Annotated in this window: 900 protein-coding genes, 21 tRNA genes, 6 rRNA genes, 1 other RNA gene and 6 pseudogenes (2 of these 934 running past the window's edge); 478 read left to right on the forward strand and 456 right to left on the reverse strand. The window is 45.3% G+C overall.

Going from position 1 to position 922,746, the window contains the following annotated elements; genetic code table 11:
• Nucleotides 1-49: the 5' end (the start) of an aldolase gene (locus tag V7O63_RS00275; protein ID WP_340819127.1), read on the reverse strand. 506 nt of this gene lie to the left of the window's left edge; the window shows 49 of its 555 coding nt (coding positions 1-49); it begins with the start codon at nt 47-49; its stop codon lies off the left edge, out of view.
• Between the two features lie 97 nt (nt 50-146).
• On the opposite strand from V7O63_RS00275, the gene V7O63_RS00280 reads away from it, so the two are divergent.
• Nucleotides 147-220: transfer RNA gene (locus V7O63_RS00280), tRNA-Thr, on the forward strand.
• Between the two features lie 244 nt (nt 221-464).
• On the opposite strand, the gene V7O63_RS00285 is transcribed toward V7O63_RS00280, so the two are convergent.
• From V7O63_RS00285 to V7O63_RS00300, 4 genes are all read right to left on the reverse strand, one after another.
• Nucleotides 465-1,451 (reverse strand): IS5 family transposase, encoded by a 987-nt coding sequence (locus V7O63_RS00285; protein WP_340819128.1) that lies wholly within the window; start codon nt 1,449-1,451, stop codon nt 465-467.
• A gap of 565 nt (nt 1,452-2,016) precedes the next feature.
• Nucleotides 2,017-3,063, reverse strand: a complete 1,047-nt coding sequence (locus V7O63_RS00290) for a Coenzyme F420 hydrogenase/dehydrogenase, beta subunit C-terminal domain (RefSeq protein ID WP_340819129.1) — start codon at nt 3,061-3,063, stop codon at nt 2,017-2,019.
• 193 nt (nt 3,064-3,256) lie between these two features.
• Entirely contained in the window at nt 3,257-3,931 is a 675-nt protein-coding gene (locus V7O63_RS00295; RefSeq protein ID WP_340819130.1) for an MIP family channel protein, read from the reverse strand.
• A 64-nt stretch (nt 3,932-3,995) separates the two neighbouring features.
• Nucleotides 3,996-5,474: a DUF2193 domain-containing protein gene (locus V7O63_RS00300; protein WP_340819131.1), complete on the reverse strand. Its 1,479-nt coding sequence runs from the start codon at nt 5,472-5,474 to the stop codon at nt 3,996-3,998.
• Between the two features lie 197 nt (nt 5,475-5,671).
• On the opposite strand from V7O63_RS00300, the gene V7O63_RS00305 reads away from it, so the two are divergent.
• Nucleotides 5,672-6,076, forward strand: a complete 405-nt coding sequence (locus V7O63_RS00305; protein WP_340819132.1) for a hypothetical protein — start codon at nt 5,672-5,674, stop codon at nt 6,074-6,076.
• Between the two features lie 61 nt (nt 6,077-6,137).
• On the forward strand, nt 6,138-6,335 hold the full coding sequence (locus tag V7O63_RS00310) for a helix-turn-helix domain-containing protein (RefSeq protein WP_340819133.1): 198 nt from the start codon (nt 6,138-6,140) through the stop codon (nt 6,333-6,335).
• Between the two features lie 267 nt (nt 6,336-6,602).
• Here V7O63_RS00310 and V7O63_RS00315 read toward each other — a convergent pair whose 3' ends face one another.
• Together V7O63_RS00315 and fae are read right to left on the reverse strand one after the other, a co-directional pair.
• Nucleotides 6,603-7,106 (reverse strand): hypothetical protein, encoded by a 504-nt coding sequence (locus V7O63_RS00315; protein WP_340819134.1) that lies wholly within the window; start codon nt 7,104-7,106, stop codon nt 6,603-6,605.
• 99 nt (nt 7,107-7,205) lie between these two features.
• Nucleotides 7,206-7,709, reverse strand: coding sequence for a formaldehyde-activating enzyme (fae, locus tag V7O63_RS00320; RefSeq protein WP_340819135.1), 504 nt, complete (start codon nt 7,707-7,709; stop codon nt 7,206-7,208).
• 184 nt (nt 7,710-7,893) lie between these two features.
• Here fae and V7O63_RS00325 point away from each other — a divergent pair, with 184 nt between their 5' ends.
• Nucleotides 7,894-8,271 carry a helix-turn-helix domain-containing protein gene (locus tag V7O63_RS00325; protein WP_340819136.1) on the forward strand — a complete coding sequence of 126 codons (378 nt, stop codon included), beginning with the start codon at nt 7,894-7,896 and terminating at the stop codon, nt 8,269-8,271.
• Between the two features lie 6 nt (nt 8,272-8,277).
• On the opposite strand, the gene V7O63_RS00330 is transcribed toward V7O63_RS00325, so the two are convergent.
• Nucleotides 8,278-8,514: a hypothetical protein gene (locus V7O63_RS00330; protein WP_340819137.1), complete on the reverse strand. Its 237-nt coding sequence runs from the start codon at nt 8,512-8,514 to the stop codon at nt 8,278-8,280.
• Nucleotides 8,511-9,338 carry a tyrosine-type recombinase/integrase gene (locus V7O63_RS00335; protein WP_340819138.1) on the reverse strand — a complete coding sequence of 276 codons (828 nt, stop codon included), beginning with the start codon at nt 9,336-9,338 and terminating at the stop codon, nt 8,511-8,513. The genes V7O63_RS00330 and V7O63_RS00335 overlap by 4 nt, the downstream gene beginning before the upstream one ends.
• A gap of 108 nt (nt 9,339-9,446) precedes the next feature.
• Between V7O63_RS00335 and V7O63_RS00340 the strand changes: the two genes are divergently transcribed.
• A tRNA-Thr gene (locus tag V7O63_RS00340) sits at nt 9,447-9,520 on the forward strand.
• Nucleotides 9,521-9,710: 190 nt separating this feature from the next.
• Here V7O63_RS00340 and V7O63_RS00345 read toward each other — a convergent pair.
• The 4 genes from V7O63_RS00345 to V7O63_RS00360 form a co-directional block, all read right to left on the reverse strand.
• Nucleotides 9,711-10,556 carry a hypothetical protein gene (locus tag V7O63_RS00345; RefSeq protein WP_340819139.1) on the reverse strand — a complete coding sequence of 282 codons (846 nt, stop codon included), beginning with the start codon at nt 10,554-10,556 and terminating at the stop codon, nt 9,711-9,713.
• 50 nt (nt 10,557-10,606) lie between these two features.
• Nucleotides 10,607-11,263, reverse strand: a complete 657-nt coding sequence (locus tag V7O63_RS00350) for a hypothetical protein (protein WP_340819140.1) — start codon at nt 11,261-11,263, stop codon at nt 10,607-10,609.
• Between the two features lie 193 nt (nt 11,264-11,456).
• Nucleotides 11,457-12,542: a hypothetical protein gene (locus V7O63_RS00355; protein WP_340819142.1), complete on the reverse strand. Its 1,086-nt coding sequence runs from the start codon at nt 12,540-12,542 to the stop codon at nt 11,457-11,459.
• Between the two features lie 680 nt (nt 12,543-13,222).
• Nucleotides 13,223-13,480 carry a hypothetical protein gene (locus V7O63_RS00360; protein WP_340819143.1) on the reverse strand — a complete coding sequence of 86 codons (258 nt, stop codon included), beginning with the start codon at nt 13,478-13,480 and terminating at the stop codon, nt 13,223-13,225.
• A gap of 194 nt (nt 13,481-13,674) precedes the next feature.
• On the opposite strand from V7O63_RS00360, the gene V7O63_RS00365 reads away from it, so the two are divergent.
• The 4 genes from V7O63_RS00365 to V7O63_RS00380 all read left to right on the forward strand — a co-directional run bounded on the left by V7O63_RS00365 (nt 13,675) and on the right by V7O63_RS00380 (nt 17,608).
• A complete protein-coding gene (locus V7O63_RS00365) occupies nt 13,675-13,854 on the forward strand; it encodes a hypothetical protein (RefSeq protein ID WP_340819144.1) in 180 nt (59 codons plus the stop codon).
• 297 nt (nt 13,855-14,151) lie between these two features.
• Nucleotides 14,152-14,454 (forward strand): twin-arginine translocase TatA/TatE family subunit, encoded by a 303-nt coding sequence (locus tag V7O63_RS00370; protein ID WP_340819145.1) that lies wholly within the window; start codon nt 14,152-14,154, stop codon nt 14,452-14,454.
• Between the two features lie 164 nt (nt 14,455-14,618).
• Nucleotides 14,619-15,818, forward strand: a complete 1,200-nt coding sequence (locus V7O63_RS00375) for a hydrogenase small subunit (protein WP_340819146.1) — start codon at nt 14,619-14,621, stop codon at nt 15,816-15,818.
• Nucleotides 15,815-17,608: a nickel-dependent hydrogenase large subunit gene (locus tag V7O63_RS00380; protein ID WP_340819147.1), complete on the forward strand. Its 1,794-nt coding sequence runs from the start codon at nt 15,815-15,817 to the stop codon at nt 17,606-17,608. Before V7O63_RS00375 ends, V7O63_RS00380 begins: the two co-directional genes overlap by 4 nt.
• A gap of 35 nt (nt 17,609-17,643) precedes the next feature.
• Here V7O63_RS00380 and V7O63_RS00385 read toward each other — a convergent pair whose 3' ends face one another.
• Entirely contained in the window at nt 17,644-18,825 is a 1,182-nt protein-coding gene (locus V7O63_RS00385) for a PGF-CTERM sorting domain-containing protein (RefSeq protein WP_340819148.1), read from the reverse strand.
• A 258-nt stretch (nt 18,826-19,083) separates the two neighbouring features.
• Here V7O63_RS00385 and V7O63_RS00390 point away from each other — a divergent pair, with 258 nt between their 5' ends.
• The 3 genes from V7O63_RS00390 (at nt 19,084) to V7O63_RS00400 (ending at nt 20,007) form a co-directional block, all read left to right on the forward strand.
• Nucleotides 19,084-19,425 carry a DUF3795 domain-containing protein gene (locus V7O63_RS00390; protein ID WP_340819149.1) on the forward strand — a complete coding sequence of 114 codons (342 nt, stop codon included), beginning with the start codon at nt 19,084-19,086 and terminating at the stop codon, nt 19,423-19,425.
• Entirely contained in the window at nt 19,409-19,723 is a 315-nt protein-coding gene (locus tag V7O63_RS00395; protein ID WP_340819151.1) for a nucleotidyltransferase family protein, read from the forward strand. The genes V7O63_RS00390 and V7O63_RS00395 overlap by 17 nt, the downstream gene beginning before the upstream one ends.
• A gap of 80 nt (nt 19,724-19,803) precedes the next feature.
• The gene (locus V7O63_RS00400) at nt 19,804-20,007 is read left to right on the forward strand and encodes a YwbE family protein (protein WP_340819152.1); all 204 of its coding nucleotides are present in this window, start codon (nt 19,804-19,806) and stop codon (nt 20,005-20,007) included.
• 23 nt (nt 20,008-20,030) lie between these two features.
• Here V7O63_RS00400 and V7O63_RS00405 read toward each other — a convergent pair whose 3' ends face one another.
• From V7O63_RS00405 to V7O63_RS00420, 4 genes are all read right to left on the reverse strand, one after another.
• Nucleotides 20,031-20,219 (reverse strand): hypothetical protein, encoded by a 189-nt coding sequence (locus V7O63_RS00405; RefSeq protein ID WP_340819153.1) that lies wholly within the window; start codon nt 20,217-20,219, stop codon nt 20,031-20,033.
• A gap of 148 nt (nt 20,220-20,367) precedes the next feature.
• Complete coding sequence (locus V7O63_RS00410; protein WP_340819155.1) at nt 20,368-20,568, reverse strand: CxxC-x17-CxxC domain-containing protein; 201 nt, start codon at nt 20,566-20,568, stop codon at nt 20,368-20,370.
• A gap of 350 nt (nt 20,569-20,918) precedes the next feature.
• Complete coding sequence (locus tag V7O63_RS00415) at nt 20,919-21,431, reverse strand: chemotaxis protein CheW (RefSeq protein ID WP_340819156.1); 513 nt, start codon at nt 21,429-21,431, stop codon at nt 20,919-20,921.
• 16 nt (nt 21,432-21,447) lie between these two features.
• Nucleotides 21,448-24,111 carry a methyl-accepting chemotaxis protein gene (locus tag V7O63_RS00420; protein WP_340819158.1) on the reverse strand — a complete coding sequence of 888 codons (2,664 nt, stop codon included), beginning with the start codon at nt 24,109-24,111 and terminating at the stop codon, nt 21,448-21,450.
• Nucleotides 24,112-24,509: 398 nt separating this feature from the next.
• Here V7O63_RS00420 and ygiD point away from each other — a divergent pair, with 398 nt between their 5' ends.
• Nucleotides 24,510-25,325 (forward strand): 4,5-DOPA dioxygenase extradiol, encoded by an 816-nt coding sequence (ygiD, locus tag V7O63_RS00425; RefSeq protein ID WP_340819159.1) that lies wholly within the window; start codon nt 24,510-24,512, stop codon nt 25,323-25,325.
• 51 nt (nt 25,326-25,376) lie between these two features.
• Here ygiD and V7O63_RS00430 read toward each other — a convergent pair whose 3' ends face one another.
• Entirely contained in the window at nt 25,377-25,844 is a 468-nt protein-coding gene (locus V7O63_RS00430) for a hypothetical protein (protein ID WP_340819161.1), read from the reverse strand.
• A 161-nt stretch (nt 25,845-26,005) separates the two neighbouring features.
• Entirely contained in the window at nt 26,006-27,898 is a 1,893-nt protein-coding gene (locus tag V7O63_RS00435; RefSeq protein ID WP_340819162.1) for an ABC transporter substrate binding protein, read from the reverse strand.
• Between the two features lie 246 nt (nt 27,899-28,144).
• Between V7O63_RS00435 and V7O63_RS00440 the strand changes: the two genes are divergently transcribed.
• Nucleotides 28,145-28,963, forward strand: a complete 819-nt coding sequence (locus V7O63_RS00440) for an ATP-binding cassette domain-containing protein (RefSeq protein ID WP_340819163.1) — start codon at nt 28,145-28,147, stop codon at nt 28,961-28,963.
• 88 nt (nt 28,964-29,051) lie between these two features.
• Here the strand turns inward: V7O63_RS00440 and V7O63_RS00445 are convergent, their stop codons facing one another.
• Entirely contained in the window at nt 29,052-29,642 is a 591-nt protein-coding gene (locus V7O63_RS00445; RefSeq protein WP_340819164.1) for a hypothetical protein, read from the reverse strand.
• 231 nt (nt 29,643-29,873) lie between these two features.
• On the opposite strand from V7O63_RS00445, the gene V7O63_RS00450 reads away from it, so the two are divergent.
• The 4 genes from V7O63_RS00450 to V7O63_RS00465 are packed head-to-tail and all read left to right on the forward strand — an operon-like array spanning nt 29,874 to nt 33,858.
• Nucleotides 29,874-31,133 (forward strand): UbiD family decarboxylase, encoded by a 1,260-nt coding sequence (locus V7O63_RS00450; protein WP_340819165.1) that lies wholly within the window; start codon nt 29,874-29,876, stop codon nt 31,131-31,133.
• A gap of 28 nt (nt 31,134-31,161) precedes the next feature.
• Nucleotides 31,162-32,346, forward strand: a complete 1,185-nt coding sequence (locus tag V7O63_RS00455) for an aconitase X catalytic domain-containing protein (RefSeq protein ID WP_340819166.1) — start codon at nt 31,162-31,164, stop codon at nt 32,344-32,346.
• Nucleotides 32,327-32,743 (forward strand): DUF126 domain-containing protein, encoded by a 417-nt coding sequence (locus tag V7O63_RS00460; protein ID WP_340820858.1) that lies wholly within the window; start codon nt 32,327-32,329, stop codon nt 32,741-32,743. Before V7O63_RS00455 ends, V7O63_RS00460 begins: the two co-directional genes overlap by 20 nt.
• Before the next feature lie 8 nt (nt 32,744-32,751).
• Nucleotides 32,752-33,858 carry a TIGR04013 family B12-binding domain/radical SAM domain-containing protein gene (locus V7O63_RS00465; protein ID WP_340819168.1) on the forward strand — a complete coding sequence of 369 codons (1,107 nt, stop codon included), beginning with the start codon at nt 32,752-32,754 and terminating at the stop codon, nt 33,856-33,858.
• Between the two features lie 11 nt (nt 33,859-33,869).
• Here the strand turns inward: V7O63_RS00465 and V7O63_RS00470 are convergent, their stop codons facing one another.
• Together V7O63_RS00470 and V7O63_RS00475 are read right to left on the reverse strand one after the other, a co-directional pair.
• Nucleotides 33,870-35,036, reverse strand: a complete 1,167-nt coding sequence (locus V7O63_RS00470; RefSeq protein WP_340819170.1) for an MFS transporter — start codon at nt 35,034-35,036, stop codon at nt 33,870-33,872.
• An 81-nt stretch (nt 35,037-35,117) separates the two neighbouring features.
• A complete protein-coding gene (locus V7O63_RS00475) occupies nt 35,118-35,801 on the reverse strand; it encodes a YkgJ family cysteine cluster protein (RefSeq protein ID WP_340819171.1) in 684 nt (227 codons plus the stop codon).
• Nucleotides 35,802-36,010: 209 nt separating this feature from the next.
• Between V7O63_RS00475 and V7O63_RS00480 the strand changes: the two genes are divergently transcribed.
• Both V7O63_RS00480 and thsA (V7O63_RS00485) read left to right on the forward strand, forming a co-directional pair.
• The gene (locus V7O63_RS00480) at nt 36,011-36,184 is read left to right on the forward strand and encodes a DUF5350 domain-containing protein (RefSeq protein WP_340819172.1); all 174 of its coding nucleotides are present in this window, start codon (nt 36,011-36,013) and stop codon (nt 36,182-36,184) included.
• A gap of 197 nt (nt 36,185-36,381) precedes the next feature.
• Nucleotides 36,382-38,034, forward strand: a complete 1,653-nt coding sequence (gene thsA / locus V7O63_RS00485; RefSeq protein WP_340819173.1) for a thermosome subunit alpha — start codon at nt 36,382-36,384, stop codon at nt 38,032-38,034.
• 134 nt (nt 38,035-38,168) lie between these two features.
• Here the strand turns inward: thsA (V7O63_RS00485) and V7O63_RS00490 are convergent, their stop codons facing one another.
• The 4 genes from V7O63_RS00490 to V7O63_RS00505 all read right to left on the reverse strand — a co-directional run bounded on the left by V7O63_RS00490 (nt 38,169) and on the right by V7O63_RS00505 (nt 41,503).
• Nucleotides 38,169-39,281 (reverse strand): ORC1-type DNA replication protein, encoded by a 1,113-nt coding sequence (locus V7O63_RS00490; protein WP_340819174.1) that lies wholly within the window; start codon nt 39,279-39,281, stop codon nt 38,169-38,171.
• 177 nt (nt 39,282-39,458) lie between these two features.
• Complete coding sequence (locus V7O63_RS00495) at nt 39,459-40,637, reverse strand: cysteine desulfurase (RefSeq protein ID WP_340819175.1); 1,179 nt, start codon at nt 40,635-40,637, stop codon at nt 39,459-39,461.
• Nucleotides 40,638-40,677: 40 nt separating this feature from the next.
• On the reverse strand, nt 40,678-40,818 hold the full coding sequence (locus V7O63_RS00500; protein WP_340819176.1) for a hypothetical protein: 141 nt from the start codon (nt 40,816-40,818) through the stop codon (nt 40,678-40,680).
• Nucleotides 40,819-40,993: 175 nt separating this feature from the next.
• Nucleotides 40,994-41,503 carry a cytochrome P460 family protein gene (locus V7O63_RS00505; RefSeq protein ID WP_340819177.1) on the reverse strand — a complete coding sequence of 170 codons (510 nt, stop codon included), beginning with the start codon at nt 41,501-41,503 and terminating at the stop codon, nt 40,994-40,996.
• 119 nt (nt 41,504-41,622) lie between these two features.
• Between V7O63_RS00505 and V7O63_RS00510 the strand changes: the two genes are divergently transcribed.
• Complete coding sequence (locus tag V7O63_RS00510) at nt 41,623-42,900, forward strand: YcaO-related McrA-glycine thioamidation protein (protein ID WP_340819178.1); 1,278 nt, start codon at nt 41,623-41,625, stop codon at nt 42,898-42,900.
• Complete coding sequence (locus V7O63_RS00515; RefSeq protein WP_340819180.1) at nt 42,897-43,568, forward strand: TfuA-related McrA-glycine thioamidation protein; 672 nt, start codon at nt 42,897-42,899, stop codon at nt 43,566-43,568. The genes V7O63_RS00510 and V7O63_RS00515 overlap by 4 nt, the downstream gene beginning before the upstream one ends.
• Here the strand turns inward: V7O63_RS00515 and V7O63_RS00520 are convergent, their stop codons facing one another.
• The 4 genes from V7O63_RS00520 to V7O63_RS00535 all read right to left on the reverse strand — a co-directional run bounded on the left by V7O63_RS00520 (nt 43,569) and on the right by V7O63_RS00535 (nt 46,627).
• Nucleotides 43,569-44,384 (reverse strand): metal ABC transporter permease, encoded by an 816-nt coding sequence (locus V7O63_RS00520; RefSeq protein WP_340819182.1) that lies wholly within the window; start codon nt 44,382-44,384, stop codon nt 43,569-43,571.
• A gap of 11 nt (nt 44,385-44,395) precedes the next feature.
• The gene (locus tag V7O63_RS00525; protein WP_340820859.1) at nt 44,396-45,145 is read right to left on the reverse strand and encodes an ABC transporter ATP-binding protein; all 750 of its coding nucleotides are present in this window, start codon (nt 45,143-45,145) and stop codon (nt 44,396-44,398) included.
• 1 nt (nt 45,146) lies between these two features.
• Entirely contained in the window at nt 45,147-46,121 is a 975-nt protein-coding gene (locus tag V7O63_RS00530; protein WP_340819183.1) for a zinc ABC transporter substrate-binding protein, read from the reverse strand.
• Nucleotides 46,122-46,204: 83 nt separating this feature from the next.
• Nucleotides 46,205-46,627, reverse strand: a complete 423-nt coding sequence (locus V7O63_RS00535) for a metal-dependent transcriptional regulator (protein ID WP_340819184.1) — start codon at nt 46,625-46,627, stop codon at nt 46,205-46,207.
• Nucleotides 46,628-46,824: 197 nt separating this feature from the next.
• Here V7O63_RS00535 and V7O63_RS00540 point away from each other — a divergent pair, with 197 nt between their 5' ends.
• A complete protein-coding gene (locus V7O63_RS00540; RefSeq protein ID WP_340819185.1) occupies nt 46,825-48,249 on the forward strand; it encodes a rhodanese-like domain-containing protein in 1,425 nt (474 codons plus the stop codon).
• A gap of 35 nt (nt 48,250-48,284) precedes the next feature.
• Here V7O63_RS00540 and V7O63_RS00545 read toward each other — a convergent pair whose 3' ends face one another.
• Nucleotides 48,285-48,470, reverse strand: coding sequence for a hypothetical protein (locus tag V7O63_RS00545; protein WP_340819186.1), 186 nt, complete (start codon nt 48,468-48,470; stop codon nt 48,285-48,287).
• A 278-nt stretch (nt 48,471-48,748) separates the two neighbouring features.
• Between V7O63_RS00545 and V7O63_RS00550 the strand changes: the two genes are divergently transcribed.
• Together V7O63_RS00550 and V7O63_RS00555 are read left to right on the forward strand one after the other, a co-directional pair.
• Nucleotides 48,749-54,787, forward strand: coding sequence for a hypothetical protein (locus tag V7O63_RS00550; protein WP_340819187.1), 6,039 nt, complete (start codon nt 48,749-48,751; stop codon nt 54,785-54,787).
• Entirely contained in the window at nt 54,784-56,232 is a 1,449-nt protein-coding gene (locus V7O63_RS00555) for a PGF-pre-PGF domain-containing protein (RefSeq protein WP_340819189.1), read from the forward strand. Before V7O63_RS00550 ends, V7O63_RS00555 begins: the two co-directional genes overlap by 4 nt.
• A gap of 53 nt (nt 56,233-56,285) precedes the next feature.
• Here V7O63_RS00555 and V7O63_RS00560 read toward each other — a convergent pair whose 3' ends face one another.
• From V7O63_RS00560 to V7O63_RS00575, 4 genes are all read right to left on the reverse strand, one after another.
• The gene (locus V7O63_RS00560; protein WP_340819190.1) at nt 56,286-57,161 is read right to left on the reverse strand and encodes an ATP-binding protein; all 876 of its coding nucleotides are present in this window, start codon (nt 57,159-57,161) and stop codon (nt 56,286-56,288) included.
• Entirely contained in the window at nt 57,162-58,016 is an 855-nt protein-coding gene (locus V7O63_RS00565) for an ATP-binding protein (protein WP_340819191.1), read from the reverse strand.
• A gap of 21 nt (nt 58,017-58,037) precedes the next feature.
• Entirely contained in the window at nt 58,038-58,424 is a 387-nt protein-coding gene (locus V7O63_RS00570; protein WP_340819192.1) for a NifB/NifX family molybdenum-iron cluster-binding protein, read from the reverse strand.
• Between the two features lie 61 nt (nt 58,425-58,485).
• Nucleotides 58,486-58,848 (reverse strand): NifB/NifX family molybdenum-iron cluster-binding protein, encoded by a 363-nt coding sequence (locus tag V7O63_RS00575; protein WP_340819193.1) that lies wholly within the window; start codon nt 58,846-58,848, stop codon nt 58,486-58,488.
• A gap of 157 nt (nt 58,849-59,005) precedes the next feature.
• On the opposite strand from V7O63_RS00575, the gene V7O63_RS00580 reads away from it, so the two are divergent.
• The 5 genes from V7O63_RS00580 to V7O63_RS00600 all read left to right on the forward strand — a co-directional run bounded on the left by V7O63_RS00580 (nt 59,006) and on the right by V7O63_RS00600 (nt 63,845).
• Nucleotides 59,006-59,803, forward strand: coding sequence for an undecaprenyl-diphosphate phosphatase (locus V7O63_RS00580; protein ID WP_340819194.1), 798 nt, complete (start codon nt 59,006-59,008; stop codon nt 59,801-59,803).
• 106 nt (nt 59,804-59,909) lie between these two features.
• Nucleotides 59,910-60,215, forward strand: a complete 306-nt coding sequence (locus V7O63_RS00585) for a DUF134 domain-containing protein (RefSeq protein WP_340819196.1) — start codon at nt 59,910-59,912, stop codon at nt 60,213-60,215.
• A 97-nt stretch (nt 60,216-60,312) separates the two neighbouring features.
• A complete protein-coding gene (locus V7O63_RS00590) occupies nt 60,313-61,146 on the forward strand; it encodes an Mrp/NBP35 family ATP-binding protein (RefSeq protein ID WP_340819197.1) in 834 nt (277 codons plus the stop codon).
• A 156-nt stretch (nt 61,147-61,302) separates the two neighbouring features.
• Entirely contained in the window at nt 61,303-63,114 is a 1,812-nt protein-coding gene (gene nrdD, locus V7O63_RS00595; protein WP_340819198.1) for an anaerobic ribonucleoside-triphosphate reductase, read from the forward strand.
• A gap of 26 nt (nt 63,115-63,140) precedes the next feature.
• On the forward strand, nt 63,141-63,845 hold the full coding sequence (locus V7O63_RS00600; protein ID WP_340819199.1) for a hypothetical protein: 705 nt from the start codon (nt 63,141-63,143) through the stop codon (nt 63,843-63,845).
• 16 nt (nt 63,846-63,861) lie between these two features.
• Here V7O63_RS00600 and V7O63_RS00605 read toward each other — a convergent pair whose 3' ends face one another.
• Nucleotides 63,862-65,853: a PAS domain-containing sensor histidine kinase gene (locus V7O63_RS00605; protein ID WP_340819200.1), complete on the reverse strand. Its 1,992-nt coding sequence runs from the start codon at nt 65,851-65,853 to the stop codon at nt 63,862-63,864.
• 261 nt (nt 65,854-66,114) lie between these two features.
• Between V7O63_RS00605 and V7O63_RS00610 the strand changes: the two genes are divergently transcribed.
• On the forward strand, nt 66,115-66,546 hold the full coding sequence (locus V7O63_RS00610) for a polymer-forming cytoskeletal protein (protein ID WP_340819201.1): 432 nt from the start codon (nt 66,115-66,117) through the stop codon (nt 66,544-66,546).
• 43 nt (nt 66,547-66,589) lie between these two features.
• Here V7O63_RS00610 and V7O63_RS00615 read toward each other — a convergent pair whose 3' ends face one another.
• The 3 genes from V7O63_RS00615 to V7O63_RS00625 form a co-directional block, all read right to left on the reverse strand.
• A complete protein-coding gene (locus V7O63_RS00615) occupies nt 66,590-67,348 on the reverse strand; it encodes an ABC transporter ATP-binding protein (RefSeq protein ID WP_340819203.1) in 759 nt (252 codons plus the stop codon).
• A complete protein-coding gene (locus V7O63_RS00620; protein WP_340819205.1) occupies nt 67,348-68,175 on the reverse strand; it encodes an ABC transporter permease in 828 nt (275 codons plus the stop codon). Before V7O63_RS00620 ends, V7O63_RS00615 begins: the two co-directional genes overlap by 1 nt.
• Before the next feature lie 90 nt (nt 68,176-68,265).
• Nucleotides 68,266-69,288 (reverse strand): ABC transporter substrate-binding protein, encoded by a 1,023-nt coding sequence (locus V7O63_RS00625; protein WP_340819207.1) that lies wholly within the window; start codon nt 69,286-69,288, stop codon nt 68,266-68,268.
• 148 nt (nt 69,289-69,436) lie between these two features.
• On the opposite strand from V7O63_RS00625, the gene V7O63_RS00630 reads away from it, so the two are divergent.
• Nucleotides 69,437-69,958, forward strand: coding sequence for a helix-turn-helix domain-containing protein (locus tag V7O63_RS00630; RefSeq protein WP_340819208.1), 522 nt, complete (start codon nt 69,437-69,439; stop codon nt 69,956-69,958).
• A 43-nt stretch (nt 69,959-70,001) separates the two neighbouring features.
• Here V7O63_RS00630 and V7O63_RS00635 read toward each other — a convergent pair whose 3' ends face one another.
• The 6 genes from V7O63_RS00635 to V7O63_RS00660 all read right to left on the reverse strand — a co-directional run bounded on the left by V7O63_RS00635 (nt 70,002) and on the right by V7O63_RS00660 (nt 79,392).
• Nucleotides 70,002-73,733, reverse strand: a complete 3,732-nt coding sequence (locus tag V7O63_RS00635) for an S-layer protein domain-containing protein (protein WP_340819209.1) — start codon at nt 73,731-73,733, stop codon at nt 70,002-70,004.
• A 114-nt stretch (nt 73,734-73,847) separates the two neighbouring features.
• Nucleotides 73,848-74,840, reverse strand: coding sequence for a thiamine-phosphate kinase (gene thiL / locus V7O63_RS00640; RefSeq protein ID WP_340819210.1), 993 nt, complete (start codon nt 74,838-74,840; stop codon nt 73,848-73,850).
• A gap of 131 nt (nt 74,841-74,971) precedes the next feature.
• Nucleotides 74,972-75,841, reverse strand: coding sequence for a DUF4349 domain-containing protein (locus V7O63_RS00645; RefSeq protein ID WP_340819212.1), 870 nt, complete (start codon nt 75,839-75,841; stop codon nt 74,972-74,974).
• Between the two features lie 65 nt (nt 75,842-75,906).
• The gene (locus V7O63_RS00650; RefSeq protein ID WP_340819214.1) at nt 75,907-76,695 is read right to left on the reverse strand and encodes an anaerobic ribonucleoside-triphosphate reductase activating protein; all 789 of its coding nucleotides are present in this window, start codon (nt 76,693-76,695) and stop codon (nt 75,907-75,909) included.
• A gap of 16 nt (nt 76,696-76,711) precedes the next feature.
• Nucleotides 76,712-79,003 (reverse strand): anaerobic ribonucleoside-triphosphate reductase, encoded by a 2,292-nt coding sequence (gene nrdD, locus V7O63_RS00655; RefSeq protein WP_340820860.1) that lies wholly within the window; start codon nt 79,001-79,003, stop codon nt 76,712-76,714.
• A gap of 137 nt (nt 79,004-79,140) precedes the next feature.
• Complete coding sequence (locus V7O63_RS00660) at nt 79,141-79,392, reverse strand: glutaredoxin family protein (RefSeq protein WP_340819215.1); 252 nt, start codon at nt 79,390-79,392, stop codon at nt 79,141-79,143.
• Between the two features lie 651 nt (nt 79,393-80,043).
• Between V7O63_RS00660 and radB the strand changes: the two genes are divergently transcribed.
• A complete protein-coding gene (radB, locus tag V7O63_RS00665; protein ID WP_340820861.1) occupies nt 80,044-80,712 on the forward strand; it encodes a DNA repair and recombination protein RadB in 669 nt (222 codons plus the stop codon).
• A 51-nt stretch (nt 80,713-80,763) separates the two neighbouring features.
• On the opposite strand, the gene V7O63_RS00670 is transcribed toward radB, so the two are convergent.
• Together V7O63_RS00670 and V7O63_RS00675 are read right to left on the reverse strand one after the other, a co-directional pair.
• Complete coding sequence (locus V7O63_RS00670) at nt 80,764-81,519, reverse strand: tRNA (adenine-N1)-methyltransferase (protein WP_340819217.1); 756 nt, start codon at nt 81,517-81,519, stop codon at nt 80,764-80,766.
• On the reverse strand, nt 81,519-83,369 hold the full coding sequence (locus V7O63_RS00675; RefSeq protein WP_340819219.1) for an HD domain-containing protein: 1,851 nt from the start codon (nt 83,367-83,369) through the stop codon (nt 81,519-81,521). Before V7O63_RS00675 ends, V7O63_RS00670 begins: the two co-directional genes overlap by 1 nt.
• 477 nt (nt 83,370-83,846) lie before the next feature.
• On the opposite strand from V7O63_RS00675, the gene V7O63_RS00680 reads away from it, so the two are divergent.
• The 3 genes from V7O63_RS00680 to V7O63_RS00690 all read left to right on the forward strand — a co-directional run bounded on the left by V7O63_RS00680 (nt 83,847) and on the right by V7O63_RS00690 (nt 86,014).
• Nucleotides 83,847-84,650: a TIGR02391 family protein gene (locus tag V7O63_RS00680; RefSeq protein ID WP_340819221.1), complete on the forward strand. Its 804-nt coding sequence runs from the start codon at nt 83,847-83,849 to the stop codon at nt 84,648-84,650.
• Between the two features lie 69 nt (nt 84,651-84,719).
• On the forward strand, nt 84,720-85,739 hold the full coding sequence (locus V7O63_RS00685) for an S-methyl-5-thioribose-1-phosphate isomerase (protein WP_340819222.1): 1,020 nt from the start codon (nt 84,720-84,722) through the stop codon (nt 85,737-85,739).
• A 95-nt stretch (nt 85,740-85,834) separates the two neighbouring features.
• The gene (locus tag V7O63_RS00690) at nt 85,835-86,014 is read left to right on the forward strand and encodes a preprotein translocase subunit Sec61beta (RefSeq protein ID WP_340819224.1); all 180 of its coding nucleotides are present in this window, start codon (nt 85,835-85,837) and stop codon (nt 86,012-86,014) included.
• 92 nt (nt 86,015-86,106) lie between these two features.
• On the opposite strand, the gene V7O63_RS00695 is transcribed toward V7O63_RS00690, so the two are convergent.
• The 3 genes from V7O63_RS00695 to hcp form a co-directional block, all read right to left on the reverse strand.
• Nucleotides 86,107-86,418, reverse strand: coding sequence for a signal recognition particle protein Srp19 (locus tag V7O63_RS00695; protein WP_340819225.1), 312 nt, complete (start codon nt 86,416-86,418; stop codon nt 86,107-86,109).
• Between the two features lie 126 nt (nt 86,419-86,544).
• Entirely contained in the window at nt 86,545-87,336 is a 792-nt protein-coding gene (locus V7O63_RS00700; protein ID WP_340819226.1) for an META domain-containing protein, read from the reverse strand.
• 129 nt (nt 87,337-87,465) lie between these two features.
• Nucleotides 87,466-89,085: a hydroxylamine reductase gene (gene hcp / locus V7O63_RS00705; protein ID WP_340820862.1), complete on the reverse strand. Its 1,620-nt coding sequence runs from the start codon at nt 89,083-89,085 to the stop codon at nt 87,466-87,468.
• Between the two features lie 108 nt (nt 89,086-89,193).
• Between hcp and V7O63_RS00710 the strand changes: the two genes are divergently transcribed.
• Nucleotides 89,194-89,469: a hypothetical protein gene (locus V7O63_RS00710; RefSeq protein WP_340819228.1), complete on the forward strand. Its 276-nt coding sequence runs from the start codon at nt 89,194-89,196 to the stop codon at nt 89,467-89,469.
• Between the two features lie 36 nt (nt 89,470-89,505).
• Here the strand turns inward: V7O63_RS00710 and V7O63_RS00715 are convergent, their stop codons facing one another.
• Nucleotides 89,506-89,976, reverse strand: coding sequence for a DUF5806 family protein (locus V7O63_RS00715; protein WP_340819230.1), 471 nt, complete (start codon nt 89,974-89,976; stop codon nt 89,506-89,508).
• Nucleotides 89,977-90,142: 166 nt separating this feature from the next.
• Nucleotides 90,143-90,955 (reverse strand): sugar phosphate isomerase/epimerase family protein, encoded by an 813-nt coding sequence (locus V7O63_RS00720; protein WP_340819232.1) that lies wholly within the window; start codon nt 90,953-90,955, stop codon nt 90,143-90,145.
• Nucleotides 90,956-91,059: 104 nt separating this feature from the next.
• Between V7O63_RS00720 and V7O63_RS00725 the strand changes: the two genes are divergently transcribed.
• The 11 genes from V7O63_RS00725 to V7O63_RS00775 all read left to right on the forward strand — a co-directional run bounded on the left by V7O63_RS00725 (nt 91,060) and on the right by V7O63_RS00775 (nt 98,452).
• Nucleotides 91,060-92,091, forward strand: a complete 1,032-nt coding sequence (locus V7O63_RS00725; RefSeq protein ID WP_340819234.1) for a peptidase U32 family protein — start codon at nt 91,060-91,062, stop codon at nt 92,089-92,091.
• Nucleotides 92,091-92,477, forward strand: coding sequence for a DUF5402 family protein (locus V7O63_RS00730; protein WP_340819236.1), 387 nt, complete (start codon nt 92,091-92,093; stop codon nt 92,475-92,477). Before V7O63_RS00725 ends, V7O63_RS00730 begins: the two co-directional genes overlap by 1 nt.
• A 254-nt stretch (nt 92,478-92,731) precedes the next feature.
• A complete protein-coding gene (gene mtrE / locus V7O63_RS00735; RefSeq protein WP_340819238.1) occupies nt 92,732-93,646 on the forward strand; it encodes a tetrahydromethanopterin S-methyltransferase subunit E in 915 nt (304 codons plus the stop codon).
• Nucleotides 93,643-94,362, forward strand: coding sequence for a tetrahydromethanopterin S-methyltransferase subunit D (mtrD, locus tag V7O63_RS00740; RefSeq protein ID WP_340819239.1), 720 nt, complete (start codon nt 93,643-93,645; stop codon nt 94,360-94,362). Before mtrE ends, mtrD begins: the two co-directional genes overlap by 4 nt.
• A complete protein-coding gene (gene mtrC / locus V7O63_RS00745; RefSeq protein ID WP_340819241.1) occupies nt 94,363-95,172 on the forward strand; it encodes a tetrahydromethanopterin S-methyltransferase subunit C in 810 nt (269 codons plus the stop codon). It abuts the gene before it with no gap.
• On the forward strand, nt 95,169-95,483 hold the full coding sequence (locus V7O63_RS00750) for a tetrahydromethanopterin S-methyltransferase subunit B (RefSeq protein WP_340819243.1): 315 nt from the start codon (nt 95,169-95,171) through the stop codon (nt 95,481-95,483). The genes mtrC and V7O63_RS00750 overlap by 4 nt, the downstream gene beginning before the upstream one ends.
• 1 nt (nt 95,484) lies before the next feature.
• On the forward strand, nt 95,485-96,213 hold the full coding sequence (mtrA, locus tag V7O63_RS00755) for a tetrahydromethanopterin S-methyltransferase subunit A (protein ID WP_340819244.1): 729 nt from the start codon (nt 95,485-95,487) through the stop codon (nt 96,211-96,213).
• A 1-nt stretch (nt 96,214) separates the two neighbouring features.
• The gene (locus V7O63_RS00760; protein ID WP_340819246.1) at nt 96,215-96,442 is read left to right on the forward strand and encodes a tetrahydromethanopterin S-methyltransferase subunit F; all 228 of its coding nucleotides are present in this window, start codon (nt 96,215-96,217) and stop codon (nt 96,440-96,442) included.
• A gap of 1 nt (nt 96,443) precedes the next feature.
• Nucleotides 96,444-96,677 carry a tetrahydromethanopterin S-methyltransferase subunit G gene (gene mtrG / locus V7O63_RS00765; protein ID WP_340819248.1) on the forward strand — a complete coding sequence of 78 codons (234 nt, stop codon included), beginning with the start codon at nt 96,444-96,446 and terminating at the stop codon, nt 96,675-96,677.
• Between the two features lie 17 nt (nt 96,678-96,694).
• Nucleotides 96,695-97,651, forward strand: a complete 957-nt coding sequence (gene mtrH / locus V7O63_RS00770; RefSeq protein WP_340819250.1) for a tetrahydromethanopterin S-methyltransferase subunit H — start codon at nt 96,695-96,697, stop codon at nt 97,649-97,651.
• 234 nt (nt 97,652-97,885) lie between these two features.
• Nucleotides 97,886-98,452: a hypothetical protein gene (locus V7O63_RS00775; RefSeq protein WP_340819252.1), complete on the forward strand. Its 567-nt coding sequence runs from the start codon at nt 97,886-97,888 to the stop codon at nt 98,450-98,452.
• A gap of 19 nt (nt 98,453-98,471) precedes the next feature.
• On the opposite strand, the gene V7O63_RS00780 is transcribed toward V7O63_RS00775, so the two are convergent.
• The 4 genes from V7O63_RS00780 to V7O63_RS00795 form a co-directional block, all read right to left on the reverse strand.
• On the reverse strand, nt 98,472-98,750 hold the full coding sequence (locus tag V7O63_RS00780; protein WP_340819254.1) for a DUF1894 domain-containing protein: 279 nt from the start codon (nt 98,748-98,750) through the stop codon (nt 98,472-98,474).
• A 17-nt stretch (nt 98,751-98,767) separates the two neighbouring features.
• A complete protein-coding gene (gene purM, locus V7O63_RS00785; RefSeq protein ID WP_340819256.1) occupies nt 98,768-99,772 on the reverse strand; it encodes a phosphoribosylformylglycinamidine cyclo-ligase in 1,005 nt (334 codons plus the stop codon).
• A 13-nt stretch (nt 99,773-99,785) separates the two neighbouring features.
• Nucleotides 99,786-101,180, reverse strand: a complete 1,395-nt coding sequence (locus tag V7O63_RS00790; protein ID WP_340819257.1) for an aspartate kinase — start codon at nt 101,178-101,180, stop codon at nt 99,786-99,788.
• A gap of 104 nt (nt 101,181-101,284) precedes the next feature.
• Complete coding sequence (locus V7O63_RS00795; protein WP_340819259.1) at nt 101,285-102,526, reverse strand: hypothetical protein; 1,242 nt, start codon at nt 102,524-102,526, stop codon at nt 101,285-101,287.
• Between the two features lie 122 nt (nt 102,527-102,648).
• On the opposite strand from V7O63_RS00795, the gene V7O63_RS00800 reads away from it, so the two are divergent.
• The 3 genes from V7O63_RS00800 (at nt 102,649) to V7O63_RS00810 (ending at nt 105,648) form a co-directional block, all read left to right on the forward strand.
• Nucleotides 102,649-103,854: a cofactor-independent phosphoglycerate mutase gene (locus V7O63_RS00800; RefSeq protein WP_340819261.1), complete on the forward strand. Its 1,206-nt coding sequence runs from the start codon at nt 102,649-102,651 to the stop codon at nt 103,852-103,854.
• A gap of 132 nt (nt 103,855-103,986) precedes the next feature.
• On the forward strand, nt 103,987-104,448 hold the full coding sequence (locus V7O63_RS00805; RefSeq protein WP_340819263.1) for an Hsp20/alpha crystallin family protein: 462 nt from the start codon (nt 103,987-103,989) through the stop codon (nt 104,446-104,448).
• A gap of 447 nt (nt 104,449-104,895) precedes the next feature.
• Nucleotides 104,896-105,648 (forward strand): coenzyme F420-0:L-glutamate ligase, encoded by a 753-nt coding sequence (locus V7O63_RS00810; protein WP_340820863.1) that lies wholly within the window; start codon nt 104,896-104,898, stop codon nt 105,646-105,648.
• Here V7O63_RS00810 and V7O63_RS00815 read toward each other — a convergent pair.
• Nucleotides 105,634-106,095: a cytidine/deoxycytidylate deaminase family protein gene (locus tag V7O63_RS00815; protein WP_340819265.1), complete on the reverse strand. Its 462-nt coding sequence runs from the start codon at nt 106,093-106,095 to the stop codon at nt 105,634-105,636. The genes V7O63_RS00810 and V7O63_RS00815 overlap by 15 nt on opposite strands.
• A 111-nt stretch (nt 106,096-106,206) precedes the next feature.
• Between V7O63_RS00815 and V7O63_RS00820 the strand changes: the two genes are divergently transcribed.
• The 6 genes from V7O63_RS00820 to V7O63_RS00845 all read left to right on the forward strand — a co-directional run bounded on the left by V7O63_RS00820 (nt 106,207) and on the right by V7O63_RS00845 (nt 112,862).
• Entirely contained in the window at nt 106,207-107,109 is a 903-nt protein-coding gene (locus tag V7O63_RS00820; RefSeq protein ID WP_340819267.1) for a protein translocase subunit SecF, read from the forward strand.
• On the forward strand, nt 107,106-108,800 hold the full coding sequence (locus tag V7O63_RS00825; RefSeq protein ID WP_340819269.1) for a preprotein translocase subunit SecD: 1,695 nt from the start codon (nt 107,106-107,108) through the stop codon (nt 108,798-108,800). Before V7O63_RS00820 ends, V7O63_RS00825 begins: the two co-directional genes overlap by 4 nt.
• 18 nt (nt 108,801-108,818) lie before the next feature.
• Nucleotides 108,819-109,847 carry an AAA family ATPase gene (locus V7O63_RS00830; RefSeq protein ID WP_340819271.1) on the forward strand — a complete coding sequence of 343 codons (1,029 nt, stop codon included), beginning with the start codon at nt 108,819-108,821 and terminating at the stop codon, nt 109,845-109,847.
• Between the two features lie 74 nt (nt 109,848-109,921).
• Entirely contained in the window at nt 109,922-111,577 is a 1,656-nt protein-coding gene (locus V7O63_RS00835) for a tRNA uridine(34) 5-carboxymethylaminomethyl modification radical SAM/GNAT enzyme Elp3 (protein ID WP_340819274.1), read from the forward strand.
• A gap of 103 nt (nt 111,578-111,680) precedes the next feature.
• Nucleotides 111,681-112,040 carry a helix-turn-helix domain-containing protein gene (locus tag V7O63_RS00840; RefSeq protein WP_340819276.1) on the forward strand — a complete coding sequence of 120 codons (360 nt, stop codon included), beginning with the start codon at nt 111,681-111,683 and terminating at the stop codon, nt 112,038-112,040.
• A gap of 72 nt (nt 112,041-112,112) precedes the next feature.
• Nucleotides 112,113-112,862, forward strand: a complete 750-nt coding sequence (locus tag V7O63_RS00845; RefSeq protein WP_340819278.1) for a MinD/ParA family protein — start codon at nt 112,113-112,115, stop codon at nt 112,860-112,862.
• Nucleotides 112,863-112,873: 11 nt separating this feature from the next.
• Here the strand turns inward: V7O63_RS00845 and V7O63_RS00850 are convergent, their stop codons facing one another.
• Nucleotides 112,874-113,689 carry a hypothetical protein gene (locus tag V7O63_RS00850; RefSeq protein ID WP_340819280.1) on the reverse strand — a complete coding sequence of 272 codons (816 nt, stop codon included), beginning with the start codon at nt 113,687-113,689 and terminating at the stop codon, nt 112,874-112,876.
• A 589-nt stretch (nt 113,690-114,278) separates the two neighbouring features.
• On the opposite strand from V7O63_RS00850, the gene V7O63_RS00855 reads away from it, so the two are divergent.
• A complete protein-coding gene (locus tag V7O63_RS00855; RefSeq protein WP_340819282.1) occupies nt 114,279-114,677 on the forward strand; it encodes a DUF1699 family protein in 399 nt (132 codons plus the stop codon).
• An 88-nt stretch (nt 114,678-114,765) separates the two neighbouring features.
• Here the strand turns inward: V7O63_RS00855 and V7O63_RS00860 are convergent, their stop codons facing one another.
• Both V7O63_RS00860 and V7O63_RS00865 read right to left on the reverse strand, forming a co-directional pair.
• Nucleotides 114,766-115,185, reverse strand: a complete 420-nt coding sequence (locus tag V7O63_RS00860) for a secondary thiamine-phosphate synthase enzyme YjbQ (protein WP_340819284.1) — start codon at nt 115,183-115,185, stop codon at nt 114,766-114,768.
• 14 nt (nt 115,186-115,199) lie between these two features.
• Nucleotides 115,200-115,382, reverse strand: coding sequence for a hypothetical protein (locus V7O63_RS00865; RefSeq protein ID WP_340819286.1), 183 nt, complete (start codon nt 115,380-115,382; stop codon nt 115,200-115,202).
• Between the two features lie 113 nt (nt 115,383-115,495).
• Here V7O63_RS00865 and V7O63_RS00870 point away from each other — a divergent pair, with 113 nt between their 5' ends.
• A complete protein-coding gene (locus V7O63_RS00870; RefSeq protein ID WP_340819288.1) occupies nt 115,496-115,993 on the forward strand; it encodes a hypothetical protein in 498 nt (165 codons plus the stop codon).
• A 22-nt stretch (nt 115,994-116,015) separates the two neighbouring features.
• Nucleotides 116,016-117,398, forward strand: a complete 1,383-nt coding sequence (locus tag V7O63_RS00875; protein ID WP_340819290.1) for a DHH family phosphoesterase — start codon at nt 116,016-116,018, stop codon at nt 117,396-117,398.
• Nucleotides 117,399-117,404: 6 nt separating this feature from the next.
• On the opposite strand, the gene V7O63_RS00880 is transcribed toward V7O63_RS00875, so the two are convergent.
• From V7O63_RS00880 to V7O63_RS00895, 4 genes are all read right to left on the reverse strand, one after another.
• Nucleotides 117,405-118,160 carry a DUF128 domain-containing protein gene (locus tag V7O63_RS00880; protein ID WP_340819291.1) on the reverse strand — a complete coding sequence of 252 codons (756 nt, stop codon included), beginning with the start codon at nt 118,158-118,160 and terminating at the stop codon, nt 117,405-117,407.
• 82 nt (nt 118,161-118,242) lie between these two features.
• The gene (locus V7O63_RS00885; RefSeq protein WP_340819293.1) at nt 118,243-118,974 is read right to left on the reverse strand and encodes a glucose-6-phosphate isomerase family protein; all 732 of its coding nucleotides are present in this window, start codon (nt 118,972-118,974) and stop codon (nt 118,243-118,245) included.
• 103 nt (nt 118,975-119,077) lie between these two features.
• Nucleotides 119,078-120,880 (reverse strand): excinuclease ABC subunit UvrC, encoded by a 1,803-nt coding sequence (gene uvrC, locus V7O63_RS00890; RefSeq protein ID WP_340819295.1) that lies wholly within the window; start codon nt 120,878-120,880, stop codon nt 119,078-119,080.
• 1 nt (nt 120,881) lies between these two features.
• Entirely contained in the window at nt 120,882-121,637 is a 756-nt protein-coding gene (locus V7O63_RS00895; RefSeq protein ID WP_340819297.1) for a ribonuclease H-like domain-containing protein, read from the reverse strand.
• A 203-nt stretch (nt 121,638-121,840) separates the two neighbouring features.
• Between V7O63_RS00895 and mdh the strand changes: the two genes are divergently transcribed.
• The 6 genes from mdh to V7O63_RS00925 all read left to right on the forward strand — a co-directional run bounded on the left by mdh (nt 121,841) and on the right by V7O63_RS00925 (nt 127,508).
• A complete protein-coding gene (gene mdh, locus V7O63_RS00900) occupies nt 121,841-122,764 on the forward strand; it encodes a malate dehydrogenase (protein WP_340819299.1) in 924 nt (307 codons plus the stop codon).
• An 87-nt stretch (nt 122,765-122,851) separates the two neighbouring features.
• Nucleotides 122,852-123,121: a PRC-barrel domain-containing protein gene (locus V7O63_RS00905; RefSeq protein ID WP_340819300.1), complete on the forward strand. Its 270-nt coding sequence runs from the start codon at nt 122,852-122,854 to the stop codon at nt 123,119-123,121.
• 3 nt (nt 123,122-123,124) lie between these two features.
• Nucleotides 123,125-123,853: a tRNA(His) guanylyltransferase Thg1 family protein gene (locus V7O63_RS00910; protein WP_340819302.1), complete on the forward strand. Its 729-nt coding sequence runs from the start codon at nt 123,125-123,127 to the stop codon at nt 123,851-123,853.
• 71 nt (nt 123,854-123,924) lie between these two features.
• Entirely contained in the window at nt 123,925-124,875 is a 951-nt protein-coding gene (locus V7O63_RS00915) for a tyrosine--tRNA ligase (protein ID WP_340819304.1), read from the forward strand.
• Between the two features lie 193 nt (nt 124,876-125,068).
• Complete coding sequence (locus V7O63_RS00920) at nt 125,069-126,121, forward strand: hypothetical protein (protein WP_340819306.1); 1,053 nt, start codon at nt 125,069-125,071, stop codon at nt 126,119-126,121.
• A 103-nt stretch (nt 126,122-126,224) separates the two neighbouring features.
• Nucleotides 126,225-127,508, forward strand: coding sequence for a methanogenesis marker 16 metalloprotein (locus V7O63_RS00925; protein ID WP_340819308.1), 1,284 nt, complete (start codon nt 126,225-126,227; stop codon nt 127,506-127,508).
• Here V7O63_RS00925 and comE read toward each other — a convergent pair.
• The 6 genes from comE to V7O63_RS00955 all read right to left on the reverse strand — a co-directional run bounded on the left by comE (nt 127,477) and on the right by V7O63_RS00955 (nt 134,787).
• Nucleotides 127,477-128,040 (reverse strand): sulfopyruvate decarboxylase subunit beta, encoded by a 564-nt coding sequence (gene comE, locus V7O63_RS00930; protein ID WP_340819310.1) that lies wholly within the window; start codon nt 128,038-128,040, stop codon nt 127,477-127,479. The genes V7O63_RS00925 and comE overlap by 32 nt on opposite strands.
• The gene (gene comD, locus V7O63_RS00935; RefSeq protein WP_340819312.1) at nt 128,040-128,564 is read right to left on the reverse strand and encodes a sulfopyruvate decarboxylase subunit alpha; all 525 of its coding nucleotides are present in this window, start codon (nt 128,562-128,564) and stop codon (nt 128,040-128,042) included. Before comD ends, comE begins: the two co-directional genes overlap by 1 nt.
• A gap of 2 nt (nt 128,565-128,566) precedes the next feature.
• On the reverse strand, nt 128,567-129,817 hold the full coding sequence (locus V7O63_RS00940) for a cysteate synthase (protein WP_340819314.1): 1,251 nt from the start codon (nt 129,815-129,817) through the stop codon (nt 128,567-128,569).
• Nucleotides 129,818-129,962: 145 nt separating this feature from the next.
• On the reverse strand, nt 129,963-130,685 hold the full coding sequence (locus V7O63_RS00945; RefSeq protein WP_340819315.1) for a hypothetical protein: 723 nt from the start codon (nt 130,683-130,685) through the stop codon (nt 129,963-129,965).
• Between the two features lie 174 nt (nt 130,686-130,859).
• Nucleotides 130,860-131,546, reverse strand: a complete 687-nt coding sequence (locus V7O63_RS00950; RefSeq protein ID WP_340819317.1) for an HAD family phosphatase — start codon at nt 131,544-131,546, stop codon at nt 130,860-130,862.
• Between the two features lie 64 nt (nt 131,547-131,610).
• A complete protein-coding gene (locus tag V7O63_RS00955; RefSeq protein WP_340819318.1) occupies nt 131,611-134,787 on the reverse strand; it encodes a tetratricopeptide repeat protein in 3,177 nt (1,058 codons plus the stop codon).
• A gap of 154 nt (nt 134,788-134,941) precedes the next feature.
• Here V7O63_RS00955 and V7O63_RS00960 point away from each other — a divergent pair, with 154 nt between their 5' ends.
• The 3 genes from V7O63_RS00960 to V7O63_RS00970 all read left to right on the forward strand — a co-directional run bounded on the left by V7O63_RS00960 (nt 134,942) and on the right by V7O63_RS00970 (nt 139,363).
• Nucleotides 134,942-135,541 carry a YigZ family protein gene (locus tag V7O63_RS00960; protein ID WP_340819319.1) on the forward strand — a complete coding sequence of 200 codons (600 nt, stop codon included), beginning with the start codon at nt 134,942-134,944 and terminating at the stop codon, nt 135,539-135,541.
• A 68-nt stretch (nt 135,542-135,609) separates the two neighbouring features.
• A complete protein-coding gene (locus V7O63_RS00965; RefSeq protein WP_340819320.1) occupies nt 135,610-138,117 on the forward strand; it encodes a tetratricopeptide repeat protein in 2,508 nt (835 codons plus the stop codon).
• A 382-nt stretch (nt 138,118-138,499) separates the two neighbouring features.
• Nucleotides 138,500-139,363, forward strand: a complete 864-nt coding sequence (locus V7O63_RS00970; RefSeq protein WP_340819322.1) for a hypothetical protein — start codon at nt 138,500-138,502, stop codon at nt 139,361-139,363.
• Between the two features lie 61 nt (nt 139,364-139,424).
• On the opposite strand, the gene V7O63_RS00975 is transcribed toward V7O63_RS00970, so the two are convergent.
• Nucleotides 139,425-139,880: a DUF5788 family protein gene (locus V7O63_RS00975; protein WP_340819324.1), complete on the reverse strand. Its 456-nt coding sequence runs from the start codon at nt 139,878-139,880 to the stop codon at nt 139,425-139,427.
• Nucleotides 139,881-140,073: 193 nt separating this feature from the next.
• Between V7O63_RS00975 and V7O63_RS00980 the strand changes: the two genes are divergently transcribed.
• Complete coding sequence (locus V7O63_RS00980) at nt 140,074-140,934, forward strand: PrsW family intramembrane metalloprotease (protein WP_340819326.1); 861 nt, start codon at nt 140,074-140,076, stop codon at nt 140,932-140,934.
• Between the two features lie 120 nt (nt 140,935-141,054).
• Entirely contained in the window at nt 141,055-141,663 is a 609-nt protein-coding gene (locus V7O63_RS00985) for a hypothetical protein (protein ID WP_340819328.1), read from the forward strand.
• 12 nt (nt 141,664-141,675) lie between these two features.
• Here the strand turns inward: V7O63_RS00985 and V7O63_RS00990 are convergent, their stop codons facing one another.
• Both V7O63_RS00990 and V7O63_RS00995 read right to left on the reverse strand, forming a co-directional pair.
• A complete protein-coding gene (locus V7O63_RS00990; protein WP_340819330.1) occupies nt 141,676-142,458 on the reverse strand; it encodes a CBS domain-containing protein in 783 nt (260 codons plus the stop codon).
• Nucleotides 142,459-142,495: 37 nt separating this feature from the next.
• The gene (locus V7O63_RS00995) at nt 142,496-142,648 is read right to left on the reverse strand and encodes a hypothetical protein (RefSeq protein WP_340819332.1); all 153 of its coding nucleotides are present in this window, start codon (nt 142,646-142,648) and stop codon (nt 142,496-142,498) included.
• A gap of 110 nt (nt 142,649-142,758) precedes the next feature.
• Between V7O63_RS00995 and V7O63_RS01000 the strand changes: the two genes are divergently transcribed.
• On the forward strand, nt 142,759-143,130 hold the full coding sequence (locus V7O63_RS01000) for a hypothetical protein (protein ID WP_340819333.1): 372 nt from the start codon (nt 142,759-142,761) through the stop codon (nt 143,128-143,130).
• Between the two features lie 49 nt (nt 143,131-143,179).
• Here V7O63_RS01000 and V7O63_RS01005 read toward each other — a convergent pair whose 3' ends face one another.
• Together V7O63_RS01005 and V7O63_RS01010 are read right to left on the reverse strand one after the other, a co-directional pair.
• Nucleotides 143,180-143,869 (reverse strand): gamma carbonic anhydrase family protein, encoded by a 690-nt coding sequence (locus V7O63_RS01005; RefSeq protein ID WP_340819334.1) that lies wholly within the window; start codon nt 143,867-143,869, stop codon nt 143,180-143,182.
• A gap of 578 nt (nt 143,870-144,447) precedes the next feature.
• Nucleotides 144,448-144,519, reverse strand: a tRNA-Gly gene (locus tag V7O63_RS01010).
• A gap of 167 nt (nt 144,520-144,686) precedes the next feature.
• Here V7O63_RS01010 and V7O63_RS01015 point away from each other — a divergent pair.
• From V7O63_RS01015 to V7O63_RS01025, 3 genes are read left to right on the forward strand one after another with little or no spacing between them, the layout of a single operon-like run.
• On the forward strand, nt 144,687-145,169 hold the full coding sequence (locus V7O63_RS01015) for a RimK/LysX family protein (protein WP_340819337.1): 483 nt from the start codon (nt 144,687-144,689) through the stop codon (nt 145,167-145,169).
• Nucleotides 145,166-146,071, forward strand: a complete 906-nt coding sequence (gene rimK / locus V7O63_RS01020; protein WP_340819339.1) for a 30S ribosomal protein S6--L-glutamate ligase — start codon at nt 145,166-145,168, stop codon at nt 146,069-146,071. The genes V7O63_RS01015 and rimK overlap by 4 nt, the downstream gene beginning before the upstream one ends.
• Before the next feature lie 3 nt (nt 146,072-146,074).
• Entirely contained in the window at nt 146,075-147,091 is a 1,017-nt protein-coding gene (locus V7O63_RS01025; protein ID WP_340819340.1) for a succinylglutamate desuccinylase/aspartoacylase family protein, read from the forward strand.
• A gap of 31 nt (nt 147,092-147,122) precedes the next feature.
• On the opposite strand, the gene V7O63_RS01030 is transcribed toward V7O63_RS01025, so the two are convergent.
• The gene (locus V7O63_RS01030) at nt 147,123-147,773 is read right to left on the reverse strand and encodes a flavodoxin family protein (RefSeq protein ID WP_340819342.1); all 651 of its coding nucleotides are present in this window, start codon (nt 147,771-147,773) and stop codon (nt 147,123-147,125) included.
• Nucleotides 147,774-147,988: 215 nt separating this feature from the next.
• Here V7O63_RS01030 and V7O63_RS01035 point away from each other — a divergent pair, with 215 nt between their 5' ends.
• Nucleotides 147,989-148,579 (forward strand): diacylglycerol/polyprenol kinase family protein, encoded by a 591-nt coding sequence (locus V7O63_RS01035; RefSeq protein WP_340819344.1) that lies wholly within the window; start codon nt 147,989-147,991, stop codon nt 148,577-148,579.
• Between the two features lie 420 nt (nt 148,580-148,999).
• Here the strand turns inward: V7O63_RS01035 and V7O63_RS01040 are convergent, their stop codons facing one another.
• The 3 genes from V7O63_RS01040 to V7O63_RS01050 all read right to left on the reverse strand — a co-directional run bounded on the left by V7O63_RS01040 (nt 149,000) and on the right by V7O63_RS01050 (nt 152,262).
• On the reverse strand, nt 149,000-150,208 hold the full coding sequence (locus tag V7O63_RS01040; RefSeq protein WP_340819346.1) for an aspartate aminotransferase family protein: 1,209 nt from the start codon (nt 150,206-150,208) through the stop codon (nt 149,000-149,002).
• A 207-nt stretch (nt 150,209-150,415) separates the two neighbouring features.
• Entirely contained in the window at nt 150,416-151,312 is an 897-nt protein-coding gene (locus V7O63_RS01045) for a mechanosensitive ion channel domain-containing protein (RefSeq protein WP_340819348.1), read from the reverse strand.
• A gap of 161 nt (nt 151,313-151,473) precedes the next feature.
• A complete protein-coding gene (locus tag V7O63_RS01050; protein ID WP_340819350.1) occupies nt 151,474-152,262 on the reverse strand; it encodes an archaellin/type IV pilin N-terminal domain-containing protein in 789 nt (262 codons plus the stop codon).
• A 319-nt stretch (nt 152,263-152,581) separates the two neighbouring features.
• On the opposite strand from V7O63_RS01050, the gene V7O63_RS01055 reads away from it, so the two are divergent.
• Complete coding sequence (locus V7O63_RS01055) at nt 152,582-153,343, forward strand: hypothetical protein (RefSeq protein WP_340819351.1); 762 nt, start codon at nt 152,582-152,584, stop codon at nt 153,341-153,343.
• Between the two features lie 40 nt (nt 153,344-153,383).
• Here V7O63_RS01055 and pscS read toward each other — a convergent pair whose 3' ends face one another.
• From pscS to cofD, 12 genes are all read right to left on the reverse strand, one after another.
• Nucleotides 153,384-154,547 carry an O-phospho-L-seryl-tRNA:Cys-tRNA synthase gene (gene pscS / locus V7O63_RS01060; RefSeq protein ID WP_340819352.1) on the reverse strand — a complete coding sequence of 388 codons (1,164 nt, stop codon included), beginning with the start codon at nt 154,545-154,547 and terminating at the stop codon, nt 153,384-153,386.
• Nucleotides 154,548-154,737: 190 nt separating this feature from the next.
• Nucleotides 154,738-155,016, reverse strand: coding sequence for a DNA-directed RNA polymerase subunit L (locus V7O63_RS01065; RefSeq protein ID WP_340819354.1), 279 nt, complete (start codon nt 155,014-155,016; stop codon nt 154,738-154,740).
• Nucleotides 155,017-155,067: 51 nt separating this feature from the next.
• A complete protein-coding gene (locus tag V7O63_RS01070; RefSeq protein WP_340819356.1) occupies nt 155,068-155,739 on the reverse strand; it encodes an exosome complex RNA-binding protein Csl4 in 672 nt (223 codons plus the stop codon).
• A 255-nt stretch (nt 155,740-155,994) separates the two neighbouring features.
• On the reverse strand, nt 155,995-156,582 hold the full coding sequence (locus tag V7O63_RS01075; RefSeq protein ID WP_340819358.1) for an METTL5 family protein: 588 nt from the start codon (nt 156,580-156,582) through the stop codon (nt 155,995-155,997).
• A gap of 2 nt (nt 156,583-156,584) precedes the next feature.
• Nucleotides 156,585-157,580 (reverse strand): diphthamide biosynthesis enzyme Dph2, encoded by a 996-nt coding sequence (gene dph2, locus V7O63_RS01080; RefSeq protein ID WP_340819360.1) that lies wholly within the window; start codon nt 157,578-157,580, stop codon nt 156,585-156,587.
• Complete coding sequence (gene hpt, locus V7O63_RS01085) at nt 157,573-158,136, reverse strand: hypoxanthine/guanine phosphoribosyltransferase (protein ID WP_340819362.1); 564 nt, start codon at nt 158,134-158,136, stop codon at nt 157,573-157,575. Before hpt ends, dph2 begins: the two co-directional genes overlap by 8 nt.
• 167 nt (nt 158,137-158,303) lie before the next feature.
• Nucleotides 158,304-159,236, reverse strand: a complete 933-nt coding sequence (locus tag V7O63_RS01090) for a Fic family protein (protein WP_340819364.1) — start codon at nt 159,234-159,236, stop codon at nt 158,304-158,306.
• Nucleotides 159,237-159,315: 79 nt separating this feature from the next.
• Nucleotides 159,316-159,486 (reverse strand): hypothetical protein, encoded by a 171-nt coding sequence (locus V7O63_RS01095; protein WP_340819366.1) that lies wholly within the window; start codon nt 159,484-159,486, stop codon nt 159,316-159,318.
• Nucleotides 159,487-159,719: 233 nt separating this feature from the next.
• Nucleotides 159,720-161,378 (reverse strand): VWA domain-containing protein, encoded by a 1,659-nt coding sequence (locus V7O63_RS01100; RefSeq protein ID WP_340819368.1) that lies wholly within the window; start codon nt 161,376-161,378, stop codon nt 159,720-159,722.
• Nucleotides 161,379-161,390: 12 nt separating this feature from the next.
• Nucleotides 161,391-162,512 (reverse strand): ATP-binding protein, encoded by a 1,122-nt coding sequence (locus V7O63_RS01105; RefSeq protein ID WP_340819370.1) that lies wholly within the window; start codon nt 162,510-162,512, stop codon nt 161,391-161,393.
• Between the two features lie 81 nt (nt 162,513-162,593).
• Complete coding sequence (locus tag V7O63_RS01110; protein WP_340819372.1) at nt 162,594-163,001, reverse strand: hypothetical protein; 408 nt, start codon at nt 162,999-163,001, stop codon at nt 162,594-162,596.
• Nucleotides 163,002-163,148: 147 nt separating this feature from the next.
• The gene (gene cofD / locus V7O63_RS01115) at nt 163,149-164,069 is read right to left on the reverse strand and encodes a 2-phospho-L-lactate transferase (protein ID WP_340819374.1); all 921 of its coding nucleotides are present in this window, start codon (nt 164,067-164,069) and stop codon (nt 163,149-163,151) included.
• A 59-nt stretch (nt 164,070-164,128) separates the two neighbouring features.
• Between cofD and V7O63_RS01120 the strand changes: the two genes are divergently transcribed.
• The 9 genes from V7O63_RS01120 to crcB (V7O63_RS01160) all read left to right on the forward strand — a co-directional run bounded on the left by V7O63_RS01120 (nt 164,129) and on the right by crcB (V7O63_RS01160) (nt 169,614).
• Entirely contained in the window at nt 164,129-165,331 is a 1,203-nt protein-coding gene (locus tag V7O63_RS01120) for an HD domain-containing protein (protein ID WP_340819376.1), read from the forward strand.
• Nucleotide 165,332: 1 nt separating this feature from the next.
• Nucleotides 165,333-165,692 (forward strand): hypothetical protein, encoded by a 360-nt coding sequence (locus V7O63_RS01125; protein WP_340819377.1) that lies wholly within the window; start codon nt 165,333-165,335, stop codon nt 165,690-165,692.
• Nucleotides 165,692-166,243, forward strand: a complete 552-nt coding sequence (locus tag V7O63_RS01130) for a UbiX family flavin prenyltransferase (RefSeq protein ID WP_340819379.1) — start codon at nt 165,692-165,694, stop codon at nt 166,241-166,243. The genes V7O63_RS01125 and V7O63_RS01130 overlap by 1 nt, the downstream gene beginning before the upstream one ends.
• A gap of 1 nt (nt 166,244) precedes the next feature.
• Entirely contained in the window at nt 166,245-167,018 is a 774-nt protein-coding gene (locus V7O63_RS01135) for an ABC transporter permease (RefSeq protein WP_340819381.1), read from the forward strand.
• 176 nt (nt 167,019-167,194) lie between these two features.
• Nucleotides 167,195-167,272: transfer RNA gene (locus tag V7O63_RS01140), tRNA-Pro, on the forward strand.
• Nucleotides 167,273-167,386: 114 nt separating this feature from the next.
• A complete protein-coding gene (locus V7O63_RS01145) occupies nt 167,387-167,674 on the forward strand; it encodes a ubiquitin-like small modifier protein 1 (RefSeq protein WP_340819383.1) in 288 nt (95 codons plus the stop codon).
• A complete protein-coding gene (locus V7O63_RS01150) occupies nt 167,675-168,883 on the forward strand; it encodes a molybdopterin molybdotransferase MoeA (protein WP_340819384.1) in 1,209 nt (402 codons plus the stop codon).
• Nucleotides 168,876-169,271, forward strand: a complete 396-nt coding sequence (gene crcB, locus V7O63_RS01155) for a fluoride efflux transporter CrcB (protein ID WP_340819386.1) — start codon at nt 168,876-168,878, stop codon at nt 169,269-169,271. The genes V7O63_RS01150 and crcB (V7O63_RS01155) overlap by 8 nt, the downstream gene beginning before the upstream one ends.
• A complete protein-coding gene (crcB, locus tag V7O63_RS01160) occupies nt 169,261-169,614 on the forward strand; it encodes a fluoride efflux transporter CrcB (protein ID WP_340819387.1) in 354 nt (117 codons plus the stop codon). The genes crcB (V7O63_RS01155) and crcB (V7O63_RS01160) overlap by 11 nt, the downstream gene beginning before the upstream one ends.
• Nucleotides 169,615-169,649: 35 nt before the next feature.
• On the opposite strand, the gene V7O63_RS01165 is transcribed toward crcB (V7O63_RS01160), so the two are convergent.
• Together V7O63_RS01165 and V7O63_RS01170 are read right to left on the reverse strand one after the other, a co-directional pair.
• Complete coding sequence (locus tag V7O63_RS01165) at nt 169,650-170,783, reverse strand: cytochrome c biogenesis protein CcdA (RefSeq protein WP_340819390.1); 1,134 nt, start codon at nt 170,781-170,783, stop codon at nt 169,650-169,652.
• Nucleotides 170,746-171,198 carry a hypothetical protein gene (locus V7O63_RS01170; RefSeq protein WP_340819392.1) on the reverse strand — a complete coding sequence of 151 codons (453 nt, stop codon included), beginning with the start codon at nt 171,196-171,198 and terminating at the stop codon, nt 170,746-170,748. The genes V7O63_RS01165 and V7O63_RS01170 overlap by 38 nt, the downstream gene beginning before the upstream one ends.
• A 148-nt stretch (nt 171,199-171,346) precedes the next feature.
• On the opposite strand from V7O63_RS01170, the gene V7O63_RS01175 reads away from it, so the two are divergent.
• The gene (locus V7O63_RS01175; RefSeq protein WP_340819395.1) at nt 171,347-171,679 is read left to right on the forward strand and encodes a DUF190 domain-containing protein; all 333 of its coding nucleotides are present in this window, start codon (nt 171,347-171,349) and stop codon (nt 171,677-171,679) included.
• Nucleotides 171,680-171,684: 5 nt separating this feature from the next.
• Here V7O63_RS01175 and V7O63_RS01180 read toward each other — a convergent pair whose 3' ends face one another.
• The 3 genes from V7O63_RS01180 to V7O63_RS01190 form a co-directional block, all read right to left on the reverse strand.
• Entirely contained in the window at nt 171,685-171,945 is a 261-nt protein-coding gene (locus tag V7O63_RS01180; RefSeq protein ID WP_340819397.1) for a YhbY family RNA-binding protein, read from the reverse strand.
• Between the two features lie 159 nt (nt 171,946-172,104).
• The gene (locus V7O63_RS01185; protein ID WP_340819398.1) at nt 172,105-172,803 is read right to left on the reverse strand and encodes a recombinase RecA; all 699 of its coding nucleotides are present in this window, start codon (nt 172,801-172,803) and stop codon (nt 172,105-172,107) included.
• A gap of 176 nt (nt 172,804-172,979) precedes the next feature.
• A complete protein-coding gene (locus V7O63_RS01190) occupies nt 172,980-173,519 on the reverse strand; it encodes a molybdenum cofactor biosynthesis protein B (protein ID WP_340819400.1) in 540 nt (179 codons plus the stop codon).
• Between the two features lie 47 nt (nt 173,520-173,566).
• On the opposite strand from V7O63_RS01190, the gene V7O63_RS01195 reads away from it, so the two are divergent.
• The 5 genes from V7O63_RS01195 to V7O63_RS01215 all read left to right on the forward strand — a co-directional run bounded on the left by V7O63_RS01195 (nt 173,567) and on the right by V7O63_RS01215 (nt 178,074).
• Nucleotides 173,567-174,631 carry a DUF1786 family protein gene (locus V7O63_RS01195; protein ID WP_340819402.1) on the forward strand — a complete coding sequence of 355 codons (1,065 nt, stop codon included), beginning with the start codon at nt 173,567-173,569 and terminating at the stop codon, nt 174,629-174,631.
• Nucleotides 174,632-174,823: 192 nt separating this feature from the next.
• Entirely contained in the window at nt 174,824-175,342 is a 519-nt protein-coding gene (locus V7O63_RS01200) for a 50S ribosomal protein L16 (protein ID WP_340819404.1), read from the forward strand.
• Nucleotides 175,343-175,368: 26 nt separating this feature from the next.
• Nucleotides 175,369-175,977, forward strand: coding sequence for a translation initiation factor IF-2 subunit beta (locus tag V7O63_RS01205; RefSeq protein ID WP_340819406.1), 609 nt, complete (start codon nt 175,369-175,371; stop codon nt 175,975-175,977).
• 105 nt (nt 175,978-176,082) lie between these two features.
• Entirely contained in the window at nt 176,083-176,868 is a 786-nt protein-coding gene (locus V7O63_RS01210; protein WP_340819408.1) for an ATPase domain-containing protein, read from the forward strand.
• A gap of 3 nt (nt 176,869-176,871) precedes the next feature.
• Complete coding sequence (locus V7O63_RS01215) at nt 176,872-178,074, forward strand: radical SAM protein (protein ID WP_340819411.1); 1,203 nt, start codon at nt 176,872-176,874, stop codon at nt 178,072-178,074.
• A 5-nt stretch (nt 178,075-178,079) separates the two neighbouring features.
• Here the strand turns inward: V7O63_RS01215 and V7O63_RS01220 are convergent, their stop codons facing one another.
• Nucleotides 178,080-178,517, reverse strand: a complete 438-nt coding sequence (locus V7O63_RS01220; protein WP_340819413.1) for a hypothetical protein — start codon at nt 178,515-178,517, stop codon at nt 178,080-178,082.
• Between the two features lie 229 nt (nt 178,518-178,746).
• Here V7O63_RS01220 and V7O63_RS01225 point away from each other — a divergent pair, with 229 nt between their 5' ends.
• The 3 genes from V7O63_RS01225 (at nt 178,747) to V7O63_RS01235 (ending at nt 182,158) form a co-directional block, all read left to right on the forward strand.
• Complete coding sequence (locus V7O63_RS01225; protein ID WP_340819415.1) at nt 178,747-179,229, forward strand: hypothetical protein; 483 nt, start codon at nt 178,747-178,749, stop codon at nt 179,227-179,229.
• Nucleotides 179,230-179,339: 110 nt separating this feature from the next.
• Nucleotides 179,340-180,638, forward strand: a complete 1,299-nt coding sequence (locus V7O63_RS01230) for a tryptophan--tRNA ligase (RefSeq protein WP_340819417.1) — start codon at nt 179,340-179,342, stop codon at nt 180,636-180,638.
• Nucleotides 180,639-180,679: 41 nt separating this feature from the next.
• On the forward strand, nt 180,680-182,158 hold the full coding sequence (locus tag V7O63_RS01235) for a phenylalanine--tRNA ligase subunit alpha (RefSeq protein ID WP_340819419.1): 1,479 nt from the start codon (nt 180,680-180,682) through the stop codon (nt 182,156-182,158).
• 49 nt (nt 182,159-182,207) lie between these two features.
• Here the strand turns inward: V7O63_RS01235 and V7O63_RS01240 are convergent, their stop codons facing one another.
• A complete protein-coding gene (locus V7O63_RS01240; RefSeq protein WP_340819421.1) occupies nt 182,208-183,335 on the reverse strand; it encodes a DUF362 domain-containing protein in 1,128 nt (375 codons plus the stop codon).
• Nucleotides 183,336-183,546: 211 nt separating this feature from the next.
• On the opposite strand from V7O63_RS01240, the gene V7O63_RS01245 reads away from it, so the two are divergent.
• Both V7O63_RS01245 and V7O63_RS01250 read left to right on the forward strand, forming a co-directional pair.
• A complete protein-coding gene (locus V7O63_RS01245) occupies nt 183,547-184,122 on the forward strand; it encodes a PEF-CTERM sorting domain-containing protein (RefSeq protein ID WP_340819423.1) in 576 nt (191 codons plus the stop codon).
• Nucleotides 184,123-184,323: 201 nt separating this feature from the next.
• Complete coding sequence (locus V7O63_RS01250) at nt 184,324-184,929, forward strand: PEF-CTERM sorting domain-containing protein (protein ID WP_340819424.1); 606 nt, start codon at nt 184,324-184,326, stop codon at nt 184,927-184,929.
• A 32-nt stretch (nt 184,930-184,961) separates the two neighbouring features.
• On the opposite strand, the gene V7O63_RS01255 is transcribed toward V7O63_RS01250, so the two are convergent.
• From V7O63_RS01255 to larE, 4 genes are read right to left on the reverse strand one after another with little or no spacing between them, the layout of a single operon-like run.
• Nucleotides 184,962-185,708 carry a DUF166 domain-containing protein gene (locus V7O63_RS01255; protein WP_340819426.1) on the reverse strand — a complete coding sequence of 249 codons (747 nt, stop codon included), beginning with the start codon at nt 185,706-185,708 and terminating at the stop codon, nt 184,962-184,964.
• Nucleotides 185,709-185,731: 23 nt separating this feature from the next.
• The gene (locus tag V7O63_RS01260; RefSeq protein ID WP_340819428.1) at nt 185,732-186,295 is read right to left on the reverse strand and encodes a DUF531 domain-containing protein; all 564 of its coding nucleotides are present in this window, start codon (nt 186,293-186,295) and stop codon (nt 185,732-185,734) included.
• 5 nt (nt 186,296-186,300) lie between these two features.
• On the reverse strand, nt 186,301-186,750 hold the full coding sequence (locus V7O63_RS01265) for a GNAT family N-acetyltransferase (protein ID WP_340819430.1): 450 nt from the start codon (nt 186,748-186,750) through the stop codon (nt 186,301-186,303).
• Entirely contained in the window at nt 186,747-187,547 is an 801-nt protein-coding gene (gene larE, locus V7O63_RS01270) for an ATP-dependent sacrificial sulfur transferase LarE (RefSeq protein ID WP_340819432.1), read from the reverse strand. Before larE ends, V7O63_RS01265 begins: the two co-directional genes overlap by 4 nt.
• Nucleotides 187,548-187,647: 100 nt before the next feature.
• Here larE and glmM point away from each other — a divergent pair, with 100 nt between their 5' ends.
• A complete protein-coding gene (gene glmM / locus V7O63_RS01275) occupies nt 187,648-188,988 on the forward strand; it encodes a phosphoglucosamine mutase (RefSeq protein ID WP_340819434.1) in 1,341 nt (446 codons plus the stop codon).
• 28 nt (nt 188,989-189,016) lie between these two features.
• Here glmM and V7O63_RS01280 read toward each other — a convergent pair whose 3' ends face one another.
• Both V7O63_RS01280 and V7O63_RS01285 read right to left on the reverse strand, forming a co-directional pair.
• Complete coding sequence (locus tag V7O63_RS01280; protein WP_340819435.1) at nt 189,017-189,613, reverse strand: DUF99 family protein; 597 nt, start codon at nt 189,611-189,613, stop codon at nt 189,017-189,019.
• Nucleotides 189,614-189,662: 49 nt separating this feature from the next.
• Nucleotides 189,663-190,949 carry a proteasome-activating nucleotidase gene (locus V7O63_RS01285; RefSeq protein WP_340819437.1) on the reverse strand — a complete coding sequence of 429 codons (1,287 nt, stop codon included), beginning with the start codon at nt 190,947-190,949 and terminating at the stop codon, nt 189,663-189,665.
• A 97-nt stretch (nt 190,950-191,046) separates the two neighbouring features.
• Here V7O63_RS01285 and V7O63_RS01290 point away from each other — a divergent pair, with 97 nt between their 5' ends.
• From V7O63_RS01290 to V7O63_RS01300, 3 genes are all read left to right on the forward strand, one after another.
• Nucleotides 191,047-191,538: a multiprotein bridging factor aMBF1 gene (locus tag V7O63_RS01290; protein ID WP_340819439.1), complete on the forward strand. Its 492-nt coding sequence runs from the start codon at nt 191,047-191,049 to the stop codon at nt 191,536-191,538.
• Between the two features lie 27 nt (nt 191,539-191,565).
• Entirely contained in the window at nt 191,566-192,381 is an 816-nt protein-coding gene (proC, locus tag V7O63_RS01295; RefSeq protein ID WP_340820864.1) for a pyrroline-5-carboxylate reductase, read from the forward strand.
• 171 nt (nt 192,382-192,552) lie between these two features.
• Nucleotides 192,553-192,921, forward strand: a complete 369-nt coding sequence (locus V7O63_RS01300) for a DUF356 domain-containing protein (protein ID WP_340819441.1) — start codon at nt 192,553-192,555, stop codon at nt 192,919-192,921.
• A gap of 15 nt (nt 192,922-192,936) precedes the next feature.
• Here V7O63_RS01300 and V7O63_RS01305 read toward each other — a convergent pair whose 3' ends face one another.
• Nucleotides 192,937-193,404: a toprim domain-containing protein gene (locus tag V7O63_RS01305; RefSeq protein WP_340819443.1), complete on the reverse strand. Its 468-nt coding sequence runs from the start codon at nt 193,402-193,404 to the stop codon at nt 192,937-192,939.
• Between the two features lie 431 nt (nt 193,405-193,835).
• Nucleotides 193,836-194,171 (reverse strand): DUF167 domain-containing protein, encoded by a 336-nt coding sequence (locus V7O63_RS01310; protein ID WP_340819445.1) that lies wholly within the window; start codon nt 194,169-194,171, stop codon nt 193,836-193,838.
• Between the two features lie 333 nt (nt 194,172-194,504).
• On the opposite strand from V7O63_RS01310, the gene V7O63_RS01315 reads away from it, so the two are divergent.
• From V7O63_RS01315 to V7O63_RS01345, 7 genes are all read left to right on the forward strand, one after another.
• Nucleotides 194,505-195,602, forward strand: a complete 1,098-nt coding sequence (locus tag V7O63_RS01315) for an amidohydrolase family protein (protein WP_340820865.1) — start codon at nt 194,505-194,507, stop codon at nt 195,600-195,602.
• A 28-nt stretch (nt 195,603-195,630) separates the two neighbouring features.
• On the forward strand, nt 195,631-196,089 hold the full coding sequence (locus tag V7O63_RS01320; protein ID WP_340819446.1) for a universal stress protein: 459 nt from the start codon (nt 195,631-195,633) through the stop codon (nt 196,087-196,089).
• A gap of 13 nt (nt 196,090-196,102) precedes the next feature.
• A complete protein-coding gene (locus tag V7O63_RS01325) occupies nt 196,103-196,957 on the forward strand; it encodes a CBS domain-containing protein (protein WP_340819448.1) in 855 nt (284 codons plus the stop codon).
• A 65-nt stretch (nt 196,958-197,022) separates the two neighbouring features.
• Nucleotides 197,023-197,703 (forward strand): 2,5-diamino-6-(ribosylamino)-4(3H)-pyrimidinone 5'-phosphate reductase, encoded by a 681-nt coding sequence (locus V7O63_RS01330; protein ID WP_340819449.1) that lies wholly within the window; start codon nt 197,023-197,025, stop codon nt 197,701-197,703.
• Nucleotides 197,704-197,808: 105 nt separating this feature from the next.
• Complete coding sequence (locus V7O63_RS01335; protein WP_340819451.1) at nt 197,809-198,273, forward strand: thioredoxin family protein; 465 nt, start codon at nt 197,809-197,811, stop codon at nt 198,271-198,273.
• Between the two features lie 11 nt (nt 198,274-198,284).
• Nucleotides 198,285-198,938, forward strand: a complete 654-nt coding sequence (locus V7O63_RS01340; RefSeq protein WP_340819452.1) for a cytochrome c biogenesis CcdA family protein — start codon at nt 198,285-198,287, stop codon at nt 198,936-198,938.
• 114 nt (nt 198,939-199,052) lie between these two features.
• Nucleotides 199,053-200,807 carry a tetratricopeptide repeat protein gene (locus tag V7O63_RS01345; RefSeq protein WP_340819454.1) on the forward strand — a complete coding sequence of 585 codons (1,755 nt, stop codon included), beginning with the start codon at nt 199,053-199,055 and terminating at the stop codon, nt 200,805-200,807.
• 68 nt (nt 200,808-200,875) lie between these two features.
• Here the strand turns inward: V7O63_RS01345 and V7O63_RS01350 are convergent, their stop codons facing one another.
• From V7O63_RS01350 to cbiT, 9 genes are all read right to left on the reverse strand, one after another.
• On the reverse strand, nt 200,876-202,855 hold the full coding sequence (locus V7O63_RS01350) for an ATP-binding protein (protein ID WP_340819456.1): 1,980 nt from the start codon (nt 202,853-202,855) through the stop codon (nt 200,876-200,878).
• Nucleotides 202,856-202,927: 72 nt separating this feature from the next.
• Nucleotides 202,928-203,869: a hypothetical protein gene (locus tag V7O63_RS01355; protein ID WP_340819458.1), complete on the reverse strand. Its 942-nt coding sequence runs from the start codon at nt 203,867-203,869 to the stop codon at nt 202,928-202,930.
• Between the two features lie 257 nt (nt 203,870-204,126).
• Nucleotides 204,127-204,846: a precorrin-8X methylmutase gene (locus V7O63_RS01360; RefSeq protein ID WP_340819459.1), complete on the reverse strand. Its 720-nt coding sequence runs from the start codon at nt 204,844-204,846 to the stop codon at nt 204,127-204,129.
• Complete coding sequence (gene cobJ / locus V7O63_RS01365; protein ID WP_340819461.1) at nt 204,836-205,627, reverse strand: precorrin-3B C(17)-methyltransferase; 792 nt, start codon at nt 205,625-205,627, stop codon at nt 204,836-204,838. The genes V7O63_RS01360 and cobJ overlap by 11 nt, the downstream gene beginning before the upstream one ends.
• Nucleotides 205,596-205,949, reverse strand: a complete 354-nt coding sequence (locus V7O63_RS01370) for a cobalamin biosynthesis protein (RefSeq protein WP_340819463.1) — start codon at nt 205,947-205,949, stop codon at nt 205,596-205,598. The genes cobJ and V7O63_RS01370 overlap by 32 nt, the downstream gene beginning before the upstream one ends.
• Nucleotides 205,946-206,398: a cobalamin biosynthesis protein CbiG gene (locus V7O63_RS01375; protein ID WP_340819465.1), complete on the reverse strand. Its 453-nt coding sequence runs from the start codon at nt 206,396-206,398 to the stop codon at nt 205,946-205,948. The genes V7O63_RS01370 and V7O63_RS01375 overlap by 4 nt, the downstream gene beginning before the upstream one ends.
• 62 nt (nt 206,399-206,460) lie before the next feature.
• Nucleotides 206,461-207,204: a precorrin-4 C(11)-methyltransferase gene (gene cobM, locus V7O63_RS01380; protein WP_340819467.1), complete on the reverse strand. Its 744-nt coding sequence runs from the start codon at nt 207,202-207,204 to the stop codon at nt 206,461-206,463.
• 15 nt (nt 207,205-207,219) lie between these two features.
• On the reverse strand, nt 207,220-207,834 hold the full coding sequence (locus V7O63_RS01385; RefSeq protein ID WP_340819469.1) for a cobalt-factor II C(20)-methyltransferase: 615 nt from the start codon (nt 207,832-207,834) through the stop codon (nt 207,220-207,222).
• 20 nt (nt 207,835-207,854) lie between these two features.
• Entirely contained in the window at nt 207,855-208,409 is a 555-nt protein-coding gene (gene cbiT, locus V7O63_RS01390) for a precorrin-6Y C5,15-methyltransferase (decarboxylating) subunit CbiT (RefSeq protein ID WP_340819472.1), read from the reverse strand.
• Nucleotides 208,410-208,523: 114 nt separating this feature from the next.
• Here cbiT and V7O63_RS01395 point away from each other — a divergent pair, with 114 nt between their 5' ends.
• The 13 genes from V7O63_RS01395 to V7O63_RS01455 all read left to right on the forward strand — a co-directional run bounded on the left by V7O63_RS01395 (nt 208,524) and on the right by V7O63_RS01455 (nt 220,434).
• Nucleotides 208,524-210,005: a cobyric acid synthase gene (locus tag V7O63_RS01395; RefSeq protein ID WP_340819474.1), complete on the forward strand. Its 1,482-nt coding sequence runs from the start codon at nt 208,524-208,526 to the stop codon at nt 210,003-210,005.
• A 258-nt stretch (nt 210,006-210,263) separates the two neighbouring features.
• Nucleotides 210,264-210,500, forward strand: coding sequence for a ferrous iron transport protein A (locus V7O63_RS01400; protein ID WP_091934895.1), 237 nt, complete (start codon nt 210,264-210,266; stop codon nt 210,498-210,500).
• A gap of 28 nt (nt 210,501-210,528) precedes the next feature.
• On the forward strand, nt 210,529-212,550 hold the full coding sequence (feoB, locus tag V7O63_RS01405; protein WP_340819477.1) for a ferrous iron transport protein B: 2,022 nt from the start codon (nt 210,529-210,531) through the stop codon (nt 212,548-212,550).
• Between the two features lie 31 nt (nt 212,551-212,581).
• Nucleotides 212,582-213,043 (forward strand): hypothetical protein, encoded by a 462-nt coding sequence (locus tag V7O63_RS01410; RefSeq protein WP_340819479.1) that lies wholly within the window; start codon nt 212,582-212,584, stop codon nt 213,041-213,043.
• Nucleotides 213,043-213,342: a FeoC-like transcriptional regulator gene (locus V7O63_RS01415; RefSeq protein ID WP_340819481.1), complete on the forward strand. Its 300-nt coding sequence runs from the start codon at nt 213,043-213,045 to the stop codon at nt 213,340-213,342. Before V7O63_RS01410 ends, V7O63_RS01415 begins: the two co-directional genes overlap by 1 nt.
• 206 nt (nt 213,343-213,548) lie before the next feature.
• Nucleotides 213,549-214,580 (forward strand): anthranilate phosphoribosyltransferase, encoded by a 1,032-nt coding sequence (trpD, locus tag V7O63_RS01420; RefSeq protein ID WP_340819482.1) that lies wholly within the window; start codon nt 213,549-213,551, stop codon nt 214,578-214,580.
• Nucleotides 214,564-215,241, forward strand: a complete 678-nt coding sequence (locus V7O63_RS01425) for a phosphoribosylanthranilate isomerase (protein WP_340819484.1) — start codon at nt 214,564-214,566, stop codon at nt 215,239-215,241. Before trpD ends, V7O63_RS01425 begins: the two co-directional genes overlap by 17 nt.
• Nucleotides 215,234-216,805, forward strand: a complete 1,572-nt coding sequence (trpE, locus tag V7O63_RS01430) for an anthranilate synthase component I (protein ID WP_340819486.1) — start codon at nt 215,234-215,236, stop codon at nt 216,803-216,805. Before V7O63_RS01425 ends, trpE begins: the two co-directional genes overlap by 8 nt.
• The gene (locus V7O63_RS01435; RefSeq protein ID WP_340819488.1) at nt 216,802-217,392 is read left to right on the forward strand and encodes an aminodeoxychorismate/anthranilate synthase component II; all 591 of its coding nucleotides are present in this window, start codon (nt 216,802-216,804) and stop codon (nt 217,390-217,392) included. The genes trpE and V7O63_RS01435 overlap by 4 nt, the downstream gene beginning before the upstream one ends.
• 24 nt (nt 217,393-217,416) lie before the next feature.
• On the forward strand, nt 217,417-217,968 hold the full coding sequence (locus tag V7O63_RS01440) for an adenylate kinase family protein (protein WP_340819490.1): 552 nt from the start codon (nt 217,417-217,419) through the stop codon (nt 217,966-217,968).
• A gap of 135 nt (nt 217,969-218,103) precedes the next feature.
• Nucleotides 218,104-218,176, forward strand: a tRNA-Cys gene (locus V7O63_RS01445).
• Nucleotides 218,177-218,206: 30 nt separating this feature from the next.
• Nucleotides 218,207-219,640 carry a cysteine--tRNA ligase gene (cysS, locus tag V7O63_RS01450; RefSeq protein WP_340819492.1) on the forward strand — a complete coding sequence of 478 codons (1,434 nt, stop codon included), beginning with the start codon at nt 218,207-218,209 and terminating at the stop codon, nt 219,638-219,640.
• A 5-nt stretch (nt 219,641-219,645) separates the two neighbouring features.
• Entirely contained in the window at nt 219,646-220,434 is a 789-nt protein-coding gene (locus V7O63_RS01455) for a PhzF family phenazine biosynthesis protein (protein ID WP_340819494.1), read from the forward strand.
• 49 nt (nt 220,435-220,483) lie between these two features.
• Here V7O63_RS01455 and V7O63_RS01460 read toward each other — a convergent pair whose 3' ends face one another.
• The 3 genes from V7O63_RS01460 to mer are packed head-to-tail and all read right to left on the reverse strand — an operon-like array spanning nt 220,484 to nt 223,062.
• On the reverse strand, nt 220,484-221,011 hold the full coding sequence (locus V7O63_RS01460) for a nicotinamide-nucleotide adenylyltransferase (protein WP_340819496.1): 528 nt from the start codon (nt 221,009-221,011) through the stop codon (nt 220,484-220,486).
• Between the two features lie 12 nt (nt 221,012-221,023).
• Nucleotides 221,024-222,052, reverse strand: coding sequence for a F420H2 dehydrogenase subunit FpoF (gene fpoF, locus V7O63_RS01465; RefSeq protein ID WP_340819498.1), 1,029 nt, complete (start codon nt 222,050-222,052; stop codon nt 221,024-221,026).
• Nucleotides 222,053-222,081: 29 nt separating this feature from the next.
• Nucleotides 222,082-223,062, reverse strand: a complete 981-nt coding sequence (gene mer / locus V7O63_RS01470) for a 5,10-methylenetetrahydromethanopterin reductase (RefSeq protein WP_340819499.1) — start codon at nt 223,060-223,062, stop codon at nt 222,082-222,084.
• Nucleotides 223,063-223,443: 381 nt separating this feature from the next.
• Here mer and V7O63_RS01475 point away from each other — a divergent pair, with 381 nt between their 5' ends.
• From V7O63_RS01475 to V7O63_RS01515, 9 genes are all read left to right on the forward strand, one after another.
• Nucleotides 223,444-223,683, forward strand: a complete 240-nt coding sequence (locus tag V7O63_RS01475) for a DUF2180 family protein (protein ID WP_340819501.1) — start codon at nt 223,444-223,446, stop codon at nt 223,681-223,683.
• 11 nt (nt 223,684-223,694) lie between these two features.
• The gene (locus V7O63_RS01480; RefSeq protein ID WP_340819503.1) at nt 223,695-223,910 is read left to right on the forward strand and encodes a DUF2180 family protein; all 216 of its coding nucleotides are present in this window, start codon (nt 223,695-223,697) and stop codon (nt 223,908-223,910) included.
• Between the two features lie 35 nt (nt 223,911-223,945).
• Nucleotides 223,946-224,320, forward strand: a complete 375-nt coding sequence (locus tag V7O63_RS01485) for a carboxymuconolactone decarboxylase family protein (RefSeq protein ID WP_340819505.1) — start codon at nt 223,946-223,948, stop codon at nt 224,318-224,320.
• Between the two features lie 75 nt (nt 224,321-224,395).
• Nucleotides 224,396-225,802 (forward strand): multiheme c-type cytochrome, encoded by a 1,407-nt coding sequence (locus V7O63_RS01490; RefSeq protein WP_340819507.1) that lies wholly within the window; start codon nt 224,396-224,398, stop codon nt 225,800-225,802.
• A 17-nt stretch (nt 225,803-225,819) separates the two neighbouring features.
• On the forward strand, nt 225,820-226,011 hold the full coding sequence (locus tag V7O63_RS01495; RefSeq protein ID WP_340819508.1) for a ferredoxin family protein: 192 nt from the start codon (nt 225,820-225,822) through the stop codon (nt 226,009-226,011).
• Nucleotides 226,012-226,029: 18 nt separating this feature from the next.
• Nucleotides 226,030-226,653 carry a flavodoxin family protein gene (locus tag V7O63_RS01500; RefSeq protein WP_340819510.1) on the forward strand — a complete coding sequence of 208 codons (624 nt, stop codon included), beginning with the start codon at nt 226,030-226,032 and terminating at the stop codon, nt 226,651-226,653.
• 10 nt (nt 226,654-226,663) lie between these two features.
• Entirely contained in the window at nt 226,664-227,362 is a 699-nt protein-coding gene (locus tag V7O63_RS01505) for an FAD-binding oxidoreductase (protein ID WP_340819512.1), read from the forward strand.
• 31 nt (nt 227,363-227,393) lie between these two features.
• The gene (gene afpA / locus V7O63_RS01510) at nt 227,394-227,939 is read left to right on the forward strand and encodes an archaeoflavoprotein AfpA (RefSeq protein ID WP_340819514.1); all 546 of its coding nucleotides are present in this window, start codon (nt 227,394-227,396) and stop codon (nt 227,937-227,939) included.
• A 44-nt stretch (nt 227,940-227,983) separates the two neighbouring features.
• On the forward strand, nt 227,984-229,606 hold the full coding sequence (locus V7O63_RS01515; protein WP_340819516.1) for a pyridoxal-dependent decarboxylase: 1,623 nt from the start codon (nt 227,984-227,986) through the stop codon (nt 229,604-229,606).
• Between the two features lie 22 nt (nt 229,607-229,628).
• On the opposite strand, the gene V7O63_RS01520 is transcribed toward V7O63_RS01515, so the two are convergent.
• Both V7O63_RS01520 and V7O63_RS01525 read right to left on the reverse strand, forming a co-directional pair.
• Complete coding sequence (locus V7O63_RS01520) at nt 229,629-230,462, reverse strand: hypothetical protein (protein ID WP_340819517.1); 834 nt, start codon at nt 230,460-230,462, stop codon at nt 229,629-229,631.
• A 16-nt stretch (nt 230,463-230,478) separates the two neighbouring features.
• Entirely contained in the window at nt 230,479-231,582 is a 1,104-nt protein-coding gene (locus V7O63_RS01525) for an inositol-3-phosphate synthase (protein ID WP_340819519.1), read from the reverse strand.
• 269 nt (nt 231,583-231,851) lie between these two features.
• On the opposite strand from V7O63_RS01525, the gene V7O63_RS01530 reads away from it, so the two are divergent.
• The 10 genes from V7O63_RS01530 to V7O63_RS01575 all read left to right on the forward strand — a co-directional run bounded on the left by V7O63_RS01530 (nt 231,852) and on the right by V7O63_RS01575 (nt 241,749).
• The gene (locus tag V7O63_RS01530; protein ID WP_340819521.1) at nt 231,852-232,340 is read left to right on the forward strand and encodes a ferritin family protein; all 489 of its coding nucleotides are present in this window, start codon (nt 231,852-231,854) and stop codon (nt 232,338-232,340) included.
• A 15-nt stretch (nt 232,341-232,355) separates the two neighbouring features.
• Nucleotides 232,356-233,567: an FprA family A-type flavoprotein gene (locus tag V7O63_RS01535; protein ID WP_340819523.1), complete on the forward strand. Its 1,212-nt coding sequence runs from the start codon at nt 232,356-232,358 to the stop codon at nt 233,565-233,567.
• Between the two features lie 44 nt (nt 233,568-233,611).
• A complete protein-coding gene (locus V7O63_RS01540) occupies nt 233,612-233,887 on the forward strand; it encodes a ferredoxin-thioredoxin reductase catalytic domain-containing protein (protein WP_340819524.1) in 276 nt (91 codons plus the stop codon).
• A 94-nt stretch (nt 233,888-233,981) separates the two neighbouring features.
• Nucleotides 233,982-234,497 carry a CBS domain-containing protein gene (locus V7O63_RS01545; protein WP_340819525.1) on the forward strand — a complete coding sequence of 172 codons (516 nt, stop codon included), beginning with the start codon at nt 233,982-233,984 and terminating at the stop codon, nt 234,495-234,497.
• Nucleotides 234,498-234,500: 3 nt separating this feature from the next.
• Nucleotides 234,501-235,682 (forward strand): cation:proton antiporter, encoded by a 1,182-nt coding sequence (locus tag V7O63_RS01550; protein ID WP_340819528.1) that lies wholly within the window; start codon nt 234,501-234,503, stop codon nt 235,680-235,682.
• Nucleotides 235,683-235,759: 77 nt separating this feature from the next.
• On the forward strand, nt 235,760-236,257 hold the full coding sequence (locus V7O63_RS01555) for a PAS domain-containing protein (protein WP_340819529.1): 498 nt from the start codon (nt 235,760-235,762) through the stop codon (nt 236,255-236,257).
• Nucleotides 236,258-236,292: 35 nt separating this feature from the next.
• Nucleotides 236,293-237,222 carry a PfkB family carbohydrate kinase gene (locus tag V7O63_RS01560; RefSeq protein ID WP_340819531.1) on the forward strand — a complete coding sequence of 310 codons (930 nt, stop codon included), beginning with the start codon at nt 236,293-236,295 and terminating at the stop codon, nt 237,220-237,222.
• Nucleotides 237,223-237,262: 40 nt separating this feature from the next.
• Complete coding sequence (locus V7O63_RS01565) at nt 237,263-239,956, forward strand: cation-transporting P-type ATPase (protein ID WP_340819532.1); 2,694 nt, start codon at nt 237,263-237,265, stop codon at nt 239,954-239,956.
• Nucleotides 239,943-241,289, forward strand: coding sequence for a hypothetical protein (locus tag V7O63_RS01570; protein ID WP_340819534.1), 1,347 nt, complete (start codon nt 239,943-239,945; stop codon nt 241,287-241,289). The genes V7O63_RS01565 and V7O63_RS01570 overlap by 14 nt, the downstream gene beginning before the upstream one ends.
• A 100-nt stretch (nt 241,290-241,389) precedes the next feature.
• Entirely contained in the window at nt 241,390-241,749 is a 360-nt protein-coding gene (locus V7O63_RS01575) for a metalloregulator ArsR/SmtB family transcription factor (protein ID WP_340819536.1), read from the forward strand.
• A gap of 59 nt (nt 241,750-241,808) precedes the next feature.
• On the opposite strand, the gene nikR is transcribed toward V7O63_RS01575, so the two are convergent.
• A complete protein-coding gene (gene nikR, locus V7O63_RS01580) occupies nt 241,809-242,231 on the reverse strand; it encodes a nickel-responsive transcriptional regulator NikR (RefSeq protein WP_340819538.1) in 423 nt (140 codons plus the stop codon).
• Between the two features lie 162 nt (nt 242,232-242,393).
• Between nikR and purC the strand changes: the two genes are divergently transcribed.
• Entirely contained in the window at nt 242,394-243,107 is a 714-nt protein-coding gene (gene purC, locus V7O63_RS01585) for a phosphoribosylaminoimidazolesuccinocarboxamide synthase (RefSeq protein ID WP_340819540.1), read from the forward strand.
• Nucleotides 243,108-243,136: 29 nt separating this feature from the next.
• Nucleotides 243,137-244,591 carry an NAD(P)/FAD-dependent oxidoreductase gene (locus V7O63_RS01590; protein WP_340819542.1) on the forward strand — a complete coding sequence of 485 codons (1,455 nt, stop codon included), beginning with the start codon at nt 243,137-243,139 and terminating at the stop codon, nt 244,589-244,591.
• Between the two features lie 13 nt (nt 244,592-244,604).
• Here V7O63_RS01590 and V7O63_RS01595 read toward each other — a convergent pair whose 3' ends face one another.
• The 6 genes from V7O63_RS01595 to nifS all read right to left on the reverse strand — a co-directional run bounded on the left by V7O63_RS01595 (nt 244,605) and on the right by nifS (nt 249,580).
• A complete protein-coding gene (locus V7O63_RS01595) occupies nt 244,605-245,297 on the reverse strand; it encodes a TIGR00153 family protein (RefSeq protein WP_340819544.1) in 693 nt (230 codons plus the stop codon).
• A complete protein-coding gene (locus V7O63_RS01600; protein ID WP_340819545.1) occupies nt 245,294-246,325 on the reverse strand; it encodes an inorganic phosphate transporter in 1,032 nt (343 codons plus the stop codon). Before V7O63_RS01600 ends, V7O63_RS01595 begins: the two co-directional genes overlap by 4 nt.
• Before the next feature lie 105 nt (nt 246,326-246,430).
• Nucleotides 246,431-247,654, reverse strand: coding sequence for an Nre family DNA repair protein (locus tag V7O63_RS01605; RefSeq protein ID WP_340819547.1), 1,224 nt, complete (start codon nt 247,652-247,654; stop codon nt 246,431-246,433).
• Nucleotides 247,651-248,013, reverse strand: a complete 363-nt coding sequence (locus V7O63_RS01610; RefSeq protein ID WP_340819549.1) for a helix-turn-helix domain-containing protein — start codon at nt 248,011-248,013, stop codon at nt 247,651-247,653. The genes V7O63_RS01605 and V7O63_RS01610 overlap by 4 nt, the downstream gene beginning before the upstream one ends.
• 17 nt (nt 248,014-248,030) lie before the next feature.
• The gene (locus tag V7O63_RS01615) at nt 248,031-248,399 is read right to left on the reverse strand and encodes an iron-sulfur cluster assembly scaffold protein (protein ID WP_340819551.1); all 369 of its coding nucleotides are present in this window, start codon (nt 248,397-248,399) and stop codon (nt 248,031-248,033) included.
• A 23-nt stretch (nt 248,400-248,422) separates the two neighbouring features.
• Nucleotides 248,423-249,580 (reverse strand): cysteine desulfurase NifS, encoded by a 1,158-nt coding sequence (gene nifS / locus V7O63_RS01620; protein ID WP_340819553.1) that lies wholly within the window; start codon nt 249,578-249,580, stop codon nt 248,423-248,425.
• Nucleotides 249,581-250,019: 439 nt separating this feature from the next.
• On the opposite strand from nifS, the gene V7O63_RS01625 reads away from it, so the two are divergent.
• A complete protein-coding gene (locus V7O63_RS01625) occupies nt 250,020-250,814 on the forward strand; it encodes a tryptophan-rich sensory protein (RefSeq protein WP_340819555.1) in 795 nt (264 codons plus the stop codon).
• Between the two features lie 199 nt (nt 250,815-251,013).
• Here V7O63_RS01625 and yciH read toward each other — a convergent pair whose 3' ends face one another.
• The gene (yciH, locus tag V7O63_RS01630) at nt 251,014-251,322 is read right to left on the reverse strand and encodes a stress response translation initiation inhibitor YciH (protein ID WP_091935029.1); all 309 of its coding nucleotides are present in this window, start codon (nt 251,320-251,322) and stop codon (nt 251,014-251,016) included.
• Nucleotides 251,323-251,406: 84 nt separating this feature from the next.
• On the opposite strand from yciH, the gene V7O63_RS01635 reads away from it, so the two are divergent.
• Both V7O63_RS01635 and purL read left to right on the forward strand, forming a co-directional pair.
• Nucleotides 251,407-251,766 (forward strand): DUF192 domain-containing protein, encoded by a 360-nt coding sequence (locus V7O63_RS01635; protein ID WP_340819562.1) that lies wholly within the window; start codon nt 251,407-251,409, stop codon nt 251,764-251,766.
• A 187-nt stretch (nt 251,767-251,953) separates the two neighbouring features.
• A complete protein-coding gene (gene purL / locus V7O63_RS01640; protein WP_340819564.1) occupies nt 251,954-254,101 on the forward strand; it encodes a phosphoribosylformylglycinamidine synthase subunit PurL in 2,148 nt (715 codons plus the stop codon).
• Nucleotides 254,102-254,163: 62 nt separating this feature from the next.
• Here the strand turns inward: purL and V7O63_RS01645 are convergent, their stop codons facing one another.
• Together V7O63_RS01645 and V7O63_RS01650 are read right to left on the reverse strand one after the other, a co-directional pair.
• Entirely contained in the window at nt 254,164-254,814 is a 651-nt protein-coding gene (locus V7O63_RS01645; RefSeq protein ID WP_340819566.1) for a flavodoxin family protein, read from the reverse strand.
• Between the two features lie 149 nt (nt 254,815-254,963).
• A complete protein-coding gene (locus V7O63_RS01650; RefSeq protein WP_340819568.1) occupies nt 254,964-255,176 on the reverse strand; it encodes a TRAM domain-containing protein in 213 nt (70 codons plus the stop codon).
• 287 nt (nt 255,177-255,463) lie between these two features.
• On the opposite strand from V7O63_RS01650, the gene V7O63_RS01655 reads away from it, so the two are divergent.
• Both V7O63_RS01655 and V7O63_RS01660 read left to right on the forward strand, forming a co-directional pair.
• Nucleotides 255,464-257,701: a CDC48 family AAA ATPase gene (locus V7O63_RS01655; protein ID WP_340819570.1), complete on the forward strand. Its 2,238-nt coding sequence runs from the start codon at nt 255,464-255,466 to the stop codon at nt 257,699-257,701.
• Nucleotides 257,702-257,749: 48 nt separating this feature from the next.
• Nucleotides 257,750-258,025: a PRC-barrel domain-containing protein gene (locus tag V7O63_RS01660; RefSeq protein WP_340820866.1), complete on the forward strand. Its 276-nt coding sequence runs from the start codon at nt 257,750-257,752 to the stop codon at nt 258,023-258,025.
• Nucleotides 258,026-258,098: 73 nt separating this feature from the next.
• On the opposite strand, the gene V7O63_RS01665 is transcribed toward V7O63_RS01660, so the two are convergent.
• Both V7O63_RS01665 and radA read right to left on the reverse strand, forming a co-directional pair.
• Nucleotides 258,099-258,779, reverse strand: a complete 681-nt coding sequence (locus tag V7O63_RS01665) for a phosphoglycolate phosphatase (RefSeq protein WP_340819571.1) — start codon at nt 258,777-258,779, stop codon at nt 258,099-258,101.
• 111 nt (nt 258,780-258,890) lie between these two features.
• Complete coding sequence (gene radA / locus V7O63_RS01670) at nt 258,891-259,868, reverse strand: DNA repair and recombination protein RadA (RefSeq protein ID WP_340819573.1); 978 nt, start codon at nt 259,866-259,868, stop codon at nt 258,891-258,893.
• Nucleotides 259,869-260,028: 160 nt separating this feature from the next.
• Between radA and V7O63_RS01675 the strand changes: the two genes are divergently transcribed.
• The 3 genes from V7O63_RS01675 to V7O63_RS01685 are packed head-to-tail and all read left to right on the forward strand — an operon-like array spanning nt 260,029 to nt 261,699.
• Nucleotides 260,029-260,499: a phosphopantetheine adenylyltransferase gene (locus tag V7O63_RS01675; RefSeq protein WP_340819575.1), complete on the forward strand. Its 471-nt coding sequence runs from the start codon at nt 260,029-260,031 to the stop codon at nt 260,497-260,499.
• A gap of 31 nt (nt 260,500-260,530) precedes the next feature.
• On the forward strand, nt 260,531-260,863 hold the full coding sequence (locus tag V7O63_RS01680; protein ID WP_340819577.1) for a hypothetical protein: 333 nt from the start codon (nt 260,531-260,533) through the stop codon (nt 260,861-260,863).
• Nucleotides 260,863-261,699: a deoxyribonuclease IV gene (locus tag V7O63_RS01685; protein ID WP_340819579.1), complete on the forward strand. Its 837-nt coding sequence runs from the start codon at nt 260,863-260,865 to the stop codon at nt 261,697-261,699. The genes V7O63_RS01680 and V7O63_RS01685 overlap by 1 nt, the downstream gene beginning before the upstream one ends.
• Nucleotides 261,700-261,709: 10 nt before the next feature.
• Here the strand turns inward: V7O63_RS01685 and V7O63_RS01690 are convergent, their stop codons facing one another.
• From V7O63_RS01690 to mutL, 8 genes are all read right to left on the reverse strand, one after another.
• Complete coding sequence (locus V7O63_RS01690) at nt 261,710-262,396, reverse strand: sulfite exporter TauE/SafE family protein (protein ID WP_340819581.1); 687 nt, start codon at nt 262,394-262,396, stop codon at nt 261,710-261,712.
• An 888-nt stretch (nt 262,397-263,284) separates the two neighbouring features.
• Entirely contained in the window at nt 263,285-264,610 is a 1,326-nt protein-coding gene (locus V7O63_RS01695; protein WP_340819582.1) for an ATP-binding cassette domain-containing protein, read from the reverse strand.
• A 9-nt stretch (nt 264,611-264,619) separates the two neighbouring features.
• Nucleotides 264,620-265,402, reverse strand: coding sequence for a cobalt ECF transporter T component CbiQ (gene cbiQ, locus V7O63_RS01700; RefSeq protein ID WP_340819584.1), 783 nt, complete (start codon nt 265,400-265,402; stop codon nt 264,620-264,622).
• Nucleotides 265,403-265,660: 258 nt separating this feature from the next.
• A complete protein-coding gene (locus tag V7O63_RS01705; RefSeq protein WP_340819586.1) occupies nt 265,661-265,954 on the reverse strand; it encodes an energy-coupling factor ABC transporter substrate-binding protein in 294 nt (97 codons plus the stop codon).
• On the reverse strand, nt 265,951-266,646 hold the full coding sequence (locus V7O63_RS01710) for an energy-coupling factor ABC transporter permease (RefSeq protein WP_340819588.1): 696 nt from the start codon (nt 266,644-266,646) through the stop codon (nt 265,951-265,953). The genes V7O63_RS01705 and V7O63_RS01710 overlap by 4 nt, the downstream gene beginning before the upstream one ends.
• 298 nt (nt 266,647-266,944) lie before the next feature.
• The gene (locus V7O63_RS01715; protein ID WP_340819590.1) at nt 266,945-267,526 is read right to left on the reverse strand and encodes a cobalt-precorrin-7 (C(5))-methyltransferase; all 582 of its coding nucleotides are present in this window, start codon (nt 267,524-267,526) and stop codon (nt 266,945-266,947) included.
• Between the two features lie 2 nt (nt 267,527-267,528).
• The gene (locus tag V7O63_RS01720) at nt 267,529-268,539 is read right to left on the reverse strand and encodes a cobalt-precorrin-5B (C(1))-methyltransferase (RefSeq protein ID WP_340819591.1); all 1,011 of its coding nucleotides are present in this window, start codon (nt 268,537-268,539) and stop codon (nt 267,529-267,531) included.
• 41 nt (nt 268,540-268,580) lie between these two features.
• Entirely contained in the window at nt 268,581-270,608 is a 2,028-nt protein-coding gene (mutL, locus tag V7O63_RS01725; protein ID WP_340819593.1) for a DNA mismatch repair endonuclease MutL, read from the reverse strand.
• Nucleotides 270,609-270,775: 167 nt separating this feature from the next.
• Here mutL and V7O63_RS01730 point away from each other — a divergent pair, with 167 nt between their 5' ends.
• Nucleotides 270,776-271,963, forward strand: coding sequence for a multidrug effflux MFS transporter (locus tag V7O63_RS01730; protein ID WP_340819595.1), 1,188 nt, complete (start codon nt 270,776-270,778; stop codon nt 271,961-271,963).
• A 30-nt stretch (nt 271,964-271,993) separates the two neighbouring features.
• On the opposite strand, the gene mutS is transcribed toward V7O63_RS01730, so the two are convergent.
• Nucleotides 271,994-274,645 (reverse strand): DNA mismatch repair protein MutS, encoded by a 2,652-nt coding sequence (gene mutS / locus V7O63_RS01735; RefSeq protein ID WP_340820867.1) that lies wholly within the window; start codon nt 274,643-274,645, stop codon nt 271,994-271,996.
• A gap of 218 nt (nt 274,646-274,863) precedes the next feature.
• Between mutS and V7O63_RS01740 the strand changes: the two genes are divergently transcribed.
• Together V7O63_RS01740 and V7O63_RS01745 are read left to right on the forward strand one after the other, a co-directional pair.
• Nucleotides 274,864-275,676, forward strand: a complete 813-nt coding sequence (locus V7O63_RS01740; protein WP_340819596.1) for a tail fiber protein — start codon at nt 274,864-274,866, stop codon at nt 275,674-275,676.
• Nucleotides 275,677-275,950: 274 nt separating this feature from the next.
• A complete protein-coding gene (locus V7O63_RS01745; protein ID WP_340819598.1) occupies nt 275,951-276,433 on the forward strand; it encodes a DUF4231 domain-containing protein in 483 nt (160 codons plus the stop codon).
• A 33-nt stretch (nt 276,434-276,466) separates the two neighbouring features.
• On the opposite strand, the gene V7O63_RS01750 is transcribed toward V7O63_RS01745, so the two are convergent.
• The 4 genes from V7O63_RS01750 to wrbA form a co-directional block, all read right to left on the reverse strand.
• Nucleotides 276,467-277,150 carry an SAM-dependent methyltransferase gene (locus V7O63_RS01750; RefSeq protein ID WP_340819600.1) on the reverse strand — a complete coding sequence of 228 codons (684 nt, stop codon included), beginning with the start codon at nt 277,148-277,150 and terminating at the stop codon, nt 276,467-276,469.
• Nucleotides 277,151-277,222: 72 nt separating this feature from the next.
• A complete protein-coding gene (locus V7O63_RS01755; protein ID WP_340819602.1) occupies nt 277,223-277,606 on the reverse strand; it encodes a hypothetical protein in 384 nt (127 codons plus the stop codon).
• A 123-nt stretch (nt 277,607-277,729) separates the two neighbouring features.
• Nucleotides 277,730-281,959, reverse strand: a complete 4,230-nt coding sequence (locus V7O63_RS01760) for an alpha-2-macroglobulin family protein (protein WP_340819604.1) — start codon at nt 281,957-281,959, stop codon at nt 277,730-277,732.
• A 580-nt stretch (nt 281,960-282,539) separates the two neighbouring features.
• Entirely contained in the window at nt 282,540-283,217 is a 678-nt protein-coding gene (gene wrbA, locus V7O63_RS01765; protein WP_340819606.1) for an NAD(P)H:quinone oxidoreductase, read from the reverse strand.
• Nucleotides 283,218-283,338: 121 nt separating this feature from the next.
• Between wrbA and V7O63_RS01770 the strand changes: the two genes are divergently transcribed.
• The 4 genes from V7O63_RS01770 (at nt 283,339) to V7O63_RS01785 (ending at nt 284,855) form a co-directional block, all read left to right on the forward strand.
• Nucleotides 283,339-283,734, forward strand: a complete 396-nt coding sequence (locus tag V7O63_RS01770) for a hypothetical protein (RefSeq protein WP_340819607.1) — start codon at nt 283,339-283,341, stop codon at nt 283,732-283,734.
• An 18-nt stretch (nt 283,735-283,752) separates the two neighbouring features.
• Nucleotides 283,753-283,959, forward strand: coding sequence for a helix-turn-helix transcriptional regulator (locus tag V7O63_RS01775; protein WP_340819609.1), 207 nt, complete (start codon nt 283,753-283,755; stop codon nt 283,957-283,959).
• 12 nt (nt 283,960-283,971) lie between these two features.
• The gene (locus tag V7O63_RS01780; RefSeq protein ID WP_340819611.1) at nt 283,972-284,517 is read left to right on the forward strand and encodes a molybdenum-dependent transcriptional regulator; all 546 of its coding nucleotides are present in this window, start codon (nt 283,972-283,974) and stop codon (nt 284,515-284,517) included.
• Nucleotides 284,518-284,636: 119 nt separating this feature from the next.
• On the forward strand, nt 284,637-284,855 hold the full coding sequence (locus V7O63_RS01785) for a hypothetical protein (protein ID WP_340819613.1): 219 nt from the start codon (nt 284,637-284,639) through the stop codon (nt 284,853-284,855).
• Here the strand turns inward: V7O63_RS01785 and V7O63_RS01790 are convergent.
• The 11 genes from V7O63_RS01790 to V7O63_RS01840 all read right to left on the reverse strand — a co-directional run bounded on the left by V7O63_RS01790 (nt 284,852) and on the right by V7O63_RS01840 (nt 294,887).
• Complete coding sequence (locus V7O63_RS01790; protein ID WP_340819614.1) at nt 284,852-285,967, reverse strand: SO_0444 family Cu/Zn efflux transporter; 1,116 nt, start codon at nt 285,965-285,967, stop codon at nt 284,852-284,854. The genes V7O63_RS01785 and V7O63_RS01790 overlap by 4 nt on opposite strands.
• A gap of 5 nt (nt 285,968-285,972) precedes the next feature.
• On the reverse strand, nt 285,973-286,323 hold the full coding sequence (locus tag V7O63_RS01795) for a metalloregulator ArsR/SmtB family transcription factor (protein ID WP_340819616.1): 351 nt from the start codon (nt 286,321-286,323) through the stop codon (nt 285,973-285,975).
• Nucleotides 286,324-286,365: 42 nt separating this feature from the next.
• Nucleotides 286,366-287,139, reverse strand: coding sequence for an energy-coupling factor transporter transmembrane component T (locus V7O63_RS01800; RefSeq protein ID WP_340819618.1), 774 nt, complete (start codon nt 287,137-287,139; stop codon nt 286,366-286,368).
• Complete coding sequence (locus V7O63_RS01805) at nt 287,132-287,965, reverse strand: ATP-binding cassette domain-containing protein (RefSeq protein WP_340819620.1); 834 nt, start codon at nt 287,963-287,965, stop codon at nt 287,132-287,134. The genes V7O63_RS01800 and V7O63_RS01805 overlap by 8 nt, the downstream gene beginning before the upstream one ends.
• Nucleotides 287,950-288,771: an energy-coupling factor transporter ATPase gene (locus V7O63_RS01810; protein WP_340819622.1), complete on the reverse strand. Its 822-nt coding sequence runs from the start codon at nt 288,769-288,771 to the stop codon at nt 287,950-287,952. The genes V7O63_RS01805 and V7O63_RS01810 overlap by 16 nt, the downstream gene beginning before the upstream one ends.
• 10 nt (nt 288,772-288,781) lie before the next feature.
• The gene (locus V7O63_RS01815; protein ID WP_340819624.1) at nt 288,782-289,324 is read right to left on the reverse strand and encodes a biotin transporter BioY; all 543 of its coding nucleotides are present in this window, start codon (nt 289,322-289,324) and stop codon (nt 288,782-288,784) included.
• Nucleotides 289,325-289,433: 109 nt separating this feature from the next.
• Entirely contained in the window at nt 289,434-291,050 is a 1,617-nt protein-coding gene (thsA, locus tag V7O63_RS01820) for a thermosome subunit alpha (protein WP_340819626.1), read from the reverse strand.
• Nucleotides 291,051-291,262: 212 nt separating this feature from the next.
• Nucleotides 291,263-291,685 (reverse strand): hypothetical protein, encoded by a 423-nt coding sequence (locus V7O63_RS01825; protein WP_340819628.1) that lies wholly within the window; start codon nt 291,683-291,685, stop codon nt 291,263-291,265.
• 154 nt (nt 291,686-291,839) lie between these two features.
• Nucleotides 291,840-292,832: an aspartate-semialdehyde dehydrogenase gene (locus V7O63_RS01830; RefSeq protein ID WP_340819630.1), complete on the reverse strand. Its 993-nt coding sequence runs from the start codon at nt 292,830-292,832 to the stop codon at nt 291,840-291,842.
• A gap of 340 nt (nt 292,833-293,172) precedes the next feature.
• Nucleotides 293,173-293,328, reverse strand: coding sequence for a hypothetical protein (locus V7O63_RS01835; protein WP_340819631.1), 156 nt, complete (start codon nt 293,326-293,328; stop codon nt 293,173-293,175).
• A gap of 200 nt (nt 293,329-293,528) precedes the next feature.
• On the reverse strand, nt 293,529-294,887 hold the full coding sequence (locus V7O63_RS01840) for a hypothetical protein (protein WP_340819633.1): 1,359 nt from the start codon (nt 294,885-294,887) through the stop codon (nt 293,529-293,531).
• 214 nt (nt 294,888-295,101) lie between these two features.
• On the opposite strand from V7O63_RS01840, the gene V7O63_RS01845 reads away from it, so the two are divergent.
• Nucleotides 295,102-295,389, forward strand: a complete 288-nt coding sequence (locus tag V7O63_RS01845; protein WP_340819634.1) for a hypothetical protein — start codon at nt 295,102-295,104, stop codon at nt 295,387-295,389.
• Between the two features lie 10 nt (nt 295,390-295,399).
• On the opposite strand, the gene V7O63_RS01850 is transcribed toward V7O63_RS01845, so the two are convergent.
• Nucleotides 295,400-295,696: a DUF5658 family protein gene (locus V7O63_RS01850; protein ID WP_340819635.1), complete on the reverse strand. Its 297-nt coding sequence runs from the start codon at nt 295,694-295,696 to the stop codon at nt 295,400-295,402.
• 293 nt (nt 295,697-295,989) lie between these two features.
• The gene (locus tag V7O63_RS01855) at nt 295,990-296,871 is read right to left on the reverse strand and encodes a ribonuclease HI family protein (protein ID WP_340819638.1); all 882 of its coding nucleotides are present in this window, start codon (nt 296,869-296,871) and stop codon (nt 295,990-295,992) included.
• Nucleotides 296,872-297,080: 209 nt separating this feature from the next.
• Here V7O63_RS01855 and V7O63_RS01860 point away from each other — a divergent pair, with 209 nt between their 5' ends.
• Complete coding sequence (locus V7O63_RS01860) at nt 297,081-297,356, forward strand: hypothetical protein (protein ID WP_340819639.1); 276 nt, start codon at nt 297,081-297,083, stop codon at nt 297,354-297,356.
• A 49-nt stretch (nt 297,357-297,405) separates the two neighbouring features.
• On the opposite strand, the gene V7O63_RS01865 is transcribed toward V7O63_RS01860, so the two are convergent.
• Both V7O63_RS01865 and V7O63_RS01870 read right to left on the reverse strand, forming a co-directional pair.
• Nucleotides 297,406-298,215 carry a hypothetical protein gene (locus V7O63_RS01865; protein WP_340819641.1) on the reverse strand — a complete coding sequence of 270 codons (810 nt, stop codon included), beginning with the start codon at nt 298,213-298,215 and terminating at the stop codon, nt 297,406-297,408.
• A 68-nt stretch (nt 298,216-298,283) separates the two neighbouring features.
• Nucleotides 298,284-298,778, reverse strand: coding sequence for a hypothetical protein (locus tag V7O63_RS01870; RefSeq protein ID WP_340819643.1), 495 nt, complete (start codon nt 298,776-298,778; stop codon nt 298,284-298,286).
• A gap of 591 nt (nt 298,779-299,369) precedes the next feature.
• Here V7O63_RS01870 and V7O63_RS01875 point away from each other — a divergent pair.
• Together V7O63_RS01875 and V7O63_RS01880 are read left to right on the forward strand one after the other, a co-directional pair.
• On the forward strand, nt 299,370-300,302 hold the full coding sequence (locus tag V7O63_RS01875; protein ID WP_340819645.1) for a hypothetical protein: 933 nt from the start codon (nt 299,370-299,372) through the stop codon (nt 300,300-300,302).
• A 40-nt stretch (nt 300,303-300,342) separates the two neighbouring features.
• Nucleotides 300,343-300,798, forward strand: coding sequence for a hypothetical protein (locus tag V7O63_RS01880; RefSeq protein WP_340819647.1), 456 nt, complete (start codon nt 300,343-300,345; stop codon nt 300,796-300,798).
• A 67-nt stretch (nt 300,799-300,865) separates the two neighbouring features.
• On the opposite strand, the gene V7O63_RS01885 is transcribed toward V7O63_RS01880, so the two are convergent.
• On the reverse strand, nt 300,866-301,657 hold the full coding sequence (locus tag V7O63_RS01885; RefSeq protein WP_340819648.1) for a hypothetical protein: 792 nt from the start codon (nt 301,655-301,657) through the stop codon (nt 300,866-300,868).
• A 113-nt stretch (nt 301,658-301,770) separates the two neighbouring features.
• Nucleotides 301,771-301,842: transfer RNA gene (locus V7O63_RS01890), tRNA-Arg, on the reverse strand.
• Between the two features lie 143 nt (nt 301,843-301,985).
• Between V7O63_RS01890 and V7O63_RS01895 the strand changes: the two genes are divergently transcribed.
• Both V7O63_RS01895 and V7O63_RS01900 read left to right on the forward strand, forming a co-directional pair.
• The gene (locus V7O63_RS01895; RefSeq protein ID WP_340819650.1) at nt 301,986-303,170 is read left to right on the forward strand and encodes a redox-regulated ATPase YchF; all 1,185 of its coding nucleotides are present in this window, start codon (nt 301,986-301,988) and stop codon (nt 303,168-303,170) included.
• 29 nt (nt 303,171-303,199) lie between these two features.
• Nucleotides 303,200-303,859 (forward strand): undecaprenyl diphosphate synthase family protein, encoded by a 660-nt coding sequence (locus V7O63_RS01900; protein ID WP_340819652.1) that lies wholly within the window; start codon nt 303,200-303,202, stop codon nt 303,857-303,859.
• A 7-nt stretch (nt 303,860-303,866) separates the two neighbouring features.
• On the opposite strand, the gene rimI is transcribed toward V7O63_RS01900, so the two are convergent.
• Complete coding sequence (rimI, locus tag V7O63_RS01905; protein ID WP_340819654.1) at nt 303,867-304,295, reverse strand: ribosomal protein S18-alanine N-acetyltransferase; 429 nt, start codon at nt 304,293-304,295, stop codon at nt 303,867-303,869.
• A gap of 103 nt (nt 304,296-304,398) precedes the next feature.
• Here rimI and V7O63_RS01910 point away from each other — a divergent pair, with 103 nt between their 5' ends.
• The 3 genes from V7O63_RS01910 to V7O63_RS01920 all read left to right on the forward strand — a co-directional run bounded on the left by V7O63_RS01910 (nt 304,399) and on the right by V7O63_RS01920 (nt 307,098).
• Nucleotides 304,399-304,902 carry a hypothetical protein gene (locus V7O63_RS01910; protein WP_340819656.1) on the forward strand — a complete coding sequence of 168 codons (504 nt, stop codon included), beginning with the start codon at nt 304,399-304,401 and terminating at the stop codon, nt 304,900-304,902.
• A gap of 164 nt (nt 304,903-305,066) precedes the next feature.
• A complete protein-coding gene (locus V7O63_RS01915; protein WP_340819658.1) occupies nt 305,067-306,338 on the forward strand; it encodes an ATP-binding protein in 1,272 nt (423 codons plus the stop codon).
• A 16-nt stretch (nt 306,339-306,354) separates the two neighbouring features.
• A complete protein-coding gene (locus tag V7O63_RS01920; RefSeq protein ID WP_340819660.1) occupies nt 306,355-307,098 on the forward strand; it encodes an MBL fold metallo-hydrolase in 744 nt (247 codons plus the stop codon).
• Nucleotides 307,099-307,114: 16 nt separating this feature from the next.
• Here V7O63_RS01920 and V7O63_RS01925 read toward each other — a convergent pair whose 3' ends face one another.
• From V7O63_RS01925 to V7O63_RS01935, 3 genes are all read right to left on the reverse strand, one after another.
• A complete protein-coding gene (locus V7O63_RS01925; protein WP_340819662.1) occupies nt 307,115-308,029 on the reverse strand; it encodes a DUF5803 family protein in 915 nt (304 codons plus the stop codon).
• A 103-nt stretch (nt 308,030-308,132) separates the two neighbouring features.
• Nucleotides 308,133-308,924 (reverse strand): ABC transporter permease, encoded by a 792-nt coding sequence (locus tag V7O63_RS01930; RefSeq protein ID WP_340819664.1) that lies wholly within the window; start codon nt 308,922-308,924, stop codon nt 308,133-308,135.
• Complete coding sequence (locus V7O63_RS01935) at nt 308,921-309,862, reverse strand: ABC transporter ATP-binding protein (protein ID WP_340819666.1); 942 nt, start codon at nt 309,860-309,862, stop codon at nt 308,921-308,923. The genes V7O63_RS01930 and V7O63_RS01935 overlap by 4 nt, the downstream gene beginning before the upstream one ends.
• A 99-nt stretch (nt 309,863-309,961) precedes the next feature.
• Here V7O63_RS01935 and V7O63_RS01940 point away from each other — a divergent pair, with 99 nt between their 5' ends.
• On the forward strand, nt 309,962-310,369 hold the full coding sequence (locus tag V7O63_RS01940) for a fasciclin domain-containing protein (RefSeq protein WP_340819668.1): 408 nt from the start codon (nt 309,962-309,964) through the stop codon (nt 310,367-310,369).
• A 90-nt stretch (nt 310,370-310,459) separates the two neighbouring features.
• Here V7O63_RS01940 and V7O63_RS01945 read toward each other — a convergent pair whose 3' ends face one another.
• From V7O63_RS01945 to V7O63_RS01960, 4 genes are all read right to left on the reverse strand, one after another.
• Complete coding sequence (locus V7O63_RS01945) at nt 310,460-315,577, reverse strand: PGF-pre-PGF domain-containing protein (protein WP_340819671.1); 5,118 nt, start codon at nt 315,575-315,577, stop codon at nt 310,460-310,462.
• A gap of 447 nt (nt 315,578-316,024) precedes the next feature.
• A tRNA-Pro gene (locus V7O63_RS01950) sits at nt 316,025-316,102 on the reverse strand.
• 76 nt (nt 316,103-316,178) lie between these two features.
• A complete protein-coding gene (gene ribB / locus V7O63_RS01955) occupies nt 316,179-316,925 on the reverse strand; it encodes a 3,4-dihydroxy-2-butanone-4-phosphate synthase (RefSeq protein ID WP_340820868.1) in 747 nt (248 codons plus the stop codon).
• A 22-nt stretch (nt 316,926-316,947) separates the two neighbouring features.
• A complete protein-coding gene (locus V7O63_RS01960; protein WP_340819672.1) occupies nt 316,948-317,619 on the reverse strand; it encodes a winged helix-turn-helix domain-containing protein/riboflavin kinase in 672 nt (223 codons plus the stop codon).
• A 132-nt stretch (nt 317,620-317,751) separates the two neighbouring features.
• Between V7O63_RS01960 and V7O63_RS01965 the strand changes: the two genes are divergently transcribed.
• Together V7O63_RS01965 and V7O63_RS01970 are read left to right on the forward strand one after the other, a co-directional pair.
• Nucleotides 317,752-318,081 (forward strand): nucleotidyltransferase family protein, encoded by a 330-nt coding sequence (locus V7O63_RS01965; protein WP_340819674.1) that lies wholly within the window; start codon nt 317,752-317,754, stop codon nt 318,079-318,081.
• A complete protein-coding gene (locus V7O63_RS01970) occupies nt 318,078-318,416 on the forward strand; it encodes a DUF86 domain-containing protein (RefSeq protein WP_340819676.1) in 339 nt (112 codons plus the stop codon). Before V7O63_RS01965 ends, V7O63_RS01970 begins: the two co-directional genes overlap by 4 nt.
• A gap of 33 nt (nt 318,417-318,449) precedes the next feature.
• Here V7O63_RS01970 and V7O63_RS01975 read toward each other — a convergent pair whose 3' ends face one another.
• On the reverse strand, nt 318,450-318,611 hold the full coding sequence (locus V7O63_RS01975; RefSeq protein ID WP_340819678.1) for a type II toxin-antitoxin system HicB family antitoxin: 162 nt from the start codon (nt 318,609-318,611) through the stop codon (nt 318,450-318,452).
• 194 nt (nt 318,612-318,805) lie between these two features.
• Between V7O63_RS01975 and V7O63_RS01980 the strand changes: the two genes are divergently transcribed.
• A complete protein-coding gene (locus V7O63_RS01980; RefSeq protein ID WP_340819679.1) occupies nt 318,806-320,062 on the forward strand; it encodes an ATP-binding protein in 1,257 nt (418 codons plus the stop codon).
• A gap of 117 nt (nt 320,063-320,179) precedes the next feature.
• On the opposite strand, the gene V7O63_RS01985 is transcribed toward V7O63_RS01980, so the two are convergent.
• The 7 genes from V7O63_RS01985 to V7O63_RS02015 all read right to left on the reverse strand — a co-directional run bounded on the left by V7O63_RS01985 (nt 320,180) and on the right by V7O63_RS02015 (nt 327,072).
• Nucleotides 320,180-320,872, reverse strand: coding sequence for a fibrillarin-like rRNA/tRNA 2'-O-methyltransferase (locus tag V7O63_RS01985; protein ID WP_340819681.1), 693 nt, complete (start codon nt 320,870-320,872; stop codon nt 320,180-320,182).
• On the reverse strand, nt 320,872-321,948 hold the full coding sequence (locus V7O63_RS01990; RefSeq protein WP_340819683.1) for an NOP5/NOP56 family protein: 1,077 nt from the start codon (nt 321,946-321,948) through the stop codon (nt 320,872-320,874). The genes V7O63_RS01985 and V7O63_RS01990 overlap by 1 nt, the downstream gene beginning before the upstream one ends.
• 1 nt (nt 321,949) lies before the next feature.
• The gene (locus V7O63_RS01995; RefSeq protein ID WP_340819685.1) at nt 321,950-322,909 is read right to left on the reverse strand and encodes a beta-ribofuranosylaminobenzene 5'-phosphate synthase; all 960 of its coding nucleotides are present in this window, start codon (nt 322,907-322,909) and stop codon (nt 321,950-321,952) included.
• A gap of 27 nt (nt 322,910-322,936) precedes the next feature.
• Nucleotides 322,937-323,659 carry a DUF2953 domain-containing protein gene (locus V7O63_RS02000; protein WP_340819688.1) on the reverse strand — a complete coding sequence of 241 codons (723 nt, stop codon included), beginning with the start codon at nt 323,657-323,659 and terminating at the stop codon, nt 322,937-322,939.
• Between the two features lie 25 nt (nt 323,660-323,684).
• Nucleotides 323,685-324,098 carry a spore germination protein GerW family protein gene (locus tag V7O63_RS02005; RefSeq protein WP_340819690.1) on the reverse strand — a complete coding sequence of 138 codons (414 nt, stop codon included), beginning with the start codon at nt 324,096-324,098 and terminating at the stop codon, nt 323,685-323,687.
• A 103-nt stretch (nt 324,099-324,201) separates the two neighbouring features.
• The gene (locus V7O63_RS02010) at nt 324,202-326,382 is read right to left on the reverse strand and encodes an ATP-dependent DNA helicase (protein ID WP_340819691.1); all 2,181 of its coding nucleotides are present in this window, start codon (nt 326,380-326,382) and stop codon (nt 324,202-324,204) included.
• 51 nt (nt 326,383-326,433) lie between these two features.
• Entirely contained in the window at nt 326,434-327,072 is a 639-nt protein-coding gene (locus V7O63_RS02015; protein WP_340819693.1) for a type IV pilin N-terminal domain-containing protein, read from the reverse strand.
• Between the two features lie 288 nt (nt 327,073-327,360).
• On the opposite strand from V7O63_RS02015, the gene V7O63_RS02020 reads away from it, so the two are divergent.
• The 3 genes from V7O63_RS02020 (at nt 327,361) to pyrH (ending at nt 329,134) form a co-directional block, all read left to right on the forward strand.
• Nucleotides 327,361-327,537: a 4Fe-4S binding protein gene (locus V7O63_RS02020; protein ID WP_340819695.1), complete on the forward strand. Its 177-nt coding sequence runs from the start codon at nt 327,361-327,363 to the stop codon at nt 327,535-327,537.
• Nucleotides 327,538-327,683: 146 nt separating this feature from the next.
• The gene (locus tag V7O63_RS02025; protein ID WP_340819698.1) at nt 327,684-328,421 is read left to right on the forward strand and encodes a hypothetical protein; all 738 of its coding nucleotides are present in this window, start codon (nt 327,684-327,686) and stop codon (nt 328,419-328,421) included.
• Between the two features lie 8 nt (nt 328,422-328,429).
• A complete protein-coding gene (pyrH, locus tag V7O63_RS02030; protein WP_340819700.1) occupies nt 328,430-329,134 on the forward strand; it encodes a UMP kinase in 705 nt (234 codons plus the stop codon).
• A gap of 58 nt (nt 329,135-329,192) precedes the next feature.
• Here the strand turns inward: pyrH and V7O63_RS02035 are convergent, their stop codons facing one another.
• The 3 genes from V7O63_RS02035 to V7O63_RS02045 form a co-directional block, all read right to left on the reverse strand.
• On the reverse strand, nt 329,193-329,507 hold the full coding sequence (locus V7O63_RS02035) for a hypothetical protein (protein WP_340819702.1): 315 nt from the start codon (nt 329,505-329,507) through the stop codon (nt 329,193-329,195).
• Nucleotides 329,508-330,105: 598 nt separating this feature from the next.
• The gene (locus V7O63_RS02040) at nt 330,106-331,233 is read right to left on the reverse strand and encodes an isocitrate/isopropylmalate dehydrogenase family protein (protein WP_340819703.1); all 1,128 of its coding nucleotides are present in this window, start codon (nt 331,231-331,233) and stop codon (nt 330,106-330,108) included.
• Nucleotides 331,234-331,285: 52 nt separating this feature from the next.
• A complete protein-coding gene (locus tag V7O63_RS02045; RefSeq protein WP_340819707.1) occupies nt 331,286-331,765 on the reverse strand; it encodes a 3-isopropylmalate dehydratase small subunit in 480 nt (159 codons plus the stop codon).
• 189 nt (nt 331,766-331,954) lie between these two features.
• Here V7O63_RS02045 and V7O63_RS02050 point away from each other — a divergent pair, with 189 nt between their 5' ends.
• Nucleotides 331,955-332,398, forward strand: a complete 444-nt coding sequence (locus tag V7O63_RS02050) for an Lrp/AsnC family transcriptional regulator (protein WP_340819708.1) — start codon at nt 331,955-331,957, stop codon at nt 332,396-332,398.
• On the opposite strand, the gene ablB is transcribed toward V7O63_RS02050, so the two are convergent.
• The 5 genes from ablB to V7O63_RS02075 all read right to left on the reverse strand — a co-directional run bounded on the left by ablB (nt 332,386) and on the right by V7O63_RS02075 (nt 338,808).
• On the reverse strand, nt 332,386-333,270 hold the full coding sequence (ablB, locus tag V7O63_RS02055) for a putative beta-lysine N-acetyltransferase (protein WP_340819709.1): 885 nt from the start codon (nt 333,268-333,270) through the stop codon (nt 332,386-332,388). The genes V7O63_RS02050 and ablB overlap by 13 nt on opposite strands.
• Nucleotides 333,224-334,537 (reverse strand): lysine 2,3-aminomutase, encoded by a 1,314-nt coding sequence (gene ablA, locus V7O63_RS02060; protein WP_340819711.1) that lies wholly within the window; start codon nt 334,535-334,537, stop codon nt 333,224-333,226. Before ablA ends, ablB begins: the two co-directional genes overlap by 47 nt.
• 230 nt (nt 334,538-334,767) lie before the next feature.
• Entirely contained in the window at nt 334,768-336,024 is a 1,257-nt protein-coding gene (locus tag V7O63_RS02065; RefSeq protein WP_340819713.1) for an ATP-binding protein, read from the reverse strand.
• Between the two features lie 268 nt (nt 336,025-336,292).
• Nucleotides 336,293-337,687 carry an NAD(P)/FAD-dependent oxidoreductase gene (locus V7O63_RS02070; protein ID WP_340820869.1) on the reverse strand — a complete coding sequence of 465 codons (1,395 nt, stop codon included), beginning with the start codon at nt 337,685-337,687 and terminating at the stop codon, nt 336,293-336,295.
• A gap of 53 nt (nt 337,688-337,740) precedes the next feature.
• A complete protein-coding gene (locus tag V7O63_RS02075; RefSeq protein WP_340819715.1) occupies nt 337,741-338,808 on the reverse strand; it encodes a formate--phosphoribosylaminoimidazolecarboxamide ligase in 1,068 nt (355 codons plus the stop codon).
• A gap of 141 nt (nt 338,809-338,949) precedes the next feature.
• Here V7O63_RS02075 and V7O63_RS02080 point away from each other — a divergent pair, with 141 nt between their 5' ends.
• The 3 genes from V7O63_RS02080 to V7O63_RS02090 are packed head-to-tail and all read left to right on the forward strand — an operon-like array spanning nt 338,950 to nt 341,402.
• Nucleotides 338,950-339,966, forward strand: a complete 1,017-nt coding sequence (locus V7O63_RS02080; RefSeq protein ID WP_340819717.1) for a helix-turn-helix domain-containing protein — start codon at nt 338,950-338,952, stop codon at nt 339,964-339,966.
• A gap of 15 nt (nt 339,967-339,981) precedes the next feature.
• Nucleotides 339,982-340,797 (forward strand): tRNA pseudouridine(38-40) synthase TruA, encoded by an 816-nt coding sequence (gene truA, locus V7O63_RS02085; protein ID WP_340819719.1) that lies wholly within the window; start codon nt 339,982-339,984, stop codon nt 340,795-340,797.
• A gap of 29 nt (nt 340,798-340,826) precedes the next feature.
• The gene (locus V7O63_RS02090) at nt 340,827-341,402 is read left to right on the forward strand and encodes a M48 family metallopeptidase (RefSeq protein ID WP_340819720.1); all 576 of its coding nucleotides are present in this window, start codon (nt 340,827-340,829) and stop codon (nt 341,400-341,402) included.
• On the opposite strand, the gene V7O63_RS02095 is transcribed toward V7O63_RS02090, so the two are convergent.
• The 5 genes from V7O63_RS02095 to V7O63_RS02115 form a co-directional block, all read right to left on the reverse strand.
• Nucleotides 341,390-342,421 carry a TRM11 family methyltransferase gene (locus V7O63_RS02095; protein ID WP_340819722.1) on the reverse strand — a complete coding sequence of 344 codons (1,032 nt, stop codon included), beginning with the start codon at nt 342,419-342,421 and terminating at the stop codon, nt 341,390-341,392. The genes V7O63_RS02090 and V7O63_RS02095 overlap by 13 nt on opposite strands.
• 95 nt (nt 342,422-342,516) lie before the next feature.
• Nucleotides 342,517-342,804: a DUF1805 domain-containing protein gene (locus V7O63_RS02100; protein ID WP_340819724.1), complete on the reverse strand. Its 288-nt coding sequence runs from the start codon at nt 342,802-342,804 to the stop codon at nt 342,517-342,519.
• A gap of 24 nt (nt 342,805-342,828) precedes the next feature.
• Nucleotides 342,829-343,611 (reverse strand): hypothetical protein, encoded by a 783-nt coding sequence (locus V7O63_RS02105; protein WP_340819726.1) that lies wholly within the window; start codon nt 343,609-343,611, stop codon nt 342,829-342,831.
• A 14-nt stretch (nt 343,612-343,625) separates the two neighbouring features.
• Nucleotides 343,626-344,522: a type II methionyl aminopeptidase gene (gene map, locus V7O63_RS02110; RefSeq protein WP_340819727.1), complete on the reverse strand. Its 897-nt coding sequence runs from the start codon at nt 344,520-344,522 to the stop codon at nt 343,626-343,628.
• 38 nt (nt 344,523-344,560) lie between these two features.
• Nucleotides 344,561-345,736, reverse strand: coding sequence for a Xaa-Pro peptidase family protein (locus V7O63_RS02115; protein WP_340819729.1), 1,176 nt, complete (start codon nt 345,734-345,736; stop codon nt 344,561-344,563).
• Nucleotides 345,737-345,951: 215 nt separating this feature from the next.
• Here V7O63_RS02115 and V7O63_RS02120 point away from each other — a divergent pair, with 215 nt between their 5' ends.
• Nucleotides 345,952-346,341: a hypothetical protein gene (locus V7O63_RS02120; RefSeq protein WP_340819730.1), complete on the forward strand. Its 390-nt coding sequence runs from the start codon at nt 345,952-345,954 to the stop codon at nt 346,339-346,341.
• A 1,001-nt stretch (nt 346,342-347,342) separates the two neighbouring features.
• Here the strand turns inward: V7O63_RS02120 and V7O63_RS02125 are convergent.
• From V7O63_RS02125 to V7O63_RS02135, 3 genes are all read right to left on the reverse strand, one after another.
• Nucleotides 347,343-347,415: transfer RNA gene (locus tag V7O63_RS02125), tRNA-Asp, on the reverse strand.
• A gap of 76 nt (nt 347,416-347,491) precedes the next feature.
• Nucleotides 347,492-347,600, reverse strand: a tRNA-Tyr gene (locus tag V7O63_RS02130).
• A gap of 243 nt (nt 347,601-347,843) precedes the next feature.
• Nucleotides 347,844-349,040, reverse strand: a complete 1,197-nt coding sequence (locus tag V7O63_RS02135) for a methionine adenosyltransferase (RefSeq protein ID WP_340819732.1) — start codon at nt 349,038-349,040, stop codon at nt 347,844-347,846.
• Between the two features lie 270 nt (nt 349,041-349,310).
• Here V7O63_RS02135 and hisG point away from each other — a divergent pair, with 270 nt between their 5' ends.
• The 3 genes from hisG to hisB are packed head-to-tail and all read left to right on the forward strand — an operon-like array spanning nt 349,311 to nt 351,520.
• The gene (gene hisG / locus V7O63_RS02140; RefSeq protein WP_340819734.1) at nt 349,311-350,165 is read left to right on the forward strand and encodes an ATP phosphoribosyltransferase; all 855 of its coding nucleotides are present in this window, start codon (nt 349,311-349,313) and stop codon (nt 350,163-350,165) included.
• A 6-nt stretch (nt 350,166-350,171) separates the two neighbouring features.
• Nucleotides 350,172-350,912 (forward strand): 1-(5-phosphoribosyl)-5-[(5-phosphoribosylamino)methylideneamino]imidazole-4-carboxamide isomerase, encoded by a 741-nt coding sequence (gene hisA, locus V7O63_RS02145; protein ID WP_340819736.1) that lies wholly within the window; start codon nt 350,172-350,174, stop codon nt 350,910-350,912.
• A gap of 32 nt (nt 350,913-350,944) precedes the next feature.
• Complete coding sequence (hisB, locus tag V7O63_RS02150) at nt 350,945-351,520, forward strand: imidazoleglycerol-phosphate dehydratase HisB (RefSeq protein WP_340819738.1); 576 nt, start codon at nt 350,945-350,947, stop codon at nt 351,518-351,520.
• 42 nt (nt 351,521-351,562) lie between these two features.
• On the opposite strand, the gene V7O63_RS02155 is transcribed toward hisB, so the two are convergent.
• From V7O63_RS02155 to V7O63_RS02205, 11 genes are all read right to left on the reverse strand, one after another.
• Complete coding sequence (locus V7O63_RS02155; RefSeq protein ID WP_340819739.1) at nt 351,563-353,674, reverse strand: helix-hairpin-helix domain-containing protein; 2,112 nt, start codon at nt 353,672-353,674, stop codon at nt 351,563-351,565.
• Nucleotides 353,674-354,519: a DUF4130 domain-containing protein gene (locus V7O63_RS02160; protein ID WP_340819741.1), complete on the reverse strand. Its 846-nt coding sequence runs from the start codon at nt 354,517-354,519 to the stop codon at nt 353,674-353,676. Before V7O63_RS02160 ends, V7O63_RS02155 begins: the two co-directional genes overlap by 1 nt.
• Nucleotides 354,516-355,658, reverse strand: a complete 1,143-nt coding sequence (locus V7O63_RS02165) for a radical SAM protein (RefSeq protein WP_340819743.1) — start codon at nt 355,656-355,658, stop codon at nt 354,516-354,518. The genes V7O63_RS02160 and V7O63_RS02165 overlap by 4 nt, the downstream gene beginning before the upstream one ends.
• Before the next feature lie 192 nt (nt 355,659-355,850).
• Nucleotides 355,851-356,405 (reverse strand): winged helix-turn-helix domain-containing protein, encoded by a 555-nt coding sequence (locus V7O63_RS02170; protein ID WP_340819745.1) that lies wholly within the window; start codon nt 356,403-356,405, stop codon nt 355,851-355,853.
• Between the two features lie 142 nt (nt 356,406-356,547).
• A complete protein-coding gene (locus tag V7O63_RS02175; protein ID WP_340819747.1) occupies nt 356,548-357,528 on the reverse strand; it encodes a sugar phosphate isomerase in 981 nt (326 codons plus the stop codon).
• A 44-nt stretch (nt 357,529-357,572) separates the two neighbouring features.
• Nucleotides 357,573-358,760, reverse strand: coding sequence for an adenosylcobinamide amidohydrolase (locus V7O63_RS02180; protein WP_340819748.1), 1,188 nt, complete (start codon nt 358,758-358,760; stop codon nt 357,573-357,575).
• Between the two features lie 122 nt (nt 358,761-358,882).
• Complete coding sequence (locus V7O63_RS02185) at nt 358,883-359,818, reverse strand: CAP domain-containing protein (protein WP_340819750.1); 936 nt, start codon at nt 359,816-359,818, stop codon at nt 358,883-358,885.
• A 107-nt stretch (nt 359,819-359,925) separates the two neighbouring features.
• The gene (locus V7O63_RS02190) at nt 359,926-361,368 is read right to left on the reverse strand and encodes an MATE family efflux transporter (RefSeq protein WP_340819752.1); all 1,443 of its coding nucleotides are present in this window, start codon (nt 361,366-361,368) and stop codon (nt 359,926-359,928) included.
• Nucleotides 361,358-361,846, reverse strand: a complete 489-nt coding sequence (locus tag V7O63_RS02195) for a MarR family transcriptional regulator (protein WP_340819754.1) — start codon at nt 361,844-361,846, stop codon at nt 361,358-361,360. Before V7O63_RS02195 ends, V7O63_RS02190 begins: the two co-directional genes overlap by 11 nt.
• Before the next feature lie 118 nt (nt 361,847-361,964).
• Nucleotides 361,965-362,879 carry an ABC transporter ATP-binding protein gene (locus V7O63_RS02200; RefSeq protein ID WP_340819756.1) on the reverse strand — a complete coding sequence of 305 codons (915 nt, stop codon included), beginning with the start codon at nt 362,877-362,879 and terminating at the stop codon, nt 361,965-361,967.
• A 145-nt stretch (nt 362,880-363,024) separates the two neighbouring features.
• Entirely contained in the window at nt 363,025-363,834 is an 810-nt protein-coding gene (locus V7O63_RS02205) for a mechanosensitive ion channel family protein (protein WP_340819758.1), read from the reverse strand.
• A 120-nt stretch (nt 363,835-363,954) separates the two neighbouring features.
• Between V7O63_RS02205 and V7O63_RS02210 the strand changes: the two genes are divergently transcribed.
• The 5 genes from V7O63_RS02210 to V7O63_RS02230 are packed head-to-tail and all read left to right on the forward strand — an operon-like array spanning nt 363,955 to nt 369,562.
• On the forward strand, nt 363,955-365,781 hold the full coding sequence (locus V7O63_RS02210; protein WP_340819760.1) for an ABC transporter: 1,827 nt from the start codon (nt 363,955-363,957) through the stop codon (nt 365,779-365,781).
• The gene (locus V7O63_RS02215) at nt 365,778-366,881 is read left to right on the forward strand and encodes an ABC transporter permease (protein ID WP_340819762.1); all 1,104 of its coding nucleotides are present in this window, start codon (nt 365,778-365,780) and stop codon (nt 366,879-366,881) included. Before V7O63_RS02210 ends, V7O63_RS02215 begins: the two co-directional genes overlap by 4 nt.
• Nucleotides 366,882-366,908: 27 nt before the next feature.
• Nucleotides 366,909-368,726, forward strand: coding sequence for a hypothetical protein (locus V7O63_RS02220; protein ID WP_340819764.1), 1,818 nt, complete (start codon nt 366,909-366,911; stop codon nt 368,724-368,726).
• Between the two features lie 28 nt (nt 368,727-368,754).
• Nucleotides 368,755-369,177 carry a hypothetical protein gene (locus V7O63_RS02225; RefSeq protein WP_340819765.1) on the forward strand — a complete coding sequence of 141 codons (423 nt, stop codon included), beginning with the start codon at nt 368,755-368,757 and terminating at the stop codon, nt 369,175-369,177.
• A gap of 40 nt (nt 369,178-369,217) precedes the next feature.
• Nucleotides 369,218-369,562 (forward strand): hypothetical protein, encoded by a 345-nt coding sequence (locus V7O63_RS02230; RefSeq protein ID WP_340819767.1) that lies wholly within the window; start codon nt 369,218-369,220, stop codon nt 369,560-369,562.
• A gap of 26 nt (nt 369,563-369,588) precedes the next feature.
• Here the strand turns inward: V7O63_RS02230 and V7O63_RS02235 are convergent, their stop codons facing one another.
• Complete coding sequence (locus V7O63_RS02235; RefSeq protein ID WP_340819768.1) at nt 369,589-370,419, reverse strand: AIM24 family protein; 831 nt, start codon at nt 370,417-370,419, stop codon at nt 369,589-369,591.
• Between the two features lie 155 nt (nt 370,420-370,574).
• Between V7O63_RS02235 and V7O63_RS02240 the strand changes: the two genes are divergently transcribed.
• Nucleotides 370,575-371,366: an alpha/beta hydrolase gene (locus V7O63_RS02240; protein ID WP_340819770.1), complete on the forward strand. Its 792-nt coding sequence runs from the start codon at nt 370,575-370,577 to the stop codon at nt 371,364-371,366.
• 227 nt (nt 371,367-371,593) lie between these two features.
• Here V7O63_RS02240 and V7O63_RS02245 read toward each other — a convergent pair whose 3' ends face one another.
• The 10 genes from V7O63_RS02245 to V7O63_RS02290 all read right to left on the reverse strand — a co-directional run bounded on the left by V7O63_RS02245 (nt 371,594) and on the right by V7O63_RS02290 (nt 381,647).
• Nucleotides 371,594-373,366 (reverse strand): ribosome biogenesis/translation initiation ATPase RLI, encoded by a 1,773-nt coding sequence (locus V7O63_RS02245; RefSeq protein WP_340819772.1) that lies wholly within the window; start codon nt 373,364-373,366, stop codon nt 371,594-371,596.
• 54 nt (nt 373,367-373,420) lie between these two features.
• Nucleotides 373,421-373,837, reverse strand: coding sequence for a hypothetical protein (locus tag V7O63_RS02250; protein ID WP_340819775.1), 417 nt, complete (start codon nt 373,835-373,837; stop codon nt 373,421-373,423).
• A gap of 87 nt (nt 373,838-373,924) precedes the next feature.
• Nucleotides 373,925-374,911, reverse strand: coding sequence for an MBL fold metallo-hydrolase (locus V7O63_RS02255; RefSeq protein WP_340820870.1), 987 nt, complete (start codon nt 374,909-374,911; stop codon nt 373,925-373,927).
• A 151-nt stretch (nt 374,912-375,062) separates the two neighbouring features.
• Nucleotides 375,063-375,332 (reverse strand): thioredoxin domain-containing protein, encoded by a 270-nt coding sequence (locus V7O63_RS02260; RefSeq protein WP_340819776.1) that lies wholly within the window; start codon nt 375,330-375,332, stop codon nt 375,063-375,065.
• A gap of 210 nt (nt 375,333-375,542) precedes the next feature.
• Nucleotides 375,543-376,334 carry a nicotinate-nucleotide pyrophosphorylase gene (locus tag V7O63_RS02265; protein ID WP_340819778.1) on the reverse strand — a complete coding sequence of 264 codons (792 nt, stop codon included), beginning with the start codon at nt 376,332-376,334 and terminating at the stop codon, nt 375,543-375,545.
• 99 nt (nt 376,335-376,433) lie between these two features.
• The gene (acs, locus tag V7O63_RS02270; RefSeq protein WP_340819780.1) at nt 376,434-378,323 is read right to left on the reverse strand and encodes an acetate--CoA ligase; all 1,890 of its coding nucleotides are present in this window, start codon (nt 378,321-378,323) and stop codon (nt 376,434-376,436) included.
• Between the two features lie 349 nt (nt 378,324-378,672).
• Nucleotides 378,673-379,023, reverse strand: coding sequence for a nascent polypeptide-associated complex protein (locus tag V7O63_RS02275; RefSeq protein WP_340819782.1), 351 nt, complete (start codon nt 379,021-379,023; stop codon nt 378,673-378,675).
• A gap of 49 nt (nt 379,024-379,072) precedes the next feature.
• Nucleotides 379,073-379,402, reverse strand: coding sequence for an iron-sulfur cluster assembly accessory protein (locus tag V7O63_RS02280; protein ID WP_340819784.1), 330 nt, complete (start codon nt 379,400-379,402; stop codon nt 379,073-379,075).
• 144 nt (nt 379,403-379,546) lie between these two features.
• Entirely contained in the window at nt 379,547-380,758 is a 1,212-nt protein-coding gene (locus tag V7O63_RS02285; RefSeq protein ID WP_340819786.1) for a hypothetical protein, read from the reverse strand.
• A gap of 124 nt (nt 380,759-380,882) precedes the next feature.
• Complete coding sequence (locus V7O63_RS02290; protein ID WP_340819787.1) at nt 380,883-381,647, reverse strand: ATPase domain-containing protein; 765 nt, start codon at nt 381,645-381,647, stop codon at nt 380,883-380,885.
• 97 nt (nt 381,648-381,744) lie between these two features.
• Between V7O63_RS02290 and hisI the strand changes: the two genes are divergently transcribed.
• The 4 genes from hisI to V7O63_RS02310 all read left to right on the forward strand — a co-directional run bounded on the left by hisI (nt 381,745) and on the right by V7O63_RS02310 (nt 387,648).
• On the forward strand, nt 381,745-382,107 hold the full coding sequence (gene hisI / locus V7O63_RS02295) for a phosphoribosyl-AMP cyclohydrolase (protein WP_340819789.1): 363 nt from the start codon (nt 381,745-381,747) through the stop codon (nt 382,105-382,107).
• A gap of 195 nt (nt 382,108-382,302) precedes the next feature.
• Entirely contained in the window at nt 382,303-384,144 is a 1,842-nt protein-coding gene (locus tag V7O63_RS02300; RefSeq protein ID WP_340819791.1) for a PINc/VapC family ATPase, read from the forward strand.
• 91 nt (nt 384,145-384,235) lie between these two features.
• Nucleotides 384,236-385,801, forward strand: coding sequence for a hypothetical protein (locus tag V7O63_RS02305; protein ID WP_340819793.1), 1,566 nt, complete (start codon nt 384,236-384,238; stop codon nt 385,799-385,801).
• 110 nt (nt 385,802-385,911) lie between these two features.
• Nucleotides 385,912-387,648, forward strand: a complete 1,737-nt coding sequence (locus tag V7O63_RS02310; RefSeq protein WP_340819795.1) for a hypothetical protein — start codon at nt 385,912-385,914, stop codon at nt 387,646-387,648.
• A gap of 34 nt (nt 387,649-387,682) precedes the next feature.
• Here V7O63_RS02310 and V7O63_RS02315 read toward each other — a convergent pair whose 3' ends face one another.
• Nucleotides 387,683-388,126 carry a very short patch repair endonuclease gene (locus V7O63_RS02315; protein WP_340819797.1) on the reverse strand — a complete coding sequence of 148 codons (444 nt, stop codon included), beginning with the start codon at nt 388,124-388,126 and terminating at the stop codon, nt 387,683-387,685.
• Between the two features lie 85 nt (nt 388,127-388,211).
• Here V7O63_RS02315 and V7O63_RS02320 point away from each other — a divergent pair, with 85 nt between their 5' ends.
• Together V7O63_RS02320 and V7O63_RS02325 are read left to right on the forward strand one after the other, a co-directional pair.
• Nucleotides 388,212-389,837, forward strand: coding sequence for a DNA cytosine methyltransferase (locus V7O63_RS02320; protein ID WP_340819799.1), 1,626 nt, complete (start codon nt 388,212-388,214; stop codon nt 389,835-389,837).
• Between the two features lie 172 nt (nt 389,838-390,009).
• Nucleotides 390,010-390,672, forward strand: coding sequence for a hypothetical protein (locus V7O63_RS02325; RefSeq protein ID WP_340819800.1), 663 nt, complete (start codon nt 390,010-390,012; stop codon nt 390,670-390,672).
• Nucleotides 390,673-390,708: 36 nt separating this feature from the next.
• On the opposite strand, the gene V7O63_RS02330 is transcribed toward V7O63_RS02325, so the two are convergent.
• Nucleotides 390,709-391,263: a DUF3795 domain-containing protein gene (locus V7O63_RS02330; RefSeq protein ID WP_340819802.1), complete on the reverse strand. Its 555-nt coding sequence runs from the start codon at nt 391,261-391,263 to the stop codon at nt 390,709-390,711.
• A 236-nt stretch (nt 391,264-391,499) separates the two neighbouring features.
• Between V7O63_RS02330 and V7O63_RS02335 the strand changes: the two genes are divergently transcribed.
• Both V7O63_RS02335 and V7O63_RS02340 read left to right on the forward strand, forming a co-directional pair.
• Nucleotides 391,500-391,706, forward strand: coding sequence for a type II toxin-antitoxin system HicB family antitoxin (locus tag V7O63_RS02335; protein WP_340819804.1), 207 nt, complete (start codon nt 391,500-391,502; stop codon nt 391,704-391,706).
• A complete protein-coding gene (locus V7O63_RS02340) occupies nt 391,699-391,911 on the forward strand; it encodes a type II toxin-antitoxin system HicA family toxin (protein WP_340819805.1) in 213 nt (70 codons plus the stop codon). Before V7O63_RS02335 ends, V7O63_RS02340 begins: the two co-directional genes overlap by 8 nt.
• A 237-nt stretch (nt 391,912-392,148) precedes the next feature.
• Here V7O63_RS02340 and V7O63_RS02345 read toward each other — a convergent pair whose 3' ends face one another.
• From V7O63_RS02345 to V7O63_RS02355, 3 genes are all read right to left on the reverse strand, one after another.
• On the reverse strand, nt 392,149-392,571 hold the full coding sequence (locus V7O63_RS02345; RefSeq protein WP_340819808.1) for a DUF86 domain-containing protein: 423 nt from the start codon (nt 392,569-392,571) through the stop codon (nt 392,149-392,151).
• Nucleotides 392,572-393,018 carry a nucleotidyltransferase domain-containing protein gene (locus V7O63_RS02350; protein WP_340819810.1) on the reverse strand — a complete coding sequence of 149 codons (447 nt, stop codon included), beginning with the start codon at nt 393,016-393,018 and terminating at the stop codon, nt 392,572-392,574.
• A gap of 151 nt (nt 393,019-393,169) precedes the next feature.
• Nucleotides 393,170-393,940 carry an HNH endonuclease gene (locus V7O63_RS02355; protein WP_340819812.1) on the reverse strand — a complete coding sequence of 257 codons (771 nt, stop codon included), beginning with the start codon at nt 393,938-393,940 and terminating at the stop codon, nt 393,170-393,172.
• Between the two features lie 175 nt (nt 393,941-394,115).
• Here V7O63_RS02355 and V7O63_RS02360 point away from each other — a divergent pair, with 175 nt between their 5' ends.
• The 3 genes from V7O63_RS02360 to V7O63_RS02370 all read left to right on the forward strand — a co-directional run bounded on the left by V7O63_RS02360 (nt 394,116) and on the right by V7O63_RS02370 (nt 396,424).
• Nucleotides 394,116-395,411, forward strand: coding sequence for a UDP-glucose/GDP-mannose dehydrogenase family protein (locus tag V7O63_RS02360; RefSeq protein WP_340819813.1), 1,296 nt, complete (start codon nt 394,116-394,118; stop codon nt 395,409-395,411).
• Nucleotides 395,402-395,701: a hypothetical protein gene (locus V7O63_RS02365; protein ID WP_340819815.1), complete on the forward strand. Its 300-nt coding sequence runs from the start codon at nt 395,402-395,404 to the stop codon at nt 395,699-395,701. Before V7O63_RS02360 ends, V7O63_RS02365 begins: the two co-directional genes overlap by 10 nt.
• 63 nt (nt 395,702-395,764) lie before the next feature.
• Nucleotides 395,765-396,424, forward strand: a complete 660-nt coding sequence (locus V7O63_RS02370; protein ID WP_340819817.1) for a hypothetical protein — start codon at nt 395,765-395,767, stop codon at nt 396,422-396,424.
• Nucleotides 396,425-396,489: 65 nt separating this feature from the next.
• On the opposite strand, the gene V7O63_RS02375 is transcribed toward V7O63_RS02370, so the two are convergent.
• Together V7O63_RS02375 and V7O63_RS02380 are read right to left on the reverse strand one after the other, a co-directional pair.
• Nucleotides 396,490-396,921, reverse strand: coding sequence for a hypothetical protein (locus tag V7O63_RS02375; protein WP_340819819.1), 432 nt, complete (start codon nt 396,919-396,921; stop codon nt 396,490-396,492).
• Between the two features lie 53 nt (nt 396,922-396,974).
• Nucleotides 396,975-397,463, reverse strand: coding sequence for a carboxypeptidase regulatory-like domain-containing protein (locus V7O63_RS02380; RefSeq protein ID WP_340819821.1), 489 nt, complete (start codon nt 397,461-397,463; stop codon nt 396,975-396,977).
• Between the two features lie 187 nt (nt 397,464-397,650).
• Between V7O63_RS02380 and V7O63_RS02385 the strand changes: the two genes are divergently transcribed.
• From V7O63_RS02385 to V7O63_RS02400, 4 genes are all read left to right on the forward strand, one after another.
• Nucleotides 397,651-397,992 carry a hypothetical protein gene (locus V7O63_RS02385; protein WP_340819823.1) on the forward strand — a complete coding sequence of 114 codons (342 nt, stop codon included), beginning with the start codon at nt 397,651-397,653 and terminating at the stop codon, nt 397,990-397,992.
• Nucleotides 397,967-398,344 carry a DUF2283 domain-containing protein gene (locus V7O63_RS02390; RefSeq protein WP_340819825.1) on the forward strand — a complete coding sequence of 126 codons (378 nt, stop codon included), beginning with the start codon at nt 397,967-397,969 and terminating at the stop codon, nt 398,342-398,344. The genes V7O63_RS02385 and V7O63_RS02390 overlap by 26 nt, the downstream gene beginning before the upstream one ends.
• Nucleotides 398,345-398,414: 70 nt before the next feature.
• On the forward strand, nt 398,415-399,023 hold the full coding sequence (gene hisH, locus V7O63_RS02395) for an imidazole glycerol phosphate synthase subunit HisH (RefSeq protein ID WP_340819827.1): 609 nt from the start codon (nt 398,415-398,417) through the stop codon (nt 399,021-399,023).
• Nucleotides 399,024-399,041: 18 nt separating this feature from the next.
• Nucleotides 399,042-400,361, forward strand: a complete 1,320-nt coding sequence (locus tag V7O63_RS02400) for an AIR synthase-related protein (protein ID WP_340819829.1) — start codon at nt 399,042-399,044, stop codon at nt 400,359-400,361.
• A 41-nt stretch (nt 400,362-400,402) separates the two neighbouring features.
• Here V7O63_RS02400 and V7O63_RS02405 read toward each other — a convergent pair whose 3' ends face one another.
• Together V7O63_RS02405 and V7O63_RS02410 are read right to left on the reverse strand one after the other, a co-directional pair.
• Nucleotides 400,403-401,746: a nodulation protein NfeD gene (locus tag V7O63_RS02405; RefSeq protein ID WP_340819830.1), complete on the reverse strand. Its 1,344-nt coding sequence runs from the start codon at nt 401,744-401,746 to the stop codon at nt 400,403-400,405.
• 11 nt (nt 401,747-401,757) lie between these two features.
• Nucleotides 401,758-402,522, reverse strand: coding sequence for a slipin family protein (locus V7O63_RS02410; RefSeq protein WP_340820871.1), 765 nt, complete (start codon nt 402,520-402,522; stop codon nt 401,758-401,760).
• Nucleotides 402,523-402,929: 407 nt separating this feature from the next.
• On the opposite strand from V7O63_RS02410, the gene V7O63_RS02415 reads away from it, so the two are divergent.
• Nucleotides 402,930-405,053, forward strand: coding sequence for a DHH family phosphoesterase (locus V7O63_RS02415; protein ID WP_340819833.1), 2,124 nt, complete (start codon nt 402,930-402,932; stop codon nt 405,051-405,053).
• A 73-nt stretch (nt 405,054-405,126) separates the two neighbouring features.
• On the opposite strand, the gene V7O63_RS02420 is transcribed toward V7O63_RS02415, so the two are convergent.
• The gene (locus tag V7O63_RS02420) at nt 405,127-405,735 is read right to left on the reverse strand and encodes an orotate phosphoribosyltransferase-like protein (RefSeq protein WP_340819836.1); all 609 of its coding nucleotides are present in this window, start codon (nt 405,733-405,735) and stop codon (nt 405,127-405,129) included.
• An 81-nt stretch (nt 405,736-405,816) separates the two neighbouring features.
• Entirely contained in the window at nt 405,817-406,296 is a 480-nt protein-coding gene (locus V7O63_RS02425) for a DNA-binding protein (protein WP_340819837.1), read from the reverse strand.
• A gap of 156 nt (nt 406,297-406,452) precedes the next feature.
• Here V7O63_RS02425 and V7O63_RS02430 point away from each other — a divergent pair, with 156 nt between their 5' ends.
• The 3 genes from V7O63_RS02430 to V7O63_RS02440 all read left to right on the forward strand — a co-directional run bounded on the left by V7O63_RS02430 (nt 406,453) and on the right by V7O63_RS02440 (nt 409,128).
• The gene (locus V7O63_RS02430) at nt 406,453-407,169 is read left to right on the forward strand and encodes an ATPase domain-containing protein (protein WP_340819839.1); all 717 of its coding nucleotides are present in this window, start codon (nt 406,453-406,455) and stop codon (nt 407,167-407,169) included.
• A gap of 425 nt (nt 407,170-407,594) precedes the next feature.
• Nucleotides 407,595-408,305 carry an ATPase domain-containing protein gene (locus V7O63_RS02435; protein ID WP_340819841.1) on the forward strand — a complete coding sequence of 237 codons (711 nt, stop codon included), beginning with the start codon at nt 407,595-407,597 and terminating at the stop codon, nt 408,303-408,305.
• Between the two features lie 22 nt (nt 408,306-408,327).
• A complete protein-coding gene (locus V7O63_RS02440) occupies nt 408,328-409,128 on the forward strand; it encodes an NAD+ synthase (RefSeq protein ID WP_340820872.1) in 801 nt (266 codons plus the stop codon).
• A 41-nt stretch (nt 409,129-409,169) separates the two neighbouring features.
• On the opposite strand, the gene V7O63_RS02445 is transcribed toward V7O63_RS02440, so the two are convergent.
• The gene (locus V7O63_RS02445) at nt 409,170-410,474 is read right to left on the reverse strand and encodes a tRNA(Ile)(2)-agmatinylcytidine synthase (protein ID WP_340819843.1); all 1,305 of its coding nucleotides are present in this window, start codon (nt 410,472-410,474) and stop codon (nt 409,170-409,172) included.
• A 59-nt stretch (nt 410,475-410,533) separates the two neighbouring features.
• Complete coding sequence (locus V7O63_RS02450; protein ID WP_340819845.1) at nt 410,534-412,162, reverse strand: ATP-binding protein; 1,629 nt, start codon at nt 412,160-412,162, stop codon at nt 410,534-410,536.
• A 384-nt stretch (nt 412,163-412,546) separates the two neighbouring features.
• Here V7O63_RS02450 and V7O63_RS02455 point away from each other — a divergent pair, with 384 nt between their 5' ends.
• From V7O63_RS02455 to V7O63_RS02510, 12 genes are all read left to right on the forward strand, one after another.
• A complete protein-coding gene (locus V7O63_RS02455) occupies nt 412,547-413,515 on the forward strand; it encodes a transcriptional regulator (protein ID WP_340819847.1) in 969 nt (322 codons plus the stop codon).
• A gap of 55 nt (nt 413,516-413,570) precedes the next feature.
• Nucleotides 413,571-414,179 carry a phosphoribosylglycinamide formyltransferase gene (gene purN / locus V7O63_RS02460; RefSeq protein ID WP_340819849.1) on the forward strand — a complete coding sequence of 203 codons (609 nt, stop codon included), beginning with the start codon at nt 413,571-413,573 and terminating at the stop codon, nt 414,177-414,179.
• Between the two features lie 106 nt (nt 414,180-414,285).
• Nucleotides 414,286-415,521 (forward strand): serine hydroxymethyltransferase, encoded by a 1,236-nt coding sequence (glyA, locus tag V7O63_RS02465; protein ID WP_340819851.1) that lies wholly within the window; start codon nt 414,286-414,288, stop codon nt 415,519-415,521.
• Between the two features lie 48 nt (nt 415,522-415,569).
• On the forward strand, nt 415,570-416,430 hold the full coding sequence (gene folD / locus V7O63_RS02470; RefSeq protein WP_340819853.1) for a bifunctional methylenetetrahydrofolate dehydrogenase/methenyltetrahydrofolate cyclohydrolase FolD: 861 nt from the start codon (nt 415,570-415,572) through the stop codon (nt 416,428-416,430).
• A 99-nt stretch (nt 416,431-416,529) separates the two neighbouring features.
• On the forward strand, nt 416,530-417,765 hold the full coding sequence (gene folP, locus V7O63_RS02475; protein WP_340819856.1) for a dihydropteroate synthase: 1,236 nt from the start codon (nt 416,530-416,532) through the stop codon (nt 417,763-417,765).
• Entirely contained in the window at nt 417,762-418,373 is a 612-nt protein-coding gene (locus V7O63_RS02480) for a methylenetetrahydrofolate reductase C-terminal domain-containing protein (protein ID WP_340819857.1), read from the forward strand. Before folP ends, V7O63_RS02480 begins: the two co-directional genes overlap by 4 nt.
• A 280-nt stretch (nt 418,374-418,653) precedes the next feature.
• Nucleotides 418,654-419,397: a hypothetical protein gene (locus V7O63_RS02485; RefSeq protein WP_340819859.1), complete on the forward strand. Its 744-nt coding sequence runs from the start codon at nt 418,654-418,656 to the stop codon at nt 419,395-419,397.
• Nucleotides 419,390-420,010: a hypothetical protein gene (locus tag V7O63_RS02490; protein WP_340819861.1), complete on the forward strand. Its 621-nt coding sequence runs from the start codon at nt 419,390-419,392 to the stop codon at nt 420,008-420,010. Before V7O63_RS02485 ends, V7O63_RS02490 begins: the two co-directional genes overlap by 8 nt.
• A 72-nt stretch (nt 420,011-420,082) precedes the next feature.
• Nucleotides 420,083-420,967 (forward strand): methylenetetrahydrofolate reductase, encoded by an 885-nt coding sequence (locus V7O63_RS02495; RefSeq protein WP_340820873.1) that lies wholly within the window; start codon nt 420,083-420,085, stop codon nt 420,965-420,967.
• A complete protein-coding gene (gene thiC / locus V7O63_RS02500; protein WP_340819863.1) occupies nt 420,964-422,211 on the forward strand; it encodes a phosphomethylpyrimidine synthase ThiC in 1,248 nt (415 codons plus the stop codon). The genes V7O63_RS02495 and thiC (V7O63_RS02500) overlap by 4 nt, the downstream gene beginning before the upstream one ends.
• Nucleotides 422,211-422,987: a coenzyme F420-0:L-glutamate ligase gene (gene cofE / locus V7O63_RS02505; RefSeq protein WP_340819865.1), complete on the forward strand. Its 777-nt coding sequence runs from the start codon at nt 422,211-422,213 to the stop codon at nt 422,985-422,987. The genes thiC (V7O63_RS02500) and cofE overlap by 1 nt, the downstream gene beginning before the upstream one ends.
• Before the next feature lie 218 nt (nt 422,988-423,205).
• Complete coding sequence (locus tag V7O63_RS02510) at nt 423,206-424,681, forward strand: ATP-binding protein (protein WP_340819866.1); 1,476 nt, start codon at nt 423,206-423,208, stop codon at nt 424,679-424,681.
• An 18-nt stretch (nt 424,682-424,699) separates the two neighbouring features.
• Here V7O63_RS02510 and V7O63_RS02515 read toward each other — a convergent pair whose 3' ends face one another.
• From V7O63_RS02515 to V7O63_RS02540, 6 genes are all read right to left on the reverse strand, one after another.
• The gene (locus V7O63_RS02515) at nt 424,700-426,136 is read right to left on the reverse strand and encodes a dihydrolipoyl dehydrogenase (RefSeq protein WP_340819868.1); all 1,437 of its coding nucleotides are present in this window, start codon (nt 426,134-426,136) and stop codon (nt 424,700-424,702) included.
• Between the two features lie 489 nt (nt 426,137-426,625).
• Nucleotides 426,626-426,747, reverse strand: a 5S ribosomal RNA gene (gene rrf / locus V7O63_RS02520).
• 26 nt (nt 426,748-426,773) lie between these two features.
• Nucleotides 426,774-426,845, reverse strand: a tRNA-Cys gene (locus tag V7O63_RS02525).
• A 98-nt stretch (nt 426,846-426,943) separates the two neighbouring features.
• Nucleotides 426,944-429,867 (reverse strand): 23S ribosomal RNA (locus tag V7O63_RS02530).
• Nucleotides 429,868-429,988: 121 nt separating this feature from the next.
• Nucleotides 429,989-430,061: transfer RNA gene (locus V7O63_RS02535), tRNA-Ala, on the reverse strand.
• Between the two features lie 99 nt (nt 430,062-430,160).
• A 16S ribosomal RNA gene (locus V7O63_RS02540) occupies nt 430,161-431,634 on the reverse strand.
• A 605-nt stretch (nt 431,635-432,239) separates the two neighbouring features.
• Here V7O63_RS02540 and V7O63_RS02545 point away from each other — a divergent pair.
• The 4 genes from V7O63_RS02545 to V7O63_RS02560 all read left to right on the forward strand — a co-directional run bounded on the left by V7O63_RS02545 (nt 432,240) and on the right by V7O63_RS02560 (nt 437,184).
• The gene (locus V7O63_RS02545; RefSeq protein ID WP_340820775.1) at nt 432,240-433,751 is read left to right on the forward strand and encodes a 2-isopropylmalate synthase; all 1,512 of its coding nucleotides are present in this window, start codon (nt 432,240-432,242) and stop codon (nt 433,749-433,751) included.
• A 125-nt stretch (nt 433,752-433,876) separates the two neighbouring features.
• Nucleotides 433,877-434,635, forward strand: a complete 759-nt coding sequence (locus V7O63_RS02550) for a TatD family hydrolase (RefSeq protein ID WP_340819870.1) — start codon at nt 433,877-433,879, stop codon at nt 434,633-434,635.
• Nucleotides 434,636-434,673: 38 nt separating this feature from the next.
• Entirely contained in the window at nt 434,674-435,312 is a 639-nt protein-coding gene (locus V7O63_RS02555) for an MBL fold metallo-hydrolase (protein ID WP_340819872.1), read from the forward strand.
• 69 nt (nt 435,313-435,381) lie between these two features.
• The gene (locus V7O63_RS02560) at nt 435,382-437,184 is read left to right on the forward strand and encodes a YgiQ family radical SAM protein (protein WP_340820776.1); all 1,803 of its coding nucleotides are present in this window, start codon (nt 435,382-435,384) and stop codon (nt 437,182-437,184) included.
• Between the two features lie 60 nt (nt 437,185-437,244).
• Here the strand turns inward: V7O63_RS02560 and V7O63_RS02565 are convergent, their stop codons facing one another.
• Together V7O63_RS02565 and V7O63_RS02570 are read right to left on the reverse strand one after the other, a co-directional pair.
• Complete coding sequence (locus tag V7O63_RS02565) at nt 437,245-438,306, reverse strand: heterodisulfide reductase-related iron-sulfur binding cluster (protein WP_340819874.1); 1,062 nt, start codon at nt 438,304-438,306, stop codon at nt 437,245-437,247.
• Nucleotides 438,307-438,309: 3 nt separating this feature from the next.
• Nucleotides 438,310-439,692: an FAD-linked oxidase C-terminal domain-containing protein gene (locus V7O63_RS02570; RefSeq protein ID WP_340819876.1), complete on the reverse strand. Its 1,383-nt coding sequence runs from the start codon at nt 439,690-439,692 to the stop codon at nt 438,310-438,312.
• 85 nt (nt 439,693-439,777) lie between these two features.
• On the opposite strand from V7O63_RS02570, the gene arcS reads away from it, so the two are divergent.
• Complete coding sequence (gene arcS, locus V7O63_RS02575) at nt 439,778-441,625, forward strand: archaeosine synthase subunit alpha (RefSeq protein WP_340819878.1); 1,848 nt, start codon at nt 439,778-439,780, stop codon at nt 441,623-441,625.
• Nucleotides 441,626-441,647: 22 nt separating this feature from the next.
• On the forward strand, nt 441,648-442,169 hold the full coding sequence (locus V7O63_RS02580; protein WP_340819880.1) for an N-acetyltransferase: 522 nt from the start codon (nt 441,648-441,650) through the stop codon (nt 442,167-442,169).
• Here V7O63_RS02580 and V7O63_RS02585 read toward each other — a convergent pair.
• Together V7O63_RS02585 and dnaG are read right to left on the reverse strand one after the other, a co-directional pair.
• A complete protein-coding gene (locus tag V7O63_RS02585) occupies nt 442,166-442,450 on the reverse strand; it encodes a UPF0058 family protein (protein WP_340819882.1) in 285 nt (94 codons plus the stop codon). The two genes, V7O63_RS02580 and V7O63_RS02585, sit on opposite strands and share 4 nt — an antisense overlap.
• Before the next feature lie 274 nt (nt 442,451-442,724).
• Complete coding sequence (gene dnaG / locus V7O63_RS02590; RefSeq protein ID WP_340819884.1) at nt 442,725-444,128, reverse strand: DNA primase DnaG; 1,404 nt, start codon at nt 444,126-444,128, stop codon at nt 442,725-442,727.
• A gap of 644 nt (nt 444,129-444,772) precedes the next feature.
• On the opposite strand from dnaG, the gene V7O63_RS02595 reads away from it, so the two are divergent.
• Nucleotides 444,773-446,137, forward strand: coding sequence for an FAD-dependent oxidoreductase (locus V7O63_RS02595; protein ID WP_340819886.1), 1,365 nt, complete (start codon nt 444,773-444,775; stop codon nt 446,135-446,137).
• On the forward strand, nt 446,134-447,159 hold the full coding sequence (gene rtcA / locus V7O63_RS02600; protein ID WP_340819888.1) for an RNA 3'-terminal phosphate cyclase: 1,026 nt from the start codon (nt 446,134-446,136) through the stop codon (nt 447,157-447,159). Before V7O63_RS02595 ends, rtcA begins: the two co-directional genes overlap by 4 nt.
• 1 nt (nt 447,160) lies before the next feature.
• Here rtcA and V7O63_RS02605 read toward each other — a convergent pair whose 3' ends face one another.
• The gene (locus V7O63_RS02605) at nt 447,161-447,793 is read right to left on the reverse strand and encodes an RNA 2'-phosphotransferase (RefSeq protein ID WP_340819890.1); all 633 of its coding nucleotides are present in this window, start codon (nt 447,791-447,793) and stop codon (nt 447,161-447,163) included.
• A gap of 205 nt (nt 447,794-447,998) precedes the next feature.
• Here V7O63_RS02605 and V7O63_RS02610 point away from each other — a divergent pair, with 205 nt between their 5' ends.
• The 6 genes from V7O63_RS02610 to V7O63_RS02635 all read left to right on the forward strand — a co-directional run bounded on the left by V7O63_RS02610 (nt 447,999) and on the right by V7O63_RS02635 (nt 454,590).
• The gene (locus V7O63_RS02610; RefSeq protein WP_340819892.1) at nt 447,999-449,126 is read left to right on the forward strand and encodes an OB-fold nucleic acid binding domain-containing protein; all 1,128 of its coding nucleotides are present in this window, start codon (nt 447,999-448,001) and stop codon (nt 449,124-449,126) included.
• Between the two features lie 231 nt (nt 449,127-449,357).
• Nucleotides 449,358-449,966 carry a CBS domain-containing protein gene (locus V7O63_RS02615; RefSeq protein WP_340819894.1) on the forward strand — a complete coding sequence of 203 codons (609 nt, stop codon included), beginning with the start codon at nt 449,358-449,360 and terminating at the stop codon, nt 449,964-449,966.
• 693 nt (nt 449,967-450,659) lie between these two features.
• A complete protein-coding gene (locus V7O63_RS02620) occupies nt 450,660-451,499 on the forward strand; it encodes a CBS domain-containing protein (protein ID WP_340819895.1) in 840 nt (279 codons plus the stop codon).
• A gap of 41 nt (nt 451,500-451,540) precedes the next feature.
• The gene (locus V7O63_RS02625; protein WP_340820777.1) at nt 451,541-452,317 is read left to right on the forward strand and encodes a CBS domain-containing protein; all 777 of its coding nucleotides are present in this window, start codon (nt 451,541-451,543) and stop codon (nt 452,315-452,317) included.
• Nucleotides 452,318-452,335: 18 nt separating this feature from the next.
• Nucleotides 452,336-453,502: an RNA ligase gene (locus tag V7O63_RS02630; protein ID WP_340819897.1), complete on the forward strand. Its 1,167-nt coding sequence runs from the start codon at nt 452,336-452,338 to the stop codon at nt 453,500-453,502.
• A 50-nt stretch (nt 453,503-453,552) separates the two neighbouring features.
• On the forward strand, nt 453,553-454,590 hold the full coding sequence (locus tag V7O63_RS02635; RefSeq protein WP_340819899.1) for an EF-Tu/IF-2/RF-3 family GTPase: 1,038 nt from the start codon (nt 453,553-453,555) through the stop codon (nt 454,588-454,590).
• A 12-nt stretch (nt 454,591-454,602) separates the two neighbouring features.
• On the opposite strand, the gene V7O63_RS02640 is transcribed toward V7O63_RS02635, so the two are convergent.
• Together V7O63_RS02640 and V7O63_RS02645 are read right to left on the reverse strand one after the other, a co-directional pair.
• The gene (locus V7O63_RS02640) at nt 454,603-455,109 is read right to left on the reverse strand and encodes a hypothetical protein (protein ID WP_340819900.1); all 507 of its coding nucleotides are present in this window, start codon (nt 455,107-455,109) and stop codon (nt 454,603-454,605) included.
• Between the two features lie 12 nt (nt 455,110-455,121).
• The gene (locus V7O63_RS02645; RefSeq protein ID WP_340819902.1) at nt 455,122-455,865 is read right to left on the reverse strand and encodes an ATPase domain-containing protein; all 744 of its coding nucleotides are present in this window, start codon (nt 455,863-455,865) and stop codon (nt 455,122-455,124) included.
• Nucleotides 455,866-455,972: 107 nt separating this feature from the next.
• On the opposite strand from V7O63_RS02645, the gene V7O63_RS02650 reads away from it, so the two are divergent.
• The 3 genes from V7O63_RS02650 (at nt 455,973) to V7O63_RS02660 (ending at nt 461,999) form a co-directional block, all read left to right on the forward strand.
• Nucleotides 455,973-456,995, forward strand: coding sequence for a stage II sporulation protein M (locus V7O63_RS02650; protein ID WP_340819904.1), 1,023 nt, complete (start codon nt 455,973-455,975; stop codon nt 456,993-456,995).
• 92 nt (nt 456,996-457,087) lie between these two features.
• Nucleotides 457,088-459,682, forward strand: a complete 2,595-nt coding sequence (locus V7O63_RS02655) for a PKD domain-containing protein (RefSeq protein WP_340819906.1) — start codon at nt 457,088-457,090, stop codon at nt 459,680-459,682.
• Nucleotides 459,683-460,055: 373 nt separating this feature from the next.
• A complete protein-coding gene (locus tag V7O63_RS02660; RefSeq protein ID WP_340819908.1) occupies nt 460,056-461,999 on the forward strand; it encodes a S8 family serine peptidase in 1,944 nt (647 codons plus the stop codon).
• A gap of 370 nt (nt 462,000-462,369) precedes the next feature.
• Here the strand turns inward: V7O63_RS02660 and V7O63_RS02665 are convergent, their stop codons facing one another.
• From V7O63_RS02665 to V7O63_RS02685, 5 genes are all read right to left on the reverse strand, one after another.
• On the reverse strand, nt 462,370-463,515 hold the full coding sequence (locus tag V7O63_RS02665; RefSeq protein ID WP_340819909.1) for a S8 family serine peptidase: 1,146 nt from the start codon (nt 463,513-463,515) through the stop codon (nt 462,370-462,372).
• A gap of 255 nt (nt 463,516-463,770) precedes the next feature.
• Nucleotides 463,771-464,805 carry a methionine synthase gene (locus V7O63_RS02670; protein ID WP_340819911.1) on the reverse strand — a complete coding sequence of 345 codons (1,035 nt, stop codon included), beginning with the start codon at nt 464,803-464,805 and terminating at the stop codon, nt 463,771-463,773.
• A gap of 95 nt (nt 464,806-464,900) precedes the next feature.
• Complete coding sequence (locus V7O63_RS02675; protein WP_340819913.1) at nt 464,901-465,287, reverse strand: VOC family protein; 387 nt, start codon at nt 465,285-465,287, stop codon at nt 464,901-464,903.
• Nucleotides 465,288-465,603: 316 nt separating this feature from the next.
• Nucleotides 465,604-465,909 (reverse strand): hypothetical protein, encoded by a 306-nt coding sequence (locus tag V7O63_RS02680; RefSeq protein ID WP_340819915.1) that lies wholly within the window; start codon nt 465,907-465,909, stop codon nt 465,604-465,606.
• A gap of 145 nt (nt 465,910-466,054) precedes the next feature.
• Nucleotides 466,055-467,989, reverse strand: a complete 1,935-nt coding sequence (locus V7O63_RS02685; protein ID WP_340819917.1) for a sodium:solute symporter family protein — start codon at nt 467,987-467,989, stop codon at nt 466,055-466,057.
• 327 nt (nt 467,990-468,316) lie between these two features.
• Here V7O63_RS02685 and V7O63_RS02690 point away from each other — a divergent pair, with 327 nt between their 5' ends.
• The 4 genes from V7O63_RS02690 (at nt 468,317) to V7O63_RS02705 (ending at nt 471,888) form a co-directional block, all read left to right on the forward strand.
• Nucleotides 468,317-469,600, forward strand: coding sequence for a DNA double-strand break repair nuclease NurA (locus V7O63_RS02690; RefSeq protein WP_340819919.1), 1,284 nt, complete (start codon nt 468,317-468,319; stop codon nt 469,598-469,600).
• Nucleotides 469,590-471,452: an ATP-binding protein gene (locus V7O63_RS02695; RefSeq protein ID WP_340820778.1), complete on the forward strand. Its 1,863-nt coding sequence runs from the start codon at nt 469,590-469,592 to the stop codon at nt 471,450-471,452. The genes V7O63_RS02690 and V7O63_RS02695 overlap by 11 nt, the downstream gene beginning before the upstream one ends.
• A gap of 84 nt (nt 471,453-471,536) precedes the next feature.
• Nucleotides 471,537-471,610 (forward strand) — tRNA-Lys (locus V7O63_RS02700).
• Nucleotides 471,611-471,717: 107 nt separating this feature from the next.
• Nucleotides 471,718-471,888 carry a CopG family transcriptional regulator gene (locus V7O63_RS02705; protein ID WP_340819921.1) on the forward strand — a complete coding sequence of 57 codons (171 nt, stop codon included), beginning with the start codon at nt 471,718-471,720 and terminating at the stop codon, nt 471,886-471,888.
• 50 nt (nt 471,889-471,938) lie between these two features.
• Here the strand turns inward: V7O63_RS02705 and V7O63_RS02710 are convergent, their stop codons facing one another.
• The 3 genes from V7O63_RS02710 to V7O63_RS02720 are packed head-to-tail and all read right to left on the reverse strand — an operon-like array spanning nt 471,939 to nt 473,720.
• A complete protein-coding gene (locus tag V7O63_RS02710; protein WP_340819923.1) occupies nt 471,939-472,712 on the reverse strand; it encodes a sugar phosphate isomerase/epimerase family protein in 774 nt (257 codons plus the stop codon).
• Between the two features lie 2 nt (nt 472,713-472,714).
• Complete coding sequence (locus V7O63_RS02715; RefSeq protein WP_340819925.1) at nt 472,715-473,158, reverse strand: RNA-binding domain-containing protein; 444 nt, start codon at nt 473,156-473,158, stop codon at nt 472,715-472,717.
• A 25-nt stretch (nt 473,159-473,183) separates the two neighbouring features.
• Complete coding sequence (locus tag V7O63_RS02720; protein ID WP_340819927.1) at nt 473,184-473,720, reverse strand: AAA family ATPase; 537 nt, start codon at nt 473,718-473,720, stop codon at nt 473,184-473,186.
• A gap of 197 nt (nt 473,721-473,917) precedes the next feature.
• Between V7O63_RS02720 and dusB the strand changes: the two genes are divergently transcribed.
• The 7 genes from dusB to V7O63_RS02755 all read left to right on the forward strand — a co-directional run bounded on the left by dusB (nt 473,918) and on the right by V7O63_RS02755 (nt 479,423).
• Complete coding sequence (gene dusB, locus V7O63_RS02725; protein WP_340819929.1) at nt 473,918-474,874, forward strand: tRNA dihydrouridine synthase DusB; 957 nt, start codon at nt 473,918-473,920, stop codon at nt 474,872-474,874.
• 266 nt (nt 474,875-475,140) lie between these two features.
• Complete coding sequence (locus V7O63_RS02730) at nt 475,141-475,686, forward strand: pyruvate ferredoxin oxidoreductase subunit gamma (protein WP_340819931.1); 546 nt, start codon at nt 475,141-475,143, stop codon at nt 475,684-475,686.
• Nucleotides 475,683-475,943: a pyruvate synthase subunit PorD gene (porD, locus tag V7O63_RS02735; RefSeq protein WP_340819933.1), complete on the forward strand. Its 261-nt coding sequence runs from the start codon at nt 475,683-475,685 to the stop codon at nt 475,941-475,943. The genes V7O63_RS02730 and porD overlap by 4 nt, the downstream gene beginning before the upstream one ends.
• Entirely contained in the window at nt 475,943-477,157 is a 1,215-nt protein-coding gene (porA, locus tag V7O63_RS02740; protein ID WP_340819935.1) for a pyruvate synthase subunit PorA, read from the forward strand. The genes porD and porA overlap by 1 nt, the downstream gene beginning before the upstream one ends.
• Entirely contained in the window at nt 477,154-478,029 is an 876-nt protein-coding gene (gene porB, locus V7O63_RS02745) for a pyruvate synthase subunit PorB (protein ID WP_340819937.1), read from the forward strand. Before porA ends, porB begins: the two co-directional genes overlap by 4 nt.
• Before the next feature lie 301 nt (nt 478,030-478,330).
• Nucleotides 478,331-478,984 (forward strand): endonuclease III, encoded by a 654-nt coding sequence (nth, locus tag V7O63_RS02750; protein WP_340819938.1) that lies wholly within the window; start codon nt 478,331-478,333, stop codon nt 478,982-478,984.
• 145 nt (nt 478,985-479,129) lie between these two features.
• Nucleotides 479,130-479,423 carry a DUF3303 family protein gene (locus tag V7O63_RS02755; RefSeq protein ID WP_340819940.1) on the forward strand — a complete coding sequence of 98 codons (294 nt, stop codon included), beginning with the start codon at nt 479,130-479,132 and terminating at the stop codon, nt 479,421-479,423.
• Between the two features lie 84 nt (nt 479,424-479,507).
• Here V7O63_RS02755 and V7O63_RS02760 read toward each other — a convergent pair whose 3' ends face one another.
• Entirely contained in the window at nt 479,508-480,218 is a 711-nt protein-coding gene (locus V7O63_RS02760; RefSeq protein WP_340819942.1) for a DNA alkylation repair protein, read from the reverse strand.
• A 68-nt stretch (nt 480,219-480,286) separates the two neighbouring features.
• Complete coding sequence (locus V7O63_RS02765; RefSeq protein WP_340819943.1) at nt 480,287-481,138, reverse strand: TIGR02391 family protein; 852 nt, start codon at nt 481,136-481,138, stop codon at nt 480,287-480,289.
• A gap of 209 nt (nt 481,139-481,347) precedes the next feature.
• Here V7O63_RS02765 and V7O63_RS02770 point away from each other — a divergent pair, with 209 nt between their 5' ends.
• Both V7O63_RS02770 and V7O63_RS02775 read left to right on the forward strand, forming a co-directional pair.
• Complete coding sequence (locus V7O63_RS02770; protein WP_340819945.1) at nt 481,348-483,024, forward strand: SulP family inorganic anion transporter; 1,677 nt, start codon at nt 481,348-481,350, stop codon at nt 483,022-483,024.
• A 24-nt stretch (nt 483,025-483,048) separates the two neighbouring features.
• Complete coding sequence (locus tag V7O63_RS02775; RefSeq protein WP_340819946.1) at nt 483,049-483,759, forward strand: 4Fe-4S double cluster binding domain-containing protein; 711 nt, start codon at nt 483,049-483,051, stop codon at nt 483,757-483,759.
• A gap of 267 nt (nt 483,760-484,026) precedes the next feature.
• Here the strand turns inward: V7O63_RS02775 and V7O63_RS02780 are convergent, their stop codons facing one another.
• The 3 genes from V7O63_RS02780 to V7O63_RS02790 form a co-directional block, all read right to left on the reverse strand.
• The gene (locus V7O63_RS02780) at nt 484,027-484,854 is read right to left on the reverse strand and encodes a UbiA family prenyltransferase (RefSeq protein ID WP_340819947.1); all 828 of its coding nucleotides are present in this window, start codon (nt 484,852-484,854) and stop codon (nt 484,027-484,029) included.
• Nucleotides 484,855-485,235: 381 nt separating this feature from the next.
• Complete coding sequence (locus tag V7O63_RS02785; RefSeq protein WP_340819949.1) at nt 485,236-486,441, reverse strand: aldo/keto reductase; 1,206 nt, start codon at nt 486,439-486,441, stop codon at nt 485,236-485,238.
• A gap of 45 nt (nt 486,442-486,486) precedes the next feature.
• A complete protein-coding gene (locus V7O63_RS02790; protein ID WP_340819951.1) occupies nt 486,487-487,686 on the reverse strand; it encodes an aldo/keto reductase in 1,200 nt (399 codons plus the stop codon).
• A 111-nt stretch (nt 487,687-487,797) separates the two neighbouring features.
• Between V7O63_RS02790 and V7O63_RS02795 the strand changes: the two genes are divergently transcribed.
• Complete coding sequence (locus V7O63_RS02795) at nt 487,798-488,499, forward strand: class I SAM-dependent methyltransferase (protein ID WP_340819952.1); 702 nt, start codon at nt 487,798-487,800, stop codon at nt 488,497-488,499.
• A gap of 17 nt (nt 488,500-488,516) precedes the next feature.
• Here V7O63_RS02795 and V7O63_RS02800 read toward each other — a convergent pair whose 3' ends face one another.
• Nucleotides 488,517-488,972 carry a phosphate-starvation-inducible PsiE family protein gene (locus V7O63_RS02800; protein ID WP_340819954.1) on the reverse strand — a complete coding sequence of 152 codons (456 nt, stop codon included), beginning with the start codon at nt 488,970-488,972 and terminating at the stop codon, nt 488,517-488,519.
• Between the two features lie 120 nt (nt 488,973-489,092).
• Nucleotides 489,093-490,250 (reverse strand): Vms1/Ankzf1 family peptidyl-tRNA hydrolase, encoded by a 1,158-nt coding sequence (locus tag V7O63_RS02805; RefSeq protein ID WP_340819956.1) that lies wholly within the window; start codon nt 490,248-490,250, stop codon nt 489,093-489,095.
• A gap of 142 nt (nt 490,251-490,392) precedes the next feature.
• Between V7O63_RS02805 and V7O63_RS02810 the strand changes: the two genes are divergently transcribed.
• The 7 genes from V7O63_RS02810 (at nt 490,393) to V7O63_RS02840 (ending at nt 498,922) form a co-directional block, all read left to right on the forward strand.
• A complete protein-coding gene (locus tag V7O63_RS02810; protein WP_340819958.1) occupies nt 490,393-491,532 on the forward strand; it encodes a hypothetical protein in 1,140 nt (379 codons plus the stop codon).
• 177 nt (nt 491,533-491,709) lie between these two features.
• Nucleotides 491,710-492,678, forward strand: a complete 969-nt coding sequence (gene epsC / locus V7O63_RS02815; protein ID WP_340819960.1) for a serine O-acetyltransferase EpsC — start codon at nt 491,710-491,712, stop codon at nt 492,676-492,678.
• A 93-nt stretch (nt 492,679-492,771) separates the two neighbouring features.
• The gene (cysK, locus tag V7O63_RS02820; protein WP_340819962.1) at nt 492,772-493,680 is read left to right on the forward strand and encodes a cysteine synthase A; all 909 of its coding nucleotides are present in this window, start codon (nt 492,772-492,774) and stop codon (nt 493,678-493,680) included.
• A gap of 246 nt (nt 493,681-493,926) precedes the next feature.
• Entirely contained in the window at nt 493,927-494,985 is a 1,059-nt protein-coding gene (locus V7O63_RS02825) for a GNAT family N-acetyltransferase (protein WP_340819964.1), read from the forward strand.
• 80 nt (nt 494,986-495,065) lie between these two features.
• Nucleotides 495,066-496,154, forward strand: coding sequence for a DNA polymerase IV (gene dinB, locus V7O63_RS02830; protein ID WP_340819967.1), 1,089 nt, complete (start codon nt 495,066-495,068; stop codon nt 496,152-496,154).
• A 9-nt stretch (nt 496,155-496,163) separates the two neighbouring features.
• Nucleotides 496,164-497,018 carry an ion transporter gene (locus V7O63_RS02835; protein ID WP_340819968.1) on the forward strand — a complete coding sequence of 285 codons (855 nt, stop codon included), beginning with the start codon at nt 496,164-496,166 and terminating at the stop codon, nt 497,016-497,018.
• Nucleotides 497,019-497,326: 308 nt separating this feature from the next.
• Nucleotides 497,327-498,922 carry an ATP-binding protein gene (locus V7O63_RS02840; protein WP_340819969.1) on the forward strand — a complete coding sequence of 532 codons (1,596 nt, stop codon included), beginning with the start codon at nt 497,327-497,329 and terminating at the stop codon, nt 498,920-498,922.
• Nucleotides 498,923-498,936: 14 nt separating this feature from the next.
• On the opposite strand, the gene V7O63_RS02845 is transcribed toward V7O63_RS02840, so the two are convergent.
• The 3 genes from V7O63_RS02845 to V7O63_RS02855 all read right to left on the reverse strand — a co-directional run bounded on the left by V7O63_RS02845 (nt 498,937) and on the right by V7O63_RS02855 (nt 501,546).
• Nucleotides 498,937-499,809 carry a ribonuclease HI family protein gene (locus tag V7O63_RS02845; protein WP_340819971.1) on the reverse strand — a complete coding sequence of 291 codons (873 nt, stop codon included), beginning with the start codon at nt 499,807-499,809 and terminating at the stop codon, nt 498,937-498,939.
• Nucleotides 499,810-499,882: 73 nt separating this feature from the next.
• Nucleotides 499,883-500,512 (reverse strand): 4Fe-4S binding protein, encoded by a 630-nt coding sequence (locus tag V7O63_RS02850; RefSeq protein ID WP_340819973.1) that lies wholly within the window; start codon nt 500,510-500,512, stop codon nt 499,883-499,885.
• Between the two features lie 251 nt (nt 500,513-500,763).
• The gene (locus V7O63_RS02855; protein ID WP_340819975.1) at nt 500,764-501,546 is read right to left on the reverse strand and encodes a sulfide-dependent adenosine diphosphate thiazole synthase; all 783 of its coding nucleotides are present in this window, start codon (nt 501,544-501,546) and stop codon (nt 500,764-500,766) included.
• Between the two features lie 281 nt (nt 501,547-501,827).
• Here V7O63_RS02855 and V7O63_RS02860 point away from each other — a divergent pair, with 281 nt between their 5' ends.
• Together V7O63_RS02860 and fhcD are read left to right on the forward strand one after the other, a co-directional pair.
• Entirely contained in the window at nt 501,828-503,504 is a 1,677-nt protein-coding gene (locus V7O63_RS02860) for a hypothetical protein (RefSeq protein WP_340819977.1), read from the forward strand.
• A 130-nt stretch (nt 503,505-503,634) separates the two neighbouring features.
• Entirely contained in the window at nt 503,635-504,528 is an 894-nt protein-coding gene (fhcD, locus tag V7O63_RS02865; RefSeq protein WP_340819980.1) for a formylmethanofuran--tetrahydromethanopterin N-formyltransferase, read from the forward strand.
• An 80-nt stretch (nt 504,529-504,608) separates the two neighbouring features.
• On the opposite strand, the gene V7O63_RS02870 is transcribed toward fhcD, so the two are convergent.
• Genes V7O63_RS02870 through V7O63_RS02880 form a run of 3 tightly spaced genes read right to left on the reverse strand, consistent with a single transcriptional unit; the run spans nt 504,609 to nt 507,259 of the window.
• On the reverse strand, nt 504,609-505,139 hold the full coding sequence (locus tag V7O63_RS02870; protein ID WP_340819982.1) for a hypothetical protein: 531 nt from the start codon (nt 505,137-505,139) through the stop codon (nt 504,609-504,611).
• Nucleotides 505,140-505,165: 26 nt separating this feature from the next.
• Complete coding sequence (locus V7O63_RS02875; RefSeq protein WP_340819983.1) at nt 505,166-505,585, reverse strand: hypothetical protein; 420 nt, start codon at nt 505,583-505,585, stop codon at nt 505,166-505,168.
• Nucleotides 505,586-505,618: 33 nt separating this feature from the next.
• Entirely contained in the window at nt 505,619-507,259 is a 1,641-nt protein-coding gene (locus V7O63_RS02880; protein WP_340819985.1) for a right-handed parallel beta-helix repeat-containing protein, read from the reverse strand.
• Nucleotides 507,260-507,471: 212 nt separating this feature from the next.
• Here V7O63_RS02880 and V7O63_RS02885 point away from each other — a divergent pair, with 212 nt between their 5' ends.
• From V7O63_RS02885 to V7O63_RS02910, 6 genes are all read left to right on the forward strand, one after another.
• Nucleotides 507,472-507,900 carry a DUF4064 domain-containing protein gene (locus tag V7O63_RS02885; protein ID WP_340819987.1) on the forward strand — a complete coding sequence of 143 codons (429 nt, stop codon included), beginning with the start codon at nt 507,472-507,474 and terminating at the stop codon, nt 507,898-507,900.
• 41 nt (nt 507,901-507,941) lie between these two features.
• The gene (locus tag V7O63_RS02890; protein ID WP_340819989.1) at nt 507,942-508,298 is read left to right on the forward strand and encodes a hypothetical protein; all 357 of its coding nucleotides are present in this window, start codon (nt 507,942-507,944) and stop codon (nt 508,296-508,298) included.
• On the forward strand, nt 508,261-509,235 hold the full coding sequence (locus V7O63_RS02895) for a hypothetical protein (protein ID WP_340819991.1): 975 nt from the start codon (nt 508,261-508,263) through the stop codon (nt 509,233-509,235). The genes V7O63_RS02890 and V7O63_RS02895 overlap by 38 nt, the downstream gene beginning before the upstream one ends.
• A 22-nt stretch (nt 509,236-509,257) precedes the next feature.
• On the forward strand, nt 509,258-509,857 hold the full coding sequence (locus tag V7O63_RS02900; protein WP_340819993.1) for a transglutaminase family protein: 600 nt from the start codon (nt 509,258-509,260) through the stop codon (nt 509,855-509,857).
• A 34-nt stretch (nt 509,858-509,891) separates the two neighbouring features.
• Complete coding sequence (locus V7O63_RS02905) at nt 509,892-510,251, forward strand: nuclear transport factor 2 family protein (RefSeq protein ID WP_340819995.1); 360 nt, start codon at nt 509,892-509,894, stop codon at nt 510,249-510,251.
• Between the two features lie 72 nt (nt 510,252-510,323).
• Complete coding sequence (locus tag V7O63_RS02910; RefSeq protein ID WP_340819996.1) at nt 510,324-510,944, forward strand: superoxide dismutase; 621 nt, start codon at nt 510,324-510,326, stop codon at nt 510,942-510,944.
• Nucleotides 510,945-511,025: 81 nt separating this feature from the next.
• Here V7O63_RS02910 and V7O63_RS02915 read toward each other — a convergent pair whose 3' ends face one another.
• The 3 genes from V7O63_RS02915 to mfnA form a co-directional block, all read right to left on the reverse strand.
• Complete coding sequence (locus tag V7O63_RS02915) at nt 511,026-512,432, reverse strand: TraB/GumN family protein (RefSeq protein WP_340819998.1); 1,407 nt, start codon at nt 512,430-512,432, stop codon at nt 511,026-511,028.
• A 36-nt stretch (nt 512,433-512,468) separates the two neighbouring features.
• A complete protein-coding gene (locus V7O63_RS02920; RefSeq protein WP_340820000.1) occupies nt 512,469-513,560 on the reverse strand; it encodes a CBS domain-containing protein in 1,092 nt (363 codons plus the stop codon).
• A 292-nt stretch (nt 513,561-513,852) separates the two neighbouring features.
• The gene (gene mfnA / locus V7O63_RS02925) at nt 513,853-514,998 is read right to left on the reverse strand and encodes a tyrosine decarboxylase MfnA (RefSeq protein ID WP_340820002.1); all 1,146 of its coding nucleotides are present in this window, start codon (nt 514,996-514,998) and stop codon (nt 513,853-513,855) included.
• An 829-nt stretch (nt 514,999-515,827) separates the two neighbouring features.
• On the opposite strand from mfnA, the gene V7O63_RS02930 reads away from it, so the two are divergent.
• Nucleotides 515,828-517,063: an ORC1-type DNA replication protein gene (locus tag V7O63_RS02930; RefSeq protein WP_340820004.1), complete on the forward strand. Its 1,236-nt coding sequence runs from the start codon at nt 515,828-515,830 to the stop codon at nt 517,061-517,063.
• 46 nt (nt 517,064-517,109) lie between these two features.
• On the opposite strand, the gene V7O63_RS02935 is transcribed toward V7O63_RS02930, so the two are convergent.
• Nucleotides 517,110-517,673, reverse strand: a complete 564-nt coding sequence (locus V7O63_RS02935) for a signal peptidase I (protein ID WP_340820006.1) — start codon at nt 517,671-517,673, stop codon at nt 517,110-517,112.
• Nucleotides 517,674-517,816: 143 nt separating this feature from the next.
• Here V7O63_RS02935 and V7O63_RS02940 point away from each other — a divergent pair, with 143 nt between their 5' ends.
• Nucleotides 517,817-519,379: a DNA-directed DNA polymerase II small subunit gene (locus V7O63_RS02940; RefSeq protein ID WP_340820008.1), complete on the forward strand. Its 1,563-nt coding sequence runs from the start codon at nt 517,817-517,819 to the stop codon at nt 519,377-519,379.
• 54 nt (nt 519,380-519,433) lie between these two features.
• On the opposite strand, the gene V7O63_RS02945 is transcribed toward V7O63_RS02940, so the two are convergent.
• From V7O63_RS02945 to pylS, 5 genes are read right to left on the reverse strand one after another with little or no spacing between them, the layout of a single operon-like run.
• Complete coding sequence (locus tag V7O63_RS02945) at nt 519,434-521,059, reverse strand: methylamine methyltransferase corrinoid protein reductive activase (RefSeq protein ID WP_340820010.1); 1,626 nt, start codon at nt 521,057-521,059, stop codon at nt 519,434-519,436.
• A gap of 35 nt (nt 521,060-521,094) precedes the next feature.
• On the reverse strand, nt 521,095-521,880 hold the full coding sequence (pylD, locus tag V7O63_RS02950) for a 3-methylornithyl-N6-L-lysine dehydrogenase PylD (protein WP_340820012.1): 786 nt from the start codon (nt 521,878-521,880) through the stop codon (nt 521,095-521,097).
• Between the two features lies 1 nt (nt 521,881).
• On the reverse strand, nt 521,882-522,982 hold the full coding sequence (pylC, locus tag V7O63_RS02955) for a 3-methylornithine--L-lysine ligase PylC (protein ID WP_340820013.1): 1,101 nt from the start codon (nt 522,980-522,982) through the stop codon (nt 521,882-521,884).
• Nucleotides 522,979-524,070: a methylornithine synthase PylB gene (pylB, locus tag V7O63_RS02960; protein ID WP_340820015.1), complete on the reverse strand. Its 1,092-nt coding sequence runs from the start codon at nt 524,068-524,070 to the stop codon at nt 522,979-522,981. Before pylB ends, pylC begins: the two co-directional genes overlap by 4 nt.
• A 9-nt stretch (nt 524,071-524,079) precedes the next feature.
• Nucleotides 524,080-525,411 (reverse strand): pyrrolysine--tRNA(Pyl) ligase, encoded by a 1,332-nt coding sequence (gene pylS / locus V7O63_RS02965; protein WP_340820017.1) that lies wholly within the window; start codon nt 525,409-525,411, stop codon nt 524,080-524,082.
• A 797-nt stretch (nt 525,412-526,208) separates the two neighbouring features.
• On the opposite strand from pylS, the gene V7O63_RS02970 reads away from it, so the two are divergent.
• Nucleotides 526,209-527,747, forward strand: a complete 1,539-nt coding sequence (locus V7O63_RS02970; protein ID WP_340820020.1) for an APC family permease — start codon at nt 526,209-526,211, stop codon at nt 527,745-527,747.
• 110 nt (nt 527,748-527,857) lie between these two features.
• On the opposite strand, the gene V7O63_RS02975 is transcribed toward V7O63_RS02970, so the two are convergent.
• From V7O63_RS02975 to V7O63_RS02985, 3 genes are all read right to left on the reverse strand, one after another.
• Nucleotides 527,858-528,643, reverse strand: a complete 786-nt coding sequence (locus tag V7O63_RS02975) for a winged helix-turn-helix domain-containing protein (RefSeq protein WP_340820022.1) — start codon at nt 528,641-528,643, stop codon at nt 527,858-527,860.
• A 72-nt stretch (nt 528,644-528,715) separates the two neighbouring features.
• Nucleotides 528,716-529,123 carry a response regulator gene (locus V7O63_RS02980; protein ID WP_340820024.1) on the reverse strand — a complete coding sequence of 136 codons (408 nt, stop codon included), beginning with the start codon at nt 529,121-529,123 and terminating at the stop codon, nt 528,716-528,718.
• A 40-nt stretch (nt 529,124-529,163) separates the two neighbouring features.
• Nucleotides 529,164-531,206: a histidine kinase dimerization/phosphoacceptor domain -containing protein gene (locus V7O63_RS02985; RefSeq protein ID WP_340820027.1), complete on the reverse strand. Its 2,043-nt coding sequence runs from the start codon at nt 531,204-531,206 to the stop codon at nt 529,164-529,166.
• Between the two features lie 250 nt (nt 531,207-531,456).
• Between V7O63_RS02985 and V7O63_RS02990 the strand changes: the two genes are divergently transcribed.
• The 4 genes and pseudogenes from V7O63_RS02990 to V7O63_RS03005 all read left to right on the forward strand — a co-directional run bounded on the left by V7O63_RS02990 (nt 531,457) and on the right by V7O63_RS03005 (nt 536,128).
• Nucleotides 531,457-532,110, forward strand: a complete 654-nt coding sequence (locus tag V7O63_RS02990) for a methyltransferase cognate corrinoid protein (RefSeq protein ID WP_340820029.1) — start codon at nt 531,457-531,459, stop codon at nt 532,108-532,110.
• Between the two features lie 43 nt (nt 532,111-532,153).
• Nucleotides 532,154-533,530 (forward strand): annotated as a pseudogene (locus V7O63_RS02995) (monomethylamine:corrinoid methyltransferase).
• Between the two features lie 92 nt (nt 533,531-533,622).
• Nucleotides 533,623-534,642 carry a methylcobamide:CoM methyltransferase MtbA gene (mtbA, locus tag V7O63_RS03000; protein WP_340820030.1) on the forward strand — a complete coding sequence of 340 codons (1,020 nt, stop codon included), beginning with the start codon at nt 533,623-533,625 and terminating at the stop codon, nt 534,640-534,642.
• Nucleotides 534,643-534,823: 181 nt separating this feature from the next.
• Nucleotides 534,824-536,128 (forward strand): M18 family aminopeptidase, encoded by a 1,305-nt coding sequence (locus tag V7O63_RS03005; protein WP_340820032.1) that lies wholly within the window; start codon nt 534,824-534,826, stop codon nt 536,126-536,128.
• 346 nt (nt 536,129-536,474) lie between these two features.
• Here V7O63_RS03005 and V7O63_RS03010 read toward each other — a convergent pair whose 3' ends face one another.
• The gene (locus V7O63_RS03010; protein ID WP_340820034.1) at nt 536,475-538,403 is read right to left on the reverse strand and encodes a hydantoinase/oxoprolinase family protein; all 1,929 of its coding nucleotides are present in this window, start codon (nt 538,401-538,403) and stop codon (nt 536,475-536,477) included.
• Complete coding sequence (locus tag V7O63_RS03015; protein ID WP_340820036.1) at nt 538,400-540,343, reverse strand: hydantoinase/oxoprolinase family protein; 1,944 nt, start codon at nt 540,341-540,343, stop codon at nt 538,400-538,402. The genes V7O63_RS03010 and V7O63_RS03015 overlap by 4 nt, the downstream gene beginning before the upstream one ends.
• An 815-nt stretch (nt 540,344-541,158) precedes the next feature.
• Between V7O63_RS03015 and V7O63_RS03020 the strand changes: the two genes are divergently transcribed.
• Nucleotides 541,159-543,720, forward strand: coding sequence for a PAS domain-containing protein (locus V7O63_RS03020; protein ID WP_340820038.1), 2,562 nt, complete (start codon nt 541,159-541,161; stop codon nt 543,718-543,720).
• 11 nt (nt 543,721-543,731) lie between these two features.
• Here the strand turns inward: V7O63_RS03020 and V7O63_RS03025 are convergent, their stop codons facing one another.
• Complete coding sequence (locus tag V7O63_RS03025; RefSeq protein ID WP_340820040.1) at nt 543,732-545,651, reverse strand: hydantoinase/oxoprolinase family protein; 1,920 nt, start codon at nt 545,649-545,651, stop codon at nt 543,732-543,734.
• 632 nt (nt 545,652-546,283) lie between these two features.
• Between V7O63_RS03025 and mttB the strand changes: the two are divergent.
• The 9 genes and pseudogenes from mttB (at nt 546,284) to V7O63_RS03070 (ending at nt 554,767) form a co-directional block, all read left to right on the forward strand.
• Nucleotides 546,284-547,774 (forward strand): annotated as a pseudogene (gene mttB, locus V7O63_RS03030) ([trimethylamine--corrinoid protein] Co-methyltransferase).
• 16 nt (nt 547,775-547,790) lie between these two features.
• Nucleotides 547,791-548,438: a B12-binding domain-containing protein gene (locus V7O63_RS03035; RefSeq protein WP_340820041.1), complete on the forward strand. Its 648-nt coding sequence runs from the start codon at nt 547,791-547,793 to the stop codon at nt 548,436-548,438.
• A 282-nt stretch (nt 548,439-548,720) separates the two neighbouring features.
• The gene (locus V7O63_RS03040) at nt 548,721-549,767 is read left to right on the forward strand and encodes a DMT family transporter (protein WP_340820043.1); all 1,047 of its coding nucleotides are present in this window, start codon (nt 548,721-548,723) and stop codon (nt 549,765-549,767) included.
• A gap of 1 nt (nt 549,768) precedes the next feature.
• Nucleotides 549,769-550,059 carry a hypothetical protein gene (locus V7O63_RS03045; RefSeq protein ID WP_340820045.1) on the forward strand — a complete coding sequence of 97 codons (291 nt, stop codon included), beginning with the start codon at nt 549,769-549,771 and terminating at the stop codon, nt 550,057-550,059.
• 14 nt (nt 550,060-550,073) lie between these two features.
• Nucleotides 550,074-550,223 (forward strand): hypothetical protein, encoded by a 150-nt coding sequence (locus V7O63_RS03050; RefSeq protein ID WP_321429884.1) that lies wholly within the window; start codon nt 550,074-550,076, stop codon nt 550,221-550,223.
• 334 nt (nt 550,224-550,557) lie between these two features.
• A complete protein-coding gene (mtbC, locus tag V7O63_RS03055; protein WP_340820050.1) occupies nt 550,558-551,202 on the forward strand; it encodes a dimethylamine corrinoid protein MtbC in 645 nt (214 codons plus the stop codon).
• Between the two features lie 13 nt (nt 551,203-551,215).
• A pseudogene (gene mtbB, locus V7O63_RS03060) lies at nt 551,216-552,619 on the forward strand ([dimethylamine--corrinoid protein] Co-methyltransferase).
• Nucleotides 552,620-552,720: 101 nt separating this feature from the next.
• Entirely contained in the window at nt 552,721-553,377 is a 657-nt protein-coding gene (locus tag V7O63_RS03065; protein WP_340820052.1) for a methyltransferase cognate corrinoid protein, read from the forward strand.
• Between the two features lie 13 nt (nt 553,378-553,390).
• Nucleotides 553,391-554,767, forward strand: a pseudogene (locus tag V7O63_RS03070) (monomethylamine:corrinoid methyltransferase).
• A 721-nt stretch (nt 554,768-555,488) separates the two neighbouring features.
• Here V7O63_RS03070 and V7O63_RS03075 read toward each other — a convergent pair.
• Both V7O63_RS03075 and V7O63_RS03080 read right to left on the reverse strand, forming a co-directional pair.
• Nucleotides 555,489-557,459, reverse strand: a complete 1,971-nt coding sequence (locus tag V7O63_RS03075; RefSeq protein WP_340820054.1) for an ATP-binding protein — start codon at nt 557,457-557,459, stop codon at nt 555,489-555,491.
• Nucleotides 557,460-557,962: 503 nt separating this feature from the next.
• Nucleotides 557,963-559,336 (reverse strand): monomethylamine:corrinoid methyltransferase, encoded by a 1,374-nt coding sequence (locus tag V7O63_RS03080; protein ID WP_340820056.1) that lies wholly within the window; start codon nt 559,334-559,336, stop codon nt 557,963-557,965.
• Between the two features lie 659 nt (nt 559,337-559,995).
• On the opposite strand from V7O63_RS03080, the gene mtbA (V7O63_RS03085) reads away from it, so the two are divergent.
• The 4 genes from mtbA (V7O63_RS03085) to argS all read left to right on the forward strand — a co-directional run bounded on the left by mtbA (V7O63_RS03085) (nt 559,996) and on the right by argS (nt 565,204).
• Nucleotides 559,996-561,015 (forward strand): methylcobamide:CoM methyltransferase MtbA, encoded by a 1,020-nt coding sequence (gene mtbA, locus V7O63_RS03085; protein WP_340820058.1) that lies wholly within the window; start codon nt 559,996-559,998, stop codon nt 561,013-561,015.
• A gap of 132 nt (nt 561,016-561,147) precedes the next feature.
• The gene (gene twy1, locus V7O63_RS03090; protein WP_340820059.1) at nt 561,148-562,086 is read left to right on the forward strand and encodes a 4-demethylwyosine synthase TYW1; all 939 of its coding nucleotides are present in this window, start codon (nt 561,148-561,150) and stop codon (nt 562,084-562,086) included.
• A gap of 115 nt (nt 562,087-562,201) precedes the next feature.
• Nucleotides 562,202-563,446 (forward strand): peptide chain release factor aRF-1, encoded by a 1,245-nt coding sequence (gene prf1, locus V7O63_RS03095; protein ID WP_340820061.1) that lies wholly within the window; start codon nt 562,202-562,204, stop codon nt 563,444-563,446.
• 54 nt (nt 563,447-563,500) lie between these two features.
• Nucleotides 563,501-565,204, forward strand: a complete 1,704-nt coding sequence (gene argS, locus V7O63_RS03100; RefSeq protein WP_340820063.1) for an arginine--tRNA ligase — start codon at nt 563,501-563,503, stop codon at nt 565,202-565,204.
• A gap of 93 nt (nt 565,205-565,297) precedes the next feature.
• Here the strand turns inward: argS and V7O63_RS03105 are convergent, their stop codons facing one another.
• Nucleotides 565,298-566,683: an ATP-binding protein gene (locus V7O63_RS03105; protein ID WP_340820064.1), complete on the reverse strand. Its 1,386-nt coding sequence runs from the start codon at nt 566,681-566,683 to the stop codon at nt 565,298-565,300.
• Nucleotides 566,684-566,902: 219 nt separating this feature from the next.
• Here V7O63_RS03105 and V7O63_RS03110 point away from each other — a divergent pair, with 219 nt between their 5' ends.
• Nucleotides 566,903-567,202 (forward strand): DUF427 domain-containing protein, encoded by a 300-nt coding sequence (locus V7O63_RS03110; protein WP_340820065.1) that lies wholly within the window; start codon nt 566,903-566,905, stop codon nt 567,200-567,202.
• A 10-nt stretch (nt 567,203-567,212) separates the two neighbouring features.
• On the opposite strand, the gene V7O63_RS03115 is transcribed toward V7O63_RS03110, so the two are convergent.
• Nucleotides 567,213-568,007 (reverse strand): RsmD family RNA methyltransferase, encoded by a 795-nt coding sequence (locus V7O63_RS03115; protein ID WP_340820066.1) that lies wholly within the window; start codon nt 568,005-568,007, stop codon nt 567,213-567,215.
• Nucleotides 568,008-568,074: 67 nt separating this feature from the next.
• Here V7O63_RS03115 and V7O63_RS03120 point away from each other — a divergent pair, with 67 nt between their 5' ends.
• On the forward strand, nt 568,075-568,383 hold the full coding sequence (locus V7O63_RS03120; RefSeq protein WP_340820067.1) for a hypothetical protein: 309 nt from the start codon (nt 568,075-568,077) through the stop codon (nt 568,381-568,383).
• Between the two features lie 76 nt (nt 568,384-568,459).
• On the opposite strand, the gene V7O63_RS03125 is transcribed toward V7O63_RS03120, so the two are convergent.
• A complete protein-coding gene (locus tag V7O63_RS03125; RefSeq protein WP_340820068.1) occupies nt 568,460-570,097 on the reverse strand; it encodes an acetolactate synthase large subunit in 1,638 nt (545 codons plus the stop codon).
• 3 nt (nt 570,098-570,100) lie between these two features.
• Entirely contained in the window at nt 570,101-571,468 is a 1,368-nt protein-coding gene (locus tag V7O63_RS03130; RefSeq protein ID WP_340820069.1) for an NAD-dependent succinate-semialdehyde dehydrogenase, read from the reverse strand.
• A 154-nt stretch (nt 571,469-571,622) separates the two neighbouring features.
• Here V7O63_RS03130 and V7O63_RS03135 point away from each other — a divergent pair.
• Both V7O63_RS03135 and V7O63_RS03140 read left to right on the forward strand, forming a co-directional pair.
• Nucleotides 571,623-571,835: pseudogene (locus V7O63_RS03135) on the forward strand (DUF3795 domain-containing protein); the annotation flags it as partial.
• Nucleotides 571,836-572,076: 241 nt separating this feature from the next.
• Nucleotides 572,077-572,853: a YoaP domain-containing protein gene (locus V7O63_RS03140; RefSeq protein ID WP_340820070.1), complete on the forward strand. Its 777-nt coding sequence runs from the start codon at nt 572,077-572,079 to the stop codon at nt 572,851-572,853.
• Nucleotides 572,854-573,155: 302 nt separating this feature from the next.
• On the opposite strand, the gene V7O63_RS03145 is transcribed toward V7O63_RS03140, so the two are convergent.
• Nucleotides 573,156-574,520 (reverse strand): NAD-dependent succinate-semialdehyde dehydrogenase, encoded by a 1,365-nt coding sequence (locus tag V7O63_RS03145; RefSeq protein WP_340820071.1) that lies wholly within the window; start codon nt 574,518-574,520, stop codon nt 573,156-573,158.
• A gap of 85 nt (nt 574,521-574,605) precedes the next feature.
• Nucleotides 574,606-575,037: a DUF61 family protein gene (locus V7O63_RS03150; protein ID WP_340820072.1), complete on the reverse strand. Its 432-nt coding sequence runs from the start codon at nt 575,035-575,037 to the stop codon at nt 574,606-574,608.
• A gap of 137 nt (nt 575,038-575,174) precedes the next feature.
• On the opposite strand from V7O63_RS03150, the gene V7O63_RS03155 reads away from it, so the two are divergent.
• Nucleotides 575,175-575,459 carry a nucleotidyltransferase family protein gene (locus V7O63_RS03155; protein WP_340820073.1) on the forward strand — a complete coding sequence of 95 codons (285 nt, stop codon included), beginning with the start codon at nt 575,175-575,177 and terminating at the stop codon, nt 575,457-575,459.
• A 36-nt stretch (nt 575,460-575,495) separates the two neighbouring features.
• On the opposite strand, the gene V7O63_RS03160 is transcribed toward V7O63_RS03155, so the two are convergent.
• Entirely contained in the window at nt 575,496-576,518 is a 1,023-nt protein-coding gene (locus tag V7O63_RS03160) for a Fic family protein (protein ID WP_340820074.1), read from the reverse strand.
• A 115-nt stretch (nt 576,519-576,633) separates the two neighbouring features.
• Between V7O63_RS03160 and V7O63_RS03165 the strand changes: the two genes are divergently transcribed.
• Nucleotides 576,634-577,563, forward strand: coding sequence for a ribose 1,5-bisphosphate isomerase (locus V7O63_RS03165; RefSeq protein ID WP_340820075.1), 930 nt, complete (start codon nt 576,634-576,636; stop codon nt 577,561-577,563).
• 24 nt (nt 577,564-577,587) lie between these two features.
• Here V7O63_RS03165 and V7O63_RS03170 read toward each other — a convergent pair whose 3' ends face one another.
• Genes V7O63_RS03170 through V7O63_RS03180 form a run of 3 tightly spaced genes read right to left on the reverse strand, consistent with a single transcriptional unit; the run spans nt 577,588 to nt 579,305 of the window.
• On the reverse strand, nt 577,588-577,878 hold the full coding sequence (locus V7O63_RS03170; RefSeq protein WP_340820076.1) for a helix-hairpin-helix domain-containing protein: 291 nt from the start codon (nt 577,876-577,878) through the stop codon (nt 577,588-577,590).
• A 3-nt stretch (nt 577,879-577,881) separates the two neighbouring features.
• Nucleotides 577,882-578,616: a SagB/ThcOx family dehydrogenase gene (locus tag V7O63_RS03175; RefSeq protein ID WP_340820077.1), complete on the reverse strand. Its 735-nt coding sequence runs from the start codon at nt 578,614-578,616 to the stop codon at nt 577,882-577,884.
• A gap of 32 nt (nt 578,617-578,648) precedes the next feature.
• Nucleotides 578,649-579,305: a methyltransferase domain-containing protein gene (locus V7O63_RS03180; RefSeq protein ID WP_340820078.1), complete on the reverse strand. Its 657-nt coding sequence runs from the start codon at nt 579,303-579,305 to the stop codon at nt 578,649-578,651.
• 51 nt (nt 579,306-579,356) lie between these two features.
• On the opposite strand from V7O63_RS03180, the gene V7O63_RS03185 reads away from it, so the two are divergent.
• A complete protein-coding gene (locus V7O63_RS03185) occupies nt 579,357-579,932 on the forward strand; it encodes a DNA-3-methyladenine glycosylase I (protein ID WP_340820079.1) in 576 nt (191 codons plus the stop codon).
• Nucleotides 579,933-579,947: 15 nt separating this feature from the next.
• On the opposite strand, the gene V7O63_RS03190 is transcribed toward V7O63_RS03185, so the two are convergent.
• Both V7O63_RS03190 and sppA read right to left on the reverse strand, forming a co-directional pair.
• Nucleotides 579,948-580,430, reverse strand: coding sequence for a metal-dependent hydrolase (locus V7O63_RS03190; protein ID WP_340820080.1), 483 nt, complete (start codon nt 580,428-580,430; stop codon nt 579,948-579,950).
• A 5-nt stretch (nt 580,431-580,435) separates the two neighbouring features.
• Entirely contained in the window at nt 580,436-581,698 is a 1,263-nt protein-coding gene (gene sppA / locus V7O63_RS03195; RefSeq protein WP_340820081.1) for a signal peptide peptidase SppA, read from the reverse strand.
• 134 nt (nt 581,699-581,832) lie between these two features.
• Here sppA and metG point away from each other — a divergent pair, with 134 nt between their 5' ends.
• The gene (gene metG / locus V7O63_RS03200) at nt 581,833-583,872 is read left to right on the forward strand and encodes a methionine--tRNA ligase (protein WP_340820082.1); all 2,040 of its coding nucleotides are present in this window, start codon (nt 581,833-581,835) and stop codon (nt 583,870-583,872) included.
• 748 nt (nt 583,873-584,620) lie between these two features.
• Entirely contained in the window at nt 584,621-584,815 is a 195-nt protein-coding gene (locus tag V7O63_RS03205; RefSeq protein ID WP_340820083.1) for a hypothetical protein, read from the forward strand.
• Here V7O63_RS03205 and V7O63_RS03210 read toward each other — a convergent pair whose 3' ends face one another.
• The gene (locus tag V7O63_RS03210; protein WP_340820084.1) at nt 584,816-585,079 is read right to left on the reverse strand and encodes a type II toxin-antitoxin system mRNA interferase toxin, RelE/StbE family; all 264 of its coding nucleotides are present in this window, start codon (nt 585,077-585,079) and stop codon (nt 584,816-584,818) included.
• Between the two features lie 5 nt (nt 585,080-585,084).
• Nucleotides 585,085-585,303 carry a hypothetical protein gene (locus tag V7O63_RS03215; RefSeq protein WP_340820085.1) on the reverse strand — a complete coding sequence of 73 codons (219 nt, stop codon included), beginning with the start codon at nt 585,301-585,303 and terminating at the stop codon, nt 585,085-585,087.
• Nucleotides 585,304-585,764: 461 nt separating this feature from the next.
• On the opposite strand from V7O63_RS03215, the gene V7O63_RS03220 reads away from it, so the two are divergent.
• Nucleotides 585,765-587,732 carry an ATP-binding protein gene (locus V7O63_RS03220; protein WP_340820086.1) on the forward strand — a complete coding sequence of 656 codons (1,968 nt, stop codon included), beginning with the start codon at nt 585,765-585,767 and terminating at the stop codon, nt 587,730-587,732.
• A 32-nt stretch (nt 587,733-587,764) separates the two neighbouring features.
• On the opposite strand, the gene cyaB is transcribed toward V7O63_RS03220, so the two are convergent.
• Genes cyaB through V7O63_RS03245 form a run of 5 tightly spaced genes read right to left on the reverse strand, consistent with a single transcriptional unit; the run spans nt 587,765 to nt 591,687 of the window.
• Nucleotides 587,765-588,286 (reverse strand): class IV adenylate cyclase, encoded by a 522-nt coding sequence (gene cyaB, locus V7O63_RS03225; protein ID WP_340820087.1) that lies wholly within the window; start codon nt 588,284-588,286, stop codon nt 587,765-587,767.
• Nucleotides 588,280-588,675 (reverse strand): Zn-ribbon domain-containing OB-fold protein, encoded by a 396-nt coding sequence (locus tag V7O63_RS03230; protein WP_340820088.1) that lies wholly within the window; start codon nt 588,673-588,675, stop codon nt 588,280-588,282. The genes cyaB and V7O63_RS03230 overlap by 7 nt, the downstream gene beginning before the upstream one ends.
• Before the next feature lie 5 nt (nt 588,676-588,680).
• Nucleotides 588,681-589,853, reverse strand: a complete 1,173-nt coding sequence (locus V7O63_RS03235) for a thiolase domain-containing protein (RefSeq protein WP_340820089.1) — start codon at nt 589,851-589,853, stop codon at nt 588,681-588,683.
• Nucleotides 589,854-589,863: 10 nt separating this feature from the next.
• A complete protein-coding gene (locus tag V7O63_RS03240; protein WP_340820090.1) occupies nt 589,864-590,913 on the reverse strand; it encodes a hydroxymethylglutaryl-CoA synthase in 1,050 nt (349 codons plus the stop codon).
• A gap of 33 nt (nt 590,914-590,946) precedes the next feature.
• Nucleotides 590,947-591,687 (reverse strand): helix-turn-helix domain-containing protein, encoded by a 741-nt coding sequence (locus V7O63_RS03245; protein WP_340820091.1) that lies wholly within the window; start codon nt 591,685-591,687, stop codon nt 590,947-590,949.
• A gap of 123 nt (nt 591,688-591,810) precedes the next feature.
• Here V7O63_RS03245 and V7O63_RS03250 point away from each other — a divergent pair, with 123 nt between their 5' ends.
• The 4 genes from V7O63_RS03250 to V7O63_RS03265 all read left to right on the forward strand — a co-directional run bounded on the left by V7O63_RS03250 (nt 591,811) and on the right by V7O63_RS03265 (nt 597,257).
• On the forward strand, nt 591,811-592,629 hold the full coding sequence (locus V7O63_RS03250) for a Dna2/Cas4 domain-containing protein (protein WP_340820092.1): 819 nt from the start codon (nt 591,811-591,813) through the stop codon (nt 592,627-592,629).
• Between the two features lie 51 nt (nt 592,630-592,680).
• Nucleotides 592,681-594,585, forward strand: coding sequence for a phosphoadenosine phosphosulfate reductase family protein (locus tag V7O63_RS03255; protein WP_340820093.1), 1,905 nt, complete (start codon nt 592,681-592,683; stop codon nt 594,583-594,585).
• A gap of 52 nt (nt 594,586-594,637) precedes the next feature.
• Nucleotides 594,638-596,254 carry a bifunctional phosphoribosylaminoimidazolecarboxamide formyltransferase/IMP cyclohydrolase gene (purH, locus tag V7O63_RS03260; RefSeq protein ID WP_340820094.1) on the forward strand — a complete coding sequence of 539 codons (1,617 nt, stop codon included), beginning with the start codon at nt 594,638-594,640 and terminating at the stop codon, nt 596,252-596,254.
• Nucleotides 596,255-596,489: 235 nt separating this feature from the next.
• A complete protein-coding gene (locus V7O63_RS03265) occupies nt 596,490-597,257 on the forward strand; it encodes a winged helix-turn-helix domain-containing protein (protein WP_340820095.1) in 768 nt (255 codons plus the stop codon).
• Nucleotides 597,258-597,274: 17 nt separating this feature from the next.
• Here the strand turns inward: V7O63_RS03265 and V7O63_RS03270 are convergent, their stop codons facing one another.
• The gene (locus tag V7O63_RS03270) at nt 597,275-598,201 is read right to left on the reverse strand and encodes a UbiA family prenyltransferase (protein ID WP_340820096.1); all 927 of its coding nucleotides are present in this window, start codon (nt 598,199-598,201) and stop codon (nt 597,275-597,277) included.
• A 371-nt stretch (nt 598,202-598,572) separates the two neighbouring features.
• Nucleotides 598,573-599,070: a hypothetical protein gene (locus tag V7O63_RS03275; protein WP_340820097.1), complete on the reverse strand. Its 498-nt coding sequence runs from the start codon at nt 599,068-599,070 to the stop codon at nt 598,573-598,575.
• A 115-nt stretch (nt 599,071-599,185) separates the two neighbouring features.
• On the opposite strand from V7O63_RS03275, the gene V7O63_RS03280 reads away from it, so the two are divergent.
• From V7O63_RS03280 to V7O63_RS03305, 6 genes are all read left to right on the forward strand, one after another.
• On the forward strand, nt 599,186-600,184 hold the full coding sequence (locus V7O63_RS03280) for a phosphate uptake regulator PhoU (protein ID WP_340820779.1): 999 nt from the start codon (nt 599,186-599,188) through the stop codon (nt 600,182-600,184).
• Nucleotides 600,185-600,294: 110 nt separating this feature from the next.
• A complete protein-coding gene (locus V7O63_RS03285) occupies nt 600,295-600,930 on the forward strand; it encodes an Era-like GTP-binding protein (RefSeq protein WP_340820098.1) in 636 nt (211 codons plus the stop codon).
• Between the two features lie 5 nt (nt 600,931-600,935).
• Nucleotides 600,936-601,298 carry a DUF2073 domain-containing protein gene (locus tag V7O63_RS03290; protein WP_340820099.1) on the forward strand — a complete coding sequence of 121 codons (363 nt, stop codon included), beginning with the start codon at nt 600,936-600,938 and terminating at the stop codon, nt 601,296-601,298.
• 14 nt (nt 601,299-601,312) lie between these two features.
• Nucleotides 601,313-601,837 carry a hypothetical protein gene (locus tag V7O63_RS03295; RefSeq protein WP_340820100.1) on the forward strand — a complete coding sequence of 175 codons (525 nt, stop codon included), beginning with the start codon at nt 601,313-601,315 and terminating at the stop codon, nt 601,835-601,837.
• 19 nt (nt 601,838-601,856) lie between these two features.
• Nucleotides 601,857-602,465 carry a 6-phospho-3-hexuloisomerase gene (hxlB, locus tag V7O63_RS03300; RefSeq protein WP_340820101.1) on the forward strand — a complete coding sequence of 203 codons (609 nt, stop codon included), beginning with the start codon at nt 601,857-601,859 and terminating at the stop codon, nt 602,463-602,465.
• A 20-nt stretch (nt 602,466-602,485) separates the two neighbouring features.
• Nucleotides 602,486-603,607, forward strand: coding sequence for a pyridoxal phosphate-dependent aminotransferase (locus V7O63_RS03305; protein WP_340820102.1), 1,122 nt, complete (start codon nt 602,486-602,488; stop codon nt 603,605-603,607).
• 5 nt (nt 603,608-603,612) lie between these two features.
• On the opposite strand, the gene V7O63_RS03310 is transcribed toward V7O63_RS03305, so the two are convergent.
• Nucleotides 603,613-604,620 carry an NOG1 family protein gene (locus V7O63_RS03310; protein WP_340820103.1) on the reverse strand — a complete coding sequence of 336 codons (1,008 nt, stop codon included), beginning with the start codon at nt 604,618-604,620 and terminating at the stop codon, nt 603,613-603,615.
• Nucleotides 604,621-604,786: 166 nt separating this feature from the next.
• On the opposite strand from V7O63_RS03310, the gene V7O63_RS03315 reads away from it, so the two are divergent.
• Nucleotides 604,787-605,665, forward strand: coding sequence for a CBS domain-containing protein (locus tag V7O63_RS03315; protein ID WP_340820104.1), 879 nt, complete (start codon nt 604,787-604,789; stop codon nt 605,663-605,665).
• A gap of 33 nt (nt 605,666-605,698) precedes the next feature.
• On the opposite strand, the gene hisE is transcribed toward V7O63_RS03315, so the two are convergent.
• The 4 genes from hisE to V7O63_RS03335 all read right to left on the reverse strand — a co-directional run bounded on the left by hisE (nt 605,699) and on the right by V7O63_RS03335 (nt 610,590).
• Nucleotides 605,699-605,998, reverse strand: a complete 300-nt coding sequence (gene hisE, locus V7O63_RS03320; protein ID WP_340820105.1) for a phosphoribosyl-ATP diphosphatase — start codon at nt 605,996-605,998, stop codon at nt 605,699-605,701.
• 236 nt (nt 605,999-606,234) lie between these two features.
• Nucleotides 606,235-607,515, reverse strand: coding sequence for a 3-isopropylmalate dehydratase large subunit (locus V7O63_RS03325; RefSeq protein WP_340820106.1), 1,281 nt, complete (start codon nt 607,513-607,515; stop codon nt 606,235-606,237).
• A 90-nt stretch (nt 607,516-607,605) separates the two neighbouring features.
• A complete protein-coding gene (locus V7O63_RS03330) occupies nt 607,606-608,316 on the reverse strand; it encodes a YkgJ family cysteine cluster protein (RefSeq protein ID WP_340820107.1) in 711 nt (236 codons plus the stop codon).
• An 804-nt stretch (nt 608,317-609,120) separates the two neighbouring features.
• Entirely contained in the window at nt 609,121-610,590 is a 1,470-nt protein-coding gene (locus V7O63_RS03335; protein ID WP_340820780.1) for a DHH family phosphoesterase, read from the reverse strand.
• Nucleotides 610,591-610,708: 118 nt separating this feature from the next.
• Here V7O63_RS03335 and V7O63_RS03340 point away from each other — a divergent pair, with 118 nt between their 5' ends.
• The 7 genes from V7O63_RS03340 (at nt 610,709) to V7O63_RS03370 (ending at nt 615,858) form a co-directional block, all read left to right on the forward strand.
• Nucleotides 610,709-612,187, forward strand: coding sequence for an NAD(P)H-hydrate dehydratase (locus tag V7O63_RS03340; RefSeq protein ID WP_340820108.1), 1,479 nt, complete (start codon nt 610,709-610,711; stop codon nt 612,185-612,187).
• Between the two features lies 1 nt (nt 612,188).
• Nucleotides 612,189-612,371 (forward strand): hypothetical protein, encoded by a 183-nt coding sequence (locus tag V7O63_RS03345; protein ID WP_340820109.1) that lies wholly within the window; start codon nt 612,189-612,191, stop codon nt 612,369-612,371.
• A 33-nt stretch (nt 612,372-612,404) separates the two neighbouring features.
• On the forward strand, nt 612,405-612,881 hold the full coding sequence (gene moaC / locus V7O63_RS03350) for a cyclic pyranopterin monophosphate synthase MoaC (protein WP_340820110.1): 477 nt from the start codon (nt 612,405-612,407) through the stop codon (nt 612,879-612,881).
• Nucleotides 612,882-612,960: 79 nt separating this feature from the next.
• Nucleotides 612,961-613,809, forward strand: coding sequence for a ribose-phosphate diphosphokinase (locus V7O63_RS03355; protein ID WP_340820111.1), 849 nt, complete (start codon nt 612,961-612,963; stop codon nt 613,807-613,809).
• 24 nt (nt 613,810-613,833) lie between these two features.
• Nucleotides 613,834-614,403 (forward strand): hypothetical protein, encoded by a 570-nt coding sequence (locus V7O63_RS03360; protein ID WP_340820112.1) that lies wholly within the window; start codon nt 613,834-613,836, stop codon nt 614,401-614,403.
• A gap of 53 nt (nt 614,404-614,456) precedes the next feature.
• Nucleotides 614,457-615,089, forward strand: a complete 633-nt coding sequence (locus V7O63_RS03365; RefSeq protein ID WP_340820113.1) for an endonuclease — start codon at nt 614,457-614,459, stop codon at nt 615,087-615,089.
• Nucleotides 615,073-615,858, forward strand: a complete 786-nt coding sequence (locus V7O63_RS03370) for a C15orf41 family protein (RefSeq protein WP_340820114.1) — start codon at nt 615,073-615,075, stop codon at nt 615,856-615,858. The genes V7O63_RS03365 and V7O63_RS03370 overlap by 17 nt, the downstream gene beginning before the upstream one ends.
• Nucleotides 615,859-615,869: 11 nt before the next feature.
• Here V7O63_RS03370 and V7O63_RS03375 read toward each other — a convergent pair whose 3' ends face one another.
• Nucleotides 615,870-616,091, reverse strand: a complete 222-nt coding sequence (locus V7O63_RS03375) for a hypothetical protein (RefSeq protein ID WP_340820115.1) — start codon at nt 616,089-616,091, stop codon at nt 615,870-615,872.
• Nucleotides 616,092-616,318: 227 nt separating this feature from the next.
• On the opposite strand from V7O63_RS03375, the gene lysS reads away from it, so the two are divergent.
• Together lysS and V7O63_RS03385 are read left to right on the forward strand one after the other, a co-directional pair.
• Nucleotides 616,319-617,911, forward strand: a complete 1,593-nt coding sequence (gene lysS, locus V7O63_RS03380) for a lysine--tRNA ligase (RefSeq protein ID WP_340820116.1) — start codon at nt 616,319-616,321, stop codon at nt 617,909-617,911.
• A gap of 2 nt (nt 617,912-617,913) precedes the next feature.
• Nucleotides 617,914-618,594, forward strand: coding sequence for a class I SAM-dependent methyltransferase (locus V7O63_RS03385; protein WP_340820117.1), 681 nt, complete (start codon nt 617,914-617,916; stop codon nt 618,592-618,594).
• On the opposite strand, the gene V7O63_RS03390 is transcribed toward V7O63_RS03385, so the two are convergent.
• From V7O63_RS03390 to V7O63_RS03400, 3 genes are read right to left on the reverse strand one after another with little or no spacing between them, the layout of a single operon-like run.
• Nucleotides 618,591-618,836: a pro-sigmaK processing inhibitor BofA family protein gene (locus V7O63_RS03390; protein WP_340820118.1), complete on the reverse strand. Its 246-nt coding sequence runs from the start codon at nt 618,834-618,836 to the stop codon at nt 618,591-618,593. The genes V7O63_RS03385 and V7O63_RS03390 overlap by 4 nt on opposite strands.
• 50 nt (nt 618,837-618,886) lie before the next feature.
• Nucleotides 618,887-619,306 (reverse strand): nucleoside 2-deoxyribosyltransferase, encoded by a 420-nt coding sequence (locus V7O63_RS03395; RefSeq protein ID WP_340820119.1) that lies wholly within the window; start codon nt 619,304-619,306, stop codon nt 618,887-618,889.
• Nucleotides 619,303-621,792, reverse strand: coding sequence for a DUF3656 domain-containing protein (locus tag V7O63_RS03400; RefSeq protein ID WP_340820120.1), 2,490 nt, complete (start codon nt 621,790-621,792; stop codon nt 619,303-619,305). Before V7O63_RS03400 ends, V7O63_RS03395 begins: the two co-directional genes overlap by 4 nt.
• A 118-nt stretch (nt 621,793-621,910) precedes the next feature.
• On the opposite strand from V7O63_RS03400, the gene V7O63_RS03405 reads away from it, so the two are divergent.
• Nucleotides 621,911-622,645 carry a 4Fe-4S binding protein gene (locus tag V7O63_RS03405; protein WP_340820121.1) on the forward strand — a complete coding sequence of 245 codons (735 nt, stop codon included), beginning with the start codon at nt 621,911-621,913 and terminating at the stop codon, nt 622,643-622,645.
• On the opposite strand, the gene V7O63_RS03410 is transcribed toward V7O63_RS03405, so the two are convergent.
• The 5 genes from V7O63_RS03410 to hisF all read right to left on the reverse strand — a co-directional run bounded on the left by V7O63_RS03410 (nt 622,626) and on the right by hisF (nt 626,221).
• Nucleotides 622,626-623,261: a class I SAM-dependent methyltransferase gene (locus tag V7O63_RS03410; protein ID WP_340820122.1), complete on the reverse strand. Its 636-nt coding sequence runs from the start codon at nt 623,259-623,261 to the stop codon at nt 622,626-622,628. The two genes, V7O63_RS03405 and V7O63_RS03410, sit on opposite strands and share 20 nt — an antisense overlap.
• Before the next feature lie 436 nt (nt 623,262-623,697).
• The gene (locus V7O63_RS03415; RefSeq protein ID WP_340820123.1) at nt 623,698-624,012 is read right to left on the reverse strand and encodes a hypothetical protein; all 315 of its coding nucleotides are present in this window, start codon (nt 624,010-624,012) and stop codon (nt 623,698-623,700) included.
• A complete protein-coding gene (locus V7O63_RS03420) occupies nt 624,009-624,980 on the reverse strand; it encodes a hypothetical protein (protein WP_340820124.1) in 972 nt (323 codons plus the stop codon). Before V7O63_RS03420 ends, V7O63_RS03415 begins: the two co-directional genes overlap by 4 nt.
• Before the next feature lie 100 nt (nt 624,981-625,080).
• On the reverse strand, nt 625,081-625,368 hold the full coding sequence (locus V7O63_RS03425; protein WP_340820125.1) for a MazG nucleotide pyrophosphohydrolase domain-containing protein: 288 nt from the start codon (nt 625,366-625,368) through the stop codon (nt 625,081-625,083).
• Between the two features lie 31 nt (nt 625,369-625,399).
• Entirely contained in the window at nt 625,400-626,221 is an 822-nt protein-coding gene (gene hisF, locus V7O63_RS03430) for an imidazole glycerol phosphate synthase subunit HisF (RefSeq protein ID WP_340820126.1), read from the reverse strand.
• A 283-nt stretch (nt 626,222-626,504) separates the two neighbouring features.
• Here hisF and V7O63_RS03435 point away from each other — a divergent pair, with 283 nt between their 5' ends.
• The 6 genes and pseudogenes from V7O63_RS03435 to V7O63_RS03460 all read left to right on the forward strand — a co-directional run bounded on the left by V7O63_RS03435 (nt 626,505) and on the right by V7O63_RS03460 (nt 634,269).
• Nucleotides 626,505-627,932 (forward strand): RNA-binding domain-containing protein, encoded by a 1,428-nt coding sequence (locus V7O63_RS03435; RefSeq protein WP_340820127.1) that lies wholly within the window; start codon nt 626,505-626,507, stop codon nt 627,930-627,932.
• Nucleotides 627,933-628,097: 165 nt separating this feature from the next.
• A complete protein-coding gene (locus tag V7O63_RS03440) occupies nt 628,098-630,386 on the forward strand; it encodes a DEAD/DEAH box helicase family protein (RefSeq protein ID WP_340820128.1) in 2,289 nt (762 codons plus the stop codon).
• A 32-nt stretch (nt 630,387-630,418) separates the two neighbouring features.
• Nucleotides 630,419-631,177 (forward strand): annotated as a pseudogene (locus tag V7O63_RS03445) (class I SAM-dependent DNA methyltransferase).
• A gap of 16 nt (nt 631,178-631,193) precedes the next feature.
• Nucleotides 631,194-631,868 carry an N-6 DNA methylase gene (locus V7O63_RS03450; RefSeq protein WP_340820781.1) on the forward strand — a complete coding sequence of 225 codons (675 nt, stop codon included), beginning with the start codon at nt 631,194-631,196 and terminating at the stop codon, nt 631,866-631,868.
• Nucleotides 631,865-633,565 carry a restriction endonuclease subunit S gene (locus tag V7O63_RS03455; protein WP_340820129.1) on the forward strand — a complete coding sequence of 567 codons (1,701 nt, stop codon included), beginning with the start codon at nt 631,865-631,867 and terminating at the stop codon, nt 633,563-633,565. The genes V7O63_RS03450 and V7O63_RS03455 overlap by 4 nt, the downstream gene beginning before the upstream one ends.
• A gap of 56 nt (nt 633,566-633,621) precedes the next feature.
• Nucleotides 633,622-634,269 carry a hypothetical protein gene (locus tag V7O63_RS03460; RefSeq protein WP_340820130.1) on the forward strand — a complete coding sequence of 216 codons (648 nt, stop codon included), beginning with the start codon at nt 633,622-633,624 and terminating at the stop codon, nt 634,267-634,269.
• Nucleotides 634,270-634,288: 19 nt separating this feature from the next.
• On the opposite strand, the gene V7O63_RS03465 is transcribed toward V7O63_RS03460, so the two are convergent.
• The 5 genes from V7O63_RS03465 to V7O63_RS03485 form a co-directional block, all read right to left on the reverse strand.
• Nucleotides 634,289-634,996 (reverse strand): DUF1614 domain-containing protein, encoded by a 708-nt coding sequence (locus V7O63_RS03465; RefSeq protein ID WP_340820131.1) that lies wholly within the window; start codon nt 634,994-634,996, stop codon nt 634,289-634,291.
• A gap of 185 nt (nt 634,997-635,181) precedes the next feature.
• Entirely contained in the window at nt 635,182-635,664 is a 483-nt protein-coding gene (locus V7O63_RS03470; RefSeq protein WP_340820132.1) for a bifunctional nuclease family protein, read from the reverse strand.
• Nucleotides 635,665-635,711: 47 nt separating this feature from the next.
• The gene (locus V7O63_RS03475; RefSeq protein WP_340820133.1) at nt 635,712-639,341 is read right to left on the reverse strand and encodes a hydantoinase B/oxoprolinase family protein; all 3,630 of its coding nucleotides are present in this window, start codon (nt 639,339-639,341) and stop codon (nt 635,712-635,714) included.
• 85 nt (nt 639,342-639,426) lie between these two features.
• Nucleotides 639,427-640,095 (reverse strand): protein-L-isoaspartate O-methyltransferase, encoded by a 669-nt coding sequence (locus V7O63_RS03480; protein ID WP_340820134.1) that lies wholly within the window; start codon nt 640,093-640,095, stop codon nt 639,427-639,429.
• Nucleotides 640,065-640,715 (reverse strand): HVO_0476 family zinc finger protein, encoded by a 651-nt coding sequence (locus V7O63_RS03485; protein ID WP_340820135.1) that lies wholly within the window; start codon nt 640,713-640,715, stop codon nt 640,065-640,067. Before V7O63_RS03485 ends, V7O63_RS03480 begins: the two co-directional genes overlap by 31 nt.
• A gap of 246 nt (nt 640,716-640,961) precedes the next feature.
• Between V7O63_RS03485 and V7O63_RS03490 the strand changes: the two genes are divergently transcribed.
• The 4 genes from V7O63_RS03490 to V7O63_RS03505 all read left to right on the forward strand — a co-directional run bounded on the left by V7O63_RS03490 (nt 640,962) and on the right by V7O63_RS03505 (nt 645,117).
• Nucleotides 640,962-643,235, forward strand: coding sequence for a PAS domain S-box protein (locus V7O63_RS03490; RefSeq protein ID WP_340820136.1), 2,274 nt, complete (start codon nt 640,962-640,964; stop codon nt 643,233-643,235).
• Between the two features lie 159 nt (nt 643,236-643,394).
• Nucleotides 643,395-644,219, forward strand: coding sequence for a hypothetical protein (locus V7O63_RS03495; RefSeq protein WP_340820137.1), 825 nt, complete (start codon nt 643,395-643,397; stop codon nt 644,217-644,219).
• Nucleotides 644,220-644,278: 59 nt separating this feature from the next.
• Nucleotides 644,279-644,560 (forward strand): hypothetical protein, encoded by a 282-nt coding sequence (locus tag V7O63_RS03500; protein ID WP_340820138.1) that lies wholly within the window; start codon nt 644,279-644,281, stop codon nt 644,558-644,560.
• A gap of 5 nt (nt 644,561-644,565) precedes the next feature.
• On the forward strand, nt 644,566-645,117 hold the full coding sequence (locus V7O63_RS03505) for a winged helix-turn-helix transcriptional regulator (protein WP_340820782.1): 552 nt from the start codon (nt 644,566-644,568) through the stop codon (nt 645,115-645,117).
• Between the two features lie 2 nt (nt 645,118-645,119).
• Here V7O63_RS03505 and speB read toward each other — a convergent pair whose 3' ends face one another.
• From speB to V7O63_RS03530, 5 genes are all read right to left on the reverse strand, one after another.
• Nucleotides 645,120-645,989: an agmatinase gene (speB, locus tag V7O63_RS03510; RefSeq protein ID WP_340820139.1), complete on the reverse strand. Its 870-nt coding sequence runs from the start codon at nt 645,987-645,989 to the stop codon at nt 645,120-645,122.
• Nucleotides 645,990-646,032: 43 nt separating this feature from the next.
• Nucleotides 646,033-646,416: a translation initiation factor IF-5A gene (locus tag V7O63_RS03515; RefSeq protein ID WP_340820140.1), complete on the reverse strand. Its 384-nt coding sequence runs from the start codon at nt 646,414-646,416 to the stop codon at nt 646,033-646,035.
• 177 nt (nt 646,417-646,593) lie between these two features.
• Nucleotides 646,594-648,315, reverse strand: coding sequence for an aldehyde ferredoxin oxidoreductase family protein (locus V7O63_RS03520; RefSeq protein ID WP_340820141.1), 1,722 nt, complete (start codon nt 648,313-648,315; stop codon nt 646,594-646,596).
• A gap of 33 nt (nt 648,316-648,348) precedes the next feature.
• The gene (locus V7O63_RS03525; protein ID WP_340820142.1) at nt 648,349-648,726 is read right to left on the reverse strand and encodes a methylated-DNA--[protein]-cysteine S-methyltransferase; all 378 of its coding nucleotides are present in this window, start codon (nt 648,724-648,726) and stop codon (nt 648,349-648,351) included.
• The gene (locus tag V7O63_RS03530; protein WP_340820143.1) at nt 648,719-649,444 is read right to left on the reverse strand and encodes a matrixin family metalloprotease; all 726 of its coding nucleotides are present in this window, start codon (nt 649,442-649,444) and stop codon (nt 648,719-648,721) included. Before V7O63_RS03530 ends, V7O63_RS03525 begins: the two co-directional genes overlap by 8 nt.
• 118 nt (nt 649,445-649,562) lie before the next feature.
• Between V7O63_RS03530 and V7O63_RS03535 the strand changes: the two genes are divergently transcribed.
• The 9 genes from V7O63_RS03535 (at nt 649,563) to V7O63_RS03575 (ending at nt 658,008) form a co-directional block, all read left to right on the forward strand.
• Entirely contained in the window at nt 649,563-650,381 is an 819-nt protein-coding gene (locus V7O63_RS03535) for an HAD family hydrolase (protein ID WP_340820144.1), read from the forward strand.
• 248 nt (nt 650,382-650,629) lie between these two features.
• The gene (gene atwA / locus V7O63_RS03540) at nt 650,630-652,246 is read left to right on the forward strand and encodes a methyl coenzyme M reductase system, component A2 (RefSeq protein ID WP_340820145.1); all 1,617 of its coding nucleotides are present in this window, start codon (nt 650,630-650,632) and stop codon (nt 652,244-652,246) included.
• 53 nt (nt 652,247-652,299) lie between these two features.
• On the forward strand, nt 652,300-653,823 hold the full coding sequence (locus V7O63_RS03545) for a methanogenesis marker 3 protein (RefSeq protein WP_340820783.1): 1,524 nt from the start codon (nt 652,300-652,302) through the stop codon (nt 653,821-653,823).
• A gap of 2 nt (nt 653,824-653,825) precedes the next feature.
• Nucleotides 653,826-654,260, forward strand: coding sequence for a methanogenesis marker 6 protein (locus V7O63_RS03550; protein WP_340820146.1), 435 nt, complete (start codon nt 653,826-653,828; stop codon nt 654,258-654,260).
• A 9-nt stretch (nt 654,261-654,269) separates the two neighbouring features.
• The gene (locus tag V7O63_RS03555; protein ID WP_340820147.1) at nt 654,270-654,731 is read left to right on the forward strand and encodes a methanogenesis marker 5 protein; all 462 of its coding nucleotides are present in this window, start codon (nt 654,270-654,272) and stop codon (nt 654,729-654,731) included.
• Nucleotides 654,728-655,969 (forward strand): methanogenesis marker 15 protein, encoded by a 1,242-nt coding sequence (locus V7O63_RS03560; protein WP_340820148.1) that lies wholly within the window; start codon nt 654,728-654,730, stop codon nt 655,967-655,969. The genes V7O63_RS03555 and V7O63_RS03560 overlap by 4 nt, the downstream gene beginning before the upstream one ends.
• Nucleotides 655,970-655,973: 4 nt before the next feature.
• Entirely contained in the window at nt 655,974-656,570 is a 597-nt protein-coding gene (locus V7O63_RS03565; protein ID WP_340820149.1) for a methanogenesis marker 17 protein, read from the forward strand.
• Nucleotides 656,570-657,508, forward strand: a complete 939-nt coding sequence (locus tag V7O63_RS03570) for a methanogenesis marker 7 protein (protein ID WP_340820150.1) — start codon at nt 656,570-656,572, stop codon at nt 657,506-657,508. The genes V7O63_RS03565 and V7O63_RS03570 overlap by 1 nt, the downstream gene beginning before the upstream one ends.
• A gap of 29 nt (nt 657,509-657,537) precedes the next feature.
• Nucleotides 657,538-658,008 (forward strand): carboxymuconolactone decarboxylase family protein, encoded by a 471-nt coding sequence (locus V7O63_RS03575; RefSeq protein ID WP_340820151.1) that lies wholly within the window; start codon nt 657,538-657,540, stop codon nt 658,006-658,008.
• A 66-nt stretch (nt 658,009-658,074) separates the two neighbouring features.
• Here the strand turns inward: V7O63_RS03575 and V7O63_RS03580 are convergent, their stop codons facing one another.
• Nucleotides 658,075-659,001, reverse strand: a complete 927-nt coding sequence (locus V7O63_RS03580) for a presenilin family intramembrane aspartyl protease PSH (protein WP_340820152.1) — start codon at nt 658,999-659,001, stop codon at nt 658,075-658,077.
• Nucleotides 659,002-659,101: 100 nt separating this feature from the next.
• Entirely contained in the window at nt 659,102-659,455 is a 354-nt protein-coding gene (locus V7O63_RS03585) for a metalloregulator ArsR/SmtB family transcription factor (protein ID WP_340820153.1), read from the reverse strand.
• Between the two features lie 193 nt (nt 659,456-659,648).
• Here V7O63_RS03585 and V7O63_RS03590 point away from each other — a divergent pair, with 193 nt between their 5' ends.
• The 5 genes from V7O63_RS03590 to fen all read left to right on the forward strand — a co-directional run bounded on the left by V7O63_RS03590 (nt 659,649) and on the right by fen (nt 662,947).
• Nucleotides 659,649-659,987, forward strand: coding sequence for a carboxymuconolactone decarboxylase family protein (locus V7O63_RS03590; RefSeq protein WP_340820154.1), 339 nt, complete (start codon nt 659,649-659,651; stop codon nt 659,985-659,987).
• A 52-nt stretch (nt 659,988-660,039) separates the two neighbouring features.
• Nucleotides 660,040-660,837: a (Fe-S)-binding protein gene (locus V7O63_RS03595; protein WP_340820155.1), complete on the forward strand. Its 798-nt coding sequence runs from the start codon at nt 660,040-660,042 to the stop codon at nt 660,835-660,837.
• Between the two features lie 305 nt (nt 660,838-661,142).
• Nucleotides 661,143-661,466 (forward strand): hypothetical protein, encoded by a 324-nt coding sequence (locus V7O63_RS03600; protein WP_340820156.1) that lies wholly within the window; start codon nt 661,143-661,145, stop codon nt 661,464-661,466.
• A 110-nt stretch (nt 661,467-661,576) separates the two neighbouring features.
• On the forward strand, nt 661,577-661,891 hold the full coding sequence (locus tag V7O63_RS03605; protein ID WP_340820157.1) for a hypothetical protein: 315 nt from the start codon (nt 661,577-661,579) through the stop codon (nt 661,889-661,891).
• A gap of 39 nt (nt 661,892-661,930) precedes the next feature.
• Nucleotides 661,931-662,947 carry a flap endonuclease-1 gene (gene fen, locus V7O63_RS03610; protein WP_340820158.1) on the forward strand — a complete coding sequence of 339 codons (1,017 nt, stop codon included), beginning with the start codon at nt 661,931-661,933 and terminating at the stop codon, nt 662,945-662,947.
• Between the two features lie 139 nt (nt 662,948-663,086).
• Here fen and gpmI read toward each other — a convergent pair whose 3' ends face one another.
• The 3 genes from gpmI to V7O63_RS03625 form a co-directional block, all read right to left on the reverse strand.
• The gene (gene gpmI / locus V7O63_RS03615) at nt 663,087-664,628 is read right to left on the reverse strand and encodes a 2,3-bisphosphoglycerate-independent phosphoglycerate mutase (protein ID WP_340820159.1); all 1,542 of its coding nucleotides are present in this window, start codon (nt 664,626-664,628) and stop codon (nt 663,087-663,089) included.
• Nucleotides 664,629-664,685: 57 nt separating this feature from the next.
• Complete coding sequence (locus tag V7O63_RS03620; RefSeq protein WP_340820160.1) at nt 664,686-666,125, reverse strand: MATE family efflux transporter; 1,440 nt, start codon at nt 666,123-666,125, stop codon at nt 664,686-664,688.
• A 118-nt stretch (nt 666,126-666,243) separates the two neighbouring features.
• A complete protein-coding gene (locus tag V7O63_RS03625; protein WP_340820161.1) occupies nt 666,244-666,573 on the reverse strand; it encodes a hypothetical protein in 330 nt (109 codons plus the stop codon).
• 215 nt (nt 666,574-666,788) lie between these two features.
• Here V7O63_RS03625 and msrB point away from each other — a divergent pair, with 215 nt between their 5' ends.
• Nucleotides 666,789-667,202: a peptide-methionine (R)-S-oxide reductase MsrB gene (gene msrB / locus V7O63_RS03630; RefSeq protein ID WP_340820162.1), complete on the forward strand. Its 414-nt coding sequence runs from the start codon at nt 666,789-666,791 to the stop codon at nt 667,200-667,202.
• A 37-nt stretch (nt 667,203-667,239) separates the two neighbouring features.
• Here the strand turns inward: msrB and V7O63_RS03635 are convergent, their stop codons facing one another.
• On the reverse strand, nt 667,240-668,715 hold the full coding sequence (locus V7O63_RS03635) for a hypothetical protein (protein WP_340820163.1): 1,476 nt from the start codon (nt 668,713-668,715) through the stop codon (nt 667,240-667,242).
• Between the two features lie 126 nt (nt 668,716-668,841).
• Nucleotides 668,842-669,252 (reverse strand): hypothetical protein, encoded by a 411-nt coding sequence (locus V7O63_RS03640; RefSeq protein WP_340820164.1) that lies wholly within the window; start codon nt 669,250-669,252, stop codon nt 668,842-668,844.
• A 116-nt stretch (nt 669,253-669,368) separates the two neighbouring features.
• Here V7O63_RS03640 and V7O63_RS03645 point away from each other — a divergent pair, with 116 nt between their 5' ends.
• Complete coding sequence (locus V7O63_RS03645; protein WP_340820165.1) at nt 669,369-669,662, forward strand: DUF1294 domain-containing protein; 294 nt, start codon at nt 669,369-669,371, stop codon at nt 669,660-669,662.
• 13 nt (nt 669,663-669,675) lie between these two features.
• Here the strand turns inward: V7O63_RS03645 and V7O63_RS03650 are convergent, their stop codons facing one another.
• Nucleotides 669,676-670,044 (reverse strand): carboxymuconolactone decarboxylase family protein, encoded by a 369-nt coding sequence (locus V7O63_RS03650; RefSeq protein WP_340820166.1) that lies wholly within the window; start codon nt 670,042-670,044, stop codon nt 669,676-669,678.
• Nucleotides 670,045-670,104: 60 nt separating this feature from the next.
• Here V7O63_RS03650 and V7O63_RS03655 point away from each other — a divergent pair, with 60 nt between their 5' ends.
• The 3 genes from V7O63_RS03655 to V7O63_RS03665 all read left to right on the forward strand — a co-directional run bounded on the left by V7O63_RS03655 (nt 670,105) and on the right by V7O63_RS03665 (nt 672,350).
• Entirely contained in the window at nt 670,105-670,587 is a 483-nt protein-coding gene (locus tag V7O63_RS03655) for a DUF123 domain-containing protein (protein ID WP_340820167.1), read from the forward strand.
• A gap of 55 nt (nt 670,588-670,642) precedes the next feature.
• On the forward strand, nt 670,643-671,680 hold the full coding sequence (locus V7O63_RS03660) for a DUF2278 family protein (RefSeq protein WP_340820168.1): 1,038 nt from the start codon (nt 670,643-670,645) through the stop codon (nt 671,678-671,680).
• A 229-nt stretch (nt 671,681-671,909) separates the two neighbouring features.
• Entirely contained in the window at nt 671,910-672,350 is a 441-nt protein-coding gene (locus V7O63_RS03665) for a hypothetical protein (protein WP_340820169.1), read from the forward strand.
• A 65-nt stretch (nt 672,351-672,415) separates the two neighbouring features.
• On the opposite strand, the gene V7O63_RS03670 is transcribed toward V7O63_RS03665, so the two are convergent.
• From V7O63_RS03670 to V7O63_RS03680, 3 genes are all read right to left on the reverse strand, one after another.
• Nucleotides 672,416-675,877 carry a VWA domain-containing protein gene (locus V7O63_RS03670; protein ID WP_340820170.1) on the reverse strand — a complete coding sequence of 1,154 codons (3,462 nt, stop codon included), beginning with the start codon at nt 675,875-675,877 and terminating at the stop codon, nt 672,416-672,418.
• A gap of 8 nt (nt 675,878-675,885) precedes the next feature.
• Nucleotides 675,886-676,716, reverse strand: a complete 831-nt coding sequence (locus V7O63_RS03675; protein WP_340820171.1) for a CbbQ/NirQ/NorQ/GpvN family protein — start codon at nt 676,714-676,716, stop codon at nt 675,886-675,888.
• Between the two features lie 264 nt (nt 676,717-676,980).
• Nucleotides 676,981-677,286 (reverse strand): hypothetical protein, encoded by a 306-nt coding sequence (locus V7O63_RS03680; protein ID WP_340820172.1) that lies wholly within the window; start codon nt 677,284-677,286, stop codon nt 676,981-676,983.
• A gap of 179 nt (nt 677,287-677,465) precedes the next feature.
• Between V7O63_RS03680 and V7O63_RS03685 the strand changes: the two genes are divergently transcribed.
• Together V7O63_RS03685 and V7O63_RS03690 are read left to right on the forward strand one after the other, a co-directional pair.
• Entirely contained in the window at nt 677,466-679,391 is a 1,926-nt protein-coding gene (locus V7O63_RS03685; RefSeq protein ID WP_340820173.1) for a VIT domain-containing protein, read from the forward strand.
• Between the two features lie 430 nt (nt 679,392-679,821).
• On the forward strand, nt 679,822-680,130 hold the full coding sequence (locus V7O63_RS03690) for a metal-sulfur cluster assembly factor (RefSeq protein WP_340820174.1): 309 nt from the start codon (nt 679,822-679,824) through the stop codon (nt 680,128-680,130).
• Nucleotides 680,131-680,217: 87 nt separating this feature from the next.
• Here V7O63_RS03690 and V7O63_RS03695 read toward each other — a convergent pair whose 3' ends face one another.
• Together V7O63_RS03695 and V7O63_RS03700 are read right to left on the reverse strand one after the other, a co-directional pair.
• Nucleotides 680,218-680,676 (reverse strand): PGF-CTERM sorting domain-containing protein, encoded by a 459-nt coding sequence (locus V7O63_RS03695; RefSeq protein WP_340820175.1) that lies wholly within the window; start codon nt 680,674-680,676, stop codon nt 680,218-680,220.
• Nucleotides 680,677-680,894: 218 nt separating this feature from the next.
• Nucleotides 680,895-682,028 (reverse strand): Glu/Leu/Phe/Val dehydrogenase, encoded by a 1,134-nt coding sequence (locus tag V7O63_RS03700; protein ID WP_340820176.1) that lies wholly within the window; start codon nt 682,026-682,028, stop codon nt 680,895-680,897.
• A 189-nt stretch (nt 682,029-682,217) separates the two neighbouring features.
• Between V7O63_RS03700 and V7O63_RS03705 the strand changes: the two genes are divergently transcribed.
• Genes V7O63_RS03705 through V7O63_RS03730 form a run of 6 tightly spaced genes read left to right on the forward strand, consistent with a single transcriptional unit; the run spans nt 682,218 to nt 689,050 of the window.
• Nucleotides 682,218-683,132 (forward strand): 2-oxoacid:acceptor oxidoreductase family protein, encoded by a 915-nt coding sequence (locus V7O63_RS03705; RefSeq protein WP_340820177.1) that lies wholly within the window; start codon nt 682,218-682,220, stop codon nt 683,130-683,132.
• Complete coding sequence (locus V7O63_RS03710; protein WP_340820178.1) at nt 683,129-684,346, forward strand: hypothetical protein; 1,218 nt, start codon at nt 683,129-683,131, stop codon at nt 684,344-684,346. Before V7O63_RS03705 ends, V7O63_RS03710 begins: the two co-directional genes overlap by 4 nt.
• 2 nt (nt 684,347-684,348) lie before the next feature.
• Nucleotides 684,349-685,266 (forward strand): thiamine pyrophosphate-dependent enzyme, encoded by a 918-nt coding sequence (locus V7O63_RS03715; protein ID WP_340820179.1) that lies wholly within the window; start codon nt 684,349-684,351, stop codon nt 685,264-685,266.
• Complete coding sequence (locus V7O63_RS03720) at nt 685,232-686,611, forward strand: acetate--CoA ligase family protein (RefSeq protein ID WP_340820180.1); 1,380 nt, start codon at nt 685,232-685,234, stop codon at nt 686,609-686,611. The genes V7O63_RS03715 and V7O63_RS03720 overlap by 35 nt, the downstream gene beginning before the upstream one ends.
• 13 nt (nt 686,612-686,624) lie before the next feature.
• On the forward strand, nt 686,625-687,332 hold the full coding sequence (locus V7O63_RS03725) for an acetate--CoA ligase family protein (protein ID WP_340820181.1): 708 nt from the start codon (nt 686,625-686,627) through the stop codon (nt 687,330-687,332).
• 44 nt (nt 687,333-687,376) lie between these two features.
• A complete protein-coding gene (locus V7O63_RS03730; RefSeq protein WP_340820182.1) occupies nt 687,377-689,050 on the forward strand; it encodes an AMP-binding protein in 1,674 nt (557 codons plus the stop codon).
• Nucleotides 689,051-689,863: 813 nt separating this feature from the next.
• Here V7O63_RS03730 and V7O63_RS03735 read toward each other — a convergent pair.
• The 6 genes from V7O63_RS03735 to ilvE all read right to left on the reverse strand — a co-directional run bounded on the left by V7O63_RS03735 (nt 689,864) and on the right by ilvE (nt 695,156).
• Nucleotides 689,864-690,544, reverse strand: a complete 681-nt coding sequence (locus V7O63_RS03735) for a hypothetical protein (protein WP_340820183.1) — start codon at nt 690,542-690,544, stop codon at nt 689,864-689,866.
• Between the two features lie 106 nt (nt 690,545-690,650).
• Nucleotides 690,651-690,723, reverse strand: a tRNA-Gln gene (locus tag V7O63_RS03740).
• Between the two features lie 61 nt (nt 690,724-690,784).
• On the reverse strand, nt 690,785-691,876 hold the full coding sequence (locus tag V7O63_RS03745; RefSeq protein ID WP_340820184.1) for a GTP-binding protein: 1,092 nt from the start codon (nt 691,874-691,876) through the stop codon (nt 690,785-690,787).
• 65 nt (nt 691,877-691,941) lie between these two features.
• Nucleotides 691,942-693,852, reverse strand: coding sequence for a molybdopterin biosynthesis protein (locus V7O63_RS03750; RefSeq protein ID WP_340820185.1), 1,911 nt, complete (start codon nt 693,850-693,852; stop codon nt 691,942-691,944).
• 11 nt (nt 693,853-693,863) lie between these two features.
• A complete protein-coding gene (locus V7O63_RS03755) occupies nt 693,864-694,112 on the reverse strand; it encodes a sodium:proton antiporter (RefSeq protein ID WP_340820186.1) in 249 nt (82 codons plus the stop codon).
• 165 nt (nt 694,113-694,277) lie between these two features.
• Complete coding sequence (gene ilvE, locus V7O63_RS03760) at nt 694,278-695,156, reverse strand: branched-chain-amino-acid transaminase (protein WP_340820187.1); 879 nt, start codon at nt 695,154-695,156, stop codon at nt 694,278-694,280.
• 171 nt (nt 695,157-695,327) lie between these two features.
• Between ilvE and V7O63_RS03765 the strand changes: the two genes are divergently transcribed.
• A tRNA-Arg gene (locus V7O63_RS03765) sits at nt 695,328-695,402 on the forward strand.
• A 241-nt stretch (nt 695,403-695,643) separates the two neighbouring features.
• Here V7O63_RS03765 and V7O63_RS03770 read toward each other — a convergent pair.
• The 19 genes from V7O63_RS03770 to V7O63_RS03860 form a co-directional block, all read right to left on the reverse strand.
• Nucleotides 695,644-698,049 (reverse strand): PAS domain-containing sensor histidine kinase, encoded by a 2,406-nt coding sequence (locus V7O63_RS03770; protein ID WP_340820188.1) that lies wholly within the window; start codon nt 698,047-698,049, stop codon nt 695,644-695,646.
• A 166-nt stretch (nt 698,050-698,215) separates the two neighbouring features.
• Complete coding sequence (locus tag V7O63_RS03775) at nt 698,216-698,341, reverse strand: hypothetical protein (protein ID WP_340820189.1); 126 nt, start codon at nt 698,339-698,341, stop codon at nt 698,216-698,218.
• Between the two features lie 25 nt (nt 698,342-698,366).
• The gene (locus V7O63_RS03780; protein ID WP_340820190.1) at nt 698,367-699,659 is read right to left on the reverse strand and encodes a hypothetical protein; all 1,293 of its coding nucleotides are present in this window, start codon (nt 699,657-699,659) and stop codon (nt 698,367-698,369) included.
• A gap of 89 nt (nt 699,660-699,748) precedes the next feature.
• Nucleotides 699,749-700,867: an ABC transporter ATP-binding protein gene (locus V7O63_RS03785; RefSeq protein ID WP_340820191.1), complete on the reverse strand. Its 1,119-nt coding sequence runs from the start codon at nt 700,865-700,867 to the stop codon at nt 699,749-699,751.
• An 18-nt stretch (nt 700,868-700,885) separates the two neighbouring features.
• On the reverse strand, nt 700,886-701,554 hold the full coding sequence (gene modB / locus V7O63_RS03790) for a molybdate ABC transporter permease subunit (protein WP_340820192.1): 669 nt from the start codon (nt 701,552-701,554) through the stop codon (nt 700,886-700,888).
• A gap of 13 nt (nt 701,555-701,567) precedes the next feature.
• A complete protein-coding gene (gene modA / locus V7O63_RS03795) occupies nt 701,568-702,380 on the reverse strand; it encodes a molybdate ABC transporter substrate-binding protein (protein ID WP_340820193.1) in 813 nt (270 codons plus the stop codon).
• Between the two features lie 257 nt (nt 702,381-702,637).
• Complete coding sequence (locus V7O63_RS03800; protein ID WP_340820194.1) at nt 702,638-703,069, reverse strand: peptidylprolyl isomerase; 432 nt, start codon at nt 703,067-703,069, stop codon at nt 702,638-702,640.
• A 72-nt stretch (nt 703,070-703,141) separates the two neighbouring features.
• Nucleotides 703,142-704,662: a hypothetical protein gene (locus V7O63_RS03805; protein ID WP_340820195.1), complete on the reverse strand. Its 1,521-nt coding sequence runs from the start codon at nt 704,660-704,662 to the stop codon at nt 703,142-703,144.
• A 23-nt stretch (nt 704,663-704,685) separates the two neighbouring features.
• Complete coding sequence (locus V7O63_RS03810; RefSeq protein WP_340820196.1) at nt 704,686-705,459, reverse strand: hypothetical protein; 774 nt, start codon at nt 705,457-705,459, stop codon at nt 704,686-704,688.
• A gap of 16 nt (nt 705,460-705,475) precedes the next feature.
• Entirely contained in the window at nt 705,476-705,952 is a 477-nt protein-coding gene (locus V7O63_RS03815) for a hypothetical protein (RefSeq protein ID WP_340820197.1), read from the reverse strand.
• Nucleotides 705,949-706,812, reverse strand: coding sequence for a hypothetical protein (locus V7O63_RS03820; protein WP_340820198.1), 864 nt, complete (start codon nt 706,810-706,812; stop codon nt 705,949-705,951). Before V7O63_RS03820 ends, V7O63_RS03815 begins: the two co-directional genes overlap by 4 nt.
• Nucleotides 706,813-706,824: 12 nt before the next feature.
• Complete coding sequence (locus tag V7O63_RS03825; RefSeq protein WP_340820199.1) at nt 706,825-707,436, reverse strand: hypothetical protein; 612 nt, start codon at nt 707,434-707,436, stop codon at nt 706,825-706,827.
• A 3-nt stretch (nt 707,437-707,439) separates the two neighbouring features.
• Entirely contained in the window at nt 707,440-707,916 is a 477-nt protein-coding gene (locus V7O63_RS03830; protein WP_340820200.1) for a hypothetical protein, read from the reverse strand.
• Nucleotides 707,917-707,986: 70 nt separating this feature from the next.
• Complete coding sequence (locus tag V7O63_RS03835; RefSeq protein ID WP_340820201.1) at nt 707,987-709,438, reverse strand: hypothetical protein; 1,452 nt, start codon at nt 709,436-709,438, stop codon at nt 707,987-707,989.
• A 26-nt stretch (nt 709,439-709,464) separates the two neighbouring features.
• Entirely contained in the window at nt 709,465-710,247 is a 783-nt protein-coding gene (locus V7O63_RS03840) for a hypothetical protein (RefSeq protein WP_340820202.1), read from the reverse strand.
• 9 nt (nt 710,248-710,256) lie between these two features.
• Nucleotides 710,257-710,736 carry a hypothetical protein gene (locus V7O63_RS03845; protein ID WP_340820203.1) on the reverse strand — a complete coding sequence of 160 codons (480 nt, stop codon included), beginning with the start codon at nt 710,734-710,736 and terminating at the stop codon, nt 710,257-710,259.
• Nucleotides 710,733-711,593 (reverse strand): hypothetical protein, encoded by an 861-nt coding sequence (locus V7O63_RS03850; RefSeq protein ID WP_340820204.1) that lies wholly within the window; start codon nt 711,591-711,593, stop codon nt 710,733-710,735. Before V7O63_RS03850 ends, V7O63_RS03845 begins: the two co-directional genes overlap by 4 nt.
• 20 nt (nt 711,594-711,613) lie before the next feature.
• The gene (locus V7O63_RS03855) at nt 711,614-712,228 is read right to left on the reverse strand and encodes a hypothetical protein (protein ID WP_340820205.1); all 615 of its coding nucleotides are present in this window, start codon (nt 712,226-712,228) and stop codon (nt 711,614-711,616) included.
• 2 nt (nt 712,229-712,230) lie between these two features.
• On the reverse strand, nt 712,231-712,698 hold the full coding sequence (locus tag V7O63_RS03860) for a hypothetical protein (RefSeq protein WP_340820206.1): 468 nt from the start codon (nt 712,696-712,698) through the stop codon (nt 712,231-712,233).
• A gap of 137 nt (nt 712,699-712,835) precedes the next feature.
• Here V7O63_RS03860 and V7O63_RS03865 point away from each other — a divergent pair, with 137 nt between their 5' ends.
• The 12 genes from V7O63_RS03865 (at nt 712,836) to V7O63_RS03920 (ending at nt 730,301) form a co-directional block, all read left to right on the forward strand.
• Nucleotides 712,836-714,377: an exonuclease SbcCD subunit D gene (locus tag V7O63_RS03865; protein ID WP_340820207.1), complete on the forward strand. Its 1,542-nt coding sequence runs from the start codon at nt 712,836-712,838 to the stop codon at nt 714,375-714,377.
• Nucleotides 714,377-717,037 (forward strand): AAA family ATPase, encoded by a 2,661-nt coding sequence (locus V7O63_RS03870; protein ID WP_340820784.1) that lies wholly within the window; start codon nt 714,377-714,379, stop codon nt 717,035-717,037. The genes V7O63_RS03865 and V7O63_RS03870 overlap by 1 nt, the downstream gene beginning before the upstream one ends.
• Before the next feature lie 137 nt (nt 717,038-717,174).
• Complete coding sequence (locus V7O63_RS03875; protein WP_340820208.1) at nt 717,175-718,038, forward strand: hypothetical protein; 864 nt, start codon at nt 717,175-717,177, stop codon at nt 718,036-718,038.
• 26 nt (nt 718,039-718,064) lie between these two features.
• Complete coding sequence (gene smc, locus V7O63_RS03880) at nt 718,065-721,589, forward strand: chromosome segregation protein SMC (protein WP_340820209.1); 3,525 nt, start codon at nt 718,065-718,067, stop codon at nt 721,587-721,589.
• Nucleotides 721,586-722,419, forward strand: coding sequence for a ScpA family protein (locus tag V7O63_RS03885; protein WP_340820210.1), 834 nt, complete (start codon nt 721,586-721,588; stop codon nt 722,417-722,419). The genes smc and V7O63_RS03885 overlap by 4 nt, the downstream gene beginning before the upstream one ends.
• 27 nt (nt 722,420-722,446) lie before the next feature.
• Nucleotides 722,447-723,577 (forward strand): SMC-Scp complex subunit ScpB, encoded by a 1,131-nt coding sequence (scpB, locus tag V7O63_RS03890; RefSeq protein ID WP_340820211.1) that lies wholly within the window; start codon nt 722,447-722,449, stop codon nt 723,575-723,577.
• A gap of 139 nt (nt 723,578-723,716) precedes the next feature.
• Nucleotides 723,717-724,268 (forward strand): TATA-box-binding protein, encoded by a 552-nt coding sequence (locus tag V7O63_RS03895; protein ID WP_340820212.1) that lies wholly within the window; start codon nt 723,717-723,719, stop codon nt 724,266-724,268.
• A 25-nt stretch (nt 724,269-724,293) separates the two neighbouring features.
• Entirely contained in the window at nt 724,294-725,214 is a 921-nt protein-coding gene (gene aglJ / locus V7O63_RS03900) for an S-layer glycoprotein N-glycosyltransferase AglJ (RefSeq protein WP_340820213.1), read from the forward strand.
• Between the two features lie 294 nt (nt 725,215-725,508).
• Nucleotides 725,509-726,798 (forward strand): phosphomethylpyrimidine synthase ThiC, encoded by a 1,290-nt coding sequence (thiC, locus tag V7O63_RS03905; protein WP_340820214.1) that lies wholly within the window; start codon nt 725,509-725,511, stop codon nt 726,796-726,798.
• A gap of 227 nt (nt 726,799-727,025) precedes the next feature.
• Entirely contained in the window at nt 727,026-728,216 is a 1,191-nt protein-coding gene (locus V7O63_RS03910; protein WP_340820215.1) for an iron-containing alcohol dehydrogenase, read from the forward strand.
• Entirely contained in the window at nt 728,203-729,459 is a 1,257-nt protein-coding gene (locus tag V7O63_RS03915) for a PAS domain-containing sensor histidine kinase (RefSeq protein WP_340820216.1), read from the forward strand. The genes V7O63_RS03910 and V7O63_RS03915 overlap by 14 nt, the downstream gene beginning before the upstream one ends.
• Nucleotides 729,460-729,521: 62 nt before the next feature.
• Nucleotides 729,522-730,301 (forward strand): S-adenosyl-l-methionine hydroxide adenosyltransferase family protein, encoded by a 780-nt coding sequence (locus tag V7O63_RS03920; protein WP_340820217.1) that lies wholly within the window; start codon nt 729,522-729,524, stop codon nt 730,299-730,301.
• A 22-nt stretch (nt 730,302-730,323) separates the two neighbouring features.
• Here V7O63_RS03920 and V7O63_RS03925 read toward each other — a convergent pair whose 3' ends face one another.
• Both V7O63_RS03925 and V7O63_RS03930 read right to left on the reverse strand, forming a co-directional pair.
• Nucleotides 730,324-730,968: a cohesin domain-containing protein gene (locus V7O63_RS03925; protein ID WP_340820218.1), complete on the reverse strand. Its 645-nt coding sequence runs from the start codon at nt 730,966-730,968 to the stop codon at nt 730,324-730,326.
• Nucleotides 730,969-731,041: 73 nt separating this feature from the next.
• The gene (locus V7O63_RS03930; protein ID WP_340820219.1) at nt 731,042-732,016 is read right to left on the reverse strand and encodes a radical SAM protein; all 975 of its coding nucleotides are present in this window, start codon (nt 732,014-732,016) and stop codon (nt 731,042-731,044) included.
• 194 nt (nt 732,017-732,210) lie between these two features.
• On the opposite strand from V7O63_RS03930, the gene cbiM reads away from it, so the two are divergent.
• A complete protein-coding gene (cbiM, locus tag V7O63_RS03935) occupies nt 732,211-732,861 on the forward strand; it encodes a cobalt transporter CbiM (protein WP_340820220.1) in 651 nt (216 codons plus the stop codon).
• Nucleotides 732,858-733,169 (forward strand): PDGLE domain-containing protein, encoded by a 312-nt coding sequence (locus V7O63_RS03940; RefSeq protein ID WP_340820221.1) that lies wholly within the window; start codon nt 732,858-732,860, stop codon nt 733,167-733,169. Before cbiM ends, V7O63_RS03940 begins: the two co-directional genes overlap by 4 nt.
• A gap of 234 nt (nt 733,170-733,403) precedes the next feature.
• Here V7O63_RS03940 and cbiQ (V7O63_RS03945) read toward each other — a convergent pair whose 3' ends face one another.
• Together cbiQ (V7O63_RS03945) and V7O63_RS03950 are read right to left on the reverse strand one after the other, a co-directional pair.
• Nucleotides 733,404-734,210, reverse strand: a complete 807-nt coding sequence (gene cbiQ, locus V7O63_RS03945; RefSeq protein WP_340820222.1) for a cobalt ECF transporter T component CbiQ — start codon at nt 734,208-734,210, stop codon at nt 733,404-733,406.
• Between the two features lie 12 nt (nt 734,211-734,222).
• Nucleotides 734,223-735,068, reverse strand: a complete 846-nt coding sequence (locus tag V7O63_RS03950) for an ATP-binding cassette domain-containing protein (protein ID WP_340820223.1) — start codon at nt 735,066-735,068, stop codon at nt 734,223-734,225.
• A 234-nt stretch (nt 735,069-735,302) separates the two neighbouring features.
• Between V7O63_RS03950 and V7O63_RS03955 the strand changes: the two genes are divergently transcribed.
• Nucleotides 735,303-736,934 carry a lipopolysaccharide core heptose(II) kinase RfaY gene (locus tag V7O63_RS03955; protein ID WP_340820224.1) on the forward strand — a complete coding sequence of 544 codons (1,632 nt, stop codon included), beginning with the start codon at nt 735,303-735,305 and terminating at the stop codon, nt 736,932-736,934.
• Between the two features lie 60 nt (nt 736,935-736,994).
• Nucleotides 736,995-737,633, forward strand: coding sequence for a class I SAM-dependent methyltransferase (locus V7O63_RS03960; RefSeq protein ID WP_340820225.1), 639 nt, complete (start codon nt 736,995-736,997; stop codon nt 737,631-737,633).
• Between the two features lie 61 nt (nt 737,634-737,694).
• Here the strand turns inward: V7O63_RS03960 and rpl12p are convergent, their stop codons facing one another.
• The 8 genes from rpl12p to V7O63_RS04000 form a co-directional block, all read right to left on the reverse strand.
• Nucleotides 737,695-738,000, reverse strand: a complete 306-nt coding sequence (gene rpl12p / locus V7O63_RS03965; protein ID WP_340820226.1) for a 50S ribosomal protein P1 — start codon at nt 737,998-738,000, stop codon at nt 737,695-737,697.
• A gap of 53 nt (nt 738,001-738,053) precedes the next feature.
• Complete coding sequence (locus V7O63_RS03970) at nt 738,054-739,085, reverse strand: 50S ribosomal protein L10 (RefSeq protein WP_340820785.1); 1,032 nt, start codon at nt 739,083-739,085, stop codon at nt 738,054-738,056.
• The gene (locus tag V7O63_RS03975) at nt 739,082-739,723 is read right to left on the reverse strand and encodes a 50S ribosomal protein L1 (RefSeq protein WP_340820227.1); all 642 of its coding nucleotides are present in this window, start codon (nt 739,721-739,723) and stop codon (nt 739,082-739,084) included. The genes V7O63_RS03970 and V7O63_RS03975 overlap by 4 nt, the downstream gene beginning before the upstream one ends.
• Before the next feature lie 164 nt (nt 739,724-739,887).
• Nucleotides 739,888-740,373 carry a 50S ribosomal protein L11 gene (locus V7O63_RS03980; protein WP_340820228.1) on the reverse strand — a complete coding sequence of 162 codons (486 nt, stop codon included), beginning with the start codon at nt 740,371-740,373 and terminating at the stop codon, nt 739,888-739,890.
• Nucleotides 740,374-740,423: 50 nt separating this feature from the next.
• The gene (locus V7O63_RS03985) at nt 740,424-740,891 is read right to left on the reverse strand and encodes a transcription elongation factor Spt5 (RefSeq protein ID WP_340820786.1); all 468 of its coding nucleotides are present in this window, start codon (nt 740,889-740,891) and stop codon (nt 740,424-740,426) included.
• Between the two features lie 2 nt (nt 740,892-740,893).
• The gene (locus V7O63_RS03990; protein WP_340820229.1) at nt 740,894-741,106 is read right to left on the reverse strand and encodes a protein translocase SEC61 complex subunit gamma; all 213 of its coding nucleotides are present in this window, start codon (nt 741,104-741,106) and stop codon (nt 740,894-740,896) included.
• A gap of 190 nt (nt 741,107-741,296) precedes the next feature.
• On the reverse strand, nt 741,297-742,409 hold the full coding sequence (gene ftsZ, locus V7O63_RS03995) for a cell division protein FtsZ (RefSeq protein WP_340820230.1): 1,113 nt from the start codon (nt 742,407-742,409) through the stop codon (nt 741,297-741,299).
• Nucleotides 742,410-742,466: 57 nt separating this feature from the next.
• Complete coding sequence (locus V7O63_RS04000) at nt 742,467-743,939, reverse strand: D-aminoacyl-tRNA deacylase (RefSeq protein ID WP_340820231.1); 1,473 nt, start codon at nt 743,937-743,939, stop codon at nt 742,467-742,469.
• A gap of 109 nt (nt 743,940-744,048) precedes the next feature.
• On the opposite strand from V7O63_RS04000, the gene V7O63_RS04005 reads away from it, so the two are divergent.
• Together V7O63_RS04005 and V7O63_RS04010 are read left to right on the forward strand one after the other, a co-directional pair.
• On the forward strand, nt 744,049-744,705 hold the full coding sequence (locus V7O63_RS04005) for an MBL fold metallo-hydrolase (protein ID WP_340820232.1): 657 nt from the start codon (nt 744,049-744,051) through the stop codon (nt 744,703-744,705).
• A gap of 42 nt (nt 744,706-744,747) precedes the next feature.
• Nucleotides 744,748-745,074 (forward strand): ribonuclease P protein component 4, encoded by a 327-nt coding sequence (locus tag V7O63_RS04010; RefSeq protein ID WP_340820233.1) that lies wholly within the window; start codon nt 744,748-744,750, stop codon nt 745,072-745,074.
• On the opposite strand, the gene V7O63_RS04015 is transcribed toward V7O63_RS04010, so the two are convergent.
• From V7O63_RS04015 to ffs, 3 genes are all read right to left on the reverse strand, one after another.
• Complete coding sequence (locus tag V7O63_RS04015; protein ID WP_340820234.1) at nt 745,075-745,302, reverse strand: hypothetical protein; 228 nt, start codon at nt 745,300-745,302, stop codon at nt 745,075-745,077.
• Between the two features lie 83 nt (nt 745,303-745,385).
• A tRNA-Ser gene (locus V7O63_RS04020) sits at nt 745,386-745,470 on the reverse strand.
• Between the two features lie 57 nt (nt 745,471-745,527).
• An RNA gene (ffs, locus tag V7O63_RS04025) (signal recognition particle sRNA) lies at nt 745,528-745,842 on the reverse strand.
• A gap of 146 nt (nt 745,843-745,988) precedes the next feature.
• Between ffs and V7O63_RS04030 the strand changes: the two genes are divergently transcribed.
• Complete coding sequence (locus tag V7O63_RS04030) at nt 745,989-746,228, forward strand: transcriptional regulator (RefSeq protein ID WP_340820235.1); 240 nt, start codon at nt 745,989-745,991, stop codon at nt 746,226-746,228.
• 35 nt (nt 746,229-746,263) lie between these two features.
• Here V7O63_RS04030 and V7O63_RS04035 read toward each other — a convergent pair whose 3' ends face one another.
• On the reverse strand, nt 746,264-747,640 hold the full coding sequence (locus tag V7O63_RS04035) for an ATPase domain-containing protein (protein WP_340820236.1): 1,377 nt from the start codon (nt 747,638-747,640) through the stop codon (nt 746,264-746,266).
• Nucleotides 747,641-747,736: 96 nt separating this feature from the next.
• On the opposite strand from V7O63_RS04035, the gene V7O63_RS04040 reads away from it, so the two are divergent.
• Complete coding sequence (locus tag V7O63_RS04040) at nt 747,737-747,880, forward strand: hypothetical protein (protein ID WP_340820237.1); 144 nt, start codon at nt 747,737-747,739, stop codon at nt 747,878-747,880.
• 9 nt (nt 747,881-747,889) lie between these two features.
• Here the strand turns inward: V7O63_RS04040 and V7O63_RS04045 are convergent, their stop codons facing one another.
• Nucleotides 747,890-748,669, reverse strand: coding sequence for an ATPase domain-containing protein (locus tag V7O63_RS04045; protein ID WP_340820238.1), 780 nt, complete (start codon nt 748,667-748,669; stop codon nt 747,890-747,892).
• Between the two features lie 534 nt (nt 748,670-749,203).
• On the opposite strand from V7O63_RS04045, the gene V7O63_RS04050 reads away from it, so the two are divergent.
• The 4 genes from V7O63_RS04050 to V7O63_RS04065 all read left to right on the forward strand — a co-directional run bounded on the left by V7O63_RS04050 (nt 749,204) and on the right by V7O63_RS04065 (nt 754,878).
• Nucleotides 749,204-751,210, forward strand: a complete 2,007-nt coding sequence (locus tag V7O63_RS04050; RefSeq protein ID WP_340820239.1) for an S-layer protein domain-containing protein — start codon at nt 749,204-749,206, stop codon at nt 751,208-751,210.
• 75 nt (nt 751,211-751,285) lie between these two features.
• Nucleotides 751,286-751,882, forward strand: a complete 597-nt coding sequence (locus tag V7O63_RS04055; protein WP_340820240.1) for a hypothetical protein — start codon at nt 751,286-751,288, stop codon at nt 751,880-751,882.
• Between the two features lie 101 nt (nt 751,883-751,983).
• Nucleotides 751,984-752,094: transfer RNA gene (locus tag V7O63_RS04060), tRNA-Met, on the forward strand.
• A gap of 63 nt (nt 752,095-752,157) precedes the next feature.
• Nucleotides 752,158-754,878, forward strand: coding sequence for a DNA-directed DNA polymerase (locus V7O63_RS04065; protein WP_340820241.1), 2,721 nt, complete (start codon nt 752,158-752,160; stop codon nt 754,876-754,878).
• A gap of 28 nt (nt 754,879-754,906) precedes the next feature.
• On the opposite strand, the gene phoU (V7O63_RS04070) is transcribed toward V7O63_RS04065, so the two are convergent.
• The 6 genes from phoU (V7O63_RS04070) to V7O63_RS04095 form a co-directional block, all read right to left on the reverse strand.
• On the reverse strand, nt 754,907-755,557 hold the full coding sequence (gene phoU / locus V7O63_RS04070) for a phosphate signaling complex protein PhoU (RefSeq protein WP_340820242.1): 651 nt from the start codon (nt 755,555-755,557) through the stop codon (nt 754,907-754,909).
• A gap of 285 nt (nt 755,558-755,842) precedes the next feature.
• On the reverse strand, nt 755,843-756,493 hold the full coding sequence (gene phoU / locus V7O63_RS04075; protein ID WP_340820243.1) for a phosphate signaling complex protein PhoU: 651 nt from the start codon (nt 756,491-756,493) through the stop codon (nt 755,843-755,845).
• A gap of 4 nt (nt 756,494-756,497) precedes the next feature.
• The gene (pstB, locus tag V7O63_RS04080) at nt 756,498-757,268 is read right to left on the reverse strand and encodes a phosphate ABC transporter ATP-binding protein PstB (protein WP_340820244.1); all 771 of its coding nucleotides are present in this window, start codon (nt 757,266-757,268) and stop codon (nt 756,498-756,500) included.
• A gap of 42 nt (nt 757,269-757,310) precedes the next feature.
• Entirely contained in the window at nt 757,311-758,168 is an 858-nt protein-coding gene (gene pstA / locus V7O63_RS04085; RefSeq protein ID WP_340820245.1) for a phosphate ABC transporter permease PstA, read from the reverse strand.
• A gap of 5 nt (nt 758,169-758,173) precedes the next feature.
• On the reverse strand, nt 758,174-759,061 hold the full coding sequence (gene pstC / locus V7O63_RS04090; protein ID WP_340820246.1) for a phosphate ABC transporter permease subunit PstC: 888 nt from the start codon (nt 759,059-759,061) through the stop codon (nt 758,174-758,176).
• A gap of 24 nt (nt 759,062-759,085) precedes the next feature.
• Nucleotides 759,086-759,961, reverse strand: a complete 876-nt coding sequence (locus tag V7O63_RS04095) for a PstS family phosphate ABC transporter substrate-binding protein (protein WP_340820247.1) — start codon at nt 759,959-759,961, stop codon at nt 759,086-759,088.
• A gap of 222 nt (nt 759,962-760,183) precedes the next feature.
• Here V7O63_RS04095 and V7O63_RS04100 point away from each other — a divergent pair, with 222 nt between their 5' ends.
• Together V7O63_RS04100 and V7O63_RS04105 are read left to right on the forward strand one after the other, a co-directional pair.
• Nucleotides 760,184-761,554, forward strand: a complete 1,371-nt coding sequence (locus V7O63_RS04100) for a dihydroorotase (RefSeq protein WP_340820248.1) — start codon at nt 760,184-760,186, stop codon at nt 761,552-761,554.
• A gap of 86 nt (nt 761,555-761,640) precedes the next feature.
• A complete protein-coding gene (locus tag V7O63_RS04105; protein ID WP_340820249.1) occupies nt 761,641-762,546 on the forward strand; it encodes an ATPase domain-containing protein in 906 nt (301 codons plus the stop codon).
• Here the strand turns inward: V7O63_RS04105 and V7O63_RS04110 are convergent.
• The 3 genes from V7O63_RS04110 to V7O63_RS04120 form a co-directional block, all read right to left on the reverse strand.
• Nucleotides 762,529-763,224, reverse strand: a complete 696-nt coding sequence (locus V7O63_RS04110) for a DUF1614 domain-containing protein (protein WP_340820250.1) — start codon at nt 763,222-763,224, stop codon at nt 762,529-762,531. The two genes, V7O63_RS04105 and V7O63_RS04110, sit on opposite strands and share 18 nt — an antisense overlap.
• A 101-nt stretch (nt 763,225-763,325) precedes the next feature.
• Nucleotides 763,326-763,862, reverse strand: coding sequence for a KH domain-containing protein (locus V7O63_RS04115; protein WP_340820251.1), 537 nt, complete (start codon nt 763,860-763,862; stop codon nt 763,326-763,328).
• A 27-nt stretch (nt 763,863-763,889) separates the two neighbouring features.
• Nucleotides 763,890-764,687, reverse strand: a complete 798-nt coding sequence (locus V7O63_RS04120) for a serine protein kinase RIO (protein ID WP_340820252.1) — start codon at nt 764,685-764,687, stop codon at nt 763,890-763,892.
• Between the two features lie 647 nt (nt 764,688-765,334).
• On the opposite strand from V7O63_RS04120, the gene V7O63_RS04125 reads away from it, so the two are divergent.
• The 5 genes from V7O63_RS04125 to rrf (V7O63_RS04145) all read left to right on the forward strand — a co-directional run bounded on the left by V7O63_RS04125 (nt 765,335) and on the right by rrf (V7O63_RS04145) (nt 770,343).
• A 16S ribosomal RNA gene (locus V7O63_RS04125) occupies nt 765,335-766,808 on the forward strand.
• A gap of 99 nt (nt 766,809-766,907) precedes the next feature.
• Nucleotides 766,908-766,980, forward strand: a tRNA-Ala gene (locus V7O63_RS04130).
• 121 nt (nt 766,981-767,101) lie between these two features.
• Nucleotides 767,102-770,025: ribosomal RNA gene (locus tag V7O63_RS04135) — 23S ribosomal RNA — on the forward strand.
• Nucleotides 770,026-770,123: 98 nt separating this feature from the next.
• Nucleotides 770,124-770,195 (forward strand) — tRNA-Cys (locus V7O63_RS04140).
• Between the two features lie 26 nt (nt 770,196-770,221).
• Nucleotides 770,222-770,343: ribosomal RNA gene (gene rrf / locus V7O63_RS04145) — 5S ribosomal RNA — on the forward strand.
• 233 nt (nt 770,344-770,576) lie between these two features.
• On the opposite strand, the gene V7O63_RS04150 is transcribed toward rrf (V7O63_RS04145), so the two are convergent.
• A complete protein-coding gene (locus V7O63_RS04150) occupies nt 770,577-771,236 on the reverse strand; it encodes a TrkA family potassium uptake protein (RefSeq protein ID WP_340820253.1) in 660 nt (219 codons plus the stop codon).
• Entirely contained in the window at nt 771,233-772,690 is a 1,458-nt protein-coding gene (locus V7O63_RS04155) for a TrkH family potassium uptake protein (protein WP_340820254.1), read from the reverse strand. Before V7O63_RS04155 ends, V7O63_RS04150 begins: the two co-directional genes overlap by 4 nt.
• Before the next feature lie 120 nt (nt 772,691-772,810).
• Between V7O63_RS04155 and tgtA the strand changes: the two genes are divergently transcribed.
• The 9 genes from tgtA (at nt 772,811) to V7O63_RS04200 (ending at nt 782,694) form a co-directional block, all read left to right on the forward strand.
• Nucleotides 772,811-774,280 (forward strand): tRNA guanosine(15) transglycosylase TgtA, encoded by a 1,470-nt coding sequence (tgtA, locus tag V7O63_RS04160; RefSeq protein ID WP_340820787.1) that lies wholly within the window; start codon nt 772,811-772,813, stop codon nt 774,278-774,280.
• 74 nt (nt 774,281-774,354) lie between these two features.
• Nucleotides 774,355-775,614, forward strand: a complete 1,260-nt coding sequence (locus V7O63_RS04165) for a rhodanese-like domain-containing protein (RefSeq protein ID WP_340820255.1) — start codon at nt 774,355-774,357, stop codon at nt 775,612-775,614.
• Nucleotides 775,614-776,576, forward strand: a complete 963-nt coding sequence (gene egtD / locus V7O63_RS04170) for an L-histidine N(alpha)-methyltransferase (RefSeq protein ID WP_340820256.1) — start codon at nt 775,614-775,616, stop codon at nt 776,574-776,576. The genes V7O63_RS04165 and egtD overlap by 1 nt, the downstream gene beginning before the upstream one ends.
• Nucleotides 776,573-777,754, forward strand: coding sequence for a cysteine desulfurase (locus tag V7O63_RS04175; RefSeq protein WP_340820257.1), 1,182 nt, complete (start codon nt 776,573-776,575; stop codon nt 777,752-777,754). Before egtD ends, V7O63_RS04175 begins: the two co-directional genes overlap by 4 nt.
• The gene (locus tag V7O63_RS04180; protein WP_340820258.1) at nt 777,751-778,158 is read left to right on the forward strand and encodes a SufE family protein; all 408 of its coding nucleotides are present in this window, start codon (nt 777,751-777,753) and stop codon (nt 778,156-778,158) included. Before V7O63_RS04175 ends, V7O63_RS04180 begins: the two co-directional genes overlap by 4 nt.
• Before the next feature lie 224 nt (nt 778,159-778,382).
• Entirely contained in the window at nt 778,383-779,234 is an 852-nt protein-coding gene (locus V7O63_RS04185; protein ID WP_340820259.1) for a hypothetical protein, read from the forward strand.
• A 173-nt stretch (nt 779,235-779,407) separates the two neighbouring features.
• Entirely contained in the window at nt 779,408-780,373 is a 966-nt protein-coding gene (locus V7O63_RS04190; RefSeq protein WP_340820261.1) for a UbiA family prenyltransferase, read from the forward strand.
• Nucleotides 780,374-780,387: 14 nt separating this feature from the next.
• The gene (locus V7O63_RS04195) at nt 780,388-781,545 is read left to right on the forward strand and encodes an NAD(P)/FAD-dependent oxidoreductase (RefSeq protein WP_340820262.1); all 1,158 of its coding nucleotides are present in this window, start codon (nt 780,388-780,390) and stop codon (nt 781,543-781,545) included.
• A 3-nt stretch (nt 781,546-781,548) separates the two neighbouring features.
• A complete protein-coding gene (locus tag V7O63_RS04200; protein ID WP_340820263.1) occupies nt 781,549-782,694 on the forward strand; it encodes a radical SAM protein in 1,146 nt (381 codons plus the stop codon).
• A gap of 72 nt (nt 782,695-782,766) precedes the next feature.
• Here the strand turns inward: V7O63_RS04200 and V7O63_RS04205 are convergent, their stop codons facing one another.
• Both V7O63_RS04205 and serB read right to left on the reverse strand, forming a co-directional pair.
• Complete coding sequence (locus V7O63_RS04205) at nt 782,767-783,627, reverse strand: coiled-coil protein (protein WP_340820788.1); 861 nt, start codon at nt 783,625-783,627, stop codon at nt 782,767-782,769.
• Nucleotides 783,628-783,697: 70 nt separating this feature from the next.
• On the reverse strand, nt 783,698-784,366 hold the full coding sequence (serB, locus tag V7O63_RS04210; RefSeq protein WP_340820264.1) for a phosphoserine phosphatase SerB: 669 nt from the start codon (nt 784,364-784,366) through the stop codon (nt 783,698-783,700).
• A gap of 225 nt (nt 784,367-784,591) precedes the next feature.
• Here serB and V7O63_RS04215 point away from each other — a divergent pair, with 225 nt between their 5' ends.
• From V7O63_RS04215 to V7O63_RS04250, 8 genes are all read left to right on the forward strand, one after another.
• The gene (locus V7O63_RS04215; protein WP_340820265.1) at nt 784,592-785,392 is read left to right on the forward strand and encodes a PAS domain-containing protein; all 801 of its coding nucleotides are present in this window, start codon (nt 784,592-784,594) and stop codon (nt 785,390-785,392) included.
• Nucleotides 785,393-785,407: 15 nt separating this feature from the next.
• Nucleotides 785,408-785,782, forward strand: coding sequence for an STAS domain-containing protein (locus V7O63_RS04220; RefSeq protein ID WP_340820266.1), 375 nt, complete (start codon nt 785,408-785,410; stop codon nt 785,780-785,782).
• A complete protein-coding gene (locus V7O63_RS04225) occupies nt 785,769-786,176 on the forward strand; it encodes an ATP-binding protein (RefSeq protein ID WP_340820267.1) in 408 nt (135 codons plus the stop codon). Before V7O63_RS04220 ends, V7O63_RS04225 begins: the two co-directional genes overlap by 14 nt.
• Nucleotides 786,177-786,181: 5 nt before the next feature.
• Nucleotides 786,182-786,625, forward strand: a complete 444-nt coding sequence (locus tag V7O63_RS04230) for an ATP-binding protein (protein ID WP_340820268.1) — start codon at nt 786,182-786,184, stop codon at nt 786,623-786,625.
• The gene (locus tag V7O63_RS04235) at nt 786,616-787,188 is read left to right on the forward strand and encodes a SpoIIE family protein phosphatase (RefSeq protein ID WP_340820269.1); all 573 of its coding nucleotides are present in this window, start codon (nt 786,616-786,618) and stop codon (nt 787,186-787,188) included. The genes V7O63_RS04230 and V7O63_RS04235 overlap by 10 nt, the downstream gene beginning before the upstream one ends.
• 6 nt (nt 787,189-787,194) lie before the next feature.
• Nucleotides 787,195-788,211, forward strand: coding sequence for an ATP-binding protein (locus tag V7O63_RS04240; protein ID WP_340820789.1), 1,017 nt, complete (start codon nt 787,195-787,197; stop codon nt 788,209-788,211).
• Nucleotides 788,212-788,334: 123 nt separating this feature from the next.
• Nucleotides 788,335-789,156, forward strand: a complete 822-nt coding sequence (locus V7O63_RS04245; RefSeq protein WP_340820270.1) for a F420-dependent methylenetetrahydromethanopterin dehydrogenase — start codon at nt 788,335-788,337, stop codon at nt 789,154-789,156.
• Nucleotides 789,157-789,193: 37 nt separating this feature from the next.
• On the forward strand, nt 789,194-789,373 hold the full coding sequence (locus tag V7O63_RS04250) for a hypothetical protein (protein ID WP_340820271.1): 180 nt from the start codon (nt 789,194-789,196) through the stop codon (nt 789,371-789,373).
• Nucleotides 789,374-789,432: 59 nt separating this feature from the next.
• Here V7O63_RS04250 and V7O63_RS04255 read toward each other — a convergent pair whose 3' ends face one another.
• The gene (locus V7O63_RS04255) at nt 789,433-790,026 is read right to left on the reverse strand and encodes a pyruvate kinase alpha/beta domain-containing protein (RefSeq protein ID WP_340820272.1); all 594 of its coding nucleotides are present in this window, start codon (nt 790,024-790,026) and stop codon (nt 789,433-789,435) included.
• A gap of 712 nt (nt 790,027-790,738) precedes the next feature.
• Between V7O63_RS04255 and V7O63_RS04260 the strand changes: the two genes are divergently transcribed.
• Complete coding sequence (locus V7O63_RS04260) at nt 790,739-791,485, forward strand: proteasome assembly chaperone family protein (protein WP_340820273.1); 747 nt, start codon at nt 790,739-790,741, stop codon at nt 791,483-791,485.
• A gap of 4 nt (nt 791,486-791,489) precedes the next feature.
• A complete protein-coding gene (locus tag V7O63_RS04265) occupies nt 791,490-791,879 on the forward strand; it encodes a DUF473 domain-containing protein (RefSeq protein WP_340820274.1) in 390 nt (129 codons plus the stop codon).
• Between the two features lie 8 nt (nt 791,880-791,887).
• Here V7O63_RS04265 and V7O63_RS04270 read toward each other — a convergent pair whose 3' ends face one another.
• From V7O63_RS04270 to V7O63_RS04290, 5 genes are all read right to left on the reverse strand, one after another.
• The gene (locus V7O63_RS04270) at nt 791,888-792,511 is read right to left on the reverse strand and encodes a DUF169 domain-containing protein (RefSeq protein WP_340820275.1); all 624 of its coding nucleotides are present in this window, start codon (nt 792,509-792,511) and stop codon (nt 791,888-791,890) included.
• The gene (locus tag V7O63_RS04275) at nt 792,511-793,209 is read right to left on the reverse strand and encodes an endonuclease V (protein WP_340820276.1); all 699 of its coding nucleotides are present in this window, start codon (nt 793,207-793,209) and stop codon (nt 792,511-792,513) included. Before V7O63_RS04275 ends, V7O63_RS04270 begins: the two co-directional genes overlap by 1 nt.
• Complete coding sequence (sepS, locus tag V7O63_RS04280) at nt 793,202-794,821, reverse strand: O-phosphoserine--tRNA ligase (protein ID WP_340820277.1); 1,620 nt, start codon at nt 794,819-794,821, stop codon at nt 793,202-793,204. Before sepS ends, V7O63_RS04275 begins: the two co-directional genes overlap by 8 nt.
• Before the next feature lie 45 nt (nt 794,822-794,866).
• On the reverse strand, nt 794,867-795,502 hold the full coding sequence (locus V7O63_RS04285; RefSeq protein WP_340820278.1) for a haloacid dehalogenase: 636 nt from the start codon (nt 795,500-795,502) through the stop codon (nt 794,867-794,869).
• A 152-nt stretch (nt 795,503-795,654) separates the two neighbouring features.
• Nucleotides 795,655-795,921 (reverse strand): UPF0147 family protein, encoded by a 267-nt coding sequence (locus V7O63_RS04290; protein WP_340820279.1) that lies wholly within the window; start codon nt 795,919-795,921, stop codon nt 795,655-795,657.
• 116 nt (nt 795,922-796,037) lie between these two features.
• On the opposite strand from V7O63_RS04290, the gene V7O63_RS04295 reads away from it, so the two are divergent.
• Nucleotides 796,038-796,505, forward strand: coding sequence for an Sjogren's syndrome/scleroderma autoantigen 1 family protein (locus V7O63_RS04295; RefSeq protein WP_340820280.1), 468 nt, complete (start codon nt 796,038-796,040; stop codon nt 796,503-796,505).
• 48 nt (nt 796,506-796,553) lie between these two features.
• Here the strand turns inward: V7O63_RS04295 and V7O63_RS04300 are convergent, their stop codons facing one another.
• The 4 genes from V7O63_RS04300 to V7O63_RS04315 all read right to left on the reverse strand — a co-directional run bounded on the left by V7O63_RS04300 (nt 796,554) and on the right by V7O63_RS04315 (nt 802,472).
• A complete protein-coding gene (locus V7O63_RS04300) occupies nt 796,554-798,824 on the reverse strand; it encodes a DEAD/DEAH box helicase (RefSeq protein ID WP_340820281.1) in 2,271 nt (756 codons plus the stop codon).
• Between the two features lie 87 nt (nt 798,825-798,911).
• Nucleotides 798,912-800,660, reverse strand: coding sequence for a glycine--tRNA ligase (glyS, locus tag V7O63_RS04305; protein WP_340820282.1), 1,749 nt, complete (start codon nt 800,658-800,660; stop codon nt 798,912-798,914).
• A 440-nt stretch (nt 800,661-801,100) separates the two neighbouring features.
• Complete coding sequence (locus V7O63_RS04310; RefSeq protein ID WP_340820283.1) at nt 801,101-801,895, reverse strand: 2-amino-3,7-dideoxy-D-threo-hept-6-ulosonate synthase; 795 nt, start codon at nt 801,893-801,895, stop codon at nt 801,101-801,103.
• Nucleotides 801,896-801,959: 64 nt separating this feature from the next.
• Entirely contained in the window at nt 801,960-802,472 is a 513-nt protein-coding gene (locus V7O63_RS04315) for a deoxyuridine 5'-triphosphate nucleotidohydrolase (RefSeq protein WP_340820284.1), read from the reverse strand.
• A 234-nt stretch (nt 802,473-802,706) separates the two neighbouring features.
• Here V7O63_RS04315 and V7O63_RS04320 point away from each other — a divergent pair, with 234 nt between their 5' ends.
• Together V7O63_RS04320 and V7O63_RS04325 are read left to right on the forward strand one after the other, a co-directional pair.
• Nucleotides 802,707-802,919, forward strand: coding sequence for a hypothetical protein (locus tag V7O63_RS04320; protein ID WP_340820285.1), 213 nt, complete (start codon nt 802,707-802,709; stop codon nt 802,917-802,919).
• Nucleotides 802,920-803,167: 248 nt separating this feature from the next.
• Nucleotides 803,168-804,682 (forward strand): PAS domain-containing sensor histidine kinase, encoded by a 1,515-nt coding sequence (locus V7O63_RS04325; protein WP_340820286.1) that lies wholly within the window; start codon nt 803,168-803,170, stop codon nt 804,680-804,682.
• 175 nt (nt 804,683-804,857) lie between these two features.
• Here V7O63_RS04325 and V7O63_RS04330 read toward each other — a convergent pair whose 3' ends face one another.
• On the reverse strand, nt 804,858-805,061 hold the full coding sequence (locus V7O63_RS04330; RefSeq protein WP_340820287.1) for a hypothetical protein: 204 nt from the start codon (nt 805,059-805,061) through the stop codon (nt 804,858-804,860).
• Between the two features lie 138 nt (nt 805,062-805,199).
• A complete protein-coding gene (locus V7O63_RS04335) occupies nt 805,200-805,664 on the reverse strand; it encodes a YqaA family protein (RefSeq protein WP_340820288.1) in 465 nt (154 codons plus the stop codon).
• 201 nt (nt 805,665-805,865) lie between these two features.
• On the opposite strand from V7O63_RS04335, the gene V7O63_RS04340 reads away from it, so the two are divergent.
• Entirely contained in the window at nt 805,866-808,157 is a 2,292-nt protein-coding gene (locus V7O63_RS04340; protein ID WP_340820289.1) for a PAS domain S-box protein, read from the forward strand.
• Between the two features lie 6 nt (nt 808,158-808,163).
• Here V7O63_RS04340 and V7O63_RS04345 read toward each other — a convergent pair whose 3' ends face one another.
• Nucleotides 808,164-809,630, reverse strand: a complete 1,467-nt coding sequence (locus tag V7O63_RS04345; RefSeq protein WP_340820290.1) for a DUF4139 domain-containing protein — start codon at nt 809,628-809,630, stop codon at nt 808,164-808,166.
• 108 nt (nt 809,631-809,738) lie between these two features.
• On the opposite strand from V7O63_RS04345, the gene nth (V7O63_RS04350) reads away from it, so the two are divergent.
• The 5 genes from nth (V7O63_RS04350) to V7O63_RS04370 all read left to right on the forward strand — a co-directional run bounded on the left by nth (V7O63_RS04350) (nt 809,739) and on the right by V7O63_RS04370 (nt 814,044).
• The gene (nth, locus tag V7O63_RS04350; RefSeq protein ID WP_340820291.1) at nt 809,739-810,350 is read left to right on the forward strand and encodes an endonuclease III; all 612 of its coding nucleotides are present in this window, start codon (nt 809,739-809,741) and stop codon (nt 810,348-810,350) included.
• Between the two features lie 228 nt (nt 810,351-810,578).
• Complete coding sequence (locus V7O63_RS04355) at nt 810,579-811,757, forward strand: bifunctional 5,6,7,8-tetrahydromethanopterin hydro-lyase/3-hexulose-6-phosphate synthase (RefSeq protein WP_340820292.1); 1,179 nt, start codon at nt 810,579-810,581, stop codon at nt 811,755-811,757.
• Between the two features lie 178 nt (nt 811,758-811,935).
• Nucleotides 811,936-812,604, forward strand: coding sequence for a triose-phosphate isomerase (tpiA, locus tag V7O63_RS04360; RefSeq protein ID WP_340820293.1), 669 nt, complete (start codon nt 811,936-811,938; stop codon nt 812,602-812,604).
• A 202-nt stretch (nt 812,605-812,806) separates the two neighbouring features.
• Complete coding sequence (locus V7O63_RS04365) at nt 812,807-813,253, forward strand: hypothetical protein (protein ID WP_340820294.1); 447 nt, start codon at nt 812,807-812,809, stop codon at nt 813,251-813,253.
• Between the two features lie 20 nt (nt 813,254-813,273).
• Entirely contained in the window at nt 813,274-814,044 is a 771-nt protein-coding gene (locus V7O63_RS04370; RefSeq protein WP_340820295.1) for a HEAT repeat domain-containing protein, read from the forward strand.
• Between the two features lie 39 nt (nt 814,045-814,083).
• Here the strand turns inward: V7O63_RS04370 and V7O63_RS04375 are convergent, their stop codons facing one another.
• From V7O63_RS04375 to V7O63_RS04400, 6 genes are all read right to left on the reverse strand, one after another.
• Nucleotides 814,084-815,400: a prephenate dehydrogenase gene (locus V7O63_RS04375; protein WP_340820790.1), complete on the reverse strand. Its 1,317-nt coding sequence runs from the start codon at nt 815,398-815,400 to the stop codon at nt 814,084-814,086.
• A 2-nt stretch (nt 815,401-815,402) separates the two neighbouring features.
• Nucleotides 815,403-816,218 (reverse strand): shikimate dehydrogenase, encoded by an 816-nt coding sequence (gene aroE / locus V7O63_RS04380; protein WP_340820296.1) that lies wholly within the window; start codon nt 816,216-816,218, stop codon nt 815,403-815,405.
• Nucleotides 816,215-816,919 carry a type I 3-dehydroquinate dehydratase gene (gene aroD, locus V7O63_RS04385; RefSeq protein WP_340820297.1) on the reverse strand — a complete coding sequence of 235 codons (705 nt, stop codon included), beginning with the start codon at nt 816,917-816,919 and terminating at the stop codon, nt 816,215-816,217. The genes aroE and aroD overlap by 4 nt, the downstream gene beginning before the upstream one ends.
• Before the next feature lie 14 nt (nt 816,920-816,933).
• On the reverse strand, nt 816,934-818,076 hold the full coding sequence (locus V7O63_RS04390) for a 3-dehydroquinate synthase II (RefSeq protein WP_340820298.1): 1,143 nt from the start codon (nt 818,074-818,076) through the stop codon (nt 816,934-816,936).
• Nucleotides 818,077-818,112: 36 nt separating this feature from the next.
• Nucleotides 818,113-818,910, reverse strand: a complete 798-nt coding sequence (locus V7O63_RS04395) for a 2-amino-3,7-dideoxy-D-threo-hept-6-ulosonate synthase (protein WP_340820299.1) — start codon at nt 818,908-818,910, stop codon at nt 818,113-818,115.
• A gap of 167 nt (nt 818,911-819,077) precedes the next feature.
• Nucleotides 819,078-820,445, reverse strand: coding sequence for an ATPase domain-containing protein (locus V7O63_RS04400; protein WP_340820300.1), 1,368 nt, complete (start codon nt 820,443-820,445; stop codon nt 819,078-819,080).
• A gap of 287 nt (nt 820,446-820,732) precedes the next feature.
• Between V7O63_RS04400 and V7O63_RS04405 the strand changes: the two genes are divergently transcribed.
• On the forward strand, nt 820,733-822,082 hold the full coding sequence (locus tag V7O63_RS04405; protein ID WP_340820301.1) for a hypothetical protein: 1,350 nt from the start codon (nt 820,733-820,735) through the stop codon (nt 822,080-822,082).
• A 174-nt stretch (nt 822,083-822,256) separates the two neighbouring features.
• Entirely contained in the window at nt 822,257-822,826 is a 570-nt protein-coding gene (locus V7O63_RS04410) for a GMP synthase subunit A (RefSeq protein WP_340820302.1), read from the forward strand.
• Between the two features lie 95 nt (nt 822,827-822,921).
• On the opposite strand, the gene V7O63_RS04415 is transcribed toward V7O63_RS04410, so the two are convergent.
• The 5 genes from V7O63_RS04415 to V7O63_RS04435 all read right to left on the reverse strand — a co-directional run bounded on the left by V7O63_RS04415 (nt 822,922) and on the right by V7O63_RS04435 (nt 826,889).
• Nucleotides 822,922-824,241: a signal recognition particle protein Srp54 gene (locus tag V7O63_RS04415; RefSeq protein WP_340820303.1), complete on the reverse strand. Its 1,320-nt coding sequence runs from the start codon at nt 824,239-824,241 to the stop codon at nt 822,922-822,924.
• Between the two features lie 122 nt (nt 824,242-824,363).
• Nucleotides 824,364-825,200, reverse strand: a complete 837-nt coding sequence (locus V7O63_RS04420; RefSeq protein WP_340820304.1) for a DMT family transporter — start codon at nt 825,198-825,200, stop codon at nt 824,364-824,366.
• A gap of 155 nt (nt 825,201-825,355) precedes the next feature.
• A tRNA-Met gene (locus tag V7O63_RS04425) sits at nt 825,356-825,430 on the reverse strand.
• Between the two features lie 130 nt (nt 825,431-825,560).
• Nucleotides 825,561-825,635: transfer RNA gene (locus V7O63_RS04430), tRNA-Met, on the reverse strand.
• 144 nt (nt 825,636-825,779) lie between these two features.
• Complete coding sequence (locus V7O63_RS04435) at nt 825,780-826,889, reverse strand: transposase (RefSeq protein ID WP_340817689.1); 1,110 nt, start codon at nt 826,887-826,889, stop codon at nt 825,780-825,782.
• A gap of 236 nt (nt 826,890-827,125) precedes the next feature.
• Between V7O63_RS04435 and V7O63_RS04440 the strand changes: the two genes are divergently transcribed.
• From V7O63_RS04440 to V7O63_RS04465, 6 genes are all read left to right on the forward strand, one after another.
• A complete protein-coding gene (locus V7O63_RS04440; RefSeq protein ID WP_340820305.1) occupies nt 827,126-827,824 on the forward strand; it encodes a phosphoribosyltransferase in 699 nt (232 codons plus the stop codon).
• A gap of 15 nt (nt 827,825-827,839) precedes the next feature.
• Nucleotides 827,840-828,715, forward strand: a complete 876-nt coding sequence (mtnP, locus tag V7O63_RS04445; protein WP_340820306.1) for an S-methyl-5'-thioadenosine phosphorylase — start codon at nt 827,840-827,842, stop codon at nt 828,713-828,715.
• Between the two features lie 74 nt (nt 828,716-828,789).
• Entirely contained in the window at nt 828,790-829,251 is a 462-nt protein-coding gene (locus V7O63_RS04450) for a Zn-ribbon domain-containing protein (RefSeq protein WP_340820307.1), read from the forward strand.
• A 36-nt stretch (nt 829,252-829,287) separates the two neighbouring features.
• A complete protein-coding gene (locus V7O63_RS04455) occupies nt 829,288-830,034 on the forward strand; it encodes a heparan-alpha-glucosaminide N-acetyltransferase (protein ID WP_340820308.1) in 747 nt (248 codons plus the stop codon).
• A 163-nt stretch (nt 830,035-830,197) separates the two neighbouring features.
• Nucleotides 830,198-830,482 (forward strand): hypothetical protein, encoded by a 285-nt coding sequence (locus V7O63_RS04460; RefSeq protein ID WP_340820309.1) that lies wholly within the window; start codon nt 830,198-830,200, stop codon nt 830,480-830,482.
• An 83-nt stretch (nt 830,483-830,565) separates the two neighbouring features.
• Complete coding sequence (locus tag V7O63_RS04465) at nt 830,566-831,069, forward strand: NTPase (protein WP_340820310.1); 504 nt, start codon at nt 830,566-830,568, stop codon at nt 831,067-831,069.
• A gap of 34 nt (nt 831,070-831,103) precedes the next feature.
• Here V7O63_RS04465 and V7O63_RS04470 read toward each other — a convergent pair whose 3' ends face one another.
• Both V7O63_RS04470 and dinB (V7O63_RS04475) read right to left on the reverse strand, forming a co-directional pair.
• A complete protein-coding gene (locus tag V7O63_RS04470) occupies nt 831,104-832,012 on the reverse strand; it encodes a pirin family protein (protein ID WP_340820311.1) in 909 nt (302 codons plus the stop codon).
• Nucleotides 832,013-832,431: 419 nt separating this feature from the next.
• On the reverse strand, nt 832,432-833,520 hold the full coding sequence (dinB, locus tag V7O63_RS04475) for a DNA polymerase IV (protein WP_340820312.1): 1,089 nt from the start codon (nt 833,518-833,520) through the stop codon (nt 832,432-832,434).
• A gap of 113 nt (nt 833,521-833,633) precedes the next feature.
• On the opposite strand from dinB (V7O63_RS04475), the gene V7O63_RS04480 reads away from it, so the two are divergent.
• From V7O63_RS04480 to dapB, 4 genes are all read left to right on the forward strand, one after another.
• Nucleotides 833,634-833,921 carry a hypothetical protein gene (locus V7O63_RS04480; protein ID WP_340820313.1) on the forward strand — a complete coding sequence of 96 codons (288 nt, stop codon included), beginning with the start codon at nt 833,634-833,636 and terminating at the stop codon, nt 833,919-833,921.
• Between the two features lie 121 nt (nt 833,922-834,042).
• Nucleotides 834,043-834,237, forward strand: coding sequence for a 30S ribosomal protein S17e (locus tag V7O63_RS04485; RefSeq protein ID WP_340820314.1), 195 nt, complete (start codon nt 834,043-834,045; stop codon nt 834,235-834,237).
• A 25-nt stretch (nt 834,238-834,262) separates the two neighbouring features.
• Nucleotides 834,263-835,138: a 4-hydroxy-tetrahydrodipicolinate synthase gene (gene dapA / locus V7O63_RS04490; RefSeq protein WP_340820315.1), complete on the forward strand. Its 876-nt coding sequence runs from the start codon at nt 834,263-834,265 to the stop codon at nt 835,136-835,138.
• Complete coding sequence (dapB, locus tag V7O63_RS04495) at nt 835,135-835,926, forward strand: 4-hydroxy-tetrahydrodipicolinate reductase (RefSeq protein ID WP_340820316.1); 792 nt, start codon at nt 835,135-835,137, stop codon at nt 835,924-835,926. Before dapA ends, dapB begins: the two co-directional genes overlap by 4 nt.
• A gap of 227 nt (nt 835,927-836,153) precedes the next feature.
• Here dapB and pyrI read toward each other — a convergent pair whose 3' ends face one another.
• Genes pyrI through V7O63_RS04510 form a run of 3 tightly spaced genes read right to left on the reverse strand, consistent with a single transcriptional unit; the run spans nt 836,154 to nt 838,060 of the window.
• Complete coding sequence (gene pyrI / locus V7O63_RS04500; protein ID WP_340820791.1) at nt 836,154-836,621, reverse strand: aspartate carbamoyltransferase regulatory subunit; 468 nt, start codon at nt 836,619-836,621, stop codon at nt 836,154-836,156.
• Nucleotides 836,622-836,626: 5 nt separating this feature from the next.
• Nucleotides 836,627-837,553, reverse strand: a complete 927-nt coding sequence (gene pyrB / locus V7O63_RS04505; protein ID WP_340820317.1) for an aspartate carbamoyltransferase — start codon at nt 837,551-837,553, stop codon at nt 836,627-836,629.
• A 54-nt stretch (nt 837,554-837,607) separates the two neighbouring features.
• Nucleotides 837,608-838,060, reverse strand: coding sequence for a DUF5788 family protein (locus tag V7O63_RS04510; protein WP_340820318.1), 453 nt, complete (start codon nt 838,058-838,060; stop codon nt 837,608-837,610).
• A 109-nt stretch (nt 838,061-838,169) separates the two neighbouring features.
• Between V7O63_RS04510 and hxlA the strand changes: the two genes are divergently transcribed.
• From hxlA to V7O63_RS04525, 3 genes are all read left to right on the forward strand, one after another.
• Nucleotides 838,170-839,438, forward strand: coding sequence for a 3-hexulose-6-phosphate synthase (hxlA, locus tag V7O63_RS04515; RefSeq protein ID WP_340820792.1), 1,269 nt, complete (start codon nt 838,170-838,172; stop codon nt 839,436-839,438).
• Nucleotide 839,439: 1 nt separating this feature from the next.
• Nucleotides 839,440-840,198, forward strand: a complete 759-nt coding sequence (locus tag V7O63_RS04520) for an A24 family peptidase C-terminal domain-containing protein (protein WP_340820320.1) — start codon at nt 839,440-839,442, stop codon at nt 840,196-840,198.
• Between the two features lie 86 nt (nt 840,199-840,284).
• Nucleotides 840,285-840,413, forward strand: a complete 129-nt coding sequence (locus V7O63_RS04525; RefSeq protein ID WP_340820321.1) for a hypothetical protein — start codon at nt 840,285-840,287, stop codon at nt 840,411-840,413.
• Nucleotides 840,414-840,436: 23 nt separating this feature from the next.
• Here V7O63_RS04525 and recQ read toward each other — a convergent pair whose 3' ends face one another.
• Nucleotides 840,437-842,536, reverse strand: coding sequence for a DNA helicase RecQ (recQ, locus tag V7O63_RS04530; protein WP_340820322.1), 2,100 nt, complete (start codon nt 842,534-842,536; stop codon nt 840,437-840,439).
• Nucleotides 842,537-842,771: 235 nt separating this feature from the next.
• Here recQ and guaA point away from each other — a divergent pair, with 235 nt between their 5' ends.
• A complete protein-coding gene (gene guaA, locus V7O63_RS04535) occupies nt 842,772-843,686 on the forward strand; it encodes a glutamine-hydrolyzing GMP synthase (RefSeq protein WP_340820323.1) in 915 nt (304 codons plus the stop codon).
• Nucleotides 843,687-843,719: 33 nt separating this feature from the next.
• Nucleotides 843,720-844,760: an archaeosine biosynthesis radical SAM protein RaSEA gene (locus tag V7O63_RS04540; RefSeq protein WP_340820324.1), complete on the forward strand. Its 1,041-nt coding sequence runs from the start codon at nt 843,720-843,722 to the stop codon at nt 844,758-844,760.
• A gap of 43 nt (nt 844,761-844,803) precedes the next feature.
• Here the strand turns inward: V7O63_RS04540 and argB are convergent, their stop codons facing one another.
• Both argB and V7O63_RS04550 read right to left on the reverse strand, forming a co-directional pair.
• Nucleotides 844,804-845,700, reverse strand: coding sequence for an acetylglutamate kinase (gene argB, locus V7O63_RS04545; protein WP_340820325.1), 897 nt, complete (start codon nt 845,698-845,700; stop codon nt 844,804-844,806).
• Nucleotides 845,701-845,876: 176 nt separating this feature from the next.
• Nucleotides 845,877-846,167, reverse strand: a complete 291-nt coding sequence (locus V7O63_RS04550) for a non-histone chromosomal MC1 family protein (RefSeq protein WP_340820326.1) — start codon at nt 846,165-846,167, stop codon at nt 845,877-845,879.
• Nucleotides 846,168-846,606: 439 nt separating this feature from the next.
• Between V7O63_RS04550 and mptA the strand changes: the two genes are divergently transcribed.
• Together mptA and V7O63_RS04560 are read left to right on the forward strand one after the other, a co-directional pair.
• Nucleotides 846,607-847,563: a GTP cyclohydrolase MptA gene (mptA, locus tag V7O63_RS04555; RefSeq protein WP_340820327.1), complete on the forward strand. Its 957-nt coding sequence runs from the start codon at nt 846,607-846,609 to the stop codon at nt 847,561-847,563.
• Between the two features lie 63 nt (nt 847,564-847,626).
• Nucleotides 847,627-847,944 carry a DUF2098 domain-containing protein gene (locus tag V7O63_RS04560; protein ID WP_340820328.1) on the forward strand — a complete coding sequence of 106 codons (318 nt, stop codon included), beginning with the start codon at nt 847,627-847,629 and terminating at the stop codon, nt 847,942-847,944.
• Between the two features lie 42 nt (nt 847,945-847,986).
• On the opposite strand, the gene V7O63_RS04565 is transcribed toward V7O63_RS04560, so the two are convergent.
• The gene (locus tag V7O63_RS04565) at nt 847,987-848,928 is read right to left on the reverse strand and encodes a nucleotidyltransferase domain-containing protein (RefSeq protein WP_340820329.1); all 942 of its coding nucleotides are present in this window, start codon (nt 848,926-848,928) and stop codon (nt 847,987-847,989) included.
• A gap of 177 nt (nt 848,929-849,105) precedes the next feature.
• On the opposite strand from V7O63_RS04565, the gene V7O63_RS04570 reads away from it, so the two are divergent.
• On the forward strand, nt 849,106-850,296 hold the full coding sequence (locus tag V7O63_RS04570) for an amidohydrolase (RefSeq protein WP_340820330.1): 1,191 nt from the start codon (nt 849,106-849,108) through the stop codon (nt 850,294-850,296).
• Nucleotides 850,293-850,730 (forward strand): GNAT family N-acetyltransferase, encoded by a 438-nt coding sequence (locus V7O63_RS04575; RefSeq protein WP_340820331.1) that lies wholly within the window; start codon nt 850,293-850,295, stop codon nt 850,728-850,730. Before V7O63_RS04570 ends, V7O63_RS04575 begins: the two co-directional genes overlap by 4 nt.
• 23 nt (nt 850,731-850,753) lie before the next feature.
• Here the strand turns inward: V7O63_RS04575 and V7O63_RS04580 are convergent, their stop codons facing one another.
• From V7O63_RS04580 to V7O63_RS04600, 5 genes are all read right to left on the reverse strand, one after another.
• The gene (locus V7O63_RS04580) at nt 850,754-851,206 is read right to left on the reverse strand and encodes an N-acetyltransferase (protein WP_340820332.1); all 453 of its coding nucleotides are present in this window, start codon (nt 851,204-851,206) and stop codon (nt 850,754-850,756) included.
• Between the two features lie 35 nt (nt 851,207-851,241).
• Nucleotides 851,242-851,316, reverse strand: a tRNA-Arg gene (locus V7O63_RS04585).
• Between the two features lie 155 nt (nt 851,317-851,471).
• Nucleotides 851,472-852,362 carry a CoB--CoM heterodisulfide reductase subunit B gene (hdrB, locus tag V7O63_RS04590; protein ID WP_340820333.1) on the reverse strand — a complete coding sequence of 297 codons (891 nt, stop codon included), beginning with the start codon at nt 852,360-852,362 and terminating at the stop codon, nt 851,472-851,474.
• A complete protein-coding gene (gene hdrC / locus V7O63_RS04595) occupies nt 852,359-852,886 on the reverse strand; it encodes a CoB--CoM heterodisulfide reductase subunit C (RefSeq protein ID WP_340820334.1) in 528 nt (175 codons plus the stop codon). Before hdrC ends, hdrB begins: the two co-directional genes overlap by 4 nt.
• Before the next feature lie 208 nt (nt 852,887-853,094).
• Nucleotides 853,095-854,687, reverse strand: a complete 1,593-nt coding sequence (locus V7O63_RS04600; protein ID WP_340820335.1) for a glutamate synthase-related protein — start codon at nt 854,685-854,687, stop codon at nt 853,095-853,097.
• 526 nt (nt 854,688-855,213) lie between these two features.
• Between V7O63_RS04600 and glnA (V7O63_RS04605) the strand changes: the two genes are divergently transcribed.
• From glnA (V7O63_RS04605) to V7O63_RS04625, 5 genes are all read left to right on the forward strand, one after another.
• Complete coding sequence (gene glnA / locus V7O63_RS04605; RefSeq protein WP_340820336.1) at nt 855,214-856,554, forward strand: type I glutamate--ammonia ligase; 1,341 nt, start codon at nt 855,214-855,216, stop codon at nt 856,552-856,554.
• A gap of 197 nt (nt 856,555-856,751) precedes the next feature.
• Nucleotides 856,752-857,804, forward strand: a complete 1,053-nt coding sequence (locus V7O63_RS04610) for a glutamine amidotransferase family protein (protein WP_340820337.1) — start codon at nt 856,752-856,754, stop codon at nt 857,802-857,804.
• Nucleotides 857,801-859,309 carry a glutamate synthase-related protein gene (locus V7O63_RS04615; RefSeq protein WP_340820338.1) on the forward strand — a complete coding sequence of 503 codons (1,509 nt, stop codon included), beginning with the start codon at nt 857,801-857,803 and terminating at the stop codon, nt 859,307-859,309. The genes V7O63_RS04610 and V7O63_RS04615 overlap by 4 nt, the downstream gene beginning before the upstream one ends.
• A gap of 2 nt (nt 859,310-859,311) precedes the next feature.
• Nucleotides 859,312-860,055, forward strand: coding sequence for a hypothetical protein (locus V7O63_RS04620; protein ID WP_340820339.1), 744 nt, complete (start codon nt 859,312-859,314; stop codon nt 860,053-860,055).
• Between the two features lie 5 nt (nt 860,056-860,060).
• On the forward strand, nt 860,061-861,083 hold the full coding sequence (locus V7O63_RS04625; RefSeq protein ID WP_340820340.1) for a Coenzyme F420 hydrogenase/dehydrogenase, beta subunit C-terminal domain: 1,023 nt from the start codon (nt 860,061-860,063) through the stop codon (nt 861,081-861,083).
• Between the two features lie 188 nt (nt 861,084-861,271).
• Here V7O63_RS04625 and V7O63_RS04630 read toward each other — a convergent pair whose 3' ends face one another.
• From V7O63_RS04630 to V7O63_RS04650, 5 genes are all read right to left on the reverse strand, one after another.
• A complete protein-coding gene (locus V7O63_RS04630) occupies nt 861,272-861,793 on the reverse strand; it encodes a GNAT family N-acetyltransferase (protein ID WP_340820341.1) in 522 nt (173 codons plus the stop codon).
• Nucleotide 861,794: 1 nt separating this feature from the next.
• The gene (glnA, locus tag V7O63_RS04635; RefSeq protein WP_340820342.1) at nt 861,795-863,123 is read right to left on the reverse strand and encodes a type I glutamate--ammonia ligase; all 1,329 of its coding nucleotides are present in this window, start codon (nt 863,121-863,123) and stop codon (nt 861,795-861,797) included.
• A 150-nt stretch (nt 863,124-863,273) separates the two neighbouring features.
• Nucleotides 863,274-863,993, reverse strand: a complete 720-nt coding sequence (locus V7O63_RS04640; protein ID WP_340820343.1) for an NAD(P)-binding domain-containing protein — start codon at nt 863,991-863,993, stop codon at nt 863,274-863,276.
• Between the two features lie 262 nt (nt 863,994-864,255).
• On the reverse strand, nt 864,256-864,885 hold the full coding sequence (locus tag V7O63_RS04645; RefSeq protein ID WP_340820344.1) for a hypothetical protein: 630 nt from the start codon (nt 864,883-864,885) through the stop codon (nt 864,256-864,258).
• A gap of 116 nt (nt 864,886-865,001) precedes the next feature.
• Nucleotides 865,002-865,778, reverse strand: coding sequence for a hypothetical protein (locus V7O63_RS04650; RefSeq protein ID WP_340820345.1), 777 nt, complete (start codon nt 865,776-865,778; stop codon nt 865,002-865,004).
• Nucleotides 865,779-866,415: 637 nt separating this feature from the next.
• Here V7O63_RS04650 and V7O63_RS04655 point away from each other — a divergent pair.
• The 12 genes from V7O63_RS04655 (at nt 866,416) to V7O63_RS04710 (ending at nt 878,218) form a co-directional block, all read left to right on the forward strand.
• A complete protein-coding gene (locus V7O63_RS04655; RefSeq protein WP_340820346.1) occupies nt 866,416-867,318 on the forward strand; it encodes a hypothetical protein in 903 nt (300 codons plus the stop codon).
• A 465-nt stretch (nt 867,319-867,783) separates the two neighbouring features.
• Entirely contained in the window at nt 867,784-867,984 is a 201-nt protein-coding gene (locus V7O63_RS04660; protein ID WP_340820347.1) for a hypothetical protein, read from the forward strand.
• A 212-nt stretch (nt 867,985-868,196) separates the two neighbouring features.
• A complete protein-coding gene (locus V7O63_RS04665; RefSeq protein ID WP_340820348.1) occupies nt 868,197-869,105 on the forward strand; it encodes a hypothetical protein in 909 nt (302 codons plus the stop codon).
• 23 nt (nt 869,106-869,128) lie between these two features.
• Complete coding sequence (locus V7O63_RS04670; protein ID WP_340820349.1) at nt 869,129-870,013, forward strand: hypothetical protein; 885 nt, start codon at nt 869,129-869,131, stop codon at nt 870,011-870,013.
• Nucleotides 870,014-870,435: 422 nt separating this feature from the next.
• A complete protein-coding gene (locus V7O63_RS04675) occupies nt 870,436-870,603 on the forward strand; it encodes a hypothetical protein (protein WP_340820350.1) in 168 nt (55 codons plus the stop codon).
• Between the two features lie 60 nt (nt 870,604-870,663).
• Nucleotides 870,664-871,410, forward strand: coding sequence for an ABC transporter ATP-binding protein (locus V7O63_RS04680; RefSeq protein ID WP_340820351.1), 747 nt, complete (start codon nt 870,664-870,666; stop codon nt 871,408-871,410).
• Between the two features lie 5 nt (nt 871,411-871,415).
• The gene (locus V7O63_RS04685; protein ID WP_340820352.1) at nt 871,416-872,798 is read left to right on the forward strand and encodes a COG1361 S-layer family protein; all 1,383 of its coding nucleotides are present in this window, start codon (nt 871,416-871,418) and stop codon (nt 872,796-872,798) included.
• On the forward strand, nt 872,795-874,054 hold the full coding sequence (locus tag V7O63_RS04690; RefSeq protein WP_340820353.1) for an ABC transporter permease: 1,260 nt from the start codon (nt 872,795-872,797) through the stop codon (nt 874,052-874,054). The genes V7O63_RS04685 and V7O63_RS04690 overlap by 4 nt, the downstream gene beginning before the upstream one ends.
• A 170-nt stretch (nt 874,055-874,224) precedes the next feature.
• Nucleotides 874,225-875,268, forward strand: coding sequence for a hypothetical protein (locus tag V7O63_RS04695; RefSeq protein WP_340820354.1), 1,044 nt, complete (start codon nt 874,225-874,227; stop codon nt 875,266-875,268).
• Nucleotides 875,269-875,429: 161 nt separating this feature from the next.
• Nucleotides 875,430-875,741 (forward strand): hypothetical protein, encoded by a 312-nt coding sequence (locus V7O63_RS04700; RefSeq protein WP_340820355.1) that lies wholly within the window; start codon nt 875,430-875,432, stop codon nt 875,739-875,741.
• 57 nt (nt 875,742-875,798) lie between these two features.
• Nucleotides 875,799-876,605 (forward strand): methyltransferase domain-containing protein, encoded by an 807-nt coding sequence (locus tag V7O63_RS04705; RefSeq protein ID WP_340820356.1) that lies wholly within the window; start codon nt 875,799-875,801, stop codon nt 876,603-876,605.
• Between the two features lie 728 nt (nt 876,606-877,333).
• Nucleotides 877,334-878,218 (forward strand): hypothetical protein, encoded by an 885-nt coding sequence (locus tag V7O63_RS04710; protein WP_340820357.1) that lies wholly within the window; start codon nt 877,334-877,336, stop codon nt 878,216-878,218.
• A gap of 50 nt (nt 878,219-878,268) precedes the next feature.
• Here V7O63_RS04710 and V7O63_RS04715 read toward each other — a convergent pair whose 3' ends face one another.
• Nucleotides 878,269-878,946, reverse strand: a complete 678-nt coding sequence (locus tag V7O63_RS04715) for a class I SAM-dependent methyltransferase (RefSeq protein WP_340820358.1) — start codon at nt 878,944-878,946, stop codon at nt 878,269-878,271.
• Nucleotides 878,947-879,046: 100 nt separating this feature from the next.
• On the opposite strand from V7O63_RS04715, the gene V7O63_RS04720 reads away from it, so the two are divergent.
• Together V7O63_RS04720 and V7O63_RS04725 are read left to right on the forward strand one after the other, a co-directional pair.
• Nucleotides 879,047-879,445 carry a YnfA family protein gene (locus V7O63_RS04720; RefSeq protein ID WP_340820359.1) on the forward strand — a complete coding sequence of 133 codons (399 nt, stop codon included), beginning with the start codon at nt 879,047-879,049 and terminating at the stop codon, nt 879,443-879,445.
• On the forward strand, nt 879,442-879,789 hold the full coding sequence (locus tag V7O63_RS04725; RefSeq protein ID WP_340820360.1) for a YnfA family protein: 348 nt from the start codon (nt 879,442-879,444) through the stop codon (nt 879,787-879,789). Before V7O63_RS04720 ends, V7O63_RS04725 begins: the two co-directional genes overlap by 4 nt.
• An 18-nt stretch (nt 879,790-879,807) precedes the next feature.
• On the opposite strand, the gene V7O63_RS04730 is transcribed toward V7O63_RS04725, so the two are convergent.
• Nucleotides 879,808-880,146, reverse strand: coding sequence for a YkvA family protein (locus V7O63_RS04730; RefSeq protein ID WP_340820361.1), 339 nt, complete (start codon nt 880,144-880,146; stop codon nt 879,808-879,810).
• A gap of 332 nt (nt 880,147-880,478) precedes the next feature.
• Between V7O63_RS04730 and gatC the strand changes: the two genes are divergently transcribed.
• Genes gatC through gatB form a run of 3 tightly spaced genes read left to right on the forward strand, consistent with a single transcriptional unit; the run spans nt 880,479 to nt 883,619 of the window.
• Nucleotides 880,479-880,760, forward strand: a complete 282-nt coding sequence (gene gatC / locus V7O63_RS04735; protein ID WP_340820362.1) for an Asp-tRNA(Asn)/Glu-tRNA(Gln) amidotransferase subunit GatC — start codon at nt 880,479-880,481, stop codon at nt 880,758-880,760.
• A gap of 10 nt (nt 880,761-880,770) precedes the next feature.
• A complete protein-coding gene (gatA, locus tag V7O63_RS04740; protein ID WP_340820363.1) occupies nt 880,771-882,198 on the forward strand; it encodes an Asp-tRNA(Asn)/Glu-tRNA(Gln) amidotransferase subunit GatA in 1,428 nt (475 codons plus the stop codon).
• Entirely contained in the window at nt 882,198-883,619 is a 1,422-nt protein-coding gene (gene gatB, locus V7O63_RS04745) for an Asp-tRNA(Asn)/Glu-tRNA(Gln) amidotransferase subunit GatB (RefSeq protein WP_340820364.1), read from the forward strand. The genes gatA and gatB overlap by 1 nt, the downstream gene beginning before the upstream one ends.
• A 114-nt stretch (nt 883,620-883,733) precedes the next feature.
• Here the strand turns inward: gatB and V7O63_RS04750 are convergent, their stop codons facing one another.
• Nucleotides 883,734-884,405 carry a winged helix-turn-helix domain-containing protein gene (locus tag V7O63_RS04750; protein WP_340820365.1) on the reverse strand — a complete coding sequence of 224 codons (672 nt, stop codon included), beginning with the start codon at nt 884,403-884,405 and terminating at the stop codon, nt 883,734-883,736.
• Nucleotides 884,406-884,625: 220 nt separating this feature from the next.
• Between V7O63_RS04750 and V7O63_RS04755 the strand changes: the two genes are divergently transcribed.
• The 5 genes from V7O63_RS04755 to V7O63_RS04775 all read left to right on the forward strand — a co-directional run bounded on the left by V7O63_RS04755 (nt 884,626) and on the right by V7O63_RS04775 (nt 888,443).
• Nucleotides 884,626-884,772 carry a 50S ribosomal protein L40e gene (locus V7O63_RS04755; RefSeq protein ID WP_340820366.1) on the forward strand — a complete coding sequence of 49 codons (147 nt, stop codon included), beginning with the start codon at nt 884,626-884,628 and terminating at the stop codon, nt 884,770-884,772.
• 7 nt (nt 884,773-884,779) lie between these two features.
• A complete protein-coding gene (locus tag V7O63_RS04760) occupies nt 884,780-885,523 on the forward strand; it encodes a geranylgeranylglyceryl/heptaprenylglyceryl phosphate synthase (RefSeq protein ID WP_340820367.1) in 744 nt (247 codons plus the stop codon).
• Between the two features lie 62 nt (nt 885,524-885,585).
• Nucleotides 885,586-887,307 (forward strand): ABC transporter ATP-binding protein, encoded by a 1,722-nt coding sequence (locus V7O63_RS04765; RefSeq protein WP_340820793.1) that lies wholly within the window; start codon nt 885,586-885,588, stop codon nt 887,305-887,307.
• Between the two features lie 149 nt (nt 887,308-887,456).
• On the forward strand, nt 887,457-887,798 hold the full coding sequence (locus V7O63_RS04770; RefSeq protein WP_340820368.1) for a hypothetical protein: 342 nt from the start codon (nt 887,457-887,459) through the stop codon (nt 887,796-887,798).
• 216 nt (nt 887,799-888,014) lie between these two features.
• Entirely contained in the window at nt 888,015-888,443 is a 429-nt protein-coding gene (locus V7O63_RS04775; protein WP_340820369.1) for a hypothetical protein, read from the forward strand.
• A 22-nt stretch (nt 888,444-888,465) separates the two neighbouring features.
• On the opposite strand, the gene V7O63_RS04780 is transcribed toward V7O63_RS04775, so the two are convergent.
• A complete protein-coding gene (locus V7O63_RS04780; protein ID WP_340820370.1) occupies nt 888,466-888,735 on the reverse strand; it encodes a DUF3303 family protein in 270 nt (89 codons plus the stop codon).
• Nucleotides 888,736-888,934: 199 nt separating this feature from the next.
• On the opposite strand from V7O63_RS04780, the gene V7O63_RS04785 reads away from it, so the two are divergent.
• The 8 genes from V7O63_RS04785 to V7O63_RS04820 all read left to right on the forward strand — a co-directional run bounded on the left by V7O63_RS04785 (nt 888,935) and on the right by V7O63_RS04820 (nt 898,114).
• The gene (locus V7O63_RS04785; protein ID WP_340820371.1) at nt 888,935-890,614 is read left to right on the forward strand and encodes an AarF/ABC1/UbiB kinase family protein; all 1,680 of its coding nucleotides are present in this window, start codon (nt 888,935-888,937) and stop codon (nt 890,612-890,614) included.
• Between the two features lie 84 nt (nt 890,615-890,698).
• Nucleotides 890,699-891,673: a DUF128 domain-containing protein gene (locus tag V7O63_RS04790; RefSeq protein ID WP_340820372.1), complete on the forward strand. Its 975-nt coding sequence runs from the start codon at nt 890,699-890,701 to the stop codon at nt 891,671-891,673.
• A 308-nt stretch (nt 891,674-891,981) separates the two neighbouring features.
• Nucleotides 891,982-892,443: a DUF4367 domain-containing protein gene (locus V7O63_RS04795; RefSeq protein ID WP_340820794.1), complete on the forward strand. Its 462-nt coding sequence runs from the start codon at nt 891,982-891,984 to the stop codon at nt 892,441-892,443.
• Nucleotides 892,444-892,461: 18 nt separating this feature from the next.
• Entirely contained in the window at nt 892,462-893,007 is a 546-nt protein-coding gene (locus tag V7O63_RS04800) for a DUF4367 domain-containing protein (RefSeq protein ID WP_340820373.1), read from the forward strand.
• A gap of 18 nt (nt 893,008-893,025) precedes the next feature.
• A complete protein-coding gene (locus tag V7O63_RS04805) occupies nt 893,026-894,132 on the forward strand; it encodes a DUF4367 domain-containing protein (protein WP_340820374.1) in 1,107 nt (368 codons plus the stop codon).
• Between the two features lie 426 nt (nt 894,133-894,558).
• Nucleotides 894,559-895,974, forward strand: a complete 1,416-nt coding sequence (locus V7O63_RS04810) for an ammonium transporter (protein ID WP_340820375.1) — start codon at nt 894,559-894,561, stop codon at nt 895,972-895,974.
• Nucleotides 895,975-895,980: 6 nt separating this feature from the next.
• The gene (locus tag V7O63_RS04815; RefSeq protein ID WP_340820376.1) at nt 895,981-896,319 is read left to right on the forward strand and encodes a P-II family nitrogen regulator; all 339 of its coding nucleotides are present in this window, start codon (nt 895,981-895,983) and stop codon (nt 896,317-896,319) included.
• Between the two features lie 316 nt (nt 896,320-896,635).
• Nucleotides 896,636-898,114: a response regulator gene (locus V7O63_RS04820; RefSeq protein ID WP_340820377.1), complete on the forward strand. Its 1,479-nt coding sequence runs from the start codon at nt 896,636-896,638 to the stop codon at nt 898,112-898,114.
• Between the two features lie 92 nt (nt 898,115-898,206).
• Here V7O63_RS04820 and V7O63_RS04825 read toward each other — a convergent pair whose 3' ends face one another.
• Nucleotides 898,207-899,427 carry an ammonium transporter gene (locus V7O63_RS04825; RefSeq protein WP_340820378.1) on the reverse strand — a complete coding sequence of 407 codons (1,221 nt, stop codon included), beginning with the start codon at nt 899,425-899,427 and terminating at the stop codon, nt 898,207-898,209.
• A gap of 821 nt (nt 899,428-900,248) precedes the next feature.
• On the opposite strand from V7O63_RS04825, the gene nifH reads away from it, so the two are divergent.
• The 7 genes from nifH to V7O63_RS04860 all read left to right on the forward strand — a co-directional run bounded on the left by nifH (nt 900,249) and on the right by V7O63_RS04860 (nt 907,760).
• Nucleotides 900,249-901,070 carry a nitrogenase iron protein gene (gene nifH / locus V7O63_RS04830; protein ID WP_340820379.1) on the forward strand — a complete coding sequence of 274 codons (822 nt, stop codon included), beginning with the start codon at nt 900,249-900,251 and terminating at the stop codon, nt 901,068-901,070.
• A 24-nt stretch (nt 901,071-901,094) separates the two neighbouring features.
• Nucleotides 901,095-901,412 (forward strand): P-II family nitrogen regulator, encoded by a 318-nt coding sequence (locus tag V7O63_RS04835; protein WP_340820380.1) that lies wholly within the window; start codon nt 901,095-901,097, stop codon nt 901,410-901,412.
• Nucleotides 901,413-901,431: 19 nt separating this feature from the next.
• A complete protein-coding gene (locus V7O63_RS04840; RefSeq protein ID WP_340820381.1) occupies nt 901,432-901,809 on the forward strand; it encodes a P-II family nitrogen regulator in 378 nt (125 codons plus the stop codon).
• Nucleotides 901,806-903,389, forward strand: coding sequence for a nitrogenase molybdenum-iron protein alpha chain (gene nifD, locus V7O63_RS04845; protein ID WP_340820382.1), 1,584 nt, complete (start codon nt 901,806-901,808; stop codon nt 903,387-903,389). The genes V7O63_RS04840 and nifD overlap by 4 nt, the downstream gene beginning before the upstream one ends.
• Nucleotides 903,390-903,403: 14 nt before the next feature.
• Nucleotides 903,404-904,774 carry a nitrogenase molybdenum-iron protein subunit beta gene (nifK, locus tag V7O63_RS04850; RefSeq protein ID WP_340820383.1) on the forward strand — a complete coding sequence of 457 codons (1,371 nt, stop codon included), beginning with the start codon at nt 903,404-903,406 and terminating at the stop codon, nt 904,772-904,774.
• Between the two features lie 74 nt (nt 904,775-904,848).
• Nucleotides 904,849-906,348, forward strand: a complete 1,500-nt coding sequence (gene nifE / locus V7O63_RS04855) for a nitrogenase iron-molybdenum cofactor biosynthesis protein NifE (RefSeq protein WP_340820384.1) — start codon at nt 904,849-904,851, stop codon at nt 906,346-906,348.
• Nucleotides 906,345-907,760 carry a nitrogenase component 1 gene (locus V7O63_RS04860; protein WP_340820386.1) on the forward strand — a complete coding sequence of 472 codons (1,416 nt, stop codon included), beginning with the start codon at nt 906,345-906,347 and terminating at the stop codon, nt 907,758-907,760. Before nifE ends, V7O63_RS04860 begins: the two co-directional genes overlap by 4 nt.
• Nucleotides 907,761-907,884: 124 nt before the next feature.
• Here the strand turns inward: V7O63_RS04860 and V7O63_RS04865 are convergent, their stop codons facing one another.
• The 11 genes from V7O63_RS04865 to V7O63_RS04915 form a co-directional block, all read right to left on the reverse strand.
• A complete protein-coding gene (locus tag V7O63_RS04865; protein WP_340820387.1) occupies nt 907,885-908,607 on the reverse strand; it encodes a hypothetical protein in 723 nt (240 codons plus the stop codon).
• A 32-nt stretch (nt 908,608-908,639) separates the two neighbouring features.
• On the reverse strand, nt 908,640-914,585 hold the full coding sequence (locus V7O63_RS04870) for a hypothetical protein (protein WP_340820388.1): 5,946 nt from the start codon (nt 914,583-914,585) through the stop codon (nt 908,640-908,642).
• 122 nt (nt 914,586-914,707) lie between these two features.
• Complete coding sequence (locus tag V7O63_RS04875; RefSeq protein WP_340820389.1) at nt 914,708-915,289, reverse strand: nitroreductase; 582 nt, start codon at nt 915,287-915,289, stop codon at nt 914,708-914,710.
• Between the two features lie 12 nt (nt 915,290-915,301).
• A complete protein-coding gene (locus V7O63_RS04880) occupies nt 915,302-915,643 on the reverse strand; it encodes a ferredoxin-thioredoxin reductase catalytic domain-containing protein (RefSeq protein ID WP_340820391.1) in 342 nt (113 codons plus the stop codon).
• 6 nt (nt 915,644-915,649) lie between these two features.
• On the reverse strand, nt 915,650-915,898 hold the full coding sequence (locus tag V7O63_RS04885) for a glutaredoxin family protein (protein WP_340820392.1): 249 nt from the start codon (nt 915,896-915,898) through the stop codon (nt 915,650-915,652).
• Nucleotides 915,895-916,236: a Rieske (2Fe-2S) protein gene (locus tag V7O63_RS04890; protein WP_340820393.1), complete on the reverse strand. Its 342-nt coding sequence runs from the start codon at nt 916,234-916,236 to the stop codon at nt 915,895-915,897. The genes V7O63_RS04885 and V7O63_RS04890 overlap by 4 nt, the downstream gene beginning before the upstream one ends.
• Before the next feature lie 18 nt (nt 916,237-916,254).
• Nucleotides 916,255-916,560 carry a Rieske (2Fe-2S) protein gene (locus V7O63_RS04895; protein ID WP_340820394.1) on the reverse strand — a complete coding sequence of 102 codons (306 nt, stop codon included), beginning with the start codon at nt 916,558-916,560 and terminating at the stop codon, nt 916,255-916,257.
• Nucleotides 916,561-916,584: 24 nt separating this feature from the next.
• On the reverse strand, nt 916,585-916,899 hold the full coding sequence (locus tag V7O63_RS04900) for a Rieske (2Fe-2S) protein (protein ID WP_340820395.1): 315 nt from the start codon (nt 916,897-916,899) through the stop codon (nt 916,585-916,587).
• 71 nt (nt 916,900-916,970) lie between these two features.
• Nucleotides 916,971-918,332: an MATE family efflux transporter gene (locus tag V7O63_RS04905; protein WP_340820396.1), complete on the reverse strand. Its 1,362-nt coding sequence runs from the start codon at nt 918,330-918,332 to the stop codon at nt 916,971-916,973.
• Between the two features lie 22 nt (nt 918,333-918,354).
• Nucleotides 918,355-918,804, reverse strand: a complete 450-nt coding sequence (locus V7O63_RS04910; RefSeq protein ID WP_340820397.1) for a MarR family transcriptional regulator — start codon at nt 918,802-918,804, stop codon at nt 918,355-918,357.
• Between the two features lie 124 nt (nt 918,805-918,928).
• The gene (locus V7O63_RS04915) at nt 918,929-920,089 is read right to left on the reverse strand and encodes a Coenzyme F420 hydrogenase/dehydrogenase, beta subunit C-terminal domain (protein ID WP_340820398.1); all 1,161 of its coding nucleotides are present in this window, start codon (nt 920,087-920,089) and stop codon (nt 918,929-918,931) included.
• A gap of 219 nt (nt 920,090-920,308) precedes the next feature.
• Here V7O63_RS04915 and V7O63_RS04920 point away from each other — a divergent pair, with 219 nt between their 5' ends.
• Together V7O63_RS04920 and V7O63_RS04925 are read left to right on the forward strand one after the other, a co-directional pair.
• Entirely contained in the window at nt 920,309-920,479 is a 171-nt protein-coding gene (locus V7O63_RS04920; RefSeq protein WP_340820399.1) for a hypothetical protein, read from the forward strand.
• A gap of 52 nt (nt 920,480-920,531) precedes the next feature.
• Nucleotides 920,532-921,515 (forward strand): radical SAM protein, encoded by a 984-nt coding sequence (locus V7O63_RS04925; protein ID WP_340820400.1) that lies wholly within the window; start codon nt 920,532-920,534, stop codon nt 921,513-921,515.
• A 14-nt stretch (nt 921,516-921,529) separates the two neighbouring features.
• Here V7O63_RS04925 and V7O63_RS04930 read toward each other — a convergent pair whose 3' ends face one another.
• The 3 genes from V7O63_RS04930 to V7O63_RS04940 all read right to left on the reverse strand — a co-directional run.
• Nucleotides 921,530-922,060, reverse strand: coding sequence for a GNAT family protein (locus V7O63_RS04930; protein ID WP_340820401.1), 531 nt, complete (start codon nt 922,058-922,060; stop codon nt 921,530-921,532).
• A gap of 337 nt (nt 922,061-922,397) precedes the next feature.
• Nucleotides 922,398-922,634, reverse strand: coding sequence for a hypothetical protein (locus V7O63_RS04935; RefSeq protein WP_340820402.1), 237 nt, complete (start codon nt 922,632-922,634; stop codon nt 922,398-922,400).
• 13 nt (nt 922,635-922,647) lie between these two features.
• Nucleotides 922,648-922,746 carry the end of a heavy metal translocating P-type ATPase gene (locus V7O63_RS04940; RefSeq protein WP_340820403.1) on the reverse strand. The gene runs 2,667 nt beyond the window's last position, so the window shows 99 of its 2,766 coding nt (coding positions 2,668-2,766); its start codon lies beyond the right edge, outside the window; the stop codon is at nt 922,648-922,650.

The following is a 922,746-nucleotide window of genomic DNA, read 5'->3' on the forward strand; positions in this document are numbered from 1 at the left end:
GCCCGTTCTCCACAAGTTTCTTACCTATCCTTGATATCTCACGCCACATAGGACCTCTCCAGGTAGCCAGCTACCATAAAATTTATCTGCTATTATGATATGTAAGGGATTGCTTCCCATAAATAGATGTGGAGCGCATTCATGGTGCCTCGGTGGCTCAGCCCGGCAGAGCGAGTGATTTGTAATCACTAGGTCGCGTGTTCAAATCACGCCCGGGGCTCATGATTTTCAATGTAAAAAACCCAATTTTTTTGAATTATATAAACTCGACCTACTGTAGGTCAGAATTATGACGTTTTGAAATGTCATAAGTCTTTTCGTTTATAGTAGAGTTTCTTTATCCTATATTCTTATAGACGGCGACATTCACTCATATACTATCATACTCTTTCTATGTTGGAAATGAAGGATTTAAAAAAGCCATAAAGTAACAGAGGATGAAGATTGGTAGCCTTCGTCGAGGGCTAAGGATCAAAGTAATGTCTGATATCTATCTTTTTCTTATTCGATAAAATGCCTGATACGGAATATGCTTTTAATGTCAAAAGCTCAATTTTTGGCTCTGTAGAAATCCTTATTTTGACAATAAGTATAACCTTGACATACCTATCAAGGTTATGAACTAATAGTTTGAATTTAACTTCTTTTAGTTGATTCCAATACCTTTTTGCCCTTATTTCTTCACTATATTTCCTTTTGAGAACAGAGAACATCGTTTCAACCAGATTTCTGTTATGATACAGTTCTCTGTTAAATCCCCGTTCCATTTTTCTACGGTACTTTCCTTTGATCCTTTTCCTTTTTCTTTGTCTCAAAGGAATCATAGCTATAGAATTCATTTGTTCTCTAGCTATTGAATGTATGTCCTCCGAATCGTATCCTTTATCCATTACATAATACTTGGATTTACGATTCTTATGGCATTGCTGAAGCAATGCCATTGCATGCTTTGCATCATGAACAGGCTTACCTGATATCTTAAAACCAGTAATAATGAACTTTCCAGTATCAACAGAGATACTTGTTTTTAGGAACGATCTTCGCTTCTTTCCTGTCCTCCAGGAATAATAGTAGCTACAATGTCCACTGGTAAATCCACTTGAATCAATTGCAGTAATCTCTATTTGTTCTCCATAGGAATAGAACAGTTTTAGTGTTTGATGCAATAGTCCACTGAAATCGATTGATTTTAGTCTTGTAATGAATTTATGGAGAGTAGTAAAATGTGGAATCTCTTTTAGTCCAATTCTTTGTTTGATCTCATCCATTAATTCTACAATTTCAACTATATCCCGATAATCTTCATCAAGATATTCTTTCAACAAAACCAATGTCAAGAGCTGATGCTGAGTGTATTTTCTTTTCGAATATTTACAGCTATATATCTGAAGGTGTGAGTTTCCTGATACAGCTAACGCTGTATCAACAAACTTTAAGTACTTATTAGGCAAAACACAATCATCCCCTTTGTGTTTTCTGTTGCAAGTAATACTGAGGGGATTGATTCTTTTTAAATTATTGTCTCAAAATAAAATATGAAGTAGGTTTTCTACAGAGCCACTATAATTAGTATTTAAAAATAAGGTGACTTATGCCAGTAACCTTGATTGAGAAGAATCCATGTTCAGTATATCCAAAAAGAGGTATTATTTCACTTCCTTTTGTGTTATATGTTTGCGGTTTTATAAAATTTAAAAATAATTAGGTTCGTAGAATTACAAAACCTTTGCCTTAGAACAAAAGAGTTGTGGAGATGCAATTCTACAGGTGTTGTTTGTATTGTCAAGGCGAATGTAGACCCTTTAAGGAGGAACATTTAGTCCTGCTTTTTAACTTAACAATTTAGAAGGAGGTATACCATCCGAACCTAACATTGTGTAGATATAATTCTCTAGGCAAAACATTCTCACTACTCATATGAAGGATTCTGCCTAGAGTAATTACCATTAATAATCGTAGCTTTTTGTCATCTCTATCATTTTCTGCAGGTTCTCAGAGGATGCCTTGATAGCAGCATCATTTGTGTGATTTTCTCTTATTGATTGGATACATCTGAACCTTTTTCATTTTTGCAAGGTTGAGTACTTTTTCAATCTCATTTTTCTCTAAAACCCTAGATTCAATGTACCCACTGTCCGCCGCTTCGTTGAAAATCTCATATCCAATTCCTGAACGGGCAAAGATGGTTGTCCAACCATTTGGAGTCCCTATACCACCAAATGAAAGATCTGATGTTTCAGCTGCCATATCTGTACAGAATTTACAGGAACTGCTACGATAACTGTCAAATTCATTTAAGCTAAAGTCTCGAATTTCATTATTCGTATGAAATTCAAATTTACCTTTACGTATTTTCATTGCATCTATATCTTCAAGTTTTATGTTTTTAGATTCAACAAATTCTTTGATGCCCTCATAGTAAAATGTGTCCATGCAGAATAATCCCATCTTCAGTATATTTGCTCTCATGAAAAGACGCAGGAAACCGTGTGGGCTTTTTTGCATCTTGGTGACAGCATCAATATTACAGCTAGGACCAACAAAGGCAATGCTCCGCATATCTTGTTTAATTGCACTCATAAGAGCTTCCATGGTCATACTATGGCTATATATACTACCGGATGAATTTAACAAATCTTCATATGTTTTGGCAACAATAGGAATCGGTTTCCATGGTTCTTCTTCAGACCTAGTAGTTACTATAGCACAATCGATGAGTCCCTCATCGAGGGCATAGGCAAGTACAGATGTGATAACACCTCCATCCTGTCCTTTTAGTTTGGGTATTGTTGTTTTTGCACAGTAAGCATGCCGTATTTTTCCGATTAGATTCTCTTCAGTGGTAATCGTTCTAGGACACTGAGTATAACAGACCCCGCAACCATCACACTTATCTATTAATTTTGGAAACTTATCTACAATTAATATGGATTTACATGTAGAGGCACATGCCCCACAGAGAGTACAAATACCCGGCTTGATAACATCTTTCCTTAATTTCCCATAACCAATACGTTCATCATTAATTGATTTCTTTAGACGAATGATACTATTCATTGGCATTTATTGTTTCACCTAATATGTGTCTGTGAGAGTTTTTATTTTATCAAAACTGTATGATTTGCAGTTGCCCAAATCCAGAGTGATATCATTTATATATCTTCATATTTTTACAAATTAGAAGCCTTTGTATATCGGATTAAAGTTATAGTTGCATAAAAAAGGAGGAAAAGGCTGTTTAAAACCTTACATTGAATCAATTCCTTTCAGCGAAAATACCTTCATAGGTAAGTCCTGCAACAACTCCTCCAACAACAGGTCCAATCCAGTAGACCAGATGATTCATCCAATAACCAGATGCAAGAGCAGGCCCAAATGTCCTTGCAGGATTCATAGATGCACCTGTCAGAGGGCCTCCTACAAGGATGTCGAATAAGACGACCATTCCTATAGCAAATCCTGCAAATCCTGCAGGTGCTCTGCTGTCAACGGCTACCCCGAAAATAGTAAGGACGAGAAGGAATGTAAGTATTGCTTCTACCAGTATACCTGTGCTAAAACCAATGCCAGATCCCAGTGCTGTTGTTCCCAAGTTCACACCTTCAACAGCTGTTGGATAGATTATCTTGAGTGTAAGTCCGGCGAAAACTGCACCTAACAATTGTGCTCCCATGTAAATGGATCCATCCTTTAAACCAATCTTTTTAGTTACCAGAAGGGCAATGGTAACCGCCGGATTGATGTGTGCTCCGGATATGTGTCCGGTTGTATAGATCATTGCCATTACAACAAGGCCGAAAGCTGCAGCAATACCGATTAAGCCAAGTGCGCCTCCAGAGATGTAATTTGTTGCTACTGAACCAGCACCGATAAAGACCAGGGCAAATGTCCCTACAAATTCGGATATGTATCTTTTAATAGAATCATCCATGATTATCACCTCATAAAATAGCAGGCAGGACAATCCCACCTTTTTTGAATGTTTAGTACTATCCTTAGATTGCGTCAGCCCACTGACAGTACTGGTGTGTCTTGACCAGATCAGATGTTGCACAGAACTTGCATCCTCTTGCAGGTGATCCAGGTGACTCCGGGTTCATTGCAATGAGGTTGGTCATCAGGGTTGCAGTTACCGGTTCACTTGTGAGCAGGCATGGGAAATCAGCAAGTCTCATGAGTGAGGAGAACCTGACGGTAATTGCACATGCAGGGTATGCGTATTTCTGTGGGTTGCTGATAACCTCGTGATTGTCGATTGGACTAAGGTCAACTTTTACACCACCTATTATTCCGCCTTTTCCAACAGGTCTGGTCTCCAGCAGGTTGGAACCGCGCTGTACCATATCCATGAAGTCAACATTGTGAAGCTCAGCAGCAGCACCTCTTGTTGGATACATCTGGACGTAGTTGGTAAAACGCTTTGTGAGAAGGTCTACAAGCATTGTTGCAGTAAATCCGTCTTTCTGAAGAATGTGTGCTGCACCAACTGCAGTAGCACCTGTTGCAAGATTGAGTATTGAATTTGCGGACTTAAAGCCGTTCTTTAGTCCTGCTCTTAAGGTGTTATCAAGGACTTGGGATTCAGCCTCAATAATAGCCATTGTCATGTCATCTTTGCACATGTTGAACATGGACTGGGAGATGTGGTGTGCGACATCACCGACACAGTAGGCAGGTACTGTAACAATGTTCCCATAATTCACATCATCATCCATAGCTGCTTTGACAGTGGATTCCATCTTAGCCCTGTATTTGTTCATGTATTCACGTGTATCGAAGGATGTATGTCCAACTTCATCCATGAGCTTGGCCTGTGCATCTATCGGGTTTGAATATACCATCTGCAGCATCTCAATCTCATCTTCAACTGCTTCAGCAGCGGTCTTTCCGGCTTCCAGGGAGGTCTGGAAAGCTGCACCGATACCGTATGAAGTGTTCATTCCCCATGATTTTGCAGAAAGGATGGCTTCCTTGTGGTCGTTGTTAATGTCAAGGTTTTTGAGTATCCTGTTGACCACATTGCTTGTGGAACCAGGGGAGAATGCGAAGTCAACGACACATGTCGGGCCATAGAATCCGCCATATCTTCTGATAGCTTCTTTGCCAATCAGTTGTTCATGATCTGCAATTGCCTCTACAAACTTATCAACTGACACCTTGAATGCAGGATCTTCATCAAAGAGGATTTCGAGGATAGGTGGTGTCTGGTAATGCTCAACAAAAGGATCATCTTCCGGTCTTACAGTGTTTGTCTGCCCGTTCAGTATGTCGTAATGTGCATTGACAGAATTTATGTGAAGGTCGAAAACTGTCTGTGACTGGTTCTCTGCTGCTTCCATTTCGTTTACCGCATCGACATAAGGTTTAGCATCACTGATTTTAAAATCAGTTCCACGTTTTCCTTTTATTGTCTCTACATCTGCCCACTGAGCTGCAAGGGCTTCATTTACCATTTTAGTGTATAGTTCATCCATGCTAATCAATTGGATAGTAGACGCCGGATTGCATATAGTTGATTTAGGATATGCTCTACATTCTGTATGGGACATGAACAAAGAGAATTGTCATCTATACACCACATATTCTATAGGACATGTCCTATAGAACATAGTTATGAATTAAGTTCATATTATGAAAATTCATATCTTCATTAAAAAAGAGGTTTGTTAATATGCTTGAAGCTAAAATATCCGTGGAGCAACATCAATGTTCTCTTGCTACCGTTACAAAAGAAAAAGGCCTTGAGCTGGAGATTATGTCGCATATCCCTTTGTCTGAAGACCGAATCCTTTTCCTTGTACAGGAAAAGAAGCGTGAAAGTGCAACTCCTAGGTATCTGAAGGAGATTGAGGAGCATGAGTCCACGAAATCCTTTGAAGTTATTCAGATATCCCCTGAAAAAACCCTTTTCATGGCTACAATTGATGATGCAAGTGCAATTCATGCTTTTGAAGAATCACATTGTTTTATAAAGCATCCTATCCTCATAAAGAACGGCAATAAATATTATACGATACTTGCCACTGACCTGAAAAGCCTGAACCGGGCCTATGGTGAGCTGAAAAAAATTAGGTAAGTGGTCAATAGATGAGGTCTACAATCTTGATAAGGAAACTTCCGGTGACAACCTTACCCCGATGCAAAGAAAGATATTGTTTACTGCAAAAGGCATGGGCTATTTTGATGATGGTCATACGGTTACAATTGAAGATATTGGTAAAGCGCTCGGAATCTCTAAGTCAACTGCTCACCATCATCTAAAAGAAGCAAAGAGAAAACTTGTGTCTAAGTATATTTTCGAGTATCAGGAAAATCAACTGAGAGAGGATTTATGATTCAAAAAAATATGTTCTTTCTCTATTTTAGGCATTGTAAAAATCCTCACCCAAACGAAGCATATAATCTTAACATACCGGTCAAAATTGCGTATTAGCGCCTTCAATTTCACTTCCATCACTTGATCTCTATACTTCCTTGTACAGAGTGCTCCCCTTTATATTATCAGTACTGAAAAACATCGTTCCAACAAGATTACGTCAGTGACCTTCTTCTTTGTCTTATCGTGTAATGGATAATTGGAAAATTTGTATGAATCAAAACTCTTACTCATCAGATATAATTTCCTCATTTATTTCTGCAATATTTTTTATTTCGTCAGAAGTCGTGCAGAGACTGTGAATAAATTTAATTGTATAAATCAAATCGAAAAAACATAGACCTAGAAATCCATGGATTATGATTAATTTAATTGTTATGTTGTAAGTGTCACCAAATGGAACCGATACAAAGGGAATTAACATCAGCGAGAAAAAGATTATAAAAAATCCAACCAACATTGAAAATGAAAAAATCGTTTCAAGATAATTTTTTTGATCAGAATACTTGATATTATCTTTATTGAAAGTATAAACTACCACCAGAACACTAACGATTGCTACAAAACTCTGCGCTACTGAACTAAAAAACCAATACCCAACATCATTGGTTATTAAAGACCCATTAAGCAATCCACTATAAAATAAAAAGTATCCTAAAAGCGCAAATAGCAGTACAGAAAATATCAATCTAGCGTAAATTCCATAAGAAATTTGATTATTGATTTTCATAGTAGCCCCCGAATTAGTAATTAGAAAATTAAGTTATGATCTTTTGATTAATCTCAAAAAGATAAACAATCCTGCGATATTGCTCGCAGGAGATTTATTTTAAGCAAATGGATGCTCTGCAGAGTCCTTCTTTGCAAGTGCATCATCTACGGTAGGAGTGCCTTCGATAGCACGCTTTATTGCAAGCTTTGTTGCTTCGTAGTTGAACTCATATACCTTTTCTTTGTCTGTTGCGTCCCATTCAATGAACACTGAAACAATGATGAGGAGATTTTCTGCTTCTTCTTTTGGAATGACGCCGTCAGCTACACTGTCCATTACAGCTTTTGCGATAGATGCCTGAGCAGGTCCGAACATCATGGCTGCCTGGGATACGTTCTTGATTGTTACCTTGTTCACAAGAAGTGTTGCAGGTTTTGGTGCAAGGTTTGGTTCAAGCACTGCAAGCAATGGTGAATGACCCTTTCTTGGTGATGCAAGTGAAGTCATGAATGCGGTCTCAACTGCACTTCCCTTTGTACCGATTACAAGATCGATATGAGCAACTTCTGGTCCTTCTCCTACTAACGCTTCGCCAATCATACTTTGTGTTATTTTTGCCATATTTATTTCTCCACTTGAACTTTGTAGAAATGCCCATGTTGAATATTCAAATTTAGATAATTTAAAACATCCTTATTTTTTGTAGTAAATTTTAAAGGCTTTCTACAATGCTACATTACACTCCCTAATTACCAAAAGTAATTTAAATACTTAAGCTAACCAATTAGTAACCAGGTGAGATATCATGGGTCAACTGAAACACAGCCCTATAGATAAAGCAATCAAAATAATAAGCAAAAAATGGACTCTTAACATTATCAGGGATATGTTCTGTGGAAGCACACACTTCAATGAATTTTTAAAGAATAATCCAAAACTCAGCAGCAAGGTTCTATCAGGAAAATTGCGTCAAATGGAACAAGATGAACTGATAGAAAAAGTAATTGTTTCCAAGACACCTTTAACAATAGAATATCACCTAACAAGTAAAGGTAGAAATTTGAACAAACTGCTTTATGAAATTTCAGGATTTGCTTATAAAGAATGTGTTGATGAATCTACTCCTGAATGTACAGAACATAGCTATGAGCTAACCAAAGAAATATTGGGTATAAAGGATTGAAATAGTTCAAGTCAACAACTTCAGCATCATCTTCTTCAGTTTCTCTTCTACTAAAGCATCGAGTACATCGCTGCCAATATCAGAACCCACTCCCACATTCCTATCTTGGGACTTTACAGAAGAAGTTTCATGACTTACAACACCATTCGCTTTAAGCACTGCATCGTCCACATCACGGCCTGAGAGGTGCACATAGACCGCAGGCATATCTGACCCTTGGACCCATCCGAAATAGGCGTTCATTTGGGCTTCTGTGAGGAAATTTGCCATATATGTAGCACGGCTATGACGGAAGAGATGAGGGTGGATTTTTTTATAATTCCTGCTCTTTTTGCGGTCCTTTTGAGCATCATCCTCATTGCACCATATCTAAGCTGTCCTTTAGTCTTGCTGAGAGAATTAACCCATAGGGGTGATTCGGGGTCATCCTTCTGTGGATGTACTGCTACCCACGCTTTAAGGTAATGTACACTAAAAACCGCTCTGACCCTACGAGGACCTGTCTTACCATTGACACTAAGTGAAGCGCCGATTGCATCAAATACAAGATGCTTGATCTTCAAGTTCCCAATCTCACCTATGCGCGCACCGATGTCCCATAGTAGCGCAATGATAGCTCGGTCTCGCTCACACGTTGCCTTATTGATCATTTGAAGGACTTCAGCTTCATCAAGTATATCCTCCGGCAGCTTGCTATTGGTCTTCTTGATAGTAGTCTTAATCCAATTTGTAAGGTCCGGCTGTTCCTCTTTATAGAACCATTTATAGAATTTTTTGATGCTAACCTTGTAGTCATGCTTGTACCATTGACTTTTTCCAGATGACTCTAGGTCACAGATGTAATTGTGCAAATCATCTTTAGTGACACGATCAAAGTCAATCTCCATCTGTAAGGCGATGGTCTTCAAAGTTGACACATATTTCAGTATACGATGTTCACTAAGCCCTTCGACAACACAGGACTCAACAAACTTCAAAATAAGCTCTTTATTGACATCTGAAATAGATGACTTCTTCAATGATTCAATACGGTCTGCAACACTTACCTTATATAGCCCATTTACCATTTACCTGTTAATCCCCTTAAATGGGCTTTCAACACCATTGATCAGGGGTTCCACATCCGCTATGTAAGGGAATGCTTCCCATAAATAGATGTGGAGCGCATTCATGGTATCTCGGTGGCTCAGCCCGGCAGAGCGAGTGATTTGTAATCACTAGGTCGCGTGTTCAAATCACGCCCGGGGCTCATGACTCTAATTTTTTAAAACTAATACTTACATACAGCTTACTTTTGACGATTCCAAACTGTTCACATAACCAGACGAGAACTTTTTCGTTATAGATGGTCTGGCCGTCCTCCACTGCCCTGTTGGTGACGGTCATCTGCAGGCCTTCATTGTTCAGACCTCAGGAGGTAGACGTATCGCCCTGGAAAATCAATGAAACACCAAAACGCGAGGAGATCCTCTCAGGCTGTCCTGGTTGTTAGTGGGTATCATCACAATACCCGGGGGCCTTCCTCTCTCGTAATATGATCTTGTTCTTTTCTCAAGGAAGTGGTACGCCATGAGGTCGTCCAGCATCTTTAGAGCAGGCGGGAATCCGTACAGGATTGAAGGATAGAACTTTGCAGAATACAGGACCTCATCTTTGAGGTAGTACTGCTTATTCTCATTCGATGTGGTTTCGTAGTATGCCTGCTGCAGTACTGCACCGCAATAGCATTTGTGCCCAGCTACTCCCTTTTTGACATCGCGATGAGTAGGACAAATCCAGACATTGCCGCCCATGCGGCCATCTTTCTTGACCATCTTTTTTATGTCACGTGGGTCAATTGAAAGGATTTCTTTGACATCTTCCAGAGCGATCTCGCCGAATCTGTCATAGTCATATGCTTTGACGAGGAGCAGGTATCCATTGTCAGCAACGTTCAGGTTGAACTCGAAGTCTGAAAGAACTTCCTTGAGAGACTGGCCATTGTAATTGGCTTTTTTGATGAACCTGTCAAGCTTCTCAATCTCGGTATAATCAATTTCATCAGTAGAATCCTCGTCTGCATTGTCCCAGCGAAACCCATTGCGGAACATTTCCTGCTTGAGTTTGAGAACAGAATCAGAAAAAACAGACACCTCATTTTCGAGGTAATAAGCAAGACCCAACGACGGAGCAATGTTACCGGCTGCATATGATTCATGATGTCCGATTCCGGGGCGTGTCGTCGAAACCCGCTTCATAAGATAATTGGCAATCTTCTTGTCGATATACTGCTGGACACGTGACATAAAATGAAAAGAAGCACTGCATTAGCTTAAAAAGTTATGAGAAATATAGGTTATTTTCTATATTTCAGCAAAATCAATAAGCATAGAACAAGCATTATTGAAGTGAATCCGGAGATGCTGCGAGAAGATTTATTTTCAGCTTGTGTACTTTTGTTTTCAAGAGCATCTACAGAAGTTGGTGGAAATTCTTCTTCTAGTATTTCTTCTTCGTGTTCCCATACAAACACAACTGGCACCTCATTGACACCTTCTTTTTCACATTGTCTGCTGATAACTTCATATATTTCGTTTACAACTGTATTGTTTACTTTTTCAGGTGTATTAGACTCCATCCCTACTTTCAGATAACCATCTATGTTGCTCCCAAAACTTATAATAGGCCCACCATTGACCAAAAAATACTCCAAGATTTCTGAATTACTACGAGTGCACTTGACAAGCAGATCTGTCCATTCTCTTTTTTCCACTTCACTAGTAATTACTGGCATAGTCCCACGGGCGGCTATAAAATTAGCTTCATTTTCAGCTTTTTCAAACATTTCAGGGCCATAATCTGGTAATGTATAGCTTGTATTCATATAGGATTCACCATCATCAATTTCATGAATGTCTGATTTATTGCTGTCCGCATTAGAAGAAATAGAAAGTGATAACAAAACAAGTATAATTACTGTTAATATTTTGTGTATTCTACTATTTTGATTCATAATACTAAAATCCTTTTTTCCTAGGTCCTAATTATAAGTACTATACGATTTATTAAAATATTTTTATTAGCCAAATAATAAAAACCAAATAATTTATATTTAGATCCTAACCTATTTTAATAATTCTCAAAACAACATTTTTTAGGCTAAAATGTTTTTATAAATTATTTGGCCAAACTAACTCACCCTGTGTTTAATCGAGAGGTTCCACACCCAAATCTAATTCTATTCCACTGACTGGTGAAAAAAGGGTTCTTGTAGCAGTTACTGCCCTTGTAATTCCCGCAATTTTAACTGCTGATCCATATTCTGTATACATTGGAGCACCACTATCTCCAGCTGCTGCAACAAAATTTACAGAGAACTGGTCTTGAAGAATCCCAAAAGTTTGTGAGTTTTGGTTAACATATCGGTCAATGACAGTACCTGACAAAATGGTTGATGTTTTTCCTGACATTATAACGGTTTCACCCACGTATGCATCACGATGGCCTGCTACATCAAGAGGATTATTGTCATTCATGTAGTATACGTCATCGAGGACATTAGTTGCTTCTACCCAAGCAGCATCTGCAAATACACAATTATAGTAGTCCACGTCTCCTACTTTCCGTCCTCCTTGATAAATATCCGCGCCAAGACCGCCTCCTGCAACTGCAGCATGCGCAGACATAACAAATCCTTTTGTGCCACTGCTGTCTTCTGCAGCAAAACATAAAGTAGAGGATGCCAGTCCAGGAGTGTATATTTCTAAGCCACCAATCAGATTTGACCAATAAGAGATACGAGATACTTCAATTTCTTCTTCACCGTACCTGAAAACCACTGGAACATCAGACAACTTCATTTTGGTTGCACTTTCTTCTATGATGGCATGCATTTTTTCAATTGTAGCATCGTCAATATCACTTTTTTTCTTTTCATCCAAATCTACAAATAGATATCCTTCATAGTTAATTCCGAAACCTGTAACAAGTCCTCTATCATCTTTCATGTAAGATAACAACTCATCTTCTGAGTTTTCAATACAAGTTTCTAGTGTGCCTAACCACTCGACTTTTTCTTTGTCTTCTTTAAGTGCAGGCACACTTCCATATGTTTCTACTATTCTAGAGTTATCTTCTAGGGCCTTGTATGTATTCGGTCCGTAGTCAGGAAAGTTATAGTTAACTTCAATCAATTCATCTTGAGTTGAATCTGTAGATTCAGCCCCCGCAAATCCCACTAGCATGATCGAGATAACAAGCATACTAAGGAATAGTTTAAGTGTTTCTTTCATTTACTTCACTCCTAATGCTAAAGTTAATTTGACTTTAACATCTGCTTGTTTATACCCATGCAAAAAGAGTTTTCAAAGTACTTATACTTTGTGCACTTTTAAAAATAATATACCTAAATTATATAATAACTTTTAGAGCATGTGCAATAATTTACTTATATATGTCCTTCCGACCCTTCAAACCCAATATCTCCCTCAAATTTCCTCTCACAATTGAGGACACTGTGCGAAAATTACAGCCAGTCTCTATGCATATCCGAGGCATCGATATACCATTTGCAAACATGACGAGGATGGTATGCTCACCCTCTGGAATGTCAACATCAATCTTCACGCGGACTTTCTTATCGTTTCCATACTTCCACGCACGTTTCCTGACAGTGGTGTTTTCTTCATGCTCGCCAGTTCTCCTCACCTAAAGGTGTCAATACTCCACATCGGTTGCAGTTGAATACATACATCAGGTGACCATTGCCGCATTTGGGACATATCCAGGGCAACGGCATTATTTTTGTCAGTTCTGCATCTTTTGGGACATCAAGCAGGTTTTGTTTTCCCTGGTGTCGAGCTCCGTGTTTGGCAAGATTTCACCTCGAGGGATTTGTCTTCAAGAGTAGAACAAACCGGCTGCCCCACAAAAGGTAGCCCATGTATCGAAGGATGGAGCCTCCACGTGTTGATTACATGACCCAAGCCGTTGAAAATGCCGTGCTTACTATAAACGTTGAAAATTTAACTAAAACAATTGAGAAGTTAGAAAGTAAGATTTTATCAAAATGGGATGTTGCAATGATAGTATTTGCAATTTTGACTGCTTTGAGTATTGCTGCTGGTTTTGTCTTTAGCTTGTTGACACATCTCTCCCTGTCATGAGTGTAGTTGCATGCCTCTATCACTCCACCAACTTTGCCAACAATTCCCAAGATCAGACCCGACAAAATGCCTCCACAACTTTCTTATTCTATTTTTTCCATATACTGACATAGTAAGCGGTTAGGATTCACACTGGCTGGATAGAGCCCATCCTGGGACTTCATACTACTTTTATTCTTATTTAAGTCTTATATTAACATCCATAATTACATATAGATTACTTTGTAACTATAAACAAACAAATTTCAGGTGCATAGTATTGGATGTTAAAGAAATTATTCTGGTAATTGTAGTAATTCTGGCTGCTTTTGTCCTGTTGGATGCTTTTCTTGGCCTGATAGGAGCTTTTTATCATCTGGCTTTCAGCTTTGTGCATCTTATGGTTGTTTTTGTGGTGATCGTACTGGCAATCATTACAGTTGTAAAATTACTGTTTTAGAGAAACAAAACTGCAAATTTACCAGAAACCATATTTAACAATGTCAAATTTCAAAGTACATACTGCAAGACCCGTAAACCATTAACATCGGAACCTGTAAGGGCTGTTAGCTTGGCGATAGCACCGGTGATGGGGGGACATCAGACCATAAACTATATTCAAGGAGGAAAATAAATACATAAATGGTAAAGAGCTTCTCGCCTTGATAGAAGAGAATGTGAAGACTTGACCGGATTGAAAGCTAAACTACTCTCATAGGATTAGCAATTAAAATAACGAACAAGGGAATGGTGGAAAATGATAGGTGGACTGGGACCAAGCGAACTTCTAATCATATTTGCAGTACTGCTCTTACTCTTTGGTGCAAGCAAACTGCCTGAACTGGCACGTTCCATGGGAACTTCCATGGGCGAGTTCAAGAAAGCACAGAAAGAATCAGAACTATCATTGAAGGAGTTTGAGAACTCCATAAAAGATGCAGAATCTGAGAGTGAAAAAGCATCCAGAATAGAGGAAACTGCCCTGAACCTTGGCATTGATACTAAGGATAAGAGCGAGGATGAACTCCTTGCTGAGATCAATGAAATGCTGAAAAAGTGATCAACATACCCTTAGTATCAGGAATATCCCCGGCATATTCCTGGCGAATACCAATGGCAGCTTTTCCTTAATTTGTTACCTCATATACTGTTCTCTGCCAGAATTTCTGGTTCAGACAAACATAATATACATGGGATCCAATTTATTATAGGGGTAATCAATTCGTGGGCGAATTAGAGAACACTGACTTTCTGAGTATGGACCGTCGAACGTTCCTCAAGGTAGTGGGTGCCATGGGAGCATCGACTTTCCTGGGACTACACCGTTCTGAGATAGTAAAAGCACTCGAACTATCAAATACAAGGGTCATATGGATACATGGAGCCGAATGTACCGGCTGTTCCGAATCCGTTCTGAATGGAAGGGACCCTGATATTTTCCAGGCGATACAGAAACTAAGTGTTGATGTTGCCTACCATGAGATGCTGATCCAACAGCAGGGCATCTTTGTTGACGGTGAACTTGCATCCACATCCGAGCTGAATTCGGAGATAATGCTGGAGGAAGCTATCGAAGAAGGTGGCTACATACTTGTTGTCGAGGGTGCTATTGCCAACGGACCTGATGGCAGCGGTAAATACTGCATGTATGGTGATCATACTTTTAAGGAATTGTTCAGCAAAGCTGCAAGTAACGCAACCTTCATACTGGCCATAGGGATGTGTGCCACATACGGCGGTATAAATTCAGCGAACAGTAATATAGTCGATCTCACTGACTTCAGGGGAGTAGCGTTCCTTAGAAGGGACCCTTCAAAGGGAATGCTCACAGAGCTTGGTATTGACAGACCGGTTATAAATATAGCCGGATGTCCTGCTAATCCTGACTGGGTACTTCTGACACTTGCTGCCGTGATACTTGGAAAGATCGACATCAATGATCCAGATCCAATCCTGGATGAATTCAAGCGACCCCTTGTATTCTTCCCGGAAGACGTAACTCTGCACTGGAACTGCCCACGCAGAGGATATTATGATATTGGACAATTCGACACTGAATTCTCAGGAGATGCATGTCTATGGAAGCTTGGTTGCAAAGGACCCTACACTCATTCAGATTGTGCTCTTCGAAAATGGAACGGTTCGGTGAACATGTGCACTCAGGCAGGTTCTCCATGTATTTCCTGCTGTGAACCCGGATTTTTCGATAATTCAACTCCTTTCTATAAAAATGCCCAAAGCGTCGCACCTTCTGGCGGTGAAACGGACAGATCGGTCACTTCCAATGAAAACAATGGGGCTGCCACCACAGGATCTGCAATTGGCCTGGGTGCCACAGCAGGGGCTACGATAATCGGTTCTGCGGCTTATGCTGCCCGCAAGATCGCCAAAAATAATGATGATGAAAAGGAGATGGATCAATGACCAATGTCACAATAGACCCATTGACACGTATTGAGGGTCATTTTCGTTTGTCCACTGAGGTAAATGAGAATGGGGTCATCACAGATGCACAGAGCTCAGGAATGCTCTTCAGAGGAATTGAGCGCATACTTGTGAACCGTGACCCGAGGGATGCAGCCCGTATCACGCAAAGGGTATGCGGTGTCTGCCCGACCGCTCATGCAATAACATCTGCAAATGCTCTGGAGGATCTTTTCGGAATTGCTGATCAGGTACCAAAGGATGCCCTTGTTACAAGGAATATTATGCAGTCCCTGAATATGATAGACAGCCATGCTACGCATACCTATGCACTCTGGCTGCCAGATCTGGTGAACCCTGCATACAGGGATGTCTTTGCAACTGCGGACAATATGGGAACTATGCTATGGAAGGAATTACTTCATCGTTTTGCCCCCTTAAGCTACAGGATAGACGGCATATCAATACCTCCGGGCCAGACATATGTGAATGCTATCAAGGAAAAGAGAAGACTTCACGGATCTATAGCCCTCATTGCCGGAAAGATGCCACACCAGATGTCGACCATATTCGGAGGGGTCACCTATAAGCCGACGGTCGCAGATATTGGAAAACTCTCCTACTACTATTACCAGTTAATGGATTTTTTTGAGAGATATACGCTTGGTATGGACCACACCACATGGCTGGACAACACCTATAGGGCATCTTCACCCCAACGTGCGGTGGAATTCATGATAGAGCACCTTCAGGAGCTCACAGAGAGTTCAATAAGCTCCAACGACTTCTCATATTCTGCCGGGTGGGGCGACACTGACCTGCTTGTTGTACTTGGTTCTGAGCTCATAGGCGAGGAGATCCTGGGCCTTCCTGTAAGTTTTAAACTTGACAGAACAGGAACCTACAGTGATCCTGCGAATATAGGGTTCCTGTCCTATGGAGCATATTATGACGTGGAGAATGGAGATGGATATGATCCTCTGGAATTTGGTAAGAGCAGTTTCCTGAAAGCCGCTTTTATTACCGGTTCACTTGAACGTAAAACCTTCGACCATATGAAAGTGACTGAAGAAGTATCCCATTCATTCTATACAGGTGAAGGTGACCTTCATCCCTTTGATGGGGACACAGAACCTGTGAGAAATGCTGATGAGATCGATTACCATGGTGACAGCCAGAGCAAGTACACGTGGATGAAGGCACCACGATACGATGGTGTTCCATGTGAAGTAGGTCCCATTGCCCGCATGATAGCAATGCAAGAACCACTGACCACGGGCCTGATGAATACATTTTCAGATAATGGCTATTCTACTGTCAATACTTACATAAGGATGGTTGCAAGAGTGCAGGAGATGCTCATTCTTTTAGAGAGACTGATCCAATGGGTGACGTCCGACCTTGACCCGAGTGGACGATTCAGTGTTCCGATAGATATGAGCATGGCAAAGGATTCTCAGGGCGTCGGCCTCTGGGAAGGTGCCCGCGGTGCACTGGGTCACTGGATAAAGACCGGTTCAGATTCAAAGGTCACAAAATACCAGATGGTTGTGCCTACCACATGGAATGCGTCCCCAAGGGACAGTAACGGAATACCCGGGCCCATAGAACAGGCCCTTATAGGCACAAAGGTATCAGCGGCTGAAAATATGCTTGGGATCGACAACTCGAATCCCATAGGAATATTGCACACTTCAAGAGCATACGACCCATGTATCGCATGTGCCGTGCATACTATTGACCTGAGACAGAAAGATGGCAAAGGCGAGCGAGTCTTCGATATCGTTTAAGGGATTGGGATTACCCACTCCGCAGGAGAGAGATATTATTCCCTCCTCCTTCTCATGAACATCAGTGCCGAAATTGTTCCGGCCACAGCCAATATCGCTTCAAACCCTGGTTGTGCGGGTGTTGGCTGACGTTCTATTACTGAATTGAAAAGTATCCTGGAATTGTCCAGATATTCATAGGTCCTTTCCTTATTGTGTATCCCATAACTTCCATCCCCTTTTACCGCTTCCATATAGAATACGGCATTGTTGTAATCTGCCAGTACAGAATCATATTCGGACGTACCGTTGAACCTTTCCAGTGATTCGGTTGCGTTTGTTCTCAGAGCTTCAAGATTATCAAGTCTTTCAGCAACGATTCCCTGCTTTGCTTCAAGGACCGGTGTGAAGAATTCCTTATGACAATCATAGCAACCATTGGAAGAATCAGGACTGAACAACAGTTCCGGCTCAAAATCGAAGGTATGTCCCGTTATGGCAGCTTCCCCTGTAGTATCATTGAACTCACGGGTGGCCATATGACAATCTGAGCAGCCTATGCTCACGGGATGAACGCCAGTATAATAGATGGAACCGTTATACATCTCCCAATTCGTATAGGACACTGAAATTGTCATACCATCAGGTGATGCATCTTGCGAATTGTGGCAGTTCGCACACAGCAACACCTCGTCCTCTATCCGGCAACCTGCAGAGTGAGGGTCATGGCAGGCGACGCATGTTATACTCCATTCAGAAACATCAGATGCTTCAGGAACCTCAGCAAGGTTCAACCCGTAAACATCCTCATCGGCCAGATTTGGAATTGCACCGTCTGTGGACTTGCATGACACACACGAATTATCCATTTCGAGAATGAACGGCTCTCCTATGTCAGCAGGTTCTGAATGGCTCATCGTATCAGTTATGTTGAAACCTTCTTTCCCGAACTCATCCCATTCCTCGATCACAGGATGACTGTCACCTCTGTGGCAGGTCCCACACACCTCAGCAGAGAGGCTCACTTCAGGCACATTACCAAAAGGACTACCAATGTGAACATCATAGCCCCCTGCTGGTGGAGCATGGCACGCCTCACATGTGATAGGCTCAATTGTTGTTTCTGCTTCTGACCCTGCATGTACAGATGCATTCCATATATCATACGTACCGGAATGACAGCTCTTACATTCCTCAGGTTGCCCTGCAACGGATATCATAGTTAAAATGAAAACCATACCCAGTGCCAAATAAGCATATTTCGTCAAATAACTCCCCCACATATCCAGTTAATAATATTCTGGCCCAATTCTATTTAAGAAATTGCAACGGGAAGTACCCATAATAACGATTTCCCGGAACAATTATATGAAACGTTGATGTGTGAAAAATACCTGAAGTCATTTACATGCTCATGACCCGTATGAAAACTAATCAATTCTTCGTTGACATTTATTAACAATAAAACCATCATTAACTGAACGTAGAGGAGATCCATGCCCATCGATCATATTGGCTGCTGCGGTGCATATTGCAGAACCTGCAAACCATTCAACACCGGATCCTGCAAGGGATGCAAACTCGGCTATGACACCGGCGAGAGGAACATAACCAGAGCAAAATGCAAGATGAAAGTCTGCTGCATTGGAAAAGGTTTTGAGACCTGTGCCGACTGTCCTGAAATAGATCCATGTCCAACAATAAATGAGTTCTACGGCAAGAACGGACATAAATACAGAAAATATCAGCAGGCAACTGAGTTCATCAGGGATAATGGATACGAAGAGTTTTTGAAGATCGCCGATAACTGGACCAATGCCTATGGGAAATACAAATAACACTGCAACAGAAGAGTGTATCAAGCAACTTCGTGAGCTACTGCCAGAACTGGAAAGAAAGTTCGATGTTAGTTCTATTGCGATATTCACTCCTTATGTCAGAAATGAACAAAACAAAAAAAGTGATATCTACTTGCTTGTAGAATACATTGAAATGCCCGGATTGCTTGGGTTCATTGAGCATGAGAAGTACCTTTCTGATAAATTGGGAATTAAAGTTGAGCTTGTACTCAAAACTGCCCCGAAAACAAAAATTGGAAAAGACATGTTGAACGAGATAATACCTATAGAAGAATGAATGCATAACCACTGATAATTGATTCGTTCAAACTTTCCATCGGCAGACAAACTTAAATAACCCCACACTCACCTACCAGCATGAACCCCGGAAGCTCCAGAAGTAACATCAAACCAGGACTCAGTGTCGGAATAGTCCTGAAACAGGACCAGAGAAGTGGCAAGATCACCAGAGGTATTGTCAAAAGGATATTAACAAAATCATCAACCCATCCTCACGGAATAAAGGTCCAGCTCGAAGATGGTCGTGTAGGGAGAGTAAAGGAAATTCACTCAGGTGAATGAATTTTTTAGTTATTTATCTTTTTTCACTCATTCTTTGTATAGCATGCAAAACCCTTTTTGCAGCTCGTACATCTTGAACTGGACTTATATGTCGCCCCGAAATCTGCCGGCTTCCCGGAAGTGACCGAAACACACACAATACTCTGGCCCAGAGGTAGTGTTGCAAGAACAGGAGTTCCACACATAGGACATAACACATTTTCGATTTTCATATATATACCTCTCTAGCTAAGCTTACGAGATAGGTTATCAAAAAACAAGGATAAGGAAAAAGTATCCGGACAGATACAGATCAACATGGTCAGTCGTACTGCATCTGCCTCGTAGAATATATCAGAATTGAATTATGTCAAGATATAATTAGTATCTCTTAGGTGGTCTGTGGTTCTGGAAGCATTCCCTGCAGTATACAGGTCTGTCACCAGATGGCTTGAAAGGTACTTCAGTCTCCTGTTTGCAGTCAGAGCATGTTGCCTTGTGCATTTCTCTTGGACCGTTGTTTGACCTAAAGCCGCCGCCACCGCCGCCTCTACTGTTTCCGCCTCTGTTATTGAATCCCATTTTATTTATCTCCTGATTTATTATTTAGTCCGTACAGCATAACCGAGACTGAGAATTATTGTATGAACAGTTTAATCCGTTCCAACCAAATCGCCCATTCCGATATGACTACTTCTTACTGTCAGCAATTGTTAAAAGAAGCACGCAAAAATAGAGTTATCCTTTATTAATCGTTGAGCAATCGAACTAGTGTGTAGAACAACCCCATTATATAAAAAACCGGTGCTATCAATTTAGACTGTTGACAGATTGTGAGTGTCCAACAAAAAACAAAATAAATCATGTAACATCCAGAAAAGAACAGTATATAAGTAAAGCTATTTCAGATCAAATAACAAGATAAAAATAGATCATGCGGGAGCAGCACCCGCATTTTCGATCTGGTTTAGCTGTAGTTTCTGCTCATCTGTGAATATCTTATCGATATCAAGCAATATAAGCAGTCTCTCGTCAACCTTCCCTACACCCTGTACATATCGTCCGGTAATTTCGGAAACCAGAATATCAGGTGCAGGCTCGATATTTTCACCAGGTATATTTAAGACCTCATTAACCGAGTCAACGATCACTCCTGCGGTCAGGTCACCTATTTCCAATACCACTATGCGTGATTCATCATCCCTGTCCTCACGGATCATGCCGAACTTTGCTGCAAGGTCGACGATCGGGATTATGCTTCCACGAAGGTTTATCACCCCTACCACATAATCCGGGATCTGCGGGATCTTAGTGATAGAAGGTATGCGAATGATCTCTTTTACTTTATAGATCCCAATACCGAACTCTTCATTAGAAAGCTGGCATATGACCATCTGAAGCAGCTCTGTGGAAGAGCTGTTTTCCTTTGTATCCAATTCTGTCATTATAACACCCACCGCATCAAACAAATCTCATTTTTGAAGGACTTGCATATCTCCTTGTATGAGTGATATTCTGGTTGTCCAGACGGAATCTGGATACCACGTCCTGCATACTGGTTGATACAGCAGCAAGTTCCTGGGATGATCTTGAAAGCTCCTGCATGGAGTCTGCCTGGGACTGGACAGAGTCAACTGCTTCCTGTGCCCCTGCAGCAGATTGCTCTGCAATGGCAGATACCTCTTCACTGGCAGATGTAACCTGTTCAATTGATGCGGACTGCTCTTCTGCAGCAGCAGCGATCTCCTGGGACATTTGGACGATCATATCTCCTGCCTTAACAACCTCTTCGATGGCAGAAACAGAATTCTCAAGAGAAACTGCTCCGGTTTCAACTTCTTCGGTACCTCTTTTCATAGATGAGACCGCATTGTGTGTTCCTTCCTGCATCTGCTGTATGAGCTGTGCGATCTCCTTAGCAGCTTTACCGGAGTCCTCAGCGAGCTTTCTCACTTCGTCAGCCACCACAGCAAATCCGCGTCCGTGTTCGCCTGCCCTTGCAGCCTCAATGGCAGCATTCAGTGCAAGGAGGTTGGTCTGATCAGCGATCTTGGTAATAAGACTGACGATCTCACCTATCTGTTTGGATTTGTCATCAAGGTCCTGAATAACGTTTGAGGAGTCATCCACCGCAGATTTGATACTGTTCATCTTTAAGCGTAGATCCTGGGACATCTTACCTAGATTCTGTATAAGATTGTTGGAATCTACAGCATTCTTTGCAGCTTGCTCGGAGTTTTTGGCCACTTCCTGGACAGTGCGACTCATGTCAGCCATTGATAGCGAAACCTCTTCGGTCTTGGAAGACTGTAGCTGCATGCCTCTGGATATCTCAGTAACATTGCTTGTCACCTGCTCGGATGTAGCTGCCAGTTCCTCAGTAGATGCAGACATTTCCTGTGCAGTTGAAGCGATAACTTCAGCATTCTCACGCATCACACCTACAACATTCTGGAGCTCGTCACCCAGACCATTGAGAGTATCACTGAGTTGTTTGAACTCTCCCTTCGCATCTATTGTCACCCTTGTAGTAAGGTCGCCATCGGCATACGAATTGATGACCCTTGCTGCCTCGTTCAGCGGACCTATGACAGCATCAAGAGTAGAATTAATTCCTGTCACGATCTTTCCGAAGTCACCTTTGTGCTTTGATGCATCTGCACGGACATGAAGCTGTCCTTCCACAGCCGCCTCTATCAATGTATCAGTATCAGCTATCAGGGATTTAAGGTTTGAACGGACCTGTTCTATGGTCTCATTGATGAAAGCCTTCTTACCAGGGAACTGTTCAAGTTCAGCATCAAAGTTACCCTCACCGAATTCCCTGACACATGCCATTGCCTTCTTCTTCACACTGATATGACCATTGACCATGTTGTTGACACCCTCTGCCATTTCATAGTAAGCACCTTCGAACCTGTCCAGTGGGATAAAAACATCAATGTCACCCAAATCATGCTGTGCTGACATGTTGTTCATTTCCTGAATGAACTTCTTTACATTATCACGCACTCCTTCGATAACCTCATTCATGACAATCTTCTTACCAGGGAATTTTTCAAGCTCGGCATCGTAGTTACCTTTTCCAAATTCTCCCATACATTCAAGGCCTTTCAGTACACTGTCGATGTGACCTTTGACCATATCGTTGACACCGATAGCCATATCACAATAAACACCCTCGAACTTGTCTGCTGGAATAAAAACATCAATATCGCCTGCATCATGCTGTGCTGACATATTGTTCATTTCCTCAATGAACATCTTTACACTGCCACGCACTCCTTCGATGACCTCGTTCATGATAATCTTCTTACCAGGGAACTGTTCAAGTTCAGCATCATAGTTACCTTTGCCAAATTCTCCGACACATTCAAGGCCTTTCAGTATACTGTCGATGTGACCTTTGACCATATCATTGACACCGGTCGCCATCTCATAATAAGCACCTTCGAATCTGTCCACAGGTATAAATACATCGATCTCGCCTGCTTCATGTTGTGCTGACATGTTGTTCATTTCATGGATGAAGCCCTTTACGTTACCACGTAATTCCTCAATTGTCTCGTTTATGAAAGCCTTCTTACCAGGGAACTGTTCAAGTTCAGCATCAAAATTACCCTTGCTGAATTCTGCAACACAGGCCATTGCTTTCTTCTTCACGGAGATGTGGCCATTGACCATATCATTGACACCCCTGGCCATGTCAGCATAGACTCCATTGAACTTATCTTCCTGTATGACAACATCAATATCACCCAGATCATGTTCTCTGCTCATTCGTGACATTTCACTCGTGAACATGTTGAGCTCATCTATAAGCTGGTTGATATTGTTCTTGATCTCATTGAAGTCACCCTTATAATCATCAGTTATCTTTTCAGGTATGTCCCCTTTTGAGATCCTGTCAACATATTCTGCAGAAACATTCAATGGTGAGATCACCGCGTCAAGGAGATCGTTGATACCTTCCAGGATCTCCCTGTCGGTTCCTTCATATCCATCAACCCGGGCACGGGCATCCAGTTTACCCTCGATTGCAGCCTCGACAAGTGTGAGTATCTCTTTTACGGCATTGGAATTGTCTTGCTTTGTGCCTGCAAGATCGTTTTTTTCATCTAACATATATACACCTTGTTTTCCTAACTGTTGCGCAGTTTATAGTTCAGATTAACTTCCATATACCCAGATGCAAGAACTATAAAGCAAACTGAAATTTTACTACTGCACAGAGATCAATAATTGTAGTAATCCTGTGTTCACGGCGTTAACCCGCGGAGTCGTATATACACAAAAATAATATATAAATATTAGTATACATAATATGTGACCCGTAGTCGACACCATGCACAGCTATGAAGGCTGTTTACAAATACATTAACAGAATCCAAAAATCCTTACAAATACATTCAACTGAATATCATCTACAAAGCCCCTTTTAAATCCAGGTCTATGAAAACATTACATTCTTTTGTGAACAAAGAATTAATACATCTATAGTACATAATTCAATTAGGGTCATTATGAGTGGAAAAATATCAGATAACGGTAAAATGCCTGTATTATTCATCGGACATGGTTCACCAATGAACATCATACAGGACAACAGCTACACACAGAGCCTTTCCAGACTCGGTAAAGAGTTACCAGAACCTGAAGCAATAATGGTAGTCTCAGCCCACTGGATGACCGACGGGACATATGTTACCTGCAATGAAAAACCAAAGACCATATATGACTTCTACGGTTTCCCCAGGGAACTATATGACATTGATTATCCAAGTCCCGGTTCACCTGACAAGGCGGAAATGGCATGCCAGATAGCACGCAAAGTGCCAGTGGAATGCAGTAACCAGTGGGGACTGGACCATGCATCGTGGGCAGTGTTAAAACACATGTACCCTGAAGCCGACATCCCTGTCTTTGAGATGAGTATTGACTACTCCTTCAACGAATGGCACCCAAAGATGATGCAGTATCACTATGACATGGCAACCGAACTCAGGGAGTTACGGGAACAGGGCGTGCTTATCATAGGAAGCGGGAATATCGTGCATAACCTGAGCCTCATCGACTTCATGAACGTTAACGCAAAACCCTATAAATGGGCTGTGGAATTCGATGAGAAGGTGAAGACCAACCTCCTGTCCGGTAACCACAGGGACCTTATCGAATACCTGAACATGGGTGAGACAGCAAAACTTGCTGTTCCAACACTGGACCATTATCTGCCCATGATATATACAATAGCATTACAGGAAAAAGGTGAGACTCTGGAATTCACCCATGAGGGCTTCCAGCATGCCTCTGTATCCATGAGATGCTTTAAGATAGAATAAGAGGATCTCAGCCGAAGAACGGCTGAAACTGTAAAAAGTAACTGAGTTGGACTATTTCACCCTGTCACCATATATTTGTCTGAAATGGTCCTTCGGGTCAAAATCTGTCTTGAATTTCAGTTTACCTGAATTGGACTGGATGTTGATCTCCCATATATTCTGGATCTGGTCATCATCTGAACTGCTCTTTTTCTTTACTTTGATCGACTTTATGCCGGCATTGGGTATTGCAAAATTTGCCTCGTTCTCCGCCAGTGCTGCCTGTGCACTCATTGCAGCGTACCTTTCAGCATATCTGAAAGCACCCTTCATCTGAGCTCCCCACTGCCCCATGAATCCTTTACCTTCAGCTTTTGCCTGATCACGGGATTCCTTGACAACCTGTTTCATAACATCATTCGTTACCTTAGCGAATATTGTTGAATCGGGTGTTGCGACAAGTGTGAACGCATCGTAGGACAGACCCAACATCTTGCTTTTCTTCATATTCGGAACTATTCCGATCACTTCGTCTTCCATAGTAAACCTCCTCGTCATCCGATCAAAGGATACCACCATTACTATAATTTTAAATAACACTGGATGACTTTGTAGAAAACATACACCAGTGTGTATATAAATATTGTTATATTGATCTGTGCTCAAAGGTATCTTAAAAAAGAAAAATATGTAAAAAGAAGTTACACAGGAATCTGTACTAAAGGCAGATGGAAATGGAAAGTGGTTCCAACATCCGGCTCGGATTCGAAACTGATCTCACCACCAAGTAACTCTACAAGGGATTTGGATATGGACATACCCAGACCCGTTCCTTTGTACTTTCTGGTGGAATCATCACTGACCTGCCTGAAACGTCCGAAAACGCAATCGAACTTCTCCTCAGGGATACCTATGCCGGTATCTTTCACATAGAAATGGATACATTCACCGTTGACCGAGTAACCGAACTCGACTGAGCCCTCGTGTGTGAATTTCAGAGCGTTACCAATGATATTGTTGAAGATCTGTCTTATCCTGTGCTCATCTGAGTAAAGGAATGAATCGATGTCATCAAGCCCTTTCACCACAACAAGGTCAACAGGCGGTTCTTTCATGTCAAACTGTACCTTGAAGATGGAATAGAGATCATCAAGCATCTGGTTCACATTGAATGCTTCATTGTAGATCACCAGCTGATCAGCCTCTATTTTAGAGATGTCAAGGATATCATCGATGATCAGCAACAATTGTTCACCACTCTTTTTGATAAGACTCGCGTAATGGACCTTTTTCTCATTGGAGAACGATGGAACCTGGATCATATCTGAAAAGCCGAGTATTCCATTTAGTGGTGTTCGAAGTTCATGACTGATGTTTGCAAGGAACCGGGATTTCAGGAGATCAGCTTCTTCAGCCTTCTCCTTTGCAGCGATAAGCTCTGCCTGGGTGTTCTTTAACATCCTGCGGTTGACCAGAAGCAAAGCAATGAGAATGAATTGGTAGAGAAGTGCTATGAATACGACGAGTATCTCGCTCTTATATAGTTCAACAAAAGAGACATCCTTTCCTACTATTATGCTACCTTCCGGAAGGGATCCCTCTGATATTGAGAAACGTTGCATCTGTTCCCAGTCGAACATATAATCATGGTATTGACTATCCATCACAGGAAGTTCAGCTGGATCCTCACCATCGAGCAAACGCAAAGCATATTCGCCGGCAAGTTTGCCTTCATTCTCAGCAGTGGTCAGTTTACCGCCTACAATACCCTGACCCAGATAGAATCCCCATACGGAGTAAACCGGAACTTCAGCAGCCTCCGCGACAAGTTCCATAGATTCTACCATTTCGAGATCATTACCGTCCTTATCCCTGTTGAAAAGAAGCATGAAGATAACAGTGTCTTCAGAAGCCTCTGAGACGGTTTGCTGCATCTGCAAAATGGACATATCTTCCAGATATTCTATCTGGACCCTGTCCTCGTAAGGCTCTAACTCCTTCTTTGCCTGCTCCGTCGTTATCAGTGAAGTGTGAGTGTTATTGTCCCTTACAACAAGCAACCTTTTGGTATCAGGATGCAACTGCAATATAAGTTCCAGTGTGTCCGCAGGCTCGATATATTCGACTATACCTGTGACCAGAGGGCGGCTCTCCCTCCATTCAGGGTCATAATCATTGGCACCACAGAAAACAACCGGAATATCCGGAGGGAATATGTCCATTCCCGCATCAGAGGTGATAAAGTCAATGGCATAGTTATCTGCACAGATTATCAGGTCGAAATTTTCATGACCTTTATACTTATGCCGGTAAGCATCTGCCAGCGAATCAATGTATTCCTGCTCAGGATGTCTTTTCGCATCCATATATTCAAAGTAGAATTCCGCATCGGAGTATTCAGTATCTTTGAAGGCATCAGCAATCCCCTTGCTTATCATGTTCGACCATTCGTAAGTGGGATAATAAGAATGAAATATCAGTATTTGTGGTGCCTGTGAACTATGCTCGTTGGCAGGATCATCGTTGGACTCTACAGCAAGTACCGAAGTAACAGGAGACAGAAAAGAAGTGACCAGAATAGCTAGTACAAGCAAATATCTGACATTATTCCATGATATTTTTCCTGATAAGTGCATCCTGACCTGTCCTTTATTACGTGTGTATAAATTGAGAAGTTGCTGCGGAGGAAATGTATAATAATGTGCATTATATATAACCGATGGCATCTTACAGATCAGATAACTGTGTAGGAAGAAGAATTACTCATATTTTCAAATAATCCGGCAGCGACCACCCATTAACGAAAAACATATCATTGAAAAGGAATTTGTGACTGGCATATGCACAACAGTAGAAAAAGTACAGATGAGATACTCCAGGAAACTCTCGTTGAGATGGAGAACATAGTCGTCCGAAAGAATGGAAGTATCATCCTTGATTCCATTGATTTCAAGATAAAGAGTGGTGAGAACATCGCCATAATAGGACCTAATGGCTCAGGGAAGTCCTCGATCATCAAGACAATAATCGGAGACTACCGCCCAATTGCAGACACGCCAGGAATGGTTTTCAGAATTATGGAAAAGGACAGATGGGTAATCTCAGACCTCAAAAAGCTCATGGGAATAGTTTCAGGAGAGCTACAGCTTGAATACATGCGGGATATATCAGTAGTAGAAGTGATTCTTTCCGGCTTTTTCAGCAGTATAGGCATCTACCCTAACCTGAAGATCGAACCTTATATGCTGCAAAGGACAGCAGATATCATTGATTTCCTTGAGATAAGACATCTTGCCAGTAAGAACATATCCCACCTTTCAACCGGTGAAGCAAGAAGAGTTCTCATCGGAAGGGCACTTGTCCATGACCCCATGATTCTTGTACTGGATGAACCAACGAACAGCCTTGACCTGAAAAGCAAGCATGTGTTCAGAGAAACTGTGAGCAAGATAGCATCAACAGGGAAGAGTGTTATCCTCGTGACCCACGACCTTGAGGATATTGTCCCTGAGATCAACCGTGCGGTTCTCCTGAAGGACGGCAGAATCTTTGCAGACGGAGATATTGAGAATATACTTACTGCTGACAAACTGACGGAGTTATTTGGTATTCCGGTCGAGGTTGGTAAGGATAAGGGATATTATCATGCTTGGTGCTGAAATAAAGATCAAAAATGATGAATGAAACTGTAAAATATACCTAACTATTCCAATATTAACAAATAAAAGGAAAAAGCCTCCATACTTGTTATTCATTATCCATAGAGATACCCTCAACTTGAGTATCTAGAATTTGCTTCATTAAAATATAAGAAAATTTAATGCCTTCATTTTCAGTTAAAATGTCTTTCAGATATATTTTTGAATCATCATATTTTTGAGGGAAATTGATACTCAAATAAGTCATTCGCTTTTTATCTTGTTCCCAAAAACGATATTTTACTTCTTTTTTCCCTTGAAACTCTGAAATAAATTTATCTATGAATTGATCTTCCCTGTGCCAATTAATTAGAGATTTCGTTACATATACATCATCCCATGTATCATAGAATGGAAAATGTGCAATTACATTCCTGATAAACTTGAACAATTTAGTTCCAATCACTGATTCCATTGGTGGACGAGATTTTTCAATGTCTTGAATTACCCACTTTATTGGCACATAATTCAACAATTCGGTGTATACTGCAAATCCATCTTTTATTCTGGAATATCTATAATTTGCATCTTTTTCAAAAAAAGAGTCATCTATTATTTCCGCAAAAAGATTATAAAACCGATTATATGCTAAATCTAAAAACTCTTTTTCTGCATGGTTTGGTCTTAATTCTTCGGCCATGTATATAAATAAATTTTGATGATGATATAACTCTTATGGTTTTTATTTTATTGCAATTCAATGAATATGTGGAAGATTATCATATTAGGTTTTAAGCTGGATAGCAAATTGTTCAAATCACCAAACCCGCACAATTCTCTTTTAGTATATGCATTCAAATATAATTGGCTCATATTCTAGCCCAAAAATGAGATTACACTAATATATTACAACTTTTACACGGATGATACCATGAGGGAATTTATCGACCAGCTCAGGAAGAACGGGAAACTTGTCGAGATCACAGAGCCTGTTTCAAAGGTGTTCGAAGCACCACGTATTGCAAAGAAGACACCCGGACCGGTGCTGTTCCATGACATTGATGGTAACAAGGCCATCATGAACGTGCTCGGTTCAAGGGATGAGCTTGCAACGATGTTCGGTGTGGACAAGGACAAGATCATCAAGAGGCTCTCAGAGGTTTCACCTGATGGCGAGGTCGTTGTTGTTAAGGAATCACCAACAATGGAAGTTATCGAGGATGATGTTGACCTGACAAAGCTCCCTATAATGACACACTTCGAGAAGGATGCAGGACCATACCTTACAGCTGGAATTGTTGTTACAGAATACGATGGTGTCATGAATGCAGCTATCCACAGGCTTCTAGTCGTTGACAAGACAAGACTTGCAGCACGTCTTGTAGCTCCAAGGCACAGCTATGTCATGCATAAGAAGGCATCCGACAAAGGAGAAAAACTCCCTATCGCTATCGTGCTTGGTGCTGACCCTACAGTTACCTTCGCATCGACCACACGTGTGCCTGCCGGAAAGGAATTCCACTATGCAGCAGCACTTCGTGGCAGACCTGTAGAACTCTTTGAATGCTCCAATGGCATCAAAGTGCCTCATGCAGAGATCGTCCTTGAAGGTTACATCAATCCGACCGAAAGAGTAGATGAAGGACCATTCGTAGACATCACCGGAACATACGACCTTGTGAGACAGGAACCTGTCATACACATCACAAGAATACTGCACCGCAAAGACCCGATCTATCACGGAATACTTCCTGCCGGTCCTGAACACCTGCTCATGATGGGAGTACCATATGAGCCAAGGATATTCAATGCGGTCAGCGAAGTAACCACCGTGAAGAACGTAGTGCTCACAGAAGGTGGATGCTGTTATCTCCATGCTGTTGTGCAGATCGAGAAACAGACGGAAGGTGACGGAAAGAACGCTATCATGGCAGCCTTTGCAGCACACACAAGTCTGAAGCATGTGGTCGTAGTTGATGATGACATCGATATCTTTGACCTGCATGATGTTGAATTTGCCATTGCCACCAGAGTGAAGGGTGACATGGACGTTATGATAATACCAAATGTGAGAGGAAGTTCACTCGATCCAAGAGGAGCGCCTGATGGAACCACCACCAAAATGGGAATCGATGCCACCAAGGTCCTGAAAGAAGCCCAGAACTTCGAACGTGCAAAGATGCCAGAGTGAGAACTAAAGGAAGAGCGGCGGAACAAGAATGTACCTCACACCTGAAGAAGAGAAGACACTGAATGGCGAATACGGAGAAAGTCTCCAGAAAGCCATAGAGATCCTTGTTGCACTGGGAGATATCTACGGTGCGGACAAACTCATACCTGTAAAGAGCGCACAGATAGCCGGAGTATCATATAAGACGATTGGAGATGCAGGACTTGAGTGGATATCCGACCTTGAAGGAAAAGTGAAGATCCCTTCCATTCTCAACCCTGCCGGTATGGACATCGTTCGCTGGGATGAGATGGGAATCGACCCTGTTTTTGCAAAGAAGCAGCAAGAGATCATTGAGGCTTACGCCAAACTCGGCATCCAGACAAAATGCACCTGCACACCTTATTATCTTGAAGGATTCGACGTTAAGCTGGATGACCACGTCGCATGGAGCGAGTCTTCGGCAGTATCCTATTGTAACTCTGTGATCGGTGCAAGGACAAACCGTGAAGGCGGACCCTCTGCACTCTCTGCAGCACTTGTTGGAAAGACAGCGAACTACGGATACCACCTTGATGAGATGCGAGAACCAGTAATTGCCGTGGAAGTTGATTGCGAACTTTCAGGCTCCGACCTTGGTGCTCTCGGCTATAGTGTTGGCAAGACCATCGGAAGCAGGGTACCCATATTCTACATGAAGAACGAACCTTCAAAGAACGAGATGAAATCCCTGGGAGCAGCACTTGCAGCATCCGGGGCTGTGGCACTCTATCATATAGATGGTGTAACACCTGAAGCCTCCAGAAAGACATTTACAAGACCAGATGAAGTGATCCCTGTTGAAAGGTCACAGATAGACGAGGTCTATGAAACTAATAAGGACATACTTTCCAGTGAGATAGTGACCGTGGGATGCCCTCACTGCTCACCTGAGGAACTGGAAGAGATCGCAGACCTTGTGGAAGGGAAGAAACTCAAAAAGGAGATGTGGGTATGCACAGCAAGGGAAGTTGCTGAAGGGCATCCCGACCTTGTTCAGAGGATCGAGAAGAGCGGCGCAAAGGTCGTGTGTGATACCTGCATGGTGGTCTCACCTGCAACTAACAAGTACGCATCCATGACAGTGAACTCAGGAAAGGCTCTTGCATATGTGCCAAGCATGTGCAAGGTAGCTGCGAAGTATGCGAGCATTGAGGACTGCATCAAAGAGGCAGGTGTTATCGATGAGAATTAAGTGCAGGACAATATCCAGAGGTATTGCCGAAGGAGAGGTCCTCCTCACCCGCGATGCTATCTCATTCCTCGGTAACGTTGACCCGGAGACAGGAGAGGTCGTGGAACCCCAGCATGAACTGTACGGACAGTCCATTGCCGGAAAGGTCCTTGTTTTCCCGCATGGAAAAGGTTCCACTGTTGGTTCCTATGTCATCTACCAGCTCTTCAAGAATGGTGTTGCACCCGCTGCAATGATCAATCTTGAATCAGAACCAATTGTGGCCGTTGGTGCGATCATATCCGAAGTACCACTTGTGGACAGGCTTGAGAAGGACCCCTATGAGATGCTGAAAAATGGCGATATGGTCATGGTCAACAGCACAGAGGCCTTTGTCGAGATAAAGAACAAGGAATAGAGACAAATATGGATGTCTGTTTTCGCTGGAACAAGAAGAACACCTACAGTCTTGCAGCACTGGCTCCGCTTGTTCCGGGAGCCTTGAAGGTCAAAGCGCCCCATGACGGGATAATGATATATAGCTTTGCCACCCGGCAGGCCGGACCGATCTTCAGTGAAGTGAAGAAGGCAGATACAGATTCTATTTTCATTGCAGGCGGCCCCCATCCATCCGGGGCACCTGAAGATACACTGGAACACTTCGACTATGTAGTGATAGGAGAGGGCGAGGAGACATTACCTGAACTTATAGATGCCATCGTTGCAGGAAAGGATGTTTCCTGTGTGAAAGGTATCGCCTACAAGGACGAGAACGGGAACACAGTGATCACTGAAAAACGCGACCCTGTTGACCTCGATAAGTATCCCTGCTTTGACCCCAACATCGTGATGTCGCCCCTTGAGATCAGCAGAGGATGTCCTTTCAGGTGCAGATACTGTCAGACCCCACGCCTTTTTGGCAACAAGATGAGACATCGAAGTATAGATAATATAGTTCATTTTGCGAAATACTATCGTGACCTCAGGTTCACATCCTCAAATGCTCTTGCTTATGGAAGTGACGGAATTCATCCACGTCTGGACAAAGTGGAGAAGCTCCTGTCAGCACTGAAGGACACAGGTGCAAGGGATATCTTCTTCGGGACATTCCCTTCAGAGGTCAGGCCCGAGTTCGTTACCGATGAGTCACTGGAACTTATCACCAAATACTGCACTAACACGAAAGTGAGCCTTGGAGCACAATCAGGAAGCGACCGCATCCTTAGAGAGATACTCAGGGGACACACCGTAGATGATGTTGTCCGAAGCCTTGAACTCTGTTTTGACCACGGAATAACACCTATGGTGGACTTCATGGTAGGATTCCCTGATGAAACAGAAGAGGAACAGGATATGAGCCTTGAGCTCATTCAGTGGATATGTAAAAAGGGCGGGAATGTACATTCACATTACCTGACACCACTGCCGGGAACTCCTTTTGCCGATGTGGAAACATCACCTGTGAGCAAGCGTTACAAGAAAGTGATGGGGAAGCTTGCACTTACTGGCCAGGCTACCGGTTCATGGGAATGAACAAACAATTATCATTCATCATCATCCAGACCTGCATAGATATCCCCTGCCAGATGGATCGAGACAGCTACCATGAAAGCTGTGATGCTTGAGGTTGCAAAGACCGCCCGAAGACTGAAATTGAAGAGCACCAGTGCGAGGATGAGAGGGGCTGCTGTCTGGCCCACGTATTTCATGATATTATAGAGGGAAACGATACCTCCCATCATTTTCGGCGGGGCCACCTGGGTTATGAGTGTGTTGAGCGATGGCTGCACCATTCCAAAACCCACTCCGAAGAGGAATATGAAGAGCATGTTCCACAGCAGGGTATTGGCGAAGATCGTGCCTGCAAGGGCAAGTCCTGTAACCATGAATCCTGTCCTGACGAGCTTTTGTTTGCCCCAGTGTTTTGCCAGTATCCTTGCCCTTGAAGCCACAAGTGCCATGGCTATTCCCTGGAACCCCAGTGCAAGACCTGCCTGCTTTGCATCGAAACCGTAACCGTCCTTCAACAGGAAGGGGATGTAGATCACCATGGTGTATAACAGGAAGAAGATAGCGAAGGCAAGGAACATGGTGTATGATATCCTGAACTCCTTCAGGTTCCTTGCAAGATCCAGCGCACTGTGATTGCTTCTGCTCTCCGGCATGTTAGTCTCCGGCAGCACGAGGAGAGCAATGATGGCCAGAGGGACCGTGAGGCCGTAGAACAGGAAAGGGACATTCCATCCGTAGACTGCCATGAGGCCTCCGATAAGTGGTGCCGACACACCTCCGATACCGGTTGTCATGCTCATCTTGCCCATGGCGTCCACCCTTCCAAGACCGCTGTACAGTTCACCGATCATGGTCATAACTATGGGGAACATGCCTGCAATGCCAATGCCCTGTATGAACCTGAGGATCAGCAGAGTTCTAAGGTCTGGAGCAAAGTAACAGGCAACACCGATAACTCCGTTGATGAGCAGACATGGAACAAGCACTGTCTTTCGACCAAGGCGGTCCATGACAGTACTCAGGAAGAACATGAAAAAAGCCGTGGAAAAAGTATAGACACCAAGTACAAGGCCCACTGCCTCACGGGAAGTGCTCAGGGGCTCCACCATAAAAGGCAATACCGGGGCTACCACAGCACCTGCAGACATTGCGAAGAATGCCACCAGCAAAAGGATCGGAAGTGTTAGTTTTCCTGACATTGTTCTACCCTGACACACGATGATCGATACACAATGGGATCTAAGTGAACCTATCCCATCTATATTATAAAGAATGGATAATTACCGTTTATTCATTGTGCATTCCTCGAACTCACCGTTGAAGAAGACAAAGACCGTGATCTCCTCACCTTTGTTGAACTTGCGCATTTCCCTGTCGTACACACCCTGCACATGCCTTAGCTTATTTTTACTGAAATGTTCCTGTGCTTTTTTGTAGAAAGCTATCAGTTGCTTAAGGTAGGCTGCTTCATAAGCCTTGATCTGAAGTGCGATATCCTGTGCCTCTTCGTCACTGATATCCGTATGATAGCAACCATGCTGGTTCAGGCCGCTTATCTGCCTCCAGTCCACATTGCCGTCCTCATCCGGCTCCCGGTGAAGCATGTATGGATAGAGACCGCATATCATCGGTCTTTGCTCATAGATGGTGCATCTTTTGTCTTTCAGGAAGACGCAGGAACCATCCTCTTTTGCTTTGAGGGCATAACCGGAAACGTAGAATCGTCCGTGCTGGTCACATAGTTCATAATAAGGTGCCGGTTCCAGCACATCAGATGATATGGACTTCATCCTTGTGGCGTCCTCATTGAGAAGGAATACGTGGTCATTGAACTGACGGGTGCAGCAGCGTGCACAGAAGTCGCATTCAAAACCAACTTCCTTTATGACGGAAACCAGTTCATCCATCGGGTAGTCCTGCACACCTTCAAGCTCTTCAATTACCGTCCCAAGCTGTTTTTCCATTACTGATGTAACCGTGATCAACTCCTCTTTATTAGAGTGCCATGATCCTGCTTTCTAAAAGCAATTTTGGTCTGACCTCCCCGCAAGCTTTAATAATAAGCATTACGTCTAAAGGTAAACTCAACGACTGGAACTAATACATCCAGGTTAAATATAAAACTAACAAACCAACTTAAAATTACACTAATAATTATCAAGAGGATTTTATCATGGGTAAGACAGGCAGCATTGAATGGGTAAAGGTAAAAGGACGCGGCGGAAGAACTATCAAAGTTCGCAAGTGTAAGGAAGGAAAGGCTCACCCGGGCCCTGCACAGAGATACACATCATCTGGTGCTAAGAGAAGGTTCCTTAACAGGTCCGCAAAAGCACTCGTAAAGTGATCCAACTCACTTTACATTACTACTCCTTTTATTCATTTACAGTCGATTGACTCTTTTTTTTAAATTTCGTATCAGTTTATTCTTTCTTTGTACAGAGTACGAAGGACCCGATACGTTTATATAGAACTACAAACATTAAAAAACGACTTGAGAATAAATGTTATTCTAATCTCATATACACAGGAGGATAGACAATTATGGCAGGACAGATGGCCGGACAGCCAATTTTCATATTAAGAGAAGGAAGCCAGAGAACAAGAGGCAGAGAAGCACAGAGCAACAACATCATGGCTGCTAAAGCAGTCGCTGAAGCTGTAAGAACAACACTTGGTCCAAAAGGAATGGACAAGATGCTTGTAGACAGTCTCGGAGATGTAGTTATCACAAACGATGGTGCAACCATCCTTAAAGAGATGGACATCGAGCACCCAGCAGCAAAGATGATCGTGGAAGTATCAAAGACCCAGGACGATGAGGTCGGAGACGGAACAACCACAGCTGCTGTTATCGCTGGTGAACTCCTCAAGAAGGCAGAAGAACTTGTCGAGCAGGACGTACACCCAACAATTATCGCCTCCGGTTACAGAATGGCTTCCGAGAAAGCTGGTGAGATCATCCAGACACTCGCAAAGTCAGTCACCAAAGAGAACAGGGACGTACTCATCAACATCTCCGGAACAGCAATGACCGGAAAGGGTGCAGAAGCTACAAAGGAAGTCCTTGCAAACATAACAGTCGATGCTATCACAAGCATTGTCGATGAAGACGGTAAGGTCGACATGGACAATATCAAGGTAGAGAAGAAGGTCGGAGCACGTATCGAGGAATCCGAGCTCATCGAAGGTATGATCATCGACAAAGAGCGTGTACACACCAACATGCCAAAGAAGATCGAGAACGCAAAGATCGCACTCATCAACACAGCTATCGAACTCAAGGACACAGAGGTTGACGCTGAGATATCCATCACATCACCTGAGCAGCTCCAGTCCTTCCTTGACCAGGAAGAGAAGATGATCAAGGACCTTGTTGACAAAGTAGTTAACAGCGGTGCAAACGTCGTATTCTGCCAGAAGGGAATCGATGACATGGCACAGCACTACCTTGCAAAGGCTGGTGTCTTCGCTATCAGGCGTGTAAAGAAGAGCGACATGCAGAAGCTCGCAAGAGCAACAGGTGCAAAGCTCATCACAAACGTTGACGAGATATCTGATGCTGACATGGGCAAGGCAGATCTTGTAGAAGAGAAGAAGATCGGCGGCGACCCAATGACCTTCGTAACAGGATGCGACAATCCAAAGGCAGTATCCATCCTCCTCCGTGGCGGAACAGAGCACGTTATCGACAACATCGAGAGAGGCCTTAACGACTCCCTCAGAGTGGTCGGTGTAGCTATCGAGGACGAGAAACTCGTAGCTGGCGGCGGATCCCCTGAAGTAGAGGTTGCACTCAGACTCCAGGAATACGCAGCAACACTCAGCGGAAGAGAGCAGCTTGCAGTCAAGGCATTCGCAGAGGCTCTTGAAGTAGTTCCAAGGACCCTTGCAGAGAACGCAGGTCTTGACCCAATAGACATGCTCATGGAGCTCCGTGCACACCACGAGAAGGGCGTAAAGACAGCAGGTCTCAACGTCTACGAAGGAAAGGTCATCGACATGTGGGAAGCAGGCGTAGTAGAGCCACTCAGGGTAAAGACCCAGGCGATCAACGCAGCAGCAGAATCCGCAGTCATGATCCTCAGGATCGACGATATCATTGCATCCAGACAGGGACCAGAAGGACCAACCCCTGAACAGATGGTTCCAAACATGCCACCTGGAGGACTTCCAGGCATGGGTATGGATATGTAAGTATCCTGACGGAAACAAACACAACTATAAACTCACTTGCGCAGGTTCATCTGAACTCTGCGCAAAACTGCTTTTTTTAAAATTAGATGATCGTTAATTGAATAACGATTCAAAATTAGAATTGAACCTGAGACTCACTCTAGACACTTGAGTATATCTTCCGGGTCATAGGCAGGAGCAACATACCGGGTCCTCCCGCGCGTACCCTTACCGGAAAAATCAGCATCTATGAGCCTTGATACATGCATCTTCTCAATTATCTCATAGAAACGGGTATAGCCAAGTCCAGTTATCTCATGGAATGACTTGTAAAGGTCTCCGGCCTGAAGACTGCTGTCCTTTGCAACCATAGAAAGCAAGGTCTTCTCATGGTCTGAAAGGGACTTGATATTGCGACACAGATGCAGAAGCCTTGATGCTTCATAGGCCTTGTCCACATCTTCAACAGAGATCTTCCTGCTTGCCCTCCTTTCAGCGTTGAGACCGGAGCGTTTCAGAAGATCGATACCGATACGCAGATCGCCCGTCCTGTCCACATAGGTGACAACCTTATCCAGTGCCTCATCGGACACCACGTCCTTGAAGAAAGCATGTTTCACACGATCGGCAATTATATCAGCGATCTCACCAAGCTCATATCTCGGGAAAGCTATCTCCTCTGGAAGGAAAACAGAACCTACCCGTGGATCGAAACTGTAAGGAATACCCACATCACTGATGATGGCTATCACGGATATCCTTGCTCCGGGATACTGCTCATGTGCCCTCAGAAGAGAGTACATCACCTCATCGGCATGTCCTTCCGGGAAAAGATAATTGATATCATCAAGTGCTACCACAAGGGTCTTGTTCGAATCGATGAGGAACTTGATCACCTTCTCGAACATCCTCCTGAAGGAAACACCCGAAGAAGGCGGAGTTATGTGAGTGAGTTGTTCATATATCCGGGATACAACAGCGAATCTCGTAGATTCCATCTGGCAGTTGACCTTGACAAGGACAACATTATCCGTGTATTCCTTCATCTCATTGAACACTTTCATGACAGCCGTGGTCTTTCCAGTTCCCGGAGGACCCTTTACAAGACAGTTCACAGGCCGCATGCCCCTGAGTGCCGGTTTTAAACTGAAACGCAGGGCCTGCATCTGGGATTCCCTGTGTGCGAAATACTCCGGCAGGTGGTCGAACTCAAGTATCTCACCGTTGTTAAAAAGAGTCTCATCCCACAGAAGCATGTCATCGCCCATTCTTAAACCCCTCTTTTGCTGCTTTTCACCAACTATAAGAACCTATGATAATGAACACAGGGAAACAATATTGACTTCATTGACTGCAAGTGCTCGACTTGCAACACTAATATAATTATCAGCGCATAATAACTTTTTGCTTTTGTCCCGCAATGTCACCAATACCCGGAGCGTACATCAAACAAGTGATGTTATGTCTGAGACCGTACTCACCAGTGTCTCGACCTCATCTTCGGTATTGTACAATCCGAATGACGCCCTCACAGTACCATTGACACCCAGATGACCGATTCCCGGCATTGCACAATGATAGCCGCTCCTCACACAGATGCCACGGGTCTGGTCAAGTATCATGGCCACATCATGTGCGTTCATCCCTGTGACATTGAAAGACACGACCCCTGCCCGATTCTCCGGCCCATATACCTCCACGCCATCCATTTCAGCAAGACTGGATGCGGCTTCTTTTGCAAGGGAAGTCTCATGTTCTTCTATTTTGTCGACACCTATCTCCGTCACATATTCCACGGCACGGCCAAGACCGATCACTCCGGGAATATTAGGAGTTCCCGCCTCGAACTTAGCAGGACTTGGTTCCATCCTGAAGTCCTCTGCAGTTACAGAACTTACCATTCCCCCGCCCAGGAATGCAGGTTCGATTCCCTCTGGCTCTTTTATGTATAACACACCGGTGCCCTGCGGACCAAGCAGACCCTTGTGACCGGGACATACAAAGAAGTCCGGGTCAAGTGAACCTATATCGATAGGCAGGTTCCCTGCTGACTGGGACCCATCCACCAGTATCCTCACGCCATGCGCTCTGGCTATTGAAGCTATCTTTTCAATGTTCTGTATCGATCCAAAGACATTGGAAACATGGTTGACGGCTATTAGCCTCGTGTTCTCATTGATAGATGAACTGATATCATCAGGGTCAACCACTCCCTGAATATCAGGCGTGACAACTGTGACATCAACACCTACTTCCTTTAATCTCATCCATGGGAGCAGATTGGAATGATGTTCAACAAGTGTGACTATTACATGGTCCCCTTTCTTCCACGGGAAACCCCTTGAAACTATATTGATGCCCTCTGTTGCGTTCTTTGTGAAAATGGTATTCTCGACACCCATATTCAGGAACGATGCCACTATCTCCCTGGCATCCTCATAACGATTGGTCGTTTCCCTTGCAAGCCTGTGGGCACCCCTTCCATGATTGGCAGCGTACTTATAGAAATAATCAAGCATTGCAGATACAGCCTGCTTCGGAGTCTGCGTTGTGGCCGCATTGTCCAGATATATCACTTCACTCAATACCGGAAAGTCTTCCCTGACGGCAAGGACATCATACATAGGAACCAGTATGTAAAGAAGATAAAAATAGTTTTGCAGGCTATTTTGCCTGCACTCCGCCTACCATGAAGCGATAAAGCTCCATTTCCTCAGCGTTGAGTTTGTCTGCCGACACTCCATCTACCACCGCATGGCAGCTTGTGAAGAAATCGACCTTTCTATTTTTGTTTAAGTTTCTCATAATTTTGCCTCCTGTCTCTCTTTTACGTATTCATAGCCGTAAGAATAACATATTAATATCTACATTAAAAGAATATTAATCATTGCACCCCGACTAAACATATATGTATTCATTAATGCAATATAAACATGTCGCCCATAAGAGCAGAAAAGGCAATAATAAAAAAGAAAAAGGATCAGGAATTGACGAATATATAATCTGCTTCTGCATTTCCTTCATGACACCCTATGCAACCCTTTAGCTGACCCTCCGATCTGACAGTTCCATCCGGAGAGTAGGCTGCCCAGAACCAGTCATTGTTCTCCTGGTCGAAACCCTCTGCCTTATACATCAGGTAGACACCGGTCAGCTCTTCGTCAGAGTTGAAGCCTTCTTTTACAACAAATGTCTCATAAGGCATTATCTCACCGCCGACCTCGGCAGCTGAGAGTGCATTGTCCGAGACATAGATGGAAACATAGTCACCATGCACACCATTACCATCCATCATAGCCTCCTTTCCAGGCCAGATATTCCAATCCTTATAATTGTCATCTTCTGTTAGCATGGTGAAAAGAGCAGATGCATCTATTGCATCCTCTGCAACTGTATCACCTGCGGTAGTTTCTTCATCGGTAACTGCATCAGTACAGCCTGAAATAGCGATAACGCACATCAGTACTAAAAACATAAGTTTCTTGATCATATAGTAACCCCATAAAGACACTTACCATCCACTATATAACAATAACCGGGAGAATGTTCCCTATATACATGACATCTTTGTCGTAAAAGATATAATACATGCAGGAGACTTTCACGATCATGCCAGAGATAAACATCGACAGATCACTCACATACATCGAAGGGACACAACGCGTCCTTGATGAAAAAAGCACCATGGAGAGAACTAAGGACAGGCTTGCGACCATCGGAGTTACGAGGATCGCAAGTATCACAGACCTTGACAGGGTTGGCATACCTGTCTTTTCCAGCATAAGGCCAAGTGCGGCAGATGGTGCGATATCGGTCTACTCAGGAAAAGGTAACACTGAGACACAGGCAAGGATATCATCCATGATGGAGGCTTTCGAAAGGTGCCTTGCAGAAAGAAAGGGCACTAACAACGATGTGGAAGAGGACATCAAAGCCGAGCATCTGATCGAGAGTTACGATAACATCAGATATGAGTATCCTGCCATCGATCCACTTTCCCTGCTGATCGCAGAGGACTATAGTCCACAATCATTAGTAGAATGGATCAGAGGATGGGACCTTATTAAGAACGAAGAGATAATGGTCCCTGCCAATGCAACCTACCACCCATATGACCCTCCGGGAAGGACACAGAAACTCTTCAGGAGCAATACCAATGGACTTGCAGCCGGTAATACCATAGAGGAAGCAATATTCCACGGACTGCTCGAGGTCATTGAAAGGGACGCATTGAGTATTGCCGAGTTCAACCGCAACCCCGGAAAAGAGTTGATCCTCACTGAGGCTGACGGAGAGAACTATGAGATCCTCCGCAAGTTGATTGACAATGGGGTCGAGGTCAAACTCTGGGTACTTACGCATGACACTGAGATAACAACAGTGGTTGCTGCCACCGATGACATAAGTCTCAGGGATGCCGCCCTCCTTGTAATGGGAGCAGGATCACACCTTAAGCCCGAGATAGCTATCCGAAGGGCTCTCACAGAGGCTGCCCAGTCAAGGGTGGTACAGATACACGGTGCCCGTGAGGACACCGAGCGTGAGAGTTTTGTCAGGGACATCGGCTACGAAAGGATCAAGCGCATGAACAAGTACTGGTATGAGGAAGGGGAACAGGTATCTACCAGTGACCTGAAGGACCTCTCAAAGAACACTCCTGCCGAGAGCATAGATGCAGTACTGGAACAACTGAAAGGTGTGGCAGACTGTGCGGCAGTTGTAGACCTCTCAAGAGACAGTGTACCGGTGCCTGTTGTAAGGGTAGTCATACCTGCCTTTGAGCTATACACGCTCGACAGGGAACGTGTTGGCAAAAGGGCGAGATCAGGAAAGAGAAAGAAACTCGCTCCAAAGGACAGACCGTGGAGAACCGGACGCAGAAGATGAGCGAAAAGAAGATACAAAGAAAAGTGCTGGTCTTTGCAGGCAGCAGCATAAACCACGAGGATGCTTCAGAGATCCTTGATGCCACATACTGGCCACCCATATCCAGAGGCGACCTTGACAGGGCCATGGAACAGGGTTACAATACCATAGGCATCATCGATGGCATTTTCTTCAGCCGGGCAGCCGTTGCCCATAAAGAGGTCATCAGGGCGATGAAGGAAGGGGCAACCATTGTGGGAGGATGTAGTATGGGAGCACTCCGTGCATCCGAGCTCGATGTCCACGGAATGATAGGTGTCGGAAAGGTCTATGAATGGTACAGGGATGGCATCATAGAGGATGACGATGAGGTGGCTGTGGCGACCAACCCGGATACATTCGAATCTGTATCAAGCCCCATGGTAAATATCCGGGAGACGCTCAAAGCAGCACATGAGGCAGGTATCATCTCGGAAGATGAATATACGGGCATAACCAGACTTGCAAAGAAGACACACTATTCCGAAAGAAGCTATTTCGGCATCACAAAGACGGCTTACAGAGAAGGCATCATATCAGAAGATAAGTCAAAAGAGCTACTCACGTTCTGCACTGAGAATGAGCGTGATGTAAAAAGAGAAGATGCGATCCTTGTCCTTAAAAAAATAAAGCAGATATTAGCTGAATGATCAGCTTGCTATTTTTGGCTTCAGTCCGTCATAAACGAAATGGAGCATGTACACTGTCGACATAACCAGGATTATCGTTGCACCGGATGGAGCATCGGCCAGGTATGACAGGAACAGACCTGAGATACTGAAGAATATACCGAAGAATGTCGCCAGATACATCATCTTGCCGAAATTGTTGGTGTAATGCCTGCTGAGTGATGCAGGCATGGTAAGAAGTGCGATGATAAGGATGATACCTACCACTTTTATCAGCAGGACGATCGTCAGTGCTATGAGACAGAGCAGAAGCAGGTAAAGCTTCTCAACTGAAAGGCCTGCAACTGTTGTGAACTGCTCATCAAAACAGAGTGCCATGAACTGTTTATAATATGCATACACGATAAAGATAATAACAGCATCCAGTGCCAGCATGAGATATATATCCGACATCGGGACCGTCAGGATGTTACCGAACAGATAGGTCATAAGATCAGGTGCATAGCCAGGGGTCCAGAATATAAGGATTATACCAATGGCCATTCCAAGGGACCAGAGTATACCTATGGCAGTGTCCTCGGCTACTTTGGACCTCTTGCTGACAAGACCCATTACGATCGCAGAGACGAGACTGAAAGGAATAAGACCGTATAAAGGATTTATACCCAGGTAGTACCCAAGACCTATTCCACCGAATGAGGCATGTGTGATACCACCACTGATGAAAACTATCTTCTTGACGACAACATAGACGCCGATTATACCGCATGCGATACTTGCAAGGATAGCGGCAATAATGGCATTCCTCATAAAATCATACTGGAGTATCTCTAGCATAGTCCTCACCTTCAGTGTTCTTTCAATACCCTGTGTGGCACACCGTGAGCTATCAACTCTACAGGACACTGATATGATACTTCCAGATCATGCTGGCTCAATTCCTTGTCGTCATGATAATGGAAATTGCGGTTCAGACAACCGACCTTATCCACATATACCGAGATAGCACTGATATCATGGGTCACCATCACGATAGCTATCTGGGATTTGAGTTTGTTAAGAAGCTCATAGAACTCCTTCTGCATTCTGGAATCTATCCCCGTGGACGGCTCATCAAGTATTAACATTTTCGGCTTTGTGACAAGTGACCGGGCAATGAAGACCCTCTGTTTCTGCCCACCTGATAGCTCCCCTATCTGACGGTCCTTGAACTCAAGCATTCCAACGGTTTCAAGGGCCTCATGGGCAGCCTTGCGATCATCATCATTATATCTTTGAAGCGGACCCTTGTGGCTCAGACGTCCCATGAGAACAACATCACAGACCGTAATTGGAAAATCAAGATTTGAGGAATGATACTGGGGAACATACCCCACGTACTTCCTCATGTCCTTAGGCTTGCCTCCCAGAAGTTTTACAGTGCCCCTGTCAGGCCTGATCAAACCAAGGATAACTTTCAGGAGAGTGCTCTTGCCTCCCCCGTTGGGACCGATGATAGCCAGGAAATCCTTATCCTTTACATTAAGGGTGACGGATTCCAGAACCCTGACACCATCATAGCTTACCCATATATCCTTAAGTTCGATCACATCTTCCATTTCAAGCCAGCCCTTTTTCAAATGCTTCTGCTACCTTTGCAAGGTTATCTATATAATCCTTTGCAAGCGGATCGACCTCTACGACCTCACCACCGATCTCGTTTGCTATGGTCTGCGCACTTACAGTACTAAAGCCCGACTGGACGAAAATGACCTTTATGCCTTTTTCGTTAGCTTCATCGATAACATTCTGCATACCTTTAACGCTTGGTTCCTTACCTTCTATCTCAACTGCTACCTCTGTCAGCCCGTAATGATCTGCAAAATAACCCCATGCAGGATGATAGACCATGAAACTGCTTCCCTCTTTGTCGGAAAGTGTGGCCTTTATGTCCTCATCCAGTGCATCAAGCTCTGCAAGATATGCATCCTTGTTCTCAAGATAGACAGACTCGTTCTCCGGATCAAGCTCAACAAGCCCCTCATAGATAGTCTCAACCATTATCTTCACATTGGCAGGAGATGTCCAGATATGCGGATCAAGACCATTTTCATGATCGTGGTCATGCTCTTCTGCCCCATCATCATGCACATCCCCGGATTCCTCTTCATGATGATCCCCATCAGTTTCCTCTTCATGGTCATGGGCTTCCATTTCCTTTAGGGCGATACCTTCAGAGCAATCGATCACCATCATATCAGGATTCAGGTCAGCGATCTTGTCGATCATCATATCCTCTATGGTCAGACCCGAACCTACCATTGCATACATCTTTGCATCACTCAGATCCTTCAGCTGACCAGGGGTCGGCTCATAGGAATGAGGGTCGGCACCTGGAGGGACCACTACGATAACTTCCACATTGTCCCCGGCGATCTTTTCCACGAATTCTGCCTGAGGAAGTACACTTACAGCCACCACCATATCAGTAGTATCGGATGAAACACCAGACGTATCAGCCTCATCGACACAACCGGACATCAGAATAATGCCTATTATAAAGGTGAAAATTAAAACCATCATATTTCTATTCATATTATTAACTCCACATTAGTTGTAATATATCCAAACTATTTGGTATGACTCCAAATCAAAGATGAGAAATTAACAAATACCCCTTAAAGAGAACCACATGAGGAATGCCGGATCTTACCACAGACACCCACCGTAGGATGACCCATCGAACCACATATACGGTCGATGGCAGACTTCGAAACAAATGCCTCGAACCGGGATACTTCGCTGCAAGCCTCTTCAGAGGAAAGACCATAGTGACTCAGCATGAGGCTCAATATATTATGCCTATTCACAAAGAATTCAGCATACATCCTACCCATATCGGTCAGTCGGACACCCCTGTAAGGAACATGATCCACATAACCTGAACCCGCAAGGTCAGCAATGGTCTTTGTCGTTGTTGACGGGTCAACGTTCAGCTCAGTAGAGATGTCAGTGGTCTTTACAAGGTCCCCTTTCTTTAAGAGGAACTTCAGGTATTCTACCTTTTTTGGAGATAACTCCAATCCTGTGATCTCCTGCATACTATTCCATAATCGACAGGAAGTATATATTTGTTTTGAATTTTACCCATTTTTAGCACTTATTTTTTGATATACCCCAAACATGAATGGTCCAGTGAACGTGACAAAGATAACACAAAAACCGATCAATATCCCATTGCACCCCAACTACGAAAAATAGATTAGTGAATTCAACTAAAATAGAGAAGGGGTTAAAAATGATCATACAGCAGATATTCACTGAGAAGGTAGCACACAGCTCCTACATACTGGCAGGAGACAGAAACTGTGCCATTATCGATCCCAGAAGGGACGTAGATATATACCTGAAGATGGCCAGAGAACTGGGAGTCAGGATCACACACATACTTGAAACACACCTGCATGCAGATTTCATCTCAGGCCACCTGGACCTTGCAGAGAGGACAGGGGCTACGATCTACGCACCTGAGAAAGGTAATTGTGATTTTGAACACGTGCCATTAAAAGAAGGTGACATCTTTTCGATAGAAGACATTGAACTGCAGGTACTGGAAACTCCTGGCCATACCCCGGAACATATCTCATATGTGGTAGTTGACACTGCCAGAGGAAAAGAGCCCATAGCTCTTTTCTGCGGGGACACCATCTTTGTGGGAGATGTAGGAAGACCTGACCTCTTTCCCGGAAAAGCACAAGAACTTGCATCCAGACTCTACGATACACTACACGACAAGCTCATGGAGCTTCCGGACTTCTGCGAGATATATCCCGCACACGGTGCAGGTTCACTTTGCGGCAGAGCAATGGCATCCAAAAGAAGCAGCACCATTGGATACGAGATCAATTACAACTATGCCCTTGAAATAAAGGACAGGGAGCAGTTCATAGGATCACTGACGAACAATATGCCCGAGGCACCTGACCATTTCAGCAGATGTTCGGACGTAAACCGTATAGGTCCTGAAAAGATGAAAGAACTACGTAACCCTGAACCCTTTAGTAATTCTGAATTCCGTGAGAGGATAGGAAAGGCGATCATACTTGACGTACGAAGTTTCGAGAGCTTTGGCGGACAACATATACCCGGCGCCTACAACATAGACCTTAATTCAAACTTCCCCACATACTCAGGATGGTTATTGCCGCCGGAAAAGGACATACTCCTTGTTACCGATAATTATTTTCAGGCCCTTGATGCATGCATTCAGCTTCACCGCATAGGGATGGACAGGATTGCAGGCTACCTTGAAGAAGGAATGTACGGATGGGTGACCGAAGGACTGACGACAGGACATGTACCACAGATATCAGCGTCGGAACTCCATGAAAGGGTCACTGAAGAAAAAGAGCTGACCATAGTTGATGTCAGGGCAGTCTCCGAATATGAGGATTTCCACATCGAAGGAGCGGTGAATATACCAGTCCATGAACTAAGGGAAAGACACGTCGAGCTTGACAGGGATGTTGATACAATACTCATATGCGGCTCCGGCCAGAGGTCCAGTATGGGATGCAGTATCCTGTTACAAAAAGGATTCTCAGATGTACGGAATGCCGCAGGAGGAATGACGGGATATGCAGCAGCAGGATATGGACCGGAATGTCCTAAGTGCGTACTCCCATGGGCACCTTTCAGAAATATAGGATCAGACCTACCTTAAAGGAAGAATATGCACATCACCGCTCTGCAATGATCTCATTCGAAAGGCATGCATTTGAAAGTGAAGATATCCTGCACCATGCAGAAGAACGCTACGATCTCATCCATGGACATAAGTAGCAATATAAGTATCAGCAATACGATGATAAGTTCCGAATAATCCGGAAGTGAGTGCACCAGATGTGCAAAGGTGCTCATGCTCCCGTTTGTAGAGTGGACCATAATTTCACCTAATTAATAATTATAGTCAATCGAATAAAAACATAGCTACCAGCAATAATAATTTTTTATTAAAATACTGAGTGTCAGTTGGATTCAAAAGAAGACTTTTTCTCAACATCATCCCCAGCCTGAGGCCTATTCAATAGATAGTAATTTTGTGCAAATGTTACTATAATACTATCCAATTATATAATATTATCACATATGTGAAGCTGGTATGATAAATTATTGATCCTTACAAGACAATCGAAAAAATCACATGCTGGATGTGGAATATTATGAATGACACAGGGAAATATTTTACTAAAAACGGCAGGACATTCATCCTGGCAATATTATTTCTTGTGATGATGTTGCTCATTACCTCTATTGGTTCGGCGGCATCCATACAGAAATTCAGTATAGACTCGAAAGTATATGCCTCAGGCGAGGCGATAACCGTATCAGGAGAAATTCTGAATGGAAACAGCTCAGGTGAGGTGGAAATAACCATCTGGCCCGAGGGAGATGAACTTACAGACATCTCCAACCAGTCTGCAAACAAGACGATCTATGCATCAGATGGAACATTTTCAACCACCATCAATGCACCCGTCGATGCAGAGGAATACACCATAGTTGCCGAGGATGTGGAATCCGGAGTATACTCACCTTATCTCTATCTGACAGTAGTGGGACAGAACGACCCACAGACAATAAAGATACTGTTCACCGAAGGAGAGGTCCTGAGCGTTTCCCTTTCTGATGCCCATGGTATTGCCGGTTCACTGAACAACAGTAAGACCGGAGGAAACCTGGTTCTCGGGAACACCACATACTACTTCCTTGTATCTGACGAGGATGTTGCCTATGTTGATGATGACCCTACAATGGAACTGGGGTCGGACAGCAACGGAATAAGTGTGATAGGTAACCTGGTGCAAGGCTCAAAGGTCAAACTAAATGGCAATGCATACAGGATCATACACATCAACAATGATACCGATGTTACCCTTGCCAGAACAGTTACACCATCATTCACCGGCGGGGAATCCGTGAATGTTACAGTTCTTGCATTGAACTCTTCCAGTTCTCCTGTGGGAGCTGCGATAGAACTGGAATACTTCAAGGATGACGGTACCGAGATCTCAACAACTAATATTACTACGGACAGCACCGGAGTTAACACAAGTTCTATAAGCATTGCAAGTTCGGCAGGAACCTACCACCTTGTGGCAGATGATATCGGACATATCTCTTTTGTAGTGAACACCATGGACCTCTTCGGAGATATACTGTCAACAGAGTACACACCGAAACACACCTTTGCACATGGCGAAGTAATGGTCCCGGTGGTCTATGCAAAGAACCTGTCTTCAGGCACACCACTTGCAGATGCGGACATTACTGCAACGATAACCAGCAAGAACAATGACTCGTACTCCAACACACTTACACTCGAGTACGACAGTAATATAAGTGCATACATAACCAGCTACACCATACCCATGAGTGCCGAGATCGACACATATTATGTGGAATATGAAGCAACGCTGGATAATGAAGTGCAGAAAGCATATACAAGTTACAATATCAAGGCATATGACCTGTTCCTGAAGGTCGTCTCCAAAGAAAGAGGAGAAGGCGACGGATTCGCACCTGGCGAAGAAGGATTTCTTGTGATAGCAGGAACAAATCTCAGCAACGGTCAGCCAATTGACCTTAACGAATTGACCTCATTCAACATCAGCAAATACAGCATGAACATTACGGACAGTGACGGGGACGATGTAACTTCATCCTGGTCCATTATGAACGCCAGTACATTCTATACCTATGCATCTGTTCCAACTGACATCCAGGAAGAGGTAAAGCAGATGCTTGGAGAGGACTTTGCAGTGATCAACTTCACAACCCCATCAAGCAATGGGATATATGACGTTCATGCCCAGGTAGAACTGGAAAGCGAATGGACCTCTGTTTGGGAAAGCATTATCGTCCAGGACGTTTTCATTCACGGCGAACCTGTCAACAAGATGGGATGGTTCAGCCCGACAGTTGCACCGGATGCAGCCGCAAGGATAATGATAATGGCTTTCGATCCGTCGACCGGTTCTGAGATCACGGACATCAATGATGCAGGACTTGTAGAGGTATGGAGTGAAAGTGCACAGGATGTTGTCACTGAATATATGGAAGATCCTGTGGTAGAGACGATTGATGTTCCTTTCATGGGTACACAGACTGTACTCAAGTTCAATGTGACCGACAACAACCTTGGTTTCCACTACGTTAGGTTCTGGGCCAATGTAACTGTTGACGGAACTCCCCAGATAGTCATGGGAGATGCATGGTTCGACGAGAAACTATACAGCATCCGTGCAAAGCCGGCCTTCGACGACAATTCTAGCATGTTCAAAGTTTTCGGTTCAGAGGACGATATTGAACTTTCGGTACATGTTGAAGACCTCAGCGGCAATGACGTATCAAGTGCCAGTATTAAAGTTGAAAGCGTGAGATACGGAATGACCGGAGAGACCGTACCTGTAGAAGAACAGACCAGCTCCGTGACAACAGACAGCAGCGGAGACGCAACACTGACCATTACTCCGGAGAACAGTCTCAAATCAGGTTTCTATTCCGTCAGGGTCAAGATGACAACCCAGGACGGTACCATTGATTACGGAAACGGCTGGTTCGAAGTGAGCAATTTCATCTTCTATCCGTATTCCACTTCATGGGAAGTAGGCCTTAACCAGCCTGTGAACTTCAGCCTGAATGCATTCGACAGCAGCTTTGGCGACAAGGAGGTAAATGTCACCCTCACAAAGATCATTTCCATGGGTGACTGGGACATGATGTCTCCACCTACCATCTACAGCACTACAGAAGTCGACATAGGAAGCATCAACGGAACAGGCTACTATGAATACCCCGGACTTGCAGACGGCGGAAACTATGAGTTCGTCTTCGAGGCCACAGATGGAACATCAACAGAGGTCGGCAGGGCATGGGTACACGCAACCGCCTTTGTGGCATGGGTTGATTCCGGCTGGGAGTATGAATTCCCGACAAACGGATTCATCAATGTCACTGTAAAGGCATCTGACGATGGAATGTGGGGCAGCAGTGCGCACAATGTCAGCAATGTGACCGTTGAAAAAGTCATGCAGGAAGGCATGTGGATGACCAGCTACAAGACAAAGAGTGAGATGGCATCCATTACAACCACCGAAGCAGGTGCAAACCCTAACGAGATGGACATATCCATTAACACCAGCGGATGGGGACAGGGTGGCTACATGATGACACTCAAGGTAACTGACGATACCGGCAACGAGGTCTATACTGACTTCTGGTTCAAGCTTGAGCTTGCAAGTGTCAGTGTCACAAACCCGATGATGTTAACTGTAAATGCCGGAGAATATTATACCGCCGGGACATCCATCAATGCTTCAAGCGACATCAATGCCAACCAGGACAACCTTGCAAGCATGGGTAACATCAGTGCAGGTAAGATAAGCGGCCCCATCATTGGAGAAGACTGGATCACACCGATCTCAGAAAGCTGGGATATGGGAATAGATTACCATGACCATGATCAGGTACCATACTTCTCACTGGTGGCAGTGGATTCCGTACGGAACACGGTCTATATCGAGTTTGAGAACCGTACGGATGATTTCAACATCGCTGCAAACCTTTCTGACAGTACCAGTACCCAGGTGTTCAACGCCTCTGTCGGAGACAACTTCACCGACTACACCGGAAGGACCTGGAACATCACAGATATTGCTACTGACGGTACGATCGAACTGGAAGGTGTCAACACCCTGAAGAACGGTCTTATTCTGAACGACAGCATCATGGCAATGAGCCAGTCAGGAAAGTTCCTGATAACCAGCTTCCGTGATGAGGAATGGCAGAACATCGATCTTGACGGCGATGATAACTACTTCGACGATAATTACATCGTACTCATGGCAGACTCAATTACCACTGGCAGGTACGACAAGGTCCTTGTAAGTAACTCATCCAATTTCTCTGCAGGATACATCGATGCCAGCGCAGGAGAAGCCATTGAATTCGGAGGAGCACCGATCTATCTGCTGAGCAATAAATACCAGTCCAATGCCTACAACCTGGAATTCAGCACATACAGCGAAGGATGGAACGGTATGCACATGGGCACTTTCCAGAACGGATCAACCGTAAAGATCCCGTTCCTTGTGGAGAGTCCTTCAGGTGAAGCCCTTACAGGCAAGCTGGTGACTATCGACTACCTGATAGATGAAAGCAAGCAGAGACAGACGCTTAGCGGAATCAATGCCACAACCGATGACAACGGTCTTGCAGTTGTTGAGATCAACACTTCTGAAGCAGGCATACCAACCGGTTCCTGGATGATACACTACAATGTAACCCTCGGAAGCGAGTATGCTGTTGCCAATGAGGAGATGTTCTGGGAACTGACCCGCTTTGAGCTGCGTAACTTCGTAGTCTCAGGAGCTCTTGGAACACCGGGCGAGATCGATCTGGTCAAGCTATACGACGACAACCCGGATGACGGTCTGCCAGGAAATGACATGTTGCTTGCCTATGGTGATGAGATCGAGTTCCAGCGTGGGATCTCCGCTCACTATTATGGAGTTGATGATACCTATGCACTCAACTGGCCGTTCAACAACTGGTACTACAACAGCAGCACCCAGGCATTCAACTATTCCGACGACTGGGGCAACACGATGCAACCGGGATCTGTCGGTGTCGGTGCCACAATTAACTCAAGTGGCTCACGCATGCCTATCGACTATACAGTGGATTCTGTGAACAACATCGGAGACACCATTGTTCTCAACCTGAATGAACCAAATAGCTTCTACGGAGATATGTGGAACTTCACATTGTCAGCATCTGACGGCACAACTGCCACCATTGACATGTCATATGTGGGATGGCCGTGGACGGTTGCCGGGTCAGATCCATGGTCCTCACCTATGCAAGAGAACTTTAACATAAACCAGAGTTTCTGGATAGGAGGATTTGATTTCGAGGTCACCACCATCAACACGGATAGCGTGATCCTGACACTCAGAAGCCCGTTGATAACCTCATCACTGGGACCGGTTTCCGCATTAACGGATGATGATACCAGTAACGGTGAGCTTGCCTCATACTCAGGAGCAGCCACAGAGGTCACATTCGGAGGCCAGGACTATTACCTCTTCGGATACAATGACCAGGCAGGAACCATGCATGAACTTCTGGATAACTCTTACCTTGAGACAAAGGACAGGGTACTTGTGGTCAATGCAAGCAACACAAGCCAGACAAACACTTACCGCATCGGCGAGACGATCGATGAGTTCGGTGGTTACTATGTGGCATCGGTTGCCAACTGGGGCGGAAGATTCATCCTGCTGAACAGTAGCGTAACTCAGGTATATCCGATACCTGGATGGTCATCCGATGAGCCGGTCTTCTACGCAGGCAAGTTCAGCGATGAAGACGTTGGTGTTGATATGGCCACTGCAGGAGGAGGATTTGACGACGCGGAACTGCCAGGACTTGGAGAGATCACATCCGATGACCGTTATCACATACTGTTGTTCGACGGACTGATGAATGGTGTCAGTTTCCCGACACAGGCAAAATATGATGACGATCCGGATCTGACAAACCTGCGTGACTGGGAGAATTACATGAACACCAGTTCGATCTACGACATGTACGATATCGAAAGTGGAAGCAATGATGCTTTCATATGGAGCGAAATGGGCCCGGTCCAGTCCAATATGACCGAAGGTGAAGCATATGACATAGGCACCGGTAACATGGATAACTGGCCAATGTCATTCCCGAGCATCAACATCGATGATGCATCAGACACTGCCACCCTCAAGACCTTCGTATCAGCAATGGATGTGGATGTCAATGAAACCGTTACCATCTACGTGACAGCAAAGGACTTTGACGGAACACCAGTCAATGGTACTGCAACATTGCAGTCCCTGAAGATGAGCTTTGGAGGAACCTTCACATCCGGACCGGCTGAGGACATACCGGTTACATGGGATATGAGTTCAGCAATGATCAACACCACCCTTGTGAACGGAGAAGGTACACTTGAGATAGCACCATCTGACCTCTCAGAGATCGAATATGATTTCGGAGAGTTCACGGCATTCGTGGACATCGAGAAGGATTCCGGTGGTGTCGAGACACTTAAGATGAATTTCTTCAGGTTCAACGAAGACATGATGGATATGTTCGAAGATGAAGGTCCTATGGGCTCAGAAGGTGACATGGGAGGAGATATGGAGGACGGATATATATGAGAAAAATAGCCATTCTTTTACTGGCTATGCTGATCGCAGTGGGAACCATTCCTGCTGCCTCGGCTGTTGCCACCCTTACAGTAGGGAGCATTAGCTACGATAATACAATTGTAAAGGACGAGAGTATAACAGTGACATCCAGCATCACCGCAGCAAGTGTCTCAGGCACCCTGACTGTGGATGCGACACTGACAGATAACTCAGGAATGTTCTCGGTCCCAAGCCCGACACAGCAGGTGCAGTTCACTTCAGACGGGACGAAATCCGTTTCCTGGACCGTGACCGCTACTTCAACAGGTACTAACTCCGCACCTTTCACGATATCAGCTTCAGGAGATGACGGAAGCAGTACAGCAAAGACCGCATCCTCTGCACTGACCGTGAAGGACAGGCCTGTGCTGACCGTTTCTTCAAGTACGGACGTCTCATCGGTTTCTGCAGGTGACAATGTCGTCATCAGCTACCTTGTTTCCAACAGTGCCTCTGCAGGTGCTGCAGATGCCACCAACGTGAAAGTGGCACTTTCACTACCAGGCGGATGGAGCCTTACCAGTGGAAGCACGCCATATACCCTTGGAACCATTTCACCGGCAGCATCAAGTGCAGGATCGTGGACCGTAACGGCAGACAGTCCATCTTCATCCAATACCTTTGAGCTTACCGTTACATCCACCGTACCCGGAGGAAGTGTAACCACAAGTTCCACAGTAACAGGTCCGTCTTCAAGCTCCAGCTCCAGTTCAAGCTCCGGCGGTGGCGGTGGCGGAGGAGGAGGTGGCGGTGCCTCCGGTGAAGAGTATGAGAATATAGCCCTGAAGAACGTTGAAAAGGTCTATGTCCAGAAAGATGTAAGGTCAGAGTATTATTTCTCAGATGAGGAGAACCCTATCAGCAAGATCGGATTCATGCCTGTTGTAAATGCAGGCTACACCGATGTGACTGTAGAGGTGCTTCATGATACATCCGCACTTGTAGATTCCAAAGCGAATGGGAAGGTATACAGGAACATGAACATCTGGGTCGGAAAAGGTGGATGGGCAAGCTCTGAGACCATATCCGATCCGAAGATATCCTTCAGTGTGGAGAGGTCATGGCTCAATGGGAATGGCATCGACCCCGCCAACATCAGGTTGATGAGATACACCACCCAGTGGGATGAACTCGACACCACACAGACCGATGAGGATGAAGAGTATGTACACTTCACAGCCAGTACACCCGGTTTCTCACCGTTTGCAATAATAGCAGTAGGAGATGACTCTTCCGGAGTTGACTATGAAAACACCGGATCAGAGGAAACTGTGAGTGAAGTGGAAGAAGCATCTGATTCTGAGATCGAAGATGAAGAGAGTTCATCAAAAGGAATACCAGGATTCGAAGCTCTGGTGCTTGTTGCAATGCTGGGAATGGTCTGTATCTTCAGCAGAAGGAAGGACAGGAACTGACAGATAACAGGTGAATAGTAGCACCTTTAGAAGTGCTACTATCTTTTTCTTTTTTAATTGACCTGGTCTTCCAGTGTTGACACTATAATCGACCAGATAGACCTTATTTCCTGAGAGAATTTATTATCACAATACTCAACAACGGTCTTTCCAACCATCATTGATCCAACAGGACTCCTGTCATATGGAAGTTTGCCTATGACAGAGATACAATTGTTTTTACAATAATCGTATATCTCCTGAGAAAGTTCCAAATTAAGGTCATGTTTGTTGATGCAAACAACAACAGGTATCCTGAAATGTTGTGCCACACTGATCACCCGTTCAAGATCATGCCTCCCGGATATCGTTGGCTCCGTGACAACAAGAACAAGGTCCACACCAGTTACTGAGGCTATCACAGAACAGCCGGTACCCGGAGGACCATCAATAAGAATAAGGTCCTTGCCCATCTCCTCTGCAAGCTCTGAAGCCCTGCGCCTTACATTCGATACGAGCTTACCACTTGCCTCTTCACCAATTCCCAGCTTTGCATGGACCAGCGGGCCAAAGCGTGTGACTGAACAGTAGTATTCTCCGGCCTTTTTCTCAATCATGGAAATGGCATTCTCAGGGCAAACATGCCCACAGACCGCACATCCTTCACACCTGTAAGGGTCAACGACATTGAACCTGCCAATTGCATCGAATCTGCAGGATGAAACACATTCACCGCAATCGATACATTTCTCCTTGTTGATGCTTGCAACCTTAAGGCCATAGAAGTCATGTACCTCAAGAACATCCGGCTGAAGGATCAAATGCATATCAGCAGCATCGACATCGCAGTCTGCTATAACTACACTCTCAGAAAGTGCAGCAAAAGAGGAAGTGATGGTCGTCTTTCCGGTCCCACCTTTCCCACTGATGACAGTGATCTGTTTTACCATTCAGACACCACTTTCGGAAGAGATACATCCACATATGTTTCGATACATATCACGAAAATTACTGCCCCATTCAGGCATTTCCTTTACAAAAGGAATCCCTTTTGAGTAGAGTACGGCAATATCCCGCCCAAACGGAATTTTCAGGAGGATGGGAATGTTCTCTGCATGACAATATTCCTCCACAGCATCATCACCAATACCATGCCTGTTTATAACCACCCCGAAAGGAATGCCTATCTGCCTCACAACATCCACTGCAAGAACAAGGTCATTAAGACCAAAAGGCGTTGGTTCGGTTACAAGTACACAATAATCCATGTCAGCAACGGCTGCTATGACAGGACATGCAGTCCCCGGAGGAGAGTCAATTATCACAACCGTACTGTCATCGATATGTTCCTGCAACTGCCTTATGACAGGAGATGCCATTGGTTCACTGATATTAAGGATGCCATGAAGTAGTTCAATATTAAAACTATCATCGATTCCCTTTTCAATAGTACCTATTGAACGTACCTTTTCCAGAATAGCACCCTCGCAACAAATAAGAGAACACCCACCACAGCCGTGGCAAAGTTTAGGGAATAGCATTATACTTTTGGAGAGGCTGGCTATCGCATTGAACTGGCAGATATCTGCACATCTGCCACAGAGAGTACATTTGTGCTGATCGATCACAGGATATGGCAAAAACACGTCTTCCTGCTTTTCCATATCAAAACCAAGGAAAAGATTGCAATTAGGTTCTTCAACATCGCAATCCAGCAGCTGAGCACTTCCGAGCGCAAGGGCAAGGTTGACGGCAACAGTCGTTTTGCCGGTACCACCCTTTCCGCTTGCGATAGCTATTCTCATACAATTACACCTTAGAGATGCTCAGTGACAATGTCCGTCATGGTCATGGTCATGACCGTGGCCGGCACATGAGTTATCCTGTGTTGCCTTTGAAAGGGCATTGGACTCCCATGCAGCAATAGCATCCTGTATGGTCCCTGTTGCACCGATATACACAGCGATACCGTATTGCTCGAACATCGTGACAGCCTTTCTTCCAAGACCACCACAGAGCATTATATCGACTGCTTCCTTTGCCATTATTTCAGGAGGCAGACCTGTTCCGCCATTGTGCTCACTTGTGTTAGAGATGACAGAAGATTCCTTTGTCTCTGTGTCATACAATGTGTAATAAGGCACCTTTCCAAAATGCTGTCCAACCGTCTCTTCGATTCCTTTCTGTCCCATTGCTGGTATACATAGTTTCATACTTCACGCCTCTGATATTTTAATAATTGATATTGTTCCCGGAATGTTCAGGATGAGGACCTTACATTCCCGGTTTTCCCGGCGAGTTTGCCTCTTTTATTGTCTCCAACGAATTTGAGCCGTAGGCATCCACAGCCTCCTTGACAGAGCCAGTAGAGCAGACCCTTACCTCAATATTTTCTGCCGATAGCAAAGAGAATGCATTGGGGCCTAAACTACCGGTGATCAACACATCTATCCCTTCGCTGATGACCTGCTGTGCAGCCTGCACACCCGCTCCACCTGAAGCGGATACCTGTTCATTTTTTAGCGATAGCTGATCCATAGTTTCAGGGTCGACCATAACAAAATACCCGCACCTTCCAAAATGAGGATCAACAGGTGCATCCAGACCGACATCTTTTGATGTAACACATATTTTCACGGAAATTCACCCATATGAGCAATAAATTATAATCCCACATATGAGGCAAAATATAAAAGCTTAACTGACAAGAACAGATACCTGGTCAACTCATAAAAATTCAAAAATTAAAACAGACCAGCCCGTATATATACGAACAGAACCAAATTGGCATTGAATGTTGACTGTTTTTGAAGCAATTGTACTGGGAATCGTTCAGGGTATCGCAGAATGGCTTCCTATAAGCAGCGAGGGGATGACCACCCTTGTAATGCTGAACGTCTTTGACAGGAGCCTTGCAGATGCGTTGCCGATAGCCATTTGGCTGCACACAGGAACCCTACTCTCGGCTGTTGTCTATTTCAGAAAGGACCTCAAAGACATACTTACCGAGATACCCGATTATCTGAAAAACAGGGACATTAGTGAGAAAAAGAACAGCATAATAACGTTCCTGCTCATCACGACAGCGATCACAGGAGCAATAGGACTGCCACTGATCCTGTTCGCTACCGGAGCTGAGGATTTCTCCGGGAAACTTGCAACCGCAGTCATCGGATTCCTCCTGATCATTACCGGCCTTCTGCAGATATCCGCTGCAAAAAGGACCAAGAAGAGAGATGAACCTGTTATAACCGATTCTGTCATCGCAGGAATAGCACAGGGATTTGCTGCACTTCCGGGAATCAGCAGGTCAGGAATAACCGTTTCCACCCTGCTCCTGAGAGACATCGAAGCATCACAGGCACTCAGGCTGAGCTTCCTTATGAGCATACCTGCAGTCCTTGCAGCAGATGTCGGCATGGGTGCAATGGGACTTCTGAGCTTTGATATGAACTCCATGCTGGGTCTCTTCTTTGCATTCCTCTTCGGGATACTCACCATAGACCTGTTCATCAAAGCGGCTAAAAGGTTCGATTTCTCTAAGTTCTGCATCGCGCTGGGAGTGATCAGCATCCTGGCATATTTTGTATGAGCCTTTGCTTAAAGCCTCCAATCCTCTTATTTGCCACAAAAGAGAATAAATACATAAGCTTTTCTGGAAATGTATAAATAAAACATCACGCAATGAGTGCATAACAATGGCATGCAGAGGAAGACCCAGATCACCCAGAAGAGTTGAATGCTCACCGGAGGTACTCTATTTCAAACCCAGAGGAGTACCACTCAAAGAGCTTGATACCGTATCCCTTGCTATAGAGGAGCTTGAAGCCCTGAGGCTGGCAGACCTTGAAGGAATGCAGCAGGAAGAAGCGGCTATCAGCATGGGAATATCAAGAAGGGCTTTCTGGCAGGACCTTCAGAATGCAAGGAAGAAAGTGGCTTCAGCACTTATCGAAGGCAAGGCCATAGAGATCGTTGGCAAAGACCCTGATGCTACTGAATGATTCCCGGAACATCGCCTTGCAGGCCATTTTGAATTACATTACTTAATTGCATTACTTACGTATTACATCAATTCCAAGATCATAAAGGAGATATTATATGGCACAGAACATCCAGAGTCCTGAGGACCTTTTAAAGAAAGCAGAGGAACCAAAGCTCATCAGGAACATGAGAGCTATCCAGAAGAAGATAATGGTGATGAGCGGTAAAGGCGGAGTAGGCAAGAGTACAGTTGCAGCTAACCTTGCAGCGAGACTTGCAGAACGTGGACACAAGGTAGGTCTTCTGGATGCCGATATACACGGACCAAGCATCCCGAAGATGTTCGGGATCGAGGACGAAAGGCCAACTGTGGATGAGAATGGTATCGTGCCTATCAGCGTCACCGAGAACCTATCTGTGATGTCAGTTGCACTTCTCCTTGAGGATAAGGACGCTCCGGTGATCTGGAGAGGACCTGCAAAGATGGCCGCCATCAAGCAGTTCCTTGAGGATGTCTCATGGGGCAAACTGGAATATCTCATTGTGGACCTGCCACCTGGAACCGGTGATGAGCCACTGAGCATTGCACAGCTTATCGAGAAGATGGAAGGCGCAGTAGTTGTTACAACACCACAGGATGTAGCACTTGTAAGTGTCAGGAAATCCATCAAATTCGCAGAGATACTTAAGGTACCTGTGATAGGCATCGTGGAGAACATGAGCGGAATAGTCTGCCCTCACTGTGATGAGACAATAGACATCTTCGGCAAGGGCGGCGTGGAGAAAGCAGCAGCCGACTTCAATGTCCCTGTGATCGGGGAACTCCCAATGGACCCTAAGGTCGCAGAGATCGAAGACAGCGGAAAGGTCCACACTGACATCAATGAAGAGATGCTCTGGGGCAAGGGCTTCGCAAAGATCGTCGATTCTGTTGAGAGTTTTAAGAAGTGAGTTTCAGGACTTACTCCTTTCAGGAAGAAGAACTCTTCCAGCCTCTTTTTTTTAATTGATTCCCGGGAAACTTTAACAGAATTGTGTCTGTATCCAGGATATTATTTCTTTTCTGTATCGATCAGTCTAATATACTAAAAAAACAGACATTTCTATATGGAAGTGGGAAGCCATAGGGAAGTGGACAGGCTTGACTTCAGGAACCCGACAGAACTTGTCGATGATGTCCTCCTGAACGATAGCTGGCTGCTCAAAGAGAACTCCAACACACGCCTGAGTCCATCAGTCATTGACCTGCATATTGCGGCACAGGTCAAGAAGCAGTATGCCCTCAGGAAACTATATTCAAAGGAAAGCGCATGGGCTCATCTGGAAGGATTGATCCATATCCATGACCTTCACAGCCCGTTCACACCATATTGCAATGGTATCGATGCCAGGATCTTCCTGAAGGACGGGCTTCGTTTCCCGGATACGGTCAGTCTCCCGGCAAAACGTTTTGAATCGGCCCTTTACCATGCCATGTCCTTCATGGTACATTCACAACAATTCTTCGCAGGAGCACAGGCGATCGATATGCTCAACTGGATGCTTGCTCCCCACCTTCATTTCGATGATATCGATGAGGAACAGCTCAGGCAGATAATACAGGGATTCATGTTCCAGATGAACCAGTCCAACCGCATCGGCGCCCAGAGTGCTTTCACTAACATAGGACTGAGGATAACATGTCCGCCACTTATCGCAGACCAGAAGGCCATCTTTGGAGGAAAGGAACTTGATGAGACCTACAGCCACTTCGAAGATGAGGCAAGGAGGATCTACAGGGTCATGATGGAAGTTGCCGGAGATGGTGACGGACAGGGATGCCCCTTTACCTTCCCGCTGATAACAACAGCAATATCCAATGACCTTGACTTCAGTGACCCTTTGTGGAAGCTCACCATGCAGGCAACCGCATCAACCGGAGCACCTTATTTCCTGAACCTCAGAGCAGATTACCTCTCTGACGAGACCGTGCACGCCATGTGCTGCCGTCTCTTTGCCAGACATACCGGCGGGATCTGGAATGCAGGAGGCATGGGGAACGGTTCCAACAAAGTCGTTTCCATTAACCTTCCTGGAGTCTCACTTCGTTCAAGAGATATGGACGAGTTCTTCGATGAACTTGACAATACAATGGACATCGCCAGGCAGACCCTGCTTGACGGGAACGGGATCATCAAAAAAGCATTGTATCAGTGGAAGATACTACCGTGGCTCCTCATGGTCACAGACGATGGCATACCCTATTACGACTTCTTCAAACGTCACCTCACATTTGGCGTGGTGGGACTTAATGAATGCCTTATGAACCTCACCGGAGAGACACTACTGGAACAAAAAGAGAACGGACTCAGGATCATACGCCATATGGCAAAGAGACTCGAGCGATACTCAAAAGAAGACAACATTGAGTACACACTGGAACAGACGCCTGCTGAGAGCACAGCCCACCGCTTTGCCCTGCTGGACCGTGCAAAATATGGAGAAGGTGCGAACATCCAGGGAAGCGATGATGCTCCTTACTACACGAACTCCACTCATGTACCTTACAGAAGTGACACATCCCTTGTCAATCGTATAGAAATTGAGTCCGATTTCCATCCTTACTTCACAGGTGGAACCATCTCCCACATATGGATGGGAGAGAGCTATCCGGAACCAGTGGGACTTTCTGACCTGATCGAACGGATTACGAGGACGAAACTTGCATATTTCTGTTTCTCACCTGATTTCTCCATATGTGAGAACGGACATAGTTCCAGAGGAAGTCAGGAAATATGTCCGCATTGCCAGAGGGAGATAGTTGACCATATCTCAAGGGTCACAGGATACTACGGACATGTGAACAACTGGAACCCTGGTAAGATAAAGGAATATGAAGAACGGCACCGATACAGACTGGATAGCATTTCAGAAAGATAGATAAGCGTCCGGACCATCAGAACATTATGCATTTTAACAGTGAAGCATCGTTCAAGTGGCTCTATTCACAGCAGATATCGAAGGTTAAGGACCTTGCACGTATAGTGCAGGCAAGCCACCTATGGGATGAGGAAAACGAATACAGGGAGAAGCTAATAGGCCTGAGGAACGATGGGTCCTGGAACTGTGACCTGAGAGATACCTCGCGTGCAGCCTCGGTCCTTGCACTTACAGGCATCATATTTCCCGAAGTGAAGGAATGGCTGCTCTCTAAAAAGACCGGCAGTTCATGGAACGATGATGTCTATGACAGCACATATGCACTGATGGCACTTGCGGATATGGGTCATCATGACCCTGAAGGATGCCGGTGGCTTATTGATAACTACGGACCGAAATGGGAACATCCCGGAACCACGGCACTTATCATAACCGCGCTTATCAAGCAGTCAGGGTGCAGGGAAGAGAATGAGAACGGCTATGCAGGTTTTATCGATGAACGTGCAAAGTGGATAATATCACAAAAAGAACATGATGCTGCATGGAAGACACTTGCCACAAGCAACCTTGTCATCCAGTCACTTATCCTTGCAGGATCTAAAAATGTGACAGAGGACTCTTTTAACTGGATATTGTCAAACATGAACGACAATGGTTCATGGGGAAAAGATGGCGGTGATATCAATACCACATCATTGTCCCTTATCACCATTCATGAGTACATGAAATGAAAAATCGGGATCAGATTCATTTCGCAGGCAAAAGGATGTGAATGCTCGTTCCCCTTCCTTCCTTGCTCTCTGCCCATATGTCGCCACTGTGGGCCTCTATTATCTTTTTGCATATGTACAGACCAAGACCGTTACCACCGTATTTGCGTGTTGATGAACCGTCTACCTGATAGAATCTATCGAATATATGAGAGAGATTATCCTCTGAGATACCTATCCCATTGTCAGCCACTTTGATATGGATCTTATCATCATCCTGCAATTTGGCAGATATTTTAAGTATCCCATCTTTGTGCATGAATTTTATAGCATTATCGATGATGTGTATGAATACCTCTTCAAGATAGTCAAGATCACCATTGATCAGAGGAATATCCTTTGCGATAGATAGTTCTACTTTATGTCCTTTACTTGTGATCTCAGGGGACCTGTCATGTACAGCAGAATCTATCATTTCCGATACCCTGAGCGGAACAAAGCTATACTCTACATTTCCTCCTTCAGTGATACTGACATAGATGAGAGAATCTATCAGACGCCTGAGCCTTTCGGAACTTAGCATCATCTTTTCAGCTGCATTCTTCTGTTTATCTGTGAGCTCACCCAGTGCACCTTCATACATCAGTTCACTGTATCCTTTTAGAGGGATCAGCGGCGTTTTCAGCTCGTGCCTCAGGTTGGAAATGAACTCATCCTTCATCCTGTCAAGGGATTTTAGTTCCTCGTTGGCTTTTGCCAGATCCTCTGCATACTGATTGAGGGCTTTCTCTGCGGCCTTGCGCTCTGTGAAATCCTCCACAACACAAACACCACCCATGAATTTACCTTCATCTGAGATCACAGGACTGAACTCTGCCTTGATAGGGATTGCCTTATCAGAGAACGGTGAATGGAAATCATCCTCATATCTTGCAGGTATCCCCGCAAGTACCTGCTGAACAGCCTTCTTTATGGAATTATCGTCTTCGAAGGACTCCAGCATATTAAAACCAATGACCTGGGAAATAACATCCTCTACAGGTACATCAAGGATCTTCACAAGATTCTCATTGCACTGGGTTATGACACCATTCTCATCAAAATGGAAGATACCCAGAGGTGATTTTTCGAACATCATACGATATTTGTTCTTTGCAATGCTCGTAAGCCTCTCCCTCATCTTCCTCTTGGAGATGTCATTGATGATAGCTCCATGGAAGATGTTGCCTTTCATCCTCGTGGTCGTGACTGCAATTTCAATAGGTAATTCCGTGCCATCTTTTCGCAGACCTGTCAACTCTACTATTTTGCCGACAATAGGAGACTTTCCTATAGAGACTATCTCATCCCAGCCCTCGTGGGCTTTACGATAGCGTTTGGGCATTATAAGAGTGATATGCTGACCTATCATTTCATCCCGGGAGTAACCAAATATGTTACTTGCATGTTCATTCCAGAAAGTGATCATTCCTTTGTAGTCGGAAAGGACAAGGGCGTAGGGAATAGAATAAAGATGATCATAGAGCATTTCGAATTCCAGCAGCAACTCATCTTCCTGCTGTTTTCTTCCATGGATATCCATACAGGATAGAAGAAGTGCATTGTCTGAGGACATAGTGTCGTTCAAAATACCTGTTTGTAATAAGAAGATCCTTTGTTCCCCATCAACACCCATAAGAGGCAATTCAAACTTATCCTCATCAGAGCAGGGATCAGATAGGACCGAAGTGAAAAAAGACCTTGCTCTTTTTCTTTGATCCTCAGGTACGTGTAACTCGATAAGGTCATCCTGTGATATATCAGCTTCACTGAGACCCAGATAACTTCTACCGCTTTTATTTGCAAACAGCATAAGACCATCTTTGTCAATGATGAACACCGGATGGTCCAGAAGGTCAAAAGAGACGTTGAAAGCCTCTATCTCAGAAAAAGGGATGGATCTTACAGAGAGATGAACTGGTTCATCTGTATCAGAAGAGTGTCCACTATCGACATCTTCCCGAACAGGTTCTTCTTTTTTAATTTCCATCTATACACCTTGTATCCTGCAAACACACTGTAGTGAGCTACACTGCAAAGCCCAGATGCATATAATTGTATAGATAGGATAATATATAATAGTTAGTATTCGCATTTGTTCTATTTATATATAAAAATATGGTTTTGAACAGATCACACAATTACAGCAGATAAACAGGAATAATTATAAGAAGAATATAAGGATATTTTCCGGCTTTTCAGTAGCATTTATAATAATAAAGAACAATTGGAATAGAAATGGTGACCTTAGATGAGTGAAAGCCCGATAAAGTATCATGAGGATTCTAATACCTACATTGCCAGCAAAAAAGCCTATTTCGAAAAGAGCGTTATCATCGATGGCAATTTCATGGTTGGTGCAGGATCTAATTTCTGGAAGGACCTTAATGTAAAAGGCGTTCTTGAGCTTGGGAAAGGAACATTCGTCAAAGGGAACATCACCGCTGATAAGGCTATAATCGGTGCAAGGTCAGAGATAAGTGGTAGTATAGAGGTTGCAGGTGACCTGAAGATATTCGACTCCGTGAAGATAGAGGGCTCCGCCATTGCAGGAGAGGAGATGCTTGTACGCCCTGACTGTGATATCGGTTTTGCAAAGGCCAGCAGAACAATGGAACTGGTCGGAAAGACCAGTATCAGGGAAATAGAATCAGGTACAAAGGTAATTGTGCGTTCGGAATGAACGCATTTGTCCCATTCAACTGCTTTTAAAATCCCATTAAAGCTCACTTATTCTGTTCCATGGCAAGGGATCTAAGGATCCTGTCACGGAGAGTGTTGGCTTCAAGACTTGTCCTCTCACGAGGTCTTGGCAGGTCCACATCGATAATCTCTTTTATCTTACCGGGACGTGCACTCATCATGACTATCCTGTCTGCAAGGAATACAGCCTCATCGACACTATGCGTCACGAAAAGAATGGTAATGTTGTTCTTTTCCCATATCTCAAGCAATTCCCGCTGAAGGACATTACGTGTCTGCGCATCCAGTGCGCCAAAAGGTTCGTCCATGAGCAGAACTGAAGGTTCGTTTGCAAGGGCCCTTGCTATAGCCACCCTTTGCTTCATACCGCCGGATAGTTCATACGGGTAACTGTTCCTGAACTGCTGAAGACCTACCATCTCCAGATACTTTTCAGCATCATCGATCGCATCCTTCTTTTTAATTCCACTCATCCGGGGGCCGAATATGATGTTCTCCATCACGGTCTTCCAGGGGAAGAGAGAATATTCCTGGAACACCATACCCCTGTCAGGACCTGGAGCATCTATTTTCCTGCCATCCAGATATACCTCACCTTCATCAGGTTTATCCAGACCGGATATGATCCGTAGCAGGGTGGTCTTTCCACAGCCAGAGGGACCAAGGAAACAAACGAATTCCCCGTCATCGACCTTCATACTCACATTATCCAGTGCAAGTGTGGAAGTGTCATGGTCCTTCGTGAACCTGCGAGTGATATTGCTTACTTTTACCTGACCCATCAGATCACAACCCCTTTGCGCCATTTAAGGAGCTTACCATCGATATAATACCTCAGTGCCCTGTCAATGAAGAGTCCGAGGAAACCGAGTAGTAACATATACACCAGTACGAGGTCCATGTTGTGTAGATAGTAGTGATGCCATATCTTGTATCCAAGACCATTCCTGCTCACACCGAACATCTCTGCAGCCACAAGGCACATCCACCCGACACCCATGGCTATCCTGATGCCTGCAGCTATCGAGGGAAGAGCATATGGAAGAGCTACATACCGAATAAGCTCACGGTCAGTATTACAACCAAGGACCTTCGCAGCTTCAACATAGACACGCGAAACGCTCTTGAAACCTGTGAAAGTGTTTATAATTATAGGGAAGACAGCACCGATAAATATCAGAAAACCTGCTGCCAGCGGGTTCAGGCCTATCCAGATGATAGCAAAAGGTATCCACGCAAGCGGTGGGATAGGACGTACTATCTCGATAAGCGGATCAACTATGCGGTCGATGGTCCTGAACCATCCCATTATCATTCCTACAGGAATACCCACTGCCAGAGCAGAGAGCATACCTATCCAGAAATGCATGAGACTGTAGATAAGGTCCACCAACAAAACCGGTAGCTGATAATCAAGGTCCAGAAGGTCCAGTTTTGCATCTTTTGAGATAATATCCATGAATGCAAAGGTGACATCCGTAAAACTCGGAAGGAAGAACTTGTTCTGTACTACATATACAGCAATGAGCTGCCAGAGAATTATCGCAGAACATATAGAGAGGATCTCTACACTTTTACCACTGAGTTTCTGAAGATGTTTTTTTACCATGGGTCCTCCGGTCATCGAAGATAAGAACTCCTGACAGACTATAGAAACAACTCTTATTATTTAAATTTAGTATCAAAAAAGAGAAGATGATCATTGATCAAGAGCTTCATAGAAGCTCAGATCGAATATATCATCCTCTGTAAGTTCGCTCTCAATGTATCCAAGTTCATACTGGACATGTGCATAATCCACTGTAGAGTTAACTATCAGGCTCGGATCTGCTATCCAGGAACCATCCCATTCTTCCAGTGACTGCTTTACAAGTTCTACATCCCAGTCCTGGTCATCAGCGAATATCTGTGCTGCTTCATCCAGATTCTCGGAATTGTATTCTGTTGCACGTACATGTGTCTCAACTATCTGCTGGACGATCTCAGGGTGTTCCCTTATGAGCTCACCGCTTACAGCAACGACACAGCATGCATGATCCTGAAGCATTGTACCAGAGGAGACAACCGACCTTCCTGTACCTTCACTCTCGATCATTGCCGGTGCAGGATGCGGAAGGAATACTGCATCTACCTGACCTGCTGAGATAGATGTAATTGCATCTCCCGGGCCCATTCCAAGGATCTCGACATCCTCATCGGGATCGATATTGTTATCTTTCAGCCAGTCCCTGAGAAGTGTGTCCTGAATGGTACCTGGAGGGAATGTTGCGATCTTGAGTCCTTTCAGGTCTTCAGGGCTTTCATAAGGGAGGTCCGTACGAACCACGATGTCTGAGCCCTGTATCTGTACAGCAGCTACGATCTTTGCATCAAGACCACTTGCAAGGGCAGCGATAACAGGTGCTGCACCGACATATGCAACATCTATATCTCCTGCGAGCATTGACTGCATCTCAGGTGCACCAGTGGGGAACAGATTGTCATCGATGGACTCTATTCCATAAGGTGCAAGGTCCTCTTCCCACCATCCTTTCTCCTTTGCGGTTATGTATGCTATCTGATGGGTACTTGGCTGATAGCCAAACGTGAGTTCTGTAATGGCTGTTGCCTCTTCTTCATCATCTGCTGCCTTCTCAGTGCATCCGGAGATGAAAACTGCTGAGATAATGGCAACTGCTAAAAATAAAGTGGAAATTAATTTCAGTGTCTGTTTATAGTTCACATTACCACCTCTGTTAGTGTTAGATAAATAAAATGCACGGGCCTATATATTATATATATTTCCACATTTCGCAAGTATTATATCCTTAACGTGTAAATTAAACCGAGGAGTTTGCCTTAATAGGACACTAAAATACTGGTGTGTAGAGATGAATACTGCTGATAAGATAATAGATGCTGTTTTTGAGTCTGACGAGGAATTCAGGAAGGTCCTTTCAGCCACCATTAAAGAAGAACTGAATATGAACATAGCTGAGTTCGCCGACCATGCAGATATTCCTGCAAGTACACTCTATAAGATCATGTCAGGTAAAAGGGAACCTAATGTAAAGACTCTCAGGCAGATAATCCGAACCGTGAAGAGACTTGAAGGTTCAGAGAAAGGAGAGTTCATAGCGGTTATTGCTGCACGACCCGTGCTTGATAGTATCAGCGAAACGAAAAGGAAGATAGGTGGAAATCTCTGCACGATCAGGGAATACTCTGCAACAACCATGGAAGATGCTATAATCGCTGCAGTGCGTGCAGAGAGAGATGGAGCCAGAGCACTGGTATGTGCACCTATAGTAAGTCCTACCATCGAGAAGATATTGAGGATACCTGTTGCAACCATAATGCCAAAGAACAGTCTTCTGGAAGCTATCGAACTTGGAGTGAAGAAGATAAGCTGATCCTAAATAGAGAATTAAAAAATAGAAAAGAGAGAAAAAGAGTTTATCGGAGGTTACCGATCAACTCTTTAAGTGCTGCTATCGCTTCAGCGGTCTTTGCCTGTGCGATCTCAACGGTCCAGCCACCTGCTGTGAACAGATAAGCTACTCCACCAACTGCTGCCAGTGAAATTGCTCCAAGGACATACCAGATAGTACCGGATTTCTCGAATACCTCATAGGTGGTTGTAAGACCTCCAACCTTGACCTCATAGGTACCCATCTCTTCCTCTTCATGTTCGAATTCGAGAACTGTTGATTCACCCATGGCCAGGGTAATTTCCTGTGAGTCCACAACGACATCATCTATCTTAAGGTCAACATTATATGAACCATCGGCAGTACCGGTGTTCTCAACCTCTACACTGATAGTGGCCGTCTGTCCCTGCTTGATCTCAAGAGGACTTATCTCAAGGTTGCTGAACTCGAAATTGGCCGCAAGTTCCTGAACCTTGAAGTCAAGTTCAGCATCATTCTTACCGGACTTTGTGGCTATTATCTTGTGTGTTCCTGCCTCGGTAGCAGTGTAGGTGACTGTGCCTTCACTGTCCGTGGTTCCGATAGACTTTCCGTCGAAGGTCACTTCAGCACCTGAGACTGCATCCCCGCCGATGGACTGTATGACATAGATGGTCGTGGAAGTGCCTTCATAGACCTCATCAGGGGATACCTCAATGCTCATAGCACGGGTCTCGTCATCCGGATCGATAACTTCAAGGTCCTCTGAGCCGGTTCCATATCCGGTCTTCTCAGCAGTGATCTCGAACTCACCTGCCTCATCAGGAGTGTACTCAAGTATACCTTCATCGTCTGTCGTACCGATCGTTGTACCATCTACCTTGACAGTGGCCTCACTTATGGATGCACCACGTGCAGTTACTTCGATTGTGACCTCATCATCTATTGAAACAGTGGAATCACTAAGATCGATATCCAGTGTCTCTGATGTACCAACTACCTTCTCGACATATGGATAGTATCTTAGGGTATCAGAATCATCTGCGACCTTGATACCAATCTCACCCATCAGTGTGATATCCTTGTCACTGCTAAGGGAAATAGAATCCTCATTCTCCATTTCGATGTAATCGTCACCAAAACCTGTAATTTCCATTTCACCATAGGTGTCACCACTTTCCAGAGATAGGTAATCTTCAGATATCTGGAAAATACCCTGAACAAAAACAGCATTTGATTCAGTACCTGCGAACACATCATTGAAGTGAACTATGATAAGAGGTACATCATCAACATCTCCAAGGTCCACCTCATAGACATAGTCATCATCGGAGCTCAATATACCTGTGTCAACTTCATCTCCATCCTTGTACAATTCAATAAGTACACGGTCACCATTAGTGTCAACCTCAATTATATCAAGAGTATATCCCTCTTCAAGTTCAAGTGAACGTCCCGAGTAAACTGAGAACTCATCGTCATCATCCATGAGCACTTCAGACAACTGACCACTAGAAATGAGACTTACCTCATCAACACCATCAATATTTGTATCGTCAGAATAACCTGCGAAATACTTCTGAGCCATGAATCCAATTACCTGGAAATTATCCCATTCTGAGTGCTCGAACTCGACAGATTCAGGAACACTCGTATATACAAGGCCTCCTTCCGCAATCTTTCTTCCAGAAATTGATGTCAGTTCAAGGGTCTCGGTCTGTATACCCTCATCGATATCGTAATAGAAACCTTCAAAGTTTAGCGGATTCCATGTGAACTCTCCGCTTCCTTCTACAACAGTTCCACGAAGTTCATATGTTCCCGGTTCGGACATATCCACATATGGTGCAAATCTGAGTGTACCACTATCATCAGCAACTATGAGATTGATGCTGCCCATGAGGTTTATTTCCTTTCCTTTTGAAAGTGAGACCGTATCCTCATTTTCCATTTCGATCAGGTCTTCACTGATAGATGTTATCTCCATCTCACCATAGCTCTCACCGCGATCCAGTTCCAGGTAATCATCTGATATCTGGAAGATACCTTCTACGAAAACAGCATTGGTCTCTGTACCACTGAAAACCTCATCAAAGTGAACAATGACCATAGCAACATCATCGGCATCACCAAGGTCATCCTCATAAACATAGTCATCACCACTGGAGACAACAGCGCTGTCAACATCATCGCCATCCTTTGTAAGGGTCACATATACGCTGTTACCATTCACGTCAACCTCAACGATGTTGAGTGAGTAACCTTCCTCGAGTTCAAGTGATGCACCAGCATAAACAGAGTCCTTGTCATCATCATCGATAAGAATCTTAGACAACTGACCAGCAGACATCATGCTTACCTCTTCAACACCGTCAATCGAGGTGTTGTCAGTATATCCTGCGAAGTACTTCTCGGCCATGAAACCAATCACCTGATATGATCCCCAATCACTGTGATCGAAATCTGTTTCAACAGGTCTTGTCTCATAGACAATATCACCTTCTCCAAGTGAACGATCAATATCTGAGATTGTCATTGATTCTGAACTTAGGCCAGACTCTAAGTCATAGAAGAAACCAGAGAAACTTTGTGCGTCCCATGTATAGGTTGTAGACTGACCGGCATCCTCATCCCATATCCTGTCGCCTGTGAGATAGGTTTGTGAATATGTGCTCGTTGTATTCGTAACATCTGCAGTGTTCACGTTGTCAGAAGTATCAACAGTATGTACATTGATTGTGTAACTAGTGCTTGAACTCAGATTAGTGGCAGTATAGTATTCATCGGAAACATTAGCTACAAAAGTACCACCTAAATAAATCATACTATGATTGAAATCAGAATCTGATGGGTTGTCCCATGTCCACTTGATCCAGTCACTACCCTTCTCATCGACTTCCAGAGAAGTTACACTTCCTGGAGCAGTAGTATCGGGACCGCTTGGAGTGTCAGTTGTTGCAGAGTTGTTGGTCCAGTCACCGATATTACTTGAAGTATCAAAGCTTCTGATACCTATCTGATATGAGGTGCTTGAACTGAGACTTGTAGCGTTGTAAGAAGAGTCACCACTGGTAAGATTTGTCTGATAGACACCATCAAGATAGATCATGGTACCATCAAAGTCAGAATCTGAAGGGTTGGTCCAGCTCCACTCAATCCAGGTCTCACCTGTTGAGCTGCTCAAAGATGTTACAGCTCCGGGAGCAGTTGTGTCAGTAGATGATGTGGTTGATACAGAACTATTTGTCCAGTCACCAATATTGCTGGATGTATCAAATGTTCTGACACTTATTTCATAAGAAGTAGATTCACTAAGGGAAGTGGCATTGTAAGAAGCATCACCACTGGTAAGATTTGTCTGATAGACACCATCAAGATAGATCATAGTACCATCAAAATCAGAATCTCCGGGGTTGGTCCAGCTCCACTCGATCCATGTTGCGCCAGCAGAACCAGTAAGTGATGTTACAGGGCCCGGAGCAGTTACATCAACTGAAGATGTTGTTGATGCTGTATCGTTTGCCCAGGAAGCAGGGTCGCTTTCTCCTGTGAAATTGGTGGTGATAGTGCTTATCTGGTAAGAGGTCGATTCTGTGAGACTTGTAGCATTATAGAAAGTAGTTGTATTTGATAAAGTAGCCACCTGACTGCCATCTATGTAAACAAGGATCTCATTGAAGTCTGCATCTCCAGGATTGGTCCATTCCCAATAGATCCAGCTGGTACCGGTCGAAGTTTCACCAATACCAGTCACAGGACCTGGTAATCCTAATGCCAACCCTGTGAACATAATTAGCATTGATCCAAATAAAAGTAATTTGAACTTGTTTCGCATTCTAAACCTTCCTTAATTAAATATCAATAATCAATATCGTAAACTATATAGCCTAACTTAATCCCCCAATTGTAGATAACCTTTTCGATTTATCGTCAGGTTTTGTCCACTACGACATTTAATGACTGTACCAAGTTCCCCTTCAACTACATCCCCTATAACATTTAAATAACATGCGCTTTGAGCAGCCTCCAGCATATCAGGAGCTACCGTGAATAGCAGCTCGAAATCCCCGCCTGTATAGAGTGCTAATTCTGTAAGAGTAGTCGCATCAGAGGTGATATATTCCGAGATCTCGGGCTGTATGGGCAGAGAAGCCTCATCTATCCTGAAACCAACTCCATTGAGGTCTGCAAGATCATGCAGGGACATGGCAAGCCCGTCACTTGTATCCATCATGCATGTCACGGCACCTGAACGTGCAAGTTCCATCGCCTCGTTCACACGGGGGATAGGGGTCAACAGCTTATTCAGAAGACTTTCAGGAGCTTCAATATCATTCAGTATTGCATGAAGCGCTGCCCCGGCAGAACCTGCAAAACCGGTAACACATACTTTATCGCCAACATTTGCACCTTTACGGGTCAGAAGTTCCGATTTTTTGACCTTTCCAAGTGCTGTTCCAGTGATCGTTAGTTCATCATGGGTATCTATATCCCCGCCTATGACCGATGTTCCGCAGAACTTTGCACAGTCATCCATACCTTTAGAGATCCCCTCCACAAAAGAGATATCTGTGTCCTTTGAGAAACCCATTGCAGAAAGAAAACCAACCGGGCGTGCACCCATTGATGCAACATCACTGAAATTCACCGCAGCCGACATCCAGCCGATCTGCCACGGAGTCATCTGAAGAGGGAAATCCGTGGTCCTGTGCAGCATGTCCGTTGTTATGACCATATACTCTTCCTCGGAAATGTCAATAACCGCGCAATCATCACTTCCTGAGCCTATATGAACATCGGGATCGCAACCACAATTGAGGATACCGGATAATCGCATTATAAGTGAACGCTCACCTATCTCAGATACAGGAGTAGAATCAGTCATAGTTATCAGCTATTTTTGTGCTATATATAGTTACTCAGCAAGGGACCACATCACAGGATAAAGAAGAAGAGTTCAGGAGGAAGTTTGCTGACGAACCATCATCAGCAAACAATCCAGGAACAAAGCTCAGCTCACCTGCGCATCCTTCGTCTCAGGATCACAAATGAGCCGCCAAGCACTGCAACAACGATCACAAGCGGAAGGAGATAGCCCACAAGGATGATCAGTGCATTGACCATTGAGATGAAACCATTGACAGATTCAGATAATGCATCCCGGATACCCCATGAACGTGTGATAGGTCTTGGTTCTGTCACACGTATCGTAATGGTTGAGAACTCGATCCTATCATCAAGATAATTCAATCTTCCAGTAAGACTCTCTATCTCACCGCGTACCCTTTCAAGTTCTTTCTCAACATTGAGGACCTCTTCGACCGTTCCGGTCATATTGAGGATCTCCTGAAGGCGTGCTTCCTGCCTTTCAAGATTATCCAGACGTGCGCTGACATCTATGTATTCTTCTGTGACATCCTGGGCATTCACGCTCTTTGATGTCACTTCCCCAAGACCGGAAACATCATCCAGGAAAGTAGGATATTCCGATTCAGGAACCCTGACAGTTATGTAGCCCTCCTTGCCGGAACTGGAATCATAGTATGAATCATAGACATAGGAACTGGAAACATAACCACCTGAAGCCACAGCCATCTTTGATATCTCATCGATACCTGCTGCAGCATCATCGACCTTTATCGTCATATCGATAGTCGTTATCGTCTTGCGTTCCACGGAAGTGGTGGAAGCTCCACTGTAATCACCATCATAGGCTGCTTCTTCTGAAATTGCATTTATTGCGTAAGAATCACCACTATCTTCAATTACAACATAATCTGCTGATTTCTGGGAATAGCTATCCTTATATACCCCGGCACATCCCGATACAAGAGTAGCCATAAGTAAAAGCATCACTACTATAATGCTACTGTATTTTGTTTTCATTCGATCACACCATTTAATGTATAATCAAATGATCGACATCAAAGTATTAAAAAATTGTTTAAACTTCAAACTGATCCGAACTTAACTTTTTCGTTGCCTTTCTCTTTGCTCCTTACATATATGTTGTCAAGGAACTCATGGGCAACCTCTGCCAGTTCAAGAAGTTCATCCCTGCTCAATGGCTTTGTATCCCTGAGAGACTCCATCATTGCATTCTCAGCAAATCCCTGCTGGAGCACATAGACCACATCCCGGCTCCCGGTAAGTTCATTGATGGAACTTGCAATTTCTGAAACATCATCAGAACTTCCCATGAAGTCCCGGATGACCGTGGTCCTCAGTTCGAGATCAACATCATTTTCCAGAACAAGACTGATGGATTCGGACACCTTTGCAATTACAATTTCCGGCTTGATGTGGATATCAGAATACTCCTTACAACCAATGGCCTTTGAATACTTTTCCGAATCATCAAGCGGAGCTTTAACGTCGATGAAGAATTTGTCCACAAGCCCTTCTTCCATCAGTTCGGCCATTACGTGAGGATAATAGCCGTTAGTATGGATACCGACCAGCAGGCCGATCTTCCTTGCAAACCGTGCAAGGTGCTTCACAGCATCCTTCTGCATCAGGGGTTCGCCACCTGAGAGGACCATACTGCTGACAAAGAGCCGGGACTTCTTCATCTCAGCTTCGAGCAATGAAATGTCAACCATGTTGCTTTCAAAGAGAAGCTCATAGTTCTGACAATAAGGACACCTGTAAGGACATCCACGTAAAAAGAAGACAATTGACACTTTACCGTGCCAATCGACAGTTGATATGGGAACAGTGTTCCCATAGTTCACTTTCATAGTTCACTTTGATCTTTCAGATCATGTCTGAGGAGCTGTAACGCATCCTGTCCTCAAGCTCCTGCCTCTTACCATTGTTCCAGCCGCCTACTGCCTGAACATATCCGGTTACTCTGGACATCTGCTCGACGTTCTCGGAACCACAGTTCTCGCATGAGCACTTAAGACCTGACATCATGTGGAAGTCATTGAGACACACTGTCATGTCCTTGGTGAAAGCAAAGTAACCGATCTGGGTGTTCTTTGCAATGTTCATTGCAAATTCCTTAAGGCCCTTTGCATCAGGAGCGCCTTCTCCCATCCATATGTGACAGATATTACCTCCGTCAACGATCGGGAAGAACACATGCTCGATATTCATCCTGTCGACAAGTGAGATGTTAGCACCCGGTGGTACGTGAGTACCATTGGTGTAGTACACTGGCAGGTCTGTCGTCTTTCTGAGATTTGCAAGAGCAGCTTCCTTGTCACCCTGTACGACCTCAAGGACACAGTCCCTGTACTCATCGTGGAGCATATCGGATACTGAGAATCTCTGACCTGTGGTCTCTGCAGGAGTACGTGCAAGAGCGATCTCAAGACCGTGCTTCTGGCTGAGCTCGTGGGCGTACATCTCCATCTCGGTCATTACTCTGATGGCGAACTTGAATGCATCCTTTGACTCGTGTATCTGGGAACCGACATGATACTGGACCATCTCATTGATACCTATGACACCGATCGTGCAGACAAGTGCATCGATATCAACTGCAATGCAGCCCTTCTCACCTGTAACAGGGTCCTTTGGCCTCTGTGTTGCGAATGGCATCCTGTTGTTCTCGATGATATTGTCCATCCAGCTGCGCTTTGTCTTAAAGAGGTCGATACACTGATCCATGAGGTGTTTGAGGTCGGCAAACAGAGCAGAATCATCCCCATTCGCTCTGTATGCCGCTCGTGGGCAGTTAAGAGAGACAACCTGCCAGGAACCCATTGAGAAATGTTTTCCATCCTTGAACATGAGCTTGTCGTCGAAACTGTCATCTGCATCAGCATTTGCTGAGAACTGGTATGCACAGCACTGATAGCAGGATATACCCTCGCCTGCGCCTCTGTATTCAGGTAACTGATTATCGAAATATGGAGTGCCGAACTTTGCTGCAAGTTCGAATGTCATGTCATAGAGTTCTTCGTATGTTGGCAGATCAGGATGTGCCATGTTGTAGAACTCATCCTCTTCTATGAAGTCAGGTTCAATGGAGATCTCAGGCTTTGGGAAATTGAAAGGCTTACCCCAGTTGTCACCCTCGATCATAACATCCATGAGAGCCTTGAACGCAAGACGGACCTCACGTTCGAACTCACCATAGGTACGTTCATGTGTACCGTGAGTACCATCGTGGACACGTCCCTTATAAACAGCAGGCTTGTCCTTCCAGAGCTTTGGTACACCAGGGGAAAGCTGAACGGAGGAGAACACAACCTGTCCTCCACGAGCAACCATCATCTGGGTCATCTCGTACACGAACATCTGCATGAGCTGCTTTATATCACCGTAACTCTTGCCCTCGAAGTATGGAGCAAGGAATGTGAGGAAATTATAGAATCCCTGACCACCTGCAAAGTTCGTCTGGGCACTTCCCAGAGCCTTCACTGCGTGGAGGATAGCGACCTCTGCCTTCATTGCAGGACCGGCTACACTGGCCTTTGCACCTGATCCATCAGGCATGAGACCATAGTAGAAGAAATACCTGAGATCCCAGTCCTGGCAGAATGCACGGGTACCGAGGTACTCAAGGTCATGAATGTGAAGATCACCATTAAGGTGCATGTCAGCAAGCTTCGGAGGTAGCAGGAGCAGGTACTGTTCCTTTGAGATCTTATCTGCCTTCTTCTTATGTGATGTCTCTGCATTCTCCTGAAGGTTTGCATTGTCGTTAGCCTCAAAACCACTTCCGAGATCGATCTCACATGCATCGTATACAGGAGTACCTATCCTTGTGGATACATTCCTCCACTCGACATGGCCCCTCTGCAGGAGTTCCATGTTAACGATCTCCCTGATAAGCGGACCTGAAAGGAACTTAAGATCAAGACTTCTGATACGTTTCTCGACGTCCCTGGCAATATCGAATGCCTCATCCTTCTCAATGCCTTGCTTGCCATGGAATCTCTCAGCAAGCTTGGTTTCTTTCATCAACTGGTCCACTATTACACTTCTGTCCCAATCGACCATATGCCCTGATGTGGTACGCACCTTTGGCATTATGGATATGTCATGGCCATCGAGTGTCTTCTGTATAGCATGCTGTTTTGTGAGCGGTGTCATACTGATATCTGTCCTCTCGTCTTCCTCTGCGTGAACCTGAAGGTCAGTTCCCAACTCTGCCTTTTCAAGTTCTGTCTTGTCTTTGGTATTGGTTGCACATAATTCCATCATTCCCACCTCAAAATTCGATAGTATTATTATAGTATGCTACTCAGTGCTTCCAGATTCACGTCAGGACCACTGAACAGTTCCTTATGAGTTAAAAACTCATCGCCGATCTGGAGTACAGGGGCAGTCATGGTGAAAACACCATTGAATTTGAGTTCGGTCAAAGCTTCAGGAGTAGACATATCTGCAGTTTCAAAAGAAACTCCCTTTGAACCAAGTACCTTCTTGAGTTGCTCGCACTTCGGGCAAGTCTGTGTTGTATATATTACCACTTCAACCATTCTCTCGCGTCCCTATATTCTATATATTAATTATTTTATAGTAAGTGCCTTCCTAAGAGGAACAACAATGCCAAATTGAAAAACACATTCAATAGGCATTGTAGTGGTGATGACCTCTGTTTCCAGAAGGTAAATTATACAAATGCCATATTGCTTAATAATGGTTTTTCAGACTTCATTTGAATATACATCAGACCATACGACATCAGTTCTATAACCAAATATGATAATATATTGTTATCAATTATGATATAATACATGATAGACTACATGGTGCTCAAAATCATACCCCAAGATCTACCCCGTCCAGAGACCCATCACCATACCATCGAACAGAAGTTTCTGCCAACCTGCCAGACAGTGTCGCAGGACATAAGTTGAGAAAATTGCGGCCCTATAGAAAAACTCTACCTTAGTATAGACCACAGATGCACGCAGATACACACAGATGCGAATAACCCTTATCTGCGTGACCAGCTGAACGAAAGTTCAGCAGGCATCCAACTCCGAAGGAGGTGGATGTATCTGTGTTTATCTGCAGGTATACTTGAAAACTCATTAACAATTAGAATCTCTACAGAGCCGAAATTGCCAAAATATCTATATCATTAACCACACTATACCAGATAACCCGACCAAGAGGTGTAAAAGATAACTGAACAACTAAGCTCCGGCTGCAAGCCCATTGATGACCTCCTTGGAGGAGGATTCGAAGCAGGAGTCGTCACCCAGATATTCGGAGAACCCGGGAGTGGTAAGACAAATCTGTCCCTTCAGCTTGCAGTGGAATGTGTCAAAAAAGGAAAGAAAGTGATCTATATTGACACGGAGGCCATTTCCCCTGCAAGATTCAAACAGATAGCAGGAGAGAATGCAAAGGAGATAGCACAGCACATAATTATCTTTGAGCCTCACAACTTCGAGGAGCAGTACGCTGCCGTGAAAGAGATAGAGAAACTCATCTCTGATAAGATAGGGTTGATAGTAGTTGATTCTGCAACAGCATTCTACCGGTTCGAGCTCGATCATGAAGAATCAAGTATGAGAACCAGAAGAGAACTCTCGAATCAGATAGGTTTCATACACGCCATCGCCCGCAAACACAGGATAGTGGCAGTAATAACCAACCAGATCTACACCGACATCGCAACAGGGAATGCAAGACCCATAGGTGGCAGCGGGATAGAGCACATATCCAAAACCATCATCCAGCTCGAAAAGACAGGTGATGGCAAAAGACGTGCAAAACTCTGGAAACACCGTTCACTTCCCGAAGGCGGGACATGCGAGTTCAGCATCACCAATGAAGGTGTCAGGTAACTAGATACCAGATACCTGAAATGAAAAGAAAAAAAGAGAGTATTTTCGGGCTCAGGCCCTTGCAATCGTGATAAAACCGGTATGACCTACTTTTGTTGTCGACGGGCGTGTACCCCTCGCAGAGAATGATATCTCACGTTCCGTGCATTCTATAGTCACCACATCATAGAAGCCCTCGGCCTCCATTGCATCACGTATCTCCTTTGTCTGCTCGAAGAAAGGAGAATATGTTGCAAGGAATCCTCCAGGATGCAGTACCTTCCTGACATTGGGGATAACATCCTTCGTGTTCTGAGTGTCAAGGGTGATCACATCGAACTTCTCATCAGTGATATTGTTTATTTCCTCGACGATGTCACCACAGCGAAGTTCCACGTTGTCAAGACCGGCATTTTCCACATTCTTACGTGCGACCTTCACAAAGTCCTCTTTTACCTCATAGGTGACGACCCTCTTTGCAATGGAACCAAGATACATCGTCAGAATTCCCGAACCAGTACCTGCATCGAGGACAACATCGTTCTTGCTGAGACCGGTGTAGGCGATTATCATGCCTATGTCCTTGGGCATCATGGGAGCGCCGGTCCTCTTCGCGTGCCTGAAGAAGTCAGGCATCTTGGGACGCTGTATAGTGAATTCCTGACCTTTATGAGCCACTACAGTATCACCGGGAACCTTATCAGCAAGGGTTGAGAGCTCAACTATACCAAAATCCGTGTGCAGTTGCTCATCGGATACTTTCACAATGAACTCCCTGACCTTACCCCTGTGGGAGGTCTTCAGCAAAACCAATTCACCAGTTATCATTATCTTACACCTGTGGACCGTTTTTTAGAGACATACCTGCTGGACGGGATCGTCACGATGTCCCGTTTTATCGAGTGCTTTACCATTGTCAGATGAGACATCATCTCATCGAACTCGTGGCGATATGCTTCTGCAAGTGTCCCTGCATATTCAACCCCCTCCCATGTCAGCACATATTCATAACTCTGCCGGAACCTCCCGTCCTTCTCATAGTAACGGAGATCCTCATCCACGATACCCATGGCAACTAGCACCTGGATGTCCTCAAAGACCTTTTCACAATACGGGAATCCATACCTTTCATGGAAGGAGTAATCAAAGAGGTTCTTCAGTTTCGGGAAGCTGCTGAGCTCCCGGATGGTACGGTAGAGCCATGTGATATGCCGAAGGCGAGGGATCGATATGGAACCTTCCTTTTTATTTTCATTAACGAAGATACAGTGGACCGCATAGAACAACAGGATTATTCCCTCTATTGGAAGATACTGGCCCTCACGCGTGAAGTTCAGGAGCCTGGGAGAAAGATCATCCACAATCCTGCGCAGTTCTGAGAGCACAGCGGCAGAATCATTGTCTGTGACAATATCAGGATGAGTGAAGGCTGTAAGGGACAGTTGTCGGGAGATAGCACGGACAAGGCCGTTGGCAAGTGCGGATTCATCGTAGAAGAAACCATCCTCCTCATCCATTGCGATACGCATACTCTTCGGAACCCCTGAGGCAACGGTGAGGTCCACAAGCACATCACCCAGCTCTCCGGCAAGTCTGGACTCAAGTCTCCTGGTAGCAACACCATGACGTGCAATGGTGGAAAGTGCCATCCTTGTTGATGGCCTGAGTATCTTCTGGCTCAGCCTTGCAACAGGCACGTATAGACTGCCATCACGCAGGTCGTTCAGTAAAGCAAGTGACTTTTCAGATGCATTGGACCTGATGAAATTCAGCAGGTCACTATCGTTGTATTCTGTAAAGAAACGAACTATCTCATCCTTTGCTGCATCTGACCCCGAACTTTTCCCAAAGCGTTCCAGAGCATCCTCAAGTGCATAGAGCAGCATGACCCGGGCCGCCTGTGTCTTTGGATTATGGATTATGGCAGTATAGTGATGAGCACGGGATACCAGCAATGATTCAGCAGCCGTGAGAGCCATGTCATTCCCATAACCTGAGCCATCAAAGCTACCCAGTACAACGTTCCCGTCCTTGATAATGAGACTTCCAATTATCTGGTCTACATCTATGAGCCCGAATGACACACCGGTGTGATAGGAATCCCTCAGAAGGAAGTCTATCCTGTCTGCATCAACATCACCTGCAATGATATGAGCGAGATATGGTTTTGGTATCGACTGTGCATCTCCTGTGGCGATCTTCGATATCTCAGCAAAGAAGTCGAAGGGATCCGTACCGAACTCAGACTCCACATAACGTGCAATATAGTTATCCTGCGGAAGTATCCTTGAGATGATATCCTTCGAGAAAGCCTCGTGTTTGATGAACTTCTTGCCCTCGATGACAGGCTGCAACTGAGGATTGCGTTTGAGCACGTTCTCCACGGCATGGGAGAATGCAGAATGACCCACATCATGCAGGAGTCCTGCCAGCCTTATCTTACGAATATCCTCAGCCTCAAGTGACAGGGACTGGCCAATCACCGATGCCATATGCATAGTGCCTATACTATGCTCGAAACGTGTGTGATTGGCGCCGGGATAGACATGGTCAACAAGTCCCAGTTGCTGGATGTTCCTGAGCCTCTGTACATGTTTTGTGTTAAGGATCATCTGCTCGAACTCGTCGAGTATGATGGTCTTGTGTACAGGGTCGTGGATTATCAGGGGTTTTTGCATTGGCTGATATTATGAGGAGGGAGTATATAAATGGAGAGTAAATATAATTAGCCAAGAGTTAGGCTTTGTAGAATTTCTCATTTGAATTGCTCATGCAGAAAAAGAGTTGAAGACAACAGCTTATTTTATTCATCTTTTCGAATCGTGCCGGCTTCGCCGGGACCCTCCGGGATGGTTTAAGTTGTTCATGACTTCCGATTAACCTAACTTATTGTGTTGTGGACCCCTGTATTTTATGGCTCTACAAATAATCAGTGACAAACAAAGAACAATGCAACCAACCGCCGCAGGCGGCACGTTCCTTTGCTACCATCCTGAAGATTATTAAAATAATATAGTTATTGAAATTGCTGATTTCAAAGTTGCAATTAGCAGGATTTCTACAAATCCAAGATTTAATTGAAAACTAAATAGACAAAATTTATATGATACATTTCAAAAACTTGAATATCTATACTATAACAAAGAACTGATCAAATGGTACAAATTCCAACCTTTCCAGATAGTCACCTAGAATCAATGGCAAAATCACTTGGTGAATGTGGTAGTAGAAGTGACATTACCCGAATTCTAAATGAATTAAACATTAAAGATGATTCACAAGAAAGTACTAAATGGAGACGACTTTACTGGGTTTTTACAGACTTGCAGAAACAGCATAATTGTGCAAATCATATTTTTGGATTCATCCAATCATTGATGAATCCTATCAGATTTGTTGGTCGCAAGGAAGAATTTGAAGAAAATAGAGAGAAACTCAATAGTATACTAATTTTTTCAGGCTTTGAGTATGGAGAAGATGGAAATTTCAGAAAATGTAAAAATGCACGCACATTAACTGAAGCTGAAAAAAGACTGAAAACAATTCAAAGCAAATTTGAAGGAAGAAAAATACATCCCGAAGTTGTAAAATATTGTAGGACAGAGTTATTACAAGACAATTACTTCCATGCTGTTTTTGAAGCAACTAAAGGATTAGCTCAAAGAATTCGGGACATGTCAGGAATAGAATTAGATGGCGCAGCCCTTATTGACAAAGTGTTTACCATTGAAAGGCCAATATTAGCAATTAATTCATTGAGAACAGAAACGGAAAAATCTGAACACAAGGGTTTTGCTCTGCTCTTAAAAGGTTGTTTTGGTGCTATCAGAAACCCATTAGCCCATGAACCAAAGATTCTTTGGGAAGGAGAAGACGATGCAGCAGATTATCTTTCATTAATTTCACTTTTACATAGAAAGTTAGACAACTGCGTCCCGACCAATTTACATAAAAATTGAGACAAAAACGCTTAAAAAACCAACCTTTACATTTTTATCCCGGTTCATACATTTAGAGAGTCAGATAGCATGAGAACCATAGACTGGAATGACGACTCAAATTCAATTGTAATGATAGACCAGACCCTCCTGCCAATGGAGTACAAGGTCATTGAATGCAAAACGCTTGCCTCCCTCTGTGAGGCTATCAAGTCCCTGCGTGTGAGGGGAGCTCCTGCCCTTGGTGCAGCCGGTGCCTATGGTGTCGCACTTGCCGCAACCCTCAGCAGTGCAAAGGACATGGAAGGGCTCATCAGGGACCTTGAAGTGGCTGCAAAGACCATCAAGGCAACACGTCCTACGGCGGTCAATCTTGCATGGGGAGTCGACAGGACCATTGGTGCAATCTCAGATGCATATGACCTTGCCGGCATCAAGGATGTAGTACTCAGTGAGGCAAAGAACATCGCTGATGAGGATGTGGAGACTAACAAGAAGCTCGGAAAGTACGGAGCAAAACTGCTTGAGGATGGCGACACCGTAATGACACACTGCAATGCCGGAAAGATGGCATGCGTGGACTGGGGAACCGCACTCGGAGTGATCCGTTCCGCCGTGGAGGCAGGAAAGGACATCAAGGTAATCTCCTGTGAGACAAGACCGCTTAACCAGGGTGGCAGGATAACAACATGGGAACTCATGCAGGACAACATCGATGTAACACTTATCTCCGACTCCATGTCAGGACATGTTATGAGCAAGGGTATGGTGGACAAGGTCATCGTAGGTGCTGACAGGATAACAGGAGATGCGGTCTTCAACAAGATAGGCACATACACACACTCAGTACTTGCAAGGGAACATGAGATCCCGTTCTTTGTTGCAGCACCGATCTCAACCTTTGACCCGAACAACTGGGAGGATACCGTCACGATCGAGCAGAGAGATGCGGATGAACTGAGATTCTTCAGGGATGTACAGATAGCACCTGCAGATGTGAAGGTCTATAACCCTGCATTCGATGCCACCCCAATGGAGAATGTGACCGCTGTAATCACAGAGAAGGGAGTGTTCTATCCACCGTTCCTGCTGGATGAGCTACTTGCATGAAGGCACATCCTTTTAAATAATGAAGGACATGGAAGGGAACAGATAGATTAATCATAACCACCTATAATTGATCAACAATTAAATACGGAGATACAATGGCTAAGAAACAATCCAGTGGCGGCGGCTTGATGTCATCTGCCGGCCTTATGCGCTATTATGATGCAGATAAAAGAGCAATACACGTAGACCCTAAGACCGTAATGGCCGTCGGTGTCGTTATAGGGCTCGTAATTCTCATACTTGATGCAAACTTCGGAATGTGGCCTGTAGTATAAACTACTGTCACATTACATCATTCTTTTTTTACGATATTTTTAGGATCAGATTATATTTAAGAGATGGAATCAAAAAAGAATAGTGTGAACTATCAGGAACGCATTTCCTTGATAGTTGCGCAGATCCTTCTGCAATGATGGGTCTTTGGTGCACTATTATCAATAAGCACTCTGCCTTTGTCCTCCCACCAGCTACGAGGATATGCCTTGTCCGCTTCTACCTCAGGATTCAGCCCAAGCTTTTGTGCTGCCATATTGATCTCTTTGATAGTCGGGGACTCCACAGAGGTCCTTCTGGAAACGATACGACCATGTTTTCTGGATTTGGTCTTATCGATATATGCAGGCCAGATGACCAGTTTACCCCTGTCTTTCATCATCATGGGTCTATCAATAGACCTCATTTAATTTAAATTTGCCCTGAGACTAAGAGAAAAATATTGGTAATACCCAAATGACACACTGCTTTTTTATCCATCTGACAATTTGGGCCAGGAATGAGTATCACACGCAGGAACATAGATAGTTCGTCAGATCATTCGAATTAATTCGGCCTGCCCGATAGGTGGAATGCTTCTGGCCAATGCAGGACCAAAGAAAACCCTGACGTTCATCCCTTCTTTTAAGTTCTTTGCGTCAAAAAGACCTCCGTTAGGGTCAACTATTACAGTTTCCTCAGATATCACGAATTTAATTCCTTTTGTATAACCTAAGTTACTTATTTCCTCACTTTCAAGCAGGATGATCGGATATGAATCTCCATCTTCGAGAGAAGATATGGTCCCATTAACAATGTTAAGGGATTCAGAGCTTTCATTGTTGTCTGTGGACCCCTCTGCTTTAGCAAATAACATCCTGCCATCATTATCCCCTATACCAAGGACAAGCTGTTCATCATCCATTGTAACAGTAGTCACACTGCTTAACAGAGAAAGATATTGAACATCCAGTGATTCAGAACCACAGTATGCAAGTGTCATTGGTCCCGGCAATAATGCAAGATCACTACCTTCCAGTGTGTAGCTTCCACTTCCAACGTTGCAGTCTGCTTTGATCGAATATGTTCCATCTGCTTCGAAGACAAGTGTGTAGTTCTCCTGATCAGGAACTACGGATTGGCTGGCAGGTTCGGTTTCGATAAGTCCAGACCATTGCCATTCAACATCAGTGATATCGCTTATGGAAATATTCTCAATTTCCATTTCTTCGTTTCCCATATCTTCCTTATCATCAACAGTTTCAGTACAGCCTGATACTAAAAGAGTGACTGTGATAAAAGTGAATATGATAAGTAAAGCCAGTATTTTCCTTATAGTTTGCATCGGTTATTACTCCTTGAACTCACTAGAGCATGCTACTATTTAGGCACTTTCTAAACTTCAAGCCAATTTGAAGTCTTCGTGTATCATTTAAAACCGCATCATTGGAAGGTTTTTGAAAAAATGAAAGACTCACATTAAGAGTCTTTCCATATCTTCCTCGACAGTGGTGTTCGGTGTGATATTGAACTTCTCCACCAATACCTTGAGGACATTCGGCGAGACAAAGGCCGGTAGCTTTGGACCAAGTGTAATATTCTGTATCTCAAGCCTCAGCAGGGTAAGTAACACAAGGACTGCCTTCTGTTCATACCATGCGATATTGTACGAAATAGGTGCCTCATTAACATCTGTAAATCCAAGTCTTGACATAAGTCCCTGTGCAATAACGACAAGAGAGAATGAATCATTACACTGCCCTGCATCAAGCACCCTCGGGATCCCGTCAATATCTCCAAGGCCGAGTTTATTGTAACGATATTTTGCACATCCGGCAGTAAGGATCACAGTATCTTTGGGCAATGCCTCTGCAAAATCCGTGTAGTACTGCCTGTCCTTCTGGCGTCCGTCACAGCCTGCCATGACAATGAACTTCTTTATCTTCCCGGTCTTTACAGCATCGACTATCTTGTCTGCATTTGATAACACAGAGTTGTAAGCAAAACCACCCATGATGCTACCTTCTTCCAGTTGTACAGGAGGCGCACAGCTCTTTGCCTGTTCGATGAGAGCGGAGAAGTCCTTCTGTCCATCCTCAGCTACAATATGTGTGGCACCATCATAACCTACAGAACCAGTAGTGTATAACCTGTTAATGTAGCTCTGCCTTGGAGGAACTATACAATTGCTTGTCAGTAATATTGGTCCGTTGAAACTCTCGAATTCCTGCTTCTGATGCCACCATGAACCGCCATAGTTACCTACCAGGTGTTCATATTTCTTAAATTCAGGATATGAGTTTGCAGGCAGCATCTCACCATGTGTGTAGACATCCACACCGGTCCCTTCGGCCTGGTCCAGTAGTTGTTTCAGGTCCTTCAGGTCATGACCGCTTACGAGAATTCCAGGATTTCCCCTTGTTCCGATATTGACCCGTGTGGGTTCAGGATTCCCGAATGCAGCGGTGTTCACCCTATCAAGGTCCGCCATTACATCAAAACCCTTTTCCCCGCACTTCAGGACCAATGAGATTAGATCCTTATCTGTCAGGCTGTCATCTGTGGTTGCTATCAGTCCTTCTTCTACAAATGAATTGACCTTCTTATTGGAATTTCCAAGCATCATAGCATGATGTCCATATGCTGCAATTCCTTTGATACCAAAGATCAACAGTTCTCTCAGTGACCGGATATCTTCATCCTCTGTTGCAAGTATACCTGTATCCCTGCCCCTGAGGTTTTCTGGACTCACAGTTGCTATCTCTGGCAGGTCACTCTCGTCAAGTGCATTGTTATCCAGAAGTTTCTGTCGGATCTCATTCTGAAGTTCGAATGCCCTGTCAATGCGGTCCTGAATTCCGCTCGCTCTGAAATCGGTATTTGTGATGGTTGAGAACAGTGCATCAAGCATGAAGTCATCCGTGCTATTCTCAGAAATGTTTGCCTTTCTTGCTTTCTGGTTGTAGAAGGCAATGCTCTTAAGCACATAGATAAGATCATCCTGAAGGTCTGCAACCTCACCTTTCTTACCACACATGCCATTCTTTGTGCAGCCTTCCCCGTTCATTGTTTCTTCACACTGGTAGCAGAACATCTTGTCACCCATATTCAGGTATGATGTGCAGGTATATCTAGTTACTTTGTCCGGGAGCAAACGGAAGAATGGATAAAATATAAGTACACTGGATACCGCCTTGTACCCATGATAGACGTACCACGAGAAATAAAGGTCGAGTCTGAAGTAAAGGATTTCATACTCAAAGCAAAAAAGGACTTCCGCCTTTGCACCACCTGCGGAGGACCCGCAATACTGCCAGTAGATATGAGCGTGCCAAAGGATTCCGACATAAAAGTGAGGATAGGGGATAATACATTACACGTGTCAAAGGTCCAGGCGAGATATATCAGGCAGGTAGATATGAGAATGCTTCTCGGATATCTGAACTACTGCCAGAGGAACGGTATTGAAGAATACTGATATCGTATCCTTTTTCCCGTCCGGTTGAGCAGCTGATCACTGATACTCTTCATCCAGTGATTCATTTATATTCCTGAGCACTTCGGCAACGAGCATCTGGACCTCTGTTGCATGCTCTTCAGGGATCTCACTTCCTTCCGTATCCATGAGCTTTTTGATATCGATGACCATCTTGTGGATCATGGATATCATCTCTTCCTGAGTTATAAGACCCGCATAGTAGGCATAAAAGAAAGTGGTGCCACTGCGCTGGACCTTCTTCTTGAAGGATGCCCTTGCATTTGAGACCTCCTGTCTTGAATACTTCTCATCCATGAACGGAACGAGTTCCGGAAGGTTCTCACCTATCCATGTCATCTCGGAGTGGTCGGACAGGTTCTTGAAGTCAGCACACATCCGTGAAACCACCCATTCCCTGGCTGTAAGATGCGTGGTCTCCTTCAAAAAACGAGTTACATCGGAGTAACTCTTATTGTCCATTTTCTTGAATTTCTGATACTTGTTCATCGCCATTCACCCATTGTCAGACTGACACATAGATAGTATTGCAACCAATGTATTACATAGTTGTCCTTCAAAATATATAATTATAACCAAACAGAACAAAAATAAAAAATATTGAATGTATATAAAAATATAGATCAAATTGGGAGAAAAACTATCGTTCAGTGCATCAACAGGTTCCAAGTGCCTTTTTCATTATCTCTTTTCCTGAACGCACATCCCCAATGGAGAATACTTCCATGTTGAAGATGCCTTTGTAACCCTTCAGCTCATTAAGCACGGTATAATCAACCTTTCCTGCACCCGGTGCGAGATGTTCATCCCCGTCATACTCATTCGTCCAGACACCACCATTGTCATGTACATGCACGTGAACAACATGGGGTGCAAGCGTCTTTGCGAACTCACGGAGCTTCGTGCTGTCACCGCCACATGTAAGGTTCGCGTGACCTATGTCGAATGTAGCACCCAGATTGTCTGAATTCACCTCTTCAACCGCCCTTATAAGTTCATTGACCTCGCAGCACATGTTACCTGTTGAAGTTCCTTCCTTGTTCTCAAGTCCCAGCATCACACCACTGTCCTCTGCATCTGCAGCAAGGACCTTAAGATTAGAGACCATCCTGTCAAAACATGCTTCGTGATTCTCATCGAACCTTCCGGGATGCAGGACTATAGCATTCGAACCAAGCTCAGACGCCAGTTCTATGGATTCGCGGATAAGACGGAACTCCCTTTCACCCATGCTGGCAGTATCCACTACCACATCCTTCGGATAGGTGGGAACATCTGCAAAATAAGGAGCATGAAGTGAAGTGTTAAGGTCGAATGTCGAAAGCTCATCAAGTATAGCAGCCAGGATATCCTTCTGGAGGACCGAATCCCTGTAAACCCCGAGTTTTGGCATGTAAAGTTCAACAGAGTCCAGTTCAGAGGCTATCTCGGACAGACTTCCTGCAAAGGATGAAGCACCTAATATCATACTTAGATGGAAATGATAGTAATAGATAAGATCTTTGCTTTTTTGTTTTCTGGTAATTCCAATAACCAAAATACTTATCTAAATTAAAGAGCACCAGCAAAGCGATGAAACTTTATGCTCCCCACGTGGGACACCTTGAGGGACTGGAGGAGCTGCTTACCGGTTCCAGCGATATCTACGGCATCTACATGGCTGGTACACCGGACTATGTAGGCACCGGAAGGACGAATCTCAGTGCGCCCGGACTTGAGGAGATAGCCGAGCAGACCGAATACGCACATGAGAAAGGCGTGAAGATGGAAGTCGTCCTGAACAGTTCATGCATGGGTGGACAGCATCTCACAGCGGAAGGGTACAACAGGATCAACTGGTATTTCAATCAGCTAAATAACATAGGAATAGATTCCATAACAGTTGCAGAGCCTTATTTTGTAGAGATGCTGGCAAAGGACTTCGACATGGAGGTCGTTGTTTCCGTTCTTTCCTTCGTGGATTCCCCACAGAAGGCCGAGTTCTATGAAGCACTCGGTGCAGATACTATAGTAATAGATCCCGTGATCAACCGTGACTTCGATAAACTTGAAGCCATAAGGGATTCAGTATCAACCGACCTGAAACTGCTTGTGAATGAAGGATGTCTCTATCAGTGCCCCTTAAGGTATGCACACTTCAATTTCTTCTCCCACTCAAATGGCCCGGGACCAAAACTCAACGTGTTGGATGACTACTACTATTATAAGTGTCTCTCACTGAGGATAAAGGATCCACAGCAACTCATCAAATCCCCATGGATAAGGCCGGAAGACCTTAAGGAATACAGGCACATCACCGATATCTTCAAGATAGGAGGAAGAACGCACTTCCCTAACTGGATACTAAACAATGTGCAGGCATATGCCAATGAGTCATACGATGGTAACCTTATGGACCTTCTTGACTGTCCCCGTGACATAAGGGACCTGTTCTATATACCTAACAAGGAACTAGATGGCGCCCTTTCACAGTGGAAGCAATGTAGCAAGACATGCAACAGATGCGGATACTGCAAGAGGCTTGCAGAGAAGATAATAAATGTCTACACGACAGAAGATGGCGAAAATGTGCTCAAGCCCCTTAAGATAGAAGGAGGACAATAATGACGATAACAGAAACATTAGCAAAGAACCGCGGTGACCTTGAGAACAAACTAAGGAACCTGCTCGCAAAACCGGTCTTCCTCATCGAGCTTGATGCTTTTGCACTTCCATGCGGATGTAATGGAGTTACCATAAACACCAGAGGGGTACAGTATGATGATATCGAGATATTCGAGGAACATGTCACCAAACATCTGAAAGAGACATCTGAGAACCTTGAAGTAGAACCATCATTCCTCTTTGCAAGGCTTGTGCCAGGCACGGCAGAAGTGGCTTCCCTGAACAGCAGATCACTTTGTAACAGATGTTATATGGATTTTGCCAGAGGTAGCGGCAAGCAGCCAAGGCCGGACATATATATACTTAACTTTGAACGCAGAGAATAGACCTCTGTATCTTCAATATTTTTTGAAATATATATTTTTAACGTTTATCGCTTCCGATATTTTTCCTACTGCATGGGTTAAAAAACAACCCTTTTGACAGGATTCATTCGAAAGCTTTAAGAAGTATTTAATATAATCCAAACCACCTTACGTTAGTTTACGCCATAGCAATTATGACAGAATATTCAAAAGATAATCTGTTGTGATCTTGGCATATCTACACTAATTTATAATACAAAAAGGAGGAAATCTGAATGGAACCGCTCACAGGTATGGGCGTACTCGCACTTATGGGAGCAGCCGCAACTATTGCAGGCGCCTCTGAAGACCTTGAATCAGATGTTGGGTCACAGAGTAACCCGAACTCTCAGGTGCAGTTAGCGCCCCAGATGATGTATCCACACAGGATACACAGTAAAGCTGTTTCTGGTGAACCACCTTCAAACGCACTCATGTGTGCTATTGGTGGAACTACCGCATCCGTACTGATCAGCACTGGTGCATCCGCTGTCCTTGCACTTGCTATTGGAGCAATTATTGCAGCAGCGATACACGGCACTTATTCAATTACTGCATATATGGGCAGATCAGCAAGTCAGAAACGTTTCAAACAACCAGTTTATCTTGATGTAATTAGAAGTCACACACCCGTTATTGTAGGATATTCATTTATCACAACATTCTGTATCCTTGTGGTAGCATATCTTATGGTAACCGTACTGGCACATCCTTTCCCACTGCCACTTCTGGCATTCATATGGGGAATCACTGTCGGTGCTATCGGTTCTTCAACCGGTGACGTACACTACGGTGCAGAAAGACAATTCCAGAACGTCGAATATGGATCAGGCCTCAATGCTGCAAACTCCGGTAACATCGTGAGAAAAGCAGAGTCCGGTCTTAGAAATGGTATCGACAATTCCTGGTTCTGCGCAAAATTCGGTGGACCTGTAACAGGTCTCGCTTTTGGAATGACCGTTTTCCTTAGTGGCTGGATCACAACAGTGTTCGACGCTACAAAAGGAGATGCGATCGGCTGGGTTTCAGTCCTCGCAGGTGTAATTATTGTACTTATTCTTATACTGTGGAACAGGAACATGGAAGTCGCTGCCCGTAATGCATTTGGACCATACAAGGAAGATGAGGCAGAAGCAGAGGTGGCTGCATGATAGACATAGCAGGAATATTGATGGAGAATATACTCTACGTGGTCCTTATCACATTAGGTGGAGTACTTATCTCATGGAGTGTCCACTTCGTACCAGTAGGTGGTGCTCCGGCAGCTATGGCACAGGCAACAGGTATCGGAACAGGTACCGTCCAGCTTGCAGCTGGTGCAGGTCTTACAGGACTTGTAACTGCAGGTGCCATGATGCAGATCACAAACAATGCAGGACTTATTCTTGCATCCGGTGCAGCCGGTGCAATGATAATGATGGCTGTTACAATGATCGTAGGAACATGGGTATATGTATATGGTGTCGGATGTCCTCCAGCATCAGCAAAGGTAAAGTACGACCCAATTACAAAGGACAGACAGGACCTCTACGTCTCACAGGGTACTGAGGGACACGGACTTCCAACAGTGTCATATGTAAGTGGTGTTATCGGTGGTGCACTTGGTGGTATCGGCGGTTCACTTATATACTACTCACTCATGAGCATCGAGAATGGACTCGCTCTTCCGGACCTTGTAGGTATGGCCAGTGTTTTCGCAGTAGGTATCTTCTTCGTGAACGCGGTAATCCCATCATACAACATAGGAGGAACCATCGAAGGTTTCCACGACCCTAAGTTCAAGAGGTTCCCAAAGGCAGTTCTCGCATCCTTTGTAGCAACATTCTTCTGCGCATTACTTGGCGTATTAGCAATAGGAGGTCTGTAAATGTCAGCAGGCGGAAGTGGAGCAGCCGCAGAGGCAATTCCACAGAATAAGATTATAGCTTTTGGTGTTGCAGGCGGCCTTATCGGAATATACGCAGCATATTTCCTTGTGGACATAGTAGGATCATACATGTCCTTCATCGGTGCACTTGGTGCAATATGCGGTATGGTATGGGGCGCAGCATCAGTTAGAAGAGTAGCAAGTTACGGCCTTGGTACCGGTGTACCTTCAATTGGTATGCTTGCACTCGGTATGGGTGTACTTGCAGCAACATTCGGCCTTGCAGTCGGAGGCGTTGCCGGACCTGTAATTGCACTCATTGCAGCAGCGATCATCGGACTTATGGTCGGTGTACTCGCAAACAAGGTCCTTAAGATGGGAATCCCTATCATGGAGATATCAATGACAGAGATCGCAACAGCAGGAACAATTACAATTATCGGTCTTGCTATTGCAATGACAGGAACATTCGACTTCCCGGTCATACTCAGTCAGGTTATCAGCACCGGATACATCGCAGTGATATTCATTGCAGGTGGTCTTGCGATCCTTCACCCATTCAACGCATGTCTTGGTCCAGATGAGACACAGGACAGGACACTCATATGTGGTCTTGAGAAAGGTGCTATCGCAATGATCGTAGCAGGAATAGTTGCAAGTATCAACGAAGGTGCATCAGGTGCACTCACCATCCTCATAGGACTTGCGATCTGGTACGTAGCATTCGCCGGATACTATGACCGTGTAAAGAGAGATGCATACATAGTTGTCGGAACAGGACTACTGCCATCCAAGGAGGAATTGGAATGAGCATGGTACATGTAGCCCCTGAGGCAAACCTTGTACTGGACCCACTCACCTCACTTCTCGCAGCAGAAAGAGAGGACATAATCCAGTATTCAATGGACCCTATAATGGAACAGCTCGACGAACTCGACAAAATAGCCGATGACCTCGTAAACTCCCTGGCACCAAGCCAACCACTCCTCAACACATTCGAGGGACGTGAGCACACATCATACAGTGCAGGTTTCTTTGGTAACACATTCTACGGAGTAATAGTAGGTCTTGGCGTTGCAGGACTTATGCTCCTGGTCATGGGCGCATTAGGAGTGATGTGAAATGGCAGATAAAAGAGAAACAGCCCCAGGATGGCCGATCCTCAAAGGTGAATACGATGTTGGAGATGTCAACAACTGTGTTGCAGTCGTAACATGTGGTTCACACCTTGATGCAGGCCCACAACTGGCTGCAGGAGCATGTCTGACAGGTCCATGTAAGACAGAGAACCTTGGTCTTGAGAAAGTAGTTGCTCACATAATATCAAACCCTAACATCAGATTCCTTCTTGTAACAGGTTCTGAAGTAAAGGGTCACATTACCGGTGAAGCGATCCTCAAGATCCACGAGAATGGTGTCAAGGACAACAGGATCGTCGGTGCAACAGGTGCTATCCCTTACGTAGAGAACCTTTCAGAAGAAGCGATCGCAAGATTCCAGGAACAGGTCGAATGTATCGATCTTATCGGTACCGAGGACATGGGTGCCATTACCGGAAAGATCAAGGAACTTGCAGGAAAGGACCCCGGAGCTTTCGACGCAGACGCAATGGTACTTGAGGTCGGAGAAGGAGGCGAAGGCGATGGTGAGGAAGCCGGCGGACTCAAGCCAATGGCAGCTGAACTTGCAACCGTAAGAAGCAGGATACTGGCTATCAATAAGGAAATGATGGCTATCGGTAACCTTAACAAGTTCCACTCCGGTGTACACGCAGGTAAGGTCGAAGGTATAATGATTGGTCTTGCAATAACACTGTCACTACTTGGAATGCTACTGTTCGGAGGTCAGTAATATGGCAGAAGAAGAATATGGAAAAGGCGTACCAATGGTTATAACCCCACAGATGGGACCCATTGAAGCTGTAGTTGAGGACATCCGTTACAGGGCCCAGCTCATTGCAAGGAACCAGAAACTTGACTCCGGTGTATCTGCAACAGGCATATCCGGATTCATTGCAGGACTTGTATTTGCAATTGTAATGGTAGTGATCATCCCTATGTTCGTCTGGAAGGTGATGTAAAATGACCGACAGAAGCGACAGGGTACCAAGTGTGGTCACAGACCCGGAAGACTTTAACGCAGTACTTGAGAAGCTCAACAAGATAGATGAGAAGGTCGAGTTCGTTAACAGTGAAATTGCACAGCGCATTGGTAAGAAAGTTGGAAGAGACATAGGAATACTTTACGGAGCTGTTGCCGGAATAATCATATTCCTGCTTTATGTACTGTTCCTTGCACCTATGCTCGGTATTTAAACAAAGAGGTTATTCATATGTTCAAATTTGACAAGAAACAAGAGGTATATGATGTCGGCGGCGTCAAGTTCGGTGGCCAGCCAGGACAGTACCCTACAGTGCTTATAGGAACAATGTTCTATAACAGGCACAAGATCGTGACTGATGAAGACAAGGGTGTCTTCGATGTAGAAGCTGCAAACAAGTTATGGCAGGCAATGGTTGACATGGGCGAAGTTACAGGTAACCCAATCGTTAACCAGATCGTCGGAGAGACACCTGAAGCGATCAAGAAGTACATCGACTGGTTCGTTGAGATAGATGACAAGACACCATTCCTTATCGACTCATCCGCTGGTGACGTTCGTGCAGCAGCAGCAGAGTATGTTACAGAGATCGGTGTAGCTGACAGGGCTATCTACAACTCCATCAACGCCAGTGTCCACGCTGACGAGATCGAAGCGATCAGGGAAAGCGACATCAATGCATCAATTGTGCTTGCATTCAACGCAACAGACCCAAGCGTAAAGGGTAAACTCGACATCCTTGAATCCGGTGGTACCGGACAGGAGAAGGGTATGCTCGAGATCGCAAAGGAATGTGGAATCACAAAGCCACTTATCGATGTAGCAGCAACCCCACTGGGCGCAGGTTCCGGTGCATCCATGAGAGCAGTAATTGCTATTAAGGGACACCTCGGACTTCCTGTTGGTGGTGGATACCACAACATGGCATCCGCATGGGACTGGATGAAGGCATACAAAAAGCAGTTCGAGACAAAGGAACAGAAGCAGGCAATCTACATGCCAGCTGATATCGGAACAAACCTTGTTCCACAGATCCTCGGATCCAACTTCCAGCTTTTCGGTCCTATCGAGAACACTGACAAGGTATTCCCTGCAACAGCAATGGTAGACATTATGCTTGCAGAGACCGCAAAGGAACTCGGCCTTGAGATCATGGACGAGAACCACCCAATCAACAAGCTGGTATAAACCAGCTTTCTTTTTTTCTTTTTACTAAAAATTACAAAAATAGAAAGAACCGCAGGTTTGAAAGTCCCACACCCCAGCCCGCCATAACTGTACATAATGTGTAGTTATGTATAATAAGAATACGTATTGATAATATATAGGGTTTACTCAATACTGCGCACATACAACAATACTATTTCTAAAGACCAGGTCAATGCAGCAAAATAATTAAAGAAACAGATACTATCAGCTAGCATGACCGAGGTAATGCTGATATGGGACACTCCCCTGTTGTTCGAGAAACTCTTCAAGGAACATGATATCAAATGCCAGAGAATAGTCTCCGGTTCCATAGGCACTCCTTTTATCTCACCCTGCAAATGTGTGGTTATCCCAACCGGTTTTGCAAATAGTGAATATACCAGCATTCTCCCCGGTATCGAGAGGAATGCTAAAAACTTCGAGAAATTTGTACGTTCAGGTGGTAACCTAATAGTCTTCGGGCCAATGGTCCCGGAATATAATTACGAATGGCTCCCCATGGAACTAGAATATAAGCAGGAACAGCAGGTAACCACGATCTGCACGACACAGGACCATGAAGCACAGTGTCTTGTGGAAGATGTATGTTCTGAAGTAGAATTTGACGGATATTTCTCAAAAACAGACGGAGAAGTTGTCTTCAGGAGTGAAGAAGGTAATCCCCTCATGGTGGTAAAAGAACTGGGCGAAGGGAAGATAATAGCCACAACGATCCATGAGTTCCCGTCAGGAAGGTTCCTGAAATGGATCAATGATACTGCAAAAAAAAGTAAGATATAATTACTGAGCAGTTGAACAATTAATTATTGAAGTCCTTCCGGAGCTGCTCTGCAATATCTGCAGCATCAGGAAGCCTGAGCACAAAAAGACCAAAGCAGGGTTTGATGTACTGGAAGAATACCACATCTCCTTTTACACCCACTGGAACATCATCGCCCATCAGGGCCACACCACGTAACCTGTAACCACCAGGAACATGATACATCTCATCGGACCTTTCCCTGATCATTTCCTCACACTGAGCGGGAGTCCCACCCTTTAAGAGGATCTCAAAGGGAAGGTCATTGATACAAGCCATGATAATACCCTGATAAATTATTCCACGATCACAAGGTCTTTGACCTTTATTCCTTTTTCCACGATGCGACCAACTATCTTGCCACCGGTCATACTGGCGGCCTTTTCAGCCTGGTCCTCTGGAAGGATGATGACAAATCCCATTCCCATGTTGAATGTCCTGAACATCTCAAGGTCATCCACATTACCCTCTTCCTGAAGGAATCTGAAAATAGCATTCGGCTCTATCGGGTCATAGAAGTCGAAACCAAGTGATGTAACCCTCTTCAGTTTAAGGAGACCACTGCCTGTTATATGTGCAAGTCCATGGACATCACATTCCTTGATCACATCAAGGACCTCCATGTAGATCCTTGTAGGGATGAGAAGCTCATCGCCAATTGTGGTTGATGTGTCGTAAGGGAACTCATCATGATATGAGTATGAAGACTGCTCCACTATATTCCTTACAAGGGTGTATCCGTTACTGTGAACACCAGCAGCCGGAATACCAACAATGGCATCCCCGAGCTGTACATCCTCACCTGTGATTATGTTCTCTTTTTTGACCATACCAAGACAGGTGCCTGCAAGGTCGAAGCCCTTTATTATATCAGGAAGCGTTGCTGTCTCTCCACCGACTATGGTCATGCGTGAGATCTCAGCACCTTTCCTCAGACCCTCGCCTATCTGTGATGCGAATTCCTCATCGTGCTTCTCAAGGGCAAGATAGTCCACGAATGATATTGGTTCAGCACCGATAGCAAGCAGGTCATTGACATTCATTGCTATACAGTCTATACCCATTGTGTTCCAGCGTTTCATCTCGTTGGCTATCAGAACCTTGGAACCCACACCATCCGTTGCAAGAGCAAGGGCATATTCTCCGAAATCGATCAGCCCTGCATAGTGACCGATGCCCGTCAACGGGGCACCAAGTCCCTCACGTTTGTAGTCCATACTCTTTGTGAGAGCCTTTATGGTCTCTTCTTCCTTCTCGATGTCAACACCGGATTCTGCATACGTAAGGTGTTTGTCTTTCATTGGGATCCCTGCATTATTTATCAAGTTCAAATTCGCTGTGTAAGGTCTTAACTGCATCGAGTGCTTCCTCTGAACTTACGACAAAGGAAATATTATGTTGTGATGAACCCTGGCTGATCATGATGATATTGGTACCGGACTTTCCAAGGGAATTGAATACCTTTCCTGCAACTCCCGGGATACCATCCATGCCTGCACCGACAACAGCTACCACACATACATCGCGGTCATAGGCGATATCACCAACAACATTGGTTGTGAACTCCGACCTAACCGCTGCCACTGCTGCCTCCAGATGGTCCTCATTGACCACAAGGGACATGTTTGCCTCGGATGAACCCTGACTGATCATGATGATATTGACACCTGCATTGGCAAGTGCGGAAAATACCCTTGCTGCCGTGCCGATGGTACCCACCATTCCAGCTCCACTTATATTGATCAGTGCAACCTTGTTGATGAGCGTGACCGCTTTGACAACATCCTCTGTACGCTGCTGCTCCGCAACTATAAGAGTACCCTGGAATTCAGGTTCAAAGGTGTTCTTCACACGAACAGGGATCTTATGTTTGATCGCAGGTTCGATGGTCCTTGGGTGAAGCACCTTGGCTCCGAAATAGGAAAGCTCCATTGCCTCTATGTATGATATCTGTGGAATAGGTCTTGACTCAGGTACGATCTTAGGATCGGTGGTCATGATACCGTGAACCTCTTTCCAGAGCCAGATCTCATCAGCATCGATCGATGCTCCGATTATTGCTGCTGAGAAATCGGAACCTCCACGTCCAAGAGTAGTGATGATGGATTGCCTGTTCTGGGCAATGAAACCAGTTACCACAGGTATACTATCCCTGATAAGTGGAGAGAGCCTTTCTTTTACCTGGGTATAGGTGTCTTCCAGAACCCTTGCATCACCATAGTTTGAATTGGTCAGGATACCTGCCTCTCCTCCTGTAAATGCCTGAGAGGGAGTGCCAAGTGAGCGAATAGAACCACTTACTATAGGCGCAGCAAGGCGCTCACCATATGAAGATATGTAATCAATGGAACGGTTCGTCAGTTCACCGAGGTAACAGATACCTATGAGGGCCTTTTCCAGTTCATCTACCCTGCTGTCTATTGCTTCCACACATTCTGACCTTATTGCCTCATCATCGATAGCAACATTGATCGCATCATAGTGTTTTTTCGTAAGGTCGGCAATGAATTCCTTGACCTGTGTCACTTTGCCGTTCCGGGATACGTCTTTTGCAGTTCCCAGCAGGCCATCTGTAACACCACCTAGTGCAGATGTCACTGCTACAAGTTCATTCCCATTCATGTGATACTGCCTTACAAGCTCTGCCACATGACGGATCTTTTCGCCGTTTTCCACGGAAGTCCCGCCGAACTTCATTACGATTCTCATGATACAACCACGTTTAGTTTGTCAGCTAATTTCGTCTATAAACAGTGCAGACCAATATAAAGATTATGTGCAGAAAAAACTCTGAAGTTCAGACAGATAAGACATTATCTGAACTTCCTGAAGAACATGAAGAATACAACGAACACACCCGCAGTGATAATGAAAGAGATGACATTTGAAATACCTGAACCCGAAGGCAACGATGGCAGGGACAGACTGGAAGAAACATTGTCTGATGCATTGTCATCCTTACCCAGGCCTTCCACGGCCGAGCTCGCAAATCCTGAGATGGATTCCGTTATATTGTCCTTTATGTCAACGGATACCGAGAACTCCTCTGAATGAGAGGTGATACCACCGTCATCATCCACCATGATCAAAGTCGCTTTATGTACACCGGCGCTCAGTTCATCGGTGACCGCCTTGTAGGCTCCCGCACTGACATCGTTCCTCGAATCGATCATGTCATCATCAATAAGGATGCGAACCTCTGAAAAAGCATCATCCACATAATATGTGATAATAGCGATCCTGCCGGCCTTCAGTCCACCGTCCACAGGTGAATCAACATCGATATCCACCTCATCGGGAACATCATCATCAGAACTAACATCATCCTGATCGGATATTGAGACCTGTTTCAATGACACATGTTTCAGGAAAACCGTAGTAACATCATCGGATTCAATGAAAGCATCCACATTGGCAAGGAAGACAACATCCGGCTGTTCATCGGAGTAAACAGTATAATAGAAGTAATCACCTTCTTCCACATCATCCTGCTTCAGCAATTCCCCGTCAAGTCTGAGTTCCAGAGAGATCTCACTGTCATCAACATCCATGATCCCCAGAGTATAAAGCTCTGCGAGCTCAAGTTCAGAATCATCGTCAAAATAATAGTTATTGTCCAGTATCAGATAGTCATCAACATCTTCCAGAGGATCAAGATACTGTTCTATGTAGACGGTTGAGCGATAGACATCACCATATTCCTTCACAGATCCTTTGGCAGTGATCCTCAAAATGAGATATTCCACTTCATCGGTTTCATCGTCCTCCTCCTCTGTCACAGAACGGATATGTTCCAGGGGCTCAGCCTCTTTTGCAAAGGAATCTTCAAGGTCAAGCTCATCACCGTCAAGATAGAGTTCTATCATAACAGCACCACTTTTGGTGTTCATATCAACAACCTTGAAGGAATATCCCTGCTCAAGGATGACCTCATCACCCACAGCAACCGCAGGTTCCGAATAGTGCATCATTGCCTCTGTCCTCACACCTGCAACAGGAGAGATACACAGAACAAGCAGACAAATACAGACGATTACAAAATGTATATATTTCATCGAAACCTCACACATCATAGGACCGGTTAAAAATGACAGAATGTTATGCTACTTCAGGCATCATACTGTCTTATGGGTTTAAATTGATTTCTTTCTATTAATATAAATAATCAGGTGACAATATGAAGTATGTGGTACTTATCGGAGATGGAATGGCAGATGAGCCTCTTGAGGAAATAGGAGGCATGACAGTTCTCCAGAAAGCCAACACCAGCAACATGGATTACATTGCATCCCACGGAAGGGCAGGACTTGGACAGACGGTCCCTGAAGGCTTGGCTCCGGGAAGCGATGTGGCCAACATGTCCATTGTGGGTTATGACCCGAAGAAGTACTACTCAGGAAGAGCACCCCTTGAAGCTGCAAGCATGGGTGTAGAACTTGAAAAGGATGACGTTGCATTCCGATGCAACCTGATAACCATCAAAGACGATCTCATAACCGATTACAGTTCCGGCCATATAACCAATGAGGAAGCAGAGGAGATCATAAAGACCATAGATGCGAAACTTGGCGATGAGAGGTTCAGTTTCTACCCCGGGATCAGTTACAGACACCTTCTGGTAGCAAAGAACAAACTTGGAGCAAACACAGAATGTGTCCCGCCACATGATGTGATCGATGAGAACAGGTATGACCATATGCCAAAAGGAGAGGACAGTGAAGCCATCTCAGAACTCATCGAAAGGTCCATGGAGATCCTTGCTGACCATCCTGTGAACAACAGGAGAATAGATGAAGGAAAGAACCCCGGTAATTCCATCTGGCTCTGGGGACAGGGATTTGCACCTGCGTTCACACCATTTGAGGAACTCTACGGACTCCGTGGGGCCATCATATCAGCAGTGGACCTTGTGAAGGGAATAGGCCTCTATGCAGGACTGGATGTCATTGAGGTTCCGGGAGCTACAGGCTATCTCGATACCAACTACCTCGGAAAGGCGGAATATGCCATAGACGCACTCAAGGACCATGACTTCGTTTTCGTTCACGTGGAAGCACCTGACGAGGCAGGACACATGGGCGACATGGAAGCAAAGATCCAGGCCATCGAGGATTTCGATGAGAAGGTCGTAGGTACTGTCCTTAAGGCAGCCAGAGAGATGGACGAGGATGTCACCATCATGGTGCTCCCCGATCACCCGACACCTATAGCCTTGAGAACACACACATCCGTGCCCATACCTGTTGCCATATACTGCACTTCTGAAGAGAATGTTGACAATGCAGATGCCTTTGATGAAGAGTCTGTGAAGAAGGGATCCCTTGGAACTGTCTACGCAGCAGACCTTGTCAGAATGATGATCGATCGAACATGGACCAAATAGGTCCATTGATACCTTTTTTCCAGGTGTTGTCCGGACTCACCATATATAAATAGAACAACGTAGATAATAGAATTTAGTGGGACTATTCGGAATAACGGATGGTTCCAACTATATATTAACGGAGTGAGGTAAATGAAATTTGGATTAACACCGTGGAGACCATCAACAGCCTCAAGATGGGAACCCTTTGATGAAATGAGGCGCATGCAGGAACGTCTTTACAACATGTTCGGTGAAGAGAGTGCACCAACCGAACTAATGAACATGGATACACTTTCTCCCCTTGTGGACATCGAGGAGAAGGATGATGAGATCATTGTCACCACCGATCTGCCGGGAGTCAGTAAGGATGATGTCAATATAGACATAAAGAACAACAGGGTATGGATCAATGCCAACACGCATAAGGAATTAAAAGAGGAAAAGGAAGGATACCTCATGCGTGAGCGTACCTACAACAGATTTGCACGTGCATTCAACCTGCCATCAGCAGTAAATGAGGAACAGGCAAGTGCCAAACTGGAAGATGGTGTGCTGACCATAAAGATCCCAAAAGCAGAGATCGAAGAAAAGCACAGGATAATGATCGAGTAGATCTGTTTCAGATCAACGTCCTTAAATGGACGTTACAACCTTTTTTATTACCCGTCATTTAGTATTTGCGGCATCAGTTAGAGATATCATCATCCTTTGCTCAGTCGGGGTAACTGTCATCATCGCCGCAGGAAATACTAGGTAAATATAGTATATTATTCTTCTTAATGCCAGCAGGATATAGAGATCCAAAAGCTCTAACATTGTTACCATGGTAAAAAGAAAAACAGGAGGGGAGACAAAATATATGGTGATACTTCAATGTTCTTACCGGATGGTTGGTTGCTTAAAGAACAAAGTGCCAAAATTCAGGGTATGCCTCCGTCAACCCGCTCCCATATATAATATAAGGTTACACCATACTTAAAAATACGCGATCATAGTTCAGTAAGATCGATACTTAAATAAGGTACTACAAAATAAAGCCCTGGAGAATCCTGATTGAAAATGCATGCATTCACCATTGAGAACATCCCCCTGGTAAAAGAAGGGGATGATATCGCATCGATTATCTGCGAAAGAACGGACATAGAGGACAATGATATCATAGTCATAGCCTCCACCATAGTTTCAAAAGCAGAGGGCAGGATGTTCAGGCTGGAGGACATAATTGCAGGCGAGAATGCCGAAAGGATCGCTGCAAAACTCGGACTTGACCCTAGATTTGTACAGGCAGTCCTTAACCGCAGCCATGAAGTACTTGTTGAGTTCCCGATCCTCCTTGTTGAAACGGATAACGGACACGTGTGTATCAAAGCAGGAATAGATGATTCCAATGTTGACAACGGATATCTGATAGACCTGCCAACAGACCCTGACAGGAGTGCAAGGAAGATAGGCGAAAGCATCGAAGAACGCACCGGAAAAAATATCAGTGTGATCGTCACCGACACCAACGGCAGGGCATTCAAGATCGGGCAGACAGGAATTGCTGTTGGGGTGTATCAGATACATCCCATAAAGAACTGGAAGGGACAGAAGGACCTTTTCGGCAACACACTTGAGATCACAGAGGAAGCCATAGCCGATGAGATGGCAGGTGCTGCGAATCTCCTGATGGGAGAAGGTGATGGCGGATATCCGGTAGTTATCCTCAGGGGACTGGAATTCAGGTCAGAGGACGGTTCGATCAAAGAGATGTACCGCAGTGAGCGGGAAGATATAATTAAAAAAGGACTTCGCTGTCTAAGCAAAGTCTGATACGGGGATGTTGACAACCTCGACACCTGAATCCGAGAAGAAATCAAGTGCATCGGTGTCCGGGTAAGGCTGGATATAAACAACCCTTTTGATATTTGAATTGATTATCATCTTGGCACACAGGATGCAGGGCTGATGAGTGCAGTAGAGTGTTGCACCATCGGTGCTCACGCCATGAAGGGCAGCCTGGATGATAGCATTCTGCTCTGCATGGACAGCACGGCATTTCTCGTGACGTGTACCTGAAGCAATGTTGTTCTGCTGTCTGATACAACCTATATCGAGACAATGCTCCATATGCCTCGGTGCACCGTTATAACCGGTGGAAAGTATACGTTTGTCCCTGGCGATCACGGCGCCGACCCTGTTCCTGAGACACGTTGAACGCTTGGCCACGACCGTAGCGATCTCAAGCAAATACTCATCTATACTTGGCCTGTCAGTCATTGCATAAGAGAGGCAGCAAGTGGTATATATAAGTTGTAGTGTAAGAGAGTATTCATCAATTCAATAATTTATAGCAGGAATTGAGAAGCTATTATTCTGGAGCATAGAAGCATGGAAGTCGGTTTGACTGAACGTTTAGATTCTTTTGTCAGAAAACATAACGATCGTCAGCTTGCAGCAATCCCGCTTGCAGTATTTGTAGTATCCATATTGATACTCGCATTTGTATTTGCAAGTAGTGGAGCACCTGTAAAGCTTGGAATGGAGTTCAAGGGCGGAACAATGGTCTCCGTGGCAACTGAAGAAAGTGTGCCATCCATTGAACAGAAGTATGCAGATTACCCGATAACTGACGTCAGACAGGCCGGAGCACGAGTGATCATCCAATTCGGACCAATGAGCAATGAACTGCAGCAGGAACTGGTAAGTGATGTCATAGACTCCTACGAGAGTGTGGAGATCAACCAGATAGGACCTGTATACGGAGAGAGCCTTCAGAAACAGGCTGTCAAAGCAGTGATCATCTCATTCATCGGAATGGCCATCGTGGTCTTTTTGATATTCAGGACAGCCGTCCCATCACTTGCAGTAGTACTATCAGCATTATCCGATATCGCAATAGCAGCCGCTTTCATGAACATCGTCGGTATCGAACTGTCCCTTGGAACTGTTGCAGCACTTCTGATGCTCATCGGTTATTCGGTTGACAGCGATATATTGCTCACAACACGGGTACTCAAGAGGCGCGGGACCCCGCAGGAGAATATCACCAATGCGATGCACACAGGAATTACAATGACCACAACAACCCTTGCAGCACTTGTGGTGATGTACCTGGTGTCAACATATGCATACCTGCTTAGCTCATCCCTGTCCCAGATCACCCTTCTGTCGAACATATCCATAGTACTGATCTTCGGACTGGTAGCGGACATGATGAATACCTGGATGCTTAACACCTCAATACTCAGATGGCATGTTTCAAGCGTTGGTACAAGGAGGCGTAAAGCATGAAGGACGATGAACAGCAGAGCCTTTTCAAGGATGCCAGAGTGATCATCTTCATACTAGCGATCCTCGGGTCCATAATATTCATACACCCCGGTTATTCCTCAGAAGAAGGATTTACCACCAATCTCAACTACGGGCTTGACCTTGAAGGCGGTTCATGGCTCCAGTTAAAACTGCAGGGTGCCGTTGCCCAGCTCGAAGGTGACAGCGGACTTCTGGTAAAGGAGATAGTCAACATCAACCTTGCAGAGGATGTTGAGATAATATCCGTTGATGAGAGTACTGATGATATTTCAGTGACATTCACATCGGATTCAGTACTTACAAACAATCAGATGGACCAGGTAGGTGTAGGCCAGACTACCATCTCACGAAGCAATAATGTTACAACGGTTATAGTCCACTCATCCAGGGAGACGCTCATAAGCACGTATCTCGCAGACTCACTCAAAGCAGAGGTCCTCCCAACACTCGTATCGGACGGTGTTGAGTATGAGATAAGGACAGCCATCACACAGGAAGAACTTGAAGAGCTCATGGCAAAGGTCGGCGGATCAATTACCACTGATATCAATGGAGATGCGATCTACAAGGAAGGCGTCACTACCGAGACAAGGGATATGACAAAGGAGATACTCAGCGACAAGCTCAATTCCCTTGGTCTTAAGGACATACCTGTAAAAACGGTCGGTGACGATTACATACTCATTGACTTCGCAGGAATAGACCTTGCGACAGCCAAGAACATAGCCGAGAAGCCAGGAAAGTTCGAGATCAGAATAATTACACAGGGTAATGAGTCAGAACACGTCCTCTACGGTGATGAGATCGAATCCGTCAGCATTGTAGGATACCAGGAAGACAGCGGACAATGGTACGTACCTTTCACACTTACGGATGCTGGTGCCCTTTCACTTCAGAAGGTTGCGATCGAGACCGGTGCTACACAGGACCCGATGTCACACAACCTTGTGATGTACCTTGACGATAACGAGGTATACAGTGCACCTCTTAGTTATTCTGCAGCTCAAAGACTTGAGACCACACCGATATACTCATGGCAGGCGTCTACTGGCCCAGAGGATGAAAGCAGGACCCAGGCTGAAGAACTGCAGATCCACCTGCGTGCAGGTGCATTGCCGGTGAACGTTGAACTTATGGGTTCAGGACATGTGGATGCCACACTTGGACAGCAGTTCAAGACCCAGGCAGTAATTGCAGGCCTTCTTGCACTACTTGCTGTTGCTTTTGTTGTCTTCACCAAATACCACAAGCCGGCTATCCTTATACCAATGGTGAGCACCTCAATAAGTGAGGTCATAATGATACTCGGTTTTGCATCAGCCATCGGATGGCAGCTCGACCTTGCAAGTATCGCAGGTATAATCGCCGCCATAGGAACAGGTATCGATCACCTTGTGATAATCACAGATGAGGTGCTGTACGAAGGCAAACTGCCGCCAAGGAAAGTCTACCTTTCAAGGATAACGAAGGCATTCGCAATAATATTTGCAGCATCTGCAACAACCATCATCGCAATGTCACCACTGGTTGTCATGGGATTCGGTGCCCTTAAGGGATTCGCGATAACAACCATCGTAGGTGTCCTTATAGGAATACTGATCGCAAGACCAGTATACGGCAAAGTGATACATGAAGTACTTGCAGCAGAGAACACAGCAGATGCGGAATAAGGAAAAGGAGAGGATAGATTGAAGGACCTGTGGACTGTAAAATACCGGCCAAAGACATTTGATGAGATCATCGGTAATGAACAATCCGTGGACATGATCATCAAGCTGGCAAGGTCCAACAACCTTCCACACCTTGTCTTCCACGGACCGGAGAATTCGGGCAAGTCAAGTACGGCCTTTGCACTTGCCTTTGACATCTACGGTGAAGGATACGAGCGTAATCTGGCATATTTCAATGCATCGGATTTCTTTGAACAGGGTAAAAGCTACCTTGTACGGGATAAGAGATTCCTGCGTATACTCGGAACCGATGACCCGAAGAAGATATCCAGCAGTGTGATCAACATCTTCAAGGAAGTTATCAACGAGTATGCAAGTATGGCACCCATGGATGCGGACTACAAGATCATATTCATAGACAATGCCGAATCGCTAAACTCGGATTCACAACATGCCCTGAGGAGGATAATGGAGAAATATACGACAACATGCCGTTTCATACTCTCCACCACCCAGCCTTCAAAGCTGATAACTCCCCTTAGGTCAAGAGGCCTGCAACTTTTCTTCACCCATGTATCCGATGATAAGCTCATAACGTTCATTTCAAAGGTAGCTGAGAATGAAGGACTGAATGTCACCGCAGACGGCATGGCTGCACTGGCCTACCACGCAAGAGGTAACATTGCAAGGGCACTCAATACACTTCAGATAGCATCCATACAGCCCGGAAATGAGAACATCGGTCCGCAGCAGATATACGATGCTACATTAGGTGAGAGTTCAGAGAACGTGACAAAGCTCTTTGAGTCCATCACTTCGAAGAACGTACTCGAAGCCAGAAAATACATCGATGCACTCATCCTTGAAGAAGGACTTTCAGGACAGGAGATACTTCTGCAGTTACACAAGGTTGTGATCGGTTCCAACGAACCTGATGATATCGTAGCCCGATGGGTCACGAAGATAGCTGACACCGACCTCTACCTTACCGAAAGTGCGAACGACAGGATACAGCTTGAAGCCCTGGTCGCAGGATTCTGCCAGTAAAGGGATTCCCTTTTATTTTTTGCAACAATTTTTTGTAACATATTTTATACCTACATCACATATACTGATGGTTTATGACGAATAACGATACAACAGACTTTGAAACCGCATGTCGCAGAATAATGGACATGGTACTTGAAGGCAGGATAACTGATGAAAAACAGCTCAATGAAGCAAAGAAGAAGGTTGCAAAGAGCTTCCGACTTTCGACCCTTCCGAAGAATGCTGACATCATAATATCAGGCAATGATGAGGAGCAGGAAAAGGTCAGGGCCATACTCCAGCGAAAACCCGTGAGAACCATATCAGGGGTTGCGGTCATAGCTGCGATGACATCACCTGCACCATGTCCCCACGGCATATGTGTTCCTTGCCCGGGAGGACCGGATTCAGAGTTCCACTCACCCCAGAGCTACATGGGAAGAGAGCCCTCAACCATGCGGGCCATGCAGTTCGAATATGACCCATACAGAATAGTTACGAACCGCCTGACCCAGTTGAAGCAGATCGGACATGAGGTAAAGAAGGCTGAGCTTATAATCATGGGAGGCACCTTCTCTGCAAGGTCCATAGACTATCAGGAATGGTACACGAAACGCTGCATTGAGGCCATGAACGACTTCTACGGGGATTCATGGAGAGAGCAGGCCAGCCCCATAGGAAAGACCATTCCCTATTATACCATCGAGGATGTACAGAAAGCGAACGAGACATCTGTGGTCAGGAACACCGGTATCACCTTCGAGACACGTCCTGACTGGACAAAGAAGGCACACATCGACAAGATGCTGGAACTTGGAGCTACCAAGGTTGAGATAGGTGTTCAGAGCACCTATGATTTCATTCTTGAGAGAATGAGACGCGGACACAGCGTTGCAGACAGTATCGAAGCTAACCGTATTCTCAGGGATAGTGCCCTTAAGGTGGGATTCCATATGATGCCGGGACTTCCGGGGACTGATGTTGAGATGGACATCAGGAATTTCAGGAGACTTTTCGATAATCCCGGTTTCAGGCCGGACTACCTTAAGATATATCCGACCCTTGTGACAGAAGGTACCCAGCTCCATGAGATGTGGAAAGAGGGAAGATACGAAGCTATGACAGATGAGGAAGCCACATTGCTCCTTTCAGAGATCAAGTCATTCATCCCGAAATGGGTCAGGCTACAGCGCATACAGAGGGACATACCATCACCACAGATACTTGCAGGAGTTCGCAAGAGCAATATACGGCAGCTTGCAAGTGAACATCTGGAACAACATGGTGGCAGGTGTCGCTGCATAAGATGTCGTGAGGTCGGACATAACATATTAAAAGGAAAAGAACCAGACGTTAATAATATAGAACTGACAGTCGAGTCCTATGAGTGTTGTGGGGGAGAGGAGCATTTCATTGCCTTTGAAGATGTTAAGAACGATATACTCATAGGGTTCCTGAGACTGAGGTTCCCGAACAGCCCGCATAGAAAGGAGCTGCAAAGAGCTGCACTTGTAAGAGAGTTACATGTGTTCGGTTCTACCGTGGCTGTGGGAAAGGATGCCGGAAAGGACGACTGGCAGCACAGAGGTTATGGAAAGGAACTTATAGCCCATGCAGAAGAACTGGCATTTGATTCAGGATACAGGAAACTTGCAATAATCAGCGGCATAGGTGTTCGCGAATACTATCGGAAATCAGGATATGAACTGGAAAGAGCATATATGACAAAGGAATTGAATTCACACTGAATCAGAAAGTTATATAAGTGAAGATGACTGACGGTAAAGAAAGTATAACCATAATATTTATTAGTTAAAGATCATCCCCATTATCAACTAAGGAGATGCAAAATTGGAATCGGAGCTATTAGAGCAGATCGTTACTAATCTGAAAGAGATAAATTCCAAGCTTGACAGGCTCATCGTACAGGTCGAGAAAAAGGAAGAACAGGGCAGTGAGAAGGACAGGAAGCTTGCAGAATCACTTGATGTGATCACATTATTATCACTTCCTGACCACTTAAGGACGACAGCAACTACATTGTTCGAGATCGGCCCTGCAACAGCAGATGAGATCGCAAATGAGACGAACAAGGAAAGGGCAGTTGAGAGCAACTACCTCAACCAGCTTGTCAGAATGGACCATGTCAATAAGTACAGAGAAGGCAGGAAAGTATATTTCCGTATCAATGACAGCCTGAAGAAAAAATAATATAGTATGGCATAAGTCCTTGTATTACAGGTCTTCAAAAATCAATAACAGAGAAACAATAACGATGATAGCATGACCCTCACACTAGCAATACACTCTTCTAAAGGCGGAACTGGAAAGACCAGCATTGCAACGAACCTTGCAGTTGCCTTTGCAATCGAAGGAAAGAACACATGCCTTATCGACCTCGACCTCAGGGGTCCTTCACTCTGCTCCATGTTCGAACCGCAAAGTCGTTTCTGGATCAATGATTTCCTTTCAGGGAAATGCAGTCTGAAAGATACACTTACAGATATGGGAGAGGAAATGAACACAGAAGGTGATCTGTATATGAGCTTCTCGAACCCGGATATTGGAGAGATAAGGGAGCTTGTAGGCAAGGACAGGAACTGGCAGGCAAGTGCACTCAAAGCACTGATGAACGGAAAAAAAGAGCTTGCTGAGGAGGAACTCGATGTGGTCATCTTCGACACAAGTCCGGGAGTGGAATACGAATCAATAAATGCCGTTGCCGCATCGGATATGGTGATAATAATACACAACGATACATATGCGTGCACAAGCTGCACGGAACAGTTGATAAAAGGTGTTTACAGTCTCCTCGACAAGAAATGTGCGATTATAGACAATATGCACCATGGCAGCAATTGTCTTGATGTGATCGAGAAGAGCAGATATGGCGCACCAGTCCTTGCAACAATACCATGTATGTGTGAGATCGCAACCAGAGGGAACGAAGAGATACTCGTCCATACGGACCCGGACCATCTGTTCTCTAAAAGTATAATAGCTGTAAGAGATAAAATAAAAGCTATGCAATGAGTGACTGTTCCTCAGTCATTTTTATCTTCATTGATTATCTTCATCACATCGTTATGAAGATATTCATCCAGATCCCTGGACTTCTTTTCCTCGATATCCTGTTCTATATCCTCAGATGATATCAATATATCCTTGAAAACGACAACAAGTACGTAAACCAGGAATGCAGGGAAGAACGCGAGAATGGTCCGTTCCACCGGATATAAACCCATCACGGACGCATAGGTACTTGCAGGGAGGTCATATACAATATGATATGCCATGCTGCCTGCCAGATGATCGGACAGGACTCCCATTAATGCGGCCATGAACAATGAAAAGAAGACATATACCTTAGATGTGACCGAGCGCTCGAGTATAGACCTGTCGAAGTATATGAAAACACCCAGTACAAGCAGATGGTACCATGGGTAAAGATACGCATCCCGGCCTATATCAAACAGATACCATAGAACTATAAGTGCTGCGAATATGCCTTTTGCTGCCTTATGTTCCCTGTTCACCACAAGACCCGAAACTATTGAGCTCAGGGCAATGAAAGCGATCGAACCAACTGCAAAAGTGCTCATTGAAAAAAAAGTACCGCTGGTTATCTTATACAGCAGAAAACCGATTGCCGATACAAGTGAACCCCAGAAAGGACCGAAAAGCATTCCATTCAGTGCACCAAAGGAAACAATTGAACTTATCCTTATGTCATCCAGACCGGCAACGCCCATGAAATCCGGCATATATATCGAAAAATAGGTCAAAACTATACCAAAGGTTATGTAAACTACCTTTACATCGTTCTTAACCCTTAATTTCGGCAATAGTTTCGGAAGCACGCTTCCTAGATTGGAGAGGTCTTTATATAGAGGTTTACATTCGTGTAAAGTTCGCATTGTGAAACTAATAGGTAGATAGTTGCTCTTTTTTGAAAAGGCGGGAGCTGATCTGCTGACACAACAGTATATACACGTAATAGGTATGTGCATTAAGTGCCTATTATCTGAATGAATTACGTATGTAATGCTTATAAATAATACACGAGCATGATTTTGTCTTTGTGAAACAAAACTATTTTAGCGGGCAACACAAAATAAGTCCTTTTCAGAAAAGAAAATGTTATTAATATTTTCAGGCTAAAACTAAATAAATAAAAGTTCATAATTAATTATCATATACCATATCAACATAATTAAATTAATAAGTGGCCGATGCATCGTGGTTTAGTTTGCACACTTACATACAATATAAATTTTGAAATTATACGATTGAACTAATATATACCAGTAATATAATCTTATACTGGCAACGTTTAAATAAAAGTTTGTATATACACTAAATTATACAGATGTTTATAGTATCGATCAAAAAGATCATATTACAACTACAGAAGTTAGATAAAAACGAACAAAATAAGGAAGGTAAAACATGAAAATAAGAGTTGTAAGTTCAAAAGAAGAGATCAATACCCTTGGCCCGAATGAAGAGATCATCCACCTCGCATTCAGACCATCCAACACAGATATCTTTTCACTCATTATGAAATGCCCTAATGTAAAAGCACTCCACATACCAAGCTCTTACAAGAGAACCATCTCAAACTCTGCAAAGATGTACCTTGAAATGCAGGGAATCGATCTTCTTGAAGGAGACGTATGGGGTCACAGGAAGGACATCAACGAGTACTCCGAGGTTTCACAGAGCGTCTACGACCGTATCGCACAGTACAAGAGCGAAGGCATGACCGAAGAGGAAGTAGAGGACAAGATGATCAGAGAGACAAGGCTTAGCCCTGACTTTGTCAAGTTCCTCGTAAAACAGTCATAAATAAGGTGGTCTCCGGCTGAAAGCCGGGGTCTCTTCTACTTTTCCGGTATTTTCCTTTGACCCATGTCCATCAAGACATAGGTGTTTATCATTCCCCACATACCTGCACAAGTACTTTTCTTGAACGTGGACGATTATCAAGATCAATGAGGATTACCTGTTGCCATGTGCCAAGCAGGATAGTTCCATCCACAAGAGGGAAGGATTCACCCTGCCCCAGAAATGATGCCCTGATATGCGAATGACCATTACCGTCATGCCATCTTTCGTTATGATGATAAGTGATTCCCTGCGGAGCAAGCCTTTCAAGTGCCGCTTTCATATCACGGATAAGACCCGGTTCGAACTCTATCGTGGTTATGGCTGCAGTTGAACCCGGCACATATACAAGTACAATGCCATTACACATTCCGGAAAGTGCGACAAGCTCCGTGACCTGAGGAGTTATGTCAATTATATCCGAATTCCCGGAAGTCTCAACCTTGAATCCTTCGCTGAAGACAGCCATTGATCGAACTTACCTCACTGCATTTCGTTCAACTTCAGACCCACTGCAGACATCACCAGAATGAATATCGTAAGTGCGCCTATGAATCCCAATTCCTGAGAGAAGGAATCCCTTAACTGGTGTGCAACAGCGAAAAGTATGATCAGCAATACTACAGAACCTACTGAAGATATGATCTCTAAGTTTTTCTTGTTCATCATTGCTAATTGAGCTAACATGTACATCAATCTATCGAATTACAGGAAATAACGTACAAAAGCAATACTTAATATAACCTCAAAATAATATAATTCTGAAAACGTGATCAAGCATGACAGAATTTGAAAGAGTACTCGTTCAGTCGTTCAATACATTCTTTGAGGAAAATAATTTCAAAGGGATCTCATATCGCCTGAAACAGCACAGGTTCACACCGCAGTTCCTGGATGTTCTTGTGGATTCACTGGACCCGGATTATTACATGGGGATCGAATGTAAGAGCATTTCAGTGGACAAAGGTGCAAAAGCACTGTATTTCACACAGCATTTCACAACAGATAAGAACGGGTTACACCAGATAGAAAGAATATCGGATTTCCTTTTAAGGTCCGGCAGGACAGGATTCCTTGCAGTGGAATTAAGACTGGGGGTTGGAAGAGCAAGGGAAGCCTACATGATACCCTGGACAGAACTGTACAGGAAATACAATGAAGAGGGTACCCCGAAGATCACCGTGGATGAGATCAGGGAATATCCACAGATAGAAAGAGAGAAGAACAAATACCTGATCGATCCGAAAGGATGGAAGAAACTCAGAGTGATAGAATAAAAGGAAGAGAAGAGGATGAGAAATGTCTGAAATCATGGCCATGATGGCTGAACGTGCAGCAAAGTGCGCTGAAGAGATCAGGAAATACGATGAGATACAGCTGGTATCCCATATCGATGCTGACGGGATCACATCCGGTGCAATCATTGCAAAGGCACTGGAACGAGCAGGTATCGGCTATGAGATGATGTTCGTAAAACAACTTGATGAGGTGATCGTGGAGCAACTTGCAGACACAAATCCGGAACTTACCATCTTCACCGATCTTGGAAGCGGACAACTGGAACACATCAACAACTATGGATTACATTCCATCGTTTCGGACCACCATCGCCCTCAGGGAGAGACCGAGTTCCACCTGAACCCTCATCTTTTCGGTGCCAACGGCTCCTACGAGATAAGCGGATCAGGAACAACGTTCATACTTGCAACAAAACTTGGAGACAACCGGGATCTTGCAGACCTTGCTATCACTGGCTGTGTAGGAGATATGCAGTATCGTAAATATGGGCACCTTGTAAGCCTCAACAGGATGATACTTGAAGCAAATCCCGAATACATCGTTGCAAAAAAGGATATCGCACTTTTCGGAAAACAGACAAGACCCGTATACAAGATGTTACAGTTCTCATCCGACCCGTTCATCCCGGGACTCACAGGTAGTGAAGATTCATGTATCGACTTCCTTGCAAAGATAGGTCTGCAGTTCGCAAATGATGAGAAATGGAGAAGATGGATCGACCTTTCTGAGGAAGAGAGGATGAAGGTCACCTCATCCCTGTTGCAGCATGCCATGCAAAGCGGAATGTCATCCTACAATATCGGAAGACTGGTTGCAGAGGGATATATACTCCTTTCCGAGAAGGAAGGGACCGAGATGAGGGATGCAACGGAATACTCTACACTCCTCAACGCCACCGGCAGATACATGCAAGCTGAGGTAGGCATGCAGGTGTGCATGGGTGACCGTGACGAAGCATACAGGGAAGCTCAGGACCTTTTAGGCAACCACCGCAAGAACCTTGTCGACGGACTGAACTTCGTAAAAGATAACGGTATCACAGAACTCTCACATCTCCAGTACTTCGATGCAGGAAGCGTTATCCCTGAGACCATAGTAGGTATCGTTGCAGGAATGAGCCACTCTTCTGCAGGGAACCGAAAACTGCCGATCATAGCATTTGCCGACAAGGAGGACGGCCATAAGGTCTCAGCAAGGGGAACCCAGGAACTTGTGAACAGAGGACTGAACCTTGCAGAAGCACTTAGCATCGTCTGTCAGGAACTTGGCGGAGCAGGTGGCGGTCATGATATAGCGGCTGGAGCTACAGTACCTTTTGGTAAAAAAGAAGAGTTCATACAGAAACTCAATTCGACCATCGAAAAGCAGTTAATGAAAAAATGAACCACATCACACGATATCGTTGATGTGATAGAGCTTATTGATATCCATTAGTGTTGACATTGCATTGGTGCGTATTGGAATCCCGTGTTCCTGAACGATAGCCATGGGGTTCGTACCACCAATGACAACAATGCCAAGGTGATCGCGTTCCACAGGTACATCCAGTATCCTGGTATTGGGATCACCAACCTCCAGTATCCCATTTATTCCGGCATCGACCATATCTGAAAGAGTGCTGTCTATAACGTCCCTTGCAACCATGGGAGCCTCACGCAGGTTCGCAAGGATCTTACCGGAACCTGTCTTCAGCATATTCATCACGGAAGTTATTTCCTGTGACATCAATACTTCAAGTGGGTCAATGGTAGTACTCTGGTATGTAAGGACATTTGTAAAACGTATAGGTTCACCATCACGTATCTCAACAAGTCCTCCAAATCTTGGTTTTACCATCACACCTGCTTTCAGGAGAAGACCATCTATCGTGATACTGCATACAGTTGCAAAGCCAACCTCGCCTTCGCCGATCTTCCTGTCACCAATGGAATCACCTTCATGAAGGATCTTAAGCAGAGGACTGACCGCAAGTCCACTATTGATAGCCATGCTGAATATCTTGAGAACATCATCATAATCCTGCTTATCAATGAGGGACAGGTTTACGATGACATCGCCTTCCATCGTCTTTGGATCGAAGGTCGTCCTGAACATCAGGTCCTCTATTTTCGATGATGTGAACTGGATACGTTGATTCCTTTGCAAAGATATACCTCTGAACCGTTTTGTAACTGCTAGGAAGTAGTAACTGCCAGACATTTATAGTTTCGCATAAATGACCAGAATCTTATGGAGAGACGATCTTTGCGAATATCTCCAGATGATCCTGTGGATTGATAAGCATATCAAGCTTTCCAAGATCATCCACCAGATCGTACATGTCCTTCCCGCAGAAAAGACCTGCCTCAGGATGGTCCATTGGACCCACATACCTTATCTCAGGAACTTCACTGTAATTAGCGTTCTTTACAAAGCCGTCCTCCAGAAGATAATATGCAGCACCTTCGTGTTTCCGGACAGGTTCATATTCCGAAGAGAAATTACTACAGACCCAGTTTGCCATTTTGAGGACGGAGTCTGAAGCGTTGATGGTGACGTGACCATAATCCGGAGGAATAAGTGCAATGTCACCTGCCTTTGCCTTACACACTATCACATCGGATAGATTTCCATATTCACCATTCTGCAAAAGGTACGTGGCTTCACCTTCAAGTACCTGATACACCTCGGGGTATGACATGTCACCCCCCGGAACATTCGGATGGTAATGACCTGCCGTCTTGATATATTCATCACCGATCATTGCAGGGGGGATGATGGTGATATCATACCTCAACCCCTTTTCAACCATCTTCTTATGGTCTGCCCCGTTCTTGAAGAGATCACGATACATGTAATAGAGCTCAATATTCCCCTGTGAGCGCAGCCATTCCTGATCATGCAACACCTCATCCATGTCATGAAGCATCCTGATGTCAGGAGTGCGGATATCCCCATAAAAATCCAGTTCATTACCCATTTGATCACACATTACCATTTCAAAACATCTAGAATAAAAAGTAATATGAGCAGCACAGTATTTATTTTTGCCGCAAATGATTTAAGAAGATCACCATAAGTCCTCATCCCTGTTCTTTCAGATGTTCGAGCACTTTCTGTGCAAGATCCGTGCTTATACCATCAAGACCGGATATGTCCTCTACAGATGCCAGCCTTAACTTTTCCACCGACCCGAATCTTTCAAGGAGAAGACGTTTTCTTGCAGGACCGATACCGGGTATCTGGTCAAGTTCTGAATGAGTAAGACTTGCAGACCTCCTGCGCCTGTGAGAACTCACCGCGAACCTGTGAGCTTCATCACGTATATGCATAAGGAGTTTCAATGCAGGCGAGGAATGAGGAAGGATCACCACCTCATCTGGACCCTTTTTAGTGGTGATGATATGCTCGAACCTCTTGGCAAGACCGATCATCGGTATTTCAAGACCCAGTGCATCAAGTGAGGACTTCGCAGCACCCACCTGCCCCGGACCACCATCTATGAGAATAAGGTCAGGCATCGGCTCATTGTTATTAAGCAAACCTGAATAACGACGATGAACAACCTCCGCCATCATGGCAAAATCATCGATACCTTTAACAGTTTTGATGTTATGCTGGCGATATTTACTATTTGCAGGTCTGCCGTTCTCAAAATACACCATAGAACCCACTGCATTGGTACCTGATATGTTGGATATATCGAATCCTTCTATATGCAGGGGAGGAGCATCCAGGGACAGTACCTTTTGAAGGTCCTCGAGTGCTTCCATTGCAGACTCTGAGCTTGAAGGTTTCAGTTTCGCCATCCTTGCGGACATCTCTGCGTTCCTTGCAGCCATCCCTATGAGTTTTTTCTTCTCACCCCTTAGTGGAACGTGCACCTTCACATCCCGCCCCGAACGACTGGAAAGCCAACTCATGATCAGGTCCTTTTCAGGCAGCTCATACTGGACAAGTATCTCAGGAGGGATGGGAGAATCCTGATAATATTGTTTCACGAACTGAGCAAGGGATTCCCCGATACTTTCCGAATCACCGGTCCCTACAAGTGTAAAATCGGCCTTTCCCACCATACTACCATGACGAACATAGAATATCCCTATATAGACCGCTTTCTCATCGGCAACCGCTGCAATGATATCACGGTCATCCGTTCCCGAGCTTGCTATCTGTTCCTCTGAGAGGTATTTCACAGACTCGATCTGGTCCCTCACCTCGGCAGCAGCCTCATATTCCTGCTCCTCTGCAAGGGCATGCATCTTCTTTTCCAGTTCCTTCAGGATACCGGAAGTATCCCCTTTGAGGAAACGGACAGCTTCCATGACCCTTCTGCGATATTCATCCCTGTCAAGTCCTTCCCTGCAGGGAGCCATGCAGCGTTTGATATGATAATTAAGACATGGTCTCGTCTTTCCGGGTTCTATCTTTTTCCTGCATCTTCGAAGCATATAGACCCTTGAAAGAAGATCAAGTGTCGTGCGGATGGCCTTTGCATTAGTATAAGGACCGAAATACAGGGCGCCGTCCATAAGCCTTCTGCGGGTAAGAAAAATGCGTGGAAATGCAGAATTGACTGTGACCTTGACGTAAGGATACCTCTTGTCGTCCTTCAGGCGTACATTATAACGAGGACGATACTTCTTGATCAGGTTTGCCTCGAGCACAAGTGCATCTATCTCGGAATCCGTGACGATGTACTCTATATCATCAATATGTCCCACAAGGGTGACCGTCTTGGGGGAGAGGTTCTTCTTTGACTGAAAATACTGGCGCACCCTCTTATCAAGGGACTTTGCCTTGCCTACGTATATCACATCACCAGAGCTATCTTTCATGAGATAGACCCCGGGAAGTGCAGGGAGTGTTTTCAGGTCGAACTTCATATCAGATACATTCAGAGAACTTGTTATCTATGAAACGGGAAAGTGTCAGATCGATTATGGTCTTGAGGTTAACTATATCCTCACGATTATACTTCAGGAGCAGGTCAAGCGCATCCTCGTCCCCGCGCTCATACTGACGCCATAGACGGACGGCATCGAAACCACTTATACCAACGGTTTCCTCAGCTCGTGAGATGCCAAGTTCGCATTCGATATTCTTGAGCCCGCCTGTGAGGGATATGCGACGAAGAGGATACATCAGGTCCGCATGGAGCTGGTTGAACTCTATCTCCGGGAATTCCCTTTTGATGAAAGGAAGGTCGAACCTTGCACCGTTGAAGGTCACCAGGAACTTATATTTCGGAAAGATATCGACTATATCATCCAGATCGATACCTTTCACATAGGTCTTTGCCTCCTTGCCGTCATAGATACCCACAACGGTGATGGAGGAGCTTCCCGGAGAGAGACCCGTGGTCTCTATATCCACATAGGCGACCTTATCTGAGAACTCCCTGAAGGCACGCCAGTGTTCTGCTTTTGGAAGGGATCTGGCAAAGAATCCGTAATCACGGTTGTCCAGCCTTTCAACTGATTCCCTGATGCCTGACATTATCATATCCTTCTTTGATGGCGGTATCAGAAGCTCATCCTTTTTGGCCATGAACTCATCCCATGTCCTGATCCCATTGGACCATATCCTTTTTTCCACGGCGGCACCTATCCGTGGCATATGAATGTATGTACTAGTAAGCATGATATTCCCTTTTTGACCTAATTATGGTCGAGGATATTGATAACTATATTTCCTACCTGCAAGTGCTAAATAAAATAAAGTCAATTTATATATATGTTGGATCTGCTATCAGAGCCATCGACAATCTAGTGACGAATCTAAACTACGAATTCAAGTTACAAATTGCATTTTACTTCTCACATTGATGAAACAGAGTGATCGGGATGAACAAAGTTGCAGTGATAGGATCAGGAAATGTAGGCGCGACCACTGTCCAGAGACTGGCTGAGCTGAATATTGCAGATATCGTGATGGTGGATATCGTTGAAGGTCTGCCACAGGGAAAAGCACTGGACATTCTCCAGGCTGCTCCGCTAATGGGATATGATGTTGATGTTACAGGGACGAATGACTATGCAGATATCGCCGGCTCGGATGTTGTCGTTATCACCGCAGGTATCGCACGCAAACCGGGCATGAGCAGGGATGACCTCCTTGCAACGAACATCAAGATCACACAGCAGGTATGTGCCAGTATAGAGCAATATGCACCAGATGCGATCATCATGACCGTGACGAACCCGCTTGACATCATCACCTATGCAGCCCTCAGGTGCACCCAGTTCGACAGGAACAAGGTGTTCGGCATGAGCGGACTGCTTGACTCCAGCCGCTTCGCATCATTCATTGCAAAAGAGATGAGCTGTTCCGTAAAGGACGTTGATGCAATGGTGCTTGGAGGACACGGGGATTCAATGGTCCCGCTACCTGAGTACTCCACTGTATCAGGAATACCATTGAGCAAGCTAATGGACCAGGCAAGGATCGACAGAATAGTCGACAGGACCATCAACGCAGGTGCCGAGATCGTAGCACACATGAAGAACGGCAGTGCCTTCTACGCACCTTCTGCCGCCATAGCCGCCATGGTAGAGGCAATACTCAAGGACACAAAGAGGATAGTTCCCGCATCTGCATTCCTTAACGGTGAATACGGACAGCATGACATCTGTCTTGGCGTACCTGTGAAACTGGGAAAGAACGGTGTTGAAGAGATCATAGAGCTTGAACTGACCGACCAGGAAATGGAAGCTCTGCGAAGATCAGCTGATGCAGTGAAAGAAGGGATCTCAAAGATACGTTCCTGAGGGAATGAAAAGAGCATTTACTTCTGAAAGAGCAGACTTACATACAAATATTCATATATAAGTAAAATAAAAGGAGGAAGGGATATCATGCGTGCAGACATAACTTCACTTTTCGGACTGAACATTTATACTGAGACTGGTACATACGTAGGGAAGGTTGCCGATCTTGTACTGGATGTGGATGAGAGGATCGTCAGAGGATTAGCCGTTTCTGACATTAACAGGGACATCTTTGATGTTACATCAAAAGGGATCATCATCCCATACAGATGGGTCATCACTTCCGGAGATATCGTTCTCATAAGGAACGTAGTGAACAAGTTCAAAAAGGCAAATACGGTCGTAGCAGAAGAATAAGCCATGAAAAGGCGAGAGATCTATTCAGATCTGCGTTGCATACCGCCTGTGATCGTGCGCATTGATGGCAGGAACTTCAGGAATGCACTGTCACGCATGGGTTTTGAGAAACCTTATGACAAAAGGTTCACATCCGCTATTGTCGATTCTATTGAACTTTTCTTCAGAAAAAGCGGATTGAGCCCTGTTCTTGCTTACACTTTCTCGGATGAGATCAGTTTCCTGTTCAGGGATGATGCCTTCGATGGAAGGATAGAGAAAATCGATTCCATAGTCCCTTCATACATCAGCAGTGCCTTTACGGCAGCCCTTGCCCCTGAGGAACCTGTGTCCTTTGATTCAAGGGTGATACCGATGCATGATGAGGATGTCCGTGAATATCTTATATGGAGACAGGACGAGGCATGGAGGAATTGTATCAACTCCTACGCTTATTACACCCTCCTGTCCGAAGGCATGGATGAGAAAGAGGCTGCCAGGTATCTTAAGAATAAGAAAGCCTCTGACATGCATGAGCTGCTTTTTGAGAGAGGCATAAATATCGCGAAAGTGCCTGCATGGCAAAGACGCGGAATAATGGTCCACAGGAAGGAGACCGAGATAGAGGGCTTCGACCCGCACCTCAATGTAAGGACCACGAGCACAAGGACAAAGGTCTTTGTGGACCGCGATATTCCCCTGTTCAGTTCAGAAGAGGGAGAGACATTCCTTCATGACCTGCTTGCCCTGTGAACGAGAGAACACAAGAAAAAGCATTTAAAGAGGGATGTGTTTATACAATCCACGATCTACAAGGTGAAGCTATGGATAAACTTGAGCTTATAAAAAGAAATGTACAGGAAATAGTGACTGAGGACGAACTTAAACAGCTTCTGGAAACAAAGGAACATCCTACAGCCTACACAGGTTATGAGCCAAGCGGTAAGATCCATATGGGACACGTCCTTACGGTCAACAAGCTCCTTGACCTCCAGAAGGCAGGTTTCAAGATCATTGTGCTTCTTGCAGACGTACACGCATACCTCAACAAGAAAGGAACACTTGAAGAGGTGCGCGAGGTTGCGGATTACAATAAGAGATGTTTCATCGCCCTGGGACTTGATGAAGAGAACACGAAGTTCGTTTACGGTTCCGACTACCAATTAGGACAGGAGTACATCCTCAACGTGCTCAAACTCACACGTAGCACGACCCTGAACAGGGCTACAAGGAGTATGGACGAGGTTGGAAGGAAGATGGAGGACCCATCGGTATCCCAGATGGTCTATCCTATCATGCAGGCAGTGGATATCGCAATGCTTGATGTTGATGTTGCGGTCGGTGGTATCGACCAGAGGAAGATCCACATGCTCGGCAGGGAAGGTCTTCCAGGACTCGGCTTCAAGGCACCGCTCTGCATTCACACACCGATACTCCTTGGACTTGATGGTGAGAAGATGTCATCATCCAACAACAATTTCATTTCAGTTGATGACACCGAGGCAGATCTCAAGAAGAAAATGAAGAAGGCATTCTGTCCTGCAGGAGAGATAAATGACAACCCTGTGATGGAGCTTTTCAAGTACCACATCTGTCCGAGATACGAAGAGATAGTCTTCGAGAGACCTGATAAGTTCGGAGGGAACCTTATATGCAAGAGCTATGAGGAGCTTGAAGAAGTGTTCGGATCAGGGGAACTTCATCCAATGGACCTGAAGAATGGTGCTACAAAATACATGAATATGATACTTGACGTTGTAAGAAGTGTCATATAAGTGCAATATGCGTCTGATCAGATTCATCTGAACCCCATACCGCAGGAATTTATATATTAGGTCCGAAAGAATATACAATTAAAAGTTACAATCAAAAGTAGCGATGGGGACCAGGATGAAATATACATTTCAGGATTCAACAGAATTACCTTTACAGAGAGACTTTATTCAGGACCTGAGTAATTTTATAGAAATGACAAAGAAGGTCCTTCCTCTGGAAAATTCCGCTATAGAGCTTAGCGAGGAAGAAACAGAGGAAATATCTTCCCTTGAGACTCGACTGAGGGAGATCGAAGCTTTCAGTAAGGATATACAGCAATATGTCGATGAGCGTTCAAAAGGAGCAGAGGACAAGGAGATACTGGAATGTCGCAATGCGGTCATAGATGCCTGCAATGAGACCGCGACCCGTGGTATCAAGGACCTGAATCTGAAGCTCGAGCAGATCAAACGCCAGTCAGAAAGCGGTATCTACAAAATAGAGATGGACCTGCTGAACAATCTTAATCCTCTTTTCGAATCAGGAATATATGGTGCCAACAAGGCATATTCCGTCAACATGAAGGATATGTCATTGAAAGGAGAACTCAAAGCAAAATTCTCCGGCATGGAATACACATCTGAACTCACATATGCGCACGATGTCCTCACCGTCAAAGAGGTTTATGGAGAACTGTCACTCCCAACATGGACAAAGAGCCTCTTCTCCAAGGAGAACAAGCTCAAGATGATATATGTATCTGAATATACCATCACCTCAATGAACTTCGATGGTGACAGGCATATCGATGTCAGCTTCGAGAACAAGAAAGGTGAGCAGAAATTCAAGATAGTTTCCGATAATGATACATACCAGATATATCACGGGGACTTCGACATTACTTCTGATGAGACTTTGCTCAAGTCACTGGATGTTGATAAGATAGCAGCCCTTGTTGAAGATGTCAGGAAGTACATGGAGATGTTCATCAAGTCACAGACACTGACACATATACTGCTTGACGGGAAGGATGCAGTACGTAACAATGAGGTGTTCGACTGCCTGAAGCTCATCGCCGAGCAATATGGGGACATCGTAAGGGAATCCCTCGACAAGGGATATGTCAAGAACGAGATCACCATCAAGATCGAAGCATCCGACGGAACCCGTACTGAGAAATACATAACCAAGGAGGAGGCCTTTGACCAGCTTGCAGAACTTGGAAGCGAAGGACTGGAACTGGCAAGCATACTTGGTGTTGACTGAGAGCAGGAACATTAGAACCTGTTCTATTCTTACTTTTTTTCTTTTATTATCACGCACCTGTTTGCGTTCATCTATTAATGAAAATCTTAAACGAGGGATATAAGTGGAAAGTTCTGTTAGCAAGATAAGGGAAAAACTGGATAGAAAGGAAGCTGTGGTCATGACAGCACAGGAAGTGTCCGAGCTTGTTGCAAAGGGAGAGGATGTAAGTGCAATGGACGTCGATGTTGTCACAACCGCAACAAGAGCCATTATGAGTGGGACCTATGCCATTCTTTCTTTCCCTGTGAACTCGCCTGCTCATTTCAAACGGGCTTCAAAGGTGCTTCTCAACGGCATCCCTGCACATGTGGGACCATGCCCTAACGAGAGACTGGGAATCCTTGACCTGATCGTTTTCGGAACAGCGCATTCTACATACGAACATAACTACGGAGCAGGACACCTTTTCAGGGAACTGGTAGAAGGAAAGAACATTGAGGTCTCTGTGGAAACAGACGAGAATGTATCCTTCAAATGTGATGTCAGGCTTGAAGATATGCCCTATGCGAAACTCTATGCTACCCGCCACACGTTCAAGAACTATGCAGCTTTTGTCAATTGTTCCGCAGAACCGGTGGACACCATATTCCATGCGGTCAGCTTCGATCCCGATATGGAAGAGGCAACACTTTCCGGCTCAGGAGAGATCAACCCCATCCAGAACGACCCGAACATGGAGACAATAGGTATAGGCACACGTATGCTCATGAATGGCGCAGAAGGTTTTGTCATCGGTGACGGAACACGCAGCAGTCCCGGAAAACCGAATCTTGCAGGATTTGCTGATATGCATGATATGGACCCTGCACTGATGGGAGGGTTCAAGACATCTGCAGGTCCGGAATGCATAGCATCCTGGGCAATTGCGATACCTGTCACCAGCCAGTCGATACTCGACGCGGTCCTGAAGACCGACGGCGATATCCCAATGGTGGTCAATGACATTGATAAAAGAACCATGATAAGCAGCAGCACCTACGCAGATGCATGGAAGGATACGGACCTTGTAGTGGGTTTCAACCCGGATTCATGTATCAATTGTGATACCTGTGAACCTGTCAGGGATTGCCCCATGAATGCAATATATTACAAGAATGACAGAATGGTGCTTGACAGGTACCTGTGCTTCAATTGCGGCCTTTGTTCCACGATCTGTCCGGGCAATGTGTTCACTGCAGAGCTTGGCAAGCTCCATTTCGAGATGGATGAGAAGAAATATGACATCCCTATCGTCCTGAGACAGACAGACCGCAAGAGATCTGAAGAACTCGCCGGGAAACTGAAAAAGAAGATAGAGGACGGAGAGTTCAAGCTCAACGAGATGGTTGAGAGGATCTATCCATAAACCTCTTAATGATCACTTCAGGGGACATCGTTATTACCGGAGCATCGGTGTTCCCCGGCTCTGCTTTTACTACGATGATACCGTTGACCACTGAGCTCAGGGAATCCCTGAGAGCCTCAGGATTATCAACCTCATAGACATTTTTATTCCCTGCACCTCTTGCAACTGCAGCAAGATCAGTGTACTCGGAGGTTAATGTGGGCTGGTTGCCTGTTGAGCCATATGCGCGATTATCAATGATCACCAGCAGGTAGTTCTCAGGCTGTCTTGAAGCTATGGTTGCAAGGGTTCCCATATTCATGAGAACGGAACCATCACCATCTATTGCAATGACCTTCTTGTCAGGTCTTGAAAGTGCAAGACCAAGGCCGATAGAGGAGGCAAGGCCCATGGAACCAAGCATGTAGAAGTTGTTCGGCATATCGCACACATGGTGCATTTCCTTGCATGGAATGCCGATGTTGACCACGAGCAGTGAATCCGTTCCCTTTGAATGAGAAGCTATCTCATCGATGGCATCAATACGTTTCATCACTGCTTCCTCCAGAATGGTATCGGCAACAGTACAGCAACCGGTCTTTTCTTTGCAGATGCCTCAGACCATGCCTTTCCGATAAGTTCTGCCGGGTCGATATCCTTTTCCGGTATGAAATATGGAATATCCATGGTGTCAAGCAGCTTTGTCGTAAGCTCTCCCATTGGGACCTGGGCTACAATTGGTTCACCTTCCACGCCCCTGTGACTCATTATCATAAGAAGAGGGATGTCATAGAGCATATTGAGCGATGCAAGGGCATTAATTGAATTCCCAAGACCGGAGTTCTGCATGAGCATGGCAGGTCTTTTGCCACCCATGTAGGCACCAGCACATATTCCCACACCTTCTTCCTCGCGGGTCACTGGCAGGTGAATTATATCAGGAGCTTCATCCACCATCGGGATGAGTTCCTTTAGATTTGCACAGGGTACACTGACAACAAAGTCGATCCCGGCATCATTCATGCCTTTGAATATGGATTCCGATGGTGTCGGGTCACCTGATAGTGAAGGACACATGTTCACGCACTTATCTTTTCCATTATCGCTGCTATTACCTTATCCTCTGCATCCTCGTCATCTGCAGATACTGAGAGGAATACCGGCAATTGTCTCAACTCATAATCCTCAGCCAGTCGTTTTTGACCACCGCCTGTTATGTTCAGGACTATCCTTTCGTCAGGCTTCACATTACCGGCCTTCACAGCCTGTATAAGACCTGCAACAGCTACTGCTGCCGCAGGAATAAGGTCTATGCCTTCTGAATCTTCAAAGAGTTGCTGTGCATCGGCTGCTTCCTGTCTGCTTACAGCATAGACATCCCCGCCTGTTGCCTCAAGGGCATCCTTCACACCACCTTTCACTGCAAATGGAGGTTTCCTGTTAAAGAGAACATTATCATAGATGCCTTCAGGACATGCAGCATCAACCTCATCTGTACCTTTCCAGAGGGAATATAACGGAGCACACGGGAGACTTTGCCCGAGATGGAGTTTTGGCAGATGTTCTCCGAAACGCCCATCATCTGCAAGTCTCATGGATGCTTCCCATGCTGCGATACCGCCAGTACCACTTCCAACGGCCTGGAAGTAGTGATCAGGCAGTCCTCCTGCAGTCAAGACCGCATCGAGCATAACAGTACCCATGCCATCGCGCCGGGCCACATTCTTTGCACCGCCTTCGTTAACAAATCCATCCCTTGCTGCAACTTTGCCTGCAAGGGAGATGGCATCGAAATAGTCGCCTTTTACCGTTACAAGGAATACTGAGCGATCATCTTCATGGATCGACCATATCTTGTGGGCACTTCCCTCGGGTACTACAAGAAGAAGAGGCTGTCCTGTTATGCTGCATGCATGGGTGAATGCCCTGGCAGTGTTTCCTGCGGATGCGACAACCATAATTCGTTTCTCATCCTGTTCCATGAGCCTCTGCATGGTGGGAAAAGACTCGAGGTCCTTGAAGGTGCATGTCATAAGATATGCATCCTTTTCAGGCCAGTAACCGTTAAAAGCGATCCACAGGTCATCAAGACCAAGGGCTGAAGCAAGTTTCTCACTTTTGTAAGTAATGGTCCTCCCGGAACCTTCCTCGATGATACCTTCAACAGGAAGCCAGTTATAGTATCTCCATATACCCGGCATATCGGTAGGTTCCAGTTGTTCTGCTGAATAATAAGTACGAAGCAGGGAATCGTCACCCTGACTACAAGCTAATGAATAAGGTTCCTGTACTTCGCCACACAGCAGGCATTTCACATTGTACTTGTTCATGGTGCAACTGTTGGAAAGAGCAATTATAAAAGTTACCCTTTTAAATCCCCGGTTTTCCGCATAGGGATAAATGAAATTAAAATGTGGCACAAAACGACATATGCCTTGATGATAAAATATGAGAGAACGGGTGTGAGGATGTCCCTCATTCACTTTTTTCTATAATCTCATGATATATTTCCTTTCCCGCGAAATTGCCCATCATGTAAAAATTGCGAACCTCGGGTCCGAGCCCATCTATTATGTGCTCGATGGAATCGAAGCTCTTTGACAGCTTATCAACCTGTCCTTCCGTGACTGAAGCACCTTTCTCATTCTCGAAATAGTCCTTGAGGATCCCGTCGATAACACCCTTGAAATGCCAGTCCTGAACCGAGGAGGGTGTGATCGCAATGGAGGTCTTGTACAGCTTCAGGATATCCCCATGTCTTCCCAGTCCTGTCAAAGCTATCAGTTTTCCGGAAAGTGATTCGAGGGACTCGGGAGTACTTTCAAGCAGACCATCATAGATAGAGAGTGCATTCTCGAACTCTTTGAGTTTGTTCAGGAGCATTCCATGATGATTCTTCACCTGAACATCTTCCGGAAACTTATCACCGGCCTCAGAAAGATAGGAGAGCGCTTCCTCGTTCAGTTCGACCATCTCAAATACCATTGAGGTCTGCAACAGCCTTTCTTTCTCATCCTCTATCTGCATAAGGAAAGCTTCTGCAAAGCCGATACCGCGTTCCGTCTGTTCCCGTCCATGATAGGTGGCAACTATCTGGAGAAGATATTCCATACTCGGGGTTTCTCGAAAACTCTCTTTCAGGTTACGCAGGTTCTCTGCAAGAGCATCCTTCATATCGGGTTCTGTTCTTTCTTCCATGAAAGTATATTGTAAGAATTTACTTTAAAATCTTACGAATTGTGGATATGTAGAAATCCTACTTGTCAACGAGTTTTGAATCATAACCGCAGATGAACACAGATGACGCAGATAGTGGTTACTTGTATCTGCGTTTATCTGCGTTTATCTGCGTTCATCTGTGGTTCATATTATCTAGAGGATTTCTGAAGAGCCTGAATTATCGCAAAGATGTCCTTTATCAAGGATATTGTAAAGATACTCCTGCAACGATGCATGGTCCTCCAGTATGATATCAGCCTCGGATAACTTATCCGGGGAAACATATGTCGGTACGCCAACACAGTAAAGTCCTGCCCTTTTTGCAGACTCGACACCCATTGGAGCATTCTCTACCACGATACAGTTCTCCTTTCCTATATCCAGCATCTCAACAGCCCTGAGATAGGGCTCAGGATATGGTTTTCCATAATGCACATCCTCACCTGATACGATCACATCAAAGATACCGGGGAAGAACTGATCCATGAAGGACTCAACCGTAACCCTCTCGGAACCTGTGACAACAGCCAGTCTGAAATCCTTCTTCAGGACAGAAAGACAGGCCACCATTCCTTCGAATGGTTTAACATCGGCTATACTGGTAAATATCTCGATCTTCCTTTCCAGTATACTGTCATACATATCCGGGTCGAGCTCCCTTCCTGCTTTCTCAAAGAGCCACTGAAGACCCACACGATGATTAGCACCTTCCACCTCATAGATGTCAGCAGGAGTGACATTGACACCCACCTCTCTGGAAACCTGGATCCAGGCCTGTGCATGATATGTCATGGAATCAACAAGAACACCATCCATATCAAAAATAAGGGAACTTAGCATAGCCTGTAATTACTCTAATGCGGGATAAGTCTTATGTGACAACATGTGGCAAAGACATTCATTCTCAGGCTTCTGTCACTGTTGCATCAGCATCATCGTACCACCTGACAGGCAGAGTATAATCCAGTGTATCACTATAGACGGACGGCAGGAAGAACTGAGTGCCTCTGTCATCGAGGGATGATACGAATCCAGGATCTACAGAATCAAGTTTCTGCTTTGTAGCATCAGCTGTTACAGACTTACCTACACGATACAGAGCGAACTGTTTGTTGTAGAGCACAGATGGAGAGTTAGGGTCTATTGCCAGTGCCTTGTCGTAGCACTCGATCGCCTCGTCCACATCACCCAGTATATTGAGCACGAAACCCTTGTTGTACCAGGCTGTGATGCATGACGGATCGAGCTCCAGCGCCTTCTCATAGTAATGTATGGAGCCCAGATGACTGCTTCTCATATACGAGAGAGTTCCCAGATGATACCATGCAGAAGCACTCGTCGGGTCAGCTGCTGCAGCAGCCTCGAATGTGGAATATGCTATTGCAAGATCGCCTTTGAGATAGTGAACAAAACCCTTCCTGTTAAGGACATTGACATTGTCCGGTTCGATCTCAAGCAGGGAATCATAGGTTGCAAGTGCATCATCATAGTTCCCGAGTCTCTCATATATTGAGGCCTTTCCAAGCAATGCAATGGAATCCGCTGGTTCCAGTACAAGCAGCCGGTCATAGAAACCAAGGGCCATATCGTACTCTCCAAGACCTTCTGCGGAACTGCTCTGGTATTTGAGCACTGTAACATTCACAGGGTCATATTTCAGCACATTGTTGAAAGCATCTATGGAGCTCTTATAATCACCGGTCTGATATGCAGCATATCCGGCCCTGTACCAGATATTCGTGTTCTGGGTGTCATCTTTAAGTATGGTCCCATAATACCTGAGAGATCTATCATACATGCCAAGTGCATCGTAAGATGATGCTATATAATAGAGTGCATCATAATTGGAAGGTTCCTTTTCAAGGACCATGGCCAGAGACTCAACTGCCAGCGCTTTATCTCCATTGTTATAGTGAGACATTCCTTTGTCATACCATAACTGCAAGTTGTCAGGCTCAAGGGTAACGGCTTGCTCATAACTGTAAACCGCTTCAGAGTATTGTCCGAGCTGGTCATAGGCAGATGCCATACTACCCCATGCCTCAGAAGACTCCGGATCCAGAAGTATTGCCATTGTGTATGACTCGATAGCATTATCCGGCATTGACATGCTTTCATAGCATGAACCCCTGGATATCCAGACCTGATCATAGGTTACCACTTCACCAAGTATCTCGGCATCTTCCACATAATTGAGAGTACCATATGAAAGAGGATCAGAACCATACCATATGAACAGTTCTGAACTGAAAACATCATCATCCATTACTCCGAACAGCAAGGAAGGACCGAAGTCACGCAAAGATGAACCAGCACCCCCATCAAGAAGATCCTGTGTCACAGTCAACTGGAATCTGGCAACCGAATGTGTGGGGTCCAGCAGGAGAACCTGTTCATAAGATGCAATGGCCTCTTCGTATCTGCCGCTCTCATGCAGAGCATTGGCTTTTCCAAACCATGCATCTACTGACTCAGGATGAAGTTCAATTACCTCACCATAGACCTTTGCAGAATCATCGTACTTTTCAAGATTATCGAGGTCAAGTGCTTTATTATACAGGGCAGCTGTGAAATTCCCTTCAAGTTTGACTGCCTTTGAATATGCCTTCTGCGCATCATTGTACTCACCAAGTCTGTCATAGGCAAGACCAAGGTCATAATAGACCTTTGCACATGACCTGTCGGCCTTCAGGGCCTTCTCATAAGAATCAATTGCGTCCTCATATTGCCCAAGGGATTCATAAGCACGGGCCTGGTCATACCATACCACCGGGTGACCGGATTCAATTGCCCCTGCACTACCAAATGCCCCTGTTGCACTTTCATAGTCACCCATCTTGTAGAAAGCAAGTCCCTTGTTGAACCAGAGCAAAGCAGAATCCGATCCAAAGTCGGGAGTGGCCTCGTAACAATCGGAAAGCTCCACCGCGATGCCAAAGAGACTGGCACCTGTTCCAAACGAATTCGCTCCTGCAGTTGAAGAACCAAGCTCCAATGCCCTGTCATAAGCCTCTATCGCTTCTGCATATTTGCCCATGGAATCAAGCAGATCACCTTTGCGGGACCATACCTCTCCATTCTCAGGCTGGTAAACAAGTACCTGGTTGTAGGCTTTCAGAGCCGGGTCATATTTCCCAAGCTGTTCGTAGGCTTTTCCCATCCTGTACCAGGCATCTACGGCATACGGGTCCAGTGTCACGATAGCATCATACTCCTGAACAGCAACAGCAGGCTGACCCAGTGCCTCAAGGTCCAGAGCTTTATTGTACCGTGCATCAATGTACCCAGGGTCCAGGTCTAAGGCATTGTCATAGGAAATAATAGCTTGCTGATAATCACCCAGAGCATCATAGCTCAGGCCTTTTCCATACCAGTATTCTGCATTATCGGGCTCTATCTGAAGTGCCTGGTCGTAGGCATCTATAGAATCATTGTATTTTCCGATCCCGTATAAACTGGCCGCACTTATAGAAAGTTCCTCTGAACTGGACATCGAGAGGTTGATCATCATATCGTAATAAGCAAGGGATTCGTTGTACCTGCCAAGAGCCTCCAGTGAGAGAGCTTTCTGATACCAGACAGCCGGAAGCCTCATGTCGTATCCTGCATCCGTTATTGCATGGCCCTCTGACGGGGAGAGAAGGGAGAAAGAGCCTATATCGAATATATACTCATAATCCGGAGAGCTTTCATTCGAGAGTAATTGAAGGGATTCATCGTACTGGAGAAGAGCCTCTTCATGATAACCCTGGCTGGAAAGGACCATTCCTTTCTTGAAATGAGCCGTCGGAGAATCAGGATAACTGGAAAGGACCCTGTCATATATCTTCAATGCTGCGTCAAGATCCCCCATCAGGAAATAGGTCGAACCCTTGTTGTCCAGGGACTGTACATTATCAGAGTCTGCTTCCAGCGACCGGTCGTAGTAGTCCAGAGCTTCCTCATATGTACCATTCATTGTCAGTGAGACAGCGATCGAGTTCAAGCCTTTTGCTTCCGGCCCAATGCTGTCAGCCAGAGGACAAAAGTAAAGGCCGATCAACAGCACTACTACAAAAAGGACAGGGGTTTTACGTATCATGACATTACCTTGATACCAGATGATCGATGCTAATAATTCCAGCTATATTTTATAGCATTTTTTAGTATTTACATATATCCGGTCAATATGACTATTTATATAAATATTAATATATAATTATAGATTCAGGCGGGCCTGAACACGGAGAATACTCTTGCCAGACTTCAGAACATTGAAAGAACAGGGATATGCACAGACTGAGATAAAGAACTCCACCTTCATCGCTTATGCAAGTCCTGTAAATGATGAGAGGGAAGCAAAGGAGTTCATCGATCTTGTGAAGAGCAAGCACAATGATGCAAACCACAATGTTTCTGCGTATCTGATTAATCAGAATAATGTACTTGCAATGAAGTATGATGATGACGGAGAGCCTGCCGGAAGTTCAGGAAAGCCCGTATTCAGGGTACTTGAGATGAAAGAGCTCAGCAATGTGGTTGTGGTGGTGAGCAGGTATTTCGGTGGGATCAGGCTTGGTTTCGGAGGACTTTCCAGAGCATACAGAGAGGCTGCTGTGGAAGCTATCGAAGCTGCAGGCATCATAGAGATCCACGAGAGGACGCGCATTGAGATAAGCTCGGATTACTCTGACATGGATACTGTGATCAAACTGGTGGAAGAGTATTCTGGAAATATCCTGAAGACCGATTATGCTGACATCGTGAATTTTGCAGTGGAAGTGGATTCCGAACATGCAGAGAACTTTATAGAAAAAGTTATTAACGTGACCAGGAACAGGGTTACTGTTAAATAGGATACTTTCACCTAAAAACGGGATCAACACTATCATCCAATATTATTTTCCTGTGAAAAAACAATTCGATGAATAAACGGGATCCTGTTGTCAATTACCATCATCAAAAAACCGAGAGCAATATGTCCAAAAGAGCAAGAGATATGGCATTCAGGCACTTCAACAAAGGAGTAAGCCTTATTGAGAAAGGACTGCATGAGGATGCACTTGACATCCTGGAACAGGCAGAAGAACAGGCTAAGGAAGCAGATTCACCTCAAATACTTGTTGCGGTGCTCCAGACATATGCAGACCTTTTGTTCGCCCATGAAAGAAAAGATGAAGCACTTGAAAGATACATTTCTGTATCTGACATCCTTGAGAAAGAACCGGAACATCTGTCCCTGGAACAACGTGCAAATATGTATAGCAATATGGCACTTGCTCTGGAAAATGCAGGGAACAAGGAAGAAGCAAGGAAGAAATATGATGTTTCCTCACAGGACTACAGGAAACTCATCGGGGAAGAACCTGACAATGCATCATACCTGTCAAATGCTGTATCCACATTGAACAATATGGGAGCCTTGCTTGCTGATATGGGAAGGAATGGAGAGGCACTGGATGCTTTTGAAGAGGCCTTCGATCTTCATGAAAGGACATCTGATAATAAGGTAGATGATGAATATCAGCATAAAAGAGTTACCATACTGGAGAACCTGATGAACATCCCGCTGGAAAATGCAACAGGTGTGGATGAAGAAAGATATGCCAGATTACTGGAACAGTATGCAGAGATAAATACTGACGAAAAGGGGTCATCTAAAATGTCCACAGCTTTGCAGAACATTGCCCGCATCCTTGAGAAGGAAGGAAAGACCGATGAAGCATTCATTAAACTGGAAGAAGCACTGGACACAGTATTGGAACAGTTCGATGCAATGCCGGAAGAGCCTGAGAACCGCAAGGTCCTCGTTGAGATCCTAAGGGATATGAACAGACTTCTGGAGAACGAGAAAAGCCCTGAAAAACAGCTGGAGAAGTATGAGCTTATGCTGAATATCTCCAGAAAACTGCTGGCTTCCATGCCTGAGAACACAGCATACCAGCTTAACGTGGCCTTCGCCCTTGATATCATCAGCAATCTGTTGAAGGATGCAGGCAGGATAGAGGAAGCGACCCGGAGGATAGGGGAGGCTGTTGACATTGCCGTTGATGTGATCAGGAACGGAAATGAGGATAATTACTCCCTGCAGGACATGATCATCATCGTACAGGACATGATATCACTTATCGAACTTGCCGCCGGGGATGCAAGACCCGGACTCTACAGTGAATTACTGGAGAAGATAGAAGCACCTGCTCAGGAGAATATTGAACTCGGTCTCATATGTGCAGATATCTACAACAGCAATGGCATGTTACTCGCTGAAAAAGGAAGTCATTCCGAAGCACTTGATAATTTCAAAAAGGCATTCAATACCTATCAGACGGTCAGCCATGCAACAGGGGACAGTTCAAAGATGAATGCTGTTCAGGCCAGTATTGCACAGATGCAGTTCTCCCTCGGGCAATATGATGAGGCGCTGGATGGATATATGGAACTTGTCAGGGCAGGCAATGTTGACAGGGAATATGCTGACAGGATAGAAGAGATACTTTCCGGGAAGGAAAAGAAGGCAGAGGTCACTGGAAATGTAGAGATCCTGAAAACGGTGTATGACTCCATCCTGGATATCAGGACGGAACTGCTCGGGATGATACCTGACCCTGAAGGTAGGAATGCCGAAAAGATAAGTGAGTTACAGGAAAAGATAGCAGACCTCATGGTTGCAATGGGAATGAACAGAGAGGCGCTTCTGGCATACGAACAACTTCAGGATACTGACCAAACGAACAGGTACCATGGAAAGATACTGAAACTCCTTGAGAAGATAAGGATGTCAGCAGGAGGAATGCAGGAGACAGAGAAACAGGAAACACTGGAATTCCTGCTTTCAAAATATAACAAGTTCCTGGAAGGGGATGGCAATGATGCTAACATTGAAGGGAACAGGGCGGCGGTCATAGAGAATATAGCCTTCCTTCTTTCTGAAAGACAGGAAGCAGAAGAAGCAGGCTACATGTATGACTATGCCATTGATGCATACACCCACCTCTCAGAACTTGAACCTGAGAGTTTCTTCCCTCTTGAGAGAATAGCGTCGATCAACACAAGGATAGCTGAACTTGCAGTAAGTGTAGGAGACAGGGAAGAAGCACAGTCGAGATACGAGAAGGCACTTGGTGTATATAGCTCGCTGATAGATGCGGACCCTTCAAGTATCGGCTATCAGCTCGATCATGCCAGTGTATTGGACGGCATGGGTGCTCTCTACCTGACAATTGAGATGCATAACGAAGCAAAATGGTGTTATGAGAATGCCCTTAAAGCCTATGGCCGGATCATGGAAAACGAACCTGAGAATCCCTCATATCGTTCAAATGTCACAATAACCCTTGAGAACCTTGGCTATGTGCTTGAACTCATGGGAAGGAAAGAAGATGCCCTCTGGATGTATGAAAATGCCAGAAAGATAGAAGAAGGCATTGAATAGGCAAAATAACAAAGAACGACAATAACCCGCATTCCTGCTAAAAGGAATGCTACCCATTTTTGCTCATACTCCATTTCCGGGTTGCTGGATAGAATGCGGACAGTGTGTGCAAACATTTTGACGAGATACTGAGGGGAAAGTACCCAGTCCGCATTCCAGTGCAAACCAATTCCGTTTTTGACGGGTATAATGTCCATATCGTACCATTTTGGGACATCTGTCACATCCATCTTGGTATGTGACACATAACCAACTATCAGGCCATACTATTTAAATATATCTATACAATAATATATACTCATTATCATCATTATGAGATAATGACTTGCTCACAGATGATCACAGGAAACATTAAAATCAGATAGTATCAGCCTTTAGAAAGATGGATTCCCACAAAATAACTACTATAGGTCGTCCCCTGAATCCCGGTTATTTTACAAACAAACTGATTATTATCATTACAGTTCTCACTTTTATCATTCACACCATTCTTACCATTGTCACGCTTTTCAATTCCGCCCATGAAGAGACGAACTACACAAACCTGATAACAGGATTCAGAGCAGGTTTGCTCGTATTTCTTCTATGGGCCATCTCACGGGAGCTTGATCCCGACAAAGAATGGGGAGCTTTTGTAACTGTATCTCTGGCACTTGTATTCATGGTGTTCTTTGAGATACCATCCATCCTCCCCTTTGCCTGGTTTCTCCTTATCCTGAGGATGACAAACCATTCAAGTGGCATGCCTGCCGGAATTATGGATTCTTTTTTAGTGGCCACCATCGGGACAATACTGGCATACTACGTTTCCGGAATATATGGCATTCTGACAGCTATGACATTTATATCTGACAGCCAGCTGAATGATCCTGCAAAATATCATTTTCCCATTGGTGCTCTGATGTTGATTGTTTCAGCAGGTATTTGCTTCAGGCAGGGAGGAACTATATTTGATCAGACGTTGGAAAGTATGTTTTTTGTTCTATCCGGCATCATACTATTCCTGCCTGCCATCATATGGCCTGGTAAATTAGAAAGTGTCGGGGACAGGACAAATGAACCTCTTGACCCCGCAAGGATCAAAATGGGAAAGGTAATGGGCATACTCGTCTTTCTGGGAGTTCTTACCATGCCTGCTGAAGCAAGTCTTGCGCTGGTACCATTTATCTTTTGCATATTTGCAGGAACAGGAGCATATCGCATAGTATCCGGTATCCTACTGCACACAAGTATTAAGAAGGGATAACAGAGCTAGGAACCATACCATTTACCTCCACCTAATCAAAACAAACAAGGATATTCCTATTTTACGTTCCACTATCTTCCAGGAACTGAAGCCATCTGCGTGCTTCAGCTACGCGCTCCTGAGAAAAATGTTCCTTAAAATCCTTTTCCATCTCCTTTGCAGTCCCATCCTCTATCTCCCTGAGGTCCATTATTGCCCTCAGCAAACCTGCTGTTTCATTGAAGAGGGACTTTGCCTCCTTACGGGTGAGCTCCCCGGTCTTTAACATGAGCTCATCCTCTCTTTCTTTGTCCCTGAGATGAGAGAGATACATGTCAATATGCCTGATATCCTCATCAGACAGCTCATCCTTGTTGATCAGCTCCCAGACAAGATCATGTAACCTGCATTTCTTCCCTTCGATCTCCACAAAATAAGGAACTTCCTCACCAACCCAGAAAAGACGTGCATGAAGGGCTGCAAGCAATTGTTTTCGTTCCCGCTCAGAAAGCATTTCCTCTTTGGTATTATCTGGCATTCTGAAAACCCCATTCTATATCGTGACTAAGTTACTATATAGGAATGCAAGCTATATTAAAAAGGCGAATGTGAAAAGCATGGATTTCTTTTAATAAGGTTAAAACAAATATTATTGGAGAGTTCGCTCAGGAACTAAGAACCAGATATGTTCCCAGAATTGTCTGAACGATACCAAAAGGCGGGATCGTAACATGGAAGAACAGGAAATACAGGATATGAGGAGGCAGAAGGGAGACCTTTCCTGGCTCAAGGTATTCACAGGAGGACTGCTCCTTTACATATTCGGGGTCTTCGCTCTCGCTGCAACACGAAATACCAATATATTTCCCACTGTGGTCATGCTCGGGAATTTCCTTGTTCCTATAACCTATGTGGCCTTCTTCTACCAGAGGCGACACCTTAGCAAGCTTGATATGCCTACAACCGCATGGGCATTCTTCTACGGAGGACTTCTGGGTGTACTGGCCGCAGCGACACTTGAGCCGATATTCCTGTCACAACATAAACTGTTCTTCTCTTTTGAGGTCGGGCTGATAGAGGAATTTGCCAAGATACTGGGAGTTCTTGTGATCGCCAAACGCTGCTTCCATGATTCAGAGATGGATGGGCTCATCCTCGGAGCTGCATCAGGAATGGGTTTTGCTGCACTGGAAAGTACTGGATACGCCTTCACAGCCTTCCTGGCAAGCGGCGGGAGCCTGACACAGACAGTGCTGATCACCCTTTTCAGAGGTGTTATTGCACCGATAGGACATGGAACATGGACAGCCATCCTTGTAAGTGTGATGTTCAGGGAGAGCGGTCCGCGGATATTCCACACCAATTACAAGGTGATCGGGGCATACCTTACCGTGGCGATACTTCATGGCCTCTGGAACGGAATGCCTGAAGTACTATCCATATTCTCAATTTCAACGGTCAATGTGGTCACCGGACAGATGCTGGTGGCAGCAGCAGGCTTCTTCCTGCTCTGGAGACGATATGAAGAAGCAAAGAGCCTCCAGATAGAGAGGCTGGAGAAAGGTATACCTCAGGCAGATTGCTGGAAATGATGCAATCGAGTGAATGATACCTTTACCAGAAAATAACCATTTTATAGAAGTTAGCTGTTGTTCATATGGAATATGTCTGGCTGGACATACTGGCATTCATTTTAGTGGTTGGTAATTGATATGAGCACGGAGAGAACGCTTGAATGGGACATCGATGTCTCGATATTGAATAACAGGTTCATCATGGGAGAGATGATCAAAGTACTTGGGATCGCTGCCGGCATCACTGCCGCCTTTGTGCTCCTGATAAGTCTTCCTGCCATACTTGACGGGACGGTCACTTCGAACAGCAGCAATGCGAGAGGGATGAAATATGCCCTGATACTTGTCGGGATCACATTCCTGTTAACCGCATTGTTCATATTCGCATACTACGGGAACAGGTACTCACTCTCCTATACCCTTGACAGCAAGGGTGTCAGCACGATCACCAGAGAGGAACAAAGGAACCGGAACCATAAATTGAATTTCCTTATCGTGATCATGGGGATCCTTGCACGTAGTCCCTCCGCAGCAGGAGCGGGATTGCTGGCAAGCTCACACCAGAATCAGGATGTAAAATGGAAGAAAGTAAGAAAAGCTGTATTCTACCCTGCCAGGAACACGATCACACTATCCGCAGGATATGGGGAAAAGAGCATTGTTTTCTGTACAGGCGAGAACTACAGCAGGACCGCAGAGTTTGCCAGGTCCAATTGTCCTGAGAACTGCAAGATAATTGAAAAATGAAGGTGTTATCCTTCATTCAAGACATGGGCTTTCAAGGCACTCCTTAAGAAGGGAGAATCTGTCCACCATACCAACAAGGCGACTGTCCTCGGTGACACATATACGCCCTATATTGTGGTCCACCAGTGACTTGATAGCTTTTGATACAGGTGTTGTGGAACTTATCGAATACAGAGGTGTTGACATAACACGTTCCACCTTTGGAGAATCACCTGACAGACTGTCATGCGTATCAGCCGACCGGTTACCTGTCCTTATGAATCCGGCCTTTATCAGGTTGCTTCTTGTCACTATTCCAAGGACCTCATCGTTATATGATATTACGGGAATTCCGGAGTAGTTGTGCTCCAGCATGTTACCCCATACCTTTGAAACAGGATCATCGTTGTATGCGGTCATCACTTTTGTGTTCATGATCTGGCTGACATTTCGCAGATGCATCTTCATGAGATGGGCATGGTGAAGGATGTCCTTATCGCTGATAATGCCTGCTATGGTCTTGTCTGTCGATGAGTTCAGTACCGGTGCACGGTGCTGTTTTGCGTTCAGAAGTTCCTTTGCAGCATCCTTTACATCCATATCAGGTGTTATCAGCGGGAATTCATGTGCGTAGCCGTTGACTGTCACGTCCGATGTGTTGGACTGGAGTCGGAGGATATCATGGTCATCCAGAATACCTGTTACCCGGCCTCCTGAATCAAGAACCGGAAGGCTATGCAGGTGTTTATCGCGCAATACGTGTCTGGCATGTGTCATCAGGTCATTCTCCCTGATGCAGACAGGTTCTTTGGTCATTATATCCCCAACGATCATTCGTTTCACTCCCTGTAGGTCAAATATAAGGTTCGATGCAAGGTTCGATGCAAAGTTCGATAGCAATTCCAATGTCATGTCCGACATCAAGTTTGACATCACGTTCGTCCCCGCATCTCCATCCCACTGGATCTGCAGGAGCTTTCACTCCACATATGATATTATGCTTCAATAGTATTTGTAAATCCCGCCAGCTCAACAGTTAAAGAGGCTTTTTGGCCATTACCCATAGATTATTATGTGAACGGGGACAAGAACAGATGTATGTTGCCAGTGAATTTTGTGCTGATAGCTATCCTTATACTTCTCCTTGCAGGACTGGCTATGTCATACTTCGCATTCAAGCTCAAGAAAGAAGAGTATGCAGCCACCGGAAAGTACCCGAAAGGACACTACATGGGACAGGGACTTGCAATAGGTATCGCCATCGGTATCCCCCTTGCCTTTGCACTTGACAATATCTTTCTGGGATATATGATAGGTCTTGTGATCGGTACCGTCCTTGGTACACGCAATGAGAACAAACACGAACACGAGTTGAGACCTCTCACCCAGAGGGAGAGGGAACTGAGAAAGAAGACGATACTCATATTCGGAGCGCTCTTCGCACTGGGCCTTCTTATATTTGTAGCAATGTACTTCACAAGCATCTGAAGAACGATCCCGGTCATGGGAATAAAAGGATCCTGTCGGATCACAGGATTCATTTATCCTGCATCATCCTGTATTCTTCAGACAGACGGACATATTCCTCTGCATTCTCTTTTATGTGAGCGATGTCCTCATCTGAGAGCTGCCTCTGCACTTTTCCCGGTACACCAACAACAAGACTTCCGGCAGGTATCTTCTTCCCCGGTGGCACAAGAGCATTCGCCCCGATGATACAGTTCTCGCCTATCTCGGCACCATTCAGCACCGTGGCGTTCATCCCGATGAGCACGTTGTCAGATATTCTGCACCCATGCAGTACAGCCCCATGTCCAACCGAGACATCATCACCGATCTCAACCTTCTGCGGTGCATCTGTGTGAATTACAACGTTGTCCTGTATGCTTGTCCTCTTCCCGATATGTATGGAATCGGCATCACCACGAATGACCGCACCGAACCAGACACTTGACCCGTCCGAGATCGTAACATCACCGATCACCGCTGCATTGGAAGCTACGAAAGCTGTCGGAGATATCTCAGGAGTATTGGACTTGAATGTGATTATCATGACATCACCTATTAAATATGGAATTACAGATAACAAAAAGGATGAATTATCGTTCTCAGTACTTTTAGAATCATCCTTGCTCTTTTCACCAGAGTCATCCCTCTCACCAAAGTCAACTACTATGTGGTTGCACCTTCCACTTTTTGCCCCGCATACTTTACAATATCTTGCCATGGGATTCTCCTCTTAGATAATTAGGTTGTGGATTGGAGATAAGGCTGTGGGTGTACTGTTATTCTGGCAGGGGTTAGGAATGTACTCAGTATTTCATACTCAGAATAAGAAAATAAGATTCTAAAAAGGTAATGAAAAATGAGAAAAAAGTTACCTTCTATTATTCTATTTACTTTTTAAATGGAGTGACTGTACATTTGATCAGCACTTGTCATACATCCACAGTTGGAACAATAATAAACGATGTTCATTCCAAGCTTCTGTTTTTTGAGTATGTTCTTACACTTATTACAGGATTTTCCAGAGCTGTTCTCCATTCGACTTCCTCCTTCACTACATGTAGCTTCTTCTACAACATCATAGATCCTATTCGTAACTTCACTCACAGGCTGATATTCTCATTTTCTGTCTGACCGTCAGTAGAGTCAGAAAAGTATTTCCTACTTACTAGTATATTAGTATTATTCATATTTATAGATATCCAGTAACACGTGTCACATATGTAAAGAACGCAGGTTACGTATCAATTGTGGATCCAATTAGAAATAATCGAAGATTAAACACATCCATAAATCCCATGCGTCTGCCGGGATTCGAACCCGAGTTCAGAGCTTGGGAAGCTCCGGTCATAGCCACTAAACCACAGCCGCACATGAAAAATATCCTATAGATGCATTACATCTGCACATATTAATTATTTTTAATGGAGATGGTAACTGACAGAAGGATTTCCTTATATATGGATTGAGAGCTATAGGATAAAATACAGCCTTTTTGAATTAATTACGGGATAATAAAAAGCATGTGAGAACACCTTATGAAGAGAGATGAAGAACTTATCACACTTGGATGGAAAGAGTGGGTAGCATTACCTGAACTCGGACTTCCTGCCATAAAGGCCAAAGTCGATACTGGTGCCAGAACATCGGCTTTACATGCTTTTAAGATCGAACAGTATGCAGAGAATGGTACTGATATGCTCCGTTTCCTTATCCACCCCTTACAGAAGAACAGGGAACTGGTGGTCGAATGTACAGCTCCCTTAAAGGAAAAACGACAGGTGAGCGATTCTGGCGGTCACAGGGAGATGCGTTACGTTATCGAAACACTTATTGTAATTGATACATATTCCTACCCCATTGAGCTGACACTTACAGACCGTGACACCATGCGTTTCAGGATGTTGCTGGGACGTACTGCACTGAACAACATGGCTGTTGTTAATCCAGCAGCATCATACAGATGTGGGAAAATGGATGCAAAAGAAATATACGGCTTAATACCTGAGGTAAATAAATGAAAATTGCTTTACTGTCAAGGAACAGAAACCTTTACTCATCACGCAGACTCATCGAGGCAGCAGAAGAAAGAGGACATGAGGTAGTGGTTATAGACGTATTACGTGCTTACATGAATGTCACTTCTCACAAACCCTCTATCCACTACAAAGGAGAGGACCTTATTGGCTTCGATGCAGTAATTCCACGAATAGGCGCATCAGTTACATCATATGGTGCAACCGTCCTGCGACAGTTCGAGATGATGGGAGTATTCCCCCTGAATGAATCAGTCGCCATCACACGTTCCAGGGATAAATTACGCTCATTACAGTTGCTATCCCGCGAAGGCATTGGCCTGCCGATTACAGTATACGCCAACAAGCCAGACGATGTGAAAGATATGATCGAGATGGTAGGAGGAGCACCTCTTGTCGTAAAACTCCTTGAAGGAACACAGGGTATAGGCGTAGTGCTTGCAGAGACCCAGAAAGCTGCAGAGAGTATCATCGAAGGTTTCATGGGTGTCAAGGCCAACATCATGGTACAGGAATACATAAAGGAATCAAAGGGAGCCGATATCCGCTGTTTCGTCATTGGCGGGAAGGTAGTAGCAGCCATGAAAAGACAGGCCCCTGAAGGTGAGTTCAGGTCTAATATGCACAGAGGCGGAACTGCGATACCAATAAGGATCACACCTGAAGAACGCTCTACCGCCGTGCGTGCTGCGAAGATAATGGGACTCAATGTCGCAGGTGTCGATCTCTTACGCTCCAATCACGGACCGGTGGTAATGGAAGTCAATTCCAGTCCCGGTCTGCAGGGTATAGAGGGAGCCACCGAGAAGGACATTGCCGGCATGATCATCGAGTACATCGAAAAGAACAGCAAGTTCGGCAAGACCGCAACCAGAGGAAAAGGCTGATCGATGCAACAACCGATCACAATAGCAGGCACGACCATACAGCCGGGGACAAGAAGGTCCATTGAACTACCCATCCCCAGTTTTTACACTCACACATCATCCTCAATGCCAGTTCATGTCATACACGGCCGTAAACCCGGACCCTGCCTGCTGGTCTGTGCTGCGATACATGGTGATGAGATAAACGGTGTGGAGATCATTCGTCGCTTGCTGGTACATAAGACCGTCGATAACCTGAAAGGCACCCTCATAACCATTCCTATCGTGAACGTCTTCGGTTTCGTCTCCCAGTCCCGCTACCTGCCGGACAGGAGAGACCTGAACAGATCATTCCCGGGTTCAAAGAAGGGATCTATGGCATCCAGGCTGGCAAATATCCTGATGACGGAGATCGTTGAGAAGTGCACCCATATAATCGACCTCCATACCGGAGCCGTTGCCCGTGATAACCTCCCTCAGATACGTGCATTCCTTAAGGATGATGAAGAAACAGAGGCATTGGCCCGTGCGTTTGGTGTACCCGTAGTGATCCACACCGAACTGCGTGACGGTTCACTACGTGAAGCTGCCAGGGAACACAATATACCGGTCCTTCTATACGAGGCAGGAGAAGCTCTCCGTTTCAATGAGGTTGCTATCAGGGCAGGTGTCCGCGGCATACTGGGAGTCATGTCCCATTTAGGCATGAGACCAAAGAGCAGCAAAAAGAAGAATTACAAAACCGTAGTCTCAGCTGATACTCAATGGATAAGGGCACCGGAAAGCGGCATACTGCGTACGATAGTCCCACTTGGGACATCTGTTGGGAAAGGAGATCTGCTCGCTTACATCAACGACCCGCTGGGCGAGATAGAAACAGAGGTCACAAGTACGATGTTCGGTATCGTCATCGGAAAAACGAATCTGCCACTTGCCCATGAAGGCGATGCTATCTTCCACATTGCCAGATACCCTGAGGTGGAAGAAATATCGAGTTACATCGAAACATATAACGATGAACTCGATTCACTGAGTAGCTGATAAAAAAACAGATGTGTTCCTTTTATAACTATTATTCTGAACTCAGGAACTCAGCTATATCCTTACCCAGTTGCTTCGCTCCCTCGAATGAGACCGACTGGTCCTCGAAACTATTGATACCTACGGAATCCACAGTAGCATCTGGTCCGTAGACCATCTTTATGCCGCTCATTTCACAGTCATCGCCGTAGCCACAACTGACACACGGGACATTTCCGAGTATCTTGACATCACCAACGACTTCCATACCCTCTTCCTGCATATATGCGGCAACAGCACCTACTGCAGTCTCTGCAACCGGTGGTGCTTCAGGCATACACGGAACCGCCGAAGTGATGATGATACCTCCGGGCTTACCCCTTATATACCCTTTCTTATGCCTGATGGCATAAAGACGTTCAAGCATTGCCTTGGTCCCGGAATCGATGGATGAGTAAGGTGTGTAGCCTGCAACGATGAGTGCATCCGCATCTTTCACCTTCTCTGCGATCACATTACCGTCATCACCGATGATACAGACATTGGTGTTAACACATTTCAGGCATGCCTGACATGGTTTGATAGTATACTCACTAAGCTTGATGAACTCCGTATCCATACCGGTTGCTTCCAGTGCGACCTTAAGTGCCCTGTCTGTATTGCTCTCAGGTCTTGGTGAACCTGATATTCCGATTACTTTCATTTTTTTGCTCCCATTGTATATACATCGGTACTTTTCAGTCCGAACATATGGTTGATACTTTCATTTTGGCAGTGCACTGTAATATACATTAGCGGCACTGGAATGTACAAGCATGTGTGCAGGTATAGTGGAGTGACTATCTGAATATAATGTACACATCTGCATCCTGCATGGAATTGGACCCTATTTATATCTGAAAAAATAAATTGGTAAACATGGCACCCGGAACCTTCAAAGAAGAGATATTGCGCAAGGCTCTTCACCTCGCATCCGTTGCGATCGTTCTGGTGTACTACTTCTTTGGAAAAACGATTGTCCTGTACTTCATGACATCCTACCTTGCCATTGTCCTGATCATCGAGCACCTGCGCCTTGACCGGGGATACAGGTTGCCTTTCGTACATCACCTCCTGCGCAGGGAGGAAGAGACCACACTTGCAGGACACATCTACTTCACACTCGGGGCTATCGTTGCAGTCTCCGTTTTCAGCGAGAACGTCGCCTACGCAGCACTTCTCATGGCAACCTTCGGAGATATGAGTGCGGCACTTATCGGCAAGAAGTTTGGCAGGAGAAGGATATTCAGGAATGGAAAATCCCTTGAAGGATGCATTGCAGAGTTCATCGTTGACATTGTTATCGGCTATGCTCTGCTCTCAAACCCTGTGATCGCATTTGTGATGGCACTTGTTGCCACCGCTGTGGAGACCGGCTTTGAGAAGATAGATGATAATCTTGCGATTCCCGTGTTCTCGGGTTTTGCCGGGGAAATGCTGGTGATGCTTACGCAATATGCGTATCCGTGAAAATGGCTCGACAGAGATTATTTTAATACAATTTTGAACTCAGCATTTTCAATCACTGTATTATCAGTCGCCTTTAGGATGGAGTGAAGGAAAGTGCCGCCTGCGGCGGATGGTCGTGTTGTTCTTTGTTTTTTAATGATCTTTGCAGGGCTATCAGAACACAAAGGAACGATGGACAATAACTTTTGCTAACCGGAAATCATTAATTACTTCAACCATCCCGGAGGGTCCGGCGAAGCCGGCACGGTCCGAAAAACTGAATAAAAAAGATATTGTCCTTCACTCTTTTTACGTATACCGTTAAATAAAAACCGTGATGCATCCCATAAAATTGATAGCCGCGATTATTAGAAGTACTTCAGAATCGCATGAAACATTCAAAAGAGAAAAGCTACATACAAAAAATGAAGAGTAACACTATCAAATGCCACTCTTAACAATACTTGCAATTGCATCTTCCATGATCTGCAGGCCTTCCTCAAGTTCTTCTTTCCTGATATTGAGTGCAGGGAATATCCGAATCCCAAAGCCCTGAGTCTGGGTTACAAGCAGGCCTCTTGCCTGACATTCATCTTTGACCCTGGTGGCAATTTCCTCGTTCCGAAGATCGACCATTATCAGAAGACCTTTTCCCCGTACTTCGGTAACTGCATCACCATATGACGCCTTCCATTGTTCCATCCGTTCAAGGGCCAAAGCACCCATTTCTTTCACATTGTCGGAAATGTTGTTGTCCAGAAGGTACTTTATCACCGCATAGGAAACAGCACAACCAAGCGGATTTCCACAATACGTGCCTCCATGGTCGCCAATTTCCAGCTTCCCTGCCACCTCTTCGGACATGGCAAAGGCACCAAAGGGAAAACCACCTGCAATTCCCTTTGCCATGGTCAGGAAATCCACTTTGACGCCACATTCACCGGTGACAAAGGCAGGGCCTGTCCTGAAGAATCCCGTCTGGATCTCATCTACGATGAGAAGACTGCCATTCTTCTTGCAAAGGTCGCTGACACCTTTCAGATAATCGGGCGAAGGGATCCTGATCCCTCCCTCACCCTGTATGGGTTCGAGTATAACTGCCGCCACACTCTCATCCAGAGCCTCTTGCATTGCATCAAGGTCATTATACGGAACAAAACGATAATTGGGCATCAAAGGGTCATACCTGTCCCTGTTCTTGGCCTGACCTGTGGCAGATGCCGTGCTGATGGTACGCCCATGGAAACTCTGTAAAGTGGAGACGACCTCCGGCCTCCCTGTGACCTTTCGGGCAAGTTTGATAGCAGCATCGTTCGTTTCAGCTCCGCTGTTCGTGAAGAACACCCTTGTAAGATCGGAAGGAAGGATCTCTGACATCAGGGAAAGCAGACGAGCGCGTGCTGGCGAGTATGTAAGTCCCGAATTGGGATTCTGGATGATCTTACTTCCCTGATCAGCAAGAGCATCAGTGATGACCGGATTGGCATGCCCGATACATGTAACACCCCAGCCTGCTGTGAAGTCAAGGTATCTTCTACCTTCTTCGTCCCATACATAAACTCCCTCACCCTTTTCGATGGAGATACTCTGTTTCACGAAGAATGGTGCAAAATACTTGTCCTCTGTTTCAAATGTGTCCTTGCTAGACATTGCTCATCACTTTCCTGTATTATCTCAGGCCTATCCGTCAACAATGATCCCATTATTATCCGGGATACGTTGCAATGATCTTTAGAACGGGTCTCACCCTTATCAATCTGTTGAGCTTTCAGAGAATAAAATAGTAAAATGGAATGGTAAAATGGAATAAAAAAATGAAATAATAATTGGATGGTAAAACAACATCCAAAAAGCCGGTCAATTATCAGCCTTTACCAGCTCATCGATCATCATGCCAGTGATCTGATGTCTCATCTGATCCCTGCGTTCATAGGTCGACTGGTAGTAGACTGTGATCTTCACACCATCACTGTCGGAACCAAGGAAAAAGCTCACACTGACATCAATGGAGTTCCAGACCTTTTCCTTCAATGCCTCTATCTTTGCAGGGAGGTTCTCCGGCAGTTCATCCATACTAAAATACATGTCGAACTCACTCCTGAACTTGCCCCTGCCATGATTCTTTATTGGTTGTTCCAGGAAGAGCTTGTTAGGAATCTTGAAATAGTCATCGTAGGTGTCAGGTGTAGGAGTAACTATCACATAGAAAAGACCGATATGTTTTACCTGTCCTTCAAGGTAGTCATCCTCACCGACCCTGATATAGTCACCGATCTTGAACGGCTTCTTGGTCAGCAGTATGAACCAGATGAAATAGGAAAGGATGACATCCCTTATGGCAAAGGCAAAACCCGTTGTGATCAGACCAAGGAAGATGGCAATGTTATTCACTGTGATACCAAATACCGAGAAAACGACCAGTGAAGCAATAAGATATACAAAACCCAGGTACAGCTTACCCATGAGTATGCGTTCCTCGATCTCACCGAATTCCTCGAAATAATTAAGGATATACCTGACGGTCAGTCTGGTAAAAAGAGTTGCAAGACCATATGACACAAAGATCACGATCAACGTCTCAAGAGTGGTTGTAATGATCTCCGGAATATCGAATATCTGCCTCCTGTCGACTGCAACTATCCCGAGGGCGATGAGCGTCATCAACACAAAGAAGATAAAGAAAGTGTTCAGTGACTTATGTACCTTTTTCAATTTGGTATATATCATGCCACTACGTGGTGTTCTCTTTTTCATGTGATGACAACTCCTTTATCGGGAAATATGTTTTGTTTTTGTATTACTCGATGGTCTATCTATATCATCTTATCGAATATTTCCTGGAGAAACACTAAGATCGCCTGACTTCGGGATCTTCATTACATTACCATCAAAAAAAAGAAGGTTTTCAGGTCGTTTTATGGATAGAGCTGAACTTCTTCTGTAGTACCGTATGAGGATGGTGTAATAAAATCTGCAGTTGTTGCTGCACCTGCCTCGGGGGTCATAACAATACTTACAGAAGCACGTGGATTAATAACAAGACCAGAGTCAAGCGGATAGCTTAGAACATGAATATGACCCAAAGTACAGTACACAGTGTCAGCATCAGAAACAGCAGAGATATATACTGTTGCAAGGTCACCACTGTTCATTACCGGATTCGCCTGAGAGAATGAACCATCTTCATCACGTATCTTCTCTACAGTGTAGTAATATTTCGCATTGTTACCAGGGTTGGTCTGATTATTGCCTAATAGCTCCTCAAGATTCTCAGCTGCCGTGTTAGTAGTTGAGAAGTTCTTCATATCACTACCATAGGTTTTGTCATTATTGGCATAGAGCAGATTGTTAGTGCTTGTTCCATCACTGATAGAAATAATAACCTGGTTCATATCAACCGGGGCGCTGGCAGCGTTCAGACCAACTTTGATCCTCAGTAATGAGATGTTATTTGCCATGCTTGAATCAATGCAGGTCGTTCCACGTATACCTTCAATGCTCTTGATAACAAGATTTGATGAAACTTCCTGGGTTGCCTGTTTACCTGTAGACTGGGCCTTTTGCTGGAGGACACCGGACGTCTGGATGAGAACAGAGGCAGCAACCGCAGCAACAAGAACCATAGCAATGAAGATAATAAGAGTGCCAATGCCCACCTGGGCTCGAGTATCTGCTTTCACTAATAAGACTTTGTTTGCTTTCACATAGATCCCCTCTAAATATTATGTGTGTAACTGCCATTATATAAATAAGTAGTATATAAATGAGTGGCCAGATGATTGAACAAGAAATGAGTATCAACCGGGAGCTTACCTAATCAGTTCCGAAATACATAGTCGATCAAAAGGTAACTTACATCATATTTTACAAAAATGTCAGAACTTATTAATATATCCAGTATATAATCTGGATAGCAGCCGAAAGAGGGGGGTCCTCATAGAAATAAATAAACGCATCATCATAGTTCTAACAATAATCTTGCTGTCAGTGATCTCTGCCAATTCATTTTTACGTTCAGACATAATGAAGACTGAAACAGACCACATATCCGATAGTGACAAAGCAATACATGACACCGACATCGTTTCTAAAATTGATGTTGAAAGCGGTTCCATCGATATCTCCGACGACTGGGACTACTATGAAACTGTCTTCATCGACTCAGATAAGCTAAATGTTTCCTCGGGGGAGGGAAACATAAACCTGACGTTGATGGATAATAATATCGATATCATCATACAGACATCAGGTAAAAGACCGGGAGGAGTTGGGTACAAGGGTTTTGCCGATGGTGATCCAGAATATAATGTTGATATCACCATCAGGGAAGAGGAAGTGTACGCATCTGTAACAACCTATGACTGGATGTACAACATAGTCCCAACCAATGTTGTGGTCGACGGGAAGATCGTCCATCTTGTAACTGGTTATGACATTTTGGATACAAGAACGATAGAGGAAAACTATCCGGTTGACCCCCTTACATTTGAGATCATCAACGAGGACAAAGTAGAGCATGACTTTGCCATTGAAGTCTATGACCCATATCACGATCTCATATTCAATGAGAGCTATTCACTGCAACCCGGGGAAACCATACAGTCACCCGAAATAAGCAAAGAACCTGGCATGCATCGTTATGTCTATACACTTGACAATAATGAGACATTCACAGAGAATGCCAGAGTGGAACGCTTGGCTGAGTTGGGTTCATCTCAACGGGTCTCATTCATATTCATAGATGATCCGGAACATCAAATGATGATCAGTATAGAACAAGCGTGAAAAAGAGAAGAACTAAAAAAGAACAATACCTGAAGGCGATTCACTCTGCCTTCTGGTACTTGTCGATAATTTCCTGGAATGAATCCGCGATATAGGACAGGTTCTCCCTTCCTACCTGCAGGGTACTGAGCTTGAAGTATTTTGTCAGCCCTGATTTGATACCATGGATATTGCGCTGTTTAAGCTCCTTGTAGAGGAAATATCTTCCCTTCTTTGCGGTCTGGGAGATATCATAGAACACAGGAGCCTCGAAGAACATCAGGTCATGGTTGTGAGGTTTATCACCCATCTGCATGATACCCATATCTTCCAGCTTTGAAGAGAACCAACGCGCATCTGCAACCTCGTTGTCCCAGTTCCTTGTCCTGCGAACGACCTCAGGGAAGGAAGCGATCATTGTCATCACAGTTGCACCCCTTGCGGTACATCCAAGAAGTTCGACCTCCTTGACCTTGTGTGTAGGGGATTTCCTGAAGACGATATCCTCATATTCCTCCTGAACACCCAGAACACCAATAGGACCTGATGATGCCATTGACTTGTGGCCGCTTCCTACAATGAAATCCGCGCCCATCTTCTTTGCATCCATTGGCATCCTGCCCACAGAGTAGGCACCGTTTACCATCAGAGGGACATCATAGCTGTGGCAGATATCTGCAATTCTTTTAACATCTGCAAGGTTACCATAATTACCGTCAGGATATGTGACCTGTGCCAGTGCAGGAGCCTTTCCTGTCTCCTTGATAACCTCCTCGATGACCGTTGCATAGCCCTCGACATCGGTCTTGTACTCAGGACTGCCGCTGTGGGGGACCGTCTTCACGTTCAGCCTTGCACGCTGTGCGGCAACAAAGGATGAATAATGAGCAAGACCGTCGAGGACAACATAATCACCCTCCTGTGCCATGGAGTGCATGACAGCGAACTTGGATTCCCTTGCACCGTGGGTGATACGTGCGGCATCGGCACCCAGGAAAGCTGGCAGGGCATTATGGACGAACTCCTCTATAGGAGGCTTCTTGATAAGGTCCAGAACACCACCACAGAAGTCACAGACAGAGTATCCGTCACCCCATTCAAGTAACGCCTTACGGGCATCTTCTGTGAGCTTACCACCTGTCTGGAGCGGGTCGATGTTTATAGCATCTTTAGGACCACGCGCAATAAAACCGAATTTGTTTAGAGTAGAATCATCAAGTTCCATAATGTTACCCCTGATATGAATAGTACAAATATTGCAGATTATAGTGAATAATGAACTTTCCAATACTAGTTAAAAATGTCTATTGTGGCAATTCTGACAGGGATCATCCAGGTAAAACTGTTCCCCTGTCAAAAAACAAAATAAAAAAGATCAAAGAGCACCAATGGGTGCCACTTCGAACCAACGCCGATCAAACGTCAATAGCTTTCCTGAAAACCCCAAGGAACTCGTCACACTGTGACACCAGACTGTTCGCAGCATCCTTAACTACATCGATAGGGTCTGCACCATCTGTTTTCACAAAAAGTATAGGGTCGCTTATTGATACGTGCTTCATGTCATATGTTGCAATCTGTACCCTCTCGTCATCGAGCAGGGTTGACTTGAGCATGTTGAGAAGAGTGTGATTCTCACCTATGATCTCAAGGTGCATCTCGTCCTCTGTCTTATCAATGATCTTCAATTCCATCTTTATCTCACCTAATTGAACTATAAGTATGATCTATTTATGACCAGGCCTTCAGAAGATACCTGTTCCGTAGTCAGAGGAGAGCTTTCTCTTCTCGACACGACCACATTCAGGGCACTTCAACCTGTTGTTATCCTTATCCATCGGGCTGTGGCATCTTGAGCAGTATGCCTTCATGACACCAAGGTCCTTACCATCGGTGGTCAGACGCATGTTCTGCGTATTGATGACCTTTGCCTTGACAACATCTGAAAGGGAGAACTCCTGTCCAAGGTTCTTGACATAGGAATCCTTTACATTGGATACGTGGATCGCGGCTGCACCGTTGGTCTTGAACTCACGGTCACCTTTGCCTTTGATGGCACCGATCTCTACAAGAGCAACTGAATCCCTCATATTGACAACGTTACCAACGATGACATCACCCTCGATGATCTCAGGTGGAACACTTGTCTCTGGCACCACGGAAATGGTCCTTGACTTCCTGTTCACCTTTACATATCCGGTATTGAGTGAATGGATATCTGCCACGTTGACATAGGTTCCATTACCTGCCTTGAACTCCTCAGTAGTTCCTATGAAGTCGCCGGGCATTACAAAAACACTTTCCTCTGTGTTAACTTCGTCCTCTGCATCCATTCCATCATCTTCCTTAGACCCGTTGTCGGGTTCTTTATCCTTCTTCTTTGCCCTGCCACGTCCGGGTCTTTCCTTCTTGTCCATGACAGGCTCTTCCTGAACATCTGCCTTTACATCGACAGCTTCCTGTTCATTCGCATCAACTTCTTCAACGACATCCTGACCCTCTGAATCAGATGCTTTTATCTTCCTGCGTGAAGTCTTTCTTCTATTTCTTATCCTAATTAGAATCCCTCATATGAGCTAAGATCAATATAAAAATGTGTTGCGTCCATGACATTTTTAAGCAAATTCCAAGCAAATCCAAACAATATCAAACAATTGTGACGATAGCTGTTGTTATCGCACAATACGATAGATCTCTACCTTTATCATTTCTACTTCTTTTTTATGAAATTTAAATGTTCGTTTCATTGGAAAGGCGGTTGTATACCAGTCAGTAATTCTGGCATCACCTATGAATTTACTTATAAAACCATGGCTTCCACAATTATGAATAGAATATACCACATCACTGGTTTTCAACGCACTTAAAAGAAACGGTCGGTCATTGCCTTTGGCCTGTGCACCGAAGGGAGGGTTCATCACCACAGTATCGGCATGCCCTTCAATATCCCTGATGTCGCTCTGGATGAATTCGACATCTACCCCAAGTTTCTCCGCATTCCTCCCGGCAACTTCAAGGGCCTTCCTGTCGACATCATATCCGACCACTCTCTCAGCACCAAGCAATTTAGCCCCGATGGCAAGCATACCCGTACCGCATCCAAGGTCGAACACGGTTCCTTCAAGGTCACCCTGCATATATGCGAAGTGCAATATCTCGGCAGCCAGCAGTGCAGGAGTTGCATACTGCTCAAGGTTAACGTTAGGCCTGTCGAACCCTTCAACCTGTTCAAGTAACATCTCAAGCTTTCGCTGTTTCAAGTTCACTCACCTGTGATCTCATCGAAATAGAGGTCTTCCCATTCCCTCTCTCCAAGCACGATCTCGAACTCCAGCGGAGTGAGCATGGGCGCATTGAACCTGCCGACCTCATCGATCGCGAGCCTTGGACATGCTGTGTTAACGAAAGCATCCACCTTGAACTGCAACAACTGGTCAGGCGTCACAAGGTCCATTGTTAGTATATGTGCATCCTTCCCGTACTTCTTTGCCAGAGCCTTCATTTCCTCTGCAAGCTTCATGCGTTCCTGTCCCGGCTTTGACGACACAACGATACCGAATACCTCAGCATCAAGTGCTTTCGCTATAACAACACTTCTCTGTTTCAGCACTTTCTTACTGTCGGCCTCGCGAAGCTCGTTGACAAATGGATCAGCAATAAGGACATGTTTCTTCGTTGCCAGCGAGACACCGAGCGGATGGAACTGCCCGCTTCCGATGTAGAGATATTCATCACAGTCCTCGTTCCTTGCCGCAGAGAAATTACATCCCAGTACCTGTCCCGGATATGCTATCTTGCTGTCGCCACTGCAGATGACACATTCTTTCCCATGCTCCTTCAATACTGCAGCTGCATCTTCCAGTTTGTGAACATGCTGAACGGTAGTGATAAGCCCAATCCTCTGTCCCTTCAATTCAGGAACGGCAAGCCTCACAACTTCCTTCACATCCACAGCGGACCGTGTCTCGATGAAATAGACCTTTCCTGACAGCTTATTATCATCAAGATGCGCGTGTCCGAAATGGAAAAGGATTTCAACATCGTCAATCAGTGCAACATCAAGGTCGCATGCACCAAAACATGGATTTCCTGATATTGATACACAGACACCTGTCTCATCCTCTATCTTAGAGGCGATGGCAAGTGACCTCCTCTTGAAGCCTTCCGGGAACTGCAGTCCCACTACCTTCGCACCAGTGTCCTTAATGATAGAGATTATCCGGCCTATCTGGAAATCGAACGCTTCACCGTCACTCATGAATATCCTCTATAGTCACGCCGTTCTCTGTAACATCTATGCGTACAAGGGTCTTCACATCGATGCCCTTTTCCCTTAATCTTGAAACACCATCACCACGCTCTATGATCACAATATTGTCCGTGACCGTGGCACCAATGCCCTCAAGGGCATTCATGAGAGCAACAAGGGTTCCGCCTGTGCTAATCACATCATCCACAATGAGCACCCTGTCACCTTCCTTTACATCATTTATGTAGAGCTCACCCTTGGAGTAACCGGTCTCCTGTGAGAGCTTGATCTCTCCTTCAAGCTCATACGCCCTTTTCCTGATTATGACAAAAGGGACACCTGTCTTCATTGACAGTGCGGTCGCGAGTGGGATTCCCATGGCCTCTATTGCAATTATCTTGTCGAAATCCCCGGCGACCATCCCGAGTATGTGGTCCGTGACCTCCTCAAGCAGTGCAGGCTCCAGCCGCGGGACCCCATCTGAGATGGGATGGATGAAATAATGATATTCTCCCCTGTGCACGATTGGAGCGTTCAGCAGGGATTCACGAAGTTTTTCAAGCATAATTATGGCTTAATATCTGACATTATATAAAGAGAGTTCCTGTGGAGACTCAAAAATCGTCGATCATAATCTACGATTTCGGGTTAAATTGACGATTATAATCGATGATTTCTGGTCAAATTGCCGGTTATAATCGACGATTCATCCAGAACCAAGCGCATCCCCTTTCACTCGTCCTTTGTCCCGTGCTCAGCAAGATACCGTTCAACCGCATTCTGCGAGGAATACCATACCCTTCCCATCTTCACAGCATCCAGAACCCCTTGTCTTGCCCGCAGACTGAGATATTCCTGAGAGTAGGGAGTATGTTCTGCCAGTTCCTTCAGTGGGAGAAGTTCATCAACCCCTCCAGCAGCCGAGAGATAGAGTGTCAGGCTGTCATCAACCGCCTTTGCAATGAACTGCGCGAAGGGGTTCAGGTTCCCCCTGTCCGCGGATCTGAGTGCAGCGTAGTATTTCTTCCTGTCCTCTTTCCTCAGCACCACCGGAGTATAGCCATGTGATATCAGATAGAGATTCATAAGCAAACGCGCCACCCTGCCATTGCCGTCAGTGAAGGGATGTATCTCTACGAACCCATGATGCAGGAGCGAAGCCGTCTCTATCGGATGAACCTCACCCTTCCTGACCCTCCTGAACAACTCATCCATGAGCCTGACAATCTTCGACCTGTCAGGCGGGGTCTTTACAGCACCTGTGATCCTCACATTCCTGCTGCGATACTGCCCCGCATCCTCTAGCAGACCGGCGGCCACTACCTCATGAAGTTGCTGGATGCAGACATGGCCTATCGGCACTTTTCCCTTTGCCATATCCTCTACCAGATCAAAGGCTCTTGCCGTATTGCTGGCCTCGATATGTTCCCTGAGGGATTTCCCACCTATGGTAACCCCATCCTCCAGCACGACCTTCGTTTCCTGTAGTGTGAGGGTGTTTCCCTCTATAGCATTTGAATGATAGGTGTGCATCAGCTTCATTTCCTCGTTCAGTCGCCTGAGAACTGACGGCGGCAGAGGGCGCATGGAATCAAGCCTTTTCAGCTTTTCGTCGATGCGCTCAAGAAGCTGGATGTCAATGAGTGATGTATCGGTATCGGACATATTTTCAATTATCCGATATGTTGTGAGATGATATATGAATATCGGTATCGGCTTAATTTGGAATTATCCGATACTTACCTTATGAATCAAAACCCAATTCTTTCCTGACATCTTCCAGAGTTGATACATTTCCTTCTCTAATCTCCCTGCGTGATTCCTCTAACTCCCGTTTAGTCTCGTCAGAAAGCTCTTTCGTATCTTCGAGCAGACCCCGAATAACCTCTTCACTGATCTGTATCGTTGCGACCATAGTTAACACTAGCACGCATAAAGTATTCATTTTTTAGCTCTGTGGAAAACTCTACATAACTATGAACCACAGATGCACGCAGATTCACACAGATGATTTTTTACATCAGAGACAACTGCTAAACATTTGTTTAACATGCACTCAACTCTGCAAGAAGTGTGTATATCTGTGTTCATCTGCGTTTATCTGCGGTTTTCCAAAAACTCAGTACATTGCCTGAATCAGAAAAACATTCAAGCAAAAGCCGTCTTTGAATCCCTCTCCTGCTTGATAGCAGAATAAAGGGCTTCCCTGCTCAGTGACTTCGGATGATAGTAACTTCCATTGCTATGCATGGCTACCTCCTTGGCAAGTCTTGAACCGGTGTTGCTGATATCCACAACAAGGAGATTCACATGATGATCAGCGATCTGTTTACTGATCTGTTTGATCTCCCTCTTGATATTGCCACCCAGATGCAGTGGAGAATTCGCGGTCCCATCAGTTACCAGTATCATGATAGGAACTGCAGAAGGTTCCTTCTTGACCTCTCGTACAAGGGTATCCAGACCTCTCAGCAGACCTGATGCCATTGGAGTTGTACCGCCGAAAGGCACCTTCTCAAGATAGCGCTTCGCAGCCTCCACCGAGGAAGTGAAAGGTAATACAAGCTCTCCGGTGCGTCCGCTGTAGGTCACAAGTGACACCCTGTCCCTGCGCTGGTAGGCATCCTTCAGCAGAGCAAGTACCACACTTGTGGTTATCTGCACCTTCTCTGTCTCGTCCATGGAACCGGAAGTGTCGAAAACGATATTGATAAGACTGGAGATACGTCTTCTCCTCACCTTTTCCCTTATATCGCTCTTCTTGATCTCTATCTTCCCGTCCTTTGCGTGATGTGCGGCCGCCCTTACAGTGGGAGCAATGGCGATATCGGTTATCTTCTCGCCGGGCATCCTGTATCTGACATAGCGCCCGCGCTTGCTCTTGGTGAGCACCTCGGCACGCCTTCCGGATTTCAACCTGCCTGCTGCAAGTCTCTTCTTCTGGGAATTGCGGGCGAAGTCATTGAGTATCTTGCCAACTGTCTTGTCCTCTTTGAGGTCCTCGATCAGCTTCTCAGAAACGGACCTCTCACGGGCAGATGTCTCTGATAGCTCTTCCTCGAGTTCATCATGCTCAAGGAAAGGAATGTATTCACTGGGAGTAAGCTCAACACATATCTCAGGTTCATACAGGCATACCTCTGACGGAGATAATGATGTTTCCTCATCAAAGACGATATCAGAGGTTTCTTCAAAAGCGAATTCCTCTGCCGGCTCAGCATCATCTTCGGTTTCGTCGGCTTCTTCAACCTCATCAAGTCCTTCAGATGGAACGACCTCAAAAACAGCAGCATTCTCAACAACAGCATTATCCTCATCCGGCAAAGGCTCCAGCAGGTCCGCAAATGCAGAGCGTTCCGGATCATCCTCAACAGGTTCCTCATCAGGAACCGGCGTAAATGTATCTTCAGGAAGAACATCAGCTACAACTGAACTGTCAGGCTCTGCGACATCATTCGGAAGTATGACGACATCGTCTTCAGGCACTTCCTTCTGTGTATTCCTGATAACATCAGCCACCGCTGTATCAGATACACCCAGTATCGGTCTGAAGAAGGTCTCCGGCTCCATTGCCACATGGTCGGAATCTGCAACGATATAGACATCCCTTATCTCATCCGGCCGGATCTGATCCATATTGGAATAGAGATGATCATATAAAATGTCATTATCCCCGGATGTCATCTCGGAAACCGAACTGCGGGGAATACGTAATCCAAGCACGGGAACACCTATGAACATCACCTTGATGCCATAGTTGCGTGGGAGGTTCCTGCGCAGGCGCTGAACAAGCTCAATATCGCTCATCCTGCACCCCTATCAAACTTTACCGTCTACTACTGCCCTGAGCTGGTCCACACTGAACTCTTCTTCCTCGAAAGGCTTCTTACGCATCCTGTGCGGCAGGACCATCTCTGCTGCCTCGATGATATCATCGTTTGTGATACGCTCCCTGCCCTCATAGGCCGCATTGGTACGAGCCGCACGCTCGATCATGATATCAGCACGGTGTCCGTCAACATTGAAAGCAATACATATCTCGGCAATGGTACGCAGGTTCTCCCTTGTGGTGCTTACCCTTGGAAGCAACTGCATGCCCTTGATTATCTTAGAGCGTAGCTTCTCCTGCTCAGGTTCGTAATCCCTTATGAACTGTTTCGGGTCATCATTGAACTGGTTACGCCTCTCTACGATCTCGATGCGCTGTTCCACATCATAGATACCCGTGACCTCCACCTGCAATGCTATCCTGTCAAGCAGTTGCGGACGAAGCTCCCCTTCCTCGGGGTTCATACTGCCCACAATAATGAAATCGGCAGGGTGACTTACACTTACACCCTCACGCTCAACGGTGTTCACGTTCATTGCAGCAGCATCAAGAAGTGCATCCACAACGAAATCATCCAGAAGGTTGATCTCATCCACATAGAGGATACCACGGTTGGCCTGTGCAAGGATACCCGGATCGAACGCCTGGACACCCTGACGGACCGCCTTCTCGATATCAAGACTGCCCACTACCCTGTCCTCGGTTGCACCTACCGGAAGGTCCACAACCTTCATCTGGCGCTTGCTGATGTGAAGTGTACCTTTCCTCTTCTTATCCATACATTCCCAGCAGAACTTCTCCGGATCTTCCGGATTACAGTTGAACTTGCAGCCATCGATCACCTCGATCTCAGGAAGTACCTCTGCAAGACCTCTTACAGCAGTTGACTTTGCCGTACCCTTCTGGCCACGTATCAGCACACCACCTATAGAAGGATTGATGGTGTTAAGTATAAGTGCCCTGAGCATTTTCTCCTGTCCTACGATAGCGGATATAGGATAGAGAACCCTGTCCGTCCTTGTGGCCTTACGTGCTATCTCCTCAAGGTATTGTGAGGGTTCTTCTGCGGCCTTTGGAACCTCTTTTATCGTCCCTGTGATACTTGAACTCATAATATCGCCTTTCCCAGCATGAATTATTGTAACAATTGTAGCAATTATAACCTGTCAATTGGTTTATCGATCCAGATCTGTTTACAGATACCTCAGTATTATCGCGGATATAAGAGCGAGGAACAACAACACAAGTCCTCCTGCGAAAAATCCAAAGACTATCTTTACATGTGCCTGCTTTTCCGGATTCTTTGCGATCCTTTGAAGCTCATACAGACAGAATGAAGAGCTCATAAGGAAAAGTATCGATGACAGCAGGAGCAATGAACCTGCCACAAGGATATACTCGGCTGTCCATGTGAGAGCCTTTGCATTCAAAAGATCCAGAAAGAAGTCCTTACCATGCCTTACATAAGAAGCCGTGATCCACAGCATAGTATAAGCGATCTCTGCGGCACCCATTATCATTGAGCAGACCGCAGTAGTCATAAGCGTGACCATCATCCCGATATCAGGGATGTCAATATCGATTTTCCATTCATCACCCACAATTTCACCTTGAGAGTCTGTTTTGTAAGTTGCTCTATCTAATAGAAATATATGGAATATATGTTGCAAAATAATAAAAATATACCTATTAATTACACAGTGCGTGCAGCTTACTGAAAAAAGAATAACAGATGACCGGGCGGATCATCAGATATCCCTGAAGATCCCCAGTATCGTTGAAGAGAGTTCCCTGCTTACATCCACAGACTTCATCAATGTGTCTGCACGGGAAACACCCATATCGAACTCTTCGAACCGTTTCTCATCGATAGGGTCACGTTCATCGATCACCAGATGGTCAAGGAAATCTGAATAATAAGAAGCGACTCCATATGAGGATACCTCAATACCCCTTGCTGTCATTAACTTCCCTGCAGGTCCGCTTACAGGCTCAGTACCGATGATAGGGCTTACTGCGACAACCTTCTTTGTCCTGAGGATATCACGCATCCCAGGAAGTTCGATAATAGGACCGATGCTTGTAATGGGATTGCTCGGACCGATAAGAACCTCATCCTCTTTCTCAAGAGCCTTCAGGACAGCAGGCGAGATGGATGCATTCCCGATCCCTTCCTGACATACTTCAAGGACATCAGGCTCACCATGTTCACCAACCCAGAAATCCTGAAAATGCATTTTCCCTTCGGGAGTGGTTATCATTGAGGATACAGGATCATCCGACATGGGAAGGACATTTATCTTCAGTCCAAAGGACCTGCACAGCTCCACTATAGCCTCGGAAAGTGTCATTCCATTACGAATCAGGTCGGAGCGCATGATATGGGTGGCACGGTCAAGGTCACCTAACATCATCACCTCATTGTGCCCCAGTTCCTTCATGGTCTCATGGGTCCGGTATGTATCGCCCTTTACACCCCACCATCTGGAAGTATCAAGTTTTCCTGAGAAGAGATAGAGAACAGTGTCAATATCAGGTGTGATGAGATTGCCTGATATCCATACATCCTCTGCCGTGTTGACAACCACAGTGATATCTTCCTCCGGACAGACTTCGCGAAGGCCATTCAATAATTTAGGAGTTCCTGTTCCACCTGAAAATATGATCATGTTACACTCTCATCTTGCTTATCGGAATACCATTATAAGATGAAGCGTATTTAAAATGTATGAAAGTCATCCGTGACCCCATACATGGATATATCGAACTCGATCCACTCACATTATCGATAATCGATTCACCGCAGATGCAGCGCCTGAGAAGGATAGGACAGCTGGGCCTGTCGAACCTTGTCTACCCCGGAGCGAACCACACCCGTTTCGAGCACTCCCTTGGTGTGATGCACCTTGCCACCATGCTGACAGAAAGAATAGATTCGGTCACTGAAGATGAGAAGCAGGAACTCCGGGTTGCAGCCCTTCTCCATGACGTAGGACACGGACCCTTTTCCCATGCCACAGAGAATCTCACAAAACTCTATACGAGACAACGTCACGAGGATGTAAAAGAGATATTGAAAAAAGGCGAACTCGGAGACATACTGAAAGACAACGGACTCAATCCTGCGGGTATCGAGGACCACATACAGGGAAAGACCGACCTCGGGAAGATACTCAACAGCGAGATAGATGTTGACAGGATGGACTACCTTGTAAGGGATGCACACTATACAGGAGTTGCATTCGGTCTTGTGGACCATGTAAGGCTCATCAACGAGATGAAGTTCTACGAGAACAATCTCGTGGTCACAGCAGGCGGTGTCAAGGCAGCGGAATCACTTCTTGTATCGAGATTCCTGATGCACCCTTCCGTTTACTACCATCACGTATCAAGGATAGCCGAGAACATGTTCACAAGGGCAGTGGACGACCTTATCCAGAAGAAGGCACTTGACCCCTTTGAACTCAGGCGAATGGATGATTCCCGGATACAGGAAATGATTCGCAACGATGACGGTTACGCCGGGGAACTTGCACACAGGCTGGATAACAGGAAGCTCTACAAGAGGGCACTGTACGTAGGCTTCGACGAGGTAGGAGAAGGAGCGCTAAAACACAGGAAGAACATCAAAAGAGTGGAGGCAGAGATCGCTGAAGATGTTGGTATCGACCCTGAGTGCGTACTTATCGATATCCCGAGAAAACCGGACATTGCGGAGATGAAGGCACTGGTCAAGGTCAACAGCAGGATGCTAAGGCTTGATGAAGCTTCCAATGTGGTTGCTACCCTTGAAGAGGCACATCTCGATAACTGGAAGATGGGCGTCTACACGCCAAAGGAACACAGGGATGAGGTGGCAAAAGCCGCAAGGGACTTCTTCGAGGTCAAGAGAACACTGAAGCAGTTCCGACTGACGGACATAGAGGGATAGGATGTACCAGATAAAGAGAATGGCAGCCAGAGCGAGCCTTATACTCGAATGGAAGAAGGTCGGTGAGGATCACATTGCCTGTCTTACAGGCGGTGATGAGCATGTAGGTGCCGTAGCGGTAGGAGCCTATGATAAAGCGTCTGGCAGGGCATCATCGTCGGTGATCACAAGTCCCGGACACAGGGAGACCGAGATTGCCATGGCCGGCGCGAAGGCCATCAGCGAGGCCTGCAAGGCCACATCTGTATTTATAGTTGGCATTCATCTTGATAATATAACTAAAAAAGAGATAGAGGAGATAGTCTCTGTTTCAGAGCACATGATCGATGAGCTGTCGCTCATGATCCAGGAGGGTTTCTAATGGAAATAGTAATAGGTATCAGTGGGGCATCCGGCTCTGCATATGGGGTAAGGCTGCTGGAAATATTATCAAAGACAGACATTATGACCCACCTTGTCATAACAAAGGCTGCAAAGCAGATACTCGATATCGAGACAGACTATGATATCGGCTATGTGGAAGGACTGGCTGATGCAGTATATGATGAGAGCGACTTCACAGCACCTGTTGCAAGTGGTTCTCACAGGTTCGACGGGATGATCGTTGCCCCATGCAGTATGAAGACGCTGGGAGAGATCGCTGGCGGGATGTCAGATAACCTGCTGGGACGTGTTGCCGATGTCTGCCTGAAGGAGAGAAGAAAGCTTGTCCTGATGACACGCGAGACGCCTCTCAACCAGATACATCTGGAGAACATGCTCAGGCTTGAAAGGGCCGGAGGGATAATAATGCCTGCAAGTCCCGGATTCTATTCCAGGCCACAGACCATCGATGACCTGATCAACTCCATGGCAGGACGTGCACTTGATCTTGCAGGCATCGATAACGACGTGTACAAGCGCTGGGAGTGAGATGAGCCTTTTTCGGATAAGATCCAGCCTGAACACTGTGTACACCCTGTGGCTCAGGGAAATGCTGCGCTATAAGCGATCCCGTTCAAGGATAATAGGTTCCCTTGCAACGCCACTTTTTTTCCTTGTCATAATGGGTTCCGCCCTTGGAAGCACCATGACCATGCAAAGCGGCAGGTATATCGATTACATGGCACCCGGCATAATCGGAATGTCAATACTCTTTGCATCCCTCATGGGAGGGATCTCTATCATATGGGACAGGGAATTCGGTTTCCTGAAAGAGATACTTGTGGCACCGGTCAACAGATTCTACACTGCTCTTGGAAAAGCTGCCGGAGGGGTTTCCACTGCAATGGTACAGGGTACATTGCTAATGTTCATCAGCGGCCTGATAGGCATAGAATACATATCCATATGGAGAGAACTCCTGTGTATCCCCATAATGTTCCTCATGGGGCTGGGTTTCATCGGGCTTGGCATAACCCTTGCATCGAGAATAGAATCACATGAGGGATTCCAGATGATGATGACCTTCATCACGTTCCCCACGATAATGACAAGTACGGCATTCTATCCGATGAAGGATCTTCCCGGATGGCTGAGTATACCTGTCCGCCTCAATCCCCTGACATACGGAGTTGAAGCCCTTAGATGGATGCTGCTGGACGCTTCGGACGTGCCCATTGTCCTGTCCCTGACAGTCATCACTGCATTTGCCCTGACCATGATGGGAATTGGAAGCTGGGCCTTTGACAGGGCAGGTGACCAGTGAAAAATGCCAGATTTTGCATTTTACAGGCTTTATTCTCAATGATGATACCCCATATTTACTGATTTTTTCAGCATATTCAACAGTTTAGCCCTGTCCATTTATGTACTAAAAACACACCCTGCGAAACCTTTTTATACAATACTTGCTATGCAAGAGCTACCCTTCTGAATCTGATTGGGATAGTAGGGTAGCTTGGTCCATCCTCGAGCGTTTGGGACGCTTGGACTGCGGTTCAAATCCGCGCTATCCCACCAGAACTTTTTCAACTAAGGATTTGTTTTCTACTACCGTTCTGTGACCCTGAGTGAATCCTATGCTGTTCTGACATGGATTAGTTTTATAACATATACGTATGGAATATTGACCCCATGGCAAGTATTACTGTGAAGCTCTTTGCGAACCTGAGAGAGATCGCACAGACATCATCATTATCAATTACCGGCGACACTGTAAAGGACGTACTTCTTTCACTTACAGAACAGTATCCGCCACTAAAGGAACTAATATTTGAATCAGGGTCTGCCGATGAGTTGAGACTCTGTGGCTACATCAACGTTTTTCTTAACGGGAACAACATCAAGCATATGGAAGGACTGGATACGACCCTCAGCGATGACGACGAGATGGGAGTCTTCCCTCCGGTTTCCGGTGGCTAATTGAAGAAGGATGGAGAAGGAACGATGCTGTTCAGAGAACGTACCGATGTCGGAGAAGCGAAGGAGATATTCCTTGCTGAAATAAAGGGCATGGAAAGGACAGAACTTATCCCTGTTACCTCATCTATTGCCAGGGTACTCTCAGCAGGTATCTTTGCACCCCGTAATGTTCCTCATTACCGCCGCTCTGCAATGGATGGATTTGCAGTAAGGTCGGTCGACTTGATCGGTGCATCACCCACAAACCCGGTGATGTTACAGATATCAGATGATGTGATGGAAGGAACCTGCACTCCGGTGAACACAGGTGACTATGTACCGGATGAAGCTGATGCAGTGCTCATGATGGAGGACACCATATCCATCGGGGATATGATAGAGATCCGTGCACAGCTACACCCCGGGAAGAACGTGGGAGAGATCGGTGAGGACGTCAGGAAGAATGAGATCATATTCAACAAAGGGCATCTTCTCAGACCATGTGACATCGCCGTACTTGCATCCCTTGGAATAAGCGATGTAAAGGTCTATGCAAAACCTGTAGTTGCCGTGATCCCAACCGGGAACGACCTCCTGCCACTGCCAGGAGATGATGTACCACCACCGGGAAAGACACTGGATATCAACAGCCTCATGATAGGCGAATATGTTGAGAAATGGGGTGGAATTGCACGCTACTGTGACATCGTTCCCGAAGATGAAAAACTCATAGAGGACGCGGTCAAAGCCAATATTGATACGGACATGATAGTCGTATCAGGAGGAACTTCCGTCGGTGACAGGGACTATGTACCGGCGGTCGTTGAGAAACTGGGGACGAAACTCGTCCACGGAGTAGGGCTCAGTCCCGGGAAACCGACGGCACTGGGTATTGTCGAAGGTGTTCCTATCCTCTGCATGCCAGGATATCCGGCAGCAGGACTTGTGGCACTCTTTGCATTCGGCAAACCTGCACTCAGGAAGGCAGGAACGATCCCGGACATGCCGGATACCACAATAAAGGCACGCTTAAGTGGAAAGATCATGTCAAGGGAAGGATACGTCAGCTATGCAAGGGTCATCCTTGAAGGAGATATAGCACACCCACTGATGACAGCAGGTGCAGGTATATTGAGCTCAATTGCAAAATCCCATGGATTCGTGATCATTCCCGAGAACGTTGAAGGATACGAAGAAGGAAGCGAAGTGGACGTTGTTTTGATTGAGTGATGATCATAAGGACCGGGCCCTTGGACTTTTAACGATCGGAGCAGGCGGGTTCTGCGGGGCGATATCAAGATACCTTATAGCAGGCCAATTCGAACCTGCGCCCGGAACACTCGTGGTCAACGTCCTCGGTAGCATCCTGCTCGGTTTCCTTATGTACAATTCAGAATACCGGGGTTATGTATCCCCGAGAATCAGAATGTTCTTCGGCATCGGTTTCCTTGGTTCACTTACAACTTTTTCTACATTCACAGTACAGACATTCCAGATGCCCCTGGTCGAAGCTGGTTCCAACATCCTTGCAAACCTCACCCTCACCCTTGCCGGAGTGTTCGCCGGAAGAGGCATCGTCATATACCTGATGAAGAGGAGGGAAAGCAGTGGTCTCTGAAATAGCACTTGTGGGTGCCGGAGGTTTCATCGGGGCGATCCTCAGATACCTTGTATCCGGTGTGGTCCCGAAAGTGAATGAGATACCTGCGGGAACCCTTACAGTGAACTCCATTGGGAGCTTCATACTTGCGGCACTCACGTTCACTTCGGTTGAAGGTACGCTCAGGTTCTTCGTCAGCATCGGGATGCTTGGTTCCTTTACCACATTCTCGACCTTTGCATTTGAGAGCTTCAAGCTGCTTGAAGAAGGAGAGAACACCTATTTCCTTGCAAATATAGCGCTCAATGTGATCGTATGTCTTTGTGCGGCAGCACTGGCATATCATATATTTGTGCCATAAAATGAGAAAGTGATGGGTAAAAACCAACACGCCCCTCATATGACATTGAAATTAAGAAGTACTGCCAGTAATATCAGGATGATACCGGTTATCAGTCGGACTTCCACACGCCTTTTTTCCCTGAACTCGTTGACCTTCTTCGGGTCAAGACCAAACGCAAGCAGTGCTCCGAGTATCAGTATTGGAAGAATGACACCCAGATTATACAGACCCATGTAGAGAGCCCCCTCTATTATATTATCACCCGTTATGAGCATCTCAAGGATCATCAGGTAGACCGCACCCACACATGGGGCCTTCACGAGGGAAAATATACTGCCGCCAAAAAATGATATTACCACGACATTCCTCCCCTCCGCCTTTTCCATGAGATCCACAAAGGAACGGGGTGTTTTGAAAGAGGACTTCGAGTGCTTCCTGATGTAATAAGCATCATAAAGATGCCACAGACCAAGGAAAGCCACCAGCAGGACCATCAATGTCGTTATTATCTGCCGGATATCAGGGAAATAGCTGATCGTGTTCAATATCCCGAATCCCACGACCATATAGGTAACGAATATACCCGCACAGAATCCGATGACCAGCACAAGCATATCCCTGCGTGAGCCGCCCGAAGAAACGACCATGGAAGCAAGGAAGGCCATCACCGCAATAAGACAGGGGTTAAATCCGGCAAGAAGTCCTGCAATGAAAATGACAAAAGGAGTGGAATCATCCGTGACCAGGGATGATGAAGAAACCGGTTGTTCCTTTTCCGGACCAGTGGTGTCCTGAACAGGTGGTGCTGTCTCGATCGCTTTTGAGAGCATGGTCCCGAGCAATTCAGTGTTGCCGTCGTAGTCGGCATAAGCTATCACTATACTCTGATTCACAACTACAGCAGGGACAGTATTAACACCATACTGTTTAGCCAGAGATAAGGATGAAGTGATCTCAAGGGAAGACAGGACCGTGCCAGGATAACGAGAGACAACATCCTCTATAACAGGTGATGCCTTTGCACACTTGAGGCAGCCGTCCTCATAGAAATAGTCCACCGATACATTGCCAGCATGGGCTACACCTGTTGTGAGCAATGACAGCAATAAAGGGACCAATAGGATAATGAATATCCTGCCGGACTTCGGTTCAGTGGCAGGACGTGGATGAACAGGTCTTCTTGTCATATTCACTTTCTGAAACTTCCCCAGTACTTATCTCAAAGATCTCTCCATCACTGGCAGATACATATCCTTCTATCACATACAGGTCCTTCACACCTGAACAGTAGCAGGTACGCTCCATGATCTCGACCTTCCATATGCCTTCTTCCGATGTGCTGCCATCCGGGGATGAATCCACCAGTGTGGTAGCATTTACTCTCCGGTCAGGAACTTTGAAATACTGAGAATAATATTCTGATGCATTGGGGTTGCTCATCACTATACCTATCGCCTGTGAACCTGAAATGCTCGTGCTGGCATCCCCGGGGTCGAGAAGTACGTATGCCCCGGCCATACCTACAAAGACAACTACAACCAGCCCCGCAATTAGCATTGGTATGCGTTTATCCATGTCTCCCTTATCTCCCATATTTTCCATAAATAGTATGAATATCGTCTATGGTATAAATCTTGCTGATATAATCACGAAAAGAGCAATGTCTTTGCTATATATATCCACAGAACAAATGTAAGTATGCAAATATGTGCCCACCTACGTGATCGAACATACAAAGCAGGGGAAAAGTATGAGAACATTGCTTTTGAGGATATATCTTAGTGAGAATGATAAATACAAAGGTAAAACAGCGCATCATTCGGTTATCGAGTTCCTGAAGGATGAGGGGATAGCAGGAGCTACGGTGCACCATTGCATCGAAGGGTATGGGGTCCATCATAAGATACACACAGCAAGTGTTCTGCGACTTGGAACGGACCTGCCGGTCATCGTACAGGCCGTTGACAGGGAAGAAAAGATCAGAGAGCTTATCCCGAAACTCAAGGAAATGTTACCTACCGAACTTATGATAGTCCAGGAAGTCGAGGTTGTATCAGGAGAAGGGTTCAGGGAAGATGCCTGAACTTATCACCTGTAAAGCACTACTGTACTTCCCCTTACATCTATAAGGGTCGTTCTTGTTGCTTCTGCAAGCTTCTCTGCCGAGGTCTTGATATCCTCGCCTTCCGCACTTGTCTTCAGCATCTTCACTTTGACAAGCCTGTTAGCCTTGATCTGCTTTTTCAGTTCCTCAAGAACAGATTCTGTAATTCCATTCTTACCGATATTGATTATCGGCTTTATCTTTGAGGCGTCTTTCCTTAACTGATATATCTTTTCTTTTTCCATGATAGTTACTCCTGATAAATAGTCCTGTATAAATGCTTTATCAACGATAGTATAAAAATAGAGAGCTGAGCCACAGGAATAATATGGCTATAAACATGCTTTTGTAAACATACATTCAAGCATGCATTTGTAGCGAACCCTGTATGAGAACTGCAATCATTATGTTCTCTTAACGAAGATGTCCTTTCCATCGATATTGTATTCGAACCATGGAGTGGGTTTGGATGTCAGACCTACTACCCTTATGACATATGCATCCCCTGCTGCCTTTATCTCGATCATGCCATCGAAAAGCTGTTTCAACGTGGCTATTGTCTGAGCATCATGCATCTCATCCTCAACTACGTAAAGACCAAAACCATTAGCTGCCTTCACACGACCTGTGAATACATGAAGGAATCTGAATACGGTCTGTATGTTGGAGTACATAAGGATGGTCGACAGCGAGTTGATACAAAGATGGATCTTCTTCTTCTGCTTCTTTACAAGCATCTCTTCGAAGAACTGGCTTATCTTGACACCAATACCGGTAAGATCCACAGGACTTGATGCCCTTTTTATCTGGTCGGTATCAGCAGCACCCAGACCAAGGGTCTTGGTCACACAGTCAACTACACCGATATCTGCATTTGACATGTCCATCCCATTGTCTTCGAACCATCCAAGGATACGCTCCCCGGGTTCGCGCGTGGAAACCATGATAGCCGAATCATCAGGACTCTGGCTGTTGAAAATTATCGCGTCCAGAAGGTCATCTTTTCGGCTCATAGGCGGGCCTATAATCATCAGATTAGTGCCTTCCCGGATGCCGCCAAGCAGTTCATCCAGTTCCTTGATGCCTAAAGAGTACCCGGACATGTTTCCCTCTTCATTGGGATCGTATATAGGACTTGCCCCATATCATTATAATGACTATTGTTATGAGAATGCCTATACTAGTATGAACCCATACAATATATAATTATATACATATATAAGCGTGCCTTTTGGGCACATTCTAATTAAATAAAGTAGACTATATAAACCTTTTTTGGTTACTGCCTGGCATGCTTTACAAGATGACCGGTTTCAGGAAGTATTATCCCATCAAGTGCAAGTTCTACCGCTGAAGGGGAACCCGGAAGACAGCATATCACTTTACCCCTGAGCAGACCCGCTGCTGCTCTTGTGAGAATGACAGAAGTACCTATCTGAGCTATGCTCTTATGCCTGAATAATTCCCCGAATCCCGGGATATCCTTCTCGAACAATGGCTGAAGAGTCTCTATCGTAACGTCCTTTGAAGCAAGCCCTGTTCCTCCACTTGTAATGATCAGGTCAGCATCGGACTCTATTGCACGATGTACAGACCCTTTGATAAGGGATGCATCATCCGGGACCAGCTCATATTTAGATACAGTATGCCCCTTTGAAAGAACAAGGTCCCTCATGATCTTCCCTGATATGTCATCCGCCTCTTCGGGAGAGTCGATACTACCATGTTCCTCGAACCTGGAAGTCGATATCGTCACAAGATAGAATGAATAGACACCTGTTGCACCTTCCTTATGCTCTGTTGTTGATGGGCTGCTCATACGAAGTATTTATACTCTAATAAGTATAAGAACCACTCGATTCGAGTATGAGAACACTTGCTATAGATGTAGGTACCGGCACCCAGGACATACTCCTGTATGACACGGAAAAGGAAGTAGAGAACAGTCTTGTGATGGTGATGCCATCCCCTACGGTCATCATTGCAGGAAAAGTAAAGAAGGCAACAGAAGAAGGAAAGGATATTTTCCTGAAAGGTCATGTCATGGGAGGCGGACCATCTGTAAGAGCCATCAAGTCCCACCTGGATAGCGGCTACAAAGTGTATGCTACCGTAAATGCAGCCCTCACAATAAAGGACGATCTTGAGAGGGTCAGGTCCATGGGCATAAAGATATTAGATGATAGTGATGCAGCGCCTGAAGATGTAGAAGAGATAGTCCTGCAGGATATAGACCAGGATGCTATCAGAAGAGCACTTGAGAATTTCGGAGTGGAGATGCCAGGGAACATAGCAGTGGCAGTCCAGGACCATGGGAATTCACCTGACATCAGCAATCGGATCTACAGGTTCAGGATATTCGAGAGGTTCATAGATGATGGAGGAGACTTCAGTCGTTTCGCATACAAAAAAGAAAAGATACCGGAAGAGTTCACCAGGATGGCATCTGTGGCACGTAGCCTTGAAGACATGGATATCATTGTGATGGATACAGGTCCGGCAGCAATATTCGGTGCTTTGCTCGACCCACAGGCAGCCCAGCCTGCAATTGTGGTGAATATAGGAAACGGGCATACCCTCGCGGCGATAGTTAATGATAACAGGGTAGTAGCCCTTTTCGAGCATCACACATCTGCCCTTGACGGGGAGAAACTACAGCGATACATCGATGACTTTGCCAGCGGCCAACTTACTTTCGATGATATATTCAACGATGGAGGTCATGGATGCTACATTAAAGAGACACCGGGACATGATGCCATCAGATCCATAATGATCACAGGTCCACGACGTAATATCCTTCAGGACATGGACGAAGAGGATAAGGACGAAAGGATATGGAGTAAGCTCCATTTTGCTGCACCTTATGGGAACATGATGCTCTCAGGTTGTTATGGATTACTTGCACCGGAATTCAGGGATAGGACTTGAACCGGTGATAAGACTTATAAACTCCAAGGTAGTAGGAGGACAGCCATCGAGATAGATCCAAATTGTTGATAGCAACATCAACAAATACAAAAGATACATATCAATAAGGATACAGATCCAGATGCAAGATTCAGCGGCCATGGAAGATTGTGCCGCATTCATTACACTAATCGATTCAAGGAGATTTTATTCATGGTAAGAAAACCAGCAAGTATGTACAGGAACGTCAGACAACGCTCATACACCAGAAGGAAATACATGGGTGGTGTACCAGGTAGCCACGTCATTCACTACGACATGGGTAACAAGAGCGCTGAGTTCCCGGTAAAGATCACACTCGTGGTCACAGAGAGATGCCAGTTACGTCACACCGCACTTGAAGCAGCACGTATCACCGCCAACAGGGCAATGGTGAATGCTGCAGGTCGTGCAGGTTACCACATCAAGCTCAGAGTATACCCACACGAGGTACTCAGAGAGAACAAGCAGGCAACCGGAGCAGGTGCAGACCGTGTATCCAGTGGTATGCGTGGTGCATTCGGTAAGAACGTAGGAACCGCAGCAAGAGTTTCAGTAGGCCAGAAGATATTTACAATTTCCGTTAACAAAGAGCACTTTGGAGCTGCAAAGGAAGCACTCAGGAAAGCCGGCCAGAAACTGCCAACCCCTGTCAGGATCGTCGTTGACCAGGGAATGGAACTTGTGCAGTAGATACAAATTGACCAGAGGGATATAATATGGAAGATTACGAAGCGCTTCTTGATCGTGCGATAGCAAACTTACCTGATAAGGAGACTACGGATGCCCGTTTCGTGATCCCCGAACCCAAGATCATGGTGGAAGGTAAGACCACGATCCTTGACAATTTCAACAACATTGCGGATGTCCTTAACAGGGAACCGGACCATGTTATGAAATATCTGACCCGTGAAATGGGTACCGCCGGTAAGATAGACGGTTCCAGGGCAGTATTTCAGGGAAGGTTCTCAAAGGAACAGATCAGCTCGAATATCGAGGCATATGTTGAAGAATTCGTCATGTGTTCAGAATGTGAAAGACCTGACACACAACTTATGAAGATGGACAGGGTCCTTGTGCTGAAATGTGCAGCATGTGGAGCACACAGACCTGTAAAGAAGAGACGTGCCAGTGCACCTGTCAAACAGGACGCCATTGAAGAAGGCAAAGAATACGATGTTCGTATCGATGCTGTTGGTTCCAAGGGCGATGGAATTGCAAAGGTCGACAAGTACACCATCTTCGTACCGGGCGCTGCAAAGGGCGAAACCCTCAAGATAAGGATCAAGAGGATAAGCGGAACCCTTGCATTCGCCGAAAAGATCTGATGCCTGATACAGGTATCAAATCCTTCTTTTTTTCAAAAGCAATTATTAAATATTAATTAGCCATATTTATATTAAAATCTCGAAATTAATCACTCGAGGAAAGATATGGCACGAGTACCTACAGGAATACCCGGATTTGATGAACTTATAGAAGGCGGGTTCATTGAGAATGATGTGATCCTCCTGACAGGAGGACCCGGTGCAGGAAAGTCAACCTTTGGTTCACAGTACCTGTATTCAGGGATAATGGAACACAATGAACCAGGAGTCTACGTCACACTGGAAGAGACACCTGCGCGCATTATGAGAAATATGTGGAGACATGGTTGGGACATGGAACGTCTCATCAAAGAGGACAGGCTCCGCATAATAAGGGTTGACCCGATAGCATACGACAGGTACATCAAAAAGACCATGGAACCTGAGAAAGAAGGAGACCATGAGAACGCAACTCTGGAGACCGTGCTGAAACAGATATATGCAAGTATCAAAGAGATCGGTGCCAAACGTCTTTTCATTGATTCACTGACATCCCTTAAGATCTCACCAAACCCTGTTCATGTGAGACATATCATACTCGAGTTCATCAAGAATGTAGAGAGCTTTGATTGTACCACCCTAATCACAAGCGAGATCAATATGAATCCTGAGAATTTCAGCGTCGAAGAATACCTTGCCGAAGGAGTTATCTGCCTTCAGGTCAACAGGATTGGCGGAGAAAGGATCAGATCCCTTGAGATACTGAAAATGAGAGGCGTCAAGCACGACGAAGTGCTTCGTCCGTACATGATAACCGATAAGGGCATTGTTGTCTATTCATCCCACTCTGTCATCGGAAAGGAAGCTGATGTATTCTCCCCGGACAGAAGTCAGATCTTTGGGGAAAAATAGTAAATGAAAGCCGACAAAAAAGATTCATCCAATAAAGATATTACATTGGTCTCGATACCCGGACTCGCGATAAAGATGGACAAGAAGGGTGATTTTGTCCACCTGAAGGCACATGGACCTTTACGCAAAGCATGTGCCCCTTTTTTGAAAAGGATCAATGAAAGGCTGGAGGCAGAAAAACCTGCCTTTGTGGATGAGGATAAGGTAATCGCATCCACGTGGCTGCCACCCATCCCGAGCAAAGCTTTCAACAGATTGCTGCTGGCCGAGACACAGATAGCACTTGGAAGGTACATCCCGGAAACCGTTTCCTTTGAGATCACACGCAACTGTAAATGCAATTGCGAACACTGCGTTGTCAGCGAGGGAGAGGGTGACCTTGACCTTGACATCATCAAACAGGCTATAGATGATGTTCTTGATATGGGTGCAATGGTCATTGTCTTCACAGAGGGCGACCCAATGCTCAGAGAGGAGATCTACGAGCTCATAGACTATGTGGACAAGGAGCGTGCCATTGTTAATATGTACACCCCGGGAACCGAGATGACACCTGATAATGCAAGGCGTCTCAAGGAAGCCGGACTGCACAACCTTCTTATCAGCATTTATTCCACTAATCCTGAAAAGCACGATGAGGTACGTCGTCTTGAAGGAGCCTATGAGATGGCCACAGGTGCCATGAGAATGGGACTTGAGGCAGGATTGCTTGTCACAATGACAACACATGTATCACCGAAGAATATCGATGAACTGCCTGCAATGTACGAACTTGCAAAGGACATAGGTGTTCACGAATTCTCACTCTGGGAATCCGTTCCCAAGAAGAAAGGCGACCGGATAATCACCGACGATGACAGGCATAAAGTGCTTGAGATGTACCACCGCATCAATTCGACCAAAGGCGGACCACGCATCTTTGCCAACACTTATTTTGAAGGAGAGATGCTGGGATGCATGGCAGGACAGCGCTGGCTGAGCGTCTGCGTAGACGGTCTTGTAAAACCATGTTGCTACATCCCATTCCACTACGGGAATATACAGGACAGTTCCATAAAGGACATCTGGAGCAAGATCCGCAAGGACAGGCATTTCAGAGGGCAGAGAAACAGGTGCCTTATGCAGGAACAGGAATATCTGGAACTTGTGGACAAGATACCCGAGGGTGCTTCAAAGCCATATGATATTGAGAAGATAGAATCCTGACCTTCTTATTCTTCTTTTAACTGCTGGCAGCTGTCTGCATCAAGACTTTCCAGCAACTTTTTATTCTGCCAGTAAAATCCCAGCATCACAACAGTCACTACAATGATCATTGAACTGATATTTGAAAAGATATCTGGCCAGACATACCGCGATACCAGAATCAGAAGAATACCAAAGAACCACATCAGGGCCGAGTTGATCATTGCAGCTTTATTGGGACCATATTTCGCATTCCAGCGATGAAGCAGCTTCCATCCTGTAAAATAATCGATGGGTTTCAATGGTTCAGTGTTTTTGGAGTCACCCATGAAACGCTTCATCTTTTCTTTGTTGATACCCTGGACCTTCCTGTATTTTCCAACAGAGAACATTGCAGTAAGTAGAAAAGCGATGTAGCCATATTGCCAGGGAAGAACTATCAACAGGACCAATGAAATGAACATCATCGTACCTACGACCGCAGGAAGGTAGCTTTCCCCAATTTACGTGCAGAATATAGATTATATACCGTCACTGAACCAAAGAACAGTGCCCCGAAATAAAAGAAAGTTATGTTCATTTATATTTCCCCTGGAAATTCTAATACCATATTGCAAATTGGCCTGTTAGCACAAATATTTAGTAGATATGTGATAATTTTTATATAGATGTGGCGATGAAACAGGCATACAAATGAAAGAAGAATTGTCCGAAAACAAAAAAACAGATCACCTGGAGAAATTGGATGAGTGTATCAAAGATCCAAAGTATGCAATTATCCCAATATCGGGCATACCACTCATATTATCATTAACAGGAATTATTTTTGAACCTTTCTTCATACTGATATTCCTTTTTGTTGCCCCTTTCACATTACTCTTTTATGCAGCCTATACTGGAAACAAAATAACCTCTGCAATATTAGGCCTATTAATGTTCCCACTCATATTCTTTTATACTAATATACTGACGGCAATTATAGATTCACGCTTTGAAAGGCTTACAGATTATTCACAATGGGAGCAAATATGGCACACTATAAGCTATTTTTGGATATATTTGAGTGCTTCAGCTCTTGTCGGATTTTTAGCTGCTCATAGAAAACCAATTTACATCGCCACTGCAGTGTTTATATTTATTGCCGGACTTCTGGAGTTTGTCAAATTTATCGACTAGTTCATTAGCGCAATAAGAACATTTACATATCACAACGTATTCTTACTAACAATTTCAAGTGCCAGACACTAATAAGAAAATCCTATGAACCGAGGAGCAAGAGGCAATATATGAACATGAAGATCGACCCCTGGAGCGCATTGAACATTGACGACTATTCCAAGTTATTCGATGAATTCGGAATACTTCCATTTGACGATATGCTCGGGGAGATCGAGAACCCTCATAAGTTCATGAACCGTAAGATAATCTTTGGACACCGCAGTTATGACCTGATCACAGATGCCATGAAGAACAACAAACCGTTCTCCGTCATGAGCGGATTCATGCCCTCAGGTAAGATCCACCTCGGACACAAGATGGTAATGGAAGAGATTATCTGGCACCAGCAACAGGGTGCTGATGCCTTTGTAGGGATCGCTGACAGGGAGTCACATTCCGTCAGGGGCATGTCATGGGAAATGTGCAGGGACATCGGGATCAATGAATACATAATATCACTCATTGCCCTTGGTTTCGAGCCGGATGGGCATATCTACTTCCAGTCCGGTTCAGAGCAGGTCAAAGACCTTGCATTCGAACTTGCTTCAAAGGCAAATTACTCAGAACTCAGTGCGATCTACGGATTCACAGGTGAAACGAACGTTGCACACATGCTGAGCGCAGTGACGCAGAGTGCGGACATACTTCATCCACAGCTTGAAGAGTACGGTGGACCCAAGCCAACAGTGATACCTGTTGGTGCAGACCAGGACCCACACATCCGCCTTACAAGAGGACTTGGACATAAGATGAACATGTTCAAGATCGAAGGCAGGGAAGACAAGAAAGGAAACAAATATTTCAGCGTCCGCAGCAAGGGTGCTCCCGAGGAAGCCCTGAAGGAACTGAGCCAGCGTATTCCCGGAAAGACGAAGCTCTTCGAAGGACACGTCGATGTGTTCAGTGCTGATAACTTCGACATGCTATTGAATACGGTCAGAGAGGTCGAGCTGGAATTCAATGGATATGCATTCGTACCACCTTCATCTACATATCATAGATTCATGTCAGGACTGCAGGGCGGGAAGATGTCAAGCAGTGTACCTGAGAGTTATATCTCGCTCACTGAGGACCCCATGGGTGCTGCAAAGAAGGTCAAGAGAGCAAAGACCGGCGGCAGGATGACCCTTGACGAACAGAAGAAACTTGGCGGTGAACCTGACAAGTGTTCTGTCTATGAGATGTTCCTGTTCCATCTTGTCGATGATGACGAGGAACTGGCACAGATATTCACCGAATGCCGCGAAGGAACAAGAATGTGCGGGCACTGTAAGGCCCTCGCAGCCGAAAGGACAGAGAAGTTCCTCAAAGAGCATCAGGAACTGCGTGAAGTGGCAAAGGACAGACTTGAAGAGTACGGATTATAAGTATCTAAGTAGCAATAACACAGGCAATAACAGGTGTGATCATGAGCTCCCAATATAACCTTACATCCAATGAGAAGAACACACTCATCGCATTGGAGGCACTAAATGATGCAAGCCCGAACGAGCTGGCTGAGAAAGCAGAGATGAAGATGGAAACTGCAATGCAGGCTGCTTTCCTGCTTGAGGAGAAAGGACTTGCACAGGTAGAGGAAACCGTGACCGAGATATTCGAGCTCACGGACGAAGGAAAGAAGTATGCTGACGAAGGCCTGCCTGAAAGGCAGATCATCAATGCTATTTCCGGCCCTACCTCAATGGATGAACTAAAGGAGAAGTTCAACCCTGCAGTTGCAGGCATAGCAACCGGGTGGCTACGCCGCAAAGGATGGGCAGGTATCGAGAAAGGAATGATAGTTCCATCAGGCAATGCTGAAAAAGGTGCGGATGAACAGACCCTGGAATCATTTGCAGGAGAACAGAAGACATTCGATGAACTGGGAGCAGACAGGAATGTCGTAAATGACCTGATCAAACGTAAGCTTGTGACAAAGACTGAGGACAAGCATAGAAGTATCAAGATCACAACCGAAGGCAAAGGTCTGGTAGCTGCAGGAATTTCCGTTGAAGAGGAAGTCGCACAGGTGACATCCAGCCTCCTGAAGAGTGGTGAATGGAAGAACAAGAATTTCAGACCATACAACATCCACACAGAACCAAAACCAATATACGGAGCAAAGATACACCCGTACCAGCGCCTCATCGATGAGATGAGAAGAATATTCCTTGACATGGGTTTCACCGAGATCAAGGGCGAGGCGGTTCAAAGCTCATTCTGGAACTTCGATTCACTTTTCCAGCCACAGGATCACCCTGCAAGAGAGATGCAGGACACATTCCACCTCTCAAGTACATCGGAACTCCCTGTGGAATATAAGGATAAGGTCTGTGCAGCCCACGAGAATGGTGGCGACACAGGATCCACAGGCTGGGGCGGAAAATGGAGTGAAGAGATTGCCTGTAAGGATGTACTGAGAACGCATACTACGGCATTGACGATAAAATATCTCGCAGACAACCCCGAGCCACCTATTAAGGCATTCTCCATCGACAGGGCATACCGCAGGGAGACCATTGACCCGACGCATACACCTGAGTTCGAACAGCTCGAGGGTGTTGTCATGGACAAGGATATGTCATTCTCAAATCTCCTGGGATGCCTCTCTGAGTTCTATCACAGGATGGGATTCGAGGATGTACGTTTCAGACCGGGATACTTCCCATACACAGAACCAAGTGTAGAACCCGAAGTCTATGTTGACGGACTTGGATGGGTCGAGCTTGGAGGAGCAGGAGTATTCAGGAAAGAGGTCACACACCCACTGGGTATCAAGTACCCTGTACTTGCATGGGGACTTGGTGTAAGCCGTCTTGCAATGCTCAAACTCGGACTCAAGGACCTGCGTCAGTTGTATCACTCTGATATCGACTGGCTCCGCAAGAGCGAGGTATGTCAGCTTTAAGCTGGCATACAACATTATTTTCATTTTTCTTTTCAGTACTACATATTTCCTATCTTCTGCCAGTAGTAATTATTTTGGCCAGCAATGACATGTCGATGTCCACCGCATCCTCAGGGCATAGTTCCCTGCAGCAATAACACAGGATACATTTGTCCCGGTCTATCTCAAGATGATCGCCCACTTCTTCTATAGCATGGACTGAACAGTTCATGGCACATGCACCACAAAGGATACATCTGGAAGTATCGATCATCGGCCGCATTTCAAAATACCTGCCAAAGAATCGGGTCACAAAAGGAGGAGCATTGAACATAATCCCCCCACTTGATGGCTTATATTTAACCGTTACAGAATCCGGGTCAACTCCTTCAACATGCGGCTTTTTCTCCCCGAATCCCCGTTCCAGAGCAGCTACTGTGGTAGGCACTTTCAGCGGGTCAATACCCATTATACCCGAAGCAACAACATCAAGAGAAACGGCATCATACGAAGCCATGATTACACCTGTCCTTACAGGAGTCCCGTGTGAAGGTCCGTTACCTTCCATACCGACAACTCCATCCATTACCGCGAGATGGGGTTTCGCGACCGAATACAGATCAATGACAGCTTCACCGAATAGCTTTCGGTCAGCCAGTAGATGTATTTCCTTGCGGGTCCTGAGAGGCAAGGCGCCGAACATGTTCTTGACAGCACCCGTATAGTATGTCAGTTCATGGGTCTTTATCTTCGGAAGAGAGATTATGACATCTGCTTCAAGCACAGCTTTTGAGATATGCATTTTCGGAAAATGAAAGGCATCAGGAACCTCAACTTCAACATATCCTGCTGTCTGGAAATTGATGAGCTCTGCATCATGTATCTTCGCTACCTCCTCGATGCCCGATATTCTGAAAGCTTCAGCAGTTGCACCCGGATGGGTCATACCTGCACCATCTCCGATTAATGGGATTCCTCCGGCATCCTTCACAAGTTCACACATTGCAGCAACGATAGATGGATGGGTTGTTACAGCATCTTCGGGTTTGCGGGCTGCGAGGATGTTGGGTTTGAGGAGTACTCGGTCACCTTCTGAGATTATGGATGAGAAGGTACCAATGAAAGAGAGCGATTTTGCAACACATTCATAGGATTCGGAATAGTCATCACATCTTATAATGGAAACCTTGTTACCCATGTTAGAACATAAGGCAATTTGATTAAAATAAGTATTGAAGAGGCAACTTCAATTAATCTTTAAAATAAGACATAATATATCATCATCATGACTATGATAACATTAAGTACTATTTGGACATGTTTAAATACTAAGAAATAGAGAAGAATTAATAAGAGAGAAAGGTATTAACCGTACCAATATACAAAACTAAAAAAAGTGGTGGTACACTATGAAAATAGGACTTATAATAATGCTTTTACTGACGTTGTTCATACCGTTAGCAGGAGCAACAGTAGGTTCAGACATCCCTACCTATTCAGATTGCGATAATGTCATAATCAAAAACGTAGGAAGCGCAGCAAGCGAAATTGGCGATTACAATGACTATAAGGGTACTTTATATTCATCATTCTATAAACTGGGAGATCGTGATGAATGGAACGGTCTCGATGGCTGGGAACAGGTAGGAGACAGTAACGAATATACACGTTCAATTGTAACAGATGGAAACCTGATAACTATCACTGCATACTATGACCCTGATGAAGAAGAATTCTACTCCTTTGACTGGACATCAACCTGTCCCCTTGGTGTTGTACTGGTAAAAGCAGGCAATTGCTACAATATATATGATTACGATGAAGCAACATCAGGCACTGGATTAATTGCAGTTTCCGGGATAGGCATCAGCCATACTACATTTGGATGGTACACATGCGGCGGCATACCTGAATTCCCAAGCATTGCATTTCCAATAGCTGCAATAATCGGACTTGCATTCATTTTCCAGCGTAAAAAGGAGTGAACTTACTCCTTTGATATTTCTTTTTTAGTTAAAATTAATTAACTTTCATTATCTAGAAATATGGTCAAACTTATCTAATCGAAATATATCATTATGATTATGATGATGACATTTTAAATTCATTGGCAAAGTATAAGAAGAAAGAGAAGAGATATACAGTTACTATTAAAAAACCTAAACATCTTAGTGGATGGTGGTAACGTGAAAAGAACAATACTAACAATACTAATAGGAATCAGCATGCTGCTATCGGTAGGGGCAGCAAGTGCAGTAACCACATATGATTGTGGAACGTGGCTGTATTCTGATACAGATGCACAATCTATTGCTACATTCTATGTAACATGTGATGATGGGAATGTGACCGTAAGTCTACCTGAAACTTCAGAAATTACGAGGACAAATCTGAAGGAAATAACTGTAAGTCCAGCTCCTTCTAGTGTAATAGACGAGCTAGGAAGAACATGGCCTATGGGGAATGATGTAGGTCCATATTCCTCGTCGGCATACTTCCCAGTTGGCTTTGTAAACTACACATCGCCGGATAAATCCACCCCGGTCTCAAAAGTATATCTTAACTACGACGAGTGCCCTGACATTACCATTGCAATTCATGGCAGTTGGAGTAATGTAGACACAGCATCAGACAATCCTGACTCGACATGGGTATACAATTCATGTGAGGGGGACGACAATGGCGGCGGCGGCACCGGCGGTGAAGAAACAATACCAGAATTCCCAACCATTGCACTTCCAATTGCAGCAATAATCGGACTGGCATTCTACTTCCAGCGCAGAAAGGAGTAAATTAAAACTCCTTTTTAATTTCTTTTTTAAAATCAGTTCTCTTCCATTGCATCTTCAACGCTTTTTCGGATGATATATCCGGCCTCATGCAGAATGGTATCGCCGATCTGTGCGTCCTTTTCCATGCTTGCGGTACATGGATATGAGTGATGAGCACCTGATATAGTCTCTTTATAGTCATTGATATCAGACCATTTCAATTTCTTGGCAACGAACCACGTTGCACCGCATGGAGCATCCCTGAGGACTTCAACGTGAGTGAATAGCCCGTTCACAGGGTCGGTCTCGATCTTCAGCAATGGACGACCGAATCCCATTCCTACGAACTCATCTATGACAGGTTTTCCTGTAAGGTCAAGAGAACAGAATGGTTTTGGACATTCACATTCAACACCCATAGATTCAAGCTTACCCTTTACCTGTTCAGTGAGGCCTGCCGGTACAAGGCGGGAATCATCCACAGGTATGATAACAGCCTTTGCATTTGACATCTCTGCGATCTCCGGCACGGACATCAGCAGATCAGGATGCAGCTCGATGGCAATGATAAGGTCGGCCAGAGGCAGGTTGTCAGGAATATACTCTGTTGTATCCTCTACAAAATCAGGAAGATCGGTTCGCAGTTCAAAAAGACCTACGATCATTGGTGCAAACCCTGCCCTTGACTCACGACAATGGTCACAGAGGTCACCACATGATACGCAGAAACTGTCCGAATTGACGAGATTTCCAACAACTTTCCTTCCAAAGTCCCCTGAATAAAAGATGCTCAGACGCATGCTATGTAGTATACATTTGATACTTAATAAGTTTCCCTGCTCTTTTTCCCAGAAGTGCCGGAATTTCGGGTGTTCACTATACCCATGATATAGGAAGGTATGCAACCTATGGCAGTGCACGTTTCAAGGGAGACACCCTGAGAAGTAATGTCAAGATGATGTCTCGCAAGGCCAAAGAGGTCCTTAGGCAAACCTTTGCGACCAAGTCCTACAAGCACCAGAAAAGACCTGTTATTGAGGATCTCATCCGCAAGTGCCTCAGGAGTGATGGAGAATTTCTTTTCCGGTTTGGATGTTGTCACAACCACTGAACCGAGCTGTGGCTGGAAACCTTTCTTTGGGAGGTCGAAAACGAAAAGATGACGCTTTTCATGCAGCATTCTAAGATACTTTCCTGACTCACCTATTGTCGTCTTGTCAGCAACGTATTCCACAAGCTCATCAGCATCCATTTTGAAAGGAAAATCATAAAGAGCAAGAGAGAAACCGTATGCATAACATATGGGTGCAGCCCTTGCTATTGCCCTGTAATGAGCATCCAGCACTTTTATCTTATCATATGTGTTCACAATACCTAAAGTCAGCATCCATATCACCTTCTCTTATCCTTTATATCCAGACGTAGTGCCGTTTGTCTGCAATTATTGAGCCTGCCACAATCCGCACAATCATCCCATATCTCTGCCTTTTTGGAATCATCCAGATGAACAAAACCAGTCTTTTCAAAGAATACAGGCTCCGTGGTCCTTGCAAAAAGGATAGCATCAGCATCCAATTCAGAAACCATGGAATCGATCAACAATGATTCAATCCCCTTAGAACGATGCTCAGGATATACAGCCATGGAATGAACCTCAGGGAACTTGCCGATCTCCAGACATGCAGCTCCCACTATCCTGTCACCAACTATCGCAACAAAGAAATCCTCTACTGAAAGACCCTCTACGTCAAAAGAACAAGTTGACATCAGGACCTCGATGGCATCCTCATCCTGAAGCCCTGCCCTTCGTATCCTTACATCCTTGCAGGGATCAGGGGTCATAACACCTCATCCATGCTGCCGCTTCTGAAGCCTTCCAGATCCAATGTCACATAGGAAAAACCTGCTTCCTTCAGATAAGAGACAATGGTCTCCCTCATGTCAAGCAATTCAGAAAATCGATCAAGTGGGATCTCTATACGTGCGATCCCCTTATGGTCCCTCACCCGCAACTCCTGAAAACCCAATTCTATCAGGAAATCCTCTGCCAGCTCCACCCTTTTAAGACCTTTCTCTGTCAGTTGATCACCATATGGGAATCGTGAGGCCAGACAGGGAGATGGGGTCTTGTCCGCAACTGACAAACCAAGCTCTCTTGCGATCTGACGGATCTCATCCTTTGTTACATTGAACTCCAGAAATGGAGAGTAGATCTTATCACCGGCTTCTTCAAGGGCTTTTTTTCCCGGCCTGTATGCAGAGGAATCAGAAGCATTGCTTCCTTCAATTATCACATTGGATCCAAGCTCTCTCCTCAGGGAATCAAGAACCCCTATGATCTCCTTCTTACAATGATAACAGCGTTCAGGATTGTTCTCAGCTATCAGAGGGAACTGGAGTTCATCCAGATAGATGACCTTGTGTCTGATACCTATTTCCTGTGCTACTTCCTTTGCACATTCCAGCTCCCTTTCGGGAAAAGAGCGGTTCTTTATCGTAACAGCAACAGCATTATCCCCAAGGACCTCATACGCAATTCTGGCGAGGGTAGAACTGTCCACTCCACCTGAAAATGCAATTACTACACTTTCCTTTTCAGATATACCGTTTTTCAATAATTCCAGTTTTTCAGCAAACATTTGTTGACAATACGTGGAATGTCCTATTAAGCATATCCTCACAAAAATAAAATAGGATCTTAACGTATACATGCAATACTTTTGATTTTGGTGATAATAGATGGCATTCTTTGGAACTAATGGCGTAAGGGGAATAGCGAACGAATACATAACTCCGCAACTGGCGATCGATGTTGCAAGAAGCCTTGGAACGTATATGGGTTCAAAAGGCGTGGTTGCTATCGGCAGGGATACAAGGGCTTCAGGCGAGATGCTGAAATCCGCAGCTATTGCAGGTGCACTTTCAGCAGGGCTTACGGTAATCGATGTAGGGATATGCCCAACACCTTCCGTACAGTACTACGTTAAAGAACATGCAGATGCAGGGATCGTTGTTACGGCATCCCACAACCCGAGGGAATATAATGGGATCAAGCTCATTGCAGGGGACGGCAGTGAGATGTCACGCGAAGGAGAACGGGAGATAGAGAAGATATACTACTCCAAAGAGTTCAGCGCTGCTTCATGGGAAAAAACAGGAGACCTGCGCCACGACAGCAATGCCAATGAATTCTACATTAAAGGAATAATCAATTCAGTTGACAATGAACTGATCCGTGAGAAGAGATTCAAGGTTGTTGTGGATACCGGATGCGGAGCAGGTTCTGTCACGTTGCCATTCCTCCTCCAGAGACTCGGATGTGAGGTAATCACCATCAACGGACAGGTAGATGGGACATTCCCATGGAGGAATCCTGAACCAACACCAGATGTACTTACAGAGCTTGCTGATATTGTAAGGAAATCTGGCGCATGTATGGGTGTGGCACAGGATGGAGATGCGGACCGTGCGGTCTTCTTTGATGAGAACGGAGAGTTCATCGAGGAAGAGATACAGCTTGCAATGATGGCAAAGTACGTGCTTGCAAGGAAGAAGGGACCTATAGTCACGCCTGTAAGTTCCTCCTCACGCATGCTTGATGTTGCAAAGGAAGCAGGCGTTGACCTTGAATGGACCGCAGTAGGGTCAATTAACGTGGCACGTAAGATGATGGAGATCGATGCCGTGTTCGGTGGAGAGGGCAATGGTGGACTGATCTTCCCTGAACACCAGTACTGCCGTGACGGTGCAATGGCATGTGCAAAGTTCATTGAGATCATCGCAAACGGACAGAAACTGTCAGAGCTTGCACAGAGCGTGCCTGAATATTTCAACTCAAAGACAAAGGTCAGGGCAGAAGACCTTCCGGGAACCATGGAGAAGGTAAAGGAAGTAGTCCTCTCAAAGGACAATGAGGTCGACACCACAGATGGAGTGAAGATCTGGTATGATGACGGATGGGTGCTTATCAGACCTTCCGGAACCGAACCCATTATCAGGATATTTGCAGAATCTAAGACAAAGGAAAGAGCAGACGCATTGATGAACGAAGGTGTCGAGCTGGTTAACAGTTCAAAATAACCAGAATGATCGCCCTTCCCGGGCCATCCTAGGCCTTGCCCCTTGATTCACCAAGGACCACACCTGTAGCGATAAGATGGGCCACCCTCAATGGCTCAGGTATATTGCTCCTTGTTGATGAGATCTTAACTACCCTTGCGGCAAGTTCGGGTTCGATGCCACAACACTGGATGAATACAGGATTTAATTCATCCTTTGTTATCACTTTGTGGATCTTGCCTGCTTTTTTGATGATATCCATACGTTCTTCTTTTTCAGAAAGGAAAGAAAGGGCACTTTCTATTTTCTCAAAGTCCGGAATATCACGCATCAATACAACTACCGGAATATCCGTTTCCCCATTGAGACGAACTATGTCAACAGGATTAAAACCTCCATAGGTGACACCATCGAGCATTATAACACGTATCTGAGAGGAGTGTTTGCTCCGAAGGACCATCTCGATGATCCTGTCCGTTGCATCCATGCCATCCTTTGTGATATAGGAACGAAGGACACCATCGAGCCACAGGCCACCACGGAAGAAGGCTCCGACTATTGTTATAGTGTCACTTATGAGTGCAGAGTCATCTATCCCTAAGATGCGGATCTCATCCTTGACATGAAAAGCCTTTAGCTCACCCACAAAGAAGAATATGAAAAAAGGTAATGAAGTAACTTACCAGCAGGGATGCTCAGATGAACATTCCTTCCGGAAGAACTTCCTCTTTATTCTCTGTTTTTGACATTACTTTCTGTACGGACTCAAGGAACTCATCCATGCCTACGGAATCCTTATCGAACCTGACAGCCAGCATACCGGCCTCCATTGCGATCGCATTGAGGTCCGCACCGCTTGCATTCTCGGTAAGCTTTGCCAGTTTCGCGAAGTCTATGTTGTCTGCAACGGACATGAAGCGTGTGTGTATCCTGAGGATATTCTCACGGGCCCCTTCATCCGGCATTGGTACATTGACTATCCTGTCAAACCTTCCCGGCCTGAGTATCGCAGAGTCAAGGATGTCCAGCCTGTTGGTGGCTGCGATTATCCTTACATCGCCCCTGTTATCAAAGCCATCCATCTCGGCAAGCAACTGCATGAGAGTCCTCTGAACCTCACGGTCTGCGCCATTGGTGTCGTTCAGGCGTCTGGAAGCTATTGCATCCAGCTCATCAATAAATACGATACTCGGGGTTTTCTTCCTTGCCATGTCGAACAGTTCCCTGACAAGTTTTGCACCGTCACCGATGTATTTCTGAATCAGCTCGGAACCTACTACCCTGATAAAGGTAGCTTCTGTCCTGTGTGCAACCGCCTTTGCAAGCATGGTCTTTCCGGTACCGGGTTCACCATAAAGAAGCACTCCTTTTGGTGGGGTGATACCTATACGCTCGAATGATTCCGGTTTGGTCAAAGGCAATTCTACGGATTCTATCAGTTCCTGTATCTGTGCGTCCAGGCCGCCTATGTCCTCGTAATTGACATCCTGGGACTCCAATACCTCCATTGCTGAAACTTCCGGATCCTCAGTGGTCGGAATGACCTCTACGATGGCAAGTGTCTGCTGGTTCAAAGCAACCTTTGCACCCGGAACCAGTGAATCCTCATTAAGGTACTGCGATACATTTACCATGAACTGCGGACCTGTCGAACTCCTTACAAGGACCTTTTCCTCGCTGATGACATCCATTATGGTAGCCACCACTAAAGGAACGGTCTTCAGGCGGTCGATCTCTGCCTGCAGTCTGCGTACCTCACGCTCGTATTTGAGCTTCTGACTCTCTACGAAGCGTTTTTCAGACTCGATCTGATCACATTGTTCTTTCAGAAGAGTGTTCCTGGACTCAAGCTGCCTCATACGATCGAGCAGATATTTGGAAAAATCTTCCTCACTTTCTGAGCCGACATAGTCATAGTCTGCCTTGTTCACAGCAGTAAAATCATACCGCCTGTGTTCCAAATCGTCGCTGGTTTCGCTCATGTGCCTCCGAATAATATTTAAGTGCGAAGGGTATATAGCCCTTTCGTAAAGAAGAGATCAGTATTTTCAGATCAGTGTTTTTATGAGTTGAAGACCTATGCAGTGTGAAATATGTGGCTCTGAGATAAGAGGCAGCCCTTTTAAAGTTAGTATCGACGGAAGCGAGCTAACAGTATGTGGAAAGTGTTCACAACATGGAAATGCAGTGGGCAAACGTACTCCGGTGTCAAGGAAAGTTGCACCTGTAAGCCGTGGACCAGTACAGTCAGGAAGCAAGAGACCTCCAAGAAAAGCTCCCGGAATGGATATGGACGAGCTCGTAGATGAATACGGGCATACGATAAGAGAAGCAAGAGAAAGCAAAAAATGGAGCCATGATCAGCTTGCTTCAAAGATAAAAGAGAAAGCAACACTTATCAAGAAGATCGAGCGTGAAGAGATCGTCCCTGAGGAGGATGTTCGCAAGAAGATCGAAAGGGCTCTTGATATAAGGCTTACCGAAAGAAGGAGCGGTGACGACGAATGGAGCGGAGACCGTTTGAACCGTGGTACAACACTTGGAGATATAGTAACTATCAAACGTAAATAACGTAAATGAGGATAATTGAGTGATAGAATGAGTCTGGATGGCAAAAAACTGGGATTTATCGGAACAGGAAAGATGGGCAGTGCATTGATAAAAGGAATATGCGATGCCGGGATCTTTTCCCCGTCCGAGGTATATGCAAGTGACCTGTATGAACCATCACTTGAGGAATTGAAGCAGGATGTGGGCGTGAACGTTTCCACAGATAACAAGGTCACAGTCACCAGTTCAGATGTGATCGTCCTCGCAGTTAAGCCGCAGATCCTCAAGAAGGTCATATCCACCATCAAGGAAGACGTGACCGGGGACAAGCTCATTATATCCATAGCTGCCGGTGTCAAACTGGAGGATATCGAGAAGGAGTTCAATGCAGGAACACGTGTTGTAAGGGTCATGCCAAACATAGCTGCAACTGTTGCAGAGGCTGCCTCTGCGATCACCCAGGGAACAAACGCATCTAAAGAGGATGCTGAAGATGCCCTTCAGATATTCGGCTCAGTGGGAAGCGCCATACAGGTTCCTGAGAACCTAATGGATGCCGTTACCGGACTATCAGGAAGCGGACCTGCCTACATCTTCCCTGTTATCGAGGCATTGGCAGATGGTGCTGTGCATGAGGGACTTGACAGGAACAGCGCAATGGTGCTTGCAGCCCAGACCGTGATAGGTGCAGCAAAGATGGTACTTGAGACAGGAATGCACCCTGGAGAGCTCAAGGACATGGTAACATCCCCTGCAGGAACAACTATCCGTGGTATCCGTGCGCTTGAGGAGAACGGGATCAGAGCAGCCTTTATGCAGGCAGTCATTGAGTCATCCAACCGTTCAAAGGAACTCGGTAAATAAGCCACATATACAAAATGCCAAATATGCCCTTCCATATATAGAAAGGTTTATTACATTGAAAACTTTTAACTATATATGGACTGGGAAATCCAGGCATATTCAGTGCTAAAACCTAAAAACGTAAATTAAGAGATAATAGTATGAAAAAATTGCAGAGGGGGATTTTCTGGAATGGGGATCGAAGTTAAATCTTTTGCCGTTATCAGGGGCGATAACGCTGACAAGGTTAATGTTGCTTTACATGACCTTGAGCACTACGGAAGGATGAGATTCGTTTCAAAACCAAAACGTATCGAACCTATCTTTGCTGACAATCTTCTGGTAAGTGTCGCAGGCGTACCACTCAGGGCCAAATGCAATTCTGCAGCACTGGTGGAACTTGACAACAACGCAGGTGCCGCCATCAGCAAGCTCAGAAAGATACATCCACCTGCCCATGTAGTAATTGTAAGTCCAAGGCATGACGTTTATGAAGAGCTTATGGACAAGTCAGAGCTTTATCCCGAATTCGAACGCACTTTTGAACCCCAGCATCATTAGGATCTGGCTGTAAGCTCAGAAAGGATCAGTTCCATCTGTAGCTCTGGTAATCTCTTTTAGCTTCCCGACATAACCGGGAAGACTTTCAACATCCTTAATCTCCTTTTGCACAAGAGAGACAACGAGCTCCCTTATCCTTGTTTCAGGGCTTGTTCCAAGAGACTGCAGGATCTCCACGATTTTCGAGGCAAGTATATTCCCGCGCCTGTCCCAGTCAGTAAGGATAACGATATTCTGACCGGTGCCTGCAAGTTCCTCACAGAAATTCATGAGAGAATGATGGGTAGCAAGACGGAAGTCACCAGTAAGACCCAGTGCATTAAGAGCTGCAACATCCCTTTTTCCCTCGACGACAATAATCGAATCCTGTATTATAAGTTCCTGCAACTGCTCCAGTAATTCCTCGATCATTTCCAGCCTTTTCTGATAGACCTCCAGAGGAGCCTTCAATAATCTTTTAGGGTACTTGCGCTTTCGTTGCATGGGAATATCCAACTGGTCTTTTTAAAAATAGTTGCTGATAGTATTCCCTGATCAGATTAAAGTATGACCTTCTGACATAAAGCAGATCAGACCCAAAACAAACTAAAAACAAAATATAAGATCGATCTGTGTTATCTGAACAGATAACCGATCAAAGATAATTCAAGTTAGAACGCTGGTTACAAGGAAATACCCTGTCACAATGAAAGCAATCGTTTCGGGAATCGGAGGGAATCGTTTGCGACAGGGGATATTATATTCACTTGTAATAGCGAACGAATTCTTCATACTGTTCGTAGTAGGTTGCCCTGTTTACCAGATTTTCGAAATATTCATCCATGTATTTCACCTCAATCACTACATTCTCATAAGAATATATTAATAGAAGGCAAGCAGGGTGAAAGTATTAAAGAATCCAATAAGCTAATTAATTAATCACAATGCTCCGGCATCTTTTCTTTCAACATACCCTTCACGGAAGAATACTCTACATTCTCCAGAAGAAGTGATTTCTTTGAATTATGCATACCATTGACAATGGATATGTCTGATGACCTCAGGCCGAAAAGTTCTGCAAGGCTTGAAATGAGCTGTTCATTGGCCTTCCCTTTCTGAGCATTCTGCGACAAACGCACTTCAATGCGCTTTCTCCATAGATTGTAGCCGCTTGGAACACAAAGGGACTTAGAACCCGGGGTTACCTCGATATCAATGATAACTCCGCCATCAACCTCTTTCAATGCATCTTCAAAGGACATACAAAACACCAGTTAAAAGAACCGACCACCGGACCACTAACAGAAATAAAAAGATAATCAGTAGGATAATGCTGTCGTCTGGCGCACTAACTCCGGGAGATCACCCTATTGGAATTTCCGCTGTCCTCCCCGGTTTCCCTCGTGACAGGCTTTGTCGCACTATCCAGTGTATCGCATTGAGGTTGTCTGTACAATCACAGATAGGCTCTGCCATACTCTCATGCAAGGACCTAACAATGCGCAATCCCAGTATTGGAGAGGAGGCATATAAATATGGCGTCTTAATTCCTATATATTCTTGATAAGTGCTTATAAACAATAAATGCCATAGTATATTTGTCCATGCCATCCGAACAGACCATACACGGCAAGATAATATACGGACCTGAAGCAGAGGTCATTGAGGGGTATATCGTCGTAGAGGACGGTATCATCAAAGAAGTTCATGAGCAAAGGAACGATTCCAACAACATAATTGCACCCTGTTTTATCAATGCACATACCCACATAGGTGATTCGGTCCTGAAGGATCCCGTTCTTGGTGAAACATCCGGGCATTACGTCACAAGGGACCTCAGCCAGCTGGTACAGCCTCCTCATGGGCTGAAACACAGGATACTTCACAGAACATCTCACAAAGATATGGTGAAGGCGATGCAAAGGTCATTGCAGGATATGCATGATACGGGAACATGCGCCTTTGCAGATTTCAGGGAAGGCGGCATCAAGGGAGTTCTTGCCCTGAAGGAGGCACTTGAGGAATCCGGGATAGAAGGAAGGATATTCGGAAGACCGGTTTCCAGTGATATCAAGGACCTTTCAGCGGAGCTGGAAGAACTCATTGAACATGCAGACGGTCTCGGCATGAGTGGTGCCAACGACATTGACATGGAGTTCATCAGGACCGCAAGGAAATGTTCATCTGACAGGGACAGCACCTTTGCGATCCACGCAGGAGAGAACAGCCGCACGGACATAGAAAAGGCACTGTCGCTCGACCCCGATATACTTATCCACATGACACAGGCAGATCCCTCGGACCTCAGGGAGGTTGCCGACAGGGACATACCGGTGGTAGTGTGCCCGAGGTCGAATTTCATAACAGGGGTTGGAATGGCACCTGTTATTGAAATGCTCGACCAGGGGATCAAGGTCGCTGTTGGAACGGACAATGTGATGCTGAACTCTGCAAACATGTTTGCTGAAATGGAATTTTTATCCAAAATTTTTGGTATAGAGGACAGACAAGTATTTATGATGTGTACGCTTATGGGTGCAACAATATTAGAACTTGGCACAACAGGTTCTATTCTCGAAGGAAATCTGGCAAAGATAATGATCCTCAACGGGAATTCAAATAATCTCACAGGCATAAGGGACCCGATCAGTGGAATTGTAAGGAGAGGGCGACCTGATGACATACTATCAGTAATGATATAACAGGGAATATCACAAAGGAGAGGGATTTATGACAAGTACTCTGTATAAAAATATATTTATTGCAACCGATGGATCCAAACAGAACGAAAAGGCAGTTCAGCATAGCATTGAACTCGCTAAACTGAGTGGGGCAAAATTGTATGCAGGATATGTTGTCGATACTGCAGCTTTTGCTTCAATACCAATGGATGCCGGATGGGAAATGATGTACGAGCTTCTCGAAAAGGAAGCAAATGTCGCAACCGGGACAGTTGAAGAACTGGCAAAGGCAGCAGACGTTCCATTTGAAACAGTGATCCTCGAAGGAAACCCAAGCCATGAGATCATTGAATTTGCAGATAACAACAATATTGACCTCATAATCCTGGGAACCCTTGGTAAGACAGGACTTGACAGGTTCCTTCTTGGAAGCGTAGCAGAAAAGGTCACAAGGAACTCAAAGGTACCCGTACTGATCGTACGCGGGGACTCCGAACAAGAAGAATAAGGAGTTAAAATACATGCCAAAAAACACTAAAGTATCTGACATTATGAAGACGGATGTCGCATATGCCACTCTTCCCGGATCAAGAGATGAAGTCCATACACTCCTGAAGGAACAGAAAGTGTCAGGTGTTCCAGTATTGAAAGATGGGAAAGTAGTAGGAATAGTCAGCAGGGCAAACCTTCTTAAAAATCCTGAAGAGGAACAGCTTGCACTCCTCATGACTCGTGATCCGCTTACAATCGACCCGGACGTCGACATGGCAGTGGCTGCTGAGATACTTCTGGAGAACAATATCAGAAGGTTACCGGTTGTCAAGGATGAGAAACTTCTGGGAATAATCTCCGTAGCAGATATTGTCGCAGCAATTGCTGAGATGGACATTGTGGACCACGTAGGACAGTTCCTTAACCCGACTGTAGTACCTATATGGACAGAAACCCCATTGCATGTTGCAGCAAGGGTTATGGAACTTGCCAAGTCCAAGGCTGCACCGGTCATAGACAGCAATCTGGAAGTTGTTGGCATCATCACAGACCGTGATATCATCAGCGCAAGTGTCATCGAAGATACCGTTGAGATGTCAGACATGTCCAATGGCTCGGATGACGACGAATGGACATGGGAATCCATGAGAGATACCATGAGCATATATTACAGCGTTTCAAGGGTCAAAGTGCCTGACACCCCTGTAAAGGATGTAATGGTAAAGGAGCTTGTAAAGGCTGCATACATATCAGGTGTCAGTGAATGCGCTTTGAAGATGAAGAGGAACAAGATCGACCAGATCCCGATCGTCAATGCGGATCAGAGATTCCTCGGACTTCTGCGTGACCGTAACCTCATGCAGGCCATCACCGATATGGAATGATCCATAACTACAATTATCATTAAAGGGCATAGTTGCCCTCAACTCTTTTTTATCAGGTGTGTCAAATGGAACGCCCATTCATATTCATCAATTCAGCAATGTCCGCAGACGGCAAGATATCCACGAAGGAAAGGAAACAGGTAAGGATATCCGGCCAGGTGGATTTCAACCGAATGGACCAGCTCAGGGCAGGAGCAGATGCCATAATGGTCGGCATCGGAACAGTCCTTGCAGATGACCCCAGTCTTACAGTGAAATCCCCGGAACTAAAAGAGAAGAGACTGAAAGCCGGACTTGACGAGAATCCTGCAAGGGTCATCGTTGACAGCAAGGCCAGAACCCCTGTTGATGCCGACATCTTCAAGAAAGGAGAAGGAAAGCGCATCATACTTGTTGCCGAGGCAGCACCACAGGAGAAAGTGACCGAACTCAGTAAAAAGGCAGAGGTCATCGTCACTGGCAAGGATTCAGTAGACCTTCCCGAAGCCATGAGACAGCTCAGGGAACAGGGAATCGGTCGATTGATGGTCGAGGGTGGAGCAACACTCAACTGGGGAATGATATCCGGTGGTCTTGTGGACGAGATTTATACCTTTGTAGGCAACCTCATAATCGGTGGCAGGAATGCACCCACCTTCACGGATGGGGACGGATTCCTGGAAGATGATATCATCAAACTTGACCTCCTTGATGCTGAAAAGATAGAGGAAGGCATACTATTGAAATGGAAGGTTATCGGGAAGTAAACCGATAGTTACCACAATTACTTTTTTGCGATGAACACAGTTTTCAGATCACCGGTTTTGTCACAAATCAATATAGTTTTATATCTGACGAACAATTAAGATAGCATGAATAAGATGGTCCTGCCTTTAATCGCAGTCATTGCTGTAATTTTCATAATTGTCGGCATCTCAGGAGACAATGCAGACATTGAACTAACTACTGTTACCAATGTACAACAACTGAACGATGCGATAGCAGAAGGTCCGGTGCTTATTGAGATAGGCGCTGAATGGTGTCCTTCCTGTAAAGCCCAGAAACCCATTCTTGCTGAAATTGAAAATGATTATCAGGGAAAGGCCTCAGTTCTTTATATAGATACAGATAGAACAGGCGCATTGGCTGCCAGCTTCAATGTATACTCCATCCCAGACATGTTCGTCATCGTTGATATGGGAAGTGAAGGCTATGTATACATGGGAAAGGATGGACAGACCACCACTGACAGGAACATGGCAAGATTCATCGGCCTGACATCAAAGGGAACTCTTACAGATGTCCTTGATGCAGCCATAGAATACAGGAATAACTGACGGTAGAGAACATGCTTGAAGCAAGCTCACTAACTCCATTTGCTGCCTTTTTTGCAGGCATAGTGAGCGTGCTGTCACCCTGCGTACTACCACTGTTACCTATCGTACTTGCATATTCCACTGGGAGTAGCAAGCTCCGTCCCCTTGCGATAATAATCGGACTTACGCTGTCCTTTACAGCAATGGGAATCGCGGCCTCGGTCTTTGGAGAGTACTTTTTACCTCACCTCGGTGAACTGAGGATCATTGCCGAGATACTGATAATCCTCATGGGACTTTCAATGCTCATGGATAAGGATATCTTTTCTTTTCTTTCACAGTACACCGGGAAGATACATGCTGAAGGAAAGGGACTTTTCGGTGGACTGGTAATAGGTATTTCACTCGGGATCGTATGGATCCCCTGTGTCGGACCCATACTTGCATCCATACTGACACTTGTAGCACTTGAAAGCGATATCATTTACGGGGCCACCCTTTTGATCATCTATTCCATGGGTTTTGCAGTCCCAATGCTGCTAATTGCCTATTCTGCAAAGCTGTCCGGTGACAGGATCAGCAAGCTTTCGCATATGGATATCGAGCTTAAGAAAATAGCAGGTGTGATCCTTGTGGTAGTCGGATTATGGATGGTCTACACTAACCACATTGCCGGTTATATATGATATGTCCAGGGCCAGAGCAAGGATTCGTGTGAATTAGTCACATATTAAATGTCAAAATGAAACAATTATACTCATTTAAAAAAACATATATCCCTTCCTGCTAATTTTACCTCAATGACCAATAATTCCACAAGTCCCGCAGATAACATCTCATGGATGGATAGCGCCTTAAAAGAAACCACGGACTTCTTATCTGTTCATTATTCTAACCTGACAAAAGAGGATATTGGAATTCTATTAGGAATTATTGGCGCAATTGGTGTTTTTTATACCTTTTATCATAACCGGAAGCAAAGGATAGCAGAGCAACAAGAAAAAGACGAAGAAGAAAAATACCGATTAGAAGAAGAAAAACATAGAATAGAAGCAGCTTCTAATCAAGAAAAAGACCATTCACAACTTATCTCTAATCAAGAAGAAATGCTTGAGATAGTTAAATCTATAAAACCATTTGCTAATTCTCCAATTTCTAATATTGTTGATTTCTTCCCTGAATTTAAAGATGATTACAAAAGAGATCTTTTTGAGTCCGCAATGAAGTTTCGAGATGAATACAAGCCACATGAGGCTTTAAAAAGATTCAATCTTCTTTTAGATCAGGAACTATCAGACGATGAAAGAATAGGACTTTTTGTAGATATTGGAAATACTAATCTTTTGATTGGGGATTATGATGAAGCCATTAGTAAGTACAAAAAAGCTCTCATGATTGCTGAACAAAAAAATGATATTCAAGCAAAAGGAGCGGTGTTTGGGAATATTGGACTGATATATGCTGATAAAGGTGAGATGGAAAATGCCTTGCAATATTATCTGCAATCTCTTGCTCTTCTTCGTGAAATTGGAGACAAGAGAGGAGAAGCAAGTGGTTTGGGAAATATTGGAATGATATGTGCTGATAAAGGCGAGATGGAAAAAGCCTTGCAATATTATTTACAATCCCTTGATATTACTCAAAAAATTGGAGACAAGTGGGGAGAAGCAAGTGGTTTGGGAAATATTGGACTGATATACCGTGACAAAGGAGATAGTGACAAAGCCTTGCAATATTTCAAACAAGCCCATGATATTGCTAGTGAAATTGGATTCAAGATAGGGGAAGCAAATCAATTGGGAAATATTGGACTGATATACAAAAATAAAGGTGATACTGATGAAGCCTTACAATATTTTAAACAAGCTAATGATATTGCTAGTGAAATTGGATTCAAGATAGGGGAAGCAAATCAATTGGGAAATATTGGACTGATATACCGTGACAAAGGAGATAGTGACAAAGCCTTACACTATCATCTTCAAGCCCTTGAAATCGATCGCGAAATCGGATACAAGTTAGGAGAAGCAAATGATTTGGGAAATATTGGACTGATATACTATGACAAAGGTGATACTGACGAAGCCTTGCACTATCATCTTCAAGCCCTTGATATTGATCAAGAAAGAGGATACAAGTTGGGACATGCAAGTGATTTAAGGAATATTGGCGTGATATACTATGATAAAGGCGATACTGATGAAGCCTTGCACTATCTTCTTCAAGCCCTTGATATTGATAAAGAATGTGGATACAAGTTGGGACATGCAAGTGATTTAAGGAATATTGGAGTGATATACTATGATAAAGGCGATACTGACGAAGCCTTGCACTATCTTCTTCAAGCCCTTGATATTGATAAAGAATGTGGATACAAGTTGGGACAAGCAAGTGATTTGTCAAACATTGGACTATTATACATTAATAAAGACGAAACAGAAAAAGCATTACAATACTTAGAAGAAGCCCTTAACATCTTTGAATCCATTGGAGCCTCTCATCTAGTAGAAATAACGCAACAGAATATATTGGAAATAAGAGAAGCTGAAGATTGAGTAAATTGTCTTCTCCACGTAGGGGATATTTTCTCCTTTAGTGTGTCTATAAAATTTGTTAAACCATTCTAAAAATCGTCTATATCTTTCTGTTTGAAGACTTCATCGACTTCTTCATCTATAAACTCATCAATGCCTTTGTTTTTCTTGATTTCCTGCATCAGATTAAATGTCCTAGCATGTGCATTTTGTAATATTGAACTATATGATTTAGGATGTAGTTTTATCTGTTTTTGTTCCCCTATCTCACTAAATTCACAACCAAGCTCTACATTTGTTCCCAATACAAAACAATTAATTATTGTATTACTCTCTATCCGTCCAGCCTTACGTATCTCCTTTGCATAATATTGGGCTTGGTGTAAATCTTCATCACATATAGTGTGCCCACCTCTTTTCAGTTCAATTATGAGGACTTTGTGTATTCCACATACATCACCTGTATTATCATCGTATCTGTTCTTACTGAAAGATCGTATTGTGCTTTCAGGTAATACTACAAAATCAGGTCTTTTTCTTGAGTTCTTCAGAGTTTTGATATTCTTTTTATCAAAATAGTTTCTAATCACAGTTGCCAATGATTTATTAGAAGTAAATTCAACACTTTCAAACTCGTGTCCAAATATCCATAAACCATGATCGAATAATGGCTGTAAATCCTTTAATTCATCGGTTTTGTCATCCTCTACAAGTTCCTCAAGTTTCTCAATTAATTGAAGTCTATCTCCAAGTAAATCAAGAACCGTTTTTGCATCCATTATGTCCCATTCGTCTAAAACATTTGAACATGCATCTATGTCGTCCGGAGAAAGCGATGCAAGCTGGGTTAGCAATTTATACCCTGATTTACTTGCTTCCATTTTAACAAACACATTTATGACATCTTCTAAGTTCTGTTGATTGAGGGTGGGACACCTTTTATGTAGTTCATCTATGAAAGATCCAACTTCATATCTTGATGATTTGCTTAATTGCTTAAGGGCAGGTTTTTGTTTTTTCAATATCTCCATTTTTTCTGTGTGGTGTATATCTTTGAATAAATCTGCAACCTTCTCTAAAATGTAACCATTAATTGTATTTTTAATATTCCTGACTTTTTCATTATCATTAAAGCCAGTCCAATCTTCCTTTACCTCATGTTCAAGGATATCTGCCCTTACAATTATTGTGTACCTTTTCCCAACCTTTTTTCTGGCATCGAGGTAACGACCTGTTGTTATATCTTCCCATGAAGGTTCACCGACCAATCTCCGATTTACCCACCAAGCAACTCCGTGTTGTTTTGATGTTCTGCCCGCAGTTTTACTGTCTATTACATTTATTTTTACTATGCCGAAGTCTGGAACTAAGCATTCATACTCCTGTGAGTTTTCCAATATATCAATTGGATCAATAAGCACATCATTGACATATACTTTGAAAAAAGAAGGGTCTAATATGAACTTTGTACCTACAAGTTCCTGAATGTCTTCAACTTCCAGTTGTTCCTTGTTGCTCAAAACATAGGGATCAAATTCACATGTTATTTTAGTCCCATGCCCCTCAACTAAAAATTTGTCTGTTAATTTCACATCATAAGGATAAGAGCTATCTGGATTTTGAAAGACGCTAAAAATAGATTTGGTTCCGTTTTTCCATGTCTCAACTTTGTAATCTCTAGAAAAACAAAACAAACTATGCCTTCCTTTCCCGTTTCTACCAAAAACCTTCCTTTCTATCCCCTCTGAATCTGGAATTATGACTTTGTTACCTTGACTATTAAGCCGGTTATAGTCAAATTTGTACCACCTAGAACCAAACTCTTCTTCTGTCATTCCAATACCATTATCAATGATTTCAAAGTGAGTTTCCGGTTTAGTAGGCCATATTATGTGTACACTCGTAGCACCTGCATCCCAACAGTTTGCTACCAATTCAATAATTGCGATTTTTGGATCATTAACTATGTTTCCAGCATGCTTATTAAGAAATCGAGTATCAAAGAGTGGATGTAAAAGACTGGATTGTGTTTTTGTTTCTTCAGAGCTATCTTTTCCTTCTACATTCATTGTTCCACCAGCCCTAATTATTGTATATAAGCTAAAATTCACATGGGTGCAATTTTGCTAGAAATAATAAAGCTATTCAGGATATATTTCTATAATTTTTAAGTTTGAATCCAGACCTTCAACTTCGTTTACAACCATTTTATCACTTGGTTTTATCGGAGGTATGTATACAATTCCTGCATTTATCCCGGAAGCAAGCATATACCTCAACAATTGCATTTTTGCCCCTTCTTTATAAAATGATATATGCCTCTTCCCTATTCTTTTCATTTCAATTAATAGGCTATCGTTATTTTTCTGAATAAAAATATCGGGCATACCTATGAAATTGTCATCAATAATTTTATATTCTGAAGTTGCTTCAAGGCTCTTATCAACTAGACTTACATAAGCAGAAAGTGAACCAATTAATTCCATTTCCATATATGGTCGGTTTATATGTTCTACTGAATGTATATTTTTAGAGAATTCAAGCAGTATTTGAGTGATCTCACCAATTAGAGTTGTTTCCTCAAAAAAGATGGATAATGCTTCATTACTTATTGAAAAGTCTTCTTTTTGTTTATTATATGCTTTCTTTATTAGCATTTCATCAAGAAGAATATTGAAAAAGGCACATATGTTTACTAAAGCCAGAAATGCTTCTTGACTAGTAAAATTTAGATTATAATTATGTGTGGATTCGTTTCTCCATTGTTGTCGGTAGTTTGTAAAAAGCGATAGCACCCGGTTTCTCAATATCCCTTCTTCTTCAAAATATTGCTCTATAGAATTAACACTTCTATTTTCAGTACTTCTTCCCGTGAAAACTTTATAGGCTTCTTTTATTGAACCTTCAAATGCTTGATTACACCTATAAATGACGTCTGTAAATAGGTACTCATCCCCCATTTTGCCTTTGTGAAAATGCTGCTCTGCTACTTCTATGTGAGTAATCACATTACGGTGACTTTCAATTATCTCAGTGTCTGAGAATGAATCACATTTTTCTTTGATTAATTCTAGCAAATCCATTGTATCACAAATAAATAAAATTACTCTATAATCTCAATATAGTTCTCCTCTACAATACTGCTCTTTGGGGAAAACGTTTTCTTATTCTAACCTTAATCTCATATGAGATTGGTTTCTTTGACAGGAACTTTGTTCATTAATTCACAATTGAATTAATACCTATTAAAGTCTTGGTATCAGTATTCTAGAATAATTCAGATACAAACTAAATAATTGGAAAAAATAGAGAAATAGAACACGTTCAATATGATACGCGTTCAGTCAATCACACATTCATCGTCATTTGCTATTGCAACAAGTTCATTGACACAGGCTACTGCCATTGGTGTTCCGCCACGTGTTCCCACACATGTGATGGAAGGAACATCTGCTCCCCTGACAACTTCCTTTGATTCTGCGGCATTGACGAATCCAACAGGAGTTCCTATGACGATTGCCGGTTTTATGCCGTGCTCGATCATCCTGCATACTGCGAATGCTGCGGAAGGTGCATTGCCGATAGCTACTATGGAGCCTTCAAGGATGTCCTTGCATTTCAGGAAACCTGCTGCTGTCCTTGTGATACCGTGCTTTTTGGCAAATTCTGCATCCTCATCCTTATCGAGTACACAGATGACCTCACAGTTGTGACCTCTCTTGGTGACACCTGACTTGACCATGTTGATATCAACAAGGATAGGTGCACCTGCTTTGATAGCTGCCACGCCTGCCTTGATAGGATCGTTGACAAAACGCATGATGTCTGCTACCGCAGGGTCGCCTGTTGAGGTTACACAGCGCTGCCTTACCTTATCCTCAAGCGTTTCATCGCCTACTAGTTTGCGGGCGATGTTACGGCTGGTCATGTAGATGGCCTTGGCCTCAGCGGTCTGTGAACCGAGATCATTACAAATCTCAACAAGCTCAGAATCGATCTCAGTTGTCATTTCCACAAGTTCTTCGATACTTGTGTCTGTCTTATTGGCTTCAGTAGTCATACTTCCGGTGATACCCCCTGGGTGTGATTATCCTCTTGCCGTGTGGAGAATCCCATACACGGGAATCATTGGTTGTGATAAGGATGGTTGTGCTCATGTCAACCCAGTCATTGTGATCCATGACCTCACCGAGAGTCGTGACGATGTAATCCTGGTCAGTATCCCTCAGGGCATTCTTCACAAGACCCACTGGAACGGAATCATCCTTGTATTTCCTGATGATCTCGATAGCCCTTGAGAAGTTGGACTTGCGCTGGCGGCTCTTAGGATTGTACAGTGACATAACAAAGTCTGCTGATGCTGCTGCTTCCAGCCTTTTCTCGATAACTTCCCATGGGGTCAGAAGGTCACTGAGACTTACGGTACACATGTCATTGACAATAGGTGCACCAAGTACACTTGCAGATGCCGTGATAGCGGTCACACCGGGCAGAACCTCTACCTCAACGTCAAGACCTGCATGCTCTGCAACCTCAAGGACAAGACCTGCCATACCATAGACGTTAGCGTCTCCACCGCTTATCATGGAAACAACATTGTCCTGTGCAAGCTCCACTGCCTTGCGTGAGCGGTCGACTTCCTTACCCATGGCACTGCGGACGATCTCCTGTTTGTCCAGCAGGCTTGCCATCTGGTCAAGATAGGTACCGTTACCGACAATGTAATCAGAGGTGAGTATTACATCCCTTGCCTTCACTGTCAACTGTTCAACTGAACCAGGACCTATACCAATAATGTAAAGTTTTCCTTTACTCTGCGATTGCGATTGTGACCCTTCCATATGCCTTCTTCCTTAGTATCAATTCCTTTTTTTTCGACAACGCCAGTGCGGCAGGTTCTGCCACACCCTTAAGCCCGAAGCGTTTAGCCTGCGAAGCCGACGGCGCATCATAGTTATTCAATTCGTCGTGATCTATGAACGTAATAGTGAGCCCGAAGAACCTGGCTGCCTCATGCAGACCTGTCTCGTTCTCTTTAAGTTTTGCTGATGCCAGTCCTTCCACATCATCGATACTTCTGCCTGCCTCTGCAAGCGCACTGTTTATCGCATCGATGGCTTCCTGACCGTCAATACCCCTTCGGGCCCCCATACCTATGATCATTTGTCCTCAGCCTTTACTTCATCTCTTTTTAAGACCGAAACATCGTCCCCGACAATAACTATCCTGGGACCTTTGATCTCGAGGACCTCCACATCCTCATCAAGCAGAGCACAGTTCACCTGCACTGTGGAAGGCTTGTTAACAATATCACATCCCAATGACTTGGCAATGCCTTCAACAGAGTTACGATTATGGACCTCAGTGGCTGTTGTGACCACAGGTACCGGACCGATCTCAGCGATCTTCCTGACAACCTCATTACCACCGTGGTGGCCGCCAAGCAGAGGAATTGCGAAATTCATATTGGAATCAACCACTATGACCGCAGGGTCCTTCCACTTGTCCTCGATGAGAGGTGCGATCTCTCGCACAACGATGCCGGTGGCAAATACAGCCACAATAGCATCGTACTCCTCGAATGCCTTTTTGAAGATGGTCTTGTCATACATCAGGACATCAGCATTCAGATGTCCTGCCAGGCGCTCTGCAACCTCAAGATTTCTCTCAAAGGTTATGATAGCGGTTCTTGTGCCACTCCGTATAAGTAAGACCTCCCGAAGTTACCATATTCCACAGGTTCTACAACCCCGCCAATAAGGATCATTGCGGAGCGCTTGATGCCTGCTTCCTTGACCTTTCCGGCAATGTCTGCAACAGTACCCTTAATGATCTTCTGGTCAGGCCATGATGCATGGAAGACAACTGCCACAGGAGTGTCATCAGGATATTCCACCTTCTCCATGATCTGCTCGATCTTCTGGGTTCCCAGGAAAACAGCCATTGTGGCACCGTGTCTGGAAAGCTCTGTGATCTTGTCCTCATCAAGTGTCTTACCTGCAGGACGTGTAATAATAAGGGTTTCTGAAACCTCGTTAAGTGTAAGCTGGGTCTGTAATGCAGCAGCTGTTGCAAATACAGAGGATACACCAGGTATTACCTCAACCTCTACATCGAACTTCTTCAGTTCCTCGAACTGCTCAACGATGGAGCCGTAGAGTGAAGGATCACCGCTGTGTAACCTTACTACCTTCTTACCTGCTTCAAGATTATCGACTATGAGCTTGGTGGTCTCAGCAAGGGTAAGTCCGTAACTGTCTATCTTCTCACCTTTACAGTAATTGACAACTTCCGGGTTTACAAGGGAACCTGCATATATTACAAGGTCTGCACCTTCAAGAAGTTCTTTACCCATTACAGTGATGTATTTTGCATTTCCGGGACCGGAACCTACGAAATATACTTTTTTATCTGTCATTTGATCCACCCTGTATCATTCTTCCTTCTCAGCGAAGATTATACTGAAGTAGTTACCTTTCTCAGGGATGTTCTCCCTTTCTGTGATTATGACTTCCCTGTCACTGAAAAGGCGTTCGCAGAAAGTGAATTTGTTGAAACCTTCCTTTTCATAGGATTCTATTATCTCAACTGGTTTGCTTGCCTTCAACCTGATCCTGTACTTGCTGTCAGATCCGTCACTCACCTCAAAAGATGAGTCGACCTCTGCTCCTGTCTGGGCAGCAAATGATGTGATCGAACTGATACCAGGAATTGTTGCAGTCTCAACATCCGGATAGAACTTCTTCATCACACGTTTTAAGTGAGTGAATGTTGAGAAGAAGTTAGGATCACCGATAAGACCAAAGACAACAAGGTTATCCTTTGATTCCTCAGCAAGCATGTCAGCATTCTTCTTCCAGACAGCATTGAGAACCTCATAATCCGTCAACATTGGGAACTCAAGAATCTCTGCTTCTGCATAAGGTGCCACCAGATCAGCTGCCATGCGACCGGGAACGTATACTTTATATGCATTTTTCAGGCTTTCAACAGCTTTCAACGTAAGAAGCTCCGGATCTCCCGGGCCAAGTCCAACTCCAACAAGCATTTTTTTATCACCATTAAAGATTAATTTTTGCCTGATCTTCCAACTACAATATAGATAGGATTCTCAGGTTTGAACATTGTTTCACCGGTAATCGGTGCACCTCGCGAAACTATCACGTGCAGTACCTCATCGAATAAGTCAAGTTCTTTCATCTTATTTATTACATTTACGACAGTTTCGATCCTGACCGCATTCAATACAATACTCTTCGCCTTTTTCTCAGCAAGTACTTCAAGTACACGGGAAATGTTTTTTGTGCCTCCGATAAATGCACAGTCGATAGAACCAACTTCCTGTTTTTCAAGGATCTCGGATGATTCACCGGAAAACACTTGGGCATTGCTAATCTTAAATGCTTCGAAATTTTTCTTCGTTACATCGATCGCCTCTTCCCTTGCATCCATGGCGCATATGCTAATATCACGCACCATTTTTGAAGCTTCAATTGATACGGCTCCCGTGCCACAACCTATGTCAAAGAATCTGCATCCATCAGCTAAATCAAGTTTAGATAGGGATACTGCAATGATCTCAGGTTTTGTCGGGCCGCCACTTACATGCAAAAGTTCAGTCATGTTCCACCTAACTAAGATAAACTGGAGTTAAGTAGATATAAGTTGCCCTTCATAAAACTGTTGCATAGTCACGAAATTGTATAAGACATTAAAAATAATTAAAGGGCGGTTGCAATGGAAAACAAAAAAAATGCAAAGAAGTTACTGGTACTTGGTACTGCATCAGATGTCGGCAAAAGTATAATGGTCACTGGCCTGTGCAGGATACTTTCCAGAAAATACAAGGTTGCACCATTTAAGGCCCAGAACATGAGCCTGAACTCGTGGATAACAAAAGATGGAAAAGAGATAGGTATCGCACAGGCGATACAGGCCAAGGCAGCAGGAGTGGAGCCCACCGCTGATATGAATCCTGTCCTCCTTAAACCAAAAGGGGACAGAACATCACAGGTCATCGTACTTGGGGAACCATATGCTGACAAGACAGCAGGCAATTATTACGATTCCATAGAAGAGATGCATGGCGTACTTCGCGGTGCACTTGAGAGACTGGAATCCGAATATGACCTCATCGTCATGGAAGGCGCAGGAGGCGCCGCTGAGATCAACCTCTACGACCGCGACATTGTGAACGTAGGAACTGCACGTATAACACAGGCACCTATTATACTGGTAGGAGATATCGAATCAGGCGGAGTATTTGCAAGTCTTTACGGAACAAAAGAACTGCTTCCTGAAGATGTAGGTAAGAATCTCAAAGCTTTTGTCATCAATAAGTTCAGAGGCGACCCTGCCATACTAGAACCCGGGCTCAAACAGCTCGAGGACCTTACAGGCGTGCCCGTCCTTGGAGTACTACCCTATTACAAGATCAAGATACCCTCTGAGGATTCCATGGCTATCAGAAAGAAGAAAGGCAAGAAAGAGGATGAGGATATCAATGACATAGATATTGCGGTCATCCGCCTGCCAAGGATATCCAACTTCACGGACTTCGAACCTCTTGAGAGGATAGCAAAGGTCAGGTATGTAGACCTTGATGATGAGCTTGGAACCCCTGATTGTGTCATAATCCCGGGAACAAAGAACACCGTCAGTGACCTGCTGGACCTTCAGACAAGTGGCATGGATGCGCAGATAAAGAAGCTCAAAGACAAAGCAGTTATCTTTGGTATCTGCGGAGGGTACCAGATGCTTGGAAAGGTCATCCACGACTCCGGTGTAGAGAATGGTGTTGAGGCAGATTATGAAGGACTTGATCTGCTTGATATCGAAACATCCTTTGGAGAATACAAGAAGAGAACTGTCCAGGTCAAAAAAGAAATAGTTGCCGACGGACCGATCTTCAAGAACATCAAGGGAGATGAGATATATGGTTACGAGATCCACATGGGAACGACACTGACACCAAGGACAGTCTTTGGAGATGATGGCAGCATTGACAAGAGCGGAACCATTGTAGGAACATACCTGCACGGACTTTTCGATAACCAGAACATCCGTCACGCACTGATGATATACCTTGCTGAGAAGAAAGGTGTGGAGTATCATCCTGAGGTCGTTACAACTGAAGATGAGGCATACGAAGAGCTTGCAGAGATCGTAGAGAGCTGTCTGGATATGGACAAGATCTACGAGCTCATCGAGAACCAGTAGATCCATTCTTCTCTCTTTTTCTTTTTTTCTCATTCTGCATGACCTGACCGCAGGTCATTGATATTTTCTGTGGATCAGACATTTTGATCAGTCATTTCCTGGTTCTGAATTTGATGAAAGCATCACAGAAGATACATGTTATTGCCATTTCAACTTTATTTAAACTTAGCTAGCATAGTAAGCCAATCAAAATTAATATATACTTGTTTAAACATGTTAGGCATACCTACAAAAATTAAACGAACAAAAGGCAATATCATGAATGAAAAAACACTGGACCTCATTGAACCTGAACTATCTGTCAAGGTTCTGAAAGTAACAGGTCAGAAATCCTCAAGGAAAAGGATCCTTGACATGGGATTAACTCCCGGAACACGAGTTGATGTCATCCGAAGGGCACCTCTTGGCGACCCGGTGGAGTTCAAGCTTAAAGGATACAACCTCTCCCTGAGGAAAAGAGAAGCTGAGACCGTCCTGGTCGAAGTAGTGGAATGAAAGGACAACACAACAGGATGGTGGCAGAATGACAGAAAAAATAACTGTGGCCCTGACAGGAAACCCAAATGTTGGAAAGACCTCGATCTTCAATGCGATCACAGGTTCCAAACAACATGTGGGCAACTGGCCCGGTGTTACAGTGGAGAGGAAGATAGGAAAGAGAGTCCACAATGACATTGAAATGGAAATTGTGGACCTGCCGGGAACCTACAGCCTGACAGCTTATTCCCTTGATGAGATCATAGCCCGTGACTTCATAATCGAAGAAAAACCGGACATAGTGGTACAGGTAATTGACGCGACAAACCTTGAAAGGAACATGTACCTCACGACCCAGTTAATGGAACTTGGGGTCAAGCTCATAATCGCGCTCAACATGACCGACCTTGCACTTGCAAAAGGTGACAGCATAGATTCTGAGAAGATGCAGGAGTTCCTGGAAGTTCCGGTAATATCCACCATTGGAAGCAAGGGGAACGGTATTGAAGGTCTTCTGGATGCTGTTGCAGATGAACTGCACAAGACCAGGGTAACTGAGAATATATTCACCTACGAGAGCGATATCGAGACCAGAGGAGAAGAACTTGAGAATGTCCTGAACAACGACCCATATTTCGTACATTACCCTTCACGATGGTTCAGCATGAAATTGCTTGAGGGTGACGAGAACATACTCAAGAAAGCAAAAGAGAGCGAGAGCTATCCCCGGATAGAAAAGATACTAAATGAGCTGGATGCCGATAGTTTCGAGGCTAAGATCGCAGACCAGAGATACAAGACCATACAGACGATGCTCAGACAGGTCTGTGATATCAACACCGAACATCTAAGCGGGTCGGACATGGTGGACCGGGTGGTGACGAACAAATTACTTGGTATCCCGATATTCCTGTCCCTGATGTGGGCAGCCTTTGAGATAACATTCACATTTGCCACCCCGTTCATGAATATCATTGACATATTCTTCGGATGGCTTGCAGAAGCAGCAACAAACGCCATTACAATACCATGGCTGTCCTCCCTTGTAGGAGAAGGTATGATAGCAGGTGTCGGATCTGTGCTCATATTCCTCCCTAACATCCTGTTGCTCTTCTTCATGCTGTCACTGATGGAAGACAGTGGTTACATGGCAAGGGCCGCGTTCATTATGGACAAGATCATGAGCAAGATAGGGCTGCACGGCAAGTCGTTCATTCCACTTGTCATGGGATTCGGATGTAACGTACCTGCCATCATGGCAACACGTACCATCGAGGACACCCGTGACAGGCTCATAACCATACTTATCACACCATTCATGTCATGTGGAGCCAGGCTACCTGTCTACGTGCTGCTGGCCGGTGCGTTCTTCGGACGTGATGCAGGTGTTGTGATCTTCAGTCTTTACGCACTGGGCATACTGGTGGCCATCACAAGTGCGAAGCTCATGCGCAGCACTATCCTTAGAGGAGAGGATGCGCCGTTCATCATGGAACTGCCATCATACAAGATACCCACACTCAAAGGCAGTTTCATTCACATGTGGGAAAGAGGGAAGATCTACCTTAAGAAAGCAGGAACGATCATCCTCATCGGAGTTGTAGGAGTATGGCTCCTTGCATCTATCCCAGCCCCGGGAAGCGGAGGCACCTTTGCTTCGGAAGAGGTATATGGAACCACAGACTCCGTGATCGGTGTCATCGGACAGATAATAGAACCACTTGTAGCACCTCTCGGATTTGACTGGAGGATCGCAGTGGCACTGTTGTTCGGTGTCGTTGCCAAGGAGATCGTTGTGGGTTCCATGGGCGTGCTCTACGGAGCAGGAGATAATGAAGATACCCTTTCAGACATACTTGCCGCAGGAGCAATGAGCCCTCTGGCAGGACTGGGACTTATGGTATTCACCCTTCTGTACGCACCATGTTTCGCCTGCATAGGTGTTATCAAGAGAGAGACCGGGTCATGGAAATGGACCCTTTTCCAGTTAGCTTACGGCACAACACTTGCATGGACATTCGCATTCGCAGTGTACCAGATAGGAAGCAGAATAGGAGTGCTTGCCTGAACTCTAAAAACATAGATGGAGAATGATCAAGATGAAACGTAATTATGGGAACAAGGAAATAGCATTTGCAACACTTGCCGGTGTGCTCTACGCATTCTTTGGACTGATACATATTATAGAAGGACTTGGTATCGACACTGGACTTTCGGGCATTTTATTCATTCCGGGAGACATCCTTGGTGGATTCTGTCTTGTAGTCATAGGAGGAGTTTTCCTTTACGGATCAAGGGAAATGCTACAGGGAATAAATGCAGGCGTATCCTTCGTTTATGTGGGCATCCTGATGTCCCTGGTCTTTATGATGGTCTACCTGTTGATAATGGGAGGGAACCTGCTGGATTCATTCATAGTTCCTGATGACTATGAAGGATGGAGCGTAATGGAAACCTTCAGACCAGGAATATACCTGGGGATCATTTCACTTGCAGGCATCCTCTACTGGAGGGACAGGTTCTCACTGAACGAGGTGCTTGTATTCAGGGAGGGAGCATAATGGTCGTAGGATATCGGTTTTTCCTGAAAAGAATAGCAACGATGATGGATTCAAAAGAGAATCTCACCATCAGGACAATAGCTGACAGGCTTAACCTCAGACATGATGAGTTCAGGGACATCCTGAACATCATGGTTAACAAAGGAGATATCGAGTGCATTGAAGAAAGTACGGCAGGATGCAGCGGAAGCTGCCCCGGTTGTTCAAAATTATGTGCAGGACCACAGCTTACCAGCAAGACAGGGAATGTACGGTCTTACAGGTTGACAGAGAAAGGCAGGATGAACTGTAAAGGATAGGGCAGGGAAGATACAATACCATCTGATCGGTTCTTTTTTCACAGGACCCTGTTATTCTTTCCATCTTTTTTACTGTTTTAACCATTGGATCATTTCAGCCCGCTTTTGTGTTAGAAGATTTAAAAGCCATAACCCTTAAATACCATCAACCATCTTTTAATCAGTATTGTACAACTATATACATTGTTGCGTTAAAAGGTGCTACCATGAAGGACTACATCAGGAAAGTAAGTGAAAAGCAGGACCTCACAATCACTGAAGCAGAGGATGCTATCACAAAGATATTCACAGAGGCCACTGACGCACAGATCGGCGGGCTCCTTATCGGACTGAAACTTAAAGGCGAGACTGCAGATGAGATAGCAGGCTTTGCCATTGGTATGAAAAAGGCTGCGAACACCATCGCTCCAAAAGTCGAAGGTGCACTGGTGGACGTTGTGGGAACCGGCGGTGACAGTCATAATACCATCAACATCTCGACCACCTCTGCAATAGTAACTGCCGCAGCAGGCGTTGCAGTTGCAAAGCACGGCAACCGTTCCATAACCTCACTTTCCGGTAGTGCCGATGTCCTGAGAGAGCTCGGGATAAAAGTGGACAAATCACCTGAAGAGGTGACCGAATCCATTGAAAAGAACGGAATTGGCTTCATGTTTGCGCCGATATTCCACCCTGCCATGAAAAGGGTCGGACCCATCAGGCAGGAAATGGGAGTAAGGACTGTTTTCAACATCCTCGGACCACTCACAAATCCTGCGAACGCAAAGGTCCAGCTTGTTGGAGTCTTTGATAAGAAACTCTGCGAGCCCTTCGCCCAGGTAATGAAGAAACTGGGAGTTGAAAGAGCAATGGTCGTCCACGGTGACGGCATGGATGAGATATCCAGCATCTCAGAGACATATGTTGCCGAACTCAAAGATGGCGAGATAACAACCTATACACTCACCCCGGAAGAACTGGGCATCAACAGGGCAACAATAGATGATATCGCAGGCGGCACACCAGAAGAGAATGCGAAGGACATCATACGCATACTGAAAGGCGTGAAAGGACCGAAAAGGGACATAATCGTAATGAACTCTGCCGCAGCACTTTATGTTGCAGGCAAAGCCGCTTCCGTCAAAGAGGCGATACCAATGATAGAGGAAGTCCTTGACAGCGGAAAGGCGCTTCAGAAGCTGATAGAGTTCAGTGATGACGATAATTTGAAAGAGGTCATAGATGAAACATCTGCCTAGAGTCAAGATATGCGGAATGAGGACTGCTGAGGACATCGAACTGGCAGTAAGCTGCGGAGCCGATGCTGTGGGACTCATCACAGAGGTCCCGGTGAACACACCAAGGAAACTGGATGCCCGGACAGCTGCGGAACTTGTCAGGAAAGTACCGGTCTTTGTGGACTCAGTGCTTGTCATCATGCCGGAAAGCGGACAGGAAGCACTGGACCTCGTAGATAAGGTAAGACCTGACGTGGTTCAGCTCCACAAAGAACTTAGCGCAGATGAGATAGAGATAATACGTAATGGCACACACCAGAAGATCATCAGGACATTTGCCATACCTGTAGAGAGCAAAGAGCTACCTGCTGATATGATGAGAGAGATAGATTCGCTTTTCGACAATGACCTGATAGACGGCATATTGCTCGATTCCGGTAAAGCCGGAGCAAGTGGCGGCACCGGACTGGTGCACGACTGGTCAATAAGCAGACAGGTGGTCGAGAACACGGACGTTCCGGTGATGCTGGCAGGCGGACTGAAGCCTGAGAATGTAAGGGATGCCGTAAATGAGGTAAGGCCATTTGCCGTGGACACTGCCTCAGGTGTAGAGACAGATGGAAAGAAAGACCCTGCAAAGGTATGCAGGTTCATAGAAGAGGCAAGGTGTATCAATGGTTGATTTCGATCTTAATAAAGAGGAGTTCACAACCCTCATTGACAATTCACAGAAGCCTGCCATAGTGCAGCTCATGACGAAAGTGGATAGCATTTGCAGCCCGCTGCAACTATATGCGACCCTGCAGAACGCAGGACATTCATATCTGCTTGAATCCGTAGAGAAGGAAAAGAGACATGCAAGGTATTCATTCGTAGGCTACGAACCTGAGATGGTGGTTTCTATCAAAGACAGGTACCTGACCATCGAATGCCAGATGAACTCAGAGCTTACAAAGCACATCTACAACAAGCTCAAAGACATGGGTGATGTGGAATCACTCATCGGCGGAAAGTTCAGAGTGAAGGTAAGTGAAGGCGACGATGCACTTGCAGCCTTCAGGAAGATATACCCCACCAGCACCGACACCAGCCTTCTCAACCAGACACGTTTTGACAGACAGACATTCCTCGGTGGTGCCATCGGCTACAACAGTTACGATCTGGTCTATGATGCCTGGCTGGACCGGGACAAGAAGCCCGATGCAGATACACCTGACATGCACTTCGCGATCATGTCGAAGACATTTGTCTTCGATCACATCACAAATGAGACATACATAGTTATCACACCATTCGTCACAGAGGCAAGCGACCTGAACGATGTCTATGAACATGCGGTCTCAGAGGCACAGCTCATGGAAAGGTCACTCCAGATGGCCTCGGTCATAAGCATAAGTGAGGACATCCCTGTGACAGATTCAGAGGAACCTGTTGCCAACATGGACCAGGATGCCTATGAAGAAGCCGTGAAGGTAGCAAAGCAACACATCATCGATGGTGATATCTTCCAGGTGGTCCCTGCCCGCAGATACACCGTAAAGATGAAGCAGACGCCACTGCAACTCTACATCAGGCTCAGGAACATCAATCCAAGCCCTTACATGTACATCTTCAACTTCAAAGACGTGGGTATCGTGGGTGCAAGTCCAGAGACACTTATGACGGTCTTTGACAGGAAGGTCATCACAAACCCTATTGCAGGAACCTGCCCCCGTGGAAAGGACGATGAAGAGGACAAAGTACTTGCAGAGGAGATGCTTGGTGATGAGAAGGAACGTGCAGAGCATGTCATGCTAGTGGACCTCGGACGTAATGACGTAAGGATGGTCTCAAAAGGCGGAACCGTCAAGGTAGATGACCTCATGAGCGTGGTGAAATACTCCCACCTCCAGCACATCGAAAGTACCGTGAGTGGGGAACTCAGGAACGAGTGCGACCAGTTCGATGCCACACGTGCAATATTCCCTGCCGGGACACTTTCCGGTGCTCCGAAGATAAGGGCAATGGAGATCATTGATGACCTCGAGCCGGAATCCAGAGGAATATACGGCGGAGGAGTAGGATACTATTCATGGAATGGTGATGCTGACTTTGCCATTGTCATCAGGACAGTACTTATCAAGAACAATACAGCCTACGTGCAGGCAGGAGCAGGCATCGTGGCTGACTCTGACCCGACATACGAATACAACGAGACCGAAAGGAAGATGGCTGCTATGATAAAGGCCATAGGAGGCAAACAATGAAAGTATTGTTCATCAACAACAAGGACTCCTTTGTCTGGAACCTTGTGGACTACGTGTCAATATACGAGCCTGATACCATGGTCGTCCCCAACACCATCTCCCTTGAAGAGATAAAGGAGATCGGGCCTGACGCTATTGTTGTGTCCCCTGGACCCGGTACACCTCACAAGGCAGAGGACATAGGTTCCTGTCTTGACGTGATAAGGGAATTCGGACCACATGTACCTGTTCTTGGAGTATGTCTTGGACACCAGGCAATTAACACCGCGTTCGGCGGAAAGATAGGACATGCAAAGGGCGGCCCCATCCACGGAAAGACATCTGACATAAGTCATGACGCATCACCACTATTCGATGGTATCACTGACAGGTTCAAGGGAGGAAGATACCACTCCCTTGCCATCCAGGAACTGGCAGAGGACCTCAAGGTCACCGCGAGAACAGACGATGACATAATCATGGCTGTGGAACACAAAGAATACCCCGTCTACGGCGTGCAGTTCCACCCCGAGTCCATTCTTACCGAAGAAGGAATGGGAATCGTCAGGAACTTCCTGAAGATAGCCGAAAACATGCACAAGAATTAAGCACTTACAGGCTTATTGTTGACTATGTTTATCGGTATCACAGGCACACCGGGGACAGGGAAGACCTCGGTGACCAAACTTCTCGAAAAGGACCCTTTCTATCAGGTGATCCATCTGAACGAGCTGATAAAAGAAGAGAAGCTCTACTCAGAGGTGGATACCGAAAGGGACTGTGTGGTAGCCGATATGGACAGGGTGTATGACAGGATCCTGGAATTACAGGATAGTTTCTATGCCGTTACCATAGTTGACAGCCATCTTTCACATCATATAGCTGATATCGTCATCGTTCTGAGGACATCACCTGCGATACTGAAAGGAAGACTCGAAAAAAGGAATTACTCTGCTGATAAAGTGCGGGAGAATCTAGAAGCAGAAGCCCTTGACATCATTCTTGCCGAAGCGGTGGAATGGTGCGCAAAGGTCTTTGAGATCGATACGACAGCAGGGAATGTGGAAGGAACCTTCGGGGATATCGAGAGAATCATCAGGGGACTTCGAAACGGGGATACCGATGAACTTGAAAAGGAGTTCAGGCCGGGTTCTGTGGACTGGAGTGACTACTTCTTTGACTAGATCACTCTGAAAGTGACACATTTTTGAAAGAGCAGTGCGTATATAATAACAATACTTGCCTCAAACGCAGGTTTTTAAAGATAACAGATAATAGAGTAAGTAGGAACACAAATTGTGTAACTCATCTTTCCTCATGCCGAGGTGACAGAGTGGCTAATGTGACCGCCTGCAGAGCGGTTTTTCGGGAGTTCGAATCTTCCCCTCGGCATCCTTTTACACACATTAAAGGAGTTCTACTGTGGCACTGAAGATATATAATACACTGACAAGAGAACTGAAAGATTTCATCCCCTTTCATGGAAAGAAGGTGAACATGTATGTTTGCGGACCTACGGTGTATGACCACTGCCACCTCGGACACGCCAGGAGTTACGTTTCCTTTGATGTGATCAGACGCTACCTGAGCTATAGAGGATATGACGTCAACTACATCTCCAATATCACGGATGTGGATGACAAGGTGATCAACAGGGCCAGGGAGAGCGGAGAAGATCCTCTTGAACTGTCAAGGAAATTCACCGATTCCTTCATAGAAGATATGGAAACCCTTGCAGTGTTGTCACCTGATACCCGCCCTAAGGTAACGGAACACATAAATGAGATCATCAGCACCATTGAAACTCTTGTGCAGAAAGGAGCTGCCTATGTGACCCACAAAGGCAATGTATACTACGACCTCACCAGATCTGAAGAGAAGATCGGAGTATTGAGCCACCAGACCGCAGAAGGACTTCTGGAAGGCTCCGGCAGCAGAGTGGATGTGGAAGATGACAAACGATACCAGCTTGACTTCGTTCTCTGGAAGGTCTCGCCTGAAGATGAGATCGGATGGGACAGCCCATGGGGCAGGGGAAGACCCGGATGGCACATCGAATGTTCGGTGATGTCCGCAAAGTACGGCTCAGAACAGCTTGACATCCACGGCGGCGGCATGGACCTTATATTCCCTCACCATGAGGCAGAGATACACCAGTCAGAGAGCTGCACAGGAAAGCATCCTTTCAGCAAGTACTGGATGCATAACGGATTCCTTACCATCGATAAGGAGAAGATGTCAAAATCCCTCGGGAACTTCTTCACCATAAAGGAGGTACTCGGTAAATTCCCTGCCGGAACAATACGATTCTTCATCGTTTATACTCATTACAGAAGCACTATCGACTTCAGCGAGGATGCACTGGAGGAAGCAGGCAGGGCAAGAAAGAGATTATTGAACTCCATATCCAACGTTGAGCATGCACTGGACAGTGCACCTGAAGATGACAACGACGCCGGACTGGATGAGCTTATCGATACAACAAGGGATGAGTTCATGACTGCAATGGATGACGACTTCAATACAAGGGAAGCCATCGGCAGTATGTTCGTTTTCGGTCGCAAGGTCAATTCCATCATCAGCAGTGAGAACCCGGGTCGTGAAGCACTCAGGCGAGTTCTCGACTTCTTTGCAGAGATAGATGGAGTGCTTGGTATCTTCACCGAGAAAGAAAGTCCTTCAGAGAGCGATGATACCGGCCTTTCAGATGAGGAGATCAACGGGATGATAGAGCTCAGGGAAAAGGCACGTGCTGAAAAGGACTGGGCAAAGGCTGATGCTATCCGTGATGAACTCAAGGAGAAAGGTATCATTATCGAAGATGGAAAGGAAGGCGTAAGGTGGAGGCGGGAATAGCTGAAATGACCTCCATATACCAGGTAGATGCCTTTACCGATGAACCGTTTAAAGGTAACCCTGCCGGAGTTTGTATCCTTGAACAAGCTGCAAATGAGGAGTGGATGCAGACTGTTGCAAGGGAAATGAATCTTTCTGAGACTGCTTTCCTCTACCCTGATGGCAAAGGATACAACTTGCGCTGGTTCGCACCTGATACAGAGGTCGATCTCTGCGGCCATGCAACGCTGGCAAGTGCCCATATACTATGGGAAAAGGACTTTGCCGATAAAAAAGATGTTCTGGAATTCCATACAAAGAGTGGAACTCTTACTGCCAGTCTGAAAGACGGATGGATAGAACTTGATTTTCCTGCGCTTTTAGAGGAAGAGAGTGAGATACCGGAAGGACTAAGCGAGGCTCTGGGGATAGAACCTGTCTATGTTGGCAGGAGTGTATTCGATTATATTATTGAGGTCTGTTCTGAGGAAGAGTTAAGGGCGATCGACCCGGACCTTACCCGGCTTTCAACTATCACTACAAGAGGTTTTAGTGTAACAGCTCTTTCCAGTTCTGATGAATATGATTTCGTATCAAGACTCTTTGCACCTGCTATCGGGATACCTGAAGATCCTGTCACAGGTTCAGCTCATTGCTGCCTCGGACCTTACTGGATGAAGAAGCTTGGAAAAAATAGTTTTACTGCCTATCAGGCATCCACAAGGGGAGGAGTTGTCAGAGTACAGGTGAAGCGTGACAGAGTATTGCTCTCAGGCAAAGCGGTAACTGTTATTGAAGGAAAGATACTTTTTTAATTCAGAGAATAAGTTGAAGATCACAGAGACGTGAGGGGAGTCTTGTCGACTAATCCTTATATGTGTTGTCGGACCTTGATACACTTTTAAGCCTGTTGACACCATCTATCTCGTCGATCACATCAACAACTTCCTCTGGAACGAGTTCTTTCCAGTTCTCATCGGCCAGCATACGTCTTCTTATCTCGCTGCCGGAATAACCGTCCCTCTGGTACATTGGAGGTTGCTCCACGGTAATACCAGCTTCCTCGAACAGGCGTACAACTAATGGATTATTAGAATAGACCACATCAAATGGTGGTGTCATAGAAATAATGTGAGAGACCCACACAGCATTCCTTTGCAGGTCTTCCAGCGGGATCGCGTAATGCATCACATCGGCATCCTCAAGAGCATGCCTTATCATCATTACGCGCTCACCTGCGGTAAATGGATTCTTAGGCTCGTGGCTTTTCTGCGCACTGCCTATGCCAATTACTACCTCATCCACATCCCGGGCAATATCATTTATAATTGAATAATGTCCGAGATGGAATGGTTGGAAGCGTCCTATATAGAACGCCCTTCTCATATGCATATGTGATAACCATCAGTGAATGCCACATTCGTCGAATGTGAACTTCTCACAGACTTCAAGATAGTGTCCTGAGTTGTTATCGTGTTTCATCTTGGCAAGCTTAGCGATCAGATCCATTCCTGGTTTTGGATCCTCCATGATCTCGACCTTGTCCTTTACAAGCTCGAACATCTTCTTGCCTACTTCTGTGCGGATGAGCACACAGTTCCAGCCGTCCGGTGTACCAACAGATCCCAATGAGATATCTGCGGAAACTGATGTGTAATCACAGCAGTGGTGACATGGATTCCTTGCATGGGGTGCAACCTCTGGGATCTTTACACTGTGGGCTTCGCCGTCCTTTGTGTAGTTCCAGAACTTACCTTTACCGAAGTCCATCTTGACAACATCTTCTGCATTGAGTCCCATGATCTCAGGAACAACCTTCTCGGTCATGATATCATGGTAGAAACTCTCCATGCACAGCAGACCAAGGATTACAACGATCTTGTCGTTGTTATTCTCTAAGAGAAGACGTGCGCCATGTGCCTGGCAGGGTACACCAATCACACCGATCTTATCGTATTTCTCAAAAGGTTCCCTGAGTGCTGAAAGTACTGAATCGTAGGTATACTTTGTACCTGTTGTCCTGTCAACATCTTCCGGTTTGGTCATAAGGACAAGTTCAGTACCCCATTTGTCATCCCTGGCGATACCGACGAAACAATCTACCGCACCAGTCTCAAGCAAAGCCTTTGCCAGTAGTGAGGTAACACCACCGTCCTGACCTTTAATGGTACTCTTTGCTCCGAAGAACTCTTTTACATTTGCGAATTCGTCTTCTTCATATCCGTCAATTACAGGACAGAGCCTTCCGCATGTGAGACATCCCTCACATACATTTGGTGCTGCTCCTTTGACGTATAATTCTAAATTATCAGGGTCACGGACCTCTGCATGCTTGTTCATGACAATAGCACCAGCAGGGCATGCTGAAACACATGCCCCACAAGCAGTACAGACGTCGTGATCAATGACCTCTAATATTTTTGGATGGGCCATTAACTGCCTCCGACGTTCTTTAATTTTGTTTATCCAATGATCTCTTTACCGATGAGCTTGATGGCCTTCTCTTTGTTAGGTCCGATCGGGGAACCTGCGACGATCTGTGTTACACCGATGTCGAGCAGTTCGTTGATCCTTGCCTTACAGTCATCAGGTGTTCCACTGATAGAGAATGCGTCCATCATGTCATTTGTGACCATACCGCCCATGAGTGCACCGAAGTCACCCTTTGCGATAGCTCCGCCGATGTCAGCCTTTGCTGCTACATCGATTCCGTGGCGCTCAAGTACCATGTCAGGTGAACCTGCAACGATGAATGCGACTACGATCTGTGCTGCACTCTTTGCCTTTGCAGCGTCCTTGTCAATTGAGAAGCATGCGTATGCTGCTACGTCAACGTCCTTAGGGTCACGGCCTGCCTTCTTTGCACCTGCTGCGATCTGCTGTACAGCTACTTCGAAGTCCTTAGGGTGTGATGCATTGATCAGTACACCGTCTGATACCTCTCCTGCGAGCTCGAGCATCTTTGGACCCTGTGCACCCATGTAGATAGGTACGTTTCCAGCCTTGAATGCCATCTTTGCACCGCCGAACTTGACCATGTCGCCGTCCATAGTTACTTTCTCACCTGCGATGAAGCCACGGATAGCCTCGATGCTTTCCTTTGTTGTTGTGAGTGGCTTGTCCCATGCGATTCCCATTGCATCGAAGGTTGCCTTGTCTCCAGGACCAAGACCGAGGATTGCACGGCCGCCTGAGATCTCGTTAAGGGATGCAATGCTTGATGCTGTGATAGCTGCGTTCCTTGTGTATGGGTTTGTTACACCTGTTCCGAGCTTGATACTGTTTGTGTTCATTGCGAGCACGGTTAAGGTTGAGTATACATCACGGTTGTTGTAGTGGTCTGTAATCCATACATTGTCAAAACCCTGCTGTTCAGCGAGCTTTGCGTAGTGAGCGATTTTCAGTACTGGGTCACTTGGTACAAATTCTATTCCAAAAGTCATTTGAATCCTCCTCTAAAGAGTGTTGCTATTCAGGTATCTATACATATTTAAAACTTTGTTGGTTTGACATCGGGATAACAAGTGAAAAAAAGCACCCCAACCCAATGCTAAAATTACAATATATGAAAATATGTTTCACTAGATATATTGTGCAACTACAGAGAACTTCCACACCACAACACTATCTAAAAAATAAATATGAACTTACCGTTACAGATATATCCGGTAACTGTCAGATGAAATATTATTCATATTTTGCAGGAGATGGCAATTTCAGGGAGTTATTGGGCCATCACCTCATATGAGAATATGAGCATCTGCAAGGCATGGATGTTTAAAGGATCGTTTGAGAGACATTGAGTTTTAAACGAAGTGATCATCATGAAATGCTACGAGTGTGAAAAAGATGGAACAGATAGCGATACGATAGGTATCTGTATCATTTGTGGAAGAGGGGTTTGTAAGGACCACCACGTCAGAGAAGAGACACCTGTATGGGAAGGCGAATACAGTATCAAACTGAAGTGCGGAATGGGCATTTCCTGTGACTACAAGGATGTACAGCACTGGAAGAAGGTACTCTGCATGCCCTGCCACAAGGCCCTTAAGGAGAATTACTAGGTGATATCATGATGAAATGTTATGACTGCATGGAAGAAGGAAAGGACGCAGAAGCAACATGCGTCTGTATCGCTTGTGGAAAAGGCCTTTGTACAGACCACAAGAAGGAACTGGAACTCCCGGTATCAGTAGGCCAGCCACCTAACGTGGAGAGGCTCCCTAACGGACTGCCAAGGCTTCTGTGCCAGTATTGTTTCGACCAGACGATCGAGGATTCATTTGACTGAGAATTCTATTGAGATACAAGAGGAGTGAAATGAAAATGTGCGGAGAAAGAGGTAGTGGAAAAGGATGCGGACATGAGGAGATAGTAGGAGACATGTCCGACAAGTTAGGATTTACACCACAGATACTGGAAGTACTTGGAGAGCTCGAACCTGAGTTCCTTCAAAAGTACAACATGTGCAACCACAGGTTGCTCAAGGATGGTGCGCTTCCTGCAAAGACAAAGATACTGATGGCTCTTGCGATCGTCGCATCCAAGCAGTGTGAACGCTGTGTCGTATCACAGATGAAGAGCGCACTGAACAACGGTGCAACAAAGGAAGAGATCATGGAAGTAATGGATGTCATTTTCATCACATCCGGTGCTCCTGCTGTTGCTGCATGCAGAGATGCACTTAAGCAGCTCAAATAAAACATCCTGCAGGGACCTTTCCGGTCCCTCCGGAACTTATCATTCTACAATAATGACCCAATGAGAGGAGAGGATATGAGGGGGACCATTGTAAAGGGCAGCCTGCTTTTTGTGACGATAGTTTTACTATTATCAATGACAGGGATTCCTGCATTCGCTGCAGAGGTTACGAAGTTCGGAGAGCTATCATCGGATGAGTTCACCGATGCGGACAGATGCGGGCAATGCCATGCGATCATATATGCCGACTGGGAAGGAACGATGCACTTCAATGCATATCTTGACCCGTTCTATCTGGAAGAGGTAAAGGTTGCAAGTGAAGACACCGATGGACTGGTAGATGAGTTCTGCTCCCGTTGTCACACACCCATCGGAGTCACATCCGGCGAGATACCACCAATTGACGGATCACAGATGAGCGAAATCGCCAAACATGGAGTGCAGTGTGACTTCTGTCACGTAGTATCAGGAAGCAACGGAACAGGCAACGCACCCTTCATAGTCACACCAGGGGACACTAAATGGGGACCTTTCGATGACTCAAGGTCTGCATTCCACGGTTCAGAATATCTTGAACTCTATACCCGGTCTGAATACTGTGGTATGTGCCATCAGGTCATACATCCCGTCAATGGACTTGTTATAGATGACACATACTCCACATGGAAAGAAAGCCAGTATGGAGACGATAATGTCGCCTGCCAGGACTGCCACATGACAGAGGGTATCACAGAGTTCGAGGCTAACCCCGGACGTGCAGGCTCTGGCGCACCTAAAAGGGACCACATCTCCTCACATGACATCGTAGGAGGAAATGCATTCATACCTCCGATGTTCGGTGCTGATAACGTAGCTGAAATGGCAGTTGAAAGACTTCAAAGAGCTGCCACTGTAGAAGTTAAGACACCAGAGATGGCAGCTTCAGGAGAGGAAGTGATCATCGAGGCATCGATCACCAATTCAGGTGCCGGACACAGTATACCAACCGGGGTTTCCGAGATCAGGCAGATATGGGTCGAAATGATCGTCACAGACAGCGAAGGTAACGAGATATATACCGCCGGAACACTCGATGAGGACGGGACCATAGAAGGAGAAAAGCTGATCTACAATAATGTTCTCGGTAACAGTGAAGGGAACGCCACAGAAAGCTTCTGGCTGGCTGACAGAGTGCTTGAGGATAACAGGATAGGTCCGAAAGAGACAGTGACAGAAGAACATAATTTCACGGTCCCTGATGATGTGGCTTATCCACTGACAGTAAAGGCCACCCTGAACTACCGGTCTGCTCCCCAGGAACTGATCGATAAGCTTATGGGAGAGGATACGGAAGTTCCTGTGATCGCCATGAACGAGATATCAGCCACAATATACGACCCTGCGACACCACCTGAAGAAAGAACAACAGAGTCGACACCGGGATTCGGCATTCTTGCGACATCCATGGCTCTGGTCATAATGATGTACTTATTTAGAAGATAAAAAGGAGGAAATGAAAAATGCCACCAGAAGTAGACTTAGACAAATGTGAAGGGATCGGAGCATGTGCTGAATCATGCCCTACAGATGTTATAGACATTGTGGAAGACGAGAACGGGAATCCCAGATCCGTTATCGCACGCCCTGATGACTGTGTGGAATGTGGGGTATGTGTTGATGCCTGCCCACAGGAAGCAATAACACTGGACTAAGAAAAACGGAGTGACCTAATGTCCGATGATACCAGCATCAAACTTCTCGGGATATCAGGTAGTCCGAGGAAAGGCTCAACAGACTACATTGTCAATGAAGCTCTCCGGTATGCCCAGGAGAAATATGATAACGTAGAGGTTGAATATTTCTCTGCAAGAGCAAAGAACATGAAGTTCTGCATCCACTGTGATCACTGTGTTCGTAAGAAAGAAGGATGCATTCACAAGGATGACCTTGTGGACCTCTATGACAAGATGCTCTGGGCAGATGCATGGATCATCGGCACTCCGGTATACCAGGGCACATTGAGTGCCCAGACAAAGACGATTATGGACAGGTGCCGGGCTGTGGTTGCCCGTGACCCCAAAGCCTTCCTGAACAAGGTCGGTGCCGCAGCAGCAGTGGGCGGCGACCGCGTAGGCGGACAGGAACCTGCCATGCAGACAATTCACAATTTTTACATCATCAGCGAGATGATACCTGTTGCAGGTGGTTCCTTTGGTTCCAACCTTGGAGGAAGCTTCTGGTCACAGGACAAAGGTGCCAAGGGTGCTGCAGAGGATTCCGAAGGATTGAGGACACTTCACAGGACCATCAACAAGATGATGAAGACCGTCATCACCATGAAGAATATAAAATAGGGGTGCAAGCTTGAAATTCGAAGAACCTGTGACCGAAATAATAAAGCGGGCATATAATGTGAAGAGTTTCAGGTTCAGAAGACCGGAAGCATTCGATTTTAAAGCTGGCCAGTATATCACGGTAACACTTGAAGACAACGGAAAAAAGACCGGCAAGCCTTTCACCCTGTCAAGCAGCCCTACTGAGAAGGAACATATTGAATTCACGAAGAAACTTACAGGTCATGAGTACTCGAACCTGCTTGATGCAATGGAAGTGGGAGATCCCGCACATATAAGTGGGCCTTTCGGAAAGATGACATTCGAAGGCGAGTATGAGAAGATAGCATTACTAAGTGGTGGTATCGGCATCACACCGATGATAAGTATCTGCAAATATGCCACTGATCTGAAACTCAGTACGGACATCATGCTCATGTGCAGCGACAGGACAGAGCAGGATATGATATTCGTAGAAGAGCTTGAAGCTATGAAGAAGGAAAACCCGAAGCTTACAGTATTCAACACCCTCACAAAGGCCTCGGATAACTGGGCAGGATGCAGAGGGCGCATCTGCGAGAGCATGGTCATGGAAGAGCTACCGGATTATGCAGAGAGGGTCTTCTATGTATGCGGACCGCCTCCAATGGTGGACTCCATGCTGGAAATGCTCCACAAGATGAAGATACCTGACAGCATGATACACAAGGAATCATTGATCGGATATTGAATCAGACTAGAACGAAAGGAGGTACATGATTATGAAAAGAATTGCATGGGGAATCACCGGATCAGGTGACCTGATAAAAGAGACATATGAGACAATGGTAGATATCAAGGAGAAGAGCGAGATCGATATAATGGTCTTCCTGTCCAGAGAAGGTGAGACCGTTATGAAGTGGTATCATATGTGGAATGATATACAGAAGGATTTTCCAAACTTCAAGACCGAAGGCGGACCGAATTCACCATTTATCGCAGGTCCGTTGCAGGTGGGACACTATGATGCACTTATTATTGCACCTACAACTGCAAATACTGTTGCCAAAATAGTATACGGGATCGCAGACACCCTTGTCACGAATGTGGTTGCGCAGACAGCAAAAGGAAGTACACCGATCTACATACTCCCGGTGGACCAGAAAAGAGGGAGTGTAAAGACATTTTCCCCTGAAGGAAGGGAAATGGAACTGAAAATGCGCGAAGTTGATGTCACAAATACTGAAAAGCTTGCACAGATGGAAAATATAAGCATCCTGGAAAAACCAGATGACCTATACGACATTCTTGGCATCAGCAAGGACTGATCTATCAGAATTCATACATAAAAAACCAGGAGTGGGGAATACATATGAAGGATATTGAGCTTATGCGCTCTTTTTTTATCAGACACGAAGGCGATGAGGACAGGATAGCACTCATGCTGAAGGATCTGCTTAAAAAAATAAACAGTAAAGAGAACGGCACAATAATTGGAAAAAAAGAACCACTGGATTATGAGAGAATCATGAGGGAAACAAAATTCCCTCACAGTATGAGAAAGGAAGCAGACGTAGGAAACTTCATTACCGGACTCTATGAGGGGATAAACATATGGGGTCATCCTCTTATGCAGTCGAACGTAGTACCACCGACCACGGCACTTTCGATCGTTGCTGCGACACTGGCTGCAAGATATAATGAGAACTCCATCAGTGATGACTACGGAGTGAGTGCTGCACGTTCGGAGATAATGGCAATAGCCATGCTCGCTGACCTTATTGGATATGATACAACAAAGGCCGGCGGTATATTCACCTTTGGAGGGACCGGGTGTAATCTTTATGGTGCACGGATAGGGATCGAAAAGGCCGACCCGGATTCAAAGAACACCGGTATAAGGGACAGGATACATTTCTTCTGCTCCGATGTCGCCCATTATAGTATCAGGTCCGCTGCCCTGTGGACAGGGGTCGGGCTGGATAATGTAAAGACAATACCTTCATATGATAACGTAATGGACATCCACCTCCTTGAAGAGGAAATGGAAAGAACGATCCGCGAGGGCGCCCGCATTGGAACGATATTTGCTACAATGGGCACAACGGATGCTTTTGGCATAGACCCTCTGAAGAATATAGTGGAATTACGCAACAGAATACAAAAAAAGCTGGATTACCAGATACATATACATGCTGATGCAGTTATCGGATGGCCATACCTCACATTCAGGGGAGACACATGTATCGATCACCTGCCACATATGCTGCAGGAGGAGATAAGAAAGATACTTTCCGAAATGACCGACCTGAAATACGCGGATTCAGTAGGTGTGGACTTTCATAAGACCGGATGGGCACCATACCTGTGCAGCGCATTTGTGATTCAGGACAGAGAGGACCTTGCACTTCTCCAGAAACAGAAAAAGGATATGCCATACCTGTTCCACGGAGAAGGATACCAGCCAGGGACATTCACCCTGGAATCAAGCAGGCCCAATTATGCACAAAAGGCACTGGTAAACATGATGTTGATGGGGAGACAGGGATACGAGACACTCATAGTACATCTAATCACTGCTGCCGACTATCTGAGGGATATGATGGACGATTGCCAGGATATTGAGTTGCTGAACAGACACAATCCTGCATTTGTAACTGATTTTCGTATCTATCCCCACACAAAATTCGATACTGACGGTAATCCCCTGTTCCAGAAGGAGATGCGTGATGAGACAAAAGAGGAGTTCACAGAGAAGGTCAACTCATACAACCAGAGGATAGCACAGCACATGATCACCACGGCACAAAAAGAAGGTACTGCCATGATATCCTATACTGACAACTATAAGACGACAGGGGATTGCAGGACAATAGTTGCATTGAAATCATACCCTATGAGTCCCTTTATCGAGAAAGAACACATGGATGAGATGCTCAGGCAGATATACAGGGCAAAGGAATGGGTTGACACAAACTGTGGATTTGACACGTGATCTTTTTAGACCATGCCATATTTCAAAAAAAAGTGTAGCCTTCTACTGCTTGGTCTCCCGGCAAAGTATTTGAGGTCTCACCCAATCCGGGAAGTGAGGTGTAAGTTGAGTACGTTGCAATGATGCTGTCAAGGGCATCACCTTCAGTATCCTCAACGATCCGCTCCTGCAATGAATGTGGTATTACAAGACCCTTATTCATGAAATGTTCAAGTATCTGAACCCTGGAACTGTGTTTATCATCGTCCTTTCCTTTGTAGGAAAGGTACATATCCTCTTTCTTAAGTCTACAAGCAGGGCATATCTCGATGAGCCACGGTTTTCCTCCCTTTGCCTCCTGCATTGGAAGGAAACATGCAAGACCATCTCTCACAAGAGGACGTATTACGTCCCTGATACCATAATATGTCTGCCTATATAACCTTAGATTATATACTGAAAATGGGACTCTGGCCTTTATCTCAGAAACACGTTTCAGTTCCTTACCACCAGCCTGGCTGCGACAGGATTCGCGGAACTCTTCGGCAGATGGATAATTTGAAGGGAATGACTCTATGAAAGCCTCCCAGTCACCCTCAATTAGTTGTGCAGGCAGGGAAAAGGACAGGTCGATACCAAAAACAGCATCACTGTTGTTCACGATAAGGGATCTCAGTGCGGCAAAGCATTCATCCCGTCCCGCATGAGAGATGACTGCAGGATCCAGCCGATCTGCCATCCTGTAACACTCATCTATATGCAGACCATTGCCAGCAGGCCTGCCGCTGCTTACCCATATCTTCTTACAGGCATCCTTTGCACCACTGAAATCAACGCCAAATATCCTGCGCTTCCTTCCTGTGGCAGCAAAGGTCATGTTAATTGAATATCAATTAGTTGTCACGCAGTCCCTTGATGAACTCGTCTGTCATCATATGGGCCTCGTCATCCGTGAACTGTTTTGGCGGATGCTTCATGAAATAGGACGAAGGAGAATAAAGAATACCACCAATGCCCCTTTCAAGAGCGATCTTACAGCACCTGATAGCGTCGATGACCACACCTGCGGAATTAGGGGAATCCTCTACGGAAAGACGGAGCTCGATGTTCATCGGTACATCACCGAAAAGCTTGCCCTCCATCCTCAGGAAACACAGCTTGTTATCGTTCTGCCATGGAACATAGTCACTTGGACCAACATGGATATTATCGTCATCCATCCTCTGGCCTACTACGGACTGGACAGCCTCTGTCTTGGATTCCTTCTTTGATGCGAGCCTGTTCCTGTTGAGCATGTTAAGGAAATCAGTGTTACCGCCTGTGTTAAGCTGGTAGGTCCTCTCCAGTTTCACACCACGTTTGCGGAAGAGATCAGCAAGGGTCCTGTGAGTGATGGTAGCGCCTAATTGTGCCTTTATATCATCACCAATTATAGGGATGCCTTTTTCCTCGAACTTTGATGCCCATTCAGGGTCACTTACAATGAAAACCGGCATATTGTTGATGAAAGCCACTCCTGCCTCAAGTGCACATTCAGCATAGAAACGGGTAGCTTCCTCTGAGCCTACCGGAAGATAGTTAAGTAATATCTCTGCCCCGGAATCTTTCAATTCCTTTACTACCAGGTCCATATCTGCTTCTTTCTCAGATGAAGGCATAAAACTCCTGTTCTCACTGTAGCCTGCCATGTGCTCAGAATAACCATCAAGGATCTGGCCCATCTTCACTATCGTACCGGTAGCAGGCATTTCCGGACAGAATACCGCAGTACAGTTAGGCGGTGCAAAGATAGCTTCTGATACATCCTTTCCTACTTTTCTCTCATCGATGTCAAAGGCAGCAACGACTTCAATATCAAATGGCCTGTATCCTCCGACATCCCAGTGCATAAGGCCTATTGCATCTTCTTCATCCTTGTTTTTGTAATATTCAATGCCTTGTATCAGAGAGCTTGCGCAATTGCCAATACCCGCAATTGCAATCTTGATCTTGTCCATTCAACTACCTCTATAAAAGCGATCATAAAGATCAATGATAAATAAATATAACCAGAGTAATGTATTGTTACAAATAAAAAGTTTTCTAAATAAAGGGTGGATGCCTACTTTTTGTGGATATACAGGAGCAAGAAGACAGATCATAGTTCAAAGCTCGAAAGGTATATTAAGCCAGAATAAGATAAGATTTCATACAGTGGGTTTGACCGTTGTTGTGAAACGATGGTAATTTGAGTTTGATATTTTGTTGCTTTAAAGGAGATCCTAAAATGAAAGACATACTACAAGAGATCGCAGAAGAGCTTGATCATCTGAAGTCACTTGATGAAGCTATCGCCCTGGCAATAGAACTTGAGGAAGAGGGGATGCAGTACTACAGTGAGAAGGCGTCCGTTATGAGGAATGAGACTGCCAGTAAACTCTATATATTCCTTGCTGATGAGGAAAAGAAACATGCCGGATATCTTCAGCAGTACAGGGAAAGCAAGAACGTCCCTGAAGTGGAATTCCATTATCCTAAATTCGAAGCCTCTTTCACAGAGGAGTTCTCGGATGAGAAACTCGAAGAGATAGGGATTCTCCTTGCAGCCCTTCGTTTTGAGCACAAGAGCGAATATTTCTATACAGAACTTGCAAAGAGGGCGGAAGATGAGGAACAGCGTGTGTTCTTCGAGAAGGTCGCTGCTGCCGAGCGGGGACACTACATGATAATAGATGAATTACTTGATGCTGCTACCGAGTTCAGGATGCAGACATAAAAAGGAGATACTTCAATGGATGATCAAAGACCAGTTGAACTTGCCAAAGGCATATACTGGGTAGGGGTAGTTGACTGGAACCTGCGGGATTTCCACGGCTACGAGACACCGAAAGGAGGTAGCTACAACGCATATCTCGTTGTCGACGAGAAGATAGCCCTCATTGATACGGTGAAAGCACCCTTTGCAGGTGAGATGCTAAGGCGCATAGAGCAGATAGTCGACCCTTCAAAGATCGATTATGTGATCTCGAACCACGTTGAGATGGACCATTCCAGCTCAATATCGACCATTATGAAGGTGGCGCCCAATGCAAAACTGTTTGCGTCATCCAAGGGACAGTCAGGCCTTTCCGAATACTACAAAGAGGAAGGGTTCCATGACTGGGACCTGACCGTTGTCAAGACCGGTGACGAACTGAGCCTTGGAGAAAGGACACTTATGTTCATAGAGGCCACCATGCTACACTGGCCTGACAGCATGCAGACCTACGTTAAAGAGGATGCGTTACTCTTCTCGAATGATGCGTTCGGGCAACATGTAGCAACCTCGAAGCGTTTTGACGATGAGGTTGATGATGTGATAGAGGATGCAGGGATCTACTACGCCAACATACTTTTGCCATTCGGCTCTCAGGTGCTCAAGTATGTCGAGAAACTAAAGGAGATAGGTGTCCATCCTGAAATGATAGCTCCTGCACATGGAGTTATCTGGAGAAGGGATGTTTCGAAGATAATGACGCAATACCTTAAATGGGCAAATGGGGAAACTACCCCGAAGGTCATAGTTATCTATGATACCATGTGGGGCAGCACCGAAAAGATGGCAATGGAGATAGTAGAAGGTGCAAGGTCAGCAGGGGTAGAGGTACGCCTGAGGCACCTGCGGAAGAATGACTGGAGCCTTACCATGAAAGAACTAATGGATGCGTCCATTGTTGCCATCGGAGCCCCCACAATGAATAACGATATGTTCTACACTTTATCCGGGTTCATTACCTATATGAAAGGACTGCGACCAAAGGGTAAGAAATTCTTCCTGTTCGGTTCCTACGGATGGGGAGGCGGAGCCGTCAAGGGTATGGAAAAGATGCTTGAGAGTGGCAGATTCGAGCTTGCCATGGAAAGCATGCAGGTCAAGTTCAGACCTTACGAGGAAGATAAAAAAGCCTGTCGGGAAATTGGTTACAAGCTTGGCGAAATGGCAAAAGAGAATGCAAACAATTAAATTAATGAAGACCAATGTTCTAATGAAATAAAGAGAGTGTTACCATGAAATTCGAAGATGATCTGGAAGCTGAATTCTACGAAAGGTCCAAGAAAAATGCAGAAACAACCGGTTACAAGCTTAACACTGACTGGGATGTTATCACAACTGCTGTAAAGGGTATTTGCAACAACAAGAAGGAGTATGGAGAATGGTACTGCTTCTGCCAGAAGAGAACAGGTGACAAGGAACAGGACAAGAAGATAATCTGCCCATGTGCTGCAAGGACAAGAGACGTTGAGATGCGTGGTTCATGCAAGTGCGGACTTTACATCAAATAAACCTATTTTTGTTTCAGACAGATGTTACCGGAGCCTGATGGCTTCGGTCATCCCTTCCTTTTTTTTATTATTCTTCAAATTCGCTTGTATGTCCATGAACAGAGATGAAACAACGGAAAAAACGGATGTCCGTAAAGAAGCAGAGGACAGTCCGAGGGACCGAACCAGATTATCTGATGCCTGCGCTGAAGTTGTGGTCAGCGACGTCATGTCCGAAGAGACCATAATCGTAAGAGACAATGATCCCATAGAGGATATCATAGAACTCATGACGAGGACACCCTACCACAGTTATCCCGTCCTGAATTCAGACAATGAACTGGTTGGCATAATAGGACAGGATAACATACTTGAACTGCTTTTCTTTGAAAGAAGCCATCGACACCATCACACACACCTGATGGCTATCAAGGCACTGAGCGAGGATGCATCCACACTCATGGTGCATCATCCTGTGACAATATCCCCTGATGCCACATTATGTGATGCAGTGGACCTGATTATAAAGCATCACATCGACCGGTTATATGTGAGCAGGGACAAAGAGTTGGTCGGCGTGATCTCCAGGTCGGATATAATCAGGAAGATACATGAGATGAGGAGACAATGATCAATGGAAGCGCTTTTCCAGATCATGATCATTTTGTTCCTTGCAAGGATATTCAGTGAGGTAAGCGAGAGAATAGGGTTCCCCGGAATGATCGGGGAAATTGGGGCCGGGATGCTCTTTGCACTTGCACTGAAGCCCGATGACATAGAGATATTCACTTTTTTCGCAGAGCTGGGAGCAATATTCCTTCTGTTCACCGCAGGTTACAGGGAGGTTCATGCAAAGGACCTGAAAGCAGCATCTGTAAGTGCACTTATACCCACCTTGAGTCAGATGTTCTTTGCATTCGGTTTTGGGTTCCTGCTTGGAAGGATGTTCGGCTTCGGATTCACAGAGAGTCTGTTCCTTGCGGTGGCTTTCAGCCCCACAAGCATCAGCGTGGTTGTCAAGACATTGATAGACACCGATTATCTCTCAAGCAGACCAGGAGTCATGATGCTCACCTCAGCCATATTCGATGATGTTATCGGGATCTTCCTCCTGTCGATAGTGGTCTCCCTTGCAACGCTCAACCATCTCCCATCGGCATATCACTTGCTCGGAATACTGGGAAATATAATTGCATTCATTATCATAATGGGTCTCCTGGGATGGAAGGTATTCCCACGCCTCTTTGAATACATACAGAAGATGCACACCCGTGAATCGATATTCTCCTTTGTCATCCTCATAGCATTACTATCGGCATACCTTGCCGAACTTTTCGGACTACACGCTGTTATCGGTGCATTTTTCGGAGGTGTACTGCTCTCGGACCTGCCTCTGGCCAAAATAGAGACCGTGCAGAAAAAAGTAAGCGGTGTAGCCTACGGTATTTTCACACCGCTGTTCTTCGCATTCATCGGACTAACGGTAGAGACAGAGGTACTGTACACCGCCGGCACTTTTGCCGCCCTGGTGATCGTACTTGCCCTTTCAGGAAAACTTATAGGAGGATTTGTAGGCACAAAGCTTGTGGGTTTTAGTTCAAATGACAGCCTGATATTCGGCATAGGCATGATGCCACGCGCCGGTGTGGAGCTTGTGGTCATTGCCATTGGCAGGGAACTTGGCATAATAGGTCCTGAGGTATTCTCAGCCATCGTGCTGATGGTGGTTATCTCCATCATTGTCTCCCCTGTATTGCTCGAAATGGCAATCAGGTACAAGGAAAGGGATCAGGAACTACCTGAACATCCAGCATAGGATGAACAGGTGATCAATGCAACAAATACTTAAATTATTGAATAAGATAATATTTAAGGAAATATGGAGGGGGTTCTATGGGTCAGGACACAGGATTTGACAAGACCAGCAATTATGACAGGGAAGAAGATCGTCTGAATGAAGAGGAAATGCAGGAAACACAGAAATGTGACATTGACGCAATGGAACTGCAGAAGAGGGTGGAACTTCGTACCAGAGCACTTGAGGAACTGGTGCACATCAGCGAGATGATAGCATTCATCAGAACCCCGAAAGAAGAGAAGCCTGTCGAGTTCATATCGAGAGGTATAGAGGCTTTTGGCTACAAGGCTGAGGACTTCACATCCGGCAAGGTCACATTCAGGGACCTGATACATCCGGATGATGCAGACCGTGTATTCCTTGAACTTGCCGAGAATGCACTTGAAGGTGCGTCAGAGCACAGGCAGAAGTATCGGATAAGGACAAAGAAAGAACATGTCAGGTTAGTAGAGGAAAGGACCAGGATTGTAAGAGATGATGATGGGAAGGTCATATACTACCAGGGCGTCCTTGAAGATATAACTGACAGATAAACAGCTGAGCGAGCTAAGAGAGAACAGGCATTATTATGAGCCGTGTCTTTGCGATCAGTGAGACTTTCTACGATATACTGTTCAGCAAAGGCAAACCTGTTTCCGCCTGCCCGGGCGGTTCCATGCTCAACAGTTCCATATCACTTGGAAGAGCAGGAATACCTGTATATTTTATCAGTGAGTTCGGCCGTGACAACATAGGGAACATAATACGCGAATTCCTCACAGAGAACTGCGTATCCACAGAACATCTGTGCCTTTATGATGGGAATTCACCCATTGCGCTGGCATTCCTTGATGAGAAGAAGGATGCCACATATGAGTTCTACGAGGACCCACCACAGGAACGCCTTAACATCGATATCCCGGAATTCAGGCCTGATGACATTGTCATGTTCAGCTCGATCCTCTCTGTAACAAAAGATGCCAGAAGAGGGCTTGATACGATCATCAGGGACGCAAGGGATGCAGGCTCCACAATTATCTATGACCCGAACTTCCGTGAGTCGCAACTACCTTTGCTTGAAGGGATCAGACCGATGATCAGGAAGAACATATCCTGTTCAGACATCGTCCGTGCCTCCGATGAGGATATGAGAATGATAGACGGGTGCAGAGATGCTGAAGGGGCATACAATTTCGTTCTGGAGAACGGGTGTGAACACTTCATATACACCGCCAGTTCAGAAGGAGTGTATCTCAAAACACCTTCATTATCAAAATGCTACAGGGTTCCTGCAATTGAAACGGTAAGCACCATCGGTGCAGGAGATAATTTCGATGCAGGTATCGCGTACATGCTATATTCAATGAGAATCAGGTCGCTAGAGGAGCTTTCTGAGAATGAGTGGGATATGGTCATCGCATCAGCGATCGGCTTTGCATCACATGTCTGCAGGAGCACTGACAATTACATATCAAATACTTTTGCCAGAGGATTAAAAAAGGCAGAGATCCAATACTAATCATCAGTTATCTTATTGAAAGTGACAGGGAGTAAATAATGTGGGAGATACGTTCCTGGATATCGAAGATACATTCAAAGAACTGGATAGTTCTGCAACCGGACTGAGCGAAGAGGAAGCCCTCTCAAGACTTGAAAGATACGGAAAGAACGAGCTGGAAGAGAAAGAGAGGACCACGGCACTCAAAGTATTTGCCGGACAGTTCGTGAACCTGATAGTCTGGGTCCTGATGGCAGCTGCCGTTATATCCCTGATGATAGACGAGGTCATCGATTTCTGGGTGATAATGTTCACCATTGCTGTTGTTATCGTACTCGGTTTCGTACAGGAATACAGAGCAGAAAAGGCCATGGAAGCACTGAAAAGCATTGTGGAACCCGAAACAACTGTTATGAGGAACAGGAAACTCAGGAAGATACCCACAGGCGATGTGGTTCCCGGAGACATACTTGTCCTGGAAACCGGGGACAAGGTCCCTGCTGATGCAGTTCTTTTTGAGACGGTTGCTTTAAGGATCGATGAATCCGCCCTGACCGGTGAAAGCGTTCCCGTAGGAAAGAATGAGAAAGAGGGTATCTTTGCCGGAACGCAACTGGTACACGGAAAATGTAAGGCTGTGGTCACAGATACCGGCATGGATACAAAGATAGGGCAGATAGCCAGTCTCATACAGACAAAGGAAGAGGATACACCTCTACAGGTCAAGATCACAAAACTGTCCCTGACACTTGCATTTCTCGCGGTGCTCGCCTCTGCGATAACATTTGTGATCGGAATATCAATTGGAGCACCCTTTGCGGATATGCTGCTTATCTCCCTTGCACTGGCAGTTGCAGCCGTGCCCGAAGGACTGCCACTCACACTTACCATAACCCTCGCCTACGGCATGAAGAAGATGGCAGGACACAATGCCATCATCAGGAAGATGCTTGCTGTGGAGACCCTTGGGTCCACCACTGTGATATGTACCGATAAGACGGGCACCCTGACAAAGAACGAGATGACCGTTGAGAAGGTATTCACAGGCGGTAACGCCCTTGATCTCACCGGAGCAGGATATGTTCCAAAGGGAGAGTTCCTGAAAAGGGGCGACCATGTTAACCTTTCAGAAGAACCCACCACGATAAAGCTGCTGAAAGGCATCGCCCTCTGTAACAACTCTGCCATCGAGAAGAAACAGGAGAAATGGGAGGTCGTTGGAGACCCCACCGAGATAGCATTGACCGTTGCCGCTGCAAAGGCAGACCTCTGGAAGGATGATCTTGAGAAGGACTATGAGATGGTAGAAGAGATAGTCTTCACATCCGAAAGGAAGATCATGACCACTATCCACAACACAGCAGATGGAATGGTCTCATTCACCAAGGGAGCACCTGAGTTCGTCCTGCCAGAGTGCAGCAGCATCGAGAAGAACGGGGAACTTCATCCGATCTCAGAGCAGGACAGGGAAAGGATACTGGAAAAGAACCTGGAGTTCGCAAGTTCGGCCTATCGTGTGCTGGCAGTTGCATGCAAGGAAAGTCCCGGCAAGAAGATTGACGGTGACTTCGAAAAGGATATGACATTCCTGGGACTTGTCGCTATGATAGACCCTCCGCGTGAAGAGGTAAAGGGTGCCGTGGAGATGTGCAGAAAGGCAGGTATCCAGGTCATTATGATCACAGGGGACAATCAGGAAACTGCAAAGGCTATCGGAAGAAGCATAGGGCTCTTCGACGACGGGAAAGGATGCGGGGTCTATGAGGATGAGAAACTACGGCGTATTGCAGAAGACTGCGCGGTCACAGGTGATGAACTTGAAGAGCTTGACGATGAGGAGTTCTCTATTGTGGTCGAGAACATCCATGTCTATGCAAGGACCATGCCTGAACAGAAGCTCAGGATAGTCGATGCCCTGCAGAGGAAAGGACATATCGTTGCCATGACAGGTGATGGTGTGAACGATGCGCCTGCTCTCAAGAAAGCTGATATCGGCATCGCAATGGGGATCAAAGGGACGGATGTCGCCAAGGAGTCCAGTGTGATGGTCCTGCAGGATGACAACTTTGCCACCATCGTTGAGGCTGTCAGGGGTGGACGAACCATCTACAACAACATCGAGAAGTTCATAACCTACCTGATATCAAGGAACTTCACACTGATCATACTTATCATGGCAGGCATCAGTCTGCTTGGTTTCGACCTTATACCACTACTTGCACTACAGATCCTTTTCATCAACATGTTCAATGAGATCATGCCGGCAATTTCCCTCGGACTTGACCCGGCAACAGAGGACATAATGAGGAGGGCACCAAGGGACCCTGATGACAATTTCCTGAAAAAGAGGAACCTTTTCCTTGTGATCACACTGGCATTCGTCATGGGAATAGCATCCTTCCTTGTGTTCGCCCTGAGCGAACCTGCTGCCGATACCGTCATGGCGAGGACACTCACCTTTGCAACCGTGGTAAGTATGATACTGTTCATACCACTGGCATTCCGGTCCCTCGAACGTTCTCTTATAAGTATAGGGATATTCAGCAACAGACTGATGATAGCCGGTGTCACTGCCACGTTCTTCGCCACGATGTCGGTTATGTACATCCCGGGACTCAATGAGGCGTTCGGACTGCTGCCACTGTCCCCTGCGCAGTGGATCATGCCAGTTGCAGTTGCCTTTACAACATTCCTCTTTGCAGAACTATTGAAATATACAACAGCGAATGTGAGGAAAGCGGATGATAGCAAGTAGCGGGAAAGAGAAATACATACTACTTGTCATGCTGGCAGCAATAGCCATCCTTGCCATAGCCCTCAATGGACAGCAGGATGTACAGGAAGATATTACGATACCTGATGAGATACTGGATTGCGATTATTGCACCTTTGATTACAGGACACCTTTCACACTGGCATATACGCACCTGCGGCCAGATGGTAACAGGGTTGCTGAAGGCAAGCTGGATATATCGAATGCAAAACGTCTCGATGTTGACCTTAAAGGTGAACCTGAATGGGTGCTTGCCGCACCCTCTGACAACGGCAGTATCTGGGCCGTTGTGATGGAGGACGGAGAGGTTCAGGCTTTTGAGTTTTCCAACGGGACAATCGGAGAGATAGATATCAGCCCCTCAAGGATTCATCCTGAAAGTCCCCCCATCCTAATGATAAAGGATGAAGAGGCTTTCCTGTTAGCACCTGGACTCTGGAACGAATCACTGCTCAGTCACCCGATAGTCCTTGCAAGTTCAGGAAGGACGGTTTTCATAGACACGGAGGGGGATCTTGTGTTCAGGGTGAATGAGAAGGAAACCGCACGTCTTGACGTCAATGCCCTCCCTGATTCCAGATTGCTACTGGATGAGAATGAGAGGGTCATGTTACTCACCGGCCCTACAGATGAGTACGGGCACGGAGTCCTGGGAGACAGCATAGAGGCTTCGAGTATAACAATTGTGGATACCATAGGGAATCCTGGCATCAGCAAAGTGATCGATGTACCTGAAGAAGATGTTATCGAGGGAATAACACCCATATGGACCGACCTGAATGATGATGGAAAAAGGGAGATCATAGTCACCCTGAGCAATGCGAATGAAGGGGCGAGACTTGTTGTGTTCGATGAGGAAGGAGATATCGTTGCAGAAGGAACTGCTGCAGGTACCGGATACAGATGGCGACAGCAGATAGCTGTTGCACCATCCGGACCTGAAGGAGAGAACGAGATCATCGATGTGCTCACACCACATATCGGAGGTGTCGTTGAGTTCTACCAGTGGGAAGACGATGAACTGAAAGTTATCTCGAGTCTATCAGGATACAGTTCGCATCTGGCCGGATCAGGGAACCTTGACATGTCAATGGTTGGTGACTTTGATGATGATGAGGAAATGGAATTGCTCGTGCCTTTGCAGAACCACCGGAAGCTGGCTGTTCTGGAACACACGGATGAAGGAGTGAAAGTGGTAGCTGAAATAGGACTTGCAGACAGCCTCAGTACCAATATTGCAGCAGTGAACTATGATAAAGAAGAACTTGCCATAGGAGTCGGAACCAGCAATAATGTTCTCCATATATGGTATTGAGCATGACATGGATCGAAGGGCCTAAATTAGGCTTTTTCTCTTCTTTTTTCTTTACTACTCCAAAACCTATTAATCATTTTAGCTGATAATTATTCAGCAGATGACTACGCAGGGATCAGAAAGAAAGCAGGAACCATATATCCTTTCAGATGCTACGACCATTAAGGTACATTCTGCAATGAAAGAGAATGTCGACCACCTGGTATCTCTTTTCAAGGTGCTTTCCGATCCGGTCAGGATACAGATACTTAAAGCCCTTCAGGTCAGCGAACTATGTGTCTGTGTGCTGGTAGAGATCACCGACTACAAGCATTCCGCGCTTTCATATCATCTGAAGCTTCTCAAGGATGCCGACCTGATCGATTCCCGGCGTGACAAGAACTTCCAGATATATTATCTTACAGAACCAGGGGAAAAGATGTTGAGGACGATCGAGTCCTCGTTCAAGAAAGAGAACTGATATTAATATCTATAATATCAGTATCAATTCATTACAGATAATGCATTGAATATTGGGTATTATATCTTCTCTGTGGGGAGAGCAGTGTTGAGCTTGACATAATTGACACCTTTAAGTGCCATTGTCCTTTCAGCGACTGCTTTTACCTCTTCACCCTCACCATCGAGGATAATGACCTCAAGGCAGTTGTCATGGTCGAGATGGATGTGGACGGAAGACTTAATAATATGGGAGTAATCATGCTGTATTTCAGTGAGAGAGCTTGACAGGCCGCGCTTGGTGTGATCATAGATCAATGTGATAGTACCGACACGTCTGCCTTTTACATCACTCATCCATTCATAGTGGGTAATATAGTTCCTGATGGAATCCCTTATCCCCTCTGAACGGGAAGAATATCCACGCTGTTCGATGATCGAATCAAATTTAGTAAGAAGATTTTCGGGAAGAGACACCCCAATACGCATAAGTTCCTGTTCCATATGATTCACCTGTGATAATTGATTCAGTATAATTTAGTGATAGAATAACATTTTGTATGCAATAATACTACATTAATGATACATAAATTAAGACATAAATAATTATAGAACATTCAGTATATATCACTATTAAACAATAACATCAACAAAAGGAGAGCAAACATGAAAAAAGAAGAACTATATTCAGGAAAGGCAAAGACGATCTACAAGACAGATGACCCGACAAAGCTCATCTCCGAGTTCAGGGACAGCCTCACAGCATTCGACGGAAAGAAGAAGAGCGAAGCGAAGAACAAGGGTTATTTCAATGCCCAGATCTCAAAGAAGATATTCGAGATGCTTGAAGAACAGGGCATTCCTACCCACTACATCGAAATGGTGTCAGACACAGAGATGCTCGTAAAGGCTGTTGAGATCATACTCATCGAAGTTATCCCACGTAACATCGCAGCAGGTTCCATCACACGCAAGTACCCGATAGAGGAAGGCACCGTGTTCGAGAAACCTGTGATCGTTATGGACTTCAAGAGCGATGAATACGGAGACCCTATGATGAACGAGGACATCGCTGTTGCCATGGGAATTGCCACATATGAAGAGATCGCACAGATCCGTGAGATGGCACTGAAGATAAACGAGATACTCAAAGTATACCTTGAAGACAAAGGCTTCCTTTTGCCAGACTTCAAACTTGAGTTCGGCAGGGTCGACGGCAAGATAGTTGTCGCCGATGAGATATCATGCGACACATGCAGATTCTGGGACAAGAGTACCGGCGAGTCCATGGACAAGGATATTTTCCGTTTTGACAAAGGTGACCTTTCAAAGACATACGAAGAAGTTGCAAAGCGTATAGTTCCTGAGATATTCGAATAAGCTACACACTATCGTAATGAGGGGAAATGATGGAAGATTACGATGTGATAGTTGTGGGTGCAGGTATAAGCGGACTTCTATCCGCACTCACGCTTTCCAAACATGGGAATAAAGTACTTGTTCTCGAAAAGAACACGATCGTTGGAGGCAACTGCAACAGCTACATGGTTGATGGTTTCCAGGTAGACACAGGTGCCCATGCGATCACACACCTGGAAGTAGGGCCTCTTAGAAGGCTCATGGACAACTATTTTGATTACGTTCCGGTCTTTGAGGATTACGGACACTATTTTATCAGGACAGAGGACCATTTTATGAAGGTCCCTTCCAACATCAAGGAATTCGTTACCTTTGACATCCTTCCGCGTAAGGACAGGATGGTCATAACACAGGCCATCACAAAGGCAATGACACTTTCAACGTTCGGCACGGACCTTTCAGGACAATCCGTATATGAGTTCATGCCCGGTAACCTTTCACAGGATACCTATGACTTCATGGATACGATCTGTTACTTCCTTTCGGGCAAGGACATGAAGCAGACCTCTGCACAGAGGATCCTTTCAGGGAGCAGTTTCGTTCGTGACAGTGTTCCGGAAGAACAGCTTGAGACCATCATGAAGTCCAATGAGAAGATAGGTATGGAGCCTATCGCAGTTCCTAAATCCATATTACCCCCTAACCTCCATGCATCACTGGAGACAAGGCTCAGCAAGGTATCCAATCCATTCACGTCTCTGGGAAGGCTGGCAACCAACAAGGTCACCTATTCACAGGGCTACCCGAGGAAAGGACTGAAATCAGTCCTTAACGCCGTCCTGTTCTCACTACCTAAGACCGTTGAGATCAGAACCGGCTGTGAAGTGAAGAAGATACTAACCAGCAATGGAAAGGTCACGGGCGTGGAAGCTGATGAGGTTTACAATGCTGAAAAGGTCATATTCACCGGATTTGTGACCGACCTGCCTTCCATGATAGAGAGCCTGCCGAACTCATACGTTCAGGAACTAAAAGGGGTCGTGCACACAAAGAGCCTGACCGTATGGACAGGCCTGGACACCATAATGGACGAGTTCAACTACATGGGCTCAGAGATATGGTTCAAGGACTCACCTTACTGGGCCATGCCCATTAGCAACTATGATGCCTCACTGGCACCTAAAGGAAAACAACTGGTCGGTTTCACATTCATAATCGATGATGAGAAGAAACACGAGTCGCAGATAAAGGATGCATATGAGACCATTTACAAAGCGGTCCCGGGAATAGAGGACCACATAGAGATGGCACATGACCAGATCACTATCCCTGAAAAAGCGGCAGTGACCATTGATGGTTATTTTGCTGATGTGAGAACACCTGTCAGTGGACTCTATGTTGCCGGAACGGATACGGATAAGAGAAGCATGGGCATAACCCGCGCTGCATATTCGGTAATCGAATTGCTAAAAAAGATGAATGAGGACGGTTGTCTTCACAAGTGATATGAGAAGGGGATCACCTTCTCAAGATCATTGTCCTTAACCGGTCCGCAGAGTGTTCTGCCTTGTCTGCGATATCACCGATACCCCTTACAAGACGGAAAAGATGATACACACCGGTAGGGCCTATATTCTCCTCGTTTATGAAGATAAGTTTTACAAGCTCCTTTTCAATGACATCCACCTGATGCTCCATCTCCTCGACCTTTACCACAAGTTCAAGAGTCTCCTCAACATCCCTTTTACTAAATGAGGTCTCCAGCAGTTCACTTATCGTTGATACGAGTTCCTCATACTGTTCCACAGTAGCAAGGGTCTTTGCCATAAGTTCTCTGAAGCCGTCACGTACATTATCAGGTGCTTCGAACTTCCTCACAGTAAGCCAGAATGCCACCTCCTGGGCATCATCAGATATTGAATCCTGAGGTTTGAGGAAATTTAGCAGATCATTGGCATGTACCGGAAGCATGATGGACGAGGAAAGCTCTGAACGGATGGTCTGTTTCAGAATATCGGCCTCATGCTCGATCACATCGATCTGCTGGCTCAATTCCTCTACAATATCCATATTTCCATTACAGAAAGCAATGAGGGATTCATTGAGTTTCCTTACACAATCCCCACCTTTATTTGCATGCAGTACAAGCGGCTTGAAAGGTGAACTTGCAAATATGTCCAGTACAGAACGGATATAGTCTTTTCTTATCATATTCCAACTCCCAGTAGTCCTGCAAATAAAAGAGCAGACGTGAGTGCTGCGATAGGCACGGTTACTACCCAGGATACAATTATCTTACCGATCACACTTAAATCAACTGCTGCCAGACCACCGGCAAGACCTACACCTATGACAGAACCGACCAGTGTATGCGTTGTCGAGATGGGAAGAGAGCTGTAACTGTGAAGTACTACAACAGATGCAGTGGCGAACTCTGCAGAGAAACCACGTGTAGGAGTAAGCTCGGTGATACGTGTACCAATGGTCTCTATGACACGATATCCCCATGTAGCAAGTCCTATTACCATTCCTACACCACCAACTGCCATTACCCATATCGGGATCTGAAGGCCAGCCATCTCCAGTGAGTGAAGGCCAGCGTAGAGCGGACCAACAGCGTTTGCAACATCGTTGGAACCATGTGCGAAAGCGATATAACAGGCAGTCATTATCTGCAGGATGACGAATTTCTTCTCTATGTTATAGGGGTCATCTGCTTTCTGAAGTATAAGGACCCTGATCAGAGAGAAAATAACGTAAGCGATAAGAGCACCAAGGACCGGAGATACCAGCCAGCTACCTACGATCTTAGCGAGTACTGACCATTTGATATCACCAAATCCGATAATGCCGCTGTATGCAGCCATAAGACCAAAACCAAGGACCGCACCTACGATAGAGTGTGTGGTCGAAACGGGCAGGTTGTAGAAAGTTGCAAGAGTGATCCAAAAACCTGCTGCAAGGATGGCTGCAAGCATTCCAACGGCCACAAGATGCGGATCAAGGATAGAATCAATAGGTACAATACCTTTGGCAATGGTCGAAGTAACCCTTTTACCAAATAGCACTGCACCTGCAAACTCAAAAACACCCGCAATGATAATCACTTGTTTGATAGACAGTGCACCACTGCCTACTGACGTTCCCATTGCATTGGCAAGGTCATTGGCACCTATGTTCCATGCCATGTACAGACCTGCTGCAATCAGTAATAAAACGAGAGGATCAAACAGACTCATCGATAATATTCTCCACTATATAGATTTGGTAGGCCAAGGAGGATTATGGAGATAAATGTGTCTATCATATACTATATAGTAATATGTAGAAGTATATAGTTATATTTAGAAGAATGAGTCAAGCGTTCTCTGGAAGCGGACATCCGGCAACATAGCTGCCTTTTCCATCCATTCTGCAGATGGGGTCTTTAAACGGGCGGAGATATCTGCCAGTGCCTTCTCAACGGACTCGAACTTTTCCGGTTCACTTTTACAGGCTTCCCTGACACCTTCCCTGACCACCCATACACCAAGGGGAGCCCAGTATTCAGGCCGGATCTCCCTCACCATGAACACAGTTGCCTGCCTGCGTATGGAGTGGAGATATTCAAGGGCGCCAAGCCTGGCTGCATAATAACCTCCGGCAAGGTTGGAGTATTTCCTTTTCCCGCCAAAATCTTCATGATCGGCTTCGATCCAGGTGCTTCCTCCAGACCAGACCGTGCGTGGCATCCAGACCTCTATAAGCTCGAATGAGAACATCCGGGGAATAAGGACGATCTCGAAGTGATTGCCGAATACACCGCCACTGAGAACAGTTACCTCACTGATCTGCGGATAGTCCCTTATTCCAGGGAGAAGGTCCTTGCCAACCATATCATCGACCGCTGTTATGGACCAGCGGGTGGGAACAAGCTTTCTTTCCTGACCCAGAAGCCCAATGGAAAGAAGACGGGATATATGCTCTGCAGGGATATTGCTATCCCACAGTTCGGATATCACATCCTTTGCAAGGGCATCCTCATCATAGACCAGGTAATCCACTTTCTTAGGCACGGTCGGATTCTCTGTAATATCGAACTTCTTCAGGTCACCTGATGGACCCATGGGAGTGAGGACATTATCGAACTTTAGCTTGTTAGTGATAGGTTTGTTGAACCAGGCTTCAGTATCCACTGGTTTCTTTGAAAGTGCCAGCTCCTGTGACCTTTCGATAAGCGGATTGTCAGGAGTGCGGGCTTTCTTAACATTGATACCGGTATTTGCCCTCACAAGCTGCGAACGGGAAGAGATCACGTCCTGTATGTTCATTTTCAGAAGGGCTTTGGGATCCTCAAGCTGCATTGCCTCATCCCCGGCAAGCTGCGGTGGTATCATGGGCCCTGCCCTGACATCAGGATAATTGTACCTGCCCACGAATACAGATGGAGGCGATGCTCCGAAGATGGATGTCTCTCCTGAAGAGGACGGAACAACAGACTCAATAGACTTGAATTTTTCCAGAATAGGGCAGCGTGGTCTTCCACAAAGACCTTTGCCCTTACATTTGATGCAGAGACTCGGGCTCAATTGTCCTCGTCATCTCCACAAAGAATACAATATCCGGCATCCGGTTCATTCTTGTTGAGCCAGCCGGAACGCTGGACGAACTTGCAGATATTGCACATACCTGCAACCTGCTCCCTTGAATTCATTCCTTCAATGAGCCTTGAAGCAAAATTATGGATCTCATGCTGGGCATCACCGGAGAAATCGACATCAGCTCCACGTTTATCGTTGAGATATTGAGATACCGCCGCCCTTGAGAGTTCAAGGATATCAGCAACTTCCTGCTGGTTCTTCCCATGCTCTTTTATCATATCCCTTGCAAGCTCTGCACGAATAGCAGGGAGTACCCGCTGAACCATTATCTCACACGTCGTTTTCACTGGAGATCACCTTGTTATCATTTATTCTTTTTTTGATAGTCCTCGATCGCCAGTTTAAGGGCATCAAGGGCAAAACCCGAGCACCTGTCCTTTCCTTCCGGAAGGCCACCAAGTGCTTCAAGTACATCTTCATTTGCAAGTTCAAGAGCTTCATCGACCTTCTTTCCCTTTGCAAGCCTTGTTACTGCGCTTGATGTGGAAATAGCAACAACGCAACCGAATGTCCTGAACTTCACATCCTCTATAACATCATCCTTCACCTTTATAGAGATGTTTATTATGTCACCGTCAACGGTACTTCCTATCTCACCCACTCCGTCAGCATCCTTGATCTCGCCTACGTTATGTGGGTTACTGAACTCCTCGATCACTTGTTTTGAATACATATCTACTATACTCCTCTACCCTATTATGAATTTGAAAGTGGGGACATTGCCCTCAGTTTCAGCACGATATCCTTCAGGCTCTCAACAACATAGTCTATATCCTCCATGCTGTTCTCCCTTCCAAGGCTTATCCTCAGGGAACCATGTATATAATCATCCTCCAGCTCAAGGGAACTGAGAACATGGGATGCTTTCAGGGACTTTGAGGAACATGCCGAACCTGTTGATACGGCAATGCCTTTCATATCCAGCATCATCAGCATGGACTCGCCTTCCACGTACTTGAAGCTCAGGTTCACGTTGTTCGGAAGACGCTTCGCAGGATGTCCGTTCAGGCGGACATCGGGGAGAGCATCGAAAACACGGCCTATGAGAGAATCACGCATTTCATGCATGTGCTTTGCATCGGCTTCACGACGTTCATGTGCAAGGGACATTGCTTTTCCAAGACCTACTATACCGGGAATGTTCTCTGTACCGGAGCGCAGTCCTTTCTCATGATTGCCACCAAAGACTATCGGTTCGATAGCCGTGCCCTTGCGTACATACAACGCTCCGGCACCTTTGGGACCATGTATCTTATGAGAGGAAATGGAAAGCATATCCACACCAAGGTCATCCACATTGACAGGGACCTTGCCCACTGTCTGCACCGCATCGGTATGGAAACAGATGTTATGTTCCTTTGCTATCTGTGCGATATCCTCTATAGGCTGGATAGTGCCTACTTCATTATTTGCATGCATCACACTGATAAGTACAGTATCATCGCGGATCGAATCCTTCAATACCTGAAGGTCGACTATCCCATCCCCATCAACCGGGACATAAGTAACATCATGACCAAGTTCCTCAAGGTGAGCACATGTATTGAGAACTGCAGGATGCTCGATGACCGATGTTATAATGTGTTTCTTTCCGGCGTTATGAGGTACAACCCCCCTTATGGCAAGGTTGTCAGATTCAGTTCCACCGGATGTGAAGATGATCTCTTCTGGAGAAGCTCCAATGGCCTCTGCAACCTGTTCACGTGCTCTTGTCAGAGCCTCTGCAGCTTCCATGCCGAAAGAGTGGAGACTGGACGAATTACCGAACATCTCGCTAAAATAAGGTAGCATGGCATCCACTACCAGGGAGTCCACAGGAGTGGTTGCACTATGGTCCATATAGATACGCTTCATAGACTATATTAAGAGAGGACGTTCAATAAATAAATATAGGTCTTACAGTAGATTTGCACTTATTCCCTAACGGGAAATACATGCAAAATTAAGATTCAGGAGCCTGTGCACTTATAAATGCATCCGATCGTTCACTTATTTTAGGACCCTGTGGTCAGATATGCCAGATATCCATGTGCATAGTTAGGATCGCTTCCCGAAATGCTACTGATAGATATTTCATACGAGTTGCGGCATGAAATACTGGATGGAGAAGAGAGTTAAGAGATCAAAGACCACGCAGACATTTGGAATATTCAATGATATTTGAGTCACATTATGATCATGTGAATGGATCTGTTCGATCCAACACAAAATAACTGCTCAAAGCTGAACTTTTCTATAGAACCATTAGTTTTACTATCAAAGTTGAGTATAATTGATAATAAGAGGAAACGACATGGAAAGAAAGCATAGAATCACAATGATCAGGATTGTCGTGCTAATTACTTTTTTGTCCATGATCACCGTCAATGCGCTGGCCAATATCCTCCCGATCAACGGTATAACCACTGGTCAGGTCTCAGATTCTTATCCGAATCTTTTTGCTCCGGCAGGACTGACTTTTGCAATTTGGGGAATCATATATTTTTTGTTAGGAGGATATACACTATACCAGCTTGGAATCCTTCAAGGAAACGCAAATGATGTAAAGCCCGACCTATTGAATAATATTGGAATTATATTTTCTATTTCTTCTATTGCCAATGCGGCCTGGATATTCTCATGGCATTATGAACTGATCCCATTATCTATGATCATGATGGTTGTGATCCTTGTTTGCCTGATCCTTATTGATCAGGTGATAAACAATGAACAACTTTCCAAAAGAGACTATTTGTTTATCAGGCTTCCATTTAGCGTATATTTTGGATGGATCACAGTGGCAACGATCGCTAATGCTACTGTACTTCTTGTCAGTTCAGGCTGGAAAGGATATGGACTGGCAGAGGAGACATGGGCTGTTATGATCATTGTTGTTGGATTCATTATCGGAACCACAACAATGCTAAAGAACAGAGATGTTGCATATGGACTTGTTATTGTTTGGGCTTATGCAGGGATACTACTGAAGCATGTTTCACCTGAAGGTTTTGGCGGACAATATTTTGCAGTTATCGTCACCACATCTGTTTGCATATTGTTATTGCTTGTTGCCAGCATGTATCTTGTGATCTCAAAAAGAGAAAGTTAATACACAATATTTGGACTCTGTAGAGAGACACTATATGATATCCATAGGAGCGGAATACAAAAGAGTATGATCAAAAGTCTCCGTCTATAAGAGCAAACAAAAATAAATATCCTTCAGCACAGCCGCTGAAGAACAGGATGTAAGCAGAATACCTCTGCAGGAAGATGTGTGGGAGTCCCACACATGATAAGAAATAGGTTTAGTCCTTGATCTGGTCCGGTGAAAATCCTTTTTGAATAAGAACATCTTTCATACGGCTCAGGTGATTACCCTGCAATTCCACAGAACTGCCTTTTACGGTTCCACCGCATGCGAATTTAGACTTCAGATATGTAGATAGTTCGTGAAGATCGATCTCGTGGGCATCAAAACCCTCTACGACTGTCACTTCTTTACCATATCTTCTTCTATTCACTTTTACTACAATTCTTTGCTGTTCCTTTGCCACTTCTTCGCATATACAAAGCTCTCTTGGCAAGCCGCAGACCGAACACATTTCAGAACTCATCTTGTGGTATTTCCTCCGACATTATTATCTATTTTAAACACTCCATATGCATTTAACTAAATAGATGAATAGAGTAAAACTTCGATGATATTAATATCTAATGGTAAAGAGATAGCAACGGACGTTGATTTTGCATGCAACCTGCTCAGCCAGGCGAAGGGACTTATGTTCAGCAGAAGGATATCTAAGGACTATGCACTGGTCTTTGTCATGAAAAAGACTCAGAAAGTCTCATTACATATGCTCTTTGTAACATACCCGATCGATGTCATATTCCTTGACGAGCAAAAGAGGGTCATCAGGACGGACAGCCTGAAGCCCTGGATAGGCAGTAGCTCCAGCAGGGAGAAGGTCAAGTACATAATTGAAATGTCCCACGGAAAGAACCGGAAGATGAACATCAAAGAAGGGGACCTCTTCGAATTTGATAATCGATGTCAGTGAACTGTATACCTTGTGTGGACGAACCCATCCTTTCATATTATCCACATCTACCTTAAAACCTGTTCAAAGAAATGTTTATTACATCCCGCGTTCTTTAAAGCCCTGACAGGACTATTACTATATATACTGATCAATTAACCAATTCAATATCCAGAATCTAATAACCGAATTAACCTGAGGCACATGAATGTTACCTGAAGAGGACTTAAAGATCATAACTGAGAAAATGGGAAGGGAACCAAATCTTGTAGAACAGGGTTGTTTCCTGAACCTGTGGAGTGAGCACTGCTCATACCGCTCAAGTGCACCATTACTTAAGACATTTACAACTACCGGAGACAAGGTCATAATAGGTCCCGGTGACGACGCAGCGATCATCAGTTTCGGCAATGGATGGGTGCTTGCCGTGGGTATGGAAAGCCACAACCACCCCTCATATGTGGACCCATACAACGGTTCAGCAACCGGTGTTGGAGGTATCGTGCGTGACATCATCTCCATGGGAGCCAGACCCATAGCACTTATGGACCCTCTCTACTTCGGACCTCTTGACAACCCGAAGAACCTCTATCTTTTCGAACATATCATCGAGGGTATCGCAGGATACGGCAATTGTATAGGAGTTCCTGTAGTACGTGGTGAGGCTTACTTTGACAGTTCATACAGCGGAAACCCACTGGTCAACGTTGTTGCTGTCGGTCTTGCACGTGAGAAGGACGTTGTTACAGCATGTGCACAGAAGGCAGGTAACAAGCTCGTGCTCATGGGATCCACAACAGGAAGGGACGGACTTGGCGGAGCATCCTTCGCGTCAAGGGACCTCTCAGAGGACTCCGAAGCAGAGGACAGGCCAAGTATCCAGATCGGTGATCCGTTCACAGAGAAGCTCCTTATCGAAGCTACACTTGAAGCGATCGGTAAAGGCTATGTGAAGTCATGCAGGGACCTTGGTGCAGCCGGACTTGCAGGTGCAAGTTCAGAGATGGCATCCAAAGGTGACCTGGGAATGAGGATCATCGCTGATAATGTGGTCCTTCGTGAGACCGGAATGACACCTTACGAGATACTTATCGCAGAATCACAGGAACGTATGCTCCTTGAAGTAGAACCGGAGAATGTCGATGCTGTCCTTGATATCGCAAAGAAGTACGACCTCAACGGCAGCATGATAGGAGAGCTCACCGAGGAACTGAACTACACAGTAGAGTTCAAGGGCGAGGTTGCTGCAGATATACCAGTAAAACTACTCACAGAAGGAGCACCAACATTCGAGCGTCCTTCAACTGCACCTGAAGAGAGGGACATCGGCGAGAAACCGGAACTTCCTTCAGACATGAAGAAGGCAGTGCTCGATGTACTTTCCTCACACAACGTGGCATCAAAGAGATGGATCTACAGGCAGTACGACCATGAAGTTCAGGTACGCACTGTAAGAAAACCGGGCGATGATGCAGGTATACTTCGCATCGACGGAAATGAGGGAATAGCACTCTCCTGCGGATGCAATCCAAGACACACACTCCTTGACCCATATGCAGGCGGAAAGGGAACAGTCATCGAGAATGCCATGAATCTCGCGGTCAAGGGAGCACGCGGACTTGCGATCGTGGATTGTCTTAACTTCGGAAATCCGGAGAGACCTGACATATACTGGCAGTTCAAACATGCAATTCTCGGACTCGGTGATGCTTCAAGGGACCTGACAATACCAGTAGTAGGTGGAAACGTATCACTATACAATGAGAGTGGCGAGTTCAAGACAGCTATCGCACCAACTCCATCCATCGGACTTGTAGGTCATATAGAGGATGTTAACAAGGCACCAGCCGGAGTGTTCATACAGGACGGCGACACCATCATCCTCATAGGTGCAACATCTGACGAACTTGGTGGCTCTGAATACTACAACATCATCGGAAAGGAAATGGACGGAAAGGCTCCACAGCCACCGGAGAATGTTGTAAAGGTGATCGACACGCTCATCGACCTTGCAAAGAGTGGAAAGCTCACTGCATCCCATGACGTATCAGTCGGTGGAATTGCTGCCGCGATCAGTGAGATGTGCGAGAACTACGGTGCTGACATCGACCTGAGCAACATCGCAGAAGGCTTAAGGGCAGATGATGTCCTGTTCTCCGAATCCTATGCAAGGGCACTGGTAGCAACATCCGAGCCTGATGCAGTAAAAGAGATGCTCAAGGATGTACCATACACAGTAATAGGTACTACAGGTGGAAATGTCCTGAACATCCAGACAGGCGATTCTAAGATCGAGCTGACACTTGAAGAGATAGAAGAAGCAAGGGACAGTTTAATGGCATTGATGATGGAATAACCATCATCACATTACTTTTTTTTATTAGTATATTTTAGTTTTAACCTTACTTTAGAGCGTCATTAATCGCTTTCCTTCACAGCGTCCTCATAAAGCTTGTTTATGTTAGTTGGGATAGGATTATCCTTCAGAAGTTTTGCAAAGAATGCAAGGTTGTTGACCATATACCTGATGGTCTTATTGGTGTAGAGATGCCTCTCGCCTCCGGCATCGATATAACTCGGACCCGGACCTGCCGGACCTACCCAGTAGCTATCAACGTTCGGTGGCACGGTGCAGCCCAGATGGGTCAGATTGAACAATGTATTGGCAGCAATGTTGTGAGCTCCATCCTCATTGCCGGTGATAACAACACCAGCTACCTTTCCATATAGGGGGAACTGGCCGGTCTCCTTATCATATTCCTCATAGGTACCATCCAGTCTTTCGAGTACCAGTTGTGTTACTGAGGAACGTACACCGAACCATATTGGTGAACCTATTATGAGAATGTCACATGCCTTGATCTTTTCCAGTATCAAAGGCCATTGGTCGCCTTCGCCCTCATCGGAGGAAACACCGAACTTAACGTTATAGTCCGTTACCCTCACGACCTCGCTTTCAACCCCAAGCTCCTCAAAAAGTTTAACCGCTTTGTCAATAAGGACCCTGGTGTTAGAGATCTCAGGCGAATACTTCAAAGTACAGTTCAAAAATAATGCTTTTAACCCCATACAAAAAGATGGATCTGCAACACATAAAAAGATATCTTAGGTCAGAAGATAGGATGAGAACACTATAACTCGCAGGAACGATCAAAGTAATAGAAATGAAACAAAAAAGAGTTTGGAAGAATGGTCACAATGAACCATTCTTTGAAGAATTACTCTTCCTTCTCTCCAAAAGCAAATTTACGCAATACTCTTGTGATCTTGATGTTCACGGTGTCGCCGACCTGAGTTCCAGGCACGAAGATGACAAAACCCTCTACTCTGGCAATTCCGTCTCCTTCTCTTGCAATATCCTCGATCGTTACTTCGTAGGTCTCTCCAACATCTACAGGAGCTGTTGATTCTCTGTCATTGTTGTTAAACAAAATAATGCACGTCCTTTAATTAAACTTAAGATCCAAAACCATAATGAAAAACATCAAGATAAAATCCACTAATATGAATCCCAGAATAGCACCGAATCTTACATCGATTAGTACACATAGCAGATATTTAAATCTTCTCAGCAGATCATAAGCGACCCGATAAAATGGATAACTGAAAAGAATGCGGAGACCATATCTTATTTATTCTTTAGAATAAAATAGGTAGATATAAATTACAGTCATACTCTAACGTACTGTTTGCTAATAATGACCAGAGGGATGAAAATATGGATGAAGTACAGATCAAAGTAGAAAAGGCGCACCCTAATGATTTTGGCAGGGGTATTATCCGCCTGGACCCCACGACCCTCCTGAGCCTGCAGCTCTCACCCGGTGATATAGTCGAAATAGAAGGGAAAAGAAAGACTGCTGCCAAGGTATGGAGAGCTGAAAGACAGGACTGGGGACAGGGAATTGTCAGGATAGACGGTTTCATAAGGCAGAACGCAGGTGTGGGCATCGGTGAAAGGATCACCGTCAGGAAGGCAGAGGTCGTGACTGCCACAAAGGTCATACTGGCACCACCTGAAGGGGTGACAATGGAATATGGCGATCACATCAGCGAGATCATCAAGCGTAATATAATGAAGCGTCCCCTTGTTGAAGGAGACATAATACCTATCATCAGTTCAATGACACAGCCCATGACATCACAGGGCGGTGGACAGGCAATCCCGCTTATCGCTGTGGAAACTGAGCCACAGGATGAAGAGATACTCATTATCGGAGAGTTCACAGAGATAGAACTTCGCCAGAAGCCTGTCCGTGGCTATGACGGAGCCACCAGAGGTGTGACATACGAGGATATCGGCGGACTTGGTACTGAGATACAGCGTGTCAGGGAGATGATCGAACTTCCACTGAGACACCCCGAGCTATTCCAGAGACTGAACATCGAACCTCCAAAGGGTGTTATACTCTATGGACCACCAGGAACTGGAAAGACACTTATCGCAAAGGCAGTTGCCAATGAATCCAGAGCTAATTTCCTCTACATCGCAGGACCCGAGATAATGGGCAAATATTACGGGGAGAGCGAGGAACGCATTCGTAAGATCTTCGAGGAGGCAGAGGATGATGCACCTTCTATCATATTCATAGACGAGATCGACTCGATCGCACCAAAGAGAGAGAACGTCACCGGAGAGGTAGAGCGCAGGGTCGTTGCCCAGTTGCTCACCATGCTGGATGGGCTTGAGGAAAGGGGACAGGTCGTCGTAATCGGTGCCACTAACCGTGTGGATGCCATCGACCCTGCACTTCGCAGACCAGGAAGGTTCGACAGGGAGATAGAGATAGGCGTACCTGATACAGAGGACCGTCTTGAGATCCTCCAGATCCATACAAGAGGTGTCCCGCTTGCAGATGATGTGGATGAGGATTATCTGGATCATATCGCAAAACACACACAGGCTTTTGTGGGTGCCGATCTCCTTGCACTTGTACAGGAAGGTGCAATGCGTTCCCTGAGGCGTGCATTGCCTGATATCAACCTGGAGGAGGAGGACATCCCACAGGAGATCCTTGATAACATCACAGTATGCAGGGACGACTTCGAGAACGCGCTTCGTGAGATCGAGCCTTCTGCAATGAGAGAGGTGCTTGTAGAGGTACCTGATGTGAAATGGAAGGATGTCGGAGGAGTTGACAAGGCCAAGCAGGAGATCAAGGAAGCTGTTGAATGGCCGCTCACAAGACCTGACAGGTTCATCAGCATGGGTATCAAACCACCTAAAGGAGTACTGCTCTTCGGACCGCCGGGCACTGGTAAGACACTCATCGCACAGGCAGTTGCCAATGAATCCAATGCCAATTTCATCAGTGTAAAAGGACCACAGATGCTGTCCAAATGGGTAGGAGAATCCGAGAAGGCCATCAGGGAGACATTCAAGAAAGCAAGACAGGTGGCTCCATGTATCGTGTTCTTCGACGAGATAGACTCGATCGCGCCAATGAGGAGTGCCGGGTCGGATGATTCCAAAGTATCCGAGAGGGTTGTCAACCAGCTATTGACAGAGCTTGATGGTCTTGAACCACTGAAAGAGATAGTTGTGGTCGCCGCAACCAACCGACCTGACATAATCGACCCCGCGCTTTTGAGGTCCGGAAGGTTTGACAGGATGGTACTGGTAGGTCAATCCACCTATGCAGGCAGGAAGGAGATCTTCAAGATACATGCAAGGAACATACCTCTTGCCGATGATGTGACAATAGACGAGCTTGCATCCATGACGGAAGGATTCGTCGGAGCTGACATTGAAGCAGTGTGCAGAGAAGCAGTAATGCTCTCTTTGAGAGATGATTTCGACGCAGAGAAAGTTACCATGAAGTATTTCAGGGATGCTTTGAACAAGGTAAGACCAACATTGTCCGAGAACCTGATAGAATACTATGAGAAGATACAGGCACAGTTCAAGGGCGGCATCAAGAAAGAAGAAGCAAGTTCTTATATAGGATACAGATAAATATATGAAAAATTTAGATGTGATTTTTATACATAGGGGCGAATGAAAATGGCAAACGTCTTTGCAAAGAACCTTTCGAGCAAACAGGTAATGGCAACTGATGGAACAGAGATCGGCATTCTGTTCAACATCGTAATGGACATCAGGACCGGAGACCTTATCGACCTGATAGTTAAACCGGACATGAGTCTTGATACATCAAAGTACAAGATCGATGAGCAGTATATCCTGTTACCCTTCGAATCTGTCAGGGCTATCAAGGACTACATAGTCGTTGATAAGAACATAGCAAGAGGAATGGGCACTGAGCCCGTCAATATCTGAATAACAGACTGCAAAGCGCATACCTGCCTTTGCGGCTCTGCACTCTTTTTTTACACCCGGCACTAAGCTGCCATCATATCAGGTCGTTAGATAGAAGGAAATCTATAGCTTCAGCGGTGCCATCGCCATATGTAGCCTCACAGACATGGTCAGCGATATCTTTCAGGAAATCATCGGCATTACCTACAGCGATTGCGAAGCCTGCTTCCTGAAGCATCTCCAGGTCGTTCACTGAATCTCCAATTGCAACGAAATCCGATGTTTCAAGTCCCATCAGTTCTGCCATCTTCTGAAGACCTGTGCCCTTGTTGATCTTCCTGCTCTTTATATGGATGGCAAAGTGTGTATCAATTATCTCAACACCGGGGAAACGGTCAGCAAGGAGTTCCCTTGCCTCATTGATATCGAAGGTGCTTCTCAGGACGATCTCGGTCTTCCTGTGAACCGAATCCAGTTTTTCCATATCATACACGGTTGACAGAAACTCGTATGCTTCCTCACACTCATGGACAACGTCTGAGACTATAGGCTCGTTGTCAAATCCATCGACTATGACACCACCATTCTCGGCTATGATATTGCAGCATACACCGACAAGTTTTGACACTGCCTTTGCATAACACAGTACGTTCCCGGTTGCTATTATCACAGGAATATCCAGTGAGCGCAACTTTGCAGCAGCTTCAAGACTGAGCCTGCGGTCACTATGAGTTATAGTCCCATCAACGTCGATTGCAAGAGCCTTGTACTTCATATGCACTAGATGAAGAGAAATGGATAAAAGTGTTTTCAATACCGTATTTAAAGGTTAAAAAGAGAGGAAGAGATCCCCATATGGAGATCCCTGTTGTAAAAGAATAAAATATCACGGATCACGCAGACCAGGAGTGGTCACGGAAATTATCGCTTCACCGTCCGGAAGGTTCGGAGAGTCTACCAGTTTGACTATTCTCTTGTCGCCCTTGGATTTACGCAGGTAAAGCCTGAACGTTGCGGTGTGCCCTACAATATGACCACCGATAGGTTTTGTGGGATCCCCGAAGAAAGCATCAGGCTTTGACATTACCTGATTCGTGACTACAACAGAAGCATTGTAGAGGTCACCACATTTCTGAAGGCCATGCAGGTGTTTGTTGAGTTTCTGCTGCCTGTCTGCAAGTGTGCCTCTTCCTATATACTCCGCCCTGAAATGAGCTGTCAGGGAGTCAACGATGAAAAGCCTCACAGGCATCTCGCTGTCCTTGAGCTCGTTTGCAAGTTCCATTGCGGAATCCACCAGAAGGATCTGGTGATTGGAATTGTAAGCACGTGCCACATGTATGTGTTTCAGGAACTCTTCCGGATCGTATTCCTGACCGTATATCTCGGAAAGGCCTTCAACCATCTGTTTTATCCTTTCGGGCCTGAAGGTGTTCTCAGTATCTATTATGATCACAGAGCCACTTAGTCCGCCCTGTTCCTTTGGCAGTTGTACGTTCACAGCAAGCTGATGTGCAACCTGGGTCTTACCTGAGCCGAATTCACCATAGAGTTCAGTAATTGCCTGAGTGTCTATACCACCGCCCATCATCTCATCGAACTCGGTACAACCCGTGGTCAACTTGCCTACGAGCTTCCTGCGTTCCATCACCATATCACCCGTCTCAAACCCTCCGATATCGGCAGACTGTCGGGCTGCAAGGATTATCTTTGATGCGGTCGATTCACCAATTTCGGCTGCAGTTGCAAGTTCTGCCGGAGAGGAGACGGCAATTGCCTCAATGGTCGTGAACCCTGCATCTTTCAATTTCTGCGCGGTTGCCGGACCCACATGGTCCAGTTCTTCAAGTAACACTTCTGACATTTATCTTAACTCCTGGGTGCACATGTTTTCTTCTGGTGCACAATTCGATTACTAATTGGTCTCTGAGTATATATACCTGAATAGAGCGGGGTGAAAGTATTATTCCAGCATAAAACACCGGTACACAAGACTTATCACCGAACATACGTATTAGAGAACGATGCCCAGAGTAGTAGTAGGCGGAACATTCGAATGCCTTCATGACGGACACAGGGAACTCCTGCAAAAAGCATTCGGGCTTGCCGGAGACGGATCAGTGGATATCGGCCTGACATCCGATGAGATGGCAAACAAACGTCCACGCAATGTTCCTGACTATGAGACCCGAAAAGGAATGCTCATTGAGTATATCAATGAGATAATAGAAGCTCATGAATATGCCATCATAGAACTCTCAGACCCCTATGGCAAAACACTTACCGAGAACTACGACTACATTATTGTGTCCCCGGAAACATATCCTGTCGCCCTGAGGATCAACGAACTCAGGAAGGAGAAGGGACTCAGGGAAATAGATATCGTCAAAGTGGAATACGTACTTGCCGATGATGAAAGGCCGATCTCATCAACAAGAATAGTACAGGGCGAGATAGATATTCACGGACACCTGAAAGCCGGTCGTGGAACATAATTTTATAAACTATTTTTTACAACTTAGGTCCATGGGAAGAGTATTCAACGAAATGGACAATCAGATATTCAACAAGCTTGCACCTGAACTCAGCGGGAACACGATGTCCAATGCAGGACATAACTATCCTTTTATCCTCAGGCCAATATCCCACAAGATAGCAGAGGACGGAGTAGATTTCAGGAACAGGATGGAAAAACTGGATGCAGAGGAGATGGAATATCTTTTCCAGATGGCAATGGAAGGTAAAGAGGACATCAGGTCACTCGAAGAGGATGATGTTGACACGTTCCTCGAACTTGTCGAAGAGAAGCTTTCAACAGAGAAACTGAAAGAACTCAAAGCAAAATTAGGCATGGCATAATGAAGCCTGCAAAACTCCTTTTTGGTACCGCCGGCACACCCAAGAGCTCTAAGAAAAGGAACAGCATATCCGGCATCGAAAGAGTGAAGGAACTGGGACTTGACTGCATGGAACTTGAGTTCGTCCGTGGGGTCAAGATGGGCGAATCCACTGCAGGAGATGTTCTCAAAAAGTCCGAAAGAGAGGATATAGCCCTGAGCGTGCATGCTCCATATTATATCAACCTCAATTCCCTTGAGCCTGAAAAGGTCGATGCGAGCATAGAACGTATCCATAGGTCCTCACGGATCGGAAGCCTTTGCGGTGCAAGGAACATCGTATTCCATCCAGCCTATTACCAGAAAGATACACCTGAGAAGGTCTACGATAAAGTTTCCGGACTACTGAAAGAGCTCAGTTCCCGGTTGACCGACGAAGGAATAGAAGTGATACTCCGGCCCGAGACCACAGGTAAAGGAACCCAGTTCGGAAGTCTGCAGGAGAATGTCAGGCTTGGTGCTGAACTTGATAATGTGCTCCCATGCATTGATTTTGCTCACCTGCATGCAAGGAGCAACGGTGCTGAGAACAGTTATGATGAGTTCGCTTCCACGCTGGAATTCATGGAGAACGAACTTGGCAGGGAAGGACTGGATGATATGCACATGCATGTATCAGGCATCGAATACGGAGATAAGGGAGAAAGGAAACATCTTAACCTTGATGATTCGGACCTGCAATATGCAGAACTGATGCAGGCCCTGAAGGATTTCAAGGTCAAAGGACTCCTGATATGTGAGAGTCCCGATAATGAGGGCGATGCCCTCCTGCTGAAAAGAACATATGAGGGTCTGTAGACCCTCTCACTCATATATGAAGAACAGGTGCCGCATGCTCCAGGACCGGATGGAGCAATGTGAACAGACCTATTGCAACAATAACAGTACCACTCACAAGCGGAAGCTTGTTGATCCTCGTGCTGCTTACGTAGCTCTCAATGAAGCTTTTACTCTTGACGAATATAACTGACAGTGAAGTAATGGCTATTGCAAGACCTGCACTGAATATCAGTACATATATCAGGCCGTTGTAGACCTGGTTGTTCGCGATGCTGAACAGCAATACTGCAAGTGCTGCAGGACATGGAATAAGTCCTGTGGAAAGCCCTATGGCGATCACACCTTTTTTCGTATCTATGGCATGTTCGTGTGGACGATAGAATTTTCTCAGTATCCATACACCAACGGCTACTAGAATGACCCCTCCTACCACACTCATGATATCATGCGTCATATCGACATTCAGAGCTTCCACCAGATAGATGGATGCAACTCCCAGCGCCAGCACCACAACAACGTGAGATACGACAATTGTGATTCCCAGAGTAAGTGCATCTTTCATATCTGCATCCGTACCCATGACAAAAACTGCCATTATCGATTTTCCGTGACCGGGCTCAAGTGCATGCAATGCTCCCAGAAGGAAAGCCGAGATCACTATCAAAAAGCTAAGTTCCGAGGAAAGGGCTTCTGACCCCAGTGAAAGAATGTCCATGATGATATCTCCTTTAATCCCAATAACAAAGTGCAAATATGTGTTAGTTGTTGTTCGTAATACTAATTTGTAGTGAGTATATAAGTAAGTTATGAATAAATATGCTACTAAAACATTATTTCGTATTACTAGATTATTCAATAATACGCATCAAGCCACACAATTACAGAAAAATGAACAAATACATAATGATAAGTACGTTTATAGTATTAAGAAAATACACAATAATAGCAGGAAAAGTATGACACATAAGTGAAATTACACAAACAATGAAGATTTTGCAGATTCAAAAGATAAAACATACTAATAACATATATTTGAAGAATAAAGTAACATATTATGCGTTAGTCTTGCAGAAACAAATGCAAAATAGTGATCGAACTAAAGGCAACGATCCTGCCAGAATTTCAATTGATAATTTGACAGATATACTTCAAGATTTCAGCCGGGCAACTGCAATGCAGAGAAGTGTACAATTTGTGGTCACCCATCCGCCGTCACTTCAGAAAAAGACTCCAAGGTACCCATCTGTGACACAGAATACTTGGCAGACCCATCTTTATACTCCCGTAATACCAGATAAATAAGAAGGAATCATTATCTATTTAGAATATAGATATTATCAAATACTTTATTTTTATTTCACGGAAGAGTCCTTGATCTCCAGTCCAGAATTCACGCGGACGTTTAAATCACGGAGTTAGTCTGCTGAAACCGGAATAACTCGCTGCGCCCCATAATTCAAGATAATGGGCCTGAACATAGAAAAGAGTGTCTTGAACAGTCAAAAATGAGCATTGCCAGAGTAAACAAAGAATAAAAGGCCAGCGATCTGGCAATCAGCTTGCAGATGTACCGACCTCATCATTTCAAGCAATTTCCTGTGTATCATATATTTTTATCCTTATCCTTTGGATTCACAACAGACACTGAAATATCGATCCCACTTTTTTCCACATAACTACGGATCCTGCTAAGAGCATGGCAGACCATACCACCATGGGTCAATATCAGACATCTCTGCCCTGCAAGAGAATTAAGGATCGAGCGGTCAACAACTCCTGCATTCACGTCAAGATTGATCTCATCCTTTTCAGCAATTAACTTGCTCTTCTTACCCATGGCACCAATACTATCGATCTCATCCCGGCGTATTATCTCCAGAAGATCCTCTTTGGAATAGCGTTCCATATCATAGATACCTACAGAACCTGCCCTGTAGGGTTTTACATCCATGACCACAATCGCAAGTCCGTCATCATGAATATGAAGTACTTTCCCGTTTGCGGCTGCAAAGGAAGAATCCGGTGCATAATCCCCATACAGTACTCCAAGGTTGACGTAATCCCCTTCTTTGACCTCAGAGGACACTTTAGCCCACAACAATTGCTGCGAACGTAAGGAGTGCATCAGGTCAGGAATATCCCTGGGACAGCATTCTGGCTTTACAAGACCTCTTCTTTTGATCTCCTCATAGATCTCAAGAGTAGCAGGTCTTCGAAGATAAGCAGCCTTAAGGTTCTCACTTTCATTGAAGATCTTTTCAGGACTGCCTTCACTGATGATCTTGTGCTCATTCATCAGGAACACATGATCTGCCCATCCATATGCCAGATCTACGTCATGGGTGGATATTATGATGGTCTTGCCAAAGTAATTCAGTTCATTGAGAAGGTCCATTACCTCATCAGCACCCACAGGATCCAGATTTGCAAGAGGCTCATCCAGAATGATAACCTCAGGGTCCATTGCAACTATACCTGCAACTGCAACCCTCTTTTTCTGACCGCCACTCAGGTGATGGGGGGGTTTGTCCTTAAGATGGGTCAGGCCTACGTACTCAAGGGTCTTATTGGTAATGTCCTCAACCTTGTCCTTTGAATAACCAAGATTGGTCGGTCCGAAAGCTACATCCTGATAAATAGTAGGAGCAAATATCTGGTCATCGGAACTCTGGAAGACGATACCGACGTTCTTTCTTATTTCCCTCAGGGACTTTGAATCATATTTCATGGGTTTTCCATGGAAGAGGATCTCGCCCTTCTGAGGACGGTGAGTGCCGTTCATTGAGAGGAACAGCGTGGATTTTCCCGACCCGTTACGACCAACGAATGCTATCTTCTTACCTTTTTCAATAGTAACACTAATATCATCGAGGGCAAGAGTACCATCTGGATAGGAAAAACTAAGATTCTTTGTTTCTAATATAGCCATTTTCTCACCTCAAAGAACGGATGCACCCCTGGTAAAGTAAAAGGTCAGTATGACCAGCGTAAAGTAGACCAATGTCAATATGGCCTCGGGAAACTTAACAGGTCTCTTTTCTTCAAGAATTATCAACTTTCCATCGTAACAACGTGCGTTCATTGATACGAATATCTTCTCACCCTGCTCCCAGGACCTTATGAAGAGATTGGTACCCAGCATGACCATTGACCTGAAAGATGTCCTGAAATCCTTGTATCCGAGCCTTACCGACTGGGCGTACCTTACACCTATTGCCACATCAAGGAAGACAAAGATATAGCGATACATCATCATCGCTATCTCAAGGAAAGAGTCAGGAAGTCTTGTGGCCTTGAGGACCGAGAACAGCTCGATCATAGGAGTTGTAAGAGAAAGGAAGAACAGACATGACATACCCCCCAATGTCCTCGCCAGCACCAGCAGGGCCATATCAAGTCCTGCCTGGCTTACACCAAGAGTAAAGCCAAGAACATCAAAAGAGAACAATTTGGCACCTTCACCAAAGAAGAAAGCTATGATAACAGCACTAACAAGAACAAAGCCTGCCGGAGCACCCAATATCCTCAGGTAGAACGAGGCAGGAATCTTCCCAAAGTAGATGGTTGCAAAACTCATACAGATCGCTATGAGAAATGGGACCAGTGGGGAAAAGGAAGATACACCTACAAGAAGGCCAAAAGTCACTATTGCTATTTTTAACCAGTTGTTCTTGTACCTGAGTGGGCTCAGCACTGCATAGTCATCAAGTATATGTGCCATTTTTTAAACCTACAAATATAAAACAACTAAAATTGACGATAATAGTTGCTACCAGATGTGTAAGGAAATAAGATATAGAGCTTTATACATAAGTATTTCGTTTTTCAGTAAAAGATAACAGAAGCGTTAGTACTACGAAACACAAGTATCGTATCACTGAACATATAACTTTAAGATAATACTTCAAATAAAGAATAATTGATTGAAAAACAGATCAAAACAAAAAGGAGATGTGCTCCTCCAGGAGCACGGCAGGAATCAATTATTCTCGCCTTTTCCTCTATAGTAACCAATTGTGTAACCTATGATAATAGCACCAAATGCTGCCTGAAGTGCGAAGAGCAGACTCTCGGTCTCTCCACCAGGTGGTTCAAAGAGATACTTCTGGAACCATGGTTCTGCAGGTTCATAATCAGGATTCATCTCGGAAACAAGATCTCCTGCTGCACCGTCTGCACCACCGAACTCAGAATCGGGATTTGCTGCTACTCCATAAAAGAACTGTCCTGCAAAGAGCAGCACTACGATAGCGACAATATATTCCAGTTTCACTGCATTGCCTCCTTGAGTTTTGCAACCGCTGAAGTCGTAAGGACATCCAGATCCACAAGTACGTCACTCTTGATCTGAACCACATATTTCATGATCAGTGCTGTAAGAGCACCTTCAAGTATAGCAAGTGGCACCTGGGTTGTTGCAAAGATACCGGCAAATGCTGCAAAAGAGGCGATCACACCACCACTTGCCGAGGGGAATGCCAGCGCCAGTTGTAAAGATGTTATGACATATGTCACCCAGTCAGCAATAGCTGTTGCAAGGAAGACATTCAGATAGAAGTTCATACCAGCTTTGGATGCTGCCTTGTAGAACATATAAGCCACAAGAGGACCGATCACTGCCATGGATGCTGCATTTGCACCAAGGGTTGTTATACCTCCGTGTGCAAGGAAAACTGCCTGATAGATAAGTACTATCACACCAAGGACCGCTGTAATTGCCGGTCCGAAAAGGATAGCTGCCATTCCGGTACCGGTAGGATGAGAAGAACTTCCGGTAACAGAAGGAAGCTTCAATGAAGAAAGAACGAATATGAAAGCACCGGCAACTGCCAGTAAAGGAACAACCTCACGTCTTTCGCTGACAAGTTTGTTCAATTTATACATACCATACAATATCACAGGAATGGAGATTACAAACCATGCCTGCCACCAGGGAGAAGGAAGAAAACCTTCGAATATGTGCATTATTATCACCTTCCATTTTTATAACGATAATAAACTAATGTACCATCCATAATCAACTTAATTTGTTTTGGATACAGGATGTAATATGTTATGGTACATAAACATAACGATTTACAACAAGAGATAGTATTGTTATTCATAATGATAATAAACATACCACAATGCAAATATAAACATATATGTTTACAGAAACTAATGTCACCGTATCTGATTTTAAAAACCTGATATAACGCACCCAGGATGGAAGTCAAAATTAATGGTCTTATTATAAAAAAATAAAGTAAAATTGAGATAATAGCTACTTAACGACTACGATACAGTACATATCCGAATGATTTTCAGGTGGCTCTGCCACTGTACCACATACCGCACGTTCATGAGGATAACCGATATCCTCGTAAATGCAGATACGAGCATCAACGTCCATCTCCCGGAGAACTGCCGCAACTTCCTTAGGACCAAAACTACCTGCTGGCAGAAGGAAGATATTCTTACCAAGACCAATTTCCCTGATGAAAGCCTCCTTTGCAGGTGCAGGGTCCCGTCCATGGGCCGTGATCATAGCCAGAGTGGACATATCCACATGGAAGCGTGCACATGCAGCCTGTATGGATGACACACCTGTAACTACCCTATCCTTTTCCGTGGCGAACTTGCCAAGACCGGAGAACATAGGATCACCTGTGGAAAGTATGACAGCATCATCAGGCAAAAGATGGAGATTCTTGTAATCCTTAATTAAGTGCGCCTCGCATTTAATGAACTCCTCAGCGATCTCAATAGAGCGCTTTGAACCATAGACCACCGGAGCATTGCTTATTACCTCTATGGCTTCCAGGGTCAGCATCTTAGGCCCTACACCGACACCCACCACGATCATAATTATTCCCCGCTGTCCATCAGGACCGTACCGTCCCTGTCAACAACAACGATACGGGCACCTTTGCCCTTTTCCACAGCCATGTTGAATGCCTGCTTCAAGCGGTCGTTCTCAGGGTCAAGGTCCAGCATCTCGACAACGGTCGCATAGCCGCTGTCCTTCAGCATGTCAGGATTACCCCATTTAAGCACAAGCCCGGGAAGTCCGCAGATAACAACATCACCATGGGCCGAGTCAAGAGCCTCGGAGATACGACTTCCTGCAAGAACAACAGTATGGTCCGGGAAAAGCATGGTTGAATACCGTATACCTACCCTGCCGGTTGTGAGCACCACCTTATCAGAATGTCTGATGAGATCCCCTTTCATCTCACCCAGATGGTCATTCCATGGCTCCACAAATCCGGTGCTGCCAAGAATTGAGATACCATCGATGATACCGATACGGCTGTTCAGGGTCTCCTTAGCAGTTTCCTTACCCTTTGGAAGATAGATCGTAACCTCGGCACCTTTCAGCCCGAGCTCGTCCACAGCTTCCTGAATAGATTCCTTTATCTGCCCCATTGGTCCCGGATTGATCGCAGGATGGCCTTTCTTTGATTCAAGACCGCTTCGGGTGACGATACCTATTCCCTCACCCGCATAGATAGTGATCCCTTCTGCCTCTTTGGCATCTGCAACGAATTCAAGACCTCTTGTAATATCAGATTCGTGATCGTTATTGACCTTCACTGCAACAGCGTGTCCTTTACTGCCCTTCACATCCGATTCGGCTCGAAGCCCTACTGGGGTTGGCACAGATACATGTGTCACCTCGTCTGCAAGGGAAAGAACTGCTGCCTTTGCAGCCAGCGCTGCAGTTGTCCCGGTAGTATATCCCCTCTTCAGTACGGAACCATCGCTCAGAACCACAAGAGTTCCGTTCTTTATACCTTCCATAAGCTCTTCACGTGGCATTTTAGAGCGGTCCAGCCATTCTTCAGGGATCTTGGATTTGTTTACCGGGTCGATCATCTCAGGTCAATTGTAATTAATACTTTTAAAATCTACCGACTCTATCCGGTCCTCTTGAAGAGCTTCGCGAGCTCATCCATTGTGAAAGATATCATTGTTGGGCGACCATGCGGACAGGTGTACGGATTGTTACACTTCATCAACTGACGTATGAGTTCCTGCATCTGTGAGGTATTGCACACCGCGCCTGCCTTTATCGCTGCCCTGCATGCCATGGTGCTGCAAAGCAGGTCATACCTTTCAGTATCCTCCTTCACCCTTCCAACAGACAGCAGGTCCGAGATGATATCGTGGATAACATCAGTATCCTCCAGCTTCCCGAAGATGCTGGGAACCGTGGTCACAACATAACTCTTCGGACCAAACTCGGAAACAGAGAAACCCATCTCCTCCAGTTGCGGAATGAACTCCTCGATAATTGCTTTCTCTTTCTGGCTCAGGTCAAGAGTTACAGGAGTTATGAGTTCCTGCCAGCCAAGGTCCTGCATCCTGAGCACCTGCTCATACATAATACGTTCATGGGCAGCATGCTGGTCGATCAGCATAAGCTTGCCATCCATCTCACATATTATGTAAAGGTCGCCATATTGTCCAAATACCTTCACATCCGAAGGACTGAAAGAAGCATTGAGTTCCGGTACTTCATCCGATGTAACGTTCATCTGCAGCCTCTCACTTCTTTTCAGACGGCGCTGGGTGTCTTTTGCAGGATAATGATAAGATGCTTTTTCCTCTTTTATCACATCCTTCCTTGATGGCTCATCCGATGACCTGTCAGGAATTATGATGGGAGCAGTTGTTTCAGAATTAACAGCATTCGTGTCACCATCGGAAGATGAAGTAGAAGGGGTCGATCCATGTGACACAGATGACCCTTCACTACCTGATCCTACCGACCTTGGAACTTCTGCTGGCTCCGGAGGCTTCACTGGCCCTGCCGCTTTATAAGAATTTGATATTTCTGAGGAAGAAGGTGACATTTTAGTTTCACGAACATTCAGCTGTGACTGAACAGGAACATCCTTTTTATTCAACTGCACTTCCGGAACAAGAGAATCCCTTGCAAGGGCTTTCTCTACAGCCGATACTATCATGACGCTGATCTCTTTCTCGTGACTCAGTCTGACTTCCCTTTTAGCAGGATGGACATTCACATCGACGTTCTTCGGGTCTATTGTGAAATTCAGGAAGGCAGCCGGATAGCGTCCCTTCGGAAGCAGGGTATAGTAACCAAGCCTTACGGCGTTGCTTAATTGTTTTGAGAATATGGGCCTTCCATTGATAAGGAATACCTGGAGATCCTTTCCACTCCTTGTAAGTTCAGGTTTGGATATGTAACCTGAGATAGAGATCAGGTCAGAATCATATTCCAGGGGAACAAGGGAACGTGCAACATCGGCACCGTAAAGATGAACGATGCTATCAAGCATCTTAACGGATGCAGGTGACCTCAGTGTTACCTTTCCGTCAATCAGGAGGGTGAACGATACATCAGGATGTGCCAGACAGTTCCTTGTAACCACATCCACTATGTGTGCGATCTCCGTCCTTGCACTCTTGAGATACTTCTTCCTTGCAGGTGTTGTATAGAACAGATCCTCCACAAGTATACTGGTACCCACAGCAGTTCCTGCTGAAGTGATGTTCCTGATACCACTGCTGTCAACAACCACCTTCGTGCCTTCCAGTTCACCCTCCTGTCTGGTGACAAGCTCGACCTTCGCCACAGAGGCGATGGATGCCAGAGCCTCTCCCCTGAAACCCATTGTAAGTATGCTGTCAAGGTCCTCGATGGTGCTGATCTTACTGGTGGCATGTTTCTTGAACGCGAGGGAAGCATCCGTATGGCTCATTCCGACACCATTGTCAACAATTAGCATGCTTTTCGTGCCATACCCCCCTATTTCCACTCGAACATCAGTAGCACGAGCATCTATGGAATTCTCAATCAGTTCCTTGACCACAGATGCGGGGCGCTCTATGACCTCTCCTGCTGCTATTTTATTGATAGTGGACTCATCCAGCAATCTTATTCTGGAACCTCTGATATCGCATGCTTCATCCGTCATATTTCACTTCCTGTCCACGATAAGTATATTTATGAACTCCAATCCATCAGGACAAAAATATCTGCTTGTTAGTATTTTTGTGTTTGCATTCCATAGTAACAATAGATACCCAACATAATTATATCCGGTTGTACCGTTAGAGGCAACATAAAATTGGAAGGTTCATGATGCCAGGTTCTGTAAAAATTAAGAATATAGTACCCCTGTTAGCCCTTTTGACAGCCTTCCCTGCATTTTCCACCGACATGATACTACCCGCCATACCATCCCTTGCTATCCTCTGGGACCGACCTCTGGCAGTGGTAAATCTCATACTTATCGGTTTCTTCGTGACATATGGTTTCTCTCTGCTCTTCTACGGACCTGTATCAGACAGGTACGGACGTAAGAAACCCCTGATAGCCGGGATCATACTCTACATTTTTGCCAGTACACTCTGTGCAACGGCCAGCAATGTGACAGCACTTATTATCTTCCGAATACTGCAAGCTGCCGGGGCTGCTGCCAGCGCTTCCCTTTCCATGGCAATGACAAAGGACATCTTTGCAGGGAATGAAAGACAGCGTATACTCGCTTACATAGCAGTGATCATGGCACTGGCGCCCATGCTCGCCCCGATAGTCGGAGGATGGATACTGGCATACCTTACATGGCCCTGGATCTTCATCGCCCAGGGAGCCATGGGACTTATCGGCCTTCTTGGAGTCATCCGCACACCTGAAACATTAAAAGAACCATCAACAGCCCCAATATCAAAAGTAATGCATTCATACGGAGAACTGCTGCTAAACAGGAATTACATAATCATGGTCCTTGTCATGTCAGTAAGCCTTTTACCCCTGTACAGTTTTATTGCCGGCTCTTCAGCCCTGTATATCAACGGTTTTGGCATGACCGAGCAGACTTTCAGCTACTTCTTCGCTTTCAACGCCCTTGCACTCATGGCAGGATCGATATCATGCTTGAAACTGACAGACAGAATAAACCCGAAGCACCTGATGACTGGAGGATTTGCAGGACTATCTGTTGGAGCGGTCCTTATTCTCACAATCGGACATCACAGCCCATGGACTTTTGCACTACCAATGGCCCTTATAACATATTCCATAGGGATCAGCAGGCCGCCAAGCAACCATCTGGTACTGGAACAGGTCCATAAGGATGCAGGTGCTGCATCATCCCTGTTGATCTTCACATACTTCACCCTGGGAGCAGCTGGAATGTGGCTGGTATCACAGGAATGGATGGAACGAATGCAGATATTGGGAACAATAACATTGACCTGCGGAATTCTTGTCCTGATCGCATGGATGATACTACAAAAACAGGGACTTGGTTCAGAAAGCCACCACTAGAGATAGAGAACGAAATTGTGCATTCAGAACCTATGAAAGTTTACCCTTTATCTCATTCAATTTATTCAGCGCCTCGATAGGTGTCATAGAGTTGATATCCAGTTCTTTCAGCTCCTCTATCACAGGGTCGGGTGCCGCCTCACTGTAAGTTGCATCCTGATCGAACAATATGACCTGAGTATACTTGGCACTGCTGCGCTGTTTCTTACCAGCCTTGCGGTCTTCCCCGCTTATCATGCACTCACTCTCGATATCCTCAAGGATCTCCTTTGCCCTTGAAGTGACAGCATGTGGAACACCTGCAATCCTTGCAACATGGATACCATAACTCCTGTCCGTTGCACCCGGAACGATCTTTCGAAGGAACACAAGATCATCACCTTCCTCCTTGACAGCAATATGGTAATTCTTCACGCGTTTGAGATTGCCTGCAACCTCCGTGAGCTGATGGTAGTGGGTGGCGAAAAGTGATCTGACACCCACACGTCCCTTGTTGTGGATGTATTCAACAACTGCCTTTGCAATGCTGTAACCGTCATAGGTACTTGTACCCCTGCCGATCTCATCCAGCAGCACCAGACTCTTTGGTGTGGCGTTGTTCAGGATGTTGGCAAGCTCCACCATCTCAACCATGAAGGTACTCTGACCACTTGCAAGGTCATCAAAGGCTCCCACCCTCGTGAACACGCGGTCAACGATACCGATGGAAGCATGGGAAGCAGGTACAAAAGAACCTGCCTGCGCCATTATGACTATCATGGCGATCTGCCTCATATAGGTGGATTTACCGGCCATGTTCGGCCCGGTTATAAGCTGGAACTGGTTATCACTGCAATCCATATCAGTGTCGTTAGGAACGAAACCACCGGGAACGGTGTTCTCAACAACGGGATGCCTGCCATCCCTGATAAGAAGGCGGCAGTCTGGAGTTATCGCCGGTCTTACGTAATTATTGTTTGCAGCCACCTCCGCAAGATTCGAAAGTACATCCAGAGCACCGATCAGAGCAGCAGTTTCCTGTAACTGCCTGGAATGTGATGCTACTATGGAGTTTATCTCTGTGAGAAGTTCATATTCAAGTGCAACCATTTTCTCATCAGCGGAAAGGATGGCACTCTCACGTTCCTTTAGCTCTGGAGTGTAGAACCTCTCGGCATTGGTCATGGTCTGCTTCCTGATATAATCATCAGGGACCTGGGATATGTTTGCCTTTGTAACTTCAAGATAGTAACCGAATACCTTGTTGTAACCGACCTTCAGCGACTTGATACCGGTCCTGTCACGTTCCTTCTGCTGGAACTTAGCGATCCATTGTTTCCCGTTCTTTGACAGGTCGAACAGTTCATCAAGCTGCTCATTGTAACCGGGTTTTATCATTCCCCCGTCCCTGACGCTGAGCGGAGGTTCTTCCGTTATGGCACTGTCGATGAGTTTTGCAAGCTCATCCAGCTCACCGAATGAAGATAATTGTGATACCAGACCTTCCAGCAGGTCAACGTTTTCGCATTCCCTGAGTGATTCCAGCAAAAGGGGAACCGATTCAAGCGACTTCTTCAAAGACACAAGGTCCCTTGCATTGGAATTACCGTACATCACCCTGCCTACAAGCCTCTCCATATCCTTTACGTAAGACAGGTGAGCACGAATATCGAAACGCACAAGAGTGTTATCATTGAGCCATGCCACCGCATCAAGACGTTCATTGATAGCATCCACCGATACCAGCGGTTTCAGGAGCCATTTCTGTAACTGCCTTCGCCCCATTGGAGTCTTTGTCTCATCAAGCACCCCGATAAGAGAGGAGTCATTACCCTCTCCCCTCACATTCCTGACGATCTCAAGGTTCCTCAGGGTGATGGCATCCAGCACCATGAACTCTGAATCGAAATAGGTCTTGAGTGTCTGCACCTGTGAGAGTTCCCTCATCTGGGTATCTGTGGCATAACGCAATGCTGCACCTGCTGAGGATACGGCCACCATCAGTTCACTGCAACCCATTCCTTCAAGGGTTGACACTTTGAAATGCTCCATGAGCGTCTTCTCTGCCATCATCCGGTCGAAGGCATCCTCATCGAACTCATGAATGATGATCCTGAGTTCTTTCAGGCGCTCGCTGAGATGCTGGTCATTGAACAAAGAAGGCGGCATAATACATTCCGACGGACCCATGCGTGCAACCTCACTGGCGATGCGGTCATAGGGAGCAGTATCCCTGAACTGTGTCGTCAGGAACTCACCGGTAGAGATATCCAGGAACGACAGCCCATATTCATCGTTCTCTCCATACAGTGCCATGAGATAATTGTTAGAGGAATCAGAGAACATTGAGGAATCCATCGCAGTACCGGGGGTCACAACCCTCACAACACCACGCTTCACAACACCCTTGGCCTTCTTCGGATCCTCGAGCTGCTCACATATGGCAACCTTGTAACCCTTTTTGATGAGCCTCGGAAGATAGGTATCGATAGCATGATAGGGAATACCGGCCAGTGGCATCTTCTCCCCATCCTTACTCTTCCCACGGGTGGTCAGGGTAATCTCAAGTTCTTTAGCTATGGTCTTTGCATCCTCGCCAAAGGATTCATAGAAATCCCCCATCCTGAAGAATATGAGGGCATCCTTATGCTCTTCCTTGGCAGCATAGTACTGTTGCATGGCAGGGGTTACTTTACTCATGATGATTCCGCTTGAAGTATATCTGGTGGTTTTCATTTGTTATGAGGTATTTTTATTTAATGATTAGCAGGAATTAAAGGAAAACAGTGAATCCCACAGAACTAACCATTCCACAGTGTAGCCTTGTTAACGTCGCTAACTTTTAATACATTCCATTCCCAACCTAACCAAAACAGTTTATTATTTTTAAAACTGTTTAATATAAAGAAGGTGGTATGAAAATGGATAGAAAATTCCTATTATTAGTATCTGTAGTTCTTGCAGCTGCAATTATCTCTGTTCCGGCATCAGCAGCAAATGACAAGGACACACCAAATAATGGACTATTTCCGAATGGTCCGTTTGCCGACATCTGGGAAAAACTGACTAGCTTAGAAACACAGATAGACGAAATTCCAGCAGGTCCGCAAGGGCCACAGGGTGAAGTTGGTCCACAGGGACCACAAGGAGAGATAGGTCCGCAAGGGCCACAGGGTGAGATCGGGCCACAGGGACCGCAAGGAGAAATGGGTCCGGAAGGTCCGCAGGGCATACCTGGCAGCCTTTCCGGAACTATAAACTACACAGGCGACATCCAGGTTAGCTACACAGGCGCAAACCAGGCCCATGAGAACAGGGCTCCCTATTTAGGAGTAAACTACATTATTGCGATCCAGGGAGTATTCCCTTCCATATCTTCAGTAGAAGACCCGGAAATCATAACCCAATCAACTGATCCCTTACTTGGAGAGATCACACTGTTTGCCGGAAATTTCGCACCAAGAGGTTGGGCTTTCTGTAATGGTCAGCTATTACCAATCAATCAGAATCAAGCACTGTTCTCCATCCTTGGTACAACCTATGGCGGCGATGGAAGGACCACATTCGCACTCCCTGACCTTAGAGGACGTGCTCCGGTACACGCAGGGAACGGACCTGGTCTTTCACCAGTCGTTCTGGGACAAAAAGGTGGTGCTGAGACAGTAGCTTTGAATGTTAACCAGATGCCGAGCCACACTCACACCTTGAACCACACCCACAATATATCAGTTTAAGGAAAAAATGATGGCCTGGATAGTGGCCATTTATTTATTTTTTTGTATTCTTACTCAATATAGATCACTGTGATAAGTCTGCTAAGGATGAATTTGATATTGCAGGTTACCTGGTTGTCAGCATTTTTGTGTTTGTATTGGCAGAAGAGAATGAACTAAAGCCAGGAATCAAGCATCTGAATTATCAAATGTTCACTTTTTCCCATAACTAGATATATAGATATTACCTGATGAAACATATTCTTTTAAGTAGTACCACCCCTAATTTTTATTAATGGTTGATGAAACCGAGCAGATCCAAGACACACCTGAACAATACATTAAGAACAGGGTTGAACAATACAGAAGCTGGTATGATGCCAAATCAGTGATTATGAAGAGGAATTATCAGAGAACTCAGGTTCTGTCAGCTTCCGGTGCCATTCTCATACCCGTTATAAATAATATTTCTATTGTAGCACCAATTGGGAATCTGGAAGTAGATATTGGCAAATTATCCGTAACTGTAATTGGAGTGATCGTTGCACTTGCAATCGCCTTTGAAGGTGTTTATCACTACAGGGAACAATGGAAGAACTATCGCTCAACAGAACAATACCTGGAAACACAGAAACAGCTATTCATTCACAGGATCGGAGACTATTCCGAACTGAATGATGAGGGTGCATTCCAGCTACTTGTCAACCGCATAGAAGGTGCTATCGCAGAGGAGAACGCTGTTACCTTGAACATACTGACCAGAGTTGAGTCAGAATAACATTTTTAGCAGTTATTTACTTTTGTAAACCAATTAATCTCTTACAATCCTCAACATAGTATTCCCACCCTTCTGGAACTCATAGTCCACCTTCTCCTCGGAAACATCGAACCCACGGGACATCAGATAACTAATGACCTCATCAAGATGTATCGACTTCCTTGAATTAAGGTCTACAAGTGGGAATATCCTGACCTCACCCGCCACCCTGAGCAGTTCATCAACAGCCTGAATATGGAAGTCGAAAGAAAGCTGCTCCGAATACAGAAACAGAAGGTGCGATACAAGTGCCAGGTCAAAGGAATTATCCTCTAAAGGTAGTTCCGGCAGTCCGCCTGATATATAGCGACCCTCTTCCTTGCCTTTCTCAAAGTCATCAAGGAACAGTTTCATGGAATCCATACGAATTCGTCCCAGTTCCTCAACCGAGGAAATATTCTCCCATACGAACTTATCCTGATTCTCCCGGGTCTGCTCAAGCACCTCGGCATAGGTCTCATCGATCCTCTTCTCAATGGCATCCCTGTCAAGAGAATAAATTGGGTCCACAGATACCACTGATCTGCCCTGTCGGGTCATCTCGCAATTAAAACTTGCAGGCCCGTCACCACATCCAAGTATAGACCTTCCAAGGTCGCTTTCACTCAGGTCGAACATGTCAACATATTCCTGAAATGAACGACCCCAGGGGACTACTTTCTGGTACTGCACTGCCATAACTGTCCCATTGTTCCTGTAAAAGATAAAGATAATGCACCTCAGTTAGTGCAATACCGGTTAAACTGATTATCAGCTTTTCTGCATCAATGCATATCCGATACCTATCGTATAGATAGGCATAGCAAGATACCGCATGCCGATATCCGTGAAGTACTGCACAACTGTCATCTGGAAGAATCCACCGGATACCATTGTCAGGTCCAGTACAAGGTTCACGACAAGCCAGATTACCCCGAGAAGTATTCCCTCGTTGACATAGTCCGTTTCTACGTCCCTGAAATACCTCACTGCAAGGACAACACCCACAAAGGCACCTGTTACTACCATGATGGACTTGAAGAATGTCTCATCTATTGTGAAATTACCCTGACTGTCAACAAAGGCAAAACTGACCACAAAAGGCACCAGCCATAAAATAAGTCCGTAAAGGAGCATTTTCAGATATTTGTTCATTGAAACCACCCGGAATCTATCTTACAAAATGTTTCCACTGAAGAGTTATATTATTTCTTGTTTGATGTGGATGTAATAAAGATCGATCTAAAAAAGAAAAGAAAGGGAGAGTTAGTTCTCCCATCAAACCACAGTCACATCCATTCCCTTAACCTCGGCCACAACCTCCGGATTGTAATAAGAGTATGCCTTACTCTCCGACACAACAGCTTTCACAGGGAACAGAGCCTGCACCTGCATGCTGAAGTTGAGCACCTCACCGGGCTGCATGTCATCGATATAGAATATGACCTTCCTGCCTGCGATCTCGTAGCGGGTTATCTTATCCTCGTTATCTCTGGCAGCCTCAAGGCTTGAGGATACAGGACTGAAGCCGGTTGGAACCGCAAGGTCAACGATCATCATACCGCTGGAACTGATACTGCCATCGATACCCTGAATGCCGTTGTACTTCACCGTGGCATTCACAGTGACTATATCGTTCACAGCAACATCTGTGGAATCATAATCCACATCCAGTTCGATCTCATTGTACTCGATAACATCCGGCAGGATGACATTGAAGCGCCTTACAAGCTGGTAGCTCAGGTCACCTGTTCCATCCATTTCAAGAGTGATACCGGATGTACCCTCAGGGATCTCGATTATCTGGACAACATCGAAGTTCTGCTGGTTTACATCCACCGACCTGATCTCAGTTCCATCAGCGATCACATGCACCGTTGCATCGATATCCCTGCCAGCAGATGCTGCTGCACTCATCAGCGCCCTGAATGCCATTACAGTATCCTGGGTACTGGAGAATCCTCCGTTGGAATTGCGCTGTGCTGATATCCATTTCAGGGAAGAGATAGCTGTAGGGTTCTTTGCCTCGATAAGAGCAAGGGTTGCGTATGCGGTCGTCTCCACATTTTTGCTGGATGGGGCTATGTAACTGTAACCAAAGTCATCATACGGCATTGGCACTGCACCTTCACCATATCCCCAGTATGTGCCAGCGTCATCCTGCTTTGATATTGCCAGCAGGTCGTTCAGTGCCTCATCAGCGAACGGGCTGTCAAGTTTCTGCAGCGCAAGGGTGCCTATTGCCAGAGCATACGGGTCGTCCTGGTCTCCAAGGTTGTCCTCAAGGTACTTCTGGGCGTTTGCCATGACAACAGGGCTTGCTGAACCATACTCGTCCAGTGCAAGGGTCACGTAAGCTGTAAGTGCATAGGTGCCGCTGACACCACCCATCATGTCCTGATGTATCACGAAACCGACCTGCTCCCATGAACCGTCCTCCTGCTGATAGGACTCGATCCAGTCCGCAGCTTCGTACAGGATGGTCTCATCGATGGTTGTCACATCCCTTGCAGCACTGAACTGGGACAGTACGAATGAAGTAAGCCAGAGACTACCACTTTCATCACTCTCACCAAATGCTGAGAAGGAACCATCACTGTGACGGTAGGTCAGTTCACGCTGGTAGCCTGTGATTATGTACATCTCGGCCTTTGCCCTCACCTCAGGATTATCCTGTCCTGTTGCCTTCAGGTAGCGCAATACCTCAACATCCGTGGAGAAGAGCATCATGTTCTGCTCACCACAGCCGTAAGGCATGCCGAGCAGGTCGTCCACTCCACTTATGCTCTGTGCCACGATGCTCGGAGTGAAGCTCACAAGCACCTTCTCCGAATCGGGAACTATGCCCTCGGGCAACGTTGTGTCAAGTTCCACGGAACCATTGCTCAGAACTCCATTATCAACAAGCTCACGGGTAGCACCCTCTGCTTCAACAATAATGTCCTTCCTGACAGCATCAGCTCTCTCTGTTGTCTGCCCGGTGATCTCAACTAATTGCTTTCCAACCTCTGTCGGGCTTATCGTAAAACTGGCATATCCAACACCGTTCGCATCCACGGTCACGGTCTGCACATCATCTCCAATGATATCGAACCACTCTGCACCGGAAAGTGTCAGTCTGACATCCTGCTCTGTGTCAAGATAATTGTAGACCTGCACCTGTACAGGGAACTCCTCGCCCCTTGTAACGGAATACGGCAGGTCCGGGTCAACAAAGAAATCCTGGAACACCGTCAGGCTGGATTCAGATATACCGATCCCCTCAGGACCTGATGACACTGCATGCAGTCTCCATGTAGTGATGCTGTCAGGTGCAGTCAGGTCCACACTTGCAAGACCTGCATCATCAGTGAGAAGCTCAGGCATCCAGACCCATGTCTCCGGGAAGAACTGGCGCACACGCTGGACCTCTGCAAGTTCGCCACCTTCGCCCATGTCATCAGAATCTTCCTCTGTAGGGATGGCCTCCATCATTGGTGCCTCTGCAACCTCCTCATCTGCAACTTCTTCCAGGACTATACCATCCATGGCCTTGTCCACAGCCCCAGCAAAAGCAACCATCTCATATTCAGGAACATCTGAACGTGGCACCTCAATCCCCGGTGAAGCCATCACTACCATTCCGGCATTGTCCAGCGTATCGTAGGCACCTTCAGAATACCAGTATGGATGAGACTCTGCCATTGGTTCCATGAATCTCTTTTCCAGTTCATCGAATACCTGTTTGAGGTTCAGTCTGCCTTCGCTTAGTGCATATACAGACTCGTCCACGATAGAGAATCCTATCATAGACTGGCTTCCGGCATCGAAGTCAACTGTGACATCATCTCCAGGTTCTGCCATCCCACTGCTGAATGAACTTGACAGGTCCACCTGTGTGGAGAATTCCACATCGAACGGGAGGACATCCACAGACACCTCGCTGTTGGGGTTTATCATGTAGGCAACAATCTTTGCCTGCGGGCTCATCTGTAGTGTCACCGGTATACTGATATCACTCTCATCGCTGGTAGCTGAGTAAACCGTCCTGCCGTTCGCGAAGATATCATAGTACACCGTTCCCGGATTTGTGGAGTATACATGGAAAGAGATAGTATCTCCAACTTCCGGCACACCATCACTTGTCTGGGAGATGTGGATGAAACTGGCACTTGGCGAATAAGCTGCGTTCAGTGACTCACTGGTCCATGCATTACCGTCATCGACATACGCATCCATGTACAGGTTGGTACTGTCGTTAGGGATATCAAGCTCAAGCATTGCGATACCGTTCTCAGTTACCATGTCATACTCGTCATATGTGTACTCATAGGACTCATCCCTCAGTCTGGTCTCCACTGTGACATCAGCATCTATAGGCTCACCTGCAGGATCCTTTGTGACTACAAGCACCTGCAATGGCATTCCCGGCTTGATCGTACTTGACTCAGGAATGAGCTGGAGAACTATCGGCGACTCAGAGATGGTAAGCAACTTGTTGGTGCTCTCACTATGATTTCCCGTATCCGTGACAGTCACATTTAGCATGAGACTTGCCTGACCACCTGCTCCGTATGTTCCGGCTGCATATTCAACCTCAGGAAGCTCGAACTCGATCAGGCCGTCCTCAAGTGTGCCTGAGAAAGTGGCATATTGTTCCCATTCACCAACATAGCGTGAGGCTTCAACCAGAACATCGCCCTCTACTTCCTTGCCAAAGAAATAGTTGGCTGAAACAGTACCTATGATCTCATCGGATACAAGGAACCATTCCTGTGGAGTTTCCAGTGAGACATCGAACTTCGGAAGCACATATTTGTCAACCTGAATGTCAACATTGGAACTTGAATCACCTGCTGTTGCAACCACCTTCCATGTTCCAAGGTTCAGTTCTGATGCCAGAGGCAGGTCGAAAGAAGCTACACCATATTCATTGGAATCCAGTTCCTCTTTGAAGACCTTGATGCCTTTAGCATCGGTGATCTCCACAGTGATGTTCTCCTGCACAGGAACAAGGTTGTTGTTCAGGGAAAGAATCCTTCCATGGATTGTCTGTCCCGGTTTGTAGATCGGCTTATCGGTCTCAATGAACAAGGGATTATTTCTTACAACTTCCACCGTTGCCTTGAACTCCGTATCAAAACCTGATGGCTTTGCAGTGAGCACATAGCTGCCCTCCTCAACATCAGGCACTTCAAAGGAAGCCACAACGTTCCCTTCCTCAGAGGTCGATGCCTGCACAAGTGCGATCTCATTGTTGTCCTCATCGGTTAGTGTATATTCCACACACCGGACCACCGGTTCGCTATCAGAGAAAGCTGCCATGGTCACTGAGCTCTCTCCCCCTGAAAAGAGCATCTTCGGTGCAAGTATCAGGAACTCATCCCCTGACGAAGCGAGCTGGTCGGTGCACGGACCGGCTATGTTGGACGAAAGTTCACCGTCATCCCCGATACAACCTGATATTATGACTGCAAACAACGATACTATTACTATGAACGAGACTGCTTTTTTCCCTGTTAAGTTCACTTTTGACCACTCCTGACTAAGAGTACTATGTTTCTTAATACAGGGATTAGGAACAGGACTGTATATACTTTGCTTAAACTTCAAAGATGTTCGAAGTTATGTGGAGTGGTGCAGGGTGATTTTGAAAAATGGGAAAAAACAGCTCTTTGTAGAAATCATTCCAATTGAAACTTTGGATTCAGCAATTTTCAATAACTGTAGTGACTCAATAGTCTGCAGGATAGCAGTGAAGGAAAGTACCGCCTGCGGCGGATGGTAGCGTTGTTCTTTTTCCACATAATCTTTGCAGAACTATCAGAAACACAAGGATGCGGTGGGCAATAAGTTTTACTAAACGGAATGAATAACTTTTACTACCCCGGAGGGTCACGGCGAAGCCGGCACAATCCGAAAAGATGGAAAAATAGTATGTTGCTTAAACTCTTTTTCTGCATACCAGCAATTAAAAGTTGAGATATTTTCCATCAACTTCATAGTCGCGATTATGACAGGTATGCATAGCCACATTTGATATTCAAATGGGAATCTCTGCAGAACTATTTTTGTAGACATTTATAGAAAAAGGAATGAGCTAAGAGATTCACTCTCCGACCAGCCTCTTAGTGATCTCAGCAACATGCCTTCCCTGGAACCTCGCAATTCCCAATTCATTCTCACTTGGATGCCTGGTGTCAGGACCACCGCCAGCAATTGTAGAAGCGCCATAGGGACTTCCACCTGTGATCTCATCAAGGACAGACTGCCTTGTTTCAGAATACGGAACGCCAACTATGATCATACCGTGATGCAGCAGTGTCGTGTGGAAGCTCAGTATCGTTGATTCCTGACCGCCATGCTGGGTGCTGCTGGATGTGAATACACTGCCTACTTTTCCAATAAGGGCTCCTTTCACCCAGATGCCTCCTGTCCTGTCAAGGAAGGCACGCATCTGTGCGGCCATCATCCCGAACCTCGTTGGAGTTCCAAATATAATGGCATCTGCTTCTGTAAGATCCTCTATTGTTGCAACAGGTATGTGCTCAAAGCTCTTTTTGGATTCTGTTGCACCCATCTTTTCCAGTATCTCAGGTGTGAAGGTTTCCTGGATCTGATACAGACCAACATCCGCACCTTCCACTTCCCTGGCGCCCTCTGAAACTGCTTCAGCCATTTTGTAATTGTGTCCGTAGAGACTGTAAAAAATAACATTGATCTTCATGATCCCACTTCCTGAACTGTAACGACCGAACATATACAGTGATGAATATGGGTCGATCACACAATAAATAATTTATTGGTCATTCATTGAAGAATGATCTTAAATAGATTATGTTAGATATACATAACATAGTAATACTTATTTCTAACATAGTGTTAGAAATAGATATAGAGGAAGTCAAATGGAAAAACTTGAAAAATATATAAAGATCAGTTACACCCTGTCATTAATATGCATCATAGCAGGTATCGTGCTGTTAGCAATGTTTGCGGACTACCATCAAACAGGGATCAGCCTGATAAACATAGGTTCGATAATACTCTTTGTCACATTCATCCGTGCAAAGAGATATCGTAGTGGTCCTGTAAAGGATGAGAGAACAATAAAGATAGGAGCCTACGGGCTTTCTTACTCATGGCTGGTAACATTCATCCTGATATCGCTCCTGTTCTGGGTAGAAGAATTCGAACTGGCACAACTGACAGTGAAAAATGTACTTGCAATACTGATGGTCACAATGCTGGCCACCGCAAAAGGTATCCAGTGGTATCTCTTTAGAAAAGGTGATATCGACTGACAGAACAGGGATGGTAGTATGAGGACAAGGATCAAGGAATTCAGGGCCAGATACGACATGACCCAGGAAGACCTTGCGAACAGGGTAGGAGTCAGGAGAGAGACTATAGGCTTTCTGGAAAAAGGGAAGTACAATCCCTCACTAAAACTTGCATATAAGGTATCAAGGGTACTGGAAACAACAATAGAGGAACTGTTCATCTTTGAAGTGTCAGACCTTGAATAATTGGAGATAGTCATGGAAGCGAAAACAAAGGTATGGCTTGCAGAAGAAGGAAAACCGCTGATAGGTGCAGGGAAGGTAGAGCTCCTCAAGGCCATAGATGAGGAAAGGTCACTTCGAAAAGCCTGCATGAAAATGGACATATCCTACAAACATGCGTGGAACGTACTCAACAAGATCAGTGAAAGACTGGGCAAAGACGTTGTTACAACCGTCAGGGGCGGAAAGGACCAGGGAACCTTCCTCACGGATGAAGGACGCAGGCTCATAGAAGAATACGAGATGAACAGGAAGTTCATCAACAACACCATGGAGGACGAGGGTTCATGGGAGAATCTCGGACTTGCAATATCTGCGCGTAATAAGATCCTGGGGAAAGTGATCAGTGTGGAAAAAGATGGGATCGTCGGAAAAGTCAGGATAGAGATAGAACCCACTGCACTCACATCAGTGATAACTTCAGAAGCTATCGACAGGCTTGATATCAAAGAAGGGGACGAGGTATTCGCGATAATCAAGTCTACCGAGGTCCTTATTGGTAAAAAGATGAAAGAGGGCTAAGAGCCTTTTATATCAGACACGGAACCTTCAAAAAAGGTATATACTTTAAGTTCCAAATATTACACTAGTATATAATTTATGATTATATATACATTGAACAATCTACAAAGTGGGACGATATGCCGGAGAAGAACGATTTTTCATGGGAGAAGGGGAAAATCAAAAACGGTAATAGCCTTGGGAAGATAGTAAGTATTCCTGTGGAAGAAGATGTTGATATACCAGAAGATATCAAATTAGGCAGCGAGAATAAGGCAGATTTTGTCGTGGATGAGTTCAAGGAAAAGATGGCTGAAGTCCTTTCCAGAGAACTCCATAAAAAGGAAGAAAAGATCTAAGTCATTCTCAGTTTCTTTTGCTTATACACCCCATATACCATAAAAGGTATCAGGATCAGTGCAAACGCTGTTTTTACCTCTGGTGCCAGAACCTCACTTGCGCTGCCAACGATGGAACTTACCTCTATACCCAGTCTTACATAGAGCACATCAAGCAGCAGTCCGAATGCCAGTGAACACAACGCGATCATTGAAAGATAGATGGTTGCACTTCTCTTACCGAGGAACTTCGTTACCATTGTGATAGTAGCTGCATTTGTTGCCGGGCCTGCGAGCAGGAACACGAATGCAGTTCCCGGGCTCATTCCCTTTGCTACAAGAGCTGCCGCCAGTGGGGTGGAAGCTGTTGCACAGATATAGAGAGGGATACCTATGACCAGCATTATCAGCATTGAGAACACGCCTCCTCCAAGATAACCTTCTATTATCTCATCGGGTATCATGTAGGTGATCACACCTGCAATGATGATACCAACAACCAGCCAGCTGGCAATATCTCCCAGAAGTTCAACAAAGGAATATCTGAAAGCTTCCTTCAGTTTACGGAGCATCGAAGCATCCTCTCCCAGTGGCTCGGAGTGACATCCACAGGAGGAATCACTGCATGCGACCATGGGCTGCATCATGACCAGGTTATTCTTTGGTGCAACCGGAGCCTCCTTTCTGGCCTCTTTTTCACCCAGTATGTTCTCAGTTATTCCTGTGAGCAGAGCAGTCACCATAGTGGCTATCGGACGGAATATTGTCATTATAGGGTCAAGCAATGCATATGTGATAGCAATGGAATCCACCCCGGTCTCAGGCGTGGATATGAGGAACGAGAGCGTTGCTCCCTTTGTGGCACCTCTGTTCTTAAGCGAAAGGGCAGTGGGAACCACACCACAAGAACACAATGGAAGAGGGATACCGAAAAATGATGCATTCAGAGAGGATCTGAACTTTCCTGCAGAATGACCAAGGTGTTTCAATATCTTCTCATCAGGCACGAGCACATGCAAAAGACCTGCAACAGCAAAACCAAGGAACAGATATGGTGCTGCTTCCTCGAACAATTCCCATGATGCTACTGCCACACCGATGACAAAAGATATCAGCTGATCGGACAATGTCATTAATATCATTCCTCCACGTGTTCTCTGCACATTGACATGAATGTTTCTACATGTTCGTCAGCCAGATGGTAGACTGCGAACTTTCCTTCCTTCTTCACCCTTACAAGATCTGTCTGCCTGAGGTTCTTGAGGCTATGTGATATCGCTGACTGTGATATCCCTAGTGCATCCTCTATCCCTTTAACGCACATCTCCCCCTGAAGGAGAAGGAACAGTATCTTCAGGCGTGTTGTGCACTGGAGAGCATTGAATATCTGGCACATTGAAGAGATCGATTCCTCTGATGGCAGTTTCCTGACCTTTTCATTGATGGTGATAGTATCATCACAGGTATGTTCCGAATCCAAAACTTCCATGAACATATGAACATATGTTCATATAATAATATATCCCTCATTTCAGAGAAGCACTGATATCATTATAACAATTGCAAAAAGAACAAAAGAAAGGTAGTCGTTCCCTGAGAGATCCAGCACATGCATAGAAGTACGCCCTGTACTTCGATAACAACGACTTTCCATTGCAAGGGCCACCTCTTCCACCCTGCGGACCGAAGTGCTGACCAGTGGAACAGCGATTGAGAATATAGCTTTTACAGGTTCCTTTTTGATATCCAGACCACGTGATATCTGTGCTTCACGGAGGCTCCTGAAACTATCATAGAACAGTGGTACGAAATATATAGACAGTGACATCATCATTGCAAGATCGTGAGAGGTGATCCCGATATACCTCAATGGGAACGGCCGAAGCAATCTCTCGATCCCTGCTGTGATACGAGAGGGAGAGGTTGTGGCTGTGATGAGTGCTGCGAACAATAGCAGGAATACGAAGCGCAGAGTGATGATAGTACCAAGTACCAGACCTTCATAGGTCGCAGATATCAAATTGAACTGCCAGATCACCCGGCCTTTCGTGAAGAACAACTGCATCAGGAATAGTATGGCGAAAAAGAAGAGCATTGGACGGACCGACCGTACGAAATGATTCGGTGGAAGCCTGCATGATACTACAAGTCCTGAAAAGACAAGAGCAATCAGAACCATGTCTGCAAAGGAAGAAGCGCCGAGGATGCAGAAGCTCACAAGCATAAGACCGATGATCTTTGTCCTGGGATCGAGCCTGTGGAGCAGAGAGTCACCCGGAACGAACGACATGAAAAGGTTATCCATCCTGAGAAAACCTCCTTTTATACAATGCATCGCTTATCTGGTCAAAAGCATCATCCACAGACATTATGTCATCCCGTACATCGAAACCCGAGCTTATAAGGTCCTTCATGAGCAGGGTGATCTCAGGCAACGGAGAACAGACCGAACGGAGGTATTCCCCGGGCGTGCCATCGAAGATCACATGACCTTTGTCAAGGAGTATTACCTTTTCCGCAAGAGGAAGGAGTTCACATACCTGATGCGAGACAACGACAATTGATATTCCTGAGCGATGTAACTCCTTCAGGGTTGAAAGGAGAGATGAACGGTTCTCAGGGTCAAGACCTGATGTGGGTTCATCAAGGATAAGATACTCTGGTTCCATTGCCAGAACCCCGGCAAGAGCTACAAGCCTCATCTGCCCGCCGCTGAGACTGAATGGAGAAAGGGAAGCGATATCACCGGACAGACCTACCTGCTCCAGTGCATTTGTCACACGTTCTTCAAGAGCTTTGCCTTCTACTCCGAAATTAGAAGGGCCGAAGGAGACATCCTCGAAAACGGTCCTGCCAAATAATTGTTTTTGTGGATACTGCATCAGAAGACCGGCTTTTCTTCTTATCGCTTTATCAGTTGGGTCCAGTCCGCTCACTATTACAGAACCGGACTGCGGCCTGAGAATTCCATTGAAGTGTCGTACAAGTGTAGATTTGCCGGAACCCACCTCGCCACCGATAAGAACGAACTGACCTTTTTCAATGGACAGACTAACACTATCCAGAGCACGTTTTTCAAGAGAAGTACCCCTGTTATAACAGAAGCACAGGTCCCTCACTTCAATTGACATAGTGCCTCCCTGAGCTCATCCCTTGAAAGAGGGAAGGATGTAGCATCGTCTGGAATGAATCCTGAATCCCTGAGCTTCCGTGCCAACCTTATAACAGGAGGAAGGTCAAAGTCGAACTCTTCAGGATCGGCATTGCTCAGTATATCACGTGGAACTCCATCATGCCTGATACGACCATTTTCCATTACGATCAGGCGATCTGCATGTACCAGCTCTTCAAACCGATGGGTCACATATACGATGGTTGTTCCCTTCTCATGCAAACTTTCTATCAGGGACAGAATATCCTTACGTGAGCATGGGTCCAGCATGGAAGTGACCTCATCGAACAGTATTATATCAGGCTCCATGGCAAGAACAGATGCCAGTGCAACCTTCTGCTTCTGGCCTCCGCTTAAGGAACGCGGAGTATGATACCTATGATCCTGCATACCTACCGCTTGAAGCGACCTGTCAACACGGTCACGGATATCCTGCTGTGGAAGACCAAGGTTCTCAGGACCAAATGCAATATCCTCTTCCACTGTCATCCCTATGAACTGGGAACCGGGGTCCTGGAATACCATACCTGCCATCTGACGTATGTCGATCAGTGATGATTGGTCTGTGGTATCCATACCATTCACTACCACCGAACCCCCGGCAGGAAGGAGAAGACCATTCATATGACGCAGCAGGGATGATTTACCGGAACCGTTCTTTCCTGTTATGGCTACGAACTCGCCCTCGTGTATATCAACGGACAGGGAATCTATTGCCAGTGTACCATCGGGGTACCGGTATGTCAGGTCCTTTATGCTGATCATGATGTTTCTATCATATAGAGTATCTTGAGGTAATTATGGCTGCTGCCAGCAATTTAAGTATTGATCCGGGAATGAATGGTATCAGGCCAAGTGCCAGAGCCTCGGAAAGACCAAGACTTGCAACGTTCATTAGCTGTAATATGCCCAGCAGGTAGATCACAGCGAGCCCTGCAAACATGAAAAGTGCATTCATGTGGATCTTTTCCCTGCCATACCTGTCACAGAGATAACCGATCACCAAAGCACCGACCGCAAATCCGATGAGATAACCACCGGTAGGTCCGAAGAACATACCAAGACCGGAACTTCCTCCTGAGAATACAGGCAATCCTGCTATACCCAGAAGCAGATATACGATCACACTTATCGTCCCCCACCTAGCACCAAGCATAGCCCCTGCCAGAAGAATGAAGAAAGTCTGGAGTGTGATAGGAACAGGACTGATGGGAACAGGTATTTTGATATAGGCACCCACTGCAATCATTGCAGCGAACATCGATGCATACACCATTTTTCTGATATTGTCATTCTGAGAATTGATATTGTCAACCATATTGAATTGGAGTAGTTTACAAATTATATAACCCTTATGCAAAGAACAGGTTGAAGAATGATCAAAAAAAGATAATAGTGTGCAGGAAAGACCTGCACTAAAAAGGATCTTACATATCCATATCAGGCTGTGGCATACCTGGTGGCATTGCGCCGCCTCTGCCGGTTGCAGCCACAACATCATCGATCCTGAGGATCATGACAGTTGCTTCGGTTGCTGCGTTGATAGCCTGGGTCTTTATCCTGAGTGGTTCAAGGACATTGTTCTCGTACATGTCAACAACCTTTCCGGTGTAGACATCGAGACCCATGTTCTTGTTGCCCTGCTCGTGCTGTGCACGGAGGTCAATGAGCTTGTCTATTGGATCAAGACCTGCATTCTCTGCGAGTGTCTGTGGGATGATCTCAAGTGCTTCTGCGAACTTAGCGACTGCGAGCTGTTCCCTGCCCTTGAGGGTTGCTGCGTAGTCCCTGAGCCTGAGTGCAAGCTCGATCTCTGGAGATCCGCCACCTGCTACGATCTTCTTGTCCTCAAGTGCTACACCGATGACACAGAGTGCATCGTTAAGTGCGCGCTTAAGACTGTCGACGATGTGTGATGTACCGCCGTGGAGAATGAGAGATGCTGTTTTCTGCTCTTTGCAGCCGAGGAAGAAGGTCATCTTTGAACCGTGAAGTTCCTGCTCTTCTACGATCTCTGCCTCACCAAGGTCCTCTGGCCTGATGTCAGCTGCATCCTGGAACAGGGTTGCTCCTGTTGCCTTTGAGATCTTCTTGAGGTCGCTCTTTGTGATCCTTCTGCATGCGTAGATGCCAGCCTTCTCAAGATAGTACTGTGCAAGGTCGTCAATTCCCTTCTGACAGAATACTACGTTAGCACCACTTGCAACGATCTTGTCAACCATTTCCTTGACCATTTTCTCTTCCTGCTCTACGAAGAGGTTCATCTGGTCAGGTGAGGTGATCTTGATCTCTGCACCCTTCTCGATCTTCTGGAACTCGATAGCAAAGCTTGCAAGAAGGATCTTTGCATTCTCTACCTTCTTTGGCATGTTTGGCCTTACCCTTTCCTTGTCGATGACAAGACCTTTGATAAGTTCTGTATCAAGGATGCTGCCGCCTTCACGCTTCTCGATGGTGATATCCTCTACATCTACCTTGAGGTCACCATTGCTCTCCTCCACAACTGAAAGGACTGCATCAAGGGTCTTCTCTGCAAGGAAATCCTTGTATTCGCCTGCTGCTTTGCCTGTAAGAGCGGTCTTTGCCAGCTTCATCAGGGTCTCTCTGTCATCAGTGGACACGTCGATGGTAATGGCCTTCAGGATATCGACAGCCTTCTCTGCTGCATGCCTGTATCCACTTGCAATGATAGTTGGGTGAACACCCTTGTCAATGAGTTCTTCTGCCTTTGTGAGAAGTTCACCTGTGAGTACTGCTGCGGATGTTGTACCGTCGCCAACCTCATCATCCTGTGTCTTTGAGACCTCGACCACCATCTTTGCTGCAGGGTGTTCAATGTCCATTTCCCTGAGAATGGTAGCACCGTCGTTAGTGATAACGATGTCTCCAAGTCCGTCAACGAGCATCTTGTCCATACCTTTTGGACCAAGTGTTGTCCTTACCGCTTTTGCCACTGCTTTCCCTGCAAGGATATTTATGCTCTGAGCATCCCTTGCACGAGATCTGTTCCTGTTCCCTAAAGCATATGAAGCCTGTCCTGCCAATTTGTAACCTCCTAGTAATAATGACGTTCTATAATAGATAGATATGATATTTTGTCAAATTAAGTACCTATTACTTGTACTGCTCAATCTAGATGAGAGCAGTTCTATATAAAGATAACTGATGAGATATCTGCATATATTCAAAAAATATTAAGGCAGGAGATGAAAGTCCCTCTCCTGGAAAATAGGGAGGAAAGTATCAAAAAGAGCGTTCAGACACCTTTACCATAACGCTCATAGAGCCTGTTCAGATGAAGACGCATCATAGAATTAACATAGGTTCTGTACCGGTCCTTATCAGGTATATCGAATATTGCTATACCACCTGCATTCCATGAGACCTTTGAAACTACCTCTTCCCTTTCCATATCATCCATCACATGCTTCAGAAGGGAAAGGTCGTCTACGGTCCCCCTCCAGTCACCCGCATGAACTGCCGGGGAAGATGTTCCGGAAACAAGCTCAAGCTGCTGAAGGAGGAATGTATACACCTGGAACAGATGGGAATCATCCTTTGTGAATTCTATCGAGCCTCTCTTTGCATCCTGATCCAATATCCTCAGGGCCAATGGAACATCTGAAGAACTGAAAGTATTGTCGTTCACCTTTTCGATATATAGCTTGATCTCACTCATATTCTCACACCCGGGACACATAACCCAATTAAATATAGACGTGAATGCACATAAGAATTACCCGGATGTTTAAAATGCAAAGAGAATAAGGATAAAGTACGAAAAGAAAAAGAAGGACGATGCACTTGCTGTGCACCGAAATATATTGTCAATATCAGAGTTTCTCAGCTATCTGAACAGCGTTCAAAGCTGCCCCTTTAAGCAACTGGTCACCGCAGACGAAGAACTCAAGACCGTGGTCGCCAAAGACAAGGTTCTGTCTTATCCTTCCAACTTCCACATCATATTTCTGTGTAGCTGTGATCGGCATTGGATAGACATTGTTCTCCAGGTCATCCTTCAGTTCCACGCCTTCTACTGAACCAAGGAGCTTCTTTGCATCATCAGGGTTAACAGGCTTCTCGGTCTCGATGATTATGCTCTCTGCATGTACCCTCATGGTAGGGATCCTTACACAGGTACAACTGATAGGCATATCAGGTTCACTGAATATCTTCCTTGTTTCCCATACGACCTTCATCTCCTCACGGGTGTAAGCGTTCTCCTGGAAACTGTCAATGTGCGGGATAGCATTGAAAGCGATCGGATAAGCGAATACCTTGTTGCCAACTTCCTTGCCATCAAGATAGTTCTGTGTCTCGGCTGCAAGTTCGCTCATACCTGCTGCCCCGGCTCCGCTGGTTGCCTGATAGGTGCTGATGAGTACCTTCTTCACACCGTATTCTTTGTGAAGCGCATACAGAGGGATAGCTGCAATGGCAGTTGTACAATTCGGATTGGCGATGAGCTTTGACTCACCAATAGCATCCGCATTGATCTCAGGAACGACAAGAGGTACATCATCATCGTACCTGAAGGCACTGCTGTTGTCAATTACGTAGCATCCTGCACTGGTGGCCTTCTCAGCGTTCTCCTTGCTCCATCCTCCACTGATAGCAAAGAATGCAATGTCAAGCTCGGAGTAATCTGCAAGGTCGGCATTCTCAATGGTGATCTCGCCGAATGGGGTCTCCATCTTCTTGCCTGCACTCCTCACTGATGCAAAGAGCCTTAATTGTTCCACTGGAAAGTTCCTGTTGTCCAATACTTCTATGATCTCCCTACCTACTGCACCGGTAGCACCCATGATTCCTACTTTGTAACTCATAATTATATCATCCGCCTGGTTGCCGGGTCCTGTTGAACCCCATAATATAAATGGATCTGTGATATACCGCAAGTTAAGCGTATTTCCTGCCAGTATCATATATATGGAATGATATGAAGATTATCCTCGGTCACGCCCTGAATTGAAAGAATTTACAGAAAATGGAGCTTCTGAAGGATCAGGGCAAAATATCTAAAGAAGAAGAAGAAGAAGAAGAAGAAGAAGAAGAAAAAGAAGACAAAGCCAGCAAAAACGGAAAAATAGTAGATGGCTGACGCTTTGTGTGAGGATAAGGTTGCCTATTGTAGCGCTTGTAGATATATATTGTAAGTTCGTATCGTTAGTATGATACCAGTGTCTGGATGCAGGCACTCTTCACGAAGTTGATCATATTGCATCTGAGCTCGAATTCCTGCTCAGTGAGCTCGTCTGTTTCCATATATCTGGAGAACATCTCCCTGAACTCGTCGAACTTCTTTGTGTCCTGTTCTTTCATAGATTCCCCTCGAATTCACAGTTAGTTTATATGCAGATAAATATCTGTTTTTATTATATAAAAGTATTCTGCCATGGATTTCTATATATCAATATAGAGTACGGGATCTATAGGAAAATTTACAGCATGCATAAGATATTCCTGCCCGGAACGATCGGATGCTTCAGAGGCATAAAAATAAAAAAGATGACAGGAGTCCCTCACTCACTGTCACCTGACATTATGCTGTATTCGAAATTATCAGTGTTCTCTGAGAGGATACTGAGTTCCCACTCCCCGATGACACCGGATGTTTCATAGACCTCGGTATAGGTCGTTGAATACTGCTGGTATGCAGAAGAACCGCCTGAATACAGTATAGGATCTTCATTTCCAGAGTTCACTGAACCTTTCTTCATCGAACCCACAAGTTCGAGTTCTACTTCCTTTCCGCCATTCTTCAGCACAAGACCGAAAGCTGGTTGCTGGTCTGCAGAGCCACCGGTGTAGCCTGCGCCTGAATACTCATACCGAGTAGCGGTCACCTCAATCCTAATAGGTGCATCGATAGTGGTGACAAACTCTGTAACAAATGGTTCGGATGGTTGCTCCCAAACATCAAGATATAGATAGACCTGATCTTCCCACTCATTCAGAGCAGGGTCATCTATTCCCAGATCAATTGATGGTGCATAACCTCCCTGAACACCTTCCGGTACTTTCAGATGAATTGTCACAGTTCCTGTTTCGCCTGCCCTTATCACAGAAGGTGCATCAATGGTGATAGAATCCTTCATGAATACATCATTGGAAGACACACTGCCATAATCATAGAATGACCTGGCAGCTGAGATAGCACTCCCAGAAAGCTCAGGACTGATGGAGATATCCTCATCACCTGTATTCACAAGGTTTATCTCATAATCGTATTCCTCACCGGCCTCGACCCTGTCATTAATGTAGTTGGTTGAGATCTCAACACTTGGCAGGATCCATACTTCCACGGAGAGTTCAAGGTAATTACCATAATAATAGGAGGATATTTTAGAGTCTATTTTGTAATCTACCCCATCATCACCTGCTTCATTACCCAGGACAGACCTGTCAAAGACGATATTGGCATTATAATATCCCAGCTCAGCATCTTCAGGGATCGATACCTCTACTGTGAATTCCTTTTTCTCATCAGTTCCCATGACCACATTAGAAGGTGTTACAGTGACCCATTCCTCTTCAAGGAAATTCTCTGTGTATGGCTGGATCACCATTACAGGGTCAATGGTAATTTCTTCATCGGCTCTGTTGCTGATCGTGACAGTGAAAGTGTCTGTTTCGCCAGGTTGCAGTTGAAGGTAGGAATATGCCGGTCTTATCTGAAGACTTCCATATCCCATGTCAGGAATACGGATGGCTTCGACCTCTTCCATAATAGGTTCTTCGACATACACTGCTGAGACCACTGCCCTGTTAGAGAACAGCGGTTCAATTAAAGGAGTTGCATCATCTGCCACTGCCCCTGTGATAAAGACAGCACTGACAAGCAGCAGCCCCAATGCAATATAGAGTGGAGTTCTTTTCATTGTAACATGCTTCCTATTTTGTTCTCAATTACCAGAATGGGACACACATATTAAAGAATTCTCTAAACTTCAAATTGGTTTGTAGCTAAGAATGCTGCAGCATGTCGATGATAAATAATGTACGAAGTGAATATACATTGAAAAAGAGAAAAGTGGGATGAGAATATCAGGACATCCGGGTAGCTTTATATGCAAAAAATAGCAGGTTAATAGTATGCAGGAAAAAAGATATCCTAAAGGCCACTTCATGGCAAGGGGAATGATAATGGGTCTTCCATTAGGTATTCCGATAGGGATCATATTAGAAATGATAGCCATAGGACCGGCAATCGGACTGGGCCTTGGAGTTGGTATCGGCGCATATCTCGAGAGGAGATATAATCCGGATCCATTGCCGATGACACCTGAAGAGGAAGCTCAGAGAAAGAAGGTCCTGATGGCACTTAGCGGAATATTCCTGCTTGGCATTATAATGTTCATTATTCTCCTGATGAGCACATAAGGTACCATCTTCATCCATTCAGGACCATTGCCATATTGCTCACCGTTGCGAAAAGTCCTATGCATGATACAGAGTAGCGTGTAATGTTCCAGTAGTAACGGTCCAAGTTCCTGTAAACATGATACATCAGGAATATGAACCCGATCTTCAGGGGAATTAGAGAGATAAAACCGTATATCCCGAATATCTGGGACAGGAAGGGATTACCTTCATAGAAATTGCCTGTTTTGAGTGCGTACAATGTTGTGAGAGTATCACCTACGACATAGAGTAGCAAGACGAGTTTGATATCTTTTACAAAAGACATTTTTTGATCACTTTCGTTTTGGTTATTTAATGAGTGTATCAACAAACAACCCTGCTGATCATGCATTTCAGTGCAATAGCCCTGATGTAACCCCATATCCTATATTCTCATCATGTGTATTAAATCTTTAGATATTATTTTATGAAGTTAAAATAATAATCGAATTGATATAATTCATCCAATAATTGTGAGAGTGGCTGTTTTAACGATGAACCCTACCATATCAGCTCTGAGAAAAATAAAAATGAAAAACAAAGAAGAATAGAGGATGAAAAAAAGAAAAGAAGAGACCTTCAGAAAGCGAAAGTCTGTCTGTTCAGATAATATTTAGCTCCGCGTGATGACCTTGTCTTCTTTTTCGCAGGAGAGTTCTTGTTTTTATTTTTAGCAGCATTCCCCTTACTTCCATTACTACCGGCTTTCTTCCTGCTCTGTATGTCGAACCTGACCTTCTTGATGGCAAGGTCCAGTGCAAGTCCCCTGAGCATCCAGCTCAGTGCCTGTGCCTGATGATGTTTGTGGCGGTCCTTTTTACCGGGGAATGCATCAACGACCATCCTCGTGGCTTTCTCACCTGCCATCTCCTGTAACTCGAATAAGGTCCTGTCCGAGAGTATGTCCTTTGATGAGATGTGAAGACGCTTATACATGGCATTGCCAGGGAATGGGGTTGAGTTCATGGAAGCGATAATCTTCCTCAGTTTCCCTGTTGCAGGAGAATTTCTGACATCTATGAGGAACTCCCGGTCGTTGGGATAAAGGATACGCACTTTCTGCTTTGACTTAGAGAGATGGTCAGCCTGCTTGTTCTGCATCCGCGGGACCCACCGGAAGTGTATGTCAAGCTCATACTCCCTGATGATGTTGGTAATCTCACGATGGATGTTCCAGATATCATCACCCGCGATAGGATATAGGCCGCGCATCTGGTAGATGACGGTCTGACTGTCCCCCATTACTGAAAGAGGACCCTGACCGTCGGCTTTGACGTATTCAAGTATACCTTTCTTGAGGGCAAGGTATTCTGCAAAAAGAGCGTTATTACTGGTGTCTTTCTCAAGGCGGTCGTTTCCGAGTATTGAAAATGAGTTGTTCTGCAAGGTCACAACCCAACCCAATCCCATGCATCCACCCGGATTCGGAGTGCATGAGCCGTCGAAGGTTATTGCATCCATGTTTCTCGTACTGGTTAGAATGTATCTTAAGCCGTACACAGGAACTTTCCCTTGCACAATAATATTGCCTTAGAAATATATAACAATGTAGTATAGGATATATTGATGGGTATATAGATTCAATAGAACATTAGGGCTGACGGGACGGGAGACTATCGAAAAGCCTTATGAATCACTATTGAACATAATAATTGATTGGAGATATCAAGATGTACACAGTCTATATCAGAGCACTGGATGGTTCCTACATAAATGTTGACAAGATAATTCAGATATATGCTGCTGATTTTGAGGGCGAGGAATTCATAATGGCAATGTCCACATATGAGACAGCCGACCCCATAGCAGAATGTACGAACAACCCCGATCCGGACCAGTTGATCTCAAGCACACTTTCCGCAATAGCCAATGCGAAGATCGAGTCCAATACCATAGGAGAGGCTGTGATAGTCGATCTCGCAGAAATGGGACAGAACGTTTTTTAAAACCAGCTCACAACAGGCTGGTTCCCACAGGATACTAGCCTGAGAACAACTAACAGAACATCAAAAAGACCAGTTCCCGCGTCTGGTCGATCAGTTCCCTTACATCATCTACCAGAGACTGCTCAGTCTCGTCAGCACTGGCACACCTGTCTCTTAAAGCCACAAGTTGCTCTAGTGTCACAAGCAGTTCCTGGTCGAACCCTTTAGCCTCATCGGATTCACGAAGTCTCTGAACTATTGCAGCCATGGTCTCTTCTGGCTCCGGTTCAACCCCATTCACCTCACACAGCATCTTCAGGTAGCTTTCGAGAGCCTCATCAGCAACAGTAGCCGCAGAACTAACATACCCCTGCTGATACAGGCTTTCTGCTTCATCAAGCTCGGAATTTATCAGATCTGCTGCAAGCATCCTTTCATTGTTGTTCCTTGCCGAAACGACAGGAGGCTCTATTGAGTGAAGCATGCTCACCATTGGATCGAAACTGGCCCTGAACTCCTTTCTCAGTTCGCTCTTGTCATTGGAATTGCTTACAGGATCCTTCAGGCCTATGAGAGAGATAATCGTTTTATTAAGCCCTGCAAATTCCTCGCATTTTGAGTTACCAGCCCTTCCTGCATATTCCTTAAAAAGACCCAGGCAGCCTTCATACCATTCCCCGTACCTCTGGAGAAGAACACTTTGCAGAGGCTCGTTCTTTGAATTAATCACACATATGTGATATTCGACATTCTGCAATCCCGTGGAACCGTCATCCACACGCTTCATCCTCTTTTGTGTGGTGCCTTTCAGCAGGTCAATATACATCCTTTCGATAAGTTCGGCCTCTTTGATGTATGCGGTTATGTCGGGGTGATCCATAATAATAGGATGGGGTATTTTGTATTTAAAAAGGATTGGAAAGAAGTGTGAAGTTGGCATATTAACGTTCAGTTGTCAGAAATTACCGAAAGAAATAGAGGAACAAATATCCCAAAAAAGTAACCTGTATAGTGACCTACGGAATTGATAATAGCACCGTCCCGTACAATCTCCGGAGGGACCAGAACAGGCAGAATGAATATGTAATCCAGAGTTACAAAGAGCAATCCCAGAAAGTACAATTGCTTTAAATTTGGGAAACATCTCCACCAATTCCTGACATCTGAATTCTGCTTGATGACCTCTACGATGACATCCTTTTGCATGTATACCAATATCAATGCAAATGTGATCATGAATATGTACGGGAGTATCTGGAAGGTAAGATTCCCGAGGACCAGTAAAAGGTTCATGACAACTATCAGGGAAAGGAATGTGAGGTCAATGTCCTTGAATGAGTATTCCTTAAGGAATCTATAGACCACATATATCAGATATCCATACAGAGAACTGACAAGTCCTGAAAAACCCTGATATGTTGTGTTAAGACCGATCATGTTCAATGATACAATTGATATCACCCAGGGCAAGAACAGAAACATGAGTGACGAGTACACATAGAATCTACGTTTGTTTGTTTCAAAATTGAAGATCAAAAAACAAAGTGCAAGATAAGAAAACAAGTTCCCGGAAAAGTGTTGCAAATCACTATGTACATAATTTGAGAGAAAGAGCGAATACAGTGTTATCCTTGAAGGATACATGATGAAATATGCTTCTTTAAGGCTGACCGGAAGATAAAAGATGAATATAAGTAATGCCGGAACCAGTACGAAATAGAACAGCCAGTCACTTTTTTTCCAATTTACAGCAAATAGATATGCTGAGTAAAAAGAGGCAAAGTGGCATTTAATACGTAATGACATTTAAAATGTATTTTAAGTTTAGTGTAAATATGCTTTTGGGTTGGTCGGTTACAAAACAAACTTCCACCAATGAGAATATAATTCAATAGACACAATAATATTGGGGGAGGTCCGGCATGTTTTACAAAGAGTATCAACTCTGCAGTTCAATAATAGCATCTAGCTGAGCTATTACATATTTTGCGGATTCTGCCCATGATATTAAGATCAACAGGGAGAGGGTTGAATATGAAAGTTAAGATCACAAAAGCAGCCTTAGTGCTTGCTGCAATAATACTGATAAGCATTGTTTTTGTACCAACAGCGGCCGCCACTCCAGAGGACTCTCTGGAGAAATGGACGAAAGACCATACTGTGAAGAATGTCAAATTGACGACGACCTACAAATATGAAGATGGGTACCTGGAAATAAAGGAGACCTATTCCGGTAGTGAGCTGAAGAAGAAGACAGGACTCAGCAAATTCAATAAAGAGAAGAAGATCCCTCTGGAAATCGGAACTGTCATGGTGAACAAAGAGGGAGATGAACTGACCGTTACAGAGAACGAGCTCATCCTGAAAACCAAAAAAGACGGGACCATCAAGCTGGAGAAAGGAAAAGAAAATGTGTATACGACCAAAATATCACTGGTAATGACACTTGAAAGTGATCCATACCCATGGTGGATCAAGTTTGACTATCCTCAATGGACGTGGTCAATGTCCAGCGGCTGGTATGTAAGGGAAGACCCAATCAATATGGTGTGGGAAGAGCCAGATATAGGTGAAGTGAAATATGTGGTCGTGAATTATGAAAAGTGGACTGACAATCCATCTGAGTACACGCATTATGTCTTTGATTACCTGGATAATCGTTGGGAAGTAGGAGATGGCGTGGCTGAAAGTGTACTTAGGATCACCGGTGGATACCATGCACGTTTGTGGACTATTTCCACTGATGAAGAGGAGGTTGTGATTGCAAATGCTCATAAAGATGATAGTGTCTTCAATTGGCCACTAGGACATCAGGCTATTGAGTATGAAGGTGCGGAAGATGAAGTTGCTGGCATTTATTCTGATGCAGGATGGAATGTCGATTATGATGCATATTTCCTTAAAAACAGGTACTTGAACGAATATGATGCATTTAACAACGGGAAAGCCACTGTGATTACTCCATAATGAGGTGGACCACCCACCTTTCTTATTTTTTGGAAGAAATATGGACAAAAACAGATCCATTGTCTCAGCAGCAATTGTAGTCTTACTTCCATTATTGCCTGCATTGATAGACGTAGGATACAAGCTGTACTCGCCGATAATGGAAGATGTGATATTGCACATCCTGATGACCACCGTTATATTTGGTGTCCCGGCAGCATTCATAATCTATTATGGATACACTACAGGAGATGAGATCACTTCCACATTGTCAGGTGTCTTTTTGGTTCCCCTTTACAGCCTTTATTCAGATATCCTTCTGGAACTGCTCGACCCACATTTCATAATATCAGGTGCAGGTTACTGGTTGCGGATCACGACCTTTATTGATCTTGCGATCCCTGCTGTAATTTGTGGAGCAATGGGGTATTTTGCTTCAAGGAGGACGAGAAAATCTCTTTTGGTTTCGGTTTTTTTAGGGATGGTGTTTATCCTTATGTTCAGTCTAATCGATTAAGGATTTAGAGTAACATCTATGTAGCAATATCGTGCAAGTCATAATAGTAGGAGAGGGAGACTTGTATTTAAGAAAATGCCATGAAAGTTATTTTCTTTGTTTTGTCAATTAGCTCCCTTACTTCTTGCTTTTTAGGCTCTTCCCCAGGATGAGCGCATTTATTTCTCAGAGAACCAAGATGTTCTATTGATTTAAGCATAACTAAGTCAAAACCAGGTACTTTTTCAGATGTACGGAGTTTTTGAGCTAGGGGGTATAGCGTGTCTTTTGAATCAAGTTCTATTTCGTTTAATTCGCACAAAGTTTTCAAGTATCTTTCAAGAACAATTCCGGCAATGATACCTGCAGGTCGGATAAACTCTTTTTCATACAACAACTCTGCCCCATCAAGCTCAGAACTCAATAAATCTGCAGAAATAACTCTCTTGTAGTTGTTTTCATTCAAAGCAATAATTGGTTTTATTGTATGTAAGATATTCAGTTGGATATCAAAATATTTTATAAAGTTATTTTCCAACTGAATTTTTCTAGGAGACGATGTACCAGTCACTCTTAAATCAATCAAAGACAGTATTTCTAAGTACTGATTTACAAATTCTTCATACTTATCTGTCTCTTGAAAATCTACATATTCTCGAACAATTCTCCTGCAAACTTCATACCATACTTCATATTTTCTTAGTATATTGCGCTGAAGTGGCTTCCTTGCTTTATTAATTTTGCAGAAATCAATCTCAACAATCTGATTGTACTGATTTCTTCTTTTTTCTGCTTTAGCAGTGCCATTTAGCAAATCACCATATAGTTTTTCAATTTCTTCAGCTTCATTGATATAATAATCTATATTCAAATTTTGCATATTTTACTAAATGGTAAAAACCCTATATAACCAAAGCGAATATTAGAAGAAGTGCAAAAAGTCAAAATTACAAAATACTTCACTCTAATATTAGAAGTAAAAAAAGTAAGAAGCGTCCCGACCGAGGATCGAACTCGGATCTAAGGCTCCGCAGGCCTCAAGGATATCCATTACCCTACCGGGACATTGGGGTTCATGCTCTAATGTCTTTCTGCCATATAAAGATTATTGGTTGAGGATAAATAACCATGCATTATTTGGCATCTTTACTATCTGAAGAATGGGAACGATCAATAAAAGTTAAATGCTGCAAGGCTGATTACTAATCATGTCGATGACAATAGGACTTGCAGGGAAACCCAATGCAGGGAAATCCACATTCTTTAAGGCTGCAACACTGGCAGACGTTGAGATAGCCAATTATCCTTTCACAACCATTCACGCGAACAAGGGAGTGACCTACGTAAAGGCGGAATGCCCATGTGTCAGCCGTGACAAACGCTGTGGCAACTGTTCCGACGGCATACGTTACGTTCCGATCGAACTCATAGACGTTGCAGGTCTGGTACCGGATGCCCACCAGGGGCGCGGACTTGGTAACACCTTCCTTGACGACCTCCGTCAGGCACAGGCCATCATCCACGTGATCGACGCCTCAGGTGCAACAGACATCGAAGGTAATCCTGTTGACATTGGAGAGCATGACCCTCTCGGAGACATAGATTTCCTCAACCATGAGCTCACCATGTGGATCCACAGTATAATCATGAGGAACTGGGTCAAACTATCACGCAAGATACAGGCAGAAGGACTCTCCATCGAGCACACACTTGCTGACCAGCTAATGGGAGCAGGGGTTAACGAGCAACACATCATTGAAGCACTCAACCAGTGCAAACTGGACAGGAACCACCTCACCACATGGAGCGAAGAGGATATAATCCATTTCTGTGATGCAGTCCGCGCCTTAAGCAAACCTATGATAATCGCCGCCAACAAGATGGACGTAGCACCACCTGAGAACGTAAGCAACCTTCAGGAACTGGAGCAGATAGTAGTACCCACAAGTGCAGCAGCAGAACTTGCACTGCGTTCCGCATCCAAGGGAAATGCCATCAAATACGAGCCAGGGGATGAAGATTTCACCATCACCTCAGAGGAGCTCAGCCCCGCCCAGAAGAAAGGGCTTGAGAACGTACGCGCCCTCATACAGAAGACCAACGGTACAGGAATACAGGAATGCATCAACAGCGCTGTGTTCAAGCTCCTGGACCTCATAATAGTCTATCCGGTAGAGGATGAAGGCAAGTGGACCGACAAGAATGACCGCATGCTCCCTGATGCATTCCTCATGAAAAGAGGTTCCAACGCACATGACCTCGCCTACAAGGTACACTCAGATATCGGTGAGAGATTCCTCTACGCAGTGGACGCGAAAACGAAGATGCGCCTCGGTGAGAAACATGAACTTGCCGATGGTGACGTAGTGAAGATCGTATCCACCGCAAAATAAGATCAACAAACCCAGAATACCGACCGAACATGAGCTTTGTCACATCTCTCTATGAGAAACGTCTTCTGAAGCGGATAAAGGAATATCCCAGCCCCGGACACATTTCACTTGTGATATCCGAAGCTGACCTGCTTCAGAAGGACGGACTTAAGAAGCTTAAGGGTTACATACTCTGGTGCAGGGAGCTCGGAGTAAAGATCGTCAGCATCTACGTCGATGTCCTTGACACCGAAAAGCCGCTACGTTCACAGATGATCGCACAGCTTACCGGGGAGATCGATGATATCCTGCAAAAAGCACCTGAACAGGTCGGTTACGAGATATTCGGGGAGAACGGTGAACCCTTCTCAAAAAGAAAAGAAAATGGGTTCAAGGTCTATGTATCCGTGGGTTTTGGAGGACGCGAAGAGGTTACAAGGGCCGTGAAGGATATACTTCAAAAGGTAAAAGATGGTGATATCAAACCCTCGGACATCGATGAGAGTATGATCGAATCCCGCCTGCTGGTCAAACACGAACCTGACATCTTCATCCGTTCAGGAGGAAAACACCTCTCCGATTTCCTGATATGGCAGTCCATATACTCTGAATACTACTTCACCGATGTCAACTGGCATGAAGTAAGGAAACTCGACCTCCTGAGGATCATAAGGGATTTCCAGAAGCGTCAGAGAAGATTCGGGAAGTAACACCGGGTCAGATATCCTTTTCCATCACAATGGCATTGTCATCCATATAGTATCCTTCTACTTTCCCTGTGACCGCAAAACCATTGCTGGCATAGAAAAGCCGGGCATCCATATTCTTTTCCCTGACCTCAAGGATCATGCTGTTGAAGCCATAGAGTAGGGCAAGGTCTATACACCACTCAAGAAGCTCACTTGCAATCCCCTGCCTCCTGTAGTCACGGTGTACCGCAATGCTCTGAAGATGTGCCTTTCCCCTGTCCTCGGAAGAACTGACTATGGCATAGCCGAGTATCCTGTCCTCCTTCTCATAGACTACGAATCCGGGATTGGGGAGGTGTGCCTTGAAGAGAAAATCAGGCCATGGAACAGCAAAGGAACAATTCTCGACCTCAACCACCTCAGGGATATCCGCTTCCATTGCCCTTCTAATCACCATATTACGCAGCCAGCCATTGTTCTGATCATCTTTAATTGCCCTTAATTATCTGTGAAAGTGAGCTGAGAGTAGTATTTATAGGATACATACTAAAAACTTACCGATGGCATACGGCATTTTTATATGTACAAAGTGCAGGGAACAGGCACAGATAATCGAAGTTGGCAGTTCAAAGACCACACGCTGCCAGAGATGCAATGCCACCCTGTTGACAAGGAAGTTACGAATCTTCTTTTCCTCAGATGACCTTGATGAGACGATCTCTGTCAGGACACAGATACAGGCACAGATAGCTGAAAAAGGAAAGTACGGGCACCGCATGGAAGGAGAGAATTCCACCACACAGCATCAGGTCTTTGGCACAGAGATAGACGATAAGGCAGCGTGCCTGATCGATAACAGGAAAGACCGAAAGAAGACGAAGAAACCCGATGAACTTATCCTCGGGATACTCATGTCACATGATGGAAAGATGTCACATGAGGAACTAAAAGAAGCGGCTATGACTCAGGATATGGATGGGGAACGCTTCGAGGATGTACTGAAGAAGCTCCTGCAGGAAGGAGAGGTGTATTCTCCCTCAAAGGGATCCATAAAGATAGTTTGAGTGGAACTGAGGACCGGACCAGCCAGATTACATGTTTATCATCTTTTTGTGAATGAATGAAACATATCCACTCTGATCATACAAAAAATATATCTAAAAAGATGGATAATATGTAATGTCTGAATGATTTGCTTCCGACCAAAAAAATCTTACCAGGTATGATCATGTCCGATATAACCCTTGATATTGTGGAACTGCTACTGACAGCACAAATATATAACAAATATCCAGAGATGGATGCAAGCGACCTGCCCAGGGATCTACGTAAATATTACTGGAGCAGGGACCACAGGAATGTTCCAAGGCCTATACGGATCACTGCGGCAGATGTTGAGAAGATACTTGAGGAAGAGAATCTCGAAAGCAAGATCAGGGCACTACCTTTTGCGAATATCGATGATAAGGAGTTCTCAGCAAAGATAACCGCCCTTGATATCGGTGCGGAATGGTTCCAGAAAAAGGATGAGAACCGCGACAGGATATCACAGAACCCCGTCCTTGCATTCTATTACGAGAAAAAGCAGACCGAAGGTGCGGATTACAGCGAGGCTAAAACGAAGGTCAGACCAAAAGAGGTCGACAGGGAGTGGATCGAGTCCCTGATAGCTGAGATAGAGAAGGAAGAAGGCGGCTCGGACATGCTCAAGCTGGCAGAGATCTGCGCACCTGAGGATATAAAACAGACAATAAAGGACTTCGTCCTCACCCATGAGCAGGAAGAGGAAACCAAGAAGATCGTCAAGGCCATCCAGTATCGTGATTACCTGAAGCACATCGGACTATACGATGTCGGTAAGATACTCATGGTAGGACCACCGGGAACCGGAAAGACCTCACTTGCCAAGGCGATGTCAGAGCATCTATCCATACCTTTTGTGGAGGTCAGGCTCTCAATGATAACCGACCAGTACCTCGGAGAGACAGCCAAGAACATTGACAGGGTATTCAACCTTGCCAAGAGGTTAAGCCCATGTATTCTCTTTATCGATGAGTTCGATTTCGTCGCAAAGACACGTTCATCCGACGAGCATGCAGCACTCAAGAGAGCTGTCAATACACTTCTCAAGGCTATTGATAATGTCAGCCTCACAACGGACGGCGTACTTCTCCTTGCTGCAACCAACCACCCGAAGATGCTCGACTCCGCAGCATGGAGGCGTTTCGACGAGATTATGAAGTTCCCGCTGCCTGATGTGGACATGCGTAAGAAGATACTCGATATTGTCACAAATGAGATCAAAGGAGAATTTGATACCGAGGAGATAGCAGCACTGACACACGGCTACAGCGGTTCCGATCTCAGGATGGTCATCCGCGAGGCTGTGCTCACCGCACTTGTGACCGAGAGAATGGAACTCACACAGAAGGACATGCTCAACGCGGTGGCAGCATTCGACGAAAGGGCCGTCATCAAGACCAACGAATACGAAGAATAGTTCATCAGGTCAGCTCATGAAGATCACACTTCTCGGAACAGGAGATGCCACCGGAACCCCTGTCATTGGTTGCAATTGTCCGACCTGTCAGGATGCCCATAAAGGTGGGAAGAGCCAGCGTACAAGATTTGCCATCCTGATAGAGTCATCCGAAGGTACCGTTCTTATAGACTCAGGACCTGATCTTCGATACCAGTTGCTCAAACAGGGAACAAGACACATAGATGGTGTGATCTGGACGCACGGTCACTACGACCATTTTGCAGGTTTTGCCGAGTTCCACAGAGTGCAATACAACGTTGATGTCTACGGATTACCTGAGACACTTGAATATATTCTGGATTACCTGCAATTCCTTCATCCAAAGATGCACAAGCAGGAAATGTACGAACCTTTCAATCTTATAGGTCTTGAATTCACACTTTTTGAGGTAATACATCCACCTGTCAAGAGATCGATAGGTGTCATGGTAAGGGACGGAGACACAAAAGTCGTCATCACCGGAGATACTCAGAGGGATATCCCAAAAAAGAGCATCGAAATGATAATGGAACCTGACCTGTTAGTTGCTGATGCGATCGTTCCTCCCACGGTGGAGGTCAAAAAGCACATGAATACTGTGGAAGCCTTTGACCTTGCCAGGGAAATAAAAGCAAAGGAAGTGGTTTTCACCCATCTGAGCCATTTCTTCAAGCCACATGAAGAGGCAATAAAAGAATACCCTCTGGGTTATGATGGAATGGTATTCGAATATCCCTGAGCTTTCGGTTCACTACTTAGTCCTTTCCTTTCTTCTTTGGAACAGTTACCTGATCCTCGATATTCTTCCGGATATTCTCAAGTCTTTTCTTTTCATGCCTGTATCTTGAATAGACAAGCAGAGCGATCAGACCAAGGATCCCTACAGCAATTGAAAGGTCACGTGGTGCATTTTCGGTATAGAACTTGGCAGTGATCAGCTTTGGTACCGGTTCGATATCTTCCTCATCTTCCGGTGAGAAATTACCCAGCATACTCAAAAAGCTGCTTGTTGTCACTTCGTTCGTCCACACAAGATTCTCGCGGCCCATCTCATCATAGTATACCTCATCCGGGGATGGTTTGACCTTTCCGATAAGAGAATTTCCTGTTGTGTATCCTTCCGGCAGTACGAAGCGAACAACTGAAGGTGGTGTTGTGATATAGATGAAATCCTGCCCCGGTGGTGTTGACATGGTATAGGCTACAAACCCTGTTATCGGTTCTTCGAATGTGATGAACACATGCTTCTGTCCACTGATAACATCATCCGATATCGTGTAATTGATGTCCGAAGCCTCATCCATGATAGAGAGGTCAGTGAAGACTTCCTGAGTTGCATTTGTCTGGTTGGCCAGACCACCCAGTACAACGATGTTGGTAACAGGATCGTTCTGTGACGTGCTCAGATCCTCCAGAGGGATAATATCAATGACGGTCTCGTTCTCAATTATAGAAACAACCCTTGTAGAACCGTTCCTTGAAAGATAGAACGTATGAGTAGGAATGAATGTATCTCCATCATAGCTGTTAGTGAGAAATGTCTCGAACTCGTATGCAGACAGCTCCGGCTGTGTCGTCTCATCATCTACAGGCACAAGATCATCGATGCAGCCACCTGCAAAGATCACAAGACTAAGAACACACAGCATCGGGAAAAAGTATCTTTTCATTGCTACACCAATTGACAGATCTGTTTTATCAAATTATCGTTACATGGTATTAATAATATATCACTGAGACAATGATACCCCATTCAGAACCGGGGATCCGTTTTCAGACTACCAGTCTCTTCTTCATCAGGTTTATAGAAAGTACCAGAAGGATCACACTCACAACAAGCACCCATACCACATCAAGAAGTATTGAAGTTCCCAATACCCCGAAAGACAGTGACCTTATGACATTCACTATGTGTGTCAGCGGAAGGAAAGCTATGGCAAAATACTGTATTGGAACAGGCAGAGCACTAAGAGGGAAGAAGGTCCCGCTGAAAAGGAACATCGGAGTGATGAACAACAATACCGGATAATTGATGGACATTATATTTGGAGTGACAGCGGTGAAGCACATGCCTATAGCTGCAAATAGCAGACCACCCAGGAATGCAAAAGGGATTATCAGAAGTGAATATTTCATGTCGATCAATCCAAAAAGAGCTATAACCGGTATCATCACAGTGGCATTAATCATACTTCGTGTGGCACCCCATAGAAGCTCACCCGCTATCACATCCTCTATGGTAAGAGGCGTGGCAACAATCGCATCGAAGGTCTTCTGATAGTACATCCTTACATAGGAACTGTAGCTGCACTCGAAGAAAGAGGCATACATCACCGATACAGCGATCAGTGCTGGAGCTATGAACTTTGCATAAGGAACCCCGTCAATGCTCTCCACGAACTTCCCCAGACCAAAACCAAGAGCTATCAGGTACAGTATTGGTTCAAGGAAAGGAGGAAGGAAGTTCAGCTTTATGTCCTTCATGAAAACATCCTTGTTCCTCTGCCAGACCTTATACGACCTTGAACTTACAGAAGGTATCCTGAAATGGTCCACCAGATTCATTCTCTCAGACTCCTCCCTGTCAGTTTAAGGAATACGTCCTCAAGTGTTGCAGGCCTTGCACTTATCTTCGAGAGAGAACACTCCATAAGCAAGTACTCCGAAAGCTCCATGACGTTGTCAGGATAGATATGTACCATATCTCCGATTATCTCGTAGTTGGCATCCTTTTCCTGCAGACATGCCAGAAGTTGTGGGTTATTCTCTGCTTCTATGATATTAGAACCAATGAATTCCTCGATCACACCTGTAGGGCTGCCTTCAACCAGGATCCTGCCGTTATCCATGACCACCAGCCTGTCACAGAGTTTCTCCACCTCATCAAGATAGTGGGAGGTCAGGACGATGGTCACACCCTGTTTCTTGAGACTGCGAAGTTTATCCCATATCAGATGACGTGCCTGCGGGTCCAGTCCCACGGTGGGCTCATCGAGTATCAGAAGCTTCGGACGATTTACAAGAGACCTTGCCAGGACAAGCCTGCGTTTCATCCCGCCGGAAAGGCTCTCTGTCATTACATCCCTCTTTTCACCAAGCTGTACAAAATCCAGGAGTTCCTCTACCCTTTTTTCCGCCTCGTTCTTCGGGATGTCAAAATATCTTGAATAGACCATCAGATTCTCGTAGACTGTGAAATCACCATCAAGATTGTTCTCCTGAGGAACTACACCCATGAGAGATTTTATCTCACGATGCTGAGTGCTTACATCCATCCCAAGTACCTCAAGACTGCCACCGGACACAGGCGATACACATTGGATCATCCTCATGGTCGTTGTCTTGCCTGCTCCATTGGGACCGAGAAAACCGAAAACCTCACCTTCATCGATGGTGAAGTTAATGTTATTGACAGCCTGCAGGGACTTGAATGATTTTTGCAGGTCCTTTGCTATGATTATTGGAACTATTGATGACCACCCTTTAGAAAGTTGGAAAGGCATGGTATTAATGATTGCGACTGAAAGGTGGTTTTGCGCATAGCGTGCAAACAGTATTTTAACTATTAAGGACATATGGAGTTTGGAAACAGGAGGATCAACATGACCGAACTGAAGGATCTTATCACAACAGCAAAGGAGAAGGGTTCCTTCCCAACCCTTATGAAAGCGGCAGAGAAGCTCAAGCTCGTCAATAAGTACAGCAATGAAGGTCCTTTCACTATATTCGCACCGGTGGAATCGGCTTTCGAGCCAATACCGGACGAGGTCATCGATGAATCCTTTGATGATCACGGCTACCTTCTGGGAATAATCAACTATCACATAGTCGAAGGAAAGTACACCACCGAGGACCTTGCAGGACTCACAGAGCTCGAAACGGTAAGCGGGAACAAGCTGAAGATAACCGTCAAGGACAACATCAAGGTCGACACTGCAAATATCATTGAAGCTGACATCGAATGCAGCAATGGCATCATCCACGCGATCGATGAGATACTGGTGCCGTAATTCAAAAACAGATCAATAAAAGATATCAATTTCTGGATTTTGTAATAGTAAGTAATAATTCAAAAAATAGAAAATGAAGGTTTTAAACCTTCATTCATTCCTGTTCTTCTGGCGCATTAATGCTACTACCATTGAAACACCTATAATTCCAAGGAGAATTCCAAATCCGGGAGTTCCTTTATCCTCTTCTGTATCTGGCATTTCATCTGTAGCCTCGCTTTCAGTTTGTCCGGAATCTGCATCAGAACCTGTTACATCTCCTGAAGATACATAGTCCTCTTCAGAACGGGTGCTTATTGCAAATGTGGAGAAGCTCGGAGTCCTGGCAACATAATACACGTACTCTCCGTCATCACTTGAAACACTGGTCTCAAGCTGATCCCATGCACTTCCTGTATAATGTGAAAGTACAACATCATCTGTTGAGATACCATTCTGCTCGAGCCACGATCTCTCTACCTTGAAAGTAATGCTGGCTCCGGCAATATTATCGGATTCTACATCACTTACTTCGATATTCAAGTAGCTGTGGACCTTACCTGGTGCAGAACCAGGGATATTATCCGGCCTGGAATCAAGTTTCTGAACAGAAACAGATATCTTTTCAATATCTACTTCGGATTCAACTTCCACGCCTGTAACTTCAGTCTGAGTCAGTGTCACTGAAACAACCTTTACAGGGTCAGAAAGGACCTTTCCGGAAATGTCCTGAGTTACGATCTTTACTCCTTCGTAAGTGCTCTTTGATGCAAGGAATGATTCACGTGTTGTTGATGAAAGACCGTCGGAACTGCTACCTGAATCTGAGCTTGGTGCTGCCGGACCAGTGTATGAAAGACTGGTATTGGTTACTGCGTTGCTTGCATTATCTGTTGCAACGACTGTTACAGTATTGGCACCATAGCCTGCAGATATTGTTCCATTCCATATATCGCTGCCCTGGTCAGTAAGTGATACACCGGCTGCTGTTACACTCTTTATGCCACTTCCACTGTCTGATACATTCACGGTGACCTCGATGCTCTCACCATATGATGTCGGATTCTCAGTGCTCAGTGTCAGATTGTTGAATACCGGATCAGTGTTGTCAATGATTACCTCAAAGGTTACTGATGAAGTACCATTGACATTGCCTGCCTGATCTGTGGCTGAAACGTTGAGCAGGTAGGTTCCGTCAGTACCAGCGATCTCAACATTGCTGTACTTCCAGTAATTGGTTGATGAAACCTGGCTCAGCGTCAGATTATCGTGTGCACTTATACTGCTTACATTATCAATGGACATAACACTTGAAACACCTGAAAGAGCATCAGAGACTGTTGCATTGAGCGTGATCGTTGATCCATTGTTCACTGCTGTGTAACCAGTTGCATATTCAGTCTGGGCGTCAATCACAAGCGGTTCGGTGTTATCTATCTTGATTGTAAGGTTCACTGAATTGTTCACATTACTTGCATTGTCATAGGTCACTACAGTAAGGTTAACTGTTCCTTCTGATACAGCCGAGATGAGTAGTGAATCATTGAACCAGTAGTTATTGCCCACATGCTCAAGGATTGCCAGTGATGATGCAGTCACATCTGAAACATCAACTGTAGCATTCTTCACGCCAACCCCGTCATCAACAATAGTAGCATTCAGTTCAAGGGTGTCTCCATCCTTGAACCACTGGGAACCTGTAGGGGAAACAGGATCTACGACAGGACCAACGTTGTCAATGATAACGGATATGGAACCACTGGAATTCATATTGGTTGCGTTATCAGATGCCTTTACAGGCAGAATAACTGTTCCTGAACTTGAATTGTTCACGATGACAGAAAGCGTGTAGTCATCACCACCAGCAGCTGTGAAGGTTTCCCAATCAAGGGAACTGTTAAGACCGGAAGCATTGACCATTACTGTGGATGCATTCACTCCTGAAAGGCTGCCATCGGTAACTGTGAGGTTCAGCACTACTGTTCCGCCATTGCTTACAGCATTCATACCTGCCTGATAGACAGCTTCGGCATTTGTGAAGACCGGAGCAGTGTTATCAACATTCAATGTCAGGTTGACACTGGTATTCACATTACTGAGATTGTCATAAGCACTTACAGTAAGATTGATCGCGCCTTCGTTCGAGGTAGAGACTGAGAGTGTGTTGTTGGTCCAGTAATCTCCAACAGAGTTCGTCAGTATCGCTGTGCTTACAGACGATACATCTGATGTGTCGACAATTACTGTGTTCATTCCAACAGAAGCATCCGTACTTGAAACGTTGATGTCGATAGTTGAACCATCCTTTAACCATCCCGTACCATCAGGTGATATACCGGTGACCAGTGGGGCAGAATTGTCAAGAACAACTGAGATGGTCTGGCTGGTATTGACATTGGTCGCATTGTCTGCAACACTTACTGGAAGAATGACAGTTCCAGTACTGGAATTATTAACGATCACTGAAAGTGTATAGTCGTCGCCGCCTGCTGAACTGAGTGTTTCCCATGTAAGGGAACTGTTAAGACCAGAGACATTGATCATAACAGAAGAAGCGTTCAAACCAGATTTTGCATCGGTTGCTGTAAGGTTCAAAAGGACTGTGCCACCACTATTAACAGCGGAGTAACCGGACGGATAAGATGCAACAGCATTGCTCACGACCGGAGCAGTGTTGTCAATCTTAATGGTAAGGTTTACCGAACTGTTCAGATTGCTTGCGTTGTCATAGGCCTGCACAGGGAGACCGATAGTTCCTTCGGAAGCTGCAACGATTGTCAGTGAGCTATTGACCCAGCTGTCACCTGCAATGTTATCAAGTATTGCGAATGTCGAGGCATTCACAGCAGAGACATTAACTGTAGCATTCTTTACACCTGATGTTAAATCGGTAATGGTGGCATTCAACTCAAGGGTGTCCCCATCCTTGAACCACTGGGAACCTGTAGGGGAAACCGGATCAACGGAAGGACCAACATTGTCGATAACAACCGATATGGAACCACTGGAATTCATATTGGTTGCGTTATCTGAAGCCCTTACAGGTAGAACAACTGTACCTGAACTTGAATTATTAACAATTACAGAGAGTGTGTAGTCATCACCACCTGCTGCAGTGAAAGATTCCCAGGAAAGGGAACTGTTAAGACCGGAAGCATTGACCTCTACAGAAGAAGCATTGATGCCGGAGAGGACATCGGTCACAGTTACGTTCAGTACAACAGTACCGCCATCACTGACAGCACTCATACCAGCCTGGTAAACAGCTTCAGTATTGGTGAATATTGGATCAGTATTGTCTACCTTTACAGTAAGATTGACACTGGTATTCACATTACTGAGATTGTCATAGGAACTGACAGTGAGGTTAATCGTTCCTTCATTTGACGTCAGGATAGTGAGTGAGCTGTTGGTCCAGTAATTACCCACGGAATTGGTAAGTATCGCAGCACTGGTAGCTGAAGCATCAGAGGTATCCACAGTCACACTGCCCATTCCGGCAGAACCTACATCGGTACTGGATACGTTGATGTCAAGGGTAGAGCCATTGATAAGCCAGCCGGTACCATCAGGAGAGATGCCGGTGACCAGTGGTGCGGAATTATCAAGGACCACTGAGAATGTCTGACTGGTGTTGACATTGGTCGCATTGTCAGAGACACTTACCGGCAGGATAACAGTTCCTGTGCTGGAATTGTTAACGATGACAGAAAGTGTATAATCATCACCACCTGCTGAGCTAAGTGTTTCCCACGTAAGTGAACTGTTAAGACCGGAGACATTGACCTGCACTGAAGAGGAATTGATACCGGAGCGAACATCGGTTGCACTAAGATTCAAAAGAACTGTGCCACTACTATTAACAGCGGAATAACCGGATGGATAAGAGACGACTGTATTGCTCACGACCGGAGCGGTGTTATCAACATTCAATGTCAGATTCACACTATTATTGACGTTGCTTGCATTGTCCTCGGATGTGATCTGAAGGTCAATGCTTCCTTCTGAAGGAGAGGCAACGGTAAGGGAACTGTTGGTCCAGTAGTCACCGGCAGAATTGGTAAGTATAGCTGTTGCACTTGCATTTACAGATGAGACATCAACTGTCACACTGCTTATGTTACTTGCATTTGAACCACCTGTGTCAACTGCACTGACATTGAGGTAAATTGTGGAACCGTTGTTCACCCATGGGTCCGAGGAGACCGGAGATATTGCAGTAACAACAGGTGCCACATTGTCCACCCATACATTGAAACTGACACTGTTGTTCACATTGCTCACGTTATCTGTGGCCGTAACAGGCACAGCAACGGAACCCTGTGTACTGGTACCTACAATCATTGTGTCATTTATCCAGTATCCTCCTGAGGATGACATAGATACTGAACCCAGAGAGTCATTCACATTGCTTCCATCAACAGAGACAGAGAGGAGACCAGAGCCTGAACCATCATCTACAGTGGTATTTAGAGTGATCGTTGTCCCATTGTTGACCCATGTAGGAGTATCTCCGAATGTATTTAGTGTGACCGTTGGTTCGGTGTTATCTACCCAAACGGTGAAATTGACACTGTTGTTCACATGGGATACGTTATCATATGAAGTGATAGGCAGGTCATGCTGACCATCGGTAGCACTTACCATGAATGAACTGTTAATCCAGTAGTTGGAGAATAGGTCAAGGTTGATCACTCCGGCACTTGCATTGACAGAAGTGATATCAACAGTTGCATTCTTCACACCTGAGGCTGCATCGGTAATTGATGCATTGAAATAAAGAGTTGTACCGTTCTTTACCCACGTCTGAGGGGACAGGGTGTAATTCACGGCAGTTACTGATGGCTCACCATCTATAGTCAGATAGATGGCCACATCGGATGGTGTTGCACTTGTATTAAGATTGAAGGAATAAGTTGTATTGGTAAGGGAACCCCAGGAATAGCTCAAATTTGCACCGTGCAGATCGATAGAGAACACAGTTCCGCCATGAACTATTATATTAGTTCCATTAGAAATACTCAGTACATTGCCACTGAAAGATACGTTTGAGGCAGATACGTTCTCAAAACCTGTAAGATCATAGTTGGATGCACTCGAATTATCAAAAGTGATTCCAGAAGGGAAGGTCAGATTCAATGATGTGATAGCCACACTATCATTTGCAGTGAAATTCAAGGTTGAATTTACCGAATGTTCAGTTATGTTCGACCCGTAGTCTGTTACCACACCATTCCCGGAAATGGTTATTCCACAACTGGCTGGAAATACAAAAAATGTAAAAATTATCAGAATTGTCCCTAATAGCAACAAAAATCTGTTGCAGTTCACTTGTTTCCTTATCAAATGTATCCTCTCCGTCAATATGAGTAGATTATACTTAGCACATATATCTAAAGTACACAATAAAATATCGATATTAAAGCTGATAGATATTGATTATCAAAATTAAACGTATTTATTTGAATATACCTCAATTCTATATATTCAGCATATTATATGTACATTATCAATTGTTGAGCAAGTCGATCAGATATGAAAAATATCAGTGTACAGACAAGAAGAAGATAGAATAAAATCAAATCGCGGAGATCTGCAACCCAGATGACGCTTCTGGAGCGCGAGAAGAGGTATAACGCTTCGCGTGATACCTCAAGAGTTAAGTGAACATAGAAATGGTGGGATCGCGGAGATTTGAACTCCAGTCGCTAGACCCCCAGCCTAACAGGATGGACCAGGCTACCCTACGATCCCGCAGGATTGTTGTTAAATAGACATTACAGTATTTTAGTGTTTCCGAGAACAGAAGGTCAAAAAGAAGAGGAAGATATCACTGGGACTTCAGCCAGATATCGTAAGCCTCAACGACTTCCTCACCCTCGACAAAGACAAGGTCATTGTCCTTACCATAATTGATAGCATCATCCTTCTCAAGAGCACGGCCTGTCTCATCATCCAGCATCTCACAGACAACCATTGCAGGAGTTATGCCAGCGATCTTCGCCAGGGCAATGGAGAGTTCTGTCTGACCCATACGTTCATGGACCAGTCCCTTTGCAGCACGCAGGGTCGCAACGTGTCCCGGTGTCCTGAACTCGGTTCCGAAATGGACCTCATCACCTTTGAGTGTCTTCTCGACGATCTCGCCAAGCTTGTTGATGGTAAGTGCACGGTCATTGTCAGGGATTCCGGTACGGGTGTCCCTGTGGTTTACCCAGATAGAGAATGATGAACGTGAATCATATTTGAGGTCCCCTCCCTTTTCCACGATCTTGTGAAGGGCTGTGCTGCACTGGTTAGCTTCCCTCATGACATCCGCCATGAATGGGAGACCAAGTTCCTCAGATGCATCGGAATCGAGAGCTACACAGATAAGTCCGCCTGCATCCTTGCGCATCCACCTGACATCTTCAGGAGTCACTGCATTTGCAGCAATGGTGAAGTCGGTCTCAGCCTCGCGACCCTCAAGATCGAAAAGCAGGATCATCTCACCTCTCTGGAGAGCCTTGATCGCCTTCTGTATATTCTTACTGTAATTTTCAATTGAATCCGCGCTTGAACTCATATTATCACTTATCCTCTTCCTGACTTTCCGGTCATCACTTGCATTTTTGCGGGTTTTTCACCACTATCTTTACTTCGTCGCCATCGTTTAATCTGAGAACTTCCCGCAACTTCACAGGTGCGATTATCTCAAGAAGGTCTGCCGGATAATGTGTCCTGTCCGGTATGATGACTGCACTTTTTATGCCCTCGATCTCGATCGGATAGCATTTCCCTCCACCGAAACTGCGCTCCCCATCATTGAAACCTTTAATCATCATAGGCTCCATGAAATCCATATTGTCACGCATCTGAGCACTCTCATCATTGAGACGGACATTGAGCGTTCCGGGGAATGGGTCGAGACCGAGCTTGTCCCTGAACTGGGACATGTAGCCGTCCTTTGCAATGTAGTACTGTCCTTCTCCAAGACCTGTTATGACCTCACCGTAGAGTTCAAGGTCCGGGTGGTCCTTGCAGAATATCTGTTGATAGTCGGTATACTCATTTTTGAGAAGCACGACACCTTCTTCCGTTAGATGGACCATCTGCCCTCCTGCAACGAGCTGTCTTGAGATGAAACCATCATCCTCAAGCTGTTTGAGCACCCTTGCAGCAGTCTTGGAACTGGCGTCTATGTGGTGCATGAACTCAGTGGAAGATATCTTCACAGGTTTCTCGATCGCACCGAGCAGTGCCAGTTTCTTGAGGGACGTTGTTGTGTACATTGACCAATCACTTCAATCTCATATTTGAGCAGAATCTCATTTATGAGATGGGACTAGATAAAGGTTTTGATACTGGAAAGTTTGCCAGTTTGGCAACTTCAGGGAATTACTCCTGCATGAAACTTAATAAGAATGATAACCAATATGGTTGTGAATATGAACTCTGCTAAGAAGAAAGAGAATCAGATCGATGAATACAGGGAAACCATTATTCCGATACTTGTCAGGAATGATGTGGATAAAGCCGGTATTTTTGGCTCGTTTGCCAGGAATGAGGCAAGAGAAGATAGTGACATCGATATTCTTGTAAGCTTCAGGAGCAGAAAAAGCCTTTTTGACCTTTCCAGACTTGAAATGGAACTTGAAAATGAATCACACAGGAAAGTTGAGGTCGTTACCTACGATTCCATAAGTCCTCTTATACGGGATAGAATCCTGAAAGAGGAAGTGAAGATACTATGAAAGATCCTGAAGTCTTTGTGATGCATATTATTGACTCTATCGATAAAATAGAGGACTTCACCAGCAACAAAACAAAAGATGAATTTCTGGAAGATATCCAGCTTCAGGATGCAACTATCAGAAGAATAGAGATTATAGGTGAAGCTTCGAAGAATATCCCTGAAGAATTCAGAAATAAGTATCCTGAAGTGCCATGGAGTGAAATGGCGAGAACCAGAGACAAACTGATCCACGGGTATTTTGGTGTTGATCTTAATCTCACATGGGATATAGTCCAGCATGACTTGCCAGAACTAAAACAGAAGATGTATCGGATACTCAATGATTTGAAATAATGAAGCTATTAAGCAGCAATTACCAATCTTGTGTTAACCAGCTTTTACTTCAAAATAGAGCTCTATTGCCTCTTTGATACGCTGGTTGAGTTCATCAAGTGTCTCTGCCTGAGTATGACAGCCCGGCAATTCCGGCACTGATGCTACATAGATGCCATCCTCATCCTGTTCAATTACAACGGTGAATTCTTCCATGATCATAAACATTTTGTATTATAAAGAAAGATAGTAATCTGGATGAAAATAGATGACTGTTCGAGCGTTAATAAACTTGTTTAAATGCTGTTTTGAAATAACCAATACTATTTGGTCTAGCAAACCAAATAAAATACTGTTTATTTGGTCTACTAGACCAAATAGATATAAGCAAAGAACACTCAGTATAAAACATGGACAAAGAGAAACTAAATATCCTGCTGAAAGAGCAGAATGAGCAGGTAAGGGACATACCGGATATTGTCAAAAGGGAACTGCTAGAGGAAATAAAAGGCAGGAAGTCAGAGCTTATCACAATAGTTGCAGGGCTTCGCAGAGTTGGGAAATCAACGCTTATGAATGAGATCAGGAAAGATCATCTTCATGAAAGCTATTTTGTGAACTTTGATGATGAGAGGTTCTTTGATTTTACAATAGAGGACTTCCAGACGATGCAGGAACTGCTCATCGAGCTGTATGGAGAAAGAGACATCTACTTTTTTGATGAGATACAGAACATACTGGGATGGGAGAGATTTGTCAGAAGGCTTCATGACAATGGAAAGAAGGTGTATGTCACCGGCTCCAATGCAAGCATGCTGAGCCGTGAGATGGGGACACATCTTACTGGCAGGCATCTAAGTTACTCACTGTACCCTTATTCGTTCAGAGAGTTCCTTCATTTCAAAGAATACGAGCTTCCAGTTCCAGAAGCATTAACTACTGTTGAGAAAAGCACACTCAAAAGACACTTCAATGAGTATATTGAAGCAGGAGGAATACCGGAATTTGTAAAGAACCGGGATGAGCTCTATGTCAAAACACTGTATGAGAATATAATCTACAGGGACATAATCGCAAGATATAACCTCAAAGATGAAAAGCCACTCAAAACAACAGCCTACTTTGCAGCATCCAACATCGCAAAGGAGATAAGTTACAATAATGTCAGGAAGCTGACAGGGCTTTCCAGTGCAACTACAATAAAAGAATACTTCGAGTACCTTGAGAACAGCTATCTTGCATATCTTTTACCTAGATTCTCCACATCCTTGAAGACACAGGTCTATTCTAACAAAAAAGTGTACTTCATAGACACAGCCATCGCAAAGATACTGGGTTTTAGAACATCAGAGGACTATGGAAGGATACTTGAGAATATGGTGTTCATGGAACTCAAAAGAAGGGATCTTGATATCTACTACCACAGAGAAAAGAAAGAATGTGATTTTGTCATTCGGAATGGTTACAACATAGCAGAAGCGATCCAGGTCACACAAAGCCTTGAAAATACAGATACAAGAAAAAGGGAAATTGAAGGATTGATTGAAGCTCTGGAAACCTACAACCTTAGTGAAGGTCTTATTCTTACGGATGATACCGAAGATGAGATGGGAATTGATGGGAAGAAGATAAATGTGAAACCTATCTGGAAATGGATGCTCGAATGAATATAAACCAGAACGAAGGGCACTACAACATTTCTACTAGGTATTATGGAAAGTGCCGCCTACGGCGGATGGTTGCACCAATATCGATCCATGACTAAACATTTCCACAAAACAATTTCACTCATCATCCACGAACATCTTCGCCACAAGACCCAGATGGTCCTCGTGGAAAGGTTCAAGTTCCTTCCTCTCAAGCACCTCGAACTCGATGTCAAAGCCGCTTTCCAGTTTGCGGACCTCTTCCTTGAATATCTTTTTGGGACTGGCTACGGTGTCGATGCTCCTTGACTTGATGGAGAGCATCAGGTGGCCGTGTTCTTCAAGGAAGTATTTTGAATTGATTGCTGCGATCTCAGCCTGGTTGGGCTGGGCAACGTCCTGGAAGATGACATCCGCTTTTTCCACTATATGAGCATATGATTGTGGCTTGTTTGCGTCTGCAAGGATAGGGATTATGTTCGGACGCTGATCACATAACTGTATAAGGTCACGCATGGTACGTGGGGAGAATTCTACTGCGTATACAAGTCCATCTGTAAGAATATCAGATACATGGCTTACTGTTGTTCCTGAGGCTGCACCGAGATAGAGCACTATGGAATCTGCTTCCAGAGGGATATCGAAGTTCTTGAGAACCATGGCTCCTAGCTTACTTCTGTTAGGGTCCCACTGGCGATATTCAATGCCATCATCTGTAATGAGGCGTTCACCGTAGACACTCATACCAGGAGTCATATTCCTTGTTGCAAGCATCTTCCTGTCATCGATATCCAGTTCATAGATGCCACTGGATAATTCTCTTACCGGCATCAGTTCTTACCTCCTGATTTTTTGCCTTTACCTCTTCCTCTGCCTTTGTTACGTTTACCGCCCCTGCCCTTTGGTTTGGCCTCCGGTTTCCTCTCCGGTGGGTTCGGATTGGCCTTTCTTACACTTTCCAGTTTCCTGTCAAGGGCTTCCCTGATAGATGGATCCAGTTCACCGGAATAGAAGTCGGTCCTTGCAGCAAGACTTATCTTGGCAGCAAGTGCCCTTGCAAGTTTTCCTCTCTGCCACCAGGGCGCATTCTTGATAACAGGATTGTTGAAGATTATTCCGTGCTTTGGGGACGGTGCCCGGGAGCGAAGATGTTTGAAAAGCGCCCTGTTCGCACCGATCACCTGTACCGTGCTGGACGGGAAAGCAGCCAGTTTCTCAAGGCTTCCTGCCATGCTCATAAGGCGGGCACCGATCGAGGCACCGGCAATGTCACAGAGGTTCGGTGCAACGGAACCCATGCTCGTATTAATATAATTCTCGATATACCTGCGTGTGTCATACAGGCTGCAGATGTTCTTTGCAAATGCCCTCAGAAGTTCCTCATCCGCGAAAAGAAGTTCAGCACCCATTGACTGCGATGCTCTCTGTGACAACTCATGGTCATCAGGCACATTCGCCCTTGAGCCATAGGCAGAAACGAATATTGCAAGCTCCTCACCTGTCATTTCCAGTTCCGGGAAGTACCTTCCGTACCACTCGAACAGGCGCTCACTGAGCTCATTCACATTCCTGTCGATATCATCCAGCGCCTCAACGGCCTGTATTATCCTTGAATCATCGGTATCGGTCTTTGATATCTGGCTCTTCGCCGCCCTGATGCATACATCCCTCAACAGGACATCATAATCCTCATCAAGTTCGACAAAACCGCATTCCATTGCAGCATCCCTGAGGTCTGGCCTGTTTAAAGGAACAGACAGGGAATTATCATGATACATCTCCTGCAACTCAACAACCATCTCGGCCAGCTTTTCAGGGTCATTAGCAAATGGTTCACAATCCCTGATCCCACCATCTTCATCCAGTTCGATCTTACCGAACCATGCAGTGAATTCCAAACCTGCCACTTCAGACCCTCCTGATCTCTGCACCGGTGTTGTTCGCCTTCGTCACCAGAACCCTGCCTCCTATTGTCCTGTCAAGGAGTTCCTGTACATCTTCCTGCAGATAAGCAGCATCCTCATGGCTGTCGACAATACCATACACTGCCGGTCCGAATGAGCTCATACCGGCACCATATGCACCGTTATCCTGCATCAGTGTCATAACATCCCTCACAGCCTGATGCTGAAGGGCCACCTCACATTTCTTGAAACCGATGTTCTGTATGTGATTGATACAGTATCCAAAAGCTCCGATGTCCTGCTCCATTATGGCAGGCATCATTTTCATAAGAATGATATGTGAGAGTTCCTGAACCTCGTTCAGGGGAATAGGGCACTCCTTCTGGAATATATCCACCTCTTTTGCATCGTGTGCACCCTGGGTTTCAGGTAATGCAAGTACTATATCCCAGTCAGGGAAATCATGTCTGAAAAGAACCGGAGCAGGGTCTGCCCTGCTTGCAGATGAAGGCGAGAATGAACCCTTATCACTGAACCTGTGACCACCATCAACGATAAAACCGCCCATCTCAAATGATGCTACGCCAATCCCTGAAGTACCCCCGCGTCCAACGGCAATGGCAAGCTCCCTTACGCTCATGCCAAGGTCGTACAGTTCGTTCACAGCAGCAGCAGCCGATAACGCTGCCTGTGTGCCGGAGCCAAAACCAACATGTGCCAGCATATCCTCTTCGATCTTAAGAGTGATGCCTTCACCTTCGGGAAGGATCTGTTTCGCAGCATTGATCATCCTCTCTGAAAGGAACGAGTCACCCACCACCTCAATGGCATCTGACCTCTCTGCTGATATCACAACATGAGGGGAATCCAGAGAGATACCTGCTCCTCCATCCACCCTGCCAAGTTTGGCATTCATATCGATAAGGGTCAGATGGAGCCTTGATGGGGACTTAATAGTGATCATGTCATGGATTATCAGTTACACATACTATTAAAGATTAACACCTGATCCTTCGGATATTTTTGATCCCCCTTTGGACCTCCTGGACCCAAGGTATTTCCAGGAGAAACGCAGGACATTCCGGTTCAGGATGAACATAAGGATTACAGGGATGAATCGATACAATCTTATACGGACGGTTCCCGACATATCAACATCAAGTCTGGAATCCATGAAATCCGGTTCCAGTTGCAGGTCCAGATTCCCGGGATGGGTTTGAAGATATCCGGTGACTGCACATGCATATCCACATACCATACCAGTATATGCAGGGTCGGGAAAACCATATGTTACATTGATCCTGGCATAAGGGACCCTCATTGCGAAGATGATACCCTTTAGCAGCCTGACCACAGGCGACCTCAGTTGCCTGAAAGCCTGCAAGGCCTCTGAAAAGGACATATCCATCTTCTTTTTCTTCTTTACCTCTTCATCAGTTCCCTGGAAATAAGAAGTTACACGTTCTGTCACAAACCTCTCTGCTTCCTTCACATCATCAGGTATCCCTTCGTCAACTGTTTCATCTTCATCCTGTGACGGACTGATGACCCGGGAAAAAATAAGCCAGTGGGCAGTAACCTTATGCTCCACGTAAACAGACGAGCCATGTGCCTCAAAAATAATATCAATAGCAGCAATCAAGACTAACAGAACTGCAATTACGATAAGAAGCAGTATCACTGTCAATACAGGTGGCATAGCTGCTCTTGACAAGGAAAGTCACAAAAAAATGGAAGGATCAGTCTTCAGAAGACTCATCTGTCCCTTCGCCGGGTTCAGAACCTTCCTCAGAACATTCCTCCGTCTTGCATTTCTTCATAGACTTGACCTTCGCGATAAGTCCAGGAACGGATTCCAGTATCTTACCGAAGTCTGTCTGACCGGATAAGGTCATCAGCTTTGTGCCTTCCGGCGAGATCACTATGAATGCAACAGGTTCGATCTTGGCACCAGCACCGCCACCGCCGCCAAAGCCTTCTTCCTCACCTTTCTTCTTGCCCTCTCCGCCACCGGTACCAAATCCGAATGATACCTTGGTTACGGGGATGATTGTGGTCTCACCTACGACCATAGCCTCCCCGACAACGGTCTTTGTGCTTACAAGTCTTTCAAGTTCTCCAGATACTTCTTTCATCAGGTCTTCAAGTGACATATACTAAAACCCCTTAAAGAATAGATCTACCTCATTGGTAATATCATTTCCTAAAAGAAATTGACCTTCACTATATAAAGAAGTTATTCTGTGTTATTCCGCATTATTCTGCATTATCCTGGAAGAAGTTCATCAGTGAATACTTGACCTTCTCAGGCTCTACATCGATGAACTCATCCCTTTCATCATCAGGGAACATCTCGAATACAGAGAATTTTCCGAACTTCTTTGGTGCATCCGTGGTGAACCTTCCATCAAGAAGTATCCTTACACCATAATCAACAGGAGAGCGCACGACCCTTCCCATTGCCTGACGTATCTTGCGAATGGTTGGGACCTGTACAGCGAATTCCCAGCCCGCACCATACCCGAAAGTATGGTCGTATGCGGATTCCACCGCATTCATCCTGTCGTTAAGTGCCGGATAACCGACACCTACTATAATAACTGTCCTGCCCCTGCCATCGCGATAGTCGATCCCCTCGCTGAGAGTTCCCCAGAGATATGAGACCAGTACAGCCTTCCCGTCTGACTCACCGATCCTGAAGAAATCCTCCCTCACTTCCTGGGATGAGACACCTACCTCATCAAGGAAGACAGGAACATCAACCCTTGATTCAAGTTTGCTGTAGTATCTCCTTGCCTCGAAGGAGCTCTGGAAGAAGATTATGACATTACCCTGTGTCTGCTCCACGGCATCAAAAAGAACCTCCTCGATAGCCTGCAGGGTCTGCGGGTCATCCCTTGTCTTGGCAAAGAGAGGAGGCACTGAAACAGATAGTGTCAACCTCCTGTCCTCAGGGAACGATGTCCCGTAGGAAAGTTCGCAGGTGGTCCTCGCGATTCCCAGAGTGGACTTGACCATTTCGAAAGGACGCAGTGTGGCCGACATGAGCACGGCCGAAAAGACCGAATCGAATAAAGGCTCGGTCACGTTCTTTGGAATACATGTGAAAAGTTCTATCCTTCCGTATATCTCATCGTTGAGGTCACGCCTCACGTTGAGCACCGGATAATAGTTCAGGTTATTGGAAAGTACAAGATATGCTGAAAGGAAATCTGCAGCATAACGTATGTGTGAGCGTTTCAGGACAGCGGACAGACCTTTCTTGTACTGTTCCCGATAGTTCTCATCTAACATTGCACCGAACTCGCTCGCCTCAGAGAGAACTCTCTGTATCTCCTCCTCTTCACCGAAACCTGCTTCCTTTGCGAGTTTAAGGAACTTGCCCCGGACCATATCATTACGCTCATAGGGGTCACTGATACGCATATCATACCAGTGCCTTCCGACCCTCTCACGTTCACCGAACTTGAAACGTGAATTGTAGATATCCCGCATCACATTGTTGAGCATCTTGAGCAGGTTGTGGATACCACCGTCAGGCATCTGGTCCAGATTCGCCTCGATCTCAGCGATAGCCTTCTCCAGTGTGTGCTCTGTAATTGTGATGGATGAGTGTGACCTTGCAGCGGACTCTATATTATGTGCCTCGTCAAAGATGACGATGACATCCTGTGGCTCTTTCTCCAGCCATTTGAGCACGGTCATGAATATATCTGAATTCAGTACATGATGGAAATTGCATATCACAAGCTCAGCATTCTTGAGCTCGCGTTTGAGAAGTTCATAACCGCACATCCCCTTCTGGAATGCATATTCGTTCACTTCTTCGGGACTGCGGACATCCTCGAACAGCCACTGGCGGAAAGCCTCACCATCATAGCGCAGTACCTCATACAGATAGTTACAGGAGCGCTTACGAAGCTCTTTGGACTTCTCCTCTGCAACATCAAGCTCCTTTGAAAGGGCATCCCTCAGAGCTACGAGTGCAGGGTCCTTTGTCTTTTTGTAGTTCTCAAAGGCGGATTTCATCTCCTGCTTCTTAAGGACCAGTTCCCTCTCGGTCTCCATGAGATCAAAGGTATTTTCCCTTTTGAGCCTGCATTCCTCATAATCGGTCTCATCGGGACACATGGTGGCCTTGCCCTTCAGGACCACGGCCTTCAGCTCGTTGGTCTGTTTTATCTCGCGGGCCTCATTGATGAACTGCACCATCTGCTGATGGACATTGGTGGCAATAATTACTGTCTTCTGGAGTTGCTTTGCCACATTGAGTGAAGGTGCCAGGGCACTAAGGGTCTTGCCTGTACCACATGCCCCTTCAAAAAGTATGATCTCCTTATTAATGAGAGAAGCATGGATCTTATCCATTGCATCCTGCTGGTTAGGGTAGCAGGTATCCTTTGGGAAATACCTCATGTATCCGGTCTTGCCGCTCATCGCACTACCTATGACCTCACATTACTTAAACGGTTTTGATACTCAAAATGATCAATCCGGAAGATGGACCAGACATTCGGATTCAGAGATAATACGTTGCGTATCCTTATCGAAAATCTTTACTGTGAGCCAACTATCCTCTTTCAGGCCATAGTTGTTGGCTGTATCCATAACCTCATTTATACTCACAGATACAGTAGAAGCTGGTCCACTACTGATAGCATCTGGTCCGTTAAGGATCAGGATCTCACCTGCCGACCACATACCATCAGAAAGGGCAGGATTTCTGGAAGCATATGCAGATTCCTTTCCATTGAAAAGAAGGTTATCGTAACTGATGAGAATATTACCATTATGACGGGTTCCAGTCGGAACTACGCCTTCATAAGCACTCCCTTCCCCTGTAATTATTATCCTTGTAGATCTGGCATCCAATGGATCACCACCCATGTGCACCAAATGGATGAAACTCTTATCATAAGCTACCTGACTAGCTGCACTACCCTCTGCATGCTCCACTTCAATGGAAGCCATTGGAGCCTTCTTCAAAGAAGAGACCGCATCAGCACCATATACCGCTGTGACAGTGATCCCTGCCAATAGAATGGTAAGCACCAGCATCAGGATCACACCAATCACCGGTGACACCCCATTTCTGTGAACAAGGAGTTTTAAAATTTGTTTTTTCACAAATCGAAGTTTAATACAAACTATATAAATTAATCTTAATTAATCTAATATATTCATTGCCAGTATAATATAATAGATATCGTTCTCCCTTAGCCGAAACACCCGGAGCCTCTGGAAATTCAAATGAACGATATCCGATAATGAAGTGCAGGCTCCCCTGTTTCGAAAGTATAACGATAGCTTTTTATCCCACTTCTGTTATGTAGGGTGTAGATTTCTACTGATGATTCTGTAGAGAAATATGCAAAACAATTAAACCTTGTATGCAACAAAAGGAGCGTAAAACAAATGGTAGCAATTATTACTGTCGATGAATGTGTCGGTTGCGGAACATGTATAGATGAATGCCCAGCAGAGGCAATTACACTCAACGGCGACAACATCGCAGTCGTAGAAGCAGGCGAGTGCCTTGACTGCGCTGCATGTGTCGATGTCTGCCCAACAGACGCAATCGCAATGGAATAAGATCAATTCTTTATTCCATATCTTTTACTTTTCTATTTTTTCCCCTTAAAAGGGATCGTGCATAGGTGAGTGGATTATATCCTGTGCAAAATATAATATATCAATATCACCTTATCTGGTCTATAATACCATTGAAAGGTGATCCTTTGTCAAAGAGCAGTATAATAAGAACAATATTCATGGCGATCCTGCTACTAAGTTGTACTGCCACAAGCACGTACGCATCGATGTTCGAGCTTGAGATAGTCCCCCTCTCTAAAATAAAAGAGGACCCTACTGTCTATGACAGTACCATGGCATATCGTAAGATAAGTGTCATCGGGAACTTCTCAGAGTTGACAAAGCAATCCGCAGTCCTCACTGACGGTCCTGATTCCCTGAAGATCGATACTGCAAAGATCGAACTTTTCGATGGCTTCAATGTCAGCGAACAGGCCCTTGTTACAGGGGAATTCATACATGAGCCTATAGCAGAGGACAAACTTATACCCACTTACATACTCCGTTATCCTATAGTGGATATGGGACTGGTCAATATAAGCGAGATCGTTGTCGACCCTGCATACCATAATGGGAAATACATGACAGTAACAGGGAACATGTCTGCAATCGAGCAGACCATGGGAAGATATACGATCACCATCAGGGACGAGGAAGACAATGCTATGAGAATCTACTTCTATGGCTCCACTGCGCTCGAAACTGGAGACCCGATAGAGGTAACAGGGCTTTACAATGGTAATGTGCTTCACAGTGAGAGTATGGGATTGAACAGACCTCCTCTGTCAATATCGACACTGGTCCCCGGATTCACATCCATAATGGGCGCGATCGCTATCCTGTCCATAGCGTTACTTTTAAAATCAGGAAAGCGTAACGACTAGAGATCATCATGTTAATCATATTATCAGTCGGTGGATCAATACTGGCAAAAGAACTTAAACCGGATAGTTTTCTGGGATATGCTGAGGCACTCAAGGAGCTTGCCAGAGAGCATGAGATAGTCGTAGTGACCGGCGGCGGTGCTGCTGCAAGGGATTACATCAGCGTGGCCCGCAGTACCGGAGCCAATGAGGTCGAATGCGATTACATAGGCATCGACATAACACGTCTGAATGCAAAACTGCTCATATCCGCACTTGGTGACGCTGCATACCCCGAGCCACCAAAGGACTATAAAGAGGCGCAGGACGTACTCTCTTCAGGAAAGATCATAGTCATGGGTGGGGTCATCCCCGGACAGACCACAGATGCAGTTGCAGCTATACTCACAGAGTACCTGAGGGCCGACCTTCTGGTCATATCAACAGCAGTCGATGGAGTATATTCTGCAGACCCACGTGAGGACCCCGAAGCTGTCAAGTATGAGACAATGACTGCAAAAGAACTCGTAAATACCGTGATGGCAACAGAGATGAAGGCAGGATCGAAATCACCTGTGGACCCTCTTGCTGCAAAGATAATCGAGCGCTGCAACATTGAGACAATAGTTATGGAAGGCAGTGACCCTCAGAATGTCCTCAGAGTGATCTCAGAGGAAAGTAAGAAAAGCGGGGACAAAAAAGGTGTAGACCTTGGAACCCGTATAGTGAACTAATATTAGATTTAAAGTAAAATTAAAATCAAAACTAAGATAAAAGAAACTTTTTGTGGCTTTACATATAAGCCACAAGATATTCATCTTTTTCTTCTTTGCTTTCTTCTTTGTTGCAGGAAGTTACCTGCTGCAGTTTTTCATTGGATCTTTTGAGCGTCTCTATGGTCTGCTCGAACTTTTCCATCTTCTCTTTTGCCTGGCGGACCTTCTCGTTCTCTACTTCAAGCTTTTCCATGAGGACTTTACGCTGTTCTTCTGGAATATCAGCATTTCCGATCTGTTTCTGGTAATTGCTGGAGAGTTTTACATACTTGCGGAACATCTCGTTCATGAGATTCAGATCACTTTCCAGTTCTTCAATTGTTTTTGTCATACGAGAATTCACACTCCTTAAAATGAAGGTCCGATAACCTTTCATCAGTGTTGCAGGCTCCTTTTGCCATTATCTACAATGATAGGGTCTGCATTCTGATATATAATTATATCTATTCTAAAGTATCTAATCACCATAATGATGATGATATACGAACAATGTATCTGACTAAAAACAAGGAAAAACTAACAACCATCTGCGTTGTCAAAGACCGGCATAACTGCCTTCATAGCACTATTTATTTCAAGAATATTAAGGAGGCATGCATTTCCCTCTCGACATGCCTCCAACTGCTTTCATAAATTCTTGAGATCCCTTCTCAATAAACTTGCTTGTTTAAATTACACCTGCTTGTGCAATTTAGTAACAAATATGATGAATTGTACATTGCATATAAATCCTACGGATAAAAAGAGCATATCTATCATGAATAAACATAATTAAATATATTTATCACAAATAAATTGATTTGCACATAATTAAGAACAAAATGTTATAACAATCCTAATAGAAAGCATTGAAATGAGAAAACTGAATCAAAATGGTATTACTTTAAAAAAAGATAAGAGATGCATCCGGATGGATGCAAAAGAAAAAATTACTTTCCAAGGACTATCCTTGCAATGTCATCACCAACATCTGATGTGCCTGCTGATCCACCCATGTCGTATGTCTGGACCTTTGCATCACGAATGTTGGTCTCGATAGCTGAGACAATAGCATCTGCTGCTTCCTTCTCACCCATCTGTTCAATGAGCATAGCGCCTGCCCAGATAGTTGCGATAGGATTGACCTTGTTCTGGCCCTTGTACTTTGGTGCTGAACCGTGGATAGGCTCGAACATACTGGTACCTTCAGGGTTGATGTTTCCTCCAGGTGCGAGTCCAAGACCGCCCTGTACCATTGCTCCAAGATCAGTGATAATGTCACCGAACATGTTTGGTGTTACAACCACATCGAACCATTCAGGATTCTTGACGAACCACATGGTCATTGCATCAACATAGTTGAAGTCTGTAGTGACATCAGGATGCTTTTCAGCAATTGCATTGAACTCCTCTCTCCAGAATCCGTATATGTCTGAAAGGACGTTTGCCTTGTCAACTGATGATACATGCTTCTTGCTTTTCTCAGCAAGGTCGAATGCATAGTTGATAACTCTCTGTGTGCCTTCCTTTGAGATCATACCTACCTGGTAACCGATCTCCTCACTGTCAGTCTCGATGTCAAGACCGAACTTTGCGTTGTAAAGTGTTCTGTGAACCTCAAGAAGGTCCTTGCTTGTGCCTGACTTTGCACGTCCGCCGATTCCGATATAGAAGTCCTCGGTATTTTCCCTGACAACTGTAAAGTCAATGTCTGCAGGAGTCTTGTCCTTGATAGGGCACCATACGCCATCAAGAAGTTTTATTGGGCGCAGATTGATGTACTGGTCGAAGTAGAACCTTGCAGCAAGCAGGATACCTTTCTCAAGTACACCAGGTGCGATCCTGTCGTCTCCAATGGAACCAAGATAGATTCCCTTGTAGCCTGAAAGCTCTTTCAGGGAATCCTCAGAGATAAGTTCCCCTGTTTCAAGATAGTGGTCTGCTCCGTGTGGGAACTCAACCCAGTCAACATCGAAACCGAATTTCTCACCTGCAGCATCGATTACCTTACGTCCTTCAGCAATGATCTCAGGTCCTATACCGTCTCCTGGAATTACAGGTATTTTATACTGTGTCATAATTACACCTAATATTGATATCGTGATATATTCTTGATATTTACCTGACAGATCAGATGATCTGTCTTGTGTACTCGATCAGTCCGCCGGCATCCATAATGCCCCTTACGAACTCAGGCAGAGGTGTTGCCTGATACTGTTCGCCCTTAGTGACGTTCTTTATAACACCTGATGCAAAGTCAACATCAAGCTCATCTCCATCATCTATATTGTCGGTATCAGGGCACTCAAGGAGTGCAACACCGATGTTGATGGAGTTCCTGAAGAAGATACGTGCGAATGACTTGGCGATCACACAGCTGATCTTTGTTCCTTTCAATGCAATTGGAGCGTGCTCTCTTGAAGAACCGCATCCAAAATTGTTACCGGCAACGATGATGTCACCTTCTTTGACCTCACCAGGGAACTCAGGTCTCACACCTTCAAAAGCATGTGCTGCAAGTTCCTCAGGAGTATTCATGATCAAATACCTTCCCGGAATTACAGCATCAGTATCAACGTCGTCTCCGAATTTCCAGACTCTTCCGCTCATATTTACACCTAATTAGTATTAATCGATAAGTATCATTAATGGATTTGAAACTATACCTTAGATATCATCATCCTAAATAATACTACTGGCAAATCACTAATTGCAGAAATATCTTGCAGAGTAAAGGATCAGGAACTGCAGTGAACTATAACAGAGATCATTAATAGTAGCAACCCTAAGGTTAAGGCAATGGTCAGCAAAAAGGATCAACTCATATTGTCCATACTGCAAGAAGGAGCCAGGACACCGATATCAGAGATAGCAAAAGAGGTAGGTCTCAGCGAGAACGGGGTCAGATACAGACTCGAAAAGCTGGAAGATGAAGGATACATCAAGAACTATACAGTATTGCTGAACCCTAAGAAATTCGGAAAAAGTACCTTTGCGATCTTCAATCTTGAAATGGAACCAAAGAAGATGAGAGATAGCATCAAAAAACTGATGCTTATCGAAGAGTTCATCAAGATATACCAGACGACAGGCCAGTACTCTATTAAAGCATTCGGACTTTTTAATGATGAAGAGGAACTGACAAATTTCATTAACAATCGCCTTTTGTACGAGGTACCTGTCAGGAACTATAGTATAGAGATCATTACAAAGAGCATTAAGGACAGCATCTATCTTATCTGATCAAGTCGTTTGTACCAGACATTCATACTTTCAATACCACCCGATATGTTGGTATTGTTCACAAGAGTACCTGCATAGACGTAGGAATTACGTGAGAACACTGTATTCATACCATATGATCTTGCCCTTGCGATCGTATACGCTGTTATGATATCCATTTCCCGCATCTTTTCTTCCATCTTACTCAGAAGATAATGAGAATATCCTTTACCCCTGAATTCAGGCAATGTTGCAAAATCTGTCATCTCAACATTTCTGTTCTGAACATCCATCTCACAGGATGCTATAGCAACAAGCTTCCCGTCTTTTCTAATACCAAAATAGATAAGATCCTCATGCATCGTCCTTAGAAGATATAAAGGGTCCTGTATAGGGAACGGATAACTTGGGAATACCTTACCATATATCCCTGCCATTTCTTCAACATCCTCTTCTACACATATAGAGCACTCCTCATCATCCGAGAGTTCCACTTCTTTGGGACGACCGAGCTTTGAGAGGGCATTGCTCAGGACCGCTTCGACCTCATCAGGCACCTTTTCCCTTGAACGTTCATTTGAAAGGAACTTCGCCATGAAACTGGCAGCATCATTACCATTGTACATACCTGGCACATGGGCTTCTTCAACATGACCCGAGCTCTGGAAATAGTTCCTTGCAGATGAGGGGATCTTAGAGAATATCTTTGAATAACCGTTCTCCTCAGCCAGACCCTCCACTTGAGAAGGCAATTCCTCATAGTCCTCTGGTGAAAGTTTCATCAAATATACACGATCATTGAGAGAACCATGTTGGATGACCGATTTCCTTATTTTAATAACCTGATCACTCAACGTTCCTTCTCTCCATACGTTCGGTATCTTCAGGTACAAGACTTGTCACATCATCATGATCGGACAGCAACTTTGCAATTCCAACTGACTTGCATTCCTGCGCTTCATCAAGTTTTAGCTGCAATTTGCAACCATCGCATTTGCGATCACAATAAACAGCCTCATATGAATCAGGCTCTGCATATGTAGTGATAACACCTTCGTAGTTCCTGAGGATCACCTTGTTGGTTGACCAGGATATCAGATAGTTTGGCATCACAGGGATCTTACCTCCGCCACCGGGAGCATCGATCACGTATGAAGGAATGGCAAAACCACTTGTATGTCCTATGAGGTGCTCCATGATCTCCATACCTTTGCCTACGGAAGTCCTGAAATGAGTAAGACCTTCTGAGAGATCACACTGATACAGGTAATAAGGTCTGACCCTGTTCTCCACCATTTTATGGAAGAGCCTCTTCAATATCCTGTAGCAATCGTTCACACCTGCAAGAAGAACGGTCTGATTCCCTAGAGGTATACCTGCATCTGCAAGTTTTCTCAATGCTTCCTTTGATGAAGCCGTGACTTCACGAGGATGGTTGAAATGAGTATTCACCCATACAGGGTGGTGTTTTTTCAATACGTCCACTAAATTATCCGTTATACGATAAGGGAGAACCACAGGCATTCTGCTACCGATCCTTATTACCTCTACATGTGGAATAGCCCTCAATTCAGTAAGGATCCAGTCCAGGTACTCGTCTGAAAGCATGAAAGGATCCCCACCTGAAAGCAGTACATCCCTGACCTCCGGTGTATTTGCTATATACTCGATCCCTTTGAGTACCTCTTCCTTGTGAGGAATGGAATCAACATCCCCTACCTTTCTTTTTCTTGTGCAATGCCTGCAGTACATTGAACATACATTGCTTATATGGAAAAGTACCCTGTCAGGATACCTGTGCGTTATACCGGGAACCGGGCTATCGTGGTCCTCACTTAAGGGGTCTGCCATCTCAGCGCATGAAACGATAAGCTCACTGGGGGATGGAAATGACTGCATGAAGATCGGATCGTTCCTGAAATCTTCAGCTTCTATCAATGATAGATAATAAGGTGTGATGGATAAAGGGAAGGTCTCAAGTGTCCTTTTAAGCGCGGTCCTTTCTCCCGCTTCGAATTCAATATTAAGAAGGGTCTCAAATGTGGATATATCAGTGACTGAATGTCTTAATTGCCATTTCCAGTCATTCCATTTTGTGAGAGGTTCTTCGGAATCAATTCTATCTACAATGCTTTGTTGCCTGTTCTCGTATGATCTCATCGAATCACTTATCAATATGATGTACAGAAGACGATGAAAAACAGAATTCCACATCATCAAATGCCGGGCGTTTAAAATGCAATGCTTGAAGCAAAATGGATATTGTGGCTGATCTTCTGTATTTGCTTATATATTCTAACCGCATCAACCAATCTCTTGTAGAAATATATAATTTGTTTTAAGATTATGCAGATATACTGGCCGATCTTTGCATATAAAGAAGAAATGAATTATGAAATGATCGAAGGGTCGTCCCCACCATGCCAGCTAAGACGTGGCCTGACCCTGATAATATGATGAGCTTCAGTATTATCATCAACAACCAGTGCTGCCCCTTTCTCAGAACCCATATTCATTAGAGGCTCTGAAAAACTATCCATCATATAGGTCGGCCTGACAGATTCAAGAACATCGATATCATCCCGGGATGTGAGACGATGACATATCACTATGTCGGACTGTGAGAGAACATCAGGATGGATGGATGAAGGACGCTGCGTTGCAAGTACCAGTGACAGACCGGGTTGTCTTCCCTGCTTCAGCCACTCGTTCAAAAGTATATCCGATGCAAGTGTTCTCCCCTCAGCCGGCAGGAACTGCTGGGCCTCATCGATGAACATCCAGACCATAGGAATCCCTTTTTCAACATCTTTATCGCCCATCATGGTCCGTTCATAGGAACGCCTTGCTTCAAGTCTGAGATGATAGATATTCCTGGCAATGGAACTCAGAAGTGCGGACCTTACAGCCTCGTTCCTAATAGTACTCACATCAATGACAGATGTTGAGCCTCCTTTGACGATAGACTCTATACCCTCACCTCTTTCAGCAAAAACACCCCATGATGAAGCTGTTCGAAAATGATTCTCCACAGCACCTTTTGTAACCAGGTCCGAACGCTCATCCTCCATTATCGAATCGATGATGTCATCAAAAGAGAATGATGGTTCTTTTTTCAGTTCATCTATGATCCTGATGATAAGCACACCCGGAGGGGAAACCGCATCTACATCGAAAAGCCTGCACCACTCATAACTGTCTATCTGAGATATCGGGACCGACAGCGGGCTGACATCTATATGCCTTTCCTCATAACCTTTCAGGCTTCCTGCGGGTACGAAGACATCGACATCGAATCCTTTTGTTTCCATTCCCCACTCATCTATGAGGGAACTCTGCATCCCATTGTCTTTAGCAAGCGTCCAGAAGATACCCATGGTATCAATAACAACAGAAGCAACACCCATTCTTACCTCATCAGGAAGCAGCATCAGCTCCTCCATGAGGACAGCCATTGTATAGGACTTTCCATACCCCCTCTTACCTGCAATGAATATTGCATGTGGCCTGTTCGCATCAAGGGACACATGGGAGCCTGAAGAACGGTCGCGTGCAAGATATCTCCCCATATAGAGAAGGACTTCCTCATCATCCCCACCAAGGATGTACTGCTGTTTTGAAACACCTGCATCTAATGAGTAGGACATAATGAAGTTGGAAGTCAGGTCACCGTATATAATATTTTTTATTTTGTGCTAAATTTCATAAGGTCCATTCTTAAAAATAATACGGAAAAATAAGACTCCCTAAAATAAAAAGAGTGATTTGAACAAACTAATAAGATATATATAGGCCTACATATATCATGGAGTCGAGGAATCTCCGTCATCACATCATTCCCCTCTGATGCATTGATCCTTTTTAATGTATCATACCCCAAACTTCACCCAAACCATCATTATGCGAGGTTCCTCGTTACTTCTTATCAATGTGTGACAATATACCTTTAGCAGCCAGTATGCCGGTTGCCGATGAATTAACAAGGTCCCGTGAAAGACCAGCACCGTCGCCTGCAACAAAAAGAGCAGGTATATTCGTTTGCATGGTTCGGTCAACATCTATTTTCAGTGAGTAGAACTTCACCTCAGGCGCGTAGAGAAGAGTGGAATCCGAATCTACACCCGGGATGATCATGCTCAGAACTTCCAGACCTTCTATGATATCCATTACCATCCTGTGAGGGAGGGCCATGGATATGTCCCCCGGGGTTACATCCTTCAGAGTATTGACAACTGCATTTCGGGAGATGCGGTCAGCTGTGGACCTTCGGCCCCGTTTCAGGTCACCAAGTCTCTGGACCACAGGCTTCCCTCCACCTATGGTGGTGGCGAGCTTTGCCACAGACCTTCCATATTTTATGGTGTTCTCCATTGGATGTGTCAGCTCCACATGCACAAGGAAAGCAAAATTGGTATTCTCCGAGACCCTGCTGTGCATGGAATGACCATTTGTCGCAACAAAACCCTCGTATTCCTCCTTGACCACAAAACCGTGCTCGTTGGTACAGAATGTCCTCACAAAATCATCGTATTTTCGTGTATAGATGTGGAATTTAGGATCATGATTGATCCCTGTTACAGGATCCATTATAATGGAAGGCACTTCCACACGCACACCGATGTCCACCCCACTGTACGAGTAACTTATCGAGTGCCTGTTGACAAGATCGTTCATCCATTCATAACCCACCCTTCCGGGAGCAAGCAACGTATACTCTGCACGGAGGTCTTTGCTGTCAAAGAGGATGCCCTTACATACCCCATCCTCCAAAATGATGTCCTCTACCTTTGAATCAAGGAGGAATTCAATTCCTCTTGAAACAAGGTCATTCTTCATATTTGCGATCAGAGCAGTGGAATTATCCGAACCGATGTGACGTTGTTTTATGTCTATGAACCTCGCTCCTGCAGAGGCTGCCCTGCGCTTCAACATCTCGGCGTCCCTGCCAGTGGCAGAATAGACCTTCTGTGGCGCACCATACTTCAGGTAGATATCATCCACATAGTCTACAAGCGCCCATGCTTCCGCATCATCACCCGTGAGCTCTGACAGGTCCCCGCCGATATCAGGTCTGAGGTTCAATGTCCCATCAGAATAGGCTCCAGAGCCCCCAACACCACAAAGAATGGAACATGGGGCACAGTGGCGACAAGACAGTACCGAGGACATCGGACAATGCCTTTTGTCTATATCCTTGCCCGCATCAACAACAAGTACCTTCAAACCCCGATCTGAAAGCCCATAGGCTGCAAAAAGTCCGGCTGGACCGGCACCCACGATAACAACATCATATTCTGTTGTGTCAGAAATAGTATCACACCCATGGCCCTTTTGAAGAGAGCCATGGATAATTATAGGCCGTATTAAGATAAAATTTTATCCAGTTGACCTGTTCTACTTGCAAGCTTTATTTCCTGTGCGATCCTCTTGCCTGTGGAAAGGTCTGGCTCGACAAGATCGGAATATGGAGATCCTGCAAGGTAGATATTGGTACCTGCAACGATACGCGCGGATATCTCAAAGACCTTGATCTCAAGCTTGTCGGTGACCACTGTCTCAAGACAGAAAGGACCGATCATACCATCGAACAGTTCAAGGGACTGCTCAACTACCTTTTCTCCAAGAGAGAATATCTTTGGCAAAAGGGACTCCCTTGCAACGAGAGGGACATTTCCGGTTACAACATAGGATGGAATGATATCCGCCTCTTCAAGCTCCTTTGGGGAACCGAGCCTGAAGATCTCATCTGCATTGGACTCAACCCTGCGGTCCATACTGAGCATCTCAAGGATACCATTGCTGAGCTTGTAACCTTCCTCCCTCAGTGGTGAATAGAAGAAATGGAGATAATACCTTGTACCTACGATGAATTCCTGAACAGTGAACTTCTCATTAGGGTCGACATGCTCCTTGAACTCCTCATAGTTCTTGGCAACAAAGAAACCGCGGCCACCTTTTGCACCGTGGTACTTGACCATGACAGGGCCATCTATCTCCTCCGGTTTGACGACCTTTGGCATCTCAAGTCCCGCGCCCTCCAGCCATACGCGCTCCATCTCCCTGTCGGACTCCCATTCAAGGACAGCACGGTTCCCGAAAGTAGGGATGGCAAGGTTTGCAAATGCCTCAGCACCCATGTATTCCACAAAGGAACCGTGGGGGATGACGATAGCGTTCTTTGCCGTGAGCTGATCAAGGACGTTGGATATCTCCTTGTAACTGTCAACAACTATGAACTCGTCCGGTTTTGCAAGCGGGAAAGCATCATAGAATCTTGGTGGTTCCTTCACACAGATACCTATGGTCCTGAAGCCTTCCTTCCTTGCGCCGTAGAATATCTGAAGGCTTGAGTGAGAACAAACAGTGGCAATGCTCAGATCATTAAGGTCGTAGTTCTCAACAATTTCCATTATTCGTTCTTTAGTTATCATGATGTAATAGCCCCTAGAATTTACCCCATATTGTTCTATCTATTCTTTAACTTTACGAGTTACGCTTGAAATAGATTAAGACTTCGAACAGAATTGAACCTAAAGGAAGAAATATAAATCAATTTCCATATAGTACGATCCATGGGAGATAACGAAGAAAGTACCAACTCCGACAAGGTCCTCATTGTCCCGCTCAGTGAGGACTCGAAGCGAATCACCCAGGTACTTTCAAATGAAAAAGCAATGAAGATGCTTGATATCCTTGCAGACAGGCCTATGTCCGCCAGCGATGTCGCTGAACAGCTCGAACTTCCACTTACAACTGTCAAATACAACCTCGACGGACTTGTCGAAGCGGACCTCATCAAAGTTAAAGAGACAAAGTGGAGCAAAAAGGGAAGGCAGATCAAGATATACGAACCTGTCCAGAAATTCATCGTCGTTGCTCCGGGGAGTACAAAGGACGACAGGTCATCCATCATAAGCATGCTGAAGAAGTATCTGGGACTTGTTGCAGGCGCGGTCTTTGCCGCAACCGGGCTGGAAGCCCTCACAAGAAGTTTTAGTATGGGTGCCGCACCTGCGATGTCACAGGAAGCTTCAACTTCCCCTGTTCCTGGAGAAGAGCCCATGGCTTTTATGGCCAAAGATGTTGCTGAAGAAGATATTGTGGCAGATGAACTCGTTGTGAACGAGGAGATGCCCGAAGAAACAGCACTGGAAATTGAGACAGATGCTGAAAGCACAGAAATGACAGACATAGCAACAGATGACAGCGTGGATGTTCCTATCGAAGAAGAGATGCCTGTTGAGGAAGCAATGGAATATGAAGTACCTGCTGAGGAGATGAGTGCTGATGGCATCCCCGGTGTCGACGAGGTAAGCCCGGAGATGGTAGCTTCCTCCGCACCCAATGGGAGTGAGGCCGGTGCCGGCCTTATGAGAGATGGGATGGCAAATGTCACCGGTAACCAGAAAGAGACCCTTCCTGTAACCCAGGCATTCACAGATAACATGACAGCAGTTGCTGAACCGGCAGGCAGCATCTTCAGGGACGGACTCCTGTCCCATATCAGCGTATGGTTCTTTTTCGGATGCCTATTCATCATAACCCTTCTGTTCGTGAGAGAAATGTATTATAGAAAAAAGAACATATGAGGCCAGAGTGATGGTATGAGAGTTGCTCTGAAAGTAGCATACGTAGGCACAGGCTACCATGGTTCCCAGGTACAGCCTGATGTTGCGACAATAGAAGGAGAATTGTTCAACGCACTCACAGACCTTGAGATCATCGATGATCCGAAGTCTGCCCGTTTTTCAAGTTCAGGACGTACCGATGCAGGAGTACATGCAAGGGAACAGGTGGTGGCATTCAATACCGACAAACCCAACCTTGCCATACCAAGGGTGATCAATTCCAAACTCCCGAATTCTATCTGGGCCTGGGCACACGCAGAGGTGCCTGATGATTTCGACCCAAGGAGATGGGCTGTCAGCCGCAAGTACAGATACATCATGAGCGGGGAACAATACGATATCTCCAGGATAAGGGCTGCTTCCAAGATCCTTGTGGGAGAACATGATTTTGCGAATTTCTGTACCAAGGACGAGGACAAAAGCTCGATCAGGAATGTTCAAAGGATAGATGTACGTGTCAGCGGCACACTCACAAAGATAGACATACAGGCCAACAGCTTCCTCTGGAACATGGTGAGAAAGATCGTCACAGCCCTTACAATGGTTGGAAGCGGGGTAAGGGACGAAGAATGGCTGAACCAGATGCTTGACCCCGAATCCTACGAAGAAGGCCTGGAACCTGCCGCAGCATACGGACTCACACTCATGGAGATCGAATATCCCGAACCCATTGACTGGTGCGAGGACGGCTATGCCATACGCAGGGCCGACGAGAACGTACATGACTACCTGGTGCGCCACAGGGTCATGGCAGAGGTTATGGAAAGTCTTGTTCCAAGAGAAGAAAGATAGACCCCTTCATTTTTTACATTCCAACAAGGATGCAGTGCCAGGCAAGCATAAAGGATATGGTCATAGACTATGAGCTTATCCACAGGGATATCAAGAACCCCAGACTTGAGTTCAGGGATGGAAGATTATACCTGGTAGTCCCACATTCCCACAAGGACCATGAGATGGTCATTCACAGGCATCGCAGATGGATCTATAACAGATTCTCCCGGATGCAGAAACTAAAGGAGATATCAAGGGACGTAGAACTTGTAGCTGACAGGTCCCTTGCACAACTAAAGGAACTGGTACACTCCTTTGTTTCAAAGGCGGAAAAGGAACTCCACGTAGAACCGAAGAAGATAGGGTTCCGCAGGATGAGAACAAAATGGGGAAGCTGTAGTTCAAAGGGCAACCTGAACTTCAACAGCTACATGAGACACCTGCCGGAGGATATGATAGAGTACATCGTATTTCATGAGATGGTCCATCTTATAGAACTCAATCACAGCCAGCGGTTCTGGAACCATATCATGAAACGTTACCCGGAATACAAGGAATCAGAGAGCATGCTTGCAGCATACTGGTCACTGATACATGAGCGATATGTTGCTCAATCCTTGTAGAGAACCGTGAACGTCCTTGTAAGACTCTTGTGGACCTTCTGGGTGAAGATATCGGCTATTGTAAAACCTGCCTTCTCCGCGAATTCCTCCACCTTCATCTCTGAGACCACCACTGCAAGCTTACCCTGTTTGAGCACACGGTACATCTCTGCAAAGGAATCAGTGTAAAGATGATGCAATGACTCTGCCCTGATAGCTGCCGAGCGACCATACGGCGGATCTGTGACGATCGCATCCACTGATGCACTCTTAAGAGGAACACGGCAGGCATCGCCTACCAGAAGGGAATAGTCGGCATTGTACTCATCAAGGTTCATCCTGGCTCCATGTGATATCTTATAGCGCACCTCGGTGCCGATCACATGAGCACCTACAAGACCGCCTTCCACAAGAATACCTGCAGTACCGCTGAAAGGATCGAAAAGGGTATCTCCATCCCTTACCTGTGAGATGTTCACCAATGCCCTCGCTACGCGGGGCATGAGCACTCCGGGGTAGAAGAATGGTTTCCTGTGCGGAGCCCTGTGTTCATAGGCGCCTCTGTCAATTGATGCTACGACCGAGCCGAGCACAGCCATGTCGGTCATTATGAAACGGAACGTTACATCAGGGTTCTTCATGTCCGCTCTGAAGCCCTTACGATATATGCTACCCCCAAGTCTGCCTTCAATGAATTCCCTTTTGACATCACCATGGTGATGCACCCTCTTTGCGCGGACAACATATGTCTGTCCTTCTGAAAGATGAGATGATATATCGGACCTGTCACACATGCCGATTATCTGGTCGGTCTCGACCTCACAGATACCCACCACTTTCAATATGTGATGGGACATTGCAAGCCTGCCTGCTATAAAAGTGAGTTTCTCATCGATACCCTCGCCTTCAATATCAAGCACAAGACAATTGTCATAGGAGGCATGCTCCCTGTACTCAAGTCCTTCCATTGAAAGACATGCGAAGACCTCTTTGCACGGCAGGACAGCGTGCTCCCCGGATAACTCAAAAGCATACAGCATGATAACTGCAATAGAGAATAGAAGTAGTATTTAAAGCGTTTCAATGACAGTATTCGGATGAAAGAAAAATAAAGAGATAAAGGATCTGTCGGATATCAGAACATCAGTTCCAGTGCTTCTTTCCCCGTCATCCCCACCTTGATACCAAGGTCGATGGCATCAGGAGTAGCACCTACAACCTGTGCCTTGAGCACGTCATCGAATGTGTTGACACCTTTTACCCTGACAGCAACATCCCCGAGGATGCCTGCAGTATCAAGGTCCAGATAACCGCACATCACAAAACCTTTGTCCGCCCTGATAACAAGCAGAGGAGCATTCTGCATCTGGAAGCTCAGACCCATGGCCGAACCGTTCTCAAGTTCTATCTTCTCGACCTGCATATTATCACCGCATTTGTAGTCACATCAAAAGCTCTTAAATGTATCGGACCTCAATTTTTCAAGGAGACCGTCAGTGATTCCCGGAAAGATCCTTTCAAGGAAGGAAGAAGCATCATCTTCCTGTCCGGAAGAAGGAGCTATTGCAGTCTCATCCTCATCGGCTTCTGGAATTTCCGGCTCCGTTACTGAGAAATGGACTGTCACCTCACCGGTGAAACCAAACTCTCCTGATATATGGGTTCCATCCTCATCCTCTTCCACAGACTCATTGTCAATGCCTTCCACGGATATCAACTCAAGTTCAGAGGGAATGTTCAGTCTGACCGGAGTATCCGGTTCCCCCTGGAACCATATGCTTGAACCATCTTCGGTAAGTGGTGTCCTGAAATCGTAGAATGTCTGGTAATTATTGACTATGTCATCCTTCTTGTTCACAGGACCCAGCAGTTCAGGGGACATGCTGGCCTCAACGTTCAGGAGAGTTACGTTCCTTGAAGAATTATCGATCATCACATCCATATTATCCTCTATGGCTTCCCTGAATGAGCCGCTGGTCTTAACTTCGGCCTTCAGCAGTTCCCACGCACTGACAAAATCATCGTTGTCACCGAACTCTGCATCTATGAAGGCCTTGAATATCACCGACCTGTCATCGGAATACTTTTCCATATATTCCCACACCATATCGTCAGTCCCTACAGTGATCTCGTTGCTCCACTCATAATCAGCACTTGCCGGGAGAGATAGCATTGAGAACACTATGATAAGCATTGCCAATGGCCTGATATTCAACTGACTGCACCCCATTTTCCGTTACTCTTTCATCTGGTAGTGACTTCGCATCCATCCTTTGTGACAATGACCGTATGCTCTGCCTGGGAGACCATTCCACCACCTGCTTCTTTGAGAACGGGGTATGAATGTACGATGCCAGCCCTTTCAAGCTGCATAAGCGCAAAATCAAGCTTAGGGCTCTTGAGCCACCTCTTTGCGAACGGAAGAGTACTGTATTGTTCAAGTTCCTTCATCAGGACCCTTGCCGCAGGCAAACGTACAGGCTTCTTGCCTATGAACTGGAAGATCTCAGTGAGAGAACCGTCCACTACCCTGCCAGCGCCATCCGTGGCAAAAGGCTCTATGGCAATAAAGTCACCGGCCTTCAGGTCAACACCCTTTCCAATCCTTATATTAGGGATACTCGGGTGTGCATGAGGAATATAACGTGCAAGACCATGTCCGGTGAGGTTACCCACAGGCTTGAAACCATGGGAAACTATCGCATCCTCTATGGCAGCACCGATATCTGCAGTGTTCACTCCACTTTTTACTGTATCGATAGCCGCCTCAAGTCCTGCTTCAGAAGCTTTGACGAGGTCCTTGTAGTCACCCGAAAGGTCGATAGTAATGGCAGAATCTGCAATGTACCCATCAACATGGACACCAATATCGAGTTTGATCACATCCTCGCCAAATACAGTTGTATCGCCTGCAAGCGGGGTTGCGTGTGCTGCCTCGTTATTACGGGATATGTTACACGGAAAAGCAGAGCCATCAGCCCCAAGCTCTATTGCCCTGTTCTCCACGAACTCTGCGATCTCAAGCAGACTGACACCTACCTTTATCCTGTCTCTTGCCTCACTCCTTACCTGTGAGAGTATCTTTCCTGCTGTGACATATTTGCCAATGATCTCTTCTATCTTCTGAACTTTGTCAGTCATTCAAAATCTCCTGGAATATATTATAATCTGTACCGGAACTAATATACAAATCTCTTTTCCATTTCCGTCAGGTTCTCATGACCATCCGATGTTACAAGGATAAGGTCCTCAAGGCGTATGCCGCCAACATCAGGATAGTATAATCCCGGTTCTATTGTAATGATATTGCCTTCTTCAAGCTCAACATCGCTATTACCTACAAAGGGAAGCTCGTGTATCTCAAGTCCGACACCATGTCCTGTGGAATGGATGAAACCAACCGTGGAACCTTCTCTTGTAGTGTCATAACCTTTCTCCTTGAACACATCGCATACCTTGTTATGGATATCACTGCATTTGACACCAGGTTTGACCATTTCGATGCCAGCTATTTGTGCTTCAAGGACGGCCTCATACATATCTGCAAGTTTCTCTGAAGGGTCACCTTTGATAACGGTCCTTGTCATATCTGCGAAGTATCGCTCCTTCTTGCTGCGGGGAAAGATGTCTATGACCACAGGTTCATTGGCCTTGAGCGGACCCTGTCCCTCCCAGTGAGGATTCGCAGACCCCGTGCCACCGGCAACTATAGTGCTGTCCGACTCGCACCCATGTTCAAGAAGGGTCAGATCGATCTCCTTGCGTATCATTTCGGATGTCAGGACAAAACCACGGTAATTGAGGATGCCTTCAACATCCTCTGACTTCCTTATCATCTCAACAGCCGCTTCCATTGCAGTATTACAGGCATTCTGTACCTTTTTCACAACCTCCGCCTCTGAGGGAGCCTTCTTGGAACGTAACTGCAGGAAAGGACTTTTGATGGCCTCGATGGAGAAGCCCTCTTCCTTGAGGGTCTGTGCAATGTAATATGGAAAATCCCTTGGCACTGCAACCCGTCTTGCACCTTCTTTTTGTAAAACCTCCGCAATGCAGTCGCAATAAGCAAGTGTCGGGTCCTTTCTTTCATTTACCTTTGACCTGTAGCCAAGGTCCTGCAACGTGCGAATATCCGAGACCCTTGATTCAAGCTCTGCCCTTCCACGCTCCATGTCAGATATCAGAAGGGTCTCATTGCCATTCTTTGTCTGGAAATATGCAAACCGGTCCGAAGCGGAGAAATGAGTAGCATAAAAGATGTCTGCATTGTTCGAATTCCCTACCATCAGATACACATCTGACCTGTGGCTTTCCAGCTCAGCAGAAATATCTATGGGAACTGTTGATGAGGTCATAATATTATCTAGTAGTTACTAGTACAAAATTGTTATCAGATGTACAACCCTGAATACGAAGCAGGAAATCTAAGAAAACATCTGTCCTGTTCAAGTATTCCCGGATTCATGTACATACCCATTGAGATATTAGTCCATTTAACTACATAACATGTACATAAAAAAGTGATTTTAATACATTCTAATTATATACAGCTCCATGAAATGCTACTATTATGCACAACACAGCCCTTTACAATTCACAACTGACAAACATCTCTGATTTCCTGATGGATATCAAGTATGTCATTGTGTTCTATGTACTGGGAGATTTCCTTACAACAGCCCACGCCTTGAACTACGGGTTCGAGGAAAATGATTTCCTGGCCATTATTATGCAGAACTATGGTGTTGGCTCTCTGCTGGTCCTGAAGGTCCTGTTCCTTGCAATCGTATACTGGAATTACAGAATGCTTAAGGAATCCGGTTCCCGATGGATGGATCTTCTGTGGGTAATGTCAAGGAAGTGCATTGTGCTGGTAGGATTGTTCCTGGTGGTAAACAACCTGATGGTCATTTTCATGGAATGCAGTTTGCTGCAAATCATACAGACAATGCCCATCTAAGAAAAATGAAAGCAAACAAAAACGTGATCATAAAACGTTTTAAAAACGAGATCTAAAAACGGATGGCAAAATCCACCACTATTTTTTCAATTACCCTTGTCAACTGTTCTTTTCTGGCATCATTAATTCAATGATACATTTTACTATTCTCCCTGACACTGTGTCCATAGAAAACATATGAAATGTTAAGCTCTGTTTCAGCTGATCATATGTTCTGCCAGAAACACAGGTATGGAATTGTTAAAAGATGCAGAAGAATGAAAAAGGTGTTTGATGTGCCTGAAACGAAACGAAGGATACCATCTGGAAGTTTCATCTGATAATAGCTGAGAACAGAGCCATAGATAACATCAGTACAAGATATACTGATACAAGAAGCATAAGTTTTGTAGCCGTTGATCTACCTGAACGAGTGAACATAACAGTCTGCAAAAACAACTGAATAATATAAATAGATTTCTTTTTGCCGGGAACTGCCCCGGAATTAGCGGCATAGATAGAAGAAGAGTAAATATCCACAAACATGATCATATGACTTCTTTGTCAGAAATGACAGATCGGATGCGCCGGAGAAGATCCAACTTTAGAGGGGGTTTCATTTTTTGAAGTAGCTTTAGGAGAACGCTAGAATAATCGTAGGCTCTTACCGACCTGTCTAAGCCATAGTAAAGGCAGGATCATATTTTAATGTTACGAATGATTCGTTTTGTAATATTTTATATGCACTTTGTATATGTTCTCATATTGAAGAGGGAACCACAATATCACATCAGAAGGCAGTATTAACATAATATCCATGAATACGGAGTATTACATCACAGAGAGTAATGAGAGAATTAGCCGAAGACAGGAGAGAACGGATAACAGATGTCCCCATATCAAATGTTAACAAACCCAATGAACAGAATAACTCCAGACAAAAGCAGATCTGAATACAACTAGTCTTGTTCATTAAATTAAAAAGAAGAGAAAACCCGGATAAACCGGGAAAAAGAATTTAGCGCCCGAACCGGGATTCGAACCCGGGTCGGAGCCTCGACAGGGCTCCATGATAGGCCTCTACACTATTCGGACACTTGCGGATGAATTACGCCTTTGAGCACCCCTAAAAGGAGGTTCTTGTATATAAGGCTTTTCATGATTTTGAAAGTCCCGCCTCCCAGACTCGAACCGGGGACATCGCGGTGCCTGCGCGTAATGTGATCATGTCACATGAACCAAACTACAGCCGCGCACTCTACCAACTGAGTTAAAGCGGGTCTTACAAATCATGCTTCCGCACGACGTTGCCGTGCGATGCAACACTTGAATACGCGCAATCATACTTATCTCTTTCGCCGTAAAGTGCATCCTTGCAGAAGAGCATATAAAGGAGAGAACAAAGAGCAGCAGAACGATACGACAAAAGAGAAGAGTCTTCGCTGAAATAGGCAGAGAATGAGAAGAAATTTTGAAAAATAGAAGGGGCAACCCCAAAGTTGGGGCAGCCTTAGTAGAAAGGATCAGAATGTATCGAGTTCACCAGCGATAACCATCTTGGTGATCTTGGTGATATCAGCAAGCCAGTCATCAATGACAACTTCGGCCTCAGCCCTTACAGAAGCAAAGTTCGCACCATCCTCAGGAATGATCTGAGCACTTGCCACAAGTGGCTGGTCTATTGGCTGACCGATCTGTGAAAGGAGCTTGATATAGACATCCTGAGCCTCTGGAACAGCTTTCACAATATCCCTTGCCATCTGGGTAGAGAGCAGATTGTATATCTTACCAATGTGGTTGATAGGGTTCTTACCGCTGGTTGCTTCCATGCTCATTGGCCTGTTAGGAGTGATCAGACCATTGCAACGGTTACCTCTGCCCACAGAACCATCATCACCCATCTCAGCAGAAGTTCCGGTCACTGTCAGGAACACGGAATCGCATTTCTCATTATCAGCTGCGTTGATGAAGGTCTTTACATTACGGTCAGTACGCTTAAGAGCAAGGTCTGTCACGTAATCTGCCATCTCTTCCTTGATATTGATGTAGTGGTCCATGTCATCCACATGCCTGCCCACCATACCACAGCATATTGTAAGATTGATATCATCATTGTCCCTCAGACCCATGACCTTGATATCAGTGCCGATACCAGGGATCTTCTTCTTAAGGTCTGTGATGAGCTGCCTCTCGGACTCGTGCACGATCTGTTCGAGTTCTGAGAAAGGAGCATGACCTACACCGAATGATGTATCATTTGCTACAGGGACCCTGTCCCTCTGGAAAACATCCCTGAGATCAGATGAACCGGTACCAAGCTTACAGTCGACTATGATATCACTTTCAAGGTCGATATCCACGATAGTGTTCCTGATATAATCCCTTGCTGCCTTGAGAGCAACTGATTCTGCAGGGATCTCCACACCTTCGAACTCTTTGGTTGCCCTTCCCACAAGCAAGGTGTATATAGGCTGAATAACCTCTCCGCCTCCGAACTGCGGATTGGAACGTCCTGCCACTATCTGGGTCTCATCTGTATTATGGTGGAGAACCACACCACACTTTTCCACATATTCATTACACAATGCACGGCTTACCGCCTCTGCAAGACCGTCAGAGATACTGTCAGGGTGACCTACACCCTTTCTCTCAACAAGCTCAATCTGCTGTTTTTCCACCGGCGTTTCGGTCAGGTGTTCGACTTTGATGTTTCGAATCATATTAATCCTCTTATTCTCTGGAAATCACTAAGTGACAAATGAAAGGTAAGAATAGATAATTAAGGTTTATTATGTATCCTTCGCTATACAGACTATTTACAAGTTATATAATAATTTCTATTAATAATATTACTTGCAGTAATTAATGGTTTTCCAATACATAAATTGAACGAATACCAGGACAGCGTGAAACCTATATGCTATAAATGTCTTTGGAAGAACGTTCAATTGACACTTATATTATATTACTTAATTCACTGAAGGATCCACATGATACGTATTGCAATACCTAATAAAGGGCGTCTGCACGAGCCCACTGTAGCCCTTCTCAAAAAGGCAGGTCTCCCTGTACTTGAAGGAGGAGGAAGGAAACTTTTTGCCAAGACCACCGACCCTGAGATCACGTACCTCTTTGCAAGGGCAGCAGATATCCCTGAGTATGTCCAGGACGGTGCCGCAGATGTGGGCATCACAGGCCTTGATCTTATAGATGAGACCGAGTCCGATGTAGAGATATTGCTTGACCTGAAGTTCGGTGGAGCAAATCTTGTTCTGGCCGTGCCGGAAGAATCATCCATCTCCTCTGCAAAGGACCTGGAAGGGATGCGCGTTGCCACAGAGTTCCCAAATATCACGGCCAAGTACTTCAAGAATCTCGGAGTGAACATTGAAGTTATAAAGGTAAGCGGTGCATGCGAGATGACACCACATGTGGGAATTGCTGATGCGATCGTTGATATTTCCAGTTCAGGCACCACCCTTGTCACCAACCATCTCAAGATGATAGAGACGGTATTCACATCATCAGTATATCTTATTGCCAACAAGAAGACACATGAGAACAACGGCAAGATCGGGCAGATCCAGACAGCTGTGGAAAGTGTTCTCAGGGCAAAAGGAAAACGCTACCTTATGATGAACGTTCCTGCAGATGCATTAGAAACCGTCAAGAAGGTCCTTCCGGGAATGGCAGGGCCAACTGTCATGAAAGTGGAATCCGATGATTCCATACTTGCAGTACATGCTGTGGTCGATGCCGAAAGCATATTCTCAACTGTTGACGAACTCAAGAAAGCAGGTGCAAAGGACGTACTTGTAGTGCCTATTGAGAGAATGATGCCCTGAGGTAGCATGAGCTTTGAAGTAATTCCTGCCGTTGATATGAGGAACGGCAAGTGCGTACAGCTTGTTCAGGGAGTTCCGGGAAGCGAGATGATCTCACTGGATGACCCCGTGGCAGTGGCAAAGGACTGGGTGTCACAGGGTGCAAAGACCCTGCACTTAATAGATCTTGATGGTGCCATAGAAGGAAAGCGCAAGAATGCACCCATCATTAAGAGGATAGTCGAAGAATGCAAGCCACTTGGCATGGAGATCCAGGTAGGTGGAGGGATCCGCTCTTTTGAGAACGCAGCCGAATTGCTGGAACTCGGTGTGGACAGGGTCATACTCAGCACAGCCGCCATAAACAACCCCCCGCTTGTGAAGGAACTTGCCGATGCTTTTGGCAGCGAACACATCAATGTTGCACTTGACTCAAAGGACGGAAAGGTCTCCATAGAAGGATGGAAGAAACAGTCCGAATTCACAGCTGTTGAAATGGGGATCCAGTTCGAAGAGCTGGGAGCAGGAAGTATCCTTTTCACCAACATAGACAACGAGGGACTACTTCAGGGCGTGAACACAAAGCCCACTGAAGAACTGGTGAGATCAGTGAACATCCCCGTGATAGCATCAGGTGGAGTTACTGGTCTTGATGACCTCATAGCATTGAAGAACACAGGTGCAAGGGCAGTGGTTGTAGGCAGTGCATTATATACCGGAAAGTTCACACTTCCAGAAGCAATAAATATTATCAGTTCTGACGTATAAAAGGACAGAAATATCAGGAAACAGGTGCACCCATGAGAAAAGCAAGCATATCACGAAAGACCAGCGAGACCGACATCAGTATCGAGCTGGACCTTGATGGGAAGGGGATTGCAGACATCAGCACAGGGGTCGGTTTCTTTGACCACATGCTCACCGCATTCACAAAACATGGGAATTTCGACCTTACTATCAAGGCCATCGGTGATCTCATAGTTGATGACCATCACCTCATAGAGGACACTGGAATCGTCCTTGGCCAGGTGATCGCAGAAGCACTTGGTGACAAGGCAGGCATTGCAAGGTTCGGAGAAGCACGCATCCCCATGGATGAGGCACTTGCGACCGTAGCACTTGACCTGGGTGGACGCAGTTATCTCGTCATGGATGCGGAGTTCCGGGCTCCCAAAGTAGGGGAGTTCAGTACCCAGATGGTTGATCACTTCTTTGAGGCGATCGCACAGAATGCAAAGATAAACATGCATGCCCATGTCTATGGAGACAATGACCACCACAAGATAGAGGCTCTTTTCAAAGCATTCGCCTATGCATTCAGGAGAGCTGCCATCATCGAAGGAGAAGGAATCAAGAGCACAAAAGGTGTGCTCTGATCATTTACTTTATAATTTTACTTTTTTAATATAGTGCCTTAATCAGAACTTACTTCTTAATTTATCATAGAAAACCTGTTCTTTTCCTGTTGTCTTCCGGGATAGACGCTCCACGATCAATTCAGGAGTACTCTTTGCAACATAATTGTAGCGTGGACTCCTGTCAACAATCAGATTCAGTTCTGGATCGAGTCCACTTGCCTCGATCCCGTCCACCCTTATGTCGCACGTCGTGTTCTCCATGATCTGTTCTGAAAGGTGGGATACGAATATGGACATTGTGCCACTGTTCTCACTAAGCACTTCCAGGATACCCGCCATGATCTTTGCAGAGGCACCTGGCTCGGTTATTGATTCCAGTTCATCTGCCAGCACGAATTTTTCAGATTCATCGGCAACAACTGAGAACTCAGTAAGTGTTGTCTCGAATGCCCCTGCATCAAGAGTTCCCTTTGACTTGGCAAAGTAGTAAAAAGAATCCGTAAGAGAGAGTTCCATTGCCTCAGCAGGTACCGGGAAGCCCATATGTGCAAGGATAATACTCTGTGCCAGAAGTTCCAGAAGTGATGTCTTACCTCCTGAGTTAACACCACTCAACAAGACTACCTTACTCGTTTCATCTTCCGGGCTGAACTTGTTCTCACCCACTGAATAATCAATTGGTATCACATCACCATGCCTGGAAAGCAGGAAAAGGTTCCTTCCGCCTTTGAAGCCGATTCCCGTGTTGTCCGATATATCGGGCATGACAAGACCATATTCAAGTGCAAAAGAACCGATGGCAAAGCCCACATCGAAATCAAGAACCTCCTTAGCCAGTTCCCTTGATAGCTCCCGGTAAGAAGAGAGTATACGAGAAACATCACGCTTATGGTCGAATTTCCTTTTCCGGGCCTTTTTATCCAGATAATGCTTCAAAGCGGTGAGGCTATCAACATCGGCCTCTGCAGGATGTGTGATATCTTCCGGGAAAAGAGAATCGACCATCAGTCTTTCTTTCTTCTCCAATTGAAGATCAGTGCATATCCGCTCCACTCCCTGTTTGATAATGGAGTGATAGCTCTTGTGAAGTGTCTTACCAAGCATTTCCTTAAGTTCAATGGAACCGTTCATGACCTTCAGCATATCCTGACCACTTAACGTCATCTGGCTCTTTTCAAGGCACGAGTTCAGTTCATCATTGACAAAGGCCACTGAGTCTGAAACAGAAGATTGGAGTCTTTCGATCGCGCTGGTGATCCGGTCCAGTTCTTCATCAGTCCCATGAACAATATCCCCATCCTCATCGATCAGGGACAACGTAGAGGCAAGCAGTTCAAGGGTATCATCATCCATCCTGTCAAAGAAACGGATACCTCTGGAGCGTAGCAACCTTACGACCTTTATAGATGATTCCAGTGACTTCAGATTTCGGGAGAATGCGAATATCTCCTTTTCCGGTATAACCTTGAAATCCTCAAGGTCCTCAAGATCAGTAATGAATTCAGGCTCCACATCCTCAGGGAAATCGAAGGCCAGATAATCATCACCTACGGCGATCACCTGCGAGAATCCCCGGGAAACATCGATAAACTCTGAAAGAGAACGGGTGAAATGAACATCAATAAGGCCTGCAAAACGTTTTCTCGCATACTCATAGTTGTCCTGGTCGGATGTGATAATGACCCTGTCCCGCACCTTAGGGTACTGATGTTTGAAATTAAGCTGTGATACCTTAGGAAGCAACTCTGCGACAGATCCATCTCCTTCAAGGACAGTTGCCGTTTCCATGTAATAAGTGACAGAATTACGGATCTCCATGATCTTTTCAGCTTTAGTAGCAGGATATGGGAAGAACACATGCAGTTTATCCTTCGAGTAACGAGTGTGGGCAAATTCCTTGATAAGGTCAAGAATTTTCTCATAGACATCCATGGATTCCCCTGTCCTCAGGAAATCAGTAACGTTCACACCTTCCACCCTGGAAGCTACATCCTGTATAAGAGAGATGGCATAACGTTGCCCAATACCTTCCACCTCAGAGATGCTGGCGATATCACCGGCAAGTATAGCATCAAGTGCCTGCCCCTCACTTCCAAAATGTTCAACAAAGCGTTTCGACATCTTATCCCCTATACGGGGAATGTCCTGTAGTGTTCTGACCTCGGCTAACATCATACCTCCGAATGGGATGCAAAACTATCCAATGTACAATTTGCAATTCCCCTTTCAACCTTGTAGCTATCCCTCTCTGACATCTTGCTCATGGATGCAGAAGCCTTAGGTTGTAACTGTCTTGCATGACCTTTGTTCCTTCTTTTAGGGATGAACTGTGAATCATAATACATATCCCACAGGTCATCCACCTCATCGCACTTGTCTGCAAATTCCAGGCTTCCTGCGAGAGATGAAGCTACCTGTGTATAATGCTCCAGCCCCACATGACCTCCATTGCCGATCCACGCAACATCCCCTTCTATCACAGAGACCGGAAGGTCGGGATTCTTCCTTGCGAGCCAGCGGCAGAACATGTCACCGATCTGATGAGGGGATTCCACTTTCACAGTGAGCACACCATTAACAGAATACGGACGGGCAAACATGCATAAGCGGTGATATGAACGGCTCACATCACGCATGTAATTATAATACTTCTTACCTGTGGCACTCTTCCCGGAGTAAAGCAGTTCAGCATTGCCCCTGCAGGAACACAGGAAATGTACAAGCTCTATAGCTCTTGAGCTTCTATGTCTCAGCACCAAAGATACATATCCTTCAACATCAGGATCTCGCTGGAACATCCTGGGATGCTGCTTCCCAAAAAGATGCCCTGTCAGCTTAGTGGTATCCACACTACCCCTGAAACCAAGGGCTTTGACCTTTTCTATGCCGGAAAAATCCATCTTTTGCTGCAGATCCTCCCTGTCCTTCGCAGACATGAGTTCGCATCCAGGATCCTCCGCTACCTCCATACATGCAAGGAGAACACCTTCCACCGTTTCCCTGAATGCCACTATCATGCTCCCACCCCTGCAAAAGAGAACAGGTTAGTCTGCCTTTTTCCGTTTATCTCGATGAAAGGACGTGCACGACCGAGTACAACACCCATACGTGCAAGCTCCTTTTCCGAACTTACAGGCCTTGACTGAAGGATCCGGTTAGCTCCCACCGGACCGATTCCCGGTACCCTGAGAAGGTCCTCCCTGCTTGCAGTGTTGATATTCACAGGGAACATATCGGGACTGCATGAGGCAAGTAGCATCTTCGGGTCTGCATCAGGCAGAAATCCGTTGTCATCAAGAACACTGTCAAGGTCGCGTGCGGTCAGACCATAATCCTTCAAAAGATAGGATGTCTGATACAGCCTCACCTCCCTCCACAGAGGTGATGCCTCGTTGTTCTCAAGAGGAGTGAACGGAACCGGGTCAAAGCTCATGAAATAAGGCCTCCTTAGTTCGTATTTATCCATGAACCTCTCGACAGTCCCTATGATCTCCCTGTCAGGTTCCTGTAATGCGCCCACTACGAACTGCGTGTCGTTGGCACCTATTATCCTTCCCCTGAAACCTGCCTCACGTCTTTTCTTATTGATGAGGTCACGCGTCCATTGTAAACGCTGGAGTACATCGTTCTTATAATCGAAATTCGGACATATTTCAGAATAGTTCATTGAACTGGTGGTCTCTGCGTTCACACCGAACTTATTCGCAGTATCAGCGATCTCCTCAAGAAGATACTTCGGGGTACCCGGCATCACACGTATGTGTATGTAACCGGTAAAGCCCTGGTTGCGCAGAAGACTTGCAACCTCCAGTTGTTTCTCAGCCGTCCTTTCTGCATCTCCAATTACGCCAGATGACAGGAACAGGCCCTCTATTGCATTCCTTCTATAGAAGGACCATGTTATCTTCACGATCTCCTCAGGTGTAAGTGATGCACGCACAGAGTCCCTGCCACATCTGTTAGGACAATACGTACACTCCCCTGAGCACGCATTGGTCATCAGTGTCTTATAGAGCTGTATGCAGCGTCCATCCGGTCCAAAGGCATGACAGACAGCACTCTGGTTGCAACTGTCATACTTCGTGCCCTCGGACAATACTCTCATCCTTTCCATAAGCGTCATATGGTGCTCATTAACAGGATTTCTGTGACTCATCGATCAGGAATATGCAGGACATGGATATAAGGAACTGGCAAGCGGGGTGAAAGTATTATCCATGGCTGCCATCGAAGAGAACGAAGGACATCATAGTGAGGGAGTCCACAATATAGTTCAGTAAAGAGAAAAAAGAGAGGATAGAAATACAAAGAAGAGACAGGAGATATAAAATGAATAGATGTAAGAGGACTATTCCTCTTTTATCTTCACATTCACTTTCAATATGCTTATTGGCTCAAGTTTCTTCCACATGACGGTGGAGTCCTTATCAAAAACGAACTCGTTGACATTCTGATCAGAGAATTCGCCATTGACCTCGTAGATGAAGAAGCCATCTTCACCGTTGGTGGACACGACATTATCCTGACCGTGGACATTCTTGACCTCCACAACAGCAGCCTTCTTAAGTGTTTCAAGAAGAGTAGCACCTTTTTCAACTTCTACAGTCCTTGCAGGTGCGAATATATCAAGTGCATGGAAAATATTCTTGTTATTGAGTTGCAGGACATGTGTCTTGCCATATACCTTACGCTGAATAAGGTCTGCAGCTTCCAGAATGTTCGCATGCTTTGCAGCAACCGGAACAGAAATGCACAGCTCCCTGGCAAGCTCTGATATATGCATCTCGCCCTCAGTAAGCTTCTGCAACATCCTGAGTCTGGTCTCGCTTCCAAGAGCACTGAACAGTTTCAAACGGTCTGCGTTCTCCTGGTCCATAGAATCATTGTTATCATTAGTGCTCATAATTAGAAGTAATTGTTGTGACTTATATATAGGTTTCTATGTAAACCAGTCAGTAAACAGTTCAATTTTGAGTGAAAGATAAATATATACAAAAATATGAGTAAAAATGGGAAGATAATATATGGGATCATTCCGAATAATATCATCCGTGTAAAGCTCTTTTCTGTGTAGCTATCTTCTCATCAAGGGAAGAAAGATCGGTCGAAATGAACTCATGTGTCAGGAAAGCAGGAGAAACGAGATTAATGATCTCACGACATCTATTGCTTGTAAAAGGCATATGATGGTCCATCTGTTCAAGGACCCCTATTGTAGAAATGAGACGTTCATGAAAGGACATTTCATCAAAACCTTCCGGGACCCCCATTTCCAGAGAACTCCGCATATACTCACCTGAGAGACTGCAATGGAAATGCATACCTTCTATCTTTTCTATGAACTCGTCCGAATGAGCAGAAAGGACATCAAGAACCACATCTATAGCACAATCCTCATTTTCACAGCGCATTGTCGCATTCATCAGATGTCCCGTGTCAAGTATGAATGCCCAGTTATCAAAATCCAGCATATCAGCAAAGTGCTCCACGTTCATCGGCTCAAGGAAAGTAAGTCCCGGCCACCAGAGGTTCTCAAAGAAAAGACGTACTGGCGGTTCACCACCAGGATACCTGGAGACTGCTTCGTTGAGGAAGTCTGCTGTCGTCTGGAGAACATCGTGGTCTGTGCAATCAAAGCAGCGTGTGAAGACCTGCTCCATTTCAGCATAGGAAACATGGAACACACCATATGAGACATCCAGCTTAGCTGCGTTCTCAAGAGAAGCACAGAAATTATCTATGACCTCGGCTTTGCTCCCTCCTCCGAAAACATAGACCTTCTCGAACTCCTCCATCTCCTGAGAGAATGCTGAAGGGTCTGTCCATGCCCTGTGGCGCCCCATCCAGTATGGAAGATGAACACTTTCTATAATGTCCACCGGAATATCCGGAAGGGGTGATGAATCCACAAATAGCTCCACACCATCGAGATCATGTCTTACAAGGAAATTCCTTATCAGATCCCAGTTAGAATCGAACATCCCCATGTCAGACTCGTAAAGGGACAGGTTCATCAGTTCTTTCATGATCACACCTTTAAAATTACATCCTTATCCGGGATAGGAACCTATCATCGGGAACTGCAGACCCCTTCAGTATTACAGTTCTTTGCCATCCATGCAGTGACACGTATCCAGTTCTCGATTATGGAATCCTTCTCATCTGTCAGGACCTCAAAAGGTATCGAGGCCTCCATCTCAAGCATCATTGGCAGGCCCTTCATGATAGAAACAGCTACCCTCCTGCCGGCAGTTTCCGGTATGAGTCCCCATGAGATCTCATCCACTATATGCAGGATGGAACCTGTTGCTCCGACAAGTACTGGATTCCGGGATAATTCCCTGAGTATCTTGAAAAAGGTCGCCTTGCGGTTATCACCTTCCATATGTGAGGCTACCTTCCAGTAATGCCCCTCATCGATACCAAACCTCTCAAGCCTCACAAGCATATCCCTCTGTGAGAGGACCGTGAGGTCGGACTGAAGTTCAAGGGCCTTGTGGGTGCACTCAATGACAACCTTACCAATAAGCTCCCCTAATTTGGAATGATGTCCGGCATCAGTCAACAAAAGAGAGCTTGTACCATCCGATACCACAGCCATCATATCAGTACCCGAACCAGTAGCGATACCTGTAGAATATCGACTGGGTGCCATGAGTTGCTGCAGAGCTGCGGTCTTGGCCTCCGTTGCAGTGATGACCGCCCTTTCCATTGCATAGACGGGAAGGTCTGCACCGATCACCAGAATGGTGTTTATGGTACCCTGAATGAACTGATGTGAACCGTCCTCCTGATAATAAGATGCAGGGTCTCCGGCACGACCGCCATTGACCTCGATACCTGCGGTCATGATAGCCGTCACTTCCACACCACGGAAGGAACTCGTCACTATTGCAACATTATCCATGTTAGCAGCGGTCAGAAGCCCCGAAGATGTGTCAGGGTCCGCACCCAGTCTTTTTGCAATAATAGAAAGATACGCATGAATGCTTCCCCCTTCCAGCTCCTTTGGAGCATGCTTACCTTTTGGAACCCTGTGATTGAAGATGGTCCTTATGTCCTCCCTGTATCCGCCATTAAGCCAGGATGTGGTAAGTGCTTTCCTTCCTTCCGGCAGACTGAGGACGATAGAATCCTTGCGACGGTAGACCTTCTCCTTACCGGTAGTCTCGAAAAGAAGGAGATCCTTTTCTTCCTGATCATTTCCCCGGGACTCATGTCCACCCTGGTCTTCTGCGTTTGTGATTCTATCTGTCATGGATACCTCTTATTTTGAGTCACGGTCCTGACAGGGCATCCATTGAAAAGGGACAAAGGATACACAGGACATAAAAATGTATATCCGTGTATCTTAAATATCTTTTGAATTACAGGTACACATTACTTATTGTATACCCGTGCAAAAGCACCGAGATCAAGAATATCTATCATCCCATCATCGTTGAAATCCGCCCATTCACCAGATCCCGTTGTGGTTGTATCATAGATGCGGGCAAATGCACCTAAATCAATAATATCTACCATTCCATCATCGTTAGAATCGCCTTTCATTCCTGAACTCTCTTCATTGACGGTCCAGGCCCATGTTCTTGATACATCCCCTTCTGAACCCGATGCCACCACCTTTACCTGATAGGTACCGGAAGCAGGCGGAAGTATCTCAAAGTATGAAGACAACACATCAATCTCGGTCTTCAAATTCTCCTCGTCAAAGTACCAGGAAATATCACATTCATAGTTTGCCGTGACTGAAAATGTGATGGGCTCTACACCGGACACGACCGTATCATCTGAGGGACTGGAAGAGATCAGCTCCAAAGGTTCACTTACAGCATCATTCCAACCGAAATCCTGTGTGTACATGGCAACGTTGCTATAACCGGAGTATTCCCCTACCCAGATACCTATACCTATCTCGTTATAGTCAGGACTGAGTATGTTCGCCCTGTGGCCGGGAGATGACATAAGGTCCTCATGGGCTGCAACAAGGTTTGGAGGGTATCGCATGGCAATATTCTCACCTGCGTATTTGATAGTATAACCTGCATTTATCAGCCTTTCCGAAAAAGCGGTGCCATCATAGGAATCATGCGAAAAATAATCCTTTTCGATCATCTCTTTACTATGTTCACTTGCAGCTTCATTCAAAACAGCATTGAACTTCAATGGTGCCAGACCATGTTCTGCTCTTTCCTCATTGATAAGGTCAAGCATCTCCTGCTCCTCTGCAGCATATTCACCACTGGCACCTGCGATCCCGACCAGGATACTAAAAATAATGGTCAGGACAATAATTGTTTTTCTTGTTCTTGACATATAAACCAAATAACCTGTAGTTGATTATTTGGATATAAATAAGAGAGTATATATAAATATTGTATTAAAATAATGCGCCAGTTGAATTATCGACAATGAAAGAGGCATTATGCCCTCAGTTCCTCATGCTCGGGCAATTTATGCATAACATCAACATTCCTTCCTGACCTCAACAGCCTGCCAACGTAGATCCTGGCCCATACAAAGATGAAAAAGGAACCCATGATGTTACCTACAACCATTCCCCACCAGATGCCTGTAAGTCCCTGGCCAAGGGTGAAAGCGAAGAACAGCGTGAAGATAGGAGTGAATATAAGGACACGCAATATGGTTGCAAAGAGGGCACTCAGACCCTTTCCAACTCCCTGGAAAAGAGCCGATGAGAGCATTCCAAGGGAAACTGCCGGATAGAATATGCAGATTATCCTGAGGAAGGTGATAAGGTCATCTGTGATATGTGCAGCACTTTCTGAAAGAGTGAAAACGGCAGCTATCTGTGGAGCAAGGACGAAGGTAAAGACAGCTATCCCTGTCTCAACAAGAAGACCCACCTTTATGGAGTATATATGGGAGAAAGATACCTTGTCGTATGAACCCTCACCATATGCAAAACCGGTCATAGTGACCACAGCCGTTGCAACACCTATCAGAGGAGCGATCGCAATGGTGACAACACGCCATCCGACCGTATAGACTGCCACACCATCGGTATCACTGACAGCTATTATGATCACGTTCATCAAAAGCATCATCAGGGCCATTGAGGTCTGCTGAACAGAAGCAGGGATGCCGACCCTGGATATATCCCTGAGGATGTCCTTTCTAAAAACGAAGCCTTTGAGATCGAATGAAAGATATGTGTCCTTCCTGAAAAAGAGCCAATTTGACATCAAAACAGCGGTCACACCCATGGATATTACAGTAGCCCATGCAGCACCTGTGACACCCATATCGAGTGTGTATATGAACAACGGATCAAGGATGATGTTCAGTACAGAACCCAATATCATGGCAGTCATTGCCCTCCTGGTATCACCTTCACTGCGAAGGATCGCATTCGCTACATTGGTGAAGAAAAGAAGGATACTGCCACCAAAGATGACACGGCCATAGGAACTCGCCATACCGGCGGTCTTTCCGGCACCGATCAACACGAAGACAGGTTCTGCAAATATATAGAGCGGTATTGTGAAGGCAGCTGCCAGCAGGACCATCAGGACCATGCTATGGACCGCTACATTGTCAGCACCTTTCTTGTCCCTGGAGCCGAGCCTGCGGGATATCGCCGAACCGGCACCCACACCAAGACCATTTGAAAGAGCAATGATAGTGAAGAAGAACGGAAAGACAAAACCTACGGCTGCAAGGGCATCGGCACCAAGTCCTGAGACCCAGAATGTATCCACGAGATTGTACAGGGTCTGGACCGACATGCCAAGCATCATCGGCAGTGCCAGTTTGACAATAGCCTTTTTCGGGTCACCCAGCAGAGCCTTCATTCCGACAGTTGTCTTGCCAGGTCCGGGACCTTTAGCGTCCTTATCGATCATTTGAAGCCTTCTTTATTTCATTCTCTTCTGCAATGTTCATTGCTGCTTTTCCGATCAGAGAGATGAACATGGCTTTCTCTTCTTCACTGAAACCCCTGAGAAGCACATCGTTCAGCTTTGTGCTGATGCTGAACAATGCAGATTCCATCTCACGTCCTTTGTCGGTGAGGAAAACACAATACGCACGCTTATCATTGGGGTCTCTTTTCCTTGAGACATAACCCATTTCCTCAAGCTTGTTCACTGAACGGGTGATAGTTGCCCTGTCATATCTCAACATGCTGGCAAGTGATTCCTGACTGACCCCTTCGTGATGCAGTAAACGCATGAAGAACGGGAACTGTCCGCTGCCGATACCATATGGCTCCAGCTCTTTTGAAAGGTAGATATTTATCGATCGGAAAAGATGAGAGATGTCCCTCCCTATGGATTCATGTTTGTTGATACAGCTGATCGGTCTACTGGCGGTGTCGGTCATGGGATGTCACCTGGCGGTCATATCAAATATTGTTGCATTAGCAATTATTGCATATGCAACTATCTAATAAAAAGACATCCATCTAAGAAAAGTACCTGGAATTACGACCAACAAGAAGTCAGTCAACAAAAAGCTCGACACCCATCAGTTCAAGGAAGATCTCCTCAAGTGATGGAACGATAGTACGCATCTCAACGATGTCCCCACCTTTTACTGCAACCCACTTGGTTGTCCGGTTGACGACATCGATGTCATTGGTGATGACAATATAGTTCCCATCTGCTTCCTTTACATCGGAGATGGTGTAATCCTCGATATCATCCACCTTGAACTCAAGGCGGTACTGGATCTTTCCATACTCCTTACGGATCTCCTCGGCACTGCCAAGGGTTACCAGTTTACCATTCTTGATGATAAGGATCCTGTCACAGAGACTCTCTACCTGATACAGGTTGTGCGCACTGAATATGATAGTCTTCCCTGACTGTTTCAGTGAACGTACATAGTCCGTGATATAGCGGGAGGTCATGGGATCCAGACCTGATGCCGGTTCATCATATATCAGGATGTCAGGGTCATTGATAAGTGAACGTGCTATGGCTACCTTACGTTTCATACCCTTTGAAAGGTCACCTATCTTCTTGCCATCGGCATTGAGGGCAAGGTCAAAGAGAAGGTCACGTATCCTCTTCTTTGCACGGTCCTTTGGAACAGAATACAGTTCTGCGAAGAACATCAGATAATCGTCTACGGTCATACCCTCATAGAGAGGAGACTCCTCCGGCAGGAAACCAAGGAACGACTTGATCTCCACGGCGTCCTTTGAGATATCCAGGCCCTTTATGTAGATGTTACCGGAAGTAGGCCGGATAAGACTGCTGAGCATCTTCAGGGTGGTTGACTTACCTGCACCGTTAGGTCCCACTATGCCGAATATCTGCCCTTTTCCCACTGAAAAAGAAAGGTTATCAACAGCAACGAAATCGCCGTATTCTTTCCTGAGTCCGTTAACTTCGATTATACCGGGTTCCACAATAGGACTATATTCGTTACTATATATAAACCGTGTTATAATTATAAACAAAGCTGTGGTGTCAACTGTATCCTTCCAGTTGTAATTATACCTGTAACTCTAAAAATAGAAAGGAGCATAGTTGAGAATAACTATGCACCAACCTTTATTCCTTTATCATATGTACATCCAGCTGAGGGAATGGTATCTCAACACCTTCCTTACCATATGCTGCATGTATTGCTATTGTAAGATCGTTCTTAACTGCCCAGAAATCAGCAGTGTTCACCCATGCACGTAACTGAAGGTTCACAGAAGAATCTGCCAGTGCAGTGGTAACAACTGCCGGAGCAGGGTCAGCAAGCACACGGGAATCCTGTTTGATGACATCAAGTGCCACCTGTACAGCTCGTGGGACATCGGTGGAATAGCTCACACCCACATCAACACCAACCCTTCTGGTTGGCATACGTGTGGCATTGACTATCGGGCTACCCCATACTATCTTGTTGGGAACAGTGATGAACTGGTTATCGGGTGTAAGGAGTTCTGTAGCCATTATGCCGACCGCATGGACCTTGCCAGAAAGACCATTCACTGTTACGAACTCATCCTTATCAAGTGGCCTCAGGGATGCTATCCACACACCTGCAGCCAGGTTGTTCAGCGAATCCTGCATACCAAATCCAAGAACCAGGCCTATGACCGCTGAAAGACCAACGACAACAGAACTGATATCTATGCCAAGAGCACTTACAACTGCAAGCAACACTGCCACATACAGCAATGCTTTCAGGAAACGAACCAGGAACTCGATCACAAGTTCGGGAAGCTTTGTTTTGTGCAGTCCTTTTCTGAACATGCCGGAAAGGATCCCGGCAACTACAAGACCAGCAATCAATACTATCACAGCAAACACGATCTGTGCCACTGTGGTTGACGTATAAGGTATAGTCTGAGCTAAGATATCTGCCATTCTGCCACTCCATAGGAATATATGATAATTACTTATTCATGTTCTCCTGTCTGCATATAATGTTTTTTGATTATATCAGGATTTATGAAATAGCTATTAATATAATAAGCTACTAATAAAATGATAATGGCAGGCTGGTTCACTATCGCGAAGTGGGAACTCTTAAGGTCCAAGCTTAAATTCGACATCAGGTCTCTGATAATACTGACCCTATCCATGATACTGGTAATAGTGGTCTCCTATGCAGCATCCCAGACAGGGATGAGCATGAACCAGAAGATATACCTTGCTGCCGTATCACAGCCCGATGTCCAGCCGATCATCGCCACAGACCAGCGCTTCGATCAGATAATGGTGGACCGGTTCACCGCAAGTACCTATTACGAATATGGTGCTGACATAGGGATCATCGGAAATAATGTCTACGTCGGAGATACACGCAAGGCAGCAGCTGCCGGAGACGCACTGGAGAACACCTTTACAACATACAGGGAACTGGTGCTTACTTCCTATAATGATGTTAACAACAGTCACCCTGTATGGGTAACTGTCCATGACCTCGAAAGACCCCAGACCTTCCAGCTCGCAGGTGCAGAAGAAACAGCACAGAGTTTCACAAGCAGGTTCAATGAGACAACAGGTCTTCCGGAGGGAGTTGAAGGAGAGAGCACTGGAGGCACCGATGGAGAAGCCAGTGGATCAGTAAGGACCGGATCATCGACCATATCACCAGAGGAGATAGCAGCCCTTGATGAGATGGAAGGAAAGACTTTCTTTGAGAAACAGACACTTTCAACACCTACCAACTTCTCACCACCGATACCGTTCACAGCCATACTCTATGCGTTCCTCTTCATCTTCCCGATATATTTCGTCTCACAGTTCTATTCCACCAGCCTGATGGATGAACGTACGAACAGGAAAGGAGAACTTGTACTGGCAGCACCACTCAGGGGAAGGGATGTTGTCATCGGCAAGACAGTACCATATCTTCTGATCACAATGCTGATACAGACAGCCATCACGCTCTATATCATAGGAGTTCCCACAGACCTTGCAGGTCTTGAGAGGATATTCCTGGTACTTGCAGCCATATTCCCTGTCATACTGCTATTCTTCGCACTCTCATTCTACAGTGCTATACTTTCAAGGAGCTTCAAGGAACTGACATTCGCAAGCGTCTTCCTGTCAGTTGTGATATCAGGATACCTGTTCTTCCCTGCAATGTTCGCGAACATCCATGCCGTAAGTTCCATCTCACCAATAACACTCATAGTCAGGCTCATTGAAGGTGAAACTGTACTGATGAACACATATCTGTTCTCTACCCTTCCGTTCTACTTCGTAGCTATCTCAACATATGCGTTCGGAACATTCATCTTCAGGGAAGAGGACCTGTTCACACAGAAGCCCATCAGCGGGAAGATCGTGGACTGTTTCGAGATGTTCCTTGCATACCCGTACGGCTCAGTGTTCCTGCTGAGTATAATATTCATTCCTTTTGTCTACATGACACAACTGATGCTCATTGTCATGCTTTTCAACCTGCCTTTACCATACTCCATAATCGCAATGATAGTTCTTTCCGCAATGGCCGAAGAACTCGTAAAGACAGTAGGTATATACACACTGTTCAAGAGAAAGATAGCTGCCATAAATTTGAAGAACGTAGCGAAGTATTCAATACTTTCAGGAGCAGGTTTCTTCGTTGGAGAAAAGGCTGTTGCCGTCCTCACACTGGCACCTATCGCAAGTTCTGCATTCGGTTCTGTGATGACAATGGGTGCATTGCTACTTATTCCACTGGTACTTCACACTACCACTATACTTGTCAGTTCACTGGTGATGTACAAAGCGGGAACACGTTACTATCTTGTATCCGTGGTCCTGGCAACCCTTGTTCACAGTATCTATAACATATTCATTCTCAGGGGGTTGTTCTTTTGATCAGGCTCGGTCCTTCCGGAAGCAAAATGAAGACCATCGCAAAGAAGGAGTTCAAAGAGCTTCTAAGCGAGAAGACCTTCATCCTCGCCATTGTGATCCAGCTGTTCATAGCGTCGTTCTCCACATTCCTTGTGATCGGGCTCACCTCATTCTATGACCCGGGCATGTTGAACAATGTTGAGATGGAAAGTACATCCATAGCAGTGGTGGGCCTTGAAAGTGATGAGCTTTACCAGATATTGCAAGAGGAAAGGAATGTCAAAACATACCTCTATAATGACTTCAGGATGGCTTACACGGATTTCTTTGACCGCAATGTTGATGCTATCATCGTTGCTCCCGCGGGGACAGCCGAAGGAACGGGGCTTTTGAACGTTGACATATACCTGCCGAAATCTGAGATCAAGGCAACAGTGGTCTCCCTGCAACTCAAGGAACCACTGGAGAGATACGAACAGAGTGTAAGGGATGTAAGAACACAGAGACTTGAAGGATACGAACCTATCGAGTTCAATATTATAAAGAGAGAGATAAGGACCACTTCAACATATTTCGAATTCATATATGTGGCACTCCTGCCTTTACTTGTATTCACACCAGCATTCATTTCAGGCGGACTTATAGTTGATTTCATCACAGAGGAATACGAACGCAAGACCATGGAACTGCTTTTAGTATCTCCTGCCTCCATGAAAGAGATAGTCAGTGGGAAGGCCTTCCTTGCAACATTGATAGTTCCGTTGCAGTCGCTGGCCTGGATGTTGCTGTTGTCAATGAACTGGATACGCATACATAATCCAGTACAGATACTCCTTGTTGTGACGATAGTAGCCTTCATACTGGTCATGGCAAGTACCATGATATCCATACTGTTCAGGGACAGGGGAGTTGCACAGCTTCTCTATTCACTAATACTGATATTCCTGTTCATGTCATCATACCTGTTCACGAACTCACCACTCAACCTTGTCACACGTCTTTCCATTGAAAGCATAGGTGCTCTGGAATCATGGACATGGATCGGCATCTATGCAGCGGTGGGATTTTTCCTTTACATCGCTATGTTAACAGTTGTAAAACACGATCCAAATAACATTTAAAACATAAAAATACATAAATGATAGCTGATGCCAATTAAAAAGTTGTTTTCTGTTATTTTCATCCTCCTTATACTTACATCCAGTGTCAACGCCCTTGGCATCAGGGAAGAGGACATATGGATATTCCAGGGTGCCTATGAACTGGGCACAGGGGACAGGGCATATCTTGAAGGGGCCATGCTCAAAGTACATGAGATAGATACCTCTGATGAACCAACCACAACCCTGCTGATATACAGGAACTCCGTCTTCAAGAAAGCTTTCGAAGCAGATACCGGCCTTAACAATGAGTACATATACGACAGTGAGCTCAAGATAGATATCATAGGGATCGATAACGGAAAAGTCTCCCTTGAGATATACAAGAAAAAGACCGAACTTGTATGGATCACCGACATACCCAAGACATCATTCAGGATAGGAGACTCACTTTCAGGAGATAATTATCGCATTACTTTTACAGGCATCAATGAAGAAGGTGCCCGGATATCGGTTGAATATGATGGCACTGAACTGGAAGGCACCTATGCTTCAGGAGAGAATCAGAAATTCTCAGAGGATTTCATGTTGAACGTCGTGTATCTGAAAAGGGATACCCAGGAGGTCTTCCTTGAGACTCTCAAACCCGGTGCACCTGAGATACATATCGAATCGGCAGCCCTCATTGAAAGTTATGAACCGAACGAGCATGTGGAATACGAACTCATAGTCACCAACAATGGAACCATACCACTACATGGGATCATGCTTACAACTGAATGCGAGGAAGGGGATGTGGAAATAACGACACAGCAACATTCCATACTTGAATCCGGTAAGTCGAAGGTCTTCCAGATAAAAGTAGACCCGGACATCAAACCACTTGGAAATGATGTCAGCATCATCTCAAAGGTACAGGGATACGATTACAAGGGCAACGAGTACAATGCGGAATTAACTACCGTGGCACACGTCAGGCCCTACATCTCCATTGAGAAGGAAGTGATCTCAAAGGACAAGGCATCAGATGACCCCGAGTTTGGAACTGACCGGTATTTCCAGGTACTTATCACTCTTGAGAACAAGGCAAACTTCCCTGTTGCAGCTACGGTCAACGATGAACTACCGGGATCGTTCATCCCGAATGACCTTGATGATACCGAATGGGTCCTGCCCCTGGCTGCAGGAGAAACAAGGACTATAGAATATTTTGCATCACCTACCGAACCGGGAGATTTTACATTCTCACCTGCAACTGTCACATGGAAAGATGGCGGAGAAACATACACACTCACATCCGATGGGACTCCGCAGACATTACACGTGGGAGGTTCAAAGGTGGTCCTGACAAAGAAGATAAGCTCCAGCTACATGTATGTTGGGGAAGAGAATAGCATCCAGCTTATGGTCAGCAACGATGGTGACAGGACCATTGAGGCATCGTTCCGGGAAAGCATCCCTGAAGAGCTTGTATTTGTAGATGGGGATGACTGGTGGCAGGGAACACTTAAAGCAGGAGAGAGCAGGGAGTTCAGTTATACTGTCAGAGCAGAAGCCCAGGGAGAGATATACCTGCCAGGTGCAGAACTGAGCTACACTGATGAGAATGACAGGAAAGAAAAAGCCACTACTGAAGATATATTCCTTTACATAGACGAACCGATCCCTGTGGATGAACCTTACTTTGAGGAGATTGCAGGGGAAGAGAACACCGAATATATCGCTTATCCTGAAAGCACAGAGCAGACCGGGATCACCAGACTTGGAGCTGCAGGCTTCCTTGTATCCTCATTTGTGAGCCTGTTTGCCATTCTGGCACTGGTACCTGCCTTTGCATATTTATATATAATCAGAGTATATAAGTAAAAGGAGTCCTCTACAGGAGATATAAATCATGGATATCATGGCATTCATCGGATCAGCACTCCTTTTCGCAGTATTTGCAGCAGTGGTGCTCTTTGTCCTGATAAACATGTCATCAAGACTTGCACTTGCCATTCTTTTCCTGGCACCCGTGCTTCTAATCCTTTTGATACCCGGCATATCACTCCCTTTCCTTTCATACCAGCATATGTTACTTGCAGAAGGACTTGTACCCATCAATAATTACCATATATTGCTGATGCTCTGGTCAACACTTATAGGATTGATCCTCTACACTGAGTTCCTGACATGGTACATTGCCAGAGGAAGCAGCATAAGAACAAAAAAACCAGGTATAAGTATGAGCCCTGGTTCCAGCCCTTTTGCAACCTTCAGGGAGAACCTGTCCTTTGCTATCGAGCAGGCAAAGAAGGACCTTCAGAAACGTAATTGATATACCCATATCGAATTTTATTTTTTCTTTACTTCCACTTTTGTCAAACTTTATTACAGGTGCAGAGCCTATACAATATGAGGGAAGAATTCTGACAGATGAAGAAGACAAGTTCGTAATAGAAGAGAATACCGAACAGGAAATGATATTTTCACCCTGGAGATCTGCATTCTATTCCCTGGTGTTCCCGGGACTCGGCCAGATGAACAATGGAGAACAGGGAAGGGGATCGTATTATTTTGTTATTACATTCATACTGATAATTTCATCATATCTTGTAATTCCAGCCATTGTACTGGCGATCTTCTGGCCGTATAACATATACCAGGCCTATACCTATGCCAGAAAGAATCAGCTGAAAGACAGAGATGAGCCTGAAAAATAGAAGTAAAAAGGAGTATCTGACTCCTTTTATACGGGGTTGTTACTGTTATAAGGTGCAGCTGCAAGGGATGCAACACTACCCCCGGCGATCTGGTAATATGCCGGCTGGGTGGGTGCGAGCCATACAGCCCCGGTTCCCTCGAATGTCTGAAGATGTCCTTCACCGGAGGTCAGTTTGCTTGCAATACCATTACCTCCCCTTACCACGCTGAAGTTGACCGAATCGGACCTCAGGAGAGCAAAGTTACCATCGACCTGGATCTTCTCATTATCCAGGTTGTATTTCAGGATCTCACCCATTGGAACAGGACTCTCAAGGATACATATACCTGTACCACTGATCTTCGTCTGGAACCAGCCTTCTCCACCACGCAAGCCCGCACTGAGGTTCTTATGGGTCGCAACACCGACTTCCAGAGTTGATTCAGAGCAATAGAAGATGCCCTTGTCAACTATTATAGAACCATTATCCAGTTTTACAATGAGGAAATGGCTGAAACTGGGTTCAAGGAATATCTCACCTGTACCCTTGTAGAGAGGATTGAAGGTTGATTCGTTGGTGAGCTTGTTCTTTATCACCTTCTTTGCAAGACCGCCAACTCCACCTATGTTGGCATCACATGATATGTTACCTTTGAGGAACTGAAGTGCTCCCGGTTCGAGAATAACACCACTGTTGTCAAGTGTGATCTTCACCTGTTTCAGGGACATTCCTGCTTTGTCAGCATAATAGAGATGCTTTGCAAGAGCAGGGTTCTTGCTACCGGTAAGGGTCTTGTACTCAAGGATCTCTGCCTTGAAGTTACCCTTATCTGCACTATCGAGAACATTGATATTATCATAGAATTTTTCTGACATATAACCACATCCAATAAACAGCATCAATAGCCATATACCATTGCTGCAGAGTAAATATATTAGTTAATAGATACTACAAAAGCTTATCTATATGTGTTTTAACCTTTCAGCCCAACATAAGTGAGCAGGACATCAGAAAGGACACAGGGTCTATAATGAGAACAAATCCCAGAAAGTATGGAGATGGTCCTTACAATATTGCAGTCATCCACGGTGGACCGGGGGCTCCCGGGACTGTAGCAGAGCTTGCAATCGGACTCTCGGAGAGATTAGGTAAAGGAGTACTTGAACCTCTCCAGACATCAATGAGCATTGACGGCCAGATCAGTGAACTGAAGAGGATGCTTGACAGGCATGGAAAAAGACCCCTGATAATGGCAGGACATTCATGGGGTGCATGGCTTGCCTTTTTGTTCACCGCACGTTATCCTTCCTATGTCAGGAAACTCATACTCATCTCAAGCGGACCTTTTGAAGAGAAGTATGCAAGCACAGTAATGCAGAAGCGACTTGACCGCATGAGCCGGAGTGAAATAGATGAGTACCTTCATCTCAGTTCAAAGATGAGCGACCCTTCCGTGAGGAATAAGAACCATTTCTTCACCAGGTTCGGAAAGCTCATGTCCTCTGCCGATTCTTTCGACCTTGTACCTTTTGAGGAAACACATCTTGGTTTCCACCATGATGTGAACAAGAGCATCTGGAGCGAGGCAAGTTATCTCAGGAAAAGCGGGAAACTCCTGAGGACAGGGTACCAGATCAAATGTCCTGTGGTTGCCATACACGGCTGCTATGACCCGCATCCATTTGAAGGAGTGGAAGAGCCACTCTCAAGAGTGATAGATGACCTCAGGTTCCATCTTCTGGAAAAATGCGGGCACTACCCGTGGCTGGAAAAACATGCTTCGGAAGAGTTCTATCAGTTGATGGGAAAAGAGCTTTTGTAGAAAAAAGGACGCTGTAGAAATTCCGTACATACAATAAAACCACAGATGAACGCAGATGCACACAGATGTAAATAACCACTATCTGCGTGACCTGCTGAACGAAAGTTCAGCAGGCATCCAACTCCGAAGGAGATGGATGCATCTGTGTTTATCTGCGGTTCTGGTTCAAAACTCGTTGAGGTGTATAATCTCTACAGAGCCGAAAAAGAAAAAAGAAAGAAAAGGGGTTACTCATCCAGAATATCGTGGTAGTAATACTCTCCCTTAGCCTTCTGTTCCCTGTCAAGTCTTGAGTCAGGTTTGTTGACCCTCGGACGGGATGTGTCCTCATCACGCCTGAATGTGATATCCAGATTTGCGAGGAACTTGTTCATACCATTCTGCATGGATAAAGGCTCGTGCGCTTTACCATAGACCGCAGGTTCACCCTCGAATACGATCAGACGCTCACTGAGCATATCTATCATGTATATATCGTGGTCTACAACCATTGCGGTCTTACCGTTGTTCTCTGCGAACCTTTTGATGACCTTTGTTGCCATGGAACGCTGCTCTACATCAAGGTGAGCGCTTGGCTCGTCAAGGATGTACATATCAGCTTCCTGCATGAGACATGCTGCAATGGCAACTCTCTGGAGTTCACCACCACTGAGGTCTGTGACCAGACGGTCGTAGAACTTCTCGATGTTCAATGGTTTAGCGATCTCTGACTGGAAATAACTGCTATCGAACTTGTTGGAGATTCCACGCAGGAAATACTGTACAGGGATCGGGTTGTCAGCCTTGATGTACTGTGGCTTGTACGCGATCTTGATATCAAGGTCCAGTTCTCCCTCGTCAGGTGCTACCTCCCCTGCAAGGATCTTTACGAACGTGGATTTACCGATACCGTTCGGACCCACTATACCGAGCACCTCGCCCTCTTTCAGAGAGCCGCCATCGGTGGACAGGGAGAAGCCTTCTCCATATTTCTTGGAGAACGAATCATAGTCAACAAGGGTGTTGATATCGGTGGCAGCCCTTGGAGGATGTACCTCGAACTTGATGGCATCGGTACGTATACGCACGTTCTCTTCAGGCAGGTAACCTTTGAGATACTGATTGATGGCAACACGTACACCTTTTGGATGGGTGACCACACCGTAGGCCCCCGGTTCACCGTATGCAACGTGAACTACATCAGCAAGCATATCAAGTATCGCAAGGTCGTGCTCAACAACGAGCACAGCCTTATCCTTAGCGATCTCCTGTATGAGCTGTGCGGAGTTGATACGCTGGTGGATATCAAGATAAGGACTTATCTCATCGAAGAAGTAGAAATCGGCATCTTTGGCAGCACATGCTGCAATGGCTACCCTCTGGAGTTCTCCACCACTGAGCTCTGTTATCTTGCGGTCAAGGACGTGTGAGAGGTTGAGACGTTCGACAAGTTCCGGGAGCGCTCCCTTTTCATCGGTCTTGTCAAGGAGCTCACTGGTCTTGCCCTGGAAGGCCTTGGGGATAAGGTCCACATACTGTGGCTTCTGGGAAACCTTGATGTTACCGTCCACCACGTCACTGAAGTAATCATAGAGAGCGGTTCCTGCGTAGTGTTCAAGCACCTTTTCCCAGTTACCGGTCTCCTGTGAGAAGTTAGGCACAAGTGTACCTGAGAGGATCTGTACCGCAGTACTTTTACCGATACCGTTAGGACCGAGTATACCTGTTACCCTTCCTACCTGTGGCACCGGAAGACCGTAGAGTGCGAAACCGTTGGGTCCGTACCTGTGGGTCGGTTCTTTAAGGGCTTCAGGAAGCCCGATAATCATAATAGCTTCAAAAGGACATTTGTGGATGCATATACCACATCCGACACACATCTCTTCGGATATTATCGGTTTTCCGTCATCACCGAAGATAATGGTCTCATCCCCGGTCCTTACACGGGGACAGTATTTCTCACATTCATGACTGCAACGTCGTGGCTGACATCTGTCTTTGTTCAATATGGCAATTCGCATGTAGGATCCCTGTCAATATAATGGAATAAAGATAAAGATAGAAAAAGAGAAAGATCAATTAAGGAGCAGTGTCCATGTCACAAGACAGAAGTCTATAACGATGAACTCAACATAGAACCAGTCCTTGAAGCCGAATTCCTTCGCCTTGATCTTGAAGAGCGGGAAGGAGAATTTCATTACATAGAAGGAGATACCCACTATGAACATCATTATGACGTACCACTTGACGGTAGGGTCATCAGCAATACCGATCTGCATATAGGCAACTATACCTGCTATTATTCCGATAATAGCCGCAACTGCCGTTTTGATGATACCCTCCTTGTGAGCTAATCTCTTTTCTTCCGGTGATCTGGGTTTGTATGAGGTCCTCCTGCCGGAACCGGATGAAGTAGGAGCTGGTTGATTATTATCAGCAGGGTCTTTTGTTTCGACCTCTGCAGATTGTTTTTTCCTGGATGATTTAGACAATTGATCTGATCTCCTGATACAACTTGGATAGTGTGGATACTATAAACCCAGATACTTATATAAATGTTTATCCTGAAAAATGTAACATTATACAAATTCATTGCTCAGGACATTTTCGATCATATCGATGGAGATCGCGTTAAAACCGATTGAATCGAGGTGTCTTGCGAACCTTCCCGGCCTGTGGCCATTGGGATGATAGACCACCGTGAACTCGGGGTCGATGTCCTTTACCATGTCCACAAGACCCCTGGCATCGAGATGGTCACTTATCTGGATCGCAGGATAACGATAATCACTGCGTCCTGTCATCACATATTTGGATATGTGAGATGGCAGCTTGCCAAGGTCCCAGGGCGGTACTATACTTATGCAGTCACTACATGAATTGCCGATGTAGTCCAGTTCTCCGGCATCATCGAGGAGTGTCCTTGTGAGAGACAGGGATTGCTCATCCATCTCAATGACCCCATCGTAACCGAGTTCCCTGAGAAGTTCCACTGCCCTCTGTGCCTTGCCGAATGCATAGGCTCCGAATGCTATGGAAGGATCATCCCTGAAAGCACACTCGAAACCTGAGATATCATCCTCGAAATAGCAGCTTGTGTCCCCGGGGTCGCCATAGTTGGCTTCCGTGATAAGGACATCACACTCAGGAAGCATGGAAGCGTCCTTTACATCACCTGTCACAAGTATCCTCACACCGGTCTCGTTCTCCCACATGAAAGCTACGGAACCTACGGTATGGAAGTTAGGGAAGGTCTTCACCTTAACGCCTTTGATATCTATGGTCTCCCCTACTTTGAACGTCCTGCCTGCATAGGTACGCTGGTGACGTATCTCAAGGGCAAGGGCGGTCTTCTCGGAACAGACCGCACGCTCGGATAGCATTGCGGATTTGCCATGATGATCGGAATGGGCATGTGTGATAAGATAGGCATCAGGCTGTTTGTATTTGGCAGGGGTACGACTCGTATCCACAGAGAATGTCACAAGGTCCCCTTCAACGGACCGGAACTTAATAGAAAGATGAGGTTTGAAGGAACCGCGGGAGTTCTTCTCCCTGAATACCATTACACCAAGATCGATCAGTTCTTTCAATTTGCTAAACCCTCGAAGCTGGAATGATCTTAAATTATTTACGCTTTTTGAAAACGAGAGGATGGATCGTTGTAGTGAATTGTAAAAAGATGATTACAAAAGAAAGGAGAGGAACAAAAAGTGCTTAAAGCACCTTGTTCAGTTCCTCGATGAGGACGCCGGCTGTTGTCAGACCGGTGAAGCGCTTTGCAATCTCCCCATCTTTGAGAATAACAAGTGTTGGTACTGCCTGTACACCATACTGTGCAGCAAGGGACTGGTTCTGGTCAACATCTATGACCTTGACAGCGACCTTGTCACCGAGTTCTGCCTCCACCTTTTCAAGATGTGGTTTCTGCATCTTACATGGTCCGCACCAGGTTGCACTGAAATCTAATAATTCTACATTGCTCATGTTAAAACACCTTTGTCTCTGTTACTGTAGTAATCATAGTAATATATCGATCATTTATAGCTATCGATACCTGCAATACATGACATGACCGAAGGGACCACGGCTCTTAAAACCCCAAAAAGCACAGCCCTCCTGAGTCGGTAATGCATGTTCTATACACAACCATGTCATTATTTCAATATATAGTTTTCGCTTAGCTTATATACTTATTTAAATACGCCTTATCTTCGATGTCAGGTCAAGAGGAGCTGCATAATAAGGTGCCGTGGTAACGATAACATCCACATGCTCCGCATACCGGGATATCATACCCAGGTCCACACCACCCACGGCGATCTCAAGATGTGGGTTCAAAGCACGCAGTTCAGGAACGAATGTCTCCAGTTCCTCTGGAGTGTAATGATCAAGAAGGAGCATATCAGCCACCGGAGCAGCTTCAAGAGCTTCCTCCCTCGTGCGCGGCTCGATCTCTATCTTCTTCATGGCCTTGAGATCCACCTGTTTCTCCATGACCTCAAGGTGATTCTGTGTCACAAGAATGGAATCACTCAGTGAATTACGATGATGTGTCCCCCCTCCGGTCTTTACGGCCTTTAACTCATACTTACGAAAACCCGGATGGGTCTTGCGGCTTGTGGCTATCAGTATATCAGGGTTCGTCTTCCTCGCAAGCTCAACAGCGAACCGTGTCTTAGAAGCGATGGCACAGACCATCGAGAGAAATGTCTGGGATATCCTCCAGAGTTTGAAGATGGTAGGAAGGTCTCCCTGCGCCTCAAAGATGACATCGTTGGGATTGAACTCATCCCCATTCGGAACCATGCTCACGACCTCAAGCCCATTCTTCCTGTAGAAGCCCGCAAGGTCGTCCATACACGCAGCCACACCGTGTTCCCTTGATTTGATACGGATACGCCCGTTGCCCTCTATACCAAGGAACTCTGTGGTCTCATCGCCGTAAGGACAATCCTCTGAAAGATAAAGGTCAAAAAGATCGATCATGGTGCTCACCTATTAATATTATAGGTAGAGTATGGTTCATAACTATTGCTATTTTTAATAATAAATATCAGGTTCAAAAAAGAAAATGAAAGGAGGAGATCAGTCCTCCAGTGTTGAAACGTCTCCGGGGTCCTGGCCGAGTTCCTGTGCTTTCAGAAGGCGGCGCATGATCTTGCCGCTTCGGGTCTTTGGAAGTGATTCCACGAACTCGATCTCAGATGGCATGGCTATAGGACCGAGGTTCATCCTTACATGGTAGACGAGATCGGTCTTGAGCTTTGCACTTGCCTCGAAGCCCATACGCAGGATGATGAACGCCTTGATGGAATCTCCCTTGAGCGGGTCGGGTTTGCCGATAACAGCAGCCTCTGCCACAGCCTCATGTGAGACAAGGGCACTCTCCACCTCTGCACTGCCGATATTGTGGCCTGCAACTATCAGGACATCATCGGAACGTCCGAGGATCATGATGTATCCGTCCTCATCCTTAACAGCAAGGTCACCGGCTGCATAGTAATTGCCGATGGTGCTCCAGTACTGGCGGTATCTCTCATCGTTATTGTAGACGGTCCTCATCATGGAAGGCCACGGTTCCTTGATGACAAGGAAACCACCTGTTCCTGCCGGGACAGGTTCACCGTTCTCATCAACAACATCCGCAATGACACCGGGGACAGGTCTGCCTGCAAATCCGGGCTTCATGGGTTCGCCAACTGCTGTTGTCAGCATGTGCATACCAGTCTCGGTCTGCCACCACGTATCAAGGATCGGACATTTCTCCTTACCTATGACACGGAAGTACCACTCGAAAGCCTCCGGGTTGAGCGGTTCACCGACAGATCCCAGTATACGCAGGGAACTGAGGTTGTACTTCTCAGGCCATTCCTCACCCATCCTCATGAACATACGGATAGCTGTAGGTGCCGTGTAGAGAATCGTGACATCGAACTCCTCCACCATGCTCCACCAGACACCGGGGTCCGGATAATCCGGTGTTGTCTCGGAAATCATTATCGTAGCGCCCATGGAGAGCGGACCGTAGACGATGTAACTGTGACCTGTGATCCATCCGGGATCTGCGGTACACCACATGACATCATTGTCCTTCAGGTCGAACATGTTCTTGGTGGTGTAGTAGGTGCCCACCATGTAGCCACCACATGCATGAACGATTCCCTTTGCAGGTCCGGTGGTCCCGCTGGTGTAGAGTATGAAAAGCGGGTCCTCAGAATCCATGACCTCAGGTTCGCACTCTTTCTCCACATCCTCCATGATCTCATAGAAATCAACCTCGATCTCAGAGAAGAGCTCTATCTGGGGAGTCATCCTCCTGAGGACGACGATCTTCTCAACGGATGATGAATTGACGACAGCTTCATCCACAAGGGTCTTGAGGTCGATACGCTTTCCACGCCTGAGGGTCGCATCTGCCGTGATGACGATCTTTGCCTGCGCATCCTTTATCCTTGAATGCAGTGCATTGGCTCCGAAACCACCGAAGACCACACTGTGGACCGCACCGATACGTGCACATGCAAGCATTGCAATGATCTGCTCAGGAACAAGAGGCATGTATATACATACCCTGTCACCCTTCTCAACACCAAGGGACTTCAGACCGTTGGCGAACCTCATGACCTCACGGTAGAGCTGGCGGTATGTGAGGATCTGTTCCTCTCCGTCATCGCCCACCCAGATAAGGGCCACCTTGTTCCTCTTACCGTTGAGCACATGCCTGTCAAGGCAGTTATGTGTGACATTGAGCTTTGCACCCGTGAACCATTTTGCATATGGGTGCTCCCATTCCTTCACTTTATCCCATTTCTCGAACCATTCGAGTTCCTCTGCAACGTTCTCCCAGTGTTTCTCCGGGTCTTTCAGGAACTCATTATAGGCAGTTTCATAATCCTGTATCCATGAATCCTCCTTTACAGAAGGATCAGGCAGGTAGCTTTTACTATCCAGCTTTACATCAAAATTCTCAGACATGCTATCACCATTTGTCATTATTATCTATGATATTTCTTCCATGACCCCGAACTATCTCAGGGACATTCGGATCAATTCGTTTTGGCAACCGCATCATGTCATTTTGAAGAACAAACAAAGGTTCCCGCAGGAACCCCGGGACATGAGAGGGACCTTCTTGAAAAAGGCCTGTAACTTGAACAGGAAGGTTTCAATTATCACGTATAATCATGATATTCATATATACCTGTTTTGGTCTCTTAAAAGCAGTTTACAGCGTGAACTGATTAACAAATGCAAAGCTGTGAGGCAAAAACAACATCAAAAGAGATATATGTGACTACAGGAAAAAACCGAAAATAAAAAAGAATTATGATGAGAGGGCCAGAATTGCCTCTGCAAGGTCACCGTTAGCATTCTTCAATGCTTCACGTGCCTGGTCCTCAGAGACACCTGTCTGCTCTGCAACGAGCCTCACATCATCATCGGGAATCTGCAATTCCCTGGCGACTTCTTCCGGAGTGCCGACTACCTGATAGGTATCCACGCCCTGAGCGTTCATTATAGAGACATTGGCATCGTTAAAAACGATGTCCTTCTCAGGTGTCCTGATAATGACCTGTTCGACATCATCGATATCGGTGATGTTGATACCCATCTGCTTCATCATCTGCTTGACCTTTGCGGGGTTCATACCCCTGCCACCAATTCCCGGAAACATATTATCACCTGTTATGAATTACCCAGTAATGTTATCGTGAATAGGTTGCTTAGCAGCAGCCGCCACCGCATGATGAGGTGTTGCATCCGCCGCCGTTCTGGTTGTCGATGATGAAACCCTTTCCTGATGGACCGTCCACGTAGTCGATCTTTGCATCCTTAAGACCCTCTGAATCGTCCTTGTTCATGACTATCTTAAGACCTTTCTCCTCTACTACGATATCGTGGTCTTCGCTGATCTCATCCTCAAGTGACATTCCATACTGCACACCGCAGCAGCTCATACCTGCAACGAAAACCCTGAGAGCTACATCCTTCTTGTCCTGTTCTTCAAGCAGTGATTTCAATTCAGCTGCTGCATTGTCAGTTACTTCTACCATTATTGATACCTCATTATTTATTTGAAATAGGTTGATTAACGAATTAGTAAAGGTGACTACCGGGTAATCCCTTATATGTGTTTTTGATATATAAACTATTCGTACGTATACGAACTTTCTGTGCCCATCATGAAACCTGGAGGATCATACAAACTCTACGTCGTCGTCAACCGGATTCTGCAGGACCTCGCCACTGTAGGCATTGACCTCCACAGAATTACGCTGACCTTTTATCTCCCATATTGGCACATAGACAAGTTCATTCTGCAGGTTGATATCTGACTCTGCTGGCTTAAACTGTTTATGCTCAGAGATAATTGCATCCCCTTTGGTTGCATCGAAACGCAGGTCACGTGTGTATTCCTCTATGATCATATCAAGAAGCTGTCTTGTGGCTTCCTGCTCGGTGGTCACAGGTATCTTCACATCATATTCCACATTCGGGACAGATACCGTACTCTGGATATCATCAAGGTGCATGGTCTCGACATTTCCGTTAAGCGCATTAAGGCAACCTGACCCATCACCAGAGATATCGATGATCTTTGACCTGTAGCGGTGCTCGACATTCAGGGAATAACTGTACTTCCAGAACGGTACGAATTTCAGCACGGCGACATTGGCCCCACGTACATGAGGAGTTGAAATGGAGAATGCACGTTCCTGTGAGATATTTACAGGTGCCGAGTGAAGACTCATGACAATATGATCATCCATTGCTCTGTTCACGGGTGCCGCTGAAGTCACAGGCACCGGTGGTTCTTCACGGACCTCCTGCACAACAGGTTCAGGAACATTTGGTATGAACTCAACATCCTGCTCAACAGGTGGCTGCGCAGAGGACATGGCACCCGGACGATAGAATTTCACCTCAGCCACGCGTTCCGTATGCTGTACAGGTGGTTTTTCTGCAAGTGAGACTGCCGGTTCCTCGAATGCCTTCTCTTCAACAAGACTGGACTTGCCGGTTCCGAATATGGCATTGATGGCCTCCTGTGCAACCTCATCCACCTTGCTGACCGGCTTTTTGACAACTGTCTCAAGCAGGTCCAGTTCCGCAGTGGTACCTTCCATATCAGCAAGTACTGCCCTGCCGATCTTCAAAGCGATATCGTCGCGGCCCCAGATACCTATACCCGAAGCTGCTGCCTGACCAATTATCTGATCAGACACATCACCGGCAACGACATAGAGACCATTCCCGCCTGATATCTGGCTTGCAAAATCATTGATATCTGAGATATCAGGGTCGTCTGTAAGCTTGATAAAGGTCTTCAAACCATTCTTTTCCGCAACAAGGTCATACCTGAAAGATTCGGTAACATCATAACCTGATGAAGTGAAAATATCCCTCAAAATTCGCACTAAGTCCTGTTTCATTATGATCATTATCCATTTTGCCGGTTAAGTAAAATAGTTTTCTGTAAATAAAAATGAGAAAGTAATAGGAGCATGCTCCCTTTACAGGGACATGACAGGGTCAGAGAACACGTGTCGTGGTCTCAAGCTCTATACCCTTCTGGGTCACCATGTATGAGATCGTACGGTTAGGAACGATCATCCCACGCATCTTGCGTATCATTATGGTGCGCTCGATCTCGCTTCCACGTTCCCTTATCCTGAACTCGATGACACCATCGCAGATATGACGCAGTGTGTTCTCGGTAACGGAGTCATGCATCCCGCCTGTCATCAGTATAAGGTGGATAGCTCCGGTCGCTTTACCTATGGAAGAGATCATCTCTATGACCTCGACGACACTGTTGAGATTATAGGCACGCAGGAAGTATGATATGGAATCTATCACACCTCTGTATTTTCGGTCCCTTGTCTGCATCGCTGTGGCCTTAAGGAGACCCATGGAATCAATTCCTTTCTTAAGGAAATCCTTTGCAGACAGATCACTGGTGTACTCCTTTGGAAGAACATTGTAGAAACGGGGAACGTAAGCATCCACAAATTCAAGGGTCCCATCCTCCATGTACTTCTCTACATCCCATTTCATATCCTCCATCTCCTGGACGATCTCCTTTGCAGGATGCTCGGAGGTGAAATAGAATACATCCTCATCGTTCAAAAGCCCGCCATAGACGAATTGCTGGGCGAACATATCAGAATTGGCACCAGGCTCTGCAAGAATGAGTATCGTTGCTCCAGGAGGCACGCCTCCACCAAGTTGTACATCGAGTCCTCCTATACCTGTCGGGATCCTGTATCCGCCAGTACCATCAAAACTATAATCCATTAATTGCACCCCTGTGATAAGTCTATTATTTTGATACCAATTATATTAATAATGATAGATAATAGTATTTTATAGTATATAGCAATTAGTGATACCCATGATAAAACCTGACGAGCTGAAGTATGATAACGGCCTCATACAGGCGATCGCACAGGACAATGATACAAAAGAAGTACTCATGTGTGCCTTCATGAACAGGGAAGCTGTGGAAAGGACGATCGATACCGGCATAGTCCACTACTGGAGCCGCAGCAGACAGAGCTTATGGAAGAAAGGAGAAAGTTCAGGCCACATGCAGAAGGTCATAGAGATCAGGGTGGACTGCGACATGGATGCACTCCTGCTTCTGGTAGAACAGGCTGGCGGAGCCTGCCACACTGGATACAGGTCCTGTTTCTACAGGACAATTGACGACAAACTTGTCGGAGAGAAGGTGTTCGACCCCGAGGATGTCTACTAGGAGTGTGACTTTAGTTACACTCATAATAAACATGCCAGATCCTATTTTATTTACTCTACATTAGCGGGCTTTGTTTTATTTTCAACTGTAACTCCAATTTCTCCAATTAAAGAGAGTTATTCTGCCATTCCTCCTTTTGAAGAAAACCTGCGGCCTGGCGACTTGATTATATAGTCAGGCAGCCTATTTATGACCATGGAAGAGAGTATGGACAACAGGCAGATAGTCGTCCCTGACACAAGTGCAGTCATCGATGGGATCCTTTCAGGAAGGATACGCAATGGTGAACTTGGGGACGTTGATATTCATATACCTGAAGCTGTTATGGCCGAACTGGAAGCACAGGCCAACAGGGGACTTGAGATAGGATACAAAGGACTGGAGGAGGTGCAGGAACTCCAGCGTTATGCAGAGAAAGGCAACATCGGATTATTCTTCACAGGACTCAGGCCGAATCCCGATCAGGTCAGGCTCGCAAAGGGCGGCGAGATAGATGCCCTTATCAGAGGAACAGCAGAGGAACTTAAAGCAAAGTTCGTAACCGGGGACAGGGTCCAGTCACTTGTTGCAAAGGCAAAGGGACTGGATGTGGACTTCGAGAAACCTCCAATGGAGGAGTTCGGTCCGCTGCTGGTGGATGAGTTCTTCACACCTGACACGATGTCAGTGCATCTGAAACACAAGGTGTCCCCAATGGCCAAGAGAGGGTCCATCGGGAATGTCAAATATGAGAAGATAAGGGACGAGCCCTGCACATACGGCGAACTCAAAATGATATCCAGAGAACTGCTGGAAAGAGCACGTTCCGACCTTGAATCTTTCAGTGAGATGTCGTTCAACGGTGCAACGGTACTCCAGATCAGGAACATGAGGATAGCCATATCCAACCCGCCTTTTTCAGATGACATAGAGATCACCATTGTAAGACCGATAGCATCTGTGTCACTTGAACAGTACCGTCTGAGCGATGTACTGAAGGAAAGGATACGAACCCAGAGAGGAATATTGATTGCAGGACCACCCGGAGCGGGAAAATCCACATTTGCAGCCGGGGTTGCTACATACCTGAACGACAAAGGATTCGTCGTCAAGACAATGGAATCACCACGTGACCTGCAGGTACCTCAGGAGATCACACAATATGCACCTCTTGACGGCAGCCTTGAGAACACTGCTGATGTGCTCCTGCTTGTTCGTCCTGATTATACCATCTATGACGAGGTACGCAAGACAAAGGATTTCGAGATATTCGCGGATATGAGACTGGCAGGCGTGGGTATGTTAGGTGTTGTCCATGCGAACCGCGCAGTTGATGCCATCCAGAGACTTATCGGCAGGGTGGAGCTTGGTGTGATACCACAGGTTGTTGATACTGTGATATTCATCGACAAGGGAGAGATCGCCAAGGTGCAGGTGCTCGAGTTCACCGTAAAGGTTCCTGCCGGTATGATGGAAGCGGACCTCGCAAGACCGGTCATCCTTGTATCTGACCTTGAGACAGGAAAGAGCGAGTTCGAGATCTACACCTACGGAGAACAGGTCGTTGTCATGCCCCTCGGAAATGAACAGCAGAGAAGCCCTTCATGGAAGCTCGCTGAAAGTGAGGTAAAGGACTTCATCAGCAGCTATGCAAGCGGACCTGTAGAGGTCGAGATGACATCTGATAACCGTGCCCTTGTCCATGTGAAGGACAAGGACCTTCCAAAGATAATAGGAAAAGGCGGCAAGACGATCGCTGATATTGAGAGGGCACTGGGCATTCATATCGATGTACGCAAGTTCGAATCAGGTGAGGAACGCAAGATGCGTGAGAACAGGGAACATCACCCGATAATCGAACGCTCGAAGAAGCATGTCATACTGAACATTCCTGATGCGTCCGGACGTGATGTGGAGGTCTATGCAGGCGAAGGATTCCTATTCTCAGCAACCATCGGCAGGCACGGAGACATCAAGGTGAGGGCGGATTCTGAACTGGCCTATGATATTCTGGATGCTATGAGAGAGGGAGAGGTCATCTGGGTGAAGGAGGTATGACCTCCTTACCTTTTTAGCTCCTTCATGAAAATTACTTCACTGTCATTTTCCAAAGCTATATATATTTGGAAATAATTAATTTTACTCAGAAATGGAAATTGACGTCAAATGTGACTACGAGATACTTCCAGACAATAATCTAGCTTTTAAAGTAAAGGTCACAAACAACACGGACCTGGTCATCTCCAACGTTCATGTAACAATTGATCACACCGAATCATTTTTCGAGTTGCAGGGAGAGAGCAGTCAGAGACTGGGGCTTATTCCACCCGCCATCACAAGAACATCGGAGTTCATACTAAAGCCACTTGGGTGTATCCACATGGATAACATCGAAGCAAACCTGACCTATCGGGACCACAGATGGGAAAAGCATACTATAACTGTCAGATCAGAAGAAGTTCATTGTATCTACCCATTCCTCCGTCCCAGACCAATGGCCAGAAATGAATTCCTGGAATATTTCAAAGCCTGGGACCCGATAGAGACCGGAATTAACTTTGAAGACATCGGTGTTGAAAAGATCACATCATCCCTTATACAGATGTCTCGAAACCGTTTCCATATTGTAGATGGAAGTAAGACAGAACAGGGCAATGTCATCTATTTTTCAGCCGAGTCTACAGATAAAGAAGTCTGCTACCTGTTAAAGGCACTTGTCAGAGAGGAACACGGACAGACACAGGTCATGTTCAGGGCAGCATCAGACAGAACAAATGAGACACAGGAGTTCCTGAATGAGATCGTTCCTGAACTCAGGAAGTTTGTCAGTAACGTGAATTCTGCAAAAGACACCGGCACCATAAAGAAAGAACATGTTATCAGCATAGGGAATCCCGTTGTACATGAAACTGATAACCGTGCAGGCAGCAGGAACAGGCAAATTAGCAGACGAAATAGTGTCCCCCCCGGAACCAGAGCAGGAACGAGACAGTCAGTAGGATCTGGTAGTATGAACCACAGAAGTGGTTCTGAAGAGGAAGAAGATGTTGCCAGAATGTATGATGCATACCTGAGAGAGGTAAAAGGCAAGACCATTGATATAGAAAAGAAAGAGGCTGTAGTCCTTCCAAGCAATACTCAAAGGACAGGGGATGAGGACAGAAAAATAAGAAAGTTCCGTGGAATGACATCTCCATCAAGGAAAAGAACGAAAGAGACAAAACCAGTAAGAAATAAGAAAAAACTGGTCATAAATGCAATGGTCTCTCTTATTGTCCTGACCCTTCTCATGGGATTTGCTGTAAATAATCCTTTTATAATGGAAAGCCTCGGCGGTTCTATCCCTGCGGGACCTGTTCCTGCCGAATCTGTGACCATAGATTTCCTGAATGCAGTGAATAATAGTGACTTCCATACTGCTTTCAGCATGTGTCAGGGAAAGGACTTCCTTGCAGTTGCGAGCGTCCAGATGATCTTCACAAACAGAGGGATCGAGGGAGGAAGCATCAGGCAGATAGAAGTCCTGTCAAAGGATGTTGCAGATGACATTGCTGTTGTGGATGTCGAATGTACTGTTGCTATTTTAGATTCCTATGGAAAAGAGGAAGATATAGAGGTTATGCCAATTTTCTTCCTGTTGCAGGATTCGGAACAAGGGTGGGCGATCACACAGATATCGTTCACTGAACCATTTGTGACCCGGGCCGAAGAGTGATAAAATTCAGCCTGTAACTTCCTTACAGACTAAGATCGCACACATCATATAACAGAAAGTCCTCATTTTTACATAAATAATAAATATAAAAACATTTTACATTTTATTGTATGGGTATTGGCATTAAACGCGGGTATGAGACCCTCCCCAACAATGATGTGATGTTCGGGGTCAGGGTAACCAATGATAGTGATCTTGTGATATCAGACGTACAGGTCATCCTTGATCACAACGAGTCACTTTTCAGCTTACAGGGAGACAGGATACAGAAACTGGACAACATCCCGCCGACCATACCGAGGACTGCAAAGTTCATTTTGAAACCACTTGGTTGCGTCCACAAAGAGAACATCGAGGCAACCATCAGTTATCGTGACCATAAATGGGAGAAGCATATGGTCAGCATGCGGCCAAAGGAGGTACATTGTGTATGTCCTTTCCTGCGGGCAAAACCAACAACGAGGAAAGAATTCCTCAATCTCACTGAGAAGGGTCACTCCATAGAAACTGGAATGAACTTCGAAGGAATAGGTGCCGAAGAGATAATCTCTTTTTTGATGCAGACATGTTCCACACGCCTCTATATTGTGGATAACTATCCTGTCAACGAAGGCAATATCATCTATTTCTCAGGTGAGTCCATAGGTGAGAAGGCATACTACCTGCTCACGGTCCTTGTTAAAGAGAACGAAGGACTCACTCAGATAATGTGCCGGGCGGTCTCGGATAAGACCCACGGGATACATGGGTTCCTCAATGAGATCGTCTTTGAGCTGAAACACCTTGTCAATACAGTCAACTCAGCAAAGGAGATAGGGATCATAAGGAACGAACAGGTCATCAATATCATCGATTCAGTGGTTCAGAGAACAAATTTCTCCACAGGACCCGGCAGCGGTTCTGTCAACATACAGGACAGCGTTGTGCAGAGAAGCGAGATCAGGCCGGGTCCACCATCTATACCTGCGGCTGCAGCAGTTCCAGCGGAAAATGAGGTGGTCGACCAGAAGTACGATGCATATATGGAAGAGATCAAGACCAGGAAAAAAGATGAGGAGCGGAGAAAGACAGTAGCCTCCGGTTCAGACCCGGGCGATCCAAAGAGCAGCAAAAAGAAGCTGCTGATGCCTCTCATGCTGGTATTCGCTGCATTTCTGGCAGGTTATCTGCTGGATAGCACACTGTTCATTGATGGTTCAGGCGATGACAACACAATATATCCTTCCACACAGGCATCCATTGTTGCGAGCACCCAGACAACTCAGGGAGAAGCTCCCAGCATGTACATAAAATACATTTATGGGAACAGGGCGAAGAACTCTGCTTCTGACATGTCCGATACCATCGACCTCCTGTGGGTGAAGGTCGGTCTGAACAGTGGCAGTGTGCCCATTGATATGACAGGGATGAGGATATTCGTGAGTGACGGGACGAATACCAATGAACTTGTCTATGCAGGAAGCGATGATTCCTTCGGTACTATGACCGAGTATTCTCCAAAGAACCTCAGGAGACTCCTCACCACTTCAGGGAACGCTGAGAACTATTTCACTGCTGAGGTAGTCCATGACAGCGACTCATCATTCTCGCAGACCAAGCCAATCATGAATGCAGGGGACCACATAGCAGCCCTTGTGTCAACGAGCTCTGACTCAGCCGCATCTGGCGGATACTACAAGCTCAGGGGAATTGATGTGTCCTCAGGACTTGAAAGGTCAGGACTTGATATCGGACCGGGAACTACTGTGAGTATAATAATAAAGGGAGAAACAGGAACACTTGTAAGCACTGAAATAGTCACACCTTCATCTTACGGAACTGAGGAAACGATATATCTCTACCCATGAGGAAAGCGGCGAGAAAGAAGGAGAAATAGTTCTTTTACTTCTTTGACTTGCTGTCGAACAGTTCCTTTGCGCTCTCAGCACATGCGATAGCATCTTTCTTTATCTGGCACTCCCAGAAGACCATCACGTCCCAGCCTTCAGCTTCAAGAGCTGCTTTTTTCTTTGCGTCCCTTTCTTTGTTCTTCCTGAACTTCTCAGCCCAGAAATCGGTATTTGATCTGGGGAGAGGCAGGTCACAGTGTGGGCAGCGATGCCAATAACAGCCATGAACGAAGATGGCTATCTTCTTTCCGGGATAGGCGATATCAGGCCTGCCTGGCACCTTCTTCCAGTGAAGACGATATCCCGGGATGCCTACTTCCCTCAGTGCCTTCCTGAAGATGATCTCGGGTTTGGTGTTCTTCCCGGTGTTCGCGCTCATCACTCTGGATGTGGTCTCGGACTCGGGGATGGGGGCACGGCCGTCTCTGATATACATGTTGTCAGAATATTTGTGGCGGAGGTATAAAAGGCAACCCTATTGGATCGAAGGTGTTATATTTCTAAAGGTCATTTCATGGAGCATGACCAAAAGGCGACTGACAGCGGCAGATTTCTTCTGCGGGGGCGGTGGATTCTCGGAAGGATTCAGACAGAACGGTTTTGAACTGCTCTTTGCCCTTGATAGCTGGCAGCCTGCCATTGATACACATCATCTCAACCATCCGGATTGCAATGCGGTCAGGATGGATATCCTTGAACTCGATACCCCGGAGAAGATAGACGAATTCGTTCCTGACGTGGACGTGCTTATCGGAAGTCCTCCCTGTGTCTCGTTCTCCGGTTCTAACAAAGCAGGAAAAGCCGATAAGAGCCTTGGTATCCAGCTTATCGAAGCATATCTAAGGATAATCGCGTGGAAGAAGAGCAAGGGCCAGCTAAAGTACTGGTTGCTGGAGAACGTCCCCAATGCAGGGAACTATGTTAAGGACAGATACACGTGGAAGGAACTCGGACTTCCGGGAAGCGGGGATGACCTTATTGTTGAGAGGAAAGAGGTGTTCAATGCAGCGTACTATGGCGCACCTCAGGCAAGGAAGAGATTCGTTTGCGGGGATTTCCCTCTCCCGGAACCCACATGCAGTGATGAGTCCGAATTCACCACCACACGACAGGTGCTTGAGGCTTTGAGGAATCCTTTTGAGAAGGACCATAGCGGAACCATAAGCGACCCGAGCTATGACCTGTCCGTGCCGGCTGATTCACTGACCGACCATTTCTATGACACGCGTGTGGCTGAGTTCGAGTGGAAGAAGGCCAGAAGGATGAAGGAGGACCACGGATTCATGGGGAAGATGTCATTCCCTGAGGATCTGGACCGTCCGAGCAGGACCGTCATGGCTACAATGTCGGCGTCTACCAGAGAGGCCATGATACTTGATGCTGTGGGAGAGGATGGAGAACATATCGGGTATCGCCTGCCCACCATCAGGGAAATCGCCTCTTTCATGTCGTTCCCGATCACATACCAGTTCCAGGCCAACAATGAGAGTTCCAAGTACAGGCTTGTGGGCAATGCAGTATGCTCCCGCCTGTCCTCTGCACTTGCAAGGGCAATCCTCATAGAGGAAGGTATCGAGCCGCCTGAGAAGTTCATCCCGCTGCCGGATACAAGACCGAACGTGGACCTCAGGGGCACTAAGAGGAAGCTGAAGACAGAGAACAAGAAAAAAACTGATGCAAAGTTCGCGATCCACATCCCCTACATAAAGATAAGGGGATTCAGGGTGGAGCTTAGCAATAAGGACTCCGATTTTGAAAAAGGCGATATCAAATGGTCCTGCATCCTGCATCAGGGAAGTGGCAAGAATGCCCTGAAGTGCAGCCCGGATGACTGTGACATGACAGGGCTGGTCCAGCAGATTCCCGGTTTCGATGGGTTCAAAGAAGACGTTCATGAAATGTTCAGTGAACTGGATATGGACCATACGCATCTTCAGGAGGCCTATGTTGCCAGATGCGAGAGCGAGTACATCACACCGGAACAGGCACTGGACATGATGAAGGAACTTGTGGACAGGCATTTCCCTGAGGAGGATGCCTTTGTGGACAATTCCGACAGGATGATCGCTATAGACAGGGACAGGGTTCCTGTGAGGGTGATCGCGGGTATGTATGCCTGTGATTATTTTGTTGAGTGCCTGGATTAAGAACGGGTAATTCGTATCTTTTTATTGTGGTTCATCGAACCACGGTTATTTTTTGTTGCTATCTACGTTAAACGTTAGCTTATTGTATGTACGTATTTTTTTAATACAATTTATAGAAAAATCGCTGAATTAAATTATTTTATAATGTAGTGCATCATATATACAGATGCATATGTCCAACAGGATCTACGATATGAGAACAGAAAGGACCATAATAGATCTCCTTGAGTCAAGACTCTATCCGGATATCTGCTCTGAACCGGTCAGATGGTACAATGACAGGTCCGATCAATTGAAAGGCAAGGATTGTGACCTTTTTTTCAATGGACTCACGGCTGCATCCGTTGATGTGAAATGCGCCCATGATCATGTCAGGACGGATGTCTCAGAAGGATCCCTCCCCACTTTCGCTTTTGAACTGAGCTTCTGCAACGGCGGCAAAGAGATACCAGGCTGGTTATATGACACCTCAAAAGAAACACGATATTACCTGCTGTCATGGATATGGGCAAAGAAGGAGAGATATTTCGGGCCGGAGGATATTCTCAAACTTGAATGCTGTCTTGTTGAGAGACAGAAGATACTTGCTTTTTTAGCCAGGAGAGGATTGTACCCCGAAAATGCTGTTGAGATCAACAGGATGATCAGAAGAAGTGGCACAGATGGACGATACATGGACAGGGACCTGAGAGGCGAGTTCCCCTTTATCGACATGGATGGGGGCTTCCATATTTATTATTCAAAGGATGGTAAAGAGGAGAAGCCAATTAATGTGATCATCTACAAGAAGCATCTGCTGGAACTTGCTGAGAAGAGCTTCACTTTGGATATGTAGGATGAACCTTTCGCAGTATCGTTCCTGTATTCCCGGTCACTTCCTTAGTTTCAAATAATAATTCTTCTGCGTGGCAATTTCGTCTAAGATCGAATGGAGTGATCTGGACCTTTCTTTGATGTCTGGTCCTTTTGAGTTCTTTTTCGCTTCATCCAGAGCTTCTTTCAATTCCTCGATCTCTAAAACGGTTGATGCAATACAATAATATCTCTTTGAACGGCCTTCATTGAATTCCTGCAACATTTCCTTTAGCAGTTGTTCTCTGGCCTTTTGAGACATTTCAAATTCAGTCACCCCGTTCTTCCGAATAAAGGCAATATCATCTTCAAGTTTCTGATAACACTTGAACGAATCACGCTTTTTCCCAAGCTCCCTGTGTTTTTCCCATTTTTCACAGGTTTCACTCTCTTTGCAATCCCAGCAGAACTCAAGTTCTTTTTTCTTTATTCCACAGGTGATAAAGGGACAACCTACGGCCATCCTTCCATCGCTTTTGCAGCCCAGGCACTGGCTTTTCGTATTCATGTGATAGTTTGGACAAAGCCTGCAGGAAAGCCCGCATATTCCTATTTCGGGGCATTTTATTTCCATGGGTAGTTAGTAAGTACGGCCTACTTTTAATATTTTTGTTAGCTCGGTGGAATTTATCTTAAACGTGATCAAACAAGGAAAACACAGAGAATACGCCGGAGTTTCTAATCGAGTAGTATCAGAAGGGGCTTTCGGATGGATGAACACAATTTTGGATAGGATTTGTGCTCACCTGTTCTCACGAAATTACTTCAATGAAAATCAATTTAATATACAATAACCGCTGATGATTAAATATGGAATACACAATCGTTCTTGAGCCAGCTGAGGAAGGTGGATACACTGCACGTTGTCTGGAACTCCCCGCAGCCATAAGTGAGGGCGATACCAGAAAGGAAGCAATAGAGAACATTAAAGAAGCCATTGAACTGGTGCTTGAAGTTACGGAAGAACAGGCAAAAGTATTTGGCGAAATCACTAAGGTTGAGATTGCAAGTGCCTGAACTACCAGCAATTTCCGGCCAGAAGACTATAAAAATACTGGTGAAACTCGGTTTTGTTGTAGTAAGGCAAAAAGGAAGTCATGTGTTTTTGCAGCGGGGGAATGATACCGTCACAGTTCCTTTGCACAACCCCCTTAAAAAAGGAACTTTGAAAAGCATTCTAAAACAAGCTAATGTTGACCTCGACGAGTTCATAAGAACCTGATAATAAGGAACATTAAGCCTTCACCAACAACACACACTTTTTTGAAAACATCTTCAGCTTGTCCATAACCACAAAAACAGCATTTACAGCAATTTCCAGCGAAGACAAGCTCGAAGACACGCGGGAGTTTCTGGTGGAGCAGTAGTACCATAAGGAACTTTTGATTGGATGACTACATTTTTAGATGGGATTTGTAGTCACCTATGAAGTTAACGACAGGTTCTAATCAAAAATATATCATGAATCAGCAGTTAAATATCTTGCAACATAGCTGCCAAATTCATCGAAGTCTTCCAGCCTCTCATCCAGGAACATGTGCATTATGTCAATATCCACTTCTTCGTACATGTGGACCAGAACATTCCTGAAACCGGCTGCCTGAGCGAATTCTTCTGCAAACTCCTGAGGGATCACTCCGTTCTTGCCGAGTATAAGGAACACGCTTCTGTATACCTCGGGCCTTTCGAACCCCTCCTTTGAGATGATCATCTCACCAATATCGATCGCACTTTCAATGGCAAGCTGGAAGTTGCGCTCAACTGCACTGCGAAGTTCGTAATTGTGTTCAAGCTCATTGCTGCCTGCATCTACGGACTTCAGGTAGCTGACACACCTCTGCATGAAATCCAGTTTCCTGAGTATTTTATCCTCATCACGCATTCAGGCCAGCCCCTTTTCAGTAATTCTCTTGAGCAGGTTCCTGTTCATCCGGTCCTCATAGTATTTCCAGTCCAGATACACTGACATGATGCGCTGTTCAACATCCATCTTCAGGCTGCTGTCCCTTTCAAATATCAGGACATTGGGCCTTATAACCTCAAAACTAAGTACAGGTGGAGTGTCATTGAGCACTACCACGTCTATCTTATCACTTTTCAGCAGGTCTGAGAGTTTCCCTATCAGGTCAATCCGTTTACGGATCCTTTCTTTCCCTGTCAATGTCTCAGAAAGATAGACACCGATGTCCACATCACTTAACGGACCTGCCGTATCCTCTGCCAGCGAACCAAAAAGATAGGCAAGCTCAACTGACTCTTCATCAGGGAAGAATCCTTCCAGAAGAGTAATGATCTCTTTTTTGTCATGACACGGAGCTCTTTCTATCATAGTACCAACGGCAAAGGTGTTCTAAATTTTTCTATGTGTTTATAAGTAATAAAGATTGAGTGAGGGTGTAGTTGTGGGTGACTACATTTTGGGAGGGAAATTGTGGTCACCTAATAAGAGTATACTAAAATATGCTGTAAGAAAAATAATCTTATAATAGGATTCTTTTCAATTCATCCATTGTCAACATTTCTTTTTTTCTGTGAACCATCCTATGACAGTTTGAGCATAAAGGTACCAAATCTGTTTTAGGATCTACTTTTTCTTCTCCAGTATAAGATGAAAGTGGGAAAAGATGATGTATCTCAATAAAACCACTTCCGTGTTGACCATATCTTTCTTGAAAATCGAATCCACAGGCAACGCATTTTGTCCCGTGATATTTTAGTGCTTCAACACGTAGTTTGGGATTCCTTTCAAAATATGTTTGAATCCTTGTTCTTTCTTTACCTTCTGCATATTTTTCTGCGACATGTCCTTCAGAAGGTTCTTTTAAGGTTTCAAAATCACCAGAATCGCTCAATCCTAGATCCAACGCCTGTAAGACGAAATGTGTTGGTTTATCTCCAGAATGTGAAATGTACTGGAATCTTCCGAGATGCTTAAATGCAGACTCCGGATATTCTTTTATGTGCTCCCTATAAAACACAATTAATTCAGCATCATTGTCTAAGTGGTTGATTATCTTGTGATCAGTTCTTCCCTTTAACTGCCCTTCAAAATTCAATATTTGACCATCAAAATCGTCACTATAAGCTGTCCTATCAGGGGTTTTGTTTTTAGTTACAAAGATCCAGACTGAAGAATGACCTTTCGGCTGAAATATGCCAGTATTTATGGTAGCATCAGTTATTTGAAATAGATCCTTAAGATCATTCCTTGAATATACAGAGAGAACATCAAGATATTCTGAACTTTTCATGATAGACCCAATACATTATGGAATATTAATGTCTTTCTAAATTATTACAAATATTTGCACCAAAATTGTAGTGAAATATGATATCCAGCAAATGCTCTGTAATCAGATTTGTAAAACATCACCCCAATCCTAATATACTCTTTTCAACAATTTACAACTCAGGAGAATACCACTCATGAAAGTATCCATCATTGGTTCAGGCTATGTTGGCTCGGTCTCAGCGGCCTGTTTTGCGGACCTCGGGCATGAGGTCATCTGTATCGACATCGACGAGGAGAAGGTAAAACAGATCAATGCAGGTATCGCACCCATCTGGGAAGAGGGACTGGATGATCTAATGGAGAGATACACCCAGAAGACGCTCATCGCCACATCTGACTATGATTATGCTGTACAGAACTCCGATGCTTCGTTCATCTGCGTGGGGACACCTTCAGGGGATGACGGGAGCATTGACCTCTCCATTGTGAAGGCTGCAAGTGCCAGCCTCGGGAAGGCTATAGCTAAGAAGGACGGCTACCATGTTGTCGTCGTCAAGAGTACCGTGGTGCCTGAGACCACCGAGAAGGTCGTACTCCCTATAGTCGAGGAATACTCCGGCAAGAAGGCTGGCAGGGATTTCGGTATCGCCATGAACCCCGAGTTCCTGAGAGAGGGCAAGGCTGTCTATGATTTCATGCACCCTGACAAGATCGTCGTGGGTGCTATCGATGAGAGGTCGGGATTCGTTGTATCAGAACTCTATCGCAAGCTGGACTGTGAGATCACACACACCAACCCGAGGACAGCCGAGATGATCAAATACGTCAACAACTCCTTCCTGGCTACCAAGATATCCTTCGCCAACGAGATAGGTAACATCTGCAAGCAGCTAGGTATCGACACCTACGAGGTCATGGATGCCGTTGGAACCGACTTCAGGATAGAGCGCCAGTTCCTCAACTGTGGTGCAGGTTTTGGCGGATCATGTTTCCCCAAGGATGTCAAGGCCATCATAGGCAAGGCAAAGGATATTGATTATGAACCACTCTTACTGAGGTCCGTTGTGGATGTAAATGACAGGCAGCCCCTGAAGATGATAGAACTCCTGCAGAACAAGATAGGCGACCTGAAAGGCAAGAGAATAGCCGTACTTGGTCTTGCCTTCAAGAACGACACCGATGACATCAGGGAATCCAGGTCCATCCCCGTAATAGCTGAACTACAGCGCCTTGGAGCAGACATCACCGCATACGACCCCATGGCCGAGGAGAGTATGAAGAAACTCTACCACGACGTCCTTTACTGCAAGACCGCAGCGCAGGCACTGGAGGAAGCAGACGGCTGCCTCATCATGACAGAGTGGAGCGAGTTCAGGGAACTTGACAGGGAGTTCGATGCCATGGCTAACAGGGTCGTCATCGACGGCAGAAAGATGATCAACCCGAAAAAGCTCAGTGTTGAGATCGATTATGACGGTCTGTGCTGGTAAGCAGAACCGGCGGAAGGCTGGACATGAACGAGACTTTCACCCTGAATATCGGAGAGAGAAAGACTGTCAAGAACAGTTTCTTCGGAACATCACAGGATATGATGTACTGTGGCATGTCATCGGAGAGCACTTTCTCGATCGGACTTCTTTTTTCAAAAGGTTATCAGGGTCATGCCCTGAACTTTTACTTCCCGAAAAAAACCTCCTCTATAGTACTCGATGGCAGGAAATACTATGTCGTTGATGTTAAACCTGAATATATCACACTTCAGAACTCCCAAATTATCTGAAACAAAATAGAAGGATTTTAATATCTTGAGTAAAAAAGGTCAGTCCGGTTGGTGGCGGATCTTATGAAAAACGAAAACCAGATAAAAGATGATATCAACGGCAGATTACACTCCCTTGACCAGAACGTAAGGAGTGTGGAAAAGAGATTGCGTGCAGTGGAGCGCAGGCTCTCTGTGGACGTGCCCCCGGAGGATACAATACCCGAGTACGAGACTAATTTTGAAGAAGCTATGGAAAGTACGAGGGAAGATATCACTTCCATTCTTACTGACATCGATGAACTGAAACAGGGTCTTCATGTCAACGAGACTCTTGAGAACAGGTTGCAAGAACTTGATTCACAGCTCACCGGACTGAACTCGCAGATAGCCATGCTTCAGGAAGAGAATTCAAGACTCAGGGATGAACTGGAACAGAATGAACCTGACACAGGTCTTCAGGAAACCGAGGAACTCAAACTGGAGATCAGGAACGAGATATCACAACTGAACATGCGTCTTGAGAAAGCCGAGAATCATAACCGCATCAATATCGGTTCTGTGAAGGTGCCCGTAGAACTCTCAGGGATAATGGGGGCACTGATACTTGCGCTCACAGGATATCTCATAATGGTCGGGCGCTGGGACATTATCCGGTCGGCCTACTTCTCATTCTCTATTGCGCTGGTGTTCGCCGTGGCAGTAACTATGAAGTTCTATGTGGCAAATCGTAGCAGAGCTTGAGATTCCAGATTGAAAACGACAGATAACTAAAAAAGAGACCATCAGGAACTCAAGAACCTGAGATCTCATACTTTTCTTACTTTAACGAAGTACTCATTGCTATAGTCCAGATAACCTTCCTGCATCACCTTTACCGAAAGATAGCCTTCGGTTTTACCCTGCGGGAGAGAGATGTTCAGCAGTTTGTACCGGAACTCACCATCATGGTCCGTGATACCTCCGGTTGCCTTCTCCTTACCGGGACCCCATACCACCACATTTGCACCACCGACAGGCTTCCCATCGTTGTTAAACACACTGACTATCAGTTCAGGAGAATCAACGATCGTCCCGCTCATATTGAAGCTGCTACAATTGGAAGCCGCGAACATCGATTCAGGAACAAAGGGCGTGCTCATCACAGCACTGAGGATGGCATACATACCTATCATACCGATGATCGTGAGCACAACGATCCTTATGGGAAGCCCCACGGAAGCAGATTCATCTGATAACATGTGGATCAGGAACTAAAAATAGAAATGAAAGGAGATGCAAAAAGATGTCAGGATCATGATGTCCTGACTATCATTACAGCATCTTTCTTCTCGAAATCGTAGAAACCATCAGTGGATATACTGAGGTCCATCGATCCTTCATTCTGGTTAGCACCAAGGCTTACAGGCGAACTGCTTGTCGATGTGCTGAGACTGCAGTTCCCATTGTTGTCCGTGGTACCTGTGGCTACACCACCAAGGCCACGCAGGATAACGTTTGCATCCCTCACAGGGTAACCGTCGGGGTCTGACACGGATATCTTCACATCCACATCAAAAGGTGAGGTCGCTGTAGTGGAATCCACGATGACCGTGTTTCCGGGACTTACACCTGTAACCTGTTCTCCTGACTCTACGATCGTTACGGACATGTTCTTGGTTGGAGGAGGGATAATAGCTACAAGAGCTGCGAGTGCCACCATACCAACCACCAGCATGACAACAATATTGATAGGAAGCTCGATGGCCCTATCGTCATTGAAGAGTTTTTTTAAGTTTTCCAAAAAACCACCGACACTTAGGAAAAATACATTAGATATAAATTTATTGATTTGCTCCTGAATTTTATATTGTGCACAGAATAATTTAAGAATTTAACTTTTAAATATAACTTCTACACGAAACTTTTTTAGAAAATTATTTGAACTACCCACTTCATTGTATCGTGAACACCACAAAAGAGTAAATTCAATGGAACCAATGGACATATACACCTTCGGAAAGCACCTTTCTTCCATAGAAGTGGATAACATCTATGAGACAATGCACTTCAGAGCGAGGATAGAAGCCCGATTTGGTGAAGGTTTCATTGAAGAAATATATTCAATCATATTCGAAAAGACCCCTGTAGGGATTTTACAACAGAATGGGCAAAAGTTTAAAGTCCTGTATAGATATAGTGAAAAATACGACATTAGTGTGATCATTGGAATAAAAGAGCATGAACCTATCAAGTTCTCATTAGTAACATGCTTCAAGGAATCATCCGGTAAAAGAGTGAGAGAAGATGAACGAACGCAGGATCAAGCGTGAAGGTTCTTCTGATTATGACCTTCAGAATGACAGCTTTTTCGCATATTCAAAAGGTGTGAAATATAAGTCATCCATCGACATAGATGGAATCATACTGGACATCGGAGAAGATGATTCGATCACTGGTGTTGAAATACTGGATGCTTCCAAAAAGTTCGGGATCTCAAAATATGATGTCCAGCACTGCAGGACACTTAATGTGCAAATCGATATTTCTGCAAAGGTCATCGACCTTAAGATTACCATGAATGTTGGCAAAAGGAATGCTGAAGTGCTCCGTGAAACAGCTGCTTCTACGATCAATATCCTGAATTTACCTGCCGGCTCGGAATCTCTGGCTGTCGGGATGTAATTTATCTACTATTTGCAGTGCATGATACACATCGTTACATTCATGTACCAAAACCATTCTTTAATTCCACATGAAGAAGATAGTTATCATCGATTACGGCCTTGGTAACCTCAGGAGTGTCCAGAAGGGACTGGAACACGCAGGTGCGAACGTGATCATCTCAAGTGACCCTGAAGAGATCAAAGGTGCCGATGGGGTCATCCTTCCTGGTGTCGGGGCTTTCAAAGATGCAATGAAGAATGTCGAGAAGGTCAGGGACACCATCGATGAATACGTAGCATCAGGTAAGCCGATGCTCGGCATCTGTCTGGGGCAGCAGATGATGCTCAGCACATCAGAAGAAGGCGGCCTCACAGAAGGGCTTGACCTTGTCAAAGGGAAGGTGCTCAGATTCCCGCACTCCGAACTCAAGGTCCCTCACATGGGATGGAGTGACATAAAGATCACACAGGAGCATCCTATTTTTGAAGGCATACCAGATGGCTCCTTCGTCTATTTCGTCCACTCATACTACGTGGACACCACAGAGAAGAACACTCTCATATCATGCGATTACGGCACACAGTTCGCAGCTGCGATCGTCAACGATGCAGGCAATGTCATAGGAACCCAGTTCCACCCTGAGAAAAGCGGTGATGTGGGCCTTAAGATGCTGAAGAATTTCGTAGCCATGTGCTAAAGGAACAGGAATGATAATATGGATATCGAAGGCTACGCAAAACGGGGCTTAAGGAAAAACGACCCGGAACTGGAAGACAAGCTCACAGCCAGGATACTGGAAGTGAAGAACACAAGCCCTGAACATGCCCGCAAACTTGCACAGGCAACGATCACAGAGGCAAAGGCAACCCTTGTGCTCAAGGGAGACGTTCTTGAACCTACCGTATCCGGCGTGACTATGGGAGAGTTCGGCGTCGGTTCCAGAGGTCTTGGCGATTTCTACACACATGAGAAGATAGCCGAGGTCATCGGCAAGACAAAGGCGGTCGTGGACACCACACACCTTGATGATTCCGGTGTTGTCACAACAGAAGGTGGCGAATACGTTATCCTCACCGTTGACGGCATGCACTCCAGACTCAGCGATTATTCATTCCTTGCAGGATTCCACGTTGCAAGGGCAGCACTCCGTGATGTCTATGTCATGGGTGCAAGACCCGTGGCAATGCTCTCTGACATCCACGTGGCAGATGATGGTGATGTCGGCAAGGTCTTCGATCACATAGCAGGTATAACAGCAGTTGCAGAGCTCTCGAACATCCCTCTCATAACAGGCAGTACCCTCAGGATCGGCGGTGACATGGTGATCGGTGAACGTATGACCGGTGGTGTCGGTGCCGTCGGAGTCTCAACTGATCTTACAGCCCGTGAGCAGACACAGGTCGGCGATGTAATACTCATGACAGAAGGTGCTGGCGGCGGGACCATATCAACCACAGCACTCTACTATGAGATGCATGATGTGGTTGATGAGACCATCAACATCAAGTTCCTGGAAGCCTGTGACAAACTGATCGATTCAGGTCTTGTAAAGCACATACACGCCATGACAGACGTCACAAATGGCGGGGTCCGCGGCGATGCAAAGGAGATATCCAGAACAGCTGGTGTCAAGCTCATATTCGAGGAAAAGGAGATGAGAAAGCTTGTCAATCCAACCGTCCTTGACATGCTCGAATCCCTTGAGATAGACTATCTTGGTGTCTCACTTGACGCACTGCTCATTATTGCTCCACAGGAGTATGCAGAGGACATCATGAAGACCATCCGAAGTGCCGATGTCGATATAGCTGTCATCGGGGAAGTGGTCGAAGGCACAGGTGCTGAGGTCATAATCGACGGCGAGGCAAGGGATTTCACACCACGGTTCAGGGAATCGGCATACACACCTATCAAGAAGATGATAGGTGACGAGAACCCACGTGACTTCGATGAGATGAAAAAAGCAATTGACACTGCCGCAGTCAATGCGATCGAGAAGAAGAAACGTGTAATTGAGATGATAAAAAGAAAATAGAGAGAAGAAAGGAAAGACCTTTCTTTTCTTACATATTTTTCTCAGTCCTGGTTCTCAGGATTCTCTTCACCGTCTTCGCTTTTTAGTTTCTCAACGACAAGGATCACACCGTCCTTCTCGAGTATCCTTACCTTGTCATCTTTCTCTATCATATCTGATGAGCGTGCTTTCCAGCGCTGTCCACGGTGGAGGATATAACCTTCCTGACCATCTCCTATTGTGTCGATGGCCAGTCCGGTGTCACCGATGAGTTCACCAAAAAGGGGTTTTTGCCTTCTGATCTCAAATACCTTGTATATTATGAACACAAGGAACAGCCCCAGAACAAGGGTTGGTGTCGCAATCGAAAGTATCAGCGTTCTCTGGAATTCCGCAGGAGTATAGTTCTGCGGGAAATCCGTTGGTGCAAGCAGCACACTACCAGCTACCACACACACAAGACCTGCGATCCCGAATACACCGAAACCGGGAGCCTGGAACTCAAGCACCAGCAGGGCCACACCCACTATGATAAGGAACAGAGCACCTATATTCACATCAAAGCCCGTCCCTATCAGTCCAAGGGAGATAGCTATCACACCAAAGAGCTCAGCTCCGAAGCCGGGATTCGATATGCCGAGTATGATAGCATAGACACCGAGTAACAGGAGCAGCGAAGAAACTATAGGGTCGGAGATGATGTTCAGGAAAGCGAGCTTCAGGGAAGCTTCGTAATAATCAATGGTTGCACCATCTGTCTCAAGCACCTTTCCTTTGACCTCCAGTCCATCCACCTGCGAGAGCAGGTCAGCTATTGAAGGTGCGACATATTCAATGACACCATACTCAAGTGCAGTATCAGCATCAAGGTTCAGGTTCTTTGTGATGAACTCCTCTGCAGCTGTCTGGTTACGGTCATGCTGCTTTGCATTCTCAGTTGCCCTTTTCACAAGAGCATTGATGATCTTCTCATCCTCGATCGGTTCACTTCCGCCGGATGTTATGCTCACGGGCTGTGCCGAACCTATGATAGTGTAAGGTGCCATAGCGGCAACGTCAGTACTTATGAGAATGAGGGTACCTGCAGACCATGCTTTTGTGCTTTCGGGATAGACATAACCTATCACCGGAACATCGGTAGCTGCGATCTGCTCAATTATGTCGATTGTTTCATCCAGATTCCCGCCCGGAGTATTGAGCGTGATCACAAGGGCTTCGTAGTCATCATTCTCAGCGAAGGCTATGGCATCGGCTACCATATCATCCGTTACCGGGGTGATGGAATCCGATATCTCGAGCACCAGTACCTTCTGCTCTCCGGCAGCACATGCTATTCCTGTGAACTGGGAAAGAAGAAGAATAAAAAAAAGAAAAGTGCTCAGGTATGACCGGCACTTATTGACCATGATCCCACCTTTCACTCTTTCTTAGCGAAGGCCTTGGACATTGCAGCGATCTCTGCTATGTCACTGGAGTTCGACACAACGATCAGATTCCTTTCCCTTGCAATCTCGGCATAGGTCTGCAATTCCCTGAGCTTCAGACTGATAGGCATCTCCTGATACAACTGAGCTGCCTGCTTCATCTTCTCAGCAGCCAGATATTCACCCTCGGAAAGGATGATACGGGAACGCTTTTCACGCTCTGCCTCTGCCTGCTTTGCGATCGCACGCAGCATTGTCTCATCGATGCTGACATCCCTCAGGGTGACACCTGTAACCTTGATACCCCACGGATCGGTGGAAATATCAAGCTGCTCCTGGATGTTCCTGTTCACGTTCTCCCTGTCGGAAAGTACATCATCCAGCTCAAGCTGACCGATCACATCACGAAGTGTCGTCTGTGAGAGCATTGCGGTTGCGTACTTGAAGTTCTCGACCTCGTTGACCGCCTTGGAAGGTTCGATGACCTGGTAATAGATAACAGCATCAACCGCTACCGTTACATTATCCTTTGTGATGACAGCCTGCTTGGGCACATCGATCGTGACGACACGCAGGTCGATCTTAACAACAGTATCGATGATCGGGATGATAAGGAAAAGGCCCGGACCTTTTATCCCGCTCAGTCTTCCCAGACGGAAGATAACTACACGTTCATATTCATTCACTATCTTGATAGCTTTTGACAGTATGAAAACTGCTACAATAGCTAAAGGTATAATAATATCTATAAATGCGATATGACCACTCTCCTGAAGAAACTTGATACTATATTATATAAATGATACTTCTTAAAAATATACCGGTGACTCGCATAAAGAAAGCTCTGAAGAAGACGAGATAATCAGGAACGAAAAAGAATTACTTTATAGAAGGCTGGGTCTGAAGTACTTGTTTGAGGGGATGTACACGAAAGCATGAAAGCAGTTGTTATTACTTGAATAACATTTCAGACCCAACAAAATATAGAACTCATTTATTGTTTATTAATGTGATTGATTTTGATGTTAATAATTTCAAACAATTTTTCCAAAACGATAGCATGCGCCGAATATATAAATAGTAGATATAAATATAAGTGCCTATTATTACTCCAGGGCACAAGCAAACACATAAATCCAACGTCTACTATCTAAGACTAGATACAATGAGCGAGAAATGCATAGAATGCAACGGGAAAGGATATAGTGTCAGCGGCACATCCAGATGTCCCGAGTGCAAAGGGAGCGGGAAATCCAAATCCGTGGACTTCATGAAACTATCAGAGAAGGACATGGCAAATTTCCTGAAAAATGGTTCATCCTGCAGCAATTGTGGAGGAAGCGGGGAGATAGAGGACAGGGAGACCTGCACCAAATGCAATGGAAAAGGTGCTTTTTACAAGTGCAAGATATGTGGGAACGATATGAAAGGACTCTATCAGGGAAGCGAGGTATGTCAGGAATGTGCGAAGAAACAGATCGTCTACAAGCTTGATAACTCATGTACCATTGAGGAGCTTGAAGTCGGAAAGATGTATCATTCCATTGTCAGGAACATTGCAGATTTCGGTGTTTTCGTAGATCTTAACTCAAACCTCAGAGGACTTGTCCATTCAAGCAATATGAAGGGACCACTTGAACCGGGAGAAGAGGTAATAGTCGTTCTCAAGGAGATCAAGCCAAGGGGCAAGATGGACCTGGCACCGCGTATCCTGAAAGAATACCAGACAATAGAACTTGAAAAGCAGCTTCCTGTCAAAATGGCAAGCGAACTGCCCCAGATGGTAGGCAAGAAGGTAAAAGTAGAAGGCGAGGTCATACAGGTCAAGCAGACCGCAGGTCCTACTATCTTCACCATTGCCGATGAGACGGGACAGATATCAGGAGCAGCATTTGCCAGTGCAGGTGAAAGATCATATCCTGAGATAGAGTCTGATATGATGATTGCAGCCACCGGAGAGATAACATCCCGCGGAGGCAGTGTCCAGCTCGAAGTGCAGAGCATGAAAAGGCTTACCGGACCAAAGGAAGCCGAGATACTTGAGCGCATAGAGGCTGCCATTGACAGAAGAGCAGAACCCTATGAAATAGAATATATGGTGGAAAGTGAGGTCCTTGAGAAACTCAGACCGATCATGAAGAAGGCTGCAAAGGAAATAAGGAAGGCGATCATTAAATCCACACCCATACTTCTACGCCACCATGCCGATGCTGATGGAATGACAGCTGCAATGGCAATTGAGAAAGCCATCGTCCCACTCATAAGAGAAGTCAACGGACAGGATGGCGAATATCACTTTTACAGACGTGCCCCTTCAAAGGCACCTTTCTACGAGGTGACGGACGTTGTACGTGACATCGGCTTTGCCCTTGAAGATGCAGCAAGACATGGACAAAAGATGCCACTTGTCATAAGTGTGGACAATGGGTCCTCCAACGAGAACGTAGCTGCAATGAAGCAGGCACAAGTGTACGGCATCCAGATGATAGTCATGGACCACCACCAGCCCGATGATGTGGTCGATGAATACCTGTTAACCCATGTTAACCCGGCACACGTCGGGGGAGATTTCGGTATGACGGCAGGTATGCTCTGTACCGAAGTAGCACGCATGATAAATGTCAACGTTGAGAACGAGATCAAACATCTCCCTGCAGTAGCTGCTCTTGGTGACCGCTCAGAAGCTGAAGAGGCAAAGAGGTACATAGAACTTGTATCTGACAGGTATACCGAGCAAAACCTGAGAGATATGGCACTTGCCCTTGACTTTGCAGCATACTGGCTTAAGTTCAGTCCTGGAAAAGGTATTGTTGATGATATACTGGACTTTGGTGACCATGTGATACACAAGAATCTGGTCAACGTGCTTTGTGAACAGGCAAATGAAATGATCGCTGAGCAGATAGATGTATGTATGGCACACGTGAAAGCACAGGACCTTCCAAACGGAGCTGTCCTGAACGTGCTTGATGTTGAGAACAATGCTCACAAATTCACTTTCCCACCACCCGGAAAGACATCAGGTGAGGTTCATGACAGGGTTTGCAGACAGTATGAAGGCAGACCTGTGGTGACCATAGGATATGGACCTGACTTTGCGGTCATACGATCAAAGGGTGTTCTGATGAACATACCTCAGATGGTCAGGGAACTCCACGAAGAGGTAAAAGGCGGCGGGGTCAACGGTGGAGGACACCTTGTAGTAGGAAGTATCAAATTCGTAGAAGGCATGCGCTCAGAAGTGCTTTCAAAATTAGTAGAAAAGATAGGAGCAGTAGGAGTGGAATAACTCCTACACGTTCATTTCTGAACTCCTTACTGTTTTGTTGTTATTTTTATTGGATCGTCTTTCACATATCCGTTCAGTCAACACGTACTATACGTACAAGTGCGTGAACAGGTACCTCGGAAAGTGACTCAGAACCACTCTTGTCCACAAGAACAGCAATAGCCACAGGCTTTGCACCTGAACTTCTGAGATGAGTGACAACATCGTTCATGGTGTTACCGGTGGTGATCACATCATCGATTATGACACATCTCTTTCCCTTGATGCCTGCAAAGTTCCTGCTGAAAGCCCCTTTTAGCTTACCTTCATCGTGCTCATTGTATGCATGGTAAACGGAAAGCTCGGTTCCCAGTTCCTCTGCTATCATGGTTGCAAGGGGAACACCGCTGAGACCTATACCTACAACAAGGTCGATACTGTTGTCTGTGCCTTCCACCGTATCAAGCAGCATATCACACATGGCAATCCCAATATGACGGGTCCTGTATGCACTCTTTCCGATGCTGCGCCAGTTGACCGATATATCCTTGGGCGCGGAGGAAACATCTTCCTTCTTTGCACGGGTCAGAAGCCACGTGACAGTTTCCCGGGAAACGTTAAGTTCATCTGCAATTTGCCTTGTAACAAGACCGTTAGCCTGTAATTCAAGGGCTTTCTGGATAAGTTTATCAATATTCTTCATATGGATCCCCTTATGATCGTATGTACCTTTTTATGTACCTTTAATATTCACCTTGTAATCTGATATATTACAACAGAGATGTTATATTTTTCTTTTACGCCTTTTCTTAAGTGCCGAACCACAAACAGGGCAGACATCACCGCTGTCAAAGTATCTTCTGCAGCCGACACATTGCTTTTGCCACACAAGAACATCCTTTATTCTTTTCTGGGCCACCGGCCTTACTTCTATACCCATCACCCTTGCAACATTCTGGACCGCATAGTCATCTGTCAGGAGCACGGAATTATCCTTATACTCAAGTGCCTTTGCAAGTATATCTATATCAGTTGCAGAAAGCTCCTCGCAGTCCCGGGTCTTTTTTGCAATATTCATGACATCTTCACGGAAGTTCTCAGCTGGCATCTCCACCCGTGCCCCATTCTCCCGGGCAAGCTCAAAACGCATGGATGCCTCGTTGCTTTTTAACTCGTTTACCACCGACGGAATGGTTATCATCCTGTGAGGTTCGATACCTGCTCCCATTATAAAGACTGCAGAATCTGCAATGTAATATTCCATAATAATAGCAGATACTTACTGAATATAGATTAATTCTTTGTCAGTTCTGAAAATAGAAGGATGAACGAAGGAAATCCGAGCCAAAGATATTGAATATGACAGTGAATATATACTTTGGATGCTATTATTATATCACCGAATAATTGGGTGATACCTTTGACACGAATATCCACTGGAATAACAGACCTCGATAAAAAACTGCAGGGAGGATACCCTGAAGGGGAATGCATCCTCATAACCGGCGAACCAGGAACCGGTAAAACGATCATTGGGATCCAATTCCTTTACAATGCCTGCAATGAAGGAAAAAGATGTGCGATCATAGCAACCGAGGAAACCCCTGATAAAATAGTGATACATGGTAAAGCACTCGGCTTTGACCTTGGACCTTTTGTGGAAAGCGGTCAGCTGTCCATGATACATTTCCTTGAGACCAGAGCTCAGGATCTCGACGAAAGATACCGCAGGAGCTACACAGTACTGAACAATGATCTCAACAGTCTTCTCCACCAATTACAGGAAGATATCGACATTATTGTACTTGACAACCTCGGAACTTTCTCGATCGGCGTGGAGCTGAAAGAGTTCAGGGATCAGGTCGATACTCTGGCCTACGTGCTCTCAAAGCAAAAAAGAACATCGATAGTGGTCATGGATGCCACCGCACACGAACTCAGCCACAGGATAGCAGAGTATTCCACTTACGGGACCATCAAGCTAACGACAAAAGAGAACCCCTACACAGGTAAAATGGAAAGATACATGTACATACCAAAGATGAGGGGCACGAAAGTCACACTTGAACTCATAAACTATGACATCACATCTGAAGGTGTCAAACTGCTGTCATCAAAAGCCAACAGACAATTGTGACCGGGAAACAAATCATTGAACGGTCAGGTTTGATCAGATATATTCAGGAAAATAAGGGAAGGTCAGTCTCTTGTCTGGAGGATGAAATAATAACATTGCACAGACAAAGGCCCTCTTGAGATCACTGATCAACTAAACCTATATTGACATCTTACTCTTTTTTTAGCAAATCATTCTCACGGATACTTTTATCGTCCCCTCAGGAACAATACATTCCCAATAGTTGAGATAGCAGGATTCCCAATACAGTGTTACGATATTGTTAGATACCTGCCTGACAATGATCAATGCTTCATCAACTCTGAAAATGGAAGGATCAAAACCGCATGATCAGAAGGAAAGATCTTATTGTTGAACAATTGATATATCCATTGAGACCATTTTCAAAAGATCACTATAATCATAACTATCAATTGGTGACAACATTGACAAGAATATCTACTGGAATAACAGACCTTGACAAGAGATTACAGGGTGGCTATCCTGAGGGAGAGTGTATCCTCGTAACCGGAGAACCCGGCACAGGTAAGACCATTGTTGGCATTCAGTACCTTTACAATGCATGTCAGGAAGGAAAGAAGTGTGCGATGATAGCAACCGAGGAAACGCCTGAAAAGATAATAGTCCATGGGAAGGCACTGGGTTTTGACCTTGAACCTTTCGTAGAGACCGGGCAGCTGTCAATGATACGATTCCTCGAGATGAGAGCCTATGATATAGAGGAAGAATACAACAGAAATTATACGATACAGATCGATGATCTCAATAATCTTCTAAACCTGATGCAGGAAGAGATCGACGTCATCGTACTTGATAACCTTGGAACCTTCTCAATTGGTATCGAACTGAGAGAATTCAGGGATAAGGTGGATGCTCTGGCATACCTGCTTTCAAAACAAAAAAGGACATCACTTATAATGATGGATGCTACAGCACACGAGCTCACCCACAGGATCACAGAATACTCAACCTATGGGACCATTAAAATGATGACGAAAGAGAACCCGTATACCGGTAAAATGGAAAGGTATATGCATATCCCGAAGATGAGAGGCACGAAAGTATCCCTTGAGCTCATAAACTATGAGATCACATCAGAAGGTATCAAACTGCTGTCATCGAAGGCCAACAGATAAGTAGGATCGGGACCAGTAATTACTGAACGACAGGGCTGATAGAATGGACATTGAGAAAGCTAAGGACACCATCGTTGAGTTCATCAGGGAAAAGACAAGGGAAGCAGGCGTAAAGGGTGCCGTTGTGGGCATCAGCGGAGGCATAGACTCTGCCCTCACAGCCTATCTCACAGTTGAAGCATTGGGAAAGGAAAATGTTCTTGGCATACACATGCCTGAATTGAACCTGACACCCGCAGAAGATGTGCTTGATGCCACAGAAGTTGCAGAGAGGCTTGGAATAGAGTTCAAGACAGTAGATATATCAGAAGTACTTTCAGGATTCATGCACACGATCCCTGAGAGCTCTGAATCAAATTCACATGCAAACGGTAATCTCAAGGCAAGGATACGCATGTGCGTCCTTTACTATTATGCCAACATGATGTCAAGGATGGTCATGGGAACAGGGAACAAGACTGAGATCCTCCTGGGATATTTCACGAAATACGGAGATGGCGGAGTTGATATCGAACCGATAGGTGATCTCTACAAGACCGAGGTCAGGGAGATGTCAGCACTTGTAGGAGTACCGGAGGACATCATTACCAAAGCCCCATCCGCAAGGCTCTGGGCAGACCAGACCGATGAGGATGAACTTGGTATCACCTATGAACTGGTGGACAGGTTCCTTGCTCTGTTGCTTGAAGGCGAAACACCACAGGTTGCCCAGAACACGATAGGGATCACAGGCAGCCAGAGGGATTCCGTTGTCAAACGCATCAATGTGAATCTGCACAAGCAGAAAGCTCCTGCTGTAGCAGAACTTAAGTCACTACGATAACAATAGCATTAAAAAATAAAGACATTTGATAAATTTGATAATTATCTGCCCGGGAAAACGGGCAGATCCTCATTTTCAAACCTGATAAGCTGTTTTGCAAGATGCCTTCTGGCACAGGGCGGCACTTCATAGAAGCCGACCCCTATTGCCCTTTTTAGTTCAGACCTTTCTGTTTCCATGGAACTGGTGCCACATTTCCTGCATCTGTAACCCTGTCCTGCACCTGCTGACTTCATTCGTTTGCCACAGGAAGGGCATGCAGGGTTGGATACCTCATATTTTTTAGCAAGCTCCAGCACCTTTATCTTCTCGATATTCACGGTCCTCTCAGTAACACTGCCATAGACAACTACCCTGTCACCAGGGATCAGTTCCCTGATCAGTTCCCTGAAGTTCTTGGTAGGCTCGAATGCTGCGCAGTCGATGGTCTGCCCCTGGTCGTCCTTCAATGAGAATATCGTATGGCCACCCCTGATGGTCTTCGGAACGGATCCAACCTCGCCTTCGAGGATGTAAGAATGCATTTCCTTGATATCACCGATCCCTGACACAGGGATCAGATGCATATCCGTGCCCTGATCGGTACGATATATACATACACGCTCTACAGGCTCAGATACCACAAAAGAAGCTGCATTTTCTACAGAAGACCGGTCCTTTCCCCTTATACCGTAAAGTACAGGATCCCCTGCGTGTGGCACACATACCACCATGTTGTTGGCAAGGTCCACAGTATCCCATGTATCGGGATATGTCTGTCTGTCCGCTTCAAAGAGAGAAGCTTCATCCACACTTCTGGGAGTTCCCCATGCATCCTTTTCCCTGTATGCCAGGTATTCATAGGTGTGGTCCCAGTCAGGGTTGAGCATTGCACCACATGCCGAAAGAGCACCGATCAAACCGCGACCGTTCTTGAATGCCTCAAAGCGAAGTCCGAGTACTGAAGCTAGTTCCTTTGCCTCATATATAGTGAGCACTTCTTTTACAGCACGCCTGAAAAATCCACTGAGCTCATCCCGAACGGCTTCGAACCTGTCATCTGTGATGAATACAATACCCGGATTGGTATTCTCGTTATCCAGACATGCCATGGAAGCAACCTTTTCTGTAACATGGTCCATCACCCTTTCCGGGTCGTCACATTCCACGAACAATGCAACAGAAGCATTCCCACGGGTCTTATATGGAATAGTAGGATTAAGGCGGACAAGTATCGGCTCTGCTATTGTATCGGCAAAGGATGAGATCTCATCCCTTATAAGGGCACAGAGGTAAGTGGTACACATACCTTCTCTGGAATCAGTATCATCCAGGCCTATGATCAGTCTGGTTCTCTTATCGCTCATTGGACAATAGCAGATATGGCCTATCATTGTTAAATGATTCTCTGGTCACAAAGGAAACATCACTCATCTTCGATCACAGGCAGAAGTACATGTAGTTCGGCTCCCTTACCAGCCTCACTTTCAGCCCATATGGAACCACCATGTGCCTCAACGATACTCTTGCAAAGATACAGACCAAGACCATTTCCACCATAACGGCGGGTTAGAGAACCGTCTGCCTGATAGAACCTTTTGAAGATATGGGGCATCTCTTCTCCGGAAATGCCTATGCCAGTATCCTTTACAGTGACCCTGATCATTTTGTCTTCCATAGATGAACTGACAGTGATCATGCCATCAGAGGGCGTGAACTTAAAGGCATTCTCCAGTATGTGCGAGAATACCTGTTCAAGGTATGTTGAATTTCCACATATATACGGGAGTGAGGAATTGTATTCCCTGTGTAAAGACGGAGACTCCTCACCTTTGAATGGATCTATCTCATCGATCACTCTGTCAAGAAGAGAGACTATATCTATAGAATCAAGATGGTACTGGATATTACCTGAGTGGATGTTCTGCATGTATAGAAGAGAGTCTATCAGTTTCTCTAGCCTGCTGGCGTTCTGCAGGATCATCCCCATACTTCTTTTCTGGTCCTCATCAAGAGTTCCGAGATGTCCTTCAAAAAGTAATTCACTATATCCTTTTATGGGTATGAGAGGGGTTTTCAGTTCATGGGTGATATTGGCCATGAACTCATCTTTCATCCTGTCAAGGGATTCGAGCTCTTTATTGGTTCGGGAAAGCTGTTCCGCATATGCTTTGATCTTAGCTTCGTTCTGTTTCCCCTGTATAAGTTTCCATGTTCCTTCCATAAGGAGTGTGATCTGCCTTACGTCAGAACTATTATAATCAGCAGCCTTGTTCCCCACACCGGCAACCATGACGACCTTACCATTATCTAAAATGGGAATTCCCAAATGTCGCAGGATATCTATATGACCTTCAGGTACCCCTCTTTTAAAATTAGTCGTATTGGCATAATCATTGGTGATAATGACTGTACGCTGTCTTATAGGTTCACCCCACAGACCCATTTCCTCAAAATGATATGTCTTAACCGGATCATCAATACTGCAGAGTTTCATGGAACCCTTTGACCAGGCATACATATCTACAACAGAATCTTTCTCGCTCACAAAACCGACATAACCGATCTGGCTCTCTGTGAGTTCCACTGCCTTTTCAAGGACAAAATTCATGACATCATCTACCGTGGAACCTGTGAACCTGTTCAGTTCAAGGAGGGCCTCAAGTCTCAGTTCATCAAGGAGAAGAGCCTTTTCTGCACATTTCATCTCAGTTATATCCTTGAGAATGATAATAGTACGGTCACTGGATATTTTAGTAGAATTTAATTCGATGTCCTTTACAGAACCATCCTTACATTGGATTATCCATTCACCGGGATCGGCAACTGAGCCGTCGTCATCAGACTTATCACCAATGCCCCATAAACAAAATGCATTCTTCTTACATTCCACATCAGGACAGGAGAGCTTCCATAACTCTTCCATGGAAGGAATGTCTTCAAGTGTGTAACCAAATATCTCTGTGAACTTATGGTTCATATAAACAGGTTCATAGTTTCCATCCAGGATCAATAATGATAACGAAGAATATTCCACAGCCTTCCTGAAAAGCAATTCATTCTCCTCTGTTTCTTTCCGGAATAGTTCTAATTCGGTGATATCAGCAGTGATAAAACTGACATTTGAGAACACAAAAGCTGACAAAGAAGAGATGAACTTTTTAGTATCCGTTCTTATTCTATGCGGAATGAATGATAACGGATCGTTCCAAAAAAAGACCTTTCGCATATTCCCTTCCTGAAACCTGTACCAGTGATAACAACAAACAAGCACACAGAACCGTCTTTTGATCCAGTGAGTTGTATATACAATAACATAGTTCCAGAACATCAAATAAATAATTTTCCAGAATCCGGCCCTATAAACAATTTCCGAAGAAATATACAATGACTGATCGAGATATACTTATATAGATGTGCAAACAATGCCTATTTAGTCATGACAAAAGAGATCCTTATACATCAGATAATTGATGTATTACAGCAAGCAGGCTTCATTGTATCCAAGAGATGCAATATTCGACCCAGGAGCTTTGATCTTGCAGCAAGGAAAGGCGAAACACTCCTTTTTTGTAAAGTATTGTTCAACATAGACGGCCTGAACGAAGAAACTGCAAGGGAGATGAAGAGCCTTGCAAGGTACCTTGGAGGGACTGCAATGCTCATTGGTGCAAAGACCCGCGACCAGATGCTTGAAGATAGTGTCGTATATATGCGCTATGACATCCCTGCGGTCAACGTCCAGACCCTATATGATTATTTTGTAGAGGATGTACCGCCTCTCGTCTCAGCCGCTCCCGGCGGGCTTTATGTATCCATTGACGGAGATGTGCTCAAAGAAGCACGTAAAAGAACAGCAATGTCACTGGGAGCACTTGCAAGTGAACTGGGAGTATCCAGAAGGACCATTAGCAAGTATGAGGAAGGTGGCATGGATGCATCTATCGATGTGGTCCTCCAGCTTGAGGAACTGCTGGATGTTGCACTGGCAAGGTCCATAGACATTCTTCGTTGCTTTGAGGAAAAGGCAAATGTGGAAGTACCGAAGGAGAATAACACGGATACACAACCTGATGATGGCATACTCGGTATGCTCTATTCACTGGGATACCAGGTGATGTCAACGAATCAGGCACCTTTCAAGGCAATCTCAAAGGATACATCCGACACACTTCTCACAGGGGTCAGCACCTACAGCAGTGCAATGATCAAGCGTGCAGACCTCATGAGCAGCATATCCTGTGTAACCCGGACAAAATCGGTATTCATTATCAACGGGCAGATCAAATCAGAGACAGTTGAGAATACGATCCTTATCGAAAAAGCAGAGCTTGACAAGCTGGCAGGCGCTGAAGAACTGGCAGAGCTGATCGATGAGAGGACCAAGAAACACAACATCAATATATAGATATGATACCCAGATCCAAAACGCTAATATATAGAGATCCCTTTTAGAACTAACAATGACCACCAACATCGCAGTACTTGTTTCAGGAAGAGGATCGAACCTCCAGTCCATAATCGACAATATAGAGAACGGATGCATTGAGAATGCAAATATATCCGTTGTCATAAGCGATGTTGAAGATGCCTATGCACTTGAACGTGCACGCAAACACGGCATAACCGATGTTTTCGTCGACCCTTCTGACTACTCCAATAAGCAGGAATTCGAGAAAGAGATACTCGAGGTCCTGAAAGACAACGATACCGACCTGATACTCCTTGCAGGCTATATGCGTCTTGTGGGAAAGGACCTGATATCAGCATACCGCAACAGGATAATAAATATCCACCCTGCACTGCTCCCATCCTTTAAAGGACTTCATGCCCAGCAGCAGGCTTTTGATTATGGTGTGAAGGTAAGCGGATGTACCGTTCACTTCGTAGATGAAGGAATGGATACAGGACCCATAATAATACAGAGATCGGTACCTGTCCTTGAGGGAGATACAGCCGATGACCTTGCAGCGCGCATACTGGAACAGGAGCACAAGGCATACCCTGAAGCTGTCAGGCTTTTCGTAGAGGGTAAGCTTAAAGTGGAAGGTCGGATAGTAGTACACACGTAAATTAGCATATTAAGCACATATAACATACTTACATATTCAACCGCATAATTCCCTGCACGTCAGGAATCCCATTAAATATCGATATTGAATCTAACAGTTGGTAACTATGTCTTACGTCTCAGAAATTGACCCGGATATTGCAGAAGCCTTAAGGCTTGAAGCGAACCGTCAGGATTACAAATTGAACCTGATAGCATCAGAGAACTATACAAGCCGTGCCGTTATGGAAGCACAGGGCTCTGTAATGACGAACAAGTATGCTGAAGGATACTCAGGAAAGCGCTATTATGGCGGTTGCGAATTCGTTGATATCGCAGAGGACCTTGCCATAGAAAGAGCAAAGGAGATCTTCGGTGCAGAGCATGTGAACGTCCAGCCACACTCAGGTTCCGGTGCCAACATGGCATGTTATTTCTCAGTCCTCAAACCAGGGGACACCATCATGTCAATGGACCTCACACACGGTGGACACCTTTCACACGGAAGCCCTGTGAACTTCGCAGGACAGCTCTATAATATAGTACCATACGGTGTTGACAAAGAGACAGAAGCACTCGACTATGATGCACTCATGACCATGGCAAAGGAGAAAAAGCCACAGATGATCGTCTGCGGTGCCTCTGCATACTCAAGGACGCTTGACTTCAAGGCGTTCAGGGACATAGCTGATGAGGTAGGAGCATACCTGCTCGCAGATATCGCACACATTGCAGGTCTTGTAGCTGCAGGTGCACACCCAAGTCCTGTGCCTTACGCTGATTTTGTCACAACCACAACCCACAAGACCCTCAGAGGTCCAAGGGGTGGAATGTCAATGTGCAGGGAAGAATATGCAAAGGATTTGAACAAGTCCGTATTCCCTGGACTTCAGGGAGGACCGCTCATGCATGTGATAGCTGCAAAGGCCGTTGCGTTCAAGGAAGCACTTGGAGAGCCGTTCAAGGCAGACCAGTTCCAGACCGTTAAGAACGCAGATGTCCTTGCAAAGGAACTCCAGGACAGGGAATTCGATATCGTCTCCGGCGGCACTGACAACCACGTTATGCTTATCAACCTCAACAAGTTCGACATGACCGGAAAGGAAGCTGAAGCAGGAATGAGCAAGGCAGGAATCGTACTCAACAAGAATACCATCCCATTCGAGACAAGAAGTCCGTTCATCACAAGCGGAATAAGGATCGGTACTCCTGCTGTAGCAACAAGGGGAATGAAGGAAGATCAGATGAAGGAGATTGCAGGCTACATTGCAGAGGTCATAGGCAACCTCGATAACGACACGGTCCTTCACGGCATCAACTCCGATGTTGAGCAGCTTTGCAGCGGATTCCCGGTGTACAAGTAATAATCAAGTGAGATCTGTCCTGTAAAGGAAAATACACAGGTGTTTGCAATGGCAGAAGAGAACTACGATTCCAGGAAAATAGATGGGAGAAGCCTGTCAAAGAAAGTGGAAGAGCAGGTAAAGCAGGAAGTTGACGAGCTGAAGGTAGAGAATGGAATCACTCCCGGACTTGCAACCATACTTGTCGGCGAGGACCCTGCATCCAAGATGTATGTACGCCTCAAGCATAAGGCATGCGAGAGGGTCGGCATACATGCAGAGGACCACAATATGCCTGAGACCACCACACAGGAAGAACTCATGCAGCGTATCCGGGAATTGAACGCCAGGGAGGACATACATGGGATCCTCCTGCAGTTACCTCTTCCAGGGCACCTTGATGATAAGACCGCAATGCTTGCCATCGACCCTGCAAAGGATGCCGATGGTTTCCACCCATGTAACATGGGTAAGCTCCTGATCGGGGAGGAAGGTCTTGTGCCATGTACCCCGAAAGGCGTCATCAGGGCACTTGAAGAATACGAGGTGAGCATTCAGGGCAAGCATGCAGTAATTATAGGACACAGCAACGTTGTGGGCAAACCAATGGCTGCAATGCTCATAAACAGGAATGCCACAGTTTCCGTATGTCACGTATTCACCGACGACCTGAAGAAGTTCACACTGGATGCCGATATCCTTGTTGTTGGTACCGGTGTCAAGCACCTTATCAAAGCAGATATGGTAAAGGAAGGTGCGGTTATCTTTGATGTAGGTATCACCGAAGAGGAAGGAAAGGTCTACGGTGACGTTGATTTTGATAATGTTGTGAAGAAGGCTTCACTCATAACCCCGGTTCCCGGAGGCGTTGGTCCTATGACCATTGCTATCCTCATGGAACATGTGCTTATAGCAGCTAAGAACAGCTGATAAGCACACTTATATTTTATAAATTGAATACTATTTTGTCCGAATTCTACTGTTATTTCGGGCCTATCTAACCCTGAATTAATACCACCTGGTTGAACAATGGTTGTTGATGTTGATATATACGGCTTGAAGGTTGGTGACGAACACCCCGTAAGACTCATGGGTGTCATAAACCTGAGCAAGGAATCCTTTTACAAGGGTTCGGTTGTTAGTAACGATTCTCTCCTTGATGTAGCACAAAAGATGGTAGACGATGGTGCCACCATACTTGACATAGGTGCCAGGTCCACATGGCCTCTTGCAAGTCCTGTCATTGGCGAAGAAGAGGAATTAAGCCGTATGGTCCCTGCACTGGATATCCTGAAGGACAATGTCGATGCACTCATTTCCGTAGACACTGTTTATGCCAGTGTTGCAAAGGAATCACTTAAGCACGGTGCTGATATCATCAACGATGTCTCAGGTTTCACAACCAACCCTGAGATGATGGACATAGTTGCAGAATACGATTGTCCTGCTGTTGTCATGGCATCAGAGGAAGTCCCCGGTGACCCCATAGGCATGGACGCTATCATGCAGTCCCTTGCAGATATCATCAGCAAGGCCGATGCCAGAGGAATAGATACTGACAAACTTATCCTTGACCCTGCTATAGGGAAATGGATTCCTGAGAAGGACCCAATCTTTGATTTTGAGACGATCGACCAGTTCGAGAGCCTGAAGGTATTCGAAAGACCGATACTTGCAGCAGTATCAAGAAAATCGTGTATCGATGCTGTGCTTCACAAACCAGCAGATGAAAGGCTATATGGAAGCCTTGCTGCAACTGCCATCGTGGTGCATAAGGGTGCCCACATCATAAGGACACATGATATCCCTGAGACAAAGGATGTCGTTGAGGTTGCTGCTGCCATGAGGAAGAGACAGCCATTCGTAAAGGATGGTGACTTCGAGGTCACTGTCACAGACATAGTTCACCCGGATGATGCGGAGTACCTTATGAAAAGCATGGGTGTCACAGGCACCGGTGCAAAGGTCATGAAGAACAAGACCGTGAGCAAAGTGGTACGCGTGAACAATATCACCACCACCGAGGCACTGATAATCAAACAGGAGATACTGGCAAGGGGCGGGGATGCAGCCCTTGAGCGCGATGCAGTATCCCACGAAACAGAGAAGACGGATGTACTCATAATAGGTACTGTATTACAATTCGAGAAACTGGTATACAAGCTCTCGTTCCAGGCGCGCAATCTCCCACTCATTGCGGAGATGATAGCAGAGGCCCTTGAGAATGATATGGACGTGGAGCATGGCTACCTGAGGGAACTATGATAATCTCGTCTGCAAAACCCTTTGAAGAAATACTTGAACTATTGAAGGATGAAGATGATATCTTCATCGTAGGCTGCAATGCCTGTGCCGCAAAACTGCATGTTGGCGGCGAGCCCGAAGTGCTTGAGATGGAAAAACGTCTTGAGGATGCAGGAAAGAATGTGGTCGGATGGGTGATCCCGAGTGCTGCCTGCAGTGTGGCCTCATTCGATTCACTTATTGAAAAGAACCCTGCTATAAAGGATGCAAAGGCAATCCTCGTGATGGCCTGTGGCAGTGGTGTTTCCATTGTTTCCGGCGTTGCGGACGTACCCGTCTACCCCTCTAACAACACTGAATCACTTGGCGGTCGTTCTCGTGGAGAAGTTATCCCTGAACTCTGTGCCATGTGTGGGGATTGTACAGTTTACTATTTTGGCGGGATCTGTCCAAAAGGACAATGTCCGAAACAACTTCTGAACGGGCCATGTGGAGGAGCTATTGATGGGAAGTGTGAGGTAGACCCTGAAAAGGACTGCGTCTGGGAGCTTATCTACTGCAAGCTTGAGAAGAGTGGAAGGCTTGACCTGCTGGAGAAGGTGTGGCCAGTAGAAGAAGTAACTGAATGAATGCATCAATGATAAGCTCACAGAGTCAGTGAAGAATTCGAAAACCAAAGACAAACAGTTGCCTTCAGTGAGTTTTTTGAAATTATTGCTCATAGTACTCATGGTCTGTTTGTTAAGTGGAAGAAGAAGATAGACGTATTTCATATTTTATTTCTGCTATTTTTTGATCATACCAGACCGGACTTTGCTCAGTTGAAAGTTCTGGCCATAAAATATTAATAAATTGCTAAATATTTAGTAAATACTCTCACATAAATATTGAGAGTTATATTGGAACCCAGTGTACCAACAAATACAAGGTCATGACGAACTCGTATCAAGTCCTGATATCATAGCCAGAGATTACATGGCCTTGTACCCCCAAAACAATATCCTTACCAGCTATGCGTATGGAAATGCAAGGACAGATAAAATGGACATTGAGCACGAGTTCAAACAGAAGATGCATGTGGATGTCCTCTTTGATAGCAGCATGTTAAAAGTTCTTGGAGCTATGGTAGCAGCAACATTGATACTGTATATCCTGTGCTTCCAGTCACCCGAATGCAGGATACTTATCTATCTCACCTGGTACGCGGGATTTATCGTTCTACTGCTGAAAGAGCGCACTGTTGTCGAGCTGACATCTCACATGATAATCGTCCACAGACCTCTTTTCCATCCTCTCATCATAGATAGACAGAACATAACAGATGTGCAGGTCAAAAAGAACACGAACTATCCATTCCGATGGGGACTGTACATGATCGCATTGATCATTGCAGGATCCCTTGCTTATGACTCCTTCTACGACATCCTGTCCGGGATACATGGAAGGACTATAACAGGAGAGATACTTGTCATCCTATCAGAATCCATCTTCGTTTTCCTGATAATAGTCGTCTTCATTGGAATGCGAAGAAAACTTCCACACCCCACTGTTCTGAGAATAGATACTGACAAACAATACTTCTTTTTCTATCCGAAGGAAACGGAAGAATTCAGAAAGAGGATCGAAGCACAGGATATGGTTCAACATGGATAATATGGATAAAAATGAGAGCTTCAAAGCAAAAATGAGTGTGGATATCATCGGTGATCTCAGACTACCCGCGATAATAATCGTTCCACTTATCTCACTGTTAGCTCTGATGGTTCTGGGTGTTGATACACTGATATTTGATATAGTTTACATATCCGTCTGGTATCTATGCCTCCTTGCAATCGTTCTACAGGATATTACCAACGTTGAAGTGGACAAAAGAACGATAACAGTTCATAGGTATCTTTTCAAACCTACGATAATAGAGAAAGAAGATATCAACACAATAAAAGGCAGGGATAATATCCCACGAAAGTACTATATATTCATCAATATCTTCATGCTGGCTTGCTTAGCTCTTAATTTTTATTTTGCATATAATGGTATCGAGAGAGATCTACTGAGAAATATATCAATGGGAGAAACAATATTTTCAGTTCTTTCCCATTCCGTAATAGTAGTTTTTTGGTTCATTTTGTTCTTCAATGCAGAAAAGAGATTCAGGTATCCCGGATTTCTTGAGATCGGAACCAGCAACGATAAATTCAGATTCTATACGCATAAACCTGAAGAGCTTAAAAAAACTCTTATCGACCAGGCAAATACAATTAACTGAGGAAACTCCTGAAAGAAGACTCGATCGCCTTCTGCGATGATCTTAAAACCCAGACATACATATAACTCCCAGATGTCCGGTACCTTCAAAGACAAACTCCTATCTGACGATTTTCTAATTACAGCAGAGGTCAGTCCCCCTAAAGGAACAGACCTCAGCGAAGCTATTTCTGATGCAGAGGTCACAAGAGGTTGGGTCGATGCACTCAATGTCACCGACAACCAGCGGGCTGTAATGCGTATGAGTCCCCTTGCAGTTAGCAGGGCACTTATTGACGCAGGACATGAGGTAATTATGCAGCTCACTTGCAGGGACAGGAACAGGCTTGCACTCCAGTCGGACCTTCTCGGAGCATATGCAATGGGCATCAGGAACATCTGTGTGATGACAGGGGACCATACCACAAAAGGCGACCATCCAAAAACAAAACCCGTCTATGACCTGGACTCGGTACAACTCCTCACGATAATCAAAAAAATGAAGGATGGCTACGACCTTGCAGGCAACCGGATAGATGATGCGCCACAATTCACAGTGGGTGCGGTCACCAACACCGACCCATCAAGAACGGCGCAGATGATGAAGCTCAGGAAGAAGGTAAGATCGGGCCTTGATTTCATACAGACCCAGGCAGTCTACAATATAACACAGTTCGAAGCTTTCATGGGATCTGCCAGTGATATCGATACACCGATAATTGCCGGAGTGATCCCTTTAAGATCTGCCGGAATGGCACGCTTCATGAACCAGAACGTACCCGGTATCAACGTTCCCGATGAATTGATAGAACGGATGGAAAGTGCCGAAGATCCTATAGATGAAGGCATGAAGATCAGCGCAGAGACCATCATACAATTGAAGGGTTTATGCCGGGGAATCCACCTTATGCCGATCGGCAAACATGACAATACACCGAAGATACTCGAAATGGCTGGTATCAGGAAGAAAGAGCAATGATAAAAACGCAGATAGACAATGCAAGGGATGGCACCCTCACACCTGAAATGCTGGAAGTTGCAAAAAAAGAAGGAATAGATGAAGAACTCGTCATGGAGAGGGTAGCAAGCGGAAGCCTCGTGATAATGACACGCAAGGGTTGCCCCCCCATTGCTATCGGCAAGGGTGCAAGCACGAAGATCAACGTGAACCTCGGAACATCTTCAGCTTCCATAGACCCGGATTCCGAGATGGAGAAAGTAAAGGTGGCCCAGAGGTACGGTGCTGCCACGATCACAGACCTTTCCATGGGCGGGGATATCTCAGCCATAAGGAAGATGGTCTTTGAGAACACAGAACTTCCTGTTACCACTGTTCCTATCTACCAGACAATTGTTGAATGCGGGATGGACAATGTCACTGTGGATGACATACTCTCATATCTCAAAAAACATGTTGAAGAAGGGGTCAGTTCAGTGCTCATCCACTGTGTTGAGAGGAGGATGCTCGAGACACTCAAAGGCACCGGCAGGGTCATGGGAATGGTATCCAAAGGAGGATCATTTACCAGCAGTTTCATGCTTCTCAATGACTGTGAGAATCCCTTCATAGAACATTTCGATGAGATAATGCAGATACTCCGGGAGAACGATGTTGTCCTCTCCCTCGGAAATACAATGAGAAGCGGTTGTGTCCATGACCTTAAGGACAGTGCCCAGTTGATGGAGATAGAAATCAATGCAGCACTTGCAAAGAGGGCGAACGAAGCAGGCGTTCAGGTCATCATCAATGGAATGGGGGGACACATACAGGCATCTGACATTCCGGATTCTGTGAAGTTATACAAGGATGCAGCAGACTTCCCGCTCTTCGTGGCCGGTCCGCTTCCAACTGACATAGGTGTTGGTTACGACCATATATCAGGAGCGATTGGTGCAAGCATGGCAAGCGGAGCAGGTGCGGATTACCTTTGCTACATCACCCCGGCGGAGCATCTCTCATTACCTGACCCCCAGCAGGTAAAGGAAGGACTCATAGCATTCAGGATAGCAGCACATGTTGGGGATTCCATGAAATATGGATTGAGCGACAGGGATCTGATGCTTGCTACGAGAAGGGCTTCCTTTGACTGGAAAGGACAGGCGGAGGTTGCCATCGACCCTGACAGACCAGCACAGATGTGTCCTGAAGAGGGACCATGTTCCATGTGTGGGGATTACTGCGCCATCAAGATTATGAAGAGCTATCTTACAGGAGAGGACTGATGCAGACCAGCACCCCCTCCCTGCAAATGTTCGGCATAAGGACACCGATCATAAAACCGGGAGACAATATTGCCAGCATTATCATCGCCTCCCTTAAAGAACAGGGAATGGAATTCCAGGATGATGATGTGCTCATCATAGCGGAATCACCGCTGGCAACAGCCGAAGGAAGGCTTGTTCGTCTTGAGGACATCAGTCCGGGAGAGAAAGCAACAGAGCTTGCAGAACAGTACCAGCTTGATGCAAGGGAAATGGAACTCATCCTTCAGGAATGTGATGAGATATTCGGTGGCGTTCCCGGGGCTGCACTCACTATCACCAAGGGTACACTTGCTCCAAATGCCGGTATTGACGGTTCCAACGCACCTGAAGGATACGTCGTACTTCTTCCTGAGAATGCACAGGAGAGTGCAGCAAGGATACGCAGTGAGATAATGAAGCACTGCAATTGTAAGATAGGCGTTATCGTCGGTGACAGCCGTACCCAACCCCTGAGGCTGGGGTGTGTAGGTATCGCCCTCGGTACCTCCGGCATGGTTCCGGTGGAGGATGCCAGAGGTACTCTGGACCTCTTTGGAAAGGAAATGACAATTACCCGAAAAGCAGTTGCAGATAACCTTGTATCTGCTGCCCAGTTACTCATGGGAGAAGCAGGGGAAAGCGTTCCTGCTGTGGTCGTGAGAGGTGCACCTGTACATATTGTTGATGATGACATCGATATGCCCATATTCACAAGGGACGAGTGTATGTATTACAGCAATATCAGGAAAGCATAATTACATTTTTAATTTATTTTTAGAATATGTGCACCATGTATGTAGATTCTTATACATTATAGGGGCTAATGGGCTGCTTGGAAAAAATGTCAAGTTTGCATACATATCCTGAATAATATACATTATGCTATAGTTCATGTATATTTCACAAAATATTAATACTAACAGCTTTAAGAGGTTTTGTTTTTAAAATAACACCTTTGAATCAGTGAAAGTACATGGGCGACCTTATCAAAGAGTCTTTTATTGCAATATTATTGCTTATCACAACACTCTATCTCTGGGATACCGGGAGAAAGAACAGGGATATATCCGGCAGTGGGTGGAATATGATACTTGCAGGATTCGGATTCCTGACACTTGGTTATGTGGTCGACGCCTTTGATGATATCTGGTTCATTGAACAATATGTAGAAAGTACCATTGTTGAAGAGGTACTGGAAAACCTCTTAGGGGAACTTGTCAGTTTTGTACTGATAGCATATGGGATCATCACATGGATACCCACTATCGCAAGTAACAATGTCCTTGAAAAGGAAGTTCAGGAACGTCGAATTGCCCAGGATGAACTTGGAAGGAAGACATCAAAACTCACAGGACTTCTGAACTCCATCCCCGATATGGTATTCTTCAAGGACATGGATGGGAAATATCTTGGATGTAACCCTTCTTTTTCGGATTTTGTCAGTTATTCCGTTGAGCACATAATTGGCAGGACCAGCCATGAGATATTCCCTAAAGAAAAAGCTGATATGCTACACAGGCAGGACCTTGACGTGATAAGCTCCGGACAGGTCATGAAATACGAGACCTGCGATGAAACTGAGCATGGAAAAAAGTACTATGAGACAATAAAGGCACCATTGTATGATGATGAAGGAACATACATAGGCCTTGTTGGTATAAGCAGGGATATCAGCAGCCATAAAGAAGCTGATGAACTCACCATGGCTATCACAGAGGCTGAAGCTGCAAGCAATACAAAGAGCGAGTTCCTTGCTACAATGAGCCATGAACTGAGAACACCCCTTAATTCAATAATTGGTTTTTCTGATGTCATGTTGAGTGGAATGGCAGGAGAAGTTAGCGAAGTTCAGGAAAAATACCTGAAGAACATAGCTGTCAGCGGGAAGCATCTTCTTGAACTCATCAATAACATACTCGACCTGTCAAAGAGCGAAGCGGGAAAAATGGAACTTGACGCCGAACATTTCCTGATGGATGATGCGATTAACGAAGTAATGGCTGTCATGACCCCTATCGCCCTTAAGAAAAAGGTGGTACTTGAAATTAATAATAAGTCCCCCATGACAATTATCAATGCTGACAAGCTCAGGTTCAGGCAGATAATATACAATCTTGTGAGCAATGCCATCAAGTTCACGCCAGAGGATGGTTCTGTCAAAGTGCTTGCAAATATCCCAGATGGAGTTATCCACATCGAGGTAACAGACACTGGCATCGGCATCTCAGAGGAAGACCAGCAATACCTGTTCCAGCCTTTCAAACAGATAGACCATGGTATCGACCGGCGCTATGAGGGAACAGGGTTGGGCCTTGCACTTGTCAGGAACTTTGTGGAACTCCATGGTGGAAAGATATGGGTGGAAAGTAAGATCGGAGAAGGATCTACTTTTGTATTTGAGATCCCTGTCGTGGCGAAGGATAACTGGACCATTGACCAGAAAGACTGAAATGCCCTTTACTTACATCTATTGTTCTGCCTCTTCCAGCCCGTAGGCCTGCATTATCATATGATACTCCATTGGCGACACCCTTGAATAGAACGCTCTTTTTATGATCTCGCTAAGTGATGGATGAATGTCCATTGCATACATTATCGGACCTGCATCCTGACTTTCGGTGTACATTAGAGGGATTATCTCATGAATAAGCACTGAAGCTTCGGGTCCTATTATATGTGCACCAAGGATCCTCTGCGTCTGAGCTTCGAAGATGACCTTCACGAACTCATCACCCAGGGACATTGCCACGCCTTTTGCAGTCTCCTGGAAACGGTAGAGACCCATGACTATATTATCTTCACCATATTCTTCCACTGCCCGTCTTTCTGTCATTCCCACTCCTGCGATCTCAGGGTGTGAGAATACCGCATAAGGAACCGCATGGTAGTCCGCTTTCATCTTCTTCTTCAATATGGCATTATAGTACACGACAGTTGACTCATGATTGGCCACATGCTTGAAAAGGTACGTTCCATTGGCATCACCGAATGCCCATACATTCTCCATTGAGGTTTCAAGGTATTCATTTACCTTTATCCACCCACGTTCGTCGGTCTCAATGCCTCCTACCCCAGGTTTGAGGATGTCCGTATTAGGACTCCTGCCAGTTGCAACCAGTATTGCAGACGCAGTTATCTCCTTTTCCTCACCAGTCTCGCGGTCCTTTGCGATCACCGTCTTGCCCTCTGGTGATGAACTGACTTCAACAACCTCGTAGTTGGTGAGGATATCCATATACTCTGACATCATCCTCTTTGCAAGGACCGATACTTCCGATTCCTCTTCAGGAATTATCCTAGGATTCCTCCCGATGATGGTCACCTTTGAGCCCATGGAGGAAAAGAAATGACCGTATTCGGCTGCTATATAGCCTCCTCCGATGATAGCGATGCTCTCCGGGAGTTCTTCCAGTTTGAGCACATCATCACTTGTAAGGTGATCCACCTCATCCAGTCCTTTGACCGGAGGGATAGAAGGCTTTGAGCCTGTACACAGGAAGATCATCTTAGCTGTTATTGTCTCATCGCCAACCTTCATGGTGTAGGGAGAGACGAATTCTGCAGCCTCGTTATAGAAATCCATTCTCTGGAGATGAGTGTAACTATGCCTGATGCTTTCAATGTCTGCTGATATGGAGGTTCGCATCCTTTCCATTACTGCCTTGAAATCTATGTTCTCAATTGAGGCCTTGATACCAAAATTACCTGCCTTTCCTATATTCCTGACAAGTTCTGCAGGATAGAGAAGCATCTTTGATGGTATGCAGCCCCTGGTAAGGCATATGCCACCTGGTTCATCCTTGTCGATCAGCGCAACTTTCATATCAGGATCTGCATCCAGTATTGCACCGATATAGTTCATCCCCGACCCTGAGCCTATTACAATAAGATCATATTCCTTCATTTGATTCCCCGTATTATCGTATATCCTGAATATTAGAAACTTAGCACTGTTACAAGTTATAATTAATGCATGCCACATCAAACATCCTGCATGTATGTAAAAAAGCCAGCTGCTCACAGGAAGGATCTTGCCCGATTAAATATGGACTTCAATTTATCAGATACCAGTGACTTCAATTCTTAAAGGGTAGAGTGTGAACTGAATAACAAGATACTAAAAAAGGAAACAAGGGCTATTGAGCCCTTTTTTGAACAAGAGAGAAACAACTTACCAAGAGTCGTAATGATATATAGGTGCTTTTGAGTATATAATTCGTACAATATAATATGCAAAATAAAATGAGTAGCAATTAGTATAATAATTATTTAGAAGAAATCAGAGTGATAAAATCAACGTAATTCCCAAAATCAAGAACCAAAAAAACAGAATTACAGAGCAGTTGCTCTGAAGTGATAAAAAGCTAGTAAAAAGAGATAGGTTGTATGAGTGAGTTGGCAGCGTTCTATAGTTCCCAAAGACTCTCGTACTTAAGTACAGTATAGGACGCAGGCGGACTTATCTTCTGTGTTCGGGATGGGTACAGGAATTGCCCCGCCGCTATGGCCGCCAAACTCTCTCATGATGAAGGTAAACGTAAAGCCAAGATCCGGATTCGAACCGGAATGGAATCGCTCTGCAGGCGATTGCGTAGCCGCTCCGCCATCTTGGCAATGAGCGATTGATGAACGGATTCATACTATTTATACATTACCTTAGATAACGTGTATATTAACATGCACATATCAGATTTCGCCTGGACAAAGCAAGACGGACAGGCACGGATTTTTAGTAGCCGCGGACTGAACACCTCGTTGCCTTGGTGCGTACATCCCGACCCTATCAAACCGGTCTTATACCGGGATCCTTAAAGTGGTCTCTTTTCAAGTCAGATTTCGAGCTTAGATGCATTCAGCTCTTATTCCTTAGCGCGTAGCTGCTCAGCAGTGCCCTGTCGGACAACTGATACACCAGTGGCGCCGCTACTCTGTTCCTCTCGTACTAAAAGTAGCTTACCCTCAGACCACAGACACCTCTAGTAGATAGTAACCGACCTGTCTCACGACGGTCTAAACCCAGCTCACGATCTCCTTTAATAGGCGAACAACCTCACCCTTGGCCGCTGCTGCACGGCCAGGATGGAAAGAACCGACATCGAAGTAGCAAGCTGCCGGGTCGATATGTGCTCTTGCCGGCAACAACTCAATTATCCCCGGGGTAACTTTTCTGTCATTTTTGGCTCGCACCAAGCGAGCTCAAAAGTTCGCTAGAACCGACTTTCGTCTCGTCATCCACTACTGTGCTGAATAACGTCAGGCTGACTTATGCTCTTACACTCTTCAGTGGGTTTCCGACCCACTTGAGTCAACCTTTGTGCGCCCTTGATATCTTTTCAAGGGCGTCCCGCCCCAGGCAAACTGCCCACCTATCGGGGTCCTCTTCTCAGAGTAAGGGCCGTAATTTCAGAAGGGTAGTGTCCCAATGGCGACTCCATCGATGCTGGCGCACCGACTTCGACGTCTCCTACCTACACTGTACATCCAAAATCACAACCCAACGACAGGCTGCAGTAAAGCTCCACGGGGTCTTCACTTCCCCCTAGAGGTCTCTAGACTGTGCACTAGAAAGTAAGCTTCACCGGACTCTGGCTAGGGACAGTAGAGCTCTCATTGATCCATTCATGCGAGTCGCCAATTAAGCGACAAGGTACTACGCTACCTTAAGAGGGTCATAGTTACCCCCGCTGTTTACAGGCCCTTCGTCCCGTTGAAACGGGGTTTCAGGTACCTGCACTGAGCAGGATTCAGAGATCGTACTAGCCCTTACGGGTTTGCGATCTCCTATGTTGGTATTAGACAGTTAGAGCTCTCTTGTCACTGCGACCTGCTGTCTTCACAGCAGGCACTCCTTCTCCCGAAGTTACGGAGCTAATTTGCCGAATTCCCTTAGCCAAATTGTTCCGACACGCCTTAGCCTTTTCAGCTAGGGGCACCTGTGTCAGTTCTCGGTACGGACCCATGACTCCCTTTTCACGGGTTCCCGGGTGCAGCTGACTTTCGCCATTACATATTCGCCCGCTTCTCGCCATTACGGCTCTCCACGGGATTCGATGCTTAGACGGCGCGACGGCGCCGCTCAGCCTGCCCAAAAACGTCAGTTTATTGTCATGAGGTACAGGAATATTAACCTGTTTCCCTTTCGGCGTACTCGAATTACGGTACGTCTTAGGACCGACTAACCCTCGGCTGACGATCATTGCCGAGGAAACCTAGCCCCTTCGGCGGTTAGGATTCTCACCTAACTATGCTGTTACTATTACCAGGATTTTCGTTTCCGCCCGGTCCACAGGACTTCACAGCCCTGCTTCTGCCCGAACGCAACGCCTTCCTACGAGATCACCTTGCGGTGCTCCGTGGTATCGGTGGTCGACTTGAGCCCCGTCCATTTTCGGGGCCCCAAACCTCGACTGGTGGGCTGTTACGCACTCTTTAAAGGATAGCTGCTTCTAAGCTAACCTTCCAGCTGTCTAGGGCTTAGGACGCCCTTTAGTATTAACACTTAGTCGACACTTAGGGACCTTAACCACGGGCTGGGTTGTCTCCCTTACGGACTACAGGCTTACCCCAGTAGTCCGGACTCCAATTGTCTACGACGACGGTGAGTTTGGAGTTTGACAAGCGGCTGAGGAATTTCTTCCCCGGGACCACCAATCAGTGCTCTACTTCACCGACTATCTCAAATTAGGTCATGCTACGACATGTTTCGGAAGGAACCAGCTGATGCCGGGTTAGATTAGCCTTTCACTCCGAGACGCAGGTCACACGAATGATTTGCAGATCAATACCGCTTGCGGTCCTCCACGTAGCTTTCGCCACGCTTCAACCTGCCCACGCCTAGATCACCCGGCTTCGGGTCGTATCCTAATGACTCCACGCACTTGTATACGTCGCTCCTCACCTTGCGGTTGCGAGCATGTTGCTTTCGCTTCGGCTTCCTATTTGAAAGTTAGCCATCGCCATTTGAATACACTCCCTGGCCCGTTCTTCAAAACGTAAGATATGACATTGGCAATATTACCCGTACTGCGGCCTCGCGACCGTTTCCTTCGTAATAAAGATCCTTTAACGCCATATCGCTCCATCGCCTCCAGGTTTCAGGCACTTTTAACCTCCCTTCTTGGGGTACTTTTCAGTTTTCGGTCACCCTACTAGTTCGCTATCGGTCTCAAGAAGTATTTAGTTTTGGAAGTTGGTGCCTCCCAAATTCACGCGAGAATTCCAACTCACGCTACTCAGGCTGTTTTCCAGATCCTTTGGTTGTTGTTTACGTGACTATCACACTCTATGGTCTAACGTTCCAGAAAAGTTAAACTTCAACCAGGTCGGATCTTTAGAAAAGCCTACAACACCACATCTCCCGCATGTTTCCAGCGGGATTCAGTTTGAACTGTACCGTGTTCATTCGCCATTACTAACGGCATCTCTTCGATTTCTTTTCCTGCCCCTACTAAGATGCTTCAATTCGGGGCGTTCCCGATCATTGCTGATCAACACGCAAAACGTGTTAGGAAGACCCATTAGGAGATCCCAGGTTCATAGGCTCCATGCACCTACCCTGGGCTTATCGCAGCTTGGCACGTCCCTCTTCAGCTCTTGAGCCGAGCCATCCACCTGAAGGCATATTAACCAGAGTCCATCTCACTTTGTCCAGTGAGCGTCTGATATATGCATGCATATACACGATATCATTGCGGCCGTCGTTGCTTCGACCGCTTCATCCTTCCCCGGAGACATTACTCTCCAGGTGCACTATTAATGGACTTGCAGGGATTCGAACCCTGGGCCTTCGCCTTGCAAAGGCGACGATCTTCCAACTGATCTACAAGCCCATAGAAGATTCACTTAGAATCTTACCTTGTTATCTCGGATCTGACAGTTTTTCGATTTCTGACCGGTAAGTGGTGATGGACTTTGTGTCCATCATGCTTAGGAGGTGATCCAGCCGCAGATTCCCCTACGGCTACCTTGTTACGACTTAACCCCCCTTGCGAAATTTAGGTTCGAACACGGCACTAGTCCATGCCCTCACCCATACCTCACTCGGGTGGTTTGACGGGCGGTGTGTGCAAGGAGCAGGGACGTATTCACCGCGCTATATTGAAACGCGATTACTACGGATTCCAGCTTCATGAGGGCGAGTTGCAGCCCTCAATTCGAACTACGGCCGGGTTTATGAGATTACCAACCCCTTTCGGGGTAGGGACCCATTGTCCCGGTCATTGTAGCCCGCGTGTAGCCCTGGAGATTCGGGGCATACTGACCTACCGTAGCCCGCACCTTCCTCTGGTTTAGCACCAGCGGTCCCCACAGAGTACCCATCATCCCGAAGGATATGCTGGCAACAGTGGGCACGGGTCTCGCTCGTTGCCTGACTTAACAGGATGCTTCACAGTACGAACTGACGACGGCCATGCACCTCCTCTCAGCGATTCAGGTAAGACCTTCAGCCTGACCTACATATTGCTGTCGCCCCAGGTGAGTTTTCCGGCGTTGAGTCCAATTAAACCGCAGGCTCCACCCGTTGTAGTGCTCCCCCGCCAATTCCTTTAAGTTTCAGCCTTGCGGCCGTACTTCCCAGGTGGCTCGCTTCACGGCTTCCCTGCGGCACCTGAAACGGTCGCACCATCCCAGACACCTAGCGAGCATCGTTTACGGCTGGGACTACCCGGGTATCTAATCCGGTTCGTGCCCCCAGCTTTCGTCCCTCACCGTCGGACCCGTTCTGGTAAGACGCCTTCGCCACTGGTGGTCCCACAAGGATTACAAGATTTCACTCCTACCCCTGTAGTACCTCTTACCTCTCCCGGTCCCAAGTCCGACAGTATCCCCCGGAGGCCTAACAGTTGAGCTGTCAGATTTCCCGGAAGACTGATCGAACCGGCTACGGACCCTTTAGACCCAATAATAGTGGCCACCACTCGGGCCGCCGGTGTTACCGCGGCGGCTGGCACCGGTCTTGCCCGGCCCTTGCTAACACCTGCTATTTACACAGGTGGACAGCCAACATAATATGCTGGCACTCAGTATTCCCTTATCGCGGTTTCCCGCATTGTAAAGTTTTCGCGCCTGCTGCGCCCCGTAGGGCCTGGATTCATGTCTCAGAATCCATCTCCGGGCTCTTGCTCTCACAACCCGTACCCGTCGTCGGCTAGTAGGTACATTACACCCACTACAACCTGATAGGCCGCAGATTCATCCTAAGGCACCGGAGCTTTTGACCACAGAACATTCCAGTATCTATGGTATATCAGGTATTATCACCAGTTTCCCGGAGTTATGCCTGACCTTAGGGCAGATTATCCACGTGTTACTGAGCAGTACGCCATGTTCACGAAGAACATTTGACTCGCATGGCTTAGTCGAATACTGATAGCAGTGACCTCTGGCAGGATCAACCAGAATTGTTGATCACACACAAAGGATTGTATTATGGAAGTCATTTAAGGAATCATTAGGAAAGAACTCTCACTAGAGATTCTTTACACATGCACATTAGTTGGTTAATTCCTTCATTTAGTAGTTATACACTACCGGTCAGAATTAACCGAACTGCCAAATCCAACGTCGGACAGAAACAGCTTCTGTCCCCACTAATAAGGCGGTGATCGTAAGTGTTCCGCGTGATTCACGCGGACTCCTTCAAAGGACATCATCGCATATATACCTTTCGAATCATGTGATTCGAAGACAAAGGATGGACCTTTGAGACACCTGCCTTGATGAAATGAAATTATTACTTCATCGAATGTTTCTCACGAGCAAGTTTTCCGGTACGGGCACCGCACCAGTGGGCTCGTCGCGAGCACCTTTACATAACAGGCTTACTATAAAAGCGTTGCGGAGAAAGCGACCTGAACCGAAATCACATTCAACAAAATATCTCAAGATATCCACAGAAAGCCTGATGTACTACGGAGGATATTTATAACATAAGTTACAAGGCGAAGTGATTAATATGAATTCAACCGTAGAACTGAGGGATCGCTTTTTACAGCGATAAACCGCTTATAGATAAACACAAGACTATTTTTGACACGACACTACGCGACGGTGAACAGACACCTGGCGTATCACTCACCAACGATCAGAAGCTCAAGATCGCCCGTCAACTGGACAAACTTGGGGTGGATGTGATCGAAGCTGGTTTCCCGGTCTCTTCGGAAGGCGAAAAGCAAAATGTAAAAGCCATAGCCAGCGAAGGACTGAGTCTCGATGTCTGTGGTCTTGCCCGCGTCCTTACCAAAGATCTGGATGCATGTATAGATTGTAATGTCGATATGGTACACACCTTTGTATCAACCTCTGATATCCAGAGGATACATACTATAAAGAAGAGCAGGGAAGAAGTGCTCTCAATGGCAGTGAATGCCGTTGAACACATCAAGGACCATGGCGCTAAATGCATGTTCTCAGCAATGGATGCCACAAGGACCGACCTTGACTATCTTATAGAAGTGTACGAGGCCGTAGAAGGAGCTGGCTGTGACATAATAAACGTACCTGATACAGTAGGCGTAATGTCACCATCCTCCATGTACGAGCTTGTAAGGAATATCGACGCTCACGTGAACATACCTATCGATGTCCATTGTCACAATGACTTCGGAATAGCAGTTGCTAACAGCCTTATGGCAGCAGAAGCCGGAGCAAGCCAGATACAGTGTACAATAAACGGAATCGGAGAACGCGCAGGTAACGCAAACCTTGCTGAGGTGGTGATGAGTCTGCATTCCATATATGGAGCAAAGACGAACATCAATACCGAATACCTGCTTGAGACCGCAAAGATGGTGGAAAGCTACACCGGCATACACATGCCTGCAAACACACCAATTGTGGGTGACAACGCATTTGCCCACGAATCCGGAATACACACCCATGGAGTGCTTGAAAAGTCCGACACCTTCGAACCCGGCATCATGACCCCTGAAATGGTGGGCCACAAGCGCCGCATAGTTGTAGGAAAACATGCAGGAAGGCATGCGGTCAAGAAGTCCCTTGAGGACATGGGAATCGAGACGAACGATGAACAACTTGATGAGATCCTGTCCCAGATAAAGGACATAGCTAACAAAGGCAAGCGTGTATGCGATGCTGACCTTCACGCAGTCGCATCATCAGTCCTTGGAAGGAACCTCGGAAGCGAGACCATCGTCCTGAAAGAGTTCTCGGTCATGACAGGCAACCTCATAACGCCAACAGCTGTGGTCAGAGCCACCATAGGAGACCAGGAAGCGATTGCCTCCAACTATGGAGTAGGACCCGTTGACGCAACCCTCAGGGCTGTCGAGGAGATGATCGGCGGATACACAAAGGTCAAGGTACGTGATTTTGCCCTTGAGGCCATAACCGGCGGAAGTGATGCACTTGCAGAAGTAACCATATCCGTTGAGGATGGAGAAGGGCACGTATCCAGTGCACAATCTGCAAGCACGGATATCGCAACCGCATCCGTGGACGCACTTATAGCAGCTATCAACCTGCTTCTTGATCAGAAGAAGACCAGGGGAATGGAATAGTTCAAATTAGTGATATGAACCGTGGATTCACGGTTCCTGTTCTTCTTTTTAAACCTTTTTTCTGAATATCCTCCACCTGACCTTACAGGTTCATATCTATATAATAAGGAAATAATTGACTACACATGAACTACGAAGTAATTGATTCTCATTGCCACCTGGACTTCCCGAAGTTCAACAGGGACAGGCATGAGACAATTGAAAGGGCAAGAAGCAGCGGCGTGGTCGCAATGATCAACTCCGGCATAGACTACAGGACCAATGCCGAATCCCTTGAACTCGCTAAGAAGTACGAGTTCATCCACGCCACCCTCGGGCTCAGCCCCCAGATGGTACCTGATGCCAATGAAGAGAAGCTAAAACAGATACTGGCACAGATAGAACGCAACGTCGACAGGGCAGTGGGAATAGGTGAAGCAGGCCTGGACTTCTATTACTGTACAACGAATGCCGGAAGGAAAAGACAGGAAGATATATTCAGGAAGGTCATCGATATCGCCGACAGGTACAACAAGACCCTTGTGATACATGGCAGGGATGGCGAGGACCTTGCACTGGAAATGACAACGGATCTCGACAGGGTGGTCTTTCACTGCTACGGAGGATCACTGGAGACAATGAAGAACATAGTCGATGCAGGACACTACGTATCAGTGCCAACACTTGTCTGTTTCTCAGAGCAGCATAAGGCAATAGCAAAGAACCTCTCCCTTGAACACATGCTAATAGAGACCGACAGTCCTTACCTCTCACCGAGGAAAGGCAGGAATGAACCGGCTTTCGTCCTTGATTCCGTCCCCATTATAGCAGGATTGAAAGGAATGGATGAGAACGATGTCGCAATGGCGACAGTACAAAATACACGCAGGGCATTTGGGCTCTGACCCCACAAAGATCACTTATCAAAAACAGGAGAATTAACATGCAGGTCAAACACTTCAACATCGGCCTTTACGATGCCAATTCATACCTCATCAACGGGAAGATACTGATAGACACAGGAATGAGCACAGAAGGACTCATCACTGCCATCTCAGAGAATATAGATATCAAGGACCTTGAACTCATAATACTCACACACTGTCACTACGACCACACGGCATCAGCACAGGCAATTGCTGACATGAGCGATGCAAAGATAGCGATTCACAAGGATGACGCACCACTCCTGAAAAATGACAGGGTAAGCGCCTCAGCGATGTTCGGATACAAGGCACCGGAGATCGAACCTGACATGTTACTTGATGAAGGTGACAGGATCCCCATAGGCGAAGATGAGGAACTGGAAGTCATTCACACACCAGGACACACACCAGGAGGGATATGCCTTTACGAAGCAAAGTCCAGAAGCCTTTTTTCAGGGGATACGGTGTTCCCGAACGGAAGCATTGGAAGAACCGATTTTGAAGGCGGTAGCCGTTCACAGTTGACGGGATCCATAAACAAGCTCATACAACTCGATGTCAATACACTTTACCCCGGACATGGAGAAGTGACATCCGATGATGTTAACAGGCAGATAGGACTTTCCCTGAAGATGTCCAAAAGCATACTTTTCTAAGGACACAACATGAAACATAATAATAAGGAGAAGAAAGGCAGAAGAACCGATACCTCAAGGTTCCTCCCCATGAGCCTCGAAGAAGCAAAGAAGAAAGGCTGGGATGAACTTGATGTTATCATAGTCACAGGCGATGCCTATGTGGACCACCCCGGATTCGGTACAAGCATTGTAGGCAGGGTGCTTGAGGATGCAGGATACAGAGTAGGGGTCATATCCCAGCCAAAGTGGGATGACGTTGAGGATTTCAAGAAACTCGGAAAGCCACGTCTCTTCTTCGCCATAAGTGCAGGCAACACCGACTCCATGGTCAGCAACTACACTCCATCAAAGAGGCTGCGCCATGATGATGCATACTCCCCCGGAAATAAGCCGGGACTTCGCCCTAACAGGGCCACACTGGTCTATTCCAACCGCCTGAGAGAAGCATACCCCGACGTACCCCGGATAATCGGAGGTATTGAAGCCTCCCTGCGCCGCTTTGCCCAATATGATTACTGGTCCGACAAGGTTCGCCAGTCCATCCTTGCAGATGCCCCGGCAGACCTCCTTGTTTACGGCATGGGAGAACTCCAGATACGGGAGATTGCAGACAGACTTGACAAAGGAGAGCCTGTTTCCGGAATAAATGATATCGACGGAACCGTCTGGAAAACAGACATTAAGACATGGAAAGCCAAACGAGAAGAGATCCTAAAGGACCGTATAGAGATCGCACCATACGTTGAAGTCTCAAAGGACAAGGAACTCTATGCAAAGACATTCAAAACAGTCTATCAGGAGCAGGACCACATAAGAGGGCACGACATAATACAGGTGCATCCAAAGACCGTCATCATCCAGAACAAGCCCATGCGCCCCCTGACAACTGAGGAACTGGACCATGTCTATGAACTTCCATTCACCCGCGAGACACATCCTTCATACAAAGAGAAGGTACCTGCTCTTGACATGGTGAAGTTCTCCATCAACACCCACAGAGGATGTTTTGGAGCATGCTCTTTCTGTGCCATTGCCCTGCATCAGGGAAGAATGATACGCAGTCGCAGCATCGAGTCCATACTCAGGGAAGCTGAAGGCTTCAGGGAAATGAAAGGGTTCAAAGGCACGATCAACGGACTTGGCGGCCCTTCTGCCAATATGTACGGAATGGACTGCAAGAACTGGGAAGAGAAGGGAGTCTGTAAAAACAAGGTCTGTATCTATCCAAAAGCGTGCCCTTCACTTGACACCAGCCACAAGAAGCTCATCGAACTCATGCGAAGTCTCAGAGAACTGCCCGGTATCAAAAAGGTATTCGTTGGTTACGGAGTGCGTTACGATCTTGCTCTACTTGATGAGGAGTACATGGAAGAACTATGCGCCCATCATGTCAGCGGACAATTGAAGGTCGCACCGGAACATTACACCGACCATGTGACCGATGTAATGAAAAAACCTGACAGGGAGATCTTCGAGAAATTCGAGCAGAAATACAATGAGATCAACAAGAAGCTCGGCAAGGACCAGTACCTTGTGGCGTTCCTGATGTCCAGCCACCCCGGATGTACCCTTAAGGACATGATCGATACCGCCGAATACATCAGAGATACAGGCAGGTACACACGACAGGTACAGGACTTCACACCAACTCCCATGACATCTGCAACGTGTATGTTCCACACAGGAATTGATCCCTTCTCCGGGAAGAAGATATACGTGGCAACCTCACCCAAGGAAAAGAGCATTCAGAGAGCAATGTTGCACTACAAGGAACCCGGAAACTACAACCTTGTTTACGAGGGATTGAAACGTGCAGACAGACTTGACCTTGTAGGTAATTCATGGAACTGCCTTATCAGCAGGAAAAAAGGTGGAAAAAGAGGCTGGTGATCAGAATCCCCTGAGCCTCATCTATTTTAAAATACTATTCAAAAAAGAAAATTAAAATGGCTATCCCATAGCCATTTCCAGCAGGTCGATAACATCCAGGACCTCAACCCTCGGGCCACCACGTTTGAGGTTGGTGCGGCACAGAGGACATGCGGTTACCAGATAGTCGACATCCTTTGGGATCTCTTCGACCCTGTTCTTTGAAAGCTCAAGTGATAGTTCAGGATAACCTTTGAGAACTCCGCCACCTGCTCCACAGCATTTTGACTTTTCCCTGTTGCTCTTCATTTCCTCAAGGTAGCATATGGACTTGATTATCTCCCTTGGTGCATCGAATACACCATTGCACCTTCCAAGGTGACATGGGTCGTGATAGGTAACTTTCAGGTCCAGTTTCTTCAAATCCATCTCAGCAAGACGATCAGCAAGGAACTCGGTCACATGGACTACCTCTATGTTATCCGGATAATCGTTCTTCAGTGTGGTGAAGCATCCCGCACAACCGGTTATTATAGTGTGGGCACCGGTCTTCCTGATCTGCTCCAGGTTCTTTGACACCAGTTCAGCTGGGTCAGAACCGGTTCTCAGAAGAGGGGAACCACAGCATACTTCTTCCTTAAGAGCTGTAACACCGAACTTCTTCAGTATATCAAAGGTCTTTTTCGTGATCTCGGGATACCTGTATGAAGCAAGGCAGCCTGCAAAGAACACATAGTCTGCCTTTTCCGGCAGCTCATCCTTAGAATCACCGAGCCATGCCATCCTGTCCTTTACTTCTCCGAGAGGATTGCCCTTTTCAAGAGCTTCGGCACGCAGGAGCTTCTGGGCATCGGTCATCTTACCCTGTAGTACAAGCTTGTGCCTGACATTCTCTATGACCTTTACCGGAGATGCACCTGAAGGACACATCTGCTCACACAGTCCGCATGTAGTACAGGTGTTGATGCTGTCAAAAACACTTTCATCGGCTTCCATACCCTGGGCGAGTCCATGGGCCACAAGCATGCGTCCCCTTGAACTGGAGGATTCCCAACCGCTGACATCAAAGACCGGACATACAGACCGGCATGTTCCACAGCGTACACATTTCAGTATTGAACGCATATCTGAATCGTTCATCATTTTTCAGACCCCCATCTTCCCGGGATTAAGTATCCCTTTGGGGTCAAGTGCCTTCTTTATCAATATCATTACATCAAGGCCTTTGCCCAGTTCAAGTTCAAGATACTCTGACCTTGCACTGCCGACCCCATGCTCGGCTGTGACCGTCCCGCCGACACTTATAGCTGTGCGGTGGATCTTGTCTGCGGCTTTTGTCAGTTTAGCCCATTCCTCATCACTGAGCACATCGATACACATCCCGGTGTGGAGGTTCCCGTCACCGATGTGTCCGTACGTCATGATAGGAAGATCGAACTCCTTAGAGATCTCACTGACCTTGTGCAGCATTCCCGGCAGTTCCTTGATCGGGACACCGACATCCTCACCGACATATACACGGGTTCGGAGAGGGTCAAGCCTTGAGACTGCTGCCCCTACAAGTCTTCTTGCAGCCCATATCTCATCCCTTTCTTTCTTATCTGAGGCTGCCCTGATGCTTGTTGCAAGGTTGCTGCATGCATCCTTTATCATCTCTATACCTTCGCGGACCGTGTCCTCTGTCCCGTCCACCTCGAACATCAGTATAGCACCGGCCTTTGGCAAACCGATGTTAGGATCGTAGGTGTTGATGGCCTCTATGATGTTCCTGTCAAGGATCTCACATGCGGAAGGAACTATTCCTGATGACAGGACCTTTACCACTGCCTTTCCTGCAAGTTCAGGATCCTCGAAAGATGCAAGCAACACAGAACGTTCTTTCGGAAGCGCCCTTACCTTCAGTATAGCCTTTGTAATTATACCAAGGGTTCCTTCTGAACCCACGAAAAGGTCTGTAAGTGAATAACCTGCAACTGATTTTGTGACCTTTGTACCTGTATTGATCACGGTGCCGTCCGCCATGACGACCTCAAGACCCAGTACATAGTTCCTGGTGGTGCCGTATTTCACAGACCTCATTCCGCTTCCGTTATTAGCGATAAGTCCTCCCAGGGTGCACATTGCGGAACTTCCCGGGTCAGGAGGGAAGAAGAAACCATATGGTTCAAGTGCATCGTTCAGTTTTTCCTGGACTATTCCCGGTTCGATGGTAACCTGAAGATTATCAAGGTCCATCTCAAGTATCCTGTTCATGGATGACATATCAAGTACGATACCGCCTTCCACAGGAACAGCACCGCCAGCCAGGCCGGTACCTGCACCCCTTGCTGTCACAGGGATCTCTTTTTCGTTCGCAAGACTGACTATCTTCGATATCTGTTCAGTACTTGCAGGCCTGACAACATAATCAGGCATGCCCCTCACCTGAGAGGCGTCACATGAATAACAATAAAGCTCTGCTGCTGATGCGGAAACCCTTTCGTCTCCCACAATATCCTGCAGCTTTTTAAGTAACTCGGATCTTTGCATGGAATCGTTTTTTAAGAGGGATGGGAAGATTTATACTTTTTGGTGAGGGCAAACCTTTACATCAGACTACAACTATTAAGCAGCAATGACACAATACTTTGAGGTAGAGCAGCGGGATGGCGCTGCAAGGATAGGGAAACTCATGTTAAAAGAGACTATCCGGACCCCTTACATATTAGATACAAGAAGCCTTGGTTCCTCTGAGAGCCCCATAATAGATAGCGGTTCACTATGGAAATATGCAGACAGAGAAGAAGCTGAGAAGAAGCTGACAGAGCTCCGGGAAAGAGCCGGTGATGATGCATTGATAATCCTCCCTCATCAGGACCTCACCCCTGATGCGCCACGTGACCTTGCAATGAAGCTTGCAGAAAGTTCAGAGTTTACAAGCACCGGAGCCACAGGGACCATATACATTCCCGGGCAGGAAGTAAAGGAACACGACCTCTATGTAATGGAGGGAGCAGGCTGCTTCGAGAACAATGCAAGGACCTTTCTCAATACACTGATCGGAATGAGAGATACGGTAGCATCCGATACAGCCATCTATGCACCTAACATATGCACCCCTGAGAACCTTGCACTGCTCGTTTACCTTGGCGTTGATGTCCTTGACAATACAAGAGCGATCATCGCGGCACACAATGATATATTCCTCACCACAGCAGGACAGTTCTACCTGGACTCACTGTCAGAACTCCCGTGCAGATGCAGCGCCTGCTCATCAACAAGTGCATCAGATCTCATGAAGATGGATAAGAAGAGCAGGGCAAAGATAGTTGAACAGCACAATATCGATACGATGGAAGCAGAAGCAGCCCTTGTCAGGGAAAAGATACGCAAGGGAATGCTGCGTGAGTACATCGAAGGACAATGCAGGGTCCATCCCTGGCTTACTGCCCTTATGAGACTTGCAGATGCCGAGTATGAATATATGGAAAGCAAGGCGCCTATCGCAAGGAAAGGGGCGCTTATCGCAACCTGCGGTGAATCACAGAACAGGGTCGAGATCGTCAGGTTCGCAAAAAGGATACAGGAAAGATATACTCCACCGGAAACCGATATCCTGTTACTTCTTCCGTGTTCTGCTAAAAAACCATATTCCACATCGAATTCCCACTGGAAGTTCATCAATGCCCTTGGGAAGAACAGGAAATTCGTCCACGAAGTGATAATCACATCACCTCTGGGAATCGTGCCCAGAGAGCTTGAACTTACATATCCTGCAGCACACTACGATACTACCGTAACGGGATACTGGGATGCCGAAGAGAGAGAATGGGTGGCATCCTGCCTTGAGAACTACCTGTTACAGCATAGATACACGTCAATAGTTGCACATGTAGAGGATGCCTACCGCCAGATATGTGAGATGGTGGCAGAGAAACTTGGCATAGATATAATATATACCAGCCTTGGTAATGTGACATCACAGGAGTCGCTGAAGAAGCTCAGCACCACCATATCCGAACTCGCCACCGGGAGGAAACGCAGCCACATGCAGACCCAGAAGGATCTCATGAAAGCAGTCGCAGATTATCAGTTCGGGAAAGGCTCAGGCCAGATACTCGTGCCTGAAGATTCGACCATAAAAGGACCCTTCCCAAAGCATCAGGTGTTCGTCGGAAAGAAGCAGCTCATCACACTTATACCACAATACGGAACCCTTGCGATCACCATTGATGGTGCCAGGGCAATTATGGAACAGGACCGTGGAAATCACATAGTGGAGATCGATGATTTTGTTCCACGTGGCTCTTTACTTGCACCGGGAATTACAGATGCCGACCCATCGATAAGACCTAACGATGAGGTGCTCATACGTGGAAAGAAGGCAATCGCAGTTGGTAGAGCAAACATGAACGGAGATGAGATGAGAAGATCTCACCGCGGGGTTGCGATCGACCTTCGTCATGTAAAGAAGATAGAATGAAACAGACCATAGTGGACCACAGATGTTACTTATCAGGAAGTTCGAACCATCCGATTTTGAAGAGGTTCTGGAGATAGAGTCAGAGGCATTCTCTGAACATAATCCATTCCTCTACATGAACTTCTATGAAATGAACAGCGAAGGATTCCTCGTTGCCGAATATGAGAACTATATCGTGGGCTTCGTCGTCGGATATGCACTATCCTCAAATGAAGGAAGGATATTCTCCCTCGCTGTGAGAAATGGATACAGAAGCCTTGGGATCGGAGCGAGGTTGATGAGTTCGATCCTGGCAGTTTTCATGACAAAGTTCCTTCAATTTGCAAGCCTTGAAGTAAGGATAACAAATGTCCGTGCCCAGAATTTCTACAGGCGGATGGATTTTCTACCATGCTGGATCGAGCATGGCTATTATTCGGATGGAGAGGATGGCCTGATAATGAAGAAGCGCCTTACTCCCTTTGAACCTGTTTTCCTTGACAGCTCAAAAGGGTCAGCTTCATCGATGAAGAAGCAGGCCTTTGGATTCCCTTACAGGACCTAGTTCGTATGTGCCACGCTTTCACTTGCCTTTAAAGCAAGTTCCTGCATTCTGGAAGACGTCCTGCCAACACCGGATACATCATCCTGGGAAAGTGCAGAGGCAATATCATTACCGAGAACGAATATTGCATGTTTGTGTTCAGCTTTGCTCCTGTGTACATGTAAAGGACTTATAGAAAGGGAATCATATTCGCCTAAAGGGTTGTGAATACCCATTTGTTCAAAGTGCTTCTTTATCTGTGCCATCAATGTGTGCAATTGTATCAATTCATCTTTATGCATACCAACCAACCTTCGCATATTTGTAAGAACTTGAGATGTTCATTTGTGCACTGTCAAAAATAATGCATCGTACATAGTTGGGAAATTTCTTATTAAAGGCATTTCCCCCGGAAAAGATTTCCGACTGGTCGATTTATAAGCATTTCTGCCTAATTACAATTATTAAACATGATAGATAGACATATTACTCCATGATAAAAAAAATAGTCAATAAAAATTAATTCAATAAAAAATAAGAGAAATATATACTGTGCGCAAGCACAATATACATAAATTACAATGAGGAGGCAGTCAGAACTTTGACAGAAGCGGGCCTTTTGGTCACATTGCCCACCTTGGCACCGACCAGACGCTCTATTCCTTTATCTGCTGCAATATCAAGGATCCTCTGAGTGACCACGCCGTCAAAGACAACGGTCTTAACCTCATCCTCATAATCCTTCAGCGTGCTTACAAGGTCACGAACAGCAGTCTCATTGACAACATTGTCCTTGCCATCAAGGAATCGAGCACTGAAAGTACCAAGCAGGTCGGATGCATGTGTCTTGAACCTCTTGTTCTCAGGAGATACAGGTTTCTTAGACTTTGCTTCCACTGGCTTTTCTTCTTCTGGTGCTTCAATGCCAGTTTCCCTTCTGGAATCCCTTCTGGAGTCTCTTCCCCTTGCAGGCTTTGAAGATTCTCTTGAAGGTTCTCTTGAAGGTTCCCTTGAAGGTTCTCTTGAAGGCCTGCTAACCTTGGGACTACCTACACGTTTAATATCAGGCGCTGGTGCAGCCCTTCTGTCCTTGCGCTTTGAAAGACGAGGTGCACGCCCACCATTGTCGTTCTGTCCGTTCTTGTCCTTGACAAGATACTTATCGATCACCTGTTCCACAGGAACCTTCTGCCTGAGTGACCTCACGATCTCTTTCTGTACGAGATCCTCAACGCTCTTCCCATCAGGTGCCCTTGCGATGAAATCAATGTTTGCTACCTGCACAAGTTCCTTGATGATAAGTTCCCCTCCACGGTCACCATCAGTGAACGCAGTTACTGTATCCTTCTTCTTGGTGAGTTCCGCAACCTCAGGAGGAACGTTGGTACCACCTACACAGATGGTGTTCTTGATACCGTATTTCAAAAGGTTCAGGACATCTGCACGGCCCTCTACAACGACGATCGCGTCGGAATCGAATACTGCCGGTCCACATGGGATCTTGTTCTTACCGAAGTACTGCATTTCCTCGATCCTTACGGACTGACGTACCTCATCAGCTATCTCCTGGGACTCCGGGAGGTTCTCATCGAACATACCCTTGAAGATGAACTTTGCCCTCTCGATGATCTGGTGCCTCTTTGTTGCCCTTACATCCTCAATGTGGCTTATCTCGATCTTGGCACTGCAGGGTCCTACCCTGTCTATGGTTTCCAGGGATGCTGCAAGTATGGAGGTCTCTACTTTATCGAGACTTGATGGAATAAGAATAGTACCTCTGGTCTTACCAGCCTTTGCACTGACCACAACCTCGATCCTGCCGATCCTTCCTGTCTTCTGAAGGTCGCGGAGATCCAGATCGGAACCAAGCAAACCCTCGGTCTGGCCAAAGATCGCACCAACTATATCAGGGCGTTCTATTATTCCATCTGCATTGATCTTAGAGTGAATTATATATTTTGTAGTATCTGCATTTTGCATGTAATAATCTCCGAAATTTATTAATGAAGATACCGGAACAATTCGGAATACAAAAAAGTGAATCAATAACGCTACCAGAATATAGGTCGCAACGAAAGGTCCGTTATGTAAGCAGGACTAAATTCAATGATTAAACATTAAGATCTATACCTTATCTTAACCAACGCCAAGCTGAGAACAGCAGTAAGATACACTCTGCACAAAATGTAAATGTGCTATTTCAACTGTTTACTGGCCTGGTCATAAGCAGTATTGCTAAATCCCTCATTGAATACTTTTAGCTTTTGACCTCTTACGCATCTTTTTTATGTTGTAACAGATGCTTTATCGATGAAGATCCTGTTGGATCGGTAGTGAATTACGAATGACTTAATTTGTATTATTGAAAGATACCCTTGTTCGTAGTATCTGTATTATCTTGTTTTCAAGCATGGTATGATCATATCATAATGATCGCATAAAGTAATAGAATTCAAAGTTTTATAAACTTATGGGTTGACATTACACCTGTATATTTTCAGGATGTTTTGACATAGTTGCCCATATCAGGACCCTTGTGACAGTTGAAATATAAAACACACTCATCCTTACCTGTCACACAAGCAGGGAACAGGATTAATATCCAGACAGACATCTAAAATAACATGCAGGAAAATGAGCACAAAAAAGGGAAAGTAATAATAGTAGGTGCCGGTGCAGTTGGCATGGCCGTTGCCACAAGCCTCACACGCCACAGTAACTATTCCATAACTGTCTTTTCCACGGATAAGCACACAGCATACAGCCAGTGTGGAATGCCATTCGCCATAGGAGGACAGATAGATTCCCTTGATTCACTGATCCTGAGGGACCCACAGACATTCAGGGACATGGGGATCGATCTCAGACTTGGAACAAAAGTCGATTCTATCGACCTTAAAGGAAGGTGCATCATTTCTGCTGGAGAAACATATCCTTTTGATAAACTTGTCATTGCCACAGGCTCCACACCAGAGATACCTTCCATCCCGGGTGCCACACTGGAGAATGTCTTCACTCTGAGAACACTGTCTGATGCAAAGAAAATAGACCAGGCATTGAATGATGTAACCAGAGCGATCATAATAGGAGGAGGGTCCATAGGTGCAGAGCTGGCAGCAGCCACTTCCCGGAGGAACATCGATACCACACTTATCAACAGAAGTCCATCGATCCTCTCACATAATATAGACCCCGATATGGCAGATCCTGTACAGGAACACCTGGAATCCCTGGGGGTGAAGGTCATAACAGGCTACGTACCGGAATCCATAAATGGGAAAAATAAGGTCGAATCCGTCACTATCACCTCCACCGCGTTCCCTGCAGACCTCGTAATAATAGCCACTGGCGTCAGCCCTGAGAATGAACTGGCATCTGAAGCAGGCATAGATATTGGAGAGACTGGTGGGATAATAGTTGACAGATACCTGCATCCTTCTGTTGGAGGAGAATACGACCAGGACATATACTGTGGCGGAGAATGCACAGAGGTCCATGAACTGATCACAGGAAAAGCGATGTTGAGCCAGGTAGCAAGCACTGCGAGAAGAATGGCAGGTATCATTACCAACAATCTGACATCAGAGCCAATGGAATTCGACCCCATTCTGAATCCCTGGGTAGCCCTTATAGGAGAAATTCAGGCAGGGACCACAGGGATCACTTCAAAGACCGCGATGGAAAATAACATTAAGATAGTAACAGGAATAGCCACTGGTTCTACACGTGCAAGTTATTATCCAGGCGGACGTGATATTTTCATCAAGCTCATATTCATTGACAGATATCTGGCAGGAGCACAGGTAGTTGGAGGCGGGGGAGTCAAAGAGCGAATTGATGCACTCACACTCGCCATAAAGAAAAGGACAACTGTAGATGAACTGGCAAATATCGAAACATGCTATGCACCTCCCTTAGCAATGCTCATAGACCCTGTGAGTTTCGCTGCAAAAGGTGCACTTAAGAAGATGCGCAACAGAAAGAAATGATAGAGATAGATGGTTCCTATGGTGAAGGCGGAGGACAGATACTCAGAACAGCTGTAGCTCTCTCCGCGATCATCAACGAAGATGTAACTATAAAGGATATACGCCGTAACCGACCAAAGGAAGGGCTCAAACCACAACATCTAAAATCCATAGAAACTGCTGGCCTTATTTGCAATGCCGATATCAAGGGACTTTTTCCTGGTTCCACAAAGATATACTTTTCTCCATCGGAAATAGAGGGGTTTCAAAAAGATATCCATATCGGTACAGCAGGGAGTATTCCTCTCCTAATGCAGACCATTATGCCCATAGCCGCCTATTCCTCCGGTAAGACAGAACTGAGAATTACAGGCGGTACCGACGTTGCATGGTCCCCTTCTGTGGACTATGTTAAAGAAGTGACCTTAAAGGCGCTTTCAGAAATGGGATACAAAGCAGGAATTGAGACCATAGGACGTGGTTACTACCCTAAGGGAGGAGGAACTGCGACGATAGGGATCATGCCTTCTGTTCTTAAAGGACACCATTTTAAGGAACATAACGTTCCACCGCAAGTTTCAGGGGTATCGCATTGTTCCAACCTGCCGGAACATGTTGCAAAGAGACAGGCGGATTCTGCAAGATCCTTACTCGAAGAGAATGGTATTGAAACAGATATAAAGGTAGAAACAGGAAAGTTCCTCTCAACAGGAAGTGGCATAACACTCTGGTCTGACCTTACAGGTTCCGTAAGCATAGGGAAGAGAGGCTTGCCTGCTGAAAAGGTCGGTGCCCGGGCTGCACAGGTGCTGCTCGAGGAGATACTATCCCCTGCGTCAGTTGACATTCACCTTGCAGACCAGTTGATACCTTACATGGGACTTGCAGGGAAAGGATCGTTCACTGCAAGAGAGATCACTCAGCACTGCCTTACGAACATCCATGTGACAGAGCAGATGCTCGATGTGAAGTTCAGTATCAATAAGATCAACGATAGGAGCAAAAGCAAAAAAGAGGGAGTTTTCGAAGTAGTTGTGGAATGAATTATTCATCCTCTACTACTGTGAGATACTCCGGCGGGATGCCCCTTGCAAGGACGATATCATTGTTCACAGTAACGATATCCACACCATCCTGCTGAGCATTGACAGCATCTACCTCGATTATCACAGGACTGTCGGTGTGAACCGAAGCTGCTTCCATTGACTTGTCAAAAGAGGTGCTCAGGTGTACATACGTCTGTCTGATAGGATAGATACCATTATCCAGCAACATGTCCGCTTCTTCCTGGCTGACACCATAATACAGGTAGTCCAGCTCGTTTGCAGGATAATCTGAGATAAGATCAACATCTACCGAATGACCGTATCTTGCTCTGATGTAACCGTCATCTATCTCATAGCGTCCCTTTTTGTCAGATTCGACAAGTGAGACCAAGCGCTCCATGGTACCCCATTTGTAACGCCTTTTCATGACCTCGCAGAGCTGATCAAGATCCACCCATCCCTGTTGGTCCATCTCGATACCTACATCATCAGGGAAATGCCTCAATGCACCGGAAACAAACCTCCCAAGACGTTCTTCCCGATCATCATCCAGGACATAACGTCCTTCTTCTCCACAATCAGGGCATTCCTCTCCCCTGAAATAGCCATGCTCTTTACATTTACGGATCATGATAACTGCAAATGCTCTTCATAATTAATATATCTTATCAAAATAACGTAAAAATAAGGAAAACAGCAGATAACAGGGACCAGACATCACTCACATTTCTTTGCAAGATTAATTATATAAAGTATATTAGACTACGTGAAAGGTAGATCGGCAGATAATAAGGACTTTTTAATCTTATCTTCAGGGTATAATCCGGGTAATAATTATGGACGAGATCAACGACGTATACGAAAAACTTGGTGGTGTCATCAGTAAAGATGACTTTACACGCAAAGTTGAAGAAAAAGTGGAACAGATGAGCGGACTTTGTGATACCAGGACCGCAGCCATGCTTGTAGCACATGACCTGGGAGTCAGTGATACGGGAGAGAGCCAGTTACAGAAGATATCCGACATAACACCTGACAGCGGCAATGTGAAGTTCATTGCAAAGGTGATGACCGTCTTCCCTGCAAAGGAATTCAACCGTAATGATGGCACCGTTGGAAGAGTAGCTAATATAGTAGTAGCAGACGAGACAGGCTCCATACGTGTAACACTCTGGGATGACAGGGCAGACCTCGTGAAGAGCGGAGATGTCAAGATCGGTCAGAACTGCCAGATCGCTGGTTATGTGAAGGACGGATACTCAGGTACCGAGGTTAATATCGGTAATAATGGTGTTTTCTGTGAGACCGATGAGAATGTGGAAGCACGTATCGATTCCAAACAGATAAAGGACATCCAGAACGGCATGGGTGACATCAACATCCGTGCAAGGGTCCTTGACATATCCGACGTAAGGACATTCAACAAAAGGGATGGAGGCACCGGAAAGGTAGCAAACATACTTATCGGTGATGAGACCGGCAAGATAAGAGTGACACTCTGGGATGAGATGTCAGACCTTACAAATGAACTGGAGGTCGACGACTCCGTAGAGATCATCAACGGATATGCCAAAGAGAACAATTTCAACCAGCAGGTCGAAATGCAGGTGGGTAACCGTAGTGTTATCAAGAAGATAGAGGAAGAGGTAGTGTTCAAAGAGAGTTTCACGCCTATCGCAGATATCATACCAGGGGAACCGTACTCCATATCAGGACAGGTGTCCGGTCTTGGAGAGATAAGGGAATTCAACCGGGACGACGGAACAGTCAACATGGTATCCAACATCTACGTCTCCGATGATACAGGAAGGATAAGAATAGCACTCTGGGGTGACCATGCGCTTCTTGTGGACCAGCTTGATATCGATATGAACATCGACATAATGGATGCGTTCTCTAAATCCGGTTTCAACGATGAGGTCGAGCTCAGTGCAGGTAACCGTACAAGGATAAATATACACTAAAGAACATCTTTTTTGAAAGGCCCGGGACTTTCAACAATGAACTTTGATATAAACCCGGGATAGCCCTTTTTTCTTTAATTTGTCCATAAACCGATTCAATTGACATGTTGCAGGTAAGTTGAATGGGAGCGGGTTCGTCCACGAACACCTATTTATACGATTAAAATCAACATTTTATTTAGTGGACTATAGGTAATTGATTCCTTTATCCGGGATTCGGAAGTACGTCTTATGGTCTTGAGTGTTCAGAACGACATGGAAACCGATGTTTCCATTCTGGAGATCCAGAATGAGATGTCGGTCAAAGAAACAATGTCAAAGACGATCTTTGACATCGATGTCAGTGCCAGTGTTCTTGAAGTTGCAGGAAAGATGGCAGAAAATGACACAGATAGCGTTATTGTTACAGAGGATGCCGACAATATCGGCATTATAACTGAACATGATATTATCACCAAGACAGTTGTAAAGAATGTGCTTCCTTCTGAGATGACGGCAAAGGAGATCATGTCGTCCCCAATTATAGCAACCAGGCCTTCGACAAGTATCATCGAAGCTGCTGAAATGATGGTCAAATCCAACATTCGCAGGCTTGCTGTAATGGAAGGGGACCACATTGAGGGAATGATAACTGACAGAGATATCATAGCCATAGCTCCGGGTCTGACAACGATCCTGGAAGGACTTATAGAACTGAACCATGAGAACAAACTCCACACGGAACCTGAGCTCGAACGTGGCATATGCCAGCGTTGCGGTGCTCTTGTTGACAGTCTGGTGGATGTCAATGGATCGACGCTCTGTGAGGACTGCAAAGAGGAAGAAGGTTACTATGACTAGTTCTTTGAACGGTCAATTGATAGAGGACACTTCAAGTTGGTGAAATAAATGTCTGTCCCGATATATCTTAAACGAAGAAATGTATCGACTTTCAAAGCAACACCTGATATCAGCCCGGGGAAAATCGTCCCTTTGTGCAGTTCAGTGTTAGCAGGACCTACTATTACTGCAGACAGACATAGTTTATTTGCATTTTGAAGGTGCTGCAGGGTACTTTCATGAAGAGATGCCGTTTGCCATGAGACTTGAATGCCGCTCACAGACTTCTGGAGATCATGATGTTGAACCCCCGGTAAATTTGTGATGTTATGGAGCACAGTGGTTCAGTTGAAAATTAATGTGATGATCAGTGACCTGGAAAACAGGACAATAGAATCCCAAAGAAAGGACCTCTTTGCATATACAGACGTACCTCGAACTGAAGACATGGTCATATCAATTGACATTAGAATCCATCAGGAGGTGGAGATTAAAACCTGAGTACGATGAGAACTGTCACAGTATGGTTCTCATAAGATGAGAGAAGGGAACGTTTCCCGATAGAAGTAGAAGGTCCATGGACCAGTATATGAATAAAATAAGAAGAGCCTTCGATCATTGTGATAGAATGATGATGAGCTCTTAAATGGATAAAAAATATCCTGCAGGTCTGGTTTTGGTTTGTAATCCCAGACTTTCAGAAGGAGGAACAACATGAATGTGAAGGACATTATGAGTTCACCGGTCTTTACCATAGCACCGGAAGAAACCGTAGCACATGCAAGAAACCTTATGCTCAAGCATAAGATCAGTACCCTGGTGGTAGCTGAGGATGAAAAAATGGTCGGTATAGTCACAAAGACAGATCTTGGAAAGAGACTCGCTCAGGCCGAGCCAATGTGGAGAAGGAGACCGATCGACAAGATCCCGGTGAGCATGGTGATGCATGAAGACCCTATCACAATATATCCCGGTGCCTCAGTCGCACAGGCAAGCGAACTCATGATAGAGAATGGCATAAATGCACTGGCTGTGGTGAACAGAGAAGTAGAAGGAATAGTCACCGGAACGGACATCATGAGGTACTTCGCTGAACAGGATATTAAGACAAAGGTATCAGATATCATGGATGAAGACATCGTTTTCGTACACAGGCACCACACCATCAATCACGTCATCCATGAAATGGAAGCAAGTGAGACAAACCGTGTCATTGTCAATGATGATGCTGATGAGGCAGTAGGAATCATCACAACGACGAATGTGGCATTCAACATAATGTCTGACAATGAAGGAAATCTTCCATCAAAGAGCATAAAGATGACCAGGCGTTCAAGCCCTGCGGGTCACAAGGAATATCGTTACGTAAAAGAGGTACCTCTTGTTGCTGAAGATATCATGTCAGAGCTTCCGCATCCCATGGATGCCAACAACAAGGCAGTGAATGCAGCAAAGATAATGCTCTCAGAACACACAATAGCTCTCCCTGTTGTCAACGGGGACAAGATCATCGGACTTATCAGCAGGAGAGATATACTCAGAGCAGTGCAGTGAGCATCGAAAGACCAGAAAAGAGAACGATAAGAGGAATTACAATGGAAGTAAAGGACATAATGGCAGAACCACTGTTGATAGATAAGTCAGACACCATTTCCCACGCACTTGACGTAATGGAAAAGAAGGGAACAAGACGTCTTCTGGTAAAACACGATAATGAGCTGCTTGGAGTACTTACAATGAGAAATATCTCAAAGGAGCTCGGTACGCGGAAGAAGGGAAGCAAGCCAGCTTCTTCCCTGCACGTTGCAACCGCCATCTCTGATAATTTCGTAAAAGTACTTCCGGACACAAAGGTAACCGATACGATCACACTCATGATCAAGAACGGAGGTGTGATAGTTGTCATGGACAATGACAAAGTAGTTGGATGGGTTACCCCGAACGAGATACTCAAGAACAATAATTTCACCGGATACGCCGGTGAGATCATGCAGAAGGGACCTATCGTTGCAGGACCTGCTGACCGCGTCAGCCATATCAGAAGGGTAATGCTTGACAACAACATCGGAAGGGTTCCCATCATCGAGGGTGACAAACTCGTTGGTATGGTGACCGAGAAGGACATTGCCAATGCAATGCGTTCATTCCGTGACCTTGTGGAAGGAAGCAAGCAGGAAGCACGCATCAAGAACCTTATCGTCGAGGATATCATGAAGATGGGGGTCAAGACCATCAATACGAACACCCCGACCAGTGATGCGGCAAAGATGATGCTTGAGGAGAATCTTGGAGGACTGCCTGTTCTCAATCTTGAGGGACAGATGGTAGGGATCGTAACCAGGAGAAGTATCATCAGAGGTATGGGCGAGTAAGAACCCAGGTGTCTGGTGATGAGATACTACCCGAAGATAGAGTTCGATGTTGAGAAGGCGGCAGAGTTCCTGGAACTCTCCCCTTCCAGACTTGAAGATATAATTGAGAAAAGGAATCTGAAACAGAACTGGGACGAATATAACAACATATATAGATTCGAAGGGCACGCACCACATCTTGAGGATGGTACAGTGCTCATCGACCATTACGACCATTTTGAACTTGTGAGGGGTTTTCCTAAAATAAAACGTGCAATGCTCCTTGAACCTGCGGTAAAGAGAAGTTTCAGCGGGATAGATACCGTTGCCGTCGAGGAGAAGATGAACGGCTATAACGTCCGTGTCATCGAATATAACGGAAAGCTCATTGCCTTTACCCGCAGTGGACACATCTGTCCCTATTCAACTGAAAGGGTACAGAATCTCCTGAAAATGGATATCTTTACAGACCATCCTGACATCGTTGTCTATGGAGAGATGGCCGGACCTGAGAACCCATATGTACAGAAGCATGTCTATGGCATAGATTCACTGGAATTCTTTGTTTTTGATATAAGGTACAGAGATACAGGCAAAGTCCTCCCGCTGCAAATGAGAAGAGAACTTGCAGAGGAATACGGATTCAAGCAGGTAAGACTCTTTGGAGAATTCGATATCATTGAAGCACCAAAAAGGATAACGGAGATCATCAGGGAACTCGGCAGGAGTGGAAGGGAAGGCGTCGTTATCAAAGATCCGGAGATGGTATTGCAACCAATAAAATACACATGTTCTGAAAGTAATTGTAATGATCTAAAACAGGCATTCAAATTCTACAATGAGGCAGGAAGGGATTATCTCTTCTCAAGGGTAGTGCGGGAAGGCTTCCAGTCCCACGAATGGAACGAAAGTGAGGAAGATTTCAAAAAGCGCTGCCTGAGCCTTGGGGAAAGCATACTCAGACCCATGAAAGGGACCATAGCAGAAGTTGAGAGCGGTGTGAGGATATCCGACGATTTCAGGATAAGGGTGAAAGACCTGGAAGTGGTTGAAAAGTTCAGGGCATATCTGGAGAGACTGGGACTCTATGTGGTCTTCGAGGAACCTGAAAAAACAGGTGATGAATACGTCATAAGTGTAAAGAAGATGAATAAGAGTACAAATGACAAGACCCTTGCAATGCTTGAAGGGCAGTTGTGGTCATGAAAAAGACTATATCTTAATAGGTCGATCGTAAGCACAAAAAGGGTGCCTATATGACAAAGATCGCAATCATCGGAAGTGAGAAGAGCGGCAAGACAACACTTGCCGGTAAACTTGGAAAGAAAGGTAATGTCAGTGACATAACTATGTATGACTATGCCAAGAATGACATGATACTCACAACCATTGATGCCACCGGTTATCCGGCTTCTGTCAAATCACTGGTCACAGCGCTCAATCTTTCAGACATCGCTCTTCTATGCATTCCACCTGAAGGACTTGACCCTCAGGCTGCCGAGTGTATAATAGCACTTGATGTCATGGGCTACAAGCACGGTATCGTCGTTCTCACAAAATCTGACACCTCATATCCTTTTGCGCTGGATGAGCTCAAAGCCAAACTCCAGAAGGTAACAGCAGGGACTGTTCTTGAGAACTGGGACTACCATGCGATCTCAACAACCTCTTTCGAAGGCATGGAAGAATTAAAGGAACTCATAAACACAGTCGGGGAAAAGGTTGAAGAGGAACTGAAAGAACTGGACGACCTGCCGGCACGCACGATCATCGACCAGTCCTTCAATGTCACTGGTATCGGATGTGTTGTCCTTGGAGTTGTTTCCCAGGGAACCATCAATGCAAAGGACAAGGTTGTGGCATATCCTGCAAAGAAGGAACTCGAGATCAGGTCAATACAGATGCATGATGTGGATGCGAAATCTGCACCTGCAGGTGCCAGAGTGGGACTTGCTCTTAAAGGTGTCCAGTCAAAGGATATCGACAGGGGCTTTGTGCTCTCAGAAACTGAGACCGTTGCTACAGACTTCACACTGAAGTGTGTTCTTTCACCACTTGCAAAACCCTTCAATGTTGATGACATGTTACATCTCTATGTAGGACTCCAGTCCTCACCTGTAAGGGTAGTTGAGATACTTGAAGGTGAAGAGAAGGTTGAGACTGCAGCATCTGGAAAAGAATATGTTCTAAAGCTTACGGGATCAAAGGAAATAGCCTATAGTAAAAATGACAGGTTCATCCTTGTGAACCTTGATGAAAAACAGAGGTTCATAGCTCACGGCTATGAACAATGATCATTTCTAAATTCATTTCTTTTTTGGTGTCAGATGTTTGATACCATCCAGGAACGAAGGCATTTCTATAGCCTTTGTCCTTTCAATATTGTCGGGAAGATCTACAAGACCCGGCTGAAGTGTCATATCGGAAGAACCACTGATAACTGTTTCAGGAGCCCTGTAACTTGACACATTATGCGAGGTGAAACCATTCTTTGGTCTCTCCACCGTTACAGAAGGTGGCTTTTCAGGCTTTTCAGGACTACTTGGTCTGGAAAGTCCGGTCTTGGTGTCCCTGTCCTTGGACCTGGAACCCTCTTCTTTTCCGAGATTGTAGTGCTCTTTTACAAGATCACGGAGATCATAAACATCGGCAAACCTGTTGATCTGTGTCAGTTTTTCCTGGACCCAGCCGATCTCAGAGTGCCTGTGGTACCCTACCTCGAATCCCAATCTGCGACTTGCTTCTGCAAGCTGGGCCTTCCCCTCGTCCGGAAGGATCTTCTTCTCCTCTGACCTCTTAAATATCTTTACCATATGCAACAACCATCATTCTAGATAGCCTTCGATCCTCAATCCCCTTTCACTGAAAGATACACTCCGCATGTTACAATCGTGTTTTGTACCACGCATCTTTATGACCTGTAAAGCACGGGTCATCGTCTTATCATAAAGGAAATTATGCATGAAGATGACACCATGTGAAGCGAACTGCTCAGTGGAATAGGCTGTGGGATCTGTCATCTCGGAGAGGATCAGTGTGGTGCATCCCAGTTTCTTGAGATTGCGTATGAACCTGCTCATTTCCTTTTCCTGCAGGGAGAGGTCCCTGCTCGTGAACCTGATAGCAGACAGGGAGTCTATAACAAGTCTCTTTACTTCATATTCCGAGACATAGGCCGCAATTTCCTTGAAGACCATGGAAGGCGAAGGTGCCTCTGATTCAGTTGAACTTTTACTTACATTGAAGTCCGGGGTAATGAACTCGTTGACCTCATCCATGTAACCGTATTCCATACGCGGACCAAGGTCTGCGAACAGGAGCTTCTTCATCTTTATCAGAGTGGGAATATTCATGGCATAGTTGGACATGTCATTGATGATGTTCTGAGGACATTCCAGCAAGGTGACATATAATCCTACTTCACCTGTACTCGCTCCCTGAGCAAGGAATTGAACCCCGAATGTTGTTTTCCCACTGCCGGGTGGGCCACTAAGCACATACACTCTGTCCGTCAGGAGACCGCCCTGCACAAGATCATCAAAACCCTCTATTCCTGTAGGTATCCGCATTTGCATACTTCCCAAATATTAATACGTTAGTAATATAGTATAGTAATTATATAATACCTAAACTATTTCAATGCATCGATAATTCAACAACAATATTAGAGTTCTACATGAGAAATATTGAGAATATGGACGAAAATATGTACATGATCGGGATGAAAGATATAAGATGGACCATCCGTGTCTTTTTATTATCAGCAATAATTGCATTCTTCCTGAGCATTGTCGCCTACATACTGACACTGGCCTTCGCTGAACCTGAACCTGTGAGCGAGGTCATTATGAGCACAGCCTCTGCAGCCACTGCCAAGGTAGAGGTGACCTCTAATTACATCGACCCTATGTGGTCCATATTCATCTTCAACAGTATTGCAGCCACCTGTGCCGTTATCGGGACAGGGCTCTTCATGATGGTCCACACCCTGTTGATCGCTGATATAGCCATGAGACCGAAGCACCGGATATACTCTCGTTTTTCCATCATCTTCGAGATAGCCATGAAGCCGCTGTACACTTTACTCATCAAAATAACAGCACTTGTAGACAGGGACTTCTCCTTGATCGGAAAGAGCGAAGATAAAGTGGAAGGAACTATCTGGGAATACTGTGGCTACGGCAAGGATGAGTACAGGATGTTCTCCTACATGCTTCCATATACGGTTCCACTTCTGATACTGATGGTGAATGGAGCACTCATGGGAATTCTCCTTGCGTTCTTCGTATTCAACGGAGCGATGACAGGATTTGAACTCTTTGGAACTAAGGGTATCTTCATAGGTCTGCTATACAATGCTGTCTATTTCTTCATCTCAATAATCCCCCACGGCATCATCGAGATACCTGTGATCCTCGTAGCAGCAGCTCTGGGATACAGGTTCGCATATTCACAGGCCCATGATGTGATAGACAAAGAATTGTTCGACAGGAATGATATCATCGGACTGAAAGAGGATGCTGCATATACTTCTGCTGCTGCAAGGGAATACATACTCTCAGGATACACATGGAAGATGCTCGCTATTATCATATTGATACTGCTGATTGCAGCTTACATTGAGACCGACATTACACTGAAGGTCGTTGATCATGTTATGGCTGTGCTCGATGGATATCTGGAACCATTGCTTGCCTGATCGCATTTCATTTTATATTTTTTTATGATGAAATTAAGTATTTATAAGATAGTCAAAATAATCTAATCAGCACATTTCATGTGGTGGTTAAATTGGATAAGTACTTAAAAACAATTTTTGCAATACTAGCGGTTAGCATGCTGACCCTGGGAACACTGACACCAGCTCTTGCTGTCAGCCCAAAAACGTACAGTTTTGAAGATGATCTTGAGGTTGCATCTTTGCAGCTTGAAAATGGAAAGATACCGGTTATTATCACATTCAAAGGTAAACCTGATGCAGCCGTGGTTAAAGCAGCCGGTGGAGATGTTAAACAGGAATACACCATAATTCCTGCGATCTCGGCAAATGTTCCTGAAGAAGCACTTTTCGGACTCTCACATAACCCAAATATTGATCTTGTAGAGTATGATGCAAAGGTTCATGCAACGGAACAAACAACTCCCTGGGGCATCGAGAAGATAGGAGCCTCACAGGTGCATTCAGAATATGCGAATACAGCTGACGGGATCAAGGTTGCCATCCTCGATACGGGGATCGATTACAACCATCCTGACCTGGACGATAACTATGTCGGCGGTTATGACTTTGTGAATAATGACAATGATCCATGGGATGACCAATATCACGGAACACATTGTGCAGGGACTGTAGCAGCCGAGGACAATACAGAGGGCGTGGTTGGAGTAGCACCAGCTGCCGATCTCTACGCACTGAAAGTGCTGGATTCCAGCGGATCGGGATACTACTCCTCTATCATATCTGCTCTGGAATGGGCAGTTGAAAATGATATAGATGTTGCGTCCATGAGTCTGAGTGGCCCATCTGATCTAAATACCCTTAGGAAGGCATGTGATAATGCTTACAATAGTGGAGTCGTTTTAGTGGCGGCAGCCGGAAATGATTATGGTGGCAGTGTTGATTATCCTGCAGCTTATGATTCTGTAATTGCAGTGTCAGCTACTAACGAGAATGACATCATCGCAGATTTCTCAAACATTGGCCCCCAGGTAGAGATTGCAGGTCCTGGAGTGAATGTATATTCCACATTCCCAACCAGATATGGTTCTTATTATTACTTAGGTGGTACTAGTATGGCGACACCACATGTAACAGGTACAGTGGCACTGTTGCTGAATACGGTAATACCTGCAGACTATGATACCAACGGGAACAGTAATTGGGACCCTGATGAGGTAAGGGAAAGGTTGCACGATACAGCCTATGACCTCGGAGATGATGGAAAGGACGATTACTATGGATATGGTCTTGTGGATGCTTATGCTGCAGTGAACTATGAGCCTGCAGGGAATCAGGCACCAGTTGCAAGTATGACCATCACACCTGAAATTACCCGGATAGGCGATACTATCACCTTTAATGCATCAGGTTCAACAGATGATGACACTATCGTCTCGTACACATGGGACTTTGGAGATGGAAACACAGGAAGCGGAGAAATCGTCACACATACCTACACTGCTGATAATGATTATCTTGTAAACCTGACAGTTGTTGATAATGAAGGTGCGATAGGTACTGCTGAAGGATGGGTTGTTGTCCTGCCACAGAATGAAGCACCTGCAGCTGTAATGACTATCACTCCCGAAACTGCGAATGTAGACGAAGGAGTCTTTTTTGATGCTTCGTTGTCAACAGATACTGATGGAATGATCACGGGTTACATGTGGAATTTAGGCGATGGAAGCAGTTCTAACGATGAAAATGTTACACATGCTTACGATACTGCCGGAGATTATACAGTAGAATTGACAGTTTTCGATGACATGGGGGCAACTAATACAACCACCGGAACGGTCACAATTGTTCAGCCAAACAGGGCACCTGTGGCAGTAATGGACATGCCTTCCAGTGCATATGAAGGCGAAGCAGTTGATTTTGATGCATCAGCTTCGACAGACCCCGACGGGAACAGCATCTCATACTCATGGAACTTTGGAGATGGAGACACATCCGTTGAAATGAAGCCTCAGCATACTTACACTACTACCGGAACATATGACGTGACCCTAACAGTTACTGATGTTGAAGGGCTGACAAACACTACATCAGGAAGCATCACTATAAATGAGATTCTGGTGAATGAGGCTCCAACAGCAAGGATCACAATGCCAGCAACTGCATATGCAGGTGAACCTGTAACTTTCGATGCTTTGCTGTCAACGGATGATGGCACAATCGTCTCATATGCATGGGACTTTGAAGACGGAAGCGGAAGCGGGGTGGAAGTTGTACACACCTATAGCAATATCGGTGTTTATAATGTAAGCCTGACAGTGACGGATGATGGAGGACTTACAAATACCACAACCGGAACTATAGAAATAACTGAGGCTCCGGTAGTTGCACCAGTAGTGACAGTTGACGTAGAGCCGGTATTTAAAATTGCAGGCAAGAATGTCTTTATCCATGCAACTGCAACGATAACTGTAATGCAAGAGGATAATCTTATTTCAGGAGCAATTGTCAACGGACACTGGGAAGGCACAACAGGTGATTCTGACTCTGCAACAACCGATGCAAGTGGAACAGTAACTGTTGATTCTGATTCAGGAAAGTATCCGATAACTTCATCTCTGGATTTCACCTTCGTGGTGGATTCCGTGGTTATTGGAGAAACTACCTACGAAGATGGAACATGGATAGGAACGGGTTCCTATCAATAAGAATAGTTTGATCAAATAGTGTCCTTCTGGACACTAATTCTCTTTTTTTGTTTATAATATGGTTCCTTTTATCGTATTAACAGTGACCGTATAATATTCATGAATAGCTTCTCAGAAAGCCACAGCTTGCAGATCAATATCAGGATATGAGTGGAAGATGCTCTGAATGGTCATTCTAGTAGTAATGGTCACAGCGTATATTGAGACCGATATTGCGCTGGGAATCGTGGATTCTGTTATGTCTATGCTTGATGGTTATCTGGAACCAATGCTCAACTGATTTTTTTTTCATTTTATATATTTGGAGTATAAAATTAAGTATTTATAGAGTAGTCCAAATAAGTTAATTAGCACATATAATGTGGTGGTTAAATTGGATAGGTACTTAAAAACAATTTTCACAATACTAGCGGTCAGCATGATGGTCGTGGGAACAATGGCACCTGCCATGGCTGTCAGTTCCAAAGCGTATAGTTTTGAAGACAATCTTGAAGTTGCATTGCCCAATGTGGCCTATGAGCTACCATATGTACCAGGGGAGATATTGGTAAAGTTCAACACCGGCGTGTCTGAAGCCAAGATGAATGCCATGAACTCAAAGAATGGAGCAACTGTGATTGCTACAAGTTCTTACACTAATCTCAAGAAAATAAAGATTCCCAAGACGAAATCTGTGGAAGAGATGGTGAATGTCTATAAAAAGAATTCTGATGTTGAATATGCTTCAGCAAACTACGTGATGTATGCAGCAATGCTGCCAAATGACCCGCTATATAACTATCAGTGGAACTTCAACAATTCAACAACCGGAATCAATGTTGAACCTGCATGGGATTTATCAGATGGTTCGGGAGTCATCGTTGCTGTATTGGATACTGGAGTTCTTTATAGTGACATCTATGACTCAAATGTATTTTATGATCTTGAAGACACCACTTTTGTGCAGGGACATGACTATATAAACAATGATGATGACCCAGCAGATGACAATGGACATGGAACACATGTAACCGGAACCATAGCCCAGTCTACCAATAATAATAAAGGAGTGGCAGGAATTGCATATAATTGTTCTATCATGCCTATAAAAATCCTGGATAAAAGAGGAAGTGGAGATATTTATCAGTTGATAGAGGGTATAAAATATGCAACAACCGAGGGAGCAGATATTATCACTATGAGCCTTGGTTTTCCTCCAACATTCGATTCAGAGAGTGGTGCAGGTATTGAACTAAAAAACGCAATTGATGACGCATACGCTGCAGGTATTACTATAACAGCAGCTGCAGGGAATGGAGCAACAGGCACTGTTAATTATCCTGCTGCATATGTTAACTGTATTGCAGTTGGAGCAACAAGCTATGATGGTGATTTGGCCTACTACTCAAATTGGGGGACTGCAATTGATGTAGTAGCACCTGGAGGGGACATGAAAGAGAACCTATTTATCCCCAGTGATACCTACTACGATGGTATACTTCAGAGCACCTTTGAACGTAATCCTAGGTACCTTAATTACTATTTCTTCCAAGGAACTTCCATGGCAACACCACATGTTGCAGGTGTCGCAGCCCTGGTGATATCCCACTATGAGAAAGAAAATGGAGTAAAACCCTCACCTGCACAAGTAAGAGAAGCAATTGAATATACTGCAAGTAATGGACCTGATGGATGGAACAGCGTATATGGATATGGGCTTATTGATGCAGAGGCTGCATTGAACTATAAGAGTTCTTCAACTACTCCAACAAATACTCCACCAGATGCAGATGCAGGTGGTACATATTCCGGAACTGTAGGCAATGCAGTGACCTTTGATGGTTCGGGTTCATACGACTCTGATGGAACAATAGTCTCATATTCCTGGGACTTTGGTGACGGAGCAACCGAATCAGGAGTGAGTCCAACTCATCCCTATGCAGCTACAGGGACTTTCACAGTGACACTGACGGTGGAAGATAATGGAGGTCTTACAAATCAGGACACAGCAATAGTAACTATATCAGAACCATCCACAGACTCAACTATGTATGCAACTGTAATATGCCCGCCAGCATCACAGGTAAATAGGATAATGTACGAGGCAACAGCAATCGTGACAATTGTTAATGAAACGGGTGGTCCTGTGGAAGGAGCTATTGTATATGGAGATTTCACTATTCCCAGCGGAATTCTATCTGTTTCAGGAGTGACAGACGGAAACGGAAAAGTAGAAATTAGTTCTGGAAATTACAAAGCCTCTACAGATGCAGTCACATTTACTGTAACTGACGTTACTCATTCAGACTACATCTATGAATCAGATATTGCTCAGTGAGACCACAACAATTTGAAAACAAATATAGATTTTGATATTATGAAAAGGCATTATGCAATGCCTTTTCTATTGTTTTTAATAACAAATGTAATGTTAATTGACAAATTACTCGTTCTTATACCCTTTCCTGAACTCAGCTACACCTTCAGCAACATACTCAACAACTGAGCTGCAATCTCCTGTGTAGGCAAAAAACTAGACCACAATCCAGACCTGCATATTTTATGTTCTCACCGGAGATGGAGTATGCGTGTATCCGTCCCTTCGACAGGAAATTATGGGTCATTAGAGTGTTACAAAGCTGAATATTCCCATATTGAATGTAATTTTGAGTGAATCAATCACTATTTTAATTCTGCTTGTTACTACGTCAATCCAATACCGCTTCCAAAGATGTATTTGCATTAACGAGCCCGTAACCATAAAGCCCATCCTTACCCTCATCACCAAGGTCTGTAGCTGTTGCATCAAGTATTTTGCGTACTTCTACAGGGCTTAGTGTACTGTTAACACTGAGCAGAAGGGCAACTGCCCCAGAAACATGAGGAGCGGCCATGCTTGTACCACTCCTGTGATCATATCCCCCTTCCAGAGTTGTGGAATAGATGCTGGAACCAGGTGCACACAGTTCGATCTCATTTCCACTGCTTGAAAAACAAGTGTTGGAATTAACGATCGATATTGCCGAGACAGCAATGACCTGATCGTAGGCTGCCGGATAGCTGACGTTGCCACCGTAGCTGTTTCCTGCTGCTGCTACGATAACAATGCCTGAATCATAGGCAGCCTGACATAGCTCAAACATGGACGTGAAATTGTCACTCCCTCCCAGACTCATGGAAATAACATCCATATCATTATCAATTGCCCAGTCTATAGCAGCATTTATGTCAGACAGCCATCCAGTACCCTGGTGATCCAGAACTTTCAGCGCATAGAGTTCCACGCCGGGAGAAACACCTATAACACCGATACCATCATCTGCTGCGGCTATTATGCCAGCCACATGGGTCCCATGACCTTTATCATCCATGGGGTCTGCATCACTGTTCACAAAATCATAGCCTCCATGATAGCTGCCTGCAAGGTCAGGATGCATATAATCAATTCCAGTGTCAATAAGAGCAACCTTTACTCCAGACCCACAGCATAGATCATGCACTCTATCAGCTTCGATCCTACACACTCCCCAGGGAACTTTTTCGTCGGGATAGAACAACAGCGGTTCTTCATCAATATATACCTCAGAATCCAGTTCCACATATCTCACACCAGAATCGGCTTTTATAGACATAATGCTGTTCTGGGGTACAACGGCTGCAATCGCAGGGATGGCATGGTACTGATATTTGATATCACCCCCATATTCCTCCACAAGTACAACATCCGGGCTGCTTTGGAAGCAAATAATGACAGGTACCTTTTTTTGAAATATCTGTCCGGCTGCAGCCGACATAACGATCACTGCAATAAGAATGAATGCACTAACCGCCATAGGAGTTAAAGTGCTTTTCACTTTCCCACTCTCTTTAGCTTAGATGATCCCAACTCTAAGCTTTAGTTCCCCATTAAAGATCTACTCAGGAAGGATATAATATTTTGGGCATTACATATACTTTTTATAAATATTAGTTAATAGGATGCTGATTTTTTAATGTGCTAAAGAAAAGTGCTACATATACTCAAATATCGACAGCTAGAAAAAGAAACGTTAAGGATTGAATAAAACCCGGCTTGGTGTACAAAACACCTATATGCCGAGCAAGATCATTTATTGCAATCTCCTGAACCCTTCCATACCCTCAGCAACATTACTCAATAACTGAGCAGCGATCTCCTGCGTAGGCCAGGAACCCAGTCCACAGTCAGGACCTGCATATTTTATGCTCTCACCGAACATGGAGTAGGCCTTTGAAAGTCTCTTTTCTATTGTTTCAGGGGTTTCCATCTCATTGATGATCTCAGGGAAATACCGGGTGTCCTTCCAGACATTGGTGTTATACTTTTCATTGAGAACTGCAACGAGGTTGAAGATATCCGTCCTTGCGATACCAACACGCATGTAGGAGTCACTGTCCTCGAGTTCCTTTTTGTCTATAAGGTCAAGATAGGATGGAGTTGCTGCGGATTCGACACCGATAACACTGATATTCTCGGTCTGACAGGCGATCTTGTAATGCAGTGGTGAATGGAGGTGGATCTCCACATCGCAACCGGCTTTTCTGGCAGAGCTGCATGCGATGTCCATTGACTTGATAAGGTCGTTGTCAGAGAACATTACCTGGGGATTGATACCGATACTTGGCTCATCGATCGATACTGTCCTTATGTTGAAGTCCTTTGCACTGGAAAGTGAGTTCTTCACGAAGCGGTCCACACTCTCACCCAGCAGGTTCAGTATATCGACATACTCTGTCCCACCGAATTCCTTGAGATAGAGTTCAAGAGGACCGGTGACACAGACACGGACATCCAGCTTTTTACCGTGTTCTTCCCTGTAGGCCTTTGCAACCGTCTCTATGGCATCGAGTTCGATGATACGGGCATCGGATGTCTTCACTTTGAACGGTTCCTCGGTGCAGTTAGGGTCCCTGATGATGGAAAGGAACTGCTCGTTCATATCCTGGTACTGGGGATATGTCGGTACTTCCACACCTGCCTCAACTTTCTTCATGAAAGCATCGTTAATGACCCTGAACAGGTCTGCATCGCTTTTCTTCTCAGAGAACTTTCCGGTCATCCATTCCTTAGATGTGCCTTCCGGAAGAGGAAAACTGCCAATATCGTCAAAGATGATCTCTGCCATGCCACTGTTATTCGCCTGTATTTCACTTATAAGTTTTGAGTGATGACAGGACACTTAGTATCTTCTGTAGACCTGGTATCCTTAGTACTCACCGGTCATTTCAGATCGGCGAATATCTCATGGATATTCCCATCCGGGTCCGAGAACAGCGCTGTTCTTTGTTCCCACTCCATGTTCTCCGGCTCCTGAACCGGGATCCCTCCTTTTGATATGATGTCCCTGTAAGACCGGTCCACATCCTCAGCATCCCTGCATGGGAATGCAAGCTCGAATGCCTGTCCTGTAGTCTTTCGCTTGTAATCCTCGCTATAGCCATACATGACCTCCCTGCGACAGATGGCAAACCTGACATTCTCACTTTCAAACTCGACATAGTTTCCAAGGTCAGTTCCTACCCTGAATCCAAGTACTTCAGAATAGAATCTGGTCATAGGAGCTATGTCATCGGTCCATATTGTTATGAGATCGATCCTTGGTTCCATTTTGTTCCCCTTTAGAGAATGGATGAGCATCGCATTTGAATATAACCCATTTTTGGGCTCTGTAGAACTCATTTCTTTCTATATAAACCGCAGATGCACGCAGATAAACGCGGATTCAAATTAACTATATCTGCGTGACCTGCTGAACGAAAGTTCAGCAGGCATCCAACTCCGAAGGAGATGGATGGATCTGTGTTTATCTGTGGTTGGCAATAATGCAAAGGTTTTCTACAGAGCCCATTTTTGAGAACAGAAAAATGAGGGTTCAGCCTACAATGAGCTGAAAGAATGGATAATTAAGAGTGAGAGATCGCCTTTATTTCTTTAAGGAAGAGGATATCTTTGACACATAATAATTGATACACATCTGGGAATAATCCAGAGAACGTGATGACATCTGAGAGATTATCTCATCTTCATTCCTTTCAGCTTTCTTCTCAGCCTTTGGTATACCATACATCTCATGATGTCTGGAAACCTTTTGGAGCATTATGTTCTGAAGCTCTACAACATCGAACTTCTCTTGAGGTGTAAGCTCTTCAAAGCCTTCCTTCAGGGACCGGAACTTATCACTATCCTCGTCGGTAGTTTCAATATCCAATATAGGGTTTTTCAGTATCATTCATACCACAATTCCAATTATGGAACTTTGGGTAGATATAGGTTCTGAAAATCATGTTGTCATAATATATATGAAGTGAATAAAGGTCAATAAAAAAGAAGCTCCGGATACGGATCCGGAGTGTTTTTGATTATGTATTGATAACTCAGTTCTCGCCTGATGGCAGTGTCAGCAGCAATCCCACATTACTGAGGGACTCTGCAACCTGCTTGAAAGCGATCAGGAATTCCTTGACGCTCAGGTCAAGGTCCTTTGCCATTGGTTCTGCTGCGAACCAGAGTTCCTTCTCACTGTCACCACGGGTTAGGGAGACACAGGCAAGCATATCTGCTTTTGTCAGTCTGTAAACGGAGTCCTTTCCGGCCGGGGTCACCCATGATGGATGGATGGTCTTGAGCTCATTTATGAACCTGTCCCAGTTGATAGTTGCAGATGCCTCCAGATTGAGCTTGACAATTGCACGATCTCCGGTGATCTCTTTATCGATGACATCAAGGAGCTTCTTGTACTCAGGGTCGGACTCATCAACGACCATGGCCTCTTTCTCCAGCTTCTCTGCCTCAGCAGGGAAGAACGGAGCAAGGTTCACAGTACTGGATGGCTTCGTTGCCAGTGATACACCGAAGAAGGCTATTCCGCTTGCAAGCATTCCCACAATTACACCGTGGTTGGAGAGTATAGGATGAATACCATCAAGGTAAGCAGGTGCAAAAGGCGGGGTGTTCATAACATCCACAGCTGTCAGACCGATCTGCACGACAGCACCGACGATAAGTCCTGCAAGAGCACCTTCCTTTGTTGCACGCTTCCAGTACAGACCTCCCATGAGAGGGAAGAAGTAGGATGCACTTGCAATGAAGGTCGCGATGTGAATTACGTCAATGATACTGTTGATGTAGAAAGAGAGCACAGTTGCCAGTGCAACGATGATCAGGACACTGATCCTGTTAATCGTCATCATCTGCTTCATTGTTGCATCAGGTTTTATGTATCTCTGGTAGATGTCACGTGAGATACAGGAACCACCTGAAGTTGCGAAAGTGTCAGCAGAGGACATTGCAGCTGCTGCAAGACCGACAGCACAGAGACCGACAGCTATTGGTGAAAGGCTCTGAACGATATAAACGAGAAGTGCCGGTTCTGCCTCTGCCATTGCACCCATTCCTATATCAGCAAAGGAAGCAGGGATGGATGGATAGATGTGATTCAGACTGATCGCGATAGCGGTACATGCCACACCGAATATCAGGAAGATAAGGAAGGAACCAAGGACCATACCAAGCCTTGCTGACTTCTCATCCTTTGCTGCCCAGATTCTCTGCCATGGGTCCTGCTCAGTTATCCATCCAGGGATGATGGCGAATATAGCTATCAGGACCGCAGGGATACCCACAATGAACGGGTTCCACCAGCCTGCAGGAACATCACCGAAGAGGTCGGATGTGGTCATAGCAGGAGCATCTGCAGAACCTGATGTTGCTGCGGTTACAACTACAAAGGCTATTATGAGCGAGAAAGTTGCCAGCATGATGAACTGTATCATATCGGTCCAGATGACCGCGGAGAAACCTCCGAGTGTCACATATACTGAGATCGCAAGTGCCACGATGGCTGCTGCGTAGATCGGTTCAAGACCGAAGAATATACTGAGTACAAGTGAGAAACCCTTGATATCAGCAACTGCGAAAAGGGCCATTACTATTGCAATGATGATCGCTACAGGACCACGGATAGCACTGCTGAACCTCTGTTCCAGGAGTTCCGGCTGTGTGATCGCTGGCAGATGCTTTATCTTACCAACGAAAAGGGCGATAAGAAGCAATGCAAGGATGTTAGGTGCTACAAAGCTCCATATGGAACCCATTCCAAGCAACATATAGAGACCTATGACTGCCAGGATACCTCCGGCTGTCATCCATGATGATGCTGCCGAGAAACCAATTCCTACGGCACTTATCTTACGACCTGCAAGCCAGAAATCCGTCACAGACTTCTGACGTTTTGTGAAATAGAGCCCTATACCTATCAGTCCTAATAAGTAGACTGCCATCAATATAAGGAATATCTGATAACTTTCCATAATTACTACCTCTCTTTATAAGTACACAAATGTCAAACATCAATTCAAACAATAATGGACCCTCAACAGGAACACTATCAAAGGCCTTTATATACGTGATATAACTCTTATTAAGATTACTATATAAGGGTTTTCAAACGATCGAGTTTCCCTTTAGTCAATTTTATTTAAGCTCGTATCCTGAACACATCCTTTTAGCACTTATTTCTATGTGCTGATGTCCGGAAGATAAAATAAGATCGATCTTCACATCAGTTTCTGGCAATAGGATTCATAAAGAGGACACCAATCCAAAATAATATTATCATTCAGATACTATTCTACTCCATGACCCTTGAACCGGTTCACATCAAAGAGATACATGAGATGGTCGACCGCATCGATGTCTGCTTCAAAAAGGATGACAATGATGCCGATGACACTGAAAGGATATCGAATATCCTTGACCGTCTCAGGAAACTTGAATACGATGGGAAGGTCGTCCTGAGATCGATCGGACCGGTAACTCGTGGGAAAGCAAGTATCGAGAGAATGCTGCGTTCAGAGGACCCGTTCCCGCTGACATATTCATGTGATAGTGGCAGTACCACTGCAAAGACATTCGATAACGGGCTGTATGTGGACCTCTGCCATTGTGCAATCGCAAGCACCCCTTCTGACCTTGATATACATGATAAGAGGACCATAGTTGCAGCAGCATACACTTCCAGTGATAAAGTGTATCTCAATACCAGCAGTGACTGGGAAGCATTCGATAACGGTTCAGGCAGGAAGAAGATAATCCGTATACAGCCGGGTCTGCTGAAAAAGAAGGTCACAGATATCCTTCATGACGTAGCACTCTATCTCAGTGAGTCAGAGCATATACTCTGGATGCTTGACCGACTGGGAGATGAGGGTTTCTTCATTATGGATGGTCCCATCTATCCTAAAAGGGTCATGTACTGGATGGTAGTGGATTCGGGGGACGTTAACATACGTATAGATCCAAACAGTAAGAGGATAATCCAGAACTATATCGACATAATGGACCATCATATGGAAAAGGAGAAGCCACTGGTTGGTTTTGTCAAGAACCCCGAGGATATGCAGATAATGCTGGCACTCAAAAAACAGGATTCAGGACTTGACATACCCTGGCTCGTGGATGCCCAGTTCTTCAAGAATGCCCTGTCACTTGAAAGAACAGGGATGGGAAGAAAGGAAGCTGACAGGTATATAACCTACACCAACTGGTTCGCCCAGCCCAACCAGTTCTATGAGAAGATGCTCAAGTCGACCTCCCCGCTGGTGGCTGACCTTGCAACCGGGAAGTTCGATGCAGAGGACTATGCCCTCAGTTTCTTCGTGGCATTCGTCCCGAAGCTCAATACCATCTTCAAGATCGAATCTCCCTATGGACTGGTGAAGAACGACGACATGAGGAACATGATAACCAGAAAGGTGCTCTACGATCTGGCAATGAACGGCATACCAAAGACCCTGTCTAAAGCGGACACCATAGCAAAGATACCTGTGTCGGAAAGAAGACATATCATAGACAGGTTCAGGAACTCAAGGATAGATACCAATTACAACGATACAAGGTGGGATGAGAGAGATGAGAGATGAGGATATACTTTCCTTTGTAAAGGACAGGGAAACCGCAGATGACAAAGCTAAAAGAACCGATGATGGGATTGGAAATGAGAGTTCTGCAGGTGTGGAAGAAGAGAAGGAGATCTTTGAGGATTTCGAGCCCGGATATGGATCAATGGTCACATCACAGAGTGAGAACGGTGTCTCAGATGAAGCCTTCGGAATAATCACCACAGGAATTGACCCGCTGGAGATCACAGAGGCAGGTGCAAGGATAACAGGATACATCACTACATCCCACCGCCAGAAAGTTAGACTTGGAACCTACGTCATTGTCCCTTATGGTGATGAGGACCTGTTCGCAAGGATATGGAAACTCCAGTACCTGCAGGAGTTCGCCGTGGACGATGCAACGGAGATACATTCCAGAAGGATGCTGCGGTCCAATACAACTGACGAGGTTGACTACAAGTTCCTTGCATACCTTGACCCTACCTGCATCCTTTACGAGCCTAACGGCAGAGGAACAGGGCTTTCCAGAAGGATGAGCGACAGGATACCACGTCCCAACACCCCCATACTCCCTGTTACTGATAAGAAGAAGATACAGACAGGTCTCAATATCCCTGAGGAAGGTATATTCCTCGGACACCTGAGTGTTGGTGGAGAACTTGTGAGAACTCATGCTGTTCCTCCCACAGTACCCTATTACCTGAGGAATGACTACTCAATGGGTGACCCCCTTATTTTCAGGCATATGCTGGTCTGCGGAAGTACCGGTACGGGAAAGACCTTCCTTACAAAGAACATCCTGCGCCAGTTCATGAGTGAGGACAATCGCTACAAGCTCCGTGGCTCAGAGGAAAGGAGGAATCCATGTCTGGTGGTGATGGACCCGCAGGATGAGTATTCCCAATTGTTCGAGGACAATCCTGAGATAACGGATGATGATGACTTCAGGTTCAGGGCTGAGAAGGTCAATTTCGGTGCCTGCCGGAATACGAAGACCTTTGTAGCTAAGATCGATGGCGAGGGCTACACAGGCAGGTCAAGGGCGGAACAGGTCGAGTTCACCATCCCCTTTGAGATGGTGCGTAACAACTCCTGGCTCATAGCACCGGTGGGTATGACAGAGCTGCAGTATGTGGGTATCGACGTTCTCCTTGATGACTACTTCAAAAAGGGAGGAATAGGAGGAAAGCACACGTACAGCGGTTTCACTGATTTCATAGATGATGATGTTACAAGGAACTATTACACCGAGGAGACCCACAAGATACACGAGTCCTCATACGACGGTATCGTGCGCAGGGTGAAGAACCGTTCCCTTGCGAGGGTGTTCGACCAGCCTGCAAGACCGATCACTGATATACTTGAGCAGATATTCAAACCGGGACAGGTCAGCGTCTTCCCCACGGAGTACATCACCAACACACGCATACGTGACATCATAACCCTCACTTTGATGAGCCTGATAGTTGACAACAAACTGAGCACTTCAGGCGAGGCTGCCGTGAAGGACACACCCATAATCCTTGGACTTGATGAGGCACACCGCTATCTTGCAAAGGCAGGCGGAGAGCATTCCAGAAGGCTCATCTCCAAGTTCGCCGATGCAGCACGTCAGGGAAGAAAGGAAGGTCTCGGACTCTTCCTTATCACCCAGGACCCGCAGGACATCGATGATACGGTCTTCAAGCAGATCAACACGCGCATAATTCTCAATCTCAGCAATGATGCCGCGATCAGTACCATGAAGGTTAAAAAAGAATTTGAGAAGCGCATCCCATACCTCAAAAAGGGTCAAATGATAGTGCAGAGCCCCGATAACAGTGATATGGTCGAGATCATGGGACTTTCACGATGTGTTGTGAAACATGTTTGAATTACGTTTCAAACACCCTTTCACCGAAACGTATATATGAGGCTAATACGTATGGGTGGTTCGCTCAACTGAGCAGAACAACGCGGGCCGGTAGCTTAGCCAGGCAGAGCGACGGACTCTTAATCCGTAGGCCAGGGGTTCAACTCCCTTCCGGCTCGCATCTTACAATCACTTTTTCTAACTCTTTGATTTCCCTTATGCTTCTAAAAGATTAAATCCCATCAGAGTAATCTCTATCTTCGTTCTCAAAGACGGAAGGATAACTATGCCAAAAGTGAGTGTTGACATTCCACAGGAACTTCTTGACGACTTGAATCAGCATATCGGCGATAATAAGAAGTTCGTTACACAGGCCGATGCCATAAGGACAGCATTACGTAAGATGCTGGATCAGCTTGACGATATAGACCGCAGGCATGGCAGGCTGGAAGAATAAGAAAAGAAATAGAGAGATATCTATCTACTCACACTTTTTGTATTCAAAAACTACAGGCTTTTCAAATACTCAATACACTGCCTGCCCTCTTCGACACTGCCCATCTCAGTGACCATGAGTCCCTTGTAACCTGAGAGGCCTTCCATGAGCTTTTTCCAGTCGATGTTGCCCTGTCCTATTGGAAGGTGCTCGTCGTGTGCACCGTTGTTGTCGTGGATATGCATATGTGAGAGTTTGCTCTTGCACTTGGACACGAACTCGTCCAGAAGTCCCATGGTGTTCGCGTGTCCCACGTCAAGGGTCATGCCCACGTTGTCCCTGTCCACCTGTTCCAGTATGTCCAGCATCTCATCGGGATAGCGGCCGAATATCTTGGGGAAATTTGGCATGTTCTCTACAGCTATGGTGATGCCCATGTCCGCCGAGTGGTCACACAGAATTTGAATTGACTCTATGCAGGTATCCCATGACCTCTCTGGGAGTTTGGCACCATATGGTGAAAGATAACCCGGATGCAGCACAGCTACTTCAACAAGACCGGATGCCATAGTGAGATAGTGCTTCATCTGCCTCATGACCTCACCGTGTATACCGGGATTGAGACCTGCAAGGTTCATATCTGAGAATGGAAGGTGCATGCTCAGTTTCAGGTTCGTGGTCTCTTTGACATCCCTGACCTTTGGCAGGTTCTCCTCTGTGAGACACTGTAAACCCTCCTGAACTATCTCCCAGCCAGTGTATCCGACATCCTCAAGGGTGTAAGCCCACTCAAAAGGTTCCTCCACAACTGCACGTGACGAGAAGCTCAGGTTCCTGATATTCATCTTTAAACATCCCTTATATCCATTTCAAAATCAGGAACTCCATCCTCTGTTGGCGGGGTCAGCCAGTCGAAGAACCTCTCCATTTCTGACTCATTATCTGCTTCGATGGTCACATCGATAGAACCAAGGGGTTCTGCCTGAGCAGGATAGTTCAGGCGGCCGACAGTTGCAACCTGCTTGCTGATGATAAAAGAAGTTTCCAGACCATCCTCTGACAGTCCCACATTCAGCCTTGTGCGGGAAGTATCAATTATCTCCTCTGCCCTGATCTGGTTATGGATATTCTTCAGGGCATAGATGTCACTTTCACCTGTGAACCTGCCGCTATATTCTGAGACTTCCTCGTAATCGAAGTCCATGTCCGGGAATATCTGCATCAGAGCAGAGTATACTTTATCCTTGCTTTCAGTGGGATTCACAACTGTTGAAACTGTAACCTTTATCATATCATCGACACCCCTGCATTCTGTCTTATTCCACAAGCGCGGTGATCTTTTCCACGAACTCCTCAAGGGTGTCGTTGTTCTCTACAACAACATCAGCGATCTCCATGGCCTCACCCATACCCCAGCCGAGTTCACGCTCATCCCTGACCTTAAGCTCACTTATGTCCTTCATATCATCGCATCTCTTACGGGCAAGGACACGCTGGAACCTTATCTCAAGCGGGGAATCCACTGACACCAGGGTGAAGTCATCTCCGAATGCTTCCTTGAAACGCTCTACCTCAGGAACACTGCGGACACCATCAATCCCTATGAAGGCCTCATTTGTGGCCTGAATCTTCGGGATACATCTCTTTGCAACAGCGTCCCTGCCTTCATTCTCACGCAGGTCGGTACCTACTCCACCTGTATTGGCATCGGTTGGTTCCAGTCCCCTGCGGACCACCTCTTCCCTGATGACGTCTCCCATATTGATAACAGTGATACCCTTCTGGCGAAGAACGGATGCTGCCTCTGATTTGCCCGAGGCCGGCATTCCAACAAAAGCTAAGATCTTAGTCATGGATGAACCTGTTCTAGTTTATGTTAATTGTAAGATTTAAAGAATGAATGATATTCTGAGTTAGTTCAATAGAATTTTCCATACATCCTACTTATATATTAGTATACCCTTCGATAGAACTGTCCCTGACAATATCATAATTATACTCTTTAAAAAACAGGTGTTGTTGACCGTCAATAGCATCACATCGGATTCCCATGAAGATCGCAGACCTCGATATCCCCGGAAACGTCCTCCTTGCACCAATGGCAAATGTCACGAACCTGCCGTTCCGTCTCATGTGCAGGAGATACGGAGCATCCATCACATATTCTGAAATGATCAGTGCAGACGCTGTCATATATGAGAATCAGAAAACACTCGTTCGCGGAAAGAGCTGCGAGGACGAACGGCCATTAGGGATCCAGATATTCGGCAATTCACCGGAAGTCATGACCAAGGCAGCCCTTCGGATAGAGGAAATGTACCGGCCTGAGATCATCGATATCAATTTCGGCTGTCCTGCAAGACTCCTGACAAAGGATGGTTGCGGATCAGCACTCCTGAGGACACCTGAACTGATATACGAGATAGTGAGCAGTCTCTCGGAGGAACTATCAACTCCTGTGACAGCAAAGATACGTATCCTTGAGGACATGGAAAAGACACTGGAGATAGCACACCTCATCGAGAGTGCAGGAGCAGCTGCACTGACCGTTCATGGAAGGACAAGGCAGCAGCAGTATGCAGGCAAAGCCAACCACGACCATGTCAGGAGGATCAAGCAGGAACTGGGCATACCTGTGATCGCCAATGGGGATATCTTTGATGAGCTCTCAGCTGAAAGGGTACTGGAATACACGGAATGTGACGGGATAATGATAGGCAGGGCTGCAATGGGCAATCCTTTCCTGTTCAAAAGGATATCCCACTACCTTGAAACAGGGGAGATACTTGAGTACAGGGAATGTGACCAGAGGATCGCTGATCTCAGTGAATATTTCCGGCTTCTGGAAGAGTTCGACCTGATGCACACAGTGCATATAAAGGCGCAAGCACAGTGGTTCACCCGCGGGATGAGAAATGGCAGACATATAAGGAGAAGTATCGCGGCATCAGAAAGCATCGAAGAAATACTCTGGAATCTGGACGAAATGTGCAAACATGCCGACTAATGCTGTTTGTATAAACTTTTAACAGTATGGGACTTATTGATATTATTATACTATAATGATTTAACGGTGTAAATTACCGAAAGACTAAATAGTAATTAACCGATTCTACACAATTAAACATTGCATTTAACGTCAGTTGACGAAAAAAATTGTGTCTTTCTGGCATAATATTCGACACTGTGCAATGATGCTAGCCGACAAAAACGATCATTATCGGAATGAATTGTTATATTTGTTATTTACACACGGTTTATGGAGAATTCTAGATGAAAGAAATACGAATACACGGTCGAGGCGGACAGGGCTCTGTCACAGCTGCTGAACTTCTGGCCGTTGGTGCCTTTGCAGACGGAAAATTCAGCCAGGCATTCCCCGCATTTGGTGTGGAAAGAAGGGGTGCACCGGTTCAGGCGTTCACAAGGATCAACGATGAACCTATCAGGCTCAGAAGCCAGATCTACGAACCAGACTATGTTATTGTACAGGACCCAACACTCCTTGAAGTAGTAGATGTTGCAAGCGGTCTCAAGGACGATGGTATACTTATCATCAACAGTGACTTTGACGCTGACAAGTTCGACATCGACACAAAAGCAAAGATAATGACGGTCAACGCAACAAAGATCGCACTGGACATCATCGGAAGACCAATTGTCAACACCGTACTCCTCGGTGCTTTCGCAGGTGCTACAGGCGAGATCAAGCCAGAGTCCATCATGGAAGCTGTAAAGGAGAGGTTCCCGGGTAAGGTCGGTGACAAGAACGCTGAGGCGATCATGGAAGCATACAAGATGATGGAGGCTGACAAATGACAATTCCACCGGGAGGCGTCTGTGAGGCAGGCACCACAAGGATCAATAAGACAGGCGGATGGAGAACCTTCAAGCCGGTCTATGACTACGACAAATGTATCAAATGTAAGTTATGCGAACTCCTGTGCCCTGACAGTTCAATAAACCCAAGGGATGACGGATTCTTCGAGTTCGACTATGAATTCTGCAAGGGATGCGGAATCTGCGCTAACGAATGTCCAAAGGACGCAATTGAAATGGTACTGGAGGAGAAATAATGGCACCAGAGAACAAACTTGACAAGAGCAAGATGGTAGTTGTCGAAGGTTCATACGCTGTTGCACACGCTGCAAAGGTCTGCAGGCCAAATGTCATCTCAGCATATCCTATCACACCACAGACCCACATCGTTGAGGACCTCTCACAGTTCATGGCAGACGGTGAGATACCAAACTGTGAATATATCAACGTGGAATCCGAGTTCTCAGCACTCTCAGCACTTGTAGGTTCCTCAGCTGCGGGAGCAAGATGTTACTCAGCAACAACCTCACAGGGTCTTGAACTCATGCACGAGGTACTGTTCAACATCTCAGGTATGAGATTGCCTGTTGTGATGACAATCGCTAACAGGGCAGTCAGTGCACCTATCAGCATATGGAACGACCACCAGGACGCGATCTCCCAGAGAGACACCGGATGGTTACAGCTCTACGCTGAGAACATACAGGAAGTCTCAGATATGACCGCACAGGCATACAAGATCTCAGAGGACAAGGACATCCTTATGCCTTCAATGACCTGTATGGACGGTTTCATCCTTTCACACGTTTACGAACCTGTCGTACTTCTTGAACAGGACCTTACAGACGAGTTCCTGCCAACGTATGAACCAGAGTATGTTCTTGATCCAAAGAACCCAATGAGCTTCGGTGCATTCGCAGATCCTAACTACTACACAGAGTTCAGGTACATGCAGGAACAGGCCATGCAGAGAGCCCTTAAGAAGATAGAGGATGTAGCAAATGAATTCTACGACGTATACGGAAGATACTACGGAGGACTTATTGACGAGTATCGAACAGATGATGCCGACATCATCATCATGGCAATGGGATCCATTGTCGGAACCATTAAGGACGTCATTGATAAACTCAGGGACAGGAATGTAAAGGTCGGTCTCCTGAAGGTAAGATCATTCAGGCCATTCCCTGTTGAAGCTATCAAGAATGTTGTCAAGGATGCAAAGGTCGTTGTCGTGCTTGACAAGAACATCTCACTCGGACTCAACGAAGGTGCACTCTTCACCGAAACAAAGTCCTCACTCTACAACACAGACATCAGAGTACCTGTTGTCGGTTACATGGTAGGACACGGTGGACGTGACATCAAGTTCGACACCATCGAGAAGATCGTTGCTGAGGCAGAAGATGTCATTAAGACAGGTATCAAGATCGAGAGCCAGTTCACTGATGTGAAGGAGGAACTACTATGAAATCACTGCTAGCCCCGGGACACAGAGGATGTGCAGGTTGCTGTGACGCAATGGCTGCAAAGTTCGCACTTATGGGCGCCGGAGAGGACTGTATAGTCGTCAACCCTACCGGATGTCTTGAAGTTATGACAACCCCGTTCCCTGAAACCGCATGGGACGTACCATGGATACACTCACTTTTCGAGAACGCCGCTGCTGTAGGCTCCGGTATCGAAGCTGCTCTTAAGGCACTCGGCAAGGCTGACAAGGCCAAGGTACTCGTCATGGGAGGAGATGGTGCAACACTGGATATCGGTATGCGTTCCATTTCAGGAGCATTCGAGAGAGGACACAATCTCACCTACGTTTGTATTGACAACGAGGCATACATGAACACTGGTGTGCAGAGAAGTGGTGCAACACCATACAATGCATCAACCACAACCAGTCCTTCAGGTAAGGTATCCTTCGGAAACCCAAGACCAAAGAAGAACATGCCTGCTATCATGGTAGCACACGGTGCTCCATATGTCACAACCACATCCATCGGATATCCAAAGGACATGATCAACAAGGTTAAGAAGGCCACAGAGATCGAAGGCCCGACCTACGTTCACTCACATGCTCCATGTACCACAGGATGGGGATTCGACACTTCCAAGACCGTCGAGGTAGCTAAGATGGCTGTCCAGACCGGTCTCTGGCCACTCTATGAAGTGGAAGATGGAGAGGTCACCAAGGTCAGGAAGCTCGGCAAGAACATCAAACCTGTTGAGGAATACCTCAAGATGCAGCGCCGCTTCAAGCACCTTTTCACCATGGAAGGTGGAGAGGCTGAGATCGCTAAGATCCAGGCAATTGCAGATAAGAACATTGAAGAGTTCGGGCTCTAAACCCGTATCTTCTTTTTTCTTCTTTTATCTTTTTTCAGCACTTTTCTTTCGTTATCTTTATATCTGAATACCCACTCTTAGGGAGTCCCATTATGCCTGAGCAAGCAGACTCATGCGTATCAGGTGTGCACGTATGCGCATATGCATATACGATAATTATTAAATTGAATTGTATTTATTGAGAATTTATTGATAGGTATTTATTCTTGAAAAAATATTGTTCCCGCTATTATTTTTAGTTCGAGTGGAAACACTGGGGTTGACAATAAAGCTAAAAAGCATCGTACCATAATTCCTGCCCATGACCACGTTACCCACTGTTCCTGACAACACTGAGAATTTCGATAGGATCTTCGAGCTTCTCCAGGGTGAGTATCCCAATGCAGAGCCAATGCTGCATTTCAATAATCCCCTTGAGTTGCTGGTTGCAACCATCCTCTCAGCCCAGTGTACAGATAAGCAGGTGAACAAGGTCACACAGGTACTGTTCAGGAAGTATGTCAGCGTTGAGGATTTTGCCAATGCCGACATCAACGAGCTTGGGAAGGATATCTACACAACAGGATTCTACCGCCAGAAGTCAAAGCACATCATCGGAAGTGCACAACTGATCCTCACAGAGTTCGGCGGAAGGGTCCCTGACACCATGGAAGACCTGTTGAAACTACCCGGTGTCGGCAGGAAAACAGCGAATATAGTCCTTGCCAGAGGGTATGATATCATCGAGGGGATTGCAGTGGACACACACGTTACCCGGCTGTCACAGAAACTCGGGTTTACAAAGAACGCTGACCCAAAAAAGATAGAGACAGACCTTATGGCACTTGCAGAGAAGAAAGACCTTGAGAACCTGTCCATGACACTGATACTTCACGGCAGGAACGTGTGTATCGCAAGGAGGCCGAAGTGCGGGGAATGTGTTGTGAGGGAGCTGTGCCCTTCCAGTGAGGTTTGAGCCAGTAACCATTATTCGTTATCCACTTTGTTTCCCATATCCAATATATTAAAAAAGATTTTCTTAGTTACAAATAAATATTTGCAATGCGAATAATATATTATCGGGAAAACAAATCCCGCTTAAAAGGAAGGGGGTTAAAGAAATGTTGTTCATGGACATTATGACATGGGACCCAAAGGACAACGAGGAAATTGAAAAGCGCTACATGTCATGGGAATATCCTGAAGGCTACAATATGATATCAGAATGGTCTGACGTATCCTCATGCAGGGTCTTTATAGTTTACGAACTTGACAATGAAGAGGCATATGCCAGAGCTGCATTCCCATGGAGAGATATCGCAAAGCTTGAAACCATTCCTATAATGGATACAAAGAAAGCTGTTGAGATCGGCGACAAGATTAAAGCAGAGATGGGTTTTTCTTTGCCGGTTTAAGACAATATACCCTGACATCCCTGTCAGGATTCTCTTTTTTACATGGATATAACCAAAAAATGAGTCTAAGACCTGCATTTTGCGTTACTTTTTCTCCATCGCCTTAGCTCTCAATTCCTTCGGCATCTTCTCAATGGCATACCTCAATGCAGTCCGTGGCATTACATCCTTGTTCGCCACCACGTAATCAAATACCTCCTGTTGATGCTGCCTGCTGGCCTCCTTGAGCATCCACCCATATCCTTTCTGCACAAGGTCATCCCCATCGGTGAGCAACATATCAGCTATCTCAAAGATATCATCCAGAAAGTCTCCCCTGCGAGCCGCTAAAATGAGTGTTACAGCAGCAGCACGCCTGTACCAGCGATTCTCAGAAGCCGTCCACTTTTTGAGTGGATTAATAAACTGAGGATACATGTCAATGAACGTACCCATGGTGTGATTGCAGAGAGTATCACATTTCGCCCAGTTGTTGACATAATCCCCGACCCACCTCTCGAACATGACAAAATCCTCAGGTTCATACTGCTTTCTCAGGTTGTACGACCACTCGAATGCAATGAACGCTTCCTCCATATAATCAGAACTCAGGAGTTCCTCACAAAGCGCAAATATCTCCTGCTTGCTCTTGCCGGATACTTGCTTGTAATATGCTTTTGCTATTTTTCTCGCAACCGGGGTTTTCATGCCATAGCATTTTATTGGTTCTTTGAAGAAACGGTTCGAGCTGGCTCTGGCTTCTTCGTCAGAGTTCTGTTCGAGCTCGGCTCTGAGTTGGGTGATTATGGGGTTCATGGGATTTTATTGGGGGATGGGGGGATAATGTTGGTGGATGAAGAGACCTCAATAAAACTAAAATGGAGTTAAGGCTTTATAACCGTAGATTCATCTTCTTCACTTAATCTCATTTCATCTAAAATCAACAATAAAAAATTAAAAAACGAGATATATTCAATAGCAATAAATGGATTTTCAAGATAGATAGACCTATGCATAAATTGATTTCTGATTGCTAGTACAAATCCCTTAAAAAGAAAAAATACGCCTCTCTGCTCACCATCATCACCCAATTCATATTGGGCCGTCATCAAAATTGGTTTTTCTGGTGAAAAGACATTATCTATCAACTCAGACCCGTCTAAATCGATTCTGCCTGTAATTTCTTTGATTTCCTGAAACACTGCAAGTATTCCATTCATTACAGATTCCTTAAAATGAGAGTTTACAAAAGTCCTCTTGCACTTTTCAACTAAAATTGGATGAAGACTTCTCATTTGAAAGATTACTTCTAGTTCTTCTTTAGATAGATTAGGACACTCTGTTTCTCTTGATAAGGAATTTAGTGCTTTATCAATTAGATTAGAATCAGACTCACTAAGTTCACAATATTCCTCTATAGTAGAGTTCCATTCATTGATTTCATCTTCATCCAGATATTTGATGTTATATTCACTTAGAATCCTTCCAGTTTTAAGAGTTGCATAAATAATTGACTTTGAAATATTAGCCTTTGTCATGCTCTCTACTATTTTACATCCCCAATCGTATTCAGACTCCTTTTCCATCTGTCCAAAAAATCGAGAATCTAAAAGATGACATTGTGGAGTTACAGAAGTCAAAATATCAGTAACATGTTCGTTAAGAGGAATTTCCTTGGTTTTCTTAGGGAAAAGATGATTTCTGGGTTTGACTTTTTTTCTAGATTTTTTAGACATTTCAACCACACTTCTAAAAATAAGATAATACATGCTTATTAATTATTTGACTTAAATGACAGAAATGATTTACCTATCTATACATATTCAATTTCTCATAAATTCCAATAACATTTATAACTTATTTTCATTATCGATCGATTTTATATATTTGATCTCACGTCTAGCCACTATCAAAACATCTTTGACGCGAGTCAGCTGGCTTTCAAATGGAAATTCAAAACAAGGTCTCACAATACTTCAAAGGATCGTTTACGAGTGACTTAAAGGCTGGATCTATCACGGCCGTTGTGGCGTTGCCACTTGCTATTGCTTTTGCTATTGCTTCGGGTGTGGAGCCTCAGATGGGCTTATACACGGCAATCATTGCGGGTATGATGGTATCGGCAACCGGAGGTTCACGGTACTCCATTACCGGACCAACCGGTGCGATGACCGTAATCATACTTTCAACACTGCACAGCTTCGGGCTGGAAGGACTACTCCTTGCAGGCTTCCTGGCTGGTGCATTTCAGATACTGTTCGGGATCCTGAAACTTGGCAAAGTTGTCAAATACATCCCTCTGCCCGTCATATCAGGATTCACGAGCGGTATCGGTGCTATCATTCTCATAGGTCAGATACCAAATGCACTTGGACTTACCATCACTTCAAAGGAACACGTATGGGAAACACTATACGCCATCATCTCCAGCCTCAATGATGTCAACACCACAGCAATAGCGATATGTATCGCCACAATTCTACTTCTCTTATTCCTGCCGGGACTCATGTCAAGGATGCGATACATCAACAGCATCCCTTCTTCCATGATAGCCCTGGTACTCTCCATTATCATGGTCTTCTACTTCAGGACCGACATACCACTTGTAGGCAGCATCCCTGCCGGACTTCCTCAGATACAGATGCTCAACTTCGACCTCGACCTGCTCATGAACGTCCTTCCGGCAGCTCTCACAATAGCACTTCTCGGAGCCATCGAAGCCCTGCTCTGTGCCGTGGTCTGTGACGGTATGACCAACAGCAGACATGACAGCAACAAAGAACTCGTAGGACAGGGAATAGCCAACATGGCACTGCCCTTCTTCTCAGGAATACCATGTACAGCCGCCATAGCAAGAAGTGCTGTCAACATAAGGGAAGGTGCAAAGACGCAGATGTCAGGTATCATTCACGCCCTGATACTGCTCATCATATTACTTTTCCTGGGTCCTGTGGCTGCTTTCATCCCAAAGGCCTACCTTGCAGGTGTGCTCATCCTCGTATCCCTCAGGATGATCAACATAACTGAGTTCAGGACCACCATGAGCATAAGCAAGATGGACACCATGGTCCTGCTTGCCACCTTCCTGCTCACCGTGCTCACAGACCTTGTATTCGCCGTCCAGATGGGAATGTTCCTGTCCATCATTCTGCTCTTCATAAGACTGACCAATGTCATCGACATCCAGACAATGGAGAACTACGACAGGACAAAAGGCATCAACGCCACCATCTTTGCTGACCCATATCTTGAGAAGAACGTCTCGGTCTACACCATCAACGGTCCCTTCTTTTTCGGTGCCATGAACGTCTTCGAGAGCAAGATAAACGAGCACATGACCATCAGCAAACCTCACATAATCCTGCGTATGAGATATGTACCATTCATCGACACCACAGGAATTGAGCGTCTCAAGAGCTTCATAAGAGCAAGCAGGAGACAGCACCAGAGGGTCTATCTCACCTCCATACAGCCAGAGGTCATGAAAAGAATAGATAGCGACCTTGAACTCACCGAACTAATAGAAAAGCAGCATGTGCATATTTGTGAGAGCACTCAGGAAGCTCTGGCTTTTGTGAAAGAAGAATATGAAAATAAGAAAATACAAAAACATATAGATTAATAGAATTGAGTTAGAGGTGTAGTTATGGGTCTTCAGGATGAATTGAACAGAATTGCACTGGAAAACGGCGTCCAGTATTTTGGTGTGGCAAATCTTTCAAATCCCAGGGAGTTTATCGTTGATCAGGGTGGTGATGAGCTTGCAGTATATCCATACGCCATCTCGGTCGGAATCAGATTGATGGACCCGATAGTTGACAAACTCACCTATAGAAATAAAACAGCAGCTGCGTTGAATTACAAACATCATGCATACGACGTTATCAACTCAAGATTGGACATGACAACTTCGATCCTGAGCAGCCACATTCAGGATAATGGTTATTCAGCACTTCCAATTCCTGCATCAAAAAGGGTCGATGATGAGAGAATATGCGCCCAGTTCTCCCACAAACTGGCTGCTCACATGTCAGGACTTGGCTGGATAGGAAAGAGCTGCCTGCTGATAACCCCCGACAACGGACCAAGGGTCAGGTGGGCCACGATACTGACAGATGCACCCCTCCAGGCCACCGGAAGAAATATGGAAAGCAGGTGCGGAAGCTGTAATGAATGCGTTAATATCTGTCCGGTCAATGCCTTTACCGGAAGGAACTTTGTGGAAAGTGAGAGCCGGGAAATGAGGTATAATGCCAGGAAATGTGAGGACTACTTCAAGGAGATGGAGAACAGCGGACAGATACCTGTGTGTGGATTATGTGTCTATGTGTGTCCTCATGGGAAGAAAAAAGGTTAAGACAGGTTTTTGCAAAACGGAGTCTGCTCTTTAATGCACGCAATACAGAGATATAGGATCTGTAGAGATTCTCATTTGAATACAGATGTAAAGTTTAAGCGATCAATTATTTTTCATCTTTTCGGATCGTGCCGGCTTTGCCGGAACCCTCCGGGATGGTTGAAGTTACTCATGCTTCCGGTTAGCAAAACTATTGTCCTCCGTACCCCTGTGTTTCTGATAATTCTGCAAAAGACCATTAGGCAAAAAAGTTTTGACCATTACTAATCAAATAAAGAGGATCTTCAGTCCAAATATCACTATGCTTGGTGCTACAAAAGCCATTTGCATCCTGTGCTTGAGAAGTTTTCCTTTCGATACGGGGTCATCCATTAGGATCCGTATACAACCCAGAGAAAAAATAACATAAACAGCAGCACCGATGATAAATTCGAGGTCATACATCACTAAATAGAATAACGGGAGCAATGGAATGACTGTTAAGAATATACAAATTCTTGAGGCTTTTTCAACACCCACCATCAGAGGTAATGAATTTACATCCCCTGCAATATCTTTGAAATCTTTCATGGATAAAAGAGAAAATGATAGCATGAATATGTAGATGGCGATCAATAAACCTTCCAGATCTAGAGGCGAGTAAACACTCCAAACACCAATAGACCCTAAAGAAAAGCATATCGCCATACTTAGCATAGCCACACCGGGAATATCCTTTAAGCGAAAAGCAGGATGAGAATACATAACTCCTCCTATTATGAAACTCAAGAACAAACATAAGAACAGAATCAGGTCTATGTACAAAGCCAGGAGAAGACCTGCCACTAGCAAAAAAAACATGTATGACCATGAAGTTCTCATTGACAATCTGCCTGATCTGACAGCTCCATCTGGTTTACAGATCGCATCAATATCAAGATCATAAATATCATTCATAATGTTGCAACAACCATGAACCATAAATGTTGCAAGGCTTATGAAAAAAAAGTTGTAATCCCATATACCAAGAGTTGCATAGTTTATTGCTACAACTGATACATCCATTAAACCTGCTCTTGGTTTTATAATCGATATATATGGGTTATTTCTTATCATTTATGTATCCCTGATAATACCCCCTATAAAGATATAAAAAGTTTATCTAAATTTTTTAATGTCTGCTATAATGATGTATATAGGATCATTAGAAATTGAGAATTTCATTCATAAAGATGACAAGGGTAGCAGCAACATCGATGCAAGAATGAGCAGAAGTAAACTATGCAAATATAGATCCAAAAATGAAATCTCTGCAGAGATCTTTGAAATACCTATGGGTCGGAACTAAGAATTATCTATATTGGTGTACGATATATACTTACTTAACTCGCAATATCGATCTCATTGGGATTCCTACATAGGCAAGTTGTTATAATTAAATATGGAATTGAGGGAAGCAACTCACTTTCCCTTTTAATTTGTTATGTGACCACTCAATTAACAACGGTCATCAGCGAACAACTTCTTCGCAAAAGCAATCCTCTCTTCAAGATCAGGACCCTCGAATTCCTCTGCAACCTTTTCGAGCATATCAGGTATCAGGATATGCTGAGGGCATTCATCCAGGCACTTACCACACTGAGTACACTGTGAAGCGAAGTTGGTATCTGCACCTCTGAGAATGCCGCCTAACTTAGCAGCGTACATCATCTTCAGCCTGTCTTCGCCACCGAACATATGCAGGTTGTTGTAGACATCAAAACATGCAGGGATATCCACACCTGCGGGACATGGCATACAGTATCTGCATCCGGTACAGTTGATCTTCATAAGCTCACCGTACTTCTCCGCTACCCTGCTTACAAGTCCCAGTTCCTTCTCTGTCAGTGAATTTGCAAGACCTTCATCTGCTATCCTCAGATTCTCCTCCACATGTGCAGGCTCGCTCATGCCTGAAAGTACTACAGTGACCTCCGGATGGTTCCATACCCATCTCAGGGCCCATGCCACAGGACTGCGTTTCACATCGGCCTCGTTCCAGATATCCATCACTTCTCCTGGAACAGGGTCTGCAAGACTTCCACCACGAAGAGGCTCCATTATAACCACACCAAGACCTTTTGATGCTGCATACTTCAATCCTGCCGTTCCTGCCTGCACATTGGTATCCAGGAAATTGTACTGGATCTGGCAGAAGTCCCAGTCATAGGCATCAACGATTGGTGCAAAATCTTCAGGAGCACCATGATAGGAGAATCCTGCATTGATGATACGACCATCGGCCTTTGCCCTGTCAAGGAAATCAAGGATCCCGAGGGCACTGCTGGTCTCCCAGCTGCTTTTCACGAGACTGTGTATCAGATAATAGTCAATATGATCGGTGTTCAGCTTCTCAAGCTGGGCATTGAGGAACCTGTCCATATCCTCGGGTGTTTTCACCATCCACTGGGGTAGTTTTGTGGCGAGCTTTACCTTCTCCCTGTAACCGTCAGCAAGTGCGCGGGCAAGGAAAGGCTCACTTTCTCCCATATGATACGGCCAGGCAGTATCCACATAGTTGACGCCATTGTCTATCGAGTGGCGGACCATCTGCGTTGCCTTTCCCTCATCGATGCTTCCATCTTCTTTCACCGGCAGGCGCATTGCACCAAAACCGAGTATCGAAAGCTCATCTGCATTCCTTGGCATTTTTCTGTATAGCATCTATGGATCTCCTTTCTCTGAATAAGTGAGAACACCAATTAAATATCATTCTCTGAAAAACATCATTTTTACCATCTTCACCCTTTCATCAAGGTCATCCCCCTCAAGGTCCCTGACAACCTCTTCCAGAAGATCGGGTATTGGCAGATCCTGTGGACACCTTTCAAGACATTCCCCACATTTTACACACTGGGAAGCGAAATGAGGTTCATCCAAACTCACTACACCTGCCAGCCTCATGGCATACATCATCTTTGACGACATTTCATCTTTGAACATATGCAGGTTGTTATATGTATCAAGGCACGTCGGAATATCCACTGATGCAGGACATGGCATACAATATCTGCAACCTGTACATCCTGCTTTCATCATCTCGCGATATTTGCTTTCGACATTTCCCACAAGCTGCAGATCACTCTCTGTAAGCGTATTCGGCTCTGCTTCATCTGCTATCCTGAGGTTCTCCTGGATCTGTGATAGCTCATTCATTCCTGAGAGGACAACTGTCACTTCAGGATGGTCCCATACCCAACGCAACCCCCATTCAGCCGCACTCCGTTCTGTCTGTGCCTCATTCCATATACCTTCAACCTCAGGAGGAACAGGACTTGCAAGATTTCCACCACGCAGAGGCTCCATGATAATTACACCAAGTCCCTTTGAAGCTGCATATTCGAGTCCTTCGGTACCTGCCTGGTTCCGCTCATCCATATAATTATACTGGATCTGGCAGAAGTCCCAGTCATAGGCATCGACTATTACCGGGAAATCCTTACCGTTCCCATGAAAAGAAAAACCAGCATTTATGATACGACCGTCAGCTTTTGCATTGTCGAGGAAACCTGTAACGCCAAGTTCCTTCATCTTCTCCCAGCTTCCCCCGTTCAGACCGTGTATAAGATAGTAATCTATATGGTCAGTGTTCAGTCTCTCAAGCTGGGAATTGAGGAATCTGTCCATATCCTCACGACTGTTGACAAGCCAGGTAGGCAGTTTGGTGGCTAACCTGACCTTTTCCCTGTATCCTTCCGCAAGAGCACTGGCAAGGAAAGGCTCACTTTCTCCCATATGATACGGCCAGGCGGTATCAACATAATTGACACCATTGTCTATTGCATAACGAAGCTGTTCTGTGGCCTTTGCTTCATCTATGCTCATATCCTCTTTCATCGGCAGGCGCATGGCACCAAAGCCGAGTATTGAGAGTTTATCTCCATTATTTGGATTAGTCCTGTATAACATCCTCTTACACTCCATATCCATTTCTAAAAATGACTAATCAGTCATTTAACACTAAGACTACTTAAAGGCTCTGCAAAGGAATATAAAGAATGAAATGGTCCATTTTCCTGTATGCCTTCTGACGAAGTTCCTGAAAACAAAACACCTCATCTTCCAGAGGATTATGATTCAAAAATAGCTGCTGTCCTTCCTTATTATAGGACCTTCCACGATGAAACGATCTATCTTGTCAGGTCGCTGCCGGAAGTCCCAGAGATCTGGATGGATACCGGATGCGGAACAGGAACGTTCGTTTCAAAGGCCATTGAGCAATTTCCTGATACAGGGTTCCTCATGGTCGATCCGTCAGAAGGAATGTTAAAGCAGGCAAGGGAAAAGCTCTCATCATGCCCCTGTGACAGAATAGAAATACTCGAAGCCTCTGCAACCCAGGACCTGACCCTGGAACCCGGTGAGCAGCCGGACGTTATCACTGCTATCCAGTGTCACCACTACCTTGACATGGAGAACAGGAAAAAAGCAGTTGGAAAATGTTATGAACTGCTAAAAGATGGTGGTATCTTCATCACTTTCGAGAACATCAGCCCTTTTACTGAAGAAGGCATCGATGTTGGAAAAGGATACTGGAGGGATTTCCAGTCCAGACATGGAAGGACCGAAGAAGAGATAGGGAGCCACCTGGACCGTTTTGGCACTGAATATTTCCCGATCACAGTTGAAGAACACCTTGAACTGCTAAGGGAAACAGGATTCAGGACCGTTGAACTGTTCTGGTATTCCTACATGCAGGCTGGATTCTATTGTATAAAATGACCGTGATGATCAGCAGATCAATTCGCCCGATCGTCTTCACATGATTCTGACACGGAACCCGGGCATTCGAATGGAGGGAACTTTACAGCTATCGCACGGACGATACCAAGTACCAGGATCAATGCTGCGAACACAAGCAGGGTCTCATTTTCGAATTCGTGACCATATATAAGTACGGTTATCTCACGCAGGACTATCAGGATGGTTGCATCGGTCACATATGTGAGCCTGATCCTTTCATGGACCTGATAATCTGCAAAGGCCTTGAAAAAATCGATAAGTACAAAGATTGTCAGGACACTATACACTACCTGACTGAAGCCACCTTTTTTCAACCACACAAGACCGATATTCTGGAAAACATTGAACACACCTATTATTATGGCCAGCAGGAGTATATACAGAACGATAACTGTCACTAGATTGATAACTTTCCTGAATATCTTTTCGTGTGTCAACATATCAAATACCATAATAACCCCATACCCATGCCGTAAGTGAACTAGTTCACTAATTCACTTATATGTATATCATGTATTTCTTTTCTACCATTATGATCACTGAATGATACTGCATACAGGATATTTCATTATTCAGTATCTCAGCAACGCACCCACAACATCATCAGAGTCAAGGAAGTCCTCTTTTTCCACGAACAACACCTTTGCACCACTGCGCTGTGCCAGTTCATAGAGCTCTTCCACAACATCAACAGCAGATGTCGGTCCTCCACACCTGTCACACTCTTTCGGAGGACGTGAATTGGCCTGCAGGTTCTGACATCTCTCACATAACCATCCGGGAACAGATGAATCTTCCAGAATCAGAAGGGTATTCACTCTCGCCTGTTCCAGTGCATCCCTGACAGCCTCTATACCATGGACCGCAAGACCTCCTTTCAGGATCGCACTTCTGAACTCTTCAGCCACCCGAATGGCCCCGGAATGTTCACTTTCTTGCAGAACAGCATCACCTGCTTCCACGAGCTCATCCTGTGGGATATCGATAGGAACATCTATGACCCCCATCACTTTCTGCTGAACATCCTGTGGCAACATGTCCATAAGCTGCTGTTTCACATCCCCCGGTCCTGCAAGTACCAGGCCTCTTGTCTGTAACTGGTCACATGTACCCTGTACATTCTCAGCAACCTCGGATAGGAAGGACTTTATGGCACCCTTTCTCAGGTGGTTGAAGCGCATCTGGCTCCAGCCGCCTTTTTTATGCTTGTTCATCAGGTCGGTCGAGAGGTGTTTCTTCTCCTCTGCAAGATCGGAGCGTATGCATGTGAACTTAGCTTCCTGTGAATCAACAAGCAATACACCGTAGTCCTCATAGTCTGTCCTCAGTTTTGCCAGTGGAAGCAGGTATGGTGAAGTGTCAAGTACCATTGAACGCTCCGGTTCCACAGCCAGGCGATACACATTCAAAAATGAGTTTGAGGATGAGGCGAAGATAACCCTGCCCTTCTCAGCTGATATCGGCGGACCGGAAATATAGGGTTCAGCCATTTCAAAGGTCCTTTCAAGCTCGGACCTTATTTCCGATGGCAGGACCTTTCGGATCGAACTTAACCTTGAATCCGCGAAGATCCTGTTCAGATGTTCATTCTCCCTTCCGGATACAGGAAGATAGACTGAAAGGTAGACGTCCTTCTCATCATATATCTCAGCCAGTGCCCTGATATCGATATCACTGACAGGCAGCAGTTCTTCACCTATTATATGTTGCAGCTTCCCCGGGGTTTGCATAAAAGGTCTAATATTGGCTTCTATTTAAAATTGTTTAAAGTATCCCTGGTCAGCAGGAAGAAAAAATGTCTGCAAATGCATTTACAGGAAATAATTGCAGCTATCAAAAAGAGTAAATAAGTACCGTGACAGAATCTTATCTATGTCCCCTGTAAGCCGGCCTGATGGAAGCACAGATATCGTTTCCCGTTCACGAGAGTATATCAGCTCTGTGCTCGGGAACCTGCCGGAATCCCTCAAGGACGCAAGCAGCGAGGTAGTTGTCGAATTCGTGTGTGACGAATTACGGAGGATACCCGTTCCCCTGCTGGGTTCCATACTTGCAAAGGCTGTGGAGAAGAAGTACGGAGGAGACAAGGCTAATGATGACTCCCTTTACGAACTGGGGGAAATGCTCGAGAGCATGAAGGACTCCGATGACGGTCTTCAGAGAGAACTTGAGAACATCAATATCTTCCTGCCTGAGATAATGGATGCCATAGCTGCACAGGGACAGATGATGGAGGAAAGGGACACACCTGACCTTCAGGTACTCAACGCCACACTGGACCTGAAGTACCCGATGAATGACAATGAGCTTCGGCTCATCCTTTCAAACACCGGTGGCAGTTCGGTCATGGTGGATGAGATATTCCTTGATATAGAGGACTGGGAACCTGATACTAATATAGACTTCAGCATGCCGGCAGCACCGATGCAAATGCTGTTCCTGAAGGCTGAACTCTCAGTTGAAAGGAACGAGTATCCGCTCTTCAGTCTGAACTCGATCCCACCACGTATCTTCGGTGAAAGAGGTGATGGTGCAGAGATGATCATCATACAGCTCTCATCCCTCAATAACGCGGGATATAATTTTAGATTGAGAATTAACTGGCAGGATCTCTCCACTGGAAATAAGGGGGTCTTAAACTACCCTGCTTCCGAAGAGAAGGGCCTCAGACTCACTTTCCCCTATTCACCGGGGTGGACACAGGACATAAGGACAAATTCCCTTCTTGAAAGGAAAAAGGTATTCCAGCAGATGGAGCTGAAATTCAGGGAGATACGGTCGATATTGAAAGATGTCTATCGCTCTGATGAGAATAACACGGATGCAGCCAACAAAGAACTGTTCGATATAGGATTGAGTGCAGGCATTGATACATATCCTGACCTCAGCTTCATGATCTCGGTATTCGGACCTATATTCATGGAACTGGCTTCCTCTTATCCTAAAAAGGAAACCGAGGAACTCATAAGAGATATCAAGGTGATGCTTCCACAGGAGTCCCAAAGCTTTTAAATGTGATTATAATCGATCATTATATGGGATCACTGGAAGTGGACGATAAGGGAAGACTGAGAGCCTTTTGGGAATAAAGGACAATACGCAGGAAAAGTTACATTTGAAGGGTAAAGCTTGTTAACGGCGTTAACATCACAAAATACATAGAAATGAATTGGTAAAGATGGGATATACATGGACAAAACATTACCACCGGAACAAAAAAGATGTATGATACTGGATTCCATGGTCGATAACAAATACCGGGCTGAGATCCCGGAAATTGTAGACCTCGTTGTCAACAGTTGTTCTGATAAAGGTTGTTTTGACCATGTCGATGCTGCTGTGATCCCATCAAAGGAATCACTGATAGAGATCATTGACCTTATCAAGGACATCCTCTTCCCCGGTTACTTTGGGGACCAGACGGTAGACCGGAACACACTTTCATACCACGTTGGAAATGAGATCACTGAACTCTTCGGCAAGCTCTCGGAACAGATCACCAATAGTATCATACACGAATGCAACCGCTATGAAGAGGAGTGCACCGAGTGTATAGACCGGGGACATGAGGAAACCTTGAGATTCCTCAGGAAAATCCCCGATATAAGGTCCATGCTGGCATCTGATATCATCGCCACATATGAAGGGGATCCTGCAGCTAAAAGCTATGATGAGATAATATTCAGCTATCCGGGGATATTCGCCATGACCGTCTACAGGGCGGCCCATGAACTGCACAGACAGGGAATCTCCATTATACCGAGGATAATGACAGAGTATGCCCACAGTGCCGTGGGAATAGACATCCACCCCGGTGCAAGGATCGGCAAGGGATTCTTCATCGACCATGGTACAGGTGTTGTTATAGGCGAGACCTGTGAGATCGGCGATAATGTCCGCATCTATCAGGGTGTCACCCTTGGTTCACTGAGCTTTCCCAAGGATGAGGCCGGGAATATAATAAGGGACCGGAAAAGACATCCGACCATCGAGGATGATGTAATAATCTACTCCAGCGCAACGATCCTCGGTGGAGATACCGTTATCGGAGCACGCTCCGTTATCGGCGGTAACGTGTGGCTCACCGAATCCGTCCCGCCGGACACAAAGGTGGTCATAGAGGAACCAAGTCTCATTTTCAAAGAGAAGAGACATTGATGTTTTTCATTTTCATCAAATAAAGACAAATACCGTAAATAGAACGATACAGGAGTTGGGAATATCAACATCTATGAAGACATAACAAAGACGGTGGGTAACACACCACTTGTACGCCTGAACAGGATAACTGAGGGATGCCATGCAACAATTGTTGGAAAGGTCGAGTCTTTCAATCCCCTGAGCTCAGTGAAGGATCGTATTGCCCTGAATATGATAGAGTCAGCTGAGAAGGATGGATGCCTGAGCAAGGACACGGTCATTATAGAGCCTACATCAGGGAACACAGGTATAGGCCTGGCATTTGTCTGTGCGGCAAAAGGGTACCGACTGATCCTGACGATGCCTGATACCATGAGCATCGAAAGAAGGAAGATACTCAGGTTGCTCGGTGCCGAGATAGTGTTGACTCCCGGCAGCAAAGGTATGAACGGAGCGATCGTGGAAGCCGAAGAGATGGCAAAGAGGACTGAGAACTCATTTGTCCCTCACCAGTTCATGAACCCTGCAAATCCTGAGATACACCGTCGTACCACAGCCGAGGAGATATGGAACGATACTGATGGTAAGGTTGACATCCTTGTGGCAGGTGTTGGAACCGGAGGGACCATTACAGGAGTGACAGAAGTAATCAAGTCCAGAAAACCCTCTTTCAAGGCAATAGCTGTTGAACCTGAAGATTCACCTGTACTTTCCGGAGGTAACCCCGGACCTCATAAGATACAGGGTATAGGTGCAGGTTTCGTCCCTGAGGTCCTGAACACCGACATCATCGACGAGATTGTGAAGGTCAGCAATGATGATTCCTTTGAGACTGCAAAACAGATGGCAAGCAAAGAGGGGATACTCGTTGGTATCTCATGTGGTGCAGCCGTTCACGCAGCCCTCGAGATAGCAAGAAGAGAGGAGAATGCCGGAAAACTGATAGTTGTGATACTACCTGATACCGGTGAGAGATATCTCAGTACACCGCTTGCAGACTTTGAGGATCTGACAGAATAACGACTTTTTTCCATTCGCAGTTATCATTATAATAGCTGCCATTACTTCCTTTTTTTCTTTAGTCGACCGCTCATTTTGCTTTCTGGGGCCTGCTATATCCAAAACATATATATCCCATCAAATTCAAGTTTTATTTGGGAGTATCTGAACACAAATATCTGTTATGCAGAGTATCAGCTCTGCTTTTCCGGCTTTTCTTTCTTTCCGGTAACATACGACTAATGAAAAAGACTTTGGGGTGATGCAATGCTTAACATCAGGCCTTTTAAAGAACAGGACAACGAGACCCTGCTGAGTATAGAAAGAATGTGCCCTCAGGGAAATGAACAATGCGAGATGGTCATAGACAAGGGACCGGATATCACAGCAAGGTATGATCTTTACGATAACTGGGAGATACGCGTTGCAGAAGTGGATGATGAAGCTGTGGGCTGGGTAGGGTGGACCATGAAGGGAAAACCTGAGGACAGGTACATCTACATAGCCGAGGTGATGGTCCATCCTGCACACAGAAGGAAGGGGATCGGAGTGCAACTCATAAGAGAAGCCGAGAGCTTTGCAAAGGAGAACAAGGCCTCCCACATATACTGCTATGCATACGCACCGAACACCTCCTTCCTGAAACTCTGTGAGAAGCTCGGATACATCCAGGAGAAAGATATAGAGATCATTGCGATGTCCGCATATAAAAAAGAGCTTTCTGAGAGGGAATACGACCTTGAGAGGCTCGACCCCAAAGAACTGCCTGAAGCTGTTAAGCTGTTAAACACCTACTACGAAGGAAGGGCTCATTTCACACCTTTCACTGCCAGCAGTTTCAAGGCATATGCAAACCGCGTGCTCGGATACGGTCTTGAGAACTTCCTTGTAGCCAAATGGAGAGGGAAGATAGTTGCATGTGCCGGATTCTGGGACTCGTCGGTCCTCATGGAGATGACCTATACGAAGGAACCCATGATGTGGAAGATCATGGCCAATGCTTACGGAATGCTCAGGCACTTCACCAGCATGCCAAAGGTCCCTACAGAGGGCGAGTTCTTCAAATTCCATTCCATTGTTGACCATGCATTCGACCCTGAACATGAACCTGCAATGGTAGAGATACTGAACTACTGCAACAACCTCATGTTCGACACGAAATGTGATTTCTTCGGGATCTATACCGACCCTGATGACCCCCTTCTCAGGGTCACGAAGAAGTTCAAACCGCTGAAGGAGAACATGTACCTCTACGCAAAGCCGATCTCAGGAAAGATACCGGACCTCAGCAACATCTATGTGGACTGCAGGGACACGATACTCTGACACCAATTGAAATATGGATCGAAGATGGTCCCTGATACATCAGTTAACCATAAAAGTCACCCGAACCTAGTTAGTTGATAATGGGACGTGTGATCATCCATGTGGATATGGACTATTTCTATGCCGCGATAGAGGAAAGGGAAGACCCATCCCTCAGGGATAAGGCTGTTGTTGTATGCATGTATTCCAACCGGGGAGAGTCCGGGGGAGCTGTAAGTACGTCCAACTATATAGCAAGGGAAGCCGGGATACGTTCTGCAATGCCCTGCAAACTTGCAAGGTCGAAGAAGCCCGATGCTGTATTCCTCCCTGTCCGTAAACCATTCTATGAAGAGGTATCAGCAAACATAATGGAGATCCTCAGGTCAAATGCCGACACCGAGGAGGCCTTTGAGAAGATAAGCATCGATGAGGCTTTCCTGGAGATCACGGTATCCTGTAAAGGTGACTATGGACTTGCGGAAGAGATCGGTCTTCGGATCAAGCAGGAAGTGAAGGAACAGGAAAGGATCACCTGCTCCGTTGGGATCGGTCCCAATAAGCTCATTGCCAAGATGGCTTCCTCGTACCAGAAACCTGATGGTATCACCATTGTAAGGCCGGAAGATGTTGACGGTTTCCTCAAACCAATGCCTGTCAAGGAATTGTGGGGGATCGGCAAGGTCACTGAAGAAAAACTATCTGAAATGGGGATAAATAAAGTTGAGGAACTGGCATCGTGTGATGTAATGGAACTTATCGCCGTTTTCGGAAAGAACAAGGGTATGTGGTTAAAGGATGCAGCCTCAGGTATCGATGAAAGTCCCGTGAAAGAGAGAACGGCAACAGACCAGATCGGCCGGATGGCATCACTCGAACATGACAGCAGGAATGAGAATATGATTTTCTCGTTACTTGAAGAGCTTGTGGACGATGTCATGGAAAAAGTGAGAAAACGAAAAGTATCCTTCCGTTCGGTGACAGTAACTGTTATATTCTCTAACTTCAAAACCTCAACGAAAAGTCGTACACTGAACCACGCTGTCAATGACAGGGATATCCTGATCCAGAACGCAAGGGAGATGATGAAGCAGTTCCTTGAGAAAAGCGAGATCAACTTCAGGCGTATCGGTGTCAGGGTCGATAACCTGCAGGAGAATACAGGTCAGAAGAGCCTTTTTGATTTTTGAGGTAAACGCATGGCTGTATACGAGGACAGATATTCTGACAACAGGCCCGGGGAAGAGAACTGGAAAAGCCGGCTCTATGATATTATTTTCGAGGCTGACACACCTGCCGGAAAGAATTTCGATATCGTTCTTATAGTCAGTATACTGCTGAGTGTCCTTGCTGTGATGCTGGACAGTGTCAGCTCGTTCAGAAGCGCACACGGTACCTTTCTCTATAATGTAGAATGGTTCTTCACGATACTATTCACGATCGAATACGCACTTCGCCTGATATGTGTCAAAAGCAGGGCCAGGTATGCGACAAGCCTATTTGGAATGGTCGATCTGCTTGCTATAATCCCTACATATCTGAGCCTGTTCCTTCCCGGAAGCCAGTTCCTGCTGGTCATAAGGATACTCAGGGTACTGAGGATATTCCGTATTCTGAAACTGGTCAAGTACCTGAACGAAGCAGAGATGCTCATAGAGGCTTTGAAGGCGAGCAGCAGGAAGATAACTGTCTTCCTTTTTACGGTACTTACACTGGTAATTATTCTCGGGTCGCTCATGTATCTGATAGAGGGTGAAAAAAATGGGTTCACAAGCATACCCCTCAGTATATACTGGGCTATTGTAACTTTGACAACTGTCGGTTTTGGAGACCTGGTACCCCATACGACACTTGGAAGAACCCTGGCATCTGTTGTTATGATACTGGGTTACAGCATAATCGCCGTCCCTACGGGTATTGTGACAGCCGAGATGAGCCTGGCTTCCATAGATGCAAGGGAAAGAGCAAGACCAAAGATCACCTGTGAGCACTGCGGGAACCAGAATAACGATACAGACGCCCGTTTTTGTAAGTACTGTGGCACAGGATTATAGGGCAAATATCAAATATTGATTTTCGATAAATATCTGATATTGAATATATTATTTAGTTATACTTTAATCGGAGCTCTTCATCCATATTTTGTACTTGTTCCTCTTTGAGATGGACCTGGCAAAGGCTCCGGAATATGAATCATCATCATCATCATATCGATTTTTGCAGGATACATATAAATACGAGAATCCAAGAGTGCTCATTGATCAGTAAATTCTCATTGACTGATATAGGATTATACTGGTAGTATAACATACTCAAAAATGAGTTTACTGCTGCCTATAATGGAAGAAAGGACCGTGTTCCGATGTGCGAGATAAAAAACGATGAGCAAAAAGACTCTCAGCTCAACCTGTTGAAAAAGACCTTTTCATCAGTACAGGACCTCATAGTTGTTATCGACCGTGATATGAGGATAGTCACAAGTAACTGGAAGAACTGTGACCCCATACCTGCAAATGAGAAGAAGAGCAATCCTTTCTGTTACAGTTGCCTTATGAAGCGCAGCACTCCATGCGGATCATGCAAACTGCTCGAGGTCTTTGCAACCGGTAAATGCAGGACATTCGAAATAGAGGACCCTCTTGACAACAGGACAAAGCTCATCGAGCTATCCCCTGTTTTTGATGACGATGGCAGCGTAATATTTGTGGTCAGGCATTCAAAGGACATCAGCGAGCGAAAGCATGTGGAAAAAGTCCTTCAGATGAGAGAAAGACAGCAGGCTGCTGTGGCAAAACTGGGACAGGAAGGACTGGCCGGAGCCGAGATAGAAGAACTCATGCAGGGATCCGTCGAGCTTGTGGCAAAGACCCTTGATGTTGAGTACTGCAGGATAATGAAGAACGAGGATGGTAATACCATCATGGTCGCAGGCATTGGCTGGGAAGACGAACCTGAAAAGAAAACTGAGACAGGTAAGAATGACATTGTCTGCTATACCCTTTATTCATGCGGACCTGACATCGTTCAGGAAGAGAACTCACAGGAAAGGTTCGACAAACTCTCAACTTTGAAGGCTCAGGGAATCGTCAGCGGGATGGACGTGATCATCGGCAGCAAGGACAAACCCTTCGGGACCATGAACGTTCACAGCACACAGGAAAGGATGTTCACAAAGGACGATATGAACTTCGTGCAGTCCATTGCGAACGTTCTTGCAGAAGCACACAGCCGTAAGCAGACAGAAGAGGATCTCAAGAAGTATGCAAGGGAACTCGAGGATGCAAACCACCTCAAAGTGCTGTTCACCGACATACTCACGCACGATCTGCTCAACCCTGCGAACATCATCAGGGGATTCACAGAACAGCTTATTATAACCGAGGACGATGACTCCAGGAAGAATCTCCTTGATAAGATCCACAATAACAACGAGAAGCTGATCTACATGATGGAATCGGCCTCTAAGTTCATCAAACTGGAATCAATAGAGGACATCAGGTTCGGGGAAGAAGACCTTTTGCCAGTTATGAGAAAGGTCATCAGGAACGTTGAGCCTGATAGCCATAAAAAGGACATCGAATTGAACTTCACACCAGAGAGCAGTTACCCTTCACTTATCAACCCGCTCATAGACGAAGTGATCCTGAACCTGCTCTCCAATGCTATAAAATACAGTCCTCCTGGTGGGAAGATAAGCATCAATGTCACGGATATGGGTGAGAACTGGAAGGTCCATGTAGCTGATATCGGACCCGGCATCAGTAATGAGGACAAGACCCTGATATTCGAACGTTTCAGGCAGGCTGACAAGGGAAGCGTTAAAGGAAGTGGCCTCGGTCTTGCGATAGTTAAGAGGATCGTCGAACTTCACGGCGGTGAGGTCGGTGTCAATGACAACCCGATAGGCAGGGGAAGTGTGTTCTGGTTCACCGTGAAGAAGGCCCCATGTGAACAATAAATTGATCAGACCAACTATCTCTTTTTCTTCTTGCTCAATTCGATGTCAACCCTGACCTTCCTGACAGCAAGGTCTGTCGAGAGACCTCGCAGCATCCATCTTAATGCGGAAGCCTGCTGACTGCTGTTACCGGGGAACTCCTTTTCAGCTATTGTAGATGCTTTTTTACCTGCTTCTTCCTTCAAGGTATCGAGCTTCTTCCTGGAAAATGAGTCAAAACCACCGACCTTGAGATTGGCGAATGATTTGAAACCGGGTGAAGGTTCTGTATTCAATTCATTTATCTTCAGTCTCAAATTGGAAGAAACAGATGCCGAGTTCACATCAGCAACGAACTTTCTCTCGGATGGAGCCACAGATGGCGCTTTAGATGGGCTTTTTGATGAATTGTTCAGCCTGGACTTCGGCATTGCCAGACGGTCTGCAGTTGTGTTCTGCTCCCTGGGAACCCATGTGAACCTGACCTGAAGGTTATGCTTCCGGATAACAGATTCTGTTTCCTCTTTGATTTTCCCGAGGTTCTGGTTCTTGACCTTCCACTGACCTGACATCTGGTTTATGACAAGCTTGCTGTCCCCACGGACCTGAAGCGGACCTTTCCCACCAAGCTTCAGGTAGTTGGATATACCCTCCTTGAGGGCGGTGTACTCAGCAACGTTATTGGTGTTCGGAGGAGATGGTTTCTTCTCCTTGCTCCCTTCTGTGGGAGCTTTGCCGCTGCTCCAGTTGATCACCCATCCGAATCCCATTATGCCTCCGGGATTGGGGTCGCATGAGCCATCGAAGTTCAGTGTGTCCATATTTCCCATATGTTTGTTTGAAGGCGGGTCATTGTTCTTGTATCTGGTGGGAGAAGAAGAGAAACAGCAGATAACACGGTTAGCCATATCTGTGTTTATCTGCGTGTATCTGTGGTTTCTGATAAAGCAGAGGTTTTCTACAGAGCCAAAAAACAAAGGATCATGAGCTTCTGCCAGACTTCCCGAAGCTCAATGCATCCTTCGGACAGACATCGATACATCTTCCACATTTGATGCAGTCGGGATTGTGTGTGATCTCAACGATATTCAGGTACATAGGACATACTTTCTCGCATTTATGGCACTTGATGCATTTATCCATATCAACCTGAAGAGGATACTTGTTGACACCTACTATGCTCTGGAGGGTTCCCATTGGACAGAATGTACACCATGTCCTCGGGGCAATCGTAACTCCGAGTATCACTGCAATGGAAGAAGTGGTCAGGCACATGATAACCAGTACCATACCTATCTGGTTGATGATACCGTGTGTGTTGATCAGCCTGTAGCCCATGAATACCATCATGAAAAGGAAGAGAGGTACCCTGATCCAGTAGCTTTTGAGGAATTTAGGGATCTTCTTTTTCTCGGATATCTTCCCGACCCAGAAATCCATGAAACTTCCCCTTGGACACAGGTTACCACAGAACCAGCGACCCCTGAACGGGGCTATCAGGAAGATGGCACCGAACACAAGCAGCATGAAATAACCTAGCAGAGGTTGCCACAGTCCTGCTATTGAGACGATTATGACCAGAGGTCCCATATATGGTGTTATCTTTAGCATGAGTTCACCTTTATGATATTTTTATACACTTTTTATATCCTTATTTTTATAAAGGCTTATTGGTTTTCATGTCACTGGAAAATAAGCTGAACTGAAAATCTCAGGAATAGTGCTTCTGTCACTGTAAATCAAAGATTCCCGTTGAAACCGGAGTGACAGATATAAGAGTAAGCGGGAAAAGCAATAGAAAAAGAACAAAGAGAAGAAGAACAGGTAGCTGAACTACCTGCTCTGTTGATCATCCAGTAGGGTCACTGAGACTTTACGATCCCTTCAGCGATCTTTGCTGCATTGGCTCCGGACTGCAGCATACCGCCAAAGGTCGGTCCCATTCTTGAAAGACCGAAATAGGTCGCTACTGCCATACCTGTGACAACAAGACCTGGGAAGACCTCAGAAGCATTGTTCGCCACAGCATCCTCGGAGTTCTCTACATCCATTCCTGAAAAGCCCTTCATATTGATCAGGCCACGGTCCTGAAGGGAATTTGCTACAACTGCATCATGGCCTGTTGCATCGATGACGCACTTTGTCTCAATGGCCACAGGGTCGACACATGTGATCGCACGTGGAAGAGCGGAAACAGGGGTCCAGTTGGTCACAGCACCACAAACACGACCATCCTTGAGGACGACATCATCGAACTTGTTCATGTTCAGCATGAAAGCTCCGGCATCACATGCAGCGGAGATGAGTTTAGAACATGCTGAAGGTGCATCTGCCACGTAAAGACCTTCCTGGTACTCCTTGTAAGCAACACCGAGCTCATCGAAGAATCTCTGCGCAGGAGCCCTTACAGTGACCTTGTTCATGAGGTAACCGCCTAACCAGAATCCACCGCCGAAGTAATTGTTGCTCTCAAGAACCACTGTCTTTAAACCACTTGAAGCAAGGTCACGGGCAGCCACAAGACCACTTGGCCCTCCGCCAACGATTATCACATCACTTTCAATGTGGTTAAGGAAATCATTTGTAAATTCTTCAACTATCGAACGTGTTATGTCTTTTTCAGTAGCTTTTGCGAATTGATTCATTTCTACACCTTTGAAGGTTCTGCAGTTCCCGGACCGGAAAGATATTTGTCACAGAGCATGCTTTGCCAAATGCATGATCGTCACAGTGTAGGGTCTGGGTTTTGAAATCACAATTGTGACTTCACGATTGTGAATCGTAGATGTTTTATTTAGCTGTTACGCTTAATAAGAAAAAACAGGGTGTTACACTCAACAATCCAGCCCCTTTACTTCAAACATGAAATGAAAAAGAGCAAGATAATTTCAATATATATATAAATAAACATGTACAATATATTCCCATGCAGATCCTGATACCGGACATCGTTGACACAGCCCTTATTAGTGGAATCATATCGGTCTTTCTCATTGCAGATATTCTGGTAAAGAACCACCTCAAGCTCGATCTCAGGGATGTTGGTGCCGACCTTGCCATAGGGGCACTGGTCATGCAGATCGCCTTCATCGCAACCATACTAAAAGGACAGCAAATGGACTTATTCTGGAACAACATCGTCCTTGCGATATGCTTCGCGCTATTCTGGGTAACATGTCTCTGGCTTGCCGGTAAGAGGGATGCGCTGACCGACATGTTCTCCTACACCATAGGGACATTCGCCCTTGCAGCATCGATCATGCATTTTCTGGGAACGTTCAGACCTACCGGAATGGTCATACTGCTTGCTTATTCATTTATCCTTTCAGTGCTGGCCTTCCTCTTAGCCGACTATTTGAGAACGGAAGCGGTGAAACTCAATTTCGGGAAGTTCACAAAGGACCTGCAGATATACGATATGAATGAGAGTTACAGGAAACTGGAATCAGGAACAGGGAACATTGACCCATTGCAACCTGTGATCGATCTCATTCGCGGAGCTATCAGGAACAGGGATAATTTCACAGCCACCGTGGGTATCAGAAGAATCCCGGAGATCTGCTCAAAAGTGCTGGCTTCCAGTGGAAATAAAGCCCTTATCATAAAATACCTCAACACCCATCTCTACCAGCTGGCAATCCTCGCAGAAGAAGAGAAGGACAGGTTCGCGCTGATGGAAGTCATCGACTCCTTTGGTTCTATTGGAAAACAGTGTGCTGAAGCCAATATGGAGAGTTTCGTATTGCATACTATCGAAAGTATGAACAACTTCTTCGATCTGTATTGCGAAAGACAGCGCTTTTCTAAAATGAACATACTGTCACAGATCAAGCGTTCAAAGGGCCCGAAGGACCTTGTTGACATAGTCACCAACAAAGTGATATCAACCCCCATGCACAAACTCTCAATTGCCACAGGTGAGATCGGAAAGACAACTGCAGGGAAGGATATGCTGGAACCCACCGAGAACGCTGTAATACTCCTGAAAAAGATAGCCCTTGATGCTGCTTCAAATGCAGATACGGCTACCCTTGAGAATATCAGGAAGGTACTTCTGGAGTTTGCAAGGACCGTGGACAACAAGGACCAGGAGCATCTGAAGAAGCTCATCATCTATGCCCTGAGAGATATAGGTATCAAGACCATCCATGAATCTCCTGACCTCAAGAAGCATGATTGTCTTGACAAAGTGATTGAGACCTTAAAAGAGATAGGGGATATCTTCGGGGAAGGCTCGATCCCTGATATAACGAATGCCCTGAAGGATATAGGGGTTGTTGCCGCAAGGAAACACTCTGATAAGAAGGTCTCAAGTGTGATCCCTGTAATGGAACATTTCTGTACGGTTGCCGCAGAGGGTCATCATGAGGAACACGCCTCGAATGCCGTCAGTGCCATACTGGAGGTATGTGAGATCTCAATTCGTGAGCAGATGGTGGAATCCACAGCCAGTTCCTCAAAGAGCCTGGCGAGTCTATCTAATATAGAAGCGGTATCTGTCTTTGTCAATGAAGCGGTCTTTGAGCTGGGCAAGTACAGGGAGATCGACAGGGAGATGTTCGCACTTTTTGATAAGACATATCGCAAATCGGGCGGAAGATGATCTGCTTTTGACAGCTTTTATCCTGCTTTTCGAAGAGTATATATTGTAATTGTGTTTTATTACTGCAATAGTTATGGTGACATCCCGATGTTCACTACTATAATTTAATTTCAACTTTAGAGGTACTATTATGGAAATCAATGGAGTAGAAATCGAAGATACTTTCGCAGAAGCGTTCCCGATCAAGATCTCAAGAGTACTTATCACCGCAGCAACAAAACGCTGGGCAGAGATAGCTGCACTTGAAGCAACAGGATTCGGTACATCTGTTATTATGTGCCCTGCAGAGGCAGGTATTGAGAAGTTCGTAGGTCCTGATGAGACCCCTGACGGAAGACCTGGTGTATATGTCCAGTTCTGTACTTTCGGATACGAGTCACTTGAACACCAGTTACTTGAGCGCCTTGGCCAGTGTGTACTTACAGCACCAACAACAGCTGTCTTCAACGGTATGCCTGAAGCTGAGAAGCAGTTCAACGTAGGTTTCAAACTCAAGTTCTTCGGTGACGGAATGGAATCCGAGACCGAGGTCGGCGGTCGCAAGATGTACAGCATCCCTATCATGGAAGGCGACTTCCTCGTAGAAGAGAACATCGGCGCTGTAGCAGGTATCGCTGGCGGTAACTTCTTTATCTTCGGTGACAGCCAGATGACAGCACTTACAGCAGCAGAGGTTGCAGTAGACGCTATCAAGGACCTTGAAGGTACCATCACCCCATTCCCAGGCGGAATAGTTGCAAGTGGTTCCAAGGCTGGTTTTAACAACTACAAGTTCATGAAGGCAACCGCGAACGAGAAGTTCTGCCCATCCATCAGGGACAAGGTAGAAGGTACCGAGATCCCAGAAGGTGTAAAGGCAGTTTACGAGCTTGTCATTAACGGTGTCGACGAGGATGCAATCCAGAAAGCAATGAAAGCAGGTATCGAAGCAGCTATCGCAGTTCCTGGTGTCTCAAAGATCACCGCAGGAAACTACGGCGGCAAACTCGGTAAGTACCAGTTCCACCTGAAAGACCTCATTTAAGGGTCTTTCTTTTTTCATCTTTTTTTGTTTTTGAATTACTTTTATCCACGTATCTTTTCGGATTACTTCTGTTCGTACAGTTATGAGAATCTGGACGGAATCTCTTCTGCAAACGCTTTCTGGAATCTCAATTTCTTCTGCTGATGGTCTTCCTGATCTTCGATCAAAAGATTACCATATGTAGGAGCAAAAGTGTATCCACTTTCATCATCCCCTCTGGTAACAAAAAGATAGGTCTCTCCCGGCTGGAGCAATTCATCATCCTCCGCAAGTGTCAGATACTTCCAGACGAAAACATACTCATAGCCGCCGAACTGTTTTACGATGACATTCCCGGTAGCATTGCCTTTTATCGTTTCTATAACCTCTACACTGAAACGAGTTTGCAGATATGGTTCGGTTGACGTACCATCCTGTTCTATCACCTTACCAATGAATATATCACTGGATGAACCAACCAGTTCTCTATCATCAGAAACATTGATCACGTAATCTATATGGGCAATCCCCTGTTGGTTGTCAAAGTAGTTTACCTGAACCAGGCAGGCAGTTGCTCCCAGAAGTCCTGCAACGATTAGGAAGGCTAGAAGAATATTGGATTTGTTGGCCATGTATGTTTCTCAAGTGATGTATCTAATTACTCAATGGCAATGCCTAGTTCCAGAGGTTCCTCAGGATATGGATTCAACCTGATTATCAAAAACTCCCAGCTTAGATCATTGGGATTCTTTCCTGTGACCTCTGTTTTCGTTATATTGTTGTCTAAAGTTATTTCATACAAATAAGTGTCTTTTTTCAGACTGACTGAGATTGGTTTCAGTCTTTCATCCGGAGCTATATCGTATGATTTGTTAAATCTGGAGCTATTGTTCAGGTCGAGTATTTCTACCGTTACTGTGTGGTTTACAGTATCGTAGTTGCGTATGAGAAAACGCAGAGTACCGTTTTCATCTTTTGTAGTATTAGTTTTATCAGAAAATGAGAGCAAAGCAAAGAAGAGAGCTGACATTAATACACAGATAGCTAAAAATATACTGAGATATGTCCTTTTCTCCATATTATTTTCACCTGTTTCAGTGACTTTCTCTTATTATCTCAAATCAATATTATCAGAAAGACCTCCAAGCAACTCCCACTTTATTTCCCCAGAGGTAGGATGTGGATATGGAAGCTCTCTCCTCAATTTAACTTCGACATCATATGCATACGTCTTTCCAGATTCCATATCAATTGTACATTCATAGTGATTGGAACCTAAGTACTCTAAGACCACTTGTTCCTCAAATATCAATTCCGTATCTTCATCTGAGTATGAACCATCAGCAGGTGTGGAAGCACTTACCTGAACAAAGACCGGAAGGTTATCGATCATATCTCCTGTATTGTTGTTATAAAGGTAAGCATCCTTGTTTTGATAGTTCAGGTTCATTGAAATCGTTACTCTTGAATATGTTTCGTTCAGTGGAACAATGCTTTCTTCGAGATTCTCAACGTAAACGTTGTTGTCTGGAAGACCGTGGCTAAATGGGTAGTACCATGCAATAATTAGAATAAATGTTATTACAAGAAGTACAACCAGTCCTGCAATGCCCTTCTTCAACCAGGAGAGATTGAAGTAAAAGGCAATTACAGTTGCTACGATGAGAATAACAAAGAAGATGAAAATTTGCTGGAAAATTGTGAATTCTATGTTTTCAGAACGGTTATCTGAGAATGAATTGTCCTCAATGGTATTTTTGTCTCCTGGAAATAAATGATAAATGCCATATTCTTCATTTGAATTGAATGCATTGTTTTTGATAATATTATTGTCAGAATTCTCAATTGATATCCCATGAAAATTATTTGACAGAGTATTTCCATCTAAAACGTTATTTGCAGAAGTAGATGATATCAGGGTGATGCCAGAATCCCTGTTTTCTGCAAGAACATTGCTCTTTAAGGTATTCGAACCTGAATCCCACAAGAGAGATCCCTGATCCTTATTATTGCTGACGTTATTACCAGTAATTGAATTCTTGTCAGATGAAGTAAGGCTTAAACCAATGCTATTGAGGAACAGTTGATTGTTTGTAATCTCATTAGTATTTGATTTTCTAAGTGCAAGTCCATAAAACTGGTTGTTGTTAATCTCATTGCCAGTAATAATATTTTCATCAGAGATGTCTAAGTAAAGACCACGCTTATTACTTTGAATAATATTATTTTCCAGGGTGTTCAGCCCAGAGTCAAGAAGATATATCCCATGCTCAGTATTTGAGAGCATAGTATTATTCTGAATCTCATTTCCTGAAGAGGACTCGATATAAAGACCATTCTGAGTCTTAGAGATTATGTTGTTACTTACAAGAGAGTTCTTTACATTCCCGATGGCTATACCTGCAACAACAGGATTGTCACTATCTCCTTCAATCGTCAGACCACTTACCTTAACATTATCTGCTGTAATGTGAATGATCGGAGCAGACGAGTTATTAGAAGTAATAACAACATCTTTAGGGTCAGGAGAAAAGGAGCTTATGCTTAAAGGTTTGTCTACAACGAGAGTTTCAGAATAAGTTCCACTGTAGATGACTATAGAATCATTCTTTTGAGCCTGATCTATGGCATCCTGAATAGAGGTAAAAGAAGCGTTTATGCTATCATTGTTGCTGAATGTTATTGTAGTTGCAGAGGCACAACTAATAGTGAGAAGCAATAAAAATATGACTGTGATTATTTTCAGACCCACGATTTTTGTCCTTTAAGTTCAGATAGTGGCAAAAGTTCTTTACTTCATATTGATTTTTATTAGTTCTCTATAAATCTTTTGTGGTTCCTGCATCAATTTAAACTAAATTGTTAATTCCAGTTGCAAAAAAGCTCCTGTCCTACAATCTGAGCTGGAAGTTGTGACCACAATTAATAAATAAATTGTTTGTAATTATTAAATAATTTTAACTATTGGGTAAAATACTGATAGATAGCCAATTGTATGCAGAACAGGATAACAGGAAAAGCTACATGAAAACAAGAGCTGAAACAATATTTGGGATTGCTGGTGGTTTTTTTGGCAGCCTCATAGCCGCCTTCATTTTTTATGCAACGCTGGTTAATATCTGGCCAGGAGGAGCGCACACGATGTATGCCACTTCCAGTGTTTTCGGATATTCTGACCCTTTCGTGATAATGCTGGGTATTGGCACAATAACACTAATATTGGGTTTAATGGGAATTGCCGGTGGAATTCTTGCTAAAACTGATAGGAAAAAGGGTGGAAAATTAATGCTGACAGCCGGCATACTTGGATTTCTCTTATTTTTCTGGACGTGGATCCTCCCTGGAATACTGCTTACAACCGGTGGGATCATGGCAATACGAGCTAGTGAGTAAACTATGCTAAAAATATCTTAACTTTTTATGAAGGAAAAAAGATGAAACAAAATACCAATCTAAAGACCATTGCAGGAATATTTGTATTTTTAGCTGTGTTCCTACTGGCCATCTTCTTTTCAGTGATATATCTTTCAGGACCAGGTCTCTATGTATATGCAGAACAAATCTCAGAGGAACCGGACAATTTTATGGAACTTAGCCGATCTGAACTGGAAAACTATCCATATATACAGAAAGCGGTGTCCTCTCCTGGAACAGAGATCAAAGTCCCTTATAAGGATGTAGAAGTTATGAAAAACATTGATGAATTTGGTGAGCTTCTTCAGAACAATGAAACCTATTTCCTGAAAGTTGGAGATGGCTACTATAATATTCACGTTGAGTGGGCAGACTGAAATGATGGAGTTAAGGGGTTTTAGAGTGAGCATGAAAATCAGTAAGAATAAATTGTTGCTATTGGTCGTAATATTAGTTATTGCATGCGTAGCTTTGGTGTTCACAGTAACTTCGTACTCTGGAAACACTAAGTACGAGCATCCTGAAGGATATATTCAAAACATTGATCCGGCATCTTACGAAGAAAGTAGCATTGACATTCCATCAATAATAACAAAATATGAACTGATCACAATAGATGCTGTAGAGTTCAAACAAACTGCAGATACAGGAACAATGGAACTCAATCTTGCAGGAACCGGTTTCGTTTTAGAAATGGAACCCGGTATCTGGGTAAATGAAGGGGTCAAAGGATTATTTGATGATGAAAATGGAACCACCCTTGAAAGGGAAATGGAAGCTATCTATCAATACAATGGAATGGTCAGGGACAAACCAGAAACAAGTAAAGTCCTTTTTACTATGGACGATCAAACTGTTCTGGGAACCATCGATTCAAACAATGAACGATATGTGATAGAGCAAATTGGATGGGTAATGGACAACAATACTAAAAGAACAGTATACATTGCTTACAAAGAATCAGATATTAAATATACGATCAGTTCATACCCTTCCGGAAAAGAATTCCCCCTGGAATTTTTGGTCTCCAATGGTGACGAATATCCACATACGATCTCGGTTGAATTATTTGATTCAGCAGGAACCCTACTATACACGAATATATACACATTGGAGCCTCATGAATATGTACACCCTCCAGAGATGGAAAACACTGATGAAAATTACATATTCAAAGTAACCTTAGATAATAATGTCAGCGGCACGTATAATTTCACACCTGATACATATGACTATTCTGCAGCTGATATATACATAACTAATGACTCTGATACCGGAAAAGCATACATAAGCTTTGGTATGATGGTGTCATAAATCTCTACAATAGTTGAAAATCATGACAGCACTACACGATTACCTCAGACCGACACCAATCATCGACTTCGACCATCCTGCCGTCATGAAAAAAGCAAAGGAACTCGCAGGGAACAACCAGAACCAGACAGAGATAGCCAGACTCTGCTTCGAGTTCGTCAGGGATGAGATCAAACACAGCCATGACCACCGGATGAACCCTGTCACCCTGAAAGCATCCGAGGTATTGGAACATGTAACAGGCTATTGCTATGCTAAAAGTCATCTCCTTGCAGCACTTCTCAGAGCTAGCTCAATTCCGGCAGGTATCTGCTACCAGCGTCTGAGCAGGGATGACAATGCAGAAGGCGGACCATTCTGTTTGCACGCCCTGAATGCTGTTCATCTGGAAGGGATTGGATGGTACCGGATGGATGCCAGAGGGAATAAGGAAGGTGTTAATGCTCAGTTCAACCCACCTCATGAGCAGCTTGCATATGAGATAAGGATCGAAGGAGAGGCAGACCTTCCTGAGATATGGGCGGACTCACTTCCGGTTGTTGTGGAAGTTCTGAGAAAGTACAGGAGCTACGATGAGGTTTACGCGAACCTGCCGGATGTTCCCTTGATAACTGAAAAGTGAGAGGATTGGAAGCGAAACAAGGGAGGGAGATTGCATGCGTCCAAAAGAACTTATAGAAAAATGGGTTGAATCCTTTAACAATGCAGACTCAGACGGACTTGCTGATATGTACAGTGAGGACGCTGTCAACTATCAGGTTCCTGAGGAACCGGTGGAAGGTAAAGAAGCTATCAGGAAGATGTTCGAGGAAGAGTTTGCCAGAGCTGAGATGGTCTGCATAGTTGAGAATATCTTTGAGGATGGTGAGTGGGCGATTCTGGAGTGGAAAGACCCCCTGGGATTGCGTGGTTGTGGATTTTTCCATATTGTGAAGGATAAGATAATCTTCCAGAGAGGTTACTGGGATAAGCTCTCATTTTTGAGACAACACGGTCTTCAGGTTCCTGATGTTTAGAAAGAATGTTTCCATAGGCTTATATTTCCGCCCTTTAAAACATTCTATATTAGCATATCAGGGAGTGGAAATATGGCTAAAGAACTGTACAAACTACCGGCTTTAAAATATGGCTTTTCAGACCTGGAGCCTTACATCTCAAAAGAACAGCTGCAGATACACTATGAGAAACACCATCAGGGTTATGTGAACAATGTGAACTCTCTCCTGCAGATGATGGACAAGGCAAGAGAAGAGGGAACCGACTTCGACTACAAGACAACCGCAAAGGCCCTGTCCTTTAATCTGGGAGGACACGTGCTTCACAATTATTTCTGGTGGGAAATGACAACTCCGGAAAAGGCAGGTGAAGAACCTGTGGGAGAACTGGCTGACGCTATCAAAGAGGATTTTAAGAGCTTTGAAAGGTTCAGGAAGGAATTCAGCCAGGTGGCATCGACCGTTGAGGGTTCCGGCTGGGCGGCACTTACTTTCTGCAACGACACAAAAAGGCTCGGTATCATGCAGATAGAAAAGCACAATGTGAACCTTATCCCGGATTTCCCTATAATTATGGCAATCGATGTGTGGGAACACGCCTACTATCTGGACTATAAGAATGAGAGGGCTAAGTTCATTGATGCCTTCTGGAATATAGTCGACTGGGAAGAGCTTAACGGCTGGTTCAAAAAGGTCCGGGATCTAATGGGATAAGACAGGGATACCCGAAGAAGAGTTAAGAATAATCCAAAAAATAGTTGAATGGGAACTCTGTTCCCTGATCTGTATTTTAATTTATCCCAATCCAAGAACTGCAAGCCCGGCACTGATACCGTTACTTATCAGTTCCTGCGGGTCGATACCTGTTACCTCAAGCATTACGTACACTCCCAGGAACGTACCGATCATACTTCCAAGGTTTGCCAGTGCAGCCACCATTACCACGCGGAAAAGGTTGTTCTGCATCATGTCCGAAGTGGTCTCGATCTCCACCAGTTCCTTGAAGTCATCTGTGGTAGGACTGCGATATTTGGCCTCGGTCAGGCCTGCGAACCAGCCGGCTGCCATCATAGGGTTAAGGGATGTGAGCCATGCCACTGAAAATGCGGTAAGCACGGAATATGGATGGCCTCTTGCCATTATGGCTCCGGCAGCACTGAGCACTCCGTTTATTATGAACCACCAGCCAAAGGCGATAGCAAGGGTCTCAAGTGGAACTCCTGACAGAATTAGCAATGCGAAAGTTCCAAGGGCAATCGCGACCACCAGCGCTCCGAAGAGCTTCATGATGTTGAATCGCTTCTTTGGTGCCTCCACTGCATAGTTTGCACGGGGAATGGTCTTCGGGTTCTCAAGGTAATTCTGGATCCCGGCCCTGTGGCCTGCGCCTACAACAGCGACTATCTTTTTGTTACCACCAACGGCAGCCCTCACAAGATTATTGGCCATGTATGCGTCCCTTTCATCGATAAGGACCTTCACGGCATTAGGTGACGTGTCCCTGAACTCCTCAACCAGCATGGAGACCATATCCTGATTGGTTATGTTATCCATGTCGATGTCCTGGGTACCGCCTATACCAAGGACGGCAGCTATGAGACCGCCAAGCATCTTCAGCTTCTCGATGAAACCCATCTTGCTCCAGAAACGCTGCAGTGTGATCTGCACATCCCTGTCGATGAGAAGTACCTGTGCACCATTGGCCTCGGCAGCCTCGATGGCACTTATCATCTCAGCACCGGGCTGGACACCCATCTCATCAGCGAACTTCTTCTGGATATGTGCCAGCAGCATGTGAACAAGATAGAAATAGACCTTGCCTTCCTTTAGAAGCTCCTTTACCGGTATGTCAGCATTCCTGACATTACCCTTGATAGCCTCATACCTGGAACGGCAGAGCTCAACTGCAACGATGTCCGGCTTTTCCCTCTCGATCGCTTCATTTACCTCCCTGACACTCTTCTCAGATACGTGTGCCGTACCCACGAGTATTATCTCGCTTGGCCTGTCCGTCTCTTCGTTACTTTCTCCCGATACTGGCTTTTCAGATGGTATAAGCTCTTTGACCACCTGGATCTCAGTTGGGCCTGAGCTTGAAAAAGACGGATTCCCGGAGTCTTCCGAATATATGTCCGCACCAGAACTGGTGTAGTCATAATCAGAAACGTTCTCCTGTGAATCATTTAAATTATCACGTTTCAATGTAGGTCCTCTTTTCAGAATACTTGAACTCTAGAACTACTCGCTTGACAGCATCAACAAACGCATGAGGTCCGTTCTGGAGAGAATACCTGCAACATTGTCACCATCCACTACCAGAACACGTCCTATGTTGTTCATGGTCATTGTTTTGAAAGCCTCTGCCGCATTAGCATCTGAAGACACTGAAATGATATCCTTTTTCATTACATCGGAAACAAGGGTAGCATATCGCTCATGCGGAAGAATATTTCGTATGTCTGTAAAGGTCACGATCCCTTTTAAAGAATTGCCCTTCATAACAGGATAGCCAAGATGTTTGTTCTCGAACATGAAATGTGAGAGCTCCTCTAAGGTCATCTCAGGTTCTACAGAGATAACATCCTTTGTCATCACATCCGATATCCTGAACTTCTCAAGACTTACGGTGACAGTCGTTGACTTGTCCTCCTCAGAGGCACCGATGTAAACGAAAAAGGCTATCAATATCAACCATGCGTTCGAAAGCAGACCGATTATACCCATGATGAATGCGAACATCTTACCCACCGTCGCTGCATAGTGGGTTGCCTTGACATAGCTCATTCTCTTTGCGTACCAGGAACGAAGGAGCCTTCCACCGTCCATGGGGAATGCAGGTATAAGATTGAAGAGTGCCAGTATTATATTGATAGAGGCCAGGATGCCAACCATCAGGTAGATGGAAGTACCCTGGTATGCCGGCATCACTGTCACCGCAACGATATTGGCACCCAGAAGAGCGAAACCAATGATAAAACTGACAAGCGGACCTGCAAAGGCCATCTTGAATTCCTGTGAAGGTTCCCTTGGGATCTCCTCCATGGATGATACGCCGCCAAAAAGCAACAGGGTTATGTCCCTTATCTCAACACCATAGCTTTTGGCTATGTATGAATGCCCCAGCTCATGAAGAAGGATGCACCCGAACAATAATATGGTTGTCAGGAGGGAAAGCGCATAGCTCTCCGTTGTTGAGCCAATATCCGCAAAACCGAATGGTTGCGGATTCGTTGCAAAAACAAGAGCAAAAACGGGAAGTATAAGCAGAAAAGTGATATGTAGTTTTATAGGGATCCCCATTATGCTTCCGATCTTTATTGAGCTGCTCATAACAGGATGTTAGATGGATTAATATTTATTCTTATCTAAAATCCTTATCTTATTTTTAGAAGTTAACCTGAGAACAGTCTTATTGAATACTTTCACCCCGCTTGGCTCAGAAGTATATGTACAGAGATCGTATCCTGAATTACAACAGGCAAGATGAACACACGCCTTACACGCTTCAAGGCCAGGTGTCATCAAGCCTTATCCCCTCGTTTTTTTTTATTTGGCTGGAATGCTATGTCACAAAAATAAAAAGGATATAAGAAAATACACAAAAAAAGAAAAAAGGGATGGCTTAAATAGTTTCAAGGACCGTTCTCAGATCCTGCACAAAAGAATCTATCATTTCTATGGTCACATGGGGCATTATCACAAGTCTGAGGCCATGTGGGTTCTGTGTGATGGAGACCTGCCAGTTGAAGTCCTTTGCCAGTGTACTTCTTATAAGATCAGCTTTCGGGATATCCAGTGCAACCACATTCATCACCGGTTCTATCAATGGATAGATGCCGATCTCAGCAAGTCTGTCTAATAGATAGTATGTAGCTTCCATACAATCCGCGACAATTTTTCTGTAACCTTCTTTTCCCAGGAAGTTCATAACCGCATATGTGGCTGCCACCGCAGCTCCGCTTCTGGTTCCGGTCAAAGTATACTGGGTCGAGACCGTCAGATAAGGAGTATCGGCCCTGAGACTCTCAAGCTGCCCCGGATCACGGAAAAGAAGAACTCCTGCCGGGATAGTGCTCAGGCCCATCTTATGAGGGTCAATTGCTATCGATGTTACTCCGGGCAATTTGAAATCGAAATCATGTTGCTCTTCAAGGAAAGGAAGTACATAGCCCCCGAACGCAGCATCAACATGAAGGAAGATGTTGTTCTCAAGCGCAATATCAGAAAGGATATCTATCTGGTCCACCTGGCCGAATTCCGTTGAACCTGCGATCGCAACCATGCCTATAGTGTTATCATCGATGAGAGATCTGACAGAATCGATCGAAACTTTCAGGTCCTTATCAAGAGTAGCTTTTCGAAGTTCGATATCAAGGATATCGGATACTTTATCAAATGAGAAATGCGCTGAATCAGGAACGACAAGATTGGGTTTATGACATTTGTCCTTCCTCTGGAATATGTTCCTCATTGACCGGATCGCCTGGATATTGGATTCTGTTCCTCCGGTTGTCATGTAACCTGATACTTCAGGATGATGAAGAAGTTCTCCCAGAGATCTCAGGACTGATACTTCAAGGTCATATGTACCTCTGAAAAGACCAAAATCACCCATATTGGATTCCATGAACTGCATATGTGCATGAATAGCTATCTCATGGGGATAAGTACACATAGAACTAAGAACCCTGTTGTACTTCAGATCCTCTGATTTTGATTTATTAAGAACAGAGATTATTTCCTCTCTTTCCAGACCTTTTTCATTCATTTCAAGACATGAATAAGACAGGATACTTAAATCAATTTTGTTTCATTCCTGTGTTCTGTTCTTAATTCTTTTAAGAAAAGGATGAACATATCAGGAACCCCTTGGTTTCGACTGGACATCTGGATTTTATGTCACATTTTTTTTGTTGAAATTCTATGTATGAGAGTCACCCCATTGTTTCAACTGGAACTTATGTAGAAAACGCAACATCTGGTTTTTTGGTGCATCTTTGATCGCTTTCAGCTTAACTTTTAATTAAATTTTTAGTTTAGAATTATTTTTTAAAATTTTAAGTTAATTTACTTGCTTAAATTTAAGAAAAGTTTATATACTTTATTGTTGATACATACACCGCCATCTTTTTTTCAAAATTTAAAAAAAAGATAGTCATATCTTTTTTCTTGCTTCCAGTCGAAATCATAGGGTTGCTGTGGTTTATAAATATTCCAGTCGAAATCAAGGGGTTATACTCCAAAGGAAAGAGATTTGTTTGATTTTGCTTATAAGTCAATCAAATGCTTATAGTATGAATGTCTTTACTGTATCTTTTTTTTCTTGACCATTTTATTTTTGCCCCTTTTTCCAGTTGAAGTCAAGGGGTCTAAACCACAAACATTAATAACCCCCACTTCCTTTGTATCATCTGGAATAGAGAGAGTGCAATAATCCCATCATGGTTGTTGGATGAGGATAATTGTTGATTGTTAATTGTCAGGTAGATCGTTGTAAAAAACACTTTGGATTTGTTTTCTTTCAGTGTTTCTTCTGTGACTATCACGATTTCAATAACCTTATAAGATCATATTTACAGGAAGGGTGAAGTAAGTAAATGGAAAGTAAATCATTAGATGGGTTATTCCAGGAACTTCTGGAAAATGAACCTATTTTTAAAAATAAAGAGGTTTTAAGGCATTCATATACTCCTGATTCTCTTGTACACCGTGACGATCAGATAAATGGTCTGGCGTCAATTCTTGTTTCAGCTCTCAGGGGAGATACACCTTCTAATATACTTATCTACGGAAAGACCGGGACAGGTAAGACCGCTGTAACAAGGCACGTCGGTATCGAACTTGAAAGAAAAGGAGAATCACTTGGTCTTTCCTGTAAGGTCGTTTACCTGAACTGTGAGGTTATCGACACCCAGTACAGACTTCTTGCAAACCTGACACGTCAGTTCGGTGAAGATGTCCCGATGACGGGTTGGCCGACCGACCAGGTCTTCTTCAAGTTCAAGGAGACGATCGATAATGAAAGACAGGTTGTCATTATAATTCTCGATGAGATCGATAAGCTCATTAAAAAAGGTGATGACGTACTTTACAATCTTTCAAGGATCAACACGGACCTCAAGAATGCAAAGGTCAGTATGATCGGCGTTTCCAATGACCTGAAATTCACGGAGTTCCTGGATCCGAGGGTAAAGAGTTCACTTGGTGAAGAAGAGATAATCTTCCCGCCCTATGATGCTGACCAGATAAGTGATATCCTTCATGAAAGGGCTGACATCGCCTACAAGCCTGAAGCCCTTGATGAAATGGTCATTCCACTCTGTGCTGCATTCGCTGCTCAGGAACATGGTGATGCAAGGCGCGCACTTGACCTCCTCAGAGTTGCAGGTGAGATCGCTGAGAGAGAGAACCTTCCACGTGTCGAAGAACAGCATGTTAAAGGCGCTCAGGAAAAGATCGAGGTCGACCGTGTTGTTGAGGTTGTACGCACACTTCCGACCCAGTCAAAACTTGCTCTTTACAGCGTAATGCTCCTGCGCAATAATGGTTACAAGAACGTCACAACAGGTGAGGTATACAACGTGTACCGCCAGTTATGCCTGCAGGTGGACATGGACATCCTTACTCAGCGCAGGGTCACTGACCTTATGTCCGAACTCGATATGCTCGGCATCGTGAATGCCGTCGTGGTGAGTAAGGGAAGATACGGCAGGACCAAGGAGATCGCTCTGAGCGTTCCTATAGAAAGTACCAAGAAGGTGTTGTTCGAGGATTACAGGCTCAAACCACTTGAGTTCTTCAAGCCTGTCCTGACAACCCAGTTACATCTTTGAACCCGGGACAAAGAAAAAAAGAAAAATAAAAAGCAGAAGACTGGGATCAGAAGCTTGGTATCATCAATCTGAGGTACCCGAGGTATGGTACCTTATAACGTGCGATGCCAATGATCCATTCTTCCTTGACCGGCATCAGATAGCTCACCTGACCCTGCTGGTCATAGTATCTGTTAGTCACCGAGTTATCGCCCTTTGTAATATATCCGGCATGAGGTGCCTCAGGTCCGCCTTCCCACATGGGGTCGCCCTTCTCTACGTAATACATTGCACGATGGATGATGGGTGTGACACCTTCCTGGCCATAGGGTTTGTACAGTATCACATTCCCATAGTTCTCGAACGTTGAAAATGAACTGTCGCTGCCGTCCTCATAAGTAACAACCTCTGTCCGGTCAATGCTCTGGATGAAGATTATGTCCCCGATGTTCATGTGCGGTTCCATACTTCCTGATTCCACGGCTACCATGGGTGTCCACATCCCAAAGACGATCTGGGAGAAGGTTGCGAATACCAGCACGGCTCCCAGGACGGTCAAAATGTCACGCGCGAGCGAAACGAAGAAATCATCGCTTTCTTTGAAAGCGTGGTAAGACTCTTTTAAGCTCATTGTTCATACCTGTGTTATGTCTGAATAAAAGAATGTATTTATGAGTTAAGCAATATATTTGAGAAAATAAAATGTTAACGGCATCAGATAATTTTGTAAGTTATTTTATTGTAGCATAATTCCCATTTAAACCTGTTATTGATATGAATGAGATCGATGTTCTAACAGCCTTCATCGAGGAAGGCTATCAGATAAGTCCTGAAGCAGTGGACCTCATATGCTCCCATTGTTCCCCGAGGGAACTTGTGGCGTACGTACTTGAAAATGTGGATCTCTCAGTTCTTGTTATCGATGTAGAGCATATCGACCTTGAGGGTTTCAGTTCTCCGGTCCATGTGAACGAGGAGACCTTCCATCTGTCTGAGGAACTTCCCCCAGGTCATCCTGAAAGCTCATTCGACTCTTCATATCAGGCGCCTTCAATGCCTGAAGGATTCAAGAGTAACTATTGTAATGTTGAGAGTCCTGTATCTGTCCTCTCTGATATAACTGACAATTCCACATGTGTAGGGGAATACATGGAGTTCGTGCAGTTCTTCAGGAACCGCTACAGCAGGCTGAGTGATATCATCCGTAGCAGGATAACATCCCGTCCGATCGAGAGCCTGAAAAAAGGGAAGGGTACTAATTTCAGGGGAAGCCGGGAAGCCGGTGAGGTATCGATAATCGGAATGATATCCGATATAAAGAGCACCAGTAACGGTCATAAGATAATTGAGGTGGAGGATCCCACCGGTTCATTCTCGGTACTTATTCGCATGGCTGACAAGGACCTTTTCGAGCAGGCAAGTCATTTCGTACTGGATGAGGTTGTGGGATTCACAGGAAACCTGACAAACGATGGCAATCTCATGATCGTCCAGAAGGTCACTCTCCCTGACCTTCCTGCAGTGAATCCGAAAAAGACCGGAACTTTTGGAAAAGCGGTTCTGACCTCCGATATTCACATAGGCAGTAACACATTTCTTGAGGAGCCATGGGAGAAATTCCTCGATTTTCTTAACGGCGACACTGATAATGAGGCCCTGGCAGCTATCTCAAAGGAGATCCGTTATCTTCTGGTGGCAGGTGACCTTGTTGACGGGGTTGGCATCTATCCGGGACAGGATGAGGAACTCTCAATTCTGGATGTCTATGATCAATACAAAAAGGCCGGTGAATACTTCTCAATGATCCCGAAGCACATAGAGATCATCATCTCTCCCGGGAACCATGATGCAGTAAGGCAGGCCGAGCCACAGCCCCGACTTCCTGAGAACATAAGGGACTATTTCCCTGATAATGTGACTTTCGTAGGTAATCCTTCTATTGTGGACCTTGATGGCGTTAAAGTGATGCTCTATCACGGCCGTTCCATTGACGACCTTGTAGCTTCGGTTCCCGGTGTATCATACGGTGAACCCACAAAGGCAATGGTAGAGATGATGAAGTTCAGGCATCTCTCACCGACCTACGGAAGCCGTGTTTCCATTGCACCTGAAAAGAATGATTATTTCGTTATCGGGAATGTACCTGACATACTCCACTGTGGTCACGTTCATACCATAGGTGTTGAATGGTACAAGAACGTCCTTTTGATAAATTCCGGTACCTGGCAGGACCAGACGGAATTCCAGAAAAGGGTGAATGTGGTCCCCACGCCTGCACAGGTACCTGTGGTGGACCTTGAGACCCTGAAGACCACTATTCTGAAGTTCGATGAATGACCGGGCGACACCAGACTACCCGTTGATCTCCACTGGAACTTTAATGATTTATCATTATACTTCTTTTATCTTCAGCAGTGAATGGTTCATCGTCTGCACCGGACAGATCGTCACACAACGTTTGCAGCTGCTACCAAGGCAGTGCTGACTGTCGATATTGACAATCCTCTTTCCCTCAGTTTCAATTATCTCCAGTGCATCCTCAGGGCATTCCTTCTCGCACTGGTGACAGAGCGTACACTTTTCCACCGGAGCCTCAAGCCTGATACCGATATCCTTCACAATATCAAGACCAAGGTATCCCACATCATCGATATCCCTGGAGACCCTCCTTTCGATCTCAACCTCTTCGAGGTCTTCCGGGAATACAGGGATACCGTACATTTCCAGCATCTGGGCGTACATCTCAGCAGGCATTCCCTGTTGCCAGGTGGACAGTTCGCAGACATAGATATCCTTGAAAGTCTCGCTGGTGGCCATCATCAGGTGGTCTGCATGTATCCTTTTTGCAACCTCGATGACCTCATCCAGTTTTGACACATCAATGGCAAGCTTCCTTGCAAGTCCTATGGAAGTATTGCCGAACTGGATTATTCCCTTGGAGAAACCGGGAACAGAACCAATATGGCGTGCCTTGTTTGCATCCACATAGGTGCCTGTGGCCCCTGACATGTATGAGTACCTGAGGTCCTCATACTTCAGGCCGGATTCCACCATGAGTGTCATGTGAGCGGCGCGGATGGCACCGATGGCCTTGCCGACCTCCTCCACATCCTTATCCGTGATAATTATACTATCCCCAAGTATCAGTTTTCCATTGGGAAGATTCGGAAGTTTCTCGATAAGTCCTTCCTTGATCGCCAGTGCCATTGTGGAAATGACCCCTGTACCTGTGATCCCCTTTGGGATGACTTCTCCTTCCTCGATCGTCTCGCCGCTGACGGGGTCTACAAGAGGTCCCTTTCCGGGATTCATTGTGCTGTCAAGGACAGTGAGTCTCCAGTGGCCTTTCTCAACGTTGATATCACTGATAGCCCCCGGACCTGCAAGCATTCCGCATGCTATTCCCTGTCCCTCTATGGCAGGACCTGCTGCAGCGCTTGCTGTTATTATCCTCTCACCGATCTTCAGTGCCATCTCGGCATTGGTGCCGTAATCAGTTACAAGACAGGGTTCTGTCTGGTGGATGAAATCCGTTTCCAGCATCATGGCAAGTGCATCGGCACCTATCTCGTGCTTGATCGCTGGTGGAATGACTATCTCGCAGTTGTCCATGGGGTAGATATCCCCGAAGAGTTCGTTGGCAGGGAATATCCTTGCATCTCTCTTCACATCCTTAACACCAAGAGCTAACTGTTTATTCTCGCCTGCATACGCGAGGTCCCTGATCTCCATGTTCTGGAAAAGTGAGAGTTGTATGGGATTCCCGCATACTGCTATGCGCTGTACCTTCTCAGGCTGCACATCGAATTTTTCCAGTATCTCCTTCACTGTTTCGATCAGCAGTCTGTGGGCAACATCCACGCCGGTAACAATAGCAAAATCCAGATGGTCCATTACGTTACCACCTGGAAGAGGATGTCCCATTGTGATAACGGTCTTAACGGTCTCGTTCTTATCCAGGTCTATTAACTGTGACCTGAAACCGCTCGTTCCAAGGTCCAGGGAGATCACATACATTCTTTCAGCACTCCGTTTCCAATTTTATTTTGATATCAATTCTGCAGCACAGAATACAGCATTGAAGCCACTCCGATAACAAGAGGCTCCATCACAAGGTCCACATGATACTTCTTCCCGACCTCAGGTGGCAGTCCGCAGGGGATTCCCGGGGTCGATACAAGGCATCTCTCCTCGATCATACCCTCGGATATGGTATTGGCATTGGGTGTTGCCTCGAATACCATTGAGAACTTCTTCCTGTCATCACTGCAATATGGCCTGATGCCAAGCTCATCCACGGCCTTCTGGAGGAATTCCTTGTTAGGGTCACATGCATAGACATTGAATCCCTTGTTCACCAGGTGACATGCTCCGGCATAACCGACCCGGCCAAGTCCTATGACAAGTATATCCTTCGATGTGGCTTCCTGGAACCTTGAAGCTATATCTGCGTATATCACGCCTGTAGCAATGTGGTTGCTCACGATCTTCTCATTCCTCAGGTTATGAGCTGTGAAGATGTGGTCGTCAGCCATCATTATGATATCAGCACCCTGAGAAACGGCTTCATAGTACCCTGTGACATCCGGGTGCTCGGTTATGAACCCTTCAAAACCGAAGTATTCGACTATGTACAGGAGGGATGACGTAAAATTGCTGATAACGCCATTACCAGCGGTTATCGGGATGATGCCAACTTTCTCAGAACCAGGTTCCGTTCCATAAAGTGCCTCGCATATCCCTCTTATGTCAAGACCTGTGACCCTCCTTGCTATCTCGTCGTTCTCCTCAAGCTGCATTGAAAGGTTCTCAAGGTCTTCCGGTGTTAAAAGTGCCATTTTATTCCTCCTGTTCATTACTGAAATGACCGGTGATCATTTCCATTCCATTCTGTCTTATCTTTTCAGTCCCTTCTCTGTCAGTTCCGTAGCTTATGAGGGTAAAGACACTGTTCCTGTTCTCCCCTCTTGATTCGAATATCTCGAGTCCTTCAGAAGCGTGGAATTGTACGTATTCATCTCCCTGCGAGAGCACGTGCTCTCCAACAGGTTTCAGCATATCATTTTCAAGTAGCAGATGTTCGTAGATGCAATAATTCGTCTCGGGGATGATGTCCGTTTCCTGAACCTCTCCTGAGAATGCCTGCATTAACAACTCCACAAGATTGACCCCTGTTGAGTGATACACGGCTGTGGGTGTCTGGCTCGGGAACCTTGCATCGATCTCGAGAACCTTCAGTCCCTTCGGGCTGTCTATCGCCTCTACATCCATTATCCCGCAAAGGTTCATGTTCCTGGCAAGCTCATAACTGATCTTCCTGAACTCAGGATAGTTATCGATGGGTGTTACCATATGGCAGTCGTAGGTGTCATCGATGTGTATCTTCGTTTCCTTTAAAACCGCAAAGTGACTGCCATCCCCGATAACCTCAAGGGAGATCACATCGCCCTCTACGTATTCCTCGATGAGCATTGAAGGGTCGAGTCCTTCCAACCCGGTATCATCATATATTATAGAGGTCCCGATACTGCTGCTCTCACATGGTGGTTTCACGAAATAGGGCGGGCTGGTTGGCTTATCTGCAGGTGTTGGGATGTCTATGGAATTGAAGTAGTCCTTGGAACGCTTCTTGTCCATACTGGTATGATAGGCATCGAAATCAAAGAGCACAGGACATGCAAGCTCGTCCTTTATTTCCCTGAGAAACTCTATGGTCTCAAGGTTCTCGTTCACAGGGATGATGGCATCCACATTCTCTGAGAGTTCCCTCAGTCTTTCAGGTTCCCTGACGACGTCGAAACAGTGGAAACTGTCAACAACATTACGTATCAGAGGCTTCTCCCTGCGGTCCACAAGTACGACATCCATACCTGCCTTGTGTGCAAGATAAGTTACCTCAAAACCCTGTAGTTTGCCACCGATAATGCATATCGATGTCATAGTGCTGCCACCGGTATCCTTACGGGCTTTACAGGCTGCTTCTCAATGATCCTGTTGAACTCGGCCTGGCTTGCAGGTTCCATGCCCATGGTCCTCAGGCGTTTGATCACACTTCTGGAGTCCCTGTCCCTTTCCTCGAGTTCCCTGTCATAATTGACGACGCCTTCAAGTGATGAATCTGAGGATATTATGGAAGTTACCACATTTGCACCGGCATTCAGGCGGTGTACCATACCATCGATACCTTCAAGGTCAAGGGATGCCGGTATGAGCCTGTCAGGGAACATCAGTCTGAGAACTGAGATTATCTTCAGCTCTGAGAGACTGGATTCCTGGTCCACTTTCTCAAGGGGGGTTCCTTCCTGTGGAACGAAGGTCATGACACGTACCATATCAGGCTGTCCTTTTTCCATTCCCCTGAGTGACTTTATGGTAGATGCGATATCGTTTCCGACACCTGTCAGTATACCGTCCTCAACACAGTAGCCTATGTTCTTTGCGAATTCACGGGCGTGGTTCCTTTCATTAAAGGATTGTCCCACCCTCAGTTTCTGGTAGAGGTCCTTATCGTGTGTTTCCTGATAGAGAGCAAGGAAATTCGCCCCGTTCTCATGGAGTCTGGTAAGGGTTTCGTCATCCATGACACCTGGAGATATCATGATCGGGAGTCCTGTCTCTTCCTTCACCGCCCTTACAACATCAACGAATCTCTCAGGATCATTGTGGAAATAGGGGTCCTCTCCCATGGTAAGGTCTACCATGTGGATGTTCTCATTCTTCACCGCTCTTGCTATGCTGCGTATCTCGTCCATGTCCAGACGGTAGCGCTCTATATCGTTGCACCTGTTGTAGTAACAGAAGGCGCAGTTGTTCCTGCAGTGTGTGGAAAAGTAAACGAAACTGTAGAGGAAGACCCGGTTGCTGAAGAAGTGGTCCCTCACTTTCCTTGCAACATAGTGCAGTTTCTCTATGTCCTCTTCCTCTGTCAGGGAAAGGAGTTCCCTCAGGTCATCGTCTGTGAGCTTATGTCCTCTTATTATGTCCTGAGCAACGGTATCGAGGTCCCAGCGATCTGTGTTCTTTATCATGATGGCACCTCAGAGATTGATATTTACTCCGTTGTAATAGGATTCCGATCTGCCTGCGCGCTTGATGTTCTTGAGGTCATGCTTTGCCTTGAGCAGTCTCTCAAGACCAAAACCAGCTCCGATCCAGGGTTTGTTCACTCCCCAGTCCATGTCCATTGGGATCGGACCTACAACTGCGGATGAAAGCTCCATCTTCTTGTGCATCACATCGATGGTATCACCGTAGACCATGCAACTGTCAGCTTCTATCCTGTATTCGATCCCGAGGAAATCCAGGAGTTCCTTAATAAGATACTCCAGCTCATCCCTTGTACAGTTGGATCCCATCTGGCAGAAGTTGAGCATGGTGAACTCTTCAAGGTGGCTGTTCCCGTCGGATTCCTTACGGTAGCATGGACCGATCTCGAATATCCTGACAGGGTCAGGGAGTACGTTATCGAACTTCCTCAGGTGATTGTACAGTCCGGGAGCAAGCATTGGGCGCAGACACATATTGTCGCCGACCCTGAATATCTGCTCTGACAGTTTCTTGTCCTCGCCGACTCCCATCCTTTCCATGTACTCGAATGGTATTAGGATCGGTGACTTGACCTCAAGGAAACCCATGTCCACGAAGAACTCGGTTATCGTTCTCTCAAGTTTTCCGAGGTTGTTCTCACGGCTGTCCTCGTACATCTCCCTGATATCCTTCTTACGCTGGAGGGTCAGGGTGGCTTCCAGCTCGGCAAAGGACCGCTTCTCCTTTGAGAATGATATCATCTCGCCGGGACCAAGAAGTGAGAGTATCCTGTTCTTCTGCAGGGATGTGAACTCGGTCTTCTTTGAATTCGGCTGTTGTGGCTGGGAAGTCTTCTTTGTGTTAGGTTTAGAAGGGCTGGAATTGCTCTTACTTGTTTTCAGAGCTGATCTGTGGATGGTGGAACTATTGGCACTAATTCCAGCCCGTGGTTCATTATGAATATGATTAGAAGGTGTGTTGCTCTCAATTGCCTGTGTGGGTATTGTTGTAACAGGCTCGACCGGCTTTTCAGGTTCCAGCCTGAAAGAGCGAACGATCTTGACCTCAGCTTCATCCTTTCTTGAGATCTTCTTTGAGAATTCGTTGATCCTGTCCTCTGACAGGCGACAGCGCTTGCAGGGTTTGTGGAACTTATGGTTCCTGAGGGCCCTTGCAGACCTGCTGGTTCTTGAATTGCGAACGGTGACGATATCTCCGCAATCCATCTCTATCCTTATATACTTCTGTGATGTCTGGCAACTCTTCACCCCGTGAAGACGTCCGTTGCGTGACACCCATAATCCGTTCTTGCTAATAAGTGTATCAAGTGGCTTTCTTTCCATGCTAACAGCTCCTGGAGTCTAACCTTTTTTCCGATCAATTCCTAGAATCCCAGATATGAAAGCATCCAGTTGTGGTTCTTGGTGTTGAGTATCATTGGTTCTCTTCCTTTTGGTTTGTTAATTCTGTGTTGTTCCGGTCGATACACTGTATTGACCATAACACTATGCTAATCTTGGTCATCGACATATATATATATTGTCCATATTGGACGGTATATATAGTTTTCTAGATGGAAATCAGAAATCATGTATATATAGTTTTCTTTCTTTCATTTCCAAATGGATGATATGCGTGCATTTTTGCGTCTATTATAAATGAGAAATTGCCTCCTCATCCTGAATACAAGATTGGTCTCTGGCTATTTATCTTGATCTTAGTGCAAGATTACAACGGCGTTGTAATAATACAATAGCAATCAAATGTTTTCATGTAATTCTTGAAAAAACAGTATCAATAAACCTTTTTTATTATTTATTGCAGGAATGGACCGGCAACGTTCTTTTGTAGATAACTATTATTCAGATAACTATTACCGTTATTTTTAAATATTATTTACAGGAATTACTATTCCGCAAAATATAAGTACCGTGCTTGAAGTCACATATATATTTATTGTTCAGGTCGGCTGCTTTGAATCACTAGGTGTTAGAATGAACAAAATGATCTTTACAAAGGAATCCGTGGATCAGCATGTCCACGAGTATTGTCCTGTAGCTGGAATATAGGCCGGAACTGGCTACCCGATGGGTATGCCTCTTTCCCGGAGAACGAACCTGAGCTATCATGAGGTGGGTGCATGAGCAATAAAACGGATGCATCCCAGTCCGGTATCGACTGGGAACATGGTGCCCAGTGTGCTAAGAATATGTGTGATCCTCAGGAACTTGAGAGATCCATCGACTGGAAACAGGGTCTTGCAATAGCATTAGGTGTTCCACTGCTTATCCTTCCTTCCATCGGATATCTTACAAGCTATGTCTGGTCCTTCGCAATAGTAATATGGGGAGCCACTGTGCTCCTTGGTTTTTTACAGAACTTCGCATTCGGAGAACTGGCAACGGTTTTCCCAAAGGCATCGGGTCTTCCTGGTTATACGCAAACGGTCTTTGGTTCGGATAAGGACAAGAACAACAAAGGAAAGTTCAAGTTCGGTAAGTTCATTGGTGGTTTCAGTGCCTGGAGCTACTGGTTCGGATGGAGTCCTGTCCTTGCGATCTATGCCATACTGATCTCAAGTTACATTCAGGGAATGGTTCCCTCACTTGCAGGTATCAACTCAACACTTATGGCACTGGTAGTAGGAGGTTTCATCTTCGGTTCCCTTGCGATCATCAATGCAAAGGGACTCAAGAACGGAGCAGCTGCCGGAGTTATCTTAGCTGCTATTTCCCTGGTACCTCTTCTGGTAATTACCATTGCACCGTTCTTTACAGGCGATTTCCAGATGGCGAACATCACAAATTCATGGTTCCCTACAGACTGGAGCTGGGACTGGGAGCACATACTTATCCTTCTCGGACTTCTGGCAATGGCTGAATGGAGTGCTGCTGCATGGGAAACCGCTGCTATCTATGGTCCTGAATACAAGAAGCCGAATTCCGATATACCAAAAGCACTGCTTGTCTGTGGGGCAATATGCCTTGTTCTTTACGTACTTGTACAGACATCCGTTATTGGTGCTCTCGGTGTTGAAGGAGTACTTGCAGAGCCTATCTCACCAATGCTTCCACTGGCAAACATGTCACTTGGTCCTATTGGTGCTTCCATTTCAATTGTAATGTTGATAGGTGCAATGCTTCTGATCATCCAGACAGCTTTCCTTTCATCTGCACGTTCCATATATTCAATGTCAGTTGAAGGTAATCTGCCATCAGTTCTGAGTAAGTTGAACAAGCACGGCCATCCAATGAATGCTATGCTCGCTGATGCAGGATTCAACATGTTCCTTATCCTTCTTGGAACACCGACAGCTATCCTTGCAGCATCTGCAATTGGTTACATCTGTGCAAACGGTATCAGTCTTTACACCTATGTAAAGGTCAGGAACGATCCTGAACTCTCTAAGCTGGAAAGACCTTTCAAGGCTCCAAGGGGATGGAAGAAAGTTGCTCTGGCAACAACTATACTGAACACTCCATTCTTCCTGATAGGTATAATCTACCTCAACAGTCTTGAACTTGGATGGGCAACAACCGGTGTTGGATTCTTCATGCTCTGTCTCTTCATTCCACTCTGGATGTATTCCCAGCGTGAGAACAGGAACAGAATGCCTGCAGTTGCAGGACACAGGGAACATGGCATATTTGAACCGGAACCGGTTCCTTTAGAGGAATGAACAGGATACAATGAGTGACATAGGAACCTGATATTAAGGATATCAGGTTCATCCTGTTCGTTATAGCTTAAAGTATTATAACCGGACGGAGATGGTTTCTAGTAAGGGTATCAGTTCTTATCGACGATTTCGGATCTCTCTTTATAGTAATCGAAGAGCTCCCTGCTCCACTCAAGAGCATGGGTATCAAAACTCATGAGTATCGTATGATCATACTGGCCCTGCTCGTTGAAGAAACACAGGAAAAGGAAGCGGTCCGTGCTAACAAGAGTTGCCAGTCCGGTCTTGTCGCCGGATACTCTCAGTTCTGTTGAGTCGAAGCTGTTGAACTTCTCAATATCATCTGTAAAATCCTGTTCCATCCTCTCATAGACGGAATCAGTGAAAATAAGTGAGATATCGATCCCCTTCTCGGCGAGCTTAGAGTACATAGCAGGGTATTCAGGATGGAAATAAGCATTGAATGCCATAATGTATTCGGATTTTGCTATGTTCTCGGTGAACTCCTTTGGGAACTCGAACAGGTAGTTCAGGTCGGGCTCTATAATAAGACAGTTACCAAGCTCACCGAATCTCTTCAGCAGTGACTTTGGTATCCCGTTAAGATTGCGGTTCTGCCAGTAATCGCTGTTCTCCTCGAAGACCTCGACCACATTCAGCAGAGGGAGCATGTTCTCAACAAGCACTTCTCCCATATTGGTCAGGATGTAGTAGTCACCGTTCTGTATGACAAGTCCACGCTCCTTGAGTATCTTTATCTGAGGGATAAGGGCAGTGGAAGTCACATTCAGACTCGTTTTGATCTCCTCACGGCTCTTTTGTCCTTCGATGAGAAGTAAAAGGACATTCTTGCGTTTTTCAGAGTTGAGGATAACATCGACAAGTGAACTTTTCATTTGGATCAACTGCTTTTATCCTTTATATAGATGTTTTATATAATAACCATTTGGTGACCAGTATAAATGTTGTCACTCATCACTTACCGGTTTATTCATACCGAACCTGTAGAGTGCTATCTCAATGTTGCTCTTAAGGTCATTGGCCTTGAATGGCTTGACTATGTAACCATAAGGCTCTGTCTTCTTTGCCCTTTCAAGTACATTGTCGTCGGAGTAGGCTGTCAGGAATATCACAGGAATGTCAAAACGCTTGCGGATCTCCTCAGCGGTCTGTATCCCATCCATTTCCCCTTTTAGTCTTACATCCATGAGAATAAGGTCCGGGAAAGTTATCTCTGCCATCTTGATGGCTTCCTCTCCGGTTGTGGCCAGTGCCGGGACCGTGTACCCAAAACTCTTGAGCTTCTTCTTTATGTTTAAAGCAATTATGCTTTCATCTTCTACTACTAATATTTTAATATCCTTTGCTTCTTCCATCCTTATCGCCTGTCAATGACCTGTAATAATAGTTATTAAATTAATTGAGTCTGATCCTGAATTTAGTTCCCTCGCTTTTGTCGAGTTCTATAATACCGTTTATCTGGGACGTCAATGTCGTTACAAGTTGTAATCCCAGTGAATCTGTCACAGTGAAGTCAACGTCTTCAGGGAACCCTACACCGGTATCACCTACTGTCAACGTCAGTTTCCCATCCGTCAGGTCGAGATCAACGAATATCTCTCCTTCCTCTCCGGGTTTGAATGCATGTTTCAGTGAGTTGGAAATAAGTTCGTTGACTATCATTCCCAATGGGATTGCAGTGTCCATATCGATGAAAACAATATCAAGGTCAAGTTTTACTTTGATATTCTCTTTTTCTATCATATATGAATAGGATAGCTCGTTCACAAGTTTCATCAGGTAATCCGAGAAGTCAATACTTTCCATATCCTGTGACTTGTAGAGCTCTTCGTGTACAAGTGCCATTGAGATCACACGGTTCTGGCTCTCTCTGAAGGCTTCGATAACCGTATCATCATTGAACTTCTCAGATTCAAGATCAAGCAAGCTTGAAATGACCTGAAGATTGTTCTTGATACGATGGTGGATCTCCTTCTTACGTACCTCTTCCAGTTTCTTGCGTTCATCCATGATCTGGGCAAGAGTGATCCTTGTTTCTTCAATACCTTCCGTTAGAATACCAAAGTCACCTTCACCGTGAACCTCTATCTTCTGTGAGAAATCATTATGCTGGAATGCGGTAAGCACCCTATTGGAATCCTCAATCATGGTATCCAGGGATTCTGCAAAGTTATCAAGTGTGTCTGAAAGCTGCTTGAACTCTCCCTTAGCTTCCATTTTTGACCTTTCAGAAAGTTTTCCATGTGAAAGGGAGGTTGTGAGGTTAATGGTATCGTGGATCGGGTTGATCACCGCATCAAGGATCTCATTCAGACCTATAGGTATCTCCTTGAAGTCTTCCTCAACATCCGTTTTTGCTCTGGAATATAGCCTGCCCATAACGGCATCCTTTGATATCTTCTTGAAATCGTAGACAATCTCTTTGATCGTGTTCGTAAATGAGAGTGCTATGAGATAGGAGAAAACCCCCATGAAAATAATAGCTACAAATGATATCATCATCAGTTTGTGAGTGAGGTTCTGTACACCTGCAAATATCTCATCCCGTGGGACCACAAGTATGAAAGAGAAACCACCTGCTTCAACCGGTTCGTAGAACATGACCACATCTTCACCGGTATTGGAATCCACTGTTTCGAGATGACCGCTGTTTCCATTGTATATATCATCGGCTATAAGTGAATAATCATCTATTCCCAGGTCATAGAGCGTCTTCTTACCGATCCAGTCCTTGTTATATGGATATGTTACAAGTACTCCTTCCTTGTCCACAACAAAAGCGTATCCGGTTTCGAATGCCTGCACGTCGCTGATATCTTCATCAAGATAGTTGAGTGAAACATCCACTCCCGATATTCCAGCAAATTCACCATCTTTCATTATCGGGGCAACATAGCTCACAATGAAGAGCTTTTCATAGAAGTAAGGCTCAGTGATAACGTTCTCTTTTGTTGCTTTTGGACCCTGGTAATAACTAAGGTCCTCGTAGTTGATCAGAGGGTAGAGCTTGACGGTTCCTTCCATTGTATTCCAGTAAGGAATGAAACGCCCTGTAGAGTCATGGCCTGATGTGTTCGCATAGAGACTGTCCTGTCCGTCAAAGGCATCCGGTTCATAGCCTACATACACTCCCACAAGCTGAGGGTGCGTTATCAGGGTTTCCCGAAGCATGGCATTTGCCTCATCCCTGCTCAGGGACTCAAAACTTCCAACTGTAGCGGCATTTGTCTCTGCAATGGCCAGGTATTCTTCCATATCGCCATTGAAGTCGTTAGCATGTTTTCCTGCGATCTGGACCGCCTGTTCGTAAGCAAGCTCCTCTTCCTGGTTCGTGACCGTTGTAATGGTCATGGCAGTACTTGTTGCCAGTACTATGATGGTCCCGACCACTATGTACAGTATCAGTTTGAATTTCAGGGATCTGTTTTCAAGTTTCATTTGAACTGGTCTTACTTTAAGCTCTTTGAACTTTAAATACTCGCAAGCAAAAATTGTAATGTAATTGTATCATTACAACAGCGTTGTAATGATCAGATGATAACGTAACATTTTCTTTGTAAATACGAATTCAACAGAGACGGATACATTTTGCTGAGTTTATGATATATAATATCTTTGTCTATTGAGAACTGTTCCTCAAGGGCCCAGACCTTAAAAACGTAAAAAGGGACAACTACGGAGGCTAAATATGTCAAATCAGGAAATGTTAGACACACTCAGAGACACTGTCGTTACACAGAATATCAACGGCTGTGCAGAAGCTACCCAGGCAGCCCTGGATGCAGGACTTACTGCAGTTGAGATCATCAATGACGGCCTTTCTCCAGGAATGAAGATAGTAGGAGACAAGTTCGAGGCAGCAGAGATCTACCTTCCACAGATCATGATGTCTGCAAAGGCAATGAACGCAGCAATGGAACTTCTTTTACCTGTACTTGAGCAGGAGAAAGGAAACACCGACGGTGTAGGTCTTGCTATCACCTACGTACAGGAAGGCGACATCCACGATATCGGTCACCGCCTTGTAACAACCATGCTTGAAGCAAACGGTTTCAAGATCGTTGACATGGGCGTAGACGTACCAAATGAAAAGGTTGCAGAAGAAGTTGCAAAGAACAAGGACAAGAAACTCCTGCTCGTTGGTTCAGCACTCATGACAACCTCAATGCTTGGCCAGAAGGACACAGTTTCCATGCTTGTAGAAGAAGGCCTTAGAGACTCTGTTAAGATCATGTTCGGTGGAGCACCAGTATCAGACGCATGGATCGCAGAGATCGGAGCAGACGCAACAGCAGAGAACGCAGCAGATGCAGCACGTGTTGCACTCAGCCTTATGGAATAATCCCGATCATTTGATAATTATCTGATATTTGAGGTGAAGAAGAATGACATTCGCAAGATCAATGGATTGTTTTGAGTTCTATGAGAGAGCAAAGAAGGGAGAGAAGACAACCCAGGATGACTGGGACCTTATGACCATCCCAATGAAGGCAATGGAACTCAAGCAGAAGTACAACCTTGACTTCAAGGGTGAGTTCGTACCAACTGACAAGGACATGATGGAGAACCTCTTCAAGGCAGGTTTCGAGATGCTCCTTGACTGTGGTATCTTCTGTACAGACACAAGCCGTGTAGTGAAGTACACAGAGGACGAGATCTGGGACGCTATCAACAACGTCCAGAAAGAGTTCACATTGGGAACCGGCAGGGACGCTGTCAGGGTCCAGAAGAGAAGTGTTGGTGACAAGAGAAAGCCAATAGTCCAGGGTGGTCCAACAGGTTCCCCAATTTCCGAGGACATGTTCATGCCAGTTCACATGAGCTATGCTCTTGAGAAGGAAGTCGACACAATTGTCAACGGTGTCATGATGACAGTCCGTGGCAAGCCACCTATCCCAAAGAGCCCATATGAGGTCCTTGCAGCAAAGACCGAGACCAGGCTCATCAAGGCAGCAGCAGCAATGGCCGGAAGGCCAGGCATGGGCATATAGGGACCAGAGACTTCCCTGTCCGCTCAGGGAAATATCTCTGCTGACTGTGCCGGTGGCATGGTTTGCAGTGACAGTCACGAAGTATCCCAGCTCAATGAGCTTAAGATCGACCTTGATGCTATCAGTGTGATGGCACACTATCAGGGTAACAGTGACATCATCATGGATGAACAGATGCCTATCTTTGGTGGATATGCCGGTGGCATAGAAGAAACCACAATAGTCAACATCGCAACCCACATCAACGCATTTGTAATGAGCAATGCAAGCTGGCACCTTGACGGTCCGGTCCACATCCGCTGGGGATCCACAAACACCCGTGAGACCCTCATGATCGCAGGATGGGCATGTGCAACTATCTCAGAGTTCACAGACATGATCTCAGGTAACCAGTACTACCCATGTGCAGGTCCATGTACCGAGATGTGTCTGCTCGAAGCATCCGCTCAGTCCATCACCGACACAGCTTCAGGCCGTGAGATCCTCTCCGGTGTAGCATCCGCAAAGGGTGTCGTTCAGGACAAGACAACCGGTATGGAAGCAAGGATGATGGGAGAGGTTGCAAGGGCAACAGCAGGAATGGATATTTCTGAGGTCAACAAGGTCCTTGATGCTCTTGTCAGTTCCTATGAAGGCAACTATGCGAATGCACCACAGGGTAAGACCTTCCAGGAATGTTACGACATTGCTACCGTAACACCAACTGACGAGTACATGAAGGTCTACGCTGATGCTCGCAGGAAGCTCGAAGAGTTCGGTCTTTCATTCTAAGACATTTTGTATCGATAAGACAGAAACTATGACCTCCACTCTCAGATGACTGGTGTGTAAATGCCGGTCATCTCTTCTTCAGGAGTCCGATCATGACAGAATATACCCCAAAAGAAAGATTATCCCGTGCACTGACCGGTCAGTCTGTTGACAGGATGCCTGCTGTTTGTGTTACCCAGACAGGCACTGTTGAGCAGATGGAGGCCTGTGGTGCTTTCTGGCCAGAGGCCAATAATGATGCGGAAAAAATGGCAACACTTGCTGAAGCAGGTCACACCGTAGTTGGATTCGAGGCTGTCCGTGTGCCTTTCGATATAACTGCGGAAGCTGAGTTCTTCGGTTGTGAGATAAAGGATGGTACATTGGAGCAGCAGCCATCCGTAGTGGGCCATGTTGTAAAAACAGTAGAGGATATCGAGAAGCTCAAAGGCTATGATCTCAGTGAAGGCAGGATCGGTGTTGTTTGTGATGCTATTAAGATACTTGCAGACAAGTATGGTGATGAACTTCCAATAATGGGCAGTATGATCGGTCCTTTCTCACTTGCACAGCACATCAATGGCGATGAGTGGTTCATGGCTATCTTTACAGACGAGGCATTCGGCCTTGCTCTTATGGAGTTCACAACTGACTTCTGCGTTGCTTACGCAAAAAGAATGGTTGAGAACGGTGCCGACACCATGGTCATCATCGACCCTACAGCAAGTTACCAGCTGATAGGTGCTGAGTTCTATGAGAAGTTCGTGGTTCCTTTCCACAAAAAGATAATCGATGCAATGCATGAGGTCAATGTACCTGTAGTATTGCACATCTGTGGTGATACCACTCAGGGTCTCTCACTTATGGAATCATGTGGTGTTGACTCCATCAGTGTGGACCAGAACGTTGATGCAGCAGCAGCTGTGGCCAATGTCGAAAAGGCTGTCATTGTAGGGAACCTTGACCCTGTGAACATGCTCTGGAACCAGACACCTGAGACCATCAAAGAGCAGTCACAGAAAGTCATTGACGCAGGAATAGGATTGCTTGCACCCGGATGTGGTACTGTGAGCAAGACACCTACCGTCAATCTCCAGGCAATGATAGAAGTGGCAAAGAGCCACAGATATTGAAAACGTTGAAACAATTGCAAAGTCGCTTATTTCTCCGGGTCGGATCCTTCTGATGAATTGCCCCCTTTCCCGGAGATCCTTTTTCTTTTATTATTGACCTTACATCGTTAAGTATCCTGAGTATCTATTACTATTACTGTATTGACTAAAAGTATCAGAATCCTGTCATAGTGTGGTAAGTATGGATAATCTCAGGGATCATATCAGTGAGTTTTTCGGATTTATGAAAAAAGCGACAACAGCAGTTCAGACAGTGGATACCATAAGAGAACGTCTGGATGCCGAGGGCTTTACAGAATTGCATATGAACGGATCATGGGAACTGGATGCAGCAGGGAAATACTATCTGGCTCCTTATCCTTCCATGCTGGTGGCATTTACTATCGGAAACACTCAGGACCTGACAAAAGGTGTGAGGATGATCGCTGCCCACACGGACAGTCCCGGATTCAGGATAAAACCAGATCCCGAGGTTAACAGTGAAGGGATGCTGACCTTGAATGTGGAACGCTACGGAGGACCTATCCTGAACACATGGTTCGACCGTCCCCTGTCCATTGCCGGAAGGATAGCTGTTAGGTCCGATGAGGTGCTGAGGCCTGAAGTTATCCATCTGGACCTTCAGAGACCGGTACTTATCATACCCAATCTGGCTATCCACATGAACTACGAGATCAATAAAGGTCTGGAGATCAAGGTTCAAAAAGAGATGCAGCCTCTCCTGACACAGCTGATGGAGGATGCGGTCAAAGAAGGTTATCTGCTGGATATGATCGCAAAGGAAGTGGGGGTCGGTCCGGAGGATATCCTTGATATGGACCTGAACGTCTATTGCTGCGAGGAAGGAATTCTGGTGGGTTCAAAGGAGGAGTTCATCTCCTGTCCGAGGATCGATGACCTGTCCATGGTGTATGCTGCTATGGAAGCTCTTGTGGGGTCGATGCAAGAGGACGGGCTCAATGTGGTGGCGTTCATGGATAATGAAGAGATCGGCTCAACGACAAGGCAGGGAGCTGACTCCATAATGCTGAGTTCTATTCTGGAAAGGATCTGCAGGGGTATGGAGGGAACCGAACAATGGTCCAGCTGTCATATGCCGGACTTCTTTGTGATCTCGGCTGATGGTGCCCATGGACTGCATCCTAATTACGCTGAAAAGAACGATATCACCAACAAGCCTGTCATGAACAAAGGGATGACAATTAAGATCAGTGGGAACCGTTCATATGCTTCGGAAGTGGAGACCATTGCGGCTTTCCAGCAACTGTGCGATAAGTCCGGTGTGAAGTATCAGAAATTCGTGAACCATTCAGACCAGCGTGGAGGAACTACCCTGGGTCCTCTGTTGAGCAGATATATGCCTGTCCATGTTGTTGATGTAGGGGTTCCGATGCTGGCAATGCATTCTGCCAGGGAGCTGATGGGTAAACAGGACTTCCTGGATTCTATTGAGATATTCAGGACATTCTTCCAGCTGGAAGAATGATACTATTTTTACAAACGAAAAGAAGGTATATTATCCACTAAGGAACTGAGATAATAAAACAAAAAAGGTTTTGTCATCATGTGACTGTGTCACACAATGATACTATATGGCGGAAACCCCGGGAATTTAACCCGACTGAACGGATTTAGAGTCCATTCGATCAACATGATCTGATTTCCATGATGATTGAATCTAACTCTTAGTAGGGTTTATTCATATTTGTATTTTACGCTTAAATTGCCATTTATTCTGTTAATAGTGCTTATTGATATCGTTCTTATAAGATATTCTCTATTTATCATACGCAATATACATATAATCGAAGTAAAAAGAAGACAAAAAGTCTTCATTTATCTGCATCTGGCCTTCCCGTTCCCAGGAAAATGAGCTTTGTCTCTATAGGGGCACCGCCGTCGTCATCCATTGTGATATCCTCTCTTTTGATCTCTATACTCACATCCTCAGGTCTGATATCCGAGTCTTCCATATACTTCATGATAAGCTCCCTGCCGTGCTGGTTTGCGTATTCAATGGCTTCGGAATGAGTTGAGAACTCCCTTCTTTCCACTGGAGAGAATACCAGGATGGTCCTTTCGGTCTTCTTGTAGAACGACTTGACAAGTATCTCTATGTTCTTGACGCCTTTACCCACAAGAGCTCCCACAGCATTACCAACCTCGGCATATTCGGGAACTATGATATCAGCAACCAGCATCCTGTTAAGTTCCTCAACGTATGAGTGAACAGGTCCTCCGAGCAGTACCACCGGGACATTCACCTTGAACTGTGAGAGGAAATCCCCCCGTATCATCTTCTCGATCTCGGACTTCGAGACCCCTTTGTACATGAAGCTCATGAGGTCCAGTGCCATATTGATGGCCACTTCCTTCTTGATGAGCCTGCAAAGCTCCATCTCATCCATTGGTGTGTGCCTTGCAAGTATCCTTGCACCGGTGAGCGAGGCTTCCCTGTTCCACTGGGTGTATTCTCCAAGTACATGGAGCACATCGGTAGGGGTGAACCCTATGGCCTGGACAAGTCTTTTCTGTATAAGTGAGTCAACACTGTCCGGGGATATCGGCTTTCCGATCTTCCAGAAGATGTCATTGAGGGAGACAGGTTCCTCCCCTATTATCTCCAGAAGTTCTTTCTCAAATGAACTCACGTTCACGGCCTCCTTTCCAGTGCTTACAAAGAACTTTGTGGGCTGGACATTTTCCGCGAGCATGACCCTTGAAGGTGTCCTGCCGGACCTCAAAAGGTCCATGAATCCCGGGTACTTTACAGCAGCAAGGCAGAGTGGGACGACCCTGCGAGGTCCGATATTGACATTGCGGCTCTTTATCCATACGTGGCTGTCACCGCCCATTGCTGACGTTTCCATGCGTATGGCCTTGACCTTCGTATGCCAGCCACCGACCACGGCTCCAGTATCCACAAGTTCCGGCAGGCCGTTGTAGTTGAGCGAGACATCGGTGCTGGTCCCACCGACATCGATTACGGCACATGTATCATTGCCTGAGAGGAATGAAGCACCCATGAGACTTGCAGCAGGTCCTGAGAATATGGATTCTATAGGCCTTTCCATGGCCTCGTGGATACCTATAACAGAGCCGTCACATTTGAGCATCATGAGCTTTGCATCAATGCCTCTTTTCTTGATATCTGTCTGGATCGCGTGGATGAACTGGTCAGCTATGGGGAGCAGTTGTGCATTCAGGTATGCAGTGACCCCCCTTTCGTATGCTCCAAGGTCCTGTGACAGTTCATGTCCGCAGACGATCGGGAGTCCTGTGAGTTCCGCGATCATATCCCTCACCCTTATCTCATGTTCGGGATTACGGATGCTGAAATATGAGGATACTGCAAAGGCCGATACCCTGTCCTTTACCTTCAGTGCATATTCCCTGATCGTCTCAATATCGAGAATATCATCCTCAAGGCCGGCAACGTTGTGTCCGCCCTTTACCACGATATAATCATCGATAGGGGGATTCGCGGGAAGGGTATGCTGCCCTATCAGGACAAGGGCAACAGGATAACCCGTTTTCTCAAGTATCGTGTTTGTAGCGAGGGTGGTGGATACTGATACGAGCCTGATGTCAGGCAGGTACTTGCTGTCCAGCCCGTCAATGGCGTTCTCAATACCTGTCAACAGGTCAGGATAGGTTGTGAGCGCCTTGTTCGAATCAACGACCTTCCTGTCCGAGTCCCTTACTATCACTGCATCGGTGTATGTCCCACCGGCATCTATTCCAAGACTGTATTGGATCATTCTACCTCCATTTTTCTTCCGGCCTCACCGATGCCGGAGAAGATGAGCTTTGTTTCCACAGGAAGTCCACCTTCATGTGTAACGATATCATTCCGATGCATATCTATGCTGACCTCAGAAGTATCAAGACCGGCATCGCTCATGTAGTTCATGATAAGTTTGCTGCCGATCTCTTCCCCGAACTCCAGGGCTTCATGATATGATGCGAACTCTTCCCTGCCTCCCGGGAAGAAGGTAACAAAAGATGATGTTTTAAGATTGTATTTCGATTCGGTGTAGTTGGCCTTTATGAGAACCTCGAGTTTCCTGGCTCCTTTTCCTGCCACTGCTCCAACGGCATTCCCGACGTTACAGTGTTCGGGTACTATGATCTCCGCATCTATGAATTCCGCGAGTTCCTCTGCATAGGCTCTTACCGGTCCGCCAAGAAGCACAACAGGGAGGTCCACCTTGAATCCGGCAAAGAACTTTCCTCTGAGTACTTTCTCTATCTCTTCCCTGCTTACATCCTCAAGCAGGAATGCGATGAGGTTCAATGCCATGTTCCTTGCAACATCTTTCTTTATACTGAAGCAAAGCTCATCTTCATCGGTATCGGAAAGTGATGCCAGTATACCGGCTCCGATAACCGAGGCTTCCCTGTTCCATTGGGTGTATTCCCCAAGGACATGAAGTGCATCTGTGGGTGTGAAACCTATCGTCTTGACAAGCCTCTTCTGTATGAGCAGGTCGAGGGTTCCGGGATTTGGCAACCTGTTCTCATTCCAGTATATCTCACTGACAGTCAGCGGTCTGTCCCCTATCCTTGAGAGCAGTTCCTCTTCGGCAGGACTGAGATCGGTCGCTTTGAGTCCGGATCGCAGGAAGAACTTGGTGGGCTGGAGATTCTCTCCCATCTGGTTACGAAGGATCACCTGGTTCTGCCTGAGCTTTTCGATTAGCTCAGGGAATTCCACAGCGGCAAGGCAAAGAGGTATGACCCTTCGAGGCCCTATATTGACAATGTGGTTCCTGATCCATACATGGCTGTCACCGCCCATTGCGGATGTCTCCATCCTTATGGCCCTGACCTTTGTCTGCCAGCCACCGACCACGGCACCGGATTCGCTGAGTTCGGGTACTCCACGGTGTATCAGGGAAACATCGGTACTTGTTCCTCCAACGTCGATAACGACGCAATCCTCATTCTCTGAGAGATATGCTGCTCCCACAAGACTTGCAGCAGGCCCCGAGAATATGGATTCTATGGGTCTTTTCAGGGCTTCGCTGATACCGACCACAGAGCCGTCACATTTGAGCATCATCAGTTTCGCATCGATCTTCCTTCTTCTCATCTCGGAACTGACGGCTTCCATGAAATGACTGGATATAGGAATGAGTCTGGCATTCAGGTAAGCAGTGATCCCTCTTTCGTATGCTCCGAGGTCCTGTGAAAGCTCGTGTCCGCAGACAACCGGAAGTCCGCTCAGTTCCTTGATAAGTTCCTTTATTCTCAGTTCATGGTCCGGGTTACGTACACTGAAGTAGGACGAGACAGCAAAGGCAGAGACCTTATCTTTAACACTGAGTACAAAATCCCGAACAGGTTCCAGTTCAAGAGGACATACCTCATTTCCGGCACTGTTGTGTCCTCCTTTCACAAGGGTGAAATGTTCTATCTTTGCCCTGTTCGGTATGTCTGAATCGTTGGCAAGGATAAGCGCAACGGGATAACCTGTCCTTTCCAGGACACTGTTAGTTGCAAGGGTAGTAGAAACAGATGCGTAACGGACATGTTCCAGATAATGGGGGTCCAGTTCGTTAAGTGTGTTCCTGATACCTGTCAAAAGGTCAGGATATGTTGTGAGTGATTTATTTGAATCTATTATCTTCCCGTCAGAGTCCCTGATAATAACAGCATCAGTATAGGTGCCTCCGGCATCTATCCCCAGGCTGTACATCAGAGTACCTCCTAGCTACTTTTCACTTTTGGGAGCTTATTCTCAGAAACGGTACATAGCATCATGGTCAGGATGCTTTCAAAATGAGGGGTCATAATATTCATTGTTTTTACAAACGACATCTACAAACCTCAAGATCAGATAGATAAATACAAGGAAATGGGAAATTCCTGCTCCTTTCTGTTCTAGTGGAGGTAGAACGAAGGAGCAATTGAAGGAGGTAGAATTTCCACAGAGATGACCGCCTGATGTAGACCCAATTTAAATCAAGGCAAATTGTTCAATCTCCGATTTCAATTATGTGTTTTCTAATATTTATATTTTTGCTTTCAGTGGGATACTTATGTCTACTACTGAATAATGAAATGGGTATATTGTTACTGTTTTTTGTAAATCGTTATGCAGTTCCCGTTTTCCAACGCAAAGGAAAGATATATATATGTGAATATGATGTGAGTGATCGATCCATGGCTTTGCCCCTGTTGATATATTTATCCCATCTGTCAGATAATGTTCTTTTTTGAATATGGGAAACATTCTCCTCTGATCGATCTCTTTATATATTTTGTGTATAGTTCCGCAACACTGCATTAAGCTGAACTTACTTTCTTAAGAAGGTCTATTCATCGTGTTTTTTTTAATTATGGCAACCTTTATCTATGATCAGAAGAACATTTTATTCGTTAATATTATATACTGCAAGATCTCTTCCAATGACAGAGACTCTAAAGGTCAATAATTCATCCAGTGAACCGGTGTTTTTGTTTCCCTTACAGGGATGCCTGGGAAATGAATACAAGTTCGGGAGCTATAAAATGTCAGATGCTAGAATATCGGGAAAAAATGGACTTCATGGGGGTGCTATGCCCGCTTCTATGGATAAGAGATTAGAGGCTGTCTATAACAGCAGTCCTGTGATATCTTTCATCTGGAAGGCAGAAGGTGAATGGCCTGTTGAATATGTATCCGGCAACATCACCCAACTGGGTTATTTCCCTGAGGATTTCCTTTCCGGAAAGTTGCTCTATGGTGATATCGTTCATCCTGATGATCTTGACAGGATCCATATGGAAGTGAACAAGCACTCCGGGAAAAAGAACACATCCTACTTCTCTCTTAATTACCGAATTCTCACAAAGTCAGATGAGGTTCGCTGGGTCACTGAAAGGTCTTTCATAAAGCGGGATGAAGATGGCAACATCACTCACTTCCAGGGAATAATCATCGACAATACCGAACTCGAGAAGACCGAAAGGGAACTGCTGGAGACCGGTAAGAAATACCAGATAATATTTGAGAGGTCCCCGGTAGGTATTCTCTATTTTGATGAGAATGGGATCATAACTCACTGTAATAAGAGTTGTTCCGATATCATAGGCGCTCCTGTAAAGAAGATAGTCGGTTTCAGTGTTCTTTCCTCCCTTAACGATGAAAATCTTAAAGGAGCTGTGGATGTTGTTTTTCTGGGAAATCCCGGCTATTATGAAGGAGAGTATATTTCCAGCATAAGTGGGAAGAAGCTGAAGATCAGGGCTAGTTTCACGCCTATCATGGATGATGATGGTTCTCTGCTTGGCGGTATTGGCATACTTGAGGATATCTCTACCGATGAAGAATCAAAGGAGTTACTGGTCCTGAACGAGAGGCGTCTGGAAGCCCTGCTGGAACTGTATCAGATGCAGGATCATCCTATGAACGAGATATCCGAATATGCGATACAAATGGCTGCCGAGCTCACCAACAGTACAACAGGCTATCTTGAATTCCTCAATGAGGATGAGAATGTACTGGAAACATATCACTGGCCGATGGACTCGGAGGACCACTTCCTGAGTGATAATGAACCATTCATCCATCCTGTAAAATCTGCCGGTTTCTGGGGTGAAGCAATACGTGAACGAAAGCCGGTGATAGTCAATAAGCAATATGCTTCTGATAGTGTCGATGATATCTATCCGGGCAAAAAGGAGCGGATGGTTCGACACATAACTATTCCGGTATTTGAGAGTGATCAGATAGTTGCAGTTGCCAGTGTTGCTAACAAGGCAAAGGACTACGATGAATCCGATGTTCGTCAACTGACACTTCTTATGGAAGGAATGTGGAAGCTTGTCCAGTACAAGAACACAAGTGGGATCCTCAATGAGGCATTGAGGATGCGCAGGGTGCTCGAATCTATTATGAGTTCCAGCCCTGCAATAGTATTCCTCTGGAAACCTGAACAGGACTGGCCTGTGGAGTTCGTTTCTGATAATATCAGACAGTTCGGTTATACTGTTAATGATTTCATCACCGGGAAGATAATCTATGGTGATATCATCCATCCTTCTGACCTGCAAAGGGTAAGGGATGAAGTGGAAAGGGCCTCAAGGGAAGGTTTCTCTGATTTCAGTCAGGAATACAGGATACTTACCAAGTCAGGTGATGTCAGGTGGGTCGATGAAAGGACCATGCTACACTATGACGGGGCTGGCAGGGTGGATTACCTTCAGGGTATCATTGTGGATATAACCGAACGCAAGCAAGCTAACAATTTCATCCGTATAGAATGTGATCTTGACAACGTCCTTGGAGAGACAGGCGGACTTGAGGAAACATTCGAAAAGCTCCTTGACCTAACTCTTGAAGGAAAGGCAATAGATTCAGGTATCATATACGTGGTTGATGAACTGACCGGAGATTTCGAGGCTATATCATACCGCGGTCTTTCAGAGGACTTCGTGGGATCCCTTTCCCATTTCGGACCCAACACGCTCATGGCTCGTCTTTTTACCACAGGTTTCCCTGTTTACAAGTACTTCTCCGAGATCAATATGATGATGCCGGCTGTGAATCTTGATTATGAGGGTTTGCAGGCAATGGCGTTCATTCCCGTAAAGTTCAGTGATAGGATTGTTGCAGCTATAGTTCTTGGTTCTCATACGGATCTTGAGATCCCTGCAAATTCCAGGAACCTTGTGGAGACCATAGCGAATCAGGTAGGTATAATCATATCCCGTATGAAGAAGGACTCTGGCATCCAGAAAAGTAAGAACAATATGAATTCCCTGCTTGATGCACTTGATGAGATCGTATTCATTATGGATCTGCAAGGGCAGATACTTCACATAAATGGGACGCTGACCGAGGTCCTCAACTACCCGGCAAGGGAGCTTGAGATGAATGATTTTCTGATACTCTATCCTGAGGACTGGGAGGATGAGGTCCTTTCCACCCTGGATGAGATCATGGCAGGCAAGCTGTCCACATGTGACATCCCGCTGGTGAGTAAAGAAGGTATACTTGTTCCTGTAAGATCAAAGTTCACAATAGGTGACTGGGGAGGACAGGATGTCCTCATATCGATATCCACGCCTGTGAAGGAACCCGGGGTTTAACTGTAGTCAGGTCAGTTGTCCCTGTTCCCAACACCCAGTACAACAAGTTTCGTTTCCATTGGTGTTTCCCATCCCAGAGGAATTACCTCATCTTTTTTAATATCTATCTTTATGTTATCGGGCTCAAGACCTGCTTCTTTCATATAACTGAGGACAGTGTTCTCTCCCAGGTTTACCGCATAGTCCAGAGCCTCCTGGTATTCATAGAAATTGCTCTTCCCGTGTTCTGAGAAAACTAGGAACTCCCAGTCAGGAGCAGCCATGGATGCGGGCCTGATCAGCACTTCGAATCTCCTGATCCCCTTGGCAGCAAGTGCACCGGCTGCGTTCCCGACACTCGAGTATTCAGGAAGTATTATCTCTGCATCCAGTATATCCTGTATCTCGTCCACAAAGGCTGTAACAGGCCCACCTATCAATACGACCGGTACTTCGATCTTGAACTTTGCAGGTGACTGGATATCGAATATCTTCCTGACCTCTGACTTTTCCACACCATCCAGGAAGAACGAGACAAGGTCACATGCCATGTTCTTTGCGAACTCTTTTTTGATATACCGGGCAAATTCCTGCCTGTCCATTCCGGCGAGCGAACCGAGCATATCGGCGCCGGTATTTGCAGCTTCGACATCTCGTTCTGTGTATTCTCCAAGTACGTGGAGTGCATCGGTAAGTGTGAATCCGATGGGTTGCAGTAACCTCTTTTGTATGAGACTGTCGAATACCTTGCTTGATGGATACTTCTTTATGCGGTTGAATATCTCTGTGGTTGATGTAGGATGTTTCTTAACCGCATCCAGTACTTCTTTTTCCTCAGGACTTGCTTCCATTGCCTCATAGTCTGTTCTCAGATAGAACTTCGTTGGCTGGTAGTTGATCCCTAACCTCACTTTTGAAGGCATGGGATTCGCTTTGAGCTGTTCCAGAAGATCAGGGTATAGTACGGCAGCCCGGCACAGTGGTATGACCCTTCTTGGACCTATGCTTATCTCTCCTCCTTTGACCCATACATGACTGTCCCCTCCCATTGCTGATGTTTCCATCTTGATGGCTTTCACCCTTGTCTTCCATCCACCTACCACGGCTCCTGAATCGCTCATTTCAGGAACTCCGCTGTATATCACTGAGATATCGGTGCTGGTGCCACCCACATCTATTACTGCGCATGTTTCTCTTTCTGCAAGGAAGGAGGCTCCTACCAGACTTCCTGCGGGTCCTGAGAATATGGATTCGATGGGTTTTTTCAGGGCACTCTTTATGCCGATGACCGACCCATCGCATTTGAGCATGAACACTTTTGCATCGATCCCTCTTCCTCTTATTTCGGACTCGACAGTTGTCATGAATCTCTCGGTCACAGGTATCAGTTGAGCATTCAGGAAGGCTGTGACAGCTCTTTCGAACGCCCCGAGGTCCTGCGATAGTTCGTAGCTGCAGACCACCGGGCTTCCGGTAAGCTCTATAATGATGTCCTTTGTCCGGAGTTCATGATCATGGTTCCTGACACTGAAGTACGAGGATATTGCAAAGGCTGAGACTTTATCTTTGACCTGAAGGACAAACTCTTTGATGCTGTCCTCATCGAGGATCTCAGTCTCAATTCCATTATGGTCATGTCCGCCGTTGACCTGCAGGAAGTGTTTCGTAGGAAGTTCCTGCCTGATGTCATAGTTGCCGATAAGTATCATGGCGACCGGGGAACCGGTTCCTTCAAGGATACTGTTCGTAGAAAGTGTGGTGGATACCGACACCACTTTGACATCATTCAGGCACGCGGCATCAAGTCCATCGATAGCTTTTGTTATCCCGTCCAGAGGGTCCGGATAGCTGGTCAGGGCCTTATTGGACTGGATTATGGTGTTATCCTCATCTTTTAAAAGAACCGCATCGGTATACGTTCCTCCTGCATCTATGCCAAGGCTGTAACTCATTCTTGTGAACTCCTTTCTATCTTCTCTTTTTCAATGGACAGTTGTCCATATCCATATTATATATATTTTTTGCACGCCCAATTAACGCCGTGAATCCAAATAACAGTATCAGTATGCTTGTTTTTATTATGAGCTCCATATGTACATAGGATGTTTCTAGTAAAATTTATATACGATAATTATGTGATGTGATCTTATCTGTAAGGTGCTTTGCAAAGTAATGTGAAAATATACTGAAACCATCCTCTTTTTCATTTTAGATATAAATGAAAGTGGATTTTCAGAAAAGTTTATATATTATATATGCTGCCTGGTCGATGGTAAAGTATTTATGCTACAAAGCAATCTGTATCTTTGCACAGATGGGCATATTCTGGGTGTTTATTGAAAAACACTATCTACTGAAGTTATGTATCTAAATGCTCTCCTTTTTTGTTCGTCATCTTTATATACTCTTCCTCAAAACACTCCAATAGCAAAATATAAATACTGAATTAGCAAGAAAAGCTTATATACATGCACATTATACCTATTCAGCAGGAACAAACTGCTCAATGCATGTTCAATCCTTTCCGGGAATCTCTCAAGTATCTAAATTATCCCGGAAAAATTCAAATTGGAGGTTAAAGAAAATGGTAAACCACTATTACCCAGGTAGAAGCCCATTAGATGGTGTAAGTCTGGAGTTATTCTCTGAGGACGATCTCAGGGCTCTGCACTATGCTACGATGGATGTCTTCATCAACACTGGTATCCAGGTATCAGACGCTGAAGCAAGGGCTATCTTCAAAGAAGGTGGCTGTCTTGTTGACGAAAAAACACACATCGTTAAGATCCCTGAATTTGTAGTTAACAGGGCACTGCGTGACTGTCCTTCAAAGTTCGTCCTCTGGGGACGTGACAAGAAGAACAACGTCAAGCAGGAACACAAAGGAAAGGTACACTGGACCTGTTTCGGTACCGGTGTCAAGATGTGCAATTATGAGGCACCAGGCAAGTACGTGACTGTTGACTCAACAGACAAAGACCTTGCAGACACAGCAAAGATCTGTGACTGGGCAGAGAACATCGACTACTATTCACTGGCAGTTTCCGCAAGGGACTGGGCAGGAAAGGGTGCACAGGACGTACACGAGACCCTGACACCTTTGATGAACACAACAAAGCACTTCCACCACATCGACCCTGTAGGCGAGAACGTAGAATACTACCAGCAGATCGCAACAGCATACTATGGTGGAGATGACGAGGAAGCACGTAAAAAGCCTATTTTCTCAACACTGCTCTGTCCAACAAGCCCTCTTGAGCTTGGTGACAATGCATGTCAGGTCATCATAAAGGGTGCAAGATTCGGTACACCTGTGAATGTACTCAGTATGGCAATGGCCGGAGGTTCATCACCAGTACACCTTGCAGGTACACTCGTTACACACAACGCTGAGGTACTTTCCGGTATCGTACTCGCACAGCTGGTCCAGCCAGGTGCACCAGTATGGTACGGTAGCTCAACCACAACATTCGATCTTAAGAAAGGAACAGCACCAGTAGGTTCACCAGAACTCGGACTTATCAGTGCAGCTGTTGCAAAGCTCGGTCAGTACTACGGTCTGCCAACATTCGTTGCTGGTTCGTAGGCAGATGCCAAGATACCTGATGGCCAGGCTGGTCATGAGAAGACAATGACAACAATTCTTCCATCCTTTGCAGGTGCAAACACCCTGTACGGAGCAGGTATGCTTGAGCTCGGTATGACATTCTCACTCGAACAGCTCGTTCTTGACAATGATATGATCTCCATGACAAAGAAGGCAATGCAGGGAATCCCTGTAAGCGAAGAGACCCTTGCAGTTGAATCCATTGACCAGGTTGGTATTGGAAACAACTTCCTTGCACACAAGACAACAAGACAGAACATCGATCTCCCATCCAGCCCAATGATCATTGACAGGCTCATGTTCGGAGACTGGGAAATGGCAGGTGCAAAGGACATCGCAACGGTTGCTCATGAAAAGGTCGTTGACATCATGAAGAACCACGAAGTCGCACCAATAGACGCTGACCTGCTCAAGGATATGCAGGCAGTTGTAGAGAAGGCTGACAAGGCATTCAGGGCCAGCATGTAAAACAGGAGGTTTAAAAATGGCAACAAAAGAAGAAATTATTGCAAAAGCAAAAGCAGCTATTCTTGATTTTGATGATGAAGCAGCAGCAGCAGCAGCCCAGGAAGGGCTTGATGCAGATGTAGATCCTGTTGCTCTTATTCAGGATGGCTTCACAGCAGCTATGAACGAGGTTGGTGACCAGTTCGAAGCAGGTACTCTATTCCTTCCACACGTCATTGCAGCATCAGAGGCAATGAGCGCAGGAGTGGCTGTACTTACACCAGCACTTGAAGCAAAGGGCGCAGAGACAGAGAGCAAAGGAACTATCGTTATCGGTACAATTGAGGGAGATATCCACTCCATCGGTAAGGATATTGTTGCAACAATGCTCAAGATCGCCGGATTCAAGGTAGTCGACCTTGGAAGGGATGTTCCTATCAAGAAGTATGTAGAGGAAGCAAAAGAGGTCGGTGCAGACATAGTAGCTTCATCAGCTCTTATGACCACAACAATGGTCAACCAGATACAGATCGAGGAACAGCTCAAGGAAGCAGGTATCCGTGACTCACTCAAGACAATGGTCGGCGGTGCACCTGTAACCCAGGACTGGGCAACCAAGATCGGTGCAGACATCTACGGTGAGAATGCCACTGATGTGGTCTCCAAGCTTAACGCAATGTTCTGAGACAAAAAAGGAGAATTTAGAGAATTGGTTGTGAGGATGTATATCGAGTACAATCTCACAACCGGGAGACAATTCTTGCGCGTATTGTCTCCCTCTAATTGGTGCTACATGGATATCACTTTTCCGTTGTAGCACCCTCAAAAGAAGATGGTTTCTGTCAGGTTTGATCAGGAGCCACCAGTGATCGTCTTCTTTTGAGTAACACCTTCCGGTTGTCCGGGGGTGTCAACAGGCCATTAATGGCCATTATAATTATGAAGGTTTGAAATTGGAGGTATTGACTTGGATCTAAAAGCTTTAAAAAAGCAAGAACATCAGAAGAGGGTCAAGTTCGGTTATATGTGGGCTCTTTTCTGTGCAGTTCTCTGGGGTATGTGGTATATCCCTGGTACAACGGTATGGGTACTTAACCCATTCGATGAGATGTACGGCGAGATCGCTGCAGGAAGCGGCGATGGTATGGCACTGGTAATAGTGGCAGTGTTAATTACAGCGTTCAACGCATTAACAGTTATTCTGGCTCTTGCCGTCTGGAACGGCGTGCTTGGTAAGTTCGGTGAGATGAAGAGAACAGTGAAGGAATTCCATCCATGTTCTAAATGGTTCTTCCTGGCCTCTATCTTTGGCGGTCCTATGGCCATTCTTGGTTCATTTATCGCAATGGGATTCGTCGGAGGTGCTTTTGCAGCTGTTGCAGCACTTATGTATCCTGTTATAGGTTCTATCCTTGCCCAGAAATGGTATGGTGAGAAGATCTCAAAGAGGGCTTATCTTGGTATTGCTTTCATCATTGCTGGTGGTATCACCATATTCGGTGGCGGACTGCTCAGTGAGCTTGGAAGCGGTAATGTAGTATGGATCGGTTACCTCGGTGGTCTCATGGCAGCAGCTGGATGGGGAATTGAAGGCGCGATCGCAGGAAAGGGTCTTGATATCGCAGAACCTGATGTAGGTCTGACACTGAGGTTCCTTGGTGAGAACATCATCTGGTGGATTCTCATTGTTCCTGCTCTTGCAATTGCAGGATTCCCAATGTTCAAGTATGCACTTCTCGCATTCGAGCCACTCACACTTCTGGTACTTGTCTTTGCAGGTATAACATTTGGTTTCTGTTATGTTGCCTGGTACAAGTCCTTCCCACTCATAGGTGTGGGCAGAGGACAGGGTATTGGTAACCTGTATGGTCTGTTCGCTGTGATATTCATCTTCCTCTTCTTCGGAGATGTTCCTGCATGGACCATCCTTCTGGGAGGTGCTCTCTGTCTTGGAGGTAGTACTATAATGTTCTCCGAGGACACAGGCGAAATGGAATCACTGAGAGGTGACTGAAATGGCAGGACAACGTCCGATAAAGTTCAGGATACTTGAGCTTTGCAACAGTGGCAAATGGAACTATGAGATCGTCCAGCAGATCCAGAAAGAATATGGTCTGAAAGGAAATTTCCAGAGGGATTCCATCAACTTCGATATAATCGAGCTTGCATCAGGTGGAATGCTCAGGGATGTCGAGGTCAAGGTCGATGAAGAAGGGATCTACAAGAAAGGTTTCCTTCTGCACAAGTACGAACTGACAGACTTTGGAAAAGTTAGGGCTGCAGATGCCTGTTTAATGTATGTTTAAGGAGTGAAAAGAAAATGGTACAGACACAAGCTGCAATGGAAGCTTACAATGCTTACTGGGTGAACTCACCTCTGCCAGCTGCTGATGTTATGTGGATGGTCGCCATCCTGGTCGTAGCATTACTGGCACTCTGGCAGGCGAGAACGTTCGTTTCACAGTTCTAAGGAGGGTTCTGAAAAGTATCCTTTTAAGATCAGTTGAGTAGATGGGCACAGTGAGGTTGCAGGTCATTATCCCATGGCTATGCTTGTGACGGACCTGTGCCTGTTAATATTTATCTTATCTACTATCCCGAAAGCGCTGCAAGTCAATATAATAGAAAAATATAAATACTAGATAACATGAGCTCTCATGGGTTAACTTTAAATAATGATGCTAAACGCAGTATTTATATGTATTGCATGACTGTGCAGCTTAACTTTCGGGTTATATCTCCAACTTCAAACCGGAATCAAATAAGAATTGTCTAAAATCATCATAAATCAATGAGGTATATAAATGAGCAAAGAAGAAACGTTCAAAGAACTTTCAGATGCTGTTGTCACCTGCAAGAAAGACGTAGTGATAGCAGCAGTCGAGAAGGCAAAGGGCGAGGGCATCCCTGCACCCGAGATCATTGAAAAAGGTCTTGCAGTAGGAATGAACGAAGTAGGCGTCCTTTTTGAAAGAGGAAAGTTATTCCTTCCTCACGTAATGATGGCAGCAGGTGCAATGGAAGAGGGTGTCAAGCTCCTTGAAGCAGACCTTCCTGCAGAATCCGTTAGCCAGAAGCTTGGTGTAATTGTGAACGGTACTGTTGAAGGTGACGTCCACGACATCGGAAAGTCAATTGTATCAACCATGCTCCAGTCAGCAGGCTTTGAGGTCCATGATATTGGCAGGGACGTTCCACTGCAGGACTTCATCGACAAGATAAAAGAGACCAATGCAGACATGGTAGGTCTTTCCGCACTTATGACCACCACCCTCCAGGGACAGAAGGATGTCATCGAGATGCTCAAAGAAAATGGCATGAGAGATGATGTCAAGGTCATGGTCGGCGGTGCTCCTGCAACCCAGGCATGGGCTGAGAAGATAGGTGCAGACTGCTATGCAGAAAATGCAAGTGAAGCTGTTGTAAAGGCAAAGGAGCTACTGCTCTAAGCGAGGTCTTATCATGACAACAGAATACAAATTGAGAATGGGAGATGGAAAGCGCATCTTCATGACAAAGGAGCAGATAATCGCTGACCTTAAGGAAGGTATGGCAGATGCTGCAGACCTTGGTGACATTCCAGATCTAACTGAAGATGAGATCGACAAGCTCGTAGATATACTTACCATGCCTTCAAGGATGGTCGGTGTCGAGCAGGGTATGGAAGTACCTGTGACCCACGATATCGGAACCATCAGGATCGATGGTGACCAGGGTAACAGTGGTGTAGGTATTCCATCCAGCAGGCTCGTCGGTGCAATGATGCACGAGCGTGCATTTGGTGCAGACACAATGGAACTTGGTCATATCGACTACAGTTACAAGCCTGCAAAGCCTGTTATTGCACAGGAGATGCAGACAATGGAAGTCTGCCAGCAGAACATGGTTGTCCCTCTCCTTTACGGTGCAATGCCTAACATGGGTCTTTACTACACACCTGATGGTCCTTTCGAGAACCCTGGTGACCTTATGAAGGCATTCAAGATCGACGAAGCAAGGGAGTCCATGGAACACTCTGCAAAGCACCTTACAAGGGACATTGTCTGGATCATGCAGAGGATGATGTCATCAGGTTCCGATGGTGTGAACTTCGATACTATCGGTGCAGCAGGTGACGGTGACATGTATGCATCACTCCATGCTATCGAAGCACTGAGAAAGCAGTTCCCTGATATCTACATTGAAGCAGGTATGGCAGGAGAACTTATGCTTGGAATGCACGGTGAGCTTGAATATGATGGTGTGACCCTTGCAGGTCTCTGGCCACATGAGCAGGCAGCACTTGTTGCAAAGGCAGGAGCAAACGTTTTTGGTCCTGTTGTGAACACCAATACCAGCAAAACATCAGCATGGAACCTTGGAAGGGCTGTTACATTCATCAAACAGGCTGTTAAAGATTCAACAATTCCATGTCATGTGAACATGGGTATGGGTGTCGGTGGTATCCCAATGCTCGAGACCCCTACAATTGACGCTGTATCAAGAGCCAGCAAGGCGATGGTAGAAATTGCTGGCGTGGATGGTATATAGATAGGGGTCGGCGACCCGATGGGTATGCCGATCTCCCACATAATGACCTCCGGAATGAGCGGGATCAGAGCAGCAGGTGACCTTGTTGCAAGAATGGAATTCTCAAAGGGTATGAGAATTGGAGAAGCAAAGGATTACGTTGCAAAGAAGCTGGACGTTACCACTGCAGACCTCAGTGACGAGTATGTGATGAGGGAACTGAGAGAAGAGCTCGGTATCGGTGTAATCACTTCAGTTGCAGGTGCTCCAAAGGGAATCGCAGCTAAGATGAACATCGAGAAACTGCTCGACCTTAAGATCAACAGCTGTGAGAAGTTCAGGGAACAGATAGCCTGAATCCATGGTGGTTCACTGTGATCGCCTGGGACGGTGTTCCAGGCCTCAACAGTTTTCCACTTTTTGATTTAAATATACTACTAATAACACAAGGTGAAATTATGTCAAATCAGGAAATGTTAGACAAACTCAGAGACACTATCGTTACACAGGATATCAACGGTTGTGCCGAAGCTACCCAGGAAGCCCTGGATGCCGGAATGACAGCTGTTGAGATCATCAACGATGGTCTTTCAGTAGGTATGAAGATAATCGGTGACAAGTTCGAAGCAGCAGAGGTCTACCTTCCGCAGATCATGATGTCTGCAAAGGCAATGAACGCTGCAATGGAGATCCTTGTTCCTGTACTCGCAGAAGAGAAGGGAGCAGATGACGAAGGTGTAGGACTTGCTGTCACCTATGTACAGGAAGGCGACATCCACGATATCGGTCACCGCCTCGTAACAACAATGCTTGAAGCAAACGGTTTCAGGATAATTGACATGGGCGTCGACGTACCAAATGACAATATCGTTGAAGAGATTGCAAAACACAAGGGCAAGAAGGTACTGCTCGTTGGTTCAGCACTCATGACAACATCAATGCTCGGTCAGAAGGACACTGTATCAATGCTTGCAGAAGAAGGTCTTCGTGATTATGTCAAGATCATGTTCGGTGGAGCACCGGTATCTGATGCATGGATCGCAGAGATCGGAGCAGATGCAACAGCAGAGAACGCAGCAGATGCAGCTCGTGTAGCTCTTGAGATTATGAAATAAGGGGTGTTCAAAGATGACATTTTCAAGATCAATGGATTGTTTCGAGTTCTATGAGCGTGCAAAGAAGGGAGAGAAGATGACCCAGGATGACTGGGACCTCATGACCATCCCTATGAAGGCAATGGAACTCAAGCAGAAGTACAACCTTGACTTCAAGAACGAATTCGTACCAACTGACAAGGACATGATGGAGAACCTCTTCAAGGCAGGTTTCGAGATGCTCCTTGACTGTGGTATCTTCTGTACAGACACAAGCCGTGTAGTAAAATACACAGAGGATGAGATCTGGGACGCAATCAACAACGTCCAGAAGGAATTCGTGCTTGGAACCGGCAGGGACGCTGTCAGGGTCCAGAAGAGAAGTGTTGGCGACAAGAGAAAGCCAATAGTTCAGGGTGGTCCTACCGGTTCTCCTATCTCAGAAGAGATGTTCATGCCAGTTCACATGAGCTATGCTCTTGAGAAGGAAGTAGATACCATCGTCAACGGTGTAATGATGACAGTGCGCGGAAAGCCACCAATTCCAAAGACACCATACGAAGTACTTGCTGCCAAGACCGAGACAAGGCTGATCAAGAATGCAGCTGCAATGGCCGGAAGGCCAGGCATGGGCATATAGGGACCAGAGACTTCCCTGTCCGCTCAGGGAAATATCGCTTCAGACTGCGTCGGTGGCCAGGTCTGCAGCGACAGTCACGAAGTATCCCAGCTCAATGAGCTTAAGATCGACCTTGATGCTATCAGTGTGATGGCACACTATCAGGGTAACAGTGACATCATCATGGATGAACAGATGCCTATCTTTGGTGGTTATGCCGGTGGCATAGAAGAGACCGCTATCGTAGATATCGCAACTCACATCAATGCATTTGTAATGAGCAATGCAAGCTGGCACCTTGATGGTCCAGTCCACATCCGCTGGGGATCCACAAACACCCGTGAGACCCTCATAATCGCAGGATGGACATGTGCTACCATCTCAGAGTTCACAGACATGCTTTCCGGTAACCAGTACTACCCATGTGCAGGTCCATGTACCGAGATGTGTCTGCTTGAAGCATCCGCACAGTCCATCACCGACACAGCTTCAGGCCGTGAGATCCTCTCCGGTGTAGCAGCTGCAAAGGGTGTTGTCCAGGACAAGACCACAGGTATGGAAGCAAGGATGATGGGAGAAGTTGCAAGGGCAACAGCAGGAATGGATATTTCTGAGGTCAACAAGGTCCTTGATGCTCTTGTAAGTTCTTATGAGGGCAACTATGCAACTGCACCAGAAGGAAAGACCTTCCAGGAATGTTACGACATTGCAACCGTAACACCAACCGACGAGTACGTCAAGGTCTACGACGGTGCACGCAAGAAGCTCGAAGAATTCGGTCTTACTTTCTAAGACCAATAATGAATCCCTGTGATAAATTAGTTTATCACTTCCCAACCAACATGAGCCGGCGACTTATCACCGCTGGCTCACCTTTGTTTTTTGTGATAATTTTTAGTTTAGAATATTCTGGATCTGTAGATTTTCTCATTTGGATGCAGAAATAAACTTTAAGCAACAGATGACATATCCATCTTTTTGGACCGTGCCAGCTTCGCCGGAACCCTCCGGGATGATTTTAGTTGTTTATGACTTCCGATAAGCCAAACTTATTGTTCCCTGCAGTCTCGTGTTCTGATAGTTCTACAAAAGATCATTGACAAACAAAGAACAATGCAGCCATCCGCCGCAGGCGGCGCGTTCCTTTACTACTATCCTGAAGACTATCAAAATTGTGCAGTTATTGAAAAATGCTGAGTTCAAATTACAATTAGCAGGATTTCTACAGAGACGTTTTTTTGATGATCAATTAATTTTTCCCAAACAAGAAGTTAAGTTAGCACTGATCTTCACTTGTTGAAAAAAGTAAATGTACATTTTTCTTCAGACTATATATATAAAGTATGAATGATCTTGTACGTTTTGTTCTCAAGCAGATGAAAATAATATATCTTTTAGCTTAGACAGGTTCTCCTGGCACATCACCCATGATCTTATACGAGATCTTCCTGTAGAGTGACAGGTATTCATCGGTGGGTTCCATGTCGTATTCGGAGCGGATGTTTAGCACCTGTCAAAGGTTTTGTCTCTCGATCGGGATCCTGAAATAGAAAGTCGTTCCTACGTCCAATTCAGATTCGACCCACACCGTTCCTCCGTGAAGTTCAACAAACGACTTTACAATAGAAAGACCAAGTCCGGTACCTTCTTTGTCCCTTGAATCAAAATTATTTACCTGCCTGAAAGGATAGAAGATCTTTTTCTGGTCAGACTTAGAGATACCTTTGCCGGTATCTTTCACACTGACCAGAATATCGCCGTTATCATGTGATGCACCAATGTTTACAGTACCTCCTTCAGATGTAAACTTAATAGAATTACTCACCAGATTGAACAAGATCTGCTTGAACTTCATTTTGTCTGCATTGATGATTTCCGGGCAGTCATCAAGATCATATATTAAAGTCAGATCTTGCTTCATGGCCAATGGCATAAGGGTGGTTATTACATCATGAATAATAGGTATGGGTGGGAATGGTTCAATAGATAGTTCCATCCTTCCTGCTTCTACTTTGGAAAGGTCGAGTATTCCATTTATAAGTTCAAGCAAATGTTTTCCACTGGAAGATATATTGCTTACATATCTCTGCTGTTTTTCATTCAATTCTCCTGAAGTCTGCATCTCAAGTATTTCTGAAAAACCAATTACAGAATTAAGCGGGGTTCTTAATTCATGGCTCATGTTCGCTAAGAACTCACTTTTTAGACGATTAGATTCTTCTGCACGTATCATTTCCTCTTTCATCATCTCTGTTTGCTTACGTTCTTCTATATCCCTGATCATTACCATTATAGCTCTCTTGCCATTATGTTCTATCAAAGAAGGACTTAGCTCGGCAACAAATGAACTTCCATCTTTCCGTATTAATCTGATCTCATAGCTAGATGGAATATCAGGGCCTTCATTAGCTATCTTTTCATAGATCTTCGTCACAATATGTGCACTATCGTCTGAAACATAATTAAGAATAGATGTATTAAGAATAGAACCCAGGTCATAACCGATCATCTCTACAATTCTGTTATTGGCGAAAACAAGTACTTCATCCTGAACAATAACAATACCTTCTTTGCTCCCTTCAACCAGTGTAAAGTACTTCTTTTTTGAGGCATTGAGTTCCTCATTCTTGGATAACAGTTCAGAAGTACGTTTGAGAACCTCTTTTCTGAGAACAACAGAGATTACGATAAAGATCAGGACCGCAAGGATCAATATGATAAGAAAAACCACTAACCATGCAGGTAATTCGAAAGGTTCTCCATAAGATAACCATTTATCCTCTATGTCGTAGTAAACTGAACCATTATCTGCTTTCAGATCACCAAGGTAAGTGTCAATGGTTGCAATAAGTTCCTGATTCTCTCCTTCAGTCGTTGCACAATGCAACGATATAGGGAAAGTCTCAATAGCAGTTTCTTTAAAGACCATTCCCAGACCATTATGTGATGCATATGATCTGGCAAACATTCCTGCATCTACTTTTCCTTCACGAATATGGGACCTTACCGAATCAAAATCATCAACATAGACAAATTCGCAATCTACTCCATATTGTTGTGTAAGGTCAATTAGTCCAATAGCACCATAGGTATTTTCAACAACTGCAATTTTTTGACCATCAAGGTCACGTATTGAGTTGATATGAGAATCTTTCGAAGTAAAGACCTGGCTCCATTCAAGAGACATGCTATTATTCGTATAATCCAGATAAGAATCACGTTCTTTACTATAAGCGACTGCTATCAACAGATCAGAATCACCATTTTTGACACTTTCAAGACAATCTGCCCATGGTAACAAAGTATATTCGACCTGCCATCCTTCGGTCATTGCAATATGATTTATAATTTCAACAGAGAAACCACTGTATATGTCTTTATCATCAACAAATGTCATTGGAGGGAACTGCTCAATGACAATAGAAATAGTATCATTGTCCTCTGCAACTGCTGAAGCCGGTAATATTACTATTAGTAGTAACATCAATATAAGAGATCTTGTAAAGGAAAATTGTACCCATTGAAAACCGTCTTTTCCACTCATTTGATCGTGTATCCGTTATATGAAATATACATTGAACTTATAATTAAGTATTTAGTAATTATTATATTATTTTGTTATTTTATAGTCTCTAATATCATTGATTCAGTAGTACTCCTATTATATCTGTCAATATATTATTTTATATTATGTAACTTCTCTAAGACCTATGTTATTTTCAGCAATGATCATTTTTCTAACCGGGATTGCATAAGCAGATATGACCAATCTCTCTGGGTCTCATTCATTCTATTCTTAATACCACCTAACTCAAAAATTCCATTACCAGTTGTATTCTTAGTGTTCTTCAATATTCCTCATACAACAAAAAAGATGATCATAAGGCAGATCTGCCTGGTCGGATAAGTAAAGGAAGTAGGAAAATAATCTAATATTTTTAAGGTCGATGACCAACTAAAAAGTAGCGTATGATCATATTTTTATGATCACACCGGTTCCCCTGGCACATCACCCATGATCTCGTACGAGATCTTCCTGTAGAGTGACAGGTATTCTTCGGTGGGTTCCATGTCGTATTCGGAGCGGATGTTGTAGCACTTGTCGAAGGGTTTGCCTTCAGGTGGACTTCTGATGCGGTCAGCGTATTTGGAATATATCTTGGCTACCAGTTTGTTTGCTTCAGTGAGAGTTAGCTGGGTTGCTAATTGTGCCATCTCACCCATGAATCTTGATTCAAGTCCCGATGAATGGTCCGGGGCACTTCCCAGACGTCCTGTTGGTCCAAGTAGTATATTCCTGCCGCAGACAGTATCACCGATCGCCTGTGCAGCAGTTTCGTAGAACATCATATCGGTGCAGATACCGGCGGAGTTCCAGTAGTATCTTGCAGTGTAATAGTTCATATTTCTGGAAATGGCAAGTGATGCCAGATTTGATGCCCACATTATCTCCTTTGAACTCGATGAGCCGGTTTCAGCATGTACTGCACCGGATGCATGTATGCTGGAGTGTGCCAGGACCTTGGATTGAAGTGTCTCTGCCACATCTATGATGGCAAGTCCTTCAGGAGAACCGATACACGGTCCACCAAAAACAGGTACCTGTCCTGATATGTAGTGATTGCCATGTTCCTGATGATAGATACACTTTGAGAGCGTCTCATAATCCACCTTGAGGTCGTCCATATAGACTTCCTGCGGATCGGCGCTTGAGTAAAGCTCATCAGAAGAGACAAGTAAAGATGATGTTGTTAGCGTTGAGGTGCTCGGTCCCATAAGTGTAAGTCCTTCCCTGCCTGCGATCTTCGTTGCCAGTCTCTCATTTCTGGATGCTTTTAGCACAGCGAGCATTTCCAGTGGACTTTTGGGTTGTATATATTCTCCTCCAAACTGTTTCATGGCTCCACTGTAGATACCCTGCACAACGTTCTCCTGCACAGAACTAAGGTTAACATAAAGGAAATTCTCTTCAGATACACTTCCTCCCATGGGTCCGCCTATGATCACAGGTGGAAAAGAGACCATTGGATAACGATGCGGAACTGCTATTTTCTCTTTAAGTCTTCCAATTTCAAGAGGATTTGTTATGTTCAGAGCCTTCAGGATATCCTCTTCATCTATGTTGATGACCCTTTTGGTGCTTTTACAGAATATGCCTGTGGAATGAAGAAGTTCAATACCTGCCTCAAAGACTGCATCTGCAAGTTCAAGGTCATCAGGAACGAAGACTCCCGGGTCATATTCTATACCGTATTTGAAAGCCAGCTCTTCTGATTTCTTGAATATAAGGATGTCATGCTCTCTTTCTGTTCGTTTTTCCCCCGCGATCGCATACTTGAGGTATTTGTAGATATTTTGCATGACAATTCTCCTTTTTTAGAAATAACACCTCTGTCGATGATGGCAGATGAGCAATTGATAGTTTTTCTTTAATAATGAATAGTGATTAGTTTCTAGTACTTATATTTTCCTATAATTTATTGGTATGTTTTTACCTGTTATTGATAAAATACATATCAGTATGCCTTTTTAATGTTATTTTGTTTGGACAATTACTCTTTTTTACTCAGTAAGACTTATATGTAAAAATCTTTTTAGACAGCGAGGTTCAGTGAACATTGCAGCATATATGTTTCATCTGCATAGTTCACGTTTATTTCCTCAATATAGGTATCTTTTATATGTAGAGTTGCGGCTGCTCGATGTTTTCTATTTATATTTTGTGCCTTATGTGTATCTGCTATAAATAGTATAATAATTATGTCATATATACAAAAATGAACTAAGTAGTATACGATTATTGTCGCCGTATTTTTTAATAAAACAGTATCAATGTGCCTTTTTAATTGTTTATTTATTGCCGGCAGACACAAAAAAGAATCCAGTCAATGATTATGTATTTATGTCTTTCCAGTCACTACCTGCTGTATGTTATATTTAAAGTTAACTGATCCCTTATGGTAAAATATATATGCTAGTGAACCAAACTTGGGCTTAATCACAATATGGAGATCATATCTATGGCAGAATATACACCAAAAGAAAGATTAGCAAGAGCACTTACAGGCCAGCCTGTTGACAGGATGCCAGCAGTCTCAGTAACTCAGACCGGAACAGTTGACCAGATGGAAGCCTGTGGAGCTTCCTGGCCAGAAGCAAACTACGATGCCCAGCAGATGGCAACCCTCGCTGAAGCAGGTCACACTGTAGTAGGTTTTGAAGCTGTACGTGTGCCTTTTGACATCACTGCAGAAGCTGAGTTCTTCGGCTGTGAGATCAAGGACGGCACAAAGGAACAGCAGCCATCCGTAATTGGTCATGTTGTATCAAGCATGGAAGATATCGAAAAGCTCAAAGGCTACGATCTTAACGACGGCAGGATCAACGTCGTATGTGATGCGATCAAGATCCTTGCAGACAAATATGGAGATGAGCTTCCTATTATGGGCAGTATGATCGGTCCTTTCTCCCTTGCACAGCACATCAATGGTGACAACTGGTTCATGGAGATCATGACAAATGAGGAATTTGGTCTTGCACTCATGGAATTCACAACCGAGTTCAGTGTCGCATATGCAAAGAAGATGGTAGATAACGGTGCAGATACAATGGTCATCATAGACCCAACCGCAAGTCCGCAGCTTATCGGTAATGAGTTCTATGAGAAATTTGTGGTACCTTTCCACAAGAAGGTCTGTGATGAAATGCGTGAGCTTAATGTTGCAACAGTACTTCACGTATGTGGTGACACGACAAAGGGTCTTGGAGTCATGGAAACATGTGGTGTGGACGCTATCAGTGTTGACCAGAATGTAGATGCTGCAACTGCTGTAGGGAACGTGAAAAATGCTGTCATCATCGGTAATCTCGATCCTGTGAACATGCTCTGGAACCAGACTCCTGAAGCTATCAGGGAAGAATCACAGAAGGTACTGGATGCAGGCATAGGTCTTCTGGCTCCCGGATGTGGTATTGTCAGCAAGACACCTACTGAGAACCTCCAGGCAATGGTAGAGATGGCCAAGAGCCACAAATATTGAGATACATCCGTATTTCATCCTCCGTAGCACCGGTCCTTTTTTCTATACTTTGGGGCCGGTGTTTGCTACTCTTTTCTTAGATCTGTATTTTTCCACACATTTATATATACTGAAAATCTACTAGACCCAGAGATGGCCCGAAGAAGAAAGAAAGATATTGAGATCACGGATTTCAAGAGCCTGCTGAAGAAGCAGGGCTACAGTCTTGCAGGAAAACATAGTGCTGTTAAGACATGTCTCTGGCTTCGTCGTTCCATCAAGGACGAAGGTGAGTGCTACAAATCCATCTTCTATGGGATTACTTCCCATCGCTGTCTCCAGATGACCCCCACTCTTATATGTAACCAGAAATGCCTGCACTGCTGGAGACCTACTGAAATAGACGTTGATATGCCTACAGACTATGATTCCCCGGAGGACATAGTCAGCTCCGCGATCGAGTCCCAGAGAAAACTGCTGACAGGATTCGGACATTCTGCTCCTCCCCACCTCTGGAAGGAAGGGAACGATCCAAAACATGTTGCGATATCCCTTTCCGGTGAACCAACACTTTTCCCGCATCTTCCTGAGCTCATAGAGGAGTTCAAAAGGAAAGGTTTCACAACTTTTGTTGTGAGCAACGGCACTGTGCCTGAAATGATGGCAAAGATAGACCCTGCTCAATTATATATGAGCCTTGATGCCCCTGACAGGGAGACCTACGAAAAGGTCTGTGTCCCCAACTCCCCCCGCCTGTGGGACAATATCCTCAGGTCACTGGAGATCCTCAGGGATAAGGAAACAAGGACTGTTATCCGTATCACCCTCATCAAAGGCGTCAATATGTTCGACCCGCAAGGCTATGCAGAACTTATAAAGATCGCAGATCCGGATTATATAGAGGTCAAAGCCTACATGCACCTTGGTTTCTCCAGGAAGAGACTCCCGCGTGAAGCTATGCCTTTACCTGAGGAGGTTCTTGAATTCTCAGAAGAACTGGCAGATCATCTTGGTTACAAGGTTGCAGGTAACGTTGAGGTCAGCAGGGTCGTACTGTTATCAAAAGATGGTTCTGTGACCCATCTGATGTGACATTCTTATCACGATCTGTCACAATCTATATTTATAGCAAGGGCGTAAAGCAACCAAAATAATCGAAGATATAGACTATCTCTTTACTTTATATTTCAAATGGAGTATTCACACAATGTCAGAACAATCTGCTCATTCAAAATATGAATTTAAAAAGTCACTGGAGGAGCTACGTACCAAAAAAGGACGTGGTACAGAGCTTATCTCATTGTACATCCCTCCCACAAAGCAAATATCTGATGTAACATCACAGCTCAGGACAGAGCACGGTCAGGCTGCTAACATCAAATCAAAGGTAACTCGTGATAATGTACAGGGTGCACTTGAATCCCTGTTATCAAGGCTCAGATATGTGGAAGTCCCTGAGAACGGTATCGTTTTCTTCACAGGTGCTGTGGATATAGGCGCAAACAAGACCAATATGGAAACACGTATAGTCGAGCCTCCTCAGCCAATAGTGACCTATAGGTATCACTGCGATTCAGCCTTTTTCCTTGAACCTCTTGAGGAGATGCTGAAGGATGCAAAGACATATGGTCTTCTGGTGCTTGACAGAAGGGAAGCAACAGTAGGTCTTCTTGTTGGTAAGCGCATCGAACCTTCAAGGAACCTGACCTCTACGGTTCCTGGAAAGCAGAGGAAGGGTGGTCAGAGTGCACACAGGTTCCAGCAGCTCAGGCTTATCGCTATCCATGATTTCTACAAGCGTATCGGTGATGCTGCAAGTGAGGTCTTCCTGACAATAGATCACAAGGACTTCCAGGGAGTGCTTATCGGCGGTCCTTCCCCTACAAAGGAAGAGTTCGAGTCAGGTGAGTTCCTGCACCATGAGATCCAGAAGAAGGTGCTTGGTCTCTTCGATGTTGCATACACTGACGAGTCCGGTCTTTCAGAACTGGTGAATGCTGCCAGTGACAGGCTTGCAGATATCGACCTCATGGTTGAGAAAAAGCTCATGCAGCGCTTCTTAACAGAACTCGTTGCTGATTCAGGCAAGGCTGCCTACGGTGAGGTACAGGTCCGTGAGAACCTGAACATCGGCGCTGTAGAGGTACTTATGATATCCGAGGGCCTGAGGGCAGAAAGACTCACCCTTAAGTGTCCGAATGGGGATTATGACAATGCTATCACCCGTAATTTCAAACCGGGTGAAGAGGACACTTCGAATATCCCATGTCCTGTATGTGGAATGAATGTCGAGCTTGTAGAAAGGGTCGATATCGTGGATGAACTCTCAGAACTTGCCGACCAGATGGCAACGCAGGTGGAGTTCATATCAACCGACTTCGATGAAGGTTCCCAGCTCCTGAACGCATTCGGCGGAATAGTGGCTATCCTGAGGTTCAGTACCGGTGTCTGATCGGGCCGGTATCATTTTACTTTTTATTCTTATCCAGATAATGTAGGTGTTATTTTGTTCCTTGAATTTAAAAGACAGGTTACAGAGGCTCTTGAGAATGCCCTTTCGTCCCTTGGTTACGAGACGGACGACCTGGGACTTGAGCCATCACAGCATGCAGATATCGCTTCAAAGGTCGCTTTCAGGCTGGCTGCACAGGCAAAGAGCAATCCTAAAGAGCTCGCTGAAAAGATAGTGGCTGCAATCGAACTTCCTGAAGGTTCCCTTATAGGCGATATCAAGACCGTTGGTCCTTACATCAATATATCTGCAGGACGCAATTACGTTGACGACACGGTGAACGCCATACTTGATGAGAAGGAGGCTTTTGGAGGCAATTTCTGCGAAGGCAGGATACTCATAGAGCATACCTCTGCCAATCCTAATGGTCCACTCCATGTAGGCCACATCCGAAACTCGATTATCGGTGACACACTTGTACGTATACTCAAGAAGGCGGGTTATGATGTCGAGACCCAGTACTATGTTAACGATATGGGTCGTCAGATAGCTATCGTTTCATGGGCACTCTCACTTTTCGAGTTCGACACGTCAAGAAAACCCGATCACGCAATAGCAGACGTTTACATCAAGGCAAATGCGATCCTCAATGAGGAACCTGACAAGGTAGCTGAGATCGACAAACGCATGCAGCTTGTGGAAAGTGGAGATGAGGAGACCATCAAGAGCTTTGATGAAGCTGTGGAATTTGCAGTAACAGGTATCAAAGAGACCCTTCTGCGTATGAATGTCAGCCATGACAGTTTCCCTCATGAATCCAGTTTCATCCGTTCCGGTGCCGTCTCCAGGATCGTTGAGGAGATAAAGGAAACCGGAAGGACAGAGGATGACAACGGTGCACTTGTTGTGGACCTTGCAGACTACGGCTTTGAAAAGACACTTGTCATCCAGCGTAGTGACGGAACCTCTCTCTATACGACACGTGACCTTGCGTACCACGAGTGGAAAGGAGAACGTGCAGACAGGATGATCGACGTGCTGGGAGCAGATCACAAGCTCATCTCCGGTCAGCTCAAGGCAACTCTCAATGCAATAGGTAAGAAGGAACCTGAGATCGTTATCTTCGAGTTCGTCTCACTCCCTGAAGGTTCCATGAGCACACGCCGTGGGAAGTTCATCTCTGCTGATGACCTGCTCGACCAGATAGAGGAGAGCGCATATGCAGAGGTCCAGAAACGCAGACCTGAGATGGAAGAAGAGTTCAAGAAAGAGGTCGCCAGCATGGTTGGTATCGGTGCTGTCAGGTACGATATTGTGAAGGTCTCACCTGAGAAGTCCACGGTATTCGACTGGAACGAGGCACTTGACTTCGAGAAGCAGGGTGCTCCATTCATCCAGTATTCACATGCAAGGGCATGCAACATTCTCAAGAAGGCAGAAGAGGAAGGTAAATGGGACCCTGAAGGAAAGATCGATCCTTCACTTCTTACAGAGGATACCGAGGTCGACCTTATCAAGAAGATGGCAGCTTTTGACAGTATCATCGATGCTTGTGCAAGGGACCTGAAACCACACACAATTGCCATATATTCAAGAGAACTCGCAGATGCTTTCAATCAGTTCTACAGGTTCGTGCCTGTTGTAAGTGCTGAAGAGGACGACATAAGGGCAAGCAGACTGGCCCTTGTGAACTGTGCAAGGATAGTTCTTGCTAATGCTCTCGATACTCTTGGTATCGGTGCACCTGAATCAATGTGAGAGGGCGGGAGCTTTCTCATCTCTTATCTTTTTTTCACAGAATGAGGTAGAAGCTGAAATGGAATTTCAGTAATGCACCACTATTCTTATTGATCAATCTCGTTCAGTGCATTCTCTTTTGATGTCTTCCATATCAAAAGCAAGAAAATCAAGTTTTTCTTTTCCGTCGATCTTTCTGGCTATCAGGCAGTAGTTCTCGTTCCATGTGCCACTAACCTTTTTTGATTTCTCTTTCAGTTTCTCTATTATGCTTATGGCTTCCTTTTCTGAGAGATGTTTCCATTTAACTTCACAGAACAAGGCATCATGACTGGTCTTGTCAAAGGCGATAAGGTCGATCTCTGTTTCTTTTTTCCACCATTTCCCGATATCAGTGAATCTGAAAGGCAGTTTTTGCTGTTTATTCAGCATTATGAGCACCTCCTTTGCCACATCTTCGTACGCATATCCGAAATACGTATTCAGATCCTTCATGACAATATCCTCTGCAAGCTCTGGGTCAATTTCGAAGGTTCCGTAGTGTTTGTAGATGAACCTGAACCAGAAGTTGAAGAAATTATCCTGCAGGAAATATCTGGAGTTACGTGACCCTCCGGATATCACTGGCTCTTCCTTTTTGACCAGTTCATATTTGTTTACAAGCTCGTTGAGGTATTTTGAAACCGTTCCATGTGGTATTGCGGTGTAATCTGCTATGTGTGAAGGGATGACTTTGCCTGATGCAATGGCCTCAAGGATGGAAAAGTACCCTTTGTGCTCTGAACCGAATTCCAGAACGAGTATGTTCTTTGCTTCTTCCATGAGCATCTGTGTCTCTACGAAGAGCTTCCTGAAGACGCTCCGGGCATCCGGCTCGCTGAACTGTGCTGCAAGGAGCAGGTATTTTGGTACTCCTCCCAGGATGAAGTAGGTCTTCATTGCCTCTTCCAGTTCGAAGGAGCTAAGACCGTTCAGGAAGACATAGCTGTCTGCAAAGGTGAAAGGCTTGATGTTAAAGAGGTAGGTAGCCCTGCCAAAGAGTGGTTCTTTGCTTTCCTCAAAGATCCTCTTCATCATTCCCACAAAGGAACCTATGACTATGAACATGTGTTGACTTTCGCGGTGATGAGCATCCCAGTATCTCTGGAATTTGGAAAAGAAGTCCGGGTTCACTTTTGCAAAGTTCTGGAACTCATCAAGTACTATCACCAGCTTTTCCTGCATACCGAATACGATCGTGAAAAAGTCGTCAAAACTATCCAGACGCGGCCTGATGCCTGTCATATTCCCAAGTTCGATCTCCAGATCACGCAACAGAAGCTCTTCACTTTTTGTCTCCACGAAGAGGTAAAGGCTTTTCCTGTCCTTCACAAACTCCTTGCTCAGCTCGGTTTTCCCCACACGCCGCCTCCCATAGAACACGACCAGGGATGAAGCAGGAGCATTGTATATCTCTTCAAGCTGAGAGAGTTCCTTCACGCGGCCATAGAATCTTACCATACAGTAACTTACTGTCCAGTAAGTATATAGGGTTTGTGATTTGAGTCTTATAAAGACCGTCGGACTGTACCTGACCGTATGGGTATTATTCGGTGGGTTCGACATCAAGGCCGCTCTCGTTGATGAGGAGAGTTAGCTCTCATTTTCCGTCCAACCCCTGTCCCTATACTCCAAAGGCTTAAGGTATTTGATGACAGAATTGTCAGGGGAGTTATCCAAATGGCTAAAGCTACATGGAACGGTGCTGTTCTCGCAGAGAGCAATGAAACCATTGTGATCGAAGGAAATCATTACTTTCCACCGGATTCGGTAAATATGGAATACTTCAGGAACAGTGACCTTCATACGACATGTTCATGGAAAGGTGTTGCCAGTTATTATGACATCTCTGTGGGCGGAGATGTGAACAGTGCTGCTGCATGGTACTATCCCGAGCCGAAGAAAAGTTCACTTGAGATCGTCGGGAAGGATTACAGCAACTATATCGCATTCTGGAAAGGTGTTTCAGTAGAGGACTGACGCCATCCGTCTATTTTCTCAGGTCGAACACCCATCTGCTTATCCCCGGTGCAACATTCCCACATCTCCGATGGAACAGGACTTCAAATCCCATGTCCTCATACCTCTCGATAAGTTCCGGAATCTCCTCTTTGGGTTTAAAAGTGTAGAAATGGACATGTCCTCCTGTTCTCACAAGTGAAGAGATTCTTTCAAGGAAATGGTCCATGCCATATGGTGTCGGGATTATCGCCCTGTCGAATTCCATATTGAGCATATTGGGTATGCTGTTAGCATCGGCATTTATTACCTGGACATTATCCTGAACTTTATTGAGCCTGCAGTTCTCTGTAAAGGATCTGCAGGCGTCACCGTTCATTTCCACTGCAACGACCTTCGCACCGGCTGCAGCAGCAGGTATGGCAAAGGGACCCACACCGCTGAACGGTACAAGCACGTTCTCGCCGGCTTTTACCAGGGATGCTATCCTTTTCCTTTCGTATGAGAGCCTGGCATTGAAAAAGGACTGCTTCAGGTCTATCCGGTAAGAGAAGCCGAACTCCCTGTGGATGGTTTGCGTACCGTTCCCGGTGATTATCTCAAAGTCTGCAACCCGCCTGTTGCCTTCAAGTTTTGAGATCTTGTTCAGCACGGTCCTGATGTTCTGCATCATTCCCATGATAGCACGGGCCATCTCTTCATTGTATGATCTCAGTTCTTCAGGGACAGAAACAATAGCGATATCTCCAATAATATCAAAACGATTTGGCAGATCCTCCAGTTCCTTCTCCGGTATGATCCCTATTAGCTCATCTTTAAGGCTCATTTTTCAGTCATTTTTGCTAATGCGATAAAGCATTAAATCATTGATGCATAGGATATTCTTAGATAATATGTCAGAGATCGTGGTCGAGATAGTACGTTTCAGGGTCATAGCCGGAGTAAATGAGGAAGAAGTACTCGCTGCATCCAACATCATGATGAAAGAGCTTGGTTCACTGGATGGTTTCATAGACCGTGAGCTGTTGAAAAAAGATGATGGTAGCTGGATGGATATGCTTCACTGGAAGGACATGGATTCTGCCATCAGAGCAACAGAAGATGCTTTAAAACTCCCACTGTGTCTTGAATATTTCAAACTGATCGATGAGTCGAGTATGGAAATGGAGCATTACAGTGTAATGCAGCATTTCGATATCTGACCTGATCCCTGTCAGGATATATATCTTTCTGGCAGTTAGCTCTCATTTTCTATCAGGGACAAGTGGCTTTTCTGATCTAGATCTCACAGAAACTGTTCTTTAGTTTTTCTGTAAGTTTGATGTTCTCGGAATAATCCACCGGTACATCCAGAAGCCAGACGCCACCTGCACTGAGTGCTTCTTCAAGTGCTGGTTTCAATTCCTCAGCACTTTCAACTTTGACACCCTTTGCACCGAAGCTCTTAGCGAGCATAACAAAATCAGGATTGTTGAACTCGATACCTATAGTCTCATCAAAGGCTTTTCTCTCATGCCATTCGATGAGTCCGTACTTTGAGTCGTTGAAGATAACTACAACGAAATTGCACCCAAGCCTCACAGCGGTCTCAAGGTCCTGGAGGTTCATGAGGAAACCGCCATCTCCTGCTATTGCCACTATCTTCTTCTCAGGTTTGATCAGGCTTGCTGCAATTGCACCCGGAAGTGCGAATCCCATGGTTGCGAGTCCGTTGGATATGAAGACCGTATTTGGTTCATACGCAGGGAAAAGGCGACCGATCCATAATTTATGCGCACCCACATCACTTATCAGAATATCATCCCTGTCAATGGATGCTCTGACATCGCTCAGTATCCTCTGTGGTTTTATCGGGAATGATGTATCCTCAGTATAGTCCTCTATCTCAGCTCGCATTCTTGAACGGACCTTTGTGAACCTGTCAGGCATCTCCCTTGTGAACTCACACTGTTGCCTGAGGCTGAAAAGTGCCTGTCTGATGCTGCCGATGAGCATTATATCAGGAACATAGTTCTCATCTATCTCAGGGTGGTCGGTGTGGATGTGTATTATCTTCTTGGACTTATCAGGGTTCCAGAATTTAGGTGTGTATTCAACGTAATCGAATCCTATACATATCACAAGGTCGGCCATCTCAAAACCACACATGATGTGGTCACGGTCCTTGATACCCATTGAACCGAGGTAATGGTCATCATCTGCCGGTATCGCACCTTTTCCCATGAACGTTGTCACCACAGGGAGCCCTGTGAACTGGACCAGTTTCCTTAGTTCAGTAGCTGCATCCTCCCTGAAGATACCATTGCCTGCAAGGATGATAGGCATGGAACTCTCTTTAATCATAGCAGCAGCTTTTCTGAGCTCTTTCTCATCATGGATACTGATATGAGGATAGACCTTCCTGATTATCGGTTCCTTTGCAGTTTCCTCTTTGGCAACATCCTCGGGAAGCTCTATGTGTGTTGCACCCGGTCTATCAGTGGCTATATCGAATGCCTTGTGGACGATCTCGGGAATGAAATCAGCCCTTGTGACCTTGGAGTTCCATGTGGTGAACTGTTTGAACGCGGTGACGATATCGATGTACTGGTGTGATTCCTTGTGTGTCTTCTCAAGGGCTGACTGGCCAGTGATAGCTACAAGAGGTGCCCTGTCAAGTTGTGCATCGGCGATACCTGTTATAAGATTCGTGGCTCCGGGTCCGAGTGTCGCAAGACATACTCCTGGTCTGTGAGTGAGCCTTCCGTATACATCTGCCATGAAAGCCGCACTTTGTTCATGTCTTGTAGGGATGAATCTTATCTTTGACTTTCTGAGCGATTCTGTAAGGTCTATGGTCTCCTCGCCGGGCACACCGAATATGTATTCAACACCTTCATTCTCAAGACACTTCACAAAGAGGTCACTGGCTTTCATTCTTTAATACACCTTCATTGATTTTACATTCATGAATTCAAGCATACCTGTACGATACAGTTCTCTTCCCACGCCACTCTTCTTCATTCCGCCAAAGGGAAGTCTCGGGTCGGAGGCGACCATATTGTTTACGGCAATGACACCAGCTTCGATATGCCTTGTCATTTTCATGGCCCTGGATGTCTCTTTGCTCCAGATACAGGCACCAAGTCCGTATTCCGTGCTGTTAGCTATCCCGATGGCCTCTTCATCGTTACTGAAAGTTATTATGGGTGCCACAGGTCCGAATACCTCTTCCCTGACAACCGGTGCCTCTTTTGAAATATCACTTAGTACCGTTGGTGCGTAGAAGAACCCCTCACCCTCCTGAGGTCCGCCTTCCAGGATCACGTTAGCTCCCATTTTCAGTGTCTCGTCCACCTGCTGCTTTACCATACTCCTTTGCCCCTTACTTGAAAGCGGTCCGATGTCGGTATCAGGGTCCATGGGGTCACCTATCCTGAGTTTGCTTACATTGTCTATGAAGAGGTCAGTGAAATCCTCCACGATACTTTCATCAATTAGTAAACGTTTGGCTGCAATACAGCTTTGTCCACAGTTCTGGAAACGGGCTGTAACTGCTGAAGTGGCAGCTTTTTCGATGTCAGCGTCGTCAAGGACTATGAACGGATCACTTCCGCCAAGTTCCAGTACGAACTTCTTGATGTTCCTTCCTGCAGCTTCTGCTACCTTTTCTCCGGCTGGCCTGCTTCCTGTGAAAGTCACAGCATCGATCTCATCCCTTGATATCAGTGAGGATGCAGTGGGACCATCAACAAGAAGCGTCTGGTAGACACCTTCGGGAAACCCGGCTTCTATGAATAACTTCTCTATCTCAAGGGCACACATGGGAACACTACTTGCATGTTTCAGCAGCACTACATTCCCGCCTGCAAGGGCTGGTATTCCGAACCTCAGTGCCTGCCAGAATGGGAAGTTCCATGGCATGATGCTCAGAACGGTTCCGACGGGTTCGTAGACAAAACCTGATGTTTCCGCATCGGTCTCAACGAATTCAGCTGCAAGGAATGTGTCTGCCTGCTCTGCAAAATAATCGCATGCCCATGCACACTTATCTATCTCTGCGAGTGATTCCTTGATAGGCTTGCCCATTTCCTTTGTTATCGTCTCTGCAAGTTCCTCTCTCTTTTCCCTGAGAACCTCGGCAACACACTCTATCGAAAATGTCCTCTCGACAATGTCCTCCATTTTCCATTCATCGAATGCCTTTCTTGAATTTGCTATCTTCTGGTCAACTACTTGCTGGGAATGGAGGCCGAACTCTCCATTCAGTTCACCGGTTGCAGGATTGACCGAACTTATCTTACCCAATTGTGATTCCCCTGTTGGATTATATGAAGTACGGGAATTTTCACTCCCTTCTTTTATTTAATAGTTGATAGGATATATAATTGATTTAAAAAATCCCTGAAAGCACCTTCATTTGCAGGAACAGTTTTCAAAAATGAAAATGATAGTTCTATTCATGGAGGATCCTGAAACCATTTCTCTTATAGCTCCCTGCGGAATGAACTGCGGTATTTGCGTGGCATATCTGCGGGAGCGGAACAAATGTCCGGGATGTAGGGGACCAGATGATAAAAAACCGGTCACCCGCTGGAAGTGTAAGATAAAGAACTGCTCTACTTTCCAGAAGGATGATCCTCAGTTTTGTTTTGAATGTGAGGATTTTCCCTGTAAAAGACTGAAACAACTGGATAAAAGGTACCGGACCAGATACCAAATGAGTATGATCGGGAATCTTGAGAACATTAAGAAATCAGGATTATCGGACTTTATCAAAAGTGAGAAAACAAGATGGACCTGTCATGAATGCGGAGGTATCATTTGCGTTCATAAAGGCTATTGTTATAGCTGTGGTGAACCGTACGATAAGTAGGACCATTCAAAGGACAGGATCGTAAAAGCTGGAGGAGTCGATGAACGACATTGAGATCATTGACCTGACCCCGGAGAATATTTCCGAATACGGTGTATGTGGCTATAAGGATGTAAAGAAGCACCTTGAACTGAGAAACAAGATAGACTGGTTCAAAGAGTACTATCCAAAAGGTCTGAGAATTAAAGCCCTCATCTCAGAAAAAGGCGGGTATCAGGGCATGCTTGAGTACATTCCCGGCAAATATGCCCACAGGCCCGTGGATGCTGACGGATACATGTTCATCCATTGCATCTTTGTTGGCTTCAAAAAAGAGTTCAAAGGCAAAGGATATGCTTCCCTGATGATAGACGAATGCATCAAAGAAGCGAAAAATGAGGGCATGCACGGGCTTGCTGTTGTTACCAGAAAAGGTTCTTTCATGGTGAAAAAAGAGATCTTTCTCAAAAAAGACTTCACCGTGGTTGATAAGGCAAAACCTGATTTTGAATTGCTGGTTCTGAAATTCAATGAGGATGCACCAGGCCCAGAGTTTAAGGATATGGAAAAAGTTCTTGAGAACTATAAAGAAGGACTCTATATTATGCGCTCGGCCCAGTGTCCTTATACTGAAAAGAATGTGAATGCAATTATTGGTACTGCAAAAGATGAATTCGGGCTGGATGCAAGACTGATAGACCTTGAAGATTCAGATGCAGTTCAGAACTCTCCATGTGCTTTCGGTACTTTCTGCATCATTTATGATGGAGAGGTAATCAGTCATCATCCTATCAGCAATAAGCGCTTTGTGAATATAATGAATAAAAAGATTAAATGAGAGTTTAGGCTCTGTCAAAATCCTTCCGATCTCATCTTTGAACTCAGTAATTTTCAATAACTTCATCATTCCAATGGTCTTCGGCATATGACAGAGGGGGAATGTGCCGCCTGCGGCGGGTGGTTATATTGTTCTTTGTTGTCAATGATCTTTAGTAGAGCTATCAGAAACACGAGGCTGCAGGGGACAATAAGTTTGACTGATCGGAAGCTATGGATCACTTAACCATCCCGGAGGATTCCGGCGAAACCGGCACGATCCCAAAAGATGCCAAAATAATCTGTTGCTTAAACTTTAGATCCTCACATCAATTTCACAGACTTGATGTTCATGAACTCAAGGAAACCATGTCTTGAGAGCTCTCTACCCATGCCGCTTTTTTTCACTCCACCGAAAGGAAGGCATGCCTGTGGTGTACAGAACGAGTTGATCCCCACCATTCCGGTCTCAAGTTCAGAGGCGATCCTCATGGCTCTTTCACGGTCCTGACTCCATACACTGGCGCCAAGTCCGAACTCGGAATCGTTTGCAAGTTCGATGGCCTCTTCCTCAGTTCTCACAGTTATTATCGGTGCTATGGGTCCGAATGTTTCCTCACTCATGACCTTCATGTCCCTGGTTATGTTTCCGAGGACGGTTGGAGAGTACATGTATCCCTCACCTGCCATCCTTCCACCGGGAACAAGGGCTTCCGCACCCTTTGATATGGCATCCTTTACCTGTTCTTCCAGTGCCGGTATCTGCTCATCCCTTACCATTGGACCTATATCTGTCTCAGGATCCATGGGGTCACCGATGTTCAGCTTGTTGGTTCCCTCCACAAACCTCTCGGTGAACTCCTCTGCCACATCCTCCATGACAATGAAACGTTTGGCTGCTATGCAGGTCTGCCCGGTATTGATGAAACGGCTTGGAACACCTGTCTTTGCTGCCATCTCTACATTTGCATCATCAAGGACAAGGAACGGGTCGCTCCCGCCAAGTTCCAGCACGAACTTCTTCATATTGTGGGCGGAGAGTTCGGCCACCTTCTGTCCGGCATCGAATCCTCCGGTGAATGATACGGCTTTGACTTCATCCCTTGAGATAAGTGAGGATGCGTTCCTCCCGTCGATCAGCATGGTCTGGAAGACACCTTCAGGGAATCCAGCCTCAAGAAAGATGTTCTCGATCTCAAGTGCACACAGGGGCACATAGCTTGAGTGCTTCAGGAGCATGACATTCCCACCTGCAAGGACATGGGCGGCTGCACTGAGAACCTGCCAGAAGGGGAAGTTCCATGGTTTGATCGCAAGTACGGTTCCCATAGGTTCGTAGTGTATCGTGGAATTGCATAATTCCTCTGCAGGTTCGGGTTCAAGCATCCTCTCTGCGTTATCAGCAAAATAGTCGAACATGGTGGCACATTTAGCAACCTCTGGAACAGCCTGCTTGATGACCTTTCCCATCTCGGTTGTGATGAGTTCCCCATACTGCTGCTTGTTCTTTCTCAACAGCTCTGCGAAGTTCTTCAGAAGCTCATTTCGCTCTGAGATATCGGTCCTCTTCCATTCCCTGAACGTCTCAGCAGACTTTTTGAGCATCCTGCTAACCTGTTCTTCAGTATGCATTTCAACTTCGCTGATGACTTTTCCTGTTGTCGGGTTGATGGATGGGATGGTGGTCATGATAGCTCCTCGATATAATTGATATAATTGCAATGTCCCATATTTGGTATTATTGATTGGTGAAAAATGAGAGTATTTTTAAGTATCATCTCATAGCGATCTGCACAACCGTAGGATACTTTCTCATGATGGCATAGGCAATGGACTTTCCAACCCACATCTTCCCCTGCTGCATCTGTCTCATCTCGCTCAGTTCACCAAGTATCTGTAATGCAGAAAGTGCGTCAGGGTCGTTAAGGTAGCAACTGTCAGGGACCTTTGTGTCCGAAAAGAAGATTATCGGCAGCTTTAACTTGCCATGGAGGTCAGGTGGCAATCTTTCGCTGAGGTCTTGCAGTACATTGATGTCAAAGACGTGCTCTTTCCCCACTTTTGTCCTTGAGACAGGTTTTTCCTCTTCAAGAAGGCTGGCAAGGCTCTTACGCTCGGAAACGATGCCATCGTTCAGCTTTCCTATCTCCAGTCTCATCCATCTTGTGAGGATGGAATCATTGGACAGTGGATATCTGTCGGACATGTATCTGGTTCTCCTTTCCTGTATTCTTCTATGTTCGTTTCACTAGATATAATTCTACATCGAACAGGTTGAAGCTCGTTGGTCATTTTTATTTTCTTCAGGATCAAAGATTTAAACTTTGTCAACGAGTATTGATTATGGTTGCTCTCAAGCTCTTGAAGGAGCATGAAGACGAGATTAGGGAACTTTTTGGTGTTAAGAGGATAGGTCTTTTCGGATCATTTGCCAGAGGCGAAGCCTTGAAAAGAAGCGACGTAGATGTGCTTGTAGAGTTTGATGAGGGTAAGAAGACATTCAATAACTATATGGACCTGAAGTTCTATCTTGAGGAGCTTTTTGAAAGGGATGTGGACTTAGTAATTGAAACAGCTATCAAACCCAGGTTAAAGGAGCACATAATGAGGGAAGCTGTCTATGCCTGAAGATACAGGGCTGAAACGAGTTGTACGCTCATATGCTCATATCAGTTCATCCAGATGGTCATACCTGAGCTTATAGTAGGTTCCTCTTCCTGTTCTTCCAACCTGTACGAATATCTTTTTCTTCACCAGTTCCTGAAGGTCGCGTTTTGCTGTGGAGGCACCGAGGTCGCACAGTTTCTGGTACTCCTTGTTGGTTATCTTCCCCATCTCACGGGCAAAGCGGATCGCTTCTATTTGTCGGTCCCTGAGACCTGTCTTGATATATTTGCCCACGGTGCCGTAGTCGCGACTTATGTTCAGTACGGCATTCTCCACCCTTGAGGCCTTCAGTGCAAGGCCATAGAGGTAGTATTCCAGCCATTCGTTCATGTTAGGCTCTTCACCGTCAGTGCCTTCCAGTCTATCGAAGTAGTCCTTCTTTCGCTGGTTGAAGAATTCCTCAAGAGTGAAAAGTCTCTTTGCTTCCCTGAAGTTCCTGCTAAGCAGGTATGAGGAAATGCTCATTGCAATGGTACCGCTAGCCCTCTCAAAAGGATGCATACGATAGAGTTCGTAGTGTACGATACCTGCGACAAGTGTAGGGACCATCTCTGATGCTTCCTCACCATATACCCAGTCAATGAGGTCACGGACACAGTATCTCACTCTTTCGGGCTCCATGAAACCTTCAGCCATCGTTGTCCTGTACCTGCCTATCTCATCAGCAGGGAGTATGTCTTTCATGGCAATTCTGTGCAGTTCAAGTACCATATCCTCGGATATGTCTTCATCAGCGTTCTGTAGGTAATCATTCAGCTCCAGAAAGTTCAGTACCTGCTTCTTGTCGGTCTCGTCACCGAAAATATCCTGTCCATTCACCAGTTTGGTTACCTGCCGGATGGAAAGCCCGTTCCCTTCCAGACTGGTTGCATGGTAGGTTAGCCTGAAAAGGGTATTGATCTGGAGGCGCCTTTCCCATGCAGGAGGCACGTGGGTGTTGAGGATTATCTCCCTTGCCGCCTGTATCCTTGCCAGTAAACGTACTATCCTGTCACTGTACTGGAAATCCGGCTGGTACATATTGTGTCTCACTTTCCTGGCTGGCTGAATATAGGACCGAACAAGCTACGTTCAAGGTCTGGTAAAAAGCTAACTACAAGACTAACTATAAATTCCTTAACTACGACTTATAAGTATGGATGAGTTGGCCGACCTCAATATTATAGCAGAGAAGATAAGGACCATGGAGATCAGGGGAGCGGGAAGGATCGCTGTTGCAGCATCTGCCGCTTTAAGGGACTATGTGACGAAACTGAATCCCCTCCCCATGGAAGAGTTCAATACAAAGCTCGAAGAGGCTGCAAAGATACTTGTGGACACAAGACCCACCGCTGTCTCTCTTCCGAACGCGGTTGCTCTCACAAAAAGACACAGTGCAACCAATGTCAGTGATGCGATCCACGAGATAAACGTCAATTCAGAGAAGTTCATCAAGAATGCAGAAGAGGCACTGGACAAGATTGGCAGGATAGGTGCTGAGCGCATCCACGACGGCGATGTCATCATGACACACTGCAATTCCCATGCAGCGATATCGATCATCAAGACCGCCTTCGACCAGGGAAAGGACATATCCGTTATCGCCACGGAATCCCGACCCAGAAGGCAGGGATTCATCACCATCAGGGAGCTGAACGACTATGGCATCCCGACGACCCTTATCGTAGATTCGGCTGTCAGGCTGACTATGAAGAAAGTGGACCTTGTGGTGGTCGGTGCGGATTCTATCACTGTCAATGGAGCCCTCATCAACAAGATCGGCACCTCCCAGCTTGCAATGGCAGCACAGGAAGCACGCAGGAACGTCATCGTTGCTGCGGAGACCTATAAGTTCAGTCCTCGTACACTCCTTGGTGAGATGGTTGAGATAGAGGACCGCTCCAGTGACGAGGTAATAGATGCTGATATCCTCAAGGACCTTCCAAACGTGAAGGTAAGCAATCCTGCATTCGATGTAACCCCTGCAGAGTATATCGACCTGATAATAACCGAGGTAGGTGCTTTCCCACCGGCTATGGCTTTCACGATCCTGAGGGATTATCTGGGACTTGAGATGGAGGTCTGACCAGATCGGTCATAACTGGAAGCATCAATCCTTCCAGTTCCACCATTTTAAGAGTTCAGGGTCATGTTCATCATTAGATGCAAAGTAGACGGCACATCTGAAGACGTAAAGCATGCACCTGTCAACCTGTTTTCCCTGAAAGTCATATAACTGATGATAGAGTTCTTCGGGGTCCCTGTTCCTGAGCTCTTCAGTGCTTCGAATACCCATATTCCACAGGTCATCAGCGATCACCTTTCCTACACCGGGAATCTGCATAAGCTCTTTTGTAATGGTTTTGTAGTTGTCTGTTCCGGCTGCTGTCATATCACTCATATCTCATTTCTTCCCCACGGTTGCCACGTATATGACGAACTCGTTCTCTCCATCGATCCCTAGCACGGGATTGATCTCCTCATCAAGGAAAGCTGCGATGGCACAGACCCCACAACCAACGGATACTGCACTGAGATAGAGGTTCTGGCAGGTATGTCCCGCGTCCAGATGCAGGTAACGGTACCCTCTCTGCCCATATCTCCACGCCATCCTGTAGGGTACTGCTGTCCAGATGAATGTCACCGCACTGCTCTTTACGAACGCCTGGTCCAGACATCCGTGCTTTACCCTGTCAGCTATGTCCTTGCCCATATCGACCTCAACGAGCTTGTGTTCGACCGGGAGGAAGCGATAGAGTCCTTTTTCAAGCTCCTCTACATTGTTCACAAGAATATAGGTCTCAAGTGCGTGTCTGGCTCCTGCCGAGGGTACGGTCCTGAAGGTCACCACGTCCCGGACCACTTCCTTTACTCCCTGTGTGCACCAGAGCAGGTATGACAGTTCCTCGATGGACAGTGGTTCTGAACTATAGTTCCTGATGCTCGTCCTATTTTCGATGGCCTGTCTCAGGTCCATATCTTCGACTTCGATGCTCTTAGGTAACGGCAGGTCTCTTATCCTGTCCGAATCCTCAACTCCCTTTTCGAGCTCCGGCTGCGGATAACCCATTGACTGGTCTGACATGTCCAGATACCTGTACTGTGTCCTTTCCATGAACTCTTTTCCGGTATTCTTCATGATCCTATGCTCCCGTTATCCTCAAAAAATGCTTATCCGTTCTTCATCCGTTTTGCCATTATGACTATAAAGGACCCTCTTCCGAATCCATTCTCTGCTTTTTCCGGTTCCCTGATTAAATTCAGTGGTTTGAAAAGCGTCTGTGTGACAGTAATATCCCCGAAACCATGCTCTTCCAGTATTGATATCATATCTTCTGTAGTACGAAAGGAAATATTCATGTAGAACCTGCTCTTTGGTGCTTTTTTACGGTACTTCCTGCCAAGGATGCTGTTCTTCTCTACAAAAGCGATGATAAAGGACCCTTCAGGGGTCAGGACCCGATATATTTCTTCCAGTGTCGGTTCTGCATCCATTAAACAGAAACTTGTAACTATCAGGACAAGTTCCATTGATGAGCTTTTGACAGGAAGCGCTTCTGAAACTCCTTTTATGCACCAGACTCCCCTGCGTGCTGCAATTTCCAGCATACTGGCCGAAGGGTCAAGTCCATGGGTTATGCCCAGTTCCGCTGCAAACCTGCCGGTTCCAACACCGATCTCAATAGCGTTCTTTCCAATGCCGGGAGGCATCAGTTTTCGGATGGCTCCCATCTCAGATGTATAGACCGCCGGATTCCTGTCGTACCAGCTATCATATTTCCGGGCACGGCTGTCATAAACGGTTTTCTTCATGTTCCCCATTCCCATACAGGATTCTCTTAAAGAAACTATAAAAGCTTTCACACCTCTCTGAAATATATGAAGGTCAGATGTGAGTGGGCTGAGTTCAACGAACAGGAAATAGAGTATCATGACAAAGAGTGGGGAACACCCGAACATGATGACAGGAAACTGTTCGAGTTCCTGATACTGGAAGGGGCACAGGCAGGACTTAGCTGGGATACGATCCTGAAAAGAAGGGAGAACTACAGGAAAGCTTTCGATGGTTTTGATTACAACAGGGTCGCTTCCTATGATGAAGCAAAGATAGGGGAACTGCTTCAGGATGCGGGTATCATAAGGAACAAACTGAAAGTACGTTCTGCTGTCAGGAATGCAAAGGCATTCATCGAGGTAAGGAATGAGTTCGGTTCATTCGATAGTTATCTTAAGTTCTTCCTGCCGGACGGGAAGCCGATACAGAACTCATGGGAATCAATTTCAGAGATCCCTGCAAAGACCGATCTGTCGGAGATGATCAGCAAGGATTTGAAGAAAAGGGGCTTCAACTTCGTGGGTCCCACGATAGTGTATGCTTTCATGCAGGCTGTGGGAATGGTCAATGACCATGTGACAGGTTGTTTCAGGTATCAGGAATGCAGGGATATGGAATAGTTCTCAGGAACGTGTTCAGGCTCTTTTCCAGTATCTGTAGCTAAATATCATGAATGCTGGCAGGAAAGCGAGTGCACATAACATGTATATCGTTCCTGAGCCTGCAACTGCGAAAAGAGGGTTGACCGGCAGAGGCCAGAAAGGACTGATGTCCGTGTAAAGGGGTGCATCAAGAAGTACGTGGCTCCATATCCCGATTATGGCTCCTGTCAGGACCGAATGTAATGAGTAGCTTTGCTCTATTCTCAGTCTATCGGTAATTTTTTGCAACCATGTCCTTTGTGAAAAGACCAGCCATGCAAGTAGCAGTCCTATGGCTGTTGCGACCAAAAGGGTGTGCAGTGGTCCGTGAAGAGGCCTGCAACCTGTGAACATGCAGTATGTGGCTCTCACATCTATAATGACGCTTCCGATCAAAATAGAAAAGAGGTTGACCTTTTTCTCAAAGACCTCTCCGAGAAGTAAGGCCGGTCCGAAATGGAAAGGTGTGAAGGGCATTCACATCAACTGATGTATCCGTAGGGGTTTCCTTCGTAATAGGTTATGAATTCCTCTGAGGTTACGTCCACACCTGTCTCTGAGCTGAAAAGCAGGCTTGAGAGAGTTGGTTTGTTCATGTATACCACGGTTGGCTCACCTTCGATCCCGCCAAGCTCTGCTGCCATATCTATGGAATCGTAGAGATTGCCCATCTCGTCCACAAGACCGAGTTCCTTTGCCTCGGATCCGATGTAGATCCTTCCGTCTGCAAGGGCTTTGACCTCGCTGAGGCTCATATCCCTGCCTTCTGCCACGTCCTTGATGAATTCATTATAGACCTGTGAAACCACCTTGTTGGCATACTCCTTCTCTTCGTCAGAAAGTCCTCTCCACGGGTATCCCATGTCCTTGGTCTCTCCTGATTTCACCACATAGTATTCGATACCCTCGGAATCGTAGTATTTCGAGAGGTTCTGGAATATCCATATCGTTCCTATGCTTCCAGTCATTGTGGTGGGATTGGCAACGATAAGATCTGCCGGGGCTGAAAGATGATATGCTGCACTGGCTGCGGTGCTTCCCATGGATACTACCACAGGTACTCCGCTCTCACTTGCCTTTTTGACCTCGGAGTATACTTCCTCGCCTGCAGTGGATGATCCTCCTCCACTATTGACCCTCAGGACGATGGCTTTCACATCCTCGTCATCCAGGGCTCTCCTGATGTTGTCCGAGATCTCTTCGGAGCTTACGTAACCGAATCCACCTGGCACGGTACTGGTAACAAGGGTTCCTTGAATGTAGATGACCGCTACCTTGCCATCTGAAGAATAGATATCTCCATTGAATGCCTGGTAGATGGCTGCAAAACTTGCACCGATGACGAAAAGGAGAACTGCTATAATGGCAACGTACTGCCATTTACGGCTTTTCTTTTTGATAACAGGAGGCTCCCGGGATGGTTCTGTATAGGCCTTTCTTCCTTCAGCCTGTGGTTCGGTTTTTACTTCTTCCACGGCTGGCTCAGGAGCGATATATGCAGGTGAACCGCTTGCGTTGTCCTCTGTATTATCTTCGGTCTGCACGGTCGCAGTCTCGCCGGACACTGCGACTACGTTTTCATCCTCAACAGGCGTGTCGTTTTCAGATACTCTGACTTCTTTATCGTCCGAAGGGACGGAGCTATCGCTGTCCTTCTCTTTATCGTCATAGCTATACGGGTAAGTATGATAACCGGGATAGTCCCCATCATCCTCTGTTTTTCTATCTTTATTGTCTCCTGTCATCTCATTTCCATCCCGCGTATAACATGTCCGTGAACATTCAAAAACCTTGCCTCATGACGGGCGAGCGAAATATATTTTATAATTGCACGCAATGCAACATCAGAACTATCGAGTAATTCCCATGGAGATAATAAATGTCAAACATTCCTTCTGATAAAGCCGTGCTTGTTACATGCGGCCTTCCGTATGCGAACGGAAAGGCTCATGTGGGGCACCTTAGAACATATATCCCCGCAGATATCTATGTGAGGTCACTGAACAAGAACTCACAGGAGACTACATTTGTCTGCGGCTCCGATACCCACGGCACTCCTATCGTTGTGAACGCAGAGGAGCTTGGTATCACACCTAAAGAACTCATGCAGAAGTATCATGTCCACTTCGAAGAGGTATTCAGGAAGATGGGTGTGAGGTTCGATGCCTACGGGACCACTGATGATGAAGAGAACCACAACCGTACACTTGAGATAGTCGATAAGCTGATGGAGAAGGGTTATGTCTATCCCAAGGTGATCGAGATCGCATACTGTTCTCAGTGTGACCGTTTCCTGCCTGACAGGTATGTAGCAGGTACATGCCCACACTGTGGTGAGCAGGCACGTGGTGACGAATGTGATCAGGGATGTGGCAAGCATCTGGAACCCGGTGAGCTCAAGGAACCAACATGTACTATATGTAAGGGTCCTGCCGAGTACAGGGAACAGGAACATTTCTTCTTCAAGCTCTCAGAGTTCAAGGACTTCCTGATGGACCATCTGGAACACCTTGGCGGTACACTTAACGCACGTAATTATGCAATGGGATGGATCAAGCAGGAGCTCACTGACTGGTGTATCACCAGGAACCTCGAATGGGGTGTGAAGTTCCCGGGACATGACGACCTCGTGGTATATGTCTGGGTGGATGCTCCTATAGGTTACATGGCCTTCACGGAAGAGTGGGCAGCAGAGACCGGCGGAGACTGGGAGAAGTTCTGGAGAGGTGACTGTCCGATAGTCCATTTCATCGGTGGGGACATCATCTATCACCACTGCATATTCTGGCCTGCAATGCTCAAGGGAGCGGACTACAGCCAGCCTTCAGCAGTGGTCGCTTCAGGTATGCTGAAGATCGAGGATAAGACCTTCTCAAAGAGCCGCGGATATGTTGTCTGGGTCGAGGAGGACTATCTTGACCATGGTTTCCATCCTGACCTTCTCAGATACTATCTTGTAAGTTACACCTCGCACACCAAAGAGGTCAATTTCTCATGGAAGATCTTCCAGGACAAGATCAACACCGAGCTTGTTGGCGTGCTGGGTAATTTCCTGTACAGGAACCTCCTCTTCGCGTTCAAGAACTTCGGGGAGATCCCTGAGGGAGACATCGACCCTGAGGTTCTGGAGAAGATCAACTCCACCATTGAAGAGGTTGTCAGGGCTAACTCCGAGTATGAGTTCAAGAAGGCTGCTGACACTGCAATGGCCCTTGCATCATACGGAAATTCATACTTCCAGGCAAATGAGCCCTGGAAGCTCATCAAGGAAGACAAGGATGCCTGCGGAAAGGTTGTTAAGAACTGCATCCAGCTTGCAAAGGCACTCATCCTGCTGTTCGAGCCAATGACCCCGGGCAGCATGGAAGTGGCATGGAAGCAGATCGGCATGGATTCTGATGTCCATGAAGTTACATATGAAGAAGCAACCGTCGAGGTAGTGAGCGGAACAAAGCTTGCAAAGCCGGGAATCCTGTTCACCAAGCTTGAGGACGATAAGATCGATCAGATGGAAGAGATCTCATCCAACCGTGTAAAGGCAGCAATGGCAAAGGAAGCCGGAATCAAGGAAGTAGAAATAATGGAATACAAAGACGAAATAGAATATGATGATTTTTCAAAGCTTGATATCAGGGTAGGCAAGATCCTCACCGCTGAGAAGGTCAAGAAATCAAAGAAACTCCTGTGTCTTCAGGTAGACATAGGAGACGAGGAACCAAGACAGGTAGTTGCAGGTCTTGCAGAACACTACGAGCCAGAGGAAATGGTCGGCAAGACCGTTAACGTGCTTGTGAACCTGAAACCTGTAAAGCTCTGCGGAGTCGAATCCAGAGGAATGCTCCTTGCAGCTGATTCAGGCGAGAAGGTTTCCCTGCTCAGTACAGATAAGGATATGGACCCCGGATCCAGCATTTGCTGATCGTTCAGTAAGGTTCTTTTTTGAGGATGGGCCGTGAAGGTCCATTCTGTTTTGATTTTTTAGTGGATCTGTTTTTTGTTCCTGTGAGCTATACTTTTGGAATTTTCAGATCACTGGCTCTGTAGAGATCCTGATAATTACAACTTTTGTCTCTGAATTTTTCAATAACTGTATAATTCCAATAGGGTTCAGGATGATGGTGAAGGAATACGCCACCTGCGGTGGATGGTTGCATTGTTCTTTGTTGCCAATGATCAACTGCTTTCAATCCTTTTTCTGCAGATTGTGATTAAAAACGCTATTTTTCCTCATAAAATTGATGATCTGAGATCATTTCAGGCATTCACGATTGTATGAGCCATTCAAGCGCAGGTTTCTACAGAGCAAAAAAATGAGCAAATATAAATGCTGGCATTTTTGAAAGCAAAGCAAAATTATCTGTTATTGCAAGAGCTGTATATCTGTGAGAGGATTATGCGCAGCATCTATATTCATAGGGCTTCAGATGAATCTTTCATCCGGCTCTATACACCGGATAGGTATGAACACGTACATATAATGTCGGTGATCATTTTTTGAAAAATGTATGTGTTTCACGCCTGTATGTGGTTAAAATGGACAGTGATGTACATGGGCTTATAGGAATGGTCAGATTCAAACCAACATATTTACATGCAACCACCCATTAACATATAATTAACAAGATTCCCTGTCATTTTCAACAACTTAAAAACAGGAAGTAATACCAATGCTCAGTATATCAGAATTGAAGGACCGGTTTAAAGAACAGGATCTGATATCACTTCTCTTTATGCGGGACTATGAGCTGTACGAAGGTATGATGACGAACTGCTGTGAAGAAAAGTGTCTTTCATGGGATTCCATTAAAAATGAGTGCAGGCTGTACAGGCCTGAAGAGCTGTTGAATAAGGATACAAAATAGTTAATAGATTATATCATGATGGTCGTAGTCAAGGATCCTTATCGCTTTGTTATCCTCATCAATCTCGTAGATAAGTACAAAAGAAGAGTCGATATGTACTCTCCTTGCACCGTGCAGATCACCACGTAATGGTTTATAATGATAGGGATTCTGGACAATTTGTTGAACCTTCTTGCCAATGATGCTCATCTGTTTTGGATTCTTTTTGGCAAGCTTCATGAATTTCCTGTCGACGATCTCAGATACAACAATGCTATATTCCATTGTTTTTACCCGTAACGTTCAGAAAAATCAGCAACCTGAATGAATTTTCCTTTTCTGATGTTGTCGAGTTTCTCCAGATATTCCTGCTTTGCTTCTGGTTCCTCAGATATCACGCTCTCCATGAACATCTGTATCTGCTTGCTCATGCTCATTCCATGAGACTTACACAGAGCGGAGAATTTTTTATATGTAGCTTCATCTACATTGAAAGTCTTTAATACCATCGATATCACTGTAATTAACTAATGTTTAATAATCTTATTTAACATTAATTAAAGAAATCTATTCTTTCATTATCGGAGATAAAATACGTCAGTCATAGGAAATAGAGTTAAATATCTAAAACATACAACGATCTTTCTTGTCTTCTTTAAATACTCCAATCGTGGGCTCACAGTGTAAGCAGGTTGCTCCGTACATCTTTGGATCTTATATTAGTCCGGGATATGATATATTTATACAAGATATGTTTATATAATTTAATTGTCAACCCTACATGATATAAAGTTGCTTTTTTGCTTCTTTTACTATTACAATCACTTAGCCCGGGTCATCAGAAATGGAAATGGAAAAAAAGGACATCTTTCTACATTCAATACTGTTTGTATTTACAGTGTTCCTGATGATTATTTTCAGTTACCTTTTATTCTCATCCAGTCTCAATGACATTGAAGAGCAGTATGTTATGCATAACACCCATATGCTGATCGATGAGATAGAAGATGATGAGATCAGAGTTGTCAGCTCAAGTGCTTCGAATCTGGCATTGTACGCACAATATGAAAGTATGTACACAAATACAAGCAAGCTCTATCATCTCTTATCTGATGACGGATTACTCAGGGCACACGGTATTGAATCTCTTCTCATCTATGATCCTTCAACAGCATCTCCTGTCTTCGAGCACACGATAAGCGGCTATCCGCCATCTGATGATATCGAAGGATATATCGTTTCCAATCCTGATATCTTTTCAAAATGTATTACTGAAGGTTCTCTCTCAGGTCTGGTCTTTATCCCTGAAAGGACAGTGGTAGTTGCAATGGAGTGCTTCAGTTCGGGAAATGGGAGTGCCTCTGTTATTGTAGTGTCCCACATGATCGACCTGAATTCAACAGGAGATGTATCTGATGGCCATATATCGGTCGTTATGGAAGACATAGAACATGGTTACGCTGTTAGTGGTTCAGCAAATCTGATAGCAGGTAATACTTCACTCAGTTCATTTGAAGCAGGCCTTCCTGCAGGAGTTGTTCCATTATACGACATAATGGGGGATCCGGTAAAGTTACTAAAGGTAGGAACAAAAGGCCAGACCACTGCAGAAGGACTGGAGATGGTGTTCTATCTTGCTGTTATAATAGTTTTTCTGGGTTCCGTTGAACTTTACCTCCATATCTATCTTGCAAAGAATGTGAACTATGCCAAATTCAATCTTCTCGTCCATGGACTTGGGAATATACAGAGAAGTGGAGATCTCTCATCCAGGGTAATTATCGAAGGTGATGACGAGGTCAACTTGCTGGCAAATAGCATAAACGAGATGCTGGGGTCACTTGAGGAAAAGGAAGGAAAATATCATTCTCTTTTCGAGCAGTCAAATGATGCTATCATGCTTTTAGGTCCTGATGCTTCTTTGATCGATACGAACAGCAAGACATCTGAATTGCTCGGATATACGTATTCTGCACTTCATACCATGGATATCAGATCCTTATCTCCAGAAGGTTATTCACCGAACCTTGTCGATATCTATGAGGATACCATGAATAAAGGATCTGTCAGGTCCGAGATCAGGTTAAGTCTGTCCAGCAAAAAAGATATCTATGCAGATATAAGTTCCTCGATGATCGATGAAGAAAAGGGCACGGTTCAGTTGATCATCCGTGATATAACTGAAAAGAGGATCTATGAGGATGCTTTGTTACATGCAAAGGTCGAAGCTGATGCTGCCAACCATGCAAAGAGCCAGTTCCTTGCAAATATGAGTCATGAACTGCGTACCCCCTTAAATTCCATTATCGGCTTCTCGGATATGTTGCTATTACAGTCTTTCGGGGTAATTAATGAGAAGCAAGAACGTTACCTGGGTAATATTTCAAATAGCGGGAAACATCTTCTGACCCTCATAAATGATATTCTGGACCTATCCAAGATAGAGGCAGGAATGATGGACCTGAATGCGGAGGAGGTATCAGTTACAGATCTGGTTGATGAGGTCGTAGGAACCGTTTCTTCACTTGCATCAAGGAAAGATCTCTCCTTAACATCAAATATCGATACGGAACTGACTCTGATCGAAGTTGATAGGAATAAGATAAAACAGGTTCTTCTGAATCTCCTTGGCAATGCTATCAAGTTCACTCCTGAAAAGGGCAGTATTACTGTGGAAGCAGGAAAACATGGTAAAAATGTCATATTTGCAGTTAAGGATACAGGGATCGGTATATCTAAGACCGATCAGGCATACCTTTTCTCTGAATTCACACAGGTAGATTCTGATCACAATCGTAAATATGAGGGAACAGGACTTGGACTCGCTCTGGTAAAGAAGTTCGTGGAAATGCACCAGGGACATGTCTGGGTAGCAAGTGAACCCGGAAAAGGTTCCATCTTCTATTTTGAGATCCCGGTAAAAGGGAACAAAAAGTAATTTCGGGGTGTTGTTCGGGGTATGAATATCCTCTATTCCTTCTCCAACACCATCTCAAGATAGGATGTCCTTATAGAATCCTCTTCTCCTATCCCGAAATTCTCCAGAAATGAGAATATCTGCTTTTTGTGGGTCTCGATATCCGACTCTGCGCCGATCTCGACTTCCATGAACTCGCCAAGTCCTTCGACACTGTCAAGGCAGATGGTCATATCCTCGTATTTGAAGACCTCTCTTATCTTCTTAACGACACCGGATTCGTAGAATCCAAGTGCAAGCAGGATGCTTCTTGTGTTTCCGCCATCGACATCAGTCTCGAATTCCTCACGGGTCTTGGATACGGTGTCCAGTTTCTTTCCCTTGTAGGTCATGACCGAACGGCCGTCGACGGAGCGTATCCTCAGTGCTTCATCAGTGTTCCCGAAATCCCGGTGAGGGGCGTTGAAATAGGTGTCGCTGTGATGCTGGACACCTATAAAATGAGCACCCATGTCGGTCAGCAGTTCCTTTGCCTGCTGATGATCGGCACGGGCTTTAACTTCTATCTCTAACATTTCTCAGGGACAAATTTGGTACCGTAGTAGATCATACCCTGTTCGCCGTCCTGTCCCAGCTTCCTGAACACAGGACTGACCTTCATGCCGATAGACACGTCTTTAGGATCGCATATGATCTGGCTTGTGAGGCTTGGTCCTTCCACCAGTTTGATAATAGCGAGGACATAAGGGGTCTGACCCTCAAAACCTTCAGCTGCGGTGTGTATAACAGTGAACGTCACGACCTCACCTTTTCCACTGAACTTGAAATCCTCTATCTCTCCCTCACGCCTGCATGCAGGACACATGTTACGTGGCGGGTAGAAATATTCATCGCACTGTTTACAGTGGGTACCAACAAGGTTGTATCTTGCTATCTGTTTTCTCCAAAATCGTGGTACTGACATGATAATCACCTGTTCCTCGATAAGATGTGGACAACAGCGGTCGCACCGGAACCTCCCACATTGTGGGTCATTCCAACCTCTGCTCCGTCTACCTGACGCTTTCCTGCCTCACCACGAAGCTGCTCGACGATCTCAACAGCCTGCTTCACACCGGTGGCACCTACGGGGTGTCCACATGACTTGAGTCCTCCTGAGGTGTTCACAGGTATCCTGCCGCCGATCGCTGTCTCTCCGTTCTGTGTGACAATTCCACCTTCTCCTTTCTTTGCAAAGCCCAGGTCTTCGATGGCGCATATCTCGGCAATGGTGAAACAGTCATGGACCTCTACAAGGTCAATGTCCTCTGGTCTCATTCCTGCCATCTCGTATGCCCTCTTTCCTGCTGCCACACTGGCATCAAGGGTCGTTATGTCCCTGCGGTCGTGCAGTGCAATGGTATCCGAGGCCTGTGCGGTTGCCTTCACATAGATAGGTGTGTCTGTAAACTCGTGGGCTATATCCGCTGGTGCGAGGACCACGGCAGATGCACCATCCGTGATAGGTGAACAGTCGAATATGTGCAGCGGGTCTGCAACCATAATGGATCTCAGGACCGAATCAACAGTGATCGGTGTCTTGTACTGGGCTATCGGGTTGTGCTGTCCGTTGCGGTGGTTCTTCACAGCGACCTCTGCAAGCTGTTCGCTTGTAGTTCCGTATTTGTGCATGTGAAGCCTTGCTATCATTGAATATAATCCCGGGAACGTCGCTCCCATGATACCTTCCCATTCCCTGTCAGCTGCTGCTGCAAGAGCTGCTGATGCCTTTGGTGAAGGAACATCGGTCATTTTCTCGGCTCCTGCTGCGATGACGATGTCATCCATTCCTGAGGCCACGGCATATATTCCCTGTCTGAGTGCCAGTCCTCCTGAGGCACAGGCAGCTTCAACACGTGTTGAAGGTACGTGTATGTTCTTTGCAAGACCTGAATAATCAGCGATAAGTGCACCTATATGTTCCTGCTCGACGAACTGTCCGCCGCTCATGTTACCGACGAACATCGCATCGATCTTCTCTCCTGCAACGCCTGCATCACTTACAGCACCTACACCGGCCTCGACGACCACATCTCTGAAAGAGCGGTCCCACAATTCACCGAATTCTGTGTTCTTAACACCTATGATCGCTACATCTCTCATTTTTGCCACCTCATGCTACCTTTATCTTGCCCTTATGCTTGGCGTAACTCGCATAGTCCATATACACAGGGTTTGCAAGGAGTTCTTCTACCTTTGGTGCTTTGTCACGTATCTCTTCTATCCTGTCGGTCACAGTGATGCTGAAAGCATCTCCGCCAGCTCCTGAACCGAACGCTGTTGCGAATATGCGGTCTCCGGGCTTTGCCTGGTCGAGTGTTGCTGCAATTCCCATCATGCATGATCCTGAGTACGTGTTCCCGAGCCTTGGTACGACAAGTCCCGGTTTGATCTGTTCCTTACTGAATCCCAGCATCTTGGCCGCACGGCTTGGGAACTTTCCGTTGGGCTGGTGGAACACTGCATAATCGTAATCCTCTGGTTTTGTATCCAGTTTGTTCATGAGTCCCTTTGCAGCGTTGGTGACATGTTTGAAGTAACCTGGTTCTCCTGTGAACCTGCCTCCATGTTCCGGATATGGCATTCCCTCACGCCTCCAGAAGTCAGGAGTGTCGGTGGTGAATGAATATGTGTCCTCGATGATCGCTGCAAGCTCTGATTCCTTGTTACCGATCACATAGGCGACCCCGCCAGCTGCTGCGGTGTATTCAAGGGCATCTCCGGGAGCACCCTGTGCCACATCGGCTCCAATAGCAAGTCCGAGGTCTATCATGCCTGAGGAGACAAGTCCCATGCATGCCTGGACCGCTGCGGTACCTGCCTTACATGCGAACTCGAAATCTGCTGCGGTAAGCACCGGTGTTGCACCGGTAGCTTCTGCTACTATAGTACTGGTAGGTTTGACAGCATAAGGATGGCTTTCTGAACCTGTATATACGGCACCTATTCTCTGTGCATCTATATCCGATCTGGTAACTGCGGCCCTTGCAGCCTCCACTGCAATAGTAGCTGCATCTTCATCAACATCAGGAACTGCTTTCTCATTTACCATCAGTCCTGCTTTGAGTATGTCTGCATCGTCACCCCATACGCGGGCGATGTCTTCGATCTTTATTCTATATTTGGGTACATATGCACCGTATGAGACTATCCCTACACTCATCTTAACACCGTTCAAATGTGCATTTATGCAATATTACTCGATAACATGGTATTCGCTGTATGTCTTCAGCGCCTCTACCATCTCGTCAATATCCATTGTCGTTGCAAGCAGGGGTATCCTGTCAATTTCCGCCATTTTCTTTGCCATCAGGTCAACATCACTTCCGCGCAGTCCGTGCATGACCACCGCACCCGGTTTCAGGTTCGTGACCCTCAGGGCGACCATTGGTGATTTACCGGTGGTGACCTTGGTGAATATCATTGCGCGTTCGGTACTCCATCCATAGAGCTTCTGGAACTCATGGGATGAAAGTTCGAGGATGGCTTTCTTACTGTCAACAACAGTAAAGCCGTAAAGTGGTTTCTCGACCCCTTTGTTCACAATATCCGCTTCAATGAGGTTGGCAAGTTTTGCAACCTGCATTGGGAATGTGTATTCGTATGTGGCATAGATGGCTTTTGACCTCTTGTCTGCAAAAAGGATCCCCTCGTAAGCATGAATCTTCTGTCCCCCTCTCTGTGCATCGATATCAAGGAGTGCTTCCACGATCCTGCTCACAATGAGCGTGCCCGGAGATTTCCTCCTGCCACTCTCATAGTCGCTGATGACCGAAGGAGAAACACTCAGATAACCAGAAAGGTCGGTCTGTGCGATCTCGAAGTTCAATCGCCATTTCTTCAGGGTCTCGCCAGGCTTTTCTGACAGCGTAATCTCGCCTGCCATCTTTTCTGCAAGACGCTGGCGAACCATTTCATGCGATTCGTCTTCACTCATGCTTTATATTCCTAAGGTTAGATTCCCATATATATTTAACGAATACAAGTTCGTTTATTGTCGATTCTATTTTTTGCATACCATTCATTTATTTATAGTATGATATTAATCAACTATTAAAATATGTTTCTCAGCAAAGCAAAAATACAGATCACAGTTTCTGAATTATCTCTCTATTTTTCCTGTGCAAGGAAGTTATATTACTCATGCCGCGGCTACAAACCGGTCTTTTCCTCTTCTCCTTACTATATAGAACACCTTATATTAAAGGAAATGGCCATGTCCTATCCATCTCTGTTGAAAGCCTCTTCGTCAAAAGACGATGCATCTCCGAAGGAACTTGAAGCTTTATTGTCCCAGGTGCTGGGTGATATAAGTATGATCTATCCTGTTGAGATGGAGGATGTCGCAACTGAGGTCCTTGAGGAAGTATCCGGCAACATCATGGGATACCTTCCGGGAATACAGCAGTCACTCTCCGCTCAGGCAGAGGACAGGGAACTATTGCTTCTGGGCGAGTGTCTCTCACTTCTTGATGATGAGCCGTTCCTCAGTTCTGAGAAGCTCAATATGACAGGCATTCCTTACAGGCTGGTGGAGGACAAAGGAAGCTTCGAGCCTGTGATCATCAAAACAGGCAAAGCTCCTGAGAATGGTGTGTGGATGAACGACAGGTTACATCTGGCAGCATTTGCCATGCTTGCGGAAGAGATGCATGGAACCCCTGTAAAGACGGGTCATGTTATGTATGCAAGGTCCGGACTTTTCAGGAAGGTGAACATACGTTCTACTGACCGCAGGCAGGTCCTGCAGGGCATTGGTCGTGTAAGGAAGATCAAGGACGGACATATGCCTGATAAAAAGGAAGGTCCGTTGTGTAGTACATGCGACCACTCAGAGATGTGTAACGTGAAGCCCTCTCTGGCATCAAAGTTCTTTTAAGTGACCGGGTTGCCAAAAGGCATTTAATATTTAAATATCTAGGTTGACAGAATGTCCAAACCTCTTTATCTTGGTGAATTGCTCCTTTACTGGTGCCCTTCATGTAATGTCCCCGTTCTTGGGAAAGAATGTTCCTGCGGAACCGCCACCACACAGGTTACAATTACTCCTCCGGGAGATATCCGTCCGGCTTTTGCCTATGAGATAGACCTTATCAACAAACTGTCAGTTGAACAGTTCAATGCACCACTGATCACAGATGACCGTGTGGTGGTCCTGAACAAATCCCCATATGATGACCGTATGGATGAGATCATCATTGACGGTGAGGTAGTAGGTATCATTCGCTTCGAGCTTGAGAAGCTCAAATGGGTCCTTCTTCTGAGACTGAACGGTGCACGCCGCATATTCGATAATGCAGATCACATGGCTCTTAAGAGCTGGGTATCCATTGATGCAGGTGCTGAGAAATTCATACTTGGCGGTGCAAGCGTACTTGCTCCCGGCATAAAGGATGCGGATCCTTCTATCGACTTACAGGATGAGGTCGTCGTCCTGACCCACGATGGCAGGGTACTTGGTACCGGACGTTCCCGTATGAGCGGGGAGCAGATGCGTGAGAAGGGCAAAGGTGTCGGTGTCAAGGTACGTTTCAAGGAGGAACCCCGTGAGATCACAGTACCCGAAGGCGGCCAGACATGGGCTGATGCGGTAAAGGCCAATGAGATATTCATGGACGACTTCATTGAGCGTTCCCATAAGTTCATCAAAAATGTATCCTCATCTGTGGACAGGCCTGCCACGGTGTCCTATTCAGGAGGAAAGGACAGTCTTGCAGTGCTTCACCTTGTGAGTGAATGCCTTGATGATTACGACCTTCTTTTTGCAGATACTGGCATCGAGTTCCCGGAGACTGTGCAGAATGTCCATGACGTGGTGGAGTTCTATGGGAAACCCCTCAATATGATAAGCTCCGGTGAAGCTTTCTGGGATTCCGTGGACAACTTCGGCCCTCCGAGTGTTGAGGTACGCTGGTGCTGCAAGGTGTGTAAGCTTGGTCCTATCACGCAGATAATCGACGATAATTATGAGAACGGATGTCTCACTTTCATAGGACAGAGGAAGTACGAGTCCAGTACAAGGGCAAAGAGTGAACGTGTGTGGAAGAATCCCTGGGTAGGGAATCAGGTTGCTGCCGCTCCGATACAGAACTGGACAGCAATGCACGTATGGCTCTATATATTCAAGAACGATCTGCTGTATAATCCTCTATATGAGGAAGGCTTTGACAGGATAGGCTGCTGGCTCTGTCCTTCATGCTCCGTTGCCGATCTTGTGAGGCTCAAGGAGACCCATCCTGAGATGGAGAAGAAGCTCAACGATTACCTGCTCTCATATGCAGAGCGCATGGGGCTGCCAGAGGAATGGGTAGAACACGGCTTCTGGAGATGGAAGAACCTGCCTCCTCAGTTAAAGGAGGTAGCGAAGAAAAAGGATATCAGCATAATTCCGGAGTGCAGCAATGAGAACGACCTGAACTTCTCCGTGACATCGGGTTATCGCCCATGTAAACAGGGAGGTATCTCCGCAGAAGGAGCTTTTGATGGTCCGATAGACCTTGGAAAGCTGGAACTCACCGGCATGCTGGAAGCAGCTGGAAAAGCCTCATACATGGAAGGCGTTTCAATGGTGACAAAAGGTGAGGACCGTGCCCAGGTATTCGCTTCAGGAAGTGTCACAGCAAGGAGTGATTCAGACAGGGGTGCCAGGAAGTTCATGAAAAAGGTGGAGCTTTCAGTTAGAAGAGCTGTCTTCTGCAGCGGCTGCGGCGTATGTGTCGGCAAATGTCCTCAGGGCCTGATAAAGATGAAGAAGGGCCTGGCGATCATCCGGGAAGGATGTACCCATTGTGGTAAGTGTATAGAGGGATGTCCTGTTGTCAAATTCAATTCATGAAACTGACCAGAAGCCTTTTAGTGTATATCCGCCAATCTTGTACGGTGATTTTTTGGTAAAGAGAGCACTGCTCAGCGTTTCTGACAAGACCGGAATTGTAGATTTTGCTCGTGGACTCGAAAAACTGGATATACAGATCTTATCTACCGGCGGAACTGCCCGTCTGCTTCGTGACTCAGGAATTGGTGTCACTGATGTAGCGGAAGTTACAGGTTTCCCTGAAATGATGGGCGGCAGGGTCAAGACCCTTCATCCTAAGATCCATGGTGGGATCCTTTGTATAAGGGATGACCATGATCATATGGGAGAGGCCCTGAAAGCAGAAGTAGAGATGATAGACCTTGTAGTGGTCAACCTTTATCCATTCGAGATAACAGTTTCAAAAGAAGGCGTACTGCTTGAAGAAGCAATAGAGAACATCGATATTGGCGGACCTGCCATGCTTCGCTCAGCAGCAAAGAACTATCGCTCAGTGAGCGTGGTATGTGACCCTGATGATTATGGGCATGTGCTGAAGGAGATCCGTTCAACAGGTGTTGTGTCCCAGGCATCAAGGGAGCTGCTTGCAGTGAAGGCTTTCAGGCACACGGCAGACTATGATGCAACAATTGACACTTATCTTAGTAAAGAACTTCTCGGACAGGATGTCCTCCGCATGAGCTTCAAGGATGGCGTGACTCTCAGATATGGTGAGAACTGGCATCAGGAAGCTAAATTCTATAAAGAGGATGGCATAACCGGTCCATCCCTTGCAAATGCAAAACAACTTCATGGGAAGGAACTCTCATATAACAATTATATCGATGCGGACAATGCACTCCAGACCGTCAAGGAACTGTCCTCTTCAAAACCTGCTGTGAATATCGTGAAGCACAACAACCCATGTGGCCTTGCCACAGGTAACACGCTTTTACAGGCACTTCAGGCAGCATGGGACGGCGACCCGATCTCAGCTTATGGAAGTATCATCTGTACCAACACTGTTTTCGACCTTCAGGCAGCTGAGTTCCTGAACGGAAAGTTCGTGGAGATAATCATTGCTCCCGGTTTCGAACATGATGCCCTTGAGTACCTTAAGAACAAGAGCGCGAATCTTCGTCTGCTCGAACTTCCTGAACTGAACGAGCCTTTCACTGTTGATGAGACCTATAAGTATGTGATAGGTGGTGTCCTGAAACAGTCAAGGAACATCGGTATCTATGACAAATGGGAATGTGTGACGGATATGCAGTATCCTGAGGACCTGCGCTCTGTGTCCGAGTTCGCAATGCATGCATGCAAATGCGTGAAGTCGAATGCAGTGACCCTTGCCTTTGAATACGAGGAGGGTTGCTACATGATGCTTTCAATGGGAGCAGGGCAGCCCAACAGGGTGGATTCCATCAGGAAACTTGCTGTAACAAAGGCACGCGAGAACCTTCAGGTAATGTATGACCGTGAAATTCCTGATGTGTCCTTTGAGGACTATGTCAGTGATATATTCTCAAAATGCGTGATGGCATCCGATGCATTCTTCCCATTCGATGACAGTGTGGTTCATGCATTTGAGGCGGGTCTCAGGTATATCCTGTCACCGGGAGGCTCTATCAGAGATGATGAGGTCATCGCTACTGCCAATAACCTGGGTGTTTCCCTTGTGTTCACGGGTATGAGGCACTTCTTACATTGAAGTGCTTATCTCCCTTTTTCCGTTCTTTTTTTCATGAACTTCCTGTTTTGTATGTACCGCAGTGTATATTAACAGCCCCCACATTATCATAAAGTTTGACGGTCATGTATGTATTTTGTGCATTACTGCACTTGTTTAGAAAACACTTATAAGTTAGTAATTGAATTTTATATAATTGGTTGGTTGGATACGTAACTCAAAAAATTGATGTGATATTGTGAGATCAAAAGGGCTTTTGAGTTTATTGACCTACTCCGAAAAAAGAAAGGATATATTGTTCCTGCTTGAAGAGAGGACATGTACGCTGTCTGATATCAAAGATCATTTTAATGTATCATCTCCTGAGATATCTCCCCGAATAAAAGAGATGCTTTCCTATAATCTTATAGAGAGGACCGATAAGAACTACCGGATCACACCGATCGGAAGGGCTATCATCACCCATTTCAGACCATTTCTGGATATTCTGGAGACCATAGAGAAAAATGAGGAATTCTGGAAGCACCATTATCTTGATGACCTGCCTCAATTCATGCTTGACGATCTCAGTGCTCTGAAAGACTGTAAGGTTGTCTCTGACAGCATTGAGAACATCTATGAATCACACAAGACATTCATCGAGAACCTTTCACGTTCATCACATATCAAAGGTGTTTCTTCGATATTCATTCCCACATACCCTGACTTTGTAGTGGGGCTGGCTGAGAATAATGTCCCTACATCTCTTATACTGACTGAGAAGGTGTTCTCTAAAGTGAGGGATGAGCACCATGATAAACTGGATTTCTATCTGAGATCTCCCAATACTGAACTATACGTGATCGAAGATGTGAAGATCGCATTCGTTGTAACAGATGTCTTTTTCTCGCTGTCCCTTTTCTTTACTCCTGAAGCGTATGACCCGAGGGATGACCTGGTGGGCTATGATGCATCTGCCCTTAAATGGGGAGACGACCTTTTTGAACATTACAGGAAAATGTCAAGATCTGTAACTTCTATATGAAATGTATGATGGAAGGATCAGATGATCATTCCATTCACAATGGTCCTCAGTCCCACAATAGAGGTGGATTCTCCATCTATCATGAAAAGTCTCTTTGTCAGCCTGTTCTTTGTTTCTACTTCCACCTGTTCGGCAAAGTTCCTGATGTACAACATTCCGATGATGAAACTGTAGATGAGCACCACGGGTTCGAAGGCTATTGCTCCTGTCAATATTGACGTCAGTAGTACCATATGGGTTATAATGTGCAGAGCTAGCAGCATCCTCTTTGCCTTTATCTCTCCAAGCACTACAGGAAGTGTCTTTATCCCCGCCATGGTATCTCCTTTGATATCCTTGAAATCATATATGGTGGAATTGATGAACAATTTCATTCCAAAATAGATGAAAACGAGTAGGGGTGCTAGTATTGATGTGGCATGTATCCCTGCGATAACTGCAATGAAGGCTCCCCATGTGATCCCAACGACGATGTTCTTCATGCCGAGTCCACCCTTGAGCCTCAGGTTCATTTTTCCTATCCTTATCCCTTTTGTATAGAGATAGCCGGTTATAAGTGGAAGAAAAGCAATGAGTATAAGTCCGTCAGTGCTGAGAATGGCAGCTCCTATTATAAAACAGATAAGCGAGATGATCAAAGCAGCTTTGTTCGATGCTCCCCGTAATTCCGGACGGTTCTCGATATCCTCTTCTGCATCCATTGCCCTGTCAAGTGTATAGACCGCATAGATCACCAGTCCGCCTGCAAGGCAGTTCAAGAATGCGGAGTTGATCTGCATCAGGAGAAATGCTATGTGTATCCTTAACGCCCCTGAGAATGAGACCAGTACAGAACTTTTTAGCAGGTGGAGTGTTGGTATTAGTGTAGTACCGAAAATATTTAATTTGTATTCGTATTTCTTTGCCAGTAGAGTCGGGAAATTGAGGTTGCAATTCGAGCTCATAGCCTAGAATGGAACAGGACTATGTAATATTATTTTTTCAGTATAATATTATATCATTGAACTACTGCGGAAGATCATTCTATTTCATTTTACAGGCAATGATCAAAAAATAAGAGGGGCTGTGCCTGTTTTTGAAAGTATGTTCGCTGCCGTGGAACATGACTTATATATTTCTGTGAATCTTTAATTATATCAGTATCTGATTATTTATGCATATATAAATTTTGTTATTCAGCTTCAGATAGTGGCCGATATTTTGTCAGGCAAGGTTGTTGAAATATGGAGTGATCGTGCTAACCAGTTCATTCTATTGGAACAAGCAGTATTCGCAGTTCTCACAAAAGATATGAGCATCATATTTGGCTCTTCTTTTACTCAGATGCTACTTGCTTCTCTTCCAGGTGTAGTAAGAGGTACCCGAACCCGATAAAGAAGAATGGGGCTATAGGGAGTGTTTTGAAAGCACTGTTCCATACTGCAAATGAACTGATCGCAGTAATGACCCCACAGGAGATGAGTGCATGGGCGGTTGTCTTTGTTCTCAGTTCTATGTCCATCTCTATGGTATCCTTTGCAAGTTCATAGATCACCAGTGTTATGCACAGGAATGCACCGAATATCCACCCAAGGGTCCTGACGGATGCAAGAAAACCTCCATTGGAAAGCAAGGCCATCTGCTGAAATATATTCACGAATATTGTTCCGTATGTCCCATCGAAATTGGCATAGAATACCGAGAACTTGATGCCCCATCCACTTGAATAGTATGCAGAATAGAAGTAGACTTCCCATGGTATTATCAGGCATATGGCGGGCAGTATCTTTCTCAGAAGGTTTATCTCGCCGGGTTCGATGTCAATGCTTTTCATACGCAGTGTTCTATATAACTACGAATATATATTTTTAATCATAGGGGAAGTATCTATATATTACCTTGTGTTCTATATATTCATATCATTTTCAAACATAATATGAGGGATTTCAATAGAAACCAGAAAAGTTCAGCAAACAGGTGGTTCTACCTATATAATATCACTTCCGAAGCCCTGGGCAGACAAGGTCGGGATACAGACCGGCAGCAGGGTAAGTTTGCAGCCCCAGCCAGATGGTAAATTGATAATTGATCCTATACATGATGCTCCTCCTGTGAGAAAGATACAGATCGACGTTACCGGAACGATGGGTGATGCTCTCACAAGGGATATGATCGCTGCTTATCTTGCAGGTTCGGACATCATAGAGGTAAAGGCCGACAGGATAGTTGCCGAGCAAAAGAACATTATCCGTGAGATGTGTTACAAGCTCATAGGCCCTGAGATCATAGAAGAGACCGCGAAGAAGGTGGTCATTCAGGACCTTTTGAACCCGGACGAGATATCCATCAAAAAGAGTGTAAGAAGGATGTATCTTATCTCCAATTCCATGCACATTGATGCTATAAAGGCTATCAAGACACTCGATACCGACCTTGCCCTTGACGTAAACCAGAGGGATGATGATGTCGACCGGCTTTTCCTTCTTATATCCAAGCAGTTCCGTTCAATATTGCGCGGTGCAAGGTTGCCTGATGCAGCCGAGACATCCATAGATGAATACCATGACCTGAGGATGGCAGCAAGTCCTATCGAGCGTATAGCTGACCATGCACGCAAGATCGCGAAGGTCACAGACATTCTGGAAGGTCCGATCCCTGATGATATCATGGAGATGATAGAGAAGACATCGGACATATCAAGGAAGATCGTTGAGGATTCAATAGATTCCCTCTACAATTTCGATGTGGATCTCGCCAACCAGGTGATCGACCGGGTGACAAAGGTCTCGCCCCTTATAGACAAGCTCAATGGTGCCATACTGAAACTGGATACCTATGGATCAGTGGTTGCCCTTGGAACAGTGGTTGATAGTATTGACAGAACATCTGATTACGGAGCCAACATTGCTGAGATAGCTATCAACTCTGCAATGTCAAAGGGACTGTGAATCATAAGCGCCCATTGCAGGTATGAATAATAAAAATTATATGCTAATGGGTGTTTATACTACTAAAATTATCAATAACTAAATATAAATGCTATTCACGGAGGGAATGAATGGGCGTAATCAGATCATTCAAGAGGAATTTTTCAGATTTTTTTAAAAAACTGTTTAACAAACAGAATGCGCGAATAGGAATATACGGTCCGCCAAATGCGGGAAAGACGACTCTTGCCAACAGGATATTAAGGGACTGGACAGGAGATGCCATGGGCTCTGTCTCACATGTTGCCCACGAAACAAGGCGTGCAAGACGAAGAGAAGGAGTTACCATCAATACCAATGGCAGTTCCATAACCCTTGATATCATTGATACCCCGGGACTTGCTACAAAGATCGATTTCCATGAGTTCATGGAACAGGGAATGGATGAAGCTGAGTCCAAGAGGCGTGCAAAGGAAGCCACAGAAGGTGTTATCGAAGCTGTGAAATGGCTTGAGAACCTTGATGGTGTCATTCTCGTGATGGATGCGACCGAGGATCCTTTTACCCAGGTCAATGTGACCGTTATCGGCAATATGGAAGCAAGGAATCTTCCACTTCTTATCGTTGCCAACAAGGTGGATCTCGCAGAGGCTTCCCCTTCAACCATAAGGGATGCTTTCCCACAACATCCGATGGTCTCCATATCAGCTCTGGAAGGAAAGAACATAGAGACCTTCTATGAAGAACTTGCAAAGAGGTTCGGGTGATAGCAATGCAGGGATTCCAGATGGATCTTGTATCAGAGCACAGGCTATCACAGATGACCCCTGTTGAAAAGGTCAGGTTCATTATCGACGAGGTCATGGGTGGAAAGATACTGGTCCTTGAAAAAGGTCTGAGTCCGGAAGAGGAGGCAAGTCTTATTGAGATGACAATGACCCTTATCGAACCGGATGGTTTCTCAGGTATCGAGATGGAAAGTTATCCATCAGAGGTGGACACTTCATTTTTGGGTAAGATCCTTAAAAAGAACGCTCTTAAGTCAAGACTCACTGTTATCGGACCGGCCGATCAGCTTAAGACCCTCAAGAAGGATCGGAATATGATCAGTGCCCTTATTTCAACGAACAAGTAATTTGCGTGAAGCAAATGGGTCAAAAAGAAGATAACGGAAATATCATAACATCTGATCTCCCTCTCTCCTCCTTTGAGATGGGGAGGGACGATGTGAATGTAGTCTGTACCTATGGTAAGATCTCCCTGTGGTTTGGGAAGCAGGTTCCTGATATTGTAGTAGGGCAGATACTTCTGGGTATTGCCAATATAGATGCCTCAACAGTCCATGAACTGGAACTTGTATGTGGTTTCGACGATATCATGGAGTATGAGAGCGATGGCTATGTCCTGGTTTCGTATGCAAGGTCAGAGAATGGCTACAGGACCACTTTCAATATCCCTTTTTCTAGCAAGAAAGCTCTTTTACGTCTTGCCAGGTCTATCACCGAAGACCTTAAAGAGAAGGACACTGTCTTAGACTGCTATTGGACCGGAGATGCTTCTGACATCATGCGCCTGTATGAGGAATTGAGCACTATCGAAGGCTGGAATGTAAAGGGCATCAATTATAAGGACGATGCCAAAGAAAAACATAATGATACTGTTATTTTCGATTGATACTACCAGAGGAGATCAGATGAAAGAGATCCACTTAACTGAATGCAAATATCTAACTTCTTCTATTATGCTAATGGCCGAACACCTTGAGAACGTAGCTAATAAACTTGACAAGGACTCCGTAAGGGATATGCTTGAGGATATAATGTCCGCGAAGAGGATCTTCGTGATGGGCGCAGGTCGCTCAGGCCTTGTTGGAAGGGCATTTGCCATGAGGCTCATGCACCTGGGGCTTTCTTCCCATGTCGTAGGCGAGACAACAACTCCTGCTGTAAGCAAGGATGATGTGGTAATCGCTATATCAGGTTCCGGACAGACCCGCTCTATCTCGAACCTCGGACGTGTTGCCAAGGAGATCGGTGCCACACTCGTTACAATTACCTCAAATGCTGATTCAACACTGGGAGGGCTGTCCGATACTGTGATCGTTCTTCCCGGAAGGACCAAGGACGATGCAGGTGGCTATGTTGAACGTCACATGCGTGGTGAATACACCTATCTCACTCCACTGGGTACTTCCTTTGAGACCTCATCAAGTGTTTTCCTTGATGCTGTTATCGCAGAGCTTATCTTCATCACAGGTGCTTCCGAGGAAGACCTCAAGTCAAGGCACACAAATATTGAATAATACAAAATGAAGTGATAACTATGGCTGGCTCGAAGTTTGCACAAAGAGTTCTGGATATAGACATTTCCGGAATAAGGAAGATGTTCGAAGGCGCCGGTCCGAATTCCATAAATCTTGGTATCGGACAACCTGACTATGATACTCCGCAGCACATAAAGCAGGCTGCTATTGATGCTATCAATGAGGGTTTTACCGGTTATACAGCTGGTCCGGGTATTCCTGAACTTCGAGAGGCTTTGAGTTCAAAGTTCAAGACGGAGAACAATTTCGAGGTGTCAACGGATGAGATAATTGTGACCTCCGGGGCATCAGAGGCTCTTGAGATCGCTATTGCCTCCCTTGTAGGGCCTGGTGATGAGGCACTCATTGCAGACCCGGGTTTTGTCTCATACAATTCCCTTGTTCACATAATGGGTGGCAGTGTCACTCCGCTTCCACTTGCAGATGACCTGACGATAAGTCCCGAGAGTGTCCTTGAGAATATCTCTTCGAAGACAAAGGTAATGATCATCAATTCTCCTGCAAACCCTACCGGTGCTGTGCAGAGCAAAGCTGACATGAAGGCGTTTGCTGAGATCGCTGATGACCATGGTATTACCATCATATCAGACGAGGTATATGAGCATTTCATCTATGAGGGTGAACATGTAAGTCCTGCTCAGTTCTCAGACAATGTCATAACCGTGAACGCAGTCTCCAAGACCTTCTCCATGACCGGATGGAGGATCGGCTATGTTGCTGCCAGGAAGGAATATACGGAACAGATGATCAAGGTCCACCAGTATGTGCAGGCATGTGCCAATTCCATTGCACAGAAAGCGGCATTAGCAGCTATAGCAGGTCCAATGGATTCTGTATTTGCCATGCGTGATGAGTTCAAGGCCCGCAGGGACATGCTTGTGGAAGGTCTGAACTCGATAGGTCTTAACTGTGCTTCTCCAAAAGGTGCATTCTACGCTTTCCCCGAGGTACCTGAAGGCATGACCTCCGGTGAAGTAGCATCGAAGCTGGTCACAAATGGGGTTATCGTTGTGCCGGGAACTGCCTTTGGTGAACGTGGTGAAGGGCATATACGCCTGTCCTACGCATCATCAATGGAGAATCTGACAGGTGCACTGGATATTATGAAAAAAGTATTGTGATGACCTTACCAGTCATCCATTACTGTATCCTCTTCTTCTGCAGGTCCTTTTTCCTCAATGGCCTTTTTGACCATCTCGATAAGTTTTGAAGTGACTTCCTCAACTCCCTCATCCGTGGCAGTTGACATCTTCATATCCACGTAGTCCAGCTCTTTGAACTGTGGAAGGTCAGCCTTGTTAGCCACCACAAGTACCGGCAGTTTGAACTCGCTGCGTACTTCCTCAAGCATACGTTTCTGGTCCTCTATCTCATATCCGCATGTCTCACTTGCATCGATTATGAAGAGCACCACTGCATCAAGGTTCTTGAGAGCTGTTATTGCCTGAAGCTCAATCTCGTTACGTTCTGACATGGGTCTGTCAAGAAGTCCGGGGGTATCCATCACCTGGTACCTGTCATTGTCAACGAAGAAGTGGCCGATGGAAACTCCCTTCGTGGTGAAAGGATAGGATGCTATCTCAGGTGTTGCGCCTGTTACTTTAGTGACGAAACTGGATTTCCCGATATTGGGATAACCCGCGACCACAATGGTGGGTTCGTCATGGACCGACGGAAGCTTTCTGAGCTTGTTACGTGCCTCATTTAAGAAGAGAAGATCCTTGCTGATCGAACCCAAGATAGATGACAGTCTTCCAAAACACTGTTTCCTGATGGGGAGGGGGTCCCTGCTCTTTCTCATCTTTCCGACGTGTTCCCTTGCGACCTCATGTATCTTTGCACTGGCCCAGTCAAGCCTGCTCAGGGCCTTTCTCATGTCATCCACTCCTACCATGACATCTGCCAGTTCGTAGTAGAAAGGTGGCAGGTTCTCGAAGGTAGGGAATCTTCTGACTATGTTCTTTAGATTATCTGTAAGTATGTTGGCAGCCGTCAGGACCATTGACTCATTTGCCTCAAGGGCTGTTTTCCTTCCGGTGATGGTCTTTCCTGACATTGCCCTGCTGGCTCTTCTGAATGCCTTGTCCAGCAATTCGTCTGAAGTAGGGACTGTATTTATTTTTTCAAAGATCATATTCCTTCCTGTCGCGCTTCAAATCACTTCTACCTATAAATCCCTGTTCCTATAAATATCATTACAAATATCATCTTTTGTAATATCCTTATGAGGAGATACTATAATTTATATATCTCCTTTGAGTATCTATAATCTATATTTGAGTTTATGGACCGGTGATGTTTTGGAACTGACTCCTATACAGAAAGATATCCTTATAGCATTGATAAATCTTCAGAGAGAAAAGGACCGTGCTGTAAAAGGCGAAGAAATTGCAGAGCTTATTAGCCGTAACCCTGGTACTGTCAGGAATCAGATGCAATCTTTGAAAGTCCTTGGCCTGGTCGAAGGTGTCCCTGGTCCGAAAGGGGGCTACAAAGCAACAGGCGAGGCTTATGAGGCTTTAAGCATTACTGCAATGGACCATGAGGCCACAGTGCCTATCTACAAGAACGATGAGCTTGTGGACGGTGCAACAGTGGCTGAGATCAGCTTTACCACTGTGAGGCATCCTGATCTCTGTCATGGCATGATCCGGGTACTCGGGAACATCAAGGGCTTTGAGCAGGGTGACCTTGTACAGATGGGGCCGACACCTGTGAACAAACTGGTGGTCCGCGGAGAGATCGTGGGCAGGGATGATACCAAGAACACACTTGTTTTCTCTATAAGTGAGATGATATCACTTCCAAAGAAACCAGTGAAGGACTATGCAAAGACCGATGTGATCTCAATAAGCGGAAATGCAACTATTCAGGAAACCGCCCGTCTTCTTGTGGATAACAACATTCATGGTGCACCTGTGATAGATGATGATGACACCATCCTTGGAATTGTCACCTTTACAGATATTGGAGATGCAGTAGCAAGTGGGAAAATGACTGCAAAGGTCAGGGATATAATGACCCGTGATCTCATTGCAGTGGATTCGGAAACATCACTCTATGATGCCGTAAAGGCTTTCGATACTCACAACATAGGCTTTGTACTCGTGTCCTATGACGGTGTGCCAAAAGGTATATTGTCCAAAAAGGATGTTTTCCACGAATTGATCGTGTACTAATTATAAATAGTGTAAAAAATAGCGCCTTATGGCCTATTTTCTTCTTTTCTTCAGTTCAGTGGCTATCTCATCAAGGGTTATACCCTTTGCCACGAACATTACCATAAGGTGGAACAGCAGATCGGATGATTCGTATATCATCTCTTCCTTGTTCTCGCTCTTTACAGCAAGGATGGTCTCGATGGATTCCTCGCCCACCTTTTCCAGTATCTTGTCAATGCCCTTGCGGTGGGTGAGCAGGGAACTCACGTAAGAGTTCTCGGAGGGATTCTCTTTTCTGTCCGTAATGATGTCGTAAAGTTCGTTGAGTATCGAGAGGTCAGCTTCAGTCATGGTCTATCCTTTCCTGATATTATGTGATCTTATTACATCTTTATGGTGCAAAGTTGCCCACAGCCCTGGCTGGAAGATTATAACTTATGAAAAAAGGTCTTAGTGACGTTGGTTTGTAATCCACACAAAATATGACGGGTAGTGTTGGTTAGACCAACGTCCGAAACTATCATATCAATTTGATCGATATAACTGTTGTGGTCTCACAATTGAAAAAAGAAAGTATCTGAGAGTTCTCAGATCTTCCTTGGGTCTGTGATCTCTCCGGTAAGTGCGGATGCTGCTGCTGTTGCAGGTGAGCTGAGATATACGAAGGACTGTGGGCTTCCCTCACGTCCCTTGAAGTTACGGTTGGATGTTGCAAGTCCTACCTCTCCATCTCCGAGAAGTCCGAATGAACCTCCCATACATGGACCACAGCATGGTGCTTCAACAATTGCGCCTGCTTCCATGAACTGCTCGATGTATCCTGCCCTGAGGACCTTCATGTATTCTGTCCTTGATGCAGGGATGATAAGAAGTCTGACATCCTTTGCGACAGGTTCGTCACCCATCATCTTTGCAACGACCTCGATATCCTCGAACCTTCCGTTTGTACAGGAACCTACGAAGATCTGGTCGACCTTTGTTCCTTCTACCTCTGTTACAGGCTTGACGTTGTCCACGTTGTGTGGGCATGCGACCTGTGGTTCAAGGTTGCTTATGTCATACTTGTGAAGCTCACAGTCTGCACCTTCGTCTGACTTCCAGTATGGGTCAAACTCATAGTCTGGTATGCGTTCCTTGAGGTATGCCTCTGTGACCTCATCAGCCTCGATGATACCTGCTTTACCGCCCATCTCGATAGCCATGTTGGAGATGGTCATACGCTCGGACATTGGAAGTGACCTGATGGCTGAACCTGCATATTCTGCTGCCTTGTATCTTGCACCTTCTGCACCTACATCCCCTATGAGGTGGAGAATGATGTCCTTTGAGTAGACGTGTTCCGGAAGTTTTCCTTCAACTTCGAACCTGATGGTCTCAGGTACCTTGAACCAGAGTTTTCCTGATGCAAAGACCGCTGCCATGTCGGTTGAACCGATACCTGTTGAGAATGCACCGAGTGAACCGTATGCACAGGTGTGTGAGTCGGAACCTACTACAAGGTCTCCGGGTTTTACGTGTCCCTTTTCAGGCATTACCTGGTGGCAGACACCTTCATAAACGTCATAGTTGATTATGCCCTGTTCCTTTGCGAACTTCCTGAGCATTATGTGGTTCTGTGCAGCATTGAGTGAGTCTGCAGGTACCTGGTGATCGAAGAGTATCACGATCTTGCTTGGGTCCCAGACCTTCTTCTCTTCTTTGTCCCTCATGATCTCGTAGAATCCTTCTACAGCAAGAGGTCCTGTGATGTCGTGGGTCATTGCCCTGTCTATATCAGCCAGTACGAATTCTCCGGCTTTAACGGTTTTACCGGAAGCCTTTGAAAAGATCTTCTCTGAGATCGTCATAGGTTCATTATTAGTGGACATGTTTATTCCTGCATGATGTTTATTGATTATAAATCGATCGATAAAATGAAAATCGAATTAAACTCTGGATAACCCTGGATTCTCCTTATCTTATATCTTCCGTGTTATCTTATTAGTTCCCTCACTATAATGGACAATGTAATTTAAGTAGCCTTGCTTCAGGCCGGACATGGCAGTCTTCACTCCTTTCTCCCCGGTCCTGAACCCGGTATAGTTCTGATATGTAAGGATGGTGTCCTGTAATTCCCTGATGTATCTTTCAAGTACCATCTCAGCGAGCATTTTACTGTCCTGCTCACTGATTTCCCTTCCAAGTCCTTCACATTCGGACACCTGCAGCTCAAGTCCTTCCATGTAGAACGGGTATGTGCTGCACAGAAGGGGGCGGTGTTCATATATCTTACAACGGTTGTCGGCAGTTTCGTCAGGTATGAATGAACAATCCCTGTTCTTTTTTCTGCGAAGCATCCATCCGAATGTGTGGATATTCCCCTCCTCATCTATCATGCCTGACTCTGCCTGGAGTCGATGTTCTTCTTCAGGTGAATCAGTCTCAATGTTCAAAGGCTCTGCTATCTCGTCCCACTTCATACCGGTTCCATCACAGATCTTGCGGATCTCTTCAGGAACCACTGCAACACGGTTATCGCCTGATCCTCTGCGACAGCATTTCCCACACATGATACACTGGAATCCGATATTCCGTATCTGCTTAGCGAGCTCTTCTGTATCTGTCTTCTTTGCAGCCTCTATTTCTTCCTCAAGCTGCTTGATAAGCATCTTTTTGTATCTGGTATCCATCTTATTGCCATCTGGTCAGGATTTTGCTTTTCCTGATGGTCGTATCTTATAAATATGGGCTGGTTTTGTTATCTGGTATATTTTGTTATATATTCAACATATAGTATTCTATATATCATATATATTATCGAGTAGGTCATTGTACTATCATTGTTCTGACCATTTCCTGCCGGTTAACAGTTTATGGGTCTGTCTGGCTAAGGTTCCTGTTATCAGCACAAAAACAGGTACGATCATCTTCCTCTGAGTTTTGTATCTGTTAAACGAACATTTAGCACTAATGATGGTCCAAATACGAGCTATCTGTGTACATCTGCGTTATCCGTGTCTATTTGTTCTACCATTAAAATAGGATGCACCGTTCCAAAAATGATCCCTCTCTATGTACTCCCTGGACTTTTATGCCAGTTATGCGGATTATTACGTACGATTGTTATGTTATCTTCATGCAATGTATAGTATGTATGTTTATGACCTATCAGCCAATTATATAATTGTAAGTCCTATCTGTGCATATTATGTATGAACAAGCTCTTTTGTGGCTGTTTATGCTTGCATAATGCTCACATACTAATATATTGTGTGATGGGTCCCGGTGATTTGTTATCTCCGGACGTGTTCTAATATTCAGCATCATGTCTCTGTAGTTGCTGTTTCTTTCATCCGGGTAGTGAAAATCGCAATGAATAAAAATTGTAACAAATAATATTCAAGTATATATGTATATTTTATTATATATTATATAATGTATGTTTAAAATCAGATACATTAAACTGTAATTTAATAAAAAAGAATCAGGAGAGACTATTCATCAGTCTCTTCCACACCAACAGCACTGAGGAATCTCTTTACAACTGCCTCGTTAACGAGTCTGAGGAGGGTTTGGCGGTCCTTTGCAGCACTGAAGACACCCAGGGTGATCTGTGCCGCTGCAGCTGTTGCGTGTCCTCCGCCAGAATCCTCGCCGAACGCTCTTTTCATGGCATCGCCGAGGTTTACTCTGATATCGTTACTGCGTCCTGAGATGTATATCTTCTCATCAGTGACCCCGAAAACTATGGAAGTGGATATCCCTTCAAGGTTCAGGAGATAATCCGCTGCCTGTGGTAATGTATCCCTGTTACGTATGCTTCCCACATTTGAGAGCAGGTAGCTTCCTATTACCTGTCGGCTGTTGATAGCCTCGCCAAGTACATCCAGTGTCTCGATCGACATTGATGGACGTTCCAGTTGCTCAAGGATGTCATGGTCTGAAAGAGGATAAAGGTATGAAGCTGCTGAAAGGTCAGCAGAATCTGTATTCCTCTTAAAATCAAGTGTATCGGTCCTGATACCATAGAGAAGTGCAGTTGCAAGCTTGCTGTCGATCTCCACATTGAGTTCCTGCAGATACTTTGTCAGTATGGTCGCTGAAGCACCTACATTAGGACGTATATCGATGTAATCAGAATCCAGTTCTGCATCAGGAAGTGGATGGTGATCGATCACAATGTTCACGCGGGTCTCAGGAGGGAGTGAGTTGTTAGCTCCCGGCATCGAACAGTCCACAAGTGCGATGTTCTCATAGCCGGTAAATCCGACATCTTCTGACCTGTAGAGGTCGATTCCCAGAAGGTTCACGAAAGCCTTGTTCTCCTGGTGCCCGATCTCCCCGTGATATATTATATCTGAGAGCACGTTGAATGAGGTTGCGATCCTCTGAAGTGCAAGTGCACTGGATATCGCATCAGGGTCCGGGTTATCATGGACCACGATGGCAAGTTTCTTTCCTTTGTTGGCCTCGAACCACTGGGTCAGTTTATTACCTCTGTGCATGGCCTCTGCACGCTCAAGGGACCTGGACAGTGATTTTGCAACCATTCTCGGTGGCATGATCACAAGGTCTGCTCCAAGTGTCTCCATCTCCTGCATGTTGATGACATCAGGAGCTCTCACAACACAATAGATGTCTGAAGAGACCTTGTTCCTTATGTTCTGAAGGGCGATCTTGTTCGCCTTTGGATCGGAACTCAGGATAAGTATCCCTGCAAGGTCCTTGGTGTTGATCGTATCAAAGAGGGCAGGATCACTGACATCACCGACTATGGCCTCGTAGGCTTCCTCTCGAAGTGTCTCCACTTTCTGAGAGTCCTTGTCTACAATAATGAGCTCTTTGTCAAGCTCTCTAAGTTCCTTGGCTAAAGCAAAGCCAAAACTTCCACTGCCAAGGATGAGATATGTGGGTTTGACCTTAGATCTGTCAGTTGCGCTGATCTCTTTTGCAACGTTGTTAATAGAAAAGCCTCCATTTTGTGTAAGAGTTATATTTGCATAAAATGATTTTCAATAAAATTAACAGAAATAATACATTAACTGATAAATACAATGCAAACTAAGGGATAAATAGGTAACTATGTCCTCTATCAGTTCTTCAAAGATGCGTTCTATCGATGCTAATTGCTCATATCTGGGAATGGATCCTCTCCAGTTGATGGAAAATGCAGGTGCAGCAATAGCCCGGGAAATAATATCAAAGACGGGTTCCGCAAAGGTGCTCTTTGTTGCAGGAAGGGGAAATAACGGGGGCGATGCATTCGTTGCTGCACGACATCTCTCATTATATGGGACCTATGATGTCCGGGTAATTCTTCTGGGCCATTCATCGCGGATAAGGACAGAAGAGTCAAAGCGAAATTTCTCACTGCTGAAGTACAGCGGTATCAAAGAAATAAAGGAGATATCCGATTCCAGTGAGCTTATCGGTTATACTGGCTGGAAGGATATGGATATCATTGTGGATGGTGTACTTGGTTCAGGCATAAAAGGTGCTCCAAGGGAACCCGAATCCACTGCTATCGATAAGATAAATTCTTCAAGATCCTACATAATCTCTATAGACTCTCCTTCCGGATACGATATTGATAACGGGGAGGTTGTGAAGAGTGTTGCTGCCGATATGACAATAACCTTCCACAGGATGAAGACAGGTCTGGGACTTCCCGGTTGTGAGAGATACACAGGTGCTGTAAAAGTAGTTCCCATAGGTGTCTGCCGGGACGCTGAGGAATATGTAGGTGCTGGCGACCTCATGGCTCTGGAACGCCGGAAAAGTGATGCTCACAAAGGTAATTCCGGTCGTGTCCTTGTAATCGGCGGAGGTGCGTACTATGGTGCTCCTGCACTTGCAGCCATGGCAGCCCTGCGCAGCGGTGCCGATATAGTCACAGTCGCAGTGCCTGAGAATGTTGCTGATACTGTAGCCTCATTTTCTCCTGATATTATAGTTGTTCCATTGGAAGGGAACATGCTTATCCCTGAGAATATTTCTCGTTTGAAAGGTCTTATCGATTCGCATGATGTCACTGTCATAGGTCCGGGTCTGGGAAGGGATCAGAAGACACTTGAAACAGTGGAACTGATCCTTCCCCTATGCAAGAGGGCGGTAGTCGACGCAGACGCACTTTACGGTCTGGAATTGCCCGTGAAAAGTGAGGGTGAACTCATCCTGACACCGCATTCCGGGGAGTTCTCCCGTCTTCTGGATGAGAAACTTCCTTCGTCCATTGATGAGAGGAAGGATATCGTCAGGAACTTTGCCGGGGAGAAAGGTGTCACGACAGTTCTCAAAGGTAATGTAGATATCATCTCTGACGGGCAGGCCACCCGACTCAACAGGACAGGTAATGCCGGGATGACCGTAGGCGGTACAGGTGATGTCCTGGCAGGCATAACCGGTGCCCTGTTCGCTGTGAACGATGCCATGGAGGCAGCCTCGTGTGCTGTGTTCATAAACGGTGCAGCAGGTGACCTTGCTTTTGAGGAGAAGGGTTCAGGTCTGCTTGCGACAGATATAATTGACCGGATAACAGATGTTATATTGAAGGTGTTTTGATATGGAGCGGGAAAACAGAAAGATAAACGTTGACATCGAAAGGACGTGGGTCCGTATAGCCATCAGTCATGGTAAGGATGAGGAGATAATCAAGCTCAGTCTCAAAGAGGCCACCGAACTGAAAGAACAACTAAATAGTACTATTGAGGATTACCTGCAAAGGCAGAATATCAGAATAGATTAAACTTAAAAAGTAACATCTAAAAACGGTGATCCATTGGAAGCTAAATTCACGCATATCGAGAACGACCGCGCGGTCATGGTAGACATAGGCAGTAAGGATATAATCGTAAGGAAAGCGGTAGCTTCCGGAGAGATCATCCTCAGTGCCGCGACCATAGAGAAGATACGCACCGGCACGGTTGAGAAAGGTAACGTGCTTTCCACTGCCCGGGTAGCTTCCATACTTGCAGTCAAAAGGGTACCGGAACTCATTCCCATGTGCCACCAGATCCCTATCACATCGGTGGATGTGGACTTCGAGATAGAGGACGACCTGGTCCGTGCAATAGTTGAAGTGCGCTCTGTTGGTAAGACCGGCGTTGAGATGGAAGCCCTGACAGGTGTTTCGGTTGCGCTGCTCACCGTGTGGGATATGGTCAAGTCTGCAGAGAAGGATGAGACAGGTAATTATCCTGCCACTGGCATTCAGAATATTAAGGTTATTGAGAAAGTAAAAATGGACCAAAACTAATGTATTATAGGTGTACATTAGGGAGAATCCAAATTATCCATTAATTATCCATTGATCGACTTTTAACGAGGTACATTATTTGAAAATCATAGGAGGACCAGCATCCCAGGCTCTTTCATCAAGGGTCGCAAGAGAGCTCGACATCGAGCCTACAGTGTGTGACTATACGAGGTTCCCGGACGGGGAACTGTACTCACGCATCCTTGATGAGGACGTGGATGAAGTTACCATTATACAGAGTACCACAACGGACTCTGATCTTATTGCATTATTGCAGTTGATAGATGCCTGTGAGGATTCACCTGTCATCAATGTCGTCATACCCTACATGGGTTATGCAAGGCAGGACAAGAAGTTCAAAACAGGTGAGCCTATCACTGCAAGGGCAATTGCCAGAACGATAAACGCTGACAGGATATTCACAGTGAACATCCATGAGGCAAGTGTGCTGAACTATTTCAACGCAGATGCCTTCGACCTTGATGCATCACGTCTCATAGGTTATCACATAAGGTCACTTGGACTGGATAACCCGTTGATAGTCTCTCCTGATAAGGGTGCTATCAGTCTTGCCGAGAACACGGCTGCGGATGTAGGACTTGAGTTCGATTACCTGGAAAAGACCCGTCATTCCGGTGATACTGTCACTATCAAGGCAAAGAATGTCGATGTAATGGACAGGGACATCATCATCATCGATGATATGATCGCCACGGGCGGTACCATGGCCGAGTCCATAAAGCTTCTCAAGTCACAGGGTGCAAAGGATGTCTATCTTGCATGCGTCCATCCGGTACTTGCAAGGAATGCCGTACTGCGCCTGTTCAATGCAGGGGTAAAAGATATCATTGCCACTGATACAATAGAAAAGGCGCAGAGTTCTGTCAGTGTGGCACCTCTGATAGCCAATGCTTTAAGAAGTATCTGAACATTAATATATTGAGGACTGATCATGACTTTACCCGATGTTTGCCCCAGGGACGGAGTTTCCCAGTGTAAGAAGAAAGAATGCCACCTGTACATATTGGAGTGGCGTACGGGGGACGAACAATGTGTCATCGGGTATCGATCAACCCACAAAGAGCTTTCCAGGTCAGTGTCCCTGGAAGACACCTATGTTGAGAACACACGCAAAAAGCTTGAGAAAAAAGAGCCCCGTGAAAGGAGACCATGGCCCGACACAAGCACGGCTGCTTCAGTAAGGGAACATCTTAAAAGGGAAGTTCCTGTAGCTGAGACCAGACCTGAAACTGTAATGGAACCAGCACCTGTATCCGAACCTGTGGCCAGGACCAGTGAATCCTATATCGAGGCGCGTGTGGGAAAACCGGTTCCTGAAGTGCTGGAACAGCTTGCTCCTGTGACCCAGGAAGAGGTCGTGGTCAATGATAAGAACACCACGGTGATCGAAGCAAAGAGCAGTGATGAAGAAAAGGATAAGGATGCAAGGAAAAGAAAGTCACTTGATGAAGTGATGGACCTGGACCTTCCTGAGGACTATGAGGAGAAGTTCTGGAAATAGTCCCATTGCTATTCCTGATATACTTCTGATGCCCTCCTTAATATTTACGATATATGAGATGCGGGATACTTTGCAGAGTATATGACCTGCTGCTGGATGAACTCGGACCACAATACTGGTGGCCTGCTGATTCAGCTTTTGAGGTCATTGTGGGTGCCATGCTCACCCAGCAGACAAAATGGACCAATGTCGAGAAGGCGATAAATGGCCTGAAAGAACATGATCTGCTGGAGGTCGGGTCACTTGCCAGTGCTGACATCGAACTGCTTGAAGGACTCGTGAGATGTTGCGGTTTCTATCGTCAGAAGGCTTCCCGCCTGAAAGGAATGGCTGGTTTTTTTGCGGAGCAGGGCATGGAGCAGGTTTTCTCGATGCCTGTAGATGAACTTCGCAGGACCATGTTATCTCTCAAAGGTGTCGGGAACGAGACTGCAGACAGTATCGTTCTTTACGCAGCTGACAAACCGAAGTTCGTGATCGATGCCTACACCACCCGGATGATGAAGTGTATCGGCATTGAAGGGAATTATATGCAGCTACAGAGGATGTTCGAAGAACAACTCCCTGAAGACGTCGGTATCTATAAGGAATACCATGCTCTCATAGTTGAATATTCAAAGGCCTACTGTGGCAGGGACCGATGTAATGAATGTATTCTTAAGGATCTGAATGAGAATGGATGTTGAAACCTATAATGAGATATACGCAAGCCTTGATGATGTCGATGACGTAAGAAGACTGGCTGAACAGTTCTCACAACCCATCGGTACCATTCATTCGATACTGAACCAGAAGGTCGTTACAAAGGTCAAGAAGAACTTCTCCAGGGTCAAGAACAAGGGCCCAAGACATCTGAAGCAGTGGAAGAAGGGCAAGAGCATAGTTTCCATTGCCAAGAAGAATGACATTCCTCCAACCCTTATGGTCTCCATGCTCCTTAAGGAGATGGATATTCCCAAGAAAGGATTCATCAGGAATCTTGATTCCCAGCCGGAGGGTCGCCTGAAAAGGGAAGTTATCGAAGCCATGGATTCAGACTTTTTCTTCTCTCCCCGGGCACACGAGTTACATGCTGAGAAAGGCGAGATGGGTGAGTACATCCTTGCTGAGTGGATAAGTGAACAGGAACTTACTTACAGGTCTGAGAACGACCTGCGGGATGAGGGATTCACAAAGACCCCGGATTTCCTGCTGAACGAGGAACTTGATGTTGATGGTGTTAAAGTATCATGGATAGAGAGCAAGGCTCTCTTCGGTGATGAGAAAGAGCACGACTATTACATCAAAAAACAGTTCAGGGAATATGAGGAGTTATACGGTACCGGAATGATAGTCTACTGGTACGGTTACATTGACACTGTCAGTTACAACGGACATGTCATAAAGGACTACAGTTTCTTTGACAGGGACTGGGACCTGATAGAGGAACTTCTGAACTTCAAGACCTACTGGTAGTCTTTTAGCTCTCACTCTTTCTTTCTGTGGGACATGACCTTTTTTGTATATACCTGGTTCACACCTTCTTCATCATATACTACAACATCATCGTTCATGGTCGCGTGATTACCATGGATCGCAAGGAAAGGCAGTAACTCATTGCTCTGCGGGTCGCGCTGGTTCTTCATGTTAAAGATGTCCTGCGACGTGCTTAATGGAACAGTGTGCATGATATTGGTAATTCGGGTCATATTTCTATGAGGAATGGCTGCTTATTAATAGCTTTCGTATTGTAATTATATGAGGTAATTCTGTGTCCTGAAAGGACAGTTTTCCTCGCAGAATTCCCGATAATTTCCGGATAATTATCGATGACATATTCTCATAAGCAAAGGTTATAATAGGAACAATTATCTAAGGTTACTGACTCCGGAGTCTTCCGGATCTTACACTTATCATATCATATATCGGTGAAATTATGGCAGAGATTACACACTGGGCAGATGTCGTGGCAGATGAGGTGCTTGCAAAGGGTAAGAAGCATCTTGTTGCAACAGGTATCACACCCTCAGGTCACATTCATATTGGTAACATGCGCGAGGTCGTAACTGCAGATGCAGCATACAGGGCCCTTGTCGACAAAGGTGCAGAGGCTGAGTTCATCTACATCGCAGATACCTATGACCCTTTAAGGAAGGTCTATCCTTTTCTGGATGACAGCTATGAAGAGCACGTAGGAAAACCCCTTTCTGAGATACCATGTCCCTGCGGAGAGCACAGGAACTATTCCGAACATTTCCTTGAGCCTTTCCTTGCAGCACTCGAGCATCTCGGGATACACCCGAAGGTGTACAGGGCGGATGAGCTGTACAAGGAAGGTGTCTATGTAGAGGCTATCAAGCAGGCCCTTTTAAAGAAGGACGAGATAGCAGCTATTCTTGAGAAGAGGTCAGGTAAGACACAGGTAGAGACATGGAACCCTTTCAATCCTATATGCAATGAGTGTGGAAAGGTCAATACGACCATAGTGACCGGATTTGACATCGATGCCGAGACCGTTGATTACGAATGTTCATGCGGAAGCAGCGGCACAGTACCAATGAAGGGTGGCGGAAAGCTCACCTGGCGTGTGGACTGGCCTGCAAGGTGGAAGGCACTGGGCGTGACCGTTGAACCGTTCGGTAAGGACCATGCTTCAAGGGGTGGATCCTATGATACCGGAGTGGCCATCGCCGAAGAGATATTCGGATACGAAGCTCCCCATCCAATCGTCTATGAGTGGATCATGCTCGGACAGAAGGGTGCAATGTCATCATCTACTGGTGTTGTTGTTTCCATTGCGGACATGTTGAAAGTTGTACCTCCTGAGGTACTTCGTTATCTTATCATACGCACAAAGCCTGAAAAGCACATAAGGTTCGACCCTGCACTGCCGCTTCTCACACTTGTGGACGAGTTCGAGCGCCTTCACTCAAGCGACAAGGCAACAGAATATGATAAGAGGATCATCGAGCTCTCACATGCAGCAGGACTCTGTCACACAGATATCCCGTTCAAACACATGACAACCATATACCAGGTTGCAGCAGGCGACTTTGATAAGATCCTAAATATAGTGGGAAGGGCCGGATATGACGTTTCCAACGAGAAGTGCATACGTGAGCTTGCCGACAATGTGGGCAAGTGGCTTGAGATGTTCGCTCCTGACAATGCAAAGTTCAGTGTTCAGGAAGAACTTCCGGTAAGCACTGCACAGCTCAATGACTTCCAGAGAGCATTCCTCAGTTCATTCTCAACCATACTGGACAAGAGCGGTGAACTGACCGGTGAGGACTATCACAACCTCGTATACTCATCAAAGGAAGCAGGCACCGAACTGAATACGATGATCGCTGCTGCCATGGACGTAGCTCCTGAGTCACTTGAAGTGAATCCAAAAGAACTCTTCAAGGCGATCTATGTGTCCGTGCTCGGACAGCCATCAGGTCCAAAGGCGGGATGGTTCCTTTCATCACTTGAGAAGGACTTCCTCGCACAGCGCTTCAGGGAAGCAGCAGAGTACAGACCCTGAACATGGATAATAGTTCTTCCCCGGGCAGCAAATCTGGCAATTTCGATAATTCTGCCAGGTCTGAAAAGTCTCATTTCCTTGCCTGGGAAGAGGAATACAAACATGTGACCTGGGGCGGTCCCCGGTCGATATCAATGCTTGAGGGATTGGTGTCACCATCATCCCGGGTACTTGATCTTGGTTGCGGGAACGGTCGTTTCCTTCTCCCGCTTTCAAAAAAATACGAGTCAATTGGCACCGACGTGTCAGCAACCGCAGTTCACAGGGCTCGTTCATATCTTTTTAAGAACAAATCGCAGGCAGAGTGCCTTGTTTCTAGTATAACCTCGCTTCCCTTTTCTGATAATTCCTTTGATGTTATCCTGTGTCTTGGTGTGCTCCAGCACCTGCTGGAAGATGAAAGGAAGACCGCAATAAGCGAGATCAAGAGGGTTATGGCAGATAATGCCGTCCTTGTGCTGGAGGTATTCGGTACTGAGGATATGAGATATGGCGGGGAAGCAATAGAAAAGGATACATTCCGCAGGAAAAGCGGTATCATATATCATTATTTCACGCAGGAAGAGATATCATCCCTGCTTTCAGGATTTGAGATAATGGAGATGAAAGATATAGTCTCAGAAAAAATGTTCAGTGGCAAACCCCACAGGCGCCACCAGATCAGGGCAATAGCCCGTCTTTAGAAAGCGATACCTAGATAGTTCAGCACTATGATGAGCAGTGCACCTACAACTCCCGCGATCGCGCAGATCAGTATTACTACCCATGTATAAGCTATTTCCAGACCCAGCACAAGGTTTGCCAGGACAAGTACGATAAGTCCGACAATTGTGTTAATGACCATATTCTTTACAGTCTTAAGCACTTTCCAGAGGACAATTGCAGCTATAATGGCTACAATGAGGATTATAATTTCAGTTACCATAGTCACCATTTTTATATTGTTATGATAAGTATTTAATGCTTGCTAAAAAATTAAGGTTTGTTGGCAGAGTTCAGGAACGCATCAATTTCCTTCTTCATGACCTCTGCGGAATCATATTCCCTGCAGATGATCCTTGCATCACCCAGTATCATCGCAGAGACGTTCGCTTCAGGAGTATGCAGGCAGAGTACCGGCATCTTTCTGTGAAGTGCGCTGCAGACCTCATAACCAACACCTATGGAAGGTGTACTCACTTCTGCGATAACACAGTCGCTCTTCTCAAGGAATTCCATATCACGTGCATATATCTCCTGTTCGCTCAGCAGGGATTCCGTCCTCTCAAGTTCAGGGTCGGCCACATGCCAGCTGGGTACGTGATGCCCGCTCTCCTGGATATACTCACACATCTCTATATAGGTGGACAGCATTTGCCTGCCACCTCTTATGGATGCCGAAAGGAATACGTTCATTGTACACCCCTGTGGTAATGTCCTCTTGTGTGGAATTCACAAATGTCGCTGCCCTGCCAGAGGTGTTTAGTGTTTCCGGTATAACAGGCATCTATTCCTGTACGGTAAGCGCGGGTGACCATCCCGACACGCTCATCTTCAAGTGTCCTTGAATCTATCCTGAGTCTTGAAACACCTGCTTTGATAAGCTGTGGCACGTCATCCAGCAGGCACAGTTCCCTTGAATTGAAGATATGTGTCCTGCAGTCCGGGTCGGTTTCAACAGGGAATTCGAATCCTTTCTCATCCGCTATCTCAAAACTGCCGCTTTTGCACTGGGAACCACACTTAAAGCCTGAATGATCTCTCTGTCCCATGACTCCTCCGATAAGGCAGTGTTCGGATTCCATTATCTGTATGTTGCCGTGAACGATGTATTCGCATCTGCCATACCTTGTGATCTCAGTGATCTGTCCGAGATTCATCTCAGTTGACAGGGTAACTGTGTCCGCTCCTTTTGTGATAAGTAATTCAAGGGTATGTCTGTTGAACACGTTCATGGAACTGTCAGTTACGATCTTCAGTTCTGTATCTTTTTGGTCGGTGAGGATCTTGAGAACACCCGCATTGGCGACTACAATTCCTGCAAGATCGTTCTCTTTTGCAAACGCTATCGTTTCCTTTACTTTGTTCATCTCCGTATCCTTTACGATGACCGGTGTGTGAAGGTAAACGGCAACGTTCTTTTCTGAAGCAATGGCAAGAGCAGGTTTCCATCCTCCATTACGAAGGCCGGTCCAGTCACTGTCTATGTATACGATATCTGCTCCGCCTTTGATCGCAGACATGAGGGCATCAGGGTTGTTGACACTTACAGAGAGCTTTGTTCTCTCTTCCGGGACCGGTCGTTCCTTTTCTTCTTCAGATGGGATAATATCCTTATCGCCTTCCCTGATGTGAGATGGTCTTCTCCAGCTTTCTATCCTCTTAGTCTCAAGTTCCGCCAGTGCTTCGGTCCTTGCGTTGTTCAGTTCCTTTATTGGTATGAACGCATCATCAGAAAGGTCAATGTTCATCTCTGCAGGTTCAAAGACCGTGTTGCCTGTCTTGGAAAGTTGCTTTTCCACATTATCAAGGGTTGTTGGTCTCTTCTGTGATCTCTCCACAACATAATCCGAGGTCACAGTTGTGGTATTGTTGTCATTATCTGAAACTGAGAGTTCCATCTTCTCTCCGATGCGTGCCTTCAGGTCGATGGAGACAGGGACCCTGCGTATGGGTGAAGGGGAATTATAAGAAGCCTGTAATTCTTTCATGAGGGAATCATCAAGTGTCCTGTAAACCACAGTGCCATTCTTTGGTGGCTGATCGAAATTGATGGTGATGACATCTCCCTTGTCTGCCTTTTTCTCCAGCATGTTCCCGATGTAGATTCCCCTGATTATCGTACCGGAGTCAGCTTTGCCTTCAAAACCAATACCATCTCCTACTTCAAGTTCTCCGGTAAGTGTGATCTCCATTCTTTTGAACTTATTATTATATCCTGTAACTTCTCCGACCATGATTCCCTGATTGTGCGGTCTTTCCTGGCTCATCAGGTCAATGGCAGGGTCGCCTTCGAAGTACCCGGTTGTGAACTCACGGTTGAAAAGCTGTTCAAGCTCGGTTCTCTCTTCCCTGGTCACAGAATAGTTATCAGGGTCTGCTGCGAACCTGTCTATCAGGCGACGGTATATCCTCACAACCCCTGCAACGTATTCAGGGCGCTTCATACGGCCTTCTATCTTGAATGAATCGATACCTGCTTCTATGAGTTTGGGCAGTATCTCAGATGTGTTCAGGTCTTTTGGACTGAGGAGGTAGCTTCCTTCTGTCTTGATCTCCTTCCCATCTCTCAGTAATCTGTATTGCTTGCGGCATGGCTGGGCGCAGTATCCACGGTTCCCGCTTCTTCCACCTATCATACTACTCATGAGGCACTGGCCGGAATAACAAATACAGAGTGCTCCATGGACGAATGCCTCTATCTCGGCTCCGGTTTCGGCTTTAATTTTCCTGATATCTTCAAGTGAGAGTTCCCTTGCGAGAACTATTCTCTTCACACCCATATCTTTCAGGAGCTTGATGCCCTCTGTGTTGTGTATTGTCATCTGGGTGCTTGCATGTACCGGGAGCGTGGGAACCATTTCCCTTGCAAGTGAGAGCAATCCCATGTCCTGTACTATGATGGCATCGGTCCCCAGTTCATCAAGGGTGTACATGAGCTCAAGTACCTTCTCCATCTCATTATCCTTGATAAGGGTGTTCAGGGTGACATAGACCTTCACATCTCTCAGATGAGCGAAGTCGATAGCTTCCCTGAATTCCTCCATGGTGAAATTACCTGCATATGCCCTTGCGCTGAAATCCTTTACTCCGAGGTATACTGCATCTGCACCGTTCTCTACGGCAGCTATGAGCGATTCCATGTTCCCGGCAGGGGCTAAGAGTTCAGGGGTTTTAAGCATGATAATCGCTCAGATGAGGTAAGAGTATATAAAAGCCCCCTTTAATCTATCAGTTTTAAATTCAATGCCACATATCTTGAAAATATATCATGGAGTTCGTTACGGCAGGTGAGTATAATTGAACAGGCAGGAATTCAGGAAATTGCTTCTCATAATCTCGTTCTTTATGTTCCCGCTCACTATCTTCTATTTCTCTCCCTATATTATCGTTGATGCAGCATCAAAGGGAATAGTCTCCGGAAGCATGGTGGTCTTTGCATTACTTTTCCTTTCATCGCTTGTATTTGGCAGGCTGTGGTGCGGATGGTTCTGTGCCTCAGGAGCATGTCAGTCAATATTGATACAGGTCAACGGAAAAGATGCAAAGGGTGGAAGGTATGACCTGATAAAATATCTGATATGGACGGTCTGGATCTTCATTATAGCATTTCTGGCTGCTTCTGCCGGAGGACTGCATACTGTCAATTTCTTCTATCACACAGAGAACGTGGTATCAATTGACCGCCCGCTGAAGTTCATTGTCTATTATGTGGTGATAGCTGTGCTGTTGGTTCTTTCACTGGCATATGGCAAAAGGGCTGGCTGCCACTACATTTGCTGGATGGCACCATTCATGGTCATCGGAAGGAAGATAAGGAACATCCTGAAGTATCCTTCCCTGAGGCTCAAAGCGAATAAAGATGATTGTATCAACTGCAGGAAGTGCAGCAAGATCTGTCCCATGAGCCTTGATGTCAATGCCATGGTGAGCAACGGGAAAATGGAGAATTCGGAATGTATCCTCTGCGGGGAATGTGTTGATACGTGCCCTAAAGATGTGATAAGTTACTCCTTCAGTTCAGGTGTTGAGTGAATCCCCGGTCAAATGTTGAGAACTCTTCCTTTATGTGAAGTTTCATCTCATCGATGATCTCATCACCGGCTTCAGGCGGCATATTCTCAAATATCTGTGAGAAATAGGCATCGAAGTCAGGTACTTCTGATGAGAATACCACGTCCTTCAGGTAGAACCTGCCGCCATCCTTTAGCATGGAATTTATATTCCTCAAAGCGGTGAGTTTCCAGAAATCCGGAAGATGGTGCAATACAAGCTGGGTAACAACCGCATCGAACTTCTTTCCTTTCGGGTCGAATGTCAGGAAACCTGCCCTGCCGAATTCAATGTTATCCCTGCCTCTTGTCTTTGCTTTCTCTCTGGCGAAGTCAAGCATTCTCTGGGAAATATCCAATGCAAGGACATGTTCGCAGTGTTTTGAAAGCTCAATGGAGAATTCGCCGGTCCCGCATCCTATCTCCAGTATACTGTGTTCCGGCTGGATGTCAATGAGCTTTATCATGGTCTCAGCCTCTTCGGCTATATTCCTGATAGTTCTCATCTTCCTGTCGTAGTTCTGAACCTCTTCTTCACTTGAGTAATCGGTTCCTATCTGTACGAGTTCATTATAGTACCATTCAGGTAGTTCTTTCATAAGGCCCCTCTCTTTCTTATTAGAACAATTGGAGTATCTTTCAATTGAATAAGTAATTGGTGACAGGTTTTAAGTGCGTGCTGTTGCACAAAAAGTTCTTTGTAGAATTCTGTTAATTGCGACTTTGAACTCAGTAATTTTCAATAACTGTATTAGTTCAATAGTCTTCAGGATAGCAGCAAAGGAACGTGCCACCTGAGGCGGGTGGTTGCATTGTTCTTTGTTAATCAATGATTTTTTGCAGACCATAATGAACACAAGGGTACAGGGAATCTTAAGTTTGACTGATCAGAAGTCATGGATAACTTTACCGTTCCGGAGGACCCGGCGAAGCCGGCACGATCCCACAAGATAAAAAATACGTCCCCTAACCTTTTTTTCGACAGAGCCTAAAAAGTGAGGATAAAAAGAGAATTGAAGTGAAAAAAGGAGATCTTCACTTCTTTTCCTTTGTCAGCAGGTACCTCTTGAGGATGATTATTCCGATACCTATCACGAACAGGTAGTACAGTGACCTGAAGATGGGCCTGTACTGGTATTCGAACCATGTGTATATTATCTCATCAACAGAGAAGTATAACTGTAGGGTCGAAAGAGCGATGACAATACCTACCAGCAGAAGCATTCCGCTCTTGAAATAATCCTCGCTTGTCCTTTCCTTCTTCTCTTTCTCCGGCTTTGTGTCCGTCTCCGGAGGAACCGTTACTTCTTCTTCTTCTTTCGTTTCCCCGATGTTCTTCTCATCGTTCATTGTGATCTCCTCCTTATGATATATAGTGCTGCTAGCAGTGATATTGCCATGAATGTTGCCGTGAATCCCGGACTTTCCTCTTCTGCGGTCTCTTCAGCATATTCCTCATATGCCCAGTCGTAGTCATCTTCCACCACAAAATCAGCAGTATTGACATTCTTGTTCTGGACCAGCTGGTCCCTGTCAATTACTTTCTCAGGGTTGAGTTGCACATAGTCCTCACCGGTCTGGACAACGGTGTTCCCGTCCCATATGCTGACCTCCACAACGTAATTGTAGTTGTCAGGGACGGTGAGGTTGACACCTCTGATGATGGTCTCCTCGGGTCCTATCTCTCCTGAACTTGTCCATTCCTTGTCTGCAATGAGCCTTGCATCCATTTCCCTTGCCTTCACAAGTATGCGATAATCTTCAGTGGTATCAACACCTTCATTCTTGAGATAGATATCATTCTGGATGACAACGCCACTGGAGCTTGCTTTCCTTGCTATGAAGTCGATGCCCTCTATCTGGATACCCGTTTCCTGCTGGTCCGTTGGCAGCCTGTCCAGTCCGGAAATTGTCATCCAGCGGTCGTATCCCATCTCGCCTTCATTTACGATGGTGGTACTGATACGATAACTTCCGCTTTTTGGAAGCCGTATCATCTGGCTTATTGCCTTCGTTTCATCCTCCTTTATCGGTCCGACATCTGCTTCCTGCTTCAGTTCAAGCAATCCGGTCTGTTCGCTGAAAGCCTTCAGCATGATCGTTGCATTGCCATCGCTGTCAGCTCCCCAGTTCTCTACATATGTTGTGACATTGAGCCAGACATAGGTGCTTTTGACACTATCCGCTGCCATCTCGATGTCCCTGATCCCCAATTGTGCATCCGGTTCCTCGAACTCACGCAGGCATCCGCTGGATGCTGCTGAGAACAGGATGATCAGCAAAATGAGGAAAGAATAAACTGAACGTTTCTGTATCATTATATCCCCGGATGAATAGAAGCGAGGATATTATTTATACATTATTAATTAATTTGTATATACACAAATTTAGTGAAAAAAGTAAAAATGGGATAGGATATCAATCCGTACAGATGCACGGATTCTTCTTACATGTGGGACACATGTCAGGATACTTTTCCAGAAAAGCAGCTTCAAGGTCTATATCATAGAGGTTTGCAATTGCACCTATCCATGCAAAACAGTCTGCAAGCTCTTCTCTAAGGTTATCCATGTCCTCCCTGCGGACGGCCTCTGCAAGTTCGCCGACCTCTTCCACAAGCCAGAGAGTGGTGGCTGCTGCACCTCTTCTCCTGTCATTGTGAGCGTAGAGGTCATACATCCGTTTCTGGAATTCGGATATTTCCATTTTCCTTCCCTTCCTATGGAGATCAGGTGGCTTATAGCCTTACAGGAATGTCCTTTTTCCTGAGGTGTTCCTTGACGTCCTTTACAGTGTACTCGCCAAAGTGGAATATGCTTGCTGCAAGCGCTGCATCGGCCTTTCCGTTGGTGAATCCCTCGTACATGTGTTCGGGATTGCCTACACCGCCTGATGCGATGATAGGTATCTCAAGCTCCTCGGAGAGCTTCTTTGTGATAGGGATGTCAAAACCGTCATAGGTTCCGTCCCTGTCCATGCTGGTGAGCAGTATCTCACCGGAACCGAGTTCCTCTACCTTCTTTGCCCACTGAACTGCATCCAGGCCTGTTGGCTGCCTGCCACCGTAGATAACGACCTCGTACCATGCAGGTGTGCCGTCCTCAAGTTCAAGGATTGTCTTGTCAGGATTGTTCTCCACGTCAAGGTTCCTTTTGCAGTCGATGGCTGTGACGATGCACTGGGCACCGAATATCTCTGATGATTCCCTGATGAGTTCAGGGTTCTTAACAGCAGCAGTGTTTATGGAAACCTTGTCCGCTCCTGCTCTAAGTATCTGGCGTATGTCCTCGATGGAGTTGATACCGCCGCCAACAGTGAGGGGGATGAAAACCTCGTCTGCGGTCCTCTCGATGACCTTTACCATTGTCCCTCTGCCCTCATGGGATGCGGTTATGTCAAGGAATACAAGTTCATCTGCACCCTGTTCGTTATACTGCTTGGCGAGTTCCACAGGGTCCCCTGCCTTTCTCAGGTCTACGAATTCTATTCCCTTGACAACAGTTCCGCCTTCCTCATCGAGCGTAACATCAAGACATGGTATGATCCTTTTTGTGAGCATGTGACTTTTTCCCTTTCACTGCAATTGATTATTGGTGTCTGCCTTGGTAGCTGGCAGATGGTAGTTTGATAAGAAGATATCGAGTTTTTATTTAATACTTCTTGTTGTGTGGGCGGAATGCAATTACAAATGTATCATTTTCTTACGTGGCGTTCTATTTTTTAGATTATTGTAAAACTAATAAATATGGGACTTAATCAGTAAATTTTTATACCGCAGGGGAGCTATGAATTACAACTCATATTTTTTCTATGGGTTAATGTTCGTTGGTGAGTTATCAATTATGGCTTCTGATTTTGTAATACGCGAGAAAGAACTTGATTACACTCTTCCATTAAAGGAAAGTGAGATTCTTGAGTTGAAAAGATCGACCTCTGAGCTCAAAGAGGCTATTATCTCCATTGTTGCTATGCTGAACAAGCATCAGGAAGGAGAGATTTATTTTGGTGTAAAGGATGATGGAACTGTGCTGGGGCAGGAACTCGGCAGAAAAACATTAAGGGACATATCAAGGGCTATAGCTGATAATATTGAGCCTTCAGTTCATCCTTTTGTCTATCAGGTGGAAATTGAAGACAAGAAGTGTATACTTGTGGAGTTTTCAGGCTCAAATGTGCCATATTTTGCTTATGGCAGGGCTTATGTAAGAGTTGCAGATGAAGACAGACGTCTTAGTATCCATGAACTTGAGAATATGATACTGGAAAAGAATCGGAACAAGTTGCGCTGGGATACTGAAGTTTGCAAGGATGCTACTCTGGATGACATAAGTGATGAGAAGTTCATTTCTTTTATGAAAGGTGCTGGAAGGCTGTACAATGATGACCTGTACGGTTCTATGAACAAACTGAAACTTCTTTCAGATGGCAAGCCTACTAATGCGGCAGTCATTCTTTTTGGAAAATCTCCTGAGGATCTTTTTCCTAACGCAAGGTTGAGATGTGCTGTTTTTGCAAGGGAAGATACGTCTCTTATTGTTGATATGCAGGACTTTTCCGGGAATCTGTTTTACCTGATAGAACAGGCTGAGAAGTATGTGCTTTCAAATATCCATGTGGGCATGGGACTTGATGGTATGAAACGTGTCGATGTTCCGGAAATTGAAAAGTACGCACTGAGAGAGGCTATTGTCAATGCTTTCTGTCACAGGGATTATTTCGAGTATGATTCTGTTAATGTGGCAATATTCAAAGACAGGGTTGAGATAAGGAATAAAGGGCGCCTCTATGGTGGATTGTCAGTTGAATTGATTCGTTCTGGAATGTTCTCAGAGCGCAGGAATGAGCTGATTGCAGATATCTTTCATGAAGCCGGACTGGTCGAAAAATGGGGTGCTGGCATCCGTAAGATTTTGGATGCAGAGCCGGAAACGACCTTTGAAGAAGTTGGCACACAGTTCATCGTAACTTTCAAAAGGACTACATCTGAGGTTCTTGAAAGTGAAACAAGAGATTCATTGCATGAAAAGGTCGGTGATAGGGTCGGAGAAAAGGTCGGTGATAGGGTCGGAGAAAATCTCACACCAAATCAACGAAAGATTATTGACCTTATTTTGGAAGACCCTTTCATTTCTGCCAGATTGTTATCCGGGTCAGTCGGCATCTCCCAGAGGAAGATAGAGATGAATGTCGCCAAATTAAAGAAAAAAGGTCTTCTCAGGCGTGTAGGTCCAGCAAGAGGCGGCCATTGGGAAGTTATCGATGGTGAATAAGGCAGTATTTAAATCTACGAACAGTATGTGGAATTATGGTCTAAGGAGTTTTAGGCTAATATATCTTTATTTTTGGTAATCTCTACTAATTAATTTTTTATATGCCAATTGCATTTTTACGTATGAAGTATTTCATGAAGTACTCGATATTTTTGGGAACGGAAAATGACTGATATTGACAAAAGAAGCCTCAGTGAAAGAGACATCTGTACTAAGTACATCACTCCTGCAATCAAAAAAGCAGGGTGGAATCTGCATACTCAAGTACGTGAAGAAGTGTTTCTGACAGATGGAAGGGTTATTGTCGATGGCCAGAAAGTTTCCCGTGGAACAAGAAAACGTGCTGATTATGTTCTTTACTACAAGCCCAACATCCCATTAGCTATTGTTGAAGCTAAGAAAAATGAATATGAAGTCGGAAAAGGGATGCAACAGGCACTTGAATACACTCAGATGATGGAGTTACCTTTTGCTTTTAGTTCCAACGGTGATGCTTTTCTTTTTCGGGACAATTCAGGAAACTCTGACCTTGTAGAAAAAGAACTTCCATTGGATAGTTTCCCTTCGCCTGAAGAGTTATGGGAGTCTTATTGTAAATGGAAAGGTATCGATGAGATTGAACATACTTCGATAGATCAGGATTACTATTCAGATCTCACAGGTAAAAGTCCGCGATACTATCAGGTGAATGCAATAAACAAGACCATAGAAGCTATATCCAAAGGTCAAAACCGTATTTTACTTGTGATGGCTACTGGGACTGGAAAGATGTATACAGCATTTCATATCATCTGGAGGTTATGGAAATCCAAAGTTAAAAAAAGAATTCTTTTCCTCGTTGACAGGGATGTTCTTGCCAGTCAGGCAAAAAACAAGGATTTCAAGCCTTTTGGCAATGCAATGACAAGAATAGATAAACGGAAGGTAGACACATCTTATGAGATCTACCTGTCCCTATATCAGGCTGTTACCGGCTCTGAAGAAGAGAAAAATATCTATAAGCAGTTCTCAAAGGATTTCTTCGACCTTATTGTTGTAGATGAGTGTCACCGGGGCAGTGCTGATGAGAATTCGGCATGGAGAGAGATTCTGGAGTATTTTGATTCTGCAACCCAGATAGGGATGACGGCTACACCAAAGGAAACGAAGACCGTTTCAAACATTGAATATTTTGGAGAGCCGATTTACACCTACTCACTGAAACAGGGTATTGAAGATGGTTTCCTCGCGCCCTATAAGGTCATCCGTATTGACCTTGACAAGGATCTGCAGGGCTGGAGACCTGAAAGGGGGCAACTGGATAAGTACGGCAGGGAAATTGAGGACCGCATATACAACCAGAAGGATTTCGATCGCAAAGTTGTTCTCGAGAAAAGGACTGAGATCGTTGCCAGAAAGGTCACTGAGTTCCTTAAAGCTACCAATCGTTATGATAAGACCATTGTTTTCTGTGAGAACATCGATCACGCCGAAAGAATGAGACAGGCTATTGTTAATGAGAATCCCGACCTTGTGGATGAAACTAAATATGTGATGAGGATCACAGGTGATGAAAAGGAAGGTAAAGCTGAACTTGATAATTTCACTCTGCCTGAATGCAAATATCCTGTCATTGCCACGACATCAAAACTCCTGACCACCGGTGTTGATGTGCAGACCTGTAAACTCATTGTGCTTGATAAGAGAATCCAGTCCATGACCGAGTTCAAGCAGATAATCGGTAGGGGAACTCGTATCCATGAGGAATATGAGAAGCTCTTTTTTACGATAATGGATTTCAAGAAGGCTACGGAATTGTTTGCAGACCCTGACTTTGACGGGGAACCTGTTGACATTTATGAGGGGAAGGCAGATGTTCCTCTAAAACCGAGTTTACCGGGCCATAAGATCAAACCGTACAAGGTTCCTGATGTGGGAGTTTCCATTGTGGCTGAAAGGGTTCAGTATTATGGAACTGACGGGAAGCTTATCACTGAATCGATCAAGGATTATACACGCAAGACCCTGCTTGATGAATTCGAATCCCTTGATATGTTCCTGCAATACTGGAGTGATAGCGGCAAGAAGATGGCAATAATTCAGGAGCTTGAAGATAAGGGTTTGATGCTGGATGCCCTTGCAGAGGAGATCGGCAGGGAATACGACCCGTTCGATCTTATCTGTCATGTTGTGTTTGACCAGCCGCCACTGAGTCGTAAGGATAGGGCGAATAATGTCAGGAATAATGGTTATTTTGCTAAATACGGGGAAAATGCACGTGCTGTTTTGAATGCTCTTCTGGATAAGTATGCGGATGAGGGCATAAGGAATCTTGAGGATATGGATGTTCTGAGGGTGAAGCCGCTTAACGACCTTGGAACGCCTATGGGGATCATCAAGCTGTTTGGTGGCAAGCAGAATTTCATTGATGCGGTTTCGGAAATGGAAACACAATTATACATGGCTGAAGCTTAATGTAGCAGGAACCGCAGGTTGAAGGTAAAACGATGTCAATTAGTACCACTATCAAAAGCATACAGGACATAATGAGGAAAGACGCGGGTGTGGACGGAGACGCACAGCGTATCAGCCAGCTCGTATGGATGATGTTCCTCAAGATATTCGATGACAGGGAAGAAGAATATGAGTTGATTGAGGAGGATTACGAGTCTCCTATCCCTGAGCATCTGAGGTGGAGGAACTGGGCAAAGAACCCGGAGGGAATCACCGGGGAAGAGTTGCTTGACCTTGTGAACAATGACCTTTTCAAAACTCTGAAAGACCTTCAGTTCAATCCTGATTCCGACCCACGCGGTTTTGTGGTGCGCGACGTTTTTGAGGATTCATACAACTACATGAAGAACGGCACTCTGATACGTCAGGTTGTCAACAAGATCAATGAGATCGACTTTAACAGTTCCAAGGACCGGCACCTTTTCGGTGATGTGTACGAGAAGATCCTCAAGGACCTGCAAAGTGCCGGAAATGCAGGTGAGTTCTACACACCCCGTGCTGTGACCGAGTTCATGGTGTAGATGACGGACCCGAAGATAGGTGAGAGTATCCTTGACCCTGCCTGTGGAACTGGAGGTTTTCTCACTTCTTCTATCGAACACCTGAAAAAGCAGGTAGAAACCGTTGAGGATGAGGATAACCTGCAAAAATCTATCCACGGCGTTGAGAAAAAGCCACTTCCTCACCTGCTCTGTGTCACCAACATGATGTTACACGGCATCAAGAACCCCCTCGCAGATCAAGAGGGATAACTCCCTTGCAAGACCTCTGAGAGATTACAACCCATCTGACAGGGTGGATGTGATAATTACCAATCCGCCATTTGGAGGCACGGAGGAAGACGGCATTGAAACAGGTTTCCCGGCATCCTACCGAACAAGGGAAACAGCCGACCTTTTCCTTGTACTCATCGTTCACCTGCTCAAAGATAAAGGACGAGGCGCAATAGTTCTCCCTGACGGCACACTCTTCGGCGAAGGTGTGAAGACCCGCATCAAGGAGAAACTTCTCAACGAGTGCAACCTGCACACCATCGTGCGCCTGCCAAATGGTGTTTTCAATCCCTACACCGGCATCAAAACAAACTTGCTCTTTTTCACTAAAGGCGAGCCAACCAAGGAGATATGGTATTACGAACACCCATATCCTGATGGCTACAAGTCCTACTCCAAGACAAAACCAATGCGAATTCAGGAGTTCAAACCCGAAAAAGCATGGTGGGAAAACCGCGAGGAAAATGAGTTTACCTGGAAGGTCACAATCGACGAGATCAAGGCCAACAACTACAACCTCGATATCAAGAACCCCCACGTCACAGACATCGACCACGGCGACCCCGAAGAACTCCTCGCTGACTACAAAACCCTCCTCTCAGAGATCGAAGACACCCGCAACACCCTGAAAGCAGAACTCATGGCAGCCCTTGAGGGAAAGAACCCATGAACCCCGATTCCTTTTTCGAGAACTTTTCCCTGCTTGCAGAAACCCCAAACGGTATCCAGAAGCTGCGCGAGATGATACTGCAAATGGCAGTGCAGGGAAAGCTTGTACCGCAAAATCCAGATGATGAGCCTGCGGAAGTGTTGTTGGAGATGATTAGGGTTGAGATGGTGAGGTTGGCTAAGGATGGCATCATCAAGAAAAGTGCGAACTTGCCTTCGGTTGAGGTCGATGAAATAGCTTATGAAATTCCTGATAATTGGTATTGGACAAGGCTTGGAACAATAGGAATCATAAATCCAAAGAATAATGTATCAGATGATTTGGATGTTTCATTTATTCCTATGACTTTGTTATCTGAAAAATATGGTGATGATGTTGTTTATGATACGAGGTCATGGAAAGAAATTAAAAAAGGATATACGCATTTTGCTGAAAATGATGTTGTTGTGGCAAAAATAACACCATGTTTTCAGAATGGCAAATCTGCTGTAATGAAAGGATTGAAAAATGGCGTAGGTGCAGGTACTACAGAATTGTATGTATTTAGGTCAATAACAGAATATACCTATCCATATTATGTATTATTGTATTTTAGAAGCCCACAGTTTATTCAAAAAGGAATTACAAAAACAACAGGTACAGCAAATCAAAAAAGAATACCGCGTGACTATTTTTTGCAAAATCCATTTCCCCTTCCCCCTCTCGAAGAACAAAAACGCATCGTAGCCAAAGTCGACCAGCTCATGGAACTCTGCGACCAGCTCGAATCCCTACAACAGCAGAAGCAGGAAAGCCGCATTCATCTCAACAATGCTGCCCTCAACAAGATGCTAGAAACTGGCAGCCCGGAGGAGTTTGCAGAAAACTGGCGGCTCGTATGCGATAATTTCGGGCTGCTCTATGATAATCTGGAAAACGTGGAGAAACTGAGGCAGGCTATTTTGCAGCTTGCGGTGATGGGTAAGCTTGTGGAGCAGGATGACAGGGATGAGCCTGCTGAAGTGTTGTTGGAAAAGATTAGGGATGAAAAAGAGAAGTTGGTTAAAGAAGGCGAAATAAGGAATAGCAAACCACTACCATCAATTGAAAAGGAAGAAAATCCTTTTGAGTTACCACATAACTGGAAATGGGAAAGACTAGGAAATTTAGTTTCTTTGTTAGGTGATGGATTACATGGTACTCCAAACTACTCAGAGCATGGTGATTATTTCTTCATAAACGGGAACAATTTGAAAAACGGGAAAATTATTGTCAAAAGCAATACAAAAACAGTATCTTTGGAAGAATTCAATAAACACAAGAAATCATTGAATGAAAATACTGTATTGGTTTCAATAAATGGCACATTAGGCAATGTTGCTTTCTATAATAATGAAAAAGTAATCTTGGGAAAGAGTGCATGTTACTTTAATTTACTAGGCAATTTGGACAAATTTTATATTAAGATATTAATTGAGACTGGATATTTTTTGGATTACGCTTTTGAAAATGCTACTGGCAGTACAATCAAGAATGTTTCACTGAAATCTATGAGGTTATTTTTAGTTCCACTTCCTCCTCTCGAAGAACAAAAACGCATCGTAGCCAAAGTCGATCAGCTTATGGAACTCTGCGACCAGCTCGAATCTAACATAAGGCAGGCGCAGGAAGATGGGGAGAGGCTGATGGAAGCTGCAGTTAATGATCTTTTAGAATAAAAATTGATAATTCAATGAGCAGGAATTAACAAGATCACACTTTCTACAGTGGTAACATGGACGTTAAAGAAAGAATTGCTACAATTGAGTTTTTCATCGACAGCTCAAGATATCACTATGATATTCTCAAACAAAAATTATCAAATTCAAACAAACCTGTAGTTGATGAAAAGGGGCTTCGTAGTAAAACTGGAAAAGGCAGAATTGAATTTAGAATTCCTGTAGAATTCTCATATCAAAAGGGCTTTGCTGTGGAATTGTATGAATTCTATTCTTTCATCAGTTCAGTTATGGCATCAATTAATGGTATGATTGATTTAAAATGCAGGATTGTTGATGGTTATGATGCAGAGCATTCATTCTCTTTTGGTCAATATATGAATAAAAAAGCTATTAGAAAATTGCCGGACTTCAAAGAGTCTTCAATCCACGAATTAATTCTCCAAAATTCAGAGTGGATAGATGAAATAAAGGAAGCAAGAAATACAATTCAGCATAAACCAATACAAACATTTTTTCAGGCACAGTTGGTGTTTAAAGCAGGAGTTGACAGTCAAGATCAATTTAATGATGACAGTTATGTAGAAATGTATGTTCCTTTAATGCATGAAGAGCCAAAAGAAGTAATTCAATTTTGCAATGATACTTTGATAAATTTGGAAACATTTTGGGAATCCATAAAAATGGAGTGTTTGGACTTATAGTTGTTAATTATCTGATAAGTCATACCAACAACACCGCAATAACCCCAGCCAAAAACACCCCATCGAACGTCCCCGCACCGCCAATACTAACTACAGGTGCTCCCAGCTTAGTGATCGCGCGCATGTTCAGCAGGTCGGCTCCTATCAGGGTTCCCAGGGTGCCGCTGACATAGGCTACTGCAAAGATGAGTTCATGCTGTACGTGTCCCATTGAGACTACGAGGATCGAGCTCAGGGCTGCTGCAACAGGTGGGAGCAGGGCAGGGGTGACGATTCCCACACCTTTCACGGGTCTGGCAATCAGCTTTGTGACTATTGCCACCATGAGGGCGGCGTAGAAGGCATGTATCGCGGAATCGGGGAAGAGGCTCAGCAGGTAGAGGGAAACGATGGTCGGGATAAGTGCTCCGCCTACGTTGATGGCCACCGTTGTCTTCATGATGTGATTCTTTTTGAAGGGTACGCGATATGAGACCCCGAAGACCTTCACATACTTGTGGTCCTCGATCGGTACCTTTGACTCTATCGTTCTCAGGGGGATATTGATATGGCTTCCGATAAGCGAGGCAAGGAGCAGGATAAGGGCATCCTCCCATGAGAAACCTATCCTTGCAAAGGCGGTGCTCACAACACCGAAGAAAAGCAGGGATATGCTGAACGCCAGCACAAAAGTGAGTATCAGCGTGAAAATGAAATTAAAAGGATTATAGAATATCCGATGCCTCATAGAATAAAGTCCTGACCGACACTATATACTTTTTTGGGTCACCGGGTATTTCATTCAATGCAAAAATCAATTATCTGTGTGCATCTGCGTTACCTGCTGAACAAATGTTTAGCAGGCACTCAGCTCCGTAGGAGATGAGTGTATCTGTGGCTTGAATTAGAGAGGATTTCTACAGACCAGTATACCTATTCAAATCCTGTTATCGCCTTTGAGCCGGTGAAATTATCCTTGCTGATAGCATCACAGTTGAAGACCTCCTCGCTGATCATTATCGAGGCATCGTTCCTCAGTGCGATGGCGATGCAATCGCTGGGTCTGGCATCGAACTCCATAGTGGCGCCATCCTTTTTCAGTGTCATCCGAGCATAGTAGATATTGTCCACCTTGTCATCTATCAGCACCCTCTCCACTTCCGCATCAAGTCTTGAGAGCATAGCAACGATGAGGTCGTGTGTCATAGGTCGTGGCATGGTCTCTCCTTTAAGCACCGAATTTATCGACAGCGCCTCTGCCTGACCGATGTGTATAGGCATTATCATCCCTTCCTCATCCTCAAGCATCACCGCAGGTACAGCCTTTCCGAAGATGTTGATCATGAACACCCCCTTTACACTGACCGCCTTGATATCGTTCCCTTTTTCAATATTCTCGTCTGCACTATCATCCATTTTTTGTAACCTCATCTCGTCCAATGATGCTTAAGTGGTATCCTTACTTAACACTTTTCTTTTGATTCTTCAGACGGTGAACCAAACCCTCCTGCTCCCGGTGTCTCCACCACGAACAGATCTCCTTCATCCATCTCAACAAGTTCCCGTCCACCGAGTTCCTCAACGTCCCCGCTGTTCCTCACAATATAATTATGTCCGGTCTTTCCGTCCTCTCCACCGTTCAATCCCTTCGGAGCGAACTTTCTGTGACTGGAAATGATGGCTGCTCTCATGGGTCTGAGGAACCGTATCTTCCTAACGACGCCATTTCCTCCGGCATAAGCTCCCATGCCACCGCTTCCTTTCCTGACCGAGAACTCCTCGAGTCTCACCGGGAATCTCCATTCCAGTACCTCGGGGTCCGTTATCCTGGAATTCGTCATGTGCGTCTGAACAGCGTCTGTACCATCGAAACCTTCACCTGCACCTGAACCGCCGCATATGGTCTCATAATACTGGAATTCCTCATCCCCGAATGTGAAATTGTTCATGGTGCCCTGTGAACCTGCCACAACTCCCAGCGCTCCGAAAAGTGCATCAACGATATACTGCGAGGTCTCCACATTTCCTGCCACAACAGCAGCAGGATACTCAGGATTGAGTATGCTCCTCTCAGGGATGGTGATATCAAGCGGCTTCAGGCATCCCTCATTGAGTGGTATATCCTTCTCAACAAGTGACCTGAAAACATAGAGCACAGCCGCCTTGCAGACAGCCACAGGAGCATTCAGGTTCCCCGGATGTTGTCCCGAAGTTCCGGTGAAGTCGATATGTGCCTTTCTCCTCTCACGGTCAATGCTCACTTTTACGTGAACAACGGTCCCGTCATCAAAGGAAAGTGAGTATTCCCCACCTTTAAGCACCTGTATAACCCTTCTTACCGATTCTTCCGCATTGTCCATCACATGCTTCATATATGCCTTAACCGTCTGCATGGAAAAATGACCCACAAGCCTCTCCAGATCCCTGGCTCCCTTTTCATTAGCAGCCACCTGAGCCTTCAGGTCAGCGATATTCTGGAAAGGATTGCGTGCAGGATACTTTCCCGAGTTCAGCCATGTGTGAACCTCCTCCTCAAGGAATCTTCCCCCAGAGACTATCCTCTGCCCCCCGGTAATCACGCCTTCCTCCTCGATATGCCTGCTCTCAGGCGGTATCGATCCCGGTGTAACCCCTCCGATGTCAGCATGGTGTCCTCTTGAGGCGACGTAGAATGCAACCTCTCCCGCATGGAAAACAGGAGTGATTACTGTGATATCAGGCAGGTGTGTCCCTCCCTCGAACGGGGAATTGAGCATGAAGACCTCCCCTTCTTCCATATCAGTGAACTTCCCGATGATAGCTCTCACACTCTCTCCCATGGAGCCGAGGTGAACAGGTATATGGGGTGCATTGGCTATGAGGTTCCCTTCACGGTCGAAAAGCGCACATGAGAAATCAAGTCTCTCCTTGATGTTGACAGAATAAGCGGTATTCTGAAGTGTATATCCCATCTGTTGTGCAATGGACATGAACCTGTTATTGAAGATCTCAAGCATCACCGGGTCGGCTTCGGTACCGATCGCTTCCCTCTCTGGCAGCGGTACGATCCTTTCAAGAACAAGTTCATGGTTATCGGTCAGCTCTGCCTGCCATCCCGGCTCGATGACAACGGTGGTGTTGGCTTCAACAATGACCGCAGGTCCTTTCACCTTCCTTCCGGCAAGTGCTTCCCTTCTGTGGACCGGTGTCCTGTGATGATTCCCGCAGGTGAAAATGGTGGTCTCGGGCAGTTCATCAACCACTTTATTCTCATCATCTGCTATTATGGACCCCTGCATCTCCTCCCCTGCACCTATTATCTCAGTAGAGACCGCCTCGATGACCAGTTCCTTGTTCTCCATGATAAAGCCAAAACGGCTTTTGTGTTCACTCTCAAATGACTTCCTGATCCCTTCCTCATCACTGAGGGTGACAACCATGGAGGTCCCTGCATCCTCATACTTTACATGGACCTTATGCAGCGCACTGATCTCTTCATCAGGCACACCCTGCATTCGCATCTCTTCCCTGCCGCTATTTTCCAATCCTGCAGCAATATCCTTCAGTTCAGGGATAAGCTCTCTCTCCAGTTTCTTCTCCACCGCATGTTCCTTAATTATACGCTGGTCTGCAAGCCCCATGCCGTATGCGGAAAGCACTCCTGCCAGGGGATGTATCAGTATCTTCCTGATGCTCAGTGCATCTGCAACACCACAGGCATGCTGCGCCCCTGCTCCTCCGAAGCAGCAGAGTACGTAGTCCTTGGTGTCGTATCCACGCTGGATGGATATCTTCTTGATAGCGTTGGCCATGTTCTCGATGGCTATCTTCAGGAATCCCTCAGCAACCTGTTCTGCACTGTGCTGTTCTCCTGTGAAGTCACTCACTTCCTCTGCAAGTGCAGAGAATCTCTCCTTCACGACATCAGCATCAAGTGGCATGTCTGCGCTGTGTCCGAAAACATGAGGGAAATACTGCGGATCTATCTTCCCCAGCATCAGGTTACAATCGGTGATAGTGAGCGGTCCACCTTTGCGATAGCAGGCAGGTCCCGGGTCAGAACCAGCGGAATCAGGCCCAACTGTGAATCTGCCAGCCTCGAAATGAATAATAGACCCGCCACCTGCAGCCACGGTATGTATATAGAGCATGGGTGAGCGCAGGTGAACTCCCGCGATCTCGGTCTCAAAGCTCCTTTCATATTCCCCGCTGAAGTGGGCCACATCGGTGGAAGTCCCTCCCATATCGAAGGTCACCACCTTCTCAAAACCTGCCAGCATGGAGGTTTCCACAGCTCCAACGATACCGCCGGCAGGCCCGGAGAGGATACAGTCCTTGCCCCTGAACTGTGCAGCTTCCACCAGTCCTCCGTTGGATTGCATGAACATCAGTTTTGTGTTCCCTCCTCCTGCTTCAAGGGTTCCTGCTACCATATCGATGTACCTTCGCAGCACCGGGGAGAGATATGCATCCACAACGGCCGTCTCACCGCTGCTTATCAGCTTCATAAGGGGACTTACCTCGTGTGACAGCGAGATCTGGGTGAATCCAATGTCCTCTGCGATTCCCCGGAGCTGAAGCTCGTGTTCAGGATAACGGTAGGCATGCATCAGAACGATAGCCACAGAACGGATACCCTGTGAGTATACCTTTTCCAGTTCCTTTCGTGCATTCCCGGTATCAAGTTCGATAACTTCTTCACCGGATGCGCTGTAACGCTCCTTTACTTCGACGACCTCTTCATAGAGCAGGTCCGGCAGTTCTATGTTCAGTGCAAATATATCGGGCCGGTTCTGGTAACCTATTCTCAGTGCATCCCTGAAACCTTCGGTGATGACAAGCGCGGTGGGTTCACCTTTGCGTTCAAGTAAGGCATTGGTTCCCACAGTTGTTCCCATCTTGATGGACGATATGATCTCAGTGGGAAGTGCGTCCTCCGGCCTGATGTCGAGTATCTTCCTTATACCGTGCATGGCTGCATCAGCATAATGTTCAGGGTCAACCGACAGGAGCTTGTGTGCAAGCAATTGTCCGTCAGGTTTACGGGCAACGATATCGGTGAATGTGCCTCCCCTGTCTATCCAGAATTGCCATTTCTCATCTATTGAGGACATATTTTTCCTGCCGTGTATCGGTAATTGTAAGATATGCTACGCTCAATGTTCATGATATTAAAAGTAGTTTCGCAGTTAGTAGCCTTTACTTCTTTCCTCTCTGGCTGTCGTAGGGATTGAAACCATAATGTCCTATCAGTGGGACGAAGATAACTCCTCCCCAATCCTGTTTCGTGACCTCTCCATCCCGGGATTTCCTGATTATGTAAAGGCGTTGGTATCCTTCTCCTTCAGGCAGGACCATGATACCACCGGGTTTTAGTTGTTCAATAAGTGGAAGCGGCGTATCCGGTGCAGATGCGGTCACACATATCCTGTCATAAGGTGCATTGTCAGGCCATCCGAGTGACCCGTCCCCGAGTATGACCTCTACGTTAGAGTATCCTGCTCTTTCCAGATTGTCATGTGCAAAGACCGCCAGTTTGTCAAGGCGTTCAATAGAATAGATCTTCCCCTTTTTCCCGATGATCTCTGCCATTACTGCTGCATTATAGCCTGACCCGGCACCGATCTCAAGTATACTGAGTCCTTCTTCAAGTTCAAGAAGGTCACACATCATAGCTACCATATGCGGCGCTGATATTGTCTGTGCATGGCCTATGGACAAGGGGGTGTCCACATAGGCACTTGATGCGTGTATGGAAGGTACGAAAAGATGTCTCGGTACCTTCTTCATTGCTTTAAGGGTTCTTTCGCTGACTCCCTGTTCAGCAAGTGACCTAACTAATATCGCCCTTTCCCTTTCATACTCCATTGGGTTTTCCCATCTCCCCAGCTTTTCATGTAGACTTCCTCCGCAAATATCCTCTTGATGAATTTTGCCGGCACAGCGATACCGGTGCGTGATTCAAGGCTCCCATCCCTGATCTTGATCTTCTTTATCCTGACATTCTTCCGGTCGACCTTCTCTTCCTTCCCGATAATGAACTCATATCCACCGGGAACTCTCTTCTGAAGGGCGTCCGTGCTTCTCCCATGATGGACTGCGATCTTAACTGATACCTCATCGATAGCCCTGCCCCAGATGGTGTCTATCTCCGAAGCCTTCGCCATCTTAGGCCTCTTGTCTCCTGATTCTATTGCAGTGACAAGGATCGGGTATACTTCATCAGATTCACCGTCATCGACTATTATCTCATCTTCGATCCTCAGTTCCTCTTCTGATGTCATCAGGGTGGTCTTTGTAAAGGACTCATCTCCCTTGCTGATAATAACCTTTATGCTGAATGTCTTCGTTTTTTCTACTTCTGCCGGATGGACGTTCCCACATTCCTGGCACTGGACGACCATATTCTGTCCGGACTTCAGAACATCATGCATCACACTCATCTTTGGTGAGCAGGATGGACATACTACTTCTATTTCATCGTACATATTCTCAAATATCCATTGTCTGGAGCAGGTAAATAATTATCTGTGAGTGTGCTGTTCTTAAGCAACTTCACCTGAATACAATGCAAAACTTAATTTACCAGGCATGCAATAATTTCTTTGTATTGTGGGAATATATTGATGTGCATCACTTGCACTGTTATATAGTTTGGTGCATAAAATTGATTATCTCTGTTAATTCAATTGTATGGGAATGATCGTCTGTTAAAACCAGTGGTATTTGTGGTCATGAATGGGTCTGATAGAAAAATTCCATTCAAGGCTATCATCGAGAAGGATTTCAATGTTGTAGAGGTGAGCCCATGCGCTTCTCTTATGAAAAAGCTTGAGATCATGATACCGGACATCATAGTCATCGATGGTTCCATCCATGACCCGGATACATATGAGGCATGCCAGGATGTCAAGTTCTCCGACAAATACCATTTCATTCCGGTGATCTTTACAGGACCTTCTCTCCCATGGAAGCACAAAGTGAGACTTGTAGAGTCTGGTGCTGACGATTATCTTGAAGAAGCCTTTGATAATGAAGACACTATAGCTTACCTGAAGGCCCTTGTTGACAAAAGGAAGAATTTCAAGTGTCTGGATGACAGGCATAATGAACTTAAAAAAGAAGTCTCCGGTCAGGAGGCTGGTGCGTCTGTAGGTCTGAAACCTGAAGACGAGGATCTGTTCAAAGTCTTTTTCCAGCAGTCAGCAGTAGGTATTGCCCGGTTGACAGTAGAAGGTAATTTCCAGAAGGTCAATGAACGTTTTTGTGATATAGTAGGTTATAGCCGGGATGAACTCTACTCCATGAACTTCATGGATATCACATACCCCGATAGTAGCGGGATCGAAGAGGAAATGATGATTAAGGTTCTTTCAGGGGAGACCGATTCCTTCGAGATCGAGAAGCGATACGTCCATAAAGAAGGACACATCGTATGGGTAAGGCTGTATGTGAATGTGATCAGGGATGGATCAGGGGATATTAAATATGCCTTTGCAATAGTGGCAGATATCTCAGCTCGAAAGAAAACCGAGTCCTTGCTTTATGAAAGTGAGGCAATTTTCAGGTCAATGTACGAATCAAGTGGTATCGGTATTACCCGGATGTCCGTTAAAGAAAAAAGAATACTACAGGCAAATGATGCATTTTGCAAAATGCTGGGCTATACTGAAGAGGAGTTGGTGGGTAAGCTCCTGAAAGATATCAGTTATTTTGAGGACCTCCCAAAGAACATCGAACTACAGAATCAGTTGGTTGCAGGGGATATAAGTTCTATTCAGATGGAAAAAAGGTATACTCACAAAGATGGTCATCCTGTTTGGGGATATCTAAATGCCAATCTGATATTCGATGAGGCTGGGAATCCATTATACTATATTGGCAATGTTATTGATCTCTCTGAAATGAAAAAATCCCGGCAACTGCTTGAACAGAGTGAAGAAAAATACCGTACTTATGTAGATTATTCTCCCTATCCAATTTTTGTAGCTGATGCTAGCGGGAAGTACGTTGATGTCAATCCTGCAGCATGTATCATTACAGGGTATACAATGGAAGAGATGCTGGAGATGAATATTACAGACCTTTGTGCCCCTGAGTATCTGGGAGCAGCGAGGGAGCATTTTAGAGCGGTAAAGGGTCAGGGATATGCATCAGGGGAGCTCTTATTCATCAAAAAGGATGGAACTCCTTTTTTCATGCAGGTGGAGGCTGTCATACTTGATGAAGACACTTTTATGGGGATATGTGTTGATACCACTGAGCACAAGATGGCCGAGAAACTGCTGATCGAAGCAAAGTTACTCGCAGAGGATGCATCCATGTCAAAGAGCGAGTTCGTGGCGAATATCAGTCATGAACTGCGTACGCCACTGAATATAGTCATAGGATATTCCGATATCCTGTTAAGTGAGATGTCAGGAAAGCTCAATGAGAAGCAGATGAAGTATGCAAATAGTGTAAAGAATGCAGGTTCCAATCTCCTCGAGATAGTCAATTCCCTAATATATATAGCTGAGATCGAGGCAGGTGACTGGAATGTTCATCTGTCCCAATTTGAGATCCTTCCTATCATTGACGAGATGAGGAAGGTCACAAGGACCAGCACTGCTAAAAAGAACATATCTGTCGACTTCAAGGTGAAGGATGATATTGATCATATTGTTGCTGACAGATCAAAATTCCTGCTGATACTTCATCACCTGATAGGCAATTCTATAAAATTCACTCCTGATAGCGGTTCGATTAATATCCTTGTCGAACGTTCGGGGACGGACCTTCGTGCGTCTGTAACAGATACGGGTATCGGTATTCCTGAAGAGAAACAGGAACAGTTGTTCGATCCTTTCGTTCAGATAGATTGGTCCCATGCCCGCAGGTATTCAGGTGTAGGTATTGGTCTTTCACTTGTGAAAGAGCTTGTCGAGATGCATGGTGGCAGTATCGGTCTGGAGAGTAAAGTGGGTGAAGGTACCAGAATATGGTTCACGATCCCTCAGGAAGAATGATATTTTTTACTCTCTAATTAATGTATTTTCCTTTCTGTCATTCTTCGATCGTTCGAAGCTTGTATCAATATTCGATGTCTGTACCAGAATCATTAATATAAGCCAGCCCAATTTTCAATTAGAGACTTTTCTGTCCGGAGGAGAAAAGGGAGGCTTAATATGAAAAATAAAATGCTTAGAAATATTGTGGTGCTTCTCATAGGGGTTGCACTGATCATGGTATCCGGTTGTACGGATACATCGTATTCAGAGGAAACGCCTGAAGAAGATATGGTTGAAGAGGAAACTGCTGATGTGGATGCAGAAGTGCCTGAAGACATTCCCGAAGATGCTATGGAAGAGGAAACAGATGAAGTATCGGATTCCGTAATAGACCCTGCAGATTTCACTGATCCTGTTGGCAATCCATACTTCCCGCTGGAAGTTGGTACAACCTTCATTCTTGAAGGCGAGTCCGATGGTGAGGACATCAGGGTAGAGATGTATGTCACCGACCAGACAAAGGAGATCATGGGAGTTATGACCATGGTCATCAGGGAAAGAGAATGGGAAGACGGTGAGCTTGTGGAAGATACATTCGACTGGTATGCCAATGACAATGAAGGCAATGTATGGTATTTCGGTGAGGATTCCAAAGAGTATGACGACGGCAAGCTAGAGAGCACTGCGGGATCATGGGAAGCAGGTGTTGACGGTGCAGAACCGGGTATATTGATGAAAGCGGATCCGCAAGTAGGCGATATCTACCAGCAGGAATACTATGAGGGTGAGGCAGAGGATATGGCTGAGGTGCTGAGTCTTGATGCATCCGTGACAGTGGAATATGGCTCGTTCGATAACTGTCTCCAGACAAAGGAGTGGACACCGCTTGAACCGGGGGTAGAGGAAAACAAGTACTATGCCAGCGGCGTTGGTATCCTTAAGGAGGAGGCTGTTGTCGGAGGCGATGAGGTGCTTGAGCTTGTGGATATCACAACCGAATGAAAGGAGGACAAGCATCCTTCTTTTGCTTCATTTTTAATTCTAAGAGGTGATGGGCCTACATGGGAATGGAAATCGACAATGTGATAGTCCTGCTTTCAAGTATACTGGCACTGGTATTGTTCACCATATCCCTTGCTGCGTATCTGAGAGAACGCAGAAGGAAACTATTATTGGTCACTGCAGCTTTCTTCTCTTATTTCCTGATGGGGTTCCTGGATTCGACGGAATCTTTCTTTCCGATGATAGGGGATAGTCTGGAAGTATGGGGTAGTGTCCTCAATTTTGTGGTTTTGCTGCTGTTCTTCTTTGCCATGGTGACAAAAGAGCAGATTAGGGATTGAACGGAATGGGACCTGAGCTCGAGCTTGATACCAGGAAGAGGATATTCGATACTATCCACAGTTCGCCCGGGATACACCTGCGTGAACTTGAAAGACATCTTGGTATAGCAGTGGGAAATCTGCAATATCATCTTCACTACATGGAGAAGAAGGGCCTTGTCTCAATACTTCGGGACGAACAGTTCGTCCGCTATTTTGTGAAGGACAGAGAGCTGAGTGATAATGACCGGATGATCCTTTCATTTTTAAGGAAAAAAGCCTGCAGGCATATCCTGATGGATCTTATGGAAGAACCGGGAATGAACAACAAGGGTATCTCATCCAGTGTGGGTCTTTCTCCTTCCACGGTCTCATGGCATCTTAACAAGATGGTAGCATCGGGTGTCGTCAGCAAGACTGTTCATGGAAGAGAGAGCAACTTCGAGGTAGTGGACCCTGAGACCGTTGCAGGGTTAATGATCAGCTATAAAGGCAGTTTCTTCGATAAACTGCTCGATAATTTCATTGATATGTGGGAACTCGGATCAGCATCAGAAAATGAAAAGCATTACAAGTGAGTCTATCTCTCACTTGCAGCGTGTGCCGCGATGAACTCCCTGAGGAGTTTTGTTCCAAGCAGTGCACTTATGCCGTTATCGTACTCAGGTGCGATCTCCATTACATCAAAACCAACGGATATCGGTGCAAGTTCACGTATAACCTCACGTACATCGATATCTGTGAGTCCGAATGGTTCCGGTGTGCCAAGACCGGGTGCGTAAGCCGGGTCAAGTGCATCCATGTCCAGTGACAGGTAGATCTTCCTGTCGCCCAGGTATTCCTTCACTTCGGTAATGACGTCTTTTATACCCACCTCACGGACATCATCTGCGGTGTAGTATTTGACTCCCGTTTCTTTTGCATAGACCCATTCTTCCTTTGGTCCGCTGCGAACACCTATTGTCACGTATGTGTCTGTGATATCATCGCGTATGTGTCTGGAAACACATGCGTGGTTGTTCCTGATACCTCCGTATTCCTCACGGAGGTCGAAGTGAGCGTCAAGTACAACGAATCCAATATCCTCGTCCGATCCTTCGGCACATGCCTTCACACATGGATACGTAAGTGAGTGCTCCCCTCCCATCATGATTGGGATCTTGCCATCCTTTACTATGGGTCTTACTGCATAGTAGAGGTCTTCCAGTGTCTCGTCCACGGAAGAATAGGGTTCAAGGTTGCCTGCATCATGGATGAGCAGGTCCTGGAAGTCGATATCGAAATGCTGGTTGTATGTCTCAAAATTAGCAGAGGCCTTCCTCATTGCATCAGGAGCCCAGCGGCTTCCGGACCTGTAAGAAGATGTAGAATCAAAAGGAACGCCGAATATAACATACCTTGCTTCATCATAGTCTGCAAGGGCATCCATCATATCAGGTTTATAGAACATGATCCTGTGGATGAAAAATAAGAAAAGGAAGTTTGGGGTTCGATCATCTGAGATCGAACTTCATCCTGCCCATTGCGGTAAGGTAGGAAACCTCTTCACCCTCAATGATCCTTTCCTTGTATTCGTCAGGAATGGTCATCTCGAATGTTGAGAAATCGCCCATGTCCATGAGCTGTGCGACATCACCAGCGACGGAGAGTACCTGTGCGTTCTTTCTCTCGACCACAGGAACGTAGATCTTATCGGAAACAGGGCTTACGAATGACCTCTTCTGCTTGTCGAAAAGTCCGATGACATCTACTCTTGCCTTTGCTGAACCGTGTTTACCTGGCTTTGATTTGGATATGCTCTTGATAACGCAGGCCTCATCGTCCACAACGACGTATTTGCCTTCTTTGAGTTCTTTAACTTCAACTTGTACTTTCACTTGAAATCCTCCATAATCGTAACAATAAGTTATGAGTTTAAAAGGTCTATTGGTATAATTCCCAATGCTATATAATAAATTTACCTTTGGTTCCCGTAGTAGTGGGGGGTTATAATTGAAAGTACCCGTATATATGTATTAGTATATCCAGATCATCCAGCAGAACAAAGGATAGTCCTATCTCTTCACAGCAATACCCAGTTCCTTCAGTTTCCCTTCAGTGGGAACCCCATCATCATCCCATCCCCTGAAATGATAATAATCCGATATCGCCTTCTCGAACTCTCCCCTGTCGATACCATCCTCGCCAAAGAATCTCTCCGGGAGAGTGTCATCCTTCCATGTGAATCCTGCTCTCAGGTTGAACATCCTCTCAAGGTTGAATATCCTTTCACCTGCCGTAAGCATTTCTCCGGCAGAATAATCGTTTCCTGTCACATGGGCGAGCATCGAGGCAAGTTCCACTTCTCCTACAGCAAGCATGGAGAACGGACACATGACCATTGAGTCTATCACTGCGCTGAGGTTCTGGAAATGTCTTACAAGGGCGGCTTTCCCGTCGAAGGACCTCCTGTCAAGCAGGAAAGGTTTTCCCATTATCTCAGGAGCCACCATGAAAGCGCTGAGATGCGACCCTCCGGTATTAGAAGTTGCATAGGCTATTGCCATCCCTGCCATCTCTCTGGGGTCGTAACCCGGAAGTTCCAGTCCCTTCACCGAGGTGCTGTATTCCTCCTTATCAACAGAGCAGAGGTAGGCATGTGAACCCCTGCAAACATCATGTTCTCCGCTTCCTATCTCAATGAGCATTCCCTTCACTTCATCCATTTCCATCCATGGGTTCACTTCCATGTATGCAGCAATGGCTGCACCGCATGAGAGAGGGTCCAGTCCGTAGTCGAAACAGAGCCTGTCCATCTCCATGATAAGTTCCATATCATCGTTGCCGATGTTAGGTCCGAAGGCCCAGATCGAATCGAAATCGGGTATGGGGCTGCCATCCTCTGTAGTTCTTCTGCATCCGATGGGGCATGCATAACAGGGTTTTTGTTCTATCTTATGATCCGTGTTAAGTTTCTCAGCGGAGAGTTTTCCGGCACTTCTATCTCCCCTTTCACTGAAATTGCGTGCAGGAAGCGTTCCTGTATGGCTTAGGAGGTCTGATATGACCGAACTTCCATATTTCTGTAGTCCTTTTGATGCAGGCGGGTTTGCCACAAGGAGTTTATTTACTTTTTCCACATCCTCCTCAAAAGCCTCAGGTTCAGCTATCTGGACCCTGTTCGTACCCCTGACGACAATGGCCTTCAGGTTCTTTGAACCTGCAACCGCACCGTGTCCTCCGCGACCACTGGAATAGATGCTGTCGTTGACGATGTTCGCCATGCTGATAAGTCTCTCCCCGGCTTTGCCAATGCATGCGACCTTACTTTTCCCTTTATCCTTTTTTGCAAATATTGCGGTGGTCTCCGACGTGCTCTTTCCCCAGAGGTGCCCTGCATCCAGTATTTCCACATCCTCATCGTAGATGTTGAGGTACACTGGTCTTTCTGCTTTCCCAATGATCACAAGGGCATCTATGCCTGCGAATTTAAGCTCGGCCCCGAAGTGTCCTCCTGCATTGGAACTGAATATGGTCGAGGTAAGTGGTGATCTGCATGTGACTGCAAAATGTCCTGACATGGGAGCCGCTGTTCCGGTAAGCGGTCCGGTGGTGAAGATGAGCGGATTCTCAGATCCCAGCGGGTCGACTGTTGGATCTGCAAACTCCTCCATCAGCCGGCACCCCAGCCCCCTGCCTCCGATGAACTGTTCTGCAAATGCTTTTCTGGTCCTGGTCTCTGTAACCGAACTCTCCCCAAGGTCAACGATCACTGTCCTTCCTGTCCATCCGAACATTTTCTTCTCTCCTCATGGATATCTGTCGTAGTATTATTCATCCTTTTCCTCAGAGATCTTGATGGCTTCCATCTCCAGCATCCTTCTTTTCAGATCCACCTTCTCACCACAGGTCTCTCCGCAAAATCCGCCGATCCCCGAGGAGGAGACTACCCGGTGGCATGGTACTATTATGGGATACGGGTTCCTGGCGACCGCAGTTCCAACGGCTCTGGCAGCACCCTCTTTTCCTATGCGACAGGCAAGTTCCTGGTATGTCACTGTTTCCCCGTAAGGTATCTTCCTCACTTCTTCAAGGACCGTTCGCTGAAAATCTGTGAGAACGGACAGGTCCACCTCATGGTCAGAGAAGTCTATAATTTCCCCTCCAAAGTATCTCAGAATGGCCTGGTATATCGTCATATCAGTCATCCTCATCCTCTCCGCCTGTGTCGTTGAAGACATCATCTTCGAGTTCCCTTCTCTTTTTCCTGTAGTGGAGCCAGCCTGTCCCGTGGTATGATATCACGATTATGGCACCGATGGTCAGGACCAGAAGTATGGGCCATGTTGAGCGGAGCAGAAGGGGGTTGAGACTCTCTCTGCGGTCATATGTGGGGTACATGATATCGTCCCGGTCGCTGCTGTGCCCAAGTCCCAGTGCATGTCCCAGTTCGTGAATGGCTATGTCCTCCATTGCAGTATCGCCATATTGGTTCCATGAGTAACCCTGGTAGTTCCCGGTCTCAAGCACAATGTCGATACGCTTGAACCGCCCGTTGACAATGTACGGTCTTGTGAATCCTGCAACGCTGTCCTGTGCACCTGTATCTTTCTCAAGGTTGTCCACCCACATTATCAGTATGTCCGCATTGTCAACGTCGACTATCTCAAAGTCTGCTTCATATGTCAGTTGTCCGTTGCCACCACTATCCCAGTATTCCAGTGCCTTCTCCACATCTTCCCTGTAACTGGGGCTATAGTGTTCAGGAACATCCCTTTCATCTATATAGACGGTTATAGGGCTGTGGTCCCAGGGTTCGAATAGGATCACAGGATCCTCAATGTCCGAACGTTTCATATTCTCAAAGGCAAAGGAAAGTGCGATAAGTATTATCAGGGCAATAATTATTCGGTTGATCCTGGTCATAGCACCTGCCTGCTATCAGAGACTTGTAGTTGTTCGCATATTAGTCATTTGGCATGCTCTCTTTCAAAGGATGGGATCCATGATCAGACATATATCCGATAAATACCGACTATCCTCTATGGAAAAACGTGTTGCTGTTGTCTTTGACAGTGCCGGGACACTGTTGCATATGTATCGTGTTGCAAAGGAAATGAGCACCGGCTCTATTATCGAGGATGTGCAGACAACCCTTCTGGTGGCACAGGAGAAATACCGGGCGCTGGTCGTTCTTCGCACAAGTCTTGATGAACTTGGAGGGTGTGAACCGGATATGGAGCTCCATGAGTTCATCAACACATATGGTATCGATCTTGGGATCAGTTGTTCAAGCAGTCCTTTCCACATTGATGATGTCTATGATATCATCAGGAAGAACCGCACAAAGGTGAGTGATATCAATGACGTTGTAGGTCTTGTAAGAGGGCGCTGTCCTCATGTGTTCTATCTCGCCGCAGGACTTATCGTGGATTCCCGGGAGGATATGGTGCCCTACGTGCTCAGCACAGGAGGACAGGTGTATTCCAACACTTCTGAGACGATCAGGATTCTGAGGGAACTGGGGGCTGATATCTACATAGCTTCCGGGGATGATGCCCAAAATCTCAGCACCCTTGCATCTTCTCTTGATATTTCTATGAAGGACGTTTTCCCGGTTGCCACAACCCGTGATAAGGAGCGCATAGTAAGGGATCTCAAAAAGAGTTATGATAAGGTTCTTATGGTGGGGGATGGCATGAACGATATACTGGCTCTGAGGGCTGCTGATGTGGGAATTCTTACCTCACAGCAGGGGGATGAAAGGCCGCAGGTACTCAGGGATGCCGCAGACATCAATATATCTAATATCATCGATGTAGTGGACATAATAAAAAAAATAGACGATTTCATAACATTGTAAAATCAATATCTAGCGCTCTTTTGTGGAGTTAACACCGCGAAGCAGATGCGTTATGTTTATGTATTGAGTTCAATAATCCAACAGTAAATCTTTAAAAAGATCGCTAAAAACTTGTTATCAGGTCTGCATGGGTTCCGGCAGAACTAGTTTTGTACGCAATCTGCATAACCGTTAAGTAATTTGAGTAGATATGCATATCATTATTAGTGCAACAGGACTCCTATGCACCCCTGGACGGAGGTAATCAAATGGCATTATTCATTGAAGTCAAAAACCTGACACTTGAATTTGATGGTGTCAAAGTTCTCAAAGATATAAACCTGACGATCAACGAGGGAGAAGTTCTTGGAATCCTTGGTAGGAGCGGTTCGGGTAAGACAGTATTGATGCACGTCCTGCGTGGTGTTGAAGAGTATGAAGGTATCAGTGGCGAAGTAATATACCACCTCGCAAGATGCGATAAATGTGGACACATAGAGCCACCTGGCAAAGCAGGACAGCAGTGCCCTGCATGTGAGCAGGATACCCTTAAGCCCTTTGAAGCTGATTTTATCAAACTTTCATTACATGATAATGACAGGCGTGAGATCACAAAGAGGATCGCTATCATGCTTCAGCGTACATTCGCCCTCTATGGTGATGACAGGGTCATTACCAATGTGGTGAACTCACTTACTGAGATAGGTGTCAGCAGCGAGACTGCTCTTTCCCGTGCTGTGGAACTTCTTGAGAAGGTTCAGCTCTCACACCGCATGATGCATGTTGCACGTGACCTCAGTGGTGGAGAGAAACAGAGGGTGGTACTTGCACGTCAGCTTGTAAGGGACCCAATGCTTCTTATTGCAGATGAGCCAACCGGTACACTTGATCCCAGGACCGCAGAGATCGTCCATGATGTAATTGCAAAGGCTGTCAAGGACTACAACATGACAATGGTCATCACCTCACACTGGTCTGAGGTAGTAGAGGACCTTGCTGACAAGGCTATCATCCTTGAGGATGGCTCAATTGTAAAGGAAGGAGATCCTTCCGAGGTTGCAAATGAGTTCATGGAGATGATCTGCACTGTTGAAAAGAAGTGCGATGTCGTTGTAGGTGACCCATTGATCAAGGTCGATAATCTTGTCAAGAAGTACATCTCCGTGAGCAGGGGTGTTGTTTACGCCGTTAACGATATCTCCTTTGAAGTGAAAGAAGGAGAGATATTCGGACTTGCGGGTACAAGTGGTGCAGGAAAGACCACAACATCCGAGATACTTATGGGAATCGTGCAGCCTACAAGTGGTGAGGTCCAGGTGCGTGTCGGAGAAGAATGGGTGGACATGAAGAAGCCTGGTCCTGAATGCAGGGGTCGTGCTGTCAAGTACATGGGTATCCTTCATCAGGAGTACGGACTCTACACTCACAGGACGATCATTGACAATCTCACAGAATCAATAGGTGTGGACCTTCCATACGAGCTTGCTGTCAGAAAGGCGATAAACACCCTGAAGGCAACAGGATTCACAGAGGAGAAGGCAAAATCTATATTATCGAAGATGTCAGATGAGATTAGCGAAGGTGAGAGGCACAGGGTTGCACTGGCTCAGATACTTATGAAGGAGCCGAATATCGTTGTAATGGATGAACCAACGGGAACAATGGACCCGTTCACCAAGAAGGATGTCACAAAGTCCATCCTGGAAGCACGTGAGAAGATGGGTGATACATTCGTCATCGTTTCACATGACATGGACTTCCTTGAGGAGATATGTGACCGCGTAGCTCTTATGAGAAATGGTAAGATAGTCAGTGTAGGGGAACCGGCTGCCGTCCTGTCACAACTTACCGATGAAGAGCGCATAGAAGCGGCAGCAGAACCATGATATCTTGATAAGTTACGGAGGAGTTTGGCACGAGTGGCGAAATAACGGTAGAGATCAACGGACAGGAATTGAAATTACCACAAGGTTCGACCCTTGAGGACGCCATCAAGGTGTCAAACGCACCTTATAAGAAAGGAACAGCAGTCGGAATACTCATTGAGAGGGAGGATACTAAGTCACAGGCCTCTGTGGAATATGTCGTTAATACCTCTAAGGGTGAGTTCAAGATCGAACTGCTGGATGAATCCTCCCCATCCTCTAAAAGATGGGTCTCTCTTTTTAATGGACTTTCCGACCTGTCGGTTCGCTGGACAAGCAGGGATGCGCTGGCTTTCGGACCATTCCCTACGGATATGGAACCGGCTCGTGGCAGTACTGATATGGAAAGGTTCACTTTACTTTTCGGTGCAGGTGGCGGTGATGCTGCAAACACCCATATCATCATCAGTAAGGCAAAACATACCTCAGAGTACGGAGCACCTGAGGACGGGGTCTTTGCAAGGCTCATAAGCAGCAAACATGTCCTTCCCGAACTTGTGAAAGGTGACAGGATATTGTCCGTGGAACCTGTCATTGAATGGGAAAAGGCAGGCGACCATATATCGACCACAGACCTTTCCCTTAAGCTTGAGGATGGCTCGAAGATCTTCACATACGTTGAGATAGAGATCGACCCTCTTGCACCTGAAGGCGCTGAATTCTTCTTTTCTGTCACCAGGGATAGCACTTTCCATGTGGATCTCGGCTCGACATCATTCATATCGGACCACAGGTTCCAGGGGGAACTTGTCACTTACGAGAACTTCGAATCACGCTCAACAGGTTCCGTCTTTGTAAGGACAGTAGGTTATGGTGCCGGTAAGCTGTTCATATCAACGGATGACCGCACGTCATCTATCATGCATTCTGTCATCGGGCATGTGTTAAAGGGCATAGAACTTGCAAGGATGGCGGAGAAGGGACAGAAGATCATGGTGGAATCAGTTCCTGACCGGATAATGCTTCTTGGAATGACCAACAGCGAAGCCGAAGATGCAATGAGCTCAGAGGGTATCGAGATGATCAGGGAAGGATACACGGAGGACGACGGTTTCATTGTCAAACAATCACCTTCCACGACCATAGAGATACTACATGAAAAGAAGGTCACGGTACAGGGAGTAGACCCTGAGATGCTTGTGGAGATCGAGCTTTATGATGACCTTGCGCCAAAGACCCTTGATTTCTTCAGGCATGCGGTCGGCCTGCAGTACAATCCTGTAGGCATCCTTCCCGTAATGATGACCTACGAGAACACCTATATCTTCAAGGCTGAGAAACCGGCGGAATCATACAAGGAGATCTTCCCTGAGAACTCTCCTAAGATGACCGTGGCCGGTGAGATAGGTGTTACCAACCAGTCAGCGAAAAGGGCCGGTATGGTGGGTGTGAAGACAACAGATGATGACCTTTTCGGACCTACGGGTGAGAAGTTCGGAAATACCAATATCATAGGAAAGATCCTTGATATAGAGAAACTCAAACATTTCAAGGATGACGATCTAATGTATATTCTGGAGCGCAGCAGGGAGGAATGAAGATGGCCGAAGATAATGAGGATGTCATAACAAAACTTGTAGTTACAAGTTCGGATAGCGTGCTGCCTATCGATGCTGCCATGAAGATATACGAATCCAGTACTGATATAGTTATTAAGGAAACATGTTTCGGGACCATGGTAACAGGCCCCAGGGAATCTGTGAACAAAGTGGTTAAAGAGATAGTCGATCTGGACCGGAACCATATATTCGTAAAAGAACGAGGTTTCCCTCCCGGAGATGAGAGGCGATGCCGTGCTTCCCGTGGAGGAGGGTCAAGACCTGGCTTCTATTTCCTCAAGGAAGAGGCAATGATGCTTCCGATGATCGGCAAAGCCCTGGACAAATATGACCAGCATGTTCCTCTCAAGGAAACAGAACACAAGAAAAAACTTGAAGTGAAAGAACTTCAGGATCTGATAGAATCCAGCTTATGAGGCAATACAATGGCTAAAGTTATCATATACCCTACAAACAGTCTGATCCTTTCTGACCTGGTGCAGAGGTTCGGCCATACACCCCTGGCAATGATGGAAAAGATAAAGGAAAAGGTCACTACTGTCGGTGTTGATTCACCACCTATGAACATCACTGCAGAGGAGCCAAAGCACGGGCTTAAGTATGCGGCAGTGGAGGTCCCTGCAGGTGTGAGGGGCAGGATGGCTCTGGTGGGCCCGATGATAGAGCAGGCAGAGGCCGGTATCATTGTAGGTGAATCACCAATGGCGTTCGGTTGCATGGGCTGTGCACGTACCAACGAGCTTACAAAGTACCTCATAAGAAGCCGTGACATGCCTCTCCTTGAGCTGGACTTCCCGGAATCTGATGATGAAGGGCAGGAATTCGTCTACACCATCGCAGAATTCCTGAAGTCATTACCTGAGAGTAGCGGGGAGGATGAAGAATGAATGAAGAAGCTGTTGTAAAGGTGGCTCTTGTCTCATGTGGTTCCGAATACGCAGGTGTCCACGGTGAGCTTGAATCAGTTGCAGCGAGCGTTAACGCAAAACTGGTTTATCCCGAGGTAGAGATCGATCTCCTTGATGATATCGGTAAGGACTTCGGTATCGAAGCTGCAAGTCCTGACCTTCGTCTCATGATGGCAAGGGCAAAGGCCGTTGTAGAAGGGATCACGGATGTTGACGGAGTATTCATCACTTCATGTTTCAGATGTGCAGAGGCTGCCATTGTCAGGAACGAGGTACGTCGTTACATTAACAAACATTCCGAACTTCCGGTTATCAGTTATTCTTTCACAGAGCGTACAACTGCAGCAACACTGCTGACCCGTATGGAAGCCCTTACAACCATCGCAAGACGCAGACACCTGCTTGCAAGGGAGAAGCAGAGCGGGCTTACTGCCGGTATCGACTCAGGTTCAACCACCACAAAGGCAGTTGTCATGAGGGACAACGAGATCATAGGTTCAGGATGGGTCCCTACCATCAAGGTCATTGACAGTGCCACGGAAGCTTTCAACCAGGCCCTTGAGGAGGCCGGTGTCAAACAGGAGGATATCCAGGCGATCGGTACAACAGGTTACGGTCGTTTCCTGATAGGTGAACACTTTGATGCCAGACTCATCCAGGAAGAGATCACTGTCAACTCAAAGGGTGCTGTATATCTTGCAGATTCCCAGAAGGGCCATGCCACTGTGATCGATATCGGTGGAATGGACAACAAGGCCATATCAGTTGATGACGGGATTCCCGGAATGTTCACAATGGGAGGTATCTGTGCTGGTGCATCAGGACGTTTCCTTGATATGACCGCAAAGAGACTTGGTGTTGATATCACGGAGCTCGGTGCCCTTGCTGTGAAAGGCATGGAGCAGAATGTGGATATGAACAGTTACTGTATTGTTTTCGGTATCCAGTCGCTTGTCAACTCACTTGCAAAGGGATCGACACCTGAGGATGTTGCTGCTGCTGCATGTCACAGTGTCGTAGAGCAGATATTCGAACAGCAGCTTCAGGAGGTCGATGTGAAGGAACCATTGATCCTTGTGGGAGGTTCATCACTTATCGAAGGTGTGCCAAAGGCCCTTGGTGAGCTGCTCAAGATAAATGTTCTTGTACCACCGAACTCTCATCTCATCGGTGCTGTAGGAAGTGCTTTACTGGCATCAGGATACGTGGAGGAGTAATTCTATGGATGCCCTTGAGACTTTCATTGTAGAGTCCACTGTCCAGTCAGAAGCAGATGCGTACAAGAGCATAGTCGCTGATATAATCACAGAACTGGTACTCGGTGGCGCCATCGGCAGGATAAAGGTAAGAGTAAGGCCTGAAGATTCCCTTTACCTCATGGCCGTGATCCTGAGAGGTAGCCAGCCTAAAGTGAAAGTATCTGATATGGGCAGCGTTGATATTACCAACCAGATCACAAAAGAGGTCACTATCTCGATAGAACAGGAGAAATATCTGCCTGAATTACTTGAACAGCTCTGGGCAAAATACGGACGTGCAGGGGTACGTCAGCCGGAAAGGAAGACCCTCATCATGACCGTGGAGGACCTGGACAATGATGTGGAAGAACTGCGGAACATAGTTGTCGCTGATCCGCAAAAGACCCTACAGTCAAGACTTGTAGAGATGGCTATCAGGTCCACTCCGGAAGGTTTCAGGGTTCGCTATCATTCACTTGATGGTCACAGGTTCGTGTTCGCAGCCAGTGAGGACATCCTTAAACCTGAGTGGATACAGGAAGCCCGTAACATTGCCGAAGAGCTAATGGAGGATGAATAATGGCAGCGATACTGGAGCCCTATATCTACGAGGGTGGTATACACCAGCACACCCTCATCACCGAACTTCTGGAGGACCTTGGAGGCTATCTTATACAGAAGGTGCCTGCAGCTACAGAGGTCACTCTTGTCATGCTCATCCCAAGGGACGATGTCCATCTTATCGAGGAACTGGGGAAAAAACTCCTTGGAAAGCTCGAACGTGCACCACTCACAGGTACTGAGATCGCTGTGGTCTCCCCTACACTTGCGTCCCACCACCTGCCACACTCTGCATGTGATGTGGCGGAGTTCATGCGAAGGGGAGGCTCCAATACCAATATGATCGGTCTTGCGAGGGGTATGGGCAGAAGGGTCTCACTTTCCGATAATTATGAGAGGAAGCTGATCAATGAACATGACCTTGCTGTATTTTCCTTCGGTACTTTCAGTGATTGTATAAAGAACAAGAAGCCAAAGCTCCTTGAAGGTGTCACCATTCCTAAGATCGTCACCGGTGGTCCTCTTGATATTAAGACCGAGGATGTGGAGAATGCCGACCTTTATGTCGGTGGCGTTGGAAGGGTAGCTCATCGAATGAGAAAACCCGGTGAACTCAGTGCACTTGACATACTGCTTGAAAAGGTAGTTGAAGTTGTGGAGAAGATGCGTGAGGACCTTGCAAAGGACCCTCTGGCCGTGCTGCCTCCAAGGGTCATGAAAGAGATCCATGAGCAGATACCTGAGATATTCGATGTGTACTCGCCTGCTCCGGTCACTCTCCAGCTTGACGGCCTGCGTGTTAAACTCCCATACGATGAGTTCCATGAAAGGGTGGAGAACCTTGAATTCGACGAGGGTGTAAGGCTTTCTGATATGGCTTCGATCACGAGGTCCAAAATGAAAAATTATATATTGGTCAAGATCAAACGTGAATCAGAGGTAGGCTTTACCGCCTGATATCCTGTTAAAGACCACATGAGGTTATTATGGAACTTGAAAAAATAAAAGAGATCCTTGACAAGGAGCCGGAAGAGGCTGTTGAAGATATTCTGGCCGACGTTGAGAAACGATATGGTGAGATCCCTTACATAACTAACTTCATGAAGGATATGCCTGAGATCTTCATATCACGCATGATCTACGAGAACAGCGTCATGCGGGAGTTCAAGCGCATGGACCCAAAGACGGTTGAACTCATCAGCATAGCTGTGGCATCGGCACTGCGCTGTGAGCACTGTATGAAGACCCATGTCAGGGTTGCAAAGAGACTTGGTGTCTCAAGGGAAGAGATATTCGATTCAATTCTCATAGCAAGCAGTGTATCGACCGCAGCGGTCCTTGCGGAAGGCACCCGTGCCGTGGACACAGAGTTCGATGATCCCGATAACTGTCTTTCCGACTCCAACTGTTCTATATGTAATATCAATTCCAATTCCGAGCTTCCGGAAGAGGATTAAAAGTAAGGACCGGCTATTGCCGGTTATTATTTTCAATGTTACTTTTGGTTTTATTTTAAAAAAAGATCAGTAGAAAGGAGTTCCGGCCCCGGAGGCCAGTACACCCACTATGTATCCCAGTATGACACCACTGTTCAGGAATGGTAATCCTGCCTGTGGCTTTCCTTTCATGACCAGCACACTGAGTGCTATGAATCCTATGACAGTTCCTATCATTGCACCAAGGGCAGGGTAGGATATGAATCCGATGTAGCCCAATGATTCAGCTTTCTGCACAAGGAACACATTTGCCGAGACCACGAGGATCGTTGGCATGATAGCATCACCCAGTCCCATGAAGAAAGCTTCCTTCTCCTTGCCTTCTTCCTTATTGAAAGAGTCCTCAATGAATGAGTACCTCAGATGTTTGGGGATCACAAAGAGGATGGGTAAACGCAGGTCCATGACACCTTCCGCGAGGTCGATCATGTGCTTTGTCTTGTAAACGGATATCGCATCATATATTGCAAGCAATGCAAGGAGCACCAGTACCGGAAGTATTGACAGGGATATTCCGAATATCGCACTTGCCCCTGCTCCTATGATAAGTCCCACTGTGTCTATAACATACCATTCCGGGAACTTGTAGAGTAATATGGTCAGCACGGCAGCTACAACTGCGGAAATGATGTTGTTTGTCATCTCTGCGATGTCTGCAAGTGACAAAAGGGCGAAGAACACATAGAACATGGTAGCACCCACGGCAAGCAATATGGTGAGCTGTATTATCCATTCCATGTTCTTCTTGATCGCCATCAGCAGGAAGAACGTGAATACAAGGATGATACCTATATAGTAGATACTGTTCGCAGTGGAATCCGGATCTTCGAACGCCTGCATACCGCTATCGTTCATAGGTGTGGCTAAAAGCAATGCTGTGATCTGTACTACCAGTATTATGCCTGCCATCACAAGCATTGGTATATAGTCCTTTATTCCCGTCTCCGAACTCAATGGTTCAACTCCAATTATATAAATTAACGAATATTATATAAATATAGTAAAGGTATGGTTCAGTATTTAAGTGATTCTCTTTTGAAAATTGCAAGCTTTTTTATGCTCGATCTTTCCTGTCTTCCCCAAAGAGATCGAGCACCGGGCTGACGTCGATACTTAGCCGATAGTACTTCCATTTTGACTGATTATAGGATTCAATTATTCCATTTTTCTTCATAACTGACAGGTGATGGGATATCAGGTTTTGTTTTTGCTCGATCTTATAGATAAGTTCACATACACAATGGTCTCGTTCAGACAAAAGGTATGCTATCCGAAGGCGTGTGGGATTTGCAAGTACTTTCAGGTACTGGCATATACTTTCAACTGCTTCAGGGGACATTACCTTTTCCTGCTCCATCTCTTCTTCCCACATAAGTCTTATCACAGGATCTTCCGGACAACATCGCATAATTATGACAACTTCTGTTTAACATAAGTAATTTATTGATGATCAGGGGACCAGCCTGTAATTCTAACATGGGCGATCTGATCTTGTTTATTCCTGTACTCATCAGTGATCTTTCTGTTAATATCAACATTTTTTGATTTGCACATCATGCATATTTGTGCTATGGTGTCTCTGGAATGTACGAGGTCTGTATATGTCATTCTTAAATGAACAATTGCCTGAAACGGCTGAATATTTTGCAAAGATGCGTGATTCCATATTTGGAGAAACTTCTCTTGATGTAAGAACAAAGGAGCTTATTGCTGTTGCAACATCCGTTCTGATGAGATGTGAGTACTGTACTGAAATTCATTCAAAAAGGGCGATCTCCAATGGTTCTAACCAGAAAGAAATTGCAGAAGCGATCGCTGTTGCAATGTTCGTTGCAGGTGGTTCCCAGTTAGGGTGGACAAAGGTGTATGACAATATCTTCACCGATATCAGGGACAAGGATAGTGAAAAGAACAACTTGTGTTGCGGGAACCCAAAATAGGATACTTCTGCATCAATAGGCTAATATGAAGATAATATGAGAGGTGATCAGGATGATGGATCCCACTATGAAGATCAAGTGTGTGAGCAATGCCATGTCAAACGTTACCAGAAGAAAGATCATGGGTCTGCTCAATGAGGACAACAGGTCAAAGAAAGAGATCGGCGAGGCAGTCGGACAGTCTATGCTGGACTATCATTTGCAACATCTGCAACAGGCAGAAATGATAGTCGTTAAGGATAAGATGGTAGAAATTACAGATCTGGGCAGGAGTTTTATGGCGTCCGGGACCAGCAAGCTGGCAGAGAAAAAGAATGATCTGTCCGGGGCCAGACCAATTGATGTTGTGGAGATTAGGCAGCTCCTTCCATGTATTGCAGACTCGAGCAAATACAGGATCATTGCCCGTCTGGAGCCACCACTGGAAAGTGCTCTTAAGTTGATGGAACCACTTTTCCCGAGGTCGAGATATTCGGAGAAACTCGGGGTATTGATCATCCAGAAAGGTGTTAGGATGATCACCCTCTATTCCACCGGTGCTGTCACTTTGACCATGGTCGATGATCAGGAAGAGGCACTGCAGATACTTGATGACCTCAAGGAAACCATAAATGAGGCGATCAAAAAAGGCATTACACCTGCTACAAGGGAAAAGATAAGGGTAGATCATGCAGAGATCTATAAGTATCTCCCGAAAACCAATTGTCATATATGTGGTGAACAAAGCTGCTACTCATTTGCTATTCGACTGGTAGCCGGGGAAACAACACTGGGCAGATGTACAGTGTTGCAAGATAACAAATATTCAGTGAATCTCGAGCATCTTCGGGTTCTTATGGAATATCTTTAATGATAACTGGTTGAGGATGTCCGGCATTGTTCTCACAGGCGGGAATAATGCGGCATCGTTCTCTATTTCACAGGGAGTACCTATATCCACAGGTGTCATGCATTCTTTTTTTCTTTAATGCCACGTGCTAAGAAAAGTTCCTGTACGATGAGTCCCTCCTGAGATACTTTTCTACAGAGCCGGGGAATTAGTAAGCTTTTAACTATATGGTTTGATACTGGATAATAGTAAAGCATTCTCTATCTAAAACTAGACTTATATAATATTAATAGCAAAACAGCCATATCAAATAGAGAGGGATCAGAATGGAAATCAGGGACATAATATTCTCAGTTGTAATGGTAGTTTCTTCATTTGTGTTGACATATGAATGGCTTGGAAGGTTCAAATATAGCCCGGCGAATGCCTTGATAATACTGGCTGCCATGGTCATGGTGGGAGCCCTTGCTGCGATGATCCTTTCTGTCGACATGCGTCTGCGCAAACTTGATAATATGCTTGAGGCAAAGGAACGTTCATTGAGGATAAATGTCCAGAGTGTAGAGAATACCCTTGATTCCCGTGTGCACGAGGTCCTTTTAAGAATGGATGACGTCATTGAGGCACTGGACAGGACAAGATACAGATAATAATGATGAGATTCTGACACTTCATTCTAATCCGCAAACCATATTAATCAGAGTGTTGTAGGGTATTGGGTAATATCGATTAAATATCTCTATCTATAAGAGGTGCGTACATGCGCATTAATTTAGAACCGATAGGAATTATAAAAAAAGCCGGAAAATGCTCTGAGATCCTTATCTATTCCGACTTTGAACAACTTGTGAAGAACATGATGTCAAAGTTAGGTGGGCAAAATGGTGACGAGCATAGTCTTGTGGTGGTCCACAAGAACAAAGTATCGGATGACCTGCACCAGGTGCAGATAACCAAAACACATTTGATCGACAGGGTAGGAAATATCCTCAAGGTAGGAAAGATAGACGCAAATGACGATTCTGTCATTGATGTAAGACTTGAATGTAACGGACTTATAACACGCGAGGCCTGAAAGGCTGAGCTTCTTCACATACTTTCTATGTGGTCTTAAATGGGTGTTGATATAGGAGAGCTTCTTAAGAGAAGCACGATCGAGGTATCTAACCTTTCTTTAGATGTAGTAGCGATAGACGCCTACAATACACTTTACCAGTTCTTAAGTATCATCCGGCAGAGAGATGGCACTCCCCTTAAGGATTCACAGGGAAATGTCACATCGCATCTGTCAGGCATCCTCTACAGGATGACCAATATCGTGGAAGCAGGAGTGAAACCTGTCTTCGTTTTTGACGGTAAGCCACCTGAGTGGAAATCAGGCACAATACAGAAACGTACCGAAACCCGCGAGAACGCAAAGGTGAAATGGGCCGAGGCAAAGGAAAAAGGGCTTGCTGAAGAGGCATACAAATATGCCCAGGCATCTGCAAAGGTGGATGCAACTATCGTCGAGGATTCTAAAAAGTTGCTAACTGCAATGGGTATCCCTTTTGTCGATGCCCCTTCTGAGGGAGAGGCACAGGCATCCTACATGGTTAAAAAAGGTGATGCGGACAAGATAGCATCACAGGATTACGATTCCCTTCTTTTCGGTTCCCCTGTGGTCGTGAGGAACCTTACTGTTTCAGGTAAGCGAAAGCTTCCGAAGAAGAACATCTATGTGGATGTGAAACCTGAGATTATCAACCTGAAAGAGAACCTTGATGAACTGGGTGTCAGTCATTCACAACTTATCGACATTGCTCTTTGTGTGGGTACAGATTATAATGATGGTCTTGAGGGTGTGGGTCCAAAGACGGCCCTCAAACTCATAAAGGAACACGGTTCCATAGAAAAGGTGCTTGAGGTGAAAGGTCTTGAGATCCCGAACCTTGAGGATATCAAAGGGTTCTTCACTTCCCCTCCGGTTACTGATGACTATTCTCTCAAATGGAACAAACCCGACTCACAGGCAGTTATCTCTTTCTTATGCGGAGAACATGATTTCTCAGAGGACAGGGTCACAAAGGCCCTGGAACGCCTCGAAGAATCTTCAGGAAGCGGCCAGAGCACTCTGGATAAATGGTTCTGATATTTTGGATTATTAGGAATCCTTTCTGTGATCTTAACCACAGATGAACGCAGATAAAAAAACAGTTATCTGCGTCTATCTGTGGTTTTAAGTATGTAAGTGATTTCTGCAGGGGCTATATTCTATCTTCAGTTCAATTCTATTTTCTGATAAGTGACATTCCTGTCATCTTCTCAGGTTTGTCGATTCCCAGGATCTCCAGCATTGTAGGTGCAAGGTCTGAGAGTTTTCCGTCCTGTAACTCCATTCCATCCCTTCCGTTCACAAGAACGCACCTTACAGGGTTGGATGTGTGTGCAGTGTGTGGCTTTCCGGTATCGTAATCTATCATCTTCTCAGCATTGCCGTGATCAGCGGTGATAAGGGCTGCCCCGCCTTTCTCAAGCAGTGCATCGATTATCCTTCCAGTGCATTCATCCACTGTCTCGACGGCCTTTATCGCTGCATCGATGATGCCGGTGTGGCCTACCATGTCCATGTTGGCAAAATTGAGTATGATTACATCATAGTTGTCAGAGCGAATCTTCTCCACAAGTTCGTCTGTGACCTCAAAGGCGCTCATCTCGGGTTTCAGGTCATAGGTGGCAACATCAGGTGATCGTACAAGACATCTGTCCTCACCTTCATTCTCCTTTTCAACGCCACCGTTGAAGAAGAATGTCACGTGAGCGTACTTCTCGGTCTCCGCTATACGGAGCTGCTTCATGTTGTTCTTGCTCAGGACCTCTCCAAGTGTATCCTTTATGGTCTCCGGTGGGAATGCGATAGGTACGTCGAGCTTCTCATCATACTCTGCCATGCAGACATAATGTACATTGGGTCTGACCTTTCTCTCGAAACCATCAAAGGTATCTTCAACAAAAGCGTATGTCATCTGTCTTGCCCTGTCCGGACGGAAGTTGAAGAAGATGACCGAATCCCCGTCCATCACCGTTGCAACAGGTTTGCCTTCTCCATCTGTCACCACGGTAGGTTTGACGAATTCATCGTTCTCTCCTCTTTCATATGCCTGACTGACCGCTGAAACAGCATCATCTGCAAGGATACCTTCACCAAGGGTCAGTGCATCGTAAGCCAGCTTTGTACGTTCCCAGCGCTTGTCACGGTCCATTGCATAATACCTGCCGGAGATGGTTGCAGTTTTAGCTATGCCTGTTCTTTTGCAGAACTCTTCGTGTGCTTTCATGTCATCAAGAGCGGTCTGAGGTGGTACGTCCCTTCCATCAAGGAAGGCATGGATGTACACTCGCTCAACTCCTTCCTTCTTTGCCATTTCCACAATTGCTCTCATATGGTCCATGTGGCTGTGAACGCCACCGTATGAGAACAGTCCCATAAGGTGAAGTGATGAATCACTCTTCTTTACGTTCTCCATTGCTTCAAGGAGAACCTGATTCTCGAAAAAGGCACCTTCTTTGATGTCCTTGTTTATGCGTGTGAGGTCCTGGTAGATGATCCTGCCTGCACCTATGTTGAGATGTCCGACCTCGGAGTTTCCCATCTGTCCTTCAGGAAGTCCGACACCTTCTCCTGAGACCTGTAGCAGGCATGAAGGATATTTCTCTACAAGAGAGTCAAGTACAGGTGTATTCGCGGCCATTACCGCGTTTCCCTGTTCTTCGGTGGTGTGACCCCAACCGTCAATTATCATCAGTAAAAGTGGTCCGTTCTCATATGACATGGTTCCAGAATTGTCCTGATGGTTTTTAAATGCGTTGTATTACGCATTCAATAGGTCTCAGGAGGCATTTTCGCCCATTACTGAAAGTGCCCTGAACTCCCTGAGTACCATCACAAGTGTGAGCATGAAAGAAAGACCATCAGATAACGGGAAAGCCATCCATACACCGGTCAGATGGAAGAAATGTGGCAGTATCAGTACCAGGGGTATGAGGAAGAGCAACTGCCGGCTCATTGCCAGCAGGAAGGAAGGACGTGCTTTGCCTATTGCCTGGTATAGTGAGGCACCGACCACCTGGAATCCAACAAGTGGTAGTGCCAGTACCATGATACGTGTTGCGTATTTCCCGGATGAGATCAGCTGCTGGTCGCTTGTGAATATGCTGAACAGCTGTTCCGGGAAGATGATAAGCAACATGAATCCTGCGACCGACATGGTCGATGTAACGAGCATGGAGAGCTTCACCGAATCCATCACACGGGAAAAGTTCCTTGCACCGTAATTGAATCCTACTATGGGTTGCAATCCCTGCACTATTCCGTACATTGGCATGAAAGTGAACATGAAAAGGCGGTTGACAACACCGAAGACAGCAATGGCAACATCTCCTCCGCCATAGGCTATGAGTATGTTGTTCAGAACGATGACAACAAGGCTGCTTGAGGCATTTCTTGCAAGTGGTCCCATTCCTATTGAGATACTTTCCTTCATGATATCCCATCTGGGTCTCAGGTTCCTTGTGTGGAATCGAAGGGTGGAACTGCCTGATGCAAAGTACCATATGAGGAACAATGCTCCAGTGGTCTGTGCAAGGACGGTTGCTATGGCTGCTCCTTTAACACCCATTCCCAGACCATACACGTACAACGGCTGGACGACGATCCCGAATTTGTCTGCAAAGAAGGTGAACTCGACATATCCTGAACTGAAGATGAAGAACGGGTCAAGTATTATGTTCACAATGGCTGAGATGACCATGGTGTACATGGCCACATTTGCATTCCCTTCCGAACGCACGACATTGTTCATTGCCAGTGCGAACATGAAGAATATGGACCCGTATAGTATGATGCTGAGATAATCCGTAGCATAGGGCATGATAGTATCAGTAGCACCGAAAAGCTGCAATACAGGTGTTATGAATATGCTTCCCAACACGCAGATGAGAACGCTCGTTATCAGTACCATGGAGAGTACGTTTCCCATTACGTTCTCAGCCCTGTCCATGTCCCTTTCGCCAAGACTGCGGGATATCATGGATGCTCCTCCGATACCTATGGCAAGTGCTGTTGCCATAACTATCATCATGACCGGGAAAGCAACAGATATGCCGCCTATGGCCTGTATGCTGTTCTCTCCCAGTGCCTGTCCTACAAAGGCGGTATCCACCAGGTTATACAGAGCCTGGACTAACATTCCCACTGTGGCAGGAGCGGATAGTTTGAAAAGGAGCTTGCCTATGCTCTCATCAGCCAGGAGTTTACTTCGTTCGTGCAATTAGTGTGCCTTCTTCCCTGAGGAGGGATGCAACTAATTGACCGGACAGGTTATTATCCTTTTCTGACATGATAATTAGTGCACAATCCATGCATTCACAGGTTGCACGCGTTCCTTTTCAAGCTGTTCTTATGTGTTTGAGCATAAGGTTGAACAAAAGCAGGAGGTTACTTTCAAAAAAGATGACATCACTGCTGATCCTGTCACTTCTGGTTGCATTAAGGAGAGTGAACTCAAGGTCCTTCTCGGCTTCTATGCGAATTCTCGAGTAAGGGTCAGAAGTCTCCCTTCTTTCGATAGATATGACCCTTGCAACTGAAAAAGGGTCCAGGTATTTGTTGACCCAGCAATTGAGCTCTTTCCTGTATCCTGGAGAAAGGCCCATGTTCTTTATCCTCTTCAATGCGCTCTGCTTATTGTCTTCATAGTATGCGATCCAATCCGACATTCAAATTCCCCTTTGAACTAATCGATCACGAATATCCCAAAATCTCAATTCTTCCCAAATAATTGAGCTGATCCCATTCATTTATTTGTCAGTTCAACAATATAAAGTTACTCTACAATTTATTTATATTTACTAAAATATTTAATTTTTAGTGATAGCTGATATGGAATAATTCATAAAACGTCACCTATTTATCTCAATATGGACCACCTTTTATGGGGAGCTTAAAAGTGGAAGAACAAATAAAGAAGTCAGATGACGAGTGGAAAGAGATACTGAGCAAGGAGCAGTTCATAGTATTACGTCAGAAAGGTACCGAGGCAGCTTTTACAGGAAAGTACTATGCTAACAAGGAGAAAGGCACCTACCTCTGTGCTGCATGTGGACAGGAGCTCTTTAGCTCGGATACCAAATATGATTCAGGCACTGGCTGGCCCAGCTTCTTCAAGCCCATCTCCGATGACAGGGTTGCACTCAAGAAGGATATCAGTAATTTTATGGTAAGGACAGAGGTTGTTTGCAGTCGATGCGGAAGTCATCTGGGTCACGTGTTCGATGACGGACCTGCACCTACTGGTAAGAGGTTCTGTATGAATTCCATATCACTGGACTTTAAAAAAGAGGAATAAACATTCTATTAAATGAGATGAGGCAATAAGCCTCATTTCAGTTGACTGTGACTTTTAGTGTCATGTAAGGGGTGTCTTTTACACTGAATGTGTAGGTCCCACTTTTGTCAAAAGTATAGTCGAAAGCATCGTTGGAGTACATTTCCTGGTCTTCAAAAAGTCCGTCATCACTGACAAGGATGTAGGTCTCTTGTGGCTTGTAATTTCTCCAGGCTATGGCGTCACCTCTGTTTATTTCAATTTCAGAAGGTATCATCTTGCCATAATATTCCATTCTTACACTATAGTCTGTCGTTGTTGTATAAGCAACGGCTGTATCTGAATTAGAAGATTTAGGTTCATCAGCATTTATTACTTCACTTTCTGTGTATTTATATATTTCTTCATTGTAATTTACGTTTTCGATGCTTAGAGTCTCATTTGACGTTTCGAAATTGCCTGCTAAATATGGCAATCCTAAAAAGTATCCTCCAACTAAAAATATCAATACTATAGGTATAATTATTCTACTTTTTATTCTAGTGAATTTACTTTTAGTATTAGATAGTTTAACTTTGTCTGTCAGTGTTTCTGAATTTGTTTGTCGCAAGTAGAATTCATCGATAGAATTTGTTTCATTTTTAAAATCAGAAATATTCTCTGCTTTCTCAATAATACTGGTAGATTTTTGACCAGCTGAATTAATCGCACTTCGTTGAACAATTGATCCTTCAATATTAACTGCTGCTCCTCCATTAGATGAAAATGAGGTTCTTTGGACGACAGAATCAATAATATTTATTATGTGCTCATGTTTTACATATCCTATTTCTTTTGCCGTATTTACTGTATTAATCAGTTGTTTAAATTCAGATACAATTTCATCTAAAAACCCATATATTCCATATCTTTTGTCTGAAGTGGCTCTGAACATAATTGAGGTAAAGCCTTCTGAATTTTCTTCTATAACTACTGTAAGTAAATAGTATGCTTTTTCATCGATTGCTTCACTTGAGAAATAATAAATTCGATTGTTATTTATAGAGTATTCATCTACTTTATAAAACCGATTAGTGCAAAGTAGCGTTAAAAAAGAACCTAACTGCAATGCTTTAATGCCCTGGAAATTAAATCCAGTTTCTGTAGTATATCCACTTTTTGCGAAATCAAGGAAATCTCTTTTTTGAAGTGGTTTTGCTTTCAAAAAAGGATACACACAGTGTATCTCTTTAGGTTTTATCTGTTTTACATGCTTTATCCATTTAGAATCACGATATCTAACATCAGCCTCTATATGTTGTTTATGAACACATGCTATGGGTTTAAGTATAAATTTCGCAGTTTTTGCCGTCTTGGGTGGTATATTCCCAATATTTTGAATTTTATTTCCATCTAAATTGAACAAAGTTTCGTTGTAGTCAAGAATAACATCTACTTCAGATATTGTAAACTCTGTACTGTTAGTTATTCTGATTCCAAATCTGACGCTATTATCAGGAAGAACCTCATATCCACGATGTATTTCAATTACCATCTACAAACCTTAGGAAGAAATTACTCTTTTGTTATAAAGTCACTTCGAATGAAAAGGAAAACTAATCTTTAGTGTCAATAATAAATGGAAAAAAAGTTAAATTTGGACTAGATTAATGCCTTAATTTTATCTCACTGTAACGGTAAGTGTCATGTTAGATTCATCTTGGACACTGAATGTGTAAGTTCCGCTGGTCATGAATGTGTATTCATATGCATCGTTATTGTCCATTATCTGGTTTTCGAATAGTCCATCATCACTGATAAGAGTATAAGTTCCCTGTGGCTTCCCATTTCTCCATGCAATGGTGTCGCCTCTGTTCAATTCAAGTTCATCGGGATTCATCTTGCCGAACCATTCCATTTTTACGCCATAATCTATTCCCTCACCTATGGTCTCAACTTCTTCTTCCGTGTCTTCAGTTGTTGTCTCTTCTATCTCATTTTCTGCAGTTGTGTCCGCATTGTCAGTACATCCGCTGACGAGTACACCTGCAAGCATCAATATTGTTATCAATATCATCCATTTCTTTGTCATTTGAACCACCCGCTCATGAATATCAATGATCCCAGAAGTTCTCCCCGGATGAGTGAAAGAGGTACTGATAAGTATTTCCGGGAAATATTTATACGCTATCTGGTGAAATAATGGCTATGACACAACCCTTTATATTCTTTGCGTATTTGCTGCTTGTGAATCTGGTGGCTTTTGCTCTTATGGGTATAGATAAGAGGAAAGCAAAAAAGAATAAGTACAGGATATCTGAAAAGACCCTTTTCATGTCTGCTATCGTGGGTGGAAGTGTCGGTTCTCTTATCGGTATGTACTTTTTCCGACACAAGACAAGGCATCCGCAATTCCAGATAGGGATGCCTCTGATCCTGCTTATCCACATCTATATTCTGATCAGGTTCCTTATGCCACTGTTTGTAATATATATGACCTGATATGGACTGGGGTTCAGAACTCCAGCCTTTCCATTTCTTCAAGTATCTTAGGTGTAAAGTTAGTAAAGTTCTGTATCCCACCGGTCCACGCGGCCAGCATCATGACATCTTTGATCTCCTGTGCAGTTGCATCGTACTTCTTCAATCTCTGAAGGATCTTAACAGCACTGTCTGTCTTCTGGCTGGCACAGGCAATAGCGAATACCATCAAATGCTTCTGTTTCTTGGAAAGACCTCCCTCTTTCTCTTCCCATACGGAACTATAGAATTCTGCCACAGCTTCTGAGAAGCCCTCGTCCAGCTTCTTTGCATAGACAACGGCCCTTGGCTTGAAACCTTTCACATCCTTTGCATCATTCGTATCTTTCATATTCTCTGGCATAGTTATCAACAGGGATTTGACAGGTAAATGATTTAATGTTTTCTTTGGAGAGTATATCCTATGTATGACAGGCAGGTCAGGGGCAGTTTTCCGGATATATCTGAAAAAGGAGTTTACTGCCTTGTATTCAAAAATGAGGACCATATTCCTGATACCGGCCGTTTTGAAGGGATAAGGTTCAGACATGGATATCATGTATATGTGGGCTCTGCACTGGGTTCGGGAGGGCTTAAAAGACTGAAACGCCATGTGCTGCTCTCACTGATGAAAGATAAAAGACCACGCTGGCATGTGGATCACCTTTCGTTGTCTTCAAGGTTCGATCTGGTATGTGTTGTCTATGCCGTGGTGGATGAGCCAATTGAATGTAAGCTTTCAGGTAAGCTCAACGAGGCGCTGTCAGGTGATATCATACGGGGATTCGGTTCAAGTGACTGTAAATGTCCTTCTCACCTGTTCCATAGTGATGGCTGCCCACTTTATGTTATCAAGGACGTCTTCATTAGATCGGGTTTAGGGCCCAATGGCATCTGTTTTGAATGAGCATCGTTCTCTACAAATAGAAAACTTTTAATTCAGAGGCAGAGTAAACTTCATCATGTCTCTTGAAAATTACGGGGTCCTGAAAGGCAGACCAAAGGACTGCAAATGTGGGAAGGGTAAAAGTTCCCATTACCAGATACTTGTGCACGACGGGAAGAATGAACACCGTATCGCTGTCAATATCAGTTCAAAGGTTCCTCCTTCCGAGCTGCTCTATTTTGTAGATGACAATTTTACCCACCCTGTAACTGAGAAGCTCGAAGACCTTGGGTTGGGATACAAGAGACTTGATAATACTTCACATGACATATGTCTTGACTATGTACGTGGCGGACTCTTCGATGTGTCAGACATGCTACCTTTGCCATGTGATGTCCCGGGTCCTTCAAATGACCTTAATGAGCTTATCCAGAAATATGTGAAGAAGGCCATCGGAATGAGTGGCAGCACGATCTATGCCTTTGGTGAGAGATGGGGACCGGAAACATTCCTGCCTGATAGTTTCTTTGGTTTCAGGCCGGGAAGTGGGATTCATGATATTCACATGAATCAGGGTAATTCAAAGAAATGGCAGGGCGATGATGCACCGGATCAGGATGGTGCTCTTCTTATCCATCTGCCCGAGGAGAACAGGTGGATAGCTATCTTCCTTGCTTTCCAGTCTCAGTGTTTCAACACTGATGGTTCAACAGGACACTGTATGTCCAACGGACACAGGATGGGTTCAAAAGCATGTGATGAAACAGAAGATGTTTCTGTCACAGAGGTTCCCGAAGGTTCAGTGAAGATAGTCGGGGCACTCGCAGACCCCAAAGGTGTGGATTCAGGAAAGGAGACTATCACCCTTTTCAATGCCTCTCCAAAAGATATCAACCTTGATGGCTGGTCCCTTCAGGATGGTCCGGGAAGACGTTCATTGCTCAAAGGTGAAATAAGTGCAGGTTCAGGTACCCGCATAGTTCTTTCAGGGAAAGGTATCATACTTGCGAACAGCGGTGGTCAGATCTCTCTCTATGATGCTCAGGGCAGACTGATGCACGAGGTAAAATATTCAGCAAAGGATGTGAGGTCCGGCTGGACCATTGTATTCTGATCCTTTATCCTTTTCTTTTCTCATTTTTAGCATACTGCTTATGTTTCTGCTCATCTGGATGATCTTCTATTGTATGGTCGTAAAATAAGCAAAACTGTTTTATATTTAACGATATATATTCAGGAAGTGTGAAGGAAGCTTCACTTACTGATATTGTCGTCTTATGAAGATGACTATGTTCTCACATTTCCGTTGCTGTTTGATATTGGTTGGGCAAGGAGAGATAAAAATGAGTGGACAAATAGAGACTACAGATATGAACAGCTTGATGAACTCTGTACAGAACGATATCATGGGACACATTGGTATTGATAATTCTCAGCTGGCAAAGCTAATCGACCTTTCCAGTGAGGAAGTACTTCTTGGAGGTACCAAAGATATCACTTTCAAGCTTCCAATTAAAAATGGAAAGGGCCATCAATCTGCTTCCCAAACGACATTTGGTATCACTATAAGTGGTGATTTCGAAATAACATCTCCTTCCGAAGGAACATGGGATATTGTAGTCAAGGATGGGAACAGTACTATCCTTAATAAGAAAGGAGTGAAAAAAGGTGAAAAGATCAGCTTCAAGCACAAGACCGGTTTTAAGGCCAATATATCCCTTGATGCAAAATGGAGTGAGAGCAAGGATACAACACTGATGGCAAAGATACATGCAAGCTATTGAGGATACGAGCTATATCTCGTAATTCCTTTTTTTATTCGACCATCATCCAGCTTTTCCTCTCTTTTTTACGTTGTCAGTCTCTTATACACCAGAGGCAACGTCTCAGGTAACATAAGTGCATCATCGATGATGGTGTATCCGACATCTGAGAAGATGTTGTCCAGATATTCTCCCGGGTTCTTATCCACAGTAATGCAGAAGAAATGCATTCCCTTGTTCCTGCCTTCACTGATGGCAACCCTTGTATCCTCCTGTGCGATATCGCCCTGATATGCATCCTCTCCCCTTGACCTGTCATAGGGTTCGCCATCAGAGAGCAGTACCATCATCTTCGTATTTGCACCTGCATGTTCCAGTTTTTTGATAGAATGGCGTATGGCCGGTCCCAGACGGGTATTGGATGCAGGTTGTAGTATGCTTATCCTGCGTGCAACATCGTCGGAGAGCTTCTCATCGAAATCCTTGATCACGAAATATTCCACTGCTTCCCTGCTCTTTCCCGAAAAAGCGTATATGGCATATTTGTCCCCGATGCTCTCCAGTGCCTGGCTCATTATGATCAGCGCATCCTTCTCCACATCCATTATACTCCTGCCGTCGGCACCGAGTATCTTGCGTGTGGATGCGCTCACATCCATCAGGAAAAGGGTTGCTACATCCCTTTCGTGTTTATCCCATCTGATATACAATCTGTCATCCGGGTTGACACCGCATTTCCTTGCGATGAGGGATTCCGTGAAAGCATCGATGTCTATCTCGGTCCCATCATTCTGTTCCTTCATGCGGTGGAAGGCCTCGGGTCTTATCAGTCCGAACGTGTGCCTGAGAAGTGATATCTCATTACTGTAGCGTTCCATTGCCCTGTCATAGTAGGCTGTAGTTCCGCCGATGGGTTCTATCTCATTTATGGTGCTCCACTCCGATCGGTAGTCGTTGATCGTGGTGTCCCATTCGTCGTATTTGTACCTGCCAAGAAGCCTCCAGTTATTTTCCATGGCCTGTGTGGGTCTGTCAGTGGCCTGCTCCTTCTGTCTTTCCTCATCGGCCGTAAGGTCGGTCTCAGTCTCAGGGATGAAGTTCTTGATCACGTTCTCTATCGTTCTTGACATCATCGGGTCTGTGGGCCCGGTGGCACCGACGTCCATACCGCGATAGCCGATGTTTCGGATCATCCTGTACTCGATCTCTTCAAGTGGTCCCAACACATCATCAAGCATGGAGTATATCCCAAAGGCCAGTTCAAGTGATGAGAATGTGGTCGAATCCACACTGAAGATCCTGTGATCGATCTCTTCCCGGGTTCTTTCAAGGACGATCCTGAAAGCTTCATTTATTCCGAATTCAGGCTCATGTCCTGTAGTTATCCATAATAGCGCCTCCATGAAGCTCTCAAGTTCATCCTCCGGCACAGGTCTCAGGAGCAGCATCCTGTGCCTTACATCCTCAAGATCGATGCGGACGCCCTTGTATTGGTCCATTACCAGGTACTCGATACGTGCATCTTCCAGCAGTCCGAATATGGTTGCAGCCAGTATCTGGTTTGGAAAAAGTGAGAGCAGATCGATGGGTCCACTGTCCTCTTTGTTCGGGCCAGATGAATGTGCTTTATCTCCATCTTTGACCGGATATCTTCCGAGTATTCTCTCTTCGAGTGAGTCAACCTCTTCCTGTGCTATATCCGGTGTGGTGAAACGTACGTGTCCCACCTCATGCATCACACTTAGCTTGTATATCTTGAAATTGTCCTCGGGCTCCTGATAGACCCCCATCTTCGGTGCAAGGTAGATGGTGTTACCTGCTATGACAGGGTTCATCCCCTCTGTTTCAAACTGATGCGGGAGCGATGACATGGAGCGTATCACGAAATTGCTGCCTGATAGTCCAAGTGCATAGAATCGCAATACATTGGCCACTTTTTTGAGGGCTATCGCACCCGTGAGCTCCTCCACGAGTTCCCTGGAGCCTCTGGATTCAAGTGAGAAATAGGCCTTTCCGGCAGGCTCCTTCGTCTCTGCAGCCTCAAGTCCTTTCAGGGTCCACTCTTCAAGCTCTTCCATGTCCATTCTTTCAAGTAGTGCAGGCGAGTTTGAGAAATAGTCCAGTGCGAGTTTCCTGTCCTTTGCATATACCTTCAGTCCGATATCGGCCCACTTTGATGCATTCTCCGGTTCTTCCCTGTCGATAAAGAGAATGAGGTATTTAAAGAAAACACCGAAGATGGCTCCTTCTTTCGTAAGAAGCACATTTGCGATCCTGAATATTTCCTCATGTTGCTGTGGGTCTATCTTATCCAGGGCTGCGATGGAATCCCCGTAATAGTCGGAACCGACCTCAGGGTCCTGTATGGCGATCCCATCTCCCGTTCCGGCCCATTCTTCAAACATTTCAGTGCTCAGGATATTGTATGCCTGCGAAGCGTTCTCAAAATAGCTACGGACGCATTCGGGCTGTATATCTGCAGATATTATACCCCGGTCTATAAGCATGGACCGGACATCTTTGTTCGTGTCATCATAGTGATCACCCAGTGAAAGAACCGATGGGATGAAGGACCTGAGTGCCGGTTTGTTATTCAGGAATGAAGCTATTCCCCTGTCTTTCCACTCCTCTACCTCGCTCATTTCCAGTATACTGAGATATTTAGGGATGGTCTCAAGGAACGACTTCGCACTTTCATTGTCAATGGCTGCAATGTCCATTGCAATTTCCATGAGGTTTGTCAGTTCCTTCTCATCAGCCTTTTTCAGAATTTGTCCCGCATTCCTTAACAGTGCCATTGCAGGTGCTTCACCGAATTCCACAATGTTGTCGATCGCGGTGAGCAGTTCCTGCCTTCTGGATGGAGGGACATCGGGTAGTACTTTCACTGCTATGTTTATGAGTTCTATTGAGGTGAGCCAGTGGACATTGATGACCTTCTTCGTTATATGGCAGAAGGATTCGAAGTTCTCTGCCGTAAGCAGGTTCTTAAGCTGATACAGGTGCTCGAAATAGGCTTCTGCGACCTTGACGTTGACCTTTCCGATATTCTTCCCGTTATTGACCAGTTCACTGAACCTTTCCGGTCCGGTGGATATGATCACCTGTCCTGTATGTTTGAAGTAGGCTATTGCCATCCATTTGTTCTGTTCGGACAGGGCTATGCCTGTATCGGTCCAGCTTCTCAGAAGTTCGAGTCCACCTTTTTCGATGATCGCCAGTGAGGAGTCGAAGAATCCTTCACAGCAGGAAACGCTCAGTTTGGATATCTCTCTTGCAAGGGCAAGCCAGCTCTCGAACTCATCCTTGCCAATCTTTTTGTAAACATGGGGAGCAGAACCCAGATAGGCTATAAGCACTCTCATCCCGCGTTTGAGTGCACCTTTTCCTGCATGGAGGATTGCTTCCAGCTCATCCTTATGTAATTTCTCAAACCCTGCTGAAGCTCCGGTAATTTCAGACCTGTCAAGTTTCGGAAAATGCTCTGCTATCAGTTCTTCTATCTTTCCGTTAGTGACAGGTTCATTGTTCCCTGTTTCTGCTGCCACGTGCAGTTTCACTCCATTATGGCCGCGATGATCTCGTCTATACTCTTCTGAAGGTCAGGATTGTCTGTTATCGGTTTTGCCATGGCTATCCGGCAGGCTTCCTTTGGCTCGATGCCCTCTTGAATGAGCTTTCCGGCGTAGATAAGCAGACGTGTGCTGACTCCCTCCTCGAGTCCGTGGTGTTTGAAGTTCCTGATGCTCTGGCCTATCTCAACAAGCCGGGTGGCTGTAGTCTCATCTACCTGACTCTCGTGTGCGACGATCTGCTTTTCCAGTTCGGCAGGAGGATAATCAAAATCAATGGCAACGAATCTCTGTCTGGTGCTCTGTTTCATGTCCTTGACGATGCTCTGGTATCCGGGGTTGTATGAGACCGAGAGCATGAACTCCTCCGGTGCCTTAACGACTATCCCGAGCTTGTCGATGGGTATGATACGCCTGTCATCAGTGAGAGGATGAATGACGACTATGGTGTCCTTCCTGGCTTCCACGACCTCATCGAGGTAACAGATAGCTCCGGCCCTGACCGCCTTTGTGAGAGGTCCGTCACTCCACTCTACATTATCTCCTTTTATCAGGAAACGTCCCACAAGGTCCGTTGCCGTAAGGTCCTCGTGGCAGGCAATGGTTATCAGAGGACGCTGTAATTTCCATGCCATGTATTCCATGAAACGTGTCTTACCACATCCTGTAGGCCCTTTGAGGTTGACCGGAAGCATGTTCCTGTAAGCGGCTGTGAATATCTCCACTTCGTTGCCTACCGGTACGTAATAAGGCTCTTCTGTTATCAGATATTCATCCACCGGCAGTTCCTCGGATAAAGCGCATTTCATTGCCATAGCTACTCCTCTTATGATAGTAATCTATTCTTTTTTAGTTTAAATGTGCTGTGCAGGGGACATTGGTCCATTCTCCGGGCATGAATGGATATGAGGGTCGAGGTGTGCACTTTGTTTTAAAAATGGATGTGGTATTTAGGTGGTATTTATATGGTGGTTGGGGGTGGTTGGGTGCACACCTCACAAACCACTATTATTGGCCTGCTAATATAAGTTCATTTTGATTAAGATGATCCGTGTTTTAGGTCTATGATCCCGGTTAAGCTACTTTTTTTTGATCATATCGCTGATACTCTGCATAGTAAGCTTTTCTTTTGAAGAAGTTGAATCTGTGAACGATCCTATAGTTCCTGTAAGGATGCCGGATATTATTCCTAAATGTATCCAGTTCATCCCAATAAAAGATATTATCACTAAAACGAGTACTATCAGCGAAAAAAGACCCGTCATCATCCCTTCTTTGATGCTCCTAGATCTGGAATAATGAATGAGGAAAGCTATGAAGAATGCAAGTAAAGGTGGGAGTATGAACAATTCAAAAAGGTCATAGGTAGTAGGCACATCTGTCATTTTCTAAAACCGATGAATTATTTAACATCAACTACTTAAATTTAATTAACGGACACAGTGTTTTTAATAATATGTGAATTGGTCAACAATATTATTTTGAGTTGCGGCCACAACACTTTTTATACTCAATGTATAACATCATAAAGTACTGAGAATTCCAGTTGGGATAAGTGGTTATCATGGATTTTAAAAAAAGCTCTGCAAGGGCTATGGTTCTATTGCTTTTATTCTTAGCATGTGTATCGTTGATGATGCCTTCCATGGCACAATCGAATATAGGGTCCGACTATATGGACATAGATATCAGGATCCACGATGGTTATGCAATAACCACCGTTGAGGAAAAACTTGACAACACGGGTAATACTTCTGTAACGGATAAGTTCCAGTTCCTGATTCCTGAGGGCGCTTTCATGTCGGCGTTCTCCATCACTATAGATGGAGTGGAGTATCAGGCCGACATCCTCGAGACTGAAGAGGCTGAGCAGAGATTCGCAGAGGCTGTATCAAGCGGAAGGACGGCCGGTCTGCTGGAAACAAGGGATACCGAACTGTTCTCCTATTCACTGAACTTCGAGGCGAACCAGAGCATCATTGTTAAACTCACCTACGAGCAGGCTCTTTCAAGGACCATGGACGAGTATGAGTACTTACAATATCTTCAGAGCAATCATGTAGTGGAAGACCTGAGCGTTACCGTGGATATCAGTTCATCCACAGATGTCCTTAGTGTTGAGACACCGGGACTTGAGACAGATATCTCCTATCCATCCACCGACACTGCAAAGGTGGAATACACTTCAGAAGGCATGCCGGGTTCGGATATGACCGTTGTCTTCGAAACAGAGAACACTGACATGGACGGTGAGATGCTGTTCTATGAGATAGATGGAACAGGATATTTCATGCATATATTCTCACCAACTGCAGAAGAGCTGGGAACGTCCCCGCTTAACAAGGACATCATCTTTGTGGTCGATAAGTCCGGTTCCATGTATGGTTTAAAGATGGAGCAGGTAAAGGAAGCATTCTCCAGCATCATAGCCGAACTGCCTGAAGGTGACCGTTTCAATATCGTGTTCTTTGATTCAGATTCCATGCCATATAGTGCGGAGATCCTTATGGCAAACGAGGACAATAAGGCTCAGGCAGTAGCAGAAGTTCTTGTCACAGAGGCAGGTGGTGGTACAAACATCAACTATGTGTTGATCGAAGCACTTGGTATGTTCTATAATGAAAGCGAGAATGTTCCAATCGTGGTGTTCCTCACGGATGGTGAACCGACAGGAGGCGTCACTTCCACTGCGGTGATAAGGCAGAACGTGCTGGAAGCAAATGATGTGGATGCGGCTATATTCTCCATAGCTTTTGGTGATGAATACAGTTACGATTTCAATTTCCTGCAGGCCCTGAGTCTGGAGAACAAAGGTATAGCGGTCTATTTCGAGGAGAATTCCGAGGCATCGGCTGGTATCAGTGACTTCTATGAGACCATTTCAACACCACTTGTAACGGACCTCATGTTCACCTATGATGGAGGCCGCAATGTGATTCTCACAGGAAAGGACCATCTTTTCGTGGGATCAGAGGCAATCATCCTTGGTAATTATGAGATGGGTACATCAACTGTTACTGCAAGGGCAGATGGTAACACAAGGGACGGGGTTTATGATTCAGAGAATGTGTTCTCTGTCCTGACATCCGATTCAAATGACTTCATCCCGCGTCTCTGGGCCTACAACACCATCAGGGACAAACTCGACATGATGAAGGTCGAAGGCGAGACTGAAGAACTGGTCTCTGAAGTGACCGCTCTCTCACTTGAATACGGTTTTGTCACTCCATATACATCTTTCTTCGTGGAGATCCCACAGCCGGAAGAACCGGAAGAAGATGTGTCTGATTCTGCGGAGTATGCCGAGGAAACAGCGATGGATGTATATCCGGCAGAAGAAATGGTTGTGGAAGAGGAGATGCCCATAGAGGAGCCTGAGGAAGAAGCGATGGAAGAATATGCAGAAGAGGAATCTCCCGGATTCGGTCTGATGCTTGCTCTTTCCATGTTCGGACTTGCTATGCTTGCTTTCAGGAACAGGAAAGAATAGAACAATTCTGTCTGAAATGTTGGGAGCCTCTGTGGCTTCCATTTTATCTTTTTCTCTTACTTTTTTGCAGACCTCAGGAAAGATGGTTCCTGTTTTCACAAAGAAAGCTGCCACTAAATGGTGACCGGTATGCTTCTATCCTGATATCTGAAAATTATCATTTGAGATTCATGTATCCTGCAGCCAACCCCATGAAAAGTATCATTGCTACATACAGTAAAATTACAAGCATTATCCTCATGGTGCTTGAACTATTGTTATCATTCATATGTACCATATAAATGGAGGGTTGTGTTGTATATATATCTTGTCAATTTTTCTCGCCCTAAAATACAAGGAGGGTATCTAGTGCCACAAAAATCTTTATAGTTGCCGGACAGACCTTCTAATAGGGTTCGATCAGCAAATGATCTAACAGGGAGTGGAAACTATGGTCACAGAGGAAGAAGTAATGGACGTCCTGCGGGAGTGCTATGACCCTGAGATCCCCATCAACATAGTGGATCTGGGTTTTGTCAGAAGTATAGATATAGAAGATGAAAAAGTACGCATCAAACTCACCCTGACAACACCCGGATGTCCTATGCACGGTGCAATAGGTGATGATGTCAGGAAGAAGGTTCTGGGTATTGAGGGTGTAAAGGATGTTGAGGTAAAGTTCGTATTCGATACCCGGTGGACCCCGGATGAGATGTCCGATGAGGCAAAGAAGAGAATGGGTTTTGATGATAACCAATGACCAGAAGATATACTCATTTTGAGTTACTGTAAAAATAGAAGAAAGGTTGTTCCAGAAAGATACTGGAACTACATAGCATCTTTTAGTTTATCTTTTTCTTTTCAGGTATGCGACTGATACTATTCCTGCAATTGCAAAGACTATCTCAAATCCGGGAGCTTGACTCTCCGATGTTTCTTCGCTGACAGGTTCCTCTTCCATGTCCTCAGCTTCAGCCTCTTCTTCTTCCATCATTGTTTCAGGATAGTCATCAGGATCTCCAGGAGATGTCAGGGCATTGATCTCTTCTATGTTTGTAAACCCATCTTCATCTGAATCGTCATCCTCTATTGATGCAAGATCCAATCCACTTGCCAGTGCATCCATACCATAAGGTGTCAAAGCTGCTTCTCCATGACATATGCCACAAGAATCAAGTGCTGTGCCTTCTACACTGTAGGTTTGATTGAAGACACCCTGGGCATCGGTTGTTGCTGACGTGACAGTTATACCTGCTAAAGTTACCACTACTAACATTAATGAAATGCTTACTAGTCTATGTTTCATATTAGACCCCCATTATTTAACTATTAAACTTTTGCTCTTCTATTATTTATTCATTTGGTCATACAAACTTACTAAATACCTATACTTTTTTAACCAGAGAGAGTGACAGTATTGGTTTGTATTCTCTTTGTAGAATATCTCCATCGAGCCGTATTTTTACAAAAATATCAATATGACCTGTAATTAGCACGACTATCCGTATGCTGGAAGGGTCCTGGTCATACAAATCCGGGAGCTGATGAGAACAGGGACCATCGTCTGTAGGTCATAGCCTTTTTAACTCTCTTAACTGCAAGTTCCATTGCAACATCTCTGGGAACCATTCCGGTGCAAGCCACCCTTTCAAGTATTTCCCTGGTATTGCACCGTAGTTTCGCTTCTATTGTCTGGAATGCGGCTGCTTCACATGCTCCCTGATATTCCATGGCCGCACAGATCACACCACCGGCATTGGCAATGAAATCCGGGATGCACAGGACTCTTTTTTCGTGAAGGTATTTTTCGGCTTCATGAGTGATGGGAATGTTTGCTCCTTCTATCACCAGTTTGGTCTTGAGACGGTGCACATTATCCTCATCAATGATATCAGGTCTGGCTGCAGGGATCCATATCTCACATTCTATATCTATCACAGCCTCGATATCACGTACTTCAGCACCCGGGTAATCCACCACGCTCATGCCGTTCTCCTTCAAATGGATCAATTTATCGATATCAAATCCTTCCGGCTTGTAGGCAGTTCCCCTGGAATCGGCCACTCCTATCAGTATAGCACCTTTTTCTGAGAGGAAACGAGCCGCATGTTTTCCTACTGAACCAAAACCCTGGACCACCATCCTTGCACCTTCCATGCAAAAATCACAGTACTCGAGTGCAACCTCGGCCGCATGGCTCACTCCCCAGCCAGTAGCTCCTATCTCGTCAAGGGGAATGCCTCCTATTTCACGTGGCAACCCTACCGCTCTTCCTATCTCATCGTGTACACAGGCCATACACAGTTCATCGGTACCCATATCGGGACCGAAGATATATTCCTGTACATCACGCAAGGATGAGGCAAGGGCCCGAATAAGTCTCTCTTTGTTCTCCTGCGGCATTTTAGGGTCGCCGTAGATGACCGCTTTCCCGCCACCATGGGGCAATCCGGCCACTGCATTCTTCAGGGTCATGGCACGGGCCAGTCTGAAGCACTCCTCGGTACTCACATCCGGTGCCATACGCACGCCGCCTATGGAAGGACCTACAGCTACATTATCAACCACCAGGACAGCCTTTAGACCAACTGAAGGCTCGTAGACATGAATTACTTTAGCTGGTCCAAGTTCATCTGCAAATCTAAAGATATCTTCCATAGATAACCCCCTTCAATAAAACTTACTCCAATATTTATTATGTCTCTATGCATTAAAATTGCTTTTGTAGGGACCATTTATTCAAAAGAGAGGTCTGTATCCTCAATTGGTTCATTTGAATGATGATCGTTGCTTATGAGAAGCAGCATATTTATACTGGAGTGATCCATAAATTAATATGGGGAGATAATGCTCAAATTAAGATTCCATGGCAGGGGTGGCCAGGGAGCGAAGGTTGCCAGCCGTACGGTCGGAACAGCGGCATTTATGGAGGGATGTAATGTTCAGGATTTTCCTTTGTACGGTGCCGAAAGGAGAGGTGCACCTATCAGTGCCTTCACACGGATAGCCAGAGGACAGATCATGGAGAGGGGAGTTATCCCTGATCCGGATGTCATAATAGTAATGGACCATACACTTTTGTCTGATCCGCAGGCTGCACCTCTTTCCGGATCAAATAAAGGTGGTGTGGTATTCGTCAATACTCCAGAGAGTCCTGAACAGTTAAAAGCTGATTATGATATTGATGCTCTGGTCATAACCCTGGACTTAACAAAGATAGGTCTTGATATGGTGGGGAGCTCTATCCTCAGTACTCTTGCAGGAGCCGTGGCCTCAAGGATCATTGGGATCGGAGAGGATTCTCTTAAGGATGCTGTGGAGAAGGAATTATCCGGCATCATAGCAGACCGGGAGCTGCTGGAGAAGAATATAGAGGCTGCACTTTATTGTTTCAGGTCCCTGGAACCTGTTGAGATGAAAACACTTCAAAGTGAACATGGTAAAAGTACTGTTATAACCATGCCCTTTGAACGTGCAAGGATATCGAGCCCTGCTATAAATGCAGCTGCCAGCAGTATCTTAAAACAGACAGGGAACTGGAAGGTATTCAGGCCTTTCTGGGACTACGATGTCTGCAACAAGTGTATGATATGTGTATCAAGATGTCCTGAGGGCTGTATCTCATTGAATGAAGAGGGCTTCCCTTCTGTGGATAATGAACATTGCAAAGGCTGCCTGATATGTGTGGAGGAATGTCCTAAAAAGGCTATAAAGGCTGTCAGGGGTCCGGTTCCCGATCAGGTGGAGGTGACTGGGGAATGAAGAGAGAGATGCTTACCGGCAATGCTGCAGCAGCGTGGGGAGTCCGGCTGGCTGAGGTGGATTACGTTCCTGCTTTTCCGATAACCCCTCAGACGGAGATCATCGAGACCCTTTCCGGCTGGATATCAGACGGGGTAATGGATACAAGGTTCGTTACAATGGATTCTGAACATTCGATGATCACTGCTGCGGGAGCTGCTTCTGCCACAGGGGTGAGGGTCTTTACTGCCACATCCAGTCAGGGTCTGCTGTATGGTTTTGAAATGATATATACCGTGGCTGGCTGGAGGGTACCGCTGGTGCTGATCAATGTTTCCCGTGGTCTGTCTTCTCCTATTACACTGGGTCCGGATCACAATGATGTCCTTGCTACAAGGGACACAGGATTCCTTCAGATACATTGTGAGAACTGTCAGGAGGTTCTGGATTCAGTCCTTATGGCATACAGGATGGCCGAGGATGAAAGGGTACTCCTGCCTGTGATCGTGAATATGGACGGTTTTTACCTTTCCTTTACCAGGGAACCGGTAGAGATCCCGGATGTTGAAGAGGTCCGAAGGTTCCTGCCAGCTTACAACCCATCACATGCCTACTTTAAAGCAGGTCATCCCATGGCGCAGGGAGTGGCGGTTCTTGGAGGTGAGTACTATTCCTATTTCAAATACCAGATGCATCTGGCAAGCAAGAATGCACTGGATGTCTATAAGAAAACATGCAGGGAATTCGAGAAGGAATTTGGCCGTAAATACGATACTATCGAGGAATACAGGCTGGATGATGCGGAATACGTGCTTATCATGATCGATTCATTTTCCACTATGGGAAAAGCCGCTGTTGACAGGGCCAGAGAGCAGGGAATAAAGGCCGGACTCCTGAGGCCGAGACTCCTGAGGCCGTTCCCGGAGGAGGATATCAGGAAGGCACTGAATGGAAAGAGGAGTGTGGCTGTGATAGACCAGAATATCAGCATGGGAAAGGGGGGTATTCTTTATTCTGAGCTTGCCGGTTGCCTGTATAACGAGAAAAACAGGCCATTCCTGTTGTCTTTTATTGGAGGACTGGGAGGTAAGAACATAAGCCCGGAGGAATTCACCTTCATCTTCGACCAGCTGGTCCGGGGAGAAGAGGCTGAAGTAGAGACACCACACCTGCTGTATACAGAGCAGGAATGGGAAGGAATGCAAAAACTGAAAGATATCGCAGGAAAGGGGTAAGAATGAGCACTGAACCGATCAGGTCTGTGAAGGACCTTCCTCAGGAGGAGAATCTGTTTCCCGGTACGGCTGCATGTGCTGGTTGTGGAGGACTTCTTACTCTGAGACACTGTTTGAAGATGTTGGGTGAGAATGTTGTTATTGTCAATGCTGCAGGCTGTTTCACCCTGCTTTCCATCTATCCTTTCACCCCGTTCAGGAGTTCGTGGCTCTACACTGCAATGGCATGTGCTCCCGCAGGAGCCCAGGGTGTGAGGGATGCACTGGATATACTGCTGGAAAAGGGAAAAATAGACCCGGAGGATAACCTCAAAGTGGTAGTGTTGACGGGTGACGGAGCTGCCTATGATATGGGACTTTCTTCCACATCAGGTGCCATCTATCGTAACCTCGATTTCTATTATATCTGCTATGACAATGAAGCCTACGGGAATACAGGATTCCAGGAATCGGCATCCACTCCTTTTGCATCACGGACCAAGACCTCTCCCGCAGGAAAGGGGTCTGTAAAAAAGGACCTCTTCGGGATATGGAACAGTCATAAACCTCCCTATCTTGCCACAATTTCCCCGGCCTATCCTGTTGATCTGGCTAACAAGTTCAAAAAAGCAGAGCAGTATAAAGGTCCGAAGCTCTTTATATCCCTGATCCCCTGTCCACCGGGTTGGTCTACCGACCCTTCCCACACTTTCAAGCTTGCAAAACTGGCAGTTGAAACAGGGTTCTGGGCTTTGAAGGAATCTGTTTTCGGTGAGGTAGAACACACGTATGTTCCTGAGAGATTCAAACCGGTTGAGGAATACCTGAAAGAACAGGGCAGGTTCTCCCATCTCTTCAGTCCTGTGAGGAAGGAAGAGCAGTTAGGAAGGGTCCAGGAGATGGTGAATGAATACTGGGAAAGGTTTGGGATCCTTCTTTGATCCTCGATCCATTGCTATTATCGGAGCCTCTCCATCCCCGGAAAAAGCTTCCCATGTGATCCAGGAGAACCTTGGAAAGGCTGGTTATAATGGCACCATCTATCTGGTGAATCCGAAATATGAACATATAGATGGTATCAAATGCTACGGTTCGATCGCTGAGATAGGGGAGCAGATAGATGTGGCTGTATTCGTGCTTCCTGCATTGAAAGTTCTGGATATCCTAAAGGGACCTATTGACAATGTCCGTGGAGCTGTCATCGTAAGTTCAGGTTTCAGGGAAGTGGAAAATGGGGAGTTCCTTGAAGGGGAACTGAAAAGGGTTGTTGAGGAAAAAGGTATCAGGATAATAGGGCCGAACTGCCTGGGTATATATGATGCCATTCATGGGGTAGATACTTTCATGGTCCCTGCGAAGCATGTGAAGAGGCCAAAAAAGGGTGGTTTGTCGATACTTTCCCAGAGTGGTTCCTTTGCGGTCCTTATCATGGACGAGATGGCGACGGAAGGTATAGGTGTCGCGAGGATCGTGAGCTATGGGAATAAGGTCGATGTTGACGAGATAGATTGCCTTGATCATCTGGCAGAGGATAAGGATACCAGATATGTCCTGTTGTACATCGAATCGGTGGAAAAAGGAAGGGAATTCGTGGATGCAGCTTCCCGTTGTACGGCAAAGAAACCGGTGATTGCCATAAAGGTAGGCAGGGGCGAGGCAGGAATGCATGCCGCCAGGTCTCATACAGGGGCCATGGGCGGGAAATATGAGATATACAGGGCTGCTTTCAGGAAGGCAGGGATCATAGAGGTGGACGGATATGAGGGACTGAAGGATGCCTGCAGGGTTCTGGAGGCATATGAACCTGTGGATGGCAACAGGGTCCTGATCATAACAGATGGTGGTGGGATCGGGGTGAGCATGGCAGATGACTGTGAGGACTTTGGACTGGAGGTAAAAAGACTCACACAGCATTCAAAAGAACGTCTGAGTTCAAGGATCCCTGCATTCTCTGCAACGGATAATCCCATAGACCTGACCGCCAGTGCCAAGGATGAGGATTATCTCGCTGCCCTTGAAGAGGGTTTCATGGAAGGTTATGACCTTGCCATTGTAACGGTCCTCTGGGGTCCGCCAACACTCACTGCCGGGGTCATTGACAGGATAGATGAGGTTAGGACCAGATACGGGAAACCCGTGATCATATGCAGTCCGGGAGGGGAGTTCACAAGGAATATGTACGGATCGTTCGAGGAAAAGGGAATGCCGGTTTTCTCAACCCCCGAAGCTGCGGTAAGGGCTGCGGCTGTTCTGACCGGTCACGGGACTGTGCGGGATAAAAAGTGAGAGGAACGGGACCATGAGCATGGAAGAGGTCGACAGGATAATTGACAATGCCCTTAACGAGGGAAGGCATTCTCTGCTTGAAACAGAGGCCAGGGCTCTGATCAGCCATTGGGATATCCCTGTTCCCGGCTCGGTTCTTATAACAGGGTCCGAAATTCCAGAGTTCAGCATGGCTGGGTTCGACCCGCCTTTCGTACTCAAGGTGATATCGAGGGACATCCTTCATAAAACAGAAGTAAAGGGTGTGATAACGGGTCTCAGGGACAGGGATGATGTAATGAATGCCCTCATCCGCATGAAAAGGGACCTTGAGGAGAATGCCCCGCAGGCAAGGATAGAAGGCTTCCTTCTGGAGGAGTTCGTCCCCCGGGGAGTTGAGGTGATCATTGGGGGGATGAGGGATCCTCAGTTCGGTCCTGTGGTCATGTTCGGTACGGGGGGGATCATGGTAGAACTGATGAAGGATGTGAGTTTCAGGCTTGCACCTCTGGATAAGGGTGAAGCCATGGCAATGATGGAGGATGTGAGGGGCTATCCTCTCCTGACAGGATACCGGGGTTCAAAGCCGGTGGATAGGGAAATGCTTGCGTCTGTGATAGTAAAACTCTCTGATATCATAACGAAGATAGAAGTGATCCGGGAAATTGAGATCAATCCGCTTTTTGCTTATGAGGATGGGGTAATGGCAGTGGATGCCAGAGTCATATTAGAAGAAAGGTGAAGATGTGGGTTCTGTTGAGGGCTACACATTCAGGGGTGTGTGAAATGGGAAACGAGACAAATGTATTCGATTATGAAGAGGAGAGGGCTAATTTCAACTGGGATATTCCGGCTGACTATAATTTTGTTGATGTTATCAGAAAATGGGCAAAGGACCGAACAAAGCTTCTGGCGATAATTGAACATCCTGATGAGGAGGTTGAAAAGGCCACATACCGTGAGGTATGGGACGATGCCATGAGGTTCGGGAACATCCTCAGGGATTCAGGTATCCATAAAGGTGACAGGGTAATGATATTATTCCCCAGGGGATTGGATGTGTATATTGCGAGTATCGGTATATGGGCAATAGGGGCTGTCGTCGTTCCGGGAACGGTAATGCTCAGGAGGGATGATATAGAATACAGGCTCCTGAACGCCGGGATAAAAGCGCTGGTCACGAACGATATGATGGTGGCTGATGAGATGGATTCTATAAAGGATAAGGTTCCAGATGTCAGGCTTTTCTTTTCAAGTTATATGGCGGGTTGGAGTGATTACCGCTGCGAAATGGATTCGGCATCAAGAAGCCTGGACCGCGAAGAACTTATTGCCAGTGACCTTCTTGCTATCAACTATACATCGGGTACGACGGGTGCACCAAAAGGTGTGTTGCATACCCATTCACAGATGTATTGTTTTGAAAGGCTTAACAGGCATTACTGGTGGAACACCCGGCCTTACGAACTCTGCTGGGCCACCACTGAGCCTGGATGGGCAAAATGGTACTGGGCTCCGTTTGGAGCGATCCTGAATGGTGGTGCCACCAATTTCCATTACACTGGCAGGTTCGAGCCTGAGAAATGGTTCGAGCTGCTTGATAAATGGAGGGTGAACAGGGCGTGTATGACCGCAACGGAACTCAGGGCCATGGCAGCGATCGATGGTGCGGACAGGAGATACGATCTGGAAGAACTGAAAGTGATTCTGACCGCCGGGGAACCATGCACACCCGGGATCATCAGGTATTTCGATGAGAAGTTCGGATCGGATGTAAGGGAAGGTTACGGGCAAACGGAGACCTGTGTAATTGCCTGCACTCTGCCGGGAATGGAGATAAGACCTGGTTCAATGGGCCGGTTCACACCCGGAGTAAGGGGTGCTATCGTGGACCCGGATACCGGGGAAGAAGTGCCTGCCGGCAGTGTGGGAGTGATTGCTGTTGAAAAGGACCACCCCATGCTTTTCAAAGGATATCATGGTCAGCCTGAAAGGACAGCTGAATGTTTTATCGGCAACTGGTATCTGACAGGAGACCTTGCAACGATGGATGAGGACGGGTACATATGGTTCGATTCCAGGGCTGATGATGTCTGTATTAGTTCGGGGTACAGGATCGGTCCTTTCGAGGTTGAGAGTGCGGTGAATTCTCATGAGGCGGTTCTCGAATCATCGATGATCCCCAGTCCCGAACCGTTAAGAGGTGAGGTTGTTAAGGTTCTTGTCGTCCTGAAGGAAGGATACGAGCCATCAGAGGAACTCGTTCATGATATCCAGCAGCATGTCAAAGATATAACCGCCCCTTACAAGTATCCCCGGGAAATCGAATTTGTCAGTGAGTTACCAAAGACCATCAGTGGTAAGATCAAACGTAAAGAGCTCAGGACCATGGAGTTCGAGAAGAAAAGGGATGTAATTGAGAAGCTGAAGGAAAAGGGACTCTGGGAAAGGGTAGATTGAGAGCATTAGCTTCACAAAACAAACAATCATGTAATCCACATTACTAATAAATAGGTGCAAAATAACAATGTTTTTATGTTATTATGCACATGATGTGCAAGTGCAGTTGAATGTATTGTTTGTTGATCACCCATACCGTATTTTGCCTAACTGATAACGAGCATCACTATTGTCTTCATTCGACTGCACCATTATTGGCCACACTTTCACAAACACTTCCCGGTACATGAATAACCCCTTTTTTGGTCAATAATGATTTCCTTTAATCAAATCGAGAGAAACAAACTGGTCTTTCTCCTCCAGACGAAGGTACATACTGTCTAAGATTTCCTCTTTGTCAACTGCATCTGTCAATCGGATAAAGGTGGTAATCAACAATCAGTTATTGGATTAAAGGTAAAAATTAAGTTGTTTAAACCCAAAATCCAAACAAAAAAAGAATTGCTCCAAAAGAGTACATATAAATTGATTTAGGGTCATCATATCGCCATTTTGGTACCAAATTGTTAACTGCTAGACGACTTACAATAATCATTATTCCCAGAGTGGAAATATCAGACATTGGTCCAATAACCTCTTGCCATGCAGAATCTATCCATTCTCCGATTTTGGAGAGCACATAAATCGACACAAGGAATATTATGGTTGCACTTTCCTTTGTCTGCATTTTGTCATTAGATTTGAAACTTCTGTGGGTGGTAGTGTAAAAATTAATTCCTAACATTCCAATGTACACGTACTTAATATAAGCACGATATTCTCCGCAAAAATCTCCTCTGTCATCCTCTCACTCTTCATAAAATGGCGGATAATTCACTCGTCATCAATGGATTCTGGTAAATCTTTCAGGTTGGATTTATCTTTTTTATTGAATCGAGAGTTTGCCAGGTTTAAAGTAACTTCCATTAATGATTTATCCATTGTACTTTCTACTTTAGAGATATTATCCTTTTTTAGTGCTACCCACTCTAATGGTTTATCAACTCTCTGAAGATAAATTAAATCACTTGATTCAAAGAGAACACGCCTGTATACCTCCTCTTTTTCACAATCAAAGGATATGTTGATAGCTTTTTGAGTTGATAGTTCATAAATGAGACCTATTAGGGAAATAACTCCGAAGGAAAGCAAATAAATCATAGACAAGGCAGTTAGAATTATCATTCCCTGCATTACACTTTTGTATATTACTTCTACTTCTTTTTGCGTTAACAGATTACTTGTGAGCATTTTTTGAATCAGCTCATCTATTGAAATAAAAAGGTTATTTGCTGGCTCTGGATTCGAAGATATGGACATTGCAATAAGGTACCAGATAGCAGATACCAATGCAACGGCTAAGGCCACATTAGGAAGCATATTAGAAGAACTCTTGTTAATGTCATAAGGTTCAGTAAGCATAAGCCTTCTGGGTAAGTAAAAAGCATCCTTCACAAGAAATCCGATTATTGCAAGGATAAGAATGAAGCCACCAAAATCATCTAATAGTACCATAAGCTTAAAAAGTGTCTGTTAAGTATAAATTAGTTTACACTATATGTGATGTTGCTTCTCTCTCCCTCTGCAGAAAGAGGATAATAGGAATACTATAAGAAAACAGTAGTCCCGGCCGGATTCGAACCAGCGTCTTCGGCTCCAAAGGCCGGAAGGATTGACCACTACCCTACGGGACTACATTGATCAGCAGAATAAATGCATAATAATACTTATCTGTTATGCAGGTAAGCTTTTTAGTTATTTGGCTATGATGAGTGTTAGAAGGTCCTGGTCTTCCAGTACGTGATCGAGTCCTGCTCTCTGGCCGGGGTGTTTTGCGGAAGTTCCCCATACCTGGGAATACCTGAACTTCCTTCTGAAATCACGGTGCAGGTGGTCACAGACATCTCCAACGGTAACACCTTTTCTAACGATAAGCGGCTCATCCATGTCAGCCGGTCCGCCCTGAGGTTTCAGGTATATGCGGATGAAATCAAGAGCATCGAATATCAGTTCTTTCACAGCTTCAAGGTTCATTCCCTCGTTAGCGGAGATGTACGTTGCATCAGGATATTCTTCCTTGCACTTCTTCAGCACGAACTCGTCTGCCATATCCACCTTGTTCACAACGGTAACTGCAGGTATGAACACCCTGTTACCCATGACCGCATCGATGAGCTGGTCCACATTGATGTTGTCCCTGATGAGCACATGGGCGTTGTGTATCTTGTAATCATTAAGTACGGCTTTGATAAGGTCCTCTGAAAGTTCAAGGTCCATGGTACTGCTGACAGTGATGCCTCCGCGATCCTGTCTTTTGATAACCACGTCAGGAGCCTTCTGGTTCAGGCGGATACCTGCATCGTACAGTTCCTGAGTGAGCACTTCATGGTGATAGTTCTGGAACACATCAAGTATGAACACCACAAGGTCACAGTTCCTTACAACCGAGATGACCTCTCTTCCACGACCTCTGCCGCTGGCTGCGCCTTTTACAAGTCCCGGTACATCAAGTATCTGGATGGTGGCATTGTTATATTCAAGCACACCGGGGATGACATCAAGGGTCGTGAACTCATAGGCACCTACCTCTGACTCTGCACCTGTGAGCTGGTTGAGCAGGGTGGATTTACCAACGGAAGGAAAACCTACAAGCGTTACAGTGGCGTCTCCTGACTTTCTCACGGAGTATCCTTCGCCACCGCCCTTACTTGCGGCCTTCTTGACAACCTCATCACGCAGGCGTGCGAGTTTCGCCTTAAGTTTACCTATGTGATGTGATGTCGCCTTGTTGTAGGGAGTCTTCTTTATCTCCTCTTCAACTTCCTGTATATCCTCATGTAATCCCATTTGTAACCTGCCATAATATCAAAATAAAAAAGCCTTCTTGATTCTTTAGTTTCTAGGACTTAACGTTAAAAGGAGGATATTATACTACCGGTCAGTTCGTATGTGTGCATACCCTCCGGAAGTCTCTCAGAGAACTCTCCGGAACGCAATGCATCAAGGAACATCTGTACTTCTTTGATCTCCAGGAGGTCCTTCCTTATCACAAAGTCGAAATCGTCCTCCGCAACCGGGATGAACTCAAGTCCTGCCTCCTCTGCCGCAGCTCTGATGCCAAAGCCGATATCCGCCTTTCCGCTCCTCACAGCATCACAGACCGACCTGTGGGTCTTTGAACCTGAATTGTAGCCTTTGAGACCTTTTATGAGCTCGCTTTTAGATACACCTCTGGCCTCTGCCAGTATACCAAGTTCCCTGTCAAGAAGTGTCCTTGTTCCTGAACCGCGGTTCCTGTTGATCATCTGCAAGTTAACTATATCCTCAAATCCATAAACGTGGTTCTCAGGCTTGAATATGATTCCCTGTTCACGTCTGTAACCTTTTACCAGCACGACATCTTCAAGGTTCATTCTCTTCAGGATGGATGAATTGTAATTGCCCTCTGCATCGATCATATTGACACATGCTATATCAGCAGTGCCACCTGACATTGCTGTGAATCCCGCACTGGAACCCATGTTCAGTGTCCTGAACATAAGCCCTGTCATCTCCTCGAGCAGATCCACTCCGGGACACTGTCCACCGACCAGCATGAGGTCAGGGCTCCTGACATTGCCGAACATGGTTACTTCCACCTCTGAGCCGGCTTCGATATATTCTGTATGTGCCCTTATCTCGATCATCCCGTCTGCATCGGATAATGTGGTAATGGCTCCTGATGTCTTGTCGGCAGGGTAGACCTTCCCTCTCACGACGCCAACAGGGAAGAGCTCCTCCCTGCCGCCGGAACGTATTCCGGTTCCCATGACTGCGGTTATCTTCGTTTTGAATGATGGCTTCATGCCGAGTGAATTATAGATGATAGGTGCAACGAACTCATTGAATATACTGAGGGCAGATGTAGGATTCCCGGGCAGCCCGATGGTCGGTGTGCCATCTATCATGCCTATCACAACAGGTTTTCCGGGTTTGATGGCAATCCCGTGTGTGAGAGTCTCACCTTTTTTCTCGATGATCATATACATTATGTCGCCGGCACCTGCTGAAGTGCTGCCCGAAGTGAGGACGATGTTACATTCCTCTATGGCCCTGTTAAGCGTCTCTTCCATCAGTTCCTCTTCGTCGGGAACGATGCCGTATATCTTCGGTGTTCCGCCGCATTCCTCTATAGCTGCTGCGATGGCATAGGAATTCGCATCATATATCTTGCTGATGTCAAGCTCCTCTCCGGGTTTTATAAGTTCACTTCCGGTGGATATGATGCCAACCATCAATCTCTTCACCGGAACTTTGTCCATGCCGATCGAAGCCAGTACACCGATCTCTCTGGAACCCATGCGTGTGTTCTTCCGCAGGATCCTTTCCCCTTTCATAATGTCGGAGCCTGCCTTCATGATGTTCTCACCGATATGCACGGGCTGGTAGATAAGCACGGAATCATCTGTTTGCTTTGTGCTCTCGACCATTATGACCGCATCCGCGCCGCCGGGGATGGGCGCACCTGTGGATATCTCTATGGTCTCTCCGTCATCAACAAAAAAACTGTCCTTACAACCTGCAGGTATGGCCCCGATACACTTAAGCTCCTGTGGCTGTGGTTCGCTTGCGTGATAGCTGTCCTTTGCACGGATGGCATATCCGTCCTTTACTGAACGGTTGAATGCAGGAACATCAACGCCAGAAAGTATGTCCTCTGCCAGTATATGTCCTGCAGCTTCCTCTATAGGTAGAATAGTAGTTCCTGGGCGGACCCTTATGGTGTCCACCAGTTCCCTTGCATCCTCTACGGATGTCAGCTCTCTGAATTCTTTACGTTCCATTCCGCTCGGATCTACTGTTTCTCAATATAGTCTATAAGCCTTTTGTTAAGTCTGAAAACCCTTGAAGCTACATACCACAAGCCCATAAGATATACGATCCATGTAGCGATCGAGATCCACTTGAGGCTTCCTGTGTCATCAAGTGCTTCAAAAGTTATCACAAGGGTGACCGGCATCAGAAGCAGGATGGCAAGAACCGAATCGTTCAGGTACTTCAGGTTCTCCATTATTATTTTGTCTTTCTCTCCCTCATTTTCCATTCTAATACCTCATTTATGGAACACCATCAACCTGGTATTTCCTGATAATATTATTTAAGTTCAATATATAAATGAAGTAATCACTAATTAATGTTTTGAAAAATAAATATAGGGAAAAACAAGAACAAAGAAAAGGTATGAAGGGTCAGCCCTTCATTCAGGGATTTACGGGTTGATCGGTGTACCTGTGGTGGTTGTGACCTTCTCGAAAGCCTCGACCATCTTCTTTGTGATAGGTCCTGGCTTTCCGTCACCGATAGGACGACCGTCCACCTTGACAAGAGGTGCTGCTTCTGCTGCTGTTCCTGTAACGAATATCTCGTCAGCTGTGTAGAGGTCGAACATCCCGAGGTTCTCGACATGTGTCTCGATTCCCATCTCTTCAAGCAGCTCGATCGCTGTTGCCCTTGTGATACCTTTAAGGTTGTTGATGGTCGGAGGAGTGGCAACCCTTCCGTTCTTGATAATGAATATGTTGTCTCCTGAACCCTCTGAAAGGTAACCGTTCTGGTCGAAGAAGATAGCTTCATCTCCGCCCTTCTCGTTAGCCTCGATCTTTGCGAGGATGTTGTTCAGGTAGTTGAGTGACTTGATGTTCGGTGAGAGTGCATCGCAGGAGTTTCTCCTTACTGAGACTGTGACACCTGTCAGGCCAACTTCATAGAGGTCGCCATACATTGCACCCCATTCCTGTGAGATGATGAATATGTTCGGTTTAGGGCATTTCCTGGGGTCCAGACCAAGGTCACCGACACCCCTTGATACGATAGGTCTGATGTAGGCATCTGTGAGGTTGTTCCTCCTGAGTGTTTCCAGGATCGCCTCTTCCATCTCCTCTCTGGTCAGTGGTATCTCAAGAGCGATCGCCTTTGCGGAGTCATAGAGCCTGTCAACGTGCTCGCGTAACTTGAAGACACGTCCGTTGTAAGCCCTTATTCCCTCAAAGACACCATCGCCATACAGGAATCCGTGGTCATAAACGGATGTTGTGGCCTGGGATTTAGGGACAAAGTCACCATTATAATATATCAGAAGTTCACTCATAATAAAGCCTCAGCATTGTAATAACTCATTGTAATAGTTGGTTAGTGTTCATGTCAAACTATTATATATTTGTATTCACAACAACATTGGACATAAACAATAGAAGTCTCCATTCCTTACAAAAGGCTTTTATGCTAGAAAACCTATTTCCCATCCCAGTCAATGCTTAGCGGTCCCGTGGCTTAGCCAGGATATAGCATCGGGCTTCTAACCCGAGGGTCAGGGGTTCAAATCCCTTCGGGATCGCTTTTCTCTTATTTTTGATGGTTCTATTCTGAATCAGCCATATCATTACTCTGAGTATAGTTATACTCTTGAAGCATTTTCTTCAATTATCCTGCCAATTTATCCATGCAGCAACATTCAAATTAAAGAACTGTAGCTTGCTTTTATTTGCAGCTAAAAAGATGTAAAGTAAAAAAAGAGTAAAGGGACACCATATCTTCATTTGAGCTGATATCCTTACGATCCACATTGATTTGTCTATTCAGATGCCTGTCCTGGGTCTTACCGGAATCGTAAATGTGAAAACGCTGCCTTCATCTATCTTACTTTCAACCCATATCTTCCCGCCATGCATTTCAACGAATTTCTTCGAAAGGGCGAGACCAAGGCCGGTCCCTTCATGCTTGCGGGTGAGGTGCGGATTGAGTTGCTTGAACGGCTGGAAGAGCTTATCCATATCCTCCTCCGCAATTCCAATACCCGTATCTTTTATACTGGTCTGGAGGTGATCCTCTAAGATCTCTACCTTAATGTTCACATTTCCATTTTCAGGGGTGAACTTGATAGCATTGCTGAGGAGATTTGTCAATATCTGTTTGAATTTGATCCTGTCTGCAGATATATTTTTGATTTCTTCATTCATCTCTATTTCTATGTGAATGTCCTTTCTTGTTGCAAGAGGGTATAATCCTTCAATAATGATTGAAAAAGTCTGTGAAACATCGAATATTTCATAGAATAGCTCACTTTCTCCCGATTCGACCTTTGAAAGATCGAGTATGCCATTTATGAGCTCGAGCAGATGGTTGCCGGCATCCAGGACGTGGGTCATGTAGGTGGTCTGTTTTTTGTTCAAACTTCCGGCAATCCCTTCCAGCATCACATCGGAAAAACCTATGATCGAAGTAAGGGGAGTCCTTAGTTCATGGCTCATAATGGAAAGGAAATCACTCTTGGTCTTATTAGCACTCTCGGCACAGATCTTCGCAGCCATAAGTTCCCTTTCGAACATCTTGCGCTGACCGATATCCCTGCAAACACAAAAGGTCATTTTCCTGTCTCCAAAAACAGCCGTGTTTGCATTTATTTCCATCTCAACGAAACTTCCATCCTTGCGTTTCTGGCATGTTTCGTAAAGGCTACTTTCCGAGTTAGAATGTTGAAGAGTCTTACTTATCTCTTCACAATCACAATGAATATCCATATCTCCAAGGTTCATGGTCTGGATCTCCTCATGCGAGTAGCCCAGCATCTCAGCATAACGTGGGTTTGCCTCGATAATATTTCCTTCCTGGTCAACAGCAACGATACCGTCTCTGGACCCTTCCATCAGGGCACGTCGCCATGCAGCTTCCTCTGAGATCTTGATCGCGGCTTTCTTCTGTTCTGTTATATCCTGGATAGAACCTGTGACCTTTATAATTCTACCATCATCTATCTTAGGATGACCGATCATGCGGATCCATCTATGCTTCTCTTTTGCAGTGATAAGTTCCAGTTCAAGATCGAATCTCTGGCCTTTCTTCAGCGTTCTCTTTAAGGCATCTTCTAAGAGCTTTCTGGAAGATGAAGAGTAATGGTTCAGGAGGGAGGCAAGGTCTATGATACGATTGGTCCTCAGTCCATGTATCCTGGCAACTTCGTATGTCCATGTGATCGTATTGGTTACAGGGTCAAGTTCCCATCCCCCGACATGTGCGATCCTGCCAACTTCATTCAGGAGGGTTTTTCTCTCACGCAGTTCACCCTTTGTCTGTTTGAGCGGAGTGATGTCATGCAGGACGCCTATGATGGTGTTCCTTTCTGAATGGTATTCGGCAACAGCATGTATGACCCTGATCTCTCCATCATTAGGTCTTCTTATTTTGAATTGCACATCAAAGGGGATATTTCTCTTTACAAGATCATTCTGGGCTTTTTCAAGAACAGGAAGGTATTTTGGCAGCGGTATCTCACAGATCCTGTTAATTGTGCACACTCCACTCTTAATACCGCATATCCTCTTTGTTTCTTCAGAGACGGTAACTTTACCTGAGGCAAGGTCTATTTCCCATTCGCCTATGTTCCTGAGCTTTTGTACCGCAGATAGTTTCAACCTTTTCTTTTTTAATCTGTCGTGTATAAGTTCTTGCTCAGCAATGTCATGTACTATATTATAGATCAGCTCATTCTCCCCTGATCCTGTCAGGCCGCTGTATACTTCTACATCCCGTACCTGTCCGTTTGCAAGGGCATGTTTAAGCAGAAGATACTTCCGTTTCTCATCTTCCGCCCTTTCTATCTCATCATCGATCTCTTCTGCTGGCAGGACATTTATATCCATCATGTTCTTGCCTGTGATCACTTCATGGGGCCATCCATAGTAATCACATGCTGCTCTGTTCGCATCGATAATGTTGCCTGTCTTTGGATCGATAAATAGCATGACCTCATTGTTATTCTGGAAAAAAGAAGCGTAAAAGCTTTTCTCCCTCTGGAGTTCCTCTTTTTCGATATTATTAAGGCCGGTGTTGTCATTCTCTGGAAGTTTATGAGATAACGCTGACCAATTTCTAAATACAGGATATTTCCTTTTGTATGAAGGATCTCGCAATTGTTCATTTGCCATAGATATGGTTCCCTTCATAATTTCAAGTGCACCAGTAGTCCTCTGAAATGACCTGTCCATAAAAGCCTTTTTTACATGTACTCATTTATTTTTGTACATTAGTGAATTTGGTTGATCACTTCTACAATTAACTCAATGACATATATGTATAAATGTGTTTTTGTTGAGCAAAGAAGTCAAAAAAGAGGCAGTATAGTTCTATTTATCTAAATAACTAAAAATCCACTCAGTCATTAAGACCCAGAATATTGTGTTTATCCTTCCTTTTTGCCACCTTCTTCTCATTCTTGGTCTTCTTCACGAACTCAGTGACTTCCCTGATTCTGTGGATATCTGCTTCATCATGTCCCATACTTTTCCTCTCCTTACTGGACATTTCAGTACTCGATCTCGCTTTCTTCACCAAACACCTTCCTTACATTCGTAAGAAGTGTGTTTTTAGCGTTCTCCATATCATCCTTCTGGCTGTACAGGTGCTTGCTCTCCGAGTCTATGTCGTTGTTAGTTGATATCACATCATTGCGATGCTTCTCTATCTCCTTCTCAATGTTCTCTTTCTCCTGGTAGATGCTAAGGCCATTGAGCTCATCTGCCAGTCCCTCTCTTTCAGCAAGATGCTCATGTCTCCGCTCTGCAAGGGATGAGAGCATTCTCTTGTCATTAAGAACCTGTATCTGCTTCAGGGCCTTATCGCACATCTGTTCCTTCAGTCCAAGCTCTCCGCTCTCTATTCTGTTTGTGATTTCTGAAAGGAACGGTTCAAGGTCCTGTTCGATCGCTATGGCAGGGTCTTCTTTGATCGACCTTAGTATTTCCCTGTTCTCTGATGAGAGGACACATCTCTTGTTCTCATCCTGTTTTTCCATTCTGGTGATTGCCTTTGAGAGTGGTGTGAACAGTCTTCTTGCCTCAGATCCAGTGTTTGAGATCCTGCTATCAAGTTCTTTGATATCGTTTTCCAGTTCCTTCGCCCTTCCAAACTCCCTGCTGTTCCCGATCTCCTTAAGTCTGGATTCATCTCTGGAAAGTCTATCCTTTGCAGCCTCATATCTCAGGTTCGTTTCATGGATCTTCTTCGTGCTCTTATCCATCTCCTCTTCGATCATTCTGATATCGTCGATATTTTCTGATATCATCTGCAGGTCAGCAACCATCTTGTTACCCTGCGCTATGGAGGAGTAGAGCCCATCAAGTCCATCCTCAAGTTCCGCAAGACCCTGGTTGATCATCTGGTGTTCCTGTGGGTAGAGCGCTTTGATATACATCAGGCTCCTGCTGGTATTGTCGAGAACTGTTTTGAGGGTCGATTTCGCTTCTATATAGAATTCCGAAGCAGCTAAAGGTGATGTGTTTCCCGGGATCTTTAGTTTATCCTGGATGAGTTTCAGGTTGTTGACGACATTCTCCCTGTTGGAGTCACCAAGCTTTTCTCCCCTCTTGCTGGCAGCCTCGATGGGTTGTGCATCAAGCAGTTCCTTCTTCAAGACCTCAAGTTCCTTCAAGGCCAGTGCTATCGTTCCATATCCATCTTTAACAACAGGTCTGAGACTCTCTTCCTGTTCATCGGACCTCTCTTTCACGATACGGGGAAGTTCCCTGAATACAAAAACAACTGGATGAGATTCTTCCTTTTCCTGCTTTTTTCCAAAAAGCCTTTCAATGAACTTCATCTCTTGAAACACAGAACGCAGGATAACTTTAAAAGTTTATTGGGATATGTTCTGGAAGTCCCATATTACTAAAAAGAAAAAAGTAGCATTCAGAAAAGAACTATCCTGTCCCTTTCCATACTTACCAGACACTCATCTTCGGTCTTAAGTTCCAGTCCCTCAAAGGATTGGTTCCCTATCTCGGCTATCAGAAGTTCACTGTGTTCCTTAACCTTAAGTGCCAGGACCTTGCTTGATCCCTTATTCACAATGCTCTTCACAATAGCAGGGAATACGTTCTCATTAATGGTAGTTTTATCATCCAGTGGCAGGACACGCATGTTCTCAGGTCGGATGCCCCATGATATCCTCTCTTTGATGGTACCATCAGGTCTGCTTGCGGTGATAGCCATGTTTTCGCATCCGATTGTAATGGTCCCTGCCATCTCGTCATCGCCTGTCACCATGGAATCCTCGAATATGTTCGTCAGTCCTACCAGCTCTGCGACATGCTTGTTCTCCGGATGGTAGAAGACATCCTCAGGTGTTCCTATCTGCTGAACACGTCCGTCATGGAATATCACTATCTTGTCGGCTATGGTGAAGGCTTCCACATGGTTATGGGTGATAAAGAGCACAGGTATCTTCAGTTCTCTCTGTATCTCCTTGATCTTCTCCCTGAGCTTCATGCGAACCACCCTGTCAAGGGCAGAGAATGGCTCATCAAGCAACAGTATGTCAGGTTTCGGTGCAAGTGCACGTGCCAGAGCAACCCTCTGTTTCTGCCCGCCTGAGAGCTGTGAAGGATAATTGTTCTCCAGTCCCTCTATCTCAAGCATCTGGAGCATCTCGGTGACCCTTTCCTCTTTGTCACTCTCGCTCCATCCTTTAAGGCCATAGGCTATGTTCTTCTTCACATCCATGTGCGGGAAAAGGGCATAGCTCTGGAAAACGTATCCCAGGCTACGCTGCTGTACCGGCAGGTTGATCCTCTTGTGGCAGTCAAAATACACATTTCCGTTGACAATTATCTTGCCACCATTGGGTTCCAGTAACCCGGAGATACACTGGAGTGCGGTCGTCTTTCCTGAACCCGACCTTCCGAAGAATACGACAAGTTCATCACCGACCTCGAACTGGGCATCAAGGGTAAAAGCAGCCTCTATACCTTTCTTCTTATCGCTCTTCCTGCGATAGTATCGCCTTCTGAAATCTGCTTTAATACCCATTTTTCTTCCTGCCTCCTCTCATATCTTCCAGTTGTTAATTATCTTTGCAGTTATGGCCATTGAGAGCAAGGACATGACTATGAGTATTATAACCAGCATATTGGCAAGGTCGTTATTCCCTGCCTGGAATGCACTGTATATGGAAATTGACATCGTGTTCGTTCTTCCGGGAATGTTCCCTGCGAACATCAGCGTAGCACCGAATTCTCCCACTGCTCTGGCAAAACTGAGGACTATTCCTGCAAGTATTCCTTTTTTTGCCAGGGGGAGGGTAATGAAAAGCGCAGTATCCAGTTCTTTCCTTCCAAGTGTGAAAGCTGCGTATTCGTATTCCCTGTCCACAGCTTCGATGGCAGCAGTTGTGGTCTTGACCATAAGCGGGAGTGATACAACAAAAGCAGCAATGACCGCTGCCTGCCATGTGAACACTATGCTCCATCCGGTGAGCTCGTAAAGAATGCTTCCGAGAATTCCCTTCTTCCCGAGCAGAACCACCAGGAGATATCCTGTTACTGTTGGAGGGAGGACAAGGGGTAAGGTCACAAGTATGTCGGCCAGCCATTTCCCCCGGAACTCCCTTCTTGCAAGTATGTATGATATCACCATACCTGTGATAGCCACTATCAATGTGGACAGGCCGGCGATCTTCAAAGTTATTAACAGGGGAAATCCTATCTGGTCGAGCATTTTATTTGTCCATTCAAGCTGTGAATCCGTAGGATTCAAGTATTGCAGTTCCTTCCTCAGAAGTTACGAAATCCACAAATTCCTGTGCAGCGTTCTGTTGTGTAGATGATGAGACCAGTGCTATCGGATAGCTTATAGGTGTGACCGTTGGTATGGTTGCCTTTACCTCGATAGTACCTTCCTCTGCGGTTGCTGCATCAGTACTGTAGACGAAACCTGCATCAACTTCTCCTCTCTCCACATATACCAGGACCTGTTTAACATCATCAGCCAGCAATGTCTTTGCTTCAAGTTCATCCCAGAGACCTGCTTCCTCAAGTGCTTCAAGGGTGTATTTTCCTACAGGTGCTGTTTCAGGATTTCCGATGGTGATCGTCTCAACATCATCTGATGTAAGGTCTTCCGGTCCGGCAATGCCTAGTTCACTGTCAACAGGTGTTATCAGGACGACTGTGTTGGCTGCAAAGTCCTTTCTTGAGTCTTCATCGATAAGGTCCTGCTCACTTAATATGTTCATGTGATTCTGTGATGCCGATGCGAACACATCGATAGGTGCTCCGCCCTCTATCTGCATCCTGAGGGTGCCTGATCCTGCGAAGTTGTAATTGACATCGATCTCGGGATTCTCTTCCTCGAATGCCGTTTCCAGTTCTGTGAAAGCCTCGGTAAGGCTTGCTGCTGCAGACACTGTTATTGTTGTAACCTGATCTGTCTTTGTGTCTGTGTCTACCTGTTCTACGTTGTTGGTATCAGTGCATCCACTTACAAAGACCGCAAGTACCAGTAGAATTGTGATAGCAAGAATTGACATCTTTTTCATTTCCATGATATTACCTTCTTTGATATTTCAACTGGAATGAACGATGTGATTTTATGTCAGTCGTTATGTTCTCCAGTACACAACGCTACTCTTCATGATTCTTTATATAAGTACCTTTCCTGATGAAACCGGTATAAAGGTATTCAGTCTCTGTACGTGTTATTACACAAAGAATGCGTGAGATTAAAAAACTATCCTTAAAAACAGTGAATTGCAGTATCAAAAGATACTGCAGAATGAATTGGAAATATTAAAAATAGGTTTTATTCTTCGACAACGGTGACCTTTTTCATCACATCTTTTGGCTTGATCTTGTTGACGACATCCTGTCCCTCGATAACCTGACCGAAGACTGTGTGTACACCATCAAGGTGTGGCTGTGGTGAGTGTGTGATGAAGAACTGGCTTCCACCTGTGTTCTTTCCGGCGTGTGCCATGGAGAGTGCACCTGTGCCGTGTTTACGTGGGTTGCCCTTTGTCTCACACTTGATGGAGTATCCGGGTCCACCTGTTCCGTCTCCTCTTGGGCATCCGCCCTGAATGACAAAGTTTGGTATTACCCTGTGGAATGTGAGTCCGTCATAGAAGCCTTCCTTGATGAGCTTCTCAAAGTTAGCCACGGTCTTTGGTGCATCCTTCTCGAACAGTTCCAGAGTGATTGTTCCTTTGTCGGTTTCGATGATCGCTTTCTTCATGATTTTCACCTTTGATTGAACTGGTTAATGGGTGGGATCGATTTAAGGGTTTCTGTGAATCCGGCCAATCTCTCAATTCAATGCTATCTCAAGCTCATTACTAGTTATGTGCAGGTAGGTGAGAATGGCGCCATTCGCATCATAAATTGCGGTGTATGAGGATAGATCGGTCTCAATCTTGCCATTACTTTTTTGTTCCCAGGTACACTCGATCGTACCATCCTGTGCCAGGAGCCTCATATAGTGCTGGGTGATATTATGCAATGACTGGGTGCGATTTGCATTACTGGCATCATCTGTTATGATCAGGTCTGGAGTTGTTGAATTGGATCCGACGGGACCCCACGAATACTCATTATCACTGGTGTCATAATACATCATGTAAGAATCACTGACAAGATCGATCGTGGTATTTGCAACTGCACTATTACCACTACCTATTGAGTTCACGAGAAAACCACTACCTGAACTTGTTTCCCATATTTCGGTGACTCCTATTGAGGTGTCAGTATATGTAAGTGCATGAGAAGTACCCAGGGAATTAGCCGCATCGAGCATTACTTCATCGCTATCTTTCTTACTAAAGCTATATACTAGGGACTTTCCAGTATTTGATGTGGCAGTTAAGATCGTATCAGATGCTATAAGGTCGCTAGAATCCCCTTCTACATAATAGAAGAATGAGAAATTGTCAAATGGTTCAGGGTTAGTGTGGTTCAGGGCTGGAATCTCAAAATACGTTGGTAAAGGATTAACCGTTCCCATTTTTGGTTCTGCGTCCATTTCAATGATAGCAGTCTTATTATCATGGTCCAGGGTTGCAGTGGTGGATGTAAGTGTTTCTGCATAGTCTGCCCATCCGTCGTAAAAATCGCTTTGGATGTATATCAGGATCTTATTGGCGCTAATGGGGTTCGTGAAATTAGCATTCAGACTTGTATTGGGGTAGAGAATTACAGGTGTATTTGATGACCTGACTTCGATATTAACATCAGAGCTTCCGCTTATGGTATCATTCCCGCTCACTTTCACGATCGGCAGGGTCATGGTCTCACCATTGTAATGGAATTCCGGAGGTGAGGTCATTATTGTTCCTCCATCTTCATATTTTGACCAGACTCCACCTCCTTCATATGCTATCTCCCTGTCATCCAGATAGTATCTCACAGATCCCATGGAAGCCTCCAGTCCTGCGAAATCCGAATAGGTGCTCTCATAACTTTCCCATGCATTCCAGTATGTGTGATTTTGATAGAAATTATCATACCAGGATGAATTAGAGTACAGGAATATGATCTTGATCCTGCTGTCGTTGTAGGAATTGCTGTCGCCGTATACTTCTACATTTTCACCCATGAGGGTAAGCGTGGTTGTCTGAAGTGGGGATTCGCCAAGTGATGCTTTACTTGTTCTGGAGTCAAGAACAGTAAATGCCTGCTCGACCTTCTGGGACTTTGCCATATCCTGCGTGTCACTTATAAGAGGTGCGGTGTACAGGATCATCAGGCCGATAGACAACAGGCTAATTACAAGTATTATTGAGATACCGATAACAGATGATACTGCCAGATCATTTATCCGTATACTTTTCAAGTTTTCCACCTTTTCCTCTCTTATTAGTCGATTGTAACTTTCATGGGTGAATAAATTACATATACATCAATATTGGTAGGGTAACTTTTACTGCAGTTTATAGTTCTATTATTACTATCTTCCATAACTATCTGCATCTGCAGGCTTTCATTCAGGTATCTGCCCCATGCTTCAAAGTAGTCACTTGTGATCGATGCGTTCATCATCGAGACATTTTCATATTTGTATACTTTCTTACTTCCAGAATCTGCGGTCACCCTGGAAAGCCCGGAGCCTGATATTGAGTAAGAACCTCCGATAAGGGCAACAGGTATTACCATGACATCATTTGCAAAGGTAAAACGTGGCTCAGATACCATCACTGCTTCACCCTCTTCATATTTTGCCCATACTCCTGTATTCTCATAGGAAACAATGGTATCATGGTAGCTATTCTCTATATTCTTAACTTCGTAACCAACGGCAGACTGCATCTCGGTGCTACCTGCGGAAGAATTCCATACCTGCAGATCAATACTGATATAGTTGTCTCCAGCTACGGACAGAGCCCCTCCGTACATTTTTAGTTCAACGGATTGAGAAGGAGCATTTCCAAAAACAACTTTGTTCATGTTCATGGCCATGACCTCAAAGCTCTGTCTTATATTCTCAGTGTGCTGCACTTCCTGCATATCTTCCAGCATGGGTACTCCAGCCACCACGATTATTCCGGTTGCGAGAACAATTATGCTTAAAATAATGCTGTAATCCACCATTTCCGATACAGCAGCATTGTCTGTGAATATATTACCTTTCATGCGTCCCTTCTCTATCTCAATGTACTTCTACCATGTTTGTGGCAGGATCATAATACAAAGCAAACTCGCTTGACCCGCTGTACAATTTAACAGATGCTACATCGACCTCATGTACCTGATAAGGCACTTTTACCCGTGTAGCATCCTTCCCATGGGATTCGAATATGATCTCATTGGTCTGGTTCGATATCTCCATTGAATATTGTTGTCCTGCAATCTCATCAGGAAGCGGTAGCTTAAAGAAAAAGCTTCCAACCTCTCCTCCCGCACTTGTTGTTATCTGTACGGCGGTATCGATGTTTGACATCTGCAATGCTATGTCATTTCCGTGTATCTCGAACTCGTCTCTCATGATGGTATGCTCCGCTCTGTCCATCATATCGTAGAAAGAACTTATCACGACCATCATGGTTATTATCGTGATGGATAATGTCAATATGAAGCCCACTGAGATGGATACTGCTCTCTCGTCATCCTTGAATTTCCGGATCATATATGCCCCTTCGGTAAAGTAATCGGTATTGTCGCGTTGACCTCAAGGTGTCCGTTCTTGTTCAGCTTCATTGTGCTTTCAACAACATGGATTCTCTCGGCGTAGTACGAATCACCGTTGCGAAGGCCTCCTTCCATACGGAAGGTGCCCATGGAATCACTTCCGTTCATGAACGTGAGGCTGTATATTTGATTTGCTGTCTGGTTGTTGAAGTAGAACTCAAAGGAGTTATTTCCGTTAATCTCATTTCCTGTGATGTTAAGGTTGTAGATTGTATCGCTATTATTCCAATAATGTGGTAAATTGTTGTTGTCATAGACGGTGACATTAACATTACCACTCGAGTTGAAGATACTGGCTAGCCATATTCTACTACCTGATTGGTTATTGGCCTCTATTGTTAACTTACTTGATTCATTCCCAAGGGTTGATGCGTTCAATTCAAATAAATTAAATCTATCAGTATGATTTATTCTTTCAACTACGATCCAGTTGTCGTTTCCATCAACAAGACCATTTTCAGTGAAGTAGGGATTCTGTAATGTGCCTGTATCAAGAGTACATATAAATCCTGAGAGTGAATAGCTCTTTATCATTTTTTCGGAGTAGTTTGCCATGTAGGCATTGAAAGCTGTAGTGTTAGCTCCGTAATTTGAGTCTGCATAGGCTTTCTCATGAGCTTCAATGGTGCTGTCAACAACATTCGAATAATCAAAGACATTTGTCTCGATACTGGACTCTGAGGCGGTGTTACTCGCATAGACTATGTTGTTAAGCATGACAGTCAGGACTACGATACCTATGGCGATGATGAAACCGGATATCAATATGATCTGCCCTGATTCGTCTATTCTTTTCATGTTAACACCTGGTTACATTCTCCACAAAGTCAGTTTCACGTCAATGAGGTTATAGAAATCCGTACTCTTATCAGCATCAGGTATGCCTGTGGTGTATTGGAATTGGGTTGGATTTGACATGTCTGAATTTGACAGTAATACCCTTCGGGATACAACAACTGCATTATCCGAAGGCTCTCCGTTGAAAATGTAGGGAAGGGTCATGATACTCCCTGTATCACTGATCATGGCAAATTCGACATTGTGTGCAATACCTTTGGGCGTAATGATGTCCATCAAAATATTTGCAGTCGAGCTACCTGTAAGGATGCTGTTCTCTTCAGATACATAATCGGTAGAGTTCCATGCGTATTCTTCCCCATTCCAGTTCAGTATGTCATCCTTGAGGCTGGAATTCTGTCCGGAAGTGCTGTGGTCCAGTACAGAGAGCATATCCTGTGCCAGGGTCTGAAGCTGTGCCTCTATGTGTGCGTTTGCAGTAGAAGATGTAAGTGGAGTAAGTGAAGTCGCCTGTACCGTGAAAACTATAACTCCTGTGATAAGGATGAGGGTTATCAAAGATTCCAGGGTGTGTAGCTGGGCTGATGTATCGGTTTTTATCCTGCGTGGTGATTTTCCGTCCATCTATTACCACACCCTCACGAATAATGTTGCCTGGACTTTATCTCCTGTGCTTTCATTTTCTACCAGCACGATCCGTTTTGTCTGGCCAATATTCCCCTGTAAGGGCAAAGGTTTACCTGCGGAATGATCAATACTTCCTGCTGTAATGTTCTGCATTGTGATATTGAGTTCATAGGTAAGGAATGAGCTATTCATACCATAGTGGTCGATAGTGCCTTCATAATTTGCATTCATCTGGGTGAAAAAGTTGTCAACCTTTTTACTGTTAAGCAGATTTGGTGTCCGGGGGTTCCCCGCACTCGTGCTTTGTTCTATCACATTTGTCGATATCCTGTCAGCGATCAACGTGACTTCGTCTGAGTTGGACTGGAAAGGGGTGAAAAGCCCTGCCGTATATGAGAATACAAATATCACACTTGTAAGGAAGATAGCGATGCCTATTAGATAATCTATATGCATCTGTCCATGGTCATCTCGCATAATACCACATATAATATAATCAAGTTATTATATAAAAAGTGATTGTAAATTACTTGGTTTCTGTTCTCATTTAATTCAATGTCGCCACAAGGTCATTTCGGCTCACATGAAGATAGGTGATACTTCCTGGCATTCCGTCATAGTATAATGTAAGGGTTGATTCATCGTAATCCACTGGATCGGATTTTCCAGGCTGCTGGAGATTGAACACTACTGATCCCTCCATTGTGAGAAGTTTGAGGTAGTGTTGTGTAAGATCATACAATGCAACATCCTCTCCGCCCGTGTAATCGACATCCGGTGCTATACTGATTGATGTATTGTTTGCCCATGAGAAATCACTGCTCTCTTCATAATTGAGTGTCAATGTTGTGGACAGGAGATCAACCGTGGCAGACTGGTCCTCTTTCGTACCATCAACTGTGAATTCACTGTTCCCCTGCCATGTTTCTGTCCCTCCTCCCGGAGCAAGGTCTACGTATACAAGACCGATCTCTAGCTGGTTAGCACCACCTTTCTTCGCAAGTGTGTATGTCAATGTCTTTGTCCCTGAAGTGGCAGTTATCTCATAGTTACTTGGGTTCAGTCCCTGTGAGGCCCTTGCTTCAAGGTCGATTGAGAAGTTGTAGATGGGTGCAGGGTTGTCCTGATTTACAGCACCTATCTTGAAAGCAGATTTGAGTGTATCCTTGCCCATCGCAGGTATCACTTCTAGCTCAATAACTGCAGTCTCATTCGTATCGTCGGTTACTGCACTGGCATAAGCCAGGGAATTTGCATAATCCGCCCATGCATTGTAGAACTCGCTTTTAATGTAAATGATCACTTTGTCGGATGTAAGGGGGTTGGTTCTTCTTGAATCTGTGGCAGGGTCAGGATATAGAACTACCGGCATATTGTCTGAGCTAACTGTAACAGCAACATCAGATATGCCGCTGGATGTTGCATCTCCTTCTATTCTCATTACCGGTAGTGTAAGTGTTTCCCCATTATAGTGGAATTCCGGTGGAGATATCATCACAGACTTCCCATTTGGATATTTGGACCAGACTCCTCCTCCCTCGTAACCTATAACTCTGTCATCATTGGTGAAAACGATGCTTCCCATAGATGAATTGAATTCATTCATGCCTGTTTCGTTGGTATACGAGTTCCAGCTTCTCCATCTGTATCTGTTGTTCTTGAAGCTGCTATACCATGAGGCATCCATATCGACAGAAATAATGACGATCTGGCTTTCATTGTAAGATGCATTGTCACCGTTGACCTGTATGTCCCCATCCATCATAGAGAATGATGTTGTCTGGCTTGGTGATTCCCCGAGTGCCACCTTACTGGTCCTGGAATCGAACACTGTAAAGGCCTGCTCGACCTTCTGGGCATTTGCCATATCTTCCATCTCGTATATCGTCGGTACACCGTAAAGGAAGATCACACTTATCGATGTGATAGTGAGCGCAAGTATCACTATCATTCCCATTAGTGCTGAAACGGCTTTTTCTGATACAAGGAACTCTTTCATGATATGGCCTCTAATTGACTATCTTTTCACTCAATGCTAATGCTCATCGGGGAAACTGTTACCAGTACGTCTATGTTCTGGCTGTAGTTCTTCTCCATACTCACAGTCTGTGTAGTTGTATTGATGTTTGTTTGCTGCATGCCAATTGAATCACTTAGATATCTCTCCCAGGCTTCGTAATACTCGCTGGATATTGTCATTTCGACCCTGGATACATTCTCAAATCTTTCTACTGCAAGCTGCCCGCCTTCTGATATCACTCTTATCAGTCCTGAACCTGACACTCCGTCCACCCCTGTGATGGTGACCATGGGTATGACCATTGAACTGTTGTCGTACGTAATGATGGGCTTGGTGATCATCACCGATCTACCTGGTGGGTATCTGGCCCATGTTCCTGTATTCTCATAGGCTATTGTGGTATCCTTGTATTCGTTCTGTATCATGCGTAATTGCTTCTCGTAGGAAACGGTTTCAGTGGCTGCTGTCGTATCGTTCCACTTATCCATGGTGATGTTCATGTAGCTATCACCGGTGATGTATACTCCGCCGCCATACATCTTCAGCTCGACGGATTGTGATGGTGCCTTGCCTGACGCTATCTTGTTCATGTTAGGAGCAAGTACGGAGAAACTCTGTTTGATATTCTCAATGTGCCCTGATTCTTTCATATGTTCGATAAGGGGGTATCCTGCAAGGCCGATGACACTTATAGCCAGAAGCATTATTCCAAGCGTGATGACGAAATCGACTACTTCGGTGAGTGCATCTTCGGAAGTGAATATGTCCCTGTTTCCTGTCCTTCTCATTTCAGTTCCTCAGGATATTATTATGGCATTGTTGCCGGAGTCGTATTGTATGGTATACTCTCCCTTCGGGCTTTGTAATGTAGTTGAAAACAGCACTGTGTTCTCTGTATAGTAGGGTACTTTTACCATTGTCTCATCCCTGCCCTGTGAAACGAACACGATATCTTTCGTACTGTTATCGAACCCAATCGAATACGGCTTCCCGGCTATCCTTTCAGGAAGAGATAGCTCATATTCCAGTTCGCCGATATCTGACCCGGAGCTGGTGGCAGTTCCAACCATTGTATCAATGGTTGCGATACGTACTGCTATATCATTGGCATGTATCTCGAACTCGTCTCTCATGACCGTTTGTTCTGCTGTGTTCATCAGGGAATAGAATGAACTGAGTATCGTTACCAATATGATAACGGTGATCGAGAATGTGAGGATGAATCCCACTGTGATGGATACTGCGCTGTCATCCTCTTTCAGGCTACGTAACTTCATGATATCCTCCCCGGTAAAGATATTGGAAGGCTGCGTGTGATACTCATGTCACTGGAATGCATGGTGACTGTAGGATTCGCAACAAAGTACCTAGCGAACATGAAAGGTTCCCCTGTTGTGAGGTTGCCTGAGAAAGTACAGTATGCTGCAGCATTACTTCCTCCGAGCACGTTGATGGAATAATCATTACCTTCTGTATAATCGTCAAAATCAAAACCCACTGACGTACTATTGTCAATCAGTTCGCCTATTATGTCTATCTGCGTGAGGCTCATCTCTCTTTGCTCGATAACTGATGACAGACCGTCTGTAACAGTGATGTTCACACTTCCGCTGGAGTTGTAGAGTTCAATGGACCAGAGGAGCCCTGTACTATTGGTTGCAGTGATCATCAGGCTGTTAGAGCTGTTCCCCAGTTTGGATACATTGCTGATCTCCATCAGGAATGTATTGGTGATATTGACATTGCTGACGATGGTCCAGTCATCTTCTCCACTGGCAAGACCATTCTGTGTCATGTATGCCTCATAAAGTGCGTAGTCCTCGAAATTGAATGTATGTCCTGTGATGGCATAGCTCTTAGAAGCCGTTTCAGCATAGGCTTCCAGTTCCTGTTCGAATGTACTGTTATCAAAAGGACCGCTTTCAGTAGCGGACTGGTATGCATTCTCGTATGCCTGTGTTGTCATCTCAAGGCCATTGGAGATATCGTAGCGTGCAGTATCAATGCTTGACTCCGATGCAATGTTACTTGCATATATCACATTGTTCAACATGATGGTGAGTACTACTATTCCTACACCTATTGCAAATCCTGCAAGGAGTAATAATTGTGCACTGTCATCAGGTCTTTTCATTTTTTCACGCTCCAGTGTTCCTACATTCTCCAGAGTGTCATTTTGACATTGACTATATTATAGAAGCCACTGCTGTTATCTGCATCAGGTATTCCTGTATTCGTCATGAATATCGATGCGTTACCGATATCATTCTCTGAAAGGACTACTTTTTTTGAGACTATTACTGCATTATCTGACGGATCACCATTGTAGATATAAGGCCGTGTGATAGTCACTCCGTCATCACTGACCCATGTGAAATGTACATTGTGCGCTATTCCTCTGGGGATGGCAATGAATTCGAACATCTCTGCGAGTGAACTGTTGGTGAGTGTTATGTTATTTGAATCCCTTGAATCATATGCAGTGCCGTTCCATACGTATTCGATGCCGTCCCAGTTCATGACATCATCCTTCAGGTCAGAGTCATGACTGAGCCCTGTATAAGAAAGGACGTTAAGCATGTCCTGGCCCATGGTCTGTAACTGGGCCTCTATGTGTGCATTAGCTGTAGATGATGTAAGGGGTGTGAGGGATGTAGCCTCCACTGCAAATACTATCACTCCTACCATGATAAGTGAAGCCATTACAGCTTCGAGTGAATGCATCTGGCCACAGGTGTCCAGCTTATTTGAAAAGATACCTTTGAACATTGTTACCACACCCTGAATGAGATGATGGCTGTCTCTCTGGCACCAGTGTCGGTATATCTCAACAGGACCACTCTTTTTGTCTGTCCGATATTAACACCCGATGGCATTTTCTTCCCTGCCATATTGATGGTCCCCGTTTCGTTCTCAAGTGTCACATTGAGGTCATATGTGATGTAGGATCCTTTCATACCCAGGTCAGTGATGGTATTTTCATAGTTGGTATCAAGTTCCGTAAGGAATGTATCTACCTTTGTACTGTTCACCATGTTTGGGACGTTCTCATCACCTTCACTGAGTATCTTTTCTACAAGGACGAGTGATGTCCTGTCGGCAACAAGGGTAACTTCATCTGAGTTGGACTGGAAAGGTGTGAATATCCCTGCAGTATAGTTGAACACAAAAGCAATTGCAAACAGGAAAATAGTGATGCTGATAAGATAATCTATAGTGATCTGTCCTTTGTTATCCATGATGCCCTCTGTATTATTAGGTCTTTATTATATAAAAAATAAATGTAATAATCTCTCTATACAATATGGCTGTGGCAATGTGCCACTCCCATTCATACCAAACAATTAAAAATCACGAAAACATATGATAATCCCTGATGGATGAGATAAGGATAGTCCACACAGGGGACACACATCTTGGATACCGGCAGTACCACAGTGATGTGCGCCGGAAGGATTTCTTCAATGCTTTTTCCAGTGTGGTGGATGATGCTATCGATATGGGTGTGGACGCTGTAGTTCATGCAGGTGATCTGTTCGATTCCAGGAATCCGACCCTTGATGATATTCTTGATGCCATGGGTCTTTTCTCAAAACTAAAAGATGCAGGTATTCCTCTGCTTGCAATTGTCGGTAACCATGAGAGCAAACAGAGCACTCAGTGGCTTGACCTTTACAGCAGCCTCGGTCTTGTGACCCGTCTTGGGCCTGAGCCTTATGTGTTGGGGGGTGTGGCAGTGTACGGTATCGACAGTGTGGCAAAGACAAAGATCCCGCTGTTCGATTACTCCATGTTCGACGGAAAAGGAACAGCTGCGCGATATAATCTGCTTGTGATGCACCAGCTTGTAAAACCCTTTGCATTCGGTGAATGGGACATCAAAGAGGTCATTGATTCAATTCCTTTCGACATCCATGCAGTGCTTCTGGGAGATAATCACAAATACGAGATCACAAAGGTGGATGATGCCTGGGTTACCTATGCAGGCAGTACTGAAAGGAACAGTACTGCTGAACGTGAACCCCGGTCATATAATATAGTGACTATTGGGGATGGCGGTATAGAGATAAGCAGGCGCACGATCGAGACCCGTGATTTCGTTTTCATACCGGTTACCCTCGCCGAAGGTTCCAATGCCCTTGATGATGTGTTCTCCACGATAAAGGAGCATGACATTACCGACAAAGTAGTATTTGTAGAACTTTCAGGCGATACCATGTCAAAGCTGGACCTCAGTGAGGTTGAGAAGTTCCTTCTGTCAAGGGGTGCGCTGGTCCCGGGAATAAAGGACCTTCGTTCTGGCGTTGACTCGCTGGCAGACTCTTCCCTGAAAGTCTCTTTCTCAGACCCTGATGATGTAGTTAAGGAAGAGATAAGGAAAATGAACCTTACATCCGGCGGTCTGCTGCTTGATGAGATAATACGTGACCCTCAGTTCGTCAAGACAAGGGTTGGTGACGAGGCGGAGGCAAAATTGGGAGAATTACTTGAAAGGATCGATTTCTCTGTCCCGGTTCCGGTCAGTTCACATGTTCCGATTGCAGACGAAGTGATGGAGAAAGAGGCCGATATTTCCGGGGAAAAGGTCGATCATGAGTTACCAGTTGATGATCAGTTTGCTCCTGATGTAGTAAAGGAAGTCTCATTGGAGATGGACGTTCCGGAGAAGCAGCCGGCTGAAACCATTGAAACTGTTGGAACCGTTGATACCGTTGAAACTTCAAAAGATGCCGTGTCTGGTCAGTTGATCAATGAAGAGAAGGACCCGGGGAGGATATCTGATGTCGATGAGGACCAAGAAGGACCTTCTGCTATCTCTCCTGAAGAGGTCGCAGGGGATGCAGAAACTTCTGATGAAGGGAAGAAAGAAGATAGTTCTGTAAAACCACGACAATATAATCTGGGTGATTACCTGTGATGCTGAAACGCCTGAAGGTCGAGAATATACGGAGCTATAAAGAGCTTGATATTGCTTTTAAGAACGGGGTTACCGTTGTCTCAGGTGTCAATGGCAGTGGTAAGTCCAGTCTGCTCGAATCATGTTTCACAGGACTCTTCGGTAGTAAGACACTGGATAAGGAGTTCGTGCTCTCTGATATCATTACAAAGGGTGCTTCAAAGGCATCCATATTGCTGGAGTTCGAGCAGAAAGGTCATGATTATTCTGTGGAGCAATCCTTCAGGAACGACCCTGAGAAGGGACGTGCTTCCAATACGAAGTCCGTCTTCAAGAAGGACGGGGAAATAATCTTCGATCAGGCAACGAGGACGTATGAGGCAGTTCACTCCCTCCTGAATATGGATGAAGAGGCTTACAGGAATTGTGTTTACATCCGTCAGGGTGAGATCGATGTCCTTATCAACTCCAAACCGAAGGACCGGCAGAAGATGATAGATGATCTTCTCCAGCTTGGTAAACTGGAGGAGTACCGTGAGAGGGCTTCAAGTGCCAGAGTGGGAGTTGGTCGACATCAGCGTGATAATGAACGACGTATAAAGGAAGTTACCGCTGAGATACTGGAAGTAGAGGACAGTGACCCTAATGGCAGGCTGGCTGCCCTGAGAACGAGGTCCAAAGACATAGATGCTGAAATGGGCTCTTTGAATGAGAAAAGGGACCGCACTCTTTCCAGAATGGATGAGGTCACAAAGAAGATCTCCGAACTGAATGAACTCGCCGGTAAAAAGGAATCTGTGGGCCAGCAGATAAAGGAACTGACCGACAGGCGTTCGAAGTCCTTCATTTCCATAGATTCCATATCAAAGGATATTCGCTCACGTAAGGAACTCCTTGAGACAAAACATACAAGAATCTCTGAGCTTGGTGTGAAGCTGGAAACCTCTCCCGGGAATATCGATGCGGTTGTCTCAAAGCTTGATACAGATGAGCGTTCTTTACGCGATGATATAGGTGAGATGAAAAGTAAACGTGCGGTCCTGGAGAAGGATGTTCTTAATATCGTTCGTTCGGTGAAGGATATCGAGAAACAGCTAAAGACCCTTGAGGATTCAGGGAAGGATATCGATTCTAAGATCAAGGCCATCCGGTCCGGGATAGAAAAGCATCTACTTAGCGTAGAGGAACTTGGGAACAAGCGTGTGGAAGTTGTTGCCAGGGTTGATTCTCTGGGTCTCAGCCTTGAAAAACTGGAGAATATCGATGATGTCCTGGACCTTGTAAATGACCAGCAGAAGCGGTTCCATGGGCTTGAGGCGGAACTCAAAGCGAAGATCTCCGAGATAAGAAAACGGCTTGAGAGGTCAAAGCAACTTCTTGATGCAGGAAAGTGCCCTACGTGCGGTCAGGACCTTAAAGGTTCATGTGTGGAGGAATCTACCGTTTCTGACAATGAGGAGATGGACAGACTGGAAGCCGAACTTTCAGAGCTTAAAGTAAAGCAGGAAGAGGCAGGGGCAAGGGTAGAGAAGGTTAAGGCGGCACGCGGTTGCAGGACCGAGATAGAGTCCATCGACAGGGATATCGTTTCAGCTAAGGAAGCTATCGAAAGGGATGAGACGCGGATAGATGAGTACAGCCTTCATATAAAGGAAGATGAAGGCAGGATAAAAGAACTGATGTCCGGGAAAGAGGCTCTTGAAAAGACCCTTGTTGAGACCAGGGAGAAGGTTCAGCAGATGGGAGAGTCCGAAGGGACTGTTCAGAAAGAGCACGCCGGTCTTCTTGAAAGTCTCGGACTTGCTCGTGAGATGCAGAAACTACTTGCAGACTCGGACCTGATCGATTCTGAGATAAAACAGATGGATGAGAAGATAACCAGCATTCAGGAAATGATCTCTCTCTTTGACGGGCAGATAGGAGAGAAGAAAGTGTCTCTGGATGAGCTCGATAAGAAGATGGGCGAGTTCGATAAGAAGGAACTCGAATCACTTAACCGGGACTACGGGTCCGCATTCAAGCTGATCAATTCAGAGATCGACAAGTTGAAGGTCGAGAAGGACGATGTCATGAAGAAGGCCGGAATGGCGGAGAATGACCGAAAACGTCTTTCAGACCTGAAAAAGAACCTGAACATCCTGAAGAACAAAGGTGAATATCTCAATGCTGTGTATTCGGATGCAGAGGAGCTTGAGAGTATGTACATACGTATACGTGCACAACTTCGTTCCAGTAATATACAGACCCTTGACAGGCTGATAAATGAGATCTTCTCTTTTATGTACTCTAACAATGCGTATTCCCATGTGATGCTGGATCCCGATTACAACCTTACCGTGTTCGAGAAGGATGGCACCGCCCTCGAACCGAAACTTCTCAGTGGCGGTGAGCGTGCTTTGTTCAATCTGGTGCTTCGCTGTGCGATCTATCGTCTGTTGTCCCTTGGAACCTCATCGAACGATGGTGCAGGACTTCCGCCTCTTATTATGGATGAGCCGACCGTTTTCCTTGACAGGGGACATGTGCACCAGTTGATAAAGCTGATCGATATGATGAGGGATATAGGGGTGGCGCAGATACTTATCGTATCCCATGACGAATCGCTTATCGATTCTGCAGACAATGTATTTGCTGTGGAGAAGGATCCGGTGACAAATACCTCCGGCATATATGCCCGGTGAGATGGATCAAATAGTTATTTATTGCTTGGAAAAGATAATATGTGCTGACCATAAGGTATATTTATACTTTTATTCATATATTAACGTGGTTTTCGCCTGAAGGCGATGAGGGACTGAATGGATCTGCGAGGCTTTTCATGAATACAGAGAACAGGGACTTTGTAATTGAACGCCTTGAGCGGCAGCTCAAGGAAAAAGAATCAGAGATAGATGATATCAAGACCAATCTCCGTGAGTCTATACTCCGAGAGATAAGAAGCGACCTTAAGACCGATCTGGATTTCCATAACCGGATCGTGGAACTCGAACGTAAGGTCCAGGCCATGAACAATAATATAAATGGTGTCATGGATGAGCTCCTTGACCAGAAGTCGATGATCCGTTCTCTGAAGGAGACACCGGTTCCAAAACCAGTAGTTGAGAAGAAGACTTCAGTGGAGATCCCTGAAAAGGATGCGCCACAAGCAACTGCAACCCCTGTTCCAAAATCAGCTCCAACACCTGCTCCTGCTCCAAAGTTATACAGGCCGGAGCCAAAACCTGTTGAGACATCACCATTACCTCCTAAAGAAGAACAAGTTCCTTCCCCATCCGCAGTCCCCTCTGCTCCTGTCAGTGCCAGACCGGCTCCCAAGGTATCAGCTCCCTCTGCAGGACCTATGAATTCAAAGGTAACCATCCGGTCCGATGAGGACGCTCCTGCAGCTCGCACACCAGTGCCATCATCGTCCAATGTACGCTTCAATGTGAGGGAGATCCCTTCAGTGAAGCCACCGGAAATGCCTGAACCTGAACACAGGTCGGAATATATCATTGCAGAGACTGATGATGAACGTCAGCTAAGGCTCTCAGGGGATTCCCGCAGAGATACCAAAAACTGTAACTATATTGTTGCAGAAGAGGACACTCCGGCATCCTGCAATGACGAGGATTCCGAGTACGAGACCGTTGAATCTCGTGAAGATGAAGATGCGGTCGTGGTCACTACACGAAGAAGATGATATTCTCATAAAAACAGAGGATTCGCGTGCATATCAAGGAACTTGAGTTCATAAACTTCAAATCTTTCGGGAAAAAGGTAAAGATACCTTTTTTTGATGGTTTCACAACCATCTCCGGTCCGAACGGCAGTGGTAAATCCAACATCATAGATGGTATCCTCTTTGTGCTCGGTCTTTCCAGTTCAAGGACACTGAGGGCTGAAAAGCTCACTGACCTTATCTACAACGGTGAAGGCTCCAAAAAACCTGACTTTGCACAGGTAACCATCCGTTTCGACAATACGGACCGTGAGATGCCATTCGATGCCGACGAGATCTCCATCACAAGGAAGATCCGCGAGACAGATTCCGGCTATTACAGTTATTTCTATTTCAATGGCAAGGCAGTGAGCCTTGGCGAAGTTCACAATTATCTTTCGAAGGCCCGTGTGACCCCCGAGGGCTATAACGTTGTGATGCAGGGAGATGTCACACGCATCATCAACATGACACCCACAGAAAGACGTAAGATCATCGATGAGATCGCAGGTGTGGCCGAGTTCGACAGTAAGAGGGACAGGGCACTCAGCGAGCTTGATATCGTGCGTGAGAGGGTGGAGAGGGTAGACATAATCATAGAAGAGGTCGGTCAGCAGCTCGGTAAGTTGAAGACCGAACGTGACCAGGCTCTCAAATACCAGTCCCTTAAAGAAGAGAAGATGAAGTTCGAGGGTTTTGTGTTGCTTGCAAAGCTCAAGGATGCAAAGACCGAACTTCTTTCCGTTGCCGATGATATCCTCGCCAAGGAGGAGGTCCTTGGTAAGCTGGAACTTGACCTTGAGACCAAACGTCTTGATGTGGAGAAGCTTGAGCAGGAACTCGAGGAGATGACCCTCAACATCCAGAGGATGGGTGAGGACGAGCAGATCCGCATAAAGAAGGAAATAGAGGGCATCAGGGGTGAGGTGTCAAGGTGTGTCGATACCATCGAGCTTTCAGAAAAGGAGATGGAAGATGTCGAATCAAGGCGAAGGAAGATCTTCGTTGAGATCGATGAGATAAAAGGTAAGATCGAGGAACTCGATTCCAGTATCTCCGAAGAGACAATGAGGAAGGAGAATATCCTTGCCGAGATGTCCGAGCGCAAGACCGAGCGCATGATCCTCCAGAGCAAGATCGCTGATGTGGATGCGAAGTTCGCCCAGACAAGGGATGAGCTCAGCACCCTCAGGTCAAAGCTCGAGACCGTTAAGGATGAGAAGAACGAACTGATGCGTCAGGAGGACCGTCTTCTTGATTCACTGAGAAGGAAGTCCGCAGAGGTAAGGGACATCGAAAGCGAGATCGCTGATGCGAAGTCAAAGGCTGAATCCTCTGACAGTGACACGAAGTCCGTTGAATATGATATAGAGAAGCTCAATGAGAAGATAGATGTCCTGACAAAGGATATCGATGACCTTGAGAACAACCGTTCCCAGTTAAAGACCATTGTAAAGGAATTCGAGGAAGAGCTTCGAAAGCACCAGAATGATTATGCAAGGATCGAGATGCGTGTGCGTGCCGCAGAGGACCACAGCAAGTATTCCAAAGCGGTTGACATGGTGATGAACGAGAAGAAGCACCACGGTCTGCCGGGAATATACGGAACCATCGCAGAACTTGGTAGTGTGGACCAGAAGTATTCCAATGCTCTGGGCATCGCTGCCGGTGGGCGTATGCAGTCAATCGTTGTCGAGACTGACGAGGATGCCTCAAGGGCCATATCCTTCCTTAAACAGAGAAGGGGAGGGAGAGCTACATTCCTGCCACTGAACAAGATGGAAGCCCGCAGGCCATATAAGGATCTTTCTGACAGGGAGGGTGTGATCGGCTATGCGATGGACCTTGTTGATTTTGACAGGAAGTTCGAGGCTGCATTCTGGAATGTCTTCAGGGACACACTTGTCGTTGATACACTTACCAATGCCCGCCGTCTTATGGGAGGCTTAAGGATGGTCACCCTTGAAGGGGAGGTCATTGAGAAGAGCGGTGCAATGGTCGGTGGATCCCAGCCGCAGAGTTCAGGTCTTTCATTTGCTGCTTCCGAGAAGGACAAGCTCGTGAAGATCGCTGAGAAGTTGACCGAGCTCGATTCAAAGCGTGCCAATGCGATCAAGAAACTGGACCAGGTGGAAGGTCATATCTCACAGATCAACCGTGAGATCCATGAGCATGACAAGGAGATATCCAGGAAGCAGGTACAGCTCGATGAGATAGAAGGCAGAGGCGAGCGCCTTACCCAGCTCATTGAGTCAAAGGGTCAGGAACTGACTGCTATCGAGGAGTCCCGCAAGGAACTCAGGGAAGAGATGGACAGGACCGTTACCCAGAAGCAGGAGAAAGAAGAGCTTGTTATCTCACTTGAGAAGGACATCGAGGTCCTCGAGAAGAAGCTTGCAGGTTCTGAGGTACCTGAACTCAACAGGCAGGCAGAACAGCTCGATGAGGAACTGAGACGTCTGGATGGTCGTGTAAGGGATATAGATTCCACATTGAATGCACTCCAGCTCAATCATGATAATGCGACCTCGAAGATCGAGGACAACAGGGAACTCATCAAGACCATGGATGAGAACAAGGCCAATCATAAGCAGCGTGTAGCTGATCTCAAGGCTAAGATATCTGAACTGGAGGGAAGCCTTAAGGAGAAACAGCAGCGTGAGGAAGAGCTTGCAGAGGAACTGAAGGAACTCCAGCAGGAGCGTGTCCGTCTCCATGACGAGCATGCTGCTGTGAAGAAGGAATATGAGAAGATAAGGGTCAGGTTCGATGACGGCAACCGTCAGATGATGGCCCTGAACGCTACAAAGGAAGCCCTCGATGAGCAGGTTACAGAACTTGCAGAGGAGATTCAGAGGCGTGGTATCGAGGAATCCGAGGAAGTCCCTAATTATGAGACGGTCCGCACAAGGATAGCTTCGATCGAGAAGGCAATGGAGCGCCTTGAGCCTGTCAATATGCGTGCCATCGATGAGTACGATGAGGTTGAGGGCAGGCTCGATGAACTGGTTACCAGGCGTGATACCCTGTCCACGGAGAGGGAGCAGATCCTTGAGCGCATAAAACAGTATGAGCAGCTCAAGAAAGATACCTTCATGGAGGCCTATGACGGTATCAATGGACCGTTCAAGGAGATATTCAATGAGCTTTCTGACGGCATAGGTGAGCTGGTACTTGATAATTATGATGATCCATTTGCAGGCGGTATGACACTGAAAGCACAGCCAAAGGAAAAGACACTGCAGCGTCTGGAAGCGATGTCTGGAGGAGAGAAGAGTCTCACTGCCCTGTCATTCGTGTTCGCTATCCAGCAGTACAGGCCTGCACCGTTCTATGCATTCGATGAGATCGATATGTTCCTTGATGGTGCCAATGCAGGCAAGGTTGCCCAGCGTGTCAAAAAGGCGGTCGCCAATGCACAGTTCATTGTCGTCTCCCTGAGAAAACCGATGATAGAGGCTGCAGAGCGCACGATCGGTGTTGCTATGCAGGAAAACAACATTACAAGCATTACGGGTGTGAAATTACGTTGAACGAAATAGCAGAAGACATGGAAGTGGTCCAGGCAGTGGATATTGCCGGGGCTACAGGTGTTTCACTACCATGCACCATCGACCCGCAGTTCATTGAGACACTGAGAGGACTCGGTGTCGCTGAGGATCATCTTGAGTTCCAGGAGGATGTTCTCAGCGAGCCTGTGGAGATCCTTATGAACCTTGCAAAGGATGGTGCTATCAATCCATGGGATATCGATATCGTCAATGTGACAGACATGTTCCTCGAACGCATCGAAGTGATGGAGATGCTGGACCTTCGCCTTTCAGGCCGCACCCTACTCTATGCAGCTATCCTTCTGCGTATGAAGTCCACCGGAATTGTCCAGGAAGAAGAGGAAGAGGAATGTTTCGATATGTTCGATGATGAACTGGACCTCTATGAGGTGGATGAATATCCTATCCCAAAACTCCCTATAAGGCGCAGGGCCACACGTCCTGTCACCCTTCAGGAACTCATAGTCGAACTGCGCAAGGCCGAGAAGGTCGAGACCAGGAGAAAGGACCGTAAGACACATCGTAAGCTGGAAGAAAGGTCTGCGGTAACCACCGATGAGGTTCTTGGTATCGCTCACGAGGAGGATATACTGGGACGTGTCAGGGATATGGATGAGATGCTTACGGAATCCTTCAGAGAGAATGAATGTATTATGCTTTCCGACCTGATGACCGATGACAGGTCAGAGAATATCATGACGTATGTATCATTACTTTTCCTTGCAACAGATAAGAAGGTCTGGCTCACGCAGAAGGAGCTTTTCGGTGAACTGTATGTCTATCCGGCAGAGCATGATATAAGGGCAGTATGAGAGTGTTTTCCAGCTTAGGGTGATAGTGTGAGCGACAATATCGATAATAATGTAAGTGACAGGGAGGTTATCGAAGCAGCACTTTTCGCTGCTGGTGGTGCGATCGATGCGGCAACCCTGGCAAAGCTTACGGGCATGAAGAAGAAACAGGTCATTCCTATAGCCCTTGGTATAGTTGAAGAGTACGCTTCAAGGGAGACAGGTATCGAGGTGATCGACCTTGGTGAACGATATGTGATGCAGGTCAAGCCCAAGTACACCGATATGGTCAGACCTTTCGCTCCAAAGGAATTGAGTGCACCGATGTTGCGCACTCTTTCCATGATAGCATATCATCAGCCTCTTATCCAGTCCGATCTTGTGGATATGAGGGGCAACTCAGCCTATGATCACATAAGGGAACTGAAGGAAAGGGGTTTTGTTGAGGCTCTGCCCCATGGAAGGACCAAGATCCTTCAAACCACTTCTCTATTTGCTGATTATTTCGGTCTGGAGTCAAATGATCCAGAACTTGTGAAGAAGAAGATCGTCGAGCTGTCACGTCTGCAGAGTGGGCAGAGCGGCCTCAACAAGTGGCTTGGCAGGAGGTTCATCGGTGTTACTCCTATGTACAGGTCCCTGATGGACCTGTGTGGTATAAGGGAATACAGGGTTATCAATGCCTATGATCCTACTGAGGAAGAACTTGATGAGCTTGAGGATGTTTACAAGCTTGTGATCTCTAAAGGTTATGCTGAGAAGGTAAGCAAGTATTATGACGGTGAGATAATCGAGGTGAGTTCCACAACATTCGATGATATCATAGATTCCATAAGGCTTCTTGAGAACGTGGGCGACACTGAGAAGGCGGAATCAAGTATCGAACTGATCGCGGACCTCAAAGAAAGGTACGCTTCAAAGGCACTTGTAATAAGTAAGAAGGTTCGTCCTGCAACAGATATGGTTGCGCGCATTGTCAGTGACCTGCGTCTGGGTGTGTCCTCTACAGGTATTGTGATAGCTCCTGATTACGGCACATCGACTGACGGGGTAGAGGTTTCGGAAGGCGCTGACATCCTGGTCCCAACTCACAAGAACCTTGATGGTGACCTTCTGGACCGGGTCTGCAGCAAATATGATGCTGTAATAGACGGACTCAGGAATTTTGAGGATAGCTGAACGAAAGTGGAGTTGATGTAAATTTTTGCATTATCTTTGTTATTTCGTGACGTCCTTAAAAACCTATATAAATAAGAGGGTATAAGTTTATATACTGATTTGTTGAATATAAGCCCGCTTTAAATATGAGGATTATACTATGTCAGATTACAACATCAAAATTGAAAATGTGGTCGCATCTACCAAGCTTGCAGAGGAGTTCGATCTTACAAAGATAGAAGCTGAATTCGAGGGTGCTGAATATAACAAGCAGAAGTTCCCCGGACTTGTATATCGTGTCTCTGACCCAAAAGCAGCATTCCTTGTCTTCACATCCGGTAAGGTAGTATGTACCGGTGCAAAGAATGTGGATGATGTTCACACTGTCATAGGTAACATGGCAAAGAAGCTCAACGGTATCGGTATTAAGACCATCGAGAACCCTGAGATCACCGTACAGAACATCGTGGCATCAGCTGATCTTCAGGCAGTACTGAACCTCAATGCTATTGCTATCGGACTTGGTCTTGAGAACATCGAATATGAGCCGGAGCAGTTCCCTGGTCTTGTTTACCGTATCGATGACCCAAAGGTCGTTGTTCTTATCTTCAGTTCAGGAAAGCTTGTGGTCACCGGCGGAAAATCCCCTGAGAACTGTGAGCAGGGTGTTGAGGTCGTAAGACAACAGCTCGACAGCATGGGTCTGCTTTAAGACCTTTCATTTCTATTTTGTATCAATGACTAATGATAATGTCTGTATTCTGTTGCCCACTCTTAATGAAGAGGCTACCGTAGGTCAGGTCATCAGGGACTTCCGTTCAGAGGGCTTTGACAATATAATGGTCATAGACGGCAACAGCAAGGACAGGACACGCGAGATAGCCGAGGCTGAAGGTGCAAGGGTAGTGGTCCAGACCGGGAAGGGCAAAGGGCAGGCAATAAAGCAGGCCTTTGATCTTATCGAAGAGGACTATGTCGTCATGGCAGACGGCGACGGCACCAATCTTGCAAAGGATGTCCATGCGGTGCTTGGCCCTGTACTGGAAGGAAAGGCCGACCATGTGATGGGGAACAGGCTGGTGGACTATGAGAAGGGAGCATTTACCAGGCTCAACCTGATAGGGAACAAGCTGATCAACAAGATGTTCGGAATGGCCTATGGTGTCTGGCTCGATGATATTCTCACAGGCTATCGTGCTTTCAACAGAAAAGCGATAAAGTCGTTCGAACTGAAAAAGATGGGATTCGAGGTTGAGTCTGAGATCACAATTGAAAGTGTGAAGAAGGACCTGCGTATCGAGGAAGTCCCGACAACCTATCTGGCAAGACATTCGGAAGGTGCCACCAAGCTGAATCCGCTCAAGGATGGATGGAGGATCGGTTCTACCATTTACAAGATGGCCAGACTTCACAATCCCATGTTCTATTTTGGCATCATTGGCGGAGCTTTCATCCTGGCGGGTCTGTTTACCGGTACATATGTGGTTGTTGAGTGGTTCCATGGTGTCACACGTATCCCCATGACGATCCTCACTGCACTACTGATCATTGCAGGTTTCCAGATGTTCGTTTTTGGTATGCTGAGTGATCTGGTGGTAGCTCTTCACAGGGAGAACATGCGCATTTTAAGGAAGATCGATGAAAGTAAGAAGGAATGATCCTTCTTCATTCTCAGGCTTTCATCCTTACTTTGTTCACAGTGAGAATTCTATTTGTGAAGACAAATTAATTTGTTCTACATAGCGGGCATTATTGTAACAGGCACTCTCTGTGTTATTTATTAGTGTCTATGGTTCGCGATTTAATAGTGTATTTACTTTTATATTGTCAGAACAGTTAAACATAAAATTATTATCTGTAAAGTTAACTTGACTTTATCTAAAGTTAATTTTTCGACAAACATTATATACCATCTGGTTATTGTAAGTTACATCCAAACTTGAGGTATAAACATGACAATAGTTACAGATGCAAAAAATGGTAAGATCACAGAAGAGATGAAGATCGTTGCCCAGAACGAAGGTAAAGACCCTGAATTCATCAGACGTGGTATCGCAGCAGGAAGAATTGTAATCCCAATGACCCCATACAGGGACATCAAGATATGTGGTATTGGTGAAGGCTTAACCACAAAGGTTAATGCATCCATCGGTGCATCATCAGACATTGTTGACCTTGACATGGAAGTAAAGAAAGCACAGGCTGCTGAAGCCGCTGGTGCAGACACACTTATGGAGCTCGGTACAGGTGGAGACTTCCTTGGTATCAGGAAAGCAGTCTGTGACTCAATTTCCCTTCCAGTAGGTTCAGTACCACTCTATCAGGCATTCATCACCGCAGCAAAGAGAGACGGTTCCATTGTCCACATGACAGAGGACGACCTCTGGTATGCAACCGAGGAGCAGGCAAAGCTCGGTACAAACTTCATGGCTATCCACACAGGTATCAACAACATTGTCCTTGACAGGTTGAAGTCACACGGCAGATACGGTGGTCTCTGTTCCCGTGGCGGTGCATTCATGAGCACATGGATGCTGCACAACGAGAAGGAAAACCCACTTTACGCAGACTTTGACTACCTCTGTGAGATCCTCAAGGAACACGAAGTCACCCTTTCAACAGGTAACGGAATGCGCGCAGGAGCGGTCCACGACGCAACCGACAGGGCACAGGTCCAGGAGCTCATCATCAACTCCGAGTGCGCAGAGAAAGCACACGACAAATACGACCTTCAGGTAATCGTAGAAGGACCAGGTCACGTACCACTTGATCAGGTAGAGATGAATGTCAAGCTCATGAAGGCAATGAGCAACAGAAAACCATTCTACATGCTCGGTCCACTGGTATCAGACATCGGTGCAGGCCGTGACCACATCGTAACAGCGATCGGTGCATCAGCTTCCGCAGCAGCAGGCTGTGACTTCCTCTGTTACGTAACACCAGCAGAACACCTTGCACTTCCAAACCTTGAAGATGTTGTTGAAGGTGTCAAGACATCAAAGATTGCAGCACACGTCGGTGACATGGTCAAATACCCGGACACAGCTCGTGATGTTGACCTCGCAATGGGCAGAGCACGCGCAAAACTTGACTGGGAGGAACAGTACAAGTACGCACTCGACCCAGAACTTGCAAGAGCAACCAGGGACAGCAGATCACCAGGCGACGAAGACGCATGTACCATGTGCGGTGACTTCTGCGCTCTTAAGATCGTTAACGCAAACTACGACCTTTGCAAGTAATGCCCCTGGCATTATCTTGCTTCTTTTACCTTTCTTTTTTTCTTTGCTTTTCTTATCTCTTTTTTTGGTAAACAAGTCTCTCTCTATTGAATTGTTCAAAAGGGCCGTAGTGAGATAACATTTTTATAATCTTATAGCCCACTTTATTATGTGGGTTCAATGGTGGTTGATCGATGAAGGATCTTCTACCTACATATATGTTATATGCAAATGACAGGGGTAGTGGTATGGCCACGTTAGACGCTGATAGAGCAATTGATGTTATTCATGGAACTCTTCCTATTCGGAAATTCTCAGCACCTGAGATAATAATGGGCGATGGCTCCCGGAATCTCGTAGGCCAGTATGTTCTCAGTCTGTCTGGAAAAAATGTATTTCTTGTCAGTGACCCCGGTATTTTTAAGGCAGGTTGGGCCGGAGAGGTTATAGGCGAGTTGGAATCTTCAGGTATCAATGTCGTGGTCTATGATGGCGTATCTCCAAACCCGAAGTCCTCGGAAGTAATGCGGGGTGCGGAGGTTTATGAGGAGGCAGGTTGTGACCTGATAGTTTCTGTGGGGGGTGGTAGTTCCATGGACTGTGGTAAGGCTATAGGTGCTGTAGTCTCCAATCAGTGTGATGTTCTGGAACTGGAAGGGATCGATGAGGTGGTAATGCCTGCTCCTCCTTTCATATGTATACCTACGACCGCAGGTTCTTCTGCTGACGTGTCCCAATTCGCTATTATCAATGACGAACAGAAGAAACGTAAGTTTGCCATAATCAGTAAGACTATGATCGCGGACCTGGCACTCGTCGATCCGGAAACCACAGTCACTATGGATCCTGAACTGACCGCAACAACAGGAATAGATGCCCTTAGTCATGCTTTTGAGGCATATGTTTCAAATGCATCTTCTGTAATTACCGATATGTATGCTCTGGAGGCTGTTAAACTGGTAGCAGAATATCTTCCAAAAGCATATGGTGAACCTGACAACCTAATGTTCAGGGATAAGGTTATGCTTGGAAGTATGTATGCAGGTCTGGCATTCTCCAACGCCAGCTTGGGTCTGGTGCATGCTATGGCACATAGTCTTGGAGGTTACAATGATTCTCCTCATGGTGAATGTAATGCACAGCTCCTGGAACATGTGGTTGCCTTCAATTATTCTCATGCAGAGGCAAAATATAGGGATCTTGAAGCCGCTATGTCCGGTAAGGTGCCATCAAAGAACAGCGGTCCGGATGGTCTGATACGTGAACTGCGAAATATGACTTCCGAGCTGGATATAGTTCCGGGATTATGTCATATGGGTGTAAAAGAGGATGACCTTGAGTATCTAAGTGAGAATGCATATGTGGATCCATGTCTGGCAACCAATCCCTGTCCTGCAACAAAAAAGGATATAGAGAGAATCTATCATGAATCACTCTGAAGACGATGACAGGCAGGATATTATTAGAAAGAAGATCATCGGACTGGGGGATACTTCCCATCGTAAAAGCTACTATCCCCAGCTAAAGGAACAGATACGTGAGCTTAATGTCACCATGCGTGCGTTGCGTGAGAGTGAAGAAAAGTACAGGACATATGTAACGGTCTCTCCTTATCCTATTCTTGTATTGGATCATCGCGGTGATTTCATTGATGTGAATCCGGCAGCTTGTAAGGTGACTGGTTATTCCAGAGAAGAGATGCTTCAGATGAATATTTCTGATTTCATACTTCCGGCAAGACATGAGAACTATCTGCGGTCATTTAAACAGCTACATGACGAAGGCAAGTTATCAGGGGAGTTCCCATTTCTAAATAAGGGTAATGGGGTATTCTACATGGAACTCCATGCTGTTTCTATTCCTGATGATCGTTTCCTTGCAATATGCATGGATGTAACTGAAAAGAAAAGGTTCCAGGAGGATCTCTTAAAGGCAAAGATAACTGCAGAGAATGCAAACCGTACTAAAACAGAGTTCCTTGCCAATATGAGCCATGAACTGCGGACCCCATTGAATTCAATAATTGGATTCTCGGATATGCTTCTTGAAGGGCTCACAGGAGAGATGAACGATAAGCAATCCCGTTACATAAGGAATATCTCCCAGAGTGGGAAACATTTACTGAGCATCATCAACGAGATACTGGATATTTCCAGGATCGAGTCCGGAAATATGAAATTACACAAAGAAGACATTCATATTGACGAGGTCTATGAGGATATTTATTCTACATTTAAGAATATTGCAGATGCTAAAGGTCTTCTTCTGGAATTGTCCACTGATCAGAAAGATAGGTGTGTATGTGCCGATAAGGCAAAGCTAAAACAGATACTTTTCAATCTTGTCAGCAATGCCATTAAATTCACTGATAGCGGTGGATCAGTTAAAGTGACTGCAGATATTAAAGATGGTTTTGTACATATCTCTGTAACTGATACGGGAATCGGCATTGATATGGATGATCTTGGGAAGATCTTTACTCCATTCGTGCAACTGGATTCTTCGGAAGCAAGAAAATATCAGGGTACCGGGCTTGGCCTGGCACTTTCAAAGGAGCTTATCGAGTTACATGGTGGGGCAATATGGGTTGAAAGTGAACCCGGGAAAGGAAGTATCTTCACTTTTACCCTGCCTTTGTGTGAAACCTGTGAATTCGGGTTATCGAATGTTCAGCTCAAATAATGTGGGATAGGGTCAGTCCATCCGGAGTACATATTTATATTAAAATTTACAAAATCCTTATTATGTCTATAATCACTCTCACCACAGATTTCGGATCGCTATATCCTGCATCCATGAAAGGTGTCATATTAAGTATAGACCCTGATGCCACTATTGTCGATATCACTCATTCCATACCCCCTACTGATATTCAGGCAGGTGCTCTTGCAATGCATTCTGTTGTAAGGTATTATCCTCAGGGGACGATACATGTTGGTGTCATCGACCCGGGTGTTGGTACGGAAAGAAAGGCTATAGTGGTTCGTGCGGGTGGGCAATATCTTGTAGGACCTGACAATGGGCTCCTCATGCCTGCGGCAAAGCTTCTGGGAGATATGGAGGTATATGAGATAAGTTCAGATATCCTTCCGGATGAAGTATCATCTACTTTCCATGGCAGGGATATCTTTGCTCCGGTGGCCGCACACATCTCAAAAGGAATGGGACTTAAGGAGATCGGGAAGCCTGTGGATGAATATGTGACCCTCGATATTTCGGGTTATGAGATAGAGAAGGATTTCATAAGGACCAGGGTTGTGTACATTGATAGTTTTGGAAACATCATCACCAATGTTCCCGGGGATGAACTGATGAGAAGTGTACAGCAGGGCGCAATACTCTCTATTGCCGGACGTCAGATGCCATTTCTGAGCACCTATGGTGAGGTTACCAGAGGAAAGTTACTTTCACTTGTAGGAAGCCATGGTTTTCTGGAGGTCGCCCTTAACCAGGGCAGTGCAGCAAAGCTGCTGCATCTTGATAATGGAAATGAGATAACGATCGGGATACTTGGCGGTCAATGACTACCGTATCCTTCAATGACCCTTATCTTCTTTTAATGAAGTATATGCACATCAGGGCAAATACAAGCGGGACAAGTGTGTTCTGTCCTGTCTGCTGACTATCTGATGTAGCTTCTATTTCTTCCTGTTCTTCAGCAATGATCTCGGCATCACCTATGGCTAACATTGCATTGTTGATGTTTACAGGGAGCTTTTCTCCTGCAGAATTGGTGAGGATCACATTCTTCATCTCAACCTCAGTTACTCCAGATATTTCCTTTGAACTGAAAGTGATGGTTGCAAAGGTTCCTGGATCAAGTGGCATATCGTTTCCCAGGATCGCACAATAGACACCGTTTACAATACCTGCATCATTGTCAATGGTTCCCCTGGAGAATATGGTGCTTTTTCCACTCTGCTTGAAGATATCTCCCTCAGTGATAGAGGTGATACTGATGAGGTCGGGGTCGTAGGATAATTCCAGTTCGGCACCTGATGTATTTACATCAGGTGTTATTACAATATCAAGTGTGAATTCTGCATTTTCCTCGACTTTCAGCTGTACCGGGGAGAACTCAATGGTAGATTCGGCACTTGCAGTGCATGCAAATGACAATACGACAAAAGTTACAATAAAAGTGAACAAAGCGATGTTTATTAATGATCTTATATCTCGGGTTCCGGACATCATAACCACCTTTCAATTATTATTTGATGGTTTGATCCTATTAAATATATCGCTTCATAATAAATGTGGGCCATCACATCCATTCATAGTGCTGTGCTACTTCCAGGTTGAAATTATACATGAGACTGTTCTCTACGTAACCAAAGAAAAGACATTTCCTGCAGTTGTGTGCCATATCCTTCCGTAGCTTCTTCGTGTTCTCCCATACATTGGCTATTCCGTCATCTATATGCCCTATTGGTGTTCGATTCACCCTGCAGTTCTCAATACTTCCGTCTGCTGTCACATCCAGTATTATATCGTTAGCATGGCATGTGAACTCTGTCCTGAGATCACGGACCATTCTCAGGTATGTGTAGGAATTGATGATCGGGTAACCCTCCTTTTTCATCTCCATGATCCTGTCCACTGTCCTGCGGTATTTCTCCATATCCCTTATTCCCATGTCGTTCCATGTGTCACTTTCAATTCCCTGGAATTCGTACATGGGCTCGAATGAGATCTTCACATCCAGTTCCTTTGTCATGGTGATCAGTTCTTCAATATCATCGAGGTTCTTCCCGCTGATGACACAGTTCAGCAGAAGCGGGTTCTTGATAACCTCTCGTGCTTTCACGATGCCCGGCATGATCCTGTCAAGGCTGATACCTCTTATGTCCTTATAACTGGAGGTGCCATCCACAGAAACTGAGAGATAGTCAAGGTCCTTCAGTTCATCTATCCTCTTTTCCAGCAGCAGGCCATTGGTGATGAGCGAGGTAATCATTCCCAGTTGTTTTGCATGGGCCAGTATCTCAGGCAGATCCTCCCTCAAAAGAGGCTCTACTGTCCATGCATTGTAGACGAGTATTCCAAAGCCTCTTGCTTCTTCAAGGAGCCTGAATATATTTTCAAGTTCCATTTCCTCCCCTTCAGTTTTCCAGTATTCGCAAAAAGAGCATTTCATGTTGCATCTGGAATTGATAGCATGTGACAGTACAAAGGGTCTTTTTCTTATCCGCATTTGCCAGACAGCCTTTGCTGCAATGAGGGGTGAGTATTTTGCCATGGTGTTCTATCCGTTCTATCACTTTCTCTTTTATATATCTTGGTTTTGTCCGGCTGAGTTTCTACAAAAAATGAGTAATACGTTTTTTGATAATGTTAGTTCATTAAGTATATATACATCCTATTACGTATCCACAAGTGTTACGAAAATTAATAATTTTCACATCACTGGTCATAACATCATGAGGAGTTAAAATGCATATACCTGATTCATTCATACCAATGGGACAGGCTATCATCTACTGGGTGATCGCTCTGCCTTTCATATTCATGTCCCTTAAATGGGCAAGAAAAGAACTTGACGACATGAAAGTACCTATCCTTGCTGCACTTGCGGCAGGTATTTTTGCCATACAGGCACTCAACATCCCAATAGGCATGGGAACCAGCGGGCACATGGTCGGTGCTGCACTTGTAGCTATCATATTCGGTAGTCCCTGGGCCGGTGTTCTCGTACTTACACTCGTCCTGCTGGTACAGGGCTTTGTCTTTGGTGATGGTGGCATAACAACAATGGGTGCAAATATCTTTAATATGGGTGTTATTTCCGGTTTTGTAGGATACTATACCTTTGCAGCAGTAAAGGATATGGCTGGAATAAAGACTGCTTCCTTTGTAGGGGCATGGCTTGGATTGTTTGTGTCCGCACTTGCATGTGCTATTGAGATGTATGCTGCAGGAACCTTCCCTCTGGAAGCAGGACTTGCAGCAATGGGTCTTTACCACCTTATAATCGGATTCATTGGCGAAGGTCTTATCACTGCTATAGTCATCACTGCCATAGGAAAAGCAAGACCTGATCTGCTGGATTCATCCGTTACCAGCACAAAAGGGGTAGGAGCATGAGTGTGACCGTCAGTAAAGGTATGAATATGAAGTTCCTCTACGCAGGAATTGCAATTGCTTTACTTATATCTGTACTTGCACCTTTCCTTGCATCCCCTGACCCGGATGGACTGGAAAGTGCTGCTGGTGGTGTTATAGATGAAGCTACATTCGCTGAAATGGAAGAAGCAGCTCCTTTTGTAGAGTCTCCTATGCCTGACTATGCCATTGAAGGCCAGGGCAAGATGGGTGAGGTCCTTGCTATAGTGGTTGGTACCCTTCTGGTGCTGGGCATTAGTTTTGGACTCGGGAAACTTGCAAAGAAATAACTTCCTTTCCTTCTTTTTCATTTCTCTTTTTTTTTGACTCTGTATAATCCTCTACTTTGTTATAGATCACAGTTGCACGCAGATGAATACAGGTGTGACAAAAAGGAATCTTACCTGCGAAACGTTTCTTTATCAGGCATCAAACTTCGGTATGAGGAAAGTGTATCTGTGATTGCCTGCGACCATAGTTGAAATCTCATTGACATCTGTGATCTCTAAAGGCCATTTATTTGATCAGGACACAAAAGCCAGCAATAATATGCCGATCGTTATTATTGAAAAAAGAATATCTGTGTTTTTGATGCTGTTCTTGTGAACATATACTTTCTCAGCACTGGAATATCCTCTGCAGAGCATGCTTATGTATGTCCTTTCTCCCTGTTCGTAGGAGCGGATGAAAAGTGAGCTTATGGTGTAGGCCACCTGTTCAAGTATCCATCTGCGTGGTACGTCCTTGTTCCATATGTAGAACAGGCGTGTCTTCTGGGCGACCCTTATACGTTTGAGTATTATCCAGAATACGAAAAGGTACCTCACCATCATTGACAATATCAGGGTGAACTCTGCCGGCATACCAAGGCGTCTGGCCGAAGTGACCATGTCATTCATCTTCATAGTGGAGGACATGAGTACGATGGCTGTTATGCAGACGGTATATTTTGCAAGTAGTACCATTCCGAAGAATATGCCTTCATACGTCAGGGTGATTCCCAGTGGAAGGTCAAGTGGGTATACTGTAAATGATCCGATGAATGGCTGCCTGACAAAGGGTTGGATTATCACGATAGCAAGCCCGAAGGGCAGTATCGACAGGAACCTTGCAATAGTATATACAGGGTTCAGGCGTGCAATTGCCATGAGTGTGATAAGGTATATCTCAAGGATCGCAAGTTTCATGAAGTTAGCTTCATCCATGCGTGGGAGACTGACCGCGAAGACAATGATCGCGATGGTAGCGAGTATTTTCACTCTTCCGTCAAGTCTGTGGACAGGGCTATCCTTGTATGCTTCCCTTTCAATATCTGTAAGTGTGATCTCCATGGGCAGACCTTTTTAGTTCCTGTTCTCGACCAGTCGGATTATCTCATCCCTTGCATCCCGGGGAGTTATCTTTATATCGGCATCCATGCCGGATTCCTGTAGTAGTTCGAACACTTCTGCAATGCGTGGCATTCTCAGGTGTGCGTTCTCAAGGATCTCGTGTTTCTTGAATATCTCTCTGGCTGTTCCGCTGGCTTCGATCCTGCCATGGTGCATGATATGGACGATATCTGCAAAAAGAGGAACTATGTCTACATCATGTGTCGAGAGGATTACAGTTATGCCGAATTTTTTGTTCATGCCGTCAATTATCTTCATGATATTCTCGGCACTTAATGGATCAAGTCCTGCTGTGGGTTCGTCCAGTACTACGACTTCAGGCTGCATTGCCAGCACTCCGGCGATTGCTACAAGCTTCTTCTGACCACCACTGAGGTGGTGTGGAGAACGTTCCTCGAAACCTGAAAGGTTCACAAGTTCCAGTGCCTCCTTTACTCTTCTTTCTACCTCTTCCTCGCCCAGTCCCATGTTAATGGGGCCGAATGCCACATCCTGTTCGATGGTAGGTGCAAGTATCTGGTCGTCAGGATTCTGGAACACTATCCCTACGGTCTGGCGAACCTTCCTGATATTCTTCTTCGATATCTGTTCTCCTTTTACAAGTATCTCGCCGGATGCAGGCTTGAGTATGCCGTTAAGATGCTTGAAAAGGGTGGATTTACCGGCACCGTTGGCTCCGAGGATGGCTATCTTCTTTCCGGAGTGTATATCGAGGTCGATGTTGTCAAGAGCTTTTGTCTTGCTACTTGCGTAGAAATAGGATACTCCTTTGAGCTGGACGATAGGTTTTTCGGTCATTGTGGTCACATACAGGTATCTCAACCGGCCAAAAAGCCTGTTTTTGACAGGAAGTTTTTCATTCTACATAAGAATCCTGTTATAAATACTTGTTTGGTGTTAACAAACAGTAATATTTTTTTATTTATTTTATCTAACAGTAACTCTTTTCTTAATTCGCTTCTGCTTTGCAGGAAACAAGAATTATTAGAATGATACCAATCTATATCTACTACAAGGGCAAACATAATGCTGATGTTCAGGAAGATCCGCAGGTACATTACTATTTTCAGGGTATTCTCAAAGTACAATCTATTCAGCCTTCTGTATAGTGAGGTCAACCAGTATTACGTTTCCAACAGGAGGAATCCCTGTGTACTGGATTCCAGGAACCGGGATAAAGCTGTAAAGCTCAGGAAGGCACTTGAGGAACTTGGACCCACATTCATAAAGCTGGGTCAGATACTTAGCAAGAGACCTGACATCGTCCCTGCTATCTATATCGAGGAACTCGGGAATCTTCAGGATAATGTCAATCCTCTTGATTTCAACACGATGAAAGTGGCCTTCGAGGGTTTTAGTTGTAGCATAGGTACCGTTGAGAATGACGAAAGTATTGACCACTCCGGTATAGATATTCTTGATATATTCGATGAATTCAATACAGAACCTATTGCTTGTGCCTCCATAGCCCAGGTATATGAAGCAAAGCTCGATGGGAAAAGGGTTGCTGTAAAGATCACAAGGCCAAATCTGGTTGAGACGATCAATCTTGACCTTGCGATCCTCAATGACATCAAACCTCTTATTGTAAGGGCCATTGGCCTTGGAAAGAATTTCGATATCGACGGTTTCCTTTATGAATTCCGTGAGCTTCTCAATCGTGAGCTTGACCTTAGCAATGAGGCAAGGAATATCAGGCGGTTTGACGAGAATTTTGCAGGATTTGATGAGGTTCATGTTCCACACATCTATGATGATCTTTCAAATGAGAACGTTCTTGTCATGGAGTATATGGAAGGTGTAACCATCAGAAAGCTTTCAGACGTGTCGCCTGAAAAGAAAAAGTGGTATGCCGATATCATCAGTAGAAGTTACCTTCAGCAGGTTTACATTGATGGTTTCTATCATGCAGATCCCCATAGCTCCAACATAATCCTGCAGGAAGATGGTATTGCCTATATCGACTTTGGTGCGGTGGGGACGATCGATGATGAACTTAGACGTAATATGCTCAATCTTTTCTATGGTATTTACAAGAAAAGGCTTGATGTGGTATTCGAATCATTTATGAAGATCACCGGGGTGAACAGTGAAGACATCAATGTACGCAGGTTCAAGCTTGATCTTGATGACATCATATCGAAGCAGAACTATTCATCCGGTGAACGCCAGAGTGATAATTATGCAACCCTTGGTCTGAAGTATGACCTGTCCCTGCCAACTGAGTTCTCAACACTTGAAAGGGCTCTGATACTCATCGAGGCCAATTGTCTTGAACTGGACCCGAAGTTCAACCTTCTGGAAAATGCTAAACCTGTCATCACGAAGGTCTTGATGAAGCGCTATTCCCCATTTGAGGCATTCGAGTACCTGCAACTGGAAGGTGACAGATATCTGGAGATCATCAAGGAACTGCCTCAGGGTGTTAACGACGTTATTGAGACTATCAGGGGCTATAAGATAGAAAGGTTCGAGAAGAAAGCCGATGAGATAAGGAAATACAGGACGATCGATTCAATTGCAAAGTATATCTTCCTTCTTGGAATCCTTGTGTCTTCCGCATACCTTGCTATCAATGGTGATGGTTATCTTCCATTTATGGGGGCTGTTGGGTTCATAAGTGCAATATTCCTTTTTGGATTGCTCTTCATAAGAGACTCATAGACTTAATTGAGGAGGTAACCCTAAATACTCCGGCACCAATATTTTATTTGGGTGTTGGAAATGTCTCATAAGACCAATGGTAAAGGGAACAATTTCGGCTGGTTCTTTGGTGGTAGTCATTACGATGTATTTGCCACCATCCTTGGTTTTGGGCATTCATATTATGGGCGTGTAGCATCAGCTCTTCCTCTGGAAAGTGGTATGTCCGTACTTGATCTGGGCTGCGGGACTGAATCAGTAGGTATTGCCATATCAGAACGTCTTGAAGGGCATGTTGATATTCATGGACTCGACCTTTCCAGTGTTCAACTGGGATATGCTACTGAAAAGGGTGAACGCAAGAGCGTACCTTTGAATCTCTATAAGGGAACTATGGATATGCTTCCTTTCCATGATGATTCATTCGATCTTGTAGTAACGTCGGTTGCTTTCTGTGAAACGAATTCCGATGTACGTAAGGGTGCTATAGAGGAGGTCTCACGTGTCCTGAAGGGTGACTCGTACTTTGCTATTGTCGATTGTGCAAAGCCTATCCTGGGTCTGGATACCGTTATGATGCTTCCTTTTTTCATGTTCAAGGAAACTGCCGATAGCTGGAATAACCATTATCCTGATATTTGCAGGGAGTATGGTCTGGTCCTTGAGAATGAGATATATATTAAATCCTATGTCAAATGCCAGCTTTACAGGAAATTATAGGAAAGCTGATTAAAAAAAAAGAATGTGTTGTCCGCACAAAGGCGGACATGAAGTTGCTTTTTTATCCGAAAAGTGCTCCGAGACCAGCCATGCCGCTCTCTTCTGCTTCTTCCTCTTCTTCTTCAGCTGCTTCTTCTGCTGGAGCTTCCTCAGCTGCTGCTACTGGTGCTGCTGCTGCTGGTGCTGCTGCGACTGCTGCGGTTGCCATTGCCTCTTCGATGTCTACGCCATCAAGAGCTGCGACAAGTGCCTTTGCACGTGAGTCGTCAACGTCTACGCCTGCTGCCTGAAGTACGGCTGCAACTGTTTCTTCTGTAATGTCTTTACCTGCTTTGTGGAGTAAAAGTGCTGCATATATGTATTCCATGTGAAATCACCTTTTATTTTATCAATGTAAATTCTGTAGTTTGTTAAATCTGATCATCCAAAGAGTGCTCCAAGACCGGCCATGCCGTCCTCTTCTGCTGGCTCTTCTTCCTGTTCCTCTTCCTTCTCTTCTTCTTCAGCAGTCTCTGCCGGGGCGGCTGCTGCTGCTGCACTTGCTGCAGCACCCAGTGCTTCCTTCAGTTCATCGTCAACTGCTTCCTCATTGTTAGCAGATGCAGCTGATGCGACTGAAAGCATCTCTGAATGTGCTTTTCCAAGAAGTGCGTCGATAATCTCTGGCTCCAGTACCACTGCGTTGATACCAAGGTTGCGTGACTCGGTTGCTGCCTTTGCAACGAGTGTCTTGATGTTCTCTGCAGTTGGGTATGCTGCGAACACGGATGTGTTGAATGCCTGCTGTGTTGCCAGTACGATATCGGAGAAGTACTTATCCTCGTCAATTGCCAGTACATCTGGTGTGAAGATCGATCCGTTCTCGAAAGCTGCTCTAAGGTCAAGACCTACTTCCATTGGGTAGATCTCAAGTCTTGTGAGCATTGCAGCAAGTTTCTGTGAAACTGCTTCGCCTTCATTTGCAACGGCCTTTGTCTCTTTGATCACGACCTTTCCACCGTCAATAGCTGCAGGGATTCCTGCTTGCTGCATGTCACCGAGTATCGGTCCAGGTGGGAATGATGTTTCTCCCTTTTCGACGATGATATCGCGAGGTGCGATAGTACCTGCTTTGATAGGGGATGGGCTCTTGCTCTTTTCCAGTGTCTTGAACAGCTTGAAAGGGTTCTGTTCTGTGAATATAAGGGCGGTCTGTACGTCAATGTACTTGTCCATTTCCTTTACATCATCACTGGACTGATCAAGGGCTCTTTTCATAAGAGTGTTCCTTGCGACTTTCAAAACAGCCTTGTCCTTAAGGTCCCTTCTCATCTTCTGAAGTTGCTTTGCAGGGATTCCACCAATACCTACGACACCAATGATCGGGTATTTGCTGATGAGATCCTTTATCTCTTCAACTTCATCCTTCTTCCACTGTGGGATGTGGCTTGTGTGGTGGTCTTCTTCCATTATAGCACCCTCACTGATTTTCCCATGGTGGTGGTAACATAAATTGATTTTATGTTATGCTTACCTTTTTCAAGGGAGCCTTCCACTCTGCTAAGGACTGTTTCTACGTTCTCTGCAAGTTTCTGGACATCCATGTCCCTGCGGCCAACGGATACGTGGAATGTGAGTTTATCCTTTGATCTTACCCTTATTGAGCCTTTTGCGCTCTTGATAAGATCGCCCACGTTCTTTCCTGGTGGCAACGGGGTTGGCATCTTTCCTCTAGGACCAAGGATAGCACCAAGTGCCTTACCGATCTGTGCCATGTACTGGACCTCTGCAATGAAGAAGTCGTATTCATTGGCAACTGACCTTGCACGTGACTTGTCCTCTGCCAACTCTGCAAGATCCTCTTCGGAGAAAACATTCTCTGCGCCAGCATCTTTAGCCTGGAGACCAACCTCACCTTTCGCAAATACTGCGATTCTGAGGTCTTTACCTAATCCGTTTGGAAGTAATATCTCTTCATCAACACGGTTCTTAGGCTGACTCATATCCAGATTCTTCAAGTTAATAGCAAGTTCAACACCCTCAGGGAATTTCCTGTCAGGTGATTCAGCTAATAACTTCTCAATAGCTTCTACTGTTGTTTCGTCTGCCATTCTTTACCTCCCGTAGTGTTGAACTCAAGGTTCAGGCAGGACCGTTACGGTCTACTACGGATGCGTTTAGAGTTTCAGGTCAGGTGACCTTCCCTCTGTCTATTATATGGTGCGAACACCAATAATTGGTATTTATTTTAAAGTTATTGGTTTAAAGCATGGGGTTACCATGCTTCCTGTGCCAGTACGTCGTCGTACTGTCCCTCGTCGATAGCTTTCTGGCATTCCTTTGCGGTCATACCTTCAGCAGTTACGCCCATTGGGACACAGGATCCAAGTACTTCTTTCACAGCAGCCTTAAGGTCGTATGAGAGAATATCGTCTTTCTTCATACGTGCGATCTTTGCTGCCTGTGGAATTGTTATATTTCCTACAGTCACTGTGTTAGGCTCGCCGGATCCCTTCTGGATTCCTGCTTCCTGTAATATGAGTGCAGATGTTGGTGGAGTTCCTACTTCTATCTCGAAACTCTTGTCGTCTGCTACTATTACCTTGACCGGGACTTGCATCCCATTGTAATCGTTTGTCTTCTCGTTGATCTTGTCGATCACGTCTTTTATGTTAATTCCAAGAGGACCAAGGGCAGGACCGAGTGGTGGACCTGGGTTTGCTTTTCCTCCTGGGACCAATGCTTCAACAACATTTGCCATTTGAATATCACCATTGAATTGTATAAATATAACATTGAGATTTCAGGATCTCAGGCATTTTGTTCCTCGTCTTTCCTGAGGACTCTTACAGTATCACCGCGAATAGTTATAGGTATCGGTACAACTGCATCGAACAGTTCTACAGTTATTTCCTCGTGACCTTCGTCCACTCTCTTCACACGGGCTTTCTCGCCCTTGAATGGACCTGATGTGATCTCGATGATCGCACCTTCTGATATTCCGGTCACGGTTGGCTTTGGTGTAAGGAAATGTGATATCTCCTCAATTGAGGACTGTCCCTTTACAAGAGCTCTTGCATGTGGAACTGTCTGTATTGCCTGTTCTACATCTCCGGGAGATACAGCCTCAATGAGCACGTATCCTTTCAGCTCATCAGGTGCGAGGATCGCTCTGATATCCAGATGTTCTTTCCTTGCGGACTGTGTAATCATGTTCGCAACTGAACGTTCCTGGTTAGCTGTCGTTTTCACGACGAATATTGCAGAATCAGCAGTCATGATTACACCCATTTAGGCATCTCTACCAATAACACATATATCAGGAATCCTACGAAACCTATTGCAAGGATTCCCAGACCTGCAACCTTTGCTATGGTCAGGAATTCCTCTCTGGATGGTTTCTTTGTTAATTTGAGGACCCTAAGGTATGTCTTAAGGGATTGATTTATGCTAGCGCTATTGATTTTACTTAGATCGAATGACTCTTCTGCCAAAGTATTTCACAACCGGTTATGATCGTTTATATTGCATGCGTTTATTTTGAAGCTAAGTTATGATGCCAGAATTTACTATCCTGTAATCTGTAGAGCCATCAAAACTACGTCTTTAATAAAATACCTTTCGATTGGATCTCGAAAATGTGCGATCCAATCAACAGGCTCTATGTTAAAAAAGGGATATGTTCTATTTAACGAAATCGATTCCGTATTTCCTTGTTACGTTCTTGGCTCCGCCATGGCCGTATATCTGTGGTGACCTGACGCCTGTTACTACTATCATGGTACGCACGGTCTGCTCAAGGTCATCATTGACCTGTGCTCCCCAGATGAGCCTTGCTTCAGGGTCTATCCTGTTGTATACTTCCTGAACGACACTCTCTGCTTCGGAGATCGTCATGTCCGGCCCGCCTATTACATTGACAAGTGCGGATGTTGCTCCTGATATGTCTACATCCAGAAGTGGGCTGCGAAGTGCTTTCTGTACGGATTCCACAGCTTTCATCTCGCCATCTGATTCTCCAAGTCCTATCATTGCAACGCCACCGTTCTGCATGACGGTCCTGACATCAGCGAAGTCAAGGTTGACAAGTCCTGGCTTTGTGATAAGTTCTGTGATACCTTTGACAGCTCTCATAAGCACCTCATCGGATACTTTGAATGCTGCCTGTAGTGGGAGCCTTGGGACAACTTCGAGGAGCTTGTCATTCGGAACTACTATTACAGTATCAGCCACATCTCTCAGTCTTTCAAGACCTGCTTCTGCATTTGTCCTTCTGACCTGTCCTTCCACACTGAATGGCAATGTGACCACAGCGATAGTGAGCGCTCCTGCATCCCTTGCAGCTTCTGCGACAACTGGTGCAGATCCGGTACCGGTTCCTCCTCCGAGTCCGCATGTGATGAATACCATATCACTGCCATTCACAACATCGGCGATCTCATCTACGCTTTCAAGTGCAGCATCCTCTCCTATCTGTGGAAGACTGCCTGCTCCAAGACCTCTGGTCTTCTTCTTTCCAATGAGTATCTTCTGGTCTGCCTTGATGTTCAGGAGGTGCTGAGCATCTGTGTTGATGGCAACGAACTCTGCGCCCTTGATGCCCTCATCGACCATTCTCTGCGTGCTGTTGGACCCGCCGCCGCCACAGCCTATGACCTTGATATTGGTGTGTAACTGGCGCAGCATTTCCTCCAATTCTGCGTTTATGTCTTTGTGCTCCGGGTTTTGTGTGGTCTGGCCGCGAAGGTTAGCCTCCTGTTCAGACCTTGCAAGTGCCTCTTCTACTATGGATCTCATTCTTTTTATCCCTCAAATGAAAATCGTATATTGGATTAAAGGTATGATGATATATATCTAATTGGACAGTAAGATTTCCCTGACCTTTCTTTTATGGACCATTTCCGGTTCGATCCTCTTTCCATCCACAACAACAGGATTGCCTTTTGCCAGTTCACCCAACATCGGTCCAGGTGGAATTCCTAATTCCTTTGCTGCAATTGGATCGAATCTTTTACTTATTATGTAAAGTATATTCTCATCAGGAATATATTTAATTTCATAATGCTCTTTTAGTATTTTAATGCATTCATTTGTGATGGTCTGCATAGCAGTTTTCGTATCTTCACCGATTCCCAGTATGTGATTTGATATCGTTCCGTTCTTGTTGTCTACATAGATGGGTGAGTACTGTTCAAATATCTCTGTGGTTCTTTTCCTGTCAGCACTTGCAGACTCTTTGATAAGTTCCTCGTTCAGCTCACCTGTGGTGATATCAGGATACTGGTCCGGTGTGGAGTGTCTTATCTTTTCCAGGGAGGACCTGAATATCCCGTTTATCCTGAGCCTGCCTTCCGGGACCAGCCTGTCACATTCTTCTTTCAGGCGGATGAAAAGTTCCCACGGTATGTCTCCCATCTCTCTGATCTCATTCTCTCGAAGTGATATGTATCCAAGCTCTTCTATGATCTCGGATAATCTCTGTCTCTCTTTTGAGCTCATGGATTTCCTGTCAAAATAGACAAGATCTGCTTTTGACCTGTTGAATGCCTGAATGACCATGTCTCTGTCAACGTGGGATAACTGGTAGTCTGGAAAATTATGTCCGAACGTGATATTTGAGTTCAGTATCAGCTCGGTTTGTCTTGCAGCGTAATGTCCTCCCCCAAAGCCTATAGCAACAGGTACGTCAACGGGTTGTGCTTCCAATATCGCCCTTGCAACGATCTCTCCTGCAAGTGGGTCTCCCCACTGTTCTTCTCCACTTCCTATCTCTGCGTAGACCATTGGGGTTATGAGGTCGGTTGGTCCATGGTGTGTGGATTCCATGTTTGTCTCATAATGGGTGTCCTTTGCCATTTTCTCCATCTTTCTCAGGATCGAGCACAGCATCTTTGGTGCGGCTACGGAGAGTTCCTTCGGTCTTCCGCCAAAATCTGCAGTATCTGGATTGCCTGTGAAATGTGCAGTAAGCACTGATCTGCCATCCTTGCTCTTGTGTCTGGAGGCTACTATTATAAGGTCAGTGTCATATCCTGCTTCCTTCATTCTCTCGTCGATCCTGTCCTCATAGATGTGATGTCCTTCAATCTCTATTATCCTGTGGGTTGGATTCTCATGGACCGATAACAGTCCATCCCATCCGTTGGTGAGCTTGTCAGACAACTGCCATTTTCCAATTCTGAGCAGATGTTCCTTTATGTTCTGGCTGGCAATGTCTGCAGCCGAGCAAAGTATGTTGATCTTCTTTTCCTTCATGTTCTCTTTATCTCTCATCTTTCGGAAACTTATCCTTTTTGTTTGGATCAGGTACTTTTTCTTGTCTTCCATGATCTTAGACTGATATGGTCTCCTTTCAGTAACTTTAATGCCTATTATGTTATCTTCAGTTAGTTATGGGCCCTGCGTTCCTGCAGGCCTGTCGAAGGGATGTGATATCTTGGACAGCACAACAATTGATGGTGTTTTTATAAAGTGGCTTGGTAATGCAGGTTTTATGATGAAGGCCGATGGCATGGTAGTCTACATCGATCCAACTGGCATACAGGGTAATATCCCTGATGAGGATATGGCAGATCTGCTTCTGATCACTCATGAGAAATTCGGACACTGCGACCCTGATTCTATCCGTAAGGTTCGCAAGTCAGATTGTACCACACTTATCCCTGAAAATATGAGTCTTCAGTTCAGGGGAGATGCACGAAGGGTCATGGGTGGCGATTCCCTTTCAGGAGAACTTAGCATCAAGGGTGTAGATATCGAAGTAATGGACACCTATGACTCTTGTGAGGCTGCTACTACTACTCCGGGTGAAGGTGTGGGGTATGTCCTGACATTCGGAGGTCTGAACATCTATCATGCAGGTCACACGTGCACTGTTCCCGACCTGGGCCCGATATCTGTGGATATTGTTCTATTGCCTGTCATCAATGATGCAATGGACGTAGAAGCTGCAGTTGATGCAGTTTCTTTGATAGGTCCCGATGTGGTGATTCCTATGGGCTATGAACAGAATGAAAGCTCAGTTGAGGATATCAATACCTTTGTTACCATGGTAACGGAAAAGTCACCCTCTACAAGGGTAGTGCTACTTTGATGTTCTGATGGGTGCAATTTTGGGTTCAATATAGGTGCAAAAATGGCAAAGAACAGGAAGAAGAATAAGACAATAGCCAGGAGTATCGCTCAGGAGCGAATAGAATATCTCTTTGGCCTTGCAAAGGAAGAGCTTTCCAGCAACCCCGAAAGGAGTGCCAGATATGTATCACTGGCAAGGAAGATCGGTATGAGGCACCGTGTGCGGATCCCTGCTGAACTTAAAAGGAGTTTTTGCAGGAACTGTGGTTCTCTGCTTGTCCCGGGATACAATTCAAGGACACGTTCTAAAAATGGCTGTGTTGTGGTCACCTGTCTGAACTGTGGTTCTATCAAAAGATATCCTTTCAGTTCATCAGAAGTGGAGTGATCATGCAGTGGCCCATGCCATTATTCTTGTTATGATGTAGGCAACAGTGAATATAATTAGTCCCATTGCGACATAAAGGAATATATTCCTGAAAACCACGTCCTTTTCAGAGCCTGCCTTTATCCCAAAACCGCCACAGCATCCACCACTGCCACAGGATGTGCATGCACTTTCATTTTTTTGAGTCTCTTTGTTCAGCAGTGGGATCGTTATTTTTTCAGACATCATAGCTATATCTCTTCTTATCGTTAATAGTTCCTTTGCCGGAAACGCATTGCTAATGGTGTGGTAAGTATTCTTTAAAAAAAGTACGACGAGAGGGGGATTCGAACCCCCGAGGCGCATAGCACCACAGGATTAGCAATCCTGCGCCATACCGGGCTTGGCTATCTCGTCATGATCAGTGTTCGTTCCTAAACGCAATTCAGGTATTTAACGTTTTCCGGAATTAAGTGACAGGCACGCCCAGAGTTGTTATTTTTCACATTTCCAGGTGGTCTGCGATCTCGTCTCCACCCCGCAACCCTCCAAGCGACGATTGTCCATGGTAGGCCTGCTCCCTTCCGGGCCTGGGCTGGTTCCCACAGTTAAGGTATAAGAACAAGTTCTCCAACAAGCACTTATGCCAACGTCATCCAAGCAGGACGGGGCTTCTCAGTTGAAATTACAGGTTTGAAAATGATCCAAACATCTTCCCCAGGCTTCGTCCCCCGCATATCGGCGATCTCGGGTTACAGGTAACGCCGGCCTACCCGGACTAGCCTGTCACCCTTACATACGCATTACTGGTTATAAAAGTATCCTTTGAACATTATATGGTTGAATGGCTGCGCTGCTCCTATTATGTCTAAAGGTGCAATAGGTGCAAAAGTAACTATATAGAATGTAGTACAATAGTCCAATGGAGGCAGAATATGGATGAATTGATAGGATTTGTGACCGGTAATAAGAATCGCCAGAAATTACTTGCTCTTCTGGGTTCAAAACACCAGCTAGATGCAGTTAAGCTGGCAAAGAACATGCATATAGCCCGTCCTTCGGTGGACAAGGTCCTGGGTGAACTAATTGAAAAAGAGTTAGTGATCCAGGAAAGCGATGTCTACAAACTGACAGAACAGGGTGAGGCTTTAGAACGAAAGGTTCAGAGCATCTGATAATACTTCTTTTCCAGACTTTTCCTTTTTATATCTCATATCAAAGTGTCAGTTCTGAGTTTGATTCCATTCTCAGTGATCGCATATTCTTTTACTGAGCGTTTATGTTTTGTTCCTCTTGACTTGGTGACACACATGTATCTTCTGTCCCTCGCCCTGGAATTGTGTAATATGAGAACCGAATCCATAATGGCTGCTGCGTCTATCTTTTCATTCCCTGGACATTCCGAGGCAGCGGTATCGGTTGTGAACAATGATGTTATATTCTTGCTTTTCAGATAACTTGTCATTGAATGCAGATACCCTCTAAGTTCCAGGTGATCCGGCATTGATAGTTCCAGGTGATTGGTACCGTCGAAGAACACTCTTTCAATACCATGTTCTTCTATTGTCGTTTTAATGCTGGCTGCATGTTCTGCAGGATATATCTCGCTTGGGTTATTACACATAAAGTGAAGTAATCCTTCATCTATGTATTTTTGCAGGTCCCATCCCATTCTGCCAGCATCAAGTATCATCTGATGCGGTGTATCCTCAAAACTAATAACTGTTCCTGGTTCTCCATTCTCCAGGCCTTTGAGTATGAATTGCAGCCCGAATAGTTTCTTCCCGGTTCCCGGCACTCCTGCCACCAGGAGGCTATTATATTTGTATAGTCCTCCCTCGAACATATTATCAAGACCCGGAATTCCTGTTTCTGTTCTTGTATCCTTAAGTTCAGTGATCTCCTCGGGTTTCAGGTGAGGATAAACTGTAAATCCGGTTGAGCTGATGTCATAAAGGTACTTGTGAGATGTGATCGCCGATCTTTTTCCCGGATCGATCCCTCTCATTTTTATGAACTCTAAACGATGGTCTGCCCTTGAGTCCCTGTCCTCTCGTGTAAGGTATATTATTCCATCTGATAGGTGGCTGATCACAGAATTATGTATTTCTGGTTTTAGCATCTCTCCAACAAGGAATGTAAGCATATTCCTTTCCTGGAGCATGGAATCGAGTGTGTAGAAGAATCTTCTCTTTTCCTGCTCGATGAATCCATAACCAAGTGGTGTAACAGGGTCAATGACAAGTCTGTCAGGCTTGACAGATTCTATTATGTTCCCTATCTCGATTAATGTTGTCAACGGATCCTTTTCTGCAAGTTGCCTGTTTATTGCATGAACCTCAAAAGAGTTATCGAAAAAATCAAGGGTTGAATTATACATCATTAGCTTTTCAGGGTTCTCTGTCGTGATCGGGATGTAGAGTGCCTTTTCCCCATTCTTTGATGCATTGGATAACATCTGAAGTGACATTATCGTTTTCCCCACACCTGCAGTTCCTGCTATCAGGATAGTTGAGGGACTAATCACTCCGTCAAGTATGGTATCAAGCCCTTCAATGCCACATGATATCTTTTTAAGTTCGTTCATTCTATCTTCTTTTATAACTTGATTCTGGTAGCTAGAACACTTGTTTATACGATAATTTAATATACATTTTTATATAATTAATGGTTGGTGAATCTGATGAACTATAGATGTCCTATATGTGATGGTAAAATGAATCGCTGGCGATATCCTGCTATAAAGAGACAGGATCAATATGGCCGTGCACTTGTAGTTTACAAATGTGTTGAATGCGGCCATGAGGAAATGTATCCTGACCTTTGATATTTCCAATTAGAACATGGAATATACTTCTTCGTGTGGATGGATGACAAACCCGCCGGGCGTGATGTCGTATGGGTGGATCTTCTTACTGTGGTCCGATCCTCTCATCTTGTATATTTCCATACTTCTCATCCTTACGTTCTCGTGTCTCTTGTAGTATAGTACTATAGTACCATCAGTTACGAAGTTCTCAACGCCGAATCTGGATGGTTTCGTTTCGTCGATGAGTTCACATGTCATCATCGATGTCAGGCCGATGACCTCAAGAGTGGTGCTGAGTTTCAGGAGTTCGATCCTTATCTTCGCAGGGTCCTGAAGATAGAAGCTGACAGATGTTGTTGAATCGATGAGTGCACGTTTCGCGTTGATCTCTTCCTGGGTTGCGATTATCTGGTCCATCATTGACCTTATGTCAAATGGACGTACATCCACATACTTTTCCTGCGAGGGGATGCCTATCTTGGTGGAACATGCATCTATTATAACCAGCTTGTTCTCATCCTCAAGTGCCTGAAGGTCCCAGCCGAATTTGAGCACGTTCTCTCTTATCTGCTCCGGCCTTTCTTCAGTGGCGACGATTATTCCGTTCTCACCGTATTTGGTTATTCCGTTATAGATGAACTGTATTGAAAAATTGGTTTTGCCTGCACCGGATGTACCTGAAATGAGGTATGTCCTGTCACGGATAAGTCCTCCGCCGCATAGCTCATCGAATCCTGGTATGCCCGTTTTTACACGATTTGCTTCATCGTCCATTGATATCTCTTCAGAAACTGCACCATCAAACATCTTATTATTTCACTCCTGTGGCATGTATTATTATAGTAACCCTGATATGCGAATCGAAAAATTTAGTTATCTTTTTAGACTTTTATTTCATGTCCATTTTATGTTATCATATATATAAATATATTGAAGTATTCCTGCCACGATGGCAGTTATTTTGTAGTTCTTAGCATATATCTGTCACTATAACGGCATCGACAATCTATAAACATTACTTCTGTTTTCGCCTGTTTTTTCTTTTTAACGGGGGACCAAGTTCGACATTTACCGTCAATTGCATCGATGTTTGCCATTGCAATGCGATAATTACTCTGAATTAGACCACAAAAGATTTAAAAGGGCAACTGATTAATACAACACTTGTAATCCAATATGACGGGATTAGGAGGGTGATGAAGTCTCCTTCGGCAATGGACGAATCTTTGATCATTGAATGGTCAATACATGTCTGCTTGTCAGAAGATGATGAAGTGTTAATTCACTTTATTCCTTGATTCTCACTCTTAATTACTTAGAATAAATTCGGAGGAAAATTTAATGAAAAGATTTACAACTATCGCATTAGTTGCTCTTCTTGCTCTTGCAGCATTAGTAGTGCCTGCAACTGCAGCAGAGTCAATTGAAGTGCGCAGTCAAGTCTATAATGGTTCTGAATTTTCAGAAATCATTGCTGGCGGCGATGTAGTGATTAACGCTACTAACTTTGCAGGATTCTGGTATGACCTTGATGATGGTCTTTCCAGCGAAACTCTCACTATCGTGAACAACAGTGCTCTTGTAGATGGCACAACCATTCAAGAAGATGGACTTGTTTACAATGCTTCAATCCAGCAGACTGATTATGAGGCTGCTTTTGGTGACGATACACAGTATCCTATAATGGGTCTCTTTGCAGAAGAGTATGTCCCGCTTGCAGATGATTCCCCTGACCAGCTTGTAAAGCTGCTCCTTGACAATGATGACAAGTACACACTCAGGACCGGTTCCTCACTCGAACTCGCTGGTGGCTATGAACTTACCGCAAAGCAGATTGATGTAGAGGGTGACAAGGTCTGGATGGAACTTTCCAAGGACGGCGAATTCATAGAAGATGAAGTAGTAGATGTTTCCAACACTTCAGTTGATGGTGAAACCTGGAGCTATGACGTCGATGTAGCAGATGAAGATGATGTAGTTGTCTTCAAAGTATTCATCACCGATGTATTCCAGGGTCAGGTAGACAGTCTTGCTGTAATCGAAGGTCTCTGGCTTGTAGACTATGAGAATGTCCTTGAGATCGAATCTGCTGACGAGTTCGGTGAACTTGAGGTTGACAACATTGGTTCTACCTTTATCACAATGAACAACACTGGTTCACTTTCACTCACAAATGATAAAACCGTGGAAATTGCAGAAGGTATGAGCTTCAAGACTGCTGACGATGATGATGGCTACCTCAGGTTCTTCCTTATGAAGGAATACACTGAGCCAGGTACCTATGAGATAAGAGGAACAGTTGAGGGCGATGGCCCTGCATCATGGGATTATTCATCCTTTGCAGGTTTCTTCTATGACCTTGATGATAATCAGGGTACAGAATCTCTGGAAATCTTTACTTCCGACCTTGCTGATGGTCAGCGTACAATCGCAGAAGATGAACTTGTTTACAACACATCCATTGTGCAGGTAGATTATGAGGGTGCTTTTGATGACGATACACAGTATCCTGTAATGGGTCTCTTCGCAGAGAAGTATGTCCCTGTTGCAGATGATGCACCTGACCAGCTTGTAAAGCTGCTCCTCGACAATGATGACAAGTACACACTCAGAACTGGCTCCGCACTCGAACTTGCAAATGGCTATGAGCTTACTGCAAAGCAGATTGATGTTGAGGGTGACAAGGTCTGGATGGAACTTTCCAAGGATGGCGAATTCATAGAAGATGAAGTAGTAGATGTTTCCAACACTTCAGTTGATGGTGAAACCTGGAGCTATGACGTCGATGTAGCAGATGAAGATGATGTAGTTGTCTTCAAAGTATTCATCACCGATGTATTCCAGGGTCAGGTAGACAGTCTTGCTGTAGTCGAAGGTATCTGGCTTGTAGACTATGAGAATGTCCTTGAGATCGAATCAGCTGACGAGTTCGGCGAACTTGAGGTCGACAACATTGGTTCTACCTTTATCACAATGAACAATACCGGTTCAATGACACTCGGTCCTGATGACACTGTAGACATTGCAGAAGGTATGAAGTTCAAGGTAGCTAATGACGACGATAACCTCAGGTACTATCCATTCGTCGAGGTAACAATCGGTGATGGTGTAGTAGTTGACGATTCCGAAGCAGGTCCATCAGATGAAGTAATGCCTGAAGAGGAAGAAGAAGCTCCTGTTGAAGAAGAAGTAGGCGAAGAAGTCCCTGAAGAAGAGACCGAAATGCCTGAAGAAGAACCAGAAGAAGAAGTAGAAGAAGAAACTGCTGAAGAAGAATCCCCAGGATTTGAAGCAGTCTTCGCTGTAGCTGGTCTTCTCGCAGTAGCATACCTCGTCAGAAGAAACTAAAATCTAAAATAAAGAAGGGTTAATCCCTTCTTACTATCTTTTTTTAATATTGATTATTTTCAAAGAGGTGTAACCATGATTAAAAAAGTACTTTTTGTTCTAATAATAAGCATTCTAATCTTATCCATCTCCGGTTGCACGGATGAAGTCGTTGAAGATACTCCTGCAAATACGGAAGTTACAGGTGTTACTACTAATACTGTAATCGATACTATTCCTGCTGATTATGGAGGTCAGGAACTTGTTCCAATGGAATCTCTTCCTGAGAGCTATGAACTTCTGGGAGTCCGCGAACTTTCCGTGGAATATGTAGAGGATAAATATGTCTCGGTTTCCGGGATAATTGGCGCTTCAGAAGGGCTCTATATGTATATGGATTCGATTGATGTATACGTTGATGTCATAGAAATGAGCGATTCAACTTCTGCAGAGGAATTCATCACTGAATACAAGGCAGGCTTCAGGTCACTGTCTGTAGGTGAAGGTCGCTTTACTGATGTATCTTTTAATAAGCATTCTGCTGTGAGGATTCTTGAGTATGTTACAGTTGACACCAACGATGTAAAAAGATATAATTACATATGGAACAATGGTAAGTTCGTCTTTGTCGTAGGTGGCGCAACAGATGACTACACAGTCTTGGGTGAACTGGCTGAGGCAACCGGGTACTGACCCGGTATGGATTTTTTTATAATTACTCTAAATTATATAAGAATCGTGCCTCTTTCAATCGATACTCTTTAATATTACCTTGCCCTTTTAGGTGCTGCACTGCCCGGATAGCCTAGTTGGTTGGGGCGCCAGACTCATAGGGAATAAAATTCCGTGCGTCCAAAATCTCCTGAGATATCTGGAGGTCGCGTGTTCGAGTCACGCTCCGGGCATTCTTTTCCTTTATTTTTATCTTCAACGCAAAGCATATATGCTGCAAACCTGTAAGATAGATCATGAACTTTCAGATACTGGACGCTGATTACATAGGGACTCAGGATGGTCCCGTTGTCCGTCTTTTTGGCAGAGCTGAAGATGGCAAGAGCGTCTGCTGTTTTGTACCGGGATTTGAACCTTATTTCTACATCAATGCTGAAGGTGAACTCGATAAACTGTCAACAATGCTCAGGGAACGCTTCGATGTGATTAAAAAGGTGGAGATAGTTCCCAAATTCGAGCCAGTTGGCTATCAGCTTTCAAAGAAGCCGATGCTGAAGGTCACTACCATGGAACCACGTAATGTTCCTGAGATACGTGATGATGTTCTTGGACTTCCTGGTGCTAAAGAGGTATATGAAACCGACATACTTTTCAGGAATCGTTTTCTGATCGATAAGGACCTTCATGGCATGGGATGGGTGGATGCTGAACCTTCTCCGGAGGCACCGTTCTCTGACGACCGTATATATTGTGATTCGGTCTTTACTGCGGAATCAATTAAGGAGATCGAGAAACTATCTATATCTCCGCTCAAGTATCTGGCATTTGATATCGAGTGTCTTCCTATTGATGGCTCGATGCCGGTTCCGGAAACCTCTCCTGTGATCATGGTGAGTATGTCGTTCAGTCCTGCATACAAAGGTCATGATACTGTTGTCCTTGTTGCTAAAAATGTAGAAGGTGCAGGTGAGGATGTTGAAAGCTTTGAATCTGAAAGTTCAATGCTGAATCGCTTTTTTGAGATATTCCAGGAATATGATGCTGATATTATCTCAGGATACAATATTAATGATTTCGATATACCGTACATCACAGACAGGGTAAATATCCTCTCCAACTCTGGCGAATACGTAAAGTCTTCCGTGGGGCGTGATGGGCGGGTATTGAGTTACCGTAAGATCGGTAACAGGACCATGGTCTCCATTCCCGGAAGGGTCGTTGTAGATGCTCTTCCTCTCATGAGGGCACAGTATAGTCTCAAGCGTTATACCTTAAGGAATGTGGCAAAGGAACTTCTGGACAAGGAAAAGCTGGATGTGGCTCCTTCTGAGATGGAAGAATACTGGCGTGATTCCGGTGAGAAGCTTCTCAGGTTCATAGATTATGCCCGCAGGGACTCTGAACTTGCAATGGAGCTGTTCCTGAAACTCCAGTTGCTTGATAAACACATTGCTGTTGCCCAGGTGAGTGGATCCCTTCTTCAGGAGGTTGTGGACGGCGGTCAGACCTCTATGGTGGACAATCTCCTCCTAAGGGAATATGGTAAACAGGACCGTGTAATTCCTCCAAAACCGGCGGATGAACTGGTTGCCATGAGGAACCGTAGCAGTGAAGGCCTCAAAGGTGGAGAGGTCCTTGAGCCAAAGCGCGGGCTCCTTGAGAATGTGGTTATCCTTGACTACAAATCACTCTATCCTACCATTATGATGGCTCATAATCTCTGCTATACAACTGTAGTGGAGAAGGACCGCCCTGAAGGTGAGACTATAAAGCCGCCATCAGGTGGGGAATTCGTATCTTCTGATGTAGTTAAAGGTATAATGCCATCGATCCTTGAGAGTCTGTTGCAGAGAAGGGTCGAGACCAAGAAGAAGATGAAGGCTGCTTCCAGTGACTCAGAATATCGTGTTCTTGATGCAACCCAGCTTGCACTGAAGATCCTGCTTAACAGTTTCTATGGTTATTCCGGTTATACACGGGCAAGGCTATACAGTCTCACTCTTGCAAATGCTGTGACGAGCTTTGGAAGGAATAATATCCTTAACACGCGAGCTCTTATCAACGGTACTATTAGTAAGGTGATATTGAGGGAAGGCTCTGCATACTTTACTGAAGAGCTGTCTTCTCTCGACCCGGATGATAATATTGTGTCTCTGTCTGTGGTGTATGGTGATACGGACAGTGTGTTTGTCCAATGTAGTTCTAAAAACGATGTATCCCTTGATGATGCAGGGCTTGTGGGCAGCAAGATAGCTGCGACGGTCTCAGGCTCACTTCCGGACCCAATGGAACTTGAGTTCGAGTCCATTGCCAGGCGTGCATTGTTCATTGCCAAGAAGCGCTATGCCATCTGGGTCTTTGAGCGTTCCGGCGATGAATGGAAGGATGGTATTAAGGTCAAGGGAATGGAAACCGTCCGCAGGGATTGGTGTGGACTTACTTCCAAGACCCTTAACAGCGTTCTTGAGATGGTCCTCAAGGAAGGTAATGTCGAGTCGGCTGTGCAGCATGTACGTGGTGTTGTCGATGGGGTAAGGAACCTGGATGTCAGGAAGGATTCCGATATCATTGAAGACCTGACCATGACTCGTATGTTCTCCAAGAAAGCTACCAGCTACAAGAACAAGCAACCACACCTGACCGTTGCGGAGAAGATCGAGCAGAGGACGGGTACTCCTCCTCCTGTTGGGGAACGTATCCCATTTGTGATCGTAGCAGGAAAGGACCTGTTCGTAAATCGTGCTGAAGATCCGGAATACGTTAAGGAGAACAATATTCCTATCGATGTGGACTATTACATCAAGAAACAGTTATTACCGCCTGTAGAGCGTATTCTGGGTGTTTTCGGCGTGGATATGGCCAACCTCGATTATGACTCAAAGCAAAAGGGACTGTTCGATTTCTCGGACAAGCCTCAGGATGAAACTCTTGAGTTCAAGAAAAAGGAAGTCGATGAAAAAGTTCAGCAGCAAACTCCTGTGGATAAGAAGTCCCAGAGCTCGCTGTTCGATTTTTAGTTTGATCGTAGTAGCTGATGCTAGGCCCTCAATTGAGGTCCTCTCTCTGGCCTTCAACGATGTATACTATGCTTTCACAAATGTTACAGGCATGATCGCCTATTCTCTCAATATAACGGAGTACGAACAGAAGATGTGATGTATTGGTTATTATGCTGTCATCACTTATCATCATCTCAATTAGCTCCTTTTCAATGGCATAGAAAGCCTTATCGATCGCGTCATCTTTTTCTGCGGTCTCCTTTGCCAGTTTTGCGTCATCATTTGCAAAAGCGATCATTGCCTGTTCAAGCATATTCCTTGCATTTTCTGCCATCTTTGGTATATCCACAAGTGGCTTGACATGGTCTCCCTTCATGTCTCTTGCAATCTCTGCGATATTCACTGCAAGATCGCTCATCCTTTCGATATCAATTGCTATCTTAAGGCATGATGTGACCAATCTCATATCTTTTGCAGTAGGGCTTTGGCGTGCTATGATCTGAGAGATCGATTTCTCTATTTTCATTTCGTAGTCGTCAATTACCTGATCACCATCGATGACTTCCTTTGCAAGTTCCCTGTCGATCTCTTTGAGAGCTATGATGGAGTGATCTATAGCCTCATATGCCAGTTTCCCCATGTCTGTGATATCACTTTTCAAAGTATCCAGGCTTTCATGGTATTTTGTACGTGTCATTTTTCATCCCTCTCCTCTTAGTATGTCTGAAATTATATGATATTATTTTCAATTATTTGCAACATGAATAATCTTTTTGCTCAACATGGAACTCAATACATATAATATGTAGGTCTATATAGCAATATATATTCCTACTTATTCCGTATCTTATGTATCTTTCCCCTGAAGACAAATCTCCAAATAGATTGCATGTCTTTACTGTAAATTCTTAAAAAAGAAAGAGAGCAAAATCTCTTTTTAGGCTGATACCAGCTCAGATTCTGCTATAAAAGTTGCTGGCGATCAATTAAGGTCGACTCTCTGGCCTGCTGCTATGTACACAATACTTTCACAGATATTGCATGCATGGTCTCCGCATCTCTCAAGGTAGCGAAGTACCAGTAAAAGGTGTGATGCATTGGTGATGAATTCTTTATCCCCTATCATCATTTCAATAAGCAGGCTTTGTGTTTCGTAAAAGAGCCTGTCTATCTCATCATCCTTTAAGGCAGTATCATAGGCAAGTTCCTTGTCAAGTGTTTCAAAGGCTTTTACCGCTTGCTGTAACATCTCCTCGCACAGCTCAGCCATTCTTAGAATATTGCCCAGTGGTTCTGTATCTTTTCTTTGCATACATTTGGCAACATTGCCAATGTCAACAGCAAGGTCGCTCATTCTTTCAAGATCAATTGCTATCTTAAAGCAGGAGATCACAAGTCTCATATCCCCTGCAGTTGGATTCTGACGTGCTATCAGTTGTGTGGCACATTTCTCGATCTTCAACTCATACTCGTCAATGGCTTCATCGCCCTGAAATATCTTTTCAGCAAGCTTTGAGTCCTGGGACCTGAGAACCTGTATTGAGTCAACAATTGAATTGTGGGACAATTGTCCCATTTCAATAACGAATCCTTTAAGCTTTTCCAGATCTTGCTGGAATTGATCTCGTGTCATTTACTCACCCGAACCTGCCAGTGATGTAATCCTCTGTTTCCTTCATCTGAGGATTCTCGAATATCTGGTTCGTCTTTCCGAACTCTATAAGGTCACCCAGCAGGAAGAATGCTGTGTAATCTGATATTCTGGCAGCCTGTTGCATATTATGTGTGACAATGACAATTGTGTAGTCCTTTTTTAACTCCAGGATAAGATCCTCTATCTTGCTTGTGGAAATTGGGTCCAGGGCACTGCAAGGCTCATCAAAGAGTATCACTTCAGGTTTTACTGCAAGTGTCCTTGCTATGCATAATCTCTGTTGCTGACCTCCACTAAGGTCAAGGGCAGAAACGTCCTGCCTGTCAGAGACCTCTTCCCAGAGTGCCCCTGATCGTAGCGCATTTTCAACGATCTCTGGCATCTCTTTTTTGCTCATTCCATGTATGCGGGGTCCATATGCAATATTATCGAATATGGACATTGGGAATGGGTTTGGCTTCTGGAATACCATACCTACTCTTTTTCTGAGGTCCACTACGTCTGTTTCCTTTTTGTATATGTCCTCTCCATCGATGTTGACATGGCCCTCTATCCGGCAGGTCGGGATAAGGTCGTTCATCCTGTTAAGGCACCTGAGGAATGTGGACTTGCCACACCCTGAAGGTCCTATGAATGCTGTCACACTGTTCTTTGGGATATCTATCGAGATATCATGGAGTGCATGGTTGTCCCCATACCAGAGATTAAGGTCCTTGACCTCAATTTCAGTACCGTTCTCATAAGTTTCTGGCATATCTTATCCTCTTGATCTTATGTCGAAATGGTTGTGATAGGATTATCTTCTTAGTTTTTTTCTGTAGTGGGACCTTACGGTTACTGCAACGATGTTCACGCACAGTACTATTATAAGCAATATCAGTGCCGTACCGTATTGGATCGGTCTTGTCTGGGAAATGCTGGTACCCGATGTGGCCAGCACATAAAGGTGATATGGTAGTGCCATGAATTGTGAATATATCGAGTCCGGGAGTCTTGGCAGGAAATATGCTGCTCCTGTAAGCAGGATCGGTGCAGTCTCGCCTGCAACCCTTCCGATACTTAATATTGCTCCTGTGATCATTCCGGGAATAGCAGATGGAAGCACTACTCTCCTTATGGTCTCCCACTTTGTAACACCAAGGGCGAGGGATGCTTCCCTGTACTCTTTTGGTACTGTCAGGAGTGCTTCCTGACTTGCTCTTATGATCACTGGCAATATGAGCAGTGCAAGTGTTAAAGATGCAGAAAGGATTGAGGGTCCAAAGTCCAGGTACTTCACGAACATTGCAAGTCCGAACAGTCCAAACACAACGGATGGGGTACCTGCAAGGTTATTGATCGCCATTTCGATAGCCCATGTTGTCTTTCCCGGTTTAGAGTATTCGGTGAGGTATATAGCTGACAGCATACCAAGTGGCATTGCAACGGCTATAGAGCCAACAATGAGATATATCGTTCCCATTATGGCCGGATAGATACCTCCCTGGGTCATCCTCATTCTTGGCATCTCGGTAATGAATTCAATACTGAGTGCGCTGTATCCGTTGGATACTATATAGTACAGGATCACAAGGACAAAGGCTACGACCGTCCCTGTTGCGAGTTTTAATAACCCGAAGGCTATTTTCTCATTGAGTTTTGCATTGGAGAACATGGTCATCACAGGTTGAACCTGTACCTCCTTTTAACGTAGCTGGCTATAATGTTGATTATGAAAGTGGTGATGAAGAGTACAGAACCGATAGCGAACAAAGCGTGGAAGTGGTCGCTTCCCTGTGGGACCTCTCCCATCTCAAGTGCAATGGTTGCTGTCATGGTCCTAACTGGTGCGAACAGGCCGGATGGGAATCCCGGGATCACGGCTGAGTTACCAGTGACCATCATGACTGTCATTGTCTCTCCAATTGCTCTTCCGACTCCCAGCATAACGGCTGCTGAGATCCCGGAGAGTGCGGCAGGGACTGTTACTTTGTATATTGTCTGCCATTTTGTGGAACCCAGTGCGAGTGATCCTTCTTTTATGGCCCTTGGTACTGAGCTTATTGCATCCTCTGAAATTGATATGATCGTAGGCAGTGCCATTATTCCCAGCATTATGGACCCTGTAAGTGCTGTCTGGCCGGTTGGTATCTGGAGTGTTTTCTGAACCATGGGTACCAGAATTACAAGCCCGAAGAAACCATACACTACAGATGGTATTCCTGCAAGTATCTCTGTTACAGGTTTCAAAAAGTTTGCAACCCTTGGGTCTGCAAGTTCTGATATGTATATAGCAGCTGCAATTCCCAGTGGTACGGAGAACAATATTGCTCCAACTGTCACTATCAATGATCCAAGGAACAATGGTAAAAGCCCGAAGTGTTCCGGCTCTGCTGTGGGGAACCATTTAGTGCTGGTCAAAAATTCGCTTATCGGGTAATCTTCAAATAAGAGTAATCCATCGCGGAATAAAAAGATACAAAGAAGGAATAGGGCAAGCACAGCCACTGCTCCTGATGCAAAGAGCAATGATTCAATACCCTTTTCCCTGAATTGTCTGTTCAACATCTATTCCTCAGATAGTGTCATTATTCAGTTTACCGGGAAGTATCCGACTGATGATATAATGTCTTGGCCTGTAGGACTCATTACGTAGTCGAGGTATTCCTTTGCAAGTCCTGTTGGTTCACCGTTGGTGTAGTAGTGTAGTGGTCTTGCGAGTGGGTAGGTTCCTGCAATGATGTTCTCCGGGGTTGCTTCTACGAAACCTTCTCCATCAGCATCAAGTGCGAGTGCAGATATTTCATCATTGAGGTATGCGTATCCGATGTATCCGATAGCTCCCGTGTTTTGACTGATCTCCAGAACTATGGCACCGGTTGCTGGCTGTACGAGTGCATCCTGGCGGTATTCCTCATCGAGGAGTACTTCTTCCTGGAAGTATCCGTAGGTTCCTGAACTGCTGTCACGGGTGATGACTGTAATTGGAAGGTCTTCCCCACCGACATCTGCCCAGTTGCTGATGCTTCCGTCATAGATTCCCTTAAGGTCTTCGAATGTGATCTCTGTTACAGGGTTCTCAGGGTTGACTACTACAGCGATCCCGTCCCATGCTATAACATGTTCCACCGGCTGGATGCCGTTTGCTTCTGCATTCTCGATCTCGGAGTCCTTGATGGTCCTTGAAGCCATTGCGATCTCTACTTCGCCGTCAATGAGTGCTGCAATTCCTACTCCTGATCCTCCGCCAATTACGGTAATACTATGTTCAGGGTTAGCAAGCATGAATTCTTCGGATTCTGCCTGTGAGAGTGGGAGTACGGTGTCCGATCCCTTGATTATGATGGATTCACCTTCTGCAGTTGTTTCTTCCTGGTCCACGCAACCTATTCCTACAAACGCGGCTGCAATGATCAACAAAACAACAGAACAAATTGATATGTTCTTTAATAACTTTCCTGCTATCATCTATTATTCACCACTTACTTTATGATTTTGATTTTGATTGTCAGTGAACCATAACAAAATCGATACATAAGGCTTACCTCATTACAATATATACTAGTATGGAATATAATTAGAACTATATTCTCTATATATGTGGTTATATTCTATATATCTTATGTAGTGTGCGGGCTGCAGTTTACTTTGTCATAAAAGGCATATACTTTTACAGGAATAGTACTCCATATGCCTGATATTCTTATCAAGAACACAAAAGTATTCTTTAACAATTATCTCCAACCAGCTGAGGTCCTCATAAGCGATGGTAAGATCAAACAGATCTCTCGCATGATAGATGTTCAGCGACTGGATCAGACCATCAATGCTAAAGGTGCGTTGACATTGCCTGCAGGTATTGATGTTCATGTTCATTTCAGGGACCCGGGTCTTACAGAGAAGGAAGACTGGTACACTGGCTCATGTTCTGCTGCGGCAGGTGGTATCACCACTGTTATCGATCATCCTAATACTATCCCGCCGACAATAGATAAGAAATCCTTCAAAGACAAAATGAAAATAGCCAATCGTAATTCGGTTGTCGATTTCGGACTTTATGGTGGTGTCACAGGTAATATAGAAAAACTCCCTGAATTATGGGAGCTTGGTGCTACCGCTTTTGGTGAGATCTTCATGGCAGAGTCAACAGGTGCCCTGAATATTGATGAAAAGTGTCTTGATGAGGCTCTGGGTGTGCTCAAACAGCTCGATGCCCTTCCATGCATACATGCTGAAGATGATAAGATCAGGCTTGAATGCGAGGCTTATCTCAAAAATGATATGTCTCCTGATTCTCACTCAAGGGCAAGACCAAATCACTGTGAGGCATTTGCTGTTGAGAAGGCAATACAACTTATCAAGAAGAATGGGACAAGGGCTCATTTCTGTCACATAAGCGCTTTTGAATCAGTGGGCCTTCTTCGTAAGGAACGGTATCTGGATATCAAGAATGGCGTCCCTCCTATGATCACAAGTGAGGCTGCTCCGCATCATCTCTTCCTTTCCACGAAGGACTGGGAAAGACTGGGTACATATGGAAGGATGAATCCTCCTCTCAGGGATCGCCGAAGTGTCAAAATGCTTCTGAACTCATTGAATGACGGTACTATAGATATGGTTGCTTCGGACCATGCGCCACACACCGAGGCAGAAAAGGACACCGATATCAAGAGTGCACCATCCGGTGTGCCGGGTGTTGAGACATTGATGCCTTTAATGCTCGTTGCCGTAAAGAGGAATCTTATCCCGCTTGGGCGCATGATCGAGGTTACAAGTAAGAACCCGGCACGCATATTCAAGCTGGACCGCTTTTCAAAAGGTTCCTTTGCAGAAGGGTATGATGCCGATCTGATAGTGGTCGACCCGACACATGTTCAGGAAATAAAGGGCGATGACCTGCATAGTAAAGCAGGATGGACGCCTTATGAAGGGATGGATGGTATCTTCCCCGAGTACACTATCGCAAGGGGCGATGTGGTATGGGATGGTGGCCTTGTGGCTTCCCGGGGGCGCGGAAACTTCCTTCCCGGTAAAGGTCTCATCTCAAAGGATTCAGAGTAGTGGTATGTTCATATTTTATTACTTATGTCCATAGCACCATAACATTTTAAATATATAATCGCATATTATGTACACACGGTGGTGTGATGAAAACCAAATTCCCTATTCATACTACATTAAGCGCAGATGCGATAAAAGTCCTTGAACGATATGAAAAAGAGCTTGGTGCGAAGAATGTCGTGCTTGAAAAGGCTCTTCTTAATCTTGATTCCACTCGTTTCAAAGCTAAGCTTGACACCCAGAACATAGACCGTATCATCAAAAGGGTACCTACGGGCATACCCGGGATGGATGATTTTCTGGAAGGTGGCTTCCCTAAAGGGTTTGCTGTTATTTTGACCGGTCCGCCGGGCACTGGCAAGACTACCTTTTCCATGCAGTATCTGATGGAGGGTGTGAAGAATGGTGAAAGGTGTATCTTCTTCTCATTCGAGGAAAGGGCACAACAGCTTGTGCAGCATTTTGCCAGGTTCGGATGGGATGTAGGTAAATATATCGATGATGGTTATCTTGAGATATTCGGTATCTCAATGCTGACCTCGGAAGAGATGATGGAGATAATTGACTCTCATAAGCCCGAAAGGATAGTTTTCGATTCCCTTAATGTGTTAACTGCCCCGGCAGATTTCCGCACTTCTACGTCGTGGAGAGGTCTTCACAGGTTGTTGAAGAAGAATATGACGACTGCCATTCTTGTGACCGAGAAATCCCATGGTATAGAGAAAAAGGAATATGATGAATTCGACTTCCTTGGTGATGGGGTTATCTTCCTTGATTTCATTCAGACGAATGATATCGACACAACTCCTATGCCAGTGTTGGCAGTTCAGAAGATGAGGGCAACGCGCGTTGACCATACGCCTCAGCCTTTCCGTTTCACGAACAATGGTATAGCTAAATACCGGGCTCTCAACCTCCCTTCAAAGGTCTTGCAGGACAGGATCGAAAAGCGCAGGGCAGAGAGACTTAGTATGTCAGGCGACGAAATATGATATCAAAGTGGCAATGATCGTTGTCACGTATATAGACCTAAAACTTCCTGCACCGCCTATGCTGATAAAGGCGCTGCCGGTTCTTTCCTTATTGAAGAATGCAACTGATATTGCATTTCCTATTAATATTCCGCCTACTCCTGCTATGAACATGATGGATGCGGCATTTTCCGGCTCGACTATGAGTGCGAAGGGGAGTGCTATGATCCCTATATACTCGTGAATTATCGTCCCGACCCCTCCCATCATTTCAGACAACAGGGTGACTGCCACGATAACTATGAGCATTATCTCAAGTGCAGTATTGTTGGGCTGTGTCAGCAAAAGATATAATATTGTAAGTGCGGGTATGATGGCTCCGCCCAGATTGATCGTAAGGGTTGTGTCAAATACTCTTTGCTTTCCGATTGGCAGCTCTTTTACTATCGGAACTGAATATATGTCCTCAAGGATCGGTGCATACTTGAAAAGCTGTTCCGGTTTCCTGGAGCGTATCTTTGCGAAAGGTATCTCTGCCAGGGATCCTGCAAGTATAGCAAAAAGGATGACGATAAGTGATATGGGCCCTATCGTTCCAAGGGAAAGTTGTCCTTTGTAACAAAGAGCTGCTGTTGGGAGCAGGATAAGCACAAAGGCCGCATACATCCTGATCTCGGAACTGTTGGTATATCCTCTCATCTATCCACCGTAGTGAAATAGGAACTCAGGGTATTAATATTTTTGGCGGAATATACAACTGAGCTACCTATTCATTTACTTTTAATTTACTTGGTAGTAGTTCAATAGTAGTCAAGCTGTGACTGGAGTAGTTCCTGTCTCTTCTTCTCAAGATAACTATAAACACTTCCGTGGTTCGCTCCCTCTATGAGCATTTCGATGGCTGTCCTTGCGATCTGGTTCTGCTCGGGTGTTCCAATTACGCTAACAGTCTTCCCGTAGACTGACATCTTTACTCCGATCAGTCTTTCTGTTATCTCTCTGGTCTTACCGCCTTTTCCAATGATCCTTCCTTTAAGGCGGAGCAGATCTTTCTGTGTACTTGTATGTTTGGAGATATCTATTACCTCGAGCATCAGCATATCATCATCGAACATGGAAAAGGTCTTGTCCGGGTTGAATCCTCTTGCTATTGCATTGATGACGTCTTCTGCCTTCATGGCGCCTACCGGATCGTCTCCGGGTATGATCTCTACTGTTCCATCTTCGCTGTCGATGTCCAGGGATGCTGTTGATCTCTCCTCAATTATCTGCTTGACGCGACCTTTTGGTCCTATTATGGCGCCAACTCTGTCTTTAGGAACTTTGATATGTGTCATTTGATCTACCTTATAATTATGAATTCATTATTCTGTTTTTTCTTCTTTGTTCCTTATTGCTGAATACAATTCCTGTGGCTCTTCATTTATTCCATATTTTTTGAAATATCGTACTATGTTCTCTATATCCCTTATCAGGAAATCCCTTGATCTGGGATGTTCTTTTGTGACCGACTGGCCCATATCTATGATCACGGGTTCTTTGGTGTCTGGTACTATGAGTATATTGTATTCGCTCAGGTCCCCATGTACGAGGTTCGCTTTGTTGTACAGGAGATTTATGTAATTGATTATTGTATTATATACTTCTCTGGCAGTCTCAGTTTCGAGCTTTATATCTTTTAATTGTGGGTATGATACTTCATCCTCGCCCATGAATTCCATTACGAGGATGTTACGCTCGGCGACTATGGGTTCAGGTACGAGAACACCTGCTTCCTTTGCGCGTACGAGGTTCCTTTGTTCTTTCTTTGTCCACGCAAAGATTATGTCACGTTTTGAATGTCTTATGTTCCTGAAGCGCGGATCGCCCAGTATGTAGTCTTCCATCGACCGGAAGGTGCTTGAGGACATCCTGTATATCTTGACAGCTATGTCCCTGTCCTCTCCTTCTGCCAGGAATACGTTTGCTTCCTTTCCTGTGCTGATCGACCCTCCTATTGCTTCTACTATTCCTTTATTGGATAGTGTGTATAACGTTTTCAATGTGGGCTCGTCAAAGACGTTCTCCTTCACTTTGAGTGTGTCGGCATCCTTGCGTCTCATCCTTGACCTGTCCACTTCGGTGTCGATACGCTTCACTTTTTTGGTAACTTCTTTTTTCATGATCCTTTACCCTTTCAGGTATCCTTTGTGTATCCGTATTTTTTAATGGATATCTTGTTATTTCGAGGTTTGAGTACTGCTATGTACCATATATTGTTAAAGCTTGCTATTTTCCTGATGGTGGTTTGCTATCATTGTATATTAATAATTCCAAAATTAATTAAATACGTTATGTTTATGTACTATTATTGGTATGTATGAAATCCCTCTGAGGTGTTTTGGAGGGATTTCATGTATCTTCTCTATGAAGATCGTTGAATGATAATCGCACCGAAAATTCCATATAGGATTGGGATCAAAATAAACAATCCGAGTGGAAATGTGGGGTGCATTATAAGTTATCCTCAAAGGTTCATCCTTTGCCTTCGAACCAAGCGTTCGGAAGGTATATATACGATGATGACCTTTGAAGGAGTCCGCGTGAATCGCGCGGAACACTTACGATCACCGCCTTATTAGTGGGGACAGAAGCTGTTTCTGTCCGACGTTGGATTTGGCAGTTCGGTTAATTCTGACCGGTAGTGTATAACTACTAAATGAAGGAATTAACCAACTAATGTGCATGTGTAAAGAATCTCTAGTGAGAGTTCTTTCCTAATGATTCCTTAAATGACTTCCATAATACAATCCTTTGTGTGTGATCAACAATTCTGGTTGATCCTGCCAGAGGTCACTGCTATCAGTATTCGACTAAGCCATGCGAGTCAAATGTTCTTCGTGAACATGGCGTACTGCTCAGTAACACGTGGATAATCTGCCCTAAGGTCAGGCATAACTCCGGGAAACTGGTGATAATACCTGATATACCATAGATACTGGAATGTTCTGTGGTCAAAAGCTCCGGTGCCTTAGGATGAATCTGCGGCCTATCAGGTTGTAGTGGGTGTAATGTACCTACTAGCCGACGACGGGTACGGGTTGTGAGAGCAAGAGCCCGGAGATGGATTCTGAGACATGAATCCAGGCCCTACGGGGCGCAGCAGGCGCGAAAACTTTACAATGCGGGAAACCGCGATAAGGGAATACTGAGTGCCAGCATATTATGTTGGCTGTCCACCTGTGTAAATAGCAGGTGTTAGCAAGGGCCGGGCAAGACCGGTGCCAGCCGCCGCGGTAACACCGGCGGCCCGAGTGGTGGCCACTATTATTGGGTCTAAAGGGTCCGTAGCCGGTTCGATCAGTCTTCCGGGAAATCTGACAGCTCAACTGTTAGGCCTCCGGGGGATACTGTCGGACTTGGGACCGGGAGAGGTAAGAGGTACTACAGGGGTAGGAGTGAAATCTTGTAATCCTTGTGGGACCACCAGTGGCGAAGGCGTCTTACCAGAACGGGTCCGACGGTGAGGGACGAAAGCTGGGGGCACGAACCGGATTAGATACCCGGGTAGTCCCAGCCGTAAACGATGCTCGCTAGGTGTCTGGGATGGTGCGACCGTTTCAGGTGCCGCAGGGAAGCCGTGAAGCGAGCCACCTGGGAAGTACGGCCGCAAGGCTGAAACTTAAAGGAATTGGCGGGGGAGCACTACAACGGGTGGAGCCTGCGGTTTAATTGGACTCAACGCCGGAAAACTCACCTGGGGCGACAGCAATATGTAGGTCAGGCTGAAGGTCTTACCTGAATCGCTGAGAGGAGGTGCATGGCCGTCGTCAGTTCGTACTGTGAAGCATCCTGTTAAGTCAGGCAACGAGCGAGACCCGTGCCCACTGTTGCCAGCATATCCTTCGGGATGATGGGTACTCTGTGGGGACCGCTGGTGCTAAACCAGAGGAAGGTGCGGGCTACGGTAGGTCAGTATGCCCCGAATCTCCAGGGCTACACGCGGGCTACAATGACCGGGACAATGGGTCCCTACCCCGAAAGGGGTTGGTAATCTCATAAACCCGGCCGTAGTTCGAATTGAGGGCTGCAACTCGCCCTCATGAAGCTGGAATCCGTAGTAATCGCGTTTCAATATAGCGCGGTGAATACGTCCCTGCTCCTTGCACACACCGCCCGTCAAACCACCCGAGTGAGGTATGGGTGAGGGCATGGACTAGTGCCGTGTTCGAACCTAAATTTCGCAAGGGGGGTTAAGTCGTAACAAGGTAGCCGTAGGGGAATCTGCGGCTGGATCACCTCCTAAGCATGATGGACACAAAGTCCATCACCACTTACCGGTCAGAAATCGAAAAACTGTCAGATCCGAGATAACAAGGTAAGATTCTAAGTGAATCTTCTATGGGCTTGTAGATCAGTTGGAAGATCGTCGCCTTTGCAAGGCGAAGGCCCAGGGTTCGAATCCCTGCAAGTCCATTAATAGTGCACCTGGAGAGTAATGTCTCCGGGGAAGGATGAAGCGGTCGAAGCAACGACGGCCGCAATGATATCGTGTATATGCATGCATATATCAGACGCTCACTGGACAAAGTGAGATGGACTCTGGTTAATATGCCTTCAGGTGGATGGCTCGGCTCAAGAGCTGAAGAGGGACGTGCCAAGCTGCGATAAGCCCAGGGTAGGTGCATGGAGCCTATGAACCTGGGATCTCCTAATGGGTCTTCCTAACACGTTTTGCGTGTTGATCAGCAATGATCGGGAACGCCCCGAATTGAAGCATCTTAGTAGGGGCAGGAAAAGAAATCGAAGAGATGCCGTTAGTAATGGCGAATGAACACGGTACAGTTCAAACTGAATCCCGCTGGAAACATGCGGGAGATGTGGTGTTGTAGGCTTTTCTAAAGATCCGACCTGGTTGAAGTTTAACTTTTCTGGAACGTTAGACCATAGAGTGTGATAGTCACGTAAACAACAACCAAAGGATCTGGAAAACAGCCTGAGTAGCGTGAGTTGGAATTCTCGCGTGAATTTGGGAGGCACCAACTTCCAAAACTAAATACTTCTTGAGACCGATAGCGAACTAGTAGGGTGACCGAAAACTGAAAAGTACCCCAAGAAGGGAGGTTAAAAGTGCCTGAAACCTGGAGGCGATGGAGCGATATGGCGTTAAAGGATCTTTATTACGAAGGAAACGGTCGCGAGGCCGCAGTACGGGTAATATTGCCAATGTCATATCTTACGTTTTGAAGAACGGGCCAGGGAGTGTATTCAAATGGCGATGGCTAACTTTCAAATAGGAAGCCGAAGCGAAAGCAACATGCTCGCAACCGCAAGGTGAGGAGCGACGTATACAAGTGCGTGGAGTCATTAGGATACGACCCGAAGCCGGGTGATCTAGGCGTGGGCAGGTTGAAGCGTGGCGAAAGCTACGTGGAGGACCGCAAGCGGTATTGATCTGCAAATCATTCGTGTGACCTGCGTCTCGGAGTGAAAGGCTAATCTAACCCGGCATCAGCTGGTTCCTTCCGAAACATGTCGTAGCATGACCTAATTTGAGATAGTCGGTGAAGTAGAGCACTGATTGGTGGTCCCGGGGAAGAAATTCCTCAGCCGCTTGTCAAACTCCAAACTCACCGTCGTCGTAGACAATTGGAGTCCGGACTACTGGGGTAAGCCTGTAGTCCGTAAGGGAGACAACCCAGCCCGTGGTTAAGGTCCCTAAGTGTCGACTAAGTGTTAATACTAAAGGGCGTCCTAAGCCCTAGACAGCTGGAAGGTTAGCTTAGAAGCAGCTATCCTTTAAAGAGTGCGTAACAGCCCACCAGTCGAGGTTTGGGGCCCCGAAAATGGACGGGGCTCAAGTCGACCACCGATACCACGGAGCACCGCAAGGTGATCTCGTAGGAAGGCGTTGCGTTCGGGCAGAAGCAGGGCTGTGAAGTCCTGTGGACCGGGCGGAAACGAAAATCCTGGTAATAGTAACAGCATAGTTAGGTGAGAATCCTAACCGCCGAAGGGGCTAGGTTTCCTCGGCAATGATCGTCAGCCGAGGGTTAGTCGGTCCTAAGACGTACCGTAATTCGAGTACGCCGAAAGGGAAACAGGTTAATATTCCTGTACCTCATGACAATAAACTGACGTTTTTGGGCAGGCTGAGCGGCGCCGTCGCGCCGTCTAAGCATCGAATCCCGTGGAGAGCCGTAATGGCGAGAAGCGGGCGAATATGTAATGGCGAAAGTCAGCTGCACCCGGGAACCCGTGAAAAGGGAGTCATGGGTCCGTACCGAGAACTGACACAGGTGCCCCTAGCTGAAAAGGCTAAGGCGTGTCGGAACAATTTGGCTAAGGGAATTCGGCAAATTAGCTCCGTAACTTCGGGAGAAGGAGTGCCTGCTGTGAAGACAGCAGGTCGCAGTGACAAGAGAGCTCTAACTGTCTAATACCAACATAGGAGATCGCAAACCCGTAAGGGCTAGTACGATCTCTGAATCCTGCTCAGTGCAGGTACCTGAAACCCCGTTTCAACGGGACGAAGGGCCTGTAAACAGCGGGGGTAACTATGACCCTCTTAAGGTAGCGTAGTACCTTGTCGCTTAATTGGCGACTCGCATGAATGGATCAATGAGAGCTCTACTGTCCCTAGCCAGAGTCCGGTGAAGCTTACTTTCTAGTGCACAGTCTAGAGACCTCTAGGGGGAAGTGAAGACCCCGTGGAGCTTTACTGCAGCCTGTCGTTGGGTTGTGATTTTGGATGTACAGTGTAGGTAGGAGACGTCGAAGTCGGTGCGCCAGCATCGATGGAGTCGCCATTGGGACACTACCCTTCTGAAATTACGGCCCTTACTCTGAGAAGAGGACCCCGATAGGTGGGCAGTTTGCCTGGGGCGGGACGCCCTTGAAAAGATATCAAGGGCGCACAAAGGTTGACTCAAGTGGGTCGGAAACCCACTGAAGAGTGTAAGAGCATAAGTCAGCCTGACGTTATTCAGCACAGTAGTGGATGACGAGACGAAAGTCGGTTCTAGCGAACTTTTGAGCTCGCTTGGTGCGAGCCAAAAATGACAGAAAAGTTACCCCGGGGATAATTGAGTTGTTGCCGGCAAGAGCACATATCGACCCGGCAGCTTGCTACTTCGATGTCGGTTCTTTCCATCCTGGCCGTGCAGCAGCGGCCAAGGGTGAGGTTGTTCGCCTATTAAAGGAGATCGTGAGCTGGGTTTAGACCGTCGTGAGACAGGTCGGTTACTATCTACTAGAGGTGTCTGTGGTCTGAGGGTAAGCTACTTTTAGTACGAGAGGAACAGAGTAGCGGCGCCACTGGTGTATCAGTTGTCCGACAGGGCACTGCTGAGCAGCTACGCGCTAAGGAATAAGAGCTGAATGCATCTAAGCTCGAAATCTGACTTGAAAAGAGACCACTTTAAGGATCCCGGTATAAGACCGGTTTGATAGGGTCGGGATGTACGCACCAAGGCAACGAGGTGTTCAGTCCGCGGCTACTAAAAATCCGTGCCTGTCCGTCTTGCTTTGTCCAGGCGAAATCTGATATGTGCATGTTAATATACACGTTATCTAAGGTAATGTATAAATAGTATGAATCCGTTCATCAATCGCTCATTGCCAAGATGGCGGAGCGGCTACGCAATCGCCTGCAGAGCGATTCCATTCCGGTTCGAATCCGGATCTTGGCTTTACGTTTACCTTCATCATGAGAGAGTTTGGCGGCCATAGCGGCGGGGCAATTCCTGTACCCATCCCGAACACAGAAGATAAGTCCGCCTGCGTCCTATACTGTACTTAAGTACGAGAGTCTTTGGGAACTATAGAACGCTGCCAACTCACTCATACAACTTATCTCTTTTTACTGGCTTTTTATCACTTCAGAGCAACTGCTCTGTAGTTCTGGTTTTTTTATTCTTTCTCGGAGACTATGCTTTTTGTAACCATAATCAGGCGAATGGTTAGTTAATCCTGTGCTTGTGTTTAAATCTCAAAAAGTGAATATGGTACCGCGCAAAGCGCGGCACATATGCAGAACAAATATGAACTGACTTAATGTTGCCTTATTTCCCCTACTCCTCTATCTTCCGTCCCATAGCTTCATTCACATCCTTGATGAAATCTGCTTTTGTAACAATGAGGATCTCATCTTTTTCACGTATCTTTGGGTCTTTCTCTGCAAGGATAAACTCACTCTTGCGGTAAAGTCCGATGAAAGCACTTTCTTCAGGTAATGAAATTTCCGACAATTTTTTGTTGATGACATCTTCCGTAGCCATAATTCCCATAAAACGAACATTTGAACGCACCAGATTACTCAGTTCAATTGTATTTATTCCCCTGAGAACATCTGATATATAACTGGAAGATATGCTTGAGGGATTGATCATATAAGAGAAGCCAAGTTTGTTGGCAACATCCATGAACTGCCTATCATCGATCTTCAGGACTATCTTTTCTACCTTTGCATCCCTGGCGATCAGACCGATCAGGATATTGTTCTGATCATTGGTTGTGCAGGCAACAACAGCATTTGCATTGGCAAGATCGGCTTTCTCAAGTATGTCAGGTCTTGTACCCTCTGCATTGATCACGGTGCAATCCAGGGTCTCTGCAAGCTCTTTGGCAATTGCCTCATCCTTCTCTATCAGTATGACCTCTCTTCCCTGGGCTATCATATTCTTCGTAAGCTGGATACCCAGTGAACCTGCACCCACAACTATCACTCTCATACTTTCACCATCCTCCTATTGTTCCTCTTTCTTTTTATCCATGTTCCCGGCATAAGCAGCAGTATCAATGGAATTATCTCTATTCTGCCAAACAGCATATCTATTATCAATACCGCTTTCAGTAGAATGGGCATGGAAGCACCGGTCACTCCCGAGGAAAGTCCCACAGTGCTCAGGGCGCTCGATGATTCGAAGACTGCATTGCTTGTATCAACCCCATAAAGCATGAAAATGAATGATGAGATGACCAGTATCAGAGTATAGAGCAGCATGAATGTCACAAGATTGTATATCTCATCACTCTCTATGACATGGTCCTCTATCTTCATGGGGGTTATTGTTTCTCTGGGAAGGAACAATCTCAGCAGTACGTTATGTACCACTTTAAAAAGCAAAAGAACTCTGAACACTTTGATACCACCGGCAGTGGATCCCATACTTCCTCCTATCCACATCATGAATATCAAGACAGCTTTTGAAGCCTCGGACAGGATAGAAAGGTCGAATGTAGAATAGCCTGCTGTGGTGGATGCAGATATTATCTGGAAAAGGTTGTCCTTGATACTATTATATTCAAATTCCTCTCTTGATAATGTGAATGCGAATATGATCGCTCCCAATAACAGCATCCCCAGGAAATATCTCAGTTCCCTGTTAACAAAGAACTTCTCCGGTTTCTTCAAAAGATACGGATAGAGCACAAAGCTCACCGCACCAAGGAGGCATGATATACTGATAGCAGCAGGTATGAGATTGCCCTGATATGCTCCTATGCTATCACCCTGTGTTGAGAATCCCCCTGTTGATACACAACAGAATGCATGGCATATGGAATCAAAGAGTGACATCCCACTTATTAATAACAGTACTATAGATACCAGAGTTATGATAATGTACACCTTGCCGAGTGTACGTGTTGTCGATATCACAGTTGGTTTGATCTTCATGTCGCCGTAGTTGGCTTTGTATATCCTGAAAGCTGTAGTTCCCGGCCTTATCAGAACAGAAAGCACAACAAGGATTATCCCAATTCCTCCCACCCACTGCCCCCATGAACGGGCAAACAGGAAAACTGGTCCTGCGTCAGGAGGTGCAACGCTGAGTCCGGTAGTGGTCACAGCAGAAACACTTTCAAAATAAGCATCAAAGAATGGCATACCTGTTGACAGGGACATGGGTATAGCGCTGAGAAAAGCGGAAAGCGGGAAAACCAGTGCCACTATAATGAGTGCTTCCTTTGTCTCAAGCTCGTACTCCGGTAAGGCTCTGTAGATAATGGACCCAACAATGAAAACTGAAACAGCAGTACCTCCGTAATACATGGCTGCCTCAGTGTTAGAAAGCAAAAGTGCTGCCATCATCGGCACGATAAGTACGAACGCAAATGCTATCAGGTAATATCCCATGTACCTGGAAACCGCCTTTATGTCAACAGGGGTATGCAGTTCGTACATAGGTAATAATGCTCCCTGAAACTTTATAAAATATATCATGTATGGGCTGTCTTCATCCTGCCTTTTAGTATCCAGTCTCCCTGAGAGGAAGCTTAAATATATCTTGACCTCATCTACAGGATCATGTCACAATTCGATATAATCCATAAGGATGCAGCAGGGCGCATCGGTAAACTGACAACTCCTCACGGGGTTGTGGAAACCCCTACTGTGATGCCTGTCATCAATCCTAACATTCAGACCATAAAACCTTCAGAGATGAGGGATTTCGGTGCTGAGATACTTATCACCAATTCATATATCATCTACCGCAAGGATGAGTTAAGGGAAAAGGCACTCAAGGACGGTCTGCATGCATTGCTTGATTTTGACGGTCCTCTTATGACCGATTCTGGTTCCTTCCAGCTTTCCGTCTACGGTGAAGTAGAGGTCACAAATGAACAGATCATCGATTTCCAGCAGAAGATCGGTACGGATATCGGTGTCCCTCTTGATATCCCCACACATCCTGATGTCTCCTATGAGAAAGCGAAGGAAGATATGGATATCACTATAGAGCGTCTCAAGGAAGCAAGAGGGCTTGTGAAGGATGGTATGCTCCTTGCAGGTCCTGTACAGGGTGCCACTTACAAAGACCTCCGTGAAGAGTGTGCCCGTGAGCTTTCAGACGTTGGCTTTGATGTCTATCCTTTCGGGGCTGTTGTGCCACTCATGGAATCATACCGCTATGCGGACCTTGTGGATGTTATTGCTTCAGCTAAAAAGGGTCTTGACCCTACAGCACCTGTGCACCTGTTCGGAGCCGGTCATCCAATGATGTTCGCTCTTGCCGTTGCGCTGGGTTGCGACCTGTTTGACTCAGCAGCCTATGCACTCTATGCAAAGGACAGACGCTACATAACCTCAAGGGGTACATATCATGTGGACCAGCTCAAATACCTGCCATGTTCCTGTCCTGTATGTATGGCACATACTGCAGAGGAGTTGAAAAAGGCACACAACTGTACCGAACTTCTTGCAAGACACAACCTCTATGTCACATTTGAAGAGGTGCGTGAGGTCAAACAGGCCATATGGGAAGGCAATCTTCTGGAGCTTGTAGAACAGCGCTGCCGTTCACACCCAAGGATGCTGGAAGCATTGAAGCAGATGTACACTTATTCCCCATGGCTGGAAGAGTGCGACCCTTCATCCAAGTCCACATTCTTCTACTGCGGACCGGAATCCGCAAAGAGGCCAGAGGTCCTGCGTTTTAACAAACAACTGGAAAGGCTTAGCATCGAAGGGTCTGTGCTTATCAGGGCATATCCAACGAAAATAGACAAAGAGTATGATAATGTCATGATGTTCAAGCCCCCATTCGGTTCTTATCCACAGGAACTTGCAGAGGTCTATCCTTTCAATGCAGAGGTTGTAAGGACACCTGACCACGAGTCACTTGAAACTGCATATCAGAACACCATCAAGCTTGTGGAATTGAACCCTGATGCAACCTATACTTTCCTGATGAATGACAGGTTCGAACACCCTCTTGTGGAAAAACTTGCAGAAATGGACAACTTCACAGTCGTTCCTCCAAAGAATGACTGATCATTTTCTTTCTTTTTTAAACCTTCATTTTCCCAATACTAAATTACATATAAGAGTCTAACAAATGTAACTTCATGGGAGTTATTTTAACTGACGATCTATTGGACAATATAGATGGATATAAGCTGGTCGATATAAGGTCGGTTGATGCTTATAATGGCTGGAAGGAGAACGGGGAGGCAAAAGGCGGTCACATCAAAGGTGCAAAGTCTCTGCCATACAAATGGTTACATTATATAGACTGGATAGAGATCGTCAGGAACAAAGGTATAGTGCCTGATGATTCCCTGGTCATCTATGGTTATGATCAGGAAAGGGCAGAAGAGGTTGCAAGGCAGTTTGAAAGGGCCGGTTATCCAGATGTTGCCGTTCTTGACTCATTTTCCGAATGGGTTGAAAAGGACCTGCCAATGGAACATCTTGAAAGATACAGGCAGCTTGTTTCGGCAGACTGGCTTAACCAGTTGATCAGCACAGGGAATGCTCCTGAATACGACAATGACAGGTTCGTGGTGTGCCATGGTCACTACAGGAATCCTTCTGATTATGAAGAGGGACATATCCCCGGGGCGATATCAATTGATACGAATTCTCTTGAATCCACTGAGACGTGGAATCGTCGCTCGCCTGAAGAGATAAAAGAGACTCTGGAAAATGCAGGTATAAGTTCTGATACCACAGTGGTCCTTTATGGAAGATTCTCATTCCCTAACAATGATGACCCCTTCCCCGGGAGCAGCGCAGGTCATCTTGGATCTATAAGGGCTGCATTCATAATGCTCTATGCCGGGGTAAAGGATGTTCGCATACTTAACGGCGGACTTCAGTCATGGCTTGACTCCGGATATGCTATAACAAAAGAACCGGTCAGCAAGGACAGAGTATCTTTCGGAGTTGATATCCCTCAGAAACCTGAGATAGCTGTTGATCTGGAGGAGGCAAAGGATATCCTTGCATCGCCTGACAAGAACCTGGTATGTGTCAGAAGCTGGAGAGAATACATAGGGGAAGTTAGTGGTTACAACTACATTGAGAAGAAGGGTAGGATCCCTGGTGCAGTGTTCGATGATTGTGGTTCGGATGCCTACCACATGGAGAACTACAGGAACCTTGACCATACCATGCGTGAATATCACGAGGTTGCAGAAAGCTGGGAAAAGATAGGTATAACCTCTGATAAGCGCAATGCTTTCTACTGTGGGACCGGCTGGAGGGGCAGCGAGGCTTTCTTCAATGCGTGGCTCATGGGTTGGGATAAGGCAGCCGTCTATGATGGTGGATGGTTCGAATGGAGCAACAATGACCTTCCATTTGAGACCGGGGTGCCTGAGTAATGATAATTGAGGATTTCATGCCCCCGACAGGGGAAAGTTCAGTAAGGGACAGACTCCTGGCCGGTCTGAGGTCATACCCCAAAATGATCCCATCAATGTTCTTCTATGATCACAGGGGTTCGGAACTGTTCGAGCATATCACGGGACTGGAGGAATACTATCCTCCTAAGATCGAGATACCACTTCTTGCTTCAACTGCCAGAAAGTTGAGACATGAATTAAAGGACTGCGATATTGTAGAGCTTGGAAGTGGTGACTGCTCGAAGATATCCGTTTTCCTTGATGAAGTGCCGGAAGATATCCGTGCTACCATGGCCTACTATCCGGTTGACGTCTGTAAGGAGGCAATTGAGAAATCGGCGTGTAATCTCCATGTAAAGTACCCTGAGATGGAGATACATGGCATAACTGCTGATTTCCTGGAACATATGGAGAAGATCCCGGGTGACCGAAAAAGGTTCTTCTGTTTCTTCGGGAGTACAATAGGGAATCTCAGTGAGGCAAAGGCGATGGAGTTCATGGGCAATCTGGGTGAGGTCATGAACGACGAAGACAGGCTCATACTTGGCATGGATATGGTGAAGGACATCGATGTCATCGAAAGGGCCTATAACGACAGTCAGGGTGTGACCGCTGAATTCAACAAGAACATACTGAACGTCACAAACGATAACCTTGGAACCAACTTCGACCCGGACGATTTTGAGCATGTGGCCTTTTTCAACAGGGAATATTCAAGGATCGAGATGCACCTGAGGGCAAAGAGGGATATGGAAATAACGGTTCCGGGGCTGAATGAAAAGATGATCATTGTGAAAGATGAGATGATACATACAGAGAACTCACACAAATATACTGCCAAAGATATCGAAAAACTGGCAGACGCAGCGGGACTTGATGTGGAGGAGGTCTTTACCGATGACAGGAAATGGTTCTCTCTTGTTGAGATGGTGAAAAGATGATAGATGCTGCAAAGGATTTCCCCATACTTGAAAAAGAGGTCTATGGCAGAAGACTTGTCTATCTCGATAGTGCAGCAACGACCCAGAAACCGGAATGTGTGATCGATACGATTGCCGGGTTCTACAGGTCGGATTACAGTAATATCCATCGTGGCGTTCACTACCTGAGCGAGGTCTCAAGTGAGAGATATGAGAAGGCAAGGGAGAAGGTCAGTGAGTTCATAGGTGCCGGAAACCCTGCTGAAGTGACGTTCACTGCCGGTACGACAGATTCCATCAACCAGGTTGCACGCTCACTGGAACCATCTTTGAGAGGAAACGAGGTCATCGTGACAGGTGTGGAACACCATTCCAATATCGTATCCTGGCAGATGGCAGGAGCTATTTTGAAGGCAATTCCGATAGATGATGATTGTAATCTGCTGGCGGATTCTCTGGAGATAACTGACAGAACGAAATTGATAGCTATCAGCCATGCTTCCAATGTCCTTGGCTCTGTCAATGATATCAAAGATATCGTCAGTATTGCAAGGGACCATGATATTCCGGTTTTAGTGGATGCTGCCCAGTCGATACAGCATATGTCTCTTGATGTGAAGGACATTGGCTGTGATTTTCTTGCATTCTCCGGTCACAAGATGTATGCATCCACCGGTGTGGGTGTTCTTTATACAAGTGAACGTTTCAGTGACATGATGCCGGCAAGGGGAGGAGGCGGTATGGTGGATAAGGTGACCCTTGAGAAAACCACCTATCTGGACCCTCCCCTGAGATATGAGGCGGGGACGCCGGATATTGCAGGAGCGATAAGCATCGGTGCAGCGATTGATTATATGCAGAAGATAGGCATGGATAAGATAAAAGAGCATGAGCATGAGGTCTATTCCTATGCAAGGGACAGGCTGCTTGAAATGGATGATGTGACAGTCTATGGTAACACTGATGAGATGTGCGGTGCCATCTCTTTCAACCTGAAAGGTGTCCATCACTATGATGCAGGTCTGATCATGGATAAGATGGGAATAGCCGTCAGGACCGGACACCACTGCGCTCAGCCATTGATGAGAACACTTGGAGTTGAAGGTACGGTAAGGGCAAGCTTTGCACTATATAATACTAAGGAAGATGTCGACATGCTGGTCGAAGGCATAGAGAAGGTAAGGATGCTGCACTCATGAGCGATGCCATTCAGGATGAGATTATAAAGGAGTTCGAAGGACTGGAGTGGTTCGACAAGTACGAACTGCTGATATCCTCGGCCAGGGAGGTCGAGACCATGGCTGAAGAGTTCAGGACAGAGGAGAATACGATAAGCGGATGCCAGTCAAAGGTCTGGATAAGGAGTTATATCAATGGTAAGAGATTGCATTTCGAGTATGACAGTGATGCCATGATAACCAAAGGTATCGTTGCCTTAGTACTCAGGGTGCTGAACAACCGTTACCCTCAGGATATCCTTGATACGGACCTGTATTTCATTGATGAGATAGGTTTGAAGTCTAATCTTTCTCCAGCGAGGGCTGATGGTCTGATGTCGATCATCAGGAGGATTCGGGAGATCGCTGAGGAAGGAGTTAGTTAGGATTTTTTGGATTTTTACTGTGTGTAGGATCTAGTAATATTGACTATTGTCTATACATTGAGATGTTTGGACAATATACATTTATCTATGTGTGATCATCAAGTTTCAAACGATTTCTGTGTAGTTGTTCTTTTTAGATTCATAGTAATAAATGATTAGGTTATTTACAATACCTGCAAAAGTTAATATTTAATAGAGGTGTTAAATCTGTCAGGAGATGCCTTATGTTTGAAGTAAAAATACAACACATTGATGCTGAAAAGCGTGCAATTCCTGTTCTCAAAATACAGTTACACCTTAAAAATCCTGAGCTATACCCCATCGAGTTACTAGGCTATAAAATAAACCTACGTTTTGCAGGAGTTGTTGTAGGAAGTACTTCTAGTTATAGCTCTATAAGAATTGATAATCATGGCTCTCATTACTTCAATGAGGATATTCAAATAACTCCTTATATTTTTGAAATCATAGATCAATCTAGAAAAAATGGTGATGTCCACATAAGTGGTTCTCTTAACTGCCTTTATTTAAATTTATCAATAGATAAAGCCAATCAGACTCCGCAGGTATTTGATAGGCAATTTGATTCTTATAAATTATCCCAACTTGATTGGATTAATTTAGCAACGAAAATGGGGTATACTCGATACAAGATTTTTGAAATGATCTGGCCAGATATTCCTCAACTAGATGAGTTGAATAATATAATTAGAGGCCTAGATGAAGCTCAAACTCTGTTCTATGAAGGTAAAAATAATGAAGTGGTATCAAAGTGTAGATTAGTCTTGGAAGAGCTTATGCCAATTGTTACAGGAAAAAATTCCAGCAACAAGATTGAAATGAAAAAAGAAATGGCTGATATTGTTGACTATGGTTCATTCCATAAAGATGGTGAAAGTAGTAAAAGTGAAAAGATAGAAGATTTGAGACAAAAGATTTGGCGTTATCATCATATTGGTCCACACTGCGGATACCCTGTTACAAGAGCAGATGCAGAACTTTCAATCATGCTATGTCTTTCTATGGTCAGGTATTATTCTGTTCAGATAAACAAACTAAATGAAAGTACAGTGTAATCATATATATTTCGAGCCTATATGGTACTATAATAGTGAGGTTTAAGGACTTGTTTAAGCATTCAGACATTCCTTTTATTTCACTTTTCAAAATCAATTCGGTTTTTTCCGCTTTACCCTAATACTAATATACGATACTGGTGATTAGAACCTATAATCTACAGGTGATATACTTGGTTTCCACTTCAGGCTCTAAAACACGAAATCCCTATCTGGAAATGTTAAGGCCGGAGATAGCGGATATGGACTTTGCCCTTCCTGCAGCGAGTGCTTTGCTGGCAGCCTATCTTGCTACAGGCTCTTTCCCTATGCTTATTCCTTTCATAATTGCAGTGATCGGCGGTTATGCGGCTATCACAAGTTCCTATGTGTATAATGACTACTGTGATGTCGATATCGATGAGATAAATCTTCCCAACCGTCCACTGGTATCAAACAGACTCAAACGTTCTCAGGCTCTAAAGTATGCTCTTCTCCTTTTCATCATCGCCAGTGTGGCGGCATTGGTCCTGAATGTCGAGTCCTTTGTGGTGCTTCTCATAGCTGTGGGAACCATAAGTGTCTACTCAGCAGTGGCTAAAAGGGCCACGTTCCTGAGCTTTGTTCCGGTAGGTATCGCTTACGGTCTTGTTCCAATAGGCATCTGGCTTGCATTCGACTCAGCCGGGATCATAGGATATCCGGGGCTTTTCGGAACTGTCCCTTCCTATGGTGACATACTTCCTGTTCCTGCGATCTTCCTTGGCCTGATGATGTGTTTCACCGACTGGGGCTTTACACTCTCAGGTGTGGCAAGGGATGTTGAAGGTGACAGGGCAAGGGGTGCACCCACATTCCCTGTGACATTCGGTATTCCCGCAACAGCAAAGTTTGTGACCTTCATGTGGGTAGTAGGTGTTATCGCCTCTATTGCCATAGGTCTGACAGCGAAGATCGGTCCTGTCTATTTTGCAGGCGCATTGCTCGCAGGTGGCTGGATGCTCACACAATCATTTGATTTCATAAAGAACCCGACAGAGGGGCGCGGTGGAAGACTGTTCCTGCAGGGCTCCAGATACAGGGGCATAATGTTCGGTTCTCTCATACTTGACGTAATACTTTGCATACTCGTACCGGCATATTCCGGTATCCTGTGGTAACTTTGAGGTTCAACATGGACGCAGATATCATTGTAATAGGTGCTTCACCTGCAGGGGTGATGGCAGCAAGGAACGCATCAAGAAAAGGATGCAAGGTAATACTCCTCGATAAAAAGGAAGCTGCAGGTGTGCCAACCCACCCTGCCAACACATTCTTCAAAGGTATGTTCGACCGTACAGGTGAGGAAGTGGACCAGAGCTATGTCATCAAGAATCTCAAGGGTGCCTACATCATAGCACCGTCCGGCAAGAACGTCATCTTCGAGGGAGATGCCTACTTCCTTGACCGCAAGAAGTTCGACGAGTTCTACATCGAACAGGCAAAGGATGCCGGCGTGGATGTTCGCTTTGGTGTGGATGTTCTCAATGTTCTCAGGAAGGATTCCGGATTCATAGTGAGCACTTCAAAAGGCAAGGCAAAGTGTAAACTTGTCATAGTCTCCGACGGTATCAATTCAAAGATAAGTGCACTTCTGGGCATGAAACCAATAAAGTATCCACAGGATATTGCCTGGTCACTGGAAGCTGAGATAGAAGCAGAGGGTATCGGTGAACCTGACCTGTTTGAGTACTATGTAGGTAATCATGCACCCGGCTGGAAATCCACATATTCACCATGCGGTGGTAACAGGGCAACCCTTGGTATGTATGTCCGCAGACATGGCACGGATGTGTCCGACTTCTTCGATGCATGGCTTGAGAGGTTCAAGTCATTGAAAGGACTGGATGAGGTTAAGATCATCAGCAAGTCCGTTGGTGGCGACCCTATAGTTGCCATTCCCGGTGATATCGTGGCCGATGGTGTCATGATAGTGGGAGGTTCTGCAGCACAATCCGGTATAGGCTATGGTATGCATGCAGGACAGATGTGCGGTGACGTTGCAGCCGACGCGATAAAGAAAGGCGATACATCAAAGAGGTCCCTGTCAGAGTACAGGAGACTCTGGAACGATGCCTACAGGACAGAGTACTACCTTGGAAGGTTCGCCATGGAGACCATGAGGAAGATGACCGATAAGGAGATCGACGGTCTGATGGAGGTCTTCGAGGGTGAGGACCTTAAGGTACTTAGCGGAACTCCTTTCAATCAGGCATTGCAGGTATCGAAGATGATATTGAAGAACAATCCTTCTTCTATCCTCTCATATAGAGCTGTATTCAGATCAAAGTGAGCCATGAATAAGAAATATTATTTTTATAAGAACCCCTTTTTCAAAGTATATGCCCAGATCGAGAATGACAGGGTGAAGATGAAGACCTCGGGTATAGCATCTTCGGTCATGGGTTCTTTAGTCTCGGATATGATGGAGATATTCGAGGATACAAAACCATCAAAGGTGGAAAATGATAAACTGATCTATTCCACATGGATGCCCCCGATCCCAAGCAAGGCCTTCGACCGTCTTGTGTCAAGCCAGATGCGTGCCATGAGGGGTAAGTTCGTTCCAGAACAGATCACCATCTCCATTACAGAGGAATGTCCCAACAGGTGTCTTCACTGTGCACTGCCGGACACGAAGAATAAGGCAAAACTGGACCCTGATGCCGTGAAAAGTGTCATCGACCAGACACAGGACATGGGGACCACGCTCATCATCTTCGATGGAGGTGAGCCTCTTCTCTACGATGGTCTTGAGGACCTGATATCCTATGTAGACCAGTCAAAGGCGATACCGGGTCTTTTCACATCCGGTGTGGGTATGACCCCTGAGCGTGCTCAAAGCCTTAAACGGGCAGGCCTTTCAATGCTCAGCATAAGTCTTGACAGTGCAAATGCAGAAGGTCACGACTATATGCGTGGTCGTCCCGGGGTTTTCAAAGAGGCTACCAACGCTATAAAATACGGTATTGATGCAGGCCTCCTGGTTGGTATCTATGTTGTCCTTTCACCACGGAATGTCGATGAACTGGATGAGTTCTACGAGCTTGCAAAGGAGCTGGGTGTCCATGAGCTGTCTTTCTATGAGATCGTCCCTACAGGAAGATGGGAGGGTCATGAGAAAGAGGTCGTCTCACCTGAAGGTCTGAAGAAGTTCGATGATTTCGTGGAACGTACTTCCCATGCAGAAGGACCCAGGGTTTTCCCGATACCTCAGATAATCAGGAAGATGGGATGTTTTGCAGGGCGCAAATGGCTACATGTGACTCCTGAAGGTAATGTCCTCCCATGTGCGTGCATGCCGAAGCCATATGGCAACATCCATGATGAGAGACTGGCTGACATCTGGAAGAAGATATACAAAGACCCTGTTTTCAACTCAGGTCCGTGTCTTATGAGGGATGCTGAGTTCAGAAAGGTCCACCTTGGACTTGAAAAGTAAATCTACTCTTTAATGAGTTAGAATTAATAAAAAAACAGTTGAATGAGGGTGAGAACACCCTCGGAATTTTGATTATTTCAGGACGCCTGATCTCTGGATAGCCATCAGGTTCTCCATCGTCAGCTTTTCTCCGGACTTGAACTTGTCCATGATGTCTTCCGCATCCTTGCGGGCATCTGCCTTTGCAGCTTCCTTCTTTCCATCGACATCTCCCTTCTTCATCTTGCGGAGTTCCTTGTCGATATCACGGATCTCTTTCTGTGCTGCAATGAAAAGCTTGTGCTGTTCATCAGCTTTTTCCTGGAATTGAACGAATTCTTTATGAGCAGCATCTGATTCTGCACGTACCTTGTCAGCCTCTTTGAAGGTGGTGATCATCTTGTCATGATATTCCTGTGCCTTCTGTGCGTACTCTGAAAGTGTAGTGTGGAACTGTGAAGCTTCGTCCCTGATCTCCTGTGCTTCTGCCATCAGGTTCTTGAGCTCTTCATTGCCCTCGAGCTGCTGCTTCTTGACAACATACTGCTTCTGGAGTTCAGTGATCTTGTTGACCAGCTCTCTTTCCTTGTTGGTTGTAAGGACTTCGGTCTGCTGTGAGAATTCCAACCTGTCGATCTCTTTGCGTATATCCTTGATCGATGGACCACTAAGGTTGTTATCGTTGCGGATCTGGTCTATCTTGGCAAATACATCGTTCGCCTTGTTGTTGACCTCATCACGGAGTGCCTTGTTCTCCTTAACCTTCTCGTTGTTCTCGTCACGGAGCACCTTGTATTCCTGTGCCTCGTTGATAAGGTCCTTGGTCTTCTTGTTCAGCTCATTGCGCTTTGATGCAAGTGTGCTTGCCTCTGCATTGAGTTCGTTACGTTTGGTCTTGTACTCTTCTGACTGTGTCTTGAGCTCAGTCTTCTTGTCGTTAAGTTCTTTGATCATTGCCTTTTTGTCCTCCCGGTCCAGCAAAAAAGCTGGCATTTCATGCATTTCTAATGCACGATACCTGGCATTACTCCGATTCCAGTGACTGGATTACCGGAATAACTGCTTCAAGGTTCTTCTCTGTAATGACAATATTCGCAAATTCACGCAGGATCGGTTTGGAATTGAAGGCTATTGCGTACCTTGCCATCTTGAATATACATATGTCATTGGCACCATCGCCAACCACTATGCATTCATCAGGCTTTATCCCATACCTTTCAGCGATCCTTTCAAGAACATGTTCCTTGGAACCCTGTTCTGTAAGAGGACCTTTGACCTCTCCTGTGAGATGTCCATTGTCTATGAGAAGTTCATTAGCGACTACATGATCCATTCCAAGGTTCTTACCAACGCGCTCTGCAGCTATGGTAAATCCTCCGGAGATCATTGCAGTCTTATAACCCCGGGATCTCAGGTGATCAACAAGCTCTTTCGCACCGGGCATAAGTGGCATCTTGTCGAGGGCAACGTGCGCATCATCCAGTGAAAGTCCTTTAAGCAGCCTCACTCTTTCCACAAGTGCTTCGGAAAAATCAAGTTCCCCGTGCATTGCTCTTTCGGTGATAGCGGCAACTTCGTCTCCCACTCCTGCGGCGTGTGCCAGTTCGTCAATGGTCTCAGCATCAATAAGAGTGCTGTCCATATCAAAAACTATTAACTTGACCCTGTTAGGCTTATTGCTGGTGCGATTCACTTCATCAAACCTGAAATTTGAATCCCGTATTGAAACAGTATTTAAGTGCCGAGATTGATGTGAAATACGTTACATTGCTTTTAAGGTTTTCGATAGAGGCAGATCAACAGAAAATCTATTTTCCGGATATCTTCAAAAGAAGGCAAAGAGTGTACTCATTTTATATATAATTACTATAATATAATACTCCCGATATATCCGTGTAATCAATAATGGGTGACAATTATGGAAACCACCGAAACACAATCATGCAGCACCGGAGACTTTGATATTACGAAAGATGTACTTGATCAGCTACCATGCATGGTCATGGCGATAGACCGGGATTATAACGTATTGAACCTCAATGCAGTAGGATGCAACTGGCTTGAAGAGGACCTTGAACACGTTAAAGGTAGAAAATGCTATGACCTTGTACAATCCCCTCACTGCAGAACCGATAATTGTCGTGTGAAACAGGCAATGGAAAATGACCGTGTATTTGTCTGGAGGAATGAGATGACAGCGGCAGGACGTACGTTCCCTGTAGAATATACTGCATCTCCTTTGAAGGACAAGGCCGGTAACATTGTAGGCGGACTCGAATATGTCATCGATATAACAGAGAGAGTGAAGATCGAGGCAGAGGTCAGGGCACACAGCCGAACCATAATGGAACTCTCAACACCTGTCATCAAACTGTGGGATGGAATAGTGATCCTTCCGCTCGTTGGTGTAATTGACACCATGCGCGCCCAGCAGATAATAGAGAACCTGTTATCTTCCATAGTCGAGAATGAGGCAGCTGTGGCAATACTCGATGTGACCGGTGTCCCTATGATAGATACCAGTGTTGCGCAGCACATACTCAAGACCGTGAGCGCAGGGAAAATGCTAGGTGCAGAGGTTATCATCACCGGATTCAGTCCTAATGTCGCACAGACCCTTGTGACACTTGGTGTCAATCTGGGTGACATAAAGACCAGTGGTTCACTACGTGATGGTGTCTCAAAGGCATTTGACATTCTGGGCAAGAAACTTGTTTGATTCACAGGTGGTTCCATGCAGATACCAATACTTAAACTGAAGAACATCCTCCTCACATCGATTCAAAGCGATATGACCGATGATGATGCCCTGAGGTATCAGTCGGATGTTGTTTCCTTTCTGGAAAAGAGCGATGCAAAAGGCCTGATAATAGATATCACTGCAATGGATATCGTTGATTCCTTCATGGCCCGTGTGATCAACGAGACCGCGAGAATGGCACGCCTTATGGGTGCAAAGGTCGTTCTCTGTGGTATGCAGCCAATGGTTGCACTGACACTGGTGGAAATGGGACGTGAGCTTATAGGGGTAGAGACTGCCCTGAATCTTGACAAGGGATTTGATAAGCTTCTGGAAATGATCGCTGAAGGAGTTGATGATCATAAGTGAGAAAAGTATAGAGCTTAAGATAGAGGATGATATTCTCATAGCCAGGCAGGTTGCAAGGCAGGAGATGGCTGATATCGGCTTTGGTTCCGCAGATCAGACCCGTATGGCTACAGCTATCTCTGAACTGGCAAGGAATGTGATCAAATACGCAGGACATGGCGTATGTCATCTAACCACCGAGTCTACACCTTCTGAGATAGTGATCAAAGTGCAAATAGAGGATTATGGTCCCGGTATAGAGGATATCGATAAGGCCATGGAAGATGGCTATACCACCGGTGGTGGCCTTGGTGCAGGTCTTCCCGGTGCAAAGCGGCTGGTCAATGATTTCTCCATTGAATCAAGTCCCGGATTAACAAAAATAAACCTGGAAATGAGTCGTCCTAATGTCTGATAAGAATGTCTGATAACTGTGATAACACGTTCCCCGGAGATGATCAGGAGGTAACGATAGAGGTAAAGGACCGTCCTCATGTTGCAAACGTCCAGACGAGTGCAAGATGGGTGGCAAAGAAGCTTGGTTTCTCTCATATCGATGTATGCAGAGCAGCTTCATCGGCATCAGAACTTGCTTCGAACCTGATATTTCATGCCAGCTACGGGGGTTCCATAACCATCAGGGCTGTTATGAAAGATGGAGTTGTGGGTATAGAGATCGTTTCCTGCGATGAAGGCCCCGGTATAAAGGACGTGGAACTTGCCCTGCAGGATGGTTATTCCACCGGTCCGGGTCTCGGTTCAGGACTTCCCGCAGTTAATAGGGCTATGGACGAACTCGAAATCACAGTAACAGACGATTCACATACACTAATAATAACAAGGTTGTGGCATTCATGCGAGTAGCAACGGAATCCCGTTCATTCAATAATGACGTACATTGCGGTGACCAGTGTGACTGGTGGATAGAGGATGATATAGTGACCCTGTGCATGATCGATGGTCTGGGGCATGGGGAACGTGCTGAAGAGGCAGCAAAAGAAGCTCTGGATTACGTATCCTGTCACCTGGACGATTCCCTCGATAGATTGTTCTCAGGTTGCAATAAGGCTATCAGGCATACAAGAGGTGCAGCAATGAGCATTGCACGTATCGATCAGAACGATTCCAGCCTTGAATATGCTGGTATCGGGAATACCCGTACAATGATGTATGGTGAGAAGTCATCTCATCTCCCTTCAAGCTGGGGTATAGTGGGTGGAGGATATAGGCATCTGCATGTGGAGAGGAGTGACCTCTCTCCCTATGACCTTGTGATCATGTGGACTGATGGCATCCCCGAGAGTATCAAGCTATCATCGTATGACAGATACCTGCTGCAGGATGAACAACAACTGGCAAAGAGGATACTTGAGGACTACGGACGCATGACGGACGACGCGACCATACTTGTGTATGCAAAGGGGTGATCCACTATTAACAAAGCTGATTTCAATGAGCGGTATTATGATATCCTGAAGGGCTATGTATCAACCCGTGAAGAGAAATATCTGATGAGGTCAGATGACCTTGGGTACGAACTTGTAAGGTTCAATGTTCCTCCTGAAGATATCATCGAAATGCACGAAATGGCTGTAAAGAAGCTGGCAACAGATCTTCCTGCAAAGAGCATGATGGAATGTGTGGGTTTCCTTTCAACTCCTCTTGTAGAGGTCATGATGGCATACGGTCTTGCATTCAGGCAATGGATAGAGGACCTTGAAAAGAGCAAGAGGGAAGTGGAGGAATATGCCCGGGAATTGCAGCATTCCAATGACCTCAAAGAGCTCTTTGCAGATATAATGCGTCACGATCTTTTGAATCCTGCTTCCCTTGTCAATGGTTTTGTCTCGATCCTGCTTGAATGGGAAGATGATGAAAAGAAAAGGTCATTGCTTTCAAATATCAATAAGAGCAACAAGAATCTTATCGATATCATAGAGAAGGCAGCGGAATTTGCCAAACTGGATTCAGTTGAAGGAATTGAGTTCTCTTCAATGGATATTGGTTCCATTCTCGGGGAAATAGTCGACAGCTTCATGCCAAGATTCGAGGAAAGCGAGATGACCGTTGCTCTTGATACTGAGGGTTCTTATCTCACAATGGCCAATTCTGTTATCGAGCAGGTCTTCATGAATCTTATTTCCAATGCCATCAAGTACAGTCCCCGTGGCAGTCACGTCCATATCACTATACTGGATGAAGGGGATCAATGGAATGTCAATGTGAAGGACCAGGGAAGTGGCATCCCTGAGAGTGACAGGGAATTTATCTTCACCCGTTTCTCAAGACTTGATAAGGTCAAGAAAGGAAGTATCAAGGGAACAGGTCTCGGACTTGCGATCGTGCACAAGGTAGTTACCCTCCACAATGGCAGTGTAGGTGTGGATAGCAATTCTCCCGAAGCTGGCAGTACTTTCTGGGTGAGGCTCAACAAGGTACGTACAACTTAATCCACATTTTCATATTTTCTCCTTTTTATTTTATTTTTGGTGTATTCTCTCATTTTTGACAGTTAGCGAATCATTCCAAAAGTAATATATGCTACACTGCACATTGCACTACTGTGATTTTACATGGCAAAGATTGGATTCATAAAGCTAGGTAACTTAGGCATGAGCCAGGTGGTCGACCTCGTACAGGACGAGATCGCAGCAAGAGAAGGAATTACCATCCGTTCATTCGGTACAGGTCCTAAAATGGGCAAAGATGAAGCAGCAGCAACAGAAGAACTCAAGAAATTCGATGCTGACTTCTATGTAATGATCAGCCCAAACTCCAGCGCACCAGGCCCAACCGCAGCTCGTGAGATATACAAGGACGTTCCATGTATCGTTATCTCAGACGGTCCAACAAAGAAGGAAGACCGTGCAGCACTCGAGGAAGCAGGATTCGGTTACATCATTATGACCGTTGACCCACTCATCGGCGCAAAGACAGAGTTCCTCGACCCTGTAGAGATGGCATCATTCAACTCAGACGCAATGAAGGTCCTTTCAACCTGTGGTGTTGTAAGACTTATCCAGGAAGAGCTTGACAAGGTTGCTGCAATGGCAGACGAAGGTAAGGAACTTGAGCTTCCACACATCCTCGCAAAGCCAGAGAAGTGCATCGAGAGAGCAGGCTTCAACAACCCATACGCAAAGGCAAAGGCTCTTGCATCCCTCCACATGGCTGACATGGTCGCAAAGATCAACTTCCCAGCATGTTTCATGATGAAGGACCTCGAGCAGGTAGCACTCACAACAGCAGCTGGCCACGAAATGATGCGCGCAGCAGCACAGCTCGCAATTGACGCAAGAGAGATCGAGAAAGCAAACGACAGTGTCTTCAGGCAGCCACACTCAAAGAAGGGCAACCTGATGACCAAGACAGCTCTCTACGACAAGCCACAGTAAGTACCTCTAAGGTACTTCCTTTTTTCTTTTTCTTCTTATGGATACCCTTTCTGTATTTCTGATCGCTATCGGTCTCTTTGTACTATTCGTTCTCTTCACTGCTTATTTCCTCAAGAGTTACATCGTTATGAATTCCGCAGACAGTGAGGACAGGGAAGAAACATCCTCGGAAGATGTGGATCCTTCTGAGTATTCCGAAATGGAAGAAAAGAAGTAAGATATAAACAAATTAAAAAAGAACCGGGAATCCCGGTCATGTAATTATGGTATTCTGTTTTATTTTGGCTCTTCCTTAGCCCTTGGCATTGCTATGATCTCTCTGACCTGCTGGCTGAAGAAATCAAAGGAATGTGCAGGTCTGAGGACAACTGACACATCAGCTCCCTGACGGGTTCCACCGATCGCTATGATCTCTGTTTCCGGGGAAACTGGTATGTGACCTGAGTCTGCTGCCATCATTGCGCACTCGATCGCTACCTTGAATCCCTTGCCGAACACCGCACGCAGTGTGTCAGATATCACATCTGCCCTGCTGGCACCACCAATGCGCTTCTGGATGGCACGCTCGACACCAGAGAACATGTGGGACTGGGTTGTCATTACAACTCCAAGCTCGTTGAGCTTCTCAAGCTTGTCCTCGTCAACTTCCCACTCTCCAGGTTCCTTGAGTCCGTACTGGTGGGTTATTGCAATGATCTTCACGTCCTGACCCTTGAAAGCCTCTGCAGCTATGAGTGCGGTCTCACCGCTTGTGCTTGCCAGCACCACGTGTTTTATCCCAAGTTCTGCAGCCCTCTTTGCAGATAATTTCATTACTTCTTCTGTGTTTGCCTTTCCGACATCGTCAAAGTATGTGATCGTCTTTTCCATGTTATCGCCTGTAGTTCTATGATGAAATATGATTGCTCCATTATGGCATGTGGGTGATGGTATTTTTGTATTGTGGCTTGGGGTGTTTACAGTTTGAATTATGGCACCTGCACATTAAGTATGGGGATATAGATAACCGTAAATTTTTGTATGTTAGTCTCTTTTGACTTTTATGAAATATCGGCTCTGTAGAATTCCTCGTTTGAGTGCATAAGTAAAGTGTAGGCAACATGTCTTTTCATTAATTTTTCGGATTGTGCCGGCTTCGCCGGAAGCCTCCGGGATGGTTTTAGTTGTTTATGCTCTTCAATTGGTCAATCTTATCTTTCTTCTGCAACCTTGTGTTTCTTATTCTGCAAATGATTATTTGGAATCAAAGAACAGTGCAACCATCCGCCGCAGGCGGCACGTTCCTTCGCTGCCATTCTGAAGACAATTGAAATACTGCAGTAATTGAAAATTGCTAAGTTCAAAGCTGGAATTAACAGTCTCAACAGAGCGCAGATATTTGTTTTCAGCAGTCTTCTCCCATCTCCAAACTTTCTCTATGTAAACGATCAAAATAACCGGTTTTGCACTATCAGTATTCTCCTCCACGCACCCCAAAGCACCCTATTCCCAACCGTAAACGATGCTCTTATCAATAAGACGGCAGTTATATTAATATAAGGGAGTTTGGCAAGTCATAATTCATATTTACTGAGGTGATCGTTTGGCTGAAACAGATTATGAAGATAACAATGTAAAGATCATAACTACAGAGATACAATCCGAGAATCCTGTGTTGATCGAGGGTTTTCCGGGAATCGGTCTGGTGGGTAACATTGCCAGTCAGCAGATAATCGATGAATTGAAGATGGAATATCTCGGTTCCATTGACTCGAGACACTTTCCTCCAATTGCGGTTCTCTATGAAGGGCTCATAAATATGCCAGTACGCATCTACGAAAGTGTTGAGCATGGAATGGTGATGATCGTATCGGACATCCCTATCAATCCGGTGGTGGCATACGATATAAGCAAGGCTCTTCTCACATGGGCGAAATCCATCAATGCAAAGGAGGTAGTCTCACTTGCCGGTATCGCCACAATGAGCGAGGAGAACAAGGTCTTCGGTGCAGCTACGAATATGGATATGCTGGAAAAGATAAAAGATAAGGTGGAGCTTTTCCAGATGGGAACCATCTCCGGTATATCCGGCAGCATAATGGGTGAATGTCTCGTACGCGACATGCCTGCAATAAGTCTTCTCGGTTCCACCATGAGCCAGAACCCTGACCCAAGGGCGGCGGCAGTTGTGATCGATGTGCTGAACCTTCTCTACGGTTATGGTATCAATACCGAAGGTCTCATTGAGCAGGCTGAGAAGATCGAGGTGGAGATGCAGAGGCTCGCCGAGGATGTCAGGACCACTGAACAGCCACAGGGCACAAGGAAAGAGTTCCCGATGTACGGGTGATAACATGGAATATGCTGCTTTGACAGGAATATCCGAGCGTGTTATCTCAGACCTAAGGCAGAACCGTCTTCTGACAATTGAAATAAGAAGTCCTCATAATTTCCTTGCAGCCCTGCGTTTGAATGTGGGTGACATGTTGTTCCTTACCCATACGAGTCCTGAGGATCTTACAGGCGGCAGCATGGGTATCATTGTGAAACTACTCAGGCATCAGGTATCAACCCATCGTATGATGCAGAGCACCGAGGCATACTATGAAGAACGTGAGACAACAACTCTCAGGTTACAACTTGATCCGAAATGTATTGCAAGGGTGCGTAAAGTACTGAACAATACAATAGGTGAGGTCACAACGGTGGATGCTGAAGAGATCCCTCTCTACAACGCAAGATAACCATATTCTCAATCGAACGTTCCGGGGATGGTATCCAGTCCCCTTTCTATTTTCTCAAGTAGTTCATAGCTGATACCTATGGGTACCTCTTCATTGGCATATCCGCTATGTTTTCTTGACCCCTTGCATCCGTAGGATATCCCGATGCCCTCAAGAAGCGGTCTTGCAGTACAATCGCCGCATATGGATGCTGCGCCGATCGACCTTGATGTGATACCCTCTCCGTGGTGGAATGCATATGCCTGTATTATCTTCATGGCACTTTCAGGTTTGAGATAGAGCAGAAGTACATCGAACTCGCCGCTATTCTTCCCCAGAGGCCCGATTCTTATGGACCTGTAGTTCTTCTCGATCCTTGGAAGTGAGTTCACAGCCCTTTCTGCAGTTTCCATATCCATGTACCTGTTGGACTTCAGGTAATAGTCTGCAGGTCCGTTCTCACTGATGCCGAGAATATACTTTCCAGGTCTGCATCTCTGGTCCTCTATCAGGAACTCCTCGCCATGTCTTGCTCTGTGCACAAGTTCGCAGTACAGCATTTCCGATGTCTCGCCTTCCTCGTCGCAAAGTGTTATGCATACGGGCTCGCCTTCATTCATGAGTGCTTCAATATTGGGGTATCCTGAACTCATCATCTATTCTCCTGATGTTCTATTGTATATTTCTTTGCCTCGGCAGCGTACATGTGTGCAAGTCTTGTAGGTTCCGGAAGTTTCCATCCTTTAAGGCAGTGCTTCGCAATTTCCAGGCAACTGTCAAGGGACACTTTATGTCCGGGCGCTACAATGATCGGATTGCTGCGTTTGTTGCTTTTCACAAGCCAGCCCACCTGTTCTCCTTCATACACGAGCTTTTGGGCATCTCCGACCTCTGCAGGGGTTTCAGAGCTTCCGCAGAGTATCTTCTTCGATACTCCTATTGTGGGTATATCCGTCACAGCTCCAAAATAACTCGCCATCCCTGCCCTTGTCGGATGGTTGATGCCGCAGGAATCGAACATGAGGATATCCGGTATATTCTCAAGTTCAGAAAGAACAGAAGCAATGGCTTTCCCTTCCCTGAAATTCAGGTATGTAGGGATATACGGGAAAGCCACCTTTTGTACTATGTACTTCTTTTCGATAACTTCAAGTGAACTGTAGTCCAGAACGACCATGGCGCAGACGATGTTTTCGTCAAAATAGGCGCAGTCCACACCAGCTATACGGTGGATATTGCCGAAGCCGTCCTCAAGACTGAGCTTTTCAACAGCCTTGTTCTGGAGGACTCTCAGTTCCTCCAGTGTGCGTGAAGCCGGGTCGAACCAGTGGTCCAGTTCGTCCTTATTCAATAGTTGCCCTCACAGTCGTGAACACAGGTCCACGGATATCTATCTTCTTCTTGTTGCTGGTGATGAAGCGCTGTGCGAGTGGTTCGAGGCGGATATTGATCTCAGAAGGTACCTTCACTATCCTCACCCTTGTCTCAACCTCGCTCTCACCGTTGGTAACGGCATCTTCAATATCCTTTGCCGCCTGGCATGCGAATGCATCAAGGAACCTGAGACCTGTCCTTGCGGAATGGTTCTCAAGTACCTTCTTCCATTTCTTGTTGTCAGGTACTCCGAGGATATCATTCTCATATGCAACGACCTCATTGAAAACAGCAGGTCCACAGAGCTTTGTCTCCTCCTCCGGTTCGATGACAGAGACCTTCACGGTCTTGCCCTCGATGGTTCCTTCCCATGCAGGGAACTCGCATGGACTTGGGGTTGCGGAATGTTCCTCGCAGACTGCTGTGATGGCCTTGACGATTTCCATGCCTTCTGCTGTCACCGGAACGTTTGATACACGGACATTCTTTGCAAGCTCATTATCGGTCATCTTCCATTCGGAGTACTGTGCGATCTGCGGATAGGTGAGTGAACGGATATCTGTTGCATCGTGGAGGATCATTGCAAGCCTCTCGACGCCAAGTCCCAGGTTCATCACGGGATATGGTATATCGTACTGTGAGAGTGCTGTGGGTGAGTAGATACCGAAGGTAGCTATCTCTATCCAGCCGTCGGAGTATTTTGTATTGGAGCCTACGAGGTTAGGATGGTAGGCAAATACCTCTATCTGGGTATCAGGTACGTAGTACTTGCTGCGCTTGTCATCAGCCCTGAACATGAACTTCTCGAAACCGAACTGTGATAACAATCCCTGTGCAACAGCCTTTCCATGGTCGATGGTGACATTCTCATCCATTATCACACAGGATGCGGAATAGTATGTCATAAGACGGGCTGCATCCTCGTCCTGTTCTCTTCTGAAACAGCGGTCGATGGAGAAGAAGTTGAAAGGTGGTTCAGCACGCTCGATGACCGATGCAAGACTGATGAACCAGCCTGATGTCATGTGGCTTCTCAGGGTCTTCTTGATCGCCTGCGGGATGAGTTCCTTGAACTCGGGGAATACCTGGTCGATCATCTCTACGATAAGTGAATCCGACACACCGATACCTGCAGCGATCTCAGGGACCAGGTCATCTCCTTCCACATCTCCCTTCTTGTATGCGTGAAGGATCTTCCTGATGGTCTCTATGGCCTCATCGTCGATATCACCGAGTATTTCCCTGATGGTGGCAATACGTTCGTCAGAGATGCCTACATTTGGACGTGGGAGGCCTGCAAGATAGAAGCACCTGTCAAGGACTGCCAGTGCCTCGTGGCCGAACTGCTTGTGAACCTCTCTTTCATCGACTATGAGCGGGTTCATCATTTCCTCGAATCCCATTCTCATGTATGCGTCACGGAGCTTTGAGATGGTGTCATACACAGGGTGTGGCTTACCATACTTGATGGTCATGTGTGGGTACTGGTCATTCAGCTTTGTCTCACTGATGTAGTCCTTCCCTTTGTTCCATTCAGCATCAAAATCCTCGTTTGCTGCCTTTTTAATGTCATCAGGATTGAATTTCATGTATTTTCCTCGTAATATTGTGATAAGTGAATCGTAATATGTGGGTTAACCGATCCGGTCTTCAAATTCCCTCATTGCCTTTTCCAGTTTCTGCTGGCGTATGGCATTGGTCAGGTCTCCACGGGTCTTCTCTATGATCGACCTTGTGACATCGGTCTTGTGCCTGAGTCCGTGTGTCATTGCATCAGGATAGTCGAACATCATAAGACAACTGTGGATCTCTTCCATGAGCTGGAGGTATCTCTCCCCTTCTTCGGGGCTGTCCTTTCTGATAAGGTCCAGTATATGTCTCCTGAGTTCTCCGCTGACATCACCAAGTCCGTTGAGATATGCGACATCGCTGACATTCAACTCCTCCGGTCCGGCCAGCTTCGTCTCTTCCTCGTCCTCATTGAGTATATGGTAAACGACTATGCATTCGACGTATTCCTGCTGGGCATGTTCCAGAAAACCTGAGAAGTAGACTTCCGGATAGTCCTTAAGCAGATCATCTATTCTCTGAAGCATTTCTCCTGCCTCTTCTATCAGGACGAGGGCACCTTTTTTGTCCTTGTTGTGTATCCTGTACATCGCTGTCCTGCAATTACGCACAACGTCCCTTGAGATCGACAGGGCTGCTTCTCTTCCCTTATCTTTTTTCTCAAAGTTGTTCTTGATGTTACTGGATATATCGTAGATCATTGCAATCCTTTAGTTCATTTGCCGCTTTGTATAAACAGTTTTTCAAAAGCAAAGCTGAAATGCGCAGGTATGCAGGAAGCCGGATATATAGCTTAATGTAGGTGGTATGTAAAAAAAAGGGTTAAAGAACGAACAAACGTGTCGTTCTTAATTCACTCGTCGACCGGAATGGTCTCGAGCTGGCTTGCAACATCCCATATGAGAGTTCTTGTGTGTACAGGGATGTTTGGGTCGTTGCTGATATCCTCAAGAATGGATATGCTTGATGATGTTCTCAGGAATAGTGGTTCATCATCTTTTCTTAATGTTTCCAGAATATCATTTGCAGAACGCCTGATGTTTCTTGGTACTGAATTATCGTTTGCGATATATTCCAATTTTTGTTTGCATTCTTCAATGACTTGTTCAAAATTTGACATGTAGGATCACCTTGATAAACTTGAAATTAAAATAGGGTTGCTCAGTTATCCCTAAATAATTATATTCTATAAAAAGACTTTCATTGGTATATAGGTTTTGAGAAAAAGGAGATAATATGTCAAACACTGATGATGTGAAAATACAGAAGATATCTAAAATGCTTGAGATCGGAGGCACTATGCTGGCACAACACTGCAACAATTGTGGTGCTCCTCTCTTCCGCTATCAGGGTCGTGTACTATGCCCTGTATGTGATGATGTTCGTGATCCACGCGGGGCTATGGGACAGGCCAATGATACAGCTCCCATATCATCTGCAGGAAATGAGGTATCTCCAGTGGATACAATGGAAGAGCCAGTTGCGGCACGTCCTGAATCAATTCCATCACCTGTAGCGGAGCCTGTCAGGACAGAACCATCTAAACCTTTAGTCCAGGGCTCAGTTTCGGAACTGGAGTCACTAATCATCAGTAAGATGACCGGTATGGCACGCGAGATGCAGGATGAGAAGGATCCAAGAAGGATCGATGAGTATCTGGACCTTATCGACCGTTGCATGGACATACTCGCAAAGATGCAATAATGGATCTGGTTTGGATGGTAACATCCATTCCTTTATTGCTGTAAAGTTCTATTTTCTGTATTCACTGCCAACTATCTCTCTTATCTTTGCCGCGGTCTTGGGGCCTATATTGCTGACCTCGAGCAGTTCCTCATAGCTTGCTTTCATGACATTCTCTACAGAGCCAAAATGCTGTAACAGGTTACGTGCGGCTTTTGGTCCGATGTCGGATATCGAAGAGACAACATATTCCTGCTGCTCCGGTAACATCGCTGCAGCCTTCCTGCCGTGCATATTTACCTCTCTCTTCTCATCGACCTGTTCCCTTTTTGCTATCTGCATCAGAAGCGATGCCGTATCTTCCGCATCACGGGTGTAGAATATCGACACTCCAAAATCAAGGGATATAGAGGATATTGCACCGTGTATGGCATTGGGGTTCATACCTCTGCAATTGAACAGGCTGTCGCCTTCAATGATGAGCACGGGCTTTTCATACGCTCTTGAAAGGTTTGCTATCTGCTCGAAGAGTTTCTGTTCGATGAGTGAACTCACGAAGTCCTGTGTTTCTTTCCTTTCAACAGCTATGCGGTCACTGAGAATGTAATCGCCTACCTCGAGGGTCTTCACTATGATCTCCATTCCATTCCTGTCAAGTGTCCTCGCAACAGAACTACGTATCTCCCTCTGGTCAACGACTATCTTTATCTTGCTATCATTGTCACCATACTCGAACAATGTCCTTTGTTCCTCTCCGGGGATATCGGATGCAAACTCCTCTGTAATGGAGCTGTTCTTCACAGCAGGCATGGCTGCCTGAAGCTCTTTCATGTTACTCTGCATCTTCCTTTCCCTTGAAAGGCTGCTCCAGTAGTATGCCTCGTCACGGGTGCCTTTTGTAACAAGCACGACAACACGTCCCTCGTGTTTCCTCCCGGTTCTGCCCTTTCTCTGGATACTCCTTATCTCAGAGGGAATGGGTTCGTAGAAAAGAACGAGGTCGGTTGATGGTATATCGAGTCCTTCCTCTGCAACGGAGGTTGCCACAAGTACATTGTAATCTCCCGCCTTGAACTGCTCGATGATCTCCACCTGTTGTTTCTGTGTCAGGCCCTTATCCTTGTATTTGGATGCCTGGCCAACAAAACGCACCGGCCTTATGCCCTCTACTTCTGAGAGCTCTTTGGTTATCATCTCCGCAGTGTCACGATAGTTCGCAAACACAATGACCCTTGAATGCGGCTTACCTTCCAGTTCCTCAAGAACTATTCTCTTGACATACTCCAGTTTCGGATGCTCGATATCGCAGTCCTTCAGGCGTCTGCTTGCCTGCCGTATGTAGATATCTTCCGCAAGACGTTTCGATGCTTTACTGCCGCTTTTGGAGTAGGCCTCATTGTCCAGTCTTTCCATGTACATTCGAAGTGACTCAAGTCCCTGTGTCTCTGTGATCTCCACTGCATGGTTCACTTTCATTATCTCTGCAAGCAGTGAGATCGCGCTATAAACGGAAGGGTCGGGAATGCCACCTCTCAGCTGCCCCTGAAGCTTCGCCTGAAGTCCGAGCAGGTCCTTCTTTGATACATATCTCTGGTTATAGATGGGGTAACCAAGTTCTGTGAGTTTTTTGTACCTGTCCTCAAGGACCTTGTTGAGCAGGTTCTTTATCTCTCTCATCTCATCCGGAAGGTTGATGCGCTTCCACTCGATCTCTTTCTTGTGGATATAAGGAAGAACATCTTTGTCGGATTCGGTCTTCACGGCAACCGACTCGATGTGAAGTGACTGGCAGACCTCTGCTATCTTCTCATCGGAACTTCCGGGACTTGCAGTGATTCCCAGGCACAGAGGGTTCTTTGCGGTCTCAAAATACTTCTCGGCTATGTAGGTGTAAGCGTAATTTCCAACTGCCCGGTGTGCCTCATCGAAGGTAATGTGTGTGACATCCTCAAGACTGATCCTTTTCGTCAGGATGTCGTTCTCAATTACCTGTGGTGTGGAAACGATGACCTTTCCCTGTTCCCACAGTTCTGCTCTTTTATCCGGGCTGATGCTTCCGGTAAAGGTGAGGACCTCTTCTTCGGGTAGGTTGAACACATTCCTGAAAAAAGAAGCGTGCTGCTCTACAAGTGGCTTAGTTGGCGAGAGCACCATCACCTTGCCGTCATATTTCTCAAGGCGTGATGCCATTACGAGAAGTGATATGATCGTTTTACCGAGGCCCGTGGGGAGTACTACAAGGGTGGATGTGTCAAGTGCCTTTCCTGCCAGATCAAGTTGATATAGCCTCTGCTCGACGGCATCTGCTTTTATCAACGGGTGTCTGATGAATTCCGGCATGTTATGGCTCTTGGTTTGCCATATATACTCTCTTCATGTTTTTAAATATAATTAGAGCGGGGTGAAAGTAATGTATAAAAAAAGAACTCAGAGTGCCTTACCGGCACTCTCGAAATCCCTGCCCATGTAGATCAGCTCATGGATCAGGTCTGCGATACCGTCCACTGGAGCACGGACTTGTTTCATGCTGTCCCTGTCCCTGATGGTCACGGTGTTATCCTCTATGGTCTCATAGTCGATGGTGATGGAATATGGTGTTCCTATCTCATCATTCCTTCTGTACCGTCTTCCGATGGTACCGGAATCATCATAGGATACAAGCAGTCCCTTCTGCTTCAACCCGGTTTCAATTGTCCTTGCAGGACCGATGAGCTCTTCCCTTGTGAGGAGCGGAAGGATAGCTACCTGTACAGGTGCTACTTCCTTTTTGAGCCTCATGACGATCCTTGCCTCTTCCTCTTCCGTTTCTTCCTTTCCGGCGACCATTTCCTCTTCAAAGGCATGTTCCATTGTGGAATAGAATATCCTGTCTATGCCGTATGAAGGTTCGATCACATGAGGTATGATGTTCTCACCGCTGATCTTCACAGTCTCTTCTGCGAACTCCACAATGTCTCCGGGTACAGTGACCTCCTCGCCATCGACGGTGACGGTGATGTTCTCCTGTTCGAGTTCTGCCTGGCTCAGGGCTTTCAGTGCATCTGCAACAGCCTTTGCCTTGCCCTTGAAGAGAGGTCCGAGCTTGCCCATATTAGGCTTGACCACGAATTGCGTGACCATCTTAGGTTCGCTGTATTCCCTGTATATCGAGAGTTCGGTCTTGCTGACATTTGCATGTGCCTTCAGGTCATAGTCCGTCCTGTCTGCGATACCGACGACCTCTACCCAGCCGAACCTGTCGGTCTCGATCTCAGCATCCCAGCAGTCGATGGCATAGTGTGCCATCTCATCCTTCATATGCTGCCTGAATCTCAGTTTGTCCGCTGCGATTCCCACGCGCTGGAGGAAGTGGTTGGTGAGTCCTATCTGGTATGCAAGGAACTCATGTGCAATGGTTCCTTTCTCAACTGCTTCACCAAGGCTCATCTGCTCTATCTCTTCCCTGTCCTGTGCCTCATCCGAGTAGAGGTTGATCACAGTATCTGCGAACCTGCCAAAATCAGGGTGCTTCTTATCGTTCGGGTCGATGAATATCTCGGCTTCTGCCTGAGTGAATTCTCTCAGTCTTATGACACCCTGTCTTGGTGATATCTCATTACGATATGACTTCCCGATCTGGGTAGCACCGAATGGGAGTTTCTCACGATAGAAACGTGCCAGTCTCAGGAAGTCCACGAACATTCCCTGCGCGGTCTCAGGACGCATATATCCCTGTCTGCCTGTTCCCGGACCGATATTGGTCTTGAACATGAGATTGAACTCGTATGTCTCACCAAGTTCACCTTCACACTCGGGGCATTTCACACTGTTCTCTGTGATCACCCTGTCGAGTTCCTGGTCACTGAGGGTATCCGGTATGGCTACGTATTTCTCTACCAAGTGGTCTGCCCTGAATGCCTCACCACAGTTCTTACACTCGCAGAGAGGGTCTGAGAAACCACCTACATGACCGGAAGCTACGAAAACATCTTCGATACCAATGGTAGGTGCCTCTATCTCCATGTAGCCTTCCTGGACGACATAGGTCTCACGCCAGATCTGCTCAATTCTGCGTTTCAATGTACTTCCCAGAGGTCCGTAATCGTAGAATCCGGCGGTACCTCCGTAAAGTTCGAAAGAGTTCCATAAGAATCCCCGGCGCTTGGCCAGTTCTATTACCTGTTCATATTTATCCATGGATGATCCTCTGATTATATGAATGAATTATGAATTCATCGATATGCCCATTGCATTTAATAGTAACGAAAGCACTTTGAAATACGTATGGTCATATTGTGAGTAATCGTGTATGTGTTTTGGAAAAAAACTCTCATTACTCTTATATGTATGTTCATACTTTCTATGTGTTGAGCAAGGTCTAATCTCAATCAAATCATATCATATCGTACCACCATCTTATATGATTCAATTGGTCATTTCAACACTGGCCTTGCTCTTCCTATCGAAAATCTTTTTCTTTGATCATATTGACATCTAATCTATCTGCTGTTCTTCCATTGCTATGGCTCTTCGATGGTTTTGATGTTGTCGCCATAATATGTTAAAAAAGAACTGTGTGGGGTTTGGACAAAACCCCTTTGTTTCCACTGGAACGAACAAATATAATAATAATAAGGTCACTCTGAATTGAGTGCTTCTTCTGCTGTCATTCCCTGGTGGACTATCTTTGAGATGTGTGACACAAGCTTTGTAGGGTCTTCTGACTGGAAGACATTCCTTCCAATTGCCACTCCTTTTCCACCGGCTTCAAGGGAATCATGGATCATCTCAAGAAGCTGTTTCTCAGTATCCATCCTTGGGCCACCTGCGATAACTATTGGTACAGGGCATCCTGCAACGACCTCTTTGAAGGTATCGATGTCACCGGTGTAACTCGTCTTCACAATGTCAGCACCAAGTTCTGCACCAATCCTTGCTGCATGCTTTACATAGTCTACATCGTGTTCTGAACCCACCTTTGGTCCTCTTGGGTACATCATGGCGAGAAGTGGCATACCCCACTCATCACATTTGCGTGCGATATATCCCATATCCTGAAGCATTTCCGCTTCATCATCCGCGCCAACATTGACATGAATGGACACTGCATCTGCACCTATCTTTATTGCTTCTTCGACATCTGTGACGATAACCTTGTGGTTTGGATCAGGTCCAAGTGAGGTTGAAGCTGAGAGGTGAATGATAAGTCCTATATCCCTGCCATATCCGCGGTGTCCGTGCTTTGGAAGTCCCATGTGCCCGAGTACCGCATTTGCTCCACCATCTGCTACTTTATTTACCATTGCCGGGAGGTCAATGATCCCTTTTATCGGTCCTGCTCCAACCCCGTGGTCCATGGGTATGATTATCGCATTCCCTGTATTGCGTTCGAAGATCCTTTCCATCCTGACAGATTTGCCAATTTCACTCATGTTCGCATCATTGCCTCTATTATAGATAATACTAACGTAAAATTGCGTAAAACGGGTTACTGTGTCACAGATTCTCATGCTGGTATTTGCCACAGTATCCTTCTTCAAGTTCACTGTGAAGGTCAAAGAACAGCAATTGCATGACACGTGCATTCTTTTTCAACCTGAACCCATTGGGGTTGTGAACTACAAGCATTGACTCGCTTCTTCCTCTATATCCTGAATCCCAGACCGCTGTCCCTATATTCGCTCCGCATCTGAGCAGAGTGGACCTTGGTCTTGCAATGGCAGCAAGGTCAAGAGGAATGTTCACTATCTCATTGAATGTGATCTTGTATACTCCCTGATCAAGATGTGCCCAGCCATTCTCATCGAAATCCACAGGTTCAGTTGAAGGTGTCTCTCTTTCACTGTTGTCAAAATCAACTGCACCTGCACTGTTGTACATCTCTATACCTTTGAGTGTCAGTTCGACGCTATTAGGCTGGAGCTGGGTCTCTGTATCTATCGTGTTCTCAACAAGTGGTGTCTCGCAGTTGATCAGTGCTCTGAGCTCATTTCTTGATAGAAGGGTCATGGTTGTAGGTCTTTTTGATCGGATATATTTGTTTGGTATATGTTGTGTCGCAGGGTATTATGTTAGTGTAAACACAAATTATTGTAAACCAATCAGTTTATATGTATTATTGTACATGAGTATTATGGTGAGTTTGGAACGTTTTTCGATCACTCACTTTGATATTGTGTCAAAGAACGAGTTAGGGAATTCGTGAAGAATGATATAAAAAGATAATTTGAAGGAGTGAATGATGTGAGTAGCACGGATATTGTAAAGTACGGAAACAGGCCTGAAATGTTGTTCAAAGTCACTTTAAGCCCCGATGGGACCACTTACCAGAAAGAGATCTCTCTTGTCTTTCCAAAATTCGTAAGTGCCGATATGCCCCATTATAAAGAGGAATATATGGGCCAGGACAGCACTGCTTCCGACAATTGTCAGTGGCATTTCGACGTAGAGGAATGATATCAGTTCCTCTTTTGTTCTTTTTTAGTATTTGTTCTGTATCTGGTATTATTCCTGTTCTGAATTCCCATTTTTTTTATTCCCTGCTTAAAACAACACACCTTATATACTAATTACATTATTTCTAATAAGGGTCAGTTTCCTTCAGGGCAAGTGGGTTGGTCTACTCTCTCTGAATATGTAGTTGTGTTTCATGCTATCGGGATCGGTTCGTATATCCTCTTCATGGGAGCTCAGGGGTTCGTTCAATGGGAAAAGAAATATCGGATAAGGGACAGGCAGACTATTTCTTATTTGATACAGGAAATCCCTATATGTCCCTTTTCAAACACAATAAAGCTGTTATGCTTGTCATCGACCCTGCTACTTTCGACATAGTAGATGCTAACATTTCAGCATGCGATTATTATGGGTGGCCCCTGGAAGAGCTCACAAGTATGAGGATCGATGAGATCAACACTCTTTCCTCAGAGGACATAAGAGCTGAAATGCAAAATGCTGTGAATGAGAAAAGGAACTATTTTCTTTTCAAGCACAAGCTTGCAAGTGGAGATATACGTGATGTGGAGGTGTACAGCAGCCCTGTTGTAGTGAATTCACGTGCTCTTCTTTATTCTATCATACATGATATCACTGAGCGGAAAAAGGCAGAGGATGAACTGAAGGCCCGGGAGATGCAGCTTCGCACCGCGCAGAAGATCGGGCGTATCGGTAGCTGGGCAATTGACATGGATTCCGGGGAAGTGAGCTCATCTGAAGAGGCAAGAAGGATATACGGCTTCGAAGGGGACAGGTTAACGATCGAGGCGATCCAGATGATCCCTCTGCCGGAGTATCGCCCGATGATGGATGAGGCCTTGAAAAGTCTTATTAAAGAGGGAACAACCTATGACATCCAGTTCAGGATAAAAAGACAAAACGACAGTGTCATCCGTGACATCCATTCAGTTGCAGAATATTATGCTGAAAAGAATATGGTCATAGGTACTATTGAGGATATCACTGAACGCAAAAAGGCCAATGATGCACTATTGCATGCAAAGATAATGGCAGAGGCTGCAAACAAGAGCAAGGATGAGTTCCTGGCAGCAATGAGCCATGAGCTACGTACTCCGCTTACCTCTGTTATCGGTTTTTCAGATGTGCTTCTGGACGGTACCTCTGGTGAGCTTGATGAGCGACAGGCCCGCTATGTGAGTCATATCTCTGATGCAGGAAAGCACCTGCTGAAGCTTATAAATGATGTGCTAGATCTCTCAAAGGTGGAAGCCGGTAAAATGGAACTTCTGTATGAGGATTTTTCAGTAGGGCTTGCGATCGATGAGGTTCGAACATTGCTTTTTCCTCTCGCAAAGAGCAAACGTATAGGTATTGGTGTTGAGCTTGATCAGCAGGTCGATACTGTCTATGCAGACCGGACCAAGTTCAAACAGATCCTGTACAATCTGGGAAGCAACGCTATAAAGTTCACTTCAGAAAGGGGTTCTTTGAACATTCATGCGAAATGCCCGGATGGTGTTCTAATTGTCAGTGTACAGGATACTGGTATTGGCATATCTGATCAGGATATCGATAAGCTCTTCAATCCCTTCATTCAACTGGATTCCTATCTCACCAATGATCATAAAGGAACAGGTCTTGGGCTTTCTCTTGTAAAGAAGTTCGTGGAACTCCATGAAGGTAGGATCTGGGTTGAAAGTGAGGTTGGTAAAGGAAGCAAGTTCACTTTCTCGATACCGGTTGGGGATGGTAAGGATAATTAGAAGGTGCAATGTAAGTGTGCAACATTAAAAATTCAGGCTCACCCGGATGAATGTGGGATTCACTATGTATCTGTCATAGTATTGTTGAAAACAACGTCATAAGAGGTAAAATGCATCCTCTTTTTATGCAGGTCAGGCATCTGGTCTGTAAGCCTGCAGTTGCTTTCTCTAAGTGTTATTGGCCGTACTTCTTTTTTAGCACTATGTAGGTTATCAATGCTACGATGATGGTTCCTGCGAATATACTGATAAGTGCCGTTGTAGGCGGCAGGTATGTATATGCAACGATTGCCAGCAGAGTTCCCAAGATAACTGCGGCAGGTATGAGCAAAGAGTTTTTCTTCAGTGTCTTTTCATCGACGATGTCCAGTTGTGCCATTTTCATCCCATTAAAAAGGTTTTACTATCTTTGGTAATATATATTTATTTATATGCTCGGCTTGGGTATATATAGTTTTTCCCTTCTTGCTTAATTGTTGAATAATTGTGATATCAACAAAGGAACCCGGCAACAGCACTAGAATAATGCCAGAGTACTGGTTGTAATATATGCCAGTGTAACATATCTGGCGAACTTTCCCAGAAATACATATATGGAGAAAGTTCTGAAGTCAAGTTTAAGAACACCGCCCGTTGCTGCTATAGCATCTCCTATCAAGGGCATCCATGTGAAGAGCAGTAAAAAGGTGCCGTATTTTGAGAACATGCTATCTGTTCTTTTGAGCTGTTCTTCGGATATCGAGAAGAATCTTTCGATAATATCGGTCCTTCCCCGCAGTCCTACATAATATGTCGTGCAGGATCCCAGATAGTTTCCTACGGAAGCTACCATTATGATCGGGAGTGTGTCAAAACCCTTACTTATAAGTAGAACTACAAAAGCCTCTGATCCAAGGGGCAGTATTGTAGAAGCGAGGAAGCTTGCTATGAAAAGGCCAACATAGGCATGTTCATCTATCAGGCTGGAAAGAATTTCTATCATTTTCAGTAATAATTATTATGTTGTTGTTCATAGTTGCTTTTGAATCCTATCATTGATGGATTATCCTTTGATGAAATATTTATATTAATACGGTCTATATTTGGTAAAAGTACTTATTCACAGATATTTGGTATCAGAACAGATAAAGTCACTCATATATTATGTGTAACCAGATCCACTATATACAAGGTAAATAGGAGCATGCAAAAAAAACCTATGCATTCTGTACTGATCGTTGATGACGATCCTCCAAGTGCCAAACTTCTGGAAACCTTCCTTTCCAGGGATTATATCACTTATGTAGCTGGTACTGGCGAGGAAGCTCTTGACATAATAGGCTCTGAGAAGATCGACCTGGTGCTGCTTGACATAATGATGCCTGGCATGGATGGATATGAGGTGTGCCGCCATATCAAATCTTCCAGGTCGACGCAGTTCATTCAGGTTATAATGATCACTGCCCTTTCGACCAGGGATGATCGTTTGATCGGGCTTGAAGCAGGTGCTGATGAATTCCTGGTAAAACCCGTTGACAGGCTCGAGGTCCTCATACGTGTGCGTGCTTTGTTAAAGAGCAAAGAGCTATATGACCAGCTGGTCTCTGAAAAAGAGACGGCACAGTCATATTTTGATGTTTCGGGCTGTATGATGGTAGCCCTCAATAATGATGGTACAGTGAAGCTTGTGAACAGGAAGTGTTGCGAGGTTCTGGGCTATGAGGAAACCGAGCTCACAGGCAAGAACTGGTTCGATATGATAATCCTTCCTGAGGATAGAGAAGTTGTATCCTCTGTTTTCAGTAATATGATCAATGGAAATGTTGAAGAAGTAGGGGAGTTCGAGAACATTGTCCTCACAAAGAATGGTGAGAAGCGCATCATTCGCTGGAATAATTCTTATCTGGAGGATGTGGACGGGAATATCACGGGAACACTCAGTTCAGGTTCCGATGTGACCGAAGAACGTCTAACGACAATGAAACTGCAAGCTTCGGAAGAGAAGTTCAGGTCATTGTTCGAGAATGCTGCAGATGCCATCCTTATCTTTGATCTTGATTGCAACATCATTGATGCGAATTCAGTTGCAAGTGAAATGCTTGGTTATGATATGGATGAATTGTTGACCATGTCCAGACATGACCTTATAGCCCCTGAGGCTAGTGGTAGCTGCGCTGCCAGACTTACTGATGTAATGGATGGGGAAAGCAGCAGATTCGAGATGGTATACCTGAGAAAGGATGGTATCCGGATCCCGGTTGAGATGGGTGTCAGGATCATCGGGTATAATGGTATGACCTCACTTCTGTGCAATGTGAGGGATATCAGTGAACGTAAACATTCGGAGAGGGTTCTGCAGGAAAGTGAACAAAGATTCCGCCTTCTTGCTGAGAATGCGAATGATGTGATATGGACCCTTGATAAGAGTGGCAGATTCAACTATTGCAGCCCCTCTGTTCTCAAATTACGTGGTTACACGCCTGAAGAAGTGTCTCAGCAGACATTTGATGAGATCTTCCCGGAGGAACATAAGAACACGATAAATGAAGCCATCCAGAGATTCTATGTAAAGCTGGAGGCCGGAGAAGGGCACTATTCTGAGATATTCGAGATTGAGCAATACCACAAAGATGGTCATAAGGTATGGACAGAAACAATTGCGAATCCCGTTTATGATGATGAGGGTAACTTCAAGTTCTTCCTTGGTGTTTCAAGGGATATAACTGAGAGGAAGAATGCAGAAGAGGAGATATCTCAATATGCAAATGAACTGGCAAGGAAGAACGAGGAACTTAAAACCCTTGAAAGGATGAAGGATGAGTTCATTTCCAACCTGAGCCATGAGATAAAGACGCCCCTTATATCCATAAAGGGTTACAGTGAACTGTTATACGATGAAGCTCTGGGTCCGGTTAACATCAGGCAGAAAAAAGCCCTTAAGACTGTACTGGATAAATATGATCACCTGAGCTTCCTTATGGATTCACTGATCTATATGAGCATCGTGAAATCAGGGAAAGTACACTATAGACTTGATCCTACCCGAATAGTGGATAGTCTGAACAAGGTAATGGATTATTTTAAGGTCCGCTCTCAGGATAAGGCTCTCATGCTTCTGCTGGACGTTGAAGATGGTCTTCCTCTGGTCCAGGCTGATGTGGAATATCTGCCATATCTGTTCAGGGCGATAATCGATAATGCCATCAAGTTCAGTGAAGATGGTTCAAAGATAATTATACGCGCATTCAAGGACGAAGACAATGTCCATATCACTGTAACGGACTTTGGAATAGGTATTCCTGAAAAGGAGATCCCGCATATCTTCGGGCGTTTCTATCAGATAGATGGTTCCATCTCAAGAAGATATGGTGGCAGCGGTCTTGGACTGTATGTCAGTAAGACCATAGCTGAGATCCATAACGGGGATATCTGGGTCGAGAGCGATGAAGGTAAGGGAACCACGGTTCATGTCAGGTTCCCTGTATACAGGTCATAACCCGCTTCAATATTCTGTTTCCACAGAATATGTTATCTTTTTCTCACCGTCTGCCGGTACTTCAACTTTAAATTCAACAGTTGATGAGTCGATTTCGGTGAAGCTATCTGATGAACTTAATATCTCCCATTCTCCGCGGAATGTTTCTATCACATTGATCTCTACATCCTCTTCCTTGTGGTTCTTCAGTTCAATAACAAAAGTTCGTTTCTCCGAGGTATCTCCTGTTCTTTTGTAATAGCTCTGTCTCCTGTCTCCGGTGATATCAAATGCATTTCCCACCAGTATCTCCACTTCTTCATCTTTTGGTGTGTGGTCTATCTCATCTTCTCCCAGGAATTGAAGCTGGCCCTGAGAATCTGATTTGTACACCCTGACAACTCCTTTTGGAAGGGGTGTACCAAGATCATTCTTTTCTGAATTGTTGATCTCAAGCATAACTTTGATCTTATCATCGTTTTCAAACACATACTTCTTTTTCACCAGAATTTCATCAGATGACAGCAGGGATATTTGTTTGATCTCATTGTTATTCAGTGTCGTGGTTCTTTCCAGTGTGTACAGGTGATAGTCAAAAAGTGACTCCTCAGCTACTGAGATGTCTGTAAAGAAACCTGCAAAAGTTGCAACTTCCATGGATTCATATCCATCATATATATTGTAGGATGGCTGACTGACCTGATTTACATCTCCTGCAACCAGTTTCAATTTCGCGTTCTCAAAAGTCGTTCCTGCCTTATTGTCAATAGTGACCCATCCATCCAGATCTGCCTCTGTATCATCTTCATTTATTCTGACAATGTAGTTTGCTTTCCAGTTGATGCCATCTGTAAGATAGGTGGTGAGTACATCCCTCTTCCCGCTAACAGGGGAGTATACCTGCCATACGAGGGTCGGTTTTGTGAGTAGTCCGGCAGCATTCGGATATTCGATCTTTGAAACCTCAGAGAGTGTGACAATTCCATCACCGGTCTTAAGGACAATGCTTTCCGAATGGCTGAGCAGTTTTCCGGTATATGTGATCCCTTCCATATCGGTGACTATTATTTCTTCATCCAGGTATTTGTCCAGAAGCTTGCTGCTACTGACCAGATCATACTGGTAGTTCTGTTCAATGACAAAAGTCTCCGGGTTCTCGGTATCTTCGAAAGTCACGGATGTGGCATCTATGCCTGAAGCGACATCCACGAACTCGACCAGGTTAATTCCTTCTCTAAGGTCTATGTTCCTCTTATCTTTTACAAGGGCAATATTCTGGTTGTATACGGTAAGTTCCGTATCCTCACTCATTTCGCCTGCAGACGCTATTTCAAAGAACGATGCTACTGAGTTTGCCTTTGTTGCGACCGTTGAATGTGATATGTAGTTGATATCATCATCGTATGAAGTCTCTGTTCCGGTTTGCAGGAACGTACCTGCTGCGGTGACAAGTAATATAAGCGCAGCTATGTAAATTAGTTTCTTTAAAACCATAATTTAGAAAAGAAGTACTTCTTATTAATAAATTTTGATTCAATTAAAATAAGTATAGGGATTTAACTTCTGAAAAGGACTTTATATCTCGAGTCCAATCCTTCCTTCATGTATGCCGAAGATGTAGTCTCCCGTCTCCGGGAACTGTACCCCCGGGGTTATTTCCACATCAATAAGGACCCTTTCTATCTTTTGATATCGACTGTTCTGTCCCAGCGCACCCGTGATGAGGTGACGATACCAACGACACAGAAGCTTTTCAGTGTTTTCGGCACGGTTCAGGAGATGGCAGAGGCAGACGTGGATGAGATACAGGAACTGATAAGGGAGGTTGGTTTCTACAGGGTGAAGGCTCAGCGTATCATCGATATTTCCCGTATTATCCTTCAGGATTACGATGGTGTCGTTCCGGATAGTATGGATGAACTTCTGAAGCTTCCGGGAGTTGGCAGAAAGACCGCAAACTGTGTACTGGGGTATGGCTTTGAGCAGGATGTGATCGCGGTGGATACTCATGTACACAGGATATCAAATCGTATGGGCCTTGTTGAGACATCAGAGCCGGACGAGACCGAGAAGGAGCTTGAGAAAGTGCTCTCAAAAGAGGACTGGAAGGACATTAACGGTCTTATGGTCCTGTTCGGTCAGAATGTCTGCAGGCCGGTTGGTCCTAAGTGTGATGAGTGTATCATGGATGATATCTGTCCTAAGATCATCTGACTATCATCAAACTAAAAATGAGAGTTTCAACAAACTATTTATTGATATATTCTATATAAAGCAGAAATCTCGTGAACCATGCCATAACTCTAATATATAAAGCGCTGGTTTTGCACGAGAGTCGATAAATTTCATAGTTATAAATAGTATAATTGCTTAATTTAAACACTATAGGCAATTACGAACTACAGAATTTATTTATCCAGTATATATATACGAGTGAGAATCATGTTATTGATCGGAGAAGCATTAATTGGCGAGGCACCAGAACTCGCACACGTTGACCTTATGATCGGAAACAAGGACGGTCCTGTAGGTCAGGCATTCGCAAATGGTTTAACACAGCTTTCAGCAGGTCACACACCTCTGCTGTCAGTCATCCGTCCAAACCTTCCTGCAAAACCTGCAACACTTATCGTGCCAAAGGTAACAGTGAAGAACATGGACCAGGCATCACAGATATTCGGTCCTGCACAGGCTGCTGTTGCAAAGGCTGTTGCAGATGCTCTTGAAGAAGGCGCATTCGGTGACCTCGATGTTGATGATATCGTTGTTGTTGCAAGTGTCTTCATCCACCCTGAGGCAACAGACTACAACAGAATCTACAGATACAACTACGGAGCTACAAAATTGGCAGTTAAGCGCGCAGTAGACGGCTTCCCTGATATTGACACAGTACTTAAGGAGAAGGACAGAATGGGTCACGCTATCATGGGATTCAAGGTATCCAGACTCTGGAACCCACCATACCTTCAGGTTGCACTTGACAATCCAAACCTTCCTGTCATCCAGAACATCGTCAGCCAGATCCCTAAGAGCGACCACGTTATCCTTGAAGCTGGTACACCACTTATCAAGCGTTATGGTGTCGACGTTGTCACCAAGCTCAGGGAGATCCGCCCTGATGCATTCATAGTTGCTGACCTTAAGACCCTTGACACAGGAAACCTCGAGGCACGTATGGTAGCAGATGCAACCGCAGACGCAATCGTCGTCTCCGCACTTGCACCTATCGCAACCCTTGACAAGGCTATCGAGGAAGCACACAAGACAGGTATCTATGCTATCATGGACACACTCAACTGTGACGACCCTGTAGCAGTTCTCAAGCAGCTCAAGGTACTTCCAGATGTAGTTGAACTCCACCGTGGAATCGACATCGAGGAAACAGAGCACGCATGGGGCAACATCGACGACATCAAGGCACTCTCACCAAAGCTTCTGGTGGCAGTCGCTGGTGGTGTACGTATCGACACTATGCCAGCTGCACTTAAGGCAGGCGCAGATGTCCTTGTAGTTGGAAGAGCTATCACCAACGCAAAGGATGTAAGGCAGGTCGCAGAGAAATTCATTGAAGGTCTTAACAACCCTGAGATCGACCAGTTCAGAGTTATGACCGACTTCTAAGCGTGTGGAATTTCCACACTCTTATCTTCTTTTTTCTTAAATTCTAATTTAGTTTTTGACTTTTCTTGTTCTTCTTTCTGCTTTCCTTATGCTTTTATATTTATAGTTGGAGTTACATCTCTATTGCTGCGTACAAGATGCGCATACTGATATTCATATGATCATTGGAGAGATTTAATTGAGTTCTACACTAATTGTCCTTAACCTCAAAACATACCTTGAGGGCACAGGCGAAGGCGCCGTAAAGGTTGCACAGGCATGTAAAGAAGTTGCAGATGACAGCGGAATTGAAATTGGTGTTGCACCACAGTTCTGTGATATATACCGCGTTGCATCACAGGTTGACCTGCCTGTATACTCACAGAGTCTTGACCCGGTAGGGGCAGGCAGTTTTACAGGACATGCATTCGTCCAGTCCATCAAAGACGCAGGCGCAGTTGGAACCCTTATCAACCACTCCGAATGCCGTCTCACACTCGCGAATATCGATGCATCCATCACAACTGCAAAGGACGCAGCTCTCAAAACAATAGTCTGCACCAACAACGTTGCAACTTCAGCAGCAGCAGCAGCACTAGGCCCTGATTACGTTGCAGTTGAACCACCAGAGCTTATTGGCTCCGGCATCCCAGTCTCAAAAGCAGACCCTGGGGTAGTCACAGGTTCAGTTGATGCAGTAAAAAGGATTAACCCTGCAGTACAGGTTCTCTGTGGAGCAGGAATCTCAAAAGGTGAGGACCTTGCAGCAGCTCTTGAACTTGGTTCAGTTGGCGTTCTGCTGGCATCAGGTATCGTGAAGGCTGCTGATCCAAAGGCTGCACTTGAAGACCTTGTGAGCAAGGTGTGACTTTAACGTCACGCATTTTTCTCTGATTTCACTCTTTTTTATTATTTTGTATTATCAAAAGATAATATCTAAATAAAAACTTTTTTTTATATTGTCTGCATATACTGTTTGGATGTTGTTCGCAGACTAACCGGTATTGCGGGCAAATTTCGTGAAACACTAAATGTATATTTTCATTGATGGGTAACCAAAGGTGGGTTAAGTGGCATTAGAAGATGAATTGATTAAGATAAAAGAAAGCACAGTTGAAGAATTAAATGATGTTCTCTTACAAAAAATAGATGACTCTCTTATCGATGAGTATCCCGCAACAGGGATGCATCAATTCTATGCTGAATCATTTGAATACAAAGATTATGGGTACAATATTGCAATTAACATGTTTTTTAATATGGAAAAGTTTGGTGAAGTGTGTTGTTGTAAAGATTCATTGTTTTTGGGTGTAACTCCATGTCAGGATTCAGTAGTCCTTTGTGATGAAGCAAGGAAGTGGTCTAAGAATTATAGTTTCCTTTGTTTTTCGCAGCATATTGGAAAAAATAATGTCAATGATGTGATTTTGGATGTACAGTCGAAGGTTAGGGATCAAGTTAATTCTCTGTTAAAAATGCAGAAATCTACTGCCCTTGAAATGCATAGAGTACGGTGACACTTTTTACGTGATATATTATGCCAACTATAAAACAGTTAACAGATAAAGGCGATATCATAAGCATTGTACGCATACTTCGTAGTTCAAATAATCCTAAAACTCAATTAGAATCTCTAAAAGCAATATCAGTATTAGCTAAAAAAGGAATTGTTGACAACACTGTTATTGATAGGATAAATGAAATTTTATCTAATGCTAATAAAAATATATGTATTCAGGCTGCATTTGCAATTGGAGATATGGCGGAAAAAGGTGCTTACAAAGAAGAATCTCTACAACCTTTAATTGATTTATCATTTGGACACGATTCAAATATTCGTTGGAGTACAACATTTGCATTAAAGACACTTATTAAATGTGGTATTTTTGCAGAAGATGCGACTAACTTCTTTTCAGAAAAATTACATGATAGATTTGATAAAGTATCATATAATGCTGCTTTTGCTATTGGTCACCTTGCAGAATGGGGAATGGTTGATAAATCAACTATTTCGCAACTTATTGCTTTATTGTCCGATAAAAATGTTGTTTGCCGTAAAGCTGCTGCTTTTTCATTAAGAAATCTTGCAATAAAAGATATTTATGATTCAACTTCTGATTCCGTTGAATTAAAGTCTTTGAAAAAAGTCTTGGATGATTCAGATCGGAGTACAAGAATCTATGCTTCTGAAACAATTGAATTGTTGAAAAAGAAGGGTGTATGTGATTCTGTTAATGGCAAAGATAGCAACAGGGATGTAAACGTAAAAGTTGTTGCTTCTGATGGAAACACCATTAACATCCGATAATTGATGTTCTAACATTGCGCAAAACGTTTGTCTTATTCATTATCCACGAATACTACACCCAATACCCTTCAGTTGCCTCTCCACTTCCTGATGCACTTTCTCAGCCTCAACATCACCCATGATCATTACACGGAATGTAACACTCAGTCTTTCAGTTCCTTCAACACCCTCATACCTGTCAATGATCTCAATTGAAACGATATCATCATTACAGGAAACAAGCTCCATGATTACATCTGCATTAGCTCCTTCAGGTATCAGCACCGATATATCCCTCAGGTGATGCTCAAAGTTCTCGAGCTTCCACTCATGCAGTTCCTCTTCATCTAAAAGATAGATGTTCTCGATCTTGAGAGGTATCATCCTGCTTCCACCATCCAGAACGACATCTCTTGGGCTTACCTTCTCGACAATTCCTGTGTGCACTACACCTGAGTAGATATGTTTGACACCGATCTCCTGACCTATGGAAGCCAGCAATTTTTCAAACTCAGCGATCTTTGAGTTTATGAGCTTGTCAGAGCGGCGAAGTGCTGATGAAGTATCTCCAAAATGTACTGCTGCCTCTCTCATTTTGTTGGTGAAGGCTTCTACGTCCTTTTTTCTGACGATGGAAGACATCTCACTGCATTGCTGCATGAAAGCATCGTGAACTTTGAGCACTTCCAGATTCTCCATCTGGATGTAGGCGTAGAGGTATGGGTTCTGTCCGATTATCCTGCCGACAAAATCAAGCATGATATCGTAGACCGGGCTCATGAACCTTCTTGATTCGTTCACGCTGAAATCAAGGGCATCAAAGGTGGTTCCTATGGTGATGTATGCGAAGTGTGTCAGTCCCTGAACAACGGAAACGAACCTGTCATGCTCTGCGGGGGTAATCACTTCGATGTGTGCACCGTTGTCCTCAAAAAGTGAGCGCATGACCGGGAACCACTTATCGCAGCGTCCATTGATGGGTGTTAGAATGAATATCTGTCCATGCAGACTTGGTATGGATGGTCCGAACATAGGGTGAGTACCGAGTATCTCCACATCTTTGGGAGCGTACTTCTTCATGGCCTCGGTGGGTCCGACCTTAAGTGACGTGAAATCCATAAGAAGGCTTCCACTCTTCATCTTAGGTGCTGTCTCACTGATGACCCTCTCGGTTATATTGATGGGTACTGTTACGATAACAATGTCGCTGGTGCTAATTGCAGCATCAAGGTCACTGGCGAACTCAACTCCCATTCGCTCAGCAACTTCAACTTTCCCGCTGCTGCCCCAGACAACGACCTCGTAATCGTGGTTCTTAAAAAAAGGAGTGAACCACTGTCCCATTTCGCCGGTACCGCCTATGATGAGGACCTTCAAACTCAAAAGCCCTCCAGTACAGCTTGTTTCATAACTTCAATAGGTGGTTCGACACCTGTCCATATCTTAAATGCCTCTGCACCCTGATAGACAAGCATCATCTCACCGGTGACCGCTTTAGCACCGGCTTTCTTTGCTTCTTTTAAGAGGGTGGTTTCCAGAGGGTTGTACACTATATCGAATACAGTAAGGTCAGAGTGCATGTCCTCTGCTGTTGCTATCGTTCCCTCGGTCTTCGGATGCATTCCGAGGGTTGTGCAGTTGATGAGTATGTCACTGTCAGCTATCAGTTCCTTCATGTTGTCAAGTCCGCAACCTCTGGCACTGCCAACTGCCGACACACCGGCTGCAAGCTCGATAGCTTTCTCTTCGGTCCTGTTGGCTATGGTGATGTCCGCTCCATCCTTTGCAAACTGGAATGCGATAGCTCTTGAAGCTCCACCTGCACCTACTATCAGTACATTGGAGTCCTTTATCTTCACTCCTTTTTCCTCAAGGCTGCGTTTAGCACCAAGTCCATCGGTATTGTAACCGACCATTCCATCCTTGAAGTCCACAGTATTCACTGCACCGATACCTTCTGCAAGCGGGTCAGCATTCACTATCTTCAGTGCTTCCTGTTTCAGCGGGACTGTGAGGTTCACACCGCCAAAACCCATTGCTTTTGCTCCAAGGAGTGCATCCTTCAGGTTCTCAGGGCTGACCCTGAATGCATGGTATGTGCATTCCATATCAAGTTCCCTGAAAGCTGCATTATGCATGTCAGGGGACTTTGAATGTGCTATAGGGTCGCCGAATACGCCGAAAACTGTTCTCAAAAGAGTATCTCCAGAGCTGATTTCAATTCATGTATCTTGATCTGCCCGGGTGCAACAGCCTGTGCTATTGCTCCGTATGTGAGGCGTGAACCGTAACATGGTGCAACAATTCTGCTGTGCTTGCCGACCTCGCCCATTGCAATGGTGCATACTGGTTTTTCCATGTCAGCGGTTGCCTGTAACACATCCAGTACGTCCTGTTTTGAGCTTGCCATAACTGCAAGTTTCGCAATATCGCCACCAGCTTCGTGTGCATTGTTGAGAATCGTCTTCATTTCATCAACAGAAGGCGTTTCGTTGAAGTCATGAGCAGACACAATGACAGTCACTCCTGCCGCCTTTGCAGCTTCGATGACCTTGTTTCGCTGCTCTGCATCTGCACTGAGCTCTATATCCACGGCTTCCACAAAGGGCATGAGATCGATCAGAAGTTTGATCCTATCCTCTTCAGAACCTTCCCACCTACCACCATCAGATTGTAATCTATTGGTTGCAATACATGGGAGGTTGGTGTTCGCTTTGATCCTGTCAATGGTCTTCTTAGCTTCTTCAAGGTCTGAAAAATTGAGAAGATCAAGTCTCAGTTCAAGGACGTTTGCACCCAGCCAGTTTGCAGCTTTGGCATTCTCGGCGGGGTCATCGTCTATCACTGAAACGATCGCAGGTCGCACGTCAAGGTCGAAGTTACCTATCTTAACCATAAGCAGCTCTCCGCTTACTTCTCGATAATGGTCTCTTCGATCTTCATTCCGAAGTGACGACCGATGTCCTCTGAGTAGACAAGTATCTCGTCGCCGACCTTTACATCGGTCACTGCTATTGGTTCCTTGTCCTTTGTGACGAGCTTGATGGTCTCTGCGTTCTGCAGTATGTTCTTGATGATCTTGCCGTCAAGTTCAGCTTCCACAAGGATGAGAGGTCTTCTTTCGATCTTTACCCGACCGACAACACCAGTTCTCTGCTTACCGTCACCGTCAACTATTGTGACCTGGTCACCGGCTTTGAGCTCGGAAAGGTAGCGTGTCTTCTCTCCTACCTTGATGTAAGCGTGTACTGCACCTGCGTTAACTCTGAACGGACGGGATGCGACGTATGGACTTTCCTCTGATTCTGAGTGCACAAGGAACATTCCGTTAGCCTGCGAACCTACAAGCATTCCTTCGCCTTTTACCATAAGGTTGCATGTGTCCACACAGACCCTGTCGCCCATGCCGATGGATTCGACATTTGTAACTACGGCTGTCTTTATGTCAAGACTGCCGACGCCTGCACTTTCTGCGACCTCTGCGGTCTTCTTGATCTGGCTCAGATCCTTTGTGTCAAGCATTACACCATCTGTGCCGTGTTCCATTGTCTCGAATGCAAGCTTTGCCTGCTCTGATGTCTGGACACCGGAAAAGAGCTTTACATCCTTCTTCTGAAGTCCTGCGATCAGGTTCTCCAGAGGAATGACCTGCCAGTCTGTTCCTATGGTAATAAGGTAATCACAGATGCTTCCCATCTCTGCTGCGAAGTTCTCGTAGTCCTTGTTACGGATGATCACATAGGCTGCGACCTTGAGGCCCTGCTCCTTCAGGCGAAGTGCTGTCATCACATCAAGGGAACCGCTGTAATCTGGTGGTAATGGTTTTGTACCGTCGCCTTCTCCGCCTTTTCCGACAACTATGATGTCCGCTCCTTCCACATCGGCAGATGCAAAGGCAGCTACTTTGACATTTCCAAGCTCTTTCACCTTATCGACATCGGCTCCATCCACCAGTATGGCATCGACTCCAGATTCCATTCCGGTTGTAATTACAGCCTTACGTTCATCCCAGTTGCCTTCATCGGCCTTTATCCATATCATCTTATTATTCATATGAGCACGTCCGCAAGCACAGAGGACCATCTGATATCATTTCAGGATTTCCAGTGCTTCTTCTACTGACTTTTTGTAGTGCACTATCTCTGTTATGGCTTTTGTAATTTTTGTAGGATCGTCATGCTGGAACACATTCCTTCCGATGGCTACACCCCTTGCTCCGCCTTCGATCGCACCTTCGATCATTCTCAGGAATTCTTCGTCGGTGTTGGTCTTTGGTCCGCCTGCGATCACAATTGGTACAGGGCATCCTTCTACGACATCTTTGAATGTATCTACATCGCCGGTGTAAAGTGTTTTTACGACATCCGCGCCGAGTTCTGCACCGACCCTGGCAACATGGCCTATAAGTTCAGGGTCATGCGGGCTGGTTATGTTCTTGCCACGTGGGTACATCATCGCAAGGAGTGGCATTCCCCAGTAGTTGCAGTCTTCGGCCACGTTTCCGAGTTTCTGGAGCTGGTCTGCTTCTGTCTCAGAGCCAACGTTCACATGGATCGAGACTGCATCAGCGCCCATTTTCATTACCTCTTCAACAGAACATACCTGGACCTTGTTGTTTGGGTCAGGACCCATGATCGTGGATGCACTCATGTGGACTATGAGTCCCACATCATGTCCGTAGCCCCTGTGTCCATGGTTGACTATTCCTTTCTGCATGAGGACAGCATCAGCTCCACCGTTTGCGACCTTGTTGATGGTATCTGCCACATTGGTCAGGCCTTTTATCGGTCCGTCTGATAAACCGTGGTCCATAGGGATTATTACCATGTTCCTGCTGTCTCTGTGCATTATCCTTTCGATGCGTATCTTCTTTCCGATCTCTGTCATTTTCATTTCCTTCTGTAAGTTTATAATTGTGTATTAATGTACTATAATATACACTGATGTATTTATAGTATCTGTGTTACTATGTGACATAGTAGCACGGTTTTCTATTTAAATGTTTTTGTAAGGATCTGTGTGGATAGATAAAAAAGAGAAAATATCAGTGAGTATCAGATATCCTTCAGGAATTCTCCTATCTGTATTCCTTCTGAAGTGATATCATATGCTACAAGGTGTTTCTCGTGGTCACTACCATGCATTTTCAGTATGGACATGGTCTTTTTGATCTCCTTGCCGATCTCCACATGTTTGAGAAGGACCAATGCATCGGCTAGCGATGACATTGGAATCTCGGCTACAAGTATATTGTTGCCTGCCGCCCTGTTCCCGCTGATGAGCATCGATGTCAGTCCCATGTTCTTGAAAACACGCAGGAGGTTGGCAATATGTTCCCTTTTCTCAACAACATCTCCGAAAACGTAATCGAATCCTGATATGTCATCAAGGAGTATCCTTTTAGCCCCGATCTCCTCTGCGATCTTTCTTACCTCCACCGTGTGGCGGCAGGCATTGATCTCAGAAGGTGGCGTGTATATTATCCTGATGAGTCCCTTCTGTTCAAGCTCCTCGAGTTCAAGCCCGAGACTCGAAGCATAACGTCTCAGTTCGGCAGGATTCTCCTCAAAGGAACTTATCACTCCCGGTTCTCCGTTCCTTGCTCCCTGCACTATGAAATGAAGCCCGAACAACGTTTTTCCGGTGCCGGTGTTCCCTGCTATCAGGGTCGATGAGCGCTCGAACAATCCTCCCCTGCTCAGTTCATTGAACTTCGCAATGCCGGCATCGATCCTTGCAGGCTCTCCTGTATCTTCTACGTCCTGAAGACTTATTCTTGGATAGACGCTGATGCCTGTGTTCGATATGTCGAAAGTGTGTTCCCCCTCTATGTAGCTGGGGTTGTCCATCTTCATTATCTTTAGCGAACGCCTGCTTCCTCTTCTCTGTATGTCCTGTGACATATAGACTATGCCATCTACCACGTCACTGATGACAGAGCGCCAGACATCGTCCTCTGACATTGTTCCTGTCAGGTATACAATGGCATTCCACTCTGAGATCGCAGAACTGAGGGAATAGATGAATCTCCTTCTTTCCGCCTCAGGGAAGCCGAATCCTATGGGTGTTACAGGGTCGATGAGTATCCTGTCCGGTTTCTGTGAGGTCACTATGTTGCCAAGCTCGACCAGCATTGTCAGGGGATCCCTCTCAACGGAACTGATGCTGAATGCATGGATGTTCAGTGCCTCTTCGTAGAACTCATAGCTCTCCAGTCTTTCTCTGATGGCACTCTCTGATCTGGTGGTGATGCAGATGTAAAGCACCTTCTCTCCGTTTCGGGCTGCATCGCACAAGCTCTGGATCCCAAGGATGGTCCTTCCGCTGCCTGGGTTGCCTGCAATAAGTATCGTGGATGGGGACGCAAGCCCTCCTCCTGATATCTCATTAAAACCGGGTATTCCTGTTGATTTGCTTTCCAATTTTGTACCTCGCCGAAAAGAAGACGATTAATAATATGTGATCTCTAAAAGTTTCTTTTCCTTACATAGTTTTGCACATGATTTTACTTAATGTTGTTTGTCAGATACGATTTTAAGGTTCCGCCAGATGATGTCGTTTATCTGGCTCAATGCTGTAATTGGATTCATTTTATAAAAGAATATATATAATCACTACGCATATCGTCCATATAATTGAGTTTTAAAGAGGCCTACACATGGTGAAAAAATATATTTCAACAACGATCTTCTTTTGTATGGTGCTTTTTATGTGCACTTTTCTCCCTTTGACAAGTTCTGCAGGGACGTCTGACACATTTGACCCCTATGCAGTCGCAGTTTATGACGTGGTATTGGATGGGAGTGCTGCGGATATAGATGTGTTCCATACTGCAATGAGTTCCGATGGTAACATGATATATTTCACTGGACAAGAAAAGAGTACGGGTAATATGGTACTGGGTTATGTCTATTCCGATGGTTCTGATGTGGTAACCTATGATGCCTCCGATTATAATGCTTTTGATCTGGTCGTCAATGGTGATGGTTCCAGGGCATATTTTATCAGTGGAACTACTATCTGTAAAGTCGAAGACGATGTCATCTCAAAAGTGATCGATATAGGTATCTATTATCCGTATGCTCTTGACACTACTGATTCCGGTGATCACGTGTACTGTACTTTAAATGGGAGGAAAGGGGTCTTGAAATTCAATGCTGAAGGCATGGGTCAGGATGTTGTAGTGCAGGGGAACGATATTGAAATAGATGACAATGTCTCTTCTTCCATACATGACTTCGCCGTTTCCTCCGATGGTCAGACAATAGCATTCCTGGTAGATGGCTATGTGTTCGAGGAAACAGTATACGATAAACCTGAGGTTTTTTCATTTATCAATGGGAAATATGAACAGTTGACCTCTACCGCAGTTACTAATGATGGTAGTTTAAAAATGGTCCACGATATCAGTGCAGATGGGAATAAGGTTCTCTATCTCCATGATGATATTTATCATATTATTTCTTCAACAGGTTCTGATGACAGGGAACTGGGTAGTTTTGATGGATGGGGTAAACTTGATGGCAGTGGAAAGGTAATGTTTATTTCAGATTCCGGTAACGGTGTTCTCGTTGATACTGCCAGCAGTCAGGAACTAATACTTTTCCCGCGTGAAGGGATGGATATTGCCGGTGATATTGGCAATACTTTCATAAGCAGCGATGGTAAGACAATTTCTTTTACGGTAACGGATGAGCAATATAAAACTTCTATTTATGTTGGTCATTTTTACTCAGCGGGCGACAATATGGATTTGAGTGGATTATCTTTCAACATGTCCGACAGCGTTGAATATTCAGCTGATGCATCTGAGGGGGATACCTATGAAGATGGATCAGAGGATGAAAGTAGCGGTGTTTCTAAAACACCAGAAGTAACTTCAACCGGTGATGATGGGTCTAATGGGATCTCTGATGATGCAGAGTATACAAGTTCTATGAGCAATGAAAAGAAAGGTGAAACGGAGTCAGTTGAAAAGTCAGCAGGATATAGTTTAACGACACCGTTCCTTCTATCTGTCTTTGGACTATGTTCTGTGATCCTCAGTAGGAAAGGCTGAAGGTGATCCGGGATACGAACTATCCTGTCTTCAACCTTCTTTTATCTTTTTTTAGTTCACATTTGTTCCTGTTACGGATGGACTCTCACGCAGAATACTAATAAGGATGTAATTCTCTATAGGGTAATTACAATATTGCACAAATATTCGAACGAATCTATAAAAGGAAGATCTATGAGAGAATTAAAGATCCTTGTTATCAATAACTATGGGCAGTTCTGTCATCTTATCCATCGTTCAGTAAGGGACCTGGACATGGATACGAAGATAGTTGCCAACACAACCCCTGTTGAAGATATACTTGATGAAGAGCCGGACGGGCTAATACTCAGTGGCGGACCTTCGATGGACCGGGTAGGTATAGGTGCTGAATATGTGGAAAGTATCGATATTCCTATCCTTGGTATATGCCTTGGTCACCAGCTCATTGCAAAGACCTTTGGTGGTGAAGTGACATCAGGTGCAGCAGGTGGCTATGCAGATATCGAAGTCGAGATAGTCGATGAGGATGAGATCCTAAAAGGTATCGGACCAAAGACGTCTGTCTGGGCATCCCATGCTGATGAGGTCGTAAAACTCCCTGAGGATTTCATACAGCTCGCAAGGTCGGATATCTGTGAGTACGAGGCCATGAGGCATATAGAAAGGCCAATATTCGGTGTGCAGTGGCACCCTGAGGTTGCACACACCGAAAAAGGAGAACAGCTTCTGACGAATTTCTTTGAGGTATGTGAGAAGTACTAGTTCTCTCATTCCTCTATGCGAGAACGACTGTTTCTTGCATTCTATTATATGGGACTTATTAAGTCTGATATTTTTTATGTGAGAAATATTGATTCTCACATTCCCATTTTCTTCATCATTTTCTGCATATTGAACTTGCCACCGCGGAATCCTTTCATTGCGGTCTGCATCATCTTGTGGTATTTTAAGAGTTCCCTGACATCTTCCGGTGCGCATCCTGAGCCTCTGGCGATCCTCTTGATGCGGGCACTTCCGATAACTCTGGGGTTGAGCATCTCTTCTTCTGTCATGGAATCCATGAGGACCCTGTAACGTCCGAGCTTGTCTCCGGTTACCTGATAGGCATCCTCAGGTATCTTGGCACCCATGCCGCCAAGTGGCAGCATCTGCATGATCTGTTTCATGGGTCCCATCTTGTTGAGGCTTTCAAGCTGCTTGTACATGTCCTTGAGGGTGAACCTGCCACGGAGCATTGCTTCCATGTCAAAGTCCTCTTCTCCAAGGGCTTCCTCTGCCTTCTCGATGAGACTCTTGATGTCTCCCATTCCGAGAAGTCTTGATATGAACCTGTCAGGTTCGAACCTTTCAAGGTCGTCAGGTGTCTCTCCGACACCAATGAAAGCTATAGATGAATTAGTCTCGGATACTGCAGAAAGTGCACCACCACCTTTTGCGGTACCATCGAGTTTTGAGATGACCACGCCTGATATCCCTACAGATTCATTGAAGGCACGTGCCTGCTCACTTGCCTGTTGTCCGATAGCACCGTCCAGGACGAGCAGTTTGTAATCAGGTTTTGCCACGGCATGGATATCTTCCATTTCCTTGATCAGGTCACCTTCAAGTGAGTGGCGACCGGCTGTGTCAACGATAAGTATGTCGTTCTTCTCAAGCTCTTTCAGGCCTCTTTCCACAATTCCGACAGCATCAGGGTTGCCTTCCTCTCCATAGAATGCGACATTGAGCCTTGTACAGAGGGTCTTTAGCTGCTGGTATGCACCCGGTCTGAACGTATCGGCACAGACTACGGCTGGTTTGAGTCCTTTCCTCTGGAAATAACGTGCAAGTTTTGATGTTGTAGTGGTCTTACCGCTTCCCTGAAGACCTATCATCATGATGGTCTGTGGCTTGAGTGGGATATCGGTACTCTTGCCTATGATATTGATGAGTTCCTGGTAGACTATCCTTATTACATGTTCCCTGGGGCTCATACCGGAGGGCACTTCTTCTTTCAGTGCACGCTCCTTGATCTGTTTTGACATTTGCATGACCAGCTTGACATTCACGTCGGACTGGAGCAAAGCCCTCTGGATATCTTTGACGACCTCATTCACGGTACGTTCGTCGATACGGCCTGATTTGACTATCTTTTTAAGGGCATCCTGCAGGGAATTGCCGAGTTTATCCATTACCATTTAAGGATCATCCTGTTCAGTTCTCTCTTTTTGTTGTATTAAATGGGGAGTTCATATTTAATTCTGTTGTGAATGCAGTAATAATAGTAATGATAAGACATAACTACCAAATGATATGGTCTTCATGCAATCAGTACCACTGCCACCATGACTGCGAATACTCCTGTCCACTGTCTTCTGCTTAGCCTCTCTTTCAAAAGTATCCATGCCAGCAGCACGGTTATGGCAGGGTACATCGATGTCAGGATGGCTGCAACATCCAGTCTACCGGACCTTGCAGCAAGCACGTAGAATACGTTCCCTCCAGTGTCGAGGAAACCTGCAAGAAGTATGAATGGCAGGAGCTCTATCCCGGATGTCCTCAGTTTTCTGCCTGTGTAGAGTATCATACAGAATGTGAGTATCGCTGCTGCTGACCTTGATCCCACCAGTGGCCAGAAGACCTCGGTGCCCTGTACCTGGTCGATAAGTATCATGAAAAGACCGAAACCTGTGCCTGCTATCACCGGGAATCTAAGTCTTTTCAGTTCCATGCTCTGTTCGCTCTCGCCTCTTGTGATAAGCCAGACTCCTGCAAACGCAAAGGCGAATCCTGTGATCTGGCTGACGGATGGTAATCCTTCGGTCAACGACCCGAATATCATCGGGACCATGGCACTCCCGACCGCTGTGATAGGTCCCACGATTCCCATTTTCTCAGTTGCAAGCGCATGGTACAGGGCTACAAGTCCTGCACCGCCTGCCAGTCCTGCCAGAACACTCCACATGATGTCATTTCCGGAAGGTATGTTCTCTCCTGAAATTGTTGCATACGAAGCAAGAAGAATGATTCCGGTGATCTGGGAGATGACTACGACTATCATTGCTCCGTTACGTTTACTTGCAACTCCTCCACTAAAATCAGCAGATCCCCAGCAAAGTGCGGCTGCAAGCCCGAATAGAATAACAGATAGTTCCATCTAATCACTCATCGATCGTTTTAATGATCTATCAGGTGAAAGTATTAAATAACGTTGCTATTTGTGTCGACGGTCAGCAACAAAGCTCAAGGCTGGATATAAGATTGGAATAGAATGCCAGATGTTCGATCGATATCAGACCTTAATTAGAAAAGTAGCGGGGGATAGATTCGAACTATCGGTCTACGGGTTATGAGCCCGTCGGGATCTCCTGGCTACCCCACCCCGCTTCGGATGTTTATGTTAGTTGAGAGTGCAATCTTTCTATGTCTGCAATACTATATATGCATATTTCCAAAATACGCCTCTAACAAACTAATCAATAAGTAGATTAAAATCGTGATGTTAAAGTTAGCAAAGTAGCGGGGGATAGATTCGAACTATCGGTCTACGGGTTATGAGCCCGTCGGGATCTCCTGGCTACCCCACCCCGCTTCGGAGATTGCTGTTGATTTTGGAAGGGTACTCCCCCTCAAACGATTCCATTGTAGATAAATGTTGCGTACATGCGTGTGTTTTCGCTATGAGATTATCAAATTAGCTCATCTTTTTCTCCATTCTAATTTGACAAGCTTTTTCTCACACATAATTTGCAAATGAATTTGGATTTTTGACCTTGTTTTGCAAATTTGCAATCAGCATCAATTGATAAACAACAAAGTTCATGGTAACATAGAGTTCTCTGCTTCCTTTTCTGATTGATCTAACATCAAATTTGAGAATATGCTTCACATGCTTGTGAAACCTTTCACAATCTTGTCTTGTCCCTTTTTTCTTCTGGAATTCTGCATCCTCCATGTTCTGATTTCTTAGATACATTCCAACTTGCTTTGACCTTCCATGTTTGTAGAGGAACTTCAATTTTCTGTTAAGTGGAAAGTGGGGGTCTCCCCCACTTTTCCACATCTTGTTCATCCAATGATTGATTCTCTCTATTCTTCCTTCCTCACTGACAACAGCATCAGAAGGAAGGGATATTGTAGGATTCACATTAAGATCATTCCAGATATCTGCGTAGTTAGTGAATGAATCATATGCACCATCCAAAGCATATGAATCAACTTCAGGATTCAATCTTTTCAAGAACTCAATATGCTGTTCCAGTTGTGGAGAATCATGTGCCAGTCCCTTTGTATACGTCATGTACAATGGACAAGTTCCGATTAATGTGATATGCGCTTTATCCATTTTACAGTTATAATGCGGATTATAATCACTATGCTTGTCGTACCTAGAAGCTTCAATAGGTGTTGAATCTGTTTTTAGGTCCTTTGAAGATGTTAGATCTAGTATTCTCGAAGCTACTTTTTGCATTATTTCCCGGAATCCATTTTCTCCTAACCTGTATTTCACAAAGTGGTGAAGTGTTGCTCCAGTTGGCATTGAAATATCATCGTTCGTATTAACAAAACGAAGAAGCAGAGCTTCTTCATCTGTTAGCGATGAGATAGTTTTGTCAAATGAGAGTTTTCTGAAACACATGACAATGGTGAGTTTTATCATAGAAGAAACACGATACTTGAAATGCCAGTCTTTATTGGAATAGTAGTTGTTTTCAACATGCTGTGCGATATCATCGATATTAAGAGAATGTAGCAACCGGCAAATTGACACATTATCTTTACCAACGTAGTTTCGAATGGAGTCCTCAAAGAGGACTCCTTTATACACAGTACAAATATCCTCCATGAGACTGGCCAAATTTATACTATATGAATCTATTGACCTAGCTACTGTTTTTTTTTTGGGGGGGGCGAGGTCTTAAAGAAAAAAGAGGTAAGCTTTTAAGTCAAAATTCTAATTTGATGGACTCCGCTATACACAAAATTAATTATAGCAAAAATATATCTCTTATCTGTCTAAATATGAAGTGACTCGATTGACTCATCTGTTTACTGATCATATATGCATTGGAGAGACAAAGAATGGCCTTACCTGATAAATTCAAATGTGTTGTTACGAACTGGGACTACATCTACGACCTGTGCAGGGAAGTTGCAAATGAAGTGAAAGCTTCAGGGTATGAACCTGATATGATAGTCGCCCTTGCAAGAGGTGGATGGTTCGCAGGACGTGTGCTCTGTGATTTCCTGGGTCTTGATGATCTTACAAGCCTGAAGATCGAGCACTACCTCGGAACCGCACTCGCAGGTGATGAACCACTGATCAGGTATCCTCTTGCTGATAACGCTGTTGCAGGAAAGAAGATCCTTATCGTTGACGATATCGCTGACACAGGAAAGAGCCTGATGCATTCCATCGAATATGTGAACGAGCAGGAACCTGCAGAAGTGAGAACAGCAGCTCTTCAGTATCTGGATTCTTCTGAATATGACCCGGATTTTGTCGGTGAGCGTCTTGAAGAGTGGGCATGGGTGGTCTTCCCATGGAACTTCATCGAGGACATGATCGATCTGATCTCAACACTCATGACAAAAGAGGATAAGGAACTCTGGGATGTCGCTGCTATCAGACACGGTCTTTACATGTATCATTCACTTGACTCGTTCTCATTCGAGATCGCCCAGCCTGGCAGGCTTCCTGAGATAATGGAAGAGATGCACCGCAGGGGAGTCGTGTGCTCTGTGAACGAGGATGGAAAACAGTACTGGAAACTCGCTTAGACGAATGGTGGAACAATGCAGGAAAACATCAAAGCTAAAGCTGACATCGCAATAATAGGTGGGAGTGGTATCTATGATACCAATATGCTGGATAATGTCCGTGAAGTGGATATCGATACCCCTTTCGGAAAGCCATCCGATTCGATCACAATCGGAGAACATGGTAATGTTACAGTATGTTTCCTTCCAAGACATGGTGCAGGCCACAGGATATCTCCATCCGAACTGAACTCAAGGGCTAACATCTTCGCTCTCAAGAAGCTCGGTGTCAAGCGCATAATCGCAGCATCTGCGGTTGGAAGTCTCAAGGAGGAGTTCAAGCCTCTGGACATCGTCATCCCGGACCAGATCTATGACCGTACGAAGTCCAGGCCATCAACATTCTTCGAGGATGGGATCGTGGTCCACATGGGATTCGCTGACCCGTTCTGTCCGGAGACATCAAAGACCATAGTGGACGTTGCAAGTTCAAAGGGTTACAGTGTCAAGGAAGGCGGTACCTATGTCTGTATGGAGGGTCCTCAGTTCTCCACACGTGCTGAGTCCCGGGTATATCAGGCATTGGGTTTTGACATAATCGGAATGACCGCTATCCCGGAGGCAAAGCTTGCCCGTGAGGCCGAGATATGCTACTCCATGATCGCCACGGTCACAGATTACGATGTATGGTATGAGGAAGATGTCACCATAGAGGCTATCATTGAGAATGCAATGAAGAACGAGGCTGCTGTGAAGGATATCATCGTGTCAACACTGGACAAGCTCAGTCTTGAACAGAACTGTATGTGCAAGGATGCCCTCATGGGTGCTATCACGACAGACCAGTCAATGATACCATATGAGACAAAAAGACGTCTTGATCCTTTGATAGGAAGGTATCTTGAGGACTGATGAGCCTGCTATCAGTTACAGGCTTATCGCAAGTGTTTTAATATATCATGATGCTTATTTAATTCGGTGGACCAATGCCTCATAAGTGTACACGATGCGAATCTATCTTTGTAGACGGTGCTTCAGTAATACTTAGCGGATGCCCTAATTGTGGCTGGAACAAGTTCCTCTATGTAAAGGATGAGGAAGTTGAGAAACCTGCTCCTGAAGATGCTGTGGGCACTGAAGGAGAAGAGCACATCATCGATGAGACCTCGCATGAGAAAGCAGATGATGAGTCATCCGAAGCCATCATCCGTGAGATCGATGACATTATCGGTGTCGAGGACAAGGAACCCAGTGTAACTGAGGAGGAAGGCGAAAGGGTCGAATCCGTGCGTATACTTGGTCCTGGTTCGTATGAACTGAACCTCGATTCCCTGCTTGACCGCAAGGAGATCGTCATGGCCATCAAAGAGGATGGTGCCTATGCTCTCCATCTTGGTTCTGTTTTCAAGGAGAACAGGGAGAAGAAGGACAAGAAAAAGAAGAAATAGAAGAATTAATACTCTTCATCTTTTCCGGGGCATGCAATGGATACGATTCCCAGAGAACGATTCTTTGAAGTTGATGCCTTCCGCGGTATTGCTATCCTTCTGATGGTGACCTACCATTTCTTTTTCGATCTTGATTTTCTGGGTATCCATGAATTCAATATGCATTCCGGCATTCTTCTGGTGACAGGCAGAAGTGCTGCGATCCTTTTTATTTTCCTTGTCGGTGTTTCCCTTACGCTGAGCTATTCAAAGGCATCCCTGTCAGGTAAGGATAAAAAAGCGATCTTGATTCATAATCTCAAAAGAGGTGCAGGTATATTCGGCTGGGGTCTTGTCATCACAGTTGTAACAGCCACTTTCCTTGAACGAGGTACTATCTATTTCGGGATACTGCATCTGATAGGTGTCTCTATCATCCTTGCATATCCATTCCTGAGATACAGGAAATTGAACCTTGTTCTGGGTCTGTTTTTCCTGTCTGCACATATCTTTATGGATAGTGCCTATGCAGATATCCCCTGGCTTCTCTGGCTCGGCATCAAACCGCATGGATTCTATACCCTCGATTACTTCCCTCTGGTTCCATGGTTCGGTCTTGTCCTTCTGGGTATCTTTGCAGGGAACAGCCTTTATCCAGACTATAGGCGTAGTTTCAGGATGTGTAATTGCGGGGAGAATGCTGTTGTGAGGGTGCTTGGCTATCTGGGGAAGAGGTCATTGCTAATCTATCTGGTGCATCAGCCTGTGATCGTTGGGATATTGTTTTTGTTTATTTCGATCTGAATGGACGTATTCTGTGTCTGTAGGGGCTATTAGTGTTTAAAGAATTCTAAGAACAGGTTCAGAGGCAACGGATTCTAACAAAGGTTTCTGTTAAGGGATGATCTTATTTTGACTGTAAACCACTATATACCTGTAAGCCAGATGATTATTGGGGTTATAAACAATGGTATATGTACTTATCAGGCATGTAGTCGAAGATTTTTCCAAATGGAAACCAGGATTTGACGAGCACGGTTCCACACGAAAGACGAGTGGTTCCAAAGGTGGAATGCTTTTCCGCACTTCAGATGATCCAAATTCTCTGGCAATCCTTTTAGAGTGGGATACTATTGAGAATGCACGTAAGTTCACTGGATCTGCAGAGTTAAAGCAGAAAATGGAAGAAGTGGGTGTGATCAGCAAACCAGAGATTATCTTCCTGGACAAAATAGAAGACGTAATGGTCTGATCGGGATCAATGATAATGGCTGAGATCGACTCCCTGGTTATCTGTTTGTAATTCTTGATGTTGATCAGCAAAGGTGATCCCGGATGCGTCGAATAGCTGTAACTGGAAAACCAGGCGTAGGCAAATCGACTGTAGTAGCAAGGGCTGTGGAAAAACTTGATCTAAAAGCCTGTGGTATCAGGACTGCAGAGATACTTGTTCATGGCAAACGACAGGGCTTTTCGATAGAAGATATCTCTTCTGGCAGGAAAGGCATCCTGAGTCATGTCAGATGTACCGGTCCGAAACATGGGAAGTACCATGTGAACCTTACGGACCTTGATGGTATAGGTACTAAAGCAATCAGGAATGCCCTTGATTGTGATATTGTGGTCATAGACGAGGTAGGGCCTATGGAACTCAGGTCTGAGGACTTCATTCGGGCCGTTGAGGATGTGCTGGATTCTGACAGGCCTGTACTTGCTGTGCTTCACAGGTCAAGCACACATCCGCTGGCACAGAGAATAAGGGAGGAGTTCGAGGTTATTGTTGTTGATGAAAATAACAGGGACGATCTGCCAGAGGGGATAGTCGAGATGTTTGAATAGGGCAGAATAAAAAGGAAGAATATGTCTCATCCTCTCATTTCACAAAAGTCCCGTTCCTGTAATCCTCAAAAGCCTGTTGCAATTCTTCCTGCGTGTTCATGACAACAGGTCCGTACCAGGCAACTGGTTCGCCTATCGGCTTTCCGGTCATCAGCAGGAAACGGACGCCATCTTTGCCGGCTCTGACAACTATGCTGTCACCGTCGTCGAACATGATGAGATTCTCTTTTCCGATATCCGGTCCAGAACCGCTCTCGAGGTCGAAGTACTTTGCTCCGTCAATTTCGTATGAATACTGGTCGTTTCCGGGGTCGAAGCATCCTTCTCCTTCTATCACATAGGCCAGTACGGTGTAACCGGGCTTTGTAGGGTATTCAAAAGAGGTATCTGCAGGTACTTCTATGTCGAAGTATTCCGGGTCTGTGACTATGTCCGTGACAGGTCCCTGAACTCCATCTATGCTGCCGCAGATTATCTTGATACGTATTCCGTTGTCTCTGGTAATCTCGGGTATCTGGTCGCTCTTCACTTCCTGGTAGCGAGGGTCCATCATCTTATGGGATGCAGGCAGGTTTGCCCATAACTGGAATCCCCAGAGGTTCTTATCAGCATCGCCTTTTGGCATCTCCTGATGGATTATGCCACTGCCTGCGGTCATCCATTGCACATCTCCGGGACCTGTGGCTCCTTTATTGCCCATGCTGTCTCCGTGTTCCACATTCCCCTGAAGCACGTATGTTATGGTCTCGATCCCTTTGTGAGGGTGCCAGGGGAAACCCATGATGTATTTCTTCGGGTCGTTCGAGTGGAAGTCGTCCAGTAACAGGAACGGGTCAAGTTCCGGTACGTGATTGAATCCGAATGCTCTCTTCAGGTGTACTCCCGCTCCTTCCACAGTAGGCATACTCTTCAGTATCTTGCGTATCTTTCTGATATTCCCCATAATTCTCCCCATAGAATATTGTCATCAGGAAGTATTAAGCATTTTTAGTGGAGGTGTAGTTCTGTAATTATAGCTGCAAGATCGGCTCTGTAGGAATCCTAATTTGAATACAGAGATAAATTTAAGTCAATCAACAAGTCAATCAATTATTTTTCATCTTTTCGGATTGTGCCGGCTTCGCCGGACCCTTCGGGATGGTTGCAGTTATTCATGGCTTCCGGTTAGCAAAACTATTGTCCATCGTATCTTTGTGTTTATGATAGTTCTGCAAAAGATTATTTGGGAACAATGAACAGTACAACCACCCGCCGCAGGCGGCACGTTCCATTTCCACTAATTGAAACCAATTGGTTTTATTCGGAATTGATAGGTGTTGAATTCAAAGCTGGAATTGACAAGATCTCTACGGAGCTGTACGGTCAAACAAAATCACTCAAAAAGGTCTGTCTCTCGTCTATCTTCTCAAGTTTCGTCACTCCCACTCCAAGCAACCTGAACCTGCCCTTTCCAATGAACTCCTCCATCAGGATAAGTGCAGTTCTTCGGATGGTGTCCTTGTCAGTGGTGGCTGCGGTGAGGGTCTTTGCCCTTGTGTATGTCCTGAAATCCTCAAAACGGACCTTGATCGTCACTGTCCTGAAACGGAAACGTTTCTTCATCATCGAGGCATGGACCTTCTCCGTGAGTTCGGCAAAGGCTTTTCCAATGGTCTCGGGGTCGGAGATGTCCTCATCGAAGGTATCCTCCGTGCTCACGGACTTGACCTCCTCCCGCTCCTTTACCTCTCTCATATCGATTCCATTGGCAAGCTGGTGCATTACAACGCCGAACTTGCCGAACTTTGCGATAAGGAGCTGGACATCACATGTCGCGAGCTGTCCAACGTTCTCGATTCCCATGTCCTTTAGGATTGGTTGTGTTTTCTTGCCGATCCCGGGAATCTTCGATATGTGCAGTGGGAAGAGAAAATCCTGCACATCTTCCGGCCTGACAACAGTAAGGCCATCCGGTTTGTCGAAGTCCGAGGCTATCTTTGCGATGACCTTGTTGGGGGCAACGCCAATAGAGCATGTGAGCCCGTGAAGACGTTTGACCTCGCTCTTTATCTTCTTTGCAAGCAATGTGGCAGACTCGTAATCGTCTATCGAGTCACCGATGTCGAGATATGCCTCATCCACACTGACCTGCTGGAATTTGTCAGCGAATATCCGTATGGTATTCATGATCTCCGAGGATACCTGCTTGTAGAGCTTCATGTTCACTTTGAGGTATGCAGCATCAGGGCAGAGTCTGTATGCCTTCGATATTGGCATGCCGGAATGTAACCCGAATTCCCTTGCCTGGTATGAGCAGGTGCTGACGACTCCTCTGCCACTTCCTCCTTTTGGGTCGGAGCCAACTACCACGGGCATGCCTTCCAGTTCCGTTTTGTCCCTAACTTCCACCGAAGAGTAGAAACTATCCATGTCAAGATGCAGTGTGATCCTTTCCCTGACAGAGTTTTTCATTTGATGCTTATGTATATTCGGGGATTTATCTAATTATGCCTGCTGTCCATCTGCGGAACCCTGATATAAGATACTGACCTTGAACGACTATTGATAAAGGAGTAGATGCAGGTATGTACGAGTATATTGCCATGCTGGCGTATGTTGTTGTTCTTTTCCTGACCTTGAGGGATATACGTATCTATAAAAGAACAAGGTTCCAGTCCTATCGTAAGGGAGCTATCAAAGGTATCCTTGCGTCAACGATCGTCCTTATTGGTATTGTCCTGACATACATGAATCCGAACTTCGGACTTCTGATGGTACTCATTGCCCTGTTCGTAAATCAAAAAGGAAGCAGGGAGCCTGTTTTCAAAGATGCGAAGATGATGGACCGTCTGCTGGGAAAGACTGATATATAATAATGACTTCTGATGCAGTTCCAGTAGTCCAAAAGGTATAAATGTAAGGGTCTTTATTATACCCGAACAGCTACTATTATAGAGTTTCATCTTATAATGAATATCATAATGGAGAATTATCATGGGAAATATTAGACAATCAAACATCAAGAGAATCGCAATTCGCTTAGCAGAAAACCACGGTGATGTATTCACAACAGACTTCGACACCAACAAGCACCTTGTAACAAAGTACACAACCATCGAGAGTAAGGTTATCAGGAACCGTGTAGCAGGTTACGTTACAAGAAAGATGACACACAGGCCAATAGAGTAAGTTTTTCTGGAGAGGGGATGTTCCCATGTTCGAAGGAGTTTTACCTGCTCTTGTAACGCCATTCTCAAACGATGGTTCGATCGACAAGGAAAGTTTCAGAGGTGTTGTCGACCATGTTGAGGAAGGTGGCGTTTCCGGAGTTGTTGTCTGTGGTACGACCGGTGAATCTGCTACCCTGTCAACCGGGGAGCACAAAGAACTGATCAACCTTTGTATAGATCATGCGAAGGTTCCTGTTGTTGCCGGTACAGGTTCTAACAACACTGATGAAGCAGTAGAACTCACTAAACACGCTGCGGACGCGGGAGCTGATGGCGCTCTCATAATCACCCCCTATTATATCAAGCCCAACAATGCCGGGCTTATTGCTCATTTTAAAAAGATAGCGGAGTCTGCGGACATACCTATCATACTATACAATGTCCCTTCCCGTACGGGACAGAATATGCCTCTGGAAGTGATCATGGAGCTTTCAAAGGTAGATAACATCGTTGCTATAAAGGAAGCAAGCGGCGACCTTGGAAAAGTATCACAGATACTTGAACAGACCATGGATGAGGACTTCGAGGTTCTCTCAGGCGAGGACGGTCTCACGTTCCCGATACTGGCCATGGGTGGTTCCGGTGTTATATCTGTGGTTGCCAACATCGTTCCTGAAATGATGGTGGAGATGTACAATGCTGTGAATGCCGGAGACCTTGCAACGGCAAGAAAGCTCCATTTCAAGATGGCTCCACTCATACGTGCATTGTTCACAGAGACCAACCCGATCCCTGTAAAGCGTGCAGTAGAGCTTATGGGTCTTTCAGCCGGTACAATGAGGCTTCCACTCGCACCTCTTAGTGAAGAGAACAGTGTCACACTGGAGAATGCTCTTCGCAAGCTGGGGTGCATAGCATGATAAACGTCGGTGTTACAGGTGCATCAGGAAGGATGGGTAGGCTCCTCATAGATAATATTCTCAGGTCAGAGGATACCTGTCTGACATCAGCATTTGATATTGCGAACATAGGCAAGGATATTGGCGAGGTAGCTCAGGTCGGTACTTTGAATGTACCGATATCCTCAGTGGATGATATGGAATCAGTCCTGAAGGATAGCGGCACTCAATTACTTATTGATTTTACGATCGCTAACGCAACTGCAGAGAATGCTCCGAGGGCAGCAGCAGCAGGTGTCGACCTTGTGATCGGTACAACAGGTCTTTCACCTGAACAGAAAAAGACCATAGAGGATGCGATCCTTGAGAATGGAGTATCAGGTATAATCTCACCCAACTATTCCGTTGGTGTGAACGTGTTCTTCAAGATACTCGGGGAAGCTGCAAAGTATCTCGGTGAGATGGACATAGAGATAATCGAAGCCCACCATAATCAGAAGAAAGATGCTCCAAGCGGTACTGCAAAAGGAGCGGCCGAGGTTATCAGTGAGGCTCTTGGTGGCAAGGAATACGTCTACGGACGTGAAGGCATGGCACCACGTGGAAAGGAGATAGGCATACACGCTGTCCGTGGCGGTGACATTGTCGGTGATCATACAGTTCTCTTTGCCGGAGATGGTGAGAGGATAGAGATAAAACACCAGGCACATTCAAGACAGGCATTCGCAGGCGGTGCGGTGAAGGCAGCTGCATGGATCGGTAATGCAGAACCTGGCCTTTATACTATGCAGGATATTCTCGGGCTTTAAAGTCCAAACCCTTTTTTTTTGAACAACATGTGTTCATTTGTGTCGTACTATTAGTTACGTGTGCGCATAATCTCTGTTAATTTAAGAATATCGGTGGTCATGAATTATATATATTTGTCAGAATATATTATGGATTGTAGTATGTGAGTTGTCAATACCATTGCTACGCCTCCAACACTACCTCCAAAAACCTCCAGACATTTCTTCCTTTTTATTTTTTGACGATCCTATAGCAAATGCTCTGCAATATTCTCGGAGATCACCCGGCCGCAATAGGAACATCTCAGTTTAATGTCAGTGTCTTCGGTGCTTACTTTGAACTTTGATGTGATAGGTTCGTTACTGTTGGATATACAATTAGGGTTTATGCACCCGACAACACCCTCGACAAAGGATGGTATGTGTACCTTCTTCTTCTGGATGACTTTGAAGTCACGTATGATGTTGATCGTTGCGTTTGGTGCGATAAGTGCGATCCTGTCCACTTCCTCTACCTTAAGCTCACGGTTCTCTATCTTGACGACATCCTTCTTCCCGTACTTCCCATGGGAATTTATCAGCACGCTCACAACACCTTCAGAGGAATCTGGAAGTCCCAGTATCTTCAGGACATTCAGTGCCCTGCCTGCGGTTATATGGTCAATGACGGTTCCGTTCTTGATCCTGCGGACCCTCAGTTCAGTCTCCTTTACCATATCGCTCATTCTATCGCCCCCAGTACTAGTCCCAGGAGTGCCATTCGCACCGGTACTCCGTAGAATGCCTGTTTGAAATAGCATGCATGGGGTGTATCATCTATCTCTGTATCTATCTCGTTCACTCTGGGTAGCGGATGCATGATCTTCAGTTCCGGTCTTGCATTCTTCAGCGTTTCCATTGTTATCTTCAGTTTATTGGCAACCTTACGATATTCAGCAGGATCCGGGAACCTTTCTTTCTGTATGCGGGTCATGTAGAGCACATCGACATCAGCAATGGCTTCCTCGATCGAGTCGCTTTCTGTGATCACCGCACCCCTTGCAGCAATGTCATTGACTATCTCTTCCGGCATACGCAGTTCCTTTGGTGAGATGAGTGTGATCTGTGCTCCGTAGAGTGACAGTGCATAACATAGTGAGTGAACGGTCCTTCCGTATTTCAGGTCACCTGCAAGAGCTATCTTCAGGCCGTCAAGTTGGCTCTCACGCCTTATCGTATAAAGGTCAAGGAGTGTCTGTGTAGGATGGTGGCCGGCCCCGTCTCCTGCATTAAGTACGGGTACTCCGGAGAACTCCGATGCAAGCAGTGCAGCCCCTTCTTTAGGGTGGCGTAACACGATGGCATCGACATATCCATCGACAACCCGGACCGTATCTGCCAGTGTCTCTCCCTTTGCTATGGAACTCGCATCTATCGATCCCAGATTAAGTACATCCCCGCCAAGTCTTAACATCGCTGTCTCAAAGGACATCCTTGTCCTTGTGCTTGGTTCAAAGAAAAGTATAGCAAGGATCTTGCCGGAAAGCAGGTCCGACCTCTGTTCCCCACGTGCGATCGGTTCCATCCTTTCAGCGGTATCGAGGATGTGGTCGATCATTTCCCTGGAGAGGTCCCTTGTCGAAATGATATGGTTGTCCTTGAAATTCATCGACTACAAAAGGAATTGCATGGAATATAATATTTGCCTGACATCAGTCTCTGATCAGAACTGACAGCCTCTTTTCTTTATTTTATCTGCAAGCTCGTCCCACTTCTCTGTGTCTACATCTTCGCATATGTGCCTGTTCTTGAAAATAGCCTTTCTCTTAGAGGGGGTCGTCAGTTCTTTGAGGTCCATCATGGCTCTCCTGACACCGGCTGCCTTGTCAAATAGGGCCTTTGCCTGCTCACAGCTCAAAGGCTCGGTTTCAAGACGCTCTTCGTATTCTCTTTCCTTCTCACAGAGCATTTCCAAAAACTGGTCAATATTATCCAGTTCATCCTTGTTCAGTTTTGGTCTGTTGACTATCTCCCAGACTATCTCATGAAGGTCTACATCCTTTCCTTCGATCCTCACTTTCCGGGGTATGGCCTCTCCTACCCAGAACAGGCTCTTATGGAGTCTGTTAAGCAACTTCTGTCTTTCCTGCTCGGATATCTCTTCTATATCTTCCATTTTCCCAGCCTTTTTGTCTATAGTTACATTTTTCCCGTGATTAAATTTATAGGTTTTCAAGTATTTTAGTAGTGTAAGTATATCCAAAGGTGATCTTATAAGACCAATCATTCAGGTAGCTCTGGACCTTCTGGAAACGGACAGGGCAATACAGATAGCAAAGGAATCAGTAGAAGGGGGAGTTGACTGGCTTGAGGCCGGAACCCCTCTTATCAAAAGTGAGGGCATGGATGCCGTAAGGAAGCTCAGTGAGGCTTTTCCTGAAAGGACCATAGTCGCGGACATGAAGATCGCTGACACCGGTGCCATGGAAGTGGAAATGGGAGCAAAGGCCGGTGCCGATATCGTGGTCATACTCGCCAGTGCGGACGATTCCACCATACAGGAATCAGTACGTGCTGCAAAGAAATATGGAGTAAGGATAATGGCTGACCTCATATCTGCCGCAGATCCTGTCTCCCGTAGTGTGGAGCTGGAGCAGCTTGGTGTGGATTACATCAATGTTCACGCAGGGATCGACCAGCAGATGACAGGTCAGGATTCACTTTCACTTATGAAGCAGATCGTCAGCAGGGTGACCATCCCTGTTGCTGTAGCAGGCGGTCTTGATGCCGCATCCTGCTCAGAGGCCGTATCTGCAGGCGCTGACATAGTGATAGTTGGTGGGAACATCGTCCGCTCGGCCGATGTGACTGCCTCAGCAAAGGCGATCAGGGAAAGTGTGGATTCTCCCTCAAGCGCACCAGTGGTTAAGCGGTCCGTGGATGAGGATATCCGCAGGATCCTTGAAGGGATATCGACATCGAACATTTCCGATGCCATGCACCGTAAAGGTGCCATGCAGGAGATCTACTCGATGCTTCCCGGAAAGAGGATGGTTGGTACGGCGGTCACGGTCCAGACCTTCAAGGGTGACTGGGCCAAGGCTGTGGAAGCTATCGATGAGGCGAAGGAAGGAGATGTCATTGTCATCTATAACGGCAGCAGGCATGTGGCTCCATGGGGCGGCCTTGCAACATTGAGTGCGTTGAACAAAGGCGTTGCCGGCGTTGTCATAGACGGTGCGGTCAGGGATATCGATGATATCCGTAACATGGACCTGCCTGTCTTTGCCACATGTAATGTTCCCAATGCAGGCGAACCAAAAGGTTTTGGTGAGATCAACTCTGAGATCGTCTGCGGGAATCAGACTGTAAGGCCGGGGGACTATATAGTAGGCGATGACAACGGTGTTGTGGTAATACCGAAAGAACGTGCCTATGAGATCGCAAGGCGTGCGAAGGAGGTTGAAAAGACCGAGCTGCGCCTTTTCGAGGAGATCCGCAGGGGTTCTACCCTGTCAGAGGTCATGAAACTTAAGAAATGGGAGAAACACTGATATGATCGAAATATTAAAAGTGCTGGCATGTATGCCATTCCTGCTCTATGCATGTTATGCTGATATCAAGACACGCCGCGTTGCCAATGAAGTATGGGTGGTGATGTTCGGTGTCGGCTTTATCTTCATAATGTACGACCTTATGGCATACGGTCTTCCGTATCTCATACGCAATGTCCTTTCTTTCCTGTTCATATTCGCATTCGTGTACGTACTCTTCCAGCTTGGTGCATTCGGTGGTGCCGATGCCAAGGTACTGATGACCATTTCACTGATCATCCCCACGTTCCCGAGGATAATGCTTGGTTCAACATCACTCCCGCTTAACGGAGTACCTTTCATCGATCTCTTTGCGTTCAGCGTTTTCGGGAATTCCGTGATACTCACTGTGATCGTACCTGCAGGGCTTTTCCTGTACAACCTGTTAAAGAACCCGTCCGAATCTTTGAAACGACCCCTGTACATGTTCATCGGTTACATAACTCCGATATCGAAACTGGAAAAAGGGCACTTCCGTATGATCGATTCGTATGAAGATACAGGGGAAGATGTGAAGTTCAGTTTCTCAAGGTCGGGAACAGAACTTACATCCGGTGTTATTTCGGAACTGAAAGGTTTCCAGAATGAAGGAAAAGTTAAGGATGGTGTATGGATAACTCCGGGCCTTCCGTTCATGATACCCATAACTGCCGTTTTCCTCACAGCAGTGATCTTCGGAGACCTGATATTCTACATTACACTGCAATTCATGATGATGTGAATTGCTTTGATCTTTTTTTTTTTCTGTCCTTTTTTGCATCAGGTTTTAATATTCCTTAGTTCCAATTATTTATTGGAGATAGGTTTATGGCAGAAAAGACACCTGAAGATAAGAAACAGAAAAAAGACGATGGTAAGGAAGCAAAGGTAAATCCTGTTCACCCGGGGGATGAGAGGGTTCGCCCGAAAAGACACCTGCTGGACACCTGTGAATAATTGTCTTTGATCCCGGTTGTTAATCATTTCTTTTTGATAAGTGACCGGTACACTTCTTTTATTTCCTCATCGGAATAATTGCCGCCCAGTTTATCCTTTATACTTCTTATGAGGTCATCTTCCAGTTCATCCAGTGCCCTGAGGACTATTTCTTTTTTAAGTGCAGGTTTTGGGATAGCTGACCCTGATGACTTTTTTTGACTTCTCTTTTTCGCGGGAGCTTTAGGTACAGCTCTCTCACTGTTGGCAGTTTCCGGTTCCAGTGTCTCCAGATGTTCTGAAATCTCCTTGATGAACCTGTCACCGTATTTCTTCAGTTTATACTCACCGACACCTGTTATCTTCAATAGTTCTTCTTTGCTTTGTGGTTTTCTGGCAGCCATCTGGCGGAGACTGGTGTCTGCGAATACGATGTATGGTGGCACATCCTGCATCTGGGCGAGGTTTGCGCGCAGTTCCTTCAGTTTGTCGAAGAGGTCCCTGTCAGGGTCATCATTGACCCTTCTGTGTATGACAGAAGCCGGCTCGAAGCGCACATCTTCCACAGTGGCTGAGGTCACAGGTTCATAGTCTTCCTGACACTCGTTATCTACCACCCTTGTGAAGGTCACCATCCTTTTACCGGAAAGCACTTCCTGGCTCTTCCTGTTCAGCTTGAGCAACGGGTAGCGTGCACCTTCTACCTTGATGACATCCTGGCGGACCATTTCCCTTGCCATTTCCAGCCAGGAATCTTTAGTGTGCATATCCCCCTGGCCGTAGTATTTGAGAAGGTGGTGTTTCTTATCGGTCACTTTCTTCGCCCGGCTGCCGGCAAGCACGTCGATGACGTGGTTCATGCCAAATCGCTGGTCCAGTTCGGTTATGCAATTGATAAGCAGTTTTGCTTCTGTTGTGCCATCCACTTCCATGCGTGGCTGCAGGCAGACATCGCACTTGCCACAATTATCCTCGGTAACTTCCTCTCCAAAGTATCCAAGCAGCACCTTGCGGCGACAGGTGTTGCTCTCACAGTAATCCACCATGTCGTTCAGTTGTTTGAGGGCGATATCCCTCTCTTCCTTCTTGCCTTTCTGCTTGATGAAATACTCGATCTTGTACTTGTCACCACGACTGAAGAAGAGCACACATTCGCATTCAAGTCCGTCCCTTCCACCACGTCCCGTCTCCTGATAATATCCCTCAAGGTTCTTGGGCAGGTCATAGTGGACAACGAAACGGACGTTCGGTTTATCGATCCCCATGCCAAAGGCTATCGTCGCCACAATGATGTCTGTCCTGTCCTTGATGAACATCTCCTGGTTCCTGGCTCTTTGCTGGTCGGTAAGTCCGGCATGGTAGGGCAGAGCATTGAATCCGTCCTTTTTGAGCTTGGTGGCAAGGCTGTTGACCGTTCTGCGGCTCTGGCAATAGATTATGCCGCTTTCGCCCTTTTTCTTTCTCAGGTAGCGGAGAAGGTTTGGATATGTGTCCTTCTTTGCCCTGATCCGGTAGAAGAGGTTCTTACGGTTAAAGCTTGCAACGTACGTCCCGCAATCTTTGATGCCGAGCTGCTGGATAGTATCCTCCCTGACCTTTGGCGTGGCGGTTGCCGTAAGTGCGATAATGGGTACTTGCGGGAACTTCTTCTTCAGCATGTTGAGCTTGCGGTACTCCGGTCTGAAATCATGTCCCCATTCGGATATGCAATGGCTCTCATCGATGGCAAAAAGGGATACATTAAGACCTTTCAGGAGACTCATGGTGCTTGACATGACAAGCCTTTCAGGTGCCACATACAGGATCTTTATCTCGCCTCTTTTCAGTTCCTCGTATATCCGTTTAGATTCGGCAGGTTTCAGGGTACTGTTAAGGTATGCCGCATCGACACCATTCTCTCTCAGGCTGTCCACCTGGTCCTTCATGAGTGAGATAAGGGGTGAGACGACCACTGTGATGCCATCCTTGAGAAGGGCAGGAAGCTGGTAACAGAGGGATTTCCCGCCGCCTGTGGGCATCAGCACGAAAGTGTCCCGGTCGTTTAGCACGTCATTTATTATGTCCTCCTGAAGAGGGCGAAAATCAGAATATCCAAAGTACTTCCTGAGAGTTTCGTGCATCTTTAGACCATACTTGTTTTTCATGCATATATCTTATTGGAGTATATAGTTGTCATGTATGCGGGGTGAAAGTATTCAATGCAGTGGATGCTATTGTTCTTTCCTTTCAGTCCCGGAATGTTCAAGGATGTATGTCTCTCAGTTATCTCCGGCAAGGCTCTTATGTCCGGGCGAGCATTAATATGTACGAAGTACTATTTCAGGGTAAAAACCCGAATGATCTTAAAATTTCCTATTACTATATTTGGAGTTCTTATTCATGGTAAAAGTAGACAAATTCATTCCTAAAGCAATAGACAGGATAAAACAGGAGATCGATGGTCCTGCCATCATCGCACTTTCCGGTGGTGTGGACAGTTCAGTATGTGCAGTTCTCGCGCACCGTGCCATTGGCGACAAACTCACACCTATATACATCGACACAGGTCTCATGCGTAAAGGTGAGACCGAGAGGATCAAGGAGATCTTCTCCGATATGAACCTTGAAGTAGTGGATGCAAAGGACAGGTTCCTTTCAGCACTTGCAGGTCTCGATGATCCGGAGGAGAAGCGTAAGGCAGTTGGTGAGACCTTTATCCGCGTATTTGAGGAAGAGGCAAAGTTACTCAAGGCAGAGTATCTCATACAGGGAACCATCTACCCTGACAGGATCGAGTCCGAAGGCGGTATAAAATCACACCACAACGTAGGTGGTCTTCCTTCTGTTGTGGACTTCAAGGCTATCGTGGAGCCTATCGATGACCTTTACAAGGATGAGGTCCGTGAGGTTGCCCGTGCTCTCGATCTCCCACACGAGATATCAGAGAGAATGCCTTTCCCCGGCCCCGGTCTTTCAGTGAGGATCGTCGGCGAGGTAACTCCTGAGCTTGTGGATGCCGTAAGAGAGGCAAACGCAATTGTAGAGGAAGAGCTTGTAGAGCAGTTCCACCCATGGCAGACCTTCGCCGCGATCGTCGGTAAAGGCACAGGTGTCAAGGGCGATGTGAGGGTCCACGGCTGGATAGTAGCTGTAAGGGCTGTAGGCTCAAGGGACGGCATGACAGCAGAGGCAATGGAGCTTCCATGGGAGGTTCTCAGGAAGATCGAGTCAAGGATCACAGCAGAGATCCCACAAGTTGCAAGGGTACTGTATGATCTCACTCCAAAGCCACCTGCAACAATTGAATTCGAGTGATCCTTCATTGAATTTGAAAACAGAGTAAGACAAATGTCACTCAACAAAGCAGTTCTTGATATACGAAACCGGCAGAGGGTAAAACCCTCTCCTTCCAATGTGCCTGCGGCAGCATGGACCGGAAAGGACCTTCTGGATACTGAAGAGATAGATACGATAACCATCATCTTCAAGACCTCCGGATGCTGGTGGGGTAAGGCAGGCGGCTGCACCATGTGCGGTTACGTCTATGATAGCGCGCAGACCGAACCATCCGATGATGACCTGATGGAACAGCTTGAAAAGGCGATGAAGAAGGCATCAGGATTCGAGAGGTTCATGGTCAAGATATTCACCTCAGGCAGTTTCCTTGATACGAAGGAGATTCCTCTTGAAGTGAGGCACAGGATACTTTCAAAGCTCGATGCAGATGAAAGGGTTGTCAAGGTACTGGCAGAGACCCGGCCTGAGTTCGTCACGGAAGAGAATGTCAGGGATTGTGTAAGTGTCCTGAAGAACACCGCTTTTGAGGTCGCAATGGGTCTTGAGACGAGTTCGGACGAGATCCGTAAGCGTTCTATTAACAAGGGGTTCACATTCAAGCACTTCACCGATGCCGCAACAGCCGCAAAGAACAATGGGGCAACAGTGAAATCCTATTTGATGCTGAAACCGCCATTCCTTTCTGAGAAGGAGGCACTTGAGGATATCGTACAGACCGTGCGGGATGCAGCAGAATATTCTGATACATTCTCCATCAACCTGTGCAATGTCCAGCGTGGCACATATGTCGAGTATCTGTGGGACAGGAAACAATACCGCCCACCGTGGCTCTGGAGCATTGTGGACATCCTTCAGAGGACAAAGAAAGAGTTCCCTGATATGATAATCACTTCCGACCCGGTAGGTGCCGGTTCAAAAAGAGGTCCGCGCAACTGCAGGGAATGCAGCCATGATGTCGCTGATGCGATCCGTCTGTTCTCGCTCACCCAGGACCTTTCATGCCTGGAGCATCTCTCATGTGACTGCAAAGACCTGTGGGAGCAGGTCATCGAACTCGATGATCACACCTTTGGCAGTCCGATACTGGACTGATCGTAAGGTTGGAACAAAGTTAAAATAAACTAAAGATGAGTTCTCACTCATCTTCTTCTTTCTTATAGACCATTGTGCCTATTCCGGTATCAGTGAAGAGTTCAAGTAATACGGAGTGGGATACGCTTCCGTCTATGATATGGATTTTCTCGACACCGCTTGTGACCGATATGGCAGCACTTCTCATCTTGGGGATCATTCCTCCCGAGATCAGGCCGCTGTCCACCATGCCTTCTATCTCATCGATCGCTACTCTTGAGATGCGTGAGCTCCTGTCGTTTATATCTCTCAGGAGTCCGGGGACGTCGGTCATAAGGATCAGTTTCTTTGCTTTCAAAGCTGCTGCAAGGTCACCTGCAACGGTATCTGCGTTGATGTTGAGTCCCTTGCCGTTAGCATCCATGGCGATGGGGGATACCACTGGTATATAGTCCTCTCTGATCAGTATATTGATGAGGTCTGTGTTTATTATCTCTGTCTCGCCTACCCAGCCGAGGTCCACTTCATGTTCAACATCCTCGATAATGACCTTCTGGGATGGCTTTTTCTTTGCAATGATCATCTTTCCGTCCTTTCCGGAAAGGCCGATTCCTTTTGCACCGTGTTTTCCTATCAGGGCAACTATCTCTGTATTGATATTGCCCACCAGGACCATGCGCGCGATCTCCAGTGTCTCATCGTCTGTTACTCGCAGACCACCCACGAACTGGGATTCCTTCCCCATGCGCTTCATCTTCTCGGATATCTCGGGGCCGCCACCGTGGACTATTATAGGGTGTATCCCTACGAATCTCAGGAGGACGACATCCTGTATGATGTCACTCATTACTTGGGGATTGACCATTGCATGGCCTCCTACCTTGATAACCATTATTGAGTCATGAAACTCCCTTATATACGGTAAAGCCTCTATAAGCACATTCTCGCGATTAAGTGTCATTGTGTATACCTGCGGTGGATCTGTTGTACGGCATCTGTTCTTTCAGATGACCGGAGCTAATGCTTATATGTTCAACTGATTTAAAAGTTATTTCGGACGCAGCATATATCGCTGTAAATAGCCCTGCAAAAAAAGATGTAAAACAAAAAGACCCATTGACGGGTCCTTTATGAAGTTCAGACTTTCTCCAGCTTTTCGATTCCTACCTTCTTTACGAAAGGCTTGTTGATCTTGTCAGGCATCCAGTCTGGCTTGTTCTTTGGTGCTGCGACCTTTTCTCTCCAGCCTTTGAACACGTGTACCTTCTTGGTTCCGCGCTCACGGAGCCTTATGTCATCTGGCTTTGATTTTGTTCCTTTTCCTCTGTTTGCCACTTTGAGAGCAGCCTGCCTTGGCTGTTTCCCTGTGAATACCCCATGTTCATTTCCTTTCTTGTCTCTTAACACAAAATTTCTTGTTTCAGACATGATGTCACCTCGTAATCATTATGCGATTACCACTGGTATCCGTATTTAGTATATAAGGTATATATATTTTTCTTTTAATGTGGTCTTTTGTTGTTGTTTTGTCGGATATTGCATGATTTAGAGCGGCATTTCGCCCTGAATATGGGCAAAATAATATGAAATTATATAATATTTGGCTGTTGTTTCCGTTTGCCAAAGAGCAGCATGCGGTAACATATCAAGTCAACTTGTCTTGATGTAAATGGGCTCAATGCAGGCATAAGTGCTGCTTGATGGCGTATTTATGCCTCATGTGTCTATATGTTACTAATTTGCTTTCTTTTGGCTCCTAATGAACTTAACACAACATTTACATGTAATGAATCCCTTTGAGCATGATATATTTATTAGCCGCCATTATTGAATGGCTATTATCTTTTGAATTCCAGAGGTTATTATAATGGAAGTCCCTGTTGTTAAACTACCCGATATACAGGCAAACAAGCCGCAGATACCCATTAACCTGACACGTGTCGGAGTTACCAATGTTAAAAAGCTGGTCCAGATCACAAGGCCCGACAAGCGCCCTGTCATTCTTATCTGTACCTTTGATATCTTTGTAGACCTTCCTTCTCACCTGAAAGGTGCCAACCTGTCACGTAATTTCGAGGCAGTCGACGAGGTCCTTGAGAAGGCGGTCAACATGCCGGTCTATGAGATCGAGCAGTTGTGCAGCGATGTTGCCCAGAGTCTCCTCAGGCGTCACGAATATGCGACCCGTGCTGAAGTGATCCTGAAAAGCGAATATGTCCTTAAGAGGGAGTCCCCTTCCACGAAGATGGAATGCCAGGAGGTTGTTGAGATCTTCGCAGAAGCAATTGCCATGCGTGAGGATGTTGAAGAGATGCAGGTCAAGAAGCTCATCGGTGCAGAGGTCGTAGGAATGACCGCATGTCCATGTGCCCAGGAGATCATGAGGGATAATGCAAGACAGGAACTGGAGAACATCGGTGTTGACAACAAACAGATCGCTGAGTTCCTTCACAGGGTCCCAATGGCAACACACAACCAGCGCGGACGTGGTATCATTTCCATTGAAGTGGTCGGTAATGTGAACGTCTCACTTGAAAAGATAATCGAGATAATCGAGAGGTCCATGAGTTCCAGTGTATTCGAGCTTCTCAAGCGTGCTGACGAGGCAATGGTGGTCCAGACCGCCCACAACAACCCTAAGTTCGTGGAGGACTGTGTAAGGACAATGGCAAAGAACGTTGTCAGGGATTTCGAGCATCTCCCCGACAGTGCAGTTGTCACCATCAAGCAGATCAACGAAGAAAGCATACACAGGCACAATGCCTTTGCTGAAAGGGTCGCAACCATTGGTGACCTGCGTGAAGAGATCGCACAGGAAATCTAACTCATAGCTTAACTATTAATCTGTCTGTGATCATATCATAGATAGAATTACGGGAGTTATACTGTGGAAGATTCAGAAACTATCGAAGCTCTTACCATGGAAGGCGATCCCATTGTAACAGGGTCTGTGGTCAGGTACGTAAATACAGGCACTGTAGGAAGGGTTGTCGATATCATGCAGGATGAAGAAGGGATCTGGGTACTGCTTGACAGTACCGGATTTCTCTACAAGCCTGAGGCACTTGTCATGGCAGATGAAAGTGAACTCAGGGAAGATATGAAGCCTCGTACATCTGTTGAGGATGCAGAGACCTATATACGTACATATGAGGCTGAAAATGATGCCAGTTTCGATGCAACTAATGTGACAGGCGGCGGCTGATCGCCTTCATATAATTTTAAAAATAAGTAAAGGATCCATCTTTCAGATAAACCCTTCTTTTTCAAGTAATGTAAGTGAACGGATCCATTCGCCTTTTGGTTCCCTGGAAGTTCCCACTACAAGTCTCTTTATGTCTCCCACCTGCTCTACAACACCCTGAGCTTCGATGGTCTCTCCCGGGAGTGCCTGTCCTGCGTAGGTATGGGTATAGGAAAGTACGTGGTCGATCTCATCGTGGTCAACCTTGTAGACAGAAGGACTGTCAAAGGCAAGGTCTGCATTGGTGACCTTTGCTTCTATCTTCATGGTGCCGATATCCTCTCCTCTTAAGGTTGGTTCCTTTATCTGCTCCCAGTCACGCACAAAGAGGAGGTCGAAGTATGTGCCATCTACCATTCCACGGTTGCCCTTTCTCTTCTCATGGAGAATGAACTCCTCGAATGAGATCTCAGGTATACGCTTGTTGTATATCTTCTCCCACATCTTCATGTCGATATCTTCTATTGGGCCTGGTTCTGCCTTTGCCTTTGCAATCGCATCCCTTGCAATGAACCAATGCTTGCCGTAGACCACAAAATCAATGTCCGAGCCTTCGTTCTGAAGTCCGGGCAGGAGTGAGCCTGTAACTCCCATCATCTCTCTTGGAATGCCTGCTTTTTCAAGCACATCGACAACGACCTTTACCCTGTGGTCAGTTTCATACAACCTTTCAATAGCGCTGTTAGGTGGGAGTACCTTCTTGATCTGTTCCTCTGGTACGACATGGACATCCTCCACCCATTCAGGACGATTCTCACGCATGAAGTCAAAGGCAACATCAAAATCATATTTCTTGTAGCGTTTGCCATCAAGCTCACGTTCTCCGTTCTCATCAGGTACGTATCTCATTGTAGACCTGATGCCATTCGGATGGAAATAATCGGAAACTGCGAATATCCAGTCGTCTTTTGTAACAAGGAAATCCCTGAGTCTTGTCTTAATCATATATAGCCTTCCTTAAGATCGTCCGGCAGCTCTCTAATGGTTTGCCGGTAGTTATTTGTACAGGTAAACTGCCTTTTTACATAAAAATAGTTCTGACATCTTCCGGTCATTGAAGGCCGGTTGTATTTCTTATATATGTCCTGAGATAGTTCATCAATGGTTTACAAGGTGAAATGTTTGCTATTATTTGAGAAATGGGTGCGCGATATCCGCCGTGAGTTCCACAGGAACCCTGAACTGAGCTTTCATGAATATGGGACACAGGAACTGATAATGTCCATTCTGGGAGAATTAGGTATCGAGTGCAGGAAGATCGCTGATACCGGCGTGATCGCGGAGGTCCGGGGAAGATGTCCGGGTCCCTGTATTGCCATTCGTTCTGACATAGATGCTCTTTCAGCGCACGAGTCCCTGACGGAGCTCAATGAGGATTACATCTCCCGTAATCCCGGTGTGATGCATGCCTGCGGGCACGATGGGCACATGGCCATTGTCCTGGGCGTTGCCAGGCTCATCAGGGAGAAACGAAATGATCTTTGTGGTACTGTAAGGTTCATCTTCCAGCCTGCTGAAGAAGTGCCCCCTGGTGGAGCCATCAGGGTAATTGAGGAAGGTGGTCTTGAGGATGTGGACGCCATCATTGGTCTGCACATCTTCGGTGATGTTGAATTAGGTGATATAAACATACGTGCCGGACCTTTCATGGCAAACTCAAATCGGTTCACAGTGAAGATATTCGGGAAAGGTGGCCATCACTCGACACCTGATATGTGTATCGACCCGATAATGATAGCTTCCGAGTTCATATCCTCTCTTAAAAAGAGTGTCTCTAAAAAGGTGTCTGCTTCGGACCATGTGCTTGGATTCGGTACCATCCATGCCGGGAAGCAGTTCAACAGGTCCCCTGACGAGATTGAGGTCGTTGGTAGTTTCAGGACCTTTGATGATGCCGATACTGAGATAATTGAGGGGACAATGCGTTCGATCCTTGATTCACTTATGGTGTCCTATTCCATGGAGGGTATCGTCGGTCTTCCATCATACGATCTTGATATTCTGCACGGTTATCCTGTCCTGTTCAATGACCCCGTTTTCACGGAAAAGGCGTCTAAATTGCTTAAAGCTAAGTTCACTACTGTCGACTCCCACGCAGAGGCTATATTCGGTGCTGAGGATTTTGCATATTACCTGCAGGAGGTTCCCGGGATGTATGCTGTCATCGGGACACGGAATGTGGAAAAAGGTATCGTTGAAGGAAATCATTCCTCGAGCTTCGATATAGATGAGGACGTACTGGCTATGGGAGTTGAGCTGCTTTATTCCATAGCAGTGGATTTTCTCAGGGATCCGGGGGCATATCTCGAATGAGCACAGTTCCTTTCTCTCCGGAGTATTCTTCTGCGACAAAGTCCTTTGTACTTGGTGTACTCCTGGGTGAAGGTTTTGAATATGATCCAATGAAGGACTCTGACCTTGATGATATCGAAGGTGTCTATCTGGAAAAAGGTGGAGGATTCTTTTTGTTCCTTGATGATGGTGAGATCATCGGGACGTCTGCTGTAAAGCCTCTGGGTTCCGGAATATGTGAGATAAAACGGATCTATGTAAAAAAGGAATGTCGAGGGAAGGGTATTGGTTCTGATATGTTCGAAAGGGCCCTTGAATATGCAGGTGAGAACTTTTCTGTTGTCAGGCTTAAGACCGATCTCTCACTTGAAACGGCTATAGCGATGTATCTTAAAAAAGGATTCACCGTGACAAAAGAAGAGAAAGGGACCATTTATTTTGAAAAGGTCCTGTGACCTTTGTCTTAAGAAGTGCTTGTTCAGATGACCTTCATCATCGCGACCTCGTCGCAATTAGGGAATTTAGGACATTTTATGCATCCGGTCCATACCTTGTGTGGAAGCATCTGTTTGTCTATTATCTCAAAACCCTGTTTCTCAAAGAATGGGACTGCATATGTCAGGGTGAACACATTGTTGACGCCAAGTTCCTTTGCCTCTTCAAGGCAGGCATTCACCAGTTTCGTACCAATTCCTTTGTCCCTGTATTCTGCCTTGACCGCAAAGGACAGCACCTCTGCCATGTCCTCCCAGCTTATCTGAAGGGCACAGCAGCCGATGATCTCACCGCCCTCCTCACAAACGTAGAAGCTGCGGGTGAACTCATAAAGCTCGCTCAGTGAACGCTGAAGCATCATCTCCTGCTTTGCATAGGTATCAATTATGCCTTTGATATCTGGTACATCTTTGACCGTAGCTTTCCTTATTATCAATTATGCATCACCGGGATTGTTAAAAAGAGAAATAGCGAGCGTGAAGGGATTTGAACCCCCGGCTTGCAGCTTAGGAGGCTGCCGCCATATCCTGACTAGGCCACACGCTCATGTTGTGCTACTCACGTAATAACATTCAATATCTTAAAGTTATTGGTGAAAAAGCTTTCTTGTCGGTAATTTTCGGGAATATATCCTCAAAAATGTGGAGATCTGTCCATTATACTGAAAAGTGATACTAAAAAAATGGAAAGCACCTTAAGGTTCATACCTGAGAATCCAGAAGGTCCATCAATTTCCTGTTCTTTTCAATTCCTGTATCGATCCCCAGCATCTCTGCCGGGAAACCCAGGGCAAGTCCGAGCAGTTGTGTGTAATGAAGTACAGGTATGTTGAACTCCGCTCCATTCTTTTCTTTGATCTCGGTCTGTCCGGCGTCCAGTTGCATATGGCAGAACGGGCATGAGTTGACTATGCAATCCACTCCGGTTTCCTCTATCCGGGCAAGCTTGGCTTCCGTCATCCCAAGGGACCTGTCCTTCATGGCAGAGCGTACTCCGCCTCCAGCTCCGCAACATGCCATCTTATCGGGGTATTCCACACTGCTTGCACCCAGTGCGGTGACAAGTTCATCAAAGAATGCGGGTCTTTCGAAGCTGCCCAGTCCTCTGTCCTTTGTGGGTTTTATAAGGTGGCATCCGTAATGGACGGCAACCCTTATGTTCAGTTGTCTTTCAACATAGGATGCTATCTTTTCAGGGCCGTATTCCTGGTACAGGTATTCTATTATATGCCTGACGTTGATGTCACCCCTGATCTCCCTGCCTATCTTTTCCAGGTGTCTGTTGACATCTTCCTTCGACTCTTCATCCTCTTTTATACTGCGATTTGCATCCTCAAGAGTACTGAAGCATCCGTTGCAGATGGTGAGCATATCCCTGTCCTTCTGCTCGGACAGTACTATATTACGGCTTGCCAGTGTGAGCCATGTTGTCCTGTCAAAAGAGCGGAAAACCCCTGGAGCGGGGCAGCATGAGGCACCTTCAAGGTCAACGCAATCGATATCGAGTTTCGCAAGACACAATTTCGTTGCCATCTCTATTCCAGGGTATCGGTTAGGGACAAGGCATCCAAGGAATAATGATAATCCTTTCATGCACTGTCCTCCTTCCCGGATATGCCTGCCTGCATGACAAGTTCTTCAAAACCGCATGAAGAAAGCAGTACTTTTACTTCCTCCAGCTCATCCTTATACTTGTGAACGGTCTCAGGTAGCTCTTCCAGTCCTATCCCGGTTCTTTTCATTTTGTTTTCTTCATTTATGGGAACTGCATGCCCGTGCTCTATAAGCATCGCGCATACTTCTTTGTGTTCGGGCAGGATCCTTCCATTGTGTGCTGATATGGCCCTGATGTCAAGTAATATCTCTACTATGTCTATTCCTCTGGGGCATCTTTCCTGACAGTTGTAGCAGGTGGTGCACATCCATAGCTCCGCACTGTCCAGTATATCAGTGGTCTTGCCTGCCATCTTCACAAGTTTTCGTATGTTCAGGCTGGTGTGTCTTCCTGAGGGACAACTGCTGCTGCATATGCCGCACTGCATGCATTTCAGTGCATCAGTGGAAACTTCCGTGAGCTTATCAAGAGTATCTTTTCCAGTTGCGTTTTTATCATCCATGCACTCGCCCTCTGCTTTAAAACAGTATTTTTGCAAGAAAGATAAAGTTTCCGACAAGACAACTCTCATGCAGGGATGCTGCAGACCTGCCTTGACGTCTTCTTTCTACATGTCACATATGCGTTTTTCAATATAATTATACTTCCAGCTCAGGGCAGTGAATGAGCAAACGCAAAAAAATAGAAAAGGGAAAGTAAGCCTTGCTTACTTATCCGTCCAGTATCTCTTCTGCGATGTCTCTGTAGGCATCCATCACATAGGGGATTCCGGTTACTTTTGCTGCATCTTCTGTAAGTGCCATAAGGTCCTTACGTGAGAGTGTAGTTGTGTTGAACCTTCTTGAACCGGCCATAAGCTGCTGCAGACCTACTCTTGTCTTTTCAGAATAGGAGTAGATACCAATAGCACCCAATGGGATATTGTCTATTTCGCTGCCATAGCGCTCTTCCAGTTCTTCGTAGTGTACAAAGATCTCTTCTTTCCTGTGGCCGAACTCAGCCACTGTCTTTGGAAGATCTCCTTCATCGAGCCACTTGCCAATGTTCTTACCAACCATTCCCGGGATCATAAGGCCACGGCCCATGCAAACTGCCTTAAAGTATGGAGCACCCATTGCAAGAACTTTGTAGATGCCATCTTCACTTGAGAAACCACCAGCCATTGCAAGGTCAGGTACTCTCTTCCCCTTGGCAGTGAGCTTATCTGCGAATTCCTGCACCAGTGATTGCAGGTATATTGTTGGTGTTCCCCATTCTTCCATCATTGGCCATGGGCTCATGCCGGTACCACCAGGAGCACCGTCGTATGTGAGAAGGTCTATCTTTGCATCAGAGCTGTATTTTATAGCCATTGCAGTTTCTGCCATGGAGTATGCACCGGTCTTCAATGTGATACGGTCGAATCCAAGTTCTCTGAGCCTGTCACATTCTTCGTGGAATCCTTCCTCAGTTACAAAACCAAGCCTGGAGTGCCTTTCGAATTCTCTTATAGCTCCAACCTTGTATGCTTCCTGTACAGATGCAAGTTCAGGATCAGGTGTTACTATGTAACCTCTTTTCTTAAGCTCGATGGCGCGGTCAAGTTCCTTGACCTTGATCTCTCCTCCTATGCATTTTGCACCCTGTCCCCATTTGAGTTCAATGGTGTCCATTTCATGCTTGCTGGAAAGATATTCAGCAACACCAAGCTTTGTGTCCTCTACGTTCATCTGGACGAGCATCTCGCCGTAGCCGTCATGGTACTTCTTGTACAGCTCGATCCTGCGGTCCATCTCCGGAGATTCGGTTACAAGGCCGTTGTTATCTCTTTTAAGTTCAGGGTCCACGCCACAAACATTCTCACCACAGACTATGGTGACACCTGAGATGGCTGCACCAATAGCGAAGTGTTCCCAGTTCTTCCTTGCAATATCGGTGGAACCTAATGCTCCGGTAAATATTGGCACCTTCATCTTTACTTTCTTGTCCCATCCGTATTCTGTCTCAGTACTTACATTTGGGAATCTTGCAGTTTCAGGGCTAGGCACCATGTCATCTGGCATGCCAATAGCTCCAACGGCATATCCCTGAATGTTCAGGTGGGAGTAGTCTATTGGATAGTTCTTGTCTGCACCGGCTGTAACTTCGCCGAAAGGTCCGGGGTAAAGAACTTCACGTCCTCTGAAAGTAGATTTAAAGATTTCACAGTTTCCACGACATCCGTCCACACAACGTGTACAGAGTCCTGACATCGGTACTACACTCTTTGACCTGTTAAAGGTCCTAGTAGCGTCATTTGCATTTGGCTGTCTAAGATTTGCCATTATTCTTCACTTCCTCTTTTTATCTATTGCTACCGATGCAGCTAAACCGATAAATGGTCTAACTGTCCTAACCATGCGATAACAATAGTAGGCTAAAGGTTGGCGTGTGCTTTTATTAATAAATTTCTATTTTGTATTGTATTTGACTCGAAATCACCCGATTTGCATTTCTACATAAAGAAGACCACTCATTTTTTTCGCCGGAAATTATCCTTTTTGGGGTCACAGAACGATATCTATATATGGTATGGGTCCGCGCCGCCACATGGCTAAGTGATCTGTAATGTATGGGTCACCATATCAGTTTATCAGTTGCTCATACTTACAAAAGCTCAGAATGGGTTTTTGAAGGGTCATTCGTGTGGAAGGTTTTATTGAAGGTGAGATGCCTAATTATAATGGGGGTTTTGAATATTGCTAAATATCCTATTATTTTAAAGCAGAAAAAACTGGATAGTAATCTATTTATAGTATTGTATAGGTAATGGGTTACTTACACCCCTTAGTGAATAGAGGAGTATTCAATATGGCAAACGTAAATCCAGCAACAAAGGAAGATGTATTAAAGGCTGTAGCCGAGAACGATGTTAAATTCATAAGGATCCAGTTCACCGATACCATGGGTATGATCAAGAGCTGGGCAATCCCTGCAGAAGATCTCGAGGGTGCATTTGAGAATGGTGTAATGTTCGATGGTTCATCAATCGAGGGTTTCACAAGGATCGAAGAGTCCGATATGATCCTTATGCCAGACCCAACCACCTTCAGGCTGCTCCCATGGAGACCAAAGGAAGGCGCTGTTGCACGTATCATTGGTGACGTATACAGACCTAACGGAAACCCATTCGAGGGTGACCCAAGATACGTCCTCAAGAAGGCTATCGCAAAGGCAGCTGAAAAAGGATACACAATGAACATCGGTCCTGAACTTGAGTTCTTCCTGTTCAAACTGGACGAGAATGGCCACCCAACCACAGAGCTTACTGACATGGGCGGTTACTTCGACTTTGCACCTCTTGACAAGGCACAGGATGTCAGAAGGGCGATCGACTTCGCTCTTGAGGAAATGGGCTTTAAGATCGAAGCATCCCACCACGAGGTCGCACCATCACAGCACGAGATCAACTTCAGATTCGGTGATGTACTTACCACATGTGACAACATTGTAACATTCAAATATGTTGTAAAGTCCATTGCAGCACACATGGGCTACTACGCAACATTCATGCCAAAACCACTCTTTGGTGTAAATGGTTCAGGTATGCACTCCAACCAGTCCCTCATGAAGGACGGAGAGAATGCATTCTACGACCCAAGCACACCTGACCAGCTCTCTGTAACTGCAAAGCAGTACATTGCAGGTCTCCTCACACACATCCGTGAGTTCGCTGCTATCACAAACTCAATAGTCAACTCATACAAGAGGCTCGTACCTGGATATGAGGCACCAATCTACTGTACCTGGTCTGCATCAAACCGCAGTTCCCTTATCAGGATCCCTGCATCAAGAGGAAAGGGTACAAGGGTAGAGCTCAGATGCCCAGACCCAGCATGTAACCCATACCTTGCATTCGCAGCAATGCTCAGTGCAGGTCTTGACGGTATTGAGAAGGGAATGGAAGCACCAGCATCAACTGATGTGAACATCTTCAAGCTCACAGAAGAAGACAGGATGGCAAGAGGAATCGAGTCCCTCCCAGGCAACCTTAAGGAAGCAATTGACCTTATGGCAGCAAGTGAGTTTATCAAGGATGTAGTTGGAGACCACGTCTTTGAGAACTACATTGAGGCTAAGAAGGCTCAGTGGGATGACTACAAGGCTCAGGTCCACCAGTGGGAACTTGACACCTACCTTAGCGTACTGTAAGTAAGGGATCATCCCTTACTTTATATTTCAACAACTTTCAATTTATTTCAACAGGCGGTAATTTCAGGCCGCTAAAACGTGAATAGAAGTTGTTCACGAATATCCGGGCTTTTCCTGAATGGATCTTTGCATGGTTAAATTCATATCAGGTAAATACTATCTCATAGCCCCAAGACTAAATACTTATAGTGATCAACATGTGCGGAATTATAGGCGTAATCGATCGGACCATGTCCAGAATGGACGGCTCCAGTATTAAGGAAGCCCTGAGTCTGATGGATGAAAGAGGAAGTGGAGAAGGCGCAGGATATGTAGCCTATGGTATATATCCTGACTACGCAGACTGCTATGCCATCCACGTATTTTTTGATAATCTGTTAGAACCGAAGACCAGGGTGGACGAAATACTGAAACAGTGGGGAAGGATAGTCCATCAGGAAGAGATCCCTACATATGAACAGCCCGGTCTTAAGAAGGAGCACATCTCCTGGAGATATTTCTTCAAACCATATACCGACCTTATGATCGGTACCACAGACCCAGATGATGATAATGTCAAGCATCTTGTTATGCATGTCAATGCGAATATCGAAGGCGCACTCATTTTCTCATCCGGCAAGAACCTTGGTGTATTCAAGGCAGCAGGCTGGCCTGAGGATGTAGCCAATTACTTCAGGATCGAGGATTACAAGGGTTACATCTGGCTTGCACACAACCGTTACCCAACCAACACATCAGGATGGTGGGGCGGAGCTCACCCGTTCAATCTTCTTGACTGGTCAGTTGTGCACAACGGTGAGATCACATCATACGGAACCAACCGTCGCTATGTGGAAGGTCACGGCTACCAGTGTACAATGTTAACTGATACTGAAGTAGTAGCTTATCTCTTTGACCTTCTCGGCAGAAGGCACGGTCTCCCATCAGAAATGGTTGTCGAAGCACTGGCTCCACCTTTCTGGGATGAGATCGATAAGATGCCTCCAAAGGAAGAGGAGTTCATGCGTACAATGCGTCTGACATACGGTCCTGCTCTGATGAACGGTCCTTTCGCGATCGTTGTTGCAACAAAGGATGGAATTGTAGGTTTCACAGACAGGATAAAGCTGCGTCCTCTCATCGTAGGAGAGAACGGTTCCAAACTTTACCTATCAAGTGAAGAGGCAGCCATTCGTACAATGGACCCTGAAGTAGAGAAGATATACATGCCAAGGGCAGGCGAACCTGTCATCGGGAGGGTTACAGAATGAGCCTCGGAAGTGTTCCACTCAAGTACAAGATCAGCATCGACCGTGACCAGTGTATGAAGTGTATGCGCTGTGTCGATAACTGTTCCTATGGTGTCTATCGTATAGAGGATGACAGGATCATCATCGATTCACGCAAATGTACTGCATGTCACCGCTGTATCTCTATGTGTCCAAGGGATGCCATAATGCTGAAGGAAAGGCCTGTGGACTACCGCAGTCACCCACTCTGGACAGTAGAGGCACGTGAGGATGTCATCAACCAGGCGCGCACAGGAAAGATCATCCTGGCGGGAATGGGCAATGCAGTTGATTATCCAATTATATTTGACAGGCTGGTACTTGACGCATGTCAGGTCACCAATCCAAGTATCGATCCTCTCAGGGAACCTATGGAACTGAGGACATACATTGGTAAGAAGCCTTCAAAGCTCGAATTTACAAAGAACAATGGTGACATCGAACTCACCACAAAACTCACCCCTAACCTTAAGCTCGACACCCCGATCATGGTCGGTCACATGAGCTATGGTGCTATCAGTCTTCCTGCACAGCTCAGTATTGCAAAGGCAGTAGCAAAGACCGGAACCTTCATGGGAACCGGTGAAGGTGGAATGCACGAGGCGATCTATCCATATCAGGACCATTCAATAGTCCAGATCGCATCAGGACGTTTCGGTGTCGATATCGACTATCTGGAGCGTGGTGCAGCCATTGAGATCAAGGTAGGACAGGGAGCAAAGCCCGGTATCGGCGGTCACCTTCCCGGAGAGAAGGTATGTGCGGACGTATCCTGCACACGTATGATCCCACTGGGTTCAGATGCCATCAGTCCTGCACCTCACCATGATATTTACAGTATTGAAGACCTTGCCCAGCTTGTGCGCAGTCTCAAAGAGGCAACAGACTGGGAAAAGCCGGTCTTCGTTAAGATAGCAGCAGTACACAATGTTGCTGCAATTGCAGCAGGTATTGCAAGATCCGATGCGGATGCAGTTGTTATCGACGGTTTCAAGGGCGGTACAGGTGCGGCACCAAAGGTGTTCAGGGACAACGTAGGTATCCCGATCGAAGCTGCCATCGCAGCAGTTGACCAGAAGCTCAACGACCAGGGTATCAGGAACGAAGTATCCATCATAGCCAGTGGTGGTATACGCAACAGTGGCGACCTTGCAAAGTCCATAGCACTTGGTGCAGATGCGATCTACATCGGAACTGCAGCACTGATTGCACTTGGATGCCGTGTTTGTGGTAACTGCTATCGTGGACTCTGTCCATGGGGTATCGCAACCCAGAAGCCTGAACTTGTCGAGCGTATCGACCCTGAGGTCGGTGCACAGAATGTTGCTAACCTTATCCACGGCTGGACACTTGAGCTGAGCGAACTCATGGGTGCAGCAGGTCTGAACAGTATCGAGAGTCTTCGTGGTAACCGCGAGCGTCTCAGAGGATACATGCTTGACCAGGGATTACTTGACGTTCTCAAAGTAGAGTCTGTGGGGGCCTGAAGATGGCAGAACCTTTAGTAATAGATGTAAAGGGAATGCACTACACCCCATTGAACAGAATGATCCGTGAAGCAGTGGCTTCCGGTGTAAAGGAGATAGTGCTCAATAATGTCCTTGGACAGCGTTTCATCGGAAACGGTGTAAGGGGCGATTCAAAGATCATCATCAATGGTGTTCCGGGCGGAGACCTCGGAATGTTCATGAGCGGTCCGGAATGTGAGGTATTCGGTAATGCAGAGCATGCTCCTGGTAACACAATGGACAGGGGTTCATTGGTCATCCATGGGAATGCCGGAGATGCGGTTGCTCACAGCATGCGTGGCGGAAAGGTCTTCGTAGAAGGCAACATCGGCTACCGTGGTGGCATTCACATGAAGGAGTATGAGGACAAGCGTCCTATTCTTGCTGTAGGCGGAACAACCCATGCGTTCCTCGGGGAATACATGGCTGGCGGACTTATCCTTGTTCTTGGTATCGGTCATGAACCGGCAGTAGAGGACCGTGGTATCGGTAGTGGTATACACGGTGGAGAGATCGTCATAAGGGGCGAAGTAAGTGATGAGCTGCTTGGTGTCGGAGCCAAGAAGGTCGATTTCACTGAAGATGACCTGAAAAGGCTTACTCCTGTGATAGAAGAGTTCTGTGGAAGGTTCGACATAGACCCGACCCCTTTCCTGAACACGAACTATTCAAGAATAGTCCCTGCAAGCGCCAGGCCATTTGCAGGTAAATACACATGGGAGTGATCATTATGGCAGGTAAGAATTATCTTGATCTTAAGGCAGAGATCTGGGACACAGGTAAATGCGCAGCATGTGGTGCATGCGTAGCTGTATGCCCGGCAGATGCCATTTACTTTGAAGAAGGCAGTGACTCCACACACCCTCTTAACAGTGGTTACTGTAAGGAAGTGAATGATGGGGTTCCCTGTGGTGCATGCTATGAGGTATGCCCGAGAAACGAAAAGCCATCATCTGATGTTCTTGGAGAATACATCGACATCATGTCTGCAAAGGCAGAGGTGGATGTTCCAAGAAAGCAGAGTGGTGGTGCAGTGACAGCAATACTGACCAATGCCCTTGATGAGGGTATGATCGATGCAGTGGTAACTGTTGTGGAAGATCCATGGACCCTGAAGCCATCATCTGCGGTGATAACTTCCTCAGATGTGCTCGTCCATCAGGCCGGAAGCCGTTACAACTGGTGGGTTCCACTTGTGGCCTCACTCAAAGAAGCTGTCATGACACGCAAATTCACCAACATAGCAGTTGTAGGTGTCCCATGTGTCACCCAGGCTATGAAACAGATGCGTGAAAGCGACCTTGATCTTCTGCGTCCATTCAGGAAGAATGTTCGTCTGGTCGTAGGACTTTTCTGTACCGAGACATTCGACTATGAGAAACTCGTGCAGGATAAGCTCATCACAGAACGCCAGATAGACCCTCTTGACATCATACACTTCGATGTGAAGGGTAAGCTTGAGATCACACTCAAGGATGGTAGCATGACCGTCATCTCACTGAAGGATGTTGACGATTGTGTCCGTCCCGGATGTCATATATGTACGGATCTCACAGCTCTGGATGCAGATATATCAGCAGGTTCCATTGGTAGTGAAAAGGGCTACACGACCCTGATAATACGCGACCCGGTTGGCAAGCAGTTCGTCAACAGCGCGGTAAGCAATGGAAAACTGTCACTTAAAGATGATGTGAATCTGGAATTGGTGGAAAAGCTCTCCAAAAAGAAGCTTGCACGAATGCCAGAGGAGTAAACGAAAAACAGACAATCGCATTTATGGACACGGTGCCTATCCACTTCCTCTATTCTTCCTAACCATGTAATAGGCACTGTGTCCTGTCTTTTTTCGATCAAAGCGGTCAGATATCAAGGATATCCTTTGTTTCCGCGATGATAAGGATATTTCAGGAAACGCCTTCATATCGTTACCTTGATCTTATATTATTGTTTTGCATACTGTGGGATGTACCTTTTATAATATATGGTGTCCACTCCGTTTCCTCTATCGTTAAGGACAATTGAGTAGGCTTTGTACCCGAGTCCTTCGTAGAACTTCTTTGCTCCCGGATTGCCGGACCATGTGCACAGGTATATCGTTCTTAGTCCCTGTTCTGCAAGTATCTCCTCAAGTCTGATGTACAGTTCTTTACTGATGCCTGATCTCCTGTGGTCCGGGTGAGTTGCCAGAAAATTGATGTAAGCAGTGTCCTCACCTTTCCAGTTCCATGTGCAACCTATCATCCCGATTATCCTGTGTGCCTGTTCATTATCATCAGGAGTATCCAATTCAGCAACAAGATAATTGGATTCAGATGTATCAAGTGATGCTTCTATTCTTTCGGGTATTCCTCCACCCCTTTTGCTCAGGGGTGGATAGAAGTCCTCATCTACAAGTTCAATGAATTTTCTGACATCATTATGGTCGGCCTTGTTTGCCATCCTTATGATGATAGTCTTTTTCATTTCATATTGTGTTCAGGTAACGCTTTATCTCCCAATCATGTACCTGGGTACGGTATGCATCCCACTCGGCCCTGGCCAGTCTCAATATATTATCGTGTACATGCTCGCCAAGTGTATGCCTCAGCAGTTCATCGTTCTCAAGATGGTCTGCACTTTCACTGATCGTTGACGGTAATGTGTCGATACCTTTTTCGATTCGCTCCTGCTTTGTCAGGTCAAAGATATTGTAGTCCATTATATCGCCGGGATCAGTCTTGTTCTTTATTCCATCCAGTCCGGCTGCCAGAATGGCTGCAAAGGTAAGGTATGGATTGCATGAAGGGTCAGGACTCCTGAGCTCGACCCTGGTACTTTTTCCCCTTGCAGATGGAATGCGTATCAGGGAACTGCGGTTTGCACCCGACCATGTGATATATACCGGTGCCTCGTATCCGGGAATGAGCCTCTTGTATGAATTCACAAGCGGGTTTGAGATACATGATATGGCTTTGATGTGCTTCAGAACACCTGCTATGAAATGCTTTGTGGTCTCGCTGATCTCCATCTCTCCATCCGGGTCATAGAATGCGTTCTCTTCACCCTTTGAAAGGGACAGGTTCACGTGCATTCCCGAACCGTTCTCCACAGCAATAGGCTTTGGCATGAAGGTTGCATGCAGACCGTATAACTTTGCGATCGTCCTTGTGACATATTTGAATGTCATCACATTATCTGCGGTGCTCAGTGCATCCCCATACTTAAAATCGATCTCATGCTGACCAAAAGCAACTTCGTGGTGTGATGCCTCTATATCGAAGTTAAGGTCAGTAAGGGTGAGAACGATATCCCTTCGGATGTCCTCGGCAAGGTCTGTTGGTGCAAATTCAAAGTATCTGCCATAATCGTGGGGCTTTGTTGTTGCCCTGCCATCTACTTTTTCGAAAAGGAAGAATTCCAGTTCAGGACCAACATTAAGTGAATAGCCCATCTCTTCGGCTTCTTTCATCACTTTTTTAAGTACATAACGGGGGTCCGCTTCGAACTGGCTTCCATCCGGCATCTGTATGTCGCATATAATTCTTGCAACTACACCTTTGTCCTTGCTCCAGGGGAGTATTGCAAAGGTTTTGATATCCGGTCTTAATACCATATCCGACTCGTCGATCCTGACAAATCCTTCAATGGACGAACCATCAAAGGATATTCCTGTGGTCAGTGCTTTTTCGATCTGCGTTACAGGGATCTCAACATCCTTGACAACACCCTGTATATCCGTGAACTGCAAACGTATGAATTTTACGTTATTCGTTTCAATAGCTTTGATAACATCTTCCTTATTGCATACAATCATTAAATCGCCTGCTATTCTTCCTCTATTATTCTGCAAAAGTATTGCAAAATTGATTTTGAATATCTAGGTTCATACAATTATAGATTGCTATGCTATATGAGAAAAAGATCAACAAAGAATAAATGTAAAAATGAAAAATATGATGGTCGCTCAAACAAATTTCAGGCTTACGTCCTTCATTTTGTTCCTTGCTGCAACGTTAATAAGTAAAGGTGTGAGTGATTCGACCATTCCTGCAGTTTCCAGAGGTCCGATGTCAAGTGGCCTCATATTGGAAATGTCCTTTACAAGGTCAAAGACGATATTCTTGGCGTGCATGGAATTTCCGCAGACGCCTATATCATAGTCAAGTTCTATGTCAAGATCCGCCAGTTTCTTTGCGGGGACCGAGTGGAATGCAGCTACAAGTTCTGTGCTTTCAGGTATCATGGTGAATATCTCCTGGGCTGCACTTCCTGCCTCAGGTATTGAGAAACAGAAATACTGGGTGTTGAATTCCTCACTTTCTATCGGAGTCCTTGGGTAATTGCTTCCGGGGCTGATATAGCACATGTTCCTTTCCATAGGAACGACGACACTTATGACTATCTTGTTCTCTATTACAGGACGAATGAGTTCCATGACAGGAGCCAGCTGATTATACCTGATGGCAACGACGATCACATCGGCTTCTTCAGCAGCAGTTTTATTATCAGTACCTTTTATGACAGGTTCATATCCGTATCTTTCAAGTACTTCATTGTATTCTGCAGCTACAGCTTCAGCCTTCTCCGCATCCCTGGAACCGATGGTGATCTCATGTTTCCGACCCCATCGAAGTGCAAAGCCCTTGCCGATGTTGCCTGTGCCTCCGAGTATTGCTATCTTCATGACATTTCTCCTGCTTTATGAGGATGGTATGATAATCTATTATATGTTAACATTTTTGGTATTATTCCGTCTATGCTGACTGTAATACTGACTGTGTTAATCAGTGTCATGGTATATATAATAACTCCTGACCTTTCATATTGACCGGCATCATTACCTGCCAGTCATATTCCGGCATAAAAGAGAGTAAAAAGGTTTACCTGAAAAATGATATCAGGATAATGTCAGATGAACAGGTAAACCGGTGGATCACAGGGTTAACTTAGAACAATGACCTGATGGCATTGATCAGGCTGCTGAGAAATCCTGTGCTTTCTTCTGATCCTTCTGATGTACTGTCGGAACTGCTTCCATCACTTGAGGTTGCGTCATCATCAGGCCTGTCTGCTGGTGCTTCACCGGTCATTGGTCCTTCTCCGTCCATGGTTCCATTTCCGGGGAATTCTCCTTCTGGAGGTTGCATGTTCTCATCGCCTTCCATCATGGTTCTGTTTCCGTCCATTGGCTCCTGCCCTTCTCTTCCAGGTCCGTTCTGCATCAAAGCCACACGGATCTCATCGGGTGCTTCATCCATTGAACTTCTGAACTCTTCTATGATTCCGGTGATCTCATCTTCATCATCCGTAGCCTCAAGTTCGGTGCTCATTTCTTCCATCTGCCCGAGCAGACTGTCAACTGAATCCAGAAGGTCTTCGTCTTCAAGTTCTGACTGTAGAGTGGTCAGTGTGTCTATGCTGTTCGTGATCATCCCGAGTGTCATCTCTTTCATCTGCTCTGCATCCATCCCGGGCATTTCCATATCGCCCTCTTCTTCCAGAGCATAAACTCCTGGTATTGCAGTGCTGAATAGGATCATTAATAATGCAAATGATATTGTAATATCTCTTCTCATAGAATAACTCCTTAAAAACAGGTAAACAGGGTTTTGTGAGATAGGATCAGGGTCCTATCTCGAAGTTGGTGGTATTATGGATAGTTCACAGTAACTCTTTCTGACTTATCCTCTGGTCATTCCTCGTCGGATCCATTCTCCATAGGACCCTGACCGTGTTCTCCTCCATGTCTTGATGGTTGTGGGTTGTTCTCTCTGTATTCTTCCAGTATTTCCCGAAGTTCATCGAGTGTTGTTGCACCTTCAATGTCCTCAAGAAGTGCTTCAAGCTCGGTTATCTGTTCTTCAATAGAATCCTCTGTTATGTTCTCATCTTCTATCTCATCGATATTCTCAAGCATCCCATTCAGCATCTCGATCCTATGGTTGATGCGTTCGGTCTGTCTTTCAACAACGAACTCCATCTCTTCTTCATCTGAATCAAATTCCATTTCTTCCCTTTCAGGTTTCTCGCCTCGCATTTCCGGCATCATGGATTCTCTTGCTTCATTCAGGATCTCTTTGAGTTCATCGAGTGTTGTTGCCTCTTCAATGTCTTCAAGAAGTGCTTCAAGCTCTTCTATATCTTCACTGATAGCTTCATATTCGTCGGTGTCCTCTTCGAGATCCGTAAGTCTTTCTGTGAGTCTTTCAATTCTGTTGTTTATGCGTTCTGTATGCATCTCAACAATGAACTCCATCTCTTCTTCATCTGACTCGAACTCCATGGCTTCAATAGGACCTTCATCACTCATCCCCGGGTTTCCCCTCAGACCTTGTTTCATTGGCTTTTCTCCAAATTCTTTTGAATCAGTGGTCCCTGTATCATCAGCAAGTGCACCAGGCATCACAGCACTAAGTACCATTGCTATTAACGAAATACATGCCACAACTTTCAGGAATCTGTGTTTCATTTGTTTCCTCCATCATTATTTTTGTTCAGAACACAATGAACATCGACAACTGTCAGATGCCAGTGATCTTCTGACAAATCCCTGATTAGCAGGCTTTAATATAAGGATACTTAGCAAAAAGAAACTATATTATTGCTTTAAATTGAAAAATAAAACTTCAATAAAGGTTTATTTGTTTCTGCAACCTTTGGGGTTCTTAAACAGATGGATAGTTCGCCAGAGTATGATCAGGATGATTCAATACCTGTCCTGTCTTATCTCAGAGACATATTGGAGTTATCGTCATTGACATGAACCTGGTCTCTGTTGAATCAGTTACTGAAGATCCGGGTGTATAATATCACTTATAATGGATTCAATCATCTAAAAAACAACTGTATTGCTCTTTTCGGAATTTTTATATGCTTATGGACGTTTATTCTTTCTTTTTACCACTAAAAAAGCTTCATTAAGTGTAAAGTCTCCAAAAACAGCTTTTATTTTTGGCCATAAATGTCCTCTCCTTAAAGTATGTTTATATTTAAATCTCCCTTCTGTGAGTATTGTACTAAAAACTTCAATAAAAACGTGAAGGTGAATTGTAATATGTTCATTTGCAATACAAAATACATGGATTCCGGAGTGAGGTGATATCTCAATGAAGAAATTACCACTTGTCCTTATAGGGTTCCTTGTAGGAATGGTGCTGGTATCCGGCCTTGCTGATGTGAACAGGCATCCCGCAGGTCATGAAGAACAGCATGGTATCATGTCGGATTACTCGGCCTATGTCAAAACGGAAATATCCGACCCACAGGCTCCTTCAACACCAGACGACCATGATGTATCCAGAGATGAGAAAGTATTCCTGGCTGGTAATATTGCTAAGTCGAGCGAGATGATAGAACGCCTTGAAAGTACAGTAGATTCTCTTGAAAAGGAAGGAAACGATGTTCAGGAACTGGAACAGATGGTGAGTGAATATGCCTCACTTGTAGCTGAGTCAAAAGCTTACTTCTCAAAGACAGAGACCAGCTCTTCAAGTTCTGATGAACTCGAGTATCTTGCATTGTCAAAGGACAGGATCGTCCAGGCGGATATGAAGCTGAAGGATATCTTCAATATGCTCCACTCATACCTTCCAGGACCGGTAAAATTGTCTGGAAATGATACCCTTATTCTTGAAGGATCAGGTATCGTTGTTCTGTCAGGTGACCTTGGTATCGACCTGAGTCTCGCTGAAGGAGAGTTCTCTGCGGTTGATCTTGCAGGTGATATGATAATTGATGCTGAAGAGCTTTCCAGTACCGGAATAATATCCGAGAGAATATTATCGGATCCTCTGGGTAACTCTCACAGCATGGTCTCATACAATAAGGCAAATGGCACAGTTCTCATGTCGGGTTCGATCCTGAACGTAGCGATCAATGGCAAGGATCTGTTCCTTACTGTAGAAGGCACCGGAGAGGTTGAACTATTCGGAAAAGGGACCTATTCCATTGAAAATGGGTCAGGGATCATTGAAGGTATCTGGATCCCTCCAGTATTTGAAACAAAATAAGGCATGGGATGTAATGTGGCATGAGGAGCGCATAGCATGCGGGTTGCATCACATCCTGTTCCTGAGAGAAGGGTACTAATAGGGACGTAGCAGGGGAACGTGCTAAATGTCTCATTCTATTTCATCTTTAATATCCTGTATGTTGAAATTAAGGCTTCTTATTGGTTCAATAAGTTTTATCTTATTATTTATCATCAATTTAGTGTTTTTAGTATTCTATAAAGCTTCATTATCATTTTAATCCTATTCGCCAGACTTTCTCATGTAAGTATCCTTATATTTGAAATAACGAATTAGTGGATTGCCCGTTGGTTAATACTGCTCTGGCGGGTACCACCAACTCAGGTGGCACCTGACACCCCAACCACATCCAGCCTAAGGTGCCACCATTGTACCAACAACCCCCTCTCGTTTGGGAGATGCCCGACATATCCCGGGCATCTCCTGATCGATACAGGTGAGAATATGGAAAACATTAAAGATTCTTTGAAACAATTCATCGATTCAAGACTTCAGGAAGCAACCCGTGCTCAGGTATTATGTCCGGAAAGGTTCTATGTAGCTGTGGGTGCTGTAAAGAAACTGGATCCTGATCAGATGAATGACCACCCTGGCCCTGTATCCGGGAATGCTCCGTCCTGCCCGGAAAAGGATTTTAAATGGTGATCGATCCGGTCATCTAACCTATTTCTGGTCTTTACCTGATGCTATACGAATTATGTTGTGACCTTTTGATCCTTGTTAGAGGCATCAACTTATATATTATTTAATATCATTAAATCAAAGAAAACGTTTATGATACATTAATATCTGTTAATCTTCCACAGACTTGCTATATTCGGATATTTGAATATGTATCTTTGCAGAAGTGATCTCCAATGAAAAGGATGCCTCTTATAGTTTTGATATTCCTCATGTTGCTTGTTGTTATTTCAGGCATTGTGGATCCAGATGATATGCGTCAGTATCCTGATGACAGGGAGGGACGCAATGATCTCCTGTCCCCTCCTTTTGATCAGAGGGACGGGCATGAAAGTAGGATACTTGTAATCCCGATAACCCCGGTTCCATCTGTGGATGCGGACCAATTCCTTGAGAACAACATAGAGGGATCCGAGGCGATGGTCAAGCGTCTTGATGATGCTGTAATACGTCTTAAAGCAGAGGATAATGACGTTTCTGAACTTGAACAGAGGGTTGCGGATTACTCTGTGCTCGTAAGCGAGGCCAGGGAATATATGACAATGGCTGAGAGTTCCTCTACAGAAGAGGAGAGGCAGGAGTATCTTGAACTTTCAAGGGAAAGTATCATTCTTGCGAACCATGAGCTAAAACCTATCTTCGAGACGATGAAGACCTATCTTCCGGGACCTGTGGTCATAACCGATGGCAGCAGTCTGCTGGCAGAAGGAAGCGGTATTGCTATACTGTCCGGTGACCTTGATGCGGATATTTCAATCCAGGATGGCAAGTTCTCAGTAGTTGACTTTTCAGGGGATCTCCAGATAGAGACAGAATATGATTATGATCAGGAAAGCATTCCTGACATGGGTCCGGATGGAGGTCTGGCCAGGTCACATAAGGTCAGTTCATATAGGGATGTCACAGGCAATGTCTCATTGTCCGGCTCCGCATACTCTGTTGCAGTTATGGCCGATGGGATCGACATGATCGCCACAGGTACAGGTGAGGCTGAACTGGTCGGCAATGGAACCTACCACATCTATAATGGTACTTCCAGCGGAAAAGAGAATGTCTGGGTAAAACCGATATTCGGGAATGATTGACATAAGGGATCAGGGTGTTTGACATGAGGAGGATATTATTCATTGCTATGATCGCCTTGCTTCTGCTACTGCCGGGAGTTGCTTCAGCAGATACTGCAACTGTACACGGTGTAGCCTATGAATGGAGCACGTTCGAGCCACTGGACAATACGATCGTAGGTGTCAATTCAACACCTGAACAATCCATGGTGGCAAAATACGGTGTCTATTCCTTTGAGCTACCCAATGGTACCTATCAGATCACTGCAAGTTACTACGAGGAAGACCAACTGGCCTATTATGCGGAGGACGTTGTCACGGTCTCGGATGAAGGCAGTTATGTCCTTGACCTTCTACTTTTACCTTCATATTCCAGTTCAGGTGATGCAACAACTGAAACGGGTTCCGGGGAAGCAACTGTGAACAGCAGTTCCCTTATGGCCGGTGCTGTGATCGTCGTTATTATCCTTCTTACCCTTCTGGTCTCCCAGATGAAAAAGAGGCCACAGACCTCTGTCTCTCAGATGAAGAAGGTGGAAGTCTCCCATCCTGTTGCTCCGGAAGCTCCTGTAAAGGTCGTAGAGGAGGTCAGGGAAGAACAATCTCCTGTCCCGACAGCAGACACTCCAGAGGAGCCTGCTGATGAGCTACCTGAAGAGCCGATCTCTGTTCCTGTACCTGATGAGCAAAAGGAATCTGTTCCTGTTCCTGTGCCTTCGGATGAGCCGGTTCCGGCAGACCTTCAGGAGATCCTTGATATTCTCAAGTCCCAGGGTGGAAGGATGACCCAGAAGGATATGCGTAAGAGGCTTAAGTATTCAGAGGGCAAGGTAAGTCTCATGCTCCTTGATCTTGAGAAGAGGGGCAAGATACAGAAGTTCAAGAAAGGGCGTGGAAATGTCCTGTTCCTTGTGGATCAGGACGAATGATCCCTTTGCTGTCCTTACCATTTTCCTGTTGTTCAACTGGATGATTATTTGTCGTCCAGTCTATTATCTATATTTGTTATTTAATTCTATTTTTAGATATAAGGTCCATTCTCTATTCTAATATGCTTTTTAAATATCTATGGAGCTTTAAATATCTATTTTATTCTCTATAAAGCTTTATTTTACAATCATGACACTTTTGTGTCCTTTTTCAAATAAGTATCCTTTTATTTAAAACTACGAATCTGGTAATTGCCTGTCAGCATTACTGCTATGGCAGGCACCACCCAAACCTGGTGGCACCAAACCCCCAACCACATCCAGCCCGGTGCCACCAATGTACCAACAACCAACCCCTTCGCATAAGGGACACCTGTTACCTATCCATCAGGTGTCTCTTATCGAAACAACAGGAGGATAATATGACAGATATGAACGATGCAAAGAAAAAGTACATAGGAACACTGGTACGCCGTGATCAAACTATGTCCGTAACCAGGTCAGGTTCGATATCCATTGTTTCGTCTCTGGAAGCTAAATTGAGTCCTGATCAGATGTGTCGTCTGTCAAATATATCCCGTATGGGGTGAAATTGTATATATCACTATTATCTGAAAGTAAATTTAAAAGGGAATTGAATTGAGGATCATATGGACGAGAATCATAATGACATACAGATAACTTCGGGAGATGCACCTGAAACTCTCATGCGTCTTACTGATGTGTGGAAGATATACAGGATGGGAGAGGTCGAGTTTGCAGCCTTAAAAGGCATCGATCTGGAGATCATGCATGGTGAATTTGTAGTCATCCTCGGTCCCAGTGGCAGCGGTAAGAGTACAATGATGAACCTGCTGGGCTGCCTTGATCTTCCAAGCAAAGGAGTTGTTGAACTCAACAACAAGGACATTGCTAAAATGAAAGAATCAGAACTTGCCCAGATAAGGGGGCAACTTATTGGTTTTATTTTCCAGACGTTCAACCTGCTCCCTACTCTGAACACTATAGAGAATGTCATGCTGCCTTTAGAATTCCAGGAAGCAGATTCTGATGAATCATGGAAAAGAGCAGAAGAGCTTCTTGATGTAGTAAGTCTTGGAAATAAAAAGTACAACCTCCCTTCACAACTATCAGGAGGCCAGAGGCAAAGGGTTGCCATAGCAAGATCCCTTGCAGTAGACCCTAAAGTGATCCTTGCGGACGAACCAACTGGTAATCTCGATAGTGAAACAGGAAATTACATTCTTGAATTCCTCAGTGACCTTCACAGAAATGAAGGCAAGACTATCATAATGATAACTCACGATCCAGAATTGACAAAGTATGCGGATCGTGTTGTTCATATCAAAGACGGAATGGTGGATAATATAGAGATAATAAAGCGTGAAGCAATGTGATAAAGATGAAAAAAATATTATTACTTATGTTAGTGCTGTTGTTGCCAATAACCAATGCAGCAGCAGCTAGCCTGACTGCAGGTGCATCAGGGGTGAACGTGGATCTTTTGAGCCAGAGTCCCTATCCTGCCAGGCCAGGTGAGACCGTAGAGATAACACTCAGTTTACAAAATGAGGGAAGCAATGACCTTTCTGATGTCGTCGTATCTTTAGATGCTGAGTATCCGTTCAGTCAGGTATCCGGTGAATCATTGTCCAAGACCGTATCCTACATGGAAGCTCGTCAGGATGAGGATGATGCAACTTATCTAAAATTCAAGCTTAAGGTTGATTCTGATGTTTCAGACGGGACCTATGATATAGATGTGGTAGTGAAAGACAGTGAATCTGATTCCAGCTCAGTAACAACTCTTGAGGTAGAGGTTCAGGGTAAGGAATACGCTCAGATCGTTACCATTAGTGACTCGAGCATTGATGTTGCAACAGTAGAACCTCTTGAGTTTGTCATTACCAATACAGGTTCATCACCACTACAGAATATGGCTGTTTCATGGGAAGAATCAACCGGTACGATCTTGCCTGTATATTCCTCTAATACCAAGTACATAAGTTCCCTGGATGTCGATGAATCTGCTACAGTGGTATACTCTGTGATGGCAGATGTAGATGCTGATCCCGGACTGTATCAGCTTGATATCACACTTGAGTTCGAGGACTATGAATCAGACACGACTGTGATAGAAACCAAGGCCGGTCTGTTCGTAGGAGGAACCACTGACTTTGACCTGAGTTATTCCGAAAGTGACGAAGGTGAGGTTTCACTGTCCCTTGCGAACGTAGGTAACAATGAAGCTTACTCTGTGAAGGTCTCAATCCCTGAGCAGGACAATTTCCAGGCAACAGGAAGTACATCCACAATTGTCGGTAACCTTGAGAAAGGTGACTATACCATCACATCATTCTCAATAACCCAGACCAGTTCAATGCCATCCATGGGAGATGAGGATTCGACAGGTACAGCACAGGCTGAACCCACAGAGATGACTGCTGAAGACATGGAAGCAATGCAGGAAGAGATGGAAGCAAAGACCGAGCTTCTTGTCAACATAGAGTATACAGATTCTGCAGGACAGAGGCACACTGTGGAAAAAGCAGTTCAGATCGAGGAATTGACTGGTGGCACAATGGCAGCTGGAATGTCCGGCGGACCAGGAGGTCAGAGCTCATCATCTAACAGTAACCTGTTGTATGGTGCTGTGATCCTGGTAGTCGTAGTTGTAGGATTCAATTACAGAAAGAAGAAGATGATGAAAGAAGGCAACTATGTCCCACTCAACGTAGAGCTAAGGAATCTCAAGGCCAAGATACTGAAGAAGGAAAAACAATGAGACGTAGTACCTATATCAAGCTTGCTACCAACATCCTGGTCCACAGTAAGATCAGAAGCTGGCTCACTATAATAGGTATCGTCATTGGTGTTGGATCAGTTGTCACCATCATGGCGCTGAGTGATAGTATGGCTGCAGATATGGAAGAACAATTCGCGGATATGGACCTTACATTGATCCAGATCACTCCTGGTTATTCCCATGCCTCCTCTGGAGGCCCAGGAGGAGGAGGTCCGCCTGGTATGGGAGGTAGTTCGTCAAGTACTTCCTCCGATGATGATGACCCGGAGTTGACCAAAAAGGATATACAGGCCCTGAAAGCGGTTGACAACTTGGATTACATCTATGGAGAGATATCCGGCAGTGACCTGGAAGTATATTTCATGGGTGAAACTGCGGATCTTTCAGTGACAGGAGTTGACAGTCAGGTATGGCAGTACACTGTAACCTATGAGCTGGAATCCGGCAGATTGCTGGATGCCTCTGACGCTAACGTTGTGGTCATAGGGTATGGTATAGCTCATGACATGTTTGACGATGAAGTAGGCCTGAACCGTGTGCTAACGATCGAAGGTAAATCTTACAGGGTCGTAGGCATACTGGCAGAAGATGAAGATGATAATTCGATCTTCATGCCGATAGATGCAGCAGTCGAGATAATAGAAGATGCAGAGAATGGTGTTTACGATACCATCGTGGTCAAGGCATCGGATGTAGATTACGTTGAAACGGCTGTTGACGATATCGAAGAACGTCTGATGTTGTCAAGGGGCATCATGGATGAGGATGACAGGGATTTCTCTGTTTCAGATTCACTATCAAGGGCAGAATCTGCCAGTGAGATGATGGAGTCCATGACAATATTCCTGGGAGCCATAGCAGGAGTTTCACTTCTCGTGGGTTCTGTGGGTATTGCGAACACGATGTTCACATCAGTAATGGAGAAGACCAAGGAAATAGGCACAATGAAAGCCATCGGTGCCAAGAACGGTGATATTCTTATGATATTCCTGTTCAACTCGGCACTGGTGGGCTTTGTAGGAGGCGTGCTGGGCATAGTGCTAAGTCTTGTGCTGACATCGCTGATGCCGTACCTTGGAATTTCCATGATGCGTTCATCCATGGGTATGACGGTTGCTCCATATCTGATGGTGCTGGGTGTATCCATTGCAATATTCATTGGAGTGCTGTCAGGTATCATCCCGGCATACAACGCTTCAAAGATGAGGCCGGTGGATGCACTGAGATACGAATGAACAAACACAGAACTTAAGATCCCTCTCCCGAGGGGAATTTACGGGTCTCATATGAAGCTGTGGGGTTGCTTCATATGATCCCTCTTTATATTCAGGATCTAGTGGGTGGATCAATGGCTGAGATGATCAATAGAATAGAGGATCGTATAGAATAAATAAGGTGAAATGCGATGACAAAATTGGTACTGTCTACTATAATGGCATTGATACTGATGTTCTCGGCATATACAGTGGCCGATGGGAATGATAATGCGAATATATCTTTTTCTTCCTCTCTTATCGAGGATGGTGTTTCAGGTAATATGAGAGCTAAAGCCCAGCAGATGGCCTTTACAGCCAGCCAGCAATTCCTGAGTTCCAATATGGCCCAGAGATTAGGTTTTGGTCAGGGTCAAATGCAAAATGCTCAGAACATGCAGACACCGCAAGTCCTACAACAGAACAATATGCAGAATATGAGACAACAGGGTCATCAGGGAGGAATGGATACTGCTCCTTCAAATATGCCTGTTCAGAATGTTCCTATGGAACCTGTTCCAAGGATGCAACAGGAAATGTTGGACAGGGAGGAGCTAAGGGATTTCCTGCAGGATAACACATTCTCTGTAACAGATATATCTGAGTTCCAGGAATATGTGACCCCTTATGCAGATGCAGTTCAGGATTATCTTGATGATGAGGATCTCGATGATGAGGATGAGATATACGAGGCTGCAGTTGAATGGATATGGGTGTCTGACAGTGTTCTGCACGGGCAGCAGGAATTGTGGCTGACACCTACGGAGTTCCTTGAGGAAACACCTGACTATGACTCGAACCCTGTCTCCGGTGAGATTGTGAGTGACTGTGAGGACCAGGCCAACACCCTTGCATCATTGCTGATCGGTTCCGGTGAGTATGATGAGAGCGATGTCAGGGTTGCCATAGGTCTTGTGAACTTCGATGGCAGTACCGGAGGGCATGCATGGGTGGAGGTCTATGAGGACGGTGAATGGTTCCCTGTGGATGCTACAGTTGGTCCATATTATGACGAGGATTCGGATGAAGTGATCTATCCCGATGACTATGAGGATATAGACTTCGAATATTTCCAGGATGAGGATTATTCGGTGATTGAATTGTGGTACTATTACAACAACGAGTACTTCATCGATGTGAATTCAGGAACAAATGATGCCCCGGATAACTGGGATTCTATGCCTTCCAGTTACTGATCACCTGTTTTTCCTTTTTCTTCTCCTCTCTTTTTCTTTTTTGAATGCAAGTATGGTGGGCACTTTCTCATGATGCTGGATTATTTGGCACACTCGGGTTCAAATTTATTCTTAGTAATCTATCAATAATTTATTATGTGTTGGTGTTAATACATTAAAACGTGTCAGAATTTAGTTTATCATGGGTCCCTGCTATCAGCAGAAAGGTGGTTATAGCTGGTTTTCTTGTTGAAGGATGGATATTTACTGCACTGATCGCTGCCACGGTTTTAGGTATTGTAGGCTATGGGGAAGTAAGGTATCTTCACTGGACCATATCATTGACCATCCCTGTCTGGGTATTACTTATGTCCAATACGAAACCCCGCGAATTAAGTCCTGAGGATGAGAAGAGGGCTATAATGGCGATGGCAATTACTTTCATTATCTTTGTAATTGTAGCTCTGGCATGGTTACTGAAAGACAGTGTATGAAATGACCGTGGTGACAAAACATATGCATTTTTAAGGGCATATCTGTAATATCCTATCATGACCTCCCATGAATATGTCCACGGGTACTCTGAAAGGGAATCCGTCCGCCTCAGCGACCAGGCAAACACACTTGAAGAACTCCTGCACAGCGATACGAAATATCCGGCAGGAAGTAAAGTGCTTGAAGCCGGATGTGGCATTGGTGCCCAGACCGTCATCCTCTCAAAGAACAGTCCACAGGCACATATTACATCTATTGACATCTCAGAGGACTCACTGAACCTTGCAAAAGAACGTGCCGCCGGTGAGGGAGTCACAAATGTGGAGTTCCGTGTGGAGAATATCTTCGACCTGCCCTTTGAGGATGAGCGCTTCGACCACATCTTCGTCTGCTTCGTGCTCGAACACCTCAAGGAACCGGTCGAAGCACTGGCAAGCCTGCGCAGAGTGCTCAAAAAGGGTGGCACCCTAACAGTCATCGAAGGTGACCATGGTTCTTGTTTCTTCCATCCGGAAACCGATGCAGGAGTGAAAGCATGGAACTGCCTGATAGAAGTGCAGGCAAGGCTTGGCGGTGATTCACTCATCGGCAGGCAGGTCTACCCGCTTATCAAACAGGCAGGCTTCAAGGATGTTGTAGTGTCACCCCGCATGGTCTACAGCGATTCCAGCCTGCCACACATGGAAGAGGGATTTGTGAGAAGGACGATAATTCCAATGGTCGAAGGTGTCAGGGAAAGTGCCATCGAGATGGGAATAATCGATGCGGAGACTTTTGACAGGGGTATTGAGGATCTGCACAGGACAGCGACGGAGTACGGGACTTTCAATTATATGTTCTTCAAGGGAGTGGGGAGAAAGTGAGGCCTATTGATCTCACTTGCTTGTCATAATCGCAGAATATCAATTTTATGGGGTTGACTACGGTATTTTATTGTCAGTATGCAGAAAAAGGCTAAAGTAAAAAGATAACCCCATCCATCTTTTCGGATTGTGCCGGCTTCGCCGGACCCTTCGGGATGGCTTAAGTTATTCATGACTTAGACCAGTCTTACTTATTGTTCCCTGTGCCCTTGTGTATCTGATAGTTCTGCAAAAGATCATTGAAAACAAAGAACAATACTACCATCCGCCGCAGGCGGCGCGTTCCTTCACCACCATCCTGATGACTATTGAAATAATGCAGTTATTAAAATCGCTTAGTCCAAAGTTGAAATTTGCAGGGTCTCTACAAATCCAAATTCATACCAGAACAGATGAAGAGAACAATCAACTCCTCTTCCCCACCGCAACAAACCCATTCACCCGATTCCCCGCCCTCGTCACAAACTCATCCCTTTTGAAGAGATTCACACTAAATCCATTCTTGATCAGCAAAAAACAAGCTCCTTATCTGAAAAGGAAGCGACGCTGCGGCTGTTCTGGCAAGCCGAGGATATCTAATGTAGAATGTGAAGCTGCAAAAAGCTCACATGACTAATTTCAGTCACAATCTATTAATTTATTATGGCAACAACTAAAATTATATAAAATGAAGAGTACTATAGGTAACATACCAAACAGAATTCATGTGGTCAAATGGGCTAAAGACTATGAAAAGATCGATACTTCTTATTTTCCTGGTAGCAATACTGATGTTTTCGGTCTATGCTGTATCTGATGGGGATGATGGTCCAGCTACATCTTTTTCTTCTGTTTCTCTTAAAGATAATGTTTCAGACATTATGAGGTCAGAAGATACAATAAATGCTGTTCCTTCAAACGCTCTTTCTGAAAATATCCTTGTGGATAAGGTTCCACAGGTGCAGCAGGAAATGGCTGACAAAAAAGACATCAGAGATTTTATCCCGGCTGATCCTCCTGAAACGACAGGGGTTTTACGGGTTCAGGAATATGTAACACCATACGCTGATGCTGTGCAGGACTATCTTAGGGATGAAGGTCTTGATGATGCAGATGAGATATATGAGACTGCAGTTTCATGGATCTGGGTGTCTGATGCTACCCTGAACGACCAGCCGGATGGATGGCTCACTCCTTCGGAGTTCCTGCAAGATACTCCGGACTTCGATTCAAACCCTGTGTCAGGTGAGATCGTAAGTGATTGTACTGAACAGGCTAATACTCTTGCATCGTTACTGATCGGCTCCGGTGAATATGATGAAGATACCTTAAGGGTTGTTATGGGTCAGGTGACCAGCAGTAACATTAATGGTGGTCATGCATGGGTCGAAGTCTACGAGGATGGGGAATGGTTCCCTGTGGATGCCACAGTAGGTCCTCGCTATGACGATGACCTTGGGGAAGTGGTCTATCCTGATAATTACGAAGATATTGACTTCGATCACTTCCGGGAGGAAAACTACTCTGTGGTCTATCTCTGGTATTATTATAACAATGAATACAGCCTTGATGTAAGTTCAGGTACAGGAAATGCACCTGATAATTGGTATTCTATTCCTTCCAGTTATTATTGATATTTTATCTCTTTCTCTTAAATTCATATCAAAACATATGAAGAAAATGATCAACTCTTTTTTGCAACCACAACAAACCCATTGATCAGATTTCCAGTCCTCGTCACAAACGTATCCCTCTTGAAAAACTCCACCTCAAAACCATTCTCAATCAGCAAAAAAACAAGCTCCTTCTCAGTAAAATGATGAGCAACGTAAGCAACCTCTCCGGTCTTCTCATCATAAGCAAAGAATGAACCCTCTTCCTTTGTCATCGGCAGGTCTCTGATGTAGCGTTCGCGGTAGATCTGCGAATGCCAGGTCTGCCCGAAATCAGCAAGATAAAGGTAAGCTCCGGGTTTTAGCACCCTGTGCGCTTCCCTGATGATGCGTGCACGTTCCTCTTTTGACACTATAGTTGTCAGGAAGGCCTGCATTATCGCTACATCGAAGCTTGCGTCAGGAGATGGTAGATGTGTGGCATCGGTCCGGGCGAATAACGGACTTTGCGTGCACTCATATGATACTGAAGATGAAGATGCCATTTGAAGAGCTTCAGGATTGATGTCTACTCCTGTGACACAGAAGCCCTGAGATGCCAGGGGGATGCTCACTTTTCCGGTTCCGCAGCCGATATCAAGGATCTTGCAGTTGGGAAATGTGTACTCATAGAAGACCTGGTCTAGTTCTATTGTCGTGGGAATGTCTTTTCCCTTGATCAGTGACCATGAGGATGATTCATTTTTCATTGGAGTTGCTCCCGGACAGTTTTCCGTTTCTAATTGACCTGTGGACTATTTGAATACTCGGTGCTCAAGCGACAAATTTCCTCTAAGCAAACGTTTTACTATGTTAACGAAGACAACTCTTTCCATGGTGCAGATAGAAACCAGATGCATCTCAAAAACGAGATGTCTCATCTATACGATCCTCCTGTTCATCCTTGCAGGCATTTTTGAGATAGGTGGGGGATATCTCATCTGGCTCTGGGTACGGGAGAACAGGGATCTCAGTTTCGCAATTCTCGGGGCTGTCGTACTGTTCCTTTACGGGATCGTGCCTACCCTCCAGCCATCGCACTTCCACAGGATATACGCCACTTACGGAGGCATATTCGTGGTGATGTCTCTGCTCTGGGGATGGGTGTTCGACAGGATACCACCGGATATCTATGACATCATCGGTTGTGTTGTGATCCTCATTGGTGTTGCGATCATATTCTACTGGCCAAGGGAGGGTGAGGAATGATTAGCGAAGACATGATCTCCTTTGCAGCCATCTCTCTTGGGTTGTTCTTCCTTGCCGCCCTGTTTGAGATCGGTGGTGGCTATCTTGTCTGGTTGTGGCTGAGGGAGAAGAGAGGCATGATGCTGGGACTCATGGGTGGGGTCGTCCTTGCGATATACGGAATAATACCCACTTTCCAGCCAGCTCACTTTGGAAGGGTGTACGCTGCATATGGAGGGATCTTCATAGTCTCCTCGCTCATCTGGGGTAAGTTCGTTGACAGGACAGAGCCGGACAGGTATGAGGTGATCGGTGCTTTGATAGCACTTGTAGGCGTATTCATTATGTTCTATACTCCAAGGTAGAGCATCCACCTGAAAATATCACTGTGCAGAAGTGTGGTTTGGCTGCTTCTTAGCACCCAGTATCTGCTCGGCCTCACATCTGCATTCTTTCATAATAGTATCAGGTATCATCTTAATAGCAAGTATCAATGCGATTGGAATGAGGAGGATATCATCCATTACACCAATGACAGGGACAAAACTCGGAATAAGGTCAATGGGGCTTAGTATATAGATAGTAACAAAAGCTGCGAGTAACCTTGTATGGATCGGCAGATCAGAGCGTTTGCTGGCAATGGATAGCGTCTTTGTGTGCAATTGCAGCTTGTAGAACCGTTCCTTCAATATTGCTTTCAGGATGAACGTTATTATGCCCACTTAATCTGGCTCCCGGTTGTTTTACAGAAATTAATTAACTAATATTAGTTTTCAGAATTAATATATCGATCGGAACTAGAAATTGGCTTTATATAATTCTGGAGACAAAAGTACAAGGTATTATTCAAATCACTTATTTCTTCTTGTGGGAAAACGCCGGCTTTGCCGGACCCTTCGGGCTCATTCCGTATATTCATGACCCACGATAGATAATATCTCGATTCTGCCAGACATGAACAAACTGCTTAACCAACATTTTTAATATAATCGCCTGCTTTTCTAAGACTTAAATATATTACATATTATCCAATTTCAAAATCGAGGAACTTACGATGATCACTAAAGAAGAGGTAGAACACGTAGGCTGGCTCGCACGTATCGAGATCGATGCAAAAGAATCCGATGCGTATGCAGAGAAGCTAAACTCCGTACTGGACTATTTCGGGCAGCTCGATGAGGTCGACACCGAAGGCGTAGAGCCAACATACCACGTAGCGGACATTGTGAACGTGTTCAGGAAGGACGAAGTCACAGCATCGATGCCACAGGAAGAAGTGCTCGCGAACACCGAACACAAGCAGGAAGGAAACTTCAAGGCTCCGAAGATCATGTGAGGTGTGCAGAATGGCAGCATGGACAGACATTTCAGGCATCAGGCAGAGAATTGCAGACTCTTCAGCAGAAGAGGTCACAGCATCTTATATTGAGACCATCGGCAAGAGTAAGATAAACGGATTCACCACAGTCTCAGAAGAGGCTATCAACGCAGCTCGTGAGATAGATGCGAACGGTCACGAAGGACCACTTGCAGGTGTACCTATCGCGATCAAGGAGAACATTTCCACAAAGGGACTCTCCACAACCTGCTCATCAAAGATACTTCAGGGATATGTGCCACCATACGATGCACACGTCATCGAGAAGTTGAAGGAAGCAGGCGCAGTCATCATAGGAAAGACCAACATGGACGAGTTTGCCATGGGAACTTCCACCGAATCAAGCTACTACGGACCAACATTCAATCCATGGGATATGGACAGGGTTCCCGGAGGCTCTTCCGGTGGCAGTGCAGCAGTGGTTGCAGCAGGTGAGGTACCTGTATCACTTGGTTCTGATACCGGTGGATCGGTCAGGTGTCCGGCAGCATACTGTGGTGTGGTGGGACTCAAGCCAACCTACGGATGTATCTCAAGGTACGGACTCATCTCCTACGCTAACTCACTGGAGCAGATAGGTCCTCTTTCAACCAGCGTTGCAGACATCGCGACCATCATGGATGTTGTAGCAGGCTACGACAACAGGGACAGCACATCCATCAACAGGGAGAACACTTACAGCGATGCCCTGAAAGATGATGTGAACGGACTGAAGATTGGTGTACCTGAAGAGTACTTCGGAGAGGGCATCGATGAGAACGTCGAGAAGGCAGTGTGGGATTCCATCGCAAAGTTCGAGGACATGGGAGCAACCTACGAGAAGGTATCCATGCCACACACAAAATATGCCCTTGCATCATATTACATTATAGCCATGAGCGAGGCATCATCCAACCTTGCACGTTTTGACGGTACAAGATACGGATACCGCGTGGAAGGTGACAACTGGCACGTCATGGCATCAAAGACCCGTGCAGAAGGCTTCGGCGATGAGGTCAAGCGCAGGATATTGCTCGGAACCTACGCACTCTCGGCAGGTTACCACGACAAGTACTATCTTAAAGCACTCAAGGTAAGGACACTTGTGAAGCAGGACTTCGATAAGGCTCTGTCTAATGTTGACGTGCTTATGGCACCAACAATGCCTGCACCGGCATTCAAGATCGGTGAGAAGATAGATGACCCGCTTTCACTGTACCTTGCGGATGTCAACACAGTACCTATCAACCTTGCAGGTGTGCCATCCATCTCGGTTCCATGCGGACTTGCAGACGGAATGCCTGTGGGACTCCAGATAATAGGTAAGCACTTCGATGAGAATGCCATCATCAGGGCTGCTTACAGCTTCGAACAGAATACCGATCACAACAAGGCCAGACCTCCGGAGGTGGAATAATGGTATACGAGAACCCTGACGGAGTAAGGATCGGACTTGAGGTCCACGTCCAGCTCAACAAGCTCAACACAAAGCTGTTCTGTGGCTGTTCCACAGAATACCACGATTCCGAACCTAACACCCACGTATGTCCGGTATGTCTCGGACTTCCTGGATCACTGCCGGTTATCAACGAGAAGGCAGTGGAATATGCCATAAAGATAGGTCTTGCACTAAACTGCAGTATCGTGGAGCAGACCCAGTTCCACAGAAAGAACTACTACTACCCTGACCTTCCAAAGGGATTCCAGACGACCCAGTACGACTTCCCTATCGCAGGTGAAGGAAGGATCATCATCGAAGGTGAGGACGGGGAACATGTGGTAGGTATCACCCGTGCCCACATGGAAGAGGACCCCGGAAGGCTCCAGCACATGGGAAGCATTGACAGGTCCAAGGGTACACTGATTAACTACAACCGTTCAGGTATGACACTTATCGAGATCGTCAGTGAGCCGGACATGAGAAGCCCGAAGGAGGCAAGACGCTACCTTGACAAACTCAGGAGCATCCTCGACTACCTTGACGTATTCGACGGTGACCTTGAGGGTGCAATGAGGGTGGATGCCAACGTTTCCGTACACTGGGGAGAACGTGTCGAGGTCAAGAACATCTCATCCTTCAAGGGTGCTGAGAGGGCTCTTCTCTACGAGATAATGAGGCAGAAGAACCACATCAGACGTGGTGGCGAGATCGTACTGGAAACAAGGCACTTCGATGAGGCAAGAGGTGTGACAATTTCCATGCGTACCAAGGAAGAAGAACACGATTACCGCTACTTCCCTGAGCCTGACCTCGTACCACTGAGAGTTGCCGACCGTGTACCAAAGGTGCGTGAGACACTTCCTGAACTTCCTGATGCAAAGAGGGAGCGCTTCATGGAGCAGTACGGTCTTGGCGAGACCCATGCAAGGGCACTCACCACTGAGATAAAGGTGGCCAACTTCTTCGAAGAGGTAGCAGCAAAGGTCGACCCGAAGGATGCGGCTGTCTGGGTATCTGATATCCTCAAGGGTGAGCTCAACTACCGTGAACTCAGCATCGATGCGTTCACAGTAGAGGACATCGTCGCTGTTGTCGAACTCGTGACAGCTAACAAGATCACTGAAAAGAGTGCTGTTGAGATCATACGCACAGTCCTTGATGACGGCGGCAAGCCACAGGAGATCGTCGAAGCGAAAGGTCTTCTCAAGGTAGAGGACGATATCGTTGCAACAGCAGTGGATGAGGCGATTGCCGAGAACCCTGAGGCTGTAGCAGACTACCTTGGTGGAAAGGAAAAATCCCTGAACTTCCTTGTAGGTAAGGTCATGCAGAAGACAAAGGGCCGTGCTGATGCAAGAGAGGCAAGGGAAAAAGTGCTTGCGAAATTGAACGAGTGAATTTGAAACTAAAAAAGAATGGGGTTATTACCCCATTTACAACCTTTTTTCTTTTTTTTGACTAAAACCCACTTATAAGTGGCTCATTATTGGTAAGCACCTGATACTATCTATCTAAAGGTGATGTTCATCTACATTCGCAAGGAATGCCTCGCCACGTACTGTGATAACATAAGTCGTATCATCTTCTTTCTCGATGTATAGCGTATCCTCAAGCATATCGAGATTCAGCTTGGCCTGTACATCATTAAGGTCGAACTTTTCCTTGACCTCATCATAGGTCATCTTCCCTTCGCCCATAGCTTCAAGCATGTGCCTGCGGACCGGGTTTTGCATGGCTTTCAGACCTGCCCTGTGGTCCTCAGTTGGATTTCTCTTGAGCCTACCCTCTTTCTTCATCTTCTCGTACCATTCATCCCTTCTTTTCTTCAGGTCGTCCATAGATTCGTCCTTTGATTCAGGTTTGGTTTCAATACTGTCCAGGTAGTCTTCGCCGCGTGGTGTGATGACGTAGGTATTCTCATCCTCTTTTTCAACGTACAGTGTATCCTCGAGCATTCCAAGATGAAGCTTCAGTGGCATGTTGTCAAGGTTGAACTCGGCCTTCAGTTCGTCGAATGTCATCTTCTTTTCATTCAGGCTTTTGATGATATTCCTTCTGACAGGATTCTGCAGGGTCTTCAGTTTTGCGTCATGCTCCTCTTTAGGATCCCTCTTGAGCTTGCCCTCTTTTTTAACTCTCTCGTACCATTCCTGTCTTCTTTGTTCCTTATCATCATTTGTCATACCAATCATTCATTATTAATGATGATATTTCATAAATAGTTATTCCTGAGAATGGATATTCCGGCAGCAATATTTATACCCTGAAAGGTCGTGTCAGGACTATCTGATGGGGCAGGAAAACTGGCATGAATTTGCCAAAACAATTATATGTTTTGAGCATCATGTAAGCAGCCTATCATTCTAATTCATATACATATTACAATCATTAAGGTGAAAAATAATGGCAAGATTCCCGGAAGCTGAACACAGGATACTGATCAAGAAGATCTGTATGGATTGCAATGCACGCAATGCAGTACGTGCAACAAGATGCAGGAAATGCGGTAGCAAAGACCTGCGTATGAAATCCAAGGAAACAAGAGGCTGATCTTCTTATGCAAGTGGAAGAGTACCTTAACAACATTGTTGAAAAAGAGGGTACAGTTCACTTGACACTTATCGACCCGGCATCACAGACACCGGATGAGGCAGCAGAGATTGCTCGCGCTGCAGCAGAAGGTGGGACGGATGCTATCATGGTCGGAGGTTCCACTGGAGCCGGAGGAGTGGTCCTTGACCAGACACTCCTTAAGATAAAAGAGAAGACAGATAAGCCTACAATATTGTTCCCGGGTAATGCGGCAGGTGTCAGCAGATATGCAGACGCTATTTTCTTCATGAGCCTGCTCAATTCCCGTGATATAAATTTCGTCACCACCAATCAGGCAATGGGTGCTCCGATCGTTTACAAGAGCGGAATAGAACCCATCTCCATGGGCTACATAATAGTAGAGCCAGGAGGAACCGTTGGATGGGTGGGTGACGCAAAGCTCATACCAAAACACAAACCTGAACTTGCAGTGGCATTTGCACTTGCAGGAAAGTACCTTGGTATGCACTACACCTATCTTGAGGCAGGTTCCGGTGCAGATGCGCCTGTGACCCCTGAGATGATAGGTGCGGTAAAACATGTCCTTGGAGACAACAAACTTATCGTTGGTGGCGGAATACGTGACGGGGAAACCGCAAAGCTCTGTGCCATGGCAGGGGCAGATATGATCGTCACAGGAACCGTCCTTGAGGAGAGTTCTAACGTCACTGCAAAGATAGAAGAACTCGTATCAGCGATAAAGAAGTAATTGAAGGAACACCTTTTTCCCTTTATTCTTTTCAGACCTGAACCACCCACGGAGGTTTGATGATGCTTGAAGTATGCAATATCGTAAAAGAGTACGAACTCAATAACGAAAGAAAGAGAGTTCTGGATGATGTAAGCTTCACTGTTGCAGATGGAGAGATACTTGGTATCACCGGTAAGAGTGGCAGTGGAAAGACCACTATACTTAAGATCCTCAGAGGGATCGAGGACTTTGATTCAGGCTACTTCGAAGTAGATGGCGAAAGGGTAGAACCCGGCGCGGACCGGGAAAAACTCAAGTTCCTTGTGAACAATAGTGCAATACACCTCCAGCGTAATTTCGGACTCTGGAACGGTCCTGCTGTTGAGAATATTATCCGCAGGCTCAATTACCTGACCGAGGGTCATGAAGGATTGCCTGAACCTGAAGCCTTCAATTATGATAATCTGCACGAAGAGGCCATGTATTATATGCGCCTTGTAAAACTTGAGGAAAAGGCACAGCATTCATCCAATCTGTTAAGCGGAGGCGAGAAACAGAGGCTCGTACTTGCCCGTCAGCTTGCAGCAAAACCACGACTTCTACTCCTTGATGAACCGGTAACAATGACAGACCCCGGTACAAAGCAGGAGATGCTCGATGTCATCAAGAACATCAAAAAAGAGCTCAACATTCCTATCATTGTAGTATCACATCTCCCAGAGATCCACATGTATCTTGCAGACAGGGTGCTCTATCTTGAAGATGGCGCTATCGTAGAGACAGGTGAGGCTGAAAAGGTACTGAAACACTTCCTGAAGGACATAAAGGAAAAAACCGGTCTGTCCGAAGTCAAAGAGAAGGAACCTGTTATCAAAGTAAGAGGTCTTTCCAATCGTTTTGCACTTCTGAGGGTCGGGGAGGTGCTGAAGTTCGAGGACCTTTCACTTGATATCAATAAGGGAGAGATCACTGCACTCATCGGACCATCAGGCTCCGGCAAGACCACACTCCTAAAGATGATAGAGGGCCTGAGATATCCAAAGGAAGGAGATATCACTTACCTTCACAATGGTGAGTGGCTGAACATAATCGAGTTCACTCTACAGCGCCTGAACCTTCGCAGGAAGATGAGCATCATGCATCAGGAGTTCACCCTTTCTCCGCATTCAACTGTCAGGGAGCAGCTTGCTTTCAAGCTCCGCCTGAAGGGTGAAGGTTCACTGGAATATGCAAGGGAGAAAGCTGCCGAGATGGGTATCTCGGATGAGAGCCTTGACACGCTTTTCAAGCTGACTGAAGTTGCCGAAGAGGAGAAGGACAAGTCCCTCAGGGAAATGGGTCTCACGATCGATATCTATTCAAAGCTCTTCCCGGTTATAACAAAGGACACTGTGGATGAACATGCAGCAGAGGTATTCGAAGCCCTTGACCTTCCAATGTCCGTGCTGGATAAGACTCCTTATCAGATAAGTGGTGGCGAGCATGTGAGGGCATACATTGCACTTGCGCTTGTATCACGTCCTGAGATCCTGATGCTCGACGAGCCTTTCGGGGATCTTGATCCTGTAACACTCAGGGATGTGACAAATTCCCTGAAGAACATAAACAGGAAGTTCGGAACTACCATAGTGTTCGTGAGCCATCACACTGATTTTGTGAAAGAGGCTGCACACAGGGCTATCCTTCTGGATTCTGCGAAGATCGTTATGGACGGGGAACCGGATGAGGTTTGTGACAGGCTCATCGAGATGTCCCATGCAGTATATCTGGAACATGATATCAGTGAACTCGTTGAGAACTGAGTATCATTCCTTTTTTGGATAACCTGTTATTGTTAGCTTTTAAATACCCATTTTCGTTCTTTGATAACCCTTAGCTTGCGGCATCGACTGATCGGTCCATAATAAGATATTTATCATAACACCTGCTAACTTATCATTGGAGGTTTAATATGAAAGATGCTAATGATATCGCAGAGATCATGAAAAAGGTAGGTCTTTTTGGAATCGGTCTGTGGGCACTTACAGAAGAGAAGATCCAGGACATTGCAGATGACCTTATCGAGAACGGGGAGATGAAGAAGGAAGAGGGTAAGCAATTCGTTCGTGACGTGGTCGAGGAGCAGAAGAAACAGAAGGAAGATATGGAGAAGAAGATATCCTCCAAGGTCCAGGAAACCATCAGCAAGGCGGATGTCGCAACAAAGGATGAGGTCAGTGAGCTCAAGGATATCATCAAGAGCCTCGAAGCTAAGATCGATAAGCTCACAGGTTCAGAAGAAGATAATGAGTGATAAACACTTTTAGAGAACCAGTCCGGAGGTTTTATCTTTAGCAAAAATACTAACCTCTTTCTGAGTTTTTCCAAAATAATCTACTCCATTTTTTTTGAACAGGAAGAAGCAGATCCTGATACTAAGCTTGACGAATGGACCATTCTTCCTGAACAACCCAGGGTAGGGGATGTACTGGATATAAAAGGACAGACGAATCCCCGGGAGAAAATAGGGATGAGTGTTTCATTCACTGTGAATGTCCCTGTTATAGATAATGAGTACAGTTATGTTTTCGAGGATATCAATATACCAGGTGGAAGTAACAGTTTTCAGGTCAGGTCACAAATGGTGGATGACCTTCATTTTGTAGTTCGAATGTTCGTCGATTTCAGGCGAAGCTTTGATGCTTCAGATGGAGTGGCCGAATTCTTTGAAAAGAATGTACCAGCGGGTAATTATGAGATTGCCATTGAGGGAACTGCCAGGGAAGGGGAAGAATCGGTCAGACTTGACTTTGTTGCAGGTCAGACCATTCGTGCAGATGGAGAGGGTAACTTTCATCATGAATATGATACCAGTTCCCTTCCGGAAGGAAGTTTCACTGTGAAGATAGGTGATGTTGAAAAAGTGATCCAGCTATTGCCTTCGAATTCCGGGAATTAGAAAAAGAAAGGATTAAAGGGAATCACATTCCCTTTGAAACCATTAGTTTAATAAAATCTGTGGATTCCATTACCGGTACACTGTCTATTATGCATATGTCCGACCATGGCAGATTGAATTCAGCATATGCTTCTGCACTGTCTGCTTCATAAAGGATGAAATATCTTCCTCCGTTGAGGTCGACCCATTGGTTTATGACGTTTATACCTGCAGGTGGTTTCAATTTCTTGAAATGCTCTATTACCTTTTCACTATCCCTTGGCTCCCACGAACTAATATCAAAAAATAACATATTTTCTCACTCCTTTTCCTGTTATTCTCCAGATTTCTTCCAGGTGGATCCTGGACACTAATATTTTGGATAATGAACTTATATAACTGTTACTCTATTCTCGTATTTATTCCCAGAATTGAATATCGACGATAATTTAATAATAAAGACGGTCCTAAATTAATACATCTAAAAAAAGATTAAAGTACAAAGGACCATCATGAAACCCCGGAAGATCCATAGGTATTCAATGATCAAAAGGTATGGAAAGATCGTTGATGCTCTTGTCAAGTACGAGTTCGGTCATATAGCTGACCGGATGGGTATCGGGGATATAAGGTCTTTGAGATCAAGGCTGAAAAAGCAGGAAAAGGTCCATAAGGACACAGATTCGGGTCCGAAGAAAGCACGACTGATGCTTGAAGAACTTGGGCCCACTTACATAAAGCTTGGCCAGATACTGAGTATGCGTCAGGATCTGATCCCTCCTGATTATGCCAATGAGTTCTCGAAACTTCAGGATGATGTCCAGCCTTTTGGAATGGAAGAGGTTGAAAGGCTTATCAAAGACGAGCTGGGTTCGGATATAGCCGATATTTTCCTGTGCTTTGAAGAAGAACCGATAGCTGCTGCTTCTATAGGTCAGGTGCATCGTGCGAAACTGATGACCGGGGAGGATGTGGTTGTCAAGGTCCAGCGACCCGGTATCATGAAGATCATCAAGGCCGACCTGGATATAATTTACAGTATAGCGGCCTTTGCAGAGGAACATCTGCCGGAGGCGAAACTATATCGGCCTGTTGAGATAGTCGAGGAGTTCGAACGGTCCATCAAAGCCGAGATGGACTATACACAGGAAGGGAGGAACGCTGACCACTTTGCCCGCAATTTCCGTGAACATCCCCGGATATATATCCCGAAGGTGTACTGGGACCATTCCAGCGAAAAGGTGCTGACACTGGAATACATCGATGGTGTAAAATGTAATTCCTTCGGGGAACTGGAGAGGATGGGAGTTGACCGGACGGAGGTTGCCACTGAGGTTCTGAAGGCCTTCATGAAGCAGGTGTATGAAGATGGTTTCTTCCATGCGGACCTGCATCCGGGAAATGTTTTCATAATGAAGGATGGTATGATAGCTCTCCTTGATTTCGGAATGGCCGGTTTCCTTTCCAGGGATATGCGTGATCTTCTTATTGATGATCTTATAGCAATAACGAAAGGTGACACTATACTCTACATTGAACTTCTGAGGGACTTCGGTTCTATCGGTGATGATGTGGATCTGGCATCTTTGAAGATAGATATCGATCATCTTCTGTACAAGTACTATGGAAGGCCTATCAGGCAGTTGAACACTGCTCTTATCCTCGAGGAGATGATAGGTCTGCTGAGGAAATATCAGGTAAGGGTTCCTGCTAACGTGGCCCTGCTCTCAAAGGGTGCGATGACCGCAGAAGGCTTCAGCAGTGTAATGGACCCTGGTGTCAATCTCAGTCTTATCGCGGAACCTTTTGCCAGGAAGGCGATAAAGGACCGTATGCGTCTGACGAATATCGCAAACAGTGCGTACAGGGATTATAGTAACTGGACCCGTATCCTTCACAAGGCGCCCATGCAGATCTCCCATATCCTTGAGATCGCTGAAAGAGGTTACCTGAAACTGCGCTTCGAACCTCATGGTTTTGACAGGGTAGTTGCAGAGATAGATGCTGCAAGCAACCGCCTTTCGTTCAGTCTTATCATCTCAGCGATCATCGTGGGTTCTTCACTGATCATCCAGACCGGAATGGAGCCACATGTGTGGGGAGTGCCATTGCTTGGTGTGATGGGTTTTTTGATGGCAGGCTTCCTTGGAATGTGGCTTGTGATCTATATACTCCGTACCGGAAGGATCTGATACGAACAGTATATCTTAAATAGACCTAGAATGTAAGTAGTACGCCGTTTAGATGTCCACGGACAAACATCTTCGGGTGAAAATATGACAGATCCAAACATTGAGAGAAAGCTTGTTGAGATCATGCGGATCATCAGTGAGAGCGATAAGCCTCTGGGTGCTCGCCTCATAGCTGATGAGCTCCATAATCGTGGTTATGCCATCGGAGAGCGGGCTGTAAGGTATCATTTGCGGATACTTGATGAGCGCGGTTTCACTAAAAAGCATGGCTACATAGGGCGTACCATCACCGAGCGTGGTAAGAAGGAACTGAATGACGCTCTGATAAGTGACCGTTTTGGATTCGTTATCACGAGGATCGAGGAGCTGATCTATAAGGCCGACTACAATGTGGACACGGGCAAAGGCAATGTCATTGTCAATATTACAAATATCGATAAGGACGATTATGATAATGCCACTGAGGTCATAAGGTATGCAATGGATCACGGCGCAACCATCAGTCCCAGGGTTGGCATCATCGAGGAAGACACCGATCTTGACATATACGTGCCTGAAGGTAAAGTTGCCGTTGCAACAGTATGCAGTATAACCTTCGATGGTCTTCTTCTGAACAGTGGTATTCCTGTTGTTCCTGTCTATGGTGGACTTATGGAGATCGCGGACCATTCTCCTGCTGGTTTCCTTGACCTGATATCGTATAATGGAACATCCATTGACCCGATAAAGATCTTCCTCCGGCGTAAAGCGACCTCGATACTTGAGGCTATCGAGACCGGCAATGGTAAGATGCTTGCCAATGTTCGCCAGATCCCTGCCTCTGCTGCAAAGCGGGCTGAGGAAATACTGGATATAGCAGGCAAACATGACATAAGTGGTCACCTGGCTATCGGAGAACCTGATGAAGATGTGCTTTTTGCACCAATAGAAAGAGGAAAGATAGGCATTCCTGTAATGGTGGGTATAAATTCCGTTGCTGCTGTTGAAGAAGCAGGTATCCCTGTTGAGACGAACCCTGTCTCAGCTGTGATGGAATACAGTAAGATGAAAAAGCTTTGAAGCGCTTTTCGTTTTTTAAATTTACTTTTTCTTAATATTAATTTACTTTTACCAATAGCCGGTCGAAGCTGTGAGCTTTGTTTTTGAATCTGTTTGCCGGATGCTTTCTGAAACATCCGTGTTCAGTGTATCTGGCGGACCACAATACAGATATATAATTGTGTGATATTTCCTCAAATAATTAATAATTTAAAACTTATTTTTCAATAAGTGTGTGGTCATTGTTCCCTACACTGGATAACTATGAAAGGGGTTAGATGAAAGCAGGATATGTACTTCTATTATTGTTATTGATCGGAATATTTCTGATGCAATCTCTGTATGTCGGTAAAGAAGTGAAGGGTGGTATATTCCCTCCTAAAGATTGCAGAATTACATTTGAACAGGCACAAGAGATTACAAATAATAGTATTCTGGTTCCTTCGTACCTGCCTGATGGGTACAAAATGCAAAGTGCATGTCTGGTAAATGGAACATCTGATCATCCTGATTTTACCGGCTATTCCCAGCTGATCTATACAAACGAAAACAGTTCTTTTTCTGTAACAGAGGATTTCTCCGGGACAAAGGAATTCACATTCGAAGCACCAGCATCAGATGATGATGTGGAAGTTGAAAAGATTACAATAGGCGGGCATGAAGGAGAATTGAGGACAATACGTGACGAGGTAATGAGAATTAACTGGTATATCGATGGCATCAGTGTCTCAGTTTCATCTCATTTCCTGGAAAAGAATGAACTGATCAGAATTGCAGAATCCGTAAAATGAAATTATGGTGTGGATAAAATGAGAACAAAGTTATTGGTGATATTGTTATTGATGGGAGCTGTTTTGTTAAGCTCCGGTTGTACGGGGTATAAAGTTACATCTGATTCCATTAATTCCAAAGGAGTAGGGGTAAATGAAGATTCAATGAAGGTCTATACAAGTGAGAAAGTGGAACTGGAGCAGGCACAAGAAGCTACGAACAATAATTTGTTAATTCCTTCCTACCTGCCGGATGGATATGAACTGGAACGTGTGTATCTGGTAGATAAAAGGAATGAGATAAAATTCACCGGCTATGTTTCACTGGAATGCTCCAATGGAGAAAATACTCTTTTTGTAGATGAGGATTTCTCTGAGAAAATGGAACTCACATTCGAAGATCCAGAACCCGATGATGATGTGGAAGTTGAGATCATCACAATAGGCGGACATGAGGGTGAACTCAGGATCATCCAGGGGACGCTAATGGAGCTTATCTGGGATATTGATGGTATCAGGGTCTCTGTTTCATCCACTGTCCTTGAAAAGAGTGAACTGATCAGAATTGCGGAATCCGTAGAGTAAAAAGATGGGGTAGATAAAATGGGAACGAAGATGTTGGTGATATTGTTATTGATGGCTGCTGTTCTGTTAAGCTCTGGCTGTACAGAGGGAGAGATGACGGCAGAGGAAATAGCTGAGAAAGTGCAGCAAGAACAGTTTGCTCTGGATGATTATTCTGCTACTGTCCTGATGACATCTACAAGTGGGGAAAATTCGCAGATCGTGAAGTACGAGCTGGTGGAAAAGGGTCCTGACCGATCAAAAATAACCATGTTACTTCCTCAAGAAGAAGCCGGAATCATCAGGGTCGAGAACGGTGATCAAATGTGGAGATATGATCCCGAGGATGAAGCTTTCGTTCTTTATGATGGATTACTGCTCCCTGATGACTATAATGGGAAATATTCCGAAATGATCGAATATTATCTGAATGAAGCTGATATCGGCATTATGGGCATGGAAATCTATGAAGGTCGTGAAACCTATGTTCTTCTATCAGAACCAAAAAAGGACCGAAATGATGACGGGGGTCCTGTTGATTTTGAATCAAAGATATGGGTGGACAAGGAAACCTGGGTGCCTCTTAGATTAGAGACTACCTTTACCGAGGGTGGCGGATCAGAGTTGACTGGCGTGGTAGAATATCAGGATTTCAAGGTAAATACGGGCATTGAGGATGAAGATTTTGAGATTCCGGAGGATACTGAAGTGATCATGTCAGGATCTCTCCCCATTCAACCGGAGCTAACACTTGAGGAAGCCAAAAACATCTCAGCTAACAAGATACTGATCCCTTCCTATCTGCCAGAGGGGTATGAGTTCGTAAAAGTGTTCGTTGATACAGAGGCTTACAAAGCGGCTGGAGAAGAAGGGACCTTCATTGGAATTATCTACTCGAAAGAGGAAGAATCCTCAATTTACATCTCTGAAGAGTTCAATGAAGGGGGAAATGCTGTTGTTGTCCCTTCTATTGAGGCAGATGAAGAATTCGAGGTAGTTACAATAAATGGTGAAGAGGGGAAATTGCTTACATTCGGCAATGGCGACTATAGGCTGGACTGGGAAGTGAACGGTAACAGGGTGATAATCTCAACGTACCATGGCGATAGGGATGAACTGATAAAGATTGCAGAGTCGATGAAATGACCTAATATCTTACTATATGGGAGCCTTGGCGGTTCCCTTTTCATTTATGGTGAAGCAAAAAAGATAATTAAAATTCTTGCTTTATATAGGATTTACCTGGTATATAAATGATTTCGTAATATCAAAAAATTCAATTCCTTTTTCGTTCTATTAAACTCTTATCCATGCAATATCTGCGAACATGGCGTAAGTATGTGAAAATCGCAGAACTCTTTTTATATTACTGGACTAGAAAAATATCTAATGTGTGGGATCTGTGATATTTTACCTCAGTTTGGGCTCTAAATACCCATTACTGTATGTAAAATATTACTTCAGTACTATGAAAATATCAGGAGTGGTGTACACAAACCAGCATATTTAAATAGTATGAAGTCTACACATAGCATCCGTCTTCCTAATGAAGATAAAACAAAGGTGTTACTCATGTATGGAATATCACAGAAACTCAATTCAAAGATGATCTGGCAGGTTTTACTGCTAATGAGCGTCATATTTATGGTATTTATAGGTCCAGCGTCAGCTGAAACAATGGAAGAGAACGCTGCAGCAATTGCAGATCTTCAGACAGCACTCACATTCATGTGGCTCTTGATAGCCGGTGCAATTGTGTTCCTTATGCACGCAGGTTTCTCTCTGGTAGAGATCGGTCTTACCAGAACAAAGAACACTGCTAACATTCTCATGAAGAACTTCATGACCATCTCCCTTGGTATCATCGTATACTGGGCAGTAGGATGGGGAATCATGTACGGTGCCGACTATGCAGGCCTTATCGGTATTGACCAGTTCTTCCTTATGGGAGCTGACAATGCGGTATGGAACGGATGGTGGTTCCAGATGGTCTTCGCAGCAACCGGTGCAACAATCGTTTCAGGTGCAATGGCTGAGAGGACTGATTTCAAGGCATATCTCATTTATACAATACTTATGGTAGCACTCATCTACCCTGTCTATGGACACTGGGTATGGAGTGGTTCAGGAATACTTACAACAGGTTTCATAGTAGACGCAATTGGTGTCGCACACCATGACTTTGCAGGTTCCGGTGTAGTACACTCAATTGGTGGATATTCAGCTCTTGCAGGTGTACTGCTTGTAGGTGCAAGGATCGGCAAGTTCAAGAACGGAAAGCCAATGGCAATTCCAGGTCACAGTCTTCCACTTGCATTCCTCGGTACCCTTATACTTGCATTCGGTTGGGTAGGATTCAACGGTGGTAGTACCCTTGATGCAAACGACCCATTCGCAAACCTCGTAATCGCTAACACATTCATTGCAGCTGGCGCAGGAGCAATTATAGTAATGATCATTACCTGGATGAAGACAGGAAAGCCAGACCCATCCCTTACAGCAAACGGACTTCTTGCAGGTCTTGTAGCAATCACCGCACCTTGTGGTTCAGTCAGTAACTCTGGTGCATTTATCATCGGTCTTATCGGTGGTATTATAGTATACGTAGGTGTAATGTTCAATGAGAACGTACTCAAGGTCGATGACCCTGTAGGTGCGATCGCAGTACACGGATACTCAGGTAGCTGGGGACTTATCGCTGTAGGTCTCTTCGCTCTGGGAACAGGTGAAGGTTCAATCCTCGAAGGTGCAGCATACACTGCAGAGACAGCAGGTCTCTTCTACGGTGGCGGAGTAGGACTCCTTATGATCCAGTTAGTTGCAGTGGTACTCAGTATAGTATGGGCATTCGGAATCTCATTCATCATCTTCAAGATACTCGATGTAGTTATCGGACTCCGTGTCTCTGAAGAGCATGAGATCGCTGGACTTGATGTAGTTGAACATGGTATCAGTGCATACCCAGAATTCCTTCTTGCAAAGGAGTGATAAGAAATGATGAAGATAGAAGCAATCATAAGACCTACAAAGATCCATGAGGTCAAGGACGCACTGGAAGAGGCAGGATACGAGAGTATCACCGTGACCGATGTAAAAGGCCGTGGTAAGCAGAAGGGCGTAATGCAGCAGTGGAGAGGACGCAAGTATTGCGTTGACCTCCTTCCAAAGATCAAAATGGAGATCGTAGTAAAGGAAGAAGATGTCGATACAGTTGTTGACATCATCATGAAGACCTCAGCAACCGGCTCAATTGGTGACGGTAAGATCTTCATATATCCTGTAAGCAAGATCATCAGGATCCGTACAGGTGAAACAGACGGAGAAGCACTTTAAGTGCTCTCTCTCTTTTATTTTCAATAATAGATCGATCATCGTGAGCCCCGGGAATTCAAATACCTATAACAGGATTCTGCAGTCCAGTTGTCACAATATAGCACTTCCATAGTTTTCCGGGGCTCTTCCCTAACAAATCCTTTTTATCACAGTTTTCTGCATATCAGCATTTATTCTCCTTATTGTTCTCTATTCTTTTGTGAGGGGATGAACTGACCATATCACATTTACGGAACTGTGTTATTGGTAGTATTAACTTTGTAAATACGCAAATAAATAGAAATAATAATATACTATTGGTTTATTACATGTGGTTATGACAGGAAATGATAGACAAAAGATCCTCATCGTAGATGATGAGCGGATCAATGTTGCAGTTATTAGTTCCTACCTGTCAGAAGATTATGATGTTATCACGGCATCAAATGGGGAAAGCGCACTCGAGATGGTAAAAGAAGAAGTGCCGGACCTTATTCTCCTGGATGTCATCATGCCCGGAATGGACGGTTTTGACGTATGCCGTATCATCAAGCATGACTACAAACTTGACTTCATACCAATAATAATGCTCACAGCACTTACTTCCAAAGATGACCATCAGAAAGGTATCGAGGTTGGTGCGGATGATTTTCTTAAAAAACCTGCTGACAGGTTCGAGCTGGAGAAAAAGATCACAGCTCTTCTGAGGATCAAAGAGCAGCATGACTCCCTTTTGCTTGAACGTAATAAGGCATACGAGTACCTTGATTATATCGGCAGCCTTGTAGCTGTCCTTGATGAGGATTACAGGCTTGTCCACATCAATAAGAAAGGGTCCGACATGCTTGGATACAACAGAAGGAATATCATCAACAGGGACTGGATGGACCTTTTCGTTGCGGAAAGCTATACCGGCCATGTAAGGGACAGGTACGAGCGACTATTGAAGGATGGCACAGGAAGTTCGGAATACCATGAATATCCTGTTATGACGATCACAAGGAAGGAAAGGCTTTTCAGGTGGTATGATTCCGTCCTCAAATGTGATGATAGTAGTGAGAAATGTATCCTTATATCAGGTGAGGACATCACCGAGAAAAGAAAAGATGAGATAAAGTTAATTGAATATGCTGAGCAGATGAAACATTCCAATGAGCTCAAGGACCTGTTCACTGATGTCCTGCGACATGACCTGTTAAACCCTGCAGGTCTTATCAGGTCATTTACTGAACTCCTGGAAGAAACAGATACATCGGACAGGCAACAGCATATAATTGAGAACATCAAAAGGTCGAACTCCAAGCTTATCGAGCTCATTGAGGATGCTGCACAACTTGCAAAGCTCGAATCAATGGAAGAGATGGCAATAATAAGGACTGATCTGGCTACTATTTCAAGGGACCAGCTTGAAAACTTTGCTCCTTTCATGCAGAGTAAGGGCATAAAAGCGGAAATGCATATGGGAACAAGTTGTCCTGCACTTGCCAATCCTATGATCGAAGCTGTTTTCTCTAACCTGATATCCAATGCTATAAAGTATAGTCCTGAGAAGACCGTTATTTCCATGTCAATAGATGACCTTGGTGATAGGTGGAAGGTAAAGGTCAAAGACCGGGGCGATGGTATACCTGACAGGGACAAAGGAGCTGTATTTGAACGTTTTAACAGGCTTCACAAGGAAAACATCAAGGGCAATGGTATAGGTCTTGCCATTGTAAAAAGGGTCATTGATCTGCATGGTGAGAGCATTGGTGTGCTGGATAACCCGGAAGGTAAGGGTAGTGTTTTCTGGTTCACGGTTAAAAAGGCCATGTGAACAACCGCACTCCTGCTATAGTCAACTGTTATAAAAAAGAAGATGCACTGAATGTGCATCTTTTATCCTATCCTCTTTTTTGATTATGTGTATCACATAAGGTCGATATCGTATGCGGTCTCACCATGGATCGAAATATCAAGTCCCAGGTGTTCCTCATCATCTGATACTTTAACAGGTGTGATGTAGTTGATAGCTACCAGCATGATGTACGTGAATACAAAAGCATACACAGAAGCTGCTATCACGACGACGATCTGTAGCATGAAGAATCCGCTTCCTCCGTACAGCAGTCCGTCAACACCATTCGGATTGATCGCTGATGATGCGAAAACTCCCAGAAGGATGGTACCGAGTACTCCTCCCATTCCATGTACTCCCCATACATCCAGTGCATCATCCCATCCGAGCTTGTTCTTGAAGTGGACGCAATAATAACATACAAGACCTGCGGCGATGCCGAAGAGGGCTGCAACCGGCATGGAAACATAACCTGCTGCAGGGGTGATGGTTGCAAGACCTGCAACTGAACCTGTCAATAGTTCTACGAACCTCGGTTTTCCCTGTTTGATCCATGCGACCACAAGCCATGTTATGGCTGCAAAGGATGCTGAGATATCAGTGTTAAGGAATGCAAGGGGTGTGATGCTGTCGACGTTCAACTCGCTTCCTGCATTGAACCCATACCATCCGAACCAGAGCAGAGCAGTTCCTATTGCTACAAGAGGAAGACTGTTAGGGTTGGATTCGCGGTTCTTCCTTGAACCTACATAGGACACTGCTGCAAGGGCTGCAAAACCTGCTGTTGCATGGACCACTATACCGCCTGCGTAGTCAAGTACTCCCATCTCTGCAAGAAGTCCGCCTCCCCATACCATGTGGACGAATGGGTAGTATACGAGCACCTGCCACAGTACAAGGAATATAAGATATGCTTTGAAGGTAACACGGTTAACGAATGCACCTGTGATAAGTGCAGGTGTGATGATAGCGAACATCATCTGGTATGAGATAAAGACTATCTCGGGGATCGCCTCATTGGCTGCGAATGCGGAAGTTATAGTAACTCCGTTCAGGAACATCTTGTCAAGGTTCCCTATGATCGCTCCTTCGCCACCACTGAAACAGAGAGAATAACCAACAACGAACCATAGTATGGTTGTGATTCCCAGGGAAACGAAACTCTGCATCATTATTCCCAGGATATTGCGTTTACATGCCAATCCTCCGTAAAAAAAGGCCAGTCCTGGTGTCATGAGCATTACAAGGCTCGTGGCCACCAGCATAAATCCTGTTGTACCTGTATCGAACATAATAACTACCTAAGCTTTAAATTCTATCAATAAGCTATACGAAACACATTGCCCTCTTCCGGCATAGTTCTATTTTAATATTTTGCTTCAACTCGTAATCAAACACGACTAAAGGGAGCAGACGATGGAGACTTTGTTTAAGTTCACAAAGAACCGGTATCATACTATCAGTAAAAAAAATAAACTCTATAGCTGCTGTTTTTATTTTACTTCCTCATTTCAATTAACATTTAACAGAAATATTTAAATATTAGTAAATATAACCATGGATTCCGATAGCCTGTACCTGACCGAGCATTAAGCTATCAGGAATACGAAACACACAAACACAGGCTGTCACATTTTACTTTTTCAGGAGCAATGTAAGGTTCCAATCTAAATATATAAAAGAAGACCTGGGTTTCAGCAAAAAGGAGTGTTTTCTGCTTAACCTGGGCAGCATCTCATTTTCTTAGATAATCTAATTATAATAATCATGAATATTGCCTTGACCGGGGATGTCGGATGGCTACTTCAATTTCAGAATATTCTGCTATATAAATATATGCCAAATTTGGACAAAAAATATCCCTATATGAAAGGACGTATTAACATAATATAAATTTTAATATATTCGTGTATGTTTCATAGCATGTATTTCTTGCTTCTGTTTTTTGGCCACATGCTTGTAAATCTCAATAATTTCTGACAAATAGTTTTATATAGGGTAACATAGTACATAGGATTCCGTTGTACGATACAAATTAAGCAGCTCCAATAAACACACGATCGTACAACAAAACACAACAAAACACATCAAATAAGTATAGAAGGAAAAGACCATGCGACAAGTAGCAATATACGGAAAGGGCGGAATCGGAAAGTCAACAACAACTCAGAATTTGACCGGAGCACTCGCCACCATGGGCAAAAAGATACTGTTAGTAGGATGTGACCCAAAGGCAGACTCTACAAGAATGCTTCTCGGAGGTCTTAACCAGAAGACAGTACTCGACACCCTCAGATCAGAAGGCGACGAATCAATCGAACTCGACAAGCTTATCCAGCCAGGTTTTGGCGATATCAAGTGTGTCGAATCAGGTGGACCAGAACCAGGTGTCGGTTGTGCAGGTAGAGGAATTATCACTTCCATCGGTCTCCTCGAGAACCTTGGTGCATATGAAGATGAACTCGACTACGTATTCTATGACGTACTCGGTGACGTAGTATGTGGAGGTTTCGCAATGCCTATCAGGGAAGGAAAGGCACAGGAGATCTACATTGTAGCTAGTGGAGAACTTATGGCTATCTATGCAGCAAACAACATCTGCAAGGGTATCCAGAAGTACGCAAAGGGCGGGGCACGTCTTGGCGGAATCATCTGTAACAGTAGGAATGTAGATGGAGAACGTGAACTTCTCGAAGCTTTTGCACAGAGACTCGGAAGTCAGCTCATTCACTTCGTACCAAGAGACAACATTGTACAGCGTGCTGAGATCAACAGAAAGGTTGTCATCGAATTCGACCCAGAGAGCCAGCAGGCAGAGGAATACAGAACACTTGCAAGAAACATTGACAACAACGAGATGTTTGTAGTTCCAACCCCACTCGAGATGGATGATCTCGAAGCAATGATGGTAGAATTCGGAATAATTGAACTCTAAGTATAATATCTGAGGTGAAAAACTATGCAGATGATTCGTGCGATAATCAGACCTGAGAAGGTAGTTGATGTTGTAGATGCACTTGAAAAGGAAGACTTTGTATCCCTTACCAAGTCCGATGTATTCGGAAGAGGAAAGCAGAGAGGTATCCACACAGCAGATGTACAGTTCAACGAACTTCCAAAAACAATGCTTATGCTAGTAGTTGAAGATGCTGACAAGGACAAGGTTCTTGAGATCATCAAGGCCTCAGCTCACACAGGAAAGTACGGAGACGGTAAGGTCTTCGTTAACCCAGTAGAAAACGCATACACAATCCGTACAGGCGCAAGCGGACTTTAAACCCGCGGAGGGATCTTAAATGAAGGAAATAACGGCAATCATCCGCATGAATAAGATGCATAAGACACTTGATGCTCTTGATGGATGCGGTTACCCCTCATTCACCGTAGAAAAGGTGATGGGCCGTGGTAAGCAAAAGGGATTGTGCTTTGAATTCAATCCTCCACTTCCAGAACAGCCAGAGCCAGAGATGACTCACATACCTTTCGTCCCAAAGCGTATGTTCACTATCGTTGTGAGTGACAATGCAGCTGAGAAGGTAATACAGAAGATAATAGAGATCAACCAGACAGGCCATGCAGGAGATGGAAAGATCTTCGTCACAGACATACCTGAAGTTATCAGAGTAAGGACCGGAGAAACTGGAGAAGAGACTGTAGGGAGGAATGTGGAATGAGTTCTGAAGTAGAGAATTCACAGAAAGTCATCGATGAGATGATGAAGGTCTACCCTAAGAAGACTGAAAAGGATAGAAGGAAGCACTTTACAGTAAAGGACTCCTGCGAAACAGAGCAGCACATTGAAGCCAACGCCAAGACCGTACCAGGTATAATGACAAACCGTGGTTGTGCATATGCCGGTGGAAAGGGTGTGGTAATGGGACCTATCAAGGATATGGTTCACATCACACACGGACCGATCGGTTGTGGATACTACACCTGGGGAACCAGGAGAAACATGGCAAAGGCAGAAGATGGCGGCGACAACTACCTGCAGTACTGTTTCTCAACAGACATGAAAGAAACAGACATTGTATTCGGTGGTGAAAAGAAGCTCAGGGATGCAATTGATGATGCAATGGCGATCTTCAAGCCTGGAGCTATCTCCATCAATGCAACATGTCCGGTAGGACTTATCGGTGACGACATTGAGGATGTAGCACGTAATGCAGAAAAGGATTATCCTGGTCTAAAGGTACTGGCTCTTCGCTGTGAAGGCTACAGAGGTGTAAGCCAGTCTGCAGGACACCACGTTGCAAGTAACGTGATCATGGAACAGCTCATCGGTACTGAAGAACTTGAGAACCCAACACCATTTGACATCAATATCTTTGGTGAATACAACATTGGTGGTGACCTCTGGGAGATCAGAGAGCTCTTTGAGAAGATCGGATACCGTATAGTATCAACCTTCACAGGAGACGGTTCATACCATAATATCTCAAAGGCACACAATGCAAAGCTCAGTATTCTCCTCTGTCACAGGTCAGTCAACTACACTAACCGTATGATGGAAGAGAAGTATGGAGTTCCATGGTTAAAGGTCAATTACGTAGGTGTCGAAGGAACAATAAAGACACTCAGGAAGATGGCTGAATACTTTGATGATGAAGAACTCACAAAGAGGACTGAAGAAGTGATCAAAGAAGAAATGGAAAAGATCCAGCCAGAACTTGAGAAGTACAAGAACAAGCTCCAGGGCAAGACATCATTTATCTATGCTGGTGGATCCAGGTCACACCACTACCAGAACCTCTTTGAGGATCTTGGAATGAAGGTACTTGTTGCAGGATACCAGTTCGCTCACCGTGATGATTACGAAGGAAGACAGATCCTCGACGGTCTGAAGGAAAAGGCATCCAGTGGAATTCTTGAAGACCTCCACTATGAGAGAGATGAGAACTTTACTCCAGCTATCAGTCCGGAACGTATGGAAGAACTCAAGGAAAAGCTTGGCCTTATGCAGTATGAAGGAATGCTTCCTGAAATGAAGGATGGTGCTATCATGGTGGACGACCTTAACCACTACGAGACCGAATTCCTCATCAATGAACTCAAGCCAGACCTGTTCTGTTCAGGTATCAAGGACAAGTACTGGGCACAGAAGATGGGTGTCCCATCCAGACAGATCCACTCATATGACTACAGTGGTCGTTACACCGGATTCACTGGTGTACTGAACTTCGCAAGAGATGTAGACATGACAGTGAACAACCCAAGCTGGAAACTCCAGAAGACCCCATGGAAGGGAGAATAAAGGAGGACTGAAAAATGTTAGATTATACACCAAAGGAACACGTGGACAGAAAGGCACTGGTTGTTAACCCTGCAAAGATCTGCCAGCCAATTGGCGCAACCTACGCTGCACTGGGTATACGTAACTGTATGCCTCACAGCCACGGTTCACAGGGATGTCTCTCATACTTGAGAATGGCCCTTACAAGACACTTCAGAGAACCAACCATCGGTACAACCAGCAGTTTCTATGAAGGTACCGCTGTATTCGGTGGTGCATCAAACCTTAAGAAGTCACTTGAGAACATTGAAGCTGTGTACACACCAGAAGTCGTTGCAATACACACAACTTGCCTCTCTGAGACAATTGGTGATGATGTAGGATCAATGATCGAAGATGTAAAGGAAGAAGAACTCATCGACCCATCCATCAAGCTCTGCTCAGCATCAACCCCAAGTTATGTCGGTTCCCACGTAACAGGTTACGACAACATGGTAAAGTCATTTGTCACAACCTTCGCACAGAAGACAAAGCCAAATGGAAAGCTGAACTTGATCCCTGGTTTTGTAGACCCAGGAGACATTCGTGAGATGAAGAGAATACTCTCCATCATGAATATCCCTATGATCGTCTTCCCTGACCAGACAGATGTACTGGACACCGGAATAGGAATGGAAAGAGAACTGTTCGCAAATGGCGGAACCCCGATCGGAGACGTAGAGGACAGTGCAAACTCCATGGGTACCATGGCACTCTGTTCAATGGCAGGAGGCGCAGCAGCAAAGGTATTCCAGAACAAGTTCAAGATGCCAGTCCAGATAGGACCTGCACCAATAGGCGTACGCTTTACAGACAGGTTCGTTATGAAGGCAGCTGAGCTTGCAAACGTCGCAATCCCACCTGAACTTGAACAGGAAAGGGCAAGGGTCGTTGACATGATGACAGATGCTCACCAACACTTCTATGGTAAGAAGGTCGCCATATTTGGAGACTGTGACATAATAGAAGGTCTCACAAGCCTTGTGCTTGAAATGGGAATGGAGCCTGTTGTAGTCCTTTCAGGGTCAATTAGCAAGAATTTCGTAGAAAGAGTCTCTGCAATGGTACACCCATTGTATCCTGATGCACAGATCCTTGACGAAGCTGACCTTTTCACACTCCACCAGATCATAAAGAATGAGCCTGTAGACATGCTGATCGGTAACACCTATGGTAAGCACATTGCTCTTGCTGAGGATATCCCACTGATCAGGGTAGGGTTCCCAATCATGGACAGGGCAAACCTGCACCACTTCCCGGTCATGGGATACGCAGGAGCAGCTCGCATGATCGAGTGGATAGGAAACACTTTCTTGGACATTAAGGACAAGACAGTTCCTGAAGAAGAAATTGAGGTCGTTCAGTAACGACCTCTTCATATTTGACGAAAAACAAGAGGTCGTCCTTAACGACCTCTATACATTTATTTTGGAGTGAGAACATGCCAGACATTACAAGCGTGGTAGACACGCTGGATGAAAGAAAGCCATACATAGAACTAAAGCAGGCAAACAAGGCAGGAGAACTTGCATGTGACAATACGTCTATTGCAGGTGCAATGAGCCAGAGGGCCTGTGTATATTCAGGAGCACGTGTGGCACTAAATCCCGTAACCGATGCAGTCCACCTCGTACACGGTCCTATTGGGTGTGCAAGCTACACCTGGGACATCAGAGGAAGCCTGTCAAGTGACAAGGAGACATTCAGAACCAGTTTCTCAACTGATATGAAGGAGCTCGATGTAATATTCGGTGGCGAGAAAAAACTCTCAAACAGCATCGATGAAATTGTCGAGCTTTACAACCCACCTGTCATCTTTGTCTATTCAACCTGTATTGTCGGTATAATCGGCGATGATCTCGAAGCCATTTGTAAGGAAGCAACCGAAAGAGTTGGAATACCAGTACTACCTGTTCAGTCGGAAGGATTCAAGGGTACAAAGTCCGATGGATATAAGGCAGCATGTCATGCACTTATGCCACTCATTGGATCAAAGGAACCTGAAATAACATCCGAATACAGGATCAATATACTCGGTGATTACAATGTGGCAGGAGACGTCTGGCTGGTAAAGCCCCTCTTCGAGAAGATGGGAATACAGGTGATTACTTCTATGACAGGGGATGCAACCGTAGACAGCATCTCAAAGGCTCATGGAGCACAATTGAACCTTGTGCAATGTTCAGGTTCCATGACATACCTCGCAAAGTGGATGATGAAGGAATTCGGGATTCCTTTCAGAAAGGTAAGCTACTTTGGAATAGAGGATCTTGCAATTGCACTAAGAACAACTGCTGAATTCTTCGGTTCAGAAGAAATGATGAACATTGCAGAAGAGATAATCGAGCAGGAAACAAACAGGATAATGCCTGAGATCCAGGCGATCAGAAGCAGGCTTGAAGGGAAGACTGCAGCAATTTACATGGGCGGGGCAGCCAAGGCACTTACATTGATAAAGGGCTTCCGAGAACTCGGTATGGAAGTTGTTATAATAGGTACGCAAACCGGAAAGCGTGATGACTATAAGGAGATCAGCTACCAGGTAAAGGACGGGACCGTCATCGTCGATGACGCAAATGCTCTGGAACTTGCAGATCTCCTCAGGAGGCAGAAGGCAGACCTCATGGTGGCCGGTGTCAAGGAAAGATTCCTGGCTTTTAAGCTTGGAGTTTCTTTCTGTGACTTCAACCATGACAGGGTAATTGAGTTTGAAGGCTACGACGGATTCCTTAACTTTGCAAGGGAACTTGACACAACAGTCAACAGTCCTGTGTGGAGGTACGTCGGTAGTAAGATAGAGGATTCATATTCAGGAAGCAGCGGGGCAGAACAGAGCTGCGGAACTGGAAATGGTCCAAAGATGTCCAATAAGATAACAGGGGAGAGAAATATGCAAAAGATCGATCCCATTACATTACAACAGGAGGAGTCCGTAGCATGAGCGAACGCAACTATACTACGGTCAATCCATGTATCATGTGCCAGCCAATTGGCAGTGTAATGGCTTTCAAGGGAATAGAGGATTCAATGGTCCTTTTACATGGCTCACAGGGTTGCAGTACATATATGAGACTGCACCTTGCACACCACTTCAGGGAGCCTGTGGACATCGGATCAAGCTCGCTCAGTGAGAAGGGAGCTGTATACGGTGGAAGCGAGAACCTGAAGAAGGGACTCAAGAATCTGATATTACGCTACAACCCGAAGGTCATCGGTGTTTCAACCACCTGTCTTGCCGAGACCATCGGAGATGATATCACCCGTATCATCGCAGAGTTCAGGGAAGAGGAAGGTGTTGGTGATGAGAGGATAATCATTCCTGTGCCGACCCCTAGCTACGAGGAAAGCCACAACAGTGGATACATCAAGGCAGTTGAGGCAATTGTCAAGACCTTTACGCTGGATGATTCAAAGAAGGAGATATTCAACAACAAGCTGAATGTCATTCTTTCAGAGAATATCTCACCTGAGGACACAAGGGAAATGAAGCATATATTCAACAGTATCGTAGGAAACAATTCCTCCATACTTCTACCAGATATATCCGAGACCTTTGATGCGCCTATGACCGGTGATCTCCACAAGATACCACCTGGAGGAACAACACACGCCGATATTGCAGACATGAAGAACAGTGCTGCATCTATCGGATTCGGTATTACCAATGACAACAAAGCGGTCAATTACCTTGAGCAGACATTTGACATCCCTTCACAGAACCTGCCCCTCCCGATCGGACTTGAATATACTGACATGGTTCTGGCCGCCTTATCCAACATATCCGGTGCAGAGATCCCTGATGAATTCCAGAAGGAAAGAGGCAGGCTGATCGATGCCATGGTGGACTCTCATAAGTATGTGTACGGAACAAAGGTAGCTATCTATGGCGATCCTAACAACGTACTCGGTATGCTGTCCCTTGTACTTGAGAACGGCATGCACCCAATACTTGTGGTGGCTTCCAGCAAGTCCCCCAGATTTGCAGAGCATGCCATGGCAAGAGTACAGCAGGTCAAGCCGGATTGTGATGTCACTATCCTTGAGGATGTTGACTTCGACACATTCAACGATGCTGTCCAGAAGGCAAAGCCTCAGATGCTCATTGGAAACTCCAATGGGAAGTACATCGCAAAGGAAATGAATATACCATTGATCAGATTCGGGTTCCCGATACACGATCGTGTAGGTGCCCAGAGACTTCTGACAATTGGTTACAAGGGAGCAATGCGCATGCTTGACAGGATAACCAATACTATCCTGGAAGTTGAGGAAACTCATCTGGCTGCGAAATGGTCTGAACCGGAAAGCTATGTTCCGCTCGGCGAGAATAACTTTCACTCCGCAGAAGCCTGAGGATGAAAATAAGGATATCTAAGTTATTGAAGCAGGATAGAAAAACGAGAACCATATCCTGCTTTGATCTCTCTTTTCTATTTCTTTTCCTGATCTCTGCCCTGTTCTTAATAAATCATCTTAACTAAAGTGGCGCTTCAACATCAAGCTCCTTATTGTAGTCGTAAATGTTGATAGTGTTGTGTATGATAACAGGAGAGTTCATTCCCTGGACTTTCATCTGTATGTCGATGTAAGTCTCAATAGAGAGTACACGATAAGTATCCGGGTCAATGAGATATCTTACGTAATAGTCACGCAATTGCTCACTTCCCTGAAGATCCAGGCCTACCCTGTCAGCTTCCTGCATCAGTGCTGTCTGGTCAGGAATTGCTGTGAGCACTATGCCCCGGTCTGTCCTTTCCATACTGAGATTTGTGGATCCTTCAAGAAGGAAGTCATTCTGGGATAACTGGTCATTATTCTCCCATGTTTGTTTATCAAGATCCCTGGAATCCCACATCCCATCATTCTCTCTCATGTATGCGGTCTCATCAACCACTATCATGTCAATGGATCCCTCTGATGAAAGAAAAGTGATGTTCATATCTTCCTCAGTGTAACCAACATAACCATTTCCGGTCAAAATGGAAAGTGTTTCCCCCAGAATAGTGATATTGCTTGTCATGTTGAACTGGTAAGAGCTGATGTCCTCTGATACATACATTATTCTTCCTGCAAGATCGTACGGATCGTTGATCTCCCTGTACTCTGCGTAATAATAGACAGATGATACTATCAGAATTGAAATAAGGACAAGACCTGCGTACGTCCTTATGTTGCTGCTCCCATCTTCTGACGATGCCAATTATCTCACCTTTGCGTAACTAACTACCATCTTCATCCCTTTCTTCTAAGTACCACGAAACCAAGTATCAGGGCAACAATGATGACAAATGCTATTAAAAGCGGAGCAGGTGTGCTCTTAACAGGTATATTTCCGTCATCTGTAGGAATTTCCTGCATTGTATCCTGTATGTCCGATGCAAGCTCCTCACTTTCCTCTTCACCGGGGGACATGTAAGAGACAAGAGGTTCATCATCTTCCGAATCGATGATCCCGTCTCCATCAGTGTCAGGGTCGAAAGGATCAGTTCCCATCCTTCTTTCTATGAAATCATAAAGTCCATCACGGTCAGAATCCAGCGGACCGTCATCATCATTGTTGTCAGTCTGCTCAACAGTAGCAGCCCTTGCTCCACCGGAGAGTCCGTAAGTACTGAAATGGGAGATATTGGCCCACATGTATCCCTCGTATTCCTTGCCATCGATGATGTCATTATCGGTGTTTATTCCGATGTTGTGTACCCAGTCCATATCAGTGCTCAGTTCTTCCCAGTTACCACTGGTCTCATTGTACCAGACCATTGAAAGGGTGGATTCATCGATATCTCCGGCATCGTTACCATCAAGGTCACCGGTCCTGTCAAGGTCACGGGCTGTGTAGTAGATGACTATCATTGCACGCTGAATATTGTTGACAGTTCCGTTCATGACATTATCACTTACATCGATATCCAGGAACTTGACACCAAGTTCTCCTGATGATAATCCATAACTCATGTTATGAGGAAGTTCATCCTCGCTATACAGGGTCAGTTCTATGGAAGGCTTTTCAGGCTCTTTAAGCTCTACCATTACGTAAAGTCCCATCTTATCAATGGCATCTGCCCTGAACTCATTAACCTCTTTCTGGTATTCCATTTCTCCGGAATCTGTCTTGAAGAGTTCAAGCACTTTGTAATGGTCATTTGGATATGGGTGTGAGAGCATTACAACGGTCTGGTTCTCAGTCCAGACATCATACTCGACCGCGAACCTGTCATAATCAGATCCCTGCATTTCAGTAAGAACAGCCGGTGATACAGAAGCAAGTATATTCATGGTAATGTTACCTGCTGTTGTATTGTCGGTTCCGGGTCTTCCTACAAACAGGATGTTTTCCATATCGGAATAGTTGCCAATTTCTGCTGGCTGGAAAATAGTCACATTTGTGTATCGTTCAAGATCCTCTATCAGCTCAAGAGTATCTTCATCCTCATCATAGCTGACCCAGATATTCTCAACATTTGCTGCAAATGAATATGGATCTTCGGAATCATTCAGACCATTTCCATCAGTGTCAGCGTTAGTAGGATCAGTTCCGTTATTGAACTCGAACATGTCGGAGAGACCATCACCATCAGTATCGTTGTTGTTTGGATCCATCCTGTTATTGATCTCCTTACCGTCAGGCAGGCCATCGCCATCGCTGTCGTTGTTCTTTGCACTGGTATTGTACAGGAGTTCAAGACCATCCATCAGTCCGTCACCATCAGTGTCTGAATTGTTGGCAGAACATTTTTCCTTCTTCTCTGCATTATCGAACATACAGTCACCATCTGTGTCCGGATTTCTTGGATTGGAACCAAAGTCGAATTCTTCCTTATCGCTCAGATCATCGCCATCAGTATCCTTCTTTGTCGGATCAGAACCAAAGTCGAATTCTTCCTTATCAGTAAGACCATCACCATCAGTATCAACTACCTTCGGATCGCTTCCAAAGATGATCTCGGTGTAGTCATCCAGACCATCACCATCGGTATCATAGTGAGTGACATTAGTTCCTATTGTGAATTCCACATAGTCGCTCAGACCATCACCATCTGTATCAACAACACATGGGTTGGAAGAACAGTTATACTCCTGAAGATCGGTCAGACCCTCAAAGTCAGTATCCTTCACAAGAGGCTCACTTTTCACATGGACAGTATATGTACCGGAATCATTGGTAAAAGTAACATCCCATCCGGCTGTTTCGTTGTTATCGAACAGACCATCACCATCAGTATCTATGGTATCAGATACGTTACGTGGTGGAACATCTGTGATCTGGGAGAACTTCTGTATGCGGTTTCCACCACCTGGGTAATAAGAAGAACCCTCACTTACATAGACATTCTCATCTACATCAATTGCAATGCCTGTTGGATGAATGAATTCACTATCATTTACTCCATATTGCCCCCATCTGGTTATGAAGAAACCATCTGAGCTGAATTTCTCAATATGACTATTACCTGTGTCTGCAATGTAGACATATCCATACGGATCAACTTCAAGTGCCTCAGGCCATGAGAAATTATTCACAAGGGAACCTTCGCTTCCCCATCTTGTGATAAATGTTCCATTGGGATCGAACTTGAATATTCCATTATTTGACCAGTCGTATCCATCTGTCATGTAGAAATATCCATCCGGAGAAATTGCCATGGCGGCTAAACTTTCAAAAACAGTGTCTCCCCCAGTATATACCATATTTCCTATCTGCTTTCCGCTTGAATTGAAAATATCAAACGGTCCGCCAAAGATGTATCCATTATTGTCAACTGTGATACTGCGATAATCACCGTAAGTTAATGAATTATCCCATGAACAAATGAAATTACCATCTGAATCGAATTTCTGGATTTGAAGTGGATAATTTACAAGCACATAGAGATTATTGTCCTGATCTATGTCAATATCAGACAACCAGGAACTATCATCCATAGAAACATTCCATTTATCAATGAAATTTCCATTGGAATCGAATTTCTGAATGCGATGGTTACCTGAATCTGCAACGTAGACATAACCTTCAGAATCAACTACAACTCCGCCTGTTGTATCAAATTCACCATCACCTGTGCCGGCAGTACCCCACTTTGTCTCAAAATTCACATATGTCATATATTGAGGATCAGCAACGTCAGAAACTCCATCACCGTCAGTATCTGATGACATTGGATTCAGGAAACTCCAGTATTCCATCTGGTCATCAATACCGTCATCATCACTATCAGCGTCAAGAGGGTCGGAGTGTACTGTCATATTGAAAGCCTGTCCGCTATAATTGAAACTGATCTCCCAGCCATTGATCTCTTTGTAATCTGACATGTTATCATTGTCAGAATCATAGTCATTCAGGTCTGTTCCGTAGATAAGTTCCATCCTGTCGCTCAAACCATCGCCATCTCTGTCGGCATATGCAGGATCCGTTAAACTCTCATTGAGCTCAAATGCATCACTCAGGCCATCACCGTCAGTATCCCATGACCACGGGAAAGGATCGACACTGTTGTTAAGACCATCAAAATCCCTGTCCTGTGTTGATATTTGATACCAGTCTGCAAAGTCACCTATGTTTGCCGGGAATACATCAAAGTAAAGCATATCTACCTCATCGCTCATAGTTCCGGCTTCGTTAACCAATGTGTACTTGTAACCGTTCCAGAAATCCCATTCAATTCTGCGATCGGTGTACACTACATTATAATCTGCCTCGAACACAATTGGGATTGGGAAGTTTCCGGTTCCCGATTCAGGCTCTATCCATGCACCTACTTCGTAGGTTGTGTTCTTATAATCAGGATTTGATTCAAATGTTGATACAACATTGCTGAAATCACCATAATCAGAGCTCCAGTACGAAACTGGTGTGGCACCTTGCATCCATCTCCTTATTTTGTAATGAGGAACGATGTAACTATTCTCCACATCCTGCCAGGTACCTGAAGATGTCTTCGTTATCGTTCCATTAATGTAACTCTTGAAGGTAACTCTGTCACCTGCGCTCAAACCGTTATTGTCATGATCATTCGTATCAAGTGAAGTATTGATTACACCAAGCGAACACTCCGTATTCGGATAGGTCTCGTGGAATTTGCTCACAAGCGATGCTACCAGGTCAGATACACCCAGTCCAAAGAATCCAAGGATAAAGTCCGCCAGAGCTACAAGACCAAGAATGATACCGCCGACAAGTGCAATTATCCATCCAACATAAGGTATGAAACTACATGCTAAAAGAATAGCACCAATTGCAAACATCACAATCGCATATCCGGCCATAATTGAGGCATATACAGCACCCTGCAGCGTACCTGTATTTGACCAGCCCTCGCTCATCGCGATCTCAAAGAAACCCCATATAGCAAATCCCAGATCAAGTGCAAGCCCTATAACCAGTGTAACTGCACCAATTACACTGAAAACCTTACCAATCCCGCTAACACATTTTGTAAATGTATTAGCTATCTTCATGGCTTCACCCCAGCCTTTGCCAACAATATTCACAAGCATGTACACTCTGTATGTGATTTCCACTGTATTTGCAACTACATCTGCAAGAGATGAAATTACAAAGAAACTGCCACTTACCCAGGATTGAATACCATCAAGAATCTCTATTGTTTTCTGATCACTGAAGTCTATCAGCGTATCACCGATGGCAGTTACCTTTGATTCACCCACGTTCCAGACAATCGAGAGAGTAGTTAAAGCAGAACGTGTATCCTCATCTGCATTAATTGCATCACACCAGCCAGCAATTTCGTTTGACACGGTTTCGCTTTCTGCCACAGAATTATCTGATGTATTGAACCAGTTTGTCTTGAGGGTCTTTAAGGAAATGACAGGCTCACTGCGCATATCTATTGAAATATCATTACCGACCATGTATGAGCCGGAGCCAAGATCCGACAGATCCTTTTTAGAGAAATCATTCTGTAATGCTGCAATAACCGGAAGAACACGATCTTCCGGAAAGGAATCAAGTGCATTCGGTGTCAGTTTGGTGGTAAGACCTTTTGTACCCAGATCACGATGTGCAAAATCCCCTATATCAGATGAAATTGTAACATTATGACTGGCAAGCTCCTGTGGCATATCCTGAACGGTGGACGAGTTGTTTCTCAGGAATGAATATGCCAGCACAAAATTGCTTGCAATAGTCTGGTTGAGATCATCAGTGTAGAAAACCCCAATGTCGCTTCCATAGCTTTCCTCAACACTGAAACCAGTGAGTGTGAAATTTTCCCTGTATGATACAATGGTGGTGGTATCTGTAAGTATTGTTACATTGTCTTCATCCAGGCTGTCGGTATTTGCCTGTACAAGCCACAGAAGACTTGCATTTACATGAATATCAGTAGTTTCTGACTGAGGGTAGAACATCTTTCCTGCAAAGGCAGTTTCCCCTCCAAGACCATTGACCTGGAAAAGTGGGACATACGCTTTGTCACCGGAAATACCTATTCCATAATCCTCAACATCTTCCTGGTCAGGAACAGCATCCATTGTGAGTTCCAGTAGTGGTACAAGAAGCAGATCATCATGGGAGTTATCCAGATCCTGCATGGTGCTCTTATTGTCGTATGGCCAGTCCCATTCCGTATAGGCAAGCCTTATATGTTCAGGTACTTCGGGAAGAAGCTGGAAATCCATGTAAACAGGATTACCATTTGTGCTTACATCAAAGCTGAAAGTGTCATAATTCACTGAACATGCAAAAGGAGAAGGATCTACCCTGTCCTCTACACCGTCATCATCATTGTCAAAATCCCATATATTTGAAACACCATCAGAGTCAATATCAAGTGACAATACATCAGTAACTTCGAAATTATCAGGCAGACCATCATAGTTGGAATCAACTTTCAATGGGTCTGAAAGATAGAGAACAGATTCATTATAATCGTCAAGTTGGTCAAAATCAGAATCAGTATTATTAATATCAGTTCCGAGGACAAGTTCTACGGAATCGGGCAACCCATCGCCGTCAGCATCAGTTGGATCGGTTGTCAGGTTGATAAGTTCCAGAACATCCAGACCACTGCCAGACGGAGTTTGTGTTGTTAGCTGCGACACCATGGACAAAGCAATGACCGAATCCTGCGGAACATAAGATCCTTCTTCATTACCGTACAGGTCTTCGTTAGCTGCCGCTGTAGCCGGATAGAATTGGGCACACAATAATGTGAGCACAACAAATAGCTTAAAAGAAATGTTTTTATAAATAGTACCACCAATAATTTATTGTGAAGTACTACTATAAGTAATTTAATATTCTGATAGTGTTTCTGAATAAGTCATTATGATTATGATTCTCAATATACCCACACGATCTCAGGTTCCTTTTTAGGCGGTTCTTCAGGTTCTTTTACTGGATATCCAAACACAATAGGTGCAATGACCCTGTAATCAGGCGTGATGCCCAGCTCTTCCAGTATCTCCGGATTATCCTGGATGAAACAACCTGTTCCTACCCAGCAGCTCCCGATTCCCATGGAGTGGGCTGCAAGCATCATGTTCTCGGCGCACAGTGCACAGTCATAGTCTACAGCCACATCTGCATTGTTACCCAGAACTATTATGAGGACAGGTGCATCGTAGAATATATGGAACTCCTCTTTTTCAAGTTTCTTTTTGAACTCCACAGCAGCATCATTGGTGGCCTCTTCCAGCATGGCAAGTAAACGTGGTTTGCAGTGGTCTGACATCCTTTTCATCATTTCACGATTCTTCACCACAACAAAGAACCATGGCTGACTGTTAAAACCGGAAGGTGCATGAATCCCGGCATCAATTATTGTCTTGATGTCTTCATCACTTACTTCCCTGTCAGTATATTCCATGACACTTCTTCGTGTCTTTATATTTTCAATTACACTATTTTCTTCCACTCCCATGGAATCACTCCCTTATTTCTTTGATCTTAGGAAATCCTGCAGAGATATCTGCATCAGACTGTCAGGATCATCAACGTCCTTATGAACATACATACCACACCAGCAACGCTTCATGGCATCATAGTGTTCCCTGTGGAACGGTATGCATGGACAGACAAGTTTCATGTCATGTTCCCTTTCGTCTGTGAGGCCCTGGCATGGGCAGAAAGGATGACCTTTCTCTTTCTCGATGTTGACCTCCTGTTCAAGCAGGAAATCCACAAGTTCCGTATCAGGACTGAACTTGTAGCCCAGAGGGTCCACTACCTTTGCGAACATTTCCCTGAGTTTCTCTTTCCTTTTTTCGGTGTCCATCTTCTATCACAACCCTAGCAGGTCTGCATACTTATTCGGGTTATAGCCCACCACTACATCCTCATCGATCAGCACGAACGGGAACGACATCTCCGAACCATGTGCCTTACAATCCTCACGTATGGCATTTTTCGTAGCTTCATCCGCCTTATCATAATCGGTATACTCAAAGGGAATATCATGTTCCCTGAAGAATTTCTTCGCCCTCATGCACCATGGGCAGGTACTGAGGGTATACATAACTACTTTCTTCATTCGCCGGCACCTTCCACTTCAGTTATCATATTCACAAAAACACTTCCGTCCGTGACCTTTGTCTCATAGGTGGGTACCATGATCTCCTTTGCATCAAGGAACTCTCCGGTACGGACATCGAATCTCCAGTCATGGCACGGACATGTTATCACGTACTGGTCCAGAGTACCTTTCGACAACGGACATTCCATATGAGGACATTTGTTGGACATGGCAAAAAAGACGCCTTCCTTTTTGAGAAGAAGGACCTTGTTACCTTCAAGTAGCAATGCTCTTTTCTCTCCTTCAGGAAGTTCATCTTCCTTAATGGCCATGATCCATTTGTTTTCTAGATCCATAAACACATTCCTGTTGTATCATGTAAGAACGGATATCTTCCCGTCCTTTACCTGTGTTTCATATACGTTCACCCGGATCCTGTCGGATGCTATATATGCTCCTGTTCTGATATCAAAGGTCCAGCTATGGCATGGACATTTGATAGAATGATCCTGAATGAGGCCACCCTGAAGCGGGCAGTTCATATGAGGGCAGCGATTCTCAAGGGCAAATACCTCGTCATCGATACGAATAAGGAGTAACCTCTTATCCCCTATCTCAACAGGTTTCATTTTCCCTTCTTTGACTTCATTGTCATCCGCAGCGATGTTCCACGAGGTCATAGGTCATCTCTTCTCACAATAATCTCACAAAAGAACGAGTATATCGCCGTCTTCCACCTTGTTATCATACATGTCAAGGACCTCGTCCTCATCACCCTGGTATTCCCCGGACCGGATATCGTATTCCCATCCGTGACACGGGCATTTCAGTATGAACTCACCACTGAATGTTCCTTTTGAAAGGCGACAACCCATATGTTTGCATTTACCAAAAAGAGTGTAGATCTCCCCGTTCTTCCTTACCAGAAGTACAGGTTTCCCTTTCACTCTGGCAAACCCAATGCCCCCTTCTTTCAGGTCACTATCCTTCAACGCAAAGTACCATGACTTCTCCGACATTCGTACCTCCCGTATATAAGCACTGTTCCAAAAATATAAATACCTGTCGTGAAATGAAAATAGGAGCAAGCTCATTCATTGCTGCTTCTGTGCTGGAAATACTGGTATTCCCGCCAGACAAGGAACAAGCTCAAAAGAGCTGCCAGCATGTCAGATATCGGGAAAGCCATCCATACTCCCGTAAGGTCGAAGTAATGGGGAAGAAGGATCACCAGCGGAATCAGGAAAAATATCTGACGGCACATTGAGAGGAAGAAGGAAGGTCTGGCTTTGCCCACTGACTGGAACAATGTAGTTCCTATTACGTTCAGACCGATCAGCGGACTTGCCAGTACCATTATTCTCAGGGCGGATGCTCCACTGCTGATAAGGTCGGCATCGGTGCTGAACATGCTGAAGAATGTTCCCGGGAATAAGGATAGCAGGATCAGGCCTGTCAGTCCGAAAATGGTGGTGATGATCAATGAGGTTCTGACCGACTCGTTCACCCTTGCATATTTCTGTGCTCCATAGTTATATCCGACTATGGGCTGAAGTCCATGGGATATGCCTATGATAGGCATGAGGATAAGCATTATCAATTTGATCGCAACGCCGAACACAGCAATTGAAAGGTCCCCTCCGTAGATGTTAAGTACGTTGTTCAGCACAAGCATCATGAAACTGTTGGATGCCCCCATCACAAATGAACCGAATCCGATCACAGTTATCTCTTTTATCAGGGCGAATTTCGGAGTGAGATTTGCCAGCTCCAGTCTGAGGGGGCTTTTGCCTTTAAGGTAGTAATATAACAGGTATATCGTGCCTGCCAGTTGTGCAAGTACGGTTGCAAGGGCCGCACCTTTCACACCCATGCCAAATCCGAACATAAGTATCGCGTCAAGGAAGATGTTCAGGATACCTGAAAAGACCATGTTATTCATGGCAACCCTGGAATTGCCTTCGGCCCTTACGAGATTATTGAGTACGAAACCAAAAGTGAATGCAAGTGTTCCCTGTAGTATCACAACGGCGTATTCCTTTGCGTAGACCAGGTTATCTACAGTCGCACCGAACAGGTTCAGTACTGTGTCCATGTTGAAGAAGAACAGTATCTGGAAGATAACACTCAGTATCAGTGTGTAGGTAAAGACATTCCCGAGTGTTCTTTCTGCCTTGTCCACATCTCCGGTCCCGAGCATTCGTGAGATGACCGATGAACCACCAACGCCTATGCCGATCGATATGGCCATCATAAGCATCTGCAAAGGAAAAGCAACAGCTACTCCTGCAATTCCGAGAACGCTCTGTTCACCAAGTGCCCTTCCAACGAAGAAGGTGTCCACCAGATTGTAGAATGCGTGTACAAGAAGTCCGATTATGGCAGGTGTGGACAGTTTCCATATTAGCTTGTTGATACTTTCAGTACCCAGGAATTCACTTTTGTTGTTCATGACGCTATCCTGAAACTATAATTCATTTTCCCTTATTTTGCCCTTTATCGAATTCTATAAGGGTTTCTTTGGCTTTATCCAGAAGTTTCCTGAAGATGGCTTCCTCCTCTTCTGAGAATTCAGAGAGGAGAATCCCGTTCCATTCATGAAGTGTGCTATTGATCAGGGGGATGATCTCCCTGCCTTTATCCGAGATGAAAACACGGTATATCCTTCTGTCATCGTCATCTCTTTCGCGGAACACATATCCTTCTTTTTCAAGTGCAGCAATAGCCCTTGTAGCAGTAGCTTTGCTCAGGTTGAGATATCTTGCAAGGCTTTCCTGAGAGCAACCATCCTTATGGGCAAGTGTTAGCAGGAAGGCGAACATCGGACCTTTGAGGTTGTATGACTCAAGGGCATTCTCAATGTAAAAGTGGTTATGCGAGAAAATAAAACCGATCTTTGCCCCGATCCTCTCTGATTGCTTCATATTATTACCCCGGACATACAATATGGTTTCAGATGAAACCAATTAGTTTAACGTGAAACTAATATATAAATGGAATGGGTTCTATAATACAGTCTCTAAAAAAAGAATATAATAGGCCTGAAATTCAGACCTTTTGCCTGCGGTTGAGTGAATACATCTGGATCTTCTTCATCTTTGCAAGATTAAGAGCACCTTTCATCTCCTTTTCCTCAAGCAGATGCGAATCGATGTATCCATTGTCCACAGCCTCGTTATACAACTCATATCCAAGGCCTGAACGGGCGATCACTGTAGTCCATCCCTGCGGTGTACCAACACCGCCAAAGGAAATATCAGCATTCTCAGAGGCCATGTCTGTACAGAACTTGCATGAACTGCTCCTGTACATATCCAGCTCATGGAGCGGATATACTTTCAGTTCATCAGTCGTGTGGAACTCGAACTGACCTTTGCGGATCTTCATGGATTCGACATCCTCCAGGCGAATGTTCTTGCTTTGAACGAATTCCCTGATACCTTCATAGGAAAAAGTGTCCATGCAGAACAGGCCCAGTTTCAGTATGTTCGCCCTCATGAAGAGGTTCAGGAAACCATACGGGCTCTTCTGCATCTTGGTGACCGCATCGATGTTACAACTTGGTCCCACAAAGGCAATGCTCCTCCAACCCTGCTTGATGGCGCTCATCAAAGCATTCATGGTCATGCTGTGACTGTACATACTGCCGGAGGAATCAAGTAGTTCCTCACAGGTACGTGCAACGATCGGTACGGGTTTCCATGGCTCCTCCTCTGATCTTTTCGTGACGATAGCACAGTCGATGAGTCCTTCATCAAGTGCATATGCCAGCATAGAGGTCACAACCCCGCCATCCTGACCATTTATCTCAGGAAGTGTAGAGCGTGCCCTGTAAGCATTCCTCATCTTACCGACCAGTCCCTCTTCTGTGGTGATCGTCCTTGGGCACTGGTTGTAACATACACCACATGCGGTACATTTGTCTACAATTGTAGGCTGGTCATTCTTTATTGCGATGGATTCGCATGTGGAAGCGCATGCACCGCAAAGTGTGCATATTCCGGGTTTGATTATATCCTTCCTGAGTTTTCCAAAGGCTATTCGCTCTTTGTCAGGGATGGATCGCTTCATACGGATAACGCTTTTTTCAAGGTGCTCGAACTTGACCTGGCACCAGTCTGAACAAAAATGATACGTCTTCCCGCCGTATTCCGTATCGAACGGAGTGGTCTCGGGAACTATCTTTTTACATATAGGATCAATAGGCATCTCTGTCTCCCAGGATCACGGATGTCCTTTTAACGCACGATATATTGTTCTTATGGTATAAAACAAAATTTGGATCAAATAATCATGAAGGTTCAACACCTCGGTTATTACTTTATATGAAGCCTTATGAGAACATTCATTTCCACAAAGTTTTTACATTATCCATAATATCAGATCAAGCTGTTCTTTTTATGACCGCCTATTATCCGGCAGGTCCGATTGGAACAGAAAGTGACCATAACCTCAGCACTGAGTGTTGTTCGATATCTTGAAGCAACCATAAACTATTATCATGAGGATGTCTTTGAGTTTGAGCGTCTGGATGTTTTCATGGATCGTTGTGGTATGGGACATTTAAGGGTAACAGTAAAGTATTCCAGGCAAAAATAACCTGTATAGATACATTACTAAAAACGAAAATTCATCTGGTATTGGAGTATCCATGAAAGCAGAAACCAAAGCACAACTCATTTCAGTGGGGTCAGTTAAAATGGACCCCTCTCTCATCCATTGGTTAACTATTCCTACAGCCGGTCCCGGTGCCGGTAATGTTGCATTCTTCTTCAATAGTGAAGGTCATCGTGTGCGTCTTGCGGTCAAAGAGACCTCTCCACTGGAAGCTAAGATGGAGGACGGGGAACTTGTCATCAGGAAGGATGGTATTGAGATAGCAAGAGGCAGCATCGAAGAGGAACTCATCCACTGTCCTGACCAGGCTTTCATCACAATGTGCGAGAAATGTGTCTTCGACTGTAAGTTCTGTCCGGTCCCCAAACTTGGGGGTAAGGTCAAGAGCATGGACCAGATGCTCAAGATGATCGCGGATTCCAACGATACCGGAAAGATGAAAGCGATATCTATCACTTCAGGCGTTGAATCATCTGCAGAGAAAGAGGTTGACAGGGCTGAGGAGCTTATCCGCAGGCTAAGGGAAAAGTATGATGTGCCTATCGGTGTTTCGGTATATCCAACTGAGGATTCCACCCGCAGGCTCAAAGCCGCTGGTGCAACCGAGCTTAAATACAATGTGGAGACCATGGACCGCAAACTCCATGCTGAACTGTGTCCAGACCAGGATCTTGAGTTCCTTCTCGATGCACTCAGGGAAGGCGTGAAGGTATTCGGAAAGAACAGGGTATGTTCCAACTTCATAGTCGGCCTTGGCGAGACCGATGAGTCTGCAGAGAAAGGGATCGAGGAGCTGGTGTCCATTGGTGTCGTACCGATCCTCAGGGCTGCTGCACAGCATCCGTTGCGCAAGGATGATGTAACAGTGGAAAGACCAACTGCAGAAAGATTACTGCACCTGAATCTTTTCCTGAAGGAAAAGCTGGATGAGTATGGTCTGCGTGCCGATACGTTCGATACGATGTGTCTGCCATGTACCGGCTGTGACATCAATCCGCATGTGGACTTTGAGGAATAATCTCCTGATCAGGTTTAAGTTTCAAACTCTTCTTTAAGAATAGCGTAGATGCAGTCGTCCTGTACAACGTTATTCTTAATGATGCTGCTTTTCAGGATGGCCTCGCACCTGAAACCTGCCTTTTCAAGCACTCTCCGTGAAGCTGTGTTCCTTGCAAAGGGCAGTGCATAGATTCTGATGACATCATAATTCTCAAAGATATGCTGTATCATGCACCTAATCGCTTTGACCATTATTCCTTTACCCCAATATTCTTCTGCAAGATAATATCCGAGTTCAGCGTTCTTGCGATGTCCGTTCTCTTTGAAATATGCGCCAATACTACCTGCAACAATTCCATTTATCTCAACAGCCAGATGCAGATAGCTGGAATCCTCTCTTCTGGAGCGTGAGATGAACTGTTTGGCGTCTTCAATAGAATAGGGGTGGGGAAAACCATCATTCAGATTATCTGCGATCTTCCTGTTGTTTGCAATAGCTGCCAGTCTTTCTGCATCATCTTCTTCCCAGTTTCTCAAAATGAGGCCATCAGTGACTATGTGCATATTATTCTTATCAATGATACTATCTTATAAAAGTAGTCATAGGAACACCTCTGTAGGAACCCTGTTAATTGCAACTTTGAACTCAGCAATTTTCAATGACTGCACTATTTCAATAGTCTTCAGGATGGTGGCGAAGGACCGCGCCGCCTGCGGCGGGTGGTCATGTTTTTCTTAGTTTGTCACTTATCTTTAAGATCGATCAGAAACACAGGGTCAGGGAACAATAAATTAGACTAACCGAAAGTCGTGAATAACTAAAACCATCCCGGAGGATCCGGCGAAGCCGGCACGATTCGAAAAGATGAAAATAATTTGCTTTCTTTAACTCATTTCTTCTCTAATCTTTCTTTGCTCTTCTCTCAATGATCCCTGGCCACACTGAAGCGGCTACTATCATGCTCAGGATGAAAACGAAGACCATACCGGCAATGATATCAACCTGACTGTACAGTGGTACTGTCCTTGAGCTGTTAACCGTAAAGGAGAGTACTGCAAAGATCACCACAAGCACAAGCGAGGAGATCACGCTTGCGATGAATGCATATCTTCCTTTGTTCGTTGATGTGATATCCATATCAATATCTCCTTCAATTTATCCTGCTTCTCTTCATGAGGAGTGAGTTCGTTGTGACAGATATCGAGCTCATTGCCATGAATGCGGCAGCCAGCTCCGGACTGATGACGAT

It is taken from the genome of Methanolobus sp. WCC4 (genome assembly GCF_038022665.1).
Lineage (GTDB): Archaea > Halobacteriota > Methanosarcinia > Methanosarcinales > Methanosarcinaceae > Methanolobus.

Coding starts and splice junctions, on each gene's coding strand:
- V7O63_RS04315 (WP_340820284.1), bottom strand. CDS start 802,472: ATGACCCTTCTATCAAGAAATGAGCTCAGAGCACTGATCAACTGCGAG.
- V7O63_RS02305 (WP_340819793.1), top strand. CDS start 384,236: ATGGAAATTGACGTCAAATGTGACTACGAGATACTTCCAGACAATAAT.
- V7O63_RS03785 (WP_340820191.1), bottom strand. CDS start 700,867: ATGGGTATTAAAGCAGATTTCAGAAGGCGATACTATCGCAGGAAGAGC.
- gatC (WP_340820362.1), top strand. CDS start 880,479: ATGATCACTAAAGAAGAGGTAGAACACGTAGGCTGGCTCGCACGTATC.
- V7O63_RS00945 (WP_340819315.1), bottom strand. CDS start 130,685: ATGGAAGAAAGAACAGAACCCGATATGAAGGATGCTCTTGCAGAGAAC.
- V7O63_RS00875 (WP_340819290.1), top strand. CDS start 116,016: ATGTCTGAAATCATGGCCATGATGGCTGAACGTGCAGCAAAGTGCGCT.
- V7O63_RS04900 (WP_340820395.1), bottom strand. CDS start 916,899: ATGTCGGAGAAGTCATGGTACTTTGCGTTGAAGGATAGTGACCTGAAA.
- V7O63_RS04120 (WP_340820252.1), bottom strand. CDS start 764,687: ATGAAAAAAGAAGTTACCAAAAAAGTGAAGCGTATCGACACCGAAGTG.
- V7O63_RS02355 (WP_340819812.1), bottom strand. CDS start 393,940: ATGAAAAGTTCAGAATATCTTGATGTTCTCTCTGTATATTCAAGGAAT.
- V7O63_RS03845 (WP_340820203.1), bottom strand. CDS start 710,736: ATGAAGTTACGTAGCCTGAAAGAGGATGACAGCGCAGTATCCATCACA.
- V7O63_RS01770 (WP_340819607.1), top strand. CDS start 283,339: ATGGAAAAACTTGAAAAATATATAAAGATCAGTTACACCCTGTCATTA.
- V7O63_RS01750 (WP_340819600.1), bottom strand. CDS start 277,150: ATGGCAGTGCAGTACCAGAAAGTAGTCCCCTGGGGTCGTTCATTTCAG.
- V7O63_RS04460 (WP_340820309.1), top strand. CDS start 830,198: ATGGTATATGTACTTATCAGGCATGTAGTCGAAGATTTTTCCAAATGG.
- V7O63_RS03565 (WP_340820149.1), top strand. CDS start 655,974: ATGGATGCCCTTGAGACTTTCATTGTAGAGTCCACTGTCCAGTCAGAA.
- V7O63_RS04065 (WP_340820241.1), top strand. CDS start 752,158: ATGAACTTTCAGATACTGGACGCTGATTACATAGGGACTCAGGATGGT.
- glmM (WP_340819434.1), top strand. CDS start 187,648: ATGGCATTCTTTGGAACTAATGGCGTAAGGGGAATAGCGAACGAATAC.
- V7O63_RS00810 (WP_340820863.1), top strand. CDS start 104,896: ATGCATGCATTCACCATTGAGAACATCCCCCTGGTAAAAGAAGGGGAT.
- V7O63_RS01260 (WP_340819428.1), bottom strand. CDS start 186,295: ATGCTGACTTTAGGTATTGTGAACACATATGATAAGATAAAAGTGCTG.
- V7O63_RS04340 (WP_340820289.1), top strand. CDS start 805,866: ATGCAAAAAAAACCTATGCATTCTGTACTGATCGTTGATGACGATCCT.
- V7O63_RS00605 (WP_340819200.1), bottom strand. CDS start 65,853: ATGGAAATTAAAAAAGAAGAACCTGTTCGGGAAGATGTCGATAGTGGA.
- V7O63_RS03050 (WP_321429884.1), top strand. CDS start 550,074: ATGGTACAGACACAAGCTGCAATGGAAGCTTACAATGCTTACTGGGTG.
- V7O63_RS01335 (WP_340819451.1), top strand. CDS start 197,809: ATGAATAAGATGGTCCTGCCTTTAATCGCAGTCATTGCTGTAATTTTC.
- V7O63_RS04045 (WP_340820238.1), bottom strand. CDS start 748,669: ATGTTTGATGGTGCAGTTTCTGAAGAGATATCAATGGACGATGAAGCA.
- V7O63_RS03120 (WP_340820067.1), top strand. CDS start 568,075: ATGTCAGAGATCGTGGTCGAGATAGTACGTTTCAGGGTCATAGCCGGA.
- V7O63_RS04790 (WP_340820372.1), top strand. CDS start 890,699: ATGACAGATCCAAACATTGAGAGAAAGCTTGTTGAGATCATGCGGATC.
- arcS (WP_340819878.1), top strand. CDS start 439,778: ATGACACAATACTTTGAGGTAGAGCAGCGGGATGGCGCTGCAAGGATA.
- V7O63_RS04565 (WP_340820329.1), bottom strand. CDS start 848,928: ATGATTAAGACAAGACTCAGGGATTTCCTTGTTACAAAAGACGACTGG.
- thsA (WP_340819173.1), top strand. CDS start 36,382: ATGGCAGGACAGATGGCCGGACAGCCAATTTTCATATTAAGAGAAGGA.
- V7O63_RS04105 (WP_340820249.1), top strand. CDS start 761,641: ATGAAAACCAAATTCCCTATTCATACTACATTAAGCGCAGATGCGATA.
- V7O63_RS04485 (WP_340820314.1), top strand. CDS start 834,043: ATGGGAAATATTAGACAATCAAACATCAAGAGAATCGCAATTCGCTTA.
- V7O63_RS03525 (WP_340820142.1), bottom strand. CDS start 648,726: ATGACTGATATGACGATATACCAGGCCATTCTGAGATACTTTGGAGGG.
- gpmI (WP_340820159.1), bottom strand. CDS start 664,628: ATGTCATATGAGAACGGACCACTTTTACTGATGATAATTGACGGTTGG.
- V7O63_RS02560 (WP_340820776.1), top strand. CDS start 435,382: ATGAGCCTCGAAGAAGCAAAGAAGAAAGGCTGGGATGAACTTGATGTT.
- V7O63_RS04825 (WP_340820378.1), bottom strand. CDS start 899,427: ATGTTCGATACAGGTACAACAGGATTTATGCTGGTGGCCACGAGCCTT.
- porA (WP_340819935.1), top strand. CDS start 475,943: ATGGCACCAGAGAACAAACTTGACAAGAGCAAGATGGTAGTTGTCGAA.
- V7O63_RS01240 (WP_340819421.1), bottom strand. CDS start 183,335: ATGGGTAACAAGGTTTCCATTATAAGATGTGATGACTATTCCGAATCC.
- V7O63_RS03780 (WP_340820190.1), bottom strand. CDS start 699,659: ATGAAGTTCATTGAAAGGCTTTTTGGAAAAAAGCAGGAAAAGGAAGAA.
- V7O63_RS02310 (WP_340819795.1), top strand. CDS start 385,912: ATGGGTATTGGCATTAAACGCGGGTATGAGACCCTCCCCAACAATGAT.
- V7O63_RS01440 (WP_340819490.1), top strand. CDS start 217,417: ATGTTTATCGGTATCACAGGCACACCGGGGACAGGGAAGACCTCGGTG.
- V7O63_RS01730 (WP_340819595.1), top strand. CDS start 270,776: ATGCCAGGTTCTGTAAAAATTAAGAATATAGTACCCCTGTTAGCCCTT.
- V7O63_RS00580 (WP_340819194.1), top strand. CDS start 59,006: ATGTTGACTGTTTTTGAAGCAATTGTACTGGGAATCGTTCAGGGTATC.
- V7O63_RS01940 (WP_340819668.1), top strand. CDS start 309,962: ATGACCGAACTGAAGGATCTTATCACAACAGCAAAGGAGAAGGGTTCC.
- V7O63_RS03325 (WP_340820106.1), bottom strand. CDS start 607,515: ATGTCCACTAATAATGAACCTATGACGATCTCAGAGAAGATCTTTTCA.
- V7O63_RS02900 (WP_340819993.1), top strand. CDS start 509,258: ATGACAGCACTACACGATTACCTCAGACCGACACCAATCATCGACTTC.
- hdrC (WP_340820334.1), bottom strand. CDS start 852,886: ATGGATGATAAAAACGCAACTGGAAAAGATACTCTTGATAAGCTCACG.
- V7O63_RS00300 (WP_340819131.1), bottom strand. CDS start 5,474: ATGGATGAACTATACACTAAAATGGTAAATGAAGCCCTTGCAGCTCAG.
- V7O63_RS01550 (WP_340819528.1), top strand. CDS start 234,501: ATGGAAGCGCTTTTCCAGATCATGATCATTTTGTTCCTTGCAAGGATA.
- V7O63_RS01815 (WP_340819624.1), bottom strand. CDS start 289,324: ATGGTTGACAATATCAATTCTCAGAATGACAATATCAGAAAAATGGTG.
- V7O63_RS00395 (WP_340819151.1), top strand. CDS start 19,409: ATGGGAAATACAAATAACACTGCAACAGAAGAGTGTATCAAGCAACTT.
- V7O63_RS00475 (WP_340819171.1), bottom strand. CDS start 35,801: ATGGAAAAACAGCTTGGGACGGTAATTGAAGAGCTTGAAGGTGTGCAG.
- guaA (WP_340820323.1), top strand. CDS start 842,772: ATGGTAAAAGTAGACAAATTCATTCCTAAAGCAATAGACAGGATAAAA.
- V7O63_RS04395 (WP_340820299.1), bottom strand. CDS start 818,910: ATGACAGAGATCGGAAAGAAGATACGCATCGAAAGGATAATGCACAGA.
- V7O63_RS00680 (WP_340819221.1), top strand. CDS start 83,847: ATGGTACAAATTCCAACCTTTCCAGATAGTCACCTAGAATCAATGGCA.
- V7O63_RS03165 (WP_340820075.1), top strand. CDS start 576,634: ATGGATGAGTTGGCCGACCTCAATATTATAGCAGAGAAGATAAGGACC.
- V7O63_RS04265 (WP_340820274.1), top strand. CDS start 791,490: ATGGAATATGCTGCTTTGACAGGAATATCCGAGCGTGTTATCTCAGAC.
- V7O63_RS01545 (WP_340819525.1), top strand. CDS start 233,982: ATGAACAGAGATGAAACAACGGAAAAAACGGATGTCCGTAAAGAAGCA.
- V7O63_RS00385 (WP_340819148.1), bottom strand. CDS start 18,825: ATGGTTTTCATTTTAACTATGATATCCGTTGCAGGGCAACCTGAGGAA.
- V7O63_RS03015 (WP_340820036.1), bottom strand. CDS start 540,343: ATGTACAGCCTGGGGATAGATGCCGGAGGCACCTATACTGATGCTGTT.
- V7O63_RS00915 (WP_340819304.1), top strand. CDS start 123,925: ATGGATAAACTTGAGCTTATAAAAAGAAATGTACAGGAAATAGTGACT.
- nrdD (WP_340819198.1), top strand. CDS start 61,303: ATGGAAGTGGGAAGCCATAGGGAAGTGGACAGGCTTGACTTCAGGAAC.
- V7O63_RS04695 (WP_340820354.1), top strand. CDS start 874,225: ATGACAAAATTGGTACTGTCTACTATAATGGCATTGATACTGATGTTC.
- argB (WP_340820325.1), bottom strand. CDS start 845,700: ATGACACTTAATCGCGAGAATGTGCTTATAGAGGCTTTACCGTATATA.
- V7O63_RS00885 (WP_340819293.1), bottom strand. CDS start 118,974: ATGGGTAATGAACTGGATTTTTATGGGGATATCCGCACTCCTGACATC.
- V7O63_RS04925 (WP_340820400.1), top strand. CDS start 920,532: ATGAAAGCAGAAACCAAAGCACAACTCATTTCAGTGGGGTCAGTTAAA.
- V7O63_RS02770 (WP_340819945.1), top strand. CDS start 481,348: ATGGAAATTCAAAACAAGGTCTCACAATACTTCAAAGGATCGTTTACG.
- V7O63_RS04685 (WP_340820352.1), top strand. CDS start 871,416: ATGAAAAAAATATTATTACTTATGTTAGTGCTGTTGTTGCCAATAACC.
- ygiD (WP_340819159.1), top strand. CDS start 24,510: ATGAGTGGAAAAATATCAGATAACGGTAAAATGCCTGTATTATTCATC.
- V7O63_RS02730 (WP_340819931.1), top strand. CDS start 475,141: ATGAAAGAAATACGAATACACGGTCGAGGCGGACAGGGCTCTGTCACA.
- V7O63_RS01840 (WP_340819633.1), bottom strand. CDS start 294,887: ATGAAAAGAACTCCACTCTATATTGCATTGGGGCTGCTGCTTGTCAGT.
- V7O63_RS04670 (WP_340820349.1), top strand. CDS start 869,129: ATGAGGAGGATATTATTCATTGCTATGATCGCCTTGCTTCTGCTACTG.
- mptA (WP_340820327.1), top strand. CDS start 846,607: ATGGAAGTCCCTGTTGTTAAACTACCCGATATACAGGCAAACAAGCCG.
- larE (WP_340819432.1), bottom strand. CDS start 187,547: ATGTTTGCTGAAAAACTGGAATTATTGAAAAACGGTATATCTGAAAAG.
- V7O63_RS03850 (WP_340820204.1), bottom strand. CDS start 711,593: ATGAAAAGACCTGATGACAGTGCACAATTATTACTCCTTGCAGGATTT.
- V7O63_RS00695 (WP_340819225.1), bottom strand. CDS start 86,418: ATGAGGTCTATTGATAGACCCATGATGATGAAAGACAGGGGTAAACTG.
- V7O63_RS01900 (WP_340819652.1), top strand. CDS start 303,200: ATGAGCTTTGTCACATCTCTCTATGAGAAACGTCTTCTGAAGCGGATA.
- V7O63_RS04910 (WP_340820397.1), bottom strand. CDS start 918,804: ATGAAGCAATCAGAGAGGATCGGGGCAAAGATCGGTTTTATTTTCTCG.
- V7O63_RS01200 (WP_340819404.1), top strand. CDS start 174,824: ATGGTAAGAAAACCAGCAAGTATGTACAGGAACGTCAGACAACGCTCA.
- V7O63_RS02890 (WP_340819989.1), top strand. CDS start 507,942: ATGAAACAAAATACCAATCTAAAGACCATTGCAGGAATATTTGTATTT.
- purM (WP_340819256.1), bottom strand. CDS start 99,772: ATGAAAGACAAACACCTTACGTATGCAGAATCCGGTGTTGACATCGAG.
- V7O63_RS04770 (WP_340820368.1), top strand. CDS start 887,457: ATGAAAGATGCTAATGATATCGCAGAGATCATGAAAAAGGTAGGTCTT.
- V7O63_RS02105 (WP_340819726.1), bottom strand. CDS start 343,611: ATGGGGTGCAGTCAGTTGAATATCAGGCCATTGGCAATGCTTATCATA.
- nth (WP_340820291.1), top strand. CDS start 809,739: ATGTATGCCGAAGATGTAGTCTCCCGTCTCCGGGAACTGTACCCCCGG.
- V7O63_RS00795 (WP_340819259.1), bottom strand. CDS start 102,526: ATGAAATATATACATTTTGTAATCGTCTGTATTTGTCTGCTTGTTCTG.
- V7O63_RS02860 (WP_340819977.1), top strand. CDS start 501,828: ATGCAGATCCTGATACCGGACATCGTTGACACAGCCCTTATTAGTGGA.
- V7O63_RS03245 (WP_340820091.1), bottom strand. CDS start 591,687: ATGAGTGAAGACGAATCGCATGAAATGGTTCGCCAGCGTCTTGCAGAA.
- V7O63_RS02510 (WP_340819866.1), top strand. CDS start 423,206: ATGGGCGACCTTATCAAAGAGTCTTTTATTGCAATATTATTGCTTATC.
- folP (WP_340819856.1), top strand. CDS start 416,530: ATGGTTGTTGATGTTGATATATACGGCTTGAAGGTTGGTGACGAACAC.
- V7O63_RS00835 (WP_340819274.1), top strand. CDS start 109,922: ATGACGAATAACGATACAACAGACTTTGAAACCGCATGTCGCAGAATA.
- V7O63_RS04150 (WP_340820253.1), bottom strand. CDS start 771,236: ATGAGAGTGATAGTTGTGGGTGCAGGTTCACTGGGTATCCAGCTTACG.
- V7O63_RS00725 (WP_340819234.1), top strand. CDS start 91,060: ATGAAACTTTATGCTCCCCACGTGGGACACCTTGAGGGACTGGAGGAG.
- V7O63_RS01005 (WP_340819334.1), bottom strand. CDS start 143,869: ATGGCAAGATATTGTAAAGTATGCGGGGCAAAAAGTGGAAGGTGCAAC.
- V7O63_RS00760 (WP_340819246.1), top strand. CDS start 96,215: ATGGCAGAAGAAGAATATGGAAAAGGCGTACCAATGGTTATAACCCCA.
- V7O63_RS01980 (WP_340819679.1), top strand. CDS start 318,806: ATGGACAAAGAGAAACTAAATATCCTGCTGAAAGAGCAGAATGAGCAG.
- V7O63_RS03840 (WP_340820202.1), bottom strand. CDS start 710,247: ATGAGAAGGACAGGAAACAGGGACATATTCACTTCCGAAGATGCACTC.
- V7O63_RS03210 (WP_340820084.1), bottom strand. CDS start 585,079: ATGGAATATAGCATTGTTGTATCTGAGATCGTCGACAGGAAATTCATG.
- V7O63_RS00570 (WP_340819192.1), bottom strand. CDS start 58,424: ATGAAACTATGTATACCAGCAATGGGACAGAAAGGAATCGAAGAGACG.
- V7O63_RS03680 (WP_340820172.1), bottom strand. CDS start 677,286: ATGACAGATGTGCCTACTACCTATGACCTTTTTGAATTGTTCATACTC.
- V7O63_RS02225 (WP_340819765.1), top strand. CDS start 368,755: ATGGATATCATGGCATTCATCGGATCAGCACTCCTTTTCGCAGTATTT.
- pstC (WP_340820246.1), bottom strand. CDS start 759,061: ATGTTGAACAGACAATTCAGGGAAAAGGGTATTGAATCATTGCTCTTT.
- phoU (WP_340820243.1), bottom strand. CDS start 756,493: ATGACACGAGATCAATTCCAGCAAGATCTGGAAAAGCTTAAAGGATTC.
- V7O63_RS03485 (WP_340820135.1), bottom strand. CDS start 640,715: ATGTACGATGAAATAGAAGTAGTATGTCCATCCTGCTCACCAAAGATG.
- V7O63_RS04155 (WP_340820254.1), bottom strand. CDS start 772,690: ATGTACGAACTGCATACCCCTGTTGACATAAAGGCGGTTTCCAGGTAC.
- V7O63_RS03690 (WP_340820174.1), top strand. CDS start 679,822: ATGGTCACAGAGGAAGAAGTAATGGACGTCCTGCGGGAGTGCTATGAC.
- V7O63_RS04720 (WP_340820359.1), top strand. CDS start 879,047: ATGTTAACGAAGACAACTCTTTCCATGGTGCAGATAGAAACCAGATGC.
- V7O63_RS03570 (WP_340820150.1), top strand. CDS start 656,570: ATGGCAGCGATACTGGAGCCCTATATCTACGAGGGTGGTATACACCAG.
- V7O63_RS04420 (WP_340820304.1), bottom strand. CDS start 825,200: ATGGAACTATCTGTTATTCTATTCGGGCTTGCAGCCGCACTTTGCTGG.
- V7O63_RS02090 (WP_340819720.1), top strand. CDS start 340,827: ATGCAGTGCCAGGCAAGCATAAAGGATATGGTCATAGACTATGAGCTT.
- V7O63_RS02160 (WP_340819741.1), bottom strand. CDS start 354,519: ATGATAGTGGCATTCAGGGAAACGGTGGAAGGTGTTCTCCTTGCATGT.
- V7O63_RS02260 (WP_340819776.1), bottom strand. CDS start 375,332: ATGAGCAATGTAGAATTATTAGATTTCAGTGCAACCTGGTGCGGACCA.
- V7O63_RS00345 (WP_340819139.1), bottom strand. CDS start 10,556: ATGTCACGTGTCCAGCAGTATATCGACAAGAAGATTGCCAATTATCTT.
- V7O63_RS01875 (WP_340819645.1), top strand. CDS start 299,370: ATGAAAGTTAAGATCACAAAAGCAGCCTTAGTGCTTGCTGCAATAATA.
- V7O63_RS02775 (WP_340819946.1), top strand. CDS start 483,049: ATGGGTCTTCAGGATGAATTGAACAGAATTGCACTGGAAAACGGCGTC.
- V7O63_RS03340 (WP_340820108.1), top strand. CDS start 610,709: ATGTCCTCTATCAGTTCTTCAAAGATGCGTTCTATCGATGCTAATTGC.
- V7O63_RS04095 (WP_340820247.1), bottom strand. CDS start 759,961: ATGATAGCAGGAAAGTTATTAAAGAACATATCAATTTGTTCTGTTGTT.
- V7O63_RS02190 (WP_340819752.1), bottom strand. CDS start 361,368: ATGATCGATAAGGACGCTAAAGGTCCCGGACCTGGCAAGACAACTGTC.
- V7O63_RS03645 (WP_340820165.1), top strand. CDS start 669,369: ATGACACAACCCTTTATATTCTTTGCGTATTTGCTGCTTGTGAATCTG.
- V7O63_RS00895 (WP_340819297.1), bottom strand. CDS start 121,637: ATGCTTACTAGTACATACATTCATATGCCACGGATAGGTGCCGCCGTG.
- V7O63_RS01570 (WP_340819534.1), top strand. CDS start 239,943: ATGATAGCAAGTAGCGGGAAAGAGAAATACATACTACTTGTCATGCTG.
- V7O63_RS04300 (WP_340820281.1), bottom strand. CDS start 798,824: ATGCCGGAATTCATCAGACACCCGTTGATAAAAGCAGATGCCGTCGAG.
- V7O63_RS00295 (WP_340819130.1), bottom strand. CDS start 3,931: ATGGATGATTCTATTAAAAGATACATATCCGAATTTGTAGGGACATTT.
- V7O63_RS04195 (WP_340820262.1), top strand. CDS start 780,388: ATGGACGCAGATATCATTGTAATAGGTGCTTCACCTGCAGGGGTGATG.
- V7O63_RS01235 (WP_340819419.1), top strand. CDS start 180,680: ATGAGCTCCCAATATAACCTTACATCCAATGAGAAGAACACACTCATC.
- V7O63_RS03170 (WP_340820076.1), bottom strand. CDS start 577,878: ATGAGTGATATGACAGCAGCCGGAACAGACAACTACAAAACCATTACA.
- V7O63_RS00690 (WP_340819224.1), top strand. CDS start 85,835: ATGGCTAAGAAACAATCCAGTGGCGGCGGCTTGATGTCATCTGCCGGC.
- dusB (WP_340819929.1), top strand. CDS start 473,918: ATGAAGATCGCAGACCTCGATATCCCCGGAAACGTCCTCCTTGCACCA.
- V7O63_RS01170 (WP_340819392.1), bottom strand. CDS start 171,198: ATGGAAAATATGGGAGATAAGGGAGACATGGATAAACGCATACCAATG.
- mtnP (WP_340820306.1), top strand. CDS start 827,840: ATGCAGGAAAACATCAAAGCTAAAGCTGACATCGCAATAATAGGTGGG.
- sppA (WP_340820081.1), bottom strand. CDS start 581,698: ATGACAGGAGACAATAAAGATAGAAAAACAGAGGATGATGGGGACTAT.
- V7O63_RS04035 (WP_340820236.1), bottom strand. CDS start 747,640: ATGAACGAACTTAAAAAGATATCATGTGGCATTGAAGGGCTTGATACC.
- V7O63_RS02580 (WP_340819880.1), top strand. CDS start 441,648: ATGTTACTTATCAGGAAGTTCGAACCATCCGATTTTGAAGAGGTTCTG.
- V7O63_RS01400 (WP_091934895.1), top strand. CDS start 210,264: ATGAATGAAAAAACACTGGACCTCATTGAACCTGAACTATCTGTCAAG.
- V7O63_RS03855 (WP_340820205.1), bottom strand. CDS start 712,228: ATGTTCAAAGGTATCTTTTCAAATAAGCTGGACACCTGTGGCCAGATG.
- V7O63_RS00815 (WP_340819265.1), bottom strand. CDS start 106,095: ATGACTGACAGGCCAAGTATAGATGAGTATTTGCTTGAGATCGCTACG.
- V7O63_RS01830 (WP_340819630.1), bottom strand. CDS start 292,832: ATGAGTTACAAAGTAGGAATCATGGGTGCTACCGGTGCAGTAGGTAGG.
- V7O63_RS00310 (WP_340819133.1), top strand. CDS start 6,138: ATGCAAAGAAAGATATTGTTTACTGCAAAAGGCATGGGCTATTTTGAT.
- V7O63_RS02680 (WP_340819915.1), bottom strand. CDS start 465,909: ATGATACTGAAAAACCCTATATTGGATATTGAAACTACCGACGAGGAT.
- V7O63_RS03185 (WP_340820079.1), top strand. CDS start 579,357: ATGAAGGTCAGATGTGAGTGGGCTGAGTTCAACGAACAGGAAATAGAG.
- hisG (WP_340819734.1), top strand. CDS start 349,311: ATGATACGTATTGCAATACCTAATAAAGGGCGTCTGCACGAGCCCACT.
- V7O63_RS01065 (WP_340819354.1), bottom strand. CDS start 155,016: ATGGAATTGAAGATCATTGATAAGACAGAGGACGAGATGCACCTTGAG.
- V7O63_RS04675 (WP_340820350.1), top strand. CDS start 870,436: ATGACAGATATGAACGATGCAAAGAAAAAGTACATAGGAACACTGGTA.
- V7O63_RS01515 (WP_340819516.1), top strand. CDS start 227,984: ATGAAGGATATTGAGCTTATGCGCTCTTTTTTTATCAGACACGAAGGC.
- V7O63_RS04390 (WP_340820298.1), bottom strand. CDS start 818,076: ATGAATAATAAGATGATATGGATAAAGGCCGATGAAGGCAACTGGGAT.
- V7O63_RS00990 (WP_340819330.1), bottom strand. CDS start 142,458: ATGACCAAAGAACCTGTCTGCATCAGGGAGAATGACCTGATGACACAT.
- mfnA (WP_340820002.1), bottom strand. CDS start 514,998: ATGAATGAAAAAGGTCTGGAAAGAGAGGAAATAATCTCTGTTCTTAAT.
- V7O63_RS00585 (WP_340819196.1), top strand. CDS start 59,910: ATGGCATGCAGAGGAAGACCCAGATCACCCAGAAGAGTTGAATGCTCA.
- V7O63_RS02595 (WP_340819886.1), top strand. CDS start 444,773: ATGCAGGAAAATGAGCACAAAAAAGGGAAAGTAATAATAGTAGGTGCC.
- V7O63_RS03505 (WP_340820782.1), top strand. CDS start 644,566: ATGGGACCTGAGCTCGAGCTTGATACCAGGAAGAGGATATTCGATACT.
- V7O63_RS03920 (WP_340820217.1), top strand. CDS start 729,522: ATGTCTATAATCACTCTCACCACAGATTTCGGATCGCTATATCCTGCA.
- V7O63_RS01015 (WP_340819337.1), top strand. CDS start 144,687: ATGAAGAGAGATGAAGAACTTATCACACTTGGATGGAAAGAGTGGGTA.
- V7O63_RS02020 (WP_340819695.1), top strand. CDS start 327,361: ATGGTAGCAATTATTACTGTCGATGAATGTGTCGGTTGCGGAACATGT.
- V7O63_RS04220 (WP_340820266.1), top strand. CDS start 785,408: ATGCAGATACCAATACTTAAACTGAAGAACATCCTCCTCACATCGATT.
- mtrE (WP_340819238.1), top strand. CDS start 92,732: ATGGAACCGCTCACAGGTATGGGCGTACTCGCACTTATGGGAGCAGCC.
- V7O63_RS04235 (WP_340820269.1), top strand. CDS start 786,616: ATGCGAGTAGCAACGGAATCCCGTTCATTCAATAATGACGTACATTGC.
- atwA (WP_340820145.1), top strand. CDS start 650,630: ATGGCATTATTCATTGAAGTCAAAAACCTGACACTTGAATTTGATGGT.
- V7O63_RS03685 (WP_340820173.1), top strand. CDS start 677,466: ATGGATTTTAAAAAAAGCTCTGCAAGGGCTATGGTTCTATTGCTTTTA.
- V7O63_RS01915 (WP_340819658.1), top strand. CDS start 305,067: ATGTCCGATATAACCCTTGATATTGTGGAACTGCTACTGACAGCACAA.
- V7O63_RS03345 (WP_340820109.1), top strand. CDS start 612,189: ATGGAGCGGGAAAACAGAAAGATAAACGTTGACATCGAAAGGACGTGG.
- V7O63_RS01695 (WP_340819582.1), bottom strand. CDS start 264,610: ATGGCTATATTAGAAACAAAGAATCTTAGTTTTTCCTATCCAGATGGT.
- V7O63_RS03925 (WP_340820218.1), bottom strand. CDS start 730,968: ATGTCCGGAACCCGAGATATAAGATCATTAATAAACATCGCTTTGTTC.
- V7O63_RS04115 (WP_340820251.1), bottom strand. CDS start 763,862: ATGACACATATCAAAGTTCCTAAAGACAGAGTTGGCGCCATAATAGGA.
- V7O63_RS03065 (WP_340820052.1), top strand. CDS start 552,721: ATGTCAAATCAGGAAATGTTAGACAAACTCAGAGACACTATCGTTACA.
- V7O63_RS01690 (WP_340819581.1), bottom strand. CDS start 262,396: ATGGACATTCTTTCACTGGGGTCAGAAGCCCTTTCCTCGGAACTTAGC.
- V7O63_RS02455 (WP_340819847.1), top strand. CDS start 412,547: ATGACAAAAGAGATCCTTATACATCAGATAATTGATGTATTACAGCAA.
- pylS (WP_340820017.1), bottom strand. CDS start 525,411: ATGGAAAGAAAGCCACTTGATACACTTATTAGCAAGAACGGATTATGG.
- V7O63_RS00615 (WP_340819203.1), bottom strand. CDS start 67,348: ATGGGTCAGGTAAAAGTAAGCAATATCACTCGCAGGTTCACGAAGGAC.
- V7O63_RS00315 (WP_340819134.1), bottom strand. CDS start 7,106: ATGAAAATCAATAATCAAATTTCTTATGGAATTTACGCTAGATTGATA.
- V7O63_RS02210 (WP_340819760.1), top strand. CDS start 363,955: ATGATAATGGCAGGCTGGTTCACTATCGCGAAGTGGGAACTCTTAAGG.
- V7O63_RS03440 (WP_340820128.1), top strand. CDS start 628,098: ATGACTGATATTGACAAAAGAAGCCTCAGTGAAAGAGACATCTGTACT.
- V7O63_RS04015 (WP_340820234.1), bottom strand. CDS start 745,302: ATGATGTCTGAAAAAATAACGATCCCACTGCTGAACAAAGAGACTCAA.
- V7O63_RS04450 (WP_340820307.1), top strand. CDS start 828,790: ATGCCTCATAAGTGTACACGATGCGAATCTATCTTTGTAGACGGTGCT.
- trpE (WP_340819486.1), top strand. CDS start 215,234: ATGGTTGATTTCGATCTTAATAAAGAGGAGTTCACAACCCTCATTGAC.
- V7O63_RS00490 (WP_340819174.1), bottom strand. CDS start 39,281: ATGGGCGATGACATGCTTCTGTGGGATGAGACTCTTTTTAACAACGGT.
- pyrI (WP_340820791.1), bottom strand. CDS start 836,621: ATGGTAAAGGAGACTGAACTGAGGGTCCGCAGGATCAAGAACGGAACC.
- V7O63_RS01415 (WP_340819481.1), top strand. CDS start 213,043: ATGGTCGTAGGATATCGGTTTTTCCTGAAAAGAATAGCAACGATGATG.
- V7O63_RS02280 (WP_340819784.1), bottom strand. CDS start 379,402: ATGGTAGAAGTAACTGACAATGCAGCAGCTGAATTGAAATCACTGCTT.
- V7O63_RS01600 (WP_340819545.1), bottom strand. CDS start 246,325: ATGAGTCTGTTTGATCCTCTCGTTTTATTACTGATTGCAGCAGGTCTG.
- V7O63_RS00600 (WP_340819199.1), top strand. CDS start 63,141: ATGCATTTTAACAGTGAAGCATCGTTCAAGTGGCTCTATTCACAGCAG.
- pyrH (WP_340819700.1), top strand. CDS start 328,430: ATGTTAATCATATTATCAGTCGGTGGATCAATACTGGCAAAAGAACTT.
- V7O63_RS01135 (WP_340819381.1), top strand. CDS start 166,245: ATGAGCCTTTTTCGGATAAGATCCAGCCTGAACACTGTGTACACCCTG.
- V7O63_RS02335 (WP_340819804.1), top strand. CDS start 391,500: ATGGAATACACAATCGTTCTTGAGCCAGCTGAGGAAGGTGGATACACT.
- V7O63_RS01835 (WP_340819631.1), bottom strand. CDS start 293,328: ATGAAAGAACAGGACACAAAGAAGTTCGACGAGTTCAGGGAGATGTTC.
- V7O63_RS02940 (WP_340820008.1), top strand. CDS start 517,817: ATGAATGAGATCGATGTTCTAACAGCCTTCATCGAGGAAGGCTATCAG.
- V7O63_RS01530 (WP_340819521.1), top strand. CDS start 231,852: ATGAAAGACATACTACAAGAGATCGCAGAAGAGCTTGATCATCTGAAG.
- V7O63_RS00920 (WP_340819306.1), top strand. CDS start 125,069: ATGACAAAGAAGGTCCTTCCTCTGGAAAATTCCGCTATAGAGCTTAGC.
- V7O63_RS00380 (WP_340819147.1), top strand. CDS start 15,815: ATGACCAATGTCACAATAGACCCATTGACACGTATTGAGGGTCATTTT.
- V7O63_RS03140 (WP_340820070.1), top strand. CDS start 572,077: ATGAACGACATTGAGATCATTGACCTGACCCCGGAGAATATTTCCGAA.
- V7O63_RS03180 (WP_340820078.1), bottom strand. CDS start 579,305: ATGGGAATGGGGAACATGAAGAAAACCGTTTATGACAGCCGTGCCCGG.
- V7O63_RS04715 (WP_340820358.1), bottom strand. CDS start 878,946: ATGAAAAATGAATCATCCTCATGGTCACTGATCAAGGGAAAAGACATT.
- V7O63_RS04655 (WP_340820346.1), top strand. CDS start 866,416: ATGAAGAAATTACCACTTGTCCTTATAGGGTTCCTTGTAGGAATGGTG.
- V7O63_RS02905 (WP_340819995.1), top strand. CDS start 509,892: ATGCGTCCAAAAGAACTTATAGAAAAATGGGTTGAATCCTTTAACAAT.
- V7O63_RS02155 (WP_340819739.1), bottom strand. CDS start 353,674: ATGTTAGCCGAGGTCAGAACACTACAGGACATTCCCCGTATAGGGGAT.
- V7O63_RS04000 (WP_340820231.1), bottom strand. CDS start 743,939: ATGGAAGACAAGAAAAAGTACCTGATCCAAACAAAAAGGATAAGTTTC.
- V7O63_RS04935 (WP_340820402.1), bottom strand. CDS start 922,634: ATGGATATCACATCAACGAACAAAGGAAGATATGCATTCATCGCAAGC.
- V7O63_RS04705 (WP_340820356.1), top strand. CDS start 875,799: ATGACCTCCCATGAATATGTCCACGGGTACTCTGAAAGGGAATCCGTC.
- V7O63_RS03270 (WP_340820096.1), bottom strand. CDS start 598,201: ATGAGCTCGAATTGCAACCTCAATTTCCCGACTCTACTGGCAAAGAAA.
- V7O63_RS01965 (WP_340819674.1), top strand. CDS start 317,752: ATGATAACCAATATGGTTGTGAATATGAACTCTGCTAAGAAGAAAGAG.
- V7O63_RS01180 (WP_340819397.1), bottom strand. CDS start 171,945: ATGGAAAAAGAAAAGATATATCAGTTAAGGAAAGACGCCTCAAAGATA.
- V7O63_RS00975 (WP_340819324.1), bottom strand. CDS start 139,880: ATGCCAGATAATACCAAAGAGGAAATGCTTTCTGAGCGGGAACGAAAA.
- ablA (WP_340819711.1), bottom strand. CDS start 334,537: ATGAGATCATACGAGAACAGGCAACAAAGCATTGTAGATAGAATTGAT.
- V7O63_RS01185 (WP_340819398.1), bottom strand. CDS start 172,803: ATGTCCGGGTACTCTTTAGGCATCAAGGAACTGGATGAACTGCTTGGC.
- V7O63_RS02980 (WP_340820024.1), bottom strand. CDS start 529,123: ATGGAAGAAGCAAAGGATATTAAAATATTAGTAGTAGAAGATGAAAGC.
- V7O63_RS03415 (WP_340820123.1), bottom strand. CDS start 624,012: ATGAACGATGAGAAGAACATCGGGGAAACGAAAGAAGAAGAAGAAGTA.
- V7O63_RS00535 (WP_340819184.1), bottom strand. CDS start 46,627: ATGCAGGAGATCACAGGATTGGAGTTATCTCCAAAAAAGGTAGAATAC.
- cofE (WP_340819865.1), top strand. CDS start 422,211: ATGCAGACCAGCACCCCCTCCCTGCAAATGTTCGGCATAAGGACACCG.
- V7O63_RS01985 (WP_340819681.1), bottom strand. CDS start 320,872: ATGCCGGTAAGAGAATTATCCAGTGGCATCTATGAACTGGATATCGAT.
- V7O63_RS04805 (WP_340820374.1), top strand. CDS start 893,026: ATGGGAACGAAGATGTTGGTGATATTGTTATTGATGGCTGCTGTTCTG.
- V7O63_RS02710 (WP_340819923.1), bottom strand. CDS start 472,712: ATGAATATCAGGAACCTGAGCTTCTCGTCACGTGCAGTTGTGGAGGAA.
- V7O63_RS02175 (WP_340819747.1), bottom strand. CDS start 357,528: ATGAAAGAACTGATGAACCTGTCCCTTTACGAGTCTGACATGGGGATG.
- nifS (WP_340819553.1), bottom strand. CDS start 249,580: ATGAAGCGTATCTATATGGACCATAGTGCAACCACTCCTGTGGACTCC.
- V7O63_RS03205 (WP_340820083.1), top strand. CDS start 584,621: ATGCTCAGTATATCAGAATTGAAGGACCGGTTTAAAGAACAGGATCTG.
- V7O63_RS04165 (WP_340820255.1), top strand. CDS start 774,355: ATGGGAGTTATTTTAACTGACGATCTATTGGACAATATAGATGGATAT.
- map (WP_340819727.1), bottom strand. CDS start 344,522: ATGACTGACAAAGTTCAGAAGATAGAAGAGATCATTGGCAAATATGTC.
- twy1 (WP_340820059.1), top strand. CDS start 561,148: ATGGCCCGAAGAAGAAAGAAAGATATTGAGATCACGGATTTCAAGAGC.
- nikR (WP_340819538.1), bottom strand. CDS start 242,231: ATGGAACAGGAACTTATGCGTATTGGGGTGTCTCTTCCCGAAAATCTT.
- V7O63_RS03005 (WP_340820032.1), top strand. CDS start 534,824: ATGGATAATCTCAGGGATCATATCAGTGAGTTTTTCGGATTTATGAAA.
- V7O63_RS01850 (WP_340819635.1), bottom strand. CDS start 295,696: ATGTCTTTTGTAAAAGATATCAAACTCGTCTTGCTACTCTATGTCGTA.
- V7O63_RS00540 (WP_340819185.1), top strand. CDS start 46,825: ATGATCATACAGCAGATATTCACTGAGAAGGTAGCACACAGCTCCTAC.
- trpD (WP_340819482.1), top strand. CDS start 213,549: ATGAAGGACTACATCAGGAAAGTAAGTGAAAAGCAGGACCTCACAATC.
- V7O63_RS03950 (WP_340820223.1), bottom strand. CDS start 735,068: ATGACCGAAAAACCTATCGTCCAGCTCAAAGGAGTATCCTATTTCTAC.
- V7O63_RS01285 (WP_340819437.1), bottom strand. CDS start 190,949: ATGAGCGAAACCAGCGACGATTTGGAACACAGGCGGTATGATTTTACT.
- V7O63_RS01500 (WP_340819510.1), top strand. CDS start 226,030: ATGTCCGATGATACCAGCATCAAACTTCTCGGGATATCAGGTAGTCCG.
- V7O63_RS04650 (WP_340820345.1), bottom strand. CDS start 865,778: ATGAAACACAGATTCCTGAAAGTTGTGGCATGTATTTCGTTAATAGCA.
- V7O63_RS03895 (WP_340820212.1), top strand. CDS start 723,717: ATGTCAGATTACAACATCAAAATTGAAAATGTGGTCGCATCTACCAAG.
- V7O63_RS03930 (WP_340820219.1), bottom strand. CDS start 732,016: ATGGCAAAATACTCACCCCTCATTGCAGCAAAGGCTGTCTGGCAAATG.
- hcp (WP_340820862.1), bottom strand. CDS start 89,085: ATGTTCTGCTACCAGTGTGAAGAAACAATGAACGGGGAAGGCTGCACA.
- V7O63_RS01595 (WP_340819544.1), bottom strand. CDS start 245,297: ATGATAAGAAAAGACTATATCCGTTCTGTACTGGACATATTTGCAAGT.
- V7O63_RS01350 (WP_340819456.1), bottom strand. CDS start 202,855: ATGAATGTAGAAGGAAAAGATAGCTCTGAAGAAACAAAAACACAATCC.
- V7O63_RS02425 (WP_340819837.1), bottom strand. CDS start 406,296: ATGGAATATTACATTGCAGATTCTGCAGTCTTTATAATGGGAGCAGGT.
- V7O63_RS04725 (WP_340820360.1), top strand. CDS start 879,442: ATGATTAGCGAAGACATGATCTCCTTTGCAGCCATCTCTCTTGGGTTG.
- V7O63_RS00970 (WP_340819322.1), top strand. CDS start 138,500: ATGGATTCCCACAAAATAACTACTATAGGTCGTCCCCTGAATCCCGGT.
- V7O63_RS02180 (WP_340819748.1), bottom strand. CDS start 358,760: ATGACAGATAGAATCACAAACGCAGAAGACCAGGGTGGACATGAGTCC.
- V7O63_RS02670 (WP_340819911.1), bottom strand. CDS start 464,805: ATGGCAGAGATCATCTTTGACGATATTGGCAGTTTTCCTCTTCCGGAA.
- aroD (WP_340820297.1), bottom strand. CDS start 816,919: ATGGTTAAGATAGGTAACTTCGACCTTGACGTGCGACCTGCGATCGTT.
- purC (WP_340819540.1), top strand. CDS start 242,394: ATGAAAAAAGAAGAACTATATTCAGGAAAGGCAAAGACGATCTACAAG.
- V7O63_RS04290 (WP_340820279.1), bottom strand. CDS start 795,921: ATGTCAAATTTTGAACAAGTCATTGAAGAATGCAAACAAAAATTGGAA.
- yciH (WP_091935029.1), bottom strand. CDS start 251,322: ATGAGTTCTGAAATGTGTTCGGTCTGCGGCTTGCCAAGAGAGCTTTGT.
- V7O63_RS04110 (WP_340820250.1), bottom strand. CDS start 763,224: ATGAGAGGATATACCAACAGTTCCGAGATCAGGATGTATGCGGCCTTT.
- V7O63_RS02615 (WP_340819894.1), top strand. CDS start 449,358: ATGGTCTTGAGTGTTCAGAACGACATGGAAACCGATGTTTCCATTCTG.
- V7O63_RS03535 (WP_340820144.1), top strand. CDS start 649,563: ATGGAAAAACGTGTTGCTGTTGTCTTTGACAGTGCCGGGACACTGTTG.
- V7O63_RS01410 (WP_340819479.1), top strand. CDS start 212,582: ATGAAACGTAATTATGGGAACAAGGAAATAGCATTTGCAACACTTGCC.
- V7O63_RS03275 (WP_340820097.1), bottom strand. CDS start 599,070: ATGAAAAGCATTGACATCGAACCCGGCGAGATAAACCTTCTGAGAAAG.
- V7O63_RS04050 (WP_340820239.1), top strand. CDS start 749,204: ATGAAAAGATTTACAACTATCGCATTAGTTGCTCTTCTTGCTCTTGCA.
- V7O63_RS00515 (WP_340819180.1), top strand. CDS start 42,897: ATGAGCGAAAAGAAGATACAAAGAAAAGTGCTGGTCTTTGCAGGCAGC.
- V7O63_RS01215 (WP_340819411.1), top strand. CDS start 176,872: ATGAAAGCCGACAAAAAAGATTCATCCAATAAAGATATTACATTGGTC.
- V7O63_RS03590 (WP_340820154.1), top strand. CDS start 659,649: ATGTCATTCTTAAATGAACAATTGCCTGAAACGGCTGAATATTTTGCA.
- thiL (WP_340819210.1), bottom strand. CDS start 74,840: ATGACTGATTCTACTCCTGTATCTGAGATAGGTGAGCGTTCACTTATA.
- V7O63_RS03955 (WP_340820224.1), top strand. CDS start 735,303: ATGTTCAGGAAGATCCGCAGGTACATTACTATTTTCAGGGTATTCTCA.
- thiC (WP_340820214.1), top strand. CDS start 725,509: ATGACAATAGTTACAGATGCAAAAAATGGTAAGATCACAGAAGAGATG.
- V7O63_RS02970 (WP_340820020.1), top strand. CDS start 526,209: ATGAGCAATAAAACGGATGCATCCCAGTCCGGTATCGACTGGGAACAT.
- V7O63_RS01675 (WP_340819575.1), top strand. CDS start 260,029: ATGCCCAGAGTAGTAGTAGGCGGAACATTCGAATGCCTTCATGACGGA.
- V7O63_RS01710 (WP_340819588.1), bottom strand. CDS start 266,646: ATGCACATATTCGAAGGTTTTCTTCCTTCTCCCTGGTGGCAGGCATGG.
- V7O63_RS02650 (WP_340819904.1), top strand. CDS start 455,973: ATGAGAAATATTGAGAATATGGACGAAAATATGTACATGATCGGGATG.
- V7O63_RS04465 (WP_340820310.1), top strand. CDS start 830,566: ATGCGTCGAATAGCTGTAACTGGAAAACCAGGCGTAGGCAAATCGACT.
- V7O63_RS00565 (WP_340819191.1), bottom strand. CDS start 58,016: ATGAGAATAGCTATCGCAAGCGGAAAGGGTGGTACCGGCAAAACGACT.
- V7O63_RS03035 (WP_340820041.1), top strand. CDS start 547,791: ATGGCAACAAAAGAAGAAATTATTGCAAAAGCAAAAGCAGCTATTCTT.
- V7O63_RS02870 (WP_340819982.1), bottom strand. CDS start 505,139: ATGGCCAACAAATCCAATATTCTTCTAGCCTTCCTAATCGTTGCAGGA.
- V7O63_RS00660 (WP_340819215.1), bottom strand. CDS start 79,392: ATGGTTGAAGTGGTAATATATACAACACAGACTTGCCCGAAGTGCGAG.
- V7O63_RS00410 (WP_340819155.1), bottom strand. CDS start 20,568: ATGGGATTCAATAACAGAGGCGGAAACAGTAGAGGCGGCGGTGGCGGC.
- V7O63_RS00560 (WP_340819190.1), bottom strand. CDS start 57,161: ATGGTAAAACAGATCACTGTCATCAGTGGGAAAGGTGGGACCGGAAAG.
- V7O63_RS00505 (WP_340819177.1), bottom strand. CDS start 41,503: ATGATCAAGAAACTTATGTTTTTAGTACTGATGTGCGTTATCGCTATT.
- V7O63_RS03735 (WP_340820183.1), bottom strand. CDS start 690,544: ATGGTACTATTAGATGATTTTGGTGGCTTCATTCTTATCCTTGCAATA.
- V7O63_RS04525 (WP_340820321.1), top strand. CDS start 840,285: ATGGCAGAAAAGACACCTGAAGATAAGAAACAGAAAAAAGACGATGGT.
- V7O63_RS02420 (WP_340819836.1), bottom strand. CDS start 405,735: ATGAAGAATATTGATAAACTTATCCAGAAAGCCCTTGAATTACAGGCT.
- V7O63_RS03730 (WP_340820182.1), top strand. CDS start 687,377: ATGGGAAACGAGACAAATGTATTCGATTATGAAGAGGAGAGGGCTAAT.
- V7O63_RS03960 (WP_340820225.1), top strand. CDS start 736,995: ATGTCTCATAAGACCAATGGTAAAGGGAACAATTTCGGCTGGTTCTTT.
- V7O63_RS03435 (WP_340820127.1), top strand. CDS start 626,505: ATGGCTTCTGATTTTGTAATACGCGAGAAAGAACTTGATTACACTCTT.
- V7O63_RS00465 (WP_340819168.1), top strand. CDS start 32,752: ATGGATGTCTGTTTTCGCTGGAACAAGAAGAACACCTACAGTCTTGCA.
- V7O63_RS01615 (WP_340819551.1), bottom strand. CDS start 248,399: ATGTATTCAAAACAAGTGATCGAGGAGTTCAGTAACCCACATAACGTA.
- V7O63_RS04510 (WP_340820318.1), bottom strand. CDS start 838,060: ATGGAAGATATAGAAGAGATATCCGAGCAGGAAAGACAGAAGTTGCTT.
- V7O63_RS02405 (WP_340819830.1), bottom strand. CDS start 401,746: ATGGTCAATAAGTGCCGGTCATACCTGAGCACTTTTCTTTTTTTTATT.
- V7O63_RS01495 (WP_340819508.1), top strand. CDS start 225,820: ATGCCACCAGAAGTAGACTTAGACAAATGTGAAGGGATCGGAGCATGT.
- V7O63_RS03470 (WP_340820132.1), bottom strand. CDS start 635,664: ATGGATGATAGTGCAGACGAGAATATTGAAAAAGGGAACGATATCAAG.
- V7O63_RS02135 (WP_340819732.1), bottom strand. CDS start 349,040: ATGATTCGAAACATCAAAGTCGAACACCTGACCGAAACGCCGGTGGAA.
- V7O63_RS03725 (WP_340820181.1), top strand. CDS start 686,625: ATGAGCATGGAAGAGGTCGACAGGATAATTGACAATGCCCTTAACGAG.
- V7O63_RS00910 (WP_340819302.1), top strand. CDS start 123,125: ATGAAAAGGCGAGAGATCTATTCAGATCTGCGTTGCATACCGCCTGTG.
- V7O63_RS01970 (WP_340819676.1), top strand. CDS start 318,078: ATGAAAGATCCTGAAGTCTTTGTGATGCATATTATTGACTCTATCGAT.
- speB (WP_340820139.1), bottom strand. CDS start 645,989: ATGTTCTATAAACCTGATATGATGGATGCCCTTGCAGACTATGATGAA.
- V7O63_RS04185 (WP_340820259.1), top strand. CDS start 778,383: ATGTTTGAAGTAAAAATACAACACATTGATGCTGAAAAGCGTGCAATT.
- V7O63_RS03875 (WP_340820208.1), top strand. CDS start 717,175: ATGAATACAGAGAACAGGGACTTTGTAATTGAACGCCTTGAGCGGCAG.
- V7O63_RS02675 (WP_340819913.1), bottom strand. CDS start 465,287: ATGGAACCAAGGATCGATCTCATAACAATATGGACCGATGACATAGCT.
- V7O63_RS00445 (WP_340819164.1), bottom strand. CDS start 29,642: ATGGCCGAAGAATTAAGACCAAACCATGCAGAAAAAGAGTTTTTAGAT.
- mtbA (WP_340820058.1), top strand. CDS start 559,996: ATGGCAGAATATACACCAAAAGAAAGATTAGCAAGAGCACTTACAGGC.
- V7O63_RS01095 (WP_340819366.1), bottom strand. CDS start 159,486: ATGGTCGCAACGATACAGATCAGTGAAGAGGTTATTCGGGGTCTGCTC.
- V7O63_RS00325 (WP_340819136.1), top strand. CDS start 7,894: ATGGGTCAACTGAAACACAGCCCTATAGATAAAGCAATCAAAATAATA.
- V7O63_RS04230 (WP_340820268.1), top strand. CDS start 786,182: ATGTCTGATAACTGTGATAACACGTTCCCCGGAGATGATCAGGAGGTA.
- V7O63_RS03770 (WP_340820188.1), bottom strand. CDS start 698,049: ATGGACAGGTCATTTCAGAGGACTACTGGTGCACTTGAAATTATGAAG.
- V7O63_RS01480 (WP_340819503.1), top strand. CDS start 223,695: ATGAAATGTTATGACTGCATGGAAGAAGGAAAGGACGCAGAAGCAACA.
- V7O63_RS02240 (WP_340819770.1), top strand. CDS start 370,575: ATGAGAACAAATCCCAGAAAGTATGGAGATGGTCCTTACAATATTGCA.
- V7O63_RS03075 (WP_340820054.1), bottom strand. CDS start 557,459: ATGTTACTACTAATAGTAATATTACCGGCTTCAGCAGTTGCAGAGGAC.
- V7O63_RS04895 (WP_340820394.1), bottom strand. CDS start 916,560: ATGACCTCGTGGAACATCGCTGCGGATGACAATGAAGTCAAAGAAGGG.
- V7O63_RS00390 (WP_340819149.1), top strand. CDS start 19,084: ATGCCCATCGATCATATTGGCTGCTGCGGTGCATATTGCAGAACCTGC.
- V7O63_RS00420 (WP_340819158.1), bottom strand. CDS start 24,111: ATGTTAGATGAAAAAAACGATCTTGCAGGCACAAAGCAAGACAATTCC.
- V7O63_RS02495 (WP_340820873.1), top strand. CDS start 420,083: ATGTCCGGTACCTTCAAAGACAAACTCCTATCTGACGATTTTCTAATT.
- V7O63_RS04800 (WP_340820373.1), top strand. CDS start 892,462: ATGAGAACAAAGTTATTGGTGATATTGTTATTGATGGGAGCTGTTTTG.
- cbiT (WP_340819472.1), bottom strand. CDS start 208,409: ATGACTGAACTTTTGCATGTAAGTGGCGGCCCGACAAAACCTGAGATC.
- V7O63_RS03105 (WP_340820064.1), bottom strand. CDS start 566,683: ATGGTAAGATTCTATGGCCGCGTGAAGGAACTCTCTCAGCTTGAAGAG.
- V7O63_RS00630 (WP_340819208.1), top strand. CDS start 69,437: ATGAATACTGCTGATAAGATAATAGATGCTGTTTTTGAGTCTGACGAG.
- V7O63_RS01460 (WP_340819496.1), bottom strand. CDS start 221,011: ATGCATATGAGAAGGGCGTTCTATATAGGACGCTTCCAACCATTCCAT.
- V7O63_RS01195 (WP_340819402.1), top strand. CDS start 173,567: ATGAGAACACTTGCTATAGATGTAGGTACCGGCACCCAGGACATACTC.
- V7O63_RS02565 (WP_340819874.1), bottom strand. CDS start 438,306: ATGATGAACGATTCAGATATGCGTTCAATACTGAAATGTGTACGCTGT.
- hisF (WP_340820126.1), bottom strand. CDS start 626,221: ATGCTCACAAAAAGGATCATACCATGTCTTGATGTTACGCTCGATGAG.
- V7O63_RS02265 (WP_340819778.1), bottom strand. CDS start 376,334: ATGATCGATCTTTTTGACCTTTATCTTTCAGAGGATTGTCCTTACGGC.
- hisE (WP_340820105.1), bottom strand. CDS start 605,998: ATGACTGAAGCTGACCTCTCGATACTCAACGAACTTTACGACATCATT.
- V7O63_RS03810 (WP_340820196.1), bottom strand. CDS start 705,459: ATGAAAGGTAATATATTCACAGACAATGCTGCTGTATCGGAAATGGTG.
- V7O63_RS01590 (WP_340819542.1), top strand. CDS start 243,137: ATGGAAGATTACGATGTGATAGTTGTGGGTGCAGGTATAAGCGGACTT.
- V7O63_RS04440 (WP_340820305.1), top strand. CDS start 827,126: ATGGCCTTACCTGATAAATTCAAATGTGTTGTTACGAACTGGGACTAC.
- fhcD (WP_340819980.1), top strand. CDS start 503,635: ATGGAAATCAATGGAGTAGAAATCGAAGATACTTTCGCAGAAGCGTTC.
- V7O63_RS04355 (WP_340820292.1), top strand. CDS start 810,579: ATGTTATTGATCGGAGAAGCATTAATTGGCGAGGCACCAGAACTCGCA.
- V7O63_RS03390 (WP_340820118.1), bottom strand. CDS start 618,836: ATGGTAACTGAAATTATAATCCTCATTGTAGCCATTATAGCTGCAATT.
- V7O63_RS01455 (WP_340819494.1), top strand. CDS start 219,646: ATGACCTCCATATACCAGGTAGATGCCTTTACCGATGAACCGTTTAAA.
- msrB (WP_340820162.1), top strand. CDS start 666,789: ATGGGGAGCTTAAAAGTGGAAGAACAAATAAAGAAGTCAGATGACGAG.
- V7O63_RS03820 (WP_340820198.1), bottom strand. CDS start 706,812: ATGAAAAGAATAGACGAATCAGGGCAGATCATATTGATATCCGGTTTC.
- V7O63_RS01330 (WP_340819449.1), top strand. CDS start 197,023: ATGGAACGCCCATTCATATTCATCAATTCAGCAATGTCCGCAGACGGC.
- cbiQ (WP_340820222.1), bottom strand. CDS start 734,210: ATGGAGATCACACTTACAGATATTGAAAGGGAAGCATACAAGGATAGC.
- pscS (WP_340819352.1), bottom strand. CDS start 154,547: ATGGAACTTGATGATTCTACTCTAAACAAATTCGGTTTTATTGCGCGT.
- V7O63_RS02445 (WP_340819843.1), bottom strand. CDS start 410,474: ATGAGCGATAAGAGAACCAGACTGATCATAGGCCTGGATGATACTGAT.
- V7O63_RS04270 (WP_340820275.1), bottom strand. CDS start 792,511: ATGAGTTCAGGATACCCCAATATTGAAGCACTCATGAATGAAGGCGAG.
- glnA (WP_340820342.1), bottom strand. CDS start 863,123: ATGATTGTATGCAATAAGGAAGATGTTATCAAAGCTATTGAAACGAAT.
- V7O63_RS00685 (WP_340819222.1), top strand. CDS start 84,720: ATGAGAACCATAGACTGGAATGACGACTCAAATTCAATTGTAATGATA.
- V7O63_RS04750 (WP_340820365.1), bottom strand. CDS start 884,405: ATGACAAATGATGATAAGGAACAAAGAAGACAGGAATGGTACGAGAGA.
- V7O63_RS01715 (WP_340819590.1), bottom strand. CDS start 267,526: ATGATCGTGGTGGGTGTCGGTGTAGGGCCTAAGATGCTGACCCTGGAA.
- V7O63_RS00700 (WP_340819226.1), bottom strand. CDS start 87,336: ATGCAAACTATAAGGAAAATACTGGCTTTACTTATCATATTCACTTTT.
- V7O63_RS03700 (WP_340820176.1), bottom strand. CDS start 682,028: ATGGAAGATATCTTTAGATTTGCAGATGAACTTGGACCAGCTAAAGTA.
- truA (WP_340819719.1), top strand. CDS start 339,982: ATGAGAGTTGCTCTGAAAGTAGCATACGTAGGCACAGGCTACCATGGT.
- V7O63_RS00525 (WP_340820859.1), bottom strand. CDS start 45,145: ATGGAAGATGTGATCGAACTTAAGGATATATGGGTAAGCTATGATGGT.
- V7O63_RS04010 (WP_340820233.1), top strand. CDS start 744,748: ATGGCAAAGAACAGGAAGAAGAATAAGACAATAGCCAGGAGTATCGCT.
- V7O63_RS03240 (WP_340820090.1), bottom strand. CDS start 590,913: ATGAGTGTAGGGATAGTCTCATACGGTGCATATGTACCCAAATATAGA.
- V7O63_RS01490 (WP_340819507.1), top strand. CDS start 224,396: ATGAGGGGGACCATTGTAAAGGGCAGCCTGCTTTTTGTGACGATAGTT.
- V7O63_RS02920 (WP_340820000.1), bottom strand. CDS start 513,560: ATGAGCAGCTCAATAAAGATCGGAAGCATAATGGGGATCCCTATAAAA.
- fen (WP_340820158.1), top strand. CDS start 661,931: ATGGGTGTTGATATAGGAGAGCTTCTTAAGAGAAGCACGATCGAGGTA.
- V7O63_RS03375 (WP_340820115.1), bottom strand. CDS start 616,091: ATGACCCGAATTACCAATATCATGCACACTGTTCCATTAAGCACGTCG.
- V7O63_RS04640 (WP_340820343.1), bottom strand. CDS start 863,993: ATGAAGATAGCAATACTCGGAGGCACAGGCAACATCGGCAAGGGCTTT.
- nth (WP_340819938.1), top strand. CDS start 478,331: ATGACCACGTTACCCACTGTTCCTGACAACACTGAGAATTTCGATAGG.
- V7O63_RS02645 (WP_340819902.1), bottom strand. CDS start 455,865: ATGCGGATACCTACAGGAATAGAGGGTTTTGATGATCTTGTGCAGGGC.
- V7O63_RS03980 (WP_340820228.1), bottom strand. CDS start 740,373: ATGGCAAATGTTGTTGAAGCATTGGTCCCAGGAGGAAAAGCAAACCCA.
- V7O63_RS01865 (WP_340819641.1), bottom strand. CDS start 298,215: ATGGATCACCCCGACATAACCGCATACATCAAAGAGGCCGAACTTATC.
- V7O63_RS01045 (WP_340819348.1), bottom strand. CDS start 151,312: ATGAAAAAGAGAACACCACGTAGTGGCATGATATATACCAAATTGAAA.
- V7O63_RS02345 (WP_340819808.1), bottom strand. CDS start 392,571: ATGCGTGATGAGGATAAAATACTCAGGAAACTGGATTTCATGCAGAGG.
- V7O63_RS01520 (WP_340819517.1), bottom strand. CDS start 230,462: ATGACCTTTGCTGCCACAGGAAGGAAGCGCAGGATATTTGGCGTTGAT.
- V7O63_RS01165 (WP_340819390.1), bottom strand. CDS start 170,783: ATGACAAGAAGACCTGTTCATCCACGTCCTGCCACTGAACCGAAGTCC.
- V7O63_RS01245 (WP_340819423.1), top strand. CDS start 183,547: ATGAAAATAGGACTTATAATAATGCTTTTACTGACGTTGTTCATACCG.
- V7O63_RS02320 (WP_340819799.1), top strand. CDS start 388,212: ATGACCAAAAGGCGACTGACAGCGGCAGATTTCTTCTGCGGGGGCGGT.
- V7O63_RS00370 (WP_340819145.1), top strand. CDS start 14,152: ATGATAGGTGGACTGGGACCAAGCGAACTTCTAATCATATTTGCAGTA.
- V7O63_RS01105 (WP_340819370.1), bottom strand. CDS start 162,512: ATGAGTTCAAGTATCACAGGGACGATAAAAGAGGTTCCAAAGGCCGCA.
- cobM (WP_340819467.1), bottom strand. CDS start 207,204: ATGACAGATAAAAAAGTATATTTCGTAGGTTCCGGTCCCGGAAATGCA.
- V7O63_RS03695 (WP_340820175.1), bottom strand. CDS start 680,676: ATGAAACATAGACTAGTAAGCATTTCATTAATGTTAGTAGTGGTAACT.
- V7O63_RS01190 (WP_340819400.1), bottom strand. CDS start 173,519: ATGAGCAGCCCATCAACAACAGAGCATAAGGAAGGTGCAACAGGTGTC.
- V7O63_RS02300 (WP_340819791.1), top strand. CDS start 382,303: ATGGAAGAGAGTATGGACAACAGGCAGATAGTCGTCCCTGACACAAGT.
- V7O63_RS02790 (WP_340819951.1), bottom strand. CDS start 487,686: ATGTTATACAGGACTAATCCAAATAATGGAGATAAACTCTCAATACTC.
- V7O63_RS01995 (WP_340819685.1), bottom strand. CDS start 322,909: ATGATCACTATTAAGTCCCCATCAAGGCTCCATCTGACCCTTATCGAT.
- V7O63_RS01035 (WP_340819344.1), top strand. CDS start 147,989: ATGGCACCCGGAACCTTCAAAGAAGAGATATTGCGCAAGGCTCTTCAC.
- V7O63_RS04820 (WP_340820377.1), top strand. CDS start 896,636: ATGACAGGAAATGATAGACAAAAGATCCTCATCGTAGATGATGAGCGG.
- V7O63_RS02370 (WP_340819817.1), top strand. CDS start 395,765: ATGAAAAACGAAAACCAGATAAAAGATGATATCAACGGCAGATTACAC.
- V7O63_RS01810 (WP_340819622.1), bottom strand. CDS start 288,771: ATGATCAGCATAAAGGACCTGACATACCGGTACCCCGATGGTACACTG.
- V7O63_RS01860 (WP_340819639.1), top strand. CDS start 297,081: ATGTACACAGTCTATATCAGAGCACTGGATGGTTCCTACATAAATGTT.
- V7O63_RS03575 (WP_340820151.1), top strand. CDS start 657,538: ATGGAACTTGAAAAAATAAAAGAGATCCTTGACAAGGAGCCGGAAGAG.
- V7O63_RS03940 (WP_340820221.1), top strand. CDS start 732,858: ATGAGTGTGACCGTCAGTAAAGGTATGAATATGAAGTTCCTCTACGCA.
- V7O63_RS04610 (WP_340820337.1), top strand. CDS start 856,752: ATGTGCGGAATTATAGGCGTAATCGATCGGACCATGTCCAGAATGGAC.
- V7O63_RS02850 (WP_340819973.1), bottom strand. CDS start 500,512: ATGCTAAAGATAACACCATATATGGGACCTCTGGTCATAATCGTCTCA.
- V7O63_RS00955 (WP_340819318.1), bottom strand. CDS start 134,787: ATGATACGTAAAACCCCTGTCCTTTTTGTAGTAGTGCTGTTGATCGGC.
- V7O63_RS03360 (WP_340820112.1), top strand. CDS start 613,834: ATGACTTTACCCGATGTTTGCCCCAGGGACGGAGTTTCCCAGTGTAAG.
- V7O63_RS01340 (WP_340819452.1), top strand. CDS start 198,285: ATGCTTGAAGCAAGCTCACTAACTCCATTTGCTGCCTTTTTTGCAGGC.
- V7O63_RS02490 (WP_340819861.1), top strand. CDS start 419,390: ATGGATAATATGGATAAAAATGAGAGCTTCAAAGCAAAAATGAGTGTG.
- V7O63_RS04205 (WP_340820788.1), bottom strand. CDS start 783,627: ATGATCAAAGAACTTAACGACAAGAAGACTGAGCTCAAGACACAGTCA.
- prf1 (WP_340820061.1), top strand. CDS start 562,202: ATGTCAGAACAATCTGCTCATTCAAAATATGAATTTAAAAAGTCACTG.
- hisB (WP_340819738.1), top strand. CDS start 350,945: ATGAGAAAAGCAAGCATATCACGAAAGACCAGCGAGACCGACATCAGT.
- radA (WP_340819573.1), bottom strand. CDS start 259,868: ATGTCAGAAGTGTTACTTGAAGAACTGGACCATGTGGGTCCGGCAACC.
- V7O63_RS01775 (WP_340819609.1), top strand. CDS start 283,753: ATGAGGACAAGGATCAAGGAATTCAGGGCCAGATACGACATGACCCAG.
- V7O63_RS02095 (WP_340819722.1), bottom strand. CDS start 342,421: ATGCTGTATGCTTTTGAGTTATCCGGGGAGCACGCTGTCCTGCCGTGC.
- V7O63_RS00965 (WP_340819320.1), top strand. CDS start 135,610: ATGAATAAACGGGATCCTGTTGTCAATTACCATCATCAAAAAACCGAG.
- V7O63_RS02780 (WP_340819947.1), bottom strand. CDS start 484,854: ATGATAAGAAATAACCCATATATATCGATTATAAAACCAAGAGCAGGT.
- V7O63_RS01210 (WP_340819408.1), top strand. CDS start 176,083: ATGGCACGAGTACCTACAGGAATACCCGGATTTGATGAACTTATAGAA.
- V7O63_RS01925 (WP_340819662.1), bottom strand. CDS start 308,029: ATGAAAAGATACTTTTTCCCGATGCTGTGTGTTCTTAGTCTTGTGATC.
- V7O63_RS02075 (WP_340819715.1), bottom strand. CDS start 338,808: ATGATAACTAAAGAACGAATAATGGAAATTGTTGAGAACTACGACCTT.
- pylB (WP_340820015.1), bottom strand. CDS start 524,070: ATGATAAAGAACACAGATCGCTGGGACCTCGATACCGTTGCTCAGGAC.
- egtD (WP_340820256.1), top strand. CDS start 775,614: ATGATAATTGAGGATTTCATGCCCCCGACAGGGGAAAGTTCAGTAAGG.
- V7O63_RS01975 (WP_340819678.1), bottom strand. CDS start 318,611: ATGGAAGAATTCACCGTTGTAATTGAACAGGATGAGGATGGCATCTAT.
- epsC (WP_340819960.1), top strand. CDS start 491,710: ATGGACAAAACATTACCACCGGAACAAAAAAGATGTATGATACTGGAT.
- V7O63_RS04755 (WP_340820366.1), top strand. CDS start 884,626: ATGGCAAGATTCCCGGAAGCTGAACACAGGATACTGATCAAGAAGATC.
- V7O63_RS01300 (WP_340819441.1), top strand. CDS start 192,553: ATGGGGATCGAAGTTAAATCTTTTGCCGTTATCAGGGGCGATAACGCT.
- lysS (WP_340820116.1), top strand. CDS start 616,319: ATGGCAGAGATTACACACTGGGCAGATGTCGTGGCAGATGAGGTGCTT.
- V7O63_RS04410 (WP_340820302.1), top strand. CDS start 822,257: ATGAGAGAATTAAAGATCCTTGTTATCAATAACTATGGGCAGTTCTGT.
- nrdD (WP_340820860.1), bottom strand. CDS start 79,003: ATGACACCGCTCACAAAACAGCATGCTATACAGAAGACACTCGATGGC.
- V7O63_RS03425 (WP_340820125.1), bottom strand. CDS start 625,368: ATGGAAATATCCGAATTCCAGAAACGGATGTATGACCTCTACGCTCAC.
- V7O63_RS02375 (WP_340819819.1), bottom strand. CDS start 396,921: ATGTTATCAGATGAATCTGCTTCCGTGGGGCTTCCCATAAGGATCGTT.
- V7O63_RS00805 (WP_340819263.1), top strand. CDS start 103,987: ATGAAATTTGGATTAACACCGTGGAGACCATCAACAGCCTCAAGATGG.
- cobJ (WP_340819461.1), bottom strand. CDS start 205,627: ATGGAAGGGTCACAATCGCAATCGCAGAGTAAAGGAAAACTTTACATT.
- V7O63_RS01855 (WP_340819638.1), bottom strand. CDS start 296,871: ATGGATGCAATAACCTTCGACGGCTCATGCACTCCGAATCCGGGTGGA.
- V7O63_RS03660 (WP_340820168.1), top strand. CDS start 670,643: ATGTCTCTTGAAAATTACGGGGTCCTGAAAGGCAGACCAAAGGACTGC.
- V7O63_RS02705 (WP_340819921.1), top strand. CDS start 471,718: ATGCCAAAAGTGAGTGTTGACATTCCACAGGAACTTCTTGACGACTTG.
- V7O63_RS01680 (WP_340819577.1), top strand. CDS start 260,531: ATGGGAAGAGTATTCAACGAAATGGACAATCAGATATTCAACAAGCTT.
- V7O63_RS01130 (WP_340819379.1), top strand. CDS start 165,692: ATGGAAATAGTAATAGGTATCAGTGGGGCATCCGGCTCTGCATATGGG.
- V7O63_RS01265 (WP_340819430.1), bottom strand. CDS start 186,750: ATGACCCCTGATCCCTGCAAGGATGTAAGGATACGAAGGGCAGGGCTT.
- V7O63_RS00775 (WP_340819252.1), top strand. CDS start 97,886: ATGACCGAGGTAATGCTGATATGGGACACTCCCCTGTTGTTCGAGAAA.
- V7O63_RS01825 (WP_340819628.1), bottom strand. CDS start 291,685: ATGAGTGAGATCAAGCTATATATCGAAAAGGTGAACGACAATACTTTC.
- V7O63_RS02855 (WP_340819975.1), bottom strand. CDS start 501,546: ATGAATCAATTCGCAAAAGCTACTGAAAAAGACATAACACGTTCGATA.
- V7O63_RS03160 (WP_340820074.1), bottom strand. CDS start 576,518: ATGTACCAGCCGGATTTCCAGTACAGTGACAGGATAGTACGTTTACTG.
- cyaB (WP_340820087.1), bottom strand. CDS start 588,286: ATGTTAGAGATAGAAGTTAAAGCCCGTGCCGATCATCAGCAGGCAAAG.
- V7O63_RS04645 (WP_340820344.1), bottom strand. CDS start 864,885: ATGAGAAGAGATATTACAATATCATTTGCATTATTAATGATCCTATTC.
- V7O63_RS02630 (WP_340819897.1), top strand. CDS start 452,336: ATGAGATACTACCCGAAGATAGAGTTCGATGTTGAGAAGGCGGCAGAG.
- V7O63_RS01055 (WP_340819351.1), top strand. CDS start 152,582: ATGAAGACTGAAACAGACCACATATCCGATAGTGACAAAGCAATACAT.
- pstA (WP_340820245.1), bottom strand. CDS start 758,168: ATGTTCTCCAATGCAAAACTCAATGAGAAAATAGCCTTCGGGTTATTA.
- V7O63_RS00730 (WP_340819236.1), top strand. CDS start 92,091: ATGACGATAACAGAAACATTAGCAAAGAACCGCGGTGACCTTGAGAAC.
- V7O63_RS01740 (WP_340819596.1), top strand. CDS start 274,864: ATGGATAGAAAATTCCTATTATTAGTATCTGTAGTTCTTGCAGCTGCA.
- V7O63_RS04435 (WP_340817689.1), bottom strand. CDS start 826,889: ATGGAGGATATTTGTACTGTGTATAAAGGAGTCCTCTTTGAGGACTCC.
- V7O63_RS04665 (WP_340820348.1), top strand. CDS start 868,197: ATGAAAAGGATGCCTCTTATAGTTTTGATATTCCTCATGTTGCTTGTT.
- V7O63_RS04200 (WP_340820263.1), top strand. CDS start 781,549: ATGAATAAGAAATATTATTTTTATAAGAACCCCTTTTTCAAAGTATAT.
- V7O63_RS01040 (WP_340819346.1), bottom strand. CDS start 150,208: ATGTCTAGCAAGGACACATTTGAAACAGAGGACAAGTATTTTGCACCA.
- V7O63_RS00940 (WP_340819314.1), bottom strand. CDS start 129,817: ATGAACAAGTACAATGTGAAATGCCTGCTGTGTGGCGAAGTACAGGAA.
- V7O63_RS04215 (WP_340820265.1), top strand. CDS start 784,592: ATGGAAACCACCGAAACACAATCATGCAGCACCGGAGACTTTGATATT.
- V7O63_RS02115 (WP_340819729.1), bottom strand. CDS start 345,736: ATGACCTCATCAACAGTTCCCATAGATATTTCTGCTGAGCTGGAAAGC.
- V7O63_RS00855 (WP_340819282.1), top strand. CDS start 114,279: ATGAAAATAAGAGTTGTAAGTTCAAAAGAAGAGATCAATACCCTTGGC.
- purL (WP_340819564.1), top strand. CDS start 251,954: ATGTTACCTGAAGAGGACTTAAAGATCATAACTGAGAAAATGGGAAGG.
- mtrD (WP_340819239.1), top strand. CDS start 93,643: ATGATAGACATAGCAGGAATATTGATGGAGAATATACTCTACGTGGTC.
- V7O63_RS00455 (WP_340819166.1), top strand. CDS start 31,162: ATGTACCTCACACCTGAAGAAGAGAAGACACTGAATGGCGAATACGGA.
- V7O63_RS02185 (WP_340819750.1), bottom strand. CDS start 359,818: ATGTCAAGAACAAGAAAAACAATTATTGTCCTGACCATTATTTTTAGT.
- hxlB (WP_340820101.1), top strand. CDS start 601,857: ATGAAAGAGATCCACTTAACTGAATGCAAATATCTAACTTCTTCTATT.
- V7O63_RS04310 (WP_340820283.1), bottom strand. CDS start 801,895: ATGAGTGAAATTGGCAAATCTGTCAGGATGGAAAGGATCTTCGAACGC.
- glnA (WP_340820336.1), top strand. CDS start 855,214: ATGGCAAACGTAAATCCAGCAACAAAGGAAGATGTATTAAAGGCTGTA.
- V7O63_RS02910 (WP_340819996.1), top strand. CDS start 510,324: ATGGCTAAAGAACTGTACAAACTACCGGCTTTAAAATATGGCTTTTCA.
- dph2 (WP_340819360.1), bottom strand. CDS start 157,580: ATGAGTGACGGTGAAGCGTTCGATTTCCAGATAGGCCGGATAATCTCT.
- V7O63_RS00610 (WP_340819201.1), top strand. CDS start 66,115: ATGAGTGAAAGCCCGATAAAGTATCATGAGGATTCTAATACCTACATT.
- V7O63_RS03825 (WP_340820199.1), bottom strand. CDS start 707,436: ATGGACGGAAAATCACCACGCAGGATAAAAACCGATACATCAGCCCAG.
- V7O63_RS04330 (WP_340820287.1), bottom strand. CDS start 805,061: ATGGCACAACTGGACATCGTCGATGAAAAGACACTGAAGAAAAACTCT.
- mtrC (WP_340819241.1), top strand. CDS start 94,363: ATGTCAGCAGGCGGAAGTGGAGCAGCCGCAGAGGCAATTCCACAGAAT.
- V7O63_RS04520 (WP_340820320.1), top strand. CDS start 839,440: ATGATCGAAATATTAAAAGTGCTGGCATGTATGCCATTCCTGCTCTAT.
- V7O63_RS01090 (WP_340819364.1), bottom strand. CDS start 159,236: ATGTCCGATACCGATACATCACTCATTGACATCCAGCTTCTTGAGCGC.
- pylD (WP_340820012.1), bottom strand. CDS start 521,880: ATGGCACTTTTAACACCGGAAGACCTTGAGAACCTTTCAATGCAGCTT.
- V7O63_RS02690 (WP_340819919.1), top strand. CDS start 468,317: ATGACCCTTGAACCGGTTCACATCAAAGAGATACATGAGATGGTCGAC.
- nifH (WP_340820379.1), top strand. CDS start 900,249: ATGCGACAAGTAGCAATATACGGAAAGGGCGGAATCGGAAAGTCAACA.
- V7O63_RS03370 (WP_340820114.1), top strand. CDS start 615,073: ATGAGAATGGATGTTGAAACCTATAATGAGATATACGCAAGCCTTGAT.
- V7O63_RS02040 (WP_340819703.1), bottom strand. CDS start 331,233: ATGACACAGTATAAAATACCTGTAATTCCAGGAGACGGTATAGGACCT.
- V7O63_RS01685 (WP_340819579.1), top strand. CDS start 260,863: ATGAAGCCTGCAAAACTCCTTTTTGGTACCGCCGGCACACCCAAGAGC.
- V7O63_RS00500 (WP_340819176.1), bottom strand. CDS start 40,818: ATGAGAAACTTAAACAAAAATAGAAAGGTCGATTTCTTCACAAGCTGC.
- V7O63_RS00950 (WP_340819317.1), bottom strand. CDS start 131,546: ATGCTAAGTTCCCTTATTTTTGATATGGATGGTGTTCTTGTTGATTCC.
- porD (WP_340819933.1), top strand. CDS start 475,683: ATGACAATTCCACCGGGAGGCGTCTGTGAGGCAGGCACCACAAGGATC.
- V7O63_RS02835 (WP_340819968.1), top strand. CDS start 496,164: ATGGCTGTATACGAGGACAGATATTCTGACAACAGGCCCGGGGAAGAG.
- V7O63_RS02120 (WP_340819730.1), top strand. CDS start 345,952: ATGCACAACACAGCCCTTTACAATTCACAACTGACAAACATCTCTGAT.
- V7O63_RS01540 (WP_340819524.1), top strand. CDS start 233,612: ATGAAATTCGAAGATGATCTGGAAGCTGAATTCTACGAAAGGTCCAAG.
- V7O63_RS00430 (WP_340819161.1), bottom strand. CDS start 25,844: ATGGAAGACGAAGTGATCGGAATAGTTCCGAATATGAAGAAAAGCAAG.
- V7O63_RS01205 (WP_340819406.1), top strand. CDS start 175,369: ATGGAAGATTACGAAGCGCTTCTTGATCGTGCGATAGCAAACTTACCT.
- V7O63_RS03595 (WP_340820155.1), top strand. CDS start 660,040: ATGATGGATCCCACTATGAAGATCAAGTGTGTGAGCAATGCCATGTCA.
- V7O63_RS01385 (WP_340819469.1), bottom strand. CDS start 207,834: ATGCTTGTTGGAGTTGGACTTGGCCCGGGAGATCCGGAGCTTCTTACG.
- uvrC (WP_340819295.1), bottom strand. CDS start 120,880: ATGAAGTTCGACCTGAAAACACTCCCTGCACTTCCCGGGGTCTATCTC.
- V7O63_RS01030 (WP_340819342.1), bottom strand. CDS start 147,773: ATGAAAGTAATCGGAATATCAGGTTCACCAAGACCTGAGAGCAATACA.
- V7O63_RS03475 (WP_340820133.1), bottom strand. CDS start 639,341: ATGTCCTCAATAGATGAGAAATGGCAATTCTGGATAGACAGGGGAGGC.
- V7O63_RS03490 (WP_340820136.1), top strand. CDS start 640,962: ATGAATGGGTCTGATAGAAAAATTCCATTCAAGGCTATCATCGAGAAG.
- metG (WP_340820082.1), top strand. CDS start 581,833: ATGTCAAACATTCCTTCTGATAAAGCCGTGCTTGTTACATGCGGCCTT.
- V7O63_RS01070 (WP_340819356.1), bottom strand. CDS start 155,739: ATGGACAAGAAGGAAAGACCCGGACGTGGCAGGGCAAAGAAGAAGGAT.
- V7O63_RS00545 (WP_340819186.1), bottom strand. CDS start 48,470: ATGGTCCACTCTACAAACGGGAGCATGAGCACCTTTGCACATCTGGTG.
- V7O63_RS02760 (WP_340819942.1), bottom strand. CDS start 480,218: ATGAACCCCATAATCACCCAACTCAGAGCCGAGCTCGAACAGAACTCT.
- V7O63_RS02755 (WP_340819940.1), top strand. CDS start 479,130: ATGTTGTTCATGGACATTATGACATGGGACCCAAAGGACAACGAGGAA.
- V7O63_RS00645 (WP_340819212.1), bottom strand. CDS start 75,841: ATGAAAACAAAATACAGTAGCATTATAGTAGTGATGCTTTTACTTATG.
- V7O63_RS00650 (WP_340819214.1), bottom strand. CDS start 76,695: ATGAAAGTGAACTATGGGAACACTGTTCCCATATCAACTGTCGATTGG.
- V7O63_RS03605 (WP_340820157.1), top strand. CDS start 661,577: ATGCGCATTAATTTAGAACCGATAGGAATTATAAAAAAAGCCGGAAAA.
- V7O63_RS00825 (WP_340819269.1), top strand. CDS start 107,106: ATGAAGGACGATGAACAGCAGAGCCTTTTCAAGGATGCCAGAGTGATC.
- V7O63_RS02635 (WP_340819899.1), top strand. CDS start 453,553: ATGACAAAGATCGCAATCATCGGAAGTGAGAAGAGCGGCAAGACAACA.
- V7O63_RS01560 (WP_340819531.1), top strand. CDS start 236,293: ATGAGCCGTGTCTTTGCGATCAGTGAGACTTTCTACGATATACTGTTC.
- V7O63_RS01780 (WP_340819611.1), top strand. CDS start 283,972: ATGGAAGCGAAAACAAAGGTATGGCTTGCAGAAGAAGGAAAACCGCTG.
- V7O63_RS02415 (WP_340819833.1), top strand. CDS start 402,930: ATGAGCGAGAAATGCATAGAATGCAACGGGAAAGGATATAGTGTCAGC.
- V7O63_RS01660 (WP_340820866.1), top strand. CDS start 257,750: ATGGCAAACGTCTTTGCAAAGAACCTTTCGAGCAAACAGGTAATGGCA.
- V7O63_RS01845 (WP_340819634.1), top strand. CDS start 295,102: ATGCAGGAAAAAAGATATCCTAAAGGCCACTTCATGGCAAGGGGAATG.
- V7O63_RS03410 (WP_340820122.1), bottom strand. CDS start 623,261: ATGAAAGAACTACCTGAATGGTACTATAATGAACTCGTACAGATAGGA.
- V7O63_RS01230 (WP_340819417.1), top strand. CDS start 179,340: ATGAACATGAAGATCGACCCCTGGAGCGCATTGAACATTGACGACTAT.
- acs (WP_340819780.1), bottom strand. CDS start 378,323: ATGTCTGAGAATTTTGATGTAAAGCTGGATAGTAAAAGCTACCTGCCT.
- V7O63_RS03310 (WP_340820103.1), bottom strand. CDS start 604,620: ATGATCTTTGAAAAAATAAATACAGTCCCTACTTCAGACGAATTGCTG.
- V7O63_RS02010 (WP_340819691.1), bottom strand. CDS start 326,382: ATGAGCGGCAAGACCGGATACATGAGGTATTTCCCAAAGGATACCTGC.
- V7O63_RS01805 (WP_340819620.1), bottom strand. CDS start 287,965: ATGTCAATTGAAGTGAGGGACCTGTGCTTCTGTTATAACAGGGGTACT.
- V7O63_RS03635 (WP_340820163.1), bottom strand. CDS start 668,715: ATGGTAATTGAAATACATCGTGGATATGAGGTTCTTCCTGATAATAGC.
- V7O63_RS02845 (WP_340819971.1), bottom strand. CDS start 499,809: ATGGCTAACCGTGTTATCTGCTGTTTCTCTTCTTCTCCCACCAGATAC.
- V7O63_RS01575 (WP_340819536.1), top strand. CDS start 241,390: ATGACTACGCAGGGATCAGAAAGAAAGCAGGAACCATATATCCTTTCA.
- V7O63_RS00405 (WP_340819153.1), bottom strand. CDS start 20,219: ATGAAAATCGAAAATGTGTTATGTCCTATGTGTGGAACTCCTGTTCTT.
- V7O63_RS03655 (WP_340820167.1), top strand. CDS start 670,105: ATGTATGACAGGCAGGTCAGGGGCAGTTTTCCGGATATATCTGAAAAA.
- V7O63_RS03230 (WP_340820088.1), bottom strand. CDS start 588,675: ATGTCAGTACCACGATTTTGGAGAAAACAGATAGCAAGATACAACCTT.
- V7O63_RS02875 (WP_340819983.1), bottom strand. CDS start 505,585: ATGGAGAAAAGGACATATCTCAGTATATTTTTAGCTATCTGTGTATTA.
- V7O63_RS01315 (WP_340820865.1), top strand. CDS start 194,505: ATGCCATCCGAACAGACCATACACGGCAAGATAATATACGGACCTGAA.
- V7O63_RS04930 (WP_340820401.1), bottom strand. CDS start 922,060: ATGCACATAGTCACTGATGGCCTCATTTTGAGAAACTGGGAAGAAGAT.
- V7O63_RS03175 (WP_340820077.1), bottom strand. CDS start 578,616: ATGAAGAATACCGGAAAAGAGTTCATGGAAAGGACACAGTACAGGTAT.
- V7O63_RS04575 (WP_340820331.1), top strand. CDS start 850,293: ATGAGCACAGTTCCTTTCTCTCCGGAGTATTCTTCTGCGACAAAGTCC.
- V7O63_RS00510 (WP_340819178.1), top strand. CDS start 41,623: ATGCCAGAGATAAACATCGACAGATCACTCACATACATCGAAGGGACA.
- V7O63_RS03295 (WP_340820100.1), top strand. CDS start 601,313: ATGGGTCAAAAAGAAGATAACGGAAATATCATAACATCTGATCTCCCT.
- V7O63_RS02100 (WP_340819724.1), bottom strand. CDS start 342,804: ATGCAGGTCGAGAAGATAGAACTTGAGAACGGTTCGGCCATGGGTCTG.
- V7O63_RS00800 (WP_340819261.1), top strand. CDS start 102,649: ATGAAGTATGTGGTACTTATCGGAGATGGAATGGCAGATGAGCCTCTT.
- folD (WP_340819853.1), top strand. CDS start 415,570: ATGGCAGAAGAGAACTACGATTCCAGGAAAATAGATGGGAGAAGCCTG.
- V7O63_RS03755 (WP_340820186.1), bottom strand. CDS start 694,112: ATGGAAAATGAGGGAGAGAAAGACAAAATAATAATGGAGAACCTGAAG.
- V7O63_RS01795 (WP_340819616.1), bottom strand. CDS start 286,323: ATGGAAGTTTTGGATTCGGAACATACCTGTGATGATACTATCACCATC.
- V7O63_RS04550 (WP_340820326.1), bottom strand. CDS start 846,167: ATGTCTGAAACAAGAAATTTTGTGTTAAGAGACAAGAAAGGAAATGAA.
- V7O63_RS02945 (WP_340820010.1), bottom strand. CDS start 521,059: ATGTATGTGATCTCCCTGGACCTTGGAACGAGCGGTTTCAGGTCACAG.
- V7O63_RS04905 (WP_340820396.1), bottom strand. CDS start 918,332: ATGAACAACAAAAGTGAATTCCTGGGTACTGAAAGTATCAACAAGCTA.
- V7O63_RS04780 (WP_340820370.1), bottom strand. CDS start 888,735: ATGTTATTTTTTGATATTAGTTCGTGGGAGCCAAGGGATAGTGAAAAG.
- V7O63_RS02080 (WP_340819717.1), top strand. CDS start 338,950: ATGGGAGATAACGAAGAAAGTACCAACTCCGACAAGGTCCTCATTGTC.
- V7O63_RS02255 (WP_340820870.1), bottom strand. CDS start 374,911: ATGGTATTCAGGGAGAAGAACTCCCGCGGTTCCTTCAAACCTCATCTT.
- V7O63_RS04690 (WP_340820353.1), top strand. CDS start 872,795: ATGAGACGTAGTACCTATATCAAGCTTGCTACCAACATCCTGGTCCAC.
- nifE (WP_340820384.1), top strand. CDS start 904,849: ATGCCAGACATTACAAGCGTGGTAGACACGCTGGATGAAAGAAAGCCA.
- V7O63_RS04030 (WP_340820235.1), top strand. CDS start 745,989: ATGGATGAATTGATAGGATTTGTGACCGGTAATAAGAATCGCCAGAAA.
- dapA (WP_340820315.1), top strand. CDS start 834,263: ATGTTCGAAGGAGTTTTACCTGCTCTTGTAACGCCATTCTCAAACGAT.
- V7O63_RS03665 (WP_340820169.1), top strand. CDS start 671,910: ATGAGTGGACAAATAGAGACTACAGATATGAACAGCTTGATGAACTCT.
- V7O63_RS03720 (WP_340820180.1), top strand. CDS start 685,232: ATGAATACTGGGAAAGGTTTGGGATCCTTCTTTGATCCTCGATCCATT.
- V7O63_RS02610 (WP_340819892.1), top strand. CDS start 447,999: ATGGACGAGATCAACGACGTATACGAAAAACTTGGTGGTGTCATCAGT.
- V7O63_RS02930 (WP_340820004.1), top strand. CDS start 515,828: ATGGAAAGTAAATCATTAGATGGGTTATTCCAGGAACTTCTGGAAAAT.
- V7O63_RS02275 (WP_340819782.1), bottom strand. CDS start 379,023: ATGTTTCCGGGAATTGGTGGCAGGGGTATGAACCCCGCAAAGGTCAAG.
- V7O63_RS02895 (WP_340819991.1), top strand. CDS start 508,261: ATGGCTACTATAATATTCACGTTGAGTGGGCAGACTGAAATGATGGAG.
- V7O63_RS01255 (WP_340819426.1), bottom strand. CDS start 185,708: ATGCGTCTGAGCATCTTTTATTCAGGGGACTTTGGAAGGAAAGTTGTT.
- mtbC (WP_340820050.1), top strand. CDS start 550,558: ATGAGCAAAGAAGAAACGTTCAAAGAACTTTCAGATGCTGTTGTCACC.
- V7O63_RS03190 (WP_340820080.1), bottom strand. CDS start 580,430: ATGCCCTTCACACCTTTCCATTTCGGACCGGCCTTACTTCTCGGAGAG.
- mtrA (WP_340819244.1), top strand. CDS start 95,485: ATGGCAGATAAAAGAGAAACAGCCCCAGGATGGCCGATCCTCAAAGGT.
- V7O63_RS04180 (WP_340820258.1), top strand. CDS start 777,751: ATGAGCGATGCCATTCAGGATGAGATTATAAAGGAGTTCGAAGGACTG.
- V7O63_RS04540 (WP_340820324.1), top strand. CDS start 843,720: ATGTCACTCAACAAAGCAGTTCTTGATATACGAAACCGGCAGAGGGTA.
- V7O63_RS01880 (WP_340819647.1), top strand. CDS start 300,343: ATGGACAAAAACAGATCCATTGTCTCAGCAGCAATTGTAGTCTTACTT.
- V7O63_RS01895 (WP_340819650.1), top strand. CDS start 301,986: ATGTCGATGACAATAGGACTTGCAGGGAAACCCAATGCAGGGAAATCC.
- V7O63_RS00415 (WP_340819156.1), bottom strand. CDS start 21,431: ATGACAGAATTGGATACAAAGGAAAACAGCTCTTCCACAGAGCTGCTT.
- V7O63_RS04405 (WP_340820301.1), top strand. CDS start 820,733: ATGTGCACTTTTCTCCCTTTGACAAGTTCTGCAGGGACGTCTGACACA.
- V7O63_RS03650 (WP_340820166.1), bottom strand. CDS start 670,044: ATGCCAGAGAATATGAAAGATACGAATGATGCAAAGGATGTGAAAGGT.
- V7O63_RS02350 (WP_340819810.1), bottom strand. CDS start 393,018: ATGATAGAAAGAGCTCCGTGTCATGACAAAAAAGAGATCATTACTCTT.
- V7O63_RS01290 (WP_340819439.1), top strand. CDS start 191,047: ATGCAGTGTGAAATATGTGGCTCTGAGATAAGAGGCAGCCCTTTTAAA.
- V7O63_RS02050 (WP_340819708.1), top strand. CDS start 331,955: ATGGTCAGCAAAAAGGATCAACTCATATTGTCCATACTGCAAGAAGGA.
- V7O63_RS00400 (WP_340819152.1), top strand. CDS start 19,804: ATGAACCCCGGAAGCTCCAGAAGTAACATCAAACCAGGACTCAGTGTC.
- V7O63_RS00780 (WP_340819254.1), bottom strand. CDS start 98,750: ATGGCTTGTATCAATGACCTTCCCTTTGAGATCCTCTTAAAGGGTGGG.
- V7O63_RS04875 (WP_340820389.1), bottom strand. CDS start 915,289: ATGGGAGTGGAAGAAAATAGTGTAATTGAAAATATAAAGACACGAAGA.
- V7O63_RS04415 (WP_340820303.1), bottom strand. CDS start 824,241: ATGGTAATGGATAAACTCGGCAATTCCCTGCAGGATGCCCTTAAAAAG.
- V7O63_RS01800 (WP_340819618.1), bottom strand. CDS start 287,139: ATGGATAACCTTTTCATGTCGTTCGTTCCGGGTGACTCTCTGCTCCAC.
- V7O63_RS03675 (WP_340820171.1), bottom strand. CDS start 676,716: ATGGCAATGAAATGCGCTTTATCCGAGGAACTGCCGGTGGATGAATAT.
- V7O63_RS03305 (WP_340820102.1), top strand. CDS start 602,486: ATGGCTGGCTCGAAGTTTGCACAAAGAGTTCTGGATATAGACATTTCC.
- V7O63_RS04325 (WP_340820286.1), top strand. CDS start 803,168: ATGGGAAAAGAAATATCGGATAAGGGACAGGCAGACTATTTCTTATTT.
- V7O63_RS03640 (WP_340820164.1), bottom strand. CDS start 669,252: ATGACAAAGAAATGGATGATATTGATAACAATATTGATGCTTGCAGGT.
- V7O63_RS00590 (WP_340819197.1), top strand. CDS start 60,313: ATGGCACAGAACATCCAGAGTCCTGAGGACCTTTTAAAGAAAGCAGAG.
- V7O63_RS00555 (WP_340819189.1), top strand. CDS start 54,784: ATGAGAAAAATAGCCATTCTTTTACTGGCTATGCTGATCGCAGTGGGA.
- V7O63_RS04255 (WP_340820272.1), bottom strand. CDS start 790,026: ATGGAAAAGACGATCACATACTTTGACGATGTCGGAAAGGCAAACACA.
- proC (WP_340820864.1), top strand. CDS start 191,566: ATGAGTCTGGATGGCAAAAAACTGGGATTTATCGGAACAGGAAAGATG.
- V7O63_RS00495 (WP_340819175.1), bottom strand. CDS start 40,637: ATGTATGATGTCCTTGCCGTCAGGGAAGACTTTCCGGTATTGAGTGAA.
- V7O63_RS02765 (WP_340819943.1), bottom strand. CDS start 481,138: ATGTCTAAAAAATCTAGAAAAAAAGTCAAACCCAGAAATCATCTTTTC.
- V7O63_RS01655 (WP_340819570.1), top strand. CDS start 255,464: ATGGATGAAGTACAGATCAAAGTAGAAAAGGCGCACCCTAATGATTTT.
- V7O63_RS00470 (WP_340819170.1), bottom strand. CDS start 35,036: ATGTCAGGAAAACTAACACTTCCGATCCTTTTGCTGGTGGCATTCTTC.
- V7O63_RS02840 (WP_340819969.1), top strand. CDS start 497,327: ATGTGCGAGATAAAAAACGATGAGCAAAAAGACTCTCAGCTCAACCTG.
- rimK (WP_340819339.1), top strand. CDS start 145,166: ATGAAAATTGCTTTACTGTCAAGGAACAGAAACCTTTACTCATCACGC.
- hdrB (WP_340820333.1), bottom strand. CDS start 852,362: ATGAAAGGATTATCATTATTCCTTGGATGCCTTGTCCCTAACCGATAC.
- V7O63_RS04810 (WP_340820375.1), top strand. CDS start 894,559: ATGTATGGAATATCACAGAAACTCAATTCAAAGATGATCTGGCAGGTT.
- V7O63_RS03715 (WP_340820179.1), top strand. CDS start 684,349: ATGAGCACTGAACCGATCAGGTCTGTGAAGGACCTTCCTCAGGAGGAG.
- V7O63_RS02220 (WP_340819764.1), top strand. CDS start 366,909: ATGCCAATTAAAAAGTTGTTTTCTGTTATTTTCATCCTCCTTATACTT.
- afpA (WP_340819514.1), top strand. CDS start 227,394: ATGAAAAGAATTGCATGGGGAATCACCGGATCAGGTGACCTGATAAAA.
- V7O63_RS01475 (WP_340819501.1), top strand. CDS start 223,444: ATGAAATGCTACGAGTGTGAAAAAGATGGAACAGATAGCGATACGATA.
- V7O63_RS04480 (WP_340820313.1), top strand. CDS start 833,634: ATGTACGAGTATATTGCCATGCTGGCGTATGTTGTTGTTCTTTTCCTG.
- aglJ (WP_340820213.1), top strand. CDS start 724,294: ATGACTAATGATAATGTCTGTATTCTGTTGCCCACTCTTAATGAAGAG.
- V7O63_RS01100 (WP_340819368.1), bottom strand. CDS start 161,378: ATGAGCGATATTGAGCTTGTTCAGCGCCTGCGCAGGAACCTCCCACGC.
- V7O63_RS04885 (WP_340820392.1), bottom strand. CDS start 915,898: ATGAAGAAAGTAGTTATGTATACCCTCAGTACCTGCCCATGGTGCATG.
- V7O63_RS02685 (WP_340819917.1), bottom strand. CDS start 467,989: ATGGAAAGTTATCAGATATTCCTTATATTGATGGCAGTCTACTTATTA.
- V7O63_RS02605 (WP_340819890.1), bottom strand. CDS start 447,793: ATGATCCGTAAATGTAAAGAGCATGGCTATTTCAGGGGAGAGGAATGC.
- V7O63_RS02165 (WP_340819743.1), bottom strand. CDS start 355,658: ATGAGTCACAGAAATCCTGTTAATGAGCACCATATGACGCTTATGGAA.
- V7O63_RS03870 (WP_340820784.1), top strand. CDS start 714,377: ATGCTGAAACGCCTGAAGGTCGAGAATATACGGAGCTATAAAGAGCTT.
- V7O63_RS02400 (WP_340819829.1), top strand. CDS start 399,042: ATGGATATCGAAGGCTACGCAAAACGGGGCTTAAGGAAAAACGACCCG.
- V7O63_RS01225 (WP_340819415.1), top strand. CDS start 178,747: ATGAAAGAAGAATTGTCCGAAAACAAAAAAACAGATCACCTGGAGAAA.
- V7O63_RS03460 (WP_340820130.1), top strand. CDS start 633,622: ATGGACGTTAAAGAAAGAATTGCTACAATTGAGTTTTTCATCGACAGC.
- V7O63_RS01360 (WP_340819459.1), bottom strand. CDS start 204,846: ATGACTACTGAAGCCAATAAGACAGACACAAGTATCGAAGAACTTGTG.
- V7O63_RS03710 (WP_340820178.1), top strand. CDS start 683,129: ATGAAGAGAGAGATGCTTACCGGCAATGCTGCAGCAGCGTGGGGAGTC.
- V7O63_RS03775 (WP_340820189.1), bottom strand. CDS start 698,341: ATGGGACATGATGAAGCAGATATCCACAGAATCAGGGAAGTCACTGAG.
- V7O63_RS02195 (WP_340819754.1), bottom strand. CDS start 361,846: ATGACCGACACCGCCAGTAGACCGATCAGCTGTATCAACAAACATGAA.
- hpt (WP_340819362.1), bottom strand. CDS start 158,136: ATGCTTGAAAAACTTCGTGAATCCCTGCTGAACGCTCCAATCGTGCAC.
- V7O63_RS02785 (WP_340819949.1), bottom strand. CDS start 486,441: ATGCTATACAGAAAAATGCCAAGGAATGCAGATGAGCTTTCGATACTC.
- V7O63_RS03145 (WP_340820071.1), bottom strand. CDS start 574,520: ATGACCACCATCCCATCCATCAACCCGACAACAGGAAAAGTCATCAGC.
- V7O63_RS01920 (WP_340819660.1), top strand. CDS start 306,355: ATGAAGATCACACTTCTCGGAACAGGAGATGCCACCGGAACCCCTGTC.
- V7O63_RS02620 (WP_340819895.1), top strand. CDS start 450,660: ATGAATGTGAAGGACATTATGAGTTCACCGGTCTTTACCATAGCACCG.
- V7O63_RS02360 (WP_340819813.1), top strand. CDS start 394,116: ATGAAAGTATCCATCATTGGTTCAGGCTATGTTGGCTCGGTCTCAGCG.
- V7O63_RS00350 (WP_340819140.1), bottom strand. CDS start 11,263: ATGAATCAAAATAGTAGAATACACAAAATATTAACAGTAATTATACTT.
- V7O63_RS03080 (WP_340820056.1), bottom strand. CDS start 559,336: ATGCAAAATATCTACAAATACCTCAAGTATGCGATCGCGGGGGAAAAA.
- V7O63_RS01935 (WP_340819666.1), bottom strand. CDS start 309,862: ATGCCTTTCCAACTTTCTAAAGGGTGGTCATCAATAGTTCCAATAATC.
- V7O63_RS03420 (WP_340820124.1), bottom strand. CDS start 624,980: ATGATACAGAAACGTTCAGTTTATTCTTTCCTCATTTTGCTGATCATC.
- thiC (WP_340819863.1), top strand. CDS start 420,964: ATGATAAAAACGCAGATAGACAATGCAAGGGATGGCACCCTCACACCT.
- V7O63_RS01755 (WP_340819602.1), bottom strand. CDS start 277,606: ATGAACAAATATCTGAAAATGCTCCTTTACGGACTTATTTTATGGCTG.
- V7O63_RS02045 (WP_340819707.1), bottom strand. CDS start 331,765: ATGAGCGGAAGAGTCTGGAAATTCGGAGACGACGTTGATACTGATGCT.
- V7O63_RS02720 (WP_340819927.1), bottom strand. CDS start 473,720: ATGACTAAGATCTTAGCTTTTGTTGGAATGCCGGCCTCGGGCAAATCA.
- V7O63_RS02330 (WP_340819802.1), bottom strand. CDS start 391,263: ATGGAAATAAAATGCCCCGAAATAGGAATATGCGGGCTTTCCTGCAGG.
- V7O63_RS03010 (WP_340820034.1), bottom strand. CDS start 538,403: ATGATCCAATACAGTCTTGGAATAGATGCCGGTGGGACATACACCGAT.
- fae (WP_340819135.1), bottom strand. CDS start 7,709: ATGGCAAAAATAACACAAAGTATGATTGGCGAAGCGTTAGTAGGAGAA.
- V7O63_RS00750 (WP_340819243.1), top strand. CDS start 95,169: ATGAGCATGGTACATGTAGCCCCTGAGGCAAACCTTGTACTGGACCCA.
- V7O63_RS01435 (WP_340819488.1), top strand. CDS start 216,802: ATGAAAGTATTGTTCATCAACAACAAGGACTCCTTTGTCTGGAACCTT.
- V7O63_RS03480 (WP_340820134.1), bottom strand. CDS start 640,095: ATGGAGTATGAAAGGGAAAGGGCGATATTAGTTAGGTCACTTGCTGAA.
- gatA (WP_340820363.1), top strand. CDS start 880,771: ATGGCAGCATGGACAGACATTTCAGGCATCAGGCAGAGAATTGCAGAC.
- V7O63_RS01320 (WP_340819446.1), top strand. CDS start 195,631: ATGACAAGTACTCTGTATAAAAATATATTTATTGCAACCGATGGATCC.
- V7O63_RS03330 (WP_340820107.1), bottom strand. CDS start 608,316: ATGGATACCAGATACAAAAAGATGCTTATCAAGCAGCTTGAGGAAGAA.
- V7O63_RS03705 (WP_340820177.1), top strand. CDS start 682,218: ATGCTCAAATTAAGATTCCATGGCAGGGGTGGCCAGGGAGCGAAGGTT.
- cbiQ (WP_340819584.1), bottom strand. CDS start 265,402: ATGGCACATATACTTGATGACTATGCAGTGCTGAGCCCACTCAGGTAC.
- V7O63_RS01910 (WP_340819656.1), top strand. CDS start 304,399: ATGGCATACGGCATTTTTATATGTACAAAGTGCAGGGAACAGGCACAG.
- V7O63_RS04660 (WP_340820347.1), top strand. CDS start 867,784: ATGGAAAACATTAAAGATTCTTTGAAACAATTCATCGATTCAAGACTT.
- V7O63_RS02625 (WP_340820777.1), top strand. CDS start 451,541: ATGGAAGTAAAGGACATAATGGCAGAACCACTGTTGATAGATAAGTCA.
- V7O63_RS03915 (WP_340820216.1), top strand. CDS start 728,203: ATGAATCACTCTGAAGACGATGACAGGCAGGATATTATTAGAAAGAAG.
- V7O63_RS02235 (WP_340819768.1), bottom strand. CDS start 370,419: ATGTCAGAAAAATTCTATGATAATATCAATGTTCTCGATAGTGCAGAT.
- V7O63_RS01930 (WP_340819664.1), bottom strand. CDS start 308,924: ATGAATCTGGTGGACCATTTCAGGATACCTTCTGTAAGTTCAAGGTCG.
- V7O63_RS04470 (WP_340820311.1), bottom strand. CDS start 832,012: ATGGGGAATATCAGAAAGATACGCAAGATACTGAAGAGTATGCCTACT.
- V7O63_RS02515 (WP_340819868.1), bottom strand. CDS start 426,136: ATGAAGGAATATGATCTTATTGTAATAGGCTCAGGGTCGGGGATGAAC.
- V7O63_RS00790 (WP_340819257.1), bottom strand. CDS start 101,180: ATGAGAATCGTAATGAAGTTCGGCGGGACTTCCGTGGAAAACGGCGAA.
- V7O63_RS04600 (WP_340820335.1), bottom strand. CDS start 854,687: ATGGCAAATCTTAGACAGCCAAATGCAAATGACGCTACTAGGACCTTT.
- V7O63_RS03495 (WP_340820137.1), top strand. CDS start 643,395: ATGAAAAATAAAATGCTTAGAAATATTGTGGTGCTTCTCATAGGGGTT.
- V7O63_RS02315 (WP_340819797.1), bottom strand. CDS start 388,126: ATGTATATCAGAGACGGCCGTGCCCCCATCCCCGAGTCCGAGACCACA.
- porB (WP_340819937.1), top strand. CDS start 477,154: ATGAAATCACTGCTAGCCCCGGGACACAGAGGATGTGCAGGTTGCTGT.
- V7O63_RS02805 (WP_340819956.1), bottom strand. CDS start 490,250: ATGCAAACCCCGGGGAAGCTGCAACATATAATAGGTGAAGAACTGCTG.
- V7O63_RS04760 (WP_340820367.1), top strand. CDS start 884,780: ATGCAAGTGGAAGAGTACCTTAACAACATTGTTGAAAAAGAGGGTACA.
- V7O63_RS00870 (WP_340819288.1), top strand. CDS start 115,496: ATGACAGAATTTGAAAGAGTACTCGTTCAGTCGTTCAATACATTCTTT.
- V7O63_RS01485 (WP_340819505.1), top strand. CDS start 223,946: ATGTGCGGAGAAAGAGGTAGTGGAAAAGGATGCGGACATGAGGAGATA.
- V7O63_RS02800 (WP_340819954.1), bottom strand. CDS start 488,972: ATGGTATTTGATATGTTGACACACGAAAAGATATTCAGGAAAGTTATC.
- V7O63_RS03125 (WP_340820068.1), bottom strand. CDS start 570,097: ATGAAAGCCAGTGACCTCTTTGTGAAGTGTCTTGAGAATGAAGGTGTT.
- V7O63_RS04775 (WP_340820369.1), top strand. CDS start 888,015: ATGAGTGTTTCATTCACTGTGAATGTCCCTGTTATAGATAATGAGTAC.
- hisH (WP_340819827.1), top strand. CDS start 398,415: ATGAAGAAGATAGTTATCATCGATTACGGCCTTGGTAACCTCAGGAGT.
- V7O63_RS04175 (WP_340820257.1), top strand. CDS start 776,573: ATGATAGATGCTGCAAAGGATTTCCCCATACTTGAAAAAGAGGTCTAT.
- pyrB (WP_340820317.1), bottom strand. CDS start 837,553: ATGAATTTCAAGGACAACCATATCATTTCGACAAGGGACCTCTCCAGG.
- V7O63_RS03020 (WP_340820038.1), top strand. CDS start 541,159: ATGTCAGATGCTAGAATATCGGGAAAAAATGGACTTCATGGGGGTGCT.
- V7O63_RS00620 (WP_340819205.1), bottom strand. CDS start 68,175: ATGGTAAAAAAACATCTTCAGAAACTCAGTGGTAAAAGTGTAGAGATC.
- V7O63_RS01145 (WP_340819383.1), top strand. CDS start 167,387: ATGGCAAGTATTACTGTGAAGCTCTTTGCGAACCTGAGAGAGATCGCA.
- V7O63_RS00670 (WP_340819217.1), bottom strand. CDS start 81,519: ATGATAACTGGTGAATTGGTTTTGCTGAAGACCTCCCACAGGGGTAAG.
- V7O63_RS02170 (WP_340819745.1), bottom strand. CDS start 356,405: ATGAGCACTAATGATAACAATGATTCTATGGACCAGGAGAACGCAGAC.
- V7O63_RS00440 (WP_340819163.1), top strand. CDS start 28,145: ATGCACAACAGTAGAAAAAGTACAGATGAGATACTCCAGGAAACTCTC.
- V7O63_RS02810 (WP_340819958.1), top strand. CDS start 490,393: ATGTCCCCTGTAAGCCGGCCTGATGGAAGCACAGATATCGTTTCCCGT.
- V7O63_RS02065 (WP_340819713.1), bottom strand. CDS start 336,024: ATGTCCTACTCATTAGATGCAGGTGTTTCAAAACAGCAGTACATCCTT.
- V7O63_RS00845 (WP_340819278.1), top strand. CDS start 112,113: ATGACCCTCACACTAGCAATACACTCTTCTAAAGGCGGAACTGGAAAG.
- V7O63_RS04455 (WP_340820308.1), top strand. CDS start 829,288: ATGGATACGATTCCCAGAGAACGATTCTTTGAAGTTGATGCCTTCCGC.
- V7O63_RS01370 (WP_340819463.1), bottom strand. CDS start 205,949: ATGATCATAGGTATGGGGGCCCGAAGGGGTATTGACGGTCAGGAAGCC.
- fpoF (WP_340819498.1), bottom strand. CDS start 222,052: ATGGCCCATCCAAAAATATTAGAGGTCATTGATCACGACGTCTGTACT.
- V7O63_RS03400 (WP_340820120.1), bottom strand. CDS start 621,792: ATGCTTAAAACCCCTGAACTCTTAGCCCCTGCCGGGAACATGGAATCG.
- V7O63_RS03365 (WP_340820113.1), top strand. CDS start 614,457: ATGAGATGCGGGATACTTTGCAGAGTATATGACCTGCTGCTGGATGAA.
- V7O63_RS01720 (WP_340819591.1), bottom strand. CDS start 268,539: ATGATCGACCCGGTAAACAAATCCAAGATCCCTGAAGAATGGCTGGAC.
- V7O63_RS01960 (WP_340819672.1), bottom strand. CDS start 317,619: ATGTACACAACAACGTCCCTCAAGAAACTGGCACTGCTCGGTGCGATC.
- V7O63_RS03600 (WP_340820156.1), top strand. CDS start 661,143: ATGGAAATCAGGGACATAATATTCTCAGTTGTAATGGTAGTTTCTTCA.
- V7O63_RS01345 (WP_340819454.1), top strand. CDS start 199,053: ATGACCAATAATTCCACAAGTCCCGCAGATAACATCTCATGGATGGAT.
- V7O63_RS02390 (WP_340819825.1), top strand. CDS start 397,967: ATGAACGAACGCAGGATCAAGCGTGAAGGTTCTTCTGATTATGACCTT.
- V7O63_RS00355 (WP_340819142.1), bottom strand. CDS start 12,542: ATGAAAGAAACACTTAAACTATTCCTTAGTATGCTTGTTATCTCGATC.
- V7O63_RS01125 (WP_340819377.1), top strand. CDS start 165,333: ATGTACCAGATAAAGAGAATGGCAGCCAGAGCGAGCCTTATACTCGAA.
- V7O63_RS00980 (WP_340819326.1), top strand. CDS start 140,074: ATGGAAGAACAGGAAATACAGGATATGAGGAGGCAGAAGGGAGACCTT.
- V7O63_RS00480 (WP_340819172.1), top strand. CDS start 36,011: ATGGGTAAGACAGGCAGCATTGAATGGGTAAAGGTAAAAGGACGCGGC.
- V7O63_RS02290 (WP_340819787.1), bottom strand. CDS start 381,647: ATGGATTATAGTTTTGATGGTACTGGCGGATACAGGATCCCGACAGGT.
- nifK (WP_340820383.1), top strand. CDS start 903,404: ATGTTAGATTATACACCAAAGGAACACGTGGACAGAAAGGCACTGGTT.
- V7O63_RS02205 (WP_340819758.1), bottom strand. CDS start 363,834: ATGGCAGATATCTTAGCTCAGACTATACCTTATACGTCAACCACAGTG.
- cofD (WP_340819374.1), bottom strand. CDS start 164,069: ATGATCATATTTTCAGGTGGAACAGGAACTCCTAAATTATTGAATGGC.
- mtbA (WP_340820030.1), top strand. CDS start 533,623: ATGACAGAATATACCCCAAAAGAAAGATTATCCCGTGCACTGACCGGT.
- ilvE (WP_340820187.1), bottom strand. CDS start 695,156: ATGAGTGAACTTCTGATATATTATAATGGTGACTTTGTCCCTAAATCC.
- V7O63_RS02975 (WP_340820022.1), bottom strand. CDS start 528,643: ATGAAAAGTTCACTTGTCGATGTTATCCTCAACTCTGAAAAACGCAAG.
- V7O63_RS03215 (WP_340820085.1), bottom strand. CDS start 585,303: ATGGTATTAAAGACTTTCAATGTAGATGAAGCTACATATAAAAAATTC.
- V7O63_RS04370 (WP_340820295.1), top strand. CDS start 813,274: ATGCCAACTATAAAACAGTTAACAGATAAAGGCGATATCATAAGCATT.
- V7O63_RS02795 (WP_340819952.1), top strand. CDS start 487,798: ATGCCTTCTGACGAAGTTCCTGAAAACAAAACACCTCATCTTCCAGAG.
- V7O63_RS04295 (WP_340820280.1), top strand. CDS start 796,038: ATGTCAAACACTGATGATGTGAAAATACAGAAGATATCTAAAATGCTT.
- V7O63_RS01305 (WP_340819443.1), bottom strand. CDS start 193,404: ATGCAACGAAAGCGCAAGTACCCTAAAAGATTATTGAAGGCTCCTCTG.
- V7O63_RS01120 (WP_340819376.1), top strand. CDS start 164,129: ATGAAAGTCATCCGTGACCCCATACATGGATATATCGAACTCGATCCA.
- hisA (WP_340819736.1), top strand. CDS start 350,172: ATGAGCTTTGAAGTAATTCCTGCCGTTGATATGAGGAACGGCAAGTGC.
- V7O63_RS00820 (WP_340819267.1), top strand. CDS start 106,207: ATGGAAGTCGGTTTGACTGAACGTTTAGATTCTTTTGTCAGAAAACAT.
- V7O63_RS02695 (WP_340820778.1), top strand. CDS start 469,590: ATGAGAGATGAGGATATACTTTCCTTTGTAAAGGACAGGGAAACCGCA.
- V7O63_RS01745 (WP_340819598.1), top strand. CDS start 275,951: ATGGTTGATGAAACCGAGCAGATCCAAGACACACCTGAACAATACATT.
- V7O63_RS04815 (WP_340820376.1), top strand. CDS start 895,981: ATGATGAAGATAGAAGCAATCATAAGACCTACAAAGATCCATGAGGTC.
- nifD (WP_340820382.1), top strand. CDS start 901,806: ATGAGTTCTGAAGTAGAGAATTCACAGAAAGTCATCGATGAGATGATG.
- V7O63_RS04630 (WP_340820341.1), bottom strand. CDS start 861,793: ATGAAAAAGACTATCATCATAAGGATGGCAAACAAGGCCGACCATAAT.
- V7O63_RS02005 (WP_340819690.1), bottom strand. CDS start 324,098: ATGTCACTTGAAGACCTGATGAAAGAAGTATCTGGAGAACTTGAAAGA.
- V7O63_RS03745 (WP_340820184.1), bottom strand. CDS start 691,876: ATGGGATTACATGAGGATATACAGGAAGTTGAAGAGGAGATAAAGAAG.
- V7O63_RS01785 (WP_340819613.1), top strand. CDS start 284,637: ATGCCGGAGAAGAACGATTTTTCATGGGAGAAGGGGAAAATCAAAAAC.
- V7O63_RS04880 (WP_340820391.1), bottom strand. CDS start 915,643: ATGGACACCGAAAAAAGGAAAGAGAAACTCAGGGAAATGTTCGCAAAG.
- gatB (WP_340820364.1), top strand. CDS start 882,198: ATGGTATACGAGAACCCTGACGGAGTAAGGATCGGACTTGAGGTCCAC.
- glyS (WP_340820282.1), bottom strand. CDS start 800,660: ATGGATAAATATGAACAGGTAATAGAACTGGCCAAGCGCCGGGGATTC.
- cbiM (WP_340820220.1), top strand. CDS start 732,211: ATGCATATACCTGATTCATTCATACCAATGGGACAGGCTATCATCTAC.
- V7O63_RS00865 (WP_340819286.1), bottom strand. CDS start 115,382: ATGAACAAGAAAAACTTAGAGATCATATCTTCAGTAGGTTCTGTAGTA.
- V7O63_RS00520 (WP_340819182.1), bottom strand. CDS start 44,384: ATGCTAGAGATACTCCAGTATGATTTTATGAGGAATGCCATTATTGCC.
- V7O63_RS02480 (WP_340819857.1), top strand. CDS start 417,762: ATGATAATCTCGTCTGCAAAACCCTTTGAAGAAATACTTGAACTATTG.
- V7O63_RS04915 (WP_340820398.1), bottom strand. CDS start 920,089: ATGCCTATTGATCCTATATGTAAAAAGATAGTTCCCGAGACCACTCCG.
- V7O63_RS02385 (WP_340819823.1), top strand. CDS start 397,651: ATGGAACCAATGGACATATACACCTTCGGAAAGCACCTTTCTTCCATA.
- V7O63_RS01625 (WP_340819555.1), top strand. CDS start 250,020: ATGGAAAGAAAGCATAGAATCACAATGATCAGGATTGTCGTGCTAATT.
- V7O63_RS03975 (WP_340820227.1), bottom strand. CDS start 739,723: ATGGCAGACGAAACAACAGTAGAAGCTATTGAGAAGTTATTAGCTGAA.
- glyA (WP_340819851.1), top strand. CDS start 414,286: ATGTCTTACGTCTCAGAAATTGACCCGGATATTGCAGAAGCCTTAAGG.
- V7O63_RS04795 (WP_340820794.1), top strand. CDS start 891,982: ATGCAATCTCTGTATGTCGGTAAAGAAGTGAAGGGTGGTATATTCCCT.
- V7O63_RS01355 (WP_340819458.1), bottom strand. CDS start 203,869: ATGGATTTGCTAGAATTAATCAAAGAAAAATGTGATTCATTCTCAGAC.
- V7O63_RS04765 (WP_340820793.1), top strand. CDS start 885,586: ATGCTTGAAGTATGCAATATCGTAAAAGAGTACGAACTCAATAACGAA.
- V7O63_RS03910 (WP_340820215.1), top strand. CDS start 727,026: ATGGCCACGTTAGACGCTGATAGAGCAATTGATGTTATTCATGGAACT.
- V7O63_RS01885 (WP_340819648.1), bottom strand. CDS start 301,657: ATGCAAAATTTGAATATAGATTATTATATCAATGAAGCTGAAGAAATT.
- V7O63_RS03860 (WP_340820206.1), bottom strand. CDS start 712,698: ATGGATAACAAAGGACAGATCACTATAGATTATCTTATCAGCATCACT.
- mer (WP_340819499.1), bottom strand. CDS start 223,062: ATGACTTTTGGAATAGAATTTGTACCAAGTGACCCAGTACTGAAAATC.
- V7O63_RS01425 (WP_340819484.1), top strand. CDS start 214,564: ATGAAACATCTGCCTAGAGTCAAGATATGCGGAATGAGGACTGCTGAG.
- V7O63_RS02640 (WP_340819900.1), bottom strand. CDS start 455,109: ATGGTAAAGATATTTAAGAGGTCAGAGGAGAAGAAGATCCTTCCGGAC.
- V7O63_RS02825 (WP_340819964.1), top strand. CDS start 493,927: ATGCTTAACATCAGGCCTTTTAAAGAACAGGACAACGAGACCCTGCTG.
- V7O63_RS03285 (WP_340820098.1), top strand. CDS start 600,295: ATGGGCGTAATCAGATCATTCAAGAGGAATTTTTCAGATTTTTTTAAA.
- V7O63_RS00905 (WP_340819300.1), top strand. CDS start 122,852: ATGCGTGCAGACATAACTTCACTTTTCGGACTGAACATTTATACTGAG.
- V7O63_RS03110 (WP_340820065.1), top strand. CDS start 566,903: ATGGCTAAAGCTACATGGAACGGTGCTGTTCTCGCAGAGAGCAATGAA.
- V7O63_RS04100 (WP_340820248.1), top strand. CDS start 760,184: ATGCCTGATATTCTTATCAAGAACACAAAAGTATTCTTTAACAATTAT.
- sepS (WP_340820277.1), bottom strand. CDS start 794,821: ATGAAATTCAATCCTGATGACATTAAAAAGGCAGCAAACGAGGATTTT.
- V7O63_RS02985 (WP_340820027.1), bottom strand. CDS start 531,206: ATGAAACTTGAAAACAGATCCCTGAAATTCAAACTGATACTGTACATA.
- V7O63_RS03255 (WP_340820093.1), top strand. CDS start 592,681: ATGTCCAAACCTCTTTATCTTGGTGAATTGCTCCTTTACTGGTGCCCT.
- dinB (WP_340819967.1), top strand. CDS start 495,066: ATGGGACGTGTGATCATCCATGTGGATATGGACTATTTCTATGCCGCG.
- V7O63_RS01635 (WP_340819562.1), top strand. CDS start 251,407: ATGATATTAATATCTAATGGTAAAGAGATAGCAACGGACGTTGATTTT.
- phoU (WP_340820242.1), bottom strand. CDS start 755,557: ATGACACGTACAAAATACCATGAAAGCCTGGATACTTTGAAAAGTGAT.
- V7O63_RS01025 (WP_340819340.1), top strand. CDS start 146,075: ATGCAACAACCGATCACAATAGCAGGCACGACCATACAGCCGGGGACA.
- rimI (WP_340819654.1), bottom strand. CDS start 304,295: ATGGTGATTAGAAGGGCAATGGAAGCGGATATCCCTGAGGTGGTTGAG.
- modA (WP_340820193.1), bottom strand. CDS start 702,380: ATGGAAATGAAAAAGATGTCAATTCTTGCTATCACAATTCTACTGGTA.
- V7O63_RS00675 (WP_340819219.1), bottom strand. CDS start 83,369: ATGCAAAAACCCCTGATAATCCACGACCCTGTACACAAGACCATCATA.
- V7O63_RS03250 (WP_340820092.1), top strand. CDS start 591,811: ATGTTTCTCAGCAAAGCAAAAATACAGATCACAGTTTCTGAATTATCT.
- V7O63_RS00550 (WP_340819187.1), top strand. CDS start 48,749: ATGAATGACACAGGGAAATATTTTACTAAAAACGGCAGGACATTCATC.
- V7O63_RS03220 (WP_340820086.1), top strand. CDS start 585,765: ATGCATAACACCCATATGCTGATCGATGAGATAGAAGATGATGAGATC.
- V7O63_RS00720 (WP_340819232.1), bottom strand. CDS start 90,955: ATGATATTAGGTGCTTCATCCTTTGCAGGAAGTCTGTCCGAGATAGCC.
- V7O63_RS01665 (WP_340819571.1), bottom strand. CDS start 258,779: ATGAAGTACAAGGCTCTTGCAATCGACGTTGATGGGACTATAACTCAT.
- V7O63_RS02555 (WP_340819872.1), top strand. CDS start 434,674: ATGCAGGTCAAACACTTCAACATCGGCCTTTACGATGCCAATTCATAC.
- V7O63_RS00530 (WP_340819183.1), bottom strand. CDS start 46,121: ATGAATAGAAATATGATGGTTTTAATTTTCACCTTTATAATAGGCATT.
- V7O63_RS02990 (WP_340820029.1), top strand. CDS start 531,457: ATGTCAAATCAGGAAATGTTAGACACACTCAGAGACACTGTCGTTACA.
- V7O63_RS02570 (WP_340819876.1), bottom strand. CDS start 439,692: ATGCAAAGATCCGAGTTACTTAAAAAGCTGCAGGATATTGTGGGAGAC.
- V7O63_RS01395 (WP_340819474.1), top strand. CDS start 208,524: ATGGAAAACAAAAAAAATGCAAAGAAGTTACTGGTACTTGGTACTGCA.
- V7O63_RS00985 (WP_340819328.1), top strand. CDS start 141,055: ATGAGCACGGAGAGAACGCTTGAATGGGACATCGATGTCTCGATATTG.
- V7O63_RS00860 (WP_340819284.1), bottom strand. CDS start 115,185: ATGGCTGTCTTCAGCGAAGGATTCAAGGTTGAGACTTCCGGGAATTCG.
- V7O63_RS03520 (WP_340820141.1), bottom strand. CDS start 648,315: ATGTTCGGATGGACAGGAAGGACAGTGATCGTTGACCTTGGGGAGAGT.
- comD (WP_340819312.1), bottom strand. CDS start 128,564: ATGTGTCCTTCACTATCAGGTGACCCGACACCATCGGAATCCATATTC.
- V7O63_RS03750 (WP_340820185.1), bottom strand. CDS start 693,852: ATGGAACGTAAAGAATTCAGAGAGCTGACATCCGTAGAGGATGCAAGG.
- V7O63_RS03150 (WP_340820072.1), bottom strand. CDS start 575,037: ATGTCCGACAGATATCCACTGTCCAATGATTCCATCCTCACAAGATGG.
- V7O63_RS03585 (WP_340820153.1), bottom strand. CDS start 659,455: ATGCGATGTTGTCCGGAAGATCCTGTGATAAGACTTATGTGGGAAGAA.
- V7O63_RS00330 (WP_340819137.1), bottom strand. CDS start 8,514: ATGAACGCCTATTTCGGATGGGTCCAAGGGTCAGATATGCCTGCGGTC.
- V7O63_RS03550 (WP_340820146.1), top strand. CDS start 653,826: ATGGCCGAAGATAATGAGGATGTCATAACAAAACTTGTAGTTACAAGT.
- V7O63_RS02715 (WP_340819925.1), bottom strand. CDS start 473,158: ATGATAAAGGTTACAGTTTCAACAGTTGTGAATCCCACTGAAAGCAAG.
- V7O63_RS04860 (WP_340820386.1), top strand. CDS start 906,345: ATGAGCGAACGCAACTATACTACGGTCAATCCATGTATCATGTGCCAG.
- V7O63_RS04615 (WP_340820338.1), top strand. CDS start 857,801: ATGAGCCTCGGAAGTGTTCCACTCAAGTACAAGATCAGCATCGACCGT.
- rtcA (WP_340819888.1), top strand. CDS start 446,134: ATGATAGAGATAGATGGTTCCTATGGTGAAGGCGGAGGACAGATACTC.
- V7O63_RS01535 (WP_340819523.1), top strand. CDS start 232,356: ATGGATGATCAAAGACCAGTTGAACTTGCCAAAGGCATATACTGGGTA.
- V7O63_RS04335 (WP_340820288.1), bottom strand. CDS start 805,664: ATGATAGAAATTCTTTCCAGCCTGATAGATGAACATGCCTATGTTGGC.
- V7O63_RS02035 (WP_340819702.1), bottom strand. CDS start 329,507: ATGACAAAAACAATTGAAGAACTGGAAAGTGATCTGAATCTCATGAAC.
- V7O63_RS04245 (WP_340820270.1), top strand. CDS start 788,335: ATGGCAAAGATTGGATTCATAAAGCTAGGTAACTTAGGCATGAGCCAG.
- V7O63_RS01525 (WP_340819519.1), bottom strand. CDS start 231,582: ATGGACAAGATCAAGATTGCAATTGCGGGTATTGGCAATTGCGCAAGC.
- V7O63_RS04620 (WP_340820339.1), top strand. CDS start 859,312: ATGGCAGAACCTTTAGTAATAGATGTAAAGGGAATGCACTACACCCCA.
- V7O63_RS01325 (WP_340819448.1), top strand. CDS start 196,103: ATGCCAAAAAACACTAAAGTATCTGACATTATGAAGACGGATGTCGCA.
- V7O63_RS04345 (WP_340820290.1), bottom strand. CDS start 809,630: ATGGTTTTAAAGAAACTAATTTACATAGCTGCGCTTATATTACTTGTC.
- V7O63_RS04625 (WP_340820340.1), top strand. CDS start 860,061: ATGGCAGGTAAGAATTATCTTGATCTTAAGGCAGAGATCTGGGACACA.
- V7O63_RS04680 (WP_340820351.1), top strand. CDS start 870,664: ATGGACGAGAATCATAATGACATACAGATAACTTCGGGAGATGCACCT.
- V7O63_RS04710 (WP_340820357.1), top strand. CDS start 877,334: ATGAAAAGATCGATACTTCTTATTTTCCTGGTAGCAATACTGATGTTT.
- V7O63_RS01175 (WP_340819395.1), top strand. CDS start 171,347: ATGAGAACATTGCTTTTGAGGATATATCTTAGTGAGAATGATAAATAC.
- V7O63_RS03115 (WP_340820066.1), bottom strand. CDS start 568,007: ATGAGCCTTAAAGATGAGCTAATAGGGATCATACCGGAGAAGGAACTG.
- V7O63_RS04890 (WP_340820393.1), bottom strand. CDS start 916,236: ATGGATCTAGAAAACAAATGGATCATGGCCATTAAGGAAGATGAACTT.
- feoB (WP_340819477.1), top strand. CDS start 210,529: ATGACAGAAAAAATAACTGTGGCCCTGACAGGAAACCCAAATGTTGGA.
- V7O63_RS01220 (WP_340819413.1), bottom strand. CDS start 178,517: ATGTTCATTTCATTGGTCCTGTTGATAGTTCTTCCCTGGCAATATGGC.
- V7O63_RS04285 (WP_340820278.1), bottom strand. CDS start 795,502: ATGATCTACGATATATCCAGTAACATCAAGAACAACTTTGAGAAAAAA.
- dinB (WP_340820312.1), bottom strand. CDS start 833,520: ATGAAAAACTCTGTCAGGGAAAGGATCACACTGCATCTTGACATGGAT.
- V7O63_RS04250 (WP_340820271.1), top strand. CDS start 789,194: ATGGATACCCTTTCTGTATTTCTGATCGCTATCGGTCTCTTTGTACTA.
- mdh (WP_340819299.1), top strand. CDS start 121,841: ATGAACAAAGTTGCAGTGATAGGATCAGGAAATGTAGGCGCGACCACT.
- V7O63_RS02325 (WP_340819800.1), top strand. CDS start 390,010: ATGTCCAACAGGATCTACGATATGAGAACAGAAAGGACCATAATAGAT.
- V7O63_RS04785 (WP_340820371.1), top strand. CDS start 888,935: ATGAAACCCCGGAAGATCCATAGGTATTCAATGATCAAAAGGTATGGA.
- V7O63_RS00710 (WP_340819228.1), top strand. CDS start 89,194: ATGATAGACGTACCACGAGAAATAAAGGTCGAGTCTGAAGTAAAGGAT.
- recQ (WP_340820322.1), bottom strand. CDS start 842,536: ATGAAAAACAAGTATGGTCTAAAGATGCACGAAACTCTCAGGAAGTAC.
- dapB (WP_340820316.1), top strand. CDS start 835,135: ATGATAAACGTCGGTGTTACAGGTGCATCAGGAAGGATGGGTAGGCTC.
- V7O63_RS03395 (WP_340820119.1), bottom strand. CDS start 619,306: ATGAACGTATTCCTTTCGGCATCCATAAGAGGTGGCAGGCAAATGCTG.
- V7O63_RS03560 (WP_340820148.1), top strand. CDS start 654,728: ATGAATGAAGAAGCTGTTGTAAAGGTGGCTCTTGTCTCATGTGGTTCC.
- V7O63_RS03155 (WP_340820073.1), top strand. CDS start 575,175: ATGGTTGCTCTCAAGCTCTTGAAGGAGCATGAAGACGAGATTAGGGAA.
- V7O63_RS03830 (WP_340820200.1), bottom strand. CDS start 707,916: ATGCGAGATGACCATGGACAGATGCATATAGATTATCTAATAGGCATC.
- mutL (WP_340819593.1), bottom strand. CDS start 270,608: ATGACGGATGAAGCATGCGATATCAGAGGTTCCAGAATAAGATTGCTG.
- V7O63_RS03530 (WP_340820143.1), bottom strand. CDS start 649,444: ATGACCAGGATCAACCGAATAATTATTGCCCTGATAATACTTATCGCA.
- V7O63_RS01375 (WP_340819465.1), bottom strand. CDS start 206,398: ATGTATGACAAGACCATCTTCAAAAAGGCATTCGAGGAGTACGATGCT.
- V7O63_RS03465 (WP_340820131.1), bottom strand. CDS start 634,996: ATGAGGCATCGGATATTCTATAATCCTTTTAATTTCATTTTCACGCTG.
- hisI (WP_340819789.1), top strand. CDS start 381,745: ATGATAAAACCTGACGAGCTGAAGTATGATAACGGCCTCATACAGGCG.
- V7O63_RS03865 (WP_340820207.1), top strand. CDS start 712,836: ATGGATGAGATAAGGATAGTCCACACAGGGGACACACATCTTGGATAC.
- V7O63_RS02245 (WP_340819772.1), bottom strand. CDS start 373,366: ATGCGAATTGCCATATTGAACAAAGACAGATGTCAGCCACGACGTTGC.
- V7O63_RS00305 (WP_340819132.1), top strand. CDS start 5,672: ATGCTTGAAGCTAAAATATCCGTGGAGCAACATCAATGTTCTCTTGCT.
- V7O63_RS00290 (WP_340819129.1), bottom strand. CDS start 3,063: ATGCCAATGAATAGTATCATTCGTCTAAAGAAATCAATTAATGATGAA.
- V7O63_RS03815 (WP_340820197.1), bottom strand. CDS start 705,952: ATGATCCGGAAATTCAAGGATGACGAGAGAGCAGTATCCATCTCAGTG.
- modB (WP_340820192.1), bottom strand. CDS start 701,554: ATGCTCGACCAGATAGGATTTCCCCTGTTAATAACTTTGAAGATCGCC.
- pylC (WP_340820013.1), bottom strand. CDS start 522,982: ATGACATCGATATGCATTATCGGTGGCAAACTACAGGGTTTTGAGGTA.
- V7O63_RS03985 (WP_340820786.1), bottom strand. CDS start 740,891: ATGACTGCTGATTCTGCAATATTCGTCGTGAAAACGACAGCTAACCAG.
- V7O63_RS02935 (WP_340820006.1), bottom strand. CDS start 517,673: ATGAGCTTAAAAGAGTCTTACCACGCTTTCAAAGAAAGCGATGATTTC.
- V7O63_RS03290 (WP_340820099.1), top strand. CDS start 600,936: ATGCAGGGATTCCAGATGGATCTTGTATCAGAGCACAGGCTATCACAG.
- V7O63_RS04840 (WP_340820381.1), top strand. CDS start 901,432: ATGAAGGAAATAACGGCAATCATCCGCATGAATAAGATGCATAAGACA.
- V7O63_RS02585 (WP_340819882.1), bottom strand. CDS start 442,450: ATGCATAAAGATGAATTGATACAATTGCACACATTGATGGCACAGATA.
- mtrH (WP_340819250.1), top strand. CDS start 96,695: ATGTTCAAATTTGACAAGAAACAAGAGGTATATGATGTCGGCGGCGTC.
- purN (WP_340819849.1), top strand. CDS start 413,571: ATGACCACCAACATCGCAGTACTTGTTTCAGGAAGAGGATCGAACCTC.
- V7O63_RS03025 (WP_340820040.1), bottom strand. CDS start 545,651: ATGAGTTACAGCCTTGGCATAGATGCAGGAGGAACGTATACCGATGCG.
- V7O63_RS01790 (WP_340819614.1), bottom strand. CDS start 285,967: ATGACATTGTCCGATCAGCTGATATCTTTTGTCATCGGTGTGGCAGTA.
- V7O63_RS03235 (WP_340820089.1), bottom strand. CDS start 589,853: ATGAGAGATGTAGCGATCATAGGTGTTAAGAACACAGAATTCGGTGAA.
- V7O63_RS00715 (WP_340819230.1), bottom strand. CDS start 89,976: ATGAACAAGTATCAGAAATTCAAGAAAATGGACAATAAGAGTTACTCC.
- V7O63_RS04225 (WP_340820267.1), top strand. CDS start 785,769: ATGATCATAAGTGAGAAAAGTATAGAGCTTAAGATAGAGGATGATATT.
- rpl12p (WP_340820226.1), bottom strand. CDS start 738,000: ATGGAATACATATATGCAGCACTTTTACTCCACAAAGCAGGTAAAGAC.
- V7O63_RS04040 (WP_340820237.1), top strand. CDS start 747,737: ATGAACTATAGATGTCCTATATGTGATGGTAAAATGAATCGCTGGCGA.
- V7O63_RS02550 (WP_340819870.1), top strand. CDS start 433,877: ATGAACTACGAAGTAATTGATTCTCATTGCCACCTGGACTTCCCGAAG.
- dnaG (WP_340819884.1), bottom strand. CDS start 444,128: ATGCAAAATGCAGATACTACAAAATATATAATTCACTCTAAGATCAAT.
- V7O63_RS04055 (WP_340820240.1), top strand. CDS start 751,286: ATGATTAAAAAAGTACTTTTTGTTCTAATAATAAGCATTCTAATCTTA.
- comE (WP_340819310.1), bottom strand. CDS start 128,040: ATGAAACGTATTGATGCCATCGATGAGATAGCTTCTCATTCAAAGGGA.
- V7O63_RS03835 (WP_340820201.1), bottom strand. CDS start 709,438: ATGAAAGAGTTCCTTGTATCAGAAAAAGCCGTTTCAGCACTAATGGGA.
- V7O63_RS01555 (WP_340819529.1), top strand. CDS start 235,760: ATGGGTCAGGACACAGGATTTGACAAGACCAGCAATTATGACAGGGAA.
- V7O63_RS00335 (WP_340819138.1), bottom strand. CDS start 9,338: ATGGTAAATGGGCTATATAAGGTAAGTGTTGCAGACCGTATTGAATCA.
- V7O63_RS03385 (WP_340820117.1), top strand. CDS start 617,914: ATGGATAATAGTTCTTCCCCGGGCAGCAAATCTGGCAATTTCGATAAT.
- V7O63_RS03625 (WP_340820161.1), bottom strand. CDS start 666,573: ATGTCGGATTGGATCGCATACTATGAAGACAATAAGCAGAGCGCATTG.
- V7O63_RS03500 (WP_340820138.1), top strand. CDS start 644,279: ATGGGAATGGAAATCGACAATGTGATAGTCCTGCTTTCAAGTATACTG.
- pstB (WP_340820244.1), bottom strand. CDS start 757,268: ATGCCAGAAACTTATGAGAACGGTACTGAAATTGAGGTCAAGGACCTT.
- V7O63_RS01645 (WP_340819566.1), bottom strand. CDS start 254,814: ATGGGGTTAAAAGCATTATTTTTGAACTGTACTTTGAAGTATTCGCCT.
- V7O63_RS00450 (WP_340819165.1), top strand. CDS start 29,874: ATGAGGGAATTTATCGACCAGCTCAGGAAGAACGGGAAACTTGTCGAG.
- ftsZ (WP_340820230.1), bottom strand. CDS start 742,409: ATGAGATCCATAGTAGAAGAGGCACTTGCAAGGTCTGAACAGGAGGCT.
- V7O63_RS03555 (WP_340820147.1), top strand. CDS start 654,270: ATGGCTAAAGTTATCATATACCCTACAAACAGTCTGATCCTTTCTGAC.
- V7O63_RS03045 (WP_340820045.1), top strand. CDS start 549,769: ATGGCAGGACAACGTCCGATAAAGTTCAGGATACTTGAGCTTTGCAAC.
- V7O63_RS03800 (WP_340820194.1), bottom strand. CDS start 703,069: ATGAAGAAAGCGATCATCGAAACCGACAAAGGAACAATCACTCTGGAA.
- V7O63_RS04835 (WP_340820380.1), top strand. CDS start 901,095: ATGCAGATGATTCGTGCGATAATCAGACCTGAGAAGGTAGTTGATGTT.
- mtrG (WP_340819248.1), top strand. CDS start 96,444: ATGACCGACAGAAGCGACAGGGTACCAAGTGTGGTCACAGACCCGGAA.
- V7O63_RS03455 (WP_340820129.1), top strand. CDS start 631,865: ATGAACCCCGATTCCTTTTTCGAGAACTTTTCCCTGCTTGCAGAAACC.